The organism is Ligilactobacillus sp. UO.C109, assembly GCF_026847815.1.
In the GTDB taxonomy this organism is placed as follows: domain Bacteria; phylum Bacillota; class Bacilli; order Lactobacillales; family Lactobacillaceae; genus Ligilactobacillus; species Ligilactobacillus salivarius.
Map to the genome: position 1 here is coordinate 1 of NZ_JAPSFH010000027.1, position 759,144 is coordinate 759,144.

Annotated in this window: 754 protein-coding genes, 30 tRNA genes, 3 rRNA genes, 3 other RNA genes, 10 pseudogenes, 2 riboswitches and 7 other annotated features; of the genes and pseudogenes, 351 read left to right on the forward strand and 449 right to left on the reverse strand. The window is 32.4% G+C overall.

Going from position 1 to position 759,144, the window contains the following annotated elements:
* The 8 genes from rrf (OZJ21_RS09850) to OZJ21_RS04250 form a co-directional block, all read left to right on the forward strand.
* Window positions 1-86, forward strand: a 5S ribosomal RNA gene (rrf, locus tag OZJ21_RS09850); the annotation flags it as partial.
* A 5-nt stretch (window positions 87-91) separates the two neighbouring features.
* A tRNA-Gly gene (locus OZJ21_RS04220) sits at window positions 92-163 on the forward strand.
* Between the two features lie 2 nt (window positions 164-165).
* A 5S ribosomal RNA gene (rrf, locus tag OZJ21_RS04225) occupies window positions 166-282 on the forward strand.
* Between the two features lie 248 nt (window positions 283-530).
* Window positions 531-2,000 (forward strand): peptide MFS transporter, encoded by a 1,470-nt coding sequence (locus OZJ21_RS04230; RefSeq protein ID WP_003700706.1) that lies wholly within the window; start codon window positions 531-533, stop codon window positions 1,998-2,000.
* A 150-nt stretch (window positions 2,001-2,150) separates the two neighbouring features.
* A tRNA-Tyr gene (locus OZJ21_RS04235) sits at window positions 2,151-2,236 on the forward strand.
* A 3-nt stretch (window positions 2,237-2,239) separates the two neighbouring features.
* Window positions 2,240-2,311: transfer RNA gene (locus OZJ21_RS04240), tRNA-Gln, on the forward strand.
* 79 nt (window positions 2,312-2,390) lie between these two features.
* Window positions 2,391-3,185: a pyrroline-5-carboxylate reductase gene (gene proC / locus OZJ21_RS04245; RefSeq protein ID WP_201897560.1), complete on the forward strand. Its 795-nt coding sequence runs from the start codon at window positions 2,391-2,393 to the stop codon at window positions 3,183-3,185.
* A gap of 15 nt (window positions 3,186-3,200) precedes the next feature.
* The gene (locus tag OZJ21_RS04250) at window positions 3,201-3,899 is read left to right on the forward strand and encodes a GntR family transcriptional regulator (protein ID WP_003702624.1); all 699 of its coding nucleotides are present in this window, start codon (window positions 3,201-3,203) and stop codon (window positions 3,897-3,899) included.
* 73 nt (window positions 3,900-3,972) lie between these two features.
* On the opposite strand, the gene OZJ21_RS04255 is transcribed toward OZJ21_RS04250, so the two are convergent.
* Window positions 3,973-4,707: a WecB/TagA/CpsF family glycosyltransferase gene (locus OZJ21_RS04255; RefSeq protein WP_268857499.1), complete on the reverse strand. Its 735-nt coding sequence runs from the start codon at window positions 4,705-4,707 to the stop codon at window positions 3,973-3,975.
* A gap of 151 nt (window positions 4,708-4,858) precedes the next feature.
* Between OZJ21_RS04255 and OZJ21_RS04260 the strand changes: the two genes are divergently transcribed.
* From OZJ21_RS04260 to OZJ21_RS04295, 8 genes are all read left to right on the forward strand, one after another.
* The gene (locus OZJ21_RS04260; RefSeq protein ID WP_004564316.1) at window positions 4,859-6,325 is read left to right on the forward strand and encodes a nicotinate phosphoribosyltransferase; all 1,467 of its coding nucleotides are present in this window, start codon (window positions 4,859-4,861) and stop codon (window positions 6,323-6,325) included.
* A 19-nt stretch (window positions 6,326-6,344) separates the two neighbouring features.
* Entirely contained in the window at window positions 6,345-7,172 is an 828-nt protein-coding gene (nadE, locus tag OZJ21_RS04265; protein ID WP_003710555.1) for an ammonia-dependent NAD(+) synthetase, read from the forward strand.
* Window positions 7,173-7,241: 69 nt separating this feature from the next.
* Complete coding sequence (locus tag OZJ21_RS04270) at window positions 7,242-9,413, forward strand: Tex family protein (RefSeq protein ID WP_201897562.1); 2,172 nt, start codon at window positions 7,242-7,244, stop codon at window positions 9,411-9,413.
* Window positions 9,406-9,843 carry a SprT family protein gene (locus tag OZJ21_RS04275; RefSeq protein WP_098183810.1) on the forward strand — a complete coding sequence of 146 codons (438 nt, stop codon included), beginning with the start codon at window positions 9,406-9,408 and terminating at the stop codon, window positions 9,841-9,843. Before OZJ21_RS04270 ends, OZJ21_RS04275 begins: the two co-directional genes overlap by 8 nt.
* Window positions 9,844-9,889: 46 nt before the next feature.
* Window positions 9,890-9,975 (forward strand) — tRNA-Leu (locus OZJ21_RS04280).
* Between the two features lie 90 nt (window positions 9,976-10,065).
* Window positions 10,066-11,046, forward strand: coding sequence for a beta-ketoacyl-ACP synthase III (locus OZJ21_RS04285; protein WP_113895765.1), 981 nt, complete (start codon window positions 10,066-10,068; stop codon window positions 11,044-11,046).
* A 58-nt stretch (window positions 11,047-11,104) separates the two neighbouring features.
* The gene (locus OZJ21_RS04290) at window positions 11,105-12,049 is read left to right on the forward strand and encodes an AEC family transporter (protein ID WP_268857500.1); all 945 of its coding nucleotides are present in this window, start codon (window positions 11,105-11,107) and stop codon (window positions 12,047-12,049) included.
* A gap of 21 nt (window positions 12,050-12,070) precedes the next feature.
* On the forward strand, window positions 12,071-12,745 hold the full coding sequence (locus tag OZJ21_RS04295) for a 2,3-bisphosphoglycerate-dependent phosphoglycerate mutase (RefSeq protein WP_003706506.1): 675 nt from the start codon (window positions 12,071-12,073) through the stop codon (window positions 12,743-12,745).
* A 169-nt stretch (window positions 12,746-12,914) separates the two neighbouring features.
* Here the strand turns inward: OZJ21_RS04295 and OZJ21_RS04300 are convergent.
* From OZJ21_RS04300 to OZJ21_RS04310, 3 genes and pseudogenes are all read right to left on the reverse strand, one after another.
* A pseudogene (locus OZJ21_RS04300) lies at window positions 12,915-13,273 on the reverse strand (bacteriocin immunity protein).
* A 203-nt stretch (window positions 13,274-13,476) separates the two neighbouring features.
* Window positions 13,477-14,811, reverse strand: a complete 1,335-nt coding sequence (locus OZJ21_RS04305) for an aminopeptidase C (RefSeq protein WP_003706508.1) — start codon at window positions 14,809-14,811, stop codon at window positions 13,477-13,479.
* Between the two features lie 88 nt (window positions 14,812-14,899).
* Window positions 14,900-15,178: a GNAT family N-acetyltransferase gene (locus tag OZJ21_RS04310; RefSeq protein ID WP_003702618.1), complete on the reverse strand. Its 279-nt coding sequence runs from the start codon at window positions 15,176-15,178 to the stop codon at window positions 14,900-14,902.
* A gap of 155 nt (window positions 15,179-15,333) precedes the next feature.
* Here OZJ21_RS04310 and OZJ21_RS04315 point away from each other — a divergent pair, with 155 nt between their 5' ends.
* The 17 genes from OZJ21_RS04315 (at window position 15,334) to mprF (ending at window position 30,086) form a co-directional block, all read left to right on the forward strand.
* The gene (locus tag OZJ21_RS04315) at window positions 15,334-15,870 is read left to right on the forward strand and encodes a hypothetical protein (RefSeq protein WP_014568595.1); all 537 of its coding nucleotides are present in this window, start codon (window positions 15,334-15,336) and stop codon (window positions 15,868-15,870) included.
* 17 nt (window positions 15,871-15,887) lie between these two features.
* A complete protein-coding gene (gene radA, locus OZJ21_RS04320; RefSeq protein WP_081538145.1) occupies window positions 15,888-17,261 on the forward strand; it encodes a DNA repair protein RadA in 1,374 nt (457 codons plus the stop codon).
* 25 nt (window positions 17,262-17,286) lie between these two features.
* On the forward strand, window positions 17,287-18,399 hold the full coding sequence (locus OZJ21_RS04325) for a PIN/TRAM domain-containing protein (protein ID WP_003706511.1): 1,113 nt from the start codon (window positions 17,287-17,289) through the stop codon (window positions 18,397-18,399).
* A gap of 130 nt (window positions 18,400-18,529) precedes the next feature.
* Window positions 18,530-20,017 (forward strand): glutamate--tRNA ligase, encoded by a 1,488-nt coding sequence (gene gltX / locus OZJ21_RS04330; RefSeq protein ID WP_003700687.1) that lies wholly within the window; start codon window positions 18,530-18,532, stop codon window positions 20,015-20,017.
* 153 nt (window positions 20,018-20,170) lie between these two features.
* The gene (gene cysS / locus OZJ21_RS04335; RefSeq protein WP_003706513.1) at window positions 20,171-21,583 is read left to right on the forward strand and encodes a cysteine--tRNA ligase; all 1,413 of its coding nucleotides are present in this window, start codon (window positions 20,171-20,173) and stop codon (window positions 21,581-21,583) included.
* Window positions 21,576-21,983, forward strand: coding sequence for a Mini-ribonuclease 3 (locus tag OZJ21_RS04340; RefSeq protein ID WP_003700685.1), 408 nt, complete (start codon window positions 21,576-21,578; stop codon window positions 21,981-21,983). The genes cysS and OZJ21_RS04340 overlap by 8 nt, the downstream gene beginning before the upstream one ends.
* Window positions 21,983-22,729, forward strand: a complete 747-nt coding sequence (gene rlmB / locus OZJ21_RS04345; RefSeq protein ID WP_003702630.1) for a 23S rRNA (guanosine(2251)-2'-O)-methyltransferase RlmB — start codon at window positions 21,983-21,985, stop codon at window positions 22,727-22,729. The genes OZJ21_RS04340 and rlmB overlap by 1 nt, the downstream gene beginning before the upstream one ends.
* 1 nt (window position 22,730) lies before the next feature.
* On the forward strand, window positions 22,731-23,261 hold the full coding sequence (locus OZJ21_RS04350) for an NYN domain-containing protein (RefSeq protein WP_003700683.1): 531 nt from the start codon (window positions 22,731-22,733) through the stop codon (window positions 23,259-23,261).
* Between the two features lie 64 nt (window positions 23,262-23,325).
* Window positions 23,326-23,478 (forward strand): 50S ribosomal protein L33, encoded by a 153-nt coding sequence (gene rpmG, locus OZJ21_RS04355; RefSeq protein WP_003700682.1) that lies wholly within the window; start codon window positions 23,326-23,328, stop codon window positions 23,476-23,478.
* A gap of 19 nt (window positions 23,479-23,497) precedes the next feature.
* Window positions 23,498-23,665, forward strand: a complete 168-nt coding sequence (gene secE / locus OZJ21_RS04360) for a preprotein translocase subunit SecE (RefSeq protein WP_003700681.1) — start codon at window positions 23,498-23,500, stop codon at window positions 23,663-23,665.
* A 114-nt stretch (window positions 23,666-23,779) separates the two neighbouring features.
* Window positions 23,780-24,340 (forward strand): transcription termination/antitermination protein NusG, encoded by a 561-nt coding sequence (gene nusG, locus OZJ21_RS04365; protein WP_003702631.1) that lies wholly within the window; start codon window positions 23,780-23,782, stop codon window positions 24,338-24,340.
* A 122-nt stretch (window positions 24,341-24,462) separates the two neighbouring features.
* Window positions 24,463-24,888, forward strand: a complete 426-nt coding sequence (gene rplK / locus OZJ21_RS04370; protein ID WP_003700679.1) for a 50S ribosomal protein L11 — start codon at window positions 24,463-24,465, stop codon at window positions 24,886-24,888.
* Window positions 24,889-24,990: 102 nt separating this feature from the next.
* On the forward strand, window positions 24,991-25,683 hold the full coding sequence (gene rplA, locus OZJ21_RS04375) for a 50S ribosomal protein L1 (protein ID WP_003700678.1): 693 nt from the start codon (window positions 24,991-24,993) through the stop codon (window positions 25,681-25,683).
* 89 nt (window positions 25,684-25,772) lie between these two features.
* Window positions 25,773-25,892, forward strand: a sequence feature (ribosomal protein L10 leader region).
* 35 nt (window positions 25,893-25,927) lie between these two features.
* Complete coding sequence (gene rplJ / locus OZJ21_RS04380; RefSeq protein WP_003706514.1) at window positions 25,928-26,431, forward strand: 50S ribosomal protein L10; 504 nt, start codon at window positions 25,928-25,930, stop codon at window positions 26,429-26,431.
* A gap of 71 nt (window positions 26,432-26,502) precedes the next feature.
* On the forward strand, window positions 26,503-26,871 hold the full coding sequence (gene rplL, locus OZJ21_RS04385; RefSeq protein WP_003702605.1) for a 50S ribosomal protein L7/L12: 369 nt from the start codon (window positions 26,503-26,505) through the stop codon (window positions 26,869-26,871).
* A gap of 94 nt (window positions 26,872-26,965) precedes the next feature.
* Window positions 26,966-27,427, forward strand: a complete 462-nt coding sequence (locus tag OZJ21_RS04390) for a hypothetical protein (RefSeq protein WP_003706516.1) — start codon at window positions 26,966-26,968, stop codon at window positions 27,425-27,427.
* Window positions 27,428-27,512: 85 nt separating this feature from the next.
* Window positions 27,513-30,086: a bifunctional lysylphosphatidylglycerol flippase/synthetase MprF gene (gene mprF / locus OZJ21_RS04395; RefSeq protein ID WP_003706517.1), complete on the forward strand. Its 2,574-nt coding sequence runs from the start codon at window positions 27,513-27,515 to the stop codon at window positions 30,084-30,086.
* Window positions 30,087-30,158: 72 nt separating this feature from the next.
* Here the strand turns inward: mprF and nrdF are convergent, their stop codons facing one another.
* Genes nrdF through nrdH form a run of 4 tightly spaced genes read right to left on the reverse strand, consistent with a single transcriptional unit; the run spans window position 30,159 to window position 33,919 of the window.
* Entirely contained in the window at window positions 30,159-31,139 is a 981-nt protein-coding gene (gene nrdF / locus OZJ21_RS04400) for a class 1b ribonucleoside-diphosphate reductase subunit beta (protein WP_003703371.1), read from the reverse strand.
* A gap of 17 nt (window positions 31,140-31,156) precedes the next feature.
* A complete protein-coding gene (nrdE, locus tag OZJ21_RS04405) occupies window positions 31,157-33,328 on the reverse strand; it encodes a class 1b ribonucleoside-diphosphate reductase subunit alpha (protein ID WP_201897565.1) in 2,172 nt (723 codons plus the stop codon).
* Window positions 33,309-33,692: a class Ib ribonucleoside-diphosphate reductase assembly flavoprotein NrdI gene (nrdI, locus tag OZJ21_RS04410; protein ID WP_268857501.1), complete on the reverse strand. Its 384-nt coding sequence runs from the start codon at window positions 33,690-33,692 to the stop codon at window positions 33,309-33,311. The genes nrdE and nrdI overlap by 20 nt, the downstream gene beginning before the upstream one ends.
* Window positions 33,689-33,919: a glutaredoxin-like protein NrdH gene (gene nrdH, locus OZJ21_RS04415; protein WP_003700670.1), complete on the reverse strand. Its 231-nt coding sequence runs from the start codon at window positions 33,917-33,919 to the stop codon at window positions 33,689-33,691. The genes nrdI and nrdH overlap by 4 nt, the downstream gene beginning before the upstream one ends.
* A 201-nt stretch (window positions 33,920-34,120) precedes the next feature.
* On the opposite strand from nrdH, the gene OZJ21_RS04420 reads away from it, so the two are divergent.
* The 12 genes from OZJ21_RS04420 (at window position 34,121) to OZJ21_RS04475 (ending at window position 42,164) form a co-directional block, all read left to right on the forward strand.
* A complete protein-coding gene (locus OZJ21_RS04420) occupies window positions 34,121-34,732 on the forward strand; it encodes a class I SAM-dependent methyltransferase (protein WP_003703376.1) in 612 nt (203 codons plus the stop codon).
* 13 nt (window positions 34,733-34,745) lie between these two features.
* Complete coding sequence (tadA, locus tag OZJ21_RS04425) at window positions 34,746-35,246, forward strand: tRNA adenosine(34) deaminase TadA (protein WP_003703380.1); 501 nt, start codon at window positions 34,746-34,748, stop codon at window positions 35,244-35,246.
* A 41-nt stretch (window positions 35,247-35,287) separates the two neighbouring features.
* An RNA gene (gene ffs / locus OZJ21_RS04430) (signal recognition particle sRNA small type) lies at window positions 35,288-35,373 on the forward strand.
* A 78-nt stretch (window positions 35,374-35,451) separates the two neighbouring features.
* Window positions 35,452-37,191, forward strand: coding sequence for a DNA polymerase III subunit gamma/tau (gene dnaX, locus OZJ21_RS04435; RefSeq protein WP_034997825.1), 1,740 nt, complete (start codon window positions 35,452-35,454; stop codon window positions 37,189-37,191).
* A 17-nt stretch (window positions 37,192-37,208) separates the two neighbouring features.
* Window positions 37,209-37,523 (forward strand): YbaB/EbfC family nucleoid-associated protein, encoded by a 315-nt coding sequence (locus OZJ21_RS04440; protein WP_080550229.1) that lies wholly within the window; start codon window positions 37,209-37,211, stop codon window positions 37,521-37,523.
* Between the two features lie 26 nt (window positions 37,524-37,549).
* Window positions 37,550-38,149 carry a recombination mediator RecR gene (recR, locus tag OZJ21_RS04445; RefSeq protein WP_004564332.1) on the forward strand — a complete coding sequence of 200 codons (600 nt, stop codon included), beginning with the start codon at window positions 37,550-37,552 and terminating at the stop codon, window positions 38,147-38,149.
* Window positions 38,150-38,162: 13 nt separating this feature from the next.
* The gene (locus OZJ21_RS04450) at window positions 38,163-38,402 is read left to right on the forward strand and encodes a YaaL family protein (protein WP_011476227.1); all 240 of its coding nucleotides are present in this window, start codon (window positions 38,163-38,165) and stop codon (window positions 38,400-38,402) included.
* 119 nt (window positions 38,403-38,521) lie between these two features.
* The gene (gene tmk, locus OZJ21_RS04455; protein WP_003703369.1) at window positions 38,522-39,148 is read left to right on the forward strand and encodes a dTMP kinase; all 627 of its coding nucleotides are present in this window, start codon (window positions 38,522-38,524) and stop codon (window positions 39,146-39,148) included.
* A 34-nt stretch (window positions 39,149-39,182) separates the two neighbouring features.
* The gene (gene holB / locus OZJ21_RS04460) at window positions 39,183-40,175 is read left to right on the forward strand and encodes a DNA polymerase III subunit delta' (protein ID WP_099459691.1); all 993 of its coding nucleotides are present in this window, start codon (window positions 39,183-39,185) and stop codon (window positions 40,173-40,175) included.
* A gap of 14 nt (window positions 40,176-40,189) precedes the next feature.
* Window positions 40,190-40,534 (forward strand): DNA replication initiation control protein YabA, encoded by a 345-nt coding sequence (locus OZJ21_RS04465; protein WP_003700660.1) that lies wholly within the window; start codon window positions 40,190-40,192, stop codon window positions 40,532-40,534.
* Window positions 40,534-41,415 carry a 16S rRNA (cytidine(1402)-2'-O)-methyltransferase gene (rsmI, locus tag OZJ21_RS04470; RefSeq protein WP_004564334.1) on the forward strand — a complete coding sequence of 294 codons (882 nt, stop codon included), beginning with the start codon at window positions 40,534-40,536 and terminating at the stop codon, window positions 41,413-41,415. Before OZJ21_RS04465 ends, rsmI begins: the two co-directional genes overlap by 1 nt.
* Window positions 41,416-41,426: 11 nt before the next feature.
* Complete coding sequence (locus OZJ21_RS04475) at window positions 41,427-42,164, forward strand: acyl-[acyl-carrier-protein] thioesterase (RefSeq protein WP_099459692.1); 738 nt, start codon at window positions 41,427-41,429, stop codon at window positions 42,162-42,164.
* Between the two features lie 59 nt (window positions 42,165-42,223).
* Here OZJ21_RS04475 and OZJ21_RS04480 read toward each other — a convergent pair whose 3' ends face one another.
* Window positions 42,224-43,204, reverse strand: a complete 981-nt coding sequence (locus OZJ21_RS04480; protein WP_003706526.1) for an asparaginase — start codon at window positions 43,202-43,204, stop codon at window positions 42,224-42,226.
* Between the two features lie 151 nt (window positions 43,205-43,355).
* On the opposite strand from OZJ21_RS04480, the gene tsaB reads away from it, so the two are divergent.
* Genes tsaB through tsaD form a run of 3 tightly spaced genes read left to right on the forward strand, consistent with a single transcriptional unit; the run spans window position 43,356 to window position 45,653 of the window.
* The gene (gene tsaB / locus OZJ21_RS04485; RefSeq protein WP_099459693.1) at window positions 43,356-44,087 is read left to right on the forward strand and encodes a tRNA (adenosine(37)-N6)-threonylcarbamoyltransferase complex dimerization subunit type 1 TsaB; all 732 of its coding nucleotides are present in this window, start codon (window positions 43,356-43,358) and stop codon (window positions 44,085-44,087) included.
* Window positions 44,074-44,598: a ribosomal protein S18-alanine N-acetyltransferase gene (gene rimI / locus OZJ21_RS04490; protein ID WP_235720951.1), complete on the forward strand. Its 525-nt coding sequence runs from the start codon at window positions 44,074-44,076 to the stop codon at window positions 44,596-44,598. The genes tsaB and rimI overlap by 14 nt, the downstream gene beginning before the upstream one ends.
* Window positions 44,599-44,621: 23 nt before the next feature.
* Window positions 44,622-45,653 (forward strand): tRNA (adenosine(37)-N6)-threonylcarbamoyltransferase complex transferase subunit TsaD, encoded by a 1,032-nt coding sequence (tsaD, locus tag OZJ21_RS04495; RefSeq protein ID WP_003710516.1) that lies wholly within the window; start codon window positions 44,622-44,624, stop codon window positions 45,651-45,653.
* Between the two features lie 63 nt (window positions 45,654-45,716).
* Here the strand turns inward: tsaD and OZJ21_RS04500 are convergent, their stop codons facing one another.
* A complete protein-coding gene (locus OZJ21_RS04500; RefSeq protein WP_201897566.1) occupies window positions 45,717-47,666 on the reverse strand; it encodes an ABC-F family ATP-binding cassette domain-containing protein in 1,950 nt (649 codons plus the stop codon).
* A 173-nt stretch (window positions 47,667-47,839) separates the two neighbouring features.
* On the opposite strand from OZJ21_RS04500, the gene OZJ21_RS04505 reads away from it, so the two are divergent.
* Window positions 47,840-48,481 (forward strand): redox-sensing transcriptional repressor Rex, encoded by a 642-nt coding sequence (locus OZJ21_RS04505; RefSeq protein ID WP_003710514.1) that lies wholly within the window; start codon window positions 47,840-47,842, stop codon window positions 48,479-48,481.
* A gap of 103 nt (window positions 48,482-48,584) precedes the next feature.
* On the opposite strand, the gene OZJ21_RS04510 is transcribed toward OZJ21_RS04505, so the two are convergent.
* On the reverse strand, window positions 48,585-49,214 hold the full coding sequence (locus OZJ21_RS04510) for a CPBP family intramembrane glutamic endopeptidase (RefSeq protein WP_003710513.1): 630 nt from the start codon (window positions 49,212-49,214) through the stop codon (window positions 48,585-48,587).
* Between the two features lie 195 nt (window positions 49,215-49,409).
* Here OZJ21_RS04510 and groES point away from each other — a divergent pair, with 195 nt between their 5' ends.
* The 26 genes from groES to whiA all read left to right on the forward strand — a co-directional run bounded on the left by groES (window position 49,410) and on the right by whiA (window position 82,003).
* Entirely contained in the window at window positions 49,410-49,694 is a 285-nt protein-coding gene (gene groES / locus OZJ21_RS04515) for a co-chaperone GroES (RefSeq protein WP_003706535.1), read from the forward strand.
* 29 nt (window positions 49,695-49,723) lie between these two features.
* Complete coding sequence (gene groL, locus OZJ21_RS04520; protein ID WP_003706536.1) at window positions 49,724-51,346, forward strand: chaperonin GroEL; 1,623 nt, start codon at window positions 49,724-49,726, stop codon at window positions 51,344-51,346.
* Between the two features lie 192 nt (window positions 51,347-51,538).
* On the forward strand, window positions 51,539-53,941 hold the full coding sequence (locus tag OZJ21_RS04525; protein WP_201897567.1) for a cation-translocating P-type ATPase: 2,403 nt from the start codon (window positions 51,539-51,541) through the stop codon (window positions 53,939-53,941).
* Between the two features lie 183 nt (window positions 53,942-54,124).
* On the forward strand, window positions 54,125-55,954 hold the full coding sequence (locus tag OZJ21_RS04530; protein WP_003700646.1) for an APC family permease: 1,830 nt from the start codon (window positions 54,125-54,127) through the stop codon (window positions 55,952-55,954).
* A gap of 150 nt (window positions 55,955-56,104) precedes the next feature.
* Window positions 56,105-57,196, forward strand: a complete 1,092-nt coding sequence (locus OZJ21_RS04535; protein ID WP_003706538.1) for a glycosyltransferase family 4 protein — start codon at window positions 56,105-56,107, stop codon at window positions 57,194-57,196.
* 79 nt (window positions 57,197-57,275) lie between these two features.
* Window positions 57,276-58,613: a DEAD/DEAH box helicase gene (locus OZJ21_RS04540; protein ID WP_268857502.1), complete on the forward strand. Its 1,338-nt coding sequence runs from the start codon at window positions 57,276-57,278 to the stop codon at window positions 58,611-58,613.
* On the forward strand, window positions 58,610-59,296 hold the full coding sequence (locus tag OZJ21_RS04545; RefSeq protein ID WP_193524603.1) for a ComF family protein: 687 nt from the start codon (window positions 58,610-58,612) through the stop codon (window positions 59,294-59,296). The genes OZJ21_RS04540 and OZJ21_RS04545 overlap by 4 nt, the downstream gene beginning before the upstream one ends.
* A gap of 179 nt (window positions 59,297-59,475) precedes the next feature.
* Entirely contained in the window at window positions 59,476-60,030 is a 555-nt protein-coding gene (gene hpf, locus OZJ21_RS04550) for a ribosome hibernation-promoting factor, HPF/YfiA family (RefSeq protein ID WP_003700641.1), read from the forward strand.
* Window positions 60,031-60,153: 123 nt separating this feature from the next.
* Window positions 60,154-61,332, forward strand: coding sequence for a CynX/NimT family MFS transporter (locus tag OZJ21_RS04555; protein WP_081534833.1), 1,179 nt, complete (start codon window positions 60,154-60,156; stop codon window positions 61,330-61,332).
* 123 nt (window positions 61,333-61,455) lie between these two features.
* Window positions 61,456-63,819: a preprotein translocase subunit SecA gene (gene secA / locus OZJ21_RS04560; RefSeq protein WP_201897569.1), complete on the forward strand. Its 2,364-nt coding sequence runs from the start codon at window positions 61,456-61,458 to the stop codon at window positions 63,817-63,819.
* A gap of 74 nt (window positions 63,820-63,893) precedes the next feature.
* A protein-coding gene (gene prfB / locus OZJ21_RS04565) for a peptide chain release factor 2 (protein WP_099450942.1) occupies window positions 63,894-65,025 on the forward strand; the annotation gives its coding sequence in 2 pieces (ribosomal slippage) (window positions 63,894-63,977 and window positions 63,979-65,025; 1,131 coding nt in all).
* 157 nt (window positions 65,026-65,182) lie between these two features.
* Window positions 65,183-66,310 carry a PDZ domain-containing protein gene (locus OZJ21_RS04570; RefSeq protein WP_081538131.1) on the forward strand — a complete coding sequence of 376 codons (1,128 nt, stop codon included), beginning with the start codon at window positions 65,183-65,185 and terminating at the stop codon, window positions 66,308-66,310.
* A 15-nt stretch (window positions 66,311-66,325) separates the two neighbouring features.
* A complete protein-coding gene (locus OZJ21_RS04575; RefSeq protein WP_081534827.1) occupies window positions 66,326-67,027 on the forward strand; it encodes a response regulator transcription factor in 702 nt (233 codons plus the stop codon).
* Entirely contained in the window at window positions 67,027-68,412 is a 1,386-nt protein-coding gene (locus OZJ21_RS04580) for a sensor histidine kinase (RefSeq protein WP_004564348.1), read from the forward strand. The genes OZJ21_RS04575 and OZJ21_RS04580 overlap by 1 nt, the downstream gene beginning before the upstream one ends.
* 12 nt (window positions 68,413-68,424) lie before the next feature.
* Window positions 68,425-68,763, forward strand: a complete 339-nt coding sequence (locus OZJ21_RS04585; RefSeq protein WP_201897570.1) for a PspC domain-containing protein — start codon at window positions 68,425-68,427, stop codon at window positions 68,761-68,763.
* Window positions 68,764-68,766: 3 nt separating this feature from the next.
* Window positions 68,767-69,120, forward strand: a complete 354-nt coding sequence (locus tag OZJ21_RS04590) for a phage holin family protein (protein ID WP_003700632.1) — start codon at window positions 68,767-68,769, stop codon at window positions 69,118-69,120.
* Between the two features lie 69 nt (window positions 69,121-69,189).
* Window positions 69,190-70,125: an HPr(Ser) kinase/phosphatase gene (gene hprK / locus OZJ21_RS04595; RefSeq protein WP_034990390.1), complete on the forward strand. Its 936-nt coding sequence runs from the start codon at window positions 69,190-69,192 to the stop codon at window positions 70,123-70,125.
* 14 nt (window positions 70,126-70,139) lie between these two features.
* Window positions 70,140-70,949 carry a prolipoprotein diacylglyceryl transferase gene (gene lgt / locus OZJ21_RS04600; RefSeq protein ID WP_003700630.1) on the forward strand — a complete coding sequence of 270 codons (810 nt, stop codon included), beginning with the start codon at window positions 70,140-70,142 and terminating at the stop codon, window positions 70,947-70,949.
* A gap of 69 nt (window positions 70,950-71,018) precedes the next feature.
* The gene (locus tag OZJ21_RS04605; protein ID WP_003706547.1) at window positions 71,019-72,746 is read left to right on the forward strand and encodes a phospho-sugar mutase; all 1,728 of its coding nucleotides are present in this window, start codon (window positions 71,019-71,021) and stop codon (window positions 72,744-72,746) included.
* Between the two features lie 147 nt (window positions 72,747-72,893).
* Entirely contained in the window at window positions 72,894-74,894 is a 2,001-nt protein-coding gene (gene uvrB, locus OZJ21_RS04610) for an excinuclease ABC subunit UvrB (protein WP_049165113.1), read from the forward strand.
* A gap of 18 nt (window positions 74,895-74,912) precedes the next feature.
* The gene (uvrA, locus tag OZJ21_RS04615; protein WP_268857503.1) at window positions 74,913-77,747 is read left to right on the forward strand and encodes an excinuclease ABC subunit UvrA; all 2,835 of its coding nucleotides are present in this window, start codon (window positions 74,913-74,915) and stop codon (window positions 77,745-77,747) included.
* A 75-nt stretch (window positions 77,748-77,822) separates the two neighbouring features.
* Window positions 77,823-78,293 carry an S-ribosylhomocysteine lyase gene (locus OZJ21_RS04620; protein ID WP_003700626.1) on the forward strand — a complete coding sequence of 157 codons (471 nt, stop codon included), beginning with the start codon at window positions 77,823-77,825 and terminating at the stop codon, window positions 78,291-78,293.
* A 23-nt stretch (window positions 78,294-78,316) separates the two neighbouring features.
* Entirely contained in the window at window positions 78,317-78,958 is a 642-nt protein-coding gene (locus tag OZJ21_RS04625; protein WP_268857504.1) for an NAD(P)H-binding protein, read from the forward strand.
* A gap of 183 nt (window positions 78,959-79,141) precedes the next feature.
* Window positions 79,142-80,023 carry an RNase adapter RapZ gene (gene rapZ / locus OZJ21_RS04630; RefSeq protein WP_328284334.1) on the forward strand — a complete coding sequence of 294 codons (882 nt, stop codon included), beginning with the start codon at window positions 79,142-79,144 and terminating at the stop codon, window positions 80,021-80,023.
* A complete protein-coding gene (locus tag OZJ21_RS04635) occupies window positions 80,020-81,033 on the forward strand; it encodes a gluconeogenesis factor YvcK family protein (RefSeq protein ID WP_003706551.1) in 1,014 nt (337 codons plus the stop codon). Before rapZ ends, OZJ21_RS04635 begins: the two co-directional genes overlap by 4 nt.
* Window positions 81,034-81,055: 22 nt before the next feature.
* Window positions 81,056-82,003, forward strand: coding sequence for a DNA-binding protein WhiA (gene whiA, locus OZJ21_RS04640; RefSeq protein WP_003700622.1), 948 nt, complete (start codon window positions 81,056-81,058; stop codon window positions 82,001-82,003).
* A 49-nt stretch (window positions 82,004-82,052) separates the two neighbouring features.
* Here the strand turns inward: whiA and clpP are convergent, their stop codons facing one another.
* A complete protein-coding gene (gene clpP, locus OZJ21_RS04645) occupies window positions 82,053-82,646 on the reverse strand; it encodes an ATP-dependent Clp endopeptidase proteolytic subunit ClpP (protein ID WP_003700621.1) in 594 nt (197 codons plus the stop codon).
* Between the two features lie 601 nt (window positions 82,647-83,247).
* Between clpP and OZJ21_RS04650 the strand changes: the two genes are divergently transcribed.
* From OZJ21_RS04650 to smpB, 13 genes are all read left to right on the forward strand, one after another.
* A complete protein-coding gene (locus OZJ21_RS04650; protein ID WP_268857505.1) occupies window positions 83,248-84,276 on the forward strand; it encodes a sugar-binding transcriptional regulator in 1,029 nt (342 codons plus the stop codon).
* A gap of 62 nt (window positions 84,277-84,338) precedes the next feature.
* Window positions 84,339-85,352 carry a type I glyceraldehyde-3-phosphate dehydrogenase gene (gene gap / locus OZJ21_RS04655; RefSeq protein WP_003706554.1) on the forward strand — a complete coding sequence of 338 codons (1,014 nt, stop codon included), beginning with the start codon at window positions 84,339-84,341 and terminating at the stop codon, window positions 85,350-85,352.
* Between the two features lie 105 nt (window positions 85,353-85,457).
* On the forward strand, window positions 85,458-86,660 hold the full coding sequence (locus OZJ21_RS04660) for a phosphoglycerate kinase (protein WP_003700618.1): 1,203 nt from the start codon (window positions 85,458-85,460) through the stop codon (window positions 86,658-86,660).
* Window positions 86,661-86,717: 57 nt separating this feature from the next.
* The gene (tpiA, locus tag OZJ21_RS04665; RefSeq protein WP_003700616.1) at window positions 86,718-87,473 is read left to right on the forward strand and encodes a triose-phosphate isomerase; all 756 of its coding nucleotides are present in this window, start codon (window positions 86,718-86,720) and stop codon (window positions 87,471-87,473) included.
* Between the two features lie 113 nt (window positions 87,474-87,586).
* On the forward strand, window positions 87,587-88,912 hold the full coding sequence (eno, locus tag OZJ21_RS04670) for a phosphopyruvate hydratase (RefSeq protein ID WP_003700615.1): 1,326 nt from the start codon (window positions 87,587-87,589) through the stop codon (window positions 88,910-88,912).
* 161 nt (window positions 88,913-89,073) lie between these two features.
* Window positions 89,074-90,147 carry a DNA polymerase IV gene (gene dinB / locus OZJ21_RS04675; RefSeq protein WP_003704482.1) on the forward strand — a complete coding sequence of 358 codons (1,074 nt, stop codon included), beginning with the start codon at window positions 89,074-89,076 and terminating at the stop codon, window positions 90,145-90,147.
* A 54-nt stretch (window positions 90,148-90,201) separates the two neighbouring features.
* Window positions 90,202-90,921 (forward strand): response regulator transcription factor, encoded by a 720-nt coding sequence (locus OZJ21_RS04680; RefSeq protein ID WP_011476194.1) that lies wholly within the window; start codon window positions 90,202-90,204, stop codon window positions 90,919-90,921.
* Complete coding sequence (locus OZJ21_RS04685) at window positions 90,921-92,399, forward strand: sensor histidine kinase (protein WP_268857506.1); 1,479 nt, start codon at window positions 90,921-90,923, stop codon at window positions 92,397-92,399. The genes OZJ21_RS04680 and OZJ21_RS04685 overlap by 1 nt, the downstream gene beginning before the upstream one ends.
* A gap of 66 nt (window positions 92,400-92,465) precedes the next feature.
* Window positions 92,466-93,647 (forward strand): MFS transporter, encoded by a 1,182-nt coding sequence (locus tag OZJ21_RS04690; protein WP_178848198.1) that lies wholly within the window; start codon window positions 92,466-92,468, stop codon window positions 93,645-93,647.
* A 175-nt stretch (window positions 93,648-93,822) separates the two neighbouring features.
* A complete protein-coding gene (locus OZJ21_RS04695; protein WP_003706561.1) occupies window positions 93,823-95,361 on the forward strand; it encodes a ClC family H(+)/Cl(-) exchange transporter in 1,539 nt (512 codons plus the stop codon).
* A 59-nt stretch (window positions 95,362-95,420) separates the two neighbouring features.
* Window positions 95,421-95,657, forward strand: coding sequence for a preprotein translocase subunit SecG (gene secG, locus OZJ21_RS04700; protein WP_003700607.1), 237 nt, complete (start codon window positions 95,421-95,423; stop codon window positions 95,655-95,657).
* A 72-nt stretch (window positions 95,658-95,729) separates the two neighbouring features.
* Window positions 95,730-98,129 (forward strand): ribonuclease R, encoded by a 2,400-nt coding sequence (gene rnr, locus OZJ21_RS04705; protein WP_003706562.1) that lies wholly within the window; start codon window positions 95,730-95,732, stop codon window positions 98,127-98,129.
* 25 nt (window positions 98,130-98,154) lie between these two features.
* Window positions 98,155-98,622, forward strand: a complete 468-nt coding sequence (gene smpB / locus OZJ21_RS04710) for an SsrA-binding protein SmpB (protein ID WP_003700605.1) — start codon at window positions 98,155-98,157, stop codon at window positions 98,620-98,622.
* A gap of 35 nt (window positions 98,623-98,657) precedes the next feature.
* Here the strand turns inward: smpB and OZJ21_RS04715 are convergent, their stop codons facing one another.
* Window positions 98,658-99,161, reverse strand: a complete 504-nt coding sequence (locus OZJ21_RS04715) for an LURP-one-related/scramblase family protein (RefSeq protein ID WP_328284335.1) — start codon at window positions 99,159-99,161, stop codon at window positions 98,658-98,660.
* A 64-nt stretch (window positions 99,162-99,225) separates the two neighbouring features.
* Window positions 99,226-100,101 (reverse strand): Cof-type HAD-IIB family hydrolase, encoded by an 876-nt coding sequence (locus OZJ21_RS04720; RefSeq protein ID WP_003710459.1) that lies wholly within the window; start codon window positions 100,099-100,101, stop codon window positions 99,226-99,228.
* Between the two features lie 139 nt (window positions 100,102-100,240).
* Between OZJ21_RS04720 and OZJ21_RS04725 the strand changes: the two genes are divergently transcribed.
* Genes OZJ21_RS04725 through tsaE form a run of 3 tightly spaced genes read left to right on the forward strand, consistent with a single transcriptional unit; the run spans window position 100,241 to window position 102,406 of the window.
* Window positions 100,241-100,939: a uracil-DNA glycosylase gene (locus OZJ21_RS04725; protein ID WP_003706565.1), complete on the forward strand. Its 699-nt coding sequence runs from the start codon at window positions 100,241-100,243 to the stop codon at window positions 100,937-100,939.
* A gap of 33 nt (window positions 100,940-100,972) precedes the next feature.
* Window positions 100,973-101,950, forward strand: coding sequence for a phosphate acetyltransferase (gene pta, locus OZJ21_RS04730; protein ID WP_003710455.1), 978 nt, complete (start codon window positions 100,973-100,975; stop codon window positions 101,948-101,950).
* Between the two features lie 3 nt (window positions 101,951-101,953).
* A complete protein-coding gene (gene tsaE / locus OZJ21_RS04735; RefSeq protein WP_268857508.1) occupies window positions 101,954-102,406 on the forward strand; it encodes a tRNA (adenosine(37)-N6)-threonylcarbamoyltransferase complex ATPase subunit type 1 TsaE in 453 nt (150 codons plus the stop codon).
* A gap of 71 nt (window positions 102,407-102,477) precedes the next feature.
* Here the strand turns inward: tsaE and OZJ21_RS04740 are convergent, their stop codons facing one another.
* On the reverse strand, window positions 102,478-103,011 hold the full coding sequence (locus OZJ21_RS04740) for a 3'-5' exonuclease (RefSeq protein ID WP_003700597.1): 534 nt from the start codon (window positions 103,009-103,011) through the stop codon (window positions 102,478-102,480).
* A gap of 148 nt (window positions 103,012-103,159) precedes the next feature.
* Here OZJ21_RS04740 and murB point away from each other — a divergent pair, with 148 nt between their 5' ends.
* Window positions 103,160-104,059, forward strand: a complete 900-nt coding sequence (gene murB, locus OZJ21_RS04745) for a UDP-N-acetylmuramate dehydrogenase (RefSeq protein ID WP_003700595.1) — start codon at window positions 103,160-103,162, stop codon at window positions 104,057-104,059.
* 135 nt (window positions 104,060-104,194) lie between these two features.
* On the opposite strand, the gene OZJ21_RS04750 is transcribed toward murB, so the two are convergent.
* Window positions 104,195-104,878, reverse strand: coding sequence for a DUF1361 domain-containing protein (locus OZJ21_RS04750; protein ID WP_223686802.1), 684 nt, complete (start codon window positions 104,876-104,878; stop codon window positions 104,195-104,197).
* Window positions 104,879-105,110: 232 nt separating this feature from the next.
* On the opposite strand from OZJ21_RS04750, the gene cdaA reads away from it, so the two are divergent.
* The 3 genes from cdaA to glmM are packed head-to-tail and all read left to right on the forward strand — an operon-like array spanning window position 105,111 to window position 108,447.
* Entirely contained in the window at window positions 105,111-105,959 is an 849-nt protein-coding gene (gene cdaA, locus OZJ21_RS04755; RefSeq protein ID WP_003704517.1) for a diadenylate cyclase CdaA, read from the forward strand.
* Window positions 105,956-107,071 carry a CdaR family protein gene (locus OZJ21_RS04760; RefSeq protein ID WP_081538112.1) on the forward strand — a complete coding sequence of 372 codons (1,116 nt, stop codon included), beginning with the start codon at window positions 105,956-105,958 and terminating at the stop codon, window positions 107,069-107,071. Before cdaA ends, OZJ21_RS04760 begins: the two co-directional genes overlap by 4 nt.
* 23 nt (window positions 107,072-107,094) lie before the next feature.
* Window positions 107,095-108,447, forward strand: coding sequence for a phosphoglucosamine mutase (gene glmM / locus OZJ21_RS04765; protein ID WP_268857509.1), 1,353 nt, complete (start codon window positions 107,095-107,097; stop codon window positions 108,445-108,447).
* Window positions 108,448-108,576: 129 nt separating this feature from the next.
* Here the strand turns inward: glmM and OZJ21_RS04770 are convergent, their stop codons facing one another.
* The gene (locus OZJ21_RS04770) at window positions 108,577-108,927 is read right to left on the reverse strand and encodes a PTS glucitol/sorbitol transporter subunit IIA (protein ID WP_003700588.1); all 351 of its coding nucleotides are present in this window, start codon (window positions 108,925-108,927) and stop codon (window positions 108,577-108,579) included.
* A 141-nt stretch (window positions 108,928-109,068) separates the two neighbouring features.
* On the opposite strand from OZJ21_RS04770, the gene OZJ21_RS04775 reads away from it, so the two are divergent.
* Together OZJ21_RS04775 and OZJ21_RS04780 are read left to right on the forward strand one after the other, a co-directional pair.
* A complete protein-coding gene (locus OZJ21_RS04775) occupies window positions 109,069-110,094 on the forward strand; it encodes a lactonase family protein (protein WP_268857510.1) in 1,026 nt (341 codons plus the stop codon).
* Between the two features lie 13 nt (window positions 110,095-110,107).
* Window positions 110,108-110,671 carry a copper homeostasis protein CutC gene (locus tag OZJ21_RS04780; RefSeq protein ID WP_069469153.1) on the forward strand — a complete coding sequence of 188 codons (564 nt, stop codon included), beginning with the start codon at window positions 110,108-110,110 and terminating at the stop codon, window positions 110,669-110,671.
* 67 nt (window positions 110,672-110,738) lie between these two features.
* Here OZJ21_RS04780 and OZJ21_RS04785 read toward each other — a convergent pair whose 3' ends face one another.
* Window positions 110,739-112,016, reverse strand: coding sequence for a cation:dicarboxylate symporter family transporter (locus tag OZJ21_RS04785; RefSeq protein WP_003706575.1), 1,278 nt, complete (start codon window positions 112,014-112,016; stop codon window positions 110,739-110,741).
* A gap of 203 nt (window positions 112,017-112,219) precedes the next feature.
* The gene (locus OZJ21_RS04790) at window positions 112,220-113,197 is read right to left on the reverse strand and encodes a GMP reductase (RefSeq protein ID WP_255819554.1); all 978 of its coding nucleotides are present in this window, start codon (window positions 113,195-113,197) and stop codon (window positions 112,220-112,222) included.
* Between the two features lie 224 nt (window positions 113,198-113,421).
* On the opposite strand from OZJ21_RS04790, the gene OZJ21_RS04795 reads away from it, so the two are divergent.
* From OZJ21_RS04795 to OZJ21_RS04985, 39 genes are all read left to right on the forward strand, one after another.
* A complete protein-coding gene (locus OZJ21_RS04795; protein WP_003700582.1) occupies window positions 113,422-113,937 on the forward strand; it encodes an aminoacyl-tRNA deacylase in 516 nt (171 codons plus the stop codon).
* Window positions 113,937-114,788 carry a methyltransferase domain-containing protein gene (locus OZJ21_RS04800; protein WP_087250352.1) on the forward strand — a complete coding sequence of 284 codons (852 nt, stop codon included), beginning with the start codon at window positions 113,937-113,939 and terminating at the stop codon, window positions 114,786-114,788. Before OZJ21_RS04795 ends, OZJ21_RS04800 begins: the two co-directional genes overlap by 1 nt.
* A gap of 240 nt (window positions 114,789-115,028) precedes the next feature.
* Window positions 115,029-115,541, forward strand: a complete 513-nt coding sequence (gene trmL / locus OZJ21_RS04805) for a tRNA (uridine(34)/cytosine(34)/5-carboxymethylaminomethyluridine(34)-2'-O)-methyltransferase TrmL (protein ID WP_003700579.1) — start codon at window positions 115,029-115,031, stop codon at window positions 115,539-115,541.
* A gap of 36 nt (window positions 115,542-115,577) precedes the next feature.
* Complete coding sequence (locus OZJ21_RS04810; RefSeq protein WP_268857511.1) at window positions 115,578-117,860, forward strand: DNA translocase FtsK; 2,283 nt, start codon at window positions 115,578-115,580, stop codon at window positions 117,858-117,860.
* Between the two features lie 141 nt (window positions 117,861-118,001).
* Window positions 118,002-119,264, forward strand: a complete 1,263-nt coding sequence (gene yfmF / locus OZJ21_RS04815; protein ID WP_268857512.1) for an EF-P 5-aminopentanol modification-associated protein YfmF — start codon at window positions 118,002-118,004, stop codon at window positions 119,262-119,264.
* 12 nt (window positions 119,265-119,276) lie between these two features.
* Window positions 119,277-120,578 (forward strand): EF-P 5-aminopentanol modification-associated protein YfmH, encoded by a 1,302-nt coding sequence (gene yfmH / locus OZJ21_RS04820; protein ID WP_268857513.1) that lies wholly within the window; start codon window positions 119,277-119,279, stop codon window positions 120,576-120,578.
* A 5-nt stretch (window positions 120,579-120,583) separates the two neighbouring features.
* The gene (gene ymfI / locus OZJ21_RS04825) at window positions 120,584-121,309 is read left to right on the forward strand and encodes an elongation factor P 5-aminopentanone reductase (RefSeq protein WP_160996018.1); all 726 of its coding nucleotides are present in this window, start codon (window positions 120,584-120,586) and stop codon (window positions 121,307-121,309) included.
* A gap of 80 nt (window positions 121,310-121,389) precedes the next feature.
* Window positions 121,390-122,316, forward strand: coding sequence for a helix-turn-helix domain-containing protein (locus tag OZJ21_RS04830; RefSeq protein ID WP_268857514.1), 927 nt, complete (start codon window positions 121,390-121,392; stop codon window positions 122,314-122,316).
* Between the two features lie 51 nt (window positions 122,317-122,367).
* Window positions 122,368-122,955, forward strand: a complete 588-nt coding sequence (pgsA, locus tag OZJ21_RS04835; RefSeq protein WP_003706586.1) for a CDP-diacylglycerol--glycerol-3-phosphate 3-phosphatidyltransferase — start codon at window positions 122,368-122,370, stop codon at window positions 122,953-122,955.
* Window positions 122,956-123,147: 192 nt separating this feature from the next.
* Window positions 123,148-124,293: a recombinase RecA gene (gene recA, locus OZJ21_RS04840; RefSeq protein WP_003700567.1), complete on the forward strand. Its 1,146-nt coding sequence runs from the start codon at window positions 123,148-123,150 to the stop codon at window positions 124,291-124,293.
* 174 nt (window positions 124,294-124,467) lie between these two features.
* Window positions 124,468-126,033, forward strand: a complete 1,566-nt coding sequence (gene rny, locus OZJ21_RS04845) for a ribonuclease Y (RefSeq protein WP_003700566.1) — start codon at window positions 124,468-124,470, stop codon at window positions 126,031-126,033.
* A gap of 166 nt (window positions 126,034-126,199) precedes the next feature.
* Window positions 126,200-128,830: a DNA mismatch repair protein MutS gene (gene mutS, locus OZJ21_RS04850; protein WP_268857515.1), complete on the forward strand. Its 2,631-nt coding sequence runs from the start codon at window positions 126,200-126,202 to the stop codon at window positions 128,828-128,830.
* Between the two features lie 9 nt (window positions 128,831-128,839).
* Window positions 128,840-130,819, forward strand: a complete 1,980-nt coding sequence (mutL, locus tag OZJ21_RS04855) for a DNA mismatch repair endonuclease MutL (protein WP_003706593.1) — start codon at window positions 128,840-128,842, stop codon at window positions 130,817-130,819.
* 16 nt (window positions 130,820-130,835) lie between these two features.
* Complete coding sequence (gene ruvA / locus OZJ21_RS04860) at window positions 130,836-131,441, forward strand: Holliday junction branch migration protein RuvA (protein ID WP_095758662.1); 606 nt, start codon at window positions 130,836-130,838, stop codon at window positions 131,439-131,441.
* A 38-nt stretch (window positions 131,442-131,479) separates the two neighbouring features.
* Window positions 131,480-132,490, forward strand: a complete 1,011-nt coding sequence (ruvB, locus tag OZJ21_RS04865) for a Holliday junction branch migration DNA helicase RuvB (RefSeq protein WP_003700559.1) — start codon at window positions 131,480-131,482, stop codon at window positions 132,488-132,490.
* Between the two features lie 5 nt (window positions 132,491-132,495).
* Window positions 132,496-133,539 (forward strand): tRNA preQ1(34) S-adenosylmethionine ribosyltransferase-isomerase QueA, encoded by a 1,044-nt coding sequence (gene queA / locus OZJ21_RS04870; protein WP_003710419.1) that lies wholly within the window; start codon window positions 132,496-132,498, stop codon window positions 133,537-133,539.
* A 15-nt stretch (window positions 133,540-133,554) separates the two neighbouring features.
* On the forward strand, window positions 133,555-134,700 hold the full coding sequence (gene tgt / locus OZJ21_RS04875; protein WP_191355828.1) for a tRNA guanosine(34) transglycosylase Tgt: 1,146 nt from the start codon (window positions 133,555-133,557) through the stop codon (window positions 134,698-134,700).
* Between the two features lie 66 nt (window positions 134,701-134,766).
* Window positions 134,767-135,147: a preprotein translocase subunit YajC gene (yajC, locus tag OZJ21_RS04880; protein WP_191355829.1), complete on the forward strand. Its 381-nt coding sequence runs from the start codon at window positions 134,767-134,769 to the stop codon at window positions 135,145-135,147.
* A gap of 152 nt (window positions 135,148-135,299) precedes the next feature.
* The gene (locus tag OZJ21_RS04885) at window positions 135,300-135,596 is read left to right on the forward strand and encodes a hypothetical protein (protein ID WP_003700552.1); all 297 of its coding nucleotides are present in this window, start codon (window positions 135,300-135,302) and stop codon (window positions 135,594-135,596) included.
* A 102-nt stretch (window positions 135,597-135,698) separates the two neighbouring features.
* Window positions 135,699-136,151, forward strand: a complete 453-nt coding sequence (locus OZJ21_RS04890) for a universal stress protein (protein WP_003700550.1) — start codon at window positions 135,699-135,701, stop codon at window positions 136,149-136,151.
* A 168-nt stretch (window positions 136,152-136,319) separates the two neighbouring features.
* Complete coding sequence (locus tag OZJ21_RS04895) at window positions 136,320-136,760, forward strand: hypothetical protein (RefSeq protein WP_003704690.1); 441 nt, start codon at window positions 136,320-136,322, stop codon at window positions 136,758-136,760.
* A gap of 188 nt (window positions 136,761-136,948) precedes the next feature.
* Window positions 136,949-138,385: an APC family permease gene (locus OZJ21_RS04900; RefSeq protein ID WP_081534760.1), complete on the forward strand. Its 1,437-nt coding sequence runs from the start codon at window positions 136,949-136,951 to the stop codon at window positions 138,383-138,385.
* Between the two features lie 321 nt (window positions 138,386-138,706).
* Window positions 138,707-139,513, forward strand: coding sequence for a (Fe-S)-binding protein (locus OZJ21_RS04905; protein WP_003700546.1), 807 nt, complete (start codon window positions 138,707-138,709; stop codon window positions 139,511-139,513).
* The gene (locus OZJ21_RS04910) at window positions 139,514-141,031 is read left to right on the forward strand and encodes a LutB/LldF family L-lactate oxidation iron-sulfur protein (protein ID WP_004564379.1); all 1,518 of its coding nucleotides are present in this window, start codon (window positions 139,514-139,516) and stop codon (window positions 141,029-141,031) included.
* A complete protein-coding gene (locus tag OZJ21_RS04915) occupies window positions 141,024-141,755 on the forward strand; it encodes a LutC/YkgG family protein (RefSeq protein ID WP_268857516.1) in 732 nt (243 codons plus the stop codon). The genes OZJ21_RS04910 and OZJ21_RS04915 overlap by 8 nt, the downstream gene beginning before the upstream one ends.
* 186 nt (window positions 141,756-141,941) lie before the next feature.
* The gene (locus OZJ21_RS04920; protein ID WP_268857517.1) at window positions 141,942-143,135 is read left to right on the forward strand and encodes an acetate/propionate family kinase; all 1,194 of its coding nucleotides are present in this window, start codon (window positions 141,942-141,944) and stop codon (window positions 143,133-143,135) included.
* Window positions 143,136-143,415: 280 nt separating this feature from the next.
* Complete coding sequence (locus OZJ21_RS04925) at window positions 143,416-143,619, forward strand: hypothetical protein (RefSeq protein ID WP_003700540.1); 204 nt, start codon at window positions 143,416-143,418, stop codon at window positions 143,617-143,619.
* A 138-nt stretch (window positions 143,620-143,757) separates the two neighbouring features.
* Window positions 143,758-144,732 (forward strand): DHH family phosphoesterase, encoded by a 975-nt coding sequence (locus tag OZJ21_RS04930; RefSeq protein ID WP_081538097.1) that lies wholly within the window; start codon window positions 143,758-143,760, stop codon window positions 144,730-144,732.
* A gap of 22 nt (window positions 144,733-144,754) precedes the next feature.
* Window positions 144,755-146,077, forward strand: a complete 1,323-nt coding sequence (locus tag OZJ21_RS04935; RefSeq protein ID WP_049163886.1) for a DEAD/DEAH box helicase — start codon at window positions 144,755-144,757, stop codon at window positions 146,075-146,077.
* A gap of 305 nt (window positions 146,078-146,382) precedes the next feature.
* Window positions 146,383-149,025, forward strand: a complete 2,643-nt coding sequence (gene alaS / locus OZJ21_RS04940; protein ID WP_268857518.1) for an alanine--tRNA ligase — start codon at window positions 146,383-146,385, stop codon at window positions 149,023-149,025.
* Between the two features lie 167 nt (window positions 149,026-149,192).
* Entirely contained in the window at window positions 149,193-149,453 is a 261-nt protein-coding gene (locus OZJ21_RS04945; protein WP_003703962.1) for an IreB family regulatory phosphoprotein, read from the forward strand.
* Window positions 149,453-149,896 carry a Holliday junction resolvase RuvX gene (gene ruvX, locus OZJ21_RS04950; protein ID WP_003703966.1) on the forward strand — a complete coding sequence of 148 codons (444 nt, stop codon included), beginning with the start codon at window positions 149,453-149,455 and terminating at the stop codon, window positions 149,894-149,896. Before OZJ21_RS04945 ends, ruvX begins: the two co-directional genes overlap by 1 nt.
* A gap of 11 nt (window positions 149,897-149,907) precedes the next feature.
* The gene (locus OZJ21_RS04955; protein ID WP_003706616.1) at window positions 149,908-150,204 is read left to right on the forward strand and encodes a DUF1292 domain-containing protein; all 297 of its coding nucleotides are present in this window, start codon (window positions 149,908-149,910) and stop codon (window positions 150,202-150,204) included.
* A gap of 102 nt (window positions 150,205-150,306) precedes the next feature.
* Complete coding sequence (locus tag OZJ21_RS04960) at window positions 150,307-150,540, forward strand: cell division protein ZapA (protein ID WP_003700529.1); 234 nt, start codon at window positions 150,307-150,309, stop codon at window positions 150,538-150,540.
* Window positions 150,541-150,552: 12 nt separating this feature from the next.
* Window positions 150,553-151,047: a CvpA family protein gene (locus tag OZJ21_RS04965; protein ID WP_004564383.1), complete on the forward strand. Its 495-nt coding sequence runs from the start codon at window positions 150,553-150,555 to the stop codon at window positions 151,045-151,047.
* 16 nt (window positions 151,048-151,063) lie between these two features.
* A complete protein-coding gene (locus tag OZJ21_RS04970; RefSeq protein WP_004564384.1) occupies window positions 151,064-153,424 on the forward strand; it encodes an endonuclease MutS2 in 2,361 nt (786 codons plus the stop codon).
* A gap of 71 nt (window positions 153,425-153,495) precedes the next feature.
* A complete protein-coding gene (gene trxA / locus OZJ21_RS04975; protein WP_003706622.1) occupies window positions 153,496-153,807 on the forward strand; it encodes a thioredoxin in 312 nt (103 codons plus the stop codon).
* Between the two features lie 433 nt (window positions 153,808-154,240).
* Window positions 154,241-157,948: an Mbeg1-like protein gene (locus OZJ21_RS04980; protein WP_268857519.1), complete on the forward strand. Its 3,708-nt coding sequence runs from the start codon at window positions 154,241-154,243 to the stop codon at window positions 157,946-157,948.
* A gap of 670 nt (window positions 157,949-158,618) precedes the next feature.
* Window positions 158,619-158,798, forward strand: coding sequence for a hypothetical protein (locus OZJ21_RS04985; protein ID WP_268857520.1), 180 nt, complete (start codon window positions 158,619-158,621; stop codon window positions 158,796-158,798).
* Window positions 158,799-158,989: 191 nt separating this feature from the next.
* Here OZJ21_RS04985 and OZJ21_RS04990 read toward each other — a convergent pair whose 3' ends face one another.
* Window positions 158,990-159,487 carry a YslB family protein gene (locus OZJ21_RS04990; protein WP_003703936.1) on the reverse strand — a complete coding sequence of 166 codons (498 nt, stop codon included), beginning with the start codon at window positions 159,485-159,487 and terminating at the stop codon, window positions 158,990-158,992.
* A gap of 188 nt (window positions 159,488-159,675) precedes the next feature.
* Between OZJ21_RS04990 and OZJ21_RS04995 the strand changes: the two genes are divergently transcribed.
* The 3 genes from OZJ21_RS04995 (at window position 159,676) to OZJ21_RS05005 (ending at window position 160,940) form a co-directional block, all read left to right on the forward strand.
* Window positions 159,676-160,275, forward strand: coding sequence for an XTP/dITP diphosphatase (locus OZJ21_RS04995; protein WP_081509580.1), 600 nt, complete (start codon window positions 159,676-159,678; stop codon window positions 160,273-160,275).
* Window positions 160,275-160,793 (forward strand): metallophosphoesterase, encoded by a 519-nt coding sequence (locus OZJ21_RS05000; RefSeq protein ID WP_268857521.1) that lies wholly within the window; start codon window positions 160,275-160,277, stop codon window positions 160,791-160,793. Before OZJ21_RS04995 ends, OZJ21_RS05000 begins: the two co-directional genes overlap by 1 nt.
* Before the next feature lie 74 nt (window positions 160,794-160,867).
* Window positions 160,868-160,940 (forward strand) — tRNA-Glu (locus OZJ21_RS05005).
* 113 nt (window positions 160,941-161,053) lie between these two features.
* Here OZJ21_RS05005 and OZJ21_RS05010 read toward each other — a convergent pair.
* Together OZJ21_RS05010 and OZJ21_RS05015 are read right to left on the reverse strand one after the other, a co-directional pair.
* Window positions 161,054-161,191, reverse strand: coding sequence for an SPJ_0845 family protein (locus OZJ21_RS05010; RefSeq protein ID WP_003700519.1), 138 nt, complete (start codon window positions 161,189-161,191; stop codon window positions 161,054-161,056).
* Window positions 161,192-161,271: 80 nt separating this feature from the next.
* Window positions 161,272-162,228, reverse strand: coding sequence for a D-2-hydroxyacid dehydrogenase (locus OZJ21_RS05015; protein ID WP_223688579.1), 957 nt, complete (start codon window positions 162,226-162,228; stop codon window positions 161,272-161,274).
* A 137-nt stretch (window positions 162,229-162,365) separates the two neighbouring features.
* Here OZJ21_RS05015 and uvrC point away from each other — a divergent pair, with 137 nt between their 5' ends.
* The 3 genes from uvrC to OZJ21_RS05030 all read left to right on the forward strand — a co-directional run bounded on the left by uvrC (window position 162,366) and on the right by OZJ21_RS05030 (window position 167,444).
* Complete coding sequence (gene uvrC / locus OZJ21_RS05020) at window positions 162,366-164,144, forward strand: excinuclease ABC subunit UvrC (protein WP_081538089.1); 1,779 nt, start codon at window positions 162,366-162,368, stop codon at window positions 164,142-164,144.
* A gap of 117 nt (window positions 164,145-164,261) precedes the next feature.
* Window positions 164,262-165,560, forward strand: coding sequence for a GTPase ObgE (obgE, locus tag OZJ21_RS05025; protein WP_034982600.1), 1,299 nt, complete (start codon window positions 164,262-164,264; stop codon window positions 165,558-165,560).
* A 30-nt stretch (window positions 165,561-165,590) separates the two neighbouring features.
* Complete coding sequence (locus OZJ21_RS05030; protein ID WP_187397839.1) at window positions 165,591-167,444, forward strand: acyltransferase family protein; 1,854 nt, start codon at window positions 165,591-165,593, stop codon at window positions 167,442-167,444.
* A 110-nt stretch (window positions 167,445-167,554) separates the two neighbouring features.
* On the opposite strand, the gene OZJ21_RS05035 is transcribed toward OZJ21_RS05030, so the two are convergent.
* Both OZJ21_RS05035 and OZJ21_RS05040 read right to left on the reverse strand, forming a co-directional pair.
* Window positions 167,555-167,812, reverse strand: coding sequence for a hypothetical protein (locus OZJ21_RS05035; protein WP_003707483.1), 258 nt, complete (start codon window positions 167,810-167,812; stop codon window positions 167,555-167,557).
* A 75-nt stretch (window positions 167,813-167,887) separates the two neighbouring features.
* A complete protein-coding gene (locus OZJ21_RS05040; protein WP_134354817.1) occupies window positions 167,888-168,220 on the reverse strand; it encodes a hypothetical protein in 333 nt (110 codons plus the stop codon).
* Window positions 168,221-168,365: 145 nt separating this feature from the next.
* Between OZJ21_RS05040 and rnz the strand changes: the two genes are divergently transcribed.
* From rnz to OZJ21_RS05060, 4 genes are read left to right on the forward strand one after another with little or no spacing between them, the layout of a single operon-like run.
* A complete protein-coding gene (rnz, locus tag OZJ21_RS05045; RefSeq protein WP_099459727.1) occupies window positions 168,366-169,319 on the forward strand; it encodes a ribonuclease Z in 954 nt (317 codons plus the stop codon).
* On the forward strand, window positions 169,316-170,125 hold the full coding sequence (locus OZJ21_RS05050) for an SDR family NAD(P)-dependent oxidoreductase (protein ID WP_003706482.1): 810 nt from the start codon (window positions 169,316-169,318) through the stop codon (window positions 170,123-170,125). Before rnz ends, OZJ21_RS05050 begins: the two co-directional genes overlap by 4 nt.
* 10 nt (window positions 170,126-170,135) lie before the next feature.
* Window positions 170,136-172,469: a single-stranded-DNA-specific exonuclease RecJ gene (gene recJ, locus OZJ21_RS05055; protein WP_201898711.1), complete on the forward strand. Its 2,334-nt coding sequence runs from the start codon at window positions 170,136-170,138 to the stop codon at window positions 172,467-172,469.
* A gap of 21 nt (window positions 172,470-172,490) precedes the next feature.
* The gene (locus OZJ21_RS05060) at window positions 172,491-173,009 is read left to right on the forward strand and encodes an adenine phosphoribosyltransferase (protein ID WP_003700501.1); all 519 of its coding nucleotides are present in this window, start codon (window positions 172,491-172,493) and stop codon (window positions 173,007-173,009) included.
* A 75-nt stretch (window positions 173,010-173,084) separates the two neighbouring features.
* Here the strand turns inward: OZJ21_RS05060 and OZJ21_RS05065 are convergent, their stop codons facing one another.
* Window positions 173,085-175,730, reverse strand: a complete 2,646-nt coding sequence (locus tag OZJ21_RS05065) for a YfhO family protein (RefSeq protein WP_268857522.1) — start codon at window positions 175,728-175,730, stop codon at window positions 173,085-173,087.
* A 244-nt stretch (window positions 175,731-175,974) separates the two neighbouring features.
* Between OZJ21_RS05065 and OZJ21_RS05070 the strand changes: the two genes are divergently transcribed.
* The 7 genes and pseudogenes from OZJ21_RS05070 to OZJ21_RS05100 all read left to right on the forward strand — a co-directional run bounded on the left by OZJ21_RS05070 (window position 175,975) and on the right by OZJ21_RS05100 (window position 185,772).
* Window positions 175,975-178,041: a peptidoglycan D,D-transpeptidase FtsI family protein gene (locus tag OZJ21_RS05070; protein ID WP_268857523.1), complete on the forward strand. Its 2,067-nt coding sequence runs from the start codon at window positions 175,975-175,977 to the stop codon at window positions 178,039-178,041.
* Between the two features lie 174 nt (window positions 178,042-178,215).
* Window positions 178,216-178,659: a DUF3290 domain-containing protein gene (locus OZJ21_RS05075; protein ID WP_011476157.1), complete on the forward strand. Its 444-nt coding sequence runs from the start codon at window positions 178,216-178,218 to the stop codon at window positions 178,657-178,659.
* 14 nt (window positions 178,660-178,673) lie between these two features.
* Window positions 178,674-179,312 (forward strand): annotated as a pseudogene (locus OZJ21_RS05080) (DUF421 domain-containing protein).
* A gap of 182 nt (window positions 179,313-179,494) precedes the next feature.
* Window positions 179,495-182,356, forward strand: coding sequence for a YSIRK-type signal peptide-containing protein (locus tag OZJ21_RS05085; RefSeq protein WP_268857524.1), 2,862 nt, complete (start codon window positions 179,495-179,497; stop codon window positions 182,354-182,356).
* 378 nt (window positions 182,357-182,734) lie between these two features.
* Entirely contained in the window at window positions 182,735-183,808 is a 1,074-nt protein-coding gene (locus OZJ21_RS05090; RefSeq protein ID WP_268857525.1) for a M24 family metallopeptidase, read from the forward strand.
* A gap of 123 nt (window positions 183,809-183,931) precedes the next feature.
* A complete protein-coding gene (locus OZJ21_RS05095) occupies window positions 183,932-185,068 on the forward strand; it encodes a D-alanine--D-alanine ligase family protein (RefSeq protein ID WP_003703932.1) in 1,137 nt (378 codons plus the stop codon).
* A 152-nt stretch (window positions 185,069-185,220) separates the two neighbouring features.
* Window positions 185,221-185,772, forward strand: coding sequence for a DNA-3-methyladenine glycosylase I (locus OZJ21_RS05100; RefSeq protein WP_003706473.1), 552 nt, complete (start codon window positions 185,221-185,223; stop codon window positions 185,770-185,772).
* Window positions 185,773-185,816: 44 nt separating this feature from the next.
* On the opposite strand, the gene OZJ21_RS05105 is transcribed toward OZJ21_RS05100, so the two are convergent.
* The 7 genes from OZJ21_RS05105 to OZJ21_RS05135 all read right to left on the reverse strand — a co-directional run bounded on the left by OZJ21_RS05105 (window position 185,817) and on the right by OZJ21_RS05135 (window position 190,218).
* Complete coding sequence (locus tag OZJ21_RS05105; RefSeq protein ID WP_003703973.1) at window positions 185,817-186,320, reverse strand: universal stress protein; 504 nt, start codon at window positions 186,318-186,320, stop codon at window positions 185,817-185,819.
* A 116-nt stretch (window positions 186,321-186,436) separates the two neighbouring features.
* The gene (locus tag OZJ21_RS05110) at window positions 186,437-186,742 is read right to left on the reverse strand and encodes a hypothetical protein (protein ID WP_003700488.1); all 306 of its coding nucleotides are present in this window, start codon (window positions 186,740-186,742) and stop codon (window positions 186,437-186,439) included.
* A gap of 64 nt (window positions 186,743-186,806) precedes the next feature.
* Window positions 186,807-186,991, reverse strand: a non-coding RNA gene (gene ssrS / locus OZJ21_RS05115) — 6S RNA.
* Between the two features lie 35 nt (window positions 186,992-187,026).
* On the reverse strand, window positions 187,027-188,298 hold the full coding sequence (locus OZJ21_RS05120; protein WP_034997968.1) for a replication-associated recombination protein A: 1,272 nt from the start codon (window positions 188,296-188,298) through the stop codon (window positions 187,027-187,029).
* Window positions 188,299-188,319: 21 nt separating this feature from the next.
* Window positions 188,320-188,802: a YueI family protein gene (locus tag OZJ21_RS05125; protein ID WP_095758816.1), complete on the reverse strand. Its 483-nt coding sequence runs from the start codon at window positions 188,800-188,802 to the stop codon at window positions 188,320-188,322.
* A gap of 145 nt (window positions 188,803-188,947) precedes the next feature.
* A complete protein-coding gene (gene rpsD, locus OZJ21_RS05130; RefSeq protein ID WP_003703954.1) occupies window positions 188,948-189,553 on the reverse strand; it encodes a 30S ribosomal protein S4 in 606 nt (201 codons plus the stop codon).
* A gap of 215 nt (window positions 189,554-189,768) precedes the next feature.
* Entirely contained in the window at window positions 189,769-190,218 is a 450-nt protein-coding gene (locus OZJ21_RS05135) for a GAF domain-containing protein (RefSeq protein ID WP_003703982.1), read from the reverse strand.
* A 183-nt stretch (window positions 190,219-190,401) separates the two neighbouring features.
* Between OZJ21_RS05135 and ezrA the strand changes: the two genes are divergently transcribed.
* The 16 genes from ezrA (at window position 190,402) to OZJ21_RS05215 (ending at window position 207,636) form a co-directional block, all read left to right on the forward strand.
* On the forward strand, window positions 190,402-192,114 hold the full coding sequence (gene ezrA / locus OZJ21_RS05140) for a septation ring formation regulator EzrA (RefSeq protein ID WP_086200876.1): 1,713 nt from the start codon (window positions 190,402-190,404) through the stop codon (window positions 192,112-192,114).
* A gap of 134 nt (window positions 192,115-192,248) precedes the next feature.
* Window positions 192,249-193,397: a cysteine desulfurase family protein gene (locus tag OZJ21_RS05145; RefSeq protein WP_003707515.1), complete on the forward strand. Its 1,149-nt coding sequence runs from the start codon at window positions 192,249-192,251 to the stop codon at window positions 193,395-193,397.
* Between the two features lie 16 nt (window positions 193,398-193,413).
* A complete protein-coding gene (gene thiI / locus OZJ21_RS05150; RefSeq protein ID WP_003706467.1) occupies window positions 193,414-194,631 on the forward strand; it encodes a tRNA uracil 4-sulfurtransferase ThiI in 1,218 nt (405 codons plus the stop codon).
* 43 nt (window positions 194,632-194,674) lie between these two features.
* Window positions 194,675-194,879: a binding site (T-box leader), on the forward strand.
* 57 nt (window positions 194,880-194,936) lie between these two features.
* Complete coding sequence (locus OZJ21_RS05155; protein ID WP_187397826.1) at window positions 194,937-197,597, forward strand: valine--tRNA ligase; 2,661 nt, start codon at window positions 194,937-194,939, stop codon at window positions 197,595-197,597.
* A gap of 94 nt (window positions 197,598-197,691) precedes the next feature.
* On the forward strand, window positions 197,692-198,993 hold the full coding sequence (locus OZJ21_RS05160; protein WP_268857526.1) for a bifunctional folylpolyglutamate synthase/dihydrofolate synthase: 1,302 nt from the start codon (window positions 197,692-197,694) through the stop codon (window positions 198,991-198,993).
* Between the two features lie 53 nt (window positions 198,994-199,046).
* Window positions 199,047-199,724 carry a RadC family protein gene (gene radC, locus OZJ21_RS05165; protein WP_268857527.1) on the forward strand — a complete coding sequence of 226 codons (678 nt, stop codon included), beginning with the start codon at window positions 199,047-199,049 and terminating at the stop codon, window positions 199,722-199,724.
* A 13-nt stretch (window positions 199,725-199,737) separates the two neighbouring features.
* A complete protein-coding gene (locus OZJ21_RS05170; RefSeq protein ID WP_003710335.1) occupies window positions 199,738-199,947 on the forward strand; it encodes a cold-shock protein in 210 nt (69 codons plus the stop codon).
* Window positions 199,948-200,121: 174 nt separating this feature from the next.
* A complete protein-coding gene (locus OZJ21_RS05175; protein WP_003710333.1) occupies window positions 200,122-201,126 on the forward strand; it encodes a rod shape-determining protein in 1,005 nt (334 codons plus the stop codon).
* A 114-nt stretch (window positions 201,127-201,240) separates the two neighbouring features.
* Window positions 201,241-202,095 (forward strand): rod shape-determining protein MreC, encoded by an 855-nt coding sequence (gene mreC / locus OZJ21_RS05180; protein WP_003700471.1) that lies wholly within the window; start codon window positions 201,241-201,243, stop codon window positions 202,093-202,095.
* Between the two features lie 11 nt (window positions 202,096-202,106).
* Window positions 202,107-202,619: a rod shape-determining protein MreD gene (gene mreD, locus OZJ21_RS05185; RefSeq protein ID WP_268857528.1), complete on the forward strand. Its 513-nt coding sequence runs from the start codon at window positions 202,107-202,109 to the stop codon at window positions 202,617-202,619.
* Window positions 202,620-202,636: 17 nt separating this feature from the next.
* Complete coding sequence (locus OZJ21_RS05190) at window positions 202,637-203,308, forward strand: septum site-determining protein MinC (protein ID WP_268857529.1); 672 nt, start codon at window positions 202,637-202,639, stop codon at window positions 203,306-203,308.
* Between the two features lies 1 nt (window position 203,309).
* Entirely contained in the window at window positions 203,310-204,113 is an 804-nt protein-coding gene (gene minD, locus OZJ21_RS05195; protein WP_003700467.1) for a septum site-determining protein MinD, read from the forward strand.
* A gap of 53 nt (window positions 204,114-204,166) precedes the next feature.
* Window positions 204,167-204,412, forward strand: a binding site (T-box leader).
* Between the two features lie 106 nt (window positions 204,413-204,518).
* On the forward strand, window positions 204,519-205,160 hold the full coding sequence (locus OZJ21_RS05200; RefSeq protein WP_003700466.1) for an amino acid ABC transporter permease: 642 nt from the start codon (window positions 204,519-204,521) through the stop codon (window positions 205,158-205,160).
* Window positions 205,161-205,172: 12 nt separating this feature from the next.
* Entirely contained in the window at window positions 205,173-205,811 is a 639-nt protein-coding gene (locus tag OZJ21_RS05205) for an amino acid ABC transporter ATP-binding protein (protein WP_003706461.1), read from the forward strand.
* Window positions 205,811-206,686, forward strand: coding sequence for an amino acid ABC transporter substrate-binding protein (locus tag OZJ21_RS05210; RefSeq protein WP_268857530.1), 876 nt, complete (start codon window positions 205,811-205,813; stop codon window positions 206,684-206,686). The genes OZJ21_RS05205 and OZJ21_RS05210 overlap by 1 nt, the downstream gene beginning before the upstream one ends.
* Window positions 206,687-206,700: 14 nt before the next feature.
* Window positions 206,701-207,636, forward strand: coding sequence for an alpha/beta hydrolase (locus OZJ21_RS05215; RefSeq protein ID WP_268857531.1), 936 nt, complete (start codon window positions 206,701-206,703; stop codon window positions 207,634-207,636).
* Window positions 207,637-207,680: 44 nt separating this feature from the next.
* Here OZJ21_RS05215 and OZJ21_RS05220 read toward each other — a convergent pair whose 3' ends face one another.
* Window positions 207,681-207,806: a DUF4044 domain-containing protein gene (locus OZJ21_RS05220; RefSeq protein ID WP_003706458.1), complete on the reverse strand. Its 126-nt coding sequence runs from the start codon at window positions 207,804-207,806 to the stop codon at window positions 207,681-207,683.
* A 206-nt stretch (window positions 207,807-208,012) separates the two neighbouring features.
* Here OZJ21_RS05220 and dapG point away from each other — a divergent pair, with 206 nt between their 5' ends.
* The 17 genes from dapG to ileS all read left to right on the forward strand — a co-directional run bounded on the left by dapG (window position 208,013) and on the right by ileS (window position 226,317).
* The gene (dapG, locus tag OZJ21_RS05225) at window positions 208,013-209,209 is read left to right on the forward strand and encodes an aspartate kinase (RefSeq protein WP_003706457.1); all 1,197 of its coding nucleotides are present in this window, start codon (window positions 208,013-208,015) and stop codon (window positions 209,207-209,209) included.
* 13 nt (window positions 209,210-209,222) lie between these two features.
* Window positions 209,223-209,588, forward strand: coding sequence for a DUF3397 domain-containing protein (locus tag OZJ21_RS05230; protein ID WP_081530606.1), 366 nt, complete (start codon window positions 209,223-209,225; stop codon window positions 209,586-209,588).
* A gap of 216 nt (window positions 209,589-209,804) precedes the next feature.
* Complete coding sequence (gene mraZ / locus OZJ21_RS05235; RefSeq protein WP_204770786.1) at window positions 209,805-210,236, forward strand: division/cell wall cluster transcriptional repressor MraZ; 432 nt, start codon at window positions 209,805-209,807, stop codon at window positions 210,234-210,236.
* 10 nt (window positions 210,237-210,246) lie between these two features.
* On the forward strand, window positions 210,247-211,191 hold the full coding sequence (gene rsmH / locus OZJ21_RS05240; RefSeq protein WP_268857532.1) for a 16S rRNA (cytosine(1402)-N(4))-methyltransferase RsmH: 945 nt from the start codon (window positions 210,247-210,249) through the stop codon (window positions 211,189-211,191).
* Between the two features lie 20 nt (window positions 211,192-211,211).
* On the forward strand, window positions 211,212-211,568 hold the full coding sequence (ftsL, locus tag OZJ21_RS05245; RefSeq protein WP_003700455.1) for a cell division protein FtsL: 357 nt from the start codon (window positions 211,212-211,214) through the stop codon (window positions 211,566-211,568).
* On the forward strand, window positions 211,565-213,721 hold the full coding sequence (locus tag OZJ21_RS05250) for a penicillin-binding transpeptidase domain-containing protein (protein ID WP_268857533.1): 2,157 nt from the start codon (window positions 211,565-211,567) through the stop codon (window positions 213,719-213,721). The genes ftsL and OZJ21_RS05250 overlap by 4 nt, the downstream gene beginning before the upstream one ends.
* Before the next feature lie 10 nt (window positions 213,722-213,731).
* Window positions 213,732-214,700, forward strand: coding sequence for a phospho-N-acetylmuramoyl-pentapeptide-transferase (mraY, locus tag OZJ21_RS05255; protein ID WP_442916308.1), 969 nt, complete (start codon window positions 213,732-213,734; stop codon window positions 214,698-214,700).
* A 28-nt stretch (window positions 214,701-214,728) separates the two neighbouring features.
* Window positions 214,729-216,105, forward strand: a complete 1,377-nt coding sequence (gene murD, locus OZJ21_RS05260) for a UDP-N-acetylmuramoyl-L-alanine--D-glutamate ligase (RefSeq protein ID WP_268857534.1) — start codon at window positions 214,729-214,731, stop codon at window positions 216,103-216,105.
* A complete protein-coding gene (gene murG, locus OZJ21_RS05265) occupies window positions 216,106-217,203 on the forward strand; it encodes an undecaprenyldiphospho-muramoylpentapeptide beta-N-acetylglucosaminyltransferase (RefSeq protein ID WP_003706448.1) in 1,098 nt (365 codons plus the stop codon).
* Window positions 217,204-217,237: 34 nt separating this feature from the next.
* The gene (locus OZJ21_RS05270) at window positions 217,238-218,095 is read left to right on the forward strand and encodes a cell division protein FtsQ/DivIB (RefSeq protein WP_268857535.1); all 858 of its coding nucleotides are present in this window, start codon (window positions 217,238-217,240) and stop codon (window positions 218,093-218,095) included.
* A 138-nt stretch (window positions 218,096-218,233) separates the two neighbouring features.
* Window positions 218,234-219,628, forward strand: a complete 1,395-nt coding sequence (ftsA, locus tag OZJ21_RS05275) for a cell division protein FtsA (protein WP_034990383.1) — start codon at window positions 218,234-218,236, stop codon at window positions 219,626-219,628.
* 25 nt (window positions 219,629-219,653) lie between these two features.
* Entirely contained in the window at window positions 219,654-220,907 is a 1,254-nt protein-coding gene (gene ftsZ / locus OZJ21_RS05280) for a cell division protein FtsZ (RefSeq protein ID WP_003710313.1), read from the forward strand.
* Window positions 220,908-220,931: 24 nt separating this feature from the next.
* On the forward strand, window positions 220,932-221,384 hold the full coding sequence (locus OZJ21_RS05285; protein WP_003703335.1) for a cell division protein SepF: 453 nt from the start codon (window positions 220,932-220,934) through the stop codon (window positions 221,382-221,384).
* A gap of 27 nt (window positions 221,385-221,411) precedes the next feature.
* Window positions 221,412-221,669: a YggT family protein gene (locus tag OZJ21_RS05290; RefSeq protein ID WP_003700446.1), complete on the forward strand. Its 258-nt coding sequence runs from the start codon at window positions 221,412-221,414 to the stop codon at window positions 221,667-221,669.
* Window positions 221,670-221,671: 2 nt separating this feature from the next.
* Entirely contained in the window at window positions 221,672-222,460 is a 789-nt protein-coding gene (locus OZJ21_RS05295; RefSeq protein WP_003700445.1) for a YlmH family RNA-binding protein, read from the forward strand.
* 22 nt (window positions 222,461-222,482) lie between these two features.
* A complete protein-coding gene (locus tag OZJ21_RS05300) occupies window positions 222,483-223,250 on the forward strand; it encodes a DivIVA domain-containing protein (protein WP_160993836.1) in 768 nt (255 codons plus the stop codon).
* Window positions 223,251-223,521: 271 nt separating this feature from the next.
* Complete coding sequence (gene ileS / locus OZJ21_RS05305) at window positions 223,522-226,317, forward strand: isoleucine--tRNA ligase (RefSeq protein WP_268857536.1); 2,796 nt, start codon at window positions 223,522-223,524, stop codon at window positions 226,315-226,317.
* Between the two features lie 76 nt (window positions 226,318-226,393).
* Here ileS and OZJ21_RS05310 read toward each other — a convergent pair whose 3' ends face one another.
* Window positions 226,394-227,233, reverse strand: a complete 840-nt coding sequence (locus OZJ21_RS05310; protein ID WP_003710306.1) for a YitT family protein — start codon at window positions 227,231-227,233, stop codon at window positions 226,394-226,396.
* 193 nt (window positions 227,234-227,426) lie between these two features.
* Window positions 227,427-228,413 carry an ADP-ribosylglycohydrolase family protein gene (locus OZJ21_RS05315; protein WP_268857537.1) on the reverse strand — a complete coding sequence of 329 codons (987 nt, stop codon included), beginning with the start codon at window positions 228,411-228,413 and terminating at the stop codon, window positions 227,427-227,429.
* A gap of 149 nt (window positions 228,414-228,562) precedes the next feature.
* On the opposite strand from OZJ21_RS05315, the gene OZJ21_RS05320 reads away from it, so the two are divergent.
* The 4 genes from OZJ21_RS05320 (at window position 228,563) to OZJ21_RS05335 (ending at window position 230,830) form a co-directional block, all read left to right on the forward strand.
* Window positions 228,563-228,862 carry a hypothetical protein gene (locus OZJ21_RS05320; RefSeq protein WP_268857538.1) on the forward strand — a complete coding sequence of 100 codons (300 nt, stop codon included), beginning with the start codon at window positions 228,563-228,565 and terminating at the stop codon, window positions 228,860-228,862.
* Between the two features lie 41 nt (window positions 228,863-228,903).
* Window positions 228,904-229,035: a hypothetical protein gene (locus OZJ21_RS05325; protein WP_268857539.1), complete on the forward strand. Its 132-nt coding sequence runs from the start codon at window positions 228,904-228,906 to the stop codon at window positions 229,033-229,035.
* Between the two features lie 149 nt (window positions 229,036-229,184).
* Window positions 229,185-229,964, forward strand: a complete 780-nt coding sequence (locus OZJ21_RS05330; protein ID WP_003706433.1) for a DUF4931 domain-containing protein — start codon at window positions 229,185-229,187, stop codon at window positions 229,962-229,964.
* Window positions 229,965-229,972: 8 nt separating this feature from the next.
* Window positions 229,973-230,830: a metallophosphoesterase family protein gene (locus OZJ21_RS05335; protein ID WP_268857540.1), complete on the forward strand. Its 858-nt coding sequence runs from the start codon at window positions 229,973-229,975 to the stop codon at window positions 230,828-230,830.
* Between the two features lie 65 nt (window positions 230,831-230,895).
* Here OZJ21_RS05335 and OZJ21_RS05340 read toward each other — a convergent pair whose 3' ends face one another.
* From OZJ21_RS05340 to OZJ21_RS05350, 3 genes are all read right to left on the reverse strand, one after another.
* Window positions 230,896-231,591: a LysM peptidoglycan-binding domain-containing protein gene (locus tag OZJ21_RS05340; protein WP_268857541.1), complete on the reverse strand. Its 696-nt coding sequence runs from the start codon at window positions 231,589-231,591 to the stop codon at window positions 230,896-230,898.
* 604 nt (window positions 231,592-232,195) lie between these two features.
* Complete coding sequence (locus OZJ21_RS05345; RefSeq protein WP_081534687.1) at window positions 232,196-232,522, reverse strand: rhodanese-like domain-containing protein; 327 nt, start codon at window positions 232,520-232,522, stop codon at window positions 232,196-232,198.
* Between the two features lie 110 nt (window positions 232,523-232,632).
* Window positions 232,633-233,640 (reverse strand): LysM peptidoglycan-binding domain-containing protein, encoded by a 1,008-nt coding sequence (locus OZJ21_RS05350; RefSeq protein ID WP_268857542.1) that lies wholly within the window; start codon window positions 233,638-233,640, stop codon window positions 232,633-232,635.
* Between the two features lie 286 nt (window positions 233,641-233,926).
* Between OZJ21_RS05350 and asnA the strand changes: the two genes are divergently transcribed.
* The 5 genes from asnA to cydC all read left to right on the forward strand — a co-directional run bounded on the left by asnA (window position 233,927) and on the right by cydC (window position 241,132).
* Window positions 233,927-234,937 carry an aspartate--ammonia ligase gene (gene asnA / locus OZJ21_RS05355; protein ID WP_003706424.1) on the forward strand — a complete coding sequence of 337 codons (1,011 nt, stop codon included), beginning with the start codon at window positions 233,927-233,929 and terminating at the stop codon, window positions 234,935-234,937.
* Window positions 234,938-235,219: 282 nt separating this feature from the next.
* Window positions 235,220-236,638, forward strand: coding sequence for a cytochrome ubiquinol oxidase subunit I (locus OZJ21_RS05360; RefSeq protein WP_003706422.1), 1,419 nt, complete (start codon window positions 235,220-235,222; stop codon window positions 236,636-236,638).
* Window positions 236,639-237,655, forward strand: coding sequence for a cytochrome d ubiquinol oxidase subunit II (cydB, locus tag OZJ21_RS05365; RefSeq protein ID WP_003700429.1), 1,017 nt, complete (start codon window positions 236,639-236,641; stop codon window positions 237,653-237,655).
* Entirely contained in the window at window positions 237,655-239,379 is a 1,725-nt protein-coding gene (gene cydD, locus OZJ21_RS05370; protein WP_034990381.1) for a thiol reductant ABC exporter subunit CydD, read from the forward strand. The genes cydB and cydD overlap by 1 nt, the downstream gene beginning before the upstream one ends.
* Window positions 239,372-241,132, forward strand: a complete 1,761-nt coding sequence (gene cydC, locus OZJ21_RS05375; RefSeq protein WP_081534679.1) for a thiol reductant ABC exporter subunit CydC — start codon at window positions 239,372-239,374, stop codon at window positions 241,130-241,132. The genes cydD and cydC overlap by 8 nt, the downstream gene beginning before the upstream one ends.
* A 40-nt stretch (window positions 241,133-241,172) precedes the next feature.
* Here cydC and OZJ21_RS05380 read toward each other — a convergent pair whose 3' ends face one another.
* Window positions 241,173-242,159 (reverse strand): polyprenyl synthetase family protein, encoded by a 987-nt coding sequence (locus tag OZJ21_RS05380; RefSeq protein WP_268857543.1) that lies wholly within the window; start codon window positions 242,157-242,159, stop codon window positions 241,173-241,175.
* A 224-nt stretch (window positions 242,160-242,383) separates the two neighbouring features.
* Between OZJ21_RS05380 and OZJ21_RS05385 the strand changes: the two genes are divergently transcribed.
* The 15 genes and pseudogenes from OZJ21_RS05385 to OZJ21_RS05455 all read left to right on the forward strand — a co-directional run bounded on the left by OZJ21_RS05385 (window position 242,384) and on the right by OZJ21_RS05455 (window position 263,273).
* Complete coding sequence (locus OZJ21_RS05385) at window positions 242,384-243,289, forward strand: prenyltransferase (RefSeq protein WP_069469205.1); 906 nt, start codon at window positions 242,384-242,386, stop codon at window positions 243,287-243,289.
* A 13-nt stretch (window positions 243,290-243,302) separates the two neighbouring features.
* The gene (locus OZJ21_RS05390; protein ID WP_003707584.1) at window positions 243,303-244,508 is read left to right on the forward strand and encodes an NAD(P)/FAD-dependent oxidoreductase; all 1,206 of its coding nucleotides are present in this window, start codon (window positions 243,303-243,305) and stop codon (window positions 244,506-244,508) included.
* 124 nt (window positions 244,509-244,632) lie between these two features.
* Window positions 244,633-245,925 carry an NCS2 family permease gene (locus tag OZJ21_RS05395; protein ID WP_201897606.1) on the forward strand — a complete coding sequence of 431 codons (1,293 nt, stop codon included), beginning with the start codon at window positions 244,633-244,635 and terminating at the stop codon, window positions 245,923-245,925.
* A 372-nt stretch (window positions 245,926-246,297) separates the two neighbouring features.
* On the forward strand, window positions 246,298-247,464 hold the full coding sequence (locus tag OZJ21_RS05400) for a GGDEF domain-containing protein (RefSeq protein ID WP_268857650.1): 1,167 nt from the start codon (window positions 246,298-246,300) through the stop codon (window positions 247,462-247,464).
* Complete coding sequence (locus OZJ21_RS05405; RefSeq protein WP_099459759.1) at window positions 247,409-248,464, forward strand: glycoside hydrolase family 8; 1,056 nt, start codon at window positions 247,409-247,411, stop codon at window positions 248,462-248,464. The genes OZJ21_RS05400 and OZJ21_RS05405 overlap by 56 nt, the downstream gene beginning before the upstream one ends.
* Window positions 248,465-248,475: 11 nt before the next feature.
* On the forward strand, window positions 248,476-249,936 hold the full coding sequence (gene wsfD, locus OZJ21_RS05410; RefSeq protein ID WP_087366512.1) for a glycan biosynthesis hexose transferase WsfD: 1,461 nt from the start codon (window positions 248,476-248,478) through the stop codon (window positions 249,934-249,936).
* Window positions 249,933-251,504, forward strand: coding sequence for a hypothetical protein (locus OZJ21_RS05415; RefSeq protein ID WP_268857544.1), 1,572 nt, complete (start codon window positions 249,933-249,935; stop codon window positions 251,502-251,504). The genes wsfD and OZJ21_RS05415 overlap by 4 nt, the downstream gene beginning before the upstream one ends.
* Before the next feature lie 8 nt (window positions 251,505-251,512).
* A complete protein-coding gene (locus tag OZJ21_RS05420) occupies window positions 251,513-252,760 on the forward strand; it encodes a glycosyltransferase family 2 protein (protein ID WP_003707595.1) in 1,248 nt (415 codons plus the stop codon).
* Window position 252,761: 1 nt separating this feature from the next.
* Entirely contained in the window at window positions 252,762-254,834 is a 2,073-nt protein-coding gene (locus OZJ21_RS05425; protein ID WP_193524404.1) for a cellulose biosynthesis cyclic di-GMP-binding regulatory protein BcsB, read from the forward strand.
* Window positions 254,821-255,681, forward strand: coding sequence for a GGDEF domain-containing protein (locus OZJ21_RS05430; RefSeq protein WP_201897609.1), 861 nt, complete (start codon window positions 254,821-254,823; stop codon window positions 255,679-255,681). Before OZJ21_RS05425 ends, OZJ21_RS05430 begins: the two co-directional genes overlap by 14 nt.
* Window positions 255,682-255,780: 99 nt before the next feature.
* A complete protein-coding gene (locus OZJ21_RS05435; protein WP_160993822.1) occupies window positions 255,781-256,527 on the forward strand; it encodes an EAL domain-containing protein in 747 nt (248 codons plus the stop codon).
* 212 nt (window positions 256,528-256,739) lie between these two features.
* Window positions 256,740-257,162: a (deoxy)nucleoside triphosphate pyrophosphohydrolase gene (locus OZJ21_RS05440; protein ID WP_193524269.1), complete on the forward strand. Its 423-nt coding sequence runs from the start codon at window positions 256,740-256,742 to the stop codon at window positions 257,160-257,162.
* A complete protein-coding gene (locus OZJ21_RS05445) occupies window positions 257,149-260,109 on the forward strand; it encodes a DUF3427 domain-containing protein (protein WP_268857545.1) in 2,961 nt (986 codons plus the stop codon). Before OZJ21_RS05440 ends, OZJ21_RS05445 begins: the two co-directional genes overlap by 14 nt.
* Before the next feature lie 329 nt (window positions 260,110-260,438).
* Window positions 260,439-262,675, forward strand: a pseudogene (locus OZJ21_RS05450) (alpha-galactosidase).
* The gene (locus OZJ21_RS05455) at window positions 262,668-263,273 is read left to right on the forward strand and encodes a YczE/YyaS/YitT family protein (protein ID WP_268857546.1); all 606 of its coding nucleotides are present in this window, start codon (window positions 262,668-262,670) and stop codon (window positions 263,271-263,273) included. Before OZJ21_RS05450 ends, OZJ21_RS05455 begins: the two are co-directional and overlap by 8 nt.
* A gap of 76 nt (window positions 263,274-263,349) precedes the next feature.
* Here OZJ21_RS05455 and OZJ21_RS05460 read toward each other — a convergent pair whose 3' ends face one another.
* From OZJ21_RS05460 to OZJ21_RS05475, 4 genes are all read right to left on the reverse strand, one after another.
* Window positions 263,350-264,039, reverse strand: a complete 690-nt coding sequence (locus OZJ21_RS05460) for an AraC family transcriptional regulator (protein ID WP_268857547.1) — start codon at window positions 264,037-264,039, stop codon at window positions 263,350-263,352.
* A complete protein-coding gene (locus OZJ21_RS05465) occupies window positions 263,975-264,136 on the reverse strand; it encodes a hypothetical protein (RefSeq protein WP_268857548.1) in 162 nt (53 codons plus the stop codon). Before OZJ21_RS05465 ends, OZJ21_RS05460 begins: the two co-directional genes overlap by 65 nt.
* 72 nt (window positions 264,137-264,208) lie before the next feature.
* The gene (locus tag OZJ21_RS05470; RefSeq protein ID WP_268857549.1) at window positions 264,209-265,105 is read right to left on the reverse strand and encodes a hypothetical protein; all 897 of its coding nucleotides are present in this window, start codon (window positions 265,103-265,105) and stop codon (window positions 264,209-264,211) included.
* A 12-nt stretch (window positions 265,106-265,117) separates the two neighbouring features.
* Window positions 265,118-266,542 (reverse strand): C69 family dipeptidase, encoded by a 1,425-nt coding sequence (locus OZJ21_RS05475; RefSeq protein WP_081538048.1) that lies wholly within the window; start codon window positions 266,540-266,542, stop codon window positions 265,118-265,120.
* 129 nt (window positions 266,543-266,671) lie between these two features.
* On the opposite strand from OZJ21_RS05475, the gene OZJ21_RS05480 reads away from it, so the two are divergent.
* The 3 genes from OZJ21_RS05480 (at window position 266,672) to OZJ21_RS05490 (ending at window position 268,847) form a co-directional block, all read left to right on the forward strand.
* Entirely contained in the window at window positions 266,672-266,863 is a 192-nt protein-coding gene (locus OZJ21_RS05480; RefSeq protein ID WP_255320015.1) for a 2-hydroxymuconate tautomerase, read from the forward strand.
* A 144-nt stretch (window positions 266,864-267,007) separates the two neighbouring features.
* Window positions 267,008-268,300: a diaminopimelate decarboxylase gene (lysA, locus tag OZJ21_RS05485; protein ID WP_003710278.1), complete on the forward strand. Its 1,293-nt coding sequence runs from the start codon at window positions 267,008-267,010 to the stop codon at window positions 268,298-268,300.
* A gap of 19 nt (window positions 268,301-268,319) precedes the next feature.
* The gene (locus OZJ21_RS05490; RefSeq protein WP_003710275.1) at window positions 268,320-268,847 is read left to right on the forward strand and encodes a GNAT family N-acetyltransferase; all 528 of its coding nucleotides are present in this window, start codon (window positions 268,320-268,322) and stop codon (window positions 268,845-268,847) included.
* A gap of 40 nt (window positions 268,848-268,887) precedes the next feature.
* Here OZJ21_RS05490 and OZJ21_RS05495 read toward each other — a convergent pair whose 3' ends face one another.
* Window positions 268,888-269,697: a Cof-type HAD-IIB family hydrolase gene (locus OZJ21_RS05495; RefSeq protein ID WP_268857550.1), complete on the reverse strand. Its 810-nt coding sequence runs from the start codon at window positions 269,695-269,697 to the stop codon at window positions 268,888-268,890.
* A gap of 147 nt (window positions 269,698-269,844) precedes the next feature.
* On the opposite strand from OZJ21_RS05495, the gene OZJ21_RS05500 reads away from it, so the two are divergent.
* The 9 genes and pseudogenes from OZJ21_RS05500 (at window position 269,845) to OZJ21_RS05540 (ending at window position 276,876) form a co-directional block, all read left to right on the forward strand.
* On the forward strand, window positions 269,845-270,618 hold the full coding sequence (locus OZJ21_RS05500; RefSeq protein ID WP_069469220.1) for a prolyl oligopeptidase family serine peptidase: 774 nt from the start codon (window positions 269,845-269,847) through the stop codon (window positions 270,616-270,618).
* 8 nt (window positions 270,619-270,626) lie between these two features.
* The gene (locus OZJ21_RS05505) at window positions 270,627-271,604 is read left to right on the forward strand and encodes an ABC transporter permease (protein ID WP_268857551.1); all 978 of its coding nucleotides are present in this window, start codon (window positions 270,627-270,629) and stop codon (window positions 271,602-271,604) included.
* 8 nt (window positions 271,605-271,612) lie between these two features.
* Window positions 271,613-272,983 carry an RsmB/NOP family class I SAM-dependent RNA methyltransferase gene (locus OZJ21_RS05510; RefSeq protein WP_268857552.1) on the forward strand — a complete coding sequence of 457 codons (1,371 nt, stop codon included), beginning with the start codon at window positions 271,613-271,615 and terminating at the stop codon, window positions 272,981-272,983.
* A gap of 12 nt (window positions 272,984-272,995) precedes the next feature.
* On the forward strand, window positions 272,996-273,511 hold the full coding sequence (locus OZJ21_RS05515; protein WP_161022334.1) for a GNAT family N-acetyltransferase: 516 nt from the start codon (window positions 272,996-272,998) through the stop codon (window positions 273,509-273,511).
* On the forward strand, window positions 273,508-273,840 hold the full coding sequence (locus tag OZJ21_RS05520; protein ID WP_161022335.1) for a hypothetical protein: 333 nt from the start codon (window positions 273,508-273,510) through the stop codon (window positions 273,838-273,840). The genes OZJ21_RS05515 and OZJ21_RS05520 overlap by 4 nt, the downstream gene beginning before the upstream one ends.
* A gap of 145 nt (window positions 273,841-273,985) precedes the next feature.
* Window positions 273,986-274,831: an SDR family oxidoreductase gene (locus OZJ21_RS05525; protein ID WP_268857553.1), complete on the forward strand. Its 846-nt coding sequence runs from the start codon at window positions 273,986-273,988 to the stop codon at window positions 274,829-274,831.
* A gap of 62 nt (window positions 274,832-274,893) precedes the next feature.
* Window positions 274,894-275,355, forward strand: a complete 462-nt coding sequence (locus OZJ21_RS05530; protein ID WP_081534635.1) for an Rrf2 family transcriptional regulator — start codon at window positions 274,894-274,896, stop codon at window positions 275,353-275,355.
* Window positions 275,336-275,644, forward strand: a complete 309-nt coding sequence (locus OZJ21_RS05535; RefSeq protein WP_081534633.1) for a CHY zinc finger protein — start codon at window positions 275,336-275,338, stop codon at window positions 275,642-275,644. Before OZJ21_RS05530 ends, OZJ21_RS05535 begins: the two co-directional genes overlap by 20 nt.
* 293 nt (window positions 275,645-275,937) lie before the next feature.
* A pseudogene (locus tag OZJ21_RS05540) lies at window positions 275,938-276,876 on the forward strand (NADP-dependent oxidoreductase).
* A gap of 69 nt (window positions 276,877-276,945) precedes the next feature.
* On the opposite strand, the gene OZJ21_RS05545 reads toward OZJ21_RS05540, so the two are convergent.
* Window positions 276,946-277,533 carry a hypothetical protein gene (locus tag OZJ21_RS05545; protein ID WP_268857554.1) on the reverse strand — a complete coding sequence of 196 codons (588 nt, stop codon included), beginning with the start codon at window positions 277,531-277,533 and terminating at the stop codon, window positions 276,946-276,948.
* 209 nt (window positions 277,534-277,742) lie between these two features.
* Between OZJ21_RS05545 and OZJ21_RS05550 the strand changes: the two genes are divergently transcribed.
* The 5 genes and pseudogenes from OZJ21_RS05550 (at window position 277,743) to OZJ21_RS05570 (ending at window position 280,378) form a co-directional block, all read left to right on the forward strand.
* Window positions 277,743-278,552, forward strand: a complete 810-nt coding sequence (locus OZJ21_RS05550) for a conserved phage C-terminal domain-containing protein (RefSeq protein WP_268857555.1) — start codon at window positions 277,743-277,745, stop codon at window positions 278,550-278,552.
* 72 nt (window positions 278,553-278,624) lie between these two features.
* Window positions 278,625-278,747 (forward strand): hypothetical protein, encoded by a 123-nt coding sequence (locus OZJ21_RS05555; protein ID WP_003700355.1) that lies wholly within the window; start codon window positions 278,625-278,627, stop codon window positions 278,745-278,747.
* A gap of 128 nt (window positions 278,748-278,875) precedes the next feature.
* Entirely contained in the window at window positions 278,876-279,388 is a 513-nt protein-coding gene (locus tag OZJ21_RS05560) for a GNAT family N-acetyltransferase (RefSeq protein ID WP_003710252.1), read from the forward strand.
* 43 nt (window positions 279,389-279,431) lie between these two features.
* Window positions 279,432-280,013, forward strand: a pseudogene (locus tag OZJ21_RS05565) (SDR family NAD(P)-dependent oxidoreductase).
* Window positions 280,014-280,018: 5 nt separating this feature from the next.
* Window positions 280,019-280,378 carry an NAD-dependent epimerase/dehydratase family protein gene (locus tag OZJ21_RS05570; RefSeq protein ID WP_268857556.1) on the forward strand — a complete coding sequence of 120 codons (360 nt, stop codon included), beginning with the start codon at window positions 280,019-280,021 and terminating at the stop codon, window positions 280,376-280,378.
* Here the strand turns inward: OZJ21_RS05570 and OZJ21_RS05575 are convergent.
* Both OZJ21_RS05575 and OZJ21_RS05580 read right to left on the reverse strand, forming a co-directional pair.
* Window positions 280,375-280,941, reverse strand: a complete 567-nt coding sequence (locus OZJ21_RS05575) for an NUDIX hydrolase (RefSeq protein WP_268857557.1) — start codon at window positions 280,939-280,941, stop codon at window positions 280,375-280,377. The two genes, OZJ21_RS05570 and OZJ21_RS05575, sit on opposite strands and share 4 nt — an antisense overlap.
* Before the next feature lie 82 nt (window positions 280,942-281,023).
* Window positions 281,024-281,761, reverse strand: a complete 738-nt coding sequence (locus tag OZJ21_RS05580; protein ID WP_268857558.1) for a hypothetical protein — start codon at window positions 281,759-281,761, stop codon at window positions 281,024-281,026.
* 318 nt (window positions 281,762-282,079) lie between these two features.
* Between OZJ21_RS05580 and OZJ21_RS05585 the strand changes: the two genes are divergently transcribed.
* From OZJ21_RS05585 to rpmA, 8 genes are all read left to right on the forward strand, one after another.
* A complete protein-coding gene (locus OZJ21_RS05585; protein ID WP_003710248.1) occupies window positions 282,080-282,601 on the forward strand; it encodes a sigma-70 family RNA polymerase sigma factor in 522 nt (173 codons plus the stop codon).
* A gap of 90 nt (window positions 282,602-282,691) precedes the next feature.
* Entirely contained in the window at window positions 282,692-282,892 is a 201-nt protein-coding gene (locus tag OZJ21_RS05590) for a DUF1659 domain-containing protein (protein WP_003701799.1), read from the forward strand.
* A gap of 16 nt (window positions 282,893-282,908) precedes the next feature.
* A complete protein-coding gene (locus tag OZJ21_RS05595; RefSeq protein WP_081512284.1) occupies window positions 282,909-283,142 on the forward strand; it encodes a DUF2922 domain-containing protein in 234 nt (77 codons plus the stop codon).
* A 119-nt stretch (window positions 283,143-283,261) separates the two neighbouring features.
* A complete protein-coding gene (locus tag OZJ21_RS05600) occupies window positions 283,262-283,948 on the forward strand; it encodes a hypothetical protein (RefSeq protein ID WP_268857559.1) in 687 nt (228 codons plus the stop codon).
* A 130-nt stretch (window positions 283,949-284,078) separates the two neighbouring features.
* Window positions 284,079-284,315: a hypothetical protein gene (locus tag OZJ21_RS05605; protein ID WP_081512282.1), complete on the forward strand. Its 237-nt coding sequence runs from the start codon at window positions 284,079-284,081 to the stop codon at window positions 284,313-284,315.
* A 61-nt stretch (window positions 284,316-284,376) separates the two neighbouring features.
* Window positions 284,377-284,453 (forward strand) — a sequence feature (ribosomal protein L21 leader region).
* 17 nt (window positions 284,454-284,470) lie between these two features.
* On the forward strand, window positions 284,471-284,779 hold the full coding sequence (gene rplU / locus OZJ21_RS05610; RefSeq protein WP_081530567.1) for a 50S ribosomal protein L21: 309 nt from the start codon (window positions 284,471-284,473) through the stop codon (window positions 284,777-284,779).
* Window positions 284,780-284,803: 24 nt separating this feature from the next.
* Window positions 284,804-285,130 (forward strand): ribosomal-processing cysteine protease Prp, encoded by a 327-nt coding sequence (locus tag OZJ21_RS05615; protein WP_268857560.1) that lies wholly within the window; start codon window positions 284,804-284,806, stop codon window positions 285,128-285,130.
* A gap of 21 nt (window positions 285,131-285,151) precedes the next feature.
* On the forward strand, window positions 285,152-285,433 hold the full coding sequence (gene rpmA, locus OZJ21_RS05620) for a 50S ribosomal protein L27 (protein ID WP_003700332.1): 282 nt from the start codon (window positions 285,152-285,154) through the stop codon (window positions 285,431-285,433).
* A gap of 95 nt (window positions 285,434-285,528) precedes the next feature.
* Here rpmA and OZJ21_RS05625 read toward each other — a convergent pair whose 3' ends face one another.
* Complete coding sequence (locus OZJ21_RS05625; protein WP_087251348.1) at window positions 285,529-286,113, reverse strand: hypothetical protein; 585 nt, start codon at window positions 286,111-286,113, stop codon at window positions 285,529-285,531.
* 526 nt (window positions 286,114-286,639) lie between these two features.
* Between OZJ21_RS05625 and OZJ21_RS05635 the strand changes: the two genes are divergently transcribed.
* Both OZJ21_RS05635 and OZJ21_RS05640 read left to right on the forward strand, forming a co-directional pair.
* The gene (locus OZJ21_RS05635) at window positions 286,640-286,873 is read left to right on the forward strand and encodes a hypothetical protein (protein WP_098034479.1); all 234 of its coding nucleotides are present in this window, start codon (window positions 286,640-286,642) and stop codon (window positions 286,871-286,873) included.
* 33 nt (window positions 286,874-286,906) lie between these two features.
* Complete coding sequence (locus OZJ21_RS05640; RefSeq protein ID WP_268857561.1) at window positions 286,907-287,800, forward strand: ATP-grasp domain-containing protein; 894 nt, start codon at window positions 286,907-286,909, stop codon at window positions 287,798-287,800.
* Between the two features lie 115 nt (window positions 287,801-287,915).
* Here the strand turns inward: OZJ21_RS05640 and OZJ21_RS05645 are convergent, their stop codons facing one another.
* On the reverse strand, window positions 287,916-288,878 hold the full coding sequence (locus OZJ21_RS05645; RefSeq protein ID WP_268857562.1) for a diacylglycerol/lipid kinase family protein: 963 nt from the start codon (window positions 288,876-288,878) through the stop codon (window positions 287,916-287,918).
* A gap of 273 nt (window positions 288,879-289,151) precedes the next feature.
* Between OZJ21_RS05645 and OZJ21_RS05650 the strand changes: the two genes are divergently transcribed.
* From OZJ21_RS05650 to xerD, 12 genes are all read left to right on the forward strand, one after another.
* On the forward strand, window positions 289,152-290,327 hold the full coding sequence (locus OZJ21_RS05650; RefSeq protein WP_003710230.1) for a class I SAM-dependent methyltransferase: 1,176 nt from the start codon (window positions 289,152-289,154) through the stop codon (window positions 290,325-290,327).
* 191 nt (window positions 290,328-290,518) lie between these two features.
* Window positions 290,519-291,415: a tyrosine recombinase XerC gene (xerC, locus tag OZJ21_RS05655; protein WP_003707683.1), complete on the forward strand. Its 897-nt coding sequence runs from the start codon at window positions 290,519-290,521 to the stop codon at window positions 291,413-291,415.
* A 26-nt stretch (window positions 291,416-291,441) separates the two neighbouring features.
* A complete protein-coding gene (gene hslV / locus OZJ21_RS05660; protein WP_003700319.1) occupies window positions 291,442-291,969 on the forward strand; it encodes an HslVU peptidase proteolytic subunit in 528 nt (175 codons plus the stop codon).
* An 18-nt stretch (window positions 291,970-291,987) separates the two neighbouring features.
* Window positions 291,988-293,391 (forward strand): ATP-dependent protease ATPase subunit HslU, encoded by a 1,404-nt coding sequence (gene hslU, locus OZJ21_RS05665; RefSeq protein ID WP_003700317.1) that lies wholly within the window; start codon window positions 291,988-291,990, stop codon window positions 293,389-293,391.
* A gap of 236 nt (window positions 293,392-293,627) precedes the next feature.
* The gene (locus tag OZJ21_RS05670; RefSeq protein WP_003700315.1) at window positions 293,628-293,993 is read left to right on the forward strand and encodes a reductase; all 366 of its coding nucleotides are present in this window, start codon (window positions 293,628-293,630) and stop codon (window positions 293,991-293,993) included.
* Complete coding sequence (locus OZJ21_RS05675; RefSeq protein ID WP_003706344.1) at window positions 293,977-294,762, forward strand: segregation and condensation protein A; 786 nt, start codon at window positions 293,977-293,979, stop codon at window positions 294,760-294,762. Before OZJ21_RS05670 ends, OZJ21_RS05675 begins: the two co-directional genes overlap by 17 nt.
* Entirely contained in the window at window positions 294,752-295,342 is a 591-nt protein-coding gene (scpB, locus tag OZJ21_RS05680; RefSeq protein ID WP_003707691.1) for an SMC-Scp complex subunit ScpB, read from the forward strand. Before OZJ21_RS05675 ends, scpB begins: the two co-directional genes overlap by 11 nt.
* A complete protein-coding gene (locus OZJ21_RS05685; RefSeq protein ID WP_003700309.1) occupies window positions 295,342-296,070 on the forward strand; it encodes a pseudouridine synthase in 729 nt (242 codons plus the stop codon). The genes scpB and OZJ21_RS05685 overlap by 1 nt, the downstream gene beginning before the upstream one ends.
* A gap of 66 nt (window positions 296,071-296,136) precedes the next feature.
* Window positions 296,137-296,263: riboswitch (FMN riboswitch) on the forward strand.
* A 110-nt stretch (window positions 296,264-296,373) separates the two neighbouring features.
* Window positions 296,374-296,970, forward strand: a complete 597-nt coding sequence (locus OZJ21_RS05690; protein WP_069469241.1) for an ECF transporter S component — start codon at window positions 296,374-296,376, stop codon at window positions 296,968-296,970.
* Between the two features lie 126 nt (window positions 296,971-297,096).
* The gene (locus OZJ21_RS05695) at window positions 297,097-297,558 is read left to right on the forward strand and encodes a DUF441 domain-containing protein (protein WP_003700305.1); all 462 of its coding nucleotides are present in this window, start codon (window positions 297,097-297,099) and stop codon (window positions 297,556-297,558) included.
* Between the two features lie 14 nt (window positions 297,559-297,572).
* The gene (locus OZJ21_RS05700; protein ID WP_003706339.1) at window positions 297,573-298,439 is read left to right on the forward strand and encodes a CvfB family protein; all 867 of its coding nucleotides are present in this window, start codon (window positions 297,573-297,575) and stop codon (window positions 298,437-298,439) included.
* 27 nt (window positions 298,440-298,466) lie between these two features.
* Window positions 298,467-299,339 (forward strand): site-specific tyrosine recombinase XerD, encoded by an 873-nt coding sequence (xerD, locus tag OZJ21_RS05705; protein ID WP_003706337.1) that lies wholly within the window; start codon window positions 298,467-298,469, stop codon window positions 299,337-299,339.
* Window positions 299,340-299,393: 54 nt separating this feature from the next.
* Here the strand turns inward: xerD and OZJ21_RS05710 are convergent, their stop codons facing one another.
* From OZJ21_RS05710 to nhaC, 3 genes are all read right to left on the reverse strand, one after another.
* Complete coding sequence (locus OZJ21_RS05710) at window positions 299,394-301,712, reverse strand: transglycosylase domain-containing protein (RefSeq protein ID WP_003710215.1); 2,319 nt, start codon at window positions 301,710-301,712, stop codon at window positions 299,394-299,396.
* Between the two features lie 29 nt (window positions 301,713-301,741).
* Entirely contained in the window at window positions 301,742-302,383 is a 642-nt protein-coding gene (gene recU / locus OZJ21_RS05715; RefSeq protein ID WP_003700298.1) for a Holliday junction resolvase RecU, read from the reverse strand.
* A gap of 167 nt (window positions 302,384-302,550) precedes the next feature.
* Window positions 302,551-303,936 (reverse strand): Na+/H+ antiporter NhaC, encoded by a 1,386-nt coding sequence (gene nhaC / locus OZJ21_RS05720; protein WP_268857563.1) that lies wholly within the window; start codon window positions 303,934-303,936, stop codon window positions 302,551-302,553.
* Window positions 303,937-304,411: 475 nt separating this feature from the next.
* Between nhaC and OZJ21_RS05725 the strand changes: the two genes are divergently transcribed.
* The 3 genes from OZJ21_RS05725 (at window position 304,412) to OZJ21_RS05735 (ending at window position 306,949) form a co-directional block, all read left to right on the forward strand.
* Window positions 304,412-304,963 carry a DUF1273 domain-containing protein gene (locus tag OZJ21_RS05725; RefSeq protein WP_034998020.1) on the forward strand — a complete coding sequence of 184 codons (552 nt, stop codon included), beginning with the start codon at window positions 304,412-304,414 and terminating at the stop codon, window positions 304,961-304,963.
* A 112-nt stretch (window positions 304,964-305,075) separates the two neighbouring features.
* Window positions 305,076-306,812: an adenine deaminase gene (gene ade / locus OZJ21_RS05730; protein WP_268857564.1), complete on the forward strand. Its 1,737-nt coding sequence runs from the start codon at window positions 305,076-305,078 to the stop codon at window positions 306,810-306,812.
* A gap of 66 nt (window positions 306,813-306,878) precedes the next feature.
* Window positions 306,879-306,949: transfer RNA gene (locus OZJ21_RS05735), tRNA-Gly, on the forward strand.
* Window positions 306,950-307,083: 134 nt separating this feature from the next.
* Here OZJ21_RS05735 and OZJ21_RS05740 read toward each other — a convergent pair.
* A pseudogene (locus OZJ21_RS05740) lies at window positions 307,084-307,842 on the reverse strand (GNAT family N-acetyltransferase).
* A 413-nt stretch (window positions 307,843-308,255) separates the two neighbouring features.
* Here OZJ21_RS05740 and OZJ21_RS05745 point away from each other — a divergent pair.
* The 10 genes from OZJ21_RS05745 (at window position 308,256) to rpoD (ending at window position 319,533) form a co-directional block, all read left to right on the forward strand.
* Complete coding sequence (locus OZJ21_RS05745; protein WP_003700287.1) at window positions 308,256-308,888, forward strand: sugar O-acetyltransferase; 633 nt, start codon at window positions 308,256-308,258, stop codon at window positions 308,886-308,888.
* Between the two features lie 2 nt (window positions 308,889-308,890).
* The gene (locus tag OZJ21_RS05750) at window positions 308,891-309,568 is read left to right on the forward strand and encodes a phosphatase PAP2 family protein (protein WP_160993524.1); all 678 of its coding nucleotides are present in this window, start codon (window positions 308,891-308,893) and stop codon (window positions 309,566-309,568) included.
* A 175-nt stretch (window positions 309,569-309,743) separates the two neighbouring features.
* Window positions 309,744-310,358 (forward strand): NUDIX hydrolase N-terminal domain-containing protein, encoded by a 615-nt coding sequence (locus OZJ21_RS05755; RefSeq protein ID WP_160993525.1) that lies wholly within the window; start codon window positions 309,744-309,746, stop codon window positions 310,356-310,358.
* Window positions 310,358-310,561, forward strand: a complete 204-nt coding sequence (locus tag OZJ21_RS05760; protein ID WP_160993526.1) for a hypothetical protein — start codon at window positions 310,358-310,360, stop codon at window positions 310,559-310,561. Before OZJ21_RS05755 ends, OZJ21_RS05760 begins: the two co-directional genes overlap by 1 nt.
* Window positions 310,562-310,714: 153 nt before the next feature.
* On the forward strand, window positions 310,715-312,046 hold the full coding sequence (locus OZJ21_RS05765; RefSeq protein WP_268857565.1) for a PTS transporter subunit EIIC: 1,332 nt from the start codon (window positions 310,715-310,717) through the stop codon (window positions 312,044-312,046).
* The gene (locus tag OZJ21_RS05770; protein WP_034998033.1) at window positions 312,047-312,934 is read left to right on the forward strand and encodes an alpha/beta hydrolase; all 888 of its coding nucleotides are present in this window, start codon (window positions 312,047-312,049) and stop codon (window positions 312,932-312,934) included.
* A gap of 435 nt (window positions 312,935-313,369) precedes the next feature.
* Complete coding sequence (gene glyQ, locus OZJ21_RS05775) at window positions 313,370-314,287, forward strand: glycine--tRNA ligase subunit alpha (RefSeq protein ID WP_003700278.1); 918 nt, start codon at window positions 313,370-313,372, stop codon at window positions 314,285-314,287.
* Window positions 314,287-316,368 carry a glycine--tRNA ligase subunit beta gene (glyS, locus tag OZJ21_RS05780; RefSeq protein ID WP_268857566.1) on the forward strand — a complete coding sequence of 694 codons (2,082 nt, stop codon included), beginning with the start codon at window positions 314,287-314,289 and terminating at the stop codon, window positions 316,366-316,368. Before glyQ ends, glyS begins: the two co-directional genes overlap by 1 nt.
* Before the next feature lie 180 nt (window positions 316,369-316,548).
* A complete protein-coding gene (dnaG, locus tag OZJ21_RS05785; RefSeq protein WP_223688798.1) occupies window positions 316,549-318,402 on the forward strand; it encodes a DNA primase in 1,854 nt (617 codons plus the stop codon).
* A 24-nt stretch (window positions 318,403-318,426) separates the two neighbouring features.
* Window positions 318,427-319,533: an RNA polymerase sigma factor RpoD gene (gene rpoD / locus OZJ21_RS05790; RefSeq protein WP_372785466.1), complete on the forward strand. Its 1,107-nt coding sequence runs from the start codon at window positions 318,427-318,429 to the stop codon at window positions 319,531-319,533.
* 266 nt (window positions 319,534-319,799) lie between these two features.
* Here rpoD and OZJ21_RS05795 read toward each other — a convergent pair whose 3' ends face one another.
* Window positions 319,800-321,365, reverse strand: a complete 1,566-nt coding sequence (locus OZJ21_RS05795; protein WP_069469259.1) for an Nramp family divalent metal transporter — start codon at window positions 321,363-321,365, stop codon at window positions 319,800-319,802.
* Window positions 321,366-321,544: 179 nt separating this feature from the next.
* Between OZJ21_RS05795 and OZJ21_RS05800 the strand changes: the two genes are divergently transcribed.
* From OZJ21_RS05800 to cmk, 4 genes are all read left to right on the forward strand, one after another.
* Window positions 321,545-322,585 (forward strand): helix-turn-helix domain-containing protein, encoded by a 1,041-nt coding sequence (locus OZJ21_RS05800; RefSeq protein WP_095842076.1) that lies wholly within the window; start codon window positions 321,545-321,547, stop codon window positions 322,583-322,585.
* Window positions 322,572-324,017, forward strand: a complete 1,446-nt coding sequence (locus OZJ21_RS05805; RefSeq protein ID WP_095842077.1) for a RecQ family ATP-dependent DNA helicase — start codon at window positions 322,572-322,574, stop codon at window positions 324,015-324,017. Before OZJ21_RS05800 ends, OZJ21_RS05805 begins: the two co-directional genes overlap by 14 nt.
* A 61-nt stretch (window positions 324,018-324,078) precedes the next feature.
* The gene (locus OZJ21_RS05810; protein ID WP_095842078.1) at window positions 324,079-324,630 is read left to right on the forward strand and encodes an SAG1386/EF1546 family surface-associated protein; all 552 of its coding nucleotides are present in this window, start codon (window positions 324,079-324,081) and stop codon (window positions 324,628-324,630) included.
* Between the two features lie 31 nt (window positions 324,631-324,661).
* Window positions 324,662-325,336, forward strand: coding sequence for a (d)CMP kinase (gene cmk, locus OZJ21_RS05815; RefSeq protein WP_003706313.1), 675 nt, complete (start codon window positions 324,662-324,664; stop codon window positions 325,334-325,336).
* Window positions 325,337-325,387: 51 nt separating this feature from the next.
* Here cmk and OZJ21_RS05820 read toward each other — a convergent pair whose 3' ends face one another.
* On the reverse strand, window positions 325,388-326,236 hold the full coding sequence (locus OZJ21_RS05820) for an N-acetylmuramoyl-L-alanine amidase (RefSeq protein ID WP_095842297.1): 849 nt from the start codon (window positions 326,234-326,236) through the stop codon (window positions 325,388-325,390).
* 196 nt (window positions 326,237-326,432) lie between these two features.
* On the opposite strand from OZJ21_RS05820, the gene OZJ21_RS05825 reads away from it, so the two are divergent.
* From OZJ21_RS05825 to OZJ21_RS05905, 17 genes are all read left to right on the forward strand, one after another.
* Entirely contained in the window at window positions 326,433-327,398 is a 966-nt protein-coding gene (locus OZJ21_RS05825) for a PhoH family protein (RefSeq protein WP_095842298.1), read from the forward strand.
* Window positions 327,399-327,413: 15 nt separating this feature from the next.
* Window positions 327,414-327,893, forward strand: a complete 480-nt coding sequence (gene ybeY / locus OZJ21_RS05830) for an rRNA maturation RNase YbeY (RefSeq protein ID WP_095842299.1) — start codon at window positions 327,414-327,416, stop codon at window positions 327,891-327,893.
* Window positions 327,871-328,287 carry a diacylglycerol kinase gene (locus tag OZJ21_RS05835; protein WP_003700252.1) on the forward strand — a complete coding sequence of 139 codons (417 nt, stop codon included), beginning with the start codon at window positions 327,871-327,873 and terminating at the stop codon, window positions 328,285-328,287. Before ybeY ends, OZJ21_RS05835 begins: the two co-directional genes overlap by 23 nt.
* A 15-nt stretch (window positions 328,288-328,302) precedes the next feature.
* Window positions 328,303-329,205 carry a GTPase Era gene (gene era, locus OZJ21_RS05840; RefSeq protein ID WP_069469267.1) on the forward strand — a complete coding sequence of 301 codons (903 nt, stop codon included), beginning with the start codon at window positions 328,303-328,305 and terminating at the stop codon, window positions 329,203-329,205.
* 66 nt (window positions 329,206-329,271) lie between these two features.
* The gene (gene recO / locus OZJ21_RS05845) at window positions 329,272-330,054 is read left to right on the forward strand and encodes a DNA repair protein RecO (protein ID WP_003700249.1); all 783 of its coding nucleotides are present in this window, start codon (window positions 329,272-329,274) and stop codon (window positions 330,052-330,054) included.
* Between the two features lie 169 nt (window positions 330,055-330,223).
* A complete protein-coding gene (locus tag OZJ21_RS05850) occupies window positions 330,224-330,373 on the forward strand; it encodes a teichoic acid D-Ala incorporation-associated protein DltX (RefSeq protein ID WP_003706303.1) in 150 nt (49 codons plus the stop codon).
* Window positions 330,374-330,388: 15 nt separating this feature from the next.
* Window positions 330,389-331,915, forward strand: a complete 1,527-nt coding sequence (gene dltA, locus OZJ21_RS05855) for a D-alanine--poly(phosphoribitol) ligase subunit DltA (protein WP_268857567.1) — start codon at window positions 330,389-330,391, stop codon at window positions 331,913-331,915.
* Complete coding sequence (gene dltB / locus OZJ21_RS05860) at window positions 331,915-333,117, forward strand: D-alanyl-lipoteichoic acid biosynthesis protein DltB (protein ID WP_268857568.1); 1,203 nt, start codon at window positions 331,915-331,917, stop codon at window positions 333,115-333,117. Before dltA ends, dltB begins: the two co-directional genes overlap by 1 nt.
* Before the next feature lie 20 nt (window positions 333,118-333,137).
* Window positions 333,138-333,365, forward strand: coding sequence for a D-alanine--poly(phosphoribitol) ligase subunit 2 (gene dltC, locus OZJ21_RS05865; RefSeq protein WP_003701982.1), 228 nt, complete (start codon window positions 333,138-333,140; stop codon window positions 333,363-333,365).
* Between the two features lie 2 nt (window positions 333,366-333,367).
* Window positions 333,368-334,642, forward strand: a complete 1,275-nt coding sequence (dltD, locus tag OZJ21_RS05870; RefSeq protein WP_003700243.1) for a D-alanyl-lipoteichoic acid biosynthesis protein DltD — start codon at window positions 333,368-333,370, stop codon at window positions 334,640-334,642.
* Window positions 334,643-334,723: 81 nt separating this feature from the next.
* Window positions 334,724-335,140 (forward strand): arsenate reductase ArsC, encoded by a 417-nt coding sequence (locus tag OZJ21_RS05875; RefSeq protein WP_095759697.1) that lies wholly within the window; start codon window positions 334,724-334,726, stop codon window positions 335,138-335,140.
* A 254-nt stretch (window positions 335,141-335,394) separates the two neighbouring features.
* Entirely contained in the window at window positions 335,395-336,588 is a 1,194-nt protein-coding gene (gene rpsA / locus OZJ21_RS05880; protein ID WP_268857569.1) for a 30S ribosomal protein S1, read from the forward strand.
* Window positions 336,589-336,673: 85 nt separating this feature from the next.
* The gene (der, locus tag OZJ21_RS05885; RefSeq protein ID WP_081534556.1) at window positions 336,674-337,984 is read left to right on the forward strand and encodes a ribosome biogenesis GTPase Der; all 1,311 of its coding nucleotides are present in this window, start codon (window positions 336,674-336,676) and stop codon (window positions 337,982-337,984) included.
* Window positions 337,985-338,104: 120 nt separating this feature from the next.
* Window positions 338,105-338,380, forward strand: coding sequence for an HU family DNA-binding protein (locus tag OZJ21_RS05890; protein ID WP_081534554.1), 276 nt, complete (start codon window positions 338,105-338,107; stop codon window positions 338,378-338,380).
* A gap of 370 nt (window positions 338,381-338,750) precedes the next feature.
* Window positions 338,751-339,356, forward strand: coding sequence for a GNAT family N-acetyltransferase (locus OZJ21_RS05895; protein WP_003710148.1), 606 nt, complete (start codon window positions 338,751-338,753; stop codon window positions 339,354-339,356).
* Window positions 339,357-339,448: 92 nt separating this feature from the next.
* Window positions 339,449-340,345 carry an ABC transporter ATP-binding protein gene (locus tag OZJ21_RS05900; protein ID WP_113895655.1) on the forward strand — a complete coding sequence of 299 codons (897 nt, stop codon included), beginning with the start codon at window positions 339,449-339,451 and terminating at the stop codon, window positions 340,343-340,345.
* Window positions 340,329-341,537: an ABC transporter permease gene (locus OZJ21_RS05905; protein WP_087448701.1), complete on the forward strand. Its 1,209-nt coding sequence runs from the start codon at window positions 340,329-340,331 to the stop codon at window positions 341,535-341,537. The genes OZJ21_RS05900 and OZJ21_RS05905 overlap by 17 nt, the downstream gene beginning before the upstream one ends.
* A gap of 38 nt (window positions 341,538-341,575) precedes the next feature.
* Here the strand turns inward: OZJ21_RS05905 and OZJ21_RS05910 are convergent, their stop codons facing one another.
* A complete protein-coding gene (locus OZJ21_RS05910) occupies window positions 341,576-342,475 on the reverse strand; it encodes a DMT family transporter (RefSeq protein WP_268857570.1) in 900 nt (299 codons plus the stop codon).
* A 141-nt stretch (window positions 342,476-342,616) separates the two neighbouring features.
* Window positions 342,617-343,456: a metallophosphoesterase gene (locus OZJ21_RS05915; protein ID WP_003710143.1), complete on the reverse strand. Its 840-nt coding sequence runs from the start codon at window positions 343,454-343,456 to the stop codon at window positions 342,617-342,619.
* Window positions 343,457-343,578: 122 nt separating this feature from the next.
* Here OZJ21_RS05915 and glyA point away from each other — a divergent pair, with 122 nt between their 5' ends.
* Together glyA and OZJ21_RS05925 are read left to right on the forward strand one after the other, a co-directional pair.
* Complete coding sequence (gene glyA, locus OZJ21_RS05920; RefSeq protein ID WP_003704645.1) at window positions 343,579-344,832, forward strand: serine hydroxymethyltransferase; 1,254 nt, start codon at window positions 343,579-343,581, stop codon at window positions 344,830-344,832.
* 58 nt (window positions 344,833-344,890) lie between these two features.
* A complete protein-coding gene (locus OZJ21_RS05925) occupies window positions 344,891-345,340 on the forward strand; it encodes an ASCH domain-containing protein (RefSeq protein WP_003706289.1) in 450 nt (149 codons plus the stop codon).
* 224 nt (window positions 345,341-345,564) lie between these two features.
* Here OZJ21_RS05925 and lepB read toward each other — a convergent pair whose 3' ends face one another.
* The 3 genes from lepB to OZJ21_RS05940 all read right to left on the reverse strand — a co-directional run bounded on the left by lepB (window position 345,565) and on the right by OZJ21_RS05940 (window position 347,697).
* On the reverse strand, window positions 345,565-346,152 hold the full coding sequence (gene lepB / locus OZJ21_RS05930; RefSeq protein ID WP_003707777.1) for a signal peptidase I: 588 nt from the start codon (window positions 346,150-346,152) through the stop codon (window positions 345,565-345,567).
* A gap of 142 nt (window positions 346,153-346,294) precedes the next feature.
* Complete coding sequence (locus tag OZJ21_RS05935; protein ID WP_223657354.1) at window positions 346,295-347,167, reverse strand: DegV family protein; 873 nt, start codon at window positions 347,165-347,167, stop codon at window positions 346,295-346,297.
* Window positions 347,168-347,265: 98 nt separating this feature from the next.
* Entirely contained in the window at window positions 347,266-347,697 is a 432-nt protein-coding gene (locus tag OZJ21_RS05940) for a MarR family winged helix-turn-helix transcriptional regulator (RefSeq protein WP_003700220.1), read from the reverse strand.
* Between the two features lie 186 nt (window positions 347,698-347,883).
* Between OZJ21_RS05940 and OZJ21_RS05945 the strand changes: the two genes are divergently transcribed.
* Window positions 347,884-349,572, forward strand: a complete 1,689-nt coding sequence (locus OZJ21_RS05945) for an NFACT RNA binding domain-containing protein (protein WP_223688787.1) — start codon at window positions 347,884-347,886, stop codon at window positions 349,570-349,572.
* A 45-nt stretch (window positions 349,573-349,617) separates the two neighbouring features.
* Here the strand turns inward: OZJ21_RS05945 and parC are convergent.
* Window positions 349,618-352,033, reverse strand: a pseudogene (gene parC / locus OZJ21_RS05950) (DNA topoisomerase IV subunit A).
* Window positions 352,034-352,057: 24 nt separating this feature from the next.
* Window positions 352,058-354,079: a DNA topoisomerase IV subunit B gene (gene parE, locus OZJ21_RS05955; protein WP_223688785.1), complete on the reverse strand. Its 2,022-nt coding sequence runs from the start codon at window positions 354,077-354,079 to the stop codon at window positions 352,058-352,060.
* Window positions 354,080-354,244: 165 nt separating this feature from the next.
* Between parE and plsY the strand changes: the two genes are divergently transcribed.
* Together plsY and OZJ21_RS05965 are read left to right on the forward strand one after the other, a co-directional pair.
* On the forward strand, window positions 354,245-354,865 hold the full coding sequence (plsY, locus tag OZJ21_RS05960; RefSeq protein WP_003703540.1) for a glycerol-3-phosphate 1-O-acyltransferase PlsY: 621 nt from the start codon (window positions 354,245-354,247) through the stop codon (window positions 354,863-354,865).
* A gap of 106 nt (window positions 354,866-354,971) precedes the next feature.
* Window positions 354,972-355,343, forward strand: coding sequence for a DUF1304 domain-containing protein (locus OZJ21_RS05965; RefSeq protein WP_003710137.1), 372 nt, complete (start codon window positions 354,972-354,974; stop codon window positions 355,341-355,343).
* An 89-nt stretch (window positions 355,344-355,432) separates the two neighbouring features.
* On the opposite strand, the gene OZJ21_RS05970 is transcribed toward OZJ21_RS05965, so the two are convergent.
* The 4 genes from OZJ21_RS05970 to dnaE form a co-directional block, all read right to left on the reverse strand.
* Window positions 355,433-355,717: a hypothetical protein gene (locus OZJ21_RS05970; protein WP_003703539.1), complete on the reverse strand. Its 285-nt coding sequence runs from the start codon at window positions 355,715-355,717 to the stop codon at window positions 355,433-355,435.
* A 183-nt stretch (window positions 355,718-355,900) separates the two neighbouring features.
* Window positions 355,901-357,661: a pyruvate kinase gene (gene pyk, locus OZJ21_RS05975; protein WP_003706278.1), complete on the reverse strand. Its 1,761-nt coding sequence runs from the start codon at window positions 357,659-357,661 to the stop codon at window positions 355,901-355,903.
* 84 nt (window positions 357,662-357,745) lie between these two features.
* Window positions 357,746-358,708, reverse strand: a complete 963-nt coding sequence (gene pfkA, locus OZJ21_RS05980; protein WP_003706276.1) for a 6-phosphofructokinase — start codon at window positions 358,706-358,708, stop codon at window positions 357,746-357,748.
* Between the two features lie 166 nt (window positions 358,709-358,874).
* Entirely contained in the window at window positions 358,875-362,168 is a 3,294-nt protein-coding gene (gene dnaE / locus OZJ21_RS05985; RefSeq protein ID WP_201897325.1) for a DNA polymerase III subunit alpha, read from the reverse strand.
* A gap of 148 nt (window positions 362,169-362,316) precedes the next feature.
* Here dnaE and OZJ21_RS05990 point away from each other — a divergent pair, with 148 nt between their 5' ends.
* A complete protein-coding gene (locus OZJ21_RS05990; RefSeq protein ID WP_003700204.1) occupies window positions 362,317-362,502 on the forward strand; it encodes a YjzD family protein in 186 nt (61 codons plus the stop codon).
* Window positions 362,503-362,551: 49 nt separating this feature from the next.
* Here OZJ21_RS05990 and clpB read toward each other — a convergent pair whose 3' ends face one another.
* The 23 genes from clpB to OZJ21_RS06105 form a co-directional block, all read right to left on the reverse strand.
* Entirely contained in the window at window positions 362,552-365,143 is a 2,592-nt protein-coding gene (clpB, locus tag OZJ21_RS05995) for an ATP-dependent chaperone ClpB (protein ID WP_201897324.1), read from the reverse strand.
* A 124-nt stretch (window positions 365,144-365,267) separates the two neighbouring features.
* Window positions 365,268-366,395: a tRNA 2-thiouridine(34) synthase MnmA gene (gene mnmA, locus OZJ21_RS06000; RefSeq protein WP_003704383.1), complete on the reverse strand. Its 1,128-nt coding sequence runs from the start codon at window positions 366,393-366,395 to the stop codon at window positions 365,268-365,270.
* A 112-nt stretch (window positions 366,396-366,507) separates the two neighbouring features.
* Window positions 366,508-366,849 carry a DUF1831 domain-containing protein gene (locus OZJ21_RS06005; protein WP_003700201.1) on the reverse strand — a complete coding sequence of 114 codons (342 nt, stop codon included), beginning with the start codon at window positions 366,847-366,849 and terminating at the stop codon, window positions 366,508-366,510.
* A 12-nt stretch (window positions 366,850-366,861) separates the two neighbouring features.
* Window positions 366,862-368,004 carry a cysteine desulfurase family protein gene (locus OZJ21_RS06010; protein WP_081530430.1) on the reverse strand — a complete coding sequence of 381 codons (1,143 nt, stop codon included), beginning with the start codon at window positions 368,002-368,004 and terminating at the stop codon, window positions 366,862-366,864.
* A 15-nt stretch (window positions 368,005-368,019) separates the two neighbouring features.
* On the reverse strand, window positions 368,020-368,706 hold the full coding sequence (locus OZJ21_RS06015) for a 5'-methylthioadenosine/adenosylhomocysteine nucleosidase (protein ID WP_011476002.1): 687 nt from the start codon (window positions 368,704-368,706) through the stop codon (window positions 368,020-368,022).
* A gap of 20 nt (window positions 368,707-368,726) precedes the next feature.
* Window positions 368,727-368,948 (reverse strand): hypothetical protein, encoded by a 222-nt coding sequence (locus tag OZJ21_RS06020; RefSeq protein WP_011476001.1) that lies wholly within the window; start codon window positions 368,946-368,948, stop codon window positions 368,727-368,729.
* A 9-nt stretch (window positions 368,949-368,957) separates the two neighbouring features.
* Window positions 368,958-369,494 (reverse strand): NUDIX hydrolase, encoded by a 537-nt coding sequence (locus OZJ21_RS06025; RefSeq protein WP_003704380.1) that lies wholly within the window; start codon window positions 369,492-369,494, stop codon window positions 368,958-368,960.
* 11 nt (window positions 369,495-369,505) lie between these two features.
* Window positions 369,506-370,483, reverse strand: coding sequence for a diaminopimelate epimerase (gene dapF / locus OZJ21_RS06030; protein WP_003706268.1), 978 nt, complete (start codon window positions 370,481-370,483; stop codon window positions 369,506-369,508).
* 133 nt (window positions 370,484-370,616) lie between these two features.
* Window positions 370,617-371,984, reverse strand: a complete 1,368-nt coding sequence (locus tag OZJ21_RS06035) for a Na+/H+ antiporter NhaC family protein (RefSeq protein ID WP_201897323.1) — start codon at window positions 371,982-371,984, stop codon at window positions 370,617-370,619.
* 359 nt (window positions 371,985-372,343) lie between these two features.
* Complete coding sequence (locus OZJ21_RS06040) at window positions 372,344-373,261, reverse strand: magnesium transporter CorA family protein (protein ID WP_003706264.1); 918 nt, start codon at window positions 373,259-373,261, stop codon at window positions 372,344-372,346.
* A gap of 131 nt (window positions 373,262-373,392) precedes the next feature.
* A complete protein-coding gene (aspS, locus tag OZJ21_RS06045) occupies window positions 373,393-375,165 on the reverse strand; it encodes an aspartate--tRNA ligase (RefSeq protein WP_003707804.1) in 1,773 nt (590 codons plus the stop codon).
* 2 nt (window positions 375,166-375,167) lie between these two features.
* Window positions 375,168-376,463: a histidine--tRNA ligase gene (hisS, locus tag OZJ21_RS06050; RefSeq protein ID WP_003707806.1), complete on the reverse strand. Its 1,296-nt coding sequence runs from the start codon at window positions 376,461-376,463 to the stop codon at window positions 375,168-375,170.
* Window positions 376,464-376,845: 382 nt separating this feature from the next.
* A complete protein-coding gene (locus OZJ21_RS06055) occupies window positions 376,846-378,102 on the reverse strand; it encodes a tetratricopeptide repeat protein (RefSeq protein ID WP_003707807.1) in 1,257 nt (418 codons plus the stop codon).
* Window positions 378,103-378,183: 81 nt separating this feature from the next.
* A complete protein-coding gene (locus tag OZJ21_RS06060; protein WP_003704348.1) occupies window positions 378,184-379,116 on the reverse strand; it encodes a DMT family transporter in 933 nt (310 codons plus the stop codon).
* A 100-nt stretch (window positions 379,117-379,216) separates the two neighbouring features.
* Window positions 379,217-379,873, reverse strand: a complete 657-nt coding sequence (locus OZJ21_RS06065) for a DNA alkylation repair protein (protein ID WP_081530426.1) — start codon at window positions 379,871-379,873, stop codon at window positions 379,217-379,219.
* A 55-nt stretch (window positions 379,874-379,928) separates the two neighbouring features.
* Window positions 379,929-381,170, reverse strand: coding sequence for a peptidase T (gene pepT, locus OZJ21_RS06070; RefSeq protein ID WP_003700187.1), 1,242 nt, complete (start codon window positions 381,168-381,170; stop codon window positions 379,929-379,931).
* An 18-nt stretch (window positions 381,171-381,188) separates the two neighbouring features.
* Window positions 381,189-382,001 (reverse strand): Nif3-like dinuclear metal center hexameric protein, encoded by an 813-nt coding sequence (locus tag OZJ21_RS06075; RefSeq protein WP_003706255.1) that lies wholly within the window; start codon window positions 381,999-382,001, stop codon window positions 381,189-381,191.
* Window positions 381,994-382,692: a tRNA (adenine(22)-N(1))-methyltransferase gene (locus tag OZJ21_RS06080; RefSeq protein WP_268857571.1), complete on the reverse strand. Its 699-nt coding sequence runs from the start codon at window positions 382,690-382,692 to the stop codon at window positions 381,994-381,996. The genes OZJ21_RS06075 and OZJ21_RS06080 overlap by 8 nt, the downstream gene beginning before the upstream one ends.
* A 132-nt stretch (window positions 382,693-382,824) precedes the next feature.
* Window positions 382,825-384,174: an MFS transporter gene (locus OZJ21_RS06085; RefSeq protein ID WP_081513603.1), complete on the reverse strand. Its 1,350-nt coding sequence runs from the start codon at window positions 384,172-384,174 to the stop codon at window positions 382,825-382,827.
* Between the two features lie 476 nt (window positions 384,175-384,650).
* Window positions 384,651-385,913 carry a hypothetical protein gene (locus OZJ21_RS06090; RefSeq protein ID WP_268857651.1) on the reverse strand — a complete coding sequence of 421 codons (1,263 nt, stop codon included), beginning with the start codon at window positions 385,911-385,913 and terminating at the stop codon, window positions 384,651-384,653.
* 136 nt (window positions 385,914-386,049) lie between these two features.
* A complete protein-coding gene (locus OZJ21_RS06095) occupies window positions 386,050-386,505 on the reverse strand; it encodes a hypothetical protein (RefSeq protein ID WP_069469303.1) in 456 nt (151 codons plus the stop codon).
* A 189-nt stretch (window positions 386,506-386,694) separates the two neighbouring features.
* Complete coding sequence (locus OZJ21_RS06100) at window positions 386,695-388,353, reverse strand: formate--tetrahydrofolate ligase (protein WP_268857572.1); 1,659 nt, start codon at window positions 388,351-388,353, stop codon at window positions 386,695-386,697.
* Between the two features lie 119 nt (window positions 388,354-388,472).
* Window positions 388,473-388,847, reverse strand: coding sequence for an EbsA family protein (locus OZJ21_RS06105; RefSeq protein ID WP_003706240.1), 375 nt, complete (start codon window positions 388,845-388,847; stop codon window positions 388,473-388,475).
* Between the two features lie 26 nt (window positions 388,848-388,873).
* Between OZJ21_RS06105 and OZJ21_RS06110 the strand changes: the two genes are divergently transcribed.
* The gene (locus OZJ21_RS06110; protein WP_003700175.1) at window positions 388,874-389,260 is read left to right on the forward strand and encodes an RNase H family protein; all 387 of its coding nucleotides are present in this window, start codon (window positions 388,874-388,876) and stop codon (window positions 389,258-389,260) included.
* Here the strand turns inward: OZJ21_RS06110 and OZJ21_RS06115 are convergent.
* From OZJ21_RS06115 to OZJ21_RS06225, 23 genes are all read right to left on the reverse strand, one after another.
* Window positions 389,257-390,387, reverse strand: a complete 1,131-nt coding sequence (locus OZJ21_RS06115) for a THUMP domain-containing class I SAM-dependent RNA methyltransferase (RefSeq protein WP_003706238.1) — start codon at window positions 390,385-390,387, stop codon at window positions 389,257-389,259. The two genes, OZJ21_RS06110 and OZJ21_RS06115, sit on opposite strands and share 4 nt — an antisense overlap.
* An 87-nt stretch (window positions 390,388-390,474) precedes the next feature.
* Window positions 390,475-390,848: RNase P RNA component class B (rnpB, locus tag OZJ21_RS06120), an RNA gene on the reverse strand.
* A gap of 19 nt (window positions 390,849-390,867) precedes the next feature.
* Entirely contained in the window at window positions 390,868-391,212 is a 345-nt protein-coding gene (gpsB, locus tag OZJ21_RS06125) for a cell division regulator GpsB (protein WP_003700172.1), read from the reverse strand.
* Window positions 391,213-391,331: 119 nt separating this feature from the next.
* Window positions 391,332-392,018: a hypothetical protein gene (locus OZJ21_RS06130; RefSeq protein WP_003706237.1), complete on the reverse strand. Its 687-nt coding sequence runs from the start codon at window positions 392,016-392,018 to the stop codon at window positions 391,332-391,334.
* A 209-nt stretch (window positions 392,019-392,227) separates the two neighbouring features.
* The gene (murI, locus tag OZJ21_RS06135; protein WP_003706235.1) at window positions 392,228-392,998 is read right to left on the reverse strand and encodes a glutamate racemase; all 771 of its coding nucleotides are present in this window, start codon (window positions 392,996-392,998) and stop codon (window positions 392,228-392,230) included.
* A gap of 69 nt (window positions 392,999-393,067) precedes the next feature.
* Window positions 393,068-394,231, reverse strand: a complete 1,164-nt coding sequence (locus tag OZJ21_RS06140) for a pyridoxal phosphate-dependent aminotransferase (RefSeq protein ID WP_113896215.1) — start codon at window positions 394,229-394,231, stop codon at window positions 393,068-393,070.
* A 59-nt stretch (window positions 394,232-394,290) separates the two neighbouring features.
* Window positions 394,291-395,043, reverse strand: coding sequence for a DeoR/GlpR family DNA-binding transcription regulator (locus tag OZJ21_RS06145; RefSeq protein ID WP_003704416.1), 753 nt, complete (start codon window positions 395,041-395,043; stop codon window positions 394,291-394,293).
* Between the two features lie 185 nt (window positions 395,044-395,228).
* Entirely contained in the window at window positions 395,229-396,149 is a 921-nt protein-coding gene (locus OZJ21_RS06150; protein ID WP_003700164.1) for a manganese-dependent inorganic pyrophosphatase, read from the reverse strand.
* Window positions 396,150-396,174: 25 nt separating this feature from the next.
* On the reverse strand, window positions 396,175-397,131 hold the full coding sequence (locus OZJ21_RS06155) for a LysR family transcriptional regulator (protein ID WP_003706230.1): 957 nt from the start codon (window positions 397,129-397,131) through the stop codon (window positions 396,175-396,177).
* Between the two features lie 113 nt (window positions 397,132-397,244).
* Window positions 397,245-397,865 carry an orotate phosphoribosyltransferase gene (pyrE, locus tag OZJ21_RS06160; RefSeq protein WP_003706228.1) on the reverse strand — a complete coding sequence of 207 codons (621 nt, stop codon included), beginning with the start codon at window positions 397,863-397,865 and terminating at the stop codon, window positions 397,245-397,247.
* Window positions 397,865-398,578, reverse strand: a complete 714-nt coding sequence (pyrF, locus tag OZJ21_RS06165) for an orotidine-5'-phosphate decarboxylase (protein WP_003704381.1) — start codon at window positions 398,576-398,578, stop codon at window positions 397,865-397,867. Before pyrF ends, pyrE begins: the two co-directional genes overlap by 1 nt.
* Entirely contained in the window at window positions 398,575-400,506 is a 1,932-nt protein-coding gene (locus OZJ21_RS06170) for an ATP-binding protein (RefSeq protein WP_160993545.1), read from the reverse strand. The genes pyrF and OZJ21_RS06170 overlap by 4 nt, the downstream gene beginning before the upstream one ends.
* Entirely contained in the window at window positions 400,484-401,584 is a 1,101-nt protein-coding gene (locus OZJ21_RS06175) for a carbamoyl phosphate synthase small subunit (RefSeq protein ID WP_003704386.1), read from the reverse strand. Before OZJ21_RS06175 ends, OZJ21_RS06170 begins: the two co-directional genes overlap by 23 nt.
* 61 nt (window positions 401,585-401,645) lie before the next feature.
* Complete coding sequence (locus OZJ21_RS06180) at window positions 401,646-402,953, reverse strand: uracil-xanthine permease family protein (RefSeq protein ID WP_003700158.1); 1,308 nt, start codon at window positions 402,951-402,953, stop codon at window positions 401,646-401,648.
* Between the two features lie 26 nt (window positions 402,954-402,979).
* Entirely contained in the window at window positions 402,980-403,516 is a 537-nt protein-coding gene (pyrR, locus tag OZJ21_RS06185; protein ID WP_003704375.1) for a bifunctional pyr operon transcriptional regulator/uracil phosphoribosyltransferase PyrR, read from the reverse strand.
* A gap of 207 nt (window positions 403,517-403,723) precedes the next feature.
* Window positions 403,724-404,620 carry an RluA family pseudouridine synthase gene (locus tag OZJ21_RS06190; RefSeq protein ID WP_160993546.1) on the reverse strand — a complete coding sequence of 299 codons (897 nt, stop codon included), beginning with the start codon at window positions 404,618-404,620 and terminating at the stop codon, window positions 403,724-403,726.
* Window positions 404,613-405,059: a signal peptidase II gene (lspA, locus tag OZJ21_RS06195; RefSeq protein WP_099459871.1), complete on the reverse strand. Its 447-nt coding sequence runs from the start codon at window positions 405,057-405,059 to the stop codon at window positions 404,613-404,615. The genes OZJ21_RS06190 and lspA overlap by 8 nt, the downstream gene beginning before the upstream one ends.
* A 66-nt stretch (window positions 405,060-405,125) precedes the next feature.
* On the reverse strand, window positions 405,126-405,740 hold the full coding sequence (locus OZJ21_RS06200; protein ID WP_109241765.1) for an HAD family hydrolase: 615 nt from the start codon (window positions 405,738-405,740) through the stop codon (window positions 405,126-405,128).
* 4 nt (window positions 405,741-405,744) lie between these two features.
* Complete coding sequence (gene dtd / locus OZJ21_RS06205; RefSeq protein ID WP_011475975.1) at window positions 405,745-406,191, reverse strand: D-aminoacyl-tRNA deacylase; 447 nt, start codon at window positions 406,189-406,191, stop codon at window positions 405,745-405,747.
* A 14-nt stretch (window positions 406,192-406,205) separates the two neighbouring features.
* Entirely contained in the window at window positions 406,206-408,425 is a 2,220-nt protein-coding gene (locus OZJ21_RS06210) for a RelA/SpoT family protein (RefSeq protein ID WP_003710060.1), read from the reverse strand.
* 39 nt (window positions 408,426-408,464) lie between these two features.
* Complete coding sequence (locus OZJ21_RS06215; protein WP_003710058.1) at window positions 408,465-409,196, reverse strand: 16S rRNA (uracil(1498)-N(3))-methyltransferase; 732 nt, start codon at window positions 409,194-409,196, stop codon at window positions 408,465-408,467.
* On the reverse strand, window positions 409,196-410,086 hold the full coding sequence (gene prmA / locus OZJ21_RS06220) for a 50S ribosomal protein L11 methyltransferase (RefSeq protein ID WP_014568374.1): 891 nt from the start codon (window positions 410,084-410,086) through the stop codon (window positions 409,196-409,198). Before prmA ends, OZJ21_RS06215 begins: the two co-directional genes overlap by 1 nt.
* A 16-nt stretch (window positions 410,087-410,102) precedes the next feature.
* Window positions 410,103-410,615 (reverse strand): DUF3013 family protein, encoded by a 513-nt coding sequence (locus OZJ21_RS06225; protein ID WP_162917735.1) that lies wholly within the window; start codon window positions 410,613-410,615, stop codon window positions 410,103-410,105.
* 254 nt (window positions 410,616-410,869) lie between these two features.
* Between OZJ21_RS06225 and OZJ21_RS06230 the strand changes: the two genes are divergently transcribed.
* The gene (locus tag OZJ21_RS06230) at window positions 410,870-411,832 is read left to right on the forward strand and encodes a nucleoside hydrolase (protein ID WP_003710053.1); all 963 of its coding nucleotides are present in this window, start codon (window positions 410,870-410,872) and stop codon (window positions 411,830-411,832) included.
* Between the two features lie 505 nt (window positions 411,833-412,337).
* On the opposite strand, the gene greA is transcribed toward OZJ21_RS06230, so the two are convergent.
* The 8 genes from greA to OZJ21_RS06270 form a co-directional block, all read right to left on the reverse strand.
* Window positions 412,338-412,808, reverse strand: coding sequence for a transcription elongation factor GreA (gene greA, locus OZJ21_RS06235; RefSeq protein ID WP_003700144.1), 471 nt, complete (start codon window positions 412,806-412,808; stop codon window positions 412,338-412,340).
* A 16-nt stretch (window positions 412,809-412,824) separates the two neighbouring features.
* Window positions 412,825-413,466 (reverse strand): uridine kinase, encoded by a 642-nt coding sequence (gene udk, locus OZJ21_RS06240; RefSeq protein WP_003700143.1) that lies wholly within the window; start codon window positions 413,464-413,466, stop codon window positions 412,825-412,827.
* A 22-nt stretch (window positions 413,467-413,488) separates the two neighbouring features.
* Complete coding sequence (mltG, locus tag OZJ21_RS06245) at window positions 413,489-414,628, reverse strand: endolytic transglycosylase MltG (protein ID WP_086201536.1); 1,140 nt, start codon at window positions 414,626-414,628, stop codon at window positions 413,489-413,491.
* Window positions 414,629-414,780: 152 nt separating this feature from the next.
* Complete coding sequence (pheT, locus tag OZJ21_RS06250) at window positions 414,781-417,198, reverse strand: phenylalanine--tRNA ligase subunit beta (protein WP_268857573.1); 2,418 nt, start codon at window positions 417,196-417,198, stop codon at window positions 414,781-414,783.
* 6 nt (window positions 417,199-417,204) lie between these two features.
* Window positions 417,205-418,251 (reverse strand): phenylalanine--tRNA ligase subunit alpha, encoded by a 1,047-nt coding sequence (pheS, locus tag OZJ21_RS06255; RefSeq protein WP_003700137.1) that lies wholly within the window; start codon window positions 418,249-418,251, stop codon window positions 417,205-417,207.
* Window positions 418,252-418,302: 51 nt separating this feature from the next.
* Window positions 418,303-418,532, reverse strand: a binding site (T-box leader).
* Window positions 418,533-418,596: 64 nt separating this feature from the next.
* Window positions 418,597-418,944, reverse strand: coding sequence for a winged helix-turn-helix transcriptional regulator (locus tag OZJ21_RS06260; protein WP_003704358.1), 348 nt, complete (start codon window positions 418,942-418,944; stop codon window positions 418,597-418,599).
* A 141-nt stretch (window positions 418,945-419,085) separates the two neighbouring features.
* On the reverse strand, window positions 419,086-419,610 hold the full coding sequence (locus OZJ21_RS06265) for an HD domain-containing protein (RefSeq protein WP_268857574.1): 525 nt from the start codon (window positions 419,608-419,610) through the stop codon (window positions 419,086-419,088).
* A gap of 108 nt (window positions 419,611-419,718) precedes the next feature.
* Complete coding sequence (locus OZJ21_RS06270) at window positions 419,719-420,480, reverse strand: TrmH family RNA methyltransferase (RefSeq protein WP_069469316.1); 762 nt, start codon at window positions 420,478-420,480, stop codon at window positions 419,719-419,721.
* A gap of 137 nt (window positions 420,481-420,617) precedes the next feature.
* On the opposite strand from OZJ21_RS06270, the gene OZJ21_RS06275 reads away from it, so the two are divergent.
* Together OZJ21_RS06275 and OZJ21_RS06280 are read left to right on the forward strand one after the other, a co-directional pair.
* Window positions 420,618-421,103 (forward strand): hypothetical protein, encoded by a 486-nt coding sequence (locus OZJ21_RS06275; RefSeq protein ID WP_242510448.1) that lies wholly within the window; start codon window positions 420,618-420,620, stop codon window positions 421,101-421,103.
* A 296-nt stretch (window positions 421,104-421,399) separates the two neighbouring features.
* Window positions 421,400-421,487: transfer RNA gene (locus OZJ21_RS06280), tRNA-Ser, on the forward strand.
* A 386-nt stretch (window positions 421,488-421,873) separates the two neighbouring features.
* Here OZJ21_RS06280 and recD2 read toward each other — a convergent pair.
* From recD2 to OZJ21_RS06300, 4 genes are all read right to left on the reverse strand, one after another.
* Window positions 421,874-424,348 (reverse strand): SF1B family DNA helicase RecD2, encoded by a 2,475-nt coding sequence (gene recD2 / locus OZJ21_RS06285; protein WP_087448730.1) that lies wholly within the window; start codon window positions 424,346-424,348, stop codon window positions 421,874-421,876.
* The gene (locus tag OZJ21_RS06290) at window positions 424,341-425,009 is read right to left on the reverse strand and encodes a tetratricopeptide repeat protein (protein WP_086201531.1); all 669 of its coding nucleotides are present in this window, start codon (window positions 425,007-425,009) and stop codon (window positions 424,341-424,343) included. The genes recD2 and OZJ21_RS06290 overlap by 8 nt, the downstream gene beginning before the upstream one ends.
* Before the next feature lie 15 nt (window positions 425,010-425,024).
* Window positions 425,025-425,681: a histidine phosphatase family protein gene (locus tag OZJ21_RS06295; RefSeq protein WP_087448732.1), complete on the reverse strand. Its 657-nt coding sequence runs from the start codon at window positions 425,679-425,681 to the stop codon at window positions 425,025-425,027.
* A 159-nt stretch (window positions 425,682-425,840) separates the two neighbouring features.
* Window positions 425,841-427,055, reverse strand: a complete 1,215-nt coding sequence (locus tag OZJ21_RS06300; protein ID WP_268857575.1) for an ABC transporter permease — start codon at window positions 427,053-427,055, stop codon at window positions 425,841-425,843.
* Window positions 427,056-427,117: 62 nt separating this feature from the next.
* Between OZJ21_RS06300 and OZJ21_RS06305 the strand changes: the two are divergent.
* Window positions 427,118-427,252, forward strand: a pseudogene (locus tag OZJ21_RS06305) (TetR/AcrR family transcriptional regulator); the annotation flags it as partial.
* Between the two features lie 42 nt (window positions 427,253-427,294).
* Here OZJ21_RS06305 and OZJ21_RS06310 read toward each other — a convergent pair.
* The 17 genes from OZJ21_RS06310 to dapB form a co-directional block, all read right to left on the reverse strand.
* Complete coding sequence (locus OZJ21_RS06310) at window positions 427,295-428,698, reverse strand: PTS transporter subunit IIC (RefSeq protein WP_081534187.1); 1,404 nt, start codon at window positions 428,696-428,698, stop codon at window positions 427,295-427,297.
* Window positions 428,699-428,815: 117 nt separating this feature from the next.
* The gene (trmFO, locus tag OZJ21_RS06315) at window positions 428,816-430,126 is read right to left on the reverse strand and encodes an FADH(2)-oxidizing methylenetetrahydrofolate--tRNA-(uracil(54)-C(5))-methyltransferase TrmFO (RefSeq protein WP_268857576.1); all 1,311 of its coding nucleotides are present in this window, start codon (window positions 430,124-430,126) and stop codon (window positions 428,816-428,818) included.
* Window positions 430,127-430,148: 22 nt separating this feature from the next.
* Window positions 430,149-432,260: a type I DNA topoisomerase gene (topA, locus tag OZJ21_RS06320; protein ID WP_268857577.1), complete on the reverse strand. Its 2,112-nt coding sequence runs from the start codon at window positions 432,258-432,260 to the stop codon at window positions 430,149-430,151.
* A 187-nt stretch (window positions 432,261-432,447) separates the two neighbouring features.
* The gene (dprA, locus tag OZJ21_RS06325; RefSeq protein ID WP_223688908.1) at window positions 432,448-433,308 is read right to left on the reverse strand and encodes a DNA-processing protein DprA; all 861 of its coding nucleotides are present in this window, start codon (window positions 433,306-433,308) and stop codon (window positions 432,448-432,450) included.
* Between the two features lie 64 nt (window positions 433,309-433,372).
* A complete protein-coding gene (locus OZJ21_RS06330) occupies window positions 433,373-434,140 on the reverse strand; it encodes a ribonuclease HII (RefSeq protein WP_003707884.1) in 768 nt (255 codons plus the stop codon).
* Window positions 434,141-434,149: 9 nt separating this feature from the next.
* Window positions 434,150-435,007 carry a ribosome biogenesis GTPase YlqF gene (ylqF, locus tag OZJ21_RS06335; RefSeq protein WP_268857578.1) on the reverse strand — a complete coding sequence of 286 codons (858 nt, stop codon included), beginning with the start codon at window positions 435,005-435,007 and terminating at the stop codon, window positions 434,150-434,152.
* Between the two features lie 58 nt (window positions 435,008-435,065).
* Entirely contained in the window at window positions 435,066-435,293 is a 228-nt protein-coding gene (locus OZJ21_RS06340) for a YozE family protein (protein ID WP_003703777.1), read from the reverse strand.
* Window positions 435,294-435,304: 11 nt separating this feature from the next.
* On the reverse strand, window positions 435,305-435,904 hold the full coding sequence (locus OZJ21_RS06345) for a YpmS family protein (protein ID WP_268857579.1): 600 nt from the start codon (window positions 435,902-435,904) through the stop codon (window positions 435,305-435,307).
* Between the two features lie 4 nt (window positions 435,905-435,908).
* The gene (locus OZJ21_RS06350) at window positions 435,909-436,838 is read right to left on the reverse strand and encodes an SGNH/GDSL hydrolase family protein (protein WP_268857580.1); all 930 of its coding nucleotides are present in this window, start codon (window positions 436,836-436,838) and stop codon (window positions 435,909-435,911) included.
* 791 nt (window positions 436,839-437,629) lie between these two features.
* The gene (locus tag OZJ21_RS06355; protein ID WP_268857581.1) at window positions 437,630-438,586 is read right to left on the reverse strand and encodes an aldo/keto reductase; all 957 of its coding nucleotides are present in this window, start codon (window positions 438,584-438,586) and stop codon (window positions 437,630-437,632) included.
* 3 nt (window positions 438,587-438,589) lie between these two features.
* Window positions 438,590-439,090 (reverse strand): MerR family transcriptional regulator, encoded by a 501-nt coding sequence (locus OZJ21_RS06360; RefSeq protein ID WP_268857652.1) that lies wholly within the window; start codon window positions 439,088-439,090, stop codon window positions 438,590-438,592.
* Window positions 439,053-439,904 carry an aldo/keto reductase gene (locus OZJ21_RS06365; protein ID WP_268857653.1) on the reverse strand — a complete coding sequence of 284 codons (852 nt, stop codon included), beginning with the start codon at window positions 439,902-439,904 and terminating at the stop codon, window positions 439,053-439,055. Before OZJ21_RS06365 ends, OZJ21_RS06360 begins: the two co-directional genes overlap by 38 nt.
* 183 nt (window positions 439,905-440,087) lie before the next feature.
* Entirely contained in the window at window positions 440,088-440,591 is a 504-nt protein-coding gene (locus OZJ21_RS06370; protein WP_047035553.1) for a dihydrofolate reductase, read from the reverse strand.
* Window positions 440,592-440,608: 17 nt separating this feature from the next.
* The gene (locus tag OZJ21_RS06375; RefSeq protein WP_101897644.1) at window positions 440,609-441,565 is read right to left on the reverse strand and encodes a thymidylate synthase; all 957 of its coding nucleotides are present in this window, start codon (window positions 441,563-441,565) and stop codon (window positions 440,609-440,611) included.
* A 17-nt stretch (window positions 441,566-441,582) separates the two neighbouring features.
* Window positions 441,583-443,481 carry an ABC-F family ATP-binding cassette domain-containing protein gene (locus OZJ21_RS06380; protein ID WP_328284336.1) on the reverse strand — a complete coding sequence of 633 codons (1,899 nt, stop codon included), beginning with the start codon at window positions 443,479-443,481 and terminating at the stop codon, window positions 441,583-441,585.
* Between the two features lie 5 nt (window positions 443,482-443,486).
* Complete coding sequence (locus tag OZJ21_RS06385; RefSeq protein WP_003706158.1) at window positions 443,487-444,701, reverse strand: CCA tRNA nucleotidyltransferase; 1,215 nt, start codon at window positions 444,699-444,701, stop codon at window positions 443,487-443,489.
* Window positions 444,698-445,486, reverse strand: a complete 789-nt coding sequence (dapB, locus tag OZJ21_RS06390; RefSeq protein ID WP_003700093.1) for a 4-hydroxy-tetrahydrodipicolinate reductase — start codon at window positions 445,484-445,486, stop codon at window positions 444,698-444,700. The genes OZJ21_RS06385 and dapB overlap by 4 nt, the downstream gene beginning before the upstream one ends.
* A gap of 174 nt (window positions 445,487-445,660) precedes the next feature.
* On the opposite strand from dapB, the gene OZJ21_RS06395 reads away from it, so the two are divergent.
* The gene (locus tag OZJ21_RS06395) at window positions 445,661-446,557 is read left to right on the forward strand and encodes a YitT family protein (RefSeq protein WP_003706156.1); all 897 of its coding nucleotides are present in this window, start codon (window positions 445,661-445,663) and stop codon (window positions 446,555-446,557) included.
* A gap of 4 nt (window positions 446,558-446,561) precedes the next feature.
* A complete protein-coding gene (locus OZJ21_RS06400; RefSeq protein ID WP_003700091.1) occupies window positions 446,562-447,392 on the forward strand; it encodes a site-specific integrase in 831 nt (276 codons plus the stop codon).
* An 81-nt stretch (window positions 447,393-447,473) separates the two neighbouring features.
* Here the strand turns inward: OZJ21_RS06400 and OZJ21_RS06405 are convergent, their stop codons facing one another.
* The 3 genes from OZJ21_RS06405 to rpsU form a co-directional block, all read right to left on the reverse strand.
* Window positions 447,474-447,617, reverse strand: coding sequence for a hypothetical protein (locus tag OZJ21_RS06405; RefSeq protein WP_003706155.1), 144 nt, complete (start codon window positions 447,615-447,617; stop codon window positions 447,474-447,476).
* Between the two features lie 102 nt (window positions 447,618-447,719).
* Entirely contained in the window at window positions 447,720-448,163 is a 444-nt protein-coding gene (locus OZJ21_RS06410) for a GatB/YqeY domain-containing protein (RefSeq protein ID WP_003706153.1), read from the reverse strand.
* An 18-nt stretch (window positions 448,164-448,181) separates the two neighbouring features.
* Window positions 448,182-448,367, reverse strand: coding sequence for a 30S ribosomal protein S21 (gene rpsU / locus OZJ21_RS06415; protein WP_003694124.1), 186 nt, complete (start codon window positions 448,365-448,367; stop codon window positions 448,182-448,184).
* 250 nt (window positions 448,368-448,617) lie between these two features.
* Between rpsU and OZJ21_RS06420 the strand changes: the two genes are divergently transcribed.
* Complete coding sequence (locus tag OZJ21_RS06420; protein ID WP_268857583.1) at window positions 448,618-449,430, forward strand: pyruvate, water dikinase regulatory protein; 813 nt, start codon at window positions 448,618-448,620, stop codon at window positions 449,428-449,430.
* A gap of 103 nt (window positions 449,431-449,533) precedes the next feature.
* Here OZJ21_RS06420 and OZJ21_RS06425 read toward each other — a convergent pair whose 3' ends face one another.
* From OZJ21_RS06425 to OZJ21_RS06485, 13 genes are all read right to left on the reverse strand, one after another.
* A complete protein-coding gene (locus OZJ21_RS06425) occupies window positions 449,534-449,719 on the reverse strand; it encodes a hypothetical protein (RefSeq protein ID WP_003703786.1) in 186 nt (61 codons plus the stop codon).
* A 2-nt stretch (window positions 449,720-449,721) separates the two neighbouring features.
* The gene (locus tag OZJ21_RS06430) at window positions 449,722-449,907 is read right to left on the reverse strand and encodes a hypothetical protein (protein ID WP_003700086.1); all 186 of its coding nucleotides are present in this window, start codon (window positions 449,905-449,907) and stop codon (window positions 449,722-449,724) included.
* Window positions 449,908-449,922: 15 nt separating this feature from the next.
* Window positions 449,923-450,870, reverse strand: coding sequence for a glycosyltransferase family 2 protein (locus tag OZJ21_RS06435; protein WP_113896159.1), 948 nt, complete (start codon window positions 450,868-450,870; stop codon window positions 449,923-449,925).
* A complete protein-coding gene (locus OZJ21_RS06440; RefSeq protein WP_003700084.1) occupies window positions 450,857-451,648 on the reverse strand; it encodes a glycosyltransferase family 32 protein in 792 nt (263 codons plus the stop codon). Before OZJ21_RS06440 ends, OZJ21_RS06435 begins: the two co-directional genes overlap by 14 nt.
* Window positions 451,645-452,652, reverse strand: coding sequence for a sugar transferase (locus tag OZJ21_RS06445; protein WP_268857584.1), 1,008 nt, complete (start codon window positions 452,650-452,652; stop codon window positions 451,645-451,647). The genes OZJ21_RS06440 and OZJ21_RS06445 overlap by 4 nt, the downstream gene beginning before the upstream one ends.
* Window positions 452,653-452,722: 70 nt before the next feature.
* Window positions 452,723-453,595, reverse strand: a complete 873-nt coding sequence (locus tag OZJ21_RS06450) for a YitT family protein (protein ID WP_003710005.1) — start codon at window positions 453,593-453,595, stop codon at window positions 452,723-452,725.
* 23 nt (window positions 453,596-453,618) lie between these two features.
* Window positions 453,619-454,137 carry a peptide-methionine (S)-S-oxide reductase MsrA gene (gene msrA / locus OZJ21_RS06455; protein ID WP_003703770.1) on the reverse strand — a complete coding sequence of 173 codons (519 nt, stop codon included), beginning with the start codon at window positions 454,135-454,137 and terminating at the stop codon, window positions 453,619-453,621.
* A gap of 55 nt (window positions 454,138-454,192) precedes the next feature.
* Window positions 454,193-454,834, reverse strand: coding sequence for an endonuclease III (nth, locus tag OZJ21_RS06460; RefSeq protein WP_003703792.1), 642 nt, complete (start codon window positions 454,832-454,834; stop codon window positions 454,193-454,195).
* Between the two features lie 14 nt (window positions 454,835-454,848).
* Entirely contained in the window at window positions 454,849-455,556 is a 708-nt protein-coding gene (locus tag OZJ21_RS06465) for a DnaD domain protein (RefSeq protein WP_003710003.1), read from the reverse strand.
* A 108-nt stretch (window positions 455,557-455,664) separates the two neighbouring features.
* Complete coding sequence (asnS, locus tag OZJ21_RS06470; protein WP_003700078.1) at window positions 455,665-456,966, reverse strand: asparagine--tRNA ligase; 1,302 nt, start codon at window positions 456,964-456,966, stop codon at window positions 455,665-455,667.
* A gap of 12 nt (window positions 456,967-456,978) precedes the next feature.
* The gene (locus OZJ21_RS06475) at window positions 456,979-458,160 is read right to left on the reverse strand and encodes a pyridoxal phosphate-dependent aminotransferase (protein WP_268857585.1); all 1,182 of its coding nucleotides are present in this window, start codon (window positions 458,158-458,160) and stop codon (window positions 456,979-456,981) included.
* A gap of 17 nt (window positions 458,161-458,177) precedes the next feature.
* A complete protein-coding gene (locus OZJ21_RS06480; protein ID WP_268857586.1) occupies window positions 458,178-458,681 on the reverse strand; it encodes a cell wall elongation regulator TseB-like domain-containing protein in 504 nt (167 codons plus the stop codon).
* A gap of 123 nt (window positions 458,682-458,804) precedes the next feature.
* A complete protein-coding gene (locus OZJ21_RS06485; protein WP_268857587.1) occupies window positions 458,805-461,594 on the reverse strand; it encodes a helicase C-terminal domain-containing protein in 2,790 nt (929 codons plus the stop codon).
* Between the two features lie 250 nt (window positions 461,595-461,844).
* Here OZJ21_RS06485 and mvk point away from each other — a divergent pair, with 250 nt between their 5' ends.
* From mvk to fni, 4 genes are read left to right on the forward strand one after another with little or no spacing between them, the layout of a single operon-like run.
* Complete coding sequence (mvk, locus tag OZJ21_RS06490) at window positions 461,845-462,789, forward strand: mevalonate kinase (protein ID WP_268857588.1); 945 nt, start codon at window positions 461,845-461,847, stop codon at window positions 462,787-462,789.
* Between the two features lie 12 nt (window positions 462,790-462,801).
* Complete coding sequence (gene mvaD, locus OZJ21_RS06495; RefSeq protein ID WP_081534105.1) at window positions 462,802-463,770, forward strand: diphosphomevalonate decarboxylase; 969 nt, start codon at window positions 462,802-462,804, stop codon at window positions 463,768-463,770.
* Window positions 463,771-463,794: 24 nt separating this feature from the next.
* Window positions 463,795-464,862: a phosphomevalonate kinase gene (locus tag OZJ21_RS06500; RefSeq protein WP_069469408.1), complete on the forward strand. Its 1,068-nt coding sequence runs from the start codon at window positions 463,795-463,797 to the stop codon at window positions 464,860-464,862.
* A gap of 15 nt (window positions 464,863-464,877) precedes the next feature.
* Window positions 464,878-465,930, forward strand: a complete 1,053-nt coding sequence (fni, locus tag OZJ21_RS06505; RefSeq protein ID WP_268857589.1) for a type 2 isopentenyl-diphosphate Delta-isomerase — start codon at window positions 464,878-464,880, stop codon at window positions 465,928-465,930.
* A gap of 12 nt (window positions 465,931-465,942) precedes the next feature.
* Here the strand turns inward: fni and holA are convergent, their stop codons facing one another.
* From holA to argS, 5 genes are all read right to left on the reverse strand, one after another.
* On the reverse strand, window positions 465,943-466,965 hold the full coding sequence (gene holA / locus OZJ21_RS06510) for a DNA polymerase III subunit delta (RefSeq protein ID WP_081537946.1): 1,023 nt from the start codon (window positions 466,963-466,965) through the stop codon (window positions 465,943-465,945).
* Between the two features lie 9 nt (window positions 466,966-466,974).
* Window positions 466,975-469,197 (reverse strand): DNA internalization-related competence protein ComEC/Rec2, encoded by a 2,223-nt coding sequence (locus tag OZJ21_RS06515; protein WP_268857654.1) that lies wholly within the window; start codon window positions 469,195-469,197, stop codon window positions 466,975-466,977.
* 51 nt (window positions 469,198-469,248) lie between these two features.
* Window positions 469,249-469,725: a ComE operon protein 2 gene (locus OZJ21_RS06520; protein ID WP_003706127.1), complete on the reverse strand. Its 477-nt coding sequence runs from the start codon at window positions 469,723-469,725 to the stop codon at window positions 469,249-469,251.
* Between the two features lie 43 nt (window positions 469,726-469,768).
* Entirely contained in the window at window positions 469,769-470,458 is a 690-nt protein-coding gene (locus OZJ21_RS06525; protein ID WP_087366223.1) for a helix-hairpin-helix domain-containing protein, read from the reverse strand.
* A 111-nt stretch (window positions 470,459-470,569) separates the two neighbouring features.
* Entirely contained in the window at window positions 470,570-472,261 is a 1,692-nt protein-coding gene (argS, locus tag OZJ21_RS06530) for an arginine--tRNA ligase (RefSeq protein ID WP_003706123.1), read from the reverse strand.
* A 389-nt stretch (window positions 472,262-472,650) separates the two neighbouring features.
* On the opposite strand from argS, the gene OZJ21_RS06535 reads away from it, so the two are divergent.
* The 3 genes from OZJ21_RS06535 (at window position 472,651) to OZJ21_RS06545 (ending at window position 473,735) form a co-directional block, all read left to right on the forward strand.
* Entirely contained in the window at window positions 472,651-473,340 is a 690-nt protein-coding gene (locus tag OZJ21_RS06535) for a YjjG family noncanonical pyrimidine nucleotidase (protein ID WP_003709981.1), read from the forward strand.
* Window positions 473,341-473,407: 67 nt separating this feature from the next.
* Window positions 473,408-473,617, forward strand: a complete 210-nt coding sequence (locus OZJ21_RS06540; RefSeq protein WP_003700056.1) for a hypothetical protein — start codon at window positions 473,408-473,410, stop codon at window positions 473,615-473,617.
* A 47-nt stretch (window positions 473,618-473,664) separates the two neighbouring features.
* A tRNA-Gly gene (locus tag OZJ21_RS06545) sits at window positions 473,665-473,735 on the forward strand.
* A gap of 147 nt (window positions 473,736-473,882) precedes the next feature.
* Here the strand turns inward: OZJ21_RS06545 and OZJ21_RS06550 are convergent.
* Window positions 473,883-474,770 (reverse strand): LysR family transcriptional regulator, encoded by an 888-nt coding sequence (locus OZJ21_RS06550; protein ID WP_003706120.1) that lies wholly within the window; start codon window positions 474,768-474,770, stop codon window positions 473,883-473,885.
* A 112-nt stretch (window positions 474,771-474,882) separates the two neighbouring features.
* Here OZJ21_RS06550 and cls point away from each other — a divergent pair, with 112 nt between their 5' ends.
* The gene (gene cls / locus OZJ21_RS06555) at window positions 474,883-476,376 is read left to right on the forward strand and encodes a cardiolipin synthase (protein ID WP_003709978.1); all 1,494 of its coding nucleotides are present in this window, start codon (window positions 474,883-474,885) and stop codon (window positions 476,374-476,376) included.
* A gap of 66 nt (window positions 476,377-476,442) precedes the next feature.
* Here cls and OZJ21_RS06560 read toward each other — a convergent pair whose 3' ends face one another.
* The 23 genes from OZJ21_RS06560 to OZJ21_RS06670 form a co-directional block, all read right to left on the reverse strand.
* On the reverse strand, window positions 476,443-477,516 hold the full coding sequence (locus tag OZJ21_RS06560; protein WP_087250189.1) for an acyltransferase: 1,074 nt from the start codon (window positions 477,514-477,516) through the stop codon (window positions 476,443-476,445).
* 173 nt (window positions 477,517-477,689) lie between these two features.
* Complete coding sequence (purD, locus tag OZJ21_RS06565) at window positions 477,690-478,946, reverse strand: phosphoribosylamine--glycine ligase (protein ID WP_003709975.1); 1,257 nt, start codon at window positions 478,944-478,946, stop codon at window positions 477,690-477,692.
* A gap of 16 nt (window positions 478,947-478,962) precedes the next feature.
* A complete protein-coding gene (gene purH / locus OZJ21_RS06570; protein ID WP_003707936.1) occupies window positions 478,963-480,501 on the reverse strand; it encodes a bifunctional phosphoribosylaminoimidazolecarboxamide formyltransferase/IMP cyclohydrolase in 1,539 nt (512 codons plus the stop codon).
* An 11-nt stretch (window positions 480,502-480,512) separates the two neighbouring features.
* Complete coding sequence (purN, locus tag OZJ21_RS06575; protein WP_003709972.1) at window positions 480,513-481,100, reverse strand: phosphoribosylglycinamide formyltransferase; 588 nt, start codon at window positions 481,098-481,100, stop codon at window positions 480,513-480,515.
* A 12-nt stretch (window positions 481,101-481,112) separates the two neighbouring features.
* Window positions 481,113-482,150 (reverse strand): phosphoribosylformylglycinamidine cyclo-ligase, encoded by a 1,038-nt coding sequence (gene purM, locus OZJ21_RS06580; protein WP_003706110.1) that lies wholly within the window; start codon window positions 482,148-482,150, stop codon window positions 481,113-481,115.
* Complete coding sequence (purF, locus tag OZJ21_RS06585) at window positions 482,151-483,602, reverse strand: amidophosphoribosyltransferase (RefSeq protein ID WP_081509189.1); 1,452 nt, start codon at window positions 483,600-483,602, stop codon at window positions 482,151-482,153.
* Window positions 483,578-485,803: a phosphoribosylformylglycinamidine synthase subunit PurL gene (gene purL / locus OZJ21_RS06590; protein WP_109241746.1), complete on the reverse strand. Its 2,226-nt coding sequence runs from the start codon at window positions 485,801-485,803 to the stop codon at window positions 483,578-483,580. Before purL ends, purF begins: the two co-directional genes overlap by 25 nt.
* Before the next feature lies 1 nt (window position 485,804).
* The gene (purQ, locus tag OZJ21_RS06595) at window positions 485,805-486,479 is read right to left on the reverse strand and encodes a phosphoribosylformylglycinamidine synthase subunit PurQ (RefSeq protein WP_268857590.1); all 675 of its coding nucleotides are present in this window, start codon (window positions 486,477-486,479) and stop codon (window positions 485,805-485,807) included.
* Window positions 486,479-486,727 carry a phosphoribosylformylglycinamidine synthase subunit PurS gene (gene purS, locus OZJ21_RS06600; protein ID WP_003703354.1) on the reverse strand — a complete coding sequence of 83 codons (249 nt, stop codon included), beginning with the start codon at window positions 486,725-486,727 and terminating at the stop codon, window positions 486,479-486,481. The genes purQ and purS overlap by 1 nt, the downstream gene beginning before the upstream one ends.
* Before the next feature lie 18 nt (window positions 486,728-486,745).
* On the reverse strand, window positions 486,746-487,459 hold the full coding sequence (purC, locus tag OZJ21_RS06605) for a phosphoribosylaminoimidazolesuccinocarboxamide synthase (RefSeq protein WP_014568323.1): 714 nt from the start codon (window positions 487,457-487,459) through the stop codon (window positions 486,746-486,748).
* A 310-nt stretch (window positions 487,460-487,769) separates the two neighbouring features.
* Window positions 487,770-488,804 carry a SepM family pheromone-processing serine protease gene (locus OZJ21_RS06610; RefSeq protein ID WP_003700035.1) on the reverse strand — a complete coding sequence of 345 codons (1,035 nt, stop codon included), beginning with the start codon at window positions 488,802-488,804 and terminating at the stop codon, window positions 487,770-487,772.
* A complete protein-coding gene (gene coaD, locus OZJ21_RS06615; RefSeq protein ID WP_011475856.1) occupies window positions 488,801-489,283 on the reverse strand; it encodes a pantetheine-phosphate adenylyltransferase in 483 nt (160 codons plus the stop codon). Before coaD ends, OZJ21_RS06610 begins: the two co-directional genes overlap by 4 nt.
* Window positions 489,284-489,285: 2 nt before the next feature.
* Window positions 489,286-489,846: a 16S rRNA (guanine(966)-N(2))-methyltransferase RsmD gene (rsmD, locus tag OZJ21_RS06620; RefSeq protein ID WP_003702193.1), complete on the reverse strand. Its 561-nt coding sequence runs from the start codon at window positions 489,844-489,846 to the stop codon at window positions 489,286-489,288.
* A 10-nt stretch (window positions 489,847-489,856) separates the two neighbouring features.
* Window positions 489,857-490,135, reverse strand: coding sequence for a YlbG family protein (locus OZJ21_RS06625; RefSeq protein WP_003700030.1), 279 nt, complete (start codon window positions 490,133-490,135; stop codon window positions 489,857-489,859).
* Window positions 490,136-490,295: 160 nt separating this feature from the next.
* Complete coding sequence (locus tag OZJ21_RS06630) at window positions 490,296-493,721, reverse strand: pyruvate carboxylase (protein ID WP_201897172.1); 3,426 nt, start codon at window positions 493,719-493,721, stop codon at window positions 490,296-490,298.
* 30 nt (window positions 493,722-493,751) lie between these two features.
* Window positions 493,752-494,951 carry an FtsW/RodA/SpoVE family cell cycle protein gene (locus tag OZJ21_RS06635; RefSeq protein WP_113896139.1) on the reverse strand — a complete coding sequence of 400 codons (1,200 nt, stop codon included), beginning with the start codon at window positions 494,949-494,951 and terminating at the stop codon, window positions 493,752-493,754.
* Between the two features lie 299 nt (window positions 494,952-495,250).
* Entirely contained in the window at window positions 495,251-496,171 is a 921-nt protein-coding gene (locus tag OZJ21_RS06640) for a PTS system mannose/fructose/sorbose family transporter subunit IID (RefSeq protein WP_003700025.1), read from the reverse strand.
* A gap of 20 nt (window positions 496,172-496,191) precedes the next feature.
* On the reverse strand, window positions 496,192-496,992 hold the full coding sequence (locus OZJ21_RS06645; RefSeq protein WP_003706091.1) for a PTS mannose/fructose/sorbose transporter subunit IIC: 801 nt from the start codon (window positions 496,990-496,992) through the stop codon (window positions 496,192-496,194).
* 20 nt (window positions 496,993-497,012) lie between these two features.
* Window positions 497,013-498,005, reverse strand: a complete 993-nt coding sequence (locus tag OZJ21_RS06650; protein ID WP_069469426.1) for a mannose/fructose/sorbose PTS transporter subunit IIB — start codon at window positions 498,003-498,005, stop codon at window positions 497,013-497,015.
* A 404-nt stretch (window positions 498,006-498,409) separates the two neighbouring features.
* Window positions 498,410-500,251 carry a translational GTPase TypA gene (gene typA, locus OZJ21_RS06655; protein WP_081534066.1) on the reverse strand — a complete coding sequence of 614 codons (1,842 nt, stop codon included), beginning with the start codon at window positions 500,249-500,251 and terminating at the stop codon, window positions 498,410-498,412.
* A 126-nt stretch (window positions 500,252-500,377) separates the two neighbouring features.
* Window positions 500,378-501,157 carry an inositol monophosphatase family protein gene (locus tag OZJ21_RS06660; protein WP_081534064.1) on the reverse strand — a complete coding sequence of 260 codons (780 nt, stop codon included), beginning with the start codon at window positions 501,155-501,157 and terminating at the stop codon, window positions 500,378-500,380.
* A 9-nt stretch (window positions 501,158-501,166) separates the two neighbouring features.
* The gene (locus OZJ21_RS06665; RefSeq protein WP_003706083.1) at window positions 501,167-501,442 is read right to left on the reverse strand and encodes a UPF0223 family protein; all 276 of its coding nucleotides are present in this window, start codon (window positions 501,440-501,442) and stop codon (window positions 501,167-501,169) included.
* A gap of 10 nt (window positions 501,443-501,452) precedes the next feature.
* Window positions 501,453-502,337, reverse strand: coding sequence for a lactate dehydrogenase (locus tag OZJ21_RS06670; RefSeq protein ID WP_201897171.1), 885 nt, complete (start codon window positions 502,335-502,337; stop codon window positions 501,453-501,455).
* Between the two features lie 155 nt (window positions 502,338-502,492).
* On the opposite strand from OZJ21_RS06670, the gene def reads away from it, so the two are divergent.
* Window positions 502,493-503,053 carry a peptide deformylase gene (gene def / locus OZJ21_RS06675; RefSeq protein ID WP_081534059.1) on the forward strand — a complete coding sequence of 187 codons (561 nt, stop codon included), beginning with the start codon at window positions 502,493-502,495 and terminating at the stop codon, window positions 503,051-503,053.
* Between the two features lie 105 nt (window positions 503,054-503,158).
* On the opposite strand, the gene OZJ21_RS06680 is transcribed toward def, so the two are convergent.
* Complete coding sequence (locus OZJ21_RS06680) at window positions 503,159-503,662, reverse strand: hypothetical protein (protein WP_003706076.1); 504 nt, start codon at window positions 503,660-503,662, stop codon at window positions 503,159-503,161.
* Between the two features lie 206 nt (window positions 503,663-503,868).
* Between OZJ21_RS06680 and OZJ21_RS06685 the strand changes: the two genes are divergently transcribed.
* Both OZJ21_RS06685 and rnjA read left to right on the forward strand, forming a co-directional pair.
* Window positions 503,869-504,084, forward strand: a complete 216-nt coding sequence (locus tag OZJ21_RS06685) for a DNA-directed RNA polymerase subunit epsilon (protein WP_003707954.1) — start codon at window positions 503,869-503,871, stop codon at window positions 504,082-504,084.
* 4 nt (window positions 504,085-504,088) lie between these two features.
* Entirely contained in the window at window positions 504,089-505,765 is a 1,677-nt protein-coding gene (rnjA, locus tag OZJ21_RS06690) for a ribonuclease J1 (RefSeq protein ID WP_003700012.1), read from the forward strand.
* A gap of 79 nt (window positions 505,766-505,844) precedes the next feature.
* Here the strand turns inward: rnjA and gndA are convergent, their stop codons facing one another.
* The 8 genes from gndA to rpsO form a co-directional block, all read right to left on the reverse strand.
* Complete coding sequence (gene gndA / locus OZJ21_RS06695; RefSeq protein ID WP_003700011.1) at window positions 505,845-507,266, reverse strand: NADP-dependent phosphogluconate dehydrogenase; 1,422 nt, start codon at window positions 507,264-507,266, stop codon at window positions 505,845-505,847.
* A 108-nt stretch (window positions 507,267-507,374) separates the two neighbouring features.
* On the reverse strand, window positions 507,375-508,601 hold the full coding sequence (gene clpX, locus OZJ21_RS06700) for an ATP-dependent Clp protease ATP-binding subunit ClpX (protein ID WP_003700010.1): 1,227 nt from the start codon (window positions 508,599-508,601) through the stop codon (window positions 507,375-507,377).
* A gap of 214 nt (window positions 508,602-508,815) precedes the next feature.
* Complete coding sequence (gene tig, locus OZJ21_RS06705) at window positions 508,816-510,126, reverse strand: trigger factor (RefSeq protein ID WP_003706072.1); 1,311 nt, start codon at window positions 510,124-510,126, stop codon at window positions 508,816-508,818.
* Between the two features lie 199 nt (window positions 510,127-510,325).
* Entirely contained in the window at window positions 510,326-511,513 is a 1,188-nt protein-coding gene (gene tuf / locus OZJ21_RS06710) for an elongation factor Tu (protein WP_003706071.1), read from the reverse strand.
* 347 nt (window positions 511,514-511,860) lie between these two features.
* A complete protein-coding gene (locus OZJ21_RS06715) occupies window positions 511,861-512,748 on the reverse strand; it encodes a hypothetical protein (RefSeq protein ID WP_087250169.1) in 888 nt (295 codons plus the stop codon).
* A 51-nt stretch (window positions 512,749-512,799) separates the two neighbouring features.
* On the reverse strand, window positions 512,800-514,497 hold the full coding sequence (locus OZJ21_RS06720; protein ID WP_003700005.1) for a ribonuclease J: 1,698 nt from the start codon (window positions 514,495-514,497) through the stop codon (window positions 512,800-512,802).
* An 18-nt stretch (window positions 514,498-514,515) separates the two neighbouring features.
* Window positions 514,516-515,388: a 4-hydroxy-tetrahydrodipicolinate synthase gene (gene dapA, locus OZJ21_RS06725; protein ID WP_003700003.1), complete on the reverse strand. Its 873-nt coding sequence runs from the start codon at window positions 515,386-515,388 to the stop codon at window positions 514,516-514,518.
* 140 nt (window positions 515,389-515,528) lie between these two features.
* Window positions 515,529-515,798, reverse strand: coding sequence for a 30S ribosomal protein S15 (rpsO, locus tag OZJ21_RS06730; protein WP_003701713.1), 270 nt, complete (start codon window positions 515,796-515,798; stop codon window positions 515,529-515,531).
* 303 nt (window positions 515,799-516,101) lie between these two features.
* Between rpsO and rpsT the strand changes: the two genes are divergently transcribed.
* Window positions 516,102-516,356 carry a 30S ribosomal protein S20 gene (rpsT, locus tag OZJ21_RS06735; protein WP_003699999.1) on the forward strand — a complete coding sequence of 85 codons (255 nt, stop codon included), beginning with the start codon at window positions 516,102-516,104 and terminating at the stop codon, window positions 516,354-516,356.
* A 1,095-nt stretch (window positions 516,357-517,451) separates the two neighbouring features.
* Here rpsT and OZJ21_RS06740 read toward each other — a convergent pair.
* The 20 genes from OZJ21_RS06740 to OZJ21_RS06840 all read right to left on the reverse strand — a co-directional run bounded on the left by OZJ21_RS06740 (window position 517,452) and on the right by OZJ21_RS06840 (window position 538,539).
* Window positions 517,452-518,384: a GH25 family lysozyme gene (locus OZJ21_RS06740; protein WP_268857591.1), complete on the reverse strand. Its 933-nt coding sequence runs from the start codon at window positions 518,382-518,384 to the stop codon at window positions 517,452-517,454.
* Window position 518,385: 1 nt separating this feature from the next.
* Complete coding sequence (locus OZJ21_RS06745) at window positions 518,386-518,847, reverse strand: phage holin family protein (RefSeq protein WP_268857592.1); 462 nt, start codon at window positions 518,845-518,847, stop codon at window positions 518,386-518,388.
* A 38-nt stretch (window positions 518,848-518,885) separates the two neighbouring features.
* Window positions 518,886-520,937, reverse strand: coding sequence for an SGNH/GDSL hydrolase family protein (locus OZJ21_RS06750; protein WP_268857593.1), 2,052 nt, complete (start codon window positions 520,935-520,937; stop codon window positions 518,886-518,888).
* Window positions 520,938-521,002: 65 nt separating this feature from the next.
* On the reverse strand, window positions 521,003-522,496 hold the full coding sequence (locus tag OZJ21_RS06755) for an SGNH/GDSL hydrolase family protein (protein ID WP_268857594.1): 1,494 nt from the start codon (window positions 522,494-522,496) through the stop codon (window positions 521,003-521,005).
* 161 nt (window positions 522,497-522,657) lie between these two features.
* Entirely contained in the window at window positions 522,658-524,772 is a 2,115-nt protein-coding gene (locus tag OZJ21_RS09780) for a phage tail protein (protein ID WP_328284333.1), read from the reverse strand.
* Window positions 524,773-525,483, reverse strand: a complete 711-nt coding sequence (locus tag OZJ21_RS06770) for a hypothetical protein (protein WP_268857595.1) — start codon at window positions 525,481-525,483, stop codon at window positions 524,773-524,775. It abuts the gene before it with no gap.
* Entirely contained in the window at window positions 525,473-530,206 is a 4,734-nt protein-coding gene (locus OZJ21_RS06775; protein ID WP_268857596.1) for a phage tail tape measure protein, read from the reverse strand. Before OZJ21_RS06775 ends, OZJ21_RS06770 begins: the two co-directional genes overlap by 11 nt.
* Window positions 530,207-530,388: 182 nt before the next feature.
* Window positions 530,389-530,676, reverse strand: a complete 288-nt coding sequence (gpG, locus tag OZJ21_RS06780; RefSeq protein WP_081530445.1) for a phage tail assembly chaperone G — start codon at window positions 530,674-530,676, stop codon at window positions 530,389-530,391.
* A 69-nt stretch (window positions 530,677-530,745) separates the two neighbouring features.
* Complete coding sequence (locus tag OZJ21_RS06785; protein WP_268857597.1) at window positions 530,746-531,342, reverse strand: major tail protein; 597 nt, start codon at window positions 531,340-531,342, stop codon at window positions 530,746-530,748.
* 3 nt (window positions 531,343-531,345) lie between these two features.
* Complete coding sequence (locus OZJ21_RS06790) at window positions 531,346-531,747, reverse strand: hypothetical protein (protein ID WP_268857598.1); 402 nt, start codon at window positions 531,745-531,747, stop codon at window positions 531,346-531,348.
* Window positions 531,744-532,157: an HK97-gp10 family putative phage morphogenesis protein gene (locus OZJ21_RS06795; RefSeq protein WP_099459839.1), complete on the reverse strand. Its 414-nt coding sequence runs from the start codon at window positions 532,155-532,157 to the stop codon at window positions 531,744-531,746. The genes OZJ21_RS06790 and OZJ21_RS06795 overlap by 4 nt, the downstream gene beginning before the upstream one ends.
* Window positions 532,154-532,504: a hypothetical protein gene (locus tag OZJ21_RS06800; protein WP_241690394.1), complete on the reverse strand. Its 351-nt coding sequence runs from the start codon at window positions 532,502-532,504 to the stop codon at window positions 532,154-532,156. The genes OZJ21_RS06795 and OZJ21_RS06800 overlap by 4 nt, the downstream gene beginning before the upstream one ends.
* Entirely contained in the window at window positions 532,488-532,769 is a 282-nt protein-coding gene (locus OZJ21_RS06805) for a head-tail connector protein (protein ID WP_099459837.1), read from the reverse strand. Before OZJ21_RS06805 ends, OZJ21_RS06800 begins: the two co-directional genes overlap by 17 nt.
* An 18-nt stretch (window positions 532,770-532,787) precedes the next feature.
* On the reverse strand, window positions 532,788-533,942 hold the full coding sequence (locus tag OZJ21_RS06810) for a phage major capsid protein (RefSeq protein ID WP_268857599.1): 1,155 nt from the start codon (window positions 533,940-533,942) through the stop codon (window positions 532,788-532,790).
* Window positions 533,943-533,954: 12 nt separating this feature from the next.
* On the reverse strand, window positions 533,955-534,698 hold the full coding sequence (locus tag OZJ21_RS06815) for a head maturation protease, ClpP-related (RefSeq protein ID WP_268857600.1): 744 nt from the start codon (window positions 534,696-534,698) through the stop codon (window positions 533,955-533,957).
* Window positions 534,688-535,815 (reverse strand): phage portal protein, encoded by a 1,128-nt coding sequence (locus OZJ21_RS06820; protein ID WP_268857601.1) that lies wholly within the window; start codon window positions 535,813-535,815, stop codon window positions 534,688-534,690. The genes OZJ21_RS06815 and OZJ21_RS06820 overlap by 11 nt, the downstream gene beginning before the upstream one ends.
* 16 nt (window positions 535,816-535,831) lie before the next feature.
* On the reverse strand, window positions 535,832-537,499 hold the full coding sequence (locus OZJ21_RS06825) for a terminase TerL endonuclease subunit (protein WP_268857602.1): 1,668 nt from the start codon (window positions 537,497-537,499) through the stop codon (window positions 535,832-535,834).
* Complete coding sequence (locus tag OZJ21_RS06830; RefSeq protein WP_225438794.1) at window positions 537,496-537,825, reverse strand: P27 family phage terminase small subunit; 330 nt, start codon at window positions 537,823-537,825, stop codon at window positions 537,496-537,498. The genes OZJ21_RS06825 and OZJ21_RS06830 overlap by 4 nt, the downstream gene beginning before the upstream one ends.
* A 109-nt stretch (window positions 537,826-537,934) precedes the next feature.
* Window positions 537,935-538,234 (reverse strand): HNH endonuclease, encoded by a 300-nt coding sequence (locus OZJ21_RS06835; protein WP_405076863.1) that lies wholly within the window; start codon window positions 538,232-538,234, stop codon window positions 537,935-537,937.
* 26 nt (window positions 538,235-538,260) lie between these two features.
* Complete coding sequence (locus OZJ21_RS06840) at window positions 538,261-538,539, reverse strand: DUF6275 family protein (protein ID WP_268857603.1); 279 nt, start codon at window positions 538,537-538,539, stop codon at window positions 538,261-538,263.
* A gap of 102 nt (window positions 538,540-538,641) precedes the next feature.
* Here OZJ21_RS06840 and OZJ21_RS06845 point away from each other — a divergent pair, with 102 nt between their 5' ends.
* Window positions 538,642-538,815 (forward strand): type II toxin-antitoxin system HicA family toxin, encoded by a 174-nt coding sequence (locus tag OZJ21_RS06845; protein WP_143455800.1) that lies wholly within the window; start codon window positions 538,642-538,644, stop codon window positions 538,813-538,815.
* A 75-nt stretch (window positions 538,816-538,890) separates the two neighbouring features.
* Complete coding sequence (locus OZJ21_RS06850; RefSeq protein WP_081530457.1) at window positions 538,891-539,286, forward strand: type II toxin-antitoxin system HicB family antitoxin; 396 nt, start codon at window positions 538,891-538,893, stop codon at window positions 539,284-539,286.
* A gap of 33 nt (window positions 539,287-539,319) precedes the next feature.
* Here the strand turns inward: OZJ21_RS06850 and OZJ21_RS06855 are convergent, their stop codons facing one another.
* From OZJ21_RS06855 to OZJ21_RS06990, 28 genes and pseudogenes are all read right to left on the reverse strand, one after another.
* On the reverse strand, window positions 539,320-539,559 hold the full coding sequence (locus tag OZJ21_RS06855; protein WP_268857604.1) for a hypothetical protein: 240 nt from the start codon (window positions 539,557-539,559) through the stop codon (window positions 539,320-539,322).
* 5 nt (window positions 539,560-539,564) lie between these two features.
* On the reverse strand, window positions 539,565-539,759 hold the full coding sequence (locus OZJ21_RS06860; protein ID WP_268857605.1) for a hypothetical protein: 195 nt from the start codon (window positions 539,757-539,759) through the stop codon (window positions 539,565-539,567).
* Window positions 539,760-539,794: 35 nt separating this feature from the next.
* On the reverse strand, window positions 539,795-539,920 hold the full coding sequence (locus OZJ21_RS06865; RefSeq protein WP_268857606.1) for a hypothetical protein: 126 nt from the start codon (window positions 539,918-539,920) through the stop codon (window positions 539,795-539,797).
* Window positions 539,921-540,010: 90 nt separating this feature from the next.
* Window positions 540,011-540,241, reverse strand: a pseudogene (locus tag OZJ21_RS06870) (N-6 DNA methylase); the annotation flags it as partial.
* Window positions 540,225-541,019, reverse strand: coding sequence for an HsdM family class I SAM-dependent methyltransferase (locus tag OZJ21_RS06875; RefSeq protein WP_268857607.1), 795 nt, complete (start codon window positions 541,017-541,019; stop codon window positions 540,225-540,227). The gene OZJ21_RS06875 and the pseudogene OZJ21_RS06870, both read right to left, overlap by 17 nt.
* Window positions 541,016-541,174: a hypothetical protein gene (locus OZJ21_RS06880; protein ID WP_162853673.1), complete on the reverse strand. Its 159-nt coding sequence runs from the start codon at window positions 541,172-541,174 to the stop codon at window positions 541,016-541,018. Before OZJ21_RS06880 ends, OZJ21_RS06875 begins: the two co-directional genes overlap by 4 nt.
* 185 nt (window positions 541,175-541,359) lie before the next feature.
* Window positions 541,360-541,827 (reverse strand): ArpU family phage packaging/lysis transcriptional regulator, encoded by a 468-nt coding sequence (locus OZJ21_RS06885; RefSeq protein ID WP_081530459.1) that lies wholly within the window; start codon window positions 541,825-541,827, stop codon window positions 541,360-541,362.
* A gap of 75 nt (window positions 541,828-541,902) precedes the next feature.
* Window positions 541,903-542,085: a hypothetical protein gene (locus OZJ21_RS06890; protein ID WP_268857608.1), complete on the reverse strand. Its 183-nt coding sequence runs from the start codon at window positions 542,083-542,085 to the stop codon at window positions 541,903-541,905.
* An 18-nt stretch (window positions 542,086-542,103) separates the two neighbouring features.
* The gene (locus tag OZJ21_RS06895) at window positions 542,104-542,385 is read right to left on the reverse strand and encodes a hypothetical protein (protein WP_268857609.1); all 282 of its coding nucleotides are present in this window, start codon (window positions 542,383-542,385) and stop codon (window positions 542,104-542,106) included.
* Between the two features lie 10 nt (window positions 542,386-542,395).
* Complete coding sequence (locus tag OZJ21_RS06900; RefSeq protein WP_255906371.1) at window positions 542,396-542,530, reverse strand: hypothetical protein; 135 nt, start codon at window positions 542,528-542,530, stop codon at window positions 542,396-542,398.
* Window positions 542,531-542,968 (reverse strand): hypothetical protein, encoded by a 438-nt coding sequence (locus OZJ21_RS06905; protein ID WP_268857610.1) that lies wholly within the window; start codon window positions 542,966-542,968, stop codon window positions 542,531-542,533.
* Window positions 542,969-542,982: 14 nt separating this feature from the next.
* Window positions 542,983-543,225 (reverse strand): hypothetical protein, encoded by a 243-nt coding sequence (locus OZJ21_RS06910; protein WP_268857611.1) that lies wholly within the window; start codon window positions 543,223-543,225, stop codon window positions 542,983-542,985.
* A 602-nt stretch (window positions 543,226-543,827) separates the two neighbouring features.
* Complete coding sequence (locus tag OZJ21_RS06915) at window positions 543,828-544,064, reverse strand: hypothetical protein (protein WP_268857612.1); 237 nt, start codon at window positions 544,062-544,064, stop codon at window positions 543,828-543,830.
* Window positions 544,054-544,311, reverse strand: a complete 258-nt coding sequence (locus tag OZJ21_RS06920) for a hypothetical protein (protein WP_161022402.1) — start codon at window positions 544,309-544,311, stop codon at window positions 544,054-544,056. Before OZJ21_RS06920 ends, OZJ21_RS06915 begins: the two co-directional genes overlap by 11 nt.
* Entirely contained in the window at window positions 544,308-544,637 is a 330-nt protein-coding gene (locus OZJ21_RS06925; protein ID WP_268857613.1) for a hypothetical protein, read from the reverse strand. The genes OZJ21_RS06920 and OZJ21_RS06925 overlap by 4 nt, the downstream gene beginning before the upstream one ends.
* A gap of 32 nt (window positions 544,638-544,669) precedes the next feature.
* On the reverse strand, window positions 544,670-544,861 hold the full coding sequence (locus OZJ21_RS06930; protein ID WP_160943987.1) for a hypothetical protein: 192 nt from the start codon (window positions 544,859-544,861) through the stop codon (window positions 544,670-544,672).
* Window positions 544,862-545,191, reverse strand: a complete 330-nt coding sequence (locus OZJ21_RS06935; protein WP_179219561.1) for a hypothetical protein — start codon at window positions 545,189-545,191, stop codon at window positions 544,862-544,864. It abuts the gene before it with no gap.
* A gap of 5 nt (window positions 545,192-545,196) precedes the next feature.
* Complete coding sequence (locus tag OZJ21_RS06940; RefSeq protein ID WP_268857614.1) at window positions 545,197-545,394, reverse strand: hypothetical protein; 198 nt, start codon at window positions 545,392-545,394, stop codon at window positions 545,197-545,199.
* Between the two features lies 1 nt (window position 545,395).
* Window positions 545,396-545,572 carry a hypothetical protein gene (locus OZJ21_RS06945; RefSeq protein WP_081530515.1) on the reverse strand — a complete coding sequence of 59 codons (177 nt, stop codon included), beginning with the start codon at window positions 545,570-545,572 and terminating at the stop codon, window positions 545,396-545,398.
* Between the two features lie 40 nt (window positions 545,573-545,612).
* Window positions 545,613-546,341 carry a hypothetical protein gene (locus OZJ21_RS06950; protein WP_268857615.1) on the reverse strand — a complete coding sequence of 243 codons (729 nt, stop codon included), beginning with the start codon at window positions 546,339-546,341 and terminating at the stop codon, window positions 545,613-545,615.
* A gap of 4 nt (window positions 546,342-546,345) precedes the next feature.
* Entirely contained in the window at window positions 546,346-546,762 is a 417-nt protein-coding gene (locus OZJ21_RS06955; RefSeq protein WP_101898160.1) for a replication terminator protein, read from the reverse strand.
* A complete protein-coding gene (locus OZJ21_RS06960; RefSeq protein WP_268857616.1) occupies window positions 546,743-547,009 on the reverse strand; it encodes a hypothetical protein in 267 nt (88 codons plus the stop codon). Before OZJ21_RS06960 ends, OZJ21_RS06955 begins: the two co-directional genes overlap by 20 nt.
* Before the next feature lie 4 nt (window positions 547,010-547,013).
* On the reverse strand, window positions 547,014-547,217 hold the full coding sequence (locus OZJ21_RS06965; protein WP_109241708.1) for a hypothetical protein: 204 nt from the start codon (window positions 547,215-547,217) through the stop codon (window positions 547,014-547,016).
* Between the two features lie 2 nt (window positions 547,218-547,219).
* Window positions 547,220-548,182 carry a phage replisome organizer N-terminal domain-containing protein gene (locus OZJ21_RS06970; protein ID WP_268857617.1) on the reverse strand — a complete coding sequence of 321 codons (963 nt, stop codon included), beginning with the start codon at window positions 548,180-548,182 and terminating at the stop codon, window positions 547,220-547,222.
* A complete protein-coding gene (locus OZJ21_RS06975) occupies window positions 548,175-548,894 on the reverse strand; it encodes a putative HNHc nuclease (RefSeq protein WP_268857618.1) in 720 nt (239 codons plus the stop codon). The genes OZJ21_RS06970 and OZJ21_RS06975 overlap by 8 nt, the downstream gene beginning before the upstream one ends.
* Window positions 548,887-549,105, reverse strand: coding sequence for a hypothetical protein (locus OZJ21_RS06980; protein ID WP_268857619.1), 219 nt, complete (start codon window positions 549,103-549,105; stop codon window positions 548,887-548,889). The genes OZJ21_RS06975 and OZJ21_RS06980 overlap by 8 nt, the downstream gene beginning before the upstream one ends.
* Window positions 549,106-549,109: 4 nt before the next feature.
* Window positions 549,110-549,247 carry a hypothetical protein gene (locus OZJ21_RS06985; protein WP_268857620.1) on the reverse strand — a complete coding sequence of 46 codons (138 nt, stop codon included), beginning with the start codon at window positions 549,245-549,247 and terminating at the stop codon, window positions 549,110-549,112.
* A complete protein-coding gene (locus tag OZJ21_RS06990; RefSeq protein ID WP_268857621.1) occupies window positions 549,244-549,438 on the reverse strand; it encodes a helix-turn-helix domain-containing protein in 195 nt (64 codons plus the stop codon). The genes OZJ21_RS06985 and OZJ21_RS06990 overlap by 4 nt, the downstream gene beginning before the upstream one ends.
* A 131-nt stretch (window positions 549,439-549,569) precedes the next feature.
* On the opposite strand from OZJ21_RS06990, the gene OZJ21_RS06995 reads away from it, so the two are divergent.
* Window positions 549,570-549,884 carry a hypothetical protein gene (locus OZJ21_RS06995; RefSeq protein WP_268857622.1) on the forward strand — a complete coding sequence of 105 codons (315 nt, stop codon included), beginning with the start codon at window positions 549,570-549,572 and terminating at the stop codon, window positions 549,882-549,884.
* A 22-nt stretch (window positions 549,885-549,906) separates the two neighbouring features.
* Here OZJ21_RS06995 and OZJ21_RS07000 read toward each other — a convergent pair whose 3' ends face one another.
* The 4 genes from OZJ21_RS07000 to OZJ21_RS07015 all read right to left on the reverse strand — a co-directional run bounded on the left by OZJ21_RS07000 (window position 549,907) and on the right by OZJ21_RS07015 (window position 551,620).
* Window positions 549,907-550,059, reverse strand: a complete 153-nt coding sequence (locus OZJ21_RS07000) for a hypothetical protein (protein WP_268857623.1) — start codon at window positions 550,057-550,059, stop codon at window positions 549,907-549,909.
* 429 nt (window positions 550,060-550,488) lie between these two features.
* Entirely contained in the window at window positions 550,489-551,220 is a 732-nt protein-coding gene (locus OZJ21_RS07005; protein WP_268857624.1) for a phage antirepressor KilAC domain-containing protein, read from the reverse strand.
* Between the two features lie 41 nt (window positions 551,221-551,261).
* Complete coding sequence (locus tag OZJ21_RS07010) at window positions 551,262-551,456, reverse strand: helix-turn-helix transcriptional regulator (RefSeq protein WP_187397204.1); 195 nt, start codon at window positions 551,454-551,456, stop codon at window positions 551,262-551,264.
* A gap of 14 nt (window positions 551,457-551,470) precedes the next feature.
* A complete protein-coding gene (locus OZJ21_RS07015) occupies window positions 551,471-551,620 on the reverse strand; it encodes a hypothetical protein (RefSeq protein ID WP_003706007.1) in 150 nt (49 codons plus the stop codon).
* 394 nt (window positions 551,621-552,014) lie between these two features.
* Here OZJ21_RS07015 and OZJ21_RS07020 point away from each other — a divergent pair, with 394 nt between their 5' ends.
* The 4 genes from OZJ21_RS07020 (at window position 552,015) to OZJ21_RS07035 (ending at window position 554,071) form a co-directional block, all read left to right on the forward strand.
* Window positions 552,015-552,794: an XRE family transcriptional regulator gene (locus OZJ21_RS07020; protein ID WP_268857625.1), complete on the forward strand. Its 780-nt coding sequence runs from the start codon at window positions 552,015-552,017 to the stop codon at window positions 552,792-552,794.
* Between the two features lie 35 nt (window positions 552,795-552,829).
* Window positions 552,830-553,210 carry a hypothetical protein gene (locus tag OZJ21_RS07025; RefSeq protein ID WP_268857626.1) on the forward strand — a complete coding sequence of 127 codons (381 nt, stop codon included), beginning with the start codon at window positions 552,830-552,832 and terminating at the stop codon, window positions 553,208-553,210.
* Complete coding sequence (locus OZJ21_RS07030) at window positions 553,203-553,601, forward strand: hypothetical protein (RefSeq protein ID WP_268857627.1); 399 nt, start codon at window positions 553,203-553,205, stop codon at window positions 553,599-553,601. The genes OZJ21_RS07025 and OZJ21_RS07030 overlap by 8 nt, the downstream gene beginning before the upstream one ends.
* Window positions 553,602-553,684: 83 nt before the next feature.
* On the forward strand, window positions 553,685-554,071 hold the full coding sequence (locus OZJ21_RS07035) for a hypothetical protein (protein WP_268857628.1): 387 nt from the start codon (window positions 553,685-553,687) through the stop codon (window positions 554,069-554,071).
* On the opposite strand, the gene OZJ21_RS07040 is transcribed toward OZJ21_RS07035, so the two are convergent.
* On the reverse strand, window positions 554,068-554,346 hold the full coding sequence (locus tag OZJ21_RS07040; RefSeq protein ID WP_081510290.1) for a hypothetical protein: 279 nt from the start codon (window positions 554,344-554,346) through the stop codon (window positions 554,068-554,070). The two genes, OZJ21_RS07035 and OZJ21_RS07040, sit on opposite strands and share 4 nt — an antisense overlap.
* Window positions 554,347-554,375: 29 nt before the next feature.
* Here OZJ21_RS07040 and OZJ21_RS07045 point away from each other — a divergent pair, with 29 nt between their 5' ends.
* The 4 genes from OZJ21_RS07045 (at window position 554,376) to OZJ21_RS07060 (ending at window position 558,736) form a co-directional block, all read left to right on the forward strand.
* Window positions 554,376-554,783: a hypothetical protein gene (locus tag OZJ21_RS07045; RefSeq protein WP_081510289.1), complete on the forward strand. Its 408-nt coding sequence runs from the start codon at window positions 554,376-554,378 to the stop codon at window positions 554,781-554,783.
* Between the two features lie 128 nt (window positions 554,784-554,911).
* Window positions 554,912-556,588: an AAA family ATPase gene (locus tag OZJ21_RS07050; RefSeq protein WP_268857629.1), complete on the forward strand. Its 1,677-nt coding sequence runs from the start codon at window positions 554,912-554,914 to the stop codon at window positions 556,586-556,588.
* Window positions 556,589-556,624: 36 nt separating this feature from the next.
* The gene (locus tag OZJ21_RS07055; RefSeq protein WP_268857630.1) at window positions 556,625-557,500 is read left to right on the forward strand and encodes a DNA adenine methylase; all 876 of its coding nucleotides are present in this window, start codon (window positions 556,625-556,627) and stop codon (window positions 557,498-557,500) included.
* Between the two features lie 114 nt (window positions 557,501-557,614).
* Window positions 557,615-558,736, forward strand: coding sequence for a tyrosine-type recombinase/integrase (locus OZJ21_RS07060; RefSeq protein WP_164479817.1), 1,122 nt, complete (start codon window positions 557,615-557,617; stop codon window positions 558,734-558,736).
* A gap of 108 nt (window positions 558,737-558,844) precedes the next feature.
* On the opposite strand, the gene rplS is transcribed toward OZJ21_RS07060, so the two are convergent.
* The 17 genes from rplS to OZJ21_RS07145 all read right to left on the reverse strand — a co-directional run bounded on the left by rplS (window position 558,845) and on the right by OZJ21_RS07145 (window position 576,346).
* Complete coding sequence (rplS, locus tag OZJ21_RS07065; protein ID WP_003701743.1) at window positions 558,845-559,201, reverse strand: 50S ribosomal protein L19; 357 nt, start codon at window positions 559,199-559,201, stop codon at window positions 558,845-558,847.
* A 116-nt stretch (window positions 559,202-559,317) separates the two neighbouring features.
* Window positions 559,318-560,748: an APC family permease gene (locus OZJ21_RS07070; RefSeq protein WP_034998098.1), complete on the reverse strand. Its 1,431-nt coding sequence runs from the start codon at window positions 560,746-560,748 to the stop codon at window positions 559,318-559,320.
* Complete coding sequence (locus OZJ21_RS07075) at window positions 560,745-561,341, reverse strand: GNAT family N-acetyltransferase (protein WP_003705999.1); 597 nt, start codon at window positions 561,339-561,341, stop codon at window positions 560,745-560,747. The genes OZJ21_RS07070 and OZJ21_RS07075 overlap by 4 nt, the downstream gene beginning before the upstream one ends.
* Entirely contained in the window at window positions 561,328-562,080 is a 753-nt protein-coding gene (trmD, locus tag OZJ21_RS07080; protein ID WP_003705998.1) for a tRNA (guanosine(37)-N1)-methyltransferase TrmD, read from the reverse strand. Before trmD ends, OZJ21_RS07075 begins: the two co-directional genes overlap by 14 nt.
* A 2-nt stretch (window positions 562,081-562,082) precedes the next feature.
* Window positions 562,083-562,589: a ribosome maturation factor RimM gene (gene rimM / locus OZJ21_RS07085; protein WP_003707967.1), complete on the reverse strand. Its 507-nt coding sequence runs from the start codon at window positions 562,587-562,589 to the stop codon at window positions 562,083-562,085.
* 84 nt (window positions 562,590-562,673) lie between these two features.
* Window positions 562,674-562,919: a KH domain-containing protein gene (locus OZJ21_RS07090; RefSeq protein WP_003699990.1), complete on the reverse strand. Its 246-nt coding sequence runs from the start codon at window positions 562,917-562,919 to the stop codon at window positions 562,674-562,676.
* Between the two features lie 9 nt (window positions 562,920-562,928).
* Window positions 562,929-563,204: a 30S ribosomal protein S16 gene (gene rpsP / locus OZJ21_RS07095; protein WP_003699989.1), complete on the reverse strand. Its 276-nt coding sequence runs from the start codon at window positions 563,202-563,204 to the stop codon at window positions 562,929-562,931.
* 94 nt (window positions 563,205-563,298) lie between these two features.
* Window positions 563,299-564,738 (reverse strand): signal recognition particle protein, encoded by a 1,440-nt coding sequence (gene ffh, locus OZJ21_RS07100; RefSeq protein ID WP_003707969.1) that lies wholly within the window; start codon window positions 564,736-564,738, stop codon window positions 563,299-563,301.
* Between the two features lie 15 nt (window positions 564,739-564,753).
* Window positions 564,754-565,092, reverse strand: coding sequence for a putative DNA-binding protein (locus OZJ21_RS07105; protein ID WP_101897847.1), 339 nt, complete (start codon window positions 565,090-565,092; stop codon window positions 564,754-564,756).
* A gap of 18 nt (window positions 565,093-565,110) precedes the next feature.
* Window positions 565,111-566,382 (reverse strand): signal recognition particle-docking protein FtsY, encoded by a 1,272-nt coding sequence (ftsY, locus tag OZJ21_RS07110; protein ID WP_160993590.1) that lies wholly within the window; start codon window positions 566,380-566,382, stop codon window positions 565,111-565,113.
* Between the two features lie 11 nt (window positions 566,383-566,393).
* A complete protein-coding gene (smc, locus tag OZJ21_RS07115) occupies window positions 566,394-569,930 on the reverse strand; it encodes a chromosome segregation protein SMC (RefSeq protein ID WP_201897167.1) in 3,537 nt (1,178 codons plus the stop codon).
* 14 nt (window positions 569,931-569,944) lie between these two features.
* Entirely contained in the window at window positions 569,945-570,643 is a 699-nt protein-coding gene (gene rnc / locus OZJ21_RS07120) for a ribonuclease III (protein WP_003699981.1), read from the reverse strand.
* 153 nt (window positions 570,644-570,796) lie between these two features.
* A complete protein-coding gene (gene acpP, locus OZJ21_RS07125) occupies window positions 570,797-571,039 on the reverse strand; it encodes an acyl carrier protein (RefSeq protein WP_003699980.1) in 243 nt (80 codons plus the stop codon).
* A gap of 76 nt (window positions 571,040-571,115) precedes the next feature.
* A complete protein-coding gene (gene plsX, locus OZJ21_RS07130; RefSeq protein WP_081540694.1) occupies window positions 571,116-572,117 on the reverse strand; it encodes a phosphate acyltransferase PlsX in 1,002 nt (333 codons plus the stop codon).
* Window positions 572,118-572,129: 12 nt separating this feature from the next.
* Window positions 572,130-574,166 carry an ATP-dependent DNA helicase RecG gene (gene recG, locus OZJ21_RS07135; protein ID WP_268857631.1) on the reverse strand — a complete coding sequence of 679 codons (2,037 nt, stop codon included), beginning with the start codon at window positions 574,164-574,166 and terminating at the stop codon, window positions 572,130-572,132.
* A 74-nt stretch (window positions 574,167-574,240) separates the two neighbouring features.
* On the reverse strand, window positions 574,241-575,941 hold the full coding sequence (locus OZJ21_RS07140; protein ID WP_098034682.1) for a DAK2 domain-containing protein: 1,701 nt from the start codon (window positions 575,939-575,941) through the stop codon (window positions 574,241-574,243).
* 42 nt (window positions 575,942-575,983) lie between these two features.
* Window positions 575,984-576,346, reverse strand: coding sequence for an Asp23/Gls24 family envelope stress response protein (locus OZJ21_RS07145; protein WP_003701710.1), 363 nt, complete (start codon window positions 576,344-576,346; stop codon window positions 575,984-575,986).
* Between the two features lie 264 nt (window positions 576,347-576,610).
* Between OZJ21_RS07145 and rpmB the strand changes: the two genes are divergently transcribed.
* The gene (gene rpmB / locus OZJ21_RS07150; RefSeq protein WP_003694225.1) at window positions 576,611-576,796 is read left to right on the forward strand and encodes a 50S ribosomal protein L28; all 186 of its coding nucleotides are present in this window, start codon (window positions 576,611-576,613) and stop codon (window positions 576,794-576,796) included.
* A gap of 71 nt (window positions 576,797-576,867) precedes the next feature.
* Here rpmB and OZJ21_RS07155 read toward each other — a convergent pair whose 3' ends face one another.
* The 31 genes from OZJ21_RS07155 to OZJ21_RS07305 form a co-directional block, all read right to left on the reverse strand.
* A complete protein-coding gene (locus OZJ21_RS07155) occupies window positions 576,868-577,530 on the reverse strand; it encodes a thiamine diphosphokinase (protein ID WP_160993594.1) in 663 nt (220 codons plus the stop codon).
* Entirely contained in the window at window positions 577,527-578,417 is an 891-nt protein-coding gene (gene rsgA, locus OZJ21_RS07160) for a ribosome small subunit-dependent GTPase A (RefSeq protein ID WP_406565665.1), read from the reverse strand. The genes OZJ21_RS07155 and rsgA overlap by 4 nt, the downstream gene beginning before the upstream one ends.
* Window positions 578,418-578,486: 69 nt before the next feature.
* A complete protein-coding gene (gene pknB / locus OZJ21_RS07165) occupies window positions 578,487-580,190 on the reverse strand; it encodes a Stk1 family PASTA domain-containing Ser/Thr kinase (RefSeq protein ID WP_034982532.1) in 1,704 nt (567 codons plus the stop codon).
* Window positions 580,190-580,933 (reverse strand): Stp1/IreP family PP2C-type Ser/Thr phosphatase, encoded by a 744-nt coding sequence (locus OZJ21_RS07170; RefSeq protein ID WP_003705984.1) that lies wholly within the window; start codon window positions 580,931-580,933, stop codon window positions 580,190-580,192. The genes pknB and OZJ21_RS07170 overlap by 1 nt, the downstream gene beginning before the upstream one ends.
* Window positions 580,934-580,945: 12 nt before the next feature.
* On the reverse strand, window positions 580,946-582,283 hold the full coding sequence (gene rsmB / locus OZJ21_RS07175) for a 16S rRNA (cytosine(967)-C(5))-methyltransferase RsmB (protein WP_003705982.1): 1,338 nt from the start codon (window positions 582,281-582,283) through the stop codon (window positions 580,946-580,948).
* Window positions 582,273-583,229 (reverse strand): methionyl-tRNA formyltransferase, encoded by a 957-nt coding sequence (gene fmt, locus OZJ21_RS07180; protein ID WP_003705980.1) that lies wholly within the window; start codon window positions 583,227-583,229, stop codon window positions 582,273-582,275. The genes rsmB and fmt overlap by 11 nt, the downstream gene beginning before the upstream one ends.
* 17 nt (window positions 583,230-583,246) lie before the next feature.
* Entirely contained in the window at window positions 583,247-585,667 is a 2,421-nt protein-coding gene (gene priA / locus OZJ21_RS07185; RefSeq protein ID WP_268857655.1) for a primosomal protein N', read from the reverse strand.
* A 6-nt stretch (window positions 585,668-585,673) separates the two neighbouring features.
* Window positions 585,674-586,873, reverse strand: a complete 1,200-nt coding sequence (gene coaBC, locus OZJ21_RS07190; RefSeq protein WP_268857632.1) for a bifunctional phosphopantothenoylcysteine decarboxylase/phosphopantothenate--cysteine ligase CoaBC — start codon at window positions 586,871-586,873, stop codon at window positions 585,674-585,676.
* Window positions 586,874-587,017: 144 nt separating this feature from the next.
* Window positions 587,018-587,215: a DNA-directed RNA polymerase subunit omega gene (gene rpoZ, locus OZJ21_RS07195; RefSeq protein WP_003699958.1), complete on the reverse strand. Its 198-nt coding sequence runs from the start codon at window positions 587,213-587,215 to the stop codon at window positions 587,018-587,020.
* Between the two features lies 1 nt (window position 587,216).
* The gene (gene gmk / locus OZJ21_RS07200; RefSeq protein ID WP_003699957.1) at window positions 587,217-587,834 is read right to left on the reverse strand and encodes a guanylate kinase; all 618 of its coding nucleotides are present in this window, start codon (window positions 587,832-587,834) and stop codon (window positions 587,217-587,219) included.
* Between the two features lie 121 nt (window positions 587,835-587,955).
* Window positions 587,956-588,810: a phosphotransferase gene (locus OZJ21_RS07205; protein WP_268857633.1), complete on the reverse strand. Its 855-nt coding sequence runs from the start codon at window positions 588,808-588,810 to the stop codon at window positions 587,956-587,958.
* A 156-nt stretch (window positions 588,811-588,966) separates the two neighbouring features.
* Window positions 588,967-589,320: a Spx/MgsR family RNA polymerase-binding regulatory protein gene (locus tag OZJ21_RS07210; RefSeq protein ID WP_003701717.1), complete on the reverse strand. Its 354-nt coding sequence runs from the start codon at window positions 589,318-589,320 to the stop codon at window positions 588,967-588,969.
* Window positions 589,321-589,344: 24 nt separating this feature from the next.
* Window positions 589,345-590,547: an FtsW/RodA/SpoVE family cell cycle protein gene (locus tag OZJ21_RS07215; RefSeq protein ID WP_003699953.1), complete on the reverse strand. Its 1,203-nt coding sequence runs from the start codon at window positions 590,545-590,547 to the stop codon at window positions 589,345-589,347.
* Window positions 590,548-590,618: 71 nt separating this feature from the next.
* Window positions 590,619-590,840 carry a DUF2969 domain-containing protein gene (locus OZJ21_RS07220; protein ID WP_003699952.1) on the reverse strand — a complete coding sequence of 74 codons (222 nt, stop codon included), beginning with the start codon at window positions 590,838-590,840 and terminating at the stop codon, window positions 590,619-590,621.
* An 11-nt stretch (window positions 590,841-590,851) separates the two neighbouring features.
* Complete coding sequence (gene yidD / locus OZJ21_RS07225) at window positions 590,852-591,115, reverse strand: membrane protein insertion efficiency factor YidD (RefSeq protein ID WP_201897166.1); 264 nt, start codon at window positions 591,113-591,115, stop codon at window positions 590,852-590,854.
* A complete protein-coding gene (locus OZJ21_RS07230) occupies window positions 591,090-592,076 on the reverse strand; it encodes a rod shape-determining protein (RefSeq protein ID WP_003701754.1) in 987 nt (328 codons plus the stop codon). The genes yidD and OZJ21_RS07230 overlap by 26 nt, the downstream gene beginning before the upstream one ends.
* Window positions 592,077-592,234: 158 nt before the next feature.
* Complete coding sequence (gene murA / locus OZJ21_RS07235; RefSeq protein ID WP_003699949.1) at window positions 592,235-593,560, reverse strand: UDP-N-acetylglucosamine 1-carboxyvinyltransferase; 1,326 nt, start codon at window positions 593,558-593,560, stop codon at window positions 592,235-592,237.
* Between the two features lie 19 nt (window positions 593,561-593,579).
* Window positions 593,580-593,846 carry a DUF1146 family protein gene (locus tag OZJ21_RS07240; protein ID WP_003699948.1) on the reverse strand — a complete coding sequence of 89 codons (267 nt, stop codon included), beginning with the start codon at window positions 593,844-593,846 and terminating at the stop codon, window positions 593,580-593,582.
* A 99-nt stretch (window positions 593,847-593,945) separates the two neighbouring features.
* Complete coding sequence (locus tag OZJ21_RS07245; RefSeq protein WP_087250143.1) at window positions 593,946-594,365, reverse strand: F0F1 ATP synthase subunit epsilon; 420 nt, start codon at window positions 594,363-594,365, stop codon at window positions 593,946-593,948.
* A gap of 14 nt (window positions 594,366-594,379) precedes the next feature.
* Window positions 594,380-595,786, reverse strand: coding sequence for a F0F1 ATP synthase subunit beta (gene atpD, locus OZJ21_RS07250; protein ID WP_003699945.1), 1,407 nt, complete (start codon window positions 595,784-595,786; stop codon window positions 594,380-594,382).
* 24 nt (window positions 595,787-595,810) lie between these two features.
* Entirely contained in the window at window positions 595,811-596,740 is a 930-nt protein-coding gene (locus OZJ21_RS07255; protein ID WP_087366063.1) for a F0F1 ATP synthase subunit gamma, read from the reverse strand.
* Window positions 596,741-596,759: 19 nt separating this feature from the next.
* Window positions 596,760-598,271 carry a F0F1 ATP synthase subunit alpha gene (gene atpA / locus OZJ21_RS07260; protein ID WP_003699942.1) on the reverse strand — a complete coding sequence of 504 codons (1,512 nt, stop codon included), beginning with the start codon at window positions 598,269-598,271 and terminating at the stop codon, window positions 596,760-596,762.
* A gap of 20 nt (window positions 598,272-598,291) precedes the next feature.
* The gene (gene atpH, locus OZJ21_RS07265) at window positions 598,292-598,834 is read right to left on the reverse strand and encodes an ATP synthase F1 subunit delta (RefSeq protein ID WP_003705975.1); all 543 of its coding nucleotides are present in this window, start codon (window positions 598,832-598,834) and stop codon (window positions 598,292-598,294) included.
* Window positions 598,821-599,348 (reverse strand): F0F1 ATP synthase subunit B, encoded by a 528-nt coding sequence (gene atpF, locus OZJ21_RS07270; RefSeq protein ID WP_003699938.1) that lies wholly within the window; start codon window positions 599,346-599,348, stop codon window positions 598,821-598,823. The genes atpH and atpF overlap by 14 nt, the downstream gene beginning before the upstream one ends.
* A 52-nt stretch (window positions 599,349-599,400) precedes the next feature.
* Window positions 599,401-599,625 carry a F0F1 ATP synthase subunit C gene (atpE, locus tag OZJ21_RS07275; RefSeq protein WP_003699937.1) on the reverse strand — a complete coding sequence of 75 codons (225 nt, stop codon included), beginning with the start codon at window positions 599,623-599,625 and terminating at the stop codon, window positions 599,401-599,403.
* An 18-nt stretch (window positions 599,626-599,643) separates the two neighbouring features.
* The gene (atpB, locus tag OZJ21_RS07280) at window positions 599,644-600,357 is read right to left on the reverse strand and encodes a F0F1 ATP synthase subunit A (RefSeq protein WP_003705974.1); all 714 of its coding nucleotides are present in this window, start codon (window positions 600,355-600,357) and stop codon (window positions 599,644-599,646) included.
* Window positions 600,358-600,587: 230 nt separating this feature from the next.
* Entirely contained in the window at window positions 600,588-601,217 is a 630-nt protein-coding gene (upp, locus tag OZJ21_RS07285; protein WP_003699935.1) for a uracil phosphoribosyltransferase, read from the reverse strand.
* A gap of 93 nt (window positions 601,218-601,310) precedes the next feature.
* Window positions 601,311-602,321, reverse strand: a complete 1,011-nt coding sequence (locus tag OZJ21_RS07290) for an L-threonylcarbamoyladenylate synthase (protein ID WP_003705972.1) — start codon at window positions 602,319-602,321, stop codon at window positions 601,311-601,313.
* Window positions 602,322-602,338: 17 nt separating this feature from the next.
* Window positions 602,339-603,178 (reverse strand): peptide chain release factor N(5)-glutamine methyltransferase, encoded by an 840-nt coding sequence (prmC, locus tag OZJ21_RS07295; RefSeq protein ID WP_003699932.1) that lies wholly within the window; start codon window positions 603,176-603,178, stop codon window positions 602,339-602,341.
* Window positions 603,171-604,253 (reverse strand): peptide chain release factor 1, encoded by a 1,083-nt coding sequence (prfA, locus tag OZJ21_RS07300; RefSeq protein WP_003705971.1) that lies wholly within the window; start codon window positions 604,251-604,253, stop codon window positions 603,171-603,173. The genes prmC and prfA overlap by 8 nt, the downstream gene beginning before the upstream one ends.
* A complete protein-coding gene (locus OZJ21_RS07305) occupies window positions 604,246-604,851 on the reverse strand; it encodes a thymidine kinase (RefSeq protein WP_003699928.1) in 606 nt (201 codons plus the stop codon). Before OZJ21_RS07305 ends, prfA begins: the two co-directional genes overlap by 8 nt.
* A gap of 271 nt (window positions 604,852-605,122) precedes the next feature.
* Between OZJ21_RS07305 and OZJ21_RS07310 the strand changes: the two genes are divergently transcribed.
* Both OZJ21_RS07310 and OZJ21_RS07315 read left to right on the forward strand, forming a co-directional pair.
* On the forward strand, window positions 605,123-606,472 hold the full coding sequence (locus OZJ21_RS07310) for a Mur ligase family protein (RefSeq protein ID WP_034983410.1): 1,350 nt from the start codon (window positions 605,123-605,125) through the stop codon (window positions 606,470-606,472).
* Between the two features lie 2 nt (window positions 606,473-606,474).
* Window positions 606,475-607,179: a type 1 glutamine amidotransferase gene (locus OZJ21_RS07315; protein ID WP_003705969.1), complete on the forward strand. Its 705-nt coding sequence runs from the start codon at window positions 606,475-606,477 to the stop codon at window positions 607,177-607,179.
* A gap of 53 nt (window positions 607,180-607,232) precedes the next feature.
* Here OZJ21_RS07315 and OZJ21_RS07320 read toward each other — a convergent pair whose 3' ends face one another.
* Window positions 607,233-608,234, reverse strand: coding sequence for a serine hydrolase domain-containing protein (locus tag OZJ21_RS07320; RefSeq protein WP_003705968.1), 1,002 nt, complete (start codon window positions 608,232-608,234; stop codon window positions 607,233-607,235).
* A gap of 92 nt (window positions 608,235-608,326) precedes the next feature.
* Here OZJ21_RS07320 and OZJ21_RS07325 point away from each other — a divergent pair, with 92 nt between their 5' ends.
* Entirely contained in the window at window positions 608,327-608,656 is a 330-nt protein-coding gene (locus tag OZJ21_RS07325) for a hypothetical protein (RefSeq protein ID WP_003704574.1), read from the forward strand.
* An 80-nt stretch (window positions 608,657-608,736) separates the two neighbouring features.
* Here OZJ21_RS07325 and OZJ21_RS07330 read toward each other — a convergent pair whose 3' ends face one another.
* The 35 genes from OZJ21_RS07330 to miaA all read right to left on the reverse strand — a co-directional run bounded on the left by OZJ21_RS07330 (window position 608,737) and on the right by miaA (window position 644,910).
* On the reverse strand, window positions 608,737-609,477 hold the full coding sequence (locus OZJ21_RS07330) for an amino acid ABC transporter ATP-binding protein (protein WP_081533976.1): 741 nt from the start codon (window positions 609,475-609,477) through the stop codon (window positions 608,737-608,739).
* On the reverse strand, window positions 609,477-610,934 hold the full coding sequence (locus OZJ21_RS07335) for an amino acid ABC transporter substrate-binding protein/permease (RefSeq protein ID WP_069469452.1): 1,458 nt from the start codon (window positions 610,932-610,934) through the stop codon (window positions 609,477-609,479). The genes OZJ21_RS07330 and OZJ21_RS07335 overlap by 1 nt, the downstream gene beginning before the upstream one ends.
* Window positions 610,935-611,297: 363 nt before the next feature.
* A tRNA-Gln gene (locus OZJ21_RS07340) sits at window positions 611,298-611,370 on the reverse strand.
* Between the two features lie 170 nt (window positions 611,371-611,540).
* Window positions 611,541-613,370: a translation elongation factor 4 gene (gene lepA, locus OZJ21_RS07345; RefSeq protein WP_003699919.1), complete on the reverse strand. Its 1,830-nt coding sequence runs from the start codon at window positions 613,368-613,370 to the stop codon at window positions 611,541-611,543.
* A 144-nt stretch (window positions 613,371-613,514) separates the two neighbouring features.
* Complete coding sequence (locus OZJ21_RS07350; RefSeq protein ID WP_225415288.1) at window positions 613,515-614,081, reverse strand: phage scaffolding protein; 567 nt, start codon at window positions 614,079-614,081, stop codon at window positions 613,515-613,517.
* Window positions 614,082-614,178: 97 nt separating this feature from the next.
* Window positions 614,179-614,346 (reverse strand): hypothetical protein, encoded by a 168-nt coding sequence (locus OZJ21_RS07355; RefSeq protein WP_081541205.1) that lies wholly within the window; start codon window positions 614,344-614,346, stop codon window positions 614,179-614,181.
* A gap of 13 nt (window positions 614,347-614,359) precedes the next feature.
* A complete protein-coding gene (locus OZJ21_RS07360; protein WP_099459968.1) occupies window positions 614,360-614,614 on the reverse strand; it encodes a hypothetical protein in 255 nt (84 codons plus the stop codon).
* 2 nt (window positions 614,615-614,616) lie between these two features.
* A complete protein-coding gene (locus OZJ21_RS07365) occupies window positions 614,617-614,925 on the reverse strand; it encodes a hypothetical protein (protein WP_081533955.1) in 309 nt (102 codons plus the stop codon).
* 270 nt (window positions 614,926-615,195) lie between these two features.
* Window positions 615,196-616,326, reverse strand: coding sequence for a phage minor capsid protein (locus OZJ21_RS07370; protein ID WP_268857634.1), 1,131 nt, complete (start codon window positions 616,324-616,326; stop codon window positions 615,196-615,198).
* A 3-nt stretch (window positions 616,327-616,329) separates the two neighbouring features.
* Entirely contained in the window at window positions 616,330-616,815 is a 486-nt protein-coding gene (locus OZJ21_RS07375; RefSeq protein WP_081533950.1) for a phage portal protein, read from the reverse strand.
* Window positions 616,816-616,932: 117 nt separating this feature from the next.
* Window positions 616,933-618,066 carry a molecular chaperone DnaJ gene (gene dnaJ / locus OZJ21_RS07380; protein WP_081533947.1) on the reverse strand — a complete coding sequence of 378 codons (1,134 nt, stop codon included), beginning with the start codon at window positions 618,064-618,066 and terminating at the stop codon, window positions 616,933-616,935.
* A gap of 140 nt (window positions 618,067-618,206) precedes the next feature.
* Entirely contained in the window at window positions 618,207-620,054 is a 1,848-nt protein-coding gene (dnaK, locus tag OZJ21_RS07385) for a molecular chaperone DnaK (protein ID WP_003703157.1), read from the reverse strand.
* Between the two features lie 42 nt (window positions 620,055-620,096).
* Window positions 620,097-620,669: a nucleotide exchange factor GrpE gene (gene grpE, locus OZJ21_RS07390; protein ID WP_069469454.1), complete on the reverse strand. Its 573-nt coding sequence runs from the start codon at window positions 620,667-620,669 to the stop codon at window positions 620,097-620,099.
* A 20-nt stretch (window positions 620,670-620,689) separates the two neighbouring features.
* The gene (hrcA, locus tag OZJ21_RS07395; protein ID WP_003705961.1) at window positions 620,690-621,742 is read right to left on the reverse strand and encodes a heat-inducible transcriptional repressor HrcA; all 1,053 of its coding nucleotides are present in this window, start codon (window positions 621,740-621,742) and stop codon (window positions 620,690-620,692) included.
* A gap of 120 nt (window positions 621,743-621,862) precedes the next feature.
* The gene (ribF, locus tag OZJ21_RS07400; RefSeq protein WP_003708021.1) at window positions 621,863-622,819 is read right to left on the reverse strand and encodes a riboflavin biosynthesis protein RibF; all 957 of its coding nucleotides are present in this window, start codon (window positions 622,817-622,819) and stop codon (window positions 621,863-621,865) included.
* A gap of 12 nt (window positions 622,820-622,831) precedes the next feature.
* Complete coding sequence (gene truB / locus OZJ21_RS07405; RefSeq protein WP_081533944.1) at window positions 622,832-623,740, reverse strand: tRNA pseudouridine(55) synthase TruB; 909 nt, start codon at window positions 623,738-623,740, stop codon at window positions 622,832-622,834.
* Window positions 623,741-623,809: 69 nt separating this feature from the next.
* Window positions 623,810-624,169, reverse strand: coding sequence for a 30S ribosome-binding factor RbfA (gene rbfA, locus OZJ21_RS07410; protein WP_003699907.1), 360 nt, complete (start codon window positions 624,167-624,169; stop codon window positions 623,810-623,812).
* Window positions 624,170-624,192: 23 nt separating this feature from the next.
* The gene (infB, locus tag OZJ21_RS07415; protein WP_081533941.1) at window positions 624,193-626,406 is read right to left on the reverse strand and encodes a translation initiation factor IF-2; all 2,214 of its coding nucleotides are present in this window, start codon (window positions 626,404-626,406) and stop codon (window positions 624,193-624,195) included.
* Between the two features lie 71 nt (window positions 626,407-626,477).
* Window positions 626,478-626,783 (reverse strand): L7Ae/L30e/S12e/Gadd45 family ribosomal protein, encoded by a 306-nt coding sequence (locus tag OZJ21_RS07420; protein WP_003705957.1) that lies wholly within the window; start codon window positions 626,781-626,783, stop codon window positions 626,478-626,480.
* Window positions 626,773-627,072: an RNase P modulator RnpM gene (gene rnpM / locus OZJ21_RS07425; RefSeq protein ID WP_003699903.1), complete on the reverse strand. Its 300-nt coding sequence runs from the start codon at window positions 627,070-627,072 to the stop codon at window positions 626,773-626,775. The genes OZJ21_RS07420 and rnpM overlap by 11 nt, the downstream gene beginning before the upstream one ends.
* A gap of 2 nt (window positions 627,073-627,074) precedes the next feature.
* Window positions 627,075-628,202, reverse strand: a complete 1,128-nt coding sequence (nusA, locus tag OZJ21_RS07430; RefSeq protein ID WP_003705956.1) for a transcription termination factor NusA — start codon at window positions 628,200-628,202, stop codon at window positions 627,075-627,077.
* Window positions 628,203-628,224: 22 nt separating this feature from the next.
* Complete coding sequence (rimP, locus tag OZJ21_RS07435) at window positions 628,225-628,698, reverse strand: ribosome maturation factor RimP (protein ID WP_081530314.1); 474 nt, start codon at window positions 628,696-628,698, stop codon at window positions 628,225-628,227.
* 208 nt (window positions 628,699-628,906) lie between these two features.
* On the reverse strand, window positions 628,907-633,241 hold the full coding sequence (locus OZJ21_RS07440; protein ID WP_081533938.1) for a PolC-type DNA polymerase III: 4,335 nt from the start codon (window positions 633,239-633,241) through the stop codon (window positions 628,907-628,909).
* A gap of 97 nt (window positions 633,242-633,338) precedes the next feature.
* On the reverse strand, window positions 633,339-635,054 hold the full coding sequence (locus OZJ21_RS07445) for a proline--tRNA ligase (protein ID WP_003699897.1): 1,716 nt from the start codon (window positions 635,052-635,054) through the stop codon (window positions 633,339-633,341).
* Between the two features lie 48 nt (window positions 635,055-635,102).
* Window positions 635,103-636,380 (reverse strand): RIP metalloprotease RseP, encoded by a 1,278-nt coding sequence (rseP, locus tag OZJ21_RS07450; protein ID WP_003708032.1) that lies wholly within the window; start codon window positions 636,378-636,380, stop codon window positions 635,103-635,105.
* Between the two features lie 24 nt (window positions 636,381-636,404).
* Window positions 636,405-637,193 (reverse strand): phosphatidate cytidylyltransferase, encoded by a 789-nt coding sequence (locus OZJ21_RS07455; protein WP_003705952.1) that lies wholly within the window; start codon window positions 637,191-637,193, stop codon window positions 636,405-636,407.
* A gap of 2 nt (window positions 637,194-637,195) precedes the next feature.
* Window positions 637,196-637,978, reverse strand: a complete 783-nt coding sequence (locus tag OZJ21_RS07460; protein WP_081533932.1) for an isoprenyl transferase — start codon at window positions 637,976-637,978, stop codon at window positions 637,196-637,198.
* Between the two features lie 134 nt (window positions 637,979-638,112).
* Window positions 638,113-638,676 carry a ribosome recycling factor gene (gene frr, locus OZJ21_RS07465; RefSeq protein ID WP_003705950.1) on the reverse strand — a complete coding sequence of 188 codons (564 nt, stop codon included), beginning with the start codon at window positions 638,674-638,676 and terminating at the stop codon, window positions 638,113-638,115.
* 2 nt (window positions 638,677-638,678) lie between these two features.
* Window positions 638,679-639,401, reverse strand: a complete 723-nt coding sequence (gene pyrH / locus OZJ21_RS07470; RefSeq protein WP_003703168.1) for a UMP kinase — start codon at window positions 639,399-639,401, stop codon at window positions 638,679-638,681.
* A 112-nt stretch (window positions 639,402-639,513) separates the two neighbouring features.
* Window positions 639,514-639,891, reverse strand: a complete 378-nt coding sequence (locus tag OZJ21_RS07475) for a DUF956 family protein (RefSeq protein WP_003699888.1) — start codon at window positions 639,889-639,891, stop codon at window positions 639,514-639,516.
* 86 nt (window positions 639,892-639,977) lie between these two features.
* Window positions 639,978-640,439 (reverse strand): methylated-DNA--[protein]-cysteine S-methyltransferase, encoded by a 462-nt coding sequence (locus OZJ21_RS07480; protein ID WP_003705947.1) that lies wholly within the window; start codon window positions 640,437-640,439, stop codon window positions 639,978-639,980.
* Between the two features lie 413 nt (window positions 640,440-640,852).
* Entirely contained in the window at window positions 640,853-642,196 is a 1,344-nt protein-coding gene (gene glnA, locus OZJ21_RS07485) for a type I glutamate--ammonia ligase (RefSeq protein ID WP_003699883.1), read from the reverse strand.
* A 29-nt stretch (window positions 642,197-642,225) separates the two neighbouring features.
* Complete coding sequence (locus tag OZJ21_RS07490; RefSeq protein WP_003705945.1) at window positions 642,226-642,612, reverse strand: MerR family transcriptional regulator; 387 nt, start codon at window positions 642,610-642,612, stop codon at window positions 642,226-642,228.
* 90 nt (window positions 642,613-642,702) lie between these two features.
* Window positions 642,703-643,965 (reverse strand): methionine gamma-lyase family protein, encoded by a 1,263-nt coding sequence (locus OZJ21_RS07495; protein ID WP_003705944.1) that lies wholly within the window; start codon window positions 643,963-643,965, stop codon window positions 642,703-642,705.
* Window positions 643,966-643,986: 21 nt separating this feature from the next.
* On the reverse strand, window positions 643,987-644,910 hold the full coding sequence (gene miaA, locus OZJ21_RS07500) for a tRNA (adenosine(37)-N6)-dimethylallyltransferase MiaA (RefSeq protein WP_003705943.1): 924 nt from the start codon (window positions 644,908-644,910) through the stop codon (window positions 643,987-643,989).
* Window positions 644,911-645,041: 131 nt separating this feature from the next.
* On the opposite strand from miaA, the gene OZJ21_RS07505 reads away from it, so the two are divergent.
* A complete protein-coding gene (locus OZJ21_RS07505; protein ID WP_003705942.1) occupies window positions 645,042-645,218 on the forward strand; it encodes a DUF3042 family protein in 177 nt (58 codons plus the stop codon).
* 69 nt (window positions 645,219-645,287) lie between these two features.
* On the opposite strand, the gene OZJ21_RS07510 is transcribed toward OZJ21_RS07505, so the two are convergent.
* The 12 genes from OZJ21_RS07510 to OZJ21_RS07565 all read right to left on the reverse strand — a co-directional run bounded on the left by OZJ21_RS07510 (window position 645,288) and on the right by OZJ21_RS07565 (window position 654,369).
* Window positions 645,288-645,701 (reverse strand): rhodanese-like domain-containing protein, encoded by a 414-nt coding sequence (locus tag OZJ21_RS07510; protein ID WP_003705941.1) that lies wholly within the window; start codon window positions 645,699-645,701, stop codon window positions 645,288-645,290.
* Between the two features lie 42 nt (window positions 645,702-645,743).
* Entirely contained in the window at window positions 645,744-646,706 is a 963-nt protein-coding gene (locus OZJ21_RS07515; protein WP_003705940.1) for an ROK family glucokinase, read from the reverse strand.
* Window positions 646,703-646,942, reverse strand: a complete 240-nt coding sequence (locus OZJ21_RS07520; RefSeq protein WP_003699873.1) for a YqgQ family protein — start codon at window positions 646,940-646,942, stop codon at window positions 646,703-646,705. The genes OZJ21_RS07515 and OZJ21_RS07520 overlap by 4 nt, the downstream gene beginning before the upstream one ends.
* Before the next feature lie 39 nt (window positions 646,943-646,981).
* The gene (locus OZJ21_RS07525; protein WP_003699871.1) at window positions 646,982-647,644 is read right to left on the reverse strand and encodes a rhomboid family intramembrane serine protease; all 663 of its coding nucleotides are present in this window, start codon (window positions 647,642-647,644) and stop codon (window positions 646,982-646,984) included.
* 13 nt (window positions 647,645-647,657) lie between these two features.
* Complete coding sequence (locus OZJ21_RS07530; protein ID WP_003705938.1) at window positions 647,658-648,206, reverse strand: 5-formyltetrahydrofolate cyclo-ligase; 549 nt, start codon at window positions 648,204-648,206, stop codon at window positions 647,658-647,660.
* 54 nt (window positions 648,207-648,260) lie between these two features.
* Window positions 648,261-648,410, reverse strand: coding sequence for a 50S ribosomal protein L33 (gene rpmG / locus OZJ21_RS07535; protein ID WP_003699868.1), 150 nt, complete (start codon window positions 648,408-648,410; stop codon window positions 648,261-648,263).
* Between the two features lie 147 nt (window positions 648,411-648,557).
* Window positions 648,558-650,696, reverse strand: coding sequence for an SEC10/PgrA surface exclusion domain-containing protein (locus OZJ21_RS07540; protein WP_098034070.1), 2,139 nt, complete (start codon window positions 650,694-650,696; stop codon window positions 648,558-648,560).
* Window positions 650,697-650,855: 159 nt separating this feature from the next.
* Window positions 650,856-652,670, reverse strand: a complete 1,815-nt coding sequence (locus OZJ21_RS07545) for a DUF2207 domain-containing protein (protein ID WP_268857635.1) — start codon at window positions 652,668-652,670, stop codon at window positions 650,856-650,858.
* 103 nt (window positions 652,671-652,773) lie between these two features.
* The gene (locus tag OZJ21_RS07550) at window positions 652,774-653,073 is read right to left on the reverse strand and encodes a nucleoside triphosphate pyrophosphohydrolase family protein (RefSeq protein WP_003699862.1); all 300 of its coding nucleotides are present in this window, start codon (window positions 653,071-653,073) and stop codon (window positions 652,774-652,776) included.
* Window positions 653,074-653,090: 17 nt separating this feature from the next.
* Window positions 653,091-653,681 carry a ribosome biogenesis GTP-binding protein YihA/YsxC gene (gene yihA / locus OZJ21_RS07555; protein WP_003708045.1) on the reverse strand — a complete coding sequence of 197 codons (591 nt, stop codon included), beginning with the start codon at window positions 653,679-653,681 and terminating at the stop codon, window positions 653,091-653,093.
* An 82-nt stretch (window positions 653,682-653,763) separates the two neighbouring features.
* A complete protein-coding gene (locus OZJ21_RS07560) occupies window positions 653,764-653,988 on the reverse strand; it encodes a YneF family protein (protein WP_003699860.1) in 225 nt (74 codons plus the stop codon).
* Between the two features lie 126 nt (window positions 653,989-654,114).
* Window positions 654,115-654,369, reverse strand: a complete 255-nt coding sequence (locus OZJ21_RS07565) for a DUF896 domain-containing protein (protein WP_003704077.1) — start codon at window positions 654,367-654,369, stop codon at window positions 654,115-654,117.
* 146 nt (window positions 654,370-654,515) lie between these two features.
* On the opposite strand from OZJ21_RS07565, the gene lexA reads away from it, so the two are divergent.
* On the forward strand, window positions 654,516-655,136 hold the full coding sequence (lexA, locus tag OZJ21_RS07570) for a transcriptional repressor LexA (RefSeq protein ID WP_003699857.1): 621 nt from the start codon (window positions 654,516-654,518) through the stop codon (window positions 655,134-655,136).
* Window positions 655,137-655,199: 63 nt separating this feature from the next.
* Here lexA and recN read toward each other — a convergent pair whose 3' ends face one another.
* The 14 genes from recN to OZJ21_RS07640 all read right to left on the reverse strand — a co-directional run bounded on the left by recN (window position 655,200) and on the right by OZJ21_RS07640 (window position 666,790).
* Window positions 655,200-656,867 carry a DNA repair protein RecN gene (gene recN, locus OZJ21_RS07575; RefSeq protein WP_081530304.1) on the reverse strand — a complete coding sequence of 556 codons (1,668 nt, stop codon included), beginning with the start codon at window positions 656,865-656,867 and terminating at the stop codon, window positions 655,200-655,202.
* Window positions 656,868-656,871: 4 nt separating this feature from the next.
* Window positions 656,872-657,330 carry an arginine repressor gene (locus OZJ21_RS07580; protein ID WP_003699854.1) on the reverse strand — a complete coding sequence of 153 codons (459 nt, stop codon included), beginning with the start codon at window positions 657,328-657,330 and terminating at the stop codon, window positions 656,872-656,874.
* 24 nt (window positions 657,331-657,354) lie between these two features.
* Window positions 657,355-658,182, reverse strand: a complete 828-nt coding sequence (locus OZJ21_RS07585) for a TlyA family rRNA (cytidine-2'-O)-methyltransferase (protein WP_003704070.1) — start codon at window positions 658,180-658,182, stop codon at window positions 657,355-657,357.
* 2 nt (window positions 658,183-658,184) lie between these two features.
* On the reverse strand, window positions 658,185-659,078 hold the full coding sequence (locus tag OZJ21_RS07590) for a polyprenyl synthetase family protein (RefSeq protein WP_003708049.1): 894 nt from the start codon (window positions 659,076-659,078) through the stop codon (window positions 658,185-658,187).
* Window positions 659,068-659,295 carry an exodeoxyribonuclease VII small subunit gene (locus OZJ21_RS07595; protein WP_003699848.1) on the reverse strand — a complete coding sequence of 76 codons (228 nt, stop codon included), beginning with the start codon at window positions 659,293-659,295 and terminating at the stop codon, window positions 659,068-659,070. The genes OZJ21_RS07590 and OZJ21_RS07595 overlap by 11 nt, the downstream gene beginning before the upstream one ends.
* Complete coding sequence (gene xseA, locus OZJ21_RS07600; RefSeq protein ID WP_003708051.1) at window positions 659,295-660,635, reverse strand: exodeoxyribonuclease VII large subunit; 1,341 nt, start codon at window positions 660,633-660,635, stop codon at window positions 659,295-659,297. The genes OZJ21_RS07595 and xseA overlap by 1 nt, the downstream gene beginning before the upstream one ends.
* Window positions 660,628-661,485, reverse strand: a complete 858-nt coding sequence (folD, locus tag OZJ21_RS07605) for a bifunctional methylenetetrahydrofolate dehydrogenase/methenyltetrahydrofolate cyclohydrolase FolD (RefSeq protein ID WP_003705927.1) — start codon at window positions 661,483-661,485, stop codon at window positions 660,628-660,630. The genes xseA and folD overlap by 8 nt, the downstream gene beginning before the upstream one ends.
* 144 nt (window positions 661,486-661,629) lie before the next feature.
* Window positions 661,630-662,025, reverse strand: coding sequence for a transcription antitermination factor NusB (nusB, locus tag OZJ21_RS07610; RefSeq protein WP_003704084.1), 396 nt, complete (start codon window positions 662,023-662,025; stop codon window positions 661,630-661,632).
* Window positions 662,025-662,447, reverse strand: coding sequence for an Asp23/Gls24 family envelope stress response protein (locus OZJ21_RS07615; protein ID WP_003699841.1), 423 nt, complete (start codon window positions 662,445-662,447; stop codon window positions 662,025-662,027). Before OZJ21_RS07615 ends, nusB begins: the two co-directional genes overlap by 1 nt.
* Window positions 662,448-662,463: 16 nt before the next feature.
* The gene (gene efp, locus OZJ21_RS07620) at window positions 662,464-663,021 is read right to left on the reverse strand and encodes an elongation factor P (RefSeq protein WP_003699839.1); all 558 of its coding nucleotides are present in this window, start codon (window positions 663,019-663,021) and stop codon (window positions 662,464-662,466) included.
* 133 nt (window positions 663,022-663,154) lie between these two features.
* On the reverse strand, window positions 663,155-663,607 hold the full coding sequence (locus OZJ21_RS07625) for a hypothetical protein (RefSeq protein ID WP_003708058.1): 453 nt from the start codon (window positions 663,605-663,607) through the stop codon (window positions 663,155-663,157).
* A 30-nt stretch (window positions 663,608-663,637) separates the two neighbouring features.
* Window positions 663,638-664,633: a hypothetical protein gene (locus tag OZJ21_RS07630; protein ID WP_003704088.1), complete on the reverse strand. Its 996-nt coding sequence runs from the start codon at window positions 664,631-664,633 to the stop codon at window positions 663,638-663,640.
* A gap of 1 nt (window position 664,634) precedes the next feature.
* Window positions 664,635-665,516: a hypothetical protein gene (locus OZJ21_RS07635; RefSeq protein ID WP_003699835.1), complete on the reverse strand. Its 882-nt coding sequence runs from the start codon at window positions 665,514-665,516 to the stop codon at window positions 664,635-664,637.
* A gap of 110 nt (window positions 665,517-665,626) precedes the next feature.
* Window positions 665,627-666,790 carry a hydroxymethylglutaryl-CoA synthase gene (locus tag OZJ21_RS07640; protein WP_003705924.1) on the reverse strand — a complete coding sequence of 388 codons (1,164 nt, stop codon included), beginning with the start codon at window positions 666,788-666,790 and terminating at the stop codon, window positions 665,627-665,629.
* Between the two features lie 112 nt (window positions 666,791-666,902).
* Here OZJ21_RS07640 and OZJ21_RS07645 point away from each other — a divergent pair, with 112 nt between their 5' ends.
* Together OZJ21_RS07645 and yidC are read left to right on the forward strand one after the other, a co-directional pair.
* On the forward strand, window positions 666,903-667,175 hold the full coding sequence (locus OZJ21_RS07645; protein WP_003705923.1) for an acylphosphatase: 273 nt from the start codon (window positions 666,903-666,905) through the stop codon (window positions 667,173-667,175).
* Window positions 667,176-667,282: 107 nt separating this feature from the next.
* A complete protein-coding gene (gene yidC, locus OZJ21_RS07650; protein ID WP_003709861.1) occupies window positions 667,283-668,206 on the forward strand; it encodes a membrane protein insertase YidC in 924 nt (307 codons plus the stop codon).
* A 200-nt stretch (window positions 668,207-668,406) separates the two neighbouring features.
* On the opposite strand, the gene OZJ21_RS07655 is transcribed toward yidC, so the two are convergent.
* Together OZJ21_RS07655 and OZJ21_RS07660 are read right to left on the reverse strand one after the other, a co-directional pair.
* A complete protein-coding gene (locus OZJ21_RS07655) occupies window positions 668,407-669,897 on the reverse strand; it encodes a HAMP domain-containing sensor histidine kinase (RefSeq protein ID WP_003708063.1) in 1,491 nt (496 codons plus the stop codon).
* A gap of 19 nt (window positions 669,898-669,916) precedes the next feature.
* A complete protein-coding gene (locus OZJ21_RS07660) occupies window positions 669,917-670,603 on the reverse strand; it encodes a response regulator transcription factor (RefSeq protein ID WP_003699827.1) in 687 nt (228 codons plus the stop codon).
* Between the two features lie 232 nt (window positions 670,604-670,835).
* Here OZJ21_RS07660 and OZJ21_RS07665 point away from each other — a divergent pair.
* A tRNA-Arg gene (locus OZJ21_RS07665) sits at window positions 670,836-670,909 on the forward strand.
* Window positions 670,910-670,988: 79 nt separating this feature from the next.
* On the opposite strand, the gene OZJ21_RS07670 is transcribed toward OZJ21_RS07665, so the two are convergent.
* The 4 genes from OZJ21_RS07670 to purE all read right to left on the reverse strand — a co-directional run bounded on the left by OZJ21_RS07670 (window position 670,989) and on the right by purE (window position 674,989).
* Entirely contained in the window at window positions 670,989-671,966 is a 978-nt protein-coding gene (locus OZJ21_RS07670; protein ID WP_003705917.1) for a choloylglycine hydrolase family protein, read from the reverse strand.
* A gap of 113 nt (window positions 671,967-672,079) precedes the next feature.
* Window positions 672,080-673,375: an adenylosuccinate lyase gene (gene purB, locus OZJ21_RS07675; protein ID WP_003708065.1), complete on the reverse strand. Its 1,296-nt coding sequence runs from the start codon at window positions 673,373-673,375 to the stop codon at window positions 672,080-672,082.
* 11 nt (window positions 673,376-673,386) lie between these two features.
* Window positions 673,387-674,499, reverse strand: coding sequence for a 5-(carboxyamino)imidazole ribonucleotide synthase (purK, locus tag OZJ21_RS07680; RefSeq protein ID WP_003705912.1), 1,113 nt, complete (start codon window positions 674,497-674,499; stop codon window positions 673,387-673,389).
* 1 nt (window position 674,500) lies between these two features.
* The gene (gene purE, locus OZJ21_RS07685) at window positions 674,501-674,989 is read right to left on the reverse strand and encodes a 5-(carboxyamino)imidazole ribonucleotide mutase (RefSeq protein ID WP_081533920.1); all 489 of its coding nucleotides are present in this window, start codon (window positions 674,987-674,989) and stop codon (window positions 674,501-674,503) included.
* 204 nt (window positions 674,990-675,193) lie between these two features.
* On the opposite strand from purE, the gene OZJ21_RS07690 reads away from it, so the two are divergent.
* A complete protein-coding gene (locus OZJ21_RS07690) occupies window positions 675,194-675,916 on the forward strand; it encodes a deoxynucleoside kinase (protein ID WP_268857636.1) in 723 nt (240 codons plus the stop codon).
* Window positions 675,917-675,979: 63 nt separating this feature from the next.
* On the opposite strand, the gene OZJ21_RS07695 is transcribed toward OZJ21_RS07690, so the two are convergent.
* The 5 genes from OZJ21_RS07695 to OZJ21_RS07715 form a co-directional block, all read right to left on the reverse strand.
* Window positions 675,980-676,300 (reverse strand): hypothetical protein, encoded by a 321-nt coding sequence (locus tag OZJ21_RS07695; RefSeq protein ID WP_003699818.1) that lies wholly within the window; start codon window positions 676,298-676,300, stop codon window positions 675,980-675,982.
* A gap of 287 nt (window positions 676,301-676,587) precedes the next feature.
* Entirely contained in the window at window positions 676,588-677,463 is an 876-nt protein-coding gene (gene tsf / locus OZJ21_RS07700) for a translation elongation factor Ts (protein WP_003699817.1), read from the reverse strand.
* 93 nt (window positions 677,464-677,556) lie between these two features.
* Window positions 677,557-678,354: a 30S ribosomal protein S2 gene (gene rpsB, locus OZJ21_RS07705; protein WP_003699815.1), complete on the reverse strand. Its 798-nt coding sequence runs from the start codon at window positions 678,352-678,354 to the stop codon at window positions 677,557-677,559.
* A 163-nt stretch (window positions 678,355-678,517) separates the two neighbouring features.
* Window positions 678,518-678,805, reverse strand: a complete 288-nt coding sequence (locus tag OZJ21_RS07710) for a GIY-YIG nuclease family protein (protein ID WP_003699814.1) — start codon at window positions 678,803-678,805, stop codon at window positions 678,518-678,520.
* A complete protein-coding gene (locus OZJ21_RS07715) occupies window positions 678,789-679,547 on the reverse strand; it encodes a tRNA1(Val) (adenine(37)-N6)-methyltransferase (protein WP_003699813.1) in 759 nt (252 codons plus the stop codon). Before OZJ21_RS07715 ends, OZJ21_RS07710 begins: the two co-directional genes overlap by 17 nt.
* 89 nt (window positions 679,548-679,636) lie before the next feature.
* Here OZJ21_RS07715 and OZJ21_RS07720 point away from each other — a divergent pair, with 89 nt between their 5' ends.
* Window positions 679,637-680,260: a lysophospholipid acyltransferase family protein gene (locus OZJ21_RS07720; protein ID WP_003705907.1), complete on the forward strand. Its 624-nt coding sequence runs from the start codon at window positions 679,637-679,639 to the stop codon at window positions 680,258-680,260.
* Between the two features lie 159 nt (window positions 680,261-680,419).
* Here the strand turns inward: OZJ21_RS07720 and rpmF are convergent, their stop codons facing one another.
* From rpmF to OZJ21_RS07850, 26 genes are all read right to left on the reverse strand, one after another.
* Complete coding sequence (rpmF, locus tag OZJ21_RS07725) at window positions 680,420-680,596, reverse strand: 50S ribosomal protein L32 (RefSeq protein WP_003699811.1); 177 nt, start codon at window positions 680,594-680,596, stop codon at window positions 680,420-680,422.
* A gap of 82 nt (window positions 680,597-680,678) precedes the next feature.
* Complete coding sequence (locus tag OZJ21_RS07730; RefSeq protein WP_003699809.1) at window positions 680,679-681,224, reverse strand: YceD family protein; 546 nt, start codon at window positions 681,222-681,224, stop codon at window positions 680,679-680,681.
* A gap of 76 nt (window positions 681,225-681,300) precedes the next feature.
* Complete coding sequence (locus OZJ21_RS07735; protein WP_003709850.1) at window positions 681,301-682,443, reverse strand: nucleotidyltransferase; 1,143 nt, start codon at window positions 682,441-682,443, stop codon at window positions 681,301-681,303.
* 15 nt (window positions 682,444-682,458) lie between these two features.
* On the reverse strand, window positions 682,459-683,193 hold the full coding sequence (locus OZJ21_RS07740; protein ID WP_034984133.1) for a class I SAM-dependent DNA methyltransferase: 735 nt from the start codon (window positions 683,191-683,193) through the stop codon (window positions 682,459-682,461).
* A 1-nt stretch (window position 683,194) separates the two neighbouring features.
* Window positions 683,195-683,548: a ribosome silencing factor gene (rsfS, locus tag OZJ21_RS07745; RefSeq protein ID WP_003699805.1), complete on the reverse strand. Its 354-nt coding sequence runs from the start codon at window positions 683,546-683,548 to the stop codon at window positions 683,195-683,197.
* 22 nt (window positions 683,549-683,570) lie between these two features.
* Window positions 683,571-684,170 (reverse strand): bis(5'-nucleosyl)-tetraphosphatase (symmetrical) YqeK, encoded by a 600-nt coding sequence (gene yqeK, locus OZJ21_RS07750; protein WP_081559323.1) that lies wholly within the window; start codon window positions 684,168-684,170, stop codon window positions 683,571-683,573.
* Window positions 684,163-684,795: a nicotinate-nucleotide adenylyltransferase gene (locus tag OZJ21_RS07755; protein ID WP_003705901.1), complete on the reverse strand. Its 633-nt coding sequence runs from the start codon at window positions 684,793-684,795 to the stop codon at window positions 684,163-684,165. Before OZJ21_RS07755 ends, yqeK begins: the two co-directional genes overlap by 8 nt.
* 18 nt (window positions 684,796-684,813) lie before the next feature.
* The gene (gene yhbY / locus OZJ21_RS07760; RefSeq protein WP_098034809.1) at window positions 684,814-685,125 is read right to left on the reverse strand and encodes a ribosome assembly RNA-binding protein YhbY; all 312 of its coding nucleotides are present in this window, start codon (window positions 685,123-685,125) and stop codon (window positions 684,814-684,816) included.
* A gap of 21 nt (window positions 685,126-685,146) precedes the next feature.
* Entirely contained in the window at window positions 685,147-686,268 is a 1,122-nt protein-coding gene (yqeH, locus tag OZJ21_RS07765; RefSeq protein WP_003705899.1) for a ribosome biogenesis GTPase YqeH, read from the reverse strand.
* On the reverse strand, window positions 686,255-686,794 hold the full coding sequence (locus OZJ21_RS07770; RefSeq protein ID WP_081559321.1) for a YqeG family HAD IIIA-type phosphatase: 540 nt from the start codon (window positions 686,792-686,794) through the stop codon (window positions 686,255-686,257). Before OZJ21_RS07770 ends, yqeH begins: the two co-directional genes overlap by 14 nt.
* Window positions 686,795-686,936: 142 nt before the next feature.
* Window positions 686,937-687,299: a 50S ribosomal protein L20 gene (rplT, locus tag OZJ21_RS07775; RefSeq protein ID WP_003699795.1), complete on the reverse strand. Its 363-nt coding sequence runs from the start codon at window positions 687,297-687,299 to the stop codon at window positions 686,937-686,939.
* Between the two features lie 92 nt (window positions 687,300-687,391).
* Window positions 687,392-687,592 carry a 50S ribosomal protein L35 gene (gene rpmI / locus OZJ21_RS07780; protein ID WP_003699793.1) on the reverse strand — a complete coding sequence of 67 codons (201 nt, stop codon included), beginning with the start codon at window positions 687,590-687,592 and terminating at the stop codon, window positions 687,392-687,394.
* Window positions 687,593-687,628: 36 nt separating this feature from the next.
* Window positions 687,629-688,129 (reverse strand): translation initiation factor IF-3, encoded by a 501-nt coding sequence (gene infC / locus OZJ21_RS07785; protein WP_003705897.1) that lies wholly within the window; start codon window positions 688,127-688,129, stop codon window positions 687,629-687,631.
* A 43-nt stretch (window positions 688,130-688,172) separates the two neighbouring features.
* Window positions 688,173-688,308: a sequence feature (ribosomal protein L20 leader region), on the reverse strand.
* Between the two features lie 53 nt (window positions 688,309-688,361).
* Window positions 688,362-690,311 carry a threonine--tRNA ligase gene (gene thrS / locus OZJ21_RS07790; RefSeq protein ID WP_003699791.1) on the reverse strand — a complete coding sequence of 650 codons (1,950 nt, stop codon included), beginning with the start codon at window positions 690,309-690,311 and terminating at the stop codon, window positions 688,362-688,364.
* A 307-nt stretch (window positions 690,312-690,618) separates the two neighbouring features.
* Window positions 690,619-691,548 (reverse strand): primosomal protein DnaI, encoded by a 930-nt coding sequence (gene dnaI / locus OZJ21_RS07795; protein WP_003705895.1) that lies wholly within the window; start codon window positions 691,546-691,548, stop codon window positions 690,619-690,621.
* A gap of 9 nt (window positions 691,549-691,557) precedes the next feature.
* Window positions 691,558-692,904, reverse strand: a complete 1,347-nt coding sequence (locus OZJ21_RS07800; protein ID WP_081509347.1) for a DnaD domain protein — start codon at window positions 692,902-692,904, stop codon at window positions 691,558-691,560.
* A 9-nt stretch (window positions 692,905-692,913) separates the two neighbouring features.
* Entirely contained in the window at window positions 692,914-693,387 is a 474-nt protein-coding gene (gene nrdR / locus OZJ21_RS07805; RefSeq protein WP_003699785.1) for a transcriptional regulator NrdR, read from the reverse strand.
* A 14-nt stretch (window positions 693,388-693,401) separates the two neighbouring features.
* Entirely contained in the window at window positions 693,402-694,007 is a 606-nt protein-coding gene (gene coaE, locus OZJ21_RS07810) for a dephospho-CoA kinase (protein WP_003705892.1), read from the reverse strand.
* Window positions 694,004-694,834, reverse strand: coding sequence for a DNA-formamidopyrimidine glycosylase (gene mutM / locus OZJ21_RS07815; protein ID WP_003705891.1), 831 nt, complete (start codon window positions 694,832-694,834; stop codon window positions 694,004-694,006). Before mutM ends, coaE begins: the two co-directional genes overlap by 4 nt.
* Before the next feature lie 12 nt (window positions 694,835-694,846).
* Window positions 694,847-697,525: a DNA polymerase I gene (gene polA, locus OZJ21_RS07820; protein ID WP_081533837.1), complete on the reverse strand. Its 2,679-nt coding sequence runs from the start codon at window positions 697,523-697,525 to the stop codon at window positions 694,847-694,849.
* A gap of 120 nt (window positions 697,526-697,645) precedes the next feature.
* The gene (locus tag OZJ21_RS07825) at window positions 697,646-698,347 is read right to left on the reverse strand and encodes a Bax inhibitor-1/YccA family protein (RefSeq protein WP_160993615.1); all 702 of its coding nucleotides are present in this window, start codon (window positions 698,345-698,347) and stop codon (window positions 697,646-697,648) included.
* 33 nt (window positions 698,348-698,380) lie between these two features.
* Window positions 698,381-698,821, reverse strand: coding sequence for an FAS1-like dehydratase domain-containing protein (locus OZJ21_RS07830; RefSeq protein WP_003702490.1), 441 nt, complete (start codon window positions 698,819-698,821; stop codon window positions 698,381-698,383).
* Between the two features lie 108 nt (window positions 698,822-698,929).
* A complete protein-coding gene (gene murC / locus OZJ21_RS07835) occupies window positions 698,930-700,261 on the reverse strand; it encodes a UDP-N-acetylmuramate--L-alanine ligase (protein ID WP_003705888.1) in 1,332 nt (443 codons plus the stop codon).
* 75 nt (window positions 700,262-700,336) lie between these two features.
* The gene (locus OZJ21_RS07840) at window positions 700,337-702,622 is read right to left on the reverse strand and encodes a DNA translocase FtsK (RefSeq protein WP_081533831.1); all 2,286 of its coding nucleotides are present in this window, start codon (window positions 702,620-702,622) and stop codon (window positions 700,337-700,339) included.
* A 93-nt stretch (window positions 702,623-702,715) separates the two neighbouring features.
* Window positions 702,716-703,366: a YtpR family tRNA-binding protein gene (ytpR, locus tag OZJ21_RS07845; RefSeq protein ID WP_003705886.1), complete on the reverse strand. Its 651-nt coding sequence runs from the start codon at window positions 703,364-703,366 to the stop codon at window positions 702,716-702,718.
* A gap of 27 nt (window positions 703,367-703,393) precedes the next feature.
* Window positions 703,394-703,711: a thioredoxin family protein gene (locus tag OZJ21_RS07850; RefSeq protein WP_003705885.1), complete on the reverse strand. Its 318-nt coding sequence runs from the start codon at window positions 703,709-703,711 to the stop codon at window positions 703,394-703,396.
* Between the two features lie 124 nt (window positions 703,712-703,835).
* Between OZJ21_RS07850 and OZJ21_RS07855 the strand changes: the two genes are divergently transcribed.
* Window positions 703,836-704,177 carry a hypothetical protein gene (locus tag OZJ21_RS07855; RefSeq protein WP_223656967.1) on the forward strand — a complete coding sequence of 114 codons (342 nt, stop codon included), beginning with the start codon at window positions 703,836-703,838 and terminating at the stop codon, window positions 704,175-704,177.
* Here the strand turns inward: OZJ21_RS07855 and trmB are convergent.
* The 4 genes from trmB to OZJ21_RS07875 all read right to left on the reverse strand — a co-directional run bounded on the left by trmB (window position 704,160) and on the right by OZJ21_RS07875 (window position 707,651).
* Window positions 704,160-704,798: a tRNA (guanosine(46)-N7)-methyltransferase TrmB gene (gene trmB, locus OZJ21_RS07860; protein WP_003709822.1), complete on the reverse strand. Its 639-nt coding sequence runs from the start codon at window positions 704,796-704,798 to the stop codon at window positions 704,160-704,162. The two genes, OZJ21_RS07855 and trmB, sit on opposite strands and share 18 nt — an antisense overlap.
* A 75-nt stretch (window positions 704,799-704,873) precedes the next feature.
* On the reverse strand, window positions 704,874-705,662 hold the full coding sequence (locus OZJ21_RS07865; protein WP_003699765.1) for a phosphotransferase family protein: 789 nt from the start codon (window positions 705,660-705,662) through the stop codon (window positions 704,874-704,876).
* Between the two features lie 62 nt (window positions 705,663-705,724).
* Window positions 705,725-706,918, reverse strand: a complete 1,194-nt coding sequence (locus OZJ21_RS07870) for an ABC transporter permease (protein WP_268857637.1) — start codon at window positions 706,916-706,918, stop codon at window positions 705,725-705,727.
* A complete protein-coding gene (locus OZJ21_RS07875; protein ID WP_101897884.1) occupies window positions 706,911-707,651 on the reverse strand; it encodes an ABC transporter ATP-binding protein in 741 nt (246 codons plus the stop codon). Before OZJ21_RS07875 ends, OZJ21_RS07870 begins: the two co-directional genes overlap by 8 nt.
* 120 nt (window positions 707,652-707,771) lie before the next feature.
* On the opposite strand from OZJ21_RS07875, the gene OZJ21_RS07880 reads away from it, so the two are divergent.
* The 3 genes from OZJ21_RS07880 (at window position 707,772) to OZJ21_RS07890 (ending at window position 709,492) form a co-directional block, all read left to right on the forward strand.
* Complete coding sequence (locus OZJ21_RS07880) at window positions 707,772-708,200, forward strand: HIT family protein (protein WP_003705878.1); 429 nt, start codon at window positions 707,772-707,774, stop codon at window positions 708,198-708,200.
* A 3-nt stretch (window positions 708,201-708,203) separates the two neighbouring features.
* Window positions 708,204-708,482, forward strand: coding sequence for a hypothetical protein (locus tag OZJ21_RS07885; RefSeq protein ID WP_003705876.1), 279 nt, complete (start codon window positions 708,204-708,206; stop codon window positions 708,480-708,482).
* 119 nt (window positions 708,483-708,601) lie between these two features.
* Window positions 708,602-709,492, forward strand: coding sequence for a peptidylprolyl isomerase PrsA (locus OZJ21_RS07890; protein ID WP_003699757.1), 891 nt, complete (start codon window positions 708,602-708,604; stop codon window positions 709,490-709,492).
* A 72-nt stretch (window positions 709,493-709,564) separates the two neighbouring features.
* Here the strand turns inward: OZJ21_RS07890 and OZJ21_RS07895 are convergent, their stop codons facing one another.
* The 5 genes from OZJ21_RS07895 to OZJ21_RS07915 all read right to left on the reverse strand — a co-directional run bounded on the left by OZJ21_RS07895 (window position 709,565) and on the right by OZJ21_RS07915 (window position 715,844).
* Window positions 709,565-710,512: a 3'-5' exoribonuclease YhaM family protein gene (locus tag OZJ21_RS07895; protein WP_003708235.1), complete on the reverse strand. Its 948-nt coding sequence runs from the start codon at window positions 710,510-710,512 to the stop codon at window positions 709,565-709,567.
* Between the two features lie 94 nt (window positions 710,513-710,606).
* Window positions 710,607-710,951: a YlbF family regulator gene (locus OZJ21_RS07900; protein WP_003699755.1), complete on the reverse strand. Its 345-nt coding sequence runs from the start codon at window positions 710,949-710,951 to the stop codon at window positions 710,607-710,609.
* A gap of 45 nt (window positions 710,952-710,996) precedes the next feature.
* Window positions 710,997-713,141 carry a PBP1A family penicillin-binding protein gene (locus OZJ21_RS07905; protein WP_003699754.1) on the reverse strand — a complete coding sequence of 715 codons (2,145 nt, stop codon included), beginning with the start codon at window positions 713,139-713,141 and terminating at the stop codon, window positions 710,997-710,999.
* 134 nt (window positions 713,142-713,275) lie between these two features.
* Entirely contained in the window at window positions 713,276-714,427 is a 1,152-nt protein-coding gene (locus OZJ21_RS07910; protein WP_268857638.1) for a tyrosine-type recombinase/integrase, read from the reverse strand.
* Window positions 714,428-714,959: 532 nt separating this feature from the next.
* Window positions 714,960-715,844, reverse strand: coding sequence for a helix-turn-helix domain-containing protein (locus OZJ21_RS07915; RefSeq protein WP_268857639.1), 885 nt, complete (start codon window positions 715,842-715,844; stop codon window positions 714,960-714,962).
* 139 nt (window positions 715,845-715,983) lie between these two features.
* On the opposite strand from OZJ21_RS07915, the gene OZJ21_RS07920 reads away from it, so the two are divergent.
* The 10 genes from OZJ21_RS07920 to OZJ21_RS07965 all read left to right on the forward strand — a co-directional run bounded on the left by OZJ21_RS07920 (window position 715,984) and on the right by OZJ21_RS07965 (window position 721,855).
* The gene (locus OZJ21_RS07920) at window positions 715,984-716,178 is read left to right on the forward strand and encodes a hypothetical protein (RefSeq protein WP_268857640.1); all 195 of its coding nucleotides are present in this window, start codon (window positions 715,984-715,986) and stop codon (window positions 716,176-716,178) included.
* 12 nt (window positions 716,179-716,190) lie between these two features.
* On the forward strand, window positions 716,191-716,856 hold the full coding sequence (locus OZJ21_RS07925; RefSeq protein ID WP_195218955.1) for a BRO-N domain-containing protein: 666 nt from the start codon (window positions 716,191-716,193) through the stop codon (window positions 716,854-716,856).
* A gap of 125 nt (window positions 716,857-716,981) precedes the next feature.
* On the forward strand, window positions 716,982-717,320 hold the full coding sequence (locus OZJ21_RS07930) for a hypothetical protein (protein WP_268857641.1): 339 nt from the start codon (window positions 716,982-716,984) through the stop codon (window positions 717,318-717,320).
* Window positions 717,321-717,322: 2 nt separating this feature from the next.
* A complete protein-coding gene (locus OZJ21_RS07935; RefSeq protein WP_268857642.1) occupies window positions 717,323-717,553 on the forward strand; it encodes a hypothetical protein in 231 nt (76 codons plus the stop codon).
* Window positions 717,537-717,884, forward strand: coding sequence for a hypothetical protein (locus OZJ21_RS07940; RefSeq protein WP_268857643.1), 348 nt, complete (start codon window positions 717,537-717,539; stop codon window positions 717,882-717,884). Before OZJ21_RS07935 ends, OZJ21_RS07940 begins: the two co-directional genes overlap by 17 nt.
* 247 nt (window positions 717,885-718,131) lie before the next feature.
* Window positions 718,132-718,443 (forward strand): hypothetical protein, encoded by a 312-nt coding sequence (locus OZJ21_RS07945; RefSeq protein ID WP_003699556.1) that lies wholly within the window; start codon window positions 718,132-718,134, stop codon window positions 718,441-718,443.
* A gap of 123 nt (window positions 718,444-718,566) precedes the next feature.
* On the forward strand, window positions 718,567-719,010 hold the full coding sequence (locus OZJ21_RS07950; RefSeq protein ID WP_268857644.1) for a hypothetical protein: 444 nt from the start codon (window positions 718,567-718,569) through the stop codon (window positions 719,008-719,010).
* A 4-nt stretch (window positions 719,011-719,014) separates the two neighbouring features.
* Window positions 719,015-720,115 (forward strand): conserved phage C-terminal domain-containing protein, encoded by a 1,101-nt coding sequence (locus tag OZJ21_RS07955; protein ID WP_268857645.1) that lies wholly within the window; start codon window positions 719,015-719,017, stop codon window positions 720,113-720,115.
* Window positions 720,108-720,545 (forward strand): ArpU family phage packaging/lysis transcriptional regulator, encoded by a 438-nt coding sequence (locus OZJ21_RS07960; RefSeq protein WP_003699552.1) that lies wholly within the window; start codon window positions 720,108-720,110, stop codon window positions 720,543-720,545. The genes OZJ21_RS07955 and OZJ21_RS07960 overlap by 8 nt, the downstream gene beginning before the upstream one ends.
* A gap of 893 nt (window positions 720,546-721,438) precedes the next feature.
* Window positions 721,439-721,855 carry a sigma factor-like helix-turn-helix DNA-binding protein gene (locus OZJ21_RS07965; protein WP_268857646.1) on the forward strand — a complete coding sequence of 139 codons (417 nt, stop codon included), beginning with the start codon at window positions 721,439-721,441 and terminating at the stop codon, window positions 721,853-721,855.
* A gap of 598 nt (window positions 721,856-722,453) precedes the next feature.
* Here OZJ21_RS07965 and OZJ21_RS07970 read toward each other — a convergent pair.
* Window positions 722,454-723,119 carry a Crp/Fnr family transcriptional regulator gene (locus OZJ21_RS07970; RefSeq protein WP_081533823.1) on the reverse strand — a complete coding sequence of 222 codons (666 nt, stop codon included), beginning with the start codon at window positions 723,117-723,119 and terminating at the stop codon, window positions 722,454-722,456.
* Between the two features lie 180 nt (window positions 723,120-723,299).
* Between OZJ21_RS07970 and OZJ21_RS07975 the strand changes: the two genes are divergently transcribed.
* Window positions 723,300-724,199, forward strand: a complete 900-nt coding sequence (locus tag OZJ21_RS07975) for a mechanosensitive ion channel family protein (protein WP_003708240.1) — start codon at window positions 723,300-723,302, stop codon at window positions 724,197-724,199.
* Between the two features lie 96 nt (window positions 724,200-724,295).
* On the opposite strand, the gene OZJ21_RS07980 is transcribed toward OZJ21_RS07975, so the two are convergent.
* From OZJ21_RS07980 to cbpB, 3 genes are all read right to left on the reverse strand, one after another.
* Window positions 724,296-725,441, reverse strand: a complete 1,146-nt coding sequence (locus OZJ21_RS07980) for an N-acetyldiaminopimelate deacetylase (protein WP_081533807.1) — start codon at window positions 725,439-725,441, stop codon at window positions 724,296-724,298.
* A 116-nt stretch (window positions 725,442-725,557) separates the two neighbouring features.
* On the reverse strand, window positions 725,558-726,262 hold the full coding sequence (dapD, locus tag OZJ21_RS07985; RefSeq protein WP_003708242.1) for a 2,3,4,5-tetrahydropyridine-2,6-dicarboxylate N-acetyltransferase: 705 nt from the start codon (window positions 726,260-726,262) through the stop codon (window positions 725,558-725,560).
* 25 nt (window positions 726,263-726,287) lie between these two features.
* Entirely contained in the window at window positions 726,288-726,752 is a 465-nt protein-coding gene (cbpB, locus tag OZJ21_RS07990; protein ID WP_003705862.1) for a cyclic-di-AMP-binding protein CbpB, read from the reverse strand.
* Between the two features lie 213 nt (window positions 726,753-726,965).
* Here cbpB and OZJ21_RS07995 point away from each other — a divergent pair, with 213 nt between their 5' ends.
* Window positions 726,966-727,703, forward strand: coding sequence for an MIP/aquaporin family protein (locus tag OZJ21_RS07995; RefSeq protein ID WP_081559305.1), 738 nt, complete (start codon window positions 726,966-726,968; stop codon window positions 727,701-727,703).
* Between the two features lie 109 nt (window positions 727,704-727,812).
* On the opposite strand, the gene OZJ21_RS08000 is transcribed toward OZJ21_RS07995, so the two are convergent.
* Window positions 727,813-729,999 (reverse strand): LTA synthase family protein, encoded by a 2,187-nt coding sequence (locus tag OZJ21_RS08000; RefSeq protein ID WP_081559303.1) that lies wholly within the window; start codon window positions 729,997-729,999, stop codon window positions 727,813-727,815.
* Between the two features lie 226 nt (window positions 730,000-730,225).
* On the opposite strand from OZJ21_RS08000, the gene OZJ21_RS08005 reads away from it, so the two are divergent.
* Window positions 730,226-731,578: a glucose-6-phosphate isomerase gene (locus OZJ21_RS08005; protein ID WP_003699746.1), complete on the forward strand. Its 1,353-nt coding sequence runs from the start codon at window positions 730,226-730,228 to the stop codon at window positions 731,576-731,578.
* Between the two features lie 69 nt (window positions 731,579-731,647).
* Here OZJ21_RS08005 and zwf read toward each other — a convergent pair whose 3' ends face one another.
* From zwf to fabZ (OZJ21_RS08070), 13 genes and pseudogenes are all read right to left on the reverse strand, one after another.
* Window positions 731,648-733,132, reverse strand: a complete 1,485-nt coding sequence (gene zwf, locus OZJ21_RS08010) for a glucose-6-phosphate dehydrogenase (protein WP_003705857.1) — start codon at window positions 733,130-733,132, stop codon at window positions 731,648-731,650.
* A 146-nt stretch (window positions 733,133-733,278) separates the two neighbouring features.
* Entirely contained in the window at window positions 733,279-734,037 is a 759-nt protein-coding gene (gene fabI, locus OZJ21_RS08015) for an enoyl-ACP reductase FabI (RefSeq protein WP_003709800.1), read from the reverse strand.
* A 15-nt stretch (window positions 734,038-734,052) separates the two neighbouring features.
* Window positions 734,053-735,693, reverse strand: a pseudogene (gene accD / locus OZJ21_RS08020) (acetyl-CoA carboxylase, carboxyltransferase subunit beta).
* Window positions 735,680-737,059, reverse strand: a complete 1,380-nt coding sequence (accC, locus tag OZJ21_RS08025; RefSeq protein ID WP_011475767.1) for an acetyl-CoA carboxylase biotin carboxylase subunit — start codon at window positions 737,057-737,059, stop codon at window positions 735,680-735,682. Before accC ends, accD begins: the two are co-directional and overlap by 14 nt.
* 24 nt (window positions 737,060-737,083) lie before the next feature.
* Window positions 737,084-737,506, reverse strand: a complete 423-nt coding sequence (gene fabZ / locus OZJ21_RS08030; protein WP_003699740.1) for a 3-hydroxyacyl-ACP dehydratase FabZ — start codon at window positions 737,504-737,506, stop codon at window positions 737,084-737,086.
* A 4-nt stretch (window positions 737,507-737,510) separates the two neighbouring features.
* On the reverse strand, window positions 737,511-737,960 hold the full coding sequence (gene accB, locus OZJ21_RS08035) for an acetyl-CoA carboxylase biotin carboxyl carrier protein (protein ID WP_035149650.1): 450 nt from the start codon (window positions 737,958-737,960) through the stop codon (window positions 737,511-737,513).
* Between the two features lie 2 nt (window positions 737,961-737,962).
* Window positions 737,963-739,201: a beta-ketoacyl-ACP synthase II gene (gene fabF, locus OZJ21_RS08040; RefSeq protein WP_081533777.1), complete on the reverse strand. Its 1,239-nt coding sequence runs from the start codon at window positions 739,199-739,201 to the stop codon at window positions 737,963-737,965.
* 12 nt (window positions 739,202-739,213) lie between these two features.
* Window positions 739,214-739,945, reverse strand: a complete 732-nt coding sequence (fabG, locus tag OZJ21_RS08045) for a 3-oxoacyl-[acyl-carrier-protein] reductase (protein ID WP_004563889.1) — start codon at window positions 739,943-739,945, stop codon at window positions 739,214-739,216.
* Window positions 739,946-740,884, reverse strand: coding sequence for an ACP S-malonyltransferase (locus tag OZJ21_RS08050; RefSeq protein WP_014568233.1), 939 nt, complete (start codon window positions 740,882-740,884; stop codon window positions 739,946-739,948). It lies immediately after the preceding gene.
* 13 nt (window positions 740,885-740,897) lie between these two features.
* Entirely contained in the window at window positions 740,898-741,140 is a 243-nt protein-coding gene (locus tag OZJ21_RS08055) for an acyl carrier protein (RefSeq protein ID WP_003699734.1), read from the reverse strand.
* Window positions 741,141-741,159: 19 nt separating this feature from the next.
* Window positions 741,160-742,140: a beta-ketoacyl-ACP synthase III gene (locus tag OZJ21_RS08060; RefSeq protein ID WP_087310523.1), complete on the reverse strand. Its 981-nt coding sequence runs from the start codon at window positions 742,138-742,140 to the stop codon at window positions 741,160-741,162.
* A 16-nt stretch (window positions 742,141-742,156) separates the two neighbouring features.
* Complete coding sequence (locus tag OZJ21_RS08065; RefSeq protein ID WP_003699732.1) at window positions 742,157-742,597, reverse strand: MarR family winged helix-turn-helix transcriptional regulator; 441 nt, start codon at window positions 742,595-742,597, stop codon at window positions 742,157-742,159.
* A 76-nt stretch (window positions 742,598-742,673) separates the two neighbouring features.
* Window positions 742,674-743,120, reverse strand: a complete 447-nt coding sequence (fabZ, locus tag OZJ21_RS08070; protein ID WP_014568231.1) for a 3-hydroxyacyl-ACP dehydratase FabZ — start codon at window positions 743,118-743,120, stop codon at window positions 742,674-742,676.
* Window positions 743,121-743,522: 402 nt separating this feature from the next.
* Here fabZ (OZJ21_RS08070) and OZJ21_RS08075 point away from each other — a divergent pair, with 402 nt between their 5' ends.
* Window positions 743,523-743,807, forward strand: coding sequence for a hypothetical protein (locus OZJ21_RS08075; RefSeq protein WP_081537814.1), 285 nt, complete (start codon window positions 743,523-743,525; stop codon window positions 743,805-743,807).
* A 47-nt stretch (window positions 743,808-743,854) separates the two neighbouring features.
* A tRNA-Leu gene (locus OZJ21_RS08080) sits at window positions 743,855-743,938 on the forward strand.
* Window positions 743,939-744,052: 114 nt separating this feature from the next.
* Here the strand turns inward: OZJ21_RS08080 and OZJ21_RS08085 are convergent.
* On the reverse strand, window positions 744,053-746,032 hold the full coding sequence (locus tag OZJ21_RS08085; RefSeq protein ID WP_268857647.1) for a DUF262 domain-containing protein: 1,980 nt from the start codon (window positions 746,030-746,032) through the stop codon (window positions 744,053-744,055).
* Between the two features lie 513 nt (window positions 746,033-746,545).
* On the reverse strand, window positions 746,546-747,955 hold the full coding sequence (gene pepV, locus OZJ21_RS08090) for a dipeptidase PepV (protein WP_003709777.1): 1,410 nt from the start codon (window positions 747,953-747,955) through the stop codon (window positions 746,546-746,548).
* A gap of 115 nt (window positions 747,956-748,070) precedes the next feature.
* On the opposite strand from pepV, the gene OZJ21_RS08095 reads away from it, so the two are divergent.
* A complete protein-coding gene (locus OZJ21_RS08095) occupies window positions 748,071-748,922 on the forward strand; it encodes an NAD(P)H-hydrate dehydratase (protein WP_204759579.1) in 852 nt (283 codons plus the stop codon).
* Between the two features lie 30 nt (window positions 748,923-748,952).
* Here OZJ21_RS08095 and OZJ21_RS08100 read toward each other — a convergent pair whose 3' ends face one another.
* The 25 genes from OZJ21_RS08100 to rrf (OZJ21_RS08220) form a co-directional block, all read right to left on the reverse strand.
* On the reverse strand, window positions 748,953-749,669 hold the full coding sequence (locus OZJ21_RS08100) for a pseudouridine synthase (RefSeq protein WP_187397652.1): 717 nt from the start codon (window positions 749,667-749,669) through the stop codon (window positions 748,953-748,955).
* Window positions 749,670-749,679: 10 nt separating this feature from the next.
* A complete protein-coding gene (locus OZJ21_RS08105; RefSeq protein WP_187397651.1) occupies window positions 749,680-751,326 on the reverse strand; it encodes a putative polysaccharide biosynthesis protein in 1,647 nt (548 codons plus the stop codon).
* A 119-nt stretch (window positions 751,327-751,445) separates the two neighbouring features.
* On the reverse strand, window positions 751,446-752,783 hold the full coding sequence (locus OZJ21_RS08110; protein ID WP_003708261.1) for an amino acid permease: 1,338 nt from the start codon (window positions 752,781-752,783) through the stop codon (window positions 751,446-751,448).
* Window positions 752,784-753,025: 242 nt separating this feature from the next.
* Complete coding sequence (leuS, locus tag OZJ21_RS08115) at window positions 753,026-755,443, reverse strand: leucine--tRNA ligase (protein WP_164479781.1); 2,418 nt, start codon at window positions 755,441-755,443, stop codon at window positions 753,026-753,028.
* 72 nt (window positions 755,444-755,515) lie between these two features.
* Window positions 755,516-755,723: a binding site (T-box leader), on the reverse strand.
* 50 nt (window positions 755,724-755,773) lie between these two features.
* Window positions 755,774-756,964 (reverse strand): methionine adenosyltransferase, encoded by a 1,191-nt coding sequence (gene metK / locus OZJ21_RS08120; protein ID WP_268857648.1) that lies wholly within the window; start codon window positions 756,962-756,964, stop codon window positions 755,774-755,776.
* Window positions 756,962-757,049: riboswitch (SMK box riboswitch) on the reverse strand. It overlaps the preceding gene by 3 nt.
* Before the next feature lie 116 nt (window positions 757,050-757,165).
* Window positions 757,166-757,238: transfer RNA gene (locus tag OZJ21_RS08125), tRNA-Asp, on the reverse strand.
* Between the two features lie 9 nt (window positions 757,239-757,247).
* Window positions 757,248-757,321: transfer RNA gene (locus tag OZJ21_RS08130), tRNA-Met, on the reverse strand.
* A gap of 22 nt (window positions 757,322-757,343) precedes the next feature.
* A tRNA-Glu gene (locus OZJ21_RS08135) sits at window positions 757,344-757,415 on the reverse strand.
* A gap of 4 nt (window positions 757,416-757,419) precedes the next feature.
* Window positions 757,420-757,507 (reverse strand) — tRNA-Ser (locus OZJ21_RS08140).
* 3 nt (window positions 757,508-757,510) lie between these two features.
* Window positions 757,511-757,584, reverse strand: a tRNA-Ile gene (locus OZJ21_RS08145).
* A gap of 8 nt (window positions 757,585-757,592) precedes the next feature.
* Window positions 757,593-757,663: transfer RNA gene (locus OZJ21_RS08150), tRNA-Gly, on the reverse strand.
* Window positions 757,664-757,677: 14 nt separating this feature from the next.
* A tRNA-Phe gene (locus tag OZJ21_RS08155) sits at window positions 757,678-757,750 on the reverse strand.
* 7 nt (window positions 757,751-757,757) lie between these two features.
* Window positions 757,758-757,830, reverse strand: a tRNA-Asp gene (locus OZJ21_RS08160).
* Window positions 757,831-757,839: 9 nt separating this feature from the next.
* Window positions 757,840-757,913 (reverse strand) — tRNA-Met (locus tag OZJ21_RS08165).
* Window positions 757,914-757,922: 9 nt separating this feature from the next.
* Window positions 757,923-758,012, reverse strand: a tRNA-Ser gene (locus tag OZJ21_RS08170).
* A 40-nt stretch (window positions 758,013-758,052) separates the two neighbouring features.
* Window positions 758,053-758,126: transfer RNA gene (locus OZJ21_RS08175), tRNA-Ile, on the reverse strand.
* A gap of 16 nt (window positions 758,127-758,142) precedes the next feature.
* Window positions 758,143-758,216, reverse strand: a tRNA-Met gene (locus tag OZJ21_RS08180).
* Between the two features lie 24 nt (window positions 758,217-758,240).
* Window positions 758,241-758,314 (reverse strand) — tRNA-Pro (locus OZJ21_RS08185).
* A 6-nt stretch (window positions 758,315-758,320) separates the two neighbouring features.
* A tRNA-Arg gene (locus OZJ21_RS08190) sits at window positions 758,321-758,394 on the reverse strand.
* A gap of 8 nt (window positions 758,395-758,402) precedes the next feature.
* Window positions 758,403-758,488: transfer RNA gene (locus OZJ21_RS08195), tRNA-Leu, on the reverse strand.
* 12 nt (window positions 758,489-758,500) lie between these two features.
* Window positions 758,501-758,572: transfer RNA gene (locus tag OZJ21_RS08200), tRNA-Gly, on the reverse strand.
* Between the two features lie 4 nt (window positions 758,573-758,576).
* Window positions 758,577-758,649 (reverse strand) — tRNA-Thr (locus tag OZJ21_RS08205).
* Between the two features lie 65 nt (window positions 758,650-758,714).
* A tRNA-Lys gene (locus tag OZJ21_RS08210) sits at window positions 758,715-758,787 on the reverse strand.
* 3 nt (window positions 758,788-758,790) lie between these two features.
* A tRNA-Val gene (locus OZJ21_RS08215) sits at window positions 758,791-758,863 on the reverse strand.
* Window positions 758,864-758,868: 5 nt separating this feature from the next.
* Window positions 758,869-758,985 (reverse strand): 5S ribosomal RNA (rrf, locus tag OZJ21_RS08220).
* Window positions 758,986-759,144 lie beyond the last annotated feature (159 nt).

Consider the following 759,144-nt stretch of genomic DNA (forward strand, 5'->3'; position numbering starts at 1 on the left):
TTCCCATTCCGAACACAGAAGTTAAGCTTCGTAACGCCGAGAGTAGTTAGAGGAACGCCTCTTGCGAGGGTAGGAAGTCGCCGTGCAGTATGCGGAAGTAGTTCAGTGGTAGAATACCACCTTGCCATGGTGGGGGTCGCGGGTTCGAATCCCGTCTTCCGCTTATGTAGTAATGATGGCACGAAGGATACACCTGTTCCCATTCCGAACACAGAAGTTAAGCTTCGTAACGCCGAGAGTAGTTAGAGGAACGCCTCTTGCGAGGGTAGGAAATTGCTATATAGATTTAAGGAGCAGATATGCTCCTTTTTTTAATACCATAATATTTTAATTAGTAAATAATAAATATGCAAAAATATATTTTCATATTCATTAAAAAAATCTTTAAAATATTAAGGATATTGACCTTTTTATTAAGGTAACTTATAATTATATATGTCGTTATTTTTAATTTTATTCAAAATTAATTATAAAAAAGACAAAGTGATGTATAAAAAATTACATCACTTAAGTTTGGAGGAATTTAATTTATGAATTCAGAATCAATGGACAAAGCTTTCTTTGGTCATCCTCGTGGATTATCAACTTTGTTCTTTACTGAAATGTGGGAACGGTTTAGTTACTATGGTATGCGTGCTATTTTACTATTCTATATGTACTATTCCGTATCCGATGGTGGTCTAGGAATTGATAAGACCACAGCTGCTTCTATCATGGCTATATATGGATCGCTTGTATACTTATCTAGTGTTATTGGTGGTTTCATAAGTGATAGAATTTTAGGAAGTCGCCGTACAGTATTTATCGGTGGTGTATTAATAATGCTAGGTCATATTGCATTATCAACACCATATGGTAAGGGAGCTTTGCTCTTATCAATTATCTTGATTGTTTTGGGTACTGGCTTATTAAAACCTAATGTATCAGAAATGGTTGGTAGTTTGTATTCTTCAAATGACCCTCGTAGAGATGCTGGGTTTAATATTTTTGTTTTTGGTATTAACGTTGGTGCCTTGGTTTCACCAATTGTTGTTGGGCAATTAGGATTTAACGTTAACTTCCATTTAGGTTTTTCTTTAGCAGCTATTGGTATGTTCTTTGGTTTATTACAATATTGGTTAGATGGTAGAAAATACTTATCAAAAGATAGTTTATATCCTACAGATCCAATTGAATCTGATGAATTAAAAGGTTTACTTACAAAAACAGTTATTGGTATTGCTGCAATTGCATTAATATTAATAATTATGAATTTATTGAATGCACTAAATATTACTAATATTATCAATTTAATTTCTATTATTGCTGTATTAATTCCAATTTACTATTTTGTGTTAATGCTAAGTAGTAGAAAAATAACTAAGGTAGAACGTTCACGTGTATTGGCATATATACCTTTATTCATTGCCTCAGTTTTATTCTGGTCAATTGAAGAACAAGGTTCAGTTGTTTTAGCTTTATTTGCTGGTGAACAAACAAGATTATCATTGTTTGGATTCCACTTTGCACCTAGTTTATTCCAAAGTATGAATCCATTATTCATTATCATCTACGTACCATTCTTTGCATGGTTATGGGTAAAATTAGGAAGCAAACAACCATCATCACCAATGAAATTCTCAATAGGTTTATTCTTCGCAGGGTTATCATTTATGTGGATGATGTTACCAGGAATGTTATTTGGAACTGATAAGTTAGTTAGCCCATTCTGGTTGATTATTAGTTGGGCTTTAGTAATCATTGGTGAAATGAATATCTCACCAATTGGATTATCAGTAACTACTAAATTGGCACCTAAAGCATTCCAATCACAAATGATGAGTATGTGGTTCTTAGGTGATGCTGCAGCACAAGCTATCAATGCACAAATAGTTAAATTGTATAGTCATGGTACAGAAGTTATGTATTATGGTGTAGTTGGTGCTATTACAATTGCATTTGGTATTATTTTGTTATTCTTTGTACCTAAGATTGAAAAGTTAATGTCAGGTGTTTTATAAAATTAGTTTAGAAGAGTCTAGTAAATATGCTAGACTTTTTTTTACTGGAATAAAAAAATTATTATTTTTTTTGAATATTCTCTTGCTTTTTTATCAAAAAACATGTATGATAATTAAGTCGGATATGTGATGTACATATTCAAGAAATATGGAAGGGTAGCGAAGTCTGGCTAAACGCGGCGGACTGTAAATCCGCTCCTTCGGGTTCGGTGGTTCGAATCCACTCCCTTCCACCATATTGGGGTATAGCCAAGCGGTAAGGCAACGGGTTTTGATCCCGTGATGCGCTGGTTCGAATCCAGCTACCCCAATTCTAGCGCAGATCATGTTGATGATTTGCGCTTTTTTATTACATTTATTATTACTGTAAAGCAAAGGATGGTTGAGATTATGAAGATTGGTTTCATAGGTGTAGGGAATATGGCAAAGGCCATAATTGAAGGTTTAATGAGTAAGGGTGTAGAAGCAAAGAATATTTTTATTCATAGTGCACATAAATCCAATTATGAAGTATATAGTCGAGAAACTGGAGTATCTGCTTGTGAAAGTAATAGTGAAGTTATTGAAAAATCAGATGTTGTTTTCTTAGCAGTAAAACCAATTGTAGTAGAAAAAGTATTAAAGGAAGTAAAAGATTCAGTTCTAACTCACAACCCAGTCCTAGTATCTGTTGTAACAGGTGTATCTGTAGCTGAGTTGGAGGATACACTAGGAAGTAAAGATGTAAAAATAGTAAGAACAATGCCTAACGTTAATGTAGAGATAGGTGAAGGAATGACAGCTTTACATAAGAATGATAATGTAAGTGATGAAGATTACCAACTTGTAAGAGAATTATTCGAAAAGATAGGCAAAGTTGCGGAAATTGAAGAAAAAGACTTTAGCACATTCGTAGCTTTAGCTGGAAGTTCTCCAGCCTTTGTATACTTCTTTATTGATAGTTTAGCACGTTCAGGTGTTAAATATGGATTAAATAAGCAAAAAGCAACTCAAATAGCTGCACAAGCTGTTTTAGGAAGTGCATTAAAAGTGTTGAAATCAGATAAAACACCATGGGAATTAGTAGATGATGTTTCCTCTCCTGGTGGAACAACAGTAGCTGGATTATTAGCAATGGAAGAAGCTGGGTTTATGACTTCTATTGTTAAAGGAGTAGATGCAACAATTTCAAAAGATAAAGGATAGAGAGGGGGATATAAGATGGTATCACCTGTTTATATACAGATTCATAATCAAATAAAAAAGGATATAGAAGCTGGCAAGTGGAAAATAGGAGAAAAGATTCCATCAGAAAGAGAATTAGCTGAAAATTTTTCTGTTAGTAGAATGACTTTACGTCAAGCTATTCAAACTTTAGTGGACGAAGGAATCCTTGAGAGAAAAATTGGCTCAGGAACTTTTGTAGCAAGAAAAAAAGTTCAGGAAAAAATGTCTGGAATTACGAGTTTTACAGAAATTACAGAAGCTCAAGGAAAAGTACCAACTAGTAAAACCGTCTCTTATTTAATTACTATTCCCTCACTAAGTGAAAGTGAAAAATTGAATTTAGATGATAATCAGAAAGTCTTAAGGATGGAAAGAATTAGATTTGCTGATGATGTGCCTATTTGTTTTGAAGTGGCCACAGTACCATTAGAATTGGTAAAGGATTATGACAAAACTCAGATTACTTCATCTTTATATAGAACTCTAGAAGAAAATGGGTTAATTATTGGTCATGCTCAACAAACGGTATCTGCTATGTTAGCTTCAGAAAGAATAGCGGACTTTTTACAATTAAAGAAAGGTGATGCTATTTTAAGGTTAAGACAAGTTTCTTTCTTACAAGATGGAAGTCCTTTTGAGTATGTACGTACCCAATATGCAGGTGATAGGTACGAATTTTATTTAGAAAAATAGTGTAGCAATAAAATAATGGCTTAGAATCAATGTTGTGAGTAACATGATTTTAAGCCATTTTTAGTATACTAACTTATTTTTTTAAGAATTTTTCTCTGTATATGAGTAACATGTATTTAGGTAGAGCCATCATTCTAATTATTCGTTGAGGTTCTTGAAGAAGACGATAAAACCATTCTAAATGGTGTTTTTGCCAAAAAATTGGTGCACGTTTTGAGTATCCGGCTAGGACATCGAAACTACCACCGACTCCCATCCAAATAGAATCAGAAATATGGCGATACTTGTTAATAAAAAATTCTTGTTTAGGAAATCCTAGTGCTACCAAAATAATATCTGGGTTACTATTCTTTATTGTTTCGACAATATAGCTATCATCTTTAAAATAACCATTATTGATTCCAGCAACATGGATTCCTGGGTAAGTTTCCTTAATTTTTGAAGATAATGTCTGTGCAACTTCAGGTTTAGCACCTAAAAAATAAATTTTTTTATGTTCTTGATTTGCCCAAGAAAGTAGTGAAAGCATAGTATCATAACCTGTAACTCTTTCAGGAAGAGGCTTTTTAAGAATTTTAGCTCCTTTAATAATTCCAATACCATCAGCTACAACATAGTCTGCAGAGTTTATAATATTAGCATATTCTTTATCTTTTCTAGCAGCAAGTACAATCTCAGGATTAGCAGTAACTACAAAACGATTCAAGTGAAGATTAGAGTCAATTTTTAATTGATCTACAAACTGCTTGTTAGTTATTGGCAGAAAATTAATTCCTAAGATATTTACGAGTTTTGATTTATTAAACATAGAATCCTCTTTCAAATAAAATTTAAATTAATTATACAATATTTTTAGACGATATTTACTAAAAGTGATAAAATAAAAGTTAAATTAGTAATTCGTACATTTTGTATGAAAATATAACCCAGTTCATAGTAACTGAGGAGGACATAGAGTTATGAAAAAAACATTACCAGATGATAGTTATACTTTACATACTGATTTGTATCAATTAAATATGATTGAGACATATTGGAGAAGGGGTATTGACCAGAAAAAAGCAATTTTTGAAGTTTTCTTTAGAGATTTGCCTTTTGATAATGGTTATGCTATTTTTGCTGGTTTGGAACGACTTGTTTCCTATATCAATAAGTTGAAATTTACTGAGACAGATTTGGAATACTTACGGGATGAAGTTGGTTACAAAGATGATTTTATTGATTATCTTAGAAATTTCAAATTTACTGCTACAATTCGTTCTGTTGTTGAAGGAGAAGTCGTTTTTAACAAAGAACCATTAATTCAAGTTGAGGGTCCTTTGGTAGATTGTCAGTTAGTTGAGACTGCTATTTTAAATATTGTAAATTATCAAACTTTGATAGCAACTAAAGCTGCTAGAATTCGTTCTGTAGTTGGAAATGATGCTTTAATGGAATTTGGTACTAGACGTGCTCAAGAACTAGATGCAGCCATCTGGGGAACAAGAGCAGCTTATATTGGTGGTTTTGATGCTACAAGTAATGTACGTGCAGGAAAGATTTTTGGTATTCCTGCTAGTGGTACCCATGCTCATGCACTCGTACAAGCATATCGTAATGATTATGAAGCATTTAAAGCATATGCAACTACACATAAAGATTGTGTATTCTTAGTAGATACATATGATACATTGAAGAGTGGTGTTCCAAATGCTATCAGAGTCGCTAAAGAAATGGGCGATAAGATTAATTTCTTAGGTGTAAGAATAGACTCTGGTGACATGGCTTATATATCTAAACGTGTGCGCGAACAATTAGATGAAGCAGGATTTAAAGATGCTAAAATATATGCTTCAAATGACCTAGATGAAAAAACAATCATGAACTTGAAAATGCAAGGTGCTAAGATTAGTGTTTGGGGTGTAGGTACTAAGTTAATAACAGCTTATGACCAACCAGCCTTAGGTGCGGTATATAAGATGGTAGCCATTGAAGATGAAAATGGTGAAATGGAAGATACTATTAAGATTTCAAGTAATGCTAGCAAGGTTTCTACACCTGGTCGTAAGCAAGTATGGAGAATTAATAAGAAGGCTGATGGAAAGTCTGAAGGAGATTACGTTGCTTTATGGTATGAAGATCCACGTAATGAAGAAGAATTATACATGTTCCATCCTCAATATACTTACATTAACAAGAAAGTCAAAGATTTTACTGCAAGACCTTTATTAAAAGATATTTTTGTTGATGGTGAACAAGTATATGACTTGCCATCCTTGAATGAAATTAAACAATATGCCCATGAAAGATTGGATAGTTTGTGGGAAGAATATCGTCGAGAATTGAATCCACAAGAATATCCTGTTGATTTATCTAAAGATTGTTATGATAATAAGATGAAGATAATCCATGATATTCATGAAAAAATTAATAGTGGTAAAATTTAAAAGAGAAGAAGGTTTAATTATGCGCCCTTTACAAGAGAGAATTATCAATGAATTGAAAGTAAAGCCAGAAATTAATGCGGAAGAAGAAATTCGTCGTTCAGTAGATTTTCTAAAAGATTATTTGAAAAAACATCCATTTCTAAAAGCATTAGTGTTGGGAATATCTGGTGGACAAGATTCTACCTTAGCTGGAAAGTTATCTCAAATGGCGATTTCTGAATTGCGTGAAGAAACAGGCGACGATGTTTATCAATTTATTGCTGTACGATTACCTTATGGAGATCAAGCTGATGAACAAGATGCTATGGATGCAATTGAATTTATGCAAGCTGATAAGACTGTTAGAGTAAATATAAAACAAGCAGCTGATGCAATGGTTCAAAGTATCGAAGAAAATGGACTTGAAATTAGTGACTTTAATAAGGGTAATATTAAGGCACGTGAAAGAATGATTGCTCAATATGGAATTGCTGGTGCTGTTTCAGGAGCAGTGGTAGGTACAGATCATGCAGCTGAAGCAATTACAGGTTTCTATACTAAGTATGGTGATGGTGGTGCAGATATTACTCCACTTTGGCGTTTAGATAAACGTCAAGGAAGAGCGATGTTAGAATTATTGAATGCACCTGAACATTTATACAAGAAAGTTCCAACTGCTGATTTGGAAGAAGATAGACCAGCCTTACCTGATGAAGTTGCCTTAGGTGTTACTTATAACGATATTGATGATTATCTAGAGGGTAAAGAAGTAGCTGATAATGTAGCAGAAAAAATTGAAAATTGGTTCTTAAAAACAGAACATAAACGTCATATGCCAATTAATGTATACGATACATTTTGGAAATAGATGTTTTTTAAAAGTTAGGTAAGTTCTAAGACAAGCCTAACTTTTTTATTATGAGAAAGGAAAGTATCGATGGATAAAAAAGTTTTAAAATTAACTAATGCTGAATTAAAGTATAATCCTAAAAAAATAGAAAAAGTAATTGAATTGCTAGAAGAAGGAAATACTATTCCTTTTATAGCTAGATATAGAAAAGAACTAACTGGAAGTTTAGATGAAGTCCAATTAAGAGAAATCCAAGTAACTTATCAAAGAAATGAAAAGATAGAAACACGTAAGAGTGAAGTTCTTAAGAAAATTTCAGAACAGAATAAACTTACAGAAGATATAAGAAATAAAATAAATAATGCAAGTACTCTTCAAGAGGTCGAAGATATTTATTTACCTTATAAGAAGAAAAGAAAAACTAAAGCACAAAAGGCAGTTGCAAATGGATTAGAACCATTAGCTAAGTGGTTATTGAGAGTAAATAGCGATGCTCCAATGGTAGAAGCTAAGAAGTATCTTAATAAAGAAGTACCTGATGAAGAAGTTGCCTTAAATGGTGCTGTTGATATTTTAGCAGAAGCATTTGGTGAAGAAGCACAATTAAGAGATTGGATGCGAAAGCAAATGTCTAGAAAAGGAGTATTAATTGCTAAGGAAAAAGATAGTAAGAAAGATGAAAATGGTACCTATGAAGATTACTATGATTTCGAACAAGTAGTGTCTAAATTAACATCATATCGAATTCTAGCAATTAACCGCGGTGAAAAAGAAGGAATTTTACGAGTAAAAATAAGTACAGATGACGATTATGCGCTAAGATATTTACATTCTAGAATAATTGGTAGTAAGAAAAGTACAAGTAATGACTATGTAGAAATGGCATATACTGAAGCGTATAAAAAATTTATCAAACCTGCCATTGAAAGAGAGCTTCGAGCAACTTTAACTGAAAAAGCTGAAAATGAGGCTATTAAAGTTTTTGGTGAGAATTTGTACAATTTATTAATGCAAGCTCCTTTGAAAAATAAAATTATTTTAGGAATGGATCCAGCATTTAGAACTGGTTGTAAATTAGCGATTATTGATGAGACTGGGAAATTTTTAGTTAAAGATGTGATTTATCCACATGAAAAGCATAAAGGCGAGAAACCAAATCCTGAATTAAGAAAAGAAGCTGCTGAAAAATTAGAGACATTGATAAATAGATATAATGTTGACATGATAGCAATTGGGAATGGTACAGCAAGTCGAGAATCAGAAAAATTTGTAGCAGAAGTTTTAAAGAAGATAGATAAAGAAGTATATTACGTAATTGTAAATGAATCAGGAGCTTCTGTATATTCAGCAAGTGAAATAGCAAGAGATGAATTCCCGAATTTTAACGTAGAAGAACGTTCGGCTGTAAGTATAGCTCGAAGATTGCAAGATCCTTTAGCAGAATTAATAAAGATTAATCCTGAATCAATTGGTGTGGGACAATACCAGCATGATTTACCACAAAAGCAACTAGATAGCGAAGTTGAAGCGACTGTTGAAACTGCAGTTAATAAAGTTGGTGTGAATTTGAATACAGCTAGTATCCAATTACTAACCTATATTTCTGGATTGAATAAAACAACAGCTCAAAATATTATTCTTTATCGTGAAGAAAATGGAAAATTTCAAAATCGAAAAGAGTTAAAAAAGGTTCCTAGATTAGGTCCTAAAGCTTATGAGCAGGCGGCAGGCTTTTTAAGGATTATTGATGGGAATGAGTCTCTAGATAATACAGATATACATCCAGAAAGTTACACGCTAGCAGAAAAATTGATAAAGGATCTAGGTATTACTAAAGAAGATATGGGTACTAACACTATAAACGATAAGTTAGCGAAATTTAATGTTGAAAGATATGCAATAGATAATGAATTAGAAGTAATAACTGTTAAAGATATTGTAAAAAGTTTGATGAAACCAGGGCGCGATGGTCGAGAAAGTATGCCAATGCCTTTATTGAAATCAGATATTTTAAAAATAGAAGATTTAAAAGCAGGAATGCAACTAGAGGGTACGGTAAGAAATGTTGTTGACTTTGGGGCATTCGTTGATATTGGTGTAAAACAAGATGGACTAGTGCATTTATCAAAATTAAGTAAGAAATATGTTTCTAATCCACGAGATATAGTTGCGGTAGGACAGATAGTTACTGTTTGGGTTGAAGATGTTGATTTAAACAGAAAGAGAATTCAATTAACAATGGTAAATCCAAATGAATAATAGAGAACTATTAGAACTAACTCGAAAAATTTCTAATTCTTATTTTAATAGAGAATTTAAGCACGAAATAAAGTTTAATAGTAGGTTGAGGACAACTGGGGGACGGTATTTTTTAAGTAATCATAATATAGATATTAATCCTAGGATGTTAACAGAATGTGATATGGATACTTTGATAGGTGTCATTAAACACGAACTATGCCATTATCATCTCCATATTAATGGTTATGGGCATCAGCATAGGGATAAAAATTTTAAAATATTATTGAAAAAAGTTGGAGGTTTAAGATATGCTCCAACTTTAAAGGCAAGCTATAAAAATATTTATGTTTGCCAAAATTGTGGAAAAAAGTATTATCGACAAAGAAAAATAAATACTAGCAAATATGTATGTTCTCATTGTCACGGGAAATTAAAATTAATTGAATAAGCACTTGCTAAATAGGGTTAAACTTGATATAATTATCTCTGTTGTCGCGGGTATGGCGGAATTGGCAGACGCGTCAGACTAAGGATCTGGTGGGCATTATTGCCCGTGATGGTTCGAATCCATTTACCCGCATACAGAGGTGAGCATAGGAGTCTATATTGGCTACTATGCTTTTTTATTTTATAATATATTTTGATGACTAAAAATAAAGTGAGGTTCTTTATGAATAAGGGAATAAAAATGGTATCTATAGCAGGTTACCTACCTGATAATGTTGTGACAAATGATGACTTGAGCAAAATTATGGAAACATCTGATGAGTGGATTCAAAGTCATACAGGTATTAAGCAAAGGTACTATGCTTTTAATGAAAATACGTCAGATTTAGCTACTGAAGTAGGAAAAAAACTTCTAGAAAGAGCAAATCTTAAGTCAGAGGACATAGATTTATTAATAGTATCAACTATCTCTCCAGATGCAATTACACCATCTACAGCAGCTATTGTAGAGAAAAAGTTAAATTTAAAGTCAGCTTTTGCCTTTGATATTTCTGCAGCTTGTGCTGGGTTCATCTATGCTTTAAGTACAGCCCATAAATTTTTAGTTTCAGGTTTATATCGTCGAGCAATGGTAATTAGTGCTGAAACAAATTCTAAAATGATGGATTTTAAGGATAGGACATCAGCTGTTTTCTTTGGCGATGGTGCTGCTGGAATGATTGTAGAGGCGACTGATGATGAAAAAGAAAACATTTATTTATCTGAGAAATTGGTTACGGTAGGAAATGAGGAAGTTATTCATAGTGGTAGAATTGCTCCTCTTAAAGAAATATCTAGTGATAATTATCCAAGTATGGATGCTTTTTATCAGAATGGGAGAGAAGTTTATAATTTTGTAACAACAGATATAGTTAAGCATATTAAGGGATTTTTAGAGACAAATAAAGTAAACTCCAAAGATTTGTCGTATGTTGTAACTCATCAGGCTAATTTACGATTGATAGAAATTATATCAAAAGAGATTGAAGTTCCTCTAAATAGGGTGGCAACTGATGTTAAGGAATGTGGTAATACTTCTTCTGTTGGAATACCATTAGCCTTGGCTAGAAAGTTTGAGGATGAAAATATAACAGGTAAGGTTCTATTAACAGGTTTTGGTGCTGGTTTAGCTTATGGATCTATTCTTTTAGAATTTGGTGAATAATTGATGATAATTGTATGTTATACTATTCATTAATTAAGGATAGAGAAAGAGTGATTAGATGGCAGTATTTTTCCAGAGTATCTCCGGTGTATTAGTAATCTTGGTAATGATTGCTGTGGGATATTTTTTAGAGCAAAAGGGATGGTTTGATGATAAATCAACCAAATTAATTGCTAAAATCGTTACCCAAGTATCATTACCTTGTTATATGTTGGGGACAATTGTTAGTAAATTTTCAGCTAAAGAATTATTACGAATGATACCTGATTTGAGATTCCCGGTAATTTCGATGTTAATTTTGATGGGAATTGCTTTTGCCGTTGTTCATATTTTTAAAATCCAGGATAAACATGCGGGTTTATTTACTTCAATGTTTTTTAACTCTAATACAGTTTTTGTAGGTTTACCGATTAATATGGCCTTATTTGGTAATAAAAGTATCCCCTATGTATTAATTTATTATATGGCTAATACAACATTTTTTTGGACAATTGGTACTTACTTAATCCAAAGAGATGGTGATAAGAAAACAGCTTTTAATTTAAAAAGAACATTAGGTAAAATATTTTCACCTCCATTGTTGGGATTTATAGTTGGGGTTATCTTTGTATTGTTAAAAGTGAAATTACCGACATTTGTTAACTCAGATTTATTATATCTAGGTAATTTGACAATACCATTGTCTATGATTTTTATCGGTATTTCAATTTCTAAAGCAGGACTTAATAGAATCTCTATTGGAAAAGATAATCTTTTGTTGTTATTAGGGAGATTTATTTTAGCTCCTCTAATGATGTACATACTAGTTACACCTACTAATATTCCTTTGTTAATGAAGCAAGTATTTATTTTACAAGCAGCGATGCCAGTTATGACGAATGCTCCTGTTGTAGCTAACTTATATGGAGCAGATTCGGAATATGCAGCTGTAATGGTTACAGAAACCACGTTAACATCATTAATTGTTGTTCCAATATTGATGGTAATAACGCAAAATATCTGATAGATAAGAGAGTGATGAATTTTGGTTAAGCTTGTATTGCTTAGACATGGGGAAAGTACGGCTAATGAGGCAAATATTTATACTGGTTGGTCAGATGTTCCATTGACAATTAAAGGTTGTGAACAAGCTAAAGTTGCAGGAAAAAAATTAAAAGAAGAAAATATTACTTTTACTAAAGCTCATACTTCTTTGTTAGAGAGAGCTATAAAAACGGGAATGATTGTATTAGATGAAATTAATCAGTCATGGATACCACTTGAAAAGACTTGGAGATTAAACGAACGTCATTATGGAGCATTGAGGGGATTAAATAAAGAATTTACAAAGCGTAAATATGGAAAACACCAAGTTGCTTTATGGAGACGATCGTTTGATACCGTTCCTCCTATGTTGGATGAAAGGATAGAAGAACCTAAATATAAGAAATATCCTTCTACAATTATTCCACGTGCAGAAAGTTTAAAGGATGCTTACAATCGAATACTACCATATTGGGTTGATGAGATAGCACCTGAGTTATTACATGGAAATAATCAAATTGTGATTGCTCATGGAAGTACGTTAAGAGCAATGATTAAATATATTGAAAATATTAGCGATGAAGGAATTGATGGCGTAGAAGTTGCTAATGCTGAACCAATTATTTATGAATTAGATAATAAACTTCGAGTAATCTCAAAGAAAATATTAAAATAAAAAATTAACGTGAATATTGAATATAGTTGACTAATTTTTTGTTGTTAGGAAAAAAGCTCTATGAGGAACCAGTAGTTTTCATAGAGCTTTTTATACTTAGAAATACAAAAAGACAACTTCATTAGAATATGAAGTTGCCCTAGTATTAACGATAATTAAAATTCTTCAATTAATGACGAGGAATTTCTTCGAAAATGCTATAGAATTGAGATTTAGCAGAGTAGTCAGCCATATAGACACCATTTAAACCAGCTCTTTGTCCCAAGATGCCAATATCAGCAATTAATTTTTCTTCATTAGTTGGAAAGTGAATTCGTCCAGCTAAAGCTACACTACGAATGTAATTAACCAATCGATTAAGTAATGCTTCAGGATTTTTAGTTTCAGGTAATTTACGATAAACCTGTGCTAAAACATCAATAATATCTAACAATTCAGATTGTTTTTTTCATAATTATTGAGTATCCCTAATAATTCTTTGATATCAGTTTGTGCTTGATTAATAAGTTTTGTTCTTTCCATAATCATACTATACCTCGTTTACAGTGAAATAGCAGTTGCTGTAGTTAATCCACAGCCTTTATGTTTGTATGTGATATTATTGCTAAATCACTTTTATTTATCTCTATATTAATGATAAGAGATAGAATTAAAAATATGTAATAAGGTGATTAAAAAGCAATCACCTTAGTTGTTGTCAAATAATTTCTTAAATGACTATTTAAGTTAAACTAAGCTAATGAACCCATTGGATCCCATGGAGCTAAGACTTTAGGTTCTTCAGTAAGAACTTTTTGTAATTCTTCAGGTAAGAATTTCTTGTTTACAACAACTTGATAACAATATTCTTCCATCCAGTTATTACTCATAACGAAGAATCCTTTAGTACCAACTTTATCTCCCCATGAGTTTTCAACTTTCCATTTAGTTGGAGTGCCATTAACTAGATCTACACCAGTTAATACCATAGCGTGAGTCATTAAACTTTCACTATAATCTAAGCGTTCAGCTTTAGACATTGAAAAGTCAACATCGAATAGTTCATCTTTGTGATACAATTCAGTATCCATGATACCTTTCTTACGATCAGATTCTTGACCAACATCACAACCAAACCAAACACTTTCACCAGATTCAAGTTGCTTAATTGCTACTTGACGGAAGGTGTTCATATCAACGTTTAAATGTCTTACTTCACGTTCGCCTAGGACATTACCAAGCATTTCGATAGTGTACATATGATTATATGGCTTGTCATCAGTAGGTGCGTTAATAATTGATACATAGTCGTCAAGATTCCAATTTACGTATTTTTCAAAGAAAGTTTGAGGAGTTAAATCTTGATCGATATGATAGTTATTATCAGAATCACGATATTCAAAGTCAAATTTAACAGGTGGTTCACCCAATGTATAAACTAAGATACGATAAATTTCAGCAAGTTTCTTTTCTTTGAAAGAAGCGACTTCTTCAGAACTAGCGTTACTATTAACTAATTCACGTAAATCAACAGCATCTTTACGTAATTTTAGATTAAGAGTAGAATTTAATTCATTTGATTTTGAAGAGTTATAACTTTCAGGCATTACACTCTTAGGAACTACACCATATTTTCTGATAATTGCAGTAATCATATCCCATTGACCACCATCTTGTTGAGGTGTTGTCATTAACCAAGATACTTTACGATCAGAAGTTGGAAGAGAAGCTGTTTTAATAACATTTTCATAGAAATAATTGGATTTTTCTAGCTTATCCCAGAAAAATGTATAACTTTGAGATAGTTCAAAGTCCTTAGCTACACCAAAACGATTCTTTAAATCATGGCGCATAGTATTAAGAGCAGCAAACATCCAGCAACGGCCAGATTGTTTTTGGTTTGCTACATCTCCTGTATCAAGATCAATTGAAAAGACAGGATCCATATTAACTTCAGAGTGGAAATCAGCACTTGTAGCTAAAATTCCGTTTTTAGAAACTGCACGTTCTAAAACTCTGGATTTTGGATCATCTTCAATTAATTGATGAAATTTTGATAATTGTTCACTGCTAATTGCTTCAGACACAGTGATCACCCTCCTTAAGATAAGTTAATTTAATTGTAAGACAGTTTAGCTAAAAGATAAATAATAATGTTAGAAAAAAATTAGAAAATTATTTTTTAGCTAATAAATCTGCATACTCAGGATGCTTTTGCATAAATTTATTAGTGTATGTGCAAAGTGGTAATAATTTTTTACCTTCTTCTTGGACTCTTGTAATAAATGTAGTGGTAATTTTACCTGCAATTCCTTGACCTCTGTAAGCATCGCTAACCCATGTTCGTTCAACAACGTATGTGTTGCCATCATCAATAGTTGAAAAACCAATTTCTGCGACTAGAGTATCACCATCATGAAGTGATAAAGTGTCATTATTCCATATATAGTTCATAAGAAACCCCTCCCAATGAAAGTATAGCACACGAAAAAATTTAAGATGGAATAAATTTATTAATTAAAATGAAATTTATTGTTAAATACGATAATTTTTAATAATTAATGGTATGATAAAATAGAAAGTATATTAGTTAGAGAGGATTAACAAGAATGAAAAGAGGATTTGAAGTAGTAAGTAAATATAAAGACCGTGGGGTAAAACTTCCAGTCAGAATGACAAAGAATGCTGCAGGATATGATTTTTTTGCTGCAGAAGATTTTTTATTACCTAGTATTTGGAAATTTAATTTTTTAAAAATTTTATATGCATTGCATAAACAAAAAAATATAACTGAAACAGAATTATTAGAAGGACAAAAATGTTTAAAACCTTTTCTAGTTCCTACTGGAATTAAGGCATACATGAAAGATGATGAGTTCTTAATGTTAGCTAATCGTTCTAGTAGTCCATTGAAAAGAAGTTTAATTCTACCTAATGGTGTGGGAATAATAGATGCTGATTATTATAATAATCCTAATAATGAGGGTGAAATTTTTGTACAATTAGTTAATTTTGGATTAAAAGATCAATTAATAAAAAAGGGTGATCGAATAGGTCAAGGTATATTCTTACCATATTTAGTAGCTGACAATGATGAAGGTGGAAAGGAAACTAGAACTGGTGGATTTGGATCTTCTGGAAAATAGTTTGGAAGGTGAATGTATTGGCGAAAACTAAGACAAGATATGTTTGTCAAAATTGTGAATATATCTCTCCACGCTATTTAGGACGCTGCCCTAATTGTGGTTCTTGGAATAGCTTGGTAGAGGAAATAGAGAAAAGGGAAAGTTCAACTAAAGCACAGCCTAGAGTTAGTATCTCTGGTACAACAGTGAAACCTAAATTAATTGATGATGTTTCTACTGTAGAAACTCCAAGATTTAAAACTAATTTAGAAGAATTGAATCGTGTTTTAGGTGGCGGAATCGTTCCAGGATCTTTAGTGTTAATTGGTGGAGATCCAGGTATTGGTAAGTCTACATTATTACTACAAGTTTCTGGGCAATTATCTACTCTCGGGAAAAAGGTTCTTTATGTTTCTGGAGAAGAAAGTGCAACTCAAATTAAATTACGTGCGGATCGTTTAGGAGTTCATGGAACTGAACTATATTTATATCCCGAAACAGATATGGATAGTATTAGAAAAAATATTGAACTTTTAAAGCCTGATTTTGTTGTAATCGATTCGGTGCAGACAATGCAGGAGCCAGAAATGACAGCCGCAGTTGGAAGTGTTTCTCAAATTAGGGAAGTAACTGGAGATTTGATGCAAATTGCGAAAACTAATGGAATAACTGTCTTTGTTGTAGGACATGTTACTAAAGGTGGAGCAATTGCAGGGCCTAAAATTTTAGAACACATGGTAGATACTGTTCTTTATTTTGAGGGAGATCAACATAGAACATTTAGAATTTTACGAGCTGTTAAAAATAGATTTGGTTCAACTAATGAAATTGGAATCTTTGAAATGAAAAATGGAGGATTAAGCGAAGTTGCTAATCCATCAGAGATTTTTCTAGAAGAAAGATTAAAAGGGGCTACGGGATCAGCAGTCGTTGCTTCGCTTGAAGGGACTAGGCCTATATTGGTAGAATTACAAGCACTAGTAACACCGACTGCATTTGGAAATGCTAAGCGAACAACAACTGGTTTAGATCATAATCGAGTTGCGTTACTGATGGCGGTACTTGAAAAAAGAGCGGGTTTGTTATTACAAAATCAGGATGCTTATTTGAAGGCCGCTGGTGGAGTGAAGTTAGATGAGCCAGCAATAGATTTAGCCATTGCTGTTAGTTTAGTTTCTAGTTATCGCGATGCAGAAACAAGACCAACTGACTGTTTTATAGGGGAAGTGGGATTAACTGGTGAAATAAGACGAGTTAATCGTATTGAACAGCGTGTTGTTGAGGCTGCTAAGCTAGGATTTAAGCGAGTATTTTTACCAAAGAACAACTTAGATGGTTGGATGCCTCCAAAAGAGATTGAAGTAGTAGGCGTAAGTACACTAAATCAAGCATTAAAACTAATTTTTAGTTAAAAATTGATAGAAAGGATGTGCTTAAATGCGAAAAAGAATCATAGGATTAATATTAGCTATTTTAGGTGTAGGTGCAGGATATACATTTCTACCAGAGCTATGGAGCTTGATAGGACTTGGAAGTAATCGCTGGTTAACTAATGGGTTGGTTAATGCTATTATTGGTTTGATTATTATGGAAATACTAGCGATTTTCTTAATAGATGCTATTGAGCGAGTAATCATAAAAATAGAGAAAAATTTGATTAGACAAAAGCCGGAAGTAATTATTTCAACGAGCTTGTCAATCACAGTGGGATTAATTGTAGCAGCTTTAATTTCAACGATATTTAATCGATCACATGTATTCTTCATCAATACCATTTTGCCGATTGTATTAATGATTTTATTAGGGTATCTGGGATATGTTGTTGGGAAAGAAGGCTTTGGAAATTTAAAGAGATTATTTAATTTACGACAAAGAAAAGTGGAAGATGATAAAACTCAGATTTTAGAAAGAAAAGTTGGCGAAAATTTCCACAAATACAAGTTGTTAGATACTAACATTTTGATAGATGGGAGAATTTATGATCTAGCAAAAACTGGTTTCATTGAAGGTACATTAGTAGTTCCTAATTTTGTATTATATGAACTTCAATATATTGCTGACTCAGGAGATAGTATTAAACGAGTTAGAGGACGTAGAGGTTTGGACATTCTAAATAAACTACGTTCAGAAAAAATTGTTCCTGTAAAAATGTATGAGGGAGATTTTGAAGATATAAAAGAAGTTGACAGTAAGCTTATAAAATTAGCAAAGGTTTTAGATGCAGTCATAGTAACAAATGATTACAATCTAAATAAAGTTAGTGAATTTCAAAATGTACAAGTTTTAAATGTAAATGCTTTGGCTAAATCATTAAAACCACGTGTTATTCCAGGGGAAAAATTAACCGTTACAGTTATAAAAAATGGTACAGAAAGACAACAAGGTGTTGCATACTTAGATGATGGAACAATGATAGTGGTTGAAGATGGACGTTATTACCTTAATAAACCTATTGAGGTAGAAGTAACTAGTGCATTGCAGACGGATGCTGGAAGAATGATTTTTGCAAAGCCAACACATTCTAAAAGAGAATTACGTGAGAAAAACTAAGAATAAATACCATGGAATAGTTTATTTTTTACAGTAATCATTGTAGAATGGTAAGAGTATGAGTTATGATATTATTCCTATAATCATAATGTTATTAATAGATAATTATTAAAGAAAGAAGTGCTTTAAAGTGGCAAAAAACAAGATACGTGTACGTTATGCTCCAAGTCCAACTGGACATTTGCATATTGGGAACGCAAGAACAGCTTTATTTAACTATTTATTTGCAAGACATAATAAAGGAACTTTTGTATTAAGAATCGAAGATACTGATACAAAGCGTAATATTGCAGATGGTGAAAAGAGCCAAATGGATAACTTGGAGTGGCTTGGTATTGATTGGGATGAAGGTCCTGATAAGCCAGGTAAGTACGGACCATATCGTCAATCTGAAAGAAAAGATATTTACAAGCCATTAATTCAAGAATTATTAGATAAAGATTTAGCTTATGAATCATTCATGACAGAGGAAGAATTACAAGCTCAACGTGAAGAACAAAAAGCTAGAGGAGAAGCTCCTCGTTATGTCTATGAATATGAAGGCATGTCTAAAGAAGAAATCAAGAAGGCTCAAGATGAAGCACGTGCTAAGGGATTAAAACCAGTTGTTCGTATTCGTGTGCCACACAACAAGACATACGAATGGGATGACATTGTAAAGGGAAAGATTAGCTTCTTATCTGACACAATTGGTGGAGATTTCGTTATTCAAAAACGTGATGGTATGCCTACATACAACTTTGCTGTTGTAGTAGACGATCATTTAATGGAAATTACTCATGTATTACGTGGGGATGATCATGTTGCTAATACACCAAAGCAATTAGTTGTATATGAAGCATTTGGTTGGAAAGCACCTGAATTTGGTCATATGTCCTTAATTATTAATACTGAAACTGGTAAGAAGTTAAGTAAACGTGACGAAACAGTGCTTCAATTTATAGAACAATATCGTGAACTAGGTTACTTACCTGATGCAATGTTTAACTTTATTACTTTATTAGGTTGGTCTCCTGTTGGCGAATCAGAAATCTTTAATAAACAAGAATTCATCAAGATGTTTGATGCAAAACGTTTGAGCAAATCTCCAGCAGCATTTGATGGTAAGAAATTAGAATGGATTAATAACCAATATGTAAAGGCTGCTAAAGAAGATGAAATTATGGATTCTTCATTACGTCAATTAATTAAGGCTGGTAAAGTACAAGCTGATCCAGATGCTTATACAATTGAATGGGCTAGAAAACTAATTAGTCTTTACAAACAACAAATGTCTTATACAGGACAAATTGTAGAAATGGCAGATGTATTCTTTAATGAACCACCTGTTTTAAGTGAAGATGCTAAAAAAGAATTAGCTGATGAATCAGCTGCAATTGTACTAAAAGAATTTGCTGAACGTGTTAAAGATTTACCAATCTTTGATGCTGTTGAAATTCAAAATACAATTCGTTCTATTCAAAAGGATACAAAAATTAAGGGACGTAAACTCTACATGCCTATCCGTATCGCAACAACACGCGAAATGCATGGCCCAGAATTGGCACCATCAATCGAATTATTAGGTCGTGAAAAGGCATTGAAACATCTAAAGCAAACTTTAGAAGAAATGAACTAATCGTGTAGATATAGTATAATTAAAATGAGACAAGGTTGAGGCATATTTTTGTCGCAACCTTTTGTTTTATGTTTTATTATTAAGTTAAGAGTTAAGAAAAACGTTAATTGTGATATATTATTACGTTTTAATAGATTAGGAGTGATGAATTAGATGTTGCAATTGTATAATACATTAACTAATCAAAAAGAAAAATTTGAACCATTAAATCCTGGAAAAGTGACAATGTACGTCTGTGGCCCAACAGTGTATAACTATATTCATATTGGTAATGCTAGAAGTGCGGTTGCTTTTGATACAATCAGACGTTATTTAGAATATCGTGGTTTTGAAGTAAACTATGTTTCGAATTTTACAGACGTTGACGATAAAATCATTAAAGCAAGTCAAAAAATGAATCTTTCAGTTAAAGAAATAACTGAGAAATTTATTAATGCGTTTTATGAAGATACAAGTGCTTTGAATGTAAAGAAAGCTACATTGAATCCTCGAGTAATGGATAATATGGATGATATTATCAAGTTTATTGAAGTTTTAGTGCAAAAAGGATATGCATATGAATCTGCTGGAGATGTATATTATAAGACTAGAAAGTTTAAAGATTATGGTAAACTATCTGGACAATTAATAGATGATCTAGAACAAGGTGCTAGTAGCCGAGTCGATGATATCGACCAAGATAAAAAGCAAGATCCATTAGATTTCGCTCTTTGGAAAAAAGTAAAGCAAGGAGAAATATCTTGGAATTCTCCTTGGGGACAAGGACGTCCAGGGTGGCATATTGAATGTTCAGTAATGTCTACTAAATATTTAGGAGATACAATAGATATTCATGCTGGAGGACAAGATTTAGAATTCCCACATCATGAAAATGAGATTGCACAAAGTGAAGCAAAGACTGGCAAAAAATTTGCTAGATATTGGTTACATAATGGATTTGTAACAATTGGTGAAGAAGATCAAAAAATGAGTAAATCTTTAGGAAATTTTGTAACAGTACATGATTTACTAAAGAAAGTAAACCCTCAAGTTATTAGATTCTTTATGTCAACAACTCAATATCGTCGACCAATCCGATATAGTTCTGCTAATTTAAATGAAGCAAAAGTTAATCTAAATAAATTGCAAACAGCTTATGAAAACTTAAGTTATCGTTTAAAAGATAGTGTAGAAGGAAATGATAAAGAAGTAGAAGTTAATTTTGCTAATCTTGAAAAAGATTTTGTTAAAGTTATGGATGATGATTTTAATGTACAAAATGGGATTTCTGTTATTTATGAAATGGCTAAACAACTAAATATCTATTCAGAAAAAGAAAAGGTATATACTGATACTATTAATAACTTAATTAACACTTATAAGAAAGTCGTAGAAATTTTTGGTATAAGTTTTAGTGAAGAAAAAGAATTGTTAGATGATACGATTGAACAACTTATCCAAGAAAGAAATGAAGCAAGAAAAAATAAGAACTTCAAACGTAGCGATGAAATAAGAGATCTACTAAAAGAACAAGGAATAATATTAGAAGATACAGCACAAGGTACAAGGTGGAAGAGAAATGATTAAAGAAGATGTAGACTATAATCAAATGAATGGGATTGCCTTAGCATATATGGGCGATGCAATTTATGAAATTTATATTCGAAGACATTTATTAGCTAAAGGTTTAACTAAACCAACAAAGCTACATCACAAGGCTACTCATTATGTATCTGCAAAGGCACAAGCTTTTTTAATCGAAAAAATGCAAGAGCAAAATGTTTTGAATGATGAAGAGTTAGAATTCTTTAAGCGTGGTAGAAATGCCAAAAGTCATACTTCTGCAAAAAATACTTCAGTTGTAACTTACAGAATTTCTACAGGCTTCGAAGCATTATTTGGTTATCTATATCTAAGTGATCAAATCGAAAGATTAGAGGAATTAGCAGATTGGTGTATTAATACAGTAGAGAAAGAAGGGAAATAATGAAAGAAGAGCAAAAAGATTTTATTATTGGACGTCATCCAGCTATGGCGGCTTTAAAAAAGAAAGATAGCAATATTAATAAAGTTTTTGTTCAAGAAGGATTAAAGGCGGATGCTATTCAGGAAATATATACTTTAGCTAAAGCCCGAAAGTTAGTAGTTTCTAGAGTTCCTAAAACTAAACTTGATAATTTAGTAAATGGACAAAATCACCAAGGTGTAGTGATTGCTATAGCATCATATAGTTATGCTACAATTGATGATTTGTTTGAAAAAGCTCGTAGTAAAAATGAAGATCCTTTTTTCTTGATTTTAGATGGAATTGAAGATCCACATAATTTAGGTTCAATTATGAGGACCGCAGATGCAGCAGGAGTTCATGGAATTATCATTCCCAAAAGACGTGCAGTGCAGTTGACTTCAGTTGTGGCAAAAACTTCGACAGGTGCTATTGAACATGTACCTGTTGTGAGAGTTACAAATTTAGTACAAACTGTTAAAGAATTAAAAGAACAGGGAGTATGGATCTTTGGGACTGATATGAAAGGTACTGATTTTAGAAAGTGGAGTGCTAAGGGAGCAACAGCTTTGGTAATAGGAAATGAAGGTAAAGGAATTTCTCCACTTTTGAAGAAAACTTGCGATGAAATGTTAACTATTCCAATGGTAGGACATGTTCAAAGTTTAAATGCAAGTGTAGCTGCTAGTTTATTAATATATCAAGGATTTACTTCAAGAGGAAATTAATATGAAAAAGAATATCTTGATTGTTGATGCATATAATATGATAGGAAATTGGCCACAATTAGATAAATTAAAGAAGAGTGATAGGCTAGAGGATGCTAGAGATTTACTTTTGAAAATATTATCTAATTACCGTAAACAGGCTAATACAGAAATTATTGTAGTATTTGATGCGATGTATGTACCTGGTATGACAAAACAATATGAGCAATATGACTTACAAGTGGTATGGACAGCTGAAGATCAAACAGCAGATACTTATATTGAATCATTGGCTGGAAGATTACAAACACCATTGACTCAGGTAAGAGTAGCAACAAGTGATCAAGCTGAACAATGGACAATTTTTTCGCAAGGAGCATTGAGACTCCCAGCGTGGGAATTATATCAGGAAATAAAAAGATCTAAAAAAGAGGTTAGACAACAGGCAAAGATATATCAAAATCAAAAAGCCGCAAGACGTTTAACTTGGAATGATGATCAGTTAGAAAAATTAGCTGAGTATCGGGATAAATTAATGGGAAAAGAAAAATAGTGTGATTGACATTTTAGGATATATCATGATAGAGTTTATTTGATTCAGTGTAAAGGAGTAATTTATGGCTAATAAGAAAAAAGTAGCACTTGCTTGTTCTGAATGTGGTTCACGTAATTATACAATTACTGAAAATCCAAATCGTACAGAAAGACTAGAAGTACAAAAGTTTTGTAAGTATTGTGGTAAGCATACGTTACACAGAGAGACAAAGTAATTGCTGAGGAGTGATTTAATTGAAATTTCTAAAGAATGTTATTAAAACTATGAAAGATACAACATGGTTGAATGCAAAGGAAACAAGAAGAGATACAACTACTGTTATTATTTCTTCATTGCTATTTATAGGCTTTTTTGCTGTTGTGGACTGGGTTATTCAATCAGCCTTATCATTACTTGTATAGTTGTTTGATATTATATCTAGCAATAAAAGAAAACATTTGCTATAATTACGAAAGAAAGCCCCGGGATTCGTGGAGGCTTTTTTATTTTCAATAAATTTAGAAAGGAATGGAAAAATGGCACATACAGTAGAATCAGTTGAAAAGAAATGGTATGTTTTACATACTTATGCAGGATACGAAAACAAGGTTAAAGAAAATTTAGAATCAAGAGCAACTTCAATGGGGATGGAAGATTACATTTTTAGAGTAGTTGTTCCTGAAGAAGAAAAGCATGAAACTACTAAAACAGGAAAAGAAAAAGTAGAAAAATTAAAAACATTCCCAGGATATGTATTAGTAGAAATGGTAATGACTGATCAATCATGGTATGTTGTTAGAAATACTCCTGGCGTAACTGGGTTTGTAGGTTCACATGGATCAGGAAGTAAGCCAGCACCACTATTAGATGAAGAAATTAATCATATTCTACATGAATTAGGAATTAGTTCACGTCATTCTAACTTTGATGCTGAAGTAGGGGATGCAGTTACTATTATTGATGGTGCATTTTCTGGTTTAGTTGGTAAGATTACAGAAATTGATACTGAAAAGATGAAATTAAAAGTTGATATTGATATGTTTGGCCGCGAAACAGCAGCTGAATTGAATTATGATCAAGTAGATAAATTAGTATAATAAATACTTGCATGGATGAAATACAAATGATATAATTCATGAGTATGATTTTTATCATACAAGTGGGAGGCTAAATTTTTTATAGCCATCCGTACCACACACGGAAAGAGGAGGTTTTTACCGTGGCAAAGAACGTAGTAAACGTTGTTAAATTACAAATTCCTGCTGGAAAAGCAACTCCAGCTCCACCAGTTGGTCCTGCATTAGGTCAAGCAGGTATCAACATTATGGGATTCACAAAGGAATTCAATGCTCGTACAGCAGATCAAGCTGGTATGATCATTCCTGTTGTGATTAGTGTATACGAAGATCGTTCATTCGACTTCGTTACAAAGACACCACCTGCTGCTGTATTACTTAAAAAAGCTGCTGGTGTAGAAAAGGGATCTGGCGAACCTAACATGAAGAAAGTTGCTACTGTAACTAAAGATCAAGTTAAGGAAATCGCAGAAACAAAGATGCAAGATCTAAACGCTGCAGACGTTGAAGCTGCAATGCGCATGATTGAAGGTACTGCACGAAGCATGGGCTTTGTTGTAGAAGACTAATTTCTACGGCCACGCTTCTCAGACGGATACTCTATGAAAATAGATGTATCAAGTGGGAGGTTTATCCGATAGACCACATATTGCAAGGAGGAAATTTCACTAATGGCTAAGAAAAAAAGTAAAAAGTATTTAGAAGCTGCTAAGCAAGTTGAAGAAGGCAAGTTATACAATGCTTCTGAAGCATTTGGCTTAGTAAAGAAGATTGATTTTGCAAACTTTGATGCTACTATCGAAGTTGCTTTCAACTTAAACGTTGATACAAAACAAGCTGATCAACAATTACGTGGTGCTATGGTTTTACCAAATGGTACTGGTAAAGATCAAACAGTTGTTGTATTTGCTAAAGGTGCAAAAGCACAAGAAGCTAAGGATGCAGGCGCAGACGTTGTTGGTGACGACGACTTAGTTGCACGTATCCAAGACGGTTGGTTGGACTTTGATGTTGCTATTGCAACACCAGATATGATGGCACAAGTTGGTCGTTTAGGTCGTGTATTGGGACCTAAAGGCTTGATGCCAAACCCTAAGACTGGTACAGTTACAATGGATGTAACAAAGGCTGTTACAGATGCTAAGTCTGGACAAGTTACATACCGTACAGACCGTGACGGTAACGTACATGTTCCATTGGGTAAAGTATCATTTACAGAAGAAGCACTTGAAGGTAACTTCAAAGCTGTTTATGATGTAATTGCTAAGGCTCGTCCTGCATCTGTTAAAGGTGTTTACATCAAGCATGTTTCTGTTGCTTCTACATTTGGACCAAGTGTTACATTAGATACAACAGCACTTTAATTTAAATAATGAGGTGGGAAGATAAATTCTTCTCACTTTTTTATTATTTTTTCTTGACACTTATAATAGGCTATGGTAACCTATTAAAGGTCAAGTTAATAATTCTACCTAAGACTCAGGTGGCTAACGCCTTAAATTTATGCCTGCCGAGGAGTAAACGTATCTCTCTCTGTGTCTTGGTGTGGACATAGAGCTTTTTATTTATAAAAAGCTTTTGACACAATGACTAGGAGGTGAATTAATAATGAGTAAGGAAATTATCGCAAAGAAAGCTGCTATCGTTGAAGAAGTTTTTGAAAAATTCCAAAGTGCTTCTTCTGCTGTAGTTGTTGACTATCGTGGCTTAACTGTTGAAGAAGTTACTGATTTACGTAAGCAACTTCGTGAAGCTGGTGTAGAAATGCGTGTTATCAAGAATACATTCTTGAAACGTGCAGCTGACAAAGCAGGTTATGAAGGTTTAGATGATACATTCTCTGGCCCTACTGCTGTTGCATTTGGTGGTGAAGACATCACTGCACCTGCTCGTATTATGGCTAAATTTGCAGAGGATCATGAAGCTTTAGAAATTAAAGGTGGTATGATCGAAGGTAAGATTGCTTCTCTTGAAGAAATCAACGCTCTTGCTAAATTACCAAACCGCGACGGATTACTTTCAATGCTATTATCTGTATTGCAAGCTCCAGTTCGCAACTTTGCTTATGCAGTTAAAGCTGTTGCTGACAGCAAAGACGAAGATGCAGCTTAATTCTAAATTATTAGTTGCATAAATTACAATTAACAAAAAAAGAATTTTATCTATGTATGGAGGAAAATAAAATGGCATTAGATACAGAAAAGATTATTGCTGACTTAAAAGAAGCTAGCATTCTTGAATTAAACGACTTAGTAAAAGCTATCGAAGAAGAATTTGGTGTTTCCGCTGCTGCTCCAGTTGCAGTTGCAGGTGCTGCAGGTGCAGACGGTGCTGCAGAAAAGGATTCATTTGATGTTGAATTAACAGATGCAGGTTCTGCAAAAGTTAAAGTTATCAAGGCAGTTAAGGATATCACAGGTCTTGGCTTGAAAGATGCTAAGGGCTTAGTTGATGGTGCTCCTTCCGTAATTAAAGAAGGCGTTGCTAAGGACGAAGCAGAAGAATTGAAGGCTAAACTTGAAGAAGTTGGCGCAAAGGTAACATTGAAATAATTTATTTTAATTTTACTTTTAGAGATCAGTTTAACGACTGGTCTCTTTTTTCATATATGAGTAATTATCTTATCCAGGAAAGAAGGTGGAATAGGTGAGTACTTTAGATAATATGGCTCATGCAAGTAACGAAAGAAGAAATCAAAATATAATGAAGTTACGTCAAGCATTTAATGATGAGAAATACAATACGATAAGTCAAGCTGCTAGAGGTACGGGATATACATATCAAACTGTAAAAAAATGGGCTATTGATGGAGATATTCCACTACTTGATGAGAATGGAACTTCAATAGTTAAAATCACTGAGGATAATCAAAGAAAAGTAAATGAGAAACGTAGAATTGAGCATATAAACAAATTAAATGAAATATTTCATAAAAAAGAAGCTATAACTGTTTCTGCGTGTGCTAGTAAATTAGGTTATCCAGAGGAAACAATAATTTCATGGGCGAAACAAGGAGAGATACCATTGTTAATGGCAAATAATGAATTAGTAGTACCATTTAACGAGTATAATCGTCCGTATTGGTTAGATAGTGATGATTTTCTTTAGGATTTAGTAATTTTTAATTTCCTTTACAATCTTGATTAATTACTACGTATTAGTGATAATAGAGAGAGGGATTGGAGGATGTAACATGAAAAAAGTTAAGGATTTTATCAAACAAAAATCCACAATTTTACAATTAATGTTTGTAGCTTCAGTGTTAATATTAGTTTTAGTGGAAATTAGTAAAATTATTAGGGATGTTGATTGGAATCAGGTTAGTGATGGCTTGCTGAGTCAGTCAATTTTTTCAATTATTATGATGCTAATTCTAGGAATGTTTTCTGTTACTCCAATGCTAATTTACGATATTTCGATAACTTCTTTTTTATCAGAAAAGTTTAATTGGAAATATATTTTAAAGAGTGGCTGGATAACAAATACTTTTACTAATATTGCAGGTTTTGGGGGGATATTAGGAGCTACATTAAGGGCTAGTTTTTATGGTAAAAAATCTAGTAAAAAACAGGTTTTGTATGCTATATCTAAGATTGCTTTATTTTTATTAGCAGGATTATCAATATATTGCTGGGTATCGTTATTTATAATCTTTGGTTTACATATAGGTGCTGGATTAACTAAATATTGGATTTGGTTAGTCGGTGGGGGTCTGTATTTTCCATTGTTATTTAGTATTACTAAATTCAAAAATAATGCTTTTTTTGGTGATCTTACGTTAAAAAAAGAACTATTTTTAATACTGGGTTCTTGTTTGGAATGGGCAGGCGCAGGTCTATTTTTCATATATATTGGATTAGTTTTAGGGGTAAAATTCAATATACTTGAAATATTTGCTTTGTACATTATTGCGTCCGTTTTTGGGGTTATATCAATGGTTCCTGGTGGATTAGGTTCGTTTGATGTTTTTATTATCCTAGGAATGGAAAGCCTAGGCATAGGTAATGCAGATGTAATTGTATGGTTGCTATTTTTCCGTATATTTTACTATATTGTGCCATTTTTTGTAGGTACTGTTTTATTTGTGCATACTTTAGGTAATAAAGTGAATGAGTACTTCGATGGTATTCCAAGTGCATTATTACAAAAAACGGCTCATATATTAATTACAATTTTTATGTATGCATCTGGCATAATAATGTTAATAGAAGCAGCTGTTCCAAGTTTTGCTTTTTCTAACTTTATTCTGGTCAAGTTATATCCGTTAACATTTTTATTCTTACATCAAATGACAGACGTGATATTTGCTTTCTTGCTAATTGCAATGGGTAGAGGCTTTGAATCTAGAGTTAAAAAATCATTTTGGCCAACGATAATAGTTTTAGGAATAGGAATTGTTAATACTTTATGGAGGGTTTATACTCCAGGTTTAGCATGGTTTTTAATCTTTATTATGGCTTGTGTGATCCTCTCAAGAAAAGAACTTTATCGAGAACAATTACGTTATTCATTTGGAAAAATGTTTGTAGATGGTGGAATATTTACAGTAACATTTTTGTTGTATTTGTTAGTTGGATTCTTGAATTTTAGACCAATAGGACATAAAAGTATCCCAGTACCAGAAGTTTTAATTTTTCAAGGACAGCAAATATGGTTGTCAGGTTTTATGGGAATGATTTTAGCTGGCATAATAATGTTAATAATTATAACTAGCTTTACATCAGATACTGATCCGTTTAGAAAAATGAATTTCGATAAAAAGAGAATTAAAAAAATTATAGATAATTATTCTGGCAATGAAGTTAGTCATTTAGCCTTTTTAAGAGATAAAAATATTTATTATTACAGAGTTAATGGTGAAGATATAATGTATTTCATGTATCGCAGGAAAAATGACAAGTTAATTTTTATGGGAGAACCTGTGGGAAATATGGATTATTTAAAAGATGCCATTAAGGAACTAATGACACAAGCAGATTACTATGGCTATGAATTAGTTTTCTATGAAATAAATTCTAAATTAACCATGTTGTTACATGATTTAGGCTTTGACTTTATAAAGAATGGTGAAGAAGGATATGTAACTTTGAAGGACTTTTCACTGTCAGGTAAGAAAAAACGTGGTGAGAGGGCATTAATCAACAAATTCGAGCGTGAAGGATATACTTTTGAAATGATAGAACCTCCGTTTTCTAAAGAGTTGATTCAAGAGTTAAAACAAGTCTCTGACAGTTGGTTAGATGGTCAGTTAGAGAAGGGCTTTTCATTGGGTTTTTTTGATGAATATTACCTAAATCAAGCTAATATAAGTATTATTAAAGATGCTGATAATAAAATTGTTGCATTTGCTTCAATGATGCCTATGGATGATAAGACTTTATCAATAGACTTAATGAGACATAGTAAGCAAGCCCCTTCTGGAATAATGGATAAAATTTTCATTACCTTATTTGAGTATGGTAAAGAAAATGGTTATGAACGTTTTGATATGGGAATGGCACCATTAGCTAATGTAGGGACTTCTCAGTATAGTTTTATTGAAGAAAGAGCTGCACATTTTATTTATGAGTATGGATATTCATTTTATGGTTTCCAAGGCTTAAGAGATTACAAAGATAAATATGTCAGTTATTGGTTGCCTAAGTATACTGCTTATAGAAAGAGAAGTTCAATTGTTTCTACAATGCTAGAAGTAACAAGCGTTGTTAATAGTAAGAGAAGAGAACAATTTAGAAGAGAGATTTCACTTTCAAGATTCTGGTCATAAAAATTATTAATTTAATATAGTATAAAAAATATCCTCGTCAATTTTCAGATCGATTGACGAGGATATTTTTATCTATTTATCAGAGTTATCATCAAAGTTAAATAGGTAATCAGAATCTTCCATTGCTTCAACGTCACCAAGGAGATATCCATTACCAACTTGGGAGAAAAAGTCATGGTTAGATGTAGAAGTTGAAATACCATTCATAACAACTGGATTAACATTTTGCGCATATCCATCAGCAAATAGTGGATCCATACCTAAGTTCATTAATGCTTTATTAGCATTGTAACGAAGGAAAACTAATACATCATCAGTCCAACCAACTTTGTCATAAAGTAAGTGAGTATATTTTTCTTCATTTTCGTATAACTCATAAAGCAAATCGTACATCCAAGAAGTAAATTCTTCTTGTTCATCATCAGATAGTTCATTAAAGCCTAATTGAAACTTATATCCAATGTAAGTACCATGAACTGATTCATCGCGAAGAATTAGTTTAATAATTTCTGCTACGTTGGCTAATTTATTATGACCTAACCAATATAGTGGAGTATAGAATCCTGAATAAAATAAAAATGTTTCTAAAAATACAGAAGCAACTTTCTTTTGTAAAGGACTACCGTTTTGATAAATTTCATTGATACGATTAGCTTTATATTGCAAGATTTCATTAGAATTTGTCCAATCAAAGATTTCTTCAATTTCCTTAGGAGTGTTTAATGTAGAAAAAATTGAAGAATAACTTTTAGCATGAACTGATTCCATAAATTCAATGTTATTCATAACAGCTTCTTCGTGTTGTGTACGAACATCTTTCTTCAATGAAGACATACCATCTTGGGATTGAAGTGTATCTAATAAAGTTAAACCACCGAATACTTTACCAACGACGTCTTTGTCATCTTCATTAAATTCACGCCAATCAGATAAGTCATTGGATAAAGGAATACGTGTATCTAACCAGAATTGTTCAGTAAGTTTTTCCCACGTAGCTTTATCAATTTCATCTTCTAAAGCATTCCAATTAATAGCGGTATATGATTTAGTCATTATCTAATTCTTCCTTTCTAAATTGAACAACTTTCGCATTCATTTGCACCAACTTCAGATGCATCATCAGTAAAAGTACGTACATAGTAAATAGATTTAACACCTTTATAATGTGCATAATTGCGAAGAATAGATAAATCTCTAGTTGTCATTTTATCAGTTCTTCCATTCTTCCACTCATATAAACCTGCTGGAATTGTTGAACGCATAAATAATGTTAAACTCATACCTTGATCAACATGTTGTTGAGCTGCTGCATAAGTATCGATAACTTTACGCATATCAGTATCGTATGCTGATTTGTAATAAGGTAAAGTTTCATTTGACAAGTAAGGTGCAGGATAGTAAATCTTTCCAATTTTTCTTTCTTGACGTTCTTCAATTCTATTGATGATAGGGTGTAGACTAGCTGTTGTGTCATTGATATATGAAATAGAGCCATTAGGTGCTACAGCTAATCTGTTTTGATGATATAAGCCGTATTTCATAACATTTTCTTTAAGACTAGTCCAGTCAGATTTTGTAGGTATAAAGATACCATCAAATAATTCTTTAATACGTGCATTTTTTGGTGCAAATTCTTGATTTAAATAAGTATCAAAGTAACTACCGTCAGCATATTTACTATTTTCAAAATTATCAAAAGTAACTTTTCTTTCTTTTGCAATTTTGTTTGAAGCTACTAAAGTCCAATAGTTTAGTAACATGAAATATACACTAGTAAATTCAAGAGCTTCAGGTGATCCATATTCAATTTGATTTTTAGCAAGGTAAGCATGTAACCCCATAGCACCTAAACCGATAGTATGAGCTAATCGATTTCCGTGTTGGATTGATGGAACAACATCAATATCCGATTTATCAGTAACAAAAGTTAAAGCTCTAGTCATAACTTCAACAGATTTACCGAAGTTAGGTGATGCCATAAGGTTAACAATATTAGTAGAACCTAAGTTACAGCTAATATCTGTCCCTAGAACTTCATATTCTTGACGATTATTAATTACTGAAGCACGTTGAACTTGTAAAATTTCGGAACATAAATTACTCATAACAATTTTTCCAGAAATAGGATTTACTCTATTAGCAGTATCTATGTTAATAACATAAGGATATCCAGATTCTTGTTGTAACTTAGAAATTTGTTCTTCTAAATCACGAGCTTTAATAACTTTCTTAGGAATATTTGGATTAGCAACCATATTATCATATTCTTTAGTGATATCCACATAAGAAAATGGTTTGTGGTAAACACGTTCAACTCCCCAAGGATCAAAAAGATACATGTCTTCATTTTTAGCTACTAATTCGTAGTATTTATCTGGAACTACTAATCCTAATGAAAGGGTCTTTACACGAATTTTTTCATCAGCATTTTCTTTTTTAGCAGATAAAAATGCTTCTATATCAGGATGGAAGACATTTAAATAAACAGCACCAGCACCTTGACGTTGACCAAGTTGGTTTGAATATGTAAAGCTATCTTCAAGTAACTTCATAACAGGAACGACACCAGATGCAGCTCCATGAATTCCTTTAATAGGAGCACCAGCACCGCGTAAATTGGAAAGATTAATACCAACACCACCACCAATACGTGATAATTGTAGGGCAGAATTAATATTTCTTCCGATTGAATTCATGTCATCAGTCATTTGGATTAAGAAACAAGATACCAGTTCTCCACGGCGTTTACGACCGGCATTCAAGAAACTTGGAGTAGCAGGTTGATATCTTTGATGGATTAATTCATCAGCTAATTCTAAAGCTAATTTTTCATCTCCATCACCAAAATAAAGAGCGTTAGTAGCAACTCTATCTATAAAGTTTTCTAAATAGTAGGCATTATCGTCAGTTTTTAAAGCGTACTGAGCATAAAATTTATATGCCGCCATAAAAGTTTTAAAATGAAAATCTTCTTTTTTTAGGTAATCATATAATTTTTCGATAAATTCAAATGAATATTTAGAAATAAACTCTTCTTCATAGTAGTTATTTTGAATTAAATAATTAATTCGTTCCTTAATTGAAGAAAATTGTTTAGTATTAGGCTTAACATTTTCATTTAAAAAGGCTTCAAGAGCCTCTTTATCTTTTCCTAATTGGATTTGACCATTTACAGGAATATTTATTTCATTATTTAAATCAAAATAAGTAACTTTACTAATATCAATGTCCTTTAGACTCAAGTTCCTTCACCGCTTTCTTAAAATTTGAAACATCAGTAGGAGTTCCATTAAATTCAAATGCATAAATTAATGGAACGTGATATTCGTAAGATAGATTTTTTGCTGTAAAGATAAATAATTCAGCAAAGTTACGATTACCAGTTCCAACAATTCCTTTAAGATAATGACTATTATTTTGATACTCTAAAAAGTCATTTATGGGTTCTGTTATCTGTTTATCATAAGTAGGTGTAATTAATACAAAGGGATCATTTACTTCAAAAAAAGGATTGGCAGCATCTATTTCAAAATATTTATAGTTGCTGCCTAATTTTTTGATAAATCTTTTTGTTTGTCCAGTTACCGTGAAGTAAACTATTTTCATTGAGCAATCAACTTCTTCAATAAGTCTGGACGGAAACCATTTACGATAGGGGAATCATTTTCTTCCAACACAGGTACAGCTTGGAATCCCTTGTTCTTTAAATAGTCAATATATTCAGGATTTTCAGAAATGTTGTGTTCTTCAAACTCAACGTTATGTTGTTTTAAAAATTTTTTTGTCATTTTACATTGAATACAATTGTTTTTAGTGAATAAATCTAATTTCATAAAAACTACCTCCGTAACTTCTTGTGTATTTAGTATACAATATATAGAGAAAAATTCAAGTCTAACTACACCATATATTGTGGGTTTTTAATAATAGTGTCCGACATGTTGTGTTAATGGGAATTTTGGTAAAAACAATAATTTGCTAAGGTAGAAAAAAATGCGTATTATTATAGATATAAATTACAGGAGAAAAAGACAATGACTAATTATTATTATTCTTCAAACCCAGACGTAGAACATAAAGAAAAAAAGTGGAATTTCGAATTGCTGGGAAATAACATACATTTTACAACAGATAATGGAGTTTTTTCAAAAAATACGGTTGATTTTGGTACAAGAGTACTATTAGAAACTATTGATGCTAATTTAGATTTAGATAATAAAAAAATACTAGATATGGGTTGCGGCTATGGCCCTATTGGATTGTCAATAGCAAAAGCATATCCAAATAGTCAGGTAGATATGGTAGATGTCAATGAACTAGCCCTTGAATTAGCCAAGAAAAATGCAGCAAATAACAATATAAATAACGTTAAAATTTTTAAATCTAGTCAATATGAAGATATTAATGAAACTGATTATGATTTGATAATTACAAATCCACCTATAAGAGCGGGAAAAGATGTTGTTCATGGGATTTTAGCAGGATCAAAGCAACATCTAAATCTCGGTGGCAGTATTGTAGCTGTAATTCAAAAGAAACAAGGTGCACCTTCTGCAATAAAGAAATTAAATGAAGTATTTGAAAATTGTCAAACTCTAAATAAGAAGAAGGGATATTTTATTTTACAAAGTGAAATGATTAAATAGCGAGGTGATTTTCTTGCCATTGACTGATGAACAAAAAGTGAAATTTATGAAAGAAGCTTTATTTGAAGCAAAATTAGCAGCTAAGATTGGAGAGGTGCCAATTGGCTGTGTAATTGTAAAAGATGGAAAAATCATTGGGAGAGGGCATAACTTAAGGGAACATAGTCAGAATGCTACACTACATGCAGAAATGTTAGCCATTGAGGAAGCAAATGAAACAGTTAATAGTTGGAGGTTAGTCGATACTCAACTTTTTGTAACATTAGAACCTTGTCCAATGTGCAGTGGAGCGATTATTAATTCAAGAATTCCTGAAGTATATTATGGTGCATCTGATCCTAAAGCAGGAACTGTAGGAACATTGATGAATTTACTTGAAGATAGCAGATTTAATCATCAATCATTTGTAGAAAAAGGAATTTTAGAAAATGAATGTGCTTCTATTCTGAAAGATTTTTTTAAATCAATTAGGAAAAAAATGAAGAAAAAAAGAAAAAATCGAGTGAAAGACTAGATATTTTTGACTAATTCGTGTATCATAGTATTTGCCGCAAGGCCTTGAGGCAATGTTGTCTTTGTGAAGCGTGTCAGGTCCGGAAGGAAGCAGCACTAAGCAGAGTTCGCATGTGCCTTAAGTTAATATGAAATGTTAACTCTCGGTTTTGTTCTTGGAGCAACCGAGAGATTTTTTTTGATGAATTTTGGAAGGAGGAGTCTCTTTGAGTTATCAGGCTCTTTATCGAGTTTGGCGTCCACAAAGATTTATGGATCTAGTTGGTCAAGAAATGGTGACCAAAACTCTGAAAAATGCAATTATAACTCACCAAACCTCGCATGCTTACTTATTTACTGGTCCTAGAGGAACTGGTAAGACATCTGCAGCAAAGATTTTTGCCAAGGCTATAAATTGTCGCTTTTCAAAAGAAGGTGAGCCTTGTAACGAGTGTGAAACATGTAAGGCCATTACGGAAGGGCGTTTAAATGACGTTATTGAAATAGACGCGGCTTCTAATAATGGTGTAGAGGAAATTAGAGATATTAGGGATAAAGTAAAGTATGCGCCCACAGAAGCTGATTATAAAGTATACATTATTGATGAAGTTCATATGTTATCAACTGGTGCATTTAATGCTTTGTTAAAGACCCTTGAAGAACCTCCAGCAAATGTAGTCTTTATCTTGGCTACAACGGAACCGCATAAAATCCCGGCAACTATCATCTCAAGAACGCAGAGATTTGATTTTAAGAGAATAACTGCTGAGTCTATTTTACAAAGAATGATTTATATTTTAGATCAAAAAAATGTAGATTATGATGATAAAGCTTTAAAAGTAATCGCTAAAGCTGCTGAAGGTGGAATGCGTGATGCTTTAAGTTTACTAGATCAAGTAATCTCTTTTGGTGATAATAATGTTACTTTAGATAACGCATTATTAGTAACGGGGAGTGTTACACAAGAAAGTCTATTTAATTATCTGAAATTTGTACTATCTAAAGATACGACTAATGCTTTAAAAGAAATTCAGCAGATTGTAGAACAAGGTAAAGATGCCAATCGCTTAATTGAGGACTTAATTAATTATTGTAGGGATTTACTATTATACCAACAAGCACCAGAAATGGTTTCTGATGGCGAATTAGGTTTATTAGATGATAAATTTAAGAAATTATCTCAACAAATAAATGTTACTCAAATTTACCAAATCATAGATGAATTAAATAAACAGCAAGAGAATATGAGATTCAGTTCTCACCAATCTATTTATTTGGAAGTATTAACTGTCAAACTAACGCAATTAAGTACGAACAGTGAAGCTGATAGGGTATCGAATGTTGATTTGAGCCAAATTGAATTATTAAAGCAAAAAATAGAAAATTTACAACGTAAAGTGGATAGTTTATCCAGTAATACAATTCAAATTGAAAAGAATAATGAACCTAGAAAGCAAGTTAGAAAAAATACAACAAAGGGACAAAAAAATGTTAAAATTAATTTGTCACAAGTTTATAGTGTATTAAACAATGCTACAAGGCAATCACTAAATGAATTGAAGCAAGTTTGGCCAGATTTAATGAATATGTTATCTGTTACTCAAAGAGCAATTATGCATGTTAGTGAGCCTGTTGCAGCTAGTGAAAATGGTGTTGTTGTTGGCTTTGAATATGCATTTTTATGCCAAAAGGCTCTTGAAGACCAAGAGTTGATAGATACTCTGGAAAATGGATTAGATAGACTAATTGGAAAGGTTCCAAGTTTAGTATTGATTCCAGTAGAAAATTGGCCTGAAATAAGAAGTAACTATCTTAAACAAAGAAAAAATGGGACAGTAGTTATTACTGATGATACAAATGAACAATCTCAGGATAATAATGATCAATCTGCTTCAACTCAGCCAACTATTATACAAAAAGCTGAGGAACTATTTGGTACAGACATTGTTGAAATAAAAAATGATTAATTGAAAGGATATGATGAATAATGATGCGTGGTATGAACATGCAAAGTATGATGAAACAAATGCAAAAACTACAAAAGAATATGAAAAAGGATCAAGATGAGCTAAATGCAACTATTTTTGAAGGTCATGCAGCTGATGATGCTGTAGTAGTAAAATTTACTGGTGATCACAAGATGACAGATATATCTATCAAGGAAGAAGCTGTTGATCCAGATGACGTAGATATGTTACAAGATTTAGTACTTATGGCAGTTAATGATGCTATGAACAAGATTGATAAACAAACACAAGAAACAATGGGCAAATATTCTCGTAATATTCCAGGACTATAATTTTTCTAGAAGGAAGGGGTTATTAGATGCAATATCCAGAACCTATTTCTAAATTAATTGATAGTTATATGAAATTACCAGGAATTGGTAGTAAAACGGCAACTAGATTAGCATTCTATACAATTGATATGCAAGAGGATGATGTGACTGAATTTGCTCAATCTCTGATCTCTGCTAAAAGAGATTTAAGTTATTGCAGTATTTGTGGCAATATTACTGAAAGTGATCCTTGCATGATTTGCGCTGATAAATCGCGAGATAATAGTAAGGTTGTTGTTGTTGAACAACCAAAGGATGTAATGTCATTAGAAAGAATGAATGAGTATCATGGTTTGTATCATGTACTCCATGGTGTATTATCTCCAATTGAAGGAAAAGGTCCTGAAGATATAAATATTGCTTCTCTTTTAAGAAGACTGCAGAAAAATGGAGCAATAAAGGAAGTTATCATTGCTACTAATGCAACCCCTGAAGGAGAAGCAACTGCTATGTACATTGCTCGTTTAGTAAAACCAGCTAATATAAAGGTTACTAGATTAGCACATGGATTAGCTGTAGGTAGTGATATTGAATATGCAGATGAGATGACATTATTTAAAGCTATTGAAGGACGACAAGAAATTTAAGGTGGTGGGTATTCTGTTCGGTAGAAATAAAAAGAAATTACGCAAAGAATACGATGAAGAACTACTTTATTTAATAGATCAGGCTAAAAAAAATTGGGATCACGCTAGACAAACAGAACAAGCTGTATATGAAGTAGATGAGGAATTAGTGGCTGAAACTCAGCTTGCAAAAGCTAAATATCAATTTTTATATCAAGAAGCTAAGTTGCGAAATGTCAGGGGACATATTCAATCCTCTGTAATAGATCATTAATTAAAGAAAGAGGAATTGTAATTTAAAATAGCAGTTCCTCTTTTTATTTTTTGCAATTAGACATAAAGAAAAAATTAAAGTAGAATTGAATTAATATTATATGCAATGAGGTTTTTTTATTGGAAGGAAAATTTATAACATTTGAAGGTATTGATGGTTCAGGTAAAACAAGTGTATTAAAGGGTGTTATAGAGCATCTAAATGGTAAGAAAATAGATAATTATATTTGGACCAGAGAACCCGGTGGAAATAGAATATCAGAAGCTATCAGAAAGATCATTTTAAATGTTGAATATACGGAAATGGATGCAAGAACAGAGGCATTACTATATGCGGCAGCTAGACGACAACATTTAGTTGATACAGTACTACCAGCTTTGAATGAAGGAAAGTTAGTCCTATGTGATCGTTTTGTTGATAGTTCTGTAGTATATCAAGGAGTAGCTAGGGATATAGGTGTAGAGCCAGTTATTAAATTAAATGAGTTTGCTACTGAAAATCTCAAACCAGATTTAACTTTATACTATGATGTTGAACCGGAGATAAGTTTGAAGAGAATTAGCAATAATCGTCAAAATCAAGTAGATAGATTAGATAAAGAATCTATGGATTTTTATCATAAGGTAAGACAAGCTTATTTATCATTAGCTGAAAGCAACAAAGAAAGAATTAAAGTTATTGATGCAAGCCAAAATTTAGATAAGGTTATAGATGATACATTATCTATTTTAAATAATTTTATGTAATTTCCATAGTTAGAATTAGAGGTATCCAACTAAAATGAAAATGTCTATAACGGAAAGACAACCGTTTTTAACGAAACATTTTGCAAAATTGATTAGAGAAAACAAGCTGGTACATGCATATTTACTATCAGGCGCTGAAGGTACTGGAAAAATAGAATTAGCAAAGTGGATTGCTAAGGGGATATTCTGTTTAAATTCACAAAATGGAGTACCTTGTTTAAAGTGTTCTGAATGTAATAGAATTGAGAATAATAATCACCCAGATGTAGTTACTATTATGCCAGACGGATTATCAATAAAAGTTGAGCAAATAAGATATTTGAAGTCGGAGTTTAATAAGAGTGGGGTAGAAAGTGATAGGAAAGTATTTATTATCCAAGATGCTCAGAAAATGTCAATTGGAGCTGCAAATAGTTTATTGAAATTCTTGGAAGAACCATCTGGAAATATAACAGCTTTTTTATTAACATCAGAACCACAAAAATTGTTACCAACTATTATTTCAAGGTGTCAAGAAGTTGAAATGCAACAACTTACTTCTGGACAATTGGAGCAAGAATTAATTTCAGAAGGTATTTCTGAGAAAAATAGTCATATTTTAGCCAATCTTGCTCAAAGTGTAGTTGAGGCTAAAAAAATTAATGATAATGAAAATTTTGATAAGATTTTAGCAACTGTCAATAATTGGTATCGAAAATTGTTAAGAAAAGATTTATTATCATTTGTAATGATTCAATCAAAAATTATCGGACTTATTCAAAATAAAGAAGATCAAAATCTAGTATTACAAGTTATAATATTAACTGTACGTGATACAGTTTTAGAACGTTTTGGATTGACAGAAGAAATAGTCTTTAAAGAAAATATAGATTTTATCCAACAAAATACTGCACAGATAGCAAATAGTAAATTGATTAATAGCTTAAATTTGGTGGTAGAAAGCAATAGAAAGTTAGCAAGTAATATATCTATGCAAAATATGTTAGAAACTTTAACGTTAAATTTGTTTGATTGCTATTTTAAATAAATAGGAGTGGTACTGTGAATAAACGAGAACTATATGATAGTTTTGAAGAATTGGAGAAACAAACAAAATTTACATTATCTCAAATTGAACGGATAAAAGCTGAGATGGGTAAAGTAATTGAAAAGAATGCAGAGTTAGAAATTGAAAATCAACATTTAAGAGAACATTTGCATGAAATTGAGCAGAAACAAAAAGGCAACAAGGAAGGAACAGAACTCTCTAAATCTAGAAAGAATTTAGAAAAATTGTATGAGGAAGGATTTCATGTCTGCAATGTGGATAATATGTATGGTTCACGAAGAGTTAATGATGAGCCATGTGTATTTTGCCAGGATGTGATATATGGTGATAGGCATTAATGGTATTACAAGTAATTAGTAGTTTCAAAGGACAAACTTCAAATGGAATTTTATATTTGGTTCCAACTCCTATTGGAAACTTAGGAGATATGACACCTAGAGCGATAGAAGTTTTAGGTGAAGTAGATTTAATAGCAGCAGAAGATACTAGAAATACCCAAAAGCTATTAAATCATTTTAATATCAGTACTAAACAAATTAGTTTTCATGAACATAACACTCAGGAAAGAATACCTAAGTTAGTTGAAAAGTTAAAGACAGGTATAAATATTGCACAAGTTAGCGATGCAGGTATGCCATCTATAAGTGATCCTGGGCATGAATTGGTTGAGGCGTGTATTAAAGAAGATATACCAGTTGTACCACTACCAGGAGCTAATGCAGGTATAACAGCGTTAATAGCTTCGGGATTAATTCCACAGCCATTTTATTTCTATGGTTTCTTGCCACGAAAAAATAGTGAACAGAAACAAGAATTAACGAATTTAAAAGGACATACTAGCACAATTATTTTCTATGAAGCTCCACATCGATTGAAAAAGACCTTAAAGAATATGTTAGAGGTGCTGGGAAATAGAAAAGTTGTATTATGCCGCGAATTGACTAAAAAATTCGAAGAATTTATTAGGGGAAATTTAGAAGAAGTAATGGAATGGGCAAATACTTCTGAGATTCGTGGAGAATTTGTAATAATACTAGATGGTAATCATAATGAACAAGTAGAAGAGAATAAGGTAACCACTGATTTAAGTATTGAAGAACAGGTAAAAGAGTTGATTGAAGATAGGAATTTAAAACCTAATCAAGCAATTAAAGAAGTAGCTAAAGAAAATGGACTAAAAAAACAGGAAGTATACAATTTATATCATCATTTGGATTAGAGGTAATATAAATGGTAGCCAAGAGATACAATGAGAAACATCGGGTAGTTTTCTACGAAACTGATGTAACTAAGAATATAAATATTGGAATGTTAGTTGATTTGATGATGTTAGCATCGGAAAATCAGAGTGAACAATTAGGTATAGGAACAGATAAAGTAAATGGTCTAGGATATGGATGGGTTATTACTCAACATGTTTTGGAGATTGAACGCCTTCCTAAGATAAATGAGGAAGTTAAAATTTGGACAGAAGCAGATTCTTATAATAAATATTTTTGTTATCGCGAATTTGGAATAGATGATATGGATGATAATCCGTTAGTAAGGATGCATACAATCTTTGTATTAATGGATTTTAAAAATAGAAAAATTTCTCAGATTGTACCAGAACTTATTATACCTTTTGGGGCAACTGAAACTCCTAAGGTGAAACGATATAAAAATGTTAAAAAGATAAAGGAAATAGACAATCATAAAAAATATCAAGTTCGTTTTATGGATATAGATTCAAATCATCACGTTAATAATGTACACTACTTTGACTGGATGTTAGATACGTTAGACTATGATTTTCTTAGCAAACATACGCTAAAGAAGATAAATATTCAGTATAAACAAGAAATTACATATGGTGATATAGTAACAAGCAATATCCAAATAATAAATAGTAATGATACAATTACTACTTTACATGAAGTTAAGAATAATGATAAAGTATCATGTTTAGCTGAATGTGAGTGGATATAAAAGAAAAGGCACTGACAATAGATAGAATAATAATTCTATTGTCAGTGCTTATTTTATTATTATGAGATTGCATCGCTAACAAAATTAACTAAATCTTTACCTTTCAAGCCGGCACTAATACCAACTAATAATTTTATTCGAGCTTTTTGACCATTTAATCCTTGGCAGAATATGACGCCCATCTCCTTTAACTGAACACCGCCACCTTCGTAAGAATAAACATCTTCAGCGATACCATTAAAACATCTAGAAACTAAAACGACAGGAATATTTTTATCAATGATTTTCTTTAAACTAGGAAGTACATGTGGTGGAAGGTTTCCAGCACCAAGAGCTTCTATAACTAAACCATTAGTATTACTTGTATCGCTAGCAATAAAATTAAAAAGTTCATTATCCATACCAGCATATGCTTTTAATAAATATACATGATTTACAACATTTTGGATAGGTAAGGCAGTATGTCTAAGTAACTCTTCAAAAAATGAAACTTTATGTTTAGATACTAAACCAATTGGTCCAAAAGTTGGAGTTCTAAAAGTTGCAACATTGGTTGTATGAGTTTTTGTAACATATCTAGCAGTATGAATTTCATCATTCATTACTACTAAAACACCTTTACCATGAGCTTCATCACTAGCAGCAGTTTGAATAGCTGTTTGAAAATTATGTAGACCATCAGATCCAATTTCATTTGCGGATCGCATTGCACCAGTAATAACGATAGGAAATTTACTAGGAATGGTTAAATCCAAAAAATAAGCAGTTTCTTCAAGAGTATCTGTACCGTGAGTGATAACAACACCATCAATATTTTCATCAGCAGCACGTAAAATTCTTTTTTCCAGTAGAAGCATTTGTTTAGGTCCAATATGTGGAGAAGGATAATTGAAAATATCTTCAGTAATTAAGTTTAATTTTCCAGCAAAAGGATTAGCAAATTGATTAAGAGGATTAGAAGAATCGGGAGATACAGCACCATTTTGATCTTCAGACATTGCAATTGTTCCACCAGTATGTAGTATTAATATGTTTTTCAAATTAAACCACCTCATAAGAATAAATATATGTAAGCTAATTATAACTACCTAAAAAATGAATGTCGAGAAAGAATTAAGATAACAGATTTTTAATCAATAAGTTAGTGTGATAAAATTATACGAGTAAAACTCAAACGAGGTGAATATAATTATGAAAATATTGGCAATAGATACGTCTAATAGACCTCTAAGTGTGGCAATATTAGAAGATAAAAGATTGTTAGCAGAAACTACTACTAATGTTTTAAAAAATCATAGTACTACACTTATGCCAATTGTAGAAGATTTATTAAAAAAAGCTGCAACAACGATTCAAGAAATAGATAGATTTGTTGTTGCTAAAGGTCCAGGTTCATATACGGGTTTAAGAATAGGAGTTACTACGGCAAAGACTTTTGCGTTTACTTTAAATAAAGAATTGGTGGGGGTTTCTAGTTTAAAAGTATTGGCGGCAAACTATAAAAATACTAATAGGATTATTGTCCCTTTATTTGACGCTAGAAGACAAAATGTTTTTGCCGGGGTATATCGTTGGGAAAATGGAGAATTGGTTAATGTAATGCCTGACGGGCATATTTCTTTAGAAAAACTTCAAGAAAAATTAAAAGGCAATGAAATTGTCTTTGTGGGTGAAGATGCAATTAAGTTAGAAAAAGAAATTGGTGAATTCTTTACTGGAGAAGACTATATTTTTGCTGAAGGAAAAGATAATTATCCGTCAGCAATGGTGTTAGGTGTTTTAGGACAGAAAGAAAGCGTAGTAGAAAATATTAACGATTTTATTCCAGATTATTTGAGATTAACACAAGCTGAAAAGCAGTGGCTAGATAAGAATAGTGATGAAAAAATTAAGTACGTTAAAAAATTTAATGACCAATTATAAAACAATGTTTAAACAATATAAGAAAGTTTATTCTTTTGAGGAATGTTTATATCAAAATAGAATTACTTTAAGGCAAGCTATAGTTACAGATATTAATAGTTTTCTACAAATTGAAGAAGACGTTTATGATGGAAAAACACCATGGAATCATACAGCGTTTTTGCAAGAAATGTTGAACAATAGACGTTCGATTTATATATCTGCAGTAGCTAAAAATGAAGTTATTGCATTTATAGGTGTAGACTTTTATCCATTAAAATGTGAAGCACATATTACTAATTTTGCAGTTGTTACTCCATATCAAGGACAAGGACTAGCAAAGTTTATGATGAAAAAAGTAATGGATTTTTGCAAAGATGAAGGCTATAAAGTAATTTCTTTAGAAGTGAACAATAATAACATTATTGCGAAATCATTGTACGCTAAAATGGGTTTTAAAGAAGGAAAATTCTTAAAAAATTATTATACTGAAACTTTGGAAGATGCAATAGAAATGTACGTCTATTTATAATTTAAAATTTAAGGTGGAGAATAATGGATAAAAAAGATAATATAATTTTAGCTTTTGAATCTAGTTGTGATGAGACAAGTGTAGCAGTAGTAAAAAATGGAAATGAAATCTTGTCAAACATAGTTGCAACTCAAGTGGCTAGTCATCAAAGATTTGGTGGGGTTGTTCCAGAAGTTGCTTCAAGACATCACATTGAACAGATAACATATTGCATACAAGATGCTCTTGATGAAGCTAATATAGATTACGAGGACTTGGATGCGATAGCAGTGACTTATGGTCCAGGGTTAGTGGGTGCTTTATTAGTAGGTGTAGCTGCTGCTAAAGCCATTGCATTTGCACATAATTTACCATTAATTCCAGTAAATCATATGGCTGGACATATCTATGCCGCAAGATTTATAGGAGAGATAAAATTTCCAGCTTTAGCTTTATTAGTATCGGGAGGACATACTGAATTAGTATATATGCCTGAGGAAAATAAATTCCAAATAATTGGTGAAACTCGTGACGATGCAGCTGGAGAAGCTTTTGATAAAGTAGGTAGAGTAATGGGAATGAAGTATCCGTCTGGTAAGGAAATCGATGAATTAGCTAAAACGGGGAAAGATACTTTTAATTTTCCAAGAGCGATGGAGAAAGAAGATAACTTTGATTTTAGTTTCAGTGGTTTGAAGAGTGCGTTTATTAACACTGTACATCATGCTAGTCAAATTGGAGAAAAACTTGATAAGGCAGATTTAGCTACAAGTTTTGAACAAAGTGTAGTTGATGTATTAAGTAGCAAAACTGTCAAAGCATTGGGACATTTTAAGGTAAAACAATTAATTCTTGCTGGAGGCGTAGCTGCTAATCAAGGATTAAGAACAAGATTAGATAAGGAATTAACAGCATTTAAAGATGTAGAATTGTTGAAAGCACCTTTGAAATTATGTGGTGATAATGCAGCGATGATAGGTGCTGCTGGATATGTGGCTTTCAAGCATGGTGTTCGAGCTGACATGACATTGAATGCTGAACCAAGTCTAGAATTTGAATGGATGGTAGAAAAATAAAAAGATGTGAGACTTAGTATGACTAGAGTGAGCATAACTCTGGTATTAAGTCTTACATCTTTTTTATTGTAATCCTTCTAATTCTAAACTTAGTTCAGTCCATTTACTTTCGGCTTCATTTAAATCATTTGTTGCCTTAGATAGCTTTGTGTGTAACTCATCCATTTTTTGTGGATCATTGAAATTATCAGGTAGTGTCATTTCTTGCTCTATATTAGTTTTTAATTCTTCAAGACGTTCCATTTCAGATTCAGCATCATCAACTAAACGTTGTAATTTACGCTGTTGTTTTTGTAATTCTTTACTTTTCTTATAGTTAAGTTGCTTTTGAGAAGTTTTTGAAACTTGTTGATCATCTTGAGATTGTTCTGCCTCTTTAGCTGCTTCAATTGCTTCTAATTCAGCTTTTTTCTCTAAATAATAATCATAGTTACCAAGGTATAAGTTACTTCCCTCTGGAGTGATTTCAAGAACGGTATCAGCGACTTGATTGATGAAGTAACGGTCATGGGAAACAAATAAGATGGTTCCTTCAAAATCAATTAAAGCACTCTCTAATACTTCTTTACTATCTATATCTAAATGATTAGTGGGTTCGTCGAGCATTAAGAAATTATCTTCTTGTAGAGCAAGTTTTGTTAATGTTAATCTGGCCTTTTCCCCACCAGAAAGATTATGTACTACTTTTTTAACATCATCACCGACAAATAAGAAACTACCTAATAATGAGCGAACGTCTTTTTCTAACATATTAGGATGATCATCCCAGATTTCATTTAAGACAGTTTTTTTATCATGTAGGTTTTGTTGTTCCTGATCGTAGTACCCAGTTTGAACATTAGTACCAAAAGTAGCAGATCCATGGATGAAAGGAATATTTCCTAAAATACTCTTTAGTAAGGTGGATTTGCCAATTCCATTAGGTCCGACAACAGCCATTGCATGATGTTTGCGTAATTCGAAAGTGATAGGATTTGAAATAACTTTTGAATCATAGCCAATAGCAGCATCTGTAACCTTTAAAACTACATTTCCACTTTCCTTGCTAGCATGAAATTTAAAATGAGGGCCTTTTTCTTCACCTTCAGGACGCTCTAATCTATCCATTTTCTCTAATTGTTTTCTTTTACTTTGAGCTCTTTTAGTTGTGGAAGCTCGAACTAAGTTTTTATTAACAAAATCCTCTAATTTTTGAATTTTCACTTGTTGCTTTTCATATTCTTTCCATTGAGTACGCAAGCGAGAAGCTTTTTCTTCAATATAATGAGAATAATTTCCAACATAATGACTAGAATGTTGATGACTTAATTCATAAACTTCATTGACAACTTTATCTAAGAAGTAGCGGTCATGTGAAACAATTAAAAGGGCACCGGTATAACCTTGGATATAATTTTCTAACCAAGTCAAAGTTTCAATGTCGAGGTGGTTAGTAGGTTCGTCAAGGATTAATAAATCACGTTTTTCTAAAAGTAATTTAGCTAAAGCTAAACGAGTTTTTTGTCCACCTGATAAGTCAGAAACCATTTTTCCATAGTCTTCTTCAAAGAATTGGAAACCATGTAAAACAGCTTTTACTTCATTTTCATAACCATAACCATTATTTTCTTGGAAGTCATGTTGTAATTGATCATATTGATTTAATAATTGTTGATATTCCTTAGATTCATGTGGAATTGACGGAGAAGCAATCTTTTCTTCAAGTTGATGAATCTTAGCTTCCATCTTTTGCAAGGGTTCAAAGACACTTAACATTTCATCTAATACATTTTTAGTAGATTCTAATCCTGTATGTTGTGCTAAATATCCAATAGTTAAATCTCGTTTAGTAACGATTTTTCCTTCATCTGGAAGTGATTCACCGATTAACATTTTTATTAGTGTAGATTTTCCTGCTCCGTTGCGACCAACAAGTGCGATCTTGGAATTATCTTTTATATCAAGATTGACATTCTCAAAAAGGATATCTGCTCCAAAATGTCGGGCAACTTGCTGTGCTTGTAAAAGTAGCATAAAATCACCTTTTCTATTAATTTACTGTATTATAACACTAAGACGATTTATAGTGTAACATAGAAATTTCACAAATAAAAACGTTAAAGATGATAATTAAGCCAATATATTGTATAATTGTGGAGCTATGTGTTAAACTTATGTTAAATATTTCACGAAAAGAGGAAAGTCTAATGGCAGAAGTAAAGATTCCGCAGGCTACTGCAAAACGTCTACCGATATATTATCGTTATCTAAGACTATTATCTAATTCTGGAAAGAATAGAGTTTCTTCAACAGAATTAGCTGAAGCCGTAAAAGTAGATTCTGCTACTATTCGACGTGATTTTTCGTATTTTGGTGCTTTAGGTAAACGTGGTTACGGATATGATGTACAAAGTTTACTTGATTTTTTTACTAAGCAATTAAATCAAGATACGTTAACTAATGTTGCTTTGGTTGGGGTTGGTAATTTAGGACATGCTTTATTGAACTTTAATTTCCATCAAAGTAATCATGTAAGAATTAGTGCAGCATTTGATGTAAATGAAGATATTACGGGAACAATTCAAAGTGGAATTCCAGTATATCCAATGTCTGATATGAAAGAACAATTAAAGTTACAGCAAATTGAAATTGTAATTTTAACTGTTCCAGCTCCTGTAGCACAAAAAGTTACAGATGAGTTAGTGGAAGTTGGTGTAAGGGGAATATTGAATTTTACACCACTTAGAATTACTGTACCAGAAAATATACGTGTGCAAAATGTAGATTTGACGAATGAAATGGAAACTTTGATTTATTTCTTGAATCATTTTGGAAGCACAGAAGAGTAGTGTTACATAGAAGACCGAAATGAGTCTCAAAATAAAAATTGCTGAAGATTATGATGTTATCTAATCACATTAATCTTCAGCAATTTTTTGATATTAATAACTTCTAAAGCGATGATAGAAGTATAATAAACAAGTTTAGAAATATATGACTAAAAGTAGAAGTAATAATCGTTCCAGTCCGATAGTAAATATAGCAAAACAAAAGGCCAATACTAGCATAGATAAGGAAATGACCATCCATATGAGCTAAACTAAATAGAAGACTGGAAATTAAGGCAGCAGGTAGAAAAGGGATGAATCTTGAAAAATTTCCAAATAAAACTTTTCTAAAAATTAACTCTTCCATTACAGGTGCAACAATTCCAGGTACTAAAATGTAGTATGGGTAATGGTGAACAATTTCTAACAATAGGTTAGTATTAGCTGAATATGATGAAAAATGAAAAAGTCCTGATTCGATACGAGATAATCCAATTTGAATTATGAGGGCACCGACCATACCAAGGATACTCCAGAGTAAAATAGATTTAAGTTTAATAGTTTTATATTCTAATTTATTTTTAAAAGAGAATCTATGATTGAGATAAACAATAAACAACATGCAGAGTATTCCAATAATAGTTTCAACCAAATAAAAATTATGACTTTGATTATAAAAAATATTGAATATTGCTAACAAAATTTGATAACCAATATAGGTTAGCAATAAGGGAATAGAATTTCTTTGTTCCAAATTAATTATCACCTTTCATTTTTAAGTTTAATTGTACCATTAACAGGTCAAATAAAAAAATTAGCACTCTAATGTGTCGAGTGATAAAAAATACTTGCAATTTATATTTAAAGTGGTTATAGTATTAATTGTAGTTAGCACTCAAGAGTTGAGAGTGCTAAATGATACAGATGATTGATATTGGAGGGATTAGACGTGCTTAAACCATTAGGAGATCGCGTTGTTTTAAAAGTTCAAAAGGAAGAAGAACAATCCATTGGTGGAATTGTTATCGCAAGTAATGCAAAAGAAAAGCCTACAACAGGTGAAGTAATTGCTGTTGGTAACGGACGTATCTTAGACAATGGACAAAGGGTTGAACCTGAAGTAAAAGTTGGTCAATCAGTTGTTTTTGATAAGTATGCTGGTTCTGAAGTTAAATATGAAGGCGAAGAATATTTAGTAATCCGTGAAAATGACATTATTGCGGTTATAGATTAATTTTTAATTAATTTGAGGTGAAGAGATTTATGGCAAAGGAAATTAAGTTTTCAGAAGATGCTCGTTCAAAGATGTTGAAGGGTGTAGATAAATTAGCAAATACAGTAAAATCAACTATTGGTCCTAAAGGCCGTAATGTTGTTTTGGAACAATCTTATGGTTCCCCCACAATTACAAATGATGGTGTAACAATTGCTAAGGCTATTGATTTAGAAGATCATTTCGAAAATATGGGAGCAAAATTGGTGTCTGAAGTTGCTTCTAAGACAAATGATATTGCAGGTGATGGTACAACAACTGCTACTGTTTTAACACAAGCTATTGTAAATGAAGGTATGAAGAATGTAACTGCTGGTGCAAACCCAGTTGGAATTCGTCGTGGTATTGAATTAGCAACTAAGGCTGCAGTTGATGCATTACATGAAATGTCCCATACAGTAGAATCCAAGAGTGATATTGCACAAGTTGCTTCTATTTCATCTGCTAACGAAGAAGTTGGTAAATTAATTGCCGATGCTATGGAAAAAGTTGGTAATGATGGTGTTATTACAATTGAAGAATCTAAAGGTATCGATACTTCTTTAGATGTTGTTGAAGGTATGCAATTTGATAGAGGATATCTATCACAATATATGGTAACTGATAATGATAAGATGGAAGCTGATTTAGATAATCCATACATTTTATTAACAGATAAGAAGATTTCAAACATTCAAGAAGTATTACCATTATTGCAATCAATTGTACAACAAGGTCGTCCATTATTGATTATTGCTGATGATGTAGACGGTGAAGCATTACCTACACTTGTTTTGAACAAGATTCGTGGAACATTTAACGTTGTTGCAGTTAAAGCTCCAGGATTTGGCGATCGTCGTAAGGCAATGTTACAAGATATTGCTACATTGACAGGTGCTACTGTTATCACAGATGACTTAGGCTTACAATTGAAAGATACAACAGTTGAACAATTAGGTTCTGCTGGAAAAGTAACAGTAACTAAGGAAAATACAACAATTGTTGAAGGTGCTGGTGATAAGGACAAGATTGCTGAACGTGTAGAACAAATTAAGAAGCAAATTAGTGAAACAACTTCTGATTTTGATCGTGAAAAATTACAAGAACGTTTGGCTAAATTATCTGGTGGTGTTGCAGTTATTAAAGTTGGTGCTGCAACTGAAACAGAATTGAAAGAACGTAAGTACCGTATTGAAGATGCTTTGAATGCTACACGTGCTGCTGTTGAAGAAGGATTTGTTCCTGGTGGTGGTACAGCATTGGTAAATGTTATTGGTAAAGTTGCTGCTTTGGAAGAAGAAGGCGACGTACAAACAGGTATTAACATTGTAAAACGTGCTTTGGAAGAACCTGTTCGTCAAATCGCAGAAAATGCAGGTTTAGAAGGTTCTGTAATTGTTGAAAAATTAAAGGAACAAAAACCAGGTGTAGGTTTCAATGCTGCTACAAATGAATGGGTTGACATGGTTGAAGCTGGTATTGTGGATCCTACAAAGGTAACTCGTTCAGCACTTCAAAATGCAGCTAGTGTATCTGCTTTATTATTAACAACAGAAGCAGTAGTTGCTGATAAGCCAGAACCAGAAAGTAACGACCAAATGCCTGCAACACCAGGTATGGGTGGTATGATGTAATCTAGGTTTAGATTACTAAATTAAAATAAGTAATAAACACTGAGATTTCAGTCATGAAATTTCAGTGTTTATTTTTTTAAAATTATATAATATTTTAAATGTATTATATAAAAGTTAAAGATTGTTCAATGATTTTATTATATCCTACATGTTATACTAACATTAGTGATAGTTAGGGATTGGGGGATAGTAATGAAAAAATCAAGTAACGAAAAAATTGACATAAATAGGATAACTCCTAATGCAGACTATGGGCTTACGGATAAACAAGTGGAAAAATATAAGAAAAATGGTTGGAGTAATGAGGCAGTGAAACCACCTGTACGTACTGCCAAAGAAATAGTTGCAGAAAATATATTTACATATTTTAATTTGATATTTTTAATATTAACTTTACTTTTATGTTTAGTAAATTCATTTAGAAACTTAACCTTTTTACCGATTATTATTGCAAATATTTTTATTGGGATAATTCAAGAATTAAGGGCAAAAAAAGTTGTTGATAAGTTAACGATGCTAAATGTTCCGCAGGCTATGGTAGTAAGAAATGGAGAGGTTACACAAGTAAATGCAGAAGATTTAGTATTAGATGATATTGTAATCTTTAAAATGGGGAATCAAATTTTAGCTGATAGTGAAATTGTAAGTGGAGAAGTTTTAGTAAACGAATCTTTATTGACAGGTGAGTCTGATGAAATTCCTAAAAAGCCAGGAGATAAATTAATGTCAGGTAGCTTTATTATTGCTGGAAAGTGTAGAGCAAGACTAACAGCGGTTGGCAAAGACTCATATATTTCTAAGTTAACATTAGAAGCTAAGAAAATGAAAAATGTTGAACGTTCTGAAATGATCCAAGATCTTGATATATTAGTAAAATTTGTAGGTGTAGCGTTAGTTCCGATTGGAATTGTCTTATTTATACAAGGGATTTTCATAAATCATGAAAGTTTACATGACAATATAACATCTATGGTAGCAGCTGTTTTAGGTATGATACCAGAGGGGCTGTATTTGTTAACAAGTGTAGCACTAGCTGTTAGTTCCATGAGGCTAGCTAAGAAAAAAGTATTGCTTCATGATATGAAAAGTATTGAAACTCTAGCAAGGGTAGATGTTTTATGTGTAGATAAAACAGGAACAATTACTGAAAATGAAATGAAAGTAGAAAAAATAAAAGCAATCGATGTAGAGAACAGAGATGCCTTTGAAGAGTTATTAGCAAAGTTTGTTTATGCAATAGATGAAAGTAATAATACTATGAAAGCTATAAGAAATTATTGTAAACAGACGAGTAAAGTAATAGCAAGTGAAATCATTCCATTTACATCAAAAAATAAGTATAGTGGGGCTGTTTTTGAAAATGATGCATACATATTAGGTGCTCCTGAATTTGTATTGCGTGAAGATTTTCCATTATATCAAGATAATATTAATGAAGATACTAAAAAAGGATACAGAGTACTAGTGTTTGGAAAAGCTTTAGATGGTTTTATGGATAAGAAAATTACAGGTAAAGTAATTCCTATAGGATATGTATTAATAACAAATCCCATAAGAAAAGAGGCACCTGCAACATTTAATTATTTTAAGGAGCAGGGAGTAGAAGTAAAGGTTATTTCTGGAGATAATCCGCAAACTGTTTCAGAAATATCTAAAAAAGCACAGATTGAAAATGCAGATTTGTACATTGATGCTACAAAGTTAGAGACAAAAGAGGACCTAGCTGAAGCAGTTAAAAACTATAATATTTTTGGTAGGGTGACACCAACGCAAAAAAGAGAAATTATACGAATTTTGAAAGAACAAGGAAGAACTGTTGCTATGACAGGCGATGGAGTAAATGACGTGCTAGCACTGAAAGATGCAGATTGTAGTATAGCTATGGCGTCTGGTAGTGATGCTGCAGTTTATTCATCGCAAGTAGTGCTGTTGGAATCGAATTTTTCATGTATGCCTGATGTGGTTTTAGAAGGAAGACGTGTAGTAAATAACATTCAACGTTCTGCTAGTTTGTTTTTGGTAAAGAATATATTTTCCTTTTTCTTATCAATGTTAGCAGTTATTTTATCATTTACTTATCCTTTAAAGCCTGCACAAGTTTCATTGATAGGGATGTTTACAATTGGAATACCAGCCTTTTTCCTAGCGTTACAACCTAATAAAGAAAAGATAGAAGGGCGATTTTTATCTAATATATTACTAAGGGCCTTTCCAGCAGGAATAACTGATGTGATAGTTGTGGAAATGATGGTACTTCTAGCTTCGATGTTTGAAATAAAATATACAGATTATTCAACAGCTTCTACTATTTTATTATCTATAGTAGGATTGATAGTTTTGTATAAGACTTGTAAGCCATTCAATGTCCTTAGAGTAACCGTTTATGTGGGATGTATCTTAGGATTGATAGGAAGTTGTGTGTTTTTACCATGGCTATTTGGCATCACATTGCCATCAAAAGAATGTATTGTTTTATTAATATTAATTGTAATAACGATTAATACGTTATTAAGTTATACAACCAAAATTGTTAACTTAGTTCGAAATGGTTTTATTAAAATTAGAAATAAAATCAAAAGTATTTTTAATAATTAATGGTTAATTTTTAACGAGACCTATGTGACAAAATTCTAACAAATTTACTTTTTTAAACATTTTGATTAAATAGCTGTTGAAACTTTGAATGAAATATGATTTTATATAATTTGTATCAAAATATTCTTAACATTTAGTTAAGAAAAGAGAAAAATAGATAATTAAATTAAGGGAGCAATTATTATGTGGCGTTACTTAAAAAGATTACTTATTGGGGAGCCGCTTAAGACAACAGAAGAAGGCGGCCAAGCGTTAACAAAATTTAAAGCTCTAGCATTACTTTCATCAGATGCTTTATCCTCAGTTGCTTATGGTACAGAACAAATCACAACAGCTTTATTTGTTTTATCTGCAGCAGCTACATGGTATGCAGTTCCAGCAGCAGGAATAGTATTGATTTTACTTTTTGCAATAACTATGTCATATCGACAAATTATCCATGCGTATCCTTCTGGTGGTGGTGCTTATGTTGTTGCTACGCAGAACTGGGGAACAGGTGCAGGATTAGTAGCTGGAGGTTCTTTATTAGTTGACTATATGCTTACGGTAGCTGTATCTGTAACATCTGGTACAGAAGCAATCACTTCTGCGATACCTTCTTTGAGGGCTCATAGTGTAGGTATATCTATTTTAATTGTCCTGTTCATTATGACTTTGAATTTAAGAGGATTGCGTGAATCAGCTTCATTTTTGACGGTTCCAGTATATTTCTTTGTAATTATGATTGTAGCTTTGGTGGGTTGGGGATTGTTTAATATCTTCACAGGTAATATCCACTATGCTGCAGCTGCGCATGTCGGTCAAGCAGTTCCTGGAATGTCAGTGCTTTTATTCTTAAAAGCTTTTTCTGCAGGTTCTTCCTCATTAACAGGGGTTGAAGCTATTAGTAATGCAGTTCCAAACTTTAAGAAACCTAAACGTAAAAATGCTGCTAATACATTAGGAATTATGGCATTGATTTTGGGTATCTTCTTTGCTGGAATTACATTCTTAAGTTACTACTTAGGTATTTTACCTAATTCCAAGCAAACAGTTTTATCACAAATAGGTATTGCCGTATTTGGGCATGGAGTGCTATTTTATCTATTACAATTGGCAACTGCGATGATTTTAGCTGTTGCTGCTAATACAGGTTTTTCAGCATTCCCAATCCTTGCATATAATCTTGCCAAGGATAAATTTATGCCACATATGTTTATGGACAAGGGTGATCGCTTAGGATACTCTAATGGTATTATTGCATTGGCAATTGGCGCGATTACTTTGATTTTAATTTTCCATGGACAAACTAATCTATTGATACCTTTATATGCAGTAGGTGTGTTTGTGCCATTTACTTTATCTCAGTCTGGAATGATCATTCATTGGTTTAGAGAACGAGGTAAACATTGGATTTTAAACTCAATGTTTAATTTGGTAGGTGCTCTAATTTCATTGGCTCTAGTTATTTTCTTGTTCTGGTTACATTTTGCAAATGTATGGCCATATTTGATTATCATGCCAGCATTGATTTTTGGATTCTATAAGATACACGATCACTATGTGAAGATTGCCGCTCAATTAAGATTAAGCAATGATGCTCAATTGCATGATTATGACGGTTCAACTGTTATTGTATTAGTTAGTTCTGTAACTCATGTAACTACTGGTGCTATTAACTATGCTCGTTCAATTGGTGACTATGTAATTGCAATGCATGTTTCGTTTGATACTAACCCTAAAAAAGAACACGAAACTGCTAAGGAATTTAAGGAATCATTTGGCGATGTGAGATTTGTTGATTTACATTCATCTTATCGTTCGGTTCAGACACCTGTTATTAGATTCTGTGATGTTATTGCTAAGAAAGCTGCGGAAAGAAATTATTCAGTTACGGTCTTGGTACCTCAATTTGTACCTAAGAAACCTTGGCAAAATATCTTGCATAACCAAACAGCATTACGTTTAAGAACAGCTTTGAATTCTCGAGAAAACATCATTGTTTCAACTTATAATTATCATTTGAAAAAATAATTAAAATAAGGATTGGCGATGTTAAATTGTCAATCCTATTTTATTTTAGGTATTAATGACTAATTTGATAAGTTATGATAAGATAGCGGTATATAATAAATTGTTAAAACATAGTTCTACATATAGTTAGAACTTAAGAAAGAGGATAATATGTATAGAATTATAGCATCTCTATTTGCAACAATGATTCTATCAGCTATTTTGACTCCGTTTATAAGATTGTTAGCATTTAAAGTAGGAGCTGTTGACAATCCAAATGCTCGTCGTGTAAATAAGGTTCCTATGCCGACAATGGGTGGATTAGCTATTTTTTTAGCATTTAATGTGACTAATTTTCTTTTATTGAGAAAGCAATACCCAATCGAACAATTGTGGGCATTATTGTTAGCAGAATGTATAATTTTAGCTACTGGAATAATAGATGATATTTATGAATTAAAACCTAGACAGAAAATATATGGAATAACTTTAGCAGCTTTAGTAGTATTTTTTATTGCTAAAATTAAAATGACAACTATTACATTACCATTTTTAGGTACAGTAACTTTAGGGTGGTTAAGTTTACCAATAACACTAATATGGATTTTAGCAATTACTAATGCAGTTAATTTAATTGATGGATTAGATGGATTAGCAACTGGAGTAGCAATTATTGCTTTATCTACCAGTGCAGTTACAGGGTATTTCTTTTTAAATGTAACTAATACTTTTATATCAATAATGATGTTTACGTTAGTAGCAGCATTGATAGGATTTTTGCCATATAATTTTCATCCTGCTAAGATATATTTAGGTGATACGGGATCTTTATTTATAGGTTTCATGATCTCGGTTTTTGCATTATATGGTTTGAAGAATGCGACATTTATTACAATAATAATTCCAGTTATTATTTTAGGAGTACCAATAACTGATACTGTCTATGCAATTTTACGAAGAATTTTAAATAAAAAACCAATTTCACAAGCTGATAAGCATCATTTGCATCATAGACTAATGCAAATGGGATTGAGTCATAGACAAACCGTATTAGTTATTTATGGAATAGCATTGATTTTTTCATCTATTTCATTGCTATATCCTATTTCTAGTTTTTGGGGCTCTATTTTATTGACAGTGGCTACACTATTGGGACTAGAAATTTTTGTTGAGGTTATTGGATTAGTTGGTGAATCACGACGTCCATTATTGAATTTTATAAAAAAAATAGTTCTCTTGTCTGAAAATAAAATAGAAAAATAAAAAATGACAGAAAATATTTAGTATTTTCTGTCATTTTTGCGTATATAGAAAGTAGAAAATATTGGGAGGGCAAGTATGGATGGATTTTAATGAAATGGCTGGTCGTTTAGTAGTAGTCGATAAATCGGAAGAAAAAATAATGTCATCTGATAATATTGAAATTTATCAAGCAATTAAGGTTTTTAAAAATAAAATAAAATGTAATCGTTGTGGGAAAGTAACAACTAAGGAAAGAGCTAAACTACCCTATGATAATTACTATTGCCCGAAATGTATTGTTTTAGGAAGAGTCAGTACATTGAATAATTTAGTTCATGTTATTGAGGATAATCATTTTAATAATGTTGATGAAATTTTAACGTGGGACGGGAAATTGTCTAAATTTCAAGAGGTATGCTCTAATGAACTAATTAATATAATTGGAAAAAATACGGAGCATTTATTATGGGCGGTTACGGGAGCTGGAAAAACTGAAATGCTATTTAAACCAATAGCTGAAGCTCTAAGAAAAAATTTTCGTATAGCGATTGCTTCTCCTAGAGTGGATGTATGTAATGAATTATACCCACGTTTAGATAAAGCTTTCAAAAAGATTGATAAAATTCTTTTGCATGGAAGAAGTGAAGAAACATATAGATATACTCAACTGGTAGTATGTACAACACATCAATTATTAAAATTTAAAGAAGCTTTTGATGTACTGATAATTGATGAAGTCGATGCTTTTCCATATGTTAATAATAAAGAATTATTATTTGCAACTAAACAGGCTATTAAGAAAACAGGGACTCTTATTTATCTAACTGCTACGCCTAGTAATGAGTTGGCAAAAAAGATAAAAAGAGGGAATATATCTATAAGTTATTTACCAATGAGATTTCATCAAAATGCTTTACCTACTATAAAAGTAGAATTTACAAATAATTGGTGGGGATTTATTTTACAAGGGAAATTGGATACAAAAATTAAAAAGTATCTAAAAAAATGGGAGCAAAATGGAAAGCAGTTCTTAGTATTTGTACCTCATGTTGCTATGTTAAATAAAGTAAGAGAAGTAATTAAAGCAGTCTTAGCTAGTAAAATAAAAGGTGATACAGTTCATGCAGCTGATGAATATCGAATTGAAAAAGTACAAAAAATGAGAAACAAAGAGTATACGTATTTAATAACAACAACAATTTTAGAAAGAGGAGTTACTTTTCCGGAAATCGATTTACTAGTGTTAGGTGCTGACAATAGTGTGTTTTCAACATCTGCTTTAGTTCAAATTGCTGGGAGGGTTGGGCGCAGTGTTAGTAGACCAGATGGTGATGTAATATTTATCTGTGATAGATATACAAGAAAGGTAAAAGATGCACAAAAGCAAATAGAATTTTTAAATAAAAAAGCTAAAAAATTGAGAGAAGGTATCTCATGAATTGCTTATTATGCAACAACACAATTGATTTTAAATTAAATATTAAATGGATTTTATCGTTAGAAAAATATAAGCGAGACAATGTTTGTAAAAGATGTAGAGAAGAATTGGGAAAATGTAAGATAGATAATGCTTGTGAAGGATGTGGGAGAGAACAAAAAAATTTATTATTATGTAATGACTGCATTAAGTGGAAAAATAATAACAAAATCTTATTGAATAATAAGTCTATATATACATATGATAATTTAATTATCAAAAAATATTTCGAAAGATATAAGTTTATGGGAGACTATTATTGGAGAAAAATTTTTAACATAGAGTTTAAAAATTTTATAACGAATAACTATCCCTCTAAAGATTGGATATATATTCCTATTCCAGTGGATGAATATACAATGCAACATAGAGGTTTCAATCAAGTAGAAGGATTAATAGGAGATCTACCTTATTCAAGAGTTCTGAAGATGAAGGAAATAAGAAGGGATAAAAAGCAGTCAGAAAAAAGTAGAAGTGAGCGTTTGAAAACACAACAACCATTTGACTACATAGGTGATAAACTACAAGGAAATTATGTCATAGTAGACGATGTTTATACAACAGGAAGAACTCTATATTATGCTCAAGAATTACTACTAAAAAATGGAGCTAGTAGAGTATGTTCAGTAACTTTAGCAAGATGAGTTAAAAAATTATTGTAAACTTAAATAAAATTTATAAAGAAATTACATAAAACTTGATAAATTTATTTGATAATTTAAACGCTTTCTATTATAATATAGGTAGAAAGAGTGATAAAAGTTTTTTTATTTACTCTCTATATAAGTCTAATAAGACTTAGTTGTGAAAGGAGAGGTTTACCATGTTAAAAATCAATGTTCGTGGTGAAAATATTGAAGTTACAGGAGCAATCCGTGAATACGTTGAAAAGAGATTAGCAAAATTAGAGAAGTTCTTTGATAATACTGCTGATTCAACGGCTCACGTAAACTTAAAGGTGTACTCAGACAAGACTGCAAAGGTAGAAGTAACAATTCCATTGCCATATCTTGTTTTGAGAGCAGAAGAAACCTCACCTGATATGTATGCAAGTATTGATCTTGTTACAGATAAACTTGAACGCCAAATTAGAAAATACAAGACTAAAGTAAATCGTAAGTCTCGTGAAAAAGGCTTTAAGAATTTTGAATTTGCACCTGTTGCAGATGAAAAAGAAGAAGTAGAAGATAAGAAGTTTGAAATCGTTCGTACTAAGCGTCTATCTTTGAAACCAATGGATAGCGAAGAAGCTGTATTACAAATGGACATGTTAGGTCATGACTTCTTCATTTATGAAGATGCAGAAAATGGTGGTATAAATATTGTATATCGTCGTCGCGATGGCCGTTATGGTTTAATTGAAGCTAGTGAAGACTAAGCTTAATTAATAATTAATTGCTCTAAATACTCCATAGATTAGTCTATGGGGTATTTTATTTTGATGAGCAATGCTATAATTTTTCTTAATGATACGATAATTATTTTGTGAGGATGAATATAAATGTCGAAAGTAAGAAATAATTTTGCTTGGGAAATAGTGTTAATTGCATGCAACTTAAGATTAGCAATTATAATTCTTACACCTTTAATAGATAAAATAGGAGAAACATTCAAGCTATCTACAGTTCAATTAGGGATACTTACTACGATACCATTATTATGTTTTGGTTTTATATCGATATTAATTTCTTTGTTAATTAAAAAAATTGGAACTAGAAGAACAATAATAATTGGTTTATTTTTGTTGATGCTAGCCAATTTTTTCAGAATATATACCGAAAGTTTGATTTTTGTAGGTACATTATTTGTAGGTGTAGCAATAACTATTTTAAATGTGACTTTACCGGCTTTGGTTGTAGATTATGCTGAAGAAAAATCAGCATTTTTAAATGGATTATATATAGCTACTAGCAATTTAATTTCTGCTTTAGCAGGAGGTGTGATAGTTCCACTGTCAAATCTAGTAGGTTGGGAAAATGCAATTCAAGTATTTTCATTGCCTGCATTAATTGCTGGAGTTGGAGCAATTTTGTTACCTAAAAAAGAAATTAAATTAGATAATAAAGTAGAAATTCTTGAAAAAGAAAAGGTATGGCAAAGGCATGCTATCTGGTTGTTAGCAATTTTTATGGGATTGCAGTCCTTAGTTTTTTACACGTTGGTAGCATGGTTACCAAGTGTTTTAGTAAATCATGGAATCTCTCCTGTAACAGCGGGATGGATGTTTGCAGCATTTCAAATGATAGGATTCCCATTTTCATATGTAGTTCCTAAATTAGCAAGTAGATTAAAGAGTGCACGATTGACAATGCTATTATTATTAGTGGGATATATTTTAGGTGTGGGAATGCTAATTGTTGTCAAAGATAATTTATGGTTGTTATTGCTAGCTTGTTTAATAAATGGAATAACAACAGGAACAAGTTTTGCATTATCTTTATATCTAATTACTGTTTTTTCAAGTAGTAAGGAAGAAGTTGGGCAAGTTAGTGGTTTTGTCCAATCTATAGGTTACTTACTGGCAAGTTCTGGCCCGGTTATTTTTGGAATTCTTAAAGATACTTTTAATAATTGGAATACGACTTTATTGTGTTTATTATTAGTAGCAGCATTTACTGCCACAATTGGGTTAATTATGATAGGAATGGGAAGACAACATTTTTTACGATTAAATAAGTAATTTGAAATTAAGGAATTTATTAAGTGTGATTATTTAATTTCAAAGTGATTAATGGTAAAATTAAAGTTAGTTTACAAATTTGGAAATAGTTTAATTTTATTGAGGATTGGAAGGAATTGACATATGGCAAATCTTCTTAAACGTTGGGTGGAAAGTGATAAACGAGAACTTAAACGCCTAGGAAAAATTGCTGATAAGGTAGAATCATATGCTGATGAATTCGGTACTTTATCAGATGATGAATTAAAAGCAAAAACAGAAGAATTTAAAAAAAGATATCAAGATGGAGAAAGCTTAGATGATTTATTACCTGAAGCTTTTGCTGTCTGCCGAGAAGGTGCAAAAAGGGTACTAGGCTTGTATCCATACCATGTTCAAATAATTGGTGGTATCGTTTTGCACGAAGGTAATATTGCAGAAATGAAAACAGGTGAAGGTAAAACTTTGACTGCTACAATGCCAGTATATTTGAATGCTATTTCTGGTAAAGGTGTTCACGTTGTTACTGTTAACGAATATTTATCTGAACGTGATGCCACAGAAATGGGAGAGTTATACACATGGTTAGGGTTAACTGTTGGGTTGAACTTAGCTGATAAATCACCAGAAGAAAAGCGTAATGCTTATAATTGTGATATTACTTATTCAACTAATAGTGAACTTGGTTTTGATTATTTGCGTGATAACATGGTTGTTTACAAGGAAGATATGGTTCAACGTCCATTGAATTTTGTTATCGTAGACGAAGTTGACTCTATTTTAATTGATGAAGCTAGAACACCATTGATTATTTCTGGTCAAGCAACGGGAACGACAACTCTTTATACTAGAACTGATCGTTTTGCTAAGACTTTGACAGAAGATGAAGATTTCAAGATTGATTTGGAATCAAAGACAGTTTCATTGACAGAAGATGGTATCCGTAAAGGTGAAAAATATTTTGGATTAAAGAACTTATATGACCCAGATAATATGGCACTAAACCATCATTTGGATAATGCTCTACGTGCTAATTACATCATGTTAAGAGATAAAGATTACGTTGTACGTGATGGTGAAGTTCTAATTGTTGATCAATTTACTGGACGTATTATGGATGGACGTCGTTATTCTGACGGATTACACCAAGCTATTGAAGCAAAAGAACATGTTGAAATTGAAGAAGAAACAAAGACAATGGCTAATATTACTTATCAGAACTTCTTCAGAATGTATAATAAACTTTCTGGAATGACAGGTACAGCTAAGACAGAACGTGAAGAATTCCGTGAAATTTATAATATGGAAGTTGTATCTATTCCTACAAACAAACCAATTGCTCGTGTAGACAAGCCTGATTTGTTATATCCTACACTAAAGAGTAAATTTAATGCAGTAGTAAGAGATGTAAAAGCACGTCATGAAAAAGGACAACCTGTTTTAGTAGGTACAGTTGCAGTTGAAACTTCTGAATTATTGTCTAAGATGTTAGACGATGAAGGCATACCACATTCTGTTTTAAATGCTAAAAATCATGCTCGTGAAGCTGAAATTGTAATGAATGCTGGTCAACGTGGTGCGGTAACAATTGCTACTAACATGGCTGGTCGTGGTACTGATATCAAACTTGGACCTGGTGTTCGTGAATTAGGTGGATTAGCTGTTATCGGTACTGAACGTCATGAATCACGAAGAATTGATAATCAGTTACGTGGACGTTCAGGTCGTCAAGGAGATCCGGGTGTTACTCAGTTCTATCTATCATTAGAAGACGATTTAATGTTGCGTTTTGGATCGGAACGCATTAAGAACTTCTTGGAAAGAATGAAAGTTAGTGATGACGATGCAGTTATTCAATCCAAGATGATAAGTCGTCAAGTAGAATCAGCACAAAAACGTGTTGAAGGCAATAACTATGATACTCGTAAGCAAGTTCTTCAATATGATGATGTTATGAGAGCTCAACGTGAAGTTATTTATGCTCAAAGACAACAAGTAATCATGGAAGAAAAGAGTTTGAAACCAATAATTATGCCTATGATTGAAAGAACTGTAAAGCATACAGTTTTGATGCATACTCAAGGTGATAAGAGTGAATGGAATTTGCAAGGTATTTTAGATTTTGCTGTTTCTGCAATGGTTAATGAAGATACTATTAGTTTAGGTGATTTGGTGAATAAAACACCGGATGAAATTGTTGACTATTTAATGAAACGTGCAGAAGATATCTATGCTGAAAAAGAAAAGCAATTGTATGATGAAAGCCAAATGTTAGAATTTGAAAAAGTTGTAATTCTAAGAGTTGTTGACTCATTGTGGACAGATCATATTGATGAAATGGATCAATTAAGACAATCTATTGGTTTGCGTGGATATGGACAATTAAATCCATTGGTAGAGTATCAACAAGATGGTTTCAGAATGTTTGAACAAATGGTAGGTGCAATCGAATATGATGTTACTCGTTTGTTCTTGAAAGCTGAAATTAGACAAGACATAAAGCGATAATAAACAGTAAAGACTGGAAAGAAGTTCTTCTTTCTAGCCTTTATAGTATACAGACTAAATTATTGATAGGAGCGATGATTTTGAACTTAGAATTAAGTGAATATAAGAAAAATATTGCTGAAATGAGTAATAAAGTTAGTGAATTTAGGAGGTCTCTTTGACTTAGATGCTTTAGAAGAAAAGATTGCAGAAAATGAAGCAAGGATGGCAGAGCCAGGATTTTGGGACGATCAAGAAAAAGCACAAGAGGTTATTGCTGAAAATAATGATTTAAAGGCAAAATTTGAGACATTTCATGAACTAGCGGAATCTATTTCAGATTTAGGAGTATCGTTAGAGTTATTACAAGAAATTCCAGATGATGAGGAATTACAAGCAGATTTAGAAGAAAATTATCAACATGCTGAAAAATTGTTACAATCATATCAATTAAATATGTTGTTAAGTGAAAAGTATGATAAGAATAATGCTATTTTAGAAATTCATCCTGGAGCAGGTGGTACAGAATCTCAAGATTGGGGATCAATGTTACTAAGAATGTATACACGCTGGGCTAGTCAACACGATTTTAAAGTTGAAACTGTAGATTATCAACCAGGCGATGATGCCGGCATAAAAAGTGTAACGCTTATGATAGAAGGAAAAAATGCTTATGGTTATCTACGAAGCGAACGAGGAGTTCATAGACTAGTACGTATTTCACCATTTGATTCTGCCGGAAGACGTCATACCTCATTTGCATCTGTTAATGTTATGCCAGAACTTGATGATTCTGTTGAAGTTGAGTTAAGACCTGAAGATATAAAAATGGAAGTCTTTCGTGCTAGTGGAGCAGGTGGACAGCATATTAATAAAACTTCTTCAGCTGTTAGACTTATTCATATACCAACGGGAATAGTTGTTTCAAGTCAGGCACAACGTTCTCAATTTCAAAATAGAGCAACTGCAGAAAATATGTTACGTGCTAAGTTATATCAATTGGAGATGGAAGAAAAAGAAAAGCAACGTGCTGCTATTCAAGGGGAACAATTAGATATTGGTTGGGGTTCCCAGATTAGATCATATGTCTTTCATCCATACTCAATGGTCAAAGATCATCGCACTGATTATGAAACTGGAAATATTCAAGCAGTCATGGATGGAGATTTAGATCCATTTATTAATGCTTATTTACAATGGAAGCTGCAACAAGCTAATCCACAATAATTGTTATATAATAAAACTATAGAGGGTTGAAGCACCAATAAATCAGTAATTAGTAATGACTGATTATAGGTGCTTTTTTATTATGTGATATTTTTGTCAATGAATTACAAAATTTGATATACTTAAATTAAACTATGTTTTGAGGAGGGACGTTAACTTGTTAATTTTAAAACTTATAGGTAGTTACTTATTGACACCTGTTTTATGGTTAGGAATATTGTACGTAATTATTAGTTATAATCAGAGAATTAATAAAGAAAGAAAACAATTTAGAGTTGCGATAAATAAGGATTTTTATGAGGGGCGAAATTTCATAAAATGTGGTCTGTTCTTTTTTGTGATGGGAAGTTTAATTTCCATGATATTAGGACTAACCTTGCCTACAAATAGTGTATACATATATCAAATTTTAGTAGTACTGGCGTTTTTAATAAACGGATTTTCAACAACAAGCATGTTATTAGTTATGACTGCAGCAGGTATATTAGAGTTAGTTGTCCCAAGATTCATTACATTTTTTGGAGATGTATTTCCAGAAATATCAGGGCCTAGTTGGTTATTGTTAATATTTATTTCAATATTAGCCGATTATTATCTAACGAGAAATATGAAGAAGCATCCATTAAGTCCAAAGATAAAAAGTGGAAAACGTGGTAGAAACATTGCTACATATTTAGGAAGAGAAACGGTTGTGTTTCCACTGTTGGCATTAATCCCTAGTGGTACTCTCTCTAGCACTTTGAATTTTTGGCCAGTTTTTAATATTGGTAATCAAAAATTTTCGTTAATTCTATTTCCAATTTTTATAAGTACTAGCGTTAAAGTCATAAAAAGAGCTAAGGAACGAGTAATACAAGATAAATTAAAGAATATTGAATTACTTTTAGGTTTAACTTTTGTTTTAATAGTATTAACTAAATTTATGTCAAAACTATTTTTGATCAGTTTGATAATTTTGACAGTAGTATCGATATTTTTTGAAATTAAACTTAGAAAGAAAGAGAAAGATGCCAATTCTTGGTATGTGGAAACAGATGAAGGTATTAGAATCATTTCAGTTCAGCCAGAGACACCTGCAGCAAAAATGAAGTTGCAGCCGGGAGATGTTATTTTGACATGCAATAATAGAGTAGTAAATTCTGAGGAAGAATTTTATCAAGCATTACAACTAAACTCTGCATATTGCCATGTTAAAGTGAGAACTTATGAGGGAGATTTACGAATTGCGGAAAGTGCCATTTTCATGGATTCTCCTCATGAAATCGGCTTAATTTTATTCCACTAGTTAGAAGGTGAAAATATGGCAAAAGTATTGGTTGTAGATGATGAACAAGCAATAACAACATTGTTGAAATATAATTTAGAAAAGGCAGGCTATGAAGTTAAAACCGTTAATAATGGAAATGATGCATTAGATGAAGGATTAACTGGCAAATACGACTTTATAATCTTAGATCTAATGTTGCCAGGAATTGATGGAATTGAAGTTACTAAGAGAATAAGACAAGAAAAGATAACAACATATATTCTTATTCTTACTGCTAAGGATGATGAGTATGATAAGATCATTGGACTGGAATTAGGTGCTGATGACTATTTGACTAAACCCTTTTCACCACGTGAAATTGTTGCTAGGTTAAAAGCAGTCAAAAGAAGAGTGGAACATTATTCTGATAATTCAGAGAAGGATTCCAAAAATAAGTATTACTTTGGAGACTATATGGTAAATCTTGATAGTTATGAATTGAGAGATAAAAATAATAATTTAATTAAGTTAACGCCTAAAGAATTCGAATTGCTTGTATATTTTTTAAGAAAAAAAGGTAGGGTTTTAGGACGCGAAGAATTGTTGAACAATGTTTGGGGATTTGACTATATCGGTCAAACAAGAATGGTAGATATGCATGTCAGTCATTTACGGGAAAAAATAGAGAAGAATCCTAAGAAACCTATTTTTTTAAAAACCGTTAGAGGCTTCGGCTATCGCTTTGAGGACGAATAATGAGTAAAATTAGACTTGTTTTATTAAATATTGTTTTAGTTCTAATATCAATGCTAGGTGCAGTATTGATAATGGTTGATTTTAAAAAATCGGTTCTATCAGAGTTTTTGGAAAGAGAATCGTGGATACAAATTATAATTGCTGTTGTAGTACTTGTAGTATTAGATACAGGAATTGATTTGTGGAATAGTAGAAAACAAAGAAAAGAGATAGAGAGATTAAATAAGAAAATTATAGAAGATATCAAATTAACTGATAATGTGATAGATAAGAAGAATCCTTATTATGAGTTATCTCAATCTATAGGTTATGTTCAAGATAAACAAAATAAGCTTTCTAAAAAATATGATAAAAGAAAAAGAGAATATTTGAGTTTATTAGAATATATCGATATTGGGATATTAGTTATTGATTATAAAGATAGATTAACAATGTCTAATGAATTAGGAAAAGATTTTTTTGATTTTGACAATGAATGGAAAAATCAAGATTATCAAAATTATATTTACAATCTTGATGTGAGAAAATTAATTGAGCAAGTTAAGTTAACCAAGGAAGATAAGAAAAAGCAGATTGTATTAAAAATTGATACAGTTCAAAAAATTGTTGAGACAAGTGCTATTTATATTCCAATAGATTCTAAGCGCTACTTAATAATGCTAATGTTACGAGATTTAACAGCTCAAAAAGAAATGGAAAAAAAGCAATTAGATTTTGTGGGAAATCTTAGTCATGAAATAAAAACGCCTATTACTGCAATAACAGGATTTAGTGAGACACTATTAGATGGTGCTCTAGATGATAAAGAAGTTAGTAAACAATTTATTGAAATTATTCATGATGAAAGTACCAAACTCTCGAACTTAGTTGATGATATGATAACTATTTCTAGATTAAACGAGCATGGAAGTTTGAATATTGAGTTGGTGAATATCTTTAAGTTGGTTAAAGATACATTACAATTATTTAGTCATGAAATTGAGAAAAAAAGATTGAATATTAGGATAGAAATAGATGAAGAATTAAGTTTATATTGTGATAAATTGAAATTAAAGCATATTATCACTAATTTAATTCAAAATGCAATTCGATATAATTTAGAAAATGGGGAAATAAAAATTAAGGTCCAAAATGATAAAAAAAATGAGTGGGTCTTTGTTATCAGTGATACAGGTATTGGTATATCGGATGAAGATAAAGAAAGGATCTTTGAGAGATTTTATCGTGTAGATAAATCACATAGTAAAACAGTTGGTGGAACAGGATTAGGTTTAGCTGTTGTAAAGGAATCAGTTGATGCTTTATCTGGAAGGATAAAAGTTAAAAGTCAAATTAATAAGGGAACAACATTTTATGTGATTTTACCGAGATTTAAGGCAAGGTAGGGATAGCAATATATGAAAAAATTATACAGATCAAATAGAAATCGTATAGTTGGTGGAGTTTGTGGTGGTATTGGTGAATATTTAGGAATAGATGCTAAGTATGTCAGAATAACTTTTGTAGCTTTGACGATTATTACTAGTATTTTTAGACCACTGTCTATGGTCGTACCCGGAATTTATATTATTATGATGTTAGCAATTCCAGTAAAAAAAGTTAATAGAGATGATCTTGACTCAACTTTTGATCCATTCTCATATTTTGAGAAAACAGATGATGTTAAAGAAGAAAAAGGTAGAAAAACATTAACAAATGTTACTGAAAAGGACATCAAAGATGATAGAAAGGATTAAACAATGTATTTAGGTTTTTGGAAGAGAGTTTTGATAAATGGCATATTTTTTATAGCGATTGCTGGTTTATATAGCTCAGGGCTACATGTGGCCAATGTTTGGGTAGCATTCATGGCTGCTTTTGTTTTAGGATTGTTAAATACGTTTGTAAAACCATTTTTAATAATTTTATCTTTACCGATAACTTTGTGGACAATGGGGCTATTTTATTTTGTAATCAATGCTTTATTACTAGAATTGACCTCAGTTGTAATGAAAGGTGCATTTTATTTTACAAGTTTTGGTTCAGCACTAATTGTTGCGATTATCATGAGTATTGTAAACTTAATTGTGACAAATTATTTTATGAATAGATAAAGTAGTGAAACCGGTTTATAAAAATGATAGAATATAGATAGAAGTTATTTACTTCTGAATGGAGGGAAGATAATGAATAGTGTTTCAGTAGCTAACTTGGTAGAAGCTATTAACTTAACCGTTTATTCTGGAGAAGAATATTTAGAAGAAAAGCAGATTACTACAAGTGATATCTATCGTCCTGGTTTAGAACTTACAGGATATTTTGAATATTATCCAGAAGAACGTATCCAGTTATTTGGAATGACAGAAGTCTCATACGCTCATCAATTGACTAAAAAAGATTTGCAGGATGTTGCGGAAAAATTATGTGCTCCAAAGACACCTTGTTTAGTAATTGCTAGGGATCTAAAGGTACCAGCAGAATTAGAAAAATCAGCGAAAGCCAATAATATTCCGATTTTATTATCTAGCTTACCAACAACAAGATTGTCATCAAAAATGACGGATTATCTTGAAGGAAAGTTAGCTGAGCGAAGAGCAATGCATGGAGTACTAGTAGATATCTATGGCTTAGGTGTCCTAATTACTGGAGATTCAGGTGTAGGTAAATCAGAAACTGCACTTGAATTAATAAAACGTGGGCACCGTTTAATAGCTGATGATAGAGTCGAAGTGTGGCAACAAGACGAACAAACTGTTGTTGGTGAAGCACCACAAATTTTGCGTCATTTATTAGAAATTAGAGGAATTGGAATCATTGATGTCATGAATTTATTCGGTGCTGGTGCTGTTAGACAAGACACAGATATATCATTGATTGTTCATCTTGAAAATTGGAGTAAAGATAAACAATTTGATCGTTTAGGTTCAGGAGAACAAAGTCAACAAATTTTTGATGTATCAGTTCCTAAAATTACTATTCCAGTAAAAATTGGACGAAATTTAGCTATTATTATTGAAGCCGCAGCGATGAATTTCCGTGCAAAAACAATGGGATATGATGCAACTAAAGCATTTGAGAGAAATCTTAACAATTTAATTAAAGAGAATTCAGAAAATTAGAGGTGTAAAGATTAATGAATTTTTTAGGAGTAATTAATCCGGTTGCCTTACAATTAGGTCCATTTCAAATTAGATGGTATGGAATAATTATTGCTAGTGCAGTTATTCTGGCAGTATATTTATCTGTTTTAGAGGGAAGGAAACAAAATATCTTAGATGATGATATCTATGATTTATTGTTGTATTCTCTGCCAGTAGCAATTATCTGTGCCCGAATTTACTATGTAGTTTTTGAATGGTCATATTATTCTCATCATTTAAGTGAGACTTATCGTATTTGGGACGGTGGAATTGCTATTTATGGTGCACTAATAGGTGCAGTTATAGTTATCTTGATCTTTTGTCGTCGTCGCAATATTCCAACTTGGACTTTACTTGATGTGATTGCCCCAACAGTTATATTGGCACAAGGCATAGGACGTTGGGGAAATTTCATGAATCAAGAAGCTCATGGTGTTGCAACGACATTAGGTTTTTTAAAATCGTTACATCTACCTAAGTTTATAATTAACCAGATGTATATAGATGGAACATATTATCAACCTACGTTTCTTTATGAGTCTCTATGGGATATTAGTGGATTTGTTGTTTTAATTATTTTGAGAAGACAGAAGAAATTATTAAAAAGCGGAGAAGTTGTTCTGTCTTACATAATTTGGTATTCATTTGGTCGTTTCTTTATTGAAGGAATGAGAACTGATAGCTTAATGTTGGGGAGTTTAAGAGTATCACAATGGTTATCTTTAATTCTATTTATTAGTGCCATCGCAGCAATCTTTTACAGAAGATACAATGATCCGTTGTTGAAATGGTATACAGAATAATAATTAGTTTAAAAAAATTTGCTATTCTATAGTATAATATAGATATATGTTAATGGAAGGGTGATTTTCATGAGTTGGCAAGATACTTACCAAGACTGGAAAGAAAATAAAGAATTAGTTGAAGATTTACGTGCAGATTTAGTACGTATGGAAGGAAATCAAGATGAACTTGAAGATGCATTCTATGCACCATTAGAATTTGGTACAGCTGGTATGCGTGGGGTTTTAGGTGCAGGAATTAATCGTATGAACATTTATACTGTTCGTCAAGCTACTGAAGGTTTAGCTCTTTTCATGGAAACTCTTGATGAAGAAACAAGAAAACGTGGTGTAGCTATTAGTTACGATTCACGTCACCATTCACAAGATTTTGCTTTTGAATCTGCTAGAGTATTAGGACAACATGGTATTCCAACATTTGTTTTTGAAAGTTTACGTCCAACACCTGAATTATCATTCACAGTACGTCACTTACATACTTATGCAGGGATTATGATTACTGCAAGTCATAATCCAAAGCAATACAACGGATATAAGATTTATGGTGAAGATGGGGCACAAATGCCTCCTAAAGAATCAGATTTGATTACTAAATATATTCGTAAAGTAGATGATCTATTTGCAATTAAAGTTGCAGATCAAGAAGAACTAATAGAAGATGGTGTTCTTAAGGTAATTGGTGACGAAGTTGATAAAGCATACTTAGATGAAGTAAAACAAGTTACTATTAACCAAGAACTAGTTGCTGAAGAAGGTAAGACAATGAAACTTATCTTTACACCACTTCATGGTACAGGAGCTATGTTAGGTGAAAAGGCTTTGCGTCAAGCAGGTTTTGAAAACTTTACAATGGTTCCAGAACAAGCTAAGCCAGATCCTGATTTTTCAACAGTTAAAAAGCCAAATCCAGAAGATACAGCAGCCTTTGATTTAGCTATTAAATTAGGTAAAGAAGAAGGTGCAGATTTATTAGTTGCTGTTGACCCTGATGCTGACCGTTTGGGAGCAGCTGTGCGTCAACCAGATGGTGAATATCAATTATTAACAGGTAACCAAATTGCAGCAATTATGTTAAACTACATTTTAACTGCTAGAAAGAATGCAGGTACTTTACCAGCTAATGCAGCAGCAGTTAAATCAATTGTATCAAGTGAATTTGCTACAAAGATTGCTGAAAGTTTTAACGTAGACATGATCAATGTTTTAACTGGATTCAAATTTATTGCTGAACAAATTAAGCATTTTGAAGATACGAATGAACATACATTTATGTTTGGATTTGAAGAGAGTTATGGATACTTGGTTCGTCCATTTGTTCGTGATAAAGATGCTGTACAATCACTTGTAATGTTAGCAGAAGTGGCTGCTTTCTATAAGAAACAAGGTAAGAATCTATACGATGGTCTTCAAGAATTATTTGAAAAGCATGGTTACTTTGTTGAAAAGACAACATCATTAACTTTTGATGGGGTTGAAGGTGCTAATAAGATTAAAGACTTAATGGCTAAATTTAGAGCTGAAGCACCAAAACAATTTGGTGATTATAAAGTTGTTGCAATGGAAGATTTTGATAAATCTGAAAAGAGTTATGCTGACGGAAAAGTCGAAGCAATGACTCTACCTAAGTCTAATGTATTGAAATTCTTATTGGAAGACGGTACATGGATTGCTATTCGTCCTTCTGGTACAGAACCAAAGATCAAATTCTACATTGGTACTTTAGGCGATACCTTAGAAGCAGCAACAAAGAAACGTGCAGTCTTTGAAGAAGAGATTAACAATTTTGTAAATGAATAATAAATAGAAATTAGTTTAGAGAAACGTCTTATTACTGATAAAAGTTAGTAGTAAGACGTTTTTATTAATTCTAAACTAAGTAGTAGTAGAATTCTTGTTCGGTGTGGTACAATATATATGCAATTTTTATGATTGGGAGGGTTCGATGTGATTGAGCGTCAAGCAGATAGAAATTTTGAATTAGTTTCTAAGTATAGCCCAACTGGAGACCAGCCGGAAGCAATACAAGAATTAACAGAAGGAATTAAAAAAGGTGAAAAAGCTCAAATTTTAATGGGAGCGACAGGTACTGGTAAAACTTTTACAATTTCTAACGTAATAAAGAATGTTAATAAACCAACTTTAGTTTTAGCACATAATAAGACGTTGGCAGGACAATTATATGGGGAATTTAAAGAATTCTTTCCTAATAATGCAGTGGAATATTTTGTTAGTTATTATGACTATTATCAACCAGAAGCTTATGTTCCTTCTAGCGATACTTATATTGAAAAAGATTCAAGTATTAATGATGAAATAGATAAACTTCGTCATTCTGCTACAAGTTCATTATTAGAAAGAAATGATGTAATTGTTGTGGCTTCTGTTTCATCAATCTTTGGGTTAGGTGATCCCCATGAATATAGAGAACACACAATTTCATTAAGAGTTGGACAAGAAATTGAGCGTAATAAATTATTAAATGATTTAATTGATATTCAATTTGAACGAAATGACATTGACTTTCAACGTGGACGTTTCAGAGTTCGTGGAGATGTTGTTGAAATCTTTCCAGCTTCAAGAGATGAGTCAGCATTACGAGTAGAATTTTTTGGCGATGAAATTGATAGAATTAGAGAAATTGACCCATTGACTGGAGAAACTATCGCTGATAGAGAACACATCGCTATTTTCCCTGCTACTCACTTTATGACAAATGAAGAAAGATTAGGAACAGCGATTGAGGGAATTCAACAAGAATTAGAAGAAAGAACGGCTGAATTAAAAAGTGAAGGAAAACTTTTAGAAGCTCAGCGATTACAGCAAAGAACCACATATGATATTGAAATGCTAAAGGAAATGGGATATTGTTCTGGAATTGAAAATTATTCAAGACATATGGATGGTAGAAAGCCAGGAGAAGCACCTTATACTTTATTAGATTTCTTTCCAGATGATTTCTTGATTGTAGTAGATGAATCACATGTAACGATGCCCCAAGTTAGAGGTATGTATAATGGGGATAGAGCTAGAAAGCAAATGCTGGTGGATTATGGATTTAGGTTACCTAGTGCTTTAGATAATCGTCCATTAACTAGAGAAGAATTTGAAAAACATGTAAATCAAATAATTTACATGTCAGCGACACCAGGGCCTTATGAACAAGAAAAAACATCACATGTTGTACAACAGATTATTCGACCAACTGGATTATTGGATCCAGAAATTGAAGTTCGTCCTATTATGGGACAAATGGATGACTTAGTTGGAGAAATCAATAAACGGGTTGAACTTAATGAAAGAGTATTTGTTACAACGTTAACTAAAAAAATGGCTGAAGATTTAACTGATTATTTCAAAGAAATGGGAATAAAAGTTAAATACTTACACTCTGATATAAAAACATTAGAAAGAACTGAGATTGTTCGAGACTTAAGAATGGGAAAATTCGATGTTTTAGTAGGTATTAATCTTTTGAGAGAAGGAATAGATGTACCTGAAGTTTCATTGGTAGCAATTTTAGATGCTGATAAAGAAGGCTTTTTACGAAATGAACGCTCTTTAATTCAGACGATTGGACGTGCTGCTCGTAATGCAAGTGGTCATGTAATTATGTATGCTGACGATGTAACACCTTCTATGGAGGCAGCCATCAAGGAAACTAAGAGACGTCGTAGTATCCAAGAACAATATAATAAAGATCATAATATTATTCCTAAAACAATTATTAAACCAATTAGAGCAGCTATTTCTATAAGTTCAAAAGTTAATAAATCAGATACAAATATTAGTGATACAGTAGATTTTGCTGATATGAGTAAGAAGGAACAATTAGAAATGATTTCTAATCTAGAAGAACAAATGCGTGAGGCTGCTAAGAAGTTAGATTTTGAAGAAGCTGCAACATTAAGAGATACTGTAATGGAATTGAAAGCACAGATTAGTTAAGGAAGAAGGGTATATAATTTGGCTCAAAATAAAATAAAAATTCGCGGAGCAAGGGCACATAATTTAAAAAATATAGATGTCGATATACCTAAAGATAAGTTGGTAGTAGTTACTGGTTTATCTGGTTCAGGTAAAAGTTCATTAGCATTTGATACTTTATATGCTGAAGGACAACGAAGATATGTAGAGAGTCTCTCAGCATATGCACGTCAATTCTTGGGACAAATGGATAAACCGGATGTTGATTCGATTGATGGATTATCTCCAGCAATTTCAATTGATCAAAAGACAACTTCCAAAAACCCAAGATCGACAGTAGGAACAGTTACTGAAATCAATGATTTTTTACGATTATTATGGGCAAGAGTCGGAACACCTATTTGTCCTAATGATGGTCATGAAATAACAAGTCAATCTCCAGAACAAATGGTAGATAAGATATTAGAATTGCCAGAAAGAACTAAATTACAAATTCTAGCTCCAATTGTACGAGGAAAAAAAGGGCAACATAAGAAAATTATTGAAAAAGTAAAAAAAGATGGATTTGTACGTATTATTGTTGATGGTGAGATTCATGATGTTGAAGAAGAAATAGAGTTAGATAAAAATAAAAAGCATGATATAAGTGTTGTAGTAGATCGAATTGTATTGAAAGATGGTATTCGATCAAGATTGTTTGATTCACTAGAAGCCGCTTTAAGATTAACTAACGGCAATGTTGCAGTTGATGTAATTGGTGATAAGATGTTGCAATTTTCTGAGAATTTCTCATGTCCATATTGTGGTTTTACCATTGGAGAATTAGAGCCACGTATATTTTCTTTTAACGCACCATTTGGAGCATGTCCTGATTGTGATGGTATAGGTGTGAAATTAGAAGTAGATAAAGATTTGGTAATACCAGACGATACAAAAACTTTAAATGAAGGTGCACTTGCACCATGGAATCCTATCAGTTCTAAGTACTACCCAACAATGTTGCAACAAGCATGTGAGGCATTTGGTATTGATATGGATACTCCATTTAAAGATTTACCAGACAAAGATAAAAAAATTATATTGTATGGAGCTGGAGATAGAGAATTTCATTTTAAATTTAAAAGTGACTTCGGTGGTTTGAAGGATATTGATACAACATTTGAAGGTGTTATTCCAAATGTTGAAAGACGTTATAGAGAAACAAATAGTGATTTTACAAGAGATGTTATGCGTCAATACATGACTAGTTTAACTTGTCAAACATGTCATGGATATCGTTTAAATAAACAAGCATTATCTGTAAAAATAGCAGGTAAACATATTGGTGAAGTGTCAGATTTTCCTATTAATGAAAGCTTGAATTTCTTTGAAAATCTAACATTTAGTGAACAAAATCAAGAGATTGCCAGACCAATTCTAAAAGAAATTGATGATAGGTTAACATTTTTAAAGAATGTAGGTTTAGATTACTTAACACTTAGTCGTTCGGCACGTACACTATCAGGTGGAGAAGCCCAAAGAATTCGTTTAGCTACACAAATTGGATCAAATTTATCGGGCGTAATGTATGTTTTAGATGAACCATCAATTGGTCTCCATCAAAGAGATAATGATAGATTGATTGCTTCACTGAAAAAAATGCGTGATTTAGGTAATACACTAATTGTTGTAGAACACGATGAAGATACTATGAGAGCAGCAGATTATTTAATTGATATTGGTCCAGGTGCTGGCGAGAATGGTGGACAAGTTATAGCTGCTGGAACTCCAAAACAGGTTGAAAAAAAGCGTAATTCTTTAACTGGACAATATTTGTCAGGTAAGAAGTATATTGCAATCCCAAATGAACGACGAAAAGGAAATGGAAAGAAGATAGTAGTTAAGGGTGCTTCGGAGAATAATTTGAAAAATATAGATGTTAGTTTCCCACTAGGTGAATTTATAGCTGTTACCGGTGTATCTGGTTCTGGGAAATCAACATTGGTAAACATGATTTTAAAGCGTGCCTTGGCTCAAAAACTTAATCATAATTCTGAAAAACCAGGTAAATATCAAAAAATTGAAGGTGTCGAAAATATCGAAAAAATTATTGATATAGATCAAACACCAATTGGACGTACTCCTAGAAGTAATCCGGCTACATATACCGGTGTATTCGATGATATTAGAGGACTATTTGCTCAAACTAATCAGGCTAAATTGAGAGGATATGGCAAAGGAAGATTTAGCTTTAATATTAAGGGTGGAAGATGCGAGGCATGTAAAGGCGATGGAATTATAAAGATTGAAATGAACTTTTTACCAGATGTTTATGTTCCTTGTGAAGTTTGTCATGGTACACGCTATAATTCTGAAACTTTAGAGGTAGAGTATAAAGATAAAAATATTGCTGATATTTTAAATATGACTGTATCTGAAGCTTTAATATTTTTTGAACCAATTCCTAAAATTAAACGGAAATTACAAACGATTGTGGATGTTGGTTTAGGTTATGTGAAATTAGGACAACCAGCAACAACTTTATCTGGTGGTGAAGCACAAAGAATGAAATTAGCTTCAGAACTTCATAAAAAGTCTAATGGAAAAACTTTTTATATTTTGGATGAACCTACAACAGGGCTACATTCAGAAGATATTAAGAGACTATTAGAAGTTCTGCAAAGATTAGTTGATAAGGGAAATACTGTTCTTGTAATTGAGCATAATTTAGATGTTATAAAGACTGCAGATTATTTAATTGATCTAGGCCCTGAAGGTGGAGATGGTGGCGGTCAAATAGTAGCTACCGGAACACCAGAAGAAGTCATAAAAGTTAATGATAGCTATACTGGTAAGTATTTAAAAGAAGTGCTAGTACCTGATCATTATGCATAGTTATAATTTGCAATTTTAAATAAAAATGATAGAGTAGAAATTGAAATTAATATTTTTTATATAGGAAGTGTTAAGATGGCTAAGGTAGAAAGTTTTACATTAGATCATACAGCTGTTAAGGCTCCATATGTACGTTTAATTACTGTTGAAACAGGTGCAAAAGGAGATAAGATTTCAAATTTTGACTTAAGATTTGTTCAACCAAATGAAAATGCAATTCCAACAGCTGGATTGCATACAATTGAACATATGTTGGCAGGATATTTGCGTGATCATATGGATGGAGTTATTGATTGCTCACCTTTTGGATGTCGTACAGGTTTCCATTTAATTATGTGGGGTGAACATGATACTACTGAAGTTGCAACAGCTTTAAAGGCATCTTTAAATGACATTATTAATGCTAGTTGGGAAGATGTTCAAGGAACAGATATTAAGAGTTGTGGTAATTATAGAGACCATTCTCTATTTTCTGCTCAAGAATGGTGTAAGAAGATTTTGGCTGATGGCATTTCAACTGATCCCTTTGAAAGAAAAGTTATTTAATTTTTTTGTTAGGAGGATGTTTCGTGGCTAAGATATTTGTAGTTGGTGGCTCTGGTAGAGTGGCATCAGAACTAATTAAGAATTTAATTAATGATGGTAATCAAGTATCTGCAAGTTCACGTCATCCTGAGAAAATTATTAAGTTAGATAATGTTGTTCCAGTTAAGTTGGATTTGCATAGTGATGTTAGTGCTTGGTCTGAAGTTTTTAAAGGTATGGATGTTATTTACTTTGTAGCTGGATCTAGAGGTAAAGATTTGCTACAAACGGATGCAATGGGAGCTGTCAAAACGATGCAAGCAGCTGAGAACGTTGGTGTTAAAAGGTATATAATGTTGAGTTCTTTGTATGCTTTACAGCCTGAAAAATGGTCACAATATGAATCATTGGCAGCGTTGACTGATTATAATATTGCAAAATTCTTTGCAGATAATTATTTAGTTAATGATACCAAATTGGACTATACAGTTGTTCAGCCAGCATCACTAACTGAAGAAACAGGTACTGGAAGAGTATCTTTTAATGAAATAATAAGTAATACTAATCCAATTCCAGATGTTGCTAAAGTATTGGCAGAGGTAATCAAACATAACAATACAATTGGCAAAGTTATTATGATGTGTAGTGGGGATAACCCAATTGAAACAGCATTAAAAGACATTTAGAGTGTCGGATTTGACCCGTATATCTAAAGGCAAGATGACTTTAGATTGCGGGTTATTTCTTGTGAAAAGGAAAGAATTATAATTAAAATACATGTAGGAATATTTTTATTTTTTTAAAGACACGCCCGGATATGATATAATGGTAAAATGATTAAAAAGGATAAGAAAGTTGAGGCGATGTTCATGAGTGCATTGCAATTAGTAATAGTTACCGGAATGAGTGGTGCTGGGAAAACAGTAGCTGTACAGAGTTTTGAAGATTTAGGTTATTTTTGTGTGGATAATATGCCTCCTAAATTATTGCCTAAATTTTATGAATTGGTTAAGGAATCTGGGAAAATAACGAAAATAGCATTAGTAGTAGATTTAAGATCTCGTGCTTTCTATGATGAAATTGTAGAAATGGTGAGAGAATTAGATGAAAGTGAATTCAATTCTTCTAGAATATTGTTTTTAGATGCTTCAGATGAAGAACTAGTTGCTAGATATAAAGAAACTAGAAGATCTCATCCGTTGGCTATGGAGGGAAGAATTTTAGACGGAATTCATTTAGAAAGAGAACTATTGGCACCAATTAAGTCAAATGCTCAAATCATTATTGATACCTCTAAGTTATCTCCACGTCAACTAAGAGAAGAGATATTTAAGAATTTTGAAGCTAGAGATACCAAAACTTTTCATATCGAAGTTATGTCATTTGGTTTTAAATATGGACTACCTATAGATGCAGATATTGTTATGGATGTACGTTTCTTACCTAATCCTTACTATGTACCGGAATTGCGAAATAAAACTGGTAAGGATGACGCTGTATACGAATATGTGATGAAATCTGAGAAAACAGAAGAATTTTATCAAAAATTTGTATCTCTTCTAAAATACGTAATTCCAGGTTATATTACAGAAGGGAAATCTAATGTAACAATTGCAATTGGATGTACAGGGGGGCAACATCGCTCAGTGGCATTAGCTGAAAGAATAGGTAATGAATTATCTAAAGAGTATCCTGTTCATATGTCACATCGTGATATGAATAAACGAAAGGAGACGGTGAATCGCTCATGAAACAACAAACAAGAAATACACCTAAAATTGTTGTCATAGGTGGAGGTACTGGCCTTCCTGTTATTTTAAATGGTTTACGTAAGAGAGATGCTGATATTACTGCTGTTGTTACAGTTGCTGATGATGGAGGATCTTCCGGAATTATCAGAGATTATATTAACGTAGTTCCGCCTGGAGATATTAGAAATGTATTAGTTGCTTTATCTGATCTGCCAGATGTATATAAAGATATATTTCAGTACAGATTTAATTCTAAAGACCAGTTCTTTTCAGGGCATGCAATTGGAAATCTTATAATAGCTGCACTATCTGAAATGGAAAATAGAGGAATTTTTAATGCAGTGCAAGAGTTATCTGAATTAATGAAAGTAGATGGACACGTCTATCCGGCTGCTAATACTCCGTTAGTATTGAATGCAAAATTTACTGATGGTAGTGAAATCTCTGGTGAAGCAGAAATTTCAGCGGCTGGAAAAACCATAAAAAAAGTATGGGTTACAACAAATGGTGAAGGTAAACCAGAGGCGATGCCAGAAGTAATTGATGCCATTATGAATGCTGATCAGATTGTATTAGGGCCAGGAAGTCTATTTACTAGTATCTTGCCTAATTTAATGATTGAAAATGTGGGTCGTGCAGTTTGTGAAACTAAGGCTGAGGTTATATATATTTGTAACATCATGACTCAAAAGGGTGAAACTGAACATTTTTCAGATGCAGATCATGTTAAAGTTTTGAATAGTCATTTGGGTAAAAACTTTATTGACACAGTGTTGGTAAATACTGAAAATGTGCCTAGCGATTATTTAGACAGACAAAAATACGACGAATACTTATATCAAGTAAAACATGATTTTTCAGGTTTACGTGAACAAGGAACAAGAGTTATTTCAGATAACTTCTTATTAATGCGTGATAGAGGAATTTTCCATAATGGAGATCAGGTTGTAGATGAACTGATGAGACTTACTGGAAGACCCAAGTCATGGAACGACGATGAATTTAATTAGAGTATAGAATAGAGGTGGAGGAATGTCATACGCTAGTGATGTAAAAAAAGAACTTACAATGCTTGAGGTTCATTTTGGTAATGCTAAGGCTGAATTGATGGCACTAATAAGGATGAATGGCTCATTGAGTATTGTTAATAAGCAATTTGTTTTAAGTGTTCAAACAGAAAATCCAGCTATTGCTAGGCGTATCTACCGATTATTAAAGCAGTTTTACGATATAGAGAGTGAATTGATCGTTCGTCGAAAGATGAAATTGAAGAAGAATAATTTTTATATTGTACGTTTAAAAACTGGAACAAATGAAATTTTAAAGGATTTAGATATATTAGATAATTTTCAGATTAAAGAAACTGTTCCTTTAGAATTTTTGGATGACGATGCCAAGGTAAGATCATATTTACGTGGGGCATTTTTAGCAACTGGTTCTGTTAATAATCCTGAAACAAGTAGATATCATTTAGAAATTTACTCACTATATGAAGATCATAATGATACAATATGTGAAATGATGAATAGATATGGATTAAATGCAAGGAAAACAGAGAGAAGAAGTGGTTATATTACTTATCTAAAAGAAGCTGAGAAAATAGCAGACTTTTTATCTTTGATAGGTGCAACGAATGCCATGTTGAAATTTGAAGATATTAGAATTGTTAGGGATATGAGAAATTCAGTTAATCGTATTGTGAATTGTGAAACTGCTAATCTTAATAAAATCGCAGATGCTTCTAAAAAGCAAATTGATAATATTAAGTTGATTGATGCTAAGGTGGGAATTGATAAATTACCACAGAAATTACAAGAAGTAGCAATAGCGAGATTGGGGCATCCAGAAGAAAGCTTAAAGAATTTGGGTGAACTTATACCTGGAGGACCAATTTCTAAATCTGGTATAAATCATAGGTTGAGAAAATTAAATGAAATTGCCGAAAAAATACGCGCTGGTGAAAGTATTGCGGTACTATAAAAAAAGTTCCTAGATTGTATGGTCTAGGAACTTTTTTATAATGTATTAATTATTTAATTTTCTTCTTATTCTTCATAATACCATCAATCAAACCATAATCTACAGCTTGTTGAGCAGTCATGAAATTGTCACGTTCAGTATCTTTATTGATAGTTTCAATATCTTGACCAGAACCGTCAGCTAAGATTTGATTAATTAACTTGCGAGTCTTAAGAATGTGTTCAGCAGCAATTTGAATTTCAGTTGATTGTCCTTGAGCACCACCTAATGGTTGATGAATCATAATTTCAGAATTAGGTAGAGCAAAACGTTTACCTTTGGTACCAGCTGTTGCAAGGACAGAAGCCATAGATGCAGCCATACCCATAACGATAGTTTGAACATCAGCATTAACGAAATTCATTGTATCGTAGATTGCTAAACCAGCAGAAACAGAACCACCAGGAGAATTAATGTACATATAAATATCTTTTTCAGAATCTTGAGCATCTAAAAATAGAAGTTGGGCGATGATAGCATTAGCCATGTCATCATTGACTTCACCAGATACCATAATAATTCTATCTTTTAATAAACGTGAATAAATATCATAAGCGCGTTCACCTTGTGAAGATTGTTCAATAACTGTAGGCACTAAATTCATAAGAGAAACCTCCTAAATAAAATTTATATTCTTGAATAATTTTAGCATTCAAGCTCTTATATTGCTAGTTTAGTACAAAGGTCAATAATGGTCAAATTTAAAGCCTTAATTAAATGAAAATAATTTTATTGCTTTTAAAGTTTATATGAAGTAAAATCAATAACGTTATTTAATTTGTGCTGTTAGTGTAATGGATATCACACAAGATTCCGGTTCTTGTAATCTCGGTTCGACTCCGAGACGGCATATAATTAATTTTTAAGCTGGTTCAGGGTTGAGCTGGCTTTTTATTTTATTATAAATAATGTTCGGATTTTATCATTAAAAAATGAAATTTAGAAATAAAAATTCTGAATATTTTGATATTATTTATAGAAAAGTTAATTTAATTAAGATTTAAAGAATTTATAAAGAAACGCTCAAATTAGAGAGTTTAAAGGCTTGCAAAATTTAAAGAATATTGATATACTACAAATGTAGTTGAGGTATAAGAACAGTTTAATGGTTAATTAATTGTTGTTGTACTTTTTCTTTTTAACTTAACTGGGTCGCTCGATGACACTGTTGGACGTCAAGAGTCCCGCAAGAAAGAGGACATAAAATGCGCGAGGAAGTAGAGTTGATTGAGTCAATCGTTCCAGATTTAATTGATGTTCTAAGGAAAAGATTTATTATCTTAAGAAGTATTGATTGGTCTGAACCAGTTGGCAGAAGAGTACTAGCACAAACCTTGGGCATGAGTGAACGAGTTTTGCGGACTGAAACAGATTATTTAAGGAAGCAAGAATTAATTGCTTCAACAAAGTCTGGTATGATTTTGACTGCTAAAGGTAAAAGAACAATACAAGGCCTTTCCAAGTTGATGGACTCTTTATTAGGGTTACAGCAAATGGAGAAAGAATTATCTCGATACCTAGGTATAAGAAACTGTTTAATTGTTTCGGGAGATAGTGATAGACAGCCTTTGATTATTGAGGACATGGGCAAGTTAGTAAATGATATCCTAGGTAAGGAATTGCCTAAGGGTAAAAATGTCATTGCTGCAATGGGTGGTACTACGATGGCTAAAGTTGCTACCTGTTTGACTTCCGAAATTGCAGTAGATAGAGATTTGACTTTCGTGCCTGCCCGTGGTGGTATAGGCGAAAGGTTAGATATTCAGGCGAATAATGTATGTGGCTTAATGGCTGAAAAAACTGGTGGTAATCACAGGACATTATATGTGCCTGAACAGGTTAGCGAAGATACTTATCGTCCGCTTCTTAATGAACCCGTAGTACAAGAAGTTGTGAATTTAATTAGACAGAGTAATGCTGCTGTTCATAGTATAGGTGAAGCAATTAGTATGGCAGAGAGACGTTCGATGCCTAAAAATGTAGTAGCAATGCTAAAAGAGCGTAAGGCTGTGTCTGAGACTTTTGGTTATTTCTTTGACGATAAGGGGAAAGTTGTTTACAAGATTCCTAGAATTGGATTGCAACTTGAAGATCTCGCGAATATGGATTGTATAATCGCTGTTGCTGGTGGTAGTTCTAAGGCACGAGCAATAGCAGCATACATGAAGAACGCTCCTGAGAAAACATACTTGATTACTGACGAAGGAGCTGCTAAGATGATTTTAAAAGGGTAGTAATTCTATTACCTTTTAAAATAAAATAAAATTTTCATTTCCTAAAGGAGGAAATTTTAGTTATGACAACTAAAGTAGGTATTAATGGTTTTGGCCGTATCGGTCGTTTAGCATTCCGTCGTATTGCTGAAGCATCAAATGATTTGGAAGTTGTTGCTATCAATGACTTAACATCTCCAGCAATGTTGGCACACTTATTGAAATATGATACAGCTCATGGTCAATTTGACGGTGAAGTTTCTGCAACAGACAGTGCACTTGTTGTTAATGGCAAGGAAATTCCTGTTTATGCTGAAGCTGATGCTAAGAACATTCCTTGGGTTAAGAATGATGGTGTAGAATTAGTTCTTGAATCAACTGGTTTCTACACATCAACAGAAAAAGCTTCTGCTCACCTTGAAGCAGGTGCTAAGCGTGTATTAGTTTCTGCTCCTGCAGGTAACATGAAGACAATCGTTTACGGTGTAAATGATGACACAATTACAGCAGACGACAAGATCATCTCTGCTGCTTCATGTACAACAAACTGCTTGGCTGCTCCTGCAAAGGCAGTTAACGATGCATTTGGTATCAAAGCTGGTACAATGACAACAATTCATGCTTACACAGCTACACAAAAATTACAAGATGGTCCAGATCGTAAGGGTAATGTTCGCAACGCTCGTGCAGCTGCTCAAAACACAATTCCTCACTCAACTGGTGCTGCAAAAGCTATCGGTTTAGTTGTTCCAGAATTGAATGGTAAGTTGGATGGACATGCACAACGTGTTCCTGTTATTACAGGTTCTTTAACAGAATTAGTTGTAACTCTTGAAAAAGAAGTAACAGTTGATGAAGTTAACGAAGCAGTTAAGAAAGTTACAGAAAATAACCCATCATTCGGTTACAACGCAGATGGCATTGTTTCTTCTGACATTATCGGTACAACATTTGGTTCTGTATTTGACCCAACTCAAACACAAGTTGTTGGTAAGGGTGACGGCCAAGTTGTTAAAGTTGTTGCATGGTACGACAACGAATACGGTTTCACATCTCAAATGATCCGTACATTAGAAAAATTTGCTAGCATGATCTAATTTTAGTTTTTACTAAAATTAATTTGCAATGCAAGTTACTGAGGCGGGAGGAGGTTACTCCTTCCGCCTTTTATTTTAATTCTACTTTGGAGGTTTACTAAAATCATGGCTAAACTTATTGTTTCAGATTTAGACGTAAAAGGTAAAAAAGTTCTTATGCGTGTTGACTTTAATGTTCCTATTAAAAATGGAGTAATTGGTAACGACAACCGTATTGTTGCTGCTTTACCAACAATTAACTACATTATTGAACACGATGGAAAGGCTATTTTATTCTCACACTTAGGACGTATTAAGAAAGAAGAAGATAAGAAAGAATTATCTTTACGTCCAGTTGCAGAACGTCTTGCAGAATTATTAAACAAGCCTGTTACATTTGTTCCTGCTACACGTGGAGCACAACTTGAAGATGCTATCAACAATATGAATGATGGTGACGTTCTTTTAGTTGAAAATACTCGTTTTGAAGACTTAGATGGTAAGAAAGAATCTGGAAATGATCCAGAATTAGGTAAGTACTGGGCATCATTAGGTGATGTATTTGTAAATGATGCATTTGGTACAGCTCACCGTTCACATGCTTCTAACGTTGGTATTTCTGAAGCTATGAAAGCTGAAGGCAAGCAAGCTGCTGCAGGTTACTTACTTGAAAAAGAAATCAAGTTCTTAGGTAACGCTGTTGACAGTCCAAAGCACCCATTTGTTGCTATCTTAGGTGGTGCTAAAGTTTCTGATAAGATTGGTGTTATTAACCACTTATTAGGAAAAGCTGATAAAGTTATCGTTGGTGGTGGTATGACATATACATTCTACGCTGCTAAGGGTATCAAAATCGGTAACTCTTTAGTTGAAAAAGATAAGATCGAATTAGCTAAGGAAATTATGGAAAAAGCTGGCGATAAGCTAGTATTACCTGTAGACAACGTATGTGCAAAAGAATTTAACAACGATGCACCTAGTGAAGTTGTTGAAGGTGATATTCCAGATGGTTACATGGCTCTAGATATTGGACCAAAATCTGTTGAATTATTTGAAGATACTTTAAAAGATGCTAAGACAGTTGTATGGAACGGACCTATGGGTGTATTTGAAATGAGCAACTTTGCAAAAGGTACACTTGAAGTAGGTAAGTTCTTAGGTACTTTAAGCGATGCTACAACAATTGTTGGTGGTGGCGATTCTACAGCTGCTGTACAACAATTAGGTGTTGCTGACAAGTTAACACACATTTCTACTGGTGGTGGTGCTTCCCTTGAATATCTAGAAGGTAAGACATTACCTGGTATCGCTGCAGTTTCTGATAAGTAATTTAAGTTAAGTTATAGAAACTAGGTTGAGGTTTAATTTCTGAAAGGATGATTTATTGTGCGTACACCAATTATCGCAGGTAACTGGAAAATGAATATGAATCCAGAACAAACTGCAGAATTTGTAAAAGCTGTTAAGGATAATTTACCAGCAGCATCTGAAGTTGAAGCTGTTATTGCAGCTCCTGCTGTTGACTTACCAGCATTACTTGAAAATGCAAAAGGTTCTGATTTAAAAGTTGCAGCTGAAAACTGCTACTTTGAAGATGAAGGTGCTTTTACAGGTGAAACATCACCAAAAGTACTAAAGGAAATGGGAGTAGACTACGTTGTTATCGGTCATTCCGAACGTCGTGATTACTTCCACGAAACTGATGAAGATATTAACAAGAAAGCTCATGCTATCTTCCGTAATGGTTTAACACCAATCATTTGCTGTGGTGAATCTTTGGAAACTCGTGAAGCTGGAAAAGCTGAAGAATGGGTAGCAAACCAAGTTACAGCAGCTTTGAAGGATCTTTCCGCAGAACAAGTTGCAAGCTTAGTTATCGCTTATGAACCAATCTGGGCTATCGGTACAGGTAAGACAGCTACTGCAGATCAAGCAGAAGAAATTTGTGCAGTAGTTCGTAAGACAGTTGCTGATTTATATGATGAAACAGTAGCTGACAAAGTACGTGTACAATACGGTGGTTCTGTAAAACCAGCTAACGTTAAAGAATTAATGGCAAAAGAGAACATTGATGGTGGATTAGTTGGTGGAGCTTCATTAGTTCCTGATTCATACTTACAATTAGTAAACTACAAAAACTAGTTTTTAGGATAAATTATTCATAAGTAATTGAATAATTTAGTAAAAACCCTTAAAATATCTATTAGAGAAGGAATTCTCAGTTAATTTTTATAAACTCAAAGGAGTGTAATTTAATGTCTGCAATTACAGAAATTTATGCACGCGAAGTTTTAGATTCACGTGGTAACCCAACAGTTGAAGCTGAAGTATATACACAAGATGGTGGTTTCGGTCGTGGAATCGTTCCTTCTGGTGCATCTACAGGTGAACATGAAGCTGTTGAATTACGCGATGGTGACAAAGATCGTTACATGGGTAAAGGTGTAACAAAAGCTGTTGCTAACGTTAATGATATCATTGCTAAGGAAATTGTTGGTTACGAAGTTACTGATCAAGTTGCTATCGATAAAGCAATGATTGCTTTAGATGGTACACCAAATAAAGGTAAGTTAGGTGCTAACGCAATCTTAGCAGTTTCTATTGCTGTTGCTCGTGCAGCTGCTGACGAATTACAAGTTCCATTGTACAACTACATTGGTGGTTTCAATGCTCATGTATTGCCAACACCTATGATGAATGTTATCAATGGTGGTGCTCACTCTGATAACAAGGTTGACTTCCAAGAATTTATGATTATGCCTGTTGGTGCTCCAACAGTTAAGGAAGCAATCCGTATGGGTTCAGAAACATTCCATCACTTACAAAAATTATTAGCTGCTGATGGTAAAGTAACATCCGTTGGTGACGAAGGTGGTTTTGCTCCTGACTTTGCAAACAACGAAGAACCATTAGAATACCTTATCAAAGCTATTGAAGCTGCAGGTTACAAGCCAGGTAAGGATATTGCTATTGCTGTTGACGTTGCTTCTTCTGAACTTTGGGACAATGATTCCAAGAAGTACAAGTTACGCTGGTCAACAGGTGAAGAATTCACAACTGAAGAATTCATCAAATATCTTGAAGGCTTAGTTGCTAAGTACCCAATTATTTCTATCGAAGATCCTATCGATGAAAACAACTGGGATGACTGGGTAACAATTACTTCTGAACTTGGTAAGAAAGTTCAATTAGTTGGTGACGACTTCTTCGTTACAAACACAGAATACCTACGTAAAGGTATCAAGATGGGTGCTGCAAACTCTATCTTAATCAAGGTTAACCAAATTGGTACATTAACAGAAACAATGGAAGCTATCGAAATGGCTAAAGAAGCTGGCTACACAGCTATTGTTTCACACCGTTCTGGTGAAACTGAAGATACAACAATTGCTGACTTAGTTGTTGCTACAAATGCAGGTCAAATTAAGACTGGTTCTATGAGCCGTACAGACCGTCTTGCTAAGTACAACCAATTAATGCGTATTGAAGATCAATTAACAGACTTGGTTGCTAAGTACAAGGGTATCAACTCATTCTACAACTTGAGTGAACAAGCTCGTCAAGACATCATTAACAAGTAATTGTTATGACTTAAGAAAGAATGTGATTATTAATCACATTCTTTTTTATTTGCTAAATTGAATATTAACTTATATAATATAAATGATTTAAAGAGATAAGTAATTATCTCTTTTTGTTTTATATTTTATAGAACGTACGTTTTAAAGGCGGTGATATTAACATGGAGAGAAAAATTTTGCATATTGATATGGATGCATTTTATGCTTCTATTGAAATGAGAGATAATCCAGAGTACTTAAATAAGCCATTAGTGATTGCTAGAAATCCTAAACATACTGCTGGAAAGGGAGTTGTAGCAACCGCTAATTATGTTGCTAGAAAGTATGGAATTCATTCTGCAATGAGTGCTCAAAAAGCATTAGATAAGTGTCCTCATGCAATTTTTAAAACTCCTGATTTTGCTAAATATCGCCGAGTATCCAGTCAAATTCATACAATATTTCATGAGTACACTGATAAAATTGAAAATGTAGCACTAGATGAAGCATATCTTGACATTACAGAAAATAAGTTAGGTATAAAATCAGCAGTAGAAGTTGCCTGTAGAATTCAAAGAGAAATTTATTTAAAAACTAAATTAACTTGTTCTACAGGAGTTTCGTATAATAAATTTCTAGCTAAATTAGCATCTGATTACTCTAAACCATTTGGAATAACAGTTGTGACACCAGATGATGTACAAGATTTTTTATTTAATATGCCAATTAAGAAATTTAGAGGCGTAGGTAAAAAAACATTACCTAAAATGTATGAGGAAGGGATATACTATGGTATTGATTTATACAATAAGAAAGAAATAGACTTAATTAATAAATTTGGTAAAATTGGACATATATTATATCAGCGTGTACGTGGTATAGATATGAGGCCAGTTGAATGGAAAAGAGAACGAAAATCTGTTGGCAAGGAGCGGACATTTGATCAACCTTTAAAAACAGTTGAAGAGGTTGATAGTCAGTTAAGATTGATAGCTACAAAACTTGTAGGTATAACGACAAGTAGACAAATTAGGGGAAAAACTTTAGTTATTAAAGTTAGAAATAATGATTTTGAAACGGTAACAAAGAGAACTACACTTCAAGATTATATTCCTAATGATGTAGAAAATATAGTTTTTTATGGAAAACAATTATTTGAAGAAGTACAAGACATAGATATAGATGTTAGGCTATTGGGCTTGACTTTGACAAATTTAGATACTGTAAATTTTGAAAATATGAGCTTACCTATTTAAAGTTTAATAATGATAGTGTAGCATATTACTTATAATGTAAGTGAGGTAATAAACATGAAACTACTAATGATTGAAGATAACAAATCAGTATGTGAAATGATGTCCATGTTTTTTGAAAAAGAAAAATGGGACGTAGAATATGCTTATGATGGTATTTCTGCAGTAGAAAAATTTAAAGAAAAATCTGATGAGTGGGATATGATCACACTTGACTTGAATTTACCTGGAATGGATGGAATGCAAGTTAATGCTGAAATAAGAAAAATTTCAAGTACTGTTCCAATCATAATTTTGACTGCTAGAGATTCTGAAAGTGATCAGATTTTAGGCTTAGAAATGGGAGCAGATGAGTATGTTTCCAAGCCATTTTCACCAATAACATTAATTGCAAGAATTAAAGCCCTTCATCGTCGTGCTCAAATTTCTGCATTAGGAAGCAGCAAACAGAACAAGGTAGATGATGACTTTGATGTTAAAACAGATCATTTTAAACTAAATTCTAGTACTAGAGAAGCTTACTTGAATGACAATAGGATTGATGGTCTAACACCAAAAGAATTTGACTTGTTAAGAGTATTAGCAAAAAAACCACGTCAAGTATTCTCTAGAGAACAATTATTGCAATTGGTATGGGATTATGAATACTATGGTGATGAAAGAACAGTTGATGCACATATTAAAAAGCTAAGACAAAAAATTGAAAAAGTTGGTCCACAAGTTATACAAACTGTGTGGGGTGTTGGATATAAGTTTGATGATACAGAGGCAGAATAATGAAATTTATATATCAACAAATGCTGGCTTTTTTGTCTATTATAATTATTTTGTCTGGAACGTTAGCGATGGTCTTTTTTCATTTAACTAAGGAAATGACGTATGAAAATGCCTGGCAACAGATGCAAGGCTATGCTTATACTTTAAGAAAAGAAGCTCTTAAATTGACGACGGATAAAGCCGGAAAGACAATAATTGTATTGAATGTCTCACAATTAAAAGCTACAGAAAAATTATTATCAGCACAAAACACACATTTTACTATTTATACAAGTAGAACAGACGTGTTATATCCTGACAATTCAGTCATTCGTGAGAATAGAAGTATTAGTAAGGCTGATTGGAAAAAGTTGATAGCAGGTAATATTGTTAAGAGAAAACAGGACTTTAGACCAAGAAAAAGTAAGAGTGAAGTAGATGGGTCGGATGTTAAAATAACGGATATTTACGCCCCTTGTTTTGATTATCAAGGAAATTTAGTAGCTGTTATTAAAGTAGGTGAAGACTTATCTAATATCACACAGAACCTACAAATTATAAGACGAAATGTAGTTTTGACCGTTGCCTTTGCAATTTTAGTAGGAGTTATTTTAAGTATCATAATTGCCCATTTCTTAACTAAAAAAATAGCTCGATTGAGAAATGCTACAGACCTAGTTGCTGCGGGAAATTTTGATGTGCATTTAGATACTAATGGTGACAGTGAATTAGATAAATTAACATTGGACTTCAATTCAATGGTACAATCATTGCGTGAATCAAATGAAGAAATAAAGCGTCAAGAAGAACGTAGACGTCAATTTTTTGCTGATGCAGCACATGAAATGAGGACACCATTAACTACTATTAACGGGTTACTTGAGGGCTTGGCATATGATGCTATTCCTGAAGAAAGCAAAGAGAAAAGTATTGAATTAATGCGTAATGAAACTAAACGTTTGATAAGATTAGTAAATGAAAATTTAGACTATGAAAAAATTAGATCAGGACAAATTGAACTTTCCAAAACTGAGTTTGATGTTGTTCAAGTTTTAAATAATATTATTAAGCAATTAAGAAATAAAGCTGAACAAGTAGGAGATAAATTTGAATTGTATACACCTGATAAATTAATGGTTTATGCAGATTATGATAGGTTAGTTCAAATTATTTTTAATATTACACAAAATGCGATACAATTTACAGAAAATGGTGTAATTAGCATCTCTGCTGAAAAAGGAAATGAAGAAACAATTATTCGCATCTCTGATAATGGAATTGGTATGAACGAAGAACAATTAAGAAATATTTGGGAACGATATTATAAAGCTGATCCTTCAAGAAAAAATACCAAGTATGGCGAATCTGGATTAGGATTATCTATTGTTCATCAATTAATGCAATTACATCAAGGAAGCGTTACTGTTGAAAGTAAGGAAGGAAAGGGGACAACCTTTACTTTATGTTTTCCAAATAAAAATAAGTTAAGTAAAATTTAGATTATTTAAGGATACAGTTGAACAAGGAGGTTTGACTGTATTTTCTTGTAGAGGGGTGGAGATTTTTTGAAAAAAGAAATATCTTTATTCGCTGTATTGCTAGGCTCTTTTTGTACTAGCTTTGAAATGAGTTTTATTTGGCCATTAACAAGTGTTTATTTGCACGACAATCTGCATATTTCACTCGCACTAGTGGGCTTAGTGTTATTTTTTAATTCTTTGGCTAGTGTAATTGGAAATATATTTGGTGGATTAGGATTTGATAAATTGAATCCATATTATTTATTGTTATTAGGCGGAGGAGTTACAACCTTATCCCTAGTTGTTTTAGTATTTTTCCACCAAGCTTTACCGTTTTCTATCTGTCTATTCTTTTTAGGATTAAGTGCAGGATGGAATGGAACTCTAATAAGTGCGTTAGGTGCGATATTGAAGAAATATGACGGTAATTATGTGTTTAATATGATTTATTTTATCCAAAATCTTGGAATTGTTATTGGGTCTTCAACTGTAGGTTTCCTATATGATTGGAATATAAAGTTGCCATTTATAGCTGCTATGCTAATTAGTTTTGGCTTTTTGTTAGTTGTAATGATAGGATTTCGTGTATTGAAGGACGAAAACATACATGGTAATACCCATAAACATAGTAAAGTTAAGGTTGTTTTACCAAAAATAAACATGTATTTAATCTATAGTTTATTTGCGATGTTGTTGGTTACTTGGACAATGTATCAACAATGGGGAAGTAATGTTTCAGTATATATTACAAGTTTAGGAATACCATTTCGTTACTATAGTGTTTTATGGACTATCAATGCAGGATTAATATTGGTAATTCAAATTTTTATTGTTAGATTAAGACATCTAATAAAGAATAATTATCTTCCAATTTACTTTGGTATATTTACTTTTGCGTTATCTTTTGTAGTTTTATTTTTTGCTAAACAATATTATTTATTTGTCGTAGCAATGGTCCTACTGACATTTGGGGAGGCTTTAGCTTTTCCTCAAGTTCCAGTTATTATTAATCAACTGACACCAAATGAAGTTAAAGGTAAATATCTTGGTTTAGTTAATTCATTTGGAAGTGCTGGAAGAGCAATCGCCCCTTTATTTGGTGGATTGGTTATTGAAGGTTTTGGATATAGAAATTTATTTTTAATTGCGATAATTTTTAATTTAGCAATATTAGTAATAGTGTATTTAGTTAGATTAAGAGTCGGAAATAACGTAAAAAATTATTAATAGATGTTAATAGATTTAATAGAATATATAGAAAATACAGGATCAATTTATAATTTATAGATTGATTCTGTATTTTTTATGGTGATGTTGAAATATTAAGCATTTAGATTGTATTTGAAATAGTATATAATTAAATTTATAACATTATTAAATTTTTATTTTGAAGGGAATTAAAATGAAATTTGATACGAGTAGATTTATATTTATAGTTAAAGGATTATTAGTTGGAGCGACAGTAGGAATTGTAGTTAGTTTATTTCGACTATTAATTGAAAAATTTTTAGTACTTATCAAGTTTTTGTTTATGCAAGCCCATAATAATTCAATCTATTTTATAATTTTAGCAATTATAATGTTGGTATCTTTAATAGCTAATTCAAAATTCATTAAGGATGAACCAAATATTAAGGGATCAGGTATTCCCCAAGTCGAAGGACAACTTGCTGGAGAATTGGAAATGAACTGGTGGTCTGTTCTTTGGCGTAAATGGGTTGGTGGAATTTTAAGTATCGGAATAGGCCTATTTTTAGGGCGTGAAGGTCCATCAATTCAATTAGGAGCAGCAGTAGGACAGGGGATAGCTGAAAGAACAAATCATCGCGGTTCTGGTAGAAGAATTTTAATTGCTGGAGGAGCTTCAGCAGGATTATCTGCAGCTTTTAATGCACCAATTGCATCAACATTATTTATTCTTGAAGAGGTTTATCATAATTTTTCTCCATTAGTTTGGACAACTTCTTTAGCAGCGGCAATTGCAGCTAATTTTGTTTCTTTAAATTTTTTTGGTTTAACACCAGTATTACATATGTCTTATAAATTAGCTTTTCCCATTCATTATTATATCCATCTAGTATTATTGGGAATTTTTTTAGGACTCTTAGGGTATGTTTATCAATACTTAACTTTAAATGTCGATAGATTTTATAAACTATTTAAATTTATCCCTAGTAATTGGTTAGCAATAATTCCCATAATATTATTATTTCCTTTAGGGTACTTTTTACCAGACACTTTAGGTGGAGGTAATAGTTTAATTCTTGAAATAGGTGGTAATATTCCGACGGTATGGCTGCTTTTAGGTATTTTCTTATTAAGATTACTATTTTCTACTTTATCTTACGGTAGTGGATTGCCTGGTGGAATTTTCTTGCCTATTTTGACAATTGGAGCTACTTTAGGAGCTTTATATGGAGTTGTTGCAGCTCATTTTGGTTTATTGCCAGATAAATATATTGTTGACTGTATTATTTATGCCATGGCAGGTTATTTTGCTTGTATAGGGAAAGCACCATTTACGGCGATTCTCTTAATTACCGAAATGGTAGGTTCTTTGCATCATTTAATGCCATTAGCAGTCGTATCACTAACAGCATATACAGTTGTTGATTTATTACGTGGACGCCCAATTTACGAAGCATTGTTAGAAAAATCTCTTAAACGTTATACACCACATCCAGATGAGTTTACAGATCAATTAGAAATTCCTGTATTTGCAGGTTCATATTTACAAGACAAACAAGTTAGAGATATAACATGGCCTAAAGAATGCTTATTAGTGGCAATTCAACGTGGAGAAAAACAAACAATCCCACATGGTGATACGTTAATTAGAAGTGGTGATACTCTTGTAATTGAGACTGGAGATGCTCATCGTGCAGAAGTGGCAAGAAAAATTGGACATATTGCTAATGACATTTCCAACTGGAAAAACTAGTAAAGATATGTTAAATTAGAGTATATGTATTACTGTATAAGGAAAAGGAGGTTTTCCTTTTGTATAATGTGTTATTAACATTATTAGTTATTATCTCAATATTAATAATTATCGCTGTGATGATGCAGCCTGCTAAAAATGATAATGCTTCAACTGCTCTTTCAGGCGGTTCAAGTGAGTTATTTAGTAAGCAAAAACCACGTGGATTTGAAGCGTTTATGCAAAAAGTAACAACAATTTTAGGAATTTTATTTTTTGTGATAGGTTTGGCATTGGTTTATTTGTCATCTCACTAATTACTATAAACCTCCTGTTAATTTACAGGGGGTTTTTCTATACAAATTATTTAATAAATGACGAGGAATTAAATGGATAAAGAAAAATTACAAGAAAAGCTATTACAAATTTTTGAAGCTGAACCACAAAAAAAATTCCAAGTTCAAGATTTAGTTAAAGTTCTTGACATGGAAGGAGCAGGTCAATTCAAATTTGTAGTACAAGCTTTAGCAGATTTAGAACATAATAAGCAAATAAAATTATCTGAAGATGATACATTTAGTTTAATAGTAAAAGAAAGTCCTAAAACTTTTGAGGGAGTCTTTCACGCTAATGATAGAGGATTTGGTTTTGTATCAGTAGATGATGAAGAATTGGATGATTTCTTTATTAGTCCTACACAAACTTTAGCTGCATTGAACGGCGACCGTGTTGTAGTCGAAATGATCAGTGAAGGTGATCCTGAAATTAGCAAGCGTCCTGAAGGTAAGGTTATCGAAATTATTGACCATGCTCTAACACAAGTTGTTGGAGAATTTCGTGTTGATCCAGATGAAATCATGCCAGATGGATATATTGGAACAGTACATTTAAAAGATAAAAAATTATCTAATATCAAGTGTTTTATTGAAGAAAAAGGGCTACATCCAGTACCCGGGGAAGTTATTTTAGCTGATATCACTTCCTATCCTACACAGACACTACCAAATATAATTAAGGCAGTAGCTGTTAAAGTTATTGGTAATGTTAACGATCCAGGAATGGATATTTTAGAAATTGTATACCAACACAACATTCCAACTGAATTTCCAGAAGAAGTGTTAGAACAAATTTCTAAGATTCCAGACTATGTTACAGAAGAAGAAAAGGTTGGTCGTGTAGACTTAACTGATCAAGATCTTGTTACTATTGATAGTATAGAATCTAAGGACTTGGATGATGCTGTAAATGTTTGGAAACTTCCTAATGGAAATTATCATTTAGGAGTACATATTGCTGATGTTTCACATTATGTAAAACCTAAAACACCTTTAGATAAAGAGGCTTTTGAACGAGGTACTTCTGTTTATTTAACAGACAGAGTTATTCCAATGTTACCTCCTAAATTATCTAATGGTATATGTTCTTTAAATCCACATGTAGAACGTTTAGCAATGACATGTGAAATGGAAATTAATGCTGATGGAGAAGTTGTAAATCATAAAATTTTCCCAAGTGTCATTAAATCAACTGAAAGAATGACATATAAGGCAATCAATAAAATTTTAGAATCTGATGATGAAAAAACTAAAGAACGCTATGCAGATTTAGTACCTATGTTTAAAGACATGGCTGAATTACATAAGATTTTAGTTAAAATGAGAAAACGTCGTGGTGCAATTGATTTTGATGCCCCTGAAGCAAAAATCATTGTAGATGAATTAGGACATCCAATTGATATTGAATTACGTGAACGTGGAACTAGTGAAAGAATGGTCGAGTCATTCATGTTAGCAGCTAATGAAACTGTTGCGGCTCACTATAATAAATTACATGTACCATTTGTATACCGTATTCATGAAACACCAACTCCAGAAAAAATAACAACATTCTTTGAAGCTCTTAATAGTTTAGGAATAGAAGTTACTGGTAGAAGTAATGATGTTAAACCTAAGATGTTACAAAATATCTTGAAGAAGGTAGCAGGTAAACCAGAAGAAGCAATGGTATCAACAATGTTGCTTCGTTCTATGCAACAAGCTAAATACTCACCTGACCCATTGGGACATTTTGGTTTAGCAGCTAAAGATTATACTCACTTTACTTCCCCAATTAGACGTTATCCTGACTTGATGGTACATCGTTTGATTAGATACTATAAAGAAAATGGTACATCTGAACAAGTTCAAGAAAAGTATCGTAACAAATTAGACGAAATTACACTTCACAGTTCACAAATGGAAAGACAAGCAATTGACGCTGAACGTGATACTGATGCAATGAAGAAGGCTGAATTTATGGCTGATAGAGTTGGAGAAACATTCCCAGCTGTAGTTAGCTCAGTTACAAAATTTGGAATGTTTATTGCGCTTGAGAATACTGTAGAAGGTTTAATTCATATTAGTGAGATGAAAGATGACTATTACGTATTCCTTGAAAAGCAAATGGCGTTAGTTGGTCGTCATTCTAAACGAACATTTAAGATTGGACAACCAATTGAAGTTAAACTAATTAATGTTAATGTCGAACAAAAAGAGATAGACTTTAAATTAGAGGGTGTCAAAGATATTCCTAAGTCTGATTTATTAGAGGGTGTTGAATTACCTGAATTTAAACCACGTGATAATAATAAACGTCGTTTTAAAGATAAGGATAAAAAACGTTCACATGGCAATAAGAAGTACCATGGTAAAGATAAGAAAAACTTTAAAGGTGGACAAAAGCCTTTCTACAAAAATGGTAATAAAAATAGATTTAATCATTCTAATAAGAAAGGTCGACGTTCAAGATAAGTTTATTGATAAGGGTGTGAGATAAGTGGCAAAAAGTAAGCCTAAAGATAATGCTTTAGCACAAAATCGTAAAGCACGCCATGATTATAATATTTTAGAGACTTATGAGGCTGGAATTGCTTTAACTGGGACAGAAATAAAATCTGTACGTGCTAGCCGAATTAATTTAAAAGACGGTTTTGCGCAAGTTAAAAATGGTGAAGTTTGGCTAATGAATGTTCATATTTCTTTATACGATCAAGGAAATATTTTTAATCATGATCCTTTAAGAAATAGAAAGTTATTATTACACAAAAAAGAGATTAAACATTTAAGTGAAGAAACTCAGAAAAAAGGGATTACGATAGTACCTTTGAAAGTATATATCAAAAATGGATTTGCCAAAGTATTGATAGGTATCGCACAAGGTAAACATGTCTATGACAAGCGTGAGACAATAAAACGTCGTGATCAAGAAAGAGAAATAAGAAGAACTTTGAAGAATTATGGATAGAAAAAACTCGTTGAGCATTTGTTCAACGAGTTTTTTTATGAATAATTAACGTTAAGATTATTATTTAGTTCAGTTTGCTTAGAACGTGAAGGATTACGCATTTTAGCCCAATAGTCTAAAATTGAAGCGATGCATAAGCATAATGGTTCATATTCTTTATGGGAGATTTCAAATTCTAAATAATTACCGCCGTCTGGAAGAGTTACTTCATGAATTTTCATAATGCAGTCTCTACCTTTAAAAACCTTATAGTTAAAAGTAAAGAGATTACCAAAAATAAACCAATTTAATTTTTTTACGAATAACATATCATGATTAATACCATAATACCTTCTAAGAGAACCAGCATAATGGCCATCTTCCAAAAATATAAATTTTGGAAAAAAACCTAGCGATTTTTGACGAGCTTCAGCTAATAACTTTCCCTGAATATTAAAAAGATCTATTCGGCCTTGGTGTCCGCCAAGATGGCCCGAAAGAAAGTAGATAATTTTTTTGTCTGAGTCTCTAAAAGTAAGCTGAGTCCCAACTTCGAACATATCTCGGCGTGTGTATAACTTACGAATTTGAATCACCCCCAATCATACGCTAATTATAGATTAATTAGTGTTCTTGATTTTCTCTAAGAACTTCTTCAATAGCCTTACCAACACCGTCAGAAGTATTAGTGTCAGCTATTCTTTTAGCTAACATTTTAACTTCGTTAGAGCCATTTTCCATTGCATAACTCATTCCAGCGACTTTTAACATAGAAACATCATTGTTATTGTCGCCAATTGCCATGACGTTATCCATAGGTATATTTAAATAGTCAGCATATGCTTGTAAAGCAATTCCTTTCTGAGCATTAACATGATTAATTTCAATGTTAGATTCAGAAGAAGAGGTTACAACAAGTTCAGAATTTTCACTGATTTCATCACGAATAGGATCTAAAACTTTCTTACCTTCAGAACTAAAGGCAACAATTTTGAAAACTTTGGTGTGCTTTTCATCTATAAGTTCCATATAGTCGTCAGTATAATTGATATTCATAAGTTCTAGACGATTAGAAGCCATGATAACAGCTAACTTATATGGAGTATCAGGACTAACTCGAGTTAAAAGTTCAGCAAAGTTTTCAATTCTTTTAGCTTTGTTATCAGAGTAGATGCCCTTTGAAGTGATTACTTCAGCGTAGAGTCCTTTTTTTCGTAATAAGCGAATGATTTTTTTAGCAGTAATTTTAGGTAGAGGAGAAGAACTTAAAACTTTTCCATTTTCATCTAAAACTTCAGCACCGTTAAGTGTAATCATAGGACTATTGAAATCAGCAGCCTCAATTAAAGGCTTGATTTCATTATATCCACGACCAGAGGAAACAATGAAGTGAACCCCATTTTTTTGTGCTTCTTTAATAGCATCGGCATTTCGTTTAGAAATTACCATTTTGTCATTTAAAAGTGTACCGTCCATATCTGAAGCGATTATTTGTATCATAAAGGAAGCCTCCCTAAAAAACTTTATACTACTAGTTTACCATGATATAGTGAAGAAAAGTAAATTTTAGAGACTAAGAATTTAGTGATAGTAATTAATCTTTAAATAAATTTATGATAGAATAGAAAACGAGGTGTTCATGTTGAAAACGTTTATACACAATGATTGGCAAGAAGTATTAGGTCCAGAATTTGAGAAACCTTATTATACAGAATTGCATAATTTTTTAAAAAATGAATATAAGACGCAGTATATTCACCCAGATATGTACCATATATACGAAGCCTTTGAATGGACGCCATTTTCAAAGGTAAAAGTTGTCATTTTAGGACAAGATCCTTATCATGGCCCTAATCAAGCTCATGGGTTAAGTTTTTCTGTGTTACCAGGCGTGGCTATTCCACCTTCATTACGGAATATCTACAAGGAGTTATACTCTGATTTAGGAATAAAACCTGTTAATCATGGTTATCTTGAAAAATGGGCTAAACAGGGTGTTTTAATGTTAAATTCAGTTTTAACAGTTAGAAATGGACAGGCATTTTCCCATCAAGGAAAAGGTTGGGAAAAATTGACGGATGAAGCGATTAAAAAGCTCTCAGAAAGACCAATGCCAGTTGTTTTTATATTGTGGGGAGCTGCTGCTAGAAAAAAGGCAGCTTTGATTGATAGAAAGAAGAATATCATTATTGAATCTCCACATCCTAGTCCTCTTTCTGCTAACAGAGGATTTTTTGGATCTCGTCCGTTTTCAAAAACTAACGCTGCTTTAGAGGCATTAGGTGAAACGCCGATAGATTGGCAATTACCAGAGAAAGTAGAATTGACAGAAAAGTAAATTAACCTTAATTTAATTTTAGAGGTGTTTTAAATGGATTTATTTGATAACTTAAAGCAAAAAGTTGCAGGAGCAAACAAAACAATAGTATTCCCAGAAGGACAAGAACCACGCATTTTTCGTGCAGCTATTCGATTGAAGAATGACGGTTTAGTAGTTCCTATTTTGTTAGGAAAAGTTGATGAAATTAAGCAAAATGCGGAAAATGAAGGGGTAGATTTAGGAGATATTGAATTAATTGATCCAAATACTTACCCTGAAGATAAATTTGCTGAAATGGTAGAAGCTTTTGTTGAACGCAGAAAAGGCAAAAATACTAAAGAACAAGCAGAAACAATGCTACGTGATGTAAATTATTTTGGAACAATGTTAGTTTACATGGATAAAGCTGATGGCTTAGTTTCAGGTGCTATTCATTCAACAGGGGATACAGTACGCCCAGCATTACAAATAATTAAAACAAAGCCAGGCGTAAGTAGAACAAGTGGTGCTTTTGTAATGGTTAAAGGTGATGAAAGATATTTATTTGCAGATTGCGCTATCAATATTAATCCAGGTGCACAAGAATTAGCTGAAATTGCTGTGGAAAGTGCAAACACTGCTAAAATTTTTGATATTGATCCACAAGTTGCAATGCTAAGTTTCTCTACAATGGGTTCAGCCAAATCAGATGAAGTAACAAAAGTTCAAGAAGCAGTAAAATTAGCTAAAGAATTAGCACCTAATGAAAAGATTGATGGAGAACTACAATTTGATGCAGCTTTTGTACCAGTTGTTGCTAAACAAAAGGCACCAGAATCAGAAGTTGCAGGACACGCTAATGTCTTTGTATTCCCAGAATTACAATCTGGAAATATTGGATATAAAATTGCACAAAGATTAGGAGGATTCGAAGCAATTGGACCTGTTCTTCAAGGGTTAAATAAACCTGTATCAGATTTATCAAGAGGTTCTGTTGAAGAAGATGTCTACAAGGTTGCAATTATTACAGCAGCTCAAGCTTTGATGTAAAACATGGAAATAGTAAGTAAAAAAGTAGAAGATACAGAAAAGTTGGCAAAAAAGATAGCTCAATTTTTAAAGCCTCAAGATATTATTTTGCTAGATGGAGATTTAGGTGCTGGTAAAACAACTTTCACTAAAGGACTTGCTTTAGGATTAGGAATTAAGAAAAATGTAAAAAGTCCAACATTTACAATTGTTAGAGAATATCATGAAGGTAGATTACCACTATATCATATGGATGTTTATCGTTTAGAAGATGCCAGTGCTGATGATATTGGCTTAGATGAATATTTTAACGGTGACGGTGTAAGTGTTGTTGAGTGGTCACAATTTATTGATGATGAATTACCTAATGAATATTTGATTATTCATATCATTAAAGATGAACAAAATGATGATCAGAGAAAGATAGTAATTGAGGCTAAAGGGGAACGTTATCAAGAATTGCTAGCGGAGTTATAATATTTGATGCTAATAAAAGCACTGTAGGATCTGATTACGTACAGAAGTCAGATCTTTACAGTGCTTTTGATTTATTTTATTTTAATGAATGGTTGTAACTGATCTTCACCAAAAAGATTAGCTTGGTAAAGTAAAATTTCAGCACAAGCAGTACTATCAAATAAAGCATTATGATGATGCTTTAAATCGATGTTTAAGTTATTACAAATTGTATCAAGCTTGTGATTCTCAAAATCTTTGAAAAATTTCTTACTAGTTCTAAGTGTATCTAATAGTTGATAATGTGGCAGGGTGATATCATAATGTTCTAGTGTTCTTAATAAAACACTGGAATCAAAACTTGCATTATGAGCAACAATTAGATTGTTAGGTGTAAAGAAATTTTGAATATGTGGCCAGAGTTCAGGAAAACTAGGTGCATTTTGTACTTGTTTTTCTGTAATTCCATGGACTTGAATATTTCTCCAAGAAAAATCAGTATCAGGCTTGATTAAAGAATAAAATTGATCGGCAATTTGATTATTTTTAACAACAGTTAGTGCTAAAGAACAGGCACTATATCTTTTAGGATTGGCTGTTTCAAAGTCAATTGCTACGAAATTCAAAAAATCACCTTCTGTTTTATAGATATATCTAGTCTAACAATTTTAGACTTAAAAAGCGAATAATATATTAATAACTAGATTTACAATTATAATCTAGCTATAGTATGTTAGAATTAAAAATGAAACTATTTAATAACGAGGGAATAAAATGACAACAAATGATTTAAGAGAATTGTTTTTGGATTTAAATGTTAAATTTGATGAAGAATTAAAGAAATATACAAATACAAAAACAGGAGGAAAAGCTGACGTATTAGCTTTTCCTGACAGTATTGAAGAAACTGAAAAATTAATTAAAATTGCTAAAAAAAATAATGTACCTTTGACAATTTTAGGAAATGCAAGCAATTTAATTGTTAAAGATGGTGGAATTAGAGGTCTAGTCGTAATTTTGCAACATCTAAATCAGATAACCGTTGATGGAACAAAAGTCACAGCACAAGCAGGAGCTTCTTTGATAGGAACAACCCGTGTAGCAGCTAAGCACAGTCTAACCGGAATGGAGTTTGCGTCAGGAATTCCTGGTAGTATTGGTGGAGCAATATTTATGAACGCTGGAGCTTACGGTGGGGAAATAAAAAACATTGTTGAATCTGTTAAGTTATTAACTCGTAATGGTGAATACAAAACTTATACTGTAGATGAGTTAGACTTTGGTTATCGCCATAGTCGTTTACAAAGTGAAGATGATATTGTAGTTGCTGCAACCTTTAAACTAGAACATGGTGATATAAAGAAAATTAGGGAAAGAATGGAAGAACTTAGCTTTTTAAGAGCTTCAAAACAACCTCTAGAGTATCCATCTTGTGGTAGTGTATTTAAACGTCCAGCAGGGCATTTTACAGGTAAATTAGTACATGACTCAGGATTGCAAGGATATACAGTAGGCGGTGTTCAAGTATCTAAAAAGCATGCTGGATTTATTGTGAATATTGGTAATGGTACTGGTAAAGATTATTTAGATGTTATTCATCATGTCCAAGCAGTTGTGAAGGAAAAATTTGATGTTGAATTAGAAACAGAAGTTAGGATAATTGGTGAAGATTAAAAATAAGAGAGGCTGGAAAAAACTATATTTTCAGATGAATTTTAGAAAATAGTTATATTAAAAACCGCTAGGAATCAACGATTTTAGTAATGTGATTTCTAGCGGCTTTTAAGTATTGAGACTTTTTTTAGCCTCTTATATTTCTAAATTATTTTGTTTTGCATATAAATAAATTGAGTGACGTCCAATAGCCACAGAAGCCCAGACAATTAATTGAATTATTGTCATAAAGATAACGAAGGTTAACATTCTAGCATTCCACATACCTATTAATAAATCAACCACCCATTTAGGACTAGTGAAGAGGTAAGCTGAATGAAGTCTTAAAAATCTACCAACATAAATTCCAATTGAGGAAAGAATTGTCAAAATAAAGGCCAATGATATTCTGAAAGGAATTGAACGTTTATTCCAACGAATAGCAATAACATTAATAAAGTGATCAAAACTCCATAATCCCATCAATGTACAACCTAGAGCACTTGAAATTAAATTAGTAAATTCTAGCCACATTTTTAATCTTAAAGTCATAAGACCTGTTGTAGGGTCGTACGGATTAAAACGTGCTAAATGGAACAAGTCTGTTAAGACATAAGGTGCATTGGGATAGAATAATAACCAGAAGAAAAATAAAAGCCAAAAAATAACAGGATTTTGTTTTTCGTTAATATGCATCGCTAATTCAACAGGGATATATCCTAAAAATGTATTTAAAAGTAAGAAACTAAAAAAAGTTCCGCGGCTATAATCAGCTATATAAATGTAAATCATAAATAAAACAAAGATTATTCGAATGAACCATTTTAATTTAGTAGGCATAAAAATTCACCACTTTTCCAATTCTCTTTAACTAACATTCTAACAAATATATTTGTCTATAATGTGAACAAATTATTTACTTTATAAAGATTTTAAAGTTAAAGTCTTCTAAGTAACATTATATTCCAAATGTTGTTAATTGTAATTCTAAAAGTATAGGATTATTTTTAATAAAATAGATTTTTCAATTGGTTAACGTGATATAATATTGAAAGACCAAGGAGGGATATTTATGCCTTTTGATTGGAGCAACTTGATAACTGCACAACATTTGATAAACTTATTAGATGTTGCAGTTGTTTGGTATGCTATTTATAAGTTGATGATGCTTCTTCGAGGAACAAAGGCAGTTCAACTCTTTAAAGGAATTGTAGTAATCGTAATTATCAAATTACTAAGCTGGTATATTGGATTATCAACTGTATCTTGGATAATGGACCAAGTTATTAATTGGGGAATTATTGCAATTATCATTATTTTTCAGCCTGAAATTCGGCGAGGTCTAGAACATTTAGGACGTGGAACATTTGTCCATAACCGTAAGCAAGGTGCTGAAGAAGAGAAGATGGTAAAAGCTCTCGATCAGGCTATTCAATATATGTCTAAACGAAGAATTGGGGCGTTGATAACAATCCAAATGAATACAGGTTTAGAAGATTATATTGAAACAGGGATAAAATTGGATGCAGATATAACAGGTGCATTACTAATAAATATTTTTATTCCTAATACGCCTCTTCATGATGGAGCTGTTATTATCAAAGATAACAAGATTGCGGTAGCCGCAGCATACTTACCATTATCTGAAAGTAATCTTATTCCTAAAGCTTTAGGAACACGTCATCGAGCAGCTGTGGGAATTAGTGAAGTAACGGATGCTTTGACGATTGTTGTATCTGAAGAAACTGGTGGAGTTACAATTACCAAAAATAGTGAATTATTAAGGGATTTAACTCAAAATGACTACCTTAAGCTTTTAAGAAATGAACTTATTCCTAAGCAAGAAGTTAAGAATGATAATATCTTAACTAAATTTGTAGATGGATTTGCTAAGAGTTTTAAAGGAGGTAGAAAACATTGAAATTATCAAAGTACTTTAATACAAAATTTTTCTACCGAATTGTTGCTCTAATTTTTGCTCTTTTTCTTTTTTTCTATGTTAATGCAGATCAGTTAACATCAGGACAGTCTACAGGACATACATTAACAACAAGTACAAATGAGAAGTCAATTGTTATTGAGATGCCATTAAAAGTTAAGGGAGCAAAAGATACTGAATTTGTGGCAGGATTACCAGATAAGGTAAAGGTTAGAATAATTGGGCCAAGCGCAATTGTCACAGCTATTAACAATACACGTAATTTTGAGGTGTATGCCGATTTAACTGGTAAAGGGTATGGTAAACATACAATAACTTTATCTCAATCTGGGCTGAGCAAAGAAGTGTCAGCTAAGATAGATCCACAAACTGCTAAGGTTAAAATTAGTAAGAAAGCTACAAAAACTTTCCCAGTTCAAGCACGCTATAATTCAAGTAATGTAGCAAGTGGATATGCAACTGGTAGTGTAACTATGAATAATCAAACGGTTCGAGTTACAGGTGCTAAAAATGATGTAAAAAATGTCGAAATTGTTGTAGCAAATGTTAATATCCCAAGTGGAACTAAGAATGATGTAGTACGATCTGTTCTACTACAAGCTTTGGATAAAAAGGGTAAAAGCTTAGATGTAGTTTTTGATCCTGAAACAGTTCGTGTAACGATTCCGGTTTTTGAAGCTAGTTCAAGTAAAAAAGTGAGCTTGAATTTAGTTCAAAGTGATGGAGAAAAAAATCGAAGTTACTCGATATCAACAGATACAAAAACAGTTGTGTTACATGGAACAAAACAAGCTTTGAGCAAGGTTTCAACATTAACGGTGCCTGTGTCAGTAGAAGGTGTAACTAGTTCTGTAACAAGAACAATTCAATTACAATCAACAATTAGTGGAATTGCAAGTATTTCTCCAGCTACAATTTCGGTAACTATTACTGCAAGTGGAGATAATAATGAAAGTTCTGCAGATGTATCGCAGACTAATAAAATAGATAATAGTTTGAATAATGATAAAACTGAAGATGATAGCAGTAAAACTAGCTCAAATATAAGTGTAAGTAGCTCGAATAGTGAGAAATCATCTGAAAGTAATAATTAATTTGAATGTGAGGATTTTTTAATATGAAGTATTTTGGAACTGATGGTGTTAGAGGAATTGCAAACGAAACATTGAGCCCAGAATTAGCATTTAAGCTAGGTCGTTGTGGAGGATATGTTTTAACTCAACATGCTTCTAATAAACCAGCACGTGTGTTAGTTGCAAGAGATACACGTATTTCTGGACAAATGCTTGAACAAGCTCTTATTGCTGGTCTTTTATCAGTAGGAATTGAAGTATTTTCTTTAGGAGTTATGACAACACCTGGGGTAGCTTATTTAGTAAGATTACAAGATGCTGATGCTGGAATTATGATTTCTGCATCACACAATCCTGTACAAGATAACGGAATTAAATTCTTCGGTAGCGATGGTTATAAATTATCTGATGAAAAAGAAGAAGAAATTGAAGCATTATTAGAAAGTGATGAAGATACTTTACCACGTCCTTCTGCAGAAGGCTTAGGTACTCTAAGTGATTATCGTGAAGGTGCTTTGAAATATACACAATTCTTAGAACAAACAATTCCTGATGATTTAGAAGGAATGCACATTGCTGTTGATGGAGCTAACGGATCTACAAGTGCATTGGTATCACGTTTGTTTGCAGATTTGGGTGCAGATTTTGATACAATGGCAACAAATCCAGATGGACTTAATATCAATAAGGGAGTAGGTTCTACTCATCCAGAAGCATTAGCAAAATTTGTTGTAGAAAAGGGTGCACAAGTTGGTGTAGCTTTTGATGGTGATGGCGATAGATGTATTGCTGTTGACGAAAATGGTGAAATCGTTGATGGCGATAAGATTATGTTTATTTGTGGTAAGTACTTGAGTGAACGTGGACGCTTGAAGAAAGACACAATTGTAACAACTGTTATGAGTAATATTGGTTTGTACAAAGCAATGAAAGAAAATAATCTTAATTCTGTTCAAACTAAAGTTGGCGATAGATACGTTGTAGAAGCAATGAGAAAAGATGGATATAACGTTGGTGGAGAACAATCAGGACACGTTGTATTCTTAGACTTCAATACGACTGGTGACGGAATGTTAACCGCACTTCAATTATTAAATGTAATCAAGCAAACTGGTAAGAAGTTTTCAGAATTAGCAGCTGAAGTTAAGACATATCCACAAGAATTAGTAAATATTAAAGTTACTGATAAAAAAGCAGCTTTAGATAATGAAAAGATTAAAGAAGCTATCGCTAAAGTTGAAGAAAAAATGGCTGGCGATGGTCGTGTCTTAGTAAGACCAAGTGGAACAGAAGACTTACTTAGAGTAATGGCTGAAGCTAAAACTCAAGAATTAGTGCATGATTATGTAATGGAAATTGCAGACGTTGTAGAAGCTGAAATGGGTGTAAATGAATAAGAAATAAAAAGTCTCGAAACTTAAAGCGCTAGAAACCACGTTATTGAAAACGTTGATTTCTAGCGCTTTTTACTATTGATGTTTTTTATAGTTTCACTTGAAAAGTTGCTTTTCTAGCATCCTGTTAGTTTAATATTCAATTGTAGAACCAACGTGGATGGATGGCATTTTTTCAGGAGATAAATAGATAGCATTATTTTGAGGTTCATCAGGTACTTCAGTGAAGTATAGAGTAACATGTCCTAACATAGAAAAGTTACTATCAACTAAATCTCCCTTAAATTTTACAGTATAAACTTGATCATCAATTTTAATTTCATTATTGATAGTTATATCTGCAGATTGGACATTTTCAAATCTCTGAACAACGGATACTTTTTCTAGGTTGTCAGTTACAGAATTTTCACCAAATAAAATGATAATAGGTTCTGTATCACTGATTGCATTTTCACCAATACTTACAACATTTGCTTTAAACAAAATTTACTCAACTCCATTTTAAAGAATAAAGCAATTATAACACAGAAGATGTTAGATTATGAAATAAGAGCAATGGAACATAATTAGGTTTATGTGATATGTTATACTTAACAATGTAAACTATTACAAGGAGGCTTTTTCATGCTTGAAAAAATATATTTTGGAACTTATACCAGAAATAACAGTAAGGGTATTTATCAAGCCGAGTTAGATACTGAGAAAAAAGAAATTAGAGATTTAGAATTATTTATTGATGATATCGTAAGTCCTACATATCTTACAACGACTAATAATGGAATTTTACTGACAATTACAGGAAATGATCAGGGACAAGGAGGAATTGCAAGTTATAATCTTACAACTCCTAAACCTGTTTTAGTTGATCAAAAATTAGCTGATGGTGCATCTCCTTGTTATGTAAGCTATGATGGTCAGCGTAAGTTGGTGTATACTGCAAATTATCATAAAGGTTTAGTTGAAGTATATCGCCTAGAAAATGATAATACTTTAACATTAAAAGATTCCGTTACTTATGAAGGAAAAGGTCCGCGTCCAGAACAAGATAAATCACATGCTCATTATGCAGATTTAACACCTGATAATAAATTGGTAACTATTGATTTAGGTGACGATAAGGTTCACACATATGATGTGTCAGAAGAAGGTAAGATTTCTGAAATCGCAGCTTTTCAAACTCCTGAAGGTTTTGGACCTAGACACATTGTATTTTCCAATAATGGTAAATTAGCATATCTAGCAGGAGAATTATCAAGTGAAGTAGCTGTATTGGAATATAATAATGGTATTTTTAATCTTATCCAGATAGTATCAACTATACCTGTGGACTGGACAAAACATAATGGGGTAGCGGCTATACGTATTTCTTCTGATGATAAATTTGTATATGTTTCTAATAGAGGACATAATTCTATCGCAGTATTTGAAGTTGAAGAAGACGGTATTTTGAAACTTATTCAAACTATTTCAACAAATGGAGATTTTCCACGTGATTTTGCGCTTGATAATAGTGAGAGATTTATAGTTGTTGCTCATCAAAATTCGACAATTGCATCTTTATTTGCAAGAAATGCAACTTCTGGTAAACTAGAACTATTGCAAACAGACATTCCAGTTCCAGAGGGTGTTTGTGTTCACTTTGTAAAATAGGGAGGAATTTGTTTTGATTTTCAAGGATACACGAGTTAATTCGCTATCAGAATTAGTCAATGTTATAAAACAAGGTACTCATCGTGTTACTTTAAAAAATCATGAAGCAACTGTTAGTAAAGGATTTATGGCAGAAGCTATCAAGTATGCTCATGAACATGATGTATCAGTTAATGTTGTAATTAACATTCCAACTGAAACTTCTTATCAATATTCAGATATTGAAATTAAAGCTTTAGAAGCAGATATTTTTGAAGCACAAGCATTAGGAGCAGATAGTATAGAGTTCTTAGCATTAAATGAAGATGGTAGTTTCGATGTTGAAACTGCAGATCAATTTTTAGCAGCTTGTGGTGGAATGGAAGGAACTATTAATTTAAGTAATATTCAATTCACAAATGATCAGTTAGAAAAAATTGCAGAGTGGGTTGAGGAAAAACAAATCTCACGTGTTTATACTGATAATGATAGTACAGATGAATTAATTAAGTTAAAGGAAGTTCTTCCTAATATAGTTCCTGCTACAATTTCACTCGAAGCAGCAGAAAAGTTAGAATTTAAGCAAATTCAATTATAGTAAAAAATGGCAATCCATGATTTTGGGATTGCCATTTTTGATTATAGAAAATATTAATTTTAAATAACTATTTATTTCTAAAACTTGCTACGTAAGCATCATGTTTAGCTTGGTCAAATTCGTTTTCGGATTTACCAATAACTAAAGTAGCAGTAACATTACCTGCAACGTTAACTGCAGTACGTCCCATATCAACAAGACGGTCAATACCGGCGATCAAGGCTAAGCCAGAGACTGGAACACCAATTGAAGATACAGTTGCTAATAAAACAACGAATGAAGCACCTGGAACACCAGCCATACCTTTAGAAGTAATCATTAAAACTAAAAGCAAAGTAATTTGTTGACTAATTGATAAGTGAACATGATATGCTTGAGCTAAAAAGATAGCAGCAAGTGATTGATAAATTGCTGAACCATCAAGGTTAAATGTATAACCAGTTGGAATAACAAATGAACTAATAGCTTGGTCAACACCAAGTTTTTGTGTCTTCTGCATTAAACGAGGTAGAGTAACTTCTGAACTAGCAGTTGTGAAAGCTAAAATTAGTTCATCTTTAACAACTATTAATTGATCCATGATTCTGAAACCAAAAATACGAGAAGTGATACCTAATACCACTAAAATAAAGAATATCATAGTAATATATGCCATTACGATAAAGAGTGCCAATGGTTTTAATGAAGCTAAACCAAGTTGGGCAACAGTAGCACCAATTAAACCAGCAACACCAAATGGAGCAAAATGCATAATCCAACCAGTTATTTTGAACATAACTTCAGCAACGGCTTGTAAGAAAGTAATTAATATTTTACCTTTTTCACCGATTGCAGCAATTCCTAAACCAAATAGGGATGAGAAGAAAATAACAGGTAGCATTTGTCCTGTAGCTAATGCGTCAAAAAAGTTAGAAGGAACAATAGACATAAGTATTGAACCTAAACCATTATGAGCAGCAGATTTAGCAGTCTTTACGTAAGTAGAAATATCAACATGAGATAATTGACTTAGATCAAGCATATATCCAAGATGAGAAAAATTAGAAATAACCATCCCAACAATAAATGCAATTGTAGATAAAACTTCAAAATAGATTAATGTCTTTAATCCAATTTTACCTAATTTTTTAATATCTCCCATATTAGAGATCCCGACAATTAAACTAGAGACAACAATAGGAAGAACAATCATTGAAATCATATTGATGAAAGTTGAACCTAAACCGTTGGCAAAAGCAATAAACTTCTTATTATCAGCAAAAACGACACCGAGAATTACACCGATAACTAAGCCTAAAATGATTTGCCAACCTAAAGAAAGTCGAAAAACTTTATTCTTTTTCATAATCTTATAATCAACTCCTATATTCTATATGCCATATATTAATTTACCACAACTTTAATAAAAAATCATGTTTTTGTTAAGAATTCTATAAGATAAATATAATTTATATTAATTAAGTTCGGAAATAACGGCCAAAACTAGGGGTTTTCAGGATATTGTTACAAAATAAAAAAGATTGTTATAAAAACAATCTTTTAAAGTAATTACAACATATCACCGTTATAGATAGAATTTTTAACAATTACATAGTCAACTTTTCTAAGAGCTAATAATTCTTTACCACCAGCATAAGAAATAGCAGATTGTAAATCTTCTTGCATTTCGCGAAGTGTATCGGCTATTTTTCCTTTGTATGGTAGAAGTAATTTTTTACCTTCGACATTTTTGTATTCGCCTTTTTGATATTGAGAAGCAGATCCAAAATAAGTTTTGAACCTCTTGCCATCTTTTTCAATAATATCACCAGGAGTTTCATCATGTCCGGCAAAAAGGGAGCCAATCATACACATTGAAGCACCAAAGCGAATTGATTTGGCAATATCACCATTATTTCTAATACCACCATCAGCAACGATTGGTTTGCTAGCAGCCTTAGCACATGCACGAATAGCAGCTAATTGCCATCCACCAGTTCCAAAGCCAGTTTTTAATTTAGTGATGCAAGCCTTACCAGGTCCAATTCCAACTTTAGTAGCATCAGCTCCAGCATTTTCTAATTCACGAACAGCTTCAGGAGTACCAACATTTCCAGCGATAACGAAAACACCAGGTAATTTGTGTTTAATGTGTTTAATCATATTAATGACGGTATCTGAATGTCCATGAGCAATATCAATAGTAATATATTCAGGAACTAAATTCTTTTGAGATAATTCGTCGATTAAATCATATTCAGCAGGTTTTACTCCAACAGAAATTGAAGCAAAAAGACCTTTGTCGTGCATATTTTTAACAAAATCAACACGTTCATTTTCATAAAAACGGTGCATAATATAGAAATAACCGTTCTTAGCTAACCAAACAGCAAGATTTTCATCAATAATAGTCTGCATATTAGCAGGGACTACAGGTATTTTAAAAGTCATAGGTCCAAATTTAACTTTTGTATTTACTTCAGATCTACTCTTAACAATACATTTATTTGGAACTAATTGGATATCTTCATAATCAAAAACTGGCATAATAAAACCTCGCTCTATTAAATAATTTACGGTATTAATTAAGAAATAATCACAAAACATAAGATATGATAACGTATTTTAAAATATATGTCAAACTAATAGCCTAATATTCGCAATAATGTTCGTGTTTAGCTGAAAACTTTAAATCGATATAGATATAAGTTAGAATTATATTGATTGTGCTATTGTTTAAGATAATTAAATTTTAGAAAGAAGAGGTTTAAATGGCAAAAAAGAAGAAAAAAACTAAAGAAAAAAAGACTAATGAAGAACGAGTATTAGACCAACACAATATAGAATATGAAGAAACATCTTTCAATTGGATAGAGCAAGGAAAAGATGCATTGAAGGAAGCTGCTGAATTAGGAGTAGAACCTGAATCTATTTTAAAGACAATTGTTTTACAAGGTAAGGGAGATCCTAAAGACTTTTTTGTAGTTTGTTTACCAATTGTACATGAAATGGATTTGAAGTTAGTTGCTCAACAATTAGGTAAAAAACAAGTACACCTAGCTGATAATAAAAATTTAATTAATATAACTGGTTATATTCATGGAGCAAACACGCCAATTGGTATTCATGCTTTTAAAGGTTTTCCAATCTATTTTGATGAAAGAATTAAGCCTTTTGAAGTAATTTCAGTATCAGCTGGTAAAGTTGGACGTTCTGTTAGATTAAAACAAGAAGATTTAGTTAAACTGGTTAATGGTAAATATATTGAAGTTGAGAGAAAAGAATAGTGAAGAAAATAGATAGAGCAAAATTATTTATTCAAAATAATATGGAAATTTTCCGGTGTCCTTTTTGTCAAAATAAAATAACCAGTTTACAAGATAACAGTATTGTATGTATTAATGGACATGTTATCAATCTTAATAAAAAAGGAACATTACATTTATTAACTCATGGAGTGAAAAGTGACTATGATAATAAAGAATTGTGGAATGCAAGACGAACTTTGTTACAAGCCGGTCTATTTTCACCAATTATTGAGCAGATAATGAAAGAATTACCAACAAAAAAATTAAAGATAATTGATGTAGGTTGTGGAGAGGGCACACCATTAATTAATTTAGCAAGATCAAGAGAGAAGTATAATGATACCCTAATAGGGTTTGATATTTCTAAGGATGCGATAAATTTAGCAACACAAAATGAGTTACATCCATTTTTTTGTATTGCAGATTTAGCAAATCTTCCATTTATGGATAATAGTATCGATGCTATTATTGATATTTTTTCACCTTCATCTTACGGAGAATTTTTAAGAGTTCTGAAAAATGAAGGTAAGTTATACAAAGTAATTCCTAATGCAAATTATTTAATTGAACTACGACATCTTTTATATGGTGGTACAGGTTCAAGAAAATCAAGTTATAGTAACGATAAGGTGTTAAATTTATTTTCAAAGCATTTTCCCAACTTTGAAAGCAAGCGTATAAGATACAAGTTTAATTTAACGTCAGAAAATTTTAAAAATTTATTGTTAATGACGCCACTTAGTTGGGGTGCAAGTAACGAGCAATTAGAATATGCTAGGCAAAATCCATTAAATGAAATAACTGTAGATGTTACCTTATTAATAGCATAGTTTTAAAATTTAAGTAGATAAATAATTTGTATAAGATAAATTAAAATTAATTTTCTGAAAAGTATTGAAAAAAGTATAAGATGGTGTTACTATAGTCTACAAGAAATCGGTTGTTAGTAATTAACGGAACTGTCGTTAGTTGCTATATAATTGTACTTCATTAACGTAGCTGTTCGCCGTGCCCACACCGAATGGCTACGCTTTTTTTATGGATAAAAATTGTTATGAAAGGATTTATATATGGCTAATCATATTGTTTTATTTGAACCACTAATGCCTGCTAATACAGGAAATATTGCTAGAACTTGTGCAGGTACAAATACAGAATTACATTTAATTGAACCACTAGGATTTTCAACAGATGATAAATATATGAAAAGAGCTGGATTAGATTATTGGGATAAAGTGAAAATTACTTATCATCCTAATTTACCAGCATTTTTAGAAACAATTCCTGAAAATGGTGAATTATATATCGTGTCTAAATTTGCTTCTAAGGCATATACAGAAGCCGATTATACAAATACTGAAAAAGAACATTATTTCTTATTTGGTAAAGAAACAACTGGTTTACCGGAAATGTTTATGCGACAAAATCCAGAAAAATGTATTAGAATTCCTCAAAATGATGAACATATTAGAGCTTTAAATTTATCTAATACAGCAGCAATTGTAGTTTATGAAGCACTTAGACAACAAGGATTCCCTAATTTAGAAACTACTCATACTTATGAAAATGATAAATTAAAATAAGTAAGATAGCTTGGTATTTTAGAAAGGACTATCGTTGTGGCTAGAAGAAAGAAAACAAAAAGAAAGACAAAAAAGAAAATACAAAAACAAACTTCTGAGCGAGTTGTCGGTGGTTGCTTTATTCTATTTGGAATTTTAGGGTTATTAAATCTGGGATACCTTGGTGTTTTACTGGCAAATGTCTTTAGGATATTTGTTGGTGATAGTTATAAAGTAGCGGTAGTGTTACTAATAGGATATGGAACATATTTGTTATCAATGGGAGAACAGCCGATAATTCCTAGAAAGAAAATAGGCGGTGTATTATTAGCTTATTTAGGAGTACTACTTTTTTTAGAAGTACTACTATTTCAAAAACTTGATTTACATGCCAATTTTGTTGATATAACTTGGCAGTATTTAAGCTCAGATATTATTTCTGGTAGTGTTGGTAGTGCTGTTGGCGGTGGAATTACAGGAGCTTTATTATATAGCGCAACTTCGTTTTTGGTAGCACAGATAGGCTCTTATATTGTTGCAGTTTTAATTTTTATAGCTGGCTTATGTTTATTGTTTGATATTGCATATCGACAAGTTTTCGAGTATTTAGGCAAGAGTCTATATTGGGTGATTTCTGAAACAAAAAAAGTAGTAGTTGCTTTTTCACATTCAATTAGTAAAGGGAATGACAGAGTTAAGCAAATTAAAAAAGCGCGTCAGGAAAAGGCAATTGAAAAAGCTAAAGAAAACGAAATTACTCATAGCGATGATGAAGAAAGAGATTTGCCTACACCAGTAGCAGATATGGAAAAACTTGAAGTAGATAATGATAGTAAAGATGATTTGACTGACTGGAATCAACCAGTTGAAGAAAAAAGTGAGGATGAGCAAGAAATTGTAGTAAAGAATCATCCAACTTTAGAAAATTATCAATTACCATCAGTTAATTTGTTACAGGATGTGCCACCTACTGACCAAAGTGAAGAAAAAGCAGAGATTCAACGAAATAAGAAGATATTAAAAGAGACATTTAAGAGTTTTGGTGTAGATGTAGAACTAAAAAATACAATTTTAGGTCCATCGGTTACAAAATATGAGCTGCATCCAGCAATTGGAGTTAAAGTTAGCAAGATTGTTAATTTAGCTGATGATTTGGCCTTGGCATTAGCAGCTAAAGACATTCGTATTGAAGCACCAATTCCTGGTAAATCATTAATTGGTATAGAAGTACCTAATAAAAAAGTGGCAACAATATCGTTTAAAGATATTATTTCTTCACAAAAGAAGGATTCTAGTAAACCTTTGGAAGTACCGATTGGTCGCGATGTTTCGGGTAGTTTAATCACTGCTGATTTGGCTAAGATGCCACATCTATTAATTGCTGGTTCGACAGGTAGTGGTAAGTCAGTTGCAATTAATGGCATCATTACAAGTTTATTGATGAATTGTCCTCCAGATGAAGTGAAATTAATGTTAGTTGATCCTAAAAAAGTAGAGCTCGGTGTTTATAATGGAATTCCACATTTATTAACACCGGTTGTAACTGATCCGAAAAAAGCATCGCGAGCTTTGCATAAGTTAGTTTCGGAAATGGAAAGACGCTACGAATTATTTGCTAATACAGGGCAACGTAATATTTCTGGATATAATGCGATGATTCAACGACAAAATCATGATAATAATTCTAAAGAACCTTTAATGCCATACATTGTGGCAATTGTTGATGAATTATCAGATTTAATGATGGTAGCTTCTAATGAAGTTGAAGATGCAATTATTAGATTAGCTCAAATGGCTCGTGCGGCTGGTATCCATATGATCTTAGCTACACAAAGACCATCAGTAGATGTTATTACTGGTTTGATTAAGGCAAATGTACCATCAAGAATGGCATTTGCTGTATCGAGTGGAACTGATTCACGTACAATTATTGATCAGTCTGGAGCTGAGAAATTACTTGGACGTGGGGATATGTTATTCTTACCAATGGGAATGAATAAGCCTGTACGTGTACAAGGTGCGTTTATTTCAGATTCTGATGTTGAGAATGTGGTCAACTTTGTTCGTGAACAACTTCCAGCTGAGTATGATGAGTCGATGGAAGTATCTGATGAGGAATTACAACATGAAGCTGACGGAGAGGCTGAAGATGAGCTGTTTGGTGAAGCAGTTGAATTTGTCAGACAAGAACAGAAATGTAGTGTGTCAATGCTTCAAAGACGATTTAGGATTGGATATAATCGCTCAGCTAGAATTGTCGATGAAATGGAAAAACGTGGAATTGTTGGCCCTCAAGAAGGTAGTAAACCACGCAAGGTATTATATAGTCAAGATAATTAGTGAGTATTATAAAATGGCATTATTTGGAATTATAAGGCTAATTAATACATTTAGTTAGTTGATGATTTCAAAATGCCATTTTTTAATTGTTTTTAAGTGTATCATACATTATAGTAGATTATGAATTAAGGAGGCGTTTTTTTGCGTATAGAATTAGTCAAAGGCGTGAATTTAAATATCATTCCTTCTAAACAATTTAAGACAACGAGAATTTTTATATCATTTGTTAAAAATATAGAATCAAAAAAAGAATTAGCTGAAAGAGCATTATTGGCTAACTATTTAGAAATGTGTAGCCAAAACTATCCTACACAAATTGATATTGCACGTAAATTATCTCAAATGTACGGTGCTAGTTTTGGTAGTTCCGTTGATAGACGTGGAAATTATCAACTTATTAATTTTAGTATTGATTATATTGAAGGTAAGTATCTAGTAGGCAATGAAGATTTACTTTCAGAAGTAATTGAATTTTTAAAAGAAATTATTTTCAATCCATTGAAAGTGGGGGAAAATAAAAACTTTGATGAAGAAACTTTTACCAGACAGAAAAACAACACTATTACATATTTGAATTCTATTAAAGAAGATAAGCAAGCTTATGCTACAGCAAAATTAAGAAAGCTTTACTTTGATAATGAGATTCAACAAGTACCATCATTTGGTGAAAGTGAAGATGTTGAGAAGTTAACAATCTCTGATTTAATGGATGCTTATCAAAAAATGCTAAATACTGATAGAGTAGAAATTATGATTTCTGGAGATGTTAATACTGATGAGGTTGTAAATAAGTTCTCTGTGTTACCATTTAAGGCGCGAAATATTTCACGAGCAAGCATGAGTTATACTCAAGAGATAAAACAAGAGATTGTAACACAAATTGATGAAGAACCTTTATCTCAAAGTAAGTTTGATATGGCATTTAGGTTGCCAGTTGTATATCGTGGAGATTTGCATTATGCAGCACTTGTTTTCAATAGTTTATTTGGTGGTTCAGCATTAAGTTTATTATTCACCGTTGTGAGAGAAAAAATGAGTATGGCATATTATGCTAATAGTAACTTTGATCCATTTAGACAATTATTAGTAGTTCAAACTGGAATTTCATATACTAACAAGGATAAGGTTCAAGAATTAATTTTAAAGCAACTAGAACGACTAAGAAAAGGTGATTTTGAAGACGAGTTGTTAGAACAAAATAAGAATAATTTGATTAGTAGTTATATTTCTCGTTTAGATAGTCAAACTTCAGCTTTATTAAGGGCGCAATCTGCAGCTTTAACTGGAATCAATGTTACTGTTGAAGAATGGTTGGATAATTTGCAAAGTGTAACCAAAGACGATGTGATGAAAGTTGCAAAAATGGTCGAACTACAGGCTACTTATATGTTAGGAACTAATTAGTGAGGTGATATAGTGTTAGAAAAGAAGGAATACACACAATTTGGAGAAACCATTTATAGTGAAGAATTGGATAACGGATTAAAAGTTAAGCTTCTACCAAAGAAAAGTTTTCATAAAGTGTATGGTATCATGTCTACTAATTATGGCTCAGCTGATAATGAATTTGTTCCTTATGGAAAAAAGGATATGAAAGTTTATCCAGCAGGAATTGCACATTTTTTAGAGCATAAATTGTTTGAAAAGAAAGATTATGATGCTTTTGAATTATTTGGAAAGTATGGAGCGGATTCCAATGCTTTTACAAGTTTTACAAGAACAAGTTATTTATTTTCAGCTACACAGAATGTAGAAAAATGTGTAGAAATTCTGCTAGATTTTGTTCAAGAGCCTTATTTTTCTGAAGAGTCTGTGAAAAAAGAGCAGGGTATTATTGGGCAAGAAATAAAGATGTATGATGATGATTCAGGCTGGCAGTTATATTTTGGATTAATAGAGAATTTATATCCTAATACTCCAATTAGCCAAGATATCGCAGGTACAATTGAGTCGATTAGTAAAATAACAGCGCAAGATTTATATGATTGTTATAATACATTCTATCAACCTAGTAATATGACCTTGTTTTTAGTGGGAAATTTTGATGAAACGGCGATGATTTCACTAATTAAGAAAAATCAAGCTAAAAAAACTTTCTCTAAGACAGAAAAGATTGTACGAGCTCCATTCTCTAAAGAAGATGAAGATAAGATAATAATTTCTTCAAGAACCAGAAAAATGGATTTACAATTACCTAAAGTTGCAATTGGTATAAAGGGATTAGGTAAACAATTGCGCGGATATGAAGCAATAGGTTATAAGTTGAAAGTCCAACTATTACTAGATATCTTGTTTGGTGAAAGTTCTAAAGAATATTTACAATGGTACAACGAAAATATTATTGATGATAGTTTTGGATATGATTTTCAATTTGAACGTGGATTTAATTTTGCGATGATAAGCGGAAGTACAAGTAAACCTGAAGAATTCAAAAAGAAAATTGAAGACTTAATAGTCCAAGCACCTGATTTATTAGAAGACAGGGCAGAAGAATTTGAATTATCTAAAAAAGAATTTCTAGGCAGTATTATTCGTTCAATGAATTCACTAGAGAGTATTGCTAATCGTTATGAAGGTAGATTGTATGATGATGCAACAATTTTTGATATGGTGGAAATTTTAGAAAAGATAACTTTAGAAGATGTTGTAGAAACTGCTGAAGAATTTCTCAATCAAGATGCTATTAGCATTTATGAATTATTACCAGAGAGTAGGTGAAAATAATGCGATGGGCTTTGATATTAGGTGCTTCAGGAGATATAGGATCAAAAATAGCTAATGATTTAGCTGCCCAAGGTTGGTCATTATATCTTCATTATAATAATTCTTATGAGAAAGTTAAAAGATTATATAATAAGCTAGATAGTGAATATAGTAAGCAAGAATTTTTAATCATTCAAAGTGACATGTCAAAAATTTCTGAAATAGATAAGTTGACTAATTCAGTTTTTAGTTTAGATGCTGTTATTTTTGCTGAAGGAACAACTAAGTACGGATTGTTTAACCAGTTAAAAATGGAAGAATTTGATGAAATGTTAACAATGCAACTTAGATATCCTTTATTCCTATTGCAAAAGCTAGAGGAAAAATTAGCACGTTCTAGTTTAGGGAGAATAGTATTTATAGGTTCTGTTTATGGTGGATATGGTAGTGCCATGGAAGTTGGATATAGTACGATTAAAGGTGCTTTGAGTGCATTTGTAAAAGCCTATAGCAAAGAAGTAGCTTCATTAGGAATTACAGTAAATGTTGTAGCTCCAGGTGCAGTCGATACTAGAATGAACAATATGTTTTCTTCTGATGTGAAAGAACAAGTGGCAGAGGATATTCCAATGGGAAAACTGGCACAACCTGATCAAATAAGTTATTGGGTAACTTGTCTATTAGCAGATAGAGCAGAGTATCTAACAGGGCAGACAATATATGTGACGGGTGGTTGGTTACAATAAAAATAGCATTAATATTTTTATTGTAGTATGCTATACTATTATACGAAAACAATAGATTTTAGATTATGGAGAGAGTATCAATGACTGATATTGGAAAAACTTTACAAAATGCTAGAAATGAAAAGCATTATACTTTAGATGATCTTCAACAAATTACCAAAATCCAAAAAAGATATTTGATAGCGATTGAAGAAAATAACTTTGATGCACTTCCGGGAGATTTCTATGTTCGTGCTTTTATCAGACAATATGCTGATACAGTTGGTATAAAAGCAGATAAATTATTATCAGAACTTGATGAACAAGCCGGTAAGAAGAAAGTCGAAGAAACTGAAGAAGAGCCAACAGAGGCTAAAACAAGAACAGAAGCAGTTAGAAGACAACAACAATCAAGTACTCCAAGTCAAGTTAGTCAAAACTTTGATAAGTTTATGCATTATTTACCAACAATCATTATTGTTGGGGTTGTGGTTATCATTATAGGTTCCATATACTTTGTAGTTGCTGGAAATAAAAAGGAAGCTAACCAAGCTGCTTCAAGTACAAATGTGTCTATTTCATCAGATGTATCCTCATCAAAGAAATCTTCTAAGAAAGAGTCTTCTTCTGAAGAAGTAAGCAGTAGTTCAAGCAAGAAAGAAAGTAGTTCTAGCAGTGAATCTTCTAAGAGCAGTAAGGGACAAAAGATTACTAATACAGCTGTTAGTGGTTCAAGATTTACTTACTCATTAACAAACCCTGCTAAGAAGAATAAGATTAGGTTTACTTCTAAAGGTGGTTCTGCATGGAGCAGCATCTCAGTTAACGGTACAGCAAATTGGCAAGGTACATTACAAAACGGTGCTTCTCATACAGTAACATTGCCAGAAGGTACTACAAGTTTTAATATTAGTTTAGGTAATTCAAATGTAACTAATATTACAATCAATGGTAAAAAGTTTGATTTCTTAAAAGAAAACAGCACATTAACTGTTCGTCAAATTACGGTTAACGTTGCTAATGAATAACGTTAACTTAGGGAGTGGATATTCACTCCCTTATATTAAGGAGTGATTAATTTGAACTTACCTAACAAATTGACAATCATTAGAATCTTATTGATTCCAGTTTTCATGTTAGTATTATTATTACCGTTAAACTGGGGTGATGTGATAATTGCAGGAACAACAATTCCTGTAACATCATTATGGGGTGCAATTATATTTGCAGTAGCCTCAATTACTGATTTTGCTGATGGACAGATTGCTCGTCGCAGACATTTGGTATCTAACTTTGGTAAATTTGCTGATCCTTTGGCTGACAAAATGTTAGTTATGACGGCATTTATTATTTTGGTGCAAATGGGAAAGGTACAAGCTTGGATTGCAGCAATCATCGTATGTCGTGAACTTGCAGTAACAGGTTTAAGATTAATTGTAGTTGAAAATGATGGAGAAGTAATAGCGGCTGCAATGCCAGGAAAAATAAAAACTTTTACACAAATGTTTTCAATTTTATTCTTGTTCTTAAACGATGTATTCTTTGCAGCTGTAAGTATTCCAATAGGTGAAATTTTATTATATATTTGCTTATTCTTTACAGTTTATTCCGGTATTGATTATTTTTATCATAGTAAAGATATTTTCAGCGATTCATTTGGAAAATAATTTTTTGATTATGTGGGAAGAATTGTTCTTCTCACATTTTTTTGAATTACAAAGATTTTTGCGTAATTTATTTTTGAAGAAGAATTTTTGTGAACTTTAGTTCGATTCTCTTGATATTTACCGTATAAATCAGTATGATTAATAGAGTAAAAGTTCTTCTTTATATTAAGATGAAACGAGGAGGAATTGTAAGTGGCTAATGACAAAAATAAAGTTCAAGGCGATCAACCTGAAGAAAGATTAAAAGCTTTAGATGCAGCTTTAAAAAAGATTGAGAAAAAGTTCGGTAAGGGTTCCATTATGAAAATGGGAGGAAAGGTAGATACAAAGATCTCTACTATTTCTAGTGGCTCAATTGCTATTGATGCAGGATTAGGTGTAGGTGGTTATCCACGAGGACGTATTATTGAAATTTATGGTCCAGAAAGTTCTGGTAAGACAACAGTTGCATTACATGCAGTTGCTGAAGTTCAAAAACGTGGTGGTACAGCAGCATATATCGATGCTGAAAATGCTTTGGATCCTGCATATGCTACTGCATTGGGAGTAAACATTGATGAATTACTACTTTCACAACCAGACACTGGTGAACAAGGCTTAGAAATTGCTGATGCTTTGGTTTCATCTGGTGCAATTGATATAATTGTTGTTGACTCAGTAGCCGCTTTAGTACCTAAAGCTGAAATTGAAGGTGAAATGGGTGATTCTCATGTTGGGTTGCAAGCTCGTTTGATGTCACAGGCTTTGAGAAAACTTTCAGGTACAATCAATAAGACGAAGACGGTAGCTATATTTATTAACCAAATTCGTGAAAAAGTAGGGGTTATGTTTGGAAATCCCGAAACAACTCCTGGTGGTCGTGCTTTGAAGTTCTATTCAACTGTTAGAATGGAAGTGCGTCGTTCCGAAGCAATCAAGGCAAAATCTGAAATTATTGGTAATAGAACTAAGATTAAATTTGTGAAAAATAAGGTTGCTCCACCATTCAAAGTAGCTGAAGTTGATATTATGTATGGTGAAGGTATTTCTAAAACTGGTGAATTACTGGATATGGCTGTTGAAAAGGATATCATTCACAAGAGTGGTTCTTGGTTCTCTTATGGAGATACAAGAATAGGTCAAGGACGTGAAAATGCTAAGGAATATCTTAGTGAACATGAAGACGAGATGAATGAAATTAATATCAAAGTCAGAGAAGCATACGGTATACCGGATGAAAATGGAAATGTACCTGAATCTCAAGATAAGAATACTACTCAATCTGCTATGGATGACAAGGCTGCAGATATAGATGATTCTGAAGAAGTATCTTTAGATGTAAATGATAGTGACGAATAATTAGTTATTTAAACGGCTTGAAAGTTTTGCTTTTAAGTCGTTTATTTTCGAGGGAAAAGAAGTAATTATTGACATAAGCATGTAACAAACATTAAAATATTATTGTGTGTATTAATCAATGACATCAATTAGTATAGACATTTTAAATATAAATAATGGTGTGGAGGTGCAAGTGTGATTATAGCAATTACAATCCTCGCCATCGCCATTGCGACTTTAGTTATTGGTTTTGCGTTGGGGGTAGCTTATCGTAAGCGTAGTTATGAACAAGCTTTAGATGTAGCAACCCAAACAGCAACTGGTATCATTGAAACAGCAAAAAAAGAAGCTGCTGCAAGTAAGAAGGAAGCGATTATTGAAGCTAAAGAAGAAAATCATCGTTATCGTTCTGAAATAGAAAGTGAACTAAAGGAACGCAGATCTGAAATTCAACGTCAGGAAAATCGCTTGTTACAAAGAGAAGAAATTCTCGATAGAAAAGATACTGCTTTAGATAAACGTGAGGACGTTTTAGAGAAAAAAGAAGCACAATTAGATTCTGATCAAAAAGTTGTAACTAAGCAAAAAGAACAAGCATCTTTGTTAGTAAAAGAGCAACAAGATAAACTTGAAGAAATTGCAGCATTGACAAGACCCGAAGCTAAGGAATTAATCTTGAATGAAACTAAGGAAGAATTAATTCATGAGCGTGCGGTAATGATTAAGGAAAGTGAAGAAGAAACTAAAGCTACAGTTGACCGAAAAGCTAAGAGTTTAATCGCTCAAGCTATTCAACGTAGTGCTGCAGATATGGTATCTGAAACAACTGTATCTGTAGTAAATCTTCCAAATGATGAAATGAAGGGTAGAATAATTGGACGTGAAGGTCGAAATATTCGTACTTTAGAAACATTGACTGGAATTGACTTAATAATCGATGATACGCCAGAAGCAGTCGTTTTAAGTGGTTTCGATCCAGTTAGAAGAGAAATTGCTAAAATGGCCTTAGAAAGATTAATTCAGGATGGTCGAATTCATCCAGCAAGAATTGAAGAAATGGTTGATAAGGCTACTAAGGATATGGATGCAAAAATTCGTGAAATAGGTGAAGAAGTTATTTTTGACCTAGGAATTCATTCAATGCACCCAGACTTGATTAAGACTATTGGTAGATTAAATTATCGTACAAGTTATGGTCAAAATGTTTTGAATCATTCAATTGAAGTTGCAAAAATTTCAGGAATACTAGCTGCTGAGTTAGGCGAAGATGTCATATTGGCGAAACGTGCAGGATTATTACACGATATTGGTAAAGCTGTTGATCATGAGATTGAGGGTTCACATGTCGAACTTGGTGTAGAACTCACTAAGAAATATAATGAAAGTGAGACAGTTGTCAATACAATTGCTTCGCATCATGGAGACACAGAGCCTAAATCCGTAATAGCTGTTTTAGTTGCTGCTGCTGATGCAATTTCAGCTGCTAGACCAGGTGCTCGTAGTGAATCATTAGAAAATTATATCCATCGTCTTGAAAAATTGGAAAATATTTCAAACGAATTTAAGGGTGTTCAAAAGAGTTACGCTATTCAAGCTGGTCGAGAAGTTAGAGTTATTGTTCAACCAAATGAGGTTAGCGATTTAGAAGCAACTGTTTTGGCTAGAGATATTCGAATGAAGATTGAAGATGAGTTAGAATATCCAGGTCATATTAAAGTGACAGTTATTAGAGAAACAAGAGCTGTTGAATATGCTAAGTAATTAATGAAGCTGAGGAGAATTTTATCTTCTCGGCTTTTTAAGTATCGTGAAGTAAGTTTTCGTTAATTAATTGAAAGCAATTAATAAAAAAACATGTTAAAATTATACTTGCACGTAAATTTTGGACGTATAAATAAATATATTTTTAGAAAGGACTTTAGAAAGAATGCCTCAGAAAACAAAGCAAACACCAATGATGGAACAATATATGCAGATAAAAAAGCAATATCCGGATGCCTTTTTGTTCTATCGTTTGGGTGACTTTTATGAAATGTTTTATGATGATGCAATTAAAGGATCTCAAATTTTAGAATTGACATTGACACAACGTAATAAAAAAGCAGTTGATCCAATTCCAATGTGTGGTGTACCTCATCATGCTGCACAAAATTATATAGATATTTTAGTAGATAAAGGTTATAAAGTTGCCATTTGTGAACAAGTTGAAGATCCTAAGCAAGCTAAAGGGATGGTAAAGCGTGAGGTCATTCAGCTGGTAACACCGGGGACAATAATTGATGAGTCCGTGGGTGAAGCTAAGGAAAATAATTATTTAACAGCTTTACATTTTGAAAATAATCAATATGGTTTTGCATATGTTGATTTATCAACTGGTGAACTTAAAGTATCTGTGTTAAATACAATTGACACAATATTAAATGAGTTAATCAGTCTTAGAACGAAAGAAATTGTGGTTGACTCAAGTGTAAACGATGAAGTTTTAAATCAAATTAAGAATCTTAAGATTTTAATTTCTGAACAAAATGATACAGAAGATAGTTCAGAAGTAAGTTTTGCTAGTCAAGATGTTGAGAATAGTGTTGAAGTTGAAGTAATTAAACATTTAATTACCTATCTGAAAATTACTCAAAAACGTGCTTTATCACATTTACAGCGAGCAGTACATTATAAGCCATCACAATATTTAAAGATGGATTATCATGCAAAAAGAAATTTAGAATTATTAAGAAATCTTCGTACTCAGAAAAAATCAGGAACGTTATTGTGGTTGCTGGATTCAACTAAAACTGCAATGGGCGGTCGTCTATTAAAGCAATGGATTGACAGACCTTTGATTAATTTAAAAGAAATAGAAGCTAGACAATCAATGGTTGAGAATTTATTAACCCACTATTTTGAAAGAAGTGGACTTCAGGAAGAATTAGTTAATGTCTATGACTTAGAAAGATTAGCGGGAAAAGTTGCATTTGGTAGTGTTAACGGTCGGGATTTAATCCAACTTAGAACATCATTGGAACATATTCCACAAATTAGATATATTATTCAAGAATTAAATAATGATAGTACATTTGATGAAATTTTTGACAAATTGGATCCAATTGAAGATATTGCAGATTTGATTGAACAAGCAATTGAAGACGAACCACCAATTTCTGTGACTGATGGTAATTTGATAAAGCCTGGATATAGCCAAGAGTTAGATGAATACGTAGATGCTATGAAAAATGGCAAAGCATGGTTAGCAGAACTAGAAGCTAAAGAACGTCAAGCAACTGGAATAAATAATTTAAAGATAGGATTCAACAGAGTTTTTGGATACTACATTGAAGTTTCTAAGGGAAATTTGAGTAAATTGCCTGAAGATAGATATCAACGTAAGCAAACATTAACTAATGCTGAAAGATTTATCACTCCTGAATTGAAAGAAAAAGAATCACTAATTTTAGGAGCAGAAAGTAAAGCTAAAGAGCTAGAATACAAGATTTTTACTGGTATTCGTGATCAAATAAAAGATGAGATTCAGCGTATCCAGGAATTAGCAGGTGCTGTAGCTGCATTAGATGTTTTGCAAAGTTTTGCTACTGTAAGTGAGCAGGGACATTTTGTAAAACCAGAATTAACTACTGACAATCATAGTTTAGATATTAAGGATGGTTGGCATCCAGTGGTTGAGAAAGTTATGGGTAAGCAGAGTTATATTCCAAATGACATTAAAATGGATGATGATCTAGATGTACTTTTGATAACAGGGCCTAATATGTCTGGTAAAAGTACGTATATGCGACAATTAGCTTTAACTGTAGTTATCGCACAGATTGGATGTTTTGTACCTGCTAAATCTGCTAAGATGCCAATATTTGACCAAATTTTTACACGTATTGGAGCGGCAGATGATTTAATTTCTGGTGAATCAACATTTATGGTAGAAATGAAAGAAACAAATGTTGCTTTAATGAATGCAACTAGAAATAGTTTGCTATTGTTTGATGAAATTGGTCGAGGAACTGCTACTTATGATGGCATGGCTTTAGCTCAAGCAATAATTGAGTATGTACACAATAATATCCATGCTAAAACCTTATTCTCTACTCACTACCATGAATTAACAATCCTGGATGAAAGTTTGGATAAATTACAAAATGTCCATGTAGGTGCAATAGAAAAAAATGGTGAGTTGATTTTCTTGCATAAAATGCAGGAAGGTCCAGCTGATAAATCATATGGGATTCATGTTGCTAAGCTAGCTGGTATGCCAGATAAACTTTTAAAGCGTGCTGACAGCATTTTAAATAAGTTAGAGAGTGAGAATGATTTTACTGTAGAATCAACAGAAAGTTACACTGAAGAAAAGCATATTGAAGAAAAAAATGAAAATGAAACTTCGGAGATTCAAGAAGAACAGTTGTCGTTGTTCCAACCCGAAGCAGTAAGTTTAGATTCTAATCAAAGTAAAATACTTAAAGAGATTAAGAATGCTAATTTAATGGGAATGACACCAATGGATGTAATGAATATTGTTTTCAAATGGCAAAAAGAACTCAATAAGAAAGGTTAGTGATAGGTTATGGCTAAAATTCACGAACTTTCAGAAATTTTGGCTAATCAAATTGCAGCCGGAGAAGTAGTTGAAAGGCCGGCATCTGTTGTAAAAGAGCTAGTTGAAAATTCTATTGATGCTGGGGCAAAGCAGATTGATATAATTATTGAAGATGCCGGATTAAAATCAATTCAGATTATTGATGATGGAAATGGAATTGAGGCTGAAGATGTTGAAACAGCCTTTAAACGTCATGCAACAAGTAAGATTATCGATAGAAAAGACTTGTTTAAAGTTCATACATTAGGTTTTAGAGGAGAAGCTTTACCAAGTATTGCCTCTGTTTCAGATGTAGTGATGGAAACAGCTGTATCTGGTCAAGCAGGAACTAAAATTCATATCAAGGGTGGAGAAGTACTTGAAAAAACACTAAGCGCAAGTCGTGAAGGTACTACTATTACGGTTTCAGATTTATTTTATAATACACCTGCAAGATTAAAGTATTTAAAATCTGTTCAAACAGAATTGTCGTATATTAGTGATATTGTAAATAGATTAGCTTTGAGTCATACTGACGTAGCACTTTCGTTAACAAATAATGGACGTCAATTATTGCAATCTGCAGGGAATGGAAACTTGCAGCAAACAATAGGTGCAATTTATGGAGTTCAAAATGCTCGTCAAATGGTAAAGTTTGAGGAGGCTAATCTAGATTTTAAAATAAGTGGATATACTTCTTTACCTAAATTAACAAGAGCGTCAAGAAATTATATCAGTTTGTTGGTAAATGGACGTTATGTTAAGAACTTTCAACTTACTAAAGCAGTAATTGAAGGGTATGGTTCAAAATTAATGACGGGTCGTTATCCGATAACGGTCTTGTCAATAGAATTAGATCCTACTCTAGTAGATGTTAATGTTCATCCTACAAAGCAAGAAATAAAAATTAGTAAGGAAGATGAATTAGTTACATTTATTAAGAAGACTATTTTTGAAAGAATAGGTCAAGAAAATCTAATTCCTGATGGGTTGCAAAATATTAAAAGTAAAACTAAGGAAAAATTAGACTTTGAGCAATTAAAAGTAGGACTAAATGAAGCCTCTAAACAATATCAAACTAAACAGCATCGAACAGGAATAACACCAGAAGTGACAGCAGCATTAGTTGGAGAAAAACTGACTAAAGATGAGAGTCAAACTCAAACTAATGAAAAAATAAAGGAAGAAACTAAAGTAGAGCTTAGTCCGATAATTATTAAAGATAAACAAGATTTAAAATCTGATAGAGTAAAAGAGTGGGATGAAAAATATCAATCTCGGAATAAAGAAACGGAAGTTACATCTATAGCAGAAGAAAGTGGATCAGTGGATGACGAAAGAAAAGATGCACCGAGATTTCCAACTTTACGCTACATTGGCCAGATGCATGGAACTTTCTTATTTGCTGAAGGCGAAGAGGGATTATATATTGTAGATCAACATGCTGCACAAGAGCGTGTAAAATATGAGTATTATCGTGAAGAGATAGGAAAAGTATCTCCAACTCAACAAAATTTGTTAGTACCAATTGTTTTAACGTACCCAACAACCGATTCATTGATTATTAATGAAAATGTGGATAAATTGAAAGAATTAGGTATATATTTAGAAGATTTTGGACAAAATACTTATATTATTAGACAACATCCTACTTGGTTTAAAGAAGGGCAAGAAGAGTCAATTATTCGTGAAATGATAGACTATTTCTTAAAAGATAGGAAATTAAGTATCGCTAAATTTAGAGAAAAAACCGCAATTATGATGAGTTGTAAAAGATCGATTAAAGCAAACCATCATCTAGATGATAAGCAAGCTAAATCGATTTTAGAACAGTTAAAGACTTGTGAAAATCCTTTTAACTGTCCACATGGTCGTCCAGTATTGGTGAAACTTTCCAATAAAGATCTGGAGCACATGTTTAAACGAATTCAAGACCCTCATCATACCGGAATTTTAGAAGAAGATTAGTAGTGAGGAATTACAGATGTATGAATATTTAAGAGGTGTAATAACCGAAGTAACACCGTACTATATTGTAGTTGATGTAAATGGAGTAGGATATCAAGTTTATGTTGCTAATCCTTTCAAATATGAAGAAGATGAGCATGCAGAACAAAAAGTTTTTGTTTATCAAGCAGTTAGAGATAATGATATAAGCTTATATGGGTTTAAAAATAGTTCAGAGAAACAATTATTTTTAAAACTTTTAGATGTATCTGGAATCGGACCTAAGAGTGCATTGGCAATTCTGGCTAATGATGATAATCGTGGTTTGATTAATGCAATTAACAGCGATGATGATGGATATTTGACGAAGTTTCCAGGTATCGGTAAAAAGACTGCTAAACAAATTATTTTGGATTTGAAAGGTAAGTTATCAGATGTTGATAGCGATATGTTAACCGGACAAGATAACTTAGATTTAGATTTAAATGCTTCTTCACCATATTTGAAAGAAAGTTTGGAAGCATTACGTGCTTTGGGATATACTAAAACAGAAGTTAAAAGAATTAGTAAGAAACTTGAAAAATATGGCGGTAAGTCAACAGATGATTATCTACGACAAGGTTTACGTTTATTAATGAGTTAATAATTCTAATAATTTAGAGGAAAGGAGGAGTTTTTTCAATGTATGATGAAGAGAGAATAGTTTCTGGTGATAGTTTTGAAGGTGAAGATTTAAATGAACAATCCTTACGTCCTCAAACTTTCGATCAATATATTGGTCAAAAATTATTGAAAGATGAAATTAGTGTTTATATCCAAGCTGCAAAGCAAAGAGAAGAATCATTAGATCATGTTTTACTATACGGCCCTCCTGGTTTAGGGAAAACAACTTTAGCAACAGTAATTGCTAATGAAATGGGCGTTAAAATAAAAACTACTACTGGTCCAGCGATTGAAAAACCTGGAGATTTAGTAGCTTTACTGAATGAATTAGAACCAGGCGATGTTTTATTTATTGATGAAATTCATCGTTTGCCAAAAAATGTAGAGGAAATCTTGTATTCAGCAATGGAAGATTATTTTATTGATATTATTGTTGGTCAAGGTCCAACTGCACATCCTGTACATTTTCCTCTACCACCCTTTACTTTAGTAGGAGCTACCACTAGGGCTGGACTTTTATCTGCGCCATTAAGAGCTAGATTTGGAATTGTCGGTCATATGGAGTATTATAATGAAGTTGACTTATCACAAATCATTAAAAGATCTGCCCAAATTTTAAGTACAGGAATTGATGATGAGGGTGCTCATGAAATAGCACGTCGTTCTCGTGGAACTCCACGTGTTGCTAATCGTCTTTTAAAGCGAGTCCGAGACTTTGCTGAAGTTAAGCATAAAGACAAGATTGATACGGAAATTGTACAATTTGCGTTAGATTTGTTGCGGGTTGATAAAGTAGGCTTAGATAGAACTGATAGAAAACTACTAAAAGCAATGATTGAATTGTATGATGGAGGTCCAGTGGGTCTAAATACTATTGCTGCTAATATCGGTGAAGAAAGTGATACTATTGCTGATATGATTGAACCATATTTAATGCAAATAGGATTTATTAAACGAACTCCAAGAGGTAGAATTGTAACATTAGCTGCTTATGAACATTTGGGAATAAAATATAATAAAGAAGGTTAAGAGAGATGTCAGAGAAACATTTAACAACAGAAGATTTTGATTATGATTTACCAGAAAGTTTGATTGCACAAACACCGCTTGAAGAAAGAGATCAATCAAGAATGTTGATTCTAGATAGTAAGACTGGTGAATATCAAGATGATTATTTTTATAATGTAATTGATCAATTAAATCCTGGTGACGCATTGGTTATGAACGATTCTCGTGTTATGCCAGCAAGAATATATGGTGTAAAACCGGAAACTGGTGGTCATGTGGAAGTTTTATTACTAAATAATACACATGGTGATGAATGGGAAACTTTAGTTAAACCTGCGCGTCGTGCTAAAGTTGGTACAAAGATTTCCTTTGGTGATGGAGCTTTAAAAGCAACAGTTACTAAAGAATTGGAACATGGTGGTCGTTTAATTGAATTTGAATATGATGGAATCTTCATGGAAATTCTAGATAAATTAGGAGAAATGCCATTACCACCTTATATCAAGGAAAAATTAGAAAATCCAGAAATGTATCAAACAGTTTATTCACGTGAAGTAGGATCTGCAGCTGCTCCAACTGCTGGATTACACTTTACTAAAGAATTGCTACACAAAATTGAAGAAAAAGGTGTAAAACTAGTTTACTTGACTTTACACGTAGGACTAGGAACATTCCGTCCAGTTAGTGAAAAAAATATTGAAGATCACAAGATGCATAGTGAATTCTATCGTTTAACTGAAGAAGCAGCTGCAACTTTAAACGAAGTTAGAAAAAATGGTGGACGTATTGTTGCAACGGGTACAACAAGCATTAGAACTCTTGAAACTATTGGTACTAAATATGATGGTGAAATTAAAGCGGACAGTGGTTGGACAGATATCTTTATCAAGCCAGGTTATGAATGGAAAGTAGTACAAGCTTTCATTACTAACTTTCATTTACCTAAGTCCACTTTAGTAATGTTAGTTGCTTCATTTACTGGAAGAGAAAACATTTTGAATGCTTATAAGCATGCTGTTGAAGAAAAATATCGTTTCTTTAGTTTTGGCGATGCAATGTTTATTAAATAGTATTAGGGGGATTATATGGCAGCAGAACCAGCAATTAAATATCGTTTGATAAAAAAAGAAAAGCATACAGGGGCTAGATTAGGAGAAATTATAACTCCTCATGGAACTTTTCCAACGCCAATGTTTATGCCTGTAGGGACACAAGCTTCAGTAAAATCAATTGCACCAGAAGAATTAGATGCAATGGGTGCTAACATTATTTTATCTAACACATATCATTTATGGTTGAGACCAGGTGAAGATTTAGTTGAAGAAGCTGGTGGCTTACATAAATTTATGAATTGGGACAAAGGTATTTTAACTGATTCAGGTGGTTTCCAAGTATTTTCTTTAGCTGATTTGAGAAACATTAAAGAAGAAGGGGTATATTTCCGCAATCATTTAAATGGACAAAAACTCTTCCTATCACCAGAGAAAGCTATTAATATCGAAAATGCTTTAGGTGCAGATATCATCATGAGTTTTGATGAATGTCCACCTTTCTTTGAAAGCTACGATTATATAAAGAAATCTGTTGAGCGTACAAGTCGTTGGGCTGAACGTGGTTTGAAGGCTCATAAGTATCCTGACCGCCAAGGATTGTTTGGAATTGTTCAAGGTGGGGGACATAAAGATTTACGTCAACAAAGTGCAAGAGATTTAGTATCATTAGATTTTCCAGGCTATTCAATTGGTGGATTATCAGTTGGTGAATCAAAAGCAGAAATGAATAATGTTCTAGAATTTACAACACCATTATTGCCAGAAAATAAACCACGTTATTTAATGGGTGTTGGTTCACCTGATGCCTTAATTGACGGGGTAATTCGTGGAGTTGATATGTTTGACTGCGTATTACCAACCAGAATTGCTCGTAACGGTACATGTATGACATCACATGGACGTCTAGTTGTGAAAAATGCTAAGTATGCACGTGACTTTACTCCGATAGATGATAATTGCAACTGCTACACATGTCATAACTTCACTAGAGCTTATGTCCGTCATTTATTAAAAGCAGATGAAACATTTGGATTACGCTTAACAAGCTATCATAACTTGTATTTCTTAATTAATTTAATGAAGCAAGTTAGAGAAGCTATTATGAATGACAATTTATTAGAATTTAGAGAACATTTCTTTGAAGAATATGGATATAATGAAAGTAAGAGAAATTTCTAAATTTACTAGTAAACTGTTAATATTTTTGATACAGTAGATATAGACAATTTTTAGGAGTGAATATAAATGGGTTCAACTTATACAATTTTTATGTTTGTATTGTTGTTTGTGATGATGTATTTCTTTATGATTCGTCCACAACGTAAGCAACAGCAACAACATCAAGAAATGATGAATAATTTAAAGAAGGGCGACGAAGTTGTTACAATTGGTCGCTTACATGGTGTGATTGATTCCATCAATACTGAAGATAAAACAGTTACTTTAGATTGTGACGGTGTTTATTTAGTTTTTGATATCAATGCAATTGGTAGAGTTCTTTCACCTGCTACAACTGTTAAGACAGAAGAAAAAGCCGTTGTTGATGAAAATAAGGAAACAACAGCTGAAGAAGATAACAGTACTGAAGAAAAAAGCGAAGATGTAGAAAGTACAGAAGAAAAATAATATAAAGTATTTTAAATCTTAACTTGTTGAAAAATTACTTTTCTAACAGGTTAAGGTTTTTTAGTTAAAGAAAGATTTGATCTTGAAATAGGGTTGTTTTTGAAGTAAAGTTTAGACTGTAAGCGTGTACACAAAAGAGAGGAGGAACTAAAATGAAAGATAAAACTAATTATTGTTATAATCGAGCAAGAACTTATCTATATGAGGCACAAAGAGGAATTGAATTTGTAATGTCGGGGGATGAAAATAGGGGAGAGTTAATTTTAAATACTCTAATTAGGGTTGGAAAAGCGGAAGCTAGGAATGAAGTAGGGATTAAAGAATATAATGAGATGTTAGAAAAAATTAATACATATGCAGTTGAAGATCATGATTTAATAGATAAGTTAGTAAGAATTAGAAATTGTTCGCGAAACTATCTAAATCATGCTAGTTTGAAAGATTTTTGAATTAATTGTGGATAGTGTAATTATGTGACGACAACGCTTGCATTTAATGATATAATGTATATATAGAGAAATCTATATATAGATGCAAGGGAGTGAGCGATTATGAATCAAGTTCAACACTACAAAAGAATTTTGACCCCAGTGGATGGTTCTGAAGCAGCAGAAAAGGCATTACAAACTGCAACTGAAATCGCCAAAAGAAATAATGCACATTTAGATATCTTAAATGTTATTGATTTAAAGCAATTTTCTGTAAGTTTTGGTGGAATGGTCGATGCTAATGGTGATGTTGTTTATCAAACATTTGAGGATGTTGATAAGTACTTGAATGAACTATTAGAAAAGACTAAAGAACAAGGCTTAGAAGATGTTGAGGTTCATGCACGTTTTGGCTCACCAAGAACGGTTATTGCTAGAGAATTCCCAGCTGATCATCAAACAGATTTGATAGTTATGGGACCTACAGGATTGAATCCAGTTGAGCGTGTATTAGTAGGAGCAGTTACAGATTATGTAACACGAGCTGCTCAATGTGACGTTATCATTGCTCGATAATTTTTAAATAATGGTAAAGAATATTAGTTTTTGGCGAAAAAACTAATATTTTTTTATGCTTTCCTTGACATTATTTGAAATATTCTATTATATATATTATGTTACCTAAAAGTTGAGAAATAACCTATTGGCTTTTTAATCAAATTTTGAAGGGGAATTGATGAAAGTATGAAAACTTTAAAGTTATATGGGGTAGCGTTATTGCGAGTACTAGCTCCCTTTATCGTCTTGATGGCAATAGCAGTTATAATGAATACTGATTCATGGAAATATTTAACAGAGTATTTTTTGGTAAGTAACTTTTTCTTATTCTTCCCATATATATTTTTAAAATATAGAAATGACAAATTGAAAAAAATGAAATATGTAGATGAGATAGACGATAGTGAAGAAAATGAAGATGAAATTAAATATCGTCGTCGTAGTAATCGTAGAGAAGAAAAAGATTGGTTGGAGACTGCTGAGGATAGAGATAATGCTTTTCGTGAAAGCAGTACTCACTACTTGATAGTATTGGTATATGGATTTGTAAAATATACGATATTATTAGTAGGGGCTCCAATTATATTTTTATATTATATGTTATTTAAAAATGATTTTGAATTTTAAAATTACCTGTAGATTTTAATACTTTATTAATGAAACGCTTTCTTGATAAGATGGCGTTTTTTTTTAATATGACTAACTACTTAAAATGTATTTATCAAAATAGAATATGAAAAAATTATTATTTAGATTGACCTTTTCTCATACTTTTGTTATAATTCTAACATTATTAAAAGTAGGAGGAAAAAGATATGGCGAATTTTTTTAAAAGATTGTTTGCTAAAGAAGACCCTAGTGTTTATCAAAAGAAAGATGCACATTTAATTCAAGTGTTAACCGTAAAGGATTTCTTAGCATTAGGGGTCGGTACGATTGTTTCGACTTCAATCTTTACTCTGCCTGGTGTTGTAGCAGCTAATTATGCAGGCCCTGCTGTTGCTATTTCATTCTTGGTTGCTGCGGTTGTTGCTGGCTTGGTAGCATTCGCTTATGCAGAAATGTCCTCTGCCATGCCTTTTGCTGGTTCAGCATTTTCATGGATAAGTGTCGTTTTTGGTGAATTTTTCGGTTGGATTGCTGGTTGGGCATTATTAGCTGAATATTTTATTGCTGTAGCATTCGTTGGTTCTGGATTTAGTGCTAATATTAGAGGTTTGTTGGCACCAATAGGTTTCAACTTACCAGCTTCTTTATCTAATCCTTTTGGAACCAATGGTGGTATTGTTGACTTAATGTCATTAGTTGTAATTCTTTTAGTTGCATTTCTATTATCTAGAGGTGTATCAGAAGCTGCTAGAGTAGAAAATGCTTTAGTTATTTTGAAAGTATTTGCTATTATTCTATTTATTATAGTTGGTGCTACTGCAGTTAAAGCAAGTAATTATGTTCCATTCATTCCAGAACATCGTTTAAATGCTAATGGTACTCATTTTGGTGGTTGGCAAGGAATATATGCAGGTGTTTCATCTATTTTCCTATCTTATATCGGATTTGATTCAATAGCTGCAAATGCTGCTGAAGCTAAAAATCCATCTAAGACCATGCCGAGAGGGATTTTAGGTTCATTGTTAATTGCAGTTGTTTTATTTGTGGCTGTTGCTTTAGTATTAGTAGGAATGTTTAAATACTCTAGTTATGCTGGAAATGCTGAGCCTGTTGGTTGGGCATTACGTAAAGCTGGTCATGGTGTTATTGCTTCAGTAGTACAAGCAATTGCAGTTTTCGGAATGTTTACAGCTTTGATTGGAATGATGATGGCGGGTTCTCGTTTACTTTATTCATTCGGACGTGATGGCTTGCTTTCTAAATGGTTAGGTGTTTTAAATGAAAACAACTTGCCTAATCATGCACTTTTTGTTCTAACAGTTATTGCTGTAATATTAGGTGCTTTCTTCCCATTCCAAGTGTTATCACAATTAATTTCTGCCGGAACATTGATTGCGTTCATGTTTGTTTCTTTGGGTATTTATGCATTAAGACCTCGTGAAGGTAAAGATTTACCAGTTCCAGGATTTAAGATGCCACTATATCCAGTTTTACCAGCATTAGCATTTATTGGTGCTTTAATTGTGTTCTTAGGATTGGATATCGAAGCTAAAGAGTATTCATTATATTGGTTTATTATTGGTGTAGTAGTATACATAGTTTATGGAATGCATCATTCTAATTTACAAAAGAATCTTAAGTAATATAGATTGTTAAAGATTGAACTTTATAAAACATTAAATTTTAGATATAGATATATAATTTATTAATTTAAATAAATTTTATCTATATCTATTTTTTTGTGCTTTAACTTAAATATAGCTGATTTGACAGCGATTATAGAAGTTATTTGTAAAAAGCAACTATTGAAATTTATTTATTGAGAGTAATTTTTTTGAAAAAACTATAAATTATGTACTTTTTTTCTAATGACACTTGTGAAATAAAGAGTTATAATGAAAGCGAATTTAAGTTAGAATCGTTCTAAAAGGAGGTGGCTGACTTCAATCTAGAAGTCAGGTGTTATGAAAAAAATAAAAGTTTGTATTTTTTCTACTTGTCTAGTTGATTTACTTTTTCCTAAAGTAGGGATGGCGATGGTAGAAGTTTTAGAACGTTTGGGTTGTGAAACTGTATTACCTGAAAAACAAATTTGTTGTGGACAACCAACATATAATAGTGGCTATTCTAAAGATAGTATGAAAACGTTTAAAAATGAAATTGATGCATTACTAAGTATTGATGCTGATTACATTGTTGGTCCTTCGGGTTCTTGTGTTTTTATGATTAAAGAATATAAGGATATTTTTAAAGATGATCCTGAGTATGGTCCTAAAGCCGCAGAAATAGATAGCAAAATTTATGAATTTACACAATTTATTTACCGAGTTTTAAAAGTCGTAGATTGTGGTGCGGAATTAGATGCTAAAGTAACTGTCCATCGTTCATGCCATATGACGCGTTTGATAGGCGAAAGAACAGCTCCATTTGTATTATTGGATCATGTAAAAGATATTGAAAGAGTTCCTTTAAAGAATGTACAGTTATGTTGTGGATTTGGTGGTACTTTCTCAGCTAAAAGACCAGAACTTTCAGTAGAAATGGTTGATGAAAAAGTTAAGAATATTGTTGATACAGATGCTGAGATCCTAATTGGAACAGAAGAATCTTGCTTGATGAATATTGTAGGTAGAATGAATCGTTTAGGATATAAGATAAAAGCGATGCATATTGCTGAAGTATTAAACCATAATGTTGATATAAATAGAATTAAATATATTAAGGATACAGATCATGTTGTCGTACCAGCTAATGGAGAAGGGGTGTTTTAAATGGGAATTTCAACTAGCGATAAGCCATATTTAGAAAGAATTGAAGATGCAAAAAGCGATCATTTTATGCAAGCTGCCGTCGCTAAGGCCCAAGACGCTCAATTTATTAAACGAACAAAAGCAAGACGTGAAATGGGAAACTGGAATGAATGGCGTGATTTGGCTGAACAAATTAGACAGCATGTTTTAAAATATCTTCCTGATTATTTAGAAGAATTTTCGCAAAATGTTGAAAAACAAGGTGGACATGTATTTTTTGCTCAAACCGAGGAAGAAGCACGTAATTTTATTAAAGAATTAGTAATTGAGAAAAAAGCAAAAAATGTGGTTAAATCCAAGTCGATGGTTACTACTGAAATTGACTTAGACAAGACTTTATTAGATATAGATGGGGTTAATCTTTTAGAAAGTGACCTAGCAGAATTTATTTTGCAAGAAGATAACTGGGATGAACCTACACATATTGTTTTTCCAACTTTACATAAAAACCGTGATCAAGTTCAAGAAGAGTTTAAGAAATTGGGCTATACTGGGGACAATGACCCTCAACATGAAGCTCGTTTTGTTAGAGGATACTTGCGCGACTACTTTATGAAAGCTGATTTTGGAATAACTGGATGTAATTTTGCCGTAGCTGATAAAGGTATCATTAATTTAGATACAAACGAAGGAAATGCTGATTTAACAATGGCTTTACCTAAAACTCAAGTTGTAGTAATGGGGATGGAAAGAATTGTTCCATCTATGAAAGAAGCTGAAGTTTTAGATAACATGCTTGCTCGTTCAGCTGTAGGACAAAAATTAACAACATATTGTACTTTCTCTGGTAAAAAAGTCGAAGGTGAAGTTGATGGACCTGAAGATTTTTGGGTAGTTGTTTTAGATAATGGACGTTCAGATGCATTAGGGACTGAATTTGAACCAATTTTGCAATGTATTCGTTGTGGTGCTTGTATGAATGTTTGTCCAGTATATCGTCATATTGGCGGTAAAGGATATGGATCTATCTATCCTGGACCATTAGGTAAAGTTTTATCGCCTATTTTAGGTGGTTATGAAGAATTTGAAGATTTGCCATACGCTTGTTCTTTGTGTGCTGCATGTACAGAAACTTGTCCAGTTAAAATTCCGCTACATAATTTGATTAGGAAACATCGAATTGTAGAGATGGACAAAAAGCATATGGATCATAGTATGACTAACTTAATTATGAAAGTAATTGGTATGGGAACAGGTTCTCCATTCTTATTCCAATCAGCATTAAAAATGGAGCATGCTGGCTTAGGCATGTTTGGAAAAGCAAAAAATGATCAAGATGTTGATGGAACAATTTATGAAAATGGCAAGATTAAGAAGTTACCGAAAATTGCACCTAAATTGGTTAAAGGATGGTCTGATATCCGTGATATTCCAGTTCCCCCTAAGAGTAAAGATAACTTCAGAAATTGGTATAAGAATCATCAACCAGTTGAGTCAGTAGTAAGCATTAGACAAAAGGGGGAAAAGGGTGATGAGTAAACTATTAGATAAAGCAAATAGCAAAGAAAATAGAGAAGCCTTTTTAAATAGAATTTCTAAAAAAGCTGGACGTCCTCGCCATCAAGTAAAAGAATTTAAGCCTTTAAATGATTTACCTGATAAAGTATTAATAAACAAGAGTAATGATGAGTTACTAGAAATAGCTAAAGAAAACTCAGAATCTGTTAATGCTAAAGTAATTATTAAGAAGAAAGATGAATTAGCTAAATTTTTAAAAGAATATATTGAAAAGATTGAAGCTAAGAAATTAATGTTACCTAGTTTTGGCGATGAAAAATGGGAGAATTTCCATTTAAAAGAATGGTTAAATAATTCTGGAGCTGAAAAGGTTGATTATTGGACAAATGATTTGAGTAGGATGGAAAACGAAAATTTGGCAAATGATGCTGATATTGCAATAGGGTTTGCTGATTATTTAATCGCTAATACAGGAACTATTACTGTTACTGTTAGTCCAGAACAAGGAAGAGGGTTTAACTTCTTACCAACGCACTATTTGGCATTAGTTCCTAAAAGTGGTTTAGTTCCATCTACTAGAGTAGCTGTAGAAAACTATGAAAAACGACTAGGTAGTAGAGAATTAGAAACCTCAGCGATTAACTTTATTTCAGGACCTTCTAATTCTGGTGATATTGAAATGGAATTAGTTGTAGGGGTTCATGGACCGTTAGATTGTACTTACTTAGTAGTAGAGGATATGTAAGATCGTTAGAAGCAGAAGATTTACGAAGTCTTCTGCTTTTTTTTTATTTGATAAAGCGTTGTACAAAATATAGACTTTTAATTAAATTTTATTAATTTGTATAAAAAATTTAAAATGAAATAAATATATTTATCTGTTATAGTATATAATGTAAACGGTTAAATAATAAGATAAGGTCGTGTTGGTATGGAAAAAATTCTTTCAATAAATTCTGGAAGCTCAAGTTTAAAATTTAAATTATTTGCAATGCCTGATGAGAAAGTCCTAGCTAAAGGGCTTTTTGACCGTATTGGAATTGATAATTCTCGTGTTACTATTAAATATGATGGTAAAAAATATGATGAGCAAAGAGAATTGAAAGATCATAATCAAGCTGTACATGTTTTGTTGAGCTTATTCAAAGAATTAAAATTAATTAATGATTTTAATGAAATTACAGGGGTTGGACATCGTGTAGTTGCTGGTGGTGAATACTTTGATAAATCTGTAATTGTTGATGAAGATGTTATGAATAAAATTGATGAATTGGCTGAATATGCGCCTTTGCATAATCCTGCAGAATTAGTTGGTATTAGAGTATTTAAGGAATTATTGCCAAATGCAGTATCTGTAGCTGTATTTGATACTGCATATCATCAAACAATGCCTAAAACAAATTACATGTATTCTATCCCATATGAATGGTATGAAAAATATCATGTAAGAAAGTATGGTGCACATGGTACAAGTCATCGTTATGTAGCTCATGAAGCTGCTAAATTATTAAACAAACCATTTGAAGATTTAAAAATCATAACTTGCCATTTGGGAGCAGGCGCATCAATTTGTGCAACAATGAATGGAAAGTCTTTTGATACTTCAATGGGATTCACGCCATTAGCAGGAATTACAATGGCTACACGTGCAGGTGATATTGATGCATCATTAGTTTCTTTCATGATGGAAAAACTAGAAATTAATAGTTCTGAAATGATAGATATTTTAAATCATAAAGCTGGTTTAATTGGTATTTCAGGAGTTTCATCAGATATGCGTGATGTTTTAGCGGCAGCAGATGATAATGAGAGAGCTCAGCTAGCAGTTGATATTTTTGTGAAAAATGTTGTTAAATACATCGGTTCATATATAGCTGAAATGGGTGGCGTTGATACGATTGTATTTACTGCTGGTATCGGGGAAAACTCAACACCAATTAGAAAGTTAGTCATGGAACGTTTAGCATATTTGGGAATCACAATTGATGAAGAAGAAAATAGTAAGCATGGTTCAGCAGGAGTGATTTCAGGCGAAGATTCCACTATTAAAGTACTAAGAATTCCAACCAATGAAGAATTAATGATTGCAAGAGATGTTCAAAAATTAGAAAAAGAAGTAAAATAAATATAGAGAAAGAACTAAAGATGATATGAGAATATCTTTAGTTCTTTTGTTTTAATTTAATGTATTCGATTTCAAAAAATTGTTATAATAATATTATAGGGAAGATAGCTAATATAATCGAGGTGATTAATAAAATATCTGGTGCAAGTTATATATTGAACATATTAAAATGGATGATGTATTTAAAATTTTGTAACCAAAAAGTAAAATAAAAAGGTTCACTTTTTGATTGAAACATGATATTTTATTTAGGTCAATTAGATTTTAGGAGGACTTTATCATGGGCAATAAACTCGACATACAACATGAGTATGAAGAAGCTGAGAAAAAGGCAAGCGAGTTAAAAGATGTTTGTGAAAAGATAAATAATTCGGCACGAGGCCGACACTTACTCGAGGAATATGAGAAAAAACATAAAGAAGCAGAAGCAGAAAAAGAACAATTAGGCATAATTTTAGATGCAATTCAAGCTGCTGAGGATTAATATTGAAAGTTAGTATCCTTGTATTTGACAGTACTGATGCTGTTGATGCAAGGATTTTTAAATTGAATAATTTTGTAATTACAGTAAATAATCGGTATACTTAGTAAGGTAGAATAGTGAAATACGAGGAGTCTTAAAATGACAGTAGAAAAAGAAATAATCCAAAAAATAGAAGAGTATGATACGATTATTATTCATCGTCACCAACATCCGGATCCAGATGCTTATGGATCACAAGGTGGATTGGCAACAGCTATTATGCAAAGCTTTCCAGCAAAGAAAGTATATCAAGTAGGGAAAAATATTCCTGGATTAAATTGGATTACAGTTGAAAATGAAGATTTACCAGATGAAACTTACAAGAATGCTTTAGTAATTGTTACCGATACAGCTAATACACCAAGAGTGGATGATGATAGATATAATAAAGGTGATTTTTTGATTAAGATTGACCATCATCCTAATGATGACCAATATGGTGACTTGAGCTTAGTTAATACCAATGCTTCAAGTTGCTCAGAAATTATCCATGATTTAATTCTAGCTTCAGAAGGAAAATTAGAATTAACTGCTGAAGTTGCTGAAAAACTATATGCTGGTATTTCCAGTGATACTGGAAGATTTATGTATGACGCAACAACTGCACATACAATGGAAGTAGTAGCTTCTCTAATGAGAACTGGTATTGATACTAGCAAGATAAATCGTCGTTTAGATAGTATAACTTTACCCGTAGCTCGTTTATCTGCTTATGTGTATGAAAATATGAAAATTACTAAGAATAATGCAGCTTACATCATATTAAATCATGATAAAATCGAAGAATTTGATTTGGGCGATGCAGGAACATCTGCAGTAGTACCACTTCTAGGTAAAATTAATACTACAATTTGTTGGACAGTATTTGTACAACAAAAAGATGGTACATATCGTTTACGAATACGCTCAAAGGGCCCTGTGATCAATGAATTAGCTAAAGAATATCAAGGTGGCGGTCATCCATTAGCAAGTGGTGCAAGAATAGATGATGCTAACGAAATTCCAGCTTATATTGAAAAATTAGACGGATTAGCAAAGAAATTTGCTGAAGAACATGACATGACAGACTGGTAATCAATCGAGGTGAAGAAATTTAATGGCAAATTTTAGAGAATTTAATTTTAAAGAGTATATTTATCAAGCATTAGACGAAATTAATTTTAAAGAACCTACTGAAGTTCAAGCTCGTTTAATTCCGACTATTTTAAAGGGCAAGAGCGTGGTAGGACAATCACAAACTGGTAGTGGTAAAACTCATACGTTCTTATTACCTATCTTTCAAAATCTTAATGCACAGAAAGATGAAGTTCAGGCAGTGATCACAACACCAAGTAGGGAATTAGCATACCAAATTTATGAAGCAGCAAAGCAACTAGCGAAGTTTTCTCCTGAAGATATTTGGATTCAAAACTATGTTGGTGGAACAGATAAGCAAAGACAAATTGAGAAGCTGAAATCTCATCAACCACAATTAGTAATTGGAACACCAGGACGTATATTGGATTTAGTGAGAGAAAATGCACTTGATATCCATAATGCTCACTATTTAGTAGTGGATGAAGCAGATATGACATTGGATTTAGGATTTTTAAAAGAAACAGATGCAATAGCATCGACTTTACCTAAAGACTTACAAATGCTAGTCTTTTCAGCTACTATTCCAGAAAAATTACGTCCGTTTTTAAGAAAATATATGTACAATCCAGTTATTGAAGTTGTTGCTAACAAACATGTAATTAGTCCAACAATTGATAATTGGTTAATTTCAACTAAAGGTAGAGACAGAAATAAGCTTATTTATGACTTGCTAACAATGGGTGAACCTTATTTAGCATTAGTATTTGCAAATACTAAAGAACGAGCTGATGAGTTAACAAATTATCTTCGTTCTCAAGGGTTGAAAGTAGCTAAAGTTCATGGTGGTATTCAACCTCGTCAACGTAAGCGAATTATGCGTGAAATTCAAAATCTTGATTATCAATTTGTGGTAGCTACAGATTTAGCGGCTCGTGGAATTGATATTGAAGGTGTTTCACATGTTATCAATGACGACATCCCTGAAGATTTAGAATTCTTTGTGCATCGTGTAGGTAGAACTGGACGTAATGGAATGAAAGGTACAGCAATCACACTTTATGAACCAAGTGAAGAAAAATTAATTGATGAACTTGAAAGTATGGGAGTTCATTTTGTACCAAAAGCAGTTAAAAATGGTGAAATAGTTGATTCATATGATCGTAATCGTCGTGAAAAGCGCCAAACACGCAAAGAATCAATGGATCCTAAATTACGTGGCTTTGTAAAGAAAGAAAAGAAAAAACGTAAACCTGGTTATAAAAAGAAAATTAAGCGAGCAATAAAACGCGATGAACAACAAAAGCGTCGAATTGCACGTCGTCAAGCAAGAAAAATGAAGTAAAAAGTATATGTTTATATAGTATGAAAAAATACTTTTCTATTGACATCTAGCGGTTTATCGCATATACTTTGACTTGAATTAGGACATACTGCTAAGTACCTCTATTACAGAGAGAGTTCGGTGCTGGAAGGACTTATAGGTTGGCTTAGACAGTGCTACCTAAATGTTTATAACAAAAGAATATTATTAATGAAGTGGTTAACGATGACATCGTTGCAAGTAAGGTGGTACCGCGTAGTAATTGCGTCCTTACTAGCAACGATGTTTTATTGTTTTGGGGCTTTAAAACAGAAAGGAATTTGAAAATGAAAGAATTATCAAGTGCTCAAATACGTCAAATGTATTTAGACTTTTTTAAGAGTAAGGGACACGATGTAATGAAGAGTGCACCACTTATTCCACACGATGATCCAACTTTATTGTGGATTAACTCCGGTGTTGCTACAATGAAAAAATATTTTGACGGTTCAGTTGTTCCAAAGAACCATCGTATCACTAGTTCACAAAAGTCTATTAGAACTAATGATATTGAAAATGTAGGTCATACAGCTCGTCACCATACTTTATTTGAAATGTTAGGAAACTTTTCTGTTGGTGATTACTTCAAGAAAGAAGCTATTACATGGGCATGGGAATTACTAACAAGTCCTGAATGGTTCGATATGGATAAGGAAAAATTGTACATCACAGTTTATCCTGAAGATAAAGATGCTAAGAAGTATTGGGAAGAAGTAGGGGTAGATCCTAGCCACATTTATGAAGCTGAAGATAACTTCTGGGATATTGGTGAAGGTCCATCTGGTCCAGACTCAGAAATATTCTTTGATCGTGGTCAAGAAATGAATAATTTACCAGAAGATGATCCTGAAAGTTATCCTGGTGGAGAAAATGAACGTTATTTGGAAATCTGGAATATTGTATTTTCTGAATTCAATCATAAACCAGATGGAACATATGAACCATTGCCACATAAGAACATTGATACGGGTATGGGATTAGAACGTGTAGTATCCGTATTCCAACATGCACGAACAAACTTTGAAACAGACTTATTCTTACCAATTATTGAAAAAACTGCTGAATTAAGTGCAGGTAAGAAGTATGGTGAAAATGCAGAAGCAGATGTTTCCTTTAAAGTTATTGCAGATCATGCACGTGCAGTTACATTCGCTATTGGTGACGGTGCTTTGCCTTCAAATGAAGGTCGAGGATATGTTATTCGTCGTCTTATCAGACGTGCAGTTATGCATGGTCAAAAGCTTGGAATTGATGAAGCATTCCTTTATAAGTTGGTTCCAGTGGTTGGAAAAATCATGGAATCTGCATATCCAGAAGTGTTAGAACAAGCTGAATTTATCGAAAAAGTTATTAAAATGGAAGAAGATAGATTCAACGATACTTTGAAAGATGGTATGCAATTATTAGATAGCTTAATTGCTGAAACTAAAGAAAATGGTGGTAAAGAATTACCAGGAAAACCTGTATTTAAGTTATATGACACATATGGATTCCCATTAGAATTGACAAAAGAATATGCTAATGATGAAGGCCTTGATGTTGATGAAGAAGGTTTCAATGAAGAAATGGAACAACAAAAGGCACGTGCAAGAGCAGCTCGTTCAGATGCTAAGTCTATGGGTGTTCAAAATGGCTTATTAACTGATATTACAACTCCAAGTGAATATGTAGGTTACCATGAATTGAAAGCTAATGGTGTATTAAAAGATATCATCATTGATAATGAATTAGTTGATACAGTTCCAGCTGATTCTAGAGCACAAGTTATCTTTGATAAAACACCATTCTATGCTGAAATGGGTGGACAAGTAGCTGACAAGGGTGTTATCAAGAACCAAGCTGGCGAAGTTGTTGCTGAAGTTGAAGATGTACAACATGCTCCAAATGGACAAAATATGCATACAATTCACGCACTTAAGGAAATGACTAGAGAAAATACATATTCTCTAGAAGTAGATGTTGCTTTCCATAATAAAGTGAAGAAGAATCATACTGCAACTCACTTATTAGACCAAGCATTGAGAGATGTTTTAGGTTCACATACTCATCAAGCAGGATCATTAGTTGAACCAACATATTTACGTTTTGACTTCACAAATCTAGGATCTGTAACAGTAGAAGATTTGAAGAAGATTGAAGATATCGTGAATGCTAAGATTTGGGAAAATATTCAAGTTGAAACAGTTGTTACAGACAAGGAATCAGCTGAAAAAATGGGTGCTATTGCCTTGTTTGGCGATAAGTATGGTGACACAGTTCGTGTTGTTAAAGTTGGCGATTACTCCATGGAATTCTGTGGTGGTACTCATGTTGCTAATACTAATGAAATTGGTTTATTCAAGATTGTTTCTGAATCGGGTGTTGGTGCTGGAGTAAGACGTATTGAAGCTGTTACTTCAGAAGAAGCATTTGAATTCTTAGAAGAAAGAAATCAATTATTACGTCAAAGTGCTGATGAATTGAAGATAGTACAAATTAAAGAAGTTCCACGTAAGATTGAACAATTACAAGAACAAGTTAAATTACTTGAACAACAAAAACAAGCTTTGGAAGATAAGTTTGCAAGTCAACAAGCAGGAGATATCTTTAAGAATGTTAAAGAAATCAACGGCAAGACTTTGATTGCTGGTCAGGTTAACGTTTCAGGCATGAGTCAATTAAGACAACTTGCAGATCAATGGAAAGAAAAGCAACTTTCAGATGTACTTGTACTTGCTACTGCAACAGCAGATGGTAAGGTTAACTTAATTACAGCTATTAGTAGCGATGCAGTTAAGGAAGGTTATAAAGCCGGAGATTTAATTAAAGCAATCGCACCTAAAGTAGGCGGTGGCGGTGGTGGCCGTCCTGACTTGGCACAAGCTGGTGGTAAGAAACCAGAAGGCATTCAAGAAGCATTGAAAGCTGCTGAAGATTGGTTGAATAAATAAGATTAAAGAGTGATATTGATAGGAATGACAGTTCTTAGCAATATCATTTTTTATTATTGTATTAATTTTAAGTAATATTTTTTCTAATACAGTTTTTTTAATTGTTTGTTGTGATCCATTTTAGTACAATAGGTATTAGAGTAATGTAGTGTATGGAGGTGTTCTCGATGAGTGCATTAGATAAAACAATGTATTTTGACTTTGGACAAAATGAAAAAAAGGATGTTCATCAGACTTTAGAAACGGTTTATAATTCTTTGGAAGAAAAAGGTTATAATCCTATTAATCAAATAGTTGGTTATTTATTGTCAGGAGACCCTGCATATATTCCTCGTTTGAATGATGCTCGTAATTTAATCAGAAAACATGAACGCGATGAAATTATCGAAGAGTTAGTACGAGCTTACTTAGATAAGGGGGAAAAATAGTGGGCAGATTAATGGGGTTAGATGTAGGATCTAGAACTGTTGGTGTAGCTGTTAGTGATATGCTAGGTTGGACTGCACAAGGTGTAGAAATTGTTCAAATTAATGAAGATGAGCAAGAATTTGGGCTAGATAGAATAGCTGAATTGGTTAAAGAAAATGAAGTTGTAGGATTTGTATTAGGATTGCCTAAAAATATGAATAATACTTCTGGTCCAAGAGTAGAAGCTGCTAAAGCATATGGTGAACTGCTAAAAGAAAAATTCAATTTACCAATAGATTTTATTGATGAACGTCTAACAACCGTTGAAGCAGAAAGAATGTTGGTTGAACAAGCTGATGCTTCAAGAAAAAAGCGTAAAAAAGTTATTGATAAATTGGCTGCTAGTTTAATTCTACAAAATTATCTAGACGCTAAAGGAAAATTATTAAAAGAACTTAACTAAGGAGTAAGACAATGGCAAAACAGAATCAAGATGAAAACTTAATTACATTAGTTGACGAACAAGGAAATGAAACTTTATACCAAGAATTGTTCAATTTCCATTCAGATGACTATGACAAATCATATATTTTATTGATTCCAGCAGGTTCTGAACCTGAAGAACAAGTAGATGTGTTGGCATTCGCATTCAATCCAGATGAAAATGATGATAGCCAGGATTATGAATTGTTTGATATTGAAAGTGATGAAGAATGGGAAATGGTAGAAGGTGTCCTAGATACTTTCTTGAACGATGAAAATATGAGATAATGCTGGTGCAAAGTCGGTTACACAAACGGATAGCTAACAAGCTGATATGTGTACGTCGGCTTTGTTTTTATTTAAAATTAATTTAGAGAGCTGAGTGTAATTTTGGGAAAAAAGAGATTTAAAATAGAAATTGGTGGTAAAGAATATATTATCATCGGTGAGGGTAGTCAGGAAAGAATGAATGCAGTTGTTCAACTTGCTAATGAAAAATTGGAGAAAATTAAAGAACAAATCCCAGATATAAGTGATGAAAAAGCAATGACTTTATTAGCAATTAATGCATTTTCTGAGCAATTAGAGCTACAAGAAGAATTAGACAAATATACGGAAAAATAATACGGTGCAAAGATGATAATATCATTAATAATTATAATTTTGTTGATATGTGCATTTAGATATGGCATAAGAAGGGGGCTTTTGGGATCACTTGTCAGTTTGCTAGGTTACATCATTGTATTTATCTTATCTTTATTTTTAGCATCGCCACTTGGCAATATAATTGCGGATTTATTTAGTAATATTAATGATGGATCTGGATTATTGGCGACGACCTTTTATAAAATTCTTTCATTTTGGATTATTGGAATTATAGGTGGAATTATTGTTAGAATTTTAGCGAATGTTTCTAGGGGCTTTACAAAATTACCTGTAATTTCACAATTTAATGCATTATTGGGTGGAATTTTAACCACTATTATGATGTATGTTGTAATCTTTTTTGGATTAATATTACTATCTAATTGGCCTAGCCAGAAAGTTAAGCAAACTGTAGAAGAATCAAGAGTAGCAGTCTATATTTTAGACAATACTCCTAATGTTATGAATCGAATAGTAAGTATGTAGTTAAAAGAGGTGTATTATGAATAAAAAGGTATTAAAAACTTTAGAATATGATAAAGTTAAGCAAAATTTATATGCTTTTACTACAACTTCAATGGGAAAGAGATTGATTGATAAGTTGGAACCATCATCTGATTATGATGAAATTGCTAATTCACTGTCACAGACTAAAGATGGGGCTGACATTCTACGAATTAAGGGTGGTATACCTGTTCCAAATCTTATTTCCATTAAGAGTTTTTTGAAAAGATTAGATATAGGTGGGACTCTCAATAGTAAAGAATTAGCGGCTATTGGACGAGTTTTGAGAGCTACAAATGAAGTTAATCGTTTTTTTAAAGATTTAGCAGATAACAAAATCAAGTTAGAAGTATTATTTGATGATGTAGCTAAATTGGAAAGTCTACCAGAAATTAGTAAAAAATTATTAGTTTCAATTGAAAATGATGGACATGTAACTGACGATGCATCTACTTTGTTAAAGAGTATTAGACAACAAATTTCAGTAACTGAGGAAACTATACGTGAACGTTTAAATTCATATACTAGAGGAACCAATTCTAAGTATTTGAGCAATGCAGTGGTTACAATTCGTAATGAAAGATATGTTTTGCCAGTTAAACAAGAATATCGTAGTAAATTTGGCGGTATTGTACACGATCAAAGTTCTTCAGGACAAACATTATTTGTTGAACCTGCAGTGATTGTTGAATTGAATAATCGTTTAAGGCAGCAACAGGTTGCAGAACGTGAAGAAATAAATAGAATCTTGGAAGAATTGTCTGAGGAGTTAGCACCTTATACACATGAACTAAATAATAATGCTAAAATTTTGGGAATGTTAGACTTTACTAATGCTAAGGCCAAGTATGCACATAGTATTAAGGCAACAGAACCAATTTTATCAAAAGAAAATGATGTTTATCTAAGACAAGTTTGGCATCCATTGCTAGATATGAAAAAAGCTGTAAAAAATGACATCATGATTGGTAAGGATTATCAGGCAATTGTAATAACAGGACCTAATACAGGTGGTAAGACAATCACTTTAAAAACATTAGGGTTGGTACAGTTGATGGGACAATCTGGTCTATATATACCTGCTTTTGAAGAAAGTAGAATTGGAATATTTGGTAATATATTTGCTGATATTGGCGATGAACAATCGATAGAGCAAAGTTTGAGTACGTTCTCTTCTCATATGACTAATATTGTAGAAATATTGAAGGATATAGATGAAAAATCATTAGTATTATTTGATGAATTGGGTGCAGGAACAGATCCTCAAGAAGGAGCGGCTTTGGCTATCAGTATTCTAGATGCCGTGGGAGCTAAAGGAAGTTATGTAGTTGCAACAACTCATTATCCAGAGCTTAAGGCTTATGGTTTTGAAAGACCTAATACTATTAATGCAAGTATGGAATTTGATGTTAATACATTACAGCCAACATATCGCTTATTAATTGGAATTCCAGGTCGTAGTAATGCTTTTGATATTTCCCAAAGGTTGGGATTAGATAAAATGATTGTTATGGCTGCTAGACAACTTACTTCACAAGATAGTCAAGATCTAAATGAGATGATTTCAGATTTAGTTGCTAAAAGGCATGATGCAGAAGAAAAAGAGATTACGTATCGAAAATATTTGCGTGAAGCTGAAGAATTGCACCATGATTTAGAAGCTAATTTCCATCAATTTGAACGTCAAAAAGAAAATATGTTAGAGCAAGCTAAGGAAAAGGCTAATCAAATTGTTGAGGAAACAAAGAAAAAATCTGATGAATTGATTTCTGAACTTAGAAAAATGAAGATGTCTGCTGTTTCCAATATAGAAGAGAAAAATCTAATAGATGTTCAAGGTCGAGTTAATGCTTTACATCAAGAAACTAATTTGAAAAAGAATAAAGTGTTACGTAAAGCTAAGAAACAACAAGAATTACACCCTAATGACGATGTTATGGTTAATTCCTATGGTCAAAGAGGTGTTCTGTTACGTAAAGCAGGAAACCATGCTTGGGAAGTTCAATTGGGTATTTTGAAGATGAAGATTGATGAAAGTGATCTTGAAAAAATTAAGGTTAAAGATACTCAACCTAAGAGAGCAGGAACAGTGTTGAAATCATCTAGTTCTAGTCATGTTTCACCAACTTTAGATCTTCGTGGTGAACGTTATGAAAATGCGATGGTAAATGTTGATAGGTACATTGATGCGGCTGTTTTAGCAGGATACAACTCTGTTACTATTATTCACGGTAAAGGTACAGGTGCGTTGAGGACAGGTATTATAAATTATCTTAAGCAAAATAAAGCAGTTAAGAATTTTGAGTTTGCCAGTCCTAACAATGGTGGTAATGGAGCAACTGTGGTATATTTCAAGTAAGGCAAAAAACTTGATTTTTATGTTGTATATGATATTATTTACTTACGAAAAGAAAGTAGAAGGTGATTTGAATGGTTACAGAATTAACAGATCAAACATTTGATGAAAAAACAAATAATGGAGTAACATTTACAGACTTTTGGGCAACATGGTGTGGTCCTTGTCGTATGCAATCTCCTGTTATTGAACAATTAGCTGAAGAAATGGGAGATAAAGTATTTTTCTCTAAAGTAGACGTTGATGCAAATCAAGAAACAGCAGCTAAGTTTGGAATTATGAGTATTCCAACAATGCTCATAAAAAAAGATGGACAAGTTGTAGATACAATTGTTGGTTATCATACAAAAGAACAATTACAAAAGAAATTGGAAGAATATATTTAATAATTTATAAGAGAATTATGAGAAAGCTTGGCTTTTTAATAAAATTATAGTTGAGAATCGTTAAAGATTAGCATTTAGAGTAACCTAATCTTTAACGATTTTTTATTTTGAATTTTCCTAGTGCTACTTATTCAAGGAAAGTTATTTTTATAAAAATAATCTTAATATATATATTAGATATAATTTAATTATATACTTAGATGATTAACAGAAATAATATTAATAAATGGAATTCATCTAAATGATTAAAGGTACATTATAAAAAATAATTTATTTATATATAAATAAAATTATTTATTTTTTAACTAATTTAACTTGTGAAATTATTGGAATTAGTGTAATCTTATAGTGGATAATTAGGTTGTTAGAAATTTAAGTTTTACAGAATAATTACAGAAAGGACTAGAGAGATTCTCTAATAAGGAAAGGTTAAATGGAAAAGAAAGTTAAATATAGTATTAGGAAGAAGTCAGGAGTGAGGGCGGCTTCTTATATTATCGGTGTATCTTTACTAGGTGGAAGTTTGATGATGACACCACCAATTCAAGCCAATGAAGTAACACCAACAACACCAACAACAACATTGACATCGCAAAATAATACTACAGAAATTAAACAAACTGAATCAGAAAATACTGATATTAATAAAGCAACAAACACAACTACTAATGAGAGTACATCTGATGAGGTGATTAGTAATAATACTGAAACAGAACAGATACAGACACCTTATCCAACAAATACGAGTGCTAATAATGATGCTATCTATAAAATTACTGATACAGATCATGACGGAATCATTGATCAATATGATAAAAATCCAGAAAAATGGGATGTATCAGATAGAGATTTGCGCTTTTTTACTGAACTATCATATCGAAGTCCTCAAGAATTAGACCAGATATTTACAGGTAATAATGATACTATTGATAAATTTAATCAGGAAAAAACATTTAATGTTGCAGACGTAAGAGAGATTCTTGATGACTGGAGAATGGACAGACAGATAAATAATCCCGATGGTTTTTCAGCAACATTTTTTTCCACTAAAGATAATCAAGTTGTTGTTGCATTTAGAGGAACAAATGATAATGCTGATGCAGATGATGACATTGACATCTTTAATGGTGCTCAACCTGGTCAAGTAAAAAATCTGGATCAAGTTCTGAAAGATTTACAGCCTTATAAAGAAATATATTTAACTGGGCATTCTTTAGGGGGCTATCTTGCAGAATATTTTGCTGCTACTAAATTAATGTACGATCCACGTTTTGTTAGAGGAGCTGTCTTTAATGCACCTGGTATTAAAGATAGTTGGTCATGGATATCTGGAAAATTAGAACATAGGTTAGCTGCTGAAAACAGTAAAATTTTATCTAAGGAGTTTTATACTAATGATGCAGATTCACGAGTAACAATTTTGGGACATAAGATGCAGTCATATGCAATTCATAAAGATACAGTTGGTAGTTTGTATTATTATCCAAATACACAGTGGGCTTATGCAGTTAATGGTACAGGAACGCATTCAAGTGGAAACTTTTTTGGTAAAAAATATAGTAGTGAGATAAAAAATTGGTTTACTGTGGGTTATAGAATGGACACACCATATGTCAGTGAAGATGCTGATCATGATGGCTTTGGAGATCAATTAGAAAAGGCCATTGGTACTAATTATATGGATAGCAACAGTAAACCTACTTTAAATGCATTCTATAAGGTAAAAAATACAGGCAATGTAGTAGTACCTACGTTTTCAGATTTAAATACGTATCTTATTAATGAAAAAATTAGTGTAGAATTCGACCCTCAATATGAATATTACAAAAAACAAATACCTACTTTCCAGCCAGTAGAATTAAAATATGAATATTTAAATTATCCTCAATCTGTAGCTGATAATGTTGAAAGTATTATTGTTCAAGTTAAAGTTGATTTTCCAGATGGGAGTAAGTCTGTTATTATTGATGTTCCGGTTGAATTTCAACAAGCAAAGACTTTAAATGTTGCTAAAGATAAAATTAAAGATAGAATTGATCAGATGTTAGAACTAACAGTTGATCAAAAAGATAATTTCAATAAGCAAATTAATGAAGTAACTAATATAAGAGACCTTGCAGAAGTTTTAAAAAGTGCTCAAGAGCAAGCGGATTTGAATTTGAAAACGTCTAAAAATGAGTTGGAAAGTTTGATAGCCGAATCAGTTACGGTGAAAAAGTCAGTTATTTATGTAAAGGCTGATGAAGATAAACGACAAGCTTATGACGATTTATTAGAAACAGCTAGAGCAGTATTAGATGATAAAAATGTAACGAAAATTGAGATAGATTCAATAATATCTAAATTAAAGCAAACTCAATTAGCTTTAAATGGTAAGGAAGAAACTCCAGTGGGCCCAAGTGAGCCAGGCAAAGAACCGGAAACACCAGTGGCCCCAAGTGAGCCAGGCAAAGAGCCAGAAACCCCAGTGGATCCAAGTGAACCAGGAAAAGAACCGGAAACTCCAGTGGACCCAAGTGAGCCAGGCAAAGAGCCGGAAACACCAGTGGATCCAAGTGAACCAGGTAAAGAGCCGGAAACACCAGTGGATCCAAGTGAACCAGGTAAAGAACCCGAAACACCAGTGGATCCAAGTAAACCAGGTAAAGAGCCCGAAACACCAGTAGATCCAAGTAAACCAGGTAAAGAGCCCGAAACACCAGTAGATCCAAGTGAACCAGGAAAAGAACCGGAAACCCCAGTGGCCCCAAGTGAACCAGGCAAAGAGCCGGAAACCCCAGTGGCCCCAAGTGAACCAGGCAAAGAGCCGGAAAACCCAGTGGCCCCAAGTGAACCGGGCAAAGAACCGGAAACACCAGTGGATCCAAGCGAACCGGGCAAAGAACCAGAAACACCAGTAGGTCCAAGTGAACCAGGCAAAGAACCGGAAACACCAGTAGATCCAAGTGAGCCAGGCAAAGAACCGGAAATACCAGTGGATCCAAGTGAATCAGGCAAAGAGCCAGAAACCCCAGTGGATCCAAGTGAACCAGGCAAAGAACCGGAAACTCCAGTGGATCCAAGCGAACCAGGCAAAGAGCCAGAAATCCCAGTGGATCCAAGTGAACCAGGTAAAGAACCAGAAATCCCAGTGGATCCAAGCGAACCAGGCAAAGAACCGGAAACCCCAGTGGCCCCAAGTGAGCCAGGCAAAGAACCGGAAACTCCAGTAGATCCAAGTGAGCCAGGAAAAGAACCAGAAACCCCAGTGGATCTAAGCGAACCGGGTAAAGAGCCCGAAACACCAATAGATCCAAGTGAACCAGGTAAAGAGCCAGAAATCCCAGTGGAACCAAGTGAATCAGGCAAAGAACCGGAAACCTCAGTGAAACCAAGTGAGCCAGGCAAAGAGCCGGAAATTCCAGTGGAACCAAGTGAACCGGGAAAAGAACCGGAAACTCCAGTGAATCCAAGTGAACCAGGTAAAGAGCCCGAAACACCAATAGATCCAAGTGAACCAGGTAAAGAGCCAGAAACACCAGTAGATCCAAGTGAGCCAGGAAAAGAACCAGAAACCCCAGTGGATCCAAGCAAACCGGGTAAAGAGCCGGAAACTCCAGTGAATCCAAGTGAGCCAGGAAAAGAACCAGAAACCCCAGTGGATCCAAGTGAGCCAGGCAAAGAACTGGAAACTCCAGTGGGCCCAAGTGAGCCAGGAAAAGAGCCAGAAACCCCAGTGGATCCAAGTGAATCAGGCAAAGAGCCAGAAACCCCAGTGGATCCAAGTGAACCGGGCAAAGAACCGGAAACTCCAGTAGATTCAAGTGAGCCAGGAAAAGAACCAGAAACCCCAGTGGATCCAAGCGAACCGGGTAAAGAGCCAGAAACACCAGTAGAACTAAGTAAGAAATCTGAAGTGAAATCTATATTTGATAATTTGATGAGAAACACTAGTAAATCAGATAATATTTTGAAAAATACAGTATTAATTCAAGGAAGTGTACGATCATTTAAGCAGAATAAAACACAAAAAGATATAGATGAAAAATTGCCACAAACTGGAAATAAAGTAAATAATCTTACGGTGTCTGGAGCTATATTATTAGGAATGGCTGGAATGATTGTAGGAGGAGAGTTAAGAAAAAAGAGAGAAGATAAGTGAAACATATTTATGTAAAAGTTGTGACTTGAAAGAGTCCGAAGAAAAAAGATGTTTAGTTCCCAAAAATGATATAATTTTGAATGAAATGTTCTACCGTTAAATAAATATTAATATTTTAAATAGTCTAATTCTGATGTTTTGCTGGAATTAGGCTATTTGTTATCTTAATAAAGAGGACTAAGAATTAATGGAAGATATAAATTTAACTAAATCTAAAGAAAGAATTACTAAGTTAGGCGAAGTTTTGCACCACAAGCAACAGTTAATAAAATGTTAGATTTACCAAGAGTTAAGCAAAAATTAATAGCTATATTTATTGAAATATTTGCTGATGAAGTTGCATTTTTTAGTTGAATTTCTACGACGAAAAATAAAAGTAGCATTAAGTCAAAGTAGGTCTGCCGATGAATTTGATGATAGAAGTTTAGTAGCTTTATCTACACTCTATGGAATTGAACTAATGGAAGATAATGTGAAAATGCTTGTTATGAATATGTTTTCTCAGTTCTCGTTTGATTATCAAAGTGGAATCAAGTAGCTTGGTGGAAGTTCAAATAAGGAAGTTCTCGAAAGTGCTAAGGTTATCATTCAAGTTAATATTGTTCAAGGTAATGCTTTAACTAAAATTGATGGGGATGGAACCCCAATTGTTTTTAGTGAATGGCAGTTATTGCCAATAGTTGGTAATATTAAACATCAAAAGGTTCAAAGACTTGAATATACTTTTCAAGATATTTTAGATGGTAGAGAAGAAACTCAAGGTGTTTTGACCCATAAAGATAGCGAAGAACTTGATTTATTTGATTTTCTTGATGAAGATTATAATACTGAAGAAGAAAAAAGATGTTAAGAAAACCGTATGCCCCTGTGCGAATTACTCAAGTTTATAAAAAAGAGTTAGTAGAATAATTAGCAAAAATTTGTAATTTAGATACTTGATAGTGTATTAATTTTATTAAAAGAAACATCATATTACCTAATCAATAAAAAAGAGAACCTAAAGTTTGGCATTGAATAGTGCCTACGACTTTAGGTTCTTTTTTATAGTTCCTCCCTAGATGGATTGAGTAAATCCTTATCGGGAATAGTATTTAAGTCAACAGGATCACGTTGATCAACTTGAACAGTTATAAAAACGGAATTTCCACGAGATGTTTCAGTATCGATAACAGCTTCTGAAGTAAATCCGCTTTGATTTTGGATAGTTTCTGCGATGAACCCTGCTTCCAAAAGGAATTCACATTTAGAATTAATCTTTTTTCTGATTTCGACTATTGGACCTGAAAGTTCGAAAACTTGACGATTCATCTTAGATTTTACCCTTTTTAAATACCCCCAATTAGCTTTCTCGAAAAATACAGGTAAATCTTCATCTTTAGCTAGTGGAAAATTTCGAGCTAAACGTTTGCCTGCCCAGTAAAGAATAGTGTTATCTGTTCCAACTAGATCAGGTAGAAGAGCATCCCTCAAGATAGAACTACCAAGAGTGGTCCCTAAATTATTATGCTCCACAGCTGTTGAATAAAATTTGACATCCACTTTCTTCCTAGCCCCTTTAACAATTGATAATTTTATTATACACACTTTTTATTTGAATAGCTTAAATTATACTTAACTTTTTAATCTTTTTTAGAAAATTAAGTATCTGTCTAAATAAGATAGTTGATTTTTTGTGTGAGTTTTGCATAATAAAAGATAGATAAGAACTAGAGATAGATGGTGGTAAAATGGTTAAACATATATTGATAGCAACAAAAAATGTGGGAAAAGCAAGGGAGTTCAAGAAATTATTTAGTGAAAAGGGAATAGAAGTAAAAACTTTACTAGATATGGAAAATACACCCGAAATTGATGAAAATGGTAAGACTTTTACGGAGAATGCATTGATTAAAGCCCAAACATTAACAGATTTGTATAAAATTCCAGTCTTAGCTGATGATTCAGGGATTGTAGTTGATTATTTAAATGGAGAACCTGGTATTTATTCTGCAAGATATGCTGGTGATCATGATGATGAAGCAAATAAAAAGAAATTACTACATAATTTAGAAGGTGTACCTTTTGAAAAGAGGACAGCTCATTTTCATTGTTCGTTAGTAATTACTAGTCCAGTAAAAGATCCATTGATTGCTGAAGGAAATGTAGAAGGCTACATTGTTGAAGAAGAAAGAGGTAAGGGTGGTTTTGGTTATGATCCATTATTCTTCTACCCACCTTTGGATAAAACTTTTGGTGAAACAACTGCAGATGAAAAGAATGCTGTTAGTCATCGTGCAAATGCTATTAAAGATTTGCTAACAAAATTTGATGAATGGTGGGAAGAATAATGAAAATTTTAGTAGTTAGTGATAGCCATTCTAAAAAGAATATATTGGCAGACTTAAGAGATAAGTATAGTAATGAGGTTGATTACTTCATTCATTGTGGCGATAGTGAGTTAGACCCTAATTCAAAATGGGTATCAGATTATACAATTGTTGAGGGGAATTGTGATTACTATGACTACCCAGAAAAAGAAGTTGTTGCAACTGAAGAGGGTAATATTTTAGTAACTCATGGTCATCTGTATGGAGTTAACTATGGATTAGACAGACTAGCACTATTAGCTAAACAAGAAAATGCTAAATTTGTTTTTTATGGTCATACACATCGCTTAGCAGTTGAATATGTTGATGGTACGCTCTTTTTGAATCCAGGGAGTGTGTGGTTCCCACGTGGAGAATATCAAAAACTAGGTGGAACTTACGCTATTGTATCTGTAAATGAAAGTAAGGTTAAGGTTACTTATTATACTAGAGAAGGATTAGCTCCTGTTTCAGAGTTGCAATTTGAATATCAAAAGTAATTTGTCGAAAAATCATGCTAAAAAAGACTTGATTTTGATTATTTTCAGGAGTAATATTATACGAGTAAGTTAATTGCCCGTTGGTCAAATTGGTTAAGACGTCGCCCTCTCAAGGCGGAGTTACGGGTTCGATCCCCGTACGGGTGATAGTATTCGTATGTAAAATGAGAACAACTTGAATAATAGGTTGTTCTCATTTTTTATTGTAAATAATAAAAAATCAGCAATCCAAAAATTGCTGATTTTAAAATATTTAACGATTATTTTTGCTCTGTTGGGTTCTTTTTATTAGATTCTTTTTCAACAGTTTTAGTTTCTTTTCGATTTTTAGGATCAATAGTTGCAAATTTATCAAATAATTGTTCTAAATTGTGTTGTTGATTGACCTTTAATCCCATAATATTCACTTCCTCAAAAAATTGCTAACATCTATTGCCTAGAAAGTTATCAAAATTTTAAACGACTGTCAAGTTAGAGCTTAAATTATGTTAGTAGGAGTACCTGTCAAATAGCTTTTCAAGTTATTAACTGTAATTTCAAGTAATCTCTCTCTAGTTTCCAAAGGAGCCCATGCGATATGTGGAGTGATGTAGCAATTTTTTGCAGTTAAAAGAGGATTATCTTCTGAAATTGGTTCTTTGGAGACTACATCAGTTGCTAAAGCATAGATGCGATCATTATTTAATGCCTCAGCTATATCAGTTTCATTGATTAGTTTTCCTCTAGCTGTGTTTAAAATAATGACATTCTTTTTCATTTTAGAGATTGTCTCTTTATTAATTAGATTAATTGTGTCAGGTGTTTGAATAACGTGTAAACTAATAACATCTGATTGTCTTAGAAGTTCGTCTAAAGAAACTTGCTTAATCCAGGGAACATTAACCTCTTTAGGACGATGATTATAAAAGATGATATTCATTGAGAAAGCATGACCTAATTCAGCTACTTTTTGTGCGATACGACCGTAACCAATTAATCCTAATGTCTTACCCTTTAATTCATAGAGAGGTTTGTCCCAAAATGTAAAATCAGGAACTTTTGACCATTTTCCTTCATGAATTAGTTGATTATGTAAGCCAACTTGACCAGTTACTTCTAGTAGAAGAGAAAATGTGAATTGAGCAACTGCATCAGTACCGTATGTAGGAACATTGGTTACAATTATATCATGTTGATGAGCGCTCTCAATATCTACGACATCATAGCCAGTTCCCATAATACCAATATATTTTAAGTTAGGAACTTGTTTTAAAACTTCATTTCTTAATGGTGTCTTATGTGTAATTACAATTTCAGCATTATCAATACGTTTAATAATCTCTTCAGTGTCATCCACAGGTGTTTGATCGTAAAAAGTGCAATTGCCTAAGTTGGATAGTTTGCTCCAAGTTAAATCAGCGTTTAGAGAGTAACCGTCTAAAAGTACAATATCCATAATATAATCACCTCAATAAATATTTGCTTTAATTATAAACGCTTTCAAAATGTGATTCAAGATGTGAGTATGACAATTGGTTTTGCTAGATATAAATAGTATAATTAAGACTAGAATATTAGAGAAAGGACGTAACTATGGCGACACAACATATTGAAAACAAATTAAAACTATTACCAGATTTGCCTGGCTGTTACATGATGAAAGATATTAATAGTAGAATTATTTATGTAGGTAAAGCCAAAAATTTAAAAAATCGCGTACGTTCATATTTTAAAAGTAGTCATGAAGGAAAAACAGCTAAATTAGTGTCTGAAATAAGGGATTTTGAAACAATTATCACTTCAACTGATAAGGAAGCATTTTTGTTAGAAATTACTTTAATTCAAAAACATAAGCCTTACTATAACATTAAGCTAAAAAGGGGAACTGGGTATCCGTATATTAAGATAACTCATGAAAAGGACCCACAATTAAAAATTGTCAGTCAAGTAAAAAAAGATGGTGGCTATTATTTTGGCCCTTATCCCAATGTCTATGCTGCAACAGAAACACTACAGTTATTACAAAAGGTGTATCCTTTAAGACGTTGTAATGGATATCAAAAACGACCATGTTTGTACTATCATATGGGACAATGCTTGGGTGCTTGTTTTAAAGAAGTTCCACAATCCGAGTATGAAAAGCAAATCAAAAAGATAAAGTCGTTTTTAAATGGAAATGTAAGTAAAATAAAAAAAGAACTTGAACAAAAAATGGAAACTGCATCCGAGAATTTAGAGTTTGAAAGGGCAGCTGAAATAAGAGATCAAATTCACTATGTTGAAATGACAGTTGAAAAACAAAAAATCATTAGTAATGATAATACACCGCGTGATTTATTTGCTTTTTACATGAATAAAGGTTGGTTATCTTTACAAATTTTCTCTATTAGACAAGCACGTTTGATGAAACGTGAAAAACGACTATTTCCATGTATAGACACGCCTGAAGCTGAGCTAGAATCTTTTATTTTACAGTTTTATAATCAAAAAAACCGTATTTTACCTAAAGAAATTTTAGTTCCTTCAGGGATGGATAAAGAAACATTAAGTGAAATTTTAGGTATTCCAGTTAAAACACCACAACGAGGACAAAAGCGTGATTTACTAGAAATGGCACAGAAAAATGCTAAGTTAGTGTTGGAAGAAAAATTCCGTTTACTTGAATTGGATGAAAGAAAGACAACTGGGGCTATGAATGAAATAACAGATGCGTTAGGATTGCCTAATGGTCATAGAATTGAAGCATTTGATCATTCTCATTTACAAGGAGAAGATTTAGTATCCGCGATGGTTTGTTTCATTGATGGGAAACCAGAAAAAACAGAATATCGAAAATATAAGTTAAAAAATGTTGACCATGCTGATGAAGCTGCTAGTACAAGAGAAGTTATTTATCGTAGATATAGTAGACTTTTGAAAGAAAAAGCTAATTTACCTGATTTAATATTAATGGACGGTGCAAGTATTCAAATTAATGCCGCGGTTGATGTGTTACATAATCAATTAGGTATTGATATTCCTGTAGCAGGAATGGTAAAAAATGATCGCCATAAAACTGCTGATTTAATGATGGAAAATGATGAAAAGATTGGTTTAGATCCTAAAAGTGAAGGCTTTTATCTACTACAAAGAATTCAGGATGAAGTTCATAGATTTGCGATTACTTTCCATCGCCAAGTTCGATCAAAAAATTCATTAGCTTCACGCTTAGAAAGAATTCAAGGAGTAGGTCCTAAAACGAGAATTAAGTTATTAAGAAATTATGGTTCTCTGAAGAATATTTCTGCAGCTTCAGTAGAGGATTTGGAAAGCTTAGGTATTTCTAAAAAAGTGGCTCAGACAATTAAGTTAAGCTTGAAAAACCAAAGTTAGAAAATGCTTTGACCTAAGAGAAGATAATTGGTATATTTAAGATTGATTAACTTATTGATGAAATAGAATAATAAATATGCAATATAGTTAGATATATAAGGAAAGGCGATTAAATAAATGTTTGTAGATCAAATAAAAATTGAAGTAAAAGCCGGAAAAGGTGGCGACGGTATGGTTGCTTTCCGCCGTGAAAAGTATGTTCCTAATGGTGGACCTGCTGGTGGTGACGGTGGTAAAGGCGGAAGCATTATTTTAAAAGTAGACCAAGGTTTACGTACATTAATGGATTTTAGATATCACCGTATTTTTAAAGCAAAACCTGGTCAAAATGGCATGATCAAGGGAATGTATGGTCGTGGTGCAGACGATACCTATATTAGTGTTCCTCAAGGTACAACAGTTACAGATGCTGAAACTGGAGAATTGTTAGGTGATTTAGTTGAAGCAGACGATGAATTAGTTGTAGCTAAAGGTGGCCGTGGTGGTCGTGGTAATATTAAGTTTGCTAGTCCTAAAAATCCAGCTCCAGAAATTGCTGAAAATGGTGAACCTGGCGAAGAAAGAAAATTAAAACTAGAACTTAAAGTGTTAGCCGATGTTGGTTTAGTAGGTTTCCCTTCTGTTGGTAAATCTACTTTACTTTCAGTTGTAACAAGTGCTAAGCCAAAAATTGCTGAATATCACTTTACAACTTTGGTTCCTAATTTGGGTATGGTTCGTCTAGATGATGGTAGAGATTATGTTATGGCTGACTTACCTGGATTAATTGAAGGTGCTTCTCAAGGTGTAGGTTTAGGTATTCAGTTCTTACGTCATGTTGAAAGAACTCGTGTTATTTTGCATTTGATTGATATGTCGGGTGTAGAAGGTAGAGATCCATATGATGATTTTGTCAAAATTAATGAAGAATTGAAGGTATATGATCCAACTTTACTTGATAGACCACAAATCGTAGTAGCAAGTAAGATGGATATGCCAGACAGTGCTAAGAATTTGGCAGAATTCAAAGTCAAGTTAGCTAAGGATAAGACTTTAAAACAAGTACCAGAAGTTATGGAAATATCTTCCCTAACTCATCAAGGGTTGAAAGAGTTAACACATAGAACAGCTGATGTACTAGAATCTACTCCTAAGTTTGAAACATTGGCAGAAAAAGAACAAGCAAGCAAGGTTTACACCTTTAAAGAAGATGAACCAGCATTCAAGATTACACGTGATTCTGACGCAACTTGGGTACTTTCAGGTGAAAAATTGGAACGTCTATTTAAGATGACTAACTTTAACCATGATGAAAGTTTAATGAGATTTGCTCGTCAATTGCGTGGAATGGGTGTAGATGATGCCCTACGCGAACGTGGTGCTAAAGGTGGAGATTTGGTAAGAATCGAAGACTTTACTTTTGAATTTGTAGAATAATAATCATGCTTAAGTAGGGGTAATGGAAAAATGAGAAGATTAAAAAGAAGCCGATACATTACGGGATTTGACGGTATTCGAACGCTGGCAGTTATTGCAGTTATTTTCTATCATTTGTTTCCTTACGCAATGCAAGGCGGCTTGATGGGAGTTTCTATATTCTTCGTTATTTCTGGATATTTAATAACTGATTTGTTGTTACAAGAATGGGAACAAAATCGAAAAATTGATGTCAAAGCTTTTTATATTAGGCGTATGAAAAGGTTGTATCCAGGATTGATAACAATGTTAGTTGGAACGATAGCGTATATAACTTTGTTTCAAAAAGAGTTATTGGCTCATATTCGAATGGTTTTTCTGACAAATTTGACCTCAATATATAATTGGTATCAAATTCATACAGGTCAATCATATTTTGATAAATTTGCGATTCAGTCTCCTTTTACACATTTATGGTCGTTATCTATTGAAGGACAATTCTATTTGTTTTGGCCTTTATTGATTATATTAATGTGTAAATACTTACCTAAGAAAAGTGTTAGATTCTTTCTGTTAATAGGATTGAGTTTACTATCAGCTTTAGAAATGATGCTTTTATTTAAGGTAGGTAGTGATCCTTCACGTGTTTACTACGGAACAGATACACGTGTATTTTCGATATTAATAGGTGCAGCTTTAGCAATTGTTTGGCCAAGTAGTAAGTTAAGTCAAAAACTTCCTGATGAGAGTCGACGACTTCTTAACATAACAGGTATTGTGTGTGCTTTATTAGTAATATTATCATTCTTTAAAATGAATGGTGAAAGAGCTTTTGTATATCATGGTGGGATGTACTTATTTTCAATAATCTCTGCAATACTTGTCGCAACAGTAGCACATCCGGGAGCCAATATGAATACCTGGTTTACTAATCCAGTTTTTACATGGATAGGTAGGCGTAGCTATGGAATTTATATTTATCAGTATCCAGTGATGGTTTTCTTTGAGTCAAAAGTTAAGAATATTGCTGCACATCCTTGGTTGTATGGATTAATAGAAATAGCAATAATACTTGCTATAAGTGAATTATCTTATAGATATATTGAGATACCTTTGAAAAACTTTGATTACAGTCAAACTCTAATCAAAGTTAAACAAGTCTTTAAACGAGATAAATCACATTTAAATTCCAAAATTGGTGTAGCTGTGGGAGCAATTGTATTTTTGATTGCTGGTGCTGGTTTAGTGCAACAGCCAACTAAGAAACCACAGGATAATGCTTTGGCAAAACAAATTAAAGAAAACAATGCCAAAGTTAAAAAGAGAAATTCTGAATTAAAGAGTGGCAAAAAGCAATCAACTGAACAAGTTTCCTCATCTTCTAGTTCTGAAGTGAAGAAGTATCAGTTAACCGCTGCTCAAGCTGATAAAGCAAGAAATATGAAGATTACAGCAGTAGGAGATTCTGTATTAGCTGATGGAGCTAGTTCATTACAAGAAATTTTCCCTAACATGTATATCGATGCTAAAGTTGGTAGGCAGTCAGCTGAAGCAGCAAAGATAGTACAACAATTAGCGCAAACTGGAAAATTGGAACAAACAGTGTTGATAAGTGAGGGCACAAATGGTGCTTTTATGGGACATGAAATTCAAGATATTATGAATGCTGCTGGTAAAGATCGCCAAGTATATTGGATTAATGTTCATGTACCAACAAGACGTTGGCAAGATCAAGTGAATCAAGATTTGGCATCAGCTAGCAAAAAGTATAAGAATTTACATATAATTGATTGGTTTAGCTATAGCCAAAATCACGCTGATTGGTTCTACAATGATAACGTTCATCCTAATCCACATGGCTTGGAATATTATGGTAGTTTTGTTGCTAAAAAAATAGTTAAATAAAATCTTACATACTCTATAATTGTTAGATAAAATCTGACAGTTATAGGGTATTTTTATTGAAATAAAAAAACAATCCTTATAGAAGGCAAGGATTGTCAAAAAATAAATTTTTAGTTTTTAGCCTTACTTGGTACAACAAGAAATCCTACTAATAGGATTCCAATAACTGCAACAAATGCAGCTGATAATACGTTACCTGCTAGGTAAATACCCATAGCAACAGTTGCAAACATACCAACAATTGTAAAAATAATTCCTAAACGTTGAACTAGATTTAATTCCTGGAAATCTTTACGGAAACCAATTTCTAAAAGAAATGCACCGATAAGGGCCATTGTACCGAATAGAATGTGTCCAAATAACATCATAGTATTCACCAACCTTTAATAAATTGTACAAAATAAGTATAACATGAATTATTTATCCTCTACAATATAAAAATATTACTGAGTTTCTTTATTATTTTTTTGCAGCAGATATAAAGGTTTATATGCCAATTCTAATTCAGATTGGGAAATTTTAAATGACATAAGTGGGAGAGTATAATTTTCTTTCTCAACATCTCTAACCCTTAATTCAGCCTTTTTTGGATATTTTTTTAGAATGCTTAATAATTCAGAGAGGGTAACTAATTCTGGAGAAGGAGAAATAAGGATTGTATTAGCATCTTTTACAGTGACTTTTCCAGAGATAATATTTTTATGATCAAATTCTTGAGTAATAACTAATTTAGGATTTAAGAAATCGGTAGCAGTAATGAAATCTATTATACGCATATTAATTCTCCTCTAGTTTGAAAGTAAAGTATATTATCTATTATAAGATATTTTGAAAAATTTTGAGAAACTTTAAATTGATACTCATTAATGATAGAATTAAGAAGATACTGTCTAATTAGTTAATGGTGAGGATGAAAGATAAATGGAATTAGAATTTTTAGGAACAGGTGCTGGATCACCTTCTAAGAGTAGGAATGTATCCGCAGTTGCATTAAAATTATTGGATGAAATCAAAAAGATTTGGTTGTTTGATGTAGGCGAAGGAACACAACACCAAATTTTAAATACAACAATTCGTCCACGTAAGATTGATAAAATATTTATAACTCATATGCATGGTGATCATATTTTTGGATTACCTGGCTTTTTGAGTAGTCGTTCATTTCAAGGCGGCGAAAAAATGGGACCATTAACAATTTATGGACCTAAAGGAATTTCTGATTTTGTTAATATTAGTTTAAAGGTTAGTCAAACAAAATTATCGTATGAATTAAATTTTGTAGAACTTGAAGAAGAAGGTTTACTTTTAGAAAATAATAGATTTAAAGTTTACGCTTATAAATTAGATCATCGTATTGAATGTTGGGGCTACAGAATTGAAGAAAAGGATTATCCAGGTGAATTACAAGTTGAAAAACTTAGAGAAGCTAGAATTCCATCTGGACCAATCTATGGTCGTCTTAAAGCTGGAGAAGTAGTAACACTTGAAGATGGTAGAACTATAGATGGGAAAGACTTTATAGGTAAAGCTAAGAAAGGTCGAATTGTAACGGTTTTAGGTGATACTAGACAAACACCTAACTTGAAATTACTTGCTAAAGATGCTGACGTGTTAGTTCATGAAAGTACTTTTGGTAAGGGTGAAGGGAAATTAGCACGTAATTATCATCACTCAACTTGTGTTCAAGCAGCTACTTTAGCTAAAGAAGTAGGTGTAAAACAATTACTGTTAACTCATATTTCAGCTCGTTATGTAGGTAAGATGGTGAAAGTTTTAGAAAAAGAAGCTAAGAAAGTATTTCCAAATACTAAGGTTGTTAAAGATTTTGATACCTTTAATATTCCTTTTCCTGAAAGAAAGGACGATGAGCAATGAAAAATTATAAAAGTTTAAAAGACTTAACTAATAAAGTTGTGTTGATAACTGGAGCATCAGGTGGTTTAGGTGAACAAATAGCTTATCAAGTAGCTAAAAAGGGTGCAATAGTTGTAGCTTGTGCACGTCGTAAAGAAAAGTTAGATGTAGTTGTAGAAAATTGTCAAAATTTGTCTAAGAGATTAGCATATGCATACCAACTAGATATTTCCAAGCCAGAAGAAGTAGAAAAAGTTGTTAATGAGGTAGAGGAAGAAGTGGGACCTGTCTCAGTTTTAATTAATAATGCTGGCTTTGGACTAATGGAAGACTTCCTTGATTTTGATATGGATAGAGCAGAAGCGATGTTCAGAGTAAATGTTTTAGGATTAATGTATGCTACTAAATATGTAGCTACAAAAATGGCTGAAAGACAAGTAGGTGCAATAATTAATATTGCTTCTATGGCTGGCAAAATAGCTACACCTAAATCAACTGTCTATTCTGCAACTAAATTTGCAGTGCTAGGCTTTTCTAATGCTCTACGTTTGGAATTGAAACCATTGGGAATTTCAGTAATGACCGTAAATCCTGGACCTATCAGAACAGAATTCTTTGATAAAGCAGATAAAACACATAATTACCTAAATTCTCTAGGAAATATAGTTTTAGACCCAGAGGAAGTAGCTTATAAAATTGTTTCAAAGATTGGAACTAGTCGACGTGAAGTGAATTTACCATATTACATGGAAGTTGCTCATCACTTATATGAAGTCTTCCCACATATGGCTGATTATTTAACAGGTGGTATTTTTAACAAGAAATGAGGAAAAACTCTTGATTGATGCTAAAAAAGAATGGCAAGAAATTGAATTATCAGAAAATGAACATCTTGATGAATTAATTGAAGAAACAGGTTTTCCTAAGATAGTTTTACAAATATTAATAGAAAGAGGATACGATTCTCTTGAAGCTATTAACAATTTTTTAGATCCAGATGCTCGTGGATTGTACGATCCTAATTTTATGCATGATATGGAACTAGGTGTAGATAGAATTCAACAAGCAATCATGAATGGTGAAAAAATAGTCATTTATGGAGATTATGATGTTGATGGAATCACAAGTACTGCCCTTATGTACGAAACTCTTGAAGAATTAGGAGCAGAAGTTGAATATTATATACCTGATAGATTTAAAGATGGCTATGGTCCAAATGTGGAAGCCTATAAGCGTTTGATTGATGAAGGTGTTAGTTTAATTGTAACCGTGGATAATGGGGTAGCTGGACATGAAGCCATTGATTATGCAAATCAACATGGAGTAGATGTAGTCATAACAGATCATCATGAGTTGCCCGAAACTTTGCCAGATGCATATGCGATTATTCATCCTCGTCATCCTGAAGGCGATTATCCTTTTGGTGAATTATCTGGAGTAGGTGTGGCTTTTAAGGTGGCAGCTGCTTTACTAGAAGAATTGCCACAAGATGTATTAGATTTAGTTGCTTTAGGAACCGTAGCTGATTTGGTTTCTCTAACTGGTGAAAATAGAATCTTAGTTAAGTATGGTCTGCAATTGTTACAACAAACAATGCGTCCTGGATTGCAAAGTTTATACAAAGTAGCTGGGATAGAAGTCCCTACAATTACGGAAGAGACAATTGGTTTTTCACTTGCTCCACGTTTAAATGCATTAGGAAGAATGGAAAATGGGAGTTTAGGGGTAGAATTACTAACTACTTTAGATGGGGAAAGAGCTGAAGAGTTAGCAAAAACTACCAACCAATTAAATATAAAAAGGCAAGAAGAAGTTAATAAAATCGTTGAAGAAGCAGTGGCACAATTAGCTAATAAATCCGAAAATCATTTAGTCAATGTAGTGGCTGGAAATAACTGGCATGAAGGTGTAGTGGGCATCGTGGCAAGTAGGTTAGTCGATATGACTGGCAAACCTTCTTTAGTTCTTAGCATTGATGAAAAAACAGGTATTGCTAAAGGCTCAGGAAGATCCATTGAAGCATTTCAAATGTTTGATGCCTTAGATAGTCATCGAGATATTCTCATGAAATTTGGAGGACATCATATGGCTTGTGGCTTGTCTCTAGATAAGGAGAAGTTGTCAGATTTACAACAAGTTGTTGATGAAGAAGGAAAGAAACAAGGAATTGAGCATGCTACAAAACCGGTAGTAAAAGTCATTCCTGTTAATTTAGATGATGTTAATTTGGATTTAGAAGCACAATTAGAAGCTTTAGCACCATTTGGTACAGATAATCCTCGTCCTGTTTTTGAATTCAAAGATTACAAAGTGAATACAGTTCAGGCGATTGGGCAACAAAAAAATCATCTTAAACTTCAATTGCAATCCAATAACTCTCAAGTAGATGCTTTGGATTTCGGAATTGGTAGTAAAAAAATTTCTGAAATTGAGCGAAATAAAAATTCAGTTCGTTTGATAGGAACTTTGGGAAAAAATGTTTGGCAAAGTAGAGTTAATCTTCAAATTATGGTAGAAGATATTTTATTGGATGATAGTAATACTGGCACAGTTGTTGAGATTCAACGAAAAAATAAATTAACTAAGTCAATGTTTCAACAAAAAGCAACATATGCTTTCTTTGATAAAAAACTATATAATCAAGTAATGCCATATCTAGCAGATAGTAGTGAAACTTATTTATATAATTTTAGCGATGATAAGAAGTTAAATTGTGATACGTTGGTTGTGGTAGATTGCCCAGATAATATAGAAAAATTAAAGTCTCTACTTGCTAAAGCAACTGTTAAGCATTTTATTTTTGTTGGTTATACTAGAGAAAATACTTACTTAAATGGCTTGCCAACTAGAGAACAGTTTGGTAGACTATATAAGTTCTCGCAAACACACACTAATGTAAATATAAGAAGAGATTTACAGAAATTAGCGGACTACTTAAAATTAAAACGTGAACTTTTAGTTTTTATGATTAATGTGTTTTTTGAAGCGGAATTTGTTAAAATAGAAAATGGGTTAATGAGTGGAAACACAAATATAACTCCGCATAGTTTAGAAGATACAAATTCATATCAAGCATATTTACAAAAAATGAAAGCACAAAAATCGCTAATATACAGCAAATCAACAGATTTACAGAAGTGGATATTAAAGTATCTTGATGAAAATAATTAGAGCTGAAAAGGAGAAATTTTAATGGCTTTAGATTTAAGAAACTATATTGCAAGTATTGAAAATTATCCAGAAGAAGGAATTGTATTTAGAGATATTTCTCCATTAATGGCAGATGGTGAAGCTTATCGCCAAGCTACTGACCGCATCGTTCAATTCGCTAAAGATAAGGGCGTTGAAATGATTGTTGGACCAGAAGCACGTGGCTTTATCGTTGGTTGCCCTGTAGCTTATGAATTAGGTGTAGGCTTTGCTCCAGCACGTAAGAAGGGTAAGCTACCTCGTGAAACAGTTAAGGCTGATTACTCATTAGAATATGGTACAGCTTCACTTTATATGCACAAAGATGCAGTTAAACCAGGACAAAAAGTTTTAGTTACAGATGATTTATTAGCAACTGGTGGTACAATCGGCGCAACAATTGACTTAGTTGAACAACTTGGTGGCGTGGTTGTAGGTTGTGCATTCATCATTGAATTGGAAGATCTACATGGTCGTGACAAGATTAAGGGTTACGATACTTTAGCTTTAATGAAATACTAAATCTTAGTATAGAAACAATAAAAGACCAATATATCAATTCTTCATTTGTGAAGATAGATATATTGGTCTTTTTAATTATTTATGAACTTTTCTTCTTACCATTCCAGGAATAAATAGCAACATCAATGAAATAACTGATACCACAAGTCCTTGATAAAGATATGGGGGAGTAAAGGTTAATTTTACTTGATGCTTGCCTTTAGAAATAGGGAATCCAATAAATGTTTGTTGGATCTTATAAGTAGGAACCTCTTTTCCATCAACATAAGCTTTCCATCCATCATTATAAGGAATAGTAGTTGCAAACCATTGATTTGACTTAACAATATTAATGGTTCCATTTAATGAAGTTGACGAATAATCTTGTATCTTCCAAGAATATTTTTTAATTTGAGTTAGCTTTTGCTTTACTAAATTATTATCTAGTTGATATAGAACAAAATTATTCAACCAAAGATTATCTTTTTTAAATTTAGCAGTAATAGAGATTTTTTTACCTTTATCGTTATTTGCGACATTCACAAGAGTTGTATGTCTAAAAGTAGAATAATTATGAAGTACGCGATCATTAATTAGAAACTCGACATTGTCATTATCAAGTGAAGTACCCAATGTAAGATAATAAGAATTATTGGTTGTCGGAATGAATTCAAAAGTAATACTTGCATCCTTACTTTTATCAATTTTTTTAAAATCTGAGTTAGTTAAAGTTGTTTTTTCTGCGGTATTAGTAAAAATAACTTTATTAAAGTTCATGGCTGTAAAATAAGTCGTTCCAGGCATTGAACTAGATGCAGCGTTAAGCCAATTAGATTGATAAATAACGGGATTGTCAAACAAACGTTGCATCTTTGAAATAGTAGATCCTGCACTATAACCAATACTTGTAGCATATGGATTTTGATAAATTGAAGTACGAGGATTATTTTTTAGTAGTTGATATGAGCTTAAATCACTACGCTCTGAAGTTTGGATTAAAGGATAACCGTGACTGCTACCTTCAGTAACTTCGTTATTATTTTTAGGAGCAATAGCATATTTCATATCAAGTAAACCATCAGTTATCAGACTGCCATTAGAATAAGTAACATAGTTATCACCATCTGGTTGGCCAATCATACCATAAAAATCTGGAATATTCTTTTCTAGAGCAGAACTGAAATATGCACCAGCATTAAGATTATGTGTTATACCATCATTTTTAGTTCTAGAATAAATTTGAGCAGTTCTATAAAAGCTAGAATCATGGCGATGTAGCCAAGAACTATCAGCAGTAAGTGCAGTTGTTGGATCTGCAAATTCGCGTTTGGATAAATAGCTAATATTATTCAGAGAAAAAATCATATTGGCAGACATTTCAGATACGGCTACTAGGAAAAGTAACAGAAACTTAATGATGCTTCTGTCATTAGTACTATTAATACTTAAAAGTAGTAAAACTAAAAATGCAAAGGTAGCAGAAAAAATTAAAGTCTCAGTAGTAGCATAGTTGAATTTTTTAACATTAATCCATACATAGGAAATAATACCGACTTCTATGAAGAATAAAAGGAAAATTTTCCATGGCTTAACATTAACAATGAAATTAGTGATACCTTGACTTCCCAAGAAAAGCATCCAAAAACTTACAATAAAGGTAAATCTATATGGATACCAAACCGGAAATTGCATTCCATGCCAAAATAAATCTAGTGGTTCAAAGCACATTGAAACTGTAAAGAAAATACTGATTAAAAATGCACTTATTCTGGATTTGATTGTATTTTGACGATTAAAGAAGTACAAAATAAAGGCAAACAATGCAAGACTACCAATAAAAATATTAGGAAACCCAGATGGCATTTGATCAAAATTAAATGAACCAATCGTTAATTTTGATAACATTTTAAGTGGATTATATTCTAATTTAGCTTGAATCGAGCTTTCTGTGTATTGGCCTTTACTGCTAGTAAGGGTTATCGCAGTAGGAATTAAAATAACAGCAGCAATGCCCCCTGCTAGAATTGATCGACTTGCAAATAACCAAGTTCTAGATAGAAATTCCCTGAATTTGGTAGTATATGTTATCTGGTACCAAATAAAGAATAAAACTAGGAAGATACACACCATATATGCCATGTAATAATTATCTATAAGCATCAATGCAAGTAAAAGAGGATAGGCCTTCATCTTACGTTTTTCCATTAAATCATAGAAACTAGCAATAATTAGAGGAAGTAAAATAGCCGCATCCATCCATAATAAATTAAGTTGGTTAACAACATTCCACGCCATTAAAGCATAACTAATTGAGAATGTAGGTATCATCCAACCTTTTTGTAATTTTCTTTTAGATAAAAGATACGCAAAAGATAGGCCACAAAAACCATATTTCAAGAGAGTAACGACTAAAACTCCAGCGGCAATCGATTTACCGGGGAAGAAGATGAATAATAAATTAAATGGACTAAGTAGGTAATAAGCCCATTCTCCAATCATTTCACCACCAATAGCTTTTGAGAAAGAGTAGAAGAAACTCCCAGGATGATGAAGTAAGGTTTCTCTAAAAAAAGCAAAGAAGTCTACATATTGCTGTCCTAGGTCAACAGTTAGAATTGTGCTCGAACCAAATGGATACATATGACGAGCAATAAAATAGGCTAACATTATGACAATAGGGCCAAAAAAGCTAAGTAAAAATGGATATTTATTATTTATAAAAGATTTCATTTTAATCCACATGATAAAAAAGAATCCTTTCTGTTAAAGAATATAATATCTATAGAATATCATAGGTAAAGAGTAGGTAAAAGATAGTAAGTAATATCTTAACCTTTTAGAAAATTTTAACGGAATTTATGCCCAAAATTGTGATAGTATGGTAGGATAGAGAATGGATTTAAATATAATTATCATAGTAAGGTTAAACTTTTGGAATTATATTTGTTAGTCGCAATTTTTTCCAAAATAGATAGGAGAAATTAAAGTGAAATTTTTACGCAGTTCACGGAGAAATAGACGGAATAGTAATCAAAATTCATTAATTCCGTTTAGATTAAATTTTCTCTTTGTTATTGTATTTTTATTATTTGCAGCATTGATTGCTCAGTTAGCATATTTACAAATTGTTAATGGACAGAAATTTTCAAGTGAAGCAGCAAATAATGATACTTATACTGAAACCACTAATGTTCAACGTGGGATGATGTATGATTCAACAGGTAAGTTAATTGTTGGTAATAATTCTTCAAGAGCAATTACCTATACAAAACCCCTTGGCGTTACGAATCAAAAAATGAGAGCAATTGCTGATGAATTGGTAAAATTTGTATCTATCAAAACAGATTCATTAACGAGTGGGATGAAGGCTGAATATTATCTAGCTAATGTAAAGAATTATGATGCTGTAAAAGAGCATATTAAAAATGCTGATAGTTTAGATAGTAGTGAGTTGAATCGTCTAATGATCACTTATGTTAGAAAGCATGGTCTAGTTTCTGATATGACTAATAAGGAAAAAGAAGCAGCAATCGTTTATAACAAGATGAGTGGTGCTTATTCTCTATCAAGTGTTTATATTAAGACTAGTGGTGTTAGCGATACTGAAATGGCTGAAGTTGGGGAAAATCTTTCTTCAATGCCTGGAATAAAGATTGGAACAGATTGGACACGTAGTTACCCAGATGGAACATCGATAAAGAATTTAGCTGGGACTGTAACAACTGAAAAACAAGGTTTGCCAGATGATTCTATTAATACTTTCTTAGCTCAAGGATATTCAAGAAATGATAGTGTTGGTTCAAGTTATTTAGAAAAACAATATCAGGATGTCCTAAAGGGTACTAAGAAAACCACCAAAGTATTTACTCAAAACGGTAAAATCACTAAAGAAGTTGAACAATATGGTGGACAAGCCGGTGATGATGTTCAGCTAACAATTAATGCTAAATTCCAACAAGATATGCAAAAAATAATGGATAGCGCAGTTGCTGGATTAGGTGGTTATTCAAATGGTGGTTATGCAGTAGCGATTAATCCACATACTGGTGGCATTTATGGTATGGCCGGTGTTTATCGTGACCCTAACACTGGTAAGACAACTGTTGATCCTGCTGGGGCAATTAATCAATCTATTACTATGGGGTCGGTTGTTAAGCCAGCTACGATTATTGGAGCTTTGAAGTCAGGTGTTATTACACCTGATAATAATGTATTGACTGATATGCCAATCAAAGTTAAAGATACGCCAGTCAAGGGATCATGGTTTAATAAGAGTGGTGGAGCTAATGTGGCTTTAACTGCTTCTGATGCTTTGATGGTTTCTTCTAACTCGTACATGATGCAACTTGCTATGAAGGAAGCAGGATTTAAGTATAGTTATGGTGCAACCTTAACTATGCCAACCTCAATTTTTAAGAAATTAAGAAATAACTTTAATGAGTTTGGCTTGGGTGTAAGAACAGGGATTGATTTACCTGGTGAAGTTTCTGGATTGGAAGGTAAGAGTACAGCTAAATATATTGGTAGTGCCCTTGACCTTTCTTATGGGAACTATGATTCTTACACAACAATTCAATTAGCCCAATACGCTTCCATTTTGGCTAATAAAGGTTATAAAATTCAACCACATTTACTACAATCAATCAGAGCAAATGGCAAAGATGGTAAGATGGGTGCTGTAAAATATGAAGTTAAGCCTAATATCACGGGCGTGATAGATGTTCCAGATTCTTATTGGGATATTATTCACAGTGGTATGTATAAAGTAGTACACGGAACTAGTCAATATGCAACTGGTACAGCAATGAAGGATATTAATCCAGCCATTGCAGCTAAAACAGGTACTGCTGAAACTGTTTATAAGAATACTGATACAATCACATTAAGTGCTATTAGTTATGCTCCTTATGATGATCCACAAGTAGTAGTGGTTGTAGCTTTCCCAAATCTTGCTAGTGATAAAAGTAGTGTTAACATGAATACCTTGAAGAGTATTTATGAAGCATACTGGAAAGATGTTCAATCTAGCGATGGATATAAAACATCTAAATAATAGTTGATGCTATTTATTACTTAGACTTTTTGAGTTATGTATGCTACAATGATTTCGAAAAGTTAAACCAAAAGAGGTGAGAAGATTTTTTCTTCTCATCTCTTTTTTAGGTGCTTGAATTTCTATTTGGTAATAGCTATAATTGTCGTAATTTATGTTGAGACGGGTGAATTTATGGACTTTTATACATTAACATATCTTCAGGAACAAAATAATGTAGCACAATTTGTCCAATATGGAATTGTTGTAATTATCTTTTTAGTTCTAATTGTAGCGACAATTTTGTATATAAAAGATAAATTTCAAACTAAATATCGTGATTTAAGTATTATCATGGCACTGATATTACTTTTTATGGCAGGAATAAACTTTACTGAATATCAAAATGGCAGAAATACAAGTGTTCAAGCTGCAGAAGCAACAACTTTTTTGAAATCTATTTCTGAGGAATATCACGTTAAAAAAGATCAAGTTGCTATTAACGCACGTGGATTATCAGATGGGATAATTGTGAAAATTAATAAAAAATTTTATAAAGTCAATTTAAGTTCTGATCAAACTAATTATGTACTTGTTCGGACACATCTTATAAATCAAAAAGTTAAGATACATAGATAGAGGTGAAGAACAGAATGGATTATTATTTACCAATTATTATTAAATTTGTATTGGGACTATTGGTATTTATTTTACAGATAAATCTAACAGGTAAAGGAAATTTAGCACCTTCGACTGCTTTAGATGCTGTTCAAAATTATGTACTTGGTGGAATTATTGGAGGAGTAATATACAATGAAAATATCACTATTTTACAATTTGTTATGGTTCTGATTGTTTGGACTATAATCGTATTAACTCTAAAGTTCTTTAAAGATCATAATCGTTTTATTCGTAATATCATTGATGGACAACCGGTAACTTTAATTAAAAATGGCAAAATTAGAGTAGAAGAATGTTTAAAACATGGGATATCAGCAAATGATTTAATGTTCAAGTTAAGAAACAAAGGGATTTATGAAGTTGCTAAAGTAAAAAGTGGAATCTTAGAACAAGATGGGCAGCTAACGGTTATTGAATTTAGTGATAAAGATCATGTTCGTTATCCGCTTATAAGTGATGGACAGTTAAATGTTGATGTATTGGAACTTATTAACTAAGATGAAGAATGGTTAATAGGTAAATTGAACAAAATAGGTTATAAAGATTTAAGTGAAATATACATAGCTGAATATGTAAACGGTGACTTGCGTATTGTAAGTTATCCCAAATAGAGATCGTACATTTATCGTATAGAGATAATTGTACGATTTTTTAATTAAACTTCACAAAAAATTCAAAAAACTATCACGGAATATTTATGTATAAATGATATTGACAAAATAGCGTGGGGGGAGGTAGAATGAGGGTGTTATATAGGTACCATATAACATTCCGATTAGGAGGGATAAATTATATGTTTTCTAAGAATAATAAAAAAATGATAGCAGAGCGTAGTGCAGAGAGAACTCTCAAATACGGTCTAGTAAAATTAAATGTGGGGTTAGCATCTGTCTTATTAGCAACAGGTTTGACATTTGCTGGAGGCCAAGCTGCTAGTGCTGATACAGTTACAACAAATACTGAAGCACAAACAACAGAAGTAGCACCAGGCCAAAATGATGCAGCAACATCAACAACAGAAACAACAAACAAGGCTGATGCAGCAACACAAACAGAAAACCAAGGCCTTACAAAAGAATCAGCAACAGAATCTTTGAAGGATGCTAAAGCTACTCAAGATAAGGCACAAGGTGAAGTTACAGAAGCTACAAAGAATGTAGAAGATGCAACTACTGTTCGTAACGATGCAAAAGATGTTGAAGCATCTGCTCAAAAAGACTTAGATGCTTCACTTCAAGCAAAGAAGGATATTCCAGCCGCAACAGACAAAGTTAAAGAAGATAGTGCAGCTTTAGATAACGCAAGAGATGATGTTGATAAAGCACAAGATAACACAGAAGTTGCTAGAGAAGCAGAAAATACTGCAGTCGTAAATGAAAACGTTACCCAAGAAAAGGTTAATGCACAACAAAAGACTGTTGATGACTTAAAACCAGCTGCTGATCAAGCAACTGCAGCACAAAATACTGCAAAAGCAGCAGATGACATCGTTTCAGATCAAGCTGCAATCCAAAAAGATACAGAAGATGAAGCAAACTTACAACAAGTTGTAAAGGAAGCTCAAACAACTGTAAATAACTTAGTAGAAACAGCTCGCCAAGCTGCTGAAACAGAAACTCAAGCAGTTGACGCTTTGAAGAAAGCAAAAGAAGCAGAAGTATCTGCTCAAACAAATGTTGATGCTACACGAACAGCATTGAAGGATGCTACTGCACAAGCAGACAAAGATAAGGCAGCATTAGAAGAAGCTCAAAAAGCTGGTGATGCAGCAAGAGCTACTGTTAAGGGATGGGAAGATAAGATTGCTCAATGGCAACAATTCCTTGTAGACGAAAAGGATACTTCTTCAAGTGAACACTTAAATAACTTGAAGAAAGGTATTGCAGCTATGAAAGTTCGCTTAGGTCAAGCACAAGATGCAGTTGCAGAAGCTCAAAAGGCTATTGATTCTGCATTAGATGTTTATGGTGCAAGCCGTGCTAAGCAAACAAAAGCTGAAGAAACTTTAACAAAAGCAAATGCTGCATTAGCAATTGCTAAGATGTCAACAGCTGCAGCACAAACAAAAGAAAAAGCAGCAGCTAAGAGCAATGCTGAAGCACAAGCAGCTCTTGAAGCAGGTAAAGCTGCATTAGAAAAGAGCCAAGCTGAATTAGCAAGTGTACAAGACAAGTTGGCTGCAGATAAGGATAAATTAGCTGCAGATCAAGCTAAGTACAATGACTTAAAAGCACAAAACAATTTTGCTGATGACGAAGATGTTGCAGCAGCGCAAGCAGCAGTAGACGAAGTACAAACAGCAGTAGACAAAGTTCAACCAAATGTTGACAAGGCAAATCATGCTGTACATGCACAAGAAAAAGTTGTTAAAGCAGCACAAGCAGCAGTAGATGAAGCACAAGCAAATCTAGATGCTGTAAGTGAAAAATTAGCACAATGGAAACAAGCTCTTGTAGACGAAAAAGACACTGCAACAAGTTACCACTTAGATAACTTAAAGAAGGGTATTAAAGCTCTTACAATCCGTCAAGGACAAGCACAAGATGCATTGAAAGCTGCTCAAGAAAACTTGGCAAACGAACAAGCTAAATTAGCTAAGTTCCAAGCAGTTCAAGCAAAGAATCAAGCAGCATTGGATTCTGCAAATGAAGCTTTAACAAATGCTAAGAATACATTAGCAGATACTGAAAAGAAGAATGCAGACTTTAAGGATGCTTTGGCAAATACACAAGCAATCAAAGATTACGAAGCAGCAAGTGCTACATTAGCTGAATATCAAAAAGAATTAGCTAGTGCACAAGAAGCAGTAGCTAAAGCTGAAGCAACATTTAACGAAGCACAACAAAAAGAAGATGCAGCTAAGGCAGCTTATGAAACAGCTAAAGAAACATACTTAACTGATAAAGCTAAGTTACAAGACTTAGAAGCTTTAGCAGCTAAGGAAGATGAATATGTTGTAGCATTTGAACAAGCTTCTGATAAATTGAACGAAGCACAAGCAGCTCTTGATGAAGCTCAAAAAGCATTACAAGATAAGAATGCAAGCTTGAGTGTAGCAAATGGCGAAGTTAAGTACTGGGAAGGTGTATTGGCTGCATTAGAAAGCAAGCCAGCTACATCTGATGAAGGTACACAAACAGACAAACCAGATACAGGCAAGACTGATCAAGGTACACAAACAGAAACAGATACAGATACAGATACAGATACAGGCAAGACTGACGAAAACGCCAATAAAGGTGAAGAATCAGGCAAGACTGACGAAAACGCTAATAAAGGCGAAGAATCAGGTAAGACTGACGAAAACGCTAATAAAGGCGAAGAATCAGGTAAGACTGATGAAAATGCTAATAAAGGTGAAGAATCAGGCAAGACTGATGAAGTTGCTAATAAAGACAACAACGAACCAGCTAAGACTGCAGACGAAGACAAAGTTGTTGTAAACGACGTTAAGAAAGTTGCTACAACACCTGAAAAGAAAGTTGAAGTTAAGGCAATTGCTAAGAAAGCTGAAGCTCCAAAGGCTGATGCTAAGGCAGCTACACTTCCACAAATGGGTGAAAAAGACAATAACGAAGCAGCTGTAGTAGGTCTAGGACTTGCAGGCGTTGCTGGAGCATTAGGTTTAGGTGTCTTGAATAAAAAACGTTCATAATTATTAGCTGTTATAGATAGTTATTTAATTTGAAAGTTTGAGTTATATCAGAAAAATGAGTGAAGATAATAGATAAATTTGGGGAAATTTGTCGATTGATCGGATAGAAACTCTGTATAGAGAATGATTACTATATAAGTATTAGTAATCATTAATTAAATATAGAAAACAATAACTATTTATTTTTACTTCTATCAAGGAATGTTATTGTATAGATACATTTTAGAGATAAATAATTAGTTGCAGTTTTTGGAACCGGTATGAGCTATAAACTAGGGAGAATTTATAGCAAGTACCGGTTTTTATTATGGCTAGCATTAGGTATTTGAACGTATTTTTGTTACAATTAAAAATAAATGTCTAAAGAAGGTTTTAAATATGACGATTTTTCAAGAACGTAGAAATAGGTTAAGAAATTTAATGTCACAGATGAGTGTCGATGCATATTTGATAACTAACAGGTTTAATATTTACTATCTAAGTGGTTATACAGGCGATGATGGAGTAGTTTTAGTTACTGAACAAAGTGCATATATTATTACTGATAGTCGATTTGAAGAACAAATAAAAACAGAAAATCCTGATATAGACGTAATTATTACACGTGATTATTTGGGCGAAGCACTTAATGTTGTGGCTAAGGAAAATTGTGTAGCTTTGGCATTTGAAAGTACTTTAGATTATGAATCGTTTGATTATTTAGATGAAAATGCAAGTAGTGATGTAGTAGCTTTAACTAAAGTAATTGAAAAAATGAGAGCAGTTAAGGATGAAGATGAAATTTCGACGATAAGAAAAGCTTGTCAACTCTCAAGAAAAGGTTACGAACATATTTTAACTAAAGTACATGCTGGTGTGACAGAAAAAGAAATGGCTTTAGAACTTGACTATTACCTAAGGAAAAACGGAGCTGCAGAAGCATCGTTTGAAACTATTTTTGCTAGTGGAGATCGAACAGCTTTACCTCACGCTACCTATTCTGATAAAAAAATTGCTGAAGGAGAACTGGTAACTTGTGATTTTGGATATTATTTCAATCACTACACTTCCGATATAACAAGAACTTTTGTAGTTGGTAAAGCAAGCGATGAAATAAGAAAAATATATGATATTGTTAGAGTAGCTAAAGAAAAAACAATTGAGGCAATTAAAGCAGGTATTAGTTCAAAAGAATTAGATGAAATTGGTAGAGGATATATTAAGGAACAAGGGTACGGAGAATACTTTACTCATGGTATGGGACATGGAATAGGCTTAGATATACATGAGTTACCTAATATTAGCTATAGTTATCCAGATGTCTTAGAAGCCGGTGAAATAGTCACTATTGAACCTGGTATCTACATTCCAGGATTAGGTGGAGTAAGAATTGAAGATGATATCTTAGTTACGGAAAAAGGATATGAAAATTTAACTAACTTTAAACAGGATTTGATAGAAATCAGTAATTAAGAATGAAATTATTAAAAATATCTTATGAACTAAAAATAATAACTGACAAATTAAGATGTTCATGATATTATTTAAAAAGAACAACCGTATAATAAATAATTAAGTGTTAGGATGGACATTTTAATGGAAAATAAAAAATTACACATTGCATTGTTATTTGGAGGAAACTCATCTGAACATGACGTTTCAAAACGTTCTGCACACAATATTTATGATGCTCTTGATAAAGATAAGTATGATGTATCTGTCTTTATGTTTACTAAAAAAGGTTTCTTGCTTGGTAATAAAGACTCTATGCGTATCTTTGACGGAGAAAATGAAGATGATGTTGTTGCAGAAGTTATCAAAGATGTTGATTTCTCCAACCCATTGGCAAATATCCAAAATTTAGCCGAAGTTAAAGATGTTGATGTATTTTACCCTGTTATCCACGGTAACATGGGTGAAGACGGTACAGTTCAAGGATTATTCCGTTTATTAAACAAGCCTTGGATTGGTAGTGGTGTTGCTTCTTCTGGTGTTTCATTTGACAAGGATTTGACTAAGAAATTACTTACTTTGAATGGAATCAGAAATACAAAGTATGTTTTAGTAACTCCAGAAAATAAAGCTGACTATCCATACGCTAAAGTAGCTGAAGAATTAGGTGAAACATTATTTGTAAAACCTGCTCGTCAAGGTTCTTCTGTTGGTATTCATAAAGTAAGAAATGAAGAAGAATATAATGCTGCTTTAGAAGATGGTTTTAAGTATGATTACAAGATTTTAGTTGAAGAAGCAATCAAGAATCCACGTGAAGTTGAATGTTCAGTACTAGGTAATCGTGATATCAAGGCATCCAAGTTAGGTGCAATCCGTATTCCTGAATCAGATGATTTTTATGACTACAACAATAAATTCGTTGATGCATCTGGTGTGGTATTTGAGATGCCTATCAAGTTACCAGAAAAATTAACTAAAGAAATCCAACAAATGTCCTTAGATGCATTTAGAGCATTGGATAACCGTGGTTTAGCTCGTATGGACTTCTTAGTTGATGAAAATGATGTTCCATACTTTGGTGAAGTAAATACTTTACCAGGCTTTACAAACATTTCCTTATATCCACAATTATGGGAAGTTTCAGGCATTAGTTATAGCGAATTAATTGATCAATTGATCCAATTAGCTATTGATGAATTTAATGATAACGCTAAGATTCACTATGACTTTACAGAATTAGGAACAGAAAAAGTGGGTAAGAAGATTATCGGTGAATAATCTTATATAATATTTTAGAAGCAATCATGGCTAACAAAGCTATGGTTGTTTTTTTATAGTAAAAACAGAACTTATTTTCGTTTTTGTGCTAAAACTTTAAAAAGTTAGCGTATAATAATATAATGAGATTTTTGATAGAAGGTGAGCTTAAAATGAAATGTGCATGGATTTATGGAGCAGATCAGTTAATGATAGATTATCATGATAAGGAATGGGGACGTCCTTTACATGATGAAAGAGGACTATTCGAACTTTTATGTTTAGAAGGATTACAGGCAGGATTGAGTTGGAAAATAGTACTGAATAAAAGAGAGTTTTTAAGGGAAGCATTTGATAATTTTGAAGTTGAAAAGATTTCACAATATACTCTTGATGATGTCGAAAAATTATTGACTGATCCTAAAATAATAAGAAATAGACGAAAAATAGAAGCAATTATTAATAATGCGAAAATAGTTAATGCGTTACATGAAAGAAATGAATCATTGGATAGTTTTTTCTGGGGAATAATTGATAATCAGCCAATTATTAATAATTTTAAGAATCCGGAAGAAATACCTACAAAAACTAAATTATCTGAACAAATTTCTAAAACGTTAAAGAAAATGGGATTCAAATTTGTAGGACCAACGATTATCTATTCATTTATGGAAGCTAGTGGAATGGTAAATGATCATTTGGTAGGGTGTTATGGTCGTAATTAAAAGGACGTGAGATTTTACGCTCACGTCCTTTAGTTTAATATATATTAGTCTTTACGTTGGAATCCTTTACGTTGTTCTTTTGAAAGGGCAGGCTTGTTATCTAAGTCTGTACGAACAACTAAAACATCACAATCAGCAGTTCTAGTTACGTATTCTGTAACAGAACCAATCAACAAGCGTTCAACAGCATTTAAACCAGTAGCTCCAATCATAATTAAATCAGTTCCTAATTCCTTAGGAAGATCCTTAGCAATGATAACTTTAGGAGCACCGTATTCAACAGAGTAGCTGATGTTTTCTAATCCAGCTTCTTTAGCTTCTTTTACGTAACCATCCATTGTCTTACGTGCTGTTTCAGTTACTTGTTCAACCATAGCTGTATCGAAACTTGAGATGTTTTGGAAAGCACGAGTATCAACAACATGTACAAGTTGAAGTTTTGTTTCCTTACCATTACGCTTAGCTACTTCAACAGCTTTTTTAAATGCTAATTCAGCTTCGTAAGAACCATCAATTGGAACTAAAATATTTTTATATCTTTGTAACATACGAATCACCCTTTCTGTAATACCTTTCATATATATTATACTTGATATAGTTTGAAAATAAAAGTGTAAACAGTTACAAAAATATAATTTTATTCAAAATTATTTTATGTAGTTTGCTATTTATTTGTAGTGTTATAGTAAATCAACATAATAAATGAGAGAGAAGCTTCTACAATCGCATCTAAAACTAGGATAATTGAAATAAAAACGATACTTTTAATAATAAAGATAGCAAGTATAGTTAATAACCCTAAAATAATAAGCAAACTTCCCCAGATAGTCATAATAATTTTTAAACTGGGCTCAGAAGTAGGATCAAAAAGTAAGAACTTACGATTGCGATGGGTAAGTAAATAAAATCCAGTATACAAAACAATAACAGCTAGTAAAGCTTCACAAATTATTAATAGTACATCAGTCATAATTGGCCTCATTTCATTGAATAATAGTCAATAAATAAAAAGAGCTGAGACAGTGTCCCAACTCTTTGTCTCCGATGATGCCGTTAATCATCTCTGTAGTTGAACCCGCGTTTAAGCAGGTGGTCCTTCTTGCAATAACTTCAAGTTCTTACGTGAAATAATATACTTTCCATTAAAGATATGAAAGACCAATATTATAAGTGTTCGGTCAACCATACGAATGAGATAACGCGTACATCTCAGAACCTAAGTCAATCATAGCATAATCATATTGATAAAGCAAATTAACTATTTTGGGCATTCTTAAGGCGATGGTACTGCTTTCCTAAACTTTCTTCGTAACGTCCATTTTGTTTAGGACGATAGTATTGCTTGGATTTAAGTTTATCTGGTAAGTATTGCTGTTTAACCCAATCATGAGGATAATCATGAGGATATTTATAATCAATACCATGTCCTAATTCTTTAGCTCCTGAATAATGTGCATCCTTTAAATAATCAGGTATATCACCATAATTCCCAGCTCGAATATCAGAGAGGGCAGCATCGATTGCTGAAATACCGGAATTAGATTTTGGAGATAGACATAATTCAATAACAGTATCAGCTAAAGGAATTCTAGCTTCAGGAAATCCGATTTTTTCTGCAGCTTGAATTGCTAGAACAGTTCTAGTAGCAGCAGGGAGATTAGCCAATCCAATATCTTCATAAGCAATTGTTATTAAACGTCGACTAATTGATGGGAGATCTTCAGCTTCGATTAAGCGTGCTAAGTAGTGAAGAGCAGCATCAACATCGGATCCACGAATAGATTTTTGAAGAGCAGAGATAACATCATAATGTGCGTCACCATCTTTATCTTGAATCAAAGCTTTTCTTTGCATACATTCTTCAATGATTTCTAAAGTAAGTACAATATTCCCTTTAGAATTCTTTGGAGTAGATTTAGCAGCTAATTCTAAAGCATTTAATGCACTTCGTAAGTCTCCATGTGTTGCGATTGCTAGTTGGTGCATAGCATCATCATTAATTTGTAGAGGCAATTCACCTAAACCATCATCTTTATCAGTAATAGCTCGGTTAATTGCTTGAATAATATCGTCTTCATTTAGAGGATGTACTTCAAATATTTGAGTTCTACTTCTAATAGCAGGATTGATTGAAATATAAGGATTTTCAGTAGTAGCACCAATTAGAATAATATGTCCATCTTCTAAATGAGGTAGTAAAAAGTCTTGTTTAGGTTTAGTTAAGCGATGGATTTCGTCAAGTAATAGAATAACTGTACCACTAAACTTGGCTTCTTCAACCACTTGTTCTAGTTTCTTTTTAGAATCAGTTGCTGCATTCATTTTTCTAAAGGCATATTTAGTTGAACCAGCAATGGCACTAGCAATGCTGGTTTTACCAGTACCGGGTGGGCCATACAAAATCATAGATGAAAGTAATTTAGCTTCAACCATTCTTCTAATAATTTTTCCAGGACCGACAAGATGCTGTTGCCCTACAACGTCATCAATATTTTTAGGTCGCATGCGATAGGCTAAAGGTTTCAAAATATCACTTCCTAAATTAATTTATAGATCAAATAGTTTAGATAGAAATCCTTTCTTATCTTCTCTAGGATCATTCTTTTCTTCAGATTTTCTTTCCAAAAGTTCATGGTATTTACTTTCAACATCAATATTTTCAATATGAAGAGCTGATTTAGAAGAACAAATAACAATAGCATTGGCGTCATCATCATGTGAAAAAGAAGCATCAGCTAGATATTCAAATTTAGTATTATTTTCTTTCGAAATTTGAATGATTTTATTAATAATATCAGATGACAATTGCCCATTAATCTTTATACTAAGTTCTTCTTCAGTATTAGATGAAATTTCTTGTTTAATTGCAGTTAAACAAGCATTTTGATTATTTGAAAATTCCTTAAATGTAATAGTTAAACTGACTCTTTCTCTAAAAGTTCCTAAATACTTACGTTGTTCATCAGGGTGTAATTGAGGAGTTCCGTAGAGTCCGTTGTTCAAGTGTTCTTGTAAATTATCATTTGTCATAATTATTCTCCTTTCAAAATAGGGGAGTAGTTAAACATTATCATAATTCTAATTATAAATTTATTAAAACGGATATATAAAAACCCACTATGTTCAAATGAACAATAGTGGGATTAAAAGAGTTATCTCTTTGTTGAGCTAAATATTAACGGTTGTAGAATTCAACAACAAGTGCTTCGTCAATATTTGCGTCAAGTTCTTCACGGTCTGGAAGACGTACTAACGTACCTTCCATCTTGTTTTCGTCGAAGTTAACGAATGGTACACGACCAACAACAGCTTCAAGAGCTTCTTTAACGATTTGTAAGTCCTTAGAACGTTCACGTAAAGAAATTACTTGACCTGGTTCTACTTCGTAAGATGGAATGTCAACGCGCTTGCCATCAACAGTAATGTGACCATGGTTTACTAATTGACGAGCTTGACGACGAGTTGATGCTAAACCTAAACGGTAAACAACGTTATCTAAACGACGTTCCAAAAGAATCATGAAGTTATCACCATGCTTACCTTCACGAATCTTACCAGCTCTCTTGAATAAGTTTGAGAATTGACGTTCTGTTAAGCCATAAGTCATACGTAACTTTTGCTTTTCACGTAATTGCAAACCATATTCAGAAAGACTACCACGACGATCTTGACCATGTTGACCTGGAGCGTATGGACGACGAGATAATTCTTTACCTGTACCAGATAAAGAGAAACCTAAACGACGAGATACTTTCCAGGAAGGACCTGTATAACGAGACATTAAAAATTCCTCCAATAAATTAAAATTAAGTTGGAGTAAAATAATCCGTGTGAACTTAGTATTCGTGCAGTTTATTTTAGACTTTCGCTCTTGCAGCCGAAGAGTTACTAGACGAACTATTATATAGCAATAAACTGTTGACGTTCTTACCGCTCACTGCTGCATTATTTTACACAAAGTGTATCTTAACATAAACAAATTAAAAGTCAACTAATTTATATGTGTTTTAATAAAGTTTTGGAAAATTCGACTAATTCAACTTCATCTTCAGGAGAGAAGCGGGATAAGGAAGGAGAATCAATATCTAATACACCAATAATTTTATCATCCTTAATTAGAGGAACCACGATTTCAGAGTTACTTGCTGAGTCGCAAGCAATATGGCCAGCAAATTCGTGGACGTTATCTACACGTAAAACTTTTTGTTGTTGAAGTGCAGTGCCACAAACGCCAGAGCCATTTTTTATATGCATACATGCAACTTTTCCTTGAAAGGGTCCAAGATGTAATTCATCGTTTGTTTCATCATAAAGATAGAAACCAGCCCAGTTAATATCAGATAAAGATTGATATAAAAGTGCTGAAGCATTAGATAAATTTGCAATGAAATTAGTTTCATTTGTGAGTAATGCATCCAATTGTTGTGAGAGAAGTGAGTTTGTCATATAAAAAGTCCTTTCTTTACTTTTTTGTAATTGAAAAAATATATACCTAAAGTTATATTAATGATATAATTATTATTAGATTTTAAACTGAGATGGGGTTATTTTCAATTAAAACGAATAGCCTACAATATTAATTGACTAATTTATAGATATAGACGATAAGATGTTAGGTGGGAATTTATTATGGTTTTATTTTTTGTGGTTATTGTGGCGGTCGCCATTGGAATATATGTTGGAGTCATATATTTTCAACGATCGTTTAGAAAACAAATAAATGAGTATCAAACTCAGCTTGAAGAATTAAGCAGTAATACTCTAGATAACGAATTAAATAAAATTGAAAAATTACATTTAACGGGTGAAAGTCTACGTGAATTTGAGGAGCTCAAGAAAAGCCATAAGAAACTTACTAACCGTGAGATGCCAGAAATTTCGGAAATGATCTTAGATTTAAATGATTTGAATGAACGTTACAAGTTTATGCAAGAACGTTCAGAGTTATTAGAAGTTGGATCTAAGTTACAACATGTTAAAGAAGAAACTCGTCAACTTGAAGAAGCTGTCAATGAGATGAAAGAAAAATCCGAAGAACATCAAAAAGCTGTTACAGAATTAAAAGATAAGTATCGTGATATTCGTAAGACATTATTGGCTAAGAACTTTTCATTTGGACCAAGCATTGACAAATTAGAAGAAAATCTTTCTAAGTTAGAAGAAGACTTTGATAAGTATGCTAAATTAACTGAAAGTGGAGATTTTGTAACTTCTGATAAGCCTTTAAATCAATTAAAAGAAGATACCGCAAGTATGGAACGTGATTTAGAAGTTATTCCTGGAATCTACAAGAATCTAAAAAACGTTTTTCCTGATCAATTATCAGAGTTACGGCAAGGTGTAGCTCAGATGCAAGATGAGGGGTTTGCATTTGATAAAGATATTTTAGGACAGTTAAAAGATCTAGCAGAACAATGTAGTTTAAATAATAAAAACTTGAAAGAATTACGTGTTGATAATGCTAAAGTCTTAGATGAAGATATTGCTAATAAAATTGATGCTATCTATGAAACTTTAGAAGAAGAATATAAGGCTAAGATTTTTGTACAAAAGAAAATTTCAACCTTTGGTAAGTTCATTGAACATGCTGAAAAGCAAGAAAAGAATTTATTGTTGGATCTAGATAGATTAAAACAAAACTACACACTCAATCATGATGAGATTGAAAGTGCACAAGGCTTAGCGGACAGGTTAAAGGGAATTCGTAGTTGGTATGATCAATTTATTAAAGATGCTGGGACAAAAGCAATCCTATATTCTTCTATTGCTCAGAGAATAGAAATTGATATGCAAGCTCTAACTGATATAGAAAAGAAACAAAAAGAAATCAATGATAGCGTGGCAAGTTTATGGAAAGAAGAGCGCGAAGCACAAAATGCAGTTAAGAATTTTGACTTGGAAATTCACAAAATGAAGCGTGAAATTGAAAAGCTTAACCTTCCAGGATTATCAGATGATTACTTGGATTATTTCTTTAAAGTTAGCGATGAAATCGAAAAATTAGATAAAGATTTAAATCGAGTTCAAATTAATATGGATGAAATTACAAAATCATTGATAAATACTCAAAGTGATTTAGATATTTTGGGTGAAAAGACTGACGAATTGATTTCTAGTTCAATTTTAACGGAAGAAATTTTACAATATTCAAATCGTTATCGAAACAGATATCCAGATGTGGCAGCTGCTTACAACCAAGCAGTACAATTATTTGAGAAGGAATATGAATATGTAAAAGCATTGGATACGATCTCGCATGCGGTAGATAAGGTTCAAGAGGGTGCATCCAAAAAGATTATGGAAGAGTACTCAAAGAATCATCCACCAATGTTTTCTAAATAAAAGTATAGTTAGCTAATTAACAGTAACAACTGCTGATTAGCTAATTTTTTGCTGTTAGAGTAATAATAGTTTTATTTCTACTAACTTTTTGTTAGACTAAGTAATGAGATTTTTGATTTGTAAGAAGGGTAGATATGATTTATTTTGATAATAGTGCAACAACACAAGTGCTACCAGAAGTATTAAGTACTTATAATGCTGTTAGTGAAAAGATTTGGGGTAACCCATCTTCACTTCATGCGATGGGAGAACAAGCTTTTAATTTGTTAGAACAATCAAGAAAACAAATTGCTGACTTACTTCATTGCAATATTGATGAAATTTATTTTACAAGTGGTGGAACAGAAGGAGATAATTGGGTCGTAAAGGGAACTGCAATTGAAAAAAGACCATATGGACGACATATTATAACTAGCAGTGTTGAACACCCAGCTGTTTTAAATTCACTACATCAATTAGAAAAATTAGGTTATGATGTAACATATCTTCCGGTTGACGAAAATGGAAGAGTTTCTGCAGAAGATTTGAAAGCAGCTATCAGAAAGGATACAATTCTTGTTTCAATTATGGCTGTGAATAATGAAGTAGGAGCTATTCAACCATTGAAAGAAATTGCAGCAGTACTGGAAGATTTTCCTAAAATACATTTCCATGTTGATGCAGTTCAAGGTGTAGGTAAAGGTATTCAAGAATTATTAGAACAAGATAGAGTAGACTTCTTAACATTCTCTGGACATAAATTCCATGCACCTCGTGGCATTGGATTCATGTATAAAAAACGTGGTCGTATGATTGCACCATTGATGTCTGGTGGAGGTCAAGAAAAAGCTTTACGAAGTGGTACAGAGAATCTTCCTGCAATTGCAAGTATGGCTAAAGCTTTAAGATTGACTTTAGAAAATGAAGAAAAGAAAGTAGCACAACAAAAAGCTATTAAAGAAAAAATCTATAATCATATTTCTAAAAGATCTAAAGTAACAGTATTTTCTAAATTAAACGATGAATTTGCTCCACATATTTTATGTTTTGCAATCAGTGGAGTTCGTGGAGAAACTATTGTTCATGCTTTTGAAAATTATGATATCTATATTTCAACAACTAGTGCTTGCTCATCTAAAAAGGGAATAACATCTGGGACATTGACTGCAATGAAGATTCCAGATAATATTGCTACATCCGCTGTACGTATAAGTCTAGATGAAAAAAATACTTTAGCAGAAGCTGACAAATTTATTGAAATTTTTGATGTTCTATATGAAAAATTCAAAAAAATTAATTCTTAATTGAAAGGATAAGAAAATGCAATATACAGAAATAATGGTTCGTTACGGCGAACTATCTACTAAAGGTAAAAATAGAAAAAACTTCATTGATCGTTTAGGATTTAATGTGCGTGAAAGTTTGCATAGTTTTGAAAATTTGGTAATCAAGGCACATCGTGATCGTATGCATATCCAATTACATGGAGAAGATTACGAAGCTGTTATGAAACGTTTAAAGCAAGTTTTTGGGATCCAAAATTTCTCACCATCTATTAAAGTTGAACGTGATATAGAGAAAGTCAAGGCTACTGCGGTAGAAATGGTGAAAGAAAAATTCAAAGAAGGAATGACATTTAAAATCAATACTCGTCGTTCTGACCATAACTATCAATACGATACAAATGAGATGAATGATATTCTAGGTAGTCATATTTTACGTGAAGTTCCAGGTATTAAAGTGAAGATGAAAAATCCTGATATGACTTTACGTTGTGAAGTTCGTGCGGATGGTATTTATCTTTCACATGAAAAGATTGACGGTGCTGGTGGTTTACCTGTTGGAACTGCTGGTAAAGCAATGTTGATGCTTTCTGGTGGAATTGATTCACCAGTAGCTGGATATTTAGCAATGAAGCGTGGAGTGGATATTGAAATGGTTCATTTCTTCAGTCCTCCATATACAAGTGAACAAGCTTTGAATAAAGCTAAAGACTTAACTGCTAAATTGACACCATATGTTGGTAAGATAAGATTTATTCAAGTTCCATTTACTGAAATTCAAGAAACAGTTAAGGAAAAAGTGCCATCAGGATATTTAATGACAATTCAAAGAAGATTCATGTTGCGCTTAACAGAAGCAATTGCTCAAAGAAGAAAGGGATTAGCTATCTTTAATGGTGAAGCTTTAGGACAAGTAGCATCTCAAACACTTGAAAGTATGGCTGCCATTAACGATGTAACTACTATGCCAATTTTACGTCCAGTAGTTTCAATGGATAAAAATGAAATTATTAAAATAGCTCAAGATATTGATACTTTTGATTTGTCAATTATGCCATTTGAAGATTGCTGTACAATTTTTGCACCACCAGCTCCAAAAACTAAGCCACGTATTGATAAGGCACGTTACTATGAAGAACGTTTAGATGTAGATGCTTTAGTTCAACGAGCACTTGATGGCATTGAGATTACAGAAATTAAGATTGGTGATACTTTCTTAAACCAAGAAAAGAAAGTTTTTGCTGAATTACTATAAAAAGTATCTTGACGTATTACCTAGCAAAAGATAGAATATATCCATATAAGCAATGAACAAGAGGATTAAAAGAAGCTTGGATTAGAGAGAAATCGTCTGGTGAAAGATTTTCGATAGCTATTTTAATTGTAGCTTGTGAGCTGTTATCTTGAATAAAGTAGGGATAACCGGATTTCGATTCGTTAACAAGGATTTAAGTGGAGTTAAAAACTCAATTTAGGTGGTACCACGGCATTGTCGTCCTATTAAGTAGGATGGCAATGCCTTTTTCTTTGCTTAAAATTATGTAGAAAGGAATAATTATTATGACAAAAGAAGTAGAAATGTCAACTAAATACGATCCAAGTCAAGTAGAACCTGGCAGATATAAAGAATGGATCGAAAAAGGTTTATTTAAACCTAATGAAGATAAAGAAGCAAAACCATATTCAATCGTTATTCCACCACCAAATGTAACTGGTAAATTACATTTAGGTCATGCATGGGATACAACATTGCAAGATATGATAATTCGTCAAAAGAGAATGCAAGGCTTTGATACTTTATGGTTACCAGGGATGGACCATGCTGGTATTGCAACTCAAGCTAAGGTAGAGGCTAGATTAGCTGAAGATGGAATTTCTCGTTATGACTTAGGACGTGAAAAATTCGTAGAAAAAGTTTGGGAATGGAAAGGCGAATATGCTGACATCATTCATCAACAATGGGCTAAGTTAGGTTTGTCTTTAGATTACGATAGAGAAAGATTTACTTTAGATGATGGATTATCTAAAGCTGTAAGAAAAGTCTTCGTTACTTTGTACAAAAAAGGATTAATCTATCGTGGTGAATATATTATTAACTGGGATCCTAAAGCTCGTACTGCTTTATCAGATATTGAAGTTATTCATAAAGATGATAAAGGTGCATTTTACCATGTTAAATATCCATTTGCTGACGATACAACATTTAATGGTAAGAACTATATTGAAATTGCTACAACTCGTCCTGAAACTATGATGGGTGACGTAGCAGTTGCCGTAAATCCTGATGATGAACGTTATAAGGATATTGTAGGTAAGACTTTAGTTCTACCATTACAAGGTAGACATATTCCAATTATTGCTGACCAATATGTTGATCCTGAATTTGGTACAGGTATGGTTAAGATTACACCAGCTCATGACCCTAATGACTTTGAAGTAGGTAATAGACATAATTTGGAACGCATCAATACAATGAATGAAGATGCTACAATGAATGCTAATGCTGGTAAATATGAAGGCTTAGACAGATTTGAAGCACGTAAGGCAATCGTAGCTGATCTTGAAGAACAAGGCTACATGTTGAAGATTGAACCAATCGTACATAGTGTAGGACATTCTGAAAGAACAGGGGTACAAGTTGAATCACGTCTTTCAACACAATGGTTTGTAAAGATGAAACCTTTAGCAGAAGCAGCTTTAAAGAATCAAGAAACTGATGATAGAGTAGACTTTGTGCCACCTCGCTTTGAACATACATTTACACAATGGATGGAAAATGTTCATGATTGGGTTATTTCTCGTCAATTATGGTGGGGACACCAAATCCCAGCATGGTACCATAAAGAAACTGGTGAAATTTATGTAGGTGAAGAAGCACCTGAAGATATCGAAAATTGGGAACAAGATTCAGATGTATTGGATACATGGTTCTCTAGTGCATTATGGCCATTCTCAACAATGGGTTGGCCAGATACTAAAAGTCCTGATTTCAAGCGTTATTTCCCAACTAATACATTGGTTACAGGTTATGATATTATTTTCTTCTGGGTATCCAGAATGATTTTCCAAAGTGTTGAATTTACAAAACGTCGTCCATTTAAGAATGTTCTAATTCATGGTTTAATTCGTGATGAACAAGGACGCAAGATGAGTAAATCACTTGGAAATGGTATTGATCCAATGGATGTAATTGATAAGTATGGGGCAGATGCATTGAGATGGTTCTTATCTAATGGTTCTGCACCTGGCCAAGATGTGCGTTTCTCATATACAAAGATGGATGCTGCTTGGAACTTTATCAATAAGATTTGGAATGCAAGTCGTTTTGTTATCATGAACTTAGATAGCGATGTTGAATTAAGTTTACCAGAAGCATCTGAATGGCAATTAGCTGATAAGTGGATTTTGAGTCGTCTTAATGACACAGTTCGCGATGTAACTCGTTTATTCGATAGTTTTGAATTTGGTGAAGCTGGTCGCGCTCTATATAACTTCATTTGGAATGATTTCTGTGACTGGTACATTGAAATGGCTAAGGAAAATCTTACAGGTGAAGATGAAAAACTTAAGAAGAATACACAACGTATCCTACGTTATGTATTAGATCAAATTCTACGCTTAATGCATCCAATTATGCCATTTGTTACAGAAAAGATTTGGTTATCTATGCCACATGATGGTGCATCCTTGGTTGTTGCTGAATATCCTGTTGAACATGCTGAATTTGATAATCAAGTAGCAGAAAAAGACATGGATAATTTGATTGAGTTAATTAAAGCAGTACGTAACAGTCGTTCTGAAGTTAATGCTCCAATGTCTTCAGCAATTGATATTTTAATTAAGACAAAAGATGATGATACAAGAAAAGTGTTTGAAAACAATGTTGATTATATCAATCGTTTCTGTCATCCAAAACGTTTAGAAATAGCTGCAGATATTGAGGCACCTAAGTTAGCTATGACATCTGTTATCACAGGAGCAGAAGTTTACTTACCATTAGCTGATTTAATTGATTTAAATGAAGAAATTTCACGTTTACAAAAAGAAGCTAAGAAATTAGAAAGTGAAGTTACACGTGGTGAAAAGAAACTAGGTAATGAAAAATTTGTTGCCAATGCACCAGAAGCCGTTGTTGCTAAGGAAAAAGAAAAATTAGCTAATTATAAGCAACAACTTGCTGCAACTGAAAGTCGAATTGAAGAGTTAAAAGCTGAAATTTAAAACTGAAAGATATATTGTCCGATATATGGATAATATATCTTTTTTTATCTGTTATAATGGATGATGGTTAATACTATTAGAGAGAGGCAGAGAAATGTTCGTAAATAATTATAATGATGCCTTGGCATTTATTCATGGAAGAACTAAGTTTAAAAAGATCCCAACTTTAGATAGAATGAGGGATTTCATGAAGAGATTGGGAAATCCACATGAAAAAGTAAAAGCTATTCATGTAACAGGTACAAACGGTAAAGGATCGACAACAGCGTATTTGAGAGACTTAATAGCAGAACAAGGATATAATGTAGGAACATTTACATCACCATTTATCGAGAAGTTTAATGAGAGAATATCTGTAAATGGGAAAATGGTTAGTGATGAAGAAATTGTTCGTTTGGTTAATATAATTGGACCAGTAGTGAAAGAAATGGATTCAGATTGGCGTGATCGTGAAGGTGGACCAACAGAATTCGAAATTGTAACAGCGATGATGTTTGTTTATTTTGCTGAAGGACATGTTGACTATGCTGTAATTGAAGTAGGAATTGGTGGATTATTTGATTCTACTAATGTTATTACTCCGCTTATGTCAGTTATTACGACTGTTGCAATGGATCATGCTCATATTTTAGGCGATACAATTGCTAAAATTGCAACGCATAAAGCGGGTATAATCAAGTATAAAAAGCCAATCTTGATTGGTAAACTTCCAGATGAAGCAATAAAAGTAGTTAAACAAGTAGCTAAAGAAAAAGAAGCACCATTATTAATAATGGATAAAGATTTTTCCAGCAAAGTAAAGTTAGAACAAGGTTGGGGAGAAAAGTTTGATTTTTCAGACAGTAGAGGAGAAATAAGTAATATACATATCTCTATGGAAGGATTTCATCAAATAGAAAATGCAACTTTAGCTATTGAAACATTTATTCAATTTGCTGAACTTGAAGGAATTAATTATTCTAATAAAGATATAAAAAATGCAATTCAAAAAACACAATGGCTTGGAAGATTTGAACTTTTAAATAAAGAACCATTAGTGGTGATTGACGGTGCTCATAATACGGCAGCGATGAAAAGAATTTCCCAACTTTTGAGAAAAGAATTTGCGGATAGAGAAGTTTATGTTATTCTAGCTATTTTAGCTGATAAACAACCTAATGAAATGTTAGATGAGTTGTTAAAATTGCCAAATGTACATGTAACTGTAACTCGCTTTGAAGGACCACGAAAAGTAACAAAGTTGGCAGATTTTAAATTACATGATAATGTAAAGTATGTGGAACATTGGCAAGAAGCAATAGGTGAAGTCATATCTAATATGTCACTAGATGATATGTTATTGATAACTGGCTCTCTATATTTTATTTCTGAAGTTAGAAATAACTTTGAAGGATAAACATATAAAAACTCTTCTTTACGTACTTTAATAGTGAGAGGAGAGATTTTTATATGACACTAACTAATAATTATTCAGAAAAATATATAACAGACAAAATTATTCGCTTTGGAGCTGAGGCACTAACTAATAAAGAGTTATTGAAATTTATATTAACTACTAAAGTTTCACAAACATCTGCTAAGAATGTGATTAAGGATTTTTTTGATGAGCACCAAAGATTAAATGAACTACAATTTTTTAGTGATGAGGGACTAAAAAATTTGTGTAAGGATGATGAAAAAGTCGCTATAATTAGAGCACTAAGAGAATTTTCAGAACGCTATAAGGAAAAAGAAGGATTAGTTTTGGGGCAAATCTTTTCAAGTTGTATGTTTGGAAATTATATGATAGATAAAATTGGTGATAGTAAGCAGGAATTGTTGGTATGTGTATGCTTAGATACTAAGAATCAAGTATTGAGCGAAAAAGTGATTTTTAAAGGTACGTTAAATTCGGCTACGGTACATCCAAGAGAAATTTTTAAACATGCATTAAATTTTAGTTGTGCCAGAATTTTAGTAGCACATAATCATCCAAGCGGGAATGTCGAACCCTCAGAAAATGATATTCAATTAACTAAGAGATTGATTAATGCAGGAAAGATGATTGGAATTGAACTAATTGATCATGTAATTGTAGGTTCTGAAGTGTATTTAAGCTTAGCAGAAGAAAAAATAGTCGAATTTTAAGGTGGGTAACAATATGATTTTAGGAACAGTACATAAATTTAATAGAGAAAAGGGCTTTGGTTTTATAACTCCAGATGATAGCAAAGATGACGTTTTTGTTCATTTTTCAGCAATTCAAACTGAAGGATTTAAAACTTTACAAGAAGGTCAACGTGTATGTTTTGTAACGATTGAAGGAAAACGAGGACCACAAGCCGCTAATGTAGAACTTATTTCAGATTAACTTTATAAAAAAATTAATAATTTATAAAGTTTATGGATATACTTTAAAGAGTAAAAAAAATCGTGTATCCTATATGTTGAACTTAATTTAAACTAAACGATAATTGTTAAATATGATATAATACTCTTATCGTTATATTACCCTGCTCAGGGATTATGGAAGGGAAGAAAAATGGTGTTCGGAATCGGAACGAAAAACATAGGAATTGATTTAGGAACAGCAAATACAATTGTGTATGAAGAAGGTAAGGGTATTGTTTTACGTGAACCTTCTGTCGTAGCTAAAAACATAAAAACAGGAGAGGTCGTTTCCGTTGGTTCAGAAGCCAGAGATATGATTGGTCGTACTCCTGAAAGTATTGTAGCTATTAGACCAATGAAAGATGGTGTTATTGCTGATTACGATACAACAGTATCAATGATGCAATATTACATCCAAAAGGCTTTAGGAAACAAAGCTAACAAGCCTTACGTAATGGTATGTGTTCCTAGTGGTGTAACAGAAGTAGAAAAAAGAGCTGTCATAGATGCAACTCGAGTAGCTGGTGCTAGAGATGCTTATACAATTGAAGAACCTTTTGCTGCTGCAATAGGTGCTGGATTACCTGTTATGGACCCAACTGGTAATATGGTTGTTGATATCGGTGGTGGTACTACTGATGTAGCAACAATTTCTTTAGGTGGGATTGTATCAAGTCGTTCTATTAGAATGGCTGGTGATAAGATTGATGAAGCAATTATTTCTTACGTACGTAAAAACTTCAATCTTTTAATTGGTGAACGTACAGCTGAACAATTAAAAATGGACGTAGCATCTGCATCAGTTGAAGCTGCTAAAGATATTGAAAGTCAAAGTATTCGTGGTCGTGATTTAGTATCAGGATTGCCTCAAACAGTTGAAATTGAAGCTGTTGACGTAGCTAAAGCAATTCAAGAAGTTGTTCAAGAAATTATTGTAGCAATCAAAGAAACATTAGAAGAAACTTCTCCAGAAATTGCTGCTGATGTTATCGATCACGGAATTGTCCTTACTGGTGGTGGAGCTTTATTGAAACATTTACCTGAAGTTATTTCAGAAGCAACTAAAGTTCCAGTATTTGTGGCATCTGAACCTTTAGATTGTGTTGCTATTGGAACAGGTGAATCATTGAAGAGTATCGAAGTCATGAAAGACAAATAAACTAACTATTGAAGTCGTGTCGATTAGAAGGTAGTAGTGATTTCCTTTTAGTGATACGGCTTATTTTTTGAGTAAATCTTACTTGAAAAATAATAGTTATAGGAGGATCATACAATGCAAAAATCTTTTTTTAACAAAAAACTGGTTATTGTATTAATCGCATTAATTATAAGTTTCTTATTAATTGCATTTTCTATTGCTGTAAGAAATAATAGAAAGGCTCCTACATTTGTACAACAGATAGGAAATGATGCAGCTGGAATTGTTGATAGAGTAGTTAGTTATCCTTTAGATGGGGCTAAAAATGCGACATCTTCATTTTTTAATTTAATGAACACTTATCAAGAAAATCAACAATTAAAAAAGCAAGTAGATAGTTTAGCTGCAAAAGATGCAGAAAATCAAACTTTAAGAAAAGAAAACCAACAGTTAAAAGCACAACTAAAATTATCTAAAAGTTTAACTAATTATGATCAAGTTACTGCATATGTTTTAACTAGAACTCCTTCAACTTGGCAAAATCAAGTAACTATTAATAAAGGTTCACTTGCTGGAATTAAAAAGGGTGATTCTGTTTTATCTAGAAAGGGAATTGTTGGACGAATTACAGAAGTGAATAATTCTAATAGTAAGGTAGAGTTAATTTCTACAAATAATGATTCAGCTAATAGATTCGCTGTACAAGTGACAAGTAAATCTGGTGATGTTATCAATGGTTTGATTACTAATTACGACACTAATAGCGGTGATTTGGTAATGGGACAAGTAACTTCTAAGAAGAAAATTGAAAAAGGTACTAAAGTGGTAACATCTGGTATGGGTGGATCTACACCTAAAGGACTATTAGTTGGGACAGTTGAGAAAGTTTCTGATGATGATTATGGCTTACCATCTAAGATTTATATAAAGCCAGCTGCTGATTTGGATGACTTGAGTTTTGTGACAATTGCAGTAAGAACTGATGATTAGAGGTTAAAGTGATGAGAACAGAAAAAATAAATTACTATTTTCCAATCGGACTGTTTTTAGCAATGTTTTTAGATGGTGGTCTGACACAAGTGTTTGCAAAGTATATGTTTACTAACACAATGGTCATGGAAAGCAGGTTAGTATTACTTTTTATAGTAATGGCCGTCTGTTATGGAAATGTAGAGCATTTAGTAATGTGGTCTGCAATCGTTGGTTTATTTTATGATATGTTTTATACGGGTATTTTAGGTGTATTTACAATGATACTTCCTTTGATGGTATATGTAACAAAATATATGTTTCAGTTTTTCACACGATCGTTTATTGTGGTATTATTAATATACTTAATAGATATAACAATTGTGACATTTTTGTTCTTTTGGGCTAATTCACTAGTTGATTTTACGAATGCGACAATAACAGATTTAATTGGTAGAACTTTAGGACCAACTTTAATTTATAACTTAGCTTGGTTTGTAGTTTTATTCCTCCCATTAGAACACTTCTTCGAAACAAATTATTAAAGATGAGGGGTGTGTCAATGCAAAAGAGTGTTGTATTAAAGGGTTATAAAGATGGTTATGAAATTGAGTTAAAAGCAGATGCTGCTTTCTCACAGATATTAATTGAGTTAACTGAACTGTTTGAGCGATTAAAACATGAAAAAGAAAAGAATGATGAGAAAATTGTATTTAACATCAAAACAGGTGCAAGATTATTAACCATTGACCAAAAACATGAAATTGAAAAGATAGTTGATAACTACCCTAATTTTTTAGTACATAGAATTGTTTCTGATGTTATTAATATTAAAGAAGCATTGCAAATAATGGACAGTAAGAATGTGCATGTTAATGGCGATGTAATTCGTAATGGACAAGTTAAAGATATAACAGGGGATGTCCTATTTTTGGGAAATCTGCATCAAGGTGGAATCTTGAGAGCAACTGGAAATATTTATGTCATGGGTAGTGTTAGTGGAATTATTCATGCTGGTTTTGATAGTAATGTTCGATCTATTATTTTAGGAGATATTTCTGGGGCTCAACAACTTAGAATAGGAGATTTAGTTGACATTGTTGATGAGGAAAAAGTTACAGTTGGGACAGATTCATTAGTGTTTGTAAATGATCTACATGTTTTGGAATTTACAAGTATTGACAAGTTAAAATCTCTACGTCCAAAGATATTTAATCAGGTAGGAGGCTTTTAAAATGGGAAAAGCAATAGTTATTACCTCTGGCAAGGGCGGTGTTGGAAAGACTACTACAACTGCTAATTTAGGAACAGCACTTGCTTTACTAGGAAAAAGGGTATGTTTGGTTGATTTAGATATAGGTTTAAGAAATTTAGATGTTATATTAGGACTGGATAACCGCATTATTTATAATATTGTTGATGTTGCTCAAGGAACAGCAAAATTACATCAAGCTTTAATTAAAGATAAGCGATTTGATGATAAGCTCTATTTATTGCCAGCCGCTCAAAATACTGATAAGTCTGCCTTAGAGCCAGAAGAAGTTAAAGCAATTGTAGAAGAATTAAAGCCGGATTTCGATTATATCTTATTAGATTGTCCTGCTGGAATTGAACAAGGTTTCATGAATGCTGTCGCTGGAGCAGATGAAGCGATTGTTGTTTCTACACCTGAGATTTCTTCAGTTAGAGATGCTGATAGAGTTGTTGGATTACTTGAACAAAAAGAACTTACAGAGCCACCAATGTTAGTTATTAGCCGTATTCGTCGCCATATGATGAATGACGGAGATATGATGGATGTTGATGAAATTACACATCATTTATCAATTAAATTAATTGGAATTGTTTTTGATGATGATGAGGTTATTTCATACTCTAACAAGGGTGAACCAATTGTGTTGAATGAAAAAAATCCAGCTTCACAAGGATATCGTAATATTGCCCGCCGTTTAGAAGGTGAAACAGTACCTTTAATGACAATTAGAGAAACAGAAAAAGGCGGCTTTATGAAAAAATTCATTAGTTGGTTTAAAAAATAAGTGATAATTTCTTGACAATTTCTAATTAAAATGTTAATTTATTATCATCATAAATAAAGACGATGAACGGAAGAGTAGATGAAGTACGGACGCCGAAAGAGAGTATCTTTATCAGCTGAAAGGGATACCGATCCACTTGATTGAACCACACCCGTGAGTTTATAGGTTGAATATTTTAGTAGGCCTATACGTGTTATTGCGTTAAGATGTGAGTTATACGTATGTGTAACTTGATGAGGCTACTTTCGTGAGAATTTAGCAAAATCGAGGTGGAACCGTACTTTCATAGTGCCCTCTTAGATCGACTAGATCTAGGAGGGCTTTTTGTTTATGATAATAACTTACTTTTTGTTTTACTAGCTAGTTTAATGATTAATTAATTGATTTACATTAGGAGGATAAAGGATGAATTATGTATTAGAAGTGTTACCATCATTATTGGATGGTGCAAAAATGACTTTACAAATCTTTTGTTGGACTCTAATTGGTTCTTTACCATTGGGGTTGATCGTAGGGTTGGCATTAATTTCACGATTTAGATTATTAAAAGCAATTTTAAGATTTTATGTATGGTTGATGAGAGGGACACCTTTATTACTACAATTGATTTTTGTATTTTATGGTTTGCCTTTAGTAGGGTTAACATTAGGACGATTTGATGCAGCATTATTTGCGTTTATTCTAAACTATACTGCATATTTTGCTGAAATTTTCCGTGGTGGTTTACAATCAATTGACAAAGGTCAGTATGAAAGTGCTAAAGTTTTACGCTTAACTTACTGGCAAACAATTAGAAAAATAGTAACACCTCAAGTTGTAAAGATTGTATTACCTTCTATTGGAAATGAAGTTATTAATTTAGTTAAAGATTCTAGTTTAGTTTACGTAATCGGTATTGGAGATTTATTAAGAGCTGGAAATGTTGCAACAAGTAGAGATGTTACACTAGTTCCATTGGTAATGGTAGGTGTTGTTTACCTAGTTATGACAGCAGTTTTAACCTTTATTTTAAGAAAATTAGAACAATACTACAGTTACTGGAAATAAGGAGGTTAGCATATGTTAGAGTTAAAGAATATTAGTAAAAGCTTTGGCGATAAAGTTATTTTAAATAATTTGAATTTAGAAGTTAAAGATGGTGAAATTCTATGTATCGTTGGTCAATCAGGTGGTGGTAAAACAACACTTTTAAGATGTATTAGTGGACTAGAAAAGATTGACGGCGGTCAAATTTTAATTGATGGTCAAGCATTTGATCCATATACAAATGAAAATAATGATTCTGTTATCGGTGTAGTATTCCAAGAATATAATTTATTCCCACACCTTACAGTTTTACAAAACGTAACTTTAGCACCTACTATGGTTTTAAAAAAGAAGAAAGAAATTGCTGAAACTGAAGCTAAGAATTTATTAAATGGTTTAGCTTTAGAAGGAAAGGAAGGATTATATCCATTCCAATTATCTGGCGGTCAAAAACAACGTGTGGCAATTGCACGAGCTCTAGCGATGAAACCACAAATTTTATGTTATGACGAACCAACTTCTGCTTTAGATCCAGGATTGACAGCTACAGTTAAAGATATCATTTTGAACTTGAAAAAAGAAGGAATGACACAAATTATTGTAACTCACGACATGGATTTTGCAGAAGAGATTGCAGATAATATTTTGAAAGTGAAACCCTTAGGCTATTAATGAGAGTGGTGATTTCTTTGAAGAAAATTGTAAAAATTATTACTTGCTTGTTAGCATTCTTAATAGTAGGAACAACTTTAGCAGGTTGTACAAATGTTAGAAAACGTGCTAATGATCAAGATAATTGGAAGAAGATTGAGAAGAAAAAGAAAGTAGTTATTGGTTTAGATGATAGTTTTGTTCCAATGGGATTTCGTGAAAAGGATGGTTCTTTAGTAGGATTTGACGTAGATTTGGCTAGAGAAGTATTCAAGCGTTATGGAATTGATGTAGATTTTCAAACAATAGATTGGTCTATGAAGGAAACAGAACTAAGAAATGGAACTATTGATCTAATTTGGAACGGATATACAGTAAATCCAGAGCGTAAAAAGACTGTAGCTTTTAGTGTTCCATATTTACGTAATCAACAAGTTCTTGTATCTAAAAAGAAAGAAAATATTTATGGTGCTAAGAGCATGAGAGGAAAGGCATTAGGGCTACAATCAGGTTCATCTGGTTATGAATCTTATATGTCACAACCTAAATTATTAAAGAACTACGTAAAAGAAGCAGTTCAATATGATACATTCAATAATGCATTTTTAGACTTAAATGCTAATAGAATTCAAGGATTATTAATTGACAGTGTTTATGCAGACTATTATGTTGCACACGAACCTGATCCTAATAGCTATCGTATTAGTGATGTTGGATTTGAATCCGAAAATTTTGCTGTAGGTATGCGTAAAGGTGATAAAACTTTACAAAAGAAGATTAATGTAGCATTAGCTCAAATGGCAAAAGATGGAACCTTGCAAAAAATAAGTGATAAATGGTTTGGTACTACCAAAATGGTACCTTTGAAAGAGATTGAGAATCAAAAAATTGATTAAGGAAATTTATTAAAATGAAGAAGAGAAAGCTAATATATTCTTTAATAGTAGGTTTAGTGATATTGATTTTACTTGGGATAACAGGTGGAAGCTATTATTTAGTTAGTTATGCTTTTAAACCAGACCTAACAGTTAAGTCAGGACCAAAAGGAAAAGTTGATAAGAAATTACTAGCAGATCAAAATTGGTTAAAGAAACAAAATTATCAAAATTGGTATGAAGAATCTGCTACAGATAATTTAAAACTTAGAGCTATTTATTTACCAGCGGAGAATAAAACTAATAAAACCATTATCGTCGCTCATGGATATAAAGGAGAAGCGATGCATATGGCTAGATATATTAGACTATTTCATAATTTAGGTTATAATGTTTTAGCTCCAGATGATAGGGCAAGTGGACAGAGTCAAGGTAAATATATTACATTCGGCTGGCCAGATAGACTGGATTATGTGAAATGGATTAAACAAGTTATTGCTAAGAAAGGGTCTGATTCACAGATTGGACTATTTGGTGTAAGTATGGGTGGCGCTACTGTTATGATGGTAAGTGGAGAACGTCTACCTAAACAAGTAAAAGCAATTGTTGAAGATTGTGGATATTCAAGTATAGAATCGGAATTAAGCGAACAATTAAAGCAACAATTTAATTTGCCTAAAGAACCGATGATAACTGCAGCACGAATTATGGGAACAATTCGAATTGGATATGACTTTGGTAAGGGCAGTTCAACAAAGCAGTTAGAAAAGAATAAGTTACCGATTTTCTTTATTCATGGAGATAGTGATACCTTTGTACCAACGAAAATGGTATATGAAAATTATAAAGCAACTTCAGCCCCTAAAAAGTTATGGGTAACTAAAAATACAGGACATGCAAATTCATATAATAACCATCCTAAAGAGTATCAAAAAAGAGTAAATGAATTTTTTAATAAATATCTAAAATAAAAATGAGACTAGAGAAGTCATAAAAGATTTCTCAGTCTCATTTTTTAATTCATAAAACTTGCAATTGCTGATAGGACAACACTACCAATTGTAAAGATAAGCATTAGCCATACAACAACTAAAGTTATTTTTTGGAAAGTAGAACGCTCTTTCTTTGTTTTTTTAGCCACATTTTTCACCCTTTATCATATTATCATGTTTAACTATAAACTATTATTATGCTAAAAATCAATAGTTGTCACTGATTTTATAAAATTAGATAATCATTGTTGAAATTTATACAAGATGAATTTATAATAATAGGAAAATAGAATTAAAATTTTCTTAATATAATTAAATTTAGGAGAAATATTTTTAAGTTTGAGGAGGAATTATAATGAAAATTATGGTTCAAAAATTTGGTGGAACTTCTGTCCAAGATGATGAATCAAGAAAGTCTGCCATGCGACATATTGAACATGCAGTAAATGAAGGATATAAGGTGGCAATCGTTGTATCTGCAATCGGAAGAAAAGGTGCCCCTTATGCAACTGATTCATTACTTAGCTTGGTAGGTGGTGAAAGAACCAAACTTACTCCTCGTGAATTAGATATGATTGTTTCTGTGGGGGAAGTTATTTCAACAGCAGTTTTTACACAAATGTTAAAAGAAAATGGATTTAACGCCGTAGCTATGACAGGTCCAGATGCTGGTTTTAGAACAAATAATGACTATCAAAATGCTAAAGTTTTAGAAGTGAAGACAGACGCTGTATTAGATGCATTCGCTTCTCATGATGTAGTAGTGGTTTCTGGATTCCAAGGAATGTCAGAAGAAGGGCACGTCACAACTTTAGGTCGTGGTGGATCTGATACATCAGCTGCTTTATTGGCAGTTGCATTAGATGCAGAACGTGTTGATATTTTCACTGATGTTTCTGGTATGATGACAGCTGACCCTCGAATTGTAAAGAACGCGCATTTCTTGAAAACAGTTAGCTATGACGAAGTTGCTAATATGGCTCATGAAGGTGCAAAGGTAATTCATCCACGTGCTGTTGAAGTTGCGCATCAAGCACATTTACCAATGAGAATTCGTTCAACTTGGGATGATGTGGATGAGTTGGGAACATTAGTTACTGATAAGAACCTTAGCATTGAACATTATCGTACAGTTACAGGTATTGCACATCAAACAGGCTTAACACAAATCAACCTTTCAGTTAACAATACAGAAGCTGAAAAGATCTTCAAAGTGTTAGCTGAAAATGATGTAAGTATTGATTTTATCAATATTTCACCTAAGCAAGTTGTTTTCAATACAAGTCGTGAAGATGGATTAAAAGCTAAAAAAATCTTTGAAGAATATAATATACCAGTGAACTTTGTTGAAAATTGTGTTAAAGTATCTATTATTGGTGGCGGTATGGTAGGAACCCCAGGTGTTATTGCTAAAATGGTTACAGCACTTTCAAAAACTGGGGTTGAAATCTTACAAACAGCTGATAGTGATACCACTGTTTGGATTTTAGTGACTGAAGATAACTTCAAACTAGCAGTTAATACCTTACATGAAGCCTTCTTAGAAAATTAAGGATGTGGAGATTGTGTTACGAAGTTGGATAGTTCAGCTGTGTATAGTGGTTTTTCTATGGATAGTATTGACTATGTTTAAAAATAGATTCAAAAATATTTGGCCTCGACGTTTAAAGAAATTAGATGTTTTATGTATATTCTTAATAATTGCAATTCATTTTACTTCTATTGAATTGATAGGAATATCATTATTTCCATATTTGGTGTTTGTAATGTCTGTTGTGGGCTTGATAATGATATTTGCTAGTGCATATAGAAGTGGTGATATTGTTTATGGTGTATTTTGGACCAGATTTATTAGAATTTTAGATTTAGTAACACTGTTTACATACTTTATTGTATTAATAATGACAATTTTTAAGGCTATTTTATTGTAGTGATATAGAGCGATTGGAAGAGATTCCAGTTGCTTTTTTTATTGGCAAATAAAATTATAAGAATGAACTTAAGTAAATCTATAACTGAAATATATTTGAAATTTTTTTAAAATCAAAAATTAATAATTATTAAGTGGTTTTTAGGGGAAATTATATGGTTAGAAGTGGGGAATTGTGGTACTATAAATATGGTGTTATGTAAGGTGGTGAAGTAGAATGTTCATGGGAGAGTATAGACATACGATTGACGCCAAAGGAAGATTGATCGTACCCGCCAAATTTCGCGAACAATTAGGGAATTCCTTTGTTGTAACACGTGGAATGGACGGGTGCTTATTTGGATATACTCAAGAAGAATGGAACATTCTAGAAACTAAATTACAAAAATTACCACTTACAAAGAAAGACGCCCGTGCTTTCGTTCGTTTTTTTTATTCAGCTGCAACTGAATGTGAAATTGATAAGCAGGGTAGAATAAATATTCCTAAATCTCTACGTACACATGCCGCCTTACAAAAAAAGTGTGTTGTTGTAGGGGTATCTAATCGTTTTGAAATCTGGAGCGAAGATAGATGGGATGCTTTTGCTGATGAGGCAGAAGAAAACTTTGATGATATAGCAGAAAATATGATTGATTTTGATCTTTAGAGGAGGATATATGGCTGAATTTAAGCATATTACAGTATTATTAAATGAAGCTGTAGATGGTCTGAATATTAAGCCAGATGGAACTTACGTTGATTGTACCTTGGGTGGTGGCGGTCATAGTGGTTTGATACTAAGTAAGTTATCAGAAAATGGGAAATTATATTCATTTGACCAAGATATAACAGCTATTAATTTTAATAAGGATAAGTTTAAAGAAGAAAATGAACTGGGACAGATTAACTTTATCAAAAGTAATTTTAGAAATATTTCTGAAGAGTTAAATAAAAGAAATATTTTGGGAGTAGATGGAATTCTCTATGACTTGGGTGTCTCATCGCCGCAGTTCGACAATGCAGATCGTGGTTTTAGTTATAACTATGATGCTCCTCTAGATATGAGAATGGATCAAAGTCAATCATTAACAGCTAGAGATGTGGTAAATGACTGGAGTTATGAACAATTAGTGAGAATTTTCTTCCGTTACGGTGAAGAAAAATTTGCTAAGTCAATTGCTCGTAGAATTGAGAAAGTTAGACAGCAAACACCAATTGAGACAACTGGTCAACTGGTTGATCTTATTAAAGAAGCTATTCCGGCTAAGGCCCGTAGAAAAGGTGGACATCCAGCTAAAAAAACATTCCAGGCAATTAGGATTGCAGTTAATGATGAATTAGGTGCATTGGAAGAATCTTTGGAGCAAGCTTTAGATTTATTAAATCCTGGTGGTCGTATTAGTGTAATTACCTTCCAATCATTGGAGGATCGATTAGTTAAGGTAATGTTTAAGCAGAAGACAAGTCTACCAGAATTACCTCCCGGATTACCAGTAATTCCGGATAGCCAAAAAGTTGAGTACAAACTGATTACAAGAAAGCCGATAGTACCAAGTGAAGATGAGATTACACACAATAATCGTGCTCACTCGGCTAAATTAAGAATAATTGAAAAATTGTAGTGTAGTAGGAAGTGGTCGTTATGGAACAAACAGCTCGTAAACTTAACCAACAACCAAGAATAGTACATAATAACGAGCCTGAGAAAAAATACATAGTTCAATCATCTCCTTACAGAAGTAAGATGATGAAATTGTTTGCTGGATCAATGGTATGGATAGGAGTTATGACTACCATGGTAATTTCAGCAAATGTTAAATTAACAAATGCACAGTTGAATTTACAAGATACAACAAGCAAAATTACAAAAATCCAAGGTTCTAATACTAATATGAAACAGGAAATTAGTGAGTTATCAAGTAAATCTCGTCTAAGCAAAATAGCTAAAGATAGTGGTTTAAAGATGAATACAAAGAATACAAGGAATGTTACTAAATGAACACAAATAATAAACGTCCTATAAAAGAAAGACAACAAAGGATGATGTACAATCGAAAGTATTTTGGGAGGGGAATATTTTTTATTGTTCTTATCGTTTTTATTGTTTTTATCGGACGTTTTTTTCGTGTAGCTGTAGGACATAAAATATATGGTGTGGATCTAAATAAGAGTACACAACAGCTATACGCAAGTAAAACTGAGATAAAAGCGAAACGTGGAACAATATATGATGCAGCTAATCAACCAATTGCTGAGGATACGACTACTTACTCAATATATATAGTTCTCTCTAAAACTGCAGTTGCTTATGGAAAAAAAGAATATTTACCGGATTCCCAAAAGAAGAAAGCTGCTAAAGTTTTAAGTGATAATTTAAATATTAGTTATAAAAGAGTATTACAAATTTTGAATCCTAAAGATAAGAATACTTATCAAGTTGAATTGGGAAATGTTGGTAAGAATATCTCTCTTGAAACTAAGAAAAAGATAGATTCTTATCATTTAACAGGTATAAAATTTACACCATCACAGTCTAGGTTATATCCTAATGGTGTTTTTGCTTCACATTTGATAGGGTTAGCTGAATCGGAGGATAAAAAGCTAGTAGGTATTATGGGACTAGAAAAAGTATTTAATAAACAATTATCTGGTCGCGATGGAATAAATAATACTGCTACAGATAGTTACGGTGTTCAGTTGCCGGGATCTTCTAAAAAGAAACGAAGCGTTCAAAATGGCGATGACATCTATACAACATTGGATCCTAAGATTCAAACTGCCTTAGAAAATTTACTTACACAAAAGCAAAAGAAATTTAAGGCTGCATCAATTAATGCGGTTGTTATGGATTCACATACTGGTAAGATAGTAGCAGCTAGCCAACGTCCGACATTTGATGCTCAAACAAAAGAAGGTTTAACAAATGTTTGGAGAAATACACTGTTAGAGGATGCATACGAACCAGGATCGACTATGAAAGTTTTGACAGTTGCATCTGCAATTAATAGTGGAAATTATGATTCAAATGCAACTTATAGATCTGGATCATATGTGATTGATGGATCTACAGTGTACGACTGGAATCGTTCTGGATGGGGCAATATTACAGTTAAAGAAGGCTTTATGCGTTCATCTAATGCTGTAATGGCTCAACTTGAACAAAAAATGGGTAAGAAAACCTGGATGAGTTATATTAGAAAATTTGGTTTACTTCGCCCAGTAGGTGCAGGTTTAGGTGCAGAATCTAGTGGTAATATCAATTACACATATGCATTTGATCAAGCTAATACGGCTTATGGTCAAGCGATAGATGTTACTGTTATTCAAATGATGCAGGCTTTTTCTGCAATTGCTAATAAGGGTAAGATGGTTAAGCCACGCTTGGTAGATAAAATAGTTGATCCTAATACAGGAAAAACAGTTTATAAATCAAAAACACAAGTGGTCGGTAAACCAATTACTGCAAAAACAAGTAAGAAAGTTTTAGATATGATGGAAGCTGTTGTCTATGACGAAAAAGGTCTTGGACAAGATTATGCAATTGATGGCTATAAGATAGCAGCTAAAACAGGAACTGCCCAAATCGCTAATTCAAACGGAACAGGTTATTTGAGCGGTAGTTCTAATTATATCTTATCAGTTGTAGGAATGGCGCCTGCCGATAATCCAAGATATATTATGTATTTGACTGTAAAACAACCAAAATCATTTGGAAATAATGATGCTACTAAGAATCTATCAACTATTTTCAACCCAATTATGAAAAAAGTTTTAGATTCAAGTCAAGTAAACAATACTAATTCTGGTACAGTTAAAGTCGAAAATGTTGTTGGAAACTCAGTTGATGATGCTAAAGATAAAATTTCAAAACAAGGCTTGGTACCTGTTGTAGTTGGTAGTGGTGATAAAGTAGAGAAACAATCAGTCGAGGGAGATCAGACTGTTATTTCTGGAGAAAAAGTATTATTATTGACAAATGGAACGAAAACTATGCCAGACATAAATGGATGGTCAAGAAATGATATTGCTAAACTGGCTGATTTAACTGGAATTACAGTTAATTATACTGGATCTGGTTATGCATACTACCAAAGTATAGCGGCTGGAGGAGCACTTAAGAAATCTGATATAGTTGAAGTAAAATTAAAATAGGAGAGAGAAAATGAATTCAATGTTATTGATTATAGCACCGGCTGTATGTGCATTTATTTTGACAGTGATTTTTGTACCAATGTTCATCAGCTACTTTAGAAAAAGAAAAGAAGGACAAATGATTCGTGAAGAAGGTCCAAAATGGCATCAGAAAAAATCTGGTACACCAACAATGGGTGGATTTGTTTTTAATCTAGCAATTCTTACAGTTGTTTTGGTTTTTGGACTATTAACTAAAAATTTACATGCTAAATTATTAATAATCACCTTTATCTTAGTTTTATATGGCTTTTTAGGTTTCTGGGATGATTCTATTAAATTATGGAAGAAACAGAATGAAGGTTTGAAAGCTTGGCAAAAATTTCTTGGCCAAGTAGTAGGTGCACTTCTTTTCGTATTTGTTTTTGTGCATGAAAAACTTCCATTATCTTTAGCGTTATTTGGACATGAATTACATTTAGGATTAGTGTTGTATACACTATTTGCTATTTTCTGGTTAGTAGGTTTTTCTAATGCAGTGAACTTAACTGATGGAATTGACGGACTAGTTTCAGGACAGGCAATAATAGCTTTTGCAACCTATGGAATTATAGCTTATTATCAAGGCCAATTTGATGTATTACTATTCTGTGCTACAGTAATTGGTGCATTACTTGGCTTTATTATCTTCAATCATAAACCAGCTAAAATTTTTATGGGTGACATGGGTTCATTAGCGTTAGGTGGTGCGTTGGCTGCTGTTTCTCTAATGACACATCATGAATTAGCTTTATTAGTTATAGGTTTCGTCTTTGTTATGGAAACAGCAAGTGTAATTTTACAAGTTGCCTCATTCAAGTTAACTGGCAAAAGAATTTTTAAAATGAGTCCAATTCATCATCACTTTGAAATGTGTGGCTGGAGTGAATGGAGAATTGATATTACTTTTTGGTGTATAGGAATTATTTGTTCAGCAATCGCATTAGCGTTTATTCTATAAAAATTAAGCATTAAGGAAGTCTTGTATTATGAAAATGATAGAGAAATATCGTGGAAAAAAAGTATTAGTATTAGGATTAGGTAAGAGTGGTGTGAATGCAGCTAAGTTACTGAAAAAGTTAGGTGCAGAAGTTACTGTAAATGATAAAAATACACCATCTGATTTAACTCAAGTAAATGAACTAAAAAATGAAGGAATTGAAGTTATTACTGGTAATCATCCTTTAGAATTATTAGAGAATATTGATTTAATGGTTAAAAATCCTGGTATACCATACACAAATGTTTTAGTTAGTGGTGCTAAAGATAAGGGAATAAAGATAATTACTGAACCTGAACTAGCTTTTGAAATTAGTGATGCAAGATTTGTAGGAGTAACAGGTACAAATGGTAAGACAACAACTACAACAATGATTTCTTTGATGCTAAATCAGGGTCAAACTGAAGATAAGGCTTATGTTGCTGGTAATATAGGTGTTCCAGCTAGTCAAGTGGCACAAGAAGCAACAAACAAAGATACAATAGTTACAGAATTATCTAGTTTTCAATTATTAGGAATTACAGAATATCATCCTAAAGTTGCTGTATTAACAAATATATATGAAGCACATATTGATTACCACGGTACAAGAGAAAATTATGTTAATGCTAAGATGCGTATTGTTATGAATCAAACAGAAGATGATTACTTTGTGGTAAATTGGGATAACGAAGAATGGCAAGAATTAAGTCAACGTTCTAAAGCAAAAATTGTTCCATTTTCTCGTCTAGGTAAATCTAAGAAAGGTGCTTATGTAGCAGATGGATATCTATTCTATAAAGAAGATAAAATAATGCCAGTTGCTGATATTAAAGTTCCTGGTACTCATAATGTAGAGAATGCATTAGCTGCAATTGCTGTTGCGAAGATATTTGGCAAGTCAAATGAAGATATTAAAGAAGTTTTAACAACATTCTCAGGTGTACGTCATCGTACTCAATATGTAACAACTCTAAATGGTAGAAAATTCTATAATGATTCTAAGGCTACTAATATGGAAGCGACTGAAAAAGCATTAGCTGGTTTCAATAATCCAGTAGTATTATTAGCTGGTGGATTAGATAGAGGATTTACATTTGAAAAATTAGAACCTTCATTGAAGAATAAAGTTCATGCAATGATTGTATTTGGTGAAACAGCTGATCTGATGGCAAAGGCTGGTAAAGAAGCTGGTGTTGAAAAGATTATTAAAACTAAAGATGCAGTTTCTGCAGTCCCTGAAGCTTATAAAGTAAGTAATGAAGGCGATGTTATCTTACTATCTCCAGCTTGTGCTAGTTGGGATCAATGGCCAACATTTGAAGTACGTGGGGATAAATTTATTGAAGCTGTAGAAAAATTGACAAAAGAGTTGGAGGAAAAATAAATGCGATTATTAATTTCTGGTGGTGGAACAGGAGGTCATATCTATCCAGCACTAGCATTGATAGAAGCTATTAAGCAAAAAGAACCAGATTCAGAAATTTTATATGTTGGAACTCATAAGGGTTTAGAAAGTCGTATTGTTCCTTCAGCAGGAGTTCCATTAAAGACGATTAAAATTCAAGGTTTCAAACGCTCTTTATCTTTGGAAAATTTTAAAACAGTATATCTCTTTTTAAAAAGTGTGCATGACTGCAAGAAAATTATCCGTGATTTCAAACCAGATGTTGTTGTAGGAACAGGTGGCTATGTTTGTGGTGCGGTTGTATATGCTGCAGCTAGGATGAAAATTCCAACTTTTGTTCATGAGCAAAATAGCGTTGCTGGCGTAACGAATAAATTTTTAAGTCGCTTTGTAGATAAGGTAGGAATATGCTTTGAAGATGCTAGAAAAGATTTTCCAGCATCTAAAGTTGTTTTTACTGGTAATCCTAGAGCCCAACAAGTTGCTGGTATGAAAGATACAGGTAGATTAGAGAAAGAATACAAGCTGAGAAAAGATTTACCAACAGTTATGATTTTTGGTGGTTCTCGAGGAGCAGAAGGAATTAATGCTGCTGCTCTAAAGGCTATTCCACAGTTTGCTAAAAAAGAATATCAAGTTTTATTTGTTACTGGTAAAGTTCACTATGATAAAATAATGGCTAAAGATGAAGCTAAAAACTTACCAGATAATGTTAGAATAGAGCCTTATATTGCTGATATGCCAGCAATTTTACCTGAAGTTGCAAGTATTGTTGGTCGTGCTGGTGCAACAAGTTTAGCAGAAATTACAGCCTTAGGAATTCCGACTATTCTAATCCCAAGTCCATATGTAACAAATGACCATCAAACAAAGAATGCGATGAGTTTAGTTAATAAAGATGCAGCATTGATGATTAAAGAAAAAGATTTAACTGCGGATACTTTAGTTAGAAATATCGATGAAATTATGAATGATTCCGATAAAAGATTACAAATGGGTAAAAATGCCAAGAAAGCTGGAATTCCAGATGCAGCTAACCAAGTAATCAAAGTACTAGAAGATATAATGCATAAATAATTATTCAAGATATTAAAGTAAAGGAGGTGATTGCGTGTTTGGTAAACGAAAAGATTCTAAAAATAAAGCCATGAGAGATAATGAAGAACTTACGCCTTGGGAAAGACAGCAATTGTTGCGAGAAGAAAATATAGAGAAAAAACAAAAGAAATCTAAAAAAATCTTGGTAAGTAGCAATTTAGTTAAATTTAACGGTCTTAGAAAGAAAAGACTCCAAAAGCGAGTAATAACTCTAGCATCAATTTTTGGAATTAGTGCAGTAATATCTTTATACGCAATCCTTCCAGTTAATAGAGTGAGTAATATAGAGATAGAAGGCACAGATAGCCAAACAAAAACTGCTATTATAGAGGCTAGTCAAGTGAAAAAGAACGAATCTTTATTCGCTGTTGTGCCTACTAAATTTTTGATTAGTCAACGTATAAAAGATGATGTAGCAACTGTTAAAGATGTTAATATCTCTTTTGAAAAAAACGTCGTTAAATTTAAAGTTACTGAATATGATATTGTCGGATATATTCAAAGAAAGAATACTTATTACAAGTTAACTTCAAATGGACGTGAATTGAATGTAGGTCAAAAGGCAACCAATGGAAATTACCCATTATTTCTTGATTTCAAAAAGAAAACTTTATTACATGAAGCAGCACAACAGGTAGGGGAGATGCCTAAAAAAGTAAGATTTGGAATTTCTGAAATACATTCTAGTCCAACAAAGGTAAACCCTAAACGAGTGAGATTAGTGATGAATGATGGAAATGAAGTAATAGGAAGTATAGATACTTTAGCAACAAAAATGAGTTATTATCCAAGCATGGCTAAAGCTCTAGATAAAAAAGGTGTGATTGATCTAGAAGTGGGTGCATATGCTTATCCTTATGATAATAAGTAATAAAGTTGTTTCAAATGTTTAACAAAGTAAAGTACACATCTATTGCTTAATGTGGTAAAATTTATATATTGACTAAATATGAATAAAAATAGACAAAAATTATAGCTTAAAATTTGAGTGTAAGAGGAGGTCAAAATGATGGATAATTCTGAAATATATGTGGGATTGGACATCGGAACGACTTCAATAAAAGTCATCATCGCAGAACATGTGAAAGGACAAGCAAATATCATTGGTTACGGTAATACAAAATCTGCTGGCTTAAATCGTGGTGTAATTGTAGATATTGATCAAGTTGTTGCAACAATAAGAGATGCTGTTAATCAAGCTGAAAAAAAAGCTAACTTGGATATTTCTGAAGTAACAGTTGGAATACCTGCTAATTTGCTACAGATTGAAAAATGTCACGGTATGGTTTCCGTCAGTGATGAAAATGGTAACTCACAAGAAATTACGAAGAATGATGTGTATAAAGTAACACAAGCTGCTTTGGTACAAAATCTTCCTCCTGAACGTGATGTTATTGATATCATTCCAGATGAATTTATTGTAGATGGTTTCGATGGAATTAAAGATCCCCGTGGTATGATGGGGGTTCGTATGGAGATGCACGCTGTTATGTATACGGGTCCTAAGACTATTTTACATAATATCAAGAAGTGCATACAAAAAGCAGGCTTAAAAGTTAAAGCAACTGTTGTAGCTCCATTGGCTACTGCTAGATTAGCAATGTCTGATGCAGAACAAGATTTTGGATCTATTTTAATTGATATGGGTGGTGGACAAACAACTGCAGCTGTAATTCACGACCATAAATTAAAGTATACATATGTAGATCAAGAAGGTGGCGACTATGTCACTAGAGATATTTCGGTAGTTCTTAACACTTCCATTGAGAATGCCGAAAGCTTGAAGCGTACTTATGGTTTTGCAATGGCTAATCAAGCATCTTCTGAAGATGTATTTCCTGTACAAGTTGTAGGGAAACAAGAACCTGAACAAGTATCAGAAGAATATTTGGCTGAAATTATAGAAGCTCGTATGAGACAGGTGTTTGAAAAGATAAATCGTTCTTTAAACGATGTTAATGCTTTTCAATTACCGGGTGGAATAATTTTAACTGGTGGAATGGCTGCTTTACCAGGAATTAGAGAATTAGCAGAAGAAATTTTTGGAGTAAGTGTTAAAATTTATATTCCACAAGAAATGAATTTACGTTTCCCATCATTCTCTCAAGTGATAGGATTAGTAAACTATGTAACTAAAATGAGTGATATTGAACGCTTAGTTAAAGGTAGTTTGGAAGGAAATACAATTGATATAACAGCAGATACTATTCCATATGCTGATAGCATGATTAGTAATAATTTTGATACAACAGCTGTATCTAATGATTATGTGGATGATTATGTAGAAACTGCAGATGTTGAACCTCAAGACTTACAAGAAACACAACCTAAGCATAAGCAAAATAAAAAGAAAAATGGTATATTGTCGAAAGCTAAGAATTTTATGGAATCTTTCTTTGACTAATTAATTGGAGGGTAAAAGAATGGCAATGGAATATTCATTAGATTCAAGTCAAAATACAGGCGCAAATATAAAAGTAATCGGTGTTGGTGGTGCAGGTGGTAACGCTGTTAACCGTATGATTGCTGATGATGTTAAAGGTGTTGAGTTTATTGTAGCTAATACTGATGTTCAAGCTTTACAACATTCAAACGCTGAAACAAAAATTCAATTAGGACCTAAATTAACACGTGGATTAGGTGCAGGTTCCAATCCTGAGATCGGTAGTAAAGCTGCTCAAGAAAGTGAAGAAGCAATTGCCGAAGCTCTTTCCGGTGCAGATATGATTTTTGTTACTGCTGGTATGGGTGGCGGTACAGGTACAGGTGCTGCTCCTATTATTGCAAAGATTGCTAAAGAACAAGGTGCTTTAACAGTTGGTGTTGTTACACGCCCATTCAGTTTTGAAGGACCAAAGCGTGCAAGATTTGCTGCTGAGGGTGTAGCACAAATGAAAGAACACGTTGATACTTTAGTTATCATCGCTAACAACCGCTTATTAGAAATCGTAGATAAGAAGACACCAATGTTGCAAGCATTCCAAGAAGCAGATAACGTATTACGTCAAGGTGTACAAGGTATTTCTGATTTAATTACATCACCTGGTTACGTTAACTTGGACTTTGCTGATGTTAAGACTGTTATGCAAAATCAAGGTTCTGCTTTAATGGGTATTGGTACTGCTAACGGAGAAAATAGAACAGCAGAAGCTACAAAGAAAGCTATTTCTTCACCTTTATTGGAAGTATCAATTGACGGTGCAGAACAAGTTTTACTTAACATCACAGGTGGTCCAGACCTAAGTTTATTTGAAGCACAAGATGCTTCAGATATTGTGGCTCAAGCTGCTACAAGTGATATTAACATTATTTTCGGTACTTCTATCAATGAAGAACTTGAAGATTCAGTTATCGTAACAGTTATTGCAACTGGTATTGATAAAAAGAAAAAAGAAGCACCAAAGCGTACAAGAATGAGTAATCCACTTAACAATGCAGGTATTAATCATTCAACAACTGGTGTGAATGAAACAACAACTAGAAGTCAAGGAGATCCATTAGGTGATTGGGATTTAAGTCGTGAAATGAATAATCCTCGTCAAGCTACACAAAATGAACGTGGAAATGATTTCCAAAACGTTGAAAAGAAAGATTTCGATGTGTTCCAAGCTGATTCAGATGCAGATGATAGCAACGATGATTCTTTAAATACACCACCATTCTTACGTCGCCGTCGTCGTTAAGATTTCCTTTGAAGGAGTGTTAAGATGTCATTAAGTGAAAAGCTAAGTAATTGGTTCAATGGAGTTCCAGAAGAAGAGTATTACGAGGAAGTTACTGATAGCAAACAAGCAGTCAGTACTAATACTGATGTTAATAGAGCTTCTGAACCAGAAAAAGATAATAATAGACAGGTGATGTCTTTGATGAGTTCTAAAAACAATAGTACAACAGTTCAAAGAGAACAAAAGATCATGGTCTTTGATCCAAGTGTTTTTTCAGACGTTAAGAATATCGGTAAGATGATTTTAAATGGTAGAGCTGTGATTGTTAATTTTAGAAAAATGGATGAAAATCAAATTCATCGTGTAATAGATTTTCTTTCGGGCTTAATTTTTGCTGTTAATGGTGACATGCAAAGAATAGGTGAAAAAATATTCTTGTGCACCCCTAAAAATTTTAAGATCGAAGGAGATTTGTCTAATCTTACAGGTAGATGATATTAGGTATAGGTTAGGAGTAATTAATTGATATTTTTAGTTGATAGAATTTTTAATCTGTATTCGACATTAATCTTAATTTATGTATTAATGTCATGGTTTCCAGGTGCATATCAAACTAAGTTAGGTCAATGGTTAGGAAAGATAGTTGAACCATATTTAAGTTTGTTTAACTTCATTCCACCAATTGCTGGTTTGAGTTTTGCACCAGTAGTAGCGTTAATTGTTCTACAACCTGTTGAATGGGGTGTAGACTTTATACTTGGACTGTTAGGACTTTATTAATCATGGATAGTAACATTTTGCAGCATTTTAGAAAAGATGAAGAACCATTAATTTCACAATTGTCTGATTACATTATGCAGGCAGAAAACGAATATCGACCAATATTAACGCATTTCCTGAATCCAAGGGAACAATATATTGCTCAGTCGTTGATACATAAAAATCAAGATGTAAAAGTTTCTTTTAGTGGTGGTTATGAAAATGCTGAAAGAAAACGAGCAATATTTTACCCAAGTTATTACGAGGTACAGGATGATGATTTTAATTTAGAATTAATTATGATTAAATATCCTGTGAAATTTACATCGTTAACTCATGGACAAATTTTAGGAACTTTGGCTAATAGTGGGTTAGATAGAGAAGTAATTGGTGATATAATAGAACAAAATGATACTTGGCAATTCCTTTGTGAAAAAGAAGTAAGTGACTACTTCAGATTGCAAATTGATAGAGTGGGTAAGATTAAAGTTAGACTTGAAGATGCACCACTCGATGAAATTGTAGTTCCAGAGTTAAATTGGCAAGAAAAAATGGTAACATCTTCTTCTCTAAGAATAGATAGTTTAGTTAGTGTTACGTTCAACATATCAAGGGAAAGTAGCAAGAATTTAATTAAAGCTGAAAAAGTACAGTTAAATTGGATGACTGTTGCTAGACCAGACTATGAAGTTAAGTATGGAGATATATTATCGATTCGTGGTTATGGTAGACTTAGGATCGATGACCTATTAGGTGTAACTCGTAAGGATAAATTAAGAATTAGAGTTTCTGTATTGGAGAAGAATAACTGATACGTTTTTGGAGGTGTTGGGGATGGCTTTGACCCCTTTAGATATTCATAATAAAGAATTTCATGTAAAATTACGTGGCTATGATCAAGATGAAGTTAATGATTTCTTAGATCAAATTATTAAAGACTATGAAAATACTTTAAAAGAAAATGACAGATTAGCAGATAGTTTGCAACAAAATAAAGAAAAATTGAAATACTTCAATGATTTAAAAGATTCATTGAATCAATCAATTATTGTGGCTCAAGAAGCTGCTGATAAAGTTAAGGCAAACTCACAAAAAGAAGCTGAAATCATTAATCATGAAGCACAAAAGCAAGGTCAAGATATTATTGATCAAGCTAATGCTAAGGCAAAACACATCATTGATGAAGCTTCTAAAAAAGCTAAGAAGATTGCAATTGAAACTGATGATTTGAGAAAACAAGCTCGTATCTTCCGCCAAAGACTTCAAGTAATGATGGAATCACAACTTGAAGTAATTAAGGGTAGTGACTGGGATGAAATTCTCAAGCAAGGCGATGTAAGTAGTTTTGAAGAAATTCAAGATGCAATTCGTCATGATGATTCACTTGACAATTTTGGTCAAAATGAAGTACAATCAGACGCAAGTAGTGATGGAGCAGAGGTAATTGTTCCAGGCCAAATTGATGCACCAGCTGATGTTGTTACTCAAGATGTCCCAGAACAACCTCAAGAAGAATCAGTTTCTCAACAAACAAATGAAACTGTTGTTATTTTCCCTGATGATGATCAACCTCAAGGAAAGCACTTTGCTCCTGAAGATTAATTTATTTCTGAAAGAACGCGAAAATCATATTATATAGGCAGCGAGTCGATGGTCGGTGAAAGTTCGATATATCCCTGATATGATTTTTATCATCTTTCAAATACTTTCCTGAAATAATAGTAGGGTAAGTCGTTTCATCGCGTTAATGATGACTAAAGAAACTACTAATTAATGATAGTTAAAATTTGGGTGGTACCACGGAAATCTCGTCCCTTGCTGGATGGGATTTTTTTGTTTCCAATTTTTAACTGAGAGAGAAAGGATGGATCTTATGAAAATCAAAGATACTTTAAATTTGGGTAAGACAAAATTCCCAATGCGTGGTAATTTACCTGTTCGCGAAGTTGAAAGACAAAATGAATGGGAAGAAAATAAAGTTTATGAACAAAGACAAAAATTAAACGAAGGAAAACCAAGTTTTGTGTTACATGATGGACCTCCATATGCTAACGGTAATATTCATATGGGTCACGCAATGAACAAGATTTCTAAGGATTTCATCGTTCGTTCTAAATCAATGATGGGATTCCGCGCACCTTATGTACCAGGTTGGGATACACACGGTTTACCAATTGAACAACAATTGAAAAAAGCTGGTGTTGATCGTAAAGCATTATCTGTAGCTGAATTCAGAGAAATGTGTCGTCAATATGCTTTAGAACAAGTTGATAAGCAAAGAAAAGACTTTAAGCGTTTAGGTGTTGCTGGTGAATGGGATAACCCATATTTAACATTGAAACCAGAATATGAAGCACAACAAATTCGTGTCTTTGGTAAGATGGCAGAAAAGGGCTTAATTTATAAAGGTAAAAAGCCAGTATTTTGGTCATGGTCATCTGAATCAGCTCTTGCTGAAGCTGAAGTTGAATATCATGATGTAACATCACCATCTGCATTCTACGGTGAACAAGTTGTTGATGGTAAAGGTGTATTAGATGAAAATACATATATGGTTGTTTGGACTACAACACCATGGACTATTCCTGCTTCTGAAGGTATTACAATTGATGCTACATTCGACTACGCAGTTGTACAACATGACGATGATGAACGTAAGTATGTTTTAGCTGCTGATTTAGTAAATGCTGATGCTGAATTATTTGGTTGGAATGATGTTAAGATTGTGAAGACTGTTAAGGGTGCAGAATTAGAAAATGTTTTATGTCAACACCCATTCTATCCAGAAAGAAAACTTGTAACTATGTTAGGCGACTTCGTTACAACTGATGCTGGTACAGGTCTTGTTCATACAGCTCCTGGCTTTGGTGAAGATGACTTTAACATTGGTGTTAAGTACGGTTTAGATGTATATGTTCCTGTTGATGATAAGGGATATATGACAGAAGATACTGGCGAAGATTTTGCAGGTTTATTCTATGAAGACGCAAATGAAGTTTCTTTGAAGAAATTGGAAGAAGCTGGCGTACTTTTGAAGCAAATGGATTACGAACATAGCTACCCATTTGACTGGCGTACAAAGAAACCTATTATCTTCCGCGCTACACCACAATGGTTTGCATCTGTTGATAAGATTCGTGACCAAATTCTAGGTGCAATTAATGAAGTTCAATTCTTCCCAGATTGGGGTCAAAAACGTCTTTACAACATGATTCGTGATCGTGGTGACTGGGTAATTTCCCGTCAAAGAGTTTGGGGTGTTCCATTGCCAATCTTCTACGGTGAAGACGGTGAAGCTATCATGACCAAGGAAACAATTGAACATGTTGCAAAATTAGTTGAAGAACACGGCTCAAATATTTGGTTCCAACGCGAAGCTAAGGACTTATTACCTGAAGGCTTTACAAGTGAACATTCTCCAAATGGTAAATTTACTAAAGAAACAGATATCATGGATGTTTGGTTCGATTCTGGTTCCTCACATCAAGGTGTATGTGCTGAACGTGATTACTTGACATACCCAGCTGATCTATACTTGGAAGGTTCTGACCAATACCGTGGTTGGTTCAACTCTAGTTTGATTACATCTGTTGCTTACTCTGGCCATGCACCATACAAGCAAATTCTTTCTCAAGGATTTACACTTGATGGTAAGGGACGTAAGATGAGTAAATCATTGGGTAACACAATTGTTCCTAGTGAAGTTATCGATAAGATGGGTGCTGAAATTATCCGTCTATGGGTATTGAGTGTTGATACATCTGCTGACGTTCGTGTATCTATGGGAAGTTTCCAACAAATCGCTGAAAGTTACCGTAAATTTAGAAACACAGTTCGTTTCTTACTTGCAAATACAACAGATTTTGATCCTGCTAAAGATGCTGTTGCTTTCGATGAAATGGAATCCATTGATAAATACATGACAGTTCTTGTAAACAAATTTACTAAGGAAATTCTAGATGCATATGCAAACTATGAATTTATGGAAATTTACAAGAAGTTAATTAACTTCATTACAACAGATCTTTCCGCATTCTATATGGATGTTGCTAAGGATGTTGTTTATATTGAAGCTCCTGATAGCAAGAAACGTCGTTCAATGCAAACAGTATTGTATGATGTAGTAGTACGTCTAACTAAGTTAATGACTCCAATTTTACCTCATACAACAGAAGAAATTTGGAAGTATTTGAAGGAAGACGAAGAATACGCACAATTATCCGAAATGCCTGAAGTTAAACATTTCAATAATGAAGAAAAACTCGTTGATTTATGGAATAGATTCATGAATTTACGTTCAGGTGTATTTAAAGCTCTTGAAGAAGCAAGAAATGAAAAATTAATCGGTAAGTCCTTCGAAGCACATGTAGACTTATATGTATCTAATGGTGTACAAGCTGATTTAGATGCATTAAATGCTAATGTTCGCCAAGCATTGATTGTTTCTGCATTAGATGTTCATCCATTATCTGAAGCACCAGAAAATGCTTTGAAGTTCAATGATGAATATGCTGTTGTAGTTGAACATGCTGAAGGTGAAGTTTGTCCTCGTTGTCGTATGATCAAGACAGATATCGGTAGTGATGCTGACTTACCAACACTATGTGCAAGTTGTGCTGAAATTGTTCGTGAAAACTATCCTGAAGCTTTAGCAGAAGGTTTAGAATAATTTAATTAATAGTTAAAAGAGATTCAAAGATAAATTTTCTTTGAATCTCTTTTTTACATACAAAGGTATGAGAAAGCTATAATCCCCATTTACCACCATGAACTTTAGTTACATTAGATGTAACAATAAAGGCTTCTGGATCAATTTCATGAATTTTAGCAATTAAATGACCGTAATCTTGGCGATCTACGATTAATAAAATTTGTTGCTTTTGTGTTTGACTATAACCACCAACTACATCATAAAGAGTCAGACTACTATTATCTTTTAGAAGGGTTTCTTTAATTTCATCAAGCAAATCGTTACTTAAAATTTGAACTTGGTATTTTAAGTCAAAGCCTACCTCGGTATAGCGCATAACTAAAGCAGTTATAACTTGAGAAAAGGCTGCTAAAAAGAAAGCATTGAGTCCAGCGACAAATATATTCATAAAAATAACAAGTAGGTCGATAAACATTAATGTTAGGGCAGAATCCAGATAAAAGTATTTCTTCAAAATCATTGGTGGAACAGTTGTCCCTCCACTTGAAGCATTAATTCGATAAAGAAGTGAAACTCCAAAGCCCATCAAGCCACCACCGATAATAACAGCTAATAATTCATTATCAGTAACTTGAAAACTAGGAGTTAATTGCATAAATACAGGTAACAATAAACTACCTAAAGTAATATTTTTAACCACTTTTCTTTCTAAAAAAATCCAAGCTAAGCCAATCATAGCTAAATTACAGATTAAAACTGTTAAAGGTCGTTCTACATGCCAAACAGCTTCTACTAAGATGGCAATTCCAGTCGTTCCTCCGGCTGCAATATCGATTGGAGCATAAAAGAAGTTAATACTTAAAGTAATAATTTCTAGAGCAACTAGAAATACTAGCCAACGTCCCCAGCGATATCTACGTATATTTCTTGTCATCTAAACATCCTTTCGTTTGATAGTAGTTCAAACTATGATTTTATTATTATAATTATCATAACAATAAAGTTGATTTTATGTAAAGAAAGTAATAATAATAAGTAATATTTTTAGTATAATTTTATAAAAAAATTAAGATTATGGGGAGAAGAATATATATAATAATAGGATAAAAAATATATTTTATATGTTATCATGTATTGAATTTTTGACTTAATTTTTTACCAAGAGATATAATTACATCTCGTAATTCTAATTTATTTAGATAAGAAGCTGGAAGCCAGAGTGAGTTACTTTGTTGAACACCCACAATTTGTCCGGTTATTGAACCGGTTGAATCAGAATCTCCATCATGGTTAACAGAAATTTCGATAGCACGGCATGGATCTTTTTGATATTTCAAAGAACAATAGAGGGCAATAGCTAGTGTTTCTTCAGCAACCCATCCCTTTCCTAAGCGTTGAAAATTTATAAAATCGCTATCTGGTGTTTGACTTAAATTTGTTGCTAATTTAATTATTTCTGTAAAATCGGATAAATAATCCATAGTACTGAATTTTGACTTTATAAAATTAAGAGTATCTAATACAAGTTGGGGAGAAATATTAGATGTAAGTAAACGATGAATAAGTACTGCTAAATAAGCAGAAGAAAGACTACTTAGTGGATGACCATGAGTCAAAGCAGAGCTTTCAGCTCCAAGTTGAGCAATTATATTTTCATCTTCATCAATAAATCCAATTGGAGCTACACGCATAATACCACCACATCCTTTGCTATTATTAATTGGATGTTGTAAATTTCCTGGTTTTTGTTGTGCTAGTGTCATTAAGCAAGTCCTGCCTGGTTCACGAGAATTAAATAGTTCCTGAAAATCTACCAATTTACTAACAGGCTTATGGGTCATACTTTGTTTGTCAGTTTTCCATTGAGTTTCTAACCAATCTTGATAACAATCCCAAAGATTAGTCAGATAATTATCCGATATTAATAAGGCAGAAGCTGTAAATAGAGACATTTGTGTGTCATCTGAAATTAAAACTGGTTCAGAAAAATTAATAAAAGTGATGCCACTGGGATTATTTTGTTGAATTTCTCGATAGCTAGAAAATTCCACTGGGTATCCTAATGAATCGCCTAAAGCACCACCTAATAAGCAATTAGTAGGTTTATTTGTCATTTTTATCTTCCTCCAATAAATTTTAGATAAATATTAAAGTAAATGATGTTCAACTTTCAAGTCAGTATAGCATAAATTAGTTATAAAATTATGATAACTCTTATAAAATTAAGATATAATAGCTATAAATAGTAGGGAAGTGAATTAAGTTGATGAACAAAAAATTACCTTATATATATTTTAAAACAAAATCGTTTCATGTATATTTACGATTATGGAAATTAGATGATGAATGGATAGGAGTATCTTATAGTGTAAGAACTTATAATTCAGAAGAAATTTATCAAGGTGGAAGTCCCTTAAGTGATTGGTATCATGATGATCTAACAGTACTGTTAAATGGAATAGATGAATTAATGATAACGGATGAATATGCAAATACTTTTGAACCTTTAGATGATCCTTATTTGGATATAGTATTAAAAAGTAAATATGGTAAAAATATCTAAGAATTGACTTTTATTGGGATCCAACAGAGAGTAGAGATCATTTGTCAGTATATTTAAATAGTAAACAAATTGAAAATCTAAATATGTATCTCTCACTAGCAACTGGAAAAATAACAAAAGATAATGATCAAATTAAGATATTGTATGATCAAGGTATTTTACAAGGAGATTAAGCAGAAATTCTTACAAAATAAATTTCCAATCTTCATTTTTGGTTCTTAATAAAGATAGACTTATAATAGTAGCATAAGGAAAACTTAGCATGAAAATAGGGGATTGTGCTAAAATAGTTAAAGTGATTATTATTAAGGACGTGAACTAATTGAGTAATGAAGAACCATTAATTTTTCATTTGCAAGTTGCACGTAAAAAGCCAGAAAATATTAAACATCCTGAAGGTTACTGTCCTTTCTGTGATAGAGAGAATTTGACTAACATATTAGATAAGGATGGAGATTGTATCTGGCTTGTAAATAAGTTTCGTACACTCCAAGATACAATGCAGACAATTATTATTGAATCTAAAGACCATCTTGGAGATCAAAGTAATTACAGTCAACTTGAAAATCGTAAAATTATTAAATATGTTTTAGAATGTTGGCAAAAGATGATTAATCAAAATAAGTATAAGAGTGTTTTGCTATATAAGAATTTTGGACCACGATCTGGTGGTAGTTTAAGGCATCCGCATTTTCAAATTGTAGGATTAGATAAAAAGGATGGGTATGCTAATATTTCATCGAAAAACTTTCAGGGAGTAGATGTCGTTTCTAGAAATAACGTTCAACTTAACATTTCTCGCTATCCTTTAAAGGGGTTTGTTGAGTTTAATGTTCAAATGTCACAAGATGGCGATGTTGCAACTTTTGCTGATTATATCCAATCAACTGTTAAATTTATTTTGAGCGATGACTTTTATCATGGACACTATGACTCCTATAATTTATTTTTCTATAATATAGATCAAAAAATTGAGTGTAAAATAATGCCACGTTATGTAGCTAGTCCATATTTCATAGGTTACCAAATTTCTCAGGTTAATAATGAGGAAAGTCTTATGCAAATTGCAGAAGCATTACAAAAAAGAATTTTAGCAGAGTAGGTGATTAAATGGGTGAAAGAATTGTCGTCTTTTCAGATGTGCACGGGAATACGACTGCATTAGAGGCAGTTTATCAAGATTCAATCAAACAAAAGGTTGATAAGTACTGGTTTTTAGGAGATTTATTTTCTCCTGGACCAGGTGCTCAGGACTTATGGGATCTATTTAAACAGATAAATCCTGAAATATGTATTCGTGGAAATTGGGATGATTTGTTTTTAAATGCTCTAAGAGGAGTAGTTGATACTGATAGAACAAGTTTAGTTTATATCTCTAAATTGGCACAAACATTGTCTGAAAGATTAGACGCTAATGAAGTAACGTCTACTATAAAAAAATGGCCTATAAGGGAAGAAACAAGGGTTAGAGATGTTATGGTAGGATTGACACACAATTTACCTGATTTAAATTATGGACAGGCTTTATATCCTACTGAGAAACAGCGTAATTTCAATGAATTGTTTGATGGAAATCAAAATCTTGATTTAGCTATTTATGCACATGTTCATCACCCACTAATGAGATATAGTAGCGATGAGCAATTCGTTTTAAATCCCGGGTCTGTAGGGCAGCCGTTTTTTGCATGGGATAAATTTCAAAAAGATATGCGTGCCGAATATTTGATTTTAGAAATTGATGAACATGGAATTCAAGAAACGAACTTTAGGAAAGTCTATTATGATAGAGATTTAGAATATAAGCGGGCTGAATTAGCTAATTTACCTTATTTAGACATTTATAAGTTACAACTTGTAACAGGAAAAGTACATACACATGATCATGAATTGATGAAGAAAATTAATGATGAACGTGGTTACTTAAAAGATGTAATAAAATTTAATGAAAAGGTACGAAAAAAAGGATAAAGAAAAAAGCAAGTAAATCTGACTAGAGCCAGAATTACTTGCTTTCGTTATATTATGGTCTTATTTTAGTACCAACCATGTGATTGCCAGAATTGTTGAGCAGCAACCCATGAACCATAACGTGATGTTACATATTGGTTAGCAACTCTTTCTTGGTTAGCAGAAGAGTAGTCACCATTTAAATATGATGCAGATAGTTGATACTTACCAATGTATTGACCATTAGTAGCTGTATAACTACCACCAGATTCCTTATTAGCAATCCATGCTTTAGCAGCTTCTTCACTTGAGCTACCAGAAGCTTGATAGTTGTAACCAGAGTTAGCAGCTTGAGTATTAGTATTAGCGTTATAGCTATAGTTATTATTGTTATTGTAGCTATAGCTAGGTGTTGTAGCTGCTTGGTAATTATAGTTATTGTAGCTATAGCTAGGTGTTGTAGCTGCTTGGTAATTATAGTTATAAGTTTGAGCTGGTGATTGGTAGTTATTTGTTGTAGTACTTGTTGTAGTTGTATTAGCAGAAGCTGTTGCTTGACCATTTTCACCTACTTCAAGTGTTTGACCAGCATAAATTAAGTTTACGTTTGCTAAGTTATTTAATTGTTGGATACTATCAACTGTTGTATTGTGCTCTTGAGCAATCTTAGAAACTGTGTCACCAGGTTGTACGGTAACTTGGTCCGCATTTGCTGCAATAGTTCCAACTGCGAGTAAACCTGCTGCGGCTGTAACTGACAATAAAGCTTTGTTGAATTTCATATAAAAAATATTCACTCCTGTAAATTAAATCTATTATTTGTGTATCTACTTAATTCGCCTGTTATGCGAATCAACGGTTAAAAGTATACGGAAAGAATATAACAGTGAAATTCCAGAAAGGTTACTAAAATCAGATTTAATGTAATAATTATTACAGTTTGTAGTATTCAGAAACATAAAATCGTCATTTTTTTATAAGAACATTGCTATAATAGCAATTCAAGAGTGGAAATTATATGACAAAAATCGGCTTTTTTTGTCAAGCATTTTGTTTATTAGAAAATATTTAATGATAAAAAGTAGGAATTTTTGCTAATTTTTCTTGAAAAACGCTAGAATTTGGACAAAATACCATTTTTTGTAAAATTACTGTTATTTTGAAATAAAAAATAGAAGGGCTTTTCCTTGTTTTTAACCCTTAATAATAAAATAACATTTTACTTTTAACTAAAAAAGAAGATAATATATTGCAATTATTATTAAAATAGATTATTTTCGTAAGTTTTAAAATAAAAGCTCCCATAATTAGACGACAAATTTTAACTAGGGGAACTTCAGATAGAAATTTATGTAATAAAAAAGCAAGGACGAATCCTTGCCAAAATTATTTATCATGTTCTAGTTTACCAGTCCAACTATCTAAGCCACCTTTAACATTAATGGCTTTATATCCTTTGTTTCGCAAAATCTTAGCAGCTTCTTCACTACGTTTACCAGATTGACTGATAAGATATATTCTATTTTTCTTACTATTAGAATAGCTATCAATTTGAACTAAAGGATAATTTCTAGCATTAGGTAGATGTGCAGTGTGGAATTCGGGTGGAGTTCGCACATCTAAAACCGTTATCGGAGTCTTTTTAGCTAATAATTCAGCTAATTTATCAGTTGTAATAGTAGGAGTCTTACTAAAAAAATTAGTAAAAAACATTTTTAATCACCTTTATAATTTGTATATCTAATAGACAATTTTAAGTTAAAATTGCAAAGAATACAATAAAAAAATAGGAAGATAAAAACTTCCTATATATAGTAATTATATTAATACCAGTTATTTGCTTCCCAATGAGCTTTAGCAGCAGTCCATGAACCGTAACGAGAAGCTACATATTCATTAGCAACTCTTTCTTGGTTTTCAGCAGAATAGTCACCATTTAAGTAAGTTGCAGTTAATTGATACTTGCCATAGTAGATACCATTCTTAGCTGTGTAACTACCACCAGATTCCTTATTAGCAATCCATTCTCTAGCAGCATCTTCATCGTTAGAAGTAGAGCTAGTAGTAGTATTTTGAGTAGCTGTTGTAGTAGCAGCAGGTGTAGTACTTGCTGAAGAATAGTTAGAGTTAGTATTAGCTACAGTATTATTTACAGAACTAGTAGTATCTGTCCAAGTTGTAGTAGGAGTTTCAGCAGGTGTATTTTCTACATATGTTGTAGTAGCAGGTGCTTGAACTTCTGTTTGTGTTTGAGTTGGTGTAGTTTCTGTTTCTACAGGAGCTGCTGTTTGATCAGTAGTATTTGTGGAAACTGTATCATTTGTTGTAGTAGCTGCTTGATCAGTATTTGTAGCATCAACTTGTGCTTCAGAAGTTGTAGTATCGCTAGCAACATTAGTTTGAGCATCTTGAGTAGTTGTATCTGCAGGAGTAGCTGTTTGGTCAACAGTAGTTGTAGTATCTTGAACTTGATCTGTTGCAGCAGGTACATTATTTTGAGTAGCACTATAATTAGTTTGAGTATAGTTAGCTTGTGCATCTGTATTTTGAGCGTAATTTTGTTGGTATTGGGAGGCAGTTTGATATGTAGTTGTAGTATAACTACCATCACCCATTTCAAGAGTTTGACCAACAAAGATCAAATCAACATTTTCAAGATTATTTAATTGTTGTACGTTATCAACGGTAGTAGCGTGGTCTAAAGCAAGTTGAGAAACAGTATCACCGGATTTTACAGTGATTTTGTCAGCTTTAGCACCATTAGCAGCTGCACCAGTTGCGATAATACCAGTAGCGGCAGTTAAGGATAATAAAGTCTTGTTTAATTTCATATACTAAGTTCACTCCAAATTAAATAGATTTTCTGTCTATACTTATATAGTATAACTAAAAATCGTTTACATTAAAATAGTAAAAATATTACTAAGATATTAATTTTTTGTAATCTTAGCTTTTTTTAATTATTTTTTTGAAAGGGGAGAAAAAATAATAAAGTTGGGTAAAGGTTGATAAATAGCTAATAGTAAGTAGAAATTTATTTTAGATAAAGTATTGTAATTTACTGATGCTTAGTGTAGTATTAATGACGTATTAATTAATAGAAAAGAAGTGATTAGATTGGATTTAATTATTCCAAAGGATTATGATCCTAAATTATCAATCCGCGAAACCCAAGAAGCAATTCGTTATATTCGCGAAACATTCCAAGATGAATTTGGCAAGGAAATGGGCTTAAATCGTGTTTCAGCTCCAATGTATGTCGAAAAGAGTTCAGGGATTAATGATAATTTGAATGGATATGAAAAACCAGTATCTTTTACTATGAAAGATATGCCTGGCGAAACCATCGAAGTTGTCCATTCTTTGGCTAAATGGAAGCGTATGGCCTTGAAGAAATATGGCTTCGGCTTACATGAAGGTTTATATACCAATATGAACGCTATTCGCAAGGATGAAGATTTGGATAATTTCCATTCTAGTTATGTTGATCAATGGGATTGGGAAAAAGTTATTTCCAAAGATGAACGCAATGAAAAGACATTAAAAGAAACAGTTGAATTAATTTTTAAAGTTGTCAAGCATATGGAACACGAAGTATGGTACAAATTCCCTAATGCTGTTTACCATTTGCCTGATAAGATTCATTTTATAACTTCACAAGAATTGGAAGATAAATATCCAGAGTTAGAAGATGCTAAAGATCGTGAAAATGCCATCTGTAAAGAACTAGGTTGCGTTTTTGTAATGCAAATTGGTGATGTTCTAAAGAGTGGTAAGCGTCACGATGGTAGAGCTCCTGACTATGATGATTGGAAATTAAATGGTGACATTTTATTCTGGTATGAACCATTGCAATGTGCTTTAGAGTTATCAAGTATGGGGATCCGTGTTGATGAAGATTCTATGGTAGAGCAATTAAAGAAAACAGGCGATGAAGATCGTTTGAAATTACAATACCATAAGATGATTTTGAACAAAGAGTTACCATACACAATTGGTGGGGGAATTGGACAATCTCGTCTATGTATGTTACTTCTAGGTAAAGCACATGTTGGTGAAGTGCAAGCAAGTATTTGGCCAGATGAAATGCTTAAAAAATGCGAAGAAAATGATATTCATATTTTGTAGTATCAAGTGATAATCATCATTAGATATAAATAATGTATGTAATTTTAAATATGATACTAAATATTTTATTAAAAGTACTAGTAATTAAATGATTACTAGTATTTTTTTGTGTATTTAAGTAAACCATCTAAATTAATTAAAATTATATTGAAAACATTTTCAAACAAAGATGGTATAAAATATTGAAAACAATTAATAAAAAGGCTAAAATAACATTGTAAAGAATTATTTAAGGTTAGTGGTATACTGATTTTTTTAAAATTTGAATGGAGGTTTATCGTTATGAGTATTTTAAGTTTGGCTCGTTTCCAATTTGCCATGACGACCATATTCCATTTCTTCTTCGTTCCATTTTCAATCGGAATGGTTTTTATGGTTGCGTTGATGGAAACATGCTATGTTCGTACAAAGAACGAAGCTTATAAGAAAATGACAAAGTTCTGGGGGAATATTTTCTTGTTGAGCTTCGCTGTTGGTGTTGTAACCGGGCTTATTCAAGAGTTCCAATTTGGTATGAACTGGTCAGATTACTCTAGATTCATGGGGGATATCTTTGGTGCTCCACTTGCTATGGAAGCTTTACTATCTTTCTTCATTGAATCTACATTTATTGGTTTATGGATGTTTACTTGGGATAGAGTGAAACCAGGTTTGCACTTATTCTTTGTTTGGATGGTTGTAATTGGTACAATGACATCTGCTCTTTGGATTTTGACTGCTAACTCATTTATGCAACATCCAGTAGGTTACACAATCCGTAATGGACGTGCTGAAATGACAAGTTTTTCTGCTCTATTAAGAAACCCACAAGTTTGGTATGAATGGGGACACGTTATTTCTGGTGCTATCATGATGGGTGGTGTAGTTGTAGCTGGTATGGCTGCATTTAGACTTTTGAAGAGAAAGTCTCTATCTGAAGTAAGTAAGGATATTTTCAAACGTTCAATGCGTTTAGGTATGATCGTAAGTTTACTAGGTTCCTTATCTGTAATGGGTGTAGGTGACCTTCAAATGAAAGACTTACTTCACACACAACCAATGAAATTTAGCGCAATGGAAGCATTGTACAAAGATACTGGTAAATCAGCAGGTTGGACAGTTGTCGGAATTGCTGATACCAAGAATCATAAGACAAATTATACAATTGAAATTCCAGGTATGTTGAGTGTTCTTTCCTATGGTAAGACAACTGGTTCAGTTAAAGGTATGGACACAATCAACAAAGAATTACAAGCAAAATACGGAACTAAGAATAATTACTACGTTCCAGTTAACACATTATTCTGGAGTTTCCGTGTAATGGCAGGTTTTGGTGCTTTAACATTCCTTGTATCTGCTTTAGGATTGTTCTTCACACGTAAGAAGAAGGCAAGCTTATTTAATACAAATTGGATGTTGTGGGTTGTAGCTTTAATGACATTTACACCATTCTTGGCAAATACATGTGGTTGGTTAATTACAGAATTAGGTCGTTACCCATGGACTGTATATGGATTATTTACAATCGCACAAAGTGTATCACCAAGTGTTTCTGCAACATCATTATTGATTTCAAACATCTTATACTTTGCAATCTTCACAGTTCTAGCTATTGTAATGGTTGGCTTTGTAGTTAAGGAACTTCGTAAAGGTCCTGACGAAGCTAGTGAACCTGAATTTGCAAAACATGGTTTAGATCCTTTTGACAAGGAGGCGTTTTAGATGACTGCTTTACAATTTTTATGGTTCATTTTAATTGGGGTACTATTTGCAGGTTTCTTCTTCCTTGATGGATTTGATTATGGTGTAGGGATGGCAACTAAGACTTTGGCACAAAATGATGCTGAAAGAACTCAATTAATTAGAACAATCGGTCCAGTTTGGGACGGAAATGAAGTTTGGCTCATCACTGCTGGTGGGGCAATGTTTGCTTCTTTCCCTTACTGGTATGCATCCTTATTCTCAGGATACTACTTAATTTTATTAATTATCCTATTAGGTTTAATTATTCGTGGAGTATCATTTGAATTTAGACATCATGCTGAAGGTGCTAAGAAGAGAACATGGGATTGGACTTTAGCAATCGGTAGTTTCATCGTACCATTCTTCTTTGGTATTTTATTCATCAGTATGGTTCAAGGCATGCCAATTGATGCTAATGGTAATATGCATGCAGGTTTCTTTGATTACATCAATGTCTTTTCAGTTGTCGGTGGTGTAGCTTTAACTTTATTAGTTTACTTACATGGTTTGAACTACATTGCATTGAAGACCGAAGGTGCTATCAGAGATAGAGCTAAGAACTATGCTCAATTCTTATATTGGGTACTATATGTAGGTTTGGTTGTATTTGCACTATTGTTAATTTTCCAAACAGACTTCTTGAAAGTACATCCAATTAGCACATTAGCTATTTTAGTTGTAATTGTACTTTTAACTGTTTTAGCACATGTATCAGTATTTAAAGGTAAGGAAATTAATTCTTTCATTTATAGTGGATTGACTTTAGTAGCTTTAGTAGCATTACTATTCTCAGGTTTATTCCCACGTTTGATGATTTCCTCTATCAGCGCTAAATACAATTTAGTAATTTCAACAGCATCTTCAACACCTTATACTTTGAAGATCATGACAATTGCAACATTCTGTCTTTTACCTTTTGTATTGGCATACACAATTTGGGCATACTACATCTTCAGAAGAAGAATTAAAATGCCTACTATAACGGAGGGTGAATAATGTTTGATAAGGGTTTATTAACCCTGACAGACATTAAAAAAACTATGAGAGGGCTTGTAGGACTTTATATCCTACAAGCTTTTCTTATAGTTGGTCAAGCTGTCAGTCTAGGGTTAGTGATTACACATTTATGGAGTGGAAAACCACTTAAGGAACAATTTATTTATATTATTGGTTTTATAATTTCTTTTGCTGGAAGAGAAGGGCTACAATGGTGGAGCAATCGCTGGTTAGACGATTATGCACGTGTAGAAGCAAAGAAATTACGTAAAACTTTATTAGAAAAAGTCTTCATTTTAGGTCCAGAATTGGTACAGAAACAAGGAACTGGACACATGGTCACTTTGACTTTAGATGGTATTTCTGAAGTTGAAGATTATATTCAACTAACACTTAGCAAAATGATTAGTATGATGATTGTGCCAATTGTAGTTTTAGCGATGGCCTTTTATCTGGATTGGGTATCAGGAGTAATCTTATTCTTCATCTATCCTTTAATTGTATTGTTTATGATTATTTTAGGATATGCAGCTAAGGCTAAGGCAGATAAACAATTTGTTTCTTTTCAACGTTTATCCAATCACTTTATTGATTCTTTACGAGGAATTGATACATTAAAATACTTTGGTTTAAGTAAACGATACGCCAACAGTATTTATAAGACAAGTGAACGCTTTAGAAAGACTACAATGAGTGTATTACGCGTTGCAATTCTTTCAACATTTGCGTTAGACTTTTTTACAACTTTATCAATCGCGGTAGTAGCTGTATTTTTGGGATTACGTTTGATCAATGGTGAAATTACATTATTTCCAGCTTTAACAGTATTGATTTTATCGCCGGAATACTTCTTACCAATTAGAGCATTCGCTAATGATTATCATGCAACTTTAAATGGGAAAAATTCCTTCCACTCAATTCAAGAAATTATCAATAGTGCTGAAGTTAAAGAAAGTAAGTTAGAGCTTCATCAATGGCAACCTACAGATAGTTTGAAACTAGATAATATTGAGTTTGCTTATGATGATAATGCAGAGCCAGTTAAGTTTAATACAGAGTTTACAGGCTATCAAAAAGTTGGAATTATTGGAATGAGTGGGGCTGGTAAGACAACTCTAATTAATTTGTTAAGCGGCTTTTTACCTTTAAAAAATGGAAAATTTGAAATTCAAGGCAAAGAAACTACTGATTTAAATGAAGATGCATGGCGAAATCAAATTATCTATATTCCACAAAGTCCATATATCTTTGATAATACTTTGCGTTACAATATTGCTTTCTATACACCTGATGCTAGCGATGAAGAAATTATTGAAGCAATTAAAGCAGTAGGATTGGAAGATTTATTAGAAGAACTTCCAGATAAACTTGATACATTAATTGGTAATGGTCAAAGAACTTTAAGTGGTGGACAAGCTCAACGAATTGCTTTAGCTAGAGCATTTTTAGATAAGCAAAGAAAAGTATTAATTTTTGATGAACCAACAGCTCACTTAGATATTGAGACTGAATTGGAATTAAAGGAAAGAATGTTACCTTTAATGAAGGATAGATTGGTAATTTTTGCTACACATCGTCTACATTGGATGAAAGATATGGATAAAATCGTCGTCTTAAAGGACGGAAAAATTGCTGAAGAAGGACAATATGATGAATTGTTAGCTCATCAAGCATATTTCTATGAATTATTAAATCGAGCAAAAGGTGGTGAAAAGAATGTTTAAGAAAATTCCATTATTACAAGAATTGAAAAAAGATACTTGGGTTAAGCCTTTCTTGAAAAAATACAAGAAAACTTTGGTACTAGCAATTTTCTTAGGAATTTTAACATTCTTTTGTGCAGGAGCCTTGATGTTTAATTCTGGTTATCTAATTAGTCGTTCAGCTACACGTCCAGAAAATATTTTGCTAGTTTATGTTCCAATTGTTTTGACACGTGCATTTGGTGTAGGTAGACCGGTATTCCATTATCTTGAAAGATTAACAAGTCATAACTGGGTTTTTAAAATGACTTCTGATTTACGTGTTAAGTTGTATAAGGCTTTGGAAAAAGATGCGGTATTCTTTAAGAGTAAGTATCAACTCGGCGATGTTTTAGGATTATTATCAGAAGATATTAATCACATCCAAAATTTATATTTAAGAACCATTTTCCCAACCTTTGTTGCATGGGGACTTTATGTATTTGTTGTTATTGGAGTTGGTATTTTTTCAATTTGGATGGGGCTTTTGATGCTATTAATGATAGGCATTATGTTAGTAGCATTTCCAATCTGGTCAGTTATCGTAAATGGTGCTAGACAAGAATATGAAAAGAAAATAAAGAATGAATTGTATTTAGACTTAACTGACAACATTGTTGGAATTACGGACTGGATTTTTGCTCAACGTGGGCGTGATTATGTTGAACTACATGAACAAAATGAAGATAAGTTAATGGATGTTCAAGAAAAACTACATCATTTTGACCAAATTAGAGATTATCTCTTACAGTTAGTGTTTATGTTGGTAGTTGTGAGTTTTATTTTATGGGGCGGTACATACCTAGGTGGCAGTAATGGAGTATATACAGGTCTAGCTAACTGGATTGCTGCTTTTGTTTTGTGTCTTTTCCCTGTGGTTGATGCATTTGCAGTAATTCCAGCTGCTTCACAAGAAACTAATGTATATAAGGATTCTTTAGTTAGATTAAATAGACTACAAGATAATTCATTTGAAGAAGAAAAATCAGAAATTAAATTAATTGCACCTTATGATATTAAATTAGATAATGTGCATTTTAGATATGAAAATGGTAGTCGTGAAATCCTTAAGGGTATTAACTTAGATATATCTTCTGGCGATAAGTTAGCAATTTTAGGTCGAAGTGGTTCAGGTAAAAGTACGTTAGCTAACTTGATTAGAGGGGATAGAGTTGCTACTGAAGGTGCGATTACTATAAATGGTATTGACGTAAGCAAAGTTGGCGATCAAATTTCCAATTATATTGGAGTAATACATCAGACTCCATATTTATTTAATACTACTATTTTAAATAATCTTAGAATCGGAAATGAAGAGGCTACTATCGAGCAAGTATGGCAAGTGCTGGAACGTGTAGGCTTGAAAGATATGGTTAAAGCTTTACCACAAGGACTGGGAACAATGGTGGACGAAGCCGGAATGCGTTTTTCTGGTGGTGAAAGACATCGAATGGCATTGGCAAGAATTTTGTTAAAAGATGTTCCAATTATCATTTTAGATGAACCAACTGTGGGCTTAGATCCATTAACTGAACAAGAAGTGATTTCAATTTTTAATCGTGAATTGAAAGATAAAACTTTAATTTGGATAACTCATCACTTACAAGGTGTTGAAGCAATGGATCAAGTTATCTTTATTGAAGATGGAACTATTGAAATGCAGGGTAGTCCTGATTATTTGAGAAAAACAAACGAACGTTATCAAAAGCTTAAAGCAATTGATGAAGGACGATAAAATAAAAGTCATCATTCTAAAAAATTAGAGTGATGACTTTTTAATTTGTACGTTTTAATAAGACTTTAGTAAGTTTAGCAAGTTTCTTTTTAGCTGTAGAATCAGGTAATTTATCGATATCAATAAGTGCTTTATTAGTAAATTTAGCAGCTAAATCTTTAGCTTTTTCTACACCACCTAATTCAACGACTAAAGCTTGGATACGTTGAATTTCAGGTAAAGTTAGGTCTTGCTTTTTAGCCAATAAAGTATGTAATTCTTCCGAGTCTTCGTTGAGGACCAATAATAATGGCAAAGAATAAACACCAGTAGCCAAATCTTCAAGAGTAGGTTTGTTTAGCCTTGAAGCATCAGAGTAGTCAAGAATATCATCTAAAATTTGAAAACTAATACCAATATTTTGACCAATTCTAGTAGCTAAACTGACAGTTTGAGGAGAAGCACCACCAAAATATGCCCCTTCAGCACTTGCTAATCTAAAAAGATAAGCAGTTTTTCCATTTACATTACGCAAATAATTTAAGAAAGTCTGTTGAGTATTATAGCGATGTTTCATTTGATTTAATTCACCTAATAAAATTTTCTTCATGGTTCTTGAATTGATTTTGAAAAAAGGTGTATCCAAAACATTATCAGTAATTAAATCGAAGAATACAGTAAATAGGTAATCACCAGCATAGACAGCAATATCTTTACCAAATTGACTTTGAATACTAACTTCACCACGTCGTTTAGGAGAATCGTCAATGATGTCATCATGAATAAGTGTGGACATATGTAAAACTTCAAGTGAAGTAGCAATATCAATAAGCTGATTATCATTTACTTTGTTTTGTGAAACTGATGTTAATTTAGTAAACAATAAGAAAAAAGCTGGGCGTAAAAATTTACCACCATTACTTGCCATTTTTGATAGAGCAGCTTGTAAATCAGGATAGTCGACAGAGATTTTATCTTGAAGATTATGTTTAACCTTTTCGATATCTTTTGCCAATTCAGGGTACTGTAACCATAAATTGAATGCCATTTTCTCACCTCCTTAATGACAGTTTATGTTTCTATTTTACCCTAAAATAGCTTGTTCAACTACTTTGAATTAAAATTTATTTTGAAATTCATGAGTAAATGAAAAAGAACAAGATAATTTTGCTAAATATGAATTTTTTGAGAGATATGGTAACCAATTACATAAGAATATGGTAATATATTATATAGAAGGTAATATATTTTATTTTACTAGGAGGCAGAGTTTTGTCTTTAAAAGTCTTCCTAGAACTTGTTGAAATCAAAGCTAAGACAGCAAGTATCTTGCCATTTTTGATAGGGATTTGCTTTAGTTATTATTACTATAACTCAGTTCATTTAGGACTATCAGTGGTATTTTTTATTGCGATGCTTTTATTTAATATGGCAGTTGATGCATTGGATAATTACAATGACTATCATCATGCAGTTGATAAACTAGAATATAAGCGTAAAACGAATATTATTGGGAGAGAAGGACTTTCTCCTAGATTGGTATTTGTAATTTTAGCCGTTATGACAGTGATTGCTGCGATTATGGGATTGTATTTAGTATATGTGACAGGTTTGCCATTACTTTGGATGGGGTTGTTTTGCTTTGCTGTGGGAATTTTCTATTCCTCAGGTCCACGTCCTTTATCTAGTTTACCTTTAGGAGAATTTTTCTCCGGTATTACAATGGGTTTTGTAATAAGCTTAATCTGTGTTTATCTTAATTCATACCAAATATTTTCATGGCATTGGGAGAATCTAGCTAAGGTATTTTTGATTTCTTTACCAAATATTTTATGGATCTCTAATCTAATGTTAGCTAATAATATTTGTGATTATGACGAGGATGAAAGAAATAATCGACATACAATTGTTCATTTTATTGGTGTGAAAAATGCTTTATTTGCATTTAGCTTGAAGAATGTTTTAGCATTTGCTGCAATTATTCTATCTTTTTATCTCAAGTTAGCGCCGTGGACAAGTTTGTTAGCTTTGTTGGCAATACCATTTGTATATAAACAAGATAGGATGTTGATGAAAGAACAAGTTAAATCCAAAACATTTAAGTGTGCAGTTAAGATTTTAGCTTTTGGTTCATTTATACAAGTTCTAACCTATTCTATTGGATTATTATTTTTGTAGGAGGTTTTAAACCATGAAAGAAGTTTTAGTTTTAGGTGCAGGCTATGCAGGCTTAAAAGCAGTTAGAAATCTTCAAAAAGAAGTAGGGGACAACGCTCATATTACTTTAGTTGATATGAATGATTATCATTATGAAGCTACAGAATTGCACGAAGTTGCTGCGGGTTCTGTAGACAAGAGCAAGATTACATATCCAATTAAAGATGTTTTGAATAACAAGGTTAAATTTATTCAAGATGAAGTAGTTAAAGTAGATGCTGATAAGAAGACTGTTGAATTGAAGAATTCAGGTCAATTACGCTATGACTACTGTGTATTAGCTTTAGGTTTTGTATCTGAAACATTTGGCATTAAAGGTGCTTTAGATAATGCTTTGCAAATGACAGATATTGACCAAGCTGTTGCTATTCATGAACACATCGTTGAAACTATGAAGAAGTATCGTGAAACACAAGACAAGGAATACTTGAACATTGTTGTTTGTGGTGCTGGTTTCACAGGTATCGAATTAGCAGGTGCTTTAGTTGATGAACGTCCAAAATATGCTAAGCTTGCAGGTGTAGACGAATCTGAAATTTCTATCACAATTGTTGAAGCTGCAACTAAGTTATTACCAATGTTTAGTGAAAATCTTGCAAACTACGGTGTATCATTAGTTAAGAGTTTAGGTGTTAAGATCATGACAGGTTGCATGATTAAGGAAATCCAAGATGGTCGTGTAATGTACGCAACACAAGATAACGAAGAACTTCAAGCAGTTCCAGGTAAGACAATTATTTGGACAACTGGTGTTAGTGGTAGTCCCGTTATGGGTGAATCTGGTTTCAAGGAACGTCGTGGTCGTGTAATTGTTAATGATAACTTACTTGATCCAGATCATGATGATTTATACATCATTGGTGACGTATCTGCTCTTATGGATAAGGCAACAGATCGTCCATACCCAACAACAGCTCAAATTGCTACACGTATGGGTGCTTATGTTGGACATGCAATTGCTCAACGTTTGAAGGGGGAAGTTCCAGAACCATTTAGTTACAACTCCTTAGGTACAGTTGCTTCTGTTGGTAACACACATGCCTTTGGTCTTGTAGGTAAGAAAGAATACAAAGGTTTCCCAGCTTCATTCGTCAAGAAGATGATTATGAACAAATCATTAGCTGATATTGGTGGGGCAAAAGAATTATTTGCTAAGGGTCGTTTTGATCTATATCACTAGAATTAATGACAAGAGAGCTATCTCACTTAGGTGAGGTGGCTCTTTTTTATGGGCTATCCCTTGACTATGAAACATATTTCCGCTACATTAAAATAGTTGCACTTTTAAGAGAAAGGGCGAAAGTATGGAAAATAAAATAAAAAGATCTTGGCAACCCAAGAAAACACCAATTCAGAAGGAAATTTTAGCAGGGATTACAGGATTCTTTGCAATCTCTTATATTATTATTGTTAATCCGATAATTTTAACTGATGCAGGAATTCCAGCTAATTTAAGTGTCTTTGCAACAATTTTTTCTTCATTTATAGGTTCATTAATAATGGGTATTTGGGCTGATGCGCCAATTATCATTACTCCAGGAATGGGGGTTAATGCATTTTTTACCTATACTTTAGTTGTAGGGATGGATTTAACTTGGGAACAAGCTGTTGCGATCTCAATAATTAGTAGCTTTTTATACATGGTAATAGCGTTTACTCCAATTAGTGAGTATTTAGCACAAAAGATACCACAAAATTTAAAGATAGGGATAACAGCTGGAATTGGAATGTTCCTAGTAGTTTTAGGATTAGAAAAAGCTGGCATTGTTAAGTCAGGTGGCAGTCGATCTTTACTAGCTATGGGTAACTTATTAGCACCTGAAGTTATTCTATCCTTATTAGGAATAATGTTAACTTTGATCTTATTTTTACGTAGAGTTCCAGGTGATTTTATAATAGGAATAATTGTGATTAGTATTTTAGGGAATATCATCGGAGTGAAGGGCTCGAACGTACCTAATATTAGATTGACCGAGATTAGTAAGTACAGTGAAATTGTTGCTCAAGGTGATTTTAGTCAGCTATTTACGTTAAAATTTTTAATAGCAATCTTTTCTATGACAATGATCTTAGTTTTTGAATCGATGGGGATTTTAGAAGGGTTACTGCCAGTTAAATCACAGTTCAAAAAGGCATTTCAAGCAAGTTCAATTGCAGCTTTTCTTTCAGGATTTTTAGGAACTAGTCCAACAGTAGCAGCAGCTGAAAGTGCTTCTGGTATTCAAAGTGGTGGTCGTAGAGGGGCAATGGCAATTACTTCAGGGTTATTGTTTTTAGCAGCAATTTTCTTGATTCCATTATTATCATTTATACCTGAATCAGCGATTGCACCAGTAATAATTATTACAGGAGCCATTATGATGCAACAATTAAGATTTGTAAAATTTGCAGATTTTAGTGAATGGTTTCCAACATTCTTAATTTTAGTTTTAATTCCTTTAACTAGTTCGATATCAACAGGTCTAGCTTTTGGATTCATCGTGTATCCGATCTGTAAATTAGTAGTAGGAAATTATAAAGATGTTTCTAAAGTCATGTATGTTTTAAGTTTCTTATTTTTGATTCAACTTATTTGTGAATCTATCATAGGACAGTAGATTAGCGTTTGCGTGAGTACGCAGACGCTTTTTTTATAGAAAAATATAAATTTTAGATGATATAAAAATAGTATTTTTATCATAATTAACATTATAAAATATCAGAAAATTTACGGATATACGTAAATTTATTTCGATTACTTACTTTAATAACATAAATAATTTATAATGATATTATTATATAATGTTTAGAAAAATTGGTAAAAATACTAGGAAATAATTAGTAATGCTTATTAAAATGGTTATTATATCGCTAAAAAATGATGATTGACAATTAAAGAAAATATTTATATTATCTAATAGTATGAATAATAATTTTAGAGTGAAAGATAATTTATTTTAGTATTTAGGTGGTGAACGCCCTTGTATAAGATGATTATTTTGTCATTAGTTATGCCTTTGATGATAGTTAGCCTATTATACAGTCAATGGACTTTTTATAAAAGTTATATTGAGGAACGTTTAAGTAAGGTTCAAAGTTATGTTGCTGTATTACTAATCTTTGGCTTATATCAATTCTTTATTATAGAATTTTGTCACTCCACAATTGATGGCTTGTATTATCAATATTCAATGGCGATTTTGAGCTTCTATTTATCAAATTACATGCGTGAAAAGTATTTAGGATATGTAATGTTAGCACTTGCGCCATTATTTGATAATTTCTTTCTATATACTATCAACGATATTCCTGCGGCAGCGATGTTCAATTTTGCTTGGGAAGGTGCACTACTAATCATTGTATGTGAAATCTTCATTAGAATTGAAGCACTACCATTGATCTACCGATGTACATTAGAATTCCTAATTGTTAACCAAATTCCACCATTGGTTTATTTTGTGTTACCTGGTAAATATCATGCGATGAGTGCAACATATTTTACATTTGCGTCAATAATAGATGTAACTTTAGGGACGTTGTTAATGTTTGCTGTGGCAAATGTTTACGTTAACTTCTTAACTAAGCAATATGAAGAATTGAGAATGGCAAGATATGATGTATCTCATGATGGATTAACAAACTTGTTAAATTATGATTCATTTCATAGTCATATGAATGAATTATCACAAAAAAGTAGTAAACATCAAATAATATGCATCTTGGATATTGATGATTTCAAAAAGATTAATGATACTTATGGTCATCTTGAGGGTAATGATGTATTAGTTTATTTTACTAAACGTTTATTTGCTGAAGTTAAGGCTCATTTCGGCGAGTTAGCTTCAGTATATCGTTTTGGTGGAGAAGAATTTTGTATTTCTGTACATGGAGTAACAGTTGAAGATTGTCTAGAGATGATAGATAAACTAGCTGAAGAATTACGAACTAAAGATTATGTAACAGCAACCGGTGATAAAATTACAGTCACATTTTCTGGAGGAATTGCCCTAGGATGTGATAAGAAAGATATCAGAACTGTTTTAAGAGAGGCCGATAAAGCACTCTATTACAGTAAACGACATAAAAAGGGGAGTGTAACCTGTGCTAAAGATTTGGAAAAGAAGTCTACTGATACTGATATGCCTCTTAGCTACTAATTTTCCAAATTTAGTTAAGGCAGATACAGTTACTTCTAGTGATGCACTGGTTCATTTCATAGATAATAAGCTAACAGGAAAATATGGAATATATACTAATTATTTAGCAAAAACAGGCAATGATGATACTTTAGCAACAGGTCATCAATATTTAAGTGAATCATCTGGATATTATCTACAATATTTAGCTGAAACAAAGCAAAATAAAAAGTTTAGAGCATTTTATGCGTTAACGAAGAAAACTTTTTATCGTCAAGGAGTATTCTTATATCGTTTTGATGCCAAACATCCAGATAAATATCAAGTTAATGCAACAGTGGATGATTTGCGTATTATATCCGCATTAATGACTTATGATAAAGTTAATCACACAAAAAAGTATCAGTCTGAAGTTAAAGATCTATACAAGAAATTAAGTATAAGAGTGAAACAAGCAGGCTTATTGACTGATATGTATAGTCTTGATAGTAAGACACATAATCAGTTGGTTACTTTGTGCTACCAAGATTTATCTGTTTTGAAGAAATTAGATTCAAGGAGTTATCACAAAGCTTTACGAGTAGTGGAAGAGGGTAAAATTAGCCGTGAAGTGCCATTATATTATCAAAGTTATAACTTAAAGGATAAAAAATATGCTAAAGATAAGTTGGTAACTCCTCAGCTTTTAATAACATTTTTACATTTAGCTGAGGTAGATAAGTTACCTAAAGATAGTTTGAATTGGGTAAAACAAAAAGTAGACACACAAACTTTATACAATGCTTATTCTGTTACAGGAAAGGCAGAAGATAAGTCTACTTCAGCAGCTAATTATGCAATTGCGATGATGATAGGGAATGCAGTTCATGATGACCAATTGTATGATGCTGCAAAAAAAGTTTTACTATCGATGCAAGTTACAGATAAGAAATCTGAAATTTACGGAAGTTTTGGAGATAGTAAGACTAAACAGGTATATTCATTTAATGAATTAAATGCTTTAGTAGCATTAAATCAATAGGAATGTGAGTAATGATAGAAAAATTTAGGAAAAATATTTCTCCGCCCCTACTAGCCTGTGTTTTAGCAGCAATGATAGTGGGGTATTTGTTATTTGTATCTCCAATTAATGGATATGCAGATAACGGGGATTTTGCCAGGGTAATTTATATCAATGGAATCTACCCATTAGATACGAAGAATTACCAGTATACAACTTATTTAACGCAACATTATGGTTTATTTAAATACTACAATGAACATATTGCGATGTTGTTTTCTTCGCAAGGTATTTTTGTAAAAACAGCAGTATTATTAAATAAGTTATTCTACAGCAAAACAGTGTTTGATATTAGGTTTATGGGATTAGTTTATTACGTCTTTTATTTAGGGGCAATTTACTTACTAACTCTAGCTGTGACAAACTCAAACAGGCGAAAAAATGTAGATTATGTAATAGCGTTAATTGTAGTTTTTATGTTTGCTGATTCATCGCTGACATTATATTTTAACTCTTTTTTCGCTGAACCAGTTATGATAATAGCAATGATGTATATTACAGCTTCCTTATTATTACTGATGAAAAAACATTTTGTTCGTAGTTGGTATATGCTAGCAGTGTATTTTTTAGCATCATTAGCATTGGTAACTGTTAAACAGCAAAATGCACCAATAGCATTGAGTTTAGTTGTGGTTACGATCGGAATTTATTTTGTATATAGAAACAAACTTTCTAGGTTATTAATTCCGATTTCTTGTTTAATCTTGCTGGGATCAGGGATTGCGACTTATGTAATGATTACAGATCAATTCAGTAATATTAATAGTTACCAATCAATGACTCGAGGGGTAATGTTAAAAGAACAAGATCCTGGTAATTCTTTAGAAAAAGGTGGAATATCTCGTCAATATGGATTGTTGAAAGGAGATATTTATACTCAAACTTATGCCGCAACATCTATTAAATCCAAAAACATAACCAAGGACTTTATTCCAAAATATAATTTTGCTTGGATTTTGAAATATTATCTAACACATGAACAACAATTTAATGAAATGTTAGACGTAGCTGCACGCGATGGCTACCTGGTACAAATTAAAGCGGTCGGTGATTTTACTAAAAAATCTGGTGCAAAGCCGCATCAACAAGTACAATACTTTACTTTATATGGAGCGATGATGAAAGCCTTCTTTCCTAAAAAGTTTGCTTTCTATATGACATTATGTGTAGTTTTAGTTGCTTTATATATAGTAATTTTTGTTATTAGCGTAAAAAGTAATGAAATGGAATCTGCAATTAAAGTTTTTATGGTAATTGGATATACAACAATGGTAATAGGGACCTTTATTACAGCGGTTGTTGGTGACGGTGATGCTGATTTAGCCAAGCATTTATTGATGGTACCTTTATCATTAAACTTAATTTTCTTGCAGATAATTTCAGATGTCTTACATCATAATTTTTGGCATCCTTCGAGGGAGGGTGAATATTGAAAAGATATTTATTATTAATTTGTTTGTCAATCCTCAGCATCTTGAGTATACATATTCCAGTACAGGCGGATGATAACCGACCAGTTTTGTTAGTGTATGATAGTGAAAATGTCTATTATAACGGTTCTAAAAAAATCGATTCTGTGCAAAGAATGTTAACGGCAGACGGATTAAAGGTAAAAACAGTTATGTTAGAAAATTACCGAAGTGGAGAATTGAGCGACAACAAATATCGGGGAGTAGTAACTCTGATTAATTGGCAGGAAGCTGATTTAAGTAATAATAGCTTTACACATGATAGAGCTAAATTCTCAGGTACTAAATTGCATATTGGGCCTAATTTACAAGATGATGAATTAGAAGGCTTACATGCAAAAAAAGGTATGATTATTAAGCAGCAGTTAACACTGTCAGATGATGGAATAACAGAACAGATACCATATACTAATCGAATGGAATATTTGGTAGACGTTGCTGGTAGTGATAAATATGGTGTTTTGAATACGCAAAATGTAGGAAATCAAAAAACTTTACCATATGGGGTCAAAGTAGATAGTAATGCCTTCCTACCATTTTGGAATACTAGTGGTTTAGCAGTTAATTGTGAAGAGAAATTAATTGCTGATTTGTTTAATACGAAGACAGATAGTAGGCCATTATTAGTAATTAATAATGTTACACCAACAAGTAATCTAGAATATCTTGATAAGTTAGTTGATGATTTATATCGTAATAATATTCCTTTTGCAGTCAGTGCAACTAATGTCGAAGGTAATACCAATCAATTTGCTTATAAGAAATATATGTATTCTTTAAGAATGATTGAATTGAAAAATGGAATTATTTTTATGCGAGTACCATATTTATATTCCTATACTGGCAAAGAAATTAATGCGCAGAATTTAAAGGCAACAATGAGTGAACGTCTGCAATTAATGGTAAGAAGTGGTGTTTATCCAACTGGTTTATCTACGCCTAATCATTGGAATCAGGATGCAGTTTTAGGAAAAGTCGGATTAAAATCAGCTTCTAATGTTTTGCTACTGCCAGATCCTAAAACATATCCAAAAGTTAAGCAAACGGATTATAGTCAAGAATTTGATAAGGCATATTATGTAATGTCTTTAAAAGATTTGGATAAGGCTAAAACGACGGTATCTTTGACTAAAGCAAATAATTTAAATTACACTTTACCGACAGCCTTGAATATAAAAATGCCACGAACATTGTCGGAATTACGTAAGGTTGAGAAGAGTGTCTCGAGATCAGAATTAAATTGGGAAAATCCAGCTGCAGAAGATAATTCAAGAGAAATGAATTTTGCAAAAATGAAGTTGGAATACCATGCTGGAACGTATTTTGTTAATGGTAATGAACAAAATATTAGTGATACTGCTCCAGTTCAAAAGAAACATAAACACAAAGAATACCAAGAAACTGGTTTGAATTTGATCTTATCTTATCAAGGTAAATTCTTAACAGTCTTCATTTTAGTAACTTTGATAGGCTTTGTCTTACTTATTTATAAAGGTCGCAAAGTTTATTGGGATAAATTTAAAAGAAAGTAGGAAAGTAGTTGTCATTACTTGATATATTATTATTTATCAGTATTTTTTCAATTTGGACAATTTTAGCGGTTAATGTTGTCTTGATTTTTGCTGGTTATATGAATTATTTAACAATGAAAGTTCATGATAAATTACCAGCAGATGCACCATTTGTAACAATTATGGTTCCTGCACATAATGAAGGTATTGTAATTGTTAGAACGGTAAAATCATTGCTAGCATTGGATTATCCTCAAGATAAATATGAAATTATTGTAATTAATGATAATTCATCTGACAATTCAGCCGAGCTTTTAGCACAGGTGCAAAGTAAGTATCCCAACCGAAATCTTAAAATTATCAATACTGATAATATAACTGGGGGAAAAGGAAAGTCTAATGCTTTAAATATTGGCTTAAAAGAGGCCAAAGGATCTATTATCGCAGTTTATGATGCTGATAATACTCCTGAAAAACAGGCATTACGTATTTTAGTATCTGAATTATTAGCTGATGATAAAGCTGGAGCAGTAATTGGAAAATTCAGAACACGTAATAAGAATGCTAGCTTATTAACACGATTTATTAATATTGAGACTTTGTCATTTCAATGGATGGCACAAGCAGGTAGAAAAAAACTATTTAATTTATGTACAATACCAGGAACTAATTTTGTTATTCGTCGTAGTTTACTGGAGAAAATTGGTGGTTGGGACGTAAAAGCCCTAGCTGAAGATACAGAAATAAGTTTTAGAACTTATTTAATGGGTTATCACATTAATTTTCAACCGGCAGCTGTTACCTGGGAACAAGAGCCACAAACTTTTGTGGTTTGGTTTAGACAAAGAACGAGATGGGTTAAAGGTAATATTTATGTGATTTTAAAAAATTTGAAATTACTATTTAATCCTAAGAGTAAGGCTATTCGCTTTGATTTGATATACTTTTTATCAATTTATTTTCTATTAATGACATCTTTAGTTATTTCAGATACGGTTTTTGTTTTATCAGTATCTGGATTAGTTCATACATCAATTAATGGTTTTAGTAATTGGTTATGGTTCTTTGCGGTTATCTTATTTGTATTAGGAACTTTTATAACTATTACAACAGAAAAGGGTGAGATGACGCTCCAAAATTTATTGATCATTGTTTTGATGTATCTAGTCTATAGTCAAATGTGGTTAATAGTAGCCTTTTATGGCATGATCATGTATGTTCAAGAACAAATTTTTCATAAAAAAGCTAAATGGTATAAAACACAGAGGTATGAATAGAATGAAGAAAGAATTATTCATTACGATTTTATCAATGTTAGTTTTGATAATTTCGTGGTGTACACAAGTTAAGGCAGATGACATGAAGAGTTATACGCAACCATTTCAAAATTCAACACAAACTCTTTCAGGAAAATCTGTATCAGATAATACATATTTTACAAAAATTGATTACTGGGATGTTAAGAAAGCAACTTTAAACTTGAGTTACCAAGTTTCACAAATTGCTGATGATCAAACATCTGACATTACAGTATCAATTAATGGGGTTAAATTTTACTCATTTAGACCTGAAATAAAAGATGGTGTTCAAACTAAGCAAATTGATATTCCTCTAAACTTAATTAAAGGGGCAAATAATCTTAAAATTTACGGACAAATTTTAAATAAGTCTGACAAATCAACAGTTAGTGTACAGACACCTGCTAATTGGTTAACAATTTATGAAGAGTCAAATGTTAACTTCCAATATAATTTAAAGCAACCAGATTATTATTTGAAGTCTTTCTATAATCATTTTTCAGGGGCAGATACTATTTCATTTGGACAATCTGTTATTGCAGTTCCTCAACAACCTAGTGATGCTGAATTGTCAGCTGCAACTTATGCTTTAACAGGGGTAACTAGAACAATCGCAACAGATACAGACAAGGTTAGAATCTTGCCATACAATGATGGTAGAGTTAAGGACGCGGATTATCGCGTTATTATCGCTAAATATGATAATTTACCTAAGAATTATAAGGGTAAGTTCTCGGTAGATAAATTGAAAAATCGTGGTTGTTTAAGATTAGTGTATAGTAAGAATAAATACACATTGATAATAACAGCTTTAGATGATGAAATGTTGCAAAAAGCAACTCGTTTTATAGCTAATACAGAATTGATGACAGAAACTAAAAAGCCAGTTAAGTATGTAAGCTCTAAGACAGCAACTTATATGTCAAGCTTACATTACGATGGCAGTTACCAATTGACTAATCAAGGAGCAACTTTAACTGGAAGTGGACATCACGAAGAAACATTCTTTGTTGCTTTACCAGCTAGTCAAAGCAACTCCTATGGTAGTAAGGTAAAATTGAGTTTGAAGTATTCAAAGAACTTGAATTTTAACAACTCTTTAGCAACTGTATATATCAATAACCGCAACATTGGCAGCTATAAGTTAACTAAAGATAATGCTGATAATGATGAGCTAACCTTCAATATTCCTAATAATATGAAAATAGGTAGTGGTTTTTCTGTCAGAGTAGCTTTTGATCTAGAACCAAGTCAAATTACTAAGTCAGATAATAGTGAAACACCTTGGGCAGTAATCAATACTAACTCAAAGATTTTTGTTAAGTCTATTGAAAAGAACGACATCCTATTTTCAAATTATCCAAGTTTATTCATTAGAAACAATACTTATAGTAACTTAGCAGTTGTTAAGCCTAGAAAGATGACAACAAATGATTTTGAAGCATTATCTAATATTTTCAATTTGATTGGTATCTATGCTAAGAGCAATACTGGAAAAATTGAATTCTATAGTCAACAACCTGATGATGAAACATTAAAGAACAGTAATGTAATCGTATTGGGAACACCTAGTCAAAATTCTATGATTAAGAACTTAAATGACAAACTTTATTTCCAATATAATAAAAAATATACAAGCTTTATCTCTAATGAAAAATTGAGTATCGAATATGATTATGGTAAGACAATGGGTACAGCTCAATTATTGCGCTCTCCTTACAATGATAAGAGAGGTATGTTAGTTGTAACAGGTATTACATCTAAAGACGTTTATCTAGCATCAACACAAATTAATTATCAAAAGACCATTGTTGAACATGGTGGCGATGCAATTGTGGTGGATAATGATAATAATATTTATAATTATCGTTTCAAGAAGAAAGCTGATTTAGATAAAAAGGTATCTTTGAAGCAAACAATTCACAAAAATACCAAGTTGATCATTTACTTAGTAATTGCTTTAATTTTTGTTGCTTTGCTAGCTGCAGCAATCTTTATGGTTCTATGGAAAAATAATCTGTTAAGAAAGGATAAAAATAATGAGAAGAAATGAGAATTATAGTTTAAATACTGATATTTATATTATCTCGTTGTTAGTTTGTTCAATCATGACAGCTATTTTCGTTGGAATTTCATCTAATTTGATGATTTTGAATTGTGTTTTCTTAGCAATTACTTGTTTCTTAGCATTGATTACTTATTTTCTCGGCCTATTAGCTGGATTAATCTTTAATTTACTGTTTGTCTTTATTCAGGGAAGTTATGTTTTATATGCAGATGTGGTCTTAGGAGAAGAACTAGATTTATGGTTAATTGTTTGGATTTTCTTACCATTGATTTGGTCATTATTAGTAAGCTTTATGACACGAAATCTTCAAAAACTACAAGAAGAAAATCTAAGTCTTAGAGAAAGTAATGCACGTAATCTGGGATATAATAGTGAAACAGACTTGCGTACCATGAGATCTTATCGTCAAGACGCAGAGGTATTTATTGAAACTCATAAACGTTTTGATATTCCTGTTTCAACGGGAATAATTTCAATTCGTTACTTCCATCAAATTATGAATATTTTAACTGAAGAACAACAACATCATTTGATCAAAAAATTATCAGATATTTTATCTGAGAGTTTTAGAAATAATGACATTGTTTACAGTATTGATGGTGTAGGTGGTGTACCTCAATGGGGAGTTCTATTATTCGCGGATTATGATGGAGCGATGGTAGCGATGGATAGAATTAAGCAAAGAGTAACTACTTTACTACGTGAAGATAAGGAATTAGGAAAGTATGATATTCAAATTTCTATTGGAGTTGTTGAATACAATGAAGATAAGATAAAGAGTGTCAGCCAATTTATTGACTCTGCTCAGCATGTACTTCAATACGACGTTTAGTTATATAAGTTGAATTGTATATTGAAATTATTTACATAATGATAATATAAGTATATAATTTAGCTAGTGGGATTAGATTTGACTAGAGGAGGAGATGGAATGAATTCTACTTTAAACATAGCACTGGATAATCTAACTTTAGCATTTCAACCTATAGTCAGAATAGTTAATGAAGATACATTTGAAATATCTGATTACGAGGTATTGTTGCGGTCGAAGGACAAGAAGAGTTTCCCTGCTACAATATTTGAAAAGATTGTAAATAATGAAAGTTGTAATCAAATGTTTTGGGAATGGTTTACTCTTGAAATAAAGAAAGTTTTAACAGACAAAAAAGTTAGAGTAGATATAAATATTGATCCACATCAATTTTTGTATCAATCAACCTGGGATTTTTTGGATAAAATGGTTGAGTACAACCAGCAAATTACAATTGAAATTACAGAGCGTGTATCGCAAGAATTAAACTTGAAAAAGGGTTTAATTGATACAGTTAAGCATATAAAAGATTTAGGCTATCGTGTAGCTTTAGATGATATTAGTTCCGGTCAGTATAGTTTTAAAGTTGTTCAAGAAAATATCAAAGGTATTGATAGGGTTAAGTTATCCTTGTTAATTTTTAATGATGATAGTACAGCTTCAAAAACAAAGAATCTATTCATTTTGTCTTGGCTGAATTTTGCAAAGACCAATAATGTTGAATTAGTAATTGAAGGTATTGAAGATGATGTTGCAGCTAAGGAAATGCTGTGCCATAATATTAAGCTACAACAAGGTTTTTTCTGGCAAGTACCTCAAGATTATATAAGTCCCAAAGAAGTACATAGTTTTAAAGAATTTGAATAAGTAGCAGAAGAAACTAGAAAATAGTTTCTAAATGAGAATATAAATTCGACTCTTAGTTTTGTAAATGCAAGATTGAGAGTCGAATTTTTTATTTTTGTAATGTATATGTATGGTAACTAATGATAGGGAGCAAAAATTAATCCTAGTATTAACTTTTTAAAATAAAGCTGGTATTCTTAGAATAGATTAATAGTTGGATTAGGAGAAAGTTTATGAAGAATATTTATGTTGTTGGAGCTGCGCTAATAGAAGATGGTAAATTATTAGTTACTAAGAGAAATAGTGATCGTATATTAGGAGATTTATGGGAATTTCCTGGTGGCAAAATTGAACAAGGTGAGCTACCGAAAGAAAGTCTTAAGCGTGAGTTAAAAGAAGAGTTTAATGATGAGATTATTGTAGGAGAAAAAGTTACCGAAACAGCAAGCTATGAATATGAATTTGGAACAGTACATTTGACAGTTTATTATGCTAAATTTTTGTCAAAGAATTTCGATTTAATTGCCCATAGTGAGGTAAAATGGATTGATCCGGCAGAAGTTTCAAAATTAACTTGGGCTCCAGCAGATATTCCTGCTGCTAAAGTAATAAGTAAAATAAATTTAAATGGGGTAAAATTCGATGCAGTCGACTAACCAAAAAATAAAGAATGCAATTTTGAATTCTTTTTTGGACAAAAATATATTTGAACAAAATGATGAATATGCTGCCAAATTAATTGCTAATACCAAAGATGAAACAATGTATAATCGTATCTTGGATGAAGTTCAACATTGTAAATCTTTTACATTTGCGGTGGCTTTTATTGAGAGTGGTATTCTTAACTCTTTAAAGACAGTTTTGAAAGATCTGAATGTTCAAGGAAGAATATTGACATCTACATATCTATACTTTAATAAACCTCAGATGTTTAGAGAATTATTAAAGCTACCAAATGTTGAAATAAGAGTCTATGAACAGAATCATGGTAAATTTCATGCGAAAGGCTATCTATTTCAACATGAAGGTTATCAGTCTGCGCTAGTGGGAAGTTCTAATTTTACTGCTGGTGCTTTAAAAGTAAATAAGGAATGGAATTTACTTTTTACTTCTCATAATAACGGAAAACTCACAGAAGACATAGCTTCAGAAATAGAGGAACAATGGAAAGGAGCTAGCAAATTATCTCCTGAGTGGATTGATGAGTATGAGAAAAAATACAAGATTCAAAATAAACCTGCGATAAAAGTTGTTTCTCAATCGGTAGATGAAGATAACAGTAATTACTCTATAATTAAACCAAATAAGATGCAAAAAGAGGCATTGGAAAATCTACAAAAATTAAGGCTTTTGAGAGAAACAAAGGGTTTAATTATCTCTGCAACAGGGACTGGTAAAACATATTTAGCTGCTTTAGATGTGAAAAATTATAATCCTAAACGCTTTTTATTTGTAGCTCATAGAGAACAAATACTAAAGAAATCCTTAGATAGTTTCCATAAAGTACTAGGTGGAGATAAAAAGACAAATTATGGAATATTATCTGGAAATACTAAAAATACTGATGCAAAATATTTATTTGCAACAGTTCAAACTTTGAGTAAAGCTGAAAATTTGAACCAGTTTAAAAGAGATGAATTTGATTATATTTTAATTGATGAAGCTCACCATGTTGGGAGTAAAATATATGGGAAATTACTAGACTATTTTACTCCAGATTTCTTGTTAGGAATGACAGCCACACCTGAACGAAGTGATGATAAGAATATTTATGAATTATTTGACTATAATGTTCCTTATGAGATTAGATTACAAGAAGCATTGGAAGAAGAAATGTTAGTACCTTTCCACTATATAGGTGTATCTGATTATACATACAATGGCGAAGTTATTGATGATAATACTAATTTGAAATATCTGGTTAGTGAAGAACGAGTAAAATATGTCGTGGAACAAAGCAAGTATTATGGCTATGATGGCGATGTACTACATGGCTTAGTTTTCGTTAGTAGAAAAGAAGAAGCAGATGAAATTGCTAAGTTACTAACCAAATATGGATATCCATCACAAATGTTAAGTGGTGAAGATAGTCAAGAACAACGTGAACAAGCTATTGAAAAACTAAAAAATGGAGAATTAACATATCTAGTTACAGTAGATATTTTTAATGAAGGGATAGATATTCCTTTTATAAATCAGGTAATTATGATGAGAAAAACAGAATCTGTAATAGTATTTGTTCAACAATTAGGTCGAGGTTTAAGAAAGGCTCAAGGAAAAGAATATTTAACGGTTATAGATTTCATTGGTAATTACAAGAATAATTATTTGATACCAGTAGCGCTGACAGGTGACCAATCTAGGACACGTGAAGGCATTAGAGAACACGTTGAAACTGGACAAATAGAAGGTTTATCGACAATTAATTTTGAATTAGTTGCCAAAAAGCGAATTTTGAAACAGTTGAGAGGAAAGAAAAATCTCTTTACTTTAGAGATAAAAAAGGATTATCAAGAATTAAAGAGACGTTTGAATAAAACACCATTGATAGCCGATTTTATAAAGAATAACATGGTTGCTTCACAAGCTATTTTGTCTATTTTGAATAAAAAAGGTAATTATAATGATTTTCTTCTTAAGGTTGATAAAGACGCTGCTTATTCATGGGAAAATGATTATTTAGATAAGACCCTTACTTTTATTACATCAGAATTTTTAAGTGGAAAAAGAATACACGAATTATTGTTATTGCAAAAACTTTTAGACAATGGTGTGAGTTCTAGATCAGAGTTGGAAAAACTAGTAGTTGATAATGGAAGTTACTGTAATGATGATGTATTGAATAGTGTGGAAAGAATTCTAACTCTAGAGTATTACAAACCTAAGAGTTATGATGATAAGAATGATAAAGAGAAAAATAAAACAGAATTCGCTAAATTAGGTGGGCAAGCATTAATTGAAATCGGTAATAATAAGGAATATCGTTTCAATAAAGAGATCTCTGAATTGTTAGAAAAGGATCATGGCTTTAAAAAGCTCTTTGTAGATGTTATTAAAGCTGGATTATTGAATGCTCGTGAATATGATAAGAAAAATATCTTTACGATAGAAAAAAGATATACTAGATCAGACGTCAATAGATTATTGAATTGGCAGAGAAAAATACCAGCTCAAAGTATAGGGGGATACTTTATTGAAAATGGTTATTGTCCAATTTTTGTAACTTATGTGAAGAGTAATGATATAGAAGATTCTATTAAGTATGAGGATAGATTTATATCTAATGGCAAAATTCATTGTTATACAAAAAATGGAAGGAAATTAGGAAAAGGTGAAACATTAAAGATGTTTGCCGGAGTTAGTGAAGGAAACCCCAAATTAACATATTTGCTTTTCGTAAAGAGATCAGATGCTGAAGATGATGATGAGTTTGTTTACTTAGGAACAGGTAAAGTAACAGCTGATTCTCTGAAACAAGAATATAGAGAAATAGATAAAAAAGGTAAGTTAGTAAATACACCAATTGTTTCGTATGATCTTAAGTTAGATACTCCAATCTCACTTACAAGATATAGGATGCTGACTGAAGGAAGTAATGGGTAAACAAAGAAAAAATGTAGAAGAATTTAGTTGCTAATGAATAAAATTTACAAGCAAATTTTTTATGAGCATATGGGTTAAGGTTTATGAAGGATTTGAAATATATGAGCAAAAAATCTTTATCCAATTTTATTCATGAAATTATAATTTAGTACCTCATAATTGTTAGGTAAAACTGACAGTTATGAGGTATTTTTTATTGTGAAAATGAATTTTGAGCAATGAAATGAGTACGCTTTTTGCAGTTTCTAAGTCGCAAATAGCGGAACATTTAGATGTAAGATTCGTTATATTTAAAGTGGTTAGAAGATATAAGTCAGGAGGAAATTAGTATGCCAATTACATATAACGAACAAAGCAGAGAGTTTCACTTGTATAATAACAAAATTAGTTACTTAATTAAAATTTTAGCTAATGAACAGCTAGGACAATTGTATTTTGGGAAGCGTATTCCTAACAGAGAAAATCATGACTATTTAGTAGAGAATACATATCGCCCAGTTACTTCCTATGTTTTTGATGATGACTATTCATTTTCATTAGGAAACGTAAAACAAGAATATCCAGCTTATGGTACGACAGATCAACGACGTCCAGCACTTGATATAAAACAACCTAATGGCAGTCGAATTACTGATTTTAAATATGTTTCTCATAAAATTTATGCTGGAAAGAGAAAATTAACGGGGTTGCCAGCAACTTATGTAGAAAATGAAAGTGAAGCAACTACACTTGAAATAAATTTGTATGATGAATTAATTCAAGTTACATTGTGCTTACAATATACTATTTTTGAAAATAGTGCTGCAATTGCTAGAAGTGTGAAGTTTAGTAATAATAGTGATCAAAAATATCAGTTAAAAACGGCACTAAGTTTAAATTTAGATTTGCCGGATGCTGATTATGAATGGTTACAATTTTCAGGTGCTTGGGGTCGAGAAAGACACTTACATAAGACACCTTTACGTCCAGGAATTCAAGCAATAAATAGTGCTAGAGGTGCTTCAAGTCATATGCAGAATCCTTTTGTTATCCTAAAAAGACCATTTACGACAGAAGAACAAGGTGAAGCTTTAGGGGTTAGTTTTGTATACAGTGGTAACTTTTTAGCCCAAGCAGAAGTAGATGAATATTCAGTAACTCGTTTACAAATTGGAATAGATCCATTCCAGTTCAGTTGGTGTTTAAGCCAAATGAAACGTTCCAAACACCAGAAGCAATTTTAGCTTATACTAGCGAAGGATTAAACCAACTTAGTCAGACTTTCCAAAAATTGTATACGACTAGGCTAGCTCGAGGATATTGGAGAGATAAAGAACGTCCAATTTTGATTAATAATTGGGAAGCTACTTATTTTGATTTTACTGAAGAGAAGCTATTATCAATCGCGAAGAAAGCAAAAAAATTGGGAATTGAATTATTTGTATTAGATGATGGTTGGTTTGGAGAGAGAACAAAAGAAACAGCAGGTTTAGGTGATTGGTACGTTAATCGAAATCGATTAAAAAATGGAATTTCAGGTTTATCAAGGAAAATTCATGACTTGGGAATGATGTTTGGTTTATGGCTTGAGCCGGAAATGGTCAATAAAGATAGTGATCTCTATCGAAAACACCCAGACTACATTATTGAAACACCTAAACGACACGCTTCACATGGTAGAAAACAATACGTTTTAGATTTTTCAAGGAAAGAAGTAGTTGATAATATTTATGAGCAGTTAGTTAAGATTTTAGATGAAGGTGAGATAGATTATATTAAATGGGATATGAATCGTAATATTACTGAATGTTATTCAATAGCTTATCCTCCAGAACAACAAGGAGAAATCATGCATCGCTACATTTTAGGTGTCTATAATTTATATGAACGTTTAATTGAACGCTATCCCAAAATTCTATTTGAATCTTGTGCAAGTGGTGGTGGGAGATTTGATGCTGGAATGTTATATTATGCTCCACAAGCTTGGACGAGTGATGATAGCGATGCAATTGAGCGTTTAAAAATTCAGTATGGAACGAGTTTTGGATATCCGCAAAGTATGATGGGAGCACATGTTTCAGCTTCACCTAATGAACAACTCGGACGAAATACACCATTGAAGATAAGGGGAGATGTTGCTTTCTTTGGAGCTTTTGGATATGAACTTGATTTAGATAAATTAAGTTCAACAGAGTTAGCAAGTATTAAGAAACAAATCGAACTTATGAAAAAATATCGTAGTATATTCCAATATGGCACTTTTTATCGCTTAAAGAGTCCTTTTGAAGGAAATATTGTATCTTGGATGGTTGTATCTGAAGATAAATCACAAGCAATAGTGGGATACTATAAGATTTTAAATGATGTAAATTGTGAATACAGACGATTATACTTGCCAGGATTAGAAGCAGATACTCTATATAATGTCCAAGAAGAATTAGGTTCATACTTAGGTAATTTTACTGGTGACGAGTTAGCTAATATAGGTTTGGTTACAACAGATGCCTCTGCTGGTCAAAATCAAGAAACAACTGATTTTTATAGTAAACTATTTATTTTAGAAAGGTGTGGGGAATTAAGTGACTAGACTGACAAAAAAACGCATAATGGCAATATCTGGAACAACTTTATGTGGTTGTTCTGTGGGAATTTTACAAGATTCATCTTTAGGCTTGGATCCATTTAGTTGCTTTGTTACGGGAATTGCCAATATTTTTGGTAGTAGTTATGGAACTTTTTACTTAATAGTAACTTCTATTTTATTGCTTGTTGTAATCTTCTTAAAAAGAAGTTATCTTGGCTACACCACACTGGCTAATCTACTGTTAACAGGAATAATAGCTGACTATACATTAGCTTTTTTGAATGGTTTTGTAAAAGCTCCAACATATTTAATTCGAATCATACTATTACTGTCAGGGTTAGGTTTAATGTGTTTAGCAGCTTCATTATATTTTACGGCAGCATTAGGTGTATCAGCATATGACGCGATTGCTTTAATATCTGCAGATAAATATAGAGCATTACCTTTTAAATATCATAGAATTATAACAGATGGCTTTTGCGTAACAATAGGTTTAATCTTTGGAGCTACTGTAGGAATAGGAACTTTAATTACAGCTTTCTTTATGGGGCCTATGATTCAGTGGTTTAATAATCATATTTCTGAGCCACTGCTAAGATAGTAAAAAAGAGTTTCTAGCATTAATGAAAATCATAATGTTAGAAGCTCTTTTTGTTGTAGTCTGAAATCACTAGGTGTTAAACCATAGGTAGCTTTAAAAGTTCTTGCCAGGGAGTCCGCTGGTAGCCACATTTTTGAGAAATTTCAAGCAAAGAAAGATTTGTTGATTCAATTAAATGTCGTGCTTGTGTAATTTTATAATTTTTCAAATAGGTTTGAAGTGTCATTCCTGTTACTTTCTTAAATCTCTTACCCAGATAACTTCTATCTAGTCCGATCATTTGTGCCAATGAAGCAGCTGAGATGTTAGGAAAGTTTTTATTAATTAAAGAAATAGCTTTCTCAACATAAACATCAGAAATAGAAGTGGTTGACTTACGAGATATAATTGTAGCATTAGAAATAATACTCAAAAATTCCAGCAAATAACTAAGATTGAGTAATTTCTTTGTCGTTGAATTAACTGACTTTAATAACAATAAATTAACTAACTCAATTAAACGTTTGGGATCATTTAGACTGAAAATTGGTTCACGTTGATTTAGTGGAATTTGCTGCATAAGTTGATCAGCAAAATTACCAGAAAAGCCAATCCACACATAAGACCAAGGTGTATTTTTATCGGCAATATAGGTCGTTTCTTGTCCTGGTTCAATTAGAAAACCTTGTCCAGCATGTAATTTGTAGATTGATTGATCAGTTTTAAATGTTCCAGAACCAGCTAAGATGTAGTGGATAAGGTAAATATGGTCTAACTGCTGGTCCATACTTATGTCCACTCAACGTATCTGAGCGTCCTACATTTGCTAGTTGTAATTGATCACTTGGAACTGAAATAAAGTTTAATGAAACTGCTTTTTCCATTTAATCACCACGATTAATCATAGCATAAAATAATAAAAAAGACCGAGAAAATTCTCAGTCTAGTTTAAAGCATTAAACAAAATATACTTGTTTAGCTGCGATATATTTCAAAATTTCTTTTAGCTCAGCTTCAGTTGGATAAGCAAAATTATTCATAAAATCAATCTTGCCATCTTCTGCTAATAATGGAGAACTAATGGTCAAATCATCAGTAATATGAGCTTGAGCTTCACGTTGAATTAAAGTTTTATCTGTTGCAGCAGGAGAGCCATCTTTAAAATCAAGTTGTTTGAAATAAGAAATTAACTCAGCATAGCCAGGTAGCCACTTAATTTGATAATCTAGGCGATGTGCTAAATCGTCAATTTTTACCAATTGTTCAGGATCAAAAGGAGTCATTTCCAAATAAATTTGAGTACTATCTGCTTGTTCTAAAGTTTTCTCAATATTTTTTAACTGGCCAGTTTTAGAGAGATAATTATCACTATCATCGCAATCTTGATAACCTAAAATCAAGTAGTCCAATTTTTGTTGAGAAAAGAACTTTTTCCAAGCTTTAATACGTTTTTTGTGGATTCCATGAATATCAAATTTAGCAACATAGCCTAATTTTTGATGATCATGTTCCAAATAGAGAGCTATTGATCCCCATAAACCATCATCGTTATTGAGTGCAGTAATTTTCAAATCAGCAACGGGCACAGCAAATCCATAAGGAAGAACCTTTAGATCTAAATTTAAATTAGCTATTAGTTCAAATTTAGTTAATTTTTGTAATAGTAAAAATAAATTTTGAGATACAAATGTTTTTGCGGGTAAAGTTGCTTGCTGCAAATAAGCTAAGTTATCAGCTGACAAATGACTAATAACCACAAATTTCTCTTTAGGACTATCAACATTAATATAATTGTCGAAAAAGATAATTGCTTCATCAGTTTTAACAAATTTGTTTTTAAAATTATATTCCATAATATGACCTCATTAAAGATTGACATCAACTTTAAATGATAATGGAGATAGGGCGGTTGAAGCTGTAATTAGTTTAGCTATCAACTCATTGTATTTATCAAGACCAATTTGTTGGCAAGCAATACTTTCTGTTGTTAGATAATCTCTTAGTTCTTGACCAGAAAGCGTAAGAGCTTTAGCGTCAATTTCATGAACTTTATTGTTAAGTAAGATTGCAACTTCTTTTTGAGTATCTTTTAGCATTTTGCCAAATTCTTTGTAATGTGCATCAACTAGGACGCCAGCTAATTTATATACCCAATAAGCAGATTTGTCATCATAAGTTTCACTACCAACTTTGTATGCAGGGTGGACATCAGTAGCTGCAGGATAGAATGGAATATAAGAACTTTGAGCAGTTACACCCATTGCTAACCATTGAATACCACGTACATCAACAGGCATACCACTTCTGATTTGTAGAATATGTGATTCTTGAGTGGCAGCCAAACTAATAGGACGGAACTTATGACCATCAGCATTATCATTGTTTAATGGATCATATGGTGTATTTTGGTAGTGAGAACCTAATACATAGGCAATATCATCTAAATGGAGTAAACGATTAGCTTTACGGATGAAAGGTAATTCTTCACTCATTGGATCTTGATCATTATCACCAGAAAGGTATTTTTGACCGTACCATACACGAGGAGTGCTATAAATTTCATCGCTATATTCATGTGTACCAAAGACATTACGGAAGTTAAAATTATCAAAATCAACTTCAAAATGATTTTGGTATACAAATTGTACAATACCCTTGGAATACATGAAATTATCAGGATCGTCAAGATCGACTTTTTGGATAGCTAATTGATTAGCTACTACTGCATAGCAATCATCTGGAATACGTTGTGCAACCCAATGATGACCACTACCACTTTCAAAGTACCAAACTTCATCTTCATCAGAGAAGAGGACACCGTTTGTTTCACTAGTACCATATTTTTCAATAATGCTTCCTAGACGTGCAACACCTTCACGTGCAGACTTAATATATGGAAGAACAACGGTCACCATTGCTTCTTCACTAATACCATTTTCAACGAGTGGATCAGCACCAAGTACACGTGGATTGGAGTAGGCACTTTCAGTAGCACTCATTGCTACACCATATTCATTAATTCCATCTTCTTCGAATAAACCAAACTTATCAGTCCATTCAGGAGTAGCAGAGTATCTAAATCTAACCTTAGGAAGTGGCATTGTAAACTTGTTATCGTTTGATACAAAAACTTGCTCTTCTTCGAATTCTTTATGCTCATGAACAGTAAGATGTTTAGGCCAAGCAGTTTTAGCATCTTCATTACGAGCGATGATAGTTGAATTGTCGGCCATTGCTTTTTTCCCAACTAAAATGCTAGTACAAGCAGATAATTTTTTTTGAATTTTCACAATTTTCGCCCCTTGTATAAATATTATTACTGTATTAATTCTAACATATCGCAAGAATGGATAAAAATAATTTGAAAAGTAATAGCTTTTTTGATTTAATTAAGTTAGTTAATTAAGAAAAGAGGGACTATTATGCCATTAGTACATATTGAATTAATTGAAGGTCGTTCAGAAGAACAATTAAAGAACTTAGTAAAAGATGTTACAGATGCAGTTACTAAGAATACAGGTGCTCCAGCAGAACACGTACATGTTGTTTTAAGTGAAATGAAGAAGAATCGTTACAGTGTTGCTGGTGTATTAAAGAGTGAAGAAAAATAATTAATAATTATAAAAGAGATTGACTATTGAAAGTTAGTCTTTTTTTATTGTCATTAAAATTAAGTGGGAAAAAGATTATCAATATGTTAGAATTAATAAAAATACATCTTGTGCAATTAGTTGAAAGGGGAATTAACTATAATTATGAAAAGAGAAATTCCAGTAAATAGTGAAGGACATTACACAATTGGGGGACTTGACTCTTTAGAACTAGCTAAAAAATTTGGCACACCTACAATTGTTTATGATGTTGCTAAAATCAAAGAACAAATTGCAAAGTTTAAAGCAGGTTTTGAAGAAGAAAATGTTAAATATCACATTTCTTATGCTAGTAAAGCTTTTTCAAGTTTAGCAATGTATGACTTGGTGGCTAAGAGTGGTATTGGAAGCGATGTTGTTTCTGGCGGAGAACTTTATGCAGCTTTAAAAGGTGGAATGGATCCACAAGAGTTGGAATTTCATGGCAATAATAAATCCCGTGCTGAATTAGAAATGGCAGTTGATAGCAACGTTGGCTATATAATTGTTGATAATTTTTATGAAATTGATTTATTAAATGAAGTACTTACAGAAAAGAATAAGACAGCTAATATCCTATTGCGTTTAGCACCAGGTATCCATGCTGAAACTCATGAATACATCTCAACAGGTCAAGCTAAATCTAAATTTGGTTTTGATTTACAAAGTGGACAAGCAAGTGAAGCATTAGAAAAAACATTGGCTAACCCTCGTTTTAAAGTACTAGGTGTCCACAGTCATATTGGTTCACAAATCTTTGCAACTGCTGGTTTTGTAGAAGCAGCTAAGAAATTGATGGACTTCTTAAGTGCTTGGAAGGAAAAATATGATTTTACAGCTGAAGTACTTAATCTTGGTGGTGGTTTTGGAATTAGATATACTGATCAAGACGAACCATTAGATGTAAAAGACTTTGTTAAGATCATTGTAGAAGCAGTCAAAGAAAAGAGTAAGGAATTAAACTATCCAATGCCTGCTATCTGGATTGAACCAGGTCGTTCAGTTGTAGGGGAAGCTGGTGTAAGTTTATACACAGTTGGTTCACGTAAAGATGTTGAAGGTGTTGGAAGTTTTGTCGCAGTTGATGGTGGTATGGGTGATAATATTCGCCCAGCCTTATATGGTGCCAAATATGATGCTGTTTTAGCTAAGGATCCTAATGCACCAATTGCACAAAACGCTTCAATTGTAGGTAAGTTCTGTGAATCTGGAGATATTTTGATTAAGGATTATGATTTTCCTAAGACAGAACCTGGCGATGTGATTGCGATGTTATCAACTGGTGCTTATGGCTATGTTATGGCAAGTAACTATAACCGTAATCCACGTCCAGCAATTGTTTTTGTTGAAGATGGTAAAGCTCGTTTAGTTGTAAAACGTGAAAGTTACGAAGATATGATTCGCAATGAAATTCTTTAATTAACTGGGAAGTGAGCATGTGGTAGTTGAACTAAAAAAGTTAGATATGAACCATTCGCTTGAGTTTTGGAAGCTGGCTTTTTCTGATCCTAAAGCAGAATGGCGAAATTGGAATGGGCCTTATTTCGATAATCACTATCCAACTAGAAAAGATTGGGTAGCTGGTAGGGAACTTGATTATCTTGAAAATGATATGCGAAAGATAATCTATGTTGATGGTGAAATGGTCGGTTCAGTTTCTGCTTATTATGATGATGGATATCTAGAACGTTGGCTGGAAGTTGGGTTAGCGATTTATGACGAACGAAAATGGGGTCAAGGAATTGGCCGCCAAGCTCTAGAACTTTGGATTGACGAGTTATTTCAACGAGTTTCGCTACCACATATTGGACTCACTACTTGGTCTGGAAATCAGCGTATGATGAAGTTGGCTGATAGACTGGGTCTAAAGTGTGAAGGACGAATAAGAAAAGTCAGATACTGGCAAAATACTTACTATGATTCTGTTAAATACGGTGTTTTGCGTGAAGAATGGGAAAATAGATAAGAAAAAACGATTTCTAGTAATATAGAAATCGTTTTTTGCATTATGCTAGTTTTAAATAATTTTCAAGATATCTTGCTAGGCCATCATGTTCATTATCATATTCAGTGATATCGTTAGCAAGTGATTTTAGCTTATCAGTTCCATTTTGCATAACGACACCCCAACCAGCATAGTCAATCATAGAAGCGTCATTATGTTCATCGCCAAAAGCAATGATATTCTTTTTATCAATATTGTATGTTTTAGCTAGGAAATCAACACCTTTAGCTTTATTAACACCTTTAGGAGAAAGCTCAAGAATTGGATTTTTACCCCCCCAAACGCCAACTGTAATCTTATCGCCAAAGTTAGCTTTTAAAGTTTTGACAATATTAGGTAATTTGTGTTCATCAACTAACATAGTCATCGCAGAAGGATCTTTTTGCAAATTAATGGCATTTAAGACTTCATTTGCTTTCAAAGTTGCTGGAAAGAAATCTGGAATAATATTATTAGGTTGATCAGCTAAAGCATAATTTTTACTTTCAGCAGCGACAATCTTGATTCCAAGTTTTTCTTTTTCAGCTACTAAATCAAGTGCGATATCTTTAGAAAAAGTTTCAATATATTCTTTATCCCAATTTTTATGTGGAATATGTCCTAAAGCACCGTTGAAATTAATCATCGGAGTAGGAATATTCAATTCATCGTAAAAGTTTTCAGAAATACGATTAGGACGACCAGTCACGATTGAAACGATATGGCCAGCTTGGGTAGCTTTTTGTAAAACTTCTTTAGTATATGATGAAATTTTAGATTCGTTATTTAAAGTTGTTCCGTCTAAGTCAATCGCAATTAACTTTCTTTCCAAATTATTCACGTCCTTAATCTTAATTTTTACCTGTAATAAAAACAGTAACGTTTTAAATTTAACATAAAGCTGTTAGAAATACTAGAGAGAAGTAAAGAGTTCGTTGTATAATTAATTCATTATATAGTAAGAAAAGAGGCGGAGTTCATGATTTCTATTATTACAAAAGAAATTAATGATTTACCAATCCTAGAAATTTGCGATAGTGAGAAATTAGGTGAAGAATTACCACTTGTCTTTTTCTATCATGGTTGGACTGGATGTAAAGAAAGAGTTTTAACTCAAGGTTATGAGATTGCTAAAAAAGGATTTAGAGTAATTTTACCGGATGCTTTATATCATGGAGATCGTCAAGAGGGCGATGTAAAAGGGCATGTTCTTGAATTTTGGAAAATTGTCTTAAATTCAGTTAAGGAATTTCCAACTTTGGTTGATTACTATCGTGAAAATGTTGGAATTAAAGATGGTTTTGTAGGAGTTAGTGGTTTATCAATGGGCGGGATAACGACTAACGCTTTAATGACAACATATCCATGGATAAATGCAGGAGTTTGCTTAATGGGTAGTCCTAAACCAGTTAAATTTGCGAAGAAATTAGTTGCTGATGCGGCTACACAAGTTAAAGGAATGCCTGATACTGAAGTTGATAAGCAAATTTCAGCTTTAGAACCATTTGATTTATCCTTGAATTTAGAGAAATTAGCTAGTCGTCCGCTTCATTTTTGGCATGGTACAGCCGATAAAATGGTACCTTATCAAGACACTGTAGATTTTTATCGGGAAAACATTGGAAAAAGTTATGTAGAAAATGTTACTTTAACTACAACAGAGAATGCAGGTCATAAAGTAAGTCAAGAAACAACTTTGGAAATGGCAAATAAATTTAATCAGTATTATCAAAAGTTTGTTGGTAAGAGGTAAGCAGGAACATGAGAATATTTAGAAATAAGTTGTTGATCATTTTATATGTCTGCTTATTAGCTTTTTGTAGTGTTTGGGTGTTCTTTAAGATTCAAGAACGCGATATTGTTAATCAATTGAACAATCATAACCTTTCACAAAACGCCTATGAAGTAGTGATGAAAGGAACAACTTCTTTGGAAGATATTAATAATAAGATTTCTAACTCTAGCAAAATTGATGATGTTCAAGTTCATTATCAAGATAAGAAGAATAGTAATCTAACTTATTTCTTTGGAAAAGGTGATTACAGCACTACACCAATGGTTTCAGGAAGCTTTTTTGCTGACAATGATTTTAATTCAGAAGTTACAGTAGCTTTAGTAGGAAAGAATATTGCAAAAAAATTATATAAACCTAAAGATCAATCATATTTAAAAGTAGATTCTGGTTATTTACCAGTACTAGGAGTTATGGGCGAAAAACATAGCTCCTCAAGTTTAGACGATCAAATTTTTATCTCGGGTGCTATTTCTACTTTGAAAAATTTGACGAGTAATGATTATCGAATTGTAATAGATTCTTATAAACCACTGGATGCAAAGATAATAAAAAAAGTTTTAGGTGCTAAAGAAGTTAAGACAATATTCACTAATTCATTAGGTATTCCTAAGGGTGTATGGTTAACTTCCTTAGTTCGTAAATTAGTTGCGCTATTGTTTATTTTTGTAGCTTTCTTGGCAGAAGCAATTTTATGGGGCGTGTCCTACAAAAGAAGATATGTTATCAAACGTGCAACGGTTAATCGTGCCACTTTCCAAGAATGGCAAGTCTTTACAATTTTAGCACTTGTAGGAATGAGTGCAGGGACAATTTTAGGTTTAATATATTTTACGCTATATAGTTATACTGGAACTATTATTTTTAACACCTTAATGTTAATAACGGGAAGTATCGTTTGTTACTTAACAATTTATGATAGGATAAAAAAACAAGTAAAGGAATAGATTAGAGAATGGATTTACCTAAAGATTTTATTGAGAAATATCAAAATTTATTAGGAGATGAAGCTGAAGATTTTTTGGCTAGTTTGGATGAAAAAAGTGTGATAGGTTTTCGTTTAAATCCTTTAAAACGTCATTATAAAGATGTAGATTATGATTTAACTGCTAGTGTTCCTTTCGCTCAAGATGGATTTATTGGTAAAGTAAGTGGACGTTCACTTGAACATCAAGCAGGCTATGTGTATAGTCAAGATTTAAGTGCGATGTATGTAGCAGCGGTAGCTAATGCACAACCAGGAGACAAAGTGTTAGATTTATGTGCAGCTCCCGGTGGGAAATCAACACAACTTGCCGAACAACTCAATAACCAAGGCTTATTAGTGAGCAATGAAATTAATACCAAACGAGCTAAAATTTTAGCAGAAAATATGGAACGCATAGGTGCTAAGAATGTAATTATCACTAACGAATCTCCTGATAATCTCGCGAAAGTATTTAAGGGGTATTTCGATAAAATTGTTGTTGATGCTCCTTGTTCTGGAGAAGGTATGTTTCGTAAAGACCATAGTGCGGTTAAGTATTGGCATAAAGATTATCCAGATGAATGTGCTCATCGCCAGAAGTTAATCTTAGAAGAAGCAATGAAAATGCTCAAAACAGGTGGCGAGTTGGTTTATTCAACTTGTACGTTTGCTCCAGAAGAAGATGAACAAATTGTAGCTTGGTTATTAGAAAATTATGACTTAACTTTGGAACCAATTACTAAGTATGATGGTATGGACAGTGGACGTCCAGAATTTGCAGATGGTAATAAAGACTTGGCTAAAACAATTCGTTTGATGCCACATCATTTTGAAGGTGAAGGTCAATTTTTAGCTAAGTTAAAATTTAACGGGGAAGCTGCAAGTGTAACTAAAAAGAAAACTAAGAAGAAAAAGAAAAGTAAAACTATTTCATCTGATAAACTAGATTTATGGCATAAATTTGTGACTAATTTTTCAAGTCAGGAATTGAACTTTGCTGATCAAGATTTACGTATTAATGGTGATCATCTTTACTATTATAATAAAGACTGGTTAGATATTAATAAGTTAAAATATATTCGACCAGGTTTGATGTTAGGAACTTTTAAGAAAAATCGTTTTGAACCTAGTTATGCCTTAGCTCTAGCAGTACAAGAAGTAGCTGAAGAAAATGTAATTGAGTTAACTAAAAATCAATGGGTAGAGTATGTAGCTGGCAACACTATCTTTTTGAGCGGTAATACTAGAAAAAATGGTTGGTATTTACTACGTTGTGAAGAAAAGAATTTTGCATTTGGTAAATTAGTTAATGGAACTATAAAGAATTTTTTCCCTAAAGGATTAAGATTTCAAGCTTAAGAAGGGATTACTATGAATATTAAGAAAATAAATAATAGTGATGAAGATATAAAAAAATTACAGACAATAGCAAAACAAACCTTTACAGAAACATTTGGTAGTCAAAATACTGCTGAAGATTTAGCGAAGTTTCTAAATGAAGAATATGACTTTAACAAGTTGAAGTCAGAAGTAGCAGATCCAGAATCTTTTTATTATTTTTGCTACTTCAATGATGAGCTTGCAGGATACTTAAAGTTAAATATCGGTTCGGCACAAACAGAGTCGGATTATCCTGAAGCATTGGAAATTCAAAGAATATATGTGTTACAGAAATATCAAGGACAAAAAATGGGTCTATCAATGATGCAACATGCTATAGCAGTAGCAAAAAAAATAAAGAAATCGCAAGTTTGGCTAGGTGTTTGGGAAAAGAATTTAAAGGCTCAAGCTTTCTATCGAAAATCTGGTTTTGAAAAAGTTGGATCACATGACTTTGTTTTAGGTGATGATATACAAACGGATTATATATTGGTGAAGGAATTGTGAAAAAATTTAAACTTTTAATGCGTTCTTCGTATTTAATTGTATTATTAGAAATATTCTACTATTTAAGGATAGCTCCCCAAGTAGTTGGAACACATTTTGTTGGTGACAACAGTCCTGATAGTTTCGGAAGTAAATACCAACTTTTTTTCTGGGAATTATTGATATTAATTTTAGGTGAAAGTATTATTTTTGTAGAAAAAAACTGGCGTATAAAAAATGAGTTAGATAATTTACCGAAACTTTTGCCAAGAGAATATAGATTATTAATAATACCGGTAGTTATCATTATTCTTGCCGGTTTTGTGATGTACCAGCAAGTAAGTATATAAGATGTAATGAGAAGTGATTATGACGAATGTTGTAATTAACTTCTTATTTTTTATTTTAGTTGTTGACATTAAAACAACAGGGTAGTATATTATAGTTGTTAATTATAAAGCAACAAGTTTAAAAGATAAGTTAGGAGAAGATAATATGAAATATGGTATTACAGCAGCAACAGGTCATTTTGGTCAAGTTGCAGTTAAGGAATTAGTGGGTTTAGTAGGAGCAGACAATGTTGTCGCAATTGTACGTAACTTAGAAAAAGCTAAGCAATTACTTCCTGATGATATTGAAGTTCGTCAAGGTGATTATGATGATAAGAATAGTTTAGTTTCAGCTTTTGAAGGACTAGATAAGGTATTATTTATTTCGTCTCAACCGGGTGGTAAAATTCCCCGTCTAGAACAACATACAAATGTAGTAGATGCTTTGAAAGAAGCAAAAGTAAAATTTGTGGTATATACAAGTTTCCCACATGCTGATCAAGCTAAGTCTGCATTAGCTAGTGATCACACTGCAACTGAAAAATTAATTGTAGAAAGTGGTATTAAACATTCATTCTTGCGTAATAACTGGTATTTAGAAAATGAAGTTGGTTTCTTAAATGGGGAAGATATTGTTTATGCTGCTGGTGATGGTAAAGTAGGTTGGGCATTGGAACGTGAATATGCAGAAGGTGCAGTGAAGGTACTTATTAGAGATGCAACAAAAGATGTCTATGAATTTGCTGGTGCCAGCAGAAGTTATGAAGATTTAGCTAAGGCAGTCAGCGAAGTCTATGGTAAGGAAATTAATGCGACAAATGTTGCTAGTGATGATTATAAAGTAGGCTTAGAAAAAGCTGGTTTAGACGAAAATACTATTGGCTTTATTTTGATGATTCAAGATTTAATTAAGCAAGGCGAACTTACAGAAGAAACTTCTGATTTAGCAGATGTATTAGGTCATGAATTGAAAGCTTTGCCAGAAGCAATTAAAGAAGTTATTGGTCGCTAATTTGTTGAGTATTAACTATACCTTTGTTAAAATGAAGAAAGTTAGATTTGAGAGGTATAGCGATGAAACATTCATATAAACTAAGCGATGCAATTCATATTTTAACATATGTTGATATATACAAAAATGATGATTTAAGCAGTGCTAGAATTGCGGCAAGTATTGAAGCTAATGCTAGTGTTGTGAGAAATTTAATGTCAAAATTAAAAAAAGCAGGGCTGTTAAATAATCAGCCGGGAGTAGCTAGAGCAAGTTTAGCAAAGCCAGCAAGTGAAATTTCAGTTTTAGATGTTTATCGTGCAATTACATCAACTGCCAGTTTGTTGCATGTTGATCCTAAGACGAACCCTAATTGTGTAGTAGGTGCTAATATCCAAAATACATTGGAAGAAGTATATCAGAGGGTGCAAAATGCTGCAGAGTTAGAGATGAGCCAGATTAGTATTCAAGATGTAATTGATGGAGTGCTAGAGAGCGAAAGATTGAAACAGAAGGCTGGTGGCGATGGTGAAAAACTTGATTAAAGGTATTGATCTAGATGCTGCCGGTCGATGCAAACATTACCACAAAGATGTAGATATTGCGGCCTTGAAATGTAGTCAATGCGATGAATATTATGCTTGTTATCAATGCCATGATAGTTTGGAAGATCATAAATTTGTAGCAAGCAATAAAGATGATTATCCTGTGATGTGTGGCGTATGTCGACGTTTATTGGACTTTGACGAATATACAAGTGGTGCATGTCCTAATTGTCATCATGGGTTTAATCCGCGATGTAAATTGCATTATGAAATATATTTTGAAGACTAAGGCCAATTTTAGTTGGTTTAAAGTCGTTAATTATCTTTGATTAGACTTAAATGTAAAATGCAATAATTGTTAAGATAGCTTAAAATCATGTTGTGAGAAGCATGAGTTTTAGGCTGTTTTTTTGTGTTTTCGTCTCGATTTTCTTTCTCAATAGGGAAATAACTTGTGGGTAGAATAGTTTAATGGTTTAATTTGATTAAACAAAGAGAAAGTGTAGGTAGATAATGAAAGCAGCATACATTGAACATTATGGACAAGAAAAGTTAACTTTAGGTTAACTACCTAAACCTAAGATTACTTCAGCTAAACAAGTTTTAGTCAAAGTTCTCAAAGCAAGTGTTAATCTAGTTGATCTGAAAATCCAATCTGGGAAATTACGTCCATTATTACATTTTTCAATGCCACTTATTTTGGGTAATGATTATGTGGGAATTGTTGAAGATATTGAGGCAGATGTTAAATCAGTAGAAATTGGACAATTAGTATTTGGTCGCATCAGCAAGAAACAAATTGGAACTTTTTGTGAGTATTTAGTTGATGAAGAAAATAATCTTGCTGTAGTTCCATCAGCATTAACACTCCAAGAAGCAGCAGGATTGCCATTAGTTGGTTTAACTGCTTACCAAGCACTATTCGAGAAAATGAAAGCTAAGAGTGGACAATCGATATTAATCCATGCAGGGGCTGGAGGAGTAGGAAGCTTATTAATTCAACTGGCTAAGATGCAGGGCCTGAAAGTTATTACTACTGCGAGTCAACGCAATCATGCCTGGTTGTATTCTTTAGGGGCTGATCAAGTTATAGATTATCATAAGAGTGACTTTGCTGAAGTTTGCCCACCGGTTGATTATGTTTTTGATACTCTTGGACAAGAAACATTATTGCGCTCGTTTAAAGTAGTTAAGCCAGGCGGGAAAGTAGTATCTGTTTCAGGATTACCAGATGAAAAATTTGCTAAAGGCTATGGCTTGAATATAATTTGGCAAAAGTTATTTAAACTAGGTAGTTACAAGATAAGGAAAGCTAGCTAAAAAGCCAAAGTAGATTATGAGTTTCTATTCATGCATCCTGATGGAAAACAACTAGAGAAATTGGAAAATTTAGTTGCAGATAAGAAATTGAAAGTCAGACTTGATAAAGAATTTGACTTTGGTGATTTACAAGCGGCTTGTGATTATGTAGCAACTGGCCACGCTAATGGTAAGGTGGTGATTATAGATGTAGTGGGATAAGATAAAAATTTGCACAATAAAAAGCAAGTAATCGATTTGTATTTAAACAAATTAATTACTTGCTTATTTTTATTCTTCTGCAGCATCAGGTTGTTCAGGAACATTGTCACCAGCATTACCAGAATCGCCGGAATCACCATTACTATTTCCTTCATCTACAGAGTCTGATGGAGCAGGAGATTGGTTACCATCAGAATTGCCGTTATCAGATCCACTGCTACTACCTCCACCTTGAGGAGCAGTATACCCACCGCTATAGTAGTAACTAGATACTGGTGCTTGATATGTTGTAGTATTACCTTGACTTGTATTTTGTTGATTTGATGATGTATCTTGTGTATCATCGCTTGATGAAACTGAACTTGAGTCAGTTGATTCAGATACACTTGAACTTACAGAACTGCTTTGCTCAGAACTGCTAGAACTTTCCTTTTTCTTTTTCTTCTTTTTATGTTTTTTCTTTTTAGCAGCTTCAGCCTTATCATGTGCTTCTTTTTTAGCTTCTTTTTTAGCTTTTTTAATGCTTTCTGCTTTTCGAGAACTTGCTTTATAAGAAAATAAACTTTCATTAGAGGATTTACTTGATGACGTTATTGAACAAGCTCCTAGCGTCATTAATGTAAGCACAGAAAGGACAAAAATGCTTATTTTTTTCATTTATGTATACCTTCTTTTTTAGTACAGCTTTTAGCGACATCAGATTGCTGGTCGAAATATCTCATGTTTAATACTATCTTATAATATTAAAACGGTCAACATTAAGAATAGTAGTAATTTAGCAAATATTTTTGTTACATTTTAGTTCTTGCCAACGTATATATTATAGGACGTCCAAATAGACCAAAACGAAATGGCAGGAATTTAATATGAAAAACTTTGAACCCAATCGGGCATTTAATACAGAAGTCGCAGCAGCTTTAGGGATTTATCAAGCAATTTTGATTCAACAAATTCGCTATTGGCAAGATAAGTCAACACATGAGATTGATGGAAGAAAATGGATTTATAATACTTATCAAGATTGGTCCAAGCAGCTTACATTTATTTCAGAGCGAACCATTAGGAGAGAACTAAAGAAATTAGCTGAATTAAAGATTGTTAGAGTTGCGAAATACAATATTTCAAAATTTAATCATACAAAGTGGTATTCACTAGATGAGGAGAAGCTACAAGAATATTTAGACAATAAAACACCTGAATGTCGAAATGGACAAATTGGACAGGTAGAGTGTCCTAGGGAAAACAATGGAAATGGAAAATCTGACCAGTTCAGAACTGGACAAGTTAACCACTTCAAAGACAATAAAGTACCTAAGAATACATCATTAAATAATCAACAAAAGATAAAGGAGATCCTGGAATGTTTCAAAGAAGTTACCGGGCAGGTGTTTGATAAAGATAAATGGGGAATAAAATTGATTAAAGAAAGACTAGCAGCTGGAAATGATGTAGAACAATGTAAAAGCATGATAGTTTTGAAAGCTAAGCAGTGGAAAGGAACACATGTTGAAAAATTTGTCCGTCCCCGAACATTGTTTGGTGATAATTTCAGTAAATACTATGCTGAATGTTATGCATATCATCGTGAAAACAACTATTTTGTTGATGGCAAAGAAGAGAACATTGATCAAGACAAATTAAATCAAGAAATAGATATACTTTTAGCTAAGATTTGAGTGTTACAACAATACTATTTTTTTCGTATATATCAGTGAGAGGAGGAATTTGGAAAAGAAGGGGGATTTTCAATGAAATTAATCTTAACGAAATTAACATTTTGTGGCTGGATTTTAGGTTTTAAACAAAAAGTAAGCTTTGAAAGAACCACGATTGAAAAAGAACCTGAATATAAAACAAATAGAAGTGAGTGACAGGCTTCTTGAATAATTAATATAAACAGGATTTAGAGTAAGTAGGAATTCGTTTTCATACTTACTCTTTATATATTTATAAATTGTGATAAGATGTAATTAGAAGCTAATATGGGGAGGTTTTAACTATGAATGAAATTGAATTAGCCCATGTAAATGATGTTGACAGATGTTTGGAAATTATTGATAGTGGTAAGAAATTTCAAAATGATCAGGGATTTACTGAATGGACAGACGACTATCCTAATCGTGAAAGTATATTAGAAGATATTCTAGCTAATAAGGGATTTGTGTTACGTGTAGATGGTATCATTGCCGGCTATTTACGAATAGATTTTACAGGTATGCCATATTATAAAGAAATATTGGGAGATTGGCATACGGAAGAGCCTTACGCAACAGTTCATAGTTTTGCAATAGCAGAAGAATATCGTAATCAAGGCCTAGCAAGTATTGCTTTGGAATTGGTGGAGAGATTGACATATGCTTGTCAAATTTATGGAGTTAGATTAGATACAGCTCTTGAAAATGAACGAATGAAACATATTTTGAAGAAGAATAATTATCAAATATGCGGAAAAGTTAATTTTAAGGGTGCAGATAGAGTGGCCTTTGATAAGGTGTTGAAAGAAAAATTTTAATAAGATCCAATCTCATACTCTATACGAAAAAGGATTGAAGAAAATGAAAAAGAAATACTTAGTTACAGGGGGAGCTGGGTTTATCGGTTCAAATCTAATTGAAAAAATCATTTCACAAGGAGATGAAGTTGTTGTTGTAGGTAGGCACCTACCAGCTGAATGCAAAGAAGATGCTAATAAATTAAAAGATAATATTACTTTTTATCAGGCTGACGTTACTGATTATGAGTTCATGGAACAGTTATTAATCAAAGAAAAATTTGATTATATTGTATTATTAGCTGCAGTTATTAGTATTTCAGGTACAATAGCTGAGCCTCTTAGCACACATTTTATTAACTAAGAAGCAATTTTATATATTTATGAAATCATTCGAAAGAACAAGTTAAAGGTAAAAAAGGTACTGTTTACTTCCTCGTCAGCTGTGTATGGGAACATTGCTGATACACCTAGGCGCGAAGATATGCCGGTAAGTCTTGAAAATCCTTATGCAATAGACAAATTTGCAAGTGAAAGATATGCTATGTTTTACGAAAAAATCTATGGTATTCCGACAGTTGCTGTGCGTTTCTTTAATGTATGTGGGCCCAGACAAAAAGCACAGGGGAAATCTGAATTATCTTAGACTGTTTGCTTAATGACAAGGAATTTAAGCTAAATGGCGATGGAAAGCAAACACGTGATTATATGTATGTAACAGATGCAGTTGATGCTACGTTGATGTTACTGAAAGATCCCAAAATAAGTGGAGAAATCTTCAATGTTGCTTCTGGAAAATCGGTAAGTTTAATAGACTTAATAGCAGCTTTTGAGAAAATTACAGGCAAAAAGCTAAAAATTATACATAACAAGGGTTTGAAATTTGATACCAAAAATTCACTTGCGGATATCACAAAACTTGAAAAAACCGGCTTCCTTCCTAAATATACGTTTGAATCAGGATTGAGACAATATGTAAAAGAAGAAAAACGCCGGTTGGAATATAATTAGTAAAGTAGATTAACCTTTTCAATTAATTTATGATAGATACGTTGATTGAACCAAATTTCACTGACCTTAGAATCTAAGCTAGATAAATCAAGCCAAGCAATTTGACTATTTTCATCAGGTTTAATACGTAATGGCATAGTAGTATCAGCTTCGAATAGGTAAGTAATGTTTAAATGTAAGTGCGAAGAAACATATTCTCCACGTTTTTCGTGTCCATCAACAGTTAGAACTTCAAGCGAGAAAATATCGTCTGATAAAAATTTAACATCAGTTAGGTCACTTTCTTCTTGAATTTCTTTGAGAATTACTTGCTTTAAATTGGAGTTGCCATCAGCATGTCCTCCAAGCCAAGACCAAGATTGATAGATATTGTGATAAGCCATTAGAACTTTATTTTTATCAGGGCTGATAATCCAAGCTGATACAGTAAAATGAGCTAATTTGTTTTTACGAGTAAAAATATCTTTGGCATTAGCAAGTTGGTCAATAATAAGCTGCTTATCTTGTTTTTCTTGTTCGTTAAAAGGAATATATGATTTAAGTTGGGACATTAAGTCATTCATAGTAAATCCACCTCCTGAAAGATTGCAAATCAATTATAGCATTTAAAGAGAATGAAAAGACAGTCGAGAATGACTGTCTTTTTTAGGTTCTATTAAAATAGCAGAACTTATTCACAAGATACTTGTGACACTCTTCAAGGACTTTATCCATATTTTTTGAATCTTCATCAGAATAAAGAAAAGTAAAAGTTTCTTTAAGAAGTTGATGAAGCATTTCTTTTGTATAAATATCACGAGGAATATCTTTTAATGTACCAATATCAATATAATCAGAAATTGTAGAAATAGTTTTTTGTGCATTGAAATTTAGCAGAGTTTCAAGAGTATACAGGAAATGAGCAGTAACTTTTAAACTAGTTCTAAAACTTGTTTTCTGATTTAAAAAGGTAACATACCCTGATAATCCTTTGAATTTAAAGGCAATATCATGGTGACTAGTATCCCAAATAGATTCGACCAGGCAAAGATTGATCCAAGTGGCAGGATGCTGAGAAGAACGAATGAAACAGTGAGAATCAGAAATAGCAGATGTGTATGCCTGAAATTTATGATGCTTCTTGATTATCTCAGTAATTAACTTGGTGAAACATATACCATTCGTCTTATTAAGTAGAGTTGTTGTAGAAAATTTTGATAATACTACACCTTGATTTTTATCAAAAATAATGGACTTATACTTTGAAGGAGTATTTTTTAGATTGAATATGAAGTAAGTGGAACTATTGTTAATTGTATAGGTAGATCTATACTTTCCGATCTTCAATAATTTATCAATATCAATTTCATGATTAGTATCGAATAAATTATTTGTATAGATCATAATTTCCCTCCTTTGGCGAATTTTATATTTTATAAGTAAATAATCTATCAAAAAACAGTTTATAAATCAATATTTTTTTATTTATTTGCAAAATTAATTTTAGCTTACGGAATTTCAGAAAAATGACGTCAAATTAATTAGGTATTGATAAGTATTAAGTTATAAGACTGATAACGAATACATGGTAAAAAATCAAGAGTAAAATATTTTGCAACACATCCTGAAATGAATATTTTTGATGGGGTGCATGAATTTTAAGACCTATTTATTCTTAATGAGTACAAGGCGCCAGTACAAATTATTTTTAGAGGTGAAATAGTGAAACGAGGGTTTGAATACGCATTGAAGAATAACGGACTTATTTATGGAGTGCTAGCACAGTTAAATTACAAGGTGGGGCATCCTGATTTTGAAGATATGTTTGAAGAAGCGAGAATTTTACTAGCTGAGATATATACCGAATATTATCGTAAAGAAAATGCTAAAGAGGAATGCGGAAGTTATATGTTTCAAAAACTAAAGTGGCGCTTATTGGATAAACTAAGGCAAAAGAAGCGTAAGCAAGTAGAAGTGTGTTTTAGTCAGTTAGCCAATGAGGATGATGAATTACCCCAAATAGAAGAAATTATCGAAACTGGGGATAACATTGAGATTAGCGATGCTCTATATCAGTTATATAAAAGATGTACTGATAATGAAAAAATGTTGTTGAGCTATTATAGTGTAGGAATAACTAAGACTACAGAAATTGCGAAGTTAATGGGGAAATCACGAATGACAATTAATCGTTGGAGAAAAAGCATCCAAGAAAAATATTTAGAATTAAATAATGAAAAATAAAAATGCATGTTACAAATGGCCCCAAAATTACGTATATATCTATGTAAGCTTCAAGATGAGCTTAACAATAATTTAAAGGAGGCCGTTAAAATGGCAAAAGAAGTTAAAAAATCTGTATTATACATTTATGGTACCAAGGAGGATGGAGATACGCGTCGTCGTTCCTACCATAATTTAGTGAATAATGTCGGTGCTGAAAAGTTATCTGCATTTGGAAAAATTATTGGTGAATTATCTGGAGAAGAAACTCAAGATATTGAAATTGTCGAAACTAGCATGGTTAAGGATTAATTAAGGAGGAATTTAAATGAAAGTTAGAGCATTAAATCTTGGATTCAAAGCAGCAGACGGAAAACATCATACATTAAAATTAAATAACGTATCTACAAATCTTGATGAGAGTAAACTTCGAGAAGCGATGAATAAGTTAGTTGAATTAGATATGTTTCAAGATAAATTTGGAACAAAGTTATATGCAGAGGCAGTTAGTGCGAAGTATGTTGATACAGAAACTCAAACAGTTTTTACAATTGAAGACTAAGTAAAATTTGAATAAGCAATAAGGCATGTCAGAAATGATATGTCTTTTTAACGTTGAAATAAATTTATTTAATGCTATAATCTTAAGTATAGAACATACGTTTGTAGCGGAGGAAACTTATGCCAAATTATGTCATTGTAAGAAATAGAGATGGAAAGCCAATGGAATATTATCGACAAAAGACGAAGACGTTTGTCGGAAGTCTTCAAAGTGCTAGTAAATGGAATAGTAAAAAAATGGCACAACCAGCTTATGATAAATTAATCAAAAATGGTGAAAAGAACTTAGAAATAGTAGATAGCGATAAAATTAAAATAACAATTCAGACAGATAAATGGGAAGACTATGCTAAGAGAATCGCACATGCTGATAATAAGACTTTTTATCAAGAAGTAGAAAAAGTGGCATCTTTCCTAATAGCTAGTCCTTTGATAGTTGAAGAAATTAGAAAAGAAATATCACAGGAAGATGGTGTTGTACTACAAGATATTTTACATACTGTAGAGTTAGGCGACTATAACAAAGATGAAGGGCTTGAATTGTTGGGAGATTTGCGTAGTAGTCGTCAAAAACGAAGAAACTATAAAGATAAGCAGGAAGTTATGAATATGTTGCTAGGTGGCGATGAAAATACTGGTTCGCAACATGCGATGGATGCGTTAGATAAGATAAAAGAAGTAACAAGTCCTAGAAGTTATCAGTATCGTAATCCAAAACTCAAACAAAAATATAGTAAGTTATTACAATCTAAACAAATAAAGACTATTGAAAAATTAATTAAGCGTGTTTGGAAGCTGGTAAAATAAGGGATTTTAGAGCTTTATATATTTTTTTCGAACATATTTTTGATAAAAATACTGGACAGAACAATCGAACGTATGTATTATAAGTTACGTAAAGAATGTGCGTTCGAAAAAAAGTAAAGGTGAGATTAATATGAATCGAGTATATGAAGGAATCCAATTTGCAACAGTAACAATCACATTATCAGCAGTAATTACATTGATCACGTTATTTGTTACACCATCTGTATGGCAATTAATGTTGTTAATTACAGGAGAAGTTATCGTCATTAATGCTGCTTACTTAACATTTGTATTGATATTACTAGGACTTAAGAACCTATTAGATTATTGGGAAAAGAATAAATCCAAATTCAAATATTTAAATTAGATTTTTTCTATTGACTATTAGTAATTGATTTGTTAATATTTTAGTGTTGTATTTGTGCATATCACATCTGCAACCGCACGTTTTAAGTTTAAGTATCTCTTTGGAGGTCACTACATTACGGCGAGTCTAAGTATTTTAAGAGGAGGTGCACATAGATGTACGCAATTATTAAAACAGGTGGCAAGCAACTTAAAGTTGAAGCTGGTCAAACAATTTACGTAGAAAAGCTTGATGCAAAAGAAGGCGACAAGGTAACTTTTGATAAAGTTGTTTTTGTTGGTGGCGATAAGACAGTTATCGGTACTCCTTTTGTTGAAGGTGCTACAGTTGAAGCTACAGTTGAAAAACAAGGTCGTGCTAAGAAAGTTGTTACTTTCAAGTACAAGCCTAAGAAGCATCAACACACAAAGCAAGGTCATCGTCAACCATACACAAAGGTTGTTATTGACTCTATTAATGCTTAATTTGTCTAAAAGGTTGGTATTAGAATGATTAGAGCAAGATTTTTATATCGTGATAAGTTAATTTCTGGCTTTGAAATGCGAGGTCATGCTGATTCCGGCGAATATGGACAAGATATCGTTTGTTCAGCTGTTTCAGTGTTAGCTATAAATACAGTTAATAGTCTTGAGAAACTTGCTAACGCCAATTTGAATATCGTTTCTGATGATGAAAGTGGCGGACTGTTAGAAGTACATGTTAGTGAGAACTTTCTTTCAAATGAAAGTGTAAAGTTATTATTAGCTAGTTTAAAACTAGGACTTGAAGATGTTGAAAAAATGTACGGTGATTTTATAAAAATCGAGAATAACTAATTATTAGGAGGTGCAATCATTATGTTAATGAATTTACAATTCTTCGCTCATAAAAAGGGTGGTGGTTCCACAGCTAACGGCCGTGATTCACAATCTAAGCGTTTAGGTGCTAAGAGTGCTGACGGACAAGTTGTTACAGGTGGTTCTATCTTATACCGTCAACGTGGTACACGTATTTACCCAGGTGTTAACGTTGGTATGGGTGGCGACAACACATTATTTGCAAAAGTTGCAGGTGTTGTTAAGTTCGAACGTAAAGGACGCGACAAGAAACAAGTTTCTGTTTACCCTGTTGCTGAATAATATATAATAAAAACGGCTTAAATCCTTGGTAGATAAGGATTTAAGCCGTTTTTTTGTTGGGCTATTTTCTTAAAGTGTACTACATAACTTTAAATTTACCATTGCCTATTTTGATCATAGTCAGGAAAGTCATCCTGACCATTATCCCAAGCATTGTCACGTTGAGAGACCCAATTTTTGAAGTTTTCTGTTTCATTACCGTTAGAGTCAATCATACCTTGACTTTTAGCCCAATCTATTTGTCCTTGTACCCAAGAGTCAGGATTCCCATAGACATCAGAACCTGGTGCGTGATCCTGTCCAGGCATCACAGGATTTCCTTTTGGGTCATATCCACGTTCCATATTGATTTGACTTTGTGATTTAATAGGAGTAGAGGTTTGTGTTTGATAACTATCAGAATTTTGTTGTTGAGTTACTTGTTGCGAATTAGTAGCTGAAGTATTTTCAGATGCTTCTTTCTCACTTTCTGCCTTTTTAGATTCACTCTGTGCTTTCTTGATAGACGATTCCTTTTTCTTCAACTCAGCTTTAGCTTTTTTGATAGATGATTCTTTAGCCTTCAACGAACTAGATTTAGAAGAATCAGAGCTAGCCCTGTCACTTGAATTAGAGTTAGAACATGCCCCTAGTAAACTTAGTGATAGTAAAGAAATAGTTATAATATTAAATTTTCTCATATAAAAAACTCCCAATTGTAAATAGATATTAATCATTAATTATAGTAATACAAATTAGGGCAGTTTGTGAAGAAATAGCTGAGCTTATTAGTAAAAAACTATATAATAGATATATGGGAACGTTTTTCATAATAATGGGGGGGATGAGCAATGAAAATTATTGATAAATTCTCGATTAAAACAATTACACTTTTAACAGTAGATGAAGATTTACCTAAAAATGGAATAATTTTTTATTAAGAATAAGCTCAATAATGGCTTAATTAAAAAGAAATTGAATATCACTATGGATAAATCGAAGAAAATATGGAAAATTGATGGCTATGTATGGTTACATTGTCCTGTGTGTGGTCATGAAGTAATGGATTACGATATTTGTGATAATTGTGGATGGTAAAATACAGGAATTATAAATCATGATGGTGGCCCTAATCATATGACTTTAGAAGAGGCGAAGAAAGCATATAAAGAAGGACGACCAATTAATAGTTTCATTTTAGAATAACTAAAATTAAGAGGTGAAAAAATGGATTTAAGACCTTATTGGGGTAAGAATGTTATAGTCACAGATGTTGATAATATTATTTATAGAGGTTTTGTTACTGCGGTAACCATTCCAGGAGATTCAGATGATAATTGCTATGAAATTGATTTAATACGAACAAAGCAATATGGTGATAGTTATTTTACTTTAACCGAGTATGAAATAAAATACATTGAACTAGATCCTGATAAAGAAAATTTGTGTGAATCAGAATGAAAATACTAGATTTTAGTTTAGGATGTGATAACTGTGAAGTTAAACTATGTTTTCCTTTTTCTATCTGATCCTTTAGACTCAAGAATTCCAGATGTTGAATATGAAAAGGAATATAAAGCAGCAAGTAAGTATTTTTCCGTAGGTTTGATAAATCAGGAACGATTATTTGAAGATAATGTAGTAACTACAACGTATAAAATTAGTAATGATGACATTATTGTTTATCGTGGTTGGATGCTGAAGCCTCAATTGTATGATAGATTAGTTACTTATGTTGAGAAAAATGGTGGACAGATGTTTACTAATTTATCAGAATATGAATATACGCATTTGATTCCAAATTGGGTTAAGGACAATAGTAATCACGTAAAAACCAAATGGACAATAGATTTGTCAGATAAAAGCATAATAAAACTTCTCGAAGAATTTAATGGAGCCGTTACTATAAAAGATTTTGTAAAAAGTAGAAAATATGAGTGGGATGAAGCTTTTTATATTCCTGATGTTTCTGATACTAAGAATGCACTGCGAGTTATCCATAACTTTATTAATAGACAGGGTAGTGAGCTAATTGGAGGATTAGTAATTCGTGATTTTATTGAGTTAAAAAATATAGGCAGACATCCTAAAAGTCATATGCCAATTTTTGAAGAATACCGAGTGTTTTATATAGGTAATAAGCCACTTGTAGTTATTAATTATTGGAATGATAGAAAAATTAATCTTTCTACAGAAGATAAAAAAGTCATTATGAATGCTCCTAAAGAGGTTAAAGCAAAATTTTATACAATTGATTTTGCAAGGAAATCTAACGGAAAGTTGATCATCATGGAAATGGGGGATGGTCAAGTTTCAGGACTTCAAGGATTTGATGAACAAAAATTTTATGATTTATTATGGGAAAATTTATCTGAGAGTAGAGCTTAATATCAGATTTAAGAGACAAAGTAGAAAAAATAAATTACTCAGAGTTTCTAAATCATCTTTCCAACTAATAACTAAAAAATCCCACTTTTTGAAAGAATTATTTCAAAAAGTGGGATTATTTTTTACGTCTTTCTTTGAAAGGAACACTAGATAGATTGAACCAGAAGGGATAGCTAGTAGTTTTGAAGAAAATATCAAAATACTGGCTGCCATGTTCTTCACCATCAATCTGTAGAAATTCCAATGATTTAATAGTTAAATGAATTTGATTATCTTTGAAGCGATGGAATGACTTCAAATTAAGTTGTTTATGAAAATATAAACTTACAATCAACATAAAGAAACGTATGAAATTCATATTTTCAGTAACGATCAAGTCAAGTTTCTTATCTTTAATGTTAGCTTGAGGAGAAAGTGAAACATTTCCTTCAAAATAAGGATGATTAGCAACATTCATGATATAGACATGTTTGAAAAATCTATAAGAGTCACTAACTCTAACCGTAGCTGAAAAAGGTTCTTGATTATAATAAGCACTTATACTGCTAGTAAGGAATGGAAGAAAACCTCGGCGGAAGAATTTACGTTTCTTCTTGCGATTGTAAATACTTGTAATAAAAGCATCCATGCCTATACCAAAATTATTTAAGAAGTAACCTTGAGTGTTTCGTAAAGTTTCTTGGTAAGTACCAATTGTATAGTATATCTTGTCTGTTGTATTGATAACTTGCTTTAAGGCGACGATAGGATTGAGCGAAAGTCCAATTGCTTTGGCAAATCCATTTTCAATCCCAGCAGGAACTAGACCAATTGGTAGATCGAAACGTTGTGCTTGCTTGATACCATTTAAAACATCGACTAAAGTTCCATTTCCACCTACAACTAAGACGACAGTTTTACTCTTTTCTCTTTCAGCTAAATCCAAAGTAAAATTTTTAGCAACTTCAACAGCATTTTCATTAACTTTTTTGTAAGTAAATTTGACTCCCTGTGTCACTAATTCTGAATGAATGGTTTGCCAGATTTGTTTAGCACTACCATTTTTGGCATATTCATTGACAACTACAAAGTATTCCAAGGTAATCCTCCTTTCTTAGAGCTTTGATTGCAAAAATATTTCATTCTTTATTATAATTTTACAAATAATTATCAACTATGCAATTATAACGAACAATCAACACAATTGACAAGTATAAAGAAACGATTACATAGTAAATTTTCTTTAATCTTTAACTTTAAATTATCGCAATATAAGATATAAAAGCATATTTTGAGATTTGTTGATAGATTTTTTTGATTAAAAGGTGGTAGAATGGAAACAATAACTTTAAGAAAGGTGGCCTATATAACCATGCTTGATAACATGATTTTTAAGCAACTAATGAAACATTCTTTTACAATTCCAGTAGAGGTAACCTATCCTAATGGGAAAACTGAAAAATATGGTAATGGTGCCCCACAGGTAAAAATTAAAGTTAATGAAAAGATACCAGTAAAAGATTTACTGAGAAATGCTTCAATCACATTAGGTGAAGCATATATGGATAAGAAAATAGAAGTAAGTGGTTCTTTACAAGTGCTTATTAATTCAGCATATGAATCAGCAAACAGTTTCTTGAATAATAATAAGTTTAAACGTTTCTTACCAAAACAATCACATTCTGAAGAAAGTAGTAAGAATGACGTTCAAAGTCATTATGATTTGGGAAATGACTTCTATAAATTATGGCTTGATAAAACTATGACATATTCATGTGCTTATTTTGAAAAGCCAGATGATTCTTTAGAAGAAGCCCAAATGAATAAAGTTCATCATATCTTAAAGAAATTAGATCCAAAACCAGGTTCTAGTTTATTAGATATTGGTTGTGGTTGGGGAACATTAATGTTAACTGCCGCAAGGGAATATAATATGAATGTTGTTGGTATTACTTTAAGTGAAGAACAGTATAATGCAGTTAAACAACGTATTAAAGATGAAGGATTGGAAGATCAAGCTGAGGTACTTCTTGAAGACTACCGTGAACTTGATCATCTACCATTTGACTACATTACAAGTGTTGGTATGTTTGAACATGTTGGTGAAGAAAATCTAGGTGAATACTTCAATACAATTTCAAGATATTTGAAGAGTAATGGGGTAGCATTGATTCATGGTATTACTCGTCAACAAGGTGGAGCATACAATGGTTGGATTAATAAATACATTTTCCCCGGTGGTTATGTGCCAGGTTTAAATGAAAATCTAACACATATTATTGAATCAGGTATGCAAGTGGCTGATATAGAAATGCTACGTCGTCATTATCAAAGAACTTTGGAAATGTGGACAGATAATTTCCATAAAGTATTGCCAGAAGTAAGAAAAATGCATGATGACAGATTTATTCGTATGTGGGACTTATATCTTCAAGCTTGTGCAGCTTCATTTGAATCAGGAAATATTGATGTAATCCAATACTTGATTTCTAAAGGTCCAAGTGCCCGTACTTTACCAATGACAAGAGATTATATGTATAAAGATTAGTCACAAAGTACTTTGAAATATTGTCTATTAGGCAAATTCCAAAGTACTTTTTAGTATGACTTTGATAGAAAAGGTCAGATTTAGTCAAAATTTAGTAACCTTAAAAATATTTTATAGTTTATCTTAAGGTAAATTCTTGACTATTATTGACCTTCTTTGTAATAATTATAGACAATGAGGGGTGATAGTGAATGGAACTCACTTGGATTGAAGAATTCAAGAAATATTTGTTAATTGAAAAACAATATTCAGATGAAACTTTGAAAGCTTATAGTGAAGATTTACAACATTTTGTTGATTTTATTGACGAAACTGGAGGCGCTAAATCTTTCAAGGAAATTGGTAGTAATGATGTTCATGCATATATGAGCTATCTATATGATAGATATGAAATGACATCGATTTCGAGAATGATTTCCAGCTTACGTGCATTCTACAATTTTTTAATTAAGAATGAATTAACAGATGAAAATCCCTTCGCTTATGTACAATTAAAGCGACATCCACGATCACTACCACGTTTTTTCTATGAAAAGGAAATGACCGCATTATTTGAAGCAACTGAAGGCGACACACAGATGTTGATCAGAGATAGAGCGTTGTTGGAGTCTTTGTATGGAACTGGAATGCGTGTCAGTGAATGTACAGGTTTAAAAATGGAAAATGTAGATTTGACTAATAAAAAGATGCTTCTACATGGGAAAGGTGATAAAGACAGACTAGTACCATTTGGAAGCTACTGTCAGGAAGCATTACAACGTTATTTTGAACAAACTCGTACACCTTTAATGGAAAAATATCATCGGGATCATGATTTAGTCTTTGTAAATCATTATGGAAATCCTTTAACTCCGGCTGGGGTAGCATATATCTTAAAACAGATAGTTAAGCGCAGCAGTCTACATACCAGTATTCATCCTCATGAGTTGCGACACACATTTGCGACACATTTGATGAGTAATGGTGCGGATTTACGTGCGGTGCAAGAGTTACTAGGGCATAGTAGTTTATCTACTACTCAAATCTATACTCATGTAACACCGGAACATTTACAAAGAGATTATCGAAAATTTTTCCCAAGAGCATAGAATTTAATTATTAGGAGCTGAAATTAATGACAACAATATGTGCAGTAAAACATAATGGAAAGACAGCGATTGCCGGCGATGGACAAGTTACTTTAGGTGAAAAAGTAATCATGAAAGGCAGTGCTAGAAAGGTACGTCGCATCTACAATGACAAAGTAGCAGTTGGATTTGCTGGTGGTGTAGCAGATGCAATTAACTTAGAAGAAAAATTTGAAAATAAGCTAAATGAATATAGTGGTAATTTGGAAAGGGCTGCCGTAGAATTAGCGCAAGAATGGCGAGGCGATCGTACTCTACAAAAATTAGAGGCGATGTTAATCGTAATTGATAAAGATAATTTATTAATTGTATCCGGTTCTGGTGAAGTTATTGCACCTGATAATGGTGTATTGGCAATTGGTTCTGGTGGTAATTATGCTCAAGCTGCAGCTGTAGCTCTATCAGAATATTCCAAAGATATGTCAGCAGGTGAAATTGCCAAAGCTGCTTTAAATATCGCCGCAGATATAGATATATTTACTAACCATAATATTATAGTTGAAGAATTAGCTTAGAAATGAGGAATTTACAAGATGAATGAAATAGATAAGACACCTAGACAGATTGTTGCTGAACTTGATAAATATGTTATTGGTCAAGACAGTGCTAAAAGAGCAATTGCGGTAGCTTTACGTAATAGATATCGTCGTATGCAACTACCAAAAGATATGCAAGAAGATATATCTCCTAAAAATCTTTTGATGATTGGACCTACTGGGGTTGGTAAAACAGAAATTGCACGTCGTTTAGCTAAAATCGTTAACGCACCATTCGTAAAAGTTGAAGCAACTAAATTTACAGAAGTTGGTTATGTTGGACGTGACGTTGAATCTATGGCACGTGATTTAGTTGAAGTTGCATATCGTATGGAACAAAATGATGCTTTCAAGCAAGTTCGTGCTCAAGCTGCACAACAAGCTAACAAGCGTTTAGTTAAGTTGATCGTACCCGCTAAGAAGAAACAAGAAAATCCTAATCAATATCTTTTCAATGCTTTGAGAGATCTACAATCCGGTTCTTTCCCTAACATGAATGGAAATGATATGGAAGAAGTAACTGAAGATGTTAGAAATGAACGTTTAAGTGTTGCTGAACAATTGAAACGTGGCTTGCTAGAAAATAATGAAGTTACAATTCAAGTGGATGATCCTTCAACACAATTCAATAATCAAAGTGGTATGTTAGGACAAATGGGGATTGATTTATCTTCATTGAGTTCAATGATGCCAACTAAGAAAGTTGAACGTACAATGACAGTGGCAGAAGCTAGAGAAATCTTGATTAAAGAAGAATCTGAAAAATTAGTTAACTCTGCAGATTTGGCTGATGCAGCAATTAAACGTGCTGAAAATACAGGAATCATCTTTATTGACGAAATTGATAAAATTGCTTCTAAATCTCAACAAAATGCAGGTCAAGTTTCACGTGAAGGTGTACAACGTGATATCTTACCAATTGTTGAAGGTTCTCAAATTTCAACTAAGTATGGCTTGGTTAAGACAGACCACATTTTATTCATTGGCTCTGGTGCTTTCCATGAAAGTAAACCAAGTGATTTAATTGCCGAATTACAAGGTCGTTTTCCAATTCGTGTTGAATTAGAAGATCTATCAGTTGATGACTTTGTTAAAATTTTGACAGAACCAAACAACGCTTTGGTAAAACAATACATCGCGATGATTGGTACAGACAATATTGATGTAACATTTACAATCGAAGCTATCCATCGTATCGCTGAAGTAGCATATCAATTGAACCACGATACAGAAAATATTGGTGCACGTCGTTTGCATACTATTTTAGAAAAATTACTTGAAGACCTACTATTTGAAGGTCCAGATATGCAAATGGGCGACATCAAGATTACAGAAGCTTATGTAAATGACAAGATTGGATCAATTGTTGAAGACAAAGATTTGAGCCAATACATTTTGTAAGATTGGTATATGAATATTGCGAAAAGTATGCATTGATATGTATGCTTTTTTTGTTTTGAGGAGAAAGTTTGTGGGATTAAATAGAAAAGATTAAAAAATCTATAGCTCTTAACAGAGTGCTTTTTTAATACTCAAAAATAAAAATTATGTCCATCTGCTTGTGATTGTATGTTGTTTAAAAATATGATAGAGTAGTAACATGTGTAGAGTTCAAGATAAAGGAGGACTCGTTTTCGATGTTATATAAATATAAAAAGGATTATCAAAAAATCGCGATGGGATTGTTGTCCTTTATCGCTGAATTGAAAGATATATCCAGATTACAATCAGAATTAAAATGGTATGATGCCGAAGATAATCGCAATCTTTATCTATGGAAAGACGACAGCAATGATTTTGTCGGGATTGTTGGGATTGAAGAAAATGATGATATTGTGATTGTACGTCATATTACGGTTTCTCCAGCAGTGAGAAATGAAGGCGTAAGTTTTAAGATTCTTGATGATCTCCAAAACTTATATTCAGAAAAGAAAATCATGGGAAACATTGAGACAACTAATTTAATTACAAAGTGGGAAATGAAAAATGGCTCAGGAAAATAAGAAAAACTCACGAACAGCTGAGCACTTAACGTTTAAATTGGATCAGTTTGAGGGTCCTTTAGATTTACTTTTACATTTAATCAAGCAAAATGAAATGGATATTTATGATATTCAGGTTGCAGAAATAACTTCTCAGTATATAGATTACCTTCATCAAATGCAAGATTTAAGGTTAGATATTGCTGGGGAGTATTTAGTTATTGCTGCAACTTTGTTAAATATCAAAAGTAAGATGTTGCTGCCTGTTGAACAAGAGCAACAAGTTGAAGAAGATTACGTCGATCCACGTGAAGATTTAGTGCAACAATTGGTTTCACACCAACTTTATCAAGAAGTTGCGGCTAAATTTCATGTAATGGAAAAACAACGAATGGAATTATTTTCCAGAGAACAGGCAATTAATGAAGATGTAACCTATGAAGTTTCAGAAGGAACAACGATTGATTTGTTACAAAAAGCCTTCGCAAAATTGATGGCTCGTAAACAAGTAAAGAAAATCAAAAAGATTAAACGGAAAATTATTCCTGAACGTTATACAATTAAAGAAGAGATTGAAAATATTGAACATACACTCAAAATGCACAAAGGAACGATGAATTTTACTGATTTGTTTGAATTTGACGGTGAGGTTGAAGTCGAAAAAGTTGTTACATCTTTTCTAGCATTATTGGAGTTGGTAAGAGTTGGTAGAGTAAGTGCGAGTCAGGAAGAAAATAATGGACCAATTCTAATGACATATGAAGGAAAGGCGGAGGAAGATGCTATCTAATCAAGCAAAAATTGAGAGTTTGCTATTTATTAGTGGAAATGAAGGGATAACATTAACCGAACTTTCTCAGATTACAGGAATTTTAAAGCCAGCTTTACATGAGCAGTTGGATAAATTAGCAGATAAGTATAAGCAAGATAGATCCTCAAGTTTGCAACTTATTCATGCAGGGGAAAGATATAAGCTGGTGACCAAACCTGCTTTAGCTGAGTTGGTAAAGAAATACCTAAATAGTAATAACATTACAGAATTAACTGGAGCAGCCTTGGAAACTTTGGCAATTATTGCTTACAAACAACCAATTACTCGTATTGGTGTTGATGAAATTCGGGGTGTGCAATCTAGTTCAATGATTCAACGTTTACAACTACTAGAGTTAATTAAAGAAAATGGTCGTTTAGATGCTCCCGGAAGACCAATTCTTTACGTTACAACTGACAAGTTTTTGGATTATTTTGGTTTAGAGAGCCTAGATCAACTTCCAGAACTTGATGAAGAAAAACAAGAAGATGAAGAAATGGATTTAATGACTTTATTTGAACAAACGACAGGTTCAACGGAAGATGAGGAGGAAGAATAATGGCTGAACGATTGCAAAAAGTTATGGCTAATGCTGGTGTAGCTTCACGTCGTGCAAGTGAAAAGCTAATCCAAGAAGGTCGTGTAATGGTTAATGGTGTTGTAGTAACTGAATTGGGAACTAAGGTTGAAAGTGACGACTCAATTTCAGTAGATGGTAAGCTTTTAAAGAAAGACGAAAAGAAAGTTTATTACTTACTTTACAAACCACGTGGAGTTATTTCAGCAGCTAAAGATAACAAGGGACGTGAAGTTGTAACAGACTACCTAAAAGATGTTCCTGAACGTTTGTATCCAGTAGGACGATTAGATTATGATACTTCTGGATTACTAATCTTAACTAATGATGGTGATTTTGCTAATCAAATGATGCACCCTCGTTATAAAGTAGATAAGACTTATGTTGCTAAAGTTGAAGGACTAATCACACCTGATAGCATTAAGAAGTTACGCAATGGAGTAGTTATAGATGGTAAACCTACTAGCCGTGCTAGAGCTAAAATTATATCACGCGATGCTAAAAAGAATACTTCAATAGTTTCATTAACAATTCATGAAGGACGTTATCATCAAGTTAAGAAAATGTTTGATGCAGTAGGACATAAAGTCCAAAAACTTTCACGAACAACTTATGGTACATTGACACTTGATGGTTTAACTTCAGGTGAATATCGTGAACTTTCACATAATGAAGTACGTGAACTTTTGAAACTTATAAATAATAAGTAAAAAAAGATTGATTACCGCTTACATTTATGATACTATATAGGTGTTGAAAAAAATAATATAAAGTATAGGTGTCTTCAGAGGCAGGGTGAAATTCCCGACCGGCGGTTAAAGTCCGAGAGCTGCTATTGTATGTAGTGGTTGAACTGGTTTGATTCCAGTACCGACAGTATAGTCTGGATAAAAGAAGATGAGCGATTATCAAGTAAATGAAATAACAAAGCTCTGTTGATTCCTTAGTCAACAGAGCTTTTTACTTGTAATTACTCTGGTACTTGTGAAGGGACCTCGAGTGGAGGTTTTACTATGAGAAATGTTTCAATTAAAAGATATGCAATAATTGCATGTCTCGCCGCTATTTCATATTTACTAATGTTTATTTCATTCGCAGTTATCCCAATTGTGCCATATATGAAAGTAGACTTTGCGGATATTCCAATTTTATTAGGATTCTTCGTATTAGGTGTTAGTGGCGGTATTGAAATCGCAGTATTGAGATCAGTTCTATACTTTTTGATTACCGGTCCATCAATCGCAAGTTTGATTGGAGTTGGAACTAATTTATTGGCTACATTAACAATTTGCTTGCCAATGTATTATATCTTACATGAAAAGCATGACTTGAAGAGATACATTATTGCGATTGTTGTATCAACTATCTCATTGACATTCTGGTTATCTATAGGTAACTGGTTAGTGATTACACCATTATACATGGCAGTATTAGGTATGAAATTAACTTTACCTTTAAGTCAATTAGTGTTATATGGAGTATTGCCATTTAATCTTATTAAAGGTGTAATTGTTGGGACAGTCTTCGTACTAGTTTACGCAAAGATTCATGTATGGTTGGATAACAAAGCAAACGAATTTCTTGCTGAAACAAAAACAAAATCAATCTAGAAAATGAATGTAGAGTCGTTAGGCATTTGTCTAGCGACTTTTTTACTTGGAAATAGACCTTAACTATAATTAAACTTATATTTATGGTAAACTAGGTTGTACTAATAGATTCGGAGTGATTATATTTTGGAAAGTTGGATATTTCTAGGGCTAATTTTATTGATTGCGTATCTGGGAAAGAATTCCTCGCTATTAATTGCCGGAGCAGTAGTAATGGTAATCAAACTATTCCCATTTTTATCGCAAAAATTATTTCCAGTTATTCAAGCGAAAGGTATTAACTGGGGTGTAACAGTTATTTCAGTTGCAATTCTAATTCCAATCGCTACTGGACAAATTCAATTTAAAGACTTAATTAACGCAATGAAAACTCCAGCTGGTTGGATTGCAGTTATTTGTGGAATTTTAGTAGCAATTTTATCCAAACACGGAGTTAACTTGCTATCATCAACTCCACAGGTAACAGTAGCTTTAGTAATTGGAACAATCATTGGAGTAGTATTTTTAAAGGGTGTAGCAGCTGGGCCAGTTATTGCAGCCGGAATTACATATTATTTAGTTACACTGCTGAATTTGAGTTTTAGCTAATTATGGAGGAAAAAATGTTAAAAAATATCTTAGGTAGAGAAATTATTGCGAAGGTAACAGATTTTAATGATAAATATATCTTTGCACAAGTAGAAGGTTTAACTTTTAGAATGGCACGTGATGAGCTTTTAAAAGCACCTAAAATTAATTCATCATTGAAAGGTTTTGCTTATATCAATGATAATCATCAATTACAGTTGACTAAAAAGGTTCCTAAAGTTCAAGTTGATAGGTATGCTTGGGGAACAGTCGTTAGCAGCCGTAAGGACTTAGGTGTATTTGTTGATATAGGTTTACCTAATAAAGATATCGTAGTATCAATTGATGATTTACCAGAGTTACCACAATTATGGCCACAAAAAGGTGATAAATTGATGATTGGACTAGCAATTGATGCTAAAGATAGGATGTGGGGCAAGCTAGCTACTCCTGAAATGTTCCAAACCATTAGTGGAATGGCCAAGAAAAATATGCAAAACAAGAATGTAACAGCTACAGTCTATCGTTTGAAATTAGTAGGAACTTTTGTAATAACAGATGACTACTACTTAGGCTTTATTCATCCATCTGAACGAGAAGTTGAACCACGTTTAGGTGAAGTTGTTAAAGCCCGTGTAATTGGAGTAAAGGATGATGGTACATTGAACCTCTCTACACGTCCACGAGCATATGAAGCAATTAGCGATGATTCACAAATGATATTGATGGCCTTACAACACACATCGGCTAAGCAATTACCATTTACAGACAAATCATCGCCAGACGAAATCAAAGCCTACTTCGGCATTAGTAAAGGTCAATTTAAGCGTGCAGTTGGTCATTTAATGAAAGCAGGTTTAGTTAAGCAAGCAGACGGATTCTTGATTTTGAATGAAAATTAGAGGTGAGTAGCGATTAACAATATTTTAATGGACTATTTGCATTATCTGAAAGTTGAGCGTGGTTTATCGGAGAATACAATTGCTAGTTATGGAATTGATCTCAAATTATTTTTAGAGTATTTAAGAGAAAATGAAATTCCATCTTTTAAGCAAGTGAATAAAGAGGTTATCGTCAACTATATGCAAGCTGAGAAGAATAACAATAAAGCTAATTCCAGTATTTTACGTAGTGTTAGCAGTTTAAGAAAGTTTTTTCAGTATTTAGCGCAAGAAAAAATTATTGAAAAAGACCCAATGTTGTTAATTGATACACCAAAGAAGAAACAACATTTACCCCAAGTGCTAACTAAAGAAGAAGTTGAAAAGTTATTGCACTCACCTAATACGGGTCAAGTTTTAGGTTTAAGAGATCGGGCGATGTTGGAATTGATGTATGCGACTGGTCTACGAATCAGTGAAATTATCAACTTGAAACTTGAAGATTTGCATTTAACAATGGGGACACTTCAAACGTTAGGTAAGGGGCATAAAGAACGTATCGTTCCGGTAGGCGATGAAGCAATTAAATGGATAAATCGTTATTTAGAAGAAGCACGTCCTAAATTATTGAAACAAAAGCGTAGTAATTATTTATTCTTGAACTTTCATGGAAATAACTTAACACGTCAGGGCGTATGGAAAAATTTGAAGGCAGAAGTAAGAAAAGCTGGAATTCAAAAAAATATAACACCACATACTTTACGTCATTCATTTGCGACCCATATTTTAGAAAATGGGGCAGATTTAAGAATTGTTCAAGAGCTATTAGGGCATGCAGATATTTCAACAACACAGATTTATACGCATCTTTCAAATAAGCAATTGGCGGATATTTACAATCGTGCTCATCCTAGAGCATAAAAAACAGGATTTGAAACTGGAAAATCAGATTTCAAATCCTGTTTTTATTATTAACTAATGTCCGGCTTGATTGCCACCATTATTTCCAGCTGGTGTTGCCGGAGTATTATTGCTTTGTGTATTGTTGTTACCACCTGTAGTGGTTGTTGCACTACTGTTAGCTGATGTACTGCTTGCAGTAGAAGTACTGCTTTCGCTAGCATTACTGTTAGAATCACTACCAGAAGACTTTTCATCGCTAGAAGAAGTGCTGCCAGAAGATTCTTTATCACTAGAAGAACTTGAGGAACTAGATGAAGATTCATTGATTCCTGAAGAACTTCCTTTACCAGTGATTGTAGGAGCAGCTGAACCAGCTAGGTAAAGTTCACGTTGGCCATTAATTGTTCTAGAGTAAACATTACTTGGTTTAGTCCAGTCGGTATTTGAAACTCCTTGGGATAGGTAAGTCATCAACACTTTATAAATCTGTTGTGCCAGCTTGGAGTTATTCGGAACATAATTACCAGGTTCATACTGGTGATCATATCCAACCCAGACAGAAATGGAATAATGTTTAGTATATCCATCAAACCAAGAATCCATTGCTGCATCAGATGGGAATTGACCACTGACATCAGATGGATAAGCAGTTGTACCAGTTTTACCAGCTTGGTATAAACCAGAAATATTAGCTGCAGTACCAGAACCATTAGAAGAAGTGATAACTTGTTTCAACATATCAGTAATCATGTAAGCAGTTGAGGATTGCATTACACGTTTACCAGAGCTAGAGTAGTCATTTACTTGACCGTCTGCAGTTTCAATCTTATCAATATAAGTTGGTTCATAGTAAGTACCACCGTTAGCAAAAGCAGCATAAGCAGCCGCATTTTGTAATGTTGATGCTGGAAGTCCAATACCATTTTGTAAGGACAAGCCTTTAGTATCATAACCAAGATTACTCAAGAATGACTTAGCTTTAGTCATACCAACTGCTTGTAGAGCTCTAATCGCAGGAACGTTTCGAGATTCAATCAAAGCTTGACGCATGGTAATTGTACCTTTGTAGCGATTATCAAAGTCATATAATTGAGTTGATGTTCCAGGATAGTAGAACTTGGTATCCTTCAAAGCGTGGTAAGTAGCCCAATCTAGATATTCAATTGCTGGTGCGTAATCCATAACAGGCTTAGCTGTCGAACCACTAGAGCGGTCAGTTTGAACAGCACGGTTTAAACCATAAGTTACATCGCCAGTCTTACGTCCACCAATCTGAGCAATAACTTTACCATTATTAGGATCAACAACTGTTGTCGCAACTTGCATAGTATCGTTAGGGAAGTCTACATAGTAGTCAGTATTAACGATGTTATAAAGTTTCTTTTGTGCATCCATATCTAAATTGGTGTAAATCTTTAAGTTTCCAGAATAAGGATCATAGCCTTTTTCCTTAGCTTCAGCAATTACTTCTTTTAGATAGGAGTCAGAAATTTTTGCTTTTTGTGAAGTTGTGCTTTCTTGTTCATGTGTTTGGACAAGACCATCTGTTACATCCTCTTGCTTAGCTTCATTAGCTTGAGCTTGTGAGATCTTTTTATTAGCTACCATTGCATCTAAAACATCATTACGACGTTGAGTAGCTAATTTAGGACTCGAATATGGATTGTAAGTAGAAGGAGCGTTAGGAATACCTGCAATCATTGCAGTTTGTGCTAAATCAAGATTCTTTAATGATTTACCATAATAATACTTGGCTGCAGTTTCCATACCATAAGTGCCATATCCCATGAAAACTTTGTTAATGTAGAAAGTCAAAATTTGTTCCTTGGAATATTCTTTGTCCAATTGCATCGCTAACCAAGCTTCTTGTGACTTACGCTTGAGCGTTTGATCTGACTTCTTAGTTGAGAAGAAAGAAAGCTTGATTAACTGTTGATCTAAAGTACTACCACCTTGTAGACCGGCGGAAGAACCAGTGACGTTTGAAAGGGCAGCAGACACGATACGAACAGGATCAACACCGTGATGCTTATAGAAACGTCTATCTTCAATGGAAACAACAGCATCCTTCAATTGTTGAGGAATGTCTTCCGTCTTTATGTAAGTACGATTCTCATTTCCAAGTGAAGTTATCTTATCACCATTAGCGTCGTAGATAACGGAATTACCGGCACTTGTAAGTTTGTTTTCTGAAAGCTCAGGGGCATTTTTAGCATAAACGAAAAATACCGTAGCTCCAATAACAAAAAGTGCCAAAAGTGCTGTTAAAGCGCCTAAAATAATCTTTTTGACTAAGCCACTATTTTTATTAGGCTTGCGAGGGTTATTTCGACTTTCTTCTTCGCGACGTTTTGCCACACGAGAAAGTCTAGAATTTTCATTACTATCCATTTTTATCTCCTTTAATAAAGTTTAATGAATTATGAATTAGCAATTAATAAGTCTACCCCCTTCAAGAAGGGAATTCTTGGAGAAATTGAGTAATTCAATTTATATCCAAGCTGTTCAATTTCTGCTTTAGGAATTGATTTACGTGACTTATCTTGTTCATCCCAGTACTTAAAAAGTAAATCAGCAGGTAAAATAAATAACTCGTCAGTCTTAGTAAACTTAACAATAGTAAAACAAATTCCTCCTTGCTTCTGGCAGGCTCTCATGTGTTCAACCTGATGTGCATGAAAGTTGCGTAAAGGAAAAGAGGAAATATTAGTTGTTTCTTTAGCTTCAAAGTCGAGATATTTACCCTTATAAACACCGTTGTAGTCTGTTGTCGAAGCTTGCTTAAAGTAGGCTTCTTTAATAACAGCGGCGCTTCTCTTAGGATAATCAACACTAACGATTTGGATTGGTATCGGTTTCTTATGAATGACAGCAATCCCTTGACTCAAATAATATTGATTACTTTCATTGATTTCTTCTTCAAGTGACATTCCACGATTTCCATAAATTGTCTTAGAACGATTGTGATTGATGCTGCGATGATTTACCTTATTAACTAAACTAGGATGATTTTCATTTTTATGATAGTCGTAAGCACGACCATTCGGATAATGGAAAACCATTAATTCATCACGCTCCTATCCAACTAATTATACCAAGCCCGCCATGTATTAGCAAAATAATTATGTGTAACTTAGTTGTAACAAACGTTTAACATAGAGGGATATTTATTACTATAAATGTAAAAAAGATAGGCCCATTATAAGACCTATCTCATGAATAATATTTATTAAGCTTTTTTCTTTATAACATTTACAAATCCCGCTAAGATGCAAAGAACTGTAACTAAGAATGGGAAGATTGCAAATGGAATAAAGTCTAGTGGATTAACGCGTAGGGTGCCAGCGATAAATACACCACTAACACTCCAAGGAACGACAGCATTAATTGCAGCACCGGCATCATTGAGGACACGAGTAAGAGCTGTTCTAGGTAAATTGTGGTGATCAAAAGCTTCTTTGAAGGATTCACCTGGTAAAATAATTGCAAGGTAATGTTCACCAACTAAAAGGTTAACACCGATACAAGTTAAAGCAGCAGAAATAGTTAAACCAACGATACCTTTGACAGATTCTTCAATCTTAGTGATAATCACACCAATGATGTTGAATTTGATTAAAAGTCCACCCAAAGCTAGGGCAAAAATAATTAATGCAAGTGAAGTAAGCATACTACTAATACCACCTTTTGAAAGAAGAAGGTTGATATTTTTGTTAGGTGTATGAGCAACGAATCCATTCATGATCAATTCAGTAATAGAATTAATGGAGATATTTGGATTATGAATCCAGCCTAGAATAACAGCAGATAAAGCACCTAGTCCTAATGAAGGAATTGCAGGAACTTTAAAGATAGCTAAGATGATCAACAAGATAACAGGTAACATGGTCCATGGTGAAATCCAGAAGTTATTTTGTAATTGATCAAGCATAACATTGATAGTGTGTAAACTAGCTGGTTTTGGATGTAATCCCATAAGTGTGAAGAATATTAATGAGATAAACCAAGCTGGTAAATCAGTCCAAAGAAGTGACTTGATATGAGTGTAGATGTCAATTTCTCCGGTGCTAGCAGCTAAGTTGGTTGTTCCAGACAATGGTGAAATGTTAGAACCACAGAATGCTCCAGAAACAATTGCACTAGCTGTTAGGCCAGGACTAAAATGTAAAGTTGTACCAATACCGATAAAGGCAATTCCCATAGTAGAAACACTGGTAAATGAACTACCACAAGCAATTCCGACCAAGGTACAAACTAAGAAGACAGTAGGGAGGAAAAATTGAATAGAAATAATTTTAAATCCCCAAAACATAACAGTAGGAATGGTTCCTGAGAAAATCCAAGTAGCAATTAAAACACCAATTGTTAAGAAAATTACAAGTGGATCAACCCCAGCACGTAAACCAGTACGCATACCGTCAATGATCGTGTCCCAAGTGAATCCACGTAAGCGACCGTAAACCATTAAAACAACAAAAGCGATTAATAATGGTGCTTGTGGTTCTTGATGTTGTCCAATAATTAGGAAACCTAAAATTCCTAGAATAATAGCTAAAACAATAATACTTTCCCCTAAGCCTAAAATAGGTTCACTTTTCTTAATTAATTTCTTCATAATAATTTCTCCATTTCTTATAATAAAATATTAATCGTCACTGAAAAAATATTGATAATAATAATCCATACATCATCACTCCTTTTAAACAAAAAGCCCCACGACTGACTAATCAGCCGTGGGACGAAATTCTCGTGGTACCACCCAGTATTTATGCAATAACTTGCATCTCAATTGCTGTATCGTAAGCAAACGCAATTCTAATTTTGATGGTTGTAATTCATTAGAATACTATGGTTTAACTTGCAGCTACCGTTAACTCTCTTAGCCAGGGAGTATCTAACTACTGGGTTCCATTAGAATTATTAGAGATCTTTAATTTATAACTTAGGTTAATGCATGTAAAAACATTTGTCAACACATTTATTTGTTAAAATTCAAAATTATTTAAAACTAACTGCTAGTCATTTAATGTAAATAACTATATTGTAGAGTATATTTGAACTGGTAAAATAATTAATTGTGAGGTGAAAATATGAATTTATGGGTAACAGGTTATCGGAGTTATGAGTTGGGAGTTTTCAATTCAAAAGATAAAAAGGTAGAAGTGATCAAATATGCATTACAAAAGAAGATCCTTGAAAAAATTGATGAGGGTTTAGAATGGGTTATCACTGGAGCACAAATGGGAATTGAACAGTGGACTTGCGAAGTAGTAGCAGAAATGAAAAAAGAATATCCGGAACTTAAGTTAGCTATCATGATGCCTTACAGTGAATTTGCTGGAAATTGGAATGAAGCTAATCAGGAAAGTTTTTCAATACGTTGTTCACTGGCAGATTTTGTAGGAGAAGTTAGTAAGGAAAAATATAAGAGTCCGATGCAACTTAAAAATTATCAAAACTTTATGTTAGATCATACGGATCAGGCGATGTTAATCTATGATCCTGAACATGAAGGTAAGACAAAGTACGACTATGAAATGATAAAGAAGTATGGCGAACAAGAAGATTATCCATACGATTTAGTAGATATGTATCAGCTCCAAGAATTTGCGGAAATGTATCAAGAAAAGCATAGTTTTTAAAAACGAAAATCGCCCTTGTTAGTTCGGTTTTTGTGTAGTATAATCTCAAATAATAATATTTCAAGAGGATATACAGTTAAAATACGAATTATAGAAATGGGTGTTATAAATTTTGGAAAAGCAAAAACTTATTAAATTGATAGATGTCGCTGCAGGTCGTAAAAAAGCTGATTTAGTTTTAAAGAACGCAAAGATTGTAGATGTTTTTCAAGCTAAAATTTTAATAGGAGATATTGCTATTTCTGACGGTTACATCGCTGGAATTGGTGGAAGTTATCAAGGTGTAGAAGAACGTAATTACACTGGCAAGTATGTTGCACCAGGTTTCATTGAAGCTCATATTCATATCGAGTCATCCTATGTTTCTCCAGAAGAATTTAGTCGAGTTTTTATTCCAAGAGGAACGACAACCATCTTGGCTGATCCTCATGAAATCGTAAATGTTGCTGGATTAAAAGGTCTAGATTATATGGTAAATGCTGCAAAGAACGCAAAGATGGATATTCGCTACATGATGCCACCATGTGTTCCAGCAACTAATTTTGAAACTTCAGGTGCGGATTTATATGCTGATGATATGGAAGATGCATTAAAGACAGGTAAAGTTGATGGCTTAGCAGAACTAATGAATTTCCCAGGAGTTATTAACGCTGACGATAAGATGATTGATGAAATTCTTATGGCTAAAAAGTATGGTGCTCGAATTGACGGGCATGCTCCTCAAGTAGTAGGAAAAGACTTAAATGCATATATTGCTGCTGGCCCGGCTAACGACCATGAATGTTCGACTTTAGAGGAAGCTGAAGAACGTTTAGCACGTGGAATGTATCTTTTATTACGTGAAGGTTCAGTTACACAAGATTTACGTAAGTTATTGCTAATTGTTAATACTGCTAATTCACGTCGTTGCTTGTTATCTGGCGATGATGTACAAGCAAAAACAGCGATTAATAAAGGACACTTAGATAATAGTATTAGAATATGTATTGATGAAGGCTTGAATCCAATTACTGCTATTCAAATGGCTACATTGAATCCAGCTGAATACTGTGGCTTGAATGATAGAGGAGCAATTGCACCAGGTCGTCGTGCAGATATGGTCGTTTTTGAAAGTTTAGAAGACTTTGCTGTTGAAGAAACTTATATTTTAGGTGAAAAGTTAAGTCAAGGAAATGAATATTTAGGTGAAGTTAACTACTATCCAATTGATAGTGTTGAATCTTCTATGCATGTTAAGGATTTTACACGCGAAAAGCTTCAACTACATTTAAATAGTGACAAAGTTCGTGCAATCGGAGTAGTACCAGGTGAAGTTTTGACAACTGAAGAGCATGTGACAGTAAGACGTGATGGCGATGGTAATTTTGTATACAACGATCAAGAAGATGTCACAAAGATTGTCGTTGTTGAACGTCACCATAACACTGGAAATGTAAATGTGAACCTACTAAGTGGATATGGTATTAAAGCTGGAGCAATCGCAATTTCTATTGGACATGACTCACATAATATTATTGCTACTGGAACTAATGATGATGACATCTTCATGGCTGTTAACGAACTTATCAAGCAAGAAGGTGGAGCAGTCGTAGTTAAAGATGAAAAAGTTATTTCACGTATGGAATTGAAGATTGCAGGATTGATGTGCAATTTACCAGCTGAGAAAATGATTGCGCAACAAGATGCACTTGATGAAGCTGTTCATGAAGAATTAGGTGTACCAGATAATGTTAACCCAGTAATGACTTTGAGTTTCATGCCATTAGCAGTAATTACAAAGCTAAAGATTACAGATAAAGGGTTAGTTGACGTTGAAAAGAATGCTTTTGTCAGCAATGAGTTAGACTAAAATCAAACTATTTTAAAATATATCTTTCAATCAGCAAAAACGTATGCTATAATAGTTTTTGTTGATGCGGGTGTAGTTTAGTGGTAAAACCACAGCCTTCCAAGCTGTTGTCGCGAGTTCGATTCTCGTCACCCGCTTATATATGTGAGTTATAGTCAGTAAGGTTTTCTTACTGGCTATTTTTTTATCATCAGTAATTTTAGTATAAATAAAAAAGTAGCTCTACTATATAGTATGACTACTTAAAAATAATCTTTATTAATAAGAGATACTATTCTTCTATTTCATAGGCCAAGTATTTATAAGCAAATTGGTATCCTAATTTTTGTGCTAAATGCAAAGATGTTTCAGTATGAGCATCCCAGCTTGGATATAGGCCTTGGTCAAGGCAAGTTATTATTAATTGAGAACAAGCAATTGTTGCTAATCCTCGTCTTTGAAAATCTGGATGTGTGGCAACTTCAATTTCAATTCCATTTTGATATGATGAAAAAGAACTAGCTCCTGCAACGATACTTTGGTCATTAACAATTACATAACCAAGTCCCCATTTTTTAAACTCATCATAGTTACTATAATTTCCTACCAAGTCAGTTGACCATTCTTTTTGTAAACATTGATCATATAAACTAGCATCAATTGAGTGCATTTAAAATTCTGGTGATAGTTTTTCAATGTTTAATTGGAGTTTGGGTGTATCAAAATTAGTATCCTTGAGGGTTGCATAACGCGTAAATTTTCTGACTTGATCACCACAATATCTCTCAATCATGTTAGCCCATTCTGTATTTTGGGGTACCATAATTAAATCAGAGCAAGCGTCAACGGCAGTAGTAATAAGGTTCAAATTAGGTTTTCCAGCAAAAAAAGAAAATGCTGAATTGATGCCTAGTATTGCTAATGCTGATTGAGGATTAGAATTATCATCAACAATAATTTGTCCCATAGTCCCATCTAAACATGACCAAATTATTGTTTGATCCCATCCAGTAAATAGGGAGTGAACCTTTTGCATAGTTTGTTCTTTCATAATTTTCGTATCCTTTCTGAATCTTTCTGTGTCTGTAATTTGAAACTTAATATTTTGATTGCAAAATTTTCTATATAATAGATTATCAGATTGTTTTGCTTATAAATCAACATTTGCATCATTTTTTATAGTAGAAACTGTTAGTGTACAATTATTATAACGTACTCATTTATTGACTATTTAATGAGTTTGACTATTACAAAATAATTTGATATTATACTTTAAGTGTGCATAAACTTTTAAAGAATTAATTGAAACCTTTAATATACATAACTTTAATAGTATAATTATGCCTGAGCAATAGTTTAAAGTATTGCAGATAATGATCGTTAATACTTTGAGAATGGGGCAGGTTGACTAGCGATCTGGCTCGCCTTTTTGCTTATGTTAAATTATTTTGAGAGGTGCTGCTTTTGGAAAACTTCGATTATTTACAAATGTTGGCTGGAGAACTTTACATAGCTCGTGATGTTGCCGAAGTATGTGATCCTCGCGAAGGACGTGAAATTACAAGGCAAATTAATCAAACTGATCGCAATGAAAGGGAGAAAATCAAGCGTTTAGTAGGAAAGATTGTAGCACACAAAGATAATAATTACTGGATAACACCACCTGTATATGTTGATTATGGGAAGCATATCACTGTGGGCAGCAATTTTTATTGTAATCTGGATTGCATTTTCCTTGATGTTAATAAAATTACAATTGGTGACAATGTTATGGTTGGACCAAGAGTGAGTTTCTATACAGCTGGTCATCCAACTGATGCAGAAATCAGAAATGAAGCGTTAGAATTTGGATTACCAATTACTGTAAAAAATAATGTCTGGATAGGTGGAAATGTTGTAATTCTACCAGGAGTAACAATCGGTAAAAATTCGATTGTCGCTGCTGGTGCGGTAGTTACAAAAGATGTACCTGACAATGTAATCGTTGGTGGCAATCCAGCTAGAGTTATTCGTGAAATAGGGGAAGCCGATAAGGCAAAGTGGGAACGAATGAAAGATACATATTATAGAAAGAAAAAAGAATTCGAGGAGAGATAATTTTGAATACAAGAAAAAATAGCTCAGATTTTCCTGTGCGTCGTTGGTATGGCGATGCTTTTGGGATTAGTGGAGCAGTCTTCTTATTAACATTATTACTAGTGATATTTAATGTAAAGGTATTTGTTAATTTTGAAGATAATATTACCGCTACTTTCCAATCTATGTTTGGTTTGCCAAAAATGGATTATAGTGGTGGATTATTAAACGATATCATGACATTTGTGGCATCTTATTTTGATACTAAGCCAATTATTGCAATCACAATTGTAGTGGGAATTGTATTGATTTTAAGACGCCAAATCAAAATAGGTATTTGGTTGATGTATGTTGTAGCAAGTGGTGGCATTATAGGATTAGTTTTAAAAGCTTTGATCAAGCGTCCACGTCCACTTCATCATCTTCCAATTGATGATGGATATTCATTCCCAAGTGGACATTCTCTAGCAAGTACTTTATTGATTTGGGCAATCATCTTCGTTGTTCTTCCTTTAATCAAGAAGGAAAATGTTCGTAGAATTGTTGGATGGTTGTTAGTTCTATTGTGGGTATTAATCTTATTCTCTAGACTATACTTTGCAGCTCATCACTTTGGCGATGTCCTAGGTGGTATAAGTTTCTCACTTGCTTGGTTATGGTTGAATATGGCGTTATATCCCAAGATTTTTATGAGAAATTAGAAATTTAATTCAGGGTATATTTTTAAGGATTCTAAGAAAGAATTTTTCTTGGGATCCTTTTTATTTGACATCAATATTTGCATAATAATTTTTAGAATTGCTTGTATGGTAAAATAATAGTAGGAAGTAATATTTTTTTGAATAATAGTAAATAATTATGAAAGGGGTTTATTATATGGGCGATAAGTTAGTAAATTGGATTGCAGAGTTACAAAGCATCGCACAAGCTGGTTTAACTTATGGTAAAGATGTTTATGATCGTGAACGTTATCAACGTATTAGAGAAATCACTGCTGAAATGATGGCAGCCAAAACTGGACTTTCATTGGAAAAAGTGACTGATTTGTTTTGTGGTGAAACTGGTTATCAAACGCCTAAAGTGGATACAAGAGCGGCTATTTTTAAAGATAACAAGATATTACTTGTGCATGAGAGCGATGGTACTTGGTCTTTACCTGGTGGTTGGGTTGAATTTAATCTATCAATAAAGGAAAATACGATAAAAGAAATTCGTGAAGAAACAGGATTAGAGGCAACTGCAGAGAAAATAATCGCTATACATGATAGAAATAAGCATAATGTTCCTGAATATGTATATGGTGTCTGCAAGATTTTTGTTTTATGCCGAGTTCATGGTGGAGAATTTGTAAAGAATATCGAAACGACAGGTTTTGAATACTTTGCTGAAGATGAAATTCCTACTCTCGCTCTTGCCAAGAATAATGAAGAACAGGTAAAAATGTGTTTTCGTGCTTATAATGATCCAAATTGGGAAGTGGAGTTTGATTAATGTTTAATAAATTTGGGGGAAGAGACGTTGAAATAGTCGACATTGATGATAGAAAATGGATAGGTTATGTAGCAGGGATTGAGTCTCCTGCTGATTCAGACGATAATCAATGGTGGCTAGATGTAGAAGTGCCTGATCCTGGTTTTGAAACAGGTCTAGCAATATCAGAAAGTGAAATAAAGCAAATTAAAATTATAAATTAGCTTATACACATATTATAGTAATTTTCGTACAATCTTAAGTATTATTGGCCGTCTTTTTGACGGTTATTTTATTGTTGTCATTTTTTAGATTGCAATTGCCCAACGAATAACTATAATTAGACTTAACATAAAGAGATGAATGTAGGTGGTTTAATGTATGATATTTTGGCAATCCAAAATAAATGGGTCAACAAGTTAGTTTGGCTTCGGCGGCGTGTTATTGTAAGAGCAGTGCAACGAACCTTACTATCCCTGTTTCCGTTTGCTCTTTTAGGAAGCATCGCCAGAGTTGTTTCAATTTCATTTTTATCGGATAAGGGGTTTATCAACAGTATTCTCGCGATGCCCAAATGGTTTCCGGATTTTCGTCTAGTAAAGCTATTATTCAATAACTTTGCGACCTTTACAATTGGTATTTTAGCTTTGCTAGCGGCATACTATTGTGCCAAGTATACGGCTGAATTTTATCGGAAAGATCAGCAAGTAGCAGGTATTACAGGTTTGATCTCTTATTTATTCGTATGTATGGTAAATGTTTCTGAAAATGGAGACGGTATTATTAATTTACCAGTAGACGCGATGATGTTAGGAGCAAACGGAATTCTTTTAGGCTTATTAGTAGGTTACATAACTGGACAAATATTCCGAAAGTTTGGAGGCATTGATTTAAAAAAGGCTAAAAGTCATTCACCAAACGTATTAGAGAAAGCTTTTAATTCACTTTTAGCAATTATTCTTTCATTTCTAGTAGCAATTGTCATTAATGGATTATTGTATCTATTCTTTAGATATGGTGTATACGATGCAATCACTGATTATGTAACAAGCATCTCCCTTAAACATAGCAATTTTTCAATGACGCTATTTGGAACTTTTGTCACAACAATTTTTGCCTGGTTAGGATTTAGTGGACCTTATCAATATCGTTCATTTGTAGATGATAATACCTCTGTTGAAAATCTTAATTATGCATTGAAATATCACTCTGTTTGGGGTGTACCACATCCATTCTCAGAATATTCGCTCTACCACAGTTTTGGGGCTTTTGGTGGAATTGGCTCGATTTTAGCTCTGATTGTAGCGATCTTAATTGTTTCTGGAGCAGGAAGCTATCGTCGCGTTGGTGTGTCTGGCCTAATACCAACACTATTTAATAGTGGGACTTCTGTCATGATAGGACTCCCAGTGATGTTTAATCCTTTATATTTAATACCGTTTATTCTTACTCCGATATTGAATATAGTAATTGCAGCTCTAGCCATTATTGCACATATTATGCCACCAGTTGTTTATCCAGTACCAATGGGGACACCTGGACCTTTAGTAGCTTTTATCGGTACGGGAGGAAATTTTGTAGCTCTAATAATTGGAGTTATTGTCTTTTTTATCGACATTATAGTCTATATTCCTTTTGTTAAACTGAACGAGCAAATATGGTTGAAAATGCAATATATTTACTTGCAAGAAGAAAAGGAGGGCGAGTAAATGACTAAAAAACGAACAAGAATTATCTTATTTGTGACCTTAATTTTTATCATTCTACTCGCAATTCCTTCTTATTTTTGGACTAAGAGTAATATCAAAGAATTAAATGCTTTCTACAATTCTAAGCTTTCGCCGGTAATTATGATTCCAGGAAGTTCAGCCACAGAGAATAGATTTGATACTTTGGTAACAAAACTCAATCAACATACTAGAAATAAACATAGCTTGTTGAAGGTTAAAGTTTGGAATAATGGAAAAATTACCTATAAGGGTAAAATTAAGGCTAATGACAATGAACCAATTATTGTAGTGGGATTTGAAAATAATAAAGATGGTTATAGCAATATAAAGAAACAAGCACGCATGTTTAATCAAGCATTCGCAGCATTGCAAACTCGTTATAAATTTAATAATTTTAAAGGAATTGGTCATTCTAATGGTGGATTAATATATACTGACTTCTTAGAACAGTATTTCAATGAGTATAGTCAAGTTGAGATTAAACGACTAATGACAATTGGTACACCGTATAATTTTGATGAAACGTCTATTTCTAATAAAACAGAAATGTTGGCAGACTTTATTGCGAATAGAGAAAGTATTCCAACCAATCTTACTGTTTATTCGGTGGCAGGGACTGAAACCTATGATTCTGATAGACTAGTACCAGAAAGTAGTGTTTCAGCTGGTAAATATATTTATCAAAAACAAGTAAAGCATTTCACTGAAATAACTGTTACAGGGGAAGATGCAGAACATTCAGACTTACCTCAAAATGATGAAGTTGTAAGCTTAATTGAACGTTACATTCTCGATAATCAGAATCAAGGAATGAACCAAAAAGGAAAGAATCCACAAGATAATTTACAAAAGCAAGATAAAAAATAGATAGTTATGCCGGTTAAAAACTGGTATAACTATCTTTTTTTAGAAATAATAACTTTTTAAATGATTTTGAAAAATAAAGACAAGTTAGATTACAACGAGCAAAAACAAATTTTGAATAATGTATAACAAAAGTTATTGAATTTTATTTCAAATATGCTATACTCTAAGCATTGAATAAAGTAAACATTGATGAAAAAGGGACTATTCATAAGGATAGGTACAGCGAGTCTGGATAGTGTAAGCAGATGTTATTCTGAATAGTTTGGCGTTTTCGGAGTTTATACGAATTAAGTTGCTAGTTTAACTAGAAGTAGGGTGGAACCGCGATGACGAAAGATCGTCCCTATGTAACCAGAGGCGTTGCATAGGAACGGTCTTTTTCTTATGCAACGAGTTTGATTAGCTTTCGAATCATTTATTCAAAGGAGTATTGTAATGACAAAGAAATTAGCATTGCAAGATATTATTTTAACGTTGCAACAATTTTGGGCTAAACAAGGCTGCATGTTGATGCAATCATATGATACTGAAAAAGGTGCCGGAACAATGAGTCCTTATACATTCTTAAGAGCTATTGGACCAGAACCATGGAATGTTGCCTATGTAGAACCATCACGTCGTCCTGCTGATGGTCGTTATGGTGATAACCCTAACCGTTTATATCAACATCACCAATTCCAAGTTTTGATGAAGCCATCTCCAAGTAACATTCAAGAACTTTATCTTGATAGTTTACGTGCCTTAGGTATTGAACCTAAAGAACATGATATTCGTTTTGTTGAAGATAACTGGGAAAATCCATCTATGGGTTGTGCCGGTGTTGGTTGGGAAGTATGGTTAGATGGAATGGAAATTACTCAATTTACTTACTTCCAACAAGTTGGTGGTTTAGAAGTTAAACCAGTTGCTGCCGAAGTAACATATGGTTTGGAACGTCTATCATCATATATTCAAGACGTAGACTCTGTTTATGATCTAGAATGGGCTGATGGTGTTAAGTACGGTGATATTTTCAAGGAACCTGAATATGAACATTCCAAGTATTCATTTGAAGAAAGTAACCAAGAAATGTTACTAAACTTATTTGATACATTTGAAACAGAAGCTAAGAAGCAACTTGCAAATGGACTAGTTCATCCAGCTTATGATTATATTTTGAAATGTAGTCATACTTTCAACTTACTTGATGCTCGTGGTGCAGTATCTGTAACAGAAAGAGCTGGTTACTTATCAAGAATTAGAAATATGGCTAAATCTGTAGCTAAAGTATTCGTAGCTGAAAGAAAGAAACTAGGTTACCCATTAATTAAAGATGAAAAACTAAGACAAGAGTTACTAAAGGAGGAAAAATAATGGCTCATACATTTTTACTAGAAATCGGACTAGAAGAAATACCAGCACATGTTGTTACTCCTAGTGTTAACCAATTAGTACAAAAGACAACAAAATTCTTAAAAGAACAAAGAATAGATTTTGATGAAGTTATCCCATATTCAACTCCACGCCGTTTAACAGTAAAAGTAACAGGCTTAGCTGATAAACAAGCTGACATTGAAGAAGAAGCTAAGGGACCTTCAAAGAAAATTGCTTTGGATGATGAAGGTAATTGGTCAAAAGCTGCTCAAGGTTTCGTTAGAGGTCAAGGCGTAACCGTTGACGATATCTTCTTCAAAGAATTAAAAGGTACAGAATACGTATACGTTAAGAAATTTATTCCTGGCAAACCAGTTACTGAAGTTTTAGCAGGAATGAAAGACGTAGCGATGGACTTAAAATTCCCTACAATGATGCGTTGGGGATCCAATGATTTTGAATATGTTCGCCCAATCAAGTGGTTAGTAGCTTTATTAGATGATGAAGTAGTACCATTTGAAATTCTAGATATTAAAACAGGTCGTACAACTCAAGGACATCGTTTCTTAGGTGAAGCAGTTGACGTTCCATCAGCTGACAAGTACTTAGAAACATTAGAAACACAAAAAGTAATTGCTGATGCTGGAGTTAGAAAAGCAGAAATTCGTAAACAAATTGATGCTTTGGCAACTGAAAATAATTGGAACATTGTTGTTGATGAAGACTTGTTAGAAGAAGTTAACAACTTAGTAGAATATCCAACTGTTTTTGCTGGCAAGTTCAAAGAAGAATACTTGCAAGTGCCAAATGAAGTTTTAATTACTTCCATGAAAGATCATCAACGTTTCTTCTACGTAACAGATAAAGAAGGTAACTTATTGCCAAACTTTGTATCTGTTAGAAACGGTAACAAGGATTACTTAGAAAATGTTATAGCTGGAAATGAAAAAGTGTTAACTGCTCGTTTAGAGGATGCTAAGTTCTTCTATGAAGAAGATCAACAACATACAATTGCTGACTATGTTGAAAGATTAAAGAAAGTTATGTTCCATGATAAGATCGGTACTATCTATGAAAAGATGGAACGTGTAAATCTCTTAGCTAAGTTCCTTGGAAACAAGCTTGGTTTATCTGAAACTGAATTAAAAGATTTAGACAGAGCATCTATGATCTATAAATTCGACTTAGTAACAGGTATGGTTGGTGAATTCTCTGAACTTCAAGGTATCATGGGTGAAATTTATGCTCGTTTACAAGGTGAAGATGACAATGTAAGTACTGCAATTCGTGAAGAATACATGCCAACAAGCTCTGAAGGCGAACTACCTCAAAGTAATGTAGGTGCAGTATTATCTATTGCCGATAAACTAGATAGTATTCAATCATTCTTTGCTGCTAATATGATTCCAAGTGGTTCTAATGATCCATATGCATTACGTCGTCAAGCCTTAGGTATTATCAGAATTGCTTTAGATAAGGGGTGGGATATTTCTCTACCAGTATTACATGCAGCAATTAATTATGCCTATGCTGAACGTGAAGATCTATATAAGAATACTCAGCCAATTGCTAATATTTCTGAAACTGATACTTTTGTAATTGACAGACTAGCACAAGTATTAAGTGGAAATAAATTCCGTCGCGATATTCTAGATGCAGTAGTAGATAAAGCTGATATGCCATTTATTCAAGCATTACAAGCTGCACAAGTTTTAAGTAAACATGCAGAAGATGATAACTTTAAAGAAGTTATTGAAGCTCTAACTCGTGTTACTCGTTTGGCTAAGAAAGCTCCAGAATTTGGTAGCGATGCTGTAGTTGACAGTACTTTATTTGAAAATGATACTGAAAAAGTTCTGGCTGATGAGTTCGCTAAGGCTGAGGCTGGTTATGGCGATGCAGAAATGAATGAAAAATTTGCTATTTTAAGTTCATTGAAAGACAGCATTACAGCTTACTTTGATGCTACTATGATTATGGCAGATGATGAAAAAGTTAAGAATAATAGATTATTGCAATTGGTTAAGATTGCTGAGTTAACAGAAGATTTCGGATCATTAGATAAATTAATTGTAAAATAATACACTTAACGATTTTCATAAATATGATATATAAGAGTTGAAAGGATTTTATGTGCCTTTCAACTTTTTTATTAATGAAAGTATTTTGCTTTACATTTACATAAAAATAGTTTATTATATATCTTGACTATACGCAGTGGGTGTAGTGCGCACTTTTTTGTTGAAGTGAGGTGAGTTAGATTGGCGAGATTAATTCCAGAAGCAACGATTGACGAACTAAGAAGTAATGTCAATATTTTAGATGTTATTAGTCAGTATGTACAATTGCATAAATCCGGTAAAAATTGGTTTGGAATCTGTCCTTTCCATTCAGAAAAGACACCATCATTCTCGGTAAATGAGCAAAAACAGATTTTTCATTGTTTCTCTTGTCACCGTGGTGGGAATGTATTTAAGTTCATTATGGAATTAGAGGGATTATCTTTTCCTGAATCAGTTCAAAGAGTTGCTGAATTGGCAAATTATGATTTAGGAATTTCCATAGATAATTCTGAAAATCAAAATGAAACTTCTGAAAATGGTAAAATTAGGAAATTATATAAGGAAACAACCAAGCTATATCACCATATTTTAGTTAATACAGTGTTGGGAGAACCTGCTTTAGAATATCTGCATAAACGTGGTATTAATGATGATTTAATCGAAGAATTTGAGATAGGATTTGCCCCTGAAAATAATATTTTAGAAGCCTTTTTTAAGGAGCAAAAATTGTATGATTATCAGATTTTGCGAAAATCAGGTCTTTTTATTGAAAGACAAAGCACAGAGCTTGTAGAAAGATTTAATGGTAGGGTAATGTTTCCTATTCGAGACACATCTGGACAAACGATTGCTTATTCAGGAAGATTGTTAGAGAAAAGAGATGATGCTCCTAAGTATTTGAATTCTCCAGAAACTGTTATTTTTAATAAACGCAAAGTTTTATTCAATTTTGATAAAGCAAAAGGTATTATTCGACGTGAAAAAGAAGCAATTTTATTTGAAGGTTTTATGGATGTAATAGCAGCTTATCGATCTGGTATCAAAAATGGAATAGCATCGATGGGAACAAGTTTAACTGATGAGCAGATCTATGCTTTAGATCGGGTAACTTCGCATTTAGTAATTTGCTATGATGGCGATAATGCAGGACAAAACGCAACTAAACGCGCCCTAGAAATTATTGAACCAACTGGGAAATTTAGCTTGGAAGTTATCAAAATTCCTGAAAAACTAGATCCTGATGAATTTACAAAAAAGTATGGTAGTGAGAAGTTTGTTGAATTAGCTCGAAATGATCGTAAAAGTCCATTAGATTTTTATCTAAGCTATTACGAACAAGATAAGAATCTAAATAATGAAAATGATCAACTAGAATACATTCGTGATATTTTACAAGAAATAGCAAAAGTTAGAGATTCTTTGGAACAAGACTTATACCTGAATCGTTTAGCACAAAGGTTTAATGTTGCCAAAGAAAATTTAGACTCACAACTTAGACAAATTCGTGAGAAAATATTTGCTCAAAGAGCTGAAAAGCAAGAGGAACAGAGTTATCAGGCTCAGCAAATACCTAGGACAGTCATCCAAAAAAATGAAGTACAACATTTTTCAAAGGCAGAGAAAGCAGAACGCTTATTATTATATCGAATGTTACATGATAAAAATGTTTGGTTGAGAATTAATGGTATACCAGATTTCAATTTTATTCATGAAAACTATCAAGTCATCTATAATCTGAGTGAAGCATATTTTGACACGCATGATGAGTATGAAGTTGCTGATTTCTTAGATTTTATCAATGAAGATGGATTACGCCAAGTTGTAGTTACATTGGAGATGGGTGACTATGCTGATGAGGTAAGTGAGCAAGAAATTAATGATTGTTTGAGTCTGATAATGAGCCAAACACCATTAGAGGATAAAATAAAAAAAGTTCAAACTGAAATGTTAGAAGCAAAACGTCAAAATGACACGGCAAAAATAACCAAGCTAACAATGGACTTGATTTCTTTATTAAAAGAACAACAAAATGCTAAGTCATTAACAATATAGGAGGAATTTATCTTGGCAAAAGAAATTTTAAAAAATAACCCTGCATTCACAAAAGCTTTACGTGATTTAATTCGTGAATATAAGCCACAAAAACAAGTTAATTATAAGGTACTTACAGATAAGTTAGTTACACCATTTAAGTTGGATGCAGATCAAATGGATCAATTAATTGGTTCTATTGAAGATAGAGGGATTTCTGTTGTTGATGAAAATGGTGAACCAAGTGCTCACAGTTTGAAGGCAGCTACAAAAGAAGCAGAAAAGGCAGAAAATGATAAGGATGTTTCTGCACCATCTGGCGTTAAGATTAATGACCCCGTACGTATGTACTTAAAAGAAATTGGACGAGTAAACTTGTTGACTGCTGATGAAGAAGTAGCTTTAGCTTTGAAGATTGAAGAAGGGGATCAAGAAGCTAAGCAACGTTTGGCAGAAGCTAACTTACGTTTGGTAGTTTCTATTGCTAAGCGTTATGTAGGTCGTGGTATGTCCTTCTTAGATTTAATTCAAGAAGGTAACATGGGACTTATGAAGGCTGTTGAAAAGTTTGATTACCGCAAAGGATTTAAATTTTCAACATATGCAACATGGTGGATCAGACAAGCAATTACTCGTGCTATCGCTGATCAAGCACGTACAATTCGTATTCCAGTACACATGGTTGAAACAATCAATAAGTTAATTAGAATTCAACGCCAAATGTTGCAAGATTTAGGTCGTGAACCAATGCCCGAAGAAATTGGTGCTGAAATGGATATGCCAACTGAAAAGGTACGTGAAATCCTAAAAATTGCTCAAGAACCAGTATCATTGGAAACGCCTATTGGTGAAGAGGATGATTCTCACTTGGGAGATTTCATTGAAGATCAAGATGCAACAAGTCCAGCTGAACATGCAGCTTATGAATTGCTAAAAGAACAACTTGAAAGTGTATTAGATACATTGACAGATAGAGAAGAGAATGTTTTACGTCTACGCTTTGGTTTAGATGATGGACGCACAAGAACACTTGAAGAAGTAGGTAAGGTATTTGGTGTTACTCGTGAACGTATCCGTCAAATTGAAGCTAAAGCATTAAGAAAATTACGTCATCCATCTCGTTCTAAGCAATTAAAGGACTTCTTAGAATAAAATTAAGTAATAGATATAGATAATTGTAGACTCTCTTTGGAATAGACACATTAATGTAAAAAACTTAGTCGTCTATTTTGAAGAGAGTTTTTTTTAATTAAAAGAAGGAGGATCAACAACATCTAAATACAAAACAATGCAACTATAAATTTATTGAAAACAAAATATCCATATATTAAACACAAAAACAGTCATATTTGCTTATTTCTATAAAAAAAGAACTTCCATTTGAGTCAATTAAGATCGGAAGTTCTTTTTATTTGATTCTATTTATTATGTTTTTTAGCTTGTTCAGCTGCAAAGCGTTTATTACCTAAATGTAATTCAACTAATGTCCAAATTAGTAAAGCAATAATAAGCACAATTAATATATAAGCTACTGTGTGTGCTAAGCCAACTTTGTCAGCTGGGAAGAAAGGTTCAAGGTTTTGTGGCAAACCAATCATATTTAAGTAAGTTAGAGAAATAACTGAAATCCAACCAAGGATATTAATCCATAATCTGTTCTTAAATCTTTCACCCATTTCAACTTTGCTACCTGTCATAATAACAAGAGGTAACATTGAGAATGGAAGGGCGAAAGCTAAGAATACTTGTGAGTTATTCATTAAATTATTTAATGCTTCATGTTCTTCAATTGTACTCTTACCACTAGTTAAAGCTACACAGATAAGTACAGGTACTACAGATAATAAACGAGTAATTAATCTTCTAGCCCAAAGTGGCATTCTCAAATGGATAAATCCTTCCATGATAACTTGTCCAGTTAAAGTACCAGTAATAGTGGAGTTTTGACCTGAAGCTAATAAGGCAACTGCGAATAAAGTAGATAAAATACCAGTTCTAGCAGCAGCAGCTAAAAGGCCATTACTCATAACACTTGTATCGGATAATGCTTGATATAATCCAAAGAATGAAGGATCTTCAACAGCACCAGATTTGAAAACAGCAACCCCCATGATAAGAAGAAGGGAGTTTACAACAAAAGCTAAACCTAATTGAATGTTGGAATCCCAAGCTGTAAAACGAACAGCGTTAGCAATATCATCTTCATTATTACGATCAAACTTACGTGTTTGAGAAATTGCAGAATGAAGATATAAGTTATGAGGCATAACTGTTGCTCCAATAATACCTAAAGCACCATTTAATGGGGACATATCATGTACAACTGGATGCTTGGCAAAAGTTTCAGATGTTGGAACTAATCCTTTAAATACGCCACCCCAGTCAGGATTTGATAAAGCAACTTGATAAACAAAAACAAAAAGAATAACAAAAATCAAACAAACAACAATAGCTTCGATTTTTCTAAATCCGACTTTAGTAAGTAATAAAAGGAGTAATACGTCAAAAACAGTAATAAATACGGCAATTATTAATGGAATATCAAATAATAAATACAAGGCAATTGCCGCACCGATAACTTCAGCAATATCAGTAGCCATAATAGCCAACTCAGTTAAAATCCAAAGTACAATACCTAATGCTTTACTAGTTCTAGCACGAATAGCTTGGGCCAAGTCCATTTGGCTTACAATACCCAGTTTAGCAGCCATATATTGTAACAACATGGCAATTAAACTTGATAGTAAGATGACAGACATCAATAGATATTGAAAGTTTTGACCACCAGTAATAGATGTTGACCAGTTACCTGGATCCATATAACCTACAGCGACTAAGGCACCAGGTCCGGAGTATGCAAACAAAGTTTTCCAGAAACCCTTGCCTTTAGGAATTTCTACGGTACCATTGACTTCTTCAAGTGATTTACCGTTAGCATATTGAATCATCTTATGCTTTTTATGATTATTTTCATTGTTTACCACAGTGAAAAACCACCTTTCTTTTCATTACAATGGTAGTATACACCATTTTTTTACACTTTAAAAGATATTTTTAGGTCTACCTTAACTTTTATTATTGTAAATGAAATTTACTAATTTTCATTTTAGTTGGGAAATTTTAAAATTTAGCGTATTATATTAATACGAGGGGTGATTTTTAGATGGTAGAATTACGATTATTGGATTTCTTTTCAATCGATCAACCCAGGAGACAGGCAGTATTACGCCAGATTCTTAAAAATAAAGTAACAAGTTCTTCAATATACTGGGGATTGAGATATAATTATTTATCCTATCTAAATGTTTTTCCTGAATTAGATGAAAAAAACTATGATCGAGCAATTGCACAGTTAATAGAAGAAAATTATCTAAGTAAAAAAGATAACAAATTACTTTTAACCATTAAAGGAAAAAATGCTTTAGATGAATTTAAGCAACAACACTATTTTATTGATAAGCCGCAATTGTTTAATAAATATGATTTGAAACTATGGAAAGAAATTCTACGACTTATGATACAAGTTTTATCAGAATTAAGTTTTGAAAATCGCCGATATTATGTAGTATCTCAGAATTTAAAGGCTCAATTTTACATTAAAAAGTGGCTGTATCAAGAAAAAAGGGAAGTATTAATACCACAATTTAAAGAATACCTATTAGATTTTTTGGAATCTCAACCTAAAGATAAAAGTGATATTTTCATGAATTCCTTTGTTGGACATGGATTACCAGGATATACTATTGAGCAATTAAGTGAATTTACAGGGCTAGCAACTGCTGATATTCAAATTGTCATCGCTGATCTATCTTTAAAATTTGCTGATTATCTTAATCAAAAAGGTGGTGATTTTTCAAAGATTATCAATCTTGTATCAAGATCTCAGGGATTGCCGACTAGCGTAGAGGAGACTTATGCTCTATTACAAAAAGGTTTTACAGTAGAAAAAATAAAGCAAATAAGACGACTTAAGGAAAGTACTATACAAGAACATTTAATCATTGCCTCAATCTTGTCAAATAATTTTGATTATCATCAAGTACTTACTTCTGAAGATCATCGTATTTTACAAAGTATATATTCTGATGATAATCTTGATGATTGGAAATATCAGAATTTAGAATTGTCAGGGCACCAAATACCTTTTTATAAATTTCGTATATATCAAGTGCAACGGAGCAAATTAAATAATGATAGAACATGATTTAAAATTTTATTTAAAGAAATATTTTGGATATTCTTCGTTTAAAGAAGGACAAGAAGAAGTTATTAAAGCTTTAATTGATCAAAAAGATGCAGTTGCTATTTTACCTACTGGAACTGGTAAATCAATGTGTTATCAATTAACAGGGAAACTTCTTGATGGAACAGTTATAATTGTTTCACCGTTACTTTCATTAATCCAAGATCAAGTAGAGCAATTACGATTTCAAGGTGAACGTAGAGTCTTAGCTTTAACTTCTAATTTAACTTATTCTGAAAAAAATTACGCTTTACAGAATTTGCATACATATAAGTACATTTATTTGGCTCCAGAAATGTTTCAAAATAATGAAGTACTAGCAAGATTACAACAACAAAAGATCAGTTTGTTTGTAGTTGACGAAGCTCACTGTATTTCACAATGGGGGCCAGACTTTAGGCCGGATTATTTAGAATTAGGTAAGATACGTGAAAAATTAGGTAATCCACTGACATTAGCTTTAACAGCAACAGCATCGCAACAAATAATTAATGCAATCATGTCGGGACTAGAGTTGGATCAATCAGCAACTAAAGTTGTTCGAAAGTCTGTAGATAGGGAGAACATTTTTTTAAGTGCTTTTAAATTTAATAATGAACAAGATAAGTTAGAGAAGTTGTTTGACTTATTAAATACGATAAAAGGTCCAGGCTTGATCTATTTTTCTAGTAAAAAGAAAGCCAATGAGATAACTGAAAAGATAAAAGTAAAAACTTCATTAAAAGTAGCAGCATATCATGCTGATTTAGATATGAATGATAGATTTATTATTCAACATCAATTTTTGGATAATAAGTTAGATTTAATTTGTGCAACTAGTGCTTTTGGAATGGGGATAAATAAAGAAAATATTAGATATGTTATTCATTATCACTTACCAGGAGAATTAGAATCGTATATTCAAGAAATTGGTAGAGCAGGACGAGACGATAAACAAAGTATAGCTATTTTGCTCTATCAAAAAGGAGACGAAGGAATTCAACAACAATTATCCCTTAATAATATTCCAGATAATCAAATGATAGATTATTACATAAATAATAAACAGCAATTTGCCAAAACAGACAATGAAAGCATTCAATTACTTAATAAAATAAGTAACTTATATTCATCTAAGGAAGAATTACAATCTTTTTTCTTGCAGAGGAAACGACAAAAGTTTAATTCATTGCAGCAAATGCTACAGTATGTTGATACTAAAGAATGTAGAAGGCAGTATATTTTAGATTATTTTGAAGATGATAAAAAAATTGACCATCATGAATTATGTTGTCAAAAACTAAATGATGATTTACCATTAGAAGAACTAGGGTTAATTTTTGATAAAAATGAACAAAAATCTCTAAAGATTGAAGAATTTTATAAAATAATTGATGAAATTTTTAGAACTTAAAGCATTTTTATTGATAAGTTATGGTAAAATGATTGTTGGTATATGTGAGGAGGCGGGATGAATGAATAATAAAAATGATGAAAAACCTTGGGAAAAGACATTTGAAGAAGATCGTGATGAACAGGGTAACTATTCACGAACAGCAAATCGTAGAAATGCCAAAAATAATACAATGTTGACAACATCACTTCTAATCATTTTTATAGTGATAGTTATTGGAACAATTGCATTGTATTTTGTATCACAGAAATCTGAATCTAAGCCTGCTAGTAGCTCTCAAATTAATACAGTGGTTACAAGTAAAAAGGCTAGTGTGAAGGAAAAAACTGCTACTAGTAAGAAAAAGAAAAGTAATACCAAAGATAAATCATCTGTTAAAAGCGTAGATGCAACTGAAGATACAACTACTACTGATAGTCAAGAAAGTACTGTTAGTGAATCTAGTAGTTCTTCTAGCTCTAGCAATAGCGAAGCTAAATACGTAACAATTTCTTCTGGACAAGGAATTTATCGAGTAGCTGTTAATAATGGTCTAACTGTTGATCAATTATTACAATTAAATCCAGGTATGGGCTCAAACTTAAACCCTGGACAACAAGTACGTGTTAAATAATAAAAAGAACAAATATTGGAGTTGGAATTAAGTGGTTAAAAAACTACAAATAGCAATTGATGGACCTGCCTCTGCTGGTAAGAGTACTGTAGCTAAATTAGTAGCTAAGAAATTAGGATATATTTATTGTGATACTGGAGCTATGTATCGTGCTGTGACTTATGCTGCATTAAAGGCAAATATTTCATTAGATGATGACGCAGCTTTAAAGAACTTATTACAAGATTTCAAATTGGAATTTGTACCGGCTGAACCTGAACAAAAAGTTTTTGTTAATGGAGAAGAAGTTACACAAATTATTCGTACTCCAGAAATCACTAATAATGTATCGTTAGTTTCGGCACAACCAAGTGTTAGACAAGACTTAACTCATCGCCAACAAGAAATTGCTGATAACGGTGGTATTGTTATGGACGGTCGTGATATTGGTACAACAGTATTACCAAATGCTGAAGTAAAAATCTTCTTAGTTGCTAGTGTTGAACAAAGAGCATTAAGAAGATATAAAGAAAATGTTGCTAAGGGTATTGATACACCGTTAGAAGTGCTTGAAAAAGAAATTGCTGAAAGAGACTATAAAGATTCTCATCGCAAGATTTCTCCATTAGTTCAAGCTAAAGATGCTGTTAAGGTTGACACAACACCGTTAACAATTGATGAAGTTGTTAATGAAATTATGAATATTATTGAAGAACGCAATCATTAATAATGTAAAAATAAAAGTCAAAGAATACCAATTTTGATATTCTTTGACTTTTTAGTTTTGATCAAAATATGTATCTAATCCTTGTTTAATATCATCAGCAACACTATCTTGATAACTAGTAGAAGTAATTCTTTCGAAATCTCTATCTGAATTAATATATCCCATTTCAAGTAAAACTGCTGGTACAGTATTTTCACGAATTACAAGAAAATCACCAAATTCAACCCCACGATTTTCTAATTTTAAGTATTTTAATTTACTGTTAATGTCTTGTGCTAATCTCAAAGACGTTTTCTTGTGATAATAGTAAGTAGTATATCCTGACCCCATGTTATTTTCTGGAGCAGAGTCAAAATGAATACTAATAAAGGCATCCGCATGTACATTTTCTGCTAGTTGTGGCCGACTATTCAAACTTACAAAACTATCATCATCTCGAGTCATATAGACCATCGCTCCAGCCTTTCTTAATCTTTCTGCTAATTTTTTAGCATAGATAAGCGTATATGTCTTTTCATTTTTATTTGTACGAGATAGGGCACCTGAATCAGAGCCACCATGTCCAGCATCGATTACGATAGTAGCATCTGATAAACTAGTAATTTTATTTTGTTGTTGAAAGTTCCAATCTTGAATCCAACCAACTTCTCTCTCTGAAGTTTTGACCTTTTTCCAATGATATTTAGTTGAAAGAACTGTAACACGATCGCCCATATTTAAAGTACCTAGGTTTTTGCTAGATGTGTTATAAGATTGATATATAATTGCTTTATTAATCAGTGGTACCTGACGAATATAGTGAACAGTTCTGAATGTTAATATTGAAAATAGGATAATAATTATAAGGTATAGGATTTTTAAATCTATTCGAGATAATAGAATTTTTTTATAATCTTTCATAGTTCATTAACTCCCGTAAAGTCTCATATGTTAGTAATTATACGATAAGATTGGACAATGATAAATTACAGATTAGTTAAAAATAATAAATACATAGTCCATCTTTAGTAAAATTTTATAAGAATAAATATCTAGCCCTAATCTTTAAAGTATGCTATATTAACGATATATATGTATTTTATAAGGGGGATTTGGCTTGTCTGAATCACAAGTTGTAGAAAAAGATTTTTATCTTAAAAATGCCAATATTGCACCTGCTTTATTTGGGATAAATGATAGCTATTTAAAACTCCTTGAAGAAAGTAAAAATGTAACCATTAACCCGTTTGGTGATTATATAAAAATTTCTGGTAATCAAGAAGATATTATTGAAACTCAAGAAATATTAAGTGAGCTAGTAAAATTATTAAATCAAGGGATAAATCTGAGTGAAGCCGATATTGTTTCTGCAGTAAAAATGGCTGAAAAAGGAACATTAGAATATTTCCAAGATTTATATAGTAATACATTATTGAAAGATCGTGCTGGACGACCTATTAGGGTAAAGAATTATAGTCAACGTCAGTATGTACAAATGATTAAAAATAATGATTTAACCTTTGGTATTGGACCGGCCGGAACAGGTAAAACTTACTTGGCCGTTGTAATGGCAGTGGCAGCATTAAAACGTCGTGAAGTAGATAGATTAATTTTAACTAGACCAGCTGTGGAAGCAGGTGAATCACTCGGTTTCTTGCCTGGAGATTTAAAAGAAAAAGTTGATCCTTATCTTCGCCCAATATATGATGCGTTGAATTCAATTTTAGGTGTAGAACATGTTGAACGTCTTATAGAAAGAGGCGTTATTGAAATTGCACCCCTAGCTTACATGCGTGGTCGTACTTTAGATAAAGCATTTGTAATTTTAGACGAAGCTCAAAATACTACTAGAGCACAAATGAAAATGTTCTTAACACGTTTAGGTTTTGGTTCTAAAATGATTGTCAATGGTGATGCTTCTCAAATCGATTTACCGAAGGGACATAGTCAAAGTGGTTTAGTAGATGCAGAGAATCGCTTAAAAGGTTTACCACATATTGCTTTTGTTAATTTTGACGCTAATGACGTTGTTCGTCACCCAGTAGTGTCCGAAATTATCCGTGCATATGAAAACAATAATTAACTAAGGAAGGTATAAATGGATTTAGAAATTTTTGATGATACTAATAGTGTACCTACTGAAAAAATTCAGTTGGTTAAGGATATTTTAGAGTTTTCCGGAAAATATCTTGAACTTCCAGAAGATACAGAAATGTCTGTAACTCTTATGAATAATGAACAAATTCATGAGATAAATCTAAAATATCGTGGTGTAGATAAAGCAACAGACGTAATTAGTTTTGCAATCGAGGAAGATGATCCTGATGAACTTCCAATTATTTTACCAGACGATGTAGATTTTGAAGAACCTAAAAATATCGGTGATATGATGATTTCAATGGATAAAGTGAAAGAACAAGCTGAATATTTAGGTCATTCAGAAGATCGTGAACTTGGTTTCTTAACTGTCCATGGTTTCCTTCATTTAAATGGATATGATCATATGAAAGCTGAAGACGAAAAAGTTATGTTCAAATTACAGAGAGATATTTTAGATGCCTATGGTCTCAAAAGATAAAAAGAAATACGTAACTAAATGGAAGAATCGTCGTTTTATCAAATCACTAACTTATGCCATTAAAGGGGTTCAAACCGTCTTTAATGAAGAACGTAACTTCAGATTTGATGTTTTTGCTTTATGTATGGTTATCATTGGAGGCTTATTTTTCAAAGTTTCGATTGTAGAGTGGTTGTGGTTACTACTTAGCGCCACTTTAGTTTTGACAGCAGAAATTATTAATTCTGCGATTGAAAATGTAGTAGATTTAGCTACTGATCTAAAACCCAATAAGTTAGCTAAAAAAGCTAAGGATATGGGAGCAGCAGCTGTTTTGATAATAGCTATTTTTGCGACTTTAGTAGCAGCTATGATCTTTCTACCACGAATATATTTTTGGATATTAACATTTTGAAAGGACTTTTAATTAATGCAAAATAATTTTCATTCTGGCTTTGTAGCAATTTTAGGTAGACCTAATGTTGGTAAATCTACCTTTTTAAATCGAGTAGTTGGGCAAAAAATTGCAATTATGAGTGATAAAGCTCAAACAACTAGAAATAAAATTCAAGGAATCTATACAGAGGACAATGCACAAATTGTTTTCATTGATACACCTGGTATTCATAAGCCACACAGTCGTTTAGGTGACTTCATGGTAGAATCTGCATTATCCACTTTAAATGAAGTTGATGCTGTATTATTCATGGTAAATGCAACTCAAAAACGTGGTCGTGGTGATGATTTCATCATTGAACGTTTGAAGAATGTTAAAAAACCTATTTATTTAGTAATAAATAAGATTGATCAAATTCATCCAGATAAGTTATTACAAATAATGGATGACTATCGCAATACTTTGGACTATGCAGAAGTATTTCCTATTTCTGCTTTGGAAGGAAATAACTGCCCAGAATTAATTGAATCTTTGGTAAATACTTTGCCTGAAGGTCCACAGTACTATCCTGCTGATCAAATTACTGATCATCCTGAAAGATTTATCGCTGGTGAGTTGATTCGTGAAAAAGTCTTAGAATTAACGCGTGAAGAAGTCCCACACTCAGTAGCTGTTGTTGTAGATAGAATCCATCGCGAAGATGATGAAAAAGTTTTAGTTCAAGCTACAATTGTAGTAGAAAGAAACAGTCAAAAGGGTATTATCATCGGGAAAGGTGGTAAGATGCTTAAACAAATTGGTGTTAAAGCACGTAAAGATATTGAATTAATGCTTGGTGATAAAGTCTATTTAGAATTATGGGTTAAAGTACAACCCAACTGGAAAGATAGACAAGTAGATTTACAAGCACTTGGCTATAAACAAGATGATTATTAATAATTAACATAATAAGGCGTTGAAGAAAATCTTCTTCGCTTTTTTTGTAAGTAGGTGCATGGAAATATGATTTACAAGAATGTGGAATTTTCGGCAATTGTTACTAAAAGAAAAAATTATCGTGAACGAGATATGCTTGTTACTATGTTTACCGATAAGTATGGATTCAAAACTTTCTTTGTTAGAGGCGTTAGAAAGCGTGGATTTAAATTGGGAGCAGCAATTTTGCCATTTACGCATGGAACATACATAGGAAGTATTAATAGTGAAGGACTATCTTTTATAACCGCAACAAAGGGTATTGATCAATTTCAAAGTATTAATCAGGATATTATTTTAAATGCCTATGCAACTTACATTTTAGAACTTGTTAAAGCTGCTTTTGAAGATTCTATTGATGTAACCAATACTTTATGGTTTGAGAAGGTATTGAAAGCTTTAAGCTTAATCAACGATGGATTTGATGCTCAAATTATTACTAATATTATAGAAGTTCAATTATTAGGGAAATTTGGGGTACAGCCTAATTGGCGATCTTGCGTTATTTGTGGAGAGACTCAAAGCCAATTTGATTATTCTGAAAGTTATGGTGGTATTTTATGTCGAAAACACTGGTATATGGATAAGAATAGGTTAAATTTAGATCAAAGGACAATGTATTATTTACGCAAATTTAGTATTGTAGATTTAAACTATCTTAACTCAATTAAAGTTAATGCAGATACTAAAAAAAGGTTAAAATTAACATTAAATGAGATTTATGATAACCAAGTAGGTATCTATGTAAAAGCACGTAGTTTCATTGATAAAATGACAAAAGTCGAGAATAATTTATTGAAAAAAGATTAAGTTAACAATTATTAATTGATTGTCAATATTATAAATACTATCCTATAAACATAAGATAATTTTAAGAATTATAGTGTTGTAATATTTCTGTAAAAGTTGTAATCTTATTAATTGAAAAGACAAAAGTTAAAATTTGTCTTATCCTTGATTTTAGGGAGGTATGAGGGGAATGCGAGAGAGATTAGGAGAGCTAATGCAAAAAGATGCAGTTAAATTTGTAGGTAGAACCATCTTTTACTTTTTAATTTTAGCAGCATTAGTTTACCTATACAGTTATAGTGGTATCGATCAACCACACTTCATCTATAACGAATTTTAGTTAGGAGATATATTAATGAATATTATTAAAAAGATTGATAATTGGGGAACTACCTCTCCCAATAAAATCGCCTATGACTATCTAGGCACTACAAATACTTATGCTGATTTAAAAAATTATTCTGATAAATTAGCTACATATTTAAATCAGTTAAACTTAGATACTAAAAATCCAATTATGGTTTTTGGTGGACAAGACTTTAATATGATTGCTACATTTTTAGGAATTGTTAAAGCTGGTTATGCTTATATTCCTGTTGATACACATTCACCAGTAGAAAGATTAAATGTTATCAATGACATCGCTAAACCAGCTGCATGTATTGCTGTTGAAGAACTTCCAGAAGGTTTTAACGGCCTTGAAAGTTTACCAATTGTAGATCAAGCTAAGTTAGAAGATATCTTTTCAAATGGCGACGTAGTAATAAATGAAGACAAATATGTTAGTGGAGACGATAATTTCTATATTATCTTCACATCTGGTACAACTGGTGTACCTAAGGGTGTACAAATTAGCCATGATAATTTGTTAAGTTTCTTAGATTGGATGGAAAAAGACTTTGGAATTAAAGAAGATGTAAACTGCATTTCTCAACCTCCATATTCCTTTGATTTGTCAGTAATGGACTTATATCCAACTCTTACTAGAGGTGGAAAATTATTAGTTCTTCCTAAAGAAACAACCGATAATTTTAAAGAATTATTTGCTACTTTACCAAAGTTGCATGCTAATGAATGGGTTTCAACACCTTCTTTCATGGATCTATGCTTGTTAAATCCAGCATTTAATGAAGAAAATTTACCAGAATTAACACATTTTCTATTCTGTGGTGAAGAATTAACTCATCAAACAGCGCAAAACTTGCATACTCGTTTTCCTAATGGACATATCTTTAATACTTACGGTCCAACTGAAACGACAGTCGCTGTTACACAAGTTGAGATAACAGAACAAGTTTTAAATGATTATCCACGTTTACCAATTGGTATAACAAAAGATGATACAAAGATTGTATTGCTAGATGATAACTTAAAAGAAGTTGCTGCAGGAGAAGCTGGAGAAATTGTTATTTTAGGACCAAGTGTATCTAAAGGATATATCAATAATCCTGAAAAAACTCAAGCAGCGTTTATTGATTTCCAAGGTCAAAAAGCTTATCGTACTGGAGATTTAGGGCAATTTGATGAGAATGGTCAATTGTTATACAAGGGTCGTATCGATTTCCAAGTTAAGTTACATGGATTCCGTATCGAACTTGAAGATGTTGATCATCATCTCGATAGAGTTAGCTTGGTATCTCAAGCAACAACTGTTCCAAAATACGATAAAAATCATAAAGTTCAACAATTGATTGCTTATGTCGTAGCTAAAGAAAATGATTTTGAAGATGAATTCAAATTAACTCAAGCAATCAAAAAAGAATTAAATGAAACAATGATGAGCTATATGATGCCTCAAAGATTTATCTATGTAGATTCATTACCATTAACAAATAATGGTAAAATTGATCGTAAGTCTTTAATGAAAGAGGTCAATAAATAATGTTAAATTTGCAACCATATCAAAACCCAACTTATTTTGGTTACTTAGCAGTCGCTTTATTACCAATAATGATAGGCATATTATATGGTCGTCGCTTCAAATGGTATGAAACTCTGGTAACACTTGCTTTTCTAGTATTAACCTTTGGTGGTGATAAATGGTGGCAAGGGTTAATGTTGATCTGTTACATCATTTACGAAATGATACTAACTTTTGGTTATTTCAATTATCGGAAAAAGAAAAATAGTGGTGTTATCTTTGTTTTAGCAGTTATTTTATCTATTCTGCCATTAGTTATTGTGAAAATAACACCTGCGATAGATGCAGGTAAGGAATCGATCATCGGATTTTTAGGTATTAGTTACTTAACCTTTAAAACTGTTGGTATGATTATGGAAATTAGAGATGGAATTATCAAAGAATTAGGGTTATGGGAAACATTGCATTTTATTTTATTTTTCCCAACAATCTCTTCAGGTCCTATTGATCGTTTTAGAAGATTTAAAAAAGATTACGATGCCGTTCCAGAAAGAGATAAGTATTTATCACTTTTAGAAAAAGGTGTGCATTATATCTTTTTAGGATTCCTATATAAATTCTTGTTAGCTTATTTCTGGGGATCATACTTATTACCAATAGTAAGAATTCATGCTTTAGGACATGGTGGCATTTCTTGGTGGTTAGTTGCTTATACTTATGTATATTCCATGGACTTATTCTTTGACTTTGCAGGATACAGTTTATTTGCAGTTGGTACAAGTTACATCATGGGATATGAGACCCCTATGAACTTTAATCAACCATTTAAGTCCAAGAATATTAAAGATTTCTGGAATAGATGGCATATGACTTTATCATTTTGGTTCCGTGATTACATTTATATGAGACTAGTTTTCTTCATGATGAAGAATAAACTTGTTAAAAGTAGAATAGCAATGGCCAACATTGGTTACCTAACTTTATTCTTAATTATGGGATTCTGGCATGGTGTAACCTGGTACTATATTGTTTATGGTATTTTCCATGCGTGTGCAATCATTATTAATGATGCTTGGCTAAGATTTAAAAAGAAACATCGCAAGTCAATTCCAAGTAATAAATTCACTGAATACTTTGCAATGTTCCTAACATTCAATGTTGTTTGTTTTAGTTTCTTAATTTTCTCAGGATTTTTAAATGAACTATTTTTTATGAATAAATAATTTGAAAGAGGTTTTTAAAAATGAAAGATACAGTTTTAGATATTTTAGAAGACTTAACAGGTAGTGACGAAGTAAAGAAAGACTTAGATGTAAACTTGTTTGAAACAGGTTTATTAGACTCAATGGCAACTGTTCAATTATTGCTAGAATTGCAAACACAATTAGGTGTTGATGTACCTGTTTCTGAATTTGAACGTAGCGAATGGGATACACCTAATAAAATTATTGCAAAGGTTGAAAATAACTAATCATGAAGAAAAAACTATTTCTAATATTTGGACCACTAGTATTAGCAGCAGTCTTATTGGCAGTAGTTTTAGTAACACCATTTAACTTTACCAAACCAGATTCTGAAGAAATTCATGAAGCTTCTTTGTCACAATCAAATAATATTTTCAAAGGAACTGCTGTAAAAAAAGCAGCCTTTGAACAAAATTATGTACCTTTCATGGGTTCTTCAGAATTATCCCGTATGGATGCCTTCCATCCAGCATCAATGGCTTTGAGATATCATCGAGATTATCAACCATTTTTACTGGGAGCAGCTGGTTCACAATCATTAACACAATTCTGGGGAATGCAAGGTGTTAATAATGAATTAAAAAATAAAAAAGTTGTTTTCATTATTTCTCCACAATGGTTTGTTAAGCAAGGAATAAATCCTGCTGCTTTCTCTATGTACTATTCAAATTTAGAAGCTGTTACTTGGTTAAGACAAGCAAATAATTCTAAAATGGATAGATATGCTGCGCAAAGATTGTTAAAAATACAAAAAAATCATTCAGATTCTTTTTTGAAAGATTGTATTGAACAAATTGCTAATGGTAAAAAACTTTCGGCTACTCAAAAAACTTATCTTGATTTGAAATATAATCAGTTAACTCATGAAGATCAATTTTTCTCAACTCTTTCTTTAAAAAATAGGGTTAAGAAAATTAAGAAAGCTAGTAAGAAACTACCAGCTAAAGAAGACAACGCAGAACTTGAATCTTTAGCAACTAAGTTAGGTGAGAAAGCAACTACTAACAATGATTTTGGTATTTCTAATAAGTTTTGGAATCGAGAGTTAAAAGATAAGTATAAACGTTTAAAAGGTGAACAAAGTAACTTTGACTACGTATCTTCACCAGAATTTGGAGATTTCCAATTGGTATTGAACCAATTCGCTGAAAATAATAATGATGTTCTCTTTATAATTCCACCAGTTAATGAAAAATGGTCTAACTATACAGGATTATCAAAGAGTATGCTTCGTCAATTTGATAAGAAGGTCACTTACCAATTACGTGAACAAGGATTTAATAATATTCTTGATTTAAGTAATGATGGTGGCAAGCCATACTTTATGCAAGATACTATCCACTTAGGTTGGCATGGTTGGTTAACCGTGGATAAATCAGTTAAACCATTTTTAGATGGTAAAGATAAAGTTAATAAAAATAATAATTACAAAATTAATAACTATTTCTACAGTGATCAATGGCAAAAAGCTGAAGGTCAAGAATTAAACAATATTATTAAATAATAAAAATTAGAGGACTTGAATAAACTATTTCAAGTTCTCTATTTTTTTATTGTAAAATATTATTGAAAGGTGGGACTTACTATGGAGAAACCTAAAGTAGCATTTATATGTGTTCATAATTCTTGTCGTAGTCAAATAGCAGAAGCTCTAGGTAAATATCTCGCTGCAGATGTTTTTGAAAGTTTTTCTGCTGGAACTGAGACAGTACCTCAAATTAACCAGGATGCAGTTCGTTTAATAAAAGAAATATATCAAATTGATATGGAAGAAACACAGTCTTCCAAGTTATTATCTGAACTACCACAAGTAGATATAGTAATTACAATGGGCTGCAATGTTAATTGTCCTGTAATACCATGCAAATACAGGGAAGATTGGGGACTAGATGATCCTACTGGAAAAGAGGATGCTGAATTTCTAAAAACAATCCACCTTATCCATGATAATATACTTAATTTATCAGAAAGAATTTCCAAAAATGAACTTTTAGCTAAATAATAACAAATCTCATATACTCAATATGTGAAATTTTTACAAAGATATAACTGATATTAATTAATAATCTAATGTATCAATTTTGTTTTAAAATTATTAAATTTTATATTTTTCAAATTACAAGATAGTGATATAATAATAAGTAAAGATGTTTTGTGGTAACAAAACGTCACAAATCGTGTATTTTGACTGGAATTTGCTATTAATTTAAGTTAAAATAACATGTATAGTTATAGTCGTTAAGGAGGACATTGTCCATGAGTGAAACAGAAGCAAACTTATTAGAAGAAGCTTTGAACAGCGTTAAAGAAGTTAAAGTTGGAGACGTTGTTAAAGGTGAAGTATTAACAATTGATGAATCTAACCAAGTTATCGTTGGTATCGAAAACACTGGTGTAGAAGGTGTTGTACCTGTACGTGAATTAAGCGTAAATGCTGATAAAGTTGCTGACACATACAAAGCTGGTGACATGTTAGATTTAGTTGTTATTGCTCGCATTGGGTCAGATAAAGAAGGTGGAAGCTACTTATTGTCTCAACGTCGTTTAGAAGCACGTAGAGTGTGGAACGAAATTGAAGATAAGTTCAAAGCTGGCGAAACTATCAAGGCTCCTGTTACACAAGTTGTAAAGGGTGGTTTAGTTGTTGATGCTGGTGTTCGTGGTTTTGTACCTGCATCAATGGTATCTGACCACTTTGTTGAAGATTTAAACCAATTCAAAGGTCAAGAACTTGAACTTAAGATTGTTGAAATCGAACCAAGTGATAACCGCTTAATCTTATCTCGTAAAGAATTAGTACAAGCTGAACGTGAAGCTAAGCGTCAAGCTGTTATGGAAAAACTTGTTGCTGGTGACGTAGTTGAAGGTAAGGTAGCTCGTTTAACAAACTTTGGTGCATTTATTGACCTTGGTGGTGTTGATGGTTTAGTTCACGTTTCTGAAATTTCTTACGAACGTGTAAACAAACCTGCTGATGCATTGAAAGTTGGACAAGAAGTTAAAGTTAAGGTTCTTTCTGTAGACGCAGAAAAAGGTAGAATTTCTCTATCTATCAAACAAACATTACCTGAACCATGGGAACAAGTTCCTGAACAAGTTGCTGAAGGTGACGTTCTTGAAGGTACAGTTAAGCGTCTTACAAGTTTCGGTGCATTTGTTGAAGTATTACCAGGTGTTGAAGGTTTAGTACACATTTCTCAAATCTCACACAAGCACATTGCTACACCTAACGAAGTATTAACTTCTGGCGAAAAAGTTCAAGTTAAAGTATTGAGCGTTGACGCAGCAGATCATCGTCTAGCTTTATCTATTAAAGCATTACAAGAAAAACCAGCAGTTGAAAAGAAAGAAGTAGCTCCTAAGAAGGAAGAAAAAGTAGAAATTCCTGAAGAAGATACAGGATTTACTTTGGGTGACATTGTTGGTGACCAATTAAAAGACGAACAATAATTTGTTAAAAATTAACTTTTAACTTAGAGAGTGGAATTACTTTCCGCTCTTTTTTAATGATTATAGAATATAGGAGGCGAATTATATGGTAAATCCAGTAGTAGCAATTGTTGGTAGACCTAACGTTGGAAAATCAACAATTTTTAATCGATTAGCCGGGGAGAGAATTTCTATTGTTGAAGATACACCTGGTGTTACAAGAGATAGAATTTATGCTCGTACTGAATGGTTGGGACATCCTTTCAACTTAATTGATACAGGTGGTATCGATATTGGTGATGAACCATTTTTAACTCAAATTACTGAGCAAGCAGAAATCGCAATCGAAGAAGCTGATGTAATTATCTTTGTAGTTAGTGTTAAAGAAGGAGTTACAGATGCAGACGAAAAGGTTGCAAGGATTTTATATCGTACCGATAAACCAGTAGTTCTAGCCGTTAATAAGGTAGATAATCCTGAATTAAGAGCTGATATTTACGACTTTTACTCACTTGGTTTTGGTGAACCAATTCCAGTTGCTGGTACTCACGGTATTGGTACTGGTGATTTGCTTGATAAAATTATTAAAGAATTTCCTAAAGATGCAATTAACGAAGAAGATGATTCCATTAAATTTAGTTTTATTGGACGTCCAAATGTTGGTAAATCTTCATTAGTTAATGCTATTTTAGGTGAAAATCGAGTTATTGTTTCAAACATTGAAGGTACAACTCGAGATGCAATTGACACTCGCTTTGAAACTGAAGATGGTACAAAGTATACTATGATTGATACAGCTGGTATTCGAAAGAAAGGTAAAGTTTACGAAAATACTGAAAAATATTCAGTTTTACGTGCTATGCGTGCTATTGATAGATCTGATGTGGTATGTGTGGTATTAAACGCTGAAGAAGGTATTCGTGAACAAGATAAACACGTAGCTGGATATGCTCATGAAGCTGGACGAGCAATTGTTATTGTTGTTAATAAATGGGATACTTTGAAAAAGGACAACAAAACAATGTCTGACTTTGAAAATCTTATTAGACAAGAATTCCAATATCTAAGTTATGCTCCAATTGTTTTTGTATCTGCTAAAACAAAGCAACGACTTGATAAACTTCCTGAGTTAATTAAGCGTGTAAATGATAATCATGAACAACGTATCTCATCTGCTGTTCTAAATGATGTTGTAATGGATGCAATTGCACATAATCCAACACCAACAGATAATGGTAAGAGATTAAGAATTTACTATGCAACTCAAGTAGCAATTAAGCCACCTACATTTGTAATTTTCGTAAATGATCCAGAATTAATGCATTTTTCATATGAACGATTCTTAGAAAATCAAATTCGTGAAGCTTTTGACTTTGAAGGTACTCCAATTCATATCATTGAACGCAGAAGAAAATAATTATTATTATACAAATAATTCAAAAACATTGATATCATAGGCTTTCTATGCTATCCTAGTAAAGGATACTAAATTACATTTTGTGATTTGAGTATGACATTCTCTGAGGAGGTGGAATACATGGCAAACAAAGCAGCATTGATTGAACGCGTTGCAGAAAAGACAGGTTTAACTAAGAAAGATGCAACAGTTGCTGTTGACGCAGTTTTTGAAACAATTCAAGACGCATTAGTTGGCGGTGAAAAGGTACAATTAATCGGTTTTGGTAACTTCGAAGTACGTGAACGTGCAGCTCGTAAGGGTCGCAACCCACAAACAGGAGAAGAAATCGAAATTCCAGCAAGCAAAGTTCCTGCATTTAAGCCAGGTAAATCTTTGAAAGACGCTGTTAAATAAGATTAAATAAGAAACAGGTAATGATTTTTAACTCATTACCTGTTTTTTTATATAATATTTACTTTTTAGAATCATAATTATTATCCTTAATGCGCACAGTCACTTGACTTGGTTGATTTATACGAGTATTCCATACCAAAATTCCTAAAACGACACTAGTCATAAGTAATAATACAAAGCCTAATAAATTAAGTAGCATATTAATCATCCCTTTCTTGCTATAAGTATAGCATACATAAAAATTGTAAACAAAGTATAGTCAAAATTAAAAGAATTCCTAAAGAAATTAAATAAAAGTATTTCTTATTCTTGAATTAAAAACGTTATCAATGTTAGAGTAATATTATTCAAGGGTAAGGAGAGATTTATAATGATAAAAATTCGTCCATTAAATGAGTCTGATGAAGGTGATATAGCCCAGATATTGAATAAGACTTGGAATTTTGATGGCGAGAATGATGAACTACTAGAAAGTAGAATGTATTTTCTAGAATGTATGACTAATGCAAGTTACGCTCGTGTTGCTACAGTTGATGGAAAGGTTGCTGGAGTTCTTATAGCAGCAAATTTACAAAAAGAACATCGCAATTGGAACGTAATTATGCGTAGTATCTGGCTAAAAATAAAGCAATTTTTTATTCCTCAAGAAGAAGTTGTACAAAATTGGGAAGGTGAAGAACAAATTTTACAAACATTGGAAGAAAAACTTCCCAAGAATTATGATGCTGAATTGAATTTATTTGTTGTCAGTCCAGAATTTCGTGGATATGGTATAGGTAGCAAGTTATATCATCAGTTTGAAATATACTTGAAGAAACAACACTTAAAATCCTACTTTTTGCATACAGATACTGGTTGTGCATATAAATTTTATGAACATAAAGGATTAAAACGAAAAGCTATGAAGAAATCATCTTGTTTTTATGCAATAAAAGATCATAAGCCTGTAACTTTCTTCATCTATGGTAATGTATAATATGTTTAAAAAGTTTTCTTTGATTAGAAAACTTTTTTTATTTGTTTACATCTATTTTTAGAGTAAAATTTAACTTAAGGAGGTATTAAAATATGCTTAAAATCACTAATCTTAACAAAAGTTTTGGTAGTAAAAATGTACTAAAAAATATTTCATTTTCTGCTCCTGCTGGTAAGATAACTGGATTTATTGGCAAAAACGGTTCAGGAAAAACGACAACCTTCCATTCTATTCTAAATTTTATAGATTACAGTGGTAATATTACTTTCAATGATAAACGTATTGACGAAAATAGTTATGCTAATATCGGATATTTACCGGAAGAACGTAGCCTAATGCCTAAATTAACGGTTTATTCTCAGATTAAATATTTAGCAAATTTGAAGGGTATGTCTACTGCTGAAGTGAAATCTGAACTACCAAAATGGTTAGATAGACTTCAGGTAGTTGGTAAAATGAATAATAAAATTAAAAGTTTATCAAAAGGAAACCAACAAAAAATTCAGTTAATTGCAACATTAATACATAAACCCGATCTAATTATTCTAGATGAACCATTCAGTGGCTTAGATCCAGTTAATACAGATTTGTTAAAGCAAGTAATTCTTGCTGAACAAGCACGCGGAGCAACAATTATTTTTTCTGATCATTCTATGAATAACGTTGAAGAACTTTGCGATAACGTAATTATGATAAATAATGGCCTTAAAGTTCTAGATGGATCAATTCAAGATGTTAGAGAAAGTTTTGGATTAACGAGAATTTTCGTACGAACTCCAATGACTGAAACAGAATTAGCAAATCTACCGCATGTTATTTCCGTAAATCTAACCAAAAATGGAAGTTATCGTTTAGTAATTGATAATGAACAAGCAGGAAAAGAATTGTATTCTTTATTAACTAAAGGTGAATATATTAGAACTTTCGATCAAGAAGCACCTACTTTAGATGAAATTTTTAAAATGAAAGCAGGTGAGACTATTGCATAAATTATTATTAGTAGCTAAAGAAACTTATATTCGTCAAGTTAAATCATGGTCGTTTTTATTCTTAGTATTGTCTCCATTCATTTTTATTGGTTTATCAGCAACTATTAGCTACTTTGGCGCAAAGATGACACCTGATGATCAAATTGCTATTGTTTCTACTGATAAAACGATACAGTCTCAATTAAAACATCATGATACATTTACTTGGAAATATAAGTCAGTTGATGACGCTAAGAAAGCTATGAAAGATGACAAAATAGTTGGCTACGTTTATATTAAATCTGATAGCCAGAAAATCTCTGCCAATTACTACGGAAATGATGAAATGTCTTCTACTGATGAAGTTAAAATTAGGCAGATTCTTCAAAGTAAACAAGCTACTTTAAACATTATTAATGCTGGACTTGATAAGCAGCAACTTCAACAGCTAAGTATTCGACCTGAATATAAGAAGCACGTAGCAAAAAAAGCAGTTGATAAAAAAACAGTTCAATCTATTTCATATATGATACTAAGTTTCTTAATGTACATAGTTATCCTTACTTATGCAGCAACTACAGCTCAAGAGATCGCTGCTGAGAAGGGAACCAAAATTATGGAAGTTATTTTTTCAAGTATGTCAGCAACTAAATACTTCTATGGTAAAATTTTAGGTATTTTAGGAGTTATTTTAACTCATATAGGAATTTACTTACTTGGTGGAATAGCTATCTACCCATTTATTATCAATTTAGACATGGTATCTAAGTTTAAAGATATGATTGGGGATATTTTATTAAATCTTGTTTCTGTCAATCTCATATATGTTGTTTTAGGAATTGTTATCTATACTATCTTAGCTGCATTCTTTGGTGCTTTAGTAGTTAGAGTTGAAGATACAAGTAAAGCAATTCAACCAATTACTATTCTAATCATTGTATCTTTCTTGAGTTCAATGGTATTTATTAATAATCCTTCAAGTATGATCGTAAAAGTATTATCTTATGTACCATTCCTATCATCATTCTTTATGCCAATTAGAGTAATTGATAATAGTGTATCTATTGTAGAAATCAGCATTTCTTTAGTAATTCTATTTGCTATAACAGCTCTAATGACTAGTTATATTAGTAAAATATATTTTGGATTGATTCTTCAAAGTGATGATGTAGGAATCTGGAAGAATTTTAAACGAGGATTGAAATTTAAATAGTAAAAAAAGACATTTTCGATAAAAAGAAAATGTCTTTTTTACTGGATTTTTCCTTTTGGTTGCCAGTTTAATAAGATAACAGCTAAAATTATTAGAACTGAACCTATCATATCAGCTAAATAGAAATGCATATTAAAAACTAAAATAGAACCAATTGTGGCTGAAATAGGTTCAAAGGCATCTAACATACTTGCAGTTGTTGCCTTAACATAGCGTAAAGCACTAGTAAATAATTGAAATGGAATAATCGTTCCAATTACTAATACACATAATAATGGCACAATAGCTTGTGGTGCTAAAATGCTAGCACTAACGTGAGGATGGATAATAAATAATCCAACTCCTGCAATTAGTAATCCCCAGCCTGTGACGGCAGTTGGAGAAAATTCATGAATTAATGACTTGGGAATCAGAGTATTAGTGGCTACTCCAATAGCTGACAAAAGCCCCCAAAACAAAACTTGTGGAGTTATTGCTAAATGATTTATATTTCCATGTGTAGCAAGAATAAATACACCAATAAATGCAATAATTGTACAAATAACTTCAATTCTTCTAGGCGCTTGACGTTTTACAATTGTTAAGTAAAACAGTATAAAGAAAGGACCTATAAACTGAAGAATAGTAGCTATTGAAGCATCACCGTATTTTATAGCTTCAAAATAACAGTATTGAACTGGAATTAAACCTAATAGTCCAAACATAATAATTGTAAAACTACTTTTTTTAGTTTTCCAAATTTCCATAGGCTTATCCTTATTTAACCAACTGAAAAATAGTATCACTAAACCACTTATAATCATTCTTATTTGACTTACAAATATAGGTGTATTACTTCTATCCAGGTTAAAAATGAATTTAGCAAAAATTCCAGATATTCCCCAGAAAGTACAGGAAATAATAATCATTATCGTCCAAAACCTTTTTTTATTTTCCATGGATAAAAATTTCCTTCCTAAAAACATACTCACTTATTATACACGGAAAATACTTGAATAAACAATTAAAATTCAATTAACTAAATATTATTTCAAATATAAATTAGTATCTCAAAATACTTTCACTAGTTCATCATTATTTTAGATATTAATAATGTTCATCCGATACTTCCATTGATCCATAAAAGTATCTTTTTGCCATTCATGATATTTGCGTTTTTTCTTTCTTACACCAACAGCTTGGTTAAGATAAGACGTACCTGCTATTTGGAAAGGTTCATGCCAACCGTGTACATGTCCATAAAATACATATTTAATTTCAGGATAATCTTGAATTAACTTGCCTAAATGTTGACTACCTAAAAGAGCATTTACCATTTTAAAAATACGAATTTCTTTGTCACTCTTTAAAGTAGCAGGTTTTGACCATAAAGCTTTACTATTAGGTACAAAATGCGTTACAAATATCACTTTCTTTTTAGCTTGTTTGGCTAATTCAAATTGTTGTCTAGATTGCTGTAAAACTAATTGCTCACGCTCATTATCCGATATTGGTTGGTTTATACCAGCATCAATCCAATAAGTATTTTTCCAACGCTTAATCTCATCCTCGGTCAAAGTAGGGGAGAAACTATAATCATACCATCCATTGTTTCCAATGATACGCCAATCAGTATTAGGAATATCAATGTAAGCATTATGCAGATAAAAATCAGAGATATTATTATTTTCTAGTCCTGCAAAGGTTATGTTTTTCAGCATGTCATGATTACCAGCAATAAAATAAGCTTTCCCAGTAATTAAGGTATTTAATTTTTCAAAATAGCTCTTTGTCTTTTGAAAATCATTAAACATATCTCCAGCAAAAAGATAATATTCCACATTCTGTTCGTTTAAATAATTAGCTTGTAAGGACACAATTTCATCAGGATCTTGTCGATTTACATCTAAATGATTATCACTAGAAATTGCAATTTTCATAATTCCCATTCTCCTATTTGAATAATAGCTAGATTATAGGTGTAATTTAGATAAAAAGCAAATGATAATATATAATTTTTATGCTAAAATTAACTTATCAAGTTAAGAAGGGGGATTGCCGCATGGATTTTAAGAAATTAGACCCTGAATTATGGCAAGCCATTGCAAACGAAGAACAACGTCAACAAAACAACATAGAGTTAATTGCTTCTGAAAATATTGTTTCAAAGAACGTTTTAGACGCTCAAGGAAGTGTATTGACTAATAAATATGCTGAAGGCTATCCTGGACGCCGTTATTATGGCGGATGTCAATTTATTGATGTTGTAGAAAATTTAGCAATCGATCGTGCAAAACAACTTTTTGGTGCTAAATATGTTAATGTTCAACCTCATTCAGGTTCTCAAGCAAACGCTGCTGCTTATATGAGTTTGGTAGAGCCTGGCGATACCATCATGGGCATGGACTTAGCTGCTGGTGGTCATTTAACTCATGGTTCTCCAGTTAACTTTAGTGGAAAGACATATAATTTTGTTAGTTATGGTGTCGATAAAAAGACTGAAATGCTAGACTACGATGAAATTGCTAGATTAGCACGTGAACATCAGCCTAAATTAATTGTTGCAGGAGCCAGTGCTTACTCTCGAATTATTGATTTCTCTAAATTCAGAGAAATTGCTGATGAAGTAGGGGCAAAATTAATGGTTGATATGGCTCATATTGCTGGTTTAGTTGCGGTCGGTCTTCATCCAAATCCTGTTCCTTATGCTGATATTACAACAACTACTACACATAAGACACTCCGTGGTCCACGTGGAGGAATGATTTTAACTAATGATGAAAATTTAGCTAAAAAAATAAACAGTAATGTTTTCCCAGGAACTCAAGGAGGGCCATTGGAACATGTTATAGCTGGTAAAGCAGCTGCTTTTGGTGAGGCATTAACACCTGAATTCAAAGAATATGGTGAACAAATTATCAGAAATACTCAAGAAATGGCACTATGCTTTGCTGATAATGAAAAAGCTCGCTTAGTATCTAACGGTTCAGATAATCATCTTTTACTATTAGATGTTAGAAACTTTGGTTTAAATGGTAAAGAAGCTGAAAAATTACTTGATCAAGTAAATATTACGGTTAATAAAAATTCAATTCCATTTGAAACACTTAGTCCATTCAAAACAAGTGGTATTCGTATAGGTACACCAGCAATTACTAGTCGTGGCTTTAATGAGGAAGATTCATATCAAGTTGCTAAGTTAATTCTTACAGTTCTTGAAAATAAAGATGATGAACAGGTCTTAGCTGATGTAAAACGTCAAGTTAAAGAATTGACAGATGCACATCCAATTTATGCTGAAGATTCAATTAGATAATTAATTAAAGAGATGTACGTTATTCCAATGTACATCTTTATTTATAAGGAGAAAAACAATGAATAGCAGTTTAATAGAAAAATTTTGGACAGATTTTTGTAATAATCATGGTATTAGCCAATCTAGTCATTATGAGGCATATAGCTTTGGTGATCCAGAATCAGCTGATTATATAGCTGATTTAGTCAAAAATGGCATAAAAACAGCAACATCTTCAGCACTAGAATTATATGAAGAAAATGAACGAATCCCACAAGTTGGCGATTATAATGTAATTCTTGATAGTCAAAATTTACCAATTTGCGTTACACAGACTAAAGTTGTTGAAATTGTACCATTTAATCAAATTATGGTTGAACATGCATATCATGAAGGCGAAGGAAATCGTTCATATGAATATTGGCATAATGCGCATGTAAAGTTTTTTAATGCAGAATTTAAATCTGCTAACAAAGTTTTTACAGATTCTTCGCCAATTGTTTGTGAAGTTTTTGAACTCATAAAATAAATTATACTGTTAATTTTGCTTAATTGACGCTATTTTTAGCGTAATTTCAATAAATACTTGAAATTAGCTAATTACATAATAATAGGGGCTCCCTGTTATTTTTTTGTTTGTCTAGTTTACATAATATACATTATCGAAAGTGCAATTAAAAGAAAAAAGGTCCCCCGAAACCGCCCCAGATAAAAAATAACGATTTTCAAACTAGAAAATCGTTATCCATAAAATTAATCATTTTTATCATACGAATTTATCAAATCTTTTTTGTCATTCCAAAACGGAACTTTTGCAACACCATTAACTTTATCTTTAGGAACAAATCCATAATAACGACTGTCATTTGAAACAGCTCGATTATCGCCTAAGACAAAATATGAATTTTTAGGAACTGTAATTATTTTTCCTGTACCCAATGCTACACCTTGTTCTTCAACAGCAGCTTCTTGAATGTTTAATGTACCTTGTTTTTGCTGTTTCTTAGATATGTAGCTTTGAGATTCTTTTTTACCATTTACATATAATGTACCGTCATTCTTGTATTCTACCTTATCTCCAGGTAAAGCGATAACTCTTTTAACATAACGTGCGTTTTTAGCAACATCTGGACGTTTATCTACCCCATACGCATCAAATACAATCACTGAATCTCGTTTTATTTTAGCATGATGAATTTCCATAACTAATTCTTTGTCTTGTAAATTAGGAAACATCGAGATACCGTCTACTCGAACAACTGTAAATACAAAAGTTTTTATTAGTAATCCAACTAATAAGCCGATTGCGATGGGAAGAACCCAACCTTTCAATATTTTCACTTCTAACTCACCTTTCTGTTTTAACGTTAATCTGATACCTAGAGTATATCGTATTAATAAAAAAGTTCATATAACTTAAAACATAATTTAATCTTTTTATGATATATAAAAAAGCTAAAGCATCCGCTCTAGCTTTCGAATATTAAAAATCTAATTTTTCAATATCTTTCATCCAACCTAAAGCAAGCGCCTTTTCACCTAAATGAGTTCCGATAACTGGTCCAAAGTAACTAACGTCAATTGGATAATCCGGATATTTCTCTTGTAATTTAGCTTTCCATTCCATAGCCATTTCTTCGTTATTAGCATGAAAAACTATTAGTCTCAAAGGATAAGAACGATCTTTGATATTTTCTTCAAATAAGTCCTCTACACGCTTTAAAGCACGCTTAGTTGAGCGAACTTTATCAAAAGCTACAATTTTATCTGATTCATCATCAAAAGTTAAGATTGGTTTTATTTTTAAAACACTACCAATAAAAGCTGAAGCATTTGATAAACGTCCACCACGAACCAAATTTTGCAAATCATCAACAACAAAATATTCTTTAATTGTACTTCGTAGTGATTCTAAAGTTGAAATAATTTCATCAACATCTTTCCTAGCTTGTGCCATCTTAGCAGCAGCAATAGCAAGATTTCCCATCAAACGAACTGTAATTTTCGAATCAAATGGTATTACATCAATATTTGTAACTTGCTCTCTGATATTTTCAATTGTTTGAACCAGGCCAGAAATTGTTCCGGCCAAATGAATACTAATTACAGCATCATAACCTTCATTTCCTAATGATGTATATAAATTAATAAGTTCTCCGATTGCAGGTTGAGATGTACTTGGAAATGATTCTGAAGTTTTTAACTTGCTGTAAAATTCTTCTGTGGTAATATCAATACCTTCATTATAAACCTTGTTATCTATAATAAATGGAATAGGAACAACTTTAATTCCATATTGTTCTGCCACTTCAGGTTCTAAATAAGCTGTACTATCAGTAACAACAGCGATTTTCATAAAGTGTACACCTACTTTTTTTATAATAACATTTATTATCATACCATAGATTATATCTACTTACTATCTAGGATAAGATAAATTTTAAAAATACCTAATTAATTAATTTGTTGTAAGCGTGTTGCTAATCTATTTAGTAAGATTTTTAGCAAGTTATCTTCTTCATCTGTCCAATGTTCAAAAATTTGTTGATTTAATTCTTCAAATTTTTGATTCATTTTATCTAAACTTGCTTGTCCTGCCTCATTTAGTGAATATGAGGATGCTGGACGAGAACGAATCTTTTCTTCTGTTCTTATTACTTCTTTTTTAATTAAACGCTTGGCATCAAGTCTAGATAATTGTCGACTCAATGTAGATACATCTAAATTAGTATTTTCAGCTAAAAGTTGTTGTGTATTGTAGCCTTCAACAATTAATCTTAATAGTTGCCATTCAGCTACCGTTAAATTAACTTGTTTAGCTCTTTTTTGTAATAAAGCTTGATAACTTTTACTTACTATCAAAAGGTTCTCTTTTGTACTCTTCATAGTCCTAACCTCACTTCACAGTAATCCTGTAAAATATTATGCTACATAGATTAGTAAATTTCAAATGTTTTTTGGTACTATCAAAAAATATTTGAAAATATAAAATGCAAAGTACATGCAAAAAATGAATATCTGGTATAATATCAATATTAGTGTGAATACCAAATTAGAACGGAGCTGATATCATTGACTTTTGATGGTTTATTCACTCATGCAATGATTCATGAATTAAATCAAACTTTACAAAATGGTAGAGTTACTAAAATATCTCAACCTTATCCAAATGAGGTAATTTTAACAATTAGAGCTAATAGGACTAATTATCCTGTGCTACTATCTGCTAATCCTCGTTATGCTAGATTTCAAATTACACAAATCCCTTATACTAATCCAGCAGTTCCAACTAATTTTACTATGATGTTAAGAAAATACTTGGAAGGTGCAAAATTGCTAAAAATTAAGCAATTAGATAATGATAGAGTTGTATATTTTGAATTTCTAACTCGTAATGAATTAGGAGATAAACTTCCTTTACTATTAAGTGCTGAAATCATGGGAAGGTATAGCAATGTCATTTTAATCAATCAATCAACAAATAAGATTATTGATACTATCAAACATGTTGGAATGGATCAAAATAGATATCGAACTTTATTGCCAGGTGCTACTTATCGTCAACCACCTACCCAAAATAAAGAGAATCCTTTTGAACAAGATTCAAATACATTTGAAGAACTTATACAAAAATACCCTAATCGCGAAGTTTTAGCTGACAACTTATTAAAGCAATATCAAGGTATTTCTAGAGATAATGCACTTGCTTTAGCAGATAAATTGCATTCTTCAAATAATTTTGTCCAGGCTTTCAATGATTTTCTTGCAATGACAGAAGATCCTATTCCTACAATGAATGGTAATAACTTCTCGATTTTTGCTGATAATCCTAACGATAAAAAATTTACTACTTTAAGTGAAATGTTGGATGTTTTCTATCATACTAAAGCTAATAGAGATAGAGTACAGCAACAAGGTGGACAATTACTACACGTTATTAGAAAAAATCTACAGCGAAATAAGAAAAAGTTAAAAAAACTCTCTAATGAATTAAAAGCTACAGAAAATGCTGATGAGTATCGTATTAAAGGAGAAGTTTTAACAACGTATTTATATCAAATTAAACGTGGTATGACTAAAATAACTCTTCCTAATTTTTATGATAATAATAAAGAAATTACAATCTCATTATCTAACCAACTGTCCCCTTCTCAAAATGCACAAAAATACTTCAAAAAGTATCAAAAACTTAAGAATGCTGTTACTTTTGTTAATGAGCAAATAGAACTTACTAAAAAAGAAGTTGCTTATCTAGAAGAAATACAAACTCAAATAGAATTAGCAACTCCTGCTGATTTAAATGATATTAAAACGGAGTTACAACAAGAAGGTTATATTAAGAAAAAGCAACAAAAAAGTAAGCATAGTAGTAGAGTAAAAATTAATAAGCCTGAATCTTTTATAGCAAGCGATGGAACTGAGATTCTAGTTGGTAAAAATAATTTGCAAAACGAAAAACTCACTTTGCATACTGCTAAAAAGACTGATATTTGGTTACATGCAAAAAATATTCCTGGCTCTCATGTTATTATAAAGTCTAATAATCCTAGCGATGAAACTTTATTTGAGGCAGCGATGTTAGCAGCGTACTTTTCTAAATTTAGAAGTTCTGCTAATGTTCCTATCGACTATGTTCAAGTTAAAAATATTCGTAAACCTAATGGAAGTAAACCTGGATTTGTTATTTATGAAGGACAAAAAACGTTGACTGTTACGCCAACTGAAGACTTTGTATTAGAACTTAGACAAAACAAAAAGTAGGAATTATTATTCCAAAATTCTAATTGGGATAATAATCCTACTTTTTTAATCTTCAATAATTTTAGTATAAATATTTTCAATTGTATCAGTTTCAGCATCAACTACAAATGATCCATTCGAATATCTATCATTTAATTGGTGATCTTCAGGTTTTACAGTTTCTTGCTTACCATCTGACAATAATAATACTAATTCTTGGTTTATTTGAACTAATTCAGCAAAAATTATACGATGTGGCTTAGTTTTTAATTCTCTTAAAATTTGAACACCACGTCTTGCTCTTGTAGTCAATGGTACGTCAGCTACTTTCATCTTCTTATAACTGCCACGTTGAGTTATAATAGAAACTTCGTCACTTTCAGATACTAAAATAACATTTGCTAATGTATCATCTCTTAAATCCATGCATTTTACACCAGCAGCTAAAGCTCCATTAGTAGGGACTTCATCTAGACTATATCTCAATCCATATCCTGTATAGGATGCACAAAAGACTTGAGATTTATCAGATTCAACTTGGGACACTGAAATCACTTCATCAACATCAGTCTTTAATTTAATATATCGACTAGCACGTGTCTTATATGTTCGTCCTGGTTTTAAATCAGCCAATTTTACTTGTTTTATATAGCCCTCTTTTGTAGCTATTAAGAACTTTGCATCTTGATCTATATTTTCAAAAACAAAAGCATTTAAAACATACTCGTCATTTCCTAAACCTACAGTTTGAGATAAATGTTCTCCTGTGTCTTTCCAACGAGATTCTATAACTTCATGAATAGGACGATAAATTAGGTTACCTTTATTAGTGAAAATAAATAAATGTGATAAAGTATTAACAACACTTTGTAAAATTGGATAGTCTTCATCTTTTAAGCCATTCTCATCATTATCAGATGCATTGAATGATCGAAGCGATGAACGTTTAACATAACCATCATGGGAAACGAGTAGCATTACATCTTCTTGAGCAACCATTACTTCAGTTTCGATCTTCAATGATGAAATTTCATCTTGAATGACAGTTAAGCGTTCTGAACCATATTTCTTATTAATAGCATTTAATTCCTTACGAATTACTTTATCAAGTTCTTTTGGATTAGCAAGGATATTTTCAAAATTAGTAATAGCTTTTTGCAATTCTTCTGCTTCTTTTTGAAGTGCAGTAACATCAGTATTTGTTAACCTATATAATTGTAAAGAAACAATTGCTTCTGCTTGAGCTTCAGTAAATGAAAATTCAGATACCAAATTCTTTTTAGCATCAGACTTATTCTTAGATGCACGAATTGTTTTAATAACATCATCTAGAATAGATAAAGCCTTAATTAATCCTTTAACTATATGTAGCTTTTTCCAAATCGAATTTTGTTCTTCTAGTTGTTACTTCACGTTGATGTTCTAAATAAGCTTCTAAAATTGTTTTTAGCCCTACATGTTCAGGTCGCTTATTGTTGATTGCTACCATATTAAAGTTATAGGAAACTTGTAAATCTGTATTCTTAAATAGATAGTTTAGAATACCTTGTGCATTGGCATTTTTCTTTAACTCAATTACTACTCGAAGACCTTCTCTATCACTTTCGTCCCTTACTTCAGAAATACCTTCTACTTTTTTCAATATTCTCAATTCATCAATTCGTTTAACTAAAGCTGATTTATTAACTTCATATGGAATTTCAGTAACAATAATTTGCTGCTTATTGCCTCTGATATCTTCAATCTTAGTTTTTGAACGTAAAACCGCTCTACCACGTCCTGTTTCATAAGCTTTTTTAATTCCATCTATACCTTGCAAAATACCACCGGTTGGGAAATCCGGTCCTTTAATAAATTGCATTAAATCGTCTAGGCTAGCATTAGGATGATTTATCAAATAAATTGCAGCTTCAATTGTTTCACTCAAATTATGAGGAGGAATTTCAGTTGCGTAACCAGCAGAAATTCCTGTAGCCCCATTTACTAACAAATTAGGGAAACGTGCTGGCAAGACGGTTGGTTCGTATTCTGTATCATCGAAATTAAGTACCATATCGACAGTTTTTTTATCAATATCTTGCAACATTTCAGAAGCAATTTGAGATAATCTAGCTTCTGTATAACGCATAGCAGCTGGAGAGTCTCCGTCCATAGAACCGTTATTTCCGTGCATTTCAATTAATGGTTCACGTAATTTCCAACTTTGACTCAAACGAACCATAGCTTCATAAATAGAGGTATCACCATGAGGGTGGAAATTACCCATAACATTACCTACAGACTTAGCAGATTTTCTAAATGCTTTGTCATGAGTATTTCCATCTTCGTTCATTGCAAATAAAATACGTCTTTGAACCGGTTTTAGTCCGTCACGAATATCAGGTAAAGCACGTTCCTGAATAATATATTTAGAATATCTACCAAAACGCTCTCCCATAACAGCTTCTAGTGATAATTCTTGAATTTTTCTTTCAGTCGGCATTAATTACCACGCTCCTTACCGTTTTTAATAATCATTTTTATCAAATAAAGCCTCTGTATCCTTTAACTTATCGTCAGAAATTTCGCCATGAGCTCCTTCAGCGACAACTGTATCTAACAAGCTTCCATCTTCTTCTAAAGTAAATTTAACATTTTTTTCAATCCACTTACGACGAGGTTCTACTTTATCACCCATTAGAGTTGTAACACGTTTTTCAGCTATTGTATCATCATCTATTCTCACACGAACCAACGTTCTTGTTTCCGGATTCATAGTTGTTTCCCAAAGCTGATCAGCGTTCATTTCTCCTAACCCTTTATATCTTTGTAAAGTGTATCCTTTTTTAAGTTCTTTAGTAGCACTTTCTAATTCAGCATCAGTCCATGCATACTTAATAACGCGCTTTTTCTTAACAGTTTTTTCAATCTTATATAATGGTGGTAATGCGATGTATATTCTCCCGGCATTAATCATTGGTCGCATATACTTATAGAAGAACGTTAATAACAATGTCTGGATATGTGCACCATCAGTATCAGCATCAGTCATGATAATAACTTTATCATAATTTGCATCATCAATGTTAAACTCTGCACCTACTCCAGCGCCAATAGTATAAATCATGGTATTGATTTCTTCATTCTTCATGATATCTTGTAATTTGGCTTTTTGTGTATTTAATACTTTTCCTCGTAATGGTAGAATTGCTTGGAATTTTCTATCTCTTCCTTGTTTTGCTGAACCACCAGCAGAATCACCTTCGACTAGGAACAATTCATTACGTTTAGCATTCTTAGATTGCGCAGGGGTTAACTTACCCGATAATAGGCGTTCACTTTTACGTCTCTTTTTGCCATTTCTACTTTCATCACGTGCTTTACGAGCTGCTTCACGTGCTTCGCGTGCCTTAATAGATTTTCGAACTAACTCTTGGGCAAAATCACCATTTTCCATTAAGAAATAACCTAATTGCTCATTAACAACACTATCAACAATTTGACGAGCTTCAGGAGTTCCTAATTTTCCTTTAGTTTGTCCTTCAAACTGTAGTAATTCTTCAGGAATACGAACAGAAACAACTGCTGAAAGACCTTCACGAACATCACTACCTTCAAGATTCTTATCTTTGTCTTTAAGAAGGTTAATTTTTCTAGCATATTCATTAAAAGCTTTAGTCCATGCAGCTTTCATTCCCGCTTCGTGTGTACCACCATCTTTAGTACGAACATTATTAACAAATGACATTATAGTTTCAGAATATCCATCATTATATTGGCCTGCAACTTCAACTTCGATACCATCTTTTTTACCTTCAAAGTACATGACAGGACCTAATACATCTTTATCTTCATTTAAATATTCTACGAATTCTTTAATTCCTTCCGCATATAAGAATTCTTCTTCAGTATATGGATCGGTTCTTTCATCTGTTAAAGTAATCTTTACACCCTTTAATAAGAAAGCAGATTCTCTTAATCTTTCTGCTAAAGTATTAAAATTATATTTTGTTGTTGAAAAAATATTAGCATCAGGTTTAAAAGTTACTTTTGTACCACTTTTACGTTTAGCTTTACCAATTTTACGTAAAGTTCCTACAGGTTGCCCACCGTTAACAAAATCTTCTTCATATTCAATGCCATCTCGAACAGTATTTACAGTTAACTTTGAGGAGAGTGCGTTAACGACAGAAGCACCAACGCCGTGTAATCCGCCTGAAGTTTTATAGTCGCCTTGGCCAAATTTACCACCTGCATGTAAAACAGTAAAAATTACTTCTACTGTTGGAATTCCCATTGAATGCATTCCAACTGGCATTCCACGTCCGTTATCGACTACTGTTATTGAATCATCTTTATGAATAATAACGTTAATTTCTTTGCCATAACCAGATAGTGCTTCATCAACTGCGTTATCAAATATTTCATATACTAAGTGATGTAATCCACGTGAATCTGTAGAGCCTATATACATCCCAGGACGCTTTCTAACAGCTTCTAGGCCTTTTAGAACTTGAATTGAGTCATCATTATAATTATTCTTTGGCATGCTCTTCTCCTTTCTGACTTTAAAAGTCACGTCTTTAATATCATATCGCATTTTTCTATCTCATATCAAGCAATTATATGGATAAATTTTAATTTTAATTAATGAAAAATAGTTTCTTTAATGTTAATATAGTGTATGAGTGACTACTTTAGGAGGAATTTTTTAGTGGATATAAAAATTATCTTAATGCTTATTATAGGATACCTTTTAGGATCTATTCCATCTGGTGTTTGGATAGGAAAGATATTTTATAATAAAGATATTCGTAACTATGGTAGTGGTAACATGGGTACTACTAATACCTTTAGAGTTCTGGGAAAGAAAGCTGGTATCGTTGTATTATTAATGGACATGTTAAAAGGAACTATAACAGCTTGTTTACCATTTATTTTCCACGTAAATGTTAGTGTGCTATTGATTGGATTATCTGCAATTTTAGGGCATGTATTTCCTATTTTTGCTGGATTCAGAGGTGGTAAGGCAGTTGCTACAAGTGTAGGTGTATTACTTGTATATAATCCTTTATTCTTCACAATTGCATGGGCCATTTTTATCATTACTTTATATATTAGTAGTATGGTAAGTGTTGCTAGTATGTTAGGCTTTACACTTGTTTCTATCATTTCCTTATTTTTCAATGATCGAGTTTTAACAATCGTAGCTATTGTATTAACTATATTCGTTTTTGCTAGACATTGGAAAAATATTGAAAGAATTAAAAATGGAACTGAAAATATGGTTCCTTTCGGTTTAGGATATCGAAGACGACAAAAAAATACAAAATAAACCTTTGGAATGAAAAATCTTTATTTCCAAAGGTTTTTAATTTGCAATGATATCATTCTTTTCGCTATACTAGTAATGTTACATAATTTTAAAGGAGGAAAATTTAATGAGTATTTTTTCTACTATCTTAGCCTCTTTAGTTGCTTTAGAAGCTTTATACATCATGCAGTTAGAAATGTTTGCCTCTAAAGAAAAATTAGAAAATGTCTTTGGATTAAGTAAAGAATACTTATCAATGGAAGAAACTAGAGTTTCAATGAAAAACCAAGGTCTATACAATGGGTTTATTGGTGTTGGTTTGCTATTCTCTCGCTTCTTTTTCCCTGTAAATTCTCAATTTATAGGTACTACAATGTTTGTTATCTTTGTTATTATTGCCGCAATTTATGGATGGCTTAGTGCTAAAAATATCAAAATTCTACTTTTGCAAGGTACACCAGCAATATTAGCTTTATTATCATTAATTATTTTTAAATAATACATTTTCAAAAAATGCTGCAGCTTACTAATTCAAATCGTAAACTACAGCATTTTTTATTTTAATATCTACTTTGGAAATTCATACAATTATTTCTCAATGATTTCCTTTGTTACTCTGACAACTTCTTTTCCTTGTTGATAAGATAGCCTCAACAATACTACATTTTCTCCCTTCGAAGAGTGATATTCATATTTAAATTCTAACAACTTTAATTTTATACTCTTACTACTTTTAATTGTTGGATGTAGATTTTTATCTAAAGTTAGCGTCACATCATCGAAAATATATTCCTTAATACCTAGTTTAGTATTTTTATCAGGTAATTCTCCTCCACGAAACCAATCTTCTGTTTCTTTCTTGCTATATTCCATATTACTTATACCTCATTTCATTTCTTTCTTAAGTACATTATAATATCGAAATACAACTGTTGTACCTTATTTTTTGATAAAAATAAAAAGTAGCCCACTTCGTAAAAACGAAATGAGCTACTCAATTATATTTTTAATAAAATCTCACAAGTTGCGAAACTCTAAAATCTTATCGTAACAGGATTAAAGAGCGTTTGATGCACCATGGTATACAATACCACGACGGCTATCAACTGTTACAACTTCACCGCTCTTGATCAATGATGTTGCATCCTTAGCACCAACAACTACAGGAATACCCATAGAAATACCTACTACAGCTGCATGAGATGTTAAACCACCATTTTCAACGATTAAAGCAGATGATTTTTCAATAGCTGGTAAGTAATCTTTGTCAGTTGTCTTTGTTACAAGGATTCCACCTTCAACAGCATTCTTGTTTGCTTCATCAGCAGATGTTGCAACAACTGTCTTACCGATAACAGTTTCATCACCAACACCTTGACCTGAAACTAACTTAGAACCAATTAATTGGATCTTCATGATGTTTGTAGTACCTTTTTCACCTACAGGAACACCAGCAACGATTAAGATCAAGTCGCCTTCCTTAGCTAAACCAGCCTTCTTAGCTTCTTCTGTAGCTAATTGGAACATTTCATCAGTTGATGAAGGAGCATCAGCCAATACAGGTTGTACACCCCAGTTAACTGTTAAACCACGACGTGTACGGTCATCAAATGTAACAGCTAAAATGTCAGCATTTGGACGGTACTTAGAAATCATACGTGCTGTATGACCAGATTTTGTAGCAGCAACAATTGTCTTAATGTTCAAGTTTTCTGCTGTTTCAGCAACTGAACGACCAATTGCTTCTGTAACATCTGTCTTATCAAATGCATCTAATGTCAATGCTTTGTGTTGACGTAATGCATTTTCAGACTTGATGTCGATACGTGCCATTGTAGCAACAGATTCTACAGGGTAGTCACCATTTGCAGATTCACCAGAAAGCATTGTTGCATCTGTACCATCAAATACAGCGTTAGCAACGTCAGAAGCTTCAGCACGTGTAGGACGTGGGTTTTCTTGCATAGAATCAAGCATTTGTGTAGCTGTGATAACTGGCTTACCAGCTAAGTTACACTTCTTGATCAATGATTTTTGTACCAATGGAACATTTTCAGCTGGGATTTCAACACCCATGTCACCACGAGCAATCATTAAACCATCAGAAACTTTCAAGATTTCATCAAAGTTGTTGATACCTTCTTGAGATTCAATCTTAGGGAAGATTTGTACATGTTCCATGTGCTTTTCTTCAAGTAATTCACGGATATCCAAGATATCTTGTGGCTTACGTACGAAGGAAGCAGCAATGTAGTTAATGTCTTGGTCTAAACCAAAGCGGATATCATCAGAGTCTTTTTCTGTAATACCAGGTAAGTTGATAGAAACACCAGGAGCATTAACACCTTTACGAGAACCAAGTGTACCTTCGTTTAATACTTTACATACAAGTTCTTTGTTTGCATCGTCTTTCTTTTCGATTTGCATATCAATCAAACCGTCGTCAAACAATACATGTCCACCTTCGTGAACGTCATCGTATAAACCAGGGTATGTTACAGCGATTTTTTCTTTTGTACCTTCAATAGAATCGTCCATAGAAATACGTACTTCATCACCGATTACAAAATGAATCTTACCTTCTTTTTGAACAGTTGTACGGATTTCTGCACCCTTTGTATCTAATAAGAAACCTACTGTTTTACCAGTAATTTTTTCAGCTTCATGAACTAAATTCATGCGGCCTAAATGCTCTTCATGGTCACCGTGTGAGAAATTAAAACGGAAAACATTCGCACCTGCTTCGATTAACTTAACAATTGTATCTAGGTCAGAACTAGCTGGTCCAAGGGTACTTACGATCTTGGTCTTTTTCATGAGTAAAACCTCTCCTTTGAAAATATTAAAAGTTTCATGTCTATCTTTGCCGAAAGTTAAAATAAATACTTTATCGATACAAAATTAGAAACGAACACGATCATTCAAATCTTGTAATGATACATCTGTTTGATGTTTGTGATTTTCAAGTGTATCAATGATATCAGTTGCAACCAATTGATTATCATGAATACCAATAGCTAAACCACCCTTACCTTCAAGTAATAAGCGAATAGCATAATCACCAAGTCTTGTAGCTAAAACACGATCTTTAACAGTTGGGCTACCACCACGTTGGATATGTCCCAAAGTAATAGCACGACTATCAAAATCACCGTATTGATCAAGCTTTTCTTTGAATTCAGCAGCGCCCATTACGCCTTCTGCTAAAACAATTAAGCCATGATCTTTACCGTTTTTACGGTTTTCGGAAATTTTATTTGCGATAGCTTCAATATCGTATTCACGTTCAGGAATAACAATTGCATCTGCACCAGTAGCAATACCAGACCATAATGCAATATCACCTGCGCCACGACCCATAACTTCAACAACGAATACACGTTGGTGTGAAGTTGCAGTATCGTTGATACGATCTAATGCTTCCATTGCAACATTAGCAGCAGTATCGAAACCAATTGTAAAGTCTGTACCTGGAATATCATTATCAATAGTTCCTGGTACACCAATTGAATTGTATCCGTGCATAGTTAATTTTTCTGCGCCATGGTATGAACCATCGCCACCGATAACAACCAATGCTTCAATACCAAATTTCTTTAATTGTTCGATACCTTTCAATTGTGTTTCTGTTTCTGCAAATTCTGGGAAACGTGCAGAATATAAGATAGTACCACCACGATTGATAATTTCATCAAGTTTTGTAGATTCCATCTTAAAGATGTTACCTTCTACAAGTCCTTTATATCCGTAGTTGATACCGTAAGCTTCAAGACCTGCATTCATTGCAGAACGAGCAATCGCACGTACAGCTGCATTCATACCAGCTGCATCGCCACCACTAGTTAAAATACCAATGCGTTTCATTTTTTCACCTCAAGTATATATTTCAGTAGAACTACATTCTCCACAAGTAATATTACCACTTTTATAAGCAATTGTCTTGTAAAAATATGAAAAATTAAGTAAAAATTCTGATTTTTTTGTAAAAAAGCCGTCAAAACCAACAATTTTTTTGAAAAAGTAACTTAATTTATTTCAAAACTACATTTTCAACTCCTAACAACTCTACAAGTCTATTGTAAACTATTTTATCCTGTGATAGCCATAATTTTTTATTAAGAAGTTTCTTTTTCCCCGATTTTTCATCAACTATAATAACAGGTACATTACCACTATTTTGGAGCATTAACTTTTCAAGATTTCTCCTTTTACTTGTATCGAAGGCTTTTGATAAGCGTAGATAATAAGTTTTTATTCTTACATCGTTTGCTAACATCGCTTTACTAATTGTTATGGCCAATCCTCTTGTTGTATCAACTCTACCTTCAATCAAGATTATATTTCCATCTTCCAAAACTGATGAAAATCTCTTATATGCATTAGGGAAAAACGTTAAATCCATGTTTCCAGTTTGATCTGCTGCAGTTACAAACGCCATTTGAGAACCATTTTTAGTTCTAATGATTTTTATAACTTTTATCTGCAAAATCATTGAAACATACTTATCTTTATTAGACTCATTTATTTGAGAAACTCTAGTTGAATTGGTTAAATAGATTAACTCTGTATATTTTTCGACTGGATGGCCTGATAAATAAGCCCCTAGATAATAATTCTCTTTTTCTAAGAGTTCATCATTTGAAATCTCTATCTTTTCTACAGTTGTTTTCTTGGGTGCTAACATTGAAAATAGTTCAACATTATTTCCACTAAGTTCAATATTGCTTAGTAAGCGTGGTAACATTGCCAACAATTCTTTTCTAGATTGACCAAATGTATCAAAAACACCCGAGTAAATTAAAATCTCTATTAATTCTCTTTTTAAGTATCTTTTATCGATTCTTTGCAAGAAATCCTCCATGTTTTTGAAAATGCCACTTCGTTTTCTTTCTTGCAAAATATCTTGAAGAAAGTTCTTTCTCAATGACTTAATACAACTTAAACCAAAGTAGATTTCCCCATTACGTAAGATATATAGAGATTGGCTAATATTGATGTCTGGGTGATGCACTCTTACTCCCTTATTCTTAGCTTCCAAAACATAATCTTTAGTTTTACGCGGATTTCCAATTACTGAATTTAATAAAGCTGCAAAGAAAGCTGCTGGGTAATGTGCTTTTATATATGCTAATTCAAATGACATTTTTGAATAAGCAACTGCATGTGACCGGTTAAAACCATAATCTCCAAATTCCATGATATAAGCATACACTTTTTTAGCAACCTCATGTGTGTATCCTTTTTTCATCGCACCATTAATAAACATAACTTCCATTCGCGAGATGATATCATGCTTCTTTTTACTCATCGCTCTTCTAAGCGAATCAGCTTGTCCTAAAGTAAATCCTCCCATAGTAGAGGCAACTTGCATAACTTGTTCTTGGTAAACCATAATTCCATAAGTTTGCTTCAAAATACCTTCCAGTTCTTTTGAAGGATAAGTTATTGGTCTTTCACCATGCTTTCTCGCAATGAATTCATCAATATTTTGAATAGGTCCTGGACGATATAAGGCATTTACCGCTGCTACATCTTCAAATGAAGTGGGCTTTAATTTCGTTAATACTCCTCTGATACCAGCTGATTCAAATTGAAAAATACCACTTGTTTCTGCATTTTGATAGATCTTTAAAGTCTCAGGATCATCCAAATTAATTTTTCTTATATCAAAATCAATATGATAACCCTTTTTTATTAGTGTAATTGTATTTTCCAAAATTGATAAATTTCTCAATCCTAAAAAATCCATTTTTAATAATCCAACTTCTTCAACTTGATTTTTAGCAAATTGACTCATTAAAATACCATCGCCACCAATCTGAACTGGTACGTGATCTACTAAATCATCATCACTTAAGATAATTCCAGCCGCATGTGTAGAATAATGTCGTGGTAATCCTTCAAGTGCAATGGCTGTTTCGAACAATAGTCGATTTTTAGAGTTATCTGCAACTAAGTTCTTCAAAGATTGGCTACTAGCATACGCTTCTTTTAGAGTAATTCCATATTCTTTAGGTATCGCCTTACTCCACGCATCTGCTTCATAAGTTTTTAAATCAAATACCCTAGCAACATCGCGCAATACCTGTTTTGTTTTTAATGTTCCAAAGGTTATGATCTGTGCCATATGTTGCTGCCCATATTTCTGATGTAAGTATTCAATGATAGTATCTCTTTTTATATCAGGAATATCTAAGTCAATATCTGGCATTTGAGCACGTTCTTCATTCAAAAAACGCTCAAAAATCAAATCATACTTAATAGGATCAATATCAGTAATATATAAGGTATACGAAACTAAAGAACCAGCTGCTGATCCTCTACCTGGACCGGTTAAAATATTATTTTCATGAGCAAAATTTGTCACGTCCCAAACAATTAAGAAGTAATCATCAAATCCCATGCGATGAATAACTGATAATTCATAATCTAATCTATTTTGATATTCTTCTTGGTTCTTTATATTTTCTTCCGCTATTCTTTTAGCTAATCCTTCTTGACATAATTTTCTTAAGAAATCTTCTGAATTTAAGCCATTAGTTTCTTTAAAATGGGGTAACTGTGTTTTAGGAAAGTTTAATGTTAAGTTACATTGAGCAATCACATTAATTGCATTTTGATATGCACTACTTAAATAATCTGTACCTAAGCGCTCATATTCCTCAGGTGTATGTAGATAATTTCCATCATTTTTAAAATTCCAATTCGGATTAACACTTTCACCAGTTCCTATGGCTTGTAATACCTTAGTACTAAAATAATCACGTTCTTTTAAGTATTTAACTGGTGTTAATAAAATCGTCTCTAATTGTAACTTCTCAGCAGCCATTAAATCATTATTTATAGCATCTCTATCATTAGGGTTAACACCATAATAAATTGTCTCGGCAGCTGACACTAATGTTTGTAATTCTGTCACTTGATCACTTATTATGTCATTTACCGTTAGATACGATGGATTCAATACAACAATTACATCCTGTAAATACTCTGTAATATCTGCTAATTTAAAAATATTTTTATAGTTCTCATCTACTGCAGTTAGTCTCTTTGAAGAAATATTCATCAAATTTTGATAACCATTACTGTTCTTAGCAATAAAAATATACTCATCATTGCTAGATTGTAATGTAATACCAATAATTGGCTTAATTCCTGCTTTAACACATTCATGATAGAAGTCCAAAACGCCATACATTGAATTTATATCTGTCAATACCAGAGCACTGTATCCCAATTCTTTTCCTAACTTTACATACTCTGAAATTCTCAATGGACTTTGCAACAAACTATATGAACTTAAAACTTGTAAGGGAGCATACATATAATATCTCTCCTTTCCTACAAAATACAATTTCATTATACTTAAAAGATATCAACTTTACAAAATTATAGATAAGATACACAAATATTACATGTAAGTTCTTTAAAATTGTGATAGAATAACTTAGTATAGATATGAGGTGTTGAAAATGGGTAAACAACTTACAGTCCTATTTTGGGGCTTTATCTATGGTGAAGTTATTGGTTATATCATTTCTGCTTTAACTGGTGTTCAATTTGACTGGTTAGCAAGTGGTGTAATTTGCATGATTGGTGGTTTAATCGGTATTAACTGCTTGAACTACTTTATCAGCGATAAAAAAGCTTCAAAATAGTTTATATCAAACAAAAAGTGTGTGAACGTAAAATTCACACACTTTTTTATTATGCTTGAGTTATAAATTTTAATTGGTTATCTACTAAAGTTACCGTCACTTTAGAATGAGGTAGAATTTTCCCAGCGATTATTTCCTTAGCTAGCGGCGTTTCAACGTTATTAGTTATAAATCTTTGCAATGGTCTTGCACCATAAGCTGGGTTATATCCTTCTTTAGCAATCCACTTCTGAGCATCTTCATCAATACCTAACGTAATCTCTTGACTTTCTAACCTGTCTGACAATTGATGAATGAATTTTTCAACAATCTTTTGTACAGAATCCATTGTTAATGGTGTAAACATCAAAATATCATCAATACGGTTTAAAAATTCTGGTTTGAAATGTGCCTGTGTTAGTTGCATGACTTTCTTCTTTATTTCAGGAGAAATTGTACCATCTGTAGAATCATTTTCTAGCAAGAACTCTGAACCTAAATTAGATGTCATGATTAAAATTGTGTTCTTAAAGTTAACTGTTCTTCCTTGGCCATCAGTTAAGCGCCCATCATCTAGAACCTGTAATAAAATGTTGAAAACATCTGGATGAGCTTTTTCAACTTCATCTAGCAAAATAATAGTATAAGGATTGCGACGAACAGCTTCTGTAAGTTGCCCACCTTCTTCGTATCCTACATAACCAGGAGCAGCACCAACTAATCTTGAAACTGAATATTTTTCCATATATTCTGACATGTCAATTCTTACCATATGGCTTTCAGAATCAAATAAATTCTCTGCTAAAGCCTTAGCTAGTTCTGTTTTACCGACACCTGTTGGCCCCAAGAACAAGAAAGATCCCAATGGCTTGTTAGGATTTTGCAAACCAGCTCTAGATCTTAAGACTGCATCAGAAACTGCATCTACAGCTTCATCTTGTCCTATTACACGCTTATGCAAATTGTCTGCTAAATGTAAAAGCTTTTCACGTTCTCCTTCAACCAATTTACTAATTGGAATACCAGTCATTCTACTAATTACTTCTGCAATTTCCTTATCAGTGACAGACTCTTCAACCATCCATTCTTTAGGACGTTCACTATTTTCCAATTGTTGTAGTTCTTTTTCTAGTTGTGGAATCGTTGCATGTTGTAACTTAGCAGCCTTTTCTAAATCGTAATTATTTTCAGCTTCTTCTAATTGATGACGAGCTTTATCTAATTCAGATTTCTTATCAGATACTTTTTGGATGTCTAGTTTTTCATCTTCCCAACGTTGACGAAGTTTATTAGCTTTTTCACGTAAATTGGACAATTCGGCTTGTAACTCCTCTAAGCGTTTCTTAGATGCAGTATCTGTTTCTTTCTTCAAAGCAGCTTCTTCAACTTCCTCACGCATTAACTCGCGAGTTACTTGATCTAATTCATTAGGAACGGAATTCATTTCTACACGTATTTCAGCACAAGCTTCATCGATTAAATCAAGGGCTTTATCTGGTAAAAATCTATCCGTAATATAGCGATTGGATAGAGTTGCAGCTGCTACTAAAGCATTATCATGAATACGAACTCCGTGATGAATTTCATAACGTTCTTTTAAGCCACGCAAAATGGAAATTGTATCTTCAACAGTTGGCTCCTTAACAAGTACTTTTTGGAAACGTCTTTCAAGAGCTTTATCTTTTTCAATATATTCTCGGTATTCATCCAAAGTAGTGGCACCAATTAAATGTAATTCGCCTCTAGCTAACATTGGCTTCAATAAGTTTCCAGCATCCATCGAACCTTCAGTCTTACCTGCTCCAACTATATTATGAATTTCATCAATGAAAAGTAGGATCTTTCCTTCGCTTTTCTTCACTTCTTTTAATACATTCTTTAATCGTTCTTCAAATTCTCCACGATATTTAGCTCCAGCAATTAAGGAACCCATATCCAAAGAAATTATAGTCTTATCTTTTAGGTTATCTGGAACATCATTTCGAACAATTCTCTGTGCTAGTCCTTCAACAATAGCCGTTTTACCAACACCAGGTTCACCTATCAAAACTGGATTATTCTTAGCTTTTCTTGATAAAATTCGAATAACATCGCGAATTTCTTCATCACGTCCAATAATAGGATCTTGATTACCATTTCTAACTTCTTTGTTTAAATTTACTCCGTACTTTTCAAGTGATTTATAGCCTTTTTCCTGATCTTGACTTGTCACTCTTTCTCCTCCTCGATAATCAGCTACAACTTTGCCTAACTGATCTTTTGTTAATCCAGTTTGCTTTAAATATTCTGTTAAGGGATTGTACTCTAACTCCATTAAAGCTAACATTAAGGTATCTACAGACACATAAGTATCTTGATTACTTTTAGCTATTTCTTGTGCTTTTTGTAGTAATGAAAAAAGTTGCTGACTTATTGATTGTCCATATTGAACATTACCACCTTCAACAACACTGACTTTATCTAATTCACCATCAATAAATCTTTCAAAGGCCTGTATGTCTAAACCTGCTTTTTTATAGATCTCAGCAGCTATTTCTCCAGGTTGAACTAACACTTTAAATAATTCATTAATTCCAATTTCTTGATGTTTTCGGTTAATTGCCACCTTTTGTGCTTCTGCCAAACTTTTTTGAACTTCAGTTGTATAATTTTCGTTATCCATACTTATCAGTCCTCACAATATATTTCATCTTCTATATTATATCATCTTTTTTAAAGTTTGACTAAGTTTGACCTTTTATTTAAAAATAAAGAGGATCACTTAATAGCAATCCTCTTTATCAAAATTATACGTATTGTAATAATTTACTTTCCTTATATGCGTGGTCAATAGTTCCACTACCTAGACATTCTTCACCATCATAAAATACAACTTCTTGTCCAGGAGTAATAGCACGTACAGGTTCGTCAAAAATAACTTCAACCTTTGTACGATCTTCATTAAATTTAACTGTAACGCCTGTATCTTTTTGGCGATAACGGAACTTAGCTGTACAATGAAACTCATCGCCGCGATCAGAAATATCGTCAACAAAACTCAACTTTGAAGCATCTAAACTATTAGCGTATAAATGTTCATTGTGGTAGCCTTGTCCTACTAATAAAGTATTTGTCTTCAAATCTTTACCGATAACAAACCATGGTTCATTACTCTTACCATCGCCACCGATACCTAAGCCTTTACGTTGACCAATAGTATAGTTCATCAAGCCAAAATGATTTCCCTTTACTTCACCGTCAAGAGTTACCATTTCACCTGGTTGAGCAGGTAAGAACTCACCTAAGAATTTACTAAAGTTACGTTCACCGATAAAGCAAATTCCAGTTGAATCTTTCTTTTTAGCAGTTGCTAAACCTGCTTCTTCAGCAATTCTTCTCACTTCTGATTTTTGTAAGTGTCCAATTGGGAACATTACTTTTTGTAATTGTTCTTGTGAAAGCTGACTCAAGAAATAAGTTTGATCCTTGTTATCATCTGCTCCACGTAGTAAATGCACTCTGCCATCTTCATCACGACGCAATTGTGCATAGTGTCCCATTGCAATATAATCTGCATCAATAGACATTGCGTAATCTAAGAAAGCTTTAAACTTAACTTCTTTATTACACATAATATCAGGATTTGGAGTACGTCCATTTTTATATTCATCAAGGAAATATGTGAATACTCTATCCCAATATTCCTTTTCAAAGTTAACTGAGTAATAAGGAATACCAATTTGACTAGCAACTTTAGCTACGTCTTGATAGTCTTCTGTTACTGTACAGACACCACTATCATTCTTATCATCCCAGTTCTTCATAAATACACCAACAACGTCATATCCTTGTTGTTTCAATAAGTAAGCAGAAACTGAAGAATCAACTCCACCACTCATTCCTACAACGACACGAATTTGACTCTTGTCTTTCACAAAAAATCACCATCATTTCAATATATTCTGAATTTCACGATTTGAAGGTCGTTTTTGTTCAGTAAGCTACATTATAGCTATTATTACCATTAATATCAAGCATAAATACATCCTAAACTTCTTCTAGGATTTTCCTTTCCTTTAAATCATTAATGATAAATTCTAATTGTTCAATATTACCTTGGTTGTCATTACCTTTAAAAATATTTACTTCGCGCATTCCATTAGCTGTTAAAGTAACCATCTTAAAGTTCTTCATGTCAGCTTGAATTGCGACTTTTAATTTATATCCTTGATTGAAAGGAGAATATGGATCTAATGAACGTTCTAATTGAAATTTACCACCCTTAGACTCTATAAAGCCTGCATCGCGTAGTGGAAATCTCTTAACATTAGTAGAAAGTTTGTATGTCTTTGTATCTCCTAATATTTTTGCTGTTGTGCCATATGCCATAATAAATCCCCTCTATTTCTTAATAATTTTTACTAACGTCTTAATCAAGTAATCAATGTCCTCACTAGTATTATTGATTCCAAAACTAAAACGTAAGGATTCAGCAACTCTTGGACTATCTTCACCATACATTGCTGCTAAAACATGAGAAGGTTCCAATGAGCCAGCTGTACATGCTGAACCAGCAGCTGCTGAAATCCCACTTAAATCAAGGTTAGTTAGTAAACTATCACTAGCAAAGCCTTTAAACCAGATACTAATAATTTGAGGTAATTGATTTTCTTCAAGATGCCCATTAATCTCAAAGTCAATTCCATTTTCCTTTAATCCATCCATCAATTGATGTTTAAAAGATAAGTATTTTTGGCGATGTTCTTCTTTTACTTCTGCTGGTAATAAACTAACAGCTTCTGCAAAACCTGCAATTGCTGGTACATTCTCAGTTCCTGCACGACGCTTTAATTCTTGATCGCCACCTTTGATTAAGGATGGGAAATTAATTCCATCTCTGCGATATAGAAATCCTAACATTTTAGGGCCATTCAATTTATGTGCAGACACTGATAATAAATCAACTTTTAAATCTTGAACATCTATATCAAGTGCACCATAAGTTTGAACTGAATCTGTATGGAACCAAGCATTAGTTGGGGCTACAATTTTACCTATTTCTTTAATAGGGAGATGACTTCCAACTTCATTATTACCCATCATAATAGATACTAAAATTGTATCTGGTCTGATAGCTTGTTTTAGATCATCTAAATTAATTTGACCATACTCATCAACTGGAAGATAAGTAACTTCAAAGCCTTCTTGTTCTAAATATGCCATTGGTTTTAGAACTGCTTCATGTTCAATTGCTGTAGTAATCAAATGACGACCTTCATTTTTTCTAGCCATTGCTGTTTGGATAATAGCAGTGTTGTCACTTTCTGTACCGCCACTAGTAAATACAATTTCATTGTCATTTTTAGCGTTAATTGACTCAGCTATTACGTGACGACTATTATCTAAGATAGCACGTGCTTGACGACCATAATAATTTACGGCAGAAGCGTTGCCGAAAGTATTGGTCATAGTTTCAGTCATCTTCTCAACAACTTTTGTAGCCATTGGAGTTGTGCCTGCATTATCTAAGTAAATATACTTCAACTTTCTCACCTTACATTATTTTTTTAAAAAGTTTAAAATCATATTTGCTGATTTTTTACCAGCTTCTATGATAAATTCATCAAAGCTTTGTCCAGCATCTTCATCACCGACATCAGACATCGCGCGAATGATTAAGAATGGCACTGAGAATTGATAAGCAACTTGAGCGATTGCTGCTCCTTCCATTTCACAAGACAAAGCATCTGGATAAATTTCTTTAATTGCTGCAATTTTTTCGCTAGAAGATACAAATTGATCACCAGTAACAATTAATCCTTCTTTAGCCACTAAATTAGATTCTTTGGCTGCTTTAGATATTGCTTCTAATAAATCTTTATCTGCAGTATAAATTTGAGGTTGTTGTGGTAATTGTCCTGGTTTATAACCAAAAGCAGTTGCATCTGCATCATGGTAAGCAGCACCTGTAGAAAGAACCACATCACCAACATGTAATCCTTCACCAATACCACCAGCAGAACCAGAATTGATAACAGCATCTACTTTATAATTAGCAATTAACAGACCTGTTGTTACACCGGCTTGAACTTTACCAATTCCGGAGCGAGTAAGTACTACTTCTTTTCCGTTAATCGTACCACTGTAAAAATCAATTCCACCAATTGTATCTTGTTTTTTATCTTCTAATTGTGCTACTAGAGATTTTATTTCTTCTTCCATTGCACAAATTATTCCATACTTCATTAAAAAAATTCATTCCTTTACTAAAAATTAACGAAAAACATTATCAAGTATACTATAATAATCGCTAAAATTAATCCCGCAATTATCATATTTAGTCTTGCTTTTAATCGGTTTTTCTTATAATTTTCTTCATTTGATTCGCGTAGTTTTCTAGAACCTGTTCGACTTAGACCTTCTAATTCAGAATCTTCCTGAACATCATCTACTTTATTTCTACGCCTTAATTGTGGCTTTTCGTCCATTTTCCACCTCTATTGCATTAATTTCCAGTACATAACTGCAATTAATGTTTTACTGTCACAGATTAAGCCTTCCGCAATTGCTTGTTCTACTTCAGGTAGTGATAATTCTACTAATTCAAGAAATTCATCACTATCTTGTGGTAGTTCATCCTTAACTGGTTTTAGATTTACAGCATGATACATGTACATCTTTTCATCTGCAAAACCTGGCGATGTATAGAAAGTATTGATAAATTCTAATTTATCAGCTTCAAAGCGAGTTTCTTCATTTAATTCTCTAACTGCCGTTACATTTGGATCCTCACCAGGTTCTATTTTACCAGCAGGTACTTCCAGAGTTACCTGGCCTAAAGGTGCTCGCCATTGTTTGATGAATACCATTTTATTTTCGTCAGTAATTGCAATAATTGCAACCGCACCTTGATGACGGATAATTTCTCGTTTGGCTTCTTTGCCATTTGGGAGTTCTACCGTTTCAATATCTAAATCAATTATTTTACCATCAAAAACATGTTCTACTTTTTTTACTTTTTCTTCAAATTCCATAATTTTTCCTTCTATCTGTGAAGTTGAGCAATAAATGCCTCATAAGCTGCTTGCTCACCAGTTTCATTCCATGTGAAATTATCAAAGTTACCATTGATTGCATCTGCTTGAGAAATATTAACCTTAGCCACTTCTGTCGCATTACCAATCAATGACATCCAATAGTCACCATTTTCGCGTTTATGAACCATTGTTCTTACCATACCACCAGGATTAATAACTGTAATCAACTTTTCAAAGTCAATTTGGTCAGAATGTAGTAGGACATACATCAAACTTGAAGCTGACATCGCTGTACCACACGCATTTGTGAAACCTACCCCACGTTCAAATGTGCGAACAAAAATCTTGCCTGGTTCTAGAATTTCAACAAAACTTACATTTACACCATCAGGGAAAATTGGATTGTTTCCGTTATTTAAATAACTAGCAATTCTTCCTAATTCTTCACCCATCAATGTTTCATGATCAACAAATGCAATCAAATGTGGATTAGGAACTGCTACTGCAGAAAATTTAATTGTTTCTGATAACTCTGGAATATAATCATCTATTAATTTTTCTTTACCTACATGCATTAGTAAATCTTGTGCATCGAAACTAACTGGGGAAATTTCCGCATCAAATGCTGGAACCTTTTCTGCAAGTTTATCAGCTTTTTTTACTTCAAGATCAGCATGCATCGTTTGAATTTTAAATTCTGCTAAATTTTTCTTTTCGCTTAAGTAGCGAGCAACAGTTCTAATACCATTTCCACACATACTTGCTTCACTACCATCAGCATTTATAACACGCATTCTGCCATCTGTGCCTTCATGACCAGCTTGGACATATAAGACACCGTCAGCACCACCATGTAACCCTGTATCGCGATCACAGACCTTTTGTGCTAATTGAATAAGTTCTTCTTCTGTTAAAGGCTCTTCAAGATTATCTTCATCAAGAATGAAAAAATCATTACCAGAACCATGTACTTTAAGCATTTCCATTCTACTTTCCTCCATAAAATGTGCATTTTAAGTTTATCATACCAAACTTTACGTTAATTTGCGAAAGAAAAACCATCTATTATTAGTTTGAAACTAACTATAGACGGCTATCAGAATTATATATTATATAAAATTAATTTTCTTTCTTCATCTTTAAACCAATTCCAGTATATCCACTAATTACTGAAAGAATTGGTGATAGTAATGCAAATAAAGTAAATGGTAAGAATTCTAGCACTGGAACACCTAAGGTTGAGGCTGCAAAAGATCCTGCAACGCCCCAAGGAATGAGGTAGTTGATTACACTACCACCATCTTCCAAGACACGTCCAAGTGCTAATGGAGCTAAACCTACTCTATCAAATGCATCCTTGAAAGCTCTACCTGGAAGAATAACAGATAGGTATTGTTCACCAACAAAAAGATTTATTCCAATTCCTGCAAGGATAGTACTTAGAACTAATTTCCCTGGTCTATTTAATCTTTGAATTAGTGGTTCCATCGCAGTTTGAATAATTCCTAATTCCATTAGTAAACCACCAAGTGCTAATGTTGTTATAATCAAAGAAACAGTTCCCATCATGTTAGAGATTCCACCTCTAGTCAGTAATGCATTTACTGCTTCATTCTTAGTATGAGCTACATATCCTGTTTCCATTAAAGCAGCTAATCCTTTTAGTGAAATATGAGGATTATTTACTAAAATAATTCCGGTTGAAACAGCAATATTTATAAATAAAGTTGGAATTGCTGGGATTTTAAACCATGCACATAAAAACATTAAGATTACAGGAATAGCAGCAACCCATGAAATTGAGAAGTTTTGACTAAGAATTTTCATAGTTGCATCTATTTTAGCAAAGTCAGGTTCTTTTTTCCCTTGACCAATAAATACAAAAACTACTAAAGAAATTAATAAAGCTGGGATCGTAGTCCACATTAAATTTTTAATATGAGCAAATAAATCTGTTCCAGAAATTGCTGAAGCTAAGTTAGTTGAGTCAGATAATGGCGATGTCTTATCACCGAATATCGCACCAGATAAAATTGCTCCTGTAACTAATGCTGGGTTCATATTCATTGTGATTCCCATTCCAAAAAGAGCAATTCCAATTGTAGAAATCGTTGTAAACCCACTCCCAATTGAAGCACCAACTAAAGCACATACAAGAAAAACAGAAGGCACAAAGAACTTAACGCTTATTAATTTAAAACCAACAACCATTAATGCTGGGATAATTCCTGCTTTAATCCAAACAGCTATTAGGATCCCAATTAGTATAAAGATAAAGATTGGGATTAATGCAGTACTGATACCTTCTTTAATTCCTTTGTGAATTTTTTCCCAGTCAGCACCATGTAGTTTAGCGATTAAAATTAAAATTGCAATAACTGTTAATACAGGAGTTTCTGGAGATAGGCCTTGATTTACTCCACCTGCTAAAATAATTAGTAATAATAGTAAAATTCCTACTGACTCTTTTAAACTAAATTTTTTCATTTTACATTCCTCCATTAGTAACTAAATTAAATTATTAATCTAGCTTCCAATATCGGATAATGCCTCCGCAATTTTTGTTGCCCATTTCGATCAATCCTTCCATAAAAAAATCCCAGTCATACAATAATGTATAACTGGGACGATCTAAATAACCGTGGTACCACCCACATTGAACTGTTAAAGTTCCACTCCATGTAGGCAATAACGGTCCTACTAACCGAACTTATATGTATTTCGACCATTTAATCCTGACTAATTCGCATCACCCATTAGCTTTCTGACACCCAGATTAAAGTCTAATTAAATCATTAATAAGATAAAGTTAGTTTAACATAGATAAATTTCTTGTCAAATATTTTTTAAATAAAATCATTCTTTTTCAAGTAGAGATATAATCCACCCATCAATAAAAAGTTAACGAAAACTACTAAAATCCAGTCAAATCCGTTGTTTAAAATTGGTAATTTAACGTTCATTCCAAAGAAACCTGTAATAATGGTTGGAATAGTTAAAATCAAGGACCACACTGTTAAGAACTTCATTGTATCGTTCAAGTTATTATTCAAGATATTATTTGATGTCTTAGAAATTTTTTCTGTCACTTCATTAGAAATTTCAACCGTTCTTGAGGCCTGCTCAGCTTCAATCAAAACATCATCTAATCTTTCTTGAGCTGACTTAGTAATTTGCCAAGACATCGGTGTGTTCTCCAAATCTTCTAACATCATCAAATTAGTTCTAGCACTACTTGAAACAAAAACTAAACTTCTTTCCATTTGTGCTAATTCCAATAAATCTTTATTTTTAATTTTAGTATTCAATCTTCTATCTAACTCATTTAATTGATGATTTAATTGTGTTAGAGCTCGTTGGAAATATTGAGTTACATGAAGTAAGAATAGCATGATAAATTCCGTAGCATCTTGTGCTTCATGAGCGCGTTCTTCTTTAAACTCTTCAAATATATCCTCAGTAGCATTAGTGTGAAAAGTATATACTGTAGTTCCTTGTAATAGAAAAATTAGAGGACGAGTCGTAAAATGATCAGATTTTTCTTCTGGCCAAATAGGAACATCGTATACTATTAATTCACTATGAGTTAAGCTATCGTGATCATAGTGAGGACGTTCGTTTCTATCGGCAACATATGAAATAATAGTCGGCGTAAAATGAAACCTTTTCTTCAATTTTACAATATCATTATCATCAATATTTTTAATATCGTACCAACTATAATTTAATGGTGACTTTCCATTTATTTCTTGACGCGTTATCATTCTCTCACCTCATCTTTTTATATATCTAAATACCATACTTGATAATATTACCTTACTATTATGTTTACTACAAGTAATTATTGAAAAAAGAGTATGAATCTGAATATCGTCAAATTCATACTCTTAATTAATTATTCATCTTCTTCAGGAACATCTGTCTTCAAGTATAGTTCATCCAATTGTTTTGGAGCTACAGTACTTGGAGCATGTGTCAATGGTTCAGAAGCCTTGGAATTCTTAGGGAATGCGATAACTTCACGAATATTATCTTTGCCTGCAAGTAACATCGCAAATCTATCTAAACCTAAAGCTAAACCACCGTGTGGAGGGAAACCAAAGTCTAATGCATCCATGAACCAACCAAATTGTTCTTCTGCTTTTTCTTTTGTGAATCCTAAAGCCTTAAACATCGCTTCTTGAATATCACGTCTGTGGATACGGATTGATCCACCACCCAATTCATAACCATTAAGTACAATATCATAACTTTGAGCATGGCATTTGTGAGGATCAGTTTCTAATAAATCTAAATCTTCTTCATTAGGCATTGTAAATGGATGATGAGCAGCGATATATCTATTAAACTCTTCACTATATTCAAATAATGGCCAGTCTACAACCCAGATAAATGCAAATTCATCTTTATTAATCATATCCATTTCTTTAGCAATTGCTACACGCAAGTAACCTAAAGAATCTGCTACTACTTTACGGTTAGATGCTACGAATAAAATCAAGTCTCCACTCTTAGCTTCTGCTGCTGCTTTAATGTCTTCAGCTCTTTCAGTAAAGAATTTAGCAATTGGTCCAGTTAACCCATCATCAGTAACTTTTACCCAAGCTAATCCTTTAGCTCCAAAACGCTTAATGTATTCTTGCTTTTCTTCAATTTGTTTACGTGAATACTTGTCAGCACCACCTGGAACAGTGATAGCTTTTACTTGACCACCATTTTCAAGTGTCATATCAAAGACTTTGAAACCAGCATTTTGAACTGCACCAGACATATCTTTTAATTCCATACCAAATCTAATATCTGGCTTGTCAGAACCAAATCTGTCCATTGCTTCATTCCAAGTAATTCTTTGAATTGGTGTCTTGATATCAACATCTAAAGTTTCCTTCATAACACGCTTCAATAATCCTTCTGTCATTTCTTGAATTTCTTCAGCAGACATAAAGGAAGTTTCAATATCAATTTGTGTAAATTCAGGTTGACGGTCACCACGTAAATCTTCATCGCGGAAGCAACGTGCAATTTGGTAATAACGATCATAACCTGCACCCATTAATAATTGCTTGAACAATTGTGGTGATTGTGGTAAAGCATAGAAATGACCTGGATATACACGTGAAGGTACAAGGTAATCACGTGCACCTTCTGGAGTTGAACGTGTCAAATATGGTGTTTCAATATCTAAAAAGTGATTTTCATCCAAGTAGCTATGAACAGTTTGAGTAATACGATTACGTATCATCAAAGCTTTTTGCATTTCTGGACGACGTAAATCAAGATAACGATATTGTAAACGTAAATCATCTGATGCATTAATATCATCTGCAATATCAAACGGAGTTGTCTTGGCCTTGTTTAAAATTTCAATATCTGAAACTTCAACTTCAACTTTACCTGTTCTCATGTTAGGGTTAATAGCTTTTTCTCCTCTAGCCACTACTTTACCCTTAACTTCAATGACATATTCACTACGTAATTGTTCAGCAACCTTTAAAGCTTCAGGATTGAATTCTTGGCTAAATACCAATTGAACAATCCCTTCAATATCACGTAAGTCAATAAAAATTAAGTTACCTAAATTTCTACGCTTTTGTACCCAACCTTTTAGGCAAACTTCTTGATCAAGATATTTTTCATCAACTAATCCTGCATAAGTTGTTCTTCTCATTCTTATTCCCCTTCTACTGCTAATTTTTCTAGACTTGCAAAATCATTTTCTACATCCGCAAGTTTTACAGAAATTTCATTACCATTTTCCATAAATTTGAGATTTGCTTCTTGTTCTTGAAGCTCAGTTTCACCGATAGTTAAAGTGAATCTTGCATTTAAACGGTTTGCAGACTTAAATTGTCCTTTAGGTTTTCGATTAAGGTAATCTCTGTCTGCTGTAAATCCTTGATGGCGAAGATTTTGAACTAATTTCAAAGTTACTGCATTAGTTACATCGCCAATTCCTACTACATAAACATCTAGTGGATTTTCAATTGGTAAAGCATCTTCTTCTGCATCTAAGATTAATAGTAATCTTTCAACACCTAATCCAAAACCGACACCTGGTGTTTGTGGGCCACCTAATTGTTCTACTAAGCCACTGTAATGACCACCAGCACAAACTGTAGTCCATTTACCATTGAATGCTTTGGAGTCACTCATAATTTCAAAAATAGTATGGTTGTAGTAGTCTAAACCACGTACCATGTTACTATCGATTACGTATTCAATACCTAAATCATTCAATAGACTCTTTACAGTTTCAAAATGTTTTTGTGCATCTTCTGTTAAGTAATCTAAAATAGAAGGTGCATTAGCAACAATTTCTTTATCCTTTTCATCTTTACTATCTAGTACACGTAAAGGATTCTTATGTAATCTTTCCTTGGAATCGTCTGATAATTCAGCTTCAAATGGTTCTAGATAGTCAATTAAAGCTTGACGATAGTTGTTACGAGTTTCAAGATCTCCTAATGTGTTTACAGCTACACGTAAACTATTTAAGCCAAAACTCTTTAGTAAATCTACTGCCATTGCCATAACTTCAACATCTAATGTTGGATTATCAACACCAAATGCTTCTACACCGATTTGATGGAATTCACGTAAACGACCAGATTGTGGACGTTCATAACGGAACATAGGTCCCATATAATAAGTTTTGAATGGTTTTTGAACTTCTGGACCATATAATTTATTTTCTACAAAACTTCTTACAACCCCAGCTGTTCCTTCTGGACGTAGAGTTATATGACGATCACCTTTATCGTAGAAATCATACATTTCTTTAGTAACGATATCTGAAGTTTCACCAGATGTGCGTGAAAAAACTTCGAAGCTTTCGAAAATTGGTGTTCTCATTTCTTCATAGCGATATTTTTTAAACAATTCTCGAGCTTTTTCTTCTACATATTGCCATTTTGCAGATTCGCTTGGCAAAATATCAGCTGTTCCTTTAGGACGTTGATACTTCATTAAAATTTCCTCCCTTATTAAACCGAAAAGCACCCCTGTTATCTACCCGGTTTGATAGACAACAAGGGTGCTAGTTGCACGGTACCACCTTGATTTTATGCTCTCTAGCGTTAACGCGGCTAACGATATACATTACATATATACCTAAAAAGTGTCTTTCTCTAAAAATCATAGCTGGAATTTTCACCAATCATCCATTCTCTGTCAACGATTGTTTAGATACTCTTCTTTCATTCGGCTTTAAATCTAAATTAGAGAATACTGACAAAAATTAATTTTGTCAATATCTATAGTCATAATTATTAATTAATACCGGTATATTATAACATAGAAACAATGACTTTTATATCCTAAAATCATAATCGTTAGTACAAAACTTTACCTAATATAACAATTCATCTTGTAATTCTAACATTTCACTATCATTAGGTTGACTTACTAGATATTCATCAACGAACATCTTAGCTTTTTGTCTATTGCCAGCATTACGATAAAAAATTGCAGCATCTTTTAAGAATTCTAACGATGAAATTTGTTCAGAAGCCGCATCATAATACTTAATGGCATCATCATAGTTATCTAAATTAGCATATGAACGACCTAAGTTCCAATATAGTTGAGGGTCGATTTCATCTTGATCTAGATAATCTGTTAGTAATTCAATATTTTGTTCGAATTTTCCATACTCAATAAGTAAATTACTCAACATAATTACAATTGTTAAATTATCAGGTTCCTGATCTAAGGCTATTAGTAAATAACGCTCAGCTTCATCACGTTGACCTAATTTAGCAGCTAACTCACTAGCCTTTTGATACAACTTTATATTGTATTCATCTACTGCAATTCCCTCTTGTAAGGTTGTTAATGCCTTTTGAAGTTGACCTTCTTTTTCATAAGCTACCGCTAAATATGAGTAAGTTGTAGCATAATCTGGAGAAGTATCTCTTAACTTTTCAAAACTACTGATTGCATCTTCAATATGTCCCAATTCATATTGAGTAATTCCTAATTGGAACTGTGTATCATCGTCTCTTTCTTCGCTATGAATTTGTTCTAAGTATGCCAAGGCTTTTTCAAATTGCCCTGATAAAGCATACGACATTCCCAATCTCTGTACCAAATTTACTTGTGAAATTGAGAAATTACCTTGCTTGATAAGATCTAAGTAAATAGGAATTGCTTGTTTGTATTGTTTGATATTGTAATACAATTCTGCTAAGGCAAAACGTATAATTTCTTCATCTGGAGCTAGATCTAATGCTTGTAATAATTTTTGTTCACTTACTTCAAACATTCCTTGTGTTTGATATAAATCTGCTGAAACTAATAAAGCTTGAAGATATGCTTCAGAATCAGGTGTAATACTACTTAAATATTCTAAAGCTTCATCATCTTCACCTTCACTAATGGCGATGTCTGCCAAAGCTGTTTTCAAACTATCTTCGTCAGGATAACGTTCCAATAGGGTTTGATAGGCACGTTTGGCCATATTAGAAAATCCCAAAGAATATAATTCTTCTGCCAAACTATATATCATATCATCTGAATCTTTTCTTAAAGACCAGCCAAAATGTTTACGTGCTTCTTCATAATTTCCTTTTTCAATTTCATCTAATACCTTTTCAGCATAAGTCATTAATACACGTACCCCTTTCAAAATTGTCGAATAAAATTATAGCATAAATCCTACAAAAAAAGTGTAGATTTACTCTACACTTTAAAATTCATCTTCACGATAATTGATTTTTTCCATATTTCGACGGCCACGTTGCAAAATATAAATTGCAACAATTACCAAGATAATACCTACTATTTCTACCCAGTTCATTTCTAATCCTAAGAAAATCACACTTAAGATTGAAGTTGTTACTGGCTGTAAGGCATCCATAATACTAATAACATCAGAAGGAGCAAATCTAGAACTATATAAAAGTAATCCAAATGGAATGATTGTTCCTACTAAAATAACAGTGGAAATAGATAAGACCACAGTTGATGTAATGTGTGGTGTGTTTATCCAAACTGGATGGTATAAATTGAATAACACTCCAGCGATGAATGTACCCCAGCCCAATACTACCAATGGTGGATTATCTTGAGCAATTGGTCTAGGTAAAACAACATAGAAAGCAGCAGTAATACCTGAACCTAGTCCCCATAAAAATGAATTCATTGGGATAGACATTTGGGTTAAATCACCCTTTGTAATTGCCAGTAAAACACCCAACAGTGAAATGATAAATGCTATCAAGTCTGTTGATAAAGGTCTTTGATGTTTAATAAAAATACCACCTAGAACTATAAAAAGTGGACTTAAGTATTGTAAGATTGTTGCTGCAGAAGCATTACCACTTTGGATTGCTAAGTAGAATGTCAATAAGTTTGCCATTAACCCTAAAGTTGCATAAGCAAACAAGTGACCAAAACTTTTCCATGTTGAAAATACATTAAATGTTTTCTTACCATATAAAATAAAACTAATTATTAGAAGAATGGTTCCTGAACCTAATGTACGTGTCGAAAGGAACCAATCTGTCGGAATATGTTGATTCTGTGAGATAAATTGGATTGTGGTCCCTGAAATACCCCATGTTGCTGAAGCGACAGCTGACCAGAAGATACCCTTCATAACTTTAGATGAAGACTTCATAAAATAATCACCTCATAAATTGTTATAACTAATTAATTATATAGTAAGAAACTTATATTTTTCAATTATATTTCTCTAATTATATTAACTTTTTTATCATTTATTCAAGGTATTTACTAGCTTCTCTAATGCTTAAAGTACTTAATCCAGGGTTATATTTAGCAATAAAATTCTTAACCCAATCCGTATTTTTCTTAGAATAATCTCTTAACGCCCAACCTATTGCTTTATTAATAAAAAACTCATTATTATTTAAGTTATTAATTAATATCTTCTCTAGAAGTACAGTATCGGTTTTATCTTTTCTACCTCGTTGATGATTAATTGCAATTCTTCTAAACCAAATATCATCGCTCACAGACCATTTAAGCATTAAGTCATTAACCCTTGAATCATTAATATTGCCGATAACAGTATCTAAACTATCTATCGTGTCCCACCACTGTTTAGTTTCAATAAAAGGTCTAATTTTATCGATATCATCAAAAACTAAAAACTTTTGCAACGCTTTAAGGTAATCACACACAAAATATTGGAATTCTCGATAATCATTATTCCAGCATTCATTTAACAATTGCCAATCTATACTTTCAGCTTTCTTTGCTTCTCTTATAATATCCTTATATATACTCCTACGCTCAGGTGTTTTTATCCCATAAAAATCAAATTGGTTGCGCATGTATTTTACCATATGTAAAGCATTATCTAGATTTCTATGTTTTTCAAATTCATTTTCAACCCATTGAACACTTGCCATGATTTTTCTCCTTAAAAAAATCTACCAGACCGAAATCTGATAGATTCATACTCAATTATTTTGCTAACAACTTAACGATTTCTAAAATTACATCTGTAGCTTTTTCCATTACTTGTGTAGATACATATTCATAACGTCCATGCATATTTTCGCCACCAGCAAAAAGATTTGGTGTTGGCAATCCCATGAATGAAATCTTGGAACCATCTGTACCACCACGAACTGGATAAATTTCAGGAGTTATTCCTAAATCTTCCATAGCTTCCTTAGCAATGTCAACTGCTGTCATGTCTTTTTCTAATACTTCACGCATATTGTAGTATTGGTCTTGTAAATCAATAACTACACGTTCTTCACCTAGTTCAGTATTCATTCTTTCGGCGATGTCTAACATCAATTGCTTACGTTCTTCAAAATGCTTTCTATCATGATCACGAATGATGTAAGTTGTATGTGCTTCTTCAACAGATCCATCAAATTTAAATAAATGGAAGAATCCTTCTCTACCTTCAGTCTTTTCTGGAACTTCATCTGCTGGAAGTGAGTTTTGGTAATTAATTGCTAATTGAATAGCATTTACCATTACATTCTTAGCAGTACCTGTATGCACATCTTTTCCTTTGAATGTCAACTTAGCTTGAGCAGCATTGAAAGTTTCATATTCTAATTCACCCAAAGGACCACCGTCTACTGTGTAGGCAATATCAGCACCGAAGTCTTCAACATTGAAATTATCAGCACCTGTACCAATTTCTTCATCAGGACCAAAACCAACTTTAATTTCGCCGTGTTTAATTTCTGGATGTGCTTGCAAATATTCCATTGCAGACATAATTTCGGCTACACCAGATTTATCGTCAGCACCCAATAAAGTTGAACCATCTGTTGTTATCAAATCATGACCTTTATAATTCTTTAGGTTAGGAAATTCTGCTGTTGTTAGCACAAAATTACCTGCTTCATCTAACTTAATATCAGATTCTCCATCGTAATTTTCTACTATTTGAGGTTGAACATTATGTGCATTAAAGTCTGCTGTATCAACGTGAGAAATGAAACCTACTACTTTAGTATTAGCATCATCTTCTAGATTACTTGGTAAAGTAGCAAATACATATCCACTTTCATCAGAAATATGAACATTTTGTAGTCCTAATCCTTTAAGCTCATTAGCAAGTTCCTTAATAAATTCAACTTGTGTTTGAGTTGAAGGGATTGTTGTTGAATCCTCATTTGAACGAGTTTCTGTTTTTACATATTTCAAAAATCTAGTAACTAAATTTTCATATTTTGCCATTTTCGACACACCTTTCGCTTAAATGAACTGAAATGGATCAGTATTTAATTTGGATTGATAAATATCGATTTTCCAATCATTCTCATTATTCCACTTTTTGAATTTATCTGTCAACTTTGGTTTGCAAATAGACTCAATGTGATGTCCTGCATCAACCACTGTTAAGCCTGCAGCAATCATATCATGACCGGTATGGTATGAGATATCACCTGTGACGTATGCATCTGCCTTATGTAGTAAAGCAGCGTTAAAGAACCGACCACCACTACCACCAAGGACTGCTACACGTTTAACTGGCTTTTGGTTGTCTGCTGCTATTAAACGTAAGCCACGTAAATTTAATACTTTCTTGCAATATTCTGCAAATTCCATAGCTGTTAAACTATCTTTTAACTCTCCTACGCGGCCCATAGAATATTTTTCGTTTGAAACAGGATCTACCTTAGTAGGTAGTAAGAATTCTGTATTTTCTAATCCTAATTGTTCAGCTAACCAATCATTCATTCCACCATTAGCATTATCCAAGTTTGTATGCGCACCATACACTGTAATATCATGTTTGATTAACTTAGCATACATCGCGTTTTGTGGAACATCTAAATCAAACTTCTTAACTGGAACGAACATTGCAGGATGATGTGCAAAAATAAAATCAATATTATTTTCAATAGCTTCATCGACAGTTTCAGGTCTTACATCTAAAGTCACCATCATTTTATGTACATCATTATGTAAAGAACCTAATTGCAAACCAATTGGATCGCCATCTTCAGCAATTCTTTTAGGCGCAAATTCTTCAAATTTATTTACAATATCTATAACTTTAGTCATTTAATACACCTTCTATTAGTTTTACTTGTTCGTCTAGATATTCTAACTTAGCAACTGGCTTTTCCTTGGCTTTTTCCAGCTGAACTCTAACTGTTTCAATCTTATCTAATTCCTTTTGCCATTTATGCTTAAAGACTTCGTTCTTTTCTTTCATTAAGTAAGGACCAAATTCTAATTCTTTAGCTGTTAGCTCAGCCTTTACATCAACAAATTCCGCTACGATAATTTCATAGATATGTTTGTCTTCTTCTAAAATATCTTCGGCAATTATTTGATAGTTATTAGCTACTAACCATTCTCTGACATTTTTCTCACCTACATTAGGTTGTAAAACTAAGCGAGGATGATTAGCTAATTTAGCCTTTCCTTCTTCCAGAATCTGACAAATTAATGGGCCACCCATACCACAGATTGTAACTACATTAATCTCATCTGAAAGTTCAACTGCAGCTAATCCGTCAGCCAAACGAACATCTATTATCTCTTGTAAGTTTTCTTTTTTAATTTCATTTTGAGCATTTTGAAAAGGTCCTTTAACAACTTCACCAGCAATCCCAAAGTTAATTTTACCTTTTAATGCTAGATACGCTGGTAAATAAGCATGATCAGAACCGATGTCCGCTAATCTACTATCTGCAGGGACATATTTTGCCACTTTTTGTAAACGATATGATAATTTATTTCCGTCCATACGATACCCCTTAATCTAAATTCTATATATTAAGTATACCGGCTTTAAAAAGATATATCTATACTTACTGATATTTTCTTGCTTTTTACAACAAAAAAAGACTTGGCAGTTGAATTGCCAAATCTTCTGAATTTATTCTGTTACTTCATTTTCAAGAATTTCATTCTTTTTCATAAACTTAGGTGATGTTTCTGGTGCCCATACTAAACAAATCATACTTCCTATAAATAGGACTAGAGCACATACTAACATCGCTAATTGAGATCCACCCATATCAGTTAAAATAGGTAATAAGAATGTACCACATGCAGCTCCAATTCGACTGATAGCTATACAGATACCCATCCCTGTTGCACGAACCTTAACATCAAATAACTCTGAAGGATATGGATAATCCAATACCAATGATGAAGATAAGATCACAGAAAATAGAGAAAAGATACCTAATTTAGCCCACATTGATATATCTAAGAATACCATTGCAGCTAAAGCAATCGCTGAACTTAAAAAGCTGACAACTAAAAATGAGCGACGACTAATTTTGTTAAAAATCCAAATCCCAATAACTACACCAATTAACATACTTCCGTTATAAAGAATACCTGACATATTGGCATTAGTAACTCCCATACTCTTTAGCAAGATTGGTAAGAAAATACTTATACCAAAAAATGAGAATGCCTGACTAGCATAGAATAATCCACCAACTAATGTTTGGCGACGATATTTCTTACTAAAAAGATGTAGCCATGAAATGTTTTTAACTTTAATGGATAGAAGTCTTTCTGATAATCCCCATTTACTTCCTAAATTACGTTGAATTACTTTTTGAGCTTTAGCATTTTTACCACGACTTGCTAACCAACTTGGAGAAGCTGGAATCTTTGCAAATGAGCGGAATATAGCAGCTATTAATCCAAAAATAAATGATGAGGCAAAACTATACTTCCAACCTTGAGAAAATCCACCTAAATAAGAACCTATCAAGTACGCTAAAATGAAACCTATTGACCAGTAAATTAATAATCTACTTTGCTTTTTACCACTTTCACCAGTTGGTAACCATTCAATTAACAACGCATTACCTACTGTATAATCAATAGCCATCATTAATCCTAAACCTAATCGCAAAAGAAAAATTAAAAATAAATTTGTTACAAATAGGTGTGCTAACGATAGGATTGTAAAAATGTACATATTCAACATCAAAAGCCCTTTTCTTCCGACTTTATCAGCTAAACGTCCCATAAAAATACTACCGAATAACCCAATAAGACCACCAGCACCGATCAAACCAGTCCAAAAGTTAGTCAATGGTAAATATGATCCTGCTTGATCTAAAGCAATACCACTTATTCCAAGTGCATATCCACAAGCAATCTGTCCTAACAAGATTGAAATGTAGACACGCCAGTGAACATCTGAAAATGGTGCCTTCTTGTAATCCTTTTTACTTTGTAATTCTTTTTTGATATATTTCATAAATTAAATATAAGACATAGTGTACGAATATGTCTTTCCGATTCCTCCTTGTTTCTTTAGATGCAAATTTAACATCTAAAGTTACAGCTGTTTTCATTTTACTCGAGCAATTCTGTATATCTACCGTATCATGATTTCTAAAACTATTGCAAATTTCTAGCATTATTTTTAATTTTATAAAATAAGTTTCTATATACAATATTACCTTTATATAAGGTTATTTCTGTAATTATTAAGAAAATATTAAGATGCACAGTTAGGTTTTACTTAAATAAAAATTATTCATATCTAATGTATATTATTGGATAACTTGTAAGCGTGTAATTTATATAAAAAAGAGAAGCACTTTTACATACTTCTCTTGAAAAATTATTTTTGGATCTGATAGTTTGAAAATAATAATTAAGATTTCAATATTGACTTCTATACATTATCAGCATCAGCCTTTTTTGCTTGTTCTTGAGTAACGAATTCAGTTAGTGCTTCTTTAGTTTCGTTTCATAATCGGCTTGTGCTTTGTCATAATCTTTTTGTGCATCTGCTTGATTTTTTTGAGCTTGAGTCAATTTAGTTTGAGCTTCGGTTAATGCTTTTTTAGTATCAGCTAGCTCCTCATCATCGCCCACATAATTTCCAAACTGATCTTGTAACTCCTTCAATTTAGCCTGTTTATCTTGCACTGTTGCCTGAACCTTAATCAATTCCTTATTAGCCTTATCTAAAACCTTTTTGGCATGCGCTTTAACCTTTTTCTGTTCCGCTAATTCAGTTTGTGCTTTCTTCAAAGCCTCTTGTTTTGTAGATATTTCTTGTTTTGCTTTATCGTAATCGGCCTGTTTAGTTTTAATATCTGCCTCTAATTTCGCTATGTTTTCCTTAGCTTTTTGTTCATTCTTTTGATCTTTAGCTAATTTAGTTTGTACCTTATCTAAGTCTTCTTTTGATTGTGCTACTTTTTCTTTAAGTGATGTTAGTTTCTTTTTAGAAGTTTTAAAAACTTTTTTGGCACTAGTTTGCTTCTCTTCAGCATTTGCTAGTTCCTTTTTTAACTTGCTTTTATCTTCCTTAGCGCTAGCTAGAATAGCTTTCTTTACCTGGTAATTAACTTTAGCATCATTCAAAGCTTTATCTGCTTTATCATAGTCGGCTTGCTTTGCTGTTAAATCAGTATTCAAGCTATCCAATTCTTTTTGTGCATTTTTAGCTACTTCTTGATTAACAGTTACCTTGATTTGAGTATTAGCCAAAGCTTTATTTGTTTTATCTAAGTTACGCTTTGCTGTACCTAGGTCTTTTTTCTTATCATCTAAGATTTTTTTAGCTTGTTGTTTGGTTGATTTAGTACTAACTAATATACTTTGCGTATCATTAGTAGCAGTAACTGTTTTAAGTGCTATTTGTTTAGGTTGTAAATCAACATATAAACTAGTTAATTGTACTCGTAAATTAGATGTATCATCTGATGTAGTTTCACTCTTATTTTCTTGAACTTCATTTACATCAGAAGTTTCCCCAGCACTTACCATGCTACTTGAATCATGAGTCTGATTTTCTTTAGACATACTTACATTAGCTTGGGTAAGTTGCTTGTTATTAGCTACCTTTGAAGTCTCAACTTCGGTTACATTGTTACTATCAGTTGAAAGCACTTCAGCTTGAACACTTTGACTCCTAGCACTTGTCAAAATAATTCCAGCTAATATTGCCGCTGCAAAAATTTCTTTTCTCAAATTTTCCACTCCATTAAATACTTTTTTACTGCTATTCACAAGCTAATTTTACCTTTTCCTTTACATTTACGTCAATATTTTTCCATATTTTAATTATTCTTTGACCAAATAAAAAATCCTCTTAGTTCTCTAACTAATAGGATTATTAACTATTCTTCTTTACTAATTTCATAATAGATTTTCTCTTTTTAGCTATAGCTTTTTCTACTTCATCTGCTGGTAGTTCCATTACCGGTTCAAATTCATATTTAACCACCAAGTTTCTTCCTTCAAAGTGATAGCCCAATATTGCTTTAATTTGAACCCAAATTCCAGTCTCTTGATCGTAGATATATTCACCAACAACCGATATTTTTCTAAATTCTTCTGGTTCATAGGTTATTTCAGCTTGTGTTGTTATATAATCAGCAGATAAATCAGGAGTCCGATATTGCTGCCCTAAACAATCACTCATCGTCATTAGTTCCCCATTTTCACGATTGATCATCACGCGAACAGCCAAAACATTCAAAATAATAAACATTGATCCACGATAGTTAACAACATCCCCAACCTTAACCACTTCGTTTTTCTTTTTTCTTAATCTAATTTTTTCAATCAATTTAACTCCACCTTTATAAATGAAAAGCTCTGGTGATGTACCAACCAGAGCCTTTACGTAGTTGAGGTATATGGGATGACTTGGTGCACCAATTATCTTCCCAGTTTCTATTATATCACATAAAAAAAGAGCTGAGAACGAACATCTAGCTCTTTTATAAATTATTTTCAAATTTATTTGGATGATTGATTAGTACAAGCCACTAATCTTTCCATTTTCATCAACATCCATGCCATCTGCAGCTGGAACTTTAGGTAAACCTGGCATAGTTAAGATATTTCCTGTTAATGCTACAAGGAATTGTGCACCTAATTTTGGTACAAATTCACGCACATGAATCTTAAATCCTTTTGGAGCACCTAAAACTTTAGCATTATCAGACAATGAATATTGTGTCTTAGCCATACATACAGGTAGATAGTTCCAACCTAATTTTTCAAATTGTCTTAATTGACGCTTAGCTTTAGCACTAAATTCAACACCATCGCCACCGTAAATTTCAGTAACAATCTTGTTGATCTTTTCTTCAACAGAATCATCGCTATTGTAAAGTCTTGTAAATTCTTGATCATTATCACAAGATTCAATAACAGCTTTAGCTAATTCTGTAGCACCTTCTCCACCTTTAGCCCAAACATCAGCAACAATTGCTTTAGTATCATTTTGTTCACAAAGTTCAACAATCTTAGCTAATTCAGCATCAGTATCTTGAGTGAATTTATTAATTGCCACTACAACAGGAACATTGTAACGTTTCATACTTTGGATATGTTTCTTCAAGTTTGCAAAACCTTGTTCAACCGCAGCAACATTTTCTTCATCTAAATTATCCTTAGCTACTCCGCCATTCATCTTCAAAGCACGAGCAGTTGCCACAATTACGATTGTATCAGGTGTTTTTCCTAACACTGGAGTTTTAATATCAAGGAATTTTTCAGCACCTAAGTCAGCACCGAATCCTGCTTCTGTAATTGTGTAATCAGCTAAATTCAAAGCTGTTTGAGTAGCAAGAACACTGTTACATCCATGAGCAATATTAGCAAATGGTCCACCATGCACAATTGCAGGAGTATGTGCTAGTGTTTGAACCAAGTTTGGCTTGCAAGCATCCTTTAATAACAATGTAATAGCACCTGTAACTCCGAGTTGATCTACAGTTACTGGTTCTTTATCAAAATTGTATCCTATAACAATTTGACCGATACGCTTCTTTAAATCAGAAATATCTTTAGAAAGACATAGAATAGCCATTAACTCTGAAGCTACAGTGATATCGAATCCATCTTCTCTTGGAATACCTTGAGTAGCTCCACCTAAGCCAATTACTACATGGCGTAATGCACGATCATTAATATCTAATACACGTTTCCAAATAACACGTCTTTGATCGATATTTAATTTATTTCCTTGGTAAATATGATTGTCAATCAAAGCTGCTAAAGTATTATTAGCAGTTGTTAATGCATGCATATCCCCTGTAAAATGAAGGTTTATATCTTCCATTGGAACAACTTGAGAATATCCACCACCAGTAGCTCCGCCTTTCATTCCCATAACAGGTCCTAATGATGGTTCACGTAAAGCAATCATTACCTTTTTGTTTAATAAACTAAATGCATCGCCCAAACCAACTGTTACAGTAGATTTACCTTCACCCGCTGGAGTAGGATTAATTGCAGTAACTAAAACCAACTTTCTTTTTGTTTGTTCACGTGCAGAAAGAGGTAAGCTGATTTTTGCTTTATACTTACCGTATTGTTCTATTTCATCAGCAGTTAATCCCACCTTTTGAGCAACTTCAGTTATTGGTAACATTTCACTTTTTTGTGCTATTTCAATATCTTTCAATTTCTGATTCCTCCTTCAAATAATAATTAAAGTATATACTATAATTAAGATTTTGTCATTGGTTTTTGCTAAAATATATTTTTTAACAAATAAAAATAGGTATATAACGAATTATATACCTATTTAGTCATATTATTATACGCGTTTTCTGCAACTCCCTTTGAAACTATTAATCTGTAATCTCGATACTTGGTTTTGATAAACAAGCCATATTTTCTTATTTCAATCTCTCTAATATCTACTTTCTTTATTTTAAAGTTATTAAAAGGTATCACTGCCCTAAAGCTGAGCTCTGTATCACTTAATTCTACCTTTCGTAAAAGTACTTGTATTAACGCTACTAGTACAAATATAATAAAAGTAATAACAGTCCAAATTTGAAAGACTGTAATTTCTAACCATAGTAATAAAGAAAATAACAAAATCATTAATGTAAATGACCAACAAGATATTGATACAGGAATATCTGGTTGATAAAAATATTTCTTATTCATAAAACACACCTCGAGGATTGATAATAATGTTAAAAATATATACAGACGCTGCTACAAACCAAAAGAATCATACTTTCGCTGCAGGAATCTTAATCGTTAAGAACCAGCAACAAACTCAATTAAAATATGACATTTCTGCCACTGATAACCACGAAGCAGAATTTATTGCCGCTATTCATGGTTTTAACTATCTTATTGAAAATTTTCCAGATGAAGATCTAGTCTTTTTCTATTCTGACAGCAAGATTTTAATTGATAGTCTTGAAAAACAATATAGTAAAAGTTATTCTCAAACCCTAGCAGATCTATTAGCACTTCAAGAAAATTTTCCAATTGTCATAAATAACTGGATTTCTGATAAAGAAAATGCTGGTGCTCATACACTTGCTATTCAAGCTTTACATGAGCATTAATTTCTTATCTTCTTTCCCCAGTATTGGAAGAAATCTGTACGCAAGGAACCATTATATAACTTTCTACGTTTAGTAGCTTTTGTTCCATAAAATTGTTCAAATTGTAAGTCACTTGTCAAAATGTACTTACTCCAAGATGTTAATGGTTGGTATAGTTTACCCATTTGTTGATATAGTTGATGTACATGTTCTTTATCACTTAAACGCTCACCATATGGCGGATTAGCTACAATAACACCATTGATCTTATCTGTTTTGAAGTCTTTTACTGCCATTTGCTTGAAGTTAACTATATCTTGGACTCCAGCTTGAACAGCATTTTCTTTAGCAATTTCAATCATACTTCCATCAATATCATATCCAGATATATCTAAATCAATATCTTTCTTGATTGCTGCTTGTGCTTGTTCTCTTGCTTGTTTAATAATGTCTTTATCAACCCAATCCCAGTTTTCAAAGGCAAAATTACGTTTCAAACCAGGTGCAATATTGCATCCAATCAAAGCAGCTTCAATTGGAATTGTTCCAGAACCACATACTGGATCTACAAATGGCATTTCAGGATACCAGCGAGCTAATAGAACTAATGCAGCTGCCATATTTTCTTTTAGAGGGGCTCCACCTTTATTTACTCTGTATCCACGTTTAAATAAACTGCTACCGGTAGTATCCAATGTAATTAAGACCTTATCCTTATTAATAGCAACTTCAATTGGATACAATGCCCCTGTTTCAGGTAACTTAGTTCTTCTATGATAGACAGTACTCATTTTAGTAACAATTGCTTTTTTAGTTATTGCTTGAACACTTGGTACATTATGTAAAGTAGATTTTTGAGACTTACCAGCTACTGGAAATTCAGCATCTAAAGGTAGAAAATCTTCCCAGTTTAAACCTTCAACACCTTGGAATAGCTCTTCAAAAGTTTTAGCTGTAAATTCACCAACTACAATCTTTATTCTATCTGCTGTTCTTAACCATAGATTTGTTTTAGCAATATCAGCTACATCGCCATCAAATCTAACTCGACCATTTTCAACATTCACTTTATAACCTAAATGCTTTAGTTCGTTACCAACGATACTTTCTATACCTGCAGCACATGTTGCAATTAATTTAAAGTTCATAATTTATTCCTTTCAATTTACATTTATCTAAAATAAAAAAGCTAGGATAGAAGTTACCTAATATCCTAGCCACCCTGATATGTAAATCTCTATAAGCCACGTTCTGTACGTCATCTAATTCAGGAAAATTAGAATCGGTGGTAATCATCTATCTCCGAGTTAAAAACTCGCCCCCATGATTAGTTCATTTCCGTCATGAAGCGCCCCTACCAAAGTTTGGGTTACCTGCTCGCAGGGTTTACCGCGTTCCACTAATACAGTTTCCTATATTACTTCGTCACTGTGGCACTTTTCAAGACTACTCAAGCATAGCCGAAACCTTAGCTCTTTTGTCTGCCGTCACTACTAAAAGCAGTGCCTTGCCTTATTTTTTCAGCAAGTACGATCACTACAGGCATCTCAGCCTGTGCAAGCTTGGACTTTCCTCAGCCTATATACATAGACCGCGATTACCAGAAATTTACATATATAATTTATTAATTAAAATCGATTTCCACGATTTACATCATCGTTAAGCTGTGCACCAAAAACATGTCGTTCCAAATTGGATAGACGTTTAAGAATATCCATATTTGTAGATGCATTAGAAGCAGGTCTAGCAGTTGTTCCTGTTTTACCCACCGCAACTTGCTTAGTTAACTCGTCTACCTTTTTCAATAAACGATCATTTTCCATTTGTAAACGTTGATTTTCTTTTGCATAAGTTTCATAATCTTGAATAACATCATCCAAGAACTCATCAACTTCAATTGAATCGTACCCACGCATTTTTTGTTTAAAATGTTTATTAACAATGTCTTTAGGTGTAAGATTTACATTTTCCATTAAAATGCACCTCATCTACTTAGTAAACTCAACTCATAACAGTTTTTATCATACCATACATTAATAAAAATGCAACCACTTTTCAGTTGATTGCACTTTATTTTACATAAATTTTAGATTTAATAACCTTTTTCAAATGTTGTATTATTTGCAACTTGGTTAATTGAATCCTTATTACCTTGTTGTTGTGCTTTTTGCATTACATCATTTGCATTAACACTGTCCCAAGGAGTATCACCAAAGCCACCAACTTTCAAGTTGTTCCCATCTGCACTATAAGCAAATAGCAACTGACCGTCAGCACCACTTACAGCGTTATAATTTCCCATATTATGAACAGTTAGTGAATTAGCATCATTACCCATGTAGTAAGCAGCTAAAGCAGCAATTTGAGCAGGTGATAGTTGTTGATTTACTTCTTGTACCTTTTGGCTAGATTCTGCTGCTACACTTGGAGCTACTGCATTTCCTGTAACATTATTATTACCTGTAGCAACACTACTACTCTCTTTTGCTACAGAACTATTTGCACTTGCAACTTGATTAGTAGCAGTTTGAACATTTGAATTTGTACTTACACTATTGTTATTATTGCTATCTACAGAAGAACTTTCTGCTACTACGCTACTTTCATCAACTGCTTTAGCAGTAATCTTCTTTTCTTTTTTGCTAGTAGAACTACTCTTAACTTCTGTCTTTACATTGCTCGAATGACTAGTTGTGTTAGGAGCACTACTTGTATTACTGCATCCCACTAATACCATTGCACTTAACATTGTGATACCTAAATAAATTACTTTTTTCATAGCTCATCCCTCGATTCTGTATATTACGATTGTTAATAATTGGATAAATTCTAATAAATATCTTACAAGTATATTGTAACTCATTTATCTACATAATGAAACCTTTTTGTAATATTTATTTTATAAAAGTAATGTAAACCCTTTAATGTTACAGTAATTAAAAGATCGATTAGCGTTAATTATATTAATTACACTAATCGATCTTTATTTTATAAGTTAAATAGTTTCTGACTAAGTTCTAATTCTTCCTTAGTATTTCTGGAATTTTCAAACTTCACAGAACCCTTTTCTGTCTTATCACTTAGTAAGTTACTCTTTTCCAATAAATGCTTAGTTTCTCTAGCTGCACCTTCTCCACCATCAACAATAAACGTATCATCGCCCATAATCTTTTGAATTACCTTTTTGGCAAATGGAAAATGTGTGCAGCCAAGCACAATGGAATCTGAATCTTTATAAGGACTTAATAATTTTTGTAAATATGTTTCTAATTCAGGAGAATCCACATCACCTGATTCAATAAACTCTACTAAATCTGGTGCAGGAATTTTTCGAATATCTGCCTTTGTAACATATTTATTCATCAAGTCATTAAATTTCTTTTCTTTTAATGTTAGTGGTGTTGCCATAACACCTACTTTAGAATCTTTTTTATGTTCTACTGCTGGCTTTAGAGCTGGCTCTAGTCCAACGATAATTAAATCCGGATATGCTGCTCTCAATTCCTTAATTGCCGCACTCGTAGCAGTATTACATGCCACAACAATTGCTTTACAATTATATGATAGCAAATGCTCTACTTTCTCAAATGATAATTTTTGGACTTCTTCTACCGTCTTAATACCATAAGGTGCATTAGCAGAATCACCAAAGAATATATAATCTTCATTCGGCATTATTTTAACTAATTCACGTAATACCGAAATTCCTCCCATACCAGAGTCAAAAACTCCAATAGGGGCATCTTTTTTATTAGTCATTATTAACTACCTTCCTAGAAAAAAGTTCTAGTTAATTTTAGCACACTCTGGCTAAATTACATAGATGTATTACTTTCTAGCTTGAACGTAATCTTTTATTCTTTTAACGGCTTCTACTAAGTTTTCCATACTTGCAGCATAGCTCATTCTTACATATCCTTCTCCACCTGGTCCAAAAGATACACCTGGAATAAGTGCTACTTTAGCTTCTTTAGCCAAATCTCTAACAAAGTCCCATGAGTTTTGAGGACAATTAGCTGGAATTTTAGCAAAGATATAGAATGCACCATCAGGACTTGCAATTTCAAAGCCCACTTTTTGTAATTCTTCTATAATGAAATCTCTACGCTTCAAATATTCTTCTTTCATAGGCACTGCATCATCAAAGCCATTTGTAACAGCTTCTAATGCTGCATATTGTGCATTAGTAGTAGGTGCTGTTACCATGTATTGATGAGATTTTACTACTTGATCAATAAAGTCTTGAGGCCCTAAGATAAAGCCAATTCTCCAGCCTGTCATCGCATGAGATTTGGATAATCCACTAATTAAAATTACATTATCAGGGATTAATTCAGCTAAAGAAACGTGTTTGCCCGTATATGTTAATTCAGCATAAATTTCATCGCTTAATACCCAAATATCATTTTCTTTAATTACTTCTGCTAATTCTTCTAATTGTTTTCTATTGTATGTAACACCTGTTGGATTAGAAGGATAGTTCAAAACAAGGCATTTAATATTTTTATCCTTATTATCTGCAATAACCTTGCGTAATTTATCGGCAGTCAAGACAAAATTATCTTCACTTGTATCCATTAAAATATAATTACCATGATTTAAATTACTAATTGGTAAATATAGTGGAAAAATAGGTGTTGGTACTAACACAGTATCATCTGGATTTAAAATAGCTTGTAAACTTGCATTAATAGCTTCAGTTGCGCCAACTGTAGTAACAACTTGTGTCCCACTGTAATTCAAATCATATTTTTTATTAAAATACTTAGCTGTTTCTTCTCTTAATTCCATAAAACCAGCATTAGGAGTATAGTGAGATTTATTATCCTCAATTGCCTTAATTGCAGCTTTTTTTACATGTTCAGGCGTATTAAAATCTGGTTCTCCTAATGTTAACTTAATAATCCCCGGAATTCCACTTACATCTGAATCAAATTGGCGGATATCTGATACAGCAATTTTCTCAACTTCTCTATTAAAACTTCTTGACAATTAAATCACCTAACTTTATAGAATTATTAGAAAAATTATACCATAATTACAAACTATTTTTAATTAGCAACTATGATTTCTGTTTTATCTGTAAACATTGCTCTTTGTTCTGGAGTAAGAGCCTTATCTGTAATAAACATTGAAATCTTGTCTAGTGGGCAAATTCTGTAATAAGACTTATTTACAAATTTTTGATGTTCAGCAACTAAAATTACTTTTCTAGCTCTACTTACTGCCAAACCAACAATCTCTGCATCGCCTTGATCTAACAAATAAGCACCATTTTCATCAATACCAGATGCTGCAATAAATGCTGTATCAAATGCAATATCATGCAATTCTTGCATTGCAAGATTAGAATAGAAATATCTATTTTCGTGATTTAAAGTACCACTCAAAACCTTAACTGTTACCTTACTGTTCTCAGCCAATGCAATACAATTGTCTAAAGAGTGAGTTACAATGGCTACTGGCATATTAATACTTTGACATGTCCTTAATAAAATAGTAGATGAATCTACAAAGTATACATGATGTGGCTTAAAATATTTTCCTGCTTCCATTGCGATTTTTGTTTTAGATTTAGTAAAACGTGATAATCTACTTTGGTAATTAGGCACACTGCGTCCAAAATCTAGAGGTAAAATTCCCCCATGAGTTCGTTTAACTTCTCCCTTTTTAGTCAGTAACACTATATCTCGTCTAGCTGTATCTTGTGAAACTCCAAATTCGGTCATGATGTCTCTAGTTGAGAGTTCTTGTCTTTCTTCTAAAAGTTGTTTTATCAACTCTATTCTTTTTTCTTGGCTCAACTTCATCGCTCCATTCAATTTATTTCAATATAATTATAACTCTATATTTAAGTAATTTAAACCCTTACAATAAGGATATATCTTTATTTGCAATTAATTTATTCTAATAAAAAATACCTTATAGCTATTAGCTCTCTAACCAATAACTACAAGGTACTTTAAAAAATATATTTTATCTAATTTAATTAAAATGCAGCTTCCAATGGAGGGACAACTTGTTTCTTACGTGAAACTACACCTGGTAAGTCCATCTTGTCGTCTTCCAACTTCTTATCGAATGCTTTTTCAACTACATCTTTAGGTTCACCTACTACTAATAAACGTGTATTTGAATCTAAAATGTTTGTTACCATTAATAAGAATAAGTCGTAGCCTTCTTCTGCATTTTGCTTTTCAATTGCTGCACGCAAAGCAGCTTCTCTAGCAAATACTTCATCTAAGTCAACTGTGTTAACTTGGTCTACACGTACTGTCTTACCACCCATTTCAAATGACTTAGCATCTGCAGAAATTAATTCTTCTTCTGTTTTACTTGAAAGGTTTGTTCCAGCTTTTAACATTTCCAAACCATATTCTTCATAGTTTACACCTGCAATTTCAGCTAATTCTTTCACAGCAGCAACATCTTCATCAGTTGTTGTTGGTGATTTTAATAATAATGTATCAGAAATGATAGCTGATAACATTAAACCAGCTAATTTAGCAGGAACTTCTACATTATTTGCTTTGAATTCTTTGTAAATTACAGTACTTGAGCATCCCAATGGTTCTGCATGGTAATACAATGGTGCAGCTGTTTCAAAGTTTGCAATACGGTGATGATCTACAACATGTGTTACAGTTAATTCCTTAATGTCATCAACACTTTGTTGTGCTTCATTATGATCAACTAACATTACAGCTTCTACTTCATTTTTTGCAGTTGTAATTACACGTGGATATTCTTCCTTGAAGTAATCCAACACAAATTTTGTTTCTTCGTTAGGTGTGCCTAAAGCAACTGCTTCAGTATCAGCACCTAATTTATTTTGTAAATATGAGTATGCTTTAGCTGCTACAATAGCATCTGTATCTGGATTCTTGTGTCCAAAAACTAATTCTTTCATGAATAAAGAACTCCTTGTTACTTAATTATTTTTTGTTAATCTTTGTTAACCTACTAATATAATCTTCTTCTCGTAGATAATTGTCAATCTCTTTTAAGAAATTAGAAATTCTTGGTATTTGATCTTTTCCTTTTCTAAAGACAAATGACAAATCAAAGCTAATGCCTGGTTCCAATAATGCTTGCTTCATAATACCATCTTGATTATGTGCTACTACAAATGACATTGGCAAAGCAGTACATACACCAGTTTGAGCTGCAAAATTAAAAATTTGACCTGGTGTTGCAAAGTAAGAAACACTATTTGGTGCATCTAACATTGCATTTTTATAGGCTTCACTTATGCTTTCATTTAGATAATATTCAGGTGGATATGTAACCCATGGATGTTGTAACGTATCTTTTAGATTAATTTTCTTTTGTTTAATCTTATTATCGTTATGTAAAAAGATTAGATCTTCTTGGCAAATACGTTTAGATTCATAAGGTTTCCAATTTTTAATACTTTCATCAGGCAAATACATAACTGCCAAATCAATTGTATTATTCTCTAATCTTTCCCAAATTTCCTTACGTGTAAGCATATGTGTTGTTAACTTAATACCATTATGTTCACGGTAATAAGCTGTAGCAAACTGGCTAATAACACTATCTTCAATTGAAGCTAAAATACCTATATTAATTTCGCCTTGTGTTGCACTTGTTGACATTTGTATCTCATCAGTAGCCTGGTTCAATGTTTCATAAATTTGATGTGTAGCATCCAACATTGTGTAACCCGCATCAGAGAGATGTAATTTCTTACCTACTGAGTAAAATAATGGTGCACCTACTGCTCTTTCTAACTTTTTAATTTGTTGAGTAAGTGCTGGTTGGGTAATCCCTAATATCTGAGCTGCTTGTGTGTAACTCATTGTCTCAGCAAGTTGCAAGAAATAACTCAATGTTTTAGAAGAAAAAATATTCTCTTGTTTTGTTTTCATATCATTATCCTTTCGCAAATCCATACGGGACTTATCAACATATAATTTAATACCTATCCTTATTATACATTAAAATATAAAAAAATATAGTCCTTTATTTGCGAATTTGATAATTATTTTAACCAATTTTCAGGATCTTTTCTCCATGCATGCAAAATTTCTTTTTGTTTTTCTTCAATGTAGTCATTTTCTTCTGCAACTTCAATTAGTTCTGTATAATTTGTCAATGTAGCATATGATAAATTATATGCCTTAAAGTTATCATCTAATTTACCTAATTGATAACTGAAAATACCACATACTCCCAATACAGCTGCACCTTCGTTTTTAGCTGCATCAACTGCTTTTAACACACTTCCACCTGTTGATAATAAATCGTCAATTAACACTACTTTTTGACCTTCAGCTAAAACACCTTCAATTTGCTTCCCACGTCCATGATCCTTTGGCTTAGAACGTACATAAATCATAGGTAAATTTAATTCTTCAGCAATCCATGCAGCATGAGGAATACCAGCAGTTGCAGTTCCTGCAATAACTTCTGTTTCTGGATATTTTTCTCTAATAATATCAGCAATTCCTTTAGCAATTCTCTTTCTTACTTCTGGATAGCTAATCGTTAATCTGTTATCACAATAGATTGGAGATTTAATTCCACTTGCCCATGTAAAAGGTTCTTCTGGTGATAAAGTTACAGCCTTAATACTTAATAAATCTTTTGCTACTTGTTTCATTATTTTTCCCTCCATAATTTTGTAACTAATCTATAACTATCTAAAGGATTTTCAGCTTTAGTAATTGCACGTCCTACAACAATACCACTCGAATGATTACGTGCAGCAGCATCTGGTGTCATTACACGCTTTTGATCACCAACATCGCCACCTGCCAATCTAATTCCTGGAGTTATTCTCAAGAAATCATCGCCTGTTAACTTATAGATCATATCAGATTCTTCTGCTGAACAAACAACTCCATCTAGGCCAGATTTTTGAGCAATCTTAGCATAGTTTTTTACACTTTCTTTAAGTGAGATTGATAATTTTTGTTCATTCTTTACCATTTCTTCATCAGTAGAAGTTAATTGTGTAATACCTAATATCTTAGTATTAGTATCACCGTTAGCTCCATCTAACAATCCTTCTTTAGCAGCAATTAACATTTCACTACCACCAGAAATATGAACTGTTGTAAGTTTGACACCAAGTTTTCCGATAACTTTCATTGCTTGCTTAACAGTATTTGGAATATCATGTAATTTCAAATCTAGAAATACATCATGTCCTTCACTGATTAATTCTTTAACCATATCAGAACCTTCACTATAGAAAAGTTCCATCCCCACTTTTACAAATAACTTTTCGTCTTCAGGAAACTTTTTCAAAAATTCAAAAGTTTTCTCTTTATCCGGAAAATCCAAAGCTATTATTGGTCTATCGTATTTCATAATTTTCCTCCTGTATAATTCCATTCTGTTATTTTTATATTCAAATTGTTTAATTCAGATTTTAAGTCCTCAGATAATTCTTCTGGTTTTTTCAGACATAGAGTTTCAGGATTACATTTTCTTGTAATTTCAGCTATAACTTCATATAACAACGGTTCAAAGAAAGTTGTAATTGGCAAAGATAGACTAAAAGCCAATGTATCTGGAGAATTTGAAATTAAACTTACGTCTAATCCAGAATTTGCTAATATCAATAGTTGCTGATTATTGGCAAAACTTCGATTGGATAAGCTTTCAATTCCATCAATTAGTAAAATATCCGCTTTACTTTTCTCCAACTCATCCTCTTCTTCGTATGTTGCATAAAAGTATGACACATTAGCATCTAGCGTACCTGCGACTCCATCTATCTTCTTATATGTTGGTCTTATCGCCAAATCATTGCGTATTTGTTCTACTTTATCTACCTGAATATTCCATAATTTAGCTAACATTTTATCACTGATTCCAAGTTCCTTTGCTTGTCGAATGCTTTTCTCACTTGGTTCAGCATTTTTTATATTTTCTATGAAATCAATTAATTTGTATATTGTATATAAGAACTGTGCATCAATCTTGGTTAACTCACTAATTTCATCAATTGTATATCCACGTCTAAAAGCTTCTGCAATTATGAATAAACGATTTGCTTGAGGGTGAACTAAGTTTTCTTCTAATTGAAAATCATCAATATTCAAAAACTGGGTTAGCATACTATCAATTTTTTCGTTAGTCATTGACTCAATAGCTTTCATTAGTGCACTTTCCAATGATCTACCGAAAGCAACTATTTGTCCCTTTGCTTGTCTTCTAGTCCCTAATCTCTTAGCTTGACCTTTGGACCAATTTGGAACCTTAACGGCTAAATAATCCATTATTGGTTCACTAGCAGCTGTAAGATTTGAAAATCCAGTTCTTCTAATTGCATCTAAGCGTATTCCAAGTGAGATTTTAGTAATAATATCAGCTAATGGATATGCTGTAATCGCCGAGATCAAAACTGAAGATCTGTTAAAAGATGGGTTCATCTCTAATATGTAATACGTATCTCTCAATGAATCAAACGCTATTCGAATATTGCAACTTCCAACTATATTAAACATTCTTGCTAATCGCAATGAAACAGTTCGAAGCTTCTGAAATTCCTGATCATCTAATGTTTGGATTGGTGCTACTACCATTGAGTCAGCTGAATGTATCCCAACAGCGTCAATATTTTCAAATGCCCCAACCAAGATACAGTTATCATAACTATCCCTGACAATCTCTAATTCTAATTCCTTATACCCAGTTACACTTGCTTCTATCAAACAATTACTTATTGGTGATTCTTCAAATGCACGGTTTACATTAACTATTAGTTCTCTTCTATTGTTACACAAATCTCCACCAGGTTTATTAGTCGTTGCCGAGGCTCTGACAATTACTGGATAATTATATTCACTAGCAAAGTCGATTGCTTCTTCTATGTTTGTTATTTTCTTAGAGATTGGCGTTGGAATTCTTTCCTCATTAAGTAAATTACTAAATTTTTCCCTATCAAACATGCTACTTAATGACGCTAAATCTGTTCCTAAAATTTTCACATTTAAGGCACTTAGCAAACCATCCTTTGCTAGCTTTATACATGCATTTATTCCTGTTTGCCCACCAAAAATCGGAATAATAGCATCTGGTCTAGTTTTAGTAACTATGTCTGCTAAATTATCAGCTGTCATTTTCATACTATAGAATTCATCTAATAGTTCTGACATCTGACTTTCATTAATTCTAGGAGCAACCAGAATCGGTTTGTATCCTTGTTTGCTTAGTGTATAAATTGCACTTAAAGCTCCACTATTATATGAGCCTAAGACAATAATTTTTTTATTTTGACTCTCTAATAGCATTTATCTTATCCTTCCTTATGTCAATTAAATGCATAAAATCATAGAATACATCTGTTCCATCACTAGGACCTGGAGCTCCTTCTGGTTCAAATTGAACAGAAAAAGTGGGATATTTTCGATGCTTAATACCTTCAATCCACCCACTATTTAAATCTTTGTGAGTTACAATTAAGTTATCTTTAGGTAAGGAACTTTCATCGACTATGTAACTATGATTTTGTGCAACTGTTATAATTCTGCCAGTTGCAATTTCAATAACTGGAAAATTCAATCCTCGATGTGCACGTGGTAATTCCTTTACTTTAGCTCCATTTGCAATAGCCAATAATTGATGTCCCAATCCTATTGCAAATGTCGGATAATTAGCCTGAATTTGTCTAATTGTTTCAAATGAATCTTCTAAAGTATATGGGTTCCCAGGTCCATTGGATAATAGCACACCATCCGGACAAAGATTTTTAATTTCTTGAAATGTCGCAGTGTATGGAACAATAATTGTATTGCAATTCATACGTGATAATTGACGCAATACACTATGTTTTACTCCATAATCAACTAAGACTATATTTCTTCCGGTATCAGGATTAGGATATGGTTTACTGGTAGAAACCATATCTACTAATTGGTCAGTTAATACAGTTGCATGTAATTGATCAAAAGCATGTTCTAGATCATTTTCAGCGTCAATAATACTTCCTTTCATTATTCCATTATGTTTTGATAAAATTCTTACTAATTTTCGTGTATCAATGCCATAAATTCCAGGAATATCTTGATTCTTTAAGTAATCTGAAAATGACTGCGGACTCGACACATTCATGCTATCAGTGTATGTATGACAAACGACACCTTTACAGACCGGTTGCAATGATTCTAAATCATCAATGTTTGTCCCATATGTTCCCAGTACAGGTGTCGTAAAAACAATTATTTGATTTGCATACGTTGGGGATGTGACAACCTTTTGATAACCAGTCATTGCAGTGGTTAATACCACCTCACCAGTTGAATTTATTTGTGAACCAAAACCTTCTCCTAAAAATGTACTACCATCTTCTAGAATAAGTAATCGTTTCAAAAGCCTCACTCCCAACATGATATTATTCACAACTATTATTATAGCGTATCGATAAAAAAGGTTAAATATCCATTCTTATCTTTTTCTCATGTTCAGCTTCACTAGCTGCTTTCTTTGGTAAAATTAAGTTTAAAACAATTCCAAAGATTGTTGATAAAGCAATACTTGTAAGTTGGAAATTACCTAACTTCAAATAAGTACCACCAATTCCGACAACCAAGATAACAGCTGTAATAATCAAATTTCTTTTTGCTTCAAAGTTTATTTTATTATCAACTAAAATTCGTAATCCATTTGCAGCAATCATACCGAATAATAGGAATGAAATACCACCAATTACAGGAGTTGGAATAGATTGAATCAAAGCAGCAATTTTACCACAGAAACTGAATAAAATAGCGAAGAAAGCAGCTCCTGCAAGCACCCAAACACTATGAATCTTTGTCATAGCTAACACACCAATGTTTTCGCCGTAAGATGTTGTTGGAGGACCACCAACAAAACCAGCAATTACACTAGATAAACCGTCACCTAACAATGTACGGTGTAATCCTGGATTCTTGAAGAAATTACGCTTAGTTAATTTATTCAAAACCATAACGTGTCCCATGTGCTCAGTCATAGTAACAAAGGCAATTGGTGCCATTCCAATGATTGCTCCTGGATACCACTTAAAGTCATAATTAACAAACATTACGTCAAATGCAGGTAGAGAGAACCATTTTGCTGCTGCCACACCAGATAAATCAACAATTCCCATGAAAACAGCGAAAATGTAACCTACAATTATACCTAAAAGTACCGGAATCATACTTGAAAATCCACGTAAGAACATGTTAAAGATAATTGTTGCAACTAAAGTGAAAATTGCTACTCCAAAGTATTTAAGATCATAATGGTTATTATTGAACATTGCATCGTTAGCTGCAGTTGTAGCTAATGATAATCCAATAACTATAACGATAGGACCTACAACAACTGGTGGTAAAACCTTATCTACCCATTGTGAACCAAACTTTCCTATAATCAAGGAAACAATAACATAAACTAAACCTGCTGCAATTGCACCTTGACCTACTGCAGGATATCCTTCAGATTTCATCAAAGCCTGCATTGTCATAATAAAGGCAAAACTTGATCCTAAGTATGCCGGAATCTTAGCTCTTGTACAAAGAATATATACCAAAGTACCTACCCCTGAACTAAACAAAGCGATACTTGGATTCATACCAATTAATAAAGGTACTAAAACAGTTGAACCAAACATTGTAAATAAATGTTGGACTGATAGAAGTAACCACTGAGGAAAAGTTGGTTTATCTTGAACGTCAAGAATTGCCTCAGGGTTTCTGAATTTCTCGTTTTTCATGATTAAATTAGCCTCATATCTTTATTTTATAGTTTCTTTAATTCGATTCCATCTTTTCCATCAACTTCGTCTACATAAACTGCTACTTGTTCATCCATAGCAGTTGGAATATTCTTACCAACAAAATCTGCTCTAATTGGTAATTCACGATGTCCTCTATCTACTAATACAGCTAAATTGATCTTCTTAGGTCTACCAATATCCATTAAAGCATCTAAAGCAGCTCTAATTGTTCTTCCTGTAAATAACACGTCATCAACCAAAATCACATGCTTGTCTTTAATATCAAAACCTAAATCTGCTTCATTTACTACTGGATCTTGTGCTAGTGATGCATCATGTCTGTCATCACGGTAAAGTGTAATATCTAATTGTCCAACAGGAACTTCAGCATTTTCCAATTGTTTCAATCTATCAGCTATTCTTTGTGCTAGATAAACACCTCTTGTCTTAATCCCTACTAGAACTAAATCATCAATTCCTTTATTTTTTTCAATGATTTCATAAGTCATTCTAGTTAGCGCACGCTTCATCGCCATTGAATCATAAATTTGTTTTGCCATTAAAATCATCCTCCTTAAATATTTCGAGCCATTAACTATTGCTTAGCTGAAAAAATAAAAGGACTAGAACAAATTAGTCCTAGTCCGCGTATTAATTTCATTTTTATATTAATATACACTATAAGCTTAAATAAGCATTATACCTTTTCAGCCTCACGGGACTAGTTTAAAGGACTCTATTCTTCTTAAACTAAGATACTGTAAAAGCTACCGTTTGTCAAGCGATTCTAATAGCTTTTTGAAGTTTTCTGGTAGTGGTGCTGTGAATTCTAAGTATTCATTTGTTCTTGGATGAATAAAGCCTAGTTTCTCAGCATGTAAAAATTGGCCACTATTTCCTAATGTCTTTCTTGGACCATACAATTGATCTCCAACTAAAGGATGCCCTATATATTTCATATGAACTCTAATCTGATGTGTTCGTCCAGTTTCTAAGACACATTTAACTAAAGTATAATCTCCATAACGTTTCAAAACTTCAAAGTGGGTTACTGCATTTCTTCCACCCTTAACTACTGCTTGTTTCTTACGATCAACTTTACTTCTTCCTAACGGTGCATCAATAGTACCACTATCTTCTTTGATATTTCCGTGAACTAAAGCTACATACTCACGTGTATTAGTCTTATCTTTTAATTGCTTCGCTAAGCTTTGATGTGCCATATCATTTTTAGCGACCATCAATAATCCTGAAGTATCCTTATCTATTCTATGAACAATACCTGGACGATAAGTACCGTTAATAGTAGATAATGGTGAATGGTATAGTAATGCATTTACTAGAGTATGTTCAAAATGTCCAGGAGATGGATGCACAACCATTCCTTGAGGCTTATTTACAACAATTACATCATCATCTTCATAAACAATATCTAACGGAATATTTTCAGGTTCTAAAGATAATTTCTTTACTTCTGGCTTATCAAAAGTTATTTCATCGCCTAAATTGACTTTATAATTAGCTTTTTTCACATCTCCATTTACCTTGATATTTCCATCGTCAATCATCTTTTTTAATTGAGATCGAGTATAATCTGTAAAAATATTAGTAACAACTTTATCTAATCTACCAGTCTTATCTGCTAATACTTTATAATCACTCATCTTTTTCATCCTTTATTAATGCTATTATTACTATAGTTACACCAAACGTTAGACACATATCTGCTACATTAAAAATTGGAAAATTCATAAATAATGTTTCAAACATATCAACAACGTAACCTAAACGAATTCTATCAATAAAATTGCCCAACGTACCAGCAATTAATAATGAAATTGCCAACATATATAAATTATCATTTTTCAATTTCCAGAAGAAATATCCCATCAAACCTAGAGCAACTATTGTAATGACTGTAAAGAACCATTGTTGTCCACTTAGAACACTCCAAGCAGCTCCATCATTTCTAACATTTGTTAAAGCTAAAACATTAGATAAAATTACTTGGCTGGTTCCTAATTTAATATTTGCAGAAATCCAGAACTTTAGACCCTGGTCTGCAATAATCAAAATAATAATCATCGGTATATATAACCACATTGTAGATTACACCTTTCCTATCAAAAATGAGTCATATAACCTCTAAGTAATATGACTCAAGTTAATTTACTTCAATATATCCGATAAACTGTATACCAATCTATCTGCATTATAATCTTGATGAAGTAGCTTATCCGGATCAAATAGAATTCCCGACATTCCAGCATTATGGCCTGCTGCGATATCAAGCTCTCTATCTCCAACCATCACTGATTCTTCAACTTTTAAATTATACTTACTAACCAAGTATAACAAAGATTCTGGATCTGGCTTACGAGCAAAATCATTATCTGCAGTTACAAAATCATCAAAATAAGACCAAAGATTATCTCTTTTTAAAATATTCAAGGCACTACTGTCACGATGTGTTAATAGAAAGTTTCTACCACCATTTTCTTTTATCTTACGACAAACATCTGCAGCACCATCAAAGAGACGCATTTTATCTTGATATTGTTCTTCAAAAGAATGATACATTTGACGTAGCTTTGGTATGTCTAGATTTTCGCCATATAACTTAAAAGCTTTTCTAACAGAAGCTTCGCGCATAATTTTATAGACTTCTTTACTATCTAACTCTATTTCTTGAGTTTTCAAAGTTTCTACAAATGCTCGAATCATACCAGGATAGCTGTTGTATAAAGTTCCATCAAAATCCCAAAAATAATTCTTATACTCCATACTCTTATTCCTCATCAGTATCATACATGATTGTTACAGGTCCATCATTAACTAATGATACCTGCATATCAGCTCCAAAAATTCCAGTTTCAACTTGTACACCTGATTCGCGTAACTTTTCGTTAAACTTATCATAATTCTTGCTAGCTATATCTGGATTTTGAGCTCTTGTAAAGCTAGGACGATTTCCTTTACGAGTTTGTGCATATAAAGTAAATTGTGAAATAGACAAAATACTGCCTGATACTTGTTGTAAGCTTAAATTCATCTTATCATCAGCATCACTAAATATTCTAGCGTTTAAAACTTTTCTTGCTAAATATTCAATTTCCTTATCGCCATCATTTTCAGTAAAACCTACTAATAACAATAATCCTTGTCCGATTTCACCATTTACATTTCCATCTATTTCAACTGATGCTTGCTTTACTCTTTGCAATAATACTCTCATTTAAACAACACCCTCTAATGTATTGGACGTTTAACCATATAAACATCCGGAATATTCTTTATTCTGTCAATAATTCTTTGGAGATGTTCCTTATCTTTAACACCAATCGTAGCAGAAATATTTGCCATCTTATTATGATCAATTCGTCCATTTACAGAATTCAAACTCTTAGTGTTATTGTTGATTGCTTGAAGTATATCATTTAACAAGCCATCTCTATTATATCCTTGAACTTCTAAATCAGCGTTATAGTAAGCTCTATCGTCAGGCAAGATATTCCAAGAAACATCTATTAATCTAGTTCCCTGGCTTTCGGCTGCTTTCACATTAGGACATTCAACTCGATGAACAGAAACTCCACGACCTTTAGTAATATATCCAACAATATCATCACCTGGAACTGGATTACAACAATGACTTAATCTAACAAGTAAATTATCAATACCTTCAATTAAGATACCACTTTCTTGCTTAGGCTTCTTATTTTCCTTTGTATCATTATTAATTTCCTGATGATTTTCCAATAATGCCTTTTCTTCTTGACGTTTTCTATCATCGTCGGCTTTCTTTCTAAGATCTGCTGTTAAAATATTAACAATCCCAACTGGTGCAGTGTCACCAGAACCAATAGAAGCATACAAATCGTCGGCTTTCTTAAATTGCTTTTTCTCTAAGCACTTAGCCATATTATCATTTAAAACATCTTTAGCATTATATCCTGCATTGGTTAATTCTTGAACTAGTATTTCTCTACCTTTTTCAATATTTTCTTCACGATCACGTTTCTTGAAAAAGTGTTTAATTTTATTTCTAGCCTTACTTGTGTGTACTAAATCTAACCAGTCTTGACTAGGGCCTGCAGAATTTTGTGAAGTCAAAATATCTACAATATCCCCATTTTTCAATTGATAGTCAAGAGGTCGAATCTTACCATTAACCTTTGCTCCAGTTGTATGAGCACCAATTTCGGTATGAATACTGTATGCCATATCCAATGGACCTGAGCCTTTTGGTAATTCAAACACATCACCTTTAGGAGTAAAGACATAAACTCGATCACTAAATAAGTCGCCTTTAACACTTTCCATAAATTCAGAAGCATCGTTTGACTCTTTTTGTAGTTCCAAAATTTCTTTAAACAAGTTCAATTTCGTTCCAGTAGTTGTTTGAGGAACTGCATCTTTACGTCCTTCTTTATATGCCCAGTGTGCAGCAATACCATATTCAGCCACACGATGCATTTCTTCAGTTCTTATTTGAACTTCAAAAGGTCTACCATTAGGGCCGATAACTGTTGTATGCAAAGATTGATACATATTAGCTTTAGGCATAGCAATATAATCTTTAAAACGCCCTGGCATTGGTTTCCAACGAGTATGAATAGCTCCTAAAACCGCATAACAATCTTTAATACTCTTTACAATTACACGTACTGCAGAAAGATCATATATTTGACTGAATTGCTTATGCTGATCTCTCATCTTTCGGTAAATTGAATATATGTGCTTAGGTCTACCATATATATCATATTCAATATTCAATTCTGCAATTGCTTTTTTAATTTCAACAATCACTTCATCAATATAATGAACTCTTTCTTCACGTTTAGAGTTCATCAAATGTACAATACGATAATATTGTTGAGGATTTAGATAACGCAAAGACATATCTTGTAATTCCCATTTAATCGTACTAATACCTAATCTATCAGCTAATGGAGCATAAATTTCAAGGGTTTCATTTGCTATTCTTCTTTGCTTATCTGGTCTTAAATGACTCAAAGTTCGCATATTATGTAACCTGTCAGCTAGTTTAACAATAATTACACGTAAATCTTTAGACATCGCCAACAATAATTTACGATGATTTTCAGCTAACTGTTCTTGATGAGATTTATATCTTATTTTGCTTAACTTTGTTACACCATCTACGATAACTTCTACGTCTTTTCCAAATAATTCACCAATATCTCCTAGTGTAACCTTTGTGTCTTCAACAACATCATGTAAGAAACCAGCACTAACAGTTTCTGGATCCATTTTTAAGTTTGCTAAAATTCCGGCAACTTGAATTGGATGGATTATATAAGGTTCACCAGATTTTCTAACTTGCTCACTGTGAACATAAGTGGCAAATTCACACGCTTTTTCAACAAATTTAACATGATTTTCATTCATGTATCCTTTGCACATATCAATTACATCTTGAGCTGACCAAATTGTTTCTTTTTTCATAAATCTCACCTCAACACCCAATAATTTTTTCAACTAATCTCAACTTAACTCCAAAGCAAATGATAAACTTGCTAAAAAATATAATGGTGCAGTTTCTGCTCGCATAATTCTTGGACCTAAACCAGCTAAAATAAAGCTATTTGCTTCTAAAAATTCTATTTCTTTTGGAGAAATTCCACCCTCAGGACCAAAAATAGCAATAATATCGCTAGGTTTCTTATTTAAAATCTTAAACAAGTTTCCACTTTCACCTTTTTTAGCTGATTCTTCATATGCAACAATTCTAGCATCATTTTTTTCAAAATCTATATCCTTCAGCTTTTCTACAAAAGTTACTTCAGGAATTTTGGTTCTATGAGACTGTTCAGCTGCACTTCTTGCAATTTTTTGTAATCTTTGTACTTTCTTGCTACTTCTTTTTTTATCCCATTTTGCAACAGAATAATCACCTACAAAAAAGATAAATTTAGTAGCACCCATTTCAGTACCTTTTTGTACTATCCAATCAGCTTTATCATTTTTAGATATTCCACAAGCAATAGTAACATTTGACGGAAGTTCTACATCTGATGGAATAACCTCGACTGAAGTTGCTTCTGCTTTTCCATCTTCGATTTTTGTAATTTCCATCTTATGGACAACTTCTGCATCATCAACTAATTCAAAAGCATCTCCAACTTTCATCCTCAAAACCTTAATTGCATGTTTATAAATTTCCGGTGTGAGTTGATATTCAGTTGTAATCTTAGAATCAGCAAAATATCGTTGCATTAAATGTCCTCCTTAGCTGGTTTATGTGCAATAATTGAGTACCAATCTTTTTTATTCAAAATTTCATCTACAACAAAACCATTTTGTTCTAATTCTGTTAAGATTAATTCTTTCTTATCATTTATAATACCAGATGTAATGAAGATACCACCATCTTTAAGATTTGACTTAGCTTGAGGAATTAATGGAACTATAATTTCTGCTAGAATATTAGCTACTATTATATCTACATTCTTATGTATACCTTCTAATAAATTGTTAGGTTTAACTTCGATATTATTGCTAATTGGATTTAGCGCAAAATTTTCTTTAGCAGCTGTAACAGCATTATCATCAATATCATAAGCATATACCTTATCAACACCAAAATGTCTTGCTGCTATACTTAAGACACCAGATCCTGTTCCTACATCAATCATACTCTCATTACCTCGTACAGATGTTTCCAATGCCTGCAAAGCCAGTTGAGTGGTAGGATGTGTACCTGTTCCAAATGCTCTACCTGGATCTAATCTTATTAAAATCTCATCTTCTTGTTCTTTTTGATATTCTTCCCAGCTTGGTACAATTGTTAGATATTTAGTCAACCTAACCGGATGATAATATTTCTTCCATAAATCTACCCAAGCATCATCTTGTAAATTAGTCAATGATACTTTGGCTTCTCCTGGATTCAGACCAAAGTTATTTAATTTCTTTATCTTTTCTTCTAATTCTGGAATTAATTCAACTAAGCCTAATTTACTAGGAAAATAAGTAATTACTTTTACTTTTTCTAAGCCTTCACTATCATCAATTTGAACGCCACCAGCACCATTTTCCATTAATATGTTAACTACTGCGTCAATTGCTTCATTAGTTGTGGTTACACTTAACTCGTTCCATTCCAACGTTAGCTCATCCTTTCTAAAACTTAGGGTATTTAATCCTATTATTCGGATTAGGTAAACTTAGCATATTTGACTCAATAATCTTTTTATACTCATCTTCAGACCAGACCAATTCAAAAATTTCTTTTTCATCATCTGTTAGGAAATCTAATAAATCTGACTCACCATTATCCAATACTATTTGTAGATATGATACAAAGGCTTTTGCTTCTGCTAAAGACCAACCATTCTTACCATCATAAGGCAAACATACCAAATAGTCATCTTCATCAAAATTTTTCTCACGATTTTTATCATAGATTAGTATTTCGTCTATAAAAGTAACTACTGGCTCAGTTGACTCCACACCTAAAGTATCAGTTAATAAAGTTGCCTCTTTATTTTCAGCATAAAAAGTTAGCTCCATTTCAAATTGTCTATCTTTCTTATTCCAATTAACGAATATATCACCGTCAAAATCTAGTGTTTTCACTGTTTCTTTTAAGAAAGAATTTAAATCCGCTGCTTCTACCAATTTTACTTCCCCCATACCCTATTTATATTTACTTTCTATAATACATTATAATATTATCATTATCCAACTTTTATTGTATTATTCGTATTTTACTAAGTTTTATCTCTATATTTTTCTTATTTTTACTATTAATTTTCGTTTTTAAATTTTAATTTCCCTTATTTTCCTTATAAAACCTGTAATTAAGCATGGTATTATGAAGTATAAAAATGATATAATATAACAATAAAACGAATATTAACATAATAAATATTTAAGGAGTCTTATTTATGGCTGAATATAAAATGATTTTAGATTTAGATACCGGTATTGATGATGCACTAGCAATCGCATATGCTTTAGCAACACCTGAAAGTGACTTGATTGGTATTGTTGGATCATACGGAAATATCTTAGTTGAACAAGGTGTACAAAATAGTTTGGATTTACTTGAAATGCTGGGACATACTGAAGTTCCTGTTTATCAAGGACTATCTCATTCATCAACTACTGATCATTTCGATGTTATGCCAATTAGTGCTCAAATTCACGGTAAAAACGGTATTGGAGAAGTTGAGATTCCCACTGCTAAAAGAAAAGCTGAAACTATGAGTGGTCCTGACTTCTTTATTGAAGCAGCTCACAAATATGGTAAAAAACTTTTAATTGTTCCAACTGGTCCATTAACTAATCTAGCAGCAGCTATCAAAAAGGATCCTGAAATTGTTAATTTAGTTGGTCGTGTAACACTCATGGGTGGTGCTTTGACAGTTCCTGGTAATGTTAACCCTGTTACTGAAGCTAACATTAATCAAGATCCTGAAGCAGCAGATTTTGTATTTAGAAGCGGTATTCCTCTCACTATGGTTGGCTTGGACGTTACAACTCGTACCTTGTTAACTACAAAAGAAACTCAAAAATGGCGTGATTTAGGTACATTTGCTGGTCAAAAATATGCTGATATCGTTGACTACTACATTGATGCATATAAAGTAACAAGTCCACACCTTGGTGGTTGTGCTCTTCATGACCCTTTGGCTGTAGGTGTAGCTGTCGAACCATCTTTAGTTACAACACTTGCTTTAGATATGAAGGTTGATACTGAAGGCCCTTATGCTGGAAGAACTATTGGAGATGAAACTAAAGTAAACAACCCAAATCCTATAAGTAAAGCCGCAATTGGTGTTAATAAAGATAAGTTTTTAGATGAATTCATGGAAAAATTAACTAAATTATTTGCAGAAGCTAATTAATAACTTATTAAGGAGGGCTAGACTTGGTATTTCTCGGCTTAGCTTTATACATTTTTTGGCTCTTAATAACACTGCTAAAAATTAATAGTTTGGCTCAGACTCCTACATTTTCATATCAGGTAGCTTTTTTTGGAAACTTGTCTTGGTATAAAAATGCTAGAAACATTATTTTATTAGTATCATTTTGTATATTAATTTATTTTGCTTCTTTACAATTTATTTATTTTTTATTTCTATTTTCTAGTTTATTCTTTTTAGTACTATTCATACATAACATTCAAAGAAGTATCGGTACTGTAAAAGAAAATTTAATTCTAATGTCACTTAGTATTTTGGTCAGTGTTATTTCTTGCTGGATACTTTCCTTACTATAAGAAAAGTGATAAAGCCCAGAGTATATCAACTAAGATATACCTGGGCTTTATTTTTTCTATATAAAATAAAAATCATAACCATCTACTCAAAATGATAGAGGTTATGATTTTTATAATTCTTTATTCGTTAATTACTTAACATCAATAATTTTTACTTGCATAGTTCCACCTGGTGTGTCGATGGATACTACGTCGCCTAACTTATGTCCAATTAAGCCACTTGCAATTGGAGATTCGTTTGAGATTTTACCTTCAAATGGATCTGCTTCTGCAGCACCTACGATTTGATATGTTTCTGGTTCATCATCATCTTCTTGGAATGTAACTGTCTTACCTACTGCAACTTCATTTTCATCAATTGACTTATTGTCGATAATTTCTGCATGGTTTAGCATATTTTGAATTTCTTTAATTCTAGCTTCCATAAATGCTTGTTCATCTTTTGCAGATTCATATTCTGAGTTTTCAGATAAGTCACCGAATGAACGAGCTATCTTAATACGTTCAATAATTTCTGCACGTTTAGTAGTACGTAATTCTTCTAATTCTTGTTCTAATTTTTCTTTACCTTCTAAAGTCATAGGAAATGTTTTTTCTGCCATTTTATTCACCTCAAAATTATTTTTCTCGTTTTCTTAAAATATCTCTAACTTTAGTAACTAACAAGTCAATAGCAACTTGGTTTTCTCCACCTTCAGGGACAATAATATCAGCATAACGCTTAGTTGGTTCGATAAATTGATGGTACATTGGTTTTACAGTTGATTTATATTGATCAATAACTGATTGCAATGAGCGACCACGTTCTTCGATATCTCTTTGAATACGTCTGATAATACGGATATCGTCGTCAGTATCTACAAAAATTTTAATATCCATCAAGTCTCTCAAAGCCGGATCATTCAATACTAGAATACCTTCTAGAATGATTACTTCCTTAGGCTCAACCTTTTCAACCTCTGAACTTCTAGTATGCTCTGTATAATCATAAATAGGTTTTTCAATGGTTTTCCAATCTAATAAATCTTTTAATTGCTTAACCAACAACTCAGTATCAAATGCATTAGGATGATCGTAGTTTGTCTTTATGCGTTCTTCAAAAGGCATGTCACTTTGATCATTATAGTAAGAATCTTCTTGTAACATCAATAATGAGTGACCATGTAGTTGTTCAAAAATTGCTCGACTAACAGTTGTTTTACCAGAACCTGATCCACCTGTTACACCTATTATTACTGGTTTATTTTCCCTATTTGCCATTATTGTTCTCTCCCTCTACTAATTAATTTTCATATCCATTTGCTTTTTGCAACTTTTTAACATTCTTTTGATGTTCAGCATATGTCTTAGAGAAATATACTTTCTTTGTCTTAATATTCGCTACGAAATATAAATATCCTTTGTCTTTATCAACAGGGTTTAAAACAGCCTTTACAGAATCAATACTTGGATTATTAAATGGTCCTGGGCCTAATCCCTTATTTTTATAGAGATTATATGGAGAATCAACTTCTAAATCATCATATGATACAGTTGATTTACTGTTATTTAAAGCATAATGGATAGCTACATCAGATTGTAACGGCATATCTTGTTCTAAACGATTTTCAAATACTCCGGCAATTTTACCTCTATCATCAGCACTACCATATTCTTTTTCTACTAGCGATGCCAATGTTAAAACTTGTTGAACTGAATATTTTGATTTTGAAATTTTATCAAAATATGGTTTCATTTCCATATTAGTCTTAGCTACCATTTGTTCAACTACTGCTTTCAAATTATCATGCTTTCCAACTGTATATGTTGCGGGATACAAATATCCTTCCAACTTATATTTTGTATCTTTAGCATCAACAGCAGAAGATAGCAATTGCGGATATTTGTTCTTTAACTCATTCAAAAAGTTTGCATCATTCATTAGCTTTAGAAAGTCTTGCTTTTTAAACTTAGTATTCTTTTGAACTACATCAGCAACTTGATCTATACTAGCACCTTCTTTAATTAGAATTGTGCCATTAGAATGGGGATTACTTTGACCACCTTGTTGTAATTTCTTTGCAATTTCATCCAAAGTCATTGACGGACTTAATTGATAATATCCAGCTTTGAAATTACCTACTTTGTTAGTCTTTACATAATAATCAAAAACAATACCACTCTTAATAATATTATTTTTCTCTAAAATATCTCCAATTTGCTTATTGGAACTTCCTATTGGAATCTTCACTTCTACTTTTTTAGTACTATTAGCATTCAATGGTTGTAAAGAAGAATGAATATACTGATATCCCATCACTCCCATCAAAACTACTAATACCACTAAAATTCCAACAATCCATGAAACAATTTTACCAGCTATTCCACGTTGCTTTTTCAATTTTTCAGAACGGCTTGGATAATTCGTATTATCATTTTTCAAGGTTTTTCCTCCTTAGACTATACAGTCTTACTTAATGATTATACTAAAATTAATACGTTTTTTCATCTATATTTAGAATTTTGTCTTATTATTAAACTCTCAAAAAATGTCGTCAAATCTATTCTTGATTCAACGACACTCTGTACTTAATCTTAACGAATTACAGCTTTATAATTTTCTTGTAATTTATTAACTACTTTATCAAATGCTTTATTTACTTCATCATCCGTTAATGTACGTTCTTTATTTTCGAAAGTTAAAGTATAAGCTAAAGACTTGAATCCTAAGTCAATCTTTTCACCAGCATAAACATCAAAGATATTTACAGATGCTAAGTTAGCCCCGCCATTTTCTTTGATTGTTTTAATGATATCACTGTTTTGAATATCTTCAGCAACTAGTAAAGCAATATCACGCTTAATTGTAGGGAATTTAGATACTGGTTCATAAACTTCAGGATCTTTAGAAAGTGCCATAACTTTTTGTAAGTCTAATTCAAATACATAAACTCTATCTAAATTGTATTCTTTAGCTAAAGTTGGATGAACTTCACCAACAAATCCAATAAATTCACCATCAATATAAATATTTGCTGTACGTCCTGGATGCATTTCCTCATGTTCTGCCGTAGCTGTATAAATAACTCTAGAACCTACTCCTACTTTATCCAATAGATTTTGAACAATTCCTTTAATTACATAGAAGTCAACCGGACGTTTCTTATCATGCCAAGTTGCATCTTCAATTAATCCAGTCATAGCTGCAGCAACATGTTCCACTTCTCTTGGTCGTTCTGAATCTTCATCTCTGAAGAATACTCTTCCTTGTTCGTAGAGAGCTACATTTTCAACTTTTCTAGCCTTATTGTATGAAACATCATCTAATAATCCAGAAATTAGGTTCATTCGAACTGTTGTATGATCAGAACTCATTGGAAAATCTAATTCTGTTGACTTCATTGCTGGTTCAAAAGCAAATCTTTCAGCTTTAACTTTAGTTGTGAGCCCATAAGAAATAGCTTGTGTTAATCCAGAAGCCTCAAGAATTGCACGTGTGTTACGAATTACTTGTTGTTCGTAAGTATAGTGCCCTGGAGTAGTTGGACCTACTGGTAAAGTAGCTGGAATATTGTCATAACCATAAATACGTGCTACTTCTTCTATTAAATCTGCAGGAATGCTAATATCCCATCTAAACGGAGGCACATTTACAACAAATTCGCCAGCATTTTCTTCAACCTTAAATCCTAAACGTTCAAAAATATCTGTCACATCAGCAACTGATAAATCTGTTCCTAAGACATTATTTATTTTTTCTAAGGAAATTTCTACTGTAGTATCTTGAACATCTATATCTTGTTCTTGCGCAATTCCAGTAGCTACCTTACCATCGCCTAATTCCGCAATCAAATTAGCAGCATAATCTAATGCTTCTTCGATTGTTCCACGATTAATTCCTCTTTCAAAACGCATTGATGCTTCGGAATGAAGATTTTCACGACGAGAAGTTTTTCTGATGCTTGATGAATCAAACATTGCAGATTCAAGTACTACGGTTGTAGTATTGTCATCAACTTCTGTATTAGCTCCACCCATCACACCAGCTAAAGCAATTGGATCCTTACCGTTAGTAATGACAATATCTCCAGATTGCAATTCACGTTCTTGATCGTCTAGAGTTGTGATTTTTTCTCCTTGTTCAGCTAATCTTACTACTAATTCTTTTGAATTAATCTTGTTGTAATCAAAAGAATGAAGTGGTTGACCATAATCCATCAAAATGTAGTTAGTAACATCAACAACATTATTAATAGGTCTTACACCAGCATTCCATAAGTGTTTTTGTAACCACATAGGACTAGGTTTAACAGTAACGTTATCAATAACTCGCAATTTATAAGCTGGAGCCAATTCTTTATCTGCCTTTACTGTCAAATAGTCTTCAATATGTAATTCATCGTCTTCGTTAACAGTTCCCATTGGTAAAGTCAATTCTCTACCATAAACAGCAGCTACATCTCGTGCAACTCCACGCATACTTAACATATCACCACGGTTAGGTGTTACATCAACATCAATTATATCTTCATCCATTCCTAGATAATTATATACGGGCTCCCCAGGAACAGCAGATTCTGGTAATACATAAATTCCGTCAGCATATGCTTTAGGAACAACACTTTCTGAAAAGCCAATTTCTTGTAAAGCACAAATCATACCATTAGATACTTGACCTCTCATTTTACCGCGCTTAATTTTAACATTCCCGGCAATTCTTGCACCTGAAAGTGCTACGATAACTTTTTGATTAGCAGCAATATTAGGAGCTCCACATATGATTTGAATTGGTTCATCTTCACCTACATCAACTTGACAAATATTTAAGTGATCGGAATCTGGATGCTTTACAACTTCTAAAGTTTTACCGACAACAATCTTTTTTAATCCTTCTTCAAGTCTGTATGTTTCATCCACTTCGACTGCTGTTCTTTCAATTTTTTCAGCTAATTCTTCAACAGCTAAATCATCTACTTTTACATAATCGTTTAACCATTTTGTAGAAACTTTCATTTTATACTATCCCTTCTGTGAAAATTGACTTAAGAAACGAACATCATTTAGATAGAACTCTCTGATATCGTCTACACCATATTTCAACATTGCAAATCTATCTGGTCCTAAACCGAATGCAAATCCACCATAAACATTGGAATCTACTCCTGCCATTTCCAATACGTTAGGATGTACCATTCCAGCACCTAGAACTTCAATCCATCCAGTGTATTTACATACAGAACAACCTTTACCATTACACTTAAAACATGAAACATCAATTTCAGCAGATGGTTCTGTAAATGGGAAATAACTTGGACGCATTCTGATCTCTCTATCTTCACCGAAAATGGTACGTGCGATTAATTGCAAAGTACCCTTTAGATCAGCCATAGTAATATGCTTATCTATAACTAATCCTTCTACTTGATGGAATTGATGAGAATGAGTTGCATCATCAGTATCTCTACGGTAAACCTTACCTGGAGAAATCATTTTAAGTGGTCCCTTGCTAAAGTCATGTTTTTCCATTGTACGAGCTTGGACAGGAGATGTTTGAGTTCTCATTAAAATCTTTTCAGTAATATAGAAAGTATCTTGCATATCACGTGCTGGATGATCTTGAGGTAAGTTAAGCATTTCAAAGTTATAATGATCTTCTTCTACTTCAGGACCATCAACAACTTGGAATCCCATTCCCAAGAATAATTTTTCTATTTGATCAATTATTTGTGTAATAATATGTGTGTTACCTGTAGTTACTGGCACACCTGGTAAAGTTACATCAATTGTTTCTTTTTCCAGCTTTTTAGCCATTTTTATAACTTCAATTTCATCTTTCTTATCAGCCAATGCTTGAGTCAATTCATCTCTGATTGCATTGGCAAACTGTCCCACTTTTGGACGTTCCTCTGCACTCAAATCACGCATTCCACGTAAAACTTCAGTGATTGGACCTTTCTTACCTAACAAACTTACACGAATGTCATTAATTTTCTTTAAGTCTTTTGCTTCTTTTATTTCCGCTAATCCTTGTTCTTTTAGCTCAGCAAGCTTTTCTTTAAGATTCATTGCTATGTTCCTTTCTTTGACTTTTTCAAATAAAAAAGCCCCATCCCTACCAAAAGGGACGAGGCTCGCGGTACCACCCTTGTTTTGTTATACAAAACTGTACAACAACACTCTAATATGCCTTTAACGTAGCATCACCGTTCTATCTTTCAACTTAAATCGTATTCCGATAGCGATTCCGGAAGTGAACTTCAGATAAAAAATATTGAAATTATCTCACCAAAACTAATTTCTCTCTTAAAATATTACTTTATCTTACTCTTTTCCATCTACATCTTTAATATTATGCCTTTTAGTTTAAACTATATTACTGATTTTAGTCAAGGGCTTATCAATGAAATAAAATTAACTATTAGCACAATCTTCGACAGAATACCATTTATCAGACCATTTATGAATATCAGACATGATTTCTTTCAAGTCTTCACCTTGAGGAGTCAATTTATATAAGACACGTGTACTACCTGGTTGTGCCATTCTTTCTACTAAGCCTTCGTCTTCAAGTTCTTTTAGTCTTTCTACCATCACTCTGTCACTACATTTATCAACGCTATCAGCTAAATTTCTGAATCTTTGAGGGCCTTTTTCCAATAAAACTTCAATAATCAAACCGTTCCATTTTCTTCCCAAGATTCCAAAAGTCTTTGTAAATTTAGGACAAAGTGTGTATTTATTTTCAGTATCCACTGGCATAAAGTTCACTCCTTTCAAATATATTTTTGGATCAATACTTTACTAGTCAAATCTAATTTGTTACTAGAAGTAAATAAATCTAACAAAATAACCTTTGCATTATAGCAAAGGCCACTAATACTGCCCTAAGGACATTTTACACTATTTACTTACTTTTTCAAAGTCAAACGCTGTACTATTTTTTCTTCCTCTAAATAGTTTCTCAACTTTTTGTACTAAGTACTCTGAATATTCTGCTGTAGCAGAGTACTTATCTACAATAGTTACAATATAACCTTCTTTATACTTTGGCGGGCACAATGTAGCTCCCCACATGTGTTTAATAATAATATCTTTTTCTAAATCACTTAATTTTGTTAATTTTTCTGCATTTCTAACTGCTATTCTAGGATGAATCCAAGCATGTGTGCCACGATCAAATTTTGTAGTTCTCCAATCATAATAGAACAAATCATGTAATAAACCTGCACGAGCTACAGCTTTAGCATTCCAACCTAATGTCTTAGCAATTCGATAACTTACATAAGAAACAGTTATCACATGCTCTAAACGAGTAGAAAAATGATGTTGGGTATAATTAGCAAGTTTTTGAACTTCTTTAGTTTCCAACAAGCTCCCGACATAACTCATATATTCTTCATCATTACGCCAAATATTATCTTTCATATAGTATCGTTACCTCACTAATTATCTATTCGTACTCTACTACTAGATAATAATACAGATTTTTTATGAAAAATCAATAATTCTTAGCACACCTTAACACTTTTTTATTTATTTCTTCAAAGCAAACATTAATATGCCTGCAGCCACCGCTACATTTAGTGATTCAGCATTAGTTATTGGAATATACAAATTAATTGAAGTCATCTCTAGAATTTCTTTACTTATTCCATTTCCTTCGTTTCCCATAACTAAAGCAAAATCAGTATGTTGTCCGACATTAGTATACTCTCTAGCATGTTCGTTAAGTTCACTTCCAAAAACAGGAACCTTCATATCTTTAAAATGTCTAATCCAACCAGAGAGATTATCATTAATAACTTTAATATGAAATTGACTCCCTTGCATTGCTCTTACGACTTTAGGATTATATAAATCTGCCGACCCTTCTCCTAAGATTACTCCAGAGAAACCAGCAGCATCTGCAGTACGTACCATTGTTCCAATATTTCCTGGATCTTGAACACCATCTAACATTAACCAAGCACCTACGTCCTTTTGAGGATATGTGATTTTTTCTTCTTCAATAGACACAATTCCAAAAATTCCTTGTGGTGTTTGAGTTTCTGAAATACTTTTTGAAACTTCCTCAGAAATCATAATCACCTTAGTTTCATCTGGGATTTCTATTTCATTTAGATGTTCAAATTTAGAAGTTATTAACAATTCTTCAACTTTCTTATTTGCTTTTAGTGCTTCTTTTACTAAATGTAAACCATCAAGAATATACTTATTTTGTTTTTTTCTTCCCTTTTTAGTATTTAATTTCTTCCATTCTTTTACTCTACTATTACTTGTTGATGTTATTTCCAATTATTTACACATCCTCTAATATATTTATCTATTAGATTATAGAATGAATCAATATTGTCGACAAGGTTGTTAAGTTGAAATATTCTAAAAATTATCGTATTATTATCACAATTAATTAATACTAAGGAGTTTTGATGATGCAATTATACAGACTAATTATTGATGGAGCTTTAGTATCTGACGAAAGCGACGAATACATTTATATGATTCATATTTCGTATCCATCATATGCATACTTACCTGATCAAAACATACCTTCGATTCCTGCAAAGTCACCAGCATTACAAACTATTATTAGTCCTGTTCAGTTTAAAATTGAAAATGGTGATTTTTCAGAATTTTTCGTTTACTTAAATATTATTCCTAACAGTTTAATACCTAGACCTCATTTCAAATTAGACCTATTAAAAAATCCGGATAGTTATTCAATCACCAAACATGAAATGAAATTTTATAACAATCCTGATTTCGTTGAGAAGTACGGTCGTCCTCGTTATGATGTCAATCCAATTCCTGTCAATTACGACGTTTCATTGGCAGAAATTTTACCTGAACTAGAACATGACGACTTTTTAGGAAATTATATTAGTATTCGTTGGGAATTAGTTTCTCATAGAAATTAGCTTTTGGCCAGAGAGTATATTCCACCGATAGCTGCAATAAAAATAAGCCCAAGTAACCATATATGTGAAACTAGCCATACGAAAAGTGCAATACAGAATATCCAATAAAATAATTTCCCTGCAACTTTTAAAATCTTCCATGCTATCCATATACCAAATATTAAAAATAGAATTCCCATGTATAAACACCTCTTTGAGAAGATTATATCATTTTATTTTTGACTTTATTGATAATTTTTCTTAAAATTGATAAGTATTGCTTAAATAATAATTTTTTGCTATACTATTCCTGTTGTGGAGAGTTGGCAGAGTGGTAATGCACCGGACTCGAAATCCGGCGAGCCAGTTTATACTGGTGCGCAGGTTCAAATCCTGTACTCTCCTTTTTATGAACAATATTTAAATAATTTTAAAAACACTTATAAACCTTGTCTTAATAACGTTTGTAAGTGTTTTTTTAGTTTTCATATGTTTTAGTACATTTTAAAAAAGTCTGCACGCATTTTGCACACATATTATTTATTTTATAAGATAAAAGAGCCTGCCAATAAGGCAGACCCTACATTCTTTATAAGATATTAGATACTTTCATTACATCATATTATAATACAATGTGTTTGCAGCATTAAATAATTGACTAAAAAGTCTCAAAACTTAAAAATTGTTAGAAACTACGTCACTAACCTCGCTAATTTCTAGCAGTTTTTGGTGCTACTATTTTCTAAAACTCATCTGAAAATCTAGGCTTTTAGCATTTTGAACAATATTTATTATCTCATAAAATCATACGGTGTTATATCATCCATACCTATCATTGCATCAACTTTGTTATTAACAATAATATCCATGGTCAATATACCATCATTATAAATGAACGGTTTATCCTGTTCTTCAACAATGGGATCTTGTTCTTTGTCATTATTTACGGCAACTTCTTCATTATCAGTTTTTTCTACTGGTTTTCCTTCTACTCCGAATTCCATTCTTATACGTTTCAATAATCCAGTCTTTCTATTGAGAGAGATAATCTCTGCACTTTGTCTAAATGAAGAAACATTCCCTAAAAGAACTAATTTTTGCTTAGCTCTAGTTATGCCTGTATATAACAAATTTCTAGCAAACATCCTTTGATATTGTGGCAACATTGCTAATACTACAATTGGAAACTCACTACCTTGGGATTTATGGATGGACATACAATAAGCCAACGTCAAATTAATCCAATCCTTTTTATCAAAAGTCACTTCATTTCCATCGAAGTCTGCTATTATCTGTTCACCCTTTTTATCTTTTTTAGTTTTAGGTATATTTATTCCCACAATCTTTCCAATATCACCATTGAAGACGTTGTTTTCAGGATCATTCACTAAATGAAGAACTCTATCTCCAATTCTAAATACTTGCTCATTGAAAATAACTTCTTTTTGTCGAGGTTTAGCTGGATTCAATAATTCTTGTAAAATAGTATTTAACTTATTAATTCCTGCATTACCACGATACATTGGAGCTAATACTTGAATATCATCTTTACTATTTCCCTTATTCAAGGCAGCTTTTACCACTTGCTCAACCGCAGAAGTTAATTGCCCAGCTTCACATGGAATAAATGCTCTGTCAGATTGTGCTTTAGTGAAGTCTACCGGCAGTTCTCCATTTTTTATTGAATGTGCCAAATTAATTATTGAGGAACCTTCACCTTGTCTATAGATTTTCGTTAATTCTTTTTTAGGTAAGGTATCACTAACTAATAAATCAGAAAATACTTGTCCTGGTTGTACTGATGGAAGTTGATTTCTATCTCCCACAAAAATAACTTGCATATGACTAGGAATACTATTTAACAATAAATCCATGATAAGTGTATCTACCATAGATGTTTCATCGACAATTAACAATGCACCTTCAAGTTCTTGAATATCTTCAGGTAACTTATCATCATGAGCATTTATTCCTAACATTCTATGAATTGTAGAAGCTGGTAATCCCGTCGATTCTGCCATTCTTTTAGCAGCTCGTCCCGTTGGTGCAGCTAACAATATTGGAAATGGATTATCTTTATCGTACTTACCAATATCTAAATCTATGTCGTTTAATAAAGCATATACTGCAACAATTCCATTAATAATTGTTGTCTTACCAGTACCTGGACCACCTGTTAACAGAAAAACTGGTGATTTAATTGCATCTTTTATCGCCCTTTTTTGTTCACTATCATAATCTATTCCCAATTGATCCTCAGCTTTTATTAAGAGTTTATCTAATAACGCATCATTATTTGGTAAATCACTGTTGCCCGATCTCAATAGTCGATATAAATTCTCTGCTATATTCCACTCAGCATTGAAAAAGGTCCTACTGTATACTTTATTATCATCAGACTTAATTTTATCTTCTTCAGCAAGCTTAATTAACTGATCTGCAACTAATTGTGGATCAATTGCTTCATTGCGATTACTTTCAAGAAGCTTTAAGGTTTCAGTTACTAAGGGTTTTAACTCAACATAAGTATCTCCTGTAGCATAAGTCAGATCATATAATGATTGAAAAATAGCTCCACGAATTCTACCAGGGGAATCACTAGCAAAGCCAAATTGTTGTGCTATTTGATCTGCTTTAGTAAAACTAATTCCGTCAATATCTACGGATAACCTGTATGGATCTTCATGGATTATTTCCAAGGTACTATTTGTATAGTTATTATAAATCCTTCCAGCCATTGTACTAGTAAAACCTAAACTATTAAGTTCAATTATGATTTTATCAATTCCATAATTTTCCTTTAAAACTTTTTTTATACTATCCTTTTGCTTTTCAGATAATCCAAGTTCTTCTAATTTATCCATATCATTGTTTAAAACGTCAATAGCATCTATACCTAATTTTTTTACTATTTTTTCAGCTGTCTTTTTACCTATACCAACAAACTCATCACTCGAAAGATATGCAATTACACCATCTTTTGTAGAAGGTAATTCTATTTGGTAACTTTCAGCTTGGAATTGTTTTCCATAACGTTGATGCTCTACAACATTTCCCTCAAATCGATATAAAGAATCTGTTTGGATATTAGCAAAACTTCCAGTAACGGTTATTTTCTGATCATCCCAGTCGAAATTAGTTTCTTTAATCAAGATTTGTAAAACTTTATAAAAACTATCAGAAGCCTCGAAATAGACAGCATTTACTGTTCCTATAAGATACTTACCATTACTTTCTTGGTCAAAAAGATCTAATTCCTCACTCATCAGATTTTCCTTTCTTTTGCGTCATTAAGAAACGTTGAACATCTGCCAAACGTTGTTGCATTTTTTTGTAATATTCATCATCCAAATTCTTAACTCGATTAAAATACTTATCTGCTTCTCCTGACAAACTAAGTTCTATTACTCCTAATTGAAACAATACTTCTACACTATCTTTGTCATATTCTAAAGCCTTTAAATAGTATTTTCTTGCATTAATCAAATCACCTGTAGCCATAAAACATGATGCTAATAAAGAAATCGCATCTACATTATGTTTTGTATTTTCAGAAACTGTTAATGCATACATCATAGCTTGAGGATAATTTTCTTGAGCGTAATATGCCTGTGCCATCATTAACATTGAATCTTGTTTTAACTTTTCAGATTGAACTTTCTTAAACTCCACTATAGCTTTATCATACATCGAATTAGTATAATATACATTTCCCAATCCATAATGCATAAGTGATAATTTTTCTTTGCTATTAACAAATATATTCAATGCTTTCTTAAATAGTTCTTCTGCTTGTTCAGAAGAATGAGCATCATTAAGAGCTACTCCTAAATTATAATACGCTTGCGCATCATAAGGATTATTATCTATTTTCTGTATAAGATCTTTAATTAATTCTTCAGCCTTATTTTTAATGTTTTTATCCACTATTTCACCACCACTTTATACTACATCAGTTGCATCTAAATCTCTCTTTAGATAATCAGTTTTATTCCACACTATGCATTTAAATTTTTGGTTGTCATCTATAGTTTGTAAAATCGTTGTACTTGTATTAGCCAATCCACCCTTTGCACGAATCTTTTCTAACGGTATTCCCTGGAGATAACGAATTTCAGCACATAAAGCAGCACCATGACTAACAATTAAAATATCGTCATTAGGATATCTTTTAACTATATCTCTAATTTTCGGAGTCATTCTTGCAAATAATTCAGGAAACGATTCTCCTTCTATTGCTGCTGGATCATATTTATCAGGATGATTTCTAAAAGCATCTAATTCAGCTGGATATTTTTCTGCCACTTCAGTAAATTTCATCCCCTCCATCTTACCTAAATTAAACTCAGAAAATGCAGCGTCTGCTTCTAAACGTACGTTATAAGGTAGGTTTTCTTTTATTTTTTGAGCAGTTACTAATGCTCTTTTTATTGGACTAGAGTATATTTTTGCAAAACGATATATTTTTAAATACTCTGACAATTGCTTTATTTCTTCTAAACTTTGAGGTAATAATGGCGAATCTCCATGTGCCCCTTGGTATCTACCTTCTAAATTCCATTCTGTTTTTCCATGGCGTACAAAAAAAAGTCTTGTCATACTAACCTCACCTTTATTTTTAATAATTAAAATAACTTCAAAATAATAATAAAAACTAATTCAAGTTTACTCGTATTCTCCATAATCTACAAGTAAGTTATTGATTTTAATATATAAAAAAACAGTTGAAGCAAATCCAACTGTTCTGTAGTTAACTATCTACACTATTTCCTTTCGGGTATACAAAATTCCTCCTAATAACATCGCCAATATCCCTATACCAGTTAAAATAGCAAATGACATCAAATCAAATTTTTCCATTGGCATTTTAGCAAGTACGTTGAATAACGAAGTATGCGTCATCCACTTAGGTAAATCAAGCAGTACCGCAAAGTATGTTACACAAAAACTATACCCTAATAATCCATAAACTAACCAACCAACAAATATAGGCAAACTCAAGCTTAGTAACATTAGTCCAACAAATAAACAAACTAATGGCCATTGATTTAACGATGCTTTAATACAAGTTGTAATAAATTTTCCATTATTAGCCTGCATTGATGAAGTAGCTGCTATCCCTAAACAAAATCCATTCATTAGTATAGCTAAAGTCCCAAAAAATAAAGATAAAATCAAACTAGAATAGTAAACTTTCAACCTACTTACTCGCTGCACTAAAAGATAACCTAACCGTTCTTTATTTGTCTCAAACTGCACTTTATGAACAACTACTAGTGGCATCACTAAACCAATTGCTGTCGCTACCACCATAATTAAAGAAGTAAATGAATTAATCGATGTTGTAGAACTATTAGCAAACATTTGACTAATTAATTTATTACTGCTGACAAATGTATCAATATCTCCATAAATTGAACCATACATTAATGCAATTACACCATCAGCTAGTAACCAAGAAATAATAGTAGATCTATTTAAGTAAAAGAAAAATCCTAGTGGTGTAGCTAGCCATTTACTAGCTTTAGTTTTACCCTTTTTTGGAGCAATTGTACTAGATCCTAAATCTCGTGAACTTTCAAGCACCAAACCAATACTAAATACAACTAAAATTAATAAGAATAATCCTATCAAATAATACCAATCATTTTGATAAAAAGGATGACCTAAATAAGTCCAAGCTAGTGGATTAAACTTAGATAATGTCAAATTACTAACATCAGTACCTGCTCTAAGTACATATAATATTCCCACTATACTAAAGAAAATTCCACGTGTTTGTGAGCTTGTAGCAAAGATTTGAGCACAAAGATAAGCTATTGATGCACCTAACAAACTAGCTAATCCTAATGAACATGCAAAATACAAACTACCTTTAAGATCTATAGAACTAACATTGTAAGATACTAAAATTCCACTAACTAAAATAATTGTTAAAACTGTATGTAAAAGTACCAATAAATTTGTTGCCATACTAGAGGCTTGCGAACCAATATGCAACGAATTCAATATTTCTAATTTCCCGTTTTCTTCCATATACTCAAGCGATGGTTAACGGCTTTTCCCAACCTGAAATATATCAACAAGCCCTCCCTTTTACTAAAGAATGGACTGAAGTACTGTTAAAAGGCATCGCTCCAAATCCTAATATAATTATGAAAGATAAATAAAAATTACCCAGGCTTTAAAAATCTGAGTAATTTTTATTTATATTAATTTATATTTTTCTCTGACATTTTTCTTAGATAGCTCCATATCTGACTTCTATATCTTCTAAGTAAAAATAATAATACGAGATAAGTTACTAAGCATAACCCTATCCAAAATGGATTTTGTGAAATAAATGCCGCAAATACCACTGCATTTAATGGTCTGGCCATTAGATTAAAACTTGTAATCAAAACTACACCAGTTGGAATTGTAGCACCATAATTTGATACTGCTTCTGTATAAACTGAACCTAACCAACTTGATGCATATAATCCTAAACTAAACCAAATAATTCCATTTGCAATTATTTTTAAGATATTACCTCTAGTTATTGCAACTATTGACTCAACCATGAAAGGTAAAGCTATTAAATCTACTACTGGTAATGTCCTATTACCTGGTAATACAAATGCTAGTAGTACCATAATTGGAATCAATATCATCCCAGATATTATAGTAGCTGGTTCTCCATAACCTACGCCATCATCAATACCTAAGAACCATCTCTTAGGGTGTGTTTTCTCTTTCATTTCCTCTTTTTGTCTACTATCAATCGCATCAGCCAAAGGAATAAATGCTTTAGCGAAAACGTCTGTAATTAATGGAAAGATTGTCATAACGGCAGCAAGTTGAATTGCAAACTTTAATATCTCTCCCCAAGCATCTATATCCGTTAAATTGTTTAAATTACCTAAAATTCCTATAATTATTCCTAATATTACCCCTAAACTCGTTGGCTCCCCAAACACTCCTAATCTATCCTTGAAAACTTTCGGAGTTAACTTCACCTTATTAAATCCCAACAAGTTCCATAAAGGATCCAGCAAAATTGCAGGAATAGTCTGTTCTATGTTATGCAATGAAGCTACTGTTGCATTCTTTATTTCAAAATATTCCGACCATCTATCAGCTTGAATTTCTGCAATTACCAAAGTATACAGTAACATGAAAAAAGATAGGCTTAATGATAACCAAAAATTGTGAGTTACATAGTAAGCTAAAGTTCCCCAAATCATAAATCCAAAATTATTCCATAAATTAGATGCCATAAAAACCTTAGTGATACCCAACGCAAAAATAATTAATTCAAAAATTAAGCCAAATACAAAGAAAGTTATTCCTACAGATGAGCCAAAACTCGCTAAAGAGCCAGCTTGCCATCCTATATCGACCACTGGTAACTTAATTCCAGTATTATTGACCATTTGCCTTACAATCTTGGTTACAATTGGTGTGAATTCAGCAATAACCCAGTTGAACCCTGTTAAGCCAACACCTGCATAAAAAGCACTCATTATAGATTTGGAAAATTTAACATGTAAAAATAGAGCAATAATGAAAATTATTATTGGTACTATGATGCTGGCACCAAAAATAGTGAAAAAATTATTCAATGTTTCTAACATTTGCTTTTGTCATCCTCTTTTTATTAAATAAATTACCGTAACCGAATTCTTTTATATTATATATGATATTAATACAATAAAAAAGCCATTAGACTTATCATCTAATAGCTTAATAAATTAATCGAAATTTAAATTTTTAAATTTCTTGATCCTATCAATGGCTCTCTCCGAAATTTTCAAATTACGTTCTTGTTTATTTCTAATTCTCTCTTGTAATTTTGGTACAATTCCAAAGTTTGCATTAATAGGTTGGAAATTCTTCACAGAGGCATGTGTAATATAGTGAGCCATTGCTCCCATCATCGTTTCTTCAGGAAAAATAACTGGATCTTTTCCTTGAGCAATTCTAGCAGCATTCAAGCCTGCATATAATCCACTAGCAGCACTTTCAACATAACCTTCTACACCTGTCATTTGACCAGCGAAGAACAAATCTGGGCGTTTCTTTGTTTGATATGTTGCTTGCATAACTTTTGGAGAACATAAGAATGTGTTGCGATGCATTACACCATATCTTACAAAACGTGCATTTTCTAAACCTGGAATCATAGAAAATACCCTCTTTTGTTCGCCCCATTTCAAATGAGTTTGGAAACCAACAATATTGTATAGATCTCCAGCAGCGTTATCTTGACGCAATTGAACTACTGCAAAAGGTTCTTTTCCTGTTCGTGGATCCTCTAATCCAACTGGCTTTAAAGGACCATACAACATCGTTTGTGCACCACGAGAAGCAATTTCTTCAATTGGCATACATCCTTCAAAGAATTTATCGTCTTCGAAGTCATGTAATTCTGCTGTTTCTGCTTTAATTAACTCATTGTAAAAATTATAAAATTCATCCTTAGTCATAGGTGCATTTAGATAAGCAGCTTCGCCCTTATCATAACGAGACTTCAAATAAACTTTATCCATATCTAAAGAAGATTTTTCTAAAATAGGAGCAGCAGCATCGAAGAAGAACAATCCATCGCTACCAGTAAATTTAGTAATATCCTTAGCTAAAGCATCAGATGTAAGTGGACCTGTAGCAATTACAGTTAATCCCTCTGGTATCTCATCAATTTCTTCATTTATAATCTCAACATTTGGATGATTGTGTAACTTTTCTGTTACTTCTTTCGAAAAAGTTTCACGGTCAACAGCAAGCGCACCACCAGCTGGTACAGAATGCTTATCTGCAGACTCCATAATAATAGAATTGAAAGTTCGCATTTCTTCTTTAAGCAAACCAGCAGCATTGGTTAAACGATTTGCTCTTAAAGAATTGGTACATACTAATTCTGCGAAATTTTCAGTATGATGTGCTGGAGTTAATTTTTGTGGTCTCATTTCATATAATCTTACCTTAACTCCTTGATTTGCAATTTGCCATGCAGCTTCACTTCCTGCAAGGCCAGCACCGATAACATTTACACTTGCTGTCATATTTTCATCTCCTTAATGCTTTTTAATTATTTTGAATTGCTTCTTCATAATCACAATTACTACATTTAACTTGCATGCCCTTCTTAGTTTTCTTTTCTACTAAGTAATGACTGCATTTTGGACAATCACGTCCAATTGGTTTATCCCAAGAAACAAAGTCACAATCTGGGTACAATGAGCAACCATAGAAGACTCTATTTTTCTTAGATTTGCGTTCGATAATTTGACCTTTATGGCATTTAGGACAAACTACGCCTATTTCCTTAACTATCGCCTTAGTATTTCGACAATCTGGGAAACGACTGCAGGCATAGAATTTACCATAACGACCTAGTTTAATGACCATTGGAGCACCACAAATTTCACAATCAATTCCTGCTGGCTCATCTTTGATCTTAATCTTATCCATCTTTACTTGAGCATTGTCAACTTCCTTAGAAAAAGGTTGGTAGAATTCGTCTATAATTCTAACCCATTCTTCTTTTCCTTCTTCAACATCATCTAATTGATCTTCCAAATGAGCTGTAAAATCAACATTTAAAATATCAGGGAAACATTCTTCAATCATGGAATTAACAATTTCGCCTAGTTCAGTTGGTTCAAACTTACGTGAAACTAACTTCACGTAATAACGCTTTTGAATTGTACTTAAAGTAGGTGCATAAGTAGATGGTCGACCTACACCATTTTCTTCTAAAGTACGAATTAAAGTAGCTTCAGAATAGCGAGCTGGTGGTAAAGTAAAATGTTGATTTGGTTGATTTTGAACCATGTCAACCTCATCGCCAACCTTCAATTCTGGCAATAAGTTATCTTTACTTGTTGCTGCTTTATATACCTTAATAAATCCAGGGAATTTCATCTTAGAACCATTTGCACGATATTGAACTCCATTTTGTTCTATATCTACACGCATAGTATCAAAAACGGCTGGTGTCATCTGACTTGCTACGAATCTTGACCAAATCAATGTATATAGTTTTAATTGATCCTTATCTAAATACTTAGCCATCTTTTCAGGTGTACGTTCAACTGATGATGGTCGAATAGCTTCGTGAGCATCCTGTGCATTTTCAGATAATTTACCCTGACGTGGTTTAGAAGCAGCATATTCTTCACCATAATTTTCATGTAAAAAGACAGCTGCTTCATGCTTAGCAACACTCGAAATTCGAGTAGAGTCAGTACGCATGTAAGTAATTAAACCTACAGCTCCACCTCGTCCAATATTAATACCTTCATATAATTGTTGTGCAACCATCATTGTTTTTTGAGTTTTAAACTTCAAATTATTGTTAGCAGTTTGTTGCATTGTTGAAGTTGTAAATGGTAATGGTGGCATTCTTTTACGTTCTTTTTGTTCAATATTAATAACGTTGAAAGGTTTATCTTTATCAATCTTTTCAATGACTTCTTTAACATCTTTCTCGTTAGATAATTTTTTCTTCTTATTATCTACACCCCAGAAGTCAGCTTCAAATTTAGTTCTACCTTTTTTAAACTTAGCATCAATAGTCCAATATTCTTCAGGTTTAAAGTCTCGAATCTCTTTTTCACGTTGGATAATTAAATTCAATGCTATTGATTGTACACGTCCAGCAGAAAGGCCCTTCTTTATCTTTGACCACAACAATGGTGAAATTGAGTAACCAACAAGCCTATCTAACACACGTCTAGCCTGTTGTGCATCTACCAAATTCATATCAATTGAACGTGGTGATTTAAATGCATTCTTTACAGCATCTTTGGTTATTTCATTAAACACAACGCGATTTTTATCTTCCGGGTTCAATCCTAAAAGATATGATAAATGCCAAGCAATAGCTTCTCCTTCACGGTCCGGATCGGCTGCTAGATAAACATGACTAGCTTTTTTTGCTTCTTTTCTAAGTTCTTTTATAACATCACCTTTACCACGAATAGAGATATAATGTGGTTCATATCCATTCTCAACATCAATCCCCATCTTACTCTTAGGTAAATCTCGAATATGACCTAAACTGGCCATAACCTTATAGTTTGATCCTAAATACTTTTCAATTGTTTTCGCTTTGGAGGGCGATTCTACTATTACTAAATTTTTCTTTCGTGTTCTTTTCGTTGTCTTTTTCTTTGGTTTCTGAGTAGTAGGCATTAACCCAGCTCCTTTGTCATTAATTAACTTATTCAAAATTTTTTAATCAAGATAACTTTAACATTACTAAGCTAAAATGTCATCTTTAAAATTAAGCCTATACTTTCTCTGCTTAAAAATTCAAATATTATCCTATACTAGATATTCAAATTATGCAAGCGGAATTATTTCAGAAACCATATCTTAGCTATATTTTAAATTCCTCTAAAATATCTTCTGCCCTTAAAATTGGTTTAGCTCCTTCCAAAATTAACTCATTACATCCTTCTGATAATATTGAATTAATATTTCCCGGAACTGCTAAAATATTCCGATTTTCTTGTAGTGCCATATTAGCAGTTATTAAGCTACCACTTTGTCTCCTAGCTTCAACAACTAGTAATGATTGACATAAACCTGAAATTATCCTATTTCGAGCTGGAAAATGAAAACGTAAGGGCTTTTGCCCCAATGCATATTCACTTAAAACTATCCCTTCTTTTTCCATATTGGCTTGTAACTCAAAATTTTCACGTGGATATGTCCTGTCTAGTCCCGTTCCAATGACACCTATCGTTTTTCCTTTCTCTGATAATGTTATCTTATGTGCCAAACTATCTATTCCCTTCGCTAAACCGCTAACTGTTGCAATACCTTCATCTAAAATATCTGGTAGCAATTTCTTTAATACTTCTTTCGCATATGGCGAATGCTTTCTTGCCCCAACAATCGCTAACGTAGGAGCATTTAAAAGTGAAAAATTTCCATTATAAAAAAATACTAATGGTGGATTGTATATTTCTTTTAATAAAACGGGATAATCTTCATCAAAAATTGTACATATTCCACCATAATTTTTATTTTCTTCTACTTCTTTAGTTAAACCATCACTAAGAAAATAAGCCATATACTTTCCAATTTTCTTTTCACTAAGTTTCAATAACTTGATAAATTCTTCTTCTGTAGGTAATTTTTGTATTTCGTTCATAAAATATGCAACGTTTTTTACCGAACCACCATAGTATTGACTACAAATATGTGCTCTTATTAAAAAATCTCTTAATTCCATAAAAAAACCTCATTTCTACTGCAATCTATCTAATAAGATACGTAGAAATAAGGTTTTCTTTGTATTATTTTAATAAGATTTTTTTGACTGGTTCAAAACTTTGTCTGTGAATTGGAGTAACTCCTTTATTTTCAAGGCCTTCCAAATGTTGCTTAGTTCCATAACCATCATTTTTTTCAAAACCATATCCTGGATAAATACGTGCGTAAAATTGCATCAAATGATCTCTGGTAACTTTAGCAACAATGCTTGCGGCAGCAACAGATGCACTTTTAGCATCGCCCTTTATTAACCGTAATTGGGGAATCTTTGTATCAATTGTCATTGCATCAACAATTATCTTTTGTGGTGTAATGTTTAAACTTTCTATCGCTTGTTTCATTGCTAAACGTGTAGCTTCATAGATATTTACTTCATCAATTAAATTATTATCAGATAAGCCTACACTTACAGCAACTGCCTTTTCTAATATTTTTTTATATAATTCTTCTCGCTTTTTTTCACTTAATTGCTTTGAATCGTTAACTTCAAAAACATCAAAATCATGTGGCAAAATAACCGCTGCAGTTACAACGGGACCTGCCAACGGACCTCGACCAACTTCATCCACACCAGCGATATATTCGATACCCTTATCCCATAAATCACGCTCAATTTTCAATCTATTTTGAAATTCTAATTTTTCATTTTCAATTTTCTTTAATCTTTTTTCATAAGATTTAATTGCTAATTGCACACCTTTACGCTCATCTAACTTCAATTCTGCTAATTGCTCACTTGAGATTTCTTCAGTTAGCATCTTTTTTATTTGAGCTATTGTTAACTTTTCCATTTACTTCCTCTAATTTTCTGGACTAGCATCTACTAGCGGCTTGTCCAAAGTATATCTGCCCAATTTACCTTTACGAATTTCAAAAATTAATCTTTCACTAGCTCTATCATAGTCTTCTTTAAATCCCATGTTTCTTGTAATAGCTAATAAAGTCTCAACAGTTGTATCTTCTAATTCTGATTGTGTTAATCTATATCTTTGAGCAAGTGCATCTGGATTTGTATGGATAAAATGTTCTACCGCATATAAAGCAACATCATCTTTTGCATATAATGTATCTTTTATTGCACCAGTTAATGCTAATTTTTTCCCTACTAAAGGATCCTCAAATTTAGGCCATAATATTCCTGGTGTATCTAATAATTGCAAATCTTTTCCAGCTTTAAGCCATTGTTGAGCCTTAGTAACTCCTGGACGATTACCAGTTTGTGCAACATTCTTTTTTACTAGGTGATTTAATAAAGTTGACTTGCCAACATTAGGAATTCCAATACACATCGCGCGTAATTTTTGGTTTTGAATTCCCTTTTCTTTTCTGCTTTGAAGCTTATCTGCAAGAATTTCCTTAATCTTCTTTTCAATTATCTTCAAATTACCACTGTTACTATTAACAGCTATTGCAGGTTGTCCCATACTTTCATAATAGTTAATCCATCTTTTTGTTTCAGCAGGATCAGCTAAATCCATTTTAGTTAATACAATAATACTAGGTTTATCTTGTAAAACTTCAGCTAATTGTGGATTACGCGATGATTCTGGTAGTCGTGCATCTACCAATTCAAGTACGATATCTACAGATTTTAAGTTTTCTTTTACCTGACGTAAAGCTTTCGCCATATGTCCAGGAAACCATTGTATAATCGCCATTATATATCATGTCCTTTCATTAAAATACTAGTCTAATTCATATTAACATACTTTTTCTCTAACTCATAAATTCTTCATACTTGGTCCAAGCATTGTCAAAAATCACCATACTTGGTAAATATGTTCCATTCAATTCTAAATATTGCGATAATGAATCATAGTCATCTGCTTGTTTTGGAAAGCTTTGATCATAAAATGCATTATTAGCAAATTGTGCAATTTCATCTGTACTATCTGGATTTCTTTCAGTCATTAGGAATTGATAAAAACTTTGTCTCTTACTCATAAAAACACCTCTCATTTCAATGGAACTTTTACATTAAATTTAAATTCATCATTTACTAAATCTAACTTAGTACCCTTAACTAAAACATCTTGTTTCTTAGTTAATTGATTTAAATCCAAAGTTATAGTTTTTGCTTTTGGATCAATAATTGCCACTTTCCCTAGGTCGTAATTATTTTTCACATATTTCAATATAAATCCAGCTGGAGCGTTTAATGAACCAATGGCCACTGATTTAACTTTTAATAAAATATTCCCATTCTTATCTAAGGTAGGTTTTGTATATAATGTAAATGACACATTTTTCCCTAAAATCTTAGTTGTTCCCATCATAATTGCAGATTTATCTACCAAAAAACGATATTTAATCTTACCTTTTTTCTGATTTTTCCGTAGATAATAATTGATTGTCGCATTAGCTTGTTTCTTATCCAATGTAACATCAACACTTGTATACTTTTGCTTAGAATTCTTATCTGAAACTTTAGCTATATTAGTTTGCTCTTTTGTTTGTGAAGTTATTTTTGTTGCGAGATAACAACCACTTATAAATAAAATTCCCACTAATACAAAAAAAGCCCATTTCCAATAATTTACCTTTTTCTCTTCCATTCTATTATTTCACCAACCATGTATTTTTATGTCTATTCATTTCATCAAATAACTTATTTGTCATATACTTATATCCTTTTAAATTAGGATGAAAATGATCATCTTCAGATAAATAGTCATTCTTTTCTTTTGTATTTGATAAAATATTTTCTAATTGTTTACCTGATTTTTTATCTAAATCTGTTTCTGATTTTTTCACCAAATCTTCTTTAGGTAAATTTACATATTGCCCCATTGAAAGTTGTCTATTTATATCAATAAAATATACTTTGTTTTCTTCCAATGTAACTTGTCTAGCAATTTTGTTCCATTTATTAGTATAATCTTGCATCTGCGTAATATTAGGAAAATATACGTAAAATGGATTATATACACTAAACAAAAATATTGGTGCTTTCTTGTTTAAACTTCTAACTTTCCCTATTAAATTCTGTAAATTACTTTGATAATTCTTTGCTGATTTTTCTACAACTGGTTGCATCTTATCATCTGCCATTGAAGAAAAATTTTTCTCCATAACCTGCATTAGATCATTACCACCAACTGTCATTGTAATCACATCAGCGTTTTTGATGTCTTTTTGGATATTCTTCTTCGTTAAAAGTCTTGCTAATATTTGATCACTTCTATCTCCGGTTTTGCCATAATTTTTGGTAACTACTTTTATAGATTCTTTCTTTTCTATTTTTTCTTTAATAAGATGTACATATCCACCCTTATTAGTTTGATCTCCAACTCCGTACGTTAAAGAATCTCCCAATCCTACAAGTTTAATTTTAGAAACTTTTACAGCCTTAACATTTTTTCTAGTCCTCTTTAGCTGAACTTCATTACTTTTGCTTATATTTTTCTTACTATTAATAGTAGTTAAAGTAATAGCTCCGATTAAAATTGCAACCAATGACCACAACAATACTATTTTTTTATAATTCATTTTGATTACCTCTAGAAACTAAAATATCTATGTTACAATAAAAGATACATACATCGTAAATTATAACAAAATTTTATAGGTGATACTAATGCAAAATTTTAATAATAAACATCCCTTAATTACTATAATTAGTAGCTCTATTCTTTTAGGATTATCCTTAATTTCTTCAATGTTATTACTAATCATCACTCTAATTAAGTTCTCTCGAACTACTAATTATGCGATGATTACATCTTTAGCTCTCATATTAGCTACACTTTTTATTTACTCATCATTTGAAATTGTTAGTATATCTCTTAAATTAACCGGGGCTGCCAAAGTTATGGATATAATTTCATCATGCTTACTCTATTTATATACAACTACTATTTACATAGCTGTATTTATTGGATTCCACCTATCTGTTCTTGGTTGGATTGGGTTTGGATTAAGCTTAGCTCTACTAGTATTTAATGTTCTATTTACTTGTTTATGTTATCATCAACAAAAAATACTTTTTTCAGTTACTAATATATTATTTTTTATATATAGTTTACTTTCTTTACTTAATCTGAGAATTAGTACTTTATCAGCTATACTATCCATAATAGTTCTAATCTCATTTAATGTGATTATTATTATACGCCAATTTGAATATACCAAACTTTTAGAAACAATCTTATTTACTTTTGCTACTACTTCATGGTTAATAACACTATTAATTTTTTAAACAAAAAGCGCCAACAAGATGTATATCTTTTATTGATATATTATCTTATTGACGCCTATTTTTTTACTTAATTCAATATTTTTTAAGGTAATTTGTGTCCTGCTGCAAGATATAAATCATACCATTCTTGTCGTGTTAGACGAATATCAGCACCAGCAATACTTTCTTCTAAATGTTGTGGATTCATTGAACCTAAAATAACTTGAACATTATGTGGCAATCTAGTAATCCAAGCTGTCGCAATCGCATTTTTAGTAACCCCATACTTCTTAGCAATTTCATCCATCATTGCATTTAATTCTGGGAACTTAGGATTATCAATAAATACACCTTCAAACATTCCATATTGATATGGGGACCATGCTTGCAGAGTAATATTATTTTTTCTAGAATATTCAAGCATTCCACTTTCTCTATCAACAGCTTCATCTTCAAGTCTATTTACAAAAATTCCACTATCAATTAAAGGTGTATGCTTCAAACTTAATTGAACTTGATTGATGATTAATTTTTGTCCAACAGCTTGTTGTAACACATCTATTTGACTAGCGTTAAAATTAGATACACCAAAATTTCTAACTTTTCCGTTTCTCAATAAAGTATTAAATACTTCCGCTACTTCATCTGGTTCCATTAATGGATCAGGACGATGTAACAAGAATGTATCCAAATAATCTACACCAATTCTTTCTAAAATTCCATCTACAGCTTGTAATAAATGTTCTTTAGAAAAATCATATCTTTGTCCAAATACCAATCCATTAGCAGTTGTTCGTGCATGATCTAATACAATTCCAGCTTTAGATTGAATATAGACTTTATCACGTGGTATACCTGCATTTTTTAAAGCTTTACCAAAAACTAATTCTGATTCACCATCTGTATATATATCAGCAGAATCAAAGAAATTTACTCCTTGGTCATAGACAGTTTTTAGAACAGTTGTAGCATCTTCTATACTCTTCTTACCCATACGCATAATTCCAAGTGCAACTTGGGAAGCAGTAATTTCACCATTACCTAAAGCAATTTGTCTCATTTATTACCCCTCACTTTCAGTTTGTTGTTCATCAGGATGAGCACGATAATACTCATATTCGCAATCCCCATTAAAAATAGATTCTGTTCCAGCTGCAACAGCTTGTTCATAATACCATTGTTTGTGTGTTAACTTTGTCAATTCTTTTTCAAGATTACGAATATTTTGTTCTAAAGTAAGTCTTTGATTTCTAATGAGATTTAATCTTGCTAGAAGACTGGAATCTCCTTCTTGTTTCCAACTTACATATGCTGCAATATCCTTTAAAGACATTCCTGTTTTCTTTAAACATTCAACATCTTCAATGCAGTTAATTTCCTCTTGAGAAAAAAGTCGTAGTCCACCTGGAGAACGTTTTAAATTAGGAAATAATCCAATTTCTTCATAAAAACGAATAGTTGATTTACTAAGATCAAACATCTCAGCAATTTCACCGATTCGATATATTTTTTCTTCCGTTTTTATATTAAAAATCCACTTGATCTGGAACTTTGCATTGTCCACCAAGATTACGAAGTGAACCAATAACATCCATTTCATCATCTGTTAATTCAAAATCAAAAATATGTGTGTTTTCTTCAATTCTATTCTTATGAACAGATTTTGGTAATGGCAATATTCCTTGTTGAATTCCCCAACGTAAGCATACTTGTGCAGTTGTATGATCGTATTTTTTAGCAATTCTTTGTAAAACTTCATTACTTAAAGCTGCTGCTTCACCCAATGGAGCCCAAGCTTCAACTAAAATATCATGTCTTTGGCAATAACGAATTGCTTCTGTTTGTGGCCAACCAGGATGAACTTCAATTTGGTTAACCATTGGCTTAATTTCTGCATTTTCTAATAAATATTCCAAATGATTTGGCATGAAATTAGATACACCAATTGCTCTGATTTTACCTTCTTTGTAGAGGTCTTCAAAAGTACGCCATGTATCTAAATTAATTTTATTAGCTTCATCCCCAAATTGCTTTTCATTAGCTGGCCAATGAATTAGGAATAAATCTAAATAATCTGTCTCAAGATTTTCTAAAGTCTTATTAAAGGAAGCAATTGCTTTGTCGTATCCACGTTCAGTATTCCATAACTTACTAGTAATAAATACTTCTTCACGCTTCAACCCACTATCTTTAACAGCCTTACCTACACCACTTTCATTGCCATATAATGCAGCTGTGTCAATGTGGCGATAACCGATTGATAATGCTTCTGATACTACTTTGTATGTATCTTCAGGTGGAGTTTGGTAAGTACCATAGCCTAGTCCTGGAATTTCAACACATTCGCTAGAACTAATGGCGATGTTAAACTTGATAATTTTTGCATATTTAGCACATCCTTCTCTTAAAAATTTAGAGTTTTTAATATCAACCCTATATGAACTTACATATCTATAATAAAACTTCAAGTTAACTTGAAGTCAACATTTAAGCCTTAAAAATGTAAAAAAGATGAGTACTACAAAATTGTCTTACTCATCTTTCATTATTTTTATTAGAAATTATTTTCTTTCATATTCCAAAAATATATAAGGGTACTTGTTTTTTTCATCTACCTTACCGATTTTTTTTGAAATAAGTTTAAATTCATCATAATTAATAGCAGGCATGACCGTATCGCCATTAAACTCACTTAGTATTTCAGTCTTATATAATTTATCTACTTTATTAAGAAGTAAGTTAAATAACATCGCTCCACCAATAACACTAACTTCTTGAAGTTGATTTTTATCTAACCAAGAAGTTAATTCATCAATAGAATTCATAATTTCTACTTGGGGATTATCTTTATACTTTTCTTTTAAGTTAGTATCATGGGTTAATACTATATGTTGACGTCCTGGCAATAGACCAGGAAAACTATCGAAAGTTTTCTTTCCCATTACCATTGGATGTCCCATTGTTACTTCTTTAAAATGTGCCAAATCAGCTGGAAGTCTCCAAGGTAAATGTCCCTTATATCCTATTTGATGTTTTTGATCTTCTGCCCATACAAATGAAATCATAATGCACACCTCACAGACTAAACAGCAACTGGCGCTTTAATCGCCGAATGTGAACGATAATTCTTTACTTTAATATCTTTCATTTCAAAATCCATAATATTTTTCTTTTCTGGATTTAACCACAATTTTGGTGCATCATAAGGGCTTCTTTCCAACTGTTCATTAACCTGATCTAAATGATTTAAATAAATATGTGCGTCACCAAGAGTATGCACAAATTCTCCTACTTCAAGTCCAGTTTCTCTAGCAATCATATGTGTCAACAATGCATAACTTGCTATATTAAAAGGTACACCTAAAAATACATCTGCAGAACGTTGATATAATTGACAACTTAGTTTCCCATCATTTACATAAAATTGGAACAATGTATGACAAGGTGGTAAAGCACTTAATGGGATATCTTCTGGATTCCATGCTGTTACAATCATGCGACGTGAGTCTGGATTATTTTTAATAGTCTCAATAACATCTTTTATTTGATCTATAGTTTCACCATTTCTTGTTTGCCAATGACGCCATTGTGCACCGTATACATCTCCCAAATTGCCAAATTTATTAGCAAATTCTTGATCTTCAACAATTTTCTGACAGAACTTTTTCTTTTCATCTTGATAAACCTTATTAAAGTTATCATCCTCTTGGGCTCTTAAACCAAAATTAGTCATATCTGGTCCATGATATTCATCACTTTGAACCCAATTCTTAAATGCCCATTCATCCCAAATATGATTATTATGTTCCAATAAGAATCTAATGTTAGTATCTCCTCTTAAAAACCATAACAATTCACTCTTTATTAAGCCGAATGGAACTTTTTTAGTCGTTAATAATGGGAAACCTTCTGCTAAATTAAATCTCATTTGATAACCAAAGAGACTCTTTGTCCCTGTTCCAGTTCTATCGCTCTTTTCATGACCTTTTTCTAAAATATCACGAATTAACTGTAAATACGGTTCTTCTACTATAGACATCGGTGTTCTCCTTCCTATTAATCAACATACTGACTAAGTTCGTCCCAACGTTGAACTTTTTCCATAATGTCTTCATCTAATTCATCAATTTGTTGCTGTAAACTTGCTAATTTAGTATAATCAGCTCCATCAACATGTTGCATCTCTTCTTCTAAACTTGTTTTATCATTTTCAAGCTTGTCGATTTCTGATTCTAATTTTTCATATTCCATCTTTTCAGCGTAAGTTAACTTAGTTTTCTTCTTAACTTTGTCTTCTGCACTATCTGTCTTTTCTATTTTTGTTGCAGATACTTGTTTTTTAGTCTTAACTGCCTCATTCTCGGCATTTTTCAGATAATCTGTAAACATTCCGACATAATGCTTGATTTTTGCATTTCCTTCAAAGATATATAATGAATCAGCTACCTTATCAAGAAAATATCTGTCATGTGATACGGTGATAACAGTTCCGTTAAAGTTATCTAAATAATCTTCCAAAACTGTTAATGTTCCTATATCTAAATCGTTAGTTGGTTCATCCAATAATAAAACATTAGGTTGAGACATCAGTAATTTCAAAAGATATAAGCGTCTCTTTTCACCGCCAGAAAGTTTTCGAATCAACGTTCCATGCATAAATCTTGGAAATAGAAATTGTTCCAATAATTGAGTTGTGCTAATTCGCTCACCATCTTTATTTACAATATTTTGACCAACTTCGTTTAAATAACTAATAATTCTTTTATCTTCAGGGATCTCTTCTGTCTGTTGTCGATAATAAGCCATCTTTACAGTTTCACCGATTGTCAAAATACCTGAATCTAATGGCAATTCACCTGATAAAGCATTTAAAAAACTAGATTTCCCAGCACCATTAACGCCTGTAATACCGATTCTGTCTCCAGCTTGGATTAACAAATTGAAATCTTCAATTATTTTATGATTTCCAATTGTTAAACTTGCATCTTTTAATTCTAATACTTTCTTTCCCAGTCTTTGTTGTCCTAAATTAATATCAACATTTTCGTCAACTTGGACTTTATTTAAATTGCTTTTTAATTCATTAAATTTATTAATTCTAGCTTGTTGCTTAGTAGTACGTGCTTTAGCACCTGTTCTCATCCAAGCTAATTCTTTTTTATATAATTGTTGTTGTTTATGTTCTTGAACAAGTTCTCTTTCAACTCGTTCAGCTTTTTGTCTAACAAAATCTTGATAGTTTCCAGTATATGAATATAAACTACCAAATGACAATTCCATTATTTCAGTAGCTATCTGATCTAAGAAATATCTATCATGTGTAACTACTAATAATGCTCCTTTATAGTTAGCAAGATATTGTTCTAACCATTCAATAGAATCAAAATCCAAATGATTAGTTGGTTCGTCTAGTATCAACAAATCAGGCGCTTGAATCAATACTTGAGCTAATCCTACACGCTTCCTTTGTCCACCAGATAACTCTTCTATTTTTTGCGTTAAATCCTCTATGTGTAATTGAGTTAGAATTGTCTTAACTTCACTATCAGCTGTCCATGCATCTTCTTGATTCATTTTTTCTTCAGCTTTAATGTAACGTTGTTCAGCTTTTTTATCATCTGGATGTGCTCCATATTCAGTTAGAGCTTCTTCATAATCTCTAATTGTTTGAAATACAGGAGCTGCTCCAGTAAAAATAGCTTCCATAATTGTACTGTTTTGTGGAAATTCAGGTGCTTGTTTTAAGTAACTTATGCGATAATCATTTGGTTTTATTAAATTTCCAGAATCTGCTGAATCAATTCCAGTTAATACATTCAATAGTGTTGTTTTTCCAGAACCATTTGTTCCAATTAAGCCAATTCTATCATGTTCATTTATTAAAAAGTTTAAATCCTTGAATAGCGTTTTTTCGCCATATGTCTTGGTTAAACTTTCTACACGTAAAGTTTGCAAACTACTCACACTTTCTCTTCTAATAGTTTCTTTGCATTTTCTATTAATATCTCTTTGTCATTAATAATATTTCCAAAAACTATTTCTTTTTCAAGTTTATTTAAAATTTCACCCATTATTTTTCCAGGTTTGATCCCTGCCTCTTGCACAAGATCCTTACCATTAACTTTCATTTCTTTTCTAGATTTAATCGGTAATTTGTCATAATTAATTTTGAGCTCACTATCATCCATGCCGAATCCTCGTATCTTTGCAATTTGGTTAGCTGTTAAAAGGATTTCTAATCCATTTTGATAATATGTCTCAATATCTAACTTATTATCTCTTATTTTTTGGACACATAAACTAGCCGCAATAACATATTTAATAATGTTATTGGAGCTCTTCCAAGAACGTAATAAGTTGCTTATATCAGTATCTTTTAACTTAAAAGCATCAGATAATAATGTCCAACATTCTTCCTCTGTATTTAATTTAAAGTCTGAAAATTCTAATATAGACTTTAATTCAGCATATTTATCTGCAAATAATGGACAATATTTATATAATTCTGTATCTAAAAATTCTTGTAATCCTTGTTTAGGGTTTTTACCCAAGAGAAGTTTAACCCATTCTACATGAATTCTTTCAATTGCAATTTTTTCAAGTAAATGGGAATTTTTCTTAATAGCATTGAAGGTATCTAGTTCTACTTTAAAATCTAATTGACTACCAAATCTGACGGCACGCATCATACGTAATGCATCTTCATGGAATCGTTCTTCAGGATTTCCAACGGCTCTTATAATGCCATTTTTCAAATCTTTCAATCCATCGAATAAGTCTATGATTTTACCCTTATCATCCATCGCAAGAGCATTGATTGTTAAATCTCTTCGTTTTAAATCTTCTTCTAAAGAGCGCACAAACTCAACCTTATCAGGTCTTCGATAGTCTTGATAAGTTGATTCTGTTCGAAAAGTAGTAATTTCATATCCAGTACCGTGGTCTAAAACCATCACCGTACCATGTTCTACACCTGTATCAACAGTCTTACTAAATATTTGTTTAATCTCCTCAGGATAGGCACTTGAAGCAATATCAACATCATGAATTGGTAGACCAAGTAAAGTATCACGAACACTACCACCAACAAAGTATGCTTCAAATCCAGCTTCTCTAATTTTCTCTAAAATAGGTAATGCTTTTTTAAACTCATCTGGTATATTTTCTACAATCATAATAAGTTCTCCAAACCTACCATCAATTCATTATAATCACCAATTTTTTCTACAGCTAAAGCTACACCTGTCATAAATGATTCTCTATCAAATGAATCTTGTCTAATTGTTAAAGCTTCTCCCTTGCTACCAAAGAGAACTTGTTCATGAGCTACATATCCAGGTAATCTAACAGAATGAATATGCATTCCTTCATAATTAGCACCTCTAGCTCCATCTAAACTTTCAGTTTCTTCTGGATTACCTTGTTGATGTTCTTCACGAACTTCAGCAATTAATTTTGCAGTATTAATAGCAGTACCACTTGGTGCATCCAACTTATTATCATGGTGCATTTCAATAATTTCTACATCAGGCATATATTTTGCAGCTTGTTTTGCAAATTGCATTAATAAAACCGCTGAAATACCAAAGTTAGGTGCAATCAATCCACCAATACCGTTCTTTGCAGCAATTTCTTTTAATTCAACAATTTGTTCATCCTTAAGTCCAGTTGTACCCACAACAACTGAAATTTTATTTTCTAGTGCGAACTTAACATTTTGATAAACAGCACTTGGAATTGTAAAATCTATCCATACATCAATATCATTAACTGGGATTTGTTCATAATCTGTATATACAGGCACATCCAAGTCTGCAAATTCAGCAACTTCATTAACATTCTTTTCAGTAACTACGGGATTATAAACACCTGCAAGCTTAAATTTATCATTGTTTGCTACCATATGGATTGTTTTATTTCCCATACTTCCTTTGAATCCAGCAACTAAAACATTTATCATAAAAAAGTCCTCCCATGCATTATATTAATATCAATTATACAATACTCATCGTATTTATTAAAATACCGACTATCTAATAGTTATAAATAATATTATATCTTTGAAATTCATGATAGTATAGAACTATAAATACTATCTATAAAAAAGTGAACTTATATAAGGGGTGAATAATTAATGACTTATCAAAATGAAAAAATTAGTCTTAAAGATTTAATTTTTATTACTATCGGTTGTTCTTTATACGCTTTTGGCTTAGTTACTGTAAATATTGCCAATAACCTTGCCGAAGGTGGAGCAACAGGTATTACCTTAATTATTAGATATTGGCTACATATCGATCCTGCATATTCAATTATTTTACTTAACATTCCTTTAATTTGGATTGGTTATCGTTATCTAGGAAAGAAAGCTTTAATATATACTATCTACGGAACTACCATGTTATCAATTTGGACTTGGCTTTGGCAAAGGATTCCTATTAATATCAATATTCATCACGACTTGTTCCTTGCTGGTGTTTTAGCTGGTTTAATTGGTGGTACTGGTTCTGGATTAGTTTATCGTTTTGGAGGAACTACTGGTGGTACCGATATAGTTGCACGTATTTTTGAAAAGAAACGTGGCATTGTTATGGGAAAAACATTACTTGCCTTAGATGTTATCGTTTTAACTTGTTCTTTAAGTTATCTAGACTTACGCCAAATGATGTACACTTTACTTGGTTCATATGTTTTTGCCCAAGTTGTTAACTTCATTCAAGAAGGTGCCTATGCTGCACGAGGGGTTATTATTATAACTAATCATCCAACAGAGATTGCTAATGATATAATTCAGAAAATGGAACGTGGTGTCAGCTATCTTAAAATTGAAGGTGCTTTTTCTGGACAAGAACGAAAAGCATTATACTGTGTCGTTAGTCCTAATGAACTAAATACATTAAAAGGATACATCAATCATCATGATAGTGAGGCATTTGTCTCTATTTTTGAAGTTTCTGAGGCAATGGGCGACGGATTTAGTTTTAATACCCCAAGTCGTTCACTATTGAAGTACATTAAAAAGGGAGGATAAATTTTTGAGTTTTCCTTATGAAAAGAGATTTATCTTGTATTTGCGTAATGAACGTTTTCTAGAAGAAAATACCATTGCTGATTTAACTCGTGATATCACACGTTTCTTTAATTATCTTAGACAAAATAATCCAAATTACCGTGATTCACTAAAAGTTTCATCAATTTCTAGCAATGATATTAAAGAGTATTTAAACACCTTATCAATAACTAATAATATTAAAAATACTACTTATAATAAGATGCTTACCCATATTAATACCTACTTTAAATTTTTATTTATTAATAATTTATCACCTGTTTTGCCTACTCTATCTATTAAAGGAAGAAAACGTACTGTAAATAAAGCTACTGATCTAGCTTGGACTGAAAAGTTAGCTGAATATTTAGTTGATGATAATCTGAGCCTTTATACTCGTATGACTCTCTTATTGATATCACATTTCTATACAATAAAAGAGATTTTACAAAGAGACTTTTATCAGGAACTAAATCAGATAGAATTTACAGATTTTGAGTATGAATTTATCAATTTATTTAATGAGGAGATTATAAACCTTCAGCAACGACAACATACTCACGATATCTTTTTGAAAAAGAGATTGGATATTGTTTCACCCCAATTAACTTTACCTGGATTACACAAATATTTAAAGAAGGACCAAAAGAGTATCGATATCAAGTTATCTCCTCGTGAACTATATCAAAATGCCGTATGTTATTTTATTCTAAATAATCAAAATTTAAGCGATACACAACTTATTCAGCAATTAAGATTAGAAGATCTTACATCATTAAATTATTATCGCCAAAAATCTTATAGTACAACCGAATAACTAAAAATGACAAGATTTTTCAAATTAAATCTTGTCATTTTTATATGCATGTATAATTCAATTAATGATCTACAAAATATTTTATTTTCTATCAGAATCAGCTTTAAAATATTTACCTATACCAACTATAACATTATTAATTCCTATTAAAATTAAACAAACTGCCCATAATTTTTTAACCCTTACTCTATGAGCATATAATTTATTTTTTATGTATTTTTTCATTGTAAACAGTCCTCCCCTTTATATATCGCTTTCATTATATCATATTATAAAAACATAAAAAAACTACCACAAATAATAATGTGGTAGTAAATCGAGTAATTATTAATTTAATAATTCTTTTACGGTTGCATTGACTAACTTTCCGTCAGCCTTTCCTTTGAGTTTTGGCATTACTGCTCCCATGACTTTACCAAAATCAGCTTTGGACGTTGCTCCAACTTGGTCAATCGTTTCTTGAACAATGGTCTTCACTTCATCTTCACTAAGTTGCTCTGGTAAATAGCTTTCAACAACCTTTATTTCATTCTTAAGATTTTGAACAGCTTCATCACGGCCAGCATTCTTAAATTCTTCAAGAGAATCCTTACGTTGCTTTAACTCTCGAGATAACACAGCTATTTCTTCATCTGAAGATAAGTCATGTCCAACCTCAATTTGCTCGTTCACAACTGCAGCTTTTAACATACGGATAGTGCCAAGTTTGACCTTATCTTTTGCTTTCATAGCTGCAATCATATCTTTTTGCAATGACTCTAATAAGCTCACTACATCAAGCCTCCTAAATTAGAAACGACGCTTGTTTTTACGTTTACGAGCTGCTTCGGATTTCTTCTTACGCTTTACACTTGGCTTCTCGTAGAATTCGCGTTTCCGATATTCTTGCAAAGTACCTGTTTTTGAAACGGAACGTTTGAAGCGACGAAGAGCGTCATCAAGAGATTCGTTTTTACGAACGACTGTTTTTGACATGTGTGTTTCCCTCCCTCCGAGCTTAAATGTAACCGTCTTAAATAGCAAAAGTACATATTTCAACAGTTCTTTTCTATTGTAACTAATGCTTTATCTAGTGTCAATAATATATCAATAAATAATTTGTAATTTCTTGACATATTATTCTTTACTTAGCTAATAATACATTAATTCTTCATTCCATATGGAAATAATATCTATTTAAATGTATAATTAATTACATGTAAAACGCTTTTATAGGAGTGATAATATGTCTGATTCTATTACTAATATTTTTGTTATCTCTGATTCAGTTGGCGAAACTGGTCTTAGTTTAATTACTGCAGGTACCGTTCAATTTCCTAATAGTAAATTTAACATTCGCCGTTTTCCACTAACAAAAACTATTTCCTTACTTCAAGGTATTTTGAATAAGGCAAAAAGAGAAAATGCCATTATTTTACATACTTTTGTTAATCCTGAATTATCTGACTATGTTAATAATTTTGGTAAAGAAAATAACTTGCATGTTATTGATGCTCTAACTGGTGTGGTCCAAACTTTAGCCGAGATAACTGGAGAAAAGCCTTTAAATGCAGCTGGATTAAAGCACAAACTCAATCCAGACTATTTCAAGCGTATTGAAGCTCTTGAATTTGCAGTTACCTATGATGATGGTAAAGATCCATCTGGTTTCCTTAAAGCAGATATTGTACTTTTAGGTGTTTCCAGAACATCTAAAACACCTTTATCACTATATCTTGCTAACCAAGGATATAAGGTTGCCAATCTTCCATTAGTTCCTAAAACTCAAATTCCTAAAGAAATTTATCAAGTTGATAAAAAACGTATCTTCGGTTTGACTAATAATCCTGAAGTTTTAAACAATATTAGACGTCAACGCATGATTTCTTATGGTCTAGATCCAGATACTGTTTATTCAAATATGGATAATATTAATCAAGAATTAGAATTTGCAACTAATCTATATAAAGAATTAGGATGCTTACAAATTAATGTAGCAACTAAGTCTATTGAAGAAACAGCAACCCTTATTATTGAAAGTCTTGATAGTGAAGATTAAGCAATCTAAAGCATAATTCCGATGTATTATCGATATTATGCTTTTTTTGTATATCAAAAAGAACCTTGTAATTTTTGATTTCCAATAATTACAAGGTTCCTTCTTACTTATCTTTCTTATTCACTCTTACTGTCATAACCGCATTAAACATATCTACCACACCAATAATAAGAATCAAAATCGTTAGTAAAAGATATTTTCTTTCAAAAATAAAAAGATTGAAAAATGATAAAATAAAACAAAAAATAGATACCCAAAAGTTAAATTGTTTAATTAAATCTTTAAACATCGCTACCTCCTATTTCTTCTTCTATTCTTTAAAATTGCATAATTCAACGTAAAAATTCCAAAAACTGCCCAAAATATTGCTGTTATAAAAGCTTCAAAAACTCCTACAAATAAACAGAAAAAGGCACATACGAACGAAATTATTGCAACCCAAAATGTTCCTTCTTCAAATAGACTCTTTCTATTCATAAATTAACATCCCTTCTAATATAAATAGAATAACTTATATGTTATTGAATTTACCATTTTTAAATATAGATTTTGTTTACTTCTTTCACTGAGATATTTATTTCTTTTCCAATTTGGAAAATTTGTATCAATATAACTTTTTATTTCAGATAATAATTCTCTTTTTAATTTCCTATCTTTTTGCTTTAAAACTTTTCTAATCAATACATTTCCCAGTAAATTCCTAGTGAATCTATATTCCATCTCATCTTTATAACATGTTACTTTATGTACCCGATAATATTTAATTATATCATTGTATATCCAAAAAATATCTCTAATTCTTGTAGATTCATTATAAGAAATCGAATTACTTCTTTGTACATAATGAACTCCTATATGATCATCTACAGCTATTTCCTCTATATTTTGTAAATTAGCAACCATCTTGAAAAAGAAGTCCTGATCCTCATATAATCGTCCAACTGGAAATTTAAAATCCAATGTATCTAGCCATGACTTTTTATAAATTTTATTCCAAGCCACTACTCTACCTTTTACTAAGTATTCATTTAATGAATTATATTTTTTCACTACATCTTTTACTTTTTTATCTGGGAATTCCCAAAGAAAATTACTTTCAATAATTTTCTTTCGACCATTTTCCGATAAATTATACATTCTCTCAAACATTTGACTTTCAACGTAATCATCGGAGTCAATAAAAGCAATATACTCTCCTGATGCATACTGTAAACCAAAGTTTCTTGCATCAGACAACCCACCATTTTCTTTAGTAACTAATAATACATTAGAATAATTTTCTTTATAATCTTCAGCAATTTTATGAGAATTATCAGTACTTCCATCATTTACTAAAATAATTTCTATATCTTCTAGTGTTTGATTCACTAAGCTATCTAAGGATCTTTTTAAATATTTTTCTACATTATAAATTGGCACAATTATACTAATTTTCGTCATTTTTTCTCCTTATAACTTTTTTAATTCTTCTAGAAATCGCCCAAAATATTCTGAACACTAAATTTACATATCTCCCTAATTTTTCACCAAATATAGCATTATTCTTCCTAATTATTTCAATATGTTTTAAATTAGTTTTAGACTGCCATGATGCACTATAATGGTGGATGCTATGCGTATTATCAGTTGTAGCTATCTTTCCTGTCAAAAAATTCATTGGTGAAAAATATTCCATTGGATAAATTGAAATACCGTTATCCAATTTTTGAAATTCATTTTTCTTCTTGAACCCTTTTTTTAAAAAATAGTTTGTCGCATATATTGGAATAGAAATCAAATTAAGACTCCCATCCTCATTAATAAACTTTATTTTATCGTATTCATGAAGTAGGTTACCGATATCATTATTATTTTTTTCAGCTCCAAATGCTAAACCTGGATTGATAAAATATCCATTCTCATTACTTTCAATACCCATAAATATTTTATTTTCCAATAAATCGTCAAAGTTCTTAATAACTTCCACATCTGTATCTAAATATATTCCACCATATTTGTATACTACATCATATCCGACATAATCAGACACAAACCCCCACTTACCTTTTTCGAAAGCTTGTTTCATATACTCATTTTTTGTATAATCATAATTACTTTCATTCCAACATTTTATTTCGTAATCAGGACATTTTTCTTTCCATGTATCAATATAATCTTGAAGTTCTTTGGGCAGAGGATTTCCGCCAAACCAACAATAGTGAATAACTTTAGGTATCATTGATCTATCACCCCTAATTCTGTAATAGCTTTCTTTATATAGAATCCCGATCGAAGTTTATGAGCTATCTTTATAGTATTGGATTTAATCTCTTGATATTCTTCTCTAGTCATTTTATCTAAAATTGGTTTAATTTGTGATAAATTATCAACTACTATACCCAATTTATTTCTATCAACAAATTCAGCTAATGCTGCCTCTCGCCATATAATGATAGGCATACCTGAACTTAAATATAAAGAAGTTTTATGTGGATTATTATATTTAAGATATTCACCATATACACCACTACATTCTTTACTGCTGTCTCCATCCCATATCAAGCCAAAACTTTGAGTTAGCAATTCTTTAGCTAATTCATCAGGTGGTAATGATCCTCTATATTCAATATGTTTACTTATTAAAGCTGGAGAAAAGTTAGGCCCAAATAATGTCAATTTAAAATCTGGCTCATATTCTTTTAGAAATGCAGCTTTATTCAAATTACCTGCATAACAAACACTTTTATCAAAAATATTATTTTCTTGTAGAGGAATATTATTATCATAATCAAAAATTTCTAAATCAACAATTGGTACCTCTACTCCATTATTTCTTAGCCAATCAATCATTTTTTTGTTATGAGCAATTACACCATCAGACATATTTAACAAATCCAGCTCAAAATTATTTCCACCATTTTTAAATCGTAATGACTCTAAATCATGGATTAAGATGTATACCTTTTGAGAATTTTTCTTTAAATTCCTCATTATCGCCTTATTAGTACGCTCATTAAGTGCTGGATACTGAAAAATAGCATTCTCATATCTTCCTTTTAATATAAAGGGTATATCAAATAAACTCTGTCTATAACTAACTAACTCTGCACGTCTTCCACCATAAAAATAGAAGTCTTGTATCTTAAAATTATAAATTTTTAAAAAATTTTCAACGTCTATCTTTGCCTTGGGGCCAGCTTCGTTTTGACTCTTATTATACATAGAAACAATTATGTTATTCATACATAACCTACCTCAATCTTAATATCTACTAAAAAGAGTAGGAAATGGAAACCATCCCTACTCCTCTTTTTTACATACTTGGTTCATAAAATCTTCCTAATATATGTACATTTTCAGCAATGCTGACAAATGCCTTAGGATCTGACTCACGCATGGCTTCTTTTAAGTCAAACATTTCATAACGAGAAATTACAGTTAATAATACTGTCTTTCTATCATGCTGATATGCCCCCTCAGCATCATGAATAATTGTAATTCCTCTTCTCATATGATGTTGAATAGTCTTAACTACAAGATCTGGTTTATTAGTAACTATCATCACTTGCATTTTTTGTTGACGAGTATAAACCATATCCATTACTTGAGCATTAATAAAAATTCCCAAAGCTGAATAAAAGGCATGTGGCCAACCAAAAACGAAACCAGCAGCTATAATTATAAACATATTAAAAACCAAGTTTACTGTACCAACTGATTTTCCAGTACGTTTACGCACAGTTAAACTAATAATATCTAATCCACCAGTTGAAATACCATTTTTTAATGCTAATCCTGTTCCAAAGCCATTAATAGCAGCACCAAAAATTGCACAAATAATGGGATCATTGGTCAAAGTAACTGGCTGAATAACTTTCATCATAATACTAGAAAAAACAACTGCCAAAATTGTAAAAATTGTAAATTTATGGCTAATTTGGAACCATGCTAATATAAACAAAGGTAAGTTCAACACAAATAACATTAGAGCTGTCGACAAATGAATTCCACTTGAAGCAGTTAATGTAGAAATCAACTGAGCTAACCCCGTAATACCTGAAGAATAAATCTTACCAGGATCCCAAAAGAAATTTAATGCAATTGATACCAAAATACCATAAATAAAAGCCATTGATGCTTTTGCAAAATACTGGTGTCTCTTCCACACCTTTTGCAACTCATCCATAATCTATAATTCCTCTCTTTTTATTAATTCCAATGCTGATTACGAAATTGTTCCCTACCGCCCATTTCTTCTAAAGCATATCTTTCCGGATTTTTCTTGTAGAAATCCTGATGATATTCTTCTGCCTCATAGAAGGGTTTAGCATTTTCAATTTGTGTTACGATTGGCTTATCAAATTCTCCACTTTCAGCTAAGGCTTTCTTTGATTCTTCAGCAATTTTACGTTGCTCTTCATCATGAACAAAAATTACAGGGCGATAACTATCCCCTCTATCTTGAAATTGCCCCATTGCATCAGTCGGATCTGTTTGGCGCCAATAGATATTCACTAATTCTGCATAGGAAATGATTTCAGGATCAAAAACTATTTTTACAGCTTCTGTATGACCTGTTGTATGAGAACATACTTGCTCATAAGTTGGATTTTCAACAAAGCCCCCTGTATATCCTGAACGAACACTAATAATCCCCGGCATCTTATCAAACGGCTCTACCATACACCAGAAACATCCACCTGCAAAAATAGCAGTATCTTTACTCATATAAGTCACCTCGTTCATTAAACTCATTAGATTGATTATATCATGTTTTCTAATATTATTTTATCCTTTTTTGCCCTTCTTGACAGATTTCCAATAATGGACAAGTTTCACATTTAGGGGCTCTCGCCATACATTGATAGCGTCCCCAGAAAATCATTCGATGATGAGATTTTATCCAATCTTCTTTAGGAACCTTTGACATTAATATTCTTTCAGTCTCCCTAACTGTAGCATCTTCTGGAACTATTGCTAAACGCTTAGAAATTCTATGTACATGTGTGTCAACTGCAAAAGCAGGAACACCAAATCTCTCAGCTAATACAACATCCGCCGTCTTTCTTCCAACACCAGATAAGGACATCAACTCCTTATGTGTTTTAGGCACAACAGAATTAAAATTCTCCACTAGCATTTTCGAGCATTCTACTAAATATTTGGCTTTATTTTTATAAAGACCGATAGTCTTAATATATTTAGCAACTTCTTTTGGATCAGCCTTAGCCATATCTATCGGATATTTGTACCTATCAAACAATGCTGGGGTGATTTTGTTTACCGCTTTATCTGTGGTTTGTGCACTCAAGATAACAGCTAATAAAAAATGATAATCACTATCAGCTATTAATGAAGTTGTCGCATTTGGAAACATTTTTCCCATTTCTTGTAGCGCATATTGTGTTTCTTTACTATCTAACATATAATCTCCCCCACTTAATCCAACCACTTTGTCAATGGTATTTTAGGTTTGTTCTCTTTATTTTTATTATTGTCGCTTATTGTATTAATGTTTTCTTTCCTTTTTTCTCTAGCTTTCTTTAAATTTTCTACATCTACCTTAGATCTAATTCCTTGTTTTTCCCAACTGAGTAAAATCCTGTCAATATATTTTAAATTATATGCCTGACTTAAAACAGCTTCCCTCAAAGCAAGTAATATTAGGTCTGTTTTATATTTATCTTCTTCTATCCAATCATTTATCATTTCTAATTCTATTGGAGATAAATCCCTACCAAATTCTACTTGGAAAGCATTAAATATTTTTTGTCTATCTTTTTCTGCCGATACATTTAATAGTTCTTTTTTTTCTTCATCTATCAATGAATCTAGTTTTTGGTATAAGAAATCAAAACTATAACTGTCAGTTTTTTGTCCTTGTTGATTTACAATTGTTTCAATCTTCAGTATTTTTTTCTCTATTAAATTGTGTAATTGTGTATATACATCATTAACAGATATTTGCAAACTTTTAGCTATATTTTCTAGTTCAGGAAATGTTTCCCCTTTTTGAAGATAACTATTAAGTTGTAAGTACAAAATAAATTCCGTATCAGTCATTCCTAATTTCTTATAGTTTTTCAATACAAGGTTTGAAATTACCGTATTTCCTTGACGTAGAAACTCTCTTAATGTACTGTCCAATTTTTTATCACCCGTTTCTTAATTCACTACCTTGATTTAAACATATATTACTATTAAAAAGCAATTTAAAAAGGCCGATGAAAATTCATCAGACCTCTTCAAAATAAATTATGGATAAATCCTATTCAATAATCTTGGGAATGGAATTGCTTCACGAATATGATCTTCACCTGTAATCCAAGTTACAGCACGTTCTAATCCTAAACCAAAACCAGAATGTGGAACACTACCATATCTACGCAAGTCTAAATACCATTCATAATCCTTTACATCTAGGCCAGCTTTAATAATTTGTTCTTCTAAATACTTTGGATCTGTAGCACGTTCAGATCCACCAATGATTTCACCGTATCCTTCAGGTGCTAACATATCAGCACAAATTACTACATCATCACGAGTTGGATGTGGTTTCATGTAGAATGGCTTAATGGCTTTTGGATAGTTCATAACAAAAACTGGTTTACTAAAATGTTCAGCTAAATATGTTTCTTCAGGAGAACCGAAATCTTCTCCCCATTTTACATCTGGGAATTTACCAGATTGTTGCAATAATTCAATTGCTTCATCATAAGAAATACGTGGGTATGGTAATTCCGTATATCTCTTAAGAACTTCTGTATCTCTACCTAAGATTTGTAGAGGATATTGACAGTTATCTAAAACGCTTTGTACTAAATATGCAACATAACGTTCTTGAATTTCTAGACTTTCCTCTTGATGCATGAATGCCATTTCAGGTTCAATCATCCAAAATTCAATCAAATGGCGACGTGTCTTAGATTTTTCAGCACGGAAAGTAGGACCAAATGAAAATACTTTTCCATAAGCCATTGCTCCAGCTTCTTCATATAACTGTCCAGATTGTGATAGATATGCATCTCTGTCAAAATATTCTGTATGGAACAATTCAGTTGTTCCCTCTGGTGCACTACCAGTCAAAATAGGTGCATCTAATTTAATGAAACCTTCTTTGTTGAAGAATTCATAAGTTGCACGAATCATTTCATTACGAATTTGCATAATAGCAAATTGTTTCTTAGAACGTAGCCATAAATGGCGATGGTCCATCAAAAAGTCTGTACCATGTTCTTTGGGTGTAATAGGATATTCATTACTTTCACCAACAACTTCTATTTCTTCAATTTCGATTTCATATCCGAAATGTGAACGTTTATCTTCATGAATGACACCTGTAACATACAAACTAGTCTCTTGCTTTACTTCCTTAGCAAGAGCAAATGTTTCCTCACTAACAGCATTTTTCACAACTACTCCTTGGAAATATGCTGATCCATCACGTAATTGTAAAAAAGCAATTTTCCCACTGGAACGTTTATTAGTAAGCCATACACCTATTTTTACTTTTTCGTTAACATGGTGTTTAGCATCAATAATACTAATCGTCTTCACTAATATAACCTCCTATTTTCTTTCTTCAACAAACATTTTAATGCGCTTTACCGCTTCTTCAAGATCATCTAAACTTGCAGCATAACTTATTCTAATGTAATCAGACATTCCAAATGCAACTCCTGGAACCACAGCAACATGTACCTTCTCTAATAAAAATTCTGCAAATTCAGAGACATTACTACAACCTACAAACTCTGCCGCTTTAGCAACATTAGGAAATAGATAGAAAGCTCCTTGAGGTTTTGAATCAAACACAAATCCCGGAATTCCTTTAAGTTCTTCATAGATCTTATTTAATCTTTCTTCATAAGCCTCTCGCATAGTTGACACACTACTTTGATCACCATTTAAAGCCTCTAAAGCTGCATATTGGCTAACTGCTGTCAAATTACTTGTAGAGTGTCCAGCTACTGCAGCAATCTTTTTAATAAACTCTGCATCAGCTACCGCATACCCAACTCTCCAGCCTGTCATCGCATAAGATTTAGATAATCCACTTACTAAAATTGTCTGTTTTCTAATATCATCGCTTAAATCCATTAATGATACGAACCGAGTACTATTATAAACCAACTTTCCATACATGTCATCACAAATTATAACTATGTCATTCTTTACAGCCCAATTTCCAATTTCTTCCAATTCTTCTTTTGTATATACTAAACCGGATGGATTTTGTGGTGAATTTAAGATCATCGCTACTGTTTTGTCTGTTCTAGCACTTTCTAAATCTGATGCTGTTACTTTTAGTCCCTTACTTGGTTTAACAAATACAGGTTTTCCATCCGATAATTTAATTTGCTCACCATAACTTACCCAGTATGGGAGTGGAATAATCACTTCATCTCCCTGATTTAGCAAGCATTGTGCTATAGCATATAAAGCAAATTTCCCACCAGTTGTAACAGCAACATTATCACTCGTAAAGTTAGTATTGTAATCTTTGTTAGTAACCTCTGCTACTTTTTCTCTCAATTCCTTAATACCTAATACAGGAGTATATGAATCTGCTTTCCCATTATTAATTGCAGCAATAGCAGCATCTCTTATATTCTTAGGTGTTTGGAAATCAGGTTCTCCTACCGTTAAATTAATTACATCAATTCCTTCAGCACGCATTGCATTAGCTCTAGTTGATAGTGCAAGCGTTGCAGATGGTTGTATATTTTTAGCTCTTTGTGAAATTTGCATAGATAACTGCCTCCAAATTATATGTTTTGAATGGATTTTATGATCTTTCCAGTTTTAAAACTTATCAAATCATAACAAATATTATTTTGATTATTCAAATATGTTACTTCCCAAACAGGTTTGTTATTTACCAATCCTAAGGAAGTTTTTACTATCTTTTTAGGATTTCTTTCTACCTTAACGATATTCTTAGCTTTATTTACAGAAATCCCCTTATCTTGTGCATATATATTTACTTTTTTGCCATTTTGAGAAGTAATAACATATACCTCTTGACCACGCTTATTTGTACCATAAATAGTGTAATAAGTCTGTTTTCTATTAAACACATAAAAGTCTTCAACTTTTCTTACGTTACCATATTTCTTAGCCACCAAATAAGCTTCTTTTTTTGCTTGAGCTTGCGGGCTTTGAGCTTTTGCGTAACCTAAAATTATTAAAAGAACAATAATAATAATTGTGCTCCAAAAATAAAATTTCTTATTTATCTTTGAATCATGTTTTCTTCTCAATTTTCTCACCAAAATTTCTATTTGATTCTATACTATTAAATCATTAGTATCTGAGCAATATTATACAATAAAAAAAGCAAACTTTAAAATTCAAAATTAATAAAATATGTGTAAAAAGCTCATATTTCCCCCTTATTCACCAAAAAATGAAGTAATTTCTTTTAGTAAATCATCAATTTTTAAACTTTTAAGAGTAACTCCATCTGGAAACGAACTAATAAATTTTTCCCCATAGTTTTTATTGGCAATTCTTGAATCAAGTAATACAAATATTCCTTTATCTTTAGGCGTTCTTATTAATCTTCCCCACCCTTGTTGCAATCTTAAAATTGCCTCTGGTAAAGCTAAATTATAAAATGAATTAATCCCTTTCTTCTCTAATTTTCTATACCTAGCTTTATTAAGGACAGTATCTGGAGACTGGAACGGCAATCGTGTGACTATTACCATCTCTAAATTATTTTCAGGTAAATCAATACCTTCCCAAAAAGCGCCTGCTCCTAATAAAATTTTTCCTTCTCCTAGCATAAATCTCTTTTTAATTTTTTCTACACTACCAGTTATACCTTGCGCTAAAATCTCACGTTTACTTCCAATTTTCTTAACTAACTTAGGATAAACTGATTCAATTATTTCTAATGAATTAAATAATATCATTGTCTGTCTATTATTATTCAGCAATATTTTCTCTAAATCACGAGATAAATACTCTATGTATTCTTTTTTTGAAATCGACGTTATATCCGGAGTATCTTTTAAAATGTAGGCTCTAGTTTGTTTGCTATAATCAAAAATATTATCGTATTTCTTAATCTTAACCTGACCATTAAGATCTAATTGTCTAAACATGTAACCCCTAGTTTCTTTCATAGCTAGATTTGCACCTACCAGCAAAACTGTAGAAAATTTTTGATATACCTTATTATTTAAGAAGTTCTCACCATCTAACATGATAAAATTCAAACGTAAATGTCCATTTTCTTGTTTATATGGATATGTCAACCAGATAAACTCTGTTTCCAATTCATCTTCCAATCTATTTAAATCTAGATATGACCAACTTTTCATTTCGTTTAATAAAAGATTAAGTAACTTTTGATAATCATTTATTAACTGAATTTCATCCAATCCTAATCTCCCAGTAACAATGGCCATGCTATACTTTTGAGAAAATTTATTTTGAAGCCTTTTTAAATTTCTTAAAGCTTTCTCAATTTTTTTGAATATAAATAAATTTGCCTTAATCATTCCTCTAAGATTCAAAGGTTTTATTGGAACTTCAACATATACATCTGATGCTTTGTTCATATTTGAATTAAGATAAGTCATAAAAATTTCTCTTAGATTCATTATTTCATAGTCTATAGTTTGAATTGGTCTTATTAACTCAGTATATTGTGCTTTAGTAATAAAATTTATCTCTACCAAGTCTCTAAATGAAAAAGATAATTGTGATTCCATTTTTACTAGTAATGAATCAGAAATTATTTTTATTTGATCAAAATCTATTATTTTTCTGTTTTCTTTAAGCAAATTATCATTCAGGTGCTGTGCTTCATCAACTATTAATACTGTGTCATTTCCACCTAATTTATCAACATGACTTAATAAATAAGCATGATTTGTAATAATTATATTCGCATGTCTTCTCAAAATTTCTTGCCGCTTTAAAAAGTCTACTGAATAAAATGCACTTTTTTTATTCAGTCCTCTTATCCCATGATGCTCTATTTGTGCAAAAATTGTATCTTGCATACTCAATAAGTTAAGTTCTTCCATATCGCCAGTTGAAGTTTCCATAAGCCAAACTAATAAAGTCATCTGTATTTGAGTAGCCTTTTTTGACTGAGGAATAGATAAACTTTGGTAGAATTTATCTATATCAATATAATGCTGGCTTCCCTTTAAATTCACAATATTCAAATTAAAAGGAATAACTTCTTTTAACATTGATATATCCTTATCTATTAACTGATTTTGTAAAGTTGTAGTAGCAGTACTTATTACAACTTTTTCTTCAGTAGCTTTATATGCAATAGGCATTAGATAGCCTAATGTTTTGCCAATCCCAGTTGCAGCATCATATACATATTTTTTTGATCTTTTTTCATTCAAGTCATTATTAATATCATCCATCATTTTTATTTGACTAGAACGCCATTCCAAGACTTCAGAAAAAAGATTTTGCTTTTCATCCTTTGTCTCAGGATATTCTTGTTTTGATATTTTTTCGTCTATGAGTTTAGGCCTTTTTAAGACAATATCTTCTACAACCATTAAATCATTAGGTAACTTCTCTTCTCTATCCTTTTTATTAAGGTATACTTCATTAAAAAATTTACCTGTTTGAGCAATTAAAGAATCTCCCATTTTCGCTAATCTTTGCAATAGAATTAAGGGAAAAGTTTCAATTCTCTTTTTTAAATTAATTAATAATTCAGCTGTTGCTTTAGTATCACTATCCGCTTTATGAGGATGTATATGAGAAAGTTGTAGATACTTACTAATATCTATTAACCTATATGAGACTAATGTTGGATAAATTATTTGTGTCAGTTGAACTGTATCCATCATTGGTAATTCCAATTCTGGGTACCCAGCTCTTTCCAATTCAGAACTCAAAAAACTATAATCAAAGTTCACGTTATGCGCTACAAAAGTTGTATTCTGCAACATCGCATAAATTGTTCCTGCAACTTCATCGAAATATGGCGCGTACCGTACATCTTTATCTTTTATTCCTGTAAGTTTCTTTACTTCAACTGGAATAGGCATTCCTGGATTTATTAAGGTAGAAAAATGATTTACAATTTTATTTGATTGTACAAAATCACAGCTAAATTGAATTATTTTATCGCTACCATCTTGTTTAGGACCTGTAGTTTCTAAATCAACCACTGCATATATTCTTTCTTTTATCATTAATCTCACCTTCATTGCTAAAAATTCTCAATCAACTTAATCTTAGCATAATTTCCTATTACCAGTATACATACTTTACTGTTCCAAGTACTTTTTACAGATACCTACTCCCTATTTCTTTATCTAAATTTAAAAATATTCTTTTAAAAATCCCTAGCTATATTATTGTTTATATCATTAATAACATGTATAATTACACTGTTTGTACTACTTATAGAGGTATATAAAAATTCGAAGGGAGAAGAGTGATTTGCATATATTTCATGATGCTAAGGGTTCTAGTCATGCAAAAATTATTTTAATTGGTGAACATGCTGTCGTATATGGTCATCCAGCAATCGCTCTGCCATTAAAAACCGTAACCGCAACTGCAAGTATTAAAGTTATACCATCATCAAGTGAACAAACTATTACAAGTTCTTACTATGATGGTTCAGTTGATGATATGCCTAAAAATATGCTCGGTATTAAGAAACTAATTTTAAAATTAGTTTCTGACTTACGTATAGAAAATGGATTTGAGTTACATTTATCCAGTCAATTACCCGCAGAAAGAGGTATGGGATCCTCAGCTGCCGTTGCGATTTCTATTATTCGTTGTTTTTACAACGCTACCGATACTAGAATTAATCATAAAAAACTATTATCATACGCTGATATTGCTGAAAAAGTTACTCATAACAATCCTAGCGGTTTAGATGCTACAACTAGTGCTAGCGATAATCCTATCTGGTTAATTCGTAATAAAGAAATTACACCTATTCCAATTAACCTGGATGCTTATCTACTAATTAGTGATAGTGGTATTAAAGGTCAAACAAGTGAAGCAATAAAAATTGTTAAAGATCAACTTAATACAGACGAAATATCAACTTCATCAAAGTTAGCTGCATTAGATAGATTAGCACAAACCACTAGAGATCAACTGGCTAATAATGATATAGTAGGACTCGGAAAAACATTTACTTTAGCCCAAAAAGATTTGATTTCTTTAGGTGTCAGCACTCCTAAATTAGATAATCTTATTAATATAGCACTTAAAAACGGTTCACTAGGCAGTAAACTTACTGGTGGTGGTCGTGGTGGATGTTTTATCAGTTTATTGAAGACAAAAAAAGAGGCAGAAGTACTTGCTAAAATTTTAAATCAACACGGGGTTACTAAAAATTGGATAGAGCCCCTATCGAATCTTTAGGAGGAATTTATCGTGTCCAATCATTCCACTGCACGAGCACACACAAATATTGCATTAATTAAATATTGGGGAAAAAAAGATACAGAGTTTATTCTACCTATGAATAATTCTTTATCACTAACTTTGGATCATTTCTATACTGATACTTCAGTTACTTTTGATTCAAGTTATACTAAAGATACTTTTATTCTGAATGGAAAAGAAATTCCTAACGAAAATGTGCATAAATTTTTGAATATCGTTCGAGAAAAAGCTGGTATTTCAGAATTCGCCAAGGTTAACTCAACTAATCATGTTCCTACAACTGCTGGATTAGCATCTTCCGCTTCTGCTTTTGCTGCATTAGCTGCTGCTGCAAGTAAAGCTAGTGGTATGAATTTATCTCGTCGCGATTTATCTCGTTTAGCTAGACGTGGATCGGGATCAGCTACTCGCTCTATTTATGGTGGTTTTGTTGAATGGCAAGCAGGTGATAATGATCTAAATTCTTATGCTGTTCCATTTATTGAAAATGTGTCTTGGGACATAAAAATGATTGCAGTTGTTATAAATAGTAAACCAAAAAAAATAACTTCGCGTGCTGGTATGCAAACTGTTGTTAATACTTCTCCTTATTATAATTCTTGGATAAAAGAGGCTAACCGCTCTATTCCATTGATGAAAGAAGCTATTAGCAAACAAGATTTTACCACTATGGGTGAATTAGCCGAAGAAAATGCTATGAAGATGCATGCTTTAAATTTAAGCGCTCATCCACATTTTAGTTATTTTTCTCCTGAAAGTATTCAAGTTATGAATCTTGTAGAAGAATTACGTTCAATGGGAGTTGAATGTTATTACACCATGGATGCTGGTCCAAATGTTAAAATTATTTGTCTAGGAAAAGATACTGCTAGTATCACTTCCTTTTTACAAAAAAATCTTCCTAACACTGAAGTTTTAGTTTCTTCAGCGGGACCAGGTGTACAATATCTTGATTAATTTACAAAGAAAGGTTATGATGTTTTGATTTCTGTCAAAGCTCCAGGAAAATTATACATTGCTGGTGAATATGCTGTTGTTGAAACTGGACAACCAGCTATTCTAGTGGCTTTAGATCAATTTGTATATGTAAATTTAGAAAAGAGTAATGATTTAGGGTCAATCATTTCTAAACAATATAAAGAAAACTCTTTATATTGGAAACGAGAAGGTAATCAAATTATTTTTGATAATCGAGACAATCCATTTCATTATATTTTATCTGCTATTAATTTAGTCGAAGAATATGCCCAAAGTCTAGGTAAAAAAATGGAATTCTATCATCTAAAAATTGATAGTGAATTAGATAGTCCTGATGGAAAGAAATATGGACTTGGTTCTTCTGCTGCGGTCACTGTAGCAACTATTAAAGCTCTATCTGAATTTTATGAACTAAATTTATCAAAAGAGCATCTTTTCAAACTAGCTTCCATTGCTCATTTAAATGTTCAAGGAAACGGTTCTTTAGGGGATATCGCTGCTAGTGTCTACGGTGGTTGGATAGCTTATCATTCTTTCGATAAAGAATGGCTTAAAGTCGCTCAAAGATCCTACACAATTTCCGAACTTTTAGATTTAAATTGGCCTAATTTGAAAGTTACTCAATTGACTCCACCTGATAACTTAAATCTTCTAATAGGTTGGACTGGATCTCCTGCATCAACTTCACATCTAGTAGATGCAGTTGCTCTTCATAAGGCTAATAATCAAAATAAATACAATCATTTTTTAGAAAATAGTTGGAAATGTATCGATACAATGATTACTGGTTTTAAGGAAAATTCTCTATCCAAAATTCAAGAATCATTAATATATAATCGTGAATTACTCCGAAATTTAGCTAGTTTGAGTTCTGTAGAAATCGAAACTCCCCTACTAACTAAACTTATCACTTCTGCAGAAAAATTTGGTGGAGCAGCAAAAACTTCTGGTGCTGGTGGAGGAGATTGTGGTATTGTTCTAATTGATAAATCTATGAATGTTGAGCCATTATTTACTTATTGGAAAGAAAATGGAATAGTCCCATTATCATTGCACGTTTATCAAGATTAATTACAGGAGATTATTATGAAAATTCATCAACATCGCAAAAATGAACATCTTTCTTTAGCTAAAAAATTTTTTAAAACTCAATCATCTAATCAGTTAGATGAAGTTCAATTAATTTATAGTAACTTACCTGAGTTAAATTTATCAGATATAGATATAAGAAGTACGCTAGTTGGTAAAGATATTCCTGTCCCCTTTTTTATTAACGCAATTACTGGAGGAAGTCCACAAACTGATGATATAAACTATAAATTAGCAACTGTTGCTGCTAAAGCAAATATACCTATGGCCTGTGGCTCTCAAAGTATTGCTTTAAAATATCCTAGTTTATCACCAAATTTCAGTAAAATAAGGCAACTAAATCCAAATGGCTTTTTGTTAGGTAACCTTGGAGCCGGCCATTCTTACTCAAACTTCAATGTTGCTCAACAAATGATTGATGCTAATGCAATGGAACTGCATCTTAATGTTTCTCAAGAATTAGTCATGCCTGAAGGCGATACTGAATTTATGTGGAAAGATAATATTCGTGAAATAGTTAATAATTCATCATTTCCTTTACTTGTTAAGGGTGTTGGACAAGGATTAACTCCTATAACTATTAAAGAATTAGCTGATATTGGTGTTAAGTATATCGATCTTTCTGGCAAGGGTGGTACTAATTTTATAGAAATTGAAAATCGTCGCCGTAAACAAAAAGAATTAGCATTTTTGCAAGATATTGGTATGACTACTGCTCAATCCTTAGTAGCTGCTAAACTTGTAGATGAAGACATTTCTTTCACTGCCTCTGGCGGAATTAGAAATTCTCTTGATATAGTAAAATGTTTAGTTTTAGGAGCTGACAATGTTGGTATTTCTGGCCTATTTTTACATATTTTATTACGTCAAGGAACTGAGAGTTTAATTGAATATATAACTAATTTAAAAGTTGAAATTAAAAAAATTATGTTGATGCTAGGTTGTAAAACTATTGACGACTTACATAAATTACCAGTAATTTTAAGCTCTGAGTTATTAGTTTTTAAAAAGCAAATGACTGAGTTATTAAAAAATAAAGGTTGGGATTAAAAATCTCAACCTTTATTTTTTATACGCATATTTTGTCAAAAATAATTGAAACAACAATTCTGGATTCTGACTACTTGTTTTTAACTTTTCTTCTATTTCGGCCAAACCTAAGTAAGCAGATTTCAAACTATTATTGCTAAATTTACGAGCATTCTGCATAGCTAATTTCACTCTAAAGGGATGAACTTTTAAAGTTGAGGCAATACTTCCTTGATCATAACTATGCTTCTGTAATATTTTAACTTGTAAAAGTAATCTAAATTGTCCAATTAAGATCGCATTTATTTTTATTGGCTCTTCTTTTTGTTCTAAAAGTTCATGATATAATTCAAATGCTTCTTTTATCTTTTTATCACGAACAAAATCTACCAAGTCAAAAACATTTTGTTCCAGCGATTTTGTAACTAATCCATCTACCTCACTAATTGTAATCTTTTTAGTATTAACAGTTGCTATTATTAGTTTAGAAAGTTCATTCATTATTTTAGAGAAATTAGCATTGGTTAATTGAATTAATCTGTCTATTGCTCTTTTTTCAATTATAACTTTTTTCTCATCACAATATTTTATAAGATATTGTCTTATCTCAGATTCATTCAATGAGGAAGTATTCACTATTTCAGCTTTTGACTTTAACTCTTTAACTACTTTCTTACGTGAATCTAACTTCTCATAACTTGCTAATACTACTAACAAAGTATCTGGAGAAGGATTTTGCAAATATCCTATCAATTCATTTACATCTTGTTCGATAGAATGCTTCTTTGTATCCCCTGTTAAAAAATATGGATGAGTAATAATCACCAATCTTTTTTCACTAAAAAAAGGAGCAGAAATTGCATCTGCTATTGCGGTTGCAATCGAAGTAGTTTCCATATCATAAATTGCGGCATTAAATTCCCTATCACTTTCAGGAATATAGTTCCAAAATAATTCTTTAACTTTATTATTAAGATATGTATCTTCCCCTAAAACTAAATAAACATTTTTTAGACTATTATTTTCTATTTCTTTGCGCAACTCATCTACTTTCACTTTTCTATCTCACTTTCTAATTAATATTTTTCCATATTTAGTACTCATAAAAAATTTGTCTTTAGACACATTTACTACTTTTATCATTCCCTTATCGGAAGTCATTAAATACGGAATACCATTTGCATTTAATGTCCTCAATGTTTCAATATTAGGATGTCCATACCTATTATTAAGACCTACCGAAATAATAGCATATTGAGGTTTTAAAATTTTTACAAATTGATCTGCAGTTGATGTTTTACTCCCGTGGTGTCCTACTTTTAAAATATCACACCGTAAATCAGGGTACTTTTCTATTACTTTTATTTCATTTTCTTGATCTAAATCACCCGTAATTAAAAAAATTAGCCTGCCCATAGTATATTTTAGAACTATAGAATCTTCATTTTTCCCTTTTCCTTCAACAAATGGATGTAAAATATCTATTCTTTCTTTAGAAAGATCACTAGTATCAGTAATAGGCTCTACCACTTTATCATTACAGATATTCGATTCATTCAATCTTTTATTAAAACTTGATAATTTCTCCATTCCTAAAGGAACCAAAATTTTTTTGATCTTTATTTTTTGACTAATACTTGGAAAATTACCAACATGATCTGCATCTTGATGTGTTAAATAAAGCTTATCTATCGAATTAATTCCTTTACTTAACAGATAATTGACTATAACCCTTTCGCCACTAGTCTGGCTTACCCTACTTCTCCATTTTTCATGCTTAAAACTAACTTTCCCACCTGTATCTACTAAAATTACTTGATTATTATTTTTTTCTCTGATTAGAGTAGCATCACCTTGCCCGATGTCAAAGTAAACTAATTCGTCTTTATTTCGATGTATTTGACTATATGAAAAAATATATACCAATACTTGTAGATAAATAATTACATTTTTTCTCCTGCTAACTTCTAAACAGATCATAAGTGATAGCAATAGTATAACTACCGTTAGATACGGTTTCCCAAAAGTTATCATAGGTGAACTATCTGCTAATTTCTCAAAGAAGATCGAAATTAAAAACAAAATAGTATTACTAATTTTTGAGAAGACATTTAATAGTACTCCTATTATTGTAAATGGTAGAATTATATATTCAAAAATTGGAATAATGCATATAGATAGAAAAGTAGTTAGTACATTCCATTGATATGTATGCCATAACATTAATGGTATACTATATCCACTCATCTTTATACCAATCTTTATGCTATTTTCTTCCTCATTTAGAATTAAAACTAACGTCAACAAATAGCTTAACTGCATCCCCATAGTAAATAATATCATTGGTGAATATAATAGGTTTATAATTATCGTCAATGACCATGAAGTTAATTTATCTATCTTTATTGATAAAAAATATCTACTAAATATAGGTATCCATACCATAAATACTGCACGTATAATACTTGATGAAGAACCTGCTAAAATCATATATATGGGAAGACAAATGATCAACCACATATCTACCGTCTCTGCTGTTATCCGTAGTATTTGTGCTAATTTTTGCAGAATTCTCACTAAATAAAAAACATGCATTCCTGATAAACTAAAAAGATATAACAAGCCTAATTCTTTGATACTACTATTTACATCATCAAATCTATCATCCCTATACCCTACTATTAAGGCTGTTGAATATCCTCGTAAATACTTAGGAAATAATTGTAGATAACATATTATACTTTTTCTTAAATCATGTAATTTACATAAAAGTTTATATTTAGAGGGAACTTTATTATTTTCTAAACTTATATGTTTAACAGTTAACCCATTATATATCTTTTTACTTTGACAAAATTTTTTATAATCAAATTCATTTTCATTAGTAGGAGGAGAAATTCCTTTAATTTTTCCTGTTACAGTATATACATCACTATTTATTTGTTTTTTTAAATAATTTTGCTCTGCTTTAGATTTTAAATAATAATAAGTACATATCTGTTGTTTTCCTTCTAACCATCTTCCTGTTAATGTCAGTAAATCTCCGTTAACTTTTATATTATCTGCATATACCAAAATATGCTGGTTTTTAACACTTAATTCTTGTTTTATTTCTCTACTTTTACTACATTGATAGTAATTAAAAATATATGTTATACATCCTAGGCACCATATTAAACAAATGTTTACTATACAAATACTTTTAGTACATAAAATCCTCAAACAAATTAAACATAGTACCACTATAAAAATATAATTGAATTCAAAAAATAGTAATTCAATAACCACTAAAAGAATTGCACAGAAAAAAATAACAATCCTGTACAATAATTTTTATTCCTAATTTTCTGCAATATTTATTGAAACTGTATTTAAATACTTAGGTTCAACTTTAACTTGTTCAACTGCTACTTTTTTTCGTTTCAATAATCTTATCGCATAATCGTCATTATGATAATTACGCATATAATATATTTTCTTTATACCTGCTTGTAACAATGATTTAGTACATTGTAAACAAGGAAAATCTGTAACATAAATTTCTGCCCCATCTGTTGGAATTCCAAATTTTGAACATTGTAATACTGCATTCATTTCTGCGTGAATTGTTCGTAAACAGTGTCCATCAACAACGTAACAACCTACGTCAATGCAATGATCATCACCAGAAACAGCTCCGTTGTATCCTCCAGCAATTACACGCTTATCCCTAACTAAAATTGCTCCAACTGATAATCTTTCGCATGTTGATCTTAATGAAAGCAATACTGCTTGTAACATAAAATACTGATTCCAAGGTATTCTTTTATCGGTCATAAAATTCACCATCCAAATATGTTTTTATTTAGTATAACATAGTTTAAACTGTTAATTTATCTGAGATTGCAGCAAATGTTTTATCTCCTATACCGGAAACATTCTTTAGTTCATCAATTGTTTTAAATTTGCCGTGCTCATCGCGATATGAAATAATCAGCTCAGCTTTCTTGTCTCCTATTCCATTCAATTGTGTTAACTGTTCTTTAGTAGCAGTATTAAGATTTATTTTATTGTTATCTTCGGTTTCCTCGGTTGTATTGCTATTACTTGTATCACTACTCATAGTGTTTTCCGATTGCAATTCTATAATTACATCACCAGTATAGTTTTCTCCTTGCTTGGGCACATAAATCATCATTTGATCACTTAATTTATGTGCATAATTAAGCTTACTAACATCCGCATTATTTTCTAATCCTCCAGCTTGTTGAATAATATAAGCTAGTCTTTGATTTGGTTTTGCTTTATACAGACCTGGATGTTTAACAGCTCCTTTAATATCTACAAATATTTCCTTCCTAGCTACACTAGATTTAACTTGCGGCACAGATGTAGAAACTTTACTTATTTGAGATGTACTGCTACTAGATATTTCAAAAGTATCACTATCTGAGTGTCTAGTAGGTAAAACAAAAATTAGTGTTACAATTATTGCTATTACAATGGTTACTATTTGCCATTTATTATTTTCTAGAAACTCTTGAAGTTTTTCTTTTATCTCTTCTTTCATCACTTATTCCTTTCTTAAGTTCCCTCTAAGATTAATAAATACGCAAAAAAAAATTTTTTTCAAAAAAATACAAAAAAACAAGCCTCCATCGAGACTTGTTTAAAATATAAATTACATTTCATTAGGAGCTTTTACACCTAATAAACGTAAGGATTCTTTTAATGTAGTAGCAACACTTTGTACTAATGCTAATCTTGCATTCTTTTCAGCATCATCATTCAAAATTCTAGAATGTGCATAGTATTTATTAAATGCTTTCGCTAAATGAATTGCATATTTTGCAACAACAGAAGGTTCATATTCACTAACAGCTTTCTTTACTGTTTCAGGGAAAGCAGCTAATAAACGTAATGTTTGCCATGCTTCTGGATCACTAATTTCTAAGTTATCAGAATCTAACTCTAAATTGCCTGCTTTACGTAATATACTCATGGCACGAGCATGTGAGTATTGTACGTATGGTCCAGTTTCTCCTTCAAAACGAACAACTTCATCTAAGTTAAAGTCGAAACTGTTAATTCTTTCATTCTTCAAATCATGGAAGACAACAGCACCTACACCTACTGCTTCTGCCACTTCTTCCTTGTCAGCAAGGTTTGGATTCTTTTCTTCGATTTGCTTATTAGCTAATTTAACAGCATCATCTAAAACTTCTTCTAATAAAATTACACGTCCAGAACGAGTAGATAACTTCTTACCACCGGATGTAATCAATCCAAATGGAATATGATGAATATCATCTGACCAATCGTATCCCATTTCTTTTAAAACAGCTTTCAATTGCTTAAAATGGTTAGTTTGTTCTTGACCTACTACGTATAATGATTGTACGAAATCATATGTACGGTAACGATATAATGCAGCAGCTAAATCACGAGTAATATATAGTGTTGCTCCGTCTGTTTTTCTAATTAAAGCAGGGTTTAAATCGTATTTTTCTAAATCTACAATTTCTGCCCCTTGACTTTCTTTTAATAATCCCTTTTCTTGAAGCAAGTCTGTAATTTCATCCATTTTATCATTATAGAATGCTTCACCATTATATGAATCAAAAGTAATATTTAAGCGATCATATACTTCAGTAAATTTCTTTAGAGATTCTTCACGGAACCATTTCCAAAGTTTAAGTGCTTCTTCATCACCATCTTCTAACTTTTTAAACCATTCACGTGCTTCTTCATCCAATTCAGGATTATTAACATCTTCTTCATGGAAACGAACATAATACTTCAATAAATTATTGATTGGGTCAGCTTTAACTTCTTCTTCACTTCCCCATAGTTTATATGCAACAATTAATTTACCAAATTGTGTTCCCCAGTCACCTAGATGATCTATTTTTATTGGCTTATAATTTACTTTTTCAAGTAATAATGCTAAAGAATTACCGATAACTGTAGAACGTAGATGTCCCATTGACATTGGCTTTGCAATATTAGGTGAAGACATATCAATAGGAACATTTCCACCATGACCTAAATCTTGGTTACCATAAGCAGAACCTTCAGATAAAACTTCAGATAATATATCTTTACTGAATTCTTTTTTATCTAAAAAGAAATTTACATATGGTCCTACTGCTTCTACCTTTTCAAATCCTGTTTGATCAATCTTTTCAACCAATTCACTAGCTATCATTTGTGGTGCTTTACGTAATACTTTTGATAATACAAAAGCAGGAAATGCATAATCCCCTAAATTAAGTGTCTTAGGTTTTTCTATCTTAGCTAAAATATCTTCTTGTGATAATTTTCCATCAACAGCTTGTTCAATAACTTGAGCAACTTTAACTTTATAATCCATGTTGTCCTCCCATATAAAAATAAAAAAACTCCTGCATAATAATATGCAAGAGACGAGAAATTCCCGCGGTACCACTCTACTTGATTAGTAATCCACTCAAAAAATATTAAATTGTTATTCTAAGAAACGCGATTCATTTACTTCCATTATCCAACTCACACCAACTTGGACTCGCTTAGAACTTTCATAAACTACTAATTTCTATCATAGAATAGTCAAAACCACAGGGAAAACTCATTCTCTGTTATAAATCATAATAAACTACTGAAGACATGATAACAAAACTTAATCTATAGGTCAATCTATCTATGATTTTTTTATTTATTTCTTGAAATTTACTGAAGTTTAATTTAATATGTAAGAAAATTTTCTATTTTTGGAGGTTCCACATGAGCTACTCGATCCTATTATTTGATATTGATGATACCTTATTGGATTTTCATGCTACTGAAAATCGAGCTCTAGAATTACTTTTTGAAAAGCATGGAATTAAATTAACTGATACTGTAAAAGATAATTATGTAAAATTTAATCAAAGTCTATGGAAAAAATTAGAATTGGGAGAAATTAGTAGACAAGAACTCATGACTAATCGTTTTACTACTTTCTTTAAAAAGGAATTTAATCTTAATATCGATGGACTTAGTTTGAATAGAGAATACTTAGAGTTCTTATCAACTGGTACTGATACTATTCCTGGAGCAAAAGATTTACTTTCTACTTTAAAAAAATCTGGGCATAAATTATACGTCGTTACAAACGGTATAGATTTTGTTCAAGAACGTCGTTTACGCAACACCGGATTCAATTCGTTTTTTGATGATATCTTTATTTCTCAAAAAATTGGCTATCAAAAACCAGATGCTAGATTTTTTAAGAACGTATTTAATGAGCTATCTGAATTCAATCCTGATGATACGCTTATTATTGGTGACTCACTTACATCTGACATTCAAGGTGGGCACAATGCTAACATAGACTCTATTTGGTACAATCCTAAATCATCTCCTATTGATAAGAAAATTACCCCTACTTATCAAGTAAATAAATTACAGGATATTTTACAAATTGTTGGTTAATTGTCTTGCATATTCAAATAAAATTTGCTAATATTCTTAGGATAATTAGTAATATAAGGAGATTTTTATGGAAACTAAGTTTGAAATTGGCGATCGCGTTAAATGTAAAAAATTTGCTTCTTTAACTCATGACTTTATCGGTACAATTGAAAAAATTTATGAAAATTCTGCAATGGTTACAATTGTAGAACATGATAAAGCAGACTCTGTTGTAGTAACTGATTTTCATAATCGTGCTGTAGTTCGCCTTTCTGATATGAAAAAAGTAGCAGCTTAATATATACTGACATTGATAAATTTTTATGTTATACTTATCAATGTCTTGCGGGTATAGTTTAGTGGTAAAACTTCAGCTTCCCAAGCTGGTGTCGCGAGTTCGATTCTCGTTACCCGCTTATTAATTTATCAAGTCTTTGACGCATTACTAGTAATACTCATTATCCATTAAGGTCTGAAAGAGTACCCAGAAAATTTAATATAATTATGGAAAATAAGCTCATCTAATCCTTTTTCTAGGGAATAGATGAGCTTTTATTCTATCTCTAATTAATATCTCCATATCTATCACTAATATAGTTTTCAATTATAGATACAAAGGCTTTAACGGATGGAGTTTGCTGTTTCTTCTGATGTGTTACTAAACATATTGTTCGATAAAAATGTTCACTAAAAATATATCTATTAACATCTCCACTTAAATTTTGTAAAGCAAGCTCTGGTAAAATTCCTAGTCCCAAACCACTTTCCACCATCGCTATAATTGAAGCATCATCTATACTATACTGTAGTGAATTGACAGAAACATTATATGTATCCAAAGCTCTTTTGGTATCTCTATCATAATCAATTTGTTGTAAAATAAATTTTTCGTTCTTTATATCATCTCTTGTAATTGATTTTCCCCTATGAAGTTTAAAGTCTTGTGGCGTAATGCAATATATTGGGTCTTTATATAATGGGATAACTTCTAAATTTTCTTCAATTGGCAATGCACTAAAACCTATATCAAGTATCCCTAATTTAACTTGTTCAACAACATCATTAAAATTTCCCTGCCAAACCGTTACTTCTATATCAGGATAAATATTTTTAAATTTATTTATTATGTCTGGCAACCAATTAATGCATACACTACTAAATGCTCCTATTCTTACACGTCCTTTATTTAATCCATTAATTAGAGCAGCCTCTTCGTTTAAAGTAGCCTCAGCATTCAAAATATCTTGAATAAGCGGTAATACCCTTTGACCATTAGGTGTGAGTCTTACACCACTTCTACTCCTAACAAACAGTGAGAATCCTAAATCTTTCTCTAAACTATTAATTGAATGACTAATTGCTGAAGGTGTAACTTGTAATTGTTTAGCAGCAGCAATAAATGTTTTTTGTCTAGCAACTTCACTAAAAACTTCGTAACTAAAATTTGTCATATTATTTAATCCTCATTACTAAAATTTGCTTTTATGTTACATTTAATTTCTTACTTATTCAAGACGTAAACTCAAGATAATGTTATAATTACTTTAAAATCTTTAGAAAGGTGTGAGTGCTATCATTATTTTTATTACTCATCCATTATGGATTATTGCAATTATTTTCTTTGCTAACTTGATAGCAGCTATTTGGACAGTTTTTCGTGAAAAACGAGATATTGCAACCACATGGGCTTGGTTATTAGTTTTAACATTACTACCTATAATCGGCTTCACTTTGTACCTTTTCGCTGGTAGAAAGATTTCTAATGAACAAATTTTCAGTATGAAGAAGGAACAACAGGAACAAATTACCAAGTTAGCTAATGAACAAAAAAGCCTCTGGAATAAACATTCCCTAATTCCATCTGAAAAAACTACTGATACTGGTCGTGCACTAATTCATTTTTTCCTTGAATCAGAAGATGCTTTTATAACTCAAGATAATCAAGTAGAAATTTTTACTGATGGAAAAGAAAAATTTGAATCTCTTCTTCGTGATATAAAGAATGCTAAACACCATATTCACATCGAATACTATTCTTTTATCGCTGATGATATTGGTAATAAAATACTGAAAGCTCTAGAAGAAGCTGCTGCTCGGGGAGTAGAAGTTAGAGTTTTATACGATTTATTCGGTTCACACGGTACTACCTACAAATTCTTCAAACATTTAGAAGAACTCGGAGGGTATGCTCAAGCCTTTATTTCAGCATCTAAGGCGTTAATTTCGACACCTAGGCTAAATTACCATGATCACCGAAAACTTGTTATTATAGACGGTAATATTGGCTATATCGGTGGGTTTAATATTGGAGATCAATACTTAGGAAAGTCCCCAAAGTTTGGTTACTGGCGCGATACTCATCTTCGTATCAAAGGATTTGCCCTTTTTGAAATGCAAGCACGTTTTTCAATGGATTGGAATACTACTTGTCGGAAAACTAAAAAACCCCGTTTAGATATTTCAACTAAAAAATATATGCCTATGGATTCTAACGAACAAGCCAATGGCTCTACCAGAATACAAATTGTTTCTTCGGGACCAGATAGTGAGCGTCAATCAATTAAACGTGGATACCAATATATCATTGCAAATGCTAAAGATTATGTTTATATCCAGACTCCTTACTTAATTCCTGACGATTCAGTCCTCGAAGCCCTTATTATTTCTGCTAAAGCTGGTACTGACGTGCGTATTATGATTCCATGTATGCCTGATCATGTTTTTGTTTACAGAGCTACTCAATTCTATGCCAAATACTTAGTTGAAAATGGAGTTAAAGTTTACCAGTATGATAATGGCTTCCTACATGCTAAAACTGTTGTTTCTGATGACCACATTTCTTCTGTTGGTTCTGCTAATATGGACTTTCGTAGTTTTAAACTTAATTTTGAAGGTAATGCTTTTTGTTATGATGATAAGTTATCAAAAGATTTAAAGGCTATCTTTTTAAAGGATTTGGATAATTGTACAGAGTTAACTACTGAATTCTTTGATAATCAATCTAGTTGGTTAAAATTCAAGCAATATTTCTCAAGACTGCTTTCTCCAACTCTATAATTATCTGCAACTAAATACCCTCTAAATATGCTGTATATTGGCATACTTAGAGGGTATTTTTATACATTAAATTAACTTTTCAAAATGTCTTTGTATATACGCCGCTATTGCATCTGCCAATACGTTCAATTTCAACAATTTAAATAGTTTTGCACGTACTAACTCAATAATTGAACAAACTAAGTAAATACATAAACTAAAAATTATAATTTTTCCAATAAACATGACAGGCGAATTTAGAGCTATATCAGCAAATCTATCTTTAAATAAATACTCCGCTACAAAGGGATGAATATGTATCAAATATACTCCAAAAGTCAATGGGGCAAATAATTTTACTCCTTGTATAATTCTAGAATTCAACGACAGCTTACTAAAAATATTTAACAATGCTATTCCCATAAATAACATTGTTGGTGCAGGATAATTTATTAGAACACGTCCATGCGATTGTTCTCCACCTAACAATAAGAAAACTGCAAAAGAAAGGATTGCCATTGAAAAATACACTGTTTTATCGTGTTTCCAAAACTTCCAACCATACAATTTAATATATCCACCAATTAAATATAGAATTATTAACCATGGTGCACTATATCCACTCTGGAGGCTTAGGAAGGTTTTAGCCCTAAAAATGAAAGTTTCCCCAAAAGAACATACTAATATTAATGTTATTAATAACTTAGTCGCCATTGATTTATCCAACTTATTCAGTAATAGATTCAAGAAAGGCATAAATGCAAAGAGAATAAAATATGCTGAGAAGTACCAGTATCTTTCAAAAGAAATCGGCATTAACATTTGTATTAATAACCCTTTATTAATAGGCACATTGGGTATTGTTACCCATATTATTATATTTAATACTACAGAATAGAATAATACCTGAAACCAAAGTTTTATTATATTTTGTAATTTAAATTTACTTTTTACCCCTACATAACCAGATATTAGTGCATAGCAATTAACTGCACAATAGCATAATGTATCTAATAGCCAGCTTATATCATAATTTATACTTCCTATACCAATTTGTGTTGCTTTATTAATCACTCCACCTAGTAATAAGCAATGATACAATACAATCATATACATCGCTACTATTCGTAATAAATCAATCCCATAATTTCTACGTTTCACAAGTATAAACTCCTTAATTAAAAAATGTTCATTTACAAGTTTAAGTTGTTAAGTTAGAAAGGTCAATATTAGTTGAGATATAATCCTAATAAGTATCTCTTAATTAATTCTAACTATCAATAAAATTAAAAAAGCTGTACAAACATAATTGTACAACTTTTACTATATTATAATTATTTAAAAGCTTTTACACCTATATCATGACGATAGAAACAATCATTCCACTTGTAGTTTTCCAAATACTTGTAGACTAATTTATGTGCTTCTTCAATTGTAGATGCCTCACCTACGATTGATAAAATTCTACCACCATTACCATATACAACCTCATCTTCAATCTTAACATTTGCATAAATGGTGTATATGTCTTTTTGACTTTCCAACTTAGGTAAAGCTTGCCCCTTTACTGCTTGCTTAGGATAGCCTGCTCCTGCAACTACTACATTTAAGTATGCTTTATCTGAAATCTTCAATTCTGGTAATTGTTTATCATTAATGGCCGCATCTATCAACTCAGCAAAATCACTTTCTACACGAGGTAAAACTACTTGAGTTTCTGGATCTCCTAAACGAACATTATATTCAATAACTTTAGGACCTTCTTTTGTCATTATCATACCTATATACAAAATTCCATGATAATGATAATCCCCAGCTTCTAGTCCCTTCACTGTTGGTTCTACAATATCTGTAATCATTGCTTGGTATTCTGCATCAGATAACTGTGGTAAAGGACTATATGCACCCATACCACCTGTATTGGGACCTTCATCATTATCGTATGCTCTTTTATGATCTTGAGCCATTGGTAAAATTCGATAGCCCTTATCACTTAATACTAAGAACATAGAGTATTCATTTCCAACCAAGAATTCTTCAAGTACTACTTTTTTCTGACCTTTTCTAAACATCAATCGAATTTCATCTTCAGCTTCTTGATAGGATTGAGCTATTACAACACCTTTACCTGCTGCTAATCCGTCTTCTTTAATAACTACAGGTTCGTCAAATTCTTTCAACCCTGCGATTGCTTCATCTGAGGTAGTATAGGTTTTAAATTTAGCAGTTGGAATATGATACCTATCCATAAATTCCATCGCATAATTTTTTGATCCTTCTAATTGTGCTGCACGTTTGTCTGGACCGAAAATCTTTAGATTATCTTCTCTAAAAGAATCAACAATCCCTGCAACTAAAGCATCTTCAGGACCTACAAAAGTCCATTCTATATCATTATCGTAAACAAAACCCTTTAACGCATCAAAGTTCAACTCATTTATTGCTACAACTTCAATGCCATCAAAAGTCATTCCTGGATTACCTGGTGCACAGTAAACTTTAGCAACTTTCTCGCTTTTCAATAATGCTTTACAAATTGCATGTTCGCGTCCACCAGAACCTACAACTAATAAATTTACGTTTTCTTTCATCTTATAACTCCATTAATTAGTGTCTAAAATGTCTTACACCTGTGAATACCATCGCTACCCCATACTTATTAGCCATAGCAATGGAATCTTTATCTCTAATTGATCCACCAGGTTGAACTATTGCTTTAATCCCATGTTCAGCAGCATATTGGACACAATCATCCATTGGGAAGAATGCATCACTTGCTAACACAGCTTTATCATTTAGTGAATCGCCAGCATGCTTAATTGCTATCTTTGTAGAATCAATACGGTTTGGTTGTCCAGCTCCTATACCTAATGTTCTCTCATCGTTTGCTACAACAATTGCATTAGACTTAGTATGTTTAACTGCTTTCCAAGCAAATAATAATGTTTCTAATTGACTATCACTAGGAGCATTTTCTGTTACTACTTCCCAATTCTTAGGATCTTCATCTATAACGTCTTGTTCTTGACGAAGCAAACCACCCATAATTGAAACTGTTTCATCGCGAATATCTTCATCTTTTTTAGTAAAATCAAGTTGTAATAAACGTAGATTTTTCTTCTTGGATAATACTTCTAAAGCGTCAGCATCGAATTCCGGAGCAATTATAATTTCTAAAAATAGTTTATGCATTTTTTCTGCTGTTGCTAAATCTACTTTTCTATTTAAAGCAATTACACCACCAAAAATTGAGATTGAATCAGCTTCATATGCTCTATCCCATGCTAATTCAATATTATCAGCTTGACCTATTCCACAAGGATTCATATGTTTCAAAGCTACAACTGTTGGTGCATCAAATTCTCTAACTGCTCTAATTGCAGCATCAGCATCGCGTATATTATTGAATGAAAGCTTTTTACCATTTAATTGCTTAGCTTGTGTAATAGAGTATGCTTTAGGCATAGCATCTTCATAGAACCATGCTTTTTGATGACTATTTTCTCCATATCTCATTGAAGAAATCAAATCATATGTTAGTGTTAATTTTTCTGGATTATTTTCACCAGCTTGTTTACTTAAGTAATCTGCAATTAAAGCATCATATGCTGCTGTATGTCTAAATGTTTTAGCAGATAATTTAAATCTTGTTTCTAATGAAATTTCTCCATTTTCATCTAATTCTTTCTCTAATCCTTCATAATCATTTGCATCTACAACAACCACTACATCGCGATAATTCTTAGCTGCTGAGCGTAGCATACTTGGTCCACCAATATCAATATTTTCAATAGCATTTTCTAAGGTTACTTCAGGATTTTCGATAGTTTGCTTAAATGGGTATAAGTTTACACATACTAAATCAATTGGTGTAATATTTTGTTCTTTTAAAGTTTCCATATGTTCTGGCAACTCACGTCTTGCAAGTAAACCGCCATGAATATAAGGATTCAAAGTTTTAACTCGTCCATCTAAAATTTCTGGGAAATGAGTAACTTCTTCAACAGAAATAGTCTTAATACCTGCTTCATCTAAGTATTTCTTAGTTCCACCAGTTGAAACAATTTCAAAATCATGTTCTACTAATTTCTTTACAAATGGTACTAAATTATTTTTATCAGATACACTAACTAATGCTCGTTTCATTTTAATTCTCCTTAATTGTTTGACTTACTTAACAAAACTTCGTTTAAAACTTTAGGATATATACGATGTTCACACTCATGAATTCTTTCTTCTAAAGTTTCACAAGTATCATCTTGATAAATGGGTACATGTTCTTGGTATATAACTGGTCCCGAATCTAAACCAGAATCAATATAGTGCAATGTTACTCCTGTTTGATCCTTATTATGCTCTTTATGATCAGCAAATGCTCTTTCAATCGCATGTAACCCTTGATATTCAGGTAAGTATGCAGGATGAAGATTTATAATGGATCCTTCATACTCATCTAGTATTGGCTTGCCAATAATTCTCATGTATCCTGCTAAAGCGATAAAATCTATTTGATGAGCCTTTAACACTTCAACAATTCGTTTTTCATAATCTAATTTATTGCCACATTCTTTAACTGTAAATGTTTCATAGGGAATGTTAAATTTTTCAGCTCTTTTAATAACTGGTGCATTAGGATGATCACAAAAAAGCAATACTAAATTTCCAGTAATTTCCTTTTTAGCAAATTTATCTGCTAATACCTCAAAATTAGTTCCATTTCCTGAAGCAAAAATTGCTACTCTCATTACCTATGCTCCTTAATGTACAATGATTTTTTCTTCATTATCTTTTCTTTTCCTCAAGTTTCCAATAATATAGAAATCTTCGTTTTTATCACTTAATAATTTCTTTACTGATTCTAACTTATCTTCAGATACTGCTAAAACCATACCAATACCCATGTTGAAAGTTTCATAACAATCATTTTGTGATAAGTTACCTAATTTTTTGAGATATTCAAAAATTGGTAAAACTTTCCAAGAGCTTGCATCAATTTCAGCAGTTAGATCATCAGCAAACATTCTTGGTAAATTTTCAATCAGTCCCCCACCTGTAATATGAGCTATTCCATTTACTAAATTTTCTTTTACAAGTGGTAAAACACTATCTATATAAATTTTTGTTGGTTCTAAAATTACTTCTCCGATTGTTTTTCCACCAAATTCTTCCCTTTTTTCAGATAAATCAATTTTATTATCTTTAAATAGAATTTGACGAACTAAGGAAAAACCATTTGAATGTATTCCACTAGAAGCTAAGCCTATCAAAATATCATTTTCTTGAGGATTAGCATCCGTTAACAGCTTACTTTTTTCTACAACACCAGAGGAAAAGCCTGCTAAATCATATTCATCTTTCGCATACATATCTGGCATTTCAGCAGTTTCTCCTCCAATTAAGGCAGTTCCCGCTTGTCTACAACCTTCAGCAACCCCAGCAACAATCTGCGCAATCTTATCTGGATCATTTTTTCCAGTAGCAATATAGTCTAGAAAATATAGAGGTTCTGCTCCTTGAGCCAAAATATCATTTACACACATAGCAACACAATCAATCCCTATAGTGTCATGCTTGTCCATCTTTTGTGCAATCAATAATTTAGTTCCTACTCCGTCAGTACCAGAAACTAATACAGGTTCTTTAACATTTAGTACACTTAAGTCAAAAGTTCCACCGAAGCTACCAATATTTCCTGTTGTTCCCATTCTTTGAGTAGACTTAACATCTTTTTTTATTTTATTAACTAGTTCATAACCCGCATGAATATCTACTCCAGCCTCTTGATAGCGACTCATTTACTTTTCCTCTCTTTCTTGTTGTGATTTCAAAGAAGTTAAGTAAGCTTCTTCATAATCATATAAAGGAGTTGGATACTTACCATCAAAATAAGCAACCGTTAATCCACCATTAGGATAATCAGCACCGCCTTTAACCGAAATAGCCTTAATTAAAGATGGTATACTCAAAAATCCTAAGCTATCTGCACCTATTAAATCTGACATTTCTTCTACAGTATGATTTGCAGCCATTAACTCTGAACGAGTTGAAATATCAATTCCATAGAAACAAGGGAACTTAAATGGTGGAGATGAAATTCGCATATGAACCTCTTTAGCTCCAGCCTCTCGTAATAATTTTACTAATTGCTTTGAAGTTGTTCCTCTAACAATTGAATCATCTACAACAACAACTCGCTTGCCTTCAACTACCCCTCTAACAGCTGACAACTTCATCTTTACTCCACGTTCACGTAATTCTTGTGTCGGTTGAATAAATGTACGAGCAATATACTGATTCTTTATTAATCCCATTTCATAAGGTAGTCCCAATTCCTCCGCATATCCAGAAGCAGCCGATAATGAGGAGTTAGGAACGCCAATAACCATATCAGCATCTGCTGGTTGCTCTTTGGCCAAAAGTTTTCCCATTCTCTTTCGCGCATTATGCACCGTTACACCATGAATAATTGAATCAGGTCTGGCAAAATATATGTATTCCATTGAACAAATTGATAGTTGTGTTTTATCAGTATATCGATCTATCTTCATACCATCTTTGTTGATTACAATTAATTCACCTGGCTGCACATCTCTAACAAATTTTGCTCCTACTGTATCCAACGCACAAGTTTCGCTTGCTACTACATATGCACCGTTATCTAATTGTCCTATTGATAAAGGACGAAAACCATTCGGATCCAATGCTGCAATTAAGCTATCCTTACGTAATAGTAGAAAAGCAAATCCGCCTTTTACTTCGTTTAAACTTTGCTTAAGTGCTTCAATAAAAGTGCAATTTTGTTTTTGACGAATCAAATGAATTAAAATTTCAGTATCTGAATTTGACTGAAAAACTGCTCCTCTGTCTTCAAGATTTCGCTTTAAAGTTACAGCGTTAGTCAAATTACCATTATGAGCTAAAGCAACATCACCATCATGAAATCTGAATAAAAATGGTTGAATGTTATTGATAGAATTATTACCACTTGTTCCATAACGAACATGGCCAATAGCACTATCTCCAGTTAATCTTAGTAAGTCTTTCTCGTCAGCAAATACTTTTGCTAATAATCCCCTATCGCGATGTTGATGTAGTCTATCGCCATCACTCGAAACAATTCCTGCTCCTTCTTGTCCTCGATGTTGTAAACTATGTAAACCAAAGTAAGTCAATTGACTTGCATTTTCAGCTCCAAAAACTCCAAAGACTCCACACTCTTCGTTTAATCCTTTGATTTCATAAGACATGGGATTGCCTCCTCCCATAGTTTTTCTAATTCTGATACCTCTGCAACAAAGTTGTCATCTGTTAAAGTTATATCTAATTGATGATCAGCTTGAACTTCACCAATTTCCGTAATATCTTCACCCATAATTTCTTCAAAAGCTGCTACATTATCTTTTGAAACACTAACAACTAATCGTCCAGGAGTTTCACTGAATAATAGTTCTTTTTTCATATCTAAACTAACTTTGATCCCCTTATCAGTTCCAAAAACCATTTCAGCTAAGCTAACACCCAAGCCACCTTCACTCAAGTCATGAGAAGATGAAACCAAACCTTGTTCCATAGTTGCTAAAAGATTCTTCAAATATGAGTTAACTTTTTCTAAATCAAAATCATTTAGATCTCCAGAGATCTTATTATTTAATAATTTTTGCAATTCAGAACCGTTAAAGTCATTACCTGTTTTACCTACTAAATAAAGTTTGTCACCTGCATTTTGAACAAAAGATGGTACTGTACGATAAACATCTTTAATTAATCCAACCATACCAATCATAGCAGTAGGATAAATAGCTTCTCCGTTATTTTCATTATACAAAGAAACATTACCGGAAATAACTGGTGTATCCAAAGTTCTGCAAGCTTCAGCCATCCCATTAATAGACTGATGTAGTTCCCAATATATTTCAGGATCATTAGGATCACCATAATTCAAACAATCAGTTATGGCCAATGGCAAAGCACCACTTGAAATGATATTTGTTGCAGCTTCTAAAACAGCCATTTTCCCACCAACTTCTGGATTTAAATAAATAAAGCGACCATTTCCATCAGTTGTCATTGCTAAAGCTTTTTTAGTTCCACGAATACGAATTACACCAGCATCGCTTCCTGGTCCTACAACTGTACTTGTTCGTACTTGTGAATCATAAGTTTCTGTAAACATCTTCTTTGAAGCAATTGTTGGTTGTTGCAATAAAGCTTCTAGTGTTTCTTTTGCATTAGATAATTGTGGTACCCAAGCATCTTTATTTTTATTATCTAAAATACGTTGTGGAACTCTTTCTTCACTAGGTTCTTCTAAAACGTCATCCGTTAGAGTAGATACTGGTATATTTGTAACTACTTCACCTTTATGATGTAGTATGTAATCATGTCCTTCTGTTACTCTACCTATAACTACAGCTTCTAAATTGTAGTCTTCAAATAACTTTTTAACATCATTTTCATGACCTTTTTTGACACATAATAACATTCTTTCCTGGGACTCACTCAACATGATTTCATAAGCAGACATTCCTTCTTCACGTTGTGGAACCATATCTAAATTCAATTCCATACCACTGTTAGCTTTTGAAGCCATTTCACAACTAGATGAAACAATACCTGCAGCTCCCATATCTTGAATACCAACTAACCAGTCTTGGTGATTATTTGTTAATTCAATACATGCTTCCATAAGTAGTTTTTCCATAAATGGATCACCTACTTGAACAGCTGAACGTTGAGTTTCTTTATCATCAGCAAAATCTGCAGAAGCAAATGTTGCACCATGAATACCATCACGACCTGTTTTAGCCCCCACATACATAACTGCATTACCAATACCTTTAGCTTGTCCTTTTTGAATATGACTTTGATCTAAAATACCAACACTCATTGCATTTACTAAAGGATTTCCAGCATAGCAATCATCAAAAGTTATTTCTCCAGCAACAGTTGGAATACCCATACAGTTACCATAACCACCGATTCCAGCTACAACTTCATTGATAAGATACTTAGTTCTAGCATTATCAATTTCGCCAAAGTGCAATGAATCTAAGGATGCTATTGGTCTAGCTCCCATACTGAAAATATCACGTAAAATCCCCCCAACACCTGTTGCTGCACCTTCATAAGGTTCTACAGCTGAGGGATGATTATGACTTTCAGCCTTGAAAACTACTGCTTGATTATCACCAATATCTACGATACCAGCACCTTCACCAGGGCCTTGCAAAACACGTTCATTTTTATTTGGAAATAGTTTAAGCACTGGTTTAGATTTCTTGTATGAGCAATGTTCTGACCACATTACAGAGAAAAGACCAGTTTCTGTATAATTAGGTAAGCGACCTAATAATTTATCACAAATATATTCGTATTCTTTTTGTGTTAAGCCCCATTCTAGATAAACTTTTTGTTCTTTTATTTGTTCAGGTGTTAATTCCTTATTCATATTAGCCTTTTACCTTTCCTTCTTCTAGTAATGATTTGAATACTCTTAATCCATCTTCATTGCCTAATAACATTTCAACAGCTCTTTCAGGATGCGGCATCATTCCTAAAACATTTCCTTGCTTATTTGTAATTCCAGCAATATCATTCAAACTGCCATTGGGATTTTCTTTTGAATATCTAAAAACAACTTGTCCATTTTCTTCAAGCTCTGCTAATAATTCTTCATCTGTATAATAACTTCCATCAGCATGAGCAATAGGTAAGTTTATTTTTTCGCCTTTTTTATACAAAGAAGTAAATGGTGTATTAGTATTTTCAACAGTTAATTCGACTGTTTTACATACAAACTTCAAACTATTATTTCTCTTCAAAGCTCCTGGTAATAGACCAACCTCTGTTAAAATTTGGAATCCATTGCAAGTACCAAAAACTGGCTTACCATTTTTTGCAAATTCTATTACTGCTGGCATAATAGGTGAGAACCGTGCTATTGCACCACAACGAAGATAATCACCATAAGAGAATCCCCCTGGTAACATTACAGCATCAAAACCATCTAAGTTATCTTGCTTATATGAAACATATTCAACATCTGCATCACATACAGTGTGTAATGCTTCGTATAAGTCTATATCACAATTTGAGCCAGGAAAAACAATAACTGCTATTTTCATTAATCTTCCTCCATAATTTCATAACGATATGTTTCAAGATTAAAGTTCACCAATAATTGTTCTGAAATTTCTTTTACAGATTCTTCAACTTCTTTTTCTCTACTATCAATAGTTACATCGAAAAATTTTCCCACTTTAATTTCTTTTACTTCATTATGTCCTAAAGAATGAACAGCTTCAGTAATTGTTTCTCCTTGTGGATCAAAAACAGATTGCTTATATGTTACGAAAATACGTACCTTTGTCATGGTGTTGTGTTCCTCCTATTATTTGTTTAACACTTTCTTCAAACGATTTAATACTTCTTCATATACAGGTGTTAAATCACCAATATCTCTACGGTAGACATCTTTATCTAAATGACGATTATCCTCTAAATCCCATAAACGACAATTATCTGGGGAAAATTCATCAGCTAAAACTAATGTACCATCTGCTAAAGTTCCAAATTCAAGCTTAAAATCAACTAATTTCATTCCTGCTTGTTTAAATAAATCTGTCAATAATGTATTTACTTTTCTAGATAAATCCCAGATTCTATTTAAATCTTCCTTAGTAGCAATTTCTAATGCTAATGCCTGTGACTCGTTAATGAATGGATCATCTAATTCATCACTCTTGAAGTACATTTCTTCTACAGGTTTATTGAATTTCTTTCCTTCTTCTACTCCATATCTAGTTGAAAAATGTCCTGCCGCAACATTTCGTGTAACTATCTCAAGTGGGAAAATTTTAACTTTTTTTACTAATTCTTCATTCTCAGAAATCTTCTTTATAAAGTGTGTAGGAATGTCATTCTTTATCAAATATTCAAAGATTAAACTTGAAATTTGATTGTTAACATGACCCTTACCCTTAATGACATCCTTTTTCTTACCATTGAGTGCAGTAGCCTGGTCCATATATACTACTCTTAATACATTTTCATCTTCTGTGCTCCACATTTGCTTAGCTTTACCTTCATATAACAGTTCAGACATTATTCTATCTCCTTATTGTTCGTCTTTTAAATAAAAAATATATTTTATAAACCTTACAAACCATATATTATCAATTAAACACGAATAATGCAACAAATAAAATACACTTTATTTTTAAAAAACGATTTCATTTTTAACAAAAAAGGTAATGATTAAGTCTATTACATAAACTCTATCTTTTATATATTACGTATAATTAAGTTTATATAAAGACTTATAATACGTTTTTAATTAACAAACATATATAATATGATAGTTCGCAAAAAATGGCGTTATAAAGATTGAAGAAATCTTTATAACGCCATTTATACTAATTATTTTCCAAATAATTAACTGCATCATTAAATGATCTTACTGGAACAATTTTCATTTTTGTATGAATTTCTTTTGCAGTCTCAACTGCTTCTTCATAATTTGATTTAGCATTCGGGTCATACTTCTTAACCACTTTACTTACAGGATTATCAGGAGCAAAGAATATTTTAGCATGTGCTTTAGAAGCGGAGATAACCTTCTTGTCAATTCCACCAATATCTCCAACTTTTCCATCTGCATCAATAGTACCTGTACCTGCAACATCTCTACCTTTTAATAAGTCTTTTTTCGACAATTGCGAATACATTTGTAAAGACAACATTAAACCAGCAGAGGGTCCTCCTATTCCTTCCATATTAGCGGATATCTTTTCATTAGTCTTTACTTTCGAACGGTTAGCCAGTGTTATCCCTATACCAGTTCTCTTAGTTTGTGGTAACTTCATTGTCTTACCAATAGCTTTATGATTCTTTCCATCACGTTGATAAGTAATAGTTACTTTTTCTCCGGCTTTAATTTTTGCTAAAGCATTTTGATATCCTGTAGCATTACTATAATGTTTTCCATTAACGTTTGTTATTGTATCGCCAACTTGAATTTTATTCTTAAAATCAGATTTATCTAAGACAGACATAACATATATTCCAATATATTTTTGGCTAACTTCTTTCCCTGCATGTTTCAAAGCCACATATTTGGCAGAGTTCACTGCATCTTGCATATAATATTCTTGAATTCTATCAAATTCTGCATCTGAACTGCCACCTGTCATTTCTTCAGCTGATACTCTATCAATATGTTTTTGCGAAAAACTCCATAAGTATGTTAGTGGTGTTGCTTTTTGAACAGCAACATAAACTAGCATGAAATCACCTTTTTGTTTATTAGTCTTTCCATTAACCGTTACATATTGATTAATACTTTCAGCTGCACCTGGCTGCTCTAAGTAAACGGGAATTGGTAAAAACATTAAAATAGCTACTATTACCAATATAGTTAAAGTAACAATGTATTTATTTACTTTTTTCAATTCTTAACCTTCTTTCTTAATGCCTCAATAACATTATCTGGCACCGTTCCAACCAATTTGTCTAAATTAAACTGTGAAATTTCTCTAACTAAGGTTGAAGAAATAAAACTTACTTCCGGATTTGAAAATAAAGTAATTGTTTCAATATCACTATCTAACTTTTTATTCATTAAAGCTATTTCTTGTTCATATGTGAAATCTCTTGTATTTCTAATTCCACGAATAATCGCATCCGCATTAAATTTTTTTACTACATTGATAGTTAAATCAGTTTGAATAAGCTCAACTGATACATTACTAAATTTTGATAATGCTTCAGTGACAAGATGATATTTTTCTTCAGGAGTAAATAATGAATGTTTACTAGTATTATTGGAAATAACTACTACAACTTGATCAAATAACTTACTTGCACGACTAATTAAATCCATATGACCATTTGTAATAGGATCAAAACTTCCTGGAAAAATAACTTTCATTATTATTCACCACCTTCAAACTCATAGATGTTTAATTGTGTAATTCCATAATCAGCTTTTTTTATCCACCTAAATCCCGATATTTCATCTGGCAAATTAGCTTCCTGATCTGTCTCACACACAATAATCGCATTTTTATTAAGTAAAGATAATTCTGCTAATTTTAACATCATTTCTACTATTTTTTGTTCCTTATAAGGTGGATCAAAATAAACTAGATCATAACTCAATTGCTTTTTAGCTAGCACATGAATTATTTTATTAGCATCCCCCTTTATAATTTTAAATTTTTCTGGATGCTTTGTTACTGCTATATTTTCTTTAATAGTTTTTATTGCTTGATATTGTCTATCTATAAGGGTTGCTTCTTCAATACCACGAGAAACCCCCTCAATACTTAATCCGCCACTTCCAGAAAATAGATCTAACGACTTTCCACCTTCAAAATATGGACCAATAATATTAAACATTGCTTCTTTAACTTTATCTGTAGTTGGACGAGTTTTCATTCCTGGAACTGCCTTTAGACGTCGTCCACCATATTCACCTGCTACAATTCTCATTCTAATTACCTCAATCAAAATCTTCTAAATTTTCTCTTGCTGTACCTCTAACTTGTTCTAAATCCTTATCAATTTCTTTACGAGGTGAAATTTCAACCTTCGATACAAATTTCATGCTTTTTAGTTTATGCAAAGCTTCATTAACATCCTCAGCGTTCATATAAATTAAAACATATTTCATCTTTCGAGATACATAGTGAATAGTTCCAAATTTCCGTAATTGTTTACTTTGTTTTAAATGTTTCAAATAAACAATTACTCCCTGGCGTTCTACTCTTTTAAATTCCATTATTTTACACACCTCACTTTAAAATAAAAGTTTTCAGGTTATTAATACAATCATATCAAATTATACTTGATATATGCTAAAAATTCAGTGAAAAAATCTTTTAATTCCATGTGAAATAAAAAAAGTGAGAAGAAACTTCTTCCCACTCCTAAAATGATTATTAGTTTTTGTCCAATTCCAATAATAAATCTTGACTTTCAAGAACATCGCCATTTTTAACATATACATGACTAACTTTTCCATCAAATGGAGCCTTAATTGTTGTTTCCATCTTCATAGCCTCAGTAACAATTAATGCTTCACCCTTCTTAACTTCTTGACCCTTTTGTACTAATACTTCTAGTACTGATCCACTTAAAGTTGCACCTATATGACTTTCATTAGTTGGCTCTGCTTTAGGAATCTTCTTAATCTTAGCTTCCTTACTCTTATCATGAACAATAATTTGAATATTTTGACCATTTAATGAGAAGAATAAGCTACGATTTCCTTCCTCATCAGCTTCTGAAACAGAATCTAGACGAATTATAATACTACGTCCTGGTTTAAAGTCAACATGAATTGTTTCTCCTTCACGCATTCCTTGATAGAAAGTAATTGTATCTAAATCATGCATAGAACCAAAACGTTTTACGTTGTTAATATAATCTATGAAGACTTCTGGATATAGGATATAACTTAGAACTTCTTCCTTTGTAGGGTTACGTTTAATCTTATCTTTTAATTCATCAGCTACTTCATCAAAGTCAACTGGCTTAGCTAAACTACCTGGTCGCACTGTGATTGGCTTCTTACCTTTAAGTACAAGTTCTTGTAGTTTCTTAGGAAATCCACCAACTGGTTGACCCAAATCGCCTGCAAAGAAATCTACAACTGATTTAGGGAAATCTAAAGTTTTACCTCTTTCAAAGATTGACTTTTCATCTAAATTATTTTGAATCATAAAGATCGCAAAATCACCCACAACTTTTGAACTTGGAGTAACTTTAATAATATCACCTAATAACTTATTAACAGTTCTGTACATTGACTTAACTTGTTCAAAATCATCAATACCTACTGCCTTTGCTTGTTGTTGTAAATTAGAATATTGTCCACCCGGCATTTCTGTTTGATAGATATCCGTTTGTGGAGATGTAGTTCCATTCATAAAATCTTGATAGAATGGCTTAATTCCACTCCAATAACGATTCAATGTTTCAACATTATCAATATTTAGTTCTGGCTGACGAGCATTCCCTTCTAATGCGTAATACAAACTACTCATACTTGGTTGACTTGTTGTACCAGAAAGTGAACTAGTTGCAACATCAATAATATCAACTCCACCGCGAACTGCTTGTACATATGTTGCCACACCATTACCTGTTGTATCGTGTGTATGTAAATGTATTGGCACATTAACTTGTTCTTTCAATGTACTAATTAATTCATAAGCAGCATTGGGTTTTAGAAGTCCTGCCATATCTTTAATACCAATAATATGCGAACCCATTGTTTCTAATTCCTTAGCTAAGTTGACATAGTAGTCTAAACTATACTTATTATTCTCAGGAGTTAAAATATCTCCAGTATAACACATTGTCCCCTCTGCTATCTTTCCAGCATCACGAACAAACTCTATACTCTTTTCCATTTGATCTGTCCAGTTAAGACTATCGAAAATTCTAAATACATCAACTCCATGTTTTGCACTTTCATTGACAAATTCTCTCAATACATTGTCAGGATAATTCTTATATCCTACAGCATTAGAACCTCTCAATAGCATTTGTAGCAAAGTATTAGGCATTTTCTCACGAATAATATCTAATCTATCCCATGGACTTTCATTTAAGAAACGATACGCTACGTCAAAAGTAGCTCCACCCCAAACCTCAGCAGAAAATACATGAGGTAAAGCTGTATCATATTTTTCAATTACTGGAAGCATATCTTTAGTACGCATTCTAGTTGCAAATAAACTTTGGTGGGCATCTCTCATTGTTGTATCTGTTATTAATACCCTTTCTTGTTTATTTACCCAATTTGCTAAAGCGTCAACTCCACCATTATCAAATACTGATTTTGCATTTTCTACTTTACTTTCAGATACAAAATCCTTATCCAATTTAATATCAGGGACAAATACTTTACGATGATGCTTTGTGCCTGGGAATCCGTTAACAGTAACATCACCAATATACTTCAATAATTGGTTATTATTGTTACTGCTACGATTAAATTCGAATAACTCTGGTGTGTTATCAATAAATGTAGTGCGTGCATCGCCTGCAACGAAAACAGGATGGTTCAACACGTTACGCATGAATTTAATATTTGTTTTAACACCTCTAATTCTAAATTCATTAAGCACTCTGTTCATACGCTTAATAGCTTCTTTAAAGTTTCGTGCTTGAACACAAGCCTTAACTAATAAAGAATCATAAAAAGGTGTTATTACTGCTCCAGCATATACATTACCACCATCTAGGCGAACACCAAAACCACCTGGTGAACGATATGTTTCCAATTTACCTGTATCTGGCATAAAGTTATTTTCTGGATCTTCAGTTGTAATACGACATTGGATTGCTATACCTTGGCTTGTTAACTCCTCTTGCTTTGGTAATTCTAAATCATTATACAAATCTTTACCTTCAGCAATTTGAATTTGTGATTGTACAATATCAACACCTGTGATCATTTCTGTAACAGTATGCTCTACTTGAACACGTGGATTTACTTCAACAAAGTAAAAATCATCTTCAGTTACTAAAAATTCTACTGTTCCAGCATTATAGTAGTTTACAGATTTCGCCAAATTAACTGCAGCTTCACAAATTTCTTTGCGACGTTCTTGTGATAAAGTTATGCTTGGGGCAAATTCTATAACCTTTTGATTACGACGTTGTACAGAACAGTCTCTTTCAAAAAGATGCATTACATTTCCATGTTTATCTGCTAAAACTTGAACTTCTATATGTTTAGGGTTAACAATCATTTTTTCAACATAAAGTTCATCATCACCAAATGATTGGTTAGCTTCACTTCTAGCACGTTCATATGCCTCGCGTAATTCTTCTTTACGTTTAACAATTCTCATACCACGGCCACCGCCACCCATTGCTGCTTTAATCATAATAGGATAACCGTGTTTATCTGCAAACTTTTCAACATCTTTAAGTGATTTTACTGGATCATTCGTTCCCGGAATAGTATGTAAACCAGCAGAATTAGCAACATTACGAGCTTCTACTTTATCACCAAAAATACGTAGATGTTCCACTGATGGTCCAATAAATGTAATTCCATTTTCTTCACATTTTTGAGCAAATTCTTCATTTTCAGCTAAAAATCCATAACCTGGATGAATTGCATCAGCATTTGTCATCTTAGCTATTCGAATTATGTCATTGATATCTAGATAAGCTTCAATAGGCTTTTTACCACTACCTACTAAGTAAGCTTCATCAGCTTTAAAACGATGAACACCATATTCATCTTCTTTGGCATAAATAGCTACTGTTTTTAATCCTAGTTCATGACATGCTCTAATAATACGAATCGCAATTTCGCCACGATTAGCAATTAATACTTTTTCCACTCGTCTTCACTCCTATTCCGAAAACTTAAACTATTTCTTCAACTCCATATTTAAAAACATATTTCTTGCTGTATGTCTCTTCTCATTTGCTGAAATGTTCATTACCATTCCTAAAGCCATAGACAATACCACCATACTTGAACCACCATAAGAAATAAAAGGCAATGTAACACCTGTAATAGGTAGTAGTCCATTAACAGCGCCAATATTAAATATTGATTCTACTGTAAAAAATGTTGCTACTCCGTAACAAACTAAGGTATTGAAAGTATTATTGGATCTTATACCAATCAAAATTATTCTTAAAATTATAAAAAATAGTAACCCTAAGACCACTAAAACTCCTATAAATCCTAGTTCTTCTGCAATGATTGCCAATATAAAATCTGTATAGGGTTCTGGTAAATATCCTCTTTTTTGAATACTATTTCCCAGTCCTACTCCAAACAATCCTCCGTTACTGATAGCGTAAAAAGAATTAACTAACTGTTTACCACTTGTAGTTGCATATGTAAATGGATCAAAATAACCCTCAAAACGCTTATACATATACTCAACTTTACTTCCCTTAAATGGGTTAATTGCATGGATAACCATAACTGTAAATGCTATTATTGAAATTGCTACTCCCAAAATTCCTATGCTTGCTCTCCAATTTTTAGAATTGGCCAAAATAAGAACTAAACAAATTGCAGCACAAATTGTAGCGCCACCAGTATCAGGTTCAATTGCGATCAAGGCCAAAATTGGTAAGATATTTACTGCCAAATTTTTTCGCGTAGTCGTACGTTTATGTTTTCCTAAATAAATATCAGCTTCTCTTTTTGAAAAAGCTTTAGAAATCGCAACTACCAAGTAAAGCTTAGCTATCTCTGCTGGCTGAATACTAAATGAACCTAATGTAATCCAACCGTTAGCACCATTAATAGCACCAAATAAAAATTTAGCCATCATCAGGAGAATTATTACAGTCCAATATCCAAATCTTAGAACATTTTTACTAACCCAAAATTTTGGATTCATATGACTAAAAATTAAAGTTAATGTAATCCCTATTCCAACAAAAATTATTTGCTTAAAGAGATAAGAAGTTGCTTTGACTCCGACATAAGTAAGGTTAATCGCACTAGCAGAGTAAACCATTACAATGCCAATAAGACATAAAATTAAATACGGTATAAATAATCCATAGTCGAAATATTTTAACTTTTCTTTTAACTTATTCTTCATTATCAATTCTTCAAATCCTTAACGATTTAAATTCCTCCTTTACCCTTAAATTTATTATAACATAACGTAATACTATGCAATAAAATGATTTCTATAAGAAAAGTATAAAGAATTAGATAATTCGCAAGTTAACGATATTTTTATCATATAAGTCTTTATTTTTTCGTATTTAAATGACTTAACACTATTATGTTAGCATATATTTTCGCTTTTATCAGCATTAATATAAAGATAATCAAAAAATAAACTACAAAAAAAGATAGGCTATAAAACCTATCTTCCTTAAATTAATTATGAAATTACATTAAACCAATAACGTGTGCAATAATACCTACAATGAAAATCCCCAAGATGATAACAATTGGAGAAACTTTCTTCTTCAATAACCACATACATAAGAATGTTAGAAGTAAAGCTGCTAAACCAGGAATTAATTGATCCAAGTTATCTTGCAATGTTGTAACTTTAATCTTATCTAAGGACATGCCCTTACCCATATTCCATTGAGTTAGAACTTCCTTGATTCCTTTAGCACCACTAGGAATGTGATCCCAGTCAATGTAACCACCTTTTTGCACAGGAGTCTTTGAAACAACTGGTGTAAATTTAATACTTACCCAACGTTCAATTAAAGCACCTAGAACAAACATACCCATCATGGCAGCACCACGAGTAACTTTTTGCAATAATCCACCAGAAAGATCGTCTGTGATCTTAGAACCTGCACGGTAACCAAATTCTTGTGTATACCATAAGAATGCAATACGTAGAACATTCCAAAGTACGAAGAATAAGATAGGTCCAACAATGTTTCCTGAAATAGCTAAGGAAGCACCTAATGCACCAATAATAGGACGAGCTGTAAACCAGAATACTGGATCACCAACACCAGCCAACGGTCCCATCATACCAACTTTAACACCGTTAATAGCAACATCATCAACTGGAGCACCATTAGCACGATCTTCTTCAAGAGCTAATGTAACACCTAAAATAGGAGCTGCTAAATATGGATGAGTATTAAAGAATTCCAAGTGACGCTTTAAAGCTGCAGCACGATCTTCTTTAGTAGTGTATAATTTCTTTAAAGCTGGAATCATAGAGTAAGCCCAGCCACCATTTTGCATACGTTCGTAGTTCCATGATCCTTGAAGGAATGTTGAACGCCAACAAACAGCCATACGATCTTTTTTACTTAATGTAACTTTCTTTTCAGCCATTATACTCTTCCTCCTTCATCTTAGTAGTCATCTAAAATATCGCCAAGTGGATCTCCAGTATTGCTTGAACCACCATTACCTGAACCGCCCTTAGATTCTAATTCTAAATAGATTAAAGCAAAAGCAATACCTAAAGCACCAATAGCAATTAATGTTAATTGAGAAATTGCAGCAATAACAAAACCAATGATGAAGAATGGCCATACTTCACGAGAAGCCATCATATTGATAACCATAGCATAACCTACGGCAACAACCATACCACCACCGATTGCCATACCATCTGTTAACCAAGCTGGCATTGATTCTAGGAATGAACGTACAACGCTTGTTGGAATAACTAATAAGAATGCAGCTGGTAATGCAATACGTAAACCTTGTAATAGTAAGGCGATAAATTGCCAAACTTCAATACCGCGGAAGCTACCTTTTTCAGCTTCTTTATCCATAATGTGAATAATAGCAACAGAAATTGTACGAACAATCATTGTTAAGAATAGACCAGCAACAGCTAAAGGAATAGCAACAGCAATAGCTGTACTGATTCCTGCTGTACCTTGACCACCTTTAACCAAAATAATAGCAGATGCAACAGCAGCCAAAGCAGCATCAGGAGCAACAGCAGCCCCAATGTTAGCCCAACCTAAAGCGATCATTTGCAAAGATCCGCCTAACATAATTCCGGCAGTTAAATTACCTGTAACTAAACCAATTAATGTACATGCAATTAATGGTTGATGGAATTGGAATTGATCCAAAATACCTTCCAAACCTGCAAAGAACGCTACAATAACAACTAAAATCATTGAAATAGCAGACATGAGATATTTCCTCCTTAATTTTAATTACCTTGATTTACAAGGTCTTGTGCCTTCTTTAATAAGTTATCCATATTTTCTGGAGAACTAGAAGGAACTTTGCGGACATCAAATTTTACACCCAATTTTTTGAGTTCATTAAATGTATCAATATCCTTTTGATCCATAGCAAGAACTTGGTTAACGTTAACTTTACCATCGCTATAAGCCATTGAACCAACGTTGATTTCTTTGATATCAACGCCACCCTTAATTGCTTCAAGAGCATCTTGAGGTGTTTCAAATAAAAGCATTGCCTTTGTGTTACCAAAACGAGGATCTTTAGCTACTTCAATCATCTTCTTGATTGGAACGGTATTAGCATGTACACCACTTGGAGCAGCTTGAGCAATCATGTTCTTACGTAACTTATCTTTAGCAACACTATCAGATACAACAATGATACGATTTGGATTCATTGCTTTAGTCCATCCTGTAGCAACTTGTCCATGAAGCAAACGTGTATCAATACGTGCTAAAACATATTTGATTTTACCATCACCGATAACAGTACCTTTAGGAATAGCTCCAGTTGGTTGACCAGAATCTGCTGCTTGTTTAGGTGCTTCCTTAGGTTGTAATGATTCTGGCATTACTTTGACACCATCTTTTGCTGTTTCAATAATATGAGCAGCAATTTCATGTGCAGATTCCATAGAGAAACGTGATGCATAAGCTTCAATAACCATCGGCAAGTTCATACCTGCAACGATTGCCCATTTATCTTTGTGTTGCTCAACCAAGTTATTTGCTTGATTGAAAGGAGTTCCTCCCCAAAGATCCACTAAGAAAAGGACTTCATCTTGACTATCAAAAGATTCAATAGCCTTTTCCATCTTAGCACGTACATCATCTGGACCTTCATCAGGTTTTAAAATAACATGTGCTACGTTTTCTTGCTTGCCAAAAATCATTTCACCAGATTGATAAATACCATCGGCAAAGCCACCATGACTAGCTAGGATAATCCCTACCATTTGTCTTACCTCCTATAAAATAAATTGAAACTACATTTTCAAATTTATAAAGCCTTTTCATTCAATAACAAAAAAATAAAAACATTATAAGTGCTCATGTTGAAAATGTTGTTCCCTTGAAAACACTTACTATAATATCATGAAATGTGATTATTGTCATCAATTTCTTTAAAAATAATTAAAAATAATCAAAAAAACTTAGTTTCTAATTGTTTCTTAACTTAAATATATGATTGGTACGCCCCAATCGAGAAAACGTTTTATGTTGCATAGATACATTGTATATCAAATATTTCACCGATCTAATACTTTACTTCTATACATTATAGTTACTTATATTATTATAATTTTATATCCGTATAAATAAGAAAAAGCCCGTAAATACTTACGAGCTTTTTTCCGTATTATTCAGTTACTTTCTTAGCTTTTTTAGCAGCCTTTTCACGCGCATTTGTTTCCAAAATACGTTTACGTAAACGTATGGATTCTGGTGTAATTTCTAGAAGTTCATCCTCATTCAAGAATTCTAGAGATTCTTCCAATGTCAAATGTGTTGGTTTCTTAATTGTTGCTGTTTGGTCTTTTGTAGCAGAACGAACGTTAGTCATGTTCTTACCCTTTGTAACGTTAACAGAAATATCACGTTCACGTGAAGATTGACCTATAATCATACCTTCATAAACTTCTGTACCTGGATCTACAAAAATAGTTCCACGACCTTCAACACCCATAATTGCATATGTTGTAGTTTTTCCTTGATTAATTGATACTAATGCTCCGTTACGACGACCTGGTTCCCATCCTCTAATAACTGGTTTATATTCAGAGAATGTATGGTTTAAGATACCGTATCCACGAGTCATTGATAGGAATTGTGAATCGTATCCAATCAAACCACGTGTTGGTGTAGAGAATTCTAAACGTGTTTGACCATTATTACCAGTTTCCATGTTCAACATTTCACCTTTACGTTGAGCCATAGAATCAATAACCGCACCAGAATATTCATCAGGTGTATCGATAACAACACTTTCAAATGGTTCAGAAAGCTTACCATCAATTTCTCGATAGATTACTTTAGGACGAGATACAGCTAATTCGAATCCTTCACGACGCAATGTTTCAATTAAGATAGATAAATGTAATTCCCCACGACCTGATACAGTCCAAGCATCTGGAGATTCTGTATCTTCAACTTTTAATGAAACATCAGTATGAAGTTGAACTTTCAATCTATCTTCTAGCTTACGTGCAGTAACATTATCACCTTCACGTCCAACAAATGGAGAGGTGTTAGTCATAAATGTCATTTGTAATGTAGGAGGATCTATACGAAGCAATGGTAGTGCTTCTGGATGATCAACAGGACATACAGTTTCACCAACGAAAATATCTTCCATACCAGAAACTGCAATTAAATCGCCGGCTTTAGCTTCTTGAATTTCCAAACGTTTCAAACCAAAGAAACCAAATAACTTGGTTACACGGAAGTTCTTTTGAGAACCATCAAGTTTCATAACTGTTACTTGATCACCAACTTTGATCTTTCCACGGAATACACGACCAATACCTACACGACCAACAAATTCGTTATAATCAAGCATTGCCACTTGGAATTGAAGTGGTTCATCTGAGTTATCAACAGGAGCAGGAATTGTATTGATAATTGTATCAAAAATTGGATTCATTGTATGTTCTTGTGTCTCAGGATCAGAATCAAGAGAAGTTGTACCATTCATTGCAGAAGCGTAGATAACTGGGAAATCTAATTGATCTTCATCTGCTCCTAATTCAATGAATAAATCCAATACTTCGTCTACTACTTCTTCTGGACGAGCACCTGGACGGTCAATTTTATTAATAATAACAATTGGTGTTAAATGTTGTTCAAGAGCTTTCTTCAATACAAAACGAGTTTGTGGCATAGTACCTTCAAATGCATCGACAATTAAAAGTACACCATCAACCATTTTCATGATACGTTCAACTTCTCCACCGAAGTCAGCGTGTCCAGGTGTATCTAAAATATTAATTTGTTTATCCCCATACTTAACAGCTGTATTCTTGGAAAGAATTGTAATACCACGTTCCTTTTCAAGATCATTGGAATCCAAAGCACGATCACCAATGTCAGTATGTTCATCTAATGTATCTGATTGCTTAAGTAATTCGTTAACTAAGGTTGTTTTACCGTGGTCAACGTGGGCAATAATTGCAACGTTACGAATATCTTCACGTCTTTTCAAAGCTATTTCTTCCCTTCAAAAAATTTTTTAGCACAAAAAGCTTTCATTAATTCATGAAAACAAATTACTCTACTTTCATTTACTTATATTAAAAATGCTGTGGTTCAACCACAGACTTACTCTTATCTATATAGAAATGAGTTTTGTAATGTCTTTTTCAGCATTCTTTGTAGCTACTAATACAACTTTTGATGATAACATATTAGTTTCTTTTACGTCAATTGTTTCAACAACTAAATCTAATGTTTCAGCTAAAATTTTTCCAGCAGCCAAATCCCATGGGCGTAATGTTGAAGCATAACAAATACATCTTCCTGTTAAAACATTAATAAATTCTAGACCAGCACAACCGTACATTCTTAAACCAGCACTAGCATCTACTACTCTTCTAAAACCATAGCTATCATTCATGACAAAAGGTCTGCAAAGTTGTACTAAACCTTCACTTAAAATACTATCTGTTGGAATTGCAAGCTGATAATCGTTGCAATAAACGGCATCATATACCGGTCCACCCCAATATAGTTCATCCCTTATAATGTCATATATATATCCTAAAAGCGGACGATTATTATAATATACAGCAATCATACTTGCAAAATTACGTTTTTGCTTAACAAAATTCATCGTACCATCAATTGGATCTAAAATAAAAACTAGCCCTTCCATATTTGTAAGCGGATGTATTTTTGAAGTTTCCTCTCCTAAAATCTTAGCTTCTGGGTATGCATTTTGTATTTGTTGAATATAAAATCTCTCAACCTCTTTATCAACATTCGTCACTAAATCTGTCGGTCCACTTTTCGTTTCAACATCCAAGCTTAAATTGAAACTATCTAATATTATTTCCCGAGCTTTTCTTAGCCAATCTTTAACGTTAGCATCAATGCCTTGAAAATCTCTCATAAAATTCCACTATCCTTTTACAAATTTTTTCTCGTTTTCTTTAACTTTCTTTACTGATTGATAAATACTATAACCCGAAAGTTTTTCATATTCTCTATCTAGCCTTTTTTGAAGCATTTTAGATGGGGCTACTTTCAAAAAATCTTGATATTTATCCAGGAATTCCTCCCTATTCACCCCATTAGTATTATATTTTTCAACTTCTGCATAAAATTCACAAGCAATTATAATCTCCTCCGTACTCCAATCAGGTAGTAACGGATAACTGTAATTTTCTTTTACCATTTGTTAAACCTCATCTTAATTTATATCTATCTAACTCATCATTAATAGCTTTTTTTATCTCGTTTAAAGTCTCTTGCTCATCTTCTGTATAATTTACTTTTATTAATTCTATAACTCCCATCTTTCCAACTAATACAGGTGAACTATAACTTTCAATCTCTTCATTCCTACTATGAACCAGAGTTATTATAAACTGTTCGGAAGTATCCATCGCCATTAATATCTTATTCAATACAGAAGAAAAAACTAACTTCCGAGTCTTTTCAGCTAACTCTTTATACTCTCTAGATATTTCTTGCATATTTTTTACACTAAACATATTTTTTCCTTGCACTATTAAACTCATAAGTGATGCTTCAGCAACTCTACCCTTACTCCACAAAACAAAAGACTTATCCCTAGTTCCAATTACACTCGTCTGAATATAATTACTATTAATCCCTAATTTCTTTGCAACCATTCTAGCTACAACTTCTGATTCTATAGAAGTTCCTAATCCCAACATTTGTCTAGATGAAAGCCCTGTGTATTTTAAAATTTCATTAATCAATAAATAGTCCTTATTACTATCTAATACAACTATACCATTAAATCCATTGGCTACAGCTTCAGTGACCACTTTTTGAATCCAACTATTCTTTTGAGCAAAATTATCTCTATCCACATCAATTGAAAGTAGCATCATGTCAATTTCATCCCAATTTACAGTTTCATTTATATAAAAATAAAAATTAGATGATAGCAGACGTGAACACTCTACCAAATTATTTATTTCATCCTGAATATCAGTATCATTAATTTGCCAATTAAAATATAACTTAGTATTATTATTTATGCCTATTTTCAGAAAGTCCAGTACGCTTTCATTATATCCATAATATACTATCTTCTGCATTAATCATTTTACTCCTTTCTTTATATTTTATTACTACTATTCTACCATATAATTAGATATAGTAACTTTTTTTGACTTAAAACTATTAATATGCTATTACAGAAAAATTGTGATATCATAAGTGTATTAAATCATATTATTGGAGGTCTTTTCTGTTGATTACAATGGATAACATTATTCGTGATGGAAATCCAACTCTAAGAGCCAGAGCAAAAGCTATCGAATTTCCATTAAGCGAAGAAGATAAAAAATTAGCACATGATATGATGGAGTTTCTCGAAAATAGTCAAAATCCTGAAATTGCCAAAAAATATCATCTTCGTGCGGGTGTTGGTTTAGCAGCTCCTCAAGTAGATGTTTCTAAAAGAATGACTGCTGTTTTGGTTCCAGGTATTGAAGATGATGACGAACCAATTTTTAAACATGTTCTGATCAATCCTACAATTTTAAGTGAATCCGTTCAATTAGCAGCACTTGGTGAAGGTGAAGGTTGCCTTTCAGTTGATCGTGATATTCCAGGATATGTCCCTCGACACGATCGTATTAAACTTCGCTGGTATGACCTAGAAGGAAATAAGCATGTTGAAAGACTTCGTGACTACCCTGCAATTGTAGTTCAACATGAAATTGATCACTTAAATGGTATTTTATTCTATGATCATATTAATAAGGAACAACCTTTAACCGTTCCAGAAGGTACTATTATTTTAGAATAAAATAAATCTCAAAAATAATTTTATACAAGCAAAAGATCGATAAAGATTAATATTTTAGTAGCTTAATCTTTACCGATCTTTTATTTTTTACTTGATGATTCTCCACTATTTCTTAAAACCAGGCTCTAACTTTTCAATATCATTTAAATACTTATACGTTGCCTCATTCATTATATATGCTACATCTATATGCAGTATATTTTCTAACTGCCAAATATCTGATACTATAAATGGAGGTTTATTAGTTATATTTTGAATCTTTTTCTGTTTTGCATAATCAAATAATTTCTTTTCTAGTAATTCCTTCAAAGCATTTAGTTTCTCACTGGAAAATTTTTGATTCTGAATCAATTCTACTGAATATTCAAAAACCATCACATCTTTTCCCCAAACGTCAGATACTACTGCTATATCTCTTATATTTTTGTGATTATTCTGATTAAACCATTCTAGATCTATCTCATTTATCGATTTATACATAGCATCGTCAGTAAGCTTTCTACTTCTTGCTTGTAATCTTTTCAATTCCTTATTTTTTATGTAATACTGTATAACAACAATAATTACAATGAAAACTATCGCAGTTAATATAACTAACCAAAATTTCATATCATCAGCCTCTTTCTACAAAGCTTCCTCATTTTTAAGTATATCACAGTCTATTGTCTAATTTTTATATGTTTTGTCTAAGTTCTATACTTAATTTGCTTGTTATGCTAAAATGTACTTAACTATTGTGTAAAGCAATCTTTGTTCGGTTAAATAATTTTTTGTTATACACTATTGTGTAAATTCATTTTAAAGGAGAAGTTTTAATGACTTTTAAAGTATATTATCAACCATCAAAAAAATCTAATCCAAAGCGTGAAAATACTCATGTTATGTATTTTGAAGCTAAAGACGAAGTTGAAGCTCGTCATCTTGTTGAAACACATTTTCCAGAATACAATGTTGAATTTATTGAAGCTTTGGACGAAGCTACACTTGAATATGAAAAACAAAGTGTTAACTTCAAACTCACGGAGTTTTAGTTAAATGAAAAAACTAAATGTTAAAAATAATGAGACTGCTGTTTTTGCAATCGGTGGTCTTGGAGAAATTGGAAAGAATACTTACGGTATCCAATTTCAAGATGAAATCATCGTAGTGGATGCTGGTATCAAATTTCCAGAAGATGATTTGTTAGGTATTGATTATGTTATACCTGACTACTCATATTTAATTGCAAATCAACAAAAAATTAAAGCTTTAGTTATCACACATGGACATGAGGATCATATTGGCGGTATTCCTTATTTACTACAAAAAATAAATGTACCTGTCTATGCTGGCCCTCTTGCACTTGCATTGATTAAAAGCAAACTAGAAGAACATGGACTACTTCGCACAACTGAACTTCATGAAATAGATGAAGACTCTATTCTAAAATTTAGAAAAACGACAGTATCTTTTTTTAGAACAACACATTCTATCCCTGATACTTTAGGTGTGGCTGTCAAAACACCTTCTGGAACAATTGTATGTACAGGAGATTATAAGTTCGATCTTACTCCTGTTACAAATCAGCCACCTAATTTACAGAAAATGGCAAAATTAGGTGATGAAGGTGTGCTTTGCCTACTTTCTGATAGTACTAATGCTGAAGTTCCTAACTTTACTAAGTCAGAACGCTGGGTTGGCCGTTCTATTCGTCGTATATTTGAAAAAGTCGAAGGCCGTATAATATTTGCTACTTTTGCCTCTAACATTTCGCGTGTACAGCAAGCTACATCTGCAGCTATTGCTCGTGGTCGTAAAATAGCTGTTTTTGGACGTAGTATGGAAGCTGCAATTGTAAATGGTAGAGAACTTGGTTATTTAGATATTCCTGACGATGCTTTAGTTGATGCTAGAGAAATAAGTAGTTTACCCGCTAATAAAATTATGATTCTATGTACAGGATCTCAAGGAGAACCTATGGCAGCTTTGAGTCGTATAGCTAATGGTACTCACCGTCAAGTATCTATTCAACCCGGTGATACTGTAGTATTCTCTAGTTCTCCTATTCCAGGAAATACTACCAGTGTAAATAAAGTTATTAATGAGTTAGAAGAAGCTGGAGCTACTGTTATTCATGGTAAAGTTAATAATATTCACGCCTCTGGACATGGTGGTCAAGAAGAACAAAAACTTATGCTTCGCTTGATGAAACCTAAGTACTTCATGCCTGTCCATGGTGAATACAGAATGTTAAAAATTCATACTGAGTTAGCTGAAAAGTGTGATGTTCCTAAAGAAAATTCATTTATTCTAAAAAATGGAGATGTTTTAGCACTTACAAAGGATTCAGCAAGATATGCAGGCCACTTTAATGCTGGTGATGTCTATGTTGACGGTTCTGGCGTTGGAGATATTGGAAATGTTGTACTTCGAGATCGTCGTTTACTTTCAGAAGAAGGTCTAGTAGTTGTTGTAGCAACCATAGATATGCAAAAGCGCCAAATTATTGCCGGCCCAGATTTATTATCACGAGGTTTTATCTACATGCGTGAATCTGGCGATTTAATTAATCAAGGTCGTCGTCATCTTTATCGTTCTATTAAGAGAGAACTTAAAAATGATAAAGTTTCTGAAGCTCAAATTAAAAATACTATTATCTCTGATCTGCAAGAATTTTTATTTGAACAAACAGAAAGACATCCTATGATTTTACCAATGCTTGTTACAATATAATTTAGATATATTAAAAACGGTATAAGAACTATTGTTAATAGTCCTTATACCGTTTATTTTATACTATACATCTTAATAATTATTCTTCATGATACCATTCGTAATGGTAAATACCTTCACGATCAGTACGTTCATAAGTATGTGCCCCAAAGTAGTCACGTTGTGCTTGAATAATATTTGCAGGAAGATGTGCAGATCTATATTGATCATAATATGTGATAGCACTAGAAAATCCTGGGCAAGCAACACCTGCTTTAATTGCTAAAGCAGCAATATCACGGACATCATTTTGATATTCTTCAACGATTTTCTTGAAGTAATCATCTAACATCAAATTCTTTAATTCAGGATTCTTTTCATATGCATCAGTAATCTTTTGTAAGAATTGAGCACGAATAATGCAACCTTCACGCCAAATCTTAGCCATATCGCCATAATTTAGGTTCCAGTCATAATTTTCAGATGCTACTCTTAATTGTTCAAAACCTTGAGCATAACTCATAATCTTACTAAAGTATAATGCACGACGAATTTTTTCTACTAATTCTTTCTTATTTACGTCACCTAAATCAAATTCCGGATTAGGTAAAACTTGACTAGCAGCCACACGTTCATCTTTCATTGCTGAAATATAACGAGCATATACAGATTCTGTAATTAATGATTGAGGTACTCCTAATTCTAAAGCACTTTGAGAACTCCACTTACCAGTACCCTTGTTGCCAGCACGATCTAAAATAACATCTACAATTGGTTTACCCGTACCCAAATCATCTTTACGAGTTAAAATATCGGCAGTTATATCAATTAAATAACTCTTCAGCTCGCCATCTTTCCATTCATTAAATACGTCAGAAATTTCATCATTTGATAAACCTAGTAAGTTACGCATCAAGTTATAGCTTTCAGCAATAAGTTCCATATCACCGTATTCAATACCGTTATGAACCATCTTAACATAGTGACCTGCTCCGTTAGGTCCAACGTAAGTTACACAGGCTTCACCATCTTCAGCCTTAGCAGCTATTTTCTTCAAAATTGGTTCTACTAAATCATATGCTTCTTTTTGTCCACCTGGCATTAAAGAAGGTCCTTCTAACGCACCTTTTTCTCCCCCAGATACACCCATACCGATAAAGTTAATACCAGAATTATCTAGTTCTTCATTGCGACGCATAGTTTCTTGGAAGAATGTATTTCCACCATCAATTAAAACATCACCTTTATCTAAATGAGGCAATAATGACTTAATTGTTGCATCTGTTGGAGCACCCGCTTTAACCATCAAAATAATTCGACGAGGTGTTTCTAAAGAATTAACAAAATCTTCAATCGTATAACTAGGTACTAAATTCTTATCAGGATGATCAGCAACTACCTTTTCAGTTTTTGATCCTGTTCTGTTATAGATAGCAACACTGTATCCACGACTTTCAATGTTTAAGGCTAGGTTTTTACCCATAACAGCCATACCAACAACACCAATTTGTGGTTTGCTCATAATAAATATCCTCCTAAATTATCATATACAATTTCAACATGTAAATTACAATAGTATTCTAACAAATATCATATCATGGTGCAATTAATTAAATATACATAAAAATGCTTATTTTACTATTTCAGGTTTACTCTTACCATCAACAGTATCTTTTGTAATAACTACCTCTTTAATATTATCTTCGCTAGGAATGTCAAACATAATATCTCTCATAGTAGCTTCAACAATGGATCTCAAACCTCTGGCACCTGTGTTTCTTTCAATAGCTAAATGCGCAATTTCCTTAACAGCATCATCTTCAAATTTTAATGATACATCATCAAACGATACTAATTTTTGATATTGCTTAATTAATGCATTCTTAGGTTCTGTTAAAATTCTCACTAAATCTTCTTCAGTAAGTTTTTCAAGTGCTGTAAGAATTGGCAAACGACCAATAAATTCAGGGATTAATCCAAACTTTAATAGGTCTTCAGGAATGATTTGTTGCATTAAACTCTTATCAGGATCATATTCCTGCTTAGAATCTACACCAAAACCTATTGTTTTGTCTCCTAAACGATTTTTTACCATTGTTTCAATACCATCAAAAGCTCCACCAACAATAAATAGAATATTTGTAGTATCAATTTGTATAAACTCTTGTTGTGGGTGCTTACGGCCACCTTGAGGAGGAACATTAGCTATTGTACCTTCAAGAATCTTAAGTAACGCTTGTTGTACACCTTCACCAGAAACATCACGCGTAATTGATACATTTTCAGATTTCTTAGCAATTTTATCAATTTCATCTATATAAATAATGCCTCTTTGAGCTCTTTCTACATCATAATCAGCATTTTGTAAAAGTTTCAATAAAATATTTTCAACGTCTTCACCAACATAACCTGCTTCTGTTAAAGTTGTTGCATCTGCAATTGCAAATGGTACGTTCAAAATTCTAGCTAAATTCTGAGCTAAGAATGTTTTACCAGAACCTGTTGGTCCAACAAGACAAATATTACTCTTTTGTAATTCTGTTCCATCATCATCTGACAATGAAGCATTAACACGTTTGTAGTGATTATATACAGCAACTGCTAATGTTTTCTTAGCTTCTTCCTGTCCAACAACGTATTGATTTAAAGTATCAACAATTTCATGAGGAGTAGGAACATTAGTAAAATCTTTTTGTGCTTCTGCTTTTGTTTCTGTATCAATAATTGATTGTGCTAATTCTACACATTCATTACATATATACACTCCTGGTCCAGAAATCATACTTTTAACTTGATCTTCTGTTTTTCCACAAAAAGAACATGTCGCAGGAGTCTTATTATCTTCATTTTCAAACATCTAAAAATCTCCCTACGTGTTTTTTATTTCATAAGACTGCCTTTATTTTAGCAAACAATAGTGCTAAACGCCATTAACACGACTTAAAAGCTACTTATCTTAATTTATTAATAAAAAAAGTGCTAATAGATTTTCATCCATCAGCACTTCTATAACTAATTAGTTCTGTAAAAGTTATACTTTCACCTACAGAAAATCACTAAGGAAGTCTTAATTATTCTTCATCCTTTTTAGCATCACGAGTTTGCTTTGCAGAATCAGCAATTTCATCAACTACTTTTCTAACTGCAATATCATGCTTCAACATGTCATCAGATAAAGCAGAACGAACTGCTGCTTCATCCATTTGATATTGTTCAGCTAAACTCTTAATTTCAGCATTGATTTCATCTTCAGATGGTTCAATCTTTTCAGCCTTAACAATTGCTTCAAGAACAAGATTTGTTTTAACGCGCTTTTCAGCACCTTCTTCAAATTGTTTGTGCAAATCATCTGCTGATGTACCTGTTAATTGGTAATACATATCAGCACTGATACCTTGATTTTGCATACCTGCTAAGAAGTTATCCATTTGACGATGTACGTCGTCCTCAATCATAACAGCTGGAATTTCACCAATTGTTGCATTTTCTACAGCAATATCAAGTGCTTCTTCTTGAATTGCAGCTTTAGCTTCAGCAACTTTTTGATCTTTCAAACGATCTTTAATTTTTGCCTTTAATTCTTCAAGAGTTGCAACATCTTCATCAACATCTTTTGCAAATTCATCATCTAGTTCTGGTAATTCTTTTGTCTTTACTTCATGAATCTTTGTATCAAAAACAGCTTCTTTACCAGCTAGATCTTTTGCTTGATAATCTTCTGGGAATGTTACAGTTACAGCAACTTCTTCACCAGCTTTGTGACCTACTAATTGATCTTCAAAACCTGGAATAAATTGACCAGAACCTAATTCAAGAGAATGGTTTTCACCTTTTCCACCATCAAAAGCTTCTCCATTGATCTTACCTTCAAAATCAATAACAACAGTGTCACCTTGTTCTGCTGGTTCATCTTCTTTAAGAACTAATTCTGCTTCTTGTTGTTGTAATCTATCCAATTCATTTTCAATATCAGCTTTCAAAACACGTGTTGGGTGCTTTGTAACTTCTAAATCTTTATATTGACCTAATTCAACTTCAGGTTCAACAGTAACTTTTGCAGTTAATACCCATGCAGCATCTGATTCCATTGATTCAACATCAATTTGTGGTTGATCAACTGGATTGATATCTGCTTCTTTAACAGCATTTGAATATGCTTCAGGTAATAAATCATTTAAAGCTTCTTGATATAATGCTTCTTCACCATACATCTTGTTGAAGATTTGGCGAGGAACTTTACCCTTTCTAAATCCAGGTACATTTAAAGATTTCTTTACACGATTGAAAGCAGAATTCAAGCCTTCTTTAATTTTTTCTGGAGCAATTTCAAAAGTTAATTTACCTTCGTTTGTTCCGTCTTTCTTTTCCCACTTTATAGACATCTTATTCCCTCCGAATAATTATTTTTAATAATTACTTAGTAATTGCATACCTATTAATTTTAACGTAGATAATCAAAATTGTAAATGTTTAGAGTGTAAAAAAGTTAGTAAATACATCTTTTTACATAAAAAAAGAAGGTTGGAAAACCAACCCTCTTTCTTGAAAGTTAACAAAATGTCAACATTACGTGAAATCTTATTAGTCGTCGATTTCAGAAACCACACCAGCACCAACTGTACGGCCACCTTCACGAACTGTGAACTTAAGACCTTTTTCAATAGCAACTGGAGCAATCAATTCTACTGTAAATGTTACGTTATCACCAGGCATAACCATTTCTACACCTTCTGGTAATTCGATAACACCAGTAACGTCTGTTGTGTGGAAGTAGAATTGTGGACGATAGTTAGAGAAGAATGGTGTATGACGACCACCTTCGTCCTTTGTCAATACGTAAACTTCACCTTTGAATTTCTTGTGAGTTTGGATTGAACCTGGCTTAGCTAAAACTTGTCCACGTTCAACTTGTGTACGGTCAACACCACGAAGTAAAGCACCGATGTTATCGCCAGCTTCACCTTCGTCAAGTGTCTTACGGAACATTTCAACACCAGTAACAGTTGTCTTAACAATGTCATCCTTCAAACCAACGATTTCAACTTCGTCACCAACTTTAACTGTACCACGATCGATACGACCAGAAGCAACAGTACCACGACCTGTGATTGTAAATACATCTTCAACAGGCATTAAGAATGGCTTGTCTGTAGGGCGTTGTGGAGTTGGAATGTATTCGTCAACTGTGTCCATTAATTCCATGATTTGTGCTTCAGCATCTTTGTCGCCTTCAAGAGCCTTCAAAGCGGAACCACGAATAACAGGAATATCGTCACCAGGGAAGTCGTATTCAGATAATAAATCACGAACTTCCATTTCAACTAAGTCAAGTAATTCGTCATCGTCAACCAAGTCGCACTTGTTTAAGAATACAACAATGTATTCAACACCAACTTGACGAGCAAGTAAGATGTGTTCACGAGTTTGTGGCATAGGACCATCAGTAGCAGCAACAACTAAGATAGCACCATCCATTTGTGCAGCACCAGTGATCATGTTCTTAACGTAGTCAGCATGTCCTGGAGCATCGATATGTGCATAGTGACGCTTTTCTGTTTCATATTCAACGTGAGCTGTGTTGATTGTAATACCACGTTCACGTTCTTCTGGAGCAGCGTCGATAGAAGCGTAGTCAGAAGCTTCAGCCAAACCTTTTTCAGCCAAAACCTTTGTAATTGCTGCTGTTAAAGTTGTTTTCCCATGGTCAACGTGTCCGATTGTACCGATGTTTACATGGGGTTTTGTTCTTTCGTAATGTTCTTTAGCCATTAAAGAAAACCTCCTAAAAATTTGCAAGAAATATCGTATAATACGATAAACCTTTGTTTTTATTATACTACTTCTCTAAAAGAAAACCAAGTGTGATATCTATTAAAGAAGAATTCTCTAAATATTATATATATATAGAATGATTTTGTAAACAAAAAAATTATAATTTTTTTGAAAATAATTCATTGTTACAAACTCCAGCATTCGATAAGTATTATTACTATTCCTAAAAAACTTTCAGTCATACTTATCAAACGTTATGAGTTTATCATCACACAATAAAATATGCAATCTTTTTGCATACTTTATTTTCATCTATTTTGATAATGTATACATAATTAGTTGATTCACAGATTATTCCATTGTTCGATGTAGTCTTCTAATTTCTTCGAAAAAGCCAGTTCCTGTTCATTTAGAACTTTAAACTCATCATTACATAGTAATATATATATTAAGTTTTGTTCTAAATTCTGTTCAATATCATTGAATGGATACAACACCATTAACTTTAAAACTATCTCCTTCCATTTCAAATCTTTCTCAAAGTTATTCATTGGTAATTGTTTAAACTCTTTATAGATTTTTTTATAAATTTTATATTCTTCTATTTCTTTCATTTTTTTTACATCTAATGTTTTGACAGTATTTTTATAATCTGTATATTGTACTGTTTCTTCTAAATTTAATTTTCTATAATCATCTAGTATGTTACTTTTTAAAAGTGGATGTATGTTGGAATCTATTAATATTTTTTTAGTATTTATGAAGAAATCATCTACACTTAATCCATAGGCATCTTTCAGTATTTTTCTTTGTTGAAATAAAGGAAAAATACCTAGATAACTTAGCTGTTTCATTATCTCAAGTTTTGAATTCTTATTTAAGTAATCTGTTAATAGTGTTTGCTGATTCTTATCAAATTCTTTTTGTTCACTTTCTGTTGTATATTCAAATATATTATTTGATAACTCTTGCAATTTTACATTCATCCCTGCAAAAATTGCTGCTTTTTGATACTTCTTGAATTTCTCATTGTCAATAATATACTGTCTTATATATTCGTTTGCTGTTTCATATGCAGCAATATAGTCCTCTATTTTAAGAAATACTAAAAATAAAAAATAATTTGTCCTAAATGTTTTCTTTTCTAGATACTCTTTTTCTAGCAATTTTCTTGCTTTTGTATAATCTTTATTTTTATATGCTTCTTCAGCTTGAAAATATAATTCACTCAAATTATTACCTTATAAAAAAGTCGTTGAAGATTTGTTCAACGACTTTTAATATTAACCTTTCTTTTTCTTCTTAGAAAAATGATTATTTTGATTTATTTCCATAATTACTGGTAAAATAACTGGATGACGCTTTGTTTGCTCATACAAAAAATTATTCAAATTTTCTCGAATATCTTGTTTTAATTGGCTCCAGTCAAATTCCTTATTATCCAAATCTCTTTGAACAATCTTAGCTACAATATCCCTACTTTCAACCATCAAATCTTTACTTGTTTTAATATATACGAAACCACGAGATGTTATTTTAGGAGTATCAACAATCTTCCTCTTTTTACGATCAATAGTAACCACAGCAATAAAAATTCCATCTTCTGATAGGATTTTTCTATCTCTCAAAACAATATTTCCAATATCCCCAACGCCAGTTCCATCAATCATAGTGTTGCCTACTTCTACACTTGATGAAATTGTCATCTCATCTTTCTTATATTCTAAGACATCACCTTTTTTGAGTAAAAAGATATTTTCACTAGGAATCCCTAGTTCTCTAGCTAATTCTGCATGCGCAGACAACATTCTATATTCACCTTGAACAGGAATGACGTAACGTGGTTTTACCAAGTTCATCATTAACTGCAAATCATTCTTACTTGCATGACCTGAAGAATTTAATTCATCAAAAATAGCTTTAACGTCTGCTCCTGAGCGATATATCATGTCTCTAGTTCTTGCAACCTTAGTTTCCATAGCATGAGATGGAGTAGTTGTAATAAATACCAAATCTCCTTCATGTAGATTGACAAATCTATGTCTACCCATAGCCATTTTTTGCAATGATTTTAATGGTTCTCCAGAACGTCCAGTTTCAAGAATTACAATTTCATCATCATTGTAGTCGTTAATTTTTTTAATAGGTATGAGTAAATCCTCTTCCGGCAATACTAATTTATTTAAACGCATTGCAGTTTTAACAACTTTTTCTACATCATGTCCAGTAAGAGCCACTTTTCTATTATTAGCTGCAGCTGCATTAAAAATTTGTTGTACTCGTAAAATATTTGAAGCTACGCAAGCTACAATAATTCTTCCTTTACGGTATTCAAAATTTTCACTAATAAAATCATATATTGCTCGCTCATTAACTGTTTCTCTAGGATTTTCAGCATTGGCTGACTCACTTAATAAAGCTAGCACACCTTCACGACCAATTTCAGTTAATCTTGCATAATCTGTTCGATAACCTTTTTCTGCAGACTGATCAAATTTAAAGTCTCCAGTATAAACAACATTTCCATTTTCTGTTTTAATAACCACACCCAAAGACTCTGGAATAGAATGTGTAGTTTGAAAAAATGATATCGTTGCATTTTCAAAATCTATTTCTGTACTCTCATCAATTACATGAAAATCATCGAATTTTCTAGCATCTTCTTCATTTTCACATGCAATTTTAGCTAGTTCAATTGTTAATTCTGATCCAAAAACTGGCACATCAAATTCACTAACAAAATATGGTAGTGCTCCTATGGCATCTGCATGACCGTGTGTTAAGAAAACACCCACTATTTTACGTGAATTCTCTCTTAAATATGAAAAATCAGGAATAACAAAATCTATACCTAATAGTTCATTTTCTGGATACTTTAATCCACAGTCTAAAATAAATATTTCATCATCAACTTCGACAGCATACATGTTTTTGGCATTTTCACGTACCCCACCTAGCGAGATGATTTTTATATCACTCATATTTCCACCTCTTAATTATTAAATTTTTAATTTTTTAAATAGTTCATTTTCTTCGTTCTTATCAAGTGAAACAATAGGTAAACGGCATCCTCCAACGTTATAACCAATTTTATTCAAAGCAGCTTTAACTGGACTAGGTGAAGGATAAGAAAAAAGTGCTTCAGCCTTTGGTATTAAATCTCTCATAATTTTTCCAGCCATGGATACGTCTCCAGATTCTAAACTAGAATACATTGTCTTCATATTATCACCATAGATATGACTAGCAACTGAAATAATACCTTGCCCACCTAAAACTCTAGCAGATAGTGCTTCAGCATCTTCTCCTGAATAAACTAGAAAATCTTCTGGAACATTTTCTACTATTTTAGCTATATTTTCGACACCCGTACAATCTTTAATACCTATGATGTTATCATGTTGAGCAAGTTCAATAATAGTATCAACTTCCATGGTTACTCCTGTTCTTCCAGGAATGTTATAGATTATAATAGGTAAATTACTATAGTCTGCGACTTTTCTAAAATGAGCAATCATACCCTTTTGATTAGGTTTATTATAATAAGGCACCACAACTAAAGCAGCATCAACACCATCAATATCAGCCACTTTATTAGTATAATCTATTGTTTGTTGTGTATTATTTGATCCAGTCCCCACCATTAATGGTACTCTACCATCAATAAATTTCACAGAATCTTTTATCAATTGTAATTTTTCGTCTTCACTTAAAGTTGGTGCTTCACCAGTTGTTCCTGAAACAAGAAGACCTTCTGTACCATTATCAAGCAAGTAATTAATAAGATTTTTTGTTCTTTTAGAACTATAGTTACCTTCATCATCAAAAGGTGTAACCATCGCAGTCAAAATATGAGCATTTCTAAAATTCATGATAAAATCTCACTCCAATTTTCATTCGTTCTTTAATATTCTAATAGTTAATTATAGCATACTTTATATATTGTGACGTATAAAAAAAAGAGCTAGTATAAAACTACTAGCTCTATAGAGTATGCAATTACTTTCAAAAATTAACGACGTAAGCCTAAACTCTTAACAAGTTCACGGTAACGTTGTACATCTGTGTTACGTAAGTATGCTAAAAGGTTACGACGATGACCAATCTTCTTCATCAAACCACGGTAAGAAGCATAATCCTTCTTGTGAGCTTTGATATGATCGTTCAATTCGTTAATATCAGCTGTTAAAACTGCAATTTGTACTTCTGCGGAACCTGTATCTCCTTCATGACGAGCATACTTCTTCATAATTTCGTTTTTCTTTTCTTGTGAAATAGCCAATGTATTTCCCACCTTTCATAATAGTTGCCTTAATCCGAGATAAGACGACGGTGACCCGCCAAACTCAGTAAAAAGGTCATATTTGTATTCAACATACTAGAATAGTTTACAAGATATTTATTAAAAATGCAATACTTACAAGCTATCTTCTAAAAAATTATTTATTATATTAGCATGTCAAGGAATTTTTCTTGACATCTACGTATTTTTTTATTGCATTGTTTTGAACGCTCTTGTATAATGATAAATGTTGAAAAATTAGCTTGTCTTTATTAGAAGCTATAAATCGGAGGTGAAAAATTCATGCCAATTATCAAATCTGCTATTAAACGTGTTAAAACAACTGAAAAAGCTAATGCAAAGAACTCATCTCAATTAAGTAAGATGCGTACTGCTGTTAAGAAATTTGAAAAAGCTAAAACTGCTGGTGCTGACAACGTTGAACAACTTTTCAACGAAGCAGTTTCTGCTATCGACAAAGCACAATCTAAAGGTTTAATTAAAGCAAACAAAGCTGCTCGTGATAAGTCACGTATGGCTGCTCGTTTAGCTAAATAATTGACTTAAAAAACTGGCGAACCGAATTTTTTTGGTTCGCCAGTTTTTTCTTTTAGAAGATTGTAAATGTCAATCTTAGTAATTTTATTACTGATATTTTCAATTTTATTTATACAGTAATAAACTTTCAACATTATATTTCATCACAGAAAATAAAAGGAGCAACAACTCAGAGCAAGCTTAATTTTTTATAGTTTGCCCCAAAATTGCCCCCTTCGGCTTATTTTTTAATAATTTTATCATTCGTTATTAAAGGGTATAAAAAAAGAAACCCTGCAACAGCAAGGTTTCTAACGTTTTTAGCCACGGCGACGTTCTGGAATACGAGCTGCTTTACCGTGTAATGCACGTAATTACACATGATATTTTTCTATAACTTAAAGGTTATTTAAATGTATATATACCAATATTAGTCTGTACTTTATATATTTTATACTATTACTATATTAATTAAAAATTACCATTTTTTTGCTACCATTTTGCTACCATTTTTTATCGATAGATCCTAGGTAAAATAAATGTTACTTTCCTCATAAATATTATATCAAAAAAGACACCTTGCCTCTACTTATATAATAGTAGAAACAAGGTGTCTTATGTTTTCTAAGAATAATAAAAAAACCTTTCTGTTGGAAGAACAGAAAGGAGTAAAACAAATGATAGTACGGTAGCCAACCGCAAAAACTAGAGATAGCCAATCTCTATATGAAAAGAGGTAAAACCTCCTTGTCTACACTCTCATGTTATCTTTATTTATATAGTTTGTCAATATTTTTTATTGCTTTAAAATTGCTTAACATGTAAGATATTCCTTGTGAGTAAGGCTAGCCGCCTTAATATCTCACAGAAGGGAGGGTAACTTCCTTGTTTACGTTTTTACATGATTTACTTCAGTTTGGACTAGCCATTCTTTCTGGAGTAATTATAGATCTGATTAGTTCTAAGATTAAGAACCGCTACAGACGGAAGCATTAATCTTTAGAATTAATTCAGACTCAGAAAAGCAGATGTGGTGGCAAGTAACCCAACTTCTGCTTTTTTTGCTATAAAAATAAGCTCATCTAGTCCTTAAAAGGATTGGATGAGCTTTATTGTTTATTCAAATTTACCCCAGATACTTGTACGCTTACCCCCAGAACTTTCACCAGTTGGCAAGTACCCATATTGTCCGTTGCCTCTAGGTTGTCTAATCCACACATATCCACCAGAGTGGCAGAATGCATCATACTTAACGACTGAACCCTTTGGCAGAACACCAATCTTAGCAGACTTAGTTGTGGCTCCCCAACGTAAGACAATACCTTCATCTACGGTGATAGTGAACTCACCATCTTCTTTGTACCACTTTACACCTAAGTCATCAGTCCATGAGTCATACTTAGCACTATTTTGGCTAGGTGATGGAACTGGTTTAGATGTTTCAGTTTTAATATTTACATTCCCAGGTTTAGCAAACTTATCCCAAGCATTTGTATCCAAATACCAGATTGAACGGTCCATGTCGCCACCAGTATATTGCCAACCAGCAATTGAGCTAAAAGCCCCACTAGACACATTCATGTTAGGCACCGTCCAAGAGTTCCAGTTCATGGATGCATACTTGGCTACCCAAACCGCACAATCTTTTGCACAGTTGGCTACTTGCCATAATGCAGATTCTGAAACGTAAATTACACACCATACACCAGTTAGGCGGTGTACTTCATCTACGAATTGACGAACCCAGTTAGTATTGCCAAATGCTGGATTCTGGTAACCTTCCCAGTCAATCACTAACATACCTTGACCTACATAGTTCTTGATATTATTGATAAAATATTGTGCTTCTGCTACTGGGTTCCCACCGCCAGCGTAATGATACAAACCACGCTTTTTACCAAGTTCTCCAGCCAAGTCCCATTGGTGGTTACATTTAGGATTAACGTATCCTGTGCCTTGAGTAGCTTTAACGATAACCCCTTGAGCGTGTGGATCACGAATAATATAATCATCTGACCCTGAGTAAACGTCTACTGTGTACATAACCATTTTACTTGTCCTCCTTGTGTCCTTTGTACTTTCCTGTAAATTTATCAAAATCAGCAGGATTATAATCATCTTGAGCTTTGGCCAAATATCTTTTAGCCACACTATCAACAATACGGCGTATCCAAACTACATTAATATGCATAGCTTGTAGATTCTCTAAAATAGAAACTAAATACTGGTAACCCCAAGCAATAGTTATCAGCTGTGCAAAGTAGTTTAAATCGATTGAAATAAAAAAAGGATAGATTGATAGTACCAAGTACACTGTCAAAATGTGCTTGGCAATACCATACCATCCTTTTGTGCTATTAGTCATATCTGGTGTATGTTTTGCTTTTTGACCTTTAATAATTCCCGTCAAAACATCTGTTAGTACTAGCCATACAAAAGCAACAATAATTGGATTATCAATCATCTCTATTGTATGGCTATATAGTTGTTCATGAAATAAAATCTCTATCATCTCCTGTTTTCCTCCCACCCACCGCTAAGTTTAAATAATTACTTTGGATATAAAGTTGAATAGATTCTATCAGCAATTAAAGCGTGTCCTTTATCTCCTGGATGTGTCTTAATTGCCTCGTATACTGCCATTTGCGTTCCGTCAGCAAATGTAATCGTATCTCCAACTTTAGCTATAGTCTCTCCATTATATAGGTCGTGTAATGGTGCAAACATACAGTTATGATTATTAGCAAAGTCTAGCAACCAATTCTGTAATCCTGCTCCATCAAACCAGACACCAGCTATTAGAATGTCAGCGGTTGGATTAGCATCTCTAACTGCATTAATTAATTTCTCAAAATTAGCCTTAAAGGTTGTTCGCCTTAAGTCTGAATTGACGTTATCGCCAATTTGGATAATGACTAAGTCATTATTTTTCTCAGTTTTTGAAAAATTGTTATTAATATAGTCTTGTGAATTATCATCACTTTCTGATTGCTCAAAAACTGCGTCATGCAACTTGTTTACAGTTACCGAACTACTATATTTAGCTTGCAATTTTTGAGTTAGTAGATAAGCCCAATCTTCAGTTGGATTTGATGCTGTTAATCCAAATGGTGCTCCATGTGATCCATCTGTAGACAAACCTAACAATAACGAATTACCAAGTAGCAGAATTTTTTTATAAATACTATTTTTCACTGTTAATTGCCCGTTAGCATAGATAATTCTTCCTTTGGTTCCATCTGGTAAAGTTACATAAGAATTACTGCTTAATGTTTTAAGTTCTGAAATATCACTGCCAAATTCATCAAGTTTAGCTATAACATTAGATAAAGTTTTCTTAAGTTTATAATTGTAAAGTAAAGAATTATTGACTCCTTCTGAATTAGGATTATAGATCGATAAACTTCTCAATGTAATTTTTCCGACTGGATCATTATTCTCAGCACTATCAATGTTTGATTGAATTAGTAATCTGAATTTATCTGGATCTGCATGTTGATAAATTATCAAACTTGAGGCGTCAAAGGTTAAATCTTTCATTTTACCGCCACTAATGTTAGCTACTTTAAAATATTTACTTTTACCAGATGTGGTATCGACATAATTAATTTGAAATGTAATACCCTTTTGAGTGAATTCCCCGTCAACGTGAATTTGTACTCTCTCGCTGTTAGCCGTAAAGTATCTAGTTAAAAAGCCACCATTATTACCGTTTACGTTAGCAATTATTTCGCTACCATTATTAGTTATTGTGGTATTTGTAAACGTTCCGATTGTATTTAAAGGAAATTCAATACCTTTAACTTCACTATCAACTAAGTTATTTACATCTGTTAGATTTTTTAATAAATTAGAATACTCATCAACAGTAACTATCCCATCATCATTAGCGGATACTTTGATTTTTAAAGTTCCTCTACCATGTACAGCTAACATAACTCTGTCAGCGTCAGATGGTATTGATAACATCTGTGAGTTATTTGTATCTTTAGTCACATCACTAATCTTATTACCTAAACCATTAGAACTATTAGGATTGTATTTCCAAAAATCAATAGTTGAACTAGGTTCTAAGCTTTGAGTTACAATTTTGATGTTAAAATACTTAGTGATATTTTCTGGAGAGAAAATTATCCCTCTATTAGGGTATGTTTCACTATCGTCAATAGTAATAGATCCATCACTGTTAATAGTAAAAGTAGCATGATTCCAGACAGATATATTGTCATAATTTATGTTTGATTGAAAAACATCACTAGATTTAATAATTTTAGATCCTTGGCTCTGATAAACTCCAAAATCTTTCCATTGATTATCTTGCCAAAAATACTTGTGCCCATTATCCACAGTTACCATCACACCATCAGCACCATTAGGATAAGTTTTCTGTAACTCCGCTAAATTGTCAAAAACTTTGGTAGGCGTTGCTACAACGTTACCGACATTTTGTCCTAAAACTGCATTTGACAACTTATCAGCAAGTTGTGCTATAGGTTCACGTATATCCTTACCATATTTCTTAGTACGAATAGCATTTGCCAATTCTGTCGGTGTATGATTATCGCCTTTAAACGGTGTTTCGTCTCTATATTCAACTGTCATTTCAGATTTTCCTTTCTGTTTATTATCTACCTCCTTTATCGTGTGGTTATGTTTTCAATTAATGATTAATAGAATGCATAATCGGCGAAATAATCTGAATTATCTTGAATTGCATTTTGAATTAAACTCTCATAAGCTGTAGCCATACCGCCATATACTGGGCCTACTGGATGACCGCCAAGCATAGAATTATACCAATTCGATTTAAAGAAATCGTTACTTAATAAATCGACAAAAGGAACATTATAAACCTTAGCTATATTCCTAATTGCATTCGTAATTTGTGGATAATACTCTACAGTTTGAGATAAACCGAAACATATAATTTTGCTGTGTGGAGCTTTAGCCTTAACTTCTGATACTATCCTGGAATAATTGCCATAAAACGTGTCACTATTGTCTCCAATATTATCAGTAGTTCCTAAATAACTAGATTCTTTTGAAAGAATAGCAGCATCGTTTATCCCTAAACAGATACAGTATAAATCTTGAACATCTGAACTCTTTAAGGCTTTAAGCCCAACATCATCAGTCAGCCATGTTCTAGTACTTATTCCACCTTTGCTAAATGTTTTGGCGGTAATTCCCCATTTGCGTGCAATTAATTGTGGCCACTGTAATTTAAATACAGATTTCCATGTGCCATCTCTATATAAAGTTCCTACAGAATAGCTATCACCTAATACTCCAAAATTACTAAACATTGATAGAGATACATTATAAGATGACCCAGTTTCCTTGTACCAATCTAGTAATGTTTTTCCGTCAACATCAGCACTAACATCTAATACTTCTTGATACATAATATCTAATGTAAAAGCAACTCTATCAAAGCCATTTAGTGCAAATGAGTCAGTCTTAATTGTAAAGTATCCATTGTGACACTCGTACAATCCATAACTTTGTTGAAAAGTAGTTTCATTTGAATTAGAAATATTAGTGGCTTTCGAATTTACCTTATAAAAAATTATCTTTTGAGTGGCATTCGATGCTTTAAAACTAATTCTAGCTGGCATTTCAGATACACTCATATCAACTGAGATAGTATCAGCTTTTTCACGTAAAAGTGGTTTCTTAGATGACGTATCATAAGCGTAAACCTCTTTCCCATAACTAGCATATGGCTTTATATTTAAAGCGTTTAGTTTAATCGTGTCAGCACTAACAACTTTTCCATTTAATGTATCAATCTGTCCTCTAATAGAATTTCCTAAATTATGATACGTTACTCCACCTAAACTTGTTGCACCAACCCTTGCATCAGTAACTTCTATTGAGCTATCGTTTTTAGGCGGTGTTACAATGTTATCAATTCTAGATGAATTAGCTATTGACCTACTATCAGCGTTGTAAGCTACGTCATACGCTTGTCTAGCTACACTATTAGGATCTTTAACACTTTGCATAGATAATAGCCCCATTTTTTCTAGTGATTGAGCCATTGCGTCACGTGTAGCCATACCATACTTTTTATGTCTAATCGCTTCAGCAATTGTTCTGATATCATTTGATATATAATCTCCTGTCATTGGAGTTTCATCTCTATATGGATTATCCATTAATCTTCCTCCTTATTTTGGAGGTTGAAAACATAACCACTCTAACGTGACTATGAGCTATCACAACCTCCATTTACTTTAAATTTCGGTTGTTTAGCTACCCCCCCCCATTGCAAAAATGAGTGTTAAACTATCTAATTTAATCATTTTGTTTCTCCTTTCTAAGCTGGTATCTTATCGAAACGTTTAGAACCATTTGGCCCCCAACCGTGCAAGCTAATATCACTTGACCATGTCGAGTTGTTAAAGAATGCTAACAGTTGGTCAAAACCACTTTTAATGTTTCTATGACCATCAACTGCATATGCATTGAATGTACTAGGAACATATTGCAATAGTCCTTGCGCTGGTGTGCCTGCTGCCATGTTCTGATCCCAAACTTGTTGCGTTACAGTCTGATTTCCACCAGATTCATTAGCAATTAATGCTTTAATACGATTAACGTCATTGTCACTTATGTTAACTTTCATCTTAGCGGCAGCATTCCGAATAACTGGCCCCCAGTCGCCATTAATTGGTTGTGTTGTTCCCATATTATTTTTTAATCCATCTTCAATCAACTTTTTAGGATCTAGCCAAGTTCCGTTGTTGCTAAATGCTGAACCTAATGCAGCATTAAAGTCGTGCTTAGTAACGCCAACGTGCAAATGGTCAGTTGTTCTAATTCCTACAACATCGCCAACTTTTACATGATCGCCAATGTTAACTCTAATATCACTAGCTGAACCAAAAGCTTCTTGATACACGATATTAAAACCATCGCCGTTAGTGACAAAATAGTTTCCTAGTCCGTCCATAGCGCCTTTTAGAGTAACTGTTCCATCGTGGATAGCCTTAACTTCTGATCCTGGCCAGTTTACTGAGCCAAAGTCCAAACCATCATGAAAGCCATTAGGTCTAAACTCGCCACCTGGATTAACACCAAAAAGTTGAGCGCCATCAAAGCGAATTGTGGCTGGCGGTTTAAATGGCCAGTTCCAAGCTGAACCGCTACTGTCGTTAGACTCTTGTTTTGATAAGATATCATTCCAAAGTTTGATGATTGTCTGCTTGAGCTGATTGTTTTCATCAATCAACATGTTATTTTGATGTTTTAAAATCTGTTGTTCTGCTGCTAAGCGTCTTAAATTACGTTCAGTTTGGATATTATCCATGCTGTAATCAACTAAACGTTTGACTTGGTCGCCAACAGTTAATGTTGACTCTAGTGGCTTGTTTAAATTGATTGTTACACCAACCAAGCGTAACCACTCATCTATATTGATTACTGGATTGATTACGTGATAATAGTTACCACATTCAAATGAGTCAACAGCAAGCCCCAACGGTTGTAAATCTACTGCGTCTAACTCATAAGCTACACGATAGTTTCGCATAGTCTTAAGATACTCTTGAGCTTTGGCCAGAAGATTTCTAGGTTCCTTGATGTTTTCCCAAGTCTTAGTATTAGATACTCTTCCAATTGCTTTAATCAACTCAGGGTCTTCAATGTAGTTTTTACCATTATTGACGCTAGATATATTAATTCGTGGCGTTGAAACTTCATTAGTTTTCTCATCATTCTTTTGGTCAATTGGAACTTCTTTAGTAGCGCCAAATGGATATAGCACTGAGCAAATTTTGGAAATGTCTGGTTTGGCAGATAAGGTCTTCAAATTCTTGGCCAACTTTATTACTTGCTGACCTTTAGCCTTTTTATCTCTAGTCCAGGATATGTAGTTCCCGTCTTCTCGATAATCAATTGAAATCTCTCCACCTAAATCTTCATTTTGCAGAAGATCATTCTTCATTTCTTCGAGAATACTAATTCCATCTTCAACATAACAATACAGATTATTAGTATTGTTAGTAACTGAATTTTCAGCAATCTTAAATTGCTTCTCAGCATCTACTACTTGCTTGTTATGTTCATTGATTAATTCAACAAAAAAGTCAGCTGGTTTCTTATCTACTTTTTCCCAACTCAAAATAGAGTCGTTTAGATAAGCCATAGCTGACTCGCATGTTATTTCTTTGTAGAATGTTCCATCTTCGTTGTGTTTAGGATTTACTACGATTACTCGCCCACGAAAGATGTATTTACCTGATTGAGTAACATCAATATAAGTAGTCCATTCTCTTAATTTAAAATACCCAGTATTGTTTGGATAAATTATAAACGTAAAAGATGATGCAGCACTAACTGTCATGGATACCTTAGCATCGCCCAAAGTATTATTCTTAGTCCCATGAATGACGGTAGTTTCATCGCCATTCCTAATCTTTACTAAATACACTTACAACACTTCCTTATGAAACGAAAACTTGATTGTACCATTGCCAGATAACTTAACATCATTCCAACCGACATTTAACTTAATTTCGGTTTCTGTATATGTTCCAGCATTTAGAGTGACCTTTTCACCACGTGATTCAACCGTTACATTGCCAGTTACGATCAACTTAGGTGATACAGCAGTTGAACTAGCATTATATATCCTTTCAGTTGTTTCCTTAGTGACTTCAAACTCTAAGAATTGAGCCACATCGTTGTTAAAGTCAAATGAGTCCCATAAATCATCAGCCATATCATCAACTGAAATCTTGTAAGGATAGCAATTAATTTTGACTTTTAGCGTGCCATAGCCATTATCTTGTGACCACTCTGGAGCTGAACTGATTTCGCCAATAAAGTAATAAAATGGAATAGCAGAATCTTCAATTCTATGTTCTACACCTGGTGTTAACCAATTAATAACTTGTGACTTGATATATTCCATATCTTCTTCTGATAAAGCATTCGGCATCATTACCAAGAAATCATATTCTAAAGTACGCTCTTCATACAAATCACCAAATACTTTATCGTAATCATAGTAGATATTAGAGTTTGGAATTCTAATTCTAGTTTTAGTTTTGTCTGGATAACCAATCATCGCATTCGAAATAGCTAACTTATAGGCTTTGTTAGAATCTACTCCATCTATCTTTACAGATCTAAGTTCCACTATAAACACCCCGTTCTTCTAGAGATATACTCTTAGATTGATAATTATCTACAAATTTACCAATGCTTTGGCCATTCAAACTTACCGACTGTTCCTTAGATAGAATTGCAGTTAATAATCCTATCATTTGGTTCATCTGTTTCTCTAAAACACTGGTATCTGTAGAGTTAGCAACAATGATATTAGATGCATTGTCTTGAACACTTGTACTTGCTTGGAATACTTGCATGCTTGAGTTCAATGTAGGTTTTGCAATAGTACCTTTTGCATATTGCTTTAAGCCTGGAAACTTTTTAGCAGTTTCTGATGCTCTTAAGACTTTAGTCCCACGTGGAGCATCAAACACAACATTTCGTCCTTGTGGAATAAATGACTCACCAGTTGGCAACTGAACTAATTCCCTAAATGTTCTACCTTTCTGATCATTAACCATCATCGTTCCACCAGGGTGATAGTTAGTACCTTTCGCATTTTTAAAAATCTTCTTTGTAATGCTCTTGAATATGGTTGTTAACGTAACTGTGTGATCTTTCTGACTAGAGAAATTTCTAACACTACTTGTAGCTGCATTAGCTGGCCCACTGGCATTATCAATGGCTTTAGCAGTTTTAGCACCACCAGCTGATGTGCCTTTCCATGTTCTAGTACCTGCAGTAGCTCGATTAAAAGCACCACTAGCTTGGTCATAACCCATCGCATTCTTTGGAGCGCCTGGACTAGCCTTTCGATAATTATCAACACTACCTTTAGCACTATCAAAGGCTTGTGATGCATAGTTAACACCTAATGCTGTCTTAGTTCCACCAGTTCCAGTAATACGATATCTATCAACACTAGTTTTGGCCATATTCATTTGCAATGATGCAAGATCTAAGGCTTTAGCTTGCTTTGCTTCCCCAGGATTAGCTTTTGACCATGCTTCTACCGCTTCTCTAGCTAGTTTTAAGTTTCCACTAGCTTTATCTTCAGCAATGATTTCCTTTAAAGATGAGATAGGTAATCCAGCCCATAAATTGTAGTCTGTCATTACTTGTTGCAGTTGGTCATTACCTTTAGCATTTACTATTGCTTCTTTAACTTCAACTGGTTGTGAATTCCATCTTCCCATATCCAACAATGTGGTATATAGTTCTTGGCCACCTTTAGAAACAATCTGTGCTAATTTTTCTTGCATTGATAAAGAGTCCCATTCTCCAGCTTTAAGTAAAGCGTCATTTAAATCTTCCTTACCTTTTACACCGAAAATAGCTTCTAATTGCTTAAGACTTAAACTATTCCAAAGATTTGCACTTTGTAACGATTGAATCAATTCTTGATTACCATGAGCATTCACAATGGCTTCTTTCTGCTCAATAGTAAGGTTATTCCATTCTTTTGTATCGTGGAATAATTTGTAAAACTCTTTAGCACCCTTATCCTCAATATATGCTAGTTGTTGTTTCAGAGTTAAAGAGTTCCATTGACCAAGTCTCATCAGTAGATCAACAATTACTTTATTATCCCCATTTACAACAGCTTCTTGAGTCTTCATATCAAGATTGTTCCATTCATGAATCTTTTCTAAAAGTTCCATCGCCTTTTTAGAGGCTTTATCATGAATAATCATATCTTGTTCTTTTGGTGTAAGTTTATTCCAATAATTCATTTGGAAAATTGCATCCACAATATCTTTCTTGCCATCAGCATGAATAATTGCATTTTTAACATCTAAACTTAAGTCAACCCATTCACCAGATTCTTCAAGTAACTTAACGAAGTCTTGAGTTCCTTCTGTTTTAATTAAAGCTTTTTGCTCTTTCCAAGTTAGACTATCCCATTTCTTAGCATAGATTAAAGCTGTGGCCACTTCAGATTTAGCATTTGTGCTTAACTTACCTTCTTTTAAAAGCAGTTTAATCTGATTCCATTTTTTAGATGACTTTACAGCTTTATTAATCTCTTCTTGAGCATTCGTGCGAACTTCTCCAGTTTTGCTATCAAAGACTAAATTATTCCACATCTTAGCAGCATTTTTCATGGATTTGGACATACCGTTTGTTTCTTTAACAATAATACCTGTACTTTCACCAGCTGACTTAGCTTGTCTACGTAACTCAGCCATACCATTCTTATATGATAGCCCAGCTTCAAGCATATCTTGTTTAATGCTTGCAGTGCTTTCATGGTTAGCTTTGGCCATTTTAATATATGCTGCAGCAGTTTTAGCACTGGATTCATCTAAGTTCTTACTTAGTTCCTTATATCCAGCTTTATATTCTGCTGAGTTTGCACCATAAGCTTTCTTAAGTTGCTTAGCTTGGTCATAAAAATGTTTAACTTCTTTACGTTGATAATCAATTAATTCATTCTCTGCATTTTGCCTTTGAGCAGTTGTCATGTTCTTAACATCATTATTCAATGCAGCCATGATTGTTTTACGCTTAGAGCCAGTAATTTTCAAAGCATTTAACTCGTCTTCTTGCATTTGCAAATTATAGTTTTGCAACATCGCACGCTGTTCAGCTGTTAATTGAGATACCTTATTACCATGATTCTTCAAGATGTTCTGAGCTTGCTCTTCATTTTTTTGAGCGTCTTGCAAGTTCTTGTTCAATCTATCTTGCTCTTTTTGAGCAGCTGATAAAACAGACTTCTGAACATCTTCATCTAGTCCCTTTAATCCATCTTCAATCTCTTTCTTTCGAGTTTGAACCGTTTTAGAGATAGTGCCTAACTCTCTTGAAAAGTTTGCAGACATATTAGCAGTACTTGTTCTAGATGCTTCTTCCATGCTTGATAAGGAATCAGAAATTTGTTGAGTAGAGTTCTGCATACTACTTAAAGCTTTATCAGCAGTAGCACCAACATCTGACCCCCAGCGAGCAGTCCTTTCAGATGATTGAATTAACTTTTTCCCAAATAATTCATATGCTGCTACGCCTAAACCAATAGCTGCAACAGTACCTAAAACATAAGGATTTAATAGTGAAAAAGCACTACCAGCACCACTTACTGCAGTCCCCAAACCTGTAGCACTTACTGCACCAGCGTCCATAGCAGCATTTACCGCTGAAGTTGCTGCAGCTCCTGCTTTCCATGCTCTAAAGAAACCAGTTATTTTAACTGTTCCAGTAGCTATACTACCTATTGACTTTAACAACGTTCCTAAAGTTAAAGCCAAAGGCCCTACCGCTGCAGTTGCTAAAGCTGAATAAATGATGAACTTCTGCATTCCATCGCCCATATTAGAGAAACTTTCAATCCATTCAGATGCTTTATCGATAACTGGAGTTAAGGCAGGTAATAGTTTTTGACCAATTTCAATAGATAATACGTGAACAGACTCTTTAAATCTAGCCATTTTATTAGCATCAGTATTGTTTAATTGATCTGCAATCTTAGATGTAGTACCTGATGCGTTTTGTGCTTCTTTAGTATACTTTCTAAGTTCATCGCCACCAGCTGAGATTAAAGCATTCATACCAGCTTGAGCTTCAGTACCAAAAGCCATTGCAATTGCTGATGAACGTTGCTCGTCTGTCCAGCCTTTTGTATTTTTCTTAATTTTATCAATGATACCTGGCAAGGTCAGAGTACCTTTCTTGAAATCAGCAATATTAATCCCCATCTCTTTAAATCCTTGAGCATTTTGTTTAGATGGTTTAATCATACGAGTTAATGCACTACGTAAAGCAGTACCAGCAACTGAGCCTTCAATACCACGATTAGCCATAATACCTAATACTGCAGCAGTCTGTTCTAAGGACATGTTAGTAGCATGAGCTGTTGGGCCTACATAAGTCATCGCTTCCCCTAAATCTGCAAAACCTGCAGCAGTTTTATTTGCAATCAAAGTAAGGGTATCAGTAACACGATTGGTATTTTTCAGCATTCCAGCAGTTGACTTAGATTGTAGTCCAAATTGTTCCAATACAGATGTTGACGTATGCATAACTGTATTAAAGTCGTCGCCAGATGCTTTAGCAGCATTTAGGACACTAGGCATCGCACCTAATGTTTGTTCAGCACTATAACCTCTACGAACCATTTCGGCCATACCTTCATTTATAGAACTTGTAGAAATTCCATATTGTTTTGACCAGTCCATTGATGCTTGGGACATCTGCTGAAGTTCTGCTCTATATTTGCTTGTAACAGCTTTACCGTTTGTAAGTAATGGCCCAATTGCTTGAATTTGAGAATTGAAGTCTACTGCTGACTTTGTAGCATAGGCAAAGCCTGCAGCTAACGGAGCTGTTATTTTAGCAGTAGCACCTTTACCAAATGATGTGAGTTTTTCGCCTGCTGAACTTGCAGCTTTCCCCATTGAATTTAATTTACCAGTAAATCCAGTGGTTTCAGTTCTAGCTATTGCCATCGCTTTAGCATTCTGAATAAGTTGCTGATTTAATGCAGCAACCTTACCACGTGCATCATTATATTGTTGTGCATATCTAGCTGTTGCTCTAGTCCATTCGCCAGACTTAGTAATGGATCCTTGATATTGTTTCTGCAAAGCTTTCATATGATTAGTTTGAGCTTCTAAAACACGATTTAGTCCTCTTTGTTTAGCAGCTAAAGCGTCATATTTACTTCCAGCTGCATTCATAACTGCCATATTTGACCGCATTTCAGACATCGTATTCTTAATAGCTTGCTTTGTACCAGATAATTGGCTCTTGAATTTAGAGTCTTTTAAATCCATCTCAATCGCAACTTTACCTAATACTTCTTCATCTGCCATTTAATCTCCTCCTTTCTCGATAAATTCAAATAGCGAATGTACCTTTTTCTTTTGCTTAGGTTTAGATACAACCTTAACCAAAGCATTGAAATCAGTATCTAGTACATCATTTATAGAAAATTTATAGGATTGTACTAGGCTTCTGATAAAATCCCAAATGTATTCTTTAGCTTGTAGCGGAGTTAGTTCATCTCCGCTAAGGTTTCCGGGTCAGTAATACCCATTATTTGATTATTGAAACTTTGAACAAAAAGGTCATATCCTGGGCCACTGACTCCATCTAAAATTTCATCTGAAGTAATTCCCATAGTTTTAGCTATAATCTCAGCTGTTGCTCTAACGTATTCAGCTTGTGTCTTGTATTTCTTACCTAATACATCTAAGTAATCAAGCATGGTACGAGTAGACACCCAGTTTTGTGTTATTACCTTATCTTTACCTTGAGCGTCTTTGATTTGTAACTCAATCATCGTTGTTTCCTCCTAAAAAAATAAAGAGATTAGCGAATGTTATTTCCGCCTAATCTCTTTAACAAATTTCTATCCTTCACTAACTAAAAGAACTTTTTGATTAATTTCTTTAATTGCAGCTTCTTCAGCACCTGCATATTTAGCCATGTATTGGCCACCAAATGTTTCATCACTTAAAGGATTAGCACTAGCTGTAAAAGTATATTTTTCATTTTCAGGTTCAAAGTCAGAACCAACTTCAAGAGTCTTCATTGTGTCTCCATCTTTTGAAAATACACCATAAAAGAATCCAACTAAAGCAGTATTTCCTTTTGCATCGCTAGATTCAAGAGTGATTGCACAATATGGTGCTTCAGTGTCTTTACCTGTTAATTGAACACCATTAGTTGTTTCCTTACGTCCTAAAATAACTGTTTCTACTTTTTGTGGAACATCTAATAATTCAAATTCAACTTTAGGTGCATCTACACCCTTGCGACTGATATAGTAAGCAACGTTAGATGCTGATGTTACTTTAGCTTCTTTGGAAATTCCAGAAATTTCAGCTTGTACAACACCACCAGCATCAGTTTTACCTTCAATAACAAGTTGATTGCCTGCTGCTGTCATCTTTGTTCCATCAAAATTAAGTGGTTGAATTCGTACACGTTCAAAACCTACATACATAATTTAATACCCCGTTTCATATAATTTAGTTTTTAATTTATATCTTCGTGCGTCTACATAATGTTTAGTCTCATCAAAATACTCATCTAATCCTTGCCCGTTAATGCGAGTATATCCAAGTGGTTTGAGTACTTCTTCTACCTTTGATTGCAATTCTTTACACATCATGCGAATAGTAGACTGAACATCAATTTGCACTGTTATTTCTTGCTGAGCTGATTTATCAGATATACTAATTGAACTCTCAGGCGGTTTATAAGGTCTGATAAGGATAAATGTCTGTGGTAAAGCACCGTCTGGCTCCTGATAGTAATAGATATGATGTTTCTTACCATCTAACGTTGCCTTTTCGATAACTGTCTCTTTTAAAAACGAAGAGTAAATCTCAGACAAAGCGTCTTTCATAAATCCACCATCCTTTTCAGATACTCAACTTGAGTATTCTTGATTTCATCTTTCATACCTGAAAATGCTTTTTGCACAACCCCAAGTCCTCTAGGTGAGTAGGTTCTACCATTACGTGTATATCCCCACTCATTAAGATGGACTAAGCGCCAACGAGATTTACCGCCTTCCCATCCAACTTTTACGCTTAGATGGCCAGCTTTTTTTCTAGGCTTGCCAGCAGTTACTTCTCTAACTGTTGCACCAGTATCTCTATATGACTCAACTGCATACTTAAGTTGGTATTTGGCATAGGTTGCTCCCATTTTTAAAGCTTGTCGTTCAATTTGGTCTAACTTACGACTAGAGAATTTATTCTCTAACTTGCTTATTACTTCATCAACACCAGTAATAGTAAAATTACCGCTCATTGAACCGCCCCCAGTACAATTGTTACAAAGCGATCATCATCGAAATCTGGGCGAACTTCTAAAACATTCCATTCAATTCCACGATAACGATAATCACTAATAGTTACTGTCATAGAAACATCTGGGATAAACTGTCCCCTAGTGTCAGGCATAACAATTGTTACCCCTTGCTTTACTCCAGCAGAATTCAAAACGGTATAGTCCTTAGCAGATGGTGAGTAAGCGAAACATAAAGCTGAATAAACTTCAGTTTGTCCTGTTGCATTTGGCTCTGGACTATCAATTTCACTAGCGCCAAAGAAAGTTACTGGTATTCTGAAATCACCAAAGCTATACTTCTGTTTCATCGCTCTCACCTTCATCATATGCTAATAGTTGAGTAGACAAACCTAATAGGACAGATTGATAACGTTCTTCGAATTCATCTAAGCTATCGTTGTAAGCATACCGAACTCGATTAAGTACCAGTTCATCGTACTCATCGCCCGTATCAATTCCTGTCATACGTGTAATTGCAGCTTGAGATTGCTTTAACAATTTTGTTAAATAATCATCTTCTACACTATGAAAAATGTGTAGATGTGCCTTCACATCGTCTAAAGTTGCTGTCATTAAATCACCTACTGACTATTAGTCTTTTCCGCCTGTTGTTGCTGTAGTAGTTACTTTTAAGTCATACACTTTAGCAGCATTGTCATCTTGTGCCTTACCGTAAACAAAACGCTTAGCTGTGTATAATGTTCCATCTTCTAAAGCTAGAGTTTGGTCAAATTGTTTAATGACAATATCTCCTGCTGTGTATGCATCATAACGTTCTGGAATAAATGCAATTACTTTATTTTCTGGAACATATTCAGATTCAACAGTTGTAATACCATAAGGTAAAGCGTATACGTATTGTCCATTGACATTTTGCATTGTATTAGCAGCTTCAATATCAATTGATGCACCAGGTTGAACAGCTAATACAACTTTCCCACGAGCTACAAAAACTTCACCATTTTCCTTTTTAGATAAATCTTTTACAACTTTAGCAAGCTCTTTAATACCTGTTTTATTATCAGCAAAAGTCAATGTACCAGAAGATGTTTTTTCAGGATATACACCACCAGAAACAGAAACGCCCTTTTGAACTTGGCGGTTTAATCCAATAGGTTTATTATTGCCATCGCCTGTTAAGAATGCAGATTCTAAAGCTGCAGCAAATGCTTCTTGAATTTGTGTAGTAACAAATGTCTTAATCCATGCAGCACCATATTCCAATACATCGTTAGGAACAGCAACAAATGCTGTTAGCTTAGATTGCTTTGCATCTTCATCGCTGAATGTTGCTGTAAGTTGTCCTTGAATATTTCCAGAAATCTTACCCCATTGAGCAGCTCCTTTAGCGTCTGATTTCAAGAATTTAAGGCGTAAACCTGTATTTTGTAATCCAATTAAATTTAAGAAAGCATGATCTTTCTTTAAATCTTCAAAGATTTTATCGATTGTAGTTTCTGGGAAAACTACTTCCTCAGATTCTTTATGTGAGAAATTACCTGCTGCTAATTCATTGAAGAATTTACGTTCAGTTTCATTCATGTCATCAGCTTTGGCAGCATCTAAGCCTTTCATACGTTCATTAACTGCATTATCAATGTAGTTCACAGCGTCTGTTGAGAATGCGTTCATCATATTTTCAAAGGCTTTTTCTTGATCTTCAGCTGGAACACCATCACTAACAGCCTTTGCATATAATTTTTGTTGTTCTTTAAAATTTGTTAATTGATTTAAATTAATAGGCATTAACTTTTCCTCCTAAAATAAAAAAGCTCTAAAACCTTGATTTTTAGGTTCAGAACTTTCTTGATATTTTTTAATTGCGTCATCTAAAGCGTTTCTAAGCATTGTTTCATCAATATTTAATTTGACTACACTTGCATGCTTTTTTAACCCTTCATTTTCATCCATTAAATCTTTGAACTTAGCAATAACAGCTTTAGGCAATGGCGAACCCAAGCTTGCTACTAATTCAGGCTCTTGATTTTTACCGCTCATTATAGAGTCGGCAAATCCTAATTCAACTGCTCTATCAGCTGTAAGCCAGGTTTCTTTATCCATCATATCTAGAATTTCATCTCTAGATATTCCTGTTTTACTTTCATAAGCGTTAGCTAAAGATTCATTGGCTTTCTGTAAGATCTCGGATATTTTATTCATATCATGATAATCGCCAACTCCACCACTTGTAGTATTATGAATCATAATTCTACCAACTGGACTAATATTTACTTGGTCGCCCGCCATCGCTATAACCGATGCGGAACTTGCAGCTAAACCAGTAATATTAATTGTTACTTTGCCTTTATACGCTCTAAGCTTTGTGTAGATTTCAGATCCTGCGTTTACAGATCCACCATTTGAATTAATATCAATTTCTAGGTCTTCACCACTTTCAATAGCGTTATCGAAATCTGCTGGAACAATGCAATCCATTCCAAAAGTGTCATAGATCCATTTATCGCTATTATCAACAATTAATCCTCGTGCATCAATTTTCATCTGTTTCACCTCCTTTCGAGTAGTTCTTAGTAATATAAAACTCATCTAAATCAGGGTCATCAGATCTTTCTAACCCTAATAATTCACGAATTTCATTTCTTGTGACTGCACCACTTGCAACTAATTTGTCAATTGGTTCAGCTAGACTAAAGATATCTTTTTTGTTTTTACCGACAATTTGATATTCTTCATTAGCATAATTGCTTACTAGCTTTGAATTAATTTCATCCAAAATCAATTGATAAAAGAATTGTAGTGTTCCATTGTTAAACGAATCTTCCAATCCACTAATTTCTGTTGGTGTTTCAAACAATAGGTTTTCTGGAATTCCTAAAATGTCAGCAACAGTAGCAATAGCGTCTTTTCTAAGTTGCTTAATTTGTTCAAACTGTTGTTGAGTATTGGACTTAGTTCCACCAATTTCTTGATATTCAAAACCGTTAGTTAATGGAACTACCGCTACATCTCTGTTTTTAAATGAATTAAAAATCTTATCAAGGTAGTTTTGCAATTCCTTCTGACGTTTGTCTTGAGTACCAGAAGTTAAGTTAGACTTCAAAATACCTCTAATTTGATTGTTTCTCATCTGAATATCCACCATGCGCCCAAGCATAGTACCGTAATCAGAAAATAGACTATTAGTATAATTTTCAAGTCTTGTATTTTGATAATTAAGATAAATTACATCAGACATATTATAGGTACGTTCAAATCTATATCCACGTACATAAACACCGTTAAAAGTATCGTCTAAATTAGCGTATTTATTATGAACAAATGACTCAGCCACTAATAGATCTTTGGTATCATTAACGATGATTAAACATTCACCTTCATAGATTAATCTATGGATAACATGTTCCCAAAATTGTGTGGCTGTTTCATTTCGATTAGGTCTAGTATTCAACTTATACAAAGAGTCATCATTTACAAACTTGCCATTTTTTAAATGCTTGAATTTAGCTTGAGCAAATCTTCGTGCAATGAAATTAACCCCAGCGTCTAAAGCAACTCGCTTAAGATAAGCTCTAGTGCTTGCGTCTTGAAAGTCCCAATCAACATCTAATGCGTATGTTGGTTCAGTTGTTGTACCAAATAAATTACTAAAAATTCCCAAGAAACCACCTCCTTAATTAGAAATCTAATCCATCTAAAAGCATTAACTCTTCATCCATATCTGCATCGCTAATCTCATCTGCTCTATATAACGAATACAAAAAAGCCATAAAACCATCAGTTTTACGGCGGTGTTGTTCTTTCTTTTCATAAGACTTATTACCAGTCTTATCAATCTTTACTTCAACATTATTTGTATACCATCGCATCATTGGATCATCTTCCCAAATAAAACGATTGTTAGCAAAACCATCTTCAATTCTAGGTGCTAATAATGCTGAAATTGCTCTAGGATTTTTAATAACTTCAACTTCAAATCCAGCATCTTCAAAGTATTTTCTAAGTAGCTCAGCTCTAAAATTATCCATGATAACTTTTTTAATATTGTACTTCTGACGCTGTTGGATAAACCACATTACTACTGTACTTGGTTCAATAGTATTAGTATTAATAACATCTACTAGCCCACGCTTTTCCCAATCAGCAATCGGAGCTACTACTTTTTTAGAAAACTCATCTTGCTTTCTGCCATAGCTATACATTTTTTGAACAAATTCCTTACGTGCAAATGAGTGATGTTTGAATAGATAATCTTCCCCGTTTCTGAATAATAAACCACATGCGGTAAAATCTCGAATTGATGCAAAGTCAACAGCAGCTATACATTCACGACCATCAAGCTTAACTGGATATTTTCTATTGGTTGCTTTTATCTCATCATACGGAGCAACAGAACGTTCCAAAGCTAAAGCTGGCATATTCATTCGCTTAGTCATAAACTCATCTGTTTTAGATGGTTCATAAACCAATGTCTCATATTCACTTTTAACCTTAGCAAATAATCTCTGGCCATATTCAGATAATGGTTTGCTAAACATAGGATTAGCCTTTTCCCAATTTTTAGAATCGTTGACGTCTTCTCTTTTATCAAGCTTACAAATGAAAGGAAACATCATATCAGCAGGTGCTTCACGATTTAAAACGTGATTAGCAATTTCCTTTTGTTTATCCAAATATCCATCTCTAACATAGCCATCTGAACCAATCTTAAACTCTCTGGCGTCCTTTACCTTACCAAGCCCTGATTCATGAACTTTAACATTAGCATTATCTGCATATTGATGAACTTCATCAAAAATAACTGCACCATCACGTAAACCATCTTTAGTGTTACCGTTAGATGTACGATAAGCAAATTTAGACTTTGTGGCATATGAGATTATTTCTGTTTTGTTATTTTTAAAAGCCTTTTGGAGCTTTGGGTTCATTTCAATCGCATCATGTACTTCAGTTACAGATGTCATAGCCTGTTCTTCAGAGTTGGCCACAACAGAAACATTATATCCAGGTATTCCATTCAATTCAGAAATTAAAAAGTTAGCCACCCCTGATATTAAGCCATTTTTGCCAGCTCCACGTCCCATGAGTAATAAGAAATTATCATAGAACAAAAGCCCATTACTGTGTCTCAGAAAAATAAATGCAATAATGAACTTCTGGAATGGTTTCAATTCAAAGTACCATTTCTCAATAAATCTAATACATTTCTCAATTCTCTCTTCATCAAAATAAACATCTTGAGTTAAGACATCATTTTCGATTAAATCTATTAATTTAATTCGTTCTTCGTTAAGAACAAGTTGGCCACTTTTATAAAGTTCGATATATTCTTCAACATATCTCATATTAGGTCACTTTCTTTATAACCTGCTTCAGCAAGTGCTTTAACTCCAGGTGGTGGAGCTGAAAGCCCCATGTCTTTAGATAGGTTTATCATTTGTGCATTAATCTTGGCCATCTCACTTACAGCTGGGTTAGTTTTAATGTACTTCTGCGAACCATTCTTTATTTCAGTTAAAATATTTTTAGAATTAACTTTCTTTTCTAAAGAGTAATAAACGTTAGCTAAAGTACAGTAACGTTCAACTTTCTCAACTTGAACTGGGTTACTAACGTCTATTTGTTCCATAAGATATTTCTTAACTAAAGCAGTAATTTTTTTATCTTTCAATTATCCCCACCCCCCTTACGTGAAAAAATCGGCTTTTTTTGTGGAAATTAACCCCATCCCACCGGTCGCCCGTTTGTCGGAATTGGCCAAACTTTTTGACCCGGGGGGATTAATCCCATCGTTCATCGTCCCATTTTGGTGGTTTTCTATGTTTTTTGCTGCTATATTTCATTCGATTATGTCTTTGATTATGATGATCCTTGCATAGTGTTCTAAGATTATCTAAGTCCAAAGCATACTCTGGATAGTGTTCCAAGTCTTTGATATGATCCACTTCAAGCACACCTGATGATACTCTACCTTCATCTTTACACCATTGGCATTCATAGTTATCACGAGCCAACGCTTGTTGTCTTAAATCTGTCCATTCTTTAGAGTGATAGAACTCTACTCGTTCAGCCTTATCCAAATACATCGCCACCTTTAATAACATATCTATTCATCTAACTTAAATGCTCCATTATGTATATGACTATAAGCATCAAAGTAAAGTTCGTTCTTGTCGCCGTTGTATGTTACTTCATAATACATACCATCGCTAACTGTAGTTGATAGCAACGCTTTGTTGTTTTGCAGTGTTCTGTTTAGCCACACAACATACACATCGCTTGTACTGATATGTACTGGTGGATTAACACTACTTAAGTTCATAGTTGTGTTAGTGTAATCAGCTACTTTCTCTTTACACAATTCTACAAACTTATCATTATCCATTAAACACACCGCCTTTAAATTATACGTATAAAATATTTATTATTCTATTGACATACGTATTATATACGTATATAATATATATTGTTGAAAGGATGTGAAGATGTGCAACGTTTCAAACTAGAAAAGCTATTTAGAAAGAAAGGTTGGTATCTATTGAGACATGGTAGCAATCATGACCTTTGGACTAATGGTACTAAGATAGAGGAAATACCAAGACATCCAGAAGTAAAGGAAAGACTTGCTAAACACCTTATCAATAAACACCATCTAAAATAGCTTTAAAAAGGGATTGGAAACAGTCCCTGTTTGTTGCACCCTAATCACAAATAAAAAACATGAGGTACTTTTATTATGAGTAAAGTTGATGATATTGTTGTTTATCCTATAATTATTAGTTATGATCCAGACTCTACCGACTATCCTTATCTTGTAACTATTCCTGATATAGATGGAATGACACAAGGTAAAGATATAGCAGATGCAATAGCAATGGCAGAAGATTATATCGGTACATTTAGTCTTAATGAAACATTGCCACCTTCAAACTATAATCTACCTAAAGCCAACGATAATGATACAGTTACTTTAGTTCGTGTTAATATCTCTGAATATAAGAGAAAGAATGATAATAAAGTCATCAAGAAAACTATTACCATACCTAATTATTTAAATGAATTAGGTAAGGAACATGGTATTAACTTTAGTGAATTAATGACTAATGCTTTAAAGGAAAAACTAGATATTTAAATAAATTGCCATCTTTCTTAGGTGGCTTTTTTATTAAACAAACATATTCTTCAACATGTTACTCTTTAAATCTTTAAGTGCATTGACTGTATCTCTTTCAACTTCCATCTCATGTTCTAATTGTCTAAACATCGCTACGATTGCTTTCTGCGTTTCATAGTCATGCAGATAGATAGGAAACTTACCTACTTCATGTTCTTGGATATTGATACCAGTTGCGTACTTATGCATGAACAAATCTATATTACGTTGCATCGCAATATTAAAATACAATGGATCTATTCCAGCTTGTGGGATAATAGCAACGTTCTTTGTGTGAACATATCCTGGTTCAGAAAGAAAGCCAATACCCCCCTAGTCGCTGAGATCTGTAGAGTAGATGTTCCAGCAGGATATATCTTTCCTTGCTTGGCTCTAGCATACTCAGCAACATCTTCAAGTTTAACTACTTCATAAGTTCTGAAATCTACCATAGTGTCAACTGCCTTTCCCTATCCTTGCTATACTTTTATTTCCAATACTTAGTAAAGTGTTTTAGTTCCTTATCCATGCTTGGTGTTGTTCCAACCAAATCATCTAGCATGTTACCGAACTCTATAGCATTCTCTTCGATTTGTTTATCTATCTTTCGCATTTCTTTAGTAATCTCATATAGCGATGGAACTTCTTCAGGTTCAAATGTATCTATGTATCTAGGAATATTTAGATTGAACTCATTCTCTTCAATAAGATATCTAGATATATCATCGCTGAACTTATCTATTTTCTTTCGACCTTTATATGCTTTGATAATCTTATCTACATGTTCTTGCTTTAAGTAATTATGGTTCTTACCTTTTTCAAACTCTTTAGCAGCATCAATAAAGAAAATCTTTTTATGTTCCCTTTTCTTTTTAAGAATTAATACAACTGTTGGAATGTCAGTATTTAAGAATAACTTAGCAGGTAATCCTATTACTGCATCTAATGCATTGAAGTTCTATTAAACGTTCTCTTATCTTTCCTTCAGCTTGTCCTCTGAATAACACACCATGTGGCAGAATGATAGCCATAGTTCCATCATCTGAAAGTCTGTTATATCCTTCTAATAAGAATGCATAATCAGCTTTAGATTTAGGCGCTAATACTTCAAACTGTTTAAATCGTTCTTGTTCTAGCATTTTGCTATCTGGTTGCCACGTAAAAGAATAAGGTGGATTCATAACTACTGTATCAGCCTTGCTTTCTGGTAATTCATCAACCAACTCTATCTTGCTAAATTGTTCTTGCTTTGATAGTTTGTAAAGATGTTTTACTTTTCTAGATAAGCTATCGCCATGAAATATGTATGCATTAATATTTCTAATTGCTAGGTTAAATAATAGGAATGGCATCGCTCTGTCTGAGAATTCTTCACAGTAGAAACTACTATCACGATTAGTACTCCAACGTTTAATAGTTAATCCACCAGTACCAGCACATATATCAGCGATGACTTTAGATGATCCTAGTAATTGATTAACTAATTCCACAACTCCATCTGGTGTGAAATCTTGTTTGTTTTTCTTTCGGTCAGAATGTTCTTCTTGGTAGTAGTCTGTAAACCAATCATAAGTTAAGTCACTTTCGATAGCTAAGAACGACTTGAATAGTTCATCCTTCCCATCGCTCATCAGCAACTTATATAATCTATCTGATGCTTTAAAGCTCTCATCTACTCCAATTAGTTCATTAATCTTCTGAATATCTATCAATTACTACCACCACCTTTTAATTTGATTTTGCTGATATCTCTACTGTACTTACGCTTACGTTTTACTGGATGTTTCTTGTAATGTTTCTCTAACTCACGTAACATCCTTAGTTCTTCATAAGTTTGTACCTTTCCAAAATCTTTACTATCTTTCATAAGCTTTTCTCCAAAATAAAAAGCCAGCCTGGTTAGACTGACTATTATTCCATTAAGAGGTTTATATAAAAATGATAAAACTAAGTAGGTAATAAGTTTTAACTCTCGGAGTCTATAAAGCGACCAACCTAACTTATTCCTGCTACACTATCATTGTAGCTCGTATTTATACCGTTTAAAGTACGTTAAATATCCGTAAAATGTCCGCTTTTATAAATATGTAAATCTGGACAATCTGGCTGTGCTTCTAATCTATCTGCAAATTCATTTAATGCATTCATCTTAATCTCAAGATAACGTGTCTTTTCATAATTTAAGTTCTGCATAATTTGCCAGTCATACATATCATCTAAATATTTACTAATTAGAATTTGTTTATGTATCAATTTGCAGTTGTTCATCGCTTTACCAATTCCAATTAGTATACGTTTAGCGATGTATGATTTTGAATCAAAATGACTTACTAACATTTCTTCACTCGTATTTTTACCGCTTGCTGATTTTGGCATATCATCAATTATCGGCGAATGTAAAAATGATGGTGTTTCATTTGCCATTCGCAATAGTTTATCTAAATCTTTGGTAAGGAATCTTCTTACATTCTTAGCCGTTTGAACTTCATCAATCGGTTCAAAGAGTTCCATGTAGTCCATTTTTACACTCTCCTTAATATGCTATAATAATTTTGGTTTATGTATTATGCACGTTTCTTAAGGATCGTGCTTTTTTTATTTGCCAAGAAACAACATTAAAAACGTCATAGATACAATGACCACTCCTACAACACTGATAATATCTTTCGCATCTTTGTACTCATCTTTATTAGCAAAAATAAACAATGTATAACTTTCTATAATATAAAATATAGTTATAAGTATTATCCCTGCTGCAATTCCTTTATTTAATGTCATCTTCACATCTCCTTAATTTCATTCAATACCGCTATAAACTTTACGAGCGTATTTATATCTAATATCCTTAAGTTCTTTTTGGCGGTTTCTCCAAATACGTTTATTTTGAGCTAGATTAAACTTTTCTCTTCGAATAGCAGGCCTATTTAATTTCATACCTACATCTTCTTTTCTAATCGTGTACGTCTCATGATCATCTACATCAAATACTAATACTGTATTATCCATCTCTCTAATTGTTTCTGCTTCTCTATGTCCGTTTCCATATATATCTTCAACATTAAAATATACTTTTCCCATAGTATTTCTCCTAAAAATTATCATCATGAATGTTAGCTATCACAGATACTTTAACTTGTGTTTCTGCTGCGTCGTGGCTTTTAGCTCGTACAATCATGTTTCTAATTACACTACCAACAGTGTATTCCACCAAATATAATTTCATCTAATCAATCCTTTCTCTTATATTTCTACAGCTAATACCTTGCTTTGCTATTAGTTTTCCTACTTCATCAGCTAGTTCTAATGCTGTCTCTGTATTTGTTCTAAGCGGTCTATGTTTAGCCATTACTTCGATCATCTCATCAATCATATATTTACACTCTTTCTCAACGCTCTTTAGATCTTGTGTCTCTTGATCATCAAATGCATGTAAGGTATCAAATTCGATAACTTTAACTTTTGATGATCCATCTCTAACGTATCCTTTAAACGTTATACCACCATGAACTGTTAGCTCGTCTTCATCGCCATCTTTCCAACTCTTAGGTAGTTCAGCATAACCATTTAAAGCTCCAAATATACTTGGAATGATAAAGTACTTATATCCTTTATATGTTCCTATCTTTGCAGGCATCGCTTCATTTGTTCCTAAATATTGCATAAATAATTACTCCCTTAATTAAAATCGCTTGGCACTATATCCCATAAACCAAGTTGATTTCCTAAAACATCAAATTTAACTTCATAAGTATTAGGTTCTAAATATCTAAGTACTACTTTCTTTGTACCTTTTTTACAAGATTCATCGGTATGATACGTTAACTTCATAAAATTAATTAGTTTTTCTTCTTCATCGATATACAATTTCATGTTTTCTATATCATCATCAGTAAATTCTATTCTATATTTCTTGGCCATGATGTCACTCCTATTATTTTATTTCTATACCGGTATAAAAGCCTTGCTATGCTCTCAATACATACGACCATCTCAAATCATGTGGATGCAAGGCGATGTTACAAGGTGTAGAAAGTGAAAATATATTATATGCGAATGAAGTCATTTCACGTCCTTTCAAATTTTATTTTTCCTTGTAACATACACCCTAGCTTACTCTCAAAAATAAGTGATCATCTCAAATCGTGTGAATCTAGGGTAGTGTCACAGTCACACACGAAGAATATAATGCACGGAGGATTAACTCCTTCCAAATTTATTTGTAACTGTAACGGTGTATTTAAAAGAAAGTCTGGTTTCGGTAGTAAATCTGCTAAGTTGCTACGGTGTAATATCGAATCAAAGAGAGGAGAGGTTTCACATCCTTTACAAAAAATTTTTGTTTGTAGCTTCCTTACATCTCTACTACCTATGACTTAGCACCCTTTGACAGATACTAAGCCTGTACTGTTTATGTCGTTATTTGTGAGATCCTGATTTACGGTTTTTGTGAATGCATACCGTTCAAATAGACATAAGCCAATATCTAACAGTTTTAAGACTTGTTAGGGTCAAATAACTACCTAAAACACGTTTATTTCTGCATTAACTAATACATCTTCATCTTCTCCGTATGTATCAGCTAATTCTTCAAGTGTACTAGCTTTTTCAGTAACACTGTTATTAGTCAAATTAACCATTGCATATCCATCTTCGACGTTACCAACAATAAGATATAAAGTATTAGTATAATCTTTGATAACATTTCCAACTTGATAAATATCTTTAAGTTCACGTCTACTATCAAAATTAATCTTCATTTTTTTGCTTCCTCCCTAAATCAATTCCAAATAACATAGCTAAAAGTATCAATTTATCTTCATCTTTTAAGCTCTGGATGATGCGATATATAATATTCAGTGCATCTTTTCTAGTTCCAAAAACATTAACCGCTGCTGATTTATCTGTACCTAAAGCTATTAAACCTACTTTATATCCTTCTTTTTTTAAAAGCTTAGATATTTCTTTTATCTGTTCTTGTATTTCTTTTGCTTTTTTTAAACTCATATTTCTACCTCTTTAATTTCAGGAGCATTTACTGTATATCCGATAAAATTAGGATTATCTACTCTGAAATTTGCTGTACTTTTTTGTTTTTTAGATTCATTGAAATAATAAACTTTGAGCCATTTATCATTAATCTCAAATGTTGAAACTTGCTTGATGTTTATTAGGTTCTCATCTTTTAAAAAGATTGTTATGCTTACTTCATCATCTGGACTTATTTCATAAACTCCTTTTAAAACTCCCATCGCTTTACTCCTTCTGTTAATTGCCAATTCATCTATTTCTTTGCAAATTTTATTAAATGCTTTTTTATTGAACTTTATCATTTGACTTAATTCTCCAATCAGTGCAATTTTTATTATTTTTGCACCGAATAATAATCATCCAGCCCATACTTTTCGACTATCTTTTCATGAAGATCTCTCATACCACGTTGATATTCATATTCTTGTCTAATCTTTAAACCTTTAATGAAACCTGCTAGATAATCACTATCCCAATATCTAGCTCGATTTCTTATCTTTTGTCTTGGCGATTGTTTTTTAATCATCTAGTTTAGCTCCTTCCAATTCTTAAAATGTTTACCAATAATTCCAATAACTTTAGTAATCACATCCAAGTTTTCATACTTAACAGTATTAGCTTTGAATGTGCATTTGCCTATAAAGTTTGGAAAAACAGAGACTGCATCGCCATTGTAGATAACTTGAACTTCATCAATGTCATCTTCATTGAAATCTGGTTCAGATTCATCATCGTAAATCTTGCCATTCTCATCAATTACAAGCACGTACAACCCGTAATTGATACGATCAAAAATGTTGGGAAATTCATTCTCTAGTTCTTCAACTAATGCTTTTGTCTTTTTATTTTCATTCATCTTCATTACCCCTTATCCGAAACATAGATTTTTCTGATTGTCCCACCTAAATCTTCAGCAACTCTTTCTGCGATATCCAATTCATCATCACTGTATATTTCTGCTTGTTGCGGCTTTTTACGAATGCTAATTGAATTTTGAGTTCTGCCACCAAAATAATAATTTCCAAGCTTGATGACATATCCGATAAATTCAATATTCATTTCATATCCCCCTAACACTATAGATTTTAATTTTAGGATTTATAACCCCACGTTTGAGATCGCTTGATAAGGTATAGACTGATGTTATCCCAATTCCAAGATACTCAGCTACTTCTTTAGCAGTACCAACAGTCAAGATTCTTTCTTTGTCGTCATAAACTATGTATGTAGCCTCCATTTGCATCACTCCTAACAGACTATTCTTACACTTCGAACAATTAAGCAAGTAATACTACTCCAGTTCCTTCTAATCGCACTTCTAAATATTTAGCAATAGTCTTGATAGCTTCAACTCGCCATAAGCCACCATCGCCTTCAAAGATTGCACCACGTGGCCCGCTTTGCATTCTAAAGATGAACTTGCTTTCTGGTTGCTCAACTTCAACGAACGTTCTATATGGTGCAAGTATTACTGGATTAGGTACCTTAATGTTTTCGGCGGTAGCAATTCCAGACTTGATTGTCACTGCTTGGCTGATACCATCATCGCCAGTGCTACGGACATTATCTTCTTTAAGGTTTCCAACTACCTTAAGCAAGATGTCTCTATCATCAGTTTTTACAAATTTTGATTGTAAGGCGATGTTAAATAACTCGATATCCATGTATAAGTCAAAAGCGAATTCTGGAATAATCGCAGTTGCTACTGCTAATAATTCTCGATCTCCATTAGGTTGTAACTTACCTTTCAATTCAACTAGCTTCTCATCAACCACATGTAAGATTAAGTCATCAAAACTATCAATGTTTGACTTGATGTAATCAACTAAACCAGATAGAGTATTTAATCTGATTGGCTCTTTAGCTTTATAAATTACTGGTTCAACTAATACTGGCTCGCCATCTTTATTGATGATGTAATTCTGGCCATTAATTTTCAATTTTCGTTCTTCAGGTCTAATACCTCGTTCTGTTAAGTAATCTAGTGCTTCTTTTGTTAAATCCATCGCTCTAACCTCTCTTTTCTTGTAAATCTATGATCTTGCTTTTCTTCTCGATATCTTCAACTTTCTCGCCTGTATCTGTTCTAACATCGCCTTGTTCATCGATATAAGTTTGACCCTTAACACCAGACTTAAGTTCACTAGCTGCGATCATTCCTGTATTCAAATCACGTCCAGTCATGATCTTAGTTGTAATTGGCGCTGCAGGAGCAAGCTTACTAGAAACATTGATTGATGCTTTAACTTCGTCATAGTCTGCATCTGGAATGAAATCCACTTTTACGATTAGACTGCGTTTCTTTGTTGGGTCTGCGTTTGGATCATTGATATTGTTGAAAATATCACTCAACTCACGTTCAATCAGTTCCTTACCTGCACCTTCTGCCAACGAATCAATGCTGAAATTAATCTTTACTTTTGCCATTTTCTTTACCTTCCTTTACTACAACTTCATCTAGAAACTTAACAAATTTTCTGATACCCACTAGATGCTTGCTTGTATCAAAGCATCGCATTGAGTCAATCTTTGGACTATATAAGACAACTAGGTCATCTTCGAATAAGTTCCCTTTATTTGCGATGAACTGTTTCAATCCATAAGTGTCATCGCTGAATTTGACTGCTGTATGCTTAGCATCAATTGGCCACTCATCTACAACTGTTCTTTCCATACTTTTACCCTACCTTTACATAATCATTCTTTAAATCAGATGGAATCACTGGCATTGGCGGTCTAATATCTGATAGACTCATCAACACTAGATATCTGTCATGTTGTTCACTTACCATGTATTGCATTCCATCTTTATCAACCAACTTGTCATATCGTTTAACAAATTGGCCTTTAGAGTCTTTAAACTCCACAACTTTCTTTCTCACTGTTACACCCTCCTCAGCAACTCATCAATTGTCGCTTCTGCCTTAGCTCTTTCAGCCCTAGACATAATTGAGTTTGACGGTTGTTTCTTACCTGCATTCTTAGCCCAGTCTGGTAATTTCTCTTTTTGAATCAATTGTCGCTGATTGCTATTTCTCTTAGGTGGTTCAAAGTTGTATTCATTTTCCCAACCAGCGTTACCAAACCAAGTAGCACCATGCTGAATGAAATTAGTTTGAGTACCTTGAACTCGAATCTCTTTGTTATAGCTCTCAATACCCCTTTCAATCGTTTCATCACTAGTCCCATTCTTGACTGCTCGTTCATAATACTTACGAGCCTTTTGCTTACCAACCTTTCTAGGATATAAAGCCCATAAGCTTTCAAATCTTTCATCCAGTTCTTTTTTAGTTGGTTTGTGAACTGAATGATGTTCCTTAGATACAGATTTTTCAGAAGTAACTTGATCGTTTTCGTCAGAAAATGATCGTATATTATTATCTATATCTTTCTCTTTATCTATATCTATATCTAAGTTACGGTTCGTTTCATCGGTGTTACATTGTAACGCTTTTTGTTCGTTAGCAATCGCTTTTTGACGTTCACGATATGCTCGAACTCTGCGAGCTGATGCACTTTCCGAGCCTACTAAGTCTGCAGTCACATCTTCTGTAAATTTAAAAGATGTATCATCAGCAAATTCAATCAAACGTTTTTGTTTTAAGAATGCTAAAACGAACTCAACGTTGATTGTTTCTTCATCTAGCACCAAAGCGATCTCTTCAGCGAAACTATCACCTACACCCGAGTAATAGATATAACCATTATTCTCAAGTGATAGTAGAATCATCTCAAGGTAGATGACCGCATATGTGTCACCCCCTGATGGTTTACGTAACATTTTCACGACTGGACTTTTCCAGAAATCCATCTGTAATTTGATCCAGAAGTATCTTTTTTCAGTCATTTTTACTCATCCCCTGTTGTTTTTGTCTTTTATATTCTTCATCGAATTCATCCATTTGTTTCTGACTCATAAGCCTTAAGCTTAAAATCCTTTTTTCGCTCAACTTGATACCATGAAAGTGGTACTTTTCAGCAAAAGCTTTAGCTCCGATGTTGTGAAACTCACTGTGATGTTTAAAACACAACATCTCAAGCCTATGATTTCTATGATCGATATGATTACGATTGTTTCCCATACCGACCGTATCTTCGTGATTTATCTGCAGTCCCTGTCTTGATCCACAAACAGTACACTGCCTATGCACCAAGCACAAAAACACACGACGTTCTGCATCGATTGTGTTTTCCATCGCTTTCGAATCGAATGGAATGTCGTATCTAAAGCAGAATTCAATCACAAAGCGAATGAATTTTGTCGCTAGTTCCTTAGTGCAATTGCTCAGTGAAAAATCTTGCTTTATATTGTATGAAAATTTAAATTTTAATCGATCTTTGACTTCTTGCTCTTCATACCCTGTATATTCTGAAATATCACGAAACAAGGCATATATTTTCTTTCTCTGAGCATTTGAAATCATGTTATGATCTGCGGGCGATGCGTTGAATTTAAGATGACCTTTCCTAAGATCTCTTTTAAATGCATCTAGATCATCGATTTCAAATTGCACTTTGGAACCAATTATTTTATTAAATTTGAGTTCATAATTATCCATCGTCATACCTACCATAGATACTTTCTAACTTTTTCAAGAATTCATATTGCTCCTGCTCTAAGTGCGGAACAGTGAACAATATGTTAATATGTATATAGAGTTGTATAGACTCCATATTCTTTAAGTTAGTAATATTTCTGATTATTTCTTTTTGATAATCAGAACTCAGCTTGATAGGTGTTGCAGCACCTATCTTTTTTATTTCCGCCACTTTCTTACCTTCTTTCATGTGTACGCACTTCTTCATCTTCATCGCCCCAATCGAAGAATGTTCCGTCTTCGATAGCATCAATCATTGGAGCTAACATAAGCCCCACTAAAATTCCTACTAAAAGTATCGATAATGCAATCATTTACCGTCATCCTTTCTGAAATAATCTAAGCTAACGTCTAAAGCATCTGCTATTTTGCACATATTTTTAAATGAAGGCTCAACACCATCTTTATAACTTTGTAATGTTGTTTGACCAATTCCTGTTAATTTACTCAATTTATATCTCGTTATGTTTTTAGATTTAAGTAATTCTTCTAACTGATTCCACACATCTACCACCACCCTATATATAGTGTTATAAAGTTTGATTACTACAATATATTGTAGTAAAATAAGTGTTAGCAAATAGACAGCCTCCTAAAAATGTTTATTTGCTAATTTATGAAGAAAGGAGCCACAATATGAAAATTAAAGGATTAGATAACGTGAACAAAAATCTGAATAATTTTACTAAGAATGTTCAAAAGTTATCTGGTACATCTAACATCTATATAACTAGCTTGTTGAATCCAAAATTCATGGCTAAATATACTTCCAATAAGTATCAATCTTTAGAAAACTTTCTAGCTGATAGTGATTTTTCAGAGATTCCATTCGAACAAATTCCTGAAAAGGATCTAGATAAATTGGTATCTAAATCAACTCCCTTTAATACTTGGAAAGATATGTTAGCTAAAGCTATGAATGAGTACGTTGCTAAAAAACTTGGCTTTTAGCCTTATCAAGGTAGATAGCATCTTAGTTATCTGCCTTTTTTAATTCATCGATCTTCTTAAGTATTTCTTCTTGAGTGTCCCCAATTTGTTGCAATGCTTCTAAAATACCTTTCAAATAATCTATGTTGTTTAATAATTCAGCTGCATCAATTTTTACTTTGATTTCTTTATCCATTTTTCATCAACCTTTCTCTTTTTCCAAATCCTATATAGATCCACGCTGCAGGCATAAGCCATACAGATGAAAATACCGTATATACACCACATATCATTTACCTCCAGTAAAAATATCCTTAATCCAACTAACCAAAACAAAAATTATTACATAAGCTATACACGCTACAATTACTGCTAGTATTGGTTCCATTAGGTCACCTCTAATTTCTTTGTTTAGATTTCCATATTAAAAATTGTTGAAAATATTCTTCTATTATCCAAATTTCATGCGTTGTTACTTCGACATACCCTTCCGAAAATCTAGATACTTTAAACTCTTTCATTCTGGCTTGATAAACCGAAGGCGAATATTTGTACTTTTTTACAAAATCTTTCTTCCGCAACATGTTATAGTATTCCACATCACTCACCTACCTTATTTTTAAATCTATGCTGTCTCATTTATCTTCATAAACTTATTGATGAAATATTGTTGTCCTTTACCAGTAACTTTTGTTGTCTTACTGATAGATACTGAACCATTACTATGTGTAATAGTTGATTCCTTAATCTTGAACAATCCCAAGTTCATGCTTCTTTGAGTTGGCATATTGTAATCTGTTCCTTTTCTACTGATGAGATAACCTTGATCTCTCATCCATTGGAACAAACGATTAGCTCCGATATTTATTCCGTTGCCACGTAAAATCTTAGCTAACTCGCCAATCAAGATTGTTGTATGGCTTGCTGCAACACTATCAGCAAATAATGCTTTAGGTTGCATTTGTTGATTTTCAAGCTTCAATTTTTCTACTTTCTTGTTGGCGATTTCTAAAGCTCGTTTCATAACCATTTCAGGGCTATTCCAAGCTTGTTCTACCTTAATAAAGTAGTCTCTGATTTCGTATCCTTTATCAGTTCCGCTCATCATGGCGATGTGCTTAGCCATTTCAATGGTTAAAGCATAGTCTTGCAACTCCTGCTTTTTACCATCTGGATAATTAGGATTGAAGGGTGTAGTTACAACTACGCCCTCAAAATCAATTCCTTTACGAAAATGCTTGAAGTTTTGTTTAGCCCATTGACTAAATCTTGTTTTAACACCTAAAACTTCATGCAAATCTCTAGCTGATACAATTTGCATATCTTCTTTTGTTTTTACTTTTATTAATTCATTCATTTTTCTTACCTCTTTCTATTTTTTCATTTTAAACCGTAATTTTATTTTAAAAAAATATATTCCAATGGAAAGCCATAAACGGAACACATTTTTTTAATCATCGCAAGTTTGACTTTACTCTCATCTTTTTCGTACTCAGACAAAGTCTGATAACTAATACCTATCTTTTCAGCAGCTTCCTTTTGTGTTAAGCCTGCATTTACTCTTGCCGCCTTTAATGTAATTTTAGGCACCATGATCAACTTCCTTTCTACTTATCTTTTTTCTTCAATTCATCTAGCTCTTTTTTTAGTTGTTCTTGTTCTTTTTTTAATTTCTTGATTTTGTTATCAAGATAAAAATCAATCATTTTGCTAACAATTACAACTGCTAAGATTACATATAATAATGCTGTATTCATAATCGTTATTATGTTATGATGAGGGTGCCACAAATTAAGGGGCAAGCCCCTTTCATTGTGGTTCAATCAGAACTTTAATGTTTTCGTCTATATCTTAGTTCTGATTTTGTTTTTTTATTTTCTAGTCTTAGTTTTTCGACTTCCAGATATTTCTTATATAGATTTAAGAATATATCTGTTATGAAGTAGATAGCTAAGGCTATTTTTATTACCTCATTCATAACTTTTTCCTTTCTTTAGTATTCGTAAAGTCCTTATCAACCTTACATGCATTATTATATTACGTTTTAAAACGTAAAACAAGTATTTTTTCGTATTTTTTTATTTTTTTTTCGCTTTTATCTGAATTTTTGTTAAAATGTATATTGTAAGTAAACTATAGGAGGTGTGTATTATGGGTAGAAATAAATTAACACCACAAGAAATTGAGTTAAAGAAAGTTGTTGCATCTAACTTAAACGAATTGTTAAATAAAACAACAAAAAAGAAAATAGATATACATAGAGAATATGGCATTCCTAATAGTAGTATCAGTGATTATTTTAAGGGAAAGAGTTTACCTTCAGAAGAAAATGTAATTAAACTTGCTAAATTTTTCAATGTTAATACCTATGATATTGATCCTAGAATGAAAGTTAGTGATTTTACTTTCAATAATGATAAGTTACGTACATCTTTGCTAACTAAATATGGGAAACTAAACGCTGAAAACAAAAAGAAAGTTGTTGATTATGCTGATAAACGACTTAAAGAACAGTTGAGAACGGAAAATAAGATCCACTCTATTGTTGAGAATGACAATACATACTATGTTGATGTTCTGGGTGCAGTTTCTGCAGGTACTGGCGAATGGTTAACAGATGAACAACACGAAGAAATAACTGTTAATAATGAGCCACCAATGCATGACTTTGCTTTACGTGTTAATGGTGATTCTATGATCCCACTATTTTCTGACGGTCAAATCATCTATGTAAATAAAATTGATGATTTAGATATGGTTAGAAATGAACAGATAGTAATTGCTGAATTGAACGGTGACGCTTTTGTTAAGAAAATCGTTTTTGATAACAACAGAAAGAGTTGCAAATTGATTTCCTTGAATAAAGAATATAAACCTATTGATGTTACTTCTGATGATGAATTTAAAATATCTGGAGTAGTAGTTATATAAAGAAAAGAGAGGATATTTAGAAAGGAAATATAAATATGGTAAAAATTAATACATTCTATGTAACCTATTTAAATAAATCGGAGCCTATCTTAACTTATGAAAAAAACGATGGACTTAATATAGATCTTCATCTCCAATTAATTGCATTAGAAATGAAAGCATATACTATTCGTTTCAAAATAACCAACAGTGACGGTGTAGAGTTACTTTCTTTTAACGGTACAGTAGATCCTACACAACTGTTTGATAAACAAGAAAATTCTAATAATGAAGCTATTGCATCAATTGCCTTCTTTGTTAAAATGTCTCAAGAAGAGTTGCTAGGTAGTTCGAGGTTAAATTTCAATGCTACAATAGAGAATGAAGTCAGTGATGTATCTATCTTCATGATGAAAAAGGAGGATAATCATGGCTGATACTGGATCTAACCAACCAATAATGCATCTCATGAAAGGGAATTCATTTAATGGAGGTGGCGAAAATATGAATAAGAAATTTGTAACTCATGATGAATTAAAAATTTCACAGTTAGAAACTCAAAATAAGTTAACTCAATTAGATAACAAGATTGACACTAAATTTAGCGAATTGAATAGTAAAATTGATAATAAATTCAATGTGCTGGATAACAAAATTGATAATCTTGAAAAAAACATCCCCATGATAATTGAAAATGCTCTATATAAAGAAAGAGAGTACCAACGAAATCAACAAAAAGAAAACAGAAGATTCTTTTGGGGAACAATTATCATTGGTGGTATCTCTGCTGTAGCTGCAATTATCAGCGCCATAGTTTCTTTTCATTGAATAAAAAATATGCTGATATTGAAATTAAGAAAAGTGATGATTTTAAAATCGTTGGTGTAGTTATCATTTAAAGGAGTGAATAAATGAAAGATATCTGGAAACAACTATTAAATACTACGCTATCATCAATTTTAGGATTTGTAATTGGTAAATTCACGTTCTTGAACTGGATAATAATTATTTTTATAATAGCTGGTTTATTTTTCTTTTTTAAGTTATGTCAACTATGTATTAGTTTCCTTAGAAAATATCATAATATGGATACTACCTTAGCTGAAACTAGATCAGATTTGAAAAATTTAAAAAACTATCTCAAGGACAAAGATGATAGAATAGCTGATTTAAAAAAATTTGAAGAATTATATTTTGAAAGTCATTCTGAATTAACATTATTGAAAAACCAGCCTATTTCTAGACTGGCTACAAATAATGATGCTAATAATGTTAATACGATTAAAGTACATAACTAACTTTTTCTTTTATAAAAGCGTGGATGATCTATGTGGAACATACCTGTTAGAGTCAATATTAAGTTATTTTTAATTTCCTCGGTTAGTTTCTCGTTAGGATATCTAAATTCACTTGGTCCTTTGGATATCTTTTCTTCCGTTTCTCTTACTGATATGTCATCATAATCCAAGCCACGTTTCAATACAATATACAAATTTATCAATTCGGCATCTGTTAAATTATTCAAGAAACTATCTATTTTCATTGGTATTGGTGCTGATTTACCTAAAAACATTTTATCACTCCAAACAGAAAGGATTTTTTATGAAATATACAGAAAAAATATCATCACTTTATATTAGAGATAACGAAAACACTACTCCAGCTTTAATAATCTCAACAAAAGAATTTCCAATAAATTATTCAATTCCAATATCAGTATACTTATTTTCATTATACTTTAACAAGGAATATTATATGAATACTAAAATTTTTAATTCTGAAAATGAATTACTACTAAATTCAGATACTCCTCCGTTCATTTTAAAAAGAGACGATATTAGTGAAGATAAATTAATGGACAATACATTATATTCAAGCGGTTTTGATCTTCAAACAGCTCAACTAAATATTTTTCGTTCTGAAGATTTTAGAATAGAAATCTCTTTATTATCATCTGGAGCCGTTTTGGATACTATTACAACGTATTTTATGAGCAAGTTAAGTTCTTAAAATTATTGGATTGGTTGTGATTTAGAAACTGCTGACTTTAACGACAGCGTTTTAGATTGAGATATATGACCAATTGATTTGATGTCGTTAAAAGCTAATCTCAAAGATATTTTAAGGAGTTATTTTATATGTGGATAAATAAATTAACTTTACATGATTATAGAGCTTTCCAAAAAGAGTGTACTATAGAACTAGGAAAAAATATCACTGTTATAGCTGGTATGAATGGAATAGGCAAATCTACCATTTTAGCTGTTTTAACTAATGTCGGTGAACTAAAGGGGCAAAAAACTATAAATGGTTCGATTTTTCGTGGTGATTTTGCTGATATCATCATGTATGATGAAAAATTTGATACAACTGGTGATAAGGCTATCGTCTATTTTAGTGATTTACCTGCAAATTTAGAAAAATATAAAGCGGCAGAACAAATCAATTTTAGAGCTAGTAGACATAAAGCTTCAAAAAAAGAAGTTAAGTATAAAAAAATAAGTAATTCTAATTCTTATTCTAGAATAAGTAAAGAAATTAACTACACAAGATATAGACTTATCCCTAAAAGAATAGATAATAGTAGTACCGCAAAAGTAATATGGCCATCATTATATTTAGGTTTATCTAGATTAGCTCCTATTGGAGAATATGATTCAGCAAATACTAAAAATATTCCTAAAAGTATCTCTGATGAAATCTTAAAAGTACATTCAGAAATTCTATCTGAAGATTTCGAATTAGATACTACTACTATGTTAAATGTCGATGTTGGAATTAAACATGCAAAAGCGACTATCAATTCTCAAAATTATGGATATGCTTCAAATTCAAATGGTCAAGATAATACTGGTCAGATCATAGAAAGTGTCTTATCATTTCAAATTTTAAAAGATAAGCTAGGAGATGACTATATTGGCGGTATCTTAGCAATAGATGAATTAGATGCGAGCCTACATCCAGCTGCTCAAAATAAACTTTTTGATTGGCTTTTACAAAAATCATTATCTTTAAATTTACAAATTGTTTTTACAACTCATAGCCTTACTTTACTTGAACATATCAGCGATTCACGCTCTAAATATGGAAATGTTGTTGTTAATTATTTACGTTGCTTCACTCCTGGTATCATAAAAATCACCAAGAACCCTGTTAAACAGTTCTATAGAAATGATCTTAAAGAAACTTATTTAAAAACTCTTTCTGAATCTCAACATGTTTCAGTCTATACTGAAGATGAAATATCTAGAATGTTTTTAAATAAAATTATATCAATGATGCAAATGGAAAAGGATTTTTCTAATATGAGGTTCTTTGATTTTAATATTAGTTGGAACTCTTTAATAGCATTAGCTAATGAAGATTATAGAACTTTTGAGACACATTTATTTATACTTGATCCTGATTTAAATTTAGAAAATGATGATTCAAGTTTAAAAGAATATATTGGTAAGAGAAAGATTATTAATTTTAAAGTTAATAACCCAATGTCAAATGTTTTTATCCTACCTGGAAATACTTCCATAGAGAAGATGATGTGGGAATATGTGAATAATCTTGATGGAGAGCATGAACTCTTTGATGACACCTATCTTAGTAATGCAGGTATTAATCCTAGAACTATTAAAAGTATGAACATCCGACAAGATGGTGATAAAAATTTTTATAAACATTGGTTTAAAGATAACAGTAACTATATTGAATATTTTATGAAATATTGGATTAATGATCATAGTAATGAAGTGAAAAAATTCTGTCACATCTTAAAGAAATCATATGATAGAATTATTAATAGTTTAGGAGATAACAGTTAATTGCAATTTCTGTTATTTCTCTGAGAGGTGATAGTTATGCCAATAACAAAATCTCCACTGCGTTATCCAGGAGGTAAAACACAGTTATCAAGGTATGTAAAACATCTATTAGATATTAATAATGTCCACAATACCTATATCGAACCCTTTGCTGGTGGCTTTGGAGTAGCACTTGAATTATTATTTAATAATGATGTAGAACAAATTGTTATGAATGATTTCGATCCATCAATCTACTCTATCTGGAATATGATTCTAAACAATAGAGATGAATTTATAAGTCTTATCAAGAATACGCCTATAACTATAGAAGAATGGTTTTATCAAAAAGATATAAGAAACAAATTGAAAAATGATTCAAATTCTATAGAAAATGCATTTGCAACTTTTTTTCTAAATAGGACTAATGTGAGTGGTATTATTAGCGCTGGCCCAATCGGTGGACTAAAGCAACAAGGAAAATATAAGATAGATTGTCGATTTAATAAAGAAAAATTGATAGATAAAATAAATAGAATATATGATTTTAGAGATAGAATTATATTATTTAATTTGGATGCAAATAATTTTATAAAATACGAACTACCTAATTTTTCAAATAATGATACTTTTATATTTTATGATCCTCCATATTTTAAACAAGGGCAAAACCTTTATTTATCCTTTATTAATGAAAAAGAACATGATATTTTATCTCAAAATATTATTTCTTATTCTAAAGATTACAAATGGATCGTTACTTACGATACTGAAAGTGAGATTTATGACTTATATGCTCCATATGTTCAATCATATGGCTATAATCTTCATTACTATGCAAATAAAAAAAGACTGGCCAAAGAATTTTTATTCGCAAATAATAATACTATTGTTGAGTCATTTGGTAATGTAAATTTAGTCAGTTTAAATTAAATTTCTTTTACTATTATCTTAATAATAAGAACTATTTATAACTAACCCGTCAAAAAAATCGACGGGTTTAAAAATACTATAAAAAGAACATACATTCTGATGGAGATGATTAATATGTATTTTCAAAAAAGAAATGACGTCTATAGATATTATGAACGTTATATAGATCCATATACACAAAAAAGAAAAACTGTAAGTATTACTTTATCTAGTAATTCAAAACAAGCACAAAATAAAGCTATGAGATTACTTAACGAAAAAATAAGGAACAAAACGGCTTTAGCTAACGATAATATTATTGAAGGTAAAACATTAGCTAATCTGTTTGATGAATGGTTTCTAATATATAAACAACAAGTTAGAAGGACCACTTATTTGGCAACAGTTGCAAATATCCAAACTCTATTAGGTGTCATCAATAAAGATACTTTATTATCTCAGCTTGATTCATCAATTTTAAGTCGTTCATTTGATGATCTGCTATTCAAACATGATTTATCAGCTAAATACGTTTCCATCATAAAAAGTAAGCTAAATCTGGCCATTAAATTTGCCATAAAGCAAAATTATTTAAAAGATAATCCATTGGATAAAGTTGAACTTTCACCTAAAAAATCTAATCATGGTACTAAAATAAAGGATAAATTTTTGGAAAAGGATGAGTTGACTAAACTCTTTGATTATATTCAAAAAAAGCACCCTAATTACGCTCCAATTTTTCAATGGCTATATTTAACTGGTATGCGAGCTGGTGAGGCTCTAGCGTTAGATATGGATGATATTGAATACATTAACAATCAATATGTAGTACATGTAACTGGAACATTAGAATATAAAAAAGTTAGTGTTACTGAACAGCACAAAACAGATACAACTAAAACTGCCGCTGGAATTAGAGATATAGACTTATCATCACAAGCAGTTGAAATTTACCAAAAACAATTAGATAAATACGAATCTGGTTTTTTATTTCAAACTGCTAACGGAACCCCTTATCAAATATCTTCTTTGAATACAATTTTAAGAAATGCTAAAGATAAACTAGGCATTGACAAAAGATTATCCACTCATACATTTAGACACACTCATGTTTCAATGCTAGCTGCTTTAGGAGTGCCGTTCTATGTTATTCAAGATAGAGTTGGTCATGAAAATTCTAAGATGTTAGAACAAATTTATTTGCATGTTACCAAAGAGGCCAAGTTAAATTTAAACTCCCAATTAGAGAAACTTTGAAAAAGTGCTACCATTTTGCTACCATTTATTATTTCTCAACTAAAAATGACTCTCTTTCAAAAAATGCATAAAAAAAGAAACCCTGCAACAGCAAGGTTTCTAACGTTTTTAGCCACGGCGACGTTCTGGAATACGAGCTGCTTTACCGTGTAATGCACGTAAGTAGTATAACTTAGCACGACGTACACGACCGTGACGAGTAACTTCAATTTTATCAACACGTGGTGTATGTAATGGGAAAGTACGTTCAACACCAATACCGTTACTAATCTTACGAACAGTATATGTTTCACTGATACCTTCACCACGACGCTTAATAACTACACCTTCAAAAATTTGGATACGTTCACGTGAACCTTCAACGATTCGAGCATGAACACGTACTGAATCACCAGCACGGAAATCTGGAATATCATTACGTAATTGAGATTCCGTAATCTTTGCGATTAATGGATTTACTGACATTAAAATCTTTCCTTTCACCGACATTCATGTCCAGTTGCAGCGGAATATCGTTATTATATGGCAAATAAGCCAATTAATAAAATACCATAATTTACTATAAAAGTAAAGAACAAATTTTATTTTTTATTCAAATTTGAATGATGCATTCCATATACAAAATAAATAATAATACCTATTATAAACCAAACCAACATTAGTAGTTTTGCATCAATATTTAAATTCCAAAATATTATAATTGACACTAATGCCGAAATAGCTGGTAACAAAGGATATCCTGGCATTTTAAATTTAGCTTCAGGTAGATCAATTCCTTCTCTCTTTCTCAGAGCATAAATCCCTATTGAAACAAAAATAAATGCCACTAAAGTTCCCGCTGATACTAATGTTGCAAGAAAATCGAATGGAAAAAAGGACGCTAATATTAATGCACCTAATGAAATTGACCATAAAGCATTCTTAGGAACATGTTTAGTATTAATTTTTCCTAATTTTGGAGATAAAAGCCCGTCTCTACCAAATGAATAAATTAACCTAGATGAAGCCAATAAAATACCTATTAAAGCAGAAAATATACCTATTATAGCTACCAGAGATAATAAATTTGCTGTAAAATAATGTCCTGCTTTTCTTAATGCGAAAGCTGCTGGTTCAGCATTACCAGCATAAATACTATACTTAAACATTCCGACTAATACTAGGGAAACTAGTACAAAAAATCCTGTTCCTAAAAATAGAGTCCCTAATAATCCCTTAGGCATTGTTTTCTGTGGATTAATAGTTTCAGCTGTATTTGCTGCAATAGCATCAAAACCAACATAAGCAATGAATATTTGTGATGCACCTGCTAAAATACCCGTTAAGCCACCAAAATGAGTTCCAGCTTTATGAGCAGGAATAAATGGAACATAATTATCAGGATGGATAGCCGTTGCTCCCACTGCAATAAAAATAATAATTACTATTAATTTTAGCATTACTATTCCATTTTCTATCCTAGCAACTTGCTTTACACCTTTTGACAATAAGACAGTAACTAACAAAATTGCAAAAGCCGCTAAAACGTCAAAAATCTGTCCAGTATTAGGATTAAATCCCCCACTAAGAGCTACTGGCAAATAAATACCCATACTTTTTAAAAATCCTTGCATATAAGCAGACCAACCTGAAGCAACAAACGCTACAGAAATAAAATATTCTGCTAATAACGCCCAGCCTGCAACCCAGCCAAAGAATTCCCCAAAGAGTACGCTTATCCATGAAAAAGCAGATCCAGCAAATGGCAAAACAGAAGCCATCTCGGCATAAGCAAGTGCCGAAAGTCCAGCACCTATTGCTCCTATAATAAATGCCAACGGAACAGCAGGACCTGTATATTCAGCAGCTACAATACCTGGTAAAGTGAATATGGCAGTACCTACTACCATTCCAGTTCCCAAACCAATTAAATCTAGAGTTCTTAAACTAGGACTTAATTTTGAATCTTTCGCTGCATATAGTTTAGGATTTTGCTTTTGCGTTATTTTTTTCAAAAATATTTTCTTATTCAAGATATTAACTCCTCAAAAGTAAATTTTTCCAATAATTTAGAAATTTCTATCACTTTTCCAGGATTAAGATTATGTTCTCCTAAAGATTTTTCCATCCAACTCATATCAAACCATTCATCAAATTTATATCCACTGTTATGGAAGGTTCCTACATGTCTGTAGCCTAATTTTTCATGAAATAAGATACTTCCTTTGGTTACATACTTGCTTTCTTCACTTGGATTAGTTATACAAGCATTTACATTTAAAATACCTTGCTTCTTTAAAAGATTCTCCAAAGCTTTATATAATTGCAAACCTAACCCTTTACCTCTACTATTTTCATCAACATATATAGATGTTTCTACGGACCAATCATACGCTTCTCTATTTTTAAAAGTGTTAGCATAGGCATATCCCATAATTTTACCATCTATTTCTGCTACTATATAAGGATACTTTTTTACTATACTAGCTATCCTGTTTTTAAACTCTTCTAATGTTGGCACCGTATATTCAAAAGTAATAGCTGTATTTTCCACATATGGGCGATAAATTTGCAAAATTCTTTCAGCATCATTTAAATTAACCAATCTAATTTTAGCCTTTTCCATGAATTTCCACATCCTTATCCCGTTCAAATTCTCTTAACCATTCTTTTTCCTTATCAGAAAATTCATAATTTTCCAGCAAATCTGGTCTTCTTTGATAAGTTCTCCTTAAAGATTCTTTTTTTCTCCATTCAGCAATCTTTTGATGATTCCCACTCAATAAAACTTCTGGGACTTCCATTCCTCTAAAATTAGATGGTCTTGTATATTGAGGATATTCCAACAATCCCATTGAAAAAGAATCACCTGAAGCCGATTCATTGTTTCCCAAGACATCTGGTAACAATCTTACGGTAGCATCAATAACTACCATTGCACCGAGTTCGCCACCAGTAAGGACAAAATCACCTAATGAAATTTCATCTGTAACCTTTGCTCGTATTCTCTCATCATATCCTTCATAATGCCCACATATAAAAGTTAAATGATCTTCTTTAGATAGCTCTTCAGCAACACTCTGATCAAATTTTCTTCCAGCTGGATCAAGTAAAATAACTCTACCTAAGTTACCATTTTTCTCTTCAATATTATCTAAAGCATCATAGATTGGCTGTGCTTGCAACAGCATTCCAGCTCCTCCACCGTATGGATAATCATCTACATGATTTTGTTTATTAGTAGTAAAATCCCTAAAATTTGTTACTTCTATGTCTAAAATATCTTTTTCTACTGCCTTACCAACAATTGATTCTGTCAAAGGGCCAAACATTTCTGGAAATAAACTTAAAATATCTATCTTCATTTTTAATCCAACCCATCTAATAATTCAATAATCACTTTATTTTGTTCTAAATCAATTTTTTTAATTACATCTTTAATAGCTGGTAATAAAAGATCACTTGATCCCTTACGTTTGACTACCCAAACATCATTAGCTCCAGGAGACATTATTTCTTTTATTACTCCTATATAGTTATTATCCTCACTAAAGACATCTAAACCTATAATTTGATGATGATAATAATTACCATCAGATAAACTTTCTTGCTGTTCTTCAGAAATTTCTAGTGTCTTTCCCTTTAAATTTTCTACTAGATTAATATTTTCCAACCCTTTAAAAGTTATCATTTCAAATTGTTTATGGGTTCTATAACTTTTAATTTCATAACTATTAATCTTTCCATTGTCTCTAATGTATAATATGTTTCCTGGCTTAAATCTGTCTTCAGGAAAGTCCGTCTTACTAATAATTTTTAGTTCACCTTTAATACCATGTGTATTTACAATTTTTCCAACTTCATAATAATTCATTAACTCATCTCCTTAAAAATTAATAAAAACCTCAAAACAAGGTATGTACACTCCTTATTTTGAGGTTTCTTAACTTTATACTAATCAATCCACGATATTTAAGCGTACTTTAAGATTATTATCAAGTCTAATGCCGTAAACAATATTTCTAATAGCCTGAGCTATTCTTCCATGTTTACCAATCACACGACCAACATCTTCTTTTGAAACACTTAAATTAAAGTTTAAAAAATAATCATCCTGTTCAGTTTCTATTTTAACCTCATCAGGCTCAGCAACTAAAGGTTGAACAATCGTTAGAATTAATTGTTTAACATCTGTTTCTGTCATTTCTTAACCTTATTTCTTAGAAAATTTAGCTTCATGGAATTTCTTCATAACACCGTTACGTGAAAGAATGTTACGTACTGTATCAGATGGTTGAGCACCATTGTTTAACCAGTTCATAACCTTTTCTTCTTTAAGAGTAACTGTTTCTGGATCTGTTAATGGGTTGTAAGTACCAACTGTTTCGATGAAACGACCATCACGTGGAGAACGTGAGTCTGCCACAACGATACGGTAGAAAGGACGCTTCTTAGAACCCATACGCTTTAAACGAATCTTTACTGACATTAAATTTCCACCTCCTATTATTATCTCAACGTTTAATAATATACCAGTTATTTTGTCTGGTGTAAAGGAAAATTTCTTGACAGACTAAATTTTTTTATTTCCCTTTTCTTTTAAGTAGTTTTTTCAGCTTCTTTTGCTTTAATTTCTTATTTTTTCTAATCATTCTATTCATTGACATCTTAGCCAACTTACCTTGCATACCTCCACCTAAAAGGCCTTCCATACCTGAGAAGTTACCATTTGACATCTTTTTCATCATATCTTGCATTTGCTTAAACTGCTTTATCATGCGATTAACTTCCTGGATTGGTCTACCAGATCCAGCAGCTATACGGCGACGACGACTAGGATTCAATAAATCTGGATTTTCTCTTTCTTGTGGTGTCATTGAGTATACTATCGCTTTAGTGTGTTCAATGTCCTTAGGATCTACTTTCAAATTCTTCAGTGCAGGATTGTTAGCCATTCCTGGAATCATCTTTATAATATCTTCCATCGGTCCCATATTTTGAACTTGTTCCATCTGAATCAAGAAATCATTAAAATCAAAATTGTTCTCTCTCATCTTTTCTGCAAGTTCTTCTGCTTGTTTTTGATCATATTCTTGCTGTGCCTTCTCAATTAAGGTAAGCATATCACCCATTCCAAGAATACGAGAAGCCATTCTGTCAGGATAAAATACATCTAAATCCGTCATTTTTTCACCCTGACCAATAAATTTAATTGGTTTTCCAGTAACAGCTCTTATTGAAAGTGCAGCCCCACCACGAGTATCACCATCTAGCTTAGTTAGAACAACCCCTGTTACATCAAGTTGATCATTAAAACCTTTAGCAACTTCAACCGCATTCTGACCAGTCATCGCATCAACTGTTAATAGAATTTCATCTGGCTGTGCTAATTCTTTAATACTAGATAACTCCTGCATTAACTTTTCATCAATTTGTAAACGACCAGCGGTATCGATAATAACGTAATCATTTTTCTTGTCTTTAGCTTCTTCAAGACCTTGTCGTACAATCTCTACTGGATCAACATCAACACCTAATGAAAATACAGGAACATCAATATCTTTTCCTAATATTTTCAATTGGTCAATAGCAGCAGGTCTATATACGTCAGCTGCAATCATAAAAGGTCGTGCATTTTTTTCTTTTTTTAACTTGTTTGCTAACTTTGAAGCTGTAGTTGTCTTACCAGCACCCTGTAAACCTACCATCATAATAATTGTTGGAATTTTAGCTGATTTATTTAGGGGAGCGGCTTCCTCACCCATAACTTTCACTAATTCTTCATTAACAATCTTTACAATTTGTTGCGCGGGTGTAAGACTTTCTAATACTTCTGCTCCAATAGCTCTACTTCTAACGGTCTTTACAAAATCTTTAACAACTTTAAAATTTACATCGGCTTCAAGTAAAGCTAAACGAATTTCTCGCATAACTTCCTTGACATCAGATTCACTAATTTTACCTTTTCGTCTAAGTTTTCCAATTGCGTTTTGTAAACGTTCTGTTAAACCTTCAAATGCCACAATGGCCACCTACCTTTATTCTTCTAAACTTTCTAAACGATTAATTTTCGTTAATAATTCTTTGTCATATGCATAATTTTCTTCAACATACTTCAATAAATTATCTAGTTCCTCACTTTGTAGTTGGAAGTTCCTATATAAATGTAATTTACTCTCGTACTCTTCCAATATCTTTTCTGTTCTTCTTATATTATCATATACAGCTTGCCTTGAAACTTCATAATTTTCAGCAATTTCACCTAAAGAATAGTCATCTCGATAATACAATCCTATGTAGGTCATTTGTTTAGGCGTTAGCAATGGTTCATAAAAATCAAATAAAGCATTAATTCTATTAGTTTTTTCAATCGCCACTATATTTTCACCTACCTACTATTTACTTGGAGTAACTAACCCTTTGAATAATCCTACGACATATTCTTCTGGACTGAAATCACGTAAATCATCCATTTTTTCACCTAATCCCACTAATTTTACAGGTAAGTGTAATTCATTTCTTATTGCAAGTACAATACCACCTTTAGCAGTTCCATCTAATTTAGTTAGAACTATCCCTGTAACATTAGTAACATCTTTAAATTGCTTTGCTTGTGTTAAAGCATTTTGTCCTGTTGTAGCATCTAAAGCCAATAAAACTTCATGTGGTGCATCTGGAATTTCTCTTGTTATGACTCTAGCAATCTTTTCTAATTCTTTCATTAAGTTAACTTTATTCTGTAAACGACCAGCAGTATCAACTAATAAAATGTCATAGTCTTCTTCTTTAGCTTTCTTTACTGCATCAAATACTACAGCAGCAGGATCACTCTTTTCAACTTTTTTTACAACTGTTACACCTACACGTCGTCCCCATTCAGCTAACTGTTCAATTGCCCCAGCACGGAAAGTATCTGCTGCAGCTAGCATTACTTTTTTTCCTTCCATTTTATAACGATGGGCTAGTTTACCAATAGTTGTTGTCTTACCCACACCATTAACACCTACGAAAAGAAAAACTGTTGGTCCCTCGCTAGAAAAGTGTAAATTATTATCTTCCTCTTTTCCTTCGTTTTCGTAAATTTCAACAAGCTTTTCAATAATTGCATCAGAAATCTCATTTTTCTTTTTTGCATTTCTCAATTTAACTTCTTGTCTTAATTCATCGCTAATCTTCATAGCTGTTTCAAAGCCTACATCTGCTTCTATTAAAGTTTCTTCTAATTCTTCAAAGAAATCTTCATCTACATGTCTAAAATTAGCTAACAATGAATTTATCATTGCGCCAAAACCTTTTCGTGATTTTTCTAACCCTTTATCATAACGCTCTTCTTCATCACTTGAGACTTCTTCTTCAACTTTCAAGCTATCATTTTGTTCACTTGAATCATTCGAATTCTCTTCTTCAACAAATTCGCTATTATCTCCGTTTAAATCTAAGATTTCATCATTATTTTCTTCAGATTCATCACTATTTTTTTCTTGTGAATCAACACTTTGGTCAACATCTTCACTTGTTTTTTCTTCAAAAACTACATTACTATCTGAATCAGATGAGTTTTCTTCGCTCTTCATACTCTCTTCATCGTTATCAACAGTTTCTTGTTTTATTTTTTCTTCATCATCTTGACTAGAAAAAGCTTTTCTTATCCTATCAAAAAGTCCCATATTACCTCTCCTTAATCAATATCATCAAGAGCCACAGATACTATTTGTGAAACCCCTGATTCTTGCATAGTTACCCCATAAAGAATATCTGCATTTATCATCGTTCCTTTTCTATGAGTTATCACTATAAATTGTGTTTCATTATCAAATTTTTGTAAATACTGTGCGTATCTAGCTACATTTGTATCATCTAAGGCTGCTTCCGCTTCATCTAAAATTACAAATGGTACAGGTCGCACTTTTAAAATAGCAAATAATAAGGTAATGGCCGTCAATGCTCTTTCTCCACCAGAAAGTAAACTTAATTGCTGTAATTTTTTGCCCGGTGGTTGTGCCATTATCTCAATTCCTGTTTCTAAAATATTTTCAGGATTAGTTAAGCTTAGTTTTGCATATCCACCAGAGAACATTATTGGAAATACCTCACTGAAAGCTTTCGACACTTGTTCAAATGTTTTTTGGAATCTATTCTTAACTTCTAAGTCCATTTCATTCATACTTACTTCTAACTGCTCTTTTGCCGATAGTAAGTCATTTTGTTGGCTATTTAAAAACTCATAACGTTCATTGACTCTTTCATATTCAGAAATAGCACCTATATTTACTACACCTAACTCATCTAATCCTAATTTTAATAACTTGAGTTTCTTTTCAATAGTATTTAAGTCTTTTTCAGAAATTTGATGTTCTACTTCTTCAAAGGTCACCCCATAATTTTCTGATAAATCTTTTAAATTCCTATCCAAAATATTATCACATTGACTTATACGTATACTTAACTTTTTTTGTTCTTCATAAGCTGAGCGCTGAAGTTCGTTAGCTCTTGTTAATTGTTTCTCAGCTTCTTTTACTTCTATGTGTAATTGTTTTCTTTCTTCCTGTGCATCTTTTAATTTCTTCTTTATACTGTCAATCGTATTTCTTATATATTCTTGTTTATCCTTAATATCTTCTTTAGCACTTAAAGCAATTTTTTCTTTATTTTTTATTTCCGCAATAGCATCTTGCTGTTTCTTTAGTAATTCAGAAATATTTTCTTCTTGTGTCATTAATTCTTGCAACTGGAGTTTTAATCCTCTTAATTGTTCAATTATAACCGCCTCTCGTTGCTTATAGCTGCTAATCTCTTCACGTTGCTTTTCTATACTATAAGAATTATGTTCTTCAGCTTTCGCTTTTTGAGTAATTAGCTGCTCTAAACTATCTATTTCTTTTGTTAAAGAGTGTAGTTTTTCTTTATTTTCTTCAAGATTTTGAGAAAGTATCTCTATATTTGTATACTTACTACTTTCCTTTAACTCTTTTAGTTTAATCGATTGGTGCTCATTTTCTATCTTAATAAGTTCGAATTTTCTACGATATTTATCTCTATCAGTTTGCAATCTATTCTTTTTAACTTGAAGGGTATCGATCTTATCTTGAATTTTTTTATATTCTTCGTGAACCTTTCCCCAATAGATTTCCATATCTTCTAATTTTTTCTTCATTACTTCGATATCGGATTGCAAATCTTCAATTTGTAATTTTTGTTCTAACAGACCTGACTTCTTTTGCTTTACAGCACCACCTGTTATAGCACCACCTGGATTCACTACATCACCATTTAACGAAACAATTCTTACACCATAATTTAATTTTTTTGCAATTTCAGTAGCAAAATCTATATTTTTAGCGATTACTGTTGTTCCTAATAAATTTTGACTCACTTTTAAATTTTCTTTAGATACTTTAACAAGCTCGCTTGCAATACCGACATAGCCATCTAATGATTCTAAAGTTACTCTATATTGTTTATTCAGCATTCTAGCTTTAACTGTTTTTTGTGGTAAAAATGTCGCCCTACCTAGTCTGTTATAAGTCAGATGCTGTATAACTTTTTTAGCTACATTCTCGTCTGTAACAATAATATCTTGTAAGTGTCCACCTAAAGCTACTTCCATCGCCTGAGCATATTCTTTAGGAATTACAAATTCTTCTGCTACAGATCCGATAATACCAGATATATTTTTACGTTCTTTTAGTACTTCTCTAGCACCTTGATAATATCCTGTATAACTATCTGAAATACTTTTTAGTGTCTCTAATTTAGTCTGTGCACGTTGATAAATATCCCATGCCTTATTTCTATTATTTTTTAACTCACTATCCTTTTTAGATAGTTCGACTTCCTTAATTTTAAGTTCTTTTAAAGTAGTAACTATTTCTTGATACTTATTATCTTTATTATTAAGAGTAGTTTTTAATTCATCTAGCTGTAGTTTTAATTTATTTTTTTCATTCGTTATATTTTGAATATTCTTATTAGTCTCAGCTTGATTCTGACTTTTTTCTTCTAACTCTTGCTCAATATAATTATTACTATTATTGACTAAATTCTTCTCTTGTATCTTTCGATTTAATTCACTTTTTAGTTTTTCTAGAATTTCTTCTGGTTCTTTTACATTATCTATTATTTTTTCTAACTCTAATATTTTTTTAGATAGTTTTTCTCTATCATCTTCCAAATTAGCTATTTTTTCTTTAACAGATTGTTTTCCAGTTCGAATTTCAGTCAAATTATCTAGATTAGCACTATATTGCTCTTGAAGTTCAGATAATCTTTCCTTTTGAAATTTTTCTTCTTGTCTAGACATATTTTGTTGTCCAGATATTTTTTCCTCTTGTCTTACAAGTTCCGTCAATTCATTTTGTTCATTGTCAATTAAACTCTCTAATTTCTTTTGTCTAGAATGTAATACTTCTACCTGTTTACTCTGTTCAGAAGTCATTCTTTCTTTGTCAGATAAAATTTTTATAACTTTTTGTAATTCCGATTCTTTTTGCTCTTTTTCCGAACTTTTTTGTGTAATTTCTAAAACTAATCTATCTCTATTTAATAAATCATATTGTTCTTTTTGACTCAAATAATCTTTTGCCTTACTAGCCTGTTGAGCTAAGGGATCACGCTGCCTACTTAATTCAGACAGTATATCTGCTACTCTCTTTAAATGCTCAGTTGTTTCAACAAGTTCACTTTCTGCTTTTTTCTTTTCTTTTTTATATTTTAAGACTCCAGCAACCTCTTCAATTAAAATACGTCTATCTTGAGGTTTGCTATTAAAAATAGACTCTACTCTTCCTTGAGATATAATCGAAAACGATTCTCTTCCTAACCCTGTGTCGATAAATAAATCTACGACATCTTTCAACCTGACTTTCTTTTCGTTTATGAAGAATTCACTATCACCCGAACGAAAGATTCTTCTTGTAATTCTTATTTCATTTGGCTGATTATATAGATATCCATCTTCATTATCAAGAACTAATGTCACTTCTGCTCTATTTAAAGCTGCACGTGTATCTGAGCCAGCAAAAATAATGTCCGACATTTTACTACCACGCAAATTTTTAACTGACTGTTCACCTAAAACCCAACGTAACGCCTCTGTAATATTACTCTTTCCACTACCATTCGGGCCAACAATTCCAGTTAATCCATCTTGAAAATTTATAATTGTTTTATTTGCAAAAGACTTAAAACCATTTAAAGTAAGTGATTTTATTTTCATCTGTATACAAACTCCTACTTTCTGAGTTTCTTTAAAGCTTGATATGCTGCCATCTGTTCGGCAGCTTTTTTAGTACGTCCAGTACCTTCGCCCATGACTTCATTATTAACAACTACATTCATTGTATAGACACGTTCATTATCCGGACCTGTAACATTAACTTCATTATATTTAATTTTACATTCCCCGTTTTGTTGCAAGACTTCCTGTAATTCAGTCTTATTATCCATCATATGGTCAAACCAACCCAATTCTAATTTTGGAAAAATAACCTTAGAAATAAATCTTACAACTTCATCTTTTCCTTGATCTAAATATAAAGCACCTATAAATGATTCAAAAATATCACATAACAAACTTGGACGCTGACGAGCATTTCCTTTTTCTTCACCTTTACCTAATCTAATATACTCATTAAAATGGCATTCAATAGCAAATTTACTAAAACTATCAGCTCTTACCATAGCCGCCCTTAGTCTTGACATTTTTCCTTCAGGCATTTCTGGATAATGTTCATAAATATATTCGGACACGCATAACTGCATTACAGCATCACCCAAAAATTCTATTCTTTCATAATATTTTAACTTTTTCTTTCTTTCTGGAGTTTCATTTACATACGATGCATGAGTAAATGCCGCATCCAATAAGTCTACATCTTTAAAAGTGATGTCAAAATCTCTTTTTAACATTTCTTGTAATCCTTCAATCATTAATACCTCTCCTTAATAAAATTAATAAATTTCATATTTTCCGTTATATAAAGTAATCAATCATTATACAGTGGAGAATAAAAAATTCAAAACAACTATGACTTATTTATTATACCAAAAAAGCCGGCTACATGTGCCAGCTTCCATCTTAAATTATCCTTGATGACTATATATATATTTAACAGCATCACCAACAGTATGAATATTTTCAGCATCCTCATCTGGAATTTCTGCACCAAATACATCTTCCAATTCAAGGACAAATTCCACGATATCAATTGAATCTGCATCTAAATCTTCTTGAAAATTTAAATTTTCTGTAATTTCATCTGCTTTTATTTCAAATCTATCCTCAATAATCTCAGAAATTTTTTCAAATATCTCTTTTTCTGACATAAATTTGCCTTCTTTCAAATTTTTTACTACTTGTAGTTTACTAATTTTACTATTAAATGTCTAGCTTAGTTTAGAATTATACATTCTTGTTAAAATAATCTGTAAATTTCGATAACATATCATTTTCTAGCATATCATTGATTTGTTTAACTGTATAATATACTGTTTCTGCATCTGATGCACCATGAGCCTTTACAACTGGGGCCTTAGCTCCCAATAATACTGCACCACCATATTGAGATGCACTCATTTTATTACGAATCTTCATAATACTTGGTTTTAATAATAAACCACCAATTTTTCCTAGTAGACCAGCTGACATTATAGTATCTTTTAAGAGATGCATAGCTGTACCGGCTGTACCTTCTATAGCCTTCAAGACTGCATTACCAGTAAAGCCATCTGCTACTACTACATCGCAAACACCTTTCAAAATATCCTTTGATTCTACATTACCAACAAAATTAATACTACTATCAGCTGCTATTAAATTATGTGCTTCAAGTGTTAATTTACTTCCCTTGTGTGGCTCAGTTCCATTATTTAACAAACCTATTCTTGGATTTTTAATATTTCTAACACTTTCAGCATAATATTTTCCCAATAAAGCATATTGATATAGCTGTTCTGGCTTATTATCAGCATTAGCTCCACTATCCAAAAGATTAAATGCTCCACCTTCTTTAGTTAATACTGGTAGAGTTGACAGTAATCCTGGACGAGCAATCCCTTTTATTCTACCAACAATTAATAAACCAGCCGCTAATAATGCTCCTGTATTTCCACAAGAAAATAATGCATCAGCCTTTCCTTCTTTTACAGCATATGCTGCTCTAACTAAAGAAGAATCTTTTTTTCTTCTAATTGCTTTAACTGGCTCATCATTCATGTCAATAACTTCAGTAGTTTGGATAATTTCAATATTTTTATCACTTGTCAGAATTTTTCTTATCTTCTGTTCATCACCAAATAACATAAATCTGAGATCCGGATATTTATTTCTCGCCTTTTCTACACCCTCAACTACACTTTGTGGTGCAAAATCTCCACCCATAGCGTCAACAGCAATTTTTTTCATCTTTACCATCTCCTAATCAATAATTTCCTCTTGGGTAAACTGTCTATTCAAATGCTTGATTAATTCAAAATTCTCTTCCTTTGTTTCAAAATTAGGACTAAAAACAACATTATGAGCTTCCTCTTGAGCAACTTGTAATATATTCAAATTTACTACTGGATCCCCCACTTTAAATTCAGGTAAACCTGACTGCTTTTTCCCTAGAACTTCACCAGGACCTCGCAATTCTAAATCTTTTTGCGAAATTAAGAATCCATCATTAGTTTCCGTCATTATTTTCATACGTTCTTTACCATACTCACTCTTAGGATCTGCCACTAAAATACAATATGATTCCTTACTACCACGTCCTACCCTTCCACGAAGTTGGTGTAATTGGGCTAGACCAAATCTATCTGCATCCAAAATGATCATTACAGTAGCATTAGGAACATCTACCCCTACCTCAATAACAGTCGTAGAAACAAGGATGGAAACCTCCTTATTTTTAAAAGCTTGCATGGCCTGTTCTTTTTCATTAGCATCCATCTTTCCATGTAATAATGCTACTTTTTCAGAACCAAAGTATTCTTTTGCCTTCTCAAAAACTTCTTCTGCATTTTGTAAATCTAATAATTCAGATTCTTCTACTAAAGGGGAAATAATATAGGCTTGTGTTCCTAATTCGAGCTGCCTTTTAACAAATTCAAATACATTTTTTACTTGTTTCTTCTTAACCCAGCTTGTTTTAACAGGTTGTCTCCCTTTTGGAAGTTCATCTATTATAGACACATCCATCTCACCGTACGTAGTGATTGCTAATGTACGAGGGATAGGAGTAGCAGTCATAGCTAAAATTTCAGGATTAACTCCTTTTTTCCTTAAAATTCTTCTCTGATTAACACCAAATCTGTGTTGTTCATCAGTAATAGCTAATCCTAAATTGTGAAATTCAATATTATCTTGGATAACAGCATGTGTTCCAATGACAATATCAATATCACCATTTTTTAAATGCTTTAATAATTCTCTCTTAACTTTTACTCTGCTCAATGAAGAACTTGTCATTAAAGCTACACTTATCCCATATTGCTCAAATAAATTAGCTAATTTTTCTGCGTGTTGCTGAGCTAATATTTCCGTCGGAGCCATTAATACTGCTTGAAAACCTGCAGTTACTGTAGCATACATAGCAATTGCAGCAATAATAGTCTTACCGGATCCAACATCACCTTGTAGCAATCTATTCATATGATTTGAACTTAACATATCTGCACAAATTTCATTTACTACTCTTTTTTGTGCTTTCGTTAATTCAAAAGGCAATCCTTTAATGAACTCTTTCAATTTTTCATTATTATACTTAATCCTCAACCCCATATTTTTATGATTATCCCTTTTTAAAAGTTGAAGACCAGCTTCAAAACTAAAAAATTCATCAAATATTGCACTTCTTCTAGCCAAATCTGCCTCCTTTTTCGTCGAAGGAAAATGCATATCATGAATCATTTGCTTTCTATTCTCTAAATGATATTTTATACGAATGCTTTCAGGAACAACATCTCTAATGTAGGAATTATATTCATCATATGCTTGTTTTACTAATTGCTTAACTACACTTTCCTTGATATCTTTAGACGAACGATATACTCCCACAAAATCATTAGTCTTTCTAGAGATTATCTTTATGCCAGATAAACTTTGCCTCAAAGCATCATATTTGCCATATACAGCTAGCTCTTGTCCTGTAGTTACCTGTTTTGATATCCATGGTTGATTAAAAAACGTTACACCAATCACGTCATGATTAATTAATAACTTAAAATTTAACCTACTCTTTTTTTTACCAAATCTTACTAAAACAGGTTCAGATGCCACTATTCCTTTTAGTGTAACTTTTTCTTGACTATTTATCTCTTCTAAATTTTTGACCGCAATATCATTATATCTAAAAGGATAGAATGTCAATAAATCTTCAATCGTATTAACTCCTAATTTATTAAGAGCCTGTATTTTCTTAGGACCAACACCTCGTAAAACTCCGACTGAATCACCCAAATTCACCAACATCACCCCTTTTAAAATCTACTTAAAAAGGAGCAAAAGAACTCATATCTCCCACTCCTTTAAAATAATAAAATATTTTACTCAACAGAAATTAGATAAGGATAAACAGGTTGATCTCCTTCGTGGATCTCTACTTCTAAGTCATCATCGATGTCAAGAATTGCCTGCTCAATTTCTTTAGCTTCAGCTTCATTACCATCTTCACCATAAATGATAGTTACAACTTCACTATCATCATCAAGCATTGATTCTACCATTGAAATTGCAGCAGTTTTAGAATCACTAGCAGTAACTGTAATATCTCCATCCACAATTCCCATATAATCGTCCTTTTTAATTTCCTTACCATTTAGAGTTGTATCTCTAACTGCGATCGTTACTTGACCAGATTTCACAGAAGATATATTTTCTTCCATATCTGTTACGTTATCTTCAAGATCCATATCCGGATTGAATGCAAATATTCCTGACAATCCCTCCAAAACAGATCTAGATTGTACAACCTTAACAGGAATATCTACTAATTCAGTTGCTTGCTTAGCAGCTAGGAATATATTTTTGTTATTAGGGAAAATAATGAATTTCTTAGCTGAACTAGCAGAGATAATATCAACAAAATCTTGTGTACTTGGGTTCATTGTTTGACCACCATCTAAGATATCTGTTGCACCTAAACTAATAAATAAGTCTTTCAATCCTTTTCCAGAAACAACTGTTAATATTCCATAATCGCCAGCATTCTTTCTAGCATCAGCTAACTTCTTAGCTTCTACATCATCTTTATCATTATCTTCATCTTTTTCAAGAATAGTTTCATGTTGTAATCGCATGTTGTCAACTTTAACCTTGATTAAAGAACCGAATTCTTGACCGTAGGATAAAACTTTGCCTGGATGTTCAGTATGTACATGAACCTTAACAACTTCATCATCCGCAATTACTAGTAAAGAGTCTCCAATTTCAGCCAAATGATTTCTAAATTTATCGTACTCAAATTCTTGGTCTACTAAGCGCCCTGCACCTAACTTTACCATTATTTCAGTACAGTAACCATATTTAATATCCTCTGTATGTAACTGACTTTGGACACTCTTATGATGTTCAGCATTTACCATTTCGTCCATTTCTTCTACATTAGGTACATGCTCATCATCGGTAATATTTCCTGATAAAGCTTCATAGAAACCTTCATATACAAATGTTAGCCCTTGACCACCAGAATCCACTACACCTACTTCTTTTAAAACCGGTAAAAGTTCTGGAGTTGTTGCCAATGCTTGCTTAGCAGCTTCATAAGTTGCTTCCATAACTTCAACACAATCATCTGTATTTTTTACTGTATTTCTAGCAGCTTCAGCAGCTTTACGAGCAACTGTTAAAATAGTTCCTTCAGTTGGTTTCATAACTGCTTTATATGCAGTCTCAACTCCACTTGTAATTGCATCTGCTAAATCTTGAGCTGTTAAATTTTCTTTTTTAGCCATACTCTTGCTAAAACCACGGAAAATTTGAGATAAAATAACACCTGAATTACCTCTAGCACCCATCAACAAACCTTTAGCTAAAGCTACTCCTAGGTCCCCTACCTTAGTAGATGTTGATTCTGAAACATATTTATATCCACTAGCTAGGGATAAACTCATATTGGTCCCTGTATCACCATCAGGAACTGGAAAAACGTTTAATGAATTAATAAATTCAGCATTTTTATTTAACTTATTAGAACTTGTCAGTACCATTTTTCGGAACTCTGACTCAGTAATCTTAGCGACTTTCAAATTAAAATTATCCTCCTTGGCAGTCTAGATTCCAAAATATATTTAATCTCCAATAACACGTACACCTTGTACAATGACGTTAACCGACTCAGCTTTAACTCCAAGCATAGATTCTAAGTTATATTTTACTTTACTTTGTACATTACGACATACTTCAGAAATTTTTGTACCATAACCTGCAATAATATAAACGTCAATAGCTACTCCATCTTCTTGTTGGCGAACAACTACACCCTTGGAATAGTTATCACGACGTAAAATTTCATTTAAATTATCACGAATTTGATTCTTACTAGCCATGCCAACAATACCGAAAATTTCAGTAGCAGCTCCACCAACAACTGTTGCAATAACATCATTGGAAATATCAATATTACCTAATTGGTTTTGAATTTTTACAGCCATAATATATAGCCTCCTTAACTGATTGGCATTCATACAAATAATTATTCTATCATATTTATGATACAATTAAAATCATCTTTAAACCAGAATATTTTATCTGATTATCAAAAAATTATCTATTTTGAAGTCATTTTATTCAAATAAAGGTGTAAAGTAAATTAACTTTACAAAAAAATGTTGCAATCATTCTCTATCTATGATAATTTTATTTAGTGGATAAGCATTTTTTGCTTTATTTGAGATTGAAATGGAGGATATATAGCAATGGCAAAAGATTTTGTTACAGGTCGTAAGACAACTTTTGGTAAGAAACGTTCTCACGCTTTAAACCAAACAAATCGTAGCTGGAAGCCAAACTTGCAAAAAGTTCGTATTTTAGTTGATGGTAAGCCTAAGAAAGTTTGGGTTTCAACTCGTGCTTTGAAGTCTGGCAAGGTTACTCGTGTCTAATAGATAACAAGTAATATACTAAAAAACAAAGGTCATAATGTTTCGAATTGAAGCATTATGACCTTTTACTTTTAATCTTTACTTTGAATAACACAAAGTAGTCCACTTTTAAAACTAAAGCTAGCTTTATCCCCTACAAATTCATTACTTGCTAATGCAATGGGGTAAGCATAGTTAGCATTATTCAATTTATATTTTTCATCATATAAATTTAAATCTTTAATTTCTTCTAATGGTATGAATGCCAAGTAATCAAAGCTTTCCTCTTTATTTATAGTATACTTACCTGGCAAAAAGAAATTTATAATATTTCTTCTATCAATAATTTTTATTTTGTCTGCATAAAATCTAAATTCTGGCTTTAAAACAAACATTATATTAGCCAATAAGTGATCTATTCTTCCACCTGTAGCTCCATAGATAGTAATTTTTTTTGGGTGATATTTATCTATTGCTAACTTTACAGATAATTCAGTGTCGGTGTAGTCTTTTTCTGGTTTAAAAGTTATTAATTCAGGTACATTTTCCTTCACTAATTCTATCTCTTCTTCACTAGAAGAATCAAAGTCTCCAACTGCAAATAGTAAGGATTGGTGATGTTTAACCAAATCTACTGCACCTTTATCCGCTCCTATCCAATGATCTTCACTAAAACTGTTTTTCCAAAAATTTTCAGGTAATTCTTCACGTGGTCCACCAACCAAAATGTTTATTGTCATTTCATTGTCCATCATTTATACCTAACCTTTTTATTAGCTAACATATCTTGAAACTGTACATAATTAATGTATCTATTTTCCAAAATTTTACCCTTGTTTACTGCATCTTTAACAGCACATTTAGGTTCTTTTAAATGTAAGCATCCTCTAAATTTACAGTTATCTTGATATTTAACAAAATCTGGATACATTAATGGTAATGTATCTTTTGTTATATTTAATAACTCAAATGATGAGAATCCTGGTGTATCAGCAATCATTACACCATTAATATCTAATAAAGTTACCTTTCTTGTCGTATGTTTTCCTCTACTTAATGCTTTAGAAATCTTACCTGTTTCTAAACTTAAATCTGGCTTTAAATCATTAAGTAAAGTAGACTTACCTGCTCCAGTTTGTCCCATCACAACCACTATTTCATTAGTTAAATCACTCATCAAATTATTTAATACATTTTGTCTGTTTTCATTTTCAAATGAAATATAGCATGAATAATACTTACTATAATAATTAAAGTAAGATTCAAATTTTTCTCTTTGTTCTTGGTTTAACAAATCTGCTTTTGAAAAAAATAAAACTGGCCTTACATTATTACTTTCTAACATTACTAACTGTCTGTCTAATAAATTTGGAGAAAAATCTGGCTCTACACACGCCGAAACAACAATAGCTGTATCTACGTTAGCTATAGGCGGTCTCACCAACTGATTCTTACGAGGATAAATTTTTAATATATATCCATCACCATTGTCGTCAATTTTAAAGTCTACCCAATCACCAACTACTGGTGTCATTTTCTTTTTCCTAAAATTTCCTCTTGCTCTTGTTCTATACTCTTTATCTTCTACTAAAACATCATAATACCCACTTAGTGATTGCTTTATGCGCCCTTTTGTCGTCAAAAAATATCCTACTTCCTTTCTCATTAATATAAAAAAGTAGAGAAATACATCCTATATTTCCTCACTTTATTATTTAGCTAACACAACAATTACTTGTGATCCTCTCTCAACAATAGCATTGGGTGCTGGACCTTGCCTCACAACTTCACCACTTTTAAACTTATCAGATGCCTCGTACTGAAAAACTACATCTATATTCTGTTGCTTAGCGTAACTTTCAATTTGAGATTTATTCATCCCACTAAACATTTTTAACCTAAAATGAACGGGACCTTTACTAACTGTAAATGTAACGGTTGTTTGACTCATAACAACAGCAGCACTTGGCTTTAAACTTTGAGATGTTATTGAATCTTTAGTAACGTCATCAGTATACTTCAATTTCTTATAAACATGTACACCTTGATTTTCAAGTCTCTCTTTAACATCATCATAATTTTGTCCGCGATAATCGCCAAATGGTTTCTTATCTGGTCCCTTAGATATTACCAAACCTACCGATGTTTTTTGCCGTACATTTGATCCCTGCTTAGGATTAGTACTAACTATTTGACCATAATTATATAAATTTGAATATTTTTCCGTAACTTTACCTATTTCTAATTTCTTGTTATCAAGAATGCTTTCAGCCTGCGTTTGAGTCATTCCTCTTAAATCTGGCATAGTAATTACTTTGGGAGTTGTAATTAAAGCAAAAATCACAACTGAAATAACGATTAAAGCTAATATTATTGCCCCAACTGTAATACCTCTTTTTTTTCTGCTCCACTTTTGTTTTTTCTCTCTAGTCTTAGTAGTTTCTTCGTTCTTCTTTATAGCATCTTCTGAGAGAATCAAAGTTTTAGTTTCATCTAAATTTTCGTCAATAAAACTGTCTTTTATTTGAGGTAATATCTTTGTTTCTTCATCAACAAAATTTTGCGGTCTCCATACTTTTTCGTTTTTTCTATCTTCATCTAAAACTGTTCTTAAATCATCCGCCATTTCTGCCACTGTTTTATATCGGTCATTTAAATTTTTAGCAGTCGCATGCAATATGACATTCTCTAGGGATTGTGGAATATTATTATCATAATTACGAACAGATGGCATATCATTACGATAATGCTTTAAAGCTACAGAGATAGCTGTCTCTCCTTGGTACGGAACTTCACCAGTTAACATTTCAAACAAAATTATTCCTAAAGAATAAATATCGGATTGCTTAGTTACCATACTTCCTCTTGCTTGTTCAGGTGAAATATAATGTACTGAACCAACTAATGTATTAGTCTGAGTCATTGTAAATTCCGCAACTGCAACAGCAATTCCAAAATCAGTAATCTTAACTGTCCCATTCTTATCAATTAAAATATTTTTCGGCTTTAAATCTCTATGAATTATATTGTGTGCATGCGCATCCTCTACAGCCGATAAGATTTGTTCCATAATTTCTATTACACGTTCGTATGGAAGTTTATGATTTTTCTTTATGTATGCTTTTAAATCCATACCATCTACATATTCCATAACTAGATACTGCATACCATCATCTGTTTGATCAATGTCATAAATGTTAACTATATTAGGATTAGTTAATTCTGTTAATGACATCGCTTCTCTATGAAATCTTCTCAAAGAAGCAGGATCATTTTGTAAATCTAGTCTTAAAACTTTCACCGTAACTGGTCGATTTAAAATTAAATCATCAGCTAAATAAACATTAGCCATTCCACCTTCACCTAGAACACGTCGAATCTTATAACGACCATTCAAAACGTATCCTGGTCCCATTAATATTTCACCTCTTCATCAAACGACACAAGTAATACAGAAATATTATCATTTCCTCCTGCTCTATTAGCCTCATCAACCAATCTTTGACATTTATCAGGTAAAGATTCAGATATATTTAATAAACGTTCTAACTTCGTATCTTCAACCATATTAGTTAAACCATCTGTACATAACATCAAAATGCTATTTTTAGTAATTTGAAAAAATTCTTCATCTAATTCTGAATTTTCCGATATTCCTAAAGATCGTGTGATGATATTCTTTTTAGGATGATGCTCAGCCTCTTCTGGACTTAATTCACCCTCTTTTATTAATTCATTGACTAGAGAATGATCTTCTGTAACCCTAGTAAGATTTCCTTTTTCTAAAATATATCCCCTACTGTCACCTATATGTGCTAGTAAAAATTCTTGTTCAAATATGATAGCTACTACTAATGTTGTTCCCATACCACGTAAATCTTTATAGTGAAGAGAATTTTTTAAAATTAAACTATTTTCTTCATCTACTTTTTTAGAAAGCCAAGTACTTGCTTGAGAAATAGAAAAAAAACTTGTTTCACTAAAGTAATAGCCTAGATGGGATACTGCCATTTCTGAAGCTACTTCTCCCCCGTTATGGCCACCTAATCCATCAGCCACAATTACCATTACTGCTCCAGCTTTATTGACAAATTTTCCAACATAGTCTTCATTATTTTTTCTCATTTTTCCTAAATCACTTAAATATGCAATCTCCATACTCATCAACTCCTATTTTTTACGTAGCGTTGCTATAAAGAAACCATCCGACATGTAATCATCTGGATATATGGTTAAAGAAAGTGTATCTCTTTCATCTTTTAATTTATTTTTTGTATAAGTCTTTTCTTGAACAAACTCTGGATGCTTTTTAAGAAAATCATCAATAACTTTTTGATTTTCAATATTTAAAATTGTACATGTACTATAAGTCAAGTATCCACCTTTTTTTAATAAAGGTGCTATTTTTTCTAAAATATTAACTTGAATATCATGTAGACTATATGAGTCAGCCAACTTTTTTTCATATTTTACTTCTGGTTTTCTTCTCATTAAGCCTAATCCAGAACAAGGTGCATCTACTAAAATTTTATCAAATTTTTCCGAATCAAATTCTGTTATCGCCTTTCTCGCATCTAATTGTTTAGCTGATACTTTAGATATTAATCCTAATTTATTAGCATTTTCCTCTATCAATTTCACCTTATGTTTGTGAATATCTAAAGCCCAAACTTTGCCTTCACCTGTCATTAATTTTTCAGCTATTTGTGTTGTTTTACCACCAGGAGCAGCACAAGCATCTAGAACTATATCATCTTCTTGAATATCCATACTTTCAACAGCTAACATTGCACTTTCATCTTGAATTATCATCTTTCCATTTCGAAATTCTGAACTCTTTGGTAAGAAGCCCCCATCTACTATTAAAGCATCTGGTGTAACTTCACTTTCTCTAATCGTATAGCCATCATTCTTTAGTTCATTTACTAAAATTTGCTTGTTAACTTTATGAGTATTGATTCTTACACTATGCTTTGGAGAAGTATTTATTGTATCTAATATCGACTCGACTTTAGTAATTCCTAATTCCTTAATTAATTCTTCCACTAGCCACTCAGGGGTACTAGTCCCTATACTCAACCTTGTAATATCGTTATCAATTTCATTAACTTCTCTCAAACCATTTCTTCTGATTGAATGCAGCACACCTGTAACAAATTTTCTAATACCGGTATGTCCCTTGATTTTTGCTATTTCAATAGATTCATTAAATACAGCTCGGTCTGGAATTTTATCTAAATAAACCATTTGATACAATGATACTAATAATAATTCCTTAACCCATAATTGTAACCTATTTGCCTTCTTAATAAATGGTTCTAACCAATATTCTAAAGTTAACTTATGTTGTATTACTCCATAAACAATTGTTGTTAATAATTTTGTATCTTTAACAGAAAGGTTATTTTCTTCTATCACTTTATTTAATGCTAGATTTGAATATGTACCTTGACTTTCAACTCTAGTTAGTAATTCAACTGCTAGTAATCTAACTGTCTTATTCTTCATCTTCAATTATCCTTTGTCCAATTTTTAATCCTTGTCCAACTCCATTTAAATATGAAGTTATATCCATTTTTTGTTTACCTGCCGGTTGTAATTCAATAATTGAATAAACAGTCCCATTATATGCAGATACTTTTAACTCATGCTTATCAACATTCACAACATATCCTGGAGCGAATTCTGTTTTTTCTTCAAGTGGTTTAATACTCCATAACTTCGTTCTCTTTCCTTTGAAATTTTTAAAATAAGCTCCAGGTGCTGGGCGTAATGCTCTCGTCTTCCAATCAATTTCTTTAGCTTCTAAATTTAAGTGTAAAATTTCTTCTTCTGGTTTGATATTAGGTGAAAAAACAACTTTATTTTCATCTTGTTTTACAGCTTCAACATTACCAGAAATAATTTTAGGTAATGTTTCTAGAAGCACATCTCTTCCTAAAATACTCATTTTTTCAAAAATAGTTCCAGTATCATCTGTAGATTCTATTTTTAATTCAGCTTGAGCTAGCATATCCCCAGCATCCATTTTCTTAACCATATAAATAATAGTTACACCTGTCTTATCATCACCATTCATAATTGAATATTGTACAGGAGCACCGCCTCTATATTTAGGCAATAATGATCCATGAACATTAATTGCAGCAATTTTTGCACTTTCAATTAATTTTGTTGGCAAAAATTGACCGTATGCTGCTGTTACTATTAAATCTGGTTGTAAGTCTATTATTTCCTGCATTTCATCACTGCCACTTAATTTTACTGGTTGAAATACTTTTATACCGTATTTCAAAGCAACTTCTTTTACAGGTGAGGCATGTAGTACTCTCTTTCTTCCAACAGGTCTATCAGGTTGTGTGACCACAGCTAAAACATTATAACCATTTTCAATAATTCCTTCTAAAATTGGTGCAGCAAAAGTTGGTGTTCCCATAAATACAATATTTGTCATAATATCACGTCCTTAACTTAATTAAATTTCAATGGTTCTCTATCTATCACAATTTGTATACCTTCTCTTTCAATTATTTGACTTGAAAGAAGCAAATCTTGTAAATAGTTAATTAATTTTGTTTCTTTTTTATATTTAATAACAATTTGATAATAATAACGATTATTTATTTTAGTAACCGTCTGTGGAGTCGGACCCAATATAATAGTTCCTTTAGAGACATTCATCCTTACTTCATTATTTATTTTAAAAATAGTTCTAGCCGTCAATGACTCTGAATTAGAACTTACTGTTATCTTTAATGTATAGTAATACGGTGGATAATTTAAATTATGTCTAAGTTTCATTTCTTTATAGAAAAAATTTTCATAATCGTGATTCTGAGCTAGTTTTATAGCATAATGATCAGGATTAAAAGTTTGAATAATAACCTCTCCATCTTTATCAGCACGTCCAGCACGTCCGCTAACTTGTGTTAAAAGTTGAAAAGTTCTCTCACTTGCTCTAAAATCCGATATCCCAAGCGATGTATCTGCATTTAAAACTCCAACAAAAGTTACATTTGGAAAATCTAGTCCTTTAGCTATCATTTGCGTTCCAAGTAAAATATCAGCCTCCCCATCTCCAAATGTTCTTAATAGTTTCTCATGTGCTCCTTTTTTTCTAGTTGTATCTACATCCATTCTCAAAATTCGAGCTTGTGGAAATAGACCTTTTAGCTCTTTTTCAATTTTTTGTGTCCCAGTACCATAATATCTTATTTTTTTGCTACTACAACTAGGACATTCATATGGTATTCTCGCTTCATATCCACAATAATGACACTTTAAAGATCTGCTATCTAAATGAACTGTCAAAGAAATATCACAGTTAGGACACTTTATTACATAACCACACTCTCTACACATCATAAACGTCGAATACCCTCTACGATTTAATAGAAGCACTATTTGTTCCTTTTTATCTAGTTTTTCCTGAATTGAATTAACCATTTTAAGAGAAAAATCTGGAATTGGAGAGGTTTTTACTGCCTCTCTCATATCAACAATTTGTACTTTAGGTAGCTTTTGATCGTTAACTCTTTTAGTTAATCTTAACCAATCATATACTCCCTTTTGTGCCCTAGCTCTAGACTCTAGTGATGGGGTTGCACTCCCGAAAATAACAGGACATGAGTGGTATATTCCACGCCATTTAGCAACATCTTTTGCATTATATCTAGGCATTTCATCTTGCTTGTAACTAGATTCATGTTCCTCATCCACTATTATGACTCCTAAATTTTTCAAAGGAGCAAAAATAGCAGATCGCGCTCCTACAACTACCTGTGCTTCTTCTCTCTCTATTCTTCTCCATTCATCGTATTTTTCTCCTATAGAAAGCCCACTATGCAAAACTGCAACTTTGGTGCCAAACCTAGCTCTAAATCTTTTTACCATTTGCGGTGTTAACGATATTTCAGGAACCAATACAATAGCTGTTTTCCCTTGATTAAGAGCAGTATCTATTACTTGTAAATATACCTCTGTTTTTCCACTTCCTGTTACCCCTTGAAGCAAAGATACTCGCGCTTTATCGTTTTCGATATCATTATCTAATTTTTTCACAACTTTACTTTGTTCTTGTGTAAGCTTATGCTTTTTTTCATAATAACTCTTATAGTTAGCAAATGGATCGCGATATTTTTCAACTTTTACTACATCTATCCATCCTTTTTCACTAGCATTTTTTATATCAGCATTAGTAAAATTGTATTTTTCCCTCAATTCACTTTGCCGTATTTTTGACCCCACAGGAAACTCTTTTAATGTATTTAGTAACTTTTTTTGTTTGCTGGCATTAGGGGAAATACTTCCTAACTCATTCTCATACTCTTGTAAAGATAATTTTGTCTTAACCACTGAGACTAACTTTGCTTTAGCCTTATTTTTTACAATGTAGTCTACTTTTATTTTTCCTTGCTTTCTTAACTGTAATAATTTATTTATCGTACTAGAATTTACTTTTTTATCACTATCTAATAAATCAGATTTGCCTGAAAATAGCTCTTTAACTTTTTCATCTTGCTCTCCAATATAAGTAAACTTTCGCTCATATTTAGCTTTCATAATACTTGGAAGCATTACTTGAAGGCACCTAATTTTGAATGAAAAAGTATACTTTGACAACCAATCTGCAATTTCCAACATTTCTTCATTCAATACAGGTTCTAAATCTAATACACTATCAATTTCTTTTATATTATCTATATTTTCACTACTAGACTTAAAATTTATAATAAATCCCTGAATCAATCTGTTTCCCTTTCCAAAGGGAACTACTACCCTCATTCCTTTTTCTAGTTGTCCCTGCAAATTTTCAGGTATTTTATAAGTAAATGGTTTATTAGTTTGCATTGTAGGTACATCTACAATAACTTCAGCAAAATTTTTTAAAATTTTAAATCACTCCTTAGACATAAGTTTTTCAACAATTACATCCAAAATTTTATGACTTAATTCTTTTTTATTAGTCTTAGGTAACTTAATAGGACTATTTTTCAAAGTAAATAGTGTTACTTCATTATCATCATTTCCAAATCCTATATCTTTTCTAGATACGTCATTTCCAACAATCATGTCCGCATGTTTGGAAAGTAACTTATTTTGAGCATTTTCATATAAATTATTCGTCTCAGCAGCAAATCCTACTAATATTTGTTTTTCCTTAACTGAGCCCAGTCCTTTTAAAATATCAGGATTTTGTACCAATTCTAATGTTAACTTTTCTCCAGTCTTTTTAATCTTGTTATTTGCTACTTTAGCAACATGATAGTCAGAAACAGCTGCTGCCATTATTGCAATATCAGCAGTTTTAAATTCTTCATTCATTTTTCTTTCTAATTCTTTAGTTGTTTTAATTCTGTTGATTTTTACACCTGGGGTTGCCAATAAATTAGTAGGACCACTTACTAATGTAACGCTTGCTCCACGTTCGAATGCTGCTTCCGCTAAAGCGTAGCCCATTTTTCCACTCGAATAGTTAGATATATACCTGACAGGATCAATTGGTTCGATTGTACTTCCAGCAGAAATAACGACTTTTTTACCAACTAAATCTTTCTTTAAATTTATTTTATTAATAATCCACTCAATGATCTCTTCTTCTTTAGGCAATCTTCCCTTACCAGTATATCCTTCAGCTAACATACCTGTATCTGGAGACATTATTTTTACACCATCATTTATCAAAGTTTGCATATTTCTTTTGGTAGCATTGTTCAATAACATTTTCTCATTCATCGCTGGAACAACAAATTTCGGCATATCTATTGCTAATAGTGTCGTAGTAATAAAATCATCAGCTATACCATTAGCCATTTTTGCTATTATGTTTGCTGTAGCTGGTATAATCAAAGCAAAATCAGCCCAATTAGCTAATTCAATATGTGGTATTGGGTTATCATCTGTTATCTCAAATAAATCAGTATAGACTTCTTCATGTGTTAAAGCTTGGAATGTATATGGAGTTATAAATTTTTGAGAAGCTTCGCTCATAGCTACTTTTACTTTAAATCCTTTTTTAATTAAGCCTCTAACAACATTTGCTGCTTTATAAACAGCAATTCCACCTGTTAAAAATACAGCAATATTTTTTCTCTCCATAAAGACTTCATCCCTTCAAATTTCTATCAATATCATAGAATAAATCTCATATACTATATTATACCAAGTGACATACAATTTCATTATAAAAAAGCCGTGGAGAACAATCTCTACGGCTTTAATATAGCTACTAATTATATATAATTAGTCTTCCTTAATTTTAACTTTACCAGCAGCTATTTCTTCTAATGCATGTCCAATATTTTTTGGTGATTCATAATTGGATAATAATTCTGGGGAACCAGCATCTAAATCGTGTGCACGCTTAGCAGCTAACATAATTAAAGAATATCTAGAATCAACTTGTTCTAATAAATCATCTACTGATGGGTATAAAATCATTTTAATTCAACTCTCCTAACTGTTTTCGATAGTCTGGCAAGAAACGCTTTACTCTCCAGCGTTCTGCTCTAATTATTGTTTTAATTTTTTCGGCTGCCTTCTCAACTTCGTCATTTACAACAGCATAATCATAATTTTGCATCATTTCTATCTCATCTACTGCTTTTTTCATACGTTTATTAATAGTATCAATATCATCAGTACCTCGATTAATAATGCGCTGTCTCAACTCCATCAAATCTGGTGGTGTAAGGAAAATAAATAAGCCATCCGGAGCCTTTTCTCTAACTTGCATAGCACCTTTAACTTCAATCTCTAAAAATACATCCTTACCACTATCAAGCATCTCATTAACATACTTCAATGGAGTACCATAATAATTATCTACGTATTGTGCATACTCTAGCATTTGTCCAGCAGCAATTTCTTGTTCAAATTCTTCCTTTGATACAAAATAGTAATCTTTACCGTTTACTTCTCCAGGACGCATTTCTCTTGTTGTCATAGAAACAGAATAATGAAACTTATTACCTGGTTGTGAAAATATCTCTTTTCTGACAGTTCCTTTTCCAACACCTGAAGGGCCAGAAAGAACAATCAACATACCTCTTTTAGCCATGAATTAAAAAACTCCTATTTAATATGTACTAAAATTAATAATGCACTATCTTAATTATAAATGCAAGTAAACTTATCAAATTTTTATTAATATATAAATTACCAGTCATAAAGTAGCCGTATTACAATTCTAAAAAACTCTTATCTTCCTTAATAGCTACTAACATATCATCAGCCATTCTCCCAAATTTTTTCTCAGGATGTGATAGATGAAAATTCAATATCTCTAATGCTGTTTTAAATAATAATACACTTTGAAGAGTTTCACTAGGAATTTCAAATGGTCTATTTTCTCTATAGCCCTTCAAGAAAGCATTTCTTAAATCTAAATCTTTTACTTCATTAAAAAAGAACTTCACAAAATCTTGATATGCTACTCCAATACGAGAACGTTCGAAATCAATTAATATTACTTGATCTTGATATTTTTTTATATTTCTAATACTAAAGTCACCATGCAACACTACTCTTGGTAATAATTCATACTCCAATTGTGCTTTTTCAAGACGTTCTTTAATAATTTTATTTACATCATTAATATCATCTATATATTCTGTGTTTTGCAGCATTTTTACTAAAGTATCTATTTGTTCACCTAATGAACTTTTATCTTCATAAACAGATACATTTCCTGTTAATTTATTATGGAAATCTGCTAATAAATTACCATATAAATAAGCTTGTTCTTTAGAGATTTTTTTCTTATCCGTATCCTCTAATTGTCTATCCTTAAGAACTACTACATAATTATCTTCAAAAATCACACTATCTAGATAAATCTCAGGATAATATACTTGATTTACATGTTGTTCAGCGTAAAACATATCTTTATTACTAAAAATCTTAACAAATAAGTCTTTTTTATATAATTCACTATATCCAGATAAATGGACATTACCAGCAATATCATGAATATTTTTTAATTTTGCCTTATAATAATCATTTAAAAATTCTATCAAAAAATCTATTCCATCCATCGTGCCTACCTCCCCATAATTTCCTTCTGTCATTATTGTATTAAAAATTAGATTGCACCACAAGTAAATTATCATATTAATCTAATAAAAAAATTCGAACCATAATTATTAGATTAATAAATTATAGTTCGAATTTTCAATTTTAGAATTACTTTTTTATAAAAATTCTTTGTACTTTTCTTCTTTAAAGCCGCAAAGCACACTACCATCGTCTTTTATTACTAAAGGTCTTTTGATTAACATTCCGTTGTCAGCTAACAATTTTGCTTTTTCTTCAATTGATAACTCCTTCAATTTATCTTTTAGATTCATTGTTCTATATAAGTTACCACTAGTATTAAAGAAATATGTTGCCTTTTTTTCTGTATCTTGTAACCATAATTTGAATAAATCTTCCTGAGGTCTTTCTTCAGTAATCTCATAATATTTATAATCAATACTATGATTATCTAGCCATTTAATTGCTTTTTTACATGTACTACATTTTTTATAACAATAAACCTTTAACATAATTTATTCTCACCTCAGTATGTATTAACGAAATTCCTTACTGCTGCTAAACATATAGCTCTTATTATGGTATCTCATGGACATTATTAATCCTATACCTATCATGTTTGCAATTAAAGCAGATCCACCTTGGCTTATAAATGGTAGAGGAATACCTGTTAATGGTAATAATCCAATACTCATACCAATATTTTCAAAAACGTGGAATAAGATCATCATAATAACACCTGTAGAAATATACGCATAAAATTCATTTCTAGTATCAAAGGTAACCTGAATCATTTGGAAAATAAGTAATAGATATATAAAAATTAAAATGCATCCACCAATGAATCCAAAATTTTCACCTATAACAGAAAATATCATATCCGATTCTCTAACAGGAACATATACATTAGAATGATTAAATCCAGTACCAAATAACTGTCCTGATCCAATAGCTTTCATACTTTGCCATAATTGATAACTATTACCCGTAGTGGATGCAGATGGGTTTAACCAAGCTTCAATTCTAGCAAATTGATAAGCTTTAAAACCTATTGCCATTAATAAATTTCTCCCATAAACAGCTAATAAAATACCAGCGGTTCCTAAGAAAGCAGCACCTCCAAAAAGAGGTGCTAGTATCTTCCAAGAAACACCTGAAACTAAAATCACACCACTAAGAATAGCAAAGAAAACTAACATTGTACCGAAGTCATTTTGTAATTTCAACAATACAGCAACCGGTAATGTCCATAGAGCCAACTTTCCTATCAAATTCCAATCTGTTTTAATAGTATGCTCATAAAACTCTGCATTATGCTGTGCAACCACCCTACCTAACATTAAAATATAGGCAGGTTTCATCACTTCAGACGGTTGAAAAGTCAAAGGTCCAAAAGCTAACCAACTCTTAGCCCCAGTCTTTAAAGCATAAGCTCTACTATAAAAAATCAAAACCAAAACTAACAAAGTAATACCTAAACCATACGCAATAGGAGCTACTTTCCACAATTGTTCAGCATCAAACTGCATAATAAATATAATTGCACCTATCCCTATTGCATACCACATAGCTTGAGAAATAAGTGTTCTTGGTACACTCATTGTACTAGTGTCATGACTTGCAGCAACATAAATTGAAAGCATTCCTATTATTGCAAGAACCATAACAGATAGAATGATTCCCCAATCTATTCGTGCGTCTTCTTCTTCACGACGTTCTCGCGACTGTCTATCCTGCACTACTATCCTTCTCCTTTGTCTAACAAATTAGTTATATTGGTACACTATTAACTTTTACTGTTCGTAGCTTATTATCTATGCAAATGATATTCTCTTAATAAAATTTCCATTGCTTCAGCTTGTGAACTGACTCTAAAAGTTTCACCATTTTTCAATTCTGCAATATATCTTTTCCCATCTTGCAAAATTCTACCGATCACTTCTTGATCCTTAGTAGTTAGTTCTGTAATTGTATTATTATCAACAATTTTTTCGACTTCAAGTATTTCAATATTCTTTTCTCGTTTCGACACAAAAAATCCTCCTACTTATCATCATTTCTAAAAATTGTAAACTTCTCCGGAACAACATCTACTCCACCCTCTACAAATGGATTACATCTCAAAATCCTAAAAAACCCCATTATAATTCCTTTAACAACACCATGCTTTTTTATTGCATCTATTGCGTAGTTAGAACAAGTTGGATAATATCTACACGTTGGTGGAAACATAGGAGAAATATACTTTTGATAACATCTTATTAAGAATATTATTCCCTTATTAATTTGATTTTTCAATATGGTCAAGTAATTTTCCTGTTCCTAAAGCAACATCATCCAATGGAGTTTCTGAAATCATAACTGGTACCTTCAAATGCTCTGAGAACAACATGTCTATTCCATCTAACAATGCACCACCACCAGTAATAACAATTCCTCTATCAATGATATCTGAAGCTAATTCTGGAGGAGTCGTACTTAATAGATCCTTAGCAGCAGAAATCATAGCTTGCATCGTATCATGCATTGCTTCTTCCGTTTCATCAGAAGTCATCGTAATAGTCTTAGGTAATCCATCAACTACATTTCTACCACGTACACTAAATGTTTCATCTCTGTGTCCTTTTAGTACAGAACCTATTTCCATTTTTACTTTTTCAGCAGTTCTTTCACCTATAATTAAGTTATGTTTATTTCTTACGTAATTTGCGATATCACTATTTAATTTATCTCCAGCTGCACGTAATGAACGACTTACAACAATATCTCCTAGTGATAGTACTGCTATATCACTAGTCCCACCACCGATATCAATTACCATATTTCCATGTGGTTGGAAAACATCTAAACCTGCACCAATTGCTGCAACTTTAGGTTCTTCTTCCAAGTATACCTTACTACCACCACCAGATTTTTCTGCTGCTTGTCTAATTGCTTTTCTTTCAATATCTGTAGTGTTAGTAGGACAACAAATTAAAATGTTAGGACGAGACATGAAACCTTTAACGTTTAATTTTTTTATAAAGTAGGACAACATTTGCTCAGTCATATCAAAATCAGCAATTACTCCATCTTTTAAAGGACGAATTGCACGAATATTACTAGGTGTTCTACCAACCATTTGATATGCTTCAGATCCAACAGAAAGAACCCTGCCACTCTTAGTATCTATAGCAACAACTGATGGCTCATTAAGGACAATACCTCTACCTTTAACATTTATTAAAACATTAGCAGTACCCAAGTCGATACCTATATCCTTCACCATAAGAGAAATCTCCTTTTACTAAATTTTATTTATCAAATTAATAATATATCTAGCTTATTATACCATAGACAAGATTAAATTTTAATTTTTAATTCCTATTTAAAAACACTAAAATACCGTTAAACCATCTTATTTGATTTAACGGATTAAGAACTTAGTTATTGTAAGTTATTGACGTTTTTTAATTTTTCCTTTTTTATTTCAAATGATCTATCAGTAATATCATCAATTCTCTTAATATCAGCACCTAAAGAAGCTAATTTTTGATGGAAATGATAATATCCTCTGTCAAGATACTTTAGATTAGTAACTTGAGTAATATTTTTCGCAACTAATCCTGCCAAAACTAACGCAGCTGCAGCTCTTAAATCAGTAGCAGCTACCTCGGCACCATTGAAATCAGTTGGCCCATGAAGAACTACCGAATTCCCTTCTACTTTAAAATCAGCATTCATTCTTCTTAATTCTTCTAAATGCATGAATCTATTTTCAAACACAGTTTCAGTTAAAATACTTGTTCCCTCAGCAGCTAGTTGCAAAATTGAAATTTGTGGTTGCATATCCGTAGGAAAACCCGGATGAGGTAAAGTTTTAACTGTAGTTGGTTTCAATTTTTCAGGTCCTATTATTCGAATGCCTTCATTTTCTTCGATAACTTTTACACCCATTTCCTCTAGTTTAGAAATCAATGGGATATTATGTTCTGCAATTGCTTCTTTAATTAAAACATTTCCCTGGGTTAAAGCACTAGCAACCATAAATGTTCCAGCTTCTATTCTATCTTGAATAATAGCATGTTCAGTTCCGTGTAAACTTTCTACACCTATAATTTTGATTTTTTCAGTACCCGCTCCGTAAACTTTAGCTCCCATCTTATTTAAAACATTAGCTAAATCTACAATTTCTGGCTCTCTTGCAACATTTTCAATAATAGTTGTGCCCTTAGCTAGAGTAGCAGCCATCATAATATTTTGAGTAGCACCAACACTTGGAAAATCTAAATAAATATTTGCTCCCACCAATCTTCCATCGGTATGTGCATCTATGTAACCATTATGTTGCTCAATTTTAGCTCCTAACAATTCTAATCCTTTTAAATGTAAGTCTATTGGACGAGAACCTATAGCACATCCTCCAGGCATTGCTACTCTAGCTTTGCCTAATCGTGCTAATAATGGTCCTAACACAACAATCGATGCTCTCATTTTAGAAACATACTTGAATGGTGCATCATATGATAATTTACCAGTTGCGTCTATTTCAACTGATTTTTCATTTTCATCAAAGCCAACCTTAACGTTTAAAAATCTGATTACATTATTCATAGTATATACATCAGATAGCATTGGAACATTAGTTAGAATCGTTCTTCCTTCGCTGGGCAAGATTGCTGCAGCTAAGATAGGAAGAACTGCATTTTTAGCTCCTTCAATTTCTACTTCTCCTTCTAACTTATTTCCACCACGAACTACAATTTTTTCCATTACAATTCCTCACTCTGCATTACTTAATTAAAAATAGCAAATTGCGAATACTATCGATAAAACTTAAGAAGAATTCACTTGCTAAATACCCGATAGCTACAGAAAAAAGTACAAGTGCTAATCGGAATTTTCCTTGTTTTTCCTTACTAAAAAAATAATCTAGTCTTAATCCCTGAAAACTTATAAAAACGAGTGTTATGAAGAAAAAATGACTAATAATTGTAACTACTGCCATTAATCCTAAATACATATTAATATTATTCCTTTCTAAACTAATCGAACTCATAATAGCATAATTTATAAATTAAGTCATGATTTTTATAAAATTTTAAATTTTTCTACATAAAAAAGACAGTATCCAAAAAATACTGTCTTTCTATTATGATTAGTGTTTTGAAATGTTCAATCGATTTATAGCTCTACGTAGGGAAACTTCAGCTCTACGTAAATCAATGTCATTATTTTCGTTCTTAGCTTCTTCAATACGCTTTTCAGCACGTTGCTTAGCACGTTCCGCACGAGAAACATCAATAGTTTCTTTTCTTTCGGCAGCTGAAGCAACAACAGATAAATTATTGTCTGAAAATTCCACAAATCCGCCACTAACAGCAATTTCATCAAAATTTTCATCATCAACTTTTACTCGAACTTCATCAATAGCTAAAGAAGCCAGCAATGGTAAGTGATTAGGCATTATACCTATTTCACCTACAGTAGTTTTACAAATAACTAAATCCGTAGTATTTTCATAAACACTTCCATCAGGAGTAACGACATTTATCGTCAATATAGATTTTTCATCCATCAGACGTTACCTCCTTAATTATTGCCAGCAAGTTTCTTAGCTTTTTCAACTACATCTTCGATTCCACCAACTAATCTGAAGGCTTCTTCAGGAAGATTATCATACTTACCTTCTAAAATTTCTTTAAATCCTTTTACTGTTTCTTCAACAGGAACATAAGAACCAGGGTTACCTGTAAATTGTTCAGCAACATGGAAATTTTGTGATAAGAAGAATTGTATACGACGTGCACGTGCAACAATAATCTTTTCTTCATCAGATAATTCATCCATACCTAAAATAGAAATGATATCTTGTAATTCACGATAACGTTGTAATACATGTTGCACTTCTGTAGCAACCTCATAATGTTCTTCACCAACAATTTCAGGTGTTAAAGCACTTGAAGTAGATGCTAATGGATCCACGGCTGGATAAATACCTTGTTGTGTTAAAGAACGTTCCAAGTTAGTTGTAGCATCCAAGTGAGCAAATGTTGTTGCAGGTGCAGGGTCAGTATAGTCATCAGCTGGAACATAAACAGCTTGAATAGAAGTTACAGAACCTTTCTTAGTAGAAGTAATACGTTCTTGTAATTGACCCATTTCAGTTGCAAGTGTTGGTTGATAACCAACGGCAGAAGGTATACGTCCCAACAAAGCTGAAACTTCAGAACCAGCTTGTGTGAAGCGGAAAATGTTATCAATAAATAATAACACATCTTGACCTTCAACATCACGGAAATATTCAGCTAATGTTAACCCTGTAAGAGCCACACGCATACGAGCTCCAGGTGGCTCATTCATTTGTCCGAATACCATGGCTGTTTTTTCCAAAACGCCAGATTCTTTCATTTCAAAGTATAAATCGTTACCTTCACGAGTACGTTCACCAACACCAGTAAATACTGAAATACCGTTATGTTCTTGAGCAATATTATGAATTAACTCTTGAATCAAAACAGTCTTACCAACACCGGCACCACCGAACAAACCAATTTTACCACCTTTAATATAAGGTGCTAAAAGGTCAATAACTTTTATACCTGTTTCAAGGATTTCAATCCCTGTACTCAATTGATCATATTTAGGAGCATCACGATGAATAGGATTACGTGGATGATCCTCATCAAATTCAGGCCCATTATCAATGGTATTTCCTAAAACGTTAAATACACGTCCAAGTGTATCTTTACCAACAGGAACACTAATAGATGCCCCTGTACCTTCAACTTCAGCTCCACGCTTTAAACCATCAGTGGAGTCCATAGCAACAGTACGCATAATACCGTCACCAAGCTCAAGTGCAACTTCGATAACTAATTCTGTACCGTCTTCACGTTTCACTTTCAAAGCATCGTCAATATCTGGTAATGATTCACTTAGAGGAAATTGAACATCAACAACGGGTCCGATAACTTGAACTACTTTACCAGAACTCATTAGTTTATTCCTCCCAATTTTTTACTATTCTAAGGCAGCCTGAGCACCTGTAATTTCTGTGATTTCAGTAGTAATAGCACTTTGACGAGCACGATTATACTGCAATTCTAATGAAGAAATAATATCCTTAGCATTATCAGATGCAGATTTCATTGCAGTAGAACTTGATGCATGTTCAGATGTTTTAGCATCAAGAATTGCACCATATACCAAAGATTCAGCATACTGTGGCAAAACTACTTCTAATATTGCATCTTCAGAAGGCTCAGTTTCGTATTCAATACTGTAGCCTTCATCGTTACTTGTTAAATCATCATGTCCCATGTTTTCAGCTGAAACTGGTAACATTTTTTCAGCTCTAAATTCTGATGTTAATGTATTTACAAAATGACTGTAACAAACGAATAATTCATCATATACTTCTTTATCATACATACTTACAATTGCCTCTACTAAAGGTCTAGCATCTTTGTAAGTAGGAATATCACTTATCCCTCGGTACTCATAAGCAACGTTATAACCTCTCTTCTTAAAGAAATCTGCTCCAGTACCTCCAATAGCTATAATAGCTACATCTTCAGTACTATGATGATTATTTTCTATAAGTTCGAGAGTTTCTTTAATAACATTACTATTGTAACTTCCAACTAAACCACGGTCAGAAGTAATGACAACAATCCCTGTAGTTTTTACTGGACGCTGCCTTAACATTCCTAGAGTGTTTACCTTTCCACCACTATTTTTACTAGTAGTATTTACTGAATCTAGTAAATGTGATTTAGAAAGATGTGTTATAACACTGCGAATTTTGGTGGCATAAACTTGATAACTAGTCGCATGCTTTTGAATTTGACTAAGCTTAGCAGTTGAAACCATCTGCATCGCACTGGTAATTTGACTAGTTTTTTTAGTCGATTCAATTCGACGTTTAACTTCTTGTAGAGAAGCTGGCATTAGTTTTCACCAACCTTTCTTATTTTTCGCTAGCTTGGAATGTAGCTGCATATTCTTTGATTGCAGCATCTAATTTTTCAGTTTCAGGTAGTTTACCTGTATTTGCTATTTCGTCAAGTAAATCTTTATGATTTGCATCAAAATAATCAAATAAACCATCTTGATATGGTAAAATATCATCAACTTTAACTGGATCTAAGAATCCGTGTGTTAATGCGTATAATATCAATACTTGTTTTTCAACAGGAAGTGGTTTATGAAGTGGTTGTTTTAGTACTTCAACTGTACGACGTCCACGATTCAATTTTGCTTGTGTTGCTTCATCTAAATCAGAACCAAATTGAGCAAATGACTCTAGTTCACTATAAGATGCCAAGTCTGTACGTAAAGTACCAGCAACTTTCTTCATAGCTTTAACTTGTGCGTTACCACCAACACGTGAAACAGATGTACCAGCATCAATAGCTGGACGAATACCTGAATAGAAACGATCACTGTCTAAGAAAATTTGACCATCTGTGATAGAAATAACATTAGTTGGAATATAAGCAGAAACGTCCCCTGCTTTTGTTTCAATAAACGGCAATGCCGTCATTGATCCTCCACCTAATTCGTCACTTAACTTAGCAGCACGCTCTAATAAACGTGAATGTAAGTAGAAAACATCACCAGGATAAGCTTCACGACCAGGTGGTCTTCTTAGAATCAAAGATAGTTCACGGTAAGCATCAGCTTGCTTTGAAAGATCATCATATACTATCAAAACATGCTTACCATTGAACATAAATTCTTCACCCATAGCAGCACCAGCATAAGGAGCTAGGTACAATAATGGTGCTGGTGATGATGGGCCAGCAGAAACAACAATTGTATAATCCATAGCACCAAATTTACGTAAAGTTTCTACAGACGTACGAACTGTTGAGTCCTTTTGACCAATAGCTACATAAATACAGATCATATCTTGATCTTTTTGATTTATGATTGTATCGATAGCAACTGATGTCTTACCAGTCTTTCTATCACCAATAACTAATTCACGTTGTCCACGACCAATTGGAACTAATGCATCAATAGCTTTCAAACCTGTTTGTAATGGTTCTGTAACTGATTGACGTTCCATAACACCTGGAGCTTTTCTTTCAACTGGACGTGTTTTATTTGTTTTAATTTCACCTAAACCATCAATAGGTTGTCCTAATGGGTTTACAACTCGACCAATTAGCTCTTCACCAACTGGAACTTCCATGATTCGACCTGTACGTTTAACAGTATCTCCTTCACGAATTCCCTTAAAAGAACCTAAAATAATGATACCTACATCATTAGATTCAAGGTTTTGAGCCATACCGTAAGTACCATCATCAAATTCAACCAATTCGCCAGCAAGCGCATTGTCTAAACCATTAGCACGAGCAATTCCGTCACCAACATAAGTAACAGTACCAACTTCATCAACAGTAAGCTCATCTTGATAATTTGCTAATTGTTGTTTAATCAGAGCACTGATTTCCTCAGCCTTAATGCTCATAAAAGTCTCACCTCTTTAAATCATTTTAATAATAGACGTTTAATGCGTGCAATTTTTGTTTTAATAGATCCATCATAGATATAGCTTTCAGATTTTAAAATAACTCCACCTATAATCCCAGGATCGACAATAGGGTCAATAATGACTTTTTTTGCACCAACAACATTAGCAAATGAAGATGCTAGTTTTTGTTTGCGTTCTTCATCTAATTCGATAGCAGTTATGACTGATGCACGCACTGTCTTTTCGAATTCGTCATTTAATCTGTCAAATTCATCAATAATGCCTTCTAAATTAGTAATTCTACCATAGTCATAGAGCATATCTAAAAGATTAGTCATTAACTTTGAAGAATCTTTCTTCAAAATTTCCATAATCTTCAATTTAGCTTCAGGACTAATTTGATTACTACTCATAAAGACTTTTAACTGTGGTTCATTCTGGAGTACCTTCTTATATTCTTGCAATTCAGAATGAAATTCATTTCTTATTTTCATTTCTTCAGCAAGTTCAAATAAGGCTTTTCCATAACGATGTACTATCGTTTCATTATCTAGTTTCATTTTGCTTTCCCAACCCTTCGATATATGAATCAACTAAGGCCTTTTGGTCATCAGCAGTTAGTTCTTTACGAATAATCTTCGAAGCAATTTCAATAGATAACTCTGCCACATCATTTTTTACACTATCTAATGCTTCTTGGCGTTCTTGTTGAATATCCTTCTTAGCATTAGCTTTCATTGTCTGAACTTCTTCATGTGCTGAACTTACAATATTAGCCTTTTGTTGTTCTCCATTTTTCTTTGCACGATCAATAATTTGAGAAGCTTCTGAACGAGAGTTTTTCAAAGCAAGATCTCGTTTTTCAACTAACTCTTCTGCTTTTTGACGCGCTTGTTCAGCAGAATCAATATCATTAGAGATTTTTGTTGCACGTTTTTCCATCATATCCGTGATAGGAGTCCATGCAAACTTTTTAACTAGAGCAAGCAAAATCAAGAACGTTACGATGTAGAAAATAAAATCTCCCCATGCAACACCTTGTTCAGTAGCACTTAGTAAAAATGTTGTGTTCATTACTATTGACACCTCCTCAATCCAATATTTGTTAAATTAATTAAATTGAGAATTATCCTTTTGCAACAAGCAAGAAAGAAACAACAATAGCTAAGATAGGTGTAGCTTCAACCAAACCAACACCAATGAACATATTACTACGTAATTGATTTGAAAGTTCTGGTTGACGAGCCATACCTTCCAACATTTTAGAAATAACAAGACTGTTACCAATAGCACCACCAATAGCAGCACCTGCAGCAGCTAAACCTGCACCAATTAATGCTAAAGCACTCATAATTAAAATCCTCCTCGATTACTCTTTTTCAACTTTTTGAGAGATGTATACCATTGTCAATGTGACAAAGACATAGGCTTGGATACTTCCGATAAAGACAGAGAATCCCTGCCATATAATTTCCAATGGAATTGCAGGTATATATGTTAATACACCTTTAGAGTTTGCCATATTGTAAATTAATTTTAGCAAAACTTCACCGGCATAAATATTACCATATAAACGCAATGCCAATGTTATAAAATTAGTAAATTGTTCAAAAATACTAATAGGTAATAATGCTGGCATTGGACTAAGGAATGTATTTTTAAAATATCCCTTAAAACCAAATTTCTTTACTCCTAAATAATGGGATAACACTAGTATCATAAATGCTAGAGTTAACGTTGTTAATGGAGAAGATGTGGGACTTTTCACATATTCAACTCCATTAAACGTAAGCTCTATTATTAATCCCAACTGATTAGAGATAAAGATGAAAACAAATAAGGTAAAGGCTAACAAACCAAACTGCTTTCCTTCTTCATCTGGTAAAGCATTCTTTATAATACCATTTGTAAAATCTACAACCCATTCTAAAACATTTTGTCTACCAACAGGTTTCATTTGAATTTTACGAGATAACCAAAATAATACTAAGAATACTATTACCGCTGAAACTAATCCAGAAACAATATTACCAACATTAAAAGGAATTCCAAAAAACTCTACAATTTGAGTTCCTTCATTCACCAAGTCTCACCTCTTTTCAAATTTTGTCCAGTGAGCTTAAAACAACTGGTATGCATTCAAAGACGGGATAAATCTTCGAATACTAAAAAGATAATACCACCATTTTGATAAAATTACAAAAGTCAATTTGAGAAAAATAATACAAAAATGATGATTTATCGCATTTAAATTCAATAAATCATCATTTTAAAAGTAATTATTAATAATTAAAATACTAACAAACTAATTATTTACTTAGTACCAAATAATCTATCACCTGCGTCACCTAATCCAGGAACAATATATCCGTCTTCATTTAGATATTCATCTAATGAAGCTGAATAAATATCTACATCTGGATGTGCTTCACGAAATGCTTTAACACCTTCTGGAGCAGCAACTAAGCAAACAAATTTTATAGATTTTGCACCACGCTTTTTGAGTGCATCAACAGCCATGATTGCTGAACCACCAGTTGCTAACATTGGATCAACAATTATCATTTCACGATTTTCTAAGTCATCTGGCATTTTCACAAAATATTCATGTGGTTGTAGTGTCTCTTCATCACGATACATGCCTATATGACCTACTTTAGCAGCTGGGATTAATTCCAAGATACCATCTACCATTCCAATACCAGCACGTAAAATTGGAACTACTACTACTTTTTTACCAGCTAGTCGTTTAGTAGTTGCTTTTGTAATTGGTGTTTCTACTTCTACATCTTCTAAAGGCATATCTCTAGAAACTTCATAAACCATTAATTCAGCTATTTCATTTACACATTGTCTAAATTCTCTTGTTCCACAATTTTTATCTCTAATAATTGATAATTTGTGTTGAATTAATGGATGATCTAATACTTGAAATTTTCCCATGTTTAACGCTCCCTTGATTTAATTAATATAATTTTCTCTACTAATTTTATATGATATCACATCTAATTTCTACCATATTAATAAATAATTACTCTATTTATTATAAAATTGATTACCGGCTGATTTTTTTAAACGATTCATATATGCTAAACCGACACCTTCTTCAGGAAACGCTTCGGCTAAAATATACTTAATCTGATTGTCATCATCAAAATATCTAAGCCCTGCAAAAAGATTCTTAGCTGCACTTTCTACATTTTCTCCCAATGAATAAGTTTTATTTTCTAAGGCTTTACTCAACACTTCATCATCAGCTAATATTCCTACCTGATTTTTATTTTCATTTGCCCACTGTAGTGCACTATTCCAATTATCTTTATTAACTATTAACACTTGTGCTGATGGAGCATAGTGCTTATATTTCATTCCCGGAGCTTTAGGTATTTCATTTTCTTTAACTTTATGTTTATCATTATATACTTCTTTACCTATGACTTTTTCAATTTCTTCTGCTGTTACTGCTCCTGGTCTTAAAATTGTTGGTATTTCTGTACTCATATCAATAATTGTTGACTCTACACCGACATCAGTAGGTCCATCATCTAAAATACCTGCAATTCTTCCCTCTAAATCATGATAAACGTGCTGAGCAGTCGTGGGACTTGGCTTTCCCGAAGAATTTGCTGAAGGGCCTACAATAGGATTACCTAATGCTGTTATCAAGTTTAATGTAGTTTCATTTTTAGGCATTCTAAACGCAGCAGTTTTCAAACCACCTGTTACTGTCTTAGATAAACTACCATCTTTTATTTTTAGTACAATTGTCAATGAACCCGGCCAGAATTTTTCTATTATCTTTTCTACCTCTTTACTTAACGATGGAACAAATCTTTTTACCATCTCTAGTGATGATACAGTCACAATCAAAGGATTATCTGATGGTCTTCCTTTAGCCAAATAAACCCTCTTTACTGCTTGTTCATTAGTAGCATCTGCTCCTAATCCATATACTGTTTCTGTTGGAAAAGCTACAAGTTCTCCTAGACGTAATTCTTTTGCAGCTTCATTAAACTCACTTGGTTTATAAATTTTTGTGATTAACAAAAAATCTCCTTCTTCCTCTAAATTTTTACACAGATCATTCTATCATTACCATTGATATCTTTCTTTAAAGTAATTTCCGAATTTGGAAAACTATCTTTAAAGATTTTTTTTACTGCCTTTCCCTGTAAAAATCCTATCTCCATATAGATTTTGCTACCTTGTTTAAGAAGTTTACCACTTTCATTTGCAATTCTTTCATATATTTCTAGTCCATTATTTTTTGCAAATAAAGCTTGATGAGGTTCATAATTCAAAACACTCTTGTCCATATAAATTTTTTCGTTTTCCGAAATATATGGTGGATTAGAAACAATGATATCTTTTTTTCCTTCAATTTTTTCAAATAAATCACTTGTAGAAAATGATACATCTAAATTTAAATTTTGAGCATTCTCTTTAGCTACTTTTAATGCAGGTTCAGAAATATCAGATAAAAAAATATTCCAGTTACTTCGTATAGATTTTAGTGCTAATCCTATCGCTCCAGTTCCTGTACCAACATCTAAGACATCGTAGTTCTCATTTTTTGAATTATCATTTAAAATCCAATCCACAAGTTCTTCAGTTTCTGGGCGTGGTATTAATGTATCCTTCGTAACTTTTAGTCTCAAACCATAAAAATCCTGATAACCTATTAAATACTGTAGGGGATAATCTTGATTATACAATTCTATCTTTTCTTGTAGTTCTTGGTAATTTTTATCATCAATACGTGTCCGATAATTCATCAACAATTGTGTTTTATTCCAACCCATTTGACCACATATTAAGTAATCTACATCTTCTAATGTACCACCATTTCCCTTTATACAAGAAAAAGCCCATTTCTGGACTTCAAAAAATGTTGGATTATTCATTTTCCAACTTCTCCATTGCTTTAGTTTGCTCAAATAAAACTAAAGCATCAATAACATCCTCTAACTCACCATTCATGATGCGGTCTAATTTATTTAATGATAAACCTATACGATGATCTGTAACTCTATTTTGAGGATAGTTATAAGTTCTAATTCTTTCAGATCTATCCCCTGTACCAACTGCAGATTTACGATTTGCATCATATTCACTTTGTTCTTGTTGAGCGTAGTAGTCGTATACACGAGCCTTTAATATTTTCATTGCTTTTTCTCTGTTTTGTTGTTGAGAACGTTGATCTTGCATAGCAACAACTATACCTGTAGGTAAGTGAGTCATACGTACGGCAGAAGATGTTTTATTAATATGCTGTCCACCAGCACCAGATGAACGATAAACATCTACTCGGATATCTTTAGGATCTAGCTCAATTTCTACATCTTCTTCTTCAGGCATAACAACAACTGTCGCAGTTGATGTATGTACTCGTCCTGCAGATTCTGTTACTGGTATTCTTTGAACTCGGTGGGCACCACTCTCATATTTTAACTTAGACCATACACTATTACCGTTAATTATAAGTGCTATTTCCTTAAAGCCACCAACTTCTGTTACATTCTTATCAATAACTTCAATTGACCATCCTTGACGTTCAGCATACTTGCTGTACATAGAAAATAAATCTGCAGCAAATAAACTAGCTTCGTCGCCACCAGCAGCACCTCTAATTTCCATAATAATATTCTTGTCATCATTAGGATCTTTAGGTAGTAATAAAATTTTAATTTCTTCTTCTAGCTTTACCTTCTCATCCTTAGCATTTGACAATTCTTCTTTCACTAAAGATGCCATTTCATCATCTAATCCATCACTTAGCATCTCTTCATCATCAGAAATTTGTTGTGTTACTTCTTTATATTTATTATATTTTTCAACAGTTTCTCTTAAGTCAGCCATTTCTTTAGATAACTTTGTAAAACGCTTTGTATCTGAAATTACATCGGGATCTGATAGAAGTTCACCTAATTCTTCATATCTATCTTCTAACATCTGCAATCTATCAAATAACTTATCCATTTATTTCTCCTTCATCTTTTTCTAAATTATTAATAGGTGGATTAAAATAATGTTTTCTACATACTGGATAATAAGATTCATTACCACCAATCATTATCTGTTCACCACTATATACCGGTTTAGAATCATGCATTCTTAAATTCATAATAGCCTTTTTATTACAAAACCAACAAATTGTCTTCATTTCTTCTATTTTGTCAGCATATAATAAAAGATATTTAGATCCTTCAAACAACTCATTCATAAAATCATTTTTTAACCCAAAAGTCATTACAGGAATATTCAGTTCATCTACAATCTGAGTTAATTCCAATACATGATGTTTTTCTAAAAATTGTGCCTCATCAACTAAAATACAGGCAGGCTCTAAAGAAGATTGTTCTACTAGATCTTTAATATTAGTTTCACTAACAACTGGAATAGCTTTTCTTTTCAAACCTATACGACTAGAAACATAACCATAACCATCGCGATTATCCAAACCACTTGTCATGATAATAACATTTTTCCCTTGTTCTTCATAATTATGTGCAACTTTAAGGATTTCGATTGTCTTACCACTATTCATCGCTCCATAGCGAAAAAAAAGTTGAGCCACAAAAAATCACTCCATTGAATAAAATTTCCTAGTCTAGTATAGATTATTTCATAGACTAAAAACAAGCCTATATCATGCTTTTTTATAATTAATAATTATGATCAACAACACTTTTTAATTTTAAACTTTCAACATTCTTTAAATTTACAATATCTCTGCCTTTCAATATAGTCTTTTGATATGCACAACCACAAATTTATGCTATCATATTTTTTAGTATTATTAAATTCTTATGTTTTTTTATCAAACATATATCTGGAGGAACTTTAAAATGAGTTTGAAAAGTTCAGTTGCCATTACGGCAGGAAAAACTTCACATTGGTTTTTACACAAATTTACAAATGGTGGTACTTCTTTACCTGGAAAGATTACTTTAGCTATTGATCCTGATGTTTTAAAAAGTCTAGCAAAAGATTATGAAATAGTTATCATCACAGGTACTAATGGCAAGACGTTAACTACTGCTTTAACTGTTAAAGTTTTAGGTGAAAAATACTCCAACATTTTAACTAACCCTAGTGGATCTAATATGAAACAAGGTATTGTATCCGCCTTTTTAACCGCTCAAAAAACAAAGAGTGGAAAAAAACTTGCAGTATTAGAAACTGATGAAGCCAATGTTCCAATTATATCTCAATATATATCCCCTTCTATCTATGTCATGACAAACTTATTCCGTGATCAAATGGATAGATATGGTGAAATATATACCACTTACGATAAAATATTAAAAGGTATTAATATGCATCCCGATGCACTCGTTATTGCTAACGGTGATGCTCCTATCTTCAATAGTAGAGAATTAAAAAATAAAGTTATTTATTACGGATTTGATGATAAAGCAGATAGAGAACAAATGGCACCAGCTAACACAGACAGTTTATTATGTCCTAAATGCCAACATATTTTACACTATAAGAATAGAAGTTACAGTAATTTGGGGAAATATTATTGTCCTAACTGCGATTTCAAACGTCCAAAACTCTCTTATCGAATGAACCGTATTCTAAGTCAAAGTCCTCAAAGCTCGACTTTTGAAATCGATAATACTAACATCTCACTTCATATAGGTGGAACATATAATATTTATAATGCTTTAGCAGCATATGCTGTCGGAAATGAATTAGGCGTTTCACCTCAACAGATAGCACATGCTTTAAGCAGTAACGATGAAAAAGTCTTTGGAAGACAAGAAGTTATCAAGATAGGTGATAAAGAACTAACATTGGTCTTGATTAAAAATCCAGTTGGTCTAGATCAAGTACTTGATATGATAAAAACCGATACAGAACCATTTTCTTTAGCAGTGTTATTAAATGCTAACTATGCTGACGGTATCGATACTAGCTGGATTTGGGATGGAAGTTTTGAATCTCTTCCATTTGATAAGATACCAGCTATTTTAACTGGTGGTGAAAGATACCGCGATATTACTTTTAGATTGAGAGTCGCTGGTGTACCTGAAGAAAATTTCTCTCAAGAAGAAAAACTTCCTGACGTGCTTGAAAATATTAAAAAAATGCCAACTAAGCATGTTTATGTTTTAGCAACTTATACCGCTGTGTTACAGTTACGTAAATTATTGTCTGAACAAGGTTATATTAAAGGAGGCATGGATTAATTATGAAATATTCACTAAATTTAGCCCATCTATACGGTGACTTATTGAATACTTATGGTGATATCGGAAATATCCTTGCTTTACGCTATTATGCTAAACAAATGGACACTGATTTAAAAGTTGATATTATCTCCTTAAATCAAGAATTTAATCCTGAAAAGTATGATATTGCCTTTTTTGGTGGTGGCCAAGATTACGAGCAGATGATTGTTTCAAAAGATATTCAATCAAAAAAAGAAGCATTGACTAAATATATACATGATGGCGGGCCAATGCTTGCTATTTGTGGTGGGTATCAATTACTAGGTCAATACTATATTGGGGCTGACGGTCAAAAAATTAAAGGTATTCATGCCTTAGACCATTATACTGAAAGTCAAGATAATAATCGTTTCATCGGAGATATTGTTATTAAGAACGAAGAAACCAACCAAGAATATCATGGTTTCGAAAATCATAATGGAGTCACATATTTAGGAAAAAATGAGCGACCTCTAGGTACTGTTGTAAGTGGACATGGAAATAATGGAAAAGACAAAACTGAAGGTGCTATTTTTAAAAATACTTATTGTTCTTACTTCCATGGACCTATCTTAGCTAGAAATGGTGAATTAGCTAAACGTATATTAATTACTGCTTTACAAAGAAAATATCCAGATGCTGATTTATCAAAGCAACAAGCTCTAGAAATAAAACCTACCTACTAAAAGCAAATAGAGTGAGAAAATAGTTCCTACTATTACCTCACTCTATTATTTTTTTAATTAATAATTTCATCAAGAAAAGTAGATATAATTATATCTCTTCTATCTAAAAAGATTTGATTATTAGAACTTGGATGAACCCTATTACTCAATACTATTAATCCACATCCACTATCTCTATCTATTAAAATGAATGTACCAGTATATCCTGTATGATAAATACATGGAACTCCATCATTTCTATATCTTAAATCCCAACCTAGCGATCGCCCCAAAGTCCCATTAGGAGTCCAATCATTAAACAATTTAGATATTGTCTTGTCTTTTAATACTCTATTTTTTGAATTATGTATAATCCAATTAGAAAACTTAATCAAATCATTTAGCGACATAAATAGACCAGCTGATCCACAATATTTACCTAAAATCCTAGCTTTAGGATCATGTACAATTCCTTTCAAGACTTTACCATTTTTTTGAACTTCAGTAGGTACACACAATCCCGGATCCGGATTAAACGTACTTTCAAATAACTGCAATGGTTGCAACACTTCTTGCGTTATAACTGTCTGTACAGGTTTATTGTATATTTTTTGAATTATTTCTCCTAACAATATTAATCCTGTATCTGTATATACCACTTTTTTTCCTAACCAGTCTCCCACTTTTAGAGTATACATTGCCTCAATTAATTCTTGTGCATTTAACTCATTTCGATGCGGTATATACCCATTCAATGCTGAAGTATGGGTTAATAAATGTCTAATTGTAACTCTATCATCTTTAAATAATGGTAGATAATCCTTCACTTTGTCATCAATTAATATCTTATTATCTTCAACTAACTTTAAAATTACTGTCGTAGTTCCTACAACTTTAGTTAAAGAAGCCATATCATATAACATGCCTGCTTTTAGTTTTTCTACTTTAGGAATCAACTGACTATTTCCTATAACTTTAGTTAATACTTCTCCGGGCTTTATTACAGCATATGATACACCAGGAACAATGTTGTCTTTATATAAATTTTCTATTAAATCACAAGTTCTTTCAAACATCCTATTCTCTCTTTTCTTTATTTTATATACTAAGTGTACTCTAAAAATGATACAATGAATATTAAATGATTGTGTAAAGGAGTTTTTGTGTTTTGGCAAGTAATTCAGATTCTCTATTCTTCATCTTATCTTATATTAAAAGACATCCTGATGATTTAGTAAAGGCCATTCCCGCTTACGATAATGTTATTAGACTATTTATTTCTGATAAAGTTAAGGTTTCAGATGCAGAAATATATTTCCCTGATAATAGCCTTATGGTTAATAGATTAAAGCTTGACTTCATTTCTCAACATGGAAAATTATTAGACGATTTCTTTCAAATGACTGGTCGCCAATTACGTGGATACCATGAAGTTTGGGCTAGTACGGCTCATTTAACTGATAGAAATGTATATCTTGTCGAATTATCTTATGAATAATAAAATAAAAATCGCTAAAGATCGCCATTATTAAAATAATGCAATCTTTAGCGATTATTTAATCCCAGTCTTTTTATACTCTAGACATTAATTACTTTGTCTAAAAATGCTTTAGTTCTTTTATTTTGAGGATTATCAAATACCTCTTCAGGAGTACCCTCTTCCATCACATGACCATCAGCCATAAAAACAACTCTATCTGCAACTTCTTTAGCAAATCCCATTTCATGTGTTACAACAACCATAGTCATTCCATCTTTAGCTAATTCTTTCATTACTTCAAGAACATCTCCAACCATTTCAGGGTCTAGAGCCGAAGTGGGTTCATCAAATAGCATAATATCTGGTTTCATTGCTAATGCTCTTGCTATAGCAACTCTTTGCTTTTGACCACCAGACAATGAAGCAGGCATTGCATCATATTTATCAGCTAAGCCTACTGTTTCTAGTAAATTCTTAGCTACAAATTCAGCTTGTTCCTTTTCTAACTTTCCAAGCTCTACTGGTGCCAAAGTAATATTTTCACCTACTGTTAAGTTATTAAATAGATTAAAGTGTTGGAAAACCATACCGATATTTTCACGTGCTTTATCTATATCAGTCTTAGGATCACTTATATCATGTCCGTCAATGATAATTGAACCACTCGTAGGTTCTTCTAATTTATTTAGACATCTCAACAACGTACTTTTCCCTGAACCAGATGGTCCAATTAAAACTACAACTTCATTATTTTTTACTTTAAAATTGATTCCCTTTAATACATGATTACTACCATAATTCTTTTTTAAATCTGTAACATCTACTTTTAAATCTGTCATTAGTTATTTATCCTCCGTTCAATCCATTTGGATAATAAAGTTAAAATTGTAATTATTAATAGGTACATTATTGCTATAATGCCCCAAATTCTAAAACCTTCTAAGTTTCTAGCAATAATGATTTTACCAGTTTGAGTTAATTCTAATATACCTATAATAGATAAAATTGAAGTATCCTTTAATGTAATTATAAACTGATTAATGAAAGATGGAATCATAATTTTAACACCTTGAGGTAAGATAACTTTTCTCATGGATTTGCCAAACGAAAGTCCCAAACTTCTAGCTGCTTCCATTTGACCTTTATCTACGGCCTCGATTCCACCCTTCACAAAAGCTGCAGTATATGCACCTTCGTTTAAAGTTAATGTAATAATTCCGGCGATAAATGCTGGAATTTTTGATCCTGTTAAACTAGGAATACCATTGTAAATAAACAAAGCTAGAACTAACAATGGAAGTCCTCTAAAAATATAAATTATTGTTGTAGAAATACCTTGAGCAAATTTGTTTGGCACAACACCTAACATTCCTATTAGAATCCCAAAAATAGTTGCACCTATAATTCCAACTACTGTCAATTTTAAAGTTTCTACTATTCCGTCTAAAAAGGCCTTTTTATTTTGTTTTAATAGTCCTAAGACAGTATGACTATCTTTACTTTTCTTTTCATTAGCCTCTTTAGTAGCTGAAATTGCACTTTTACCTGTATATTTTTCAATTATCTTTTGGTATTTTCCATTTTTCTTAAGTTTATCTAAACCATCATTGAATTTATTCATCAATTCCTGGTGTGTTCCTTTTTTTACAGCAAAACCAAAATTACCAGAATTAGCTGGTTTAGTTACTATTTTTAATCCTAAACCTGTGCTAATACCATATTCTAAAACAGCACTATCTTCAAAGCATGCAACAGAATTCCCATTTTTTACATCATTATACATATTGTCTGAATCATCAAAAGTTACAGTCTTGAATCCATATTTATCTTTTATAGAATTAGCATAATCCGCACCTGAAGTCCCCGTTTTTATAGCTACTTTCTTTCCGCGTAGCTGTTTCAAACTTTTAATACTACTGTCAGGTTTTACAGCCATAACAATACCAGATGAATAATATGGTTTCGAAAAATCAAATTTTTGCTTACGTTCATCTGTAATTGTCATTCCTGCGATCATTCCATCAACTTGTCCAGCACTAACGGATTGCAAAGCAGCGTTAAAACCAATTGGCTTCAGATCCACTTTAAATCCTTCTTCTTTAGCTATAGCATTCATCAAGTCAATATCAATGCCGACATATTTATTACTATCATTTGCATATTCAAATGGTGGAAATGTTACATCAGTAGCTATTGTATATGTTTTTTCATCCGCATGAACTAACTGTGGTTTAATAAAAAATGAAAGAAAGATTAAACTACTAATAATACTTAAAAATGTAATAAACTTTTTCATGTTCGTTCTCCTTATTCTGATTTATGAAAATATTATACCACAATATTGTCATAAAATGATACATGATATTTTATTTCATAGATAAATTCAATATAAAAACATTAAAATTATATATTATTTCGTGAATATTCAAATTTAATGTTATATAAAGTGACAATAGATATTGATGAACTATAAACTAATCTAACTGTTATATTAGAAATATATTCCTATTTTTCTCATTGCTTTGTGTACGTTACTTTTAAATATTACATGTAACTTATTAATTTCCAATCTATTTATAAACTTATTTTCAATAAAAAATAAAAGGATAAACCTATGTAAGATTTATCCTTAAAATATAGTATTCAATTAACAAAAAGATTGGGCATACAGGGTTCGAACCTGTAAATTATGGATTCAGAGTCCACTGCCTTACCAATTTGGCGAATGCCCAAAATTATTCAACTATTATATTTTAGTTCTCCATTTTTTCTTTGTCAAGAGTATTCAAAAATATATTTAATATAAATTATATATTACCTACTTCATAACTTAATATAATTTTTCTATAAAAAAGAGTACTGGAATTGTTATTAACTCATCCAGTACTCTAAAAAAATATATTTACTTTATTTCTTCATCTGTCTTCAATACAGCCATAAATGCAGCTTGAGGTACATCTACTGTACCTACTGCTTTCATTCTCTTTTTACCACGTTTTTGTTTATCTAGTAATTTAGCACGTCTATCTGGATCACCAGTATGAATTCTTGCTGTTACATCTTTACGATAAGCTTTTATATTAGTTCTAGCTATTATTTTAGCTCCAATAGCAGCTTGAATAGGAATTTCAAAGTTTTGACGTGGTATGATAGTCTTAAGTTTATCAACTATTACTCTACCTCTCGCTTGAGCAAATTGTCTATGAGAAATAAAACTTAGAGCATCTACTTTATCACCATTAAGAAGTATGTCTATTTTCACCAAATCACTTGGTCTAGTTCCATCTAACTCGTAATCTAATGACGCATAACCACGTGTGCTAGATTTCAACTTGTCAAAAAAGTCAAAAATTATTTCAGATAATGGTATTTCATAAATAACATTAACACGATAATCGTCTAGATAATCCATAGTTACAAAAGTACCACGTTTTCGTTGGCATAACTCCATTACAGCGCCAACATAGTCATTTGGTACCATTATCTCTGCTTTAACGTATGGTTCATTAATTTGCTTGATTAGTGGTGTTTCTGGCATTTCAGATGGGTTAGATACATTAATATGTGTACCATCTGTTAATTCAACATCATATGTTACAGAAGGAGCCGTTGTTATTAAGTCCATATTAAATTCTCGCTCTAATCTTTCTTGAACAACATCCATATGCAACAAACCTAAAAAACCACATCTGAAACCAAAGCCTAAAGCTTGTGAAGTTTCTGGTTCAAACTCTAAAGCAGCATCATTTAACTGCAATTTTTCTAACGCTTCTCGTAAATCATTATACTTAGCGTTATCTGTTGGATACAATCCTGAATATACCATAGGATTCATTTCACGATATCCCTCGAGTGGCTTTGCTGTCGGATTATTAGCATTTGTTACAGTATCACCTACTCGTGTATCTTGAATATCTTTTATACTTGCAGTAAGATATCCCACGTCTCCAGCCATTAAAAAATCTCTCTTTAATGGTTTAGGTGAATTTACACCAACTTCAACTACTTCATATTCGGCGCCACTATTCATCAAACGAATTTTATCACCAGGCTTTACAGTTCCTTCAACAACTCTAATACTTAGAACTACACCTCGATAATCATCATAAACAGAATCAAAAATTAAAGCTTTCAACGGTGCCTCTAAATCCCCGTCAGGAGCGGGAACATTCTGCACTATTTGTTCTAACATTTCTTCAATTCCAATTCCCTTTTTAGCACTAGCCAAAACAGCTTCAGAAGCATCTAGTCCTATCACATCCTCAATTTCTTGACGAACACGTTCTGGATCTGCTGAAGGTAAATCTATCTTATTAATAACCGGTACAATTTCTAAATCATCATCTAAAGCTAGATATACATTTGCTAAAGTCTGCGCTTCTACTCCTTGTGCAGCGTCAACAACTAATACAGCTCCTTCGCAAGCTGCTAAAGATCTAGAAACTTCATATGAAAAATCAACATGTCCCGGTGTATCAATCAAGTGAAAAATATACGTCTCGCCGTCTTTTGCATGATAATGCAATTCAACAGCATTTAATTTAATTGTAATGCCTCGTTCTCTCTCTAATTCCATTGAATCTAACAGCTGGTCTTGCATCTCTCTTTTGGTTACCGTATCAGTCATTTCTAAGATTCGATCAGCTAGAGTTGATTTTCCGTGATCAATATGTGCCACAATGGAAAAATTCCGAATATGTTTCTGACGAACTTTCATTTGTTCTAAATCCATGAGAACACTCCTACCTTTTCTAAATATCTAACTACTAATTATACCTTTTTGAATGTAAAATTTTCAACTATTTACATATCTTTCTATATAACAATTATTTGCGTTTCCGATTTAATACTACTACCATTTTATTTCATATCCTTTCTAAATTGATTTCATACATGCTGCAATGCTAGAAACTACCGGATCAACTTTACCATCAGCACCATTTTCACCATTATTAAATTTACCGCCAATGTTAATCTTTGGTTCTGGTTTGCCTTCTTCAAATAAGTAACTATCACTTTGCTGGATAGCTTTAATTTGGTCATCTAGTCCTTTCAAGCTATCTCCATCAACAGTTACTTTTTCCGTGTCAATAAATGGTAAAACTGCCTTTACGTTTTTAGATTTTGCTTCACGTAATGCTATTTCGATTTTAAAATTCTTAGTTTGAGTAGCTAATTTATTTTGCCATTCTTCATTAGCTTTCTTATTGTCAGATTGTAATTGTTTGATTTGTTCGTTTAAATCATCAACGTTTTTAGAATTCTTTTGTAAATCAGCTAACTGTTGATCTCGTTCATCAAGTTGTGATTTCAAACCGTCACGTTCATTAGTTAAACCATTTACCTTTTCTTGTAAACTGGTTATATCTTTACCGTGTTCAGCCATCACTTTTTCAATCTGTTCATCAGTCAAACCTAAATTCTTCAAATCTTCACGTTTCATGTCAATCTCTCCTATCGTTTTTATTTTACGTGGAACGCTCCACGCTGATTGATTGCATACAAAAAAAGCAGTTTTACGACTTACTCAGGTCGGAATGTTATAATTTTATCTCATTCACTTTACGTGCTAATTTTTCTACTAATTTCATATTATCAAATTGTGGTTTTTCAAAAATATCTATGTCAAGCGTTACATGCATTTTAGAATCGTCTGCGTTTACAGAATAATCTACACCTTTTACATGTACTGCAATCTTATCATCCATGCTACCCACATCCTTATGCTCTATCCCAAATTGCTTCAAGTTCAATAGCCTCTGGTGACGGGTCTCCTTGGGGAACGGTAGCATTACTCCCAATAGCCATTAAAACTTTGTTATCAATCATATCTGTTTGTGAATCCGTCACTGTTAATTCAATATCAGGTTCACGACTGGATACATATTGTTCACAGATAGCAAAAATATCAGGAAAATGTAACTTTATAAAATCGTAATCAGTTTTACTAAAATAAAGATAACCAATATCTTTCATTTTTAATTACGCTTCTTTCGTTTTTTCTTTTTTTGCTTCTGAGGTTTAATAGTAACTACTTTTCCATAGGTTTTCTTTTGCTTGCTGATAACAACCTTCCACCCATCTAAAGAATATCCTTCTGCTTTAGAATTATCTTCTGTTAACTCACCGTTTTTAATAACATTAATCACATTTTTTACAGAAATACTAATTCGGAGAGTAGGATTCCCTTTTTTATCAAGATGAGAATAATCATGACGAGCACCAGGTATTCTACCAATTGAATGATCTGATAGCCTGTTCAACTTTGTTGCTTGTTTTGTCTTCATATTTTTTGTTAACCGCCTATATTCATTGACAGTATCAATGTAATACCTGTAATCTACCACTGGCTCAATGCTACGCCTTTTCTTGCTTTAATGTAAGCATGTATTGCTTGCCCTGTGTCTTTATTATATAGCAACGATTGATATTCTTCTACTGCTTTTGGGAATCCATGATAACCATACTTTTCTTTTAATTTCTCTAATTCCTTAGCATGATAATCTTTTATTTTTTGTTTTTCTTTTACAACATCTGCACTTTGAATCTGTTCCCTGTCAATCCCTAGTCAAAATATCATACTTCTTGCCATACATCTTGTTAGTTTCTTTAATGTATTCTCTTAACTTCTTTTGACGTGCCGCAATTAGTGTTTTGGTACGAGTTATCATCTGCTCGTCTTCTAATTCTTCAGCAACTTTTAATCGTTTCTTAGCGTCTCTAATTGAGCGTTCATAGTAACGTTGCTTTTGACGTAAATTACCATTTCTAATTGCTTCTTTAGGATTATACTGGGTCATGTTATTCACGTTGACGCCTGGAGTAAATGGAAATAATTTGTGTCTGCAATTAATTCCTAATGTTCCAGCAGGTTCACCGTAACCATGATTATAGATTGAATCGTACTTGTCATTGTAATTAGGATCATCAGTTGGAACTATATTGACTACTTTACCTTGAATATAAGCACACGTTTCACGACTGTTAGGGTGGCTAGACATTAAACATAACACTTGGCCAAACTCTTGCATTCGCTTAGTTCGTAAATCATTGTAAGTCCTATTAGATGTTGTCGTAAGTATCATACGTGTATAACCTTCAAGAGACCATGCACGTCCAGACTTATCTCTCATAACTTCGATACCTTTATCTAATTGTTGGTAAATAGCATCTTTGACTGCTCGATCATGAGTTTTAAGTCCAGTTACAGTTTCAATTGTTGAGCGTTTTAAAATTTCCTGGTATGTTCGCATAACAGGATTAACACCATAATTGCGACTAAGCAAAGTTTGATTAATCGTATTGTTTAGAGTATCTGTAGTTTGTCTAACCATTGAATCAAGCATGTTAAAACTCTCATCACTGATTGGCTGACTAACTTGGCCACTGTACTTCAATTCTTGACTGACTTCATCTAATATCTCATATCCATCTTGTTTTAAGATAGTTTCAATTTCACTAGGTGAGATACCGTCAAAGTCTGCCATTAAATCAATTACTCTTTTAGTTAATGCTCCCATTTGTGATAATTGCTGTGCTTGCCATTGAACAACATTATCTTGTGTTACATCTTCATAGTGCCCACGTTGTAACACTTTGATAATTTCAGAAAATATCTTATCTTCTAAATTAGAATATAGATTAGCAATATTATTTGTGTCTTGGTCTATTTTCTGCTTTGAATCCATAAGCTAGACACCACCTGTATCTTGCTTCTGAAATACATTAGCAGAATAATCTGGTTGTTCATTAGTAACTTGAGCTAACCATTTTTGAGCATCTTCTTCACTCAAACCAAAGTTGCGTTTTAAATACTCAAGCTTTGGCATAATTCCGGCAGCAACTAACTGCATCTCATCAGCTCGTTGTTTATCTTTATCAATAAACACACCATCATCAAAATGTATAGACAACTCAACATCTGCTACATTACCAGTCCATCTAGGTTTACCATCAGAAAAAAACTGACCTACACTAGCTACTTCAAGAATTGCATTAACTAATTGATTTAAAAACAGTTCTACTTGAGTAAGATAACTGGAACGTGTTTGATAAGTTGTGGAATTCTCAGAAACAACTTCAGTAACAGTTTTAACTCCTTGTCCATCATAAGAGAATGTACCAGAACTAAAGCCAATCTGTTGTTCAAATTCACGTAAGAAATAATCAAACAGAATCTAAAAAAACTGATTCCGGTTTAATACCGAAATCAGTTTATATAATAAAAACTTTTTAGTATCTACTTGACAATACTCACTTCAAAAAAGTAAAAGTATATTCATCAATTAACTTAATTATTTTTTTCGTTTAGTTTTCTTATTCTTAGACCAACGTTCAAAGAAACTATCATCACCACTAGGATCCTCACCCATAGAATCAGCAAATGCTTTTAGTGCTTCTCTTTGTTTTTTATTCAAATTCTTAGGTGTTTCTATTCTAACTGTAACACGTTGATCACCATTTCCACCAGCTCTTAGATGAGGTGCACCTTTCCCGCGAAGTCTAAAAGTTGTCCCTGTTTGCGTTCCAGCTGGAATTTTCATCTTAACTTTGCCATGAACTGTGTCTACTTCAACTTCATCGCCAAGTGCAGCTTGGACAAAACTAATAGGCAAACTCAAGTATATATCTGCCCCATCACGTTTAAACTTATCACTAGGTGCAACAGAGAAGTAAATATATAAATCGCCATATGGTCCACCATTTACTCCGGCCTCACCTTGACCACTCAAGCGCATTTGATTACCATCTTCAACACCTGCAGGTACTGTAACTTCAATAGCATGTTGTTCATTTACATGTCCACTTCCGTGACAAGTGGAGCATTTTTCTTTTATCTCTTTACCAGTACCGTGGCACACATCACATTCTTGTTGAGACATCATTCTACCCAAAGGTGTTTGTCGTTGAACCTGAATAAATCCTCTACCATGACATTTAGAACATGTTACTGGTGATGTTCCTGGCTTGGCACCTGTCCCACTACAAGTTTTACAATTTTCTTCTCTGGTATATTTAATTTCTGTTTTCTTTCCAAAGATTGCTTCTTCAAAAGTTAGATGCATTTCATATTGAAGATCTCTCCCTTGACGAGGGCCATTATTATTTCTACTTTGACCACCACCAAAGAATGAACTGAATATATCTTCAAAGCCACCTGCTCCAGATCCACCAAAATCAAAGCCACCAAAACCTTGGCCACCACCAAAGCCTTGTTGTCCACCTGTTGTACCAAATTGATCATATTGTGCCTTTTTTTGAGGATCACTTAAAATTTCATATGCTTCATTTACTTCTTTGAATTTTTCTTCAGCACCAGGTTCATGATTTAAATCTGGATGATATTTTTTTGATAACTTACGATATGCACGTTTTATTTCTTGATCAGAAGCATCTTTAGAAACTCCTAAAACATCATATGGATTCATTTTTTTCTCTCCAATTTTCAAAGTACAAAATGACTTTCATTTTGCCAAATTTACACAACTAATTATAACTTAAATAGTTAATAAAGATAAAGCCACATGCATAAAAGCATATGGCTCAATCCTATTTTACAAGATAGATACTACTTATTTTCATCAGGATCTACTTCTTTAAAGTCTCCATCAACCGTATTATCATCGTTTGTAGAGTTATTAGCTGAAGTATCACCTTGTGCACCACTAGCTTGTTGAGCCTGTTGTGCTTGTTGATACAATTTTACAGACATATCTTGAATTAACTTAGTTAACTCATCTTTCTTAGCTTTCATTTCATTGATATCATTTTGTTCTTGAGCTTTCTTTAGAGCATCACGTGCATCTTCAACACTCTTAACTTCATCTGCAGAAACTTTATCTTTAACTTCTTTCAAAGTCTTGTCTGTTTGGAATAACAATTGATCTACTTCATTACGCAAGTCAACTTCTTCCTTGCGTTTCTTATCAGCTGCTTCATTTTCTTTAGCTTCCTTAACCATACGATCAATTTCTTCGTCAGACAAACCAGATGAACTCTTAATAGTAATCTTTTGTTCTTTATTTGTTCCTAAGTCCTTGGCAGAAACATTAACAATACCATTTTTATCAATATCAAACTTAACTTCAATTTGTGGCACACCACGAGGAGCAGCAGGAATATCTGTTAATTGGAAACGACCCAATGTCTTATTATCTGCAGCCATTGGACGTTCACCTTGAAGAACATGAATATCCACTGCTGGTTGATTATCAGCTGCTGTAGAAAATACTTGAGACTTAGATGTTGGAATAGTTGTATTACGGTCAATTAACTTAGTAAATACACCACCCATTGTTTCAATACCTAATGATAGAGGTGTAACGTCTAATAAAACAACATCCTTAACATCACCTGTAATAACACCACCTTGAATTGCAGCCCCCAAAGCAACAGCTTCATCTGGGTTAACTGATTCATTAGGAGTATGTCCTGTTTCAGCCTTAACAGCTTCCTTAACTGCAGGAATACGTGTGGACCCACCAACTAAAATAACTTCATCAATATCAGCATTTGTTAATCCTGCGTCAGCTAAAGCGTTACGTACAGGAATCTTTGTTCTTTCAACCAAATCTTCAGTTAATTCATTAAACTTAGCACGTGATAATGATGTTTCTAAGTGTAAAGGACCAGCTTCACCAGCAGCAATAAATGGTAGTGAAATTTGTGCTTCTGTTGTACCAGACAAGTCCTTCTTAGCCTTTTCAGCAGCATCTTTCAAACGTTGCATAGCCATTTTATCTTGAGATAGATCAATTCCATTGTCAGCTTTAAAGTTTTCAACTAACCAATCAATGATCTTATTATCAAAATCATCACCACCAAGATGTGTATCACCATTAGTTGATAGAACTTCAAATACTCCATCACCTAATTCAAGGATAGAAACGTCAAAAGTACCACCACCAAGGTCAAATACTAAAATACGTTCATCTTTATCTAATTTATCAAGACCATAAGCTAAAGCTGCAGCTGTAGGTTCATTAACAATTCTTTCAACTTTCAAACCAGCAATCTTACCTGCGTCTTTAGTTGCTTGACGTTGTGAATCGTTAAAGTATGCAGGAACTGTAATAACAGCTTGTGACACTTCTTCACCTAAGTAGCTTTCAGCATAATCTTTAATGTATTGTAAAATCATTGCTGAAATTTCTTGTGGAGTATATTCTTTATCTTCAATCTTTACCTTATAGTTTGCATCTCCCATATGACGCTTTATAGAAGATACTGTATTTGGATTTGTAATAGCTTGACGCTTAGCTACTTCACCAACTTGTGTTTCACCATTTTTGAATGATACAACTGATGGAGTTGTTCTATTACCTTCTGGATTTGTTATAATTTTAGGATCTTTACCTTCTAGTACAGCAACAGCTGAGTTTGTTGTACCTAAATCAATACCAATGATTTTTGACATAAATGTATTACCTCTTTTATAAATATATTAATTAAATACTACTTATTGAGCTACAACAACCATTGCTGGTCGTAATACTCTATCTTTTAGCATGTATCCGTCTTGGAAAACTTGTACTATAGTTTCTGGTTCTTGTCCTTCTTCAACAGGAACTGTCTTTACAGCTTGGTGTAAAGTAGGGTCAAACACCTTTCCTAAAGAATCTATTTTAGTAACATTATTGTTTTTCAAGGCTTTTTCCATATCACGAGCAACCATTTCTATACCCTTTTTCAGTTGCTGTGATGCATCATTATCTACTTCAATTTCTAAAGCACGGTTTAAATTATCAATAACTGGTAAAATATCACGAGCTAAATCTTGACCCTCATACTTCAACAACATTTCTTGTTCTTTCTTAAAACGTTGTGTCATGTTAGCCATTTCAGCCTCAGCTCGTAAATATTTATCCTCAATATCATCGTACTTCTTTTGAAGTTCATCTAATGCTTTTGAAGAATCATCTGTCTCCTCTACTGATTTTTCGTTCTCAACAGATGAAGCTTTATCATCTTCTTTAATTTCTTTTTCACTGTCATCATTTTGCTCAGAAACTTTTACTTCTTCTTCAGACACATCGCCACCCCTTTCAATTATCACTCATCAAAATTTCGGTAATAATCAATTAATTTTTTAGTTAGCTCTTTTTGGAAAACTTCAACCAATCCTATCATCTTAGAATAAGGCATGTTAGTAGGTCCTAAAATAGCAATCATGCCACGACCATGACTCCCAACATTGTAAGTCGCCGATACGAGACTGTAATCTAACAATAACCTATCAGACATCTCATCACCTATTTTAACCGAAATTCCATGATGATCATGTGGATTAGTCGTATTATCTACTAACCCACCAATCTTATCTGATTCATCATCAATTAATGAATACAGGGATTTGATCTGTTCTAAATTATTACCGTTAGCAAAATTTAACAAATTTCGCCTTCCACCAATATAAAACTGCTCTTTGATAGCTTTATCTAAGATTCCACCAAATACATCGATAAATCCATCAGATTTTTCAATATATTTAGTAAGTAACGGCTGCAATTCTTGTAGTTTAGAAGTGACTTCACTAAGGGAAGAACCTACCAATTTATCATTAATTAGCCTAATAACAGCTTCTAGAGACTCTCCATCTATGTTATTAGGTAAATTATAAATTTGGCTTTCAACTGATCCATCACTGGCAACGAGAATAACCATTACTTGGCCATTTCCTAATGGTACCATCCTGAATCCTTCGAGTTTTAAATCACTAGCTTCTGGTCTCAAAGTTATCGCCGTATAATTAGTTAAATCAGACAATATCTTTGCAGACATTTCTATTATTTCATCAGCTCTACGATATTCATTTCCAAATAGAGATTGAATACTTCTTACAGATTTAGAATCTATTTTAACGGGTTTAACTAAATTATCAACATAATAACGATATCCCTTAAGGGAAGGAATTCGACCAGAACTAGAGTGCTCTTTAGTTATAAAACCTTGTTTTTCAAGAACTGCCATTTCATTTCGAATAGTAGCTGAACTAACACGTATAGGTAATTGTTCTTGCAAAGTTTTAGAACCAATAGGCTGTCCTAAATCAGTATAATCTCGGATTATTGTTTCCAAAATCAACAACTGTCTTTCAGTTAGCAAACCAACCACCTCTTTTAGCACTTAACACATTAGAGTGCTAAGTCAATTATTAATATAACCTAGTTAATGGGATTAGTCAAGAGTTTTAGCCAAAAAATTAGCAGAGTAACCCTATAAGTGCTAATTTTTTTTCAAGTCTTCAAAAAAGACCTCAGTATCTCTTTTATCTTTATTTAATTGATCTATTAGTTCCTCAACACTATCAAATTTCACCATTTCTCTTAAAAATTTATACCATTTAACAATAACTTTTTCTCCATAAACACTTTTATCAAAATTAAATAGGTTTATCTCAACTGTTTTTTCTAAATCATCACCAAATGTTTCATTATGCCCTATAGATGCCATTCCTTCATACCATAAATTATCTTTATCTATTTTCACTTTAACAGCATATACACCCTCCCCTAAAATACGTTCATTCTTAGGGATAGAAACATTTAAAGTTGGGAATCCTATTTTTCTTCCTCTCTTAAAACCATGTTCAACAGTTCCATGATTTTCATATTGATATCCTAATAGCAAATTAGCGGCTTCCACATTCCCACTATCTAAATCTTTTCTTATCTGAGTAGAACTAATTTTTTGATCATTACGTTGTAAGTGGTCTACAGTTATTATTTCAAACCTTCCTTTTGCAAAATCCGAAATAGTATCCATATTAGCAATATCATGTTTTCCATAAGTGTAGTCTTGACCTGCAACAACACATATTGCATGTAACCCTACTACATATTTATCTATAAAATCTTGTGGTGAAAGATAAGCTAAATTTTCATCAAACTTAACAACATAAGCTATATCTACACCTAAATTTTTAAAATGTTCTAGTTTTTCATCCAACATTGTTAGATATTTAAACTTTTCACCATCAATATTTTGAAAGATGATTTTTGGATGTCTGTCAAAAGTCATTACTGCAACTTTTACACCTAAACTTTTTCCTTTTTCTATAGCTCTTTTTATTACTTCTTGATGTCCACGATGAACTCCATCAAAAAAACCTAAAGCCAATACAATTGGAGAATCAACAATTGCATTTTTATCATAAGGTTCCTTCAATTTTACGATTTCCATCTATATCCCTTCCTAACTTAAATCTATCATTCTCTCAGATTGATATCTATTTTTTTCTTCATTATATTGATAAATACATCTAATTCTATCGTCATAGAAAAGATTCACTCTATCATAATTTTCTTTAAAAGTATTTACAGGTAAAAAACCTCCATTTTTCACTATCTTCCATTGTTCTAATTTCAAATTATATCTTGGTAAATCTTTGACCGCATAGTCAATAGGATATAATGATTCAGATAATTTATTTTCATGTGCTAATTTTTCTAATTGTGATAATGACTTTGCCATCCCTATTTGAAAGCCACCACTTTTAAGCCTTGTCAAATCACTCATAACAGCTGGTACACCTAATTTTTTCCCAACATCTACTGCTAAAGTTCTAACATATGTACCTTTACCACAACCGACTTCAAAATATATAGTTTGCTGTCCTTTTTCTTTATCAAATTTTGCAGGAAAAATTTGTTTAAAATATTCTATATGAACTCTTCTTTCTGGAATATCTACTTTTTCACCAGCTCTAGCATACTCATATAATTTTTTACCGTTAACTTTTATAGCAGAATATATAGGCGGAACCTGTATTATATCACCAATAAAACTAGACAAAATTTCATTTATTTTCTCATCTGAAAAAGGTTTAGAAAGTTTTGTTTCTGAAATTACTTCACCTTCTAAATCTTCAGTAGTAGTAGCAAATCCCAATGTTATTTCGCCTTTATATACTTTACCTGAATCCATTAAATAATTAACCACTTTTGTAGCTTTTCCCACACAAATCGGTAAAACACCATCGACTTCAGGATCTAAAGTTCCACTATGTCCTATTTTTCTAGTCTTAAAAATTTTTCTACATTTTATGACAGCATCATTACTAGTCATTCCACGTTCTTTATACAAAGGTAGAATTCCATCCATTAAAAAATCCCTCCAAAAAAGAGAGTACGATTTAACAACCATACCCTCTTAAATACTTTCTTAAAAATACTAAAATTTATCTGTACTGTGAAGTTTTCTAAGAAGCTCATCGATATGATCTCCATATTGAACAGACTTATCACGTTCAAATTTAATTTCAGGAGTTACATAAATACTTAAACGATGACCAAGTTCGCCTCTAATCAAACTAGTTGCTTTATCCAAACCAGTTTGCACCTTTTTCTCATCAGAAGCCTTATCTGATAAAATACTATAATAGATAGTAGCATGTTGTAAATCACCAGAAACTTCTACACCTGTAATAGTTACATCTTTAACTCTTGGATCTCGCACTCGTTTAAGTAAGATATCATTTACTTCTCGTTGAATTTCTTGAGATAATCTTCCTACACGAAAATGTTGTGCCATAATTTCCTCCTGTATAATAAAGATTAATCAACTGGAACTTCTTCCATAATGTATGCTTCAATTTGATCTCCAACTTTTATGTCATTATATTTTTCAATCATCAATCCACATTCATATCCTTGTTTAACTTCTTTAACGTCATCCTTGAAGCGTTTCAAAGAAGCTAATTTACCTTCATAAATAACAATTCCATCACGAATTACACGTACACCACTATCGCGGCGAATATACCCATCAATAACATATCCACCACCAATTGTACCTAATTTTGAAACTTTGTATGTTTGGCGTATCTCTACTTGTCCTGTAATCTTTTCTTGATATTCAGGTTCTAACATACCTTTCATAGCTGTTTCAATTTCATCAATAGCTTTATAAATAACTCGGTGTAAACGTATATCAACATTATCTGATTCTGCTTGTTGTTTAGCTAGTGGTGTAGGACGTACATTAAAACCAACAATGATAGCGTTAGATGCTTCTGCTAATGTAACATCACTTTCATTTATGGCACCTACTGCTTGGTGAATAATATTTACACGTACACCTTCAACATCAATCTTCTTAAAACTTTGTGCTAAAGCTTCAACAGATCCTTGAACATCAGCTTTTATAATAACTCCAACTTCTTTTAATTCTCCTTCTTTAAGAGTATCAAATAAGTTATCTAGAGTAACATGGTTTGTTTGACTACGTTCTTTCAATAAAGCTCTTTCGGCACGTTTTTCACCTGCAGCTCTAGCGGTCTTTTCATCCTCAAATGTAATAAATCTATCACCAGAATCCGGTACTTCATTCAACCCTGTAATTTCTACAGGTGTCGCTGGTGTAGCTTTTTTAATATCATGTCCACGAGCATCCACCATTGTACGTACACGTCCAAATGTATTACCCACAACAATTGGATCACCAACATGTAACGTACCTTGTTGAACTAACAATGAAGCTACTGAACCTTTTCCTTTATCCAAACGAGCTTCAATAACAGAACCTGCCCCTCTTTGATTTGGATTAGCATGTAATTCTAACATTTCTGCTTCTAAAAGAATCATATCTAATAATTCATCTAAGTTCTTACCAAATTTTGCAGATATCTCTACAAAAATTGTGTCTCCACCCCAGCTTTCAGGAATTAATTCATATTCCGTCAATTGTTCCATTACATGGTTAGGATTTGCACCTGGTTTATCAATCTTGTTAACAGCTACAATTATAGGTACACCTGCAGCTTTAGCATGATTAATAGCTTCAATAGTTTGAGGCATAACACCATCATCAGCAGCTACAACTAAAACAGTAATATCTGTAATATCAGCACCTCTAGCACGCATATTAGTAAATGCAGCATGTCCTGGTGTATCTAAGAAAGTTATAATCTTATCATCATGTCTTACTTGATAAGCACCAATATGTTGTGTAATACCACCAGCTTCGCCTTCAGTAACATGCGTATGACGTAATTTATCAAGTAAAGTTGTCTTACCATGGTCAACATGTCCCATAATAGTAACTACTGGAGGACGTTTTTCTAAATGCTCAGTGTTGTTTTGTTCTTCTTCAAAGAACTTATCAATATCAGACACATCCACTTCAACTTTTTCTTCTGCATTAATACCATAATCAGCAGCTAAAAGTTCAATTGTATCTTTATCTAGGGATTGGTTCTGGTTTACCATTACCCCCATCATAAATAGCTTCTTAATAATTTCTGCAGGTTCTCTATGAATTTTTTTAGCAATATCAGCTACATTCATCCCTACAGTATAAACCAATGTTTCTGGCAATGGCTTATTTTTTCTTGGTGGAACAGGATTTCCCTTCTTAAAATTATTATTACGTTTATTATTGTTATTACGTTTATTTTTAAATTTATTATTAGAACGATTATTTCTATTATTACGTTGTCCGTTCTTTGCATTATTATTTTCTTTCATACTACTACCAGATCGCTTTCTATTATTTTTATGCACATTCTTATGATTATTTTCGTCTTTACTCCCTGTACTACTTTTTTGTACCTTTTTGGAATGAAAATTATCTTTATTTTTATTATGTTGTATGTGCTCTTTTTTCTTTGCTTTTAGACTTATACTTCCACGAATTTTATTCTGTTCATTTTCATCTAATGCTGACATATGGTTTGTAACTTTAAAATCATATTTTTTAGCAATTTCTATTACTCTCTCACTACTTATACCTAACTCTTTAGCCAATTCATAAATACGTTTTTTTACCATATTATCACGCTCCTAATTTAGTACCCTAACTTCAGAAGCCCTATCGCATTAAAATAAGAATGAACAATAAATTAATCAGATAATAGTTCTTTCATTCTATTTGCAAATCCAATATCATTTACAGCAATAACGGAACGTTTTTGTCCAATAGCTGAACTTAACTCTTCTTTTGTGAAAGACTTACATAAAAATACATTGTAACTCTTACACTTATCAGTAAATTGTTTCAATGAATTTTTTCCGCTATCACTAGCAACAAAAACAATACTAACTTTGTTGCTTCTAATTCGCGATAAGACTAATTCTTGCCCTGTTACTAATTTACTAGCTCTTCTAGCTAAACCTAATAAATTTAATACCTTTATCCTATTTTCCATTACCAAATAATTTTGCTCTTTCTACTTGATGATCTACATATGCAATCAATTCATCATAAAAATCATCAGAAATACTAATCCCAAAAGTTTTATCAAAAGTCTTATCAACTTTTGCCTTTTTTGCTACATCAACATTTAGATGGATATATGCACCTCTACCAGATTTTTTCCCAGAAGGGTCTATGCTTACCTCGCCTTCCTTATTTTTAACAACACGGACTAATTCCTTTTTAGGTACCATCTCACCTGTAACAATGTCTTTTCTCATAGGAATTTTACGTTGTGCCATAATTATTCCTCCTCAATCATATTGGAAGAAGAGTCTGACATCAATTGATCTTCATCATCAATATCATTATTATCAGCTTCCACGTTACTTAAATCAGCAGCATCGCTTTCTGATTTAATATCAATTTTATAACCTGTCAATCTTGCAGCTAATCTTGCATTTTGTCCACGTTTACCAATTGCTAAAGACAATTGATCATCTGGTACAACAACTGTACAAGCATGCTCGTTTTCATCATCAAAACGAACGTCTAATACTTTAGCAGGATTCAAAGCATTAGCAATATATTCAGCCGGATCTTCACGCCATTCAACAATATCCATGTTTTCACCTTTTAGTTCATTTACAATAGCCTGTACACGTTCACCTCTTGGTCCTACACATGTTCCAACAGGATCTACACCATCTTCATTAGAACGAACAGCTACTTTAGCACGGTCACCGGCTTCTCTAGAAATTGAAACTATTTCTACAGTACCATCAAAAATTTCTGGAATTTCTTGTTCAAATAAACGTCTTAACAAATCCGGATGAGAACGGCTTACAAATACTTGAGGTCCTTTTGATGTGTTTTCAACTTTATAAATGTACACCTTAATTTTATCATGTGACTTGTATTCTTCACCTGGAATTTGATCTTGACGTGATAAAACAGCTTCAATTCTACCTAAATTAACGTAAACAAATTTATTATCTCTACGCTCTACTTCACCTGTAACAATTTCTTGTTCATATTGAACATATTCATTATAAATAACTTCTCTTTCTTCTTTACGAACACGTTGCATGATTACTTGTTTAGCAGTTTGCGCTGCTATACGTCCAAAATCTTTTGGTGTAACTTCTTCACGGATAGTATCACCAATTTCATAAGCTCTATTAATTTCAAGAGCAGATTTCAAACTAATTTCTAACTGAGAATCATACACTTCATTTACTACTTCTTTAACAGCATAAACATGGATATTACCTGCAATCTTATCAAATTCAACTTCCACATTTTGAGCTTGACCATAATTACGCTTATAAGCTGAGACCAAAGCTGCTTCTAATGCTTCAATCACAATTTCTTTCTTTACACCTTTTTCAACTTCTAAGGCATTTAATGCGTTTAGTAATTCCTTACTCATTGTTCTATCTCCTTAATAATTATTAAAATTTAATTGCCAAACGAGCTTTTGCGATTTTATTTCGATCAAAAGTCTTAGTTACTGTTCTTGTTTTTACTCTATATTCCAATGTCAAAGTTTCTTTGTTTAAATCAACCATAGTACCTTCATAAACTTTTTGTCCATCAATAGCTTGATAAAGAGAAATATGAATATACTTATTTAATGCACGTTCATAGTCTTTCTCTTTCTTTAAAGGCCTTTCAGCACCTGGTGATGAAACTTCTAGATAATAAGCTTGTGGTATTGGATCTGGGTCACAACTATCTAATTTTTCACTGAGTTTATCACTCACCAAGGCACATTCTTCAATGTTAATTCCATTAGGTTTATCAATATAAACTCTTAAATACCAACTTTTTCCTTCTTTTACAAATTCTACATCAACTAATTCAAAATGATTTTCATCTAGAATAGGGATTACCAGATTAGTTACTGTTTCAACAACACTACTCACTTATGAGCCTCCTTCAACTAAATTAAAGCAATACTTCAGCAGAAATAGAACCAAAGTAAACTATTCCAATAAAAAGAGTGAGCATTTCTGCTCACTCTTTACGAGTTATCTAATATAACTTAGTTTAACATAGCTAAAATTAGAATACAAGAATTAACATTGCTCTGTTTTTCTTATTATACTGAGAATTTCTAAGTTTATTTAGTAGTTAAAATAAGCTTAATTGATTTTCATCTGGTAAATCATCCAACACATGATTTTCTGTCATAAAATCAATCAATGATTGAGATACTTTTCCCCTCTTACTTAGATCTTCTTTTGAAATAAATTCTTGTTCCTCTCTTGCCGCAACAATTTGCTTAGCTACGTTTAATCCTAAACCAGGGATTGCTGTGAAAGGTGCCAATAATGTTCTTCCGTCTTCTTGAATAGTCCAGTTCTGAGCATCAGACTTATTAATATCTACCATACTAAAATCGAAACCTCTTTCTATCATTTCGTTAGCAATTTCTAATACTGTTAAAAGATTTTTCTCTTTAGTTGTTGCTTCATTTCCTTTTGAATTTATGAGTTCCATCGCATTTTTTACAGCTTCTTTTCCTCTAGACATTGAAACTAAATCAAAATCATCTGCACGTACTGAGAAATATGCTGCATAATAAACAAGGGGATAATAAACTTTAAAATATGCAATTCTTAGTGCCATCAAGACATACGCAGCAGCATGTGCTTTCGGAAACATATACTTAATTTTTAAACATGCTCCGATATACCACTCAGGAACATCTGCTGCTCTCATATCAGCTTGCCATTCATCTGGTATTCCTCTGCCCTTTCGTACATGTTCCATAATCTTGAATGCTTTATCAGACTCAACACCCATATGAATTAGATCCATCATAATATCGTCACGACATCCTATAACGTCTGGCATTGTTACAGTTCCATTTTTTATTAATTCTTCTGCATTTCCCAACCAGACATCTGTACCATGTGATAGTCCTGAAATTTTTAATAACTCTGCAAATGTTTTTGGATGGGTCTCTTCTAACATTCCTCTAACAAAGCGAGTACCAAATTCCGGAACACCTAATGTCCCTGTCGAAGATTGAATCTCTTCAGGAGTTACACCCAAAATATCTGTTCCTGAGAATAATGCCATAACTCCAGGATCATCTGTAGGAATAGTTTTAGGATCTATTCCAGACAAATCTTGTAACATTCTTATCATCGTAGGATCATCATGACCTAAAATATCTAATTTCAAGATGTTATCATGAATCGAATGAAAATCAAAGTGAGTTGTACGCCAAGCAGCTGTTAGGTCATCTGCTGGATATTGTATTGGAGTAAAGTCATAAATGTCCATATAATCAGGAACAACCAGAATTCCTGCAGGATGTTGCCCAGTAGTTCGCTTTACTCCAGTAGCTCCCTTAGCTAGTCTATCTATTTCAGCACCTCTGAAATTTTGTTCAGTATCTCTCTCATAGGCCTTAACATATCCATAAGCTGTTTTATCAGCTACTGTACCAATTGTTCCAGCACGATAAACATTATTCTCACCAAATAGAACTTTTGTATAATTGTGTGCAATAGGTTGATAATCCCCAGAGAAATTTAAATCTATATCTGGAACTTTATTTCCCTTAAAACCTAAGAAAGTTTCAAAAGGTATATCTTGTCCATCTTTTATTAATTCTGTACCACAATTAGGACAGTCTTTATCTGGTAAGTCGTAACCAGAACCATACTCACCTTTTTCATAAAAATGCGTCCACTTGCATTTTGGGCATCGGTAATGTGGTGGCAATGGATTAACCTCTGTAATACCTGTCATTGTTGCAACTAAGCTTGACCCAACAGATCCTCGAGAACCTACTAAATATCCATCTTTATTAGATTTATACACTAATTTTTGTGAAATTAGATAAATTACCGAAAATCCATTACCAATAACAGATTTCAATTCCTTATCCAACCTCTTTTGAACTATTTCTGGTAAAGTATCACCATACCAGGCATGTGCTCTATTCATAGTAAGATCATGTATGTCTTGCTCTGCACCTTCCATTTTAGGTGTATAAAGTTTATCTTTAACAGGAATGATTTCTGAAATTTCATCTACTAACTTATTAGGATTGGTTACCACGATTTCTTTTGCTATATCTTCTCCTAAAAAGCTGAATTCTTCTAACATTTCATCTGTAGTTCTAAAATGTGCATCTGGTAATTTTTTTAATCTATTTAATGGGTTAGCCCCTGCTTGAGAATGAATTAATATCTTTCGATAAATTGCATCCTCTTTATTCATAAAATGAACATCTCCAGTAGCAACTATTGGTTTATCTAGTTCGTGGGCTAATTTAACCATATTTGTAATAATTTCTTCAAGATTATCATTATCTTTAACTAATTCTTGTTCCAATAATGGTTCATACAATGGCTTTGGTTGAACTTCTAAATAGTCATAAAATTCTGCTTTTTGCTTAGCAATTGTATATCCCTTCTGCATCATTGCTGTAAATACTTCACCATCAGCACAAGCAGACCCTACTATAAGTCCTTCACGATATTTTTCTAAAATTGAACGTGGTACTCTTGGAACTCTATAGAAATACTTAACCATAGATTCTGAAGTTAATTTAAAGAGATTTTTTAGGCCTTCTTGTGTTTTTGCTAAAATTATTGCATGCGATGGATGCTCGTGTTTATACGCATCATTTTCCCCAACATGCTTATTAAAATCATCATGATATAATATTTGTTTTTCTTCAGCATCTTTTAACATAGCATAATATATAAAACCAGTAGCTTCAGCATCATATATAGCTCGATGATGATGCTCTAATTTTATATTCAATTTTTTAGCTAATGTATTAAGCCTAAATCCTTTCATTTCAGGATATAAATATCTTGCTAACGGTAATGTATCAATCCAAGGTTCCTGTATCATTTCCATATTATGACGTTCGTATCCTGTATTCATGAAATCTACGTCAAAAGTAGCATTGTGTCCTACAATAATGCAATCTTTACAAAATTCTTTGAATAACCTAAAAACTTCTTTCTCGCTTTTAGAACCTCTTACCATGTCATCAGTAATACTTGTTAAATTAATTGTAGTCTGTGAAAGAGGATGACCGGGATCAATAAATTCTTCAAACGTATCAATAACATTTCCCTTTTCCATTTTTACAGCAGCAAGTTCTATTACTTTATCATATTGTGCTGACAAACCTGTTGTTTCAGTATCAAAAATAACATATGTTGCATCTCTCAAGTTTTTGTGTTGCTCATTATACGCAATAGGAACTCCATCATCTACAATATTTGCCTCAACACCATAGAGAATCTTGACATTATTTTTTTGCCCAGCAGCATGTGCTTCAGGAAATGCCTGTAATGTTCCATGGTCTGTAATTGCAATAGCTTTATGTCCCCACTCCGCAGCTTTAGATACGTATTCTGTAATGCTATTAGTAGCATCCATCATACTCATATTAGAGTGAAGGTGTAATTCAACTCGCTTTTCATTTTCAGGGGCCGTATCTTTTCTACTCTCATGTTTTATTTCATTCAAATCATATGCATTAATAACTAGGTCCCTCATATAGTTATCTTCTTGAACACTTCCACGCACCTTAATCCAGACACCAGAATTTATAGCATCGAACATCGCTTCATCTTCTTCAGTTCGTGAAAACTTCTTAACGACAAATGATGAGGTGTAATCTGTAACTTCCAAGATTAATAATTTTCTACCTGAACGTAACTCTCTAACTTCTTTATTGAAGACATAGCCTTGAACTGTAACTGAACGTTCTTCTTCAGTTATATTAATCATTTGCGTAATTTCTTGATCAGATGAAATTTTCTTTCCTAGTTGGACCGGTCCTTCTATACTAGGAACTTCTGCTTTAGATTTTTCTCTTTGTTCACTTTGTTTCTTTATGGCTTCTACAGCTTTTTGAGCCAATTCGGCATCGCTCTTAGCTTTCTGTTCTTTAATATTCTCAATTATCTCCTGAGCCTTAGTTTCATCAACTAGAGTATTAACTGAAAATTTAGGAAACCCTATCTTGTGATATGTTGATTCTAATGGACCTAAAGCTTGATCTACTAAAAAACGTTTTACAATTTCATTTTCTGCCAGTAAAATTACTCTATTATTATCTAAATATGGTACTTTACTTCTGGAAAGTTCTTGTATAAATGATGATTGAATACCACTATTAAATACAACCCATTTCCAATAATCTCCTAACTTTTGATTCGTTATAATGGGATTTTTTGTATGCAAAGTGATGTCAACTTTGGCAATATCTTTAAACGCTAACTGTAGTTGCTGATAAAATTGGTAAAATACTTCATATGGCAGTATATCTTCTATTTGCAAATGAAAATTCCAAACTTTACTCTCTACATGGACTTCAACTTTTTGAATTTCTGCATTCGTAAATACCTCTTCAAACCCATGTTTATTTTCCCAATTAATCTGTCTTAATAATTTCTTAAATAGATCTTGTTTATTGGTTTCCAAAGAAGTAGCTCCTTTCCCAAAATTCTTCATTTCAAAAAAAATAGTAACTGAGAAAAATTTAACACTTAATCTCAGTCACTTCAAATAAAAATATTAACTAATCAGTAATTGTTTCATTAAAAAGTATTTTTACAGAGTTTAATAACTCTTCTAACTTAACTTCAATCTTTTCTCCATTTTGACGAAGTTTAATTTCAACAATTCCTTCATCTGCTTTCTTACCAACAGTTATACGAATTGGAAGTCCAATTAAATCTGAATCTGCAAATTTTACTCCTGCGCGTTCTTTTCTATCATCAACTAACACTTGATATCCTGCATCTTCTAACATTGCAGTAACTTTTTCACTTAGTTCTCTTTGTGTATCATTCTTTACATTAACAGGAACAACGTGAATATCGAATGGGGCAATTTCGCGAGGCCAAGCAATACCATTTTCATCATTATGTTGTTCAACTATTGCTGATAATAAGCGTGAAACACCAATTCCATAGCAACCCATTCTCATAGGAACTTGACGTCCATTTTCATCTAATACATCTGCACCCAAACTCTCAGAATAACGAGTTCCTAATTGGAAAATATGACCAATTTCAATTCCACGTGTAAATTTCAATACACCTTCGCCATCTGGTGATAGTTCTCCTTCTCTAACTTCACGCAAATCTAAAAATTCATCAACATGATAATCTCTATCAATATTAACGTTTATATAGTGGTAACCATCTTCATTGGCACCTACACTAGCATTTATCATTCCTTCAACATCTAAATCTGCTAGTACTTTTAGATTTTCATCAATTCCTACAGGTCCTAGAGAGCCGAAGTTTGCACCTAAGAATTTTACAGCTTCTTCTTCTTCAGCTGGACGTAAATCAATAGCTCCTAAATGATTCTTTAATTTAACTTCGTTTACTTCGTCAATACCTCTCATTAAAACAACAACAGGTTCGTCATCAGCTACAAATAATAGAGTCTTAATTTCATTTTGAGTATCTGTTCCCAAAAACTCAGCTACTTCAACAATTGTTTTGGCATTAGGTGTAGCAACTTTTTCCAAATCTTTTGGAGTTTCATGAGATTGTTTAGGTATTCTCAAATTCTTTGCCATCTCAATATTAGCTGCATAATCAGACGAATCAGAATATGCAATTGTATCTTCTCCAACTTCAGCGATGGCTTGGAATTCTTTTGATCTATTTCCTCCCATTGCGCCTGAATCAGCAATAATTCCTCTAAAATCTAGCCCACAACGTTCAAAAATTCTTTGATATGCTTTGTCAGTATCATTAAAAACTTTTTCCATACTTGCATCATCAACATGGAATGAATAACCATCTAACATCAAAAATTCACGACCACGTAATAAACCAAATCTAGGTCTATTTTCATCGCGATACTTCATTTGAATTTGATATAAATATAGTGGCAATTTTTTGTAAGATTTTATTGCATCTCTTACAATTGTTGTGAAAGTTTCTTCATGAGTTGGTCCTAAAATAAAATCTCGTTCATGACGATCTTTTAATTTAAACAAAGTAGGACCGTAAGTTTCATAACGTCCTGACTCTTGCCATAACTCTGCTGGTACAACTGCAGGGACTAGCATTTCTACTGCATCAATTCTATCCATTTCTTCACGAATAATATTTTCGATTTTCTTCATTACTCGATATGCAAGAGGTAAATAAGCATACATACCTGCTGTTATTTGTTTGATATATCCCCCTCTTAGCATCAATTGATGACTGACAACTTCAGCATCACTTGGAATTTCTTTTAATGTTGGAATTAACATTTGTGATTGTTTCATTTTTTTACTCCTCTCTGAGAACAATACTCATCTTAAACCATTAATTATCTAATGTAAAAAATATCTTTGAATATCATTCCAGGTTACTAAAATCATTAAAATCATTAAAAAACCAAACCCTATCAAAGTAATTATACCCTCTTTTTCCGGATCTAAAGGCTTTCTTCTGATTGCTTCTACTATATTTAATAACAATTTCCCACCATCTAACGCGGGTATTGGTAATAAATTGACAATACCTAAATTTATAGACAAAACTGCCATTAAATTCATAATACTCAAGATACCATAATGAGCAGCTTCACTCGTATAAGAGTACATTGCTACAGGTCCACCCAAATCATTCAAACTGAATCCCTGTGTAAACATTTTACCTAAAACTCCTATGATACTTGTTATTATATACCAGGTTTGAGTAAATCCATATGACAAAATTGCAACAATTGACTTATCATAATGGACTTTTGCCATAACTCCTATCATTCCAACTTTTTTACCATTCTCGATTTGAACTTTAGGTGTTATCCTTATTTTAATAATTTTATTTTTTCTATCAATTTTTAAAATAATTTTTTTATTCCCATTTCTTTGGATTTGAGTGGAAGCTTCTTGCCAAGTAGTGGTCTTTATATTACCAACAGCTATTATTCGATCATTGGGCTTTATTCCTGCTTTCTGTGCAACCGAATTTTCTTGAACCTTTCCTATTTGATTATCTGTAGAAGCTACTCCACCTTGCACAAGTGCGATCACTAAAAAAGCTACAATTGCTAAAATAAAATTATTCATAGGACCTGCAAAGTTTGTAAGCATTCTTTGAATAATTTTAGCTGATTGAAATTGAACATCTTTAGGTGCAATTTGTACTTCCGTTCCATCATTTTCAATTATGCATGCATCATGATCTACTTCATATACTTTTAGTTCTGAATCATCGCCATTCTCGTATCCTTCGATCCACAGCTTATCTTCCAAATCCCAATCAGAAATTTGAACAGGAACACCTGAAATTAAAGTTTTTTTGTTACTTGTATTAATTTTTACTACTTTATTTTCATCATTTATTAACAGATTAACTGTCATTCCCTTTTTCAAGGGAACATCGTCTTCCTCAGCACCTGCCATACGCACATATCCACCTATAGGCAATAATCTGATTGTATATGTAGTACTATTCTTTCGATAGAACCATAGTTTAGGCCCCATGCCAATGGAAAATTCTCTTACTAAAATTCCTGCCTTTTTTGCAAAAAAGTAATGTCCAAATTCATGTACAAAAACGAGGACTCCAAAAACAATAATAAATGCAATTATTGTGATAATCATTTAACCATCCTCTCTTAAACCTTACTAAATTAAACCAACGAAATGCATTAAAGGTAAAACTAACAAAATTGAATCAAATCTATCTAATATTCCACCGTGTCCTGGTAAAATTTTTCCAGAGTCTTTTACTCCATAATGTCTCTTAAATGCTGATTCAATTAAATCACCAAATTGAGCACCAATTGATAGAAATACTGTTATTCCCAACATAGTTAAAAAGCCATATGGAAAAGCACTTTGCTTAAAGAAAAGATAAATTCCTACGATAATGACAGCACTCACTGTACCTCCAATTGATCCTTCCCATGTTTTGTTAGGACTAATATGAGGAGCTAACTTAGTACGCCCAATTTGACGCCCGATTAAGTATGCGCCACTATCTGTAATCCAAGTAATCAAGAATGCGTATAAAATCATCCATAAACTTTCTTGGCGAGCATAAATCATATAGTGAAATCCTAATCCTGAATAAATAGCTCCTAAAATTATAGCTCCCACATCATCAAAGGAAAATCTATTACGACTAACAACTGTATATCCTAGTAATACTAGCGTGAAGAAATAGAATCCACTATAAAAAATTCCATTTGGAAAAAAATTGATCCAATTACTTGGTACTAATAGGCAAGCCACTGCCATAAAAGCTATTATTGCCTCAGGTGAAATTAAAAGTTTTCTTTTCATAGTTAAGAATTCTGACATTCCCACTAATCCCATCGCTACTACTAATATACTAAATAAATTTCCTCCCACTACTAGTAAAGGAATAAAAATCAGCAATGCTACGACTGCTGTAATAACTCTTTGTTTCATCTTTATTTCTTCTCCTCTTTTAATCCACCAAATCTTCTATCTCTTGTTTGAAAAGCATAAATATTAGCTAATAAATCTTCTTCTGAATAATCTGGCCATAATATATCAGTAAATACAAATTCACTGTATGCCAATTGCCATAATAGAAAATTTGATATTCTTTCTTCTCCACTCGTTCTAATTAATAAGTCAGGATCATTGTATGGAGCAAGCTTTCCAGTCATTAAATTAGCATCTACTACTTTTTCAGTTATCTTTTCTATCTCTAATTTGTTTTCACTTACTTTACTAGCAATACTTTGAATAGCAGATACTAATTCAGCACGACCACCATAATTTAATGCAAAATTTAAGACCATTCCTGTACAATTTGAAGTTTGTTCAATTGCATCATAAACAGCTTTTTGAGTTTTTTTCGGTAACATATCTATATAACCCATAACATTTACTCTTACATTATTTTCAATTAATTCAGGAACAAAAGTATTGAAGAACTTAACCGGTAAATCCATAAGAAAATCCACTTCTTTATCAGGACGTTTCCAATTTTCTGTAGAAAAAGCATATAACGTTAGAACCTTAACACCTAAATTACTCGCTACCTTAGTTATATTTTTTACAGTTTCCATTCCTTGTTTATGTCCTGCTATTCGCGGTAAGTGTCTTTTCTTAGCCCAACGTCCATTTCCATCCATGATAATAGCTATATGATTAGGAATTAGTTCTTTTTTTAATTTATTCCTTTTTTCATCCATATTTTCTTTTTTATTAAAAAAATCCAACATCTAAATTCACCTCCATAATGGAAATATACCTCTAAATTACTATAGCAGTTTTTTTTTAAACAATAAAGTTAATATACAATAAAAAAAGGGTAAAGTAACAAATCTTTACCCTCGTGATACAATAGTTTATTGCATTATCCTTCGAGAACTTCTTTTTCTTTGTCCTCTGTAATTTTATCAATATTTTTAATAGATTCATCTGTCACTTTTTGTGCTTGATTTTCTAAATCTCTTAAATCATCTTCTGTTAAGTCACCATTCTTTTGAGCTTTCTTCAAAGCATCCATCATATCACGACGAATGTTTCTAACAGCAACTTTTCCAGTTTCAGAAACAGCCTTTACTTGCTTTGCTAGCTCTTTACGACGTTCTTCAGTTAATTGTGGAATAACTAAACGAATTGCTGTTCCATCATTCATTGGTGCAATTCCTAAATCTGATGCCATAATAGCATGTTCAATGTTCTTTAAAGAGGTCTTATCATATGGTGTGACCAATAATACACGTGCTTCAGGAACTGAAATTTGTGCCATTTGATTTAAAGGAGTAGGAGCCCCATAGTATTCTACATTAATTCTATTCAATAAACTGGCATTAGCACGTCCTGCACGAATATTCCCTAATTCTCTTCGTAAAGAATCTTCTGCCTTCGTCATTTTTTCTTGTGCTTCCTTAATAATAGGTTCTGTTATTTTCATAATTATTTTCCTTCCACTGTTGTACCAATTTCTTCGCCTTCAACAACCTTCTTAATGTTTCCTCGGTTGTTCATGTTGAAGACTACTAAAGCAATATTGTTGTCCATTGATAATGATGAAGCTGTAGTATCCATAACACGTAATCCCTTATTAATAATATCCATATGTGTTAACTTAGTATACTTTTTAGCTGTAGGATCAACTTTAGGATCCGCGTTGTAGATTCCATCTACTCCATTTTTAGCCATTAAGATTACTTCTGCATTAAGCTCGGATGCTCTTAATGCAGCTGTAGTATCTGTTGAGAAATATGGAGAACCTGTACCTGCTGCAAAAATAACAATTCTTCCTTTTTCTAGATGACGAATTGCTTTTCTACGAATATATGGTTCTGCTACTTGTCTCATTTCAATAGCTGTTTGAACTCTTGTAGGAACTCCAACTGACTCTAGACTATCTTGAAGTGCTAAAGCGTTCATAACGGTTCCTAACATACCTATGTAATCGGCTTGTGCTCTTTCCATTCCTATTTCAGCACCAGCTTCACCACGCCACATATTTCCGCCACCTACAACGATAGCAATTTGTACACCTAAATCATGAACTTCTTTTATTTCTTCTGCAACTTTTAAAATTTCGGGCGGATTAATTCCTTTTCCTTGATCACCAGCAAGTGCTTCACCACTCAACTTTAGTAATACACGTTTATACTTGATGTCAGACATGTAAAATTCCTCCCAATATTTATCATAATTCATTCTATAAAATTTTATCTCTTCTAAAATTTCATTTTACCATATTTATCATGATGATAGTAGGTCTAAAAATAATTGCTAATTATTTTTTATTTTTAAATAAGTTCTTTAAATTTCTTTTTATAACTTGGAAGAAAGTTAATGAACGAACCATTCTATCTGCAGGGACATATTCTCTAATTGCTCGCAATACTTCTTTGGAATTTTTAGCAGAAAAAGTAAACATACCATTTTTTTTAGTTCTTAAAGCAAAGCGTGGTATCCATTTTCCTTTAAACATCACAGAAGCTATAACTACATCCACTTCTTCCCATGGAATTTGGATATATTTTCTAACATCTCTATCATTAAAAAATTCAAATCCCTTATCACCTATCATTATCTTTCCATAATCAGATAATCCCATATAAGACGTACCTGCCATTGTTAAATCTACTTTTGTATTAATTGACTGAACCATAATTAAATTCAACTCCACTTTTTACATTATTGTATTTATTATATCAGAAAACACCTCGTAAATGCTTACAATAATGGAATTATTACTTATTTTTCATGATCCAACAAATATTTCTTTCTATCTATTCCTCCAGCATACCCCACTAAATCTCCTCTACTACCTATCACTCTGTGACATGGAACTATTACTAATAATTTATTTTTTGAAACTGCTCTTCCAATTGCTTGTGACGAAAGATTCTTTTCACCAAAAATTATTTTGCCTAATTCTTTATATGATATGGTAGATCCATAGGGTATTTTTAATAATTCATTCCATACTTTTAATTGAAATTCAGTCCCTTTAAATTTAATTGGTAGATCTTTAATTAATGGCTTATTTCCTTTAAAGTAGTCATCCAACCATTGTACTGTTTCTTCTAACACCACATTACCAATATTTTTTTCTTCATTTTCTTTCTCATCACTAAAATAACATTCTACTAAAGAATATCCATCAGATTTTAAAACTATATTTCCGATTGGTGAATCATAATTCATTTTATACATGCATATCACTCCTAAAAAAAGCAACACTAGTTGGCGATAAGATAGCTACCTATACTATCTTATTATCCGCTTAGTGTTGCTAAAACTATTATTATAAATAAACACCTATTTACTTAATTTTAATTACTGGCTTATGCTTCTTTTTTCTATCTATACTTAATTTATCAATTACCGGTTTATCATTTACTATAGTAACTTCTACTGTATCTTTTTTTATTGAAATCATAGGCTTACTCCTCTCTTTCATATAAAAAACTAGCTTACTAACTGTAAATATATAGTACTCAATAAATTAGACTATTTTATTAAGCAAATATTAAGAAATGATTAATTTTTCAATCCTATACTAATTTAAGTAACATATATAAAAAAGATGAATAAGTCCACAAATGACTTATTCATCTTAAAGTTCACTAATACATTTCTAAATATTGATCTCTTTCCCACTGTGAAACTTCTTGACGATAAGCATCCCATTCTAAACGCTTTGCTTCTAAGAAGTTTTGATATAAATGTGGTCCCATAGCATCTTGAACAACCTTATCTGTCTTCAATGCCTTTAATGCATTATGCAATGTTGATGGTAAATCTTGAATGTTATTTGCCTCACGTTCTTCATCATCCATTGCATAAATATTTCTATCAACAGGAGCTGCTGGTTCAATTTTATTACGTAATCCATCTAAACCTGCTTCTAGTAATGCAGCTACTGCTAAATATGGATTAGCAGATGGATCTACTGAACGTAATTCTAAACGAGTTGAATTTCCTCTTGCAATTGGAACACGAACCAGTGGTGAACGATTATGTCCTGACCAAGCCACATAAACAGGAGCTTCATATCCAGGTACTAAACGTTTATAAGAATTTACAGTAGGATTCATAATAGCAGTAAAGTTACGTGCATGTTTTAATACGCCACCCAAGAAGTAGTATGCATCTTGTGATAACTGTTCTTCACCTTTAGTATCAAAGAATGCATTACCATCTTTATGGAACAATGACATATTCAAATGCATACCTGAACCGTTAATTCTATCTAATGGTTTTGGCATAAATGTTGCATGTAATCCATATTTACGTGCAACAGTCTTTACAACAAGTTTAAATGTTTGAATATTATCACATGCATGCAAAGCATCCGCATACTTAAAATCAACTTCATGTTGTCCAGGAGCTACTTCATGATGGGAAGCTTCTACATCAAATCCCATATTTTCCAACTCTAACACAATATCACGACGACAATTTTCACCTAAATCAACAGGAGCTAAATCGAAATAACTTCCCTTATCATTTAAGTGGATTGTTGGACGTCCAGTTTTTTCATCTAATTTGAATAAAAAGAATTCAGGTTCAGGCCCAATATTAAATTCCGTAAAGCCCATTTCCTTCATTTCATCAAGTACTCTAATTAAATTATTACGAGGATCTCCTAAAAATGGTGTGCGATCTGCATTATATACCTCACAAATTAAACGAGCAACTTTTCCATGTTCTCCACCCCATGGAAAAATCATCCATGTTGATAAATCTGGATATAACCACATATCACTTTCTTCAATACGTACAAAGCCATCAATGGATGAACCATCAAACATCATCTTATTATCTAAAACTTTATCTAACTGACTAATTGGAACTTCAACATTTTTAATTGTTCCATATAAATCAGTAAACATTAAACGTAAGAAACGTACATTTTCTTCCTTTGCAATGCGTCGAATGTCATCTTTTGTGTAGTCGAATTTTACCATCTTTTATTGCTCCTTGTCGGGTTGTTAATTTAAAGTGAACGGTTATTACGCAAAGAAAAATCATTATCTTTTATAAAACCACCAGCAGATACAAACTCATCACGTAAAATGCGTCGAACATCAGCATCTGTTAATGTATTATGTTTATCAGCTTTTTCTTGTTCTTTTTTAGCTTTTTCTTCATAAATATGCTTAATTCCCGCCATATTTATTCCTTCACCTAAAAAATCTTTAATTTCTAAAAGCTTATCTATGTCATTCAAGGAATACATTCGCCTATTTCCCGCATTACGTTCAGGTATAACCAATTCTTGTTCTTCATAGTATCTAATCTGGCGTGCAGTAAGATTTGTTAGTTTCATAACAGTTCCCATAGGTAAAACTGCAAGTGAACGTCTAAGCTCTTTTTCTCGCATAATCCAACCCTCCTTTAAATTACGTGTTAATGATATCAATAAGACAGACAAATGTCAATATCCCATGTAATATTTTCTTACACGAATTTTTTATTTATAAAATGTTTCTAGCACCGCTTTAGTTATAGCAATTTTTACATGTGCATAAGTTAATCCACCTTGAATATATAATGTATATGGTTCTCTTAAAGGACCATCACTTGATAATTCTATTGTGGACCCTTCTGTAAAACTTCCAGATGCCATAATAATTTTATCTTCATATCCATCCATATAACTTGGAACTGGTTCAACATATGCATTCATAGGAGAATTATGCTGTATTGCTGCACAAAATTTGACCATTGCATCAGGATTACCAAAATTAACCGTTTGAACCAAATCTGTCCTAGGCGCATCCCAGCTAGGTGATACATCCATTCCCATTTCTTCTAGTAATGCTGCTGTATAAATCGATCCTTTAATTGCCTCTCCTGTCACATTAGGAGCCAAGAAGAAACCTTCGTAAAAATCTCTCATAAATGGATATGTGGCACCTTCATTCTTTCCTGCTCCTGGAACAATGAGCCTTGCACCGCATCTATCAATAAGATCTTTATTCCCAACTAAAAATGCACCTGTTTTTGCAATTCCACCACCAGCATTTTTGTATAGGGAGCCAGCCATCAAATCAGCTCCATAAAATGTTGGTTCTTCAGTCTCTGTAAATTCTCCATAACAATTATCAATAAAAATTATCGCTTGAGGGGCATATTTTTTTACAAATTTTATCATCTCAGCTATTTCAGAAACAACGAAACTATCTCTTGAAGAATAACCTCGCGAACGTTGTATAGCTACCATTTTTATCGAAGAATCTTTTTGTAAATCTTCCTTCGCTCTTTTATAATCTACTTTCCCATTATCTAAAAGTGGTGTGTAAGAAAAATTAATTAGATGTTCTTCCAAAGTTCCTGGATTATCTCCAGCTACACCTATAACTTCTTGAATAGTATCATATGGCATTCCTGTTAAATAATGCAATGTATCATGTGGACGCAACACTCCAAAAAATGCAGTTGAAATGGCATGGGTACCAGATGTCAATTGCGGTCTAACCATAGCATCTTCAGTTTTAAAATAATCAGCAAACATAGCATCAAGTTTATCTCTACCTATGTCATCATAACCATATCCTGTTGAACCAACTAAGTCTTCCTCAGCGACATGATGCTTCCTAAATAATTCTAATACTCTTCGCTGATTATTTAATACTATTTCTGTTATATCCTCTAATTTTGAAGATATTTTCTCATCTACTATCTCTATTTTATTTTGTAAATCTTTAGGTAAATCTTCTGACCATTTACTCATTATCACTTCACTCCTTAATATTTATATCCAATCATCAATTAGTTTATATATTTTCTTTATATCTTCAGGGTTATTAACTAAATCAAACCAAACTACATTCATTTTATTCCTAAACCATGTCAATTGTCGTTTAGCATATCTACGTGAATTTCTTTTTACTAGTTCAATAGCTTCATCTTTAGATATTTCACCATCAAAATAAGGATAAAATTCTTTATAACCTATTCCTTTACCAGCAGGTAGTGTAGCTCCGCCTAAATCATATAGGTACTTTGCTTCCTCAATCAATCCAGTTTGAATCATTATATCTACTCTTTTATTAATTCTTTCATATAGGGTACTTCTTTGAGTATTCAATCCTATTAATAATGGCTCAAATTCCTTATTACTTTCATCATGTTGTTCAGAAAAAAGGCGTCCAGTTTGTTCAATAACCTCCAAAGCTCTTATCACTCTTCTAGAATTATTGATTGGAATTTTCCTAGCAGCTACTATATCTAATTTTGCTAGTTCTTCCCACAATCTTTCTTTTCCATTTTTTTCCATAAAAAGTTGCCACTTTTTTCTTCTTTCAATACTCAATTGATCAAAAGTATCTCCACCTAAACTATAACCATCTAAAAGTGCTTGCAAATAAAAGCCTGTCCCACCAACGATGATAGGTATATTATCATCATTAGCTATTTCCTTTATATCTTTACGGCAGTTATCTATAAAGTCAGCAACAGAAAATCTTTGCTGAACTTGTAAGATATCTATCATATAGTGCTTTATATCTTCCATTTCATCAGGTGTTATCTTTGCTGTTCCTATATCCAAATTTTTATAAACTTGCATTGAATCGCCTGAAATAATTTGTCCTTTATATTTCTTAGCAATATCAATTGATAAAGCTGTCTTTCCTACTGCTGTTGGGCCAACAATCACAATAACTTTTTGTGTCATACTATCTTCCCTTAATTATCTTTTTATAAAATTAGTATATCATTATTACTTAAATTATAACTATTTTCCTGGATATTTTTATCAATATCATTCATAATGTATATAGAACCACTTCGAAGGAGGTACTCAATATGAAAAAATTTAATTTAGGTTTCTTACTAGGTGTTACAACAACATTAGGTGCTTTAGCTGGCGCTGTTTTTACTTTTAAGAAAAATGTTGTTGAACCAATTGAAGAAAAAGAAGCTATTTTAGAAGAACATCGTCGTCGTGCTTTACGTAAGAGTCGTTCTGCACATCAAGGATAAAAAATAGTAATTGTCTTATATCAAAATAGCAGCAAGCTAGATTTATTAGCCTTGCTGCTATTTTTATTATTAATATTTGCTCTTCTTCTTTTTTCCATCCCAACGATCATAGCCTGATTTTAATATATATAAATCTCTAAAACCGTCTTTGTACAATTGAACAGCTGCTCTTGTAGCAATTGTTCTTCCAGTTTCGTATAAATATACTGGCATATCCTTACGGAGACTTGATTTATAGATTTTAAATTGGCTATATGGCATATTACGTGCTCCTAAAATATGTCCCGCATTAAAAGTATCAGGTTCACGCAAATCTATAACTTGAGCTTTTTTCATTCCCTTTTTAAACTCTTCATTATCAAGCATAGTAGATACTCTCTTTCCAGAAATGTAGGTATATAACTGCATTCCTAGAAGATAAGCTACTAATAAAATTAGAATGATGTTTACCCATGCCCATACAGAAATATCAGCCAAAAACATTGTACTAAGACCTCCTTAGCTGTAATTATTAAAAAATATTAACTACTTATTAAATTTTAAAGCTAGTGAAGCTGCACCTATAACTCCAGCTTCATTTCCTAATTCAGCAAGTTTTAAAGTAGTTGATTTTTTAACTGAGGGGAAGGCAAATTCCTTAAAGTAACTATCAACCTGATCTAATAAGAACTTACCCGCTGCAGAAACGCCACCACCAATTACAATATATGATGGATTGATAAGACTACCAATATTAGCACAAGCAAATCCTAGATAGTAGCAAACACGATCCACAACACGTTCAGCTAAAATATCGCCATCTTTCGCTAAATCAAATACTATCTTAGAACTAATATCTTGCCCATCATCTAACATTTTCTTTAAATCAGATTTTCCAGCAAACTCTTCAGCCATATCACGCGCAACACGTACAACACCTGTTGCAGAAGCATAAGTTTCCAAGCAACCATGATTTCCACAAGTACATAAATAGCCATTTGGCTGTACATTTATATGACCAATTTCACCACCAGCACCAGCTCCGTGAACCATTTCGCCATTAGTGATGACACCACCACCAACACCTGTACCTAATGTAACAAATGTTACTTCATCATCATTTTCTCCGGCACCTTTCCAGCGTTCACCCAATGCTGCTACATTAGCATCGTTATCTACAGCAAACTTCATACTGGTGCCTTTTTCAATTTCTTCTTTTAGGTTTTGCTTTTCTTTCCAGTTCAAGTTAAATGCTGCTTCAACTGTACCATTTTCAATATCTACTGTTCCCGGTGTACCCATTCCGATTCCAACAAATTGTTCTGGTTTCATATCGTATAAATCTAAATGATGATTAATTGATTCAACAATATCAGGAACAATATGCTTACCATCATCTAAAATATCAGTTTCAACACTCCATTTTTGTTGAATTTCACCATCTAGTGTCAAGATAGCAAATTTAATTGTTGTACCGCCTAAATCAACGCCAATTAACTTCTTATTCATTCCTCATTCTCCTTAATAGTAAATTTTACAGGTGACTTAGCTCTTTTTTCTTCAACACCATGTTCTCGATTAAGAACTAACTTTGCTGATAAAAAAGTTTGCTTGTCAATTACTCCTGCTTTATATAAATGATCAAGTTCTAGAGCCATTAACTCAATGTCCCACATACGTTTACCAACATATACAAAAATACCAAAATTTTTTAATAATTGCTGTACATCATATAACGTTTTCATGCTCTATCACCTCAACATTTAATTATACTTGAATTGTACTTAACTTGTAAAACCAAAATTTAAGATTATCAAATTTATAAAAAGTAAAATCACAAAACTTACAATTCTTTTAACTTTAGGGACCCTACCTAAATTAGGGACACCAACGACATAACCTAAAAGAAAACCACTTACTAATCCACCTAAATGTCCTGTCAAATCCGAATTTCCAAACATACCAAAGAATATATTCAATATTACTAATAGAAAAAATTGACGAGACATAGTTTGTAAATATGGATTTCTTCTGAAAGATTCTCCCAACATCAAAAAAGAACCGAACATACCAAACAATGCTGTACTAGCACCTGCAGAAATACTACTAAAATTAAATGCAAAACTTGCTATATTCCCACAAATTCCACTTACCAAATAAATTATTAAGAACCTTGTCTTTCCAAAAATATTTTCTAATAAAGTTCCTAAAAAATATAAAGTTATCATATTGATAAGTAAATGTTGTAATCCTATATGAATAAACATAGGAGTTATCAAGCGCCAATACTGACCATTGATAATATAAGGGGAATACTTTGCTCCAAAACGCACTAAATTAGCAATATTTTCTGTTCCACCAAATAATGTCATTACTATATACATTACTATATTAAGAATAATTAACGTATAAGTGATACTAGGTTTATTTTTTAAATATTGCAACATAAACCGCACCTCTTTATATTCTTATTTGATTAGTAATGTAAATATCAAAACTATCAACATCCCACTGAGGTTCTTGGAAATATCTACTTCTATCAACAAGTGCTACCTTATTTCCACGATAATCACTTAAATACTTATCGTAAAATCCTCCACCGAATCCTAACCTTGCTCCATTTTCAGCAAATGCCAAGCCTGGAACAATGATTAAATCGATATTTTCTTTATTAACATAATTCTCACTTTCAGGTTCCAAAACACCAAATTTAGTTCTTACTATTTTGACATCAGGAGTTAATTCAACAAACTCCATCATTCTATTTGGCAAAGTCTTAGGTACTAAAACTTTTTTATTTTGTTGCTGAGCAGTTGAAATTATAGGGAAAGTATCTAACTCAAAATCTTCACTCAGTGTAATTGCCACATTATCAGCTTTTTCCCACTCAGTAGTTTTAAATAACTCTTTATACAGATTTAGTTCATCTAACTTTTTTTCCCAAGTTTTACTTAATTTCTGTAATTTTTGAATTTGGTTTTTTCTAAATTCTTTCTTATTCATTGACATTGCATCACCTCATGTCGTACATAAAGAAAAAAACAACAGGATTTTTTCCTGTTGTTATTTTGTTTCACGATGTAAAGTAACTTTGTGATCACGTGGGCAATATTTTTTCAATTCGATGCGATCAGGATTGTTACGTTTATTCTTGCTTGTAAGATATGTTTGTTCATGACATTCTGTACATTCTAAAGTAATATTTACACGCATGTTTTAAACCTCCAAACATGTTTTAGATTTCAAAAAGACATAACTTTATCTTCGACGTTTAATATAATACCATTTTTTCAAACCTATTTCCAGTTTTTTTTATTATTTGTTAAGGAAATTAACTTGACACTATTAACTCAAGTTAGACTATTCACTTAATTCTTTTTCTTTATATTCTAATATATTTTGATATGATTGAACTTTGACAACTAAATCATTATATACAACAGTTATCTTTGCTACATCTTTTTCATTATTAATAAGCTTTTCCTTTAATTCTTCAATCTTTTGATCAATTCCATTATATTCTTTTAAATCATCTAATATAGTCTGTATATTTTCTTGAATAGTTTCATAGTTTACTTTCAAAATATTTAATTGTTCACTATTTTCTAACTCTGATTTATTATATTTTTCTACTTGTTTTTTTTTCTGACTTAAATCAATTTTAATAGAATTCAATTCAATTTCAGTTGCAGTAATAGCTGCTTTGCTTGCTTCAAATTTATTTTCTTCTCTTCTTAGAAGCCCTTTATTCTTTATCCACTCTTCACGTACCAATTCTGATAAATTGTTTTTCCCTCTTAATCTATCTTGTAGTACACTAATATTTTTATTCAAGGAATCTATATTATCTTCCAATTTCGTAATTCCAGTCATATCAGGTCCCTTTTTGGCATTTTGTAACTCTTCTTTCAACGCCATTTTATTCTTATTTTCATTCTCCAATTGACTATTAAGATCACTTAATTTTATTAAGTTTCCAGCTTGCTCAGCCTTTAATTCGTTGATCTTTGCTTCTATATTTTTCTTTCCAAAATCAGATATGACATATGAACCATTAGCTTTTATATTGTTATACGCGAATTCAAAGTGAATAGCTAAATTGTTATCGATTCCCACAGCCATATAGTGTGTACTATAGTCTTTGCTTTTATTTAAACCAAGCAATGTTTCTAAATGGCCAAAATTATTTTTAGTGTCATTAAATAGAAAATCAACTAATACTCTATAAATCACAGTCTTTAAATCAGTCATAGTCATTTCATTATCACTAAATTCATTAAAATACTCTTCACCATTAGCCAATTCTTCATCCTTGCTATCATAATCCTCAAAAACACTTGGAGTTTGGTTCCATAGATCTGACAAACCTTCAATATCATGACCTAAACCTAATTTATTACTTTTCTGACTGTAAAAAGTTTGCCAATTATCCTGATTATACCTATCTACCACTGCTTGTGTGAACTGTATAGAATCTGGAGTAACCTCTATTAACCTACTTCCCATCTTTTTTCGTAATGGATTTAATAGACTTGCTACAAATGTTGAGATTTCTATTAATTCTTGCAGTGTAAGCTTTGTTACATCTGAAATTTTATTCTTATCATCAATTTCTGAAAAATTCAACTTCTTATTATTAAGTTCTAGGCCTGGAGATATTATATCTGCTACTTCTTCACGAGAAATTTTTCCATAATTAAAATTTTCAAAGAGTACTTGTGTGTAGTCTTGAGGTATTCTAATTTGCGGCAATAAATCTATTTTATTTTTTTCTTTTTCTATTGCAATCGCTAATTTAGATAATATAGATTGTAATTCATTCCTTTGCTTTTGAACTGTATCTATATTTTCCAAATTCTTATCTATTTTTTTCTGTACTTCTTTGACTAACTCATCCGTAGTTGGTAACTTATCTTTTTCTTTTTCTAACTGCTTCTTCTTACTAGAAATATCATCCTTACACCGAGCTATATCTTTTTCTGTACTCTCTATTTCTTTTTTCTTACGCATCCAATCTTCATAAGAAATCTTTACTTTTCTATCAGCACGTTCTACATCTCTTTTTATTATTTCTGAACTATCTTTAGCATTAACTTGCTTTTTTTCGATGTTGCTAACTTCTTCTTTTACATTATTTAAATCTTCTTTAGCTTGAATCAACTTTTTGTGGTTATTATTCCACTGTAATTCCGTCTCGCGTAAAGATTTCTCTACTCTTTCTAGAGATTTTTTATTTCTCTCTAACTCTTCTTTTTGACTCTCTTCACCTTCATTTAAAATTTTTTCTTTTATATTAACTAACTTTGCATATTCATTTTGTAATGTTATTTGTAAATTTAATAAGTTGTCTAACTCAGACTCTTTTTCATTTTTTAATTCTGTAAATTTAACTATATCTTTGTTTAAATTTTTGATTTCATCTTTTAAATTTTGTTGAGGTTTTTGGACCTTATCTTGTGCGTCTGTTATGTCGTTCTGTACTATTCCTTTTTTGTCCATTACACATCCGCCTCTTTCTTCCCAGCAAACTAAAATATACTACCCTTATTATAATAAAAATATTGCTCTTAATATAGTTACTTTTTAATTTTTTATCATATATTTAAAATATTTAATAAAAAATACCAGTAAATTCCCACATTTACCAGTATTTATAGTTTATTTTTTTATATTCAACGTTTCACTATTTAAATCTAATCTAATAAAAATTTCACCTATTTTTTCAGCAAAATCTCCTATATATAGTATAGAATCTTTCATAAAGATATTTGATTCACTATATAACTGATATAGTTTTCGATTTGTTCTTTCTCCCATATTTAAAGCTATTGCATATGGTAATAATTTTTCCCAAAAATTTTCATCACCAACATCATTCAATTCTAGCTTTTCTATATTGCGTAAACTTCGATATAAAATCTTTAATCTTCTCAGTTCTATAAATATTTCAGGTTCATATTTATAAACATTAATAAATATATATATCAAACTTATATCATTAACAATAAGGATTGTAGCTATAATTATCCCTAACCACTTAGATACAATAAAAAATAAAATTACTCCTGCTAGATTGAATAGTGTCCAGAATATTAACCATTTTTTAGTAAAATAACCTTTTAAATTACGTTTATGTTCCAGTTTAAATAGATTATCCACTTCTTCTTTAATTTTCCCTTGCCATTGCTTATAAGTTTCAGTAACTTCTGAAATCTTCATAAGATTGACAGTTTCTTCTATTTCAGATAACTTAATTTTATTGTCAGAAGTAAGATTACTAAATAATAATGTATTCAATCCATTATTTTCTATAAATTGTTCATCTTTAACTTGCAATTCGTAGTCATATATAGTCTGATAATTTTCAGTTCTTAGTGGATTTAATACTAGATCACCCTTATTTATTAAGTCTACTATATATGCTGCATAAACATTTCTGTTTGGCTTTCGTTTAGGAAATAAAATCGATCTAACATATTTAACTGATATATTAGGAATATCAAATGAATATTTTGTAAACTTAAGATAATTTGATAAAACTAAATTTCTAGATAACACTTTCCAACTGAATATTCCCATAATTGTCATAACAATTAATAATATTGTTATAGAAATATACTTTCCAGTATATTTTAGTCTACTATCCCTCTTTACTTTATCACTATTTTTATATTCATATCTTGCAATACTACTTTCTGTTGGTATAGGGGTTTTAAACATATTGTTAGTATTATAAGCAAATAGATCTTTAGAACATATTAGTCTTAAATGTAAACTCTTATTTTCGGGAAGCCTATTCAACTTAAAATTCACTTTTCCATTTTTCTTACTAGTCGTTATTTTACCATCGGTTGTTCCTCTCACCCACGCTCGTAAAATTTGTGGATTTTTTTCAGGTAAATCAAATGTTATATCAATATTGCTAAACTTATGTCCCCAATTACTCAGTATATTCCAATTTAATTCTGAAATATTACTATTACCATAATTTATAATCGCATTTGGTACATTATATGTTAGTTTGTATGTAACTCTCTCATTTTCAACTGGTTGATATATTCTTACTTTTACTTTAGTATTTGTTTCTGCTAAATCAGAAGTGACAAAATATTTACCAGCATTCATCTTGGCCTCTTTAGATATATCTGCATTAGTCCCTTTTTTTAATAAGACTTGCTTGTTATTTTTAATTTCATACACTTCCACATTATTAATCGTATCCACATCTTTTGGTAATGCTTGTGGAATAACTAATAAGTCATACTTACCATGAATATTATATTGTACACGTGTCGATACTCCTATAGAGCCATCATTTTTTAATTGAATATTAGAATTATAATCTTCAATATCGTAGTGTCTTTTGTTAATATTTTTAATAACTAAAATTATACTCAATACTAATATTACTAATAAGCAATATTTCCAATTCTTTTTGAAAAGACTTATAACTTTTTTTTTCAAATTCGACACCCCTATCATAAGAATTATGACAAAGTTTCAACCTGTTGTCTACTTTAAAAAAATATTTCTTAATAAAAAAGTCATTATGTTTCATAAACACAATGACTTTTGATTAATTTGCTGGATTAAATCCATTAGGGTAACGTTTATTTAACGTTTCGATGTTTTCTTGCGCTACTTCATCAAAGGGTATATCTGCCCATTCTGCAATTTGTGATAAATACCAAAGTACATCCCCAAGTTCATGTACTAATTTTTCTTTATCTAAATCTTTTCCTTTAAAAGTATACGCCTTAACTAAATCAACAACTTGTCCTGTTTCCCCAGCTAATCCTAATGCACAATTTGTAAGAACTTGCTCATTTCCATATAATGTTCGATTAGCCGCTTCTTGATATTCATTAAATTCCATAATATTCCTCACAATTATTAATTAACTTTGGTAATATCTTCAATCCAATCCCAAACTTCATCTTTACCTGTTTTATCAACAGCAGAGAATAAAATTAGTCTATCATTTTTTGTCAATTGTAGTTTTTTTCTAATTTGACTTTCACTTTTATTTCTTTTGCTTTTAGGAATTTTATCTATTTTCGTTCCTACAACTAATACAGGTATATTGTAATAATGCAAAAATTCTATCATTTGACAATCTAATTCTGAAGGTTCATGGCGAGCATCTACTAAACTGATAGCTCCCTTTAGCTCTTGTCGAGTAGAAAAATATGTTTCTATCATTCTAGCCCATTTTTCTCTTTCTTTTTGTGAAACTTTAGCATATCCATAACCTGGTACATCAACAAAATATAATAAATCTTCAATATTGTAAAAGTTCAGAGTTTGCGTCTTTCCGGGTTGACTTGATGTACGGGCATAATTTCTTCTATTAATTAATGTGTTAATTAATGAAGACTTTCCAACATTGGAACGACCAGCAAGTGCTACTTCTGGCAATTTAGTATCTGGATATTGTTCTGGTCTTACGGCACTAATTGTTAAATTGACGTTATGTACTTGCATTAAATAATACCACCTTAATCTAAATTATAATAATAAATAAGGAAGTGACTGACTTACATCTACTCACTCCCTCAAAAACTAATTACTTCTTACCATAATTATTCTTCATTGCATTCATCATTTGATGCAATTTCTTTTCAGATGGTTTTTGTCCCATTTGAATCATCATAGTACGCATCATTTGTTCATTAATAGGTGGATTCTTCTTTAAATAGTCTTCCATGTACTTTCGAGCAGCAAAAAAACCACCAACAAAGCCTAGCACAGCAGCAATAATGACAATAAGCACCCAAATACCTGTACTCATTTATAAGTTCTCCTTCCTCTAATAAGATTAACCTATCTAATAATTTAAAAAATTAATCTTACTTTTTAACGCTTATTATATTATATCATTTGTAATATTACCTATCAACGCTTACACTAAGATAAATTAATCATCTCTTAGACCACGTTCTCTTTGAATCTTTTTTACCTTTTCAGGTGTTACTTCTTTACCATTTTTATCATATACTTGTAGCATTTCAATATGGCTTCTAAAATTTTCTCTAAATAAAGAAAGATAGGTTTCTCGTAATTCTTTTTGTTCTGCTAACTCTTCAGATGTTAGGCCTTCTTCTTTTTTCTTTTTAGAAAGTTCATTTATTCTATCTATTAACTCTTGTGGAATTCCTTTATTATCAGCCAATCGTCTCACTCCTTTGTGATTTACTCTATTTGACATATTATCAAAAAGCTTACAAAAAGACAAGTTATAAATACGAACGTTAGTTTGACGTTTTTAATAATTCTATGTTATAATCAAGTTATTATATTAATATTGGAGTGTCTAGAATGACAAAATCAGAGAAACGTCAACATGATATTCTTCGTTATATATTTTCACATGTATCTGATAGTGGCTACCCACCTACTGTTCGTGAAATTTGTAACGCTGTTGGTTTATCATCTACTTCAACCGTTCATGGACATCTTTCTAAGCTTGAAAGTAAAGGTCTCATTAAACGCGATCCTACTAAACCTCGCGCCATTGAAATTACTTTAGCAGGCTTAGAAATGTTGGATGAGTTACCTAACAAAACTCAAATTCCCATTGTAGGTACTGTTACTGCTGGTGAACCTATTTTAGCAGTTGAAGAAAATAGAGATTATTTTCCTCTACCACCTTATTTTGAATCTGCTGATGATCTTTTCATGTTATCTATTCGTGGCGAGAGTATGATAAATGCTGGTATCTTAGATGGTGATCAAGTTATTGTTCGTAAGCAATCTTCTGCAAATAATGGAGAAATAGTTATTGCTATGACTGAAGAGAATGAAGCAACTTGCAAACGTTTCTTCAAAGAAGATGGATATTACCGATTACAACCCGAAAATGATACAATGGATCCTATTATCTTAGAAAATGTAACTATTTTAGGAAAAGTTGTTGGATTATATCGTGATCTTATTTAAAAAGCTAGGATGTATTGTTTTTATACCAATATATGGTGTTACACAATACCAAATCCTAGCTTTTTATTTTGACATTTTAATTAATTCTTCTGCATGTTTCAATGTTAATTCTGTAATTTCAGATCCAGATAACATTCTTGCTATCTCTCTAATTTTTTGTTTTTCATCTAATTCTTTTAATGAAGTTTCTGTTCTACCATCGTTGACAGATTTTGAAATATAGTAATGATTGTCTGCAATTGCTGCAACTTGCGGTAAGTGAGTAATGCATAAAACTTGTGAATTATTTGAAATTTGGCTTATTTTTTCAGCAATCGCTTGAGCTACACGACCGCTAACACCAGTATCAACTTCATCAAAGATAATACTTGTGACACCCATCTTTTGAGAAAAAATTGTTTTTAAAGCTAACATTATTCGTGAAAGTTCACCACCTGAAGCTATCTTAGCTAATGGGCCCATTTCTTCACCTGGATTAGTTTGAATATAAAATTCAACTTTATCGATACCTTTAGAATATAATTTAGAATTATTTAAAAATTTAACTTCAAATACAGCTTTGTCCATATATAATGCACTTAATTGTTCATGGATCATTTTTTCTAATTTTTTAGCGCTTTTCTTCCGCTGTTTCGAAAGTTTTATTGCCAATTCTTTTACTTTCTCTAATGCCTCAGATAATTGTCTTTCTTGCTTTTCTGAATTTTGTTCCGCATTTTCCATTTCTCTTAATTCTTTTTCAATTCTACTATGATAATGCAAAATATCCTCTATTGTATCACCATATTTTCTCTTCAATTGGTGGATCAACTCTAATCTTTCCTCTATTTCATTTAACCTTTCTCCATTCCACTCCATTGAATCAAGTTCATCTGAAATATCACGAGCGGCATCTTCTAGACTATAAAAAGCATCTGAAATTTTAGTATTGATTTCTTGAAGATTTTCTGATAAATCTGAAACATCGCTTAACTCATTCATTGCATTTCCTAAATTTCCAACTACATCTATTTTTTCACCAGATAAAATTTGATAACTCAATTCTAAAGCATCATGTATTGCTTGAAAATTATCCAATTTATTTTTTTCTTCGACTAGTTCATCTTCTTCATTAATTTTTAAACCAGCTTCTTCAATTTCTTTGACTTGGAAATTTAGCATATCTAGTCTTTGGGCCCAGGCCTTCTCATCAGCTTCTTTTTTTTCCATTGATAATTTTAGCTTACGATAATTTTGATACACAACTTGATATTGATTTCTTAACTGGGATGTTTTTTTATCATATTCATCTAACAAATCTATATGATTTTCTGGCTTCATCAATTCTTGATGCTCATTCTGCCCATGAATATCAATTAATGTTTCTCCTACCTTTCGTAAAGTTGCCAAATTTACCATCATTCCATTGATGCGACAAATATTTCTTCCGCCTCGATATAAATCTCTTTGCAAGATTATTTGTCCATCTTCAGAATCTATTCCGTATTCTTCCAAAATGTTGTAAGTATTAGCTTCTCTAGGTAATGTAAATAACCCCTGAATAACAGCTTTTTTCTCACCCTTACGAATAAATTCAGTAGAACCTCTGCCTCCTGCTAATAAGCCCAGAGCATCAATAATAATTGATTTACCAGCACCTGTCTCACCCGTCAATACTGTCATCTTAGGTTGAAATGATATTTGTATTTCATCTATAATGGCGAAATCCTTTATTGATAATTCTTGTAACATATAATCACCCTATATTTATCAGATTTAACAACTTATTCTCCATTTTTATTGCATCTTCTTCTGAGTAAGCAAATATCATGACTGTAGCATCATCTCCTAAAGTCGCAAAAACTTCCGGATATTTTGCTTGTTCAATCAGATTAGCAACTGCAGGTCCACTACCAGGTAAAACTTTAAATACACATAGTTCTCTATTTTGTGCTGAAGAAACATATGATTCACTTAATGTATCACTCAATTTCTTTTCTACATTAATTTCTTTTAGCGTAGGCATACTATACCTATAACTACCAGTTTGTGTTGGCAATTTAACTAGTTGCATTTCTTTTACATCGCGAGAAATAGTTGCTTGCGTTACATTTATTCCACGAGCATTTAACTTTTCTACAATATCTTCTTGCTTATATATAACATTTTCTTGGAGGATTTCCTTGATAAGTTTCTGTCTGACTTGCTTTCTCATTCAGTTCATCCCTCTCTCATATAATTATGCTTTCTTTTTAATATCTAATGTAGCATGAGCTTGTTTCACAATTAACTCAGGATTTACACTAGGCGAAATATTTCCAACACTTTCCTTAGATACCAGATGAACTAAAAATTCAATATTTCCTTCCCCACCAGTGATAGGTGAAAAATCTAATTCAACAACATCGTAATTTTCTTCAGCTGCAAAACTTATGATTTTATTTAGTACTTCTAGATGAACCTTTGGATCTCTTACAATTCCATGTTTTCCAACTTTTTCTTTTCCAGCTTCAAATTGGGGCTTAATTAAAGCTATTACATCACCATTATTTTGAATAATCTCATGTAAAGTTGGTAATATTAACTGTAAAGAAATAAAAGAAACATCTATTGTAGCTAAATCTGGTTGTCCTTTAGTAAAATCTTCTAATTTACTGTATCTGAAATTTGTATTCTCCATAACAACAACTCTGTCATCTTGACGCAACTTCCAAGCTAATTGATTAGTTCCTACATCTAAAGCATAGCTTAATTTGGCCCCTTTTTGTAGAGCTACATCTGTAAATCCTCCAGTAGACGATCCTATGTCTAACATAGTTTTATTTTTTGCATCAACTTTAAATACCTTAAGTGCTTTTTCGAGTTTTAAACCGCCTCTACTTACATAAGGCATTTTTGTCCCCTTAAAATGTAACTCAGTATCTACAGAAATTTTCATTCCGGGTTTATCTAATCTTTCTTCGTTCTCTCCTAAAATTTCGCCAGCCATTACAGCCCTTTTAGCTTGTTCTCTTGTAGAAAATAATCCCTGTTTAACTAATAGTACATCTACACGTTCTTTTTTCATAATTACTTCCTTACTTTAAAATAATCTAACAATTGCTCAAATAGGTCTATTGCAATATCATTATTCGCCATTTCTTTTAATAAATTCTCAGTATTATTTAAAACTTCAACTAAAGCTTCCTTGGTCCCCTGTACTCCTAAAAGAATTGGATAAGTATTTTTATTTTCTATCTCATCTTTATGAACATTTTTGCCTAAAGATTTGGCATCACCAATTACATCTAATAAGTCATCATAAATTTGAAATGCTAAGCCAAAATTCTCACCATATTTTCTTAGTAACTCTAATTGATTATCAGAAGCATCACTCAAAATCCCTCCGGCAACACAAGCATATCTTAACAATGCACCTGTCTTACCTGCATGAAGATGTTTCAATTCTTCCAAATTATATTTTTTACTTTCCCCTAAAATATCATCAGTTTGACCACTTACCATCCCCTGTGGTCCAGCAGCCAAAGCTAATTGTGAGATTAATTTTATTTTTTTATCGTTATCAATATCAGTAAGAGATAGCCATTCAAATGAAGTCGTTAACAAACCATCCCCTGCTAAAACTGCTATTGCTTGCCCAAATTTTTTATGGTTAGTTGGCTTTCCTCTTCTTAATTCATCATTATCCATTTCTGGTAAATCATCATGAATTAATGAGTAGGTATGCAGAAGTTCCAAACTACCTGCCACTTGATAATCACTTTTTGAAATTTTCTTACCTAAAGAATACGCTGAAATTAACACCAATAAAGGTCTTATTCTTTTTCCACCAGCATCAACTGAATATCTCATAGATTCTTTCAAAATTTGATTACTATTCAAAGAATTTAAATAAAGATCCATCTCATTCTCTAATTTTGGGAGTGAGATTTTTTCAAATTCAGTTAAATTACTAATCCTCATTTTCTTTTTCAAATAATTGTTCATCTCCATTATCATCTATTACTTTAGTCAATGTTTCTTCTGCTTGTAGAAGTGTATTTTGTAATTTTTTACTCAAATCCATCCCTTGTTTAAATTTTTCAATTGCTTCTTCTAATGGAATGTCTCCCTGCTCAAGTCTTTTTACTATTTCTTCAAGGTTCTTCATATCTTGTTCAAAAGTTACTTTTTCTGCCATTATTCTTTTTCCTCTCTAATTTTTGTTATTCTAGCTTCAGCACTACCATTTTCAAAATAAAGTGTTACATCATCATTTGGCTGTAATGATTTAACATTTTTTACTGTTTTACCATCTTTTAAAATATAACTATATCCTCTATTCATAACTTTCAATGGACTTAACATATCTAAAGATGACATTAATTTTTCTAATTTATAGCTTTTATCATTAAAAACACCTAACATCCCTAGATGCATTTTTTCTAATAACTGTTGTAAATTATTTTTTTCATCTTTAATTCTAATGCTTGGATTATTATGTTGTAAATTACTTTCTAATAACTGTAATTGTTTTTCATTTTGATAAACTAAATTTTTAAAAGCTTGATTTTTTCTATTAATCAATGAATCTAAATTTTGCGCATACCCTGTATATAGTCTATCTGGTTGTTGCAAAATATATGAACTGCACACCTTATCTAAAATTTGTTGATAACTGGATACTTTATTTTTTAGAACTTGTATTATTCTTAAACGATACTGCTTAATCTTCACTATTTCTTCGCTCAATACAGGTGTTGCTAATTCGGCAGCTGCTGTAGGTGTAGCAGCTCTAACATCTGCTACTAAATCTGCAATTGTTGTATCAGTTTCATGACCTACAGAAGATATAACTGGGATCTTGCTATCACTAATTGCTCTAGCGACCTTTTCTTCATTAAAAGGCCATAAATCCTCTATTGATCCTCCACCTCTACCAATAATTATTGTATCAAAATTTCCATCTTCGTTTACTTGTTTTAGTCTTCCAACTAAAGAATCAGCAGCATCATCCCCTTGAACAACTGCTGGGAATAAAACTAATTGTGCAATTGGATAGCGTCTACGTGTTGTAGTAATAATATCCCTAATAACTGCACCAGATGGGCTGGTAATAACAGCAATTCTTTTGGGATATTTAACCAAAGGCTTCTTTAATTCTTCATTAAACAATCCTTCTATTCGTAATTTTTTTACTAATTGTTCATATGCTTGATATAATGCTCCTACTCCATCAGGTTGCATTGTATCAATAATTATTTGATATCTTCCGGATTTTTCATATAAATCAACTCTCCCAGAGACCAGAACTTTCATTCCTTCCTCTGGTTCAAACTTTATTTTTGAAAAGGCACTTTGGAACATCATTACACTTATCACAGCATTATCATCTTTTAAACTAAAGTACTGATGTGTAGCTCTACGTCTAAAATTAGATATTTCACCTGTTAAATATACCCTTCTTAAATAAGGATCACGAGTAAATTTAGTATGCAAATATTTTGTCAGAGCACTTACCGTTAAATATTCTTTACTCACCAGCAACACTTCTTTCTGCTAATTCTACTGTTTGTTTCATCAACATTGCAATTGTCATTGGCCCTACACCACCAGGAACTGGGGTTATATAGCTGGCTACTTTGCTCACACTTTCCATATTAACATCGCCAACTAATTTTCCATCATTATTTCTGTTCATACCCACGTCTATCACAACAGCTCCTTTCTTTACATAATTTTCATCTATAAACTCACCTTTACCAATAGCAACAATCAAAATATCAGCTTGCTTTGTCACTTCAGCTAAATTCTTAGTCTTACTATGTGCTATTGTCACAGTAGCATCACTATTTACCAGCAATGCAGCCATTGGTCTACCTACAATATTACTTCTGCCGACAATTACAACTCTTTTTCCTGAAACAGGAATATCATATTCCTTGAAAAATTCCATAATTCCTCTTGGAGTACAAGGTAATGGTCCAGGTATATTCATAAATAGTTTTCCGATATTTAAAGGATGAAATCCATCTACATCTTTTTCGGGTATAATTCTATGGGTTACTTTATTTTCATTTATATGTTTTGGTAACGGCAATTGCACTAAAATACCATGAACAGTTCTGTCACTATTTAATTCATCAATTAACCTAATTAATTCATCTTCTTCAACATTTTCAGGCAATCTAATATCTACAGCCTCTATACCTAACGCATGTGCAGTCCTTCTTTTATTTCTTACGTAAACTTGACTAGCAGGATCTTCACCTACTAAGATTACTACTAATTTTGGAGTTATCCCTTCTTGTTTTAATAAGCTAACTTTTTTAGATACGTCAGTTCTTATTTTTTTAGATAACATTCGCCCATCTAATATTGTTGCTACCATAAAAATTCTCCCTTTAAACATTAATTCATAAAATAAATTTTACCATAAATGATCTATCTAATGCGCACGTTCTCAAAATAATTAAAAAAACTAATTATATAATCAAAAATACAGCTATATCAGTGATATAACTGTATTTCATTTTTATATTAAGTTTTGTAAAATAGCATTTACAAATTTATATGACTTATCATCACTGAATTCCTTTGCCAATTCAACAGCTTCATTAACAGCAATCTTACTAGCAACATCACTATACTTAATTTCAAATATAGCTATTCTCAAGATAATCAAATCAGTTTTATTAAGTCGACCAATATTCCAATTTTTTCTCAAATATTTAGTAATTTCCATATCAATTTCACTTTGATGGTCTAGAACACCATCTACAAGTTCGTTTAAATATGATAAATCAGAATCATTGTTATCTTCATCTAGTAATTCTCGATAAATGTCTTCACTATTTGCATCTGGATTACTTCCTAATGCAAACAAAGTTTGAAATGCTATTTTTCTAATATCGTGTCTACTCAAGCTCATTATTCGTCACCATTTTCTTCAAATAGGTTGTTAGGATCAACTGTAGGTTCTTCTTTTTCTGGAACCATACCTTGAATATGAACATTAACTGCCGCTAATTCTATCCCAGTCATAAACAATACTTGTTGTCGTACTTTTTCTTGAATTTCATTAGCTACTTTAGGAACAGAGACACCGTAATTAAGGAAAGTATATACATCAACAGCTAAATCTGTATCTGTATTACTTAGTTTTACACCTTTACCACGATTTTGACGACCAAGAAGTGCAGAAATATTATTAGCCAATGATCCTCTCATTGAATAAACTCCATCAACCTTAGCAGCTGCAATTCCAATAATAATTTCCAAAACTTCAGGTGCCATCTCTATTCTACCTAAATCATTTGTTTCTTCGTTTTTTAAGACGATATTATCTGCCATTAAAAACACCTCTTAACTAAGCACGTGAAATGTAAGTACCGTCACTTGTATTAATAGTTAAAACGTCTCCTTCACTAACAAAGAAAGGAACTTGTACTACTAAGCCAGTTTCCATTGTAGCCGGTTTAGAACCACCTGAAGATGTATCACCTTTGATGCCAGGTTCTGTTTCTTTAACTTCCAAGTCAACTGTATTAGGTAATTCAACACCTAATGTTTCTGTACCAAACATGATGATACTTACTACCATGTTTTCTTTCATATATTTAAGTTCTTCTTCGATTTGTGAACCTGGTAATTCAAGCTGTTCGTAAGTATTTGTATCCATAAATACATAGTTATCACCATCAGCATATAGATATTGCATCTTTTTACGATCTATTTGTGCTTGATTTACTTTTTCACCCGCACGGAATGTTTTTTCTTGTACAGCACCTGTACGTAAATTCTTTAATTTAGAACGTACAAATGCAGATCCCTTACCTGGCTTAACATGTTGAAATTCAACAACACGCCATAGTTCACCATCTACTTCAATAGTTAAACCATTTTTAAATTCGTTAACTGAAATCATTGTTTATCCTCCTAAAATTATGTTAGCGAAATACATTAAATAAAAGACATAAGTATTCCCATCAATTAGCTACCTATAAATAGTATCAAGAATGAATACTCTTTTGCAAGCTTATTTCAAATTATTCTTAGTTTTATTGATTAAAATAATCTTCTATCTCTTCTGGACTTATCCCTAATTCTACCAAGCCAAATTTTATTAACATATGCCACGCATGTACAAATTCTGTACTTTGATGACTAAAATAGCACTTATTTATCTGTTGTTGAATAATTAAATAAACACTATTATATGATTTACTATGCCATTTAGACTTAAAATTTGACATTTGTTCTTCATTTAATAATAATAGGTAGAGCCATTTCTTTTCATTAGCAATACTTATAAAATATACCATTGTCTCACAAAAATATTCTATAAGTTCTTTTCTATTCTCATTACGAACATTTTCCATCATCTTTACCAAATAAATATTTAAACCTACATAGAGTCCAGCTACTTTTTCTTCTGGATTTAAAACTTTTGTTGGTAAAAACAACTTAATTTCTCTTCCTCTAACTTTTTTAGCTATTTCATTAATATCCATATAAATTAGACCCTCAGCAAAAATTTATAATTAGAAATATAAAGGATTAGATTGTATTTCTAAACTACTTAAATTATCTAAGTACCATGTACGAATAAAATCATATTGGAACAGTAAATCAAACCAAGATACTTTATGATCATCATCTGTAACAACTAATCCCCACTTATTTAATGTAGCACTACTATCTTCTATTGATTTATCATAAATTGTAACTTCAACACCATTATCCAGTTTCAAAATAGCTTCATTATGCAAGCCTGTTACTAACATAAAGTTTTCTCTCGCAGCTTGAATAAATAATTTATCTAGAGCCGCTTGAGGAATACCTGTATTACCAAATTGATAGAATGTACTATTGGAAGGATCCATAATGTTAAAGTCCACATCAAATCCATAATCTTTTTTGAAATATTCTCCTAAAGCCATTAAATACATCTCAAACTTCTTCACAGTTTCATAATTGTATGTCTTGCTATAATCAACAACTAATAAGTTAGTGATAGCTCTACTATTGAAATGTAAAATTCTTCTTTGGAAGTTAAGATAGAACAAAATTTCACCTGTATTTTTTTCAGTATAGTAAGCCCCACCTTCTTCTGTATTATCTATTCTAAAAGTGAAGTAGCCATTTTGATTTATCCCTGGAAATTCATGATACAATTCATCATTTCTATCGGATGACTGTAGTATAACCTGTTCGTTTTGATGTAACTGTAATAATCTATTTAAAAAGATCAAATAATAATCAGATTGACTATATTGTTGAGGAAAAACTAAATAAGCCGTATCTAGTTGAAATAGAGTCAGTTCCATTGCAGCTCTTAATAAATTTTGGGAATCCGTAGTTTCTATAAGTTCATCCAATAACTCTGTGAACTTCAATCCATTATGTAAACTATCTTTTAGTTGATTGTTATATGAAAGAAGTCTTCCTTTAGTACTTAAAGAGTGTACATCTTCCTCACTATTTTCATAGTTATTAGGGTAAAAGGTAACAGTACCATTGCTATTATTTTTTTCCATACTAATCTACTCTCCCTTTTCTTGCAATTAAATCAGCAATATAATCACGATATAGAGAATTATTATGGTCAATAAAGTTTTCAAATGTACCAAACTTTGTAATAATACTTTGCTTTTCATAGCCTAATAATGTATCTTCTTTCGATAAATTCAAAACTTTTTCTTCATTTTCACGAATCTTTTGATACGCATTATTTGCTGCTTCATCTAAATCAGTTAGTTTTGATAACTCCGACATTAACTTTTGTCTTTGTTCCTTTTGTTTAGATTGTTCCCAAAAACTTACTTTTTCCTGAGATTGTCTCTTCAATTCTTTTCTTATTTCATCTTTACGTTGATCACGACTGTCTTGTCCGTCTATTAACTCTTGTAAAGAATCTGTCTCTTCAGAAATTTTATTAATTTCATCTGTATTATATCTTTTATTCTCTACTTCTAATTCAAATGCTCGAGATAACTTTTCGTATTCTTCAGCATTAAATTTGAATTCGACATTCAATACATCTAATTCACCAAATAGGCGTCGTCCCCACCAATTTCCAAAATAAAATTGAAAACGCCCTACACCTATCTCTTCAAAATAAAAGAAAGGATACATTTCACGTAAATAAGTAATTAACTTTTTACTCAAAAAAGCACTTATTTTATCATGAACATCTAAAATTAAACTTTCATTTTCTATATCTGCTACGCTATGTTTTGCTTTTAAAATTTCTTTGGAGTAACGTTGACCGTCTATTAATTGATAAACTAATCGGTCGTCTTGCTCGTCAATAGCATCGTTTAAAACCTTTAAATATTCTATTTTGCTTATCAATGAGTTAGATAACTCTTTTGTCGCATAGTCATGGTCTGATAAATTAAATTGGTTTGAATCCGCCATTTGAACTCTCCTTAATAATCATTAATTTTTAAATAAAACTATAATCTTATTTTACCAAATATTCCTTTAGTTCTAAAGCTTGACATAATTAAGATTAGAATAAAAATTATTTAAATTCTATTTTTATATTGTCTTTGATTTTCCTTTATGCCTGTTAAAACAAATTGAGCATCATCCATATCTAAATCTAATTCACTATTATTTTCATAATGTAAGCTCCTTAAATAAATTTTTTCGTACTCTTCGACAGAAATACGTGTTCTTTTTTGTAGAAACTCATTTGTTGTATTCATTAAATATTTACGATAATCCTTTCTCAAAAGCATAGCAAAGAATTCTCCCTGTGCTCCAGAACCATAACTAAATAGACCTAATCTGTCACCAGATTTTAAATCATCATTGTTTTCTAATAATGATAATAGGCTTAAATATAAGGAACCCGTATACAAATTGCCTACTTGTCGATTGTACAAGCGTGAATCTTCAAATCTATGAGTTAATTTAGCTGATACTTTAGCATCTGCATCTTTTTGTGCTTCTCGTAATGCTTTTAATCCCATTTTAGTATATGGCAAATGAAATAAAAGAGCTTCAAAATTATCAATAGTAAATCCAGTCTTATCTTTATAATTACTATAAACATTATTAAAAAAGTCTAAATATACGTTTGATGAATATTTTCCATCAACTAAAGCCTCACTATGTCCAAGAGGTCTCCAAAAGTCCATTATATTACGTGATAGATATGTTGAACCTCCTTCGAATGACAATAATTTAGGATTAGCACTAACTAACATTGCAACTGCTCCACCACCTTGTGTTACTTCACCAGGAGTATTCAATCCGTATTTAGCAATATCTGCACCTATAATTAACGCTTTACTATCCGGATTTAACGCAACTTGTGCTTTAGCCATTTGTAACGCAGCTGTTGCACCATAACATGCTTGCTTTATTTCAAAAGTTCTAATATCATCTCTCAGGCCTAACAAATCAGCAATATAAGCAGCTGCTGATTTAGAATTATCTATCCCTGATTCTGTCCCCACAATTACCAAATCAATGTCTTCTTTATCTTCATCCGTGAGCATAGATTCTGCAGCATTCGCACCCATTGTAACTATATCTTGAGTAGGTGGGATTACTGCCATTTTACTTTGACCTATACCTATAAGATATTTATCTGGATCTTCATTTCTGGTAATTGCTAGTTCAGTCATGTCTACGTATAAATTAGAAGTAAAAAAATTAATTTTATCAATTCCTATATCCATCAATATACACTCTACTTTCAATTAGTTATCTAACTTATGTTATCACGTTTTTTAAGGTTATTAAACGTTCATGTCTTATTTTTTAGTATAATGATAAAAGGTGGTGATAAGTTTGAAAAATTATAAGATTATTGTTTTCGGTACCGTCCAAGGTGTTGGATTCCGTTATACAACTAAAGCTATCGCTGATAATATGGGTATTAAGGGAATCGTACGTAATCAAAGCGATGGAACTGTTTATATTGAAGCACAAGGAAATAGTTTATTACTATCGCAATTCATATCTTCTATAAAAGCTCCCAAAAATCCATTTGCTAAAGTTACAAAAATTGAAGTTTCAGAAATTCCTGTAAAAACATATAATGACTTTTCTGTAACTTATTAGTTGTTTAAACAAGCGTTTCACTGTATCCGCTTGTTTATTTTTATATTGAAAAAAAACGTTTAATCAAGTATAGTATTCTACAGAATAAATATGAAAGGGAATTATTAATGAATAAAAATAAAAAATACATACTATTACCTTCATTTCTCACAATCGCTCTATTATTAAGTGGTTGTGTACAAAGAACCAAGGATGGAAAACCCTATGGATTCATTTACGAAAAGTTAGCTATACCTACTCAACATTTATTGGAATGGCTATCCGGTGTTCTAGGTGGAAGCTATGGCTGGTCAATCATAGTTATTACTTTCATTGTTCGATTAATTATGATGCCTATTATGATTAATCAATCTAAAAAAGCAACCATTCAACAAGAAAAAATTGCAATGATTAGACCTCAACTTGCTAAAATTCAAGAACAGCAAAAAAATGCTAAGACTCCTGAAGAAAGAAATGCTGCTAGTCAAGCTATGATGAAACTTTACCAAGAAAATAATATTTCTATGGTTGGTGGAATTGGTTGTCTTCCATTGCTTATACAAATGCCTATCTTTGCTGCTTTATATGCGGCAATACAATATTCTCCTGAGTTATCTAAAACAACTTTTATGGGGATCAACTTAGGTCATAGAAGTTTTACTTTTGTTGTACTAACATTTGTTATTTATGCTTTACAAGGTTGGTTGTCTACATTAGGACTACCTGAAGAACAAAAAAAGCAAATGCAATCAATGATTATTGTATCTCCAGTAATGCTAACCGGAATGACATACATTTCCCCTGCTGGTTTAGGATTATATTTCTTTATTGGTGGTATTTTTGCTTGCATCCAAACTCTAATTATTAATTTCATGCGTCCTAGAATTCGTAAGGATATTAAAAAAGAGCTGAAAAATAAACCAATTAAAGAAGTTACCGTTGAATCACCTGCAAAGAAAACTGATGATGAAAAGAAAGTAACCTCAGTTTCTAACGATATGCATGAAAAAAATCGCAAGAGAAACGCTGGCAAGCAAAATCGTAAGAAATGATCAAATATAACTTTTTATATCGAGACTAGAAAAAGCCGCTAGAAATCGCGTTACTAAAAACGTTGATTCCTAGCGGCTTTTAATATAACTATTTTCTAAAATTCATCTAAAAATATGGTTTTCCCCTAGCCTCTTTTTTAACCAATTTCATTCTTAAAGCTATATAAAAAATAAGAAGTATGACTTACTTGCCATACTTCCTATTTTTTATTATCTAAGTCTACCAATGGTAAAGAAATTCTAAATAAGGAACCCTGTCCTTCGACACTCTCAACAGACATAGATCCATGATAGCCTTCAACTAACTTTCTAGCAATTGACAATCCAAGTCCATTACCACCTTTATCTCGGCTACGTGCCTTGTCAACTCGATAAAACCTATCAAAAATCTTATCTATATTTTCCTGTGAAATTCCAACCCCAAAATCTTGAACAACAAATTCAACTAACTTACTATTCTTTGAAATTGACATATGAACTTCTTTTCTATCTTGAGAATACTTTACTGCATTATCCATTAGAATAATTAACACTTGTTCCAAATGATTCCTATAAATTTTTACTGGTGTATTATTTTTTAAATCATTATCCAAAACAAACGTAAAATCTGGATGTATCATCTTAAAATTATTGAATACTTGTAATCCTACTTCTCTTGCATCGCTAACTTCATTACCAAATTGCAACTCTACTTGTTCTGCTCTCGATAAATCTAACATTTCTTGAACTAAACTTTTCATTCTTGTTATTTCCTGTAATGATGCTGAAATAGATTCTTCCAATATCTGTGGATCATCCTTGCCCCATCTACTTAATAAGTCCAAATGTCCTTGAATAATTGCTACAGGTGTCCTCAATTCATGCGATACATCTTCTACAAATTGTTGTTGTTGTTGAATGTATCTTTCCATTCTATCAAGCATATCATTAAATAAATTACTTAATTCTGATAGTTCATCATTTTGATTTAAAATCGGAACTCTAACGTTAGCTAAGGAGTCTCTTTCATCATCTGTATTTATTTTACCAATAGTTTCATTTATAAGTTCTATTGGCCTTAATAACCATGCTGAAAGTACATATCCAACTAAAGCACTAGCTAACCCAGCAGTTACACCAAAAACAATAAATATTAATATTAACTTATGTCTAGTGGCATCGTAATCTACTAATTTATTAGTGACTTGTACATATCCAATTAATTTATCACTTTTATTAGAATAAACAGGTCTTCTAACTATATATACAGTTTGTCCATTGATTTTCGTAATTTTTTGTTTATTTTTGCTAGAAAAATCTACTAATACTCCTCTAGAAGCAAATAGCAATTCTTTATTAACACTATAAACACTAATTCCTATATTTTTTCCTGAAGTTGCAGTCAAAACAGAATCAGAATATATTGCTGCTTGTTTCCTATTCTGAATATCATCATTCCAAGAAGAGCTAAGAATATCCCTTACACCAGTATCTGTAAGTGTACTATTAGATTGCGCTAACCTTAAAGTTACAGCATTCATCGCCTCTTCTGAATGTCCCTTTTCTTGTCTTATTAAAAGACTGGAAAAACTTTGAAATAAAAGTGTTGCAAAAACAGCAAAAATTATAACAACACCTAGACCCGTTCCCAACGACCATTTTAAGTTAATCGAAAAAAACTTTTTCTTTTTCTTTTCATTTGTCGTTTCCATATTATCAACACCTTAATTTTTAGGAACGCATTACATATCCAGTACCACGCACTGTTTGGATATAGCTATCTTCTCCAGGACGATCAATCTTATTACGTAAATAACGGATATAAACATCCACAACATTTGTTTCTATTTGTGTTTCATATCCCCATACTTTCTTCAAAAGTGTGTCTCTAGCTAAAACAACATTTATATTTTCCATCAACGTTAATAGTAGTTCATACTCTCTCTTAGTTAACTCTATGATTTCATCTCCACGTCTTACAACTCTATTTTCCTTTTCAATAGTTAAGTCGCGATATGTTAGTGTTGTTTGTTTATTTCCGTTTTGTTCATTTTCTAGCTCTACACGGCGCAAAACGGCTCTTAATCTTGCTAGTAATTCTTCGATAGCAAATGGTTTTACAATATAGTCATCTGCTCCATGATCTAGACCTGAAACTCTATCGATAACTGAATCTCTTGCAGTCATCATGATAATTGGTGTATTCTTCACTTGACGAACACGACGACAAACTTCCAAACCATTTAACTCAGGTAACATTAAATCTAATAAAATGGCATCCCAATCTTCGTCCAGTGCCAACTCTAAACCTTGTCGTCCATTTTTACATACTTCTGTCTCATATCCTTCATGTTGTAATTCAAGTTCAACAAAACGAGATAAATTTTTTTCGTCCTCAATTATTAAAATTCTGCTCATATACGACACTCCTATATAATAATGACAAATAAATTATATCTTAAATTCTACTCATTGCAATTTTAACATTTTACCACAAAAATGCCTATCATTAAAGTTATACTTAAAACTATTTATAGCAATCAATTCTAATATCATTAGAAAAATATTCTTCTAACAAAAAAATATTATTATTTAGAAAAAATCAATTGACATTTATAAGTATATACCATATAATAATTTTTGTTGTGATGGTCTGGTAGCTCAGCTGGATAGAGCATTCGCCTTCTAAGCGAACGGTCGTGAGTTCGAATCTCACCCGGATCATTTCATAATTATTAGATCAGGATTTTGTCCTGATCTTTTTTATTTTTAGTTGCAGATCTTGAAGTCTGCAACTTTTTTATTAACTTAACATTTGTGGATTCCATATATTCGATACATTAAATACTATCGGTTCTGTATTTTGCATTAGCTCTTCATCTAATTTAATTCCACTAACTGTAGCTCGCCCATTTGCTTGATAATAATAAGTCCTATCCTCTGATACCGTAACTGCTCTATAAACTGTATACGTCGGTCTATGTGCTTTACTCTTAGGAATTGAAACTGTATCTAATATACCAAACGCTAACGATGCGGCTTCATCGCGTGTTTTAGGCTTATCAACAAGTTCCTTTAAATAAGATGCACGAATAAATCTTTGGCTTGGAGAGTAAGATCCCGGTGGTGTCTTCTTGCCACCCAGTTTTCCAGTAGTTACATGAAATTTTCCATATTTAATCGAATTTTCTTTAAATTCATCAGTAAATTCCATATAATTTTCTAATTTTGCCAACTGACGCTCAAATTTAGGCATATTAGTTACTACCCCTAAAGGATTATCAATTATTCTCATTGGGTGCTGACTAGGTTCAACTATAATATTTCGTCCACTCTCATCTGAAAGACTAAAATGTAACTCTGATCCACCATGTTTTGTATTATTAATTACATTACTCATAAGTTCAATTTTCTCTATATTTTCTTCTACTTCAGTTACTGAAGAAAAATTTCCAAGTATATAAGTAACAAATTCATATGCTTCAAGTTGGATTTTATCATCATGCTTATCATCAACCAATTGTGCTCCATTAGAAAATGTCAATTTTTGGGCCATCAACCCACATTCATTAACTCCATCACTTAAATCAATATAATTATTATCTTGAAAACCTCCACCAACTATAGCATATTTGTTTGTATATTTTTTATTATCAAATGCTGATTTCCACTGATATCCCCTAGGAATATACATAGGTTTCACATAAAGATCATACCAATCCATTGTTCTTCCCATAACATGTGTTCCATCTTCAGAAATAACACTAACACTTGTACACATTTCATCACTTCCTTCAAATTACTTTTATCATATAATTATCTCAAAATACAAGTATTTTAAACCAAAAAAACAGAAGCATATTATAAAATACACTTCTGTTAATATATATTTTATTATTCTAATCCCACACGTTTAAAAATGTCATCTACATGACGTAAATGCCAATGATAATCAAACGCATCATCTAAATCTTCTTTGGATAAACGCTTAGAAATTTCTTCATCTTGCTCTAACAAAGGGCGGAATGGAACTTGCTTATCCCAAGATTCAGCAGTTTTTGGTTGAATTAAGTCGTATGCCTCTTCTCTACTCATTCCTGTATCGATTAATTTCAAAAGTACACGTCCACTATAAATCAATCCAAATGTTCTATCCATATTACGTTTCATATTTTCAGGGAAGACTGTTAAATTCTCAACAATCTTTCCAAAACGATGTAACATGTAATCAATCAAAATTGTAGTATCAGGTAAAATTATTCTTTCTGCTGATGAATGAGAGATATCACGTTCATGCCATAAAGAAACATTTTCAAAGGCAGTTACCATATGTCCTCGGCAAACTCTAGCTAATCCGCAGATATTTTCAGAACCAATAGGATTACGCTTATGTGGCATTGCAGAAGATCCCTTTTGACCTTTTGCAAAATATTCTTCTACTTCACGTGTTTCAGATTTTTGCAATCCTCTAATTTCAGTTGCAAATTCTTCCAAACTTGTAGCAATTAAAGCCAATGCAGATAAGTATTCAGCATGTAAATCTCTTGGTAAAACTTGACTAGAAATTTCTTGTGCTCTAATTCCTAATTTATCACATACATATTTTTCAACAAAAGGATCAATATTTGCAAATGTACCAACAGCACCACTAATTTTACCAGCTTCTACACCCTTAGCAGCATGTTCAAAACGTTCAATATCACGATTAATCTCAGAATACCATCTTGCTAATTTCAAGCCAAATGTAGTAGGTTCTGCATGAACTCCATGAGTGCGTCCCATCATAACAGTATTCTTATACTTTTTAGCTTTACGAGCAACAATTTCTTTAAATTCTTGTAAATCTTTACGTAAAATATCATTTACTTGCTTTAATTGATAACCATAGGCAGTATCAACGACATCTGTACTCGTCAATCCATAATGAACCCATTTCTTTTCATCACCTAATGTTTCAGATAAAGCACGCGTAAATGCAATAACATCATGGTGTGTTACTTCTTCTATTTCTGCAATACGATCTACATTTATCTTTGCATTTTTTTTCAATTTTTCAACATCTTCATCAGGAATATGACCAAGCTTTGCCCAAGCTTCATCCGCAGCTAACTCAACTGCTAACCAACATTCGTATTTTTTTTCATCATTCCAAATTGCTGCCATTTCTGGACGTGTATAACGTGAAATCATTTTACTCTCCTTTAATCCCATACATGAGTTGATGCAATCTCATCAAGTGTTTTATTTATATCATCTGTTAATATTGTAACATGTCCCATTTTTCTATCAACACGAATTTCACCTTTACCATAATCATGGAATTGCCATGTAGGTTTTTTTGGTATCAATTCTTGTGTTTTCTCAACATGTTGTCCTAAAACATTCACCATCACTACTGGCTTTAATAGCTCAATTTTAGGTAATGGCCAATTACATATAGCTCTATTATGAATATCAAACTGTGAAAAATTACATGCTTCTATTGAGTAATGTCCTGAATTATGTGGTCTAGGTGCCAATTCATTTATGTAAATCTCATTATCCTCACCTATAAACATTTCAATTCCTAAGATTCCACACAAATTCAAGCTTTCAGCTACTTTTACCGCTGTTTCTTTTGCTTTTTCTTGTAATTCACTCGAAATTCTAGCTGGTACAATACTTTCGTGTAATATCTGGTTACGATGGATATTTTCGCTTACTGGAAATGCAGTAATTTCACCTCTAAGATTTCTTCCTACCATGACCGAACATTCCATTTGAAAGTTTATTTTTCCTTCTAAAATACATTGTCCTAACTTTATAATTTCATCAGCTTCAACTAAATCTTTTTCTGAATTGAGAACTAATTGTCCTTTACCATCATACCCTCCTTCGCATGTTTTTAAGATTGCTGGATAACCTATTTCATTTATCTCTTTTTTTAAATCTGAAAATTTATTTATCTCAGCAAATGGGGCTACTTTTAACCCACTTTTTTGCAAAAAAGTTTTTTCTCTTATTCTATCTTTAGTAATTCTTAATAATTCCGTACCTTGAGGGATTTCTACTTTGCTACTAACATTCTCTAATGCGTTAAGATCAACATTTTCAAATTCATAGGTTAATACATCGGCCTTATCAGCTAGTTCCTCTATTGCGTCTATATCATCATAAGGTGCTACAATCTGTTCATCTGAAACTTGTCCCGCTGAGCAATCTGGATTAGGATCCAAGATTATAACTCTCATTCCAGCTTTTTTTGCAGAAAATGACAACATTTGCCCTAACTGTCCTCCACCGATAATTCCAATTGTTTTTCCTTGCATTATCATACTATCCAAGTTGCTCACCGCTCTTTTCTGCATCATCATGCTGTTTTTTTCTAAATAAAACTAATTTTTCAGCTATTTCTTCATCATTAATTCCCAAAATTTGCAACGCCAATAATGCTGCATTCTTAGCACCTGAAGCACCAATTGCTGTAGTAGCTACTGGAATTCCAGCTGGCATTTGTACAATCGACAATAATGAATCCATTCCATTTAATGCACACGATTTAACTGGGACTCCAATAACAGGTAGTATAGTGTTAGCTGCTACCATTCCCGGAAGATGTGCAGCACCACCAGCTCCAGCTATAATTACTTTTAACCCTTTATCCTTTGCGGTTTCAGAAAAGACGAACATTTCTTTTGGCATTCTATGAGCTGAAATAACTTTTTTATCATAGTTTACTCCAAAATTTTCTAAAATTTCAGCTGCCTCTTTCATAGTATTCCAATCAGAAATACTACCCATTACAATTGCTACTTCTCTTTTCAAAATTATCCCTCCTAGACAAACATAGAATAGCAAAATGCGCCTTAGATGTCAAAGTAAAATTCGAATTTTATTTTTAAATACGTGGTAAAAAGTACACTTATATCACAAAAATACGAACTTTATCACTAAATAATAATATTTTGGAATTATTGCTTCACTTAAGGTAAAATTAAATGTAAGTTTATTTTAACGGAGGAATTACTTTTGATAACTTTAGCTGGAATTATTGGTTCTGGAAAGTCTAGTTTAACAAAATTATTATCTCAAGAATTAAATACTACACCTTTCTTTGAACCAGTTACTGATAATCCTGTTTTACCACTATTTTATAAAGGAAATGAATTGGCAGCAAAAAAAAGAGCTGCTGGTGCTACCGATGTAACCAATCCTTATACTTACCTTTTACAAACTTTCTTCTTAAATCGTCGTTTCAAAATGATAAAAGAAGCTATGCGTGGGGATAATAACATATTAGATAGATCTATCTATGAAGACGCTATGTTCATGAGAATGAATACAGAATTAGGTAATGCAACCCAAATAGAGTATCAAATTTATCAAGAATTATTAAAAAATATGCTAGATGAAATTAAATTAGCAACCCCTAAAAATCATAAAGACTTGATGATTCTAATTAAAGTTTCTTATCCTACAATGATCAAGCGTATTGAAAAACGAGGACGTGAATATGAACAGGTTACAAATGATCCTTCTTTAGTAGATTACTATAAACGATTATTAGAATTCTACGACGAATGGGAACGTACTTATGATAAATCCCTATTACTAGTAATAGACGGCGATAAATACGATTTTGTAGAAAATAAATCAGATCGTCAATTTGTTCTCAATACTATTGCTGATACTCTTTTAGACATGGGAAAAATATCTAGAGATGAACATTTAAAACTACATACTGAAAATTAAAAAATCCGTTCAAGAATTTTAACAAGTTCTTGAACGGATTTTTATTTAATTATAGTTCATTTACTATTTACTACGTTTTTTATTTGATATTTCTTTACCTTTTACATATCTCTTAGAATGTTTCTTTAAATATTGTAACAACTGTGCCTCATTTCTGAATTCACGCGGATGTTGCTGTCCATGTAAACGTAAGGAAATCTTATTAATCTTAATTCTTCCAGTCCATGTATACGTATATTCGACGATAAAACGATTATTCATTGTTTTTTCATCGATTCCAAATTTTAATACATAAACTCTCTCAGGAACCATTAGTGGATTAACATGTTCTTTTTCGTAGTAAACTCCATTGGCCTTCAAAAAATTCTTTGTTTTCCTCAGCATGTCCAACCCTCCTTTGACAATTTCCTACAAAATTCTTTCACGTATAATTATACCATACATTAGCTATAAAGAATCTTAATTTTAAAATTGATCACTATATTTATACAAAATTTTATTATAACATAATATTATTCTTTTACAAGTGCTGAATTATTATTTTATTTAACATTAACTAAGTAGTATTTCCTATACGACAATCGACATAAACTTATTAATACTATATAAAAGTACAAAAAAAGTTGCCATAAACGTTGATAAACCAACATTTACAGCAACTAAATTAAATATTATTTAATTTGAGACATTACTTCTTCAGCAAAGTTTTCTTCTTTCTTTTCAATACCTTCGCCAACTTCATAACGAACAAAAGATTTTACCTTACCATTCTTAGAAGCAACATATTTTGCAACTGTTAAATCAGGATCCTTAACAAAGTCTTGATCATCTAATGCAACTTCTGCAAAGAACTTGTTCAAGCGACCAGCAACCATTTTTTCAATGATTTTTTCTGGCTTGCCTTCATTCTTAGCTTCTTCTGTAAGAACTTCCTTTTCATGTGCAACTTCAGCTTCTGGAACTTCATCACGGTTTACATATTTAGGATTAATAGCAGCAACGTGCATAGCAACATCCTTAGCTGTAGCTTCATCAGCACCTTCTACTACTGACAATACAGCAATACGTCCACCATCGTGTAAGTATGCACCAAAGTTGTCAGCGTCTGCCTTTTCAACAACTTCAAAACGACGTAAACTAATCTTTTCACCAATAACTTGTGTAGCTTCAATTAATTCATCGTTAAGAGTACCTTTATCTGTCTTTAATTGTAAAGCAGCTTCTACATCAGCAGGTGTGTTTTCAGCAATAACGTCTGCAATATGCTTTACTAATGCTTTAAATTGATCATTTTGTGCAACAAAGTCTGTTTCAGCGTTAACTTCAACAATAACAGCCTTATTACCATTTACAGCAACGTTTGCTAAACCTTCAGCAGCAACACGATCACTCTTCTTAGCAGCTTTTGCCATACCTTTTTCACGTAAGAAATCAATAGCTTTTTCCATGTCACCTTCTACAGCAACTAAAGCTTTTTTAGCGTCCATCATACCAACGCCTGTTTTATCACGTAACTCTTTTACTTGAGCAGCAGAAATCTTTGCCATCTTAATTGGCCTCCTTAAAATTAAAATTACTAAAAAAGCTGTCTCAAACTGAGGCTATTTGCCCACAAATTCGAGACAGCCTAAGTTAACTAACTATTCAGCATCTGTGCTATCATTGTCGCCTTCTACAGCTTCAACGATATCTTCGATTGAATCAACTTGATCATCTGTATTTTCAAATGTATCTTCAGTAACAGGTGCATCATCTTCACCTTGACGACCTTCAATGATAGCATCTGCCATCTTAGAAGTGATTAAACGAACTGCACGAATTGCATCGTCGTTTGATGGAATCTTAACATCAATTTCATCAGGATCTGCGTTTGTATCAACCATAGCAACAATAGGAATGTTCAATTTTTGAGCTTCCTTAACAGCGATACGTTCTTTACGAGGATCAACGATGAACAATACATCAGGAATACGTGGCATATCTTCAATACCACCAAGGAATTTTTCTAAACGATCTCTTTGTTTAATTAACAAAGCAACTTCCTTCTTAGGTAAGCGATCAAAAGTACCATCTTCAGCCATTGCCTTGATTTCTTTTAACTTCTTAATACGCTTTTGAATTGTATTCCAGTTAGTCAAAGTACCACCTAACCAACGATGGTTAACATAGTATTGACCTGCACGCTTTGCTTCTTCTTCGATAGCTTCTTGTGCTTGCTTCTTTGTACCAACAAATAATACTACGCCGTCATCACTTGCAGCATCTTTAATGAAGTCATATGCATCATCAATTAACTTAACTGTTTTTTGTAAGTCAATGATGTAGATACCGTTACGTTCTGTAAAGATATACTTCTTCATCTTAGGGTTCCAACGACGTGTTTGGTGACCAAAATGTACACCAGCTTCTAGTAATTGTTTCATGGTAATAACTGCCATTACAATTTACCTCCAAATAATTTGTTTTTTTATCCTCCCACATGTTCAATTGTTAAAAAACTCTGACGAGCAACTTTTTAACTATCGCATGCAGTGTGAATTGTGTCTTACACACTTAAAAGATTATACTTTATTATTGTATGAATTGCAATGATTTTATTAATCATTCAATTAAATTTCTATCTACACCATGTTCAACTAAATATTTATTTTTCTTTTCCCTAGATTGATGCTTAAATGCATATTCTTTTTTTAAAGCCATACTTTTAGAACTAAATTTTTCATGATAAATCATTTCAACTGGTCTACGTTTTTTTAATCTTGTGTATTTAGCACCTACTCCATCATTATGTTGATTTAATCTCCTAATTAAATCAGTCGTAAATCCTCCATATAAAGTATTGTCTGCACACAATAATACATAGAAATAATAGCTATTTTCCTTTACCATATAAAAGTTCCTCTATAACATTAGTATATTTTCCATTATCTTCCGACACAATTATAGGTGGAAGGTAACGAATCCCACCATCTTTTCCTGCTTTTATACCTTGAACTAATACAATATTAGCTTCCTTATCTTTTTTTGGATATACTAATTGAATTTTTTTTGGAGCAATATTGTGTTTTCTCATCAAATCTAACATTTCAAGTAGCCTATCAGGTCTATATACAAAATTAGCCTTCCCACCAAATTTCAAAAGTCCACTTGTAACTTCTATGACTTGTTCTAGAGTTACCTTAATTTCATGTCTTGCAATAGCATAGTACTGATTAGGATTTTTTTTACTTGTTTCCAAATTAGCGAAATACGGAGGATTACATACCACCATATCAACCGAATCTTTTGATATCAAACCTTGTAAATTATTTAAATCCTCATTTAAGATTGTGATTTTATCTTCTAAATTATTCAGTAATATACTTCTTCTAGCCATATCAGCTAATCTTTTTTGAATCTCTACTTGGATTATTTTTCCATTCACTTTCTGACTCAAAAAAAGACCTACTGCACCATTTCCTGCACATAGATCCACTATCTTAGAATTCTTTTTCTTCAATGAGTCTGCAAAGTCAGCCAATAAAACAGCATCTATTGAAAAAGAAAAAACTTCGCTACTTTGAATAATTTTTATCTTTGATGAATACAATTGATCAATTCGTTCATTAGATAGTAATATATCCTCATGCATTATAAAACCTCATTTTTTACTTGCAACTTAAAAATTTTTTTCATACTATATGATAGTAGTATAACAAATTATAGAAAGGTTGTCGCTCAATGTTTTATTCTTTCATTCGTGTGATAGTTCGTATTATAGTTTACATTGTTAATGGAAAACCTACATATTTAAATAAAGAAAAACTTCCAACTGGAAATTATATTTTAGTCGGCCCACATAGGACTTGGTTCGATCCTTTATATTTTGCATTAGCTGCTTCTCCAAAGAAATTCTCTTTTATGGCTAAAGAAGAATTATTCAAAAATCCTATATTACGATTCATTCTTGTACACGCCAATGCTTTTCCTGTTAATCGAGAAAATCCTGGACCTTCAGTTATTAAAACTCCTGTTAAATGGTTAAAAAAGAAAGATTTATCACTTATCATGTTTCCATCTGGAACTAGACATTCTCAAAAACTAAAAGGTGGAGCAATTTTAATTGCTAAACTTTCAGGAGTTCCTATTGTTCCTGCTGTGTATCAAGGGCCATTAACCTTTAAAGGACTTTTAACTAGAAAAAAAACTACAGTTGCTTTTGGAGATCCAATCTATTTAGATAGGAAAATGAAAATTAACGATAAAAATCAGAAAATTATTATTGAAAAAATGGAACAGCAATTCAATAGTTTAGATAAATCTATTAATCCTGATTTTAAGTACATTGATGTGTCAAAAAAATAATCCAGTTTTCAAAAAAGTACGATAAAATTATTATCTCAAAATTTTATCGTACTTTTTATTTAGTAAATATTAAAATAACGCTTTTCTTTCTGAATAAAGAAAAGCGTTATCCAAGTTATTAAAGGGCCATGGTCCCTTTAATCTTAATTAATATTTCGATTACTTAGTTTTTACAACTTCCTTGTCACCATAGTATCCACAACTTGGGCATACATGATGTGCTTTACGTAATTCACCACAATTTGGGCAAGCACTCATACCAGGTACTTGTAACTTGTAATGTGTGCGACGTAATCTCTTGCGAGTTTTAGATGTTCTACGTGCTGGTACAGCCATTATTAGACACCTCCTTAAAACAATAAATAAATCTACCAAGAAAGATTCTACTTGTTATTCACAAAATTTGCAATAGCTATTACTATTTATCTTCATCAAAGAAATTCTTTAACTTAGCTAATCTTGGATCAATATTATCTTTCTTATGATTGTTTTTCTGCAACTGTTCCTCACGAATGACACTCCAGTCATTACCAGACGGCATAACTGCGTCATCTCGTTTCTCATCTACAGATAAAACCTGCATAGGAATTTGTAACAATATATTGTCTTCTATAACATCTGCAAGATTCAGTATATCATCTTTTAATACAATAACGACATCCGTATCTTCAAAATTTGATAAATTCGGATTATAATGACTTAAATAATGCTCTGTTACATCAAAATTAAGTTCTAAATCGACTGGTTGAAATGAACGACTAGAAGGTAAGGTTACTGTACAGTTAACCTTCATATAGCCTAAAACTCCTAATTCGTCGACAGAAAACATTCCATCAACATGTACTGTTGAAACTTTTATAATATCAGATCTTCTAGATTTTAATGCTTCATTCAAATCTAAATTCTCTGTAAAATGGATTGGAGCTTCACTTGCTTGATTTAGCTCTTTTAAAGACCATTTCATGTTATATTCCTCCCAATGCAACAAATTTGATTATAACTTTCATTTAAACCTTTGTCAATGTTTTTTCCTTGACACCTCAAAATATCAATGGGGCTCTTTTTAAATCTTGCTCTTTATAATTTTGAGATTGATAAATTTTCCCAGCTCTATAATCAACATGATAAAAGTCATCTTTATCTTGTTGGGATATTTTAGCCAGTAATGGTATTTCACTATTTTTCTTCATTATATTCAAAGCTTTCTGTCCATTTTTCGTAAATCCTAATAAATGCACATAAGGAAATTTATTATACAAACTAACATCATTAACTTTCATTCCTACTAAAGTAGCAACTGATAATCTTGTTAGCCTAGTGTATGTGAATCTTTTTGATTTAACAGCTTTTAGCCATTCATCAAATGTCGCTTCTGTCTTTAGTTCTAAAGCTTTCTTTTTCATTCTATATTGAATTCCTTCAGCCATCCCGTAAATATTAGCTAACTCATCAATATCACTAGATATTAGTTTATATCTTAGAAATGGCCAAAAATCATCCCAAGAAACATATTTTTCATCCCTTAAATCTTGGTAGGAAGGAAGATACTTATCAACTAAATTATGGTCTTTAGAAAACAAAACTTTTCTGATTGCTGTAGCACTTGCGATATTACTATCAGGAGACAAAGACTTATCATGATAACCTGCAACATTTCTAGAGATTGGATTTAACTTTAACTTTTTTCCAAATTTCAAATTTGCCTTAGCATATGCCAAGCCTAAGACATCATTAGGTGAATCTATATTATGTCCTATTTTTGCCGCAACAGCTTCTTGGAATGCTTCAGCATAAGATATATTTTTTTTTGAAAATTCAGTACTATCTAAATTTTGAACCAACTGTGCATATGTCATAAAATCATACTCAGCATGTTCAGCACCAAAGAAAAGTTCTTCACATCCCATATTACTTAATATTCGTACCCCATTCTCAGCAAATCTATCGGCAGGTTGTACACATCCAGCAATCGGTATCTCTACAACTACATCTACACCATTCAACAATGCTTGTCTTGCTCTTACCCACTTATCAACAATTGCAGGCTCCCCTCTTTGTAGAAAATTACCACTCATAGCAACAATTATGATTGATTCCGGATAAATCTCTTTAACTTTTTCTATTTGATATAGATGACCATTATGAAATGGATTATATTCTGCTATAATACCAATAATTTTCATTACTATCACCACTTATTAAATACTACATTTAAAGAACCAACGTTCAGTTTGTTTTTCTATATCTTCACGTCCAAATTCGGCACTTACTTCTATCTGATTAAAGCCAGCTTCTTTCAGCAATTCAATATAATCTCTTAATTCGTAAGTTCTTTCTTTATGAAGTTCATTAACTTTTTTATATGCATTAATACTTTCATCAAAAATGAAAAAAGTTAAATCATGTTCAACACTATGTTCATATTCTCCTAAGTATGTTGTCCATACAAAAGTTTGCTCATCATCACTGTAATTATACATATATCCTGGATATATTTTATCAGTCTTATATGGCGTTATTACATCAAACAAAAAAACACCATCTTTTTTTAAATGTTGTTTCACTTCTCTAAATGCATTCTTTAATATTCTTTTATTAGGTAAATAACATAAAGAATCAGCAAAACAAGTTACAACATTATATTTTTCTAGACCTGATAAATCTTGCATATCACCAGCAACTAATGTTAATTCTATGTTTTCTTCATATGAATGCTGATATGCTAATGACAACATTTCTTCAGATAAATCAAATCCGGTTACATCATAGCCCTTCTTTGCAATTTCCACTGCAAATCTTCCAGAACCACATGCTAAATCTAAAATATTACTATTTTTTTCAAATTCATATCTATCAAAATAAGACACCCAATCCTTATACATTTGCGGATCCATTAATTTGTCGTACAATTGGGCGAACGTTGTATATATCATATTATTTTATCCAATCGGCAATATTTACTAATGGTGCATCAGACCATAGTTTTTCTAAATTATAAAACTGTCTAGTTTCTGTCTTGAAAACATGAACTACTACATCGCCTAAGTCTAATAATATCCAGTTTGCTCCATCTTTTCCTTCAATATCTTTAACATCAGCACCAGCTTCATAAACTTGTTCTTTAACTGCATCAGCAATAGCCTTTACTTGTCGTTCAGAATTAGCTTGTGTAATTACAAAATAATCCGCTAAAATACTAATTCCTTGAACATCTAATGCTACTGTATCCTCTGCTCTCTTACTATCAGCAGCTTTTACAACTATTTCTAAAAGTTTCTTACTATCCATTAATCAAAATCCTTTCAAATAATTACTCTGCTACCCATTTATTATAAGTTAATATAGCTTTAGGGTAGATAACTTTATCCTGACTTAACAAAAATTCTAAAACATGTTTAGTTTCATAACTAACAGCATCGTCTAAATTTGCTTTAGCAATTGTTCTAGCTAGCTTTACTCCCGGAAAACTGCGTCCCTCTTCAATGTAATCGGCAACATATATAATCTTATCCAAAGTTGTCATCTCAACATCACCTACAGTATGTCGTCTAACAGCATTTAAAATTTCTTCATTTTTAATTTGCAATTCATTTTTAATGATTTCTGCACCAACTACACCATGCCAAATAAAATTATTCCAATTTAGCAAATCTTTAGATAAATTTTCATCTAAAATTGTTTTTTTAAATTCTTCTGGTGTTCTTTCCTTAGCATAATCATGTACTAAAGCAGCAATACTTGCTTTTTCTGTACTATAATCATTTTTCTTAGCTAATTCGATTGCTGCTTTTTCTACACCAAGTATGTGTTTAAATCTTGACTCTTTTACTGATTCTTTTACTTTTTTTACCAATTCTTCTCGCGTTCCGGAAAAAATTCCCTCTGTATATTCTAAATCTAGATTATTCACGATACAAACCTTCTTCATGTATATAGTTTTCCACTTCTGGTGTCACTAAATATTTTATAGAACATCCTTGCTTTACATTTCGTCTAACTAAAGTTGAACTAATATCTGTCATTGGAACATCTACCCACATAATTGGATATTTACTTTCCTTTCTATATCCAGGTCTACCAACACCAACAAATTTTACTAATTTAATTAGTTCTTCTATTCTATGCCATTTTGGTAGATACTCAACCATATCTCCACCAATTATAAAATAATAGTCTACTTCTGGATTCTTCAATTTCAATTCCTTAATTGTGTCTATTGTATAACTTACACCTTTACGTCGTAACTCTATATCACTAACTTTAAATTCAGGCTCATCCATCGTACTAAGTTTCACCATTTTTAGTCGCTTTTCAGCAGAAATAGCTGTTTTTTTATCAATATGAGGTGGTTGGTAATCGGGGATAAACATTACTTCATCTAAATTTAATTGGCTTTTTACTTGTTCTGCAATAATTAAATGTCCTAGATGTGGCGGATTAAAAGTACCACCTAATATTCCTACCCTCTTATGTTTCATATTCGTTATTAATTCAGCCATGACTTTTATTTCAGGAATTGTTATTGTTTTAACCATTGTATATCCCTCTAATTTTTATAATTCTGCAACTTTTACTGAAATTTTTTGGTTTCCAGCCTTACCAGACTTTTTAAACAGAACTAACACATTACCTATTGTTTGAATAACTTGTGCATCACTATTATTCTCTATAAATTCTTTAACCTCTTCAACTTCCACTAGTGAATTTTGCAAAATATTAACTTTTAATAGTTCTCTTTTATCTAATGCTTTTAAAACTTCATCTAACCATACTTCACTCAACCCATCTTTACCAATTTGAAAAATAGGTTTTAAATGATGAGCTTCACTACGTAAATATCGTTTTTGTTTTCCTCTAAGTTTCATATTACACATCTCTTTCTATACTTAAATCATTGCTTTTCTTATTAATACTCCTACACCTTCTGGAGCCCAACCAGCAACAATTGTATTCGGACTTAAACTTATCCAACCTAATCCTGAAAATACTAAGTCACTTTTTTCACTTATCTTAAATTCAAATCTGGTTAGTTTAGGTATTTTTTCCAATTCTTCTCTAGTAGGTGGTTGTAATAATTCTCCTGCATGTTTTTCATAAAATTTATCAGCATTTTGTAACTTTGTGCGATGTAATGGTAAATTATTATCAAAATATGCAATTACACTTGTGCGTCCGCCAGAAATATAATCAAATCTTGCTAAAGACCCTAAGAAAATGGTTTGTCCTTCATTTAATTGATAAACTTTAGGCTTGATTTCTTTTTGAGGAGAAGCAAACTTTAACGATTTTCCTGTTAAATAATGAGCCATTTGTTGCTTGTGAATAATTCCCGGTGTATCTATCAAATTTTTACCATCATCAAATGGTATTTCAATTTTATCTAATGTTGTCCCTGGAAAACGCGAAGTTGTAATCAACTCAGAAATACCTGTTTGTTGCTTAATTATACGGTTAATAAGTGTGGACTTACCAACATTAGTAACACCTACTACATATACATCTCTGCCTTTACGATACTTATCAATTAATTCTAATAAATTATCAATTTCATACCCTTTACTTGCACTAGTTAGTGCTACATCTATAGGTCTCAAACCTTGTTTATTAGCTTCTTGACGTAACCAGTCTTTAATCCGTGAACGTTTTAAAGACTTAGGTAACAAATCAGATTTATTACCTACTAACAAAACGTCATTCTTACCAACAAATCTATGTAGTCCTGGGATAACTGATCCATTAAAATCAAATATATCTACAACATTAACAATCAATGAATCTGATTCACCAATTTGATTTAGTAATCTTAAAAAATCATCATCTGTCAAACTTACATCTGCTATTTCATTATAGTGTCTCAATCTAAAACAACGTTGACAATACAACTCTTCTGTCTCTAACCCTTTTTTTACAGCAGATTCTGGTGTATACCCTAGTTCATTTGGGTTTTTAGATTGGATTTTAGCTCCACACCCAATACAATATAAAATTTCATTATTAGTTTCTGTCATCTAAGGAATGCCTCCATAATTTTTCCATTTTATTATTTTTTATTAAATTATTTTTTATGATTTTTTCTAATATCCTATTTGGCTTAGTATTCCATGCATCACTTTTAACTAAAGGTTTAACTAGAATACTCCTAATACCAGCATTATTAGCAGCAGCAATATCTGTCATTAATTGGTCTCCGACCAAAACAACTTCGTTATTCTTTAAATTATATCTCTTCTTAGCAATATTTATTCCTCTAACAAATGGCTTTAATGCCCTTGAGACAAATGGAAGTTCAAAACGTTCTACCGCTCTTTTTATACGCCTATGATTATTATTTGATACAACTATAACTGGTATAGATTCCTCTCTCATAACTTTTAACCAATTTCTGAGTTCTGGTGTACCATCTGGATTATTCCAAGCAATTAATGTATTATCTAAATCCGTTAAAATTGCTTTAATTCCATGATTTTTAACTTCTTGTGGTGTTAAATCATAAATAGATTCAATCTTCCAAGTCGGTATAAATCTTTTAAACATTGAAAATTCTCCTAATATTTTATCAATTTAAATTATATCATATTTTCCCTGAGCAATCTGTTTATACAAAATTATAAGTAATTTTAAGGATATAAAAAAAGCAAGAAGGTAAAATACCTTCTCACTTAATTAAAAAACTAAATTATTCAGCAGCTAAAGCTTTCTTTGCTTCATCAACAAGTGCTGTAAATGCAGCTGCATCTGTAATAGCTAAATCAGCTAACATCTTACGGTTAACTTCAACATTAGCTAACTTCAAACCATGCATTAACTTGCTGTAGCTAATGTCATTTTGACGAGCAGCAGCATTAATACGAGCAATCCATAACTTACGGAAGTTAGACTTTGTCTTACGACGATCACGGAATGCATATTGGTATGACTTCATAACTTGTTGCTTAGCAACTTTGAATTGAATATGCTTTGCTCCGCGATAACCTTTAGCTAATTTGATAATTTTCTTACGACGTTGGCGTGTAACAGATCCACCTTTAACACGTGGCATGACAATTCCTCCTTAAAAATTCAACCTTTATACTAGGTATAGTTACATAATTAAGTAACTTTTCTTCTTTATAATATTTATCTTAGATATTCTTATTTCATTTGAGAAAGCATTTGCTTGATACGTTTCATATCTGAAGCAGATACCATTGAAGCTTTACGTAATTGACGACGTTGCTTCTTTGTTTTACCGTGGAAACGATGTGATGTGTAGGCGTTTGAACGTTTCAAACCACCATTTCCTGTACGCTTAAAGCGTTTTGCTGATGCACGGTGTGTTTTTTGTTTTGGCATGATTATAAATCCTCCTAAAATAAATAAATTGTTTTATTATTTTTCAGTTTTTGGTGCAAGCATTAAGAACATGCTACGACCATCCATTTTTGCTTTAGACTCTACAGTTGCAACGTCTTCAGTTGCTTCTGCAAAACGATTAAGGACATCACGACCAATATCCTTATGAGTAATTGCACGTCCCTTAAAACGAATAGAAACTTTAACCTTGTCTCCTTTAGATAAGAACTTACGTGCATTCTTCATCTTAGTATTAAAGTCATTCGTATCAATAGTTGGACTTAAACGAACTTCTTTGATGTTAACAACTTTTTGCTTTTTACGAGCTTCTCTTTGTTTCTTTTGAAGTTCAAAACGATATTTACCGTAATCCATGATTTTTGCAACAGGTGGCTTAGCTTTAGGAGCAACTAAAACCAGGTCAAGATTTGCATCTTCAGCCATTTTTAGAGCTTCTTGCTTAGTCTTTACACCTAATTGGTCACCATTATCGCTAATCAATCTTAATTCTCGAGCACGAATGCCTTCATTAACCATTTTATCGACTGCTATGATATTCACCTCCAAAAATAATTCAGAGAGAAAATGCAGAAAACGGACATCCAAAAAATCAGAATGCCCGTCTTAATAATCCGTTTTAATTAGAATTAATATCATAATTTCTGCCCGGAAACCTACATTTCCTAGGCGAGAAGCGGGTGCCTCTGCTTTTTTCTCAACTTTATAAGTATATCAACTACACTTAAAAGCGTCAAGACTATAATAGAAATTATTTTTCTCTACTATAATTTTCTATATCTTCAAACAAAAGATTCTTAAATTCAGCTTTTGTCATAGTGTTAGTCTTTTCTTCACCATATTTACGAACTGTCACTGTTCCGTTTGAAACTTCTTCATCACCAATAACAAGTGTATAAGGTATCTTGTTTACTTGGGCTTGACGAATCTTATATCCCATTTTTTCATTTCTATCATCAACAGTAACACGAATGCCATGTGCTCTTAATTTACTGCTTAAATCATTTACATAATCCATATGTAAATCATTCTTAACAGGAATAATATCTACTTGGTGTGGAGCTAACCAAGTTGGAAATGCACCCTTATACATTTCAGTTAAGTAAGCTGTAAAACGTTCCATAGTTGAAACAATTCCACGGTGAACCATAACTGGTCTATGTTCCTCACCGTCAGCACCAATGTACTTCAAATCAAATCTTTCTGGCAATAAGAAGTCTAATTGGATAGTTGATAATGTTTCTTCTCCACCTAAAGCTGTCTTAGTTTGGACATCAATCTTAGGACCATAGAATGCAGCTTCGCCTTCAGCTTCAAAATATTCTAGACCCATATCATCCATAGCAGCTTTTAACTTACTTTGAGATTTTTCCCACATTTCATCATCATCAAAGTATTTTTCTGTATTCTTAGGATCTCTATAACTTAAGCGGAAACGATAATCTGTAATATCAAAGTCATTATAAACTTCCGTCATTAATTTAATTAAAGTCTTAATTTCATCTTCAATATGATCTGGTTCAATAAAGTCATGACCATCATTCAAAGTCATTTCACGAACACGAGACAATCCTGTTAATGCTCCAGACTTTTCGTATCTATGCATCATACCTAATTCAGCGATACGTAATGGTAATTCACGATATGAACGCTTGTGATGATTGTAAACTTGAATATGGGATGGGCAGTTCATCGGACGTAATTCCAACATTTCACCATCGCCCATATCCATTGGTGGAAACATATCTTCACGATAGTGATCCCAATGACCAGATTGCTTATACAAGTTCAAATTTGCTAGAACTGGAGTATAGACATGTTGGAATCCCCATGCAACTTCCTTATCAATTATATATCGTTCAATTACACGACGAATTGTTGCACCATTTGGCATCCAATATGGTAATCCTGCACCAACTTTAGGATCAACAAAGAATAAATCTAATTCATTTCCAATTACACGATGATCTCTTTCACGAGCTTCTTTTTGACGTTGTAATTCAGCATCCAAATCTTTTTGCTTATAAAAAGCTGTACCATAGATACGTTGTAACATTGGATTGCTTGAAGCACCTTTCCAGTATGCACCAGCAACAGATAATAGTTTAAAAATCTTTACTTCACCAGTTGAAGATAAAACTACTCCATCAGTGATATCAATAAAATCACCTTGCTTATAAGCAACTACTCTACCATTATTTTTATTAGCTACATCTCTAACTAATTCTTCTTGATATTCGTCACCTGATACTAAATTCAAAGCTTCTTCTTCTGAAAACTCAACTCGTTCTATAGGTAAGTTTGCCTTTATTATTTCAGACATTTTTTGAGAAATCTTTTCAAAATCTGTTTCTGCAACTTGGCCTTCAGAATTATCAGTATCAAAATAGAATCCATGCTCTGTAACATCACCCAAACCAAATTTCATATTTGGGTATAATTCATGTAATGCATTAGCTAAAACTTGTGCTGCTGTTCTCCACAATACAACTAATCCATCATTAGAATCTTTTGTAATAATTTCAATAGATCCATCTTCTTTTAATGGTTGATTTAAATCAACAAAATTACCATCAACTTTTCCTGCAACAGCTTTTTTAGCCAAACTGATACTAATTGATTTAGCAATTTCAGCTGTTGTTACACCAGCATCAAATTCCTTTACTGAATTATCTGGAAATGTAATTTTTATACTAGACATTAATTCTACCTCCTGAATTCTCTATGAAACAAATAACGTCCCTAACACACCAACATTGATGTATTAAGGACGCTATTAACGTGGTTCCACCTTTAATTTTTAGCTTTAAACAAACTACTCATTGTGCTGTTAACGGTCGCACCGGTCTAACTTTTCATTAAACAATACATGAAAGTGGTAAGAATACTACATTATTGAAAGTTTTCAGTCAAGCCTTTCATCCCTGAATCATAGTAATCCGTTTGTCTTTCACGAAATCTACAGTTTTATTTAACCATTATCTTGAAGATTATTCAAGGGTTTTTCATTATTTATTTCTTCTATTTTCACCATTAATAACTACTTCATCAACTAAAAATCTAATTCTTTCCATGATTCTTTTTGCTTTCAAGGGTTCTAACTCACCTCTCGTATTCTGCGTTAAGTAGAATTCTTCTAAATCATCTAAAGCAATATTTGAACTAAAGAAAGTTGGTAATTCTTCTTGCATACGATATTGTAAAATCACACCTAGAACATCATCTCTAAACCAACTACTTAATTGATCAGCACCTATATCATCTATCATTAATACAGGAGCTTTTTTCAAAGCATCAACTTTTTCCATAGTGGTATTTTTACCAATAGAATTTTTTATTTCTACAGCAAAAGATGGCATGTGAACTAAAGTTACTTTTATCCCCTTTTCTGCTAATTTATTAGCAATCGCTCCCAGTAAATATGTTTTTCCTACTCCAAACGATCCAGATAAATATAGTCCTTTATGAAAGATATTAGGCGTTTCAGTATAGTTCGCAACAAATTCTATAGCTTTTTTTAAAGCTATCATTCTTCCATCATCATCTCTATAATAATTTTCTAGTGTTGCTTTACGAATACTTTTAGGAAGATTGACAATATTAATTCTATTATTTATTTCTCTTAGTCGTCTCTCTTCTATCAATTTTTTAGTAGGTACATAGGTTACTTCAATGTGATGATCACTAATAGTTAATTGTGGCGAATACCCTGGGGCAAAAACTTCTTTTCCTTCTGCTATTTTTTGCTTCAAGTCAACAAATTCATATAACTTACTTGCACCCTTTAATATTTCTTGATGGCTTAGTCTATCTTTGTTTTCACGTAAAAACAATTGCACATCATCATCTTTTAAACTTTTTTCAATTATTTCTTTATACTTTTTTTCCCACTTATTTTCTACTAGCCTTTTACTAAGTTCCTTTCCCATATCTTCCACATAGCTCACCTACTTTCCATTTATTTTTTTCAATAGCTCGTCAATTTCTTTATTTTCTTTCTTTCCAACGTCTGTTAGCTTATTCTTTCCCTTTTCTTTAGCCCACTCAGGTAATTTTTCTTTAACAATTACATTGCTTTTACGGCCTTTTGAATCTTTTTTTGTCGTTTTGCGTTGTAGTGATTTTTCTCGAGTGAAACTTTTAACGTAAGTCATCGCTTCTTGAGCGTTTCTTATTTTTTTCTTTGTCCAATCAGCAGCAATTCTTTCAAATGTTCCTTTTAAGATGGTAGAACTATCTTGAACAACTAACAAATAATGAATTAAAACATTAATAACTTCATTTGGTAACATCTGCTTTTCTACCAATGTTTTTACAGCATACCTTTCATTAGCAGTGACAAAACTTCCTAACTCATTTTTTAGGATCTCTAAAAATTCTAATGGAACATAGGCTTTAAAAGCATTAACTAAAGGATCAATATTCTTATCTTTTTCGTCATCTTTAGCTTTAGCCGTTTCTACTATCTTGTTTTCCTTAAAGTTTCTTCGAATTCCGCTATCAAAATTTTTTTGAGCTAATTTTTTAAATTCATTATAATCAATCTTATTATTTGTTACATTAATTGCTTTTTCTAAAAGTTTTACTAATTGAAATTCATCTATACCATAAACTAATTTAACACTTTTAATAATATCTAAGTGTTCCATAACATCATCTGAACTTATATATGAGTTCTTTATGAAATCACTAAAAACTGTCATGTCTAATGACACCTTTTGACGATTAATAAGAGATTCATCATTTGAAATCTTACTATTATTTAATTGAGCTTGTAAAACAATATTATCTTTATTTAAATTAAATACATCAAAAAATTGCTTTGTAACTTCTTTTTTATCATGATAATTATTATCAAATTTATTCCATAAAGATAATTTTTTAAATTTTTCATTTCCAACCATTTCTAATAACGCCGTGCTTAATAAATCATCTGTAAAAAATTTCACTTCGTTTAATGGTTTTTGAAGTTCATAGATATGATACTTACCTAATTTATCTTCACCTTCAAATGTTTTTATAAGCCCCGTAGCCTCAAGTTTCAAACGTGCATCATATAACTCAGGAATACTTATCCCTAAGCCATCTATAATATTCTTATTCAGTTTTCTCTCACTTAATATTAATTTAGGGTCAATTTCAAAACGTAAATATGAATATAATGCTACCGCTACAATACCTATTATTGGCTGATACAGCACTTGAACAATTTCAATATCATGATTATCTATATAGGTAGATGCAGATACCAAATATCCATCTTTTGGTGATAGTTTATTCAATGCGCTATCCATAAACTCATCCTAATCTTTCGAATTATTTTCTTCACGATCCATTAATTCCCTTAATTCATCAGCAAAGGCATGCATATCTTTAAATTCCCTATAAACACTCGCATATCTAATATAGGCAACTTCATCAACATCAGCCAATATTTTCATTACATATTCTCCAATTAATTGGCTTGAGACTTCGGTTCCTCCAACAGAGCGTAGTTTATTTTCAACTTTATCAACTATTTCTGTAATTTCATCTATTCCTACAGGACGTTTTTCAGCAGCTCTTACAATTCCCCTTAGTAATTTTTCTCTTTGAAATTCTTCCCTTGTTCCGTTCTTCTTAATAACTAATAAAGGAGTTACTTCGACTCTCTCAAATGTTGTGAATCGATATCCACACTGCTCACATTCTCGGCGTCTTCTAATGGCATGTCCATTATCCGCTGGTCTACTATCTACAACTCTAGAACCGTTTTTATGACAATTTGGGCATTTCATAGTTGTAGCTCACCTCATTTCTCTAACATTAAATTATTTCTCTCTAGCCATTCTATCACTTGATTATGAGTATCTTCAATACTTCTTGAATTATCAATGACAATATCAGCTTTGGAATTTCTTTCTGCACTATCTAATTGAGCAGATATTCTTTTCAACGCTTTATCCCTAGTTAGTCCATCTCTTTGTATCAATCTTTCTATTTGTAATTCTTTGGGAATGTATATGACCATTGTAAAATCACACATCTTATCATATCCACCTTCAAATAACAAAGGAATATCTAAGATTAATACATCTGCACCTTGCTTTTTATAATATTCAATTTGATTAATTATTTCTGTGCGTATTTTTTTACTCAATATTTTATTAAGTAACTCTCTTTTGTCCTTGTTTTCAAAAACTATTTCACCTAATTTTTTTCTATTTAAACTTCCATCAGATTGTAAAATATCATTTCCAAAAAAATGACTAATTTCTTTTAAACCTTCTGTATGTGGCTCCACAACTTTACGAGAAACTTTATCAGCGTCAATAATTGGATATCCCATCTCTTTTAAATATGTGCTAACAGTTGTCTTTCCTGAAGCTATTCCGCCAGTTAATCCTAAAATTTTCATAATTTTACCACCTGACACTTAGGACAAAAATGTGTTCCTCTCTGACCTACAACAATTCTTTGAATTGGTGTTCCGCATCTCTCACAAGGATCCCCTGTTCTTTGATAAGCATGTAAGCTAAACTGAAATCCTCCAGAATGTCTAAATGCATCTGTATATGATCTAATTGTAGTTCCTCCGGCTTCGGTAGCTAACGCTAGTTCTTTAATAATATTATCTCGTAAAACTTCAATTTCCTCTTTAGTTAATTTATTTGCCGGTGTTTCAGGATGAATTTTACTCATCCACAACACTTCATCTGCATAAATATTTCCCAAACCTGCCACTATCGTTTGATCTAATAAAGCATTTTTTATAGCTTTTTTTCTCCTTTTCAAATTTTTAGAAAAATCTTCAACTATAAAGGTTTCCTCTTTAGGTTCTGGTCCTAATTTAGCTAAACCAGCTGTTTGCATTTCCATTCCCGTTTTAACCAATTGCATCCTGCCAAACTTTCTAACATCGTTATATCTAAGTGATGTCCCATCTGTAAAATCAAATACTACGTGGGTATGTTTTTCAACTTCTTTTGTACTTGGTTCAACGAAATATTTCCCTTCCATTCTCAAATGGGAAATCATTGTCAAATCACTACTAAATCTAAATAATAGATATTTCCCACGTCTATCAATTTTTTTAATAGTTTTATTTGTTAGTTTTTCTATGAATTCTGTCTCTTCATTAATTATAGTTTTAGAATACAACACTCTAATATCTTTTATTTTTTTATTTAAGACTAGTTTCTCTAGTCCTCTACGTACTGTTTCAACTTCTGGTAATTCAGGCATTATCTCACCTTCCTACTTCGTATCAAACCAAGTTTGTCCATGCTTACTTTCAACTTTTAACGGTACATCCAGCTTAACTGCTGAATCCATAACTTTTGGAACCATATCCTCTAATAATGGAATTTCTTCTGTTGGTGCTTCAAAGATTAATTCGTCATGTACTTGAAGTAGCATTTTTGCTTGCAAATTCTTTTCTTTTAACATTTCTTGCATATTAATCATCGCAACCTTAATAATATCAGCTGCACTACCCTGAATTGGTGAATTCATAGCTGTTCTTTCAGCAAAAGAGCGTAAATTAAAATTACGACTCTTTATATCAGGTAGATATCGTCTTCTGTTAAAAATAGTTTCTACATATCCATTTTCTTTAGCAAATTCAACAATTTTTTCCATATAATCTTTTACGCCAGAAAATGTATCTAAATAAGTATCTATAAATTGTTTAGCCTGTTTTCTTGATATCCCTATATTTTGTGATAAACCATAATCGCTAATACCATATACAATTCCAAAATTAACAGCTTTAGCTTGTCTTCTCATATTAGGAGTTACTTCATCTGGACTATCTACATTAAAAATTCTCATCGCTGTACTTGCGTGAATATCCATGCCTTCCTTAAAAGCCTCTTGCATATTTTTGTCTTTTGAAATATGTGCCAATACACGTAATTCAATCTGTGAATAATCAGAAGAAAATATTTCCCATCCTGGATGACTTGGAACAAAAGCTTGACGTATTTTTCTACCTTCTTCTAAACGAACAGGAATGTTTTGTAGATTTGGATCAACTGAAGATAGTCTTCCTGTTGAAGTTAAGGTTTGAGTATATCTTGTATGAGCCTTTCCGTCTGTCTTAGAAACCACTTTTAACAATCCCTCAATATATGTAGATTGTATTTTAGCTAATTGACGATATTGTAAGATATTATCAACAATTGGGGACATACCTCTAAGTTGCTCTAATACACCTACTGCTGTTGAATATCCTGTTTTTGTCTTTTTAATAACTGGTAACTTTAATTTTTCAAACAATATAACACCTAATTGTTTTGGTGAATTTAAGTTAAATTCTTCTCCAGCTTCATTATATATTTCCTGCTCTAGTTCACTTAATCGTTCTTTCAATTCACTTTGCATAGTTTCTAGTCTATTACTATCCACTTTTACGCCCGCAATTTCCATATTTGCTAATACAATCGACAATGGACGTTCTATTTTTGTATATAGATCTAGTTGTTGATTTTCTTCTAACTCATTAAATAATTTTTCTTTTAAATTATTTATCGCTTTTACTTTTCTCACTAAATGTTCAAATAAAACTTCTTTATCTTCTGGCACAGCATGTTTAGCACCTTTACCATATATTTGCTCATCAGATTCTACATCATAATATTCGTGCTGTTGTGCCAACAAACCTAGATCATTACTATTTTCACTATTATCTAGCAAGTATGATACAAGTAACAAATCAAAATTAATTTTCGATAAAGTAACACCTAATCTATTTAAGCCAACATATTGTCTTTTGCCATCAAATAAATCTACTTCAACTTCATCTGATTCCAACAAATTCTTGATTTGTTTTTTCTTTAGTAAATCTATATCATCCGACACTAAATATTTATCACCTATTTTAATAGAGAAACCAATAATTTCAGCTGTATGATAATTTTCTCCATCTATTTCTAAATTAAATACTATTTCATCATTATCACTAACATTTATATCATCTAAATTTTCTTCTGTTAATTCAGTAAATTCTATATTACTTTTAGATTCAAAAATATCTAATTGTTCACTACTTTCATCCTTTAATTGTGATAAAAACTTTCGAAAATCTAATTTTTGATATAACGTTACTAATTTCTCAATATCTTTTCCAGTCCATTCAGTTTCTTCTAAAGTTATTTCAACTGGAGCGTCTTTTCTAATTTCTGCTAAATCTTGGCATAAATAAGCAATTTCCTTTTCTCTGATTAAATTTTCTTTCATCTTAGACTTTTTCATTTCATCTATATTTTTATAGATTCCATCTAAAGTACCATATTGTTTCAACAATTTAATTGCTGTCTTCTCACCAATTTTTGTAACTCCAGGATAGTTATCAGAAGTATCACCCACTAAAGCTTTCATATCAACGATTTGTTCAGGGATTAAACCTATTTTTTCTTCAACATGACTTGGAGTATATTCTTCAATCTCACTAACACCCTTAACTGTTACAGCAACCGTTGTTTTATCAGTTGTTAATTGCGTTAAATCCCTATCTCCTGTAACAACTACAACATCATAGTTTTTCTTTTCAGCTTTTGCAGCTAATGTTCCGATAATATCATCAGCCTCATAATTTTTTAGCTCGTAAGTTTTTATCCCATATCCTTCTAGTAAATTTTTTATTTCTGGAAATTGCTCTGATAATTCTGAAGGAGTTTTAGCTCTCCCACCTTTATAATCAGTAAATTTTTCAGTTCTAAAAGTAGTTTTACCAGCATCAAATGCTACTAATATATGTGTAGGGTTAACCTTAGTTAAGATGCTATCTAACATATTCTTAAATCCATAAATTGCGTTAGTATGTAATCCTTCATGATTTACAAATCTACTTAAAGAATTATGCAAAGCAAAAAAAGCCCTAAATGTAACACTATTTCCATCTATTAATAATAATTTATTTTTTTCTTCTACCATAATACACTTAGCTGGAAGTCCAACTATATACTCCCTTCGTTTTCTTCTAATCTTATTGTACCAATAAACTATATTCTATTAAATAAAAAAAGACTTGGGAAAAATCCCAAGCCTGAAATATTAATCTTTGTTTCCACCTAAACCAGTAAAAATATTTAATAATTGTATAAATAAATTTACGAAGTCTAAATATAATTGTAACGCGCCCATAATTGCTAAATTTGTCGTATTAATTTGATTTCCATATTGAATATACATTTGACGAAATCTTTGTGAATCCCAAGCTATTAAAGCTGCAAAGATAATAACACCTATAAACGAAAATGCCAAAGTTATAATTGAACTTTTTAGGAAAATATTAATTATCATTACAATAATTAAAGCTATCAAAGCAGCCATTGCTTGACGACCTATTCCTGACAAATCTTTCTTAGTATTTGTTCCCATCAAAGCTAAAACTATAAACATAACTGTTGCTGAAACAAATGCCATAGTTACATCTTGACTTGAATAAACTTGAACAATTAAACCAAAAAATAATCCTTCTAATACTGAATATAATCCCAATCCCGTTAAGGACATAGCTGGAGATCTGTCAGCTTTAAAAGACATAGACATAACTAAAACAACTTGCAAAATCAAAATTCCCCATACAGCCCAACGATTATTAGCAAAAAAAGTTAAGGCCTGTACCTGATATACATTAGAAATCAGATAAGCTGTGACAGCAGAAATTGCAACTGCACCAGCCATAAAGCCATACATCTTAGCCATAAAACTATTTAGTCCAACTTGATTTCCATAAATCTCATTATTATTCATTCTTAATATCAAATCCTCTCATAGTCTAAAGTGTTAAAAAATCTTAGGTGGTTTTACAATCACCACTGCATCAATAACACGATCTCCATCTTCATTTTCACCTTCAACAGAAATCGTAATAACTTCTTTCATGCTATCAACTTTAATAACTTCAAAACTAAATGTTACCATCTCATCATGATAGACGGGAAGGATAAAATTAGTTGATAAATTAACTACATCACTACCTGGTCCCGGTAAAACTTTAGAAATTGAACTTGTAATAATACCTGTAAGTAATACTGGTGGAACGATTGGCTTTTGATACTCAGTATCTCTTGCATAATCATGTTGAATATATAGAGGATTATTATCGTTTGTAATACCTAAATATAATAACAGATCTCTATCGCTTATACTTTCAGTAACAGTTAAAGAATCTCCTTCTTTTATCTCATCAATTGTTTTACCGCGCCTATGCACATCTTCAGACATGACAACACCTCCACGTTTTCTTAGACATATCATACCACATGTAGATTTTTTTAACAATTAATTAGACAGGCGTCTGTTTTGATATTTTTTAGAATGATCTTTTAATAACTAGTTATTTTTTAAGCTCAAATTACTTAGCAAATCTTCATATGCATGTTCATATTTTTGAATATCTCCTGCTCCCATAAAAATAACAACATCGTCATGGAAATCTAGTAGAGGGGACATATTATCTAATTTTAGAACCTCTCCACCTTTACTAATTTTCTTACCTAAATCTTCAGAAGAAACTTTTCCATCATGTTCTCTAATAGAACTAAAGATATCAGTTAAGTAAACTTTATCTGCTAAACTTAAACTTTCAGCAAATTCATCCATTAACGCAATTGTTCTACTAAAAGTATGTGGTTGGAATACTGCTATTATCTTCTTATCTGGATATTGTTGACGAGCTGCATCTATTGTTGCTTTTATTTCTGCTGGATGATGTGCATAATCATCAATAATCACCATATCTGCCACACGTTTTTCCGTAAAACGTCTCTTAACACCCTTAAATGTTAACAATTCTTTAGCAATTTCTTGTTGATCTACTTTTTCCATATATGAAACAGCAATTACAGCTAAACTATTTAAAACATTGTGTTCCCCAAACATTGGAATATCATAATTTCCAATAAATTCATCATGGAAATAAACATCAAAATTAGAACCCTTTGTTGTACGTTTAATGTTTTCAGCTCTAAAATCATCATCCGACTTAGTACCATAATAGTGCACTGGAACTTTTGCATTAAGTTTACGCAAGTTTTCATCCTCGCCCCATACAAAAATTCCTTTTTTAGTTTGCATAGCCAATGTTTCAAATGCATCTCTAACATCATCAATGTCTGTGAAATAATCTGGATGATCAAAATCAATATTAGTCATAATCGCATAATCTGGGTGATATGCAACGAAATGACGACGATATTCATCTGCTTCAAAAACGAAGAAACGTGCATTAGGAGTTCCCTTACCAGAACCATCGCCAACTAAATAGCTTGTTGGTGATACTCCGCTTAATACATGAGCTAGTAAACCTGATGTACTTGTTTTACCATGTGCACCAGCAACACCTATACTTGTTGTTTCTTCAATAATTTGTTCTACTGTTTCTGGGTATGTTTGTACTGTCAATCCCATATCATGAGCTTTTTTAATTTCTACTTGATCATTACCAAATGCATTACCAGCAACTACGATCATATCTTCCTTAATATTATCTTCATCAAATGGTAAAATTTTTATTCCAGCATTCTCTAAGCCTCTTTGTGTGAAAGTATACTTATCAATGTCAGATCCTAGAACCTTATATCCTTTATCATGTAAAATTAAAGCTAAAGAGCTCATTCCAGTTCCTTTAATTCCTACAAAAAAATATGTTTGTTCACTATTCATAATCTACGTTTCCTCTTTTCTAACTTCCGATCATTTCAATGATACCATAAATATAATTATTTTTATTATTTAGACTTAATTTGTTTCCTTCATTTTTTCAAGTTTTTCAGGAGTTATATATACGTCCCTAGGTTTAGACCCCTTTGCAGACGAAATGTATTGTTTACTTTCCAAATCATCAATAATTTTTGCAGCTCTATTATAGCCTATTGAAAATACTCTTTGAAGCTTAGATATAGAAATCCCATCTTCATTAACGATATATTCTAAAATTTCAGGCATTAGATCATCTTCATTTTCAGTCTGTGTCTCTATAACTTTTAACTTATCTGGATTAAAAGCATATGTCGGAGTTCCTTGTTCTCGGATAAAGTCTGTAATCTTTTCTATTTCATCCTCAACGTACGTTCCTTGAATACGTCTTGCTTGACTTTCACCATTTCCTAAATACAACATGTCTCCTCTACCAAGTAATCTTTCTGCTCCAGACGAATCTAAAATCGTCCTTGAATCAACTTGACTAGATACCATAAAAGCAATTCTAGTAGGTATATTACTTTTAATAACACCAGTTATAACATCTACACTTGGACGTTGCGTTGCAATTATCATATGTATCCCAGCTGCACGCGCTTTTTGTGTAATTCTTATAATATAATCTTGAACTTCAGAAGAAGCGACCATCATTAAATCTGCCAACTCATCTATAACGATGACAATATATGGCATTTTTAATCCATAATCTCCGTTTTCTTCAGCTTTTTCATTGTACGATTCTATATTTTTAGCTCCTGCAGCCGCTAAACGTTCAAATCGTTCTTCCATTTCATTAACTGCCCATTTTAATGATGCCGTAGCTGCTTGAGGATCAGATACAACAGGGGCCAATAAGTGTGGAATATCATGATATGGAGCCATTTCAACAGCTTTAGGATCAATCAGTAGCAGTTTTAGCTCTGCCGGTGTTGCTTTATATAATAAAGATACTAACATACTATTGATAAATACTGATTTCCCCGAACCTGTTGCCCCCGCAATCAGACCATGTGGCATTTTAGCTATATTTGTAACTTGGGGTTGTCCAAATAAGTCTACACCTAATGCCACAGTTAAAGGTGAGGTTGCTTCTTTGAAGACTTTAGAATTTAAGACTTCTGATAACATAACTGGACGTGACTTTTTATTTGGTATCTCAATTCCCACACTTCGTTTTCCGGGAATTGGTGCTTCTATTCTAATATCTTTAGCTGCTAAAGCTAATTTTAAGTCATCTGTCAAATTTGTAATTTTATTAACTTTAACTCCCCTATTTAACGTTACTTCAAATTGAGTAACTGTTGGGCCAATAGTCCAATTAGTAACTTCAGCTTTAACATGAAAAGCCTCTAAAGTCTCATTTAGAATATCTACTTCTTGTAACACCCATTCATCCATCTCATCTTCATCATTAATTACAGGATCTGGTAGTAATGACATTTCCGGGAATTTATACATTAAATTTTCCTTATTGTCACCTTTTTGCGACTGATTAAATAAGGATAAGTGACTTTGCATATCATTCTTTTCTTGTTGCATAATTTCATCTAAAGAACGATCTAATGCTTTCTTCTTAGGAGCATTATCATCTTGCTGCTTAAGTTCTACAGTTTTTTCAATTTCTTCATGATGATAATTTCTAGCTGTTTCGTAAGGAATTACTGTATCCATACTATTGTCGTCACTTTCTTCTGAAGAAATAGTATCAATATCATTTTGTTCCATAGAATCTTCTGAAACTTCTATCTCGTTACTATTTATATCTTCTGTCTCCTCATTTCCTTGATTCTCTTCATCATCAGTAGGCTCGCTAATTTCTTGTTCTTTATTAACTTTAATATTGTCATCAGCATTGTCATCATTTATTTCTTCAGTTAACTTACTATCTGCTGGTGTTTCTAATTCATCTTCAGGTAATTCATTTTTATCTTCAATTTGTTGGAGATTATTTTCTTCAAAGATATTATCATCTACAATATCTTTAGACTCTTGAAAATCATCCGTGAATAACCATAAATTATTAAATTTTAATCTCAATTTTGCTACTAACTTACTATATTTTTCTTTGTCATTCTTGTTAGTAAACTTAATAGATGAAGGTGGTACATATGTAGGGCGAAATGGACGTGTTCTATAACTGTCCAAAGTTGTGCTTGTTCGCACAAAAGCTCTTTGACGTCTAATATTTCTTCCTTCAAATTTATGACTAGCTTTCTTAAAAGAAGATGTAGAAGAAACATTTGAACTTTTTTTTGCACTATTTTCATCTATATTACTTGATCGACCTTGTCTACGAAAAAAAGCTGGTCCATCATAATGTTCCATTCTATCTCATCCTATCTAAATTCTTTATTTTCCTATAAAAAATAGGCTAATATTTTAAAATAAATTTGAATACTAGCCCATTCTATCATATTATTACGCTTTATTTGTAAATAATTCTGCACCTTTTACAAAATTAAACTCTTTTCCTACTTCAAAAGCATCGGTTTCAGGTAAAACCAAAATTCCTCTCTTTTGTGGTGCATTAGGTAACTCTAATTCTCTAGCAGAACAAATCATTCCCATACTTTCTACACCACGTAATTTTCCAGGAAAAATCATAGCACCATTTGGCATCATTGCTCCTACTTTAGCCACTACAACCTTTTGTCCTTCGTCTATATTTGGAGCGCCACATACAATTTGCAATTCTTGATCATTATCAACTTTTACTTTGGTAATGTGTAAGTGATCAGAATCAGGATGTTCTTTCATACTTTCTACGTACCCTACAACAAATTTTGGATTAGCATCTAAAATTAATTCTGGATCAAAATCATTTTCTTCAAGTAATTTATTCAACTTATCCACTTGTTCTTGATTTAATTTTTCCTCTCCATGTCCTTGTAGGTCCGCCAACACAGTTGAAATACCAAAAAAGTTATATCCTAATGTTGTATTACTCTCAGCGTCAAAAATTCTTACAACATTTCCCTTTTTTTCTGATTTTTGTTGGATTGTATCAGGTCTTAGAACAACAACCAATACATCACCTATACTTTTAGGATTATAACTAGCAATAAACATCTGATTCTTTTCTCCTTTATTAAAATTTTAGATCGCTTTTAAGAAATTTTCTACTTCTTTCTTAGTCTTTCTATCTTTATTTACAAAACGATCTACTTCTTTTCCATCTTCATAAACAATGAAGCTTGGAATTCCATATACATCTAATTCTTGACATAAATCAATATTTTCGTCTCTATCAACTTGAATAAAGTTAAAATCTGAAAATTCTTCTTCAATTTCAGGCATAGCTGGTTTTATAAAACGACAATCAGGACACCAATCAGCTGTGAAAAATAGTACGTATTTTCCCTCTGCTAATTTTTCTTCTAGTTCTTGTTTATTCATTTTTGCCAATTGTTCCATTACAGACACTTCCTTACTTTTTGTAATTAATTATGCCTTAATTATAACTTAAAAAAATAATAAGTAAAATATATTGCTTATTCATCAAATATTTGATATTACTATAGTTAGTTTGAAAGGATTGATGACTGTGAAAAAACTGAACTTACAATTGCTTTTTGCTCTGCTTATTGTCCTTTGTCCGTTATTTTTGCTCATCTTCTATTTAAAAAGGAAGTATATCAAAAATAGCGAGATTGTCTTATCAAAGATAAGAGACGAATTTTCCAAACAGTATATAGTCAAAGATTCCTGGATCCACGTATATCCTCGTCAAAATTATCAATTTAATCAACCATTAACTTATGCTGGTGGTGTAAAATGTATTGATCCTTCAGGAAAAACCATTAATTATACCTTTACTGCAGATGCAAAAACCGGAAAAATTATTGATTCACATATTATCAACTTAGAAATGGGCTTCTAATTTAAAAATTGGTTGCCCTTTTTTACTAAATTTTTCCTCATATTCTGTCATTACATTATCTTCAGCCTCAGGAGATGAATGTAAGTCCAACCAAACTCCGTCAAATTTCATTCCAAAATTATTCATGCTAACTAAAGAATATTCAAACAATCCTTGGTTATCAGTTTTAAATTCAATATGTCCATTTGAATCTAATACCTCTTTATATTGTTCGAGAAAAGTTTTGTAAGTCAATCTTCTTTTAGTTTGACGTTTCTTAGGCCAAGGATCAGAGAAATTCAAATAGATACCTGCAATTTCACCTTTTTCAAAATATTCTCCTAAGCCACTACCATTAGCACATATTAACTGAAGATTAGGTAGTTTCTCTTCTAACTGTTTCTTCAAGGCAATTCCTACAGCAACTGTCTGTAATTCTAATCCAATGTAATTCTTTTCTGGATTCTTTTTGGCCATTTCAACAATAAAACGACCTTTCCCCATTCCTATTTCGACAAAAATTGGATTATTATTTTGAAAACGTGTGTGCCATTTTCCTTTTAATTTTGTTGGTTCTGTTACTACAAAATCTGGATTTTCTTCAATCAAAGGCTTAGCCCAGGGTTTATTTCTTAATCGCAATACTAGTCCTCCTACAAAAAATAAAAGATAGAGGGGTTAATGTACTAACTTCCTCTATCTCAACAATTCTACATTTTAAAAATTAAGTTCATTAATTAATTCCGATATTTTTAATATGTCTTGGTTCATTTCTGTGAAACGACCACGTTGATGATAGTATTTAACATCGAGCAATAAATTTATCAATGAATACCAGTAAATTCGATACCATAAATCTCTATTCACTTCTAAACCATACTGACGTAACCATTGCTCCCAATTTTTACGTGGGACATATTGACACATTAACATACTAAGATCACTAGCTGGATCAGCAATTCTAGCTGATTCCCAATCCACTAAATAAAGCTTTTCTTTATCTGACAACAACCAGTTTTTATGATTTAAATCTCCATGACATACTTCATAAAAGTCAGACTTTAAATCAGGCTGATTAGCCTTTAGATAATTTGCTACTTTATTCAATAACGGATGCTGATTTAAATCATCAGGAAGTCCTTCAAAGTATTTTCTCACTAAATCAATTGGCGTAACTACTTTCCCACCAACTTGAATTAACATTTTTTTAAGTACAGGAGTATGGTGAACTTTATATAATAAATCAGATACCGATTTTTGTCCCATTTCACTCCTATATAAAGATCTACCATTTAACCACTCTTGAGCAGTCAAAGTATCACCTGTTGAAATCCTCTTCGTCCATATTAGTCTAGGTGCTATTTCTTCCAAAGACAATGCTGCTAAAAAAGGAGAGGTATTTCGTTTTAAAAATACTTTTTGATCACTTTTTATTCCCATATATGCTGTATCTGTGTCACCACCGATTGGGAGGATTTGCCATCCATTTTCTAAATTAAGATTCATAATGACTTACTCCTCGCATTTAGTGCTAACTAAACTAAGTCTACAAATATATCTATTAAGTGTCAAGATTTTTCTAACCTTAAATTTGCATATCCATAAACAAACAGGATGCTTTCGACTAATACAAGGGCAAGGAAGGCTCCTGAGAGTAGTATATTTTGGATAGCGATATATACGGCTATGGTTGCTAGGAAGGCATTGATTATCAATAAAGCTAATAGGATGCTTTTAAATTCTTTGCCTTTGCTGTTGGTTTCAAGTGGATATAGATGCACGAATACATTATCGTCAAAGTACTTGTATAGGGGTAACATTTGGAAGCCGATTAAGTAGATGAACAACATTCCAATTACCAGGCTAAGCCAGAATTTAGGGATAAAGAGTAGGACAATGAACTCGATAACGGTTAGGCGTATATACAGGCCACTATATTCACCATTTCGGATGATTGCCCTAATGAATAGGTAGCCATATACGTTTTTAAACTTAGGTATGAGCCAGTCTAGGTACTTTCTACGCTTAGCTTTCTTCTTTACTTGGGGAACATCTGTAAATAGGTTGAAGAAACTGTATTTTCTCATCAGTCTTAGTTTTTCTACGTCTATCAAATAATTCCACTGAATGATTTTATTTTTAGGCAATGATTTCAAATACAGAATTAGTCCAACGGTAATCCCCAATGCGAAATATATGGATGCATACAAGCCAAGCATATAAATGATTAAAGGTACCACATAATTAAGGATAAGACTATATTTGCCTGCTTGATACTTTGCTTCAAAGGCTCGGATAAAGAATAAGTTTACCTGGGCAACCTTTAAAGCTACCTGACTTAATAATAGGATTATGCTTTCTACTAAGTTTAAATGGACACCGTAGTAAATGAAAGGCAGTAAAACGATCCAGACAACGATTTGAATAACGCTGTTTGATACCCAAGCTCGCTTTTGTGCTTTCATCAAATACTCTCTCATACCCTTTTCTTGTGGCAAAAGGAACACTTTATCAGGCTCATCAATTAATGTCCCTACCTTTCCAAACTGTAACATCACAAGCAAGACAATGATTACTACCGGCTTGGCCCATGGGTACGATAGATCTACATTTAAGGACTTTATGAAATTAGAGTATGTGTAGCTTATTCCACCCAGTAAAAAAAGTAACGCAATTACAAAATGATCGTTGAATACATAGCGATAGTACTTGATCATTCGCTTTAGATACAGGTTTAATCGCTTCTTCCATAGATTATTCATTGGCCTTTTCCCCTTTAGTCAAACTCAAATAAATCTCGGAAAGAGAAGCATCTTGCTTATTAAATTGAGCTCGTAATTCTTCCAATGTCCCACTTGCCTTCAATTCTCCATGATTAATCATTACAAATCGATCGCAGTACTCTTGGGCCGTTCCTAGTACGTGCGTAGACATTAACACTGCTGATCCTTTCTTTTTAACGTCATCTATGAGCTTTAATAGATCATCTGTAGCCAATGGATCTAATCCCAAAAACGGCTCATCAATAATAAAGAGCTTAGCCTTAGTAATGAAGGCACACACGATCATTACCTTTTGTTTCATACCCTTTGAAAAGTTGGCCGGAAACCAGTCCAATTTATTCTGTAACCTAAATATTTCCAATAGCTCATTTGCCTTTTTCCAAGCTTCATCTTTATCTAAATTATATGCCAGTATCGTCAACTCTATATGTTCCTTTAACGTTAATTCATCATATAAAATGGGCGTTTCTGGAATATAAGCAATCTTACTCTTATATGCTTGTGCATCTTCATCAATAGTTATTCCATCTATCTCAATTGAACCTTTCATAGCATGTAATAACCCTATAATATGATTAATTGTCGTTGACTTTCCAGCACCATTCAGACCAATCAAGCCCACCAATTCGCCATTATCAACACTAAAATCAATCCCTTTCAACACTGGTATTTGGGAATAACCACCTACTAAATTCTTAACCTTTAACGTCATTCTACATTCCTTCTATTTCTTAATTTAATATCATCTTAGCAGCAGTTAAAAATTATGTCTAGTAATCGCCTAATAGGTGTATAATTGTAGATAGATTAACTTGAAAGAAGGTAGAAATTTATGGAAGATTGCATTTTTTGTAAAATCATTGCTGGTGAAATTCCTAGCACAAAAGTCTATGAAGATGATGAAGTATTAGCTTTCCTAGACATTTCACAAGTTACTCCTGGACATACTTTGGTAGTTCCAAAAAAACATGTAGCTAATATTTATGAATACGATACAGATTTAGCTGCTAAGGTTTTTAGTCGTATTCCAATGCTTGCCAGAGCTATTAAAAATTCTAATCCTAATATTTTAGGTCTTAACATCCTTAATAATAACGGTGAAGTTGCTTATCAATCTGTGTTCCATTCTCATATACATTTGATTCCTCGTTATAGTAAAAAAGAAGGATTCGGCCTTAGATTTGATGATAATTCTTCAAAATATGATAGTAAAAAACTTCAAGAAATTGCTAATCAAATTTCTTCTAAGGTTGAGAATTAATCTATGAAAAAAAGAAAACTTATTATTCCAATTACTCTAGGTGTTGTTGGATTAGCTTATTACAATAGAAAAGCTCTTAAAAATGAATTTCTTATCTATAAAGATTACTATGAAACCTTATCTAAAGAACTTTCACAAGTTTCTTTTGCTTCAAAGAAAGTCTTGTTTAATGTAATGCAACTATTAGATCAGGTTAGTGAATCTTCTGATACTATTGAAAATTTATTAACTGAAATTGACGATTTTTCTCAAGAAGTTAATAAAACTTTAGATAGTTTTTGATTTTTAGACTTTTTCTTTTATTTTTTTGTAAGATTTAGTTTTTTTTACTATCATTTCAATATCTATGGTATAGTTATTATCGTTAATTTAAATTAATTGAATGGATGTGTATATTTATCATGAAAAAGAAATGGTTAGTTGCCATATCTGGTATTGTTTTAACTTTCGGTCTTGCTGCTTGTTCAAAGACAGTAGCTACAACATCTGGCGGAAAGATTACTGAAAGTGAATACTATAGTAGTATGAAGAAAACTTCTTCTGGTAAGCAAGTTCTTCAACAAATGATTTTAAATAAAGTTCTTGAAAAAGAATATGGTTCAAAAGTTTCTGATAAAAAAGTTAATGAACAATATAATACTTACAAAAAACAATATGGTTCTTCTTTTGATTCTGTTTTAGCACAAAATGACATGACTAAATCTAGTTTCAAACAAGAAATTCGTTCTAACTTACTTTTAAAAGAAGCTGTAAAAGATAATACAAAAATCACCAATAAACAATTAAAAGCTCAATGGAAAGAATATGAGCCTAAAGTTACAGTAGCTCATATTTTAGTATCAAAGAAAAGTACTGCTGAAGACATCATTAATAAATTAAAAGAAGATGGAAGTTACGCTAACTTTAAGAAATTAGCTAAGAAGTATTCTACTGACTCTTCTACTAAGAACGATGGTGGTAAATTAGCTGCTTTTGACAACACAGATACTTCATTAGATAGTACTTTTAAGAAAGCTGCTTTTGGATTAAAGCAAGGATCATTTACAACTGAACCTGTAAAAACAGAATATGGTTACCATGTAATTTATTCTATTAAGAACCCTGGCAAAGGTAAAATGTCAGATCATACTTCTGAATTAAAATCACAAATCATCGATTCTAAGATGAGTGATTCTACAACTCTACAAACAGTTGTATCTAAGGTTCTAAAGAAGGGTAATGTATCTATTAAAGATAAAGATTTACAAAATATTTTATCTAGCTACTTAGGTAGTTCTTCTAGTTCTAAATAGAACAAAAGGCACAAGTCAATTTCGACTATGTGCCTTTTTATTTTCTAATAAAATAATATCTACTTGATATCTTTATTCTTTAGGTTTGTAGAAATTACGACCATCAAGACCAAAAATACGCTCAGAAAATTCACCAAATTCTGTATGACTTAACGAACTCTTCATCATTTGAATCGATGCATCAAGTTGATCGATTTGATGTAATACTTCAGCTTCCATAATATGTGGTCTGACCGGTGACCCATATTCTAACAAACCATGGTGTGATAATATCATATGCCTTAGCAAAATTACTTCTTCGCTATTATAATCTATCTGCAATATCTCACACGCTTTTACAATTTCTTCGTCAACAATTACAATATGCCCTATCATGTTACCTTCTAGTGTATATTTAGTCGCTATCGGTCCAGATAATTCTTTTACTTTCCCCAAGTCATGAAGAAGAACTCCTGCATATAACAATGACTCATTTAATACATCATATTCCTTGGCAATTGCTTTGGCTAACCTCAACATAGATACTGTATGAAATGCTAATCCTCCAGAAAAAGCATGGTGATTTTTCTTAGCCGCAGGAAATAAAAAGAAACTATCATGATATTTATTTAGCAAATATCTCACTATTCTATTCCATTTAGGATTAGTAATTTCAAAAAATGTATTGTTAATTTCTTCTTCAATTTTTTTAATTGATTCTGGCGCAGTTTGTAAATAATATTCAGGTTTGTTAGGTTCATTTTCTGTAGCAATTCTTAAATTAAATATCTTAATTTGCGGATTATCTTGATAATTCTCTCTTTTTCCTTTTAATCTGACAACTTTTCCTTCTTTAAATTCTTCGATTTCTTTTTCAGTTGCATTCCAGAATTTAGCACTTATTTCACCTGATTTATCAGCAAAATTAAAGGCAATAAACTTTTTTCCGTTTTTCGCTACTCTTACTTCAGCACTTTTAATCAAAACAAAAATATCCATATTTTCATTTATTGAAAAATCTAATAACTTTTTTTCTTCCATTCCTACTTTTCCTCACACTTAATGTTTCTCTAAAACTTATTTTAAAATAAAAACTCCCAGTTAAGCAACTCTGTGCTTCCATGGGAGTTAAATCTTAACCTTCTATATCATATACTTCACTTAAAGGTTTAAAAATTATCTTATTCAAATCATCAATCAAAACACTGATGGCACGTTCTTTTTCCATCAATTCCATCATTAGTGGATATTGAGAAGCTTCTTGACTAATTTCTTGTAATGATTTCATCACTTTTTCGTCAAGCGTTCCTTGCATTTGTTGTTCTTGTAAAGTTTTTTGTGCTTCTCTTAACTTCTTATAAACTGCAAAAGTAGCATCATCTGCCTTAACTTTAGCAACAACTGCTTGCAAATCTTTGTATTCTTGTGATTCACGTAAATCTTTTTCTAATTGATTAGCTGTATCATAAACATTTATCATAATAATTCCTCCAAAATCTTTATATTCTTATTTTAACATATATTCTTATTGTCCAAACCATTCTTGTAATTTTTGTTTTCCTTGATCAAACAAAGATGAAGCCTTACTTCCCCAATCAGATGCTGATTTAGAGAATGAATCATCTAATGTTTCACCCGCTTTTCTAAATGTATCCCATACATTTGATGAACTTGATGAAGCACCACTTTCTTGGGCTACCATAGTTGAAGCTGGCTTAACAGTAAACGTATTTCCAGCAGTATGAGGCAAAATACCTTCCATTTCATTCTTAAATAGACTCGCTCCACCTCTAATACCTTCTTCACTTAACGAATACTTAGTAGAATCAAAGCCTACCCAAGTTGCTACTACTACATCTGGTGTGTATCCTATATACCAATGATCGTTTTCATTTGAACTATTAGATGCTGTTAAACTTTCGGTAGAACCAGTTTTCCCAGCAATCGTATATCCACTTGGACTAGCAGATTGACCTGTTCCACCTGTCCTATATACATCCATCATCATACTAGTCATCTCATTGGCAATTTTTTTAGTCATTATTTTTTTAGAATCATTCTCTGTATTATCCACAATCACTTTGCCCTGTGCATCGACTATCTTTGTAATAAAATGTGCAGTATATAATTTCCCTCCATTTGCAAAGGCCGTATAAGCATTGGCCATTTGATAAGGTGAAACTCCCTTCTTCAAGCCACCTAATGCTAAACTTAGATTTTCGTCATCTGAAGTTAACTTTATTCCAAATTTTTCGACAGACTTATAACCTTTAGAAACTCCAATTTTATTTAATAGCCATACAGCAGAAGTATTTTTACTTTCAGCTAGGGCCTGGTACATAGGAATTTCTCCAGAGTACACGTCATTCCAGTTATGAGGCTCATACTTATCTTTACCATATGCCTTTAATTCATCTTTTACATCAGTATCATAATGATATCCTGACTGAAGAGCTGGGGTATATACAGCTAGAGGTTTTATCGTTGATCCTGGCGATCTTACTAATTGTGTACCACGGTTATACCCTCTAAATACATGAGTTCCTTCTCTTCCACCTACAACTGCAGCTACACCCCCATTTTGCGGATTAATAGCAATAGATGCCCCTTGTGCTTTAGTTCCATCTTCTGCATTATATGGGAATAAACTACTGTCAGCAAAATCATCTTGCATTTCATTTTGATAATTTTGATTCAAGGATGTATATATTTTATATCCTCTATTCATAATATCTGTTTCGCTTAACCCATATCTATTCATCGCCTCGTTAATAACTGCATCAAAATAATATGGATATCTATAACTAGATGTATATTGATAGTTATCATTTGTTGTCATTGGAGTTGCTTGATACTGACTAACTTGTTCTGCGCTTAACTTTTTATTATCCTCCATCAATCCCAAAACTACATTTCTTCTATCTCTTGAAGCTTGGGGATGATCTATTGGATTATAAGCTGTTGGACTCTTTAACATACCTGCTAGGGTAGCTGCTTGTGGCACACTTAATTCACTAGCATGTACACCAAAATATTTCTCAGCTGCATCCTCTACTCCCCAAACACCATTTCCAAAATAAGCGTTATTTAGATACATTGCTAAAATATCTTTCTTTGAGTAATCATTTTCTACTTGCATAGCAATAAATATTTCTTTAATTTTTCTTGAAAATGTCTGTTCTTGAGAAAGAAATGCATTTTTTACAAGTTGTTGCGTTAGTGTACTACCACCGCCACTTATATAATCTCTGTGTAAAATCTTGTTTTTAGCATATAAAAGAGTAGCTCTTCCAATACCAGTAATAGAAAAACCATACTCATGATAGAAATTACGATCTTCCGTAGATAAGACAGCATTTTGAACATTATCAGATATCTTATCAAGAGGTACCCATGTCCCTTTTTGTGAATATAATGCTCCTGCTTTTTGTCCTTTATAATCATAAATCTCAGTGGAGGTTTGTAATGCTGATTTTAACCCTCTAACATTTGTCTTTTTGGCTAAAAAAACTCCATAACTACTAATTAAGAAAAATATACTTAAAAAGACTATTGTTAACCATCGCCATCCTTGATATCTTGTCCATTTTTTCTTAAACCAAGAACCAAAAATTCTAGAATTAGCTAAAAAGTCATCCTTTATCTTTTCAAAAAAATCTTTTATCTTCATTCATTAACTTCCTTGTCAATAAAATTACTCAGTATATTTTATCACAATTATATATTGGACGCCAAAAGCCTTTATATAGCGGTATTTTGAACCTTACTAACTCTTGGCAGTCTGTTTTATAGTCTGTACTTAGTCTAAAGGTCGACATATCTCGCAAATTCATCGCCTATTTTATCTTGCTTTTCTTTCATTGTATGAGTATAAACATCAAGGGTTGTCTGTACTTTGCTATGACCTAATCTAGCTTGTACTTGCTTAATATCCATACCAGACGCAAAAAGTAACGTAGCATGAGTATGCCTAAAACCGTGAGTAGTTATTCGGTAGATGCCGGCTTTCTCTGATATTTGCTTAATATACCCTCTTACTGTTGCATTGGTTATAAAAGCATTCGAATTATTACTAAATATCAATTGATCTTTACTCATCGCATTAATACCAAACATTAGTAATTGTTTTCTTTGCTTAAGTTGCCACTCTTTTAATATCTGAATAGTCCTATCATCAAGACTTATTTTTCTATTGCTTGCTTTAGTTTTTGGCGTTTGAATTACAAGCCCTTTTTCTGTTCTAGCAACTGTTTTACTTACTGATACAGTTTTATTTTTAATATCCAAGTCATGCCACGTTAGAGCTAAGCATTCGCCTACTCTCATACCAGAATAAGCAAGCAAACGGAACAGAGCATATTTTTTAAAATCTATATCTTTAGCAGTATCCAAAAACTTTTTTAATTCATCACGATTATAAAAATTATCATGCTTAGAACTATCTTGTACTTGCTGAACTGGTTTAGGCTTAATCACATAAAGCATTGGATTGCTTTCAATCATGCCAAGTCTTAAAGCATAATCAAGTGTATTTTTAACGATGCCAGTTACATATACATAAGATTTTGGCGTTTTATTAGATACTTTACTAGTGAAATCTTGGCAATGCCTCAAAGTTATCTTGTCTACATACATATCATTGAAATATGGACGGACATATTTTTTTACACGCTTTTCAATACCACGCCAAGTTGACGCCTTAACCCTTGTTTTATGCAATGCTAACCATTCATCTAAGACATCGCCAAATTTACCACTCTTAACATCTTTAAAATATTGGTTAGTTCTAACTAAGTACTCTATCTTTAATAACTCATTCTTTGCATCCTCTTCACTGGTAAAACCTTGACGCCTTATATAACGTTGCTTTCCAGTCAATTCATCAACACCCGCATAATAACGGAACTTATAACGTGTATTTTCATCTTTATCTAGATATTTTTGTATTTTTACCATGTTCAATCATCCTCGTATTTAGTCTAACAACCCGCTTAAATATCAATAGATGAATATATGTATTTATCTAGAATGAGATGCTTGAGGACTTTAGCTCAATTTTGAGCAGTCCTAAAATACTTTTTAAAGTCTGAATTTTATGCCTTTTGAAAAAGTTGCTACTACCTTTTAGACATTTTTGTCGAAAACCTATAAACAAGGCTTTATCACAAAAAAGTGAAAAACTAAATATAAGCGATGCATCTACTGGAATAACCTTGAAAAAAACTTATATTTCCCGTGTTGGACATTTTTGTCTATCACGCTAGAGAGCTATTAATCATTTTTGACTAACAGTTACAGGGCGTAAAGTTTGAACTTTCTCAAAAATAAGAATGTTGCTACTACCGTTATGAACAAAAATGTTCAAAACCTAATACTTGCCGTGTTTCTCAAAATTGAGTAAGACGATAAAAGCACTAGAGCCAAAAATGGCTTGAGTAAATCATTGATCTAATAGGTTTATCGGAAAAATCCGAAAAAACGGAAAAACCTAGTCCTCATTATCATTAGCATAAGCATCAAGCTGATCTTTTACATTTTCTCTTATCTCTAAAACTCTTTTATCATTCGTATCAGTAGTTAATAAATTAAATAACGCTTGAACGTTTTTATTAATCTCTATTTTTCTATCATCCGAATAACTTAGCAAGGCACTTTTCACGCCAATATCTGAGATGAATAGATTACAAATAGACTCAAATAACACTACATCTTTATTTTTGTTTGAGGATAAATTAACAAGATCATCTTTATATTTTTCCTCTTGATATTCTTCTAGTATTTGTTGCATGTTTGAAAAATTACTAGCAAGCTTATCATCATGATATTTTTTTTCTATTGTCATGTAGTAAGCATCTACATCGCTAGGAACTGACGCTAAAAAATTATAATCATTTACCAACGGTAAGTATTTACCGACCAAATAACCTAATGCTTGACGATTATTATTATCTATCAAATTTTCAATAAAATAGCGACTACTATCCCTATCTATCGAGTCCTCAACGAAATTATCAGAAAAACGCAAACCCGAACCCCAATTACTATTAATGTAATTCACATCGTCCCTCGTTAGTTCGTACCATAAATTTTTCGTTATACTCCGAAAAATTGAGAAATAATTATCTTGCTCATTTTCATCGAGAATTTTATCCACTACATAGTTAATAGCCTCGCTCCTCGAGACGCCTAACCCTTGCAAATAAGGAACTGGAACACTGAGACTCTTTGCCAATGCTTGCCACATCTCTAATTTAGGTTCTCTTTTTCCTGTTTCATATTGGCTTAATGTATTACTTGCTATACCTATTTTTTGACTCAACTCTCTTAAGGTTAGTTTTTCTTTATTTCTAATTTCTTTAATTCTATTATTCATAATTTATACCAACTTTCTAAAGAGAATTATAACACAAACAGTCTCAACTTGAGAACAGTTCTCTTGACATTCTCAAAAAGAGACTGTAATATAATACTATAATATTAGCTCTCATTACGAGAAAAAAGAGGTGAATAGAATGCTTTTATCAGAAGAACAACTTAAAGCTCTAAGACGCTTTAAAGGCGAAATGAATATAACAACCTTTGCACTATCTCAAGAAATTGGTGTGAGTCGTTTTTCACTAGCTAGAGCCTTAAAGGGACAAGGGATAACATCAAATAATGCAAAGATAATTAATAGTTGGTTAATCAAACAATTACTAGAAAAATAAGGAGGCTTAGACATGGTTAAAGTCGAAAAATGGTTAAATCATGAAATTAGGTTCGTAAATAAAGATACTGAATGGCAAGCAATAGCCAAAGACATCGCAGACGCTTTAGAGTATTCAGATACTAACAAGATGCTAAAGCGAATAAATAAGGAATATCAAAGTAGTTATTTAGTAACTGATAAAGATATATCAAAAATTAGAGAGTACCACCAAAACGGCGGACATCTTAAAAAATTTACTAATCATAATTACACAACATTAACGGAACTTGGAATATATCAAGCAATCATGAGGAGCAACAAGCCACAAGCTAAAGAATTTCAAGAATGGATATATACAACTATTCAGAAGATGAGACAAGATCAAGGATTAGAACAGTATCAAGCCTTTAAGATGCTAGATAAAGAGCATCAAAGAAAAGCGATGCAACAGTTAAAAGACGGACTAATTAAACCAACTAAAGAACATTATATTAAAGCTAACTTAATCACTAATAAAGCACTGAAATTATTTTACAAGTTAGACAAAATCCCAAATAAAAAGGATTTAACTACCGAACAACTTGCCAAACGTGAGGAAATATTAAATGCAACGATCAAACTAATCATAACTAAAGAAACTTTACAACTTGATAATTTACATGTTTCTAAAGTTATCTATCAAAAATACAGTAATTAACACAACAACAACCCGCTTAAACATCAATAGATGAAATTAAAACAATCAAAAACAAAAAGACTTGTCCAAAATTGGACGCATCTTTTACTTAAAGATATAAGGACTATTAGAGAGGAGTTTTTACAATGAGTTTATATACAAGTGATAAACAACAAACACAACAAGCATCGCCAGTAATTAAGGTTTATTTAACCGATGAACAATTTAAGGAATTAGTACCCTCATTGCTAGATAGACTAAGCTCAGACTTAGTAAATGAATTGATTGATGAACGCATTGAGAAAGAGCAAGCCCCTTATTTAAACAAAAAAGAGTTTGCTAAATGGGCGGGATACGCACCGAATACAATTAATAAATTTATTGCTGAGGGATTACCAGTTGCCACTGTTGACTCAATTAAGGCAATAGGAAAGCAAAGTTTTATAAACTTTATGAAATCAAAAGAAATACAGAGAGGGATTTAACAATGAAAAAGATAGACATGTATGACGTATCTAATGAATTAGCAACTTATTCAATCCAATTAAACGACATAAGCGAGTTAATACTTTTTAACTTGAATAAGTCAGACATAAGTAAAAGCGATGAATTAAACCGCCTCTACTTTTTAGATGATTATATAAAGCAACTCTCAAACGAGTTAGACAATTTTAGTAAGAAAATTATACGAGGTGATGAAAATGACCGAGACAATTAACGGAATACCAACAAGCAAAACATTAAGCAATATTTTTAACGTTGTCTGTAACTCTAGTTTAGATAATCCAGTGAAAACAAAACAATTAATACTACTAACTGGATTGAATGAAAGACAATTAAGAGATGCTATCAACACTTTGAGATTTATGTATGGCGTACCTATTGGAGCGGTGAGAGGAACAAAGAAAAACGGTTATTATCTTATCAATACTCAAGATGCCCTACTGGAAACAATAGCACCGATAAGATCTCAAGCACGAGAAGAATTGAAACTCATTAGGAAACTAACAACCAACTTTAATGAATGGAAAGAGGTACAAAAACAATGATTACTTACACACTTAACATCGCTCAATACATTATATTAATTGCCTTGTCTGTTAGTACTGGATACATTCTTGATGAAATTGTAAGAGCAATTAAAAATGGTGATTTTTTTGATTGAGAGCAAAAGAAAAAGCCTATTCAGTTAGTGGCTGAATAAGCTCGAGAAAATAAATATCTTAAACGATCACAAACAAATAAAAGCATTCGATTTATTTGTGCTTTTTTATTATACCATACAGGAGGTACAAAATGAACGATGATATACAAAATTGGAATGTACCAACTAAAGACGAGAGAGAAACTATATTAATTTATGATGAACTATTAGACCAGTGGCACATCTATACAGACGTACCTAAACACATTAAAAAATACGAGAAATACCTTGATGAAAGTAAGCAGTATAGAAAAGGTTACGATGCTAAGGGCGTGTTATCCATGCTAGACGGATGCATTAAAGGCGGTAATGTTTCAATCAATAAGAAAAGAACGATGACCGAGGAGCAAAGAAAGCAAGCAAGCGAGAGATTGAAAACATTTAGACAAAACAACAAGGCTTAAAATGCTTTATTTGCTCAAAATCGTACTGAATTCATTCAAAAAAACAACATAACCTATTAACTGAGTGTAATTATACCTAATTGGAAATACACTCTTTTATTTTAGAGAATAGAGGCGAAAAACATGAGTAAAAAAGATACAACATATATATTAAACGAGATTAGAAATTATCTAGATGAGTTCAATAATGCAAGCGATGATTATTACTCTTTCATAAAGCTAAGCAAAGAACTAACGGAACTAAGAAACACGATACAAAGAATTGAACTAGCTGATGCAAGTATACCCTACATTAACCAGTTAAAGAAACAGTATGATGCAAAAGAACAAGCTTACATCGCACTATACAAGTATATAAAACACGGTTTAATTTCATCGTGGTATGAAACCAACAAGATAATAAAAGACATTGGAAAAATAAGCGATGCCGATTTATCAAGTAAGAACAAACAAATGCAATACCTCAATCACTATAAAACCTTGCTACAGGAAAACAACAATATTATAAAACCAACACTAAAAGAACGCATCGCCTATAGTCTCAGTAACCTAACTAGAAAGAGATGAAAGTATGAGTAAATTAATAACGGATGAAAAACCAATAGTAATATTGCCTAGTTTAGCAAAGTTATTAGGAATAAATGAGGCAATAATTTTACAACAGATACATTACTGGTTAGAACGTTCAAACAATATTCATGATGGTTATAAGTGGGTATATAATAGCGTAGCAGAGTGGCAGAAACAATTTCCATGGTTAGCTATAGCAACGCTTAAAAGGAAATTTAAATCGCTAGAGGATAAAGGCTTATTAATTACAGGTAACTATAACAAAAAGAACTTTGATAAAACAAAATGGTATAGGATTGACTATAACTTATTGAACGAAATGGGACAACGATTGTATCAAAATGATACAACGATAGTATCAAATTGCACCAATGGAAAGTATCAAAATGATACAACCAATACCAGAGATTACACAGAGAATAACACAGATACTTATAACTCAAATAAATTTGATTATAATGAGTTTATTGAATGGTTTAATGAATTAGCTGATAAGGACTTTAGGAATACAGAAACTAATAGACAATATATTAAAGATTTATTGAATGATGGTTATACTAAAGAGGATCTAGTTAATGTAATTGAATATAAAGTAAATGAATGGAAAGATAGCGAGAAGATGAATAGGTATCTTAGATTTAAGACATTACTTTCACCTAATAATTTTGAAAGGTATTTACAAGATGCAAAAGAATTTTTACCCTCTGAACCACAAGAGAAAAGAAAAAGAAAAGTTCCGCTAAAAGAAAAAGAAAGAGACCCTATTGATGAACAAATACATCAAGGCAAATTATTTTTAGAGAACTTTCCAGATAATGAGGTAATAAAAGCAGAGCTTAAGAAACTTGAACAAATTAGAGATGAACTAAATAAAATTGATGAACAAATACATCAAGGCAAATTAGATAACGAAAATGTAAGAGCAGAGCTTAAGAGACTGAAACAAATTAGAGATGAACTAAATAAAATTGATGAACAAATATATGGAGGCAAATTATTTTTATCAGAGCATCCAGATAATGAGGCAATAAAAAAAGGAATAGAGAAACTTGAACAACAAAGACAAGATATGATTGAAAAGGCGATGATATTAAGTGAATGAATTAAGTGAGTTACTTGGCGATGAAAAAGAGATAGACATTAAAAAGACGATTGATAATGTAAAATACTTTTTTAAAGTCAAATATGATAAGTTGCTGATGCTTGCTAGTGAGGATCAATTACAAGGAATTAGATACGATAAGTTAAAGGTTACCTCATCGCCTATTAACAATATTGAAAGTACGCAGTTAAAACGAATAAAGGCACAAGGCTATCTTAACAACATTAATCAATGCATTAATAGCCTAGATCCACTAAAAGCCAAAGTTTTAAGATACAGATTGATAGATAATAAAATGATGATTGAGGTTGAGTCAATTATTGGCTACAGTCATAAATCAACTTATCGTATATTTAATAATGCTTGTTATGAGTTTGCTCAACGTTTAAAGTTACTAGCTGATATAGACTTACTAGAATATAAAGAGTAGTCAAGATGCATCTACCCTTTTAAGTTGCTAACTCAGAAAATTAATTCATTGTCGAAAATTCGACCGTGAGAACTAACTGGATATAAAAAAACTACCGTAGCGATGAACCACGGTAGCAAATACGAAAAAATGATAATAACTAAGAACCTTAATTCTAAGATCCTTAGTAACATGGTAGTTATATTATACCATGATTGCTAATTATTTACATGTTGCCACTTGGTAGCATGTTTTTTTATTGCTTACACGCCGTTATTTAATCCACTAATACAACTAGATCTCCCCAAAATTGAGGACATCTTTTAAGCAGTTTATAGATACGCCTTTGTTTAAATCACTAACACAATTACATAGCTTACTAGAATTACAGACGCTTAGAACTAACATTACAAGAGCTAAATAAACACGTTTCAAGACATTTAAACCTTATCCAGTATAATTACACTCAAAAATATTTCATGTTAATATTTCCACTATTTTCATTCAAAAATAGAGAAATAAACGCATTCTATGCCTTAAGTTATATTAATCCATACATCGCAAAATAAAATTATTGTAATTCGATTGAGTTGATTTAAACATGTAGCCCCCTAACCTCAATAAATACTTGAAATAATTAGCGTTCAACGGTGATGAGGTACTTATACATTAAATTCGTTTTTCAGTAAAAAAACACTTATAATTTTAGAGGAAAATATTTAATTCTTAACCCGTCCGAAATTGGCTCGGTTAAATTTATATCAAGGGTTCATTGACAAATAGTCAATAATTAATAGAGCGGAATTTCACGCTATACTAGAGGAGCATAATTTTATTGTTTCAATACAGGCGATGCCCTTACTAAGCGGGATTTTCCGCTCAGTTCAAACAACTTTTAAAGAGAGGTTTAGCAAATGAATACAGACAACGAATTTAAGCACAATAAAGCCTACTTAATGCAATATCGTAGGATGCATGAAAAGATAGATAGATTAAAAGATAAACTAGATAGACTTGATGAACGTTGTAGCCTAAAAGGCGTATCTTATTCATCGCAACCCTCTAGCACTGTAACTAAAACACTGGATGATATTTTGGCACAAAAAGAATACATTGAGGGAAAAATTAGTAAACTTACAGGCGATGCAATCAAGATAAGCAACGAGATACAAGATAGATTGTTAGATCTAGATAATCAATTAGAGGCGGAAATTTTAGACCTATATTTTCTTGAAAATCATAGCTTAAGTGAGATTGCTAACATTCTATGTTATTCAGAGCGTCAAATTGACCGGCTATATGTTAAAGGTATCGAGCATCTTTCTGAATAATAGATAAAAAATTAACTCAGCCGAAAATTCAGCTCAGTGTTTTATGTATTCTCACGGCTGAAAATTAAGCAGTGAAAATACATCCTTAAGGCTAAGACATTTTTGGACTACCCTTTAAAAGTTTTAATACGGCTGAAAATTCAGCTCATTGCCAAAGAATGAAATATTAAATACGAGTGCGGAAAATTTCGCAGTCAGAATATACATAATCTCACTGAGCAAAATTACGCAGTGAAAAAATAGAGCCGAAAACTCGGCTCAACTAATCTAGAAATTATTTTCCTAGTGTACGCATCCTATAACTTGCATCTAACTCAGACCAAAATAAAAAGGCGTCCCTCAGTTAAAAACACCTTGCAAAAAACAGTCTGTATATTAATCTTTTATTCTCATTCTACCGATATTTAAACGGGTTGTTAGCAGTCTGTTAGTAGTCTGTTTTGTAGTCTATTTTGTATGATTTTAGATAATTATTTATAAAAGTTGATATTTAAAAAATGCTATTGTATCAACGTTTATAGCGTTTTTTAATCTTTTACAATAAGTAGTCTGTAATTTTATCACAATTATGTATCTATTTATCTATCTAAACCTATCTTCATAGGAAATTTTTAAATTCTTCAATTGCTTCGTTAGCTATTCTCATATTTCTTTCCTTCTGGAGAAGAACTCTTTTTTGTCTTAATTCTTTTATTTTTTTGTTAACTGTTACACGTGTAGTACCTAATATTTTAGATAATTTCTCTTGATTTAATGATCGGGGTAATTCATAATGTCCATGCTTATCTTTCTCATCTATAAATATTGCATATAGTCTACATGTCCTATCTAATGCTTCTAGTTTATTACGATTACCAATTTCTTGAGATAAACTCTTTAAAAAATCCAGTTCCTCAATAATATCATCCCAAACTAGATTACAAAATTCTTTACCTGCTCTAACTAATTTCTCCATAACATCATGTTTAATAACCAATACAGTCGCTATTTTAGAAGCAACTGTTACTCTTTCACAACATAACTCTTCATTTTGACTAAAATTAGGGAAAAATCTTCCCCTACCTTTATAAAAAGGAACCTCCCTATCACCGTATAACTTTGTAATTTCAATATTTCCATTTATTAAATAGTAATAGTGTGTACGATCATCAACTTCATTGTAAATAGTTTCTGCATACTTGAATTTTTTTATACGACAAGCTCTTGCTAAAATCTCCTGTTCTTCATTACTTAAAGTGAATTCTTTTTTTATTATACTTCTCATAATTCCTCCTTAAATTAAATATTTTCTATATATAGTACCTAATTATTTACTCCATTTGTATATCTTGCTCTTAATTCTCATTATTAATTAATTATTTTACAAAAAATTTTGCAACATTATTTTTACAATTTAAATTTCTTGCTTTTTTTGATATGCTTAATTTAGTCATTTTCAGAAAGGATGGGAATTTTGCTTAATTTTTGGTTGGAATCTAATATCATTACTAAAAAAGTTAGCACTGATACTAATATTTTCAAAAAATATATCGATAACTTTAATTGGGATGAATTACTTTCTAAAGTTATAACAACAACTATTTTGTTACTGTTAGTCTCGTTGCTATTTTATATTTTTCATTATATTGGTAAGAAAATTATCAAACGAGCTTTTAAAAAAAATCGTTTGGTTGAGTCATTGTCTTCTGGAAGAATTAATACAGCTTACACATTATCGCAAAATATCTTCCATTATTTTATTTTGTTCTTCTATTTTTATGCAGTATTATCTTTGCTAGGGATTCCAATAGGCTCTTTAATTGCTGGTGCTGGAATCATGGGTGTTGCAATAGGTTTAGGTGCTCAAGGATTTGTTACTGACGTGGTTACTGGATTTTTTATTCTTTTAGAACAACAATTTACAGTTGGTGATGACGTTAAGATCGGGACTATTTCTGGAAAGGTAGCAGCTTTTGGTTTAAGAACGACACAAATTCTTGACTATGATGGTACCCTACATTACATACCTAATCGAAGCATCACAATTGTTAGCAATCTTTCACGTAATGATATGCGAGCCCAAATTGATATCCATGTTAAGCCTAACCAAGACTTTGATAAAATTAAAACTGTTATACAAAATGTAAACAAATCCTTAACTCCCAAATTTGATGATATTACCAAAAAACCGCAAATTTTAGGTGTAGTTGAAACTCCAAATGGTCTTGTTTACAGAGTAATTATTTTTACTAAAAATGGTGCCCAAGCTCCTGTTCAAAGGGCATTTCTCGCAAAATATTTAGAGGCTTTAAAACAAGCTGGTTTAGAGATGCCTATTTCTCCTATTAATCTATCAGCTAAGTAATCAATTATATATAGCAAATACCCCGTAATTATTAGATAAAAATCTAAGTAACTACGGGGTATATTTTTATAAATGAGAGACACATTCAAAATGCATCTATTTATTTAAGCTTTCTTGTCTATTTTTAAGATAACCTGTGATTGCATTTACACCTAACATAATCGATTCTTCTTTAGGTGCTAAATATTCAGAATGTAGAGAATAAGGACTATCTACTCCTAACCAAAACATTGTTCCTGGAATTTTTGAAATTAAATAGCCAAAGTCTTCTCCCGTCATCGCAGGTAATGTTTCAACAAAATCTACATCATCTTCATTTTTCATATAATTAATGAAAGCTTCTGTTGTATTATCATCATTTTCAACAGGATAATACCCACCTTGATGCAAATCGATTTCCAATTCACAATCGAAACTATGTGCTATTCCTTCGGCAATTGTACGTACACGCTTTTGAATAAGCAAATTATTTTCTTGAGTTAAAGCTCTGATTGTCCCGTCTATTTGACAAACACCAGAAATTACATTTCCTGTTGTTCCTGCAGAAAAATGACCTAAAGTAACTACACCTGATTGAATCGGATCGACATTTCTACTTACAATAGTTTGAATTTGGTTAACGAATTGAGCTCCTGCAACTACCATATCATTAGCTTGATGTGGATATGCAGCATGTCCACTTTTACCAATAAATTTCACATGTATTTCACATGTACCTGCAAATAAAGTACCTTTACGACAACCAATTGTACCAGCAGGAAGTTGTGGATTATCATGTAATGCATAGATTTCATCTGGCATCCATTCGTCTAATTCACCACTTTGATAAAGTTTCATTCCACCACTTGCATTTTCTTCCGCAGGTTGGAAAATAAATGTCATATTATATTTAGGACGATGACTAGCAAAATAACTTAATACACCTAAAGCAACCGTCATATGAATATCGTGTCCACATGCATGCATTCTCCCATCATGCTTTGATGAAAATGGCAAACCTGTTTTTTCCTCAACTGGTAATCCATCAATATCAGTTCTATAACCTATGGTATAATTCTTATTTTCACCATTAAGATGAACCAAGATAGCTGTCTTCCATCTTTTTATCTCTAAATTCTCTTGTGGTAAACTGTTAATTATTTTTAACAAATAATCAGAAGTTTCATATTCCTCCAAACCGATTTCTGGTATTTGATGAAGATCTCTTCGGATTTTTATTAATTCATTTTCTTGTAAAGTCATAATTACACCCTTTATCTATTTTAATCATACTCATTATACTCTAATATAACCAGATTAAATAGTCCTATAAACAAAAAACATGTGAAACAACTTATATTTCACATGCTCTTTATTAATTATAATTTACGTAAATCATCAACAATTTCAGTTTTAGAATCATCCACTTGGGAAACATCTTTAACTTTCTTAGCAGGCATTCCCATAACTACAGTGTAAGGTTCTACATCTTTAGTAACAACAGCGCCAGCACCTACCACTGCACCTTTACCAACACGTACACCTTCAAGGACTACTGCATTAGCTCCGATTAAAACATCATCTTCAATCACAACTGGTTGTGCAGAAGGTGGTTCTACCACACCTGCTAACACTGTTCCAGCACCGATATGACAGTTCTTGCCGACAATCGCACGGCCACCTAATACAGCTCCCATGTCTATCATTGAGCCTTCGCCTATTTCAGCACCAATATTGATTACAGCTCCCATCATAACAACAGCATTATCACCAATTTCAACTTGGTCACGGATAATTGCGCCTGGTTCAATTCTTGCATTGAATTTCTTCTTATCTACCATCGCTACCCCAGTATTTCGACCATCATTTTCTAGATGATAACTTTCAACAGAGGAATCCTTCAAGATAGGTTCTACATCTGCCCAATCACCAAACATAACACCAACATTGTCAGTAAAGTATGTTTCAACATTTGAAGGTACGTCTAAAGAATTTAAATCTCCCTTTACATAAACCTTAACTGGCGTCTTCTTTTTTGATTCAGCTATTGTTCTAATAATATCATGAGCGTCAAGTTTTGCCATTATTTTTCCTCCTTATTAGGCCTAATTATTTAGGTTCAGTTACATAAAAATTATCAAATTCATGTGATAAATAATTCATACTTTTTAATAATTCTCTTCTGGTAACAATACCTAAGAAACGATTATCATCATCTACAACAACTAAAAAAGGTTGATTAACTAAACGATGCAATATTTCCTCACAATCAGCTGTCGGTTTTATTGTTTCTACCTCTGTCTGCATAACATCTTTAACTTGTTTTTTCGAAAGGCATCTTGCATCGATTCCTTTTAATCCTAACATTTCTTCAGTTATCATAGACAATGAAAGTAATCCTTTAAATTTTTGATTATGATCTAAAACAGGAATTTTAGCATATCTCACCTTAGTCAATACCATAAAAGCATGATCTAAATGATTTTCTTCTTGAACATTTGCTACAATATCAGCTGGAATTAAAAAATCCTCACTGTTTCTCATTAACATTTGTTCAATTGGTTGTGACATCATATGTAATTTCCTCCTTTAATCACTAATAATATTCTAGTGTATTGTTTGAATATATTGCAACTAAAAACACTATTTTCACAAACTTTTTTGATTTTTGAAAATTATTACTTTAATTTTCAAGTTGCTTATTGACATAGCTTTAATCACTCATTATTATAATATGAGTATTAATATTACTTACATACATATAACATATATCTTTAGGAGGATAATATGGATTTTCCATTATTTACACGATTAGCTGCAGAATTTTTTGGAACTGCAATTATGCTTATGTTAGGTAACGGATCTGTAGCTGACGTTGAATTAAAAGGAACTAAAGGCTACCATAGTGGTTGGATTACAATCTCCATCGGTTATGGTTTTGCTGTTTTGGTTCCAGCTTTGATGTTTGGTAGTGTTTCTGGGGGACAATTTAACCCTGCTATGACTTTAGGTTTAGCTATCAATGGAGCATTTCCATGGAATGAAGCATTTTTATACATATTAGCACAATTCTTAGGTGCCATCGCTGGCCAATTGGTCGTAGTTGCTTGTTTCTACCCTCACTACGATATTACTGAAGACCCTGAAAGTATTTTGGGAACATTCTCAACTATTTCTGCAACAAATAGTCGTTTCAATGGTTTTATTAACGAATTCTTTGGAACATTTACTTTAGTTTTTGGCGCTCTAGCAATTACTCATACTTCATTCTTTGAACATGGTAACCAAGGTGCTGGATACATAGGTATCGGTTTACTAGTTATGGTTTTAGTTACTTCATTCGGTGGACCTACTGGACCTGCTTTAAACCCTGCTCGTGACTTGGGTCCTCGTATCGTTCATGCATTACTTCCATTAAAACATAAAGGTTCTTCTCAATGGGATTATGCATGGGTTCCAGTATTAGCACCTATTTGCGCTGCTGTTTCAGGCGTTTTAATTTATAATATTATTTTTGGACTTTAATGTCTGAACTATAGCTAACTTTTCTTATTATAGAAAGGTTAGCTTTTTTATTATCAAAAAAACCAGTAAAGGATAGTAACTTACTTCTTTACTGGTTTTTTCATCATTTTCATTGATCAGAATCACTTTCTGCCGATGAAGATGATGTATCTATTGATTCTTTTTTGTTGGATTTTAATGTGTTCTTTACACTTGATATATTAGCTTCATTTTGATCTGTTGTTGTTAATTCAGGTGCGTCTGAACTATAATCATCAATAGTTGTTTTATTTCCATTTTTAGACCATAGCGATGTAGACTTCTTTCCTAAATCCTCTTGAATCTTTAAAATCTGACCATATTGATTAGTGTAGTTATATTTCTTAGGATCAACAGGAGTAAATCCCGTTGGTATATAAAATCTTAAGAGATTCTTGTTATTCAATGTATCTGATAAGGAGAGTTCGGTATTAACCTTTTCCCTATCCTTCTTTATCTCATCTTTAACTTTTTGACTAGGGTGGGTTAATATTTTCCCCGTACTATTTTGGTAAATAGTATTACCAACCACTGTATATTTTGGAGTTATAAAATCTTCATTTCTAAATGCAACTACTTGATCGTGTTTTGATGAAAATAAATCTGTTCCAAATTGAATGTAATCGCGAGAATCTATTCCCAATAGATGCAGTAACGTTGGCAATACATCTATTTCTCCACCATATTGAGTTTGAACACCACCATCTTTAGTACCTGGTATATGTATCATAAATGGCACTCTTTGCATTTGAGTATTATCAAAATCACTCCATGTAGATGAAGATTTACCTAACAATGAAGCTAATTTTAAATTCCTAGTATCAGATATTCCGTAGTGATCGCCATATAAAACGATAATCGAATTGTCATATAATCCTGACTTCTTTAAATATTCAAAAAATTCTTGCACAGCTTGATCCAAATAATGAGCAGTCACAAAATAATTATTTATCGAAGCATCTGATGTATTAGCCTTATCAAAGGATGTATTTTGATCATCTAAAGCAAAAGGAAAATGATTGGATACAGTTACAAATTTAGTATAGAAAGGTTGTTGAAGTCTTTCTAAATACTTAACAGAATCATGGAATAATAATTTATCTTTTAATCCATATTCAGTTAAATTATTTGCATCAGTATTATAGTAACTAGAATCAAAGAAATAATTATATCCTAAATTCTTATATACATTATTTCTATTCCAAAATGATCCAGAATTCCCATGAAAGACAGCCGAGGTATAACCTTGAGACTGACCTAATATAGCCGGAGCTCCCTCAAATGTATTATCAGTTCCAAGTATTGAAAATAGAGAACCTTGAGATAGTCCATACGTACTGGTTTCCAACATATTTTCAGCATCAGAAGTTTTCCCCTGTCCTACCTGATTAAAAAAGTTAGCAAAACTATATGTCTCTTTACTATTGTATAAACTGTTTAAAAATGGGGTAACTTCCTTATCATTTAGTTTATAGTTAATCAAAAATTGTTGAAAACTTTCTAAATGAATAACGATTACATTACGTCCCTTTGCTATTCCATACATTTTAGAATTTGGTTCAGCATAATGATTACGCGTAAAATTAATGATGTTATTTAAGTCTGAACTTCCAGCTTTATTACGAACTTGACTGTTCCTTGCTGTCTTCAATCCATCATAAACCATATAGGTATCTATTCCCAGATACTTTACTAGATAATTTCTATCAAAAGTTCTTGACAATAACTGTGGACGGCTAATTTCACCTAAAGTAATATTCAATACTAAACAAAACAACGAGAACGAAGTTAAAGCTAATGCTTGCACTCGTGGAATTGGGCGTTTATCTAAATGAAGAAAACCGGTGATAAAACCTAAAGCAACTATTACTATATCTGCAACAATAATAATATCTTGTGGTTTCAACAATGCAAACGAGCTTCCACTCAATCCCTGTGATACCGTAGAGTATCCAAATATCGTATTAATTGTCATAAAATCTGTGAATTCACGATAATAGATGACATTAAACATCAGTAAAGCTGTATTCGCAATATAAATCAATCCCATAAATATATATGATGGAATCGTCCTTTTAATATACAAAGCTATCCCCAATAAGAGCAGTGTCGTAGCTAAAGGGTTAACTAAAAGTACAAAATATTGATAGATGCCCTTAACTCCTAAATGAAAGTCTATAAAATAAACTAAAATAGTCTTTAACCAAAATAAAAAGACTAGCAAGGAGAAAAATCCCCAGCGTGTGTTAAGGAACTTTTTTATTCGGAGTAAATTCAAGATAGTTACGTCCTTTCTCAATCTTAACTAACTTATAATTTTACCCCTTATCTAATTTATACGTCAATTAAGATAAAGATAAATTAAGAAATGCTTATTATCTTATACTGATATTTAAGGGATTGTAAGGAAAATTAATAATTTATCTTCATTTTATATGTTCAAATTTACTATTTTACGGTATAATGTAAGCGTACAATTATTATTAATAAGGAGAGAATATATAATGGCTCATATTTCATTTGATAGCTCTAACTTAACTAAGTTTGTTAATGACAATGAACTTGGCGAAATGCAAGCTTTAGTAACTGCTGTTGATAAAGAATTGCGCGAAGGTACTGGTGCAGGTAATGACTTCCGCGGTTTCCTAAATTTACCAGTTGATTACGACAAGGACGAATTTGACAGAATTAAAAAAGCAGCTAAAAAAATTCAATCTGATTCTGAAGTTTTAGTTGTTATTGGTATTGGTGGTTCTTACTTAGGTGCTCGTGCAGCAATCGATTTCTTACATCACCAATTCTTCAACTTATTACCAGCTGAAAAGAGAAATGCTCCACAAATTTTCTTCGCTGGTAACTCTATTTCTGGTTCTTATGTACATGACTTAATCGAATTAATCGGAGATCGTGATTTCTCTGTTAACGTAATTTCTAAGTCTGGTACAACTACAGAACCATCAATCGCATTCCGAGTATTTAAGGAAAAATTAATTGCTAAGTACGGTGTTGAAGGTGCTCGTGAACGTATCTATGCTACAACTGATCGTGCTCGTGGTGCTCTAAAGACTGAAGCTGACGCAGAAGGTTACGAAACATTTGTAATTCCTGATGATGTTGGTGGTCGTTTCTCAGTACTTACACCAGTTGGTTTATTACCTATCGCAGTTTCCGGTGCTGATATTGATAAATTGATGCAAGGTGCTGCTGATGCTCGTGAAGAATATTCTGATGCTGATTTAACAAAGAATGAAGCATACCAATATGCTGCTTTACGTAATATTTTATATCGTAAAGGTTATACAACTGAAATTCTTGAAAATTACGAACCAACATTACAATACTTTGCTGAATGGTGGAAACAATTGATGGGTGAATCTGAAGGTAAAGATGGTAAGGGTATCTATCCTTCTTCAGCAAACTTCTCAACAGACTTGCACTCACTTGGTCAATACATCCAAGAAGGTATGCGTAATTTAATGGAAACAGTTATCACTGTAGGAAATCCAACAAATGATACAGATATTCCTAAAGAAGAAGAAAATCTTGACGGCTTAGGTTACTTAGAAGGCAAGTCCATGAACTATGTAAACTCAAAAGCTTTCCAAGGTGTTGTCCTTGCTCATACAGACGGTAATGTTCCTAACATGATTGTTAACATTCCAGATCAAACAGAATACACATTAGGTTACATGATCTACTTCTTCGAAATTGCAGTTGCTATTTCTGGATACTTAAATGGTATTAATCCATTCAACCAACCTGGTGTAGAAGCATACAAGAAGAATATGTTTGCTTTACTTGGTCGTCCAGGTTACGAAGAATTAACAAAAGAACTTCAAGATCGTTTGAATAAATAATTATTAATACAAATAAAAATCACAGTTCTGAAAGATTCAGAGCTGTGATTTTTTTGTTTAGCTAAATTACTATTTAGTTGGATCAAAGAACCAGTAATTTCCATCCTTAGCTAGTAGTTCATCAGAAATTTTTGGTCCCATAGTATTACAATTATAATTTGTCAATTCATCAGGGGTTACATCTTCATTGTCCCATGCTGTTCTAACGGAATCAATAAATCTCCAAGAATAGTAAACCTCTTCCCAATGAACAAAATTAGTAGCATCGCCTTTTACCGCATCTAAAATTAGTTTCTCATAAGCCTCTGGTGTAATTGCTTGTGTTGAGATATCATGACGGTAGCTCAATGCTCTATTTTCCAATTTATATCCTGATTGACTAACTTTCTTAGTATTAAGAGTTAAACTCATACCTGGATTTGCATCAATATCAAATGACAAAACATTAGGTAACAATTTCTTATTAGCATTAAAAATGTTATTAGGCATATTCTTAAATACTACGTCAACACGAGTAGATTTTGCAGCTAATCTCTTACCTGTTCTAATATAAATTGGAACCCCAGCAAAATTCATACTATTAACATGAAGTTTTCCAGCAACAAAAGTTTCAGTAGTCGAATTTGGATCTACTTGATCTTCTTCACGATAACCATTTAAATCTTCTGTATGAGCATATTGTCCACGAACAAAATATTTTTTAACTTCTTCTGGAGTATACAATTGTAAAGCTTTTAATGCACTAATTTTTTCACGGCGAATATCAACATCAGTAAAAGTTACTGGTGCATTCATTGTTAATAATGAGACAATTTGTAAAATATGATTTTGAACCATATCTCTCAATGCACCTGCTGTTTCATAATACCCTGCTCTATCTTCAACACCTAGAGATTCACTCAAAGTGATTTGAATATTATCAATATATCTATTATTCCATAGAGCACGGAAAATATTATTACCAAATCTAACAGCTAAAATATTTTGATTCATTTCTTTACCGAGATAATGATCAATACGATATACAGATTCTTCAGAGAAGTATTTTGCAATCTCATCATTTAATTCAACTGCACTTTGTAAGTCATGACCAAATGGCTTTTCAATAATTACCCTATTATAACCTTCATCTGTCACAATTTCTTCAGATTTTAGATACTTACATATTGTTCCAAAGAATCGTGGAGACATTGCTAAATAGAATAATCTATTACCATTAATTTTATATTTCTCATCCAGTTTCTCTGCCAATTTCTTCAATGTAACGTAATGTTCTACATCATTTACATTATGAGATTGATAATAAAAATGGCGAGAAAATTCTGTCGCTTGGGCAGCAGTATCTTCCATTCCGGAAATAGAATTCCTTACTACTTGTTGAAAATGTTCATCAGTCCACGGTCTACGTGCAGTGCCAATTACAGCAAATCTTTTACAAAGAAAACCTTTTTTATATAAATTAAATAAAGAAGGGTATAATTTTCTTTGTGCTAAATCACCAGTAGCACCAAAAATTATAAATAATGCATTCTGCTCTTTTCCCTTTTCAGTCATAACTACACCACTTTCGATAATCTTTAGCAATAATACATAATTACATTATATACTATATTTACTAATTAAATAAACTAAAATGGTTTTAATTATAAGTTCCATATTTATAAAAAAGTTGAAAGAGACTCTCTCTTCCAACTTTTTAACTATATTAAATGGACTCCTTTATCCACGTAAATAACATCGCCTACGACACCTGTTGACAAGTCACTCATCAAGAATGCACATGTTCCGCCTACTTCTCTAATTGTTACTGATTCCCCATCAACTGTCCTTTCTTCAGACATTTTTAATAACTCTGAATGACCTTTAATTCCAGTAACAGCCAATGTCTTTATTGCTCCTGCAGAAATAGCATTAACTCTAGTACCATACTTAGCCATGTCACGAGCTAAATAACGGACACTAGCTTCTAGAGATGCTTTAGCTACTCCCATGACATTATAGTTAGGGATAGCTCTTTCTGAACCAAAATAAGTTAATGTTACAATACTAGATGGATCATTTAAAATTTCACGACCGTACTTTGCAACCGCAATTAAGGAATATGCTGAAATATCTTGAGCTAATGCATATCCTTCGCGACTAGCTTGCATAATTTCTCCACCCAATTCTTCCTTGTTAGCAAAAGCAATTGCATGCAAAATTCCATCTACTTTTCCAAAGCGTTCATTCACTAATTTAAAGGCATTTTCAATACTTGCATCATCTGAAACATCACATTCTACTAGTTTTTCTTCTTCAGAAACTAAACGACTCAAACTTTTTTTTATTCTGTCATTTTGATATGTGAATATTAATTCAGCCCCATTTTCCATCATCATCTGGGAACATCCCCATGCAATTGAACGCTTATTAGCTACTCCCATAACAAGGATTTTCTTTCCTTTTAACAAGTCTGACATTAATTTCATTCCCTTCTAAAACTTTCTATATCTCTCTTTTCTTCTTTTTACAAGTTCAAACTTTGTAAGTGAAGTTAAATTTTTTAATTCTTGTGCCAATATTTTCTTTATCTCTTTGCAAACTTTTCGATGTGAATTAGATTCTGGAATTATTCCTTCAATAATTTCTTGTTTTAATAAAGCCTCAGGAGTTAACTGCATTACTTCTGCAGCTTCATCTGCCCTTTTACTATCTTTCCATAAAATAGAAGCAAATCCTTCAGGTGATAAAATAGAATACATACTATCTTCTAACATCCAAACTTGATCTCCACATGCCAAAGCTAAAGCTCCTCCACTGCCTCCTTCACCATAAATAAATGAAATAATTGGTACCTTTAGATCACTCATTTCTAGTAAATTCCTAGCAATAGCTTCACCCTGTCCATTTTCCTCAGCTGATCGTCCAGGATAAGCACCTGAAGTATTTACAAAAGTTACGATTGGTCGATTGAATTTCTCAGCTTGTTTCATTAAACGTAAGGACTTTCTATATCCTGACGGTTCTGGACATCCAAAATGTTTCGCTATTCTCTCTTCAGGAGTACCACCTTTATCCGTTGCAATAACTGTTACAGGGATTCCATTAAATAATGCAATCCCTCCTATAATTGCTTCATCATCTGAATACTTGCGATCACCATGAAGTTCAAAAAAATCATCAAAAATTCCATCTATCAATTCATTGGCAGTTACTTTTTTTAACCCACGAGCAGCAGCTACGATTTCAGAAGCCATTTTTTTCTTCTTTAAAATTTTAGGCATCTAAAAAGCTCCTTTCATTGAATGAATTTTTACCAACCATGCTAATTTTTCTTTTTGATCTTCACGTTTAATAATATTATCAATAAATCCATTCTTTAAAACAGTTTCTGCATCTTGTAAGTCATCTGGTACCTTTTGGTGAATAGTTTGTTCTATTACACGTTTACCTGCAAATCCCAGTAATGCTCTTGGTTCAGAAAGAATTATATCTCCTTGCATTGCAAAACTTGCTGTCACTCCACCTGTAGTAGGGTCTGTAATGACAGTTATGTACAATAAACCTGCATTTGAATGTTCCTTGACTGCTTGAGAGATCTTGCTCATCTGCATTAAGGAACTAATTCCTTCTTGCATTCTAGCACCACCAGAAGCTGTAAATAATATTACTGGTAAATTCTTCTGAGTAGCTCTCTCAAATAAACGAGTTATCTTCTCGCCAGTCACAGTTCCCATTGAGCCCATAATGAAGTATGGATCCATTATGCCTAAAGCAAATTCAACATCATTAATCATTGCTATTCCAGTTAAAACTGAATCGTTAAGTTTACTGTCTTGTTGAGCTTTAATTAATTTTTCTTTATATCCAGGAAAATTTAATGGATCTTTAGTTTCTAAATCTGTATCAAATTCTTGAAAAGTATCTACTAACCATTCTAATCTCTCACGAGCATGAATTCTAAACCCATAGTAACAATTTGGACATGTTTTATACTTACCTAAATCTTTATGATATATAGATTGTTGACATTTAGGGCAAGAAATCCATAATCCCGAAGGAACTTTTTCTCCAGCTTTTTTGTTAGCCTTAATATGCTTTTTACTAATTGTTTTTAATTCATCAAATAGCTGCATCTTTATGTTCTTCCTTCCATTTAGGTAAAAAATTCTGTTCTAAATATTCAGTAGTAACTTTACCATCTAAAAAATTCTTATCTTTTAAAATATCTAAGTAGAAAGATTGATTGGTTTTTACTCCTGTAATTAGCATCTCACTCAATAAGCGTTTTACTTTTTCAATCGCCTCATGTCTGTCTTGACCTAAAGAAATTACTTTAGCAATCATTGAGTCATAAAATGGAGTGATTTCCCAACCTGCATACAAATCAGAATCTATTCTCATTCCTAAATTTCCTACTGGGAAATACAAATAGCGCACCTTACCAACCTGTGGCATAAAATTCTTAGATGGATCTTCTGCATTGATACGGCATTCAATAGCACTTCCGTTAATTTGAATATCATTTTGATTAAACGGCAACCTTTCCCCAGAAGCTACTTTTACTTGAGCTTTTACCAAATCAATTCCTGTAACCATTTCTGTCACTGTATGTTCTACTTGAATACGCGTATTCATTTCCATAAAATAAAAATTATGTTGACTATCCATTAAAAATTCAATTGTTCCAGTATTAACATAGTTAATGGCATTGGCAGCTTTTATTGCTATATTTCCTAGCTCTTTTCTTTGCTCCTCAGTAATTAAAAGGCATGGACTTTCTTCTATCATCTTCTGTTTATTTCTTTGTACTGAACAATCACGTTCAGGAAAATAAACTACATTTCCTTGCTTATCACGAAAAATTTGAACTTCAATGTGCTTTACATTTGTCATTATTTTTTCTAGATACATTCTTTTATCACCGAAAGATACTTGGGCTTCGCGCTTAGCCTCTTCAAATAATGATGTTAATTCATTATCGTCATTAACCTTCCTAATACCTTTGCCACCACCACCGGCTGCTGCTTTTAATAAAACCGGATATCCAACCTTATTTGCAACTTTCTTGGCTTCTTCAACAGTTTCGATGAAACCTTCACTTCCTGGAATCACGGGAACTCCACTTTTTTGCATTTGTTCTCTTGCATTAGCTTTATTTCCCATCAAGTCAATTATTTCAGAATTAGGGCCGATAAAAGTTATACCTACAGCTTCACACATCTCAACAAATTGACTATTTTCAGATAAGAAACCAAAACCGGGATGGATTGCTTCCGCACCAGTTCCAATAGCAGCTGCTAAAATATTTTTCATGTTTAAATATGAATCTTGTGGACGGGCAGTTCCTACACATACAGCTTCATCTGCTAATTGTACATGTAAACTTTCTCGGTCAACAGTTGAATAAATAGCAACCGATTTTATGCCCAATTCTTTAAGTGATCGAATAATACGAACTGCAATTTCTCCACGATTAGCCACTAATACTTTCGAAAACATATTTCTACCTACCTTACTACTTACCTATCCAATCATAAACGTTAGTTCAGCTGTACATGCTTTTTTTCCATCTACAGTTGCAATAGCTTTTCCTAAACCAACATTATTTCGAATCTTCTCTAAAGTTACTTCTAAACGCAATGAATCACCAGGTCTAACAACTTTTCTAAATTTAGCAGACTTTATTCCACCAAAATATGCTGTTTTCCCTTTAAATTCTGGTAAAGATAATAGTGCAACAGCACCTGTTTGTGCTAATGCTTCTACAATTAATACTCCTGGCATCACTGGATTACCAGGGAAATGTCCATTAAATAATTCTTCATTGATAGTAACATTTCTTTTAGCTACTGCTTTTTCCCCTGGAATCAATTCTTCTACTCTGTCAATTAACAACATGGGATAGCGATGCGGAATTATTTTCTTTATTTCTGTTATATCTAGCACTTAACTAACCTTCCTTAATTTTAAATAAAGGTTGATCAAATTCAACTAAATCTTCATTATCAACCAAAACTTCTACAACTTCACCTGTGTACTCACTCTTGATTTCTGTCATCATCTTCATGGCTTCAATAATACATACAACATCGCCTTTATGAACATGTGATCCAACAGAGACATAAGCTGCTTTTTCTGGTTCAGGTTGAAGATATACCGTTCCAACCATTGGAGATTTTATCAAACTAGCATCATCGAGATCATCGTTTTTACTGCTTACAATACTTTCATCGCTAGCTTCAATAGCTGGAGAATCAGCATAATTTTTATTATCTTGGCTAATAAATGGTGCTTCATTTTTACTCAAATGAATATGAAAACCATCCGTTGTGATTTCAAGTTCTCGTGTAGGAGAGTTATTGAAGTCTTCCATTAACTTCTTCACATCATTAAAATCCAATCTTATTCACTCCATTTTCTTAACGCTAATACCGCATTATGACCACCAAATCCTAATGAATTACTGATAGCATATTCTAAATTAGAAGTGGTAGTCTTGTCTTTTGTAACTATATTAATATTACATTCTTCATCTAATTCATTCAAACCTACATTTTCAGGTAATTGTTGCATCTGAAGAGCTCTTACCGTAATAGCTGCCTCAATTGCGCCAGCAGCTCCTAACAAATGACCCGTCATACTTTTAGTACTACTTACCATTACTGAGCTATTTTCTCCAAATACTTTATTAATTGCTAATGATTCACCACTATCATTTGCATGTGTAGCAGTTCCGTGAGCATTAACATAACCTACTTTATCGGGAGTTATACCAGCTTCATCAATGGCTTGTTTCATAGCCCTAGCTGCACCTTCACCAGTAGGATCTGGAGATGTTATATGAAAAGCATCACACGTACTACTATAACCTACAACTTCTCCCAATATCGTAGCATTTCGTTTTTGTGCATGTTCTAAGTTTTCTAAAACTAAGGTAGCTCCACCTTCACCCATTACAAATCCAGAACGATTTCTATCAAATGGTAGTGAAGCCTTTAAAGGATCTTTCTCAGGTGAAAGAGCAGTTAGAGCCGCAAATCCAGCAATTCCTATTTCGTTAACCGATGCTTCAGAGCCCCCAGTTAACATTACCTGTGCTCTACCTTCTTTAATTTGTCGGTAAGCCTCACCAATTGCATTAGTTGCAGATGAACATGCTGTTACAACTGCTGTACAAATATTTTTAGCTCCAAAATGCATCGCAATATTTCCAGCAGCCATATTAACTATGGAAGTAGGTACAAACATTGGAGAAACTCTTTTAGGACCTTTTTCATGCATCTTTATAACTTGCTCTTGAATAGTAGTAAGTCCTCCAATACCTGATCCGTAAATTACTCCCATGTCATATGAATCTGTATTCTCTTCGTTTATTCCTGCTTGTTCAACAGCTTCAATCGCACTATGAACTGCATATTGAGAAAATAAATCCATTCTTTTAGCAGCTTTTTTACCAATAGAATTTTTAGGATCGAAGTCTTTCACTTCTCCAGCAACTGAAATTCCAGTCTGTGTAGCGTCAAACTTAGTAATCTTTTCTATTCCTACTTTGCTATCAAATATGTTCTTTAAGAAAGTTTCTCTGTCATTTCCGACAGGACCTACTATTCCCATTCCTGTAATAACAACTCTGTTAGTCATTAGAACCCTCCATTAAATTGTCATTCCACCATCAACAGTAATTACCTGTCCCGTTATATAATCATTTTCAGCTAAAAAGACTGCAGTTTGTGCAACTTCTTCTGCTTTTCCAAAACGATTTAAAGGGATAGTAGTGAGAATGTTTTCTTTAACTTTATCGCTTAAAACATCTGTCATATCACTAACTATCATTCCTGGAGCAATCGCATTAACTCTAATACTTCGCATAGCGCCTTCTTTTGCCACACTTTTAGTTAATCCGATAACTCCGGCTTTACTTGCTGCATAGTTAGCTTGACCAATATTTCCATGCTGTCCAATCACACTAGCAAGGTTTATAATTACTCCTGATCGTTGCTTATACATTTTCTTCACAACAGCTTGTGTCATTTGGAAAGTTCCAATTAGGTTAACATCAATTACAGACTTAAAATCTGCAGGTTTCATTCCAATCAGTAACTTATCATTAGTTATTCCGGCATTGTTAATCAGTATATCTATTCTACCAAATTTTTCGATAACTTCTTTAACAATTCTTTTAACATCACTTTCTATACTGATATCACCAAGAATAACATCATAGTTACAACCAATTTCTTCCATCTTACTAATCATATCATTAGGTATTTGATGGCGTCCATTTAAAACTACAGTACTTCCTTTTCTAGCAAAAGCTAATGCTATTTCTGCACCAATTCCTCTTGAACTTCCAGTGACTAGAACTACTTTTTCTTTTAATTCCATTTATTCACTTTCTTTCACACTATCTATGAATTTTTTAAAATCACTTAATTTACTAATGTGATATCTTTTAATACTTTTATCAATTTGCTTAGTAAATTTACTTAATGTTTTCCCAGGACCTATTTCAAGTACCGTATCTATTTTTTTATTATCAATTAAATATTGAACACATTCACCAAAATGTGTTGGTTTAATAATTTGTTTAGCTAATATTTCTGCTAAAGAATCTTTTTCAAAAGGACGCATTGTAGTATTACTTACAACTAAGTTACTTCCTTCAGTAAATGTCACATTTGATAATCTCTTTTTCATCTTTTGACTTGCATTAGTAAAAAGTGGAGTATGAAAAGCTCCACTTACCTTTAACTCTACTATTTTCTTAGCTGCATTTAGACTATCTATCTTATCTACAACATCTACTAATTCTTCGCCATCTCCACCTATTACTAATTGTTTAGGCGTATTATAATTAGCCACATATACATTTGGATAATCGGTACATAATTTTTCAATTACTTCTATTTGAGGGTCAATAATTGCTGCCATTTTACTATCAACTTTATTAGCATCATCTTGCATGTAAATAGCACGATCTTTAAGTACTGACATTCCATCGCTAAAAGATAATTTCTGACTTGCAATTAAAGCACTATATTCTCCTAGAGATAAACCAACCATGCCTTCAACAGCTAACTTATCACCTAGAGTATTCTGTAACATTTTCCAGATACCTATACTCATAGCAACTATTGCAGGTTGAATATATTTTGTTTCAGAAAGTTTATCTCCATCGTTAGCAAATACTGAAGTAATTTTAAAATCTGCAATCTCACTAGCTTTATCTACACAGTCCTTAAAAATTGGACTTTCCTGGTAAAAATCTAATCCCATATCTGTAAATTGGGATCCTTGACCACTAAATAAGATGGCTAATTTCATAATTAATTACCTTCTATTTGTTATCCAATTCTTTTTTTACGTAAGTAACTACATCTTGAATTGTTTTGATGTTTTCATCAGCTTCTAACTTAATGTCTAAATCATCTTCTAGTTCATTCATAATTTCAAAAACATCTAAACTATCTGCGTCTAAATCATCTTTGATATCTGCTGTTAAAGTTACATCATCTACATCTACATCCAATTGTTCTACTACGATATCTTGTACTTTCTTTAATACTTCTGCTTCTGTCATTTCAAATTCTCTCCTTAAATTAATATTTAATAATATGAGTACCGACTGTTAAGCCACCACCAAAGCCACTTAATGCTAGCGTCATCCCTCTTTTTACAATTCCATTTTCTATTAATTCATCTAATAAAAGAGGTTCACTAGCTGCCGAAGTATTTCCAAAACTATCTATGTTAATTGGAAATTTTTCTTCATTTTGCTTTAATTTCTTAGCTACTTGTCGAATAATTCTTGAATTTGCTTGATGCAAAATAAAATAATCTATATCTTCCAAACTAAGGTTAGCTTTTTGCACTGCCCTTAGAATAGATTGGGGAACTTCCCTAGTCGCAAAAGTATATACTCTTCTGCCATCCATTTTGAAAGTCGTATATTTCCTTATGCTATCCAAATCTGGAAATTTTTCTAACGGATCAGTTATTCCTGCTGTTAAAAACTCAGCTTCATTTCCAATAGTTTTCAAATCACTGCTGATAAATTTAGAATCTGTATCTTCTTTTAACTCAATCAAAGCACCTGCTGCACCGTCCCCGAAAAGTACAGCCGTCGATCTGTCATTCCAATCTATCAACTTGGAAAGATTTTCACTTCCAATTAGCATAGCCCTTTTTAAATTCATATTCCTTAGCATTGCTTCAACAATACTTAAACCATATATATATCCTGAACATGCAGCTGAAATATCAAAACAAACTGCATTATCAGCACTTATTCTTCCTTGAACAATAGCCGCTGTTGCTGGTGTAAAAGAATTAGGAGACATTGTAGCAACTATTATTAAATCTAAAGAATTAGGATTCCATCCGCTTTTTATTAATAACTTTTCTGCTACTTTCTCTGCTAAATCAGCTGTACTCTCATTTAAGCTTATATGCCTCTTCTTTATTCCAGTTCGTTGGCTTATCCATTCATCAGATGTATCCATAAATTCTGTTAATCTTTGATTATCTATAACTTCAGGTGGAACATAACGTGCTGTATAAGATATTTCTATATTTTCCAAACCTAGTTCTCCTTAGTTAAGAGTGCTCTTTTAGAAAATCTTCTAAATTATGAATGGCTTTTTCAATAGTTTTTATTTCATCTGGATTTAAATCCTTCAAAAAACTTTTAACCATCATCCTATGAAAAGCATCATGTGCTCGATAAACTAGTCTACCTTTTTTAGTCAAACCTATTCTAATAATTCGCCTATCATCATTCCCTCTAATGCGTTCAGCATAACCTTTTCGACATAGTCTATCTATTGTTGCAGTTAACGTTCCAGGGGTTAAATGAAGCTTTTTAGCAACTTGTGAAGCTGTTTGATGATCATACATTGAAATTGCATTTATTGCATGCATCTCTTTAATCGTGATATCACTAAAAACACTCTTACGTAACTCACTTTCTTCAATCCATACAATATCAGCATAAATTTTTTCTAAAGCATCATTTATTACTTGATATCTTTCATCCATCCCTATACCGCCTTATCTTTCGTATTCCAAATAATTTGATTATCAAAATAATAACCGAAATAAGACTACTTTGCAACTACAACTTCTTGTCTCTATCCGCAACGATAAACATTAATTCAGCCGTACAAGCTTTCTTTCCATCCACGATAACTTGAGTATCTACTATCCCCATGTTCTCGTGTTTCTTTTTCATTTCGACATTTAATTTTAAAACATCGCCCGGTCTGACAACTTTTCTAAATTTAGCTTTACTTATAGAACCTAAATAAGCTGTTTTTCCTACAAATTCTGGAGATTTCAAAATAAGTATTGACGCAGCTTGCGCTAAAGTTTCAATTAGTAAAACTCCCGGCATTACAGGATTTCCTGGAAAATGTCCTCTGAAAAAAGATTCATTAATTGTTACATTTTTTGTTGCGATAATTCTCTCACCAGGTACTAGCTCATCAACATAGTCAATGTAACAGATCGGATAACGATTAGGAATCATATCCATTATTTCCTGTGCATCCATAATTGCCACACAAAGCACCTCACTTAAAATTATTTCGAACATCAAAATATTCGATGAACAAATCATAATTTATTGATTTTATTTTGTCAAATCGCGCACAAATGACTATGAAAAAAATTCATCAAATAAAAAAATATATTTTTACAAAACAAAATAAATGGATATTTTGATTTCTCAAAACATCCACTATATGCTATTAAAATAGTCATTCTTCAAAATATTGTTCTTTATATAATTTATATAATCATAACTAATATATTATTTATACAGATGATACTATATAATTTTTACCTTCTAAACATATTTTGAATATCAAAATTCTAATCAAAATATAATTTTTAAAAGAAAAATAAACTACTTTTGTGGTATTATAAATATACGATATTTATAGTTGTTAAGGAGATGAATATAATGTTTCTATCAACAAGTGGTCTCAATCAATCTTATATTTTAAAGGGTATAGTTAATGCTACCGTGAAAAGAACTCTTAAAGCAGAAGAATTAGATGAAGTAGATCAATTTGACAATCTTTATGCCCAAGTTAAAAAAAAATTGGAAAATAAAGCACTTGAACTTGATGCTGATGGCGTAATTGATATTCGCTTTGTCCCTCAAATAGTCCGTGTTTCTGTTGGTCCAAAGTATATGTTATTACACGGATATGGAACTGCTATTAGCTTTCCCAAAAAGAACTAGCATTATTGCAAATAGTAATACTTTATTGTAAAATTACTATTGTTCTTGCCTCCGTGGCGGAATTGGCAGACGCGCAACGTTCAGGTCGTTGTTTGGTTTTCCAAGTGCAAGTTCGACTCTTGTCGGAGGCATTATGAATAAGACTAGAAAAAGTCTTAAAACTGAAAAAAATCACTGAGGATCGATATGATCTTCAGTGATTTTTTACTACTGTAAACTATTTAATTCGCTAAAAATAAACTTTTCTATTTAAGAATATAACTTACTTCTTCTGAAATACCACACATTTCAGATACTTTAGCCAATACTGCAACTACAGTATTAGCTGAGAAATTAGTTTCTATTACATCGCCATTTTTCAATACTTTAGGATTTCGTATGTTTGAAAATAGCCATTCTAATGTCTTTTCAGACTTTAACTTATTGTATGTCATACTGTCATTTCCCCAAATATAATTGAAAAATGTTACAATCATACTTCCCCAAGTCGATACCTGATAATCATGTTCTTGAATAATCAGATAAGCTGGTTTTTGACCCGTTACATCCAATTCATCTAAAATGTTATGTTCACCTTTATAGGTATCAGCAATATTCTTCTTAATTAAAGTAGGACGTTCGAATATTCTGCAAAGTTCGTCTGCAAGATTCTTAGCTCTTTCTACGATGCTATTTTTATCCCAAACCTCATATTTTTCACTAATTTCTCTTGATAAAACTATATTTGATTTACTATAAAATTTTCTTTTTTCTGTATAAACTTTATTACTCATTTCTTGATTATATCCAGTTAATGTTAAATTACCAATAGTATCTCCATATTGACGATTAGTACTTTCAGCATTTGTTACTTCTATTCGCCAATCTGTTGATAATTTTTTTGGCATTATATGTTCTACCTGTGTTTTTTCAAAATCAATTGTTTCTTTCGTCTTTGATTCTTCCAAAACTTCCAAAGTTAATTTAGCACAGTCTTTTCTTTTTTTATAAATTGGATATTCCAGTAATTTTTCTTTGAATTCTTTATCAGTAGGAAAATTATTATTCAATAGTCTTCGTTCAACTACTTCTAATTCATTCTTATTCTCTTTATTAGTTAATGAAACTACTAAACCATTCAAAGCATTACTTGGAACACTGCAAATCATTCTACGATATATGTAACTTTCTAATAAATGTGCTATATCCACAACTTCGTTCCAGCTTATTTCTTGTTTAACTTGCATATCTAATAGTTTTAATAAATATGGATAAAGAACTTTTTTATCTAATGTATTAATATGGCTGACAGCTTTATTAAATTCTTTATTCTCAGTACTTGCATTTAATAATTGAGAATAGTAGCGCACATTAATGTATAGCTCTTTAACAGCTTCTTTAGCATTGAAGTTTTGTTCGTAATAATATTTTTTATATACAGAATAAGTATTCTCTCTTTTAACAGCTTTTTTTGTCTTAGATATTAAATAATGCCTAATAAACTCTGCAAAAATATTATTATTGATAAACAAACTTTCAATCTTTATCCAATACTCTTTATATAACTTAGTCTGTTCTTCACTATCTAAACTCATTAATATAAAATTACGCACTAGGTCAGATGCAGATAAAGATACACCAGTCGAATTTAAACTTTCAAAAATAACTTGTGGATTTTCCTCATCCCTATTGCTATTAATTTCTATATATACAACATTTAAAAAATTAATTGCTGTAAATAATTCACTACTACTTAATTCTGATTCTTCAATTAACCTGATAAATAACTTATAATTTGTTTTCATCTTAGATGGCTTATCATATTCATCAATTCTATCTGACATTATTGCATAATATGCTTCTCTGTCTTTTTCCACTGATTTTAATCGAATATGATTGTTATCAGATAAAAACTTATTTTTTAAATAATTAGTTTCAATTTCTTCTTTTAATTCTTCGTCATTACTTGTATCAGCAATTGCCTTTAATAACAAAGAACAACTAGTTAAACGTTGTTGTCCATCAATAATATTGTAGATGTGACTCATATTAGGTCCTGACTCTTCTACATATACAACTGCCCCAGTGAAGTGTGGCTTTTGTTCCTTAGCAGCCTGTAAAATATCTTTAAACAATTGACGACATTGCTCTTCTCGCCATTCATAATTTCTTTGGTATACAGGTATTTCAAAAATAGCCTTAGACTGTGCTAATAAATCTAACAATCTTATCGTATCTGCTTTCATCTTCTCACTACTCCTCTTGCCCAAATTCATCTTGAATTAATTTTTCCAAAGTTCCCGCCTTGGCATATTGATCTGTATTAAATTTTTATCTTCACTATCATTAAAAAGGTTTATCTCTTCCAAATTTTCTATATCAGTCGCCACCTTGTATGTAAAATCGTTACATTATAAAATTATAATACTAAATTTTATAAACCAGAACAATTTCATTTATACATAAATTTTATTTTCGTTTAATCCTATTTTCCCATTTTCTATACAGGACCAATTTTTTAATTTCTGCAACTTTTACTTTTGAAAGCGATTATTTTACATAAATTAAAAAATTGGTTCTATATTTAGATTTTGATATTTTACTTTTTTCTATTTATCAGTATATAAGAAAAAATAGATTACTATTTCTAATAAATTGTCTTCATCATATTTAGTCTTTTATTTAAGTCTATAATCTCAATATTTTAAATACAAAAAACTCCAAAATAGCTAAAATCACTATTTTGGAGTTCTCTTAAATTAGTCTTTAATTAATTCATAGATGGATTCTGCATAGATTGCAGCAGCTTTCATTACATCATCTACTGGGATAAATTCGTTTGCTTGGTGCATTGTGTCTTCAACACCTGGGAACATAGCGCCAAATGCTACACCACGTTCTAACAATCTACCATAAGTTCCCCCACCGACAACCATGCCATGAGCTTCTTGACCTGTTTGACGACTATAAACAGCCAATAATTTTGAAACCAATGGATCTTCAGGTGAGACATAATGTGGTACCATTGCATGTTCCTTCTTTTCAAATGAAACAGCTTCTAATTTAGTTGCAGCTTTCTTAACAGCATTGAATACATATTCATCATCAATACCTCTAGGATATCTGAAATTCAAAGTAATTTCTCCACCTTTGCCAGCTTCAAATGTAAAGATACCAGCATTCATAGTTAAATCGCCCATTACTTCATCAGTATAGCTAATTCCAAAATTATCCATACGTGAATCTTGATGTAAGTATTCAGCAGCAAAGGCTAAGTATCCCTTGGCATCCTTAGCAAAATTGTACTTATTCAAGAATACAGCTAAGTAAGTTCCTGCATTTTCGCCATTACGTGGTTCTTGTGCATGAGCAGCCTTACCAATTAAGGATAATTCTAATTTTCCATCTTTAATTTCTGCATCGCCACTTAAAACACTATTTTCAGCAACATATTGCTTGAAATCAGCAGCCATACTTTCAAGATCATTACCTTCAACAACGGCTACTGCATCGCGTGGAACCATGTTGTCACGTAAACCAGAATCAAAGGATAATAATTTTAATTCATCACCATTTTTACCATCGAATTTTACAAGCATACTGAAATTACCTTTTTCACCATTGATGATTGGGAAAAATGCATCTGGTGAAAAACCAATTGTTGGCTTAGGCATCTTTTCAAAGTAGTGAGTCATTCCTCTCCAACTACTTTCTTCATCAGTACCTAAAATAAAACGTACACTCTTTTTAACTGGTAATCCTAATTCTTTAACAATCTTTAATCCATAATATGCTGCCATACTTGGTCCTTTATCATCAGAGGCACCACGAGCATATAATTTTCCATCTTTAATAACTGGATCAAATGGATCTGTATCCCAACCTTTACCAGCTGGCATTACGTCAACGTGTGCTAGAATACCTAAATCTTCTTTACCATCTCCAAATTTAATGTGTCCAGCCATACCATCGAATTCTTCAACTTCAAATCCATCACGTTTACCAATATTCAAAAAAGCATCTAGAGCTTCTTTGGGGCCTGGTCCTAAAGGTGCATCAGCTGTTGCTATGCTCTCATCTCGTACACTTTCAATTCGAAGCATTGTTTTTAAATCTTCGAGAATATCGTCTCGTCTTTTTTCAACTTCTGCTTTCCAATCTATTGCCATTCTATAATTCATCTCCTAAAAAATGTTTACTATTTAATAATAGCATAATTTTTTCAAAATAAACGAATTTTGAATTATAATAATTATATCTTAAAAAAAGGCTGGTGTACTATTTATGGAGATTACACTTGATATTTTACAAAAGGTTATTAAAAAACGTGAGCCTAACAGTCATAAAGGTAATTTTGGTAGAGTATTGCTCATTGGCGGAAATATTAACTATGGTGGAGCTATAATTATGGCTGCTTCTGCTGCTGTCCACGCTGGCGCTGGGCTAGTTACTGTTGCAACTAATAAAGAAAATCTATCTTCATTACATTCCGTCGTACCAGAAGCAATGTTTATTAATTTTTTTGATAAGGTATCTCTTACAACTGCTATTTCAACGGCTGATGCAGTAGTTGTAGGCCCTGGATTAGGTACTGATAATAGAGCTAAAGAAGTTCTTGAAGTTACATTAAGTAATATCTCTGATAATCAACTTTGCATAATTGACGGTTCAGCAATCACTCTCATATCTGAAAATGACTCCTTAAAAGAATTGATTGCTAACAATAAAAAAATTATTTTTACTCCTCACCAGATGGAATGGCAAAGACTATCTGGTATTCCTATAGATAAACAAATTGATGACATCAACTTACAAAAACAAACATTGCTAAATGCTACTGTTATTTTAAAAAAACACCATACTACTATTTATCATCAATCAGGAACTATTGATAATTTAACAATTGGTGGTCCTTTTATGGCAACTGGTGGTATGGGGGATATCTTAACCGGTATCCTAGCTGCATTTATCACACAGTTTAAGGAAAGTTCACTAGATGAAAGAATTAACGCAGCTGTTTATTTACACAGCTATATAGCTGAAAACTTATCTCATAAATACTATGTAACATTACCAACAGATATTATTAAAAAGATTCAAAAAACGATGTTAAAAGTTATTTCTAAACAAAAATAAGGAGAAGGGACAAATTTAGTCCTCTTCTCCTTATTTTATTAAATTTAATTCTTTTTCTGTTAACTCCCTATATTCTCCTCTTTCCAAAGTATCATCCAATTCAAGCAGTCCTATCTTTACTCTATCTAGTTCTAACACTCTTTGAGACACTGCTCCAAACATTCGTCTAATCTGGTGATATTTCCCTTCATGAATAATAACTCTAACTTTGCTAGTATCATCCTTCTCAGAATAAGATATTATATCAAGTTGTGCAGGCTGTAATTTATCCCCATTGGCTAATTCCATACCTTGAGAAAATATTTTAACCTCTTTTTCTGATATTTTTCCAGTAACTACTGCTTCATATGTTTTAGATACATGTTTTTTAGGAGAAATAATGTCATGAGCAAATTTTCCATCATTTGTGATAATTAATAATCCTGTTGTTTCCTTATCTAGTCTACCTACAGGAAATAGATCTTCTTTTCTTCCAGGAAAATTTATTAAATCAATTACCGTCTTATCTTTATCATCCCTAGTAGCTGACACAACTCCTGCAGGTTTATTTAACATATAATATACTTCTTTGTTATTCAAAGCTAAAAGTTCCCCATCTAAAAAAATTTTATCTGAGTCTTCATTTATTTTTATCTTTCCGTCTTTGACAACTTCACCATTTAACCTTACTCTTTTAGCCTTTATAACCTTTTTTGCTTCCGCTCTTGTAAACTTTCCTGTTTGACTTAAAAACTTATCTAATCTCATATACATCACGCTATTTAATTCTTAATATTCTTCTTAAAAAGTTAGCTCTAGCACCTAAAATATCATCAGCTAGTCTTGCCTTCAAACTTAAGAAAGCATAAATATATCCTCCAATTCCGGCTCCAATTATTAACACAATGGTGGATTGGAATTTGCTATATGTATTTGTTACTTTCCCTAAAGCAAAAGATATAACGAGTACTACAATAAACATAAATAGGCTGAATAACATCATCATATTAGTATTTTTCTGTAATTTATTAATATTTAAATTATATTTGAAATACAAGTATCTAAAAATTAATACATTACTTACGGTCATTCCTATACCTGTAGCTGCTAAAGGACCATATACATGTAAAAATGCTGTTAATGGGAATTGTATTATAACTTTGACAATCATTCCAATTACCGCAAATTTAATTGCTATTGTATTTTCATATATTCCTTGAAGTAATGCTGCTAAAACCATAAATAAGCCTAATGCTAAAGCTATATATGATGAAAAGGCTAATACAAAGATACCTGTATAATCATATGGATAGAATAAAACATATAGTGGTCTGGAAACTGCAGCCATTCCAAAAGAACAAGGTAACATTACAAAAAAGAATAATTCTATCGAATCTAATAAAGCAGCTGAAACTTCTTCATTATCATTTTTTGTAACAGCTTGAGCCAATAATGGAATTGCAGTGTCAGCCATCGCAGCAGCAACTGAAATAGTAATCATTATCAATTTATTGGCATTTCCCGCAAATAAAGCATATAATGCATTAATTTCTTTAGTACTATAATCAGTAACAAAACTCATAATTGTTGGAAAACTAAATTGATCAAATAAATTATACAAAGTTGTAGTTGATCCAATAATGATGAAAGGTATCGATTGATACAATATTTCCTTTATTAATCTCTTATCAGAAACTTCTAGTTTATTATTACTGTGAGCTAAAAGATAATTCATAGTTGGTCGTTTTCGCCAATAATGCCATAATAAAACTAATAAGCCACAAACAGCTCCTATAAATGCTGCAAAAGTTGATTGAACTACTGCGCTCTGGTAACTTCCATGTAACACCTGAGTAATTAGATATGTTGCTGCTAACATATAAACAATTCTAGCAACTTGTTCTACTAATTGTGATATAGCGAACGGAGCCATATCAAAATATCCTTGGAAAAAGCCTCTAGTTAAACTCATTACCGGAATCAAAAGCAATGTAACTGCTAAAGAACGATATACAGGAATAACTGCTGCATCCCCTTGAGAAATTAATGGTGCAATAAACCACAAAATCATTGCACTGATAATTCCTAAAAACATCATTACACCTAAACTTCGCTTAAATAATCGCCTACCGATTCCATATTCATTAAGAGAATTATAATGTGCAACTTGTTTACCCACTGCAGATGGAATTCCAGCAGTAGACAGCATCAAAAATAATGCATAAACAGTATATCCCTTAGTAAATAAGGCATTTGCTTGTAAATAATTAACTCCAAACCAAGTTGCCCATGGAATAATATAAATTGCTCCCAGAATTCTAGAAAAAATACTCCCAGCTGTCATCCAAGCTGAGCCCTTCAACATTTTTTCTTTAGAAGAAGTTTCTTCTAAATCTTTTTTTATTTGTTCATTATTATCATTCATTTTTATGTAATTCCTACTTCCAAAAAATACTTAGCCCATTAATTTTAAATCATTTTACTAATGACTGCAAATAAGCATTTAAAAAAGCCAGTTAGGATAATTCTAACCAGCTTTATAAACTACTTTCTAGCTTTAAAGAAATATATTGCTCCCAAAATTCCAAACCAAACTATTGAAAAGATAAGTGACATTAATGTATTAGTATTAAAAGTTAATAAAACTAATACTAAAACAAAAAAGATCATTGTTATAACATTACTTACCGGATACAATGGCATTGGAAAAATTTTTTCATTATTATTTGGGCTATTTTTTCGATATTGATAGTGACACCAAACTAATGCAATCCATACAAAAACAAAGCTAACCGTTGCTACACCAGAAATAATATCAAAAATACTCTTAGGTAGTACATAATTCAATATAACTATTAAAAATAATGAACTTGAAGAGAATAACAATGATTTAACTGGGATACTCCGATTATTAGTTTGACCAAAAGATTTAGGTGCATGACCACTATGTGACAAAACAAATAAAGTTCTACTTGTGCTAAAAATCGCACTATTACATGCTGATAATGCAGCTGTTAATACTACAAAATTGATAATTCCAGCAGCAAATTTGATACCAATTCCATTAAATACTTGCACAAATGGACTAGAAGTTGTAACAATTTCATTCCAAGGATAAATACACATCAATACGAACATCGAACCTATATAGAACAATCCTATTCTAAAAGGCAATGTATTGATTGCTTGTGGAATATCTTTTTCTGGATTAGCAGTTTCTCCAGAAGCTAGACCGACCATTTCAATACCAGTAAAAGCAAATATAACCATTGGAAAAGCTGCCATAAATCCTATTGCCCCTTTAGGAAAGAAGCCACCATGATTAAATAAATTCATGATACTAACTTCATTTCCGCCTACATTTGCCTGGGTGAGCAATAAAATAATACCTGTGCCTATTAATGCTAAAATCGCTAAAACTTTAATACTAGAAAACCACGATTCTAATTCACCAAATAATCCTACACTGAGTAAGTTGAAAATTAATAGAACAAGAATGATTATCAATGCTGTCAACCATTGAGGAAGATTCGGAAACCAATATCTTAAATAAATACCACTAGCAGTTAAGTCAGCCATTGCCAAACTTGCCCAACATAACCAATAAGTCCATCCTATAATGAACTCCCATCCTCTTCCCATGTATACCTTAACAAATTCAATAAATGAATTTTTACTTTTATCAGATAAAATTAATTCACCAATTGCACGCATCATAAAAAAACAAAAAATACCCGCAATTAAGTAGGCTAATATCAGAGCTGGTCCTGCCTTTTGAATTGCTGAACCTGATCCCAAGAACAACCCTGTACCTATCGCGCCACCAATTGCTATCATCTGAACATGTCGATGAGTTAAAGCTCGAGATAATTCATTTTTCATGTAAAATCTCCTTTATAATTTAGGATTTTCAGAAAATTTTTATATTGTAATTACCATTTTATAAAAAATTCCTTTAAGTAGCAAGTATACTTCCGAATAAATATTTTTTTCTCTCCATTAATATTCACCTTTTTGTGTTTCATAAATTTTTAGTATTACATATTAGAGAGATTAACTATAATAAAAAAGATCCGTACTTCATGAGATACGAATCTTTTAACTTAATTACTAATATTAAAATTTTATTTTGCTACTACAATTGACACTAATTTACCAGGAACTGCAATAACCTTCTTAATTTCTTTATCAGCAAGTTCTTGTTTTATTCTTTCGTCGTTCAAAGCTAGGTCTTGTAATTCTTCACGACTAGCATCTTTAGACACTTGTAAATGTTGTCTTACTTTACCGTTAATTTGAATAACAATTTCTACAACATCTTCAACTAACTTGCTTTCATCATAGGTTGGCCACTTAGCATATGCTATGCTACCTACATGACCTAACTTAGACCATAATTCTTCTGTAATATGAGGAACAACTGGTGATAACAATTTTACTAAGCCTTCCACATATTCCAATGGTAATGAATCTGCTTTATAAGCATTATTAACAAAAACCATTAATTGGGAAATTGCAGTATTAAAGTGCATAGCCTCATAGTCTTCTGTAACTTTCTTAACAGTTTCATTATATATCTTATCTAAATCATGATTGTTAATTGTAGTTACTCTGTCACGCAAATTATCATTTTCATCAATCAATAAATTCCAAACACGGTTGATGAACTTATGTGCACCACCAAGTCCTTCTTCACTCCAAGGGATAGATGCATCTAAAGGTCCCATAAACATTTCGTATAAGCGTAATGTATCTGCTCCATATTGTTCGACAATATCATCTGGATTAACAACATTTCCTTTAGACTTAGACATCTTTTCATGGTTAGAACCTAAAATCATTCCTTGGTTTACCAATTTTTGGAATGGTTCTTTAGTTGGAACTACACCTAAATCATATAAGAATTTATGCCAGAAACGAGCATACAATAAATGTAATACAGCGTGTTCAGCACCACCAACATACAAGTTTACAGGTAACCATTCTTTTAATTTTTCATAATCTGCTACTTCATGGTTGTTATGTGGATCTATATAACGTAGGAAGTACCAGGAACTACCAGCCCATTGTGGCATAGTATTAGTTTCACGACGTCCTTTTCTACCATTTTCATCAACAACATTTACCCAATCATCTAAGTTAGCTAATGGACTTTCACCAGTTCCTGATGGCTTAATATCTGTTGCTTTAGGTAAATATAAAGGTAATTCATCTTCTGGAACTAAAGTTGTTTCACCATCTTCCCAATGAATTACAGGAATAGGCTCACCCCAGTAACGTTGTCTAGAGAATAACCAATCTCTTAAACGATAGTTAACTTTCTTTTCCCCTACTCCATTTTCTTCTAGCCAGTTATTTATAGCATCAATGGCTTCGTCTTTATCCATACCATTTAGGAAATCAGAATTGATATGAACTCCATCACCAGTATATGCTTCTTTTTGAACATCTCCACCTTCGATAACTTGTACGATAGGCAAATCAAACTTTTGAGCAAATTCATGATCTCGTTCATCATGTGCAGGAACAACCATTACCGCACCTGTTCCATATGAATTTAAAACATAGTCAGCAATCCAAATAGGTAATTTTTCTCCACTTACAGGATTTACAACATAACTACCTGTAAATACACCTGTTTTATCTTTAGCTAAATCTGTTCTTTCTAAATCTGATTTATGAGATATTTTTTCTATGTATGCTTCTACCTCATTTTCATGTTCAGGAGTTGTTAATTGCTTAACCAATTCATGTTCAGGTGCCAATACTAAAGCTGCAACACCAAATATTGTATCTGGACGAGTAGAAAATACCTCAATCTTTGTATTTTCATCTCCTGAAACAGGAAAGTTTATTGCTGCACCAACTGAACGACCAATCCAATTACGTTGTTGTTCTTTAATTGCTTCTGGCCAATCTAAATCATCTAAATCATCTATTAAGCGATCAGCATAAGCTGTGATTTTTAATACCCATTGACGCATTGGCTTTCTAATAACAGGAAAACCACCACGTTCAGTTTTACCATCAATAACTTCTTCGTTAGCTACAACGGTTCCTAAATCTGGACTCCAGTTAACTGGAACTTCAGCTTCATAAGCTAACCCTTTTTTATATAATTGTTCAAAAATCCATTGAGTCCATTTATAATATGCAGGATCTGTCGTGTTAACTTCTCGATCCCAATCATATGATAAACCTAAAGATTTAATTTGACGTCTAAAATTATTAACATTTTTTTTAGTAAATTCACGTGGTGAGTTTCCTGTATTCAACGCATATTGTTCAGCAGGTAAACCGAATGCATCCCATCCCATTGGGTGTAAAACATTATATCCTTGCATTCTCTTCATACGAGCCATTATATCTGTAGCTGTATACCCTTCAGGATGACCTACATGAAGTCCTTGCCCAGATGGATATGGAAACATATCTAAGGCATAATAATTCTTTTTATCATCATCTTCAGTTGTTTTGAATGTTTTGTGTTCTTCCCAATATCTTTGCCACTTTTTTTCTATTTCAATATGCTTATATGACATCTATTTCCATCCTTTCAAAAAAATAATAAACTTCTGTAGATAAAAAAAGCCTATACGAAATAAAACTATTCCGTATAGGACGAAAAACTCGCGGTACCACCTATATTCCAATCAAATGATTAGCTCTCTTCTTTTCTAACGGAAAGTACCGTCTTCACCTACTAATTTCAATGAAGAAACATCTAAGGCGAGTTCAAATCTCTATTTAGTACATTCACACCAACCATGCACTCTCTTAAATTAAAATACAGACTCTACTATTCCTTATCTACGTTCATATTATAATTTACAATGATAATACCAAAATAGTATATCTATTTCAAGAGAAATTTAGAAATCTAACTCTTTCTTCAATTCATTTATCTTATCAGTTTTTTCCCATGGTAAATCAATATCTGTTCTACCAAAATGTCCATATGCTGCAGTTTTCTTATAGATAGGTCTACGTAAATCTAACATTTTTATGATTCCAGCAGGTCTTAAATCAAAAACTTTTCTAATTGCATCAACTAACTTTTGATTTGAAACTTTTCCACTACCAAATGTATTAACGGAAACTGAAACTGGTTGAGCTACTCCTATTGCATAAGATATTTGAACCTCAACTTGAGATGCTAATCCTGCAGCTACGATATTTTTAGCAATATATCTTGCAGCATAGCTTGCTGATCTATCTACCTTTGTAGCATCTTTACCAGAGAACGCCCCACCACCATGATGAGCATATCCACCATAAGTATCAACAATGATTTTTCTACCAGTTAAACCAGCATCACCTTGTGGTCCACCTATTACAAAACGACCAGTTGGATTAATAAAATACTTTGTATTTGAATCTAAATATTTATCAGGTATTACTTTAGTGATAACTTGATCCATTACATCTTTTCTAATTTGATCTAGTGAAATATTTTCATCGTGTTGTGTAGATAAAACAACTGTATCTATTCTTAACGGTTGATTATCGTCATCATATTCAACTGTCACTTGTGCCTTAGCATCAGGTCCTAAATAGGCTAAAGTTCCATTTTTTCTAACTTCAGCTACTTTTTTCATTAAATGATGACTAAGTGAGATTGGCAATGGCATCAATTCTGGTGTTTCATTTATAGCATATCCAAACATCATTCCTTGATCACCTGCACCAATTTGGTCAAGTGGATCCACATCTCCATTTTTTACTTCAAGAGAATTATCAACTCCTAAAGCAATATCTGGAGATTGTTCATCTATAGCTGTTATGACGGCACAATTATCACCATCAAACCCATATTTACCATTTTTGTATCCAATTTCTTTTATAGTTTCCCTAACAACTTTTTGTATATCAATATGTGCTGTTGTGGAAACTTCACCCACTACTACTACTAATCCTGTAGTTACTGTAGTCTCAACAGCGACCCTTGCCTCAGGATCTTGTTCTAACATTGCATCTAAAATTGAATCACTTATTTGATCTGCAATTTTATCTGGATGACCTTCTGATACTGATTCAGAAGTAAAAAGGTGTTTTTCTGTCAATTTAATTCCCCCATTATTATAAGTAATTTGGTTACAAGGCATCTTCGTTTAAAACGAATCCTTTCGGGAATGGATTGTAACTATTAAATTTTATCACAATAAAGTATTAAATAAAACTCAAAGCGATACATAATATCCCGTATATTAAGTAATGTAATAAAAAAACTATCCTAAAAAGGATAGTTAAAAAAATTAGTCACACGGTCCTAGCCGGATTTGAACCGGCGATCTCCTGCGTGACAGGCAGGCGTGATAACCCCTACACCATAGGACCATAATTAAATTGCGGGAGCAGGATTTGAACCTACGACCTTCGGGTTATGAGCCCGACGAGCTACCAGACTGCTCCATCCCGCGATATTAAAATAACATATTAAGATGACCCGTACGGGATTTGAACCCATGTTACCGCCGTGAAAGGGCGGTGTCTTAACCACTTGACCAACGGGCCATAACGGAGAAAGAGGGATTTGAACCCTCGCGCCGTGTTACCGACCTACACCCTTAGCAGGGGCGCCTCTTCAGCCACTTGAGTATTTCTCCATATGGGCCTAAATGGACTCGAACCATCGACCTCACGCTTATCAGGCGTGCGCTCTAACCAGCTGAGCTATAGGCCCATATCAAAAGCGGGTGACGAGAATCGAACTCGCGACAACAGCTTGGAAGGCTGTGGTTTTACCACTAAACTACACCCGCATATTACTTTTAAATGGCGCGGGACAGAATCGAACTGCCGACACAAGGAGCTTCAATCCTTTGCTCTACCAACTGAGCTACCGAGCCATTATAACGGTCCTAGCCGGATTTGAACCGGCGATCTCCTGCGTGACAGGCAGGCGTGATAACCCCTACACCATAGGACCATAATTAAATTGCGGGAGCAGGATTTGAACCTACGACCTTCGGGTTATGAGCCCGACGAGCTACCAGACTGCTCCATCCCGCGATAATAAAAAGGAGGATAAGAGATTCGAACTCTTGCGTGGTTTGACCCACCTGACGGTTTTCAAGACCGTTCCCTTCAGCCAGACTTGGGTAATCCTCCATAATAAATCATACTTGCAATTTTTAACAAGAAATCACAATGGACCTTGTAGGACTCGAACCTACGACCGGACGGTTATGAGCCGTCTGCTCTAACCAACTGAGCTAAAGGTCCAAGTGCTGTATGAATATCGCGGCGGGGGGAATCGAACCCTCGACCTCCCGGGTATGAACCGGACGCTCTAGCCAGCTGAGCTACACCGCGATCACTAAATGAATTATTCATTTATCGGGAAGACAGGATTCGAACCTGCGACCCCCTGGTCCCAAACCAGGTGCTCTACCAAGCTGAGCTACTTCCCGCTAATATGCACCCAGCAGGAGTCGAACCTGCAACCTTCTGATTCGTAGTCAGACACTCTATCCAGTTGCGCTATGGGTGCATCAATAATGCCGAGGACCGGAATCGAACCGGTACGGTGATCACTCACCGCAGGATTTTAAGTCCTGTGCGTCTGCCAGTTCCGCCACCCCGGCGTATTATTGAAAAGCGGAAGACGGGATTCGAACCCGCGACCCCCACCATGGCAAGGTGGTGTTCTACCACTGAACTACTTCCGCATTATGCCGACTAGAGGATTCGAACCTCCGACCCCCTGTTTACAAGACAGATGCTCTGCCAGCTGAGCTAAGTCGGCATCAATAACAGTACTTAGTTATTGTAACTAAATTAAATTATAAAGTCAAGAACTTTTTTCTTGAATGAGTCGTGACAGGCTCGAACTGTCGACCCTCTGATTAAAAGTCAGATGCTCTACCGACTGAGCTAACGACTCATATGGAGGATACAGGGTTCGAACCTGTGACCCCCTGCTTGTAAGGCAGATGCTCTCCCAGCTGAGCTAATCCTCCATATCGCACGGCGACTTCCTACCCTCGCAAGAGGCGTTCCTCTAACTACTCTCGGCGTTACGAAGCTTAACTTCTGTGTTCGGAATGGGAACAGGTGTATCCTTCGTGCCATCACCACCGCACTATTTACTTGAGATTTTATTCTCTCAAAACTAGATATCATTTATCTCTTTCACCGAAAACTCACGTTTTCTCTACTTGGTTAAGTCCTCGATCGATTAGTAATGGTCCGCTCCATGCCTCGCAGCACTTCCACTTCCATCCTATCTACCTGATCATCT

Coding starts and splice junctions, on each gene's coding strand:
- OZJ21_RS07015 (WP_003706007.1), bottom strand. CDS start 551,620: ATGAATACAGCATTATTATATGTAATCTTAGCAGTTGTAATTGTTAGC.
- OZJ21_RS07240 (WP_003699948.1), bottom strand. CDS start 593,846: ATGAGTTCGATTAGTTTAGAAAGGAATAATATTAATATGTATTTAGGA.
- OZJ21_RS07930 (WP_268857641.1), top strand. CDS start 716,982: ATGAGTTTATATACAAGTGATAAACAACAAACACAACAAGCATCGCCA.
- OZJ21_RS06535 (WP_003709981.1), top strand. CDS start 472,651: ATGAGCTACTCGATCCTATTATTTGATATTGATGATACCTTATTGGAT.
- OZJ21_RS05970 (WP_003703539.1), bottom strand. CDS start 355,717: ATGGAATATAGCAAGAAAGAAACAGAAGATTGGTTTCGTGGAGGAGAA.
- OZJ21_RS05510 (WP_268857552.1), top strand. CDS start 271,613: ATGGATTTACCTAAAGATTTTATTGAGAAATATCAAAATTTATTAGGA.
- OZJ21_RS07770 (WP_081559321.1), bottom strand. CDS start 686,794: ATGTTTAAAAGATTTATACCGACTTGGAAGATTGAATCTATTTATGAT.
- OZJ21_RS05250 (WP_268857533.1), top strand. CDS start 211,565: ATGAACACAAATAATAAACGTCCTATAAAAGAAAGACAACAAAGGATG.
- OZJ21_RS06310 (WP_081534187.1), bottom strand. CDS start 428,698: ATGTTAGAAACATTGAATAATTTTTTCACTATTTTTGGTGCCAGCATC.
- OZJ21_RS07505 (WP_003705942.1), top strand. CDS start 645,042: ATGAAAAAATTTAATTTAGGTTTCTTACTAGGTGTTACAACAACATTA.
- OZJ21_RS06860 (WP_268857605.1), bottom strand. CDS start 539,759: ATGGTAGATTTCAGAACTTATGAAGTAGTTAAACTTGAAGATGTTGCT.
- purH (WP_003707936.1), bottom strand. CDS start 480,501: ATGAAACGAGCATTAGTTAGTGTATCTGATAAAAATAATTTAGTACCA.
- der (WP_081534556.1), top strand. CDS start 336,674: ATGGTAAATCCAGTAGTAGCAATTGTTGGTAGACCTAACGTTGGAAAA.
- queA (WP_003710419.1), top strand. CDS start 132,496: ATGTCAGAGAAACATTTAACAACAGAAGATTTTGATTATGATTTACCA.
- fabF (WP_081533777.1), bottom strand. CDS start 739,201: ATGACTAACAGAGTTGTTATTACAGGAATGGGAATAGTAGGTCCTGTC.
- folD (WP_003705927.1), bottom strand. CDS start 661,485: ATGGTAGCAACAATATTAGATGGGCGAATGTTATCTAAAAAAATAAGA.
- lysA (WP_003710278.1), top strand. CDS start 267,008: ATGAAAAGAGAAATTCCAGTAAATAGTGAAGGACATTACACAATTGGG.
- OZJ21_RS06055 (WP_003707807.1), bottom strand. CDS start 378,102: ATGACTTATGCTGAAAAGGTATTAGATGAAATTGAAAAAGGAAATTAT.
- dnaJ (WP_081533947.1), bottom strand. CDS start 618,066: ATGAATCCATATGATGTTTTAGGAGTTTCTAAAGATGCTTCTGATCAA.
- purM (WP_003706110.1), bottom strand. CDS start 482,150: ATGAGTCGCTATCAAGAGGCTGGAGTAGATATTCATGCGGGTTATGAA.
- OZJ21_RS04325 (WP_003706511.1), top strand. CDS start 17,287: ATGCGAAAAAGAATCATAGGATTAATATTAGCTATTTTAGGTGTAGGT.
- OZJ21_RS05580 (WP_268857558.1), bottom strand. CDS start 281,761: ATGATCTATACAAATAATTTATTCGATACTAATCATGAAATTGATATT.
- OZJ21_RS04230 (WP_003700706.1), top strand. CDS start 531: ATGAATTCAGAATCAATGGACAAAGCTTTCTTTGGTCATCCTCGTGGA.
- radC (WP_268857527.1), top strand. CDS start 199,047: ATGACACTAACTAATAATTATTCAGAAAAATATATAACAGACAAAATT.
- OZJ21_RS06025 (WP_003704380.1), bottom strand. CDS start 369,494: ATGGAATTTGAAGAAAAAGTAAAAAAAGTAGAACATGTTTTTGATGGT.
- rplS (WP_003701743.1), bottom strand. CDS start 559,201: ATGTCAGTAAATCCATTAATCGCAAAGATTACGGAATCTCAATTACGT.
- OZJ21_RS05085 (WP_268857524.1), top strand. CDS start 179,495: ATGTTTTCTAAGAATAATAAAAAAATGATAGCAGAGCGTAGTGCAGAG.
- topA (WP_268857577.1), bottom strand. CDS start 432,260: ATGCCTACTACTCAGAAACCAAAGAAAAAGACAACGAAAAGAACACGA.
- OZJ21_RS07515 (WP_003705940.1), bottom strand. CDS start 646,706: ATGAATAAGAAGTTAATTGGCGTTGATTTAGGCGGTACAACAATTAAA.
- OZJ21_RS05875 (WP_095759697.1), top strand. CDS start 334,724: ATGGAGAAACCTAAAGTAGCATTTATATGTGTTCATAATTCTTGTCGT.
- OZJ21_RS05440 (WP_193524269.1), top strand. CDS start 256,740: ATGAAGAATATTTATGTTGTTGGAGCTGCGCTAATAGAAGATGGTAAA.
- rplA (WP_003700678.1), top strand. CDS start 24,991: ATGGCTAAGAAAAAAAGTAAAAAGTATTTAGAAGCTGCTAAGCAAGTT.
- OZJ21_RS07925 (WP_195218955.1), top strand. CDS start 716,191: ATGGTTAAAGTCGAAAAATGGTTAAATCATGAAATTAGGTTCGTAAAT.
- OZJ21_RS04795 (WP_003700582.1), top strand. CDS start 113,422: ATGGCAAAAAAGAAGAAAAAAACTAAAGAAAAAAAGACTAATGAAGAA.
- OZJ21_RS07855 (WP_223656967.1), top strand. CDS start 703,836: ATGACTGTGAAAAAACTGAACTTACAATTGCTTTTTGCTCTGCTTATT.
- rseP (WP_003708032.1), bottom strand. CDS start 636,380: ATGATTATCACAATAATTGCATTTATTATTGTTTTTGGAGTCCTCGTT.
- tsf (WP_003699817.1), bottom strand. CDS start 677,463: ATGGCAAAGATTTCTGCTGCTCAAGTAAAAGAGTTACGTGATAAAACA.
- greA (WP_003700144.1), bottom strand. CDS start 412,808: ATGGCAGAAAAAACATTTCCTATGACTTTAGAAGGTAAAGAAAAATTA.
- recD2 (WP_087448730.1), bottom strand. CDS start 424,348: ATGAGTGAGGAATTAGATCTTTTTGACCAAGAAAGTAATGGTAAGTAT.
- holB (WP_099459691.1), top strand. CDS start 39,183: ATGAAAATGTCTATAACGGAAAGACAACCGTTTTTAACGAAACATTTT.
- dltA (WP_268857567.1), top strand. CDS start 330,389: ATGAATATTATTAAAAAGATTGATAATTGGGGAACTACCTCTCCCAAT.
- tsaD (WP_003710516.1), top strand. CDS start 44,622: ATGGATAAAAAAGATAATATAATTTTAGCTTTTGAATCTAGTTGTGAT.
- rpmG (WP_003699868.1), bottom strand. CDS start 648,410: ATGCGTGTAAATATTACTTTAGAATGTACAGAATGTCATGAACAAACA.
- OZJ21_RS06430 (WP_003700086.1), bottom strand. CDS start 449,907: ATGAATAGAAAGAGTCTATTTGAAGAAGGAACATTTTGGGTTGCAATA.
- OZJ21_RS05390 (WP_003707584.1), top strand. CDS start 243,303: ATGAAAGAAGTTTTAGTTTTAGGTGCAGGCTATGCAGGCTTAAAAGCA.
- OZJ21_RS06300 (WP_268857575.1), bottom strand. CDS start 427,055: ATGGCAACAAATTTATTGGTACTTTTACATACAGTTTTAACAATTATT.
- cydD (WP_034990381.1), top strand. CDS start 237,655: ATGTTTGATAAGGGTTTATTAACCCTGACAGACATTAAAAAAACTATG.
- rapZ (WP_328284334.1), top strand. CDS start 79,142: ATGAGTGCATTGCAATTAGTAATAGTTACCGGAATGAGTGGTGCTGGG.
- minD (WP_003700467.1), top strand. CDS start 203,310: ATGGGAAAAGCAATAGTTATTACCTCTGGCAAGGGCGGTGTTGGAAAG.
- OZJ21_RS04310 (WP_003702618.1), bottom strand. CDS start 15,178: ATGAACTATATATGGAATAATGACACTTTATCACTTCATGATGGTGAT.
- nth (WP_003703792.1), bottom strand. CDS start 454,834: ATGTTAGATAGTAAAGAAACACAATATGCGCTACAAGAAATGGGAAAA.
- OZJ21_RS07755 (WP_003705901.1), bottom strand. CDS start 684,795: ATGGTTAAAACAATAACAATTCCTGAAATAAAAGTCATGGCTGAATTA.
- pfkA (WP_003706276.1), bottom strand. CDS start 358,708: ATGAAACGCATTGGTATTTTAACTAGTGGTGGCGATGCAGCTGGTATG.
- nrdF (WP_003703371.1), bottom strand. CDS start 31,139: ATGACTAAATCATATACCGCTATTAATTGGAATGCTTTAGAAGATGAA.
- mutM (WP_003705891.1), bottom strand. CDS start 694,834: ATGCCTGAATTACCAGAAGTTGAAACAGTACGTAGAGGACTAGAGAAA.
- ybeY (WP_095842299.1), top strand. CDS start 327,414: ATGGATTTAGAAATTTTTGATGATACTAATAGTGTACCTACTGAAAAA.
- OZJ21_RS07975 (WP_003708240.1), top strand. CDS start 723,300: ATGGGAATTTTGCTTAATTTTTGGTTGGAATCTAATATCATTACTAAA.
- rnjA (WP_003700012.1), top strand. CDS start 504,089: ATGAAAAAACTAAATGTTAAAAATAATGAGACTGCTGTTTTTGCAATC.
- OZJ21_RS05710 (WP_003710215.1), bottom strand. CDS start 301,712: ATGGATAGTAATGAAAATTCTAGACTTTCTCGTGTGGCAAAACGTCGC.
- OZJ21_RS06740 (WP_268857591.1), bottom strand. CDS start 518,384: ATGGTTATGTACACAGTAGACGTTTACTCAGGGTCAGATGATTATATT.
- OZJ21_RS07255 (WP_087366063.1), bottom strand. CDS start 596,740: ATGCCAGCTTCTCTACAAGAAGTTAAACGTCGAATTGAATCGACTAAA.
- OZJ21_RS04905 (WP_003700546.1), top strand. CDS start 138,707: ATGAAAAAAATAAAAGTTTGTATTTTTTCTACTTGTCTAGTTGATTTA.
- OZJ21_RS07885 (WP_003705876.1), top strand. CDS start 708,204: ATGAAAAAAAGAAAACTTATTATTCCAATTACTCTAGGTGTTGTTGGA.
- OZJ21_RS05755 (WP_160993525.1), top strand. CDS start 309,744: ATGGGCGATAAGTTAGTAAATTGGATTGCAGAGTTACAAAGCATCGCA.
- OZJ21_RS05605 (WP_081512282.1), top strand. CDS start 284,079: ATGAATCGAGTATATGAAGGAATCCAATTTGCAACAGTAACAATCACA.
- OZJ21_RS04890 (WP_003700550.1), top strand. CDS start 135,699: ATGAATCAAGTTCAACACTACAAAAGAATTTTGACCCCAGTGGATGGT.
- OZJ21_RS06450 (WP_003710005.1), bottom strand. CDS start 453,595: ATGGATGAGTTGCAAAAGGTGTGGAAGAGACACCAGTATTTTGCAAAA.
- OZJ21_RS06890 (WP_268857608.1), bottom strand. CDS start 542,085: ATGACATTAAATAAAGGAATTGCAGCAGGGATAATACTTATAACTATA.
- OZJ21_RS04580 (WP_004564348.1), top strand. CDS start 67,027: ATGAGTAAAATTAGACTTGTTTTATTAAATATTGTTTTAGTTCTAATA.
- OZJ21_RS05515 (WP_161022334.1), top strand. CDS start 272,996: ATGAATATTAAGAAAATAAATAATAGTGATGAAGATATAAAAAAATTA.
- OZJ21_RS06150 (WP_003700164.1), bottom strand. CDS start 396,149: ATGAAAGAATTAGTTTTTGGACACAAGAATCCAGATACAGATGCTATT.
- recG (WP_268857631.1), bottom strand. CDS start 574,166: ATGTTGGTGAATTTGGGTGATTCAGTCGGAGTTTTACGAGGTGTTGGT.
- OZJ21_RS07720 (WP_003705907.1), top strand. CDS start 679,637: ATGTTTTATTCTTTCATTCGTGTGATAGTTCGTATTATAGTTTACATT.
- yihA (WP_003708045.1), bottom strand. CDS start 653,681: ATGCAAGTACATAACGTCAATTTAACAATTAGTGCCGTAAGACCAGAA.
- OZJ21_RS07210 (WP_003701717.1), bottom strand. CDS start 589,320: ATGTTAAAGGTTTATTGTTATAAAAAATGTAGTACATGTAAAAAAGCA.
- OZJ21_RS04995 (WP_081509580.1), top strand. CDS start 159,676: ATGGTTAAACATATATTGATAGCAACAAAAAATGTGGGAAAAGCAAGG.
- OZJ21_RS07510 (WP_003705941.1), bottom strand. CDS start 645,701: ATGTTTTTGGCTGATATTTCTGTATGGGCATGGGTAAACATCATTCTA.
- OZJ21_RS05800 (WP_095842076.1), top strand. CDS start 321,545: ATGGTAGAATTACGATTATTGGATTTCTTTTCAATCGATCAACCCAGG.
- OZJ21_RS05560 (WP_003710252.1), top strand. CDS start 278,876: ATGAATGAAATTGAATTAGCCCATGTAAATGATGTTGACAGATGTTTG.
- OZJ21_RS06040 (WP_003706264.1), bottom strand. CDS start 373,261: ATGATAACGCGTCAAGAAATAAATGGAAAGTCACCATTAAATTATAGT.
- msrA (WP_003703770.1), bottom strand. CDS start 454,137: ATGAGTAAAGATACTGCTATTTTTGCAGGTGGATGTTTCTGGTGTATG.
- OZJ21_RS05400 (WP_268857650.1), top strand. CDS start 246,298: ATGATTATTTTGTCATTAGTTATGCCTTTGATGATAGTTAGCCTATTA.
- parE (WP_223688785.1), bottom strand. CDS start 354,079: ATGCCAAAGAATAATTATAATGATGACTCAATTCAAGTTCTAAAAGGC.
- OZJ21_RS05820 (WP_095842297.1), bottom strand. CDS start 326,236: ATGAAAGATTATAAAAAAATTCTATTATCTCGAATAGATTTAAAAATC.
- OZJ21_RS06445 (WP_268857584.1), bottom strand. CDS start 452,652: ATGAATAACATAATTGTTTCTATGTATAATAAGAGTCAAAACGAAGCT.
- ymfI (WP_160996018.1), top strand. CDS start 120,584: ATGCGATGGGCTTTGATATTAGGTGCTTCAGGAGATATAGGATCAAAA.
- rnc (WP_003699981.1), bottom strand. CDS start 570,643: ATGATTGAAGGATTACAAGAAATGTTAAAAAGAGATTTTGACATCACT.
- OZJ21_RS07540 (WP_098034070.1), bottom strand. CDS start 650,696: ATGGACAAAAAAGGAATAGTACAGAACGACATAACAGACGCACAAGAT.
- OZJ21_RS05990 (WP_003700204.1), top strand. CDS start 362,317: ATGGGTAAACAACTTACAGTCCTATTTTGGGGCTTTATCTATGGTGAA.
- OZJ21_RS07800 (WP_081509347.1), bottom strand. CDS start 692,904: ATGGATAGCGCATTGAATAAACTATCACCAAAAGATGGATATTTGGTA.
- scpB (WP_003707691.1), top strand. CDS start 294,752: ATGCTATCTAATCAAGCAAAAATTGAGAGTTTGCTATTTATTAGTGGA.
- pyk (WP_003706278.1), bottom strand. CDS start 357,661: ATGAAAAAGACCAAGATCGTAAGTACCCTTGGACCAGCTAGTTCTGAC.
- OZJ21_RS05810 (WP_095842078.1), top strand. CDS start 324,079: ATGAATAATAAAAATGATGAAAAACCTTGGGAAAAGACATTTGAAGAA.
- OZJ21_RS05335 (WP_268857540.1), top strand. CDS start 229,973: ATGGGTGAAAGAATTGTCGTCTTTTCAGATGTGCACGGGAATACGACT.
- rpmI (WP_003699793.1), bottom strand. CDS start 687,592: ATGCCAAAACAAAAAACACACCGTGCATCAGCAAAACGCTTTAAGCGT.
- OZJ21_RS07905 (WP_003699754.1), bottom strand. CDS start 713,141: ATGAAGATAAAAGATTTTTTTGAAAAGATAAAGGATGACTTTTTAGCT.
- OZJ21_RS07350 (WP_225415288.1), bottom strand. CDS start 614,081: ATGAAACGTGAAGATTTGAAGAATTTAGGTTTGACTGATGAACAGATT.
- OZJ21_RS06800 (WP_241690394.1), bottom strand. CDS start 532,504: ATGAAACAGAAGTATAGCTTTGGTGATTTCAGAATACCAGTAACTTTC.
- OZJ21_RS05380 (WP_268857543.1), bottom strand. CDS start 242,159: ATGGCATTCAATTTATGGTTACAGTACCCTGAATTGGCAAAAGATATC.
- pyrE (WP_003706228.1), bottom strand. CDS start 397,865: ATGAAACAAGTAGCAAAAGATTTATTAAGTATTAAGGCTGTAACTTTA.
- OZJ21_RS07360 (WP_099459968.1), bottom strand. CDS start 614,614: ATGAAAGATATTGGTTATCTTTATTTTAGTAAAACTGATTACGATTTT.
- cysS (WP_003706513.1), top strand. CDS start 20,171: ATGTTGCAATTGTATAATACATTAACTAATCAAAAAGAAAAATTTGAA.
- OZJ21_RS05545 (WP_268857554.1), bottom strand. CDS start 277,533: ATGAAAAAAATAAGCATTTTTGTCCTTTCTGTGCTTACATTAATGACG.
- OZJ21_RS06680 (WP_003706076.1), bottom strand. CDS start 503,662: ATGAAATTTTGGTTAGTTATATTAACTGCGATAGTTTTCATTGTAATT.
- OZJ21_RS07625 (WP_003708058.1), bottom strand. CDS start 663,607: ATGGATATTAATGAAATAGCTAAAAAAGTTAGAGGAAGAGAAATTAAG.
- OZJ21_RS07640 (WP_003705924.1), bottom strand. CDS start 666,790: ATGGATATAGGAATTGATAAAATTAATTTTTTTACTTCTAATTTATAC.
- OZJ21_RS06975 (WP_268857618.1), bottom strand. CDS start 548,894: ATGGATAATTATGAACTCAAATTTAATAAAATAATTGGTTCCAAAGTG.
- OZJ21_RS04925 (WP_003700540.1), top strand. CDS start 143,416: ATGGGCAATAAACTCGACATACAACATGAGTATGAAGAAGCTGAGAAA.
- dnaK (WP_003703157.1), bottom strand. CDS start 620,054: ATGTCAAAAATCATTGGTATTGATTTAGGTACAACAAACTCAGCTGTT.
- OZJ21_RS06850 (WP_081530457.1), top strand. CDS start 538,891: ATGAGTAAAGTTGATGATATTGTTGTTTATCCTATAATTATTAGTTAT.
- OZJ21_RS08075 (WP_081537814.1), top strand. CDS start 743,523: ATGTTTCTATCAACAAGTGGTCTCAATCAATCTTATATTTTAAAGGGT.
- OZJ21_RS04910 (WP_004564379.1), top strand. CDS start 139,514: ATGGGAATTTCAACTAGCGATAAGCCATATTTAGAAAGAATTGAAGAT.
- OZJ21_RS07330 (WP_081533976.1), bottom strand. CDS start 609,477: ATGACAGATTTAAAAGTAGATGTTACAGATTTAAAAAAGAATTATGGT.
- nhaC (WP_268857563.1), bottom strand. CDS start 303,936: ATGAAGAAATTAATTAAGAAAAGTGAACCTATTTTAGGCTTAGGGGAA.
- OZJ21_RS06985 (WP_268857620.1), bottom strand. CDS start 549,247: ATGATTGCATTATCGATACTTTTAGTAGGAATTTTAGTGGGGCTTATG.
- dapA (WP_003700003.1), bottom strand. CDS start 515,388: ATGAATTTTAGAAATGCTCATATTTTGACTGCGATGGTTACACCTTTT.
- OZJ21_RS04350 (WP_003700683.1), top strand. CDS start 22,731: ATGAAAAAGAATATCTTGATTGTTGATGCATATAATATGATAGGAAAT.
- nusG (WP_003702631.1), top strand. CDS start 23,780: ATGGCACATACAGTAGAATCAGTTGAAAAGAAATGGTATGTTTTACAT.
- OZJ21_RS05530 (WP_081534635.1), top strand. CDS start 274,894: ATGAAACATTCATATAAACTAAGCGATGCAATTCATATTTTAACATAT.
- OZJ21_RS06085 (WP_081513603.1), bottom strand. CDS start 384,174: ATGAAATATATCAAAAAAGAATTACAAAGTAAAAAGGATTACAAGAAG.
- OZJ21_RS04285 (WP_113895765.1), top strand. CDS start 10,066: ATGAATAAGGGAATAAAAATGGTATCTATAGCAGGTTACCTACCTGAT.
- atpE (WP_003699937.1), bottom strand. CDS start 599,625: ATGAGTGCTTTAGCATTAATTGGTGCAGGTTTAGCTGCTGCAGGTGCT.
- wsfD (WP_087366512.1), top strand. CDS start 248,476: ATGATAGAAAAATTTAGGAAAAATATTTCTCCGCCCCTACTAGCCTGT.
- OZJ21_RS04935 (WP_049163886.1), top strand. CDS start 144,755: ATGGCAAATTTTAGAGAATTTAATTTTAAAGAGTATATTTATCAAGCA.
- OZJ21_RS07955 (WP_268857645.1), top strand. CDS start 719,015: ATGAGTAAATTAATAACGGATGAAAAACCAATAGTAATATTGCCTAGT.
- secA (WP_201897569.1), top strand. CDS start 61,456: ATGGCAAATCTTCTTAAACGTTGGGTGGAAAGTGATAAACGAGAACTT.
- dprA (WP_223688908.1), bottom strand. CDS start 433,308: ATGGAATTAAGAGATTTTTTAATAAGAGCACATATTTGTAGTCAATAC.
- OZJ21_RS07630 (WP_003704088.1), bottom strand. CDS start 664,633: ATGGAAAAAAATAATAGCAATGGTACTGTTACCTTTTACCCTAATAAC.
- fni (WP_268857589.1), top strand. CDS start 464,878: ATGAAAATTCATCAACATCGCAAAAATGAACATCTTTCTTTAGCTAAA.
- OZJ21_RS07655 (WP_003708063.1), bottom strand. CDS start 669,897: ATGGAAACGACAAATGAAAAGAAAAAGAAAAAGTTTTTTTCGATTAAC.
- OZJ21_RS05685 (WP_003700309.1), top strand. CDS start 295,342: ATGGCTGAACGATTGCAAAAAGTTATGGCTAATGCTGGTGTAGCTTCA.
- pyrR (WP_003704375.1), bottom strand. CDS start 403,516: ATGGCAAAACAAATTTATGATTCAATGGCGATGAAGCGTGCGCTAACT.
- rpsP (WP_003699989.1), bottom strand. CDS start 563,204: ATGTCAGTAAAGATTCGTTTAAAGCGTATGGGTTCTAAGAAGCGTCCT.
- cdaA (WP_003704517.1), top strand. CDS start 105,111: ATGCCTTTTGATTGGAGCAACTTGATAACTGCACAACATTTGATAAAC.
- atpH (WP_003705975.1), bottom strand. CDS start 598,834: ATGAAACTAGATAATGAAACGATAGTACATCGTTATGGAAAAGCCTTA.
- OZJ21_RS05890 (WP_081534554.1), top strand. CDS start 338,105: ATGGCAAACAAAGCAGCATTGATTGAACGCGTTGCAGAAAAGACAGGT.
- OZJ21_RS04575 (WP_081534827.1), top strand. CDS start 66,326: ATGGCAAAAGTATTGGTTGTAGATGATGAACAAGCAATAACAACATTG.
- OZJ21_RS06935 (WP_179219561.1), bottom strand. CDS start 545,191: ATGAATGAAAATAAAAAGACAAAAGCATTAGTTGAAGAACTAGAGAAT.
- OZJ21_RS06215 (WP_003710058.1), bottom strand. CDS start 409,196: ATGCAACGATATTTTGCTGATTCTAAGATTACAACTGAATATCAACTC.
- nrdH (WP_003700670.1), bottom strand. CDS start 33,919: ATGAAATTAGATTTATTCACTAAAAACAATTGTATTCAATGTAAAATG.
- OZJ21_RS05445 (WP_268857545.1), top strand. CDS start 257,149: ATGCAGTCGACTAACCAAAAAATAAAGAATGCAATTTTGAATTCTTTT.
- OZJ21_RS04270 (WP_201897562.1), top strand. CDS start 7,242: ATGGATAAAAAAGTTTTAAAATTAACTAATGCTGAATTAAAGTATAAT.
- efp (WP_003699839.1), bottom strand. CDS start 663,021: ATGATTTCAGTTAACGAATTTAAAAATGGTTTAACTATTGAAGTAGAT.
- pta (WP_003710455.1), top strand. CDS start 100,973: ATGGATTTATTTGATAACTTAAAGCAAAAAGTTGCAGGAGCAAACAAA.
- tsaB (WP_099459693.1), top strand. CDS start 43,356: ATGAAAATATTGGCAATAGATACGTCTAATAGACCTCTAAGTGTGGCA.
- OZJ21_RS06550 (WP_003706120.1), bottom strand. CDS start 474,770: ATGACAAATTTTAGTTACGAAGTTTTTAGTGAAGTTGCTAGACAAAAA.
- OZJ21_RS07030 (WP_268857627.1), top strand. CDS start 553,203: ATGGCTGATACTGGATCTAACCAACCAATAATGCATCTCATGAAAGGG.
- cbpB (WP_003705862.1), bottom strand. CDS start 726,752: ATGATGTCACAACCAATTGAACAAATGTTAATGAGAAACAGTGAGGAT.
- tgt (WP_191355828.1), top strand. CDS start 133,555: ATGGCAGCAGAACCAGCAATTAAATATCGTTTGATAAAAAAAGAAAAG.
- tig (WP_003706072.1), bottom strand. CDS start 510,126: ATGTCTATAAAGTGGGAAAAGAAAGACGGAACAAACGAAGGTAAATTA.
- OZJ21_RS08005 (WP_003699746.1), top strand. CDS start 730,226: ATGGCTCATATTTCATTTGATAGCTCTAACTTAACTAAGTTTGTTAAT.
- OZJ21_RS06020 (WP_011476001.1), bottom strand. CDS start 368,948: ATGGACGAAAAGCCACAATTAAGGCGTAGAAATAAAGTAGATGATGTT.
- groL (WP_003706536.1), top strand. CDS start 49,724: ATGGCAAAGGAAATTAAGTTTTCAGAAGATGCTCGTTCAAAGATGTTG.
- OZJ21_RS06425 (WP_003703786.1), bottom strand. CDS start 449,719: ATGTTTAAAGATTTAATTAAACAATTTAACTTTTGGGTATCTATTTTT.
- OZJ21_RS05145 (WP_003707515.1), top strand. CDS start 192,249: ATGATTTATTTTGATAATAGTGCAACAACACAAGTGCTACCAGAAGTA.
- OZJ21_RS06015 (WP_011476002.1), bottom strand. CDS start 368,706: ATGAAGTATGGAATAATTTGTGCAATGGAAGAAGAAATAAAATCTCTA.
- OZJ21_RS05125 (WP_095758816.1), bottom strand. CDS start 188,802: ATGACAAATGATAATTTACAAGAACACTTGAACAACGGACTCTACGGA.
- OZJ21_RS08095 (WP_204759579.1), top strand. CDS start 748,071: ATGGAGATTACACTTGATATTTTACAAAAGGTTATTAAAAAACGTGAG.
- purQ (WP_268857590.1), bottom strand. CDS start 486,479: ATGAAAATAGCAGTTATTGTTTTTCCTGGCTCAAATTGTGATATAGAC.
- rplJ (WP_003706514.1), top strand. CDS start 25,928: ATGAGTAAGGAAATTATCGCAAAGAAAGCTGCTATCGTTGAAGAAGTT.
- OZJ21_RS07025 (WP_268857626.1), top strand. CDS start 552,830: ATGGTAAAAATTAATACATTCTATGTAACCTATTTAAATAAATCGGAG.
- OZJ21_RS04920 (WP_268857517.1), top strand. CDS start 141,942: ATGGAAAAAATTCTTTCAATAAATTCTGGAAGCTCAAGTTTAAAATTT.
- murI (WP_003706235.1), bottom strand. CDS start 392,998: ATGACTAATAAAAAAGATGCCCCTATTGGAGTTTTTGACTCTGGTATG.
- OZJ21_RS07840 (WP_081533831.1), bottom strand. CDS start 702,622: ATGGAACATTATGATGGACCAGCTTTTTTTCGTAGACAAGGTCGATCA.
- OZJ21_RS05690 (WP_069469241.1), top strand. CDS start 296,374: ATGAGAAATGTTTCAATTAAAAGATATGCAATAATTGCATGTCTCGCC.
- OZJ21_RS05600 (WP_268857559.1), top strand. CDS start 283,262: ATGCCAAATTATGTCATTGTAAGAAATAGAGATGGAAAGCCAATGGAA.
- yqeH (WP_003705899.1), bottom strand. CDS start 686,268: ATGACAGAAACTAATAATGAAATTTTATATTGTATTGGGTGTGGAGCT.
- OZJ21_RS06955 (WP_101898160.1), bottom strand. CDS start 546,762: ATGGCAAAAGTAAAGATTAATTTCAGCATTGATTCGTTGGCAGAAGGT.
- OZJ21_RS05100 (WP_003706473.1), top strand. CDS start 185,221: ATGAAATGTGCATGGATTTATGGAGCAGATCAGTTAATGATAGATTAT.
- OZJ21_RS07170 (WP_003705984.1), bottom strand. CDS start 580,933: ATGGAGATTGCATATTTAAGTGATTTAGGAAAAATGAGAAAAAATAAT.
- OZJ21_RS07420 (WP_003705957.1), bottom strand. CDS start 626,783: ATGGAAAATAGGATAAAGGTATTAAATTTATTAGGTTTAGCTAGAAGA.
- OZJ21_RS05060 (WP_003700501.1), top strand. CDS start 172,491: ATGGCTTTAGATTTAAGAAACTATATTGCAAGTATTGAAAATTATCCA.
- OZJ21_RS07995 (WP_081559305.1), top strand. CDS start 726,966: ATGGATTTTCCATTATTTACACGATTAGCTGCAGAATTTTTTGGAACT.
- OZJ21_RS06375 (WP_101897644.1), bottom strand. CDS start 441,565: ATGTCTATAGTAGAAGAACCGTATTTACAGTTAATTCGTGATATTTTA.
- argS (WP_003706123.1), bottom strand. CDS start 472,261: ATGGATTATAAAGTTAAAGTTGCTCAAGTTATTGAACAAGCTGTTGAT.
- ftsL (WP_003700455.1), top strand. CDS start 211,212: ATGGAACAAACAGCTCGTAAACTTAACCAACAACCAAGAATAGTACAT.
- OZJ21_RS06900 (WP_255906371.1), bottom strand. CDS start 542,530: ATGAAATTATATTTGGTGGAATACACTGTTGGTAGTGTAATTAGAAAC.
- OZJ21_RS05465 (WP_268857548.1), bottom strand. CDS start 264,136: ATGGAAAAAGCAGTTTCATTAAACTTTATTTCAGTTCCAAGTGATCAA.
- OZJ21_RS05430 (WP_201897609.1), top strand. CDS start 254,821: ATGAGAAGAAATGAGAATTATAGTTTAAATACTGATATTTATATTATC.
- OZJ21_RS05910 (WP_268857570.1), bottom strand. CDS start 342,475: ATGGAAAATAAAAAAAGGTTTTGGACGATAATGATTATTATTTCCTGT.
- pepV (WP_003709777.1), bottom strand. CDS start 747,955: ATGGCAATAGATTGGAAAGCAGAAGTTGAAAAAAGACGAGACGATATT.
- OZJ21_RS07735 (WP_003709850.1), bottom strand. CDS start 682,443: ATGAAAATTATTGGTATTATAGCAGAATATAATCCATTTCATAATGGT.
- OZJ21_RS06640 (WP_003700025.1), bottom strand. CDS start 496,171: ATGGCTGAAAAGAAAGTTACATTAAGTAAAAAAGATCGTATGGCTGTT.
- OZJ21_RS07980 (WP_081533807.1), bottom strand. CDS start 725,441: ATGACTTTACAAGAAAATGAATTAATAAAAATCCGAAGAGATCTTCAT.
- OZJ21_RS04340 (WP_003700685.1), top strand. CDS start 21,576: ATGATTAAAGAAGATGTAGACTATAATCAAATGAATGGGATTGCCTTA.
- OZJ21_RS06665 (WP_003706083.1), bottom strand. CDS start 501,442: ATGGTAAAAGAAAATTACAGTTATCCGTTACTACCTGATTGGAGTACG.
- OZJ21_RS04930 (WP_081538097.1), top strand. CDS start 143,758: ATGACAGTAGAAAAAGAAATAATCCAAAAAATAGAAGAGTATGATACG.
- OZJ21_RS05850 (WP_003706303.1), top strand. CDS start 330,224: ATGCGAGAGAGATTAGGAGAGCTAATGCAAAAAGATGCAGTTAAATTT.
- OZJ21_RS06340 (WP_003703777.1), bottom strand. CDS start 435,293: ATGAGTAAGAGACAAAGTTTTTATCAATTCCTAATGACTGAAAGAAAT.
- OZJ21_RS06275 (WP_242510448.1), top strand. CDS start 420,618: ATGCAATTATACAGACTAATTATTGATGGAGCTTTAGTATCTGACGAA.
- OZJ21_RS06755 (WP_268857594.1), bottom strand. CDS start 522,496: ATGGATAATCCATATAGAGATGAAACTCCAATGACAGGAGATTATATA.
- zwf (WP_003705857.1), bottom strand. CDS start 733,132: ATGACTGAAAAGGGAAAAGAGCAGAATGCATTATTTATAATTTTTGGT.
- OZJ21_RS05625 (WP_087251348.1), bottom strand. CDS start 286,113: ATGAGAAAATTTAATATTATAACTATTTCTTTACTATCACTAAGTTTA.
- OZJ21_RS06825 (WP_268857602.1), bottom strand. CDS start 537,499: ATGAGATATGTTGAAGAATATATCGAACTTTATAAAAGTGGCCAACTT.
- recR (WP_004564332.1), top strand. CDS start 37,550: ATGCAATATCCAGAACCTATTTCTAAATTAATTGATAGTTATATGAAA.
- OZJ21_RS07945 (WP_003699556.1), top strand. CDS start 718,132: ATGAACGATGATATACAAAATTGGAATGTACCAACTAAAGACGAGAGA.
- OZJ21_RS07460 (WP_081533932.1), bottom strand. CDS start 637,978: ATGTTGGATTTTTTTAATAAAAAAGAAAATATGGATGAAAAAAGGAAT.
- OZJ21_RS05190 (WP_268857529.1), top strand. CDS start 202,637: ATGCAAAAGAGTGTTGTATTAAAGGGTTATAAAGATGGTTATGAAATT.
- OZJ21_RS05675 (WP_003706344.1), top strand. CDS start 293,977: ATGGCTCAGGAAAATAAGAAAAACTCACGAACAGCTGAGCACTTAACG.
- OZJ21_RS07090 (WP_003699990.1), bottom strand. CDS start 562,919: ATGACAGAAACAGATGTTAAACAATTAATTCTAACGATTGTTCAACCT.
- OZJ21_RS07355 (WP_081541205.1), bottom strand. CDS start 614,346: ATGGATGATAAGATTGCAGTACATGTAAAAGGTGTAGATTATTCTGTA.
- OZJ21_RS04475 (WP_099459692.1), top strand. CDS start 41,427: ATGGTAGCCAAGAGATACAATGAGAAACATCGGGTAGTTTTCTACGAA.
- rimM (WP_003707967.1), bottom strand. CDS start 562,589: ATGAATTATTATGAAGTTGGAAAAATTGTAAATACACATGGTATTAAA.
- purF (WP_081509189.1), bottom strand. CDS start 483,602: ATGTCTTATGAAATCAAAGGATTAAACGAAGAGTGTGGAGTCTTTGGA.
- era (WP_069469267.1), top strand. CDS start 328,303: ATGCAAAATAATTTTCATTCTGGCTTTGTAGCAATTTTAGGTAGACCT.
- lepA (WP_003699919.1), bottom strand. CDS start 613,370: ATGGATTTAGAACAAATGAAAGTTCGTCAGAAACATATTCGGAATTTT.
- OZJ21_RS07495 (WP_003705944.1), bottom strand. CDS start 643,965: ATGAGTAAATGGTCAGAAGATTTACCTAAAGATTTACAAAATAAAATA.
- OZJ21_RS07850 (WP_003705885.1), bottom strand. CDS start 703,711: ATGGAACAATTGGCAAAAATGAATAAACAAGAACTAGAAGAAAAATTA.
- OZJ21_RS05110 (WP_003700488.1), bottom strand. CDS start 186,742: ATGACTGATGTACTATTAATAATTTGTGAAGCTTTACTAGCTGTTATT.
- OZJ21_RS05460 (WP_268857547.1), bottom strand. CDS start 264,039: ATGGACCAGCAGTTAGACCATATTTACCTTATCCACTACATCTTAGCT.
- OZJ21_RS04970 (WP_004564384.1), top strand. CDS start 151,064: ATGAATAAAAAGGTATTAAAAACTTTAGAATATGATAAAGTTAAGCAA.
- OZJ21_RS07710 (WP_003699814.1), bottom strand. CDS start 678,805: ATGGTAAAGGAAAATAGCTATTATTTCTATGTATTATTGTGTGCAGAC.
- OZJ21_RS04275 (WP_098183810.1), top strand. CDS start 9,406: ATGAATAATAGAGAACTATTAGAACTAACTCGAAAAATTTCTAATTCT.
- OZJ21_RS06230 (WP_003710053.1), top strand. CDS start 410,870: ATGGCTGAATATAAAATGATTTTAGATTTAGATACCGGTATTGATGAT.
- ylqF (WP_268857578.1), bottom strand. CDS start 435,007: ATGGCGATTATACAATGGTTTCCTGGACATATGGCGAAAGCTTTACGT.
- OZJ21_RS06435 (WP_113896159.1), bottom strand. CDS start 450,870: ATGACGAAAATTAGTATAATTGTGCCAATTTATAATGTAGAAAAATAT.
- OZJ21_RS04980 (WP_268857519.1), top strand. CDS start 154,241: ATGGAAAAGAAAGTTAAATATAGTATTAGGAAGAAGTCAGGAGTGAGG.
- dtd (WP_011475975.1), bottom strand. CDS start 406,191: ATGAGAGTATTATTGCAAAGAGTAAAGCAAGCATCAGTTGAAATAGAT.
- OZJ21_RS07915 (WP_268857639.1), bottom strand. CDS start 715,844: ATGAATAATAGAATTAAAGAAATTAGAAATAAAGAAAAACTAACCTTA.
- OZJ21_RS05650 (WP_003710230.1), top strand. CDS start 289,152: ATGCTTGATAACATGATTTTTAAGCAACTAATGAAACATTCTTTTACA.
- OZJ21_RS05925 (WP_003706289.1), top strand. CDS start 344,891: ATGAATAGCAGTTTAATAGAAAAATTTTGGACAGATTTTTGTAATAAT.
- rpoZ (WP_003699958.1), bottom strand. CDS start 587,215: ATGATTTTATACCCATCAGTAGATGATTTATTAGAACAAGTTGATTCT.
- yajC (WP_191355829.1), top strand. CDS start 134,767: ATGGGTTCAACTTATACAATTTTTATGTTTGTATTGTTGTTTGTGATG.
- murB (WP_003700595.1), top strand. CDS start 103,160: ATGACAACAAATGATTTAAGAGAATTGTTTTTGGATTTAAATGTTAAA.
- nusA (WP_003705956.1), bottom strand. CDS start 628,202: ATGAGTAAGGAATTACTAAACGCATTAAATGCCTTAGAAGTTGAAAAA.
- OZJ21_RS06905 (WP_268857610.1), bottom strand. CDS start 542,968: ATGCAATATTTAGGAACAAATGAAGCGATGCCTGCAAAGATAGGAACA.
- OZJ21_RS05040 (WP_134354817.1), bottom strand. CDS start 168,220: ATGCGTATAATAGATTTCATTACTGCTACCGATTTCTTAAATCCTAAA.
- OZJ21_RS05805 (WP_095842077.1), top strand. CDS start 322,572: ATGATAGAACATGATTTAAAATTTTATTTAAAGAAATATTTTGGATAT.
- OZJ21_RS05700 (WP_003706339.1), top strand. CDS start 297,573: ATGTTAAAAAATATCTTAGGTAGAGAAATTATTGCGAAGGTAACAGAT.
- OZJ21_RS07580 (WP_003699854.1), bottom strand. CDS start 657,330: ATGAGAAAGCAAGTCAGACAGAAACTTATCAAGGAAATCCTCCAAGAA.
- OZJ21_RS07045 (WP_081510289.1), top strand. CDS start 554,376: ATGAAATATACAGAAAAAATATCATCACTTTATATTAGAGATAACGAA.
- OZJ21_RS06060 (WP_003704348.1), bottom strand. CDS start 379,116: ATGAAGTCTTCATCTAAAGTTATGAAGGGTATCTTCTGGTCAGCTGTC.
- OZJ21_RS08065 (WP_003699732.1), bottom strand. CDS start 742,597: ATGGATGAAAGATATCAAGTAATAAATGATGCTTTAGAAAAAATTTAT.
- rbfA (WP_003699907.1), bottom strand. CDS start 624,169: ATGGCACAACATTTTCGTGTAGGAAGATTATCTCAAGAAATTCAACGA.
- infB (WP_081533941.1), bottom strand. CDS start 626,406: ATGGTAAAAAAACGTATTTATGAATTGGCTAAAGAGTTAGGTATAAGT.
- hpf (WP_003700641.1), top strand. CDS start 59,476: ATGTTAAAAATCAATGTTCGTGGTGAAAATATTGAAGTTACAGGAGCA.
- upp (WP_003699935.1), bottom strand. CDS start 601,217: ATGGGAAAATTTCAAGTATTAGATCATCCATTAATTCAACACAAATTA.
- rplU (WP_081530567.1), top strand. CDS start 284,471: ATGTACGCAATTATTAAAACAGGTGGCAAGCAACTTAAAGTTGAAGCT.
- ftsA (WP_034990383.1), top strand. CDS start 218,234: ATGGATAATTCTGAAATATATGTGGGATTGGACATCGGAACGACTTCA.
- OZJ21_RS06355 (WP_268857581.1), bottom strand. CDS start 438,586: ATGAGACAAATTGCTTTAGGTAATGGTGAAATTACTGCTTCCCAAGTT.
- rpsD (WP_003703954.1), bottom strand. CDS start 189,553: ATGTCTCGTTATACAGGTCCTTCCTGGAAAGTATCTCGTCGTTTAGGT.
- OZJ21_RS04790 (WP_255819554.1), bottom strand. CDS start 113,197: ATGCCAGTTTTTGATTATGAAGATATCCAATTAGTTCCAAATAAATGT.
- OZJ21_RS06950 (WP_268857615.1), bottom strand. CDS start 546,341: ATGGATTTAACAAAAGAAGCACTAGATTACTTAACAGAACGAGGTATT.
- nusB (WP_003704084.1), bottom strand. CDS start 662,025: ATGAGCTTGAGTAGACACGATATTAGAAAAATAGCATTTCAAACTTTG.
- OZJ21_RS06895 (WP_268857609.1), bottom strand. CDS start 542,385: ATGGGAAAAGTATATTTTAATGTTGAAGATATATATGGAAACGGACAT.
- OZJ21_RS06075 (WP_003706255.1), bottom strand. CDS start 382,001: ATGACTAAAGTTATAGATATTGTAAATAAATTTGAAGAATTTGCGCCT.
- dltC (WP_003701982.1), top strand. CDS start 333,138: ATGAAAGATACAGTTTTAGATATTTTAGAAGACTTAACAGGTAGTGAC.
- purS (WP_003703354.1), bottom strand. CDS start 486,727: ATGACAAAGGTACGTATTTTCGTAACATATAAGCAATCTGTTTTTGAT.
- OZJ21_RS06635 (WP_113896139.1), bottom strand. CDS start 494,951: ATGAAGAATAAGTTAAAAGAAAAGTTAAAATATTTCGACTATGGATTA.
- prfA (WP_003705971.1), bottom strand. CDS start 604,253: ATGGATAAGTTATTTGATAGATTGCAGATGTTAGAAGATAGATATGAA.
- dnaE (WP_201897325.1), bottom strand. CDS start 362,168: ATGTATGCTCCCTTACAAGTTTTAAGTTCATATAGTTTGTTGCAAAGT.
- OZJ21_RS05155 (WP_187397826.1), top strand. CDS start 194,937: ATGACAAAAGAAGTAGAAATGTCAACTAAATACGATCCAAGTCAAGTA.
- ftsZ (WP_003710313.1), top strand. CDS start 219,654: ATGGAATATTCATTAGATTCAAGTCAAAATACAGGCGCAAATATAAAA.
- mreC (WP_003700471.1), top strand. CDS start 201,241: ATGCAAAAATCTTTTTTTAACAAAAAACTGGTTATTGTATTAATCGCA.
- rplL (WP_003702605.1), top strand. CDS start 26,503: ATGGCATTAGATACAGAAAAGATTATTGCTGACTTAAAAGAAGCTAGC.
- OZJ21_RS04720 (WP_003710459.1), bottom strand. CDS start 100,101: ATGATACAAATAATCGCTTCAGATATGGACGGTACACTTTTAAATGAC.
- OZJ21_RS06745 (WP_268857592.1), bottom strand. CDS start 518,847: ATGATAGAGATTTTATTTCATGAACAACTATATAGCCATACAATAGAG.
- fabI (WP_003709800.1), bottom strand. CDS start 734,037: ATGTCAGACTTGTTAAAAGGAAAGAAAATCCTTGTTATGGGAGTAGCT.
- OZJ21_RS05160 (WP_268857526.1), top strand. CDS start 197,692: ATGTTCGTAAATAATTATAATGATGCCTTGGCATTTATTCATGGAAGA.
- tsaE (WP_268857508.1), top strand. CDS start 101,954: ATGGAAATAGTAAGTAAAAAAGTAGAAGATACAGAAAAGTTGGCAAAA.
- OZJ21_RS06180 (WP_003700158.1), bottom strand. CDS start 402,953: ATGAAAAACGAGAAATTCAGAAACCCTGAGGCAATTCTTGACGTTCAA.
- hslU (WP_003700317.1), top strand. CDS start 291,988: ATGAATGAAATAGATAAGACACCTAGACAGATTGTTGCTGAACTTGAT.
- OZJ21_RS05050 (WP_003706482.1), top strand. CDS start 169,316: ATGAAAAATTATAAAAGTTTAAAAGACTTAACTAATAAAGTTGTGTTG.
- OZJ21_RS04725 (WP_003706565.1), top strand. CDS start 100,241: ATGTTGAAAACGTTTATACACAATGATTGGCAAGAAGTATTAGGTCCA.
- ruvA (WP_095758662.1), top strand. CDS start 130,836: ATGTATGAATATTTAAGAGGTGTAATAACCGAAGTAACACCGTACTAT.
- aspS (WP_003707804.1), bottom strand. CDS start 375,165: ATGAGAAGAACAACTTATGCAGGATTAGTTGATGAAAAATATCTTGAT.
- leuS (WP_164479781.1), bottom strand. CDS start 755,443: ATGTCATATAAGCATATTGAAATAGAAAAAAAGTGGCAAAGATATTGG.
- yidC (WP_003709861.1), top strand. CDS start 667,283: ATGAATAAAAATAAAAAATACATACTATTACCTTCATTTCTCACAATC.
- mraY (WP_442916308.1), top strand. CDS start 213,732: ATGAATTCAATGTTATTGATTATAGCACCGGCTGTATGTGCATTTATT.
- OZJ21_RS06670 (WP_201897171.1), bottom strand. CDS start 502,337: ATGCAGAAGATAGTATATTATGGATATAATGAAAGCGTACTGGACTTT.
- OZJ21_RS06080 (WP_268857571.1), bottom strand. CDS start 382,692: ATGGACGGAAATAAATTATCATATCGTTTACAAAAAGTGGCAAAATAT.
- rsmD (WP_003702193.1), bottom strand. CDS start 489,846: ATGAGAATTGTAGCAGGTGAATATGGTGGACGACGTCTAAAGGCAGTT.
- OZJ21_RS04660 (WP_003700618.1), top strand. CDS start 85,458: ATGGCTAAACTTATTGTTTCAGATTTAGACGTAAAAGGTAAAAAAGTT.
- OZJ21_RS07880 (WP_003705878.1), top strand. CDS start 707,772: ATGGAAGATTGCATTTTTTGTAAAATCATTGCTGGTGAAATTCCTAGC.
- OZJ21_RS07660 (WP_003699827.1), bottom strand. CDS start 670,603: ATGAGCAGAATTTTAATAATTGAGGACGAAAAAAATTTATCTCGTTTT.
- OZJ21_RS04695 (WP_003706561.1), top strand. CDS start 93,823: ATGAAATTTGATACGAGTAGATTTATATTTATAGTTAAAGGATTATTA.
- OZJ21_RS07970 (WP_081533823.1), bottom strand. CDS start 723,119: ATGAGAAGTATAATAAAAAAAGAATTCACTTTAAGTAATGAAGAACAG.
- xerC (WP_003707683.1), top strand. CDS start 290,519: ATGGAACTCACTTGGATTGAAGAATTCAAGAAATATTTGTTAATTGAA.
- OZJ21_RS04545 (WP_193524603.1), top strand. CDS start 58,610: ATGAATTGCTTATTATGCAACAACACAATTGATTTTAAATTAAATATT.
- rsmI (WP_004564334.1), top strand. CDS start 40,534: ATGGTATTACAAGTAATTAGTAGTTTCAAAGGACAAACTTCAAATGGA.
- OZJ21_RS06345 (WP_268857579.1), bottom strand. CDS start 435,904: ATGGAAGAGAAAAAGGTAAATTATTGGAAATGGGCTTTTTTTGTATTA.
- glyA (WP_003704645.1), top strand. CDS start 343,579: ATGGATTTTAAGAAATTAGACCCTGAATTATGGCAAGCCATTGCAAAC.
- purD (WP_003709975.1), bottom strand. CDS start 478,946: ATGAAAGAAAACGTAAATTTATTAGTTGTAGGTTCTGGTGGACGCGAA.
- OZJ21_RS07950 (WP_268857644.1), top strand. CDS start 718,567: ATGAGTAAAAAAGATACAACATATATATTAAACGAGATTAGAAATTAT.
- OZJ21_RS04620 (WP_003700626.1), top strand. CDS start 77,823: ATGGCTAAGGTAGAAAGTTTTACATTAGATCATACAGCTGTTAAGGCT.
- OZJ21_RS05360 (WP_003706422.1), top strand. CDS start 235,220: ATGAGTATTTTAAGTTTGGCTCGTTTCCAATTTGCCATGACGACCATA.
- atpA (WP_003699942.1), bottom strand. CDS start 598,271: ATGAGCATTAAGGCTGAGGAAATCAGTGCTCTGATTAAACAACAATTA.
- OZJ21_RS06960 (WP_268857616.1), bottom strand. CDS start 547,009: ATGGAAAGAACAGTTGTAGATGAGTGGCCAATTGATGCTAAGCATACA.
- dapF (WP_003706268.1), bottom strand. CDS start 370,483: ATGGAAATGCTTAAAGTACATGGTTCTGGTAATGATTTTTTCATTCTT.
- OZJ21_RS06910 (WP_268857611.1), bottom strand. CDS start 543,225: ATGGCCAAGAAATATAGAATAGAATTTACTGATGATGATATAGAAAAC.
- coaE (WP_003705892.1), bottom strand. CDS start 694,007: ATGAAAATTTTAGGATTAACTGGCGGAATAGCTTCAGGAAAGACAACT.
- uvrC (WP_081538089.1), top strand. CDS start 162,366: ATGGCGACACAACATATTGAAAACAAATTAAAACTATTACCAGATTTG.
- OZJ21_RS06645 (WP_003706091.1), bottom strand. CDS start 496,992: ATGTCTGCTATTTCAATGATTTTAGTTGTTATTGTAGCGTTCTTTGCA.
- OZJ21_RS04535 (WP_003706538.1), top strand. CDS start 56,105: ATGTATAGAATTATAGCATCTCTATTTGCAACAATGATTCTATCAGCT.
- OZJ21_RS07875 (WP_101897884.1), bottom strand. CDS start 707,651: ATGACGTTAAAGGTTAAGAATTTAGTAGGTGGTTATTCCCAAATACCA.
- hisS (WP_003707806.1), bottom strand. CDS start 376,463: ATGAAGTATCAACGTCCTAAAGGAACAGCTGATATTTTGCCAAGCGAA.
- nrdR (WP_003699785.1), bottom strand. CDS start 693,387: ATGAAATGCCCAAATTGTCATAAAAACGGTTCTAGAGTTGTAGATAGT.
- OZJ21_RS06405 (WP_003706155.1), bottom strand. CDS start 447,617: ATGAAAAAATACATAAAAAATAAATTATATGCTCATAGAGTAAGGGTT.
- ftsY (WP_160993590.1), bottom strand. CDS start 566,382: ATGGGACTTTTTGATAGGATAAGAAAAGCTTTTTCTAGTCAAGATGAT.
- glyS (WP_268857566.1), top strand. CDS start 314,287: ATGGCTCATACATTTTTACTAGAAATCGGACTAGAAGAAATACCAGCA.
- purN (WP_003709972.1), bottom strand. CDS start 481,100: ATGAGAGTAGCAATTTTTGCTTCAGGAAATGGAACTAATTTTGAGGTA.
- OZJ21_RS05550 (WP_268857555.1), top strand. CDS start 277,743: ATGAAAAACTTTGAACCCAATCGGGCATTTAATACAGAAGTCGCAGCA.
- OZJ21_RS07000 (WP_268857623.1), bottom strand. CDS start 550,059: ATGGATAAAGAAATCAAAGTAAAAATTGATGCAGCTGAATTATTAAAC.
- OZJ21_RS05210 (WP_268857530.1), top strand. CDS start 205,811: ATGAGAGTGGTGATTTCTTTGAAGAAAATTGTAAAAATTATTACTTGC.
- OZJ21_RS06945 (WP_081530515.1), bottom strand. CDS start 545,572: ATGGAGGCTACATACATAGTTTATGACGACAAAGAAAGAATCTTGACT.
- thiI (WP_003706467.1), top strand. CDS start 193,414: ATGCAATATACAGAAATAATGGTTCGTTACGGCGAACTATCTACTAAA.
- OZJ21_RS06720 (WP_003700005.1), bottom strand. CDS start 514,497: ATGAGTGATATAAAAATCATCTCGCTAGGTGGGGTACGTGAAAATGCC.
- nadE (WP_003710555.1), top strand. CDS start 6,345: ATGCGCCCTTTACAAGAGAGAATTATCAATGAATTGAAAGTAAAGCCA.
- rsmH (WP_268857532.1), top strand. CDS start 210,247: ATGGCTGAATTTAAGCATATTACAGTATTATTAAATGAAGCTGTAGAT.
- rpsU (WP_003694124.1), bottom strand. CDS start 448,367: ATGTCAAAAACAGTCGTTCGTAAAAACGAATCTCTTGATGACGCTCTT.
- OZJ21_RS06210 (WP_003710060.1), bottom strand. CDS start 408,425: ATGAAAAAAGAAACAATTTGGTCAGCTCAAGATGTAATTGATATGTGC.
- hslV (WP_003700319.1), top strand. CDS start 291,442: ATGACAACAATATGTGCAGTAAAACATAATGGAAAGACAGCGATTGCC.
- rpsA (WP_268857569.1), top strand. CDS start 335,395: ATGAGTGAAACAGAAGCAAACTTATTAGAAGAAGCTTTGAACAGCGTT.
- OZJ21_RS06810 (WP_268857599.1), bottom strand. CDS start 533,942: ATGCCTATTAATTTAAATCAATTAACAAATTTTAAAGAACAACAAAAA.
- OZJ21_RS08085 (WP_268857647.1), bottom strand. CDS start 746,032: ATGAAAGCAGATACGATAAGATTGTTAGATTTATTAGCACAGTCTAAG.
- OZJ21_RS04525 (WP_201897567.1), top strand. CDS start 51,539: ATGAAAAAATCAAGTAACGAAAAAATTGACATAAATAGGATAACTCCT.
- OZJ21_RS06880 (WP_162853673.1), bottom strand. CDS start 541,174: ATGAAAGATAGTAAAGATTTTGGAAAGGTACAAACTTATGAAGAACTA.
- OZJ21_RS07230 (WP_003701754.1), bottom strand. CDS start 592,076: ATGGTGAAGGATATAGGTATCGACTTGGGTACTGCTAATGTTTTAATA.
- purK (WP_003705912.1), bottom strand. CDS start 674,499: ATGATAATGCAAGGAAAAACAATTGGAATTATCGGTGGAGGACAGTTA.
- OZJ21_RS06130 (WP_003706237.1), bottom strand. CDS start 392,018: ATGAAAAAAGTAATTTATTTAGGTATCACAATGTTAAGTGCAATGGTA.
- cydB (WP_003700429.1), top strand. CDS start 236,639: ATGACTGCTTTACAATTTTTATGGTTCATTTTAATTGGGGTACTATTT.
- trmL (WP_003700579.1), top strand. CDS start 115,029: ATGGCTAATCATATTGTTTTATTTGAACCACTAATGCCTGCTAATACA.
- OZJ21_RS05505 (WP_268857551.1), top strand. CDS start 270,627: ATGAGAATATTTAGAAATAAGTTGTTGATCATTTTATATGTCTGCTTA.
- OZJ21_RS06155 (WP_003706230.1), bottom strand. CDS start 397,131: ATGAAAACAAAACAAGAGAATATTTTTTCTTCTAAAACATTGAGTTAT.
- gmk (WP_003699957.1), bottom strand. CDS start 587,834: ATGGCTAAAAGAGGTATGTTGATTGTTCTTTCTGGCCCTTCAGGTGTT.
- OZJ21_RS08100 (WP_187397652.1), bottom strand. CDS start 749,669: ATGAGATTAGATAAGTTTTTAAGTCAAACAGGAAAGTTTACAAGAGCG.
- OZJ21_RS04585 (WP_201897570.1), top strand. CDS start 68,425: ATGAAAAAATTATACAGATCAAATAGAAATCGTATAGTTGGTGGAGTT.
- OZJ21_RS04290 (WP_268857500.1), top strand. CDS start 11,105: ATGGCAGTATTTTTCCAGAGTATCTCCGGTGTATTAGTAATCTTGGTA.
- OZJ21_RS07370 (WP_268857634.1), bottom strand. CDS start 616,326: ATGGATTCAAAGCAGAAAATAGACCAAGACACAAATAATATTGCTAAT.
- rpsT (WP_003699999.1), top strand. CDS start 516,102: ATGCCAATTATCAAATCTGCTATTAAACGTGTTAAAACAACTGAAAAA.
- OZJ21_RS06970 (WP_268857617.1), bottom strand. CDS start 548,182: ATGACTGAAAAAAGATACTTCTGGATCAAATTACAGATGGATTTCTGG.
- OZJ21_RS04315 (WP_014568595.1), top strand. CDS start 15,334: ATGAAAAGAGGATTTGAAGTAGTAAGTAAATATAAAGACCGTGGGGTA.
- OZJ21_RS07490 (WP_003705945.1), bottom strand. CDS start 642,612: ATGCGAGAAAAAGAGCTTAGACGTTCACTTGCAGTTTTACCTATGGGA.
- pknB (WP_034982532.1), bottom strand. CDS start 580,190: ATGGGACCAGGATACGTTTTGAATGGTCGTTATAAGATTCGACGTGTT.
- OZJ21_RS06660 (WP_081534064.1), bottom strand. CDS start 501,157: ATGAGAGATTTTCAAGGCATTGATGCTAACGTTAAAGATTGGCTAAGA.
- OZJ21_RS06795 (WP_099459839.1), bottom strand. CDS start 532,157: ATGAGCGGTAATTTTACTATTACTGGTGTTGATGAAGTAATAAGCAAG.
- dapG (WP_003706457.1), top strand. CDS start 208,013: ATGAAAATTATGGTTCAAAAATTTGGTGGAACTTCTGTCCAAGATGAT.
- OZJ21_RS07615 (WP_003699841.1), bottom strand. CDS start 662,447: ATGGCAGATAATATCGTCTTAAAAAACGAAGAAACAAATGATTTAGGT.
- OZJ21_RS05295 (WP_003700445.1), top strand. CDS start 221,672: ATGGATAGTAACATTTTGCAGCATTTTAGAAAAGATGAAGAACCATTA.
- thrS (WP_003699791.1), bottom strand. CDS start 690,311: ATGTCTAGTATAAAAATTACATTTCCAGATAATTCAGTAAAGGAATTT.
- OZJ21_RS05435 (WP_160993822.1), top strand. CDS start 255,781: ATGAATTCTACTTTAAACATAGCACTGGATAATCTAACTTTAGCATTT.
- OZJ21_RS05200 (WP_003700466.1), top strand. CDS start 204,519: ATGAATTATGTATTAGAAGTGTTACCATCATTATTGGATGGTGCAAAA.
- OZJ21_RS04715 (WP_328284335.1), bottom strand. CDS start 99,161: ATGTTCGAAGTTGGGACTCAGCTTACTTTTAGAGACTCAGACAAAAAA.
- dapD (WP_003708242.1), bottom strand. CDS start 726,262: ATGGCAAAACTTGACGCTCATGATATTATTAGAACAATAGCTGAATCA.
- OZJ21_RS07005 (WP_268857624.1), bottom strand. CDS start 551,220: ATGAATGAATTAATAAAAGTAAAAACAAAAGAAGATATGCAAATTGTA.
- OZJ21_RS06200 (WP_109241765.1), bottom strand. CDS start 405,740: ATGGAGTATAAGAATTATTTTTGGGATTTTGATGGAACTTTATACAAC.
- OZJ21_RS04505 (WP_003710514.1), top strand. CDS start 47,840: ATGGCAGAAGTAAAGATTCCGCAGGCTACTGCAAAACGTCTACCGATA.
- mraZ (WP_204770786.1), top strand. CDS start 209,805: ATGTTCATGGGAGAGTATAGACATACGATTGACGCCAAAGGAAGATTG.
- OZJ21_RS05105 (WP_003703973.1), bottom strand. CDS start 186,320: ATGTTACAAAGATATAAAAATATTTTAGTTCCAATTGATGGTTCTTAC.
- OZJ21_RS07900 (WP_003699755.1), bottom strand. CDS start 710,951: ATGATAAATGTTTATGATACAGCTAATCAATTAGAAAAAGATTTACGT.
- OZJ21_RS06525 (WP_087366223.1), bottom strand. CDS start 470,458: ATGAAAGAAGAGATAAAAGAAAAACTTCAAGAGTTTCTAGAAAATAAT.
- OZJ21_RS05035 (WP_003707483.1), bottom strand. CDS start 167,812: ATGATGTTATTTGGACACATTCTATTCGGTACAATGGCCCTTATCGGT.
- coaBC (WP_268857632.1), bottom strand. CDS start 586,873: ATGGAGAGAAAAAATATTGCTGTATTTTTAACAGGTGGAATTGCTGTT.
- OZJ21_RS06420 (WP_268857583.1), top strand. CDS start 448,618: ATGTCTGATTCTATTACTAATATTTTTGTTATCTCTGATTCAGTTGGC.
- OZJ21_RS07695 (WP_003699818.1), bottom strand. CDS start 676,300: ATGCTGAGGAAAACAAAGAATTTTTTGAAGGCCAATGGAGTTTACTAC.
- rsfS (WP_003699805.1), bottom strand. CDS start 683,548: ATGGATAGTAAGAAACTTTTAGAAATAGTTGTAAAAGCTGCTGATAGT.
- recU (WP_003700298.1), bottom strand. CDS start 302,383: ATGGTTTTCCATTATCCGAATGGTCGTGCTTACGACTATCATAAAAAT.
- OZJ21_RS05525 (WP_268857553.1), top strand. CDS start 273,986: ATGAAATATGGTATTACAGCAGCAACAGGTCATTTTGGTCAAGTTGCA.
- fabG (WP_004563889.1), bottom strand. CDS start 739,945: ATGGAATTAAAAGAAAAAGTAGTTCTAGTCACTGGAAGTTCAAGAGGA.
- OZJ21_RS06385 (WP_003706158.1), bottom strand. CDS start 444,701: ATGATTGTAGAAAATATACCAGATGAGTTTAAAAAAGCATTACCTATT.
- OZJ21_RS07530 (WP_003705938.1), bottom strand. CDS start 648,206: ATGTCAATGAATAAGAAAGAATTTAGAAAAAACCAAATTCAAAAATTA.
- OZJ21_RS07335 (WP_069469452.1), bottom strand. CDS start 610,934: ATGAAAAAGTTTATTACATTTTTAAGTATTATTAGTAGTTTAATCTTT.
- OZJ21_RS04775 (WP_268857510.1), top strand. CDS start 109,069: ATGCTTGAAAAAATATATTTTGGAACTTATACCAGAAATAACAGTAAG.
- OZJ21_RS05000 (WP_268857521.1), top strand. CDS start 160,275: ATGAAAATTTTAGTAGTTAGTGATAGCCATTCTAAAAAGAATATATTG.
- OZJ21_RS07870 (WP_268857637.1), bottom strand. CDS start 706,918: ATGAATAATCTATGGAAGAAGCGATTAAACCTGTATCTAAAGCGAATG.
- OZJ21_RS05895 (WP_003710148.1), top strand. CDS start 338,751: ATGATAAAAATTCGTCCATTAAATGAGTCTGATGAAGGTGATATAGCC.
- OZJ21_RS05500 (WP_069469220.1), top strand. CDS start 269,845: ATGATTTCTATTATTACAAAAGAAATTAATGATTTACCAATCCTAGAA.
- atpD (WP_003699945.1), bottom strand. CDS start 595,786: ATGAGTTCTGGTAAAGTAGTTCAAGTTATCGGACCCGTTGTTGATGTT.
- ribF (WP_003708021.1), bottom strand. CDS start 622,819: ATGGAAATCGTAAAATTGAAGGAACCTTATGATAAAAATGCAATTGTT.
- OZJ21_RS07635 (WP_003699835.1), bottom strand. CDS start 665,516: ATGGCGGATTCAAACCAATTTAATTTATCAGACCATGACTATGCGACA.
- OZJ21_RS06190 (WP_160993546.1), bottom strand. CDS start 404,620: ATGAGTGATTATAAAGTATTAGCAGATAAGACTGGTAGATTAGATAAA.
- OZJ21_RS05135 (WP_003703982.1), bottom strand. CDS start 190,218: ATGACAAACTCACTTCTCTCACAACAATTGGATGCATTACTCACAAAT.
- gap (WP_003706554.1), top strand. CDS start 84,339: ATGACAACTAAAGTAGGTATTAATGGTTTTGGCCGTATCGGTCGTTTA.
- OZJ21_RS04685 (WP_268857506.1), top strand. CDS start 90,921: ATGAAATTTATATATCAACAAATGCTGGCTTTTTTGTCTATTATAATT.
- OZJ21_RS07320 (WP_003705968.1), bottom strand. CDS start 608,234: ATGTTTGAAAGAACTTGTGATTTAATAGAAAATTTATATAAAGACAAC.
- OZJ21_RS06840 (WP_268857603.1), bottom strand. CDS start 538,539: ATGGATAATGATAAGTTTGTAGAATTGTGTAAAGAGAAAGTAGCTGAT.
- OZJ21_RS04635 (WP_003706551.1), top strand. CDS start 80,020: ATGAAACAACAAACAAGAAATACACCTAAAATTGTTGTCATAGGTGGA.
- OZJ21_RS05015 (WP_223688579.1), bottom strand. CDS start 162,228: ATGGATATTGTACTTTTAGACGGTTACTCTCTAAACGCTGATTTAACT.
- ileS (WP_268857536.1), top strand. CDS start 223,522: ATGAAAATCAAAGATACTTTAAATTTGGGTAAGACAAAATTCCCAATG.
- mprF (WP_003706517.1), top strand. CDS start 27,513: ATGAAAAAAGTTAAGGATTTTATCAAACAAAAATCCACAATTTTACAA.
- OZJ21_RS05170 (WP_003710335.1), top strand. CDS start 199,738: ATGATTTTAGGAACAGTACATAAATTTAATAGAGAAAAGGGCTTTGGT.
- miaA (WP_003705943.1), bottom strand. CDS start 644,910: ATGACACAAAAAGTTATTGTGATTGTTGGCCCAACAGCAGTAGGAAAG.
- OZJ21_RS07365 (WP_081533955.1), bottom strand. CDS start 614,925: ATGAAGACAAAACAAGCAACAAAGTTGAACAGGCTATCAGATCATTCA.
- clpP (WP_003700621.1), bottom strand. CDS start 82,646: ATGAATTTAGTGCCTACAGTTATTGAACAATCTTCACAAGGTGAACGC.
- OZJ21_RS05315 (WP_268857537.1), bottom strand. CDS start 228,413: ATGACAAATAAACCTACTAATTGCTTATTAGGTGGTGCTTTAGGCGAT.
- OZJ21_RS07475 (WP_003699888.1), bottom strand. CDS start 639,891: ATGGTTCAGTCAATTAATACAAAAGTAGATTTAACAATGGCAGGTACG.
- pyrH (WP_003703168.1), bottom strand. CDS start 639,401: ATGTCTGACATCAAGTATAAACGTGTATTACTAAAGTTGAGTGGTGAA.
- OZJ21_RS07455 (WP_003705952.1), bottom strand. CDS start 637,193: ATGAAACAAAGAGTTATTACAGCAGTCGTAGCATTGCTGATTTTTATT.
- rplT (WP_003699795.1), bottom strand. CDS start 687,299: ATGCCACGTGTTAAAGGTGGATCTGTTACACGCCAACGTCGTAAGAAA.
- OZJ21_RS06805 (WP_099459837.1), bottom strand. CDS start 532,769: ATGACAGCAACTTTAGACGATGTGAAGGCACATCTACACATTTTTCAT.
- rpmB (WP_003694225.1), top strand. CDS start 576,611: ATGGCAAAAGATTTTGTTACAGGTCGTAAGACAACTTTTGGTAAGAAA.
- OZJ21_RS08110 (WP_003708261.1), bottom strand. CDS start 752,783: ATGAAAAATGAATTATCTCGAGCTTTAACTCATCGACATGTTCAGATG.
- trmFO (WP_268857576.1), bottom strand. CDS start 430,126: ATGACAGCAAGTGTAAATGTTATCGGTGCTGGCCTTGCAGGAAGTGAA.
- OZJ21_RS04650 (WP_268857505.1), top strand. CDS start 83,248: ATGCGCGAGGAAGTAGAGTTGATTGAGTCAATCGTTCCAGATTTAATT.
- OZJ21_RS08105 (WP_187397651.1), bottom strand. CDS start 751,326: ATGAATGATAATAATGAACAAATAAAAAAAGATTTAGAAGAAACTTCT.
- OZJ21_RS06930 (WP_160943987.1), bottom strand. CDS start 544,861: ATGATTAAAAAACAATCGCCAAGACAAAAGATAAGAAATCGAGCTAGA.
- OZJ21_RS04680 (WP_011476194.1), top strand. CDS start 90,202: ATGAAACTACTAATGATTGAAGATAACAAATCAGTATGTGAAATGATG.
- OZJ21_RS07730 (WP_003699809.1), bottom strand. CDS start 681,224: ATGAAATGGTCTTTAAAAGAGCTAAATCAAGCAAGTGAAGCTCCAATC.
- glnA (WP_003699883.1), bottom strand. CDS start 642,196: ATGGTAAAATTCGACTACACAAAAGATGACATTCGACGCATTGCAAAG.
- OZJ21_RS05965 (WP_003710137.1), top strand. CDS start 354,972: ATGAGTATTTTTTCTACTATCTTAGCCTCTTTAGTTGCTTTAGAAGCT.
- OZJ21_RS06035 (WP_201897323.1), bottom strand. CDS start 371,984: ATGAAAAAATTTAGTTTAAAAGAGTCAGTAGGAATTTTACTATTATTA.
- clpX (WP_003700010.1), bottom strand. CDS start 508,601: ATGTTTGAAAATGAAGATAATAAGACTCCTGCGACATGTTCTTTTTGT.
- trmD (WP_003705998.1), bottom strand. CDS start 562,080: ATGAAGATAGATATTTTAAGTTTATTTCCAGAAATGTTTGGCCCTTTG.
- OZJ21_RS05770 (WP_034998033.1), top strand. CDS start 312,047: ATGACTAAAAAACGAACAAGAATTATCTTATTTGTGACCTTAATTTTT.
- OZJ21_RS06790 (WP_268857598.1), bottom strand. CDS start 531,747: ATGAAAGACGCTTTGTCTGAGATTTACTCTTCGTTTTTAAAAGAGACA.
- OZJ21_RS07245 (WP_087250143.1), bottom strand. CDS start 594,365: ATGGATGAAAAATCTATATTGACGATAAATGTCGTTACTCCTGATGGA.
- OZJ21_RS04895 (WP_003704690.1), top strand. CDS start 136,320: ATGAAAACTTTAAAGTTATATGGGGTAGCGTTATTGCGAGTACTAGCT.
- OZJ21_RS06260 (WP_003704358.1), bottom strand. CDS start 418,944: ATGCCAGTGGATACTGAAAATAAATACACACTTTGTCCTAAATTTACA.
- gndA (WP_003700011.1), bottom strand. CDS start 507,266: ATGAGCAAACCACAAATTGGTGTTGTTGGTATGGCTGTTATGGGTAAA.
- dapB (WP_003700093.1), bottom strand. CDS start 445,486: ATGATAAATGTTTTAGTTGCTGGATTCAAAGGAAGTATGGGAAATAAA.
- obgE (WP_034982600.1), top strand. CDS start 164,262: ATGTTTGTAGATCAAATAAAAATTGAAGTAAAAGCCGGAAAAGGTGGC.
- OZJ21_RS05725 (WP_034998020.1), top strand. CDS start 304,412: ATGAATTTATGGGTAACAGGTTATCGGAGTTATGAGTTGGGAGTTTTC.
- OZJ21_RS05555 (WP_003700355.1), top strand. CDS start 278,625: ATGAAATTAATCTTAACGAAATTAACATTTTGTGGCTGGATTTTAGGT.
- pheS (WP_003700137.1), bottom strand. CDS start 418,251: ATGAATCTTAAAGAAAAGCTTGCTGAGCTAAAAGAACAAGGATTAGCG.
- OZJ21_RS07935 (WP_268857642.1), top strand. CDS start 717,323: ATGAAAAAGATAGACATGTATGACGTATCTAATGAATTAGCAACTTAT.
- OZJ21_RS07205 (WP_268857633.1), bottom strand. CDS start 588,810: ATGGATGGAATAGATTTTTTGATAGAATTTTTAAATGATTATTATAAG.
- OZJ21_RS05285 (WP_003703335.1), top strand. CDS start 220,932: ATGTCATTAAGTGAAAAGCTAAGTAATTGGTTCAATGGAGTTCCAGAA.
- OZJ21_RS07155 (WP_160993594.1), bottom strand. CDS start 577,530: ATGATGGACAATGAAATGACAATAAACATTTTGGTTGGTGGACCACGT.
- OZJ21_RS07825 (WP_160993615.1), bottom strand. CDS start 698,347: ATGAATAATAATGAGATTTATGGAAATCAAGTTGGACTAAATAGTTTT.
- OZJ21_RS07060 (WP_164479817.1), top strand. CDS start 557,615: ATGTATTTTCAAAAAAGAAATGACGTCTATAGATATTATGAACGTTAT.
- atpF (WP_003699938.1), bottom strand. CDS start 599,348: ATGAACACAACATTTTTACTAAGTGCTACTGAACAAGGTGTTGCATGG.
- OZJ21_RS05595 (WP_081512284.1), top strand. CDS start 282,909: ATGAAAGTTAGAGCATTAAATCTTGGATTCAAAGCAGCAGACGGAAAA.
- OZJ21_RS07035 (WP_268857628.1), top strand. CDS start 553,685: ATGAAAGATATCTGGAAACAACTATTAAATACTACGCTATCATCAATT.
- proC (WP_201897560.1), top strand. CDS start 2,391: ATGAAGATTGGTTTCATAGGTGTAGGGAATATGGCAAAGGCCATAATT.
- OZJ21_RS05470 (WP_268857549.1), bottom strand. CDS start 265,105: ATGGAATATAATTTTAAAAACAAATTTGTTAAAACTGATGAAGCAATT.
- rnr (WP_003706562.1), top strand. CDS start 95,730: ATGGATAAAGAAAAATTACAAGAAAAGCTATTACAAATTTTTGAAGCT.
- xerD (WP_003706337.1), top strand. CDS start 298,467: ATGGACTATTTGCATTATCTGAAAGTTGAGCGTGGTTTATCGGAGAAT.
- mreD (WP_268857528.1), top strand. CDS start 202,107: ATGAGAACAGAAAAAATAAATTACTATTTTCCAATCGGACTGTTTTTA.
- plsX (WP_081540694.1), bottom strand. CDS start 572,117: ATGAAAAAAATTGCTGTTGACGCTATGGGTGGAGATTTTGCACCACAA.
- OZJ21_RS04785 (WP_003706575.1), bottom strand. CDS start 112,016: ATGAAAAAGAATAAAGTTTTTCGACTTTCTTTAGGTTGGCAAATCATT.
- OZJ21_RS08050 (WP_014568233.1), bottom strand. CDS start 740,884: ATGAAATTAGCCATCTTATTTAGTGGTCAAGGATCCCAATTTACAGAT.
- OZJ21_RS07520 (WP_003699873.1), bottom strand. CDS start 646,942: ATGAAAACGTTATATGATGTACAGCAATTATTAAAAAATTTTGGTATT.
- murG (WP_003706448.1), top strand. CDS start 216,106: ATGCGATTATTAATTTCTGGTGGTGGAACAGGAGGTCATATCTATCCA.
- OZJ21_RS05915 (WP_003710143.1), bottom strand. CDS start 343,456: ATGAAAATTGCAATTTCTAGTGATAATCATTTAGATGTAAATCGACAA.
- OZJ21_RS05575 (WP_268857557.1), bottom strand. CDS start 280,941: ATGAATGACTTAATGTCCCAACTTAAATCATATATTCCTTTTAACGAA.
- OZJ21_RS05345 (WP_081534687.1), bottom strand. CDS start 232,522: ATGTTTTTTACTAATTTTTTTAGTAAGACTCCTACTATTACAACTGAT.
- OZJ21_RS05590 (WP_003701799.1), top strand. CDS start 282,692: ATGGCAAAAGAAGTTAAAAAATCTGTATTATACATTTATGGTACCAAG.
- tuf (WP_003706071.1), bottom strand. CDS start 511,513: ATGGCTAAAGAACATTACGAAAGAACAAAACCCCATGTAAACATCGGT.
- OZJ21_RS06110 (WP_003700175.1), top strand. CDS start 388,874: ATGTTAAAAATATATACAGACGCTGCTACAAACCAAAAGAATCATACT.
- OZJ21_RS06940 (WP_268857614.1), bottom strand. CDS start 545,394: ATGAATATTGAATTTATCGGATATGTCATCAAGCTTGGAAATTATTAT.
- rimI (WP_235720951.1), top strand. CDS start 44,074: ATGACCAATTATAAAACAATGTTTAAACAATATAAGAAAGTTTATTCT.
- OZJ21_RS06625 (WP_003700030.1), bottom strand. CDS start 490,135: ATGGAATTTAAAAGAGTAGAACGCCAGGGAGTAATTGTTTATTTGAAA.
- rpsB (WP_003699815.1), bottom strand. CDS start 678,354: ATGGCAGTTATTACCATGAAACAATTACTAGAAGCTGGTGTACATTTT.
- glmM (WP_268857509.1), top strand. CDS start 107,095: ATGAAGTATTTTGGAACTGATGGTGTTAGAGGAATTGCAAACGAAACA.
- OZJ21_RS05350 (WP_268857542.1), bottom strand. CDS start 233,640: ATGAAATTAAACAAGACTTTATTATCCTTAACTGCCGCTACTGGTATT.
- OZJ21_RS06520 (WP_003706127.1), bottom strand. CDS start 469,725: ATGACCGATAAAAGAATACCTTGGAATCAGTATTTTATGTTACAAGCA.
- fmt (WP_003705980.1), bottom strand. CDS start 583,229: ATGACAAATATTGTATTTATGGGAACACCAACTTTTGCTGCACCAATT.
- OZJ21_RS06995 (WP_268857622.1), top strand. CDS start 549,570: ATGAAAATTAAAGGATTAGATAACGTGAACAAAAATCTGAATAATTTT.
- pheT (WP_268857573.1), bottom strand. CDS start 417,198: ATGAAAGTTTCTACAAAATGGTTAAACGATTATGTAAAAGTAGATGAT.
- OZJ21_RS06750 (WP_268857593.1), bottom strand. CDS start 520,937: ATGACAGTTGAATATAGAGACGAAACACCGTTTAAAGGCGATAATCAT.
- rpmA (WP_003700332.1), top strand. CDS start 285,152: ATGTTAATGAATTTACAATTCTTCGCTCATAAAAAGGGTGGTGGTTCC.
- gpsB (WP_003700172.1), bottom strand. CDS start 391,212: ATGGAAAATGTAAATCTTACACCTAAAGACATTGTTAATAAACATTTT.
- dltB (WP_268857568.1), top strand. CDS start 331,915: ATGTTAAATTTGCAACCATATCAAAACCCAACTTATTTTGGTTACTTA.
- OZJ21_RS06395 (WP_003706156.1), top strand. CDS start 445,661: ATGACTTATCAAAATGAAAAAATTAGTCTTAAAGATTTAATTTTTATT.
- OZJ21_RS07010 (WP_187397204.1), bottom strand. CDS start 551,456: ATGGTGCCTAAAATTACATTAAAGGCGGCAAGAGTAAATGCAGGCTTA.
- OZJ21_RS05615 (WP_268857560.1), top strand. CDS start 284,804: ATGATTAGAGCAAGATTTTTATATCGTGATAAGTTAATTTCTGGCTTT.
- OZJ21_RS07890 (WP_003699757.1), top strand. CDS start 708,602: ATGAAAAAGAAATGGTTAGTTGCCATATCTGGTATTGTTTTAACTTTC.
- OZJ21_RS04500 (WP_201897566.1), bottom strand. CDS start 47,666: ATGCTACTTTTACAAGCACAGCAAGTTGCCCGACATTTTGGAGCAGAT.
- murC (WP_003705888.1), bottom strand. CDS start 700,261: ATGAATAGTGAACAAACATATTTTTTTGTAGGAATTAAAGGAACTGGA.
- OZJ21_RS05395 (WP_201897606.1), top strand. CDS start 244,633: ATGGAAAATAAAATAAAAAGATCTTGGCAACCCAAGAAAACACCAATT.
- OZJ21_RS07920 (WP_268857640.1), top strand. CDS start 715,984: ATGCTTTTATCAGAAGAACAACTTAAAGCTCTAAGACGCTTTAAAGGC.
- OZJ21_RS05670 (WP_003700315.1), top strand. CDS start 293,628: ATGTTATATAAATATAAAAAGGATTATCAAAAAATCGCGATGGGATTG.
- mutL (WP_003706593.1), top strand. CDS start 128,840: ATGGCTAAAATTCACGAACTTTCAGAAATTTTGGCTAATCAAATTGCA.
- OZJ21_RS04255 (WP_268857499.1), bottom strand. CDS start 4,707: ATGTTTAATAAATCAAAACTCGTAAATATCTTAGGAATTAATTTTCTG.
- ytpR (WP_003705886.1), bottom strand. CDS start 703,366: ATGTTTATTGCTAGTTATAATCCTAAAAGTATAGGTGATGTATTGGTT.
- whiA (WP_003700622.1), top strand. CDS start 81,056: ATGTCATACGCTAGTGATGTAAAAAAAGAACTTACAATGCTTGAGGTT.
- OZJ21_RS06540 (WP_003700056.1), top strand. CDS start 473,408: ATGGAAACTAAGTTTGAAATTGGCGATCGCGTTAAATGTAAAAAATTT.
- OZJ21_RS05075 (WP_011476157.1), top strand. CDS start 178,216: ATGGACTTTTATACATTAACATATCTTCAGGAACAAAATAATGTAGCA.
- lspA (WP_099459871.1), bottom strand. CDS start 405,059: ATGTGGTTATATATACCGATGATTATTATTTTGATTATTGCAGACCAG.
- OZJ21_RS07895 (WP_003708235.1), bottom strand. CDS start 710,512: ATGGAAGAAAAAAAGTTATTAGATTTTTCAATAAATGAAAATATGGAT.
- clpB (WP_201897324.1), bottom strand. CDS start 365,143: ATGGATAACGAAAATTATACAACTGAAGTTCAAAAAAGTTTGGCAGAA.
- OZJ21_RS04945 (WP_003703962.1), top strand. CDS start 149,193: ATGAGTGCATTAGATAAAACAATGTATTTTGACTTTGGACAAAATGAA.
- acpP (WP_003699980.1), bottom strand. CDS start 571,039: ATGTCAGAAAAAGAGATATTTGAAAAAATTTCTGAGATTATTGAGGAT.
- OZJ21_RS06170 (WP_160993545.1), bottom strand. CDS start 400,506: ATGCTATTAGAGAGTCAAAATAAAAAAATTATTGTCTTAGGCTCATAT.
- gpG (WP_081530445.1), bottom strand. CDS start 530,676: ATGATTGAGTTACAAATCAAAGACGCTCAAGGTAAAGATAAGGTAATA.
- murD (WP_268857534.1), top strand. CDS start 214,729: ATGAAAATGATAGAGAAATATCGTGGAAAAAAAGTATTAGTATTAGGA.
- pepT (WP_003700187.1), bottom strand. CDS start 381,170: ATGGCAAAATATGAAAATTTAGTTACTAGATTTTTGAAATATGTAAAA.
- frr (WP_003705950.1), bottom strand. CDS start 638,676: ATGAAAATAACAGAACCTATTATTAAGGAAGCACAAGAAAAAATGACG.
- rnpM (WP_003699903.1), bottom strand. CDS start 627,072: ATGGCACAACGTAAAATTCCTATGAGAAAAGACATTGTTACAGGTGAG.
- OZJ21_RS04590 (WP_003700632.1), top strand. CDS start 68,767: ATGTATTTAGGTTTTTGGAAGAGAGTTTTGATAAATGGCATATTTTTT.
- truB (WP_081533944.1), bottom strand. CDS start 623,740: ATGGATGGAATTCTACCTTTGTATAAAGAACGTGGAATGACTAGTAAT.
- OZJ21_RS04900 (WP_081534760.1), top strand. CDS start 136,949: ATGGCGAATTTTTTTAAAAGATTGTTTGCTAAAGAAGACCCTAGTGTT.
- OZJ21_RS06295 (WP_087448732.1), bottom strand. CDS start 425,681: ATGACAAGACTTTTTTTTGTACGCCATGGAAAAACAGAATGGAATTTA.
- OZJ21_RS04420 (WP_003703376.1), top strand. CDS start 34,121: ATGACTAATTATTATTATTCTTCAAACCCAGACGTAGAACATAAAGAA.
- dltD (WP_003700243.1), top strand. CDS start 333,368: ATGAAGAAAAAACTATTTCTAATATTTGGACCACTAGTATTAGCAGCA.
- OZJ21_RS05095 (WP_003703932.1), top strand. CDS start 183,932: ATGGAAAATAAAAAATTACACATTGCATTGTTATTTGGAGGAAACTCA.
- OZJ21_RS04540 (WP_268857502.1), top strand. CDS start 57,276: ATGGATTTTAATGAAATGGCTGGTCGTTTAGTAGTAGTCGATAAATCG.
- OZJ21_RS05635 (WP_098034479.1), top strand. CDS start 286,640: ATGGATTTAAGACCTTATTGGGGTAAGAATGTTATAGTCACAGATGTT.
- rpmG (WP_003700682.1), top strand. CDS start 23,326: ATGGCTAATAAGAAAAAAGTAGCACTTGCTTGTTCTGAATGTGGTTCA.
- OZJ21_RS07040 (WP_081510290.1), bottom strand. CDS start 554,346: ATGTTTTTAGGTAAATCAGCACCAATACCAATGAAAATAGATAGTTTC.
- OZJ21_RS07445 (WP_003699897.1), bottom strand. CDS start 635,054: ATGAAACAATCACAAATGTTAATTCCAACATTAAAAGAAATTCCAAGT.
- OZJ21_RS06065 (WP_081530426.1), bottom strand. CDS start 379,873: ATGGCAAGTGTTCAATGGGTTGAAAATGAATTTGAAAAACATAGAAAT.
- udk (WP_003700143.1), bottom strand. CDS start 413,466: ATGGCAAATAGGGAAAATAAACCAGTAATAATAGGTGTAACAGGTGGA.
- OZJ21_RS05205 (WP_003706461.1), top strand. CDS start 205,173: ATGTTAGAGTTAAAGAATATTAGTAAAAGCTTTGGCGATAAAGTTATT.
- OZJ21_RS07940 (WP_268857643.1), top strand. CDS start 717,537: ATGACCGAGACAATTAACGGAATACCAACAAGCAAAACATTAAGCAAT.
- ezrA (WP_086200876.1), top strand. CDS start 190,402: ATGGTTTTATTTTTTGTGGTTATTGTGGCGGTCGCCATTGGAATATAT.
- OZJ21_RS04260 (WP_004564316.1), top strand. CDS start 4,859: ATGAAAAAAACATTACCAGATGATAGTTATACTTTACATACTGATTTG.
- OZJ21_RS06350 (WP_268857580.1), bottom strand. CDS start 436,838: ATGAATTATAAAAAAATAGTATTGTTGTGGTCATTGGTTGCAATTTTA.
- OZJ21_RS07715 (WP_003699813.1), bottom strand. CDS start 679,547: ATGCATGAGGATATATTACTATCTAATGAACGAATTGATCAATTGTAT.
- purC (WP_014568323.1), bottom strand. CDS start 487,459: ATGTCTGAACTGTTATATGAAGGTAAAGCTAAGCAAATGTGGAGCACA.
- OZJ21_RS06785 (WP_268857597.1), bottom strand. CDS start 531,342: ATGTATGTAGGTTTTGAACGTGTACGAATTCAACCACTTAATTTTGAT.
- rlmB (WP_003702630.1), top strand. CDS start 21,983: ATGAAAGAAGAGCAAAAAGATTTTATTATTGGACGTCATCCAGCTATG.
- OZJ21_RS05425 (WP_193524404.1), top strand. CDS start 252,762: ATGAAGAAAGAATTATTCATTACGATTTTATCAATGTTAGTTTTGATA.
- OZJ21_RS06865 (WP_268857606.1), bottom strand. CDS start 539,920: ATGCGAAAGATAGATAAACAAATCGAAGAGAATGCTATAGAGTTCGGT.
- rnz (WP_099459727.1), top strand. CDS start 168,366: ATGGAATTAGAATTTTTAGGAACAGGTGCTGGATCACCTTCTAAGAGT.
- OZJ21_RS04530 (WP_003700646.1), top strand. CDS start 54,125: ATGTGGCGTTACTTAAAAAGATTACTTATTGGGGAGCCGCTTAAGACA.
- OZJ21_RS04750 (WP_223686802.1), bottom strand. CDS start 104,878: ATGCCTACTAAATTAAAATGGTTCATTCGAATAATCTTTGTTTTATTT.
- OZJ21_RS07865 (WP_003699765.1), bottom strand. CDS start 705,662: ATGAATCTTAATTTAGAAAATGGATGGCAAATCCTCCCAATCGGTGGT.
- infC (WP_003705897.1), bottom strand. CDS start 688,129: ATGGTTAATGAAGGCATTCGTGCTCGAGAATTAAGATTGATTAGCGAT.
- OZJ21_RS06005 (WP_003700201.1), bottom strand. CDS start 366,849: ATGGCATATGGCACAACAGCAAAAATATTAGGAGATACAAAGACATAC.
- OZJ21_RS06115 (WP_003706238.1), bottom strand. CDS start 390,387: ATGAACTTTAAATTAATTGCAACATGTGCTGCAGGTATAGAAAGTATC.
- OZJ21_RS05940 (WP_003700220.1), bottom strand. CDS start 347,697: ATGAAGAGTACAAAAGAGAACCTTTTGATAGTAAGTAAAAGTTATCAA.
- polA (WP_081533837.1), bottom strand. CDS start 697,525: ATGGTAGAAGAAAAAAATAAATTATTATTAATAGATGGAAATAGTGTT.
- OZJ21_RS07020 (WP_268857625.1), top strand. CDS start 552,015: ATGGGTAGAAATAAATTAACACCACAAGAAATTGAGTTAAAGAAAGTT.
- lexA (WP_003699857.1), top strand. CDS start 654,516: ATGACAAAATCAGAGAAACGTCAACATGATATTCTTCGTTATATATTT.
- glyQ (WP_003700278.1), top strand. CDS start 313,370: ATGACAAAGAAATTAGCATTGCAAGATATTATTTTAACGTTGCAACAA.
- OZJ21_RS05010 (WP_003700519.1), bottom strand. CDS start 161,191: ATGGGATTAAAGGTCAATCAACAACACAATTTAGAACAATTATTTGAT.
- OZJ21_RS07560 (WP_003699860.1), bottom strand. CDS start 653,988: ATGAGTACAGGTATTTGGGTGCTTATTGTCATTATTGCTGCTGTGCTA.
- rsmB (WP_003705982.1), bottom strand. CDS start 582,283: ATGAAGAATAAGACAGTTAGATTACTAGCAGTTGAATTACTAACTAGA.
- lgt (WP_003700630.1), top strand. CDS start 70,140: ATGAATTTTTTAGGAGTAATTAATCCGGTTGCCTTACAATTAGGTCCA.
- OZJ21_RS04830 (WP_268857514.1), top strand. CDS start 121,390: ATGACTGATATTGGAAAAACTTTACAAAATGCTAGAAATGAAAAGCAT.
- OZJ21_RS04915 (WP_268857516.1), top strand. CDS start 141,024: ATGAGTAAACTATTAGATAAAGCAAATAGCAAAGAAAATAGAGAAGCC.
- recN (WP_081530304.1), bottom strand. CDS start 656,867: ATGTTACAAGAATTATCAATAAAGGATTTCGCCATTATAGATGAAATA.
- purL (WP_109241746.1), bottom strand. CDS start 485,803: ATGAATAAGGAATTAACACCTGAACAAATAAAAGAACAAAAAGTTTAT.
- OZJ21_RS05935 (WP_223657354.1), bottom strand. CDS start 347,167: ATGAAAATCGCTGTTGTTACTGATAGTACAGCTTATTTAGAACCTGAA.
- OZJ21_RS06265 (WP_268857574.1), bottom strand. CDS start 419,610: ATGAAAGATAATATTTGGCGTAATGATGAAGAATATATGAGTTATGTC.
- accC (WP_011475767.1), bottom strand. CDS start 737,059: ATGTTTTCGAAAGTATTAGTGGCTAATCGTGGAGAAATTGCAGTTCGT.
- OZJ21_RS07595 (WP_003699848.1), bottom strand. CDS start 659,295: ATGGCAGAAAAAGTAACTTTTGAACAAGATATGAAGAACCTTGAAGAA.
- OZJ21_RS07910 (WP_268857638.1), bottom strand. CDS start 714,427: ATGGTAAAAATACAAAAATATCTAGATAAAGATGAAAATACACGTTAT.
- OZJ21_RS05090 (WP_268857525.1), top strand. CDS start 182,735: ATGACGATTTTTCAAGAACGTAGAAATAGGTTAAGAAATTTAATGTCA.
- OZJ21_RS06685 (WP_003707954.1), top strand. CDS start 503,869: ATGACTTTTAAAGTATATTATCAACCATCAAAAAAATCTAATCCAAAG.
- OZJ21_RS06485 (WP_268857587.1), bottom strand. CDS start 461,594: ATGATAAAAGAAAGAATATATGCAGTGGTTGATTTAGAAACTACAGGT.
- OZJ21_RS07590 (WP_003708049.1), bottom strand. CDS start 659,078: ATGAGGATTAGTAATTTAACTGAATTTGAAAAAATCTCACTCCCAAAA.
- OZJ21_RS04885 (WP_003700552.1), top strand. CDS start 135,300: ATGAAAGATAAAACTAATTATTGTTATAATCGAGCAAGAACTTATCTA.
- OZJ21_RS07480 (WP_003705947.1), bottom strand. CDS start 640,439: ATGTATAAAATGAATTATGATTCACCAATCGGAAATATAGTTTTAAAA.
- OZJ21_RS07525 (WP_003699871.1), bottom strand. CDS start 647,644: ATGTTGCAATATTTAAAAAATAAACCTAGTATCACTTATACGTTAATT.
- recO (WP_003700249.1), top strand. CDS start 329,272: ATGATTTACAAGAATGTGGAATTTTCGGCAATTGTTACTAAAAGAAAA.
- OZJ21_RS06330 (WP_003707884.1), bottom strand. CDS start 434,140: ATGGAAAAGTTAACAATAGCTCAAATAAAAAAGATGCTAACTGAAGAA.
- OZJ21_RS06885 (WP_081530459.1), bottom strand. CDS start 541,827: ATGGACTACATGGAACTCTTTGAACCGATTGATGAAGTTCAAACGGCT.
- OZJ21_RS06475 (WP_268857585.1), bottom strand. CDS start 458,160: ATGCAAATTTCACAAAGAGCTAAAAATATACAACCATCTGCAACGCTT.
- OZJ21_RS06225 (WP_162917735.1), bottom strand. CDS start 410,615: ATGGGGGAAGTAAAATTGGTAGAAGCAGCGGATTTAAATTCTTTCTTA.
- yhbY (WP_098034809.1), bottom strand. CDS start 685,125: ATGAAACTTAGAGGAAAACAAAAACGATATTTACGTAGTGAAGCTCAT.
- OZJ21_RS07310 (WP_034983410.1), top strand. CDS start 605,123: ATGAGTTTGAAAAGTTCAGTTGCCATTACGGCAGGAAAAACTTCACAT.
- OZJ21_RS05215 (WP_268857531.1), top strand. CDS start 206,701: ATGAAGAAGAGAAAGCTAATATATTCTTTAATAGTAGGTTTAGTGATA.
- cydC (WP_081534679.1), top strand. CDS start 239,372: ATGTTTAAGAAAATTCCATTATTACAAGAATTGAAAAAAGATACTTGG.
- OZJ21_RS07050 (WP_268857629.1), top strand. CDS start 554,912: ATGTGGATAAATAAATTAACTTTACATGATTATAGAGCTTTCCAAAAA.
- prmC (WP_003699932.1), bottom strand. CDS start 603,178: ATGAATAATCCAACATTTTTTGAAGTCCAGAAATGGGCTTTTTCTTGT.
- OZJ21_RS04555 (WP_081534833.1), top strand. CDS start 60,154: ATGTCGAAAGTAAGAAATAATTTTGCTTGGGAAATAGTGTTAATTGCA.
- OZJ21_RS06775 (WP_268857596.1), bottom strand. CDS start 530,206: ATGGCAGATGAAGAAGTATTAGGTAAAGTTGCGATTGAGATGGATTTA.
- OZJ21_RS07075 (WP_003705999.1), bottom strand. CDS start 561,341: ATGGAAAAGGCTAAAATTAGATTGGTTAATTTAAATGATGCTGAAAGA.
- OZJ21_RS06925 (WP_268857613.1), bottom strand. CDS start 544,637: ATGATAAAGTTCAATAAAAAAGCATTTAATAAAATTTGCAAAGAAATA.
- smc (WP_201897167.1), bottom strand. CDS start 569,930: ATGAAAATAAAATCACTTACTTTAAATGGTTTTAAGTCTTTTGCAAAT.
- ruvB (WP_003700559.1), top strand. CDS start 131,480: ATGTATGATGAAGAGAGAATAGTTTCTGGTGATAGTTTTGAAGGTGAA.
- trxA (WP_003706622.1), top strand. CDS start 153,496: ATGGTTACAGAATTAACAGATCAAACATTTGATGAAAAAACAAATAAT.
- OZJ21_RS05760 (WP_160993526.1), top strand. CDS start 310,358: ATGTTTAATAAATTTGGGGGAAGAGACGTTGAAATAGTCGACATTGAT.
- OZJ21_RS07055 (WP_268857630.1), top strand. CDS start 556,625: ATGCCAATAACAAAATCTCCACTGCGTTATCCAGGAGGTAAAACACAG.
- OZJ21_RS05310 (WP_003710306.1), bottom strand. CDS start 227,233: ATGACAAGAAATATACGTAGATATCGCTGGGGACGTTGGCTAGTATTT.
- OZJ21_RS08055 (WP_003699734.1), bottom strand. CDS start 741,140: ATGACAGAAGCAGAAGTATTAAAGAAAGTACAAGATATCGTAGTAGAA.
- murA (WP_003699949.1), bottom strand. CDS start 593,560: ATGGAAAAAATTGTAGTTCGTGGTGGAAATAAGTTAGAAGGAGAAGTA.
- OZJ21_RS04605 (WP_003706547.1), top strand. CDS start 71,019: ATGAGTTGGCAAGATACTTACCAAGACTGGAAAGAAAATAAAGAATTA.
- OZJ21_RS05765 (WP_268857565.1), top strand. CDS start 310,715: ATGTATGATATTTTGGCAATCCAAAATAAATGGGTCAACAAGTTAGTT.
- OZJ21_RS07585 (WP_003704070.1), bottom strand. CDS start 658,182: ATGAAAAAAGAACGTGTAGATGTACTATTAGTTAAACAGGGATTATTT.
- OZJ21_RS06650 (WP_069469426.1), bottom strand. CDS start 498,005: ATGGTAGGGATTATCCTAGCTAGTCATGGTGGCTTTGCCGATGGTATT.
- OZJ21_RS05030 (WP_187397839.1), top strand. CDS start 165,591: ATGAGAAGATTAAAAAGAAGCCGATACATTACGGGATTTGACGGTATT.
- mutS (WP_268857515.1), top strand. CDS start 126,200: ATGCCTCAGAAAACAAAGCAAACACCAATGATGGAACAATATATGCAG.
- OZJ21_RS07550 (WP_003699862.1), bottom strand. CDS start 653,073: ATGGAATTTAATGAATATCAAGAAGCGGCTAATCGAACATTATATGGA.
- OZJ21_RS06920 (WP_161022402.1), bottom strand. CDS start 544,311: ATGAGTTTAAAAAAAGCAAAAGAAATACAAGAACAGATAAAAGAAATA.
- eno (WP_003700615.1), top strand. CDS start 87,587: ATGTCTGCAATTACAGAAATTTATGCACGCGAAGTTTTAGATTCACGT.
- OZJ21_RS04955 (WP_003706616.1), top strand. CDS start 149,908: ATGGCAAAACAGAATCAAGATGAAAACTTAATTACATTAGTTGACGAA.
- OZJ21_RS04250 (WP_003702624.1), top strand. CDS start 3,201: ATGGTATCACCTGTTTATATACAGATTCATAATCAAATAAAAAAGGAT.
- pyrF (WP_003704381.1), bottom strand. CDS start 398,578: ATGAAATACGATAGACCAATAATAGCTTTGGATTTTCCGGATAAAGAG.
- OZJ21_RS07740 (WP_034984133.1), bottom strand. CDS start 683,193: ATGATATATACAACGTTCGCCCAATTGTACGACAAATTAATGGATCCG.
- OZJ21_RS07830 (WP_003702490.1), bottom strand. CDS start 698,821: ATGTCTGAAGATGTGCATAGGCGCGGTAAAACAATTGATGAGATAAAA.
- OZJ21_RS07315 (WP_003705969.1), top strand. CDS start 606,475: ATGAAATATTCACTAAATTTAGCCCATCTATACGGTGACTTATTGAAT.
- OZJ21_RS06440 (WP_003700084.1), bottom strand. CDS start 451,648: ATGATACCTAAAGTTATTCACTATTGTTGGTTTGGCGGAAATCCTCTG.
- OZJ21_RS05835 (WP_003700252.1), top strand. CDS start 327,871: ATGCCTATGGTCTCAAAAGATAAAAAGAAATACGTAACTAAATGGAAG.
- OZJ21_RS05900 (WP_113895655.1), top strand. CDS start 339,449: ATGCTTAAAATCACTAATCTTAACAAAAGTTTTGGTAGTAAAAATGTA.
- OZJ21_RS06815 (WP_268857600.1), bottom strand. CDS start 534,698: ATGAAAATTGATGCACGAGGATTAATTGTTGATAATAGCGATAAATGG.
- OZJ21_RS06105 (WP_003706240.1), bottom strand. CDS start 388,847: ATGAATAAGAAATATTTTTATCAACCAGATATTCCTGTATCAATATCT.
- OZJ21_RS05535 (WP_081534633.1), top strand. CDS start 275,336: ATGGTGAAAAACTTGATTAAAGGTATTGATCTAGATGCTGCCGGTCGA.
- OZJ21_RS06915 (WP_268857612.1), bottom strand. CDS start 544,064: ATGAAGATTAATTTTGATAGTAGACGTGAACTTAAAGATATTTATCAA.
- OZJ21_RS05065 (WP_268857522.1), bottom strand. CDS start 175,730: ATGTGGATTAAAATGAAATCTTTTATAAATAATAAATATCCATTTTTA.
- OZJ21_RS07145 (WP_003701710.1), bottom strand. CDS start 576,346: ATGGCTGTAAAAATTCAAAACCAATTAGGTAATATTGATATTTCCAAT.
- purB (WP_003708065.1), bottom strand. CDS start 673,375: ATGATTTCACGTTATACACGTCCAGAAATGGCAGCAATTTGGAATGAT.
- dinB (WP_003704482.1), top strand. CDS start 89,074: ATGGAGAGAAAAATTTTGCATATTGATATGGATGCATTTTATGCTTCT.
- nrdI (WP_268857501.1), bottom strand. CDS start 33,692: ATGAAAATAGTTTACTTCACGGTAACTGGACAAACAAAAAGATTTATC.
- OZJ21_RS07670 (WP_003705917.1), bottom strand. CDS start 671,966: ATGTGTACAAGTGTTAGTGTTATTTCTGAAGATGGAACACATGTTATG.
- alaS (WP_268857518.1), top strand. CDS start 146,383: ATGAAAGAATTATCAAGTGCTCAAATACGTCAAATGTATTTAGACTTT.
- OZJ21_RS05300 (WP_160993836.1), top strand. CDS start 222,483: ATGGCTTTGACCCCTTTAGATATTCATAATAAAGAATTTCATGTAAAA.
- rpmF (WP_003699811.1), bottom strand. CDS start 680,596: ATGGCTGTACCAGCACGTAGAACATCTAAAACTCGCAAGAGATTACGT.
- OZJ21_RS04965 (WP_004564383.1), top strand. CDS start 150,553: ATGATAATATCATTAATAATTATAATTTTGTTGATATGTGCATTTAGA.
- OZJ21_RS07965 (WP_268857646.1), top strand. CDS start 721,439: ATGAATACAGACAACGAATTTAAGCACAATAAAGCCTACTTAATGCAA.
- coaD (WP_011475856.1), bottom strand. CDS start 489,283: ATGAAAGTTATTTTTCCAGGAAGTTTTGATCCTATTACAAATGGTCAT.
- OZJ21_RS06370 (WP_047035553.1), bottom strand. CDS start 440,591: ATGATTTCATTTGTATGGGCAGAAGATCAAAAACATCAAATAGGATAT.
- OZJ21_RS05340 (WP_268857541.1), bottom strand. CDS start 231,591: ATGAAATTCAACAAAGCTTTATTGTCAGTTACAGCCGCAGCAGGTTTA.